822 protein-coding genes, 14 tRNA genes, 3 rRNA genes, 2 other RNA genes, 20 pseudogenes and 1 riboswitch (1 of these 862 only partly in view) are annotated in these 922,746 nt (G+C 71.4%); of the genes and pseudogenes, 399 read left to right on the top strand and 462 right to left on the bottom strand.

Going from position 1 to position 922,746, the window contains the following annotated elements; translation table 11 throughout:
• A pseudogene (locus tag ACZZ9K_RS00005) lies at positions 1-479 on the bottom strand (CHAP domain-containing protein); the annotation flags it as partial.
• 172 nt (positions 480-651) lie between these two features.
• On the bottom strand, positions 652-2,097 hold the full coding sequence (locus tag ACZZ9K_RS00010) for an APC family permease (protein WP_138803039.1): 1,446 nt from the start codon (positions 2,095-2,097) through the stop codon (positions 652-654).
• Positions 2,098-2,194: 97 nt separating this feature from the next.
• Between ACZZ9K_RS00010 and ACZZ9K_RS00015 the strand changes: the two genes are divergently transcribed.
• Complete coding sequence (locus tag ACZZ9K_RS00015; protein WP_138803040.1) at positions 2,195-2,623, top strand: DUF6892 domain-containing protein; 429 nt, start codon at positions 2,195-2,197, stop codon at positions 2,621-2,623.
• 51 nt (positions 2,624-2,674) lie between these two features.
• On the opposite strand, the gene ACZZ9K_RS00020 is transcribed toward ACZZ9K_RS00015, so the two are convergent.
• The 3 genes from ACZZ9K_RS00020 to ACZZ9K_RS00030 are packed head-to-tail and all read right to left on the bottom strand — an operon-like array spanning position 2,675 to position 5,331.
• Positions 2,675-3,286, bottom strand: a complete 612-nt coding sequence (locus ACZZ9K_RS00020) for a uracil-DNA glycosylase (protein ID WP_463443016.1) — start codon at positions 3,284-3,286, stop codon at positions 2,675-2,677.
• Complete coding sequence (locus tag ACZZ9K_RS00025; RefSeq protein ID WP_138803042.1) at positions 3,283-4,485, bottom strand: glycosyltransferase; 1,203 nt, start codon at positions 4,483-4,485, stop codon at positions 3,283-3,285. The genes ACZZ9K_RS00020 and ACZZ9K_RS00025 overlap by 4 nt, the downstream gene beginning before the upstream one ends.
• Before the next feature lie 9 nt (positions 4,486-4,494).
• On the bottom strand, positions 4,495-5,331 hold the full coding sequence (locus tag ACZZ9K_RS00030; RefSeq protein WP_463443017.1) for a DUF429 domain-containing protein: 837 nt from the start codon (positions 5,329-5,331) through the stop codon (positions 4,495-4,497).
• Between the two features lie 157 nt (positions 5,332-5,488).
• Here ACZZ9K_RS00030 and ligD point away from each other — a divergent pair, with 157 nt between their 5' ends.
• Complete coding sequence (gene ligD / locus ACZZ9K_RS00035; protein WP_463443018.1) at positions 5,489-6,511, top strand: non-homologous end-joining DNA ligase; 1,023 nt, start codon at positions 5,489-5,491, stop codon at positions 6,509-6,511.
• Between the two features lie 58 nt (positions 6,512-6,569).
• On the opposite strand, the gene ACZZ9K_RS00040 is transcribed toward ligD, so the two are convergent.
• From ACZZ9K_RS00040 to ACZZ9K_RS00050, 3 genes are all read right to left on the bottom strand, one after another.
• Positions 6,570-6,713 (bottom strand): hypothetical protein, encoded by a 144-nt coding sequence (locus tag ACZZ9K_RS00040; protein WP_155896788.1) that lies wholly within the window; start codon positions 6,711-6,713, stop codon positions 6,570-6,572.
• A complete protein-coding gene (locus ACZZ9K_RS00045; protein ID WP_463443019.1) occupies positions 6,710-6,871 on the bottom strand; it encodes a hypothetical protein in 162 nt (53 codons plus the stop codon). The genes ACZZ9K_RS00040 and ACZZ9K_RS00045 overlap by 4 nt, the downstream gene beginning before the upstream one ends.
• 142 nt (positions 6,872-7,013) lie before the next feature.
• Positions 7,014-8,057: an ATP-dependent DNA ligase gene (locus ACZZ9K_RS00050; protein WP_463443020.1), complete on the bottom strand. Its 1,044-nt coding sequence runs from the start codon at positions 8,055-8,057 to the stop codon at positions 7,014-7,016.
• 157 nt (positions 8,058-8,214) lie between these two features.
• On the opposite strand from ACZZ9K_RS00050, the gene ACZZ9K_RS00055 reads away from it, so the two are divergent.
• The gene (locus ACZZ9K_RS00055; protein WP_463443021.1) at positions 8,215-9,258 is read left to right on the top strand and encodes an MBL fold metallo-hydrolase; all 1,044 of its coding nucleotides are present in this window, start codon (positions 8,215-8,217) and stop codon (positions 9,256-9,258) included.
• Between the two features lie 25 nt (positions 9,259-9,283).
• Here ACZZ9K_RS00055 and ACZZ9K_RS00060 read toward each other — a convergent pair whose 3' ends face one another.
• From ACZZ9K_RS00060 to ACZZ9K_RS00080, 5 genes are all read right to left on the bottom strand, one after another.
• Positions 9,284-9,916 (bottom strand): FMN-dependent NADH-azoreductase, encoded by a 633-nt coding sequence (locus tag ACZZ9K_RS00060; RefSeq protein ID WP_463443022.1) that lies wholly within the window; start codon positions 9,914-9,916, stop codon positions 9,284-9,286.
• A 142-nt stretch (positions 9,917-10,058) separates the two neighbouring features.
• Positions 10,059-11,636, bottom strand: coding sequence for a putative Ig domain-containing protein (locus ACZZ9K_RS00065; RefSeq protein ID WP_463443023.1), 1,578 nt, complete (start codon positions 11,634-11,636; stop codon positions 10,059-10,061).
• A 255-nt stretch (positions 11,637-11,891) separates the two neighbouring features.
• The gene (locus ACZZ9K_RS00070; protein WP_463443024.1) at positions 11,892-13,232 is read right to left on the bottom strand and encodes a hypothetical protein; all 1,341 of its coding nucleotides are present in this window, start codon (positions 13,230-13,232) and stop codon (positions 11,892-11,894) included.
• 227 nt (positions 13,233-13,459) lie between these two features.
• Entirely contained in the window at positions 13,460-15,088 is a 1,629-nt protein-coding gene (locus ACZZ9K_RS00075) for a Hint domain-containing protein (RefSeq protein WP_463443025.1), read from the bottom strand.
• Between the two features lie 167 nt (positions 15,089-15,255).
• Positions 15,256-16,158: a LysR substrate-binding domain-containing protein gene (locus ACZZ9K_RS00080; RefSeq protein WP_111123921.1), complete on the bottom strand. Its 903-nt coding sequence runs from the start codon at positions 16,156-16,158 to the stop codon at positions 15,256-15,258.
• A 105-nt stretch (positions 16,159-16,263) separates the two neighbouring features.
• On the opposite strand from ACZZ9K_RS00080, the gene ACZZ9K_RS00085 reads away from it, so the two are divergent.
• The 3 genes from ACZZ9K_RS00085 to ACZZ9K_RS00095 all read left to right on the top strand — a co-directional run bounded on the left by ACZZ9K_RS00085 (position 16,264) and on the right by ACZZ9K_RS00095 (position 22,234).
• The gene (locus ACZZ9K_RS00085; protein ID WP_463443026.1) at positions 16,264-19,746 is read left to right on the top strand and encodes a proline dehydrogenase family protein; all 3,483 of its coding nucleotides are present in this window, start codon (positions 16,264-16,266) and stop codon (positions 19,744-19,746) included.
• A gap of 65 nt (positions 19,747-19,811) precedes the next feature.
• Positions 19,812-21,431: an ORC-CDC6 family AAA ATPase gene (locus tag ACZZ9K_RS00090; RefSeq protein ID WP_463443027.1), complete on the top strand. Its 1,620-nt coding sequence runs from the start codon at positions 19,812-19,814 to the stop codon at positions 21,429-21,431.
• A 362-nt stretch (positions 21,432-21,793) separates the two neighbouring features.
• On the top strand, positions 21,794-22,234 hold the full coding sequence (locus ACZZ9K_RS00095) for a VOC family protein (protein ID WP_027465202.1): 441 nt from the start codon (positions 21,794-21,796) through the stop codon (positions 22,232-22,234).
• A 141-nt stretch (positions 22,235-22,375) separates the two neighbouring features.
• On the opposite strand, the gene ACZZ9K_RS00100 is transcribed toward ACZZ9K_RS00095, so the two are convergent.
• Both ACZZ9K_RS00100 and ACZZ9K_RS00105 read right to left on the bottom strand, forming a co-directional pair.
• Positions 22,376-22,819 (bottom strand): acyl-CoA thioesterase, encoded by a 444-nt coding sequence (locus tag ACZZ9K_RS00100; protein ID WP_027465203.1) that lies wholly within the window; start codon positions 22,817-22,819, stop codon positions 22,376-22,378.
• Positions 22,816-23,424: a QsdR family transcriptional regulator gene (locus ACZZ9K_RS00105; RefSeq protein WP_071247243.1), complete on the bottom strand. Its 609-nt coding sequence runs from the start codon at positions 23,422-23,424 to the stop codon at positions 22,816-22,818. The genes ACZZ9K_RS00100 and ACZZ9K_RS00105 overlap by 4 nt, the downstream gene beginning before the upstream one ends.
• A 59-nt stretch (positions 23,425-23,483) precedes the next feature.
• Here ACZZ9K_RS00105 and ACZZ9K_RS00110 point away from each other — a divergent pair, with 59 nt between their 5' ends.
• The gene (locus tag ACZZ9K_RS00110) at positions 23,484-24,665 is read left to right on the top strand and encodes an acyl-CoA dehydrogenase family protein (RefSeq protein WP_463444722.1); all 1,182 of its coding nucleotides are present in this window, start codon (positions 23,484-23,486) and stop codon (positions 24,663-24,665) included.
• Positions 24,666-24,686: 21 nt separating this feature from the next.
• Here the strand turns inward: ACZZ9K_RS00110 and ACZZ9K_RS00115 are convergent, their stop codons facing one another.
• The gene (locus ACZZ9K_RS00115) at positions 24,687-26,741 is read right to left on the bottom strand and encodes a S9 family peptidase (protein WP_463443028.1); all 2,055 of its coding nucleotides are present in this window, start codon (positions 26,739-26,741) and stop codon (positions 24,687-24,689) included.
• Positions 26,738-27,634, bottom strand: a complete 897-nt coding sequence (locus tag ACZZ9K_RS00120) for a patatin-like phospholipase family protein (protein WP_173033275.1) — start codon at positions 27,632-27,634, stop codon at positions 26,738-26,740. Before ACZZ9K_RS00120 ends, ACZZ9K_RS00115 begins: the two co-directional genes overlap by 4 nt.
• A gap of 113 nt (positions 27,635-27,747) precedes the next feature.
• On the opposite strand from ACZZ9K_RS00120, the gene ACZZ9K_RS00125 reads away from it, so the two are divergent.
• Positions 27,748-28,557 (top strand): hypothetical protein, encoded by an 810-nt coding sequence (locus ACZZ9K_RS00125; protein WP_463443029.1) that lies wholly within the window; start codon positions 27,748-27,750, stop codon positions 28,555-28,557.
• Positions 28,558-28,598: 41 nt separating this feature from the next.
• On the top strand, positions 28,599-28,784 hold the full coding sequence (locus tag ACZZ9K_RS00130) for a hypothetical protein (protein WP_027465208.1): 186 nt from the start codon (positions 28,599-28,601) through the stop codon (positions 28,782-28,784).
• Positions 28,785-28,904: 120 nt separating this feature from the next.
• On the opposite strand, the gene ACZZ9K_RS00135 is transcribed toward ACZZ9K_RS00130, so the two are convergent.
• Together ACZZ9K_RS00135 and ACZZ9K_RS00140 are read right to left on the bottom strand one after the other, a co-directional pair.
• Entirely contained in the window at positions 28,905-29,936 is a 1,032-nt protein-coding gene (locus ACZZ9K_RS00135; RefSeq protein WP_463443030.1) for an NADPH:quinone reductase, read from the bottom strand.
• Positions 29,937-30,009: 73 nt separating this feature from the next.
• Positions 30,010-30,372 (bottom strand): winged helix-turn-helix transcriptional regulator, encoded by a 363-nt coding sequence (locus tag ACZZ9K_RS00140; protein WP_463443031.1) that lies wholly within the window; start codon positions 30,370-30,372, stop codon positions 30,010-30,012.
• A 108-nt stretch (positions 30,373-30,480) separates the two neighbouring features.
• On the opposite strand from ACZZ9K_RS00140, the gene ACZZ9K_RS00145 reads away from it, so the two are divergent.
• Positions 30,481-31,128: an NAD(P)-dependent oxidoreductase gene (locus ACZZ9K_RS00145; RefSeq protein ID WP_111058181.1), complete on the top strand. Its 648-nt coding sequence runs from the start codon at positions 30,481-30,483 to the stop codon at positions 31,126-31,128.
• Between the two features lie 176 nt (positions 31,129-31,304).
• On the opposite strand, the gene ACZZ9K_RS00150 is transcribed toward ACZZ9K_RS00145, so the two are convergent.
• On the bottom strand, positions 31,305-32,627 hold the full coding sequence (locus ACZZ9K_RS00150) for an MFS transporter (protein WP_463443032.1): 1,323 nt from the start codon (positions 32,625-32,627) through the stop codon (positions 31,305-31,307).
• 136 nt (positions 32,628-32,763) lie between these two features.
• Between ACZZ9K_RS00150 and ACZZ9K_RS00155 the strand changes: the two genes are divergently transcribed.
• Positions 32,764-33,621, top strand: coding sequence for a LysR substrate-binding domain-containing protein (locus ACZZ9K_RS00155; protein WP_017886578.1), 858 nt, complete (start codon positions 32,764-32,766; stop codon positions 33,619-33,621).
• Positions 33,622-33,799: 178 nt separating this feature from the next.
• On the opposite strand, the gene ACZZ9K_RS00160 is transcribed toward ACZZ9K_RS00155, so the two are convergent.
• Entirely contained in the window at positions 33,800-35,014 is a 1,215-nt protein-coding gene (locus ACZZ9K_RS00160; protein WP_463443033.1) for a hypothetical protein, read from the bottom strand.
• Between the two features lie 112 nt (positions 35,015-35,126).
• On the opposite strand from ACZZ9K_RS00160, the gene ACZZ9K_RS00165 reads away from it, so the two are divergent.
• Positions 35,127-36,095: an aldo/keto reductase gene (locus ACZZ9K_RS00165; RefSeq protein ID WP_463443034.1), complete on the top strand. Its 969-nt coding sequence runs from the start codon at positions 35,127-35,129 to the stop codon at positions 36,093-36,095.
• Between the two features lie 144 nt (positions 36,096-36,239).
• Here ACZZ9K_RS00165 and ACZZ9K_RS00170 read toward each other — a convergent pair whose 3' ends face one another.
• On the bottom strand, positions 36,240-36,875 hold the full coding sequence (locus ACZZ9K_RS00170; RefSeq protein WP_071405392.1) for an NADPH-dependent F420 reductase: 636 nt from the start codon (positions 36,873-36,875) through the stop codon (positions 36,240-36,242).
• A 75-nt stretch (positions 36,876-36,950) separates the two neighbouring features.
• Between ACZZ9K_RS00170 and ACZZ9K_RS00175 the strand changes: the two genes are divergently transcribed.
• From ACZZ9K_RS00175 to ACZZ9K_RS00190, 4 genes are all read left to right on the top strand, one after another.
• On the top strand, positions 36,951-37,247 hold the full coding sequence (locus tag ACZZ9K_RS00175; protein WP_463443035.1) for a GNAT family N-acetyltransferase: 297 nt from the start codon (positions 36,951-36,953) through the stop codon (positions 37,245-37,247).
• Positions 37,248-37,268: 21 nt separating this feature from the next.
• The gene (locus ACZZ9K_RS00180) at positions 37,269-37,730 is read left to right on the top strand and encodes a VOC family protein (protein ID WP_071247264.1); all 462 of its coding nucleotides are present in this window, start codon (positions 37,269-37,271) and stop codon (positions 37,728-37,730) included.
• 83 nt (positions 37,731-37,813) lie between these two features.
• Positions 37,814-38,284 (top strand): MarR family winged helix-turn-helix transcriptional regulator, encoded by a 471-nt coding sequence (locus ACZZ9K_RS00185; protein WP_051596672.1) that lies wholly within the window; start codon positions 37,814-37,816, stop codon positions 38,282-38,284.
• Positions 38,281-38,790, top strand: a complete 510-nt coding sequence (locus ACZZ9K_RS00190) for a metallophosphoesterase family protein (protein WP_463443036.1) — start codon at positions 38,281-38,283, stop codon at positions 38,788-38,790. Before ACZZ9K_RS00185 ends, ACZZ9K_RS00190 begins: the two co-directional genes overlap by 4 nt.
• Positions 38,791-38,803: 13 nt before the next feature.
• On the opposite strand, the gene thiD is transcribed toward ACZZ9K_RS00190, so the two are convergent.
• The 3 genes from thiD to thiM form a co-directional block, all read right to left on the bottom strand.
• Entirely contained in the window at positions 38,804-40,279 is a 1,476-nt protein-coding gene (gene thiD, locus ACZZ9K_RS00195) for a bifunctional hydroxymethylpyrimidine kinase/phosphomethylpyrimidine kinase (protein WP_463443037.1), read from the bottom strand.
• The gene (gene thiE, locus ACZZ9K_RS00200) at positions 40,276-41,010 is read right to left on the bottom strand and encodes a thiamine phosphate synthase (protein ID WP_463443038.1); all 735 of its coding nucleotides are present in this window, start codon (positions 41,008-41,010) and stop codon (positions 40,276-40,278) included. Before thiE ends, thiD begins: the two co-directional genes overlap by 4 nt.
• The gene (gene thiM, locus ACZZ9K_RS00205; RefSeq protein ID WP_463443039.1) at positions 41,007-41,873 is read right to left on the bottom strand and encodes a hydroxyethylthiazole kinase; all 867 of its coding nucleotides are present in this window, start codon (positions 41,871-41,873) and stop codon (positions 41,007-41,009) included. The genes thiE and thiM overlap by 4 nt, the downstream gene beginning before the upstream one ends.
• A riboswitch (TPP riboswitch) is annotated at positions 41,862-41,957 on the bottom strand. It overlaps the preceding gene by 12 nt.
• A gap of 61 nt (positions 41,958-42,018) precedes the next feature.
• Here thiM and ACZZ9K_RS00210 point away from each other — a divergent pair.
• The 5 genes from ACZZ9K_RS00210 to ACZZ9K_RS00230 all read left to right on the top strand — a co-directional run bounded on the left by ACZZ9K_RS00210 (position 42,019) and on the right by ACZZ9K_RS00230 (position 46,325).
• On the top strand, positions 42,019-42,921 hold the full coding sequence (locus ACZZ9K_RS00210) for an NUDIX domain-containing protein (RefSeq protein ID WP_463444723.1): 903 nt from the start codon (positions 42,019-42,021) through the stop codon (positions 42,919-42,921).
• 103 nt (positions 42,922-43,024) lie between these two features.
• The gene (locus ACZZ9K_RS00215; protein WP_463443040.1) at positions 43,025-43,771 is read left to right on the top strand and encodes a phosphotransferase enzyme family protein; all 747 of its coding nucleotides are present in this window, start codon (positions 43,025-43,027) and stop codon (positions 43,769-43,771) included.
• Positions 43,768-44,844 (top strand): winged helix DNA-binding domain-containing protein, encoded by a 1,077-nt coding sequence (locus ACZZ9K_RS00220; protein ID WP_463443041.1) that lies wholly within the window; start codon positions 43,768-43,770, stop codon positions 44,842-44,844. The genes ACZZ9K_RS00215 and ACZZ9K_RS00220 overlap by 4 nt, the downstream gene beginning before the upstream one ends.
• A 171-nt stretch (positions 44,845-45,015) precedes the next feature.
• The gene (locus ACZZ9K_RS00225; RefSeq protein ID WP_138803067.1) at positions 45,016-45,951 is read left to right on the top strand and encodes a J domain-containing protein; all 936 of its coding nucleotides are present in this window, start codon (positions 45,016-45,018) and stop codon (positions 45,949-45,951) included.
• Positions 45,951-46,325, top strand: a complete 375-nt coding sequence (locus ACZZ9K_RS00230; RefSeq protein WP_463443042.1) for a hypothetical protein — start codon at positions 45,951-45,953, stop codon at positions 46,323-46,325. The genes ACZZ9K_RS00225 and ACZZ9K_RS00230 overlap by 1 nt, the downstream gene beginning before the upstream one ends.
• On the opposite strand, the gene ACZZ9K_RS00235 is transcribed toward ACZZ9K_RS00230, so the two are convergent.
• Positions 46,319-46,681, bottom strand: a complete 363-nt coding sequence (locus ACZZ9K_RS00235; RefSeq protein ID WP_138803068.1) for an RNA-binding S4 domain-containing protein — start codon at positions 46,679-46,681, stop codon at positions 46,319-46,321. The genes ACZZ9K_RS00230 and ACZZ9K_RS00235 overlap by 7 nt on opposite strands.
• A 33-nt stretch (positions 46,682-46,714) precedes the next feature.
• Between ACZZ9K_RS00235 and ACZZ9K_RS00240 the strand changes: the two genes are divergently transcribed.
• Both ACZZ9K_RS00240 and ACZZ9K_RS00245 read left to right on the top strand, forming a co-directional pair.
• Entirely contained in the window at positions 46,715-46,972 is a 258-nt protein-coding gene (locus ACZZ9K_RS00240) for a putative acetyltransferase (RefSeq protein WP_463443043.1), read from the top strand.
• A 317-nt stretch (positions 46,973-47,289) separates the two neighbouring features.
• Complete coding sequence (locus ACZZ9K_RS00245; protein ID WP_463443044.1) at positions 47,290-48,447, top strand: hypothetical protein; 1,158 nt, start codon at positions 47,290-47,292, stop codon at positions 48,445-48,447.
• A gap of 19 nt (positions 48,448-48,466) precedes the next feature.
• Here the strand turns inward: ACZZ9K_RS00245 and ACZZ9K_RS00250 are convergent, their stop codons facing one another.
• A complete protein-coding gene (locus tag ACZZ9K_RS00250; RefSeq protein WP_463443045.1) occupies positions 48,467-49,951 on the bottom strand; it encodes a S1C family serine protease in 1,485 nt (494 codons plus the stop codon).
• A gap of 159 nt (positions 49,952-50,110) precedes the next feature.
• Here ACZZ9K_RS00250 and ACZZ9K_RS00255 point away from each other — a divergent pair, with 159 nt between their 5' ends.
• The 5 genes from ACZZ9K_RS00255 to ACZZ9K_RS00275 all read left to right on the top strand — a co-directional run bounded on the left by ACZZ9K_RS00255 (position 50,111) and on the right by ACZZ9K_RS00275 (position 54,204).
• Positions 50,111-51,145: a FecCD family ABC transporter permease gene (locus ACZZ9K_RS00255; protein WP_083404249.1), complete on the top strand. Its 1,035-nt coding sequence runs from the start codon at positions 50,111-50,113 to the stop codon at positions 51,143-51,145.
• A 5-nt stretch (positions 51,146-51,150) separates the two neighbouring features.
• Positions 51,151-52,140, top strand: a complete 990-nt coding sequence (locus ACZZ9K_RS00260; RefSeq protein ID WP_463443046.1) for a FecCD family ABC transporter permease — start codon at positions 51,151-51,153, stop codon at positions 52,138-52,140.
• A 135-nt stretch (positions 52,141-52,275) separates the two neighbouring features.
• A complete protein-coding gene (locus tag ACZZ9K_RS00265) occupies positions 52,276-52,755 on the top strand; it encodes an FHA domain-containing protein (RefSeq protein ID WP_051596676.1) in 480 nt (159 codons plus the stop codon).
• Positions 52,755-53,459, top strand: a complete 705-nt coding sequence (gene ftsR, locus ACZZ9K_RS00270; RefSeq protein ID WP_463443047.1) for a transcriptional regulator FtsR — start codon at positions 52,755-52,757, stop codon at positions 53,457-53,459. The genes ACZZ9K_RS00265 and ftsR overlap by 1 nt, the downstream gene beginning before the upstream one ends.
• Positions 53,460-53,643: 184 nt before the next feature.
• Positions 53,644-54,204, top strand: coding sequence for a MerR family transcriptional regulator (locus ACZZ9K_RS00275; RefSeq protein ID WP_027465231.1), 561 nt, complete (start codon positions 53,644-53,646; stop codon positions 54,202-54,204).
• Between the two features lie 706 nt (positions 54,205-54,910).
• Here the strand turns inward: ACZZ9K_RS00275 and ACZZ9K_RS00280 are convergent.
• Complete coding sequence (locus tag ACZZ9K_RS00280) at positions 54,911-55,723, bottom strand: ParA family protein (protein ID WP_027465232.1); 813 nt, start codon at positions 55,721-55,723, stop codon at positions 54,911-54,913.
• A gap of 60 nt (positions 55,724-55,783) precedes the next feature.
• Between ACZZ9K_RS00280 and ACZZ9K_RS00285 the strand changes: the two genes are divergently transcribed.
• The 3 genes from ACZZ9K_RS00285 (at position 55,784) to ACZZ9K_RS00295 (ending at position 59,973) form a co-directional block, all read left to right on the top strand.
• Entirely contained in the window at positions 55,784-59,194 is a 3,411-nt protein-coding gene (locus tag ACZZ9K_RS00285; protein ID WP_463443048.1) for a pyruvate carboxylase, read from the top strand.
• Position 59,195: 1 nt separating this feature from the next.
• Entirely contained in the window at positions 59,196-59,699 is a 504-nt protein-coding gene (locus ACZZ9K_RS00290) for a peptide deformylase (RefSeq protein WP_138803075.1), read from the top strand.
• A gap of 142 nt (positions 59,700-59,841) precedes the next feature.
• Entirely contained in the window at positions 59,842-59,973 is a 132-nt protein-coding gene (locus tag ACZZ9K_RS00295) for a hypothetical protein (protein ID WP_260678849.1), read from the top strand.
• A gap of 617 nt (positions 59,974-60,590) precedes the next feature.
• Here ACZZ9K_RS00295 and ACZZ9K_RS00300 read toward each other — a convergent pair.
• Positions 60,591-62,606: an AMP-dependent synthetase/ligase gene (locus ACZZ9K_RS00300; protein ID WP_463443049.1), complete on the bottom strand. Its 2,016-nt coding sequence runs from the start codon at positions 62,604-62,606 to the stop codon at positions 60,591-60,593.
• Between the two features lie 121 nt (positions 62,607-62,727).
• On the opposite strand from ACZZ9K_RS00300, the gene ACZZ9K_RS00305 reads away from it, so the two are divergent.
• From ACZZ9K_RS00305 to ACZZ9K_RS00315, 3 genes and pseudogenes are all read left to right on the top strand, one after another.
• A complete protein-coding gene (locus ACZZ9K_RS00305; RefSeq protein ID WP_017886608.1) occupies positions 62,728-63,681 on the top strand; it encodes an ROK family glucokinase in 954 nt (317 codons plus the stop codon).
• A 50-nt stretch (positions 63,682-63,731) separates the two neighbouring features.
• A complete protein-coding gene (locus ACZZ9K_RS00310; RefSeq protein WP_027465236.1) occupies positions 63,732-64,457 on the top strand; it encodes a lysophospholipid acyltransferase family protein in 726 nt (241 codons plus the stop codon).
• Between the two features lie 130 nt (positions 64,458-64,587).
• A pseudogene (locus ACZZ9K_RS00315) lies at positions 64,588-65,945 on the top strand (class II 3-deoxy-7-phosphoheptulonate synthase).
• Between the two features lie 95 nt (positions 65,946-66,040).
• On the opposite strand, the gene pknB reads toward ACZZ9K_RS00315, so the two are convergent.
• Both pknB and ACZZ9K_RS00325 read right to left on the bottom strand, forming a co-directional pair.
• On the bottom strand, positions 66,041-68,107 hold the full coding sequence (pknB, locus tag ACZZ9K_RS00320) for a Stk1 family PASTA domain-containing Ser/Thr kinase (RefSeq protein WP_463443050.1): 2,067 nt from the start codon (positions 68,105-68,107) through the stop codon (positions 66,041-66,043).
• Between the two features lie 82 nt (positions 68,108-68,189).
• A complete protein-coding gene (locus tag ACZZ9K_RS00325) occupies positions 68,190-69,476 on the bottom strand; it encodes a LysM peptidoglycan-binding domain-containing protein (protein ID WP_463443051.1) in 1,287 nt (428 codons plus the stop codon).
• Positions 69,477-69,648: 172 nt separating this feature from the next.
• On the opposite strand from ACZZ9K_RS00325, the gene ACZZ9K_RS00330 reads away from it, so the two are divergent.
• Positions 69,649-70,005, top strand: a complete 357-nt coding sequence (locus tag ACZZ9K_RS00330; protein WP_173033316.1) for an Rv2175c family DNA-binding protein — start codon at positions 69,649-69,651, stop codon at positions 70,003-70,005.
• 70 nt (positions 70,006-70,075) lie between these two features.
• Here ACZZ9K_RS00330 and ACZZ9K_RS00335 read toward each other — a convergent pair whose 3' ends face one another.
• On the bottom strand, positions 70,076-71,194 hold the full coding sequence (locus ACZZ9K_RS00335; RefSeq protein ID WP_027465241.1) for a polyprenyl synthetase family protein: 1,119 nt from the start codon (positions 71,192-71,194) through the stop codon (positions 70,076-70,078).
• A gap of 96 nt (positions 71,195-71,290) precedes the next feature.
• Here ACZZ9K_RS00335 and ACZZ9K_RS00340 point away from each other — a divergent pair, with 96 nt between their 5' ends.
• The 26 genes and pseudogenes from ACZZ9K_RS00340 (at position 71,291) to ACZZ9K_RS00465 (ending at position 101,187) form a co-directional block, all read left to right on the top strand.
• Positions 71,291-71,686 carry a DUF3040 domain-containing protein gene (locus ACZZ9K_RS00340; protein ID WP_111091079.1) on the top strand — a complete coding sequence of 132 codons (396 nt, stop codon included), beginning with the start codon at positions 71,291-71,293 and terminating at the stop codon, positions 71,684-71,686.
• 732 nt (positions 71,687-72,418) lie between these two features.
• Positions 72,419-72,850: a division/cell wall cluster transcriptional repressor MraZ gene (gene mraZ / locus ACZZ9K_RS00345; RefSeq protein ID WP_017886616.1), complete on the top strand. Its 432-nt coding sequence runs from the start codon at positions 72,419-72,421 to the stop codon at positions 72,848-72,850.
• Between the two features lie 106 nt (positions 72,851-72,956).
• Positions 72,957-73,922 (top strand): 16S rRNA (cytosine(1402)-N(4))-methyltransferase RsmH, encoded by a 966-nt coding sequence (rsmH, locus tag ACZZ9K_RS00350; RefSeq protein ID WP_071405412.1) that lies wholly within the window; start codon positions 72,957-72,959, stop codon positions 73,920-73,922.
• Position 73,923: 1 nt separating this feature from the next.
• Positions 73,924-74,619 (top strand): cell division protein FtsL, encoded by a 696-nt coding sequence (gene ftsL, locus ACZZ9K_RS00355; RefSeq protein WP_463443052.1) that lies wholly within the window; start codon positions 73,924-73,926, stop codon positions 74,617-74,619.
• 49 nt (positions 74,620-74,668) lie between these two features.
• Entirely contained in the window at positions 74,669-76,438 is a 1,770-nt protein-coding gene (locus ACZZ9K_RS00360) for a peptidoglycan D,D-transpeptidase FtsI family protein (protein WP_138803079.1), read from the top strand.
• A gap of 14 nt (positions 76,439-76,452) precedes the next feature.
• Positions 76,453-78,099, top strand: a complete 1,647-nt coding sequence (locus ACZZ9K_RS00365) for a Mur ligase family protein (protein ID WP_463443053.1) — start codon at positions 76,453-76,455, stop codon at positions 78,097-78,099.
• On the top strand, positions 78,096-79,571 hold the full coding sequence (locus tag ACZZ9K_RS00370) for a UDP-N-acetylmuramoyl-tripeptide--D-alanyl-D-alanine ligase (protein WP_463443054.1): 1,476 nt from the start codon (positions 78,096-78,098) through the stop codon (positions 79,569-79,571). Before ACZZ9K_RS00365 ends, ACZZ9K_RS00370 begins: the two co-directional genes overlap by 4 nt.
• On the top strand, positions 79,568-80,671 hold the full coding sequence (gene mraY, locus ACZZ9K_RS00375; protein ID WP_138803082.1) for a phospho-N-acetylmuramoyl-pentapeptide-transferase: 1,104 nt from the start codon (positions 79,568-79,570) through the stop codon (positions 80,669-80,671). Before ACZZ9K_RS00370 ends, mraY begins: the two co-directional genes overlap by 4 nt.
• Before the next feature lie 4 nt (positions 80,672-80,675).
• Entirely contained in the window at positions 80,676-82,211 is a 1,536-nt protein-coding gene (gene murD, locus ACZZ9K_RS00380; protein WP_214521262.1) for a UDP-N-acetylmuramoyl-L-alanine--D-glutamate ligase, read from the top strand.
• Positions 82,174-83,439, top strand: coding sequence for a putative lipid II flippase FtsW (gene ftsW / locus ACZZ9K_RS00385; protein ID WP_463443055.1), 1,266 nt, complete (start codon positions 82,174-82,176; stop codon positions 83,437-83,439). Before murD ends, ftsW begins: the two co-directional genes overlap by 38 nt.
• Positions 83,436-84,533, top strand: a complete 1,098-nt coding sequence (gene murG / locus ACZZ9K_RS00390) for an undecaprenyldiphospho-muramoylpentapeptide beta-N-acetylglucosaminyltransferase (RefSeq protein ID WP_138803085.1) — start codon at positions 83,436-83,438, stop codon at positions 84,531-84,533. Before ftsW ends, murG begins: the two co-directional genes overlap by 4 nt.
• Positions 84,530-85,951: a UDP-N-acetylmuramate--L-alanine ligase gene (murC, locus tag ACZZ9K_RS00395; protein WP_138803086.1), complete on the top strand. Its 1,422-nt coding sequence runs from the start codon at positions 84,530-84,532 to the stop codon at positions 85,949-85,951. The genes murG and murC overlap by 4 nt, the downstream gene beginning before the upstream one ends.
• The gene (locus ACZZ9K_RS00400) at positions 85,948-87,222 is read left to right on the top strand and encodes a cell division protein FtsQ/DivIB (protein ID WP_138803087.1); all 1,275 of its coding nucleotides are present in this window, start codon (positions 85,948-85,950) and stop codon (positions 87,220-87,222) included. Before murC ends, ACZZ9K_RS00400 begins: the two co-directional genes overlap by 4 nt.
• Before the next feature lie 146 nt (positions 87,223-87,368).
• Positions 87,369-88,529, top strand: coding sequence for a cell division protein FtsZ (ftsZ, locus tag ACZZ9K_RS00405; protein ID WP_027465251.1), 1,161 nt, complete (start codon positions 87,369-87,371; stop codon positions 88,527-88,529).
• Positions 88,530-88,536: 7 nt separating this feature from the next.
• Entirely contained in the window at positions 88,537-89,262 is a 726-nt protein-coding gene (locus tag ACZZ9K_RS00410; protein WP_463443056.1) for a YggS family pyridoxal phosphate-dependent enzyme, read from the top strand.
• Positions 89,263-89,303: 41 nt separating this feature from the next.
• Entirely contained in the window at positions 89,304-89,888 is a 585-nt protein-coding gene (locus ACZZ9K_RS00415) for a cell division protein SepF (protein WP_027465253.1), read from the top strand.
• 68 nt (positions 89,889-89,956) lie between these two features.
• Positions 89,957-90,253 carry a YggT family protein gene (locus ACZZ9K_RS00420; protein ID WP_017886631.1) on the top strand — a complete coding sequence of 99 codons (297 nt, stop codon included), beginning with the start codon at positions 89,957-89,959 and terminating at the stop codon, positions 90,251-90,253.
• Positions 90,254-90,438: 185 nt separating this feature from the next.
• Positions 90,439-91,116, top strand: a complete 678-nt coding sequence (locus tag ACZZ9K_RS00425) for a DivIVA domain-containing protein (RefSeq protein ID WP_027465254.1) — start codon at positions 90,439-90,441, stop codon at positions 91,114-91,116.
• Between the two features lie 2 nt (positions 91,117-91,118).
• Entirely contained in the window at positions 91,119-91,841 is a 723-nt protein-coding gene (gene lspA, locus ACZZ9K_RS00430; RefSeq protein WP_463443057.1) for a signal peptidase II, read from the top strand.
• A pseudogene (locus tag ACZZ9K_RS00435) lies at positions 91,838-92,766 on the top strand (RluA family pseudouridine synthase). Before lspA ends, ACZZ9K_RS00435 begins: the two are co-directional and overlap by 4 nt.
• 810 nt (positions 92,767-93,576) lie before the next feature.
• Positions 93,577-97,056, top strand: coding sequence for a DNA polymerase III subunit alpha (gene dnaE, locus ACZZ9K_RS00440; protein ID WP_071245757.1), 3,480 nt, complete (start codon positions 93,577-93,579; stop codon positions 97,054-97,056).
• Between the two features lie 11 nt (positions 97,057-97,067).
• Positions 97,068-97,418, top strand: a complete 351-nt coding sequence (locus ACZZ9K_RS00445) for a DUF2200 domain-containing protein (protein WP_027465257.1) — start codon at positions 97,068-97,070, stop codon at positions 97,416-97,418.
• Positions 97,415-98,296: a hypothetical protein gene (locus tag ACZZ9K_RS00450; protein ID WP_463443058.1), complete on the top strand. Its 882-nt coding sequence runs from the start codon at positions 97,415-97,417 to the stop codon at positions 98,294-98,296. The genes ACZZ9K_RS00445 and ACZZ9K_RS00450 overlap by 4 nt, the downstream gene beginning before the upstream one ends.
• On the top strand, positions 98,293-99,600 hold the full coding sequence (hisD, locus tag ACZZ9K_RS00455; protein WP_463443059.1) for a histidinol dehydrogenase: 1,308 nt from the start codon (positions 98,293-98,295) through the stop codon (positions 99,598-99,600). The genes ACZZ9K_RS00450 and hisD overlap by 4 nt, the downstream gene beginning before the upstream one ends.
• A 13-nt stretch (positions 99,601-99,613) precedes the next feature.
• Positions 99,614-100,114: a transcriptional regulator NrdR gene (nrdR, locus tag ACZZ9K_RS00460; protein WP_463443060.1), complete on the top strand. Its 501-nt coding sequence runs from the start codon at positions 99,614-99,616 to the stop codon at positions 100,112-100,114.
• Complete coding sequence (locus ACZZ9K_RS00465) at positions 100,111-101,187, top strand: quinone-dependent dihydroorotate dehydrogenase (protein ID WP_138803093.1); 1,077 nt, start codon at positions 100,111-100,113, stop codon at positions 101,185-101,187. Before nrdR ends, ACZZ9K_RS00465 begins: the two co-directional genes overlap by 4 nt.
• Before the next feature lie 161 nt (positions 101,188-101,348).
• Here the strand turns inward: ACZZ9K_RS00465 and ACZZ9K_RS00470 are convergent, their stop codons facing one another.
• Positions 101,349-101,924, bottom strand: a complete 576-nt coding sequence (locus ACZZ9K_RS00470; RefSeq protein ID WP_463443061.1) for a DUF3043 domain-containing protein — start codon at positions 101,922-101,924, stop codon at positions 101,349-101,351.
• 52 nt (positions 101,925-101,976) lie between these two features.
• Here ACZZ9K_RS00470 and ACZZ9K_RS00475 point away from each other — a divergent pair, with 52 nt between their 5' ends.
• From ACZZ9K_RS00475 to ACZZ9K_RS00500, 6 genes are all read left to right on the top strand, one after another.
• Positions 101,977-103,428: a M20/M25/M40 family metallo-hydrolase gene (locus tag ACZZ9K_RS00475; protein ID WP_463443062.1), complete on the top strand. Its 1,452-nt coding sequence runs from the start codon at positions 101,977-101,979 to the stop codon at positions 103,426-103,428.
• 58 nt (positions 103,429-103,486) lie between these two features.
• Positions 103,487-103,855 carry a HesB/IscA family protein gene (locus ACZZ9K_RS00480; RefSeq protein ID WP_209130802.1) on the top strand — a complete coding sequence of 123 codons (369 nt, stop codon included), beginning with the start codon at positions 103,487-103,489 and terminating at the stop codon, positions 103,853-103,855.
• A 293-nt stretch (positions 103,856-104,148) separates the two neighbouring features.
• Entirely contained in the window at positions 104,149-105,051 is a 903-nt protein-coding gene (gene ctaC, locus ACZZ9K_RS00485; RefSeq protein ID WP_027465265.1) for an aa3-type cytochrome oxidase subunit II, read from the top strand.
• An 11-nt stretch (positions 105,052-105,062) separates the two neighbouring features.
• Entirely contained in the window at positions 105,063-106,799 is a 1,737-nt protein-coding gene (gene ctaD / locus ACZZ9K_RS00490; protein WP_027465266.1) for an aa3-type cytochrome oxidase subunit I, read from the top strand.
• Between the two features lie 4 nt (positions 106,800-106,803).
• Positions 106,804-107,220 carry a cytochrome c oxidase subunit 4 gene (locus tag ACZZ9K_RS00495; RefSeq protein WP_027465267.1) on the top strand — a complete coding sequence of 139 codons (417 nt, stop codon included), beginning with the start codon at positions 106,804-106,806 and terminating at the stop codon, positions 107,218-107,220.
• A 158-nt stretch (positions 107,221-107,378) separates the two neighbouring features.
• On the top strand, positions 107,379-108,752 hold the full coding sequence (locus tag ACZZ9K_RS00500) for a glucose-6-phosphate dehydrogenase (RefSeq protein WP_071245742.1): 1,374 nt from the start codon (positions 107,379-107,381) through the stop codon (positions 108,750-108,752).
• 114 nt (positions 108,753-108,866) lie between these two features.
• On the opposite strand, the gene ACZZ9K_RS00505 is transcribed toward ACZZ9K_RS00500, so the two are convergent.
• Together ACZZ9K_RS00505 and ACZZ9K_RS00510 are read right to left on the bottom strand one after the other, a co-directional pair.
• A complete protein-coding gene (locus ACZZ9K_RS00505; RefSeq protein WP_463443063.1) occupies positions 108,867-110,813 on the bottom strand; it encodes a glycoside hydrolase family 15 protein in 1,947 nt (648 codons plus the stop codon).
• Positions 110,814-110,891: 78 nt separating this feature from the next.
• Positions 110,892-111,956, bottom strand: coding sequence for an App1 family protein (locus ACZZ9K_RS00510; protein ID WP_463443064.1), 1,065 nt, complete (start codon positions 111,954-111,956; stop codon positions 110,892-110,894).
• 138 nt (positions 111,957-112,094) lie between these two features.
• Here ACZZ9K_RS00510 and ACZZ9K_RS00515 point away from each other — a divergent pair, with 138 nt between their 5' ends.
• From ACZZ9K_RS00515 to holA, 13 genes and pseudogenes are all read left to right on the top strand, one after another.
• Positions 112,095-112,742, top strand: a complete 648-nt coding sequence (locus ACZZ9K_RS00515; protein WP_071248156.1) for a TetR/AcrR family transcriptional regulator — start codon at positions 112,095-112,097, stop codon at positions 112,740-112,742.
• 228 nt (positions 112,743-112,970) lie between these two features.
• Entirely contained in the window at positions 112,971-113,897 is a 927-nt protein-coding gene (locus tag ACZZ9K_RS00520; protein ID WP_463443065.1) for an ABC transporter ATP-binding protein, read from the top strand.
• Positions 113,894-114,610 (top strand): ABC transporter permease, encoded by a 717-nt coding sequence (locus tag ACZZ9K_RS00525; RefSeq protein ID WP_027465272.1) that lies wholly within the window; start codon positions 113,894-113,896, stop codon positions 114,608-114,610. Before ACZZ9K_RS00520 ends, ACZZ9K_RS00525 begins: the two co-directional genes overlap by 4 nt.
• On the top strand, positions 114,607-115,335 hold the full coding sequence (locus ACZZ9K_RS00530; protein WP_138803099.1) for an ABC transporter permease: 729 nt from the start codon (positions 114,607-114,609) through the stop codon (positions 115,333-115,335). The genes ACZZ9K_RS00525 and ACZZ9K_RS00530 overlap by 4 nt, the downstream gene beginning before the upstream one ends.
• Positions 115,332-116,255 carry an ABC transporter substrate-binding protein gene (locus ACZZ9K_RS00535; RefSeq protein WP_138803100.1) on the top strand — a complete coding sequence of 308 codons (924 nt, stop codon included), beginning with the start codon at positions 115,332-115,334 and terminating at the stop codon, positions 116,253-116,255. Before ACZZ9K_RS00530 ends, ACZZ9K_RS00535 begins: the two co-directional genes overlap by 4 nt.
• A 275-nt stretch (positions 116,256-116,530) precedes the next feature.
• Complete coding sequence (locus tag ACZZ9K_RS00540; RefSeq protein WP_138803101.1) at positions 116,531-117,943, top strand: cytochrome ubiquinol oxidase subunit I; 1,413 nt, start codon at positions 116,531-116,533, stop codon at positions 117,941-117,943.
• A 16-nt stretch (positions 117,944-117,959) separates the two neighbouring features.
• Positions 117,960-118,964 carry a cytochrome d ubiquinol oxidase subunit II gene (gene cydB / locus ACZZ9K_RS00545; RefSeq protein WP_463443066.1) on the top strand — a complete coding sequence of 335 codons (1,005 nt, stop codon included), beginning with the start codon at positions 117,960-117,962 and terminating at the stop codon, positions 118,962-118,964.
• Between the two features lie 10 nt (positions 118,965-118,974).
• A complete protein-coding gene (gene cydD / locus ACZZ9K_RS00550) occupies positions 118,975-120,642 on the top strand; it encodes a thiol reductant ABC exporter subunit CydD (protein ID WP_463443067.1) in 1,668 nt (555 codons plus the stop codon).
• On the top strand, positions 120,639-122,327 hold the full coding sequence (gene cydC, locus ACZZ9K_RS00555; protein WP_463443068.1) for a thiol reductant ABC exporter subunit CydC: 1,689 nt from the start codon (positions 120,639-120,641) through the stop codon (positions 122,325-122,327). Before cydD ends, cydC begins: the two co-directional genes overlap by 4 nt.
• Positions 122,328-122,377: 50 nt before the next feature.
• On the top strand, positions 122,378-124,939 hold the full coding sequence (gene leuS, locus ACZZ9K_RS00560) for a leucine--tRNA ligase (RefSeq protein WP_463443069.1): 2,562 nt from the start codon (positions 122,378-122,380) through the stop codon (positions 124,937-124,939).
• 107 nt (positions 124,940-125,046) lie between these two features.
• Complete coding sequence (locus ACZZ9K_RS00565; RefSeq protein ID WP_463443070.1) at positions 125,047-125,826, top strand: ComEA family DNA-binding protein; 780 nt, start codon at positions 125,047-125,049, stop codon at positions 125,824-125,826.
• Between the two features lie 621 nt (positions 125,827-126,447).
• Positions 126,448-127,620, top strand: a pseudogene (locus tag ACZZ9K_RS00570) (ComEC/Rec2 family competence protein); the annotation flags it as partial.
• A 622-nt stretch (positions 127,621-128,242) separates the two neighbouring features.
• Positions 128,243-129,262, top strand: coding sequence for a DNA polymerase III subunit delta (holA, locus tag ACZZ9K_RS00575; RefSeq protein WP_138803508.1), 1,020 nt, complete (start codon positions 128,243-128,245; stop codon positions 129,260-129,262).
• A gap of 206 nt (positions 129,263-129,468) precedes the next feature.
• Here holA and rpsT read toward each other — a convergent pair whose 3' ends face one another.
• Positions 129,469-129,729: a 30S ribosomal protein S20 gene (gene rpsT, locus ACZZ9K_RS00580; protein ID WP_017886662.1), complete on the bottom strand. Its 261-nt coding sequence runs from the start codon at positions 129,727-129,729 to the stop codon at positions 129,469-129,471.
• Positions 129,730-129,951: 222 nt separating this feature from the next.
• Between rpsT and ACZZ9K_RS00585 the strand changes: the two genes are divergently transcribed.
• Complete coding sequence (locus ACZZ9K_RS00585) at positions 129,952-131,118, top strand: pyridoxal phosphate-dependent aminotransferase (RefSeq protein ID WP_027465302.1); 1,167 nt, start codon at positions 129,952-129,954, stop codon at positions 131,116-131,118.
• Between the two features lie 147 nt (positions 131,119-131,265).
• Complete coding sequence (gene lepA / locus ACZZ9K_RS00590; protein WP_463443071.1) at positions 131,266-133,113, top strand: translation elongation factor 4; 1,848 nt, start codon at positions 131,266-131,268, stop codon at positions 133,111-133,113.
• 83 nt (positions 133,114-133,196) lie between these two features.
• Here the strand turns inward: lepA and ACZZ9K_RS00595 are convergent, their stop codons facing one another.
• On the bottom strand, positions 133,197-133,694 hold the full coding sequence (locus tag ACZZ9K_RS00595) for a hypothetical protein (protein WP_071248126.1): 498 nt from the start codon (positions 133,692-133,694) through the stop codon (positions 133,197-133,199).
• Positions 133,695-133,825: 131 nt separating this feature from the next.
• Here ACZZ9K_RS00595 and ACZZ9K_RS00600 point away from each other — a divergent pair, with 131 nt between their 5' ends.
• A complete protein-coding gene (locus tag ACZZ9K_RS00600) occupies positions 133,826-134,473 on the top strand; it encodes a DUF1990 family protein (RefSeq protein ID WP_035808235.1) in 648 nt (215 codons plus the stop codon).
• A 75-nt stretch (positions 134,474-134,548) separates the two neighbouring features.
• Here the strand turns inward: ACZZ9K_RS00600 and ACZZ9K_RS00605 are convergent, their stop codons facing one another.
• Positions 134,549-135,241 carry an HAD family hydrolase gene (locus ACZZ9K_RS00605; protein ID WP_051596685.1) on the bottom strand — a complete coding sequence of 231 codons (693 nt, stop codon included), beginning with the start codon at positions 135,239-135,241 and terminating at the stop codon, positions 134,549-134,551.
• A 28-nt stretch (positions 135,242-135,269) separates the two neighbouring features.
• Here ACZZ9K_RS00605 and hemW point away from each other — a divergent pair, with 28 nt between their 5' ends.
• Positions 135,270-136,523 (top strand): radical SAM family heme chaperone HemW, encoded by a 1,254-nt coding sequence (gene hemW, locus ACZZ9K_RS00610; protein WP_138803109.1) that lies wholly within the window; start codon positions 135,270-135,272, stop codon positions 136,521-136,523.
• Positions 136,524-136,560: 37 nt separating this feature from the next.
• Here hemW and ACZZ9K_RS00615 read toward each other — a convergent pair whose 3' ends face one another.
• On the bottom strand, positions 136,561-137,034 hold the full coding sequence (locus tag ACZZ9K_RS00615; protein ID WP_083404419.1) for a DUF4870 domain-containing protein: 474 nt from the start codon (positions 137,032-137,034) through the stop codon (positions 136,561-136,563).
• Positions 137,035-137,144: 110 nt separating this feature from the next.
• On the opposite strand from ACZZ9K_RS00615, the gene hrcA reads away from it, so the two are divergent.
• From hrcA to ACZZ9K_RS00690, 15 genes and pseudogenes are all read left to right on the top strand, one after another.
• Entirely contained in the window at positions 137,145-138,164 is a 1,020-nt protein-coding gene (hrcA, locus tag ACZZ9K_RS00620) for a heat-inducible transcriptional repressor HrcA (RefSeq protein ID WP_027465308.1), read from the top strand.
• 33 nt (positions 138,165-138,197) lie between these two features.
• The gene (dnaJ, locus tag ACZZ9K_RS00625; RefSeq protein WP_017886671.1) at positions 138,198-139,310 is read left to right on the top strand and encodes a molecular chaperone DnaJ; all 1,113 of its coding nucleotides are present in this window, start codon (positions 138,198-138,200) and stop codon (positions 139,308-139,310) included.
• Positions 139,310-140,047: a 16S rRNA (uracil(1498)-N(3))-methyltransferase gene (locus ACZZ9K_RS00630; protein WP_463443072.1), complete on the top strand. Its 738-nt coding sequence runs from the start codon at positions 139,310-139,312 to the stop codon at positions 140,045-140,047. Before dnaJ ends, ACZZ9K_RS00630 begins: the two co-directional genes overlap by 1 nt.
• Positions 140,048-140,085: 38 nt before the next feature.
• Positions 140,086-140,439 (top strand): histidine triad nucleotide-binding protein, encoded by a 354-nt coding sequence (locus ACZZ9K_RS00635; protein ID WP_027465310.1) that lies wholly within the window; start codon positions 140,086-140,088, stop codon positions 140,437-140,439.
• Positions 140,429-141,571 (top strand): PhoH family protein, encoded by a 1,143-nt coding sequence (locus ACZZ9K_RS00640; RefSeq protein WP_463443073.1) that lies wholly within the window; start codon positions 140,429-140,431, stop codon positions 141,569-141,571. The genes ACZZ9K_RS00635 and ACZZ9K_RS00640 overlap by 11 nt, the downstream gene beginning before the upstream one ends.
• Positions 141,568-142,029 (top strand): rRNA maturation RNase YbeY, encoded by a 462-nt coding sequence (ybeY, locus tag ACZZ9K_RS00645; RefSeq protein WP_017886675.1) that lies wholly within the window; start codon positions 141,568-141,570, stop codon positions 142,027-142,029. The genes ACZZ9K_RS00640 and ybeY overlap by 4 nt, the downstream gene beginning before the upstream one ends.
• Before the next feature lie 3 nt (positions 142,030-142,032).
• Positions 142,033-143,355 carry a hemolysin family protein gene (locus tag ACZZ9K_RS00650; protein ID WP_138803112.1) on the top strand — a complete coding sequence of 441 codons (1,323 nt, stop codon included), beginning with the start codon at positions 142,033-142,035 and terminating at the stop codon, positions 143,353-143,355.
• The gene (gene era / locus ACZZ9K_RS00655) at positions 143,352-144,290 is read left to right on the top strand and encodes a GTPase Era (protein ID WP_027465313.1); all 939 of its coding nucleotides are present in this window, start codon (positions 143,352-143,354) and stop codon (positions 144,288-144,290) included. Before ACZZ9K_RS00650 ends, era begins: the two co-directional genes overlap by 4 nt.
• Before the next feature lie 73 nt (positions 144,291-144,363).
• Complete coding sequence (locus ACZZ9K_RS00660) at positions 144,364-145,602, top strand: sensor histidine kinase (protein ID WP_349848339.1); 1,239 nt, start codon at positions 144,364-144,366, stop codon at positions 145,600-145,602.
• Positions 145,599-146,288 carry a response regulator gene (locus tag ACZZ9K_RS00665; protein WP_035808237.1) on the top strand — a complete coding sequence of 230 codons (690 nt, stop codon included), beginning with the start codon at positions 145,599-145,601 and terminating at the stop codon, positions 146,286-146,288. The genes ACZZ9K_RS00660 and ACZZ9K_RS00665 overlap by 4 nt, the downstream gene beginning before the upstream one ends.
• 111 nt (positions 146,289-146,399) lie before the next feature.
• A complete protein-coding gene (locus ACZZ9K_RS00670; RefSeq protein ID WP_110860432.1) occupies positions 146,400-147,152 on the top strand; it encodes an ABC transporter ATP-binding protein in 753 nt (250 codons plus the stop codon).
• Positions 147,149-148,549, top strand: coding sequence for an ABC transporter permease (locus ACZZ9K_RS00675; protein WP_463443074.1), 1,401 nt, complete (start codon positions 147,149-147,151; stop codon positions 148,547-148,549). Before ACZZ9K_RS00670 ends, ACZZ9K_RS00675 begins: the two co-directional genes overlap by 4 nt.
• Before the next feature lie 460 nt (positions 148,550-149,009).
• Positions 149,010-150,779 carry a 2-isopropylmalate synthase gene (gene leuA, locus ACZZ9K_RS00680; RefSeq protein ID WP_463443075.1) on the top strand — a complete coding sequence of 590 codons (1,770 nt, stop codon included), beginning with the start codon at positions 149,010-149,012 and terminating at the stop codon, positions 150,777-150,779.
• Between the two features lie 210 nt (positions 150,780-150,989).
• Positions 150,990-151,633: pseudogene (gene recO / locus ACZZ9K_RS00685) on the top strand (DNA repair protein RecO); the annotation flags it as partial.
• A gap of 206 nt (positions 151,634-151,839) precedes the next feature.
• Positions 151,840-152,637, top strand: a complete 798-nt coding sequence (locus ACZZ9K_RS00690) for an isoprenyl transferase (RefSeq protein WP_138803116.1) — start codon at positions 151,840-151,842, stop codon at positions 152,635-152,637.
• A gap of 33 nt (positions 152,638-152,670) precedes the next feature.
• On the opposite strand, the gene ACZZ9K_RS00695 is transcribed toward ACZZ9K_RS00690, so the two are convergent.
• Complete coding sequence (locus tag ACZZ9K_RS00695) at positions 152,671-153,618, bottom strand: LysR family transcriptional regulator (RefSeq protein ID WP_111193134.1); 948 nt, start codon at positions 153,616-153,618, stop codon at positions 152,671-152,673.
• Positions 153,619-153,688: 70 nt separating this feature from the next.
• Here ACZZ9K_RS00695 and ACZZ9K_RS00700 point away from each other — a divergent pair, with 70 nt between their 5' ends.
• The 4 genes from ACZZ9K_RS00700 (at position 153,689) to ACZZ9K_RS00715 (ending at position 157,380) form a co-directional block, all read left to right on the top strand.
• On the top strand, positions 153,689-154,744 hold the full coding sequence (locus ACZZ9K_RS00700) for an aminotransferase class V-fold PLP-dependent enzyme (RefSeq protein WP_463443076.1): 1,056 nt from the start codon (positions 153,689-153,691) through the stop codon (positions 154,742-154,744).
• 107 nt (positions 154,745-154,851) lie between these two features.
• Entirely contained in the window at positions 154,852-156,237 is a 1,386-nt protein-coding gene (locus tag ACZZ9K_RS00705) for a glycine--tRNA ligase (protein ID WP_027465322.1), read from the top strand.
• A 157-nt stretch (positions 156,238-156,394) separates the two neighbouring features.
• Positions 156,395-157,129, top strand: a complete 735-nt coding sequence (locus ACZZ9K_RS00710) for a DsbA family oxidoreductase (RefSeq protein ID WP_027465323.1) — start codon at positions 156,395-156,397, stop codon at positions 157,127-157,129.
• Positions 157,130-157,134: 5 nt separating this feature from the next.
• The gene (locus ACZZ9K_RS00715; RefSeq protein WP_146247980.1) at positions 157,135-157,380 is read left to right on the top strand and encodes a hypothetical protein; all 246 of its coding nucleotides are present in this window, start codon (positions 157,135-157,137) and stop codon (positions 157,378-157,380) included.
• Between the two features lie 8 nt (positions 157,381-157,388).
• Here ACZZ9K_RS00715 and ACZZ9K_RS00720 read toward each other — a convergent pair whose 3' ends face one another.
• Positions 157,389-157,874, bottom strand: coding sequence for an aminoacyl-tRNA deacylase (locus ACZZ9K_RS00720; RefSeq protein WP_463443077.1), 486 nt, complete (start codon positions 157,872-157,874; stop codon positions 157,389-157,391).
• Between the two features lie 47 nt (positions 157,875-157,921).
• Between ACZZ9K_RS00720 and dusB the strand changes: the two genes are divergently transcribed.
• The 11 genes from dusB (at position 157,922) to ACZZ9K_RS00775 (ending at position 171,703) form a co-directional block, all read left to right on the top strand.
• On the top strand, positions 157,922-159,094 hold the full coding sequence (gene dusB / locus ACZZ9K_RS00725) for a tRNA dihydrouridine synthase DusB (protein WP_463443078.1): 1,173 nt from the start codon (positions 157,922-157,924) through the stop codon (positions 159,092-159,094).
• Positions 159,091-160,386, top strand: coding sequence for a deoxyguanosinetriphosphate triphosphohydrolase (locus tag ACZZ9K_RS00730; protein ID WP_138803121.1), 1,296 nt, complete (start codon positions 159,091-159,093; stop codon positions 160,384-160,386). The genes dusB and ACZZ9K_RS00730 overlap by 4 nt, the downstream gene beginning before the upstream one ends.
• A gap of 40 nt (positions 160,387-160,426) precedes the next feature.
• Entirely contained in the window at positions 160,427-162,346 is a 1,920-nt protein-coding gene (dnaG, locus tag ACZZ9K_RS00735) for a DNA primase (protein WP_463443079.1), read from the top strand.
• Between the two features lie 885 nt (positions 162,347-163,231).
• Positions 163,232-164,848 carry an ABC transporter substrate-binding protein gene (locus tag ACZZ9K_RS00740; protein WP_071248075.1) on the top strand — a complete coding sequence of 539 codons (1,617 nt, stop codon included), beginning with the start codon at positions 163,232-163,234 and terminating at the stop codon, positions 164,846-164,848.
• Between the two features lie 117 nt (positions 164,849-164,965).
• Positions 164,966-166,042, top strand: a complete 1,077-nt coding sequence (locus ACZZ9K_RS00745; RefSeq protein WP_083404423.1) for an ABC transporter permease — start codon at positions 164,966-164,968, stop codon at positions 166,040-166,042.
• Between the two features lie 2 nt (positions 166,043-166,044).
• Entirely contained in the window at positions 166,045-167,070 is a 1,026-nt protein-coding gene (locus tag ACZZ9K_RS00750; protein ID WP_463443080.1) for an ABC transporter permease, read from the top strand.
• On the top strand, positions 167,067-168,764 hold the full coding sequence (locus ACZZ9K_RS00755) for an ABC transporter ATP-binding protein (RefSeq protein WP_138803124.1): 1,698 nt from the start codon (positions 167,067-167,069) through the stop codon (positions 168,762-168,764). The genes ACZZ9K_RS00750 and ACZZ9K_RS00755 overlap by 4 nt, the downstream gene beginning before the upstream one ends.
• Before the next feature lie 148 nt (positions 168,765-168,912).
• A complete protein-coding gene (locus tag ACZZ9K_RS00760) occupies positions 168,913-169,842 on the top strand; it encodes an ATP-binding cassette domain-containing protein (RefSeq protein WP_081827275.1) in 930 nt (309 codons plus the stop codon).
• Complete coding sequence (locus ACZZ9K_RS00765; RefSeq protein WP_463443081.1) at positions 169,839-170,897, top strand: D-isomer specific 2-hydroxyacid dehydrogenase family protein; 1,059 nt, start codon at positions 169,839-169,841, stop codon at positions 170,895-170,897. Before ACZZ9K_RS00760 ends, ACZZ9K_RS00765 begins: the two co-directional genes overlap by 4 nt.
• 115 nt (positions 170,898-171,012) lie before the next feature.
• A tRNA-Asn gene (locus tag ACZZ9K_RS00770) sits at positions 171,013-171,085 on the top strand.
• Positions 171,086-171,214: 129 nt separating this feature from the next.
• Positions 171,215-171,703, top strand: a complete 489-nt coding sequence (locus ACZZ9K_RS00775; RefSeq protein WP_138803125.1) for a hypothetical protein — start codon at positions 171,215-171,217, stop codon at positions 171,701-171,703.
• Between the two features lie 58 nt (positions 171,704-171,761).
• Here ACZZ9K_RS00775 and def read toward each other — a convergent pair whose 3' ends face one another.
• Positions 171,762-172,337 carry a peptide deformylase gene (def, locus tag ACZZ9K_RS00780; protein ID WP_138803126.1) on the bottom strand — a complete coding sequence of 192 codons (576 nt, stop codon included), beginning with the start codon at positions 172,335-172,337 and terminating at the stop codon, positions 171,762-171,764.
• Positions 172,338-172,376: 39 nt separating this feature from the next.
• On the opposite strand from def, the gene ACZZ9K_RS00785 reads away from it, so the two are divergent.
• From ACZZ9K_RS00785 to ACZZ9K_RS00810, 6 genes are all read left to right on the top strand, one after another.
• A complete protein-coding gene (locus tag ACZZ9K_RS00785) occupies positions 172,377-173,291 on the top strand; it encodes a DMT family transporter (RefSeq protein WP_181440182.1) in 915 nt (304 codons plus the stop codon).
• Between the two features lie 113 nt (positions 173,292-173,404).
• Complete coding sequence (locus ACZZ9K_RS00790) at positions 173,405-174,616, top strand: glycosyltransferase (protein ID WP_027465335.1); 1,212 nt, start codon at positions 173,405-173,407, stop codon at positions 174,614-174,616.
• 13 nt (positions 174,617-174,629) lie between these two features.
• Positions 174,630-174,704, top strand: a tRNA-Ile gene (locus ACZZ9K_RS00795).
• Positions 174,705-174,711: 7 nt separating this feature from the next.
• Positions 174,712-175,836 (top strand): AI-2E family transporter, encoded by a 1,125-nt coding sequence (locus ACZZ9K_RS00800; RefSeq protein WP_173033412.1) that lies wholly within the window; start codon positions 174,712-174,714, stop codon positions 175,834-175,836.
• Positions 175,833-176,678, top strand: a complete 846-nt coding sequence (locus tag ACZZ9K_RS00805; protein WP_463443082.1) for a DUF1684 domain-containing protein — start codon at positions 175,833-175,835, stop codon at positions 176,676-176,678. The genes ACZZ9K_RS00800 and ACZZ9K_RS00805 overlap by 4 nt, the downstream gene beginning before the upstream one ends.
• 176 nt (positions 176,679-176,854) lie before the next feature.
• Complete coding sequence (locus tag ACZZ9K_RS00810) at positions 176,855-177,355, top strand: DUF3145 domain-containing protein (protein WP_027465337.1); 501 nt, start codon at positions 176,855-176,857, stop codon at positions 177,353-177,355.
• Between the two features lie 244 nt (positions 177,356-177,599).
• Here the strand turns inward: ACZZ9K_RS00810 and ACZZ9K_RS00815 are convergent.
• The 6 genes and pseudogenes from ACZZ9K_RS00815 to aceE form a co-directional block, all read right to left on the bottom strand.
• Positions 177,600-178,843 (bottom strand): annotated as a pseudogene (locus ACZZ9K_RS00815) (beta-ketoacyl-[acyl-carrier-protein] synthase family protein).
• Positions 178,844-178,930: 87 nt separating this feature from the next.
• Positions 178,931-179,179: an acyl carrier protein gene (locus tag ACZZ9K_RS00820; RefSeq protein WP_017886710.1), complete on the bottom strand. Its 249-nt coding sequence runs from the start codon at positions 179,177-179,179 to the stop codon at positions 178,931-178,933.
• A gap of 122 nt (positions 179,180-179,301) precedes the next feature.
• Positions 179,302-180,354 carry a beta-ketoacyl-ACP synthase III gene (locus tag ACZZ9K_RS00825; protein ID WP_463443083.1) on the bottom strand — a complete coding sequence of 351 codons (1,053 nt, stop codon included), beginning with the start codon at positions 180,352-180,354 and terminating at the stop codon, positions 179,302-179,304.
• Positions 180,351-181,292: an ACP S-malonyltransferase gene (locus ACZZ9K_RS00830; RefSeq protein WP_463443084.1), complete on the bottom strand. Its 942-nt coding sequence runs from the start codon at positions 181,290-181,292 to the stop codon at positions 180,351-180,353. The genes ACZZ9K_RS00825 and ACZZ9K_RS00830 overlap by 4 nt, the downstream gene beginning before the upstream one ends.
• 78 nt (positions 181,293-181,370) lie before the next feature.
• Positions 181,371-182,597 carry a PucR family transcriptional regulator gene (locus ACZZ9K_RS00835; RefSeq protein ID WP_027465341.1) on the bottom strand — a complete coding sequence of 409 codons (1,227 nt, stop codon included), beginning with the start codon at positions 182,595-182,597 and terminating at the stop codon, positions 181,371-181,373.
• A gap of 7 nt (positions 182,598-182,604) precedes the next feature.
• A complete protein-coding gene (aceE, locus tag ACZZ9K_RS00840) occupies positions 182,605-185,349 on the bottom strand; it encodes a pyruvate dehydrogenase (acetyl-transferring), homodimeric type (protein WP_463443085.1) in 2,745 nt (914 codons plus the stop codon).
• Positions 185,350-185,590: 241 nt separating this feature from the next.
• Between aceE and ACZZ9K_RS00845 the strand changes: the two genes are divergently transcribed.
• Positions 185,591-186,079, top strand: a complete 489-nt coding sequence (locus ACZZ9K_RS00845) for a peroxiredoxin (RefSeq protein WP_017886715.1) — start codon at positions 185,591-185,593, stop codon at positions 186,077-186,079.
• Between the two features lie 56 nt (positions 186,080-186,135).
• Entirely contained in the window at positions 186,136-187,062 is a 927-nt protein-coding gene (locus tag ACZZ9K_RS00850; protein ID WP_463443086.1) for an alpha/beta fold hydrolase, read from the top strand.
• A 15-nt stretch (positions 187,063-187,077) separates the two neighbouring features.
• Here the strand turns inward: ACZZ9K_RS00850 and ACZZ9K_RS00855 are convergent, their stop codons facing one another.
• The 5 genes from ACZZ9K_RS00855 to ACZZ9K_RS00875 form a co-directional block, all read right to left on the bottom strand.
• Positions 187,078-188,667, bottom strand: a complete 1,590-nt coding sequence (locus ACZZ9K_RS00855) for an alpha/beta fold hydrolase (RefSeq protein WP_463443087.1) — start codon at positions 188,665-188,667, stop codon at positions 187,078-187,080.
• Positions 188,664-189,635, bottom strand: a complete 972-nt coding sequence (locus tag ACZZ9K_RS00860; RefSeq protein ID WP_463443088.1) for an amino acid--[acyl-carrier-protein] ligase — start codon at positions 189,633-189,635, stop codon at positions 188,664-188,666. The genes ACZZ9K_RS00855 and ACZZ9K_RS00860 overlap by 4 nt, the downstream gene beginning before the upstream one ends.
• On the bottom strand, positions 189,632-190,807 hold the full coding sequence (locus ACZZ9K_RS00865) for an acyl-CoA dehydrogenase family protein (protein WP_111057655.1): 1,176 nt from the start codon (positions 190,805-190,807) through the stop codon (positions 189,632-189,634). Before ACZZ9K_RS00865 ends, ACZZ9K_RS00860 begins: the two co-directional genes overlap by 4 nt.
• On the bottom strand, positions 190,804-191,091 hold the full coding sequence (locus ACZZ9K_RS00870; protein ID WP_051596691.1) for an acyl carrier protein: 288 nt from the start codon (positions 191,089-191,091) through the stop codon (positions 190,804-190,806). The genes ACZZ9K_RS00865 and ACZZ9K_RS00870 overlap by 4 nt, the downstream gene beginning before the upstream one ends.
• A gap of 81 nt (positions 191,092-191,172) precedes the next feature.
• Positions 191,173-191,547, bottom strand: coding sequence for a holo-ACP synthase (locus tag ACZZ9K_RS00875; protein WP_185974158.1), 375 nt, complete (start codon positions 191,545-191,547; stop codon positions 191,173-191,175).
• Between the two features lie 106 nt (positions 191,548-191,653).
• Here ACZZ9K_RS00875 and ACZZ9K_RS00880 point away from each other — a divergent pair, with 106 nt between their 5' ends.
• Positions 191,654-192,691 (top strand): nitroreductase family protein, encoded by a 1,038-nt coding sequence (locus ACZZ9K_RS00880; protein ID WP_301599050.1) that lies wholly within the window; start codon positions 191,654-191,656, stop codon positions 192,689-192,691.
• Positions 192,692-193,207: 516 nt separating this feature from the next.
• Positions 193,208-194,263: a phenylacetate--CoA ligase family protein gene (locus ACZZ9K_RS00885; RefSeq protein ID WP_463443089.1), complete on the top strand. Its 1,056-nt coding sequence runs from the start codon at positions 193,208-193,210 to the stop codon at positions 194,261-194,263.
• A gap of 18 nt (positions 194,264-194,281) precedes the next feature.
• On the opposite strand, the gene ACZZ9K_RS00890 is transcribed toward ACZZ9K_RS00885, so the two are convergent.
• From ACZZ9K_RS00890 to ACZZ9K_RS00910, 5 genes are all read right to left on the bottom strand, one after another.
• Positions 194,282-194,833 (bottom strand): hypothetical protein, encoded by a 552-nt coding sequence (locus ACZZ9K_RS00890; RefSeq protein ID WP_463443090.1) that lies wholly within the window; start codon positions 194,831-194,833, stop codon positions 194,282-194,284.
• Complete coding sequence (locus ACZZ9K_RS00895) at positions 194,830-195,810, bottom strand: aldo/keto reductase (RefSeq protein WP_463443091.1); 981 nt, start codon at positions 195,808-195,810, stop codon at positions 194,830-194,832. The genes ACZZ9K_RS00890 and ACZZ9K_RS00895 overlap by 4 nt, the downstream gene beginning before the upstream one ends.
• Positions 195,811-195,875: 65 nt before the next feature.
• Entirely contained in the window at positions 195,876-196,409 is a 534-nt protein-coding gene (locus ACZZ9K_RS00900) for a hypothetical protein (RefSeq protein ID WP_163343734.1), read from the bottom strand.
• A 43-nt stretch (positions 196,410-196,452) separates the two neighbouring features.
• Positions 196,453-197,319: a hypothetical protein gene (locus ACZZ9K_RS00905; protein WP_463443092.1), complete on the bottom strand. Its 867-nt coding sequence runs from the start codon at positions 197,317-197,319 to the stop codon at positions 196,453-196,455.
• Positions 197,319-197,963: a SatD family protein gene (locus ACZZ9K_RS00910; protein WP_463443093.1), complete on the bottom strand. Its 645-nt coding sequence runs from the start codon at positions 197,961-197,963 to the stop codon at positions 197,319-197,321. The genes ACZZ9K_RS00905 and ACZZ9K_RS00910 overlap by 1 nt, the downstream gene beginning before the upstream one ends.
• A 248-nt stretch (positions 197,964-198,211) precedes the next feature.
• Between ACZZ9K_RS00910 and ACZZ9K_RS00915 the strand changes: the two genes are divergently transcribed.
• Together ACZZ9K_RS00915 and ACZZ9K_RS00920 are read left to right on the top strand one after the other, a co-directional pair.
• Positions 198,212-200,380, top strand: coding sequence for a hypothetical protein (locus ACZZ9K_RS00915; protein WP_463443094.1), 2,169 nt, complete (start codon positions 198,212-198,214; stop codon positions 200,378-200,380).
• A gap of 54 nt (positions 200,381-200,434) precedes the next feature.
• Positions 200,435-200,507 (top strand) — tRNA-Val (locus ACZZ9K_RS00920).
• A 47-nt stretch (positions 200,508-200,554) separates the two neighbouring features.
• Here the strand turns inward: ACZZ9K_RS00920 and ACZZ9K_RS00925 are convergent.
• The gene (locus ACZZ9K_RS00925) at positions 200,555-200,911 is read right to left on the bottom strand and encodes a putative quinol monooxygenase (protein ID WP_110864707.1); all 357 of its coding nucleotides are present in this window, start codon (positions 200,909-200,911) and stop codon (positions 200,555-200,557) included.
• Between the two features lie 172 nt (positions 200,912-201,083).
• Here ACZZ9K_RS00925 and ACZZ9K_RS00930 point away from each other — a divergent pair, with 172 nt between their 5' ends.
• On the top strand, positions 201,084-202,016 hold the full coding sequence (locus ACZZ9K_RS00930) for an AraC family transcriptional regulator (RefSeq protein ID WP_463443095.1): 933 nt from the start codon (positions 201,084-201,086) through the stop codon (positions 202,014-202,016).
• Positions 202,017-202,024: 8 nt separating this feature from the next.
• Here the strand turns inward: ACZZ9K_RS00930 and ACZZ9K_RS00935 are convergent, their stop codons facing one another.
• Positions 202,025-202,864: a helix-turn-helix transcriptional regulator gene (locus tag ACZZ9K_RS00935; protein ID WP_463443096.1), complete on the bottom strand. Its 840-nt coding sequence runs from the start codon at positions 202,862-202,864 to the stop codon at positions 202,025-202,027.
• Positions 202,865-202,964: 100 nt separating this feature from the next.
• Between ACZZ9K_RS00935 and ACZZ9K_RS00940 the strand changes: the two genes are divergently transcribed.
• The 5 genes from ACZZ9K_RS00940 to ACZZ9K_RS00960 all read left to right on the top strand — a co-directional run bounded on the left by ACZZ9K_RS00940 (position 202,965) and on the right by ACZZ9K_RS00960 (position 206,229).
• A complete protein-coding gene (locus tag ACZZ9K_RS00940) occupies positions 202,965-203,936 on the top strand; it encodes an SDR family NAD(P)-dependent oxidoreductase (RefSeq protein ID WP_463443097.1) in 972 nt (323 codons plus the stop codon).
• A gap of 202 nt (positions 203,937-204,138) precedes the next feature.
• Complete coding sequence (locus tag ACZZ9K_RS00945; protein WP_412163393.1) at positions 204,139-204,381, top strand: hypothetical protein; 243 nt, start codon at positions 204,139-204,141, stop codon at positions 204,379-204,381.
• 81 nt (positions 204,382-204,462) lie between these two features.
• A complete protein-coding gene (locus ACZZ9K_RS00950) occupies positions 204,463-205,002 on the top strand; it encodes a GNAT family N-acetyltransferase (RefSeq protein WP_463443098.1) in 540 nt (179 codons plus the stop codon).
• Positions 205,003-205,092: 90 nt separating this feature from the next.
• The gene (locus tag ACZZ9K_RS00955; RefSeq protein WP_463443099.1) at positions 205,093-205,746 is read left to right on the top strand and encodes a hypothetical protein; all 654 of its coding nucleotides are present in this window, start codon (positions 205,093-205,095) and stop codon (positions 205,744-205,746) included.
• Positions 205,747-205,794: 48 nt separating this feature from the next.
• Positions 205,795-206,229 (top strand): hypothetical protein, encoded by a 435-nt coding sequence (locus tag ACZZ9K_RS00960; protein ID WP_463443100.1) that lies wholly within the window; start codon positions 205,795-205,797, stop codon positions 206,227-206,229.
• 132 nt (positions 206,230-206,361) lie between these two features.
• Here ACZZ9K_RS00960 and ACZZ9K_RS00965 read toward each other — a convergent pair whose 3' ends face one another.
• Positions 206,362-208,533, bottom strand: coding sequence for a phosphocholine-specific phospholipase C (locus tag ACZZ9K_RS00965; protein WP_463443101.1), 2,172 nt, complete (start codon positions 208,531-208,533; stop codon positions 206,362-206,364).
• Positions 208,534-208,773: 240 nt separating this feature from the next.
• Here ACZZ9K_RS00965 and ACZZ9K_RS00970 point away from each other — a divergent pair, with 240 nt between their 5' ends.
• Positions 208,774-209,529 carry a GntR family transcriptional regulator gene (locus tag ACZZ9K_RS00970; RefSeq protein WP_463443102.1) on the top strand — a complete coding sequence of 252 codons (756 nt, stop codon included), beginning with the start codon at positions 208,774-208,776 and terminating at the stop codon, positions 209,527-209,529.
• 84 nt (positions 209,530-209,613) lie between these two features.
• On the opposite strand, the gene ACZZ9K_RS00975 is transcribed toward ACZZ9K_RS00970, so the two are convergent.
• The 5 genes from ACZZ9K_RS00975 to ACZZ9K_RS00995 form a co-directional block, all read right to left on the bottom strand.
• The gene (locus tag ACZZ9K_RS00975) at positions 209,614-210,942 is read right to left on the bottom strand and encodes a nucleotide disphospho-sugar-binding domain-containing protein (protein ID WP_463443103.1); all 1,329 of its coding nucleotides are present in this window, start codon (positions 210,940-210,942) and stop codon (positions 209,614-209,616) included.
• Positions 210,943-211,162: 220 nt separating this feature from the next.
• Positions 211,163-211,915: an ABC transporter permease gene (locus ACZZ9K_RS00980; RefSeq protein WP_463443104.1), complete on the bottom strand. Its 753-nt coding sequence runs from the start codon at positions 211,913-211,915 to the stop codon at positions 211,163-211,165.
• Between the two features lie 44 nt (positions 211,916-211,959).
• Positions 211,960-212,730: a COG4705 family protein gene (locus ACZZ9K_RS00985; RefSeq protein WP_463443105.1), complete on the bottom strand. Its 771-nt coding sequence runs from the start codon at positions 212,728-212,730 to the stop codon at positions 211,960-211,962.
• Entirely contained in the window at positions 212,727-213,392 is a 666-nt protein-coding gene (locus ACZZ9K_RS00990) for a DedA family protein (RefSeq protein WP_463443106.1), read from the bottom strand. The genes ACZZ9K_RS00985 and ACZZ9K_RS00990 overlap by 4 nt, the downstream gene beginning before the upstream one ends.
• Before the next feature lie 56 nt (positions 213,393-213,448).
• On the bottom strand, positions 213,449-214,243 hold the full coding sequence (locus ACZZ9K_RS00995) for a COG4705 family protein (RefSeq protein WP_463443107.1): 795 nt from the start codon (positions 214,241-214,243) through the stop codon (positions 213,449-213,451).
• Positions 214,244-214,378: 135 nt separating this feature from the next.
• Here ACZZ9K_RS00995 and ACZZ9K_RS01000 point away from each other — a divergent pair, with 135 nt between their 5' ends.
• The 5 genes from ACZZ9K_RS01000 (at position 214,379) to ACZZ9K_RS01020 (ending at position 218,981) form a co-directional block, all read left to right on the top strand.
• On the top strand, positions 214,379-215,461 hold the full coding sequence (locus ACZZ9K_RS01000) for a sensor histidine kinase (RefSeq protein ID WP_185974160.1): 1,083 nt from the start codon (positions 214,379-214,381) through the stop codon (positions 215,459-215,461).
• 5 nt (positions 215,462-215,466) lie between these two features.
• Positions 215,467-216,126 (top strand): response regulator transcription factor, encoded by a 660-nt coding sequence (locus tag ACZZ9K_RS01005; protein WP_231495656.1) that lies wholly within the window; start codon positions 215,467-215,469, stop codon positions 216,124-216,126.
• A gap of 29 nt (positions 216,127-216,155) precedes the next feature.
• Positions 216,156-216,314: a hypothetical protein gene (locus ACZZ9K_RS01010; protein ID WP_463443108.1), complete on the top strand. Its 159-nt coding sequence runs from the start codon at positions 216,156-216,158 to the stop codon at positions 216,312-216,314.
• A gap of 220 nt (positions 216,315-216,534) precedes the next feature.
• Positions 216,535-217,536 (top strand): endonuclease/exonuclease/phosphatase family protein, encoded by a 1,002-nt coding sequence (locus ACZZ9K_RS01015; RefSeq protein ID WP_463443109.1) that lies wholly within the window; start codon positions 216,535-216,537, stop codon positions 217,534-217,536.
• 95 nt (positions 217,537-217,631) lie between these two features.
• Positions 217,632-218,981: a cation:dicarboxylate symporter family transporter gene (locus ACZZ9K_RS01020; protein WP_463443110.1), complete on the top strand. Its 1,350-nt coding sequence runs from the start codon at positions 217,632-217,634 to the stop codon at positions 218,979-218,981.
• Between the two features lie 15 nt (positions 218,982-218,996).
• On the opposite strand, the gene ACZZ9K_RS01025 is transcribed toward ACZZ9K_RS01020, so the two are convergent.
• The gene (locus tag ACZZ9K_RS01025; RefSeq protein WP_463443111.1) at positions 218,997-219,509 is read right to left on the bottom strand and encodes a hypothetical protein; all 513 of its coding nucleotides are present in this window, start codon (positions 219,507-219,509) and stop codon (positions 218,997-218,999) included.
• 131 nt (positions 219,510-219,640) lie between these two features.
• On the opposite strand from ACZZ9K_RS01025, the gene ACZZ9K_RS01030 reads away from it, so the two are divergent.
• Entirely contained in the window at positions 219,641-220,483 is an 843-nt protein-coding gene (locus ACZZ9K_RS01030; protein ID WP_463443112.1) for a hypothetical protein, read from the top strand.
• A 47-nt stretch (positions 220,484-220,530) separates the two neighbouring features.
• On the opposite strand, the gene ACZZ9K_RS01035 is transcribed toward ACZZ9K_RS01030, so the two are convergent.
• The 4 genes from ACZZ9K_RS01035 to ACZZ9K_RS01050 all read right to left on the bottom strand — a co-directional run bounded on the left by ACZZ9K_RS01035 (position 220,531) and on the right by ACZZ9K_RS01050 (position 225,055).
• The gene (locus tag ACZZ9K_RS01035; protein WP_463443113.1) at positions 220,531-221,730 is read right to left on the bottom strand and encodes a glycosyltransferase; all 1,200 of its coding nucleotides are present in this window, start codon (positions 221,728-221,730) and stop codon (positions 220,531-220,533) included.
• 123 nt (positions 221,731-221,853) lie between these two features.
• Positions 221,854-223,191 (bottom strand): ABC transporter substrate-binding protein, encoded by a 1,338-nt coding sequence (locus ACZZ9K_RS01040; protein WP_463443114.1) that lies wholly within the window; start codon positions 223,189-223,191, stop codon positions 221,854-221,856.
• Between the two features lie 56 nt (positions 223,192-223,247).
• Entirely contained in the window at positions 223,248-224,078 is an 831-nt protein-coding gene (locus tag ACZZ9K_RS01045; RefSeq protein ID WP_111224544.1) for a carbohydrate ABC transporter permease, read from the bottom strand.
• Positions 224,078-225,055 carry a carbohydrate ABC transporter permease gene (locus ACZZ9K_RS01050; protein ID WP_071244396.1) on the bottom strand — a complete coding sequence of 326 codons (978 nt, stop codon included), beginning with the start codon at positions 225,053-225,055 and terminating at the stop codon, positions 224,078-224,080. The genes ACZZ9K_RS01045 and ACZZ9K_RS01050 overlap by 1 nt, the downstream gene beginning before the upstream one ends.
• Before the next feature lie 241 nt (positions 225,056-225,296).
• On the opposite strand from ACZZ9K_RS01050, the gene ACZZ9K_RS01055 reads away from it, so the two are divergent.
• Positions 225,297-226,157, top strand: coding sequence for an inositol monophosphatase family protein (locus ACZZ9K_RS01055; RefSeq protein ID WP_463443115.1), 861 nt, complete (start codon positions 225,297-225,299; stop codon positions 226,155-226,157).
• 76 nt (positions 226,158-226,233) lie between these two features.
• Here ACZZ9K_RS01055 and ACZZ9K_RS01060 read toward each other — a convergent pair whose 3' ends face one another.
• The 6 genes from ACZZ9K_RS01060 to ACZZ9K_RS01085 form a co-directional block, all read right to left on the bottom strand.
• Positions 226,234-227,253 (bottom strand): LacI family DNA-binding transcriptional regulator, encoded by a 1,020-nt coding sequence (locus tag ACZZ9K_RS01060; protein WP_463443116.1) that lies wholly within the window; start codon positions 227,251-227,253, stop codon positions 226,234-226,236.
• A 2-nt stretch (positions 227,254-227,255) separates the two neighbouring features.
• A complete protein-coding gene (locus tag ACZZ9K_RS01065) occupies positions 227,256-227,906 on the bottom strand; it encodes a 2'-5' RNA ligase family protein (protein WP_463443117.1) in 651 nt (216 codons plus the stop codon).
• A 167-nt stretch (positions 227,907-228,073) separates the two neighbouring features.
• The gene (locus ACZZ9K_RS01070; protein WP_463443118.1) at positions 228,074-229,093 is read right to left on the bottom strand and encodes a LacI family DNA-binding transcriptional regulator; all 1,020 of its coding nucleotides are present in this window, start codon (positions 229,091-229,093) and stop codon (positions 228,074-228,076) included.
• A 132-nt stretch (positions 229,094-229,225) separates the two neighbouring features.
• Positions 229,226-230,320, bottom strand: a complete 1,095-nt coding sequence (locus ACZZ9K_RS01075; protein WP_463443119.1) for a tyrosine-protein phosphatase — start codon at positions 230,318-230,320, stop codon at positions 229,226-229,228.
• A gap of 169 nt (positions 230,321-230,489) precedes the next feature.
• Entirely contained in the window at positions 230,490-231,314 is an 825-nt protein-coding gene (locus ACZZ9K_RS01080; RefSeq protein WP_463443120.1) for a chymotrypsin family serine protease, read from the bottom strand.
• A gap of 3 nt (positions 231,315-231,317) precedes the next feature.
• Positions 231,318-231,815 carry a hypothetical protein gene (locus tag ACZZ9K_RS01085; protein WP_214522180.1) on the bottom strand — a complete coding sequence of 166 codons (498 nt, stop codon included), beginning with the start codon at positions 231,813-231,815 and terminating at the stop codon, positions 231,318-231,320.
• A 188-nt stretch (positions 231,816-232,003) separates the two neighbouring features.
• On the opposite strand from ACZZ9K_RS01085, the gene ACZZ9K_RS01090 reads away from it, so the two are divergent.
• Entirely contained in the window at positions 232,004-232,657 is a 654-nt protein-coding gene (locus tag ACZZ9K_RS01090) for a TetR family transcriptional regulator (RefSeq protein ID WP_463443121.1), read from the top strand.
• A 45-nt stretch (positions 232,658-232,702) separates the two neighbouring features.
• Here ACZZ9K_RS01090 and ACZZ9K_RS01095 read toward each other — a convergent pair whose 3' ends face one another.
• The gene (locus ACZZ9K_RS01095) at positions 232,703-233,230 is read right to left on the bottom strand and encodes a COG4315 family predicted lipoprotein (protein ID WP_463443122.1); all 528 of its coding nucleotides are present in this window, start codon (positions 233,228-233,230) and stop codon (positions 232,703-232,705) included.
• Between the two features lie 131 nt (positions 233,231-233,361).
• A complete protein-coding gene (locus tag ACZZ9K_RS01100) occupies positions 233,362-233,868 on the bottom strand; it encodes a hypothetical protein (protein WP_463443123.1) in 507 nt (168 codons plus the stop codon).
• A 133-nt stretch (positions 233,869-234,001) separates the two neighbouring features.
• On the opposite strand from ACZZ9K_RS01100, the gene ACZZ9K_RS01105 reads away from it, so the two are divergent.
• Complete coding sequence (locus ACZZ9K_RS01105) at positions 234,002-234,373, top strand: tRNA-dihydrouridine synthase (RefSeq protein WP_232749471.1); 372 nt, start codon at positions 234,002-234,004, stop codon at positions 234,371-234,373.
• Entirely contained in the window at positions 234,373-235,677 is a 1,305-nt protein-coding gene (locus tag ACZZ9K_RS01110; protein ID WP_463443124.1) for a glutathionylspermidine synthase family protein, read from the top strand. The genes ACZZ9K_RS01105 and ACZZ9K_RS01110 overlap by 1 nt, the downstream gene beginning before the upstream one ends.
• A 6-nt stretch (positions 235,678-235,683) precedes the next feature.
• Here ACZZ9K_RS01110 and arr read toward each other — a convergent pair whose 3' ends face one another.
• The 6 genes from arr to ACZZ9K_RS01140 form a co-directional block, all read right to left on the bottom strand.
• Positions 235,684-236,106 carry an NAD(+)--rifampin ADP-ribosyltransferase gene (gene arr / locus ACZZ9K_RS01115; protein WP_463443125.1) on the bottom strand — a complete coding sequence of 141 codons (423 nt, stop codon included), beginning with the start codon at positions 236,104-236,106 and terminating at the stop codon, positions 235,684-235,686.
• A gap of 20 nt (positions 236,107-236,126) precedes the next feature.
• Positions 236,127-236,405, bottom strand: coding sequence for a hypothetical protein (locus ACZZ9K_RS01120; protein ID WP_463443126.1), 279 nt, complete (start codon positions 236,403-236,405; stop codon positions 236,127-236,129).
• Positions 236,406-236,514: 109 nt separating this feature from the next.
• The gene (locus ACZZ9K_RS01125) at positions 236,515-237,087 is read right to left on the bottom strand and encodes a TetR/AcrR family transcriptional regulator (protein WP_138803183.1); all 573 of its coding nucleotides are present in this window, start codon (positions 237,085-237,087) and stop codon (positions 236,515-236,517) included.
• A complete protein-coding gene (locus tag ACZZ9K_RS01130; RefSeq protein ID WP_463443127.1) occupies positions 237,080-237,928 on the bottom strand; it encodes an alpha/beta fold hydrolase in 849 nt (282 codons plus the stop codon). The genes ACZZ9K_RS01125 and ACZZ9K_RS01130 overlap by 8 nt, the downstream gene beginning before the upstream one ends.
• 73 nt (positions 237,929-238,001) lie before the next feature.
• Positions 238,002-238,844 (bottom strand): SDR family NAD(P)-dependent oxidoreductase, encoded by an 843-nt coding sequence (locus ACZZ9K_RS01135; protein WP_463443128.1) that lies wholly within the window; start codon positions 238,842-238,844, stop codon positions 238,002-238,004.
• Between the two features lie 53 nt (positions 238,845-238,897).
• The gene (locus ACZZ9K_RS01140; RefSeq protein WP_463443129.1) at positions 238,898-239,245 is read right to left on the bottom strand and encodes a cyclophilin-like fold protein; all 348 of its coding nucleotides are present in this window, start codon (positions 239,243-239,245) and stop codon (positions 238,898-238,900) included.
• Positions 239,246-239,587: 342 nt separating this feature from the next.
• Here ACZZ9K_RS01140 and ACZZ9K_RS01145 point away from each other — a divergent pair, with 342 nt between their 5' ends.
• Both ACZZ9K_RS01145 and ACZZ9K_RS01150 read left to right on the top strand, forming a co-directional pair.
• On the top strand, positions 239,588-240,787 hold the full coding sequence (locus ACZZ9K_RS01145) for an MFS transporter (RefSeq protein WP_463443130.1): 1,200 nt from the start codon (positions 239,588-239,590) through the stop codon (positions 240,785-240,787).
• Positions 240,788-240,845: 58 nt separating this feature from the next.
• The gene (locus ACZZ9K_RS01150; protein ID WP_463443131.1) at positions 240,846-241,424 is read left to right on the top strand and encodes a GrpB family protein; all 579 of its coding nucleotides are present in this window, start codon (positions 240,846-240,848) and stop codon (positions 241,422-241,424) included.
• Between the two features lie 31 nt (positions 241,425-241,455).
• Here the strand turns inward: ACZZ9K_RS01150 and ACZZ9K_RS01155 are convergent, their stop codons facing one another.
• Together ACZZ9K_RS01155 and ACZZ9K_RS01160 are read right to left on the bottom strand one after the other, a co-directional pair.
• Positions 241,456-242,409: a nuclear transport factor 2 family protein gene (locus tag ACZZ9K_RS01155; protein ID WP_463443132.1), complete on the bottom strand. Its 954-nt coding sequence runs from the start codon at positions 242,407-242,409 to the stop codon at positions 241,456-241,458.
• A gap of 240 nt (positions 242,410-242,649) precedes the next feature.
• Complete coding sequence (locus ACZZ9K_RS01160; protein ID WP_111022953.1) at positions 242,650-243,120, bottom strand: MarR family winged helix-turn-helix transcriptional regulator; 471 nt, start codon at positions 243,118-243,120, stop codon at positions 242,650-242,652.
• Between the two features lie 63 nt (positions 243,121-243,183).
• Here ACZZ9K_RS01160 and ACZZ9K_RS01165 point away from each other — a divergent pair, with 63 nt between their 5' ends.
• Together ACZZ9K_RS01165 and ACZZ9K_RS01170 are read left to right on the top strand one after the other, a co-directional pair.
• Positions 243,184-243,711, top strand: coding sequence for a phenolic acid decarboxylase (locus tag ACZZ9K_RS01165; protein ID WP_017885669.1), 528 nt, complete (start codon positions 243,184-243,186; stop codon positions 243,709-243,711).
• 139 nt (positions 243,712-243,850) lie between these two features.
• The gene (locus ACZZ9K_RS01170; protein ID WP_463443133.1) at positions 243,851-244,531 is read left to right on the top strand and encodes an alpha/beta hydrolase; all 681 of its coding nucleotides are present in this window, start codon (positions 243,851-243,853) and stop codon (positions 244,529-244,531) included.
• Here the strand turns inward: ACZZ9K_RS01170 and ACZZ9K_RS01175 are convergent.
• Both ACZZ9K_RS01175 and ACZZ9K_RS01180 read right to left on the bottom strand, forming a co-directional pair.
• Positions 244,509-244,901 (bottom strand): arsenate reductase ArsC, encoded by a 393-nt coding sequence (locus ACZZ9K_RS01175; protein WP_111030197.1) that lies wholly within the window; start codon positions 244,899-244,901, stop codon positions 244,509-244,511. The two genes, ACZZ9K_RS01170 and ACZZ9K_RS01175, sit on opposite strands and share 23 nt — an antisense overlap.
• Positions 244,902-244,915: 14 nt before the next feature.
• Complete coding sequence (locus ACZZ9K_RS01180) at positions 244,916-245,080, bottom strand: hypothetical protein (RefSeq protein WP_463443134.1); 165 nt, start codon at positions 245,078-245,080, stop codon at positions 244,916-244,918.
• Between the two features lie 45 nt (positions 245,081-245,125).
• On the opposite strand from ACZZ9K_RS01180, the gene ACZZ9K_RS01185 reads away from it, so the two are divergent.
• Positions 245,126-245,794: an arsenate reductase/protein-tyrosine-phosphatase family protein gene (locus tag ACZZ9K_RS01185; RefSeq protein WP_463443135.1), complete on the top strand. Its 669-nt coding sequence runs from the start codon at positions 245,126-245,128 to the stop codon at positions 245,792-245,794.
• Positions 245,795-245,959: 165 nt separating this feature from the next.
• On the opposite strand, the gene ACZZ9K_RS01190 is transcribed toward ACZZ9K_RS01185, so the two are convergent.
• On the bottom strand, positions 245,960-247,117 hold the full coding sequence (locus ACZZ9K_RS01190) for a glycosyltransferase family 4 protein (protein WP_463443136.1): 1,158 nt from the start codon (positions 247,115-247,117) through the stop codon (positions 245,960-245,962).
• A gap of 505 nt (positions 247,118-247,622) precedes the next feature.
• Here ACZZ9K_RS01190 and ACZZ9K_RS01195 point away from each other — a divergent pair.
• Positions 247,623-247,964: a hypothetical protein gene (locus tag ACZZ9K_RS01195; RefSeq protein WP_214559688.1), complete on the top strand. Its 342-nt coding sequence runs from the start codon at positions 247,623-247,625 to the stop codon at positions 247,962-247,964.
• A 25-nt stretch (positions 247,965-247,989) separates the two neighbouring features.
• Here ACZZ9K_RS01195 and ACZZ9K_RS01200 read toward each other — a convergent pair whose 3' ends face one another.
• Both ACZZ9K_RS01200 and ACZZ9K_RS01205 read right to left on the bottom strand, forming a co-directional pair.
• On the bottom strand, positions 247,990-248,487 hold the full coding sequence (locus tag ACZZ9K_RS01200) for a hypothetical protein (protein WP_027465412.1): 498 nt from the start codon (positions 248,485-248,487) through the stop codon (positions 247,990-247,992).
• A 137-nt stretch (positions 248,488-248,624) separates the two neighbouring features.
• Positions 248,625-249,458, bottom strand: coding sequence for an SDR family oxidoreductase (locus tag ACZZ9K_RS01205; protein ID WP_111057716.1), 834 nt, complete (start codon positions 249,456-249,458; stop codon positions 248,625-248,627).
• A gap of 189 nt (positions 249,459-249,647) precedes the next feature.
• Between ACZZ9K_RS01205 and ACZZ9K_RS01210 the strand changes: the two genes are divergently transcribed.
• A complete protein-coding gene (locus ACZZ9K_RS01210) occupies positions 249,648-249,962 on the top strand; it encodes a hypothetical protein (protein WP_035808256.1) in 315 nt (104 codons plus the stop codon).
• Between the two features lie 34 nt (positions 249,963-249,996).
• Here ACZZ9K_RS01210 and ACZZ9K_RS01215 read toward each other — a convergent pair whose 3' ends face one another.
• Entirely contained in the window at positions 249,997-250,326 is a 330-nt protein-coding gene (locus tag ACZZ9K_RS01215) for a hypothetical protein (RefSeq protein WP_051596706.1), read from the bottom strand.
• A 106-nt stretch (positions 250,327-250,432) separates the two neighbouring features.
• Here ACZZ9K_RS01215 and ACZZ9K_RS01220 point away from each other — a divergent pair, with 106 nt between their 5' ends.
• The 3 genes from ACZZ9K_RS01220 to ACZZ9K_RS01230 all read left to right on the top strand — a co-directional run bounded on the left by ACZZ9K_RS01220 (position 250,433) and on the right by ACZZ9K_RS01230 (position 252,782).
• Positions 250,433-251,389, top strand: coding sequence for an AraC family transcriptional regulator (locus ACZZ9K_RS01220; RefSeq protein WP_185974162.1), 957 nt, complete (start codon positions 250,433-250,435; stop codon positions 251,387-251,389).
• 119 nt (positions 251,390-251,508) lie between these two features.
• The gene (locus ACZZ9K_RS01225) at positions 251,509-252,123 is read left to right on the top strand and encodes a DapH/DapD/GlmU-related protein (protein WP_463443137.1); all 615 of its coding nucleotides are present in this window, start codon (positions 251,509-251,511) and stop codon (positions 252,121-252,123) included.
• A gap of 242 nt (positions 252,124-252,365) precedes the next feature.
• Complete coding sequence (locus ACZZ9K_RS01230; RefSeq protein ID WP_027465416.1) at positions 252,366-252,782, top strand: VOC family protein; 417 nt, start codon at positions 252,366-252,368, stop codon at positions 252,780-252,782.
• Here ACZZ9K_RS01230 and ACZZ9K_RS01235 read toward each other — a convergent pair.
• Together ACZZ9K_RS01235 and ACZZ9K_RS01240 are read right to left on the bottom strand one after the other, a co-directional pair.
• A complete protein-coding gene (locus ACZZ9K_RS01235; RefSeq protein ID WP_463443138.1) occupies positions 252,763-253,710 on the bottom strand; it encodes a methyltransferase family protein in 948 nt (315 codons plus the stop codon). The two genes, ACZZ9K_RS01230 and ACZZ9K_RS01235, sit on opposite strands and share 20 nt — an antisense overlap.
• A gap of 64 nt (positions 253,711-253,774) precedes the next feature.
• A complete protein-coding gene (locus tag ACZZ9K_RS01240) occupies positions 253,775-253,921 on the bottom strand; it encodes a hypothetical protein (protein WP_163343702.1) in 147 nt (48 codons plus the stop codon).
• Positions 253,922-254,035: 114 nt separating this feature from the next.
• Between ACZZ9K_RS01240 and ACZZ9K_RS01245 the strand changes: the two genes are divergently transcribed.
• Both ACZZ9K_RS01245 and ACZZ9K_RS01250 read left to right on the top strand, forming a co-directional pair.
• On the top strand, positions 254,036-254,374 hold the full coding sequence (locus ACZZ9K_RS01245; protein WP_071244508.1) for a DUF3140 domain-containing protein: 339 nt from the start codon (positions 254,036-254,038) through the stop codon (positions 254,372-254,374).
• A 22-nt stretch (positions 254,375-254,396) separates the two neighbouring features.
• Positions 254,397-254,612, top strand: a complete 216-nt coding sequence (locus ACZZ9K_RS01250) for a hypothetical protein (RefSeq protein ID WP_138803199.1) — start codon at positions 254,397-254,399, stop codon at positions 254,610-254,612.
• Positions 254,613-254,654: 42 nt separating this feature from the next.
• Here the strand turns inward: ACZZ9K_RS01250 and ACZZ9K_RS01255 are convergent, their stop codons facing one another.
• Together ACZZ9K_RS01255 and ACZZ9K_RS01260 are read right to left on the bottom strand one after the other, a co-directional pair.
• Complete coding sequence (locus tag ACZZ9K_RS01255) at positions 254,655-255,503, bottom strand: glycoside hydrolase family 16 protein (RefSeq protein WP_463443139.1); 849 nt, start codon at positions 255,501-255,503, stop codon at positions 254,655-254,657.
• Positions 255,504-255,628: 125 nt separating this feature from the next.
• Complete coding sequence (locus ACZZ9K_RS01260) at positions 255,629-255,889, bottom strand: hypothetical protein (protein ID WP_027465422.1); 261 nt, start codon at positions 255,887-255,889, stop codon at positions 255,629-255,631.
• A 75-nt stretch (positions 255,890-255,964) separates the two neighbouring features.
• Here ACZZ9K_RS01260 and ACZZ9K_RS01265 point away from each other — a divergent pair, with 75 nt between their 5' ends.
• Positions 255,965-256,924: an SDR family NAD(P)-dependent oxidoreductase gene (locus tag ACZZ9K_RS01265; protein WP_463443140.1), complete on the top strand. Its 960-nt coding sequence runs from the start codon at positions 255,965-255,967 to the stop codon at positions 256,922-256,924.
• Between the two features lie 201 nt (positions 256,925-257,125).
• Here ACZZ9K_RS01265 and ACZZ9K_RS01270 read toward each other — a convergent pair whose 3' ends face one another.
• The gene (locus tag ACZZ9K_RS01270; protein ID WP_463443141.1) at positions 257,126-258,352 is read right to left on the bottom strand and encodes a cobalamin-independent methionine synthase II family protein; all 1,227 of its coding nucleotides are present in this window, start codon (positions 258,350-258,352) and stop codon (positions 257,126-257,128) included.
• A 151-nt stretch (positions 258,353-258,503) separates the two neighbouring features.
• On the opposite strand from ACZZ9K_RS01270, the gene ACZZ9K_RS01275 reads away from it, so the two are divergent.
• Positions 258,504-259,343 (top strand): DUF1684 domain-containing protein, encoded by an 840-nt coding sequence (locus tag ACZZ9K_RS01275; protein ID WP_463443142.1) that lies wholly within the window; start codon positions 258,504-258,506, stop codon positions 259,341-259,343.
• A gap of 68 nt (positions 259,344-259,411) precedes the next feature.
• Positions 259,412-260,434 carry an SLAC1 family transporter gene (locus ACZZ9K_RS01280; RefSeq protein WP_463443143.1) on the top strand — a complete coding sequence of 341 codons (1,023 nt, stop codon included), beginning with the start codon at positions 259,412-259,414 and terminating at the stop codon, positions 260,432-260,434.
• 69 nt (positions 260,435-260,503) lie between these two features.
• On the opposite strand, the gene ACZZ9K_RS01285 is transcribed toward ACZZ9K_RS01280, so the two are convergent.
• On the bottom strand, positions 260,504-261,064 hold the full coding sequence (locus ACZZ9K_RS01285; protein ID WP_463443144.1) for a histidine phosphatase family protein: 561 nt from the start codon (positions 261,062-261,064) through the stop codon (positions 260,504-260,506).
• Between the two features lie 218 nt (positions 261,065-261,282).
• Between ACZZ9K_RS01285 and ACZZ9K_RS01290 the strand changes: the two genes are divergently transcribed.
• The 3 genes from ACZZ9K_RS01290 to ACZZ9K_RS01300 are packed head-to-tail and all read left to right on the top strand — an operon-like array spanning position 261,283 to position 265,036.
• Positions 261,283-262,515: an LLM class flavin-dependent oxidoreductase gene (locus tag ACZZ9K_RS01290; protein WP_463443145.1), complete on the top strand. Its 1,233-nt coding sequence runs from the start codon at positions 261,283-261,285 to the stop codon at positions 262,513-262,515.
• Positions 262,512-263,897, top strand: coding sequence for an NtaA/DmoA family FMN-dependent monooxygenase (locus ACZZ9K_RS01295; protein WP_463443146.1), 1,386 nt, complete (start codon positions 262,512-262,514; stop codon positions 263,895-263,897). The genes ACZZ9K_RS01290 and ACZZ9K_RS01295 overlap by 4 nt, the downstream gene beginning before the upstream one ends.
• Positions 263,894-265,036 carry an LLM class flavin-dependent oxidoreductase gene (locus ACZZ9K_RS01300; RefSeq protein ID WP_463443147.1) on the top strand — a complete coding sequence of 381 codons (1,143 nt, stop codon included), beginning with the start codon at positions 263,894-263,896 and terminating at the stop codon, positions 265,034-265,036. Before ACZZ9K_RS01295 ends, ACZZ9K_RS01300 begins: the two co-directional genes overlap by 4 nt.
• 362 nt (positions 265,037-265,398) lie before the next feature.
• Here ACZZ9K_RS01300 and ACZZ9K_RS01305 read toward each other — a convergent pair whose 3' ends face one another.
• Genes ACZZ9K_RS01305 through ACZZ9K_RS01315 form a run of 3 tightly spaced genes read right to left on the bottom strand, consistent with a single transcriptional unit; the run spans position 265,399 to position 268,346 of the window.
• Positions 265,399-266,415, bottom strand: a complete 1,017-nt coding sequence (locus ACZZ9K_RS01305) for a transporter substrate-binding domain-containing protein (RefSeq protein WP_463443148.1) — start codon at positions 266,413-266,415, stop codon at positions 265,399-265,401.
• A 45-nt stretch (positions 266,416-266,460) separates the two neighbouring features.
• A complete protein-coding gene (locus tag ACZZ9K_RS01310; protein WP_463443149.1) occupies positions 266,461-267,234 on the bottom strand; it encodes an amino acid ABC transporter ATP-binding protein in 774 nt (257 codons plus the stop codon).
• Positions 267,234-268,346 (bottom strand): amino acid ABC transporter permease, encoded by a 1,113-nt coding sequence (locus tag ACZZ9K_RS01315; protein ID WP_463443150.1) that lies wholly within the window; start codon positions 268,344-268,346, stop codon positions 267,234-267,236. Before ACZZ9K_RS01315 ends, ACZZ9K_RS01310 begins: the two co-directional genes overlap by 1 nt.
• Before the next feature lie 154 nt (positions 268,347-268,500).
• Here ACZZ9K_RS01315 and ACZZ9K_RS01320 point away from each other — a divergent pair, with 154 nt between their 5' ends.
• From ACZZ9K_RS01320 to ACZZ9K_RS01335, 4 genes are all read left to right on the top strand, one after another.
• Positions 268,501-268,752 (top strand): DUF4287 domain-containing protein, encoded by a 252-nt coding sequence (locus ACZZ9K_RS01320; protein WP_463443151.1) that lies wholly within the window; start codon positions 268,501-268,503, stop codon positions 268,750-268,752.
• A gap of 123 nt (positions 268,753-268,875) precedes the next feature.
• A complete protein-coding gene (locus ACZZ9K_RS01325) occupies positions 268,876-269,883 on the top strand; it encodes a hypothetical protein (RefSeq protein ID WP_463443152.1) in 1,008 nt (335 codons plus the stop codon).
• An 82-nt stretch (positions 269,884-269,965) separates the two neighbouring features.
• The gene (locus tag ACZZ9K_RS01330; RefSeq protein WP_463443153.1) at positions 269,966-271,351 is read left to right on the top strand and encodes an alpha/beta fold hydrolase; all 1,386 of its coding nucleotides are present in this window, start codon (positions 269,966-269,968) and stop codon (positions 271,349-271,351) included.
• The gene (locus ACZZ9K_RS01335) at positions 271,348-272,898 is read left to right on the top strand and encodes a GMC family oxidoreductase (protein ID WP_463443154.1); all 1,551 of its coding nucleotides are present in this window, start codon (positions 271,348-271,350) and stop codon (positions 272,896-272,898) included. The genes ACZZ9K_RS01330 and ACZZ9K_RS01335 overlap by 4 nt, the downstream gene beginning before the upstream one ends.
• Positions 272,899-272,926: 28 nt before the next feature.
• On the opposite strand, the gene ACZZ9K_RS01340 is transcribed toward ACZZ9K_RS01335, so the two are convergent.
• A complete protein-coding gene (locus ACZZ9K_RS01340; RefSeq protein ID WP_463443155.1) occupies positions 272,927-273,493 on the bottom strand; it encodes a GIY-YIG nuclease family protein in 567 nt (188 codons plus the stop codon).
• Between the two features lie 521 nt (positions 273,494-274,014).
• Positions 274,015-274,860, bottom strand: a complete 846-nt coding sequence (locus ACZZ9K_RS01345) for a siderophore-interacting protein (RefSeq protein WP_463443156.1) — start codon at positions 274,858-274,860, stop codon at positions 274,015-274,017.
• Positions 274,861-274,943: 83 nt separating this feature from the next.
• On the opposite strand from ACZZ9K_RS01345, the gene ACZZ9K_RS01350 reads away from it, so the two are divergent.
• From ACZZ9K_RS01350 to ACZZ9K_RS01395, 10 genes are all read left to right on the top strand, one after another.
• Entirely contained in the window at positions 274,944-275,627 is a 684-nt protein-coding gene (locus tag ACZZ9K_RS01350; RefSeq protein WP_138803218.1) for a biliverdin-producing heme oxygenase, read from the top strand.
• A 172-nt stretch (positions 275,628-275,799) separates the two neighbouring features.
• Entirely contained in the window at positions 275,800-278,457 is a 2,658-nt protein-coding gene (locus tag ACZZ9K_RS01355) for a phosphoenolpyruvate carboxylase (protein WP_463443157.1), read from the top strand.
• A 346-nt stretch (positions 278,458-278,803) separates the two neighbouring features.
• The gene (locus tag ACZZ9K_RS01360; RefSeq protein ID WP_463443158.1) at positions 278,804-280,012 is read left to right on the top strand and encodes a multidrug effflux MFS transporter; all 1,209 of its coding nucleotides are present in this window, start codon (positions 278,804-278,806) and stop codon (positions 280,010-280,012) included.
• Between the two features lie 59 nt (positions 280,013-280,071).
• On the top strand, positions 280,072-280,407 hold the full coding sequence (locus ACZZ9K_RS01365; RefSeq protein ID WP_017886068.1) for an STAS domain-containing protein: 336 nt from the start codon (positions 280,072-280,074) through the stop codon (positions 280,405-280,407).
• Positions 280,407-280,820 (top strand): ATP-binding protein, encoded by a 414-nt coding sequence (locus ACZZ9K_RS01370; RefSeq protein ID WP_035808261.1) that lies wholly within the window; start codon positions 280,407-280,409, stop codon positions 280,818-280,820. Before ACZZ9K_RS01365 ends, ACZZ9K_RS01370 begins: the two co-directional genes overlap by 1 nt.
• A 130-nt stretch (positions 280,821-280,950) precedes the next feature.
• The gene (locus ACZZ9K_RS01375) at positions 280,951-281,934 is read left to right on the top strand and encodes a helix-turn-helix transcriptional regulator (RefSeq protein ID WP_138803221.1); all 984 of its coding nucleotides are present in this window, start codon (positions 280,951-280,953) and stop codon (positions 281,932-281,934) included.
• A 50-nt stretch (positions 281,935-281,984) separates the two neighbouring features.
• Complete coding sequence (locus tag ACZZ9K_RS01380; protein WP_463443159.1) at positions 281,985-282,572, top strand: RBBP9/YdeN family alpha/beta hydrolase; 588 nt, start codon at positions 281,985-281,987, stop codon at positions 282,570-282,572.
• A gap of 190 nt (positions 282,573-282,762) precedes the next feature.
• The gene (locus tag ACZZ9K_RS01385; RefSeq protein ID WP_463443160.1) at positions 282,763-283,824 is read left to right on the top strand and encodes a hypothetical protein; all 1,062 of its coding nucleotides are present in this window, start codon (positions 282,763-282,765) and stop codon (positions 283,822-283,824) included.
• 149 nt (positions 283,825-283,973) lie between these two features.
• A complete protein-coding gene (locus ACZZ9K_RS01390; protein ID WP_111022917.1) occupies positions 283,974-284,819 on the top strand; it encodes a Nif3-like dinuclear metal center hexameric protein in 846 nt (281 codons plus the stop codon).
• A gap of 2 nt (positions 284,820-284,821) precedes the next feature.
• Positions 284,822-285,556, top strand: a complete 735-nt coding sequence (locus ACZZ9K_RS01395; protein ID WP_027465445.1) for a zinc ribbon domain-containing protein — start codon at positions 284,822-284,824, stop codon at positions 285,554-285,556.
• Between the two features lie 554 nt (positions 285,557-286,110).
• Here ACZZ9K_RS01395 and rnpB read toward each other — a convergent pair.
• From rnpB to map (ACZZ9K_RS01410), 3 genes are all read right to left on the bottom strand, one after another.
• An RNA gene (gene rnpB, locus ACZZ9K_RS01400) (RNase P RNA component class A) lies at positions 286,111-286,471 on the bottom strand.
• Positions 286,472-286,629: 158 nt separating this feature from the next.
• The gene (gene ppgK / locus ACZZ9K_RS01405) at positions 286,630-287,379 is read right to left on the bottom strand and encodes a polyphosphate--glucose phosphotransferase (protein ID WP_027465446.1); all 750 of its coding nucleotides are present in this window, start codon (positions 287,377-287,379) and stop codon (positions 286,630-286,632) included.
• 41 nt (positions 287,380-287,420) lie between these two features.
• Positions 287,421-288,284 (bottom strand): type I methionyl aminopeptidase, encoded by an 864-nt coding sequence (map, locus tag ACZZ9K_RS01410; RefSeq protein WP_138803223.1) that lies wholly within the window; start codon positions 288,282-288,284, stop codon positions 287,421-287,423.
• Between the two features lie 150 nt (positions 288,285-288,434).
• Between map (ACZZ9K_RS01410) and ACZZ9K_RS01415 the strand changes: the two genes are divergently transcribed.
• The 6 genes from ACZZ9K_RS01415 (at position 288,435) to ACZZ9K_RS01440 (ending at position 298,181) form a co-directional block, all read left to right on the top strand.
• Positions 288,435-288,614: an SPOR domain-containing protein gene (locus tag ACZZ9K_RS01415; protein WP_027465448.1), complete on the top strand. Its 180-nt coding sequence runs from the start codon at positions 288,435-288,437 to the stop codon at positions 288,612-288,614.
• 114 nt (positions 288,615-288,728) lie between these two features.
• Positions 288,729-290,066, top strand: a complete 1,338-nt coding sequence (glnA, locus tag ACZZ9K_RS01420) for a type I glutamate--ammonia ligase (protein WP_027465449.1) — start codon at positions 288,729-288,731, stop codon at positions 290,064-290,066.
• A 36-nt stretch (positions 290,067-290,102) separates the two neighbouring features.
• Complete coding sequence (locus ACZZ9K_RS01425; protein WP_463443161.1) at positions 290,103-293,054, top strand: bifunctional [glutamine synthetase] adenylyltransferase/[glutamine synthetase]-adenylyl-L-tyrosine phosphorylase; 2,952 nt, start codon at positions 290,103-290,105, stop codon at positions 293,052-293,054.
• Between the two features lie 525 nt (positions 293,055-293,579).
• A complete protein-coding gene (locus ACZZ9K_RS01430; RefSeq protein WP_214559747.1) occupies positions 293,580-295,220 on the top strand; it encodes a glycosyltransferase family 2 protein in 1,641 nt (546 codons plus the stop codon).
• Positions 295,213-296,757: a glycoside hydrolase family 26 protein gene (locus ACZZ9K_RS01435; RefSeq protein ID WP_463443162.1), complete on the top strand. Its 1,545-nt coding sequence runs from the start codon at positions 295,213-295,215 to the stop codon at positions 296,755-296,757. The genes ACZZ9K_RS01430 and ACZZ9K_RS01435 overlap by 8 nt, the downstream gene beginning before the upstream one ends.
• Positions 296,754-298,181 carry a UDP-glucose dehydrogenase family protein gene (locus ACZZ9K_RS01440; protein WP_051596711.1) on the top strand — a complete coding sequence of 476 codons (1,428 nt, stop codon included), beginning with the start codon at positions 296,754-296,756 and terminating at the stop codon, positions 298,179-298,181. Before ACZZ9K_RS01435 ends, ACZZ9K_RS01440 begins: the two co-directional genes overlap by 4 nt.
• A 417-nt stretch (positions 298,182-298,598) precedes the next feature.
• Here the strand turns inward: ACZZ9K_RS01440 and glnA (ACZZ9K_RS01445) are convergent, their stop codons facing one another.
• On the bottom strand, positions 298,599-300,023 hold the full coding sequence (gene glnA, locus ACZZ9K_RS01445; protein WP_027465453.1) for a type I glutamate--ammonia ligase: 1,425 nt from the start codon (positions 300,021-300,023) through the stop codon (positions 298,599-298,601).
• Between the two features lie 141 nt (positions 300,024-300,164).
• Here glnA (ACZZ9K_RS01445) and ACZZ9K_RS01450 point away from each other — a divergent pair, with 141 nt between their 5' ends.
• Positions 300,165-300,620, top strand: a complete 456-nt coding sequence (locus ACZZ9K_RS01450) for an RDD family protein (RefSeq protein WP_071244549.1) — start codon at positions 300,165-300,167, stop codon at positions 300,618-300,620.
• A gap of 346 nt (positions 300,621-300,966) precedes the next feature.
• Here the strand turns inward: ACZZ9K_RS01450 and ACZZ9K_RS01455 are convergent, their stop codons facing one another.
• Positions 300,967-301,683: a DUF4191 domain-containing protein gene (locus ACZZ9K_RS01455; protein ID WP_463443163.1), complete on the bottom strand. Its 717-nt coding sequence runs from the start codon at positions 301,681-301,683 to the stop codon at positions 300,967-300,969.
• 128 nt (positions 301,684-301,811) lie between these two features.
• On the opposite strand from ACZZ9K_RS01455, the gene ACZZ9K_RS01460 reads away from it, so the two are divergent.
• Positions 301,812-302,666, top strand: a complete 855-nt coding sequence (locus ACZZ9K_RS01460; protein ID WP_463443164.1) for a hypothetical protein — start codon at positions 301,812-301,814, stop codon at positions 302,664-302,666.
• A 77-nt stretch (positions 302,667-302,743) separates the two neighbouring features.
• Here ACZZ9K_RS01460 and sucB read toward each other — a convergent pair whose 3' ends face one another.
• From sucB to ACZZ9K_RS01475, 3 genes are all read right to left on the bottom strand, one after another.
• Positions 302,744-304,258, bottom strand: a complete 1,515-nt coding sequence (gene sucB, locus ACZZ9K_RS01465) for a 2-oxoglutarate dehydrogenase, E2 component, dihydrolipoamide succinyltransferase (RefSeq protein WP_138803228.1) — start codon at positions 304,256-304,258, stop codon at positions 302,744-302,746.
• 73 nt (positions 304,259-304,331) lie between these two features.
• Entirely contained in the window at positions 304,332-305,705 is a 1,374-nt protein-coding gene (lpdA, locus tag ACZZ9K_RS01470) for a dihydrolipoyl dehydrogenase (protein ID WP_463443165.1), read from the bottom strand.
• 156 nt (positions 305,706-305,861) lie between these two features.
• Entirely contained in the window at positions 305,862-307,358 is a 1,497-nt protein-coding gene (locus ACZZ9K_RS01475; RefSeq protein ID WP_463443166.1) for a leucyl aminopeptidase, read from the bottom strand.
• Positions 307,359-307,427: 69 nt separating this feature from the next.
• On the opposite strand from ACZZ9K_RS01475, the gene ACZZ9K_RS01480 reads away from it, so the two are divergent.
• The 5 genes from ACZZ9K_RS01480 to ACZZ9K_RS01500 all read left to right on the top strand — a co-directional run bounded on the left by ACZZ9K_RS01480 (position 307,428) and on the right by ACZZ9K_RS01500 (position 313,322).
• On the top strand, positions 307,428-308,357 hold the full coding sequence (locus ACZZ9K_RS01480) for a proteasome assembly chaperone family protein (protein ID WP_027465460.1): 930 nt from the start codon (positions 307,428-307,430) through the stop codon (positions 308,355-308,357).
• A gap of 156 nt (positions 308,358-308,513) precedes the next feature.
• The gene (locus ACZZ9K_RS01485) at positions 308,514-309,833 is read left to right on the top strand and encodes an MFS transporter (RefSeq protein WP_111057239.1); all 1,320 of its coding nucleotides are present in this window, start codon (positions 308,514-308,516) and stop codon (positions 309,831-309,833) included.
• A gap of 193 nt (positions 309,834-310,026) precedes the next feature.
• Complete coding sequence (locus tag ACZZ9K_RS01490; protein ID WP_138803232.1) at positions 310,027-311,286, top strand: RNA polymerase sigma factor; 1,260 nt, start codon at positions 310,027-310,029, stop codon at positions 311,284-311,286.
• 6 nt (positions 311,287-311,292) lie between these two features.
• On the top strand, positions 311,293-312,552 hold the full coding sequence (locus ACZZ9K_RS01495) for a MurT ligase domain-containing protein (protein ID WP_463443167.1): 1,260 nt from the start codon (positions 311,293-311,295) through the stop codon (positions 312,550-312,552).
• Positions 312,549-313,322, top strand: a complete 774-nt coding sequence (locus tag ACZZ9K_RS01500; protein ID WP_463443168.1) for a type 1 glutamine amidotransferase — start codon at positions 312,549-312,551, stop codon at positions 313,320-313,322. Before ACZZ9K_RS01495 ends, ACZZ9K_RS01500 begins: the two co-directional genes overlap by 4 nt.
• 337 nt (positions 313,323-313,659) lie before the next feature.
• Here ACZZ9K_RS01500 and ACZZ9K_RS01505 read toward each other — a convergent pair whose 3' ends face one another.
• Positions 313,660-313,884: a DUF7455 domain-containing protein gene (locus ACZZ9K_RS01505; RefSeq protein ID WP_017886093.1), complete on the bottom strand. Its 225-nt coding sequence runs from the start codon at positions 313,882-313,884 to the stop codon at positions 313,660-313,662.
• Between the two features lie 167 nt (positions 313,885-314,051).
• On the opposite strand from ACZZ9K_RS01505, the gene ACZZ9K_RS01510 reads away from it, so the two are divergent.
• Positions 314,052-316,178 carry a DNA gyrase/topoisomerase IV subunit B gene (locus tag ACZZ9K_RS01510; RefSeq protein WP_071244557.1) on the top strand — a complete coding sequence of 709 codons (2,127 nt, stop codon included), beginning with the start codon at positions 314,052-314,054 and terminating at the stop codon, positions 316,176-316,178.
• 288 nt (positions 316,179-316,466) lie between these two features.
• On the opposite strand, the gene ACZZ9K_RS01515 is transcribed toward ACZZ9K_RS01510, so the two are convergent.
• Positions 316,467-318,953: a DNA gyrase/topoisomerase IV subunit A gene (locus ACZZ9K_RS01515; RefSeq protein ID WP_138803236.1), complete on the bottom strand. Its 2,487-nt coding sequence runs from the start codon at positions 318,951-318,953 to the stop codon at positions 316,467-316,469.
• A gap of 43 nt (positions 318,954-318,996) precedes the next feature.
• Here ACZZ9K_RS01515 and ACZZ9K_RS01520 point away from each other — a divergent pair, with 43 nt between their 5' ends.
• Positions 318,997-320,163 carry an alkaline phosphatase family protein gene (locus tag ACZZ9K_RS01520; RefSeq protein ID WP_463443169.1) on the top strand — a complete coding sequence of 389 codons (1,167 nt, stop codon included), beginning with the start codon at positions 318,997-318,999 and terminating at the stop codon, positions 320,161-320,163.
• Between the two features lie 33 nt (positions 320,164-320,196).
• Here ACZZ9K_RS01520 and sepH read toward each other — a convergent pair whose 3' ends face one another.
• Positions 320,197-321,225 (bottom strand): septation protein SepH, encoded by a 1,029-nt coding sequence (sepH, locus tag ACZZ9K_RS01525; RefSeq protein WP_463443170.1) that lies wholly within the window; start codon positions 321,223-321,225, stop codon positions 320,197-320,199.
• Positions 321,226-321,523: 298 nt separating this feature from the next.
• Here sepH and ACZZ9K_RS01530 point away from each other — a divergent pair, with 298 nt between their 5' ends.
• Positions 321,524-321,823 (top strand): DUF4193 domain-containing protein, encoded by a 300-nt coding sequence (locus tag ACZZ9K_RS01530; RefSeq protein WP_017886098.1) that lies wholly within the window; start codon positions 321,524-321,526, stop codon positions 321,821-321,823.
• 128 nt (positions 321,824-321,951) lie between these two features.
• On the opposite strand, the gene ACZZ9K_RS01535 is transcribed toward ACZZ9K_RS01530, so the two are convergent.
• Positions 321,952-322,383, bottom strand: a complete 432-nt coding sequence (locus tag ACZZ9K_RS01535; protein WP_110859581.1) for a DUF3093 domain-containing protein — start codon at positions 322,381-322,383, stop codon at positions 321,952-321,954.
• Positions 322,384-322,446: 63 nt separating this feature from the next.
• Here ACZZ9K_RS01535 and dut point away from each other — a divergent pair, with 63 nt between their 5' ends.
• From dut to dxs, 5 genes are all read left to right on the top strand, one after another.
• A complete protein-coding gene (gene dut / locus ACZZ9K_RS01540; protein ID WP_463443171.1) occupies positions 322,447-322,938 on the top strand; it encodes a dUTP diphosphatase in 492 nt (163 codons plus the stop codon).
• Complete coding sequence (locus ACZZ9K_RS01545; protein ID WP_232536646.1) at positions 322,935-323,657, top strand: DUF3710 domain-containing protein; 723 nt, start codon at positions 322,935-322,937, stop codon at positions 323,655-323,657. Before dut ends, ACZZ9K_RS01545 begins: the two co-directional genes overlap by 4 nt.
• Positions 323,658-323,689: 32 nt before the next feature.
• Positions 323,690-324,505, top strand: coding sequence for a DUF3159 domain-containing protein (locus ACZZ9K_RS01550; protein WP_463443172.1), 816 nt, complete (start codon positions 323,690-323,692; stop codon positions 324,503-324,505).
• Between the two features lie 128 nt (positions 324,506-324,633).
• Positions 324,634-327,450 carry an aconitate hydratase AcnA gene (acnA, locus tag ACZZ9K_RS01555; RefSeq protein ID WP_463443173.1) on the top strand — a complete coding sequence of 939 codons (2,817 nt, stop codon included), beginning with the start codon at positions 324,634-324,636 and terminating at the stop codon, positions 327,448-327,450.
• Between the two features lie 151 nt (positions 327,451-327,601).
• Complete coding sequence (dxs, locus tag ACZZ9K_RS01560) at positions 327,602-329,539, top strand: 1-deoxy-D-xylulose-5-phosphate synthase (protein ID WP_463443174.1); 1,938 nt, start codon at positions 327,602-327,604, stop codon at positions 329,537-329,539.
• A 142-nt stretch (positions 329,540-329,681) separates the two neighbouring features.
• On the opposite strand, the gene ACZZ9K_RS01565 is transcribed toward dxs, so the two are convergent.
• The 4 genes from ACZZ9K_RS01565 to ACZZ9K_RS01580 form a co-directional block, all read right to left on the bottom strand.
• A complete protein-coding gene (locus ACZZ9K_RS01565; protein WP_463444724.1) occupies positions 329,682-331,820 on the bottom strand; it encodes a 3-hydroxyacyl-CoA dehydrogenase NAD-binding domain-containing protein in 2,139 nt (712 codons plus the stop codon).
• A 2-nt stretch (positions 331,821-331,822) separates the two neighbouring features.
• Positions 331,823-333,040, bottom strand: coding sequence for a thiolase family protein (locus ACZZ9K_RS01570; RefSeq protein ID WP_027465475.1), 1,218 nt, complete (start codon positions 333,038-333,040; stop codon positions 331,823-331,825).
• 128 nt (positions 333,041-333,168) lie between these two features.
• Positions 333,169-334,512: an HRDC domain-containing protein gene (locus ACZZ9K_RS01575; RefSeq protein ID WP_463443175.1), complete on the bottom strand. Its 1,344-nt coding sequence runs from the start codon at positions 334,510-334,512 to the stop codon at positions 333,169-333,171.
• Positions 334,509-335,090, bottom strand: coding sequence for a DUF3000 domain-containing protein (locus tag ACZZ9K_RS01580; RefSeq protein ID WP_017886108.1), 582 nt, complete (start codon positions 335,088-335,090; stop codon positions 334,509-334,511). The genes ACZZ9K_RS01575 and ACZZ9K_RS01580 overlap by 4 nt, the downstream gene beginning before the upstream one ends.
• Before the next feature lie 23 nt (positions 335,091-335,113).
• Here ACZZ9K_RS01580 and ACZZ9K_RS01585 point away from each other — a divergent pair, with 23 nt between their 5' ends.
• On the top strand, positions 335,114-336,337 hold the full coding sequence (locus ACZZ9K_RS01585; protein WP_463443176.1) for an alpha/beta hydrolase family protein: 1,224 nt from the start codon (positions 335,114-335,116) through the stop codon (positions 336,335-336,337).
• A 198-nt stretch (positions 336,338-336,535) separates the two neighbouring features.
• On the opposite strand, the gene ACZZ9K_RS01590 is transcribed toward ACZZ9K_RS01585, so the two are convergent.
• The 8 genes from ACZZ9K_RS01590 to ACZZ9K_RS01625 form a co-directional block, all read right to left on the bottom strand.
• A complete protein-coding gene (locus tag ACZZ9K_RS01590) occupies positions 336,536-337,321 on the bottom strand; it encodes a hypothetical protein (RefSeq protein WP_027465479.1) in 786 nt (261 codons plus the stop codon).
• Complete coding sequence (locus ACZZ9K_RS01595) at positions 337,311-338,057, bottom strand: hypothetical protein (protein WP_463443177.1); 747 nt, start codon at positions 338,055-338,057, stop codon at positions 337,311-337,313. Before ACZZ9K_RS01595 ends, ACZZ9K_RS01590 begins: the two co-directional genes overlap by 11 nt.
• 86 nt (positions 338,058-338,143) lie before the next feature.
• A complete protein-coding gene (locus ACZZ9K_RS01600) occupies positions 338,144-338,422 on the bottom strand; it encodes a hypothetical protein (protein WP_463443178.1) in 279 nt (92 codons plus the stop codon).
• A 99-nt stretch (positions 338,423-338,521) separates the two neighbouring features.
• Positions 338,522-338,923, bottom strand: a complete 402-nt coding sequence (locus ACZZ9K_RS01605; RefSeq protein WP_463443179.1) for a DUF6188 family protein — start codon at positions 338,921-338,923, stop codon at positions 338,522-338,524.
• 236 nt (positions 338,924-339,159) lie between these two features.
• Complete coding sequence (locus ACZZ9K_RS01610) at positions 339,160-339,864, bottom strand: hypothetical protein (protein ID WP_301601344.1); 705 nt, start codon at positions 339,862-339,864, stop codon at positions 339,160-339,162.
• Positions 339,861-345,281 (bottom strand): DUF6531 domain-containing protein, encoded by a 5,421-nt coding sequence (locus ACZZ9K_RS01615; protein ID WP_463443180.1) that lies wholly within the window; start codon positions 345,279-345,281, stop codon positions 339,861-339,863. Before ACZZ9K_RS01615 ends, ACZZ9K_RS01610 begins: the two co-directional genes overlap by 4 nt.
• A gap of 131 nt (positions 345,282-345,412) precedes the next feature.
• Positions 345,413-345,871, bottom strand: coding sequence for a SufE family protein (locus tag ACZZ9K_RS01620; protein WP_027465483.1), 459 nt, complete (start codon positions 345,869-345,871; stop codon positions 345,413-345,415).
• Positions 345,868-346,779, bottom strand: coding sequence for a sulfurtransferase (locus ACZZ9K_RS01625; RefSeq protein ID WP_111057222.1), 912 nt, complete (start codon positions 346,777-346,779; stop codon positions 345,868-345,870). The genes ACZZ9K_RS01620 and ACZZ9K_RS01625 overlap by 4 nt, the downstream gene beginning before the upstream one ends.
• 139 nt (positions 346,780-346,918) lie before the next feature.
• Here ACZZ9K_RS01625 and zapE point away from each other — a divergent pair, with 139 nt between their 5' ends.
• Both zapE and ACZZ9K_RS01635 read left to right on the top strand, forming a co-directional pair.
• On the top strand, positions 346,919-347,941 hold the full coding sequence (zapE, locus tag ACZZ9K_RS01630) for a cell division protein ZapE (RefSeq protein WP_138803518.1): 1,023 nt from the start codon (positions 346,919-346,921) through the stop codon (positions 347,939-347,941).
• Positions 347,942-348,150: 209 nt separating this feature from the next.
• Positions 348,151-349,425 (top strand): ammonium transporter, encoded by a 1,275-nt coding sequence (locus tag ACZZ9K_RS01635; RefSeq protein ID WP_111030006.1) that lies wholly within the window; start codon positions 348,151-348,153, stop codon positions 349,423-349,425.
• Between the two features lie 234 nt (positions 349,426-349,659).
• Here the strand turns inward: ACZZ9K_RS01635 and ACZZ9K_RS01640 are convergent, their stop codons facing one another.
• Complete coding sequence (locus ACZZ9K_RS01640) at positions 349,660-350,631, bottom strand: aldo/keto reductase (protein WP_071403939.1); 972 nt, start codon at positions 350,629-350,631, stop codon at positions 349,660-349,662.
• A gap of 99 nt (positions 350,632-350,730) precedes the next feature.
• On the opposite strand from ACZZ9K_RS01640, the gene ACZZ9K_RS01645 reads away from it, so the two are divergent.
• Together ACZZ9K_RS01645 and ACZZ9K_RS01650 are read left to right on the top strand one after the other, a co-directional pair.
• Positions 350,731-351,138, top strand: coding sequence for a ChaB family protein (locus ACZZ9K_RS01645; protein WP_138803253.1), 408 nt, complete (start codon positions 350,731-350,733; stop codon positions 351,136-351,138).
• Between the two features lie 66 nt (positions 351,139-351,204).
• On the top strand, positions 351,205-352,173 hold the full coding sequence (locus ACZZ9K_RS01650; RefSeq protein ID WP_463443181.1) for a beta-ketoacyl-ACP synthase III: 969 nt from the start codon (positions 351,205-351,207) through the stop codon (positions 352,171-352,173).
• A gap of 93 nt (positions 352,174-352,266) precedes the next feature.
• On the opposite strand, the gene ACZZ9K_RS01655 is transcribed toward ACZZ9K_RS01650, so the two are convergent.
• Complete coding sequence (locus tag ACZZ9K_RS01655) at positions 352,267-353,139, bottom strand: hypothetical protein (RefSeq protein ID WP_185974168.1); 873 nt, start codon at positions 353,137-353,139, stop codon at positions 352,267-352,269.
• A 38-nt stretch (positions 353,140-353,177) separates the two neighbouring features.
• Between ACZZ9K_RS01655 and ACZZ9K_RS01660 the strand changes: the two genes are divergently transcribed.
• Entirely contained in the window at positions 353,178-353,825 is a 648-nt protein-coding gene (locus tag ACZZ9K_RS01660) for a hypothetical protein (protein ID WP_463443182.1), read from the top strand.
• A gap of 17 nt (positions 353,826-353,842) precedes the next feature.
• Here ACZZ9K_RS01660 and ACZZ9K_RS01665 read toward each other — a convergent pair whose 3' ends face one another.
• From ACZZ9K_RS01665 to ACZZ9K_RS01685, 5 genes are all read right to left on the bottom strand, one after another.
• Positions 353,843-354,763 (bottom strand): hypothetical protein, encoded by a 921-nt coding sequence (locus ACZZ9K_RS01665; RefSeq protein WP_463443183.1) that lies wholly within the window; start codon positions 354,761-354,763, stop codon positions 353,843-353,845.
• 247 nt (positions 354,764-355,010) lie between these two features.
• Positions 355,011-355,379 (bottom strand): flagellar assembly protein FliW, encoded by a 369-nt coding sequence (gene fliW / locus ACZZ9K_RS01670; RefSeq protein WP_027465503.1) that lies wholly within the window; start codon positions 355,377-355,379, stop codon positions 355,011-355,013.
• On the bottom strand, positions 355,376-356,257 hold the full coding sequence (locus tag ACZZ9K_RS01675; RefSeq protein ID WP_463443184.1) for a flagellin N-terminal helical domain-containing protein: 882 nt from the start codon (positions 356,255-356,257) through the stop codon (positions 355,376-355,378). Before ACZZ9K_RS01675 ends, fliW begins: the two co-directional genes overlap by 4 nt.
• 2 nt (positions 356,258-356,259) lie before the next feature.
• Positions 356,260-357,681 (bottom strand): flagellar hook-associated protein FlgK, encoded by a 1,422-nt coding sequence (gene flgK / locus ACZZ9K_RS01680; protein ID WP_463443185.1) that lies wholly within the window; start codon positions 357,679-357,681, stop codon positions 356,260-356,262.
• Between the two features lie 4 nt (positions 357,682-357,685).
• A complete protein-coding gene (locus tag ACZZ9K_RS01685) occupies positions 357,686-358,171 on the bottom strand; it encodes a flagellar protein FlgN (RefSeq protein WP_027465506.1) in 486 nt (161 codons plus the stop codon).
• Between the two features lie 443 nt (positions 358,172-358,614).
• Between ACZZ9K_RS01685 and ACZZ9K_RS01690 the strand changes: the two genes are divergently transcribed.
• The 20 genes from ACZZ9K_RS01690 (at position 358,615) to ACZZ9K_RS01785 (ending at position 374,409) form a co-directional block, all read left to right on the top strand.
• A complete protein-coding gene (locus tag ACZZ9K_RS01690; RefSeq protein WP_027465507.1) occupies positions 358,615-359,430 on the top strand; it encodes a sigma-70 family RNA polymerase sigma factor in 816 nt (271 codons plus the stop codon).
• 118 nt (positions 359,431-359,548) lie between these two features.
• Complete coding sequence (locus tag ACZZ9K_RS01695) at positions 359,549-360,406, top strand: flagellin N-terminal helical domain-containing protein (RefSeq protein ID WP_027465508.1); 858 nt, start codon at positions 359,549-359,551, stop codon at positions 360,404-360,406.
• Positions 360,407-360,512: 106 nt separating this feature from the next.
• Positions 360,513-361,901 (top strand): flagellar filament capping protein FliD, encoded by a 1,389-nt coding sequence (gene fliD, locus ACZZ9K_RS01700; protein WP_463443186.1) that lies wholly within the window; start codon positions 360,513-360,515, stop codon positions 361,899-361,901.
• Positions 361,902-361,912: 11 nt separating this feature from the next.
• Entirely contained in the window at positions 361,913-362,386 is a 474-nt protein-coding gene (fliS, locus tag ACZZ9K_RS01705; protein ID WP_138803260.1) for a flagellar export chaperone FliS, read from the top strand.
• Positions 362,376-362,702: a hypothetical protein gene (locus tag ACZZ9K_RS01710; protein WP_463443187.1), complete on the top strand. Its 327-nt coding sequence runs from the start codon at positions 362,376-362,378 to the stop codon at positions 362,700-362,702. The genes fliS and ACZZ9K_RS01710 overlap by 11 nt, the downstream gene beginning before the upstream one ends.
• 228 nt (positions 362,703-362,930) lie before the next feature.
• Positions 362,931-363,275 (top strand): flagellar basal body protein, encoded by a 345-nt coding sequence (locus tag ACZZ9K_RS01715; protein ID WP_463443188.1) that lies wholly within the window; start codon positions 362,931-362,933, stop codon positions 363,273-363,275.
• On the top strand, positions 363,272-363,667 hold the full coding sequence (locus tag ACZZ9K_RS01720) for a flagellar basal body rod protein FlgC (RefSeq protein ID WP_071244596.1): 396 nt from the start codon (positions 363,272-363,274) through the stop codon (positions 363,665-363,667). Before ACZZ9K_RS01715 ends, ACZZ9K_RS01720 begins: the two co-directional genes overlap by 4 nt.
• Positions 363,667-364,005, top strand: coding sequence for a flagellar hook-basal body complex protein FliE (fliE, locus tag ACZZ9K_RS01725; protein WP_176708761.1), 339 nt, complete (start codon positions 363,667-363,669; stop codon positions 364,003-364,005). The genes ACZZ9K_RS01720 and fliE overlap by 1 nt, the downstream gene beginning before the upstream one ends.
• Positions 364,005-365,675 (top strand): flagellar basal-body MS-ring/collar protein FliF, encoded by a 1,671-nt coding sequence (gene fliF, locus ACZZ9K_RS01730; protein ID WP_111057203.1) that lies wholly within the window; start codon positions 364,005-364,007, stop codon positions 365,673-365,675. Before fliE ends, fliF begins: the two co-directional genes overlap by 1 nt.
• Positions 365,676-365,683: 8 nt before the next feature.
• Entirely contained in the window at positions 365,684-366,724 is a 1,041-nt protein-coding gene (gene fliG / locus ACZZ9K_RS01735; RefSeq protein WP_071244891.1) for a flagellar motor switch protein FliG, read from the top strand.
• Positions 366,717-367,391, top strand: a complete 675-nt coding sequence (locus ACZZ9K_RS01740; protein ID WP_463443189.1) for a FliH/SctL family protein — start codon at positions 366,717-366,719, stop codon at positions 367,389-367,391. Before fliG ends, ACZZ9K_RS01740 begins: the two co-directional genes overlap by 8 nt.
• Positions 367,388-368,731, top strand: coding sequence for a FliI/YscN family ATPase (locus ACZZ9K_RS01745; RefSeq protein ID WP_138803261.1), 1,344 nt, complete (start codon positions 367,388-367,390; stop codon positions 368,729-368,731). The genes ACZZ9K_RS01740 and ACZZ9K_RS01745 overlap by 4 nt, the downstream gene beginning before the upstream one ends.
• Positions 368,731-369,162, top strand: coding sequence for a flagellar FliJ family protein (locus ACZZ9K_RS01750; protein WP_463443190.1), 432 nt, complete (start codon positions 368,731-368,733; stop codon positions 369,160-369,162). Before ACZZ9K_RS01745 ends, ACZZ9K_RS01750 begins: the two co-directional genes overlap by 1 nt.
• Positions 369,159-369,896 (top strand): C40 family peptidase, encoded by a 738-nt coding sequence (locus tag ACZZ9K_RS01755; RefSeq protein WP_463443191.1) that lies wholly within the window; start codon positions 369,159-369,161, stop codon positions 369,894-369,896. The genes ACZZ9K_RS01750 and ACZZ9K_RS01755 overlap by 4 nt, the downstream gene beginning before the upstream one ends.
• Positions 369,893-371,317, top strand: coding sequence for a flagellar hook-length control protein FliK (locus ACZZ9K_RS01760; protein ID WP_463443192.1), 1,425 nt, complete (start codon positions 369,893-369,895; stop codon positions 371,315-371,317). The genes ACZZ9K_RS01755 and ACZZ9K_RS01760 overlap by 4 nt, the downstream gene beginning before the upstream one ends.
• 25 nt (positions 371,318-371,342) lie before the next feature.
• Entirely contained in the window at positions 371,343-371,786 is a 444-nt protein-coding gene (locus ACZZ9K_RS01765) for a flagellar hook assembly protein FlgD (RefSeq protein ID WP_138803264.1), read from the top strand.
• A gap of 80 nt (positions 371,787-371,866) precedes the next feature.
• The gene (locus ACZZ9K_RS01770) at positions 371,867-373,042 is read left to right on the top strand and encodes a flagellar hook protein FlgE (RefSeq protein WP_349849302.1); all 1,176 of its coding nucleotides are present in this window, start codon (positions 371,867-371,869) and stop codon (positions 373,040-373,042) included.
• A gap of 172 nt (positions 373,043-373,214) precedes the next feature.
• Complete coding sequence (locus tag ACZZ9K_RS01775) at positions 373,215-373,388, top strand: hypothetical protein (RefSeq protein ID WP_155896813.1); 174 nt, start codon at positions 373,215-373,217, stop codon at positions 373,386-373,388.
• A gap of 23 nt (positions 373,389-373,411) precedes the next feature.
• Complete coding sequence (cmtR, locus tag ACZZ9K_RS01780) at positions 373,412-373,738, top strand: Cd(II)/Pb(II)-sensing metalloregulatory transcriptional regulator CmtR (protein WP_027465523.1); 327 nt, start codon at positions 373,412-373,414, stop codon at positions 373,736-373,738.
• Entirely contained in the window at positions 373,720-374,409 is a 690-nt protein-coding gene (locus ACZZ9K_RS01785) for a cation efflux transmembrane domain-containing protein (RefSeq protein WP_027465524.1), read from the top strand. Before cmtR ends, ACZZ9K_RS01785 begins: the two co-directional genes overlap by 19 nt.
• A 25-nt stretch (positions 374,410-374,434) precedes the next feature.
• On the opposite strand, the gene ACZZ9K_RS01790 is transcribed toward ACZZ9K_RS01785, so the two are convergent.
• From ACZZ9K_RS01790 to ACZZ9K_RS01825, 8 genes are all read right to left on the bottom strand, one after another.
• Entirely contained in the window at positions 374,435-374,725 is a 291-nt protein-coding gene (locus ACZZ9K_RS01790; protein WP_027465525.1) for an ArsR/SmtB family transcription factor, read from the bottom strand.
• A gap of 120 nt (positions 374,726-374,845) precedes the next feature.
• Complete coding sequence (locus tag ACZZ9K_RS01795; RefSeq protein WP_017887460.1) at positions 374,846-375,001, bottom strand: hypothetical protein; 156 nt, start codon at positions 374,999-375,001, stop codon at positions 374,846-374,848.
• Positions 375,002-375,112: 111 nt separating this feature from the next.
• Positions 375,113-375,961, bottom strand: a complete 849-nt coding sequence (locus ACZZ9K_RS01800) for a pentapeptide repeat-containing protein (RefSeq protein ID WP_463443193.1) — start codon at positions 375,959-375,961, stop codon at positions 375,113-375,115.
• A gap of 263 nt (positions 375,962-376,224) precedes the next feature.
• Positions 376,225-377,826: a Na+/H+ antiporter gene (locus ACZZ9K_RS01805; protein ID WP_111223767.1), complete on the bottom strand. Its 1,602-nt coding sequence runs from the start codon at positions 377,824-377,826 to the stop codon at positions 376,225-376,227.
• A 184-nt stretch (positions 377,827-378,010) separates the two neighbouring features.
• Complete coding sequence (locus tag ACZZ9K_RS01810) at positions 378,011-379,144, bottom strand: DUF475 domain-containing protein (protein ID WP_214522657.1); 1,134 nt, start codon at positions 379,142-379,144, stop codon at positions 378,011-378,013.
• A gap of 213 nt (positions 379,145-379,357) precedes the next feature.
• Entirely contained in the window at positions 379,358-380,926 is a 1,569-nt protein-coding gene (locus tag ACZZ9K_RS01815; protein ID WP_176708770.1) for a helix-turn-helix domain-containing protein, read from the bottom strand.
• 108 nt (positions 380,927-381,034) lie between these two features.
• Complete coding sequence (locus tag ACZZ9K_RS01820) at positions 381,035-381,709, bottom strand: ABC transporter ATP-binding protein (protein ID WP_463443194.1); 675 nt, start codon at positions 381,707-381,709, stop codon at positions 381,035-381,037.
• Positions 381,706-382,791, bottom strand: a complete 1,086-nt coding sequence (locus ACZZ9K_RS01825; RefSeq protein WP_463443195.1) for an ABC transporter permease — start codon at positions 382,789-382,791, stop codon at positions 381,706-381,708. The genes ACZZ9K_RS01820 and ACZZ9K_RS01825 overlap by 4 nt, the downstream gene beginning before the upstream one ends.
• Before the next feature lie 151 nt (positions 382,792-382,942).
• Here ACZZ9K_RS01825 and ACZZ9K_RS01830 point away from each other — a divergent pair, with 151 nt between their 5' ends.
• Both ACZZ9K_RS01830 and ACZZ9K_RS01835 read left to right on the top strand, forming a co-directional pair.
• Positions 382,943-384,121, top strand: coding sequence for a sensor histidine kinase (locus tag ACZZ9K_RS01830; RefSeq protein ID WP_463443196.1), 1,179 nt, complete (start codon positions 382,943-382,945; stop codon positions 384,119-384,121).
• On the top strand, positions 384,118-384,738 hold the full coding sequence (locus tag ACZZ9K_RS01835) for a response regulator (protein ID WP_111088054.1): 621 nt from the start codon (positions 384,118-384,120) through the stop codon (positions 384,736-384,738). Before ACZZ9K_RS01830 ends, ACZZ9K_RS01835 begins: the two co-directional genes overlap by 4 nt.
• A 48-nt stretch (positions 384,739-384,786) precedes the next feature.
• Here the strand turns inward: ACZZ9K_RS01835 and ACZZ9K_RS01840 are convergent, their stop codons facing one another.
• From ACZZ9K_RS01840 to ACZZ9K_RS01860, 5 genes are all read right to left on the bottom strand, one after another.
• Positions 384,787-385,584: an anti-sigma factor gene (locus tag ACZZ9K_RS01840; RefSeq protein WP_173033727.1), complete on the bottom strand. Its 798-nt coding sequence runs from the start codon at positions 385,582-385,584 to the stop codon at positions 384,787-384,789.
• Positions 385,581-386,126, bottom strand: a complete 546-nt coding sequence (locus ACZZ9K_RS01845) for an RNA polymerase sigma factor (RefSeq protein ID WP_071244624.1) — start codon at positions 386,124-386,126, stop codon at positions 385,581-385,583. The genes ACZZ9K_RS01840 and ACZZ9K_RS01845 overlap by 4 nt, the downstream gene beginning before the upstream one ends.
• 68 nt (positions 386,127-386,194) lie before the next feature.
• Positions 386,195-386,827: a class F sortase gene (locus ACZZ9K_RS01850; RefSeq protein ID WP_185974171.1), complete on the bottom strand. Its 633-nt coding sequence runs from the start codon at positions 386,825-386,827 to the stop codon at positions 386,195-386,197.
• A gap of 14 nt (positions 386,828-386,841) precedes the next feature.
• Positions 386,842-387,681: a DUF4397 domain-containing protein gene (locus ACZZ9K_RS01855; protein WP_138803275.1), complete on the bottom strand. Its 840-nt coding sequence runs from the start codon at positions 387,679-387,681 to the stop codon at positions 386,842-386,844.
• 109 nt (positions 387,682-387,790) lie between these two features.
• Positions 387,791-388,870, bottom strand: a complete 1,080-nt coding sequence (locus ACZZ9K_RS01860) for a hypothetical protein (RefSeq protein WP_463443197.1) — start codon at positions 388,868-388,870, stop codon at positions 387,791-387,793.
• A gap of 128 nt (positions 388,871-388,998) precedes the next feature.
• Between ACZZ9K_RS01860 and ACZZ9K_RS01865 the strand changes: the two genes are divergently transcribed.
• The 13 genes from ACZZ9K_RS01865 to csrA all read left to right on the top strand — a co-directional run bounded on the left by ACZZ9K_RS01865 (position 388,999) and on the right by csrA (position 399,682).
• Positions 388,999-389,301, top strand: a complete 303-nt coding sequence (locus ACZZ9K_RS01865) for a flagellar FlbD family protein (protein ID WP_110863815.1) — start codon at positions 388,999-389,001, stop codon at positions 389,299-389,301.
• Position 389,302: 1 nt separating this feature from the next.
• Positions 389,303-390,136 (top strand): motility protein A, encoded by an 834-nt coding sequence (locus ACZZ9K_RS01870; RefSeq protein WP_301567309.1) that lies wholly within the window; start codon positions 389,303-389,305, stop codon positions 390,134-390,136.
• A gap of 2 nt (positions 390,137-390,138) precedes the next feature.
• Entirely contained in the window at positions 390,139-391,068 is a 930-nt protein-coding gene (locus ACZZ9K_RS01875; protein ID WP_173033733.1) for an OmpA/MotB family protein, read from the top strand.
• 97 nt (positions 391,069-391,165) lie between these two features.
• A complete protein-coding gene (locus ACZZ9K_RS01880; protein ID WP_084740413.1) occupies positions 391,166-392,044 on the top strand; it encodes a flagellar motor switch protein FliM in 879 nt (292 codons plus the stop codon).
• Complete coding sequence (gene fliN / locus ACZZ9K_RS01885; RefSeq protein WP_111123019.1) at positions 392,044-392,748, top strand: flagellar motor switch protein FliN; 705 nt, start codon at positions 392,044-392,046, stop codon at positions 392,746-392,748. The genes ACZZ9K_RS01880 and fliN overlap by 1 nt, the downstream gene beginning before the upstream one ends.
• Positions 392,749-392,755: 7 nt before the next feature.
• Positions 392,756-393,316 (top strand): FliO/MopB family protein, encoded by a 561-nt coding sequence (locus ACZZ9K_RS01890; protein ID WP_463443198.1) that lies wholly within the window; start codon positions 392,756-392,758, stop codon positions 393,314-393,316.
• On the top strand, positions 393,313-394,149 hold the full coding sequence (gene fliP / locus ACZZ9K_RS01895) for a flagellar type III secretion system pore protein FliP (protein ID WP_463443199.1): 837 nt from the start codon (positions 393,313-393,315) through the stop codon (positions 394,147-394,149). Before ACZZ9K_RS01890 ends, fliP begins: the two co-directional genes overlap by 4 nt.
• Before the next feature lie 9 nt (positions 394,150-394,158).
• A complete protein-coding gene (locus ACZZ9K_RS01900; RefSeq protein WP_027465541.1) occupies positions 394,159-394,434 on the top strand; it encodes a flagellar biosynthetic protein FliQ in 276 nt (91 codons plus the stop codon).
• Positions 394,434-395,192: a flagellar biosynthetic protein FliR gene (locus ACZZ9K_RS01905; RefSeq protein WP_138803281.1), complete on the top strand. Its 759-nt coding sequence runs from the start codon at positions 394,434-394,436 to the stop codon at positions 395,190-395,192. Before ACZZ9K_RS01900 ends, ACZZ9K_RS01905 begins: the two co-directional genes overlap by 1 nt.
• Positions 395,193-395,196: 4 nt before the next feature.
• The gene (locus ACZZ9K_RS01910) at positions 395,197-396,390 is read left to right on the top strand and encodes an EscU/YscU/HrcU family type III secretion system export apparatus switch protein (RefSeq protein WP_035808276.1); all 1,194 of its coding nucleotides are present in this window, start codon (positions 395,197-395,199) and stop codon (positions 396,388-396,390) included.
• Complete coding sequence (locus ACZZ9K_RS01915; RefSeq protein WP_111022852.1) at positions 396,387-398,441, top strand: flagellar biosynthesis protein FlhA; 2,055 nt, start codon at positions 396,387-396,389, stop codon at positions 398,439-398,441. Before ACZZ9K_RS01910 ends, ACZZ9K_RS01915 begins: the two co-directional genes overlap by 4 nt.
• Positions 398,416-399,399 carry a hypothetical protein gene (locus ACZZ9K_RS01920; RefSeq protein ID WP_463443200.1) on the top strand — a complete coding sequence of 328 codons (984 nt, stop codon included), beginning with the start codon at positions 398,416-398,418 and terminating at the stop codon, positions 399,397-399,399. Before ACZZ9K_RS01915 ends, ACZZ9K_RS01920 begins: the two co-directional genes overlap by 26 nt.
• Before the next feature lie 4 nt (positions 399,400-399,403).
• Positions 399,404-399,682 carry a carbon storage regulator CsrA gene (gene csrA / locus ACZZ9K_RS01925; protein ID WP_027465544.1) on the top strand — a complete coding sequence of 93 codons (279 nt, stop codon included), beginning with the start codon at positions 399,404-399,406 and terminating at the stop codon, positions 399,680-399,682.
• Between the two features lie 113 nt (positions 399,683-399,795).
• Here csrA and ACZZ9K_RS01930 read toward each other — a convergent pair whose 3' ends face one another.
• The gene (locus tag ACZZ9K_RS01930; protein ID WP_463443201.1) at positions 399,796-401,934 is read right to left on the bottom strand and encodes an acyl-CoA dehydrogenase family protein; all 2,139 of its coding nucleotides are present in this window, start codon (positions 401,932-401,934) and stop codon (positions 399,796-399,798) included.
• 198 nt (positions 401,935-402,132) lie between these two features.
• Between ACZZ9K_RS01930 and ACZZ9K_RS01935 the strand changes: the two genes are divergently transcribed.
• Positions 402,133-403,599, top strand: coding sequence for a peptide MFS transporter (locus tag ACZZ9K_RS01935; protein WP_173033752.1), 1,467 nt, complete (start codon positions 402,133-402,135; stop codon positions 403,597-403,599).
• 166 nt (positions 403,600-403,765) lie between these two features.
• Here the strand turns inward: ACZZ9K_RS01935 and ACZZ9K_RS01940 are convergent, their stop codons facing one another.
• The 5 genes and pseudogenes from ACZZ9K_RS01940 to ACZZ9K_RS01960 form a co-directional block, all read right to left on the bottom strand.
• Positions 403,766-404,053, bottom strand: a complete 288-nt coding sequence (locus tag ACZZ9K_RS01940; protein ID WP_139178754.1) for a hypothetical protein — start codon at positions 404,051-404,053, stop codon at positions 403,766-403,768.
• Positions 404,054-404,469: 416 nt separating this feature from the next.
• Entirely contained in the window at positions 404,470-407,838 is a 3,369-nt protein-coding gene (locus ACZZ9K_RS01945; RefSeq protein WP_176708782.1) for an ATP-binding protein, read from the bottom strand.
• Positions 407,835-408,617 carry a DUF4194 domain-containing protein gene (locus tag ACZZ9K_RS01950; protein WP_418515222.1) on the bottom strand — a complete coding sequence of 261 codons (783 nt, stop codon included), beginning with the start codon at positions 408,615-408,617 and terminating at the stop codon, positions 407,835-407,837. The genes ACZZ9K_RS01945 and ACZZ9K_RS01950 overlap by 4 nt, the downstream gene beginning before the upstream one ends.
• Positions 408,614-410,163 (bottom strand): annotated as a pseudogene (locus ACZZ9K_RS01955) (DUF3375 family protein). The gene ACZZ9K_RS01950 and the pseudogene ACZZ9K_RS01955 overlap by 4 nt, the downstream one beginning before the upstream one ends.
• A gap of 115 nt (positions 410,164-410,278) precedes the next feature.
• A tRNA-Val gene (locus tag ACZZ9K_RS01960) sits at positions 410,279-410,351 on the bottom strand.
• Positions 410,352-410,566: 215 nt separating this feature from the next.
• On the opposite strand from ACZZ9K_RS01960, the gene ACZZ9K_RS01965 reads away from it, so the two are divergent.
• The 4 genes from ACZZ9K_RS01965 to ACZZ9K_RS01980 all read left to right on the top strand — a co-directional run bounded on the left by ACZZ9K_RS01965 (position 410,567) and on the right by ACZZ9K_RS01980 (position 411,417).
• A tRNA-Gly gene (locus tag ACZZ9K_RS01965) sits at positions 410,567-410,638 on the top strand.
• An 82-nt stretch (positions 410,639-410,720) separates the two neighbouring features.
• A tRNA-Cys gene (locus ACZZ9K_RS01970) sits at positions 410,721-410,794 on the top strand.
• A gap of 47 nt (positions 410,795-410,841) precedes the next feature.
• Positions 410,842-410,916, top strand: a tRNA-Val gene (locus tag ACZZ9K_RS01975).
• A 120-nt stretch (positions 410,917-411,036) separates the two neighbouring features.
• Positions 411,037-411,417: a hypothetical protein gene (locus ACZZ9K_RS01980; RefSeq protein ID WP_463443202.1), complete on the top strand. Its 381-nt coding sequence runs from the start codon at positions 411,037-411,039 to the stop codon at positions 411,415-411,417.
• 200 nt (positions 411,418-411,617) lie between these two features.
• Here ACZZ9K_RS01980 and ACZZ9K_RS01985 read toward each other — a convergent pair whose 3' ends face one another.
• Entirely contained in the window at positions 411,618-411,815 is a 198-nt protein-coding gene (locus tag ACZZ9K_RS01985; RefSeq protein ID WP_463443203.1) for a hypothetical protein, read from the bottom strand.
• A gap of 539 nt (positions 411,816-412,354) precedes the next feature.
• On the opposite strand from ACZZ9K_RS01985, the gene ACZZ9K_RS01990 reads away from it, so the two are divergent.
• Together ACZZ9K_RS01990 and ACZZ9K_RS01995 are read left to right on the top strand one after the other, a co-directional pair.
• Entirely contained in the window at positions 412,355-413,488 is a 1,134-nt protein-coding gene (locus ACZZ9K_RS01990; protein WP_463443204.1) for a YwqG family protein, read from the top strand.
• Positions 413,489-413,586: 98 nt separating this feature from the next.
• Positions 413,587-414,561 (top strand): DUF6891 domain-containing protein, encoded by a 975-nt coding sequence (locus tag ACZZ9K_RS01995; RefSeq protein WP_463443205.1) that lies wholly within the window; start codon positions 413,587-413,589, stop codon positions 414,559-414,561.
• Here ACZZ9K_RS01995 and ACZZ9K_RS02000 read toward each other — a convergent pair.
• Entirely contained in the window at positions 414,558-415,535 is a 978-nt protein-coding gene (locus tag ACZZ9K_RS02000; protein ID WP_463443206.1) for a hypothetical protein, read from the bottom strand. The two genes, ACZZ9K_RS01995 and ACZZ9K_RS02000, sit on opposite strands and share 4 nt — an antisense overlap.
• A gap of 301 nt (positions 415,536-415,836) precedes the next feature.
• Complete coding sequence (locus tag ACZZ9K_RS02005) at positions 415,837-416,298, bottom strand: hypothetical protein (RefSeq protein ID WP_463443207.1); 462 nt, start codon at positions 416,296-416,298, stop codon at positions 415,837-415,839.
• A gap of 135 nt (positions 416,299-416,433) precedes the next feature.
• On the opposite strand from ACZZ9K_RS02005, the gene ACZZ9K_RS02010 reads away from it, so the two are divergent.
• Positions 416,434-417,618: an MFS transporter gene (locus tag ACZZ9K_RS02010; protein ID WP_463443208.1), complete on the top strand. Its 1,185-nt coding sequence runs from the start codon at positions 416,434-416,436 to the stop codon at positions 417,616-417,618.
• Between the two features lie 25 nt (positions 417,619-417,643).
• On the opposite strand, the gene ACZZ9K_RS02015 is transcribed toward ACZZ9K_RS02010, so the two are convergent.
• Positions 417,644-417,871, bottom strand: coding sequence for a hypothetical protein (locus ACZZ9K_RS02015; RefSeq protein ID WP_463443209.1), 228 nt, complete (start codon positions 417,869-417,871; stop codon positions 417,644-417,646).
• 21 nt (positions 417,872-417,892) lie between these two features.
• A complete protein-coding gene (locus tag ACZZ9K_RS02020; RefSeq protein ID WP_463443210.1) occupies positions 417,893-418,105 on the bottom strand; it encodes a hypothetical protein in 213 nt (70 codons plus the stop codon).
• A gap of 159 nt (positions 418,106-418,264) precedes the next feature.
• Here ACZZ9K_RS02020 and ACZZ9K_RS02025 point away from each other — a divergent pair, with 159 nt between their 5' ends.
• The 3 genes from ACZZ9K_RS02025 (at position 418,265) to ACZZ9K_RS02035 (ending at position 420,281) form a co-directional block, all read left to right on the top strand.
• Entirely contained in the window at positions 418,265-418,411 is a 147-nt protein-coding gene (locus ACZZ9K_RS02025) for a hypothetical protein (RefSeq protein ID WP_173033777.1), read from the top strand.
• A gap of 76 nt (positions 418,412-418,487) precedes the next feature.
• The gene (locus tag ACZZ9K_RS02030) at positions 418,488-418,982 is read left to right on the top strand and encodes a hypothetical protein (protein WP_138803295.1); all 495 of its coding nucleotides are present in this window, start codon (positions 418,488-418,490) and stop codon (positions 418,980-418,982) included.
• 246 nt (positions 418,983-419,228) lie between these two features.
• Positions 419,229-420,281, top strand: a complete 1,053-nt coding sequence (locus tag ACZZ9K_RS02035; protein ID WP_214558301.1) for a BLUF domain-containing protein — start codon at positions 419,229-419,231, stop codon at positions 420,279-420,281.
• Between the two features lie 3 nt (positions 420,282-420,284).
• On the opposite strand, the gene ACZZ9K_RS02040 is transcribed toward ACZZ9K_RS02035, so the two are convergent.
• From ACZZ9K_RS02040 to ACZZ9K_RS02055, 4 genes are all read right to left on the bottom strand, one after another.
• Positions 420,285-420,944 (bottom strand): alcohol dehydrogenase catalytic domain-containing protein, encoded by a 660-nt coding sequence (locus ACZZ9K_RS02040; protein ID WP_463443211.1) that lies wholly within the window; start codon positions 420,942-420,944, stop codon positions 420,285-420,287.
• A complete protein-coding gene (locus ACZZ9K_RS02045; RefSeq protein WP_138803300.1) occupies positions 420,941-421,393 on the bottom strand; it encodes a hypothetical protein in 453 nt (150 codons plus the stop codon). Before ACZZ9K_RS02045 ends, ACZZ9K_RS02040 begins: the two co-directional genes overlap by 4 nt.
• 303 nt (positions 421,394-421,696) lie before the next feature.
• Positions 421,697-423,352, bottom strand: a complete 1,656-nt coding sequence (locus ACZZ9K_RS02050; RefSeq protein WP_463443212.1) for a catalase — start codon at positions 423,350-423,352, stop codon at positions 421,697-421,699.
• Positions 423,353-423,511: 159 nt separating this feature from the next.
• The gene (locus ACZZ9K_RS02055) at positions 423,512-424,255 is read right to left on the bottom strand and encodes an HpcH/HpaI aldolase family protein (protein WP_463443213.1); all 744 of its coding nucleotides are present in this window, start codon (positions 424,253-424,255) and stop codon (positions 423,512-423,514) included.
• Between the two features lie 257 nt (positions 424,256-424,512).
• On the opposite strand from ACZZ9K_RS02055, the gene ACZZ9K_RS02060 reads away from it, so the two are divergent.
• From ACZZ9K_RS02060 to ACZZ9K_RS02070, 3 genes are all read left to right on the top strand, one after another.
• On the top strand, positions 424,513-425,106 hold the full coding sequence (locus ACZZ9K_RS02060) for an HdeD family acid-resistance protein (protein ID WP_463443214.1): 594 nt from the start codon (positions 424,513-424,515) through the stop codon (positions 425,104-425,106).
• A gap of 74 nt (positions 425,107-425,180) precedes the next feature.
• Positions 425,181-425,396: a hypothetical protein gene (locus tag ACZZ9K_RS02065; protein ID WP_139178758.1), complete on the top strand. Its 216-nt coding sequence runs from the start codon at positions 425,181-425,183 to the stop codon at positions 425,394-425,396.
• 65 nt (positions 425,397-425,461) lie between these two features.
• Positions 425,462-426,844 (top strand): hypothetical protein, encoded by a 1,383-nt coding sequence (locus ACZZ9K_RS02070; RefSeq protein ID WP_463443215.1) that lies wholly within the window; start codon positions 425,462-425,464, stop codon positions 426,842-426,844.
• An 82-nt stretch (positions 426,845-426,926) separates the two neighbouring features.
• Here the strand turns inward: ACZZ9K_RS02070 and ACZZ9K_RS02075 are convergent, their stop codons facing one another.
• Entirely contained in the window at positions 426,927-427,133 is a 207-nt protein-coding gene (locus ACZZ9K_RS02075) for a hypothetical protein (protein WP_463443216.1), read from the bottom strand.
• 133 nt (positions 427,134-427,266) lie between these two features.
• Here ACZZ9K_RS02075 and ACZZ9K_RS02080 point away from each other — a divergent pair.
• Positions 427,267-427,338: transfer RNA gene (locus ACZZ9K_RS02080), tRNA-Gly, on the top strand.
• A 284-nt stretch (positions 427,339-427,622) separates the two neighbouring features.
• Here ACZZ9K_RS02080 and ACZZ9K_RS02085 read toward each other — a convergent pair.
• Together ACZZ9K_RS02085 and ACZZ9K_RS02090 are read right to left on the bottom strand one after the other, a co-directional pair.
• Positions 427,623-428,684, bottom strand: coding sequence for a DUF6510 family protein (locus ACZZ9K_RS02085; protein WP_463443217.1), 1,062 nt, complete (start codon positions 428,682-428,684; stop codon positions 427,623-427,625).
• A complete protein-coding gene (locus ACZZ9K_RS02090) occupies positions 428,681-429,274 on the bottom strand; it encodes a molybdopterin-dependent oxidoreductase (RefSeq protein WP_463443218.1) in 594 nt (197 codons plus the stop codon). The genes ACZZ9K_RS02085 and ACZZ9K_RS02090 overlap by 4 nt, the downstream gene beginning before the upstream one ends.
• A 236-nt stretch (positions 429,275-429,510) precedes the next feature.
• Between ACZZ9K_RS02090 and ACZZ9K_RS02095 the strand changes: the two genes are divergently transcribed.
• The 8 genes from ACZZ9K_RS02095 (at position 429,511) to ACZZ9K_RS02130 (ending at position 438,621) form a co-directional block, all read left to right on the top strand.
• Entirely contained in the window at positions 429,511-431,112 is a 1,602-nt protein-coding gene (locus tag ACZZ9K_RS02095; protein ID WP_463443219.1) for an ABC transporter substrate-binding protein, read from the top strand.
• On the top strand, positions 431,109-432,137 hold the full coding sequence (locus ACZZ9K_RS02100; protein ID WP_071244655.1) for an ABC transporter permease: 1,029 nt from the start codon (positions 431,109-431,111) through the stop codon (positions 432,135-432,137). Before ACZZ9K_RS02095 ends, ACZZ9K_RS02100 begins: the two co-directional genes overlap by 4 nt.
• Positions 432,134-433,021: an ABC transporter permease gene (locus ACZZ9K_RS02105; protein WP_138803310.1), complete on the top strand. Its 888-nt coding sequence runs from the start codon at positions 432,134-432,136 to the stop codon at positions 433,019-433,021. Before ACZZ9K_RS02100 ends, ACZZ9K_RS02105 begins: the two co-directional genes overlap by 4 nt.
• Positions 433,018-434,805: a dipeptide ABC transporter ATP-binding protein gene (locus tag ACZZ9K_RS02110; protein ID WP_463443220.1), complete on the top strand. Its 1,788-nt coding sequence runs from the start codon at positions 433,018-433,020 to the stop codon at positions 434,803-434,805. The genes ACZZ9K_RS02105 and ACZZ9K_RS02110 overlap by 4 nt, the downstream gene beginning before the upstream one ends.
• Positions 434,802-436,898: a CocE/NonD family hydrolase gene (locus tag ACZZ9K_RS02115; protein ID WP_463443221.1), complete on the top strand. Its 2,097-nt coding sequence runs from the start codon at positions 434,802-434,804 to the stop codon at positions 436,896-436,898. The genes ACZZ9K_RS02110 and ACZZ9K_RS02115 overlap by 4 nt, the downstream gene beginning before the upstream one ends.
• Positions 436,895-437,542, top strand: a complete 648-nt coding sequence (locus tag ACZZ9K_RS02120; protein ID WP_412168487.1) for a TetR/AcrR family transcriptional regulator — start codon at positions 436,895-436,897, stop codon at positions 437,540-437,542. The genes ACZZ9K_RS02115 and ACZZ9K_RS02120 overlap by 4 nt, the downstream gene beginning before the upstream one ends.
• Before the next feature lie 29 nt (positions 437,543-437,571).
• On the top strand, positions 437,572-437,994 hold the full coding sequence (locus ACZZ9K_RS02125) for an SIP domain-containing protein (protein ID WP_071244660.1): 423 nt from the start codon (positions 437,572-437,574) through the stop codon (positions 437,992-437,994).
• Positions 437,995-438,117: 123 nt separating this feature from the next.
• On the top strand, positions 438,118-438,621 hold the full coding sequence (locus ACZZ9K_RS02130) for a Dps family protein (protein ID WP_463443222.1): 504 nt from the start codon (positions 438,118-438,120) through the stop codon (positions 438,619-438,621).
• A gap of 86 nt (positions 438,622-438,707) precedes the next feature.
• Here the strand turns inward: ACZZ9K_RS02130 and ACZZ9K_RS02135 are convergent, their stop codons facing one another.
• The 6 genes from ACZZ9K_RS02135 to ACZZ9K_RS02160 form a co-directional block, all read right to left on the bottom strand.
• Entirely contained in the window at positions 438,708-439,370 is a 663-nt protein-coding gene (locus ACZZ9K_RS02135) for a response regulator (protein WP_463443223.1), read from the bottom strand.
• Positions 439,367-440,614, bottom strand: coding sequence for a sensor histidine kinase (locus ACZZ9K_RS02140; protein ID WP_463443224.1), 1,248 nt, complete (start codon positions 440,612-440,614; stop codon positions 439,367-439,369). The genes ACZZ9K_RS02135 and ACZZ9K_RS02140 overlap by 4 nt, the downstream gene beginning before the upstream one ends.
• Positions 440,611-441,303, bottom strand: a complete 693-nt coding sequence (locus ACZZ9K_RS02145; protein ID WP_463443225.1) for a DedA family protein — start codon at positions 441,301-441,303, stop codon at positions 440,611-440,613. The genes ACZZ9K_RS02140 and ACZZ9K_RS02145 overlap by 4 nt, the downstream gene beginning before the upstream one ends.
• 93 nt (positions 441,304-441,396) lie before the next feature.
• Entirely contained in the window at positions 441,397-442,281 is an 885-nt protein-coding gene (locus tag ACZZ9K_RS02150; protein WP_463443226.1) for a glycosyltransferase family 2 protein, read from the bottom strand.
• Positions 442,278-443,771, bottom strand: a complete 1,494-nt coding sequence (gene rfaE2, locus ACZZ9K_RS02155; RefSeq protein ID WP_463443227.1) for a D-glycero-beta-D-manno-heptose 1-phosphate adenylyltransferase — start codon at positions 443,769-443,771, stop codon at positions 442,278-442,280. Before rfaE2 ends, ACZZ9K_RS02150 begins: the two co-directional genes overlap by 4 nt.
• The gene (locus ACZZ9K_RS02160) at positions 443,768-445,300 is read right to left on the bottom strand and encodes an aldehyde dehydrogenase family protein (protein ID WP_463443228.1); all 1,533 of its coding nucleotides are present in this window, start codon (positions 445,298-445,300) and stop codon (positions 443,768-443,770) included. Before ACZZ9K_RS02160 ends, rfaE2 begins: the two co-directional genes overlap by 4 nt.
• Positions 445,301-445,434: 134 nt before the next feature.
• On the opposite strand from ACZZ9K_RS02160, the gene ACZZ9K_RS02165 reads away from it, so the two are divergent.
• Complete coding sequence (locus tag ACZZ9K_RS02165) at positions 445,435-446,523, top strand: glycosyltransferase family 9 protein (RefSeq protein ID WP_463443229.1); 1,089 nt, start codon at positions 445,435-445,437, stop codon at positions 446,521-446,523.
• Positions 446,524-447,403: 880 nt separating this feature from the next.
• Here ACZZ9K_RS02165 and ACZZ9K_RS02170 read toward each other — a convergent pair.
• The 7 genes from ACZZ9K_RS02170 to ACZZ9K_RS02200 all read right to left on the bottom strand — a co-directional run bounded on the left by ACZZ9K_RS02170 (position 447,404) and on the right by ACZZ9K_RS02200 (position 454,268).
• Positions 447,404-448,108, bottom strand: coding sequence for an SDR family oxidoreductase (locus ACZZ9K_RS02170; protein ID WP_027465581.1), 705 nt, complete (start codon positions 448,106-448,108; stop codon positions 447,404-447,406).
• 62 nt (positions 448,109-448,170) lie between these two features.
• Positions 448,171-449,604, bottom strand: a complete 1,434-nt coding sequence (locus ACZZ9K_RS02175; protein WP_463443230.1) for a PfkB family carbohydrate kinase — start codon at positions 449,602-449,604, stop codon at positions 448,171-448,173.
• Positions 449,601-450,224, bottom strand: coding sequence for a D-sedoheptulose-7-phosphate isomerase (locus ACZZ9K_RS02180; RefSeq protein WP_138803320.1), 624 nt, complete (start codon positions 450,222-450,224; stop codon positions 449,601-449,603). Before ACZZ9K_RS02180 ends, ACZZ9K_RS02175 begins: the two co-directional genes overlap by 4 nt.
• On the bottom strand, positions 450,221-451,549 hold the full coding sequence (locus ACZZ9K_RS02185) for a glycosyltransferase (protein WP_463443231.1): 1,329 nt from the start codon (positions 451,547-451,549) through the stop codon (positions 450,221-450,223). Before ACZZ9K_RS02185 ends, ACZZ9K_RS02180 begins: the two co-directional genes overlap by 4 nt.
• The gene (locus ACZZ9K_RS02190; RefSeq protein ID WP_463443232.1) at positions 451,546-452,547 is read right to left on the bottom strand and encodes a glycosyltransferase; all 1,002 of its coding nucleotides are present in this window, start codon (positions 452,545-452,547) and stop codon (positions 451,546-451,548) included. Before ACZZ9K_RS02190 ends, ACZZ9K_RS02185 begins: the two co-directional genes overlap by 4 nt.
• 87 nt (positions 452,548-452,634) lie before the next feature.
• Positions 452,635-453,714 (bottom strand): glycosyltransferase family 9 protein, encoded by a 1,080-nt coding sequence (locus tag ACZZ9K_RS02195; protein ID WP_463443233.1) that lies wholly within the window; start codon positions 453,712-453,714, stop codon positions 452,635-452,637.
• Positions 453,711-454,268: a D-glycero-alpha-D-manno-heptose-1,7-bisphosphate 7-phosphatase gene (locus tag ACZZ9K_RS02200; RefSeq protein WP_463443234.1), complete on the bottom strand. Its 558-nt coding sequence runs from the start codon at positions 454,266-454,268 to the stop codon at positions 453,711-453,713. The genes ACZZ9K_RS02195 and ACZZ9K_RS02200 overlap by 4 nt, the downstream gene beginning before the upstream one ends.
• 100 nt (positions 454,269-454,368) lie before the next feature.
• Between ACZZ9K_RS02200 and ACZZ9K_RS02205 the strand changes: the two genes are divergently transcribed.
• The 3 genes from ACZZ9K_RS02205 (at position 454,369) to ACZZ9K_RS02215 (ending at position 456,901) form a co-directional block, all read left to right on the top strand.
• Entirely contained in the window at positions 454,369-455,352 is a 984-nt protein-coding gene (locus ACZZ9K_RS02205) for a glycosyltransferase family 9 protein (protein WP_463443235.1), read from the top strand.
• Positions 455,353-455,402: 50 nt separating this feature from the next.
• A complete protein-coding gene (locus tag ACZZ9K_RS02210) occupies positions 455,403-455,759 on the top strand; it encodes a PRC-barrel domain-containing protein (protein WP_027465587.1) in 357 nt (118 codons plus the stop codon).
• Positions 455,760-455,944: 185 nt separating this feature from the next.
• Positions 455,945-456,901 (top strand): SGNH/GDSL hydrolase family protein, encoded by a 957-nt coding sequence (locus ACZZ9K_RS02215; RefSeq protein ID WP_463443236.1) that lies wholly within the window; start codon positions 455,945-455,947, stop codon positions 456,899-456,901.
• Here the strand turns inward: ACZZ9K_RS02215 and ACZZ9K_RS02220 are convergent.
• Positions 456,858-457,727: a universal stress protein gene (locus ACZZ9K_RS02220; RefSeq protein WP_463443237.1), complete on the bottom strand. Its 870-nt coding sequence runs from the start codon at positions 457,725-457,727 to the stop codon at positions 456,858-456,860. The two genes, ACZZ9K_RS02215 and ACZZ9K_RS02220, sit on opposite strands and share 44 nt — an antisense overlap.
• Before the next feature lie 176 nt (positions 457,728-457,903).
• Here ACZZ9K_RS02220 and ACZZ9K_RS02225 point away from each other — a divergent pair, with 176 nt between their 5' ends.
• On the top strand, positions 457,904-458,383 hold the full coding sequence (locus ACZZ9K_RS02225) for an NUDIX hydrolase (protein WP_463443238.1): 480 nt from the start codon (positions 457,904-457,906) through the stop codon (positions 458,381-458,383).
• A 208-nt stretch (positions 458,384-458,591) separates the two neighbouring features.
• Entirely contained in the window at positions 458,592-460,673 is a 2,082-nt protein-coding gene (locus tag ACZZ9K_RS02230; protein WP_463443239.1) for an MSCRAMM family protein, read from the top strand.
• Positions 460,674-461,281: 608 nt separating this feature from the next.
• Here ACZZ9K_RS02230 and ACZZ9K_RS02235 read toward each other — a convergent pair.
• Positions 461,282-462,643, bottom strand: a complete 1,362-nt coding sequence (locus tag ACZZ9K_RS02235; protein WP_463443240.1) for an MFS transporter — start codon at positions 462,641-462,643, stop codon at positions 461,282-461,284.
• Between the two features lie 229 nt (positions 462,644-462,872).
• A complete protein-coding gene (locus ACZZ9K_RS02240; RefSeq protein WP_463443241.1) occupies positions 462,873-463,478 on the bottom strand; it encodes a hypothetical protein in 606 nt (201 codons plus the stop codon).
• A 402-nt stretch (positions 463,479-463,880) separates the two neighbouring features.
• Between ACZZ9K_RS02240 and ACZZ9K_RS02245 the strand changes: the two genes are divergently transcribed.
• The gene (locus tag ACZZ9K_RS02245) at positions 463,881-464,096 is read left to right on the top strand and encodes a hypothetical protein (RefSeq protein WP_027465592.1); all 216 of its coding nucleotides are present in this window, start codon (positions 463,881-463,883) and stop codon (positions 464,094-464,096) included.
• Here ACZZ9K_RS02245 and ACZZ9K_RS02250 read toward each other — a convergent pair.
• On the bottom strand, positions 464,093-464,830 hold the full coding sequence (locus tag ACZZ9K_RS02250) for a YidC/Oxa1 family membrane protein insertase (RefSeq protein WP_463443242.1): 738 nt from the start codon (positions 464,828-464,830) through the stop codon (positions 464,093-464,095). The two genes, ACZZ9K_RS02245 and ACZZ9K_RS02250, sit on opposite strands and share 4 nt — an antisense overlap.
• Positions 464,831-464,892: 62 nt before the next feature.
• On the bottom strand, positions 464,893-465,186 hold the full coding sequence (locus ACZZ9K_RS02255) for a DUF6412 domain-containing protein (RefSeq protein ID WP_463443243.1): 294 nt from the start codon (positions 465,184-465,186) through the stop codon (positions 464,893-464,895).
• Between the two features lie 66 nt (positions 465,187-465,252).
• On the opposite strand from ACZZ9K_RS02255, the gene ybaK reads away from it, so the two are divergent.
• The 17 genes and pseudogenes from ybaK to ACZZ9K_RS02340 all read left to right on the top strand — a co-directional run bounded on the left by ybaK (position 465,253) and on the right by ACZZ9K_RS02340 (position 484,000).
• Complete coding sequence (gene ybaK, locus ACZZ9K_RS02260) at positions 465,253-465,738, top strand: Cys-tRNA(Pro) deacylase (RefSeq protein WP_071244681.1); 486 nt, start codon at positions 465,253-465,255, stop codon at positions 465,736-465,738.
• Between the two features lie 96 nt (positions 465,739-465,834).
• Positions 465,835-468,441, top strand: a complete 2,607-nt coding sequence (locus ACZZ9K_RS02265) for an ATP-dependent Clp protease ATP-binding subunit (protein WP_463443244.1) — start codon at positions 465,835-465,837, stop codon at positions 468,439-468,441.
• A gap of 918 nt (positions 468,442-469,359) precedes the next feature.
• Complete coding sequence (locus ACZZ9K_RS02270) at positions 469,360-469,593, top strand: hypothetical protein (RefSeq protein WP_463443245.1); 234 nt, start codon at positions 469,360-469,362, stop codon at positions 469,591-469,593.
• A gap of 261 nt (positions 469,594-469,854) precedes the next feature.
• On the top strand, positions 469,855-470,397 hold the full coding sequence (locus ACZZ9K_RS02275) for an adenine phosphoribosyltransferase (RefSeq protein ID WP_463443246.1): 543 nt from the start codon (positions 469,855-469,857) through the stop codon (positions 470,395-470,397).
• A gap of 123 nt (positions 470,398-470,520) precedes the next feature.
• Positions 470,521-472,542: a threonine--tRNA ligase gene (thrS, locus tag ACZZ9K_RS02280; RefSeq protein ID WP_110863745.1), complete on the top strand. Its 2,022-nt coding sequence runs from the start codon at positions 470,521-470,523 to the stop codon at positions 472,540-472,542.
• Positions 472,542-473,192 (top strand): HIT family protein, encoded by a 651-nt coding sequence (locus tag ACZZ9K_RS02285; protein WP_260678866.1) that lies wholly within the window; start codon positions 472,542-472,544, stop codon positions 473,190-473,192. Before thrS ends, ACZZ9K_RS02285 begins: the two co-directional genes overlap by 1 nt.
• Before the next feature lie 13 nt (positions 473,193-473,205).
• On the top strand, positions 473,206-474,126 hold the full coding sequence (pdxS, locus tag ACZZ9K_RS02290) for a pyridoxal 5'-phosphate synthase lyase subunit PdxS (RefSeq protein ID WP_027465600.1): 921 nt from the start codon (positions 473,206-473,208) through the stop codon (positions 474,124-474,126).
• Positions 474,116-474,727 carry a pyridoxal 5'-phosphate synthase glutaminase subunit PdxT gene (gene pdxT / locus ACZZ9K_RS02295; RefSeq protein WP_463443247.1) on the top strand — a complete coding sequence of 204 codons (612 nt, stop codon included), beginning with the start codon at positions 474,116-474,118 and terminating at the stop codon, positions 474,725-474,727. The genes pdxS and pdxT overlap by 11 nt, the downstream gene beginning before the upstream one ends.
• Positions 474,728-474,846: 119 nt before the next feature.
• Entirely contained in the window at positions 474,847-475,614 is a 768-nt protein-coding gene (locus tag ACZZ9K_RS02300) for a YebC/PmpR family DNA-binding transcriptional regulator (RefSeq protein ID WP_017887357.1), read from the top strand.
• A gap of 2 nt (positions 475,615-475,616) precedes the next feature.
• On the top strand, positions 475,617-476,264 hold the full coding sequence (ruvC, locus tag ACZZ9K_RS02305) for a crossover junction endodeoxyribonuclease RuvC (RefSeq protein ID WP_434769168.1): 648 nt from the start codon (positions 475,617-475,619) through the stop codon (positions 476,262-476,264).
• Positions 476,261-476,881 carry a Holliday junction branch migration protein RuvA gene (ruvA, locus tag ACZZ9K_RS02310; RefSeq protein ID WP_463443248.1) on the top strand — a complete coding sequence of 207 codons (621 nt, stop codon included), beginning with the start codon at positions 476,261-476,263 and terminating at the stop codon, positions 476,879-476,881. The genes ruvC and ruvA overlap by 4 nt, the downstream gene beginning before the upstream one ends.
• Positions 476,878-477,920 (top strand): annotated as a pseudogene (ruvB, locus tag ACZZ9K_RS02315) (Holliday junction branch migration DNA helicase RuvB). Before ruvA ends, ruvB begins: the two are co-directional and overlap by 4 nt.
• A 90-nt stretch (positions 477,921-478,010) precedes the next feature.
• Complete coding sequence (locus ACZZ9K_RS02320; protein WP_111024399.1) at positions 478,011-478,412, top strand: preprotein translocase subunit YajC; 402 nt, start codon at positions 478,011-478,013, stop codon at positions 478,410-478,412.
• A 91-nt stretch (positions 478,413-478,503) separates the two neighbouring features.
• Positions 478,504-480,255, top strand: coding sequence for a protein translocase subunit SecD (gene secD / locus ACZZ9K_RS02325; RefSeq protein ID WP_110860016.1), 1,752 nt, complete (start codon positions 478,504-478,506; stop codon positions 480,253-480,255).
• The gene (gene secF, locus ACZZ9K_RS02330) at positions 480,255-481,259 is read left to right on the top strand and encodes a protein translocase subunit SecF (RefSeq protein WP_138803340.1); all 1,005 of its coding nucleotides are present in this window, start codon (positions 480,255-480,257) and stop codon (positions 481,257-481,259) included. Before secD ends, secF begins: the two co-directional genes overlap by 1 nt.
• Positions 481,259-481,606 carry a rhodanese-like domain-containing protein gene (locus tag ACZZ9K_RS02335; protein ID WP_463443249.1) on the top strand — a complete coding sequence of 116 codons (348 nt, stop codon included), beginning with the start codon at positions 481,259-481,261 and terminating at the stop codon, positions 481,604-481,606. Before secF ends, ACZZ9K_RS02335 begins: the two co-directional genes overlap by 1 nt.
• A 69-nt stretch (positions 481,607-481,675) precedes the next feature.
• On the top strand, positions 481,676-484,000 hold the full coding sequence (locus tag ACZZ9K_RS02340) for a RelA/SpoT family protein (protein ID WP_231495664.1): 2,325 nt from the start codon (positions 481,676-481,678) through the stop codon (positions 483,998-484,000).
• A 505-nt stretch (positions 484,001-484,505) separates the two neighbouring features.
• Here ACZZ9K_RS02340 and ACZZ9K_RS02345 read toward each other — a convergent pair.
• The 3 genes from ACZZ9K_RS02345 to deoC form a co-directional block, all read right to left on the bottom strand.
• A complete protein-coding gene (locus ACZZ9K_RS02345) occupies positions 484,506-485,123 on the bottom strand; it encodes a type IV toxin-antitoxin system AbiEi family antitoxin (RefSeq protein WP_463443250.1) in 618 nt (205 codons plus the stop codon).
• Between the two features lie 204 nt (positions 485,124-485,327).
• Positions 485,328-486,281, bottom strand: coding sequence for an ROK family protein (locus ACZZ9K_RS02350; protein ID WP_463443251.1), 954 nt, complete (start codon positions 486,279-486,281; stop codon positions 485,328-485,330).
• Between the two features lie 147 nt (positions 486,282-486,428).
• Positions 486,429-487,160, bottom strand: coding sequence for a deoxyribose-phosphate aldolase (deoC, locus tag ACZZ9K_RS02355; RefSeq protein ID WP_463443252.1), 732 nt, complete (start codon positions 487,158-487,160; stop codon positions 486,429-486,431).
• Between the two features lie 43 nt (positions 487,161-487,203).
• Here deoC and ACZZ9K_RS02360 point away from each other — a divergent pair, with 43 nt between their 5' ends.
• The 4 genes from ACZZ9K_RS02360 to ACZZ9K_RS02375 are packed head-to-tail and all read left to right on the top strand — an operon-like array spanning position 487,204 to position 491,351.
• Positions 487,204-488,736 (top strand): SDR family oxidoreductase, encoded by a 1,533-nt coding sequence (locus ACZZ9K_RS02360; protein ID WP_035808300.1) that lies wholly within the window; start codon positions 487,204-487,206, stop codon positions 488,734-488,736.
• Positions 488,733-489,317: a GDSL-type esterase/lipase family protein gene (locus ACZZ9K_RS02365; protein WP_463443253.1), complete on the top strand. Its 585-nt coding sequence runs from the start codon at positions 488,733-488,735 to the stop codon at positions 489,315-489,317. Before ACZZ9K_RS02360 ends, ACZZ9K_RS02365 begins: the two co-directional genes overlap by 4 nt.
• Positions 489,317-489,748, top strand: coding sequence for a DUF6804 family protein (locus ACZZ9K_RS02370; protein WP_463443254.1), 432 nt, complete (start codon positions 489,317-489,319; stop codon positions 489,746-489,748). The genes ACZZ9K_RS02365 and ACZZ9K_RS02370 overlap by 1 nt, the downstream gene beginning before the upstream one ends.
• A 49-nt stretch (positions 489,749-489,797) precedes the next feature.
• Complete coding sequence (locus tag ACZZ9K_RS02375) at positions 489,798-491,351, top strand: stealth conserved region 3 domain-containing protein (protein ID WP_138803345.1); 1,554 nt, start codon at positions 489,798-489,800, stop codon at positions 491,349-491,351.
• A gap of 521 nt (positions 491,352-491,872) precedes the next feature.
• Here the strand turns inward: ACZZ9K_RS02375 and ACZZ9K_RS02380 are convergent.
• From ACZZ9K_RS02380 to ctaE, 5 genes are all read right to left on the bottom strand, one after another.
• A complete protein-coding gene (locus ACZZ9K_RS02380; RefSeq protein ID WP_463443255.1) occupies positions 491,873-492,832 on the bottom strand; it encodes a phosphodiesterase in 960 nt (319 codons plus the stop codon).
• 165 nt (positions 492,833-492,997) lie between these two features.
• Positions 492,998-494,686 (bottom strand): cytochrome bc1 complex cytochrome b subunit, encoded by a 1,689-nt coding sequence (gene qcrB, locus ACZZ9K_RS02385; RefSeq protein WP_071403835.1) that lies wholly within the window; start codon positions 494,684-494,686, stop codon positions 492,998-493,000.
• Positions 494,686-495,750: a cytochrome bc1 complex Rieske iron-sulfur subunit gene (qcrA, locus tag ACZZ9K_RS02390; RefSeq protein WP_463443256.1), complete on the bottom strand. Its 1,065-nt coding sequence runs from the start codon at positions 495,748-495,750 to the stop codon at positions 494,686-494,688. The genes qcrB and qcrA overlap by 1 nt, the downstream gene beginning before the upstream one ends.
• A 33-nt stretch (positions 495,751-495,783) precedes the next feature.
• A complete protein-coding gene (gene qcrC, locus ACZZ9K_RS02395) occupies positions 495,784-496,593 on the bottom strand; it encodes a cytochrome bc1 complex diheme cytochrome c subunit (RefSeq protein ID WP_027465616.1) in 810 nt (269 codons plus the stop codon).
• A 21-nt stretch (positions 496,594-496,614) separates the two neighbouring features.
• Complete coding sequence (gene ctaE / locus ACZZ9K_RS02400) at positions 496,615-497,253, bottom strand: aa3-type cytochrome oxidase subunit III (protein ID WP_027465617.1); 639 nt, start codon at positions 497,251-497,253, stop codon at positions 496,615-496,617.
• 70 nt (positions 497,254-497,323) lie between these two features.
• On the opposite strand from ctaE, the gene trpD reads away from it, so the two are divergent.
• On the top strand, positions 497,324-498,379 hold the full coding sequence (gene trpD / locus ACZZ9K_RS02405) for an anthranilate phosphoribosyltransferase (RefSeq protein WP_463443257.1): 1,056 nt from the start codon (positions 497,324-497,326) through the stop codon (positions 498,377-498,379).
• Between the two features lie 552 nt (positions 498,380-498,931).
• Here trpD and glpK read toward each other — a convergent pair.
• Positions 498,932-500,443: a glycerol kinase GlpK gene (gene glpK, locus ACZZ9K_RS02410; RefSeq protein ID WP_017887334.1), complete on the bottom strand. Its 1,512-nt coding sequence runs from the start codon at positions 500,441-500,443 to the stop codon at positions 498,932-498,934.
• Positions 500,444-500,522: 79 nt separating this feature from the next.
• The gene (locus tag ACZZ9K_RS02415) at positions 500,523-501,248 is read right to left on the bottom strand and encodes an MIP/aquaporin family protein (RefSeq protein WP_138803348.1); all 726 of its coding nucleotides are present in this window, start codon (positions 501,246-501,248) and stop codon (positions 500,523-500,525) included.
• A 315-nt stretch (positions 501,249-501,563) separates the two neighbouring features.
• On the opposite strand from ACZZ9K_RS02415, the gene dhaK reads away from it, so the two are divergent.
• From dhaK to dhaM, 3 genes are all read left to right on the top strand, one after another.
• Positions 501,564-502,565, top strand: a complete 1,002-nt coding sequence (gene dhaK / locus ACZZ9K_RS02420; RefSeq protein ID WP_463443258.1) for a dihydroxyacetone kinase subunit DhaK — start codon at positions 501,564-501,566, stop codon at positions 502,563-502,565.
• A gap of 141 nt (positions 502,566-502,706) precedes the next feature.
• Complete coding sequence (gene dhaL, locus ACZZ9K_RS02425) at positions 502,707-503,333, top strand: dihydroxyacetone kinase subunit DhaL (RefSeq protein WP_463443259.1); 627 nt, start codon at positions 502,707-502,709, stop codon at positions 503,331-503,333.
• Positions 503,330-504,064 (top strand): dihydroxyacetone kinase phosphoryl donor subunit DhaM, encoded by a 735-nt coding sequence (dhaM, locus tag ACZZ9K_RS02430; RefSeq protein ID WP_463443260.1) that lies wholly within the window; start codon positions 503,330-503,332, stop codon positions 504,062-504,064. The genes dhaL and dhaM overlap by 4 nt, the downstream gene beginning before the upstream one ends.
• Before the next feature lie 62 nt (positions 504,065-504,126).
• Here dhaM and ACZZ9K_RS02435 read toward each other — a convergent pair whose 3' ends face one another.
• The gene (locus ACZZ9K_RS02435; protein ID WP_138803352.1) at positions 504,127-504,705 is read right to left on the bottom strand and encodes a TetR/AcrR family transcriptional regulator C-terminal domain-containing protein; all 579 of its coding nucleotides are present in this window, start codon (positions 504,703-504,705) and stop codon (positions 504,127-504,129) included.
• 54 nt (positions 504,706-504,759) lie between these two features.
• Between ACZZ9K_RS02435 and ACZZ9K_RS02440 the strand changes: the two are divergent.
• A pseudogene (locus ACZZ9K_RS02440) lies at positions 504,760-505,032 on the top strand (beta-ketoacyl synthase N-terminal-like domain-containing protein); the annotation flags it as partial.
• A 47-nt stretch (positions 505,033-505,079) separates the two neighbouring features.
• Entirely contained in the window at positions 505,080-505,979 is a 900-nt protein-coding gene (locus ACZZ9K_RS02445; protein ID WP_463443261.1) for a beta-ketoacyl-[acyl-carrier-protein] synthase family protein, read from the top strand.
• Here the strand turns inward: ACZZ9K_RS02445 and ACZZ9K_RS02450 are convergent.
• Positions 505,966-506,799 (bottom strand): helix-turn-helix domain-containing protein, encoded by an 834-nt coding sequence (locus tag ACZZ9K_RS02450; protein ID WP_463443262.1) that lies wholly within the window; start codon positions 506,797-506,799, stop codon positions 505,966-505,968. The genes ACZZ9K_RS02445 and ACZZ9K_RS02450 overlap by 14 nt on opposite strands.
• Before the next feature lie 102 nt (positions 506,800-506,901).
• On the opposite strand from ACZZ9K_RS02450, the gene ACZZ9K_RS02455 reads away from it, so the two are divergent.
• On the top strand, positions 506,902-507,582 hold the full coding sequence (locus ACZZ9K_RS02455) for an SDR family NAD(P)-dependent oxidoreductase (protein WP_463443263.1): 681 nt from the start codon (positions 506,902-506,904) through the stop codon (positions 507,580-507,582).
• A 14-nt stretch (positions 507,583-507,596) separates the two neighbouring features.
• Here the strand turns inward: ACZZ9K_RS02455 and ACZZ9K_RS02460 are convergent, their stop codons facing one another.
• Entirely contained in the window at positions 507,597-508,037 is a 441-nt protein-coding gene (locus ACZZ9K_RS02460) for a GNAT family N-acetyltransferase (RefSeq protein WP_463443264.1), read from the bottom strand.
• A gap of 195 nt (positions 508,038-508,232) precedes the next feature.
• On the opposite strand from ACZZ9K_RS02460, the gene ACZZ9K_RS02465 reads away from it, so the two are divergent.
• Complete coding sequence (locus ACZZ9K_RS02465; RefSeq protein ID WP_463443265.1) at positions 508,233-509,264, top strand: alcohol dehydrogenase catalytic domain-containing protein; 1,032 nt, start codon at positions 508,233-508,235, stop codon at positions 509,262-509,264.
• Positions 509,265-509,280: 16 nt separating this feature from the next.
• Here ACZZ9K_RS02465 and ACZZ9K_RS02470 read toward each other — a convergent pair whose 3' ends face one another.
• From ACZZ9K_RS02470 to ACZZ9K_RS02495, 6 genes are all read right to left on the bottom strand, one after another.
• On the bottom strand, positions 509,281-509,916 hold the full coding sequence (locus tag ACZZ9K_RS02470; protein ID WP_463443266.1) for a copper resistance CopC family protein: 636 nt from the start codon (positions 509,914-509,916) through the stop codon (positions 509,281-509,283).
• A gap of 186 nt (positions 509,917-510,102) precedes the next feature.
• Positions 510,103-510,258: a hypothetical protein gene (locus tag ACZZ9K_RS02475; RefSeq protein ID WP_185974177.1), complete on the bottom strand. Its 156-nt coding sequence runs from the start codon at positions 510,256-510,258 to the stop codon at positions 510,103-510,105.
• Positions 510,259-510,313: 55 nt separating this feature from the next.
• Positions 510,314-510,580, bottom strand: a complete 267-nt coding sequence (locus tag ACZZ9K_RS02480; RefSeq protein WP_138803359.1) for a hypothetical protein — start codon at positions 510,578-510,580, stop codon at positions 510,314-510,316.
• A 123-nt stretch (positions 510,581-510,703) separates the two neighbouring features.
• Positions 510,704-513,097 carry an ATP-binding cassette domain-containing protein gene (locus ACZZ9K_RS02485; protein WP_463443267.1) on the bottom strand — a complete coding sequence of 798 codons (2,394 nt, stop codon included), beginning with the start codon at positions 513,095-513,097 and terminating at the stop codon, positions 510,704-510,706.
• Between the two features lie 90 nt (positions 513,098-513,187).
• On the bottom strand, positions 513,188-513,640 hold the full coding sequence (locus ACZZ9K_RS02490; protein WP_163343610.1) for an NUDIX hydrolase: 453 nt from the start codon (positions 513,638-513,640) through the stop codon (positions 513,188-513,190).
• Between the two features lie 10 nt (positions 513,641-513,650).
• Positions 513,651-514,412 carry an SDR family oxidoreductase gene (locus tag ACZZ9K_RS02495; RefSeq protein WP_111024422.1) on the bottom strand — a complete coding sequence of 254 codons (762 nt, stop codon included), beginning with the start codon at positions 514,410-514,412 and terminating at the stop codon, positions 513,651-513,653.
• A gap of 154 nt (positions 514,413-514,566) precedes the next feature.
• Between ACZZ9K_RS02495 and ACZZ9K_RS02500 the strand changes: the two genes are divergently transcribed.
• Both ACZZ9K_RS02500 and ACZZ9K_RS02505 read left to right on the top strand, forming a co-directional pair.
• A complete protein-coding gene (locus ACZZ9K_RS02500) occupies positions 514,567-515,040 on the top strand; it encodes an NfeD family protein (protein WP_071244706.1) in 474 nt (157 codons plus the stop codon).
• 20 nt (positions 515,041-515,060) lie between these two features.
• Positions 515,061-515,942 (top strand): annotated as a pseudogene (locus tag ACZZ9K_RS02505) (SPFH domain-containing protein); the annotation flags it as partial.
• A gap of 371 nt (positions 515,943-516,313) precedes the next feature.
• Here ACZZ9K_RS02505 and ACZZ9K_RS02510 read toward each other — a convergent pair.
• From ACZZ9K_RS02510 to ACZZ9K_RS02550, 9 genes are all read right to left on the bottom strand, one after another.
• The gene (locus ACZZ9K_RS02510) at positions 516,314-516,664 is read right to left on the bottom strand and encodes an RNA polymerase-binding protein RbpA (protein ID WP_027465636.1); all 351 of its coding nucleotides are present in this window, start codon (positions 516,662-516,664) and stop codon (positions 516,314-516,316) included.
• Between the two features lie 110 nt (positions 516,665-516,774).
• Positions 516,775-518,367 (bottom strand): apolipoprotein N-acyltransferase, encoded by a 1,593-nt coding sequence (lnt, locus tag ACZZ9K_RS02515; RefSeq protein WP_260678868.1) that lies wholly within the window; start codon positions 518,365-518,367, stop codon positions 516,775-516,777.
• 11 nt (positions 518,368-518,378) lie between these two features.
• Positions 518,379-520,817 (bottom strand): DEAD/DEAH box helicase, encoded by a 2,439-nt coding sequence (locus ACZZ9K_RS02520; RefSeq protein ID WP_071244709.1) that lies wholly within the window; start codon positions 520,815-520,817, stop codon positions 518,379-518,381.
• The gene (gene tatC, locus ACZZ9K_RS02525) at positions 520,814-521,566 is read right to left on the bottom strand and encodes a twin-arginine translocase subunit TatC (protein ID WP_463444725.1); all 753 of its coding nucleotides are present in this window, start codon (positions 521,564-521,566) and stop codon (positions 520,814-520,816) included. The genes ACZZ9K_RS02520 and tatC overlap by 4 nt, the downstream gene beginning before the upstream one ends.
• 521 nt (positions 521,567-522,087) lie before the next feature.
• Positions 522,088-523,059, bottom strand: coding sequence for a helix-turn-helix transcriptional regulator (locus tag ACZZ9K_RS02530; RefSeq protein WP_027465640.1), 972 nt, complete (start codon positions 523,057-523,059; stop codon positions 522,088-522,090).
• Entirely contained in the window at positions 523,052-524,104 is a 1,053-nt protein-coding gene (locus ACZZ9K_RS02535; protein ID WP_138803364.1) for a helix-turn-helix transcriptional regulator, read from the bottom strand. The genes ACZZ9K_RS02530 and ACZZ9K_RS02535 overlap by 8 nt, the downstream gene beginning before the upstream one ends.
• 71 nt (positions 524,105-524,175) lie before the next feature.
• Positions 524,176-525,096: an FKBP-type peptidyl-prolyl cis-trans isomerase gene (locus tag ACZZ9K_RS02540; RefSeq protein ID WP_138803365.1), complete on the bottom strand. Its 921-nt coding sequence runs from the start codon at positions 525,094-525,096 to the stop codon at positions 524,176-524,178.
• 42 nt (positions 525,097-525,138) lie between these two features.
• A complete protein-coding gene (locus ACZZ9K_RS02545; protein ID WP_463443268.1) occupies positions 525,139-526,338 on the bottom strand; it encodes a tRNA (adenine-N1)-methyltransferase in 1,200 nt (399 codons plus the stop codon).
• Complete coding sequence (locus ACZZ9K_RS02550; protein WP_463443269.1) at positions 526,335-527,084, bottom strand: HAD family hydrolase; 750 nt, start codon at positions 527,082-527,084, stop codon at positions 526,335-526,337. Before ACZZ9K_RS02550 ends, ACZZ9K_RS02545 begins: the two co-directional genes overlap by 4 nt.
• A 147-nt stretch (positions 527,085-527,231) precedes the next feature.
• On the opposite strand from ACZZ9K_RS02550, the gene ACZZ9K_RS02555 reads away from it, so the two are divergent.
• Positions 527,232-528,155: a proteasome assembly chaperone family protein gene (locus tag ACZZ9K_RS02555; RefSeq protein ID WP_027465645.1), complete on the top strand. Its 924-nt coding sequence runs from the start codon at positions 527,232-527,234 to the stop codon at positions 528,153-528,155.
• Positions 528,156-528,370: 215 nt separating this feature from the next.
• Here the strand turns inward: ACZZ9K_RS02555 and mshC are convergent, their stop codons facing one another.
• From mshC to ACZZ9K_RS02570, 3 genes are all read right to left on the bottom strand, one after another.
• Complete coding sequence (mshC, locus tag ACZZ9K_RS02560; RefSeq protein WP_463443270.1) at positions 528,371-529,615, bottom strand: cysteine--1-D-myo-inosityl 2-amino-2-deoxy-alpha-D-glucopyranoside ligase; 1,245 nt, start codon at positions 529,613-529,615, stop codon at positions 528,371-528,373.
• Positions 529,612-530,442, bottom strand: coding sequence for an undecaprenyl-diphosphate phosphatase (locus ACZZ9K_RS02565; protein WP_027465647.1), 831 nt, complete (start codon positions 530,440-530,442; stop codon positions 529,612-529,614). The genes mshC and ACZZ9K_RS02565 overlap by 4 nt, the downstream gene beginning before the upstream one ends.
• A 63-nt stretch (positions 530,443-530,505) precedes the next feature.
• On the bottom strand, positions 530,506-531,834 hold the full coding sequence (locus ACZZ9K_RS02570) for a M20/M25/M40 family metallo-hydrolase (RefSeq protein ID WP_214526229.1): 1,329 nt from the start codon (positions 531,832-531,834) through the stop codon (positions 530,506-530,508).
• A gap of 161 nt (positions 531,835-531,995) precedes the next feature.
• Between ACZZ9K_RS02570 and ACZZ9K_RS02575 the strand changes: the two genes are divergently transcribed.
• Positions 531,996-532,081 (top strand) — tRNA-Leu (locus ACZZ9K_RS02575).
• 354 nt (positions 532,082-532,435) lie between these two features.
• On the opposite strand, the gene ACZZ9K_RS02580 is transcribed toward ACZZ9K_RS02575, so the two are convergent.
• The 7 genes from ACZZ9K_RS02580 to ACZZ9K_RS02610 all read right to left on the bottom strand — a co-directional run bounded on the left by ACZZ9K_RS02580 (position 532,436) and on the right by ACZZ9K_RS02610 (position 540,717).
• On the bottom strand, positions 532,436-533,020 hold the full coding sequence (locus ACZZ9K_RS02580) for a hypothetical protein (RefSeq protein ID WP_463443271.1): 585 nt from the start codon (positions 533,018-533,020) through the stop codon (positions 532,436-532,438).
• A gap of 11 nt (positions 533,021-533,031) precedes the next feature.
• Positions 533,032-534,171, bottom strand: coding sequence for a zinc-dependent alcohol dehydrogenase (locus ACZZ9K_RS02585; RefSeq protein ID WP_463443272.1), 1,140 nt, complete (start codon positions 534,169-534,171; stop codon positions 533,032-533,034).
• Positions 534,172-534,327: 156 nt separating this feature from the next.
• Positions 534,328-535,656: an NAD(P)/FAD-dependent oxidoreductase gene (locus tag ACZZ9K_RS02590; protein WP_027465651.1), complete on the bottom strand. Its 1,329-nt coding sequence runs from the start codon at positions 535,654-535,656 to the stop codon at positions 534,328-534,330.
• A gap of 32 nt (positions 535,657-535,688) precedes the next feature.
• Complete coding sequence (locus ACZZ9K_RS02595) at positions 535,689-535,898, bottom strand: hypothetical protein (protein WP_017887301.1); 210 nt, start codon at positions 535,896-535,898, stop codon at positions 535,689-535,691.
• 7 nt (positions 535,899-535,905) lie between these two features.
• Complete coding sequence (locus tag ACZZ9K_RS02600) at positions 535,906-537,696, bottom strand: DEAD/DEAH box helicase (protein ID WP_027465652.1); 1,791 nt, start codon at positions 537,694-537,696, stop codon at positions 535,906-535,908.
• 221 nt (positions 537,697-537,917) lie between these two features.
• Positions 537,918-539,162, bottom strand: a complete 1,245-nt coding sequence (gene dinB / locus ACZZ9K_RS02605; protein ID WP_027465653.1) for a DNA polymerase IV — start codon at positions 539,160-539,162, stop codon at positions 537,918-537,920.
• A 391-nt stretch (positions 539,163-539,553) separates the two neighbouring features.
• Positions 539,554-540,717, bottom strand: coding sequence for an acyl-CoA dehydrogenase family protein (locus ACZZ9K_RS02610; RefSeq protein ID WP_463443273.1), 1,164 nt, complete (start codon positions 540,715-540,717; stop codon positions 539,554-539,556).
• Positions 540,718-540,740: 23 nt separating this feature from the next.
• On the opposite strand from ACZZ9K_RS02610, the gene ACZZ9K_RS02615 reads away from it, so the two are divergent.
• Positions 540,741-541,535, top strand: coding sequence for an SGNH/GDSL hydrolase family protein (locus ACZZ9K_RS02615; protein WP_259410845.1), 795 nt, complete (start codon positions 540,741-540,743; stop codon positions 541,533-541,535).
• Positions 541,536-541,564: 29 nt separating this feature from the next.
• On the opposite strand, the gene ACZZ9K_RS02620 is transcribed toward ACZZ9K_RS02615, so the two are convergent.
• From ACZZ9K_RS02620 to ACZZ9K_RS02635, 4 genes are read right to left on the bottom strand one after another with little or no spacing between them, the layout of a single operon-like run.
• Entirely contained in the window at positions 541,565-542,899 is a 1,335-nt protein-coding gene (locus ACZZ9K_RS02620; protein WP_463444726.1) for a serine hydrolase domain-containing protein, read from the bottom strand.
• A 42-nt stretch (positions 542,900-542,941) separates the two neighbouring features.
• Positions 542,942-544,174: a D-alanyl-D-alanine carboxypeptidase family protein gene (locus ACZZ9K_RS02625; RefSeq protein WP_463443274.1), complete on the bottom strand. Its 1,233-nt coding sequence runs from the start codon at positions 544,172-544,174 to the stop codon at positions 542,942-542,944.
• A 25-nt stretch (positions 544,175-544,199) separates the two neighbouring features.
• Positions 544,200-544,835 (bottom strand): DUF1097 domain-containing protein, encoded by a 636-nt coding sequence (locus ACZZ9K_RS02630; protein WP_463443275.1) that lies wholly within the window; start codon positions 544,833-544,835, stop codon positions 544,200-544,202.
• Positions 544,828-546,141: an amidohydrolase family protein gene (locus tag ACZZ9K_RS02635; protein WP_463443276.1), complete on the bottom strand. Its 1,314-nt coding sequence runs from the start codon at positions 546,139-546,141 to the stop codon at positions 544,828-544,830. Before ACZZ9K_RS02635 ends, ACZZ9K_RS02630 begins: the two co-directional genes overlap by 8 nt.
• Positions 546,142-546,287: 146 nt before the next feature.
• Between ACZZ9K_RS02635 and ACZZ9K_RS02640 the strand changes: the two genes are divergently transcribed.
• The 3 genes and pseudogenes from ACZZ9K_RS02640 to ACZZ9K_RS02650 form a co-directional block, all read left to right on the top strand.
• Positions 546,288-546,965: a FadR/GntR family transcriptional regulator gene (locus ACZZ9K_RS02640; RefSeq protein ID WP_214529711.1), complete on the top strand. Its 678-nt coding sequence runs from the start codon at positions 546,288-546,290 to the stop codon at positions 546,963-546,965.
• Positions 546,962-548,074, top strand: a complete 1,113-nt coding sequence (locus ACZZ9K_RS02645) for an acetamidase/formamidase family protein (protein WP_259410849.1) — start codon at positions 546,962-546,964, stop codon at positions 548,072-548,074. The genes ACZZ9K_RS02640 and ACZZ9K_RS02645 overlap by 4 nt, the downstream gene beginning before the upstream one ends.
• Positions 548,071-549,528 (top strand): annotated as a pseudogene (locus tag ACZZ9K_RS02650) (AtzH-like domain-containing protein); the annotation flags it as partial. The gene ACZZ9K_RS02645 and the pseudogene ACZZ9K_RS02650, both read left to right, overlap by 4 nt.
• Positions 549,529-549,657: 129 nt before the next feature.
• Here the strand turns inward: ACZZ9K_RS02650 and ACZZ9K_RS02655 are convergent.
• Positions 549,658-550,476, bottom strand: a complete 819-nt coding sequence (locus ACZZ9K_RS02655) for a TrmH family RNA methyltransferase (protein ID WP_071244722.1) — start codon at positions 550,474-550,476, stop codon at positions 549,658-549,660.
• Between the two features lie 207 nt (positions 550,477-550,683).
• Between ACZZ9K_RS02655 and ACZZ9K_RS02660 the strand changes: the two genes are divergently transcribed.
• From ACZZ9K_RS02660 to ACZZ9K_RS02670, 3 genes are all read left to right on the top strand, one after another.
• The gene (locus ACZZ9K_RS02660; protein ID WP_138804003.1) at positions 550,684-551,517 is read left to right on the top strand and encodes a Sir2 family NAD-dependent protein deacetylase; all 834 of its coding nucleotides are present in this window, start codon (positions 550,684-550,686) and stop codon (positions 551,515-551,517) included.
• Between the two features lie 100 nt (positions 551,518-551,617).
• Positions 551,618-552,256: a histidine phosphatase family protein gene (locus tag ACZZ9K_RS02665; protein ID WP_111192616.1), complete on the top strand. Its 639-nt coding sequence runs from the start codon at positions 551,618-551,620 to the stop codon at positions 552,254-552,256.
• Positions 552,257-552,305: 49 nt separating this feature from the next.
• Positions 552,306-553,037 carry a hypothetical protein gene (locus ACZZ9K_RS02670; RefSeq protein ID WP_138803544.1) on the top strand — a complete coding sequence of 244 codons (732 nt, stop codon included), beginning with the start codon at positions 552,306-552,308 and terminating at the stop codon, positions 553,035-553,037.
• Between the two features lie 156 nt (positions 553,038-553,193).
• Here the strand turns inward: ACZZ9K_RS02670 and ACZZ9K_RS02675 are convergent, their stop codons facing one another.
• Positions 553,194-554,264 (bottom strand): glycosyltransferase family 4 protein, encoded by a 1,071-nt coding sequence (locus ACZZ9K_RS02675; protein ID WP_463444727.1) that lies wholly within the window; start codon positions 554,262-554,264, stop codon positions 553,194-553,196.
• A 5-nt stretch (positions 554,265-554,269) separates the two neighbouring features.
• Entirely contained in the window at positions 554,270-555,262 is a 993-nt protein-coding gene (locus tag ACZZ9K_RS02680) for an alpha/beta fold hydrolase (protein WP_463443277.1), read from the bottom strand.
• Positions 555,263-555,375: 113 nt separating this feature from the next.
• On the opposite strand from ACZZ9K_RS02680, the gene treS reads away from it, so the two are divergent.
• Together treS and ACZZ9K_RS02690 are read left to right on the top strand one after the other, a co-directional pair.
• Positions 555,376-557,085, top strand: a complete 1,710-nt coding sequence (treS, locus tag ACZZ9K_RS02685; RefSeq protein WP_027465667.1) for a maltose alpha-D-glucosyltransferase — start codon at positions 555,376-555,378, stop codon at positions 557,083-557,085.
• 35 nt (positions 557,086-557,120) lie between these two features.
• Positions 557,121-557,867, top strand: a complete 747-nt coding sequence (locus tag ACZZ9K_RS02690) for a 3'-5' exonuclease (protein WP_111223637.1) — start codon at positions 557,121-557,123, stop codon at positions 557,865-557,867.
• A gap of 166 nt (positions 557,868-558,033) precedes the next feature.
• On the opposite strand, the gene ACZZ9K_RS02695 is transcribed toward ACZZ9K_RS02690, so the two are convergent.
• The 3 genes from ACZZ9K_RS02695 to glgA all read right to left on the bottom strand — a co-directional run bounded on the left by ACZZ9K_RS02695 (position 558,034) and on the right by glgA (position 560,376).
• Positions 558,034-558,282 carry a type B 50S ribosomal protein L31 gene (locus ACZZ9K_RS02695; protein WP_017887280.1) on the bottom strand — a complete coding sequence of 83 codons (249 nt, stop codon included), beginning with the start codon at positions 558,280-558,282 and terminating at the stop codon, positions 558,034-558,036.
• A 102-nt stretch (positions 558,283-558,384) separates the two neighbouring features.
• Complete coding sequence (locus tag ACZZ9K_RS02700; RefSeq protein ID WP_017887279.1) at positions 558,385-559,167, bottom strand: ABC transporter ATP-binding protein; 783 nt, start codon at positions 559,165-559,167, stop codon at positions 558,385-558,387.
• Between the two features lie 9 nt (positions 559,168-559,176).
• Positions 559,177-560,376, bottom strand: a complete 1,200-nt coding sequence (glgA, locus tag ACZZ9K_RS02705) for a glycogen synthase (RefSeq protein WP_138803545.1) — start codon at positions 560,374-560,376, stop codon at positions 559,177-559,179.
• Positions 560,377-560,423: 47 nt separating this feature from the next.
• Here glgA and ACZZ9K_RS02710 point away from each other — a divergent pair, with 47 nt between their 5' ends.
• Both ACZZ9K_RS02710 and serB read left to right on the top strand, forming a co-directional pair.
• Positions 560,424-561,665, top strand: coding sequence for a glucose-1-phosphate adenylyltransferase (locus ACZZ9K_RS02710; RefSeq protein WP_463443278.1), 1,242 nt, complete (start codon positions 560,424-560,426; stop codon positions 561,663-561,665).
• Between the two features lie 95 nt (positions 561,666-561,760).
• Positions 561,761-562,399 carry a phosphoserine phosphatase SerB gene (serB, locus tag ACZZ9K_RS02715; protein ID WP_301567094.1) on the top strand — a complete coding sequence of 213 codons (639 nt, stop codon included), beginning with the start codon at positions 561,761-561,763 and terminating at the stop codon, positions 562,397-562,399.
• Between the two features lie 12 nt (positions 562,400-562,411).
• Here serB and fabG read toward each other — a convergent pair whose 3' ends face one another.
• Positions 562,412-563,125, bottom strand: coding sequence for a 3-oxoacyl-ACP reductase FabG (gene fabG, locus ACZZ9K_RS02720; RefSeq protein WP_027465673.1), 714 nt, complete (start codon positions 563,123-563,125; stop codon positions 562,412-562,414).
• Between the two features lie 165 nt (positions 563,126-563,290).
• Between fabG and ACZZ9K_RS02725 the strand changes: the two genes are divergently transcribed.
• From ACZZ9K_RS02725 to ACZZ9K_RS02735, 3 genes are read left to right on the top strand one after another with little or no spacing between them, the layout of a single operon-like run.
• Positions 563,291-563,713, top strand: coding sequence for a DUF3099 domain-containing protein (locus tag ACZZ9K_RS02725; protein ID WP_051596733.1), 423 nt, complete (start codon positions 563,291-563,293; stop codon positions 563,711-563,713).
• A complete protein-coding gene (locus ACZZ9K_RS02730; protein WP_371830589.1) occupies positions 563,713-564,021 on the top strand; it encodes a hypothetical protein in 309 nt (102 codons plus the stop codon). Before ACZZ9K_RS02725 ends, ACZZ9K_RS02730 begins: the two co-directional genes overlap by 1 nt.
• Entirely contained in the window at positions 564,018-564,983 is a 966-nt protein-coding gene (locus ACZZ9K_RS02735) for an SURF1 family cytochrome oxidase biogenesis protein (protein WP_301567090.1), read from the top strand. Before ACZZ9K_RS02730 ends, ACZZ9K_RS02735 begins: the two co-directional genes overlap by 4 nt.
• A 728-nt stretch (positions 564,984-565,711) precedes the next feature.
• Here the strand turns inward: ACZZ9K_RS02735 and ACZZ9K_RS02740 are convergent.
• Positions 565,712-567,310 (bottom strand): ABC-F family ATP-binding cassette domain-containing protein, encoded by a 1,599-nt coding sequence (locus ACZZ9K_RS02740; RefSeq protein ID WP_138803548.1) that lies wholly within the window; start codon positions 567,308-567,310, stop codon positions 565,712-565,714.
• 115 nt (positions 567,311-567,425) lie between these two features.
• On the opposite strand from ACZZ9K_RS02740, the gene ACZZ9K_RS02745 reads away from it, so the two are divergent.
• Complete coding sequence (locus ACZZ9K_RS02745) at positions 567,426-568,025, top strand: biotin transporter BioY (RefSeq protein WP_111023032.1); 600 nt, start codon at positions 567,426-567,428, stop codon at positions 568,023-568,025.
• A 303-nt stretch (positions 568,026-568,328) separates the two neighbouring features.
• Here the strand turns inward: ACZZ9K_RS02745 and ACZZ9K_RS02750 are convergent, their stop codons facing one another.
• From ACZZ9K_RS02750 to sufB, 5 genes are read right to left on the bottom strand one after another with little or no spacing between them, the layout of a single operon-like run.
• Positions 568,329-568,658: a metal-sulfur cluster assembly factor gene (locus ACZZ9K_RS02750; protein ID WP_017887270.1), complete on the bottom strand. Its 330-nt coding sequence runs from the start codon at positions 568,656-568,658 to the stop codon at positions 568,329-568,331.
• Entirely contained in the window at positions 568,658-569,434 is a 777-nt protein-coding gene (sufC, locus tag ACZZ9K_RS02755; protein ID WP_017887269.1) for a Fe-S cluster assembly ATPase SufC, read from the bottom strand. The genes ACZZ9K_RS02750 and sufC overlap by 1 nt, the downstream gene beginning before the upstream one ends.
• A gap of 58 nt (positions 569,435-569,492) precedes the next feature.
• Positions 569,493-569,819: a non-heme iron oxygenase ferredoxin subunit gene (locus ACZZ9K_RS02760; RefSeq protein ID WP_017887268.1), complete on the bottom strand. Its 327-nt coding sequence runs from the start codon at positions 569,817-569,819 to the stop codon at positions 569,493-569,495.
• Positions 569,819-571,090 carry a Fe-S cluster assembly protein SufD gene (gene sufD, locus ACZZ9K_RS02765; protein ID WP_221935189.1) on the bottom strand — a complete coding sequence of 424 codons (1,272 nt, stop codon included), beginning with the start codon at positions 571,088-571,090 and terminating at the stop codon, positions 569,819-569,821. Before sufD ends, ACZZ9K_RS02760 begins: the two co-directional genes overlap by 1 nt.
• A gap of 23 nt (positions 571,091-571,113) precedes the next feature.
• Entirely contained in the window at positions 571,114-572,532 is a 1,419-nt protein-coding gene (gene sufB, locus ACZZ9K_RS02770; RefSeq protein ID WP_027465678.1) for a Fe-S cluster assembly protein SufB, read from the bottom strand.
• A gap of 251 nt (positions 572,533-572,783) precedes the next feature.
• On the opposite strand from sufB, the gene ACZZ9K_RS02775 reads away from it, so the two are divergent.
• Positions 572,784-573,758 (top strand): COX15/CtaA family protein, encoded by a 975-nt coding sequence (locus tag ACZZ9K_RS02775; RefSeq protein WP_463443279.1) that lies wholly within the window; start codon positions 572,784-572,786, stop codon positions 573,756-573,758.
• Between the two features lie 361 nt (positions 573,759-574,119).
• On the opposite strand, the gene ACZZ9K_RS02780 is transcribed toward ACZZ9K_RS02775, so the two are convergent.
• Entirely contained in the window at positions 574,120-575,046 is a 927-nt protein-coding gene (locus ACZZ9K_RS02780) for a heme o synthase (protein WP_071403755.1), read from the bottom strand.
• Between the two features lie 424 nt (positions 575,047-575,470).
• On the opposite strand from ACZZ9K_RS02780, the gene tkt reads away from it, so the two are divergent.
• From tkt to pgl, 6 genes are all read left to right on the top strand, one after another.
• Complete coding sequence (gene tkt / locus ACZZ9K_RS02785) at positions 575,471-577,564, top strand: transketolase (RefSeq protein ID WP_111046387.1); 2,094 nt, start codon at positions 575,471-575,473, stop codon at positions 577,562-577,564.
• A gap of 138 nt (positions 577,565-577,702) precedes the next feature.
• On the top strand, positions 577,703-578,815 hold the full coding sequence (gene tal / locus ACZZ9K_RS02790; protein ID WP_463443280.1) for a transaldolase: 1,113 nt from the start codon (positions 577,703-577,705) through the stop codon (positions 578,813-578,815).
• Positions 578,815-580,413, top strand: coding sequence for a glucose-6-phosphate isomerase (locus ACZZ9K_RS02795; RefSeq protein WP_463443281.1), 1,599 nt, complete (start codon positions 578,815-578,817; stop codon positions 580,411-580,413). The genes tal and ACZZ9K_RS02795 overlap by 1 nt, the downstream gene beginning before the upstream one ends.
• A 22-nt stretch (positions 580,414-580,435) precedes the next feature.
• Positions 580,436-581,974, top strand: a complete 1,539-nt coding sequence (gene zwf / locus ACZZ9K_RS02800; RefSeq protein ID WP_463443282.1) for a glucose-6-phosphate dehydrogenase — start codon at positions 580,436-580,438, stop codon at positions 581,972-581,974.
• A complete protein-coding gene (locus ACZZ9K_RS02805) occupies positions 581,971-582,915 on the top strand; it encodes a glucose-6-phosphate dehydrogenase assembly protein OpcA (protein WP_071244913.1) in 945 nt (314 codons plus the stop codon). Before zwf ends, ACZZ9K_RS02805 begins: the two co-directional genes overlap by 4 nt.
• A 100-nt stretch (positions 582,916-583,015) precedes the next feature.
• The gene (pgl, locus tag ACZZ9K_RS02810; protein WP_463443283.1) at positions 583,016-583,786 is read left to right on the top strand and encodes a 6-phosphogluconolactonase; all 771 of its coding nucleotides are present in this window, start codon (positions 583,016-583,018) and stop codon (positions 583,784-583,786) included.
• Between the two features lie 304 nt (positions 583,787-584,090).
• Here the strand turns inward: pgl and ACZZ9K_RS02815 are convergent, their stop codons facing one another.
• The 11 genes and pseudogenes from ACZZ9K_RS02815 to uvrB form a co-directional block, all read right to left on the bottom strand.
• Complete coding sequence (locus ACZZ9K_RS02815; protein WP_110862753.1) at positions 584,091-584,459, bottom strand: RNA polymerase-binding protein RbpA; 369 nt, start codon at positions 584,457-584,459, stop codon at positions 584,091-584,093.
• A gap of 3 nt (positions 584,460-584,462) precedes the next feature.
• Positions 584,463-584,714, bottom strand: a complete 252-nt coding sequence (gene secG, locus ACZZ9K_RS02820) for a preprotein translocase subunit SecG (RefSeq protein WP_017887256.1) — start codon at positions 584,712-584,714, stop codon at positions 584,463-584,465.
• 111 nt (positions 584,715-584,825) lie between these two features.
• Positions 584,826-585,605, bottom strand: a complete 780-nt coding sequence (gene tpiA, locus ACZZ9K_RS02825) for a triose-phosphate isomerase (protein ID WP_138803551.1) — start codon at positions 585,603-585,605, stop codon at positions 584,826-584,828.
• A 9-nt stretch (positions 585,606-585,614) separates the two neighbouring features.
• Positions 585,615-586,820: pseudogene (locus tag ACZZ9K_RS02830) on the bottom strand (phosphoglycerate kinase); the annotation flags it as partial.
• 3 nt (positions 586,821-586,823) lie between these two features.
• Positions 586,824-587,828: a type I glyceraldehyde-3-phosphate dehydrogenase gene (gene gap / locus ACZZ9K_RS02835; RefSeq protein ID WP_027465689.1), complete on the bottom strand. Its 1,005-nt coding sequence runs from the start codon at positions 587,826-587,828 to the stop codon at positions 586,824-586,826.
• 269 nt (positions 587,829-588,097) lie between these two features.
• Complete coding sequence (gene whiA, locus ACZZ9K_RS02840) at positions 588,098-589,078, bottom strand: DNA-binding protein WhiA (RefSeq protein WP_027465690.1); 981 nt, start codon at positions 589,076-589,078, stop codon at positions 588,098-588,100.
• Positions 589,079-589,153: 75 nt separating this feature from the next.
• Positions 589,154-590,053 (bottom strand): RNase adapter RapZ, encoded by a 900-nt coding sequence (rapZ, locus tag ACZZ9K_RS02845; RefSeq protein ID WP_027465691.1) that lies wholly within the window; start codon positions 590,051-590,053, stop codon positions 589,154-589,156.
• A 103-nt stretch (positions 590,054-590,156) separates the two neighbouring features.
• Positions 590,157-592,188, bottom strand: a pseudogene (uvrC, locus tag ACZZ9K_RS02850) (excinuclease ABC subunit UvrC).
• Positions 592,189-595,230, bottom strand: coding sequence for an excinuclease ABC subunit UvrA (gene uvrA, locus ACZZ9K_RS02855; protein WP_349848565.1), 3,042 nt, complete (start codon positions 595,228-595,230; stop codon positions 592,189-592,191). It abuts the pseudogene before it with no gap.
• Positions 595,231-595,278: 48 nt separating this feature from the next.
• Positions 595,279-596,196 (bottom strand): SDR family NAD(P)-dependent oxidoreductase, encoded by a 918-nt coding sequence (locus tag ACZZ9K_RS02860; protein WP_138803554.1) that lies wholly within the window; start codon positions 596,194-596,196, stop codon positions 595,279-595,281.
• The gene (gene uvrB / locus ACZZ9K_RS02865) at positions 596,186-598,258 is read right to left on the bottom strand and encodes an excinuclease ABC subunit UvrB (RefSeq protein WP_138804005.1); all 2,073 of its coding nucleotides are present in this window, start codon (positions 598,256-598,258) and stop codon (positions 596,186-596,188) included. The genes ACZZ9K_RS02860 and uvrB overlap by 11 nt, the downstream gene beginning before the upstream one ends.
• A 170-nt stretch (positions 598,259-598,428) precedes the next feature.
• Here uvrB and ACZZ9K_RS02870 point away from each other — a divergent pair, with 170 nt between their 5' ends.
• Positions 598,429-599,757, top strand: coding sequence for an MFS transporter (locus ACZZ9K_RS02870; RefSeq protein WP_138803555.1), 1,329 nt, complete (start codon positions 598,429-598,431; stop codon positions 599,755-599,757).
• 135 nt (positions 599,758-599,892) lie between these two features.
• Here ACZZ9K_RS02870 and ACZZ9K_RS02875 read toward each other — a convergent pair whose 3' ends face one another.
• From ACZZ9K_RS02875 to polA, 7 genes are all read right to left on the bottom strand, one after another.
• Positions 599,893-601,188 carry an acyltransferase gene (locus tag ACZZ9K_RS02875; RefSeq protein WP_463443284.1) on the bottom strand — a complete coding sequence of 432 codons (1,296 nt, stop codon included), beginning with the start codon at positions 601,186-601,188 and terminating at the stop codon, positions 599,893-599,895.
• A complete protein-coding gene (locus tag ACZZ9K_RS02880; RefSeq protein ID WP_463443285.1) occupies positions 601,185-602,681 on the bottom strand; it encodes a class I adenylate-forming enzyme family protein in 1,497 nt (498 codons plus the stop codon). Before ACZZ9K_RS02880 ends, ACZZ9K_RS02875 begins: the two co-directional genes overlap by 4 nt.
• 22 nt (positions 602,682-602,703) lie before the next feature.
• A complete protein-coding gene (locus ACZZ9K_RS02885) occupies positions 602,704-603,747 on the bottom strand; it encodes a BPSS1187 family protein (protein ID WP_463443286.1) in 1,044 nt (347 codons plus the stop codon).
• Positions 603,744-604,346 (bottom strand): dephospho-CoA kinase, encoded by a 603-nt coding sequence (coaE, locus tag ACZZ9K_RS02890; protein ID WP_463443287.1) that lies wholly within the window; start codon positions 604,344-604,346, stop codon positions 603,744-603,746. The genes ACZZ9K_RS02885 and coaE overlap by 4 nt, the downstream gene beginning before the upstream one ends.
• A gap of 92 nt (positions 604,347-604,438) precedes the next feature.
• Entirely contained in the window at positions 604,439-605,914 is a 1,476-nt protein-coding gene (gene rpsA / locus ACZZ9K_RS02895) for a 30S ribosomal protein S1 (RefSeq protein WP_027465699.1), read from the bottom strand.
• A 158-nt stretch (positions 605,915-606,072) separates the two neighbouring features.
• Positions 606,073-607,752 (bottom strand): DUF885 domain-containing protein, encoded by a 1,680-nt coding sequence (locus ACZZ9K_RS02900; protein ID WP_463443288.1) that lies wholly within the window; start codon positions 607,750-607,752, stop codon positions 606,073-606,075.
• Positions 607,753-607,802: 50 nt separating this feature from the next.
• Positions 607,803-610,445 (bottom strand): DNA polymerase I, encoded by a 2,643-nt coding sequence (gene polA, locus ACZZ9K_RS02905; protein WP_463443289.1) that lies wholly within the window; start codon positions 610,443-610,445, stop codon positions 607,803-607,805.
• A 128-nt stretch (positions 610,446-610,573) separates the two neighbouring features.
• Between polA and ACZZ9K_RS02910 the strand changes: the two genes are divergently transcribed.
• Positions 610,574-610,942 carry a PaaI family thioesterase gene (locus tag ACZZ9K_RS02910; protein WP_051596794.1) on the top strand — a complete coding sequence of 123 codons (369 nt, stop codon included), beginning with the start codon at positions 610,574-610,576 and terminating at the stop codon, positions 610,940-610,942.
• A 35-nt stretch (positions 610,943-610,977) separates the two neighbouring features.
• Here ACZZ9K_RS02910 and ACZZ9K_RS02915 read toward each other — a convergent pair whose 3' ends face one another.
• The 6 genes from ACZZ9K_RS02915 to exaC all read right to left on the bottom strand — a co-directional run bounded on the left by ACZZ9K_RS02915 (position 610,978) and on the right by exaC (position 615,568).
• Complete coding sequence (locus ACZZ9K_RS02915) at positions 610,978-611,448, bottom strand: GNAT family N-acetyltransferase (RefSeq protein WP_463443290.1); 471 nt, start codon at positions 611,446-611,448, stop codon at positions 610,978-610,980.
• Between the two features lie 109 nt (positions 611,449-611,557).
• Entirely contained in the window at positions 611,558-612,163 is a 606-nt protein-coding gene (locus ACZZ9K_RS02920) for an ANTAR domain-containing response regulator (protein WP_017887240.1), read from the bottom strand.
• 107 nt (positions 612,164-612,270) lie between these two features.
• Positions 612,271-612,352, bottom strand: a tRNA-Leu gene (locus ACZZ9K_RS02925).
• Between the two features lie 55 nt (positions 612,353-612,407).
• Positions 612,408-613,577 (bottom strand): GAF domain-containing protein, encoded by a 1,170-nt coding sequence (locus ACZZ9K_RS02930; protein ID WP_463443291.1) that lies wholly within the window; start codon positions 613,575-613,577, stop codon positions 612,408-612,410.
• A gap of 51 nt (positions 613,578-613,628) precedes the next feature.
• A complete protein-coding gene (locus tag ACZZ9K_RS02935; RefSeq protein WP_163343590.1) occupies positions 613,629-614,027 on the bottom strand; it encodes a DUF779 domain-containing protein in 399 nt (132 codons plus the stop codon).
• Positions 614,027-615,568 carry an acetaldehyde dehydrogenase ExaC gene (exaC, locus tag ACZZ9K_RS02940; protein ID WP_463443292.1) on the bottom strand — a complete coding sequence of 514 codons (1,542 nt, stop codon included), beginning with the start codon at positions 615,566-615,568 and terminating at the stop codon, positions 614,027-614,029. The genes ACZZ9K_RS02935 and exaC overlap by 1 nt, the downstream gene beginning before the upstream one ends.
• 151 nt (positions 615,569-615,719) lie before the next feature.
• Here exaC and ACZZ9K_RS02945 point away from each other — a divergent pair, with 151 nt between their 5' ends.
• Positions 615,720-616,259 carry an HdeD family acid-resistance protein gene (locus ACZZ9K_RS02945; protein WP_173033968.1) on the top strand — a complete coding sequence of 180 codons (540 nt, stop codon included), beginning with the start codon at positions 615,720-615,722 and terminating at the stop codon, positions 616,257-616,259.
• Positions 616,260-616,282: 23 nt separating this feature from the next.
• Here the strand turns inward: ACZZ9K_RS02945 and ACZZ9K_RS02950 are convergent, their stop codons facing one another.
• The 17 genes from ACZZ9K_RS02950 to ACZZ9K_RS03030 all read right to left on the bottom strand — a co-directional run bounded on the left by ACZZ9K_RS02950 (position 616,283) and on the right by ACZZ9K_RS03030 (position 635,699).
• On the bottom strand, positions 616,283-617,377 hold the full coding sequence (locus tag ACZZ9K_RS02950; protein ID WP_463443293.1) for a VIT1/CCC1 transporter family protein: 1,095 nt from the start codon (positions 617,375-617,377) through the stop codon (positions 616,283-616,285).
• A 130-nt stretch (positions 617,378-617,507) separates the two neighbouring features.
• The gene (gene pyk / locus ACZZ9K_RS02955; RefSeq protein ID WP_017887208.1) at positions 617,508-618,953 is read right to left on the bottom strand and encodes a pyruvate kinase; all 1,446 of its coding nucleotides are present in this window, start codon (positions 618,951-618,953) and stop codon (positions 617,508-617,510) included.
• A gap of 179 nt (positions 618,954-619,132) precedes the next feature.
• Positions 619,133-620,590: a glutamate synthase subunit beta gene (locus ACZZ9K_RS02960; RefSeq protein ID WP_110858958.1), complete on the bottom strand. Its 1,458-nt coding sequence runs from the start codon at positions 620,588-620,590 to the stop codon at positions 619,133-619,135.
• Between the two features lie 53 nt (positions 620,591-620,643).
• Positions 620,644-625,248, bottom strand: coding sequence for a glutamate synthase large subunit (gene gltB / locus ACZZ9K_RS02965; protein ID WP_463443294.1), 4,605 nt, complete (start codon positions 625,246-625,248; stop codon positions 620,644-620,646).
• Between the two features lie 224 nt (positions 625,249-625,472).
• Positions 625,473-626,459, bottom strand: coding sequence for a prolipoprotein diacylglyceryl transferase (lgt, locus tag ACZZ9K_RS02970; RefSeq protein WP_182066407.1), 987 nt, complete (start codon positions 626,457-626,459; stop codon positions 625,473-625,475).
• A 96-nt stretch (positions 626,460-626,555) separates the two neighbouring features.
• Complete coding sequence (gene trpA / locus ACZZ9K_RS02975; protein ID WP_027465720.1) at positions 626,556-627,350, bottom strand: tryptophan synthase subunit alpha; 795 nt, start codon at positions 627,348-627,350, stop codon at positions 626,556-626,558.
• Positions 627,347-628,561 carry a tryptophan synthase subunit beta gene (gene trpB / locus ACZZ9K_RS02980; protein ID WP_071244754.1) on the bottom strand — a complete coding sequence of 405 codons (1,215 nt, stop codon included), beginning with the start codon at positions 628,559-628,561 and terminating at the stop codon, positions 627,347-627,349. The genes trpA and trpB overlap by 4 nt, the downstream gene beginning before the upstream one ends.
• Positions 628,562-628,688: 127 nt before the next feature.
• Positions 628,689-629,474 carry an indole-3-glycerol phosphate synthase TrpC gene (trpC, locus tag ACZZ9K_RS02985; protein WP_027465722.1) on the bottom strand — a complete coding sequence of 262 codons (786 nt, stop codon included), beginning with the start codon at positions 629,472-629,474 and terminating at the stop codon, positions 628,689-628,691.
• Between the two features lie 19 nt (positions 629,475-629,493).
• Positions 629,494-629,733: an HGxxPAAW family protein gene (locus ACZZ9K_RS02990; RefSeq protein WP_017887200.1), complete on the bottom strand. Its 240-nt coding sequence runs from the start codon at positions 629,731-629,733 to the stop codon at positions 629,494-629,496.
• Positions 629,730-630,428, bottom strand: a complete 699-nt coding sequence (locus ACZZ9K_RS02995; protein WP_110858960.1) for a Trp biosynthesis-associated membrane protein — start codon at positions 630,426-630,428, stop codon at positions 629,730-629,732. Before ACZZ9K_RS02995 ends, ACZZ9K_RS02990 begins: the two co-directional genes overlap by 4 nt.
• Positions 630,425-631,969, bottom strand: coding sequence for an anthranilate synthase component I (locus ACZZ9K_RS03000; protein ID WP_463443295.1), 1,545 nt, complete (start codon positions 631,967-631,969; stop codon positions 630,425-630,427). Before ACZZ9K_RS03000 ends, ACZZ9K_RS02995 begins: the two co-directional genes overlap by 4 nt.
• Positions 631,966-632,364, bottom strand: a complete 399-nt coding sequence (gene hisI, locus ACZZ9K_RS03005) for a phosphoribosyl-AMP cyclohydrolase (RefSeq protein WP_463443296.1) — start codon at positions 632,362-632,364, stop codon at positions 631,966-631,968. The genes ACZZ9K_RS03000 and hisI overlap by 4 nt, the downstream gene beginning before the upstream one ends.
• A 25-nt stretch (positions 632,365-632,389) precedes the next feature.
• The gene (gene hisF / locus ACZZ9K_RS03010) at positions 632,390-633,145 is read right to left on the bottom strand and encodes an imidazole glycerol phosphate synthase subunit HisF (protein WP_301565212.1); all 756 of its coding nucleotides are present in this window, start codon (positions 633,143-633,145) and stop codon (positions 632,390-632,392) included.
• Between the two features lie 11 nt (positions 633,146-633,156).
• Positions 633,157-633,996: an ATP phosphoribosyltransferase gene (hisG, locus tag ACZZ9K_RS03015; RefSeq protein WP_071403725.1), complete on the bottom strand. Its 840-nt coding sequence runs from the start codon at positions 633,994-633,996 to the stop codon at positions 633,157-633,159.
• 70 nt (positions 633,997-634,066) lie between these two features.
• The gene (locus ACZZ9K_RS03020; protein ID WP_111084162.1) at positions 634,067-634,330 is read right to left on the bottom strand and encodes a phosphoribosyl-ATP diphosphatase; all 264 of its coding nucleotides are present in this window, start codon (positions 634,328-634,330) and stop codon (positions 634,067-634,069) included.
• A gap of 59 nt (positions 634,331-634,389) precedes the next feature.
• Positions 634,390-635,049, bottom strand: coding sequence for a ribulose-phosphate 3-epimerase (rpe, locus tag ACZZ9K_RS03025; RefSeq protein ID WP_463443297.1), 660 nt, complete (start codon positions 635,047-635,049; stop codon positions 634,390-634,392).
• Between the two features lie 47 nt (positions 635,050-635,096).
• Positions 635,097-635,699: a TetR/AcrR family transcriptional regulator gene (locus ACZZ9K_RS03030; protein WP_138803571.1), complete on the bottom strand. Its 603-nt coding sequence runs from the start codon at positions 635,697-635,699 to the stop codon at positions 635,097-635,099.
• 62 nt (positions 635,700-635,761) lie between these two features.
• Here ACZZ9K_RS03030 and ACZZ9K_RS03035 point away from each other — a divergent pair, with 62 nt between their 5' ends.
• Complete coding sequence (locus ACZZ9K_RS03035; protein ID WP_463443298.1) at positions 635,762-636,415, top strand: NAD(P)-dependent oxidoreductase; 654 nt, start codon at positions 635,762-635,764, stop codon at positions 636,413-636,415.
• Positions 636,416-636,433: 18 nt separating this feature from the next.
• On the opposite strand, the gene ACZZ9K_RS03040 is transcribed toward ACZZ9K_RS03035, so the two are convergent.
• Both ACZZ9K_RS03040 and fmt read right to left on the bottom strand, forming a co-directional pair.
• Positions 636,434-638,002, bottom strand: a complete 1,569-nt coding sequence (locus tag ACZZ9K_RS03040) for an RsmB/NOP family class I SAM-dependent RNA methyltransferase (RefSeq protein ID WP_463443299.1) — start codon at positions 638,000-638,002, stop codon at positions 636,434-636,436.
• Complete coding sequence (gene fmt, locus ACZZ9K_RS03045; protein WP_463443300.1) at positions 637,999-638,934, bottom strand: methionyl-tRNA formyltransferase; 936 nt, start codon at positions 638,932-638,934, stop codon at positions 637,999-638,001. Before fmt ends, ACZZ9K_RS03040 begins: the two co-directional genes overlap by 4 nt.
• Positions 638,935-639,068: 134 nt before the next feature.
• On the opposite strand from fmt, the gene ACZZ9K_RS03050 reads away from it, so the two are divergent.
• A complete protein-coding gene (locus tag ACZZ9K_RS03050) occupies positions 639,069-639,524 on the top strand; it encodes a DUF4383 domain-containing protein (RefSeq protein ID WP_071403720.1) in 456 nt (151 codons plus the stop codon).
• Between the two features lie 122 nt (positions 639,525-639,646).
• Here ACZZ9K_RS03050 and ACZZ9K_RS03055 read toward each other — a convergent pair whose 3' ends face one another.
• From ACZZ9K_RS03055 to ACZZ9K_RS03165, 23 genes and pseudogenes are all read right to left on the bottom strand, one after another.
• Positions 639,647-641,629: a primosomal protein N' family DNA-binding protein gene (locus ACZZ9K_RS03055; RefSeq protein ID WP_463443301.1), complete on the bottom strand. Its 1,983-nt coding sequence runs from the start codon at positions 641,627-641,629 to the stop codon at positions 639,647-639,649.
• An 8-nt stretch (positions 641,630-641,637) separates the two neighbouring features.
• Positions 641,638-642,849, bottom strand: a complete 1,212-nt coding sequence (metK, locus tag ACZZ9K_RS03060; protein WP_110858970.1) for a methionine adenosyltransferase — start codon at positions 642,847-642,849, stop codon at positions 641,638-641,640.
• Positions 642,850-642,854: 5 nt separating this feature from the next.
• A complete protein-coding gene (gene rpoZ, locus ACZZ9K_RS03065) occupies positions 642,855-643,118 on the bottom strand; it encodes a DNA-directed RNA polymerase subunit omega (protein WP_017887186.1) in 264 nt (87 codons plus the stop codon).
• Positions 643,119-643,145: 27 nt separating this feature from the next.
• A complete protein-coding gene (gene gmk, locus ACZZ9K_RS03070) occupies positions 643,146-644,069 on the bottom strand; it encodes a guanylate kinase (RefSeq protein ID WP_463443302.1) in 924 nt (307 codons plus the stop codon).
• Entirely contained in the window at positions 644,066-644,950 is an 885-nt protein-coding gene (gene pyrF / locus ACZZ9K_RS03075) for an orotidine-5'-phosphate decarboxylase (protein ID WP_349848647.1), read from the bottom strand. Before pyrF ends, gmk begins: the two co-directional genes overlap by 4 nt.
• Before the next feature lie 11 nt (positions 644,951-644,961).
• Entirely contained in the window at positions 644,962-648,255 is a 3,294-nt protein-coding gene (gene carB, locus ACZZ9K_RS03080; RefSeq protein ID WP_463443303.1) for a carbamoyl-phosphate synthase large subunit, read from the bottom strand.
• A complete protein-coding gene (carA, locus tag ACZZ9K_RS03085; protein ID WP_027465740.1) occupies positions 648,255-649,454 on the bottom strand; it encodes a glutamine-hydrolyzing carbamoyl-phosphate synthase small subunit in 1,200 nt (399 codons plus the stop codon). The genes carB and carA overlap by 1 nt, the downstream gene beginning before the upstream one ends.
• Complete coding sequence (locus tag ACZZ9K_RS03090; protein ID WP_301626288.1) at positions 649,451-650,014, bottom strand: PH-like domain-containing protein; 564 nt, start codon at positions 650,012-650,014, stop codon at positions 649,451-649,453. Before ACZZ9K_RS03090 ends, carA begins: the two co-directional genes overlap by 4 nt.
• A complete protein-coding gene (locus ACZZ9K_RS03095; protein WP_463443304.1) occupies positions 650,011-651,369 on the bottom strand; it encodes a dihydroorotase in 1,359 nt (452 codons plus the stop codon). Before ACZZ9K_RS03095 ends, ACZZ9K_RS03090 begins: the two co-directional genes overlap by 4 nt.
• Positions 651,366-652,340, bottom strand: a complete 975-nt coding sequence (locus ACZZ9K_RS03100; RefSeq protein ID WP_027465742.1) for an aspartate carbamoyltransferase catalytic subunit — start codon at positions 652,338-652,340, stop codon at positions 651,366-651,368. Before ACZZ9K_RS03100 ends, ACZZ9K_RS03095 begins: the two co-directional genes overlap by 4 nt.
• A gap of 24 nt (positions 652,341-652,364) precedes the next feature.
• A pseudogene (gene pyrR / locus ACZZ9K_RS03105) lies at positions 652,365-652,940 on the bottom strand (bifunctional pyr operon transcriptional regulator/uracil phosphoribosyltransferase PyrR); the annotation flags it as partial.
• 24 nt (positions 652,941-652,964) lie between these two features.
• Entirely contained in the window at positions 652,965-653,417 is a 453-nt protein-coding gene (nusB, locus tag ACZZ9K_RS03110) for a transcription antitermination factor NusB (RefSeq protein ID WP_027465744.1), read from the bottom strand.
• Between the two features lie 11 nt (positions 653,418-653,428).
• Complete coding sequence (gene efp / locus ACZZ9K_RS03115; protein WP_027465745.1) at positions 653,429-653,992, bottom strand: elongation factor P; 564 nt, start codon at positions 653,990-653,992, stop codon at positions 653,429-653,431.
• Positions 653,993-654,102: 110 nt separating this feature from the next.
• Positions 654,103-655,794 (bottom strand): ABC1 kinase family protein, encoded by a 1,692-nt coding sequence (locus tag ACZZ9K_RS03120; RefSeq protein WP_463443305.1) that lies wholly within the window; start codon positions 655,792-655,794, stop codon positions 654,103-654,105.
• Between the two features lie 328 nt (positions 655,795-656,122).
• Positions 656,123-657,220 carry a 3-dehydroquinate synthase gene (gene aroB, locus ACZZ9K_RS03125; RefSeq protein ID WP_463443306.1) on the bottom strand — a complete coding sequence of 366 codons (1,098 nt, stop codon included), beginning with the start codon at positions 657,218-657,220 and terminating at the stop codon, positions 656,123-656,125.
• Positions 657,217-657,864: a shikimate kinase gene (locus ACZZ9K_RS03130; protein WP_463443307.1), complete on the bottom strand. Its 648-nt coding sequence runs from the start codon at positions 657,862-657,864 to the stop codon at positions 657,217-657,219. Before ACZZ9K_RS03130 ends, aroB begins: the two co-directional genes overlap by 4 nt.
• Positions 657,861-659,081 (bottom strand): chorismate synthase, encoded by a 1,221-nt coding sequence (gene aroC / locus ACZZ9K_RS03135; protein WP_027465748.1) that lies wholly within the window; start codon positions 659,079-659,081, stop codon positions 657,861-657,863. The genes ACZZ9K_RS03130 and aroC overlap by 4 nt, the downstream gene beginning before the upstream one ends.
• 43 nt (positions 659,082-659,124) lie before the next feature.
• Positions 659,125-660,687 (bottom strand): endolytic transglycosylase MltG, encoded by a 1,563-nt coding sequence (mltG, locus tag ACZZ9K_RS03140; protein WP_260678873.1) that lies wholly within the window; start codon positions 660,685-660,687, stop codon positions 659,125-659,127.
• Positions 660,688-660,780: 93 nt separating this feature from the next.
• The gene (ruvX, locus tag ACZZ9K_RS03145) at positions 660,781-661,224 is read right to left on the bottom strand and encodes a Holliday junction resolvase RuvX (protein ID WP_185974240.1); all 444 of its coding nucleotides are present in this window, start codon (positions 661,222-661,224) and stop codon (positions 660,781-660,783) included.
• A gap of 8 nt (positions 661,225-661,232) precedes the next feature.
• Positions 661,233-663,889, bottom strand: a pseudogene (gene alaS / locus ACZZ9K_RS03150) (alanine--tRNA ligase).
• A 59-nt stretch (positions 663,890-663,948) separates the two neighbouring features.
• Positions 663,949-664,131, bottom strand: a complete 183-nt coding sequence (locus tag ACZZ9K_RS03155; protein ID WP_027465751.1) for a hypothetical protein — start codon at positions 664,129-664,131, stop codon at positions 663,949-663,951.
• Positions 664,132-664,254: 123 nt separating this feature from the next.
• Positions 664,255-664,884: a 30S ribosomal protein S4 gene (gene rpsD / locus ACZZ9K_RS03160; protein ID WP_017887166.1), complete on the bottom strand. Its 630-nt coding sequence runs from the start codon at positions 664,882-664,884 to the stop codon at positions 664,255-664,257.
• A 234-nt stretch (positions 664,885-665,118) separates the two neighbouring features.
• Positions 665,119-666,471, bottom strand: coding sequence for a replication-associated recombination protein A (locus tag ACZZ9K_RS03165; protein ID WP_083404133.1), 1,353 nt, complete (start codon positions 666,469-666,471; stop codon positions 665,119-665,121).
• Positions 666,472-666,600: 129 nt separating this feature from the next.
• Between ACZZ9K_RS03165 and ACZZ9K_RS03170 the strand changes: the two genes are divergently transcribed.
• Positions 666,601-667,413, top strand: a complete 813-nt coding sequence (locus tag ACZZ9K_RS03170) for a peptidylprolyl isomerase (RefSeq protein WP_463443308.1) — start codon at positions 666,601-666,603, stop codon at positions 667,411-667,413.
• 113 nt (positions 667,414-667,526) lie between these two features.
• The gene (locus ACZZ9K_RS03175; protein ID WP_027465754.1) at positions 667,527-668,759 is read left to right on the top strand and encodes a DUF349 domain-containing protein; all 1,233 of its coding nucleotides are present in this window, start codon (positions 667,527-667,529) and stop codon (positions 668,757-668,759) included.
• Positions 668,760-668,858: 99 nt separating this feature from the next.
• Here ACZZ9K_RS03175 and ACZZ9K_RS03180 read toward each other — a convergent pair whose 3' ends face one another.
• Genes ACZZ9K_RS03180 through ACZZ9K_RS03200 form a run of 5 tightly spaced genes read right to left on the bottom strand, consistent with a single transcriptional unit; the run spans position 668,859 to position 672,124 of the window.
• Positions 668,859-669,821, bottom strand: coding sequence for a bifunctional riboflavin kinase/FAD synthetase (locus ACZZ9K_RS03180; protein WP_138803581.1), 963 nt, complete (start codon positions 669,819-669,821; stop codon positions 668,859-668,861).
• Positions 669,822-669,829: 8 nt separating this feature from the next.
• Positions 669,830-670,285: a hypothetical protein gene (locus tag ACZZ9K_RS03185; protein ID WP_463443309.1), complete on the bottom strand. Its 456-nt coding sequence runs from the start codon at positions 670,283-670,285 to the stop codon at positions 669,830-669,832.
• Positions 670,286-670,330: 45 nt separating this feature from the next.
• Positions 670,331-670,696 carry a hypothetical protein gene (locus ACZZ9K_RS03190; protein ID WP_138803583.1) on the bottom strand — a complete coding sequence of 122 codons (366 nt, stop codon included), beginning with the start codon at positions 670,694-670,696 and terminating at the stop codon, positions 670,331-670,333.
• Complete coding sequence (truB, locus tag ACZZ9K_RS03195; RefSeq protein ID WP_071244775.1) at positions 670,693-671,655, bottom strand: tRNA pseudouridine(55) synthase TruB; 963 nt, start codon at positions 671,653-671,655, stop codon at positions 670,693-670,695. Before truB ends, ACZZ9K_RS03190 begins: the two co-directional genes overlap by 4 nt.
• Before the next feature lie 22 nt (positions 671,656-671,677).
• Complete coding sequence (locus tag ACZZ9K_RS03200) at positions 671,678-672,124, bottom strand: hypothetical protein (protein WP_138803584.1); 447 nt, start codon at positions 672,122-672,124, stop codon at positions 671,678-671,680.
• A gap of 52 nt (positions 672,125-672,176) precedes the next feature.
• Between ACZZ9K_RS03200 and ACZZ9K_RS03205 the strand changes: the two genes are divergently transcribed.
• Entirely contained in the window at positions 672,177-673,103 is a 927-nt protein-coding gene (locus ACZZ9K_RS03205) for an A/G-specific adenine glycosylase (protein WP_395876409.1), read from the top strand.
• Here ACZZ9K_RS03205 and rbfA read toward each other — a convergent pair.
• The 12 genes from rbfA to ACZZ9K_RS03265 all read right to left on the bottom strand — a co-directional run bounded on the left by rbfA (position 673,100) and on the right by ACZZ9K_RS03265 (position 687,578).
• Positions 673,100-673,573, bottom strand: coding sequence for a 30S ribosome-binding factor RbfA (gene rbfA, locus ACZZ9K_RS03210; RefSeq protein ID WP_071244776.1), 474 nt, complete (start codon positions 673,571-673,573; stop codon positions 673,100-673,102). The genes ACZZ9K_RS03205 and rbfA overlap by 4 nt on opposite strands.
• 113 nt (positions 673,574-673,686) lie before the next feature.
• Entirely contained in the window at positions 673,687-676,536 is a 2,850-nt protein-coding gene (gene infB, locus ACZZ9K_RS03215) for a translation initiation factor IF-2 (RefSeq protein ID WP_138803585.1), read from the bottom strand.
• A gap of 74 nt (positions 676,537-676,610) precedes the next feature.
• Entirely contained in the window at positions 676,611-676,922 is a 312-nt protein-coding gene (locus ACZZ9K_RS03220) for a YlxR family protein (RefSeq protein WP_031259737.1), read from the bottom strand.
• A 68-nt stretch (positions 676,923-676,990) separates the two neighbouring features.
• Complete coding sequence (gene nusA, locus ACZZ9K_RS03225) at positions 676,991-677,986, bottom strand: transcription termination factor NusA (RefSeq protein WP_027465762.1); 996 nt, start codon at positions 677,984-677,986, stop codon at positions 676,991-676,993.
• A 203-nt stretch (positions 677,987-678,189) separates the two neighbouring features.
• Positions 678,190-679,941 carry a proline--tRNA ligase gene (locus tag ACZZ9K_RS03230; RefSeq protein WP_027465763.1) on the bottom strand — a complete coding sequence of 584 codons (1,752 nt, stop codon included), beginning with the start codon at positions 679,939-679,941 and terminating at the stop codon, positions 678,190-678,192.
• A gap of 284 nt (positions 679,942-680,225) precedes the next feature.
• Positions 680,226-681,380 (bottom strand): flavodoxin-dependent (E)-4-hydroxy-3-methylbut-2-enyl-diphosphate synthase, encoded by a 1,155-nt coding sequence (ispG, locus tag ACZZ9K_RS03235; protein ID WP_173034028.1) that lies wholly within the window; start codon positions 681,378-681,380, stop codon positions 680,226-680,228.
• Between the two features lie 56 nt (positions 681,381-681,436).
• Positions 681,437-681,997 carry a cysteine hydrolase family protein gene (locus ACZZ9K_RS03240; protein WP_463443310.1) on the bottom strand — a complete coding sequence of 187 codons (561 nt, stop codon included), beginning with the start codon at positions 681,995-681,997 and terminating at the stop codon, positions 681,437-681,439.
• Positions 681,994-683,490 (bottom strand): purine-cytosine permease family protein, encoded by a 1,497-nt coding sequence (locus ACZZ9K_RS03245; RefSeq protein ID WP_463443311.1) that lies wholly within the window; start codon positions 683,488-683,490, stop codon positions 681,994-681,996. The genes ACZZ9K_RS03240 and ACZZ9K_RS03245 overlap by 4 nt, the downstream gene beginning before the upstream one ends.
• A 26-nt stretch (positions 683,491-683,516) precedes the next feature.
• On the bottom strand, positions 683,517-684,851 hold the full coding sequence (locus ACZZ9K_RS03250; RefSeq protein ID WP_463443312.1) for a M50 family metallopeptidase: 1,335 nt from the start codon (positions 684,849-684,851) through the stop codon (positions 683,517-683,519).
• Positions 684,852-684,975: 124 nt separating this feature from the next.
• A complete protein-coding gene (gene dxr, locus ACZZ9K_RS03255) occupies positions 684,976-686,088 on the bottom strand; it encodes a 1-deoxy-D-xylulose-5-phosphate reductoisomerase (RefSeq protein ID WP_463443313.1) in 1,113 nt (370 codons plus the stop codon).
• Positions 686,089-686,090: 2 nt separating this feature from the next.
• Entirely contained in the window at positions 686,091-687,062 is a 972-nt protein-coding gene (locus tag ACZZ9K_RS03260) for an FKBP-type peptidyl-prolyl cis-trans isomerase (RefSeq protein WP_173034038.1), read from the bottom strand.
• A gap of 6 nt (positions 687,063-687,068) precedes the next feature.
• Positions 687,069-687,578, bottom strand: a complete 510-nt coding sequence (locus ACZZ9K_RS03265; protein ID WP_138803592.1) for an OsmC family protein — start codon at positions 687,576-687,578, stop codon at positions 687,069-687,071.
• A gap of 34 nt (positions 687,579-687,612) precedes the next feature.
• Between ACZZ9K_RS03265 and ACZZ9K_RS03270 the strand changes: the two genes are divergently transcribed.
• Complete coding sequence (locus ACZZ9K_RS03270) at positions 687,613-688,605, top strand: asparaginase (protein WP_463443314.1); 993 nt, start codon at positions 687,613-687,615, stop codon at positions 688,603-688,605.
• Between the two features lie 34 nt (positions 688,606-688,639).
• Here the strand turns inward: ACZZ9K_RS03270 and ACZZ9K_RS03275 are convergent, their stop codons facing one another.
• The 22 genes from ACZZ9K_RS03275 to ACZZ9K_RS03380 form a co-directional block, all read right to left on the bottom strand.
• Complete coding sequence (locus ACZZ9K_RS03275; protein ID WP_463443315.1) at positions 688,640-689,431, bottom strand: hypothetical protein; 792 nt, start codon at positions 689,429-689,431, stop codon at positions 688,640-688,642.
• A gap of 65 nt (positions 689,432-689,496) precedes the next feature.
• On the bottom strand, positions 689,497-691,464 hold the full coding sequence (locus ACZZ9K_RS03280) for a zinc-ribbon domain-containing protein (protein WP_463443316.1): 1,968 nt from the start codon (positions 691,462-691,464) through the stop codon (positions 689,497-689,499).
• Positions 691,461-693,932 carry a TgpA N-terminal domain-containing protein gene (locus tag ACZZ9K_RS03285; protein WP_463443317.1) on the bottom strand — a complete coding sequence of 824 codons (2,472 nt, stop codon included), beginning with the start codon at positions 693,930-693,932 and terminating at the stop codon, positions 691,461-691,463. Before ACZZ9K_RS03285 ends, ACZZ9K_RS03280 begins: the two co-directional genes overlap by 4 nt.
• The gene (locus ACZZ9K_RS03290) at positions 693,929-695,242 is read right to left on the bottom strand and encodes a DUF58 domain-containing protein (RefSeq protein WP_463443318.1); all 1,314 of its coding nucleotides are present in this window, start codon (positions 695,240-695,242) and stop codon (positions 693,929-693,931) included. Before ACZZ9K_RS03290 ends, ACZZ9K_RS03285 begins: the two co-directional genes overlap by 4 nt.
• Before the next feature lie 98 nt (positions 695,243-695,340).
• Entirely contained in the window at positions 695,341-696,312 is a 972-nt protein-coding gene (locus ACZZ9K_RS03295) for an AAA family ATPase (RefSeq protein WP_027465773.1), read from the bottom strand.
• A 59-nt stretch (positions 696,313-696,371) separates the two neighbouring features.
• On the bottom strand, positions 696,372-702,227 hold the full coding sequence (locus tag ACZZ9K_RS03300) for an Ig-like domain-containing protein (RefSeq protein ID WP_463443319.1): 5,856 nt from the start codon (positions 702,225-702,227) through the stop codon (positions 696,372-696,374).
• Entirely contained in the window at positions 702,224-703,636 is a 1,413-nt protein-coding gene (locus tag ACZZ9K_RS03305) for a serine/threonine-protein kinase (protein ID WP_138803599.1), read from the bottom strand. Before ACZZ9K_RS03305 ends, ACZZ9K_RS03300 begins: the two co-directional genes overlap by 4 nt.
• Positions 703,637-703,766: 130 nt before the next feature.
• Complete coding sequence (locus ACZZ9K_RS03310; RefSeq protein ID WP_017885739.1) at positions 703,767-704,588, bottom strand: PP2C family protein-serine/threonine phosphatase; 822 nt, start codon at positions 704,586-704,588, stop codon at positions 703,767-703,769.
• A 3-nt stretch (positions 704,589-704,591) separates the two neighbouring features.
• Positions 704,592-705,419: an FHA domain-containing protein gene (locus ACZZ9K_RS03315; protein WP_463443320.1), complete on the bottom strand. Its 828-nt coding sequence runs from the start codon at positions 705,417-705,419 to the stop codon at positions 704,592-704,594.
• A 25-nt stretch (positions 705,420-705,444) separates the two neighbouring features.
• A complete protein-coding gene (locus tag ACZZ9K_RS03320) occupies positions 705,445-706,002 on the bottom strand; it encodes a hypothetical protein (RefSeq protein ID WP_027465775.1) in 558 nt (185 codons plus the stop codon).
• 107 nt (positions 706,003-706,109) lie between these two features.
• Complete coding sequence (locus tag ACZZ9K_RS03325; protein WP_463444728.1) at positions 706,110-706,880, bottom strand: YaaA family protein; 771 nt, start codon at positions 706,878-706,880, stop codon at positions 706,110-706,112.
• Complete coding sequence (locus ACZZ9K_RS03330) at positions 706,877-707,140, bottom strand: F0F1 ATP synthase subunit epsilon (protein WP_027465776.1); 264 nt, start codon at positions 707,138-707,140, stop codon at positions 706,877-706,879. Before ACZZ9K_RS03330 ends, ACZZ9K_RS03325 begins: the two co-directional genes overlap by 4 nt.
• Before the next feature lies 1 nt (position 707,141).
• Positions 707,142-708,596: a F0F1 ATP synthase subunit beta gene (gene atpD, locus ACZZ9K_RS03335; RefSeq protein WP_017885744.1), complete on the bottom strand. Its 1,455-nt coding sequence runs from the start codon at positions 708,594-708,596 to the stop codon at positions 707,142-707,144.
• A 47-nt stretch (positions 708,597-708,643) separates the two neighbouring features.
• Positions 708,644-709,546, bottom strand: coding sequence for a F0F1 ATP synthase subunit gamma (locus ACZZ9K_RS03340; RefSeq protein ID WP_027465777.1), 903 nt, complete (start codon positions 709,544-709,546; stop codon positions 708,644-708,646).
• Complete coding sequence (gene atpA / locus ACZZ9K_RS03345) at positions 709,547-711,175, bottom strand: F0F1 ATP synthase subunit alpha (protein WP_027465778.1); 1,629 nt, start codon at positions 711,173-711,175, stop codon at positions 709,547-709,549.
• Positions 711,176-711,283: 108 nt separating this feature from the next.
• Complete coding sequence (locus tag ACZZ9K_RS03350; RefSeq protein ID WP_027465779.1) at positions 711,284-712,078, bottom strand: F0F1 ATP synthase subunit delta; 795 nt, start codon at positions 712,076-712,078, stop codon at positions 711,284-711,286.
• A gap of 2 nt (positions 712,079-712,080) precedes the next feature.
• Positions 712,081-712,635 (bottom strand): F0F1 ATP synthase subunit B, encoded by a 555-nt coding sequence (locus ACZZ9K_RS03355; RefSeq protein ID WP_110859012.1) that lies wholly within the window; start codon positions 712,633-712,635, stop codon positions 712,081-712,083.
• 9 nt (positions 712,636-712,644) lie between these two features.
• On the bottom strand, positions 712,645-712,881 hold the full coding sequence (atpE, locus tag ACZZ9K_RS03360; RefSeq protein WP_027465781.1) for an ATP synthase F0 subunit C: 237 nt from the start codon (positions 712,879-712,881) through the stop codon (positions 712,645-712,647).
• A 61-nt stretch (positions 712,882-712,942) separates the two neighbouring features.
• Positions 712,943-713,803 (bottom strand): F0F1 ATP synthase subunit A, encoded by an 861-nt coding sequence (gene atpB, locus ACZZ9K_RS03365; protein ID WP_027465782.1) that lies wholly within the window; start codon positions 713,801-713,803, stop codon positions 712,943-712,945.
• A gap of 107 nt (positions 713,804-713,910) precedes the next feature.
• Positions 713,911-714,402, bottom strand: a complete 492-nt coding sequence (locus ACZZ9K_RS03370; RefSeq protein WP_463443321.1) for a hypothetical protein — start codon at positions 714,400-714,402, stop codon at positions 713,911-713,913.
• On the bottom strand, positions 714,399-715,625 hold the full coding sequence (locus ACZZ9K_RS03375) for an MraY family glycosyltransferase (RefSeq protein WP_027465783.1): 1,227 nt from the start codon (positions 715,623-715,625) through the stop codon (positions 714,399-714,401). The genes ACZZ9K_RS03370 and ACZZ9K_RS03375 overlap by 4 nt, the downstream gene beginning before the upstream one ends.
• Positions 715,622-716,296, bottom strand: a complete 675-nt coding sequence (locus tag ACZZ9K_RS03380) for an L-threonylcarbamoyladenylate synthase (protein ID WP_027465784.1) — start codon at positions 716,294-716,296, stop codon at positions 715,622-715,624. The genes ACZZ9K_RS03375 and ACZZ9K_RS03380 overlap by 4 nt, the downstream gene beginning before the upstream one ends.
• A gap of 37 nt (positions 716,297-716,333) precedes the next feature.
• Between ACZZ9K_RS03380 and ACZZ9K_RS03385 the strand changes: the two genes are divergently transcribed.
• Complete coding sequence (locus ACZZ9K_RS03385) at positions 716,334-716,987, top strand: HAD family hydrolase (protein ID WP_185974182.1); 654 nt, start codon at positions 716,334-716,336, stop codon at positions 716,985-716,987.
• Positions 716,988-717,304: 317 nt separating this feature from the next.
• On the opposite strand, the gene prmC is transcribed toward ACZZ9K_RS03385, so the two are convergent.
• The 9 genes from prmC to argS all read right to left on the bottom strand — a co-directional run bounded on the left by prmC (position 717,305) and on the right by argS (position 729,421).
• Complete coding sequence (gene prmC, locus ACZZ9K_RS03390) at positions 717,305-718,180, bottom strand: peptide chain release factor N(5)-glutamine methyltransferase (protein ID WP_463444729.1); 876 nt, start codon at positions 718,178-718,180, stop codon at positions 717,305-717,307.
• A 25-nt stretch (positions 718,181-718,205) separates the two neighbouring features.
• Positions 718,206-719,288, bottom strand: a complete 1,083-nt coding sequence (gene prfA / locus ACZZ9K_RS03395; protein WP_017885756.1) for a peptide chain release factor 1 — start codon at positions 719,286-719,288, stop codon at positions 718,206-718,208.
• 3 nt (positions 719,289-719,291) lie between these two features.
• Complete coding sequence (gene rho, locus ACZZ9K_RS03400; RefSeq protein WP_463443322.1) at positions 719,292-721,637, bottom strand: transcription termination factor Rho; 2,346 nt, start codon at positions 721,635-721,637, stop codon at positions 719,292-719,294.
• A gap of 179 nt (positions 721,638-721,816) precedes the next feature.
• Positions 721,817-722,800: a homoserine kinase gene (gene thrB, locus ACZZ9K_RS03405; RefSeq protein ID WP_301626306.1), complete on the bottom strand. Its 984-nt coding sequence runs from the start codon at positions 722,798-722,800 to the stop codon at positions 721,817-721,819.
• 32 nt (positions 722,801-722,832) lie between these two features.
• Positions 722,833-723,912, bottom strand: coding sequence for a threonine synthase (gene thrC, locus ACZZ9K_RS03410; protein ID WP_027465789.1), 1,080 nt, complete (start codon positions 723,910-723,912; stop codon positions 722,833-722,835).
• Between the two features lie 85 nt (positions 723,913-723,997).
• Positions 723,998-725,305, bottom strand: a complete 1,308-nt coding sequence (locus ACZZ9K_RS03415) for a homoserine dehydrogenase (protein ID WP_027465790.1) — start codon at positions 725,303-725,305, stop codon at positions 723,998-724,000.
• Positions 725,306-725,370: 65 nt separating this feature from the next.
• Entirely contained in the window at positions 725,371-726,792 is a 1,422-nt protein-coding gene (lysA, locus tag ACZZ9K_RS03420) for a diaminopimelate decarboxylase (protein WP_463443323.1), read from the bottom strand.
• Positions 726,793-726,850: 58 nt separating this feature from the next.
• On the bottom strand, positions 726,851-727,606 hold the full coding sequence (locus ACZZ9K_RS03425) for a hypothetical protein (protein WP_463443324.1): 756 nt from the start codon (positions 727,604-727,606) through the stop codon (positions 726,851-726,853).
• A 144-nt stretch (positions 727,607-727,750) separates the two neighbouring features.
• Positions 727,751-729,421, bottom strand: coding sequence for an arginine--tRNA ligase (gene argS / locus ACZZ9K_RS03430; protein WP_056068838.1), 1,671 nt, complete (start codon positions 729,419-729,421; stop codon positions 727,751-727,753).
• Positions 729,422-729,480: 59 nt separating this feature from the next.
• Here argS and ACZZ9K_RS03435 point away from each other — a divergent pair, with 59 nt between their 5' ends.
• From ACZZ9K_RS03435 to ACZZ9K_RS03455, 5 genes are all read left to right on the top strand, one after another.
• The gene (locus ACZZ9K_RS03435) at positions 729,481-730,056 is read left to right on the top strand and encodes a hypothetical protein (protein ID WP_027465794.1); all 576 of its coding nucleotides are present in this window, start codon (positions 729,481-729,483) and stop codon (positions 730,054-730,056) included.
• 566 nt (positions 730,057-730,622) lie between these two features.
• Positions 730,623-730,694, top strand: a tRNA-Arg gene (locus ACZZ9K_RS03440).
• 188 nt (positions 730,695-730,882) lie between these two features.
• Positions 730,883-731,944: a Gfo/Idh/MocA family protein gene (locus tag ACZZ9K_RS03445; protein WP_463443325.1), complete on the top strand. Its 1,062-nt coding sequence runs from the start codon at positions 730,883-730,885 to the stop codon at positions 731,942-731,944.
• A 44-nt stretch (positions 731,945-731,988) separates the two neighbouring features.
• Complete coding sequence (locus ACZZ9K_RS03450) at positions 731,989-735,885, top strand: Pls/PosA family non-ribosomal peptide synthetase (RefSeq protein ID WP_463443326.1); 3,897 nt, start codon at positions 731,989-731,991, stop codon at positions 735,883-735,885.
• Positions 735,886-735,899: 14 nt separating this feature from the next.
• Positions 735,900-737,219: a M1 family metallopeptidase gene (locus ACZZ9K_RS03455; protein ID WP_463443327.1), complete on the top strand. Its 1,320-nt coding sequence runs from the start codon at positions 735,900-735,902 to the stop codon at positions 737,217-737,219.
• A gap of 42 nt (positions 737,220-737,261) precedes the next feature.
• On the opposite strand, the gene ACZZ9K_RS03460 is transcribed toward ACZZ9K_RS03455, so the two are convergent.
• Positions 737,262-737,531, bottom strand: a complete 270-nt coding sequence (locus tag ACZZ9K_RS03460) for a helix-turn-helix domain-containing protein (protein ID WP_027465796.1) — start codon at positions 737,529-737,531, stop codon at positions 737,262-737,264.
• 32 nt (positions 737,532-737,563) lie between these two features.
• Here ACZZ9K_RS03460 and map (ACZZ9K_RS03465) point away from each other — a divergent pair, with 32 nt between their 5' ends.
• Positions 737,564-738,331 carry a type I methionyl aminopeptidase gene (map, locus tag ACZZ9K_RS03465; protein ID WP_463443328.1) on the top strand — a complete coding sequence of 256 codons (768 nt, stop codon included), beginning with the start codon at positions 737,564-737,566 and terminating at the stop codon, positions 738,329-738,331.
• Here map (ACZZ9K_RS03465) and ACZZ9K_RS03470 read toward each other — a convergent pair.
• On the bottom strand, positions 738,315-738,869 hold the full coding sequence (locus ACZZ9K_RS03470; protein WP_463443329.1) for a 4'-phosphopantetheinyl transferase family protein: 555 nt from the start codon (positions 738,867-738,869) through the stop codon (positions 738,315-738,317). The genes map (ACZZ9K_RS03465) and ACZZ9K_RS03470 overlap by 17 nt on opposite strands.
• 72 nt (positions 738,870-738,941) lie before the next feature.
• A complete protein-coding gene (locus ACZZ9K_RS03475) occupies positions 738,942-739,145 on the bottom strand; it encodes a hypothetical protein (RefSeq protein ID WP_017885770.1) in 204 nt (67 codons plus the stop codon).
• Between the two features lie 284 nt (positions 739,146-739,429).
• Between ACZZ9K_RS03475 and ACZZ9K_RS03480 the strand changes: the two genes are divergently transcribed.
• The 5 genes from ACZZ9K_RS03480 to ACZZ9K_RS03500 all read left to right on the top strand — a co-directional run bounded on the left by ACZZ9K_RS03480 (position 739,430) and on the right by ACZZ9K_RS03500 (position 744,884).
• Positions 739,430-741,379, top strand: coding sequence for a TPM domain-containing protein (locus ACZZ9K_RS03480; protein ID WP_463443330.1), 1,950 nt, complete (start codon positions 739,430-739,432; stop codon positions 741,377-741,379).
• Positions 741,380-741,474: 95 nt separating this feature from the next.
• Positions 741,475-742,200, top strand: coding sequence for a PspA/IM30 family protein (locus tag ACZZ9K_RS03485; protein WP_110859024.1), 726 nt, complete (start codon positions 741,475-741,477; stop codon positions 742,198-742,200).
• A gap of 44 nt (positions 742,201-742,244) precedes the next feature.
• Complete coding sequence (locus tag ACZZ9K_RS03490; protein ID WP_027465799.1) at positions 742,245-743,066, top strand: arginase family protein; 822 nt, start codon at positions 742,245-742,247, stop codon at positions 743,064-743,066.
• Between the two features lie 55 nt (positions 743,067-743,121).
• Positions 743,122-744,525, top strand: a complete 1,404-nt coding sequence (locus tag ACZZ9K_RS03495; protein ID WP_027465800.1) for a dihydrolipoyl dehydrogenase family protein — start codon at positions 743,122-743,124, stop codon at positions 744,523-744,525.
• 2 nt (positions 744,526-744,527) lie between these two features.
• Positions 744,528-744,884 (top strand): Fe-S oxidoreductase, encoded by a 357-nt coding sequence (locus tag ACZZ9K_RS03500; RefSeq protein ID WP_463443331.1) that lies wholly within the window; start codon positions 744,528-744,530, stop codon positions 744,882-744,884.
• A gap of 656 nt (positions 744,885-745,540) precedes the next feature.
• Here the strand turns inward: ACZZ9K_RS03500 and ACZZ9K_RS03505 are convergent.
• Both ACZZ9K_RS03505 and ACZZ9K_RS03510 read right to left on the bottom strand, forming a co-directional pair.
• On the bottom strand, positions 745,541-746,359 hold the full coding sequence (locus ACZZ9K_RS03505; RefSeq protein WP_463443332.1) for an ABC transporter ATP-binding protein: 819 nt from the start codon (positions 746,357-746,359) through the stop codon (positions 745,541-745,543).
• Positions 746,359-747,261, bottom strand: a complete 903-nt coding sequence (locus ACZZ9K_RS03510; protein ID WP_463443333.1) for a siderophore-interacting protein — start codon at positions 747,259-747,261, stop codon at positions 746,359-746,361. The genes ACZZ9K_RS03505 and ACZZ9K_RS03510 overlap by 1 nt, the downstream gene beginning before the upstream one ends.
• Positions 747,262-747,327: 66 nt before the next feature.
• On the opposite strand from ACZZ9K_RS03510, the gene ACZZ9K_RS03515 reads away from it, so the two are divergent.
• From ACZZ9K_RS03515 to ACZZ9K_RS03540, 6 genes are read left to right on the top strand one after another with little or no spacing between them, the layout of a single operon-like run.
• Entirely contained in the window at positions 747,328-748,338 is a 1,011-nt protein-coding gene (locus ACZZ9K_RS03515) for an alpha/beta fold hydrolase (RefSeq protein WP_463443334.1), read from the top strand.
• A complete protein-coding gene (locus tag ACZZ9K_RS03520) occupies positions 748,335-749,879 on the top strand; it encodes an ABC transporter substrate-binding protein (RefSeq protein ID WP_463443335.1) in 1,545 nt (514 codons plus the stop codon). Before ACZZ9K_RS03515 ends, ACZZ9K_RS03520 begins: the two co-directional genes overlap by 4 nt.
• Positions 749,880-749,925: 46 nt before the next feature.
• On the top strand, positions 749,926-750,879 hold the full coding sequence (locus ACZZ9K_RS03525) for an ABC transporter permease (RefSeq protein WP_071404591.1): 954 nt from the start codon (positions 749,926-749,928) through the stop codon (positions 750,877-750,879).
• On the top strand, positions 750,876-751,790 hold the full coding sequence (locus ACZZ9K_RS03530) for an ABC transporter permease (RefSeq protein ID WP_138803621.1): 915 nt from the start codon (positions 750,876-750,878) through the stop codon (positions 751,788-751,790). The genes ACZZ9K_RS03525 and ACZZ9K_RS03530 overlap by 4 nt, the downstream gene beginning before the upstream one ends.
• Complete coding sequence (locus tag ACZZ9K_RS03535) at positions 751,787-752,665, top strand: ABC transporter ATP-binding protein (RefSeq protein WP_463443336.1); 879 nt, start codon at positions 751,787-751,789, stop codon at positions 752,663-752,665. The genes ACZZ9K_RS03530 and ACZZ9K_RS03535 overlap by 4 nt, the downstream gene beginning before the upstream one ends.
• Complete coding sequence (locus ACZZ9K_RS03540; RefSeq protein WP_463443337.1) at positions 752,662-753,447, top strand: ABC transporter ATP-binding protein; 786 nt, start codon at positions 752,662-752,664, stop codon at positions 753,445-753,447. The genes ACZZ9K_RS03535 and ACZZ9K_RS03540 overlap by 4 nt, the downstream gene beginning before the upstream one ends.
• A gap of 480 nt (positions 753,448-753,927) precedes the next feature.
• Here ACZZ9K_RS03540 and ACZZ9K_RS03545 read toward each other — a convergent pair whose 3' ends face one another.
• Positions 753,928-755,373 (bottom strand): amidase, encoded by a 1,446-nt coding sequence (locus ACZZ9K_RS03545; RefSeq protein ID WP_463443338.1) that lies wholly within the window; start codon positions 755,371-755,373, stop codon positions 753,928-753,930.
• 40 nt (positions 755,374-755,413) lie between these two features.
• Here ACZZ9K_RS03545 and ACZZ9K_RS03550 point away from each other — a divergent pair, with 40 nt between their 5' ends.
• Positions 755,414-755,713 carry a hypothetical protein gene (locus ACZZ9K_RS03550; protein WP_463443339.1) on the top strand — a complete coding sequence of 100 codons (300 nt, stop codon included), beginning with the start codon at positions 755,414-755,416 and terminating at the stop codon, positions 755,711-755,713.
• 36 nt (positions 755,714-755,749) lie between these two features.
• Here ACZZ9K_RS03550 and ACZZ9K_RS03555 read toward each other — a convergent pair whose 3' ends face one another.
• Positions 755,750-756,166: an HIT family protein gene (locus tag ACZZ9K_RS03555; RefSeq protein ID WP_363363228.1), complete on the bottom strand. Its 417-nt coding sequence runs from the start codon at positions 756,164-756,166 to the stop codon at positions 755,750-755,752.
• A 52-nt stretch (positions 756,167-756,218) separates the two neighbouring features.
• Between ACZZ9K_RS03555 and ACZZ9K_RS03560 the strand changes: the two genes are divergently transcribed.
• Both ACZZ9K_RS03560 and ACZZ9K_RS03565 read left to right on the top strand, forming a co-directional pair.
• A complete protein-coding gene (locus tag ACZZ9K_RS03560; protein ID WP_111054004.1) occupies positions 756,219-757,892 on the top strand; it encodes an ABC-F family ATP-binding cassette domain-containing protein in 1,674 nt (557 codons plus the stop codon).
• Positions 757,893-757,916: 24 nt separating this feature from the next.
• Complete coding sequence (locus ACZZ9K_RS03565) at positions 757,917-758,828, top strand: L,D-transpeptidase (protein WP_463443340.1); 912 nt, start codon at positions 757,917-757,919, stop codon at positions 758,826-758,828.
• A 16-nt stretch (positions 758,829-758,844) separates the two neighbouring features.
• Here the strand turns inward: ACZZ9K_RS03565 and ACZZ9K_RS03570 are convergent, their stop codons facing one another.
• Together ACZZ9K_RS03570 and ACZZ9K_RS03575 are read right to left on the bottom strand one after the other, a co-directional pair.
• Complete coding sequence (locus ACZZ9K_RS03570; RefSeq protein WP_138803627.1) at positions 758,845-759,417, bottom strand: gluconokinase; 573 nt, start codon at positions 759,415-759,417, stop codon at positions 758,845-758,847.
• The gene (locus ACZZ9K_RS03575; RefSeq protein WP_071244816.1) at positions 759,414-760,970 is read right to left on the bottom strand and encodes a GntP family permease; all 1,557 of its coding nucleotides are present in this window, start codon (positions 760,968-760,970) and stop codon (positions 759,414-759,416) included. Before ACZZ9K_RS03575 ends, ACZZ9K_RS03570 begins: the two co-directional genes overlap by 4 nt.
• 207 nt (positions 760,971-761,177) lie before the next feature.
• Between ACZZ9K_RS03575 and ACZZ9K_RS03580 the strand changes: the two genes are divergently transcribed.
• Positions 761,178-761,876, top strand: a complete 699-nt coding sequence (locus tag ACZZ9K_RS03580; RefSeq protein ID WP_301626778.1) for a FadR/GntR family transcriptional regulator — start codon at positions 761,178-761,180, stop codon at positions 761,874-761,876.
• A 124-nt stretch (positions 761,877-762,000) separates the two neighbouring features.
• Here ACZZ9K_RS03580 and ACZZ9K_RS03585 read toward each other — a convergent pair whose 3' ends face one another.
• From ACZZ9K_RS03585 to ACZZ9K_RS03605, 5 genes are all read right to left on the bottom strand, one after another.
• On the bottom strand, positions 762,001-762,606 hold the full coding sequence (locus ACZZ9K_RS03585; RefSeq protein WP_027465815.1) for a GNAT family N-acetyltransferase: 606 nt from the start codon (positions 762,604-762,606) through the stop codon (positions 762,001-762,003).
• Positions 762,607-762,615: 9 nt separating this feature from the next.
• Positions 762,616-763,299 carry a uracil-DNA glycosylase gene (locus tag ACZZ9K_RS03590; RefSeq protein WP_138803630.1) on the bottom strand — a complete coding sequence of 228 codons (684 nt, stop codon included), beginning with the start codon at positions 763,297-763,299 and terminating at the stop codon, positions 762,616-762,618.
• 5 nt (positions 763,300-763,304) lie between these two features.
• Positions 763,305-764,024, bottom strand: coding sequence for a Type 1 glutamine amidotransferase-like domain-containing protein (locus tag ACZZ9K_RS03595; protein WP_111056349.1), 720 nt, complete (start codon positions 764,022-764,024; stop codon positions 763,305-763,307).
• Entirely contained in the window at positions 764,021-764,548 is a 528-nt protein-coding gene (locus ACZZ9K_RS03600) for a phosphoribosyltransferase (RefSeq protein ID WP_051596753.1), read from the bottom strand. The genes ACZZ9K_RS03595 and ACZZ9K_RS03600 overlap by 4 nt, the downstream gene beginning before the upstream one ends.
• An 83-nt stretch (positions 764,549-764,631) precedes the next feature.
• On the bottom strand, positions 764,632-765,405 hold the full coding sequence (locus tag ACZZ9K_RS03605) for an SDR family oxidoreductase (RefSeq protein ID WP_027465819.1): 774 nt from the start codon (positions 765,403-765,405) through the stop codon (positions 764,632-764,634).
• Between the two features lie 123 nt (positions 765,406-765,528).
• On the opposite strand from ACZZ9K_RS03605, the gene ACZZ9K_RS03610 reads away from it, so the two are divergent.
• From ACZZ9K_RS03610 to ACZZ9K_RS03635, 6 genes are all read left to right on the top strand, one after another.
• The gene (locus ACZZ9K_RS03610) at positions 765,529-766,617 is read left to right on the top strand and encodes an acyltransferase family protein (RefSeq protein WP_232750210.1); all 1,089 of its coding nucleotides are present in this window, start codon (positions 765,529-765,531) and stop codon (positions 766,615-766,617) included.
• Positions 766,618-766,794: 177 nt separating this feature from the next.
• Positions 766,795-768,126 carry a bifunctional o-acetylhomoserine/o-acetylserine sulfhydrylase gene (locus tag ACZZ9K_RS03615; protein ID WP_214524760.1) on the top strand — a complete coding sequence of 444 codons (1,332 nt, stop codon included), beginning with the start codon at positions 766,795-766,797 and terminating at the stop codon, positions 768,124-768,126.
• 222 nt (positions 768,127-768,348) lie between these two features.
• Positions 768,349-769,551: a homoserine O-acetyltransferase MetX gene (gene metX, locus ACZZ9K_RS03620; protein ID WP_463443341.1), complete on the top strand. Its 1,203-nt coding sequence runs from the start codon at positions 768,349-768,351 to the stop codon at positions 769,549-769,551.
• Positions 769,552-769,684: 133 nt separating this feature from the next.
• Positions 769,685-770,842, top strand: a complete 1,158-nt coding sequence (locus ACZZ9K_RS03625; RefSeq protein WP_027465823.1) for an ATP-binding protein — start codon at positions 769,685-769,687, stop codon at positions 770,840-770,842.
• Positions 770,839-772,161: a hypothetical protein gene (locus ACZZ9K_RS03630; RefSeq protein WP_463443342.1), complete on the top strand. Its 1,323-nt coding sequence runs from the start codon at positions 770,839-770,841 to the stop codon at positions 772,159-772,161. Before ACZZ9K_RS03625 ends, ACZZ9K_RS03630 begins: the two co-directional genes overlap by 4 nt.
• Positions 772,162-772,248: 87 nt before the next feature.
• Positions 772,249-772,920 carry a response regulator transcription factor gene (locus tag ACZZ9K_RS03635; protein ID WP_017888182.1) on the top strand — a complete coding sequence of 224 codons (672 nt, stop codon included), beginning with the start codon at positions 772,249-772,251 and terminating at the stop codon, positions 772,918-772,920.
• 168 nt (positions 772,921-773,088) lie between these two features.
• Here the strand turns inward: ACZZ9K_RS03635 and ACZZ9K_RS03640 are convergent, their stop codons facing one another.
• From ACZZ9K_RS03640 to ACZZ9K_RS03655, 4 genes are all read right to left on the bottom strand, one after another.
• On the bottom strand, positions 773,089-774,354 hold the full coding sequence (locus tag ACZZ9K_RS03640) for an MFS transporter (protein ID WP_071404571.1): 1,266 nt from the start codon (positions 774,352-774,354) through the stop codon (positions 773,089-773,091).
• A gap of 124 nt (positions 774,355-774,478) precedes the next feature.
• On the bottom strand, positions 774,479-774,658 hold the full coding sequence (locus tag ACZZ9K_RS03645) for a hypothetical protein (protein WP_027465825.1): 180 nt from the start codon (positions 774,656-774,658) through the stop codon (positions 774,479-774,481).
• Positions 774,659-774,772: 114 nt separating this feature from the next.
• The gene (locus ACZZ9K_RS03650) at positions 774,773-775,081 is read right to left on the bottom strand and encodes a thiamine-binding protein (protein WP_017888186.1); all 309 of its coding nucleotides are present in this window, start codon (positions 775,079-775,081) and stop codon (positions 774,773-774,775) included.
• Positions 775,078-776,391, bottom strand: a complete 1,314-nt coding sequence (locus ACZZ9K_RS03655; protein ID WP_463443343.1) for a glycosyltransferase 87 family protein — start codon at positions 776,389-776,391, stop codon at positions 775,078-775,080. The genes ACZZ9K_RS03650 and ACZZ9K_RS03655 overlap by 4 nt, the downstream gene beginning before the upstream one ends.
• Positions 776,392-776,474: 83 nt before the next feature.
• Between ACZZ9K_RS03655 and ACZZ9K_RS03660 the strand changes: the two genes are divergently transcribed.
• On the top strand, positions 776,475-777,185 hold the full coding sequence (locus tag ACZZ9K_RS03660) for a YceI family protein (protein WP_138803636.1): 711 nt from the start codon (positions 776,475-776,477) through the stop codon (positions 777,183-777,185).
• 193 nt (positions 777,186-777,378) lie between these two features.
• On the opposite strand, the gene ACZZ9K_RS03665 is transcribed toward ACZZ9K_RS03660, so the two are convergent.
• Positions 777,379-778,239 (bottom strand): ADP-dependent NAD(P)H-hydrate dehydratase, encoded by an 861-nt coding sequence (locus tag ACZZ9K_RS03665; RefSeq protein ID WP_463443344.1) that lies wholly within the window; start codon positions 778,237-778,239, stop codon positions 777,379-777,381.
• Between the two features lie 24 nt (positions 778,240-778,263).
• Between ACZZ9K_RS03665 and ACZZ9K_RS03670 the strand changes: the two genes are divergently transcribed.
• From ACZZ9K_RS03670 to ACZZ9K_RS03685, 4 genes are all read left to right on the top strand, one after another.
• Positions 778,264-778,896, top strand: coding sequence for an HAD family hydrolase (locus ACZZ9K_RS03670; protein ID WP_138803638.1), 633 nt, complete (start codon positions 778,264-778,266; stop codon positions 778,894-778,896).
• Positions 778,897-778,905: 9 nt separating this feature from the next.
• Positions 778,906-779,988: an NADH:flavin oxidoreductase/NADH oxidase gene (locus ACZZ9K_RS03675; RefSeq protein ID WP_463443345.1), complete on the top strand. Its 1,083-nt coding sequence runs from the start codon at positions 778,906-778,908 to the stop codon at positions 779,986-779,988.
• A gap of 156 nt (positions 779,989-780,144) precedes the next feature.
• Positions 780,145-781,545 carry a hemolysin family protein gene (locus ACZZ9K_RS03680; protein ID WP_111087819.1) on the top strand — a complete coding sequence of 467 codons (1,401 nt, stop codon included), beginning with the start codon at positions 780,145-780,147 and terminating at the stop codon, positions 781,543-781,545.
• Positions 781,542-782,579, top strand: coding sequence for a hemolysin family protein (locus ACZZ9K_RS03685; protein WP_463443346.1), 1,038 nt, complete (start codon positions 781,542-781,544; stop codon positions 782,577-782,579). The genes ACZZ9K_RS03680 and ACZZ9K_RS03685 overlap by 4 nt, the downstream gene beginning before the upstream one ends.
• 96 nt (positions 782,580-782,675) lie before the next feature.
• On the opposite strand, the gene guaB1 is transcribed toward ACZZ9K_RS03685, so the two are convergent.
• Positions 782,676-784,115, bottom strand: coding sequence for a GMP reductase (gene guaB1 / locus ACZZ9K_RS03690; protein WP_110864009.1), 1,440 nt, complete (start codon positions 784,113-784,115; stop codon positions 782,676-782,678).
• Positions 784,116-784,292: 177 nt separating this feature from the next.
• On the opposite strand from guaB1, the pseudogene ACZZ9K_RS03695 reads away from it, so the two are divergent.
• Positions 784,293-788,040, top strand: a pseudogene (locus tag ACZZ9K_RS03695) (multifunctional oxoglutarate decarboxylase/oxoglutarate dehydrogenase thiamine pyrophosphate-binding subunit/dihydrolipoyllysine-residue succinyltransferase subunit).
• Between the two features lie 78 nt (positions 788,041-788,118).
• Here the strand turns inward: ACZZ9K_RS03695 and ACZZ9K_RS03700 are convergent.
• Positions 788,119-788,559, bottom strand: a complete 441-nt coding sequence (locus ACZZ9K_RS03700) for a GNAT family N-acetyltransferase (RefSeq protein WP_027465835.1) — start codon at positions 788,557-788,559, stop codon at positions 788,119-788,121.
• A 114-nt stretch (positions 788,560-788,673) separates the two neighbouring features.
• Between ACZZ9K_RS03700 and ACZZ9K_RS03705 the strand changes: the two genes are divergently transcribed.
• Together ACZZ9K_RS03705 and ACZZ9K_RS03710 are read left to right on the top strand one after the other, a co-directional pair.
• Entirely contained in the window at positions 788,674-789,255 is a 582-nt protein-coding gene (locus ACZZ9K_RS03705; RefSeq protein WP_463443347.1) for a hypothetical protein, read from the top strand.
• A gap of 62 nt (positions 789,256-789,317) precedes the next feature.
• A complete protein-coding gene (locus tag ACZZ9K_RS03710; protein ID WP_463443348.1) occupies positions 789,318-790,772 on the top strand; it encodes a LamG-like jellyroll fold domain-containing protein in 1,455 nt (484 codons plus the stop codon).
• Between the two features lie 28 nt (positions 790,773-790,800).
• Here the strand turns inward: ACZZ9K_RS03710 and ACZZ9K_RS03715 are convergent, their stop codons facing one another.
• Both ACZZ9K_RS03715 and ACZZ9K_RS03720 read right to left on the bottom strand, forming a co-directional pair.
• Positions 790,801-791,043, bottom strand: a complete 243-nt coding sequence (locus tag ACZZ9K_RS03715) for a zf-HC2 domain-containing protein (RefSeq protein WP_027465838.1) — start codon at positions 791,041-791,043, stop codon at positions 790,801-790,803.
• Positions 791,040-791,891, bottom strand: coding sequence for a sigma-70 family RNA polymerase sigma factor (locus ACZZ9K_RS03720; RefSeq protein WP_463444730.1), 852 nt, complete (start codon positions 791,889-791,891; stop codon positions 791,040-791,042). Before ACZZ9K_RS03720 ends, ACZZ9K_RS03715 begins: the two co-directional genes overlap by 4 nt.
• 81 nt (positions 791,892-791,972) lie before the next feature.
• On the opposite strand from ACZZ9K_RS03720, the gene aroA (ACZZ9K_RS03725) reads away from it, so the two are divergent.
• From aroA (ACZZ9K_RS03725) to hisN, 4 genes are all read left to right on the top strand, one after another.
• Positions 791,973-793,358: a 3-phosphoshikimate 1-carboxyvinyltransferase gene (aroA, locus tag ACZZ9K_RS03725; RefSeq protein ID WP_463443349.1), complete on the top strand. Its 1,386-nt coding sequence runs from the start codon at positions 791,973-791,975 to the stop codon at positions 793,356-793,358.
• Positions 793,359-793,361: 3 nt separating this feature from the next.
• Complete coding sequence (gene rsgA / locus ACZZ9K_RS03730; RefSeq protein ID WP_463443350.1) at positions 793,362-794,408, top strand: ribosome small subunit-dependent GTPase A; 1,047 nt, start codon at positions 793,362-793,364, stop codon at positions 794,406-794,408.
• A 394-nt stretch (positions 794,409-794,802) separates the two neighbouring features.
• The gene (locus tag ACZZ9K_RS03735; protein ID WP_138803643.1) at positions 794,803-795,975 is read left to right on the top strand and encodes an ABC-2 transporter permease; all 1,173 of its coding nucleotides are present in this window, start codon (positions 794,803-794,805) and stop codon (positions 795,973-795,975) included.
• A gap of 19 nt (positions 795,976-795,994) precedes the next feature.
• Entirely contained in the window at positions 795,995-796,783 is a 789-nt protein-coding gene (gene hisN / locus ACZZ9K_RS03740) for a histidinol-phosphatase (protein WP_138803644.1), read from the top strand.
• A gap of 6 nt (positions 796,784-796,789) precedes the next feature.
• Here hisN and ACZZ9K_RS03745 read toward each other — a convergent pair whose 3' ends face one another.
• The gene (locus tag ACZZ9K_RS03745) at positions 796,790-798,322 is read right to left on the bottom strand and encodes an MFS transporter (RefSeq protein WP_463443351.1); all 1,533 of its coding nucleotides are present in this window, start codon (positions 798,320-798,322) and stop codon (positions 796,790-796,792) included.
• Positions 798,323-798,847: 525 nt separating this feature from the next.
• Here ACZZ9K_RS03745 and ACZZ9K_RS03750 point away from each other — a divergent pair.
• The 6 genes from ACZZ9K_RS03750 to ACZZ9K_RS03775 all read left to right on the top strand — a co-directional run bounded on the left by ACZZ9K_RS03750 (position 798,848) and on the right by ACZZ9K_RS03775 (position 808,150).
• A complete protein-coding gene (locus ACZZ9K_RS03750; RefSeq protein ID WP_463443352.1) occupies positions 798,848-801,547 on the top strand; it encodes a helix-turn-helix transcriptional regulator in 2,700 nt (899 codons plus the stop codon).
• A gap of 421 nt (positions 801,548-801,968) precedes the next feature.
• A complete protein-coding gene (gene glmS, locus ACZZ9K_RS03755) occupies positions 801,969-803,783 on the top strand; it encodes a glutamine--fructose-6-phosphate transaminase (isomerizing) (protein ID WP_463443353.1) in 1,815 nt (604 codons plus the stop codon).
• Positions 803,784-803,946: 163 nt separating this feature from the next.
• A complete protein-coding gene (locus tag ACZZ9K_RS03760) occupies positions 803,947-804,660 on the top strand; it encodes a M50 family metallopeptidase (protein WP_181440067.1) in 714 nt (237 codons plus the stop codon).
• Between the two features lie 88 nt (positions 804,661-804,748).
• A complete protein-coding gene (locus ACZZ9K_RS03765) occupies positions 804,749-806,134 on the top strand; it encodes an O-acetylhomoserine aminocarboxypropyltransferase/cysteine synthase family protein (RefSeq protein ID WP_138803648.1) in 1,386 nt (461 codons plus the stop codon).
• Positions 806,135-807,439, top strand: coding sequence for an LLM class flavin-dependent oxidoreductase (locus ACZZ9K_RS03770; RefSeq protein WP_463443354.1), 1,305 nt, complete (start codon positions 806,135-806,137; stop codon positions 807,437-807,439).
• 147 nt (positions 807,440-807,586) lie between these two features.
• Complete coding sequence (locus ACZZ9K_RS03775) at positions 807,587-808,150, top strand: GlcG/HbpS family heme-binding protein (protein WP_138803650.1); 564 nt, start codon at positions 807,587-807,589, stop codon at positions 808,148-808,150.
• Between the two features lie 81 nt (positions 808,151-808,231).
• Here ACZZ9K_RS03775 and ACZZ9K_RS03780 read toward each other — a convergent pair whose 3' ends face one another.
• The 10 genes from ACZZ9K_RS03780 to ACZZ9K_RS03825 form a co-directional block, all read right to left on the bottom strand.
• Positions 808,232-808,888, bottom strand: a complete 657-nt coding sequence (locus ACZZ9K_RS03780; protein WP_463443355.1) for a response regulator — start codon at positions 808,886-808,888, stop codon at positions 808,232-808,234.
• Positions 808,885-810,078 (bottom strand): sensor histidine kinase, encoded by a 1,194-nt coding sequence (locus tag ACZZ9K_RS03785; RefSeq protein WP_463443356.1) that lies wholly within the window; start codon positions 810,076-810,078, stop codon positions 808,885-808,887. Before ACZZ9K_RS03785 ends, ACZZ9K_RS03780 begins: the two co-directional genes overlap by 4 nt.
• Before the next feature lie 48 nt (positions 810,079-810,126).
• A complete protein-coding gene (locus ACZZ9K_RS03790; RefSeq protein ID WP_463443357.1) occupies positions 810,127-811,017 on the bottom strand; it encodes a hypothetical protein in 891 nt (296 codons plus the stop codon).
• Positions 811,018-811,179: 162 nt separating this feature from the next.
• Positions 811,180-811,556, bottom strand: a transfer-messenger RNA (tmRNA) gene (gene ssrA / locus ACZZ9K_RS03795).
• A gap of 95 nt (positions 811,557-811,651) precedes the next feature.
• Positions 811,652-812,128 carry an SsrA-binding protein SmpB gene (smpB, locus tag ACZZ9K_RS03800; RefSeq protein ID WP_027465851.1) on the bottom strand — a complete coding sequence of 159 codons (477 nt, stop codon included), beginning with the start codon at positions 812,126-812,128 and terminating at the stop codon, positions 811,652-811,654.
• 131 nt (positions 812,129-812,259) lie between these two features.
• A complete protein-coding gene (gene ftsX / locus ACZZ9K_RS03805) occupies positions 812,260-813,174 on the bottom strand; it encodes a permease-like cell division protein FtsX (protein WP_027465852.1) in 915 nt (304 codons plus the stop codon).
• Positions 813,171-813,926, bottom strand: coding sequence for a cell division ATP-binding protein FtsE (gene ftsE / locus ACZZ9K_RS03810; RefSeq protein WP_017888215.1), 756 nt, complete (start codon positions 813,924-813,926; stop codon positions 813,171-813,173). Before ftsE ends, ftsX begins: the two co-directional genes overlap by 4 nt.
• Before the next feature lie 61 nt (positions 813,927-813,987).
• Positions 813,988-815,097, bottom strand: coding sequence for a peptide chain release factor 2 (prfB, locus tag ACZZ9K_RS03815; RefSeq protein ID WP_071244840.1), 1,110 nt, complete (start codon positions 815,095-815,097; stop codon positions 813,988-813,990).
• A 44-nt stretch (positions 815,098-815,141) separates the two neighbouring features.
• The gene (locus ACZZ9K_RS03820; RefSeq protein WP_463443358.1) at positions 815,142-816,137 is read right to left on the bottom strand and encodes a Gfo/Idh/MocA family oxidoreductase; all 996 of its coding nucleotides are present in this window, start codon (positions 816,135-816,137) and stop codon (positions 815,142-815,144) included.
• Between the two features lie 2 nt (positions 816,138-816,139).
• Positions 816,140-817,027, bottom strand: coding sequence for a sugar phosphate isomerase/epimerase family protein (locus tag ACZZ9K_RS03825; protein ID WP_463443359.1), 888 nt, complete (start codon positions 817,025-817,027; stop codon positions 816,140-816,142).
• Between the two features lie 68 nt (positions 817,028-817,095).
• Here ACZZ9K_RS03825 and ACZZ9K_RS03830 point away from each other — a divergent pair, with 68 nt between their 5' ends.
• A complete protein-coding gene (locus ACZZ9K_RS03830; protein WP_071244843.1) occupies positions 817,096-818,118 on the top strand; it encodes a LacI family DNA-binding transcriptional regulator in 1,023 nt (340 codons plus the stop codon).
• 210 nt (positions 818,119-818,328) lie between these two features.
• On the opposite strand, the gene ACZZ9K_RS03835 is transcribed toward ACZZ9K_RS03830, so the two are convergent.
• The 3 genes from ACZZ9K_RS03835 to ACZZ9K_RS03845 form a co-directional block, all read right to left on the bottom strand.
• Entirely contained in the window at positions 818,329-818,823 is a 495-nt protein-coding gene (locus tag ACZZ9K_RS03835) for a GNAT family N-acetyltransferase (RefSeq protein ID WP_463443360.1), read from the bottom strand.
• Positions 818,824-819,013: 190 nt separating this feature from the next.
• Positions 819,014-819,223, bottom strand: a complete 210-nt coding sequence (locus ACZZ9K_RS03840) for a hypothetical protein (RefSeq protein WP_463443361.1) — start codon at positions 819,221-819,223, stop codon at positions 819,014-819,016.
• Positions 819,224-819,331: 108 nt separating this feature from the next.
• The gene (locus tag ACZZ9K_RS03845) at positions 819,332-820,513 is read right to left on the bottom strand and encodes a cysteine desulfurase family protein (RefSeq protein ID WP_463444731.1); all 1,182 of its coding nucleotides are present in this window, start codon (positions 820,511-820,513) and stop codon (positions 819,332-819,334) included.
• Between the two features lie 59 nt (positions 820,514-820,572).
• On the opposite strand from ACZZ9K_RS03845, the gene ACZZ9K_RS03850 reads away from it, so the two are divergent.
• From ACZZ9K_RS03850 to glgB, 3 genes are all read left to right on the top strand, one after another.
• A complete protein-coding gene (locus ACZZ9K_RS03850; protein ID WP_463443362.1) occupies positions 820,573-822,681 on the top strand; it encodes a glycogen debranching protein in 2,109 nt (702 codons plus the stop codon).
• 176 nt (positions 822,682-822,857) lie between these two features.
• Positions 822,858-824,858, top strand: coding sequence for an alpha-1,4-glucan--maltose-1-phosphate maltosyltransferase (locus ACZZ9K_RS03855; protein WP_463443363.1), 2,001 nt, complete (start codon positions 822,858-822,860; stop codon positions 824,856-824,858).
• Positions 824,855-827,407 carry a 1,4-alpha-glucan branching protein GlgB gene (glgB, locus tag ACZZ9K_RS03860; protein ID WP_463443364.1) on the top strand — a complete coding sequence of 851 codons (2,553 nt, stop codon included), beginning with the start codon at positions 824,855-824,857 and terminating at the stop codon, positions 827,405-827,407. Before ACZZ9K_RS03855 ends, glgB begins: the two co-directional genes overlap by 4 nt.
• A gap of 230 nt (positions 827,408-827,637) precedes the next feature.
• On the opposite strand, the gene ACZZ9K_RS03865 is transcribed toward glgB, so the two are convergent.
• Positions 827,638-828,648 carry a tetratricopeptide repeat protein gene (locus ACZZ9K_RS03865; protein WP_463443365.1) on the bottom strand — a complete coding sequence of 337 codons (1,011 nt, stop codon included), beginning with the start codon at positions 828,646-828,648 and terminating at the stop codon, positions 827,638-827,640.
• On the bottom strand, positions 828,645-830,387 hold the full coding sequence (locus ACZZ9K_RS03870) for a hypothetical protein (RefSeq protein ID WP_138803661.1): 1,743 nt from the start codon (positions 830,385-830,387) through the stop codon (positions 828,645-828,647). The genes ACZZ9K_RS03865 and ACZZ9K_RS03870 overlap by 4 nt, the downstream gene beginning before the upstream one ends.
• A 182-nt stretch (positions 830,388-830,569) precedes the next feature.
• Between ACZZ9K_RS03870 and ACZZ9K_RS03875 the strand changes: the two genes are divergently transcribed.
• The gene (locus tag ACZZ9K_RS03875; protein WP_463443366.1) at positions 830,570-832,411 is read left to right on the top strand and encodes a coiled-coil domain-containing protein; all 1,842 of its coding nucleotides are present in this window, start codon (positions 830,570-830,572) and stop codon (positions 832,409-832,411) included.
• A gap of 87 nt (positions 832,412-832,498) precedes the next feature.
• On the opposite strand, the gene ACZZ9K_RS03880 is transcribed toward ACZZ9K_RS03875, so the two are convergent.
• The 10 genes from ACZZ9K_RS03880 to ACZZ9K_RS03925 all read right to left on the bottom strand — a co-directional run bounded on the left by ACZZ9K_RS03880 (position 832,499) and on the right by ACZZ9K_RS03925 (position 841,288).
• Positions 832,499-833,248, bottom strand: coding sequence for an alpha/beta hydrolase (locus tag ACZZ9K_RS03880; RefSeq protein ID WP_463443367.1), 750 nt, complete (start codon positions 833,246-833,248; stop codon positions 832,499-832,501).
• On the bottom strand, positions 833,245-833,547 hold the full coding sequence (locus ACZZ9K_RS03885; protein WP_110863985.1) for a hypothetical protein: 303 nt from the start codon (positions 833,545-833,547) through the stop codon (positions 833,245-833,247). The genes ACZZ9K_RS03880 and ACZZ9K_RS03885 overlap by 4 nt, the downstream gene beginning before the upstream one ends.
• Positions 833,548-833,559: 12 nt before the next feature.
• Positions 833,560-834,420 (bottom strand): aggregation-promoting factor C-terminal-like domain-containing protein, encoded by an 861-nt coding sequence (locus ACZZ9K_RS03890; protein ID WP_463443368.1) that lies wholly within the window; start codon positions 834,418-834,420, stop codon positions 833,560-833,562.
• Positions 834,421-834,606: 186 nt separating this feature from the next.
• Positions 834,607-835,155, bottom strand: a complete 549-nt coding sequence (locus ACZZ9K_RS03895; RefSeq protein WP_071406375.1) for a DivIVA domain-containing protein — start codon at positions 835,153-835,155, stop codon at positions 834,607-834,609.
• Between the two features lie 76 nt (positions 835,156-835,231).
• Positions 835,232-836,191, bottom strand: coding sequence for a phosphatidate cytidylyltransferase (locus tag ACZZ9K_RS03900; protein ID WP_260678881.1), 960 nt, complete (start codon positions 836,189-836,191; stop codon positions 835,232-835,234).
• A 50-nt stretch (positions 836,192-836,241) separates the two neighbouring features.
• Complete coding sequence (gene frr / locus ACZZ9K_RS03905; protein ID WP_027465871.1) at positions 836,242-836,796, bottom strand: ribosome recycling factor; 555 nt, start codon at positions 836,794-836,796, stop codon at positions 836,242-836,244.
• 46 nt (positions 836,797-836,842) lie between these two features.
• Positions 836,843-837,562, bottom strand: a complete 720-nt coding sequence (gene pyrH / locus ACZZ9K_RS03910; RefSeq protein WP_027465872.1) for a UMP kinase — start codon at positions 837,560-837,562, stop codon at positions 836,843-836,845.
• Between the two features lie 127 nt (positions 837,563-837,689).
• A complete protein-coding gene (tsf, locus tag ACZZ9K_RS03915; protein WP_027465873.1) occupies positions 837,690-838,517 on the bottom strand; it encodes a translation elongation factor Ts in 828 nt (275 codons plus the stop codon).
• A gap of 88 nt (positions 838,518-838,605) precedes the next feature.
• On the bottom strand, positions 838,606-839,523 hold the full coding sequence (gene rpsB / locus ACZZ9K_RS03920; protein WP_027465874.1) for a 30S ribosomal protein S2: 918 nt from the start codon (positions 839,521-839,523) through the stop codon (positions 838,606-838,608).
• 322 nt (positions 839,524-839,845) lie between these two features.
• The gene (locus tag ACZZ9K_RS03925) at positions 839,846-841,288 is read right to left on the bottom strand and encodes a sugar porter family MFS transporter (RefSeq protein WP_463443369.1); all 1,443 of its coding nucleotides are present in this window, start codon (positions 841,286-841,288) and stop codon (positions 839,846-839,848) included.
• Positions 841,289-841,549: 261 nt separating this feature from the next.
• On the opposite strand from ACZZ9K_RS03925, the gene ACZZ9K_RS03930 reads away from it, so the two are divergent.
• Positions 841,550-842,107 carry a murein hydrolase activator EnvC family protein gene (locus ACZZ9K_RS03930; protein ID WP_463443370.1) on the top strand — a complete coding sequence of 186 codons (558 nt, stop codon included), beginning with the start codon at positions 841,550-841,552 and terminating at the stop codon, positions 842,105-842,107.
• Between the two features lie 70 nt (positions 842,108-842,177).
• On the opposite strand, the gene ACZZ9K_RS03935 is transcribed toward ACZZ9K_RS03930, so the two are convergent.
• The 9 genes from ACZZ9K_RS03935 to rplS form a co-directional block, all read right to left on the bottom strand.
• Positions 842,178-843,110 carry a tyrosine recombinase XerC gene (locus ACZZ9K_RS03935; protein ID WP_463443371.1) on the bottom strand — a complete coding sequence of 311 codons (933 nt, stop codon included), beginning with the start codon at positions 843,108-843,110 and terminating at the stop codon, positions 842,178-842,180.
• 25 nt (positions 843,111-843,135) lie between these two features.
• Entirely contained in the window at positions 843,136-844,371 is a 1,236-nt protein-coding gene (gene dprA / locus ACZZ9K_RS03940) for a DNA-processing protein DprA (RefSeq protein WP_463443372.1), read from the bottom strand.
• On the bottom strand, positions 844,371-845,894 hold the full coding sequence (locus ACZZ9K_RS03945; protein ID WP_138803668.1) for a YifB family Mg chelatase-like AAA ATPase: 1,524 nt from the start codon (positions 845,892-845,894) through the stop codon (positions 844,371-844,373). The genes dprA and ACZZ9K_RS03945 overlap by 1 nt, the downstream gene beginning before the upstream one ends.
• On the bottom strand, positions 845,891-846,268 hold the full coding sequence (locus ACZZ9K_RS03950) for a YraN family protein (protein ID WP_035808666.1): 378 nt from the start codon (positions 846,266-846,268) through the stop codon (positions 845,891-845,893). The genes ACZZ9K_RS03945 and ACZZ9K_RS03950 overlap by 4 nt, the downstream gene beginning before the upstream one ends.
• Before the next feature lie 164 nt (positions 846,269-846,432).
• A complete protein-coding gene (locus ACZZ9K_RS03955; protein ID WP_017888250.1) occupies positions 846,433-846,783 on the bottom strand; it encodes a histone-like nucleoid-structuring protein Lsr2 in 351 nt (116 codons plus the stop codon).
• A 117-nt stretch (positions 846,784-846,900) separates the two neighbouring features.
• The gene (locus ACZZ9K_RS03960) at positions 846,901-847,224 is read right to left on the bottom strand and encodes a DUF2469 family protein (protein WP_017888251.1); all 324 of its coding nucleotides are present in this window, start codon (positions 847,222-847,224) and stop codon (positions 846,901-846,903) included.
• A gap of 45 nt (positions 847,225-847,269) precedes the next feature.
• Positions 847,270-847,977 (bottom strand): ribonuclease HII, encoded by a 708-nt coding sequence (locus ACZZ9K_RS03965; protein WP_463443373.1) that lies wholly within the window; start codon positions 847,975-847,977, stop codon positions 847,270-847,272.
• On the bottom strand, positions 847,974-848,717 hold the full coding sequence (gene lepB, locus ACZZ9K_RS03970; RefSeq protein ID WP_027465880.1) for a signal peptidase I: 744 nt from the start codon (positions 848,715-848,717) through the stop codon (positions 847,974-847,976). Before lepB ends, ACZZ9K_RS03965 begins: the two co-directional genes overlap by 4 nt.
• 122 nt (positions 848,718-848,839) lie before the next feature.
• Positions 848,840-849,196: a 50S ribosomal protein L19 gene (gene rplS, locus ACZZ9K_RS03975; protein ID WP_017888254.1), complete on the bottom strand. Its 357-nt coding sequence runs from the start codon at positions 849,194-849,196 to the stop codon at positions 848,840-848,842.
• A gap of 168 nt (positions 849,197-849,364) precedes the next feature.
• Here rplS and map (ACZZ9K_RS03980) point away from each other — a divergent pair, with 168 nt between their 5' ends.
• Positions 849,365-850,156, top strand: coding sequence for a type I methionyl aminopeptidase (map, locus tag ACZZ9K_RS03980; protein ID WP_463443374.1), 792 nt, complete (start codon positions 849,365-849,367; stop codon positions 850,154-850,156).
• A 149-nt stretch (positions 850,157-850,305) separates the two neighbouring features.
• Here the strand turns inward: map (ACZZ9K_RS03980) and trmD are convergent, their stop codons facing one another.
• The 8 genes from trmD to aroA (ACZZ9K_RS04020) all read right to left on the bottom strand — a co-directional run bounded on the left by trmD (position 850,306) and on the right by aroA (ACZZ9K_RS04020) (position 859,888).
• Positions 850,306-850,998 (bottom strand): tRNA (guanosine(37)-N1)-methyltransferase TrmD, encoded by a 693-nt coding sequence (gene trmD / locus ACZZ9K_RS03985; protein ID WP_027465882.1) that lies wholly within the window; start codon positions 850,996-850,998, stop codon positions 850,306-850,308.
• 5 nt (positions 850,999-851,003) lie between these two features.
• Positions 851,004-851,549 carry a ribosome maturation factor RimM gene (rimM, locus tag ACZZ9K_RS03990; protein WP_171907871.1) on the bottom strand — a complete coding sequence of 182 codons (546 nt, stop codon included), beginning with the start codon at positions 851,547-851,549 and terminating at the stop codon, positions 851,004-851,006.
• Between the two features lie 19 nt (positions 851,550-851,568).
• Positions 851,569-851,805 carry an RNA-binding protein gene (locus tag ACZZ9K_RS03995; RefSeq protein ID WP_017888258.1) on the bottom strand — a complete coding sequence of 79 codons (237 nt, stop codon included), beginning with the start codon at positions 851,803-851,805 and terminating at the stop codon, positions 851,569-851,571.
• Positions 851,806-851,808: 3 nt separating this feature from the next.
• A complete protein-coding gene (gene rpsP / locus ACZZ9K_RS04000; RefSeq protein WP_027465884.1) occupies positions 851,809-852,222 on the bottom strand; it encodes a 30S ribosomal protein S16 in 414 nt (137 codons plus the stop codon).
• Between the two features lie 164 nt (positions 852,223-852,386).
• A complete protein-coding gene (locus tag ACZZ9K_RS04005) occupies positions 852,387-854,522 on the bottom strand; it encodes an oxidoreductase (RefSeq protein WP_463443375.1) in 2,136 nt (711 codons plus the stop codon).
• Positions 854,523-854,526: 4 nt separating this feature from the next.
• On the bottom strand, positions 854,527-855,372 hold the full coding sequence (locus tag ACZZ9K_RS04010) for an SDR family oxidoreductase (protein ID WP_463443376.1): 846 nt from the start codon (positions 855,370-855,372) through the stop codon (positions 854,527-854,529).
• Positions 855,373-855,455: 83 nt separating this feature from the next.
• Positions 855,456-856,634, bottom strand: coding sequence for an acyl-CoA dehydrogenase family protein (locus tag ACZZ9K_RS04015; RefSeq protein WP_463443377.1), 1,179 nt, complete (start codon positions 856,632-856,634; stop codon positions 855,456-855,458).
• Positions 856,631-859,888, bottom strand: a complete 3,258-nt coding sequence (gene aroA, locus ACZZ9K_RS04020) for a 3-phosphoshikimate 1-carboxyvinyltransferase (protein WP_463443378.1) — start codon at positions 859,886-859,888, stop codon at positions 856,631-856,633. Before aroA (ACZZ9K_RS04020) ends, ACZZ9K_RS04015 begins: the two co-directional genes overlap by 4 nt.
• A 119-nt stretch (positions 859,889-860,007) precedes the next feature.
• Between aroA (ACZZ9K_RS04020) and ACZZ9K_RS04025 the strand changes: the two genes are divergently transcribed.
• A complete protein-coding gene (locus tag ACZZ9K_RS04025; RefSeq protein WP_027465888.1) occupies positions 860,008-861,147 on the top strand; it encodes a glutamate--cysteine ligase in 1,140 nt (379 codons plus the stop codon).
• 201 nt (positions 861,148-861,348) lie between these two features.
• Here the strand turns inward: ACZZ9K_RS04025 and ffh are convergent, their stop codons facing one another.
• The gene (gene ffh, locus ACZZ9K_RS04030; protein ID WP_027465889.1) at positions 861,349-862,899 is read right to left on the bottom strand and encodes a signal recognition particle protein; all 1,551 of its coding nucleotides are present in this window, start codon (positions 862,897-862,899) and stop codon (positions 861,349-861,351) included.
• 44 nt (positions 862,900-862,943) lie between these two features.
• Positions 862,944-863,609 (bottom strand): VOC family protein, encoded by a 666-nt coding sequence (locus ACZZ9K_RS04035; protein ID WP_463443379.1) that lies wholly within the window; start codon positions 863,607-863,609, stop codon positions 862,944-862,946.
• A gap of 84 nt (positions 863,610-863,693) precedes the next feature.
• On the opposite strand from ACZZ9K_RS04035, the gene lipB reads away from it, so the two are divergent.
• Both lipB and lipA read left to right on the top strand, forming a co-directional pair.
• Positions 863,694-864,449 (top strand): lipoyl(octanoyl) transferase LipB, encoded by a 756-nt coding sequence (lipB, locus tag ACZZ9K_RS04040; RefSeq protein ID WP_463443380.1) that lies wholly within the window; start codon positions 863,694-863,696, stop codon positions 864,447-864,449.
• Complete coding sequence (gene lipA, locus ACZZ9K_RS04045) at positions 864,446-865,429, top strand: lipoyl synthase (protein WP_214527399.1); 984 nt, start codon at positions 864,446-864,448, stop codon at positions 865,427-865,429. The genes lipB and lipA overlap by 4 nt, the downstream gene beginning before the upstream one ends.
• A 78-nt stretch (positions 865,430-865,507) precedes the next feature.
• Here the strand turns inward: lipA and ACZZ9K_RS04050 are convergent, their stop codons facing one another.
• On the bottom strand, positions 865,508-866,533 hold the full coding sequence (locus ACZZ9K_RS04050; RefSeq protein ID WP_138803677.1) for a TerC family protein: 1,026 nt from the start codon (positions 866,531-866,533) through the stop codon (positions 865,508-865,510).
• Positions 866,534-866,749: 216 nt separating this feature from the next.
• Here ACZZ9K_RS04050 and ftsY point away from each other — a divergent pair, with 216 nt between their 5' ends.
• Both ftsY and ACZZ9K_RS04060 read left to right on the top strand, forming a co-directional pair.
• A complete protein-coding gene (gene ftsY / locus ACZZ9K_RS04055; protein WP_027465892.1) occupies positions 866,750-867,619 on the top strand; it encodes a signal recognition particle-docking protein FtsY in 870 nt (289 codons plus the stop codon).
• Between the two features lie 83 nt (positions 867,620-867,702).
• Positions 867,703-867,861 carry a hypothetical protein gene (locus ACZZ9K_RS04060; RefSeq protein WP_171907827.1) on the top strand — a complete coding sequence of 53 codons (159 nt, stop codon included), beginning with the start codon at positions 867,703-867,705 and terminating at the stop codon, positions 867,859-867,861.
• 97 nt (positions 867,862-867,958) lie between these two features.
• Here the strand turns inward: ACZZ9K_RS04060 and ACZZ9K_RS04065 are convergent, their stop codons facing one another.
• The 7 genes from ACZZ9K_RS04065 to ACZZ9K_RS04095 form a co-directional block, all read right to left on the bottom strand.
• Positions 867,959-871,687 (bottom strand): AAA family ATPase, encoded by a 3,729-nt coding sequence (locus ACZZ9K_RS04065; protein ID WP_463443381.1) that lies wholly within the window; start codon positions 871,685-871,687, stop codon positions 867,959-867,961.
• 31 nt (positions 871,688-871,718) lie between these two features.
• Positions 871,719-872,690 carry a bifunctional DNA-formamidopyrimidine glycosylase/DNA-(apurinic or apyrimidinic site) lyase gene (gene mutM / locus ACZZ9K_RS04070; protein ID WP_463443382.1) on the bottom strand — a complete coding sequence of 324 codons (972 nt, stop codon included), beginning with the start codon at positions 872,688-872,690 and terminating at the stop codon, positions 871,719-871,721.
• Positions 872,691-872,694: 4 nt separating this feature from the next.
• Positions 872,695-873,420, bottom strand: coding sequence for a ribonuclease III (gene rnc / locus ACZZ9K_RS04075; RefSeq protein WP_221935172.1), 726 nt, complete (start codon positions 873,418-873,420; stop codon positions 872,695-872,697).
• Between the two features lie 13 nt (positions 873,421-873,433).
• Entirely contained in the window at positions 873,434-873,637 is a 204-nt protein-coding gene (gene rpmF / locus ACZZ9K_RS04080) for a 50S ribosomal protein L32 (RefSeq protein ID WP_017888273.1), read from the bottom strand.
• Positions 873,638-873,692: 55 nt separating this feature from the next.
• Positions 873,693-874,265, bottom strand: coding sequence for a YceD family protein (locus tag ACZZ9K_RS04085; protein ID WP_071405664.1), 573 nt, complete (start codon positions 874,263-874,265; stop codon positions 873,693-873,695).
• Positions 874,266-874,381: 116 nt separating this feature from the next.
• Entirely contained in the window at positions 874,382-874,867 is a 486-nt protein-coding gene (gene coaD / locus ACZZ9K_RS04090; protein ID WP_071244868.1) for a pantetheine-phosphate adenylyltransferase, read from the bottom strand.
• Positions 874,868-874,905: 38 nt separating this feature from the next.
• Positions 874,906-877,134, bottom strand: a complete 2,229-nt coding sequence (locus ACZZ9K_RS04095) for an ATP-dependent DNA helicase RecG (RefSeq protein WP_463443383.1) — start codon at positions 877,132-877,134, stop codon at positions 874,906-874,908.
• Between the two features lie 97 nt (positions 877,135-877,231).
• Here ACZZ9K_RS04095 and ACZZ9K_RS04100 point away from each other — a divergent pair, with 97 nt between their 5' ends.
• A complete protein-coding gene (locus ACZZ9K_RS04100) occupies positions 877,232-877,792 on the top strand; it encodes an RsmD family RNA methyltransferase (RefSeq protein ID WP_027465899.1) in 561 nt (186 codons plus the stop codon).
• Between the two features lie 19 nt (positions 877,793-877,811).
• On the opposite strand, the gene thiL is transcribed toward ACZZ9K_RS04100, so the two are convergent.
• A complete protein-coding gene (gene thiL / locus ACZZ9K_RS04105; protein WP_463443384.1) occupies positions 877,812-878,807 on the bottom strand; it encodes a thiamine-phosphate kinase in 996 nt (331 codons plus the stop codon).
• Between the two features lie 24 nt (positions 878,808-878,831).
• Here thiL and ACZZ9K_RS04110 point away from each other — a divergent pair, with 24 nt between their 5' ends.
• Entirely contained in the window at positions 878,832-879,317 is a 486-nt protein-coding gene (locus ACZZ9K_RS04110; protein ID WP_463443385.1) for a DUF3515 family protein, read from the top strand.
• A 6-nt stretch (positions 879,318-879,323) separates the two neighbouring features.
• On the opposite strand, the pseudogene ACZZ9K_RS04115 reads toward ACZZ9K_RS04110, so the two are convergent.
• From ACZZ9K_RS04115 to leuC, 6 genes and pseudogenes are all read right to left on the bottom strand, one after another.
• A pseudogene (locus ACZZ9K_RS04115) lies at positions 879,324-880,405 on the bottom strand (D-alanine--D-alanine ligase family protein).
• Positions 880,406-880,464: 59 nt separating this feature from the next.
• Positions 880,465-881,478, bottom strand: coding sequence for an NAD(P)H-dependent glycerol-3-phosphate dehydrogenase (locus tag ACZZ9K_RS04120; protein ID WP_031259730.1), 1,014 nt, complete (start codon positions 881,476-881,478; stop codon positions 880,465-880,467).
• A gap of 79 nt (positions 881,479-881,557) precedes the next feature.
• Entirely contained in the window at positions 881,558-882,307 is a 750-nt protein-coding gene (locus ACZZ9K_RS04125; protein ID WP_463443386.1) for a lysophospholipid acyltransferase family protein, read from the bottom strand.
• An 80-nt stretch (positions 882,308-882,387) separates the two neighbouring features.
• Complete coding sequence (murA, locus tag ACZZ9K_RS04130) at positions 882,388-883,755, bottom strand: UDP-N-acetylglucosamine 1-carboxyvinyltransferase (protein ID WP_071244875.1); 1,368 nt, start codon at positions 883,753-883,755, stop codon at positions 882,388-882,390.
• Positions 883,755-884,351, bottom strand: coding sequence for a 3-isopropylmalate dehydratase small subunit (leuD, locus tag ACZZ9K_RS04135; RefSeq protein WP_463443387.1), 597 nt, complete (start codon positions 884,349-884,351; stop codon positions 883,755-883,757). The genes murA and leuD overlap by 1 nt, the downstream gene beginning before the upstream one ends.
• A pseudogene (gene leuC / locus ACZZ9K_RS04140) lies at positions 884,351-885,809 on the bottom strand (3-isopropylmalate dehydratase large subunit). Before leuC ends, leuD begins: the two are co-directional and overlap by 1 nt.
• Before the next feature lie 180 nt (positions 885,810-885,989).
• Here leuC and ACZZ9K_RS04145 point away from each other — a divergent pair.
• The gene (locus ACZZ9K_RS04145) at positions 885,990-887,057 is read left to right on the top strand and encodes an FUSC family protein (RefSeq protein WP_463443388.1); all 1,068 of its coding nucleotides are present in this window, start codon (positions 885,990-885,992) and stop codon (positions 887,055-887,057) included.
• Between the two features lie 298 nt (positions 887,058-887,355).
• Here ACZZ9K_RS04145 and ACZZ9K_RS04150 read toward each other — a convergent pair whose 3' ends face one another.
• The 5 genes from ACZZ9K_RS04150 to ACZZ9K_RS04170 form a co-directional block, all read right to left on the bottom strand.
• Positions 887,356-887,961, bottom strand: coding sequence for a histidine phosphatase family protein (locus ACZZ9K_RS04150; RefSeq protein WP_027465908.1), 606 nt, complete (start codon positions 887,959-887,961; stop codon positions 887,356-887,358).
• Positions 887,958-888,347 carry a fluoride efflux transporter CrcB gene (crcB, locus tag ACZZ9K_RS04155; protein ID WP_027465909.1) on the bottom strand — a complete coding sequence of 130 codons (390 nt, stop codon included), beginning with the start codon at positions 888,345-888,347 and terminating at the stop codon, positions 887,958-887,960. Before crcB ends, ACZZ9K_RS04150 begins: the two co-directional genes overlap by 4 nt.
• Positions 888,344-888,790, bottom strand: coding sequence for a fluoride efflux transporter FluC (locus ACZZ9K_RS04160; protein ID WP_463443389.1), 447 nt, complete (start codon positions 888,788-888,790; stop codon positions 888,344-888,346). Before ACZZ9K_RS04160 ends, crcB begins: the two co-directional genes overlap by 4 nt.
• 104 nt (positions 888,791-888,894) lie before the next feature.
• Positions 888,895-888,970: transfer RNA gene (locus tag ACZZ9K_RS04165), tRNA-Glu, on the bottom strand.
• 33 nt (positions 888,971-889,003) lie between these two features.
• Positions 889,004-889,079 (bottom strand) — tRNA-Glu (locus tag ACZZ9K_RS04170).
• 103 nt (positions 889,080-889,182) lie between these two features.
• Between ACZZ9K_RS04170 and ACZZ9K_RS04175 the strand changes: the two genes are divergently transcribed.
• On the top strand, positions 889,183-890,079 hold the full coding sequence (locus ACZZ9K_RS04175; RefSeq protein ID WP_463443390.1) for a DUF72 domain-containing protein: 897 nt from the start codon (positions 889,183-889,185) through the stop codon (positions 890,077-890,079).
• A gap of 112 nt (positions 890,080-890,191) precedes the next feature.
• Here ACZZ9K_RS04175 and ACZZ9K_RS04180 read toward each other — a convergent pair whose 3' ends face one another.
• The 6 genes from ACZZ9K_RS04180 to ACZZ9K_RS04205 all read right to left on the bottom strand — a co-directional run bounded on the left by ACZZ9K_RS04180 (position 890,192) and on the right by ACZZ9K_RS04205 (position 895,705).
• Positions 890,192-890,827 (bottom strand): MBL fold metallo-hydrolase, encoded by a 636-nt coding sequence (locus tag ACZZ9K_RS04180; protein ID WP_463443391.1) that lies wholly within the window; start codon positions 890,825-890,827, stop codon positions 890,192-890,194.
• A gap of 10 nt (positions 890,828-890,837) precedes the next feature.
• The gene (locus ACZZ9K_RS04185; RefSeq protein ID WP_463443392.1) at positions 890,838-891,854 is read right to left on the bottom strand and encodes a LacI family DNA-binding transcriptional regulator; all 1,017 of its coding nucleotides are present in this window, start codon (positions 891,852-891,854) and stop codon (positions 890,838-890,840) included.
• Between the two features lie 21 nt (positions 891,855-891,875).
• The gene (locus ACZZ9K_RS04190) at positions 891,876-892,373 is read right to left on the bottom strand and encodes a hypothetical protein (RefSeq protein ID WP_463443393.1); all 498 of its coding nucleotides are present in this window, start codon (positions 892,371-892,373) and stop codon (positions 891,876-891,878) included.
• Positions 892,374-892,378: 5 nt separating this feature from the next.
• Positions 892,379-893,221 carry a carbohydrate ABC transporter permease gene (locus ACZZ9K_RS04195; protein WP_051596808.1) on the bottom strand — a complete coding sequence of 281 codons (843 nt, stop codon included), beginning with the start codon at positions 893,219-893,221 and terminating at the stop codon, positions 892,379-892,381.
• Between the two features lie 65 nt (positions 893,222-893,286).
• Positions 893,287-894,264, bottom strand: a complete 978-nt coding sequence (locus tag ACZZ9K_RS04200) for a carbohydrate ABC transporter permease (protein ID WP_463444732.1) — start codon at positions 894,262-894,264, stop codon at positions 893,287-893,289.
• A 157-nt stretch (positions 894,265-894,421) separates the two neighbouring features.
• Positions 894,422-895,705 carry an ABC transporter substrate-binding protein gene (locus ACZZ9K_RS04205; RefSeq protein ID WP_138803690.1) on the bottom strand — a complete coding sequence of 428 codons (1,284 nt, stop codon included), beginning with the start codon at positions 895,703-895,705 and terminating at the stop codon, positions 894,422-894,424.
• Positions 895,706-895,999: 294 nt separating this feature from the next.
• On the opposite strand from ACZZ9K_RS04205, the gene ACZZ9K_RS04210 reads away from it, so the two are divergent.
• A complete protein-coding gene (locus ACZZ9K_RS04210; RefSeq protein ID WP_463443394.1) occupies positions 896,000-897,328 on the top strand; it encodes a glycosyltransferase in 1,329 nt (442 codons plus the stop codon).
• A gap of 143 nt (positions 897,329-897,471) precedes the next feature.
• Here the strand turns inward: ACZZ9K_RS04210 and ACZZ9K_RS04215 are convergent, their stop codons facing one another.
• Positions 897,472-898,785, bottom strand: a complete 1,314-nt coding sequence (locus ACZZ9K_RS04215) for a glycosyltransferase family 2 protein (protein WP_463443395.1) — start codon at positions 898,783-898,785, stop codon at positions 897,472-897,474.
• Between the two features lie 156 nt (positions 898,786-898,941).
• On the opposite strand from ACZZ9K_RS04215, the gene ACZZ9K_RS04220 reads away from it, so the two are divergent.
• The 5 genes and pseudogenes from ACZZ9K_RS04220 (at position 898,942) to ACZZ9K_RS04240 (ending at position 902,909) form a co-directional block, all read left to right on the top strand.
• On the top strand, positions 898,942-899,115 hold the full coding sequence (locus ACZZ9K_RS04220) for a hypothetical protein (protein ID WP_155896838.1): 174 nt from the start codon (positions 898,942-898,944) through the stop codon (positions 899,113-899,115).
• Positions 899,116-899,228: 113 nt separating this feature from the next.
• Positions 899,229-900,173 (top strand): beta-1,6-N-acetylglucosaminyltransferase, encoded by a 945-nt coding sequence (locus ACZZ9K_RS04225; protein ID WP_463443396.1) that lies wholly within the window; start codon positions 899,229-899,231, stop codon positions 900,171-900,173.
• The gene (locus ACZZ9K_RS04230; protein ID WP_463443397.1) at positions 900,170-901,702 is read left to right on the top strand and encodes a lipopolysaccharide biosynthesis protein; all 1,533 of its coding nucleotides are present in this window, start codon (positions 900,170-900,172) and stop codon (positions 901,700-901,702) included. Before ACZZ9K_RS04225 ends, ACZZ9K_RS04230 begins: the two co-directional genes overlap by 4 nt.
• 92 nt (positions 901,703-901,794) lie before the next feature.
• Positions 901,795-902,190 (top strand): annotated as a pseudogene (locus ACZZ9K_RS04235) (glycosyltransferase); the annotation flags it as partial.
• Positions 902,191-902,435: 245 nt separating this feature from the next.
• On the top strand, positions 902,436-902,909 hold the full coding sequence (locus ACZZ9K_RS04240) for a glycosyltransferase (RefSeq protein ID WP_463443398.1): 474 nt from the start codon (positions 902,436-902,438) through the stop codon (positions 902,907-902,909).
• A 20-nt stretch (positions 902,910-902,929) separates the two neighbouring features.
• On the opposite strand, the gene ACZZ9K_RS04245 is transcribed toward ACZZ9K_RS04240, so the two are convergent.
• From ACZZ9K_RS04245 to ACZZ9K_RS04305, 13 genes and pseudogenes are all read right to left on the bottom strand, one after another.
• A complete protein-coding gene (locus ACZZ9K_RS04245) occupies positions 902,930-903,898 on the bottom strand; it encodes a glycoside hydrolase family 16 protein (RefSeq protein ID WP_463443399.1) in 969 nt (322 codons plus the stop codon).
• Entirely contained in the window at positions 903,883-904,521 is a 639-nt protein-coding gene (locus ACZZ9K_RS04250; protein WP_463444733.1) for a DUF7402 domain-containing protein, read from the bottom strand. Before ACZZ9K_RS04250 ends, ACZZ9K_RS04245 begins: the two co-directional genes overlap by 16 nt.
• A pseudogene (locus ACZZ9K_RS04255) lies at positions 904,464-906,284 on the bottom strand (PIG-L family deacetylase); the annotation flags it as partial. The pseudogene ACZZ9K_RS04255 and the gene ACZZ9K_RS04250, both read right to left, overlap by 58 nt.
• 1,808 nt (positions 906,285-908,092) lie before the next feature.
• Entirely contained in the window at positions 908,093-909,835 is a 1,743-nt protein-coding gene (locus tag ACZZ9K_RS04260) for a glycosyltransferase family 2 protein (RefSeq protein ID WP_463443400.1), read from the bottom strand.
• Complete coding sequence (locus tag ACZZ9K_RS04265) at positions 909,832-910,797, bottom strand: glycosyltransferase family 2 protein (protein WP_071246821.1); 966 nt, start codon at positions 910,795-910,797, stop codon at positions 909,832-909,834. The genes ACZZ9K_RS04260 and ACZZ9K_RS04265 overlap by 4 nt, the downstream gene beginning before the upstream one ends.
• Positions 910,794-911,738 carry a glycosyltransferase family 2 protein gene (locus ACZZ9K_RS04270; protein WP_463443401.1) on the bottom strand — a complete coding sequence of 315 codons (945 nt, stop codon included), beginning with the start codon at positions 911,736-911,738 and terminating at the stop codon, positions 910,794-910,796. Before ACZZ9K_RS04270 ends, ACZZ9K_RS04265 begins: the two co-directional genes overlap by 4 nt.
• Before the next feature lie 360 nt (positions 911,739-912,098).
• Positions 912,099-914,882: an AMP-binding protein gene (locus tag ACZZ9K_RS04275; protein ID WP_463443402.1), complete on the bottom strand. Its 2,784-nt coding sequence runs from the start codon at positions 914,880-914,882 to the stop codon at positions 912,099-912,101.
• A 362-nt stretch (positions 914,883-915,244) separates the two neighbouring features.
• Positions 915,245-915,316, bottom strand: a tRNA-Gln gene (locus tag ACZZ9K_RS04280).
• 45 nt (positions 915,317-915,361) lie between these two features.
• Entirely contained in the window at positions 915,362-916,393 is a 1,032-nt protein-coding gene (locus ACZZ9K_RS04285; protein ID WP_463443403.1) for an NAD(P)/FAD-dependent oxidoreductase, read from the bottom strand.
• A gap of 6 nt (positions 916,394-916,399) precedes the next feature.
• Entirely contained in the window at positions 916,400-917,887 is a 1,488-nt protein-coding gene (gene gltX / locus ACZZ9K_RS04290; RefSeq protein WP_463443404.1) for a glutamate--tRNA ligase, read from the bottom strand.
• A 115-nt stretch (positions 917,888-918,002) separates the two neighbouring features.
• Positions 918,003-918,119: ribosomal RNA gene (gene rrf, locus ACZZ9K_RS04295) — 5S ribosomal RNA — on the bottom strand.
• Between the two features lie 156 nt (positions 918,120-918,275).
• Positions 918,276-921,403: ribosomal RNA gene (locus ACZZ9K_RS04300) — 23S ribosomal RNA — on the bottom strand.
• Positions 921,404-921,810: 407 nt separating this feature from the next.
• Positions 921,811-922,746: ribosomal RNA gene (locus ACZZ9K_RS04305) — 16S ribosomal RNA — on the bottom strand (it continues 586 nt past the right edge of the window).
• The 16S, 23S and 5S rRNA genes sit together here, the layout of an rRNA operon.

Raw genomic sequence — 922,746 nt, forward strand, 5'->3', positions numbered from 1 at the left:
TTCCAGCCGGGCACCTTCACCAGCTTCGCGTAGAACATCGACGCGGCCGTGTACGGGTCCATCCGCTGCTCGTACGTGCCCCAGGCGCCGTTGTCGCGCTGCTGGAACAGGCCGCGGCTGTCCGGGCCCGCGGCGTCGCCGTGGTCCAGGTTCACCAGGCTCGACTCGCCGATCGCGGTCATCACCCCGACGGCCTGCGTGTGCGGACCGATGCCGAGCGCCTGGGCGGCTTCGATCACGTGCGCGGCGTTCACCAGGCGGTCCTGGCAGAAGCCACCGACGGGTCCGGCCGGCACGACCATGCCGCCGATCGTCTTCGAGGCGACGGCCGGGCACGCGGGAGTCGGGGTGGCGGCGCTCGACTTCGCGATGCCGGCGAGCGAGTTGACCGCGATCACGACGAGGACGACCACACCGATGCCGACCGCCACGATCCCGGCGCCGAACACCGAGGCGACGGTGATGCCGACACGGCGCATGACGGGACCTCTCGACGGGCTGGGCGGGCGGAGCAGGAAGAGCAGCACGAGCGTACGGGCGCCTCCTGGGAAGCGTGCGGCGGCCCGCCGTGATCGCACGCTCCACGAGTGACGGTCCTGGTTCACGAAGCGCAGGGCTTCGCGCACCAGAACCGTCAGGACGTGTACGCGCTCAGCTGTCGTGCGGAGGGCGCTGCACCTTCGTCGGCTCCGTCACGAGTCCGGTCGGGGCCTTCTCGGCCTGCTTCCGTCCGTGGGTGAACCAGGTCAGGACCCAGAGCAGCACGCCCAGGGCCAGAAGCGCGCCGGCGATCTGGTACTGCTGCGGGTCACGACCGGACGAGAACGGCATGACGAGCCACAGGCACGTGACGATGCCGATGACCGGGATGACGACGCCGGCCCGGAAGTGCTTGTGGTCGACCTTGTCGCGGCGCAGCACGAGCACGGTCACGTTGACGACGGCGAACACCGTCAGCAGCAACAGCGAGGTGGTGCCACCGAGGACGACGACGATGGGGGAGTCCGGGTCGAGCGAGACCCACCCGATCAGCAGCAGTGAGATGAGCGTGGTGAAGACGATCGCGGTCGACGGGGTGCGACGGGCGGGGGAGATGCGGGACAGGAAGCCCGGCAGCACGCCCTGCTTGCTCATGCCGTAGAGCAGGCGCGACGCCATCATCATGTTGATCAGGGCGGTGTTGGCGACGGCGAACATCGAGATGAAGGGCAGCAGGTCGGCGATCGGGAAGTCCGGCGCGGCGGTCTGCACGACGGTGACGAGCGGGGTCTCGTTGCCGGCAAGCTCACCGATCGGCACGACGGCCACGGCGCAGATCGACACGAGCACGTAGATCACGGCGGTGATGCCGAGGCCGGTGAGCATGATCTTCGGGAAGATGCGCGAGGGGTCCTTGGTCTCCTCGGCCATGTTGACCGAGTCCTCGAACCCGACCATCGCGAAGAACGCCAGCGACGTCGCGGTGCTGATCGACATCAGCAGGGACTTGTCCTCCGGCGTCTCGAACATCACGACCCGCGAGAAGTCCGCGTTGCCGCCCGCGATCGCCCAGAACCCGATCAGGATCACCATGACGAGACCGGACAGCTCGACCAGCGTCAGCACGACGTTCGTCTTGACGCTCTCGCTCACCCCGCGGAAGTTGATGAACATCACCGCGAGCATGAAGCCCATCGCGATGAGCATCACCACGCCGTTCGGCAGCTCGATGCCGAACCCGGCGCCGAGGTTCGCCGCGAACGCCCGCGATGCCGTCGACGCCGACGTGATCCCGGAACACATCACGATGAACGTCACGATGAAGGTGACGAAGTGGATGCCGAACGCCTTGTGCACGTAGAGGGCGGCACCGGCGGTCTGCGGGTACTTCGTCACGAGTTCGAGGTACGAGAACGCCGTCAGCAGCGCGACCGCGAACGCGATGAGGAAGGGGAGCCACGCTGCCCCGCCGACCTCGGCCGCGACCTGACCGGTGAGCGCGTAGACACCCGTGCCGAGGATGTCTCCGACGATGAAGAGCAGCAGGAGCTTGGGACCGATGACCCGGCGGAGCTCGTGCTGCTCCTGCTGTGGGCGGTCCGTCTTGGTGGTGGCCATGCGTCACCCTTGCGCGCGAGGTGCCTTTCTGTCCAGTCCCACAGGAAGGTTTCTCGCGATCGCAACACGGTCGCTCGGCGACGGATACGCTCCGGCCATGGACCAGCAGTCGAACACCACCGAGGAGCCCATCGAGTTCGCGGACTTCAACGCGAAGCTCCTGGTGCTCGACGTCCTCTGCTACGACCTCGACGTCCTCGACCCCTACGACCCGGACGCCGAGGACGAGACCGACGAGGACCTCGACGTCGACGGGCAGGACGACCGGGCGCGCGAGTACTACGACGACCTCGACCTGCTGCCGTCGCACCTGGCGCTCGTCACCGAGATCACGGTGGACTCCGACCTCGAGGTGCTGCGGGACGTCCACCCCGGCTGGGACGGCTCGGACGACCGCTTCGACCCGCAGAACTGGGACGACCTGCTCGACCTGCCGGAGCTCCGGACCGTGTACGCCGCCGCACCACTGCCTGCCCACGTCGCCGAGCGGCTCGCGGCCAAGGGCGTCGAGGTCCGCTCAGCCTGAGCAGGACGCGACCAGGATGCGACCGGGACGCCCGCGCGATCGACCAGCTGGCTAGCGGTCCAGCGCCCGCAGCTGCTCGGTGAACTGCTTCGCGCCGCCCTGCGCCGGGTGCCGCACTGCGATCGCCTCGATGCCGGCCAGGGCGAGTGCTCCCTGCGCCTTCCGACCGACCGCGACCACCCGGACCCGATCCGCGCCGCCGAGGGCCTCCAGCAGCGCGAGCGCGACGGGCGCGCCCGAGCGGACCTCGGCGGGCCGAGGTGTCCGGTTCGTCAGCCGGTCCGGTGCCACGAAGGGGTGGTGCGGGAAGATCGCCCACGCGACCGGGAGCGCACCGCGCCAGCCCTCCAGCGCAGCGTGCACGACGCGCGACGAGGCCTCCCACGGTGCCGTCGGCTCCGGCGGCGCCGAGAACCCGGGCCCGAGCTCGCGCATGCTCGTGAACGGCACACCCGTGTTCGTCATGCCGCGCCACCCCGGGGCCTCGGCCACGAGCAACGTGTCGGCCCCCGCCCCGGACTGCTCCAGGTACCGCGTCAGGTTCGCGCGCCGCAGCCGTCCCTCGGCCGATCCGACGTCGTAGAGCGCCTCGGCGTCCGACTCGACGGGCACGGCGTCGAGTGCCGCCCAGAACGCGGCGAACTGACCGCCCGTCCCGCTCACGATCGCCCGAGCACCCGGCGGTAGACGTCCTCGAGCCCCGCGGCCGACCGCTCCCAGCTCAGGCGCTCCGCGTGCTCCCGGCCCGCAGCGGCGAGGCCGGCTGCGTACGGCGCATCCGTCAGGATGCGCTCGATCTCGTCAGCCCACGCCTGCGGGTCGCGGGATTCGAGCACGACGCCCGTCTCACCGTCGACCACGGCCTCACGCAGGCCCCCGGCAGCCGCGGCCACGACCGGCACCCCGGAAGCGGAGCCCTCGAGCGCGACGAGCCCGTAGGTCTCGGAGTGGGACGGCACGAGCACGGCTGCCGCGCCACGGAACAGGAACGCCAGGTCGGCACGCGACTGCGGCCCGATGAAGGTGACGTGGTCGGCGATGCCCCGCGCGTCGGCGAGCCGACGCAGTTCGTCCACGTAGTCACCCGCCTCACTCGAGACGTCGCCCGCGATGACCAGGGTGGGGCGGGCCTCCAGGCTGATGTCGGCGATCGCCTCGATCGCCAGGTCCAGGCCCTTGAGCGGTTGCACGCGCGCCGCCGCGACCACGTAGGGGGTGGCGGCGCGGCGCGCACCGACCGCGGCGGGCCGGAAGACGGACCCGTCGACCCCCGGCGGCACGATCCAGATGCGGGCGTCGTCGCCGCCGAGCCGGGTGCGCACGGTCGACGCCTCGGCCTCGGACACCACGACGACGGCGTCCGACTCGCGAGCCAGCAGTTCCTCGCCGGCGATGCGGCCCGCGGACTCGGGGCGTTCTCCCTCGGACAGCGGCGTGGCCGGGTCGGCGGCGATGGAGTGGAACGACTGCACGTGGGGGATGCCGCGCTCGCGGGCGACGGGCAGCGCGGCGGCACCGGAGAACCAGTGGTGCGAGTGCAGGACGTCGAACGGCCCGAGCTGCTGGAGCTCGAGACGGAACGGTTCGATGAACGCGTCGTGCTCACCCTTCGGCACCGGCTCGGCCGGCCCCGCGGACAGGAACCGCAGGCAGACGCCCGGTACGAGCGACACCGAGTCCGGCTGCGTCGGAGCGGACCGGCGCGTGATGATGTCCACGTGGTGGCCCCGGTCGGCCAGCGCCTCGGCCTGGTGCCGGACGACGACGTTCATGCCGCCGACCTCGCCTGAACCGGGTTCGTCTCCGGGGGAGGTGTGCAGCGACACCAGCCCGATGTGCAGGGGTTCGATCGTCGCGCTCACCGCTCAACCCTAGCCGCGCGGCCTCCGCTGCGACGGGCGCGCGGGCGCCACCACGACGGGCCGGCGGCCCGCCTCGTCCGGCGTGTCGGTGGGGAGGGCCGGATCACCTCCCAGGATCTGCACGCGCTCGTCGCCGTGTCGCTCCCAGAACGCCGCCGTCCACGCGCACAGCGCCCCGTCGAGCAGGTCCTCGCGGTGCTTGTGCGTCGGACCGTGCAGCACCGACGGATCGGCGAGCCGCTGCGTCAACGGGTGGGAGTCGAGCAGCAGCGGCGGGTCGAGCGGGGTCTCGCGCAGCCGCCGGACCAGCTCGTCGAATGCTTCGGCACGACGGTCACGTGCCTCGGCGGCGGGGATCCGGAGGTCGAGCCGCTTGTACCGGGGTCGTTCCACGTCGTAGCCGAGCTCCTCCACCCCGACCAGTGTCGTGTACGGGTAGCACTCGAACATCGCCGGACCGGTGCGTGCCCGCATCGAGTCCGTGTCGGAGACGTACCCGACGCCCAGCGCGGTCAGCCGGTCGAGCAGCGCTGAGCCGGCGCTCGCCGCCGATGCCTGGTTGGTCGGGTTCGCCGCGACCTTCCACCGGCCGTAGCGCTGCCCGACCTGCCGCTCGGACTCGCGGATGCCCGTGGGGTTCGTCACGACGAGCGAGGCGTCCACTGCGATCAGGGATCGTGGCCCGAGGTGATCGGCGATCCAGTCGGTGACGGCGTCGACCCCGCGGGCCCACGCGGCGTCGGTGATCGTGCCGTCGTGGTCCATCGCGACCAGCCCGGTCTCGTTCGCGGCCTTCCGCTCGGAGCCGAGCCCCCACGCCAGGTCGATGCCGAGGTACGCGTTCACCCGCCCATCCTGCCGACCCTGCCCGCAAGACACCGGTGTTCGCGCGCTGAACACCGGTGTGCGCGTGTTCGACAGGGGAACACCGGTGTCTTGCGAGAGCTCGGCGGCGCACACCCGGCTGCGGGCGGGCAGCCGGCACGCGTGTACGGTCCGCTGCATGGCGAGCGAAGCGACGACGGTGCGGGTGCCCGGGCCCGACGGTGACCGCGAGGTCCGGATCAGCAGCCCCTCGCGGGTGCTCTGGCCCGAGGCGGGCATCACGAAGCTCGACCTGGCGGAGTACCTCGTGACGGTGGGCGACGCCTTCGTCCGGGCGAACGGCGACCGGCCGATCTCACTGCAGCGGTTCCCGGGCGGTGTCGACGGCGAGCAGTTCTTCTCGAAGAACCCGCCGAAGGGTGCGCCCGACTACGTCCGCTCCGTGACGGTCACCTACCCGAGTGCCCGGTCGCACCCGCAGCTCGTGATCGACGAGCCGGCCGTGGCGGTGTGGGCCGCGCAGATGAACACGGTGGTGTTCCACCCGTGGGCCTCTCGTGCCGAGGACAGCGACCACCCGGACCAGCTCCGCATCGACCTCGACCCGCAGCCCGGCACGGACTTCGGCGACACGGTGCCGGTGGCCGAGGAGCTGCGGAAGGTCCTCGACGAGGTCGGCCTGGCGACCTGGATCAAGACGAGCGGCAACCGCGGCCTGCACGTGTTCGCACCGATCCGCCCCGAGCACGAGTTCCTCGACGTGCGGCACGCGGTGATCGCCGCGGCGCGCGAACTCGAACGACGGATGCCCGACCGGGTCACGACGGCGTGGTGGAAGGAGGAGCGGGGGCAGCGGATCTTCGTCGACTTCAACCAGGCGAACCGCGACCGCACGATGGCCGGTGCCTACAGCCCGCGGGCCCTGGCACACGCCTCGGTGTCGACGCCGATCACGTGGGAGGAACTGCGGACCGCCGACCCGACCACCTTCACGATCCGGACGGTTCCCGAGCGGCTGCGCACCACCGGCGACCCGTGGGAGTCGATGGGGGAGCAACCGGGCAGCATCGCACCGCTGCTCGAATGGTGGGAGCGGGACCTGGCGAACGGTGAGGGTGAGCTGCCGTTCCCGCCGGACTTCCCGAAGATGCCCGGGGAGCCACCGCGCGTGCAGCCCTCGCGGGCGAAGAAGCCGAACTGAGGCCGAGCGGCCGGGTGGCCGAGCAACCGGGCCCAGCCGGGTCGAACCGAACCGAGCCTCAGGCTGCGGAGGAGACGTCCCGCTGACGGTCCGGGTCCTCGACGCGCGTGGTGTGCGTCGGCAGCCCGATGCTGGCGGTGTGCAGGCGGGTGAGCCGCGACCAGGTGCCGCGGTGCACGTCGGTGATGCCGTCGACGATCACGAGCCGAGTCCGACCGTGACGAGTGCGAGCGCCGTGGCGGTCACGCCGGCGATGGCGCTGATGACCGCGCTGAGCTGCAGGACGCGCTGGCGCCGTGCCTCTCGGACTTCTGTGAAGGGGCTCCGCCGAGGTTGGCGGACAAGCGTGCTGGTGCTCATGTCGATCCGCTCCGATCAGGGCATCCGGACTGGACGCCTCGTGCTGCTGAGATCATCCTGGCACGGCTTCGCTAGTTCGGCTAACTACTTTTCGCGGAACGTGACAGAACAGCGACAAACGGACACCGCAGTGCGTTCCGCGTCAGGACAGCACGTCGTTCAGGTCGTACGCACTCGGCACCTCGAGCTGCTCGAACCCGCACGACGTCGCGTCACGGTCGGGCCGCCACCGCTCGAACTGCACGGTGTGCCGGAACCGGTCGCCCTCCATCTGGTCGTACCGGACCTCGAGCACCAGCTCCGGCGCAAGCCGGACGAACGACGTGTCGCGACCCGACGAGAACCGCGACCGTTCCCCGTCACCGGTGACGGGCCTCCCGTCCGCATCGCGGAGCACGACGGGCTCGAGCTCCTCGATCAACGCGGCCCGCCGCTTGTCGGAGAAGGCGGAGACGCCGCCGACCTGGCGGAGCTCGCCGTCCGCGTCGTACAGGCCGACCAGCAGCGACCCGACTCCGGAGCCGCTCTTGTGCACGCGGTAGCCGATGGCGACGACGTCGGCGGTGCGGTGGTGCTTGATCTTGAGCATCGAGCGCTTGTTCGGTTCGTACGGCCGAGCTCGGGGCTTCGCGACGACGCCGTCGAGCCCGGCGCCCTCGAAGGTGGTGAGCCACTCGCGCGCCTGCTCGACGTCGAGCGTGGTGCGCGTGACGAAGAGCGGGTCGGTCATGGCGTCGCCGAGCTGTTCCAGGCGCTCGCGACGCTCGTCGAAGGGCAGGTCGAGGAGCTCCTGCCCGTCGACGGCCAGCAGGTCGAAGGCCACGAACTGCGCCGGGGTCTCGACGCTGAGCTTGGTGATCCGCGAGGCCGCCGGGTGGATGCGCTGCGACAGCGCCTCCCAGTCGAGGCGCTCGGCACCGGGCTCGCCGGAGCGCAGGATCACCTCGCCGTCCAGGACGACCGGGTGGTCGCGCCCGCCGAACTGGGCGCGGAACGCCTCGACGAGTTCGGGGAAGTACCGGGTGAGCGGCTTGGCGCCGCGGCTGCCGATCTCGACGTCGTCACCGTCGATGGTCACGATGCCGCGGAAGCCGTCCCACTTCGGCTCGTACCGCAGCCCGCCCTTCGTGCTGTCCGGGTCGGGGACGGTGGCGACGGCCTTGGCGAGCATCGGTGCGATCTCCATGGGTCCTGTCTACTCGCGCGCGTGGGCGGGGCTGCGGACTTCGTGAGCAGGAACGGTCGGGTCCGGCTGGACGACCCGACATCTTCTGCTCACGGTGCGCGGCCGGGAGGCCCGGATCACCCCGGGCAGGTCGGCCCGCGTCGGTAGGGTGGCCGGCGTGACGACCGTGCCCCCGCCGGCAGCGCCGGCCCCGGAACCGATCAGCCCCGTGCAGGCCGCCGCGCTCCGCGACGGCGTCCTGCCACCCGTCGAGCAGATCCGGCCGGGCATCTGGACCCTCGCGGTGCCGTTCCGGTTCGGGGTGCCCGATGCGACCCTCGTGTACGTCGTCGAGGGGTCGGACGGCTCGCTCGCGGTGATCGACCCCGGGTGGTCGGCCGACGGCGGACTCCCCGAGCTGCGGGACGGGCTCGCCGTGATCGGACGCACCCTGGACGACGTGTCGCTCGTGGCCGTCACACACCTGCACGCCGACCACCTGGGTGCCGCGGCGGCCCTCCGCCGGGCGACGGGTGCCCGCGTGGCGATGCACGGCCTCGAGGTCCGTGCGCTCGAACGGGAACGCGCCGACGCCGAGCGGAACGACGCGGACATCGCGACGTGGGGGCTGCCCGAACACCTGCGGGCCGGCGTCGTCGAGGCGTGGGGCAGCGGACGTCGCATCGGGATGGGCCGGATCGAGGCGCCGTACGCGGACGTGCTGCTCGAGGACGGTGACCTGCTGCCGATCCCCGGTCGGACGATCCGGACGCTCTGGACCCCGGGCCACACGACCGGGCACGTGTGCTTCCTCGACGAGGCCGACGGGCTGCTGTTCTCCGGCGACCACGTGCTGCCGCGGATCAACTCCGGCATCGGGCTCGGCGGCCGGACCGGCACGAACCCGCTCGGGGACTACCTGGCTTCGCTCGCGCGGCTCGACCCGTACGCCGAGCTCGAGGTCTGTCCGGGGCACGAGTACCGGTTCCGCGACGTCGTCACCCGTGCCGAGACCCTGGCCCGGCACCGGGAGGAGCGCTCACGTCACGTCGCCGCGGCCCTCGATGCGCTGGACCGTCCGACGCTGTTCGAGGTCGCGGCCCGGGTGCCCTTCAGCGGCGGGATCGAGTCGATGACCGGGTTCCTGCTCGCGAGCGCGCTGACGCAGACGGCCTTCCACGCGGAGCTGCTCGGGCGGGCAGGCGAGATCCGGCCCGCCTGACCTCAGGCGTCCGCGGCGGCGCGGCTCAGCCGAGCGTGGTGGCGAGGCGCACGATCGTCGTCTTCGCGTCGGCGAGCTCCGCGGCGGCGTGGTCGGCCAGCGGGGCGAGGTCCGGCAGCCGGTCGGCCAGGGTCGCGCTGACGGTGATCGGGTACAGCTTCATGCCGAGCGCGGTGCCGAGCACGATGTGCAGGACGGGGGAGCCGTGGTCCCAGCCCTCGGTCGGGGTGCCGGCGTCGTAGGTCGCGCCGCGGCTCACCACGGTGACGACGGGTCGTCCGGCCAGGGGCTGCACGCCACCGGTCAGGATGCCGGGCACGTGGATGCGGTCGATCCAGGCCTTCAGGGTCGACGGCACGGTGTAGTTGTACAGCGGCGCACCCACCACGACGACGTCGGCCGCCAGGAGCTCGTCGATGACCTCCTGGCGCAGGGCCTCGGCCTCGGGCGCGACGGTCTCCTCGGCGGTGCGGTCGGCGGCGGCCCAGTGCAGCGCCGAGCTCTCCAGGTGGGGGAGCTGGTCGACGTGCAGGTCCCGCCGGACGACCGTGTACTCCGGGCCACGGGCGCGCCAGGCGTCGGCGAAGGCCGCGGTCAGTGCGCGCGAGCGGGAGTGGGACAGGTCGGCCGAGGAGTCGATGTGCAGCAGCGTGGGCATGTCGCCAACGCTACCGGCGCGGACCCGGCCGGGCGCGGATGCGGGAACGGCCCCGCCTGTTCCGGTGGAGGAACAGGCGGGGCCGTCACGGGCCTCCCGTCCGACGCGCGGGCACGCGACGGACGGGAGACGACTCAGGGTGTCAGCGCTGGGCGCGACGACGACGCGCGAAGCGGGCGCCGATGAGGCCGGCACCGGCGACGAGCAGGCCCAGGGCCCACGGCAGTGCGTCGGTGGTGTCCGAGCCGGTGTAGGCGAGGGTCCCACCGGTGTTGACCGGCGCTCCCGGCGCGGCGACCGGGACGGGAGCGACGGCGGGGGCCACCGTGGGGCGGACGTCCACGGCGAACGACGTGCTGAACGCGCCGGAGGCGACGGTCAGGTTGTGGATCGACGCGTGCGGGAACGTGACGTCGACCAGGCCGAGGTCACCGAGGTCGGGGTCGGGGGCGATCACGTCGCTGGCGACGTCCGAGGTCACGACGGGCATCTCCGGGGTCTCGTCGTCGAAGCCACCGATGGGGTTGCCGAACCGGTCGACGGCGCCACCCTGGATGACGAGCGTGCCGCCCTGCTTGACGGTCGGGCGACCGCCGACGGTGAAGTCCTCCTCACCGAGCGTGTAGACGCTGCCGTCGGGCTCGATGATCCAGCTGGTCCGCTCGGTGTCGTCGTCGTCGCTCTCGTCGAACAGTCCGGCGCGGTCGGTCGTGTAGACCATGACGCCGACCGGGGCAGCGGCCTCGACGGTCATCGAGACGTACTGCGTGACCGACTCGGTGCCGCTGGTCGCGGTGACGGCGAACTCCGAGTCCATCGCGAGGGTGGCGGTACCGCTGAGTTCACCGGTGGACGCGTCGAACGAGAGCTCGTAGGGGAGCTGTTCCTCGGGGTCCGACTCCCCGGGGTACTCGTCGGCGAAGTCGGCGTCGTCCTGGCTGAACCAGGAGAGGCTGTAGGTCGGCTCCGGGAAGCCCTGCGCACGGAAGGTGTGCGAGAAGGAGTCGCCGGCGGTGCTGGTCAGCACGAGGGGGCTCTTCCGGCTGGCACCGGCCGTGGTCGGCTCGCCGTCCGCACCGAGGAACGCCGGGCTCTGCGTCACGGGCACGGTGGCCGCGGACGTGACGGTGTTCGCCTCGGTCGCGCCGGGCAGCGTGCCCGTCACGGCGACCGTGATGGTCTTGCGCACGTCGGTCGGGTCGACGACGTAGCTCGCGGCCTTCGACAGGACGTTGCCGTCCTGGTCGGTCCAGGAGTACTTGTAGCCGGCCTCGTCGTCGAAACCGGTGACGACGGCGACGAGTCGGGTGCCGACCTTGGCCGAGCCCGCGATGGTGACGGTGGCGTCGGCGGCCTTCGCGGTGACGTCGGGCTTCGGGGTCGCGGTCGGCTTCGGCGCCTCGGTGGCGGTCGGCGCGGTGGTCTCCGGCGCGGCGGGCTCGTCGGTGGCTTCGGGGGCGGGTGCCGCCGGGGTCTCCTCGTCACCAGGGACCGGAACCGGGGTCTCGGGCGTCTCGGCGGACGGTTCCGTCGGCGCGGGCGTCTCGATGCCGTCGGCCGGGGTCGGCGTCTCGACGGCCGCGATCGGCTGCGGCGTGACGATCGTCTCGGCGTTGGCGGCCGTCGCGGTCATGATGCCGAGGCCGGTGGTCAGACCGACGAGTGCCACGGTGGTGCCGACGGCGCAGGCGCGACGGACGGTGGAGGTGCTGCGGTGCACGGGTTCCCCCCAGGGGTCGGTCCGGGCGCAGTGCCCGGATCATGTGAATTTGCCGAGAATGTCGGCGTTCTCGGATCGTAGCGGGATGACGTTGCCGATCCGGGCTCATTGATCGGAATGTGACCCGGGTTGGGGGTGCGTGCGGGAAACCGCCTGACCCCCGCAGGCGCGGCTCGCCTGCGTGCGTGCGGAAGGACGCACGGGAGGCCCGGTGCCAGCTGGCACCGGGCCTCCCGTGCGCTCGTCGGTCGCGTCTCAGGCGCGACGGCGGCGCAGGCGGAGCACCAGCAGCCCGCCGCCGGCGGCGAGCAGCCCCAGGGCCCACGCCAACGGCGTGGTCTCGTCGGCGCCGGTGTAGGCGAGTGTGCCGCCGGTGCCGCTCGTCGTGGTCGCGACCGCGGCCGTGGCGACGGGACGGACGGCGACGACGAACGTGGTCGAGGCGCCACCCTGGGTGATGGTGAGACGGTGGTCCGAGGCGTGCGGGAACGTCACCTTCGAGGCGTCGCCCCGGGGATCGGTGACGACCTCGTCCGACGCGACCGAGCTCGTCACCGTCGCGCCGAACCCGGTGCTCGCGGAAGCCGGCGCGGTCGGGTTGCCGAACCGGTCGACGGCGAGGCCGGACACCACCAGCGAGCCGCCCTGCTGGACGGGGATGGACGCGACGGTGCCGAGGGGCTCGCCCCCGCCGGAGAACGTGCTGATGACGCCACCGGGTGCGACCGACCAGACCGTTGCGCCGGGTGTGCCGGTGTCGACGATCGCGCGGACCCCGATGGGTGCGGCCGGCAGGACGGTCAGGCGCACGTACTCCGTGGCGGTCGCGGTGCCACGGAGGGCGACGACCTCGAAGTCGTACGTGCCAGCGGTGGTCACCGTGCTGGTGAGTACCCCGGTCTCGACGTTGACGGTCAGGTCGGACGAGGGTGCGTCCTGGATCGCGTACGCCAGCGACCCCGTCCCGCCCGTGGTGCGGAACGTGTGCGTGAACGTCGCGCCGGCGGTGGCGGTGAGGGCGAGCGGCTTCGCCTTCGTCGACGGCTCGGTGAAGACGACCGGCGACGGCGAGACGGTCAGGCGGACGTACTCGGTCACCTGTGTCGAGCCGCTGAGGGCCACGACCTCGAAGTCGAACGTGCCGGCGGTCGTCGGCGTGCCGCTCAGCACGCCGGTCTCGACGTTCACCGTGTAGTCCGCCGACGGGGCGTCCTGGATGGCGTACCCGACGGTGCCGTTGCCGCCCGTGGTGGTGAACGTGTGGCTGAACGGCGTGCCGACCGTCGCGGTGAGGGCGATCGGGGCGGCCTGGGTCGACGGCTCGGTGAACGCGAGGTCGCTGCCGTCACCGGGTGCTGCCGCCGGGGTGGCGCTGTCCGTGGCCTTCGCGGCGGGGCCGGCGCCGGGCGTCGGGCCGGCGCTCGGTGTCTCGGCGGCCGTGAAGGTCGCCGTGGTGCTCGTCGGTGTCGTCGTCCCCGTCGACGTCGCCGCCGTCGCGGGCGCGCCGACGCCGACGACCGCGCCGATGGCGGTCGCCGCGACGACGATGCCGATCGTCGCCGCGCGGCGGACGGGCGGCTTGGTGGACTGGTGCATGGTTCCCCCTCGGGAGTCTGGTGGTGAGCACGCGGTGCCCGCGCGCTCCTCGGTGCTGACGTTACGGTTCGCGGACCCGTTCCGACCCCTGCCGGAGGTCACGGTTTCATCTCGGTACTACCGGCTCTCATCTGGGGTTTTTCACAGAATCGCGCAAAGACGGACCGGAGGCGCGGGGCGGTCCTGCCCCGCGCCTCCGGTCCGTCAGGCGGTCGCTGTGACGTGCCTCAGCCGAGTCGGCGACGCAGGCGCCAGACGAGCAGGCCGGCGCCCGATGCCAGGAGGCCGAGGGCCCACGCGAGCGGGCCGGACTCGTCGGCACCGGTGTACGCGAGGGTGCCCGACGCGGCCGGCCTGTGGGTGGTCGTGACCGTGGTCGTCGCCGTCGGCTGCACCTCGAAGCGGATGGTGCTCGTCACGTCCCCGGACGCGACGGTGACCGTGTGCGGCGACGCGTGCTCGAAGGTCACCCACGTGGCCACAGCCTCGGGGTCGTACTCGATGCGGTCGCTCGCCACGTCGCTCGTGAAGGTGAGGTCGGTGTGGTCACCGACCGGCTGCCCGTCGGCGTCCACGGCCAGGGCGCGGATCTGCACCCGGTCACCCTGTCGGGCCGGGATCGCGTCGACCTGCTGCGGGTCGCCGTCCGCCGGGTAGTAGGTGATCACGTTGCCCTCGACGCCCCACCGGTCGCCGGACGTCCCGTCCGCGGGGAGCACCCCGATGGTGATGCCGGCGACGGCAGCGGGGGCCTCGGAGACGCGGACCGTGAACGAGGTCGAGACGCCGCCCTCGGACACCGTCAGTGTGCGGGTGCCCGGCTCCGAGAACGTCACCGTGTTCGCCGACCAGTTCGGGTCCCAGACCACGCCGTCGGACGCGGTGGTGCTCGTGACGGTCGAGCGCGGGTACTCGTCGCCCGGGGTGGTGCGGTTGCCCAGCGCGTCGACGGCCAGACCCGCGAGGGTCATCGAGGAGCCGACCGTGGCGGGGACCTCCGACACCACGGTGTCACCGGTGCCACCCGGCGCGTACTCCCGGATCGTCCCGTCGGCGTCGACCTGCCAGCTGACGTCGGAGTCCGAGCTGTCGACGCTGAACGTGACGCCCACCGGGGCGCCGGGCTCGATGTCGACCTGGACGTACTGCACGGCGGTCTGGTGCAGGTCGGTCGCGGTGACCTGGAACAGTGCGGGGCCGTCGAACGTGCTCTTCGGGGTGGCGCTCAGGACACCGGTCTGCTCGTTCCAGGACCAGCCGTTGATGTCGTTGGTCGGGTCGAAGTTCAGCGGGTTGAACAGGTACTCCAGTGGGCCGTCGCCGCCCTGGGCGGTGAACGTGTGCGAGAACGGCTGGCCGGCGGTCGCGGTGAGGACGATCGGCGCGTCCTTGCTCGACGGCTCCGCCCAGGTGACGGGCGTCGATGCCTCGGGGGCGGGCTGGTCTGCGGCGGCGGGGGTCGTCGTCGCGGTGCCCGCGGCGGGCGGTGTGGTCGCGGCCGGGGTGGTGTCCGGCGTCGCCGTCTCGTCGGTCGGTGCCGGTGCCGGTGCCGGTGCCGGTGCCGGTGCAGGCGCCGGTGCCGGGTCGGCGGTCTCGCCGTCCGGTGCGGCCTGCGCCGTGTCGGGAGCGGTGTCGGTGCCGGTGTCGGTGTCGGCCGCCGTGGTGTCGGTCGCGGCGTTCGCGGTGGTCGCGTCCTGCGGAGCCGACGTCGCGGTGGTGCTCGGTGCAGCGGTCTCGTCGGTCGCTGCGGAGGCGGCGCTCGCCCCGATGCCGAACGCCGACGAAGCGGTGACGATCGCGATCGCCGCTCCGATCGCCGCGCTGCGGCGGAAGGTGTACTTGCAGGACTGGTTCACGGGATCCCCCTCGGATGCCTGGGTGGGACGCCGGATCAGCGTCCTCTACTCAGGGAATGTCGCCCGCTGACCAGTCCTGACGATCGCTCGATCACGGAATGATCACGATGGCGACGGAGCTCCGCAGCCGTCGTGCCGGAGCCGAGCCGCGCCTCCAGACCGCCGTGTCACGCTCCGACGACGGACGCAGCACGTTCGAGCGCGGCGCGGAGTGCGCGCACGGCTGGCGACGACGCGCCAGCGGCGCGGACCACCGTGAAGATCGTCCGACGGGGGCGCTCGGGCAGCTCGAGCAACCGGCAGGTCGTCGTCCGACCGGTCCACATCAGGTCGGGCATCAGGCTGACGGCGTTGCCCGACTCGACCAGGCGGATCTGCGTCTGCAGGTCGGCGGTCTCGTACCGGACGTCGGGCTCGAAACCCCAGCGCCGGCAGACCTGCTCGGCGAAGTGCCGCGACGCGGTCCCGCGGGGCTCCATCACCCAGGGCATGGTGCGGGCGTCCTCGAGCGACGACACCGGGCGCAGCGCCGTGTCGCGCGGGGGCAGGGCGAGCCGGACCGCGTCGGTCGTCAGGTCGGACCGGTCGAGCCCGGGCAGGTGCGGAGCGGCATGGGCCGGGTACTGCTCGGCGATGACCATGTCGAAGTCGCGAGCCCACGTCTCGTTCAGCGCGGTCTCCGGTTCGCGCTGCACCATCTCGACCCGGACGTCGGGGTGTTCCGTGGCCATCTCGTGCAGGGCGCTCGGCATCAGGGCCAGGGCCGCCGACTGGAACACGGCGACCCGCACGCGACCCTGCACGGACGACAGGGTCTCCTCGACCTGGGACTGCGCGTGCTCGAGGACGTCGAGCACCTGGCCCGCCGCGGCAACCAGCACCTCGGCCTGCGGGGTGAGCTGGAGCCGCCGCCCGGCCTTGCGGAGGAGCTGCACGCCGGCCTCCCGCTCCAGCGCACTCAGCTGCTGCGAGACCGCCGACGGGGTGAAGTTCACCGCCTCGGCGACGGCCGCGATCGTGCCGCGGATGGACAGCTCACGGAGGAGCACGAGACGGCGGACGTCGAGCATGGTCCGACGCTAGCCGGGTCACGACCGGAACGGTAGCGCAACTGAACGGTATCCATCAGGAACGCTCACTTCCGCTACCGCATCCCGGACCTCCACACTGAACCCATGACGACGCTGCACGAGGACTCCGCCATCGACCACGACGCCCTGGCGGACCAGTCCGTCGCGCTCGTCCGACAGTGGCTGGCCGAGGCCGAGTCGTACCCGGTCGACGGCTCCGCGAAGCAGCTCGCCGGCGTGCTCGCCGACCCCGCCGGACTCGACTTCGCCGTCGGGTTCGTCGACGGGGTCGTGCGCCCGGAGGACCTCGCCGTCGCCGCCCGCAAGCTCCGCCAGATCGCCCCGGACGCCCCCGGGTTCCTGCCCGCCGCGCTCCGCGGACTCGTCCGGCTCGGCGGCGGCATGGCCCCGGTGCTGCCGAACGTCGTGGTCCCCATCGCCCGACGCGTCCTCCGCAACATGGTCGGCCACCTCATCGTCGACGCCACCGACTCCAAGCTCGGCCCGGCCATCGCCGGCATCAAGCGCGACGGCGTCCGCCTCAACGTCAACCTGCTCGGCGAGGCCGTGCTGGGCGAGCGCGAAGCCGCCCGCCGTCTCGAGGGCACGCACAAGCTCCTGGCCCGCAACGACGTCGACTACGTCTCCATCAAGGTGTCCTCGACGGTGCACCCGCACTCGCCGTGGGCGTTCGACCACGCGGTGGACGACATCGTCGAACAGCTCCGACCGCTCTTCCAGCGCGCCGCAGCCGCCAGCCCGGCCAAGTTCATCAACCTCGACATGGAGGAGTACAAGGACCTCGACCTCACCATCGCGGTCTTCACGAAGCTCCTCGACGAGCCCGAGTTCCTCGGCCTCGAAGCCGGCATCGTGCTGCAGGCGTACCTGCCCGACGCGCTCGCCGCGATGCAGGAGCTGCAGGAGTGGTCCGCCGCCCGCCGTGCCCGCGGTGGTGCCGGCATCAAGGTCCGTCTCGTCAAGGGCGCGAACCTGCCGATGGAGCAGGTCGAGGCCTCGGTGCACGGCTGGCCGCTCGCCACCTGGCACACCAAGCAGGACTCGGACACCAACTACAAGCGCGTGCTCGACTGGGCGCTCACCCCATCGCGCGTCGAGAACGTCCGCGTCGGTGTCGCGGGCCACAACCTGTTCGACGTCGCGCACGCCTGGCTGCTCGCCGGCGAACGCGGCGTGCGGGAGGGCATCGAGTTCGAGATGCTGCTCGGCATGGCGCAGGGCCAGGCGTCGGCCGTGAAGAACACCGTCGGTTCGCTCCTGCTCTACACGCCGGTCGTCCACCCGGGCGAGTTCGACGTCGCGATCGCGTACCTGATCCGTCGTCTGGAGGAGGGCGCGTCGCAGGACAACTTCATGTCCGCGGTCTTCTCGCTGGTGTCCTCGCCGCCGCTGTTCGCCCGCGAAGAGGAGCGCTTCCGCGCCTCCCTGGTGCCGCTCGCGACGCCCGAGGGGCTCGCAGCACCGGCATCACACCGGGTCGCCGACCGCTACGCCGCCGTCGGCCGCCCCGGCCCCGGTCACTTCGAGAACACCCCGGACAGCGACCCCTCCGTCGGCGCCGTCCGCGCCTGGGGCGACGCCATCACCGCACGGGTCGCCTCGTCGACGCTCGGCGTCCGTGCCGTCCAGGAGGCCCGGGTCGACTCCGCCACGGCGCTCGACACCGCGCTCGGTCGCGCCAAGGCCGCGGGTGCGGTCTGGGGGACCTGGTCCGGTGGTGCACGTGGCGCCGTGCTGCACGCCGTCGGCGACGCACTCGAGGCGAACCGCGCCGCCCTCGTCGAGGTCATGGCGTCCGAGACCGGCAAGACCATCGACCAGGCCGACCCCGAGGTGTCCGAGGCGATCGACTTCGCGCACTTCTACGGCACCATGGCGTCCTCGCTCGACGACGTCGACGGTGCGACATTCACGCCCGCGGCGCTGACCCTCGTCGCGCCGCCCTGGAACTTCCCGGTCGCGATCCCCGCCGGATCCACCCTCGCTGCGCTGGCGGCCGGGTCTGCGGTCGTGCTGAAGCCCGCGCCGCCCGCCGAGCGCTCCGGGGCCGTGCTCGCCTCGATCATCGAGACCGCGCTCGACGCCCACGGGGCCCCGGCCGACGTGCTCGCGTTCCTGCAGGTGTCGGAGAACGACCTCGGGCAGCAGCTGATCGCGTCGCCGACGGTCGACCAGGTCATCCTCACCGGTGCCTACGAGACGGCCGAGCTGTTCCGCTCGTTCCGCCCCGACCTGCCGCTGCTCGCCGAGACCTCGGGCAAGAACGCCGTGATCGTCACGCCGTCGTCCGACCTCGACCTCGCCGTCAAGGACGTCGTCGCGTCCGCGTTCGGGCACGCCGGCCAGAAGTGCTCGGCCGCGTCCCTCGTCGTCATGGTCGGCTCGGTCGCCGGGTCGAAGCGCTTCCGCAACCAGCTGCTCGACGCGGTGTCCTCGCTCACCGTGGGGTACCCGACCGACGCCGCGACGCAGATGGGCCCGGTCATCGAGCCGGCCTCGGGCAAGCTGCTCGACGGCCTGACGAAGCTCGGCGCGGGGGAGTCCTGGGCCGTCGAGCCGAAGCAGCTCGACGAGACCGGCAAGCTCTGGAGCCCGGGTGTCCGACAGGGCGTGCGCCGTGGTTCGGAGTTCCACCGCACCGAGTACTTCGGCCCGATCCTCGGCATGATGACCGCCGACTCCCTCGACGAGGCGATCGACATCGTGAACGAGGTCGACTACGGCCTGACCTCGGGCCTGCACTCGCTCGACCCGGGTGAGATCGGCACGTGGCTGTCGCGGATCCAGGCGGGCAACCTCTACGTCAACCGCGGAATCACGGGCGCCATCGTCCGCCGTCAGCCGTTCGGCGGGTGGAAGAAGTCGGCCGTGGGCGCCGGCACGAAGGCCGGTGGGCTGAACTACCTGCTCGGGCTCGGTTCGTGGACGCCCGCACCGGCGGTCGCTGCGTCCGGTGTCGCCGTGTCGGGTCCGGTCTCGGCGTTCGTCCGGGCTGCCGAGGTCGCTTCGCCGGTGCTGGACCGTGCGCTGGCGTCCGACGAGCAGGCGTGGTCGACCCTGTTCGGCACCGCGACCGACGTCTCGGCGCTCTCCGCCGAGCGGAACATCGCCCGGTACCTGCCGTTCCCGGCGGTGCAGGTGCGGCTGGCCGCGGGTGCCGGCTCGGACACGGACCCCGACGCCTCGGTGGTCGAGCTCGTCCGCGTCGTCGCCGCTGCGCTCCGTGCCGGCACGACGATCGAGGTCTCCACGGCCGCGACGCTGCCGTCGTCCGTCGCCGCGGCGATCCGTTCGCTGCCGATCGTCCGCTCGCTGTCGCAGACGGTGTCCGACGAGGCCTTCGCCAGCTCGGTCGCCTCGGGGCCGTCGACCCGGGTGCGGCTCATCGGTGGTGACACCTCGGCGCTGTACTCGGCCGTCGGTGGTCGTCCGGACGTCGCGGTGTACGGCGGCCCGGTGACCGAGGCCGGGCGGCTCGAGATCCTGCCGTTCGTCCGCGAGCAGGCGGTGTCGATCACGGCGCACCGCTTCGGCACCGCAAACTATCTCTCGAACCACCTGATCTAAAGCTTGCCTTGGTGCGCGACCGACCGGCGTGCCATACTGCGGGCACACCGCGAAATAGGGGGTTTGTGGAAACTATTGACGTGCTGCGAGCGCTGCAGGAAGTTGAGAAGCGCGCCGAGCGTGTAAGCGACGAACATGTGGTCGCGACCTACGTCGACGCTGGGTCGTTGGTCAACGCGCTTGCCACTCGTGATAACGGAGTTGTTTTTGGCCGGCGTGGCACCGGTAAGACCCATGCGCTTAAGTATCTCGCCGAGACCCAGCGGGAGAAGGGCTCTTTCGTCGTCTACATCGACATGGAGCAGGACACCGGGTCGACTGAAGGTCGTTACGCTGACCCATCTCTGTCCATCGCTGAACGAGCGACTCGACTTGTCGTAGATGTTTTGAGCATCATCTACGACCGACTGCTCGAGGACGCTTTCGCGGGGCGTATCAATACACCAATTGATGTGCTCGAGTCGGCCCTCGATCATTTCGGCGAAGTTCTCGTCGTTGAAGAGGCAGAGAGGGAAATCACGGGTGGCACCGAGACGCTTGGTAGCGATGATATCGGCTTCTCTGTTTCGCCGAGCAGCGTTGGTATCAAGGCCGGTGCGTCCTCTAGTGACCGTCGTACGAGCGGTGAAAAGGTCCGCGTAACAGGGGCGGTTCGCCATCGCATCCATTTTGGTGCGGTTGGAGACGTGCTGAAGCGAGTCGTGAAGGAACACGAGGCCGATCGCTGCTGGATCATCTTCGACGAGTGGAGTGGTGTTCCTCTCGACCTTCAGCCTTATCTCGGGCAGATGCTCCGTCGACTGTTCTTCGGTCTTCCAAAGGTAACCGTTCGTATCGCTTCGATTCCGCATCGCACTCAGTGGCGAGTTATGGGCAGTGCGCCTGGAGACTATGTCGGTTTGGAAGTAGGGGCTGAGCTGTTCCCCCTGCTTGACCTCGACGAATTCGTTGTTTTCCCTGCGCGAAGCAGGGCGGAGCAAACGGAACGGTCGACCAGCTTCTTCAAAAATCTGCTCTTTCGCCATCTCTCACAGGCGCTCGAAGGATTGGATCTCCCGAAACTCGAGTCTCCCGAGCAAATGATCAAGCTGCTTTTCACGCAGATCACGGCGTTGCAGGAGGCTATCCGGGCTGCAGAAGGGGTACCGCGTGACGCGCTCAATATCGTAAGCCGAGCTGCGCTGCGTGCGGGAGATTCTAAAATCAGTACAACTCATATCCGTGACGCCGCTGCACAGCTGTATCAGACGACGAAGGCCTCTCAGCTGAACGCCGTGCCGGACGCGAGGGCTCTCCTCGAGGTGATCCTCACCGAGGTGCTGGCTGGACGGAAGGCGAGGGCCTTCCTCCTTGCCCAGGAGGACACCGATCATCCTTTGATCCAGCAGCTCATTGACGACCGGATCTTGCACCTCATCAAGAAGGGTTATTCGAGTAACGCAGATCCTGGTGCGAGGTTTGACGTGCTTGAAATCGATTACGGTTGCTACGTCGGTCTGCTCGGGACAGCGAATGCGCCCCAGCACTTGTTCGGTGACCAAGGGGCGGCTGACGATTCGGCGCACGAGGCTCTTTACGGCGAGACGGAAGTGCCCGAGGATGACTACAGAGCAATTCGGCGTGCGGTATTGAACCTGCCTGAGGCGCTCGTCAAGATCCAGGGCGACGCGAGCGCGCCTGACTAGGCGCGCAACTCTGCGCCATCGAAGAGCAGCGGTCGCAGATCACTGTTCGCGACGACGGCAGAGTGCGTACTACGGCCGATTCGGCACGCCGAACCACCTGACCGACGACCTGATCTGACCCCGGACTGCGGCGCTGGCGTTCGGGTCCAGCGCCGCTTGCACAACCGAAGTGCCCCCGAACCGCGCGATCGCGTGGTTCGGGGGCACTTCGGCTCTGCGGCGTGCGGAACGTCGTGTCCGGGGCTTTCCGGGGCTGTCCGGGGCTGTCCGGTCGCCGCACGGCCTCGGGTGCTTCGGAGGGACCGAGCGTTGCCTCGGGAGCGCGTCGCAACCACGGCGCGCAACCCCTGAGGAGCTCCACCATGACCGAGCCGTTCGCACGCCCGACCGCCCTGGCCCACGTCCGTGTCACCGTGACCGACATCCACCGGAGCAAGGCCTTCTACCAGCTGCTGCTCGGCACGGATCCGGCGATCGACTTCAGCGACCAGGTCGACGAGCCGGGTGTCCGCGAGGATCGCGAGCGGTTCTACGGCGGATCGGTGTTCCGGCTCGGTGACCAGGTGTTCGGGCTCCGTCCGGTCGCTCCCGCAGGGCAGACGTTCGATCCGGACACCGTCGGCCTCGACCACGTGAGCTTCGTCGTGGGTTCGGTCGACGAGCTGCACGAGGCGGCCGCCCGACTCGATGCCGCGGGTGTCGAGCACGGCGAGGTCACCGACCTGGGCGACGCCGGCATGGTGATCCTGTCCGTGCAGGACCCCGACGACATCAACCTCGAGCTCGCAGCCCTCAAGTCCTGAGCAGTCCGCGCCGCCCTCGGCCGGAACCCGGTGCCGATCCGATCGGCGCAACCAAAGTGCTCCCGAACCACGCGAATGCGCGGTTCGGGAGCACTTTGGTTGTGCGCGGGGCTCCGGGCGGGACGCGCGCCGCGCGGCCGGTCAGTCCGCGACGGCGGGCTGCTGCGCGACCATCGAGCCGGTCACGAGCTCGCGGAGTTCGGCGGGCAGCGGGATCGGACGGCGGGCGCCCTCGCGGTCGATGATGACGTGCACGAACTCTCCGGTGGCGAGCAGGGCGCCGTCGGACTGGCGGAACAGGCCGAACTCCCACGACAGGCTCGTGGTGCCGAGGTGCTTCGAGCGCATCCCGACCTCGATGACGTCCGGCCAGACGGCGGACTCGACGAACCGGCAGCTCGACGACACCAGCACGGCGATCCACTCCGACGAGAACGGGTCGAGCCCGGCCACCTCGCGGAACCAGTACGTCGACGCGTTGTCCATCGCCGAGTAGTAGATCGTGTTGTTGACGTGCCCGAACATGTCGTTGTCGTTCCACCTGGTGGGGTAGGTCCGGCGGAACGGGTACTCGTCGATGGTCATCGGTCTCCGATCGGTGGTGCGGGTGTGGCGTGCACCGCGTCGGGCCGCAGGACGTACTCGAACGCCGCACGGGCCCGGTCGGGATCAGGGGTCTCACCGGAGATGAACTCGGCGTAGGTGAACGACTCGGATATCCGGACGAGCAGCCGTGCGAGCTCCTCAGCCGACAACGGTGCCGGATCGAACGTACCGGACGACTCCTGCTGCTCGATGAGTGCCGTCACCCGGGCGACGAACCGACTCTGCACGTCGCTGTCCGAGGTGGTGAGCAGACGCATCGCCCGAGCGGGTTCGCGGGTCAGGAACGCCCGGAAGTACGGGGCGTCGATCAGGTCGGCGGTGAACCGGTCGAGCACGACGACGAGCCGGGCAGCTCCGGTCGCCCCGATCTCGTCGGCGGCGTGGGTGGCCCCGTCGAGCGTCGGGACTGCGAGGGACCACAGGATCTCGGACAGCAGCCGGTCACGGTTGCCGACCCAGCGGAACAGCGACGTGCGGTCGACGCCGAGTGCGGCAGCCAACGCCCCCATGTCGATCCGTGAGCCGGCGATGAAGGTGTGACGGGCCTCCCGGAAGGCGCGCAGCGCTGAATCCGATGTGTACACGCGATCCTCTCTTGCAACGTTTTCGAGAATGATGCATCGTGGTTCCCATGTCAACGACGATGCCCGCGACGCCCCTGCTCGAATCGGACTTCTACGGCTTCCAGCAGCAGCTCACCGAGCAGGAGCGCGCGTCGCTCGGGCAGCTCCGGCAGTACCTCGAGCGCGAGGTCGCGCCCATCGCCGACGCGTACTGGGCGCGCGCAGAGTTCCCGATGCAGGTGATCGCGCCGCTGGCCGAGCTCGGCATGTACGGGCCCGGCGTCCCGCTCGTGCGGCAGTTCGAGAACTCGGCCGTGTACCGCGGGTGGGCGGCCCTCGAACTCGGACGCGTGGACGCGAGCGTCGCCACCTTCATCGGCGTGCAGTCGGGCCTGGCGATGAACTCGATCGCGGTCGCCGGCAGTGACGAACAGCAGCGCGAGTGGCTGCCCCGGATGGCCACGGGCGAGATCGTCGGGGCGTTCGGGCTCACCGAGCCGTACTCGGGCAGTGACTCGGCGAAGGGTCTGCGCACCACCGCTCGGCGCGAGGGCGAAGAGTGGGTGCTCGACGGCGAGAAGCGCTGGATCGGCAACGCCACCTTCGCCGACGTCGTCGTGATCTGGGCGAAGGACGTGGCCGACGGTCAGGTCAAGGGCTTCCTCGTCTCCACCGACACCGCGGGCTTCACCGCGACCAAGATCGAGGACAAGATCGCCCTGCGCGGGGTGCAGAACGCCGACATCGTCATGCAGGACGTCCGGGTGCCCGAGTCGCGTCGGCTGCAGAACGCGACGTCGTTCCGCTCGACCGCCGAGGTGCTCCGACTGACCCGCACCGAGGTCGCCTGGCAGGCCGTCGGCATCGCGGTCGGAGCGTACGAGGCCGCGCTGGCCTACGCCCGCGAGCGGATCCAGTTCGGCAAGCCGATCGCTGCGCACCAGCTCGTGCAGGACCTGCTCGTCAAGTCGCTCTCGAACATCACGGCTTCGATCGCACTGTGCACGCAGGCCTCGGCCATGCAGGACGCCGGGGTCGGTGGCGACGAGCACTCGGCGATGGCCAAGGCGTTCGCCACCGCGAAGATGCGGGAGACCGTGGCCTGGTGCCGCGAGGTGCAGGGCGGCAACGGCATCGTGCTCGACAAGGGCGTGGCCCGGTTCTTCGCCGATGCCGAGGCGATCTACTCGTACGAGGGCACGCGCGAGGTCAACACCCTGATCGTCGGGAGGGCGATCACCGGGCAGGCCGCGTTCGTCTAGCGGCCCGCCCGGCCCGCCGCGCTACCCGAGCAGGGCCGGCCGCTCCCACTCCTGGTCGAGCACGTGCTGCCCGAGGAACGCGAACACCGTCTCGTACCAGACCACGGCGTGCTGCGGGGCGAGCACCCAGTGGTTCTCGTCCGGGAAGTACAGGAACCGGTGCGGCATCGAGCCGTCCGGTGCCGCGTGGTGCTCCGCGAGTTCGGACCAGAGCCGCAGCCCCTCGCCGATCGGCACCCGGTAGTCCTTGTCGCCGTGGATCACGAGCATCGGTGACGCGATGTCGGCCACGAACCGGTGCGGGTCGTTCGCCGCGATCCCGTCGGCGTCGAAGATCGACGACCAGTACTGCGACGAGTCCGTCGTGCCGTTGAACTGGTCGAGCGCCCACAGGCTGGCGTGGGTGACGATCGCACGGAACCGGTCGGTGTGCCCGGCGACCCAGTTCGCCATGTACCCGCCGAACGACCCGCCCATCGCTGCGGTCCGGGTTGCGTCGATGTCCGCCCGCGCCTCGACCACGTCGGTGATCGCCATCAGGTCGGTGTACGGCGCCTGCCCCCAGGCGTTCCAGCCGCGGTTCACGAAGTCGAGTCCGTAACCGGTCGAGAGCGCGGGGTCCGGCAGCAGCACGGCGTAGCCCCGGGCGGCGAGCAGCATCGGGTTCCAGCGCCAGGACCACTGGTTCCACGAGTTGAGCGGTCCGCCGTGGATCCACAGGACGAGCGGGTGCGGCCCGTCGCCCTCGGGCACGACGAGCCAGCCGCGCACGCGGGCGCCGTCGGCTGCGGTCGTCTCGACCTCTTCCAGGTGGGCGGGCACGTCCGGCAGGGACGCCGGCGTCGCCAACGGGGTCGCCGTGCCGTCCGTCGCGATCCGCACCGGGTGCAGCGGGGCCGCCCAGGAGGCCCGGAGCGCCACGACCACGCCCGTCGCCGCCGCCACGCGCAGGCTCGAGTACGCCCAGTCGTCGTGCGTCAGCTGCTCGACGGCTCCGCCGTCGAGGGGGATGCGGAAGACCGGCGCGCGGCCGTCCTGGTCGGCGACCGCCAGGAGCGCGCGGTCGCCGTGTTCGAACACGAGCTCGCTCGGCCAACGGTCCCAGTCGGTCGCGACGCGGCGGGCGTCGGAGCCGTCGATGCCGGCGACCCAGACCTCCTGCTGGTTCGCGCCGGCCGGGGTGGAGCGGACGGTGCGGACCCAGGCGATCGTCCGACCGTCGTGGCTGAGCGCCGGCATCTCGTGGTCGACGTCGACGTCGTCGAACAGCACCGTGCGGTGGCCGCTGGACAGGTCGATGGTGACGAGCGTCGAGCGGTCTCCACGGGCCTCCCGGACGCCCACGGATGCCAGCAGGACCGAGCCGTCGGGCGTGAGCGCCCCGCTGACGTGGTCGAGCGAGCGGCCGGGGGCCGGTGTGCGGTCGACGGGCCGGACGGGTTCGGCACGGGCGCCGGCGGCGTCGCCGTGGGTGTCGATGCCGGCCGCGTCGAGCGTCAGGACGTGCGTCTGTGCCGGGCCGAGGTCGTGGTCCCAGTACCGCACCGGGTAGGTCTCGTGCAGGATCGCGCGGACGTGCTTGTCCTTCCGGGTCTTCCGGAGCTCCGCGTCGGCTTCGAGCACGGTCGCCGGGTCGGAGCCGGCCCCCGGCAGCAGGTCGGCCGTCAGCGCGACGACGTCCGACGACGCCGCGGTGGCCAGGACGCCACCGACGCCCCCGGCCAGGCGGGTGAGCGGACGGGCCTCGCCGCCGGTCGCGGGCAGTACCCAGAGCTGGGCTGCCTCGAGGTCGGTGGCGTCGGCGTCGGGCCGGGCGGAGACGAAGAGCAGGTCACCGGTGCGGGTGAAGGCGATGCCGCCCTCGCCCTTGGCGGAGCGTGTCAGGCGGACCGGGCGCGCGGCGGTGTCGGGGGTCGGCGTCGCGGGCACCTGCCAGATCGATCGGCGGTACCCGGTGGCGTCCGGGTCGAGCGCACTGACCGTCAGCGCGACGCGGGTGCCGTCGGGGCTGATGTCGATGCCGTCGACGCGGGGGAGCGCGACGTACTGGTCGAGGTCGGAGAACGGGGTGCTCATGCGTGCACGCTCGCCAGGTCTTCGGCCCAGAAGGCGGCGACCTGCTCGGCGACCGCGGTGCCCTGGGCGTGACCGGCCTCGGCCGACGGCGCCTGCGTGGCGAGCGAGAGCGAGTTGGTGCCGAAGGCCTGCTGGGATGCGCTGTCCGCCACGACGACCTCGACCGACGAGCCGCCGGCGCGCAGCGCCTCGACGGCGACGTCGAGCCAGGGCCCGCACGGTGACGGCCCCTCGGGGCCGCAGGCGATGACGAGCACCCGCTCGTACCCGGCGGCCGCGTCGGCGTTGGTGCCCGAGCGGACGCCACCGTCGACGTACGGGCGGTCGTCGATGGCAACCGGTGTCCAGACGAAGGGCACCGAGCAGCTGGCCGCGACCGCACGGGGGAGCGGCACACCGTCGGCCGCCGTCAGCAGGCGGAAGGTGCCGTCGGTGGCGTCGACCGCGGTGACGGCGAGCGGCTTCTCCGGCCACTCGGTGGACGGGAGCGTCTCGCCGAAGGTCGCCGTGCGCTCGTCGTCGCTCTGCCCGCCGACGACCTGCTGGGCGGCCTGGCCGAGTCGAGCGCGGGCGTCCTGCTCGCCGGTCGCACCCTGCAGTGCTGCGCCGATGTGCTGCTGAACGGCTTCGACGTCGATGGGCGCCGGCTCTTCGTAGGTGGTGGGCGCCGGGGTGTGCTGCTGGTCGTAGGCCTGCTGGACGGCACCGTTCCGGACGAACGCGCCGACGACGCTGCCGGCGCTGGTGCCGACCACGAGGTCGGCGGCGTCGAGGTCGACGCCGGCTTCCTGCAGGGCGACGAGGACACCGACTTCCCACGCGATGCCGGCGACACCTCCGCCACCGAGGACGAGTGCTCTGGATCCGGGAACGGGCGTGCTGACGTCGGTCATGGGTCCTGCTTACCAGCTGCGTGCGACGGGCCGGTGGAGGCCGATGGATCCTGTGGAGAACCCGCCTGTGGACAACTCCGTCCGCGTCGGTGGCGTGACCTAGCGTCGTGGTCATGGGGAACCAGCGTTCAGGACGGGTCGGCACGGTCGTGTGGCCGATCGTGGTGGCTGCCGCGCCCACCGCGGCGTTCCAGCTGCCGAACCTGTTCGTCACGCCGGCGGTCCGACTGTCGCTCGTCGCGTTCGGGCTCGTCGTGCTCGTCGGTGCCGTGACCGTGCAGGTCGTCCGGACCCGGCGCAGCGACGCCGCACGGTCCGTGGCCGAGGACAACGCCACCGCGGCAGAGCTCGAGCAGTCGACGGCGGTCCGGTACGCGTTCGGCCAGATCGCCACCCGGCTCGTCCGGTTCACCGAGCTGCCCCGGTCCGATCGCCACGCCGAACTCTCGGTCGTCGCCGACCGCGTCGCCGTGGCCCTGGCGTTCTACTTGCTGCCGAAGGTGCCCGACGTCCGCGCCAACGTGTACCAGCTGTCCACCGATCTGCGGGCGCTCGAGCCGATCGGTCACGGTGGCGCCGGTGACACCGCCGGGGTCTTCCGCGCGGGCACGCCCTACGGCGACCGCAACCTCGAGTGGGTGCTGGTCGGGGGATCACCCCGGATCGTCGGTGACCGCTCGGCCGACGTGGACGTCGACCAGGACCTGCCGGGCTTCGAACCGCGGTACACCTCGTACGTCTCGGTGGTGATCCGGTCGGACCAGTTCTCGTTCGGCATGCTCACCGTCGACTCCCCGGTCCCCGACGCCTTCACCGAACTCGACGCCAAGAACATCGCGATGATGGCGTCGTTCATGGCCGTCGCGTTCTCGCTGACCTACTCGTTCCCCGAGCGCGACCGCAATCCAAGGAAAGGCCCGTGATGCTCACACGCTCTGTCGGACGCTCGACGTACGATGCCCCCATGACGACCGTGAACCCTGCTCCGCCGTCGTTCGGGCGTGCCCGGATCTCTTCGCCGAACTGGAACGACACCACCACCGACGCCGACTACGAAGACCTCGACGTCATCGCCGCCAACATCGAACGCGAGCGCGTTGCAGCCCGGCTCCGGGTCACCGCAGCCATCGCCGCGCGTCTGGGTCGCTGACCCCTCCCGCATCGTCCACGACGAACGGCTCCCACGCGTGCGTGGGAGCCGTTCGTCGTCTGCGGAGCCCGAGTCCGAGCCGGAGCGGAGCCGGAGCCCGCGCCCGAGCCGGTGTCGCGGCTACCGCGCCTCGGTCACGTCGATGAGGACCTTGCCGACGGTGTCCTGCTCGACCGCGTCGTGCGCCTGGGCGGTCTGCTCGAGCGCGAACCGGGTGAGCGGGAGACCGGCGTCCTCACCGACCGGCAGCACGCCGTCGTGCAGCGCCTCGGTGACGTCCTCGGCCGCCGCGGACAGCGCCTCGTCGCCGATCGTGTAGAGCAGCAGGAACTGGTAGCGGGCGTTCACGCTCATGTTCGGGCGGATCGGCAGGCTCGCCTCGTCCCCACCGTTGTTCGCGTAGATCGACACGACGCCGTGGTTGGCCAGCACGTCGGCGACCAGCGCGGCGTTCTGTGGGATCGACACCTCGACGACGATGTCGACACCGTCCGGCGCGATCGACCGGATGCGCTCGGCGGCGTCCTCGTCGCGGTAGTTCACGACGTGGTGGGCGCCGGCCGCAGTCGCCAGTGCTGCCTTCGCGTCCGAGCTGATCGTCGTGATGACGGTCGCGCCGGCCCAGCGGGCGAGCTGGATCGCGGCGTGCCCAACGGCACCGGCGCCACCGGCGACGAGCACGGTGAAGCCGTCCAGGGCGCCGGGGCCCAGGCGTGCGGGGCCGTCCTCGTGGGTGGTGAGCGCTCGGTGCGCCGTCATGGCGGGGACGCCGAGCGAGGCGCCGACGTCGAACGAGACGCCGTCAGGCAGCGGGACCACGCGCGACTCGGGCACGACCGTGTACTCCTGCGCGGTGCCGGTCGGACGGGACGCCGCCGCCATGAACAGCCAGACACGGTCGCCGACGGCCAGTCCGTCGACTCCGGGACCGACGGCGTCGACGACACCTGCGCCGTCCTGGTTCGGCGTGATCTCGGGGAACGGCAGCCCGTCGCCGTAGGTCCCGCCGGCACGTGCCTTCCAGTCGGTCGGGTTGACGCCGGAGACGACGACGCGGACGCGGACCTCTCCGGCACCGGGCTCCGGGATCTCCCGCTCGACGAGTTCGAGGACGCTGCTGGCACCGGGCTTCGTGTAGACGATCGATCGCATGTCCCCAGGCAACCACTCGTCGCCGTCGGGGATTCCGAGTGCGCCGGTGCTCAGCGCGCGTCGTACCCCTCGCTCAGCGCGCGTCGTACCCCTCGCGCGCCTCGGCGACGTCGGGCATGTGCGAGGTGGCCCAGTCCTCCAGCGGCACGAGCACCGTGCGCAGCGACCGCCCGAGTTCGGTCAGTTCGTACTCCACGTGCGGCGGGATCTCGGGGAACACCGTCCGCGTCACCATGCCGTCGCGTTCGAGCGCCCGCAGCGTCTGGGTGAGCATCTTCTGCGAGACCCCCTGTACCCGGGCCGCCACCGCCGAGTACCGTGCGGGACCGTCGGCGAGGGCGCCGATCGTCAGCACGCTCCACCGGTCGCCGATGCGGTCGAGCAGCTGCCGACTGGGGCAGCCCGCCGCGTAGGGGCTGTACTCGAGTGCTGACATGGTGTCCTCCGCAACGCACCGCCAGGTGCCTACTTACTCAAAGAGAGTAACTCTTGTACGGTGACTGTCAACGTCACTGACGCCCAGCACGTCCACGAAGGGAACACCATGACCAACATCGTCGTCTTCGGAGGCACCGGCTACGCCGGCTCCGCCATCACCCACGAGGCACTCTCCCGCGGCATCACCGTCACCGCGGTCGCCCGCGACACGAGCAAGCTCGAGCCGGCCGAGGGCCTGACCCTCGCGCAGGGTGACGCGTTCGACGCCGACTTCGTGTCCGAGGTCACGAAGGGTGCCGACGTCGTCGTCGTCTCGCTCCACGCCGTGCAGGCCGACGGCAGCGAGTTGAAGGACAAGTTCCAGCACTTCGTCGACGCCGCCGCCGCAGCGGGTGCGCGTCTCGGCATCGTCGGCGGTGCCGGCTCGATGCGCGTGTCCGAGGACGGGCCCCGCCTCTTCGACACCGACGGCTTCCCGGACGCCTTCAAGGGCGAGGCGAAGAGCCACGCGCAGATCCTCGACGCCCTGCGCGCCTCGGACACCCAGGTCGACTGGTTCTACGTGAGCCCCGCCGCGGCGTTCGGCGGCTACAACCCGGGCGAGCGTCGCGGCACCTACCGCGCCTCGGACGAGGTCCTGCTCGCCGACGCCGAGGGCAACTCGGACATCTCCGGCGCCGACTACGCGATCGCGTTCGTCGACGAGATCGTCACCCCGGCGCACCACCAGACGCGTTTCGGCGTCGCCTACTGAGGCACTGCCCCTCGCAAGACACCGGTGCTCACACAACGCACCGCGGGATCCCGCGGCGTCCAGCGTGAACACCGGTGTTTTGCGCACCGCCCGGCGCGACCAACGGGCGGACGGGAGGCGCGGGGCGGGGCCGCCACGGGCCTCCAGGCCGGCGGGTGGTCGCCGCCAGGGCCCCGCTAGTGGGCGACGATCGCCGGCACCGGCAGGTGGTGGCGCATCCGCACCGCCAGGTGCAGGCCGCCCCGGCGGGCGAGCACGAGCGCGATCACCGCGGCGGCAGCTGCCGGCACGCCACCGGCGACCATCATCCCCACGTGCGCGCCGTAGTGGTCGACGATCTGTCCCATCAGGGGCCCGCCGATCGCCTGCCCACCGAGCAGCACCAGGACGTAGAGCGACATCACCCGGCCGCGGATCGCCACGTTCGACGACAGCTGCACGAGCGAGTTCGACGCGGTCTGGAACAGCAGCTGCGACATCCCCACCGCCACGAGCGCGACGGTGAACGGTGCGATCGCCGGGATCGACCCCGAGACGACGAGCAGCACACCCGTCCAGAACACCCCGCCGACGATGGTGCGGAGCCGGACGACGGCCCGGCGGGTGGACAGCAGCGCGCCGACCAGGGCGCCGATCGCCACTGCGGAGTTGAAGACCCCGTAACCGCCGGCACCGACGTCGTACACCTGTGACGCGAAGGCGGAGAGCAGCACGGGCATCGTCAGTGCGAACACCGAGAAGAACGCGACGAGGATCACCGGCACGATGATCGTCGGCTTGTGCACGGCGTAGCGGAGGCCCTCCACGAGCTGCCCCTTGCCGCGGGGTGCCGGAGGTGTGCGGTGCAGTTCGGAGGCCTTCAGGAACCCGAGCGTCACGACGACGGCGACGCAGGCGATCGCGTTCACACCGAACGACCACCCCGCGCCGACCGCGACGAGCAGGGCCCCGGACAGCGCCGGACCGATCATGCCGCCGAGCTGGAACACCGACGAGTTCACGCTGATGGCGTTCCGCAGGTGCTTGTGCCCGACGATCTCGGTGACGAACACCTGCCGTGCCGGGTTGTCGATCACGGTGACCATGCCGACCAGGAACGCGATCACCCAGATGTGCCACGCCTCGACGACGCCGGCCAGTGTCAGGACTGCGAGCAGCGCGGACAGCACCGCGAAGGCCCCCTGCGTGATCATCATGAGCGCGCGCTTCGAGAACCGGTCGACCAGGACGCCGCCGAGCAGCCCGAACAGCAGCATCGGTGCGAACTGACAGGCGACCGTGATGCCGACCTGCGCGACCGACCCGGTGAGCTGCAGCACGAGCCAGTCCTGTGCGATGCGCTGCATCCAGCCGGCGGTCATCGCCACCAGGTTCGTCGCCGTGAACAGCCGGAAGTTCGGCACGGACAGGGCGATGAGCGTGTGGCGCCACGGCGGGCGCGTGGCCTGGATCGGGAGCGGTTCGGTGGGCGGGGGGAGGGTCGTCGGTGACGCGCTCACGGTGCGGGGTTCTCCGGACGTCGGTGTGGATCTGGTACCCCAACGAAACTACGTGGCGCCGGCCCATTCGATACCCCTATGGTGGCTATCACTCCATTGCGATGTCGAATGACCGCGCGAACGAACGAGGTGCCCCGTGCTCGATCCGGTCCTGTTGCAGACGTTCCTGGCCGTGGCGGAGACCGGCAGCTTCACGCAGGCCGGCACCCGGCTCGGCATCAGCCAGCCGACGGTGTCCCAGCACGTCCGGCGCCTGGAGACCGCGGTGGCGCGCACCCTGGTCGCCCGGGACACCCGCGGCGTCGCCCTGACCGACAACGGGGACGCCATGGCCGGGTTCGCGCGGACGATCCTCGCCGCGCACGCCACCGCCGACGCCTACTTCTCCGGCGCGGCCACCCGCGGACGGCTGCGGTTCGGGGCGGCGGACGACCTCGCCATCACCCAGCTGCCGCGGATCCTGCGGGACTTCCGGCGGCTGCACCCGCAGGTGAACCTCGAGCTCACGGTGAACCAGTCGTCACCGCTGCTCCGCCGGGTGCATGCCGGCCAGCTCGACCTGGTGTTCATCAAGCAGACGGCGGGGGAGTCCGCCGAGGGCACCCGGGTCGCCACCGACCAGATGGTGTGGATGGCGCAGGACGGCATCGCCCTCGAACCGGGCGAACCCGTCCCGCTCATCGCGTACCAGGCGCCGAGCATCAGCCGGCAGATGGCGATCGACGCCCTCGAGGCCGCCGGCCGCACCTGGCGGATCACCTGCAACACCCGCGACGTCAACGGGGTGCTCGCCGCGGTGCGCGCGGGCATCGGCGTCGCGGTGTTCCCGCACTCGCTGATCCCGGCCGACCTGGTGAAGGTGTCGCAGCGGCTCGGGCTGCCGGACCTGCCGGCGGTGGACTACGTCCTCATCGCGAACCCGACGGTGCAGCGGGAGCCGATCGACGCGCTGACGAACGCGATCCTGTCCCGCGGGGTCGTCCGCGCCGTCTGAGCCCGCGCATCGGCGGCGAGACGCCGGCGTGTTCCGGGATGGTGAACGCGCCGAGACGCCGTCGTGTTGTCCCGCCGCCGCCGAGCCGCCGAGACGCCTCGACTTTCGGGGGCGTCTCGACGTCGACGCGGCGTCGTGCCGAGACGACGGCGTCTGAGCGCTCGCGGGCCGCGCGGCGCTACGGGGCGAGCGTCGGGGTCGTGCCGGTGCCGGTGACGTCCGGCAGCGTCACCCCCGCGAGCGGCAGCAGCGCCGCCGCGACGGCCCACAGCAGCACGACCGTGCCGACACCACCGAGCACGGCGCCGAGCAGCGCGACCGGCCGCTGCCACGTGGCCGTCCGGTCGCGCAGCGTCACGATCGAGAGCGCCAGCGTGAGCAGTCCGAGCACCACACCGACACCGTGCACGGTCGCGGGAGCGGTGAACCACCAGGCCGCCAGACCGATCGTCGCGATCCCGGCGACGGCGCCGAGCACCGCACCGGCGGTCGCGCCGAGCGCACGGCGCGGCTCCGGCACGGCGGCTGCGGCCACGGGCTGGTCGAGCAGCTCGGTCGGGAGGCCCGCCCCGCCCCCGCCAGCACCCTGCGGCACCGGGGTGGGTGCGACCACGGCCGTGGTCGCGTCGACGTTCGGGGTCACGACGGCGGGGCTGCCCGGAGCGGCGGAGGCCGGCGCCGCGTGCAGGACGGCGTCGAAGGATCGTGCGGGTGCGGGTGCGGGTGCGGGCGCCGGTGCGGCCGACCGTGCGGCGGCCTGCTGGTGCGCGAAGCGTCGGGGCGTCCGGTAGCCGATCGGGCCGACGGGCTCGGGATCGGTGCCCTCGACGACCACGTGCTCGAGGCCGGGCACCGAGAACCGAGGCTGGCCGGCGGCGGGGACCGCGGGGGCAGCGGTCGGCGGCGCCGGGGCGGCCTCCGGCGACGGGGTGGTGAGCGGTGCGGCGTCCGCCGAGGCGGGTGCGGCGGCGACCGGGGAGACCGGCACCACGAGCCCGGACGCGGGGACGACCGACGACGGCGGCACCGCGGGGGTCTCGAACGGCACGGTGTGCACGTTCGGCGACGTCGGGGCCGGGGGCAGCAACTCCTGCTGCGGCGGGAAGTCGGGCACCGGGGCGTCGGCCTCGACCAGGGCGGCGATCGACGCGGGCTCGGCGGTCGGTGCGAGCGCGGGTGCGTGCGCGACGGGCACGGTCCCGGCCGAGGCGACCGTGGTCGGTGGGACCGGCGCCGCGTGGGCAGCGCGGGACGAGGCGGGGGTGGGGCGGGCCTCCCGGCCGGAGGCGTTCACGTGACCGGCAGCGGCGACCCGATCGGGCGCGACCTCGTCGACGGGCGGCGCGGTCACCCAGGCCGGGACGGGCCGACGGGGCCGGTCCGATTCGGGCATGCGATGCGCTGCCACTGCGGCGCTCCTTCCGTCGACTGATCCATGCTCAGTTGTAGCGGCAACCGCTGTGAGGATCGCAGCCCCAGTTCGGGGTCGCCGGTACGTTCGGGTGATGACCGGAATCGAACACCGTCCCCTGGGCCCCTCGGGGCTCGTCGTCTCCACCGTCGGCCTCGGCTGCAACAACTTCGGGCGGCGGGGAACCGCGTCCGAGTCGCAGGAGGGCACCGACGCCGTCGTCGCCGCGGCCCTGGACGCCGGGGTGACGCTCTTCGACACCGCCGACATCTACGGCGGCGTGCCGGGCATGTCCGAGGAGATGCTCGGTCGCTCGATCCGCGGCCGGCGCGACGAGATCGTCCTCGCCACGAAGTTCGGCATGGACATGCAGGGCGCGAACGGCCCGGACTGGGGCGTCCGCGGATCCCGTCGGTACGTGCGGCTCGCGGTCGAGTCGTCGCTGCGCCGACTCGGCACGGACTGGATCGACCTCTACCAGATGCACCGGCCCGACGACGTGACGCCGATCGAGGAGACCCTGTCGGTCCTCGACGACCTGGTCCGCGAGGGCAAGATCCGGTACGTCGGCCACTCGAACTTCGCGGGGTGGCAGATCGCCGAGGCCGAGCTCACGGCGTCGATCGCCGGCACCACCGCGTTCGTGTCCGCACAGAACGAGTACAGCCCGCTCGCCCGCGGTGCCGAGGACGAGGTCCTGCCGGCGGTGCGGGCGTACGCGCTCGGGTTCCTGCCGTTCTTCCCGCTCTACAACGGGCTGCTCACCGGCAAGTACACGAAGGCGGGCGGCCCGGCCGACGGGCGGCTGACGACCTCGAAGCCGCAGGTGCTCGAGGACGCCCCGTGGGACGTGCTCGACGACTACCAGCGGTTCTGCGATGACCGGGGCGTGACGATGCTGCAGGCAACGTTCGCGTGGCTGCTGGCGCAGCCGGGGCTGTCGAGCGTCATCGCGGGGGCGACGAAGCCGGAGCAGATCACGCAGAACGTCGAGGCCGGCACGACGTGGACGCCGACCGAGGACGACATCGCCGACATGACGACGATCTTCGACCGGGCCTGAGCGGGCGTTTCGCGCTGTCTCGCGCCGGTTGGTTTCGCGCCTGGTTGTTTCGCGCTGAGCGACAGATCACGGGGTGCGGAGTCCGTGGGGTGTCGCTCAGCGCGGAACGGCGGCGGTGCGCGGCGGGCTGCGCAGAGCCGCGGACTAGCGCGTCGCGGCGGCCAGGGCGTCGCGCAGCTCGGCGGCGGTCATCCGCGGGCCGTAGCCGGGGGTGTCCCGCTGGATGCGCCAGCCCTCGGCGAGGGGCCCGGCGTCGACGACGTCGAAGCCGAACGCGTCGATGAGCTCGGCGACGGTCTGCTTGGCGGAGTCGTCGTCGCCGGCGATGACGAGGGCACGACGGTCCGGGGTACCCGCGGGCGTCGCGTGGCCGGTCAGGTCGTCGGCGCCGATGTGGTTGAACGCCTTCACGACACGGGCGCCGGGCAGGTGGTCCTGCAGCATCTCGGCGGTGGTCGTCGACTGGTCGTCGAGGGCGGCGATGTGGCCGTCGCGCTCCCAGTAGTAGTTGTTCGTGTCGATGACGACCTTGCCGACGAGGGGCTCGACGGGGATCGTCTCGATCGCGGCGAGCGGCACCGTCACGACGACGATCTCGCCCGCTGCGGCTGCCTCGTCGCGGGTCGCTGCGCGTGCGCCGTCGCCGAGTTCCGTGACCAGGTCGGTCAGGGTCTCCGGGCCGCGGGAGTTCGCGATGACGACCTGGTGGCCGTTCCGTACCGCGAGTCGTGCGAGCTGGGATCCGATGTTGCCGGCGCCGATGATTCCGATGGTTGTCATGGTGTCCCTGCAACGCTGCCCGCCGTCGTGCATTCCCCGGGGACACGGACGCCCCGCCGGGAGCATGATGGCGGCATGGACCACGAGTTCCGCGACGAGACCGACCAGGACCGCTACGCGATGTACGTCGGCGGCGAGCTCGTGAGCGTGCTCGACTACCGGGTGAACGGTGACGCTGTGGCGTTCCCGCACACGTACACGGTCCCGAAGCACCGCGGCCACGGCTACGCGGCGGAACTCGTCGAGTACGCCGTCGCCGACGTCGAGTCGTCGACCACGAAGCGCATCGTGCCGATGTGCTGGTTCGTCGGCAACTGGTTCGACGAACACCCCGAGAAAGCCGACCTGCTCAGCCGCAGCGCCGCGGACTGAGCACCGAACGAAGGGGCTCCCGTGCCCACCATCACCCCGTTCCTCTGGTACGACGACCAGGCCGAACAAGCGGCCGAGTACTACGTCGGTCTGTTCCCCGACAGCCGCGTCGACAGTGTCAGCCGGATGCCCGACGGCCGTGCCCTCGTCGTGGAGTTCACGTTGCTCGGCGCCCCGTACCGCGCGATGAACGGCGGCCCCGGACACCCGCACACCGACGCGGTCTCGTTCCAGATCGACGTGGACACGCAGGACGAGCTCGACCGGCTGTGGGACGCCCTGCTCGCCGACGGCGGGAGCCCGATGGCATGCGGGTGGTTGACCGACCGCTGGGGTCTGGCGTGGCAGGTGACCCCGTCGATGCTGGGGGAGCTGATGAGCGGATCGGGCGACCCGGAGGCCAACGCCCGCGTGTTCGAGGCCATGATGCAGATGGTCAAGTTGGACATCCCCGCACTGCAGGCTGCCGCGGCCGGTCGCTGACCCCACTCCACGCGGACCCGCCGGTAGTGTGACCGGACCAGAAGACCGCCGGCAGGCGCCGGCACAGACAGGCTGGAGCCACCATGGACCACCCGAGTTCGAGGGTCCGGAACAGCGACATCAGCCGGGCGTACACCGAGCTCGCCCGCATCACCCGTCGGGCGAGCATCCGTGCCCGGGGCTCGGACCAGGTGTTGAGCGTCGTCGACCAGTCCCTCGTCGACTTCGTCGTCCAGCACCCGGGCTGCATGGCCATCGACATCGCCCGCTACCTGCGGCTGAACCGTTCGACGATCTCGCGGCAACTGTCCGGGCTCCTCGCGACCGGACTGGTGCGGACGACCGACGGCGGCAGCGGCAACGCGAAGCCGCTCGAGGCGACCGATGCCGGCCGCGCAGCGCTCGAGCGGTCGGTGCAGCTGCACCGGGACGCGCTCGACGAACGGCTCGCCGACTGGTCGGACGACGACATCGCGTTGCTCGCCGGGCTGCTGGAGCGCCTCGGCGCCTCGGACGAGGCCGGGCTCCCGATGCCGGCACCCACCGAGTCGTGACGACGTCGTTCGTCCTGCTGTCCGACACGCACCTGCCGAAGCGCGCGAGGGACCTGCCGCCCGGGCTGTGGGCCGACGTCGACGCGGCCGACCTCGTGGTGCACGCGGGGGACTGGGTCGACCTCGCCACCCTCGACGCCGTGCAGGCGCGGTCCAGCCGCTTCGCGGGGGTGCGGGGCAACAACGACGGCCCGGAGTTCGACGACCGGCTGCCGCTCGTCGTTCGGTTCGGCGTCGAGGACCTGCGCTTCGCCCTGGTGCACGAGACCGGGGCGTCGACCGGTCGGGAGCGGCGGATGGACGCCGAGTACCCGGACACCGACGTGCTCGTCTTCGGGCACTCGCACATCCCGTGGGACACCGTGGCGCCGTCGGGGATGCGCCTGCTGAACCCCGGTTCGCCGACCGACCGCCGTCGCCAGCCCGACCACACGTGGATGCGCGGCACGGTCACCGGCGCCGAGCTGTCCGTCGAACTGGTGCGGCTGCCGCCGGTCGCCCGCTAGCCCCGGTTGCCCGCTAGCCCCGGTCGCGTGCCTCCGTCGGCATCCGGAAGAACGCGAGCTCCCACTCCGTCGAACGCCGGAACGCCCGCGCCATCCGCCCTCGCTCGTCGGGTGTCGCGGCACGGGCCAGCTCCTCGACGAGCCGGGTCGCCTCGGCACTCGACGCCGCGAACCCCGGGTCCCCGTACGCCGTGATCCAGTCGGCGAAGGCGTGCCCGTCCGGAGCGACCCCGAGCTGCGACCCGACCCAGGCGTAGACCCGGAAGCAGGGCAGTACCGCGGCGGCGAGCACCGCCGCGGAGCCGGAGTCGGCCGCCTGCTGCAGGTGTGCGAGGTACCCGGCGCACGTGGGGTGCACGGGATCGTCGGCGTGCGAACCGGCCAGCCGACGGTGGTGCAGGTCTCGGGCCTCGTCGGCACACCCCTGCGCAGCAGCCGCCCAGAACGCAGCAGCAGCAGCACCCGCATCCGAACCGGCGCCGGGGGCACCGACCCCGAGTGCCGCCAGGTGCCGCTCGTACGCCCGCAGGTAGTGGACGTCCTGCGCCAGGTAGCCCGCGAACACCTCCGGCTCGAGCGTCCCGTCCCGGAGCCCCACCAGGAACGCGCAGTCGATCGTCTCCTGCAGCACCGACGCCGCATCCGCCCACCACACGTCCGTGTACGACAGCGCCGGCAGGGCCGCCCGTGCCTGCGCCCCGTGGTCGACCGGGCCGTTGCCGCTCCCGACCGCCAGGGCGTCTGCCCCGTGCAGCGCCGCCGTCAGCCACTGCTTCGCCACCCCGACCGCGAGTTCCCAGTCGCCGTGCCGTGCTGCGAGCGTCGCGATCGCGCTCGACAGCGAGCACCCGGTGCCGTGCGTGTTCGTCGTCGCGACCCGGGGACCGGTGAACACCCGCACGGTGCCGTCCGGTGCCACGAGCACGTCGTCGGAGGTCGGTCCCTCGTCGTGGCCGCCCTTCGCCAGCACCAGGACGTCCCACCGCGCCGCCACGGCACGCGCGGCATCCAGCGACGAAGCCGACGTCGATGCAGACGCGCCGGCGAGCTCCGCCAGCACCGCGAGCTCGGCCCGGTTCGGCGTCACCAGGTCGGCCAGCCCGAACAGCGCACCCATCGCCGAGGCGGCGTCCTCGTCGAGCAACCGGTCACCGCTCGTCGCCACCATCACCGGGTCCACGACGACCACGGGCGGCCGGTGCTCCCGCAGCCAGTCCGTCACGACCCGCACGACGTCGGCGGTGCCGAGCATCCCGATCTTCGCCGCGTCGACCACGACGTCGTCGGACACCGCGTCGAGCTGCTCCCGCAGGAACCCGACGTCCGGCACGTGAACGGACCGCACCCCGTGCGTGTTCTGCGCGACGAGTGCCGTCACGACCCCCATCCCGTACCCGTCGTGCGCGGCGATCGCCTTGAGGTCGGCCTGCATCCCGGCTCCGCCCGTCGGGTCGGTCCCGGCGATGCTCAGCACCCGCGGGACGCTCACGACGACGTCCCAGCCGGGAGGAACGGATCGCCCGCTGCAAGCCGCTCCCGCTCCGCCGCATGGCCGGGTCCAGGGCCCCACGCGGCCACGTACGCGGCCGCGGCGGACCCGGGATCGGCCGCGGCGCAGATGCCCGAGACGATCGCGACCCCGGCTGCGCCCGCTGCCCGGAGCGGCACGACGTCGTCGAGGGTCACCCCGCCGATCGCCACGCAGGGCAGGTCGGTGGTGGCGGCCAGCCGGGCGAACCCGTCGTGGCCGAGGGCCGGCGGGTGGTCGGCCTTCGTCGCCGTGGGGTGCACGACCCCGACGCCGAGCAGGTCCACGGTGCCGCGGGGGAGTCGTTCGACGGCAGCCAGGTGCGCGAGCGTGTTCGCCGTGAGGCCCACGTGGGCGTCCGCTCCGAGCAGGGCGCGGGCGACCGTGACGGGGACGTCGGACTGGCCGAGGTGCACGCCCGCGACCCGGTGTCCCGCGTGCCGTGCGGCGAGGACGACGTCGAGCCGGTCGTCGACCACCACCCTCGCGCGGTCCCCGACGGCGTCAGCGACCGCGGCGGTCAGGGCGAGCAGGTCACGCGCCGAGGCGTCCTTGTCCCGCACCTGCACGATCCGGACCCCGGCGTGCACGGCGGCGCGGACGACCCCGAGCACCCCGATGCCGTGCCGGTCGGCCAGGGCACCGTCGGTCACCAGGTAGACGCCGAACCCCGCAGACTGCAGCTCGCTCACGCCGACACCGCCCGGGCGTCGACCGCAGGAGCGGCCTCGAGGGTGATCCGGGCCTCGCGGACGACGTCCTCCGGGGTCAGCGACGCCAGCCGGTCGAGGAACAGCGGCTGGAAGGTCCCCGGTCCGCCGGCGTCCCGCGCCGCGAGTTCCGCGGCGATCGTGTGCACCGCGGTGGCGGCGACGGCAGCGGCCCCCGCGTCCTCCGGCGCGACCGACGTGAACGCGGCGACGACCGCGCCGAGCGCGCACCCACCACCGGTGATCCGCGTCAGCAGGTCGGTGCCGTTCGCCACCCGGACCACACCGATGCCGGGCGCGACCAGCAGGTCGACCGCACCCGAAACGGCCACCGCGGCCACGAGCCTCCCGTCCGAAGCAGCGACGGACGCGACCCGGGCGTCCTCGGTGCCCACGGTGCTGTCGACCCCGCGGCCACCGGCCGATTCGCCGAGCAGGGCGAGCACCTCGGACGCGTTGCCCCGCAGCACCGTCGGGTGCAGCGCGAGCAGGTCACGTGCCAGGGCGGTCCGCACCGGCAGCGAACCGACGGCCACCGGGTCCAGCACCCACGGGGTGCCCGCGTCACGGGCCGCGTGCACGGCCTCGAGCGCGGCGACCCGCGGTTCGGCGTGCGGGGTGCCGGTGTTCACCAGCAGGGCATCCGCGACGCGGGCGAACGGCCCCGCCTCGGTCGGCACGTCGACCATCGCGGGCGAGGCCCCGAGCGCGAGCAGCACGTTCGCCGTGACGTTCTGCACGACGGTGTTCGTGATGCACTGCACCAGCGGGGCCCGGGCACGCACAGCCTCGAGCAGTTCGGCGGTTCGGTGGGCCCAGGCAGGGGAGGGCGCAGCGGTTTCCATGGACGATCCCTTCGCGAGTACGAGCTCGAGCAGGTTCGACGGGTGTGATCTCAGCCGCTGGATGCGGCACCCCGTGTCTCGAGCGACACCGTACACGACGCCCGGTGACCACTTCGAGGCCCGCTCCGGGCACCGTGTGCCAGGGTTGGACCGTGCCAGATGCAACGCCCCCGGGCCCCCACCCGGCCCCCGCGACCCCGGCGACGCCTGGGCGGTCGGCCCCGACGGCACCAAGGCGTGGGGACGCTTCGGCGCTGCCGGCCTGCTCGTCGACGACGGCGCCGGCCGCGTGCTCCTGCAGCACCGCGTCGAGTGGAGCCACCACGGCGGCACCTGGGGCATCCCCGGCGGCGCACGGCACCAGGGCGAAGCAGCCGTGACCGCCGCCCTCCGCGAATCCGCCGAGGAAGCCGGTGTGCCCGACGACGCGATCGCCCTGCGCCACACGGCACTGCTCGACCTGGGGTTCTGGACCTACACGACCGTCGTGGGGCGCGCCTCCCGACCCTTCGAACCCGTCATCGCCGACCGCGAGAGCCTCGCCCTGTCGTGGATCCCGATCGACCAGGTCGACGACCTGCCCCTGCACCCCGGCTTCGGCAGGTCGTGGCCGGCGCTCCGCGCCACCGTCGCGACCACACCGCACGTCGTCGTCGACGCGGCGAACGTCGTCGGCAGCGTGCCCGACGGCTGGTGGAAGGACCGAGCCGGCGCCGCGTCACGCCTGCTCGCACAGGTGTCGGCGCTCGCCGCGGGCGGGGTGTCCGCGTCGTTGCTGGACCTGCCGTTCGCGCGGTGGTGGCCGCGGTGGACCGTGGTGCTCGAGGGGGAGGCCCGGGCCGCTGCGGACGTCGCCGCCACGGGCGCTGTCGACGTCGTCCGTGCTCCGGCCTCCGGCGACGACGCGATCGTCGAGTCCGCGCGGGCCGCGGTGCAGGCCGGCGACGGGCCGGTCGTCGTCGTGACGGCCGACCGCGAACTCCGCGACCGCGTCGAGGCCCTCGGCGCGGTCGTCCACGGGCCGTCCTGGTTGCGCGACCAGCTGTAGCCGCCCGGACCGCCGTGTTCTGGATGGTCGCGGAGCGGCCGTCGGTCGCTGCCGGTACGCTGGCCCTCACGTCAACGGAGACGCAACACGCAGGAGGTTCCCCTTGGAGCGCATCACCAGGGCCGACGACCGAGTCCACCGCCCCGCCGGGCCGTGGACCCCCACGGTGCACCGGCTGCTCGCCCACCTGCACGAGCAGGGGTTCGTCGCAGCCCCCGAACCGATCGCCCTCGGTGACACCCTCGAGACGGTCTCGTTCGTCCCGGGCGTCGCTGGGGAGTACCCCTGGACCGAGGACATCGCCAGCGAGGCAGCCCTCGTCACCAGCGCCCGCCTGCTCCGCCAGTTCCACGACGCCGCCGCCAGCTTCCCGCGCAGCGCCACCGACGACGTCTGGTCCCAGGCCGACCGTGCCCCGGTCGAGACGATCGTGCACGGCGACTTCGCCCCGTACAACTGCGTCTACGACGGCATCGCCGCCGTCGGCCTGATCGACTTCGACACCGCGCACCCCGGCCCCCGCGTCTGGGACGTCGCGAGTGCCGTCTACCGGTTCGCGCCGTTCACCACCGGCGCTGTCGAGGGATCGACCGCCCCCGGTCTCGACGAGCGGCTCGCACGGGCCGCCGAGTTCTGCCGCGCCTACGCCCTCGACGACCGCTCCCGCAGCGTCCTGGCCGAGACGATGATCGCGTCCCTCGTCGCCCTCGTCACGACGATCGAGCACGAGGCCGCCGCCGGCAACCCGAAGTTCGTCAGCGACCTGCAGCACGGTCACGCCGACCTGTACCGCGCCGACGTCGCCTACCTGGAGCAGCACGCCGACGCGGTCACCGCCGCCGTCGCGTGACCACCGGCCCCGCACGGCTCCGCACGGCGCGGTTCGCGGCGCAGGGCATCGCGGCGCCCGGGCTGGGACCCGCCGAGGTCGTCGAGCGGATGCTGGCGGTGCAGGGGCAGGACCTCGGCCAGGTGCTCTGGGCCATCGGGGTCCGCGCTCCCGGATCGACGCGGGACGACGTCCGCGAGGCCTTCGACCGCGGGGAACTCGTCCGCTCGTGGCCGATGCGGGGCACCCTGCACGCCCTGCGCCCCGACGACCTGCGACTGCTGCTCTCGCTCACCGCCGAACGGACGCTCCGCACGATCGCCCGACGCGCCAGCGAGCTCGGCATCGACGACGCCCTGCTCGGCCGGGCCCGGGATGCGACGATCGCGGCCCTGGTCGGTGGCCGTACGCTGGTCCGGGATGACCTGTTCGCCGCGTTCCGCGCCGCCGGCATCGACCCGGCCGGAGGTCGCGGCTACCACCTGGTCCTGCAGCTCGCGCAGGAACGCCTCGTCGCCTGGGGTCCCACCGCCCACGTGGGGCAGGGGCTCGTGCTGCTCGACGAGTGGGCGCCAGCCGTCGCTGACCCGCCGGACCGCGACGAAGCCCTCCGCCGGGTCCTGCTCGGGTACCTGCGCGGCCGTGGCCCCGCGACCGAGGCCGACGCCGCGAACTGGACGAAGCTGCCGCTCGGCGACCTCCGCCGTGCTCGGGCCGCGGCGGGGGACGCGGTGGAGGACCTCGGCGACGGGCTCCTCGCCCTCGCCGACCGGCCGGCAGCCGCACGCGTCCCCACCGGGCACCTGCTCCCCGGGTTCGACGAGTACCTGCTCGGGTACGCCGACCGGTCCGCGCAGCTCGACCCCGCCCACGCCGACCGGGTCGTCCCCGGGGCCAACGGCGTGTTCCTGCCGATGGCCGTCGTCCGGGGTTGCGTCGTCGGCACCTGGAAGCGCACCGAGCGCCGGGCCGAGCACCTCGTCACCATCGCACCCTTCGGCGTCCTCGACACGTCGTCCGTCCGTGCGCTCGAGACGGCGGCCGCGCGGCACGCGGCGTTCCTCGGAGCGCCGGTCGTGACCACGGTGGTCTGACGCGACCACCTGCGGATCGTGTGCCGAGGCTGCCCGGCCGCACCGCTCCTCTCCCCACCGGCACGGCCGCCCCGCCGCTGGCGTCGGTGCGGAACCGGCGGCGTGGGCCCAGACCGTACCCAGCAACCATGCGGCGGACTCCGACACTGCCTCCGGTAATGTCGCAGGGCCATGACGGACAGCCCGGCCGACGCCACCCCCTACGAAGTCCTCGGCGTCCCCGCGACGGCTGACGACGACGCGCTCCGCCGCGCCTACCGGCGGGCGGCCCGCGAGACGCACCCCGACCTCGGCGGCGATGCCCAGCGCTTCCGCCAGGTCCAGCTCGCATGGGAGCGCATCGGCACGCCGGAAGCCCGGCGCGCGTACGACATCGGGTCCCGCGCGTCGGCTTCGTTCGGTGCTTCCGGCTCGACCGGCAGGGGCGACACCGGTCGCGACGCCTACGCACCCCCGGCAGCGCGTCGCGACACCCGCCCCCGGGCGCGGTCCCACGGACACCCCGGTGGTCGGTCGCGCGAGGTCTTCCTGCAGGCCGAGCGCGAGTGGGTCGGCCTCGGCGACCCCATCGAGGACCCCTACGACCCCACGCTCATCCGCTCCGCGCCCCGGCACATCCGACGGCTGCTCGCCGAGGCCCTGGCGGAAGAGGCGACCGCCCTGATCGTCTCCGACATGGGGATCGGCGTCACGGTGTGGCACGACCTCGACGCCGGGGCCGAGGGCAAGCTCGACCACGCCGTCCTGACCCCGAGCGGACTCTGGGCCGTCGAGTCGATCGACTGGGGCGCTCCGGTCCGCGTCGAGCACGGCGAGATCGTCGGCGAGACGCTCGCGCCGGGGGAGCGACCCGTCAAGGAACTCGTCCGCGCGGCCCGCGCCGTGCAGAAGCAGACCCGGGTGCGGTTCTCCGGGCGGCTGCTCGTCGTGCCGGACGCCGCCGTCACCGAGGACGTGCAGCTCGTCGGCTCCCCGAAGAAGCCCACCGCGCTCGTCGTCCGCCGCAGTGCGCTCGCCCAGGTGCTGGGCGGCGTCTGGTCGCCGGCCGGTTCGGTCGACGTGTTCGAGATCCGCGACCGCCTGCAGCAGACCGTCCGCTTCGTCTGATGTCCGCGTCGCACGTCGTGGTCGAGATCGGCGGCTGGGAGCACGAGTGCTGTGGCCCGGCCGTGGAGATCGGCGACGTCGTGGAGTACTGGGTCGTCTCCGCGGACGGAGCACGGCGGTTCGGCGAGGTCCGACACGACTCGGCGCGGACGCAGTCGATCCGTGGACGGGTCGTCGAGCTGTACGCGGTCGGCCGTGACGGACGGGTGGCGATCGAGCGGGTGCCGAGCGGTTCGGCCCTGTGCGGTTCCGACGAGGACGACGACGGTCACCTCGAGGCCCGCTGGACCGGGCAGCCGGTCACCGTCGAGTGGGACGGCGAGACGGAGTTCGAAGTCGTCATCGACCCGTACGGCAAGCCGAAGCGTCAGTAGCCGCGGAGCTTCTCGAGGTCGCGGCGCTCCCGCTTGCTCGGCCGTCCGGCACCGCGGTCGCGCATCGGGACGAACCCGGCCTCTTCCTTCGACAGCCGCGGCGGGGTCCTGTCCTCGAAGTGCTTCGCGGCCTCGGGGGCGCTCGTGCGCTTCAGGATGATCCCGGTCACCACGACGATGCGGTCGAAGCCGTTCTGGCGCACCCGCACCTCGTCGCCGGGGCCGATCGGTTGCGCCGGCTTCGCGCGCTCCCCGTTCACCCGGACGTGACCGGCCTTGCACGCGGCGGTCGCGGCCGACCGGGTCTTGGTGATCCGGACGGCCCAGATCCAGCTGTCGACCCGGGCCTTCTCCATGCCGACACTCTAGGCGGCCCGTACCCTGGGGCGGTGCATGCGGACGAACAGGCGGCGATCGCCCGGGCCCGTGCGCGCGGGGTGCTGCGCGACGCCGCGATCGGCGACCGCCTGGTGGTCCGGTCGCACCACGGGGACGGCGCGCAGGACGCCCTCGGCGACCTGGTCGCCCGGACGTCCGACGCCGTGACGATCGCGACCCGTCGCGGTCCGGTCGAGGTCCGGCTCGCCGACGTCGTCGCCGCGAAGCCCGTCCCGCCGCCCCCGCCCGCGCGGCCCGCTCGGCGCTGAGGCGCTCGGCTCGCACCGTGCGGACTTGTCGTGCTGTCGAGCCGGGGTCGCACGGTGCGGACTTCGTCGGCGGGTGCGCCGCCGGAGGCTCGGTGCGGGGTTGTGGTGCTGCACGGAGCCACCAGCCCCGCACCGGCTGACGAACCTCGCACCGTGTGAACCACACCTCCGTACGAACCCGGCGCCCCGCACCCCCGCCCGCCCCGCCCTCCACCCCGCCCCGCCGCGCGCAAGCACGCATCCCGACGTGCGTCCCACCCCGCCCACCCCGGCGAGCCGCACGCCCCCGCGCCCCGCTCCCGACATACGCTCATCCCATGGCAGTCCCCGTCCCGCTCGGCACCGAGGACCGCACCGCCCGCCTCACCCTCCGCCGCCCGGACTCCTGGCGCCGCGAGGACACAGCTCAGGCGGACCTGCGCGTCACCGGCGACGACATCGTCCTCACCGTCCGATCCCGACCCAGCGACCGCGCGATCGGCGACGAGAACACCGGCCTGCTCGCACGGCTGCCCGGCTCGGTCGAGGGCCTGCTGCTCGTCGGCTGCGACCCGTGGACCACCGCCGGCGCCCCGGCCCGGCTGGTCGAGTACGTCCGGCCCGACGAACACGGCGACGTCGCCGGCACCCACCTGCTCTTCGTCACCGGTCGGCACCGGGTCGACCTGACGATCGAACGCCCGCTCGCCCGGCTGCTCGAGACCGACGACCTCGTGCTCGCCGTCCTCGAGAGCGTCCGCGCCACCGAGACGGTCCCGGTCCGCCCCGAGCGTGACCTCGAACCCCTGCCGGCCCCCGCCCCGACGACACCGCTCGACGGCCCACGGCTCAGCACGGACGCGATCGGCACCCTGCAGAGCCTCGCCGGACGCCGGTGGAACCCCACGCTCCTCCGCACCGCGGCGGGCCGCGAACTCATCGAGGCGGGCCTCGTCGGCCGGCTCGGCACCCTGCCGGAGTCGACCCAGACCCTGCTCGAACCCTGGCAGGGCGATGCCCAGCCGGTCACGCTGGAACAGCACCTGCCCGACGGGGGCGAGTCGCGCCTCCAGGCCTGGTCGCAGACCGTCGTTGACGGGACCGACGCGGCGGGCGCCGTGGTCGCGTCCGTCACGCCCGACCGGGCCGTCGCGCTGATGGCCGGGAGGCTCGGCATCGGTCCGACGTGGACCTTCCCGTTCCGCACGGGGTCGCTCCCAGGGCACCTGCTCGGCCGCAAGCTGGCCGGCGGTCCGGACGCACCGGACCTGCCCGAGGCCCTCGCCGAGGCGGACCCGCGCCTCGCGCGGTTCTGGGCTGCGCCGTGGGCTGTCTCGTACCTGCGTCGACCGGGCAAGCCGAAGCCGATCACGATCGTGCGGGCCGAGGGACACGGATTTGCGCGGGTGGGCACGACGAAGGCCGGGGAGACCGCCTTCCGGACGGACTCCCCGGCCAACGTCTACCGGTCGGTGGTGCGGGCGCTGCTGGGCTGAGCGCGCCTGCGTTCTCCCGCTACGCGGCGGGGCCGGCGGTCAGGGTGATCGTGACCGTCTTCGCGGCACCGGTGCTGTCGGTGTAGCGGACGCTGACCTTGTCGCCCACGGAGTGCGACTGGACGACCTTGGTCAGCTGGTCCGAGCTCGTCACGGCGGTGCCGTCGATGCTCGTGATGGTGTCCCCGGCCGCGAGGCCGGCGCTCGCAGCGCCCGAGCCCTCGACCGTTCCGGCGACGGCGACGCCGCCCGTGGTGCCGGTGGTGTTGCTGACCTCGACCCCGAGGAACGCGGGCAGCCCGATGGTGATCGTGCTCGACGACTCCCCGGCGAGGATCTTCTCGGCGATCGTCTTCGCGGTGGTGATCGGGATGGCGTACCCGGTGACGTCGGCCGTGCCCGAGGACGCTGCCGTGGCCATGCCGACGACCTCGCCCTCGCTGTCCAGCACCGGTCCGCCGGAGTCACCGGAGACGATGTCCGCCGAGATCTCGATCAGGCCGGTCAGGGACTCGGTGCCGGTGCCGGACTCGCTCTGCACCTGGATGTCCTGATCGGTCGCGGTGACGGTGCCCTCGGCGGCGACGAGGTTGCCGGTGCCCTCGGCGTTGCCGACGTCCTTGACGGTGTCACCCGTGCTCGGCTCGCCGTCGTCGTCGAGCGTGACCGTGGACAGCCCGGAGGCGTTCTCGAGCTTCAGGACGGCGACGTCGTTGGTGGCGTCGGCCCCGACCACGTCGGCCTTGTACTCCTTGCCGGTGGTCTCGTCGGTGACGGTGATGCTCGTCGCGCCCTGGATCACGTGGTTGTTCGTCAGGATCGTGCCGTCGGAGGTCAGGACCATGCCGGTGCCGGCCGCCTGCGACGACTCGTCGTAGTTCAGGACGGTGTTGATGGTCACGACGCCCTTCTTGTCGGCGGCCGTCGCCGCCGTGGCGGGGGACTGGGTCGTGCCGGTGCCGGTGTCGCTGCCGCTCCCGGTGCCGTCGCCGGGCACCGTGAAGCCGTTCGTGCCGTCGCTGCTGCCCGTGCCGCCGGTGCCGTCGGTGCCGGATCCGGTGCCGGGCAGCGTGGTGGTGCCCTGCGACTGGCTCGACGTCGTGGTCGTCCCCTGCGAGGACAGGCCGAGGGCGGTACCACCGGCCGCACCGACGATGGCGAGCGCGGCGATGCCGGAGCCGATCATCAGCCCGAGCCGACGCGGTCGCTTCGTCGTACCGGGGTGGTTCGCGGTCGCCGCCGAGTACGCCCAGGCGTGGTTCGCGCCGGCGAGGGCCGGGCTGCCGATCAGGTAGGGGCCGCGGCCGTCCGGCGTGTAGGCGTAGGGGCCGGAGCCGTCGGGGCCGTAGAGGTAGGGACCGGAGCCGTCGAACGCGTACGCCGGGCGCAGGGAGGCCGGGTCGGCGTGCGGCGCCTCCCAGTGCATCCCGGGAGCCTGCTGCTGCGCGGCGGGGGTGCCGTTCTCGTCGTGGTCGGCGGCTGCGGGGTTCGGGGTCTCGTTCATCGGTGCTCTCCGGTCGTCCCTCGACGGCCCGGTCGGGCGTCGATGGAGACCAGTACAGAGCGCTTCCCCATGACGAGCCTATGAACGAACCCTGCGCACGCTCCGGGCTTGCTCGGGGGACGCCGAGTGGGGCTCCGGCGTTAGGGTGGCCTTACTTCCATGCCTCCGTCGACGTCCACGCCCCCGGCTCCCAGCTCCGTCCCCCGACTCGTCGGTGCGACCGTGCTGGCGGTCGTCGTCCTCGCCGTGGCGTGTGCGCTGTCGATCGCGTACGGCTCGCGGCCGATCCCGCTCGGCACCGTCCTCGACACGGTGATGCACCCCGGTCGGAGCGACGAGGTAGGGCTCATCGTGCTCGGCAACCGCGTGCCCCGCACCGTCGTCGGACTGCTCGCCGGGGCCGCGCTCGGGGTGGCCGGGGCGGTCATGCAGGGTGTGACGCGGAACCCGCTCGCCGACCCGAGCGTGCTCGGCATCAACTCCGGTGCGACCCTGGCCGTGGTGGCCGGGATCGCGCTCTTCGGCGTGAGCGGCACGGCCGCCTACCTGCCCTTCGCGTTCGTCGGGGCCGCGCTCGCCGCACTGCTCGTGTACGGGATCGCGACCGTCGCCCGGCGCGGCCTCTCACCCGTCGGACTGGCCCTCGCCGGAGCCGTGGTCGCCGCGGCGCTGTCGTCGGTCACCACCGCGGTGCTCGTGACCGACCAGAGCCTGCTCGACCAGCTGCGGTTCTGGCAGGTCGGTGCCCTCGCCGGCAAGGACCTCGGCACGGCAGGCATCATCACGGCGCCGGTGCTCGTCGGGCTGGTGATCGCGTTCGGTCTCGGTCGGTCGCTCAACACCCTCGCGCTCGGGGACGAACTCGCGGCGTCGCTCGGGCAGCGGGTCGTGCTCGTCCGCGCCGTCGGCGGTCTGGTCGCAGTGCTGCTGGCCGGGTCCGCGGTGGCCGCCGCCGGGCCGATCGCCTTCGTCGGGCTCGCCGTGCCGCACGCCGTCCGCCGGCTGAGCGGCCCCGACCACCGCTGGACCATCCTGCTGTCGGCGATCGTCGCCCCCGCACTGCTGCTCGTCGCCGACGTCATCGGCCGCGTCGTGGCGTACCCGGGGGAGCTGCAGGTCGGCATCGTCACGGCGCTCATCGGGGCGCCGGTGTTCATCGCGCTCGTGCGGTCGAGGGTGGTGCGGGGACTGTGAGGCGGGTGTTCGGCTCCGTCGGGCTGCGGCGCGAGGTCGCGGTGCTCGTCGCCGTGGTCGTGGTCGTCGTGGTGCTCGTCCTGGTCGGGCTCGGCGCCGGTTCGATCCCGCTCACGCCAGGCCAGGTGCTCGCTTCCCTGTTCGGCCAGGGGGACCGGATCTCGGACTTCGTCATCGGGCAGCTCCGCGGGCCGCGGGTGCTCGGTGCCGTCCTCGTCGGCGCCAGTCTCGGCATCGCGGGCGCGATCGTGCAGAGCGTCGTGCGGAACCCGATCGCGAGCCCCGACGTCATCGGGATCACCTCGGGGGCCAGTGCCGCCGGAATCACCGCCATCGTGCTGTTCGGTGCCAGCGGTGGAACGCTCTTCTCGGTCGTGCTCGTCGGCGCGGTGGTGGTCTCGATCGTCATCGCCGGGCTCGCCTGGCGACGGGGGATCACCGGCAACCGAGTGGTCCTCGTCGGAATCGGCGTCGCTGCGATCTGCCTGAGCATCACCGGCTGGATGCTCACGAGCGGCACCGTCACGCAGGCCGGCACCGCGCTGCTCTGGCTCTCCGGCAGCCTGAACGCCGTCGACCGCGACCTGGTCGGGGTGCTCGCCATCGCGTTCGTCGTGCTCGGCGTGCTCGCGCTGCTGCAGTCCGCACGCCTGCAGGTGCTGAGCCTCGGCGACGAGGTCGCCGCCGCGCTCGGACTCCGGCCGGACCGGGCGAAGGTGCTCCTGCTCCTCACCGCCGTGTGCCTGACCGCCGCAGCCGTCGCCACGGCGGGGCCGGTCTCGTTCGTGGCGCTGATGGCCGCGCCGATCGCCCGACGCCTGGTCGGCGGCGGACGGGTCGCGCTCGCGCCGGCCGCCGCCGTCGGTGCCGCGATCACGCTCGGCAGCGACCTGCTCGCCCAGTTCGCGATCCCCGGCAACGCGCTGCCGGTGGGGGTCGTGACGGGTGTCGTGGGGGCGCCGTACCTGCTCTGGTTGCTCGCGCGGGGCCGGTGATGCCGCGTCGCACGGGTCGGTGACGCCGCTCGCGCGTTCGCGGATCGCGGAAGTCCCCCCACAGTCCCAGATCGGGGCTGCCGCTCGGGCCTTCGTTTCCGATACGCTGGTGGGCCAAGAGGAGGAGGTCCACCGATGCCAGATCCAGTGGTCCCGCAGCCGGGCGGTCAGAAGACCCCGGAGCAGCGGCTGGTCGACACCACGCTGACCTTCAGCATGGACATGGGCGCGGCGCTCACCGCCGAGTCCGGTGTCTCGACCGAAGAACGTGAAGCCGTCAACGCCCTGCCCTCCGGCTCGGCGTTGCTCGTGGTCCGTCGTGGCCCCAACGTGGGTGCGCGGTTCCTCCTCGACTCCGACGTCACGACGGCCGGTCGACACCCCGACGCCGACATCTTCCTCGACGACGTCACCGTGTCGCGCAAGCACGCGCAGTTCCTGCGCCACGGCACGAGCTTCAGCGTCAAGGACAACGGTTCCCTGAACGGCACGTACTTCGACGGTGTCCGCATCGACGAAGCGCTGCTCACCGACGGGGCCGAGGTCCAGGTCGGTAAGTTCCGCCTGACGTTCTACGCATCTCGGGTCGACCTGGCGCGCCTGGCGAACGCGTAGTGGCCGCACGGTCCGCTGCGGCCCGGGCGGGGTCCGCGGCACCGGACCTGCTCACCATCGGGCAGGTCCTCGCTCGCCTCAAGCCCGAGTTCCCGGACCTGTCGAGCTCCAAGCTGCGGTTCCTCGAAGAGCGCGAGCTCGTCACCCCGATCCGCACGGCCAGCGGCTACCGCAAGTTCTCCGCGGCCGACGTCGAGCGGCTCCGGGTGGTCCTCGGGCTGCAGCGTGACCACTACCTGCCGCTCAAGGTCATCAAGGACTACCTGGCCGACCTCGATGCCGGGCGTGACCCCGTGTTGCCCGGCGGCGGAGACGCACCGAAGCCGTCGATCCTCGGACGCGAGCGTCGGTACACCCGCGACGAGACGGTCCGGGCAGCCGGTGCCTCACCGATGCTCCTCGCCGACGCGGTCTCGGCCTCGCTGCTGCCGGCCACCGACACCTACGGCGACGACGGCGTCTCCGTGCTGAAGGCCCTGGTCGAACTGCAGCGCACGGGGATCGAACCGCGACACCTCCGCACGTTGCGCAGCACTGCCGAGCGCGAGGTCGGTCTCATCGAGTCGGCCCTCATGCCGGTCTCCCGCCGGGGTGACGCGACCTCGCGGGCGAAGGCCACCGAGCTGGCGCGCGAGATCGCCGGGCACCTCGAGATCATCCGGTCGAACCTCATCCGCCAGGCCATCGGTCGTCTCGACGCATGACACCGTCCGGTCCTCCGACAGGGCTTGTGTGTCAGTGGCCGAGGCGTATCCTCGACACGCCGGACGCGCCGGGTCGGATGTCCCGCGCGGGAGCGGTCGGAGTCGCTACCGTGGACCTCGGAACAACTCTCAACCCGTCGTTGAAGCTTCGGGTGGGAGCTCGATCGTCGTGGAAGGCAAGCTCATGAGTGGGAACGACACCCCTGGCACCGAGTCTGATGTGACCCGGTACGACCTCGGGCTGCTCTTCACCGATGGTCTGCCCGAGCACGACGAGCAGAACGGCTACCGCGGCACCGTCGCCGCACGGGCAGCCGGCATCTCGTACCGACAGCTCGATTACTGGGCCCGCACCGAACTCGTGCAGCCGACGATCCGTGGGGCCGCCGGCTCCGGGTCGCAGCGCCTGTACGGGTTCCGCGACATCCTCGTGCTCAAGCTCGTGAAGCGGCTGCTCGACACCGGCATCTCGCTGCAGCAGATCCGCACGGCGGTCAACCAGCTCCGTGAGTCCGGCGTCTCCGACCTGGCGCAGACCACGCTGATGTCCGACGGCGCCTCAGTGTACCTGTGCACCTCCGACGACGAGGTCATCGACCTCGTGTCCCGCGGCCAGGGTGTCTTCGGCATCGCGGTCGGCAAGGTCCTGCGCGAGGTCGAGAGCTCCCTGGTCGAGCTCGACGCCACCGCGGCGGCCGACCCCTCCGACGAGCTCGCCGCTCGTCGCGCTTCCCGCGCTTCCTGACCTTTCGGGTTCAGGTTCGGGTTCGGGCCCAGTGGTCGCGAACCGTCGTGTGCGCGTCGCCGAGTGGTCATGGACTGTCGCCTGCGACACTGCCAGCCGACAGTTGGTGACCGCTCGGCGGACGTGAGCGGTGTGTTGTGACCGCTGGGGGAGCCGGGGCCGGGCGTGTCCACCGGGGCCGGGGTGGGCTTCCCGGCGGCGGCCGAGTGGTCGCGAACCGTCGTGTGCGCGTCGCCGAGTGGTCACGAACCGTCGCCTGCGGCGCTCCCAACTGACAGTTGGTGACCGCTCGGCGGACGTGAGCGGTGTGTTGTGACCGCTCGGAGTGTCGGGGCCGGGCGTGTCTACCGGGGCCGGGGTGGGCTTCCCGGCGGCGGCCGAGTGGTCGCGAACCGTCGTGTGCGCGTCGCCGAGTGGTCATGGACTGTCGCCTGCGACGCTGCCAGCCGACAGTTGTTGACCGCTCGGCGGACGTGAGCGGTGTGTTGTGACCGCTCGGAGTGCCGAGGCCGGGCGTGTCCACCGGGGCCGGGGTGGGCCTCCCGGCGGTCTGCGCGTGGTCGCGAACCGTCGTGTGCGCGACGCCGAGTGGTCATGAACCGTCGCCTGCGACGCTGCCAGCCGACAGTTGGTGACCGTTCGGCGAAGGCGAGCGGCATGTCACGCGACCGCGACCGCGCCGCGCCGCGATCGCACGAGCACCGACCTACGCGGCGCCACCCTCGGCGTACGGACCGATCTTGCCGGTGCGCATGATGCGCTCGAGCAGCTGGTCGAAGTTCTTCGCCATCTCCTGCGCGGACTCGCCGGGCCACACGTGCAGCGGCTTCGCGGCACCCTGCGCCTGCTGCAGCGATGTGCGCTCCGGCAGCTGCGGGGAGAGCACCAGCGGGCCGAACATGTCGCGGAGCTCCTTGATGCGGAACTGGTGCTCGAGCGACTGCACCCGGGCACGGTTCACGATGATGCCGAGGGGCTGCAGGCGCGGGGAGAGTCCGCGGCGGATCTCCTCGATGGCACGCAGCGCACGGTCGGCGGCGGCGACGGAGAACAGGCCGGGCTCGGTGACGACGGTGACGCGGTCGGACGCGGCCCACGCGGTGCGGGTCAGGGCGTTCAGCGACGGCGCGCAGTCGATGAGGACGAGCTCGTAGTCCTGCTCGACGTTGGCCAGCGCCTCTTCGAGCTTCCAGATGTCGCGGATCGACGGGTGCGGCCCGTCGAAGTTGATGGCGGAGGGTGACCCGACCATGACGTCGATCTTGCCCTGCGACCCCTTCGTCCAGCCCGAGGGGGCGATCGCCTGACGGACGATCTTCTCCTTCGGGTTCTCGAGGACGTCGGCGACATTGAGGTGGCCGGCGAGGTTGATGTCGAGGCCCGTGGAGACGTCGGACTGCGGGTCCAGATCCACCACCAGCGTGCGCAGTCCCTTGGCGAACGCGGCCGAGGTCAGGCCGAGCGTCACCGTCGTCTTGCCGACACCACCCTTGAGGGAGCTCACGCTGAGTACATGCACGTTGAGCAACGTTACCGCCACTAGGGTTGTCTCACCTCAACCCGGGCTGAAAGGGACGTCGTGTTCACGAAGATCCTCGTTGCGAACCGTGGCGAGATCGCCATCCGCGCGTTCCGTGCCGCCTACGAGTTGGGGGCCCGTACGGTGGCCGTCTACCCGTACGAAGACCGGAACTCCCTGCACCGCCTCAAGGCCGACGAGGCCTACCTGATCGGGGAGCGGGGCCACCCGGTCCGGGCGTACCTGGACGTCTCCGAGATCATCCGCGTCGCCCGCGAGTCGGGGGCCGACGCGATCTACCCGGGCTACGGGTTCCTGTCCGAGAACCCCGAGCTCGCCGCGGCAGCAGCCGCGAACGGCATCACCTTCATCGGTCCGGGCGAACACGTGCTCGAGATGGCCGGCAACAAGGTCACCGCCAAGGAGCACGCGATCGCGGCCGGCGTCCCGGTCCTCGCGAGCACCCCGGCGAGCCGCGACATCGACGAACTGATCGCCGGCGCCGACGCGATCGGGTTCCCGGTCTTCGCCAAGGCCGTCGCCGGTGGTGGCGGCCGTGGCATGCGCCGGGTGGAGACGAAGCCCGAGCTGCGCGACGCCCTCGAAGCAGCCATGCGCGAGGCCGACAGTGCGTTCGGCGACCCGACGATGTTCCTCGAGCAGGCCGTCATCCGTCCGCGCCACATCGAGGTGCAGATCCTCGCCGACGCGACCGGCACCGACGCGGGCACGATCCACCTGTTCGAGCGGGACTGCTCGGTCCAGCGGCGCAACCAGAAGGTCGTCGAGATCGCGCCGGCGCCGAACCTCGACCCCGCGATCGCGCAGGCACTGCACCGCGACGCCGTGGCCTTCGCCCGGTCGATCGGGTACGTCAACGCCGGCACCGTGGAGTTCCTCCTCGACACCGAGGGCGAGCGCGAGGGGCAGCACGTCTTCATCGAGATGAACCCGCGCATCCAGGTCGAGCACACGGTCACCGAAGAGGTCACCGACGTCGACCTGGTGCAGTCGCAGATGCGCATCGCGGCGGGGGAGACGCTTGCCGACCTCGGCCTGTCCCAGGACACCGTCGCCGTGCACGGTGCCGCGCTGCAGACCCGCATCACGACCGAGGACCCGACGCAGGGCTTCCGTCCGGACACCGGCCGGATCAGCACCTACCGCAGCCCCGGCGGCGCCGGCGTCCGGCTCGACGGCGGCACGGTCGCCACGGGCGCGCAGATCAGCCCGCACTTCGACTCGATGCTCGCGAAGATGACGTGCCGCGGCCGGGACTTCCCGGCGGCGGTGTCCCGGGCCAAGCGCGCCCTCGCTGAGTTCCGCATCCGCGGCGTCAGCACGAACATCCCGTTCCTGCAGGCCGTGCTCGAGGACCCGGACTTCGCCCGCGGCGACGTCTCGACGAAGTTCATCGAGGAACGCCCGCAGCTCTTCGGCGGCCACGTCTCGAAGGACCGCGGCACGAAGGTGCTCACCTGGCTCGCCGACGTCACGGTGAACAAGCCGAACGGTGAGCGGTCGCCGCTGATCACCGACCCGGCCGACAAGCTCCCGGCCACCGACCTGACGACCCCGGTGCCCGAGGGACAGCGCGACCGCCTGCTGGCGATGGGTCCGGCCGAGTGGTCGAAGGCCCTGCGCGCCCAGACGGCCCTCGCGGTGACCGAGACGACGATGCGGGACGCCCACCAGTCGCTCCTCGCGACCCGGGTCCGCACGAAGGACCTCGTCGCCGTCGCCCCGCACGTGGCGCGGCTCACCCCGCAGCTGCTCAGCGTCGAGGCCTGGGGTGGCGCCACGTACGACGTCGCACTCCGGTTCCTCGGTGAAGACCCCTGGGAGCGCCTGTCCTCGCTGCGCGAAGCGATGCCGAACATCCCGATCCAGATGCTGCTTCGCGGCCGCAACACCGTCGGGTACACGCCCTACCCGACCGAGGTCACCGACGCCTTCGTCGACGAGGCGGCTCGGTCCGGCGTCGACGTCTTCCGCGTGTTCGACGCGCTGAACGACGTCAGCCAGCTGCGTCCAGCCCTGGAGGCCGTGCTCGCGACCGGCACGGCCGTCGCCGAGGCGGCGCTCTGCTACACCGCCGACCTCCTCGACCCCGCCGAGGACCTCTACACGCTCGACTACTACCTCCGCCTGGCGGAGCAGATGGTCGAGGCCGGCGCGCACGTCATCGGCATCAAGGACATGGCGGGGCTCCTCCGCGCGGGTGCGGCCGAGAAGCTCGTCACCGCCCTGCGCGAGCGCTTCGACCAGCCCGTACACGTGCACACCCACGACACCGCCGGCGGCCAGCTCGCGACCCTGCTCGCCGCCTCGCGCGCCGGGGCCGACGCCGTCGACGTGGCCGCAGCACCCATGGCCGGCACGACCAGCCAGCCGAGCATGTCCGCCCTGGTCGCCGCACTGGCCCACACCGAGCGCGACACCGGTCTGTCCCTCGACGCCGTCGGTGACCTCGAGCCGTACTGGGAATCGGTCCGTCGCGTGTACGCCCCGTTCGAGTCCGGGCTCGCCGGTCCGACCGGGCGTGTCTACAAGCACGAGATCCCTGGCGGCCAGCTGTCGAACCTCCGGCAGCAGGCGATCGCCCTCGGGCTCGGCGACCGGTTCGAGCAGGTCGAGGACTGGTACGCCGAGGCGAACCGGATCCTCGGGCGCCCGACAAAGGTCACGCCGTCGTCGAAGGTCGTCGGTGACCTCGCGCTGCAGCTCGCCGCGGTCGGTGCCGACCCGGTCGACTTCGAGCAGAACCCCGACAAGTACGACATCCCGGACTCCGTGGTCGGGTTCATGGCCGGCGAGCTGGGCGACCTGCCCGGCGGCTGGCCCGAGCCGTTCCGCTCGAAGGTCCTGGCCGGCCGTGACGTCCGACTCGAGATCACCCCCGTGCCCGCGGACGAACGCGCGCACCTCGAGACCCCCGGACCGGCGCGCCAGCAGGCCCTCAACCGCCTGCTCTTCCCGCAGCCGACGCAGCAGTTCCAGCGCGTGCGGGAGCAGTACGGCGACCTGTCCGTGGTGCCGACCGTCGACTACCTGTACGGGTTGCGCCCCGGGCAGGAGCACAGCGTCCCGCTCGGCAAGGGCGTCGACCTGTTCGTCGGGCTCGAGGCGATCGGCGAGGTGGACGCCAAGGGCATCCGCACGGTCATGGCGACGATGAACGGGCAGCTCCGCCCGGTCCCCGTCCGCGACCGTTCGGTCGAGGTCGAGACGAAGGCGGCCGAGAAGGCCGACGCGTCCGACCCCAAGCACGTGGCCGCGCCGTTCTCCGGCGTGGTGACGCTCAAGGTCGCCGTCGGTGACGTCGTCGAGGCCGGTACGCCGGTGGCGAGCATCGAGGCGATGAAGATGGAAGCGGCCATCACGGCGCCCGTGTCGGGCACCGTCGGCCGACTCGCGATCCCGGTGACCCAGCAGGTGGACGCCGGCGACCTCCTGGTGGTGCTGCAGTAAATTGACCGTTCGTCCCATCCGCCTGTTCGGCGACCCCGTCCTCCGTTCGCCGGCCGACCCGATCCGGCCCGAACTGCTCGGGAGCGCCGGGGTCCGTGACCTCGTGCAGGACCTCATCGACACCGTCAAGGAACCCGGACGTGCCGGAGTGGCCGCGCCCCAGATCGGCGTCGGACTCCGTGCGTTCTCGTACAACGTGGACGGCGAGGTCGGCTACGTCCTCAACCCCGAGATCGTCGAGGTCTCCGGGGAGCCCGAGCTCATGGAAGAAGGGTGCCTCTCCGTCCCGGGGCTCGGCTACCCGACGCGTCGCTCCCCGTACGCGAAGGTGCGGGGTGTCGACGTCGACGGCGACGAGGTCATCCTCGAGGGCACGGGCCTGATGGCCGAGGCGCTCCAGCACGAGTGCGACCACCTCGACGGCACCGTCTACGTGATGACGCTCGACCCCGAGATCCGCCGTCAGGCGCTGCGCGACATCCGTGCGCAGGACTGGTTCCACTGAGTGCTCGCACAGGCCCGCGTTCGCCGGCTGTGAACAGGGGTGTGACACCCCCACGGGGGATTGTCGCTTTGTCCTGACGAGGGGGTACCGTGCTGCTGTCGGCCTCCCACCGACGACCATCCCATCCCCCCAGGACTCCCGCATGACCAGTCAGAACGACGAGCTCAGCTCGCACCGCACCCGCACCAACCGTCGACCGGCCGAGGTCACCGTCACGACCGGTTCGACCGCCGTCCTCGACGCCCCCGCGACGGAGCAGTCGCAGGAGGCCTGAGCCCCGCAGGCGCCCCCGGCGCCCGCTGAACAGCCTGGAGGCCCGGATCACGTCCGACGGACGTGATCCGGGCCTCCAGGCTGTTGCGTGCACACCCGCGCGTACCTGGCGGAATCGGGCGTACTTGGCGGAATCGGGCGTGCCTTGTCGGAAGAACCGACCCGGTACGCCCGAAACGACTCGGTACGCCCGCGGCCGGTCGGTTACGGGCCGCCCCCGCGTGTACCTGGCGGAATCGGGCGTACTTCGTCGGAAGAACCGACCCGGTACGCCCGAATCGAGCCGTACGCCCGAATAGACCCGGTACGCCCGAATCGACCCGGTACGCCCGCTGCTGGTCGGTCACGGGTCGGCCCCGCGTGTACCTGGCGGAATCGGGCGTACTTGGTCGGAAGAATCGACCCGGTACGCCCGAATCGACCCGGTACGCCCGAATCGACCCGGTATGCCCGAAACGACCCGGTACGCCCGCGGCCGGTCGGTCACGGGTCGCCCAAGCGTGTACCTGGCGGAATCGGGCGTACTTGGTCGGAAGAACCGACCCGGTACGCCCGAACCGCCCCGGTACGCCCGAAACGACCCGGTACGCCCGAATCGACCCGGTACGCCCGACGGCGCTACGCGCGGTTGCGGCGCCGACCCTCGATCACCGGGTTCGCCGTCGTCTGCACCTTCGACCCGGAGTAGATGTGGTCGATGTCGGCGGCGAAGTCCTTCAGGATGACCGACCGCTTGATCGTCAGCTTCGGCGTGAGGTGCCCGGAGGCCTCCGTCAGGTCCGTGTCGAGGATCGTGAACGACCGGACCGACTCGGCGCGGGAGACCCGGCCGTTGGCGGCGTCGATGGCCTCCTGGACGGCGGAGAGCACGCGCTCGTCGTACGCGGCCTCGTGCCCGCTCAGCGCCGGGGTGATCCCGCGGGACTCGCACCAGCCGGGCAGCATCTCGCGGTCGAGCGTCACGAGCGCGGCGACGAACGGCTTGCCCTCGCCGACGACCACGACCTGGCCGATGAGCGGGTGCTCGCGGATGCCGTCCTCGAGCGGTGCCGGGGCGACGTTCTTGCCGCTCGCGGTGACGATGAGCTCCTTGGCGCGTCCGGTGACGGTGAGGACTCCGTCGGCGTCGAGCCTGCCCAGGTCACCGGTGCGGAACCAGCCGTCGGCGAAGGCGTGCTCGGTCGCTTCGTCGTTCCGCCAGTACCGGTCGAAGACGTCGACGCCGCGGATCAGGATCTCGCCGTCGTCGGCGATCCGGACCTCGATGCCGGGCAGCGCGCGGCCGACGGTCCCGATGCGGAGTTCGCGGGCGCGGTTCACCGTGGCGGGTGCCGTGGTCTCGGTGAGGCCGTAGCCCTCCAGGATGAGCACCCCGATCGAGCGGAAGAAGTGCGAGAGTCGCGGGGAGAGGGGCGCCGAACCGCTGACGGCGTACCCGACCCGGCCGCCGAGGGCGTCGCGGAGCTTGGCGTACACGAGCCGGTCGAACAGCGTGAACTTCAGCCCGAGCAGGAACGGCACCCTGCCGGCGACGAGGGCCTCGGAGTGGGCGACCGCGGTGTCGGCCGCCGCGCGGAAGATCCTGCCCTTGCCACCGAGGTCGGCCTTCTGCTCCGCGGAGTTGTAGATCTTCTCGAACACCCGGGGGACCGCGAGCAGGAACGTCGGCTTGAAGGTCGACACCGCGCGCATCAGGTCCTTGGTGTCCGGCTCGTGGCCGACGAGGACGCCGGCGGACACCGACATCGCGGCGATGAACCGGGCGAAGACGTGGGCGAGCGGGATGAACAGCAGGGTCGAGGCGCCGTCGGCGACGACCTCGGGCATCGCCTCGCTCGCGCCCTCCACCGTGGCGGTGAAGTTGTCGTGCCGCAGGACGCAGCCCTTGGGGCGACCGGTGCTGCCCGAGGTGTAGATGATCGTGGCGTCGTCGTGGCCGTGCACGTTCGCGGTCCGGGCGTCGAGTTCGTCGTCGGTGACGTCCTCGCCGAGCCGGGCCAGGTCGTCGAGGCCGCCGCCGTCGATCGTCCAGTGCTGGCCCAGGGAGGGCAGGTCGGGCGCGATGGAGGCGACGCGGCGCGCGTGCTCCTCCTGCTCGACGACGATCGCGACCGACTCGGAGTCGGACAGGATCCAGCGCACCTGGTCGGGGGAGCTCGTCTCGTACACGGGGACGGACACGAGGCCGGCTGTCCACACGGCGAAGTCGACCAGGGTCCACTCGAGCCGCGTCCGCGACAGGATCGCGACGTGCGCGCCCGGTTCGAGCCCGGCGGCGACGAAGCCCTTGGCGATGCCGCGCACCCGGGCGAGCGTCTCCGCAGCGGTGAAGGTCGTCCAGGTGTCACCGTGGCGCTGGGCCAGGATCGGACGGTCGGGCGTCAGGCGGACACGGTCGCCGAGGAGCCGTGCCGCCGAGCCGTGGTCCGGGGCGACGGGACCGCCGTGGGCCGCGGACACCGGGTGGTCCTGGGCCGGGGTGGTCGGTGCGGCCGGTGCGGCCGGACCAACGCCGGCACCGGCGCCGGCGGGTGTGGCGTGCCTGCCGGCCGACGGTGTGGTCCCGGTGGCGGCGCTGCCAGCGGTGGACGTGTCGGTGGAGGCGCTGCTGCGTGCAGGACGCTGATCGTTCACGGTGACTCCCTTGTCTGCCGGTTCGACTCGAGTGCGCCTCAACACCGAGGCGACACCGCCAGCATAGGACGCGTCACCGGGCGTTCCGTGACTTCGCGGCGAACCGGTAGGCTCGTTGCTCGTGCACGCCATCGGAATCGACATCGGGGGCACCAAGATCGCGGGTGCGGTCGTGACGGAACTGGGCGAGATCGTCGCCGAGGACCGCGTGGCCACCAACGCTGCGGACCCGAACGCCATGCTCGACGACGTCGTCTCGATGGTCGAGCGACTCAGCTCGCTCCACCAGGTCGGCGCCGTGGGGGTCGCCGCCCCCGGGTTCATCGACGCCTCGCAGTCGATCGTCTACTACACGCCGAACATCCGGTGGCGGAACGAACCGCTCCGGCAGAAGCTGCAGCAGCGCCTCGGCGACCTGCACATCACGGTGGACAACGACGCGAACGCCGCCGGCTGGGCCGAGTTCCGGTTCGGCGCCGGTCGGCTCGTGTCCGACATGACGATGCTCACCATCGGCACGGGCGTCGGCGGCGCCATCGTGACCGAGGACCGTCTGTTCCGCGGGGGCTTCGGCACCGGCGGCGAGATCGGCCACCTGCGCATCGTCCCGAACGGGCTGCCCTGCGGCTGCGGTGCCCGCGGCTGCATCGAGCAGTACGGCTCGGGTCGTGCCCTGCAGCGCATGGCGAACGACGTCGCCGACGCCGGTGGCATCGGCTCGGCCCTGGCCGACGCCCGCGCCGACAACGGCGGCCAGCTCGACGGCAAGATCGTCGGCGACCTGATCCTGGCCGACGACCCGGGTGCCCTCGCGGCCCTCCGTCGGCTCGGTCGACACCTCGGCGAGGCGTGCGCGTCGCTGTCCGCGGTGCTCGACCCGCAGCTCTTCGTGTTCGGCGGCGGCGTCGCCAGCGCGGGGGACCGGCTGCTCGACCCGATCAAGCAGGCGTACCTCAACAACCTGCCGGCCCGCGGGTACCACCCGGAGCCGGACTTCGTGATCGCCGAACTCGTCAACGACGCCGGCGTCGTCGGTGCCGCCGACCTCGCCCGCATCCACGCCCGCACGGCGTAGGGTCGGGCCACCCACCCGGGCCACCACCTTCTCACCACCTGGAGTCGTCGATGACCTACTGGCTGCTGAAGAACTTCGTGCTCGGCCCGCTCATCCTCACCCTGTTCCGGCCGTGGGTCGTCGGGCGTGAGCACGTGCCCGCCAAGGGCCCGGTCATCTTCGCGTCGAACCACATCTCGTTCATCGACTCGGTGATCCTGCCGGCGGTGCTCGACCGCCGACTCTCGTTCCTGGCGAAGAGCGACTACTTCACCGGCCGCGGGTTGAAGGGCTGGGCGACGAAGACGTTCTTCAACGCCATCGGCCAGCTGCCGATCGACCGCTCCGGCGGCAAGGCGTCCGAGGCATCGCTGCGCACCGGCCTGCAGGTCCTGGCACGCGGTGAACAGCTCGGCATCTACCCCGAGGGCACCCGCAGCCCCGACGGCAAGCTCTACCGCGGTCGCACCGGCATCGCCCGGATGATCCTCGAGGGGCGCGTGCTCGTCGTCCCCGTCGCCATGGTCGGCACGCGCGAGGTGCAGCAGATCGGGCAGCGCTTCCCGAAGATCAAGCGCGTCGGGGTCGTGTTCGGCAAGCCGCTCGACTTCTCGCGGTTCCAGGGGTTCGAGACCGACCGCTTCATCCTGCGCAGCGTCACGGACGAGGTGATGCACGAGCTCGCCGGCCTGAGCCGACAGGAGTACGTGGACGTCTACGCCACCAGCGTGAAGGAGCGGGCGAGCTCCGCGCGCGAGGCCGTCATGCGGGAACGGAAGTCGACGCCTGCACGTTAGGCTCTGATGGTCCCGGCACCCCGCCAGGACGCCCATCGACGACGCGCGGCCTGGTGCCGGTGGCGTCGTCGGGCCGCCCGCACAGAACACCGAGGTAACGCCCTTGTTCGAGTCGACCGACTTCGTCGCCCTGCAGGATCCGGACGTCATCGAGGGGCTCGACTATTGGCGGACGCTCCCGATCAAGCAGCAGCCGACCTGGCCGGACTCCGCCGCTGCCGAGGCCGCCTCGGCCGAGATCGCCACGCTCCCGCCGCTCGTGTTCGCGGGCGAGGTCGACAAGCTGCGCGAGCGGCTCGCCGCCGCCGCCCAGGGCAAGGCCTTCCTGTTGCAGGGCGGTGACTGCGCCGAGACCTTCGCCGGTGCCACCGCCGACTCCATCCGCGACCGGGTCAAGACGATCCTGCAGATGGCCGTCGTGCTGACCTACGGCGCCTCGATGCCCGTCATCAAGATGGGGCGCATGGCCGGGCAGTTCGCCAAGCCCCGCTCGAGCGACTTCGAGACCCGTGGCGACGTCACTCTCCCCGCCTACCGCGGCGACATCGTGAACGGCTACGACTTCACGCCGGAGAGCCGGACGGCCGACCCGCGCCGCCTGGTGCAGGGGTACCACACCGCTGCTTCGACGCTGAACCTCGTCCGGGCCTTCACGCAGGGGGCTTCGCCGACCTGCGCCAGGTGCACTCGTGGAACAAGGGCTTCGCCTCGAACCCCGCGAACGCCCGCTACGAGCACCTCGCCAAGGAGATCGACCGCGCGATCCGCTTCATGGACGCCTGCGGCGCCGACTTCGAGGCGCTCAAGCACGTCGAGTTCTACGCCTCGCACGAGGGGCTGCTGATGGACTACGAGCGCCCGATGACCCGCATCGACTCGCGCTCCGGCCTGGCGTACGACACGTCCGGTCACTTCATCTGGATCGGTGAGCGCACGCGCGACCTCGACGGCGCCCACGTGGACTTCCTGTCGCGGGTGCGCAACCCGATCGGCGTGAAGCTCGGCCCGACGACGAGCGTCGACGACATGAAGGCGCTCGTCGACAAGCTCGACCCGAACCGTGAGCCGGGTCGTCTGACCTTCATCACGCGGATGGGTGCGGGCAAGATCCGCGACGAGCTGCCCAAGCTGCTCGAGGCGATCAAGGGCATGGACGCCAACCCGCTGTGGGTCACCGACCCGATGCACGGCAACGGCCTGACCACGCCGACGGGCTACAAGACCCGCCGGTTCGACGACGTCGTGGACGAGGTCCTCGGCTTCTTCGAGGCGCACCGCCAGGTCGGCACGTACCCGGGTGGCATGCACGTCGAGCTCACCGGTGACGACGTCACCGAGTGCCTCGGCGGCTCGGAGCACATCGACGAGGCCACCCTCGCCACCCGCTACGAGTCGCTGTGCGACCCGCGCCTGAACCACATGCAGTCCCTTGAGCTCGCCTTCCTGGTGGCCGAGGAACTCGGCGCGCACCAGCCCGACCGCTCGTAACGCAGGAACCCCCGGACAGGAGGCCCGGTGCCAGCTGGCACCGGGCCTCCTGTCCGTCGTCTCCGCACGTTCCGGGCCGCGCGCGTCCGGCCGTCCTACTGGTCGTAGGACAGGGTGATCGTGTCGCCGCGGTAGACGGTGGCGCCGGCCCCCGGGTCGGTGCCGGTGACGGGCAGCTTCGACTTCCAGTCGTAGAAGCCGCAGAGGATGTTCGTGCAGTCGGGCACGGAGACCTTGAGGCCGAGGTCCTCGAGGGTCTTCGTCGCCTCGTTGATCGTCGCCCCGACGACGCCGTCCTTCGGCACGGTGATCGGCGTCGGACCCTTGGACACGACGACGTCCACCGCCGATCCGCGAACGGCAGGGGAGTCCTGCACGGCGGCGGAGACGATCTGGCCCGCTGGCACGGTCTCGCTGTACTCCTCGGTGCGGGCGCCGAGGATCAGTCCGACGTCGTCGAGTGCAGCGGCGGCCTCGTCGGCCGTCTTGCCGACCACGTCGGGTACGGGGCCGAGCGAGACGGTCAGCGTGACCGGCCCGGTCTCGCCGTAGGCCTTCACCGTCGTGAGGTCGAGCGGCTTGCCGCCGGACGCGCGACCGGTCGCCGCGACCACGGTGTCCTTCGGGGCGTCAGCGGAGAACTCGTACCGGTCGTCCTGCAGCTCGAAGTCGTCGTCGAGCGCGGCCGTCACGGTGGAGAGCGGCTGCCCGACGATCGCCGGCAGCGGGATCATCCGGGGGCCGTTCGACACGACGATCTGCACCGCCGTGCCCTTCTGCACCTCGCGCTTCGGGGCAGGCTTGGTCGTGGAGACCTGCCCCTTCGCGACGACGGCGTCGAACCGTGTCCCGGTCTTCGACGCCGCCTGCAGGCCCTGTGCTTCGAGCAGCTGCCGGGCCTGCGAGACCGACTTGCCCGTGACTTCCGGGATCCGCACGTTGCCACCCGGCCCCGGGCCGAAGTACCAGCCGAAGCCGGCGCCGATCAGCGCGAGCACGACGACCACGGACAGCAGGATCCAGCCGCGCTTCCGACGCTTCGCCGACTGGTCGGCGAGCCGCTGTCCGGCGGGGGAGAGCACGCCCGGCTGTGCCCCGGTGCGACGGGGGCCCGGGGCGTTGCCGCGCGCACGGGCGGGTGCTCGACCGCGGTCGCCGGTGTCGCGGTCGCCGGACCGGTCGATGATGGCGGTCTCGTCCGCAGCTGCGGCTCCTGCGGCTCCTGCGGCCGCTGCGGCGCCGAGCGTGCCGGAGCCACCCGAGGGCAGGATCGCGGTGCCGTTCTCGGGCCGGAGCACGGCCGTGCGGTACTGGCCGGTCGCACGCTGCTGGTTGCCCGCCATGTGGTCGAGCATCTCGCGGGCGTCGCGGGGGCGGTCCTCGGGGTCGCGTGCGGTCGACCAGGCGACCAGCTCGTCGAGCTCCGGCGGCACCCCGGACACGGCGGCGCTCGGTGCCGGCACGGAGTCGTTGGCGTGCTGGTAGGCGATCTGCATGGGCTGCTCGCCCTTGTAGGGCTGCTCGCCGGTGAGCATCTCGTACAGCATGATGCCGAGCGCGTAGATGTCGCTGCGCGAGTCGGCGGCGCCGCGGGTCACGAGCTCGGGGGACAGGTAGGCGATCGTGCCGAGCAGGGCCGCGCCGGTCGCCGTGTTCGCGGTCGTGGCCCGGGCCAGGCCGAAGTCGCCGAGCTTGATGCGGCCGTCGTCGGCGAGCAGGACGTTCTCGGGCTTCAGGTCGCGGTGCACGATCCCGGCGCGGTGGGCCGAGGCGAGGCCGGCCAGCACGGCGCGCAGGATGTCGGTCGCCTGCTCGGGCGTCAGGGCGTGGTGCTCCTGCAGCAGGTCCCGGAGCGTGATGCCGGGGATGTACTCCATGACGATGTAGGCGATCTCGCCCTCGGCGCCCTGGTCGTACACGCCCACCAGGTTCGGGTGCGACAGCCGGGCCGCCGACCGGGCCTCCTGGATGAAGCGCTCACGGAAGGCCTGGTCGTCGGCCAGGTGCCCGTGCATGATCTTGATCGCGACGCGTCGCTCGAGGCGCACGTCGGTCGCGAGGTAGACGGTCGCCATGCCCCCGCGCGCGATGCGGGAGCGGACGCGGTACCGCTGATCGATCATGCGACCGATCATCGGATCCGTGGCGGCGTTGGTGGTCATCGGCGGCATTCTACGAATCGGAACCGCACTCGGACGCACCGGCGCACCGCCCGTGACCCAATCTCGATCTTCCGGATGAGGCTCAGAGCGTCGCCAGCCAGCCCTCGGCGGCGCTCGCCCAGGTGGCGTAGGCCTTCGGGTAGGCGGAGAGCTGCACGGCCTGGGCCGCGTCGGTGATGCTCATCGAGGACCAACCGGGCACGTCGAGCAGGCCGCGGGTCTTGCCGGCGTTCGGGTTGTGTCGCCCGCCGAAGAACAGCGCGGTGGCGTGCGCCGGGTCCTGCAGCTTCAGCGCGCTGCCCCAACCCTGGCTCGGACGCTGCTGGAAGAGGCCGACCGAGTCGCGGTCGCCGTGCGGCAGGTTCCGGAGGCTCGACTCCTGCATCGCGGCGGCGAGGGCCACGACGATGCCGCGGTCCGGGACGCCCAGTGATCGACCGACGGCCACGATGGTCGCGGCGTTCTGGCGCTGCTCGGCGCTCAGGCCGACGGCACCGCTGACCGCCGCACTCGCGGAGACCGCGGGCGCGGCGGTGGCGTTCGACGACGGGATGACGAGCGTCTTGCCGGCGTAGATCGTGCTCGTGTAGGACAGGCCGTTCGCCGACAGGAGCGACTTGACGGAGACGTGGTGCGCGGCGGCGATCGAGGCGACGGTGTCGCCGGCGCTGATCTTCACGCTGGTCTTCGTCGACGGGGCCGAGGCGGTGGACACCGACGGCGTCGAGGACGTGCCGTGCGGCACCCGGAGCGTCTGCCCGGGGTAGATGACGCTGCGCTGCGACAGCTTGTTCGCGCTGAGGAGCGCCGTGGTCGACACGCCGACGCGGGACGCGATGGCGGAGACGGTGTCGCCCTGCTTCACGTGGTAGCTCGAGGTGTCCGAGCCGGAGCCGCCGGTCGACCCGGAGGTCCGCACCGATGCGGTGGTGACGGCGGGCGTCGATGCCAGGTGGAGCGTCTGCCCGGGGTGGATGATCGTGTTCCAGCCGAGGCCGTTGCGCACGAGGATCTCCTGCGCCGACAGGCCGAAGCGGGCGGCGATGCCCGAGACCGTGTCGCCGTGGCGGACGGTGTAGTTCGTGGGCACGGCGGTGGTGGGGGCCTTCGTGGTGGCGGCGACCGTCCGCACGACGGTCTGCGTCGGCCGGGCGACGGCGGTGCCGAACACCGGGCGGTCGGTCACGGCGCGGTCCTGGTCGACGTGGCGCTTGTGGTTCGCGTCGGCGTCGTCGTGCCGCGGCTCGGCGTGCGCGATCGGGCCGGTCAGGCCGGCGGTCACGGCGATCGTGCCCGCGAGGACGATGGGCATGGTGGCGAACCGGGCGGATCGTGCGCGCCGGGCGACTTCGTCTGCAGCGTGGTCCACGGGTTTCTCCTGATCTCGACTGAGCCGTGCGCACGCATGCGCGCACTCACAGGTGCCACAACGCTGGCATGGCCTGATTCCCAAGTCAACCAGAGAGTCAGATGGGGTGGATGTGACGAATGTGACGAACGAGGCGGATTCACTCCGGCGGTCACTCTGGCACCATGGGCGTGTGAGTGCCGCACCCGCCGACGACCTGTCCCTCTCCGAACGCTGGCTGACCGTCCCCGAGCTGGTGGACATGTTCAGCACGAGCCCCGGACGGATCCACCGACTCTTCGAGCAGAAGACCCTGCTGGCAGCCCGCGTCGGCGGTGTGCTGCGCGTGCCGGTCGAGTTCCTCGAGGATGGAGAGCCGATGCCCGAGCTCCGCGGCACGCTGATCGTGCTCGGCGACAACGGCTTCACCGACGACGAGGCGGTGCGCTGGATGCTCACCGTCGACGACGCGATGGGCACCACGCCGATCGCGGCGCTCCGCGCCGGCCGCAAGGCCGAGGTGCGTCGCGTCGCCCAGTCGCTGCTCTAGACGCCATCAGGACGGACAGGAGGCCCGTGGCGGTGTCGCCACGGGCCTCCCGTCTGTCCTTGCCTCGCGTCTAGGACGACCGGCGGCTGACCGTGTCGGCCAGCGACGCGAGCTGTTCGCGCGCCGACGGCGTCAGCGGCGAGGCGTCGAGCGCCGCCTTGGCGCGCTGGACGTGCCGCTCGATCGACCGCTCCACGGCGGCCACGGCGCCGGACTCGGTGAGGGTCGCGCGGAGCATCTGCACCTGCTCCTCGTCGAGGTCTGGGTCTCCGAGGAGCTCGTCCAGGAGCTGCCGCGGGCCGTTCGCCAGCGTCTTGCGCGCCGAGGCGATGAGGACGGTGCGCTTGCCCTCGCGCAGGTCGTCGCCGGCCGGCTTGCCGGTGACCTCGGGATCGCCGAAGACCCCGAGCATGTCGTCGCGGAGCTGGTACGCCACGCCGAGGGGGAGTCCGAAGGCGCGGAGGCCCTCGAGCTGTGAGTCGCTCGCGCCGGCGACGAGGGCACCGATGACCAGCGGGGCCTCGATCGAGTACTTCGCCGACTTGAAGACGATGACGCGCTGGGCGCGGAGCAGGTGCTCGGACTCGTCGATGACCGGCCAGGCGGTCTCCTCGTGCACGTCGAGGTACTGCCCCGCCGTGACGTCGAGGCGCATCGCGTGGAACTCCTGGCGGACGATGCGGGCCCGCACCGGGTCGAGGAGCGCGAGGCCCTCGTCGAAGACCGAGTCGCTCAGCGAGAGCAGCAGGTCGCCGAGGAGCAGCGCGGAGTTCGTGCCGTACTGCCCGCGGTCGCCGACGAAGCCGGACTCCTCGTGCAGGGACTCGAAGCGGCGGTGCGCGGCCGGACGCCCGCGGCGGGTGTCCGAGCGGTCCATGATGTCGTCGTGCACCAGGGCGGCGGCGTGGAAGACCTCGAGCGCGGCGGCGACCGTGACGACCGCCTCGGCGGTGGTCTGCCGGGACCCTTCGGCCAGCGGGTCGAACGAGCCCGAACGGCCCGCCACCGACTGCCATCCCCAGTAGCAGAACAGTGCCCGGAAGCGCTTGCCGCCGGACAACAGGTCTCGTGCGTACCGGTCGAACGGCGCGAGGTCGGGGCTGATCGCGAGGAGCCGTTCACGCTGCTCGTCGAGTGCCCGGTCGATACGCGCCGATACGAGGTCCACTAATCGCGTACTCTCAGCCACGATCCCTACCCTAGTGGAGTGGTCGAGGCATAGAATCGGTCCACTCAACCCGCGTTTTTCAACCCCGCGTCGATCCCAGGAACAGAGGGAACCAAGATGCCGCTCTCGGAACAGGAGCAGCGCCTTCTCGAAGAGATGGAGCGCAGCCTCTACCAGAACGATTCCGATTTCGTGGCTCGTGTCACACGTCGACAGGGTCGTCCGACGTACACAGCCATCACGCTCGGGGTCCTCGGCGCACTCGCCGGGGTCGCCATCGTCATCGTCGGCCTCGTCATCAAGGCGCCGCTGCTGGGCATCCTCGGCTTCGTCGTGATGCTCGCCGGTGTCCTGTTCGCGCTGCGCCCGGGCATGCGTGCCCCGAAGGCGAAGCCCGCTCGACCGGGCAAGCCCGCGTCCGGTGGGTCGGCGCGTCCGTCCACCGGTGGCGGCGGGTCCTTCATGGACCGGATGAACGAGCGCTGGGACAAGCGCAACGACCAGAGTCAGTAGCTGACGGGGGTCAGCAGGACTCCCTCCACACTCCTCCACGGGGTCGGCCTTCGGGTCGGCCCCGTTTCGTGGTTCCGGGGGCGGGCGGGGTCGTGCCGGGCGAGTGGTCACGAAACGTCGCGTGCGGGTCGCCGAGGGTGCAGGAACTGTCGGCTGGGGCTCGCGCGGCCGACGGTTCGTGACCACTTGGCGTCGCGGCGGCGGCATGTCGTGACCGTGCGCTGACCGGCAGCCGGGCGTGGTGGGGCCGACCGTGCGCCAGCGTGGGCGACGCGACGAGGGTGGGGCGGGCCTCCAGGCCGGGGTGGACCGTCGCCGCGTGCGTGCGCGAGTGGTCACGACATGCCGCGTGCGGGCCGCCCGGGGTGCAGGAGCTGTCGGCCGGGGCCCGGGCGGGCGACGGTTCGTGACCATTCGGCGCCGCGGCGACGGCACGTCGTGACCGTGCACCGACCCGCAGCCGGGCGTGGCGGGGCCGACCCCGAACCCGCGGCGCGCCCCGGGGCGCTCCACCGGCTGCGAAAGTCCTCCACTTTCCTCCACGCCATCCCCGGTGCTGTCGAACCGCATGATTCCGGGCCTCGGGGGTCGTCGCTGCCTGGTCCATTCCGGCCTGCGTGCCCCCAGTAGGGGTGTCGCGGGCTGAAAAGGGAGCGGAAACCTGGGTTTGGGGAGGGGAGTGGAGTAAAGTGGGGCTCGCAACGGTCCGGTGGAGCGGAGGGGAGGCCCGACGTGCTGCTCGGTACTCATGCCCCGAAGCTCGACGAGAAGGGTCGCGTGATCCTCCCCGCCAAGTTCCGGGACGAACTGTCCGGCGGGCTCGTGATGACCCGCGGCCAGGAACGCTGCGTCGTGGTCTTCAGCGCCCGGACGTTCGAGGAACTCCACGAACGCATCCGCACCGCCCCGATGACGTCGAAGCGCACCAGGGACTACATGCGTCTGTTCCTCTCGGGGGCCAGCGCGGAACAGCCCGACAAGCAGAACCGCGTGACGATCCCGCAGAACCTCCGCGAGTACGCGGGGCTCGAGCGGGACCTCACGGTCATCGGCAGCGGTGACCGTGCCGAGATCTGGTCCACCCCCGCATGGGAGGCCTACTACGCCGAAGCCGAAGAGGCATTCGCCGACAACGACGAGGAGGTGATCCCGGGGATCTTCTGATCCGCGGATCGGGACTCCCAGCCGTGAAGCCCTGACGCCACTTCCCCGGTGTCAGGTCGCATGGATGGGGATCCGGACCCACGGCCCAGGAGACGAGGGGCTGCACATGGCCGACAACGACAACGAGACGCCACGCTTCCCGCACACGCCGGTGATGCTCCAGCGCATCGTCGACCTGTTCACGCCGACGCTCGAGGGCCCGGGCAAGGTCGTCGTCGACGCCACGCTCGGCATGGGCGGCCACTCCGAGGGCCTGCTCGAGCGGTTCCCGGAGCTCACGCTCATCGGGCTCGACCGGGACACCGACGCACTCGGCATCGCGGGGGAGCGCCTGGCCCGCTTCGGTGACCGCGTCCGGCTCGTGCACACCGTGTACGACGGCATCGTCGACGCGATCGAGGGTGAGGGCTTCACGAAGGTCGACGGCGTGCTCTTCGACCTCGGCGTGAGCTCGCTGCAGCTCGACCGGGCCGAGCGCGGGTTCGCGTACAGCCAGGACGCCCCGCTCGACATGCGGATGGACCGGACCGAGGGGCAGACCGCCGCCGACGTCCTGGCCACCTACGACGAGGGCGAACTCCGCCGCATCTTCCAGCGCTACGGCGAGGAGAAGCTGGCCGGCCGCTACGCCCGAGCGATCGTCGAGCGGCGGGCGACGAAGCCGTTCGAGATGTCCGGCGACCTGGTCCAGGTGCTGCACGACGCGACCCCGGTCGCCATCCAGCGCCAGGGGCACCCCGCCAAGCGCGTCTTCCAGGCGCTCCGCATCGAGGTCAACGCCGAACTCAGCGTGCTCGAGCGGGCGATCCCGGCGGCGCTCGACGCCATCGCGGTCGGCGGCCGGATCGTCGTCGAGTCGTACCAGTCCCTCGAGGACCGCATCGTCAAGCGGGCACTGGTGGAGCGCACGAAGTCGAGCGCCCCCGCAGGCCTGCCGGTGGAGCTGCCCGAGCACGCCCCCACCTTCTCCCTGATCGTCAAGGGCGCCGAGCTGGCCGACGAGGCCGAACGCGCCGCCAACCCCCGAGCAACCCCCGTGCGCCTGCGCGCGGCCGAGCGGATCCGGAACTGACATGAGCACGAACCTCGCACTCGTCGACCCTGCGGTCGTCCCGTCGCGGGCCCCGCGCCCCGACCGTCAGCACCGCCCCGAGCTGGTCGAGGTCACCCCGACCGCGGCCCAGCGCCGGGCACGACCCCGCATCGGGTACGCCGTGGTGGCCGTCGCCGCGCTCGGGATCCTGCTGCTGGCCCAGCTCGGCATCAGCATGGTGCTCAGCCAGGGCGCCTACACGCTCAACTCGCTGTCGGCCGAGCAGACGAACCTGTCCCGCACGCAGCAGTCGCTGTCCGAGCAGCTCCGGGTCCTCGACTCGCCGCAGAACCTGGCCCGCAACGCCCAGTCGCTCGGCATGATCGCCAACTCGACGCCGGTGTACCTCGACCCGAAGACCGGTCGTGTGTACGGCACGCCGACCCCGGCGAAGCCCGACGAGGCCACGGCGTCCACCGAGAACCAGGTGCCGAACTCACTGCTGAGCGATGTACCGCTGGCCACGAAGCCGGGGGACACCTCCACCAGCAAGGAGACCGGCACAACGGACACGTCGAGCACGAAGGACACGTCCGGCGCCACGAGCTCCACGGGATCCGCCGACAGCACCGCCACGTCTGAGAAGACGAGCGGCGCCAGCGCGTCGGACCAGGGGACGGCGAAGTCGTCCGTAGAGTCCGACGCGAACCCGCTCCAGGCGCCCTCCACCCGGTGACCGGCGGGTCCGCCGCACCCTCAGCACCGCCCGGGAAGGACCGCACCGCGTGACGAAGACGATCCGCAACCGACGCCTGCGCTACAGCATCGTGATGCTCGCCGTGATCGCCCTCGTCGGGGTGTTCGTGGTGCGGCTCGTCGACATCCAGGTCGTCCAGGCGTCGGAGCTGAACAAGGCGTCGGCACAGAAGCGCAGCATCCCCGTGACCATCTACGGCACCCGCGGGTCGATCGTGGACCGCAACGGCACCGAACTCGCGGACAGCGTCACCCGGTACAACATCACGACCTCCCCGCGCCTGGTGAAGGGCTTCAAGGGCAAGCTCGGCGGCACCCGCATCAAGGACGTCAGCGTCGGCACGGCACTGAGTGCGCTGGCGAAGGCCTCCGGCGGTGACGTCGCGACCATGCGGAAGAACATCGCCGCGAACCCGAAGTCCGACTTCGCGTACCTGGTCAAGGGCCTCGACGTGCAGCACTACGAGGCCGTGCGTGCGCTCGGCATCCCCTGGCTCTACCCGGAGCCGCAGGCGGCGCGGGTGTACCCGACGGGTGCGACGACGGGCAACCTGACCGGCTTCATGGGCACGGACGGCGCCCAGGCCGGCCTGGAGTACTCCTACAACCAGTGCCTGGCGGGCACCAACGGCTCCGAGACGTACGAGCGCGGCGAGGACGGCGTGCAGCTCCCGGGCAGCACCGTGACCACGAAGAAGGCCAAGGACGGCGGCACGCTCGAGACCACCATCGACAGCGACCTGCAGTACATGGCGCAGCAGACCATCGCGTCCGCCGCCAAGACCCTGCAGGCGGAGTCCGCGACGGCGACGGTCACGAGCGTCAAGACGGGTGAGCTGCTGGCGGTCGCGGACTACCCGACGGTCGACCCGAACGACGTCGACGCCACGACCGACAAGGGTGCCTTCGGTTCCCGTGCCCTGACGGCGTCGTACGAGCCGGGCTCCACGATCAAGGCCGCCATCGCCGCGGCACTGCTCGACCAGGGCAAGTCGAGCCCGACCGACCAGGCCGTCGTGCCGTACTCGCGCACGTTCCCCTGGGGCGGCACGATCCACGACTCCGAGTTCCACGCCACCGAGAACCTCACGCTCACCGGCATCCTGCAGAACTCGTCGAACGTCGGCATCACCGAGCTCGGCGCACGGCTGACGGCCCAGCAGCGCTTCGACTACATGAAGAAGTTCGGGCTGTTCGAGCCGGAGACGGCGATCGACTACCCGGGCCAGCCGTCGATGGACTACGGCACCACCCCGAACTGGGACCAGCAGACGAACATCAACTCGATGTTCGGCCAGGGCATCTCGACCACGGCGGTGCAGGTCGCGAGCGTGTTCCAGACCATCGCGAACGACGGTGTCCGGATCCCGCTGCACTTCGTCAAGGGCTGCACCACGGCGGACGGCAAGACGATCGACGCGCCCGACGTGCAGAAGCAGCGGGTCGTCTCCGCAGCCGCCGCCACGCAGGTCACCGGCATGCTGCAGAGCGTCGTCACGGGTGGCACGCTGGTGGGCATGAAGCCGATCTCCGGCTACAACATCGCCGCGAAGACGGGGACCGCCGAGGTGGCCGAGGGGTCGCAGGGCTACGGCGGTCAGCGCATCACGTCGGTGGCCGGAATGGCACCCGCCGAAGACCCCCAGTATGTTGTCACGGTGACGTTCACGAAGCCGCAGACCAATAAGTGGTCCAGCGGAGCGGCTCCGGCGTTCCGCACACTCATGTCCCAGGTGCTCGAGAAGTACCGAGTAGCCCCCTCCGCGTCCGAGGCGAAGCTCTACCCGTCCACGTGGTGAGGAAGAAGGAACACTTGTCCGCACGGATCCCCCCGGTCCTCCGACCCGAACACCCGACCCCGAGGGCCGTCTCCGAACTCGCCAACGCGTTCGGTCTGCGAGTCGTCGGCTCGGTCGACAGCATCGAGACCACCGGTGTCACCCTGAGCGCCACCGAGGTGCAGCCGGGTGACCTGTTCGTCGGCGTGCACGGTGCGAACCGGCACGGCGCACAGTTCGCGACGGAGGCCGCCGAGCGTGGCGCCGTCGCCGTCCTGACCGACCAGGACGGCGTCGCACTGGTCGAGTCGTCCGGGCTGCCGGTGCTCGTCGTCGACGACCCCCGCGCCGCCCTCGGCGACGTCGCGGCGTGGGTCTACCGCACGCACCCCGACGAGGCCACCGACCTGCCGCAGCTGTTCGCCGTCACCGGCACGAACGGCAAGACGAGCACGTCGTACATCCTCGAGGGCATCCTCAAGCAGCTCGGCCTGGTCACCGGCCTGAGCTCGACCGCGGAGCGCCACATCGGTTCGCTCAGCGTGACGAGCCGCCTGACCACGCCCGAGGCCAGCGAGATGCACGCGCTCCTCGCCCGCATGCGCGAGAGCGAGGTCCGTGCGGTCGCCGTCGAGGTCAGCGCCCAGGCCCTCAGCCGGCACCGCGTCGACGGCATCGTCTTCGACGTCGCGGCCTTCACGAACCTGTCGCACGACCACCTCGACGACTACGCCGACATGGAGGAGTACTACCAGGCGAAGCTCCCGCTGTTCCAGCCCGAGCACGCCCGTCGCGGCGTCGTCTCGCTGGACACCGACTGGGGCCACCGCGTGGTGCAGGACTCCCGCATCCCCGTGACCACGATCACGGTGCACCCGGACGTCGAGGCCGAGTGGCACGTCGACATCGTCGAGGCGCACGCCGCCTACACCGAGTTCCGTCTGACCGGCCCCGAGGGTCGCGAGCTGACGACCCGTGTGCCGCTGATCGGCTGGCACATGGCGGCGAACGCGGCACTCGCGATCGTCATGCTCGTCGAGGGCGGGTTCGAGCTCGGTGCCATCGCGCACGCGCTCGAGTCGGGCCACCGCCGCTACCCGGACGAGGACGACGCGAGCGAGCGCGACGGCGAGCCGCACCGCGTCTCCGCCATCGAGTGCTACCTGCCCGGCCGCACCGAGCGCGTCTCCGGCGAGCACGGCCCGAGCGTCTACGTCGACTTCGGTCACAGTGCCGACGCCTTCGAGAACACCCTCGCCGCGGTCCGGCAGTTCACCTCCGGCAAGGTCCTCATGCTGTTCGGCGCCGACGGCGACCGCGACACCACGAAGCGCGGCGACATGGCCCGCGTGGCCGCGGCCGGCAGCGACATCCTGGTCGTCACCGACCACCACCCGCGCTTCGAGGACGCCGCATCGATCCGGAAGACCCTGGTCGACGCCGCACGTGCCGCCTTCCCGGACCACGAGATCCACGAGGTCAGCCCGCCCGAGGCCGCGATCCGCACGGCCGTGAGCCTGGTCGGCGAGGGGGACTCGATCCTCTGGGCCGGCCCAGGGCACCAGGACTACCGCGACATCCAGGGCGTCCGCACGCCCTACTCCGCCCGTGACGAGGCCCGCGCGGCCCTGCGCGAGGCCGGCTGGGAGCCGAACTCCGGTCCGGCGGAGGACGTCCGATGATCGCCATGACCCTCGCCGAGATCGCCACCGCGGTCGGCGGCGAGCTGATCGGCGGCGCGCAGGCGACCGACGTCGCCGAGCCCGGCGACCTGGTCGTCGAGGGCTCGGTCGAGACCGACTCGCGCCTGGTCCGCCCCGGCAGCGTCTTCTTCGCCCTGCCCGGTGAGGTCACCGACGGCCGACGCTTCGTGGCCGCGGCCGTCGACGCCGGTGCCGCCCTGGTGATCACGCCCGAGCGCGTGGACACGACCGCGCCGCAGATCGTCGTCGCAGACGGGTACGAGGCCCTCGCCGCGCTCGCGCACGAGGTCGTCACGCGCGTCCGGATGAGCACCACGGACCGTGTCGACGCCGACGGTCGCCCGGCACCCCTGCGGGTCGTCGGCATCACCGGCTCGAACGGCAAGACGAGCACGAAGAACATGCTCCGCACGATCCTCGAGCAGCACGGCGCGACCGTCGCGCCCGAGGGGTCGTTCAACAACCACGTCGGCGCACCGATCTCGATGCTCCGCGTCACCTACGACACCCGGTACCTGGTGGTCGAGATGGGCGCGAGCGGCGTCGGCCACATCGCCAAGCTCGTCTCGATCGCCGAGCCCGACCTCGGCGTCGTCCTCAAGGTGGGCCTCGCGCACGCCGGCGAGTTCGGCGGCATCGAGGCGACACAGCGCGCGAAGTCCGAGATGGTCACCGACCTGCCCGAGACCGCGACGGCCCTGCTCAACGTCGACGACGACCGCGTCGCGTCGATGCGCGACCTGACGGCCGCGCGCGTGGTGGGCTTCGGCACGTCGGCGGAGGCCGACTACCGCATCACCGGCATCGAGACGGACCGCAGCGGCACCCGCTTCACCCTCACCGCGCCTCCAGGACAGCCTGGAGGCCCGGATCACGTCGACGTGCGCCTCGCGATCCTGGGTGAGCACCACGCCATGAACGCGTCCGCCGCGCTCACCGTGGCCCACCTGTGGGGCGTCCCGCTCGCCGACGGCGCCGCGGCGCTCGCGTCGATGACGCGCGCCGAGCGCTGGCGCATGGAGCTGCTCCAGGGCGGCCCCGAGGGCGTCACCGTGATCAACGACGCGTACAACGCGTCGCCCGACTCCACCGCGGCGGCGCTGCGGACCCTGGCGCAGATCGTGCGCCCGGGGGAGCGGACCGTCGCCGTGCTCGGTGAGATGGCCGAGCTCGGTGAGTTCTCCGTCGAGGAGCACGACCGCATCGGTCGGCTCGTCGTCCGCCTCGGCATCGGACAGCTCGTGGTCGTCGGCCGCGGCGCGATGCCCATCCACCAGGCCGCCACCCTCGAGGGATCGTGGGACGGCGAGTCCGTGTACATCGAGGACGTCGACGACGCCGTCCGTGCCCTGCAGGAGATGCTCCGCCCCGGCGACGTCGTCCTCGTCAAGTCCTCGAAGTCTGCCGAACTGCGATTCCTCGGCGACCGCCTCGGAGGTGTCACCGAATGATCGCGCTCCTCATCGCCGGCGCCACGTCGCTGGTGTTCACGTTGCTGCTCACCCCGTCGTTCATCAAGCTCTTCCACCGTCTCGGGTGGGGGCAGTTCATCCGTGACGACGGTCCACAGTCCCACCACACCAAACGCGGCACCGCCACCATGGGCGGCATCGTCCTGATCATCGGTGCCGTGATCGGGTACTTCGTCGGCCACCTGGTCGGCCGTGACTCGATCACGCTGTCCGGCCTGCTCGTGCTGTTCCTGATGGTCGGGCTGGGGTTCGTCGGCTTCATCGACGACTTCCTCAAGGTGCGGCGTCAGCGGAGCCTCGGGCTCGGCGGCTGGGCCAAGATCCTCGGTCAGGTCATCGTCGGCGTCATCTTCGCCACGATCGCCCTGGTCGTGCCGACGTCGAACGGCAAGCCCCCGGCGTCCACGATGATCTCGGCGATCCGTGACGTGCCGTGGCTCGACTTCATGGCGCTCGGCACCGTCATCGGCACCGTGCTGTTCCTCGCCTGGATCGTCCTGCTGACGGTGTCGACGTCGAACGGCGTGAACGTGGCGGACGGGCTCGACGGCCTGGCCACCGGGTCGAGCATCCTGGCGATCGGCTCGTACGTCATCATCGGCTTCTGGCAGTCGAACCAGATCTGCGGCGGCGCCCGCCTCGACTCGAACACCGCTCACGCCTGCTACACCGTGTCGAACCCGCTCGACCTCGCCGTGGTCGCGGCCGCGGTCTGCGGTGGGCTCATCGGGTTCCTCTGGTACAACACCTCGCCGGCGCAGATCTTCCTCGGTGACACCGGTTCGCTCGGCCTCGGCGGCGCCCTGGCCGGCCTCGCGATCCTCAGCCGCACCGAGCTGCTGCTCGTCCTCATCGGTGGCCTGTTCTTCATCGTCACCGGCTCCGTCATCCTGCAGCGGGCCTACTTCAAGATCACCCACGGCAAGCGCATCTTCCTGATGAGTCCGCTGCACCACCACTTCGAACTGAAGGGGTGGGCCGAGGTGACCGTCGTCGTCCGCTTCTGGATCATCGCCGGGCTCTTCGTCGCGGCGGGGGTCGGACTCTTCTACCTCGAATGGATCGCACGCGTTGGTTGACCCGGTGTCCTCGCCGTCCCGCCTCCAGTCCCTCGACAGCTGGTACTCCGAAGGGTGGAAGGGACTGAACGTCGCCGTCCTCGGCCTCGGAGCCACCGGGTTCTCGGTCGCCGACACGCTCGTGGAGCTCGGCAGCGAGGTGACGGTCTACTCGTCCGACGCCCCCGCCGACAGCGTCGAGCTGCTCGACGTGATCGGTGCCCGGTTCCTGCAGACGCCGCTCGACGCCGTGCCGGACGCCCTCGTGCAGCAGGCACCCGACGTCGTCATCGTGTCGCCGGGGCTGCCCCCGCACAACGCCACCGTGCGGTGGTCGGTGACGAACAGCACCGTCTGGGGCGACATCGAGCTCGCCTGGCGCGTGCGCGACAAGGTCGTCCGCGGCCCGGTCGCGGCCCCGTGGATCACGATCACGGGCACGAACGGCAAGACCACGACGACACAGCTCACGACCGCGATGTACGAGGCCGGCGGCCTGCGTGCCGTCGCGTGCGGGAACATCGGCGTGCCGGTGCTCGACGTCGTCCGCGACCCGGTCGGCTACGACGTGCTCGTCGTCGAGCTCTCGAGCCACCAGCTGCACTACGCGGCGACGTCCGGCGACGGTGCCGTGGTGCCGCTCGCGAGCGCCTGCCTGAACATCGCCGACGACCACCTGGAGTGGCACGGCTCCGCCGAGGCGTACCGCGCGGCGAAGGCCAAGGTCTACGAGCGCACCGTGATGGCGTGCGTCTACAACACCTCGGACGACGCCACTCGGCGGATGGTGCAGGAGGCCGACGTGGTGGAGGGCTGCCGTGCGGTCGGCTTCACGCCCGGCGTCCCCGCTCCCGGCGACGTCGGCATCGTCGAGGACGTCCTGTGCGACCGGGCCTTCAACGAGGACCGTCGCAACAGCGCGCTCGAGCTGTCGACCATCGCCGACCTCGAGGCCGCCGGACTCGCCAGTCCGCACATGACCATGAACGTCCTGGCCGCCGCTGCGCTGGCCCGTGCCGGCACCGTCCAGCCGAGCGCCATCCAGTCGGCGGTTCGGGCGTTCCGCGCCGACCACCACCGCACCGAGCTCGTGGCCCAGGCGGACGGCATCACCTGGGTCGACGACTCCAAGGCCACGAACCCGCACGCCGCCACCGCGTCGCTCGCGTCGTTCGACACCGTCGTGTGGATCGTCGGCGGCCTGTTCAAGGGCGTCGACGTCGACGGTCTGGTCGAGCGCTTCGGCCCCGGCGTCCGCGCCGTCGTGGTGATCGGCACCGACCGGACCCCGGTCCTCGAGGCATTCGCGCGACACGCGTCCACGGTCCCGGTGCTCCAGGTGGAGACGACGGACACTGATCAGGTCATGCGCGAGGCGGTCCGGCATGCCGCATCGGTCGCGAGGCCGGGCGACACCGTCCTCCTCGCCCCGGCGGCGGCGTCGTTCGACCAGTTCGGCTCCTACGCCGACCGGGGGCAGCGTTTCGCGGCCGCGGTCAACGAGCACCTGGGAGGAGAAGTCGATGGCGACGACACCGACGGATCTTCCGAACAGCCGTAACGGCCGGACCGCGTCGACCCCACGACGGACCAACGGCGCGATCGTCGCCGTCAAGAACGTCTTCGTCGCGGAGTCCAGCACCTTCTACACGATCCTCGGCGTCACGCTGTTCCTCGTCGTCTTCGGCGTCGTGATGGTGCTGTCCTCGTCGAGCGTCGAGGAGTACGCGGCGACCCACGACTTCTTCGGGGCGGCGTCCCGTCAGGGCCTGTACGCCGTGCTCGGCGTGCCGCTCATGCTCATCGCCAGCCGGGTCCCGACCCGGATCTGGCGCAAGTGGGCGATGCGGCTGCTCGGTGCGGCGCTCGTGCTGCAGCTGCTGGTGTTCACCCCGCTCGGCATCGACATCCAGGGCAACCGGAACTGGATCGAGCTCGGGTCGTTCACCGCGCAGCCGTCCGAGGTCGTGAAGCTCGGCCTGGTGCTCGGCATCGGCGCCATCATCTACGTCAAGCGGGACAAGCTCGACGACTGGAAAGAGGTGTTCATCCCGATCGGGATCGCCTCGATGCTCTCGCTCGGGCTCGTCGTCCTCGGCGGTGACCAGGGCACCGCGATGGTCATGCTCATCCTGGTGTTCGGCGCGCTGTACATCGGCGGCGTCCGTGCCCGGCACCTGCTCGTCGGCCTCGGTGCGTTCGCCGTGATGCTGCCCTTCGTGACGATGGCCTCGGCCTCGCGCTCGACCCGCATCAGCGCCTGGCTGTCCGGGTGCACCGACACCAGCCAGTACCAGGACATCTGCTGGCAGCCCGTGCACGGCATGTGGGCGCTCGCGTCCGGCGGCGTGTTCGGCGTCGGCCTCGGCAACTCGAAGGCGAAGTGGTCGTGGCTGCCCGAGGCGGACAACGACTACATCTTCGCGATCATCGGCGAGGAGCTCGGCCTGATCGGCGCCGTCGTGGTGCTCAGCCTGTTCGTGGTGCTCGCCGTCGGCATGATCAAGATCATCCGGCAGTCCCGCGACCCCTTCGTGAAGACCGTCACCGGTGGCATCCTCGCGTGGATCATCGGCCAGGCGCTCATCAACATCGCCGTCGTGCTCGGCCTGCTGCCCGTGCTCGGTGTGCCCCTACCACTCATCTCGGCCGGTGGTTCGGCCCTCATCATGACCCTGGTGGCGATCGGCGTCGTGCTCTCCTTCGCCCGTGACCTGCCCGGCAAGAACGACCCCGGCCTGACGAACGCCCCACTCGCCCGGACCTCCACGAACGGATCACTGCGGTGAGCAAGTACCTCTTCGCCGGCGGCGGCACCGCCGGCCACGTCAACCCCCTGCTCGCGGTCGCCGACCGGCTGACCGAGCGGGAGCCGGGTGCCGAGGTGCTCGTGCTGGGCACCGCCGAGGGCCTGGAGTCCCGCCTCGTCCCGATGCGCGGCTACGAGCTGCTGACGATCCCGCGCCTGCCGTTCCCGCGGAAGCTGAACGGCGCGGCCCTGCGGTTCCCGCAGCGCTTCGCGGCGGCGGTCAAGCGGACGGAGCAGATCATCCGCGACCACGAGATCGAGGTGGTCCTGGGCGTCGGTGGCTACGCGGCCGCTCCGGCGTACATCGCCGCGCGCCGCACCGGCACCCCGATCGTCGTGCACGAGCAGAACGCCAAGCCCGGGCTGGCGAACCGCCTCGCCGCGTTCCTCACCGAGCACGTCGGCCTGACCTTCTCGAACACGCGCCTGCGCCACGGCCGCGTCGTCGGCATGCCGCTCCGTCGCGAGATCGAGTCGCTCGACCGCCGTGCCGTCCGGGCCGAGGGGCTCGCCGAGTTCGGGCTCGACCCGGACCGGCCCGTGCTGCTCGTGACCGGCGGCTCCTCGGGTGCGCGGAGCATCAACCGGACGATCAACAGGTCCGCCGCCACGATCGTGGGTGCCGGCTGGCAGATCCTGCACGTCGTGGGTGCCGCCTCGGACATCGGCCCGAGCGACCTCGACGGCTACCACGTGCTGCCCTACTGCGACCGGATGGACCTGGCGTACGCCGCGAGCGACTTCGTCGTGTCGCGCTCGGGTGCCGGCATGGTGTGCGAGCTGACCGCCGTCGGGCTGCCGAGTGTGCTCGTGCCGTACCCGGTGGGCAACGGTGAGCAGCGCCACAACGCGAAGGACGTCGTCGACGCCGGGGGAGCCGTCCTGGTGGCCGACGGGGAATTCGACCAGGACTGGGTGACGTTCCAGCTGCTGAGCATCCTGCAGGACCGCTCCCGCATCGCGGACATGACCGTGCGGGCGGGCAGCGTCGGCCACCGCGACGGCGCCGACCGGATGACCGACCTGGTCCTCGACGCCGCGAAGCAGGCCCCCAGCACCACGGAGGAACGATGACCATCAAGCCGGACCTGACGCAGCCGATCCCGGACGACCTGGGCACGGTGCACTTCGTCGGCATCGGCGGCGCGGGCATGAGCGGGATCGCCCGGATGTTCCTCGCCGCCGGGCACCGCGTGACGGGCAGCGACTCCCGCGAGACGGAGACGACCGGCACGATGCGCGACCTCGGCGCGAGCGTGCACATCGGTCACGACGCGGCGAACGTCGGCCAGGCCGACACCATCGTCGTCACGAGCGCCCTCTGGCCCGACAACCCCGAGCTCCTCGAGGCGCAGCGCCGCGGTCTGCCGGTGCTCCACCGCTCGCAGGCCCTCGCCGCCCTGATCGCCGAGCACCGCCTCGTCGCGGTCGCCGGTGCGCACGGCAAGACCACCTCGACCGGCATGATCGTCACGGCGATGGTCGAGCTCGGCCTCGACCCGAGCTTCGTCAACGGCGGCGTCATCCAGTCCCTCGGCACGAGTTCAGCCCCGGGGTCCAGCGACCTGTTCGTGGTCGAGGCCGACGAGTCCGACGGCTCGTTCCTGCTCTACGACGTCGCCGTGGCCCTGGTCACCAACGTCGACGCCGACCACCTGGACCACTACGGCAGCGAGGAGGCCTTCACCGAGGCCTTCGTCGAGTTCGCCGCGAAGGCGAGCGAGCGCGTCGTCATCTCGAGCGACGACGCCGGTGCGAAGACGGTCACGGCCGGCATCCGCCAGCGCGCCGACGCCCCCGAGATCGTCACGTTCGGCGAGGCCGTCGACGCGGACGTCCGCATCGAGGGCATCACCGAGTCGGCCGGCGTCGAGGTCGACTTCCGCGCCGGTGGCGAAGCGTACCACCTGACCCTCCGCGTGCCCGGCCGGCACAACGCGATCAACGCCGTCGGGGCCTTCGCGGTCCTGACCGGTCTCGGCGTCGCCCCGGCCGACGCGATCCGCGGGCTCGAGGCCTTCGGCGGCACGCAGCGCCGCTTCGAGCTGCACGGCGTCGAGCGCGGGGTCTCGGTCTACGACGACTACGCCCACCACCCGACCGAGGTCGCCGCGGCGCTCAAGGCCGCCCGCAACGTCGTCGGCGACGGCCGCATCATCGCGATCCACCAGCCGCACCTGTACTCGCGCACCCGCCTGATGGCCGGCGACTTCGCCAAGGTGTACGAGGAGCTCGCCGACCACACGGTCGTGCTCGACGTCTACGGCGCCCGCGAGGACCCGGAGCCCGGCGTGACCGGGGCCCTGGTGCAGGAGCGTTTCGCCGACCAGTCGCGCGTCGAGTTCCTGCCCGACTGGGACGAGGCGGCGGCACGCGCGGCCGCGGTCGCCCGTGACGGCGACATCATCATGACGCTCAGCTGCGGCGACGTGTACCGGATCATCCCGCAGGTGCTCGGCGCCCTGGGCACCGACGGAGCGTCGGCCCGGTGAAGCGCCCCGAGGGGTTCGACGAGGGGGACGCCCGCAGGGACGCCCCGGCCGAGGCCGCGGAAGCGCCCCGGCAGCGTCGTGGTCCCTCGAAGCCGCGGCTCCCGTTCCGCGGACGCGTCGCCGACGACCGGGAGGCCCGCCCCGCGTCCGCCCCGGAACCCCCGGTCGACGAGACGGTCGACCCCACCCCCGCGGTCCAGCCCGACGCCGACACCTCCGGTCCCCAGCGGGATCGTGTCGGCGCCTTCGCCGGTGCGGCCGGACGCCGCTTCGGCGCCGGACTCTCCACCGTGGCGGACCGCCTGCGCGAGTACACGCCGAACGAGGACCACCGGGACCCGGAGGCCGACCGCCGCGACGCGGAACGCCGAGCCGCCACGAGCGGTGGAGCCGACCACGACGCGACCGTGACCGACGTGCTCGACGCGACCGGTGCCTCCCGGACCGACCAGCACGCCGAGGCGCCCATCGGGGCGCGGGTGCGCGCTGCCGAGACCGCGCGAGAGGCACGCATCGCCAAGCGCCGACGCCGGTTGCTCGAGCGTGCCGAGGTCCGCCGGTTCACCCGGCGCAGCCGGCACCGTCGCGCCGCGTGGATCACGGCGGCGAGCGTCGTCCTCGTGCTCGGGGTCTCGATCCTCGTCGCGGTGTTCTCACCGCTGATGGCGCTCCGCACGATCGAGATCAAGGGCACCGACCGCGTCGACGAGTCCGCGCTGCGCCAGGCGCTGTCCGACCAGATCGGCACGCCCCTGGCCCGGCTCGACTTCGACGCGATCAAGCGGGACGTCGCCGGCTTCCCGCTCATCGAGAGCTACGTGACCGAGGAAGCTCCGCCGCACACGCTCGTCGTCACGGTGACCGAGCGCACGCCGGTGGTCGCGGTGCAGTCCGGCAGCACGTTCGACCTCGTCGACCCCGCGGGCATCGTCGTGCAGTCGTCGCCGAAGCGTCCCGCCACGATGCCCCTCGCCGACATCGGCCGGGCGCGCCTCGGTTCCGCGAGCTTCCGCACCATGACCGAGGTCGTGCTGGCACTGCCGTCGACCGTGCGGTCCCAGGTGACGCGTGTCGCCGGGTCGACGGCCGACGACGTCACCCTGACCCTCAAGGACGGCTCGACCGTCGTGTGGGGGAGCCCGGACGACTCGGACGCCAAGGCCGAACTGCTCGCCGCGCTGGTCAAGGACCACGCGGCGCGGAACCCCGGCGTCGTCGTCGAGTACGACGTCTCGGCACCGGACAACGGCGTGATCCGCGCCAAGGACTGAATTGCCGGACCTGATCGGCGACACGCGGCGTGGCGGGGCGACAGTGCGCCGAACGCACCCGTAGCGTCGAAGCCAGCACCACATCTACCAGCATTGCCCCTGAACTTCAAGTAGAGGTTGAGGGTTCGACCGGAGGCCTGACTGACGTGACCACGAACCACAACTACCTCGCCGTCATCAAGGTCGTCGGTGTCGGCGGCGGCGGCGTCAACGCCGTCAACCGCATGATCGAGCTCGGTCTCCGTGGCGTCGAGTTCATCGCGATCAACACCGACGCCCAGGCCCTGCTGCTCAGCGACGCCGACGTCAAGCTCGACGTCGGCCGCGAGATCACCCGCGGCCTCGGTGCCGGCGCGGACCCCGAGGTCGGCCGTCGTGCCGCCGAGGACCACGCCGAGGAGATCGAAGAGGCCCTGGCCGGCGCCGACATGGTGTTCGTCACCGCGGGCGAGGGCGGCGGCACCGGCACCGGTGGCGCACCGGTCGTCGCACGCATCGCGAAGTCCATCGGCGCACTGACCATCGGTGTCGTCACGAAGCCCTTCAGCTTCGAGGGCAAGCGTCGCCAGTCGCAGGCCGAGAACGGCGTCGCGGGCCTCAAGGACGAGGTCGACACGCTCATCGTCGTCCCGAACGACCGCCTGCTCGAGATCAGCGACCGTGGCATCTCCATGGTCGAGGCCTTCGCCACGGCCGACCAGGTGCTCCTGGCCGGTGTGCAGGGCATCACCGACCTCATCACCACCCCGGGCCTGATCAACCTCGACTTCGCCGACGTCAAGAGCGTCATGCAGGGCGCGGGTTCCGCGCTCATGGGCATCGGTTCGTCCCGCGGTGCCGACCGTGCGATCAAGGCGGCCGAGCTCGCCGTCGCGTCGCCGCTGCTCGAGGCCTCGATCGACGGTGCGCACGGCGTGCTGCTGTCGATCCAGGGTGGCTCGAACCTCGGCATCTTCGAGATCAACGACGCCGCGCGTCTGGTGCAGGAAGCCGTGCACCCCGAGGCGAACATCATCTTCGGTGCGGTCATCGACGACACCCTGGGTGACGAGGTCCGCGTGACCGTCATCGCCGCGGGCTTCGACGGTGGCGAGCCGGCGCAGCAGCAGAAGGAACGTCGCTCGAGCTACGTCGACCCGGAGTCGAGCGCCGCGGCGCCCGTCGCCGCCTCGACCGGCGCGATCGAGGACTCGACCACGTCGAGCCCGTCCTGGGCCTCGCAGGAGCACCAGCCGCCGGTGCAGCGCGCCGCCGACCCGGCGTTCGACGACGACGACGAGCTCGACGTCCCCGACTTCCTGAAGTAACCCACCCTTGGTAGCCGACACGCGCCTCCCGTCCGCCTCGTCACCCGACGACGGACCGGAGGCGCGTCTCGCGTCCGTCAGGAGCGGCATCGCCGACGCGGCGCGCGCCGCAGGGCGCTCGCCCGACGAGCTGACGCTCGTCGTCGTCACGAAGTACCACCCGGCGTCGCTCGTCCGCGAGCTCGCCGCACTCGGCGTGACGGACGTGGGGGAGAACCGCCACCAGGAGGCGCAGGCGAAGGCCGCCGAACTGGCCGACCTCGGCCTGACCTGGCACTTCGTCGGGCAGCTGCAGTCGAAGAAGGCCCGGCAGGCCCGGCGGTACGCCGACGTGGTGCAGTCGCTCGACCGTGGGTCCGTCGTCGACGCGTTCGCCCCGACCGAGGCCGAGCCGGAGCCCCGGGTCATCGACGGGTTCGTGCAGGTGAACCTCACCGACGACCCCGGCCGTGGCGGGGTGCAGCCGGACGACGTCGAGGCCATGGTGTCGCGCGTGCTGGCCACCGGGACGATCCGACTGCGGGGCGTCATGGCGGTCGCGCCACTGGACGAGGAGCCCCGAGCCGCCTTCGACCGACTCCGCTCGATCTCCGAACGGGTCGTGGCGCTCGAGCCCGCTGCGACCGACATCTCGGCCGGCATGAGCGGGGACTACGCCGAGGCGATCCTCGAGGGCGCGACACACCTGCGGATCGGCACCGCAATCACGGGAAACCGGCCGCCCGCACCCTAGCCTCGTTGCAGGGCACCACGAGCACGAACCCCGGAGGAACCATGGCCAACCCGCTGAAGAAGACGATGGTCTACCTCGGCCTCGCCGATGAGGAACTCGACTACGAGGACGAGCAGCAGGCCGAGCCCGCGCGCCAGCAGGCAGCCCCTGCACGCCAGGCCGCAGCGGCTGCTCCGGCGCCCGCCGAGCCGCAGGAGACCCCCGCGGCGGCAGCAGCCCCCGCGGCCGCTCCCGCAGCCGTCCCGGCTCCCACCAAGACGCACACCCACCAGCGCGGCGCCCAGGTCACTCCGCTCCGCCGCTCGCACACGACCGCACAGAAGGCGACCCCGGTCCAGGAAATGAACGAGATCCTCACCGTCCACCCGCGCGAGTACAAGGACGCCCAGTCCATCGCCGAGAGCTTCCGCGACGGCATCCCCGTCATCATCAACCTCTCGCAGATGACCGAGGGTGACGCCCGCCGCATGATCGACTTCGCCTCCGGGCTGTCGCTCGGTCTGTTCGGCAAGATCGAGCGCGTCACGAACAAGGTCTTCCTCCTGTCGCCGGCACACGTCGCAGTGAGCGGTGAGCCCGCTGAGGTAGAGTCCGACATCGAGGCGAACTTCTTCGCCCAGTCCTGAGCCGTACCCGGCACACCCGCCCCTGAGCGTCGTCTGACGACGCTCGCCCGAGACGAGCGAGCCCCATCGTGTCCGTGATCCTAGGGATCATCTCCCTCGCGTTGCTCCTGTACTTCTTCGTGATGTGGGGGCGGTTCGCGCTCGACCTCGTGCAGAGCTTCAACCGCTCCTGGCGTCCGCGCGGGGGCATGCTCGTGGTGTCCGAGTTCGTCTACACGATCACGGATCCGCCCATCCGAGCGGTACGACGGGTCCTCCCGCCGCTCCGCCTGGGGCCGGTGGCGCTCGACTTCGGCTGGACGATCGTGATGCTCGTCGTCATCATCGCCCGGTTCGTGGTCGCCGCCCTGGCACGCGGTATCTGAGCGGACTCCCGTCCGCGACACGCGCCACGCCAGGCGCGCGGCACGGTTCCTCCCCATCGTCGGTGTACGGTGGTCGGGATCGATGCCCGCTCCGGTGGCGCATCCGCACCGCACGGTACGACTGGTACATTCGGTCGCACCGCACGCGGTTCCACACGTTCAGCAGTTCTATTGAGGTGACGGCAATGGCTTTGACGCCGGAAGACGTAGTCAACAAGCGGTTCCAGCCGACGAAGTTCCGCGAGGGCTACGACCAGGACGAGGTCGACGACTTCCTCGACGAGGTCGTGGTCGAGCTCCGTCGCCTGACCGCGGAGAACGACGAGCTCCGCCAGCGCCTGCAGGCGGCCGAATCGGCCCCGCAGTCGGCGCAGGCCGAGCAGCCCGCTCCCGCAGCCGAGCCGGAGCCCACCCCGGCCCCGGTCGAGGCAGCACCGGAGCCCGCTCCGGTCGCCGCGGCGGCACCGACCACAACGGTCCCCGCCGACGAGGACACCGAGGGCACCACGAACCTCCTGACCCTGGCGCGTCGTCTCCACGAGGAGCACGTCCGCGAGGGCATCGAGAAGCGCGACGCGCTCATCGCCGAGGGCACGGCCCAGGCCGCTCGCCTGGTCTCCGAGGCCGAGGCGAAGCAGCGCCAGATCATCGCCGACACCGAGAACACGAACCGTCAGCGTGTCGCGGTGCTCGAGCAGGAGCAGCGCCAGCTCGAGGGCAAGATCGACGAGCTCCGGACCTTCGAGCGCGACTACCGTGCGCAGCTCAAGAGCTACATCCAGGGGCAGCTCTCCGAGCTCGACTCGGGCGAGCAGTCCGGTCTCACCCCGGCGCCGGCTTCGGCGCAGGGCTTCGGCAACTGACGTTGTCGCGACCAGCATCACGAGCGAAGGTCAGTGTCCGCGCGATCGCGGCACTGGCCTTCGCCGCTGTCGTGGTGGTGGCGTTCGACCAGGTCGCCAAGACGCTGGTCGTCGCGAACCTGCCGTACGGCACCCCCGTCCCGGTCCTCGGCGGTGCGTTGCAGTTCCTGTACGTCCGGAACCCGGGGGCCGCGTTCTCGTTCGCGGTGAACATGACCTGGGTGTTCTCGGTCATCTCGGCCGCGGTCGTCGTCGCGATCATCGTGTACTCGCGTCGCATCCGGTCGATGTGGTGGGCCATCGTGCTCGGCATGCTGCTCGGCGGCGCGCTGGGCAACCTGCTCGACCGGCTCTTCCGTGAGCCCGGCTTCGGTCGGGGTCACGTCGTCGACTTCATCTCGACGCCGTGGATGATGCCGGCGATCTACAACGTCGCCGACTCCTTCATCTGCATCAGCATGGTGGTCTTCGTGCTGCTGGTGATCCTCGGGGTGAACCTCGACGGCACCCGCACACTCTCGGCCAAGCGCCAGGCGCAGCTCGACGCGGCGCAGCCGGTCGACGCGGCGCAGCCGGTCGACGCGGCGCAGCCGGTCGACGCGGCGCAGCCGCTCGACGGTGGGGCCGCGTTCTCGTCGGCTGATGCGGCGTTCGACGAGCCGACCCGCGCCTCCAGGCCGGAGGACCGCGACCGTCGCGACACGCTGGGCCACGACGCCACGTGAGCGAATCGCGTGCTCTTCCCGTCCCCGACGGGCTCGCCGGTGAGCGCGTCGACGCCGCCATCGCGAAGCTCCTCGGCTTCAGCCGGTCGTTCGCTGCCGACGTCGTCGCCGCCGGGGGTGTCCGCGTCGACGGGGTTCCCGTCGACAAGTCGGACCGGCTCCATGCCGACTCCTGGCTCGAGGTCGAGTGGACCCCGAAGGAGCCGCCGCGCATCGTTCCGGCGGCCGTGCCGGGCATGACGATCGTCCACGACGACGAGGACATCGTCGTCGTGGACAAGCCCGTCGGCGTCGCTGCGCACCCCTCGCCGGGGTGGGACGGGCCGACGGTGCCCGGGGCCTCGCCGCCGCCGGCTTCACGATCGCGACGTCCGGTGCCGCCGAACGCGCCGGGATCGTGCACCGCCTCGACGTCGGGACCTCGGGCCTGATGGTGGTCGCGAAGACCGAGCTGGCGTACACGCACCTGAAGCGGGCGTTCAAGGAGCGCACGGTCGAGAAGGTGTACCACGCGCTCGCGCAGGGCCACCCCGACCCGACCTCGGGCACCATCGACGCGCCGATCGGACGGCACCCGTCGAGTGACTGGAAGTTCGCGGTCACGTCAGAGGGCAAGCCGAGCGTCACCCACTACGAGACGCTCGAGGCCTTCCGCTCGGCCACCCTGCTCGAGGTGCACCTGGAGACCGGGCGCACCCACCAGATCCGGGTGCACATGGCGGCGACACGCCACCCGCTCGTCGGGGACACGATGTACGGCGCCGACCCGGTGCTGGCGGCCGAACTGGGGCTGACGCGCCAGTGGCTCGATGCCGTCCGGCTGGGATTCGACCACCCGCGCACGGGCGAGTGGGTGTCGTTCGAGGCGCAGTACCCGGACGACCTGCAGGCCGCGCTGGAGCAGATCCGGAGCGCGTCGCTCTGACACGCCCGGCGGCTTGTGCCGAGGGGTCACGAACTGTCGGTTGGGAGGCCGCCGGGCGACGGTTTCCGGACCCGCCGCGGCCCGCGTGCGGTGTGTCCTGACCGCTCGGCGGCGCGCCCCGCGCGTGTCACGACCCGCTGCCGGCGCGCCCGGCAGCTTGCGCCGAGGGGTCACGAACTGTCGGTTGGCAGGCCGCCAGACGACGTCTTCCGCACCCGCCGCGGCCAGCGTGCGGCGTGTCCTGACCGCTCGGCGGGGCGCCCCGCGCGTGTCGCGATCCGAGGCCGGCGCGCCCGGCCGCTTGCGCCGAGGGGTCACGAACTGTCGGCTGGGAGGCTGCCGGGCGACGCTTTCCGCACCCGCGGCGGCGCGCGTGCGGTGTGTCCTGACCGCTGGGCGGCGCGCCCCGCGCGTGTCGCGACCCGCTGCCGGTCTGGAGGCGCAGTGCGGCCCCGCCACGCGCCTCCAGGCCGACGCGCCCGACGCGCCCGACGACGCGCCCAGCCTCTCTCGCCGAGGGGTCATGAACTGTCGGTTGGGAAGCCGCCAGGCGACGGGTTCTAGACCCGCGGCGGCCTGCGTGCGGCGTGTCCTGACCACTGGGCGGTTCGCCCCGCGCGTGTCGCGACCCGCTGCCGGACTGGAGGCGCGGTGCGGCCCCGCCATGAGCCTCCGGACCGCCCCGACGCGCGCGGGAATGTGGGCGGCCGTGGTTAGGCTGTTCCCACCCCGCAGCACACCGTACGAACCGGAGGTTCCGTGTCGGATTCCGACTCCTTCGTCCACCTGCACGTGCACAGCGAGTACTCGATGCTCGACGGTGCCGCCAGGCTCTCCGACCTCGTGGCGGAGACCGCCGCGCAGGGGATGCCCGCCGTGGCGGTGACCGACCACGGCAACATGTTCGGCGCCTTCGAGTTCTGGAAGGCCGCCAAGGCCGGTGGCGTCAAACCGATCATCGGGACCGAGGCGTACATCACGCCCCGCACGCACCGCTCGGACAAGACCCGTGTGCGCTGGGGTGACGGCGGTGGCGACGACGTGTCCGGCGCCGGCTCGTACACGCACATGACGATGTTCGCCGAGAACACGACGGGCATGCACAACCTGTTCCGGCTGTCGTCCAAGGCGTCGCTCGAGGGCTACTACTTCAAGCCCCGCATGGACATCGAGCTCCTGCAGGAGTACCACGAGGGCATCATCGCCACCACGGGCTGCCCCTCGGGGGAGATCCAGACGCGCCTGCGTCTCGGCCAGTACGACGAAGCAGTGCAGGCGGCCGCCGACTACCGCGACATCTTCGGCAAGGAGAACTACTTCGCCGAGGTCATGGACCACGGCCTCGAGATCGAACGCCGGATCATGAGCGACCTGATCCGCCTGGCGAAGGACCTCGACATTCCGCTGGTCGGCACGAACGACCTGCACTACACGCACGCCCACGACGCCAAGTCGCACGCGGCACTGCTCTGCGTGCAGTCCGGCTCGACCCTGAACGACCCGAACCGCTTCAAGTTCGACGCCGACGAGTTCTACCTGAAGACCCCGGCGCAGATGCGGCACGTCTTCCGCGACAACCTCGAGGCCTGCGACAACACGCTGCTCATCGCGGAACGCTGCAACGTCGAGTTCGACACCTCGGCCAACTACATGCCGAAGTTCCCGGTGCCCGAGGGCGAGACCGAGCACTCCTGGTTCGAGAAAGAGGTCGCGAAGGGGCTGGACTACCGGTACCCGGACGGCATCTCGAAAGAGGTCCAGGACCGCGCCGACTACGAGGTCGGCATCATCAACCAGATGGGCTTCCCCGGCTACTTCCTGGTGGTCGCGGACTTCATCAACTGGTCGAAGAACAACGGCATCCGCGTCGGTCCGGGGCGTGGCTCCGGTGCCGGCTCGATGGTCGCGTACGCGATGCGCATCACCGACCTCGACCCCATCCGGCACGGCCTGATCTTCGAGCGGTTCCTCAACCCGGACCGCGTCTCGATGCCCGACTTCGACGTCGACTTCGACGACCGGCGCCGCGGTGAGGCGATCAAGTACGTCACTGAGAAGTACGGGTCGGAGCGCGTCGCGCAGATCGTCACGTACGGCACGATCAAGGCGAAGCAGGCACTCAAGGACTCCTCGCGCGTCCTCGGGTTCCCGTTCGGCATGGGCGAGAAGCTCACGAAGGCGATGCCGCCGCCCGTGATGGGCAAGGACATCCCGCTCACCGGGATCTTCGACAAGGACCACCCGCGCTACAAGGAAGCCGTCGACGTCCGCACCGTGGTCGAGACCGACCCCGAGGCGAAGACCGTCTTCGACACCGCACTCGGGCTCGAGGGGCTGAAGCGCCAGTGGGGCGTGCACGCGGCCGGCGTCATCATGTCGAGCGATCCGCTGATCGACATCATCCCGATCATGAAGCGGGAGCAGGACGGCCAGATCGTCACGCAGTTCGACTACCCGGCAGCGGAGTCGCTCGGCCTGATCAAGATGGACTTCCTGGGGCTCCGCAACCTCACGATCATCAGTGACGCCCTCGACAACATCAAGACGAACCGTGGGACCGAGCTCGACCTCGAGAACATGGGCCTCGAGGACCCCGAGGCGTACGCGCTCCTGCAGCGCGGTGACACCCTCGGCGTGTTCCAGCTCGACGGTGGGCCGATGCGTGGCCTGCTGCGGCTGATGAAGCCCGACAACTTCGAGGACATCTCCGCGCTCATCGCCCTGTACCGCCCGGGGCCCATGGGTGCGAACTCGCACACGAACTACGCGCTCCGCAAGAACGGCGAGCAGCCGATCACGCCGATCCACCCGGAGCTCGAAGAGCCCCTCAAGGACATCATCGGCACGACCTACGGCCTGATCATCTACCAGGAGCAGGTCATGGCCATCGCGCAGAAGGTCGCGGGGTTCTCCCTCGGCCAGGCGGACATCCTCCGCCGCGCGATGGGCAAGAAGAAGAAGTCCGAGCTCGACAAGCAGTACGCGGGCTTCCAGCAGGGCATGAAGGACAACGGGTACTCCGACGCGGCGATCAAGACGCTGTGGGACATCCTGCTGCCCTTCTCCGACTACGCGTTCAACAAGGCGCACTCGGCGGCCTACGGCGTGGTGTCCTTCTGGACCGCGTACCTCAAGGCGCACTACCCGGCCGAGTACATGGCGGCGCTGCTGACGAGCGTCGGCGACGCCCGCGACAAGCTCGCCCTGTACCTCAACGAGTGCCGCCGGATGGGCATCAAGGTGATGCCGCCGGACGTCAACGAGTCGATCGGCTTCTTCGCCGCCGTCGGCGACGACATCCGGTTCGGCATGGGTGCCATCCGCAACGTCGGGTTCAACGTCGTCGACGACATCGTCAAGGCCCGGACCGAGAAGGGGGCCTTCGAGTCGTTCCACGACTTCCTGCGCAAGATCCCGATCTCGTCGGCGAACAAGCGCACGGTCGAGTCGCTCATCAAGGCCGGTGCCTTCGACGAGTTCGGCGACACCCGACGTGCCCTGGTGGAGATCCACGAGGGTGCGGTCGAGGGTGCGGTCAAGGTCAAGCGCGACGAGGCCCACGGCAACGTCGGGTTCGACTTCGACTCGCTCTTCGCCGAGGCAGCCGAGGACGCCCCGAGTGCCGCGGTGTCGCAGGTGCCGGACCGCCCGGAGTGGTCCAAGCGCGACAAGCTCGCGTTCGAGCGGGACATGCTCGGGCTCTACGTGTCCGACCACCCGCTCGCCGGGCTCGAGATCGAGCTCGCGAAGCACCAGTCGATCACCATCGCCGACCTGCTGACGGCCGACGACTCGATCGAGGGCGAGACGGTGACCGTCGCCGGCCTGCTGACGAGCGTGCAGCACCGGGTGGCGAAGACGAGCGGCAACCCGTACGGCATCGTCGACATCGAGGACTTCGGCGGCCAGATCGGCGTGATGTTCCTGGGCAAGACGTACCAGGAGTTCGGCCCGTCCCTGGTGCCCGACTCGATCGTCGTCCTGCGCGGCCGCGTCAACGTCCGCGACGACGGCAAGGCGCTGCACGCGGTGAGCATGTTCCAGCCGAACGTCGGCGACGCGATGGGCTCCGGCCCGCTCACCCTGTCGCTGCCGGAACGCCAGGCCACGACGACCACGGTGACGGAACTCGCCGCCGTGCTCGGCCGCCACCAGGGTGACACCGAGGTGCGGTTGAAGCTGCTCAAGGACGACGTGGCGCGCACCTTCGAGCTGCCGTTCCCGGTGAACCTGACCCCGGACCTGTTCGGCGAGCTGAAGAGCCTGCTCGGACCCCGCTGCCTGGTGTAGGTGCGCCGACCATGGCCGGTCACCGGATCTTCGGGACGCCCGTCGCGGACGTCTACGGGCACTACCTGGCGAAGGTGGAGCGGAAGGGCCACACGAAGGCGGAGCTCGACACCGTCATCGAGTGGTTGACCGGCTTCGACGACCTGGCGCTCGCGCAGCACCTGGCCGACCGGACCACGTTCGAGGACTTCTTCGCCGGCGCGCACCTCAACCCGAACGCCCCGCTCATCACCGGGGTGATCTGCGGGGTGCGGATCGAGGAGCTCGACGACCCGCTCATGCGGCAGATCCGGTACCTCGACAAGCTCGTCGACGAGGTCGCCAAGGGCCGGCCGATGGTGAAGATCCTGCGGACCGCGTGACCGACGGGCAGCCGGCACCGCACGTCCTCCGGGCGTTCGGCGTGCACGACCGGCCGCTCGAGCGCCTCGGCGGCGGGCGCGGACTCACGTGGCGCGCCGGGGACGTCGTCCTCCGCCCGTCCGGTGACCGCCTGGAGGCCCGGTGGCGGTCCGCCACGCTGGCTCGGCTCGACCACACGGCCGGGTTCCGGACGCCGCGCCCGGTGGCCGCCGCGTCCGGAGACTGGGTCGTGGACGCCGGCGCCGCCGCTGCCGGCGACGCCGCCGGCGCTGGGGCTGGCACCGGCGTCAGCACCGGCGACGACGGTTGGGAGGCCTGGCGGTGGGTCGACGGTCGGACCGACCCCACTCGCGTGGACGACGTGATCGCCGCGGGCGCAGCGTTCCACCGGGCGATCGCCCATCTGCCACGCCCGGACTTCCTCGACCACCGCGACGAGCCCTGGAGCCGGGCGGACCGCATGGCCTGGGGCGGAGCAGCCCTTCCCGACGACCCGACGCTGGACCGCCTGGCCGCGACGTTCCGGCCGGTGACGTCCCCGTCGCAGCTCGTCCACGGTGACCTGCTCGGCAACGTGCTCTTCACGCCGGGGGAACCGCCCACGGTGTTCGACTGGGCACCGTACTGGCGCCCGGCGGGCCTCGGCGCCGCGATCGCCGCGGTCGACGCCGTGTGCTGGCACGGGGTCGCCGTCGGTCGGCTCGGCGTGCTCGGCACCGGCGTCCCCGAGTGGCCGCAGCTGCTCGTCCGTGCCCTGGCGTTCCGGATCGCCACGCTGCACCTGCTCGACGCGTGGGACGCCGAGCAGACGGTCCGCCACCGGCCCGTGGTCGACGCCGTCGTGCAGCACGCCGCCGGTACGCTGGAGGCCTCATGATGCAGCGAATCGACCTCCGCGGCGGCCTCCCCGCCCGTGCTGAACTCCTCCGACTCATGCCCCGCGCCGCGGGTGACGTGTCGCACGCGGTCGACGCCGCGCGCGAGTTGATCGAGGACGTCCGGCACCGTGGAGCCGCGGCCCTGCACGACCAGGCCGAGCGCTTCGACGGCGGGGCTCCCGCGAACGTCCGGGTCCCCGCTGCCGAGATCACCGCCGCCGTGGCGGGGCTCACCCCCGAGGTCCGAGCAGCCCTCGACGAGGCCGTCCGCCGGGTCCGGGCCGCGAGTGCCGCGCAGATCCCCGCCCCGTCCGTGACGACCCTGGCCGACGGCGCCGAGGTCCACCAGCGCTGGCAGCCGATGCGCCGCGTGGGGCTCTACGTGCCCGGTGGCAAGGCCGTCTACCCGTCCAGCGTCGTGATGAACGTCGTCGCGGCCCAGGTCGCGGGCGTGCCCTCGATCGCCCTCGTGTCGCCGCCGCAGCGCGACCACGGCGGCGCGGTGCACCCGACGATCCTCGCGGCGGCGGGGCTGCTCGGCATCGACGAGGTCTACGCGATGGGCGGCGCCGGAGCCGTCGGTGCGCTGGCGTACGGCGTCGCCGATATCGACCTCGAGCCGGTGGACCTGGTCACCGGGCCGGGCAACAACTACGTCGCTGCCGCCAAGCGCCTGGTGCGGGGGGTGGTGGGCATCGACTCCGAGGCCGGGGCGACCGAGATCCTCGTGATCGCGGACGACACCGCCGACGCCGGGTTCGTGGCCGCCGACCTCATCAGCCAGGCTGAGCACGACGAGCAGGCCGGCAGCGTGCTGGTGACGACGTCGGCGGCGTTCGCCGACGCGGTCGAAGCCGCCATCCCGGAGCGCACGGCGGTGCTCGGGACGGCTGCGCGCCTCCAGGCCGCCCTGGACGGACCGCAGTCCGCGATCGTCCTGGTGGACTCCCTGACCGACGCGGCGACCGTGAGCAACGCGTACGGGCCGGAGCACCTCGAGATCCAGACGGTCGACGACGACGCGGTGCTGGCCGACATCGACGCCGCCGGTGCGGTGTTCGTCGGACCGAGCACGCCGGTGAGCCTGGGGGACTACCTGGCGGGCTCGAACCACGTGCTGCCGACCGGCGGCCAGGCCCGCTTCGGGGCCGGGCTGTCGGCGTCGACGTTCCTGCGGCCCCAGCAGATCGTCCGGTACACGCCCGAGGCCCTGGCCGAGGTCGCCCCGCACATCGTCGCGCTGTCCACCGAGGAGCAGCTCCCCGCGCACGGGGCCGCCGTGACGGAGCGCACGAACCGATAGCCTGGGGAACGACATGTTCTGCCCCTTCTGCCGCCACCCGGACTCCCGCGTCGTCGACTCACGGACGAGCGACGACGGAACCTCCATCCGCCGCCGTCGTCAGTGCCCCAACTGCGGACGACGGTTCTCGACCACCGAGACCGCATCGCTCAACGTCGTGAAGCGCAACGGCGTCACCGAGCCGTTCAGCCGCGACAAGATCGTCTCCGGCGTGCGCAAGGCGTGCCAGGGGCGCCCGGTCACCGACGGTGACCTGGCCGTGCTCGCGCAGCGCGTCGAGGAGACCGTCCGGTCCTCCGGATCCAGCCAGATCGACGCGAACGACATCGGCCTCGCGATCCTCGCGCCCCTGCGGGAGCTCGACGAGGTCGCCTACCTGCGGTTCGCGAGCGTCTACCAGGCGTTCGACTCGCTCGAGGACTTCGAGGACGCCATCGGCCAGCTCCGCCGCGACCACCACGAGGCATCCGACACGGCCGCCGGGTCGTCCGCACCGTCCGGCACGCGCGCGTGAGCGGCATCGCCGAACGGATCGTGCGCGGCGGCTACCGCGTCGTGTTCCGCTCCGTGTTCGCGAACATGGACCCGGAGCGCGCACACCACCTGGCGTTCGCCGTCATCGCGGGGCTGCCCCGCATGCCGTTCCTGAGTGGCGTCGTCGAGCGGTACTGCCGTCCCGCGGCGTCCGACGGCATCACCACGATGGGCATCCACTTCCCGTCGCGCTTCGGCCTGGCCGCCGGGTTCGACAAGGACGCCCGCGGCATCGCCGGTCTCGGCCTGCTCGGCTTCGGCCACGTCGAGGTCGGCACCATCACCGCCAAGCCGCAGCCCGGCAACGAGCGCCCGCGCCTGTTCCGACTGATCGGCGACCGCGCCCTGATCAACCGCATGGGCTTCAACAACCACGGCGCCGCAGCGGCAGCCCGACGCCTCGAGCGCGCCCGCCGCAACCCCGGCCGACCGGTCATCGGCGTGAACATCGGCAAGAGCCGGGTCGTCTCCGTCGAGGACGCCATCGACGACTACCTCGAGTCCACCCGTCGGCTCGCCACGTTCGCGGACTACCTGGCGGTCAACGTCAGCTCGCCGAACACGCCCGGCCTGCGCGGACTGCAGGAACTCGACCAGCTCCGACCGCTGCTGTCCGCGGTGCGTGACGCCGCCGGCCGGACGCCGGTGCTCGTCAAGATCGCACCGGACCTCACCGACGAGCAGATCGACGCGATCGCGGGCCTCGCGGTCGAGCTCGGACTGTCCGGGGTGATCGCCAACAACACGACGATCTCCCGCGAGGGCCTGACGGCCGATCCGTCCGACGTCGAGGCGATGGGTGCCGGGGGCCTCTCCGGTGCGCCGGTCGCCGCCCGCTCGCTGGAGGTCCTGCGTCGCGTCCGGGCCGCGGTGCCCGCCGACTTCTGCGTCATCGCCGTCGGCGGTGTGACCACCGAGCAGGACGTGCAGGACCGCATCGACGCCGGGGCCACGCTCGTGCAGGGCTACACGGCGTTCCTCTACGAGGGACCGACCTGGGCCGCGCGCATCAACCGGCTGCGCCGTCGGCGGCTGCGTCGCGCCGCGCGGTAGACGCGACCACCTGACGGACTGGAGGCCCGTGGCGACACCGCCACGGGCCTCCCGTCCGTCGTGCGGGTGCGTTCACGGCCGCTTCGTGAGCAGGAACGGGGGAGCGGGAACGACGAAGCGCCGCCCGGCAGGCCGGGCGGCGCTTCGTCGTGTGCGTGTGGCTAGAGCGTGGGGTACTGGCCGCGCCGGACCTGGGGCTTCGGCAGCCGCAGGAAACGCAGCTGCCACGCCCGCGTGAGGATGTAGAGGAACGTGCCGCGCTGGAGCTCGCCGAACTTGGTGGTGAGCTTGCGGCGGAGCGACAGCCACAGCACCACGCAGTCGATGATGAACAGCGCCACGAACGCCCACACCAGCAGGAGCGAGTAGGACGCGATCACGGTCTGCGCGGCCGCGAACCCGACGATCAGGAACAGCACGAGCACGGGCATCATGACCTCGCCGACGTTCCAGCGGGCGTCGATCCAGTCGCGGACGAAGCGTCGCTGCTCACCGCGGTCCTTCGCCGGCAGGTAGCGCTCCTCGCCGTTGGCCATGCCGACGCGGGCACGCTCGCGCTCCGAGTTGAGACGAGCGCGCGCAGCCTTCTTGTCGACCGGCGTGTTGCCGACGAGGGGGCGGCGGTTCGCTGCCTCTCGCTCGCGGCGGGACGGCGTGGGGCGGCCCTTGCCCTGCTCGAGGAGCTCGGCCTCGGTCAGGTTGACGGTCGTGTTGGTCTTGGGGGCTGCCTTCGCCACGGTGCGTTCCTAACGGCGGTGTGCGTGCGGGATCTCCTCTAGATTACCGGGCATGACCGACAGCGAACAGCACAGCCCCGCGACCGACCCCGCGCTCCTCGACGCCCTGCGCGAACACGTGCAGGGGGCACTGCCCACGACGATCGCCGACCTGTCCGCGCTGGTGCGCCTGCCGTCGGTGTCCTGGTCGGCCTTCGACCCGGCTAACGTGCGCGCGAGTGCCGAGGCCGTCGCGGACCTCGCACGGTCCACCGGGGTGTTCGGCGAGGACGACGTCCGGATCGTGCGGTCGGCGGTGTCCGGCTCGACGGCCGACGTCGCCGAGGCCGACGCCGAGACCGAGCTCGGCCAGCCCGCGGTGCTCGCGGTGCGCCCGGCGCGGAACGGCAAGCCGACGGTGATGCTCTACGCCCACCACGACGTGCAGCCGCAGGGCGACGAGGCCCTGTGGGAGACGCCGCCGTTCGAGCCGACCCTGCGCGGTGACCGCCTGTACGGCCGCGGCGCCTCGGACGACAAGGCCGGTGTGATGACGCACATCGCGTCGCTCCGCGCGGTGCACGCCCAGTTCGGTGACGACCTCGACCTCGGGATCGTGCTGTTCGTCGAGGGCGAGGAGGAGTTCGGCTCCCGCTCGTTCCGCACGTTCCTGCGCGAGCAGAAGGAGCACCTCGCCGCCGACGTCATCGTCGTGGCGGACAGCGACAACTGGTCGACCGAGGTGCCGTCGATCACGGTCTCCCTGCGCGGCAACGTCACCTTCAAGCTCACGCTGACCACGCTCGAGCACGCCAGCCACAGCGGCATGTTCGGGGGAGCGGCCCCGGACGCGATGATCCCCATGGTGCGGCTGCTCGCCTCGCTGCACGACGCCGACGGCTCGGTCGCCGTCGACGGGCTGAGCTCGTACGAGGCCGACGTGCCGGAGCGCACCGAGGACGAACTCGCCGTCGACGCCGCGCTCGTCCCCGGTGTGCGCCCGATCGGCACCGGCGCCGTGCTGTCCCGCATGTGGTTCCAGCCGTCGATCACGGTGACCGGCATGGACGTGCCGAGCGTCGCGAACGCCTCGAACACCCTGCTGCCCACGGTCTCGGCACGGGTGTCGGTCCGCGTCGCCCCCGGCCAGGACGCCCGGCAGGCGTCCGCGGCCGTCGAGCGCCACCTGCGCGAGCACGTCCCGTTCGGTGCACGGATGGAGATCACCGAGCCGGACAGCGGCGACGGGTTCCTCGTCGACACCGCTGGCTGGGCCGTCCAGGAGGCCCGCACGGCGATGCGCGAGGGGTGGGGCGCCGAGGCGGTCGAGCAGGGGATCGGCGGGTCGATCCCGTTCGTGTCGGACCTGGCGGCGGAGTTCCCGGACGCGCAGATCCTGGTCACCGGCGTCGAGGACCCGGACACCCGCGCGCACAGCCCGAACGAGTCGCAGCACCTCGGTGTCCTGCACCGTGCCATCGCGTCGGAGACGATCCTGCTCGCCAGGCTCGCGACGCGCAGCTGAGGGTGCTTACAATCGACGCCAGGCGCGGTGACCAGCACCGCCCGGAGGGAGACGCGCGATGAGCGACACCATCACCGAAGCACCGGCGACCGAAACCCCGTCGCACGGCGTCCTCCTGAGCGACGCCGCTGCCGGCAAGGTGGCGAGCCTGCTCGAACAAGAGGGCCGCGACGACCTGCGCCTGCGCCTCGCCGTCCAGCCCGGTGGCTGCTCGGGCCTGATCTACCAGCTGTACTTCGACGAGCGCCTGCTCGACGGTGACGTCACCGCCGAGTTCGACGGGGTCGAGGTCGTCGTCGACAAGATGAGCGTCCCGTACCTCGACGGCGCGACGATCGACTTCGAGGACACGATCCAGAAGCAGGGCTTCACGATCGACAACCCGAACGCGCAGGGCAGCTGCGCCTGTGGTGACAGCTTCCACTGAGCACCAGCGATCCGACACGCGAGCGGGGAGCGACCGGAACGGTCGCTCCCCGCTCGCGTTCGTGTGGCCGGACGTGGCGCGCCGGGGCGCGGCGTGACCGGGCGAAATGATGCCCGTCGACGTGCGGATCGAGGCCAGAACCGTGTCGTGTGTGCGCGAGCGGTACCGAGCTGCGAGTAAGCTAGGAGTGTTCCAATCAAGCTGGGAGCCAGCCATGCGCCGCCTTCGTGCGGCTCGCCGTCGGACTCGACGGGCTGACCTCCTGAAGCTCACGTCTTTTGCGAGAGGTAACAGTGCGTTCGAATCGCCGTATACGTTGGGCGGCCGTCCCGGTGGCCGTCGGTCTGGTCATCGCACTGGCTGGCTGCACGCAGCAGCAGATGAACGGATGGCTCCCCGGCACGGAGGAGACGAAGAACGTCACCAACCACACGAGCCGCATCGTCGGCCTGTGGACCACCAGCTGGGTCGTTCTCCTCGCCGTCGGTCTCATCGTGTGGGGCCTGATCATCTGGGCAGCGATCGTCTACCGCCGCCGGAAGGGCCAGACCGGCCTGCCCGTGCAGATGCGGTACAACATGCCGCTCGAGATCTTCTACACGATCGTGCCGCTGATCCTGGTGCTGGGCTTCTTCGCCTTCACCGCGAAGGACCAGGCCGCGATCGAGAAGCCCTTCGCCGACCCCGACGCCACCGTGCACGTGTACGGCAAGCGCTGGGCGTGGGACTTCAACTACATCAACAAGGACAACCCCGAAGAGAGCGTCTACTACCAGGGCATCCAGGCCCAGGAAGAAGAGAACGCCAACGGGGCGATCGACGAGTCGCAGCTGCCGACCCTCTACCTGCCCAAGGGCAAGAAGGTCGCGATCGAGCTCTCCTCGCGCGACGTCGACCACTCCTTCTGGGTCATCGACTTCCTCTACAAGAAGGACATGCTCCCGGGCAAGACCAACTGGGAGTACTTCATCCCGGAGAAGCTCGGCACGTACCAGGGCAAGTGCGCGGAGCTCTGCGGTGAGTACCACTCGCTGATGCTCTTCCAGGTGAAGGTCGTCACGCCGGCGCAGTACCAGGACTACCTCGACACCCTGAAGGACCAGGGCAAGGTCGGTCTGCTCGGTGACGAGTACAACACCAACACCAACGAACCGAACAACAAGGCGCCGGTCGAGGCGTCCAGCGAGAACAAGTAGGGGCTCGTCAGATGACAACGTCACTCGTCGGCCAACCGACCCAGACCTCGTCGCCGGACTTCCAGGCGTCGAAGGTGGGTCGGAAGGGCAACATCGTCGTTCGGTGGATCACCTCCACCGACCACAAGACCATCGGGTACATGTACCTGATCGCGTCGTTCATCTTCTTCCTGCTCGCAGGTGTGATGGCCCTCGTGATCCGTGCCCAGCTCTTCGAACCCGGCCTGCACGTGGTCGCGACGAAGGAGCAGTACAACCAGCTGTTCACGATGCACGGCACGATCATGCTGCTGATGTTCGCGACGCCGCTGTTCTCGGGCTTCGCGAACGCGATCATGCCGCTCCAGATCGGCGCGCCGGACGTCGCCTTCCCGCGACTCAACGGCTTCGCCTTCTGGCTCTACCTGTTCGGCTCGCTCATCGCGGTCGGCGGCTTCCTCACCCCGCAGGGCGCTGCCTCGTTCGGGTGGTTCGCCTACGCGCCACTGAGTGACACGACGTTCACACCGGGGCTCGGCGGCACACTCTGGGTCTTCGGGCTCGGCATGACCGGCTTCTCGACGATCCTCGGCGCGGTGAACTTCATCACCACGATCATCACGATGCGTGCCCCGGGTCTGACCATGTTCCGCATGTCGATCTTCACGTGGAACACCCTCGTGACGGCGCTCCTCGTCCTGATGGCCTTCCCGGTCCTCGCGACGGCGCTCTTCGGCCTCGGGCTCGACCGCGTGTTCGACGCACAGATCTTCAACCCGGCCAACGGCGGGGCCCTGCTCTGGCAGCACCTGTTCTGGTTCTTCGGGCACCCCGAGGTCTACATCATCGCGCTGCCGTTCTTCGGCATCGTCTCCGAGGTCTTCCCGGTGTTCAGCCGCAAGCCGATCTTCGGGTACAAGACCCTGGTCTACGCGACGATCTCCATCGCGGCCCTCTCGGTCACGGTGTGGGCGCACCACATGTACGTCACCGGTGGCGTCCTGCTCCCGTGGTTCTCGCTCATGACGATGCTGATCGCGGTCCCGACCGGCGTGAAGATCTTCAACTGGGTCGGCACCATGTGGCGCGGTTCGGTCACGTTCGAGACCCCGCTCCTCTGGGCCCTCGGCTTCCTCATCACGTTCACCTTCGGTGGTCTCACCGGCGTGATCCTGGCGTCGCCGCCGCTCGACTTCCACGTGTCCGACTCGTACTTCGTCGTGGCGCACTTCCACTACGTGGTCTTCGGCACCGTCGTGTTCGCGATGTTCTCCGGCTTCTACTTCTGGTGGCCGAAGTGGACGGGCAAGATGCTCAACGAGCGTCTCGGCAAGATCCACTTCTGGCTCCTGTTCATCGGGTTCCACACGACGTTCCTCATCCAGCACTGGCTGGGCGTCATCGGCATGCCGCGTCGGTACGCGACCTACCTGCCGAACGACGGCTTCACCTGGATGAACCAGCTGTCGACGATCGGCTCGATGATCCTCGCGATCTCGTTCCTGCCGTTCATCTTCAACGTCTACGTGACCGCCCGGAACGCACCGAAGGTCGCCGTGAACGACCCGTGGGGCTACGGCCGCTCGCTCGAGTGGGCGACCTCCTGCCCGCCGCCGCGCCACAACTTCACGTCGATCCCGCGTATCCGTTCGGAGTCCCCGGCCTTCGACCTGAACCACCCCGAGGCCGGTGTGCCGATCGGTGTGGGTCCCGCGAAGGACGCCCCCGATGCCCCGACCTACGACGCCGCGAAGGGCGAGGTGAAGTAACGCCATGCGCGCGAACACCAACCTGTTCTGGATCCTCTTCGGGTTCTTCATCCTGGCGGACGCCGCCTACACGACGTGGGCGATGATCTACTACGGCGAGCCCGAGTGGGTGGGCACCGTGGCGATCGGCCTGACCGGCCTGATGTCGGCGTTCATCGCCTTCTACCTCGGCAAGGTCATGTCGTCGCAGGGCGGGGTCCTGCCCGAGGACCGTCCCGACGCCAACATCGAGGACGGCGACGCCGAGCTCGGGCACTTCAGCCCGTGGTCCTGGTGGCCCATCCTGCTGGCCGCCGCGGTCGCCGTGTGCTTCCTCGGCGTGGCCGCCGGCCTGTGGATCGTCCCGATCGGGCTCGTCCTCGTGGCGATCACCCTGGTCGGCTGGGTCTACGAGTACTACCGCGGCAACTTCGGGCACTGACCCGGCGCTGCAGCGCACCTGACACTTCGGGCGGCACCAGAACGGTGCCGCCCGAAGTGCGTCCAGGAGACGAACTCCGGTCCCGATCCGGAACAAACGGGCCCGCCCGCGACTTGACTGGAGCGGACCTCCCACCACAGCGAAAGGAGTCACCTCAGGTGACCGACAAGCGCACCCTCATCATCTTCGGCGCAACGGGCGACCTCGCCTCCCGCCTGCTCCTGCCGGGCCTCGGCACGTTCCTGCAGAGCGGCCGTGCCGTCCCCGTGCAGCTGATCGGCACGGGCCGCAGCGAGCGCAGCCCTGAGAAGTGGAAGGACATCGTCACGCAGTCCTTCGCGTCGCAGGACGTCAAGGGGCCGGAGGTCGACGCGACCATCGAGTCGACGCAGTTCATCCAGGGCGACCCCACCGACCCGAAGCACCTCGAGGCGCTCCTGGCCGCGGCCGACTCCGAGCCGATCCTGTACTTCGCCCTCCCGCCGCAGATCGCCTCCGACATCTGCGAGGCGCTCGAGCACGTCGAGCTCCCCGAGGGCACGACCCTTGCCTTCGAGAAGCCCTTCGGCACCGACGTCGCCAGCGCCCAGGCCCTCAACGAGACGGTGCTCAAGCTCGTCCCCGAGGACCGCGTGCACCGCACCGACCACTTCCTCGGCCGCACCACGGTGCTGAACATCATCGGTCTGCGCTTCGCGAACCGCCTGTTCGAGCCCATCTGGAACGCCGAGAACATCGAGAAGGTCGACATCTTCTACGACGAGACCCTCGGTCTCGAGAACCGCGCCCAGTACTACGACGAGGCCGGCGCGATGGTCGACATGATCCAGTCGCACCTGCTGCAGATCCTCGGCCTGGTCACGATGGACGCCCCGGCCGCGATCGACGCGGTCGAGTTCCGCTCGTCGCTCGCCCGGGTCCTGCGCTCCACCCGCCTCAAGGGCGACGACGCGAAGATCGCCTCGCGCCGCGCGGTCTACACCGCCGGCACCATCGACGGCAAGGAACTGCCGTCGTACCAGGAAGAGGACGGCGTCGACCCGTCGCGCCAGACGGAGACCCTCGCCGAGATCTCGGTCGAGGTCGACACCGCCCGCTGGGCCGGCGTCCCCTTCACGCTGCGCTCCGGCAAGGCCCTCGGCGCCAGCCGCAAGGAGGTGCTGATCACGTTCAAGCCGGTCACGCGCCTGCCGTCCGGTCTGAGCGGTCGCCCGAAGACCGACACGCTGCGCATCGTCCTGAACCCGGACGAGATCGAGCTGTCGGTGTCGGCCAACGGCGGTGGCAACCCGTTCGAGATGGGACAGGTCACCCTGTCGTCGTCGTTCAGCGACGGCGAGCTCACCCCGTACGGCGAAGTCCTGAACGGCATCTTCCACGACGACCCGCTGCTCTCCATCCGCGGTGACGTGGCCGAGCGCTGCTGGGAGATCGTGGAGCCGGTCGTCGCCGCCTGGAAGGCCGACGAGGTCCCGCTCGAGGAGTACCGCGCCGGTTCGCGCGGCCCGGCGGACTGGGAGTCGTCGTCCTGACGGATGCGCTGACGACGTCCTTAACGGACGCCCTGACGGACGGGAGGCCCGGTGCCAGCTGGCACCGGGCCTCCCGTCCGTCCTGGGGTCACCATCAGGGCGTCGGAAGATGCGTCAGGCGGGGGAGCCGGCGCGCTCACCCTCGCCGGTCCACGACCGCGTGCCGCCGTCGTGGACGGGCAACCGCGTGCGGTGCCCGACGGTCGCGCCACGTGCGCGCTCGATGGCGTCCGCTGCCGACACGAGCGTCAGGTGCGACAGCACCTGCGGGGTGTTGCCGATGTGGTGTCCGGTGGCGACGTCGATCTCCTCGGAGAGCATGCCGACGTCGTTGGCGTACCCGACGAGCACGTCCATCAGATGCTCGGCGTCCTCGACCCGTCCCGAAGCGGCGTACTGCTCCACCAGCCAGAACGAGCACGCCAGGAACGGGTGCTCGGCGCCGGACAGCCCGTCGAAGCCGGCCGTCGTGCGGTAGCGGAGCACGAGGCCCTCGTCCCCGACGCGTAGGTCCTCCTCGATGGCGCGGACGGTGCCCGTCATCCGGGGGTCGTCGGCGCGGCAGAACCCGACCTGCGGCAGGACGAGCAGGCTCGCGTCGACCTCGTCGGTGTCGTAGTGCTGGCGGAACGAACCTCGCTCGGCGTTCCAGCCGTGCTCCTCGATCTCGGCGCGGACGGTGTCGCGCAGGGTGCGCCAGCGGTCGACGGGGCCCTCGAGGCCGAACTCCTCGACCGCGGCGACCCCGCGGTCGAACGCGGCCCAGATCATCACCCGCGAGTGCGTGAAGCTGCGCCGCGGGCCGCGCATCTCCCAGATGCCGTTGTCCGGCTCCTGCCAGTGCTCCTCGACGTAGCCGAGCAGTGCCCGCTGCAGCGCCCAGGAGTCGGCGTTCTCCTCGACCCCGAGCTCGCGGGCGTCGTGCAGTGCCGCGAGCACCTCGCCGAAGACGTCGCCCTGGTACTGCGTCGAGGCGCCGTTGCCGACGCGCACGGGCGTCGACCCGAGGTACCCGGGCAGCTCGGGCAGCTCCCGTTCGGGCAGCTCGCGTTCGCCGGCGATGCCGTACATGATCTGCACGTCGGCGGGATCGCCCGCGATCGCGCGCAGCAGCCAGCCGCGCCAGTGCGTGGCCTCGTCGCGGTAACCGTGGGCGATGAGCGACGCGAGCGCGAGGGAGGCGTCGCGGAGCCACACGTAGCGGTAGTCCCAGTTGCGTTCGCCGCCGGGGTCCTCCGGCAGGCCCGTGGTCGCGGCGGCGACGACGCCACCGGTCTCGCCGTGGGTCATCGCGCGGAGGAACACCAGCGACCGACGTGCGGCGTCGGCGTACCGACCGGTGGTCTGCGCCGGGGCGGTCCACGCTGTCCACCACGAGACGGTGTGGGCGAGGGCCGCGTCGACGTCGAGCGGCTCCGGCGGCTCGCGGTGCGACGGGTACCAGGTGAGCACCGTGTCGAGCACGTCGCCGTCGTGGATCGTCGTGACGGCGGTGTGCCGGTGGTCGTCGGCGCGGAACCGCGGCCCCCGGACGATCACCGAGCCGGGGCCCGCCGTCGCGAGCAGCGCCGGTTCGTCGTCGTCCCCGATCTGCCGGATCCAGGGCAGGGCGCGCGAGTAGTCGAAGCGGATCCGGAGCGTCTGCCGGAGCTCGACGGTGCCGCGGAGCCCACGCACCCGGCGGACGATCGAGGGGCGGTGGGCCCCGACGGGCATGAACTCGGTGACCTCGACCACGCCGTCACGGGTGGTCCACACGGTCGAGAGCACCAGGGTGTCACCGTGGTACCGCCACTCGGCGGTGGCGTCGTCGTCGACGGGTCGCAGGGTCCAGTGCCCGTGGTCCTCGGTGCCGAGCAGCGAGGCGAAGGTGGACGAGCTGTCGAAGCGCGGCAGGCACGCCCAGTCGATGGTCCCGTCGCGGCCGACCAGGGCAGCGGTGCCGGTGTCGCCGATCAGGGCGTGGTCCTCGATGCGGTTCGGCGGTGTGTTCGGTGCGGCTGGGTGCGGCGCGGCTGGGTGTGGTGAGGCTGGGTGCGGTGCGGCCGGCTCGGTGCTCATGGACCGATCGAACACCCGATGCCCGAGCGCCGCGGTCGGCCACGGGGGCTCCGGGCCGAGATCGTGATGAAGGGTCGCTCAGGCCGGGTCGGAACCGTCGGACTCGATGATGCCGACCCGCGCGAGCTCGCTCCACAGGCCGGCGCCGTCCGGTGCGTACACCCAGGGCGCCGACGAGTCACGGGAGCGTTCCTGCGCCCGCGAGCGACCACCGGCCAGGACCGCTTCGCTCGTGGACAGCTGCCGGATGGCGACGCCCGCGACGTTGTCCGGGTGTTCCCGCGAGAAGTCCCCGTAGAGGCTCTCGTCGTGCTGTCCGTCGTCGCCGACCAGGAGCCAGCGGATGTCCGGGAAGTCCTCGGCGAGCCGCCGCAGGTTCTCCTGCTTGTGCAGCTGGCCGCTGCGGAAGAACCGGTCGTGGGTGGGACCCCAGTCGGTGAGCAGGAGTGTGCCGGACGGGTACATGTTGCGGGACAGGAAGCGCTGCAGCGTCGGGGCCACGTTCCATGCTCCGGTCGACAGGTAGACCGTCGGGGAGCCGGGGTGCTGCGCGAGGATCCGCTCGTACAGCACGGACATGCCCGGCACCGGGCGGCGGGCGTGCTCGGTCAGCACGAACGAGTTCCAGGCGGCGAGCATGGGGCGGGGGAGCGAGGTCACCATGACCGTGTCGTCGATGTCGGACAGCAGCCCGAAGCGGGTGTCCGGATGCACGACGAACACGTCGGCCTCGACGTCGCGCCCGCCGCCTGCCGACAGCCGCACCGTGCGCCAGCCGGGCTCGAGGTCGATCGGGACGATGGTGTCGACGACGCCGCCACGGTCGGTCTCCACCACGTGGGAGACACCGCCGGCGGTGACGGTGACCTCGGCGTGGTCGACGGCCACGCTCGTGAAGCTCTTCCAGCCGCGGACCCCCGCGTAGGAGACGTCGGAGGCGAGACCGCGGCGCGTCAGCAGCACACGGCACAGGATGCGCACCCAACCGGGCGCGCCGTAGCCGGTGTACGGGACCACCGTCGGCACCAGTCCGCGACGGCGTGCACGGTGCTCGCGGAACTCCTGGACGGCGTCCTCGATGCGGGCCGCGCGGTGCAGGAGCGGCTCGGCCAACGACGGCTCGTGGGACGTCGGGTCGGGCATGGCGCCATCATCCCATGTACGGCTGACGAAACCGCGCGCTGGGCGGAACTGGTGAGTCGCAGCCATGTTCCAGGCGCGTTCTGCGAAAGTTGTCCCCGTCACACCAACCAACCGCGCTGGAGCGCAAGAGGAGAACACGTGCTCGTCACCGAGGTAACGAACGCTCTGCCGGGGGGATCATCACTGCTCAGGAACGAGCCGGTCCAAGCCCGCAGTTCGGCGCGCCTCGCCGGCCTCCTCGACGCCGCAGCCGCGGTGATCGACGAGATCGGGTTCGAACGGCTCACGACCGCCATGGTCGCCGAGCGCGCGGGGGCGTCGATCGGCACCGTCTACCGGTACTTCCCGGACCGCATCGCCGTGGTCGAGGCACTCGCGATCCGCTGCACCCAGCGGCTCGCCTCCCGCTTCGTCGAGGCGCTCGACGCCAGCGGCGCCGAGACCTGGCAGGACGCGAACGACGCGCTCATCGACATGACCGCCGAGATGTACCGCACCGAGCCCGGCTTCCGGGCCATCCGCTTCGGTGACCCGGCGGACACCGGGACCGGTGACGCCGAGGACCGCATGGGCGCACTCGGAGCGACCGTGGGCCAGATCATGCGCGACCGCTTCGGCCTGCCGGACGACGAGCACATCACCCGCGCCTGGGTCGTCCTCGCCGAGTCCGGTCACGCGGTGCTGGCGCGGGCGCACCGCGACCGCGAGCACCCCGACACGGAGCTGATCGAGGAGTACCGCCGGATGAACCGCGCGCACCTGGAATCGGTGATCGCCGCGTCCTGACCACCCACTCAGTCGGCGCGACACGCCGGTGACCGATCCGATCCGCCCGCGCCTCCGAACACCGAGGCGCGGGCGTCGTCGTCCCCGCCGATCCCGTCGTGCCCGTCGGCGTCACCACCGCCCTGCGCACCGCCGCAGGACGGTCACGGAACGTCAGAGCGAACCGATGTCGGCACCTCCGGGTACTCTCATCCGGAGTCGGGCTACCTCCGAACAGAAGGGCACCCCATGATCGAGTTCCGCTCGGTGCGCAAGACCTACCCGGACGGCACGACTGCGGTCGAGCGCTTCGATCTGGTCATCCCGTCCCGGACCACCACCGTCTTCGTCGGATCCAGCGGCTGTGGCAAGACCACGCTGCTCCGCATGATCAACCGCATGGTCGACCCCACCTCCGGCACCGTCGAGATCGACGGCTCGGACGTCGCCGGGATCAACCCCGTCGAGCTCCGTCGCCACATCGGGTACGTCATGCAGAACTCCGGACTGCTGCCGCACCGCAAGGTCGTCGACAACATCGCGACCGTCCCGCTGCTGACCGGCGTCCCCAAGGCCGACGCACGCAAGCGCGCCCTCGAGCTCATGGACACCGTCGGACTCGACCGTGCCTTCGCCGACCGCTACCCGTCACAGCTGTCCGGCGGCCAGCAGCAGCGCGTCGGTGTGGCCCGCGGGCTGGCCGTCGACCCGAACATCCTGCTCATGGACGAGCCGTTCGGTGCGGTGGACCCCCTGGTGCGCAACGACCTGCAGGACGAGCTCATCCGCCTGCAGCGCGAACTCGGCAAGACCGTCGTGTTCGTGACGCACGACATCGACGAGGCGTTCAAGCTCGGCGACCAGGTCGTCATCCTCAAGAAGGGCGGCGAGATCGCCCAGCAGGGGACGCCGGCCGAGATCCTCGCCGCACCCGCCGACGACTTCGTCGCCACGTTCATCGGCGCCGGCCGCGGGCGCCGCGCGCTCCGCGTCGAGCAGACCCCGACCGGTCCGATCGTCGTCGACGGTGAAGGCCGCGCGGCCGGCGTGCTGACGGGCCCGGTCGGGGTCGTCGACGCCGCCGAGGCCGTGCCGCAGTCCGACTCCCGAGCAGCAGAGGCCGGAGCGTCGCACGACGCACCGGGTGCTCCGGCGCAGGGTGGGGGCACCCGGTGAAGTGGGTGCTGGCGAACCTCGACACGATCTGGGACAACACGCTCTCCCACCTCGCGATCGCGATCCCGCCGATCATCGTCGCGTTCCTGCTGTCGATCCCGATCGGGTGGCTGGTGGTCCGGCTGCAGCGCCCCGGTGGGTCGCGTTTCGCATCGGGTGTGGGCAGCAGCATCGTGACCCTCGCCGGTCTGCTCTACGCCATCCCGTCGCTCGCCCTGTTCGTCGCGCTGCCGAGCATCATCGGCACCGGCCTGCAGAGCCCGATCAACGTCGTCATCGGTCTGACGCTGTACGGCCTCGCACTGATGGTCCGGTCCACGGTCGACGGGCTGACCTCGGTCGACTCCGAGACCAAGTCCGCCTCGACCGCCATGGGCTACTCACCGGCGCAGCGGTTCTTCCGGGTGGAGCTCCCGCTCGCCGGTCCGGTCCTGCTGGCCGGCCTCCGGGTGGTCTCGGTCTCCACGATCTCGCTCACCACGGTCGGCGCGGTCCTCGGCATCCCGAGCCTCGGCCTGCTGTTCACCGACGGCCTGGGGCGCGGGATCTACGAGGAGATCCTCTCCGGCATCGTGATGGTGCTCGTGCTCGCCTTCGCCCTCGACGGCCTCCTCGTGCTGCTCGGGCGCCTGGTCATGCCGTGGACCCGGACGAACTCGGTGTCACGACGACAGGCCCGCCGGGTCCTGCAAGCAGCGGAGGTCTCCTCGTGATCATCGGACAGGCCTTCGCGTGGGTGTTCGACCCCACGAACTACGGCGGCTACAACGGCATCCCCCAGCGCCTCTGGGAACACGTCTGGATCACCCTGCTCGCGGTGCTCATCGCCGCCGTCATCGCCGTGCCGGTCGGGTACGCGATCGGCCACACGCGCCGTGCTCGTGGCTTCTCGATCGCCGTGTCCGGCGGAGTGCGGGCGCTCCCGACGCTCGGCGTGCTCTCGCTGTTCGGGCTGCTGCTCGGCATCGGGCTGCAGGCTCCCTTGCTCGCCCTCGTCATCCTGGCGATCCCGTCGGTGCTCGCCGGTGCGTACTCCGGCATCGAGTCCGTCGACCCGGGGGTCGTCGACGCCGCGAAGGCCCAGGGCATGACCGGTTGGCAGATCCTGTGGAAGGTGGAGATCCCGCTCGGACTCCCGCTCCTGATCGGTGGCATCCGTGCCGCGGTGCTGCAGGTCGTCGCGACGGCCACGCTCGCCGCGTACGTCGGGGCCGGTGGCCTCGGCGGGTACTTCTTCCTCGGCCTGAAGACCCAGGACTACGCCGAGATGCTCGGCGCCTCCATCCTCGTGATCGCCCTCGCGATCGCGTTCGAGATCGTGTTCGCCGTGCTGCAGCGGGCGGCGGTGCCGAAGGGCACCGCGGACCCGTCGGCCCGACAGCGTCAGGGGTCGCGTGAGCGAGCCCGCAATCCACTCCCGGAAGGAAATCCCTCGTGATCACAGCACCCAAGATCCGCGCCGGTGTCGCCGCCGCGATGGCGGTGGGCGTCGTCGCCGCCCTCGCCGGCTGCGCGTCGAGCGACCCGCTCGACAGCGGCTCCAGCGACTCGTCCGACTCGAAGACCATCGTCGTCGGCTCGCAGCAGTACTACTCGAACGAGATCATCGCCGAGCTCTACGCCCAGGTCCTCGAGAAGGACGGCTTCGACGTCAAGCGCAACTTCAACATCGGGCAGCGTGAGGTCTACATCCCGCAGCTCGAGAAGGGCGCCATCGACGTCATGCCCGAGTACAGCGGCAACCTGCTGCAGTACTTCGACAAGAACTCGGACGCGAAGACCGCCGACCAGATCGACGACGGGCTCGACAAGGCCCTGCCGAAGGGCCTCCGGGTCCTCGACGAGGCCGACGCGACCGACCAGGACAGCTACACCGTCACGAAGAAGTTCTCCGAGGACAACGACGTCACGAGCCTGGCCGACCTGAAGAACGTCGACGAGAAGCTCACCGTGGGCGCCAACTCCGAGAACCAGACGCGGCCGTACGGCCCGAAGGGGCTCAAGTCGGTCTACGGCGTCGACGTCGACTTCAAGGCGATCGAGGACGGCGGTGGCGCCCTGACGGTCAAGGCGCTCAAGGACGACACCGTCCAGCTGGCCGACATCTACACGGCCGACCCGAGCATCAAGGCGAACGGCTTCGTCACGCTGAAGGACCCGGAGAACCTGATCCTGCCGCAGAACGTCGTGCCGGTCGTCTCGAAGAAGGTCAACGAGAAGGCTGCGGACGCGATCGACTCGGTCAACGAGAAGCTCACGACCGAGGCCCTGATCGAGCTCAACACCAAGAGCACGGCCGACAAGGAGAAGGCGTCCACCATCGCCGAGGACTGGCTCAAGGCCGAGGGTCTGCTGTAGCCACAGCTCCACGAAAGAAAAGCGACAGGCGTCGGGTATCTACCCGGCGCCTGTCGTCGTTCGTGCACGGGGCAGCGCGAACATCGGTGCCGCACGGTTGTGCCGTGCAGAGGCTGTGCACGTTTGTGCAAGGGGAGGTTCTACAAGTTGTCGAACCAGGGTGCGTCGCGATAGCGTTGGGGTGTCCCAAGGGCTGTGACACCTGATGTATCCGTTCCACAGGAAGCAACTGACGTGCACGAACAGCGCGCGGCCACCCGTCTCGGAATCGCCGCATGAACGACCTCCTCGATCCGCTCCTCCTGTCGCGGTGGCAGTTCGGTCTGACGACCATCTACCACTTCCTCTTCGTCCCGCTGACGATCGGCATGGCAGCCGTGGTGGCCGTGTTCCAGACCGCCTGGTACCGGACCGGCCGCGCGCACTACCTGCAGCTGACGCGGTTCTTCGGGCGGATCTTCCTGATCAACTTCGCGATGGGTGTCGTGACGGGCATCGTGCAGGAGTTCCAGTTCGGCATGAACTGGTCGAACTACTCGCGCTTCGTCGGTGACGTCTTCGGCGCACCGCTCGCACTCGAGGGGATCCTGGCGTTCTTCTTCGAGGCGGCGTTCATCGGCATCTGGATCTTCGGCTGGGACCGCCTGCCCAAGGGGCTGCACCTGGCGAGCATCTGGTGCGTCAGCGCCGGCACGATCATGTCGGCGTACTTCATCATCGCCGCGAACGCGTTCATGCAGCACCCGGTCGGCTTCGCGATGAACGAGGCCAAGGGCCGTGCGGAACTCACCGACATCTGGGCGGTGCTCGGCAACAAGGTCGCCCTGGCCGCGTTCCCGCACACGCTCTTCGCCTGCTTCATGGTCGCCGCGGCGGTCATCATCTCGGTCGCGGCCTACCACCTGGCGCGCAACCAGAACCTCGAGACGATGATGCCGGCGCTCAAGTTCGGCATGTGGACCATGCTCGCGGCCGGCGCGCTGACCGTCCTGACCGGCGACCAGCTCGGACTGACGATGGTCGACACGCAGCCGATGAAGATGGCGGCGGCCGAGGCGCTGTACAACACCGCGACCGGCAAGGACGCCTCGTTCTCGATCTTCACGCTCGGCACCCCCGACGGCGTGCACGAGCTGTTCTCGATCCGGGTGCCGTACCTGCTGTCGTTCCTGTCGACGCACACGTTCAACGGCACGGTCGAGGGCATCAACGACCTGCAGGCGCAGTACACGCAGGTGTACGGCCCCGGCGACTACAAGCCGATCATCTGGGTCACCTACTGGTCGTTCCGCTGGATGATCGCCCTCGGCGTCGGCGCGGTCATGGTCTCGCTGGTCGGCCTGTGGCTGACCCGCAAGGGCCGGTTCCCGACGCAGCGCTGGGTGTGGCGCATCGCCACCTGGACGGTGCCGCTGCCGATGGCCGCGATGATCGTCGGCTGGGTCTTCACCGAGATGGGCCGCCAGCCGTGGCTCGTGTTCGGGCTGCTCCAGACGAAGGACGGTGTGTCGCCGAACGTGACCGGGCTCGAGGTCCTCATCTCGCTGCTGGTCTTCACCCTGATCTACGGCTCGCTGGCCGTCGTCGAGTTCAAGCTCATCAAGAAGGTCGCGCAAGAGGGGCCCGCCGACCCGGCCGAGGTCGACGAGGAGACCGGCGAGGTCAAGCACGAAGTGACGGTCTACTAGAAATGGACGCTGCCTGATGGATCTCCCCGTTCTCTGGTTCGCGATCGTCGGCGTCTTCTTCGTCGGCTACTTCGTCCTCGACGGATTCGACTTCGGTGTCGGCATGTCCCTGCCGTTCCTCGGCAAGGACGACACCGACCGTCGGGTCCTGATCAACACCATCGGCCCGGTCTGGGACCTCAACGAGACCTGGGTCATCGTCGCCGGGGCCTGCCTGTTCGCGGCGTTCCCGGAGTGGTACGCCACGATGTTCTCCGGGTTCTACCTGGCGCTGCTGCTCATCCTCGCTGCACTCATCGTCCGGGGGGTGTCGTTCGAGTACCGGCACCAGAACAAGCACCTCGAGTGGAAGCGCCGCTTCGACCTGATGATCATCGTCGGCAGCGCCGTGCCGTCGTTCCTGTGGGGCGTCGCGTTCGGCAACGTCGTCCGTGGCATCCCGATGGACGCCGGGCACAACTACACCGGCACGATCTTCGACCTGCTCAACCCGTTCGCGCTGCTGACCGGTGCCGCGACGCTGCTGGTGTTCTTCACCCACGGGGTCGTCTTCGTGGCGCTGAAGACCGAGGGCGACATCCGCGTCCGCGCCAAGCGCCTGGCGACCCGGGCCGGCATCGTCACGATCGTCGTCGGTGCCGCGTTCCTGGTGTCGATGGCCTTCGTCCGGGCCACCCCGGCCTCGCTGGTGCTCTCCGTGGTCGCCGCCCTGGCCCTGGTGCTCGCCGTGCTCTGCAACGCCTGGGGCAAGGAAGGCCGCGCCTTCACGCTGATGGCGGTCACCATCGCCGCGATCGTGCTCGCGATGTTCACGGCGATCTTCCCCGACGTCATGCCGGCCTCGAACGACGCCGCGAACAGCCTGAACGTGTACAACGCCTCGTCCGGGTCGTACACGCTGACCGTGATGAGCTGGGTCGCGCTGATCTTCGTGCCCCTGGTCTTCGCGTACCAGGCCTGGACCTACTGGGTGTTCCGCAAGCGCGTCTCCCGCGCCCACGTCACCGCGGCCGCGCACTAGGCGGACGACGATGAAGCCCCTCGACCCCCGACTCCTGCGGTTGTCCCGGACGGCGCGCGGCTTCATCGTCGCCGCCGCCGGCACCGGTGTCCTCCGCACGCTCGCGACCATCGCGATCGCGTGGGGGATCGCGGCGGCCGTCACCCTCGGGGTCGACGCCGTCGGCGACGGCACGGTCCCGGCGGCGTTCGGGCAGGCGCTCGCGCTGCTCGGCGGGGCGTTCGTCCTGCGTGCGGTGGCCGCGTGGGCGACCGACGACCTGGCGGCACGCGCGGCGGCGAAGGTGAAGAGCGAGATGCGCACGACGGTGCTCGCCCGCGCCGCCGAGCGCGGCCCGTCGTGGCTCGCCGGCCGGTCGAGCGCCGGCTTCGCCACCACGCTCGGCCCCGGGCTCGACGCACTCGATGCCTACTTCGGCCGGTACCTGCCGCAGCTCGCGCTCACCGCGATCGCGACGCCGATGCTCCTGGTCGCGATCGGCCTGGGCGACCTGACGAGCGGGCTGATCATCCTCCTCGCCCTGCCGGTGATCCCGGTCTTCATGATCCTGATCGGCCTGGCGACGCAGTCGCTGCAGCGGAAACAGTCGGACGCCCTCGCGAAGCTCGGTGGGGCCTTCACCGAAGCCGTCGAGGGGCTCGCCACGCTCAAGGTCTTCGGCCGTGCGCGCCGCCAGGTCGGTCGCATCGGGGCGGTCACCGACGAGTACCGCCGCGGCACGATCGGCGTGCTCCGGCTGTCGTTCGTGAGCGGCTTCGCGCTCGAGCTCGCCGCGAGCCTGTCCGTCGCACTGGTCGCCGTCTCGATCGGCATCCGCCTGGTCGACGGCTCGCTCGGCCTCGGCGCCGCGATGTTCGTGCTCGTCCTGGCGCCGGAGGCCTTCGCACCCATCCGCCAGGTCGGCGCCGACTTCCACGCCGCCCAGGACGGCGTCGAGGCCTCGGCCGCGGTGCTCGACGTGCTGGCCGACGACGAGACCGCATCGTCGTCCGCGACCGCCAGCAGCGGAACCGACACGGACACCGCAGCACCCGCCAGTGCCCTGGACGTCCGCGGGCTCACCGTCCGCCGATCCGACGTCGTGATCGGACCGTTCGACCTGCACGCCGAGCCCGGCACCCTCGTCGTGCTCGCCGGCCCGAGCGGTTCCGGCAAGTCGAGCATCATCGCCGCACTCCGCGGTGTCCTGCCGCACGACGGTGCCGTCACCGTGCCCGGCCCGGCCGGCGTGTCCGTCGCCGAGCGCACCACCTGGGCCGACCAGCGCCCGCGTCTCGTCCGCGGGACGATCGCCGAGAACGTCGCGCTCAGCGCGGCCCCCGCTGACGCCGACGTGCGCACCGCCCTGGGCGACGCGGGGCTGGGACTCGACCCGGGCCTCCCGGTCGGCGCCGGTGGCAGCGGACTGTCCGGCGGCCAGGCACAGCGTGTCGCCGTCGCCCGTGCGCTCTACCGCGCACGCCGCGCCGCCACGCCCCTCGTGCTGCTCGACGAGCCGACGTCCGCGCTGGACGCCGAGGCCGAGGAACGCGTCATCGCGGCAGCCCGTGGCCTGGCGGCCGACGGCGCCGTCGTCGTGGTCGCCAGCCACCGACCCGCGGTCGTCGCCGCGGCGGACGTCCGCGTGGACGTCCGCGCCGGCGGGTCCGTGACGGTCCGCAGGGGGGTGCGCGCATGAGCCGGGAGGCCCGTGGCGGCTCCGTCCTGCGGCTCGCGATGCCGCACGGGTCGGGTTGGGCGAAGGCGGTCGCCGCCGGGTCGCTCAGTGCGGTCTGCGCGGTCGCGCTCCTCGCCGCGAGCGGCTACCTGATCACCCGTGCCGCCGAGCACCCGCCGATCCTGTACCTGACGCTCGTGATGGTCGGCGTGCGCGCCTTCGCACTCGGACGGGCGGTGCTGCGCTACGTCGACCGGCTCGCCGGGCACGACGCGTCCTTCCGGCAACTGGCCGTGGTGCGGACGGAGATGTACCGGCGGCTGGCGTCGATCGCGCCCGCCGGACTCGGGCGGACCGGACGCGGCGACCTCATGACGCGCCTGGTGACCGACACCGACCGGCTGCAGGACCTGCCGATCCGCGTCGTCGGCCCGCTCGTCTCCGCCGGGGTCGTCGCGGTGCTGTCCGTCGTCGCGGTGGCGCTCGTGTCGGTGCCGGCGGCGCTCGTGCTCGTCCTCGCGCTGGCGGTCGCGGCCCTGGTCGGCACGATCGTCACCCGGTCGATCGCCGAGCGCTCGGACCGCGAGACCGCCGCCGACCGGGGTCGCGTGGCGGACCTGGTGCTCGACACCGTCCGGACGCTCGACGTCTTCGCCGCATACGGCACCCTCGACGAACGGCTCGCGCACATCGCCCGGCTCGACGCCGGCGTCACCCGGGCCGTCCGGCGCCGTGGCACGGTCGAGTCGCTCGTCGGTGCACTCGTCGGCCTGGTCGGTGGCGCTGCGGTGATCGGGATCCTCGCCGTCGGTGCCCCCGCCGTGGTGTCCGGTGCGCTCGACGGTCCGCTCTGGGCGCTGGCGGTCTTCGTGCCGCTGGCGCTCTTCGAGGTCGTCGGGACCGTCCCGCTCGCCGTCCTGACGCTCCGCCGGGTGCGTGCTGCGGCCGAACGGGTCGAGCAGGTCGTGCCCGCCGAGGTGCCCGTCGGCATCGTCCCCGAGCCCGACGAGGACGCCGATCCGGCGTCGCTCGTGGTCGAGGGTGCTGTCACCGTCGCCGTCCACGACCTCACGGTCCGCTGGCCCGGGGCTGCCGAGCCCGCGGTCGACCGGGTCTCGTTCACGCTCGCCCCCGGCGAGGTCGTCGTGCTCCAGGGGCCGAGCGGTGCCGGCAAGTCGACCCTGGTCGACGCGCTCGTCCGGTTCGTGGAGCACGAGGGCTCCTACACGCTCGACGGCGTCGAGACGAAGGCGATGCACCCCGACGCGGTGCGGGCCCGGGTCGGCCTGATCGAACAGGACCCGTTCGTGTTCGACCAGTCCGTGCGGCAGAACCTGCTCTTCGCCCGCGAGACCGCGACCGACGACGAACTGCTCGCCGTGCTCGACCGGGTCGGCCTGGGGGACTGGGTCGTCCGGCGGGGCGGGCTGGACGCCTCGGTCGGCGAACGCGGCGTGCTCGTGTCCGGCGGCCAGGCGCACCGGCTCGCGCTCGCCCGCGCACTGCTGCACGCGTTCCCGGTGCTGGTGCTCGACGAACCGACCGCCGACGTCGACCCGGACCTCGGCGACGCCGTGCTGCGTGACCTCGTCACCACGGCCCGCGCAGCGGGCCGGACGGTCGTCATCGTCTCGCACGTCCCGGTGGCGCCGGACCTGGTCTCCCGCACCCTGCGGATGCGGGACGGACGCCTGCTCGCCGGGTGAGCCGACAGGCGGACGCGGGACGGGCCTCCCGGCTTGTATCGTTGACGACCGTGACCACCGAGCAGCACGCCGAGGACCCGAACGCCTACGACTTCCGTCGTATCCAGGAGAAGTGGCAGCCCCGCTGGGAAGCGCTCGGGCTCTTCACCACCGACCTCGACGACACCCGTCCGCGCAAGTACATCCTCGAGATGTTCCCGTACCCGTCCGGCGACCTGCACATGGGGCACGCCGAGAACTGGGCCCTCGGGGACTTCGTCGCGCGCTACTGGCGACAGCAGGGCTTCAACGTGCTGCACCCGATCGGCTGGGACTCGTTCGGGCTGCCCGCCGAGAACGCTGCGATCAAGCGCGGGGTGGACCCGAAGGACTGGACCTACGCGAACATCGAGCAGCAGAAGGCGTCCTTCAAGCGCTACGCGCCGTCGTTCGACTGGACCACCGAGATCCACACCTCGGACCCCGAGTACTACAAGTGGAACCAGTGGCTGTTCCTGAAGATGTACGAGAAGGGCCTGGCGTACCGCAAGGACAGCTGGGTCAACTGGGACCCGGTGGACCAGACCGTGCTCGCGAACGAGCAGGTCCTGCCCGACGGCACCTCGGACCGCTCCGGCGCCGTCGTCGTGAAGAAGAAGCTCACGCAGTGGTACTTCAAGATCACCGAGTACGCCGACCGGCTGCTCGACGACCTGAACCAGCTCGAGGGGCGGTGGCCGGCGAAGGTCATCGCGCAGCAGCGGAACTGGATCGGCCGCTCGGTCGGTGCCGACGTCGACTTCGTGATCGAGGGCCGCGACGAGCCCGTCACGGTCTTCACCACCCGTCCGGACACGATCCACGGGGCGACGTTCCTGGTCGTCGCGCCGGACTCCGACCTGGCTGCCTCGCTGGTCGCCGACCCGTCGGTGCCGTCCTCCGTCCGTGACGACTTCGACGCCTACCTGACGGCAACGCAGAAGACGTCCGAGATCGACCGGCAGAACGCCGACCGCCCGAAGACCGGCGTGCCGCTCGGCCGGTCCGCGATCCACCCGCTCACGGGGGAACGCCTGCCGATCTGGGCCGCCGACTACGTGCTCGCCGACTACGGCCACGGCGCCGTGATGGCCGTGCCCGCACACGACCAGCGCGACCTCGACTTCGCGCGGGCGTTCGACCTGCCCGTCAAGGTGGTCGTCGACACGAACGCCGCCGTCACCGGGGCGATCCCGGTCATCCCCGAGGGCGCGACGCTCGACGACTTCGACGTGCCGACCCTCGACCCCGTCGCCACCGGCGAAGCGCTGACCGGCCAGGGCCGGATGATCAACTCCGGGCCGCTCGACGGCATGTCGAAGCAGCACGCCATCACCGCCGCGATCGCGCTGCTCGAGGAACGCGGGACCGGCCGCGCCGCCAAGACCTACCGCCTCCGCGACTGGCTCATCTCGCGCCAGCGCTTCTGGGGCACCCCGATCCCGATCATCCACGGTGCCGACGGCACCGAGCACCCGGTGCCCGAGGACCAGCTGCCGATCGTGCTGCCGGACACCGAGGGCCTCGACCTCAAGCCGAAGGGCACGTCCCCGCTCGGTGGCGCGACCGACTGGGTGAACGTCCCGAACCCCGTCGACGGCACCCCGGCGCTCCGCGACACCGACACGATGGACACCTTCGTCGACTCGTCGTGGTACTTCCTGCGGTTCCTGTCGGCGAACGACGACACCCAGGCGTTCGACCCGGCGGCCGCGCGCCGCTGGGCTCCCGTCGACCAGTACATCGGCGGCATCGAGCACGCGATCCTGCACCTGCTCTACGCCCGCTTCGTCACGAAGGTGCTGTTCGACCTCGGGTACCTCGACTTCACCGAGCCGTTCTCGGCGCTGCTCAACCAGGGCATGGTGCTGTCCGGTGGCTCCAAGATGTCGAAGTCGAAGGGCGGCGTCTCGCTCGGTGACGAGCTCGACGCGAACGGCGTCGACGCCATCCGCCTGGTCATGGGCTTCGCCGGCCCTCCCGAGGACGACATCAACTGGGAGGACGTCTCGCCGTCCGCCTCGGCTCGGTTCCTGGCGCGGGCGTACCGCCTGGCGCTCGACGTCACGTCCGCACGCGACGTCGTCTGGGCCGACGGCGACCGGGCACTCCGCCAGGTCACGCACCGGTTCCTCGCCGACGCCCCCGGGATGATGGAGTCGTTCAAGTTCAACGTCGTGATCGCGCGACTGATGGACCTGGTCAACGTCACCCGCAAGGCGATCGACAGCGGCCCCGGCGCCGGTGACCCCGCCGTGCGCGAAGCCGTCGAGACCATCGCGCTCGGGCTGAGCGTCTTCGCGCCGTACACCGGCGAGGAGATGTGGGAGAAGCTGGGCTACGAGGCCACCGTCGCCACGTACGGCTGGCGGAAGGCCGACCCGACGCTGCTCGTGCAGGAGACCCTGACGGCCGTCGTGCAGGTCAACGGCAAGGTGCGTGACTCGTTCGAGGTGTCGAAGTCGATCGAGGCGGACGAGCTCGAACAGCTCGCACGGTCCTCGGCGAACGTGCAGCGGTACATCGGTGACCGCGAGATCGTGAAGGTGATCGTCCGGGCGCCGAAGCTCGTGAACATCGCCATCAAGGGGTAGCGACCCTCGCTGGCATCGTCCCTCACAGCAGGGGCGTTCGCGGTACCCGTCCACGGGTGTGACCTCCGGAGCCCGGCCGATCGGCCGGGCTCCGTAGCGTTCGGGGCATGTCGTCCCCGTCGTCTCCCGGACCCTGGTGGTCCCGTCTCGCGTTGTCACCGCGGGCTGCCGTGGTGCTGGCGGCGGTCGTGGTGGTGGTCGCCGTCGTGGTGGTCCTCGTCGGGGCGCTGGTGTCGGGTGGTGCCGGGGGAACGGGCGAGGTCGTCGTGCGTGGGGCGCCCACGGCCGGTGCGGCTACGGGCGCGCCGTCGCCGTCGGCCTCTGCTGGTACTGACGCCGGTGCCGGCGTCGGGGCTTCGTCTGCTCCGGGTGTCGGCGCGGAGACCGGTGCGGGGCGCGTCGTGGTGCACGTGCTCGGGGCGGTACGGCGGAGCGGTGTGGTCGAGTTGCCGGCATCGAGCCGGGTCGGTGACGCCCTCGAACGTGCCGGTGGGGCCACCGACGACGCCGATCTCGACCGCCTGAACCTGGCCCGGGTGCTGACGGACGGCGAGCGGTTGTACGTGCCGCGGGTCGGGCAACAGGAGGTGCCCGAGGCGCTCGGGCCGATGGCAGACGGTGCTGCCGCCGGGCCGACCGCCGGGGCCGGGGCCGGGAGCGGCGGTGGCTCGGCGGGCACCGGGGACGAGGAGTCCGCCGTCGTCGACCTGAACACCGCCGACCAGACCGCGCTCGAGACCCTGCCCGGGATCGGACCCGGGCTGGCCGGGCGGATCATCGCCTGGCGGGACGAGCACGGCCGGTTCACCGCGGTCGAGGACCTGCTCGACGTCAGCGGCATCGGCGACGTGCGGTTCGCCGAGCTCCGCGATCGTGTGCGGGTCTGAGGGGCGACGGTGCAGCTCGCTCCGAGTGCGATCGACCTGCGGGTCGCGGTGCCGGTGGCCGTCGCCTGGATCACGACCGCCCTGCTCGTCGGCGTGCCCGACGCGGCACCTGTGGTCGGTGGGGCCGCGGCGCTCCTGACCGGCGCCAGCGGCAGCGTGCTCCGGTGGCGTCGGGGCGCCGGGGTGGTGCCGGCCGTCGCCGGGCTGCTGCTCGTCGCGGGGGCCCTGACGACGCTGCTCGCGGTGTCGGTCACCGTGGGGGAGTCCCGGCGGGCCCCGGAACCGCTCCGTGCGCTCGTCGCCGGCCCGGGGGCGGGGCACGTGGAGGTCGAGGCCGTGCTGACCCGCGACCTCGTGCCGGGGGACCGCTCCGTCACCGCGACACTGGTGCGTGCGGACGACCTCGGCGGGCTCCGGGTGCCGGTCCGGCTCGTCCCCGACCAGCACGGTGACGCACCGAACGCCGTGCTGGCGGCCGGTGCCCGGGTCACCGTGACCGCCACCCTGCAGCCGGACGAACCCGGTTCCGCGACCGCGTTCGTGGCGTTCCTCCGCGGGACGCCGTCGTCGGTGCCGCCCGACGGGCTGCTCGGCGCCACCGACACCGCCCGGCAGGCCTTCGTGCGGGCCACGGCCGACCTGCCGCAGCCCGGAGCGGCGCTGCTGCGCGGGCTCGCGATCGGGGACCGCTCCGGCCTCGACCCGACGACCGAGGCGGCGATGGAGACCTCGGCGCTGACGCACCTGACGGCGGTGTCCGGGGCGAACTGCGCGGTGGTGGTCGGGCTCGTCGTGGTCCTCGGTCGAGCCTGTGGTCTGCCGAGAGGCCCCCGGGCCGCGGCGGCCGTCGGCGTGCTCCTGGTGTTCGTCGTGCTCGTACGCCCCGACCCGTCGATCGTCCGGGCGACGGTGATGGCGATCGTGGTGCTCGTCGTGCACCTGGCCGGTCGACCGGTGCGGGGCGTCCCGCTCATCGCCCTCGCCGCGGTCGGCATGCTCGTGGTCGACCCGTGGTTCGCGCGGTCGTTCGCGTTCGCCCTGTCCGTGCTCGCCACGAGCGGGATCGTGGTGCTCGGTCCGCCGCTCACCGAGCTCCTGGCGCGTCGTGTGTGGCCGCCGGTCGCCGCCGCACTCGCGATCCCGGTCGCCGCACAGGTGGCCTGCTGGCCGGTGACGATCCCGCTGTCGGCGGCGCTCCCGACCTACGCGGTGCCGGCGAACCTGCTCGCGGAGCCGTTCGCGCCGGTCGTCACGGTGATCGGGCTCGCCGCGTGTGGTCTCGCTCCGGTGTGGCCGGCGGGTGCGCAGGGGCTCGCGGCCGTCGCATGGGTCCCGGCCGCCGCCGTCGGGGGCATCGCGCACGGGGCGGCCGCCCTGCCACACGCGTCGGCACCCTGGCCGGCCGGCGCACCCGGTGTGGCCGCCGCGGTGCTGGTGTGCGGCTGCATCGCGGTCGCCGTGCTGGTCCGGGGGCGGCTCGGCGTACGGTTGCTGCTCGCCGCAGGGGTGGTGGTCGTGGTCGGTGTCGCAGCGGTCACCGTCCCGGTGTTCGTCGTCCGGGGATCGGTACCGGGCGACTGGTCGGTCGCCGCGTGCGACGTCGGGCAGGGGGACGCAGCGCTGCTCCGCGGCGATGACGCCGTCGCGCTCGTGGACACCGGCGACGACGAGGAACGGCTCCGGGCGTGCCTGGAACTGCTCGGGGTCACCCGGATCGACCTGCTCGTCCTGACGCACTTCGACCGCGACCACGTCGGCGCGGTGGGCGCTGTGGCGGACACGGTCGAGACCGCCCTGGTCGGACCCGTGGGACGTGCGTCGGACGAGCGGGTGGTCGACGACCTCCGGCGTGCCGGTGTCGACGTCCGGACGGCGGACGACCGGGTCTCCGGCACCCTCGGGCCGCTCGCCTGGCGCGTGGTGTGGCCACCGGGCGACGACCGTGCCGCCGGCAACGACGCGAGCATCGTGCTGGCCACGGGGCCGGCGGACGGAGACTCCTGTCCGGCGTGCCTGACCGGGGTCTTCCTCGGCGACCTGGGGGAGTCGTCGCAACGTCGGCTGCGCAACGCCGGTGGTCTGCCGGCGGGGCCGATCGACGTCGTGAAGGTGGCGCACCACGGCTCCGCGGACCAGGACCCGCAGCTCTACCGAGGGCTCGCCGCGCGGGTCGGGCTCATCGGGGTCGGCGCGGACAACACCTACGGGCACCCGACGCCGTCCGCGCTCGGCATGCTCGAGGCTGCTGGCACGCTGCCGCTCCGCACCGACGAGCGCGGCACCGTGGTGCTCGCCCGCTCCGGCAGCGACGAGGTGCGGGTGTGGACGGAGCGCTCGTCGTCGGCGGCCGCCCGTAGGATCGTCGGTGCACCACTCGACCCGGCACCGTCCGGGCCGGCACCACCGGAAGGACCACATGGCCGCCAAGAAGCCCGCGCGCGCCGCAGCGAAGATCGACCAGGTGCCCTGGTCGGGGATCCGTCCGGCACCCGTCGTGCTCATCACCGGGCCCGAAGCGTTCCTCGCCGACCGCGCCCGCGGTGTGCTGAAGGACCTGCTGCAGGGCGAGGACCCCGCGCTCGAGGTGCACGACCTCGAAGCCGACCAGTACGCCCCCGGGCTCCTCGCCACCCTCGCCAGCCCGTCGCTGTTCGGCGAGCCGCGACTCGTGCAGGTCACGAACGTCGAGAAGTGCACCGACGCCTTCATCACCGAGACGATCTCCTACCTGCAGGCCCCCGCCGACGACGTCACCCTGGTGCTCCGGCACGGGGGTGGCGTGCGCGGCAAGAAGCTCCTCGACACGATCCGCAGCGGTGTCGGCGGCGGGGTCGAGGTGCTGTGCGACGAGCTCAAGCGCGAGACCGACCGCATCGACTTCGTGAACGCCGAGTTCCGCGCCGCACGACGCCGGATCGCACCCTCCGCCGTCCGGACCCTGGTGACCGCGTTCGCCGACGACCTCGCCGAACTCGCCGCCGCGTGCCGACAGCTCCTGGCGGACGAGGCCGAGGAGATCACCGACAAGGTCGTCGACAAGTACTACGGCGGCCGCGTCGAGACGAACGCGTTCAAGGTCGCCGACATCGCCCTCGCGGGCCGGTCGGCACCGGCGATCGTCGAGCTGCGGCACGCCCTGGCCACCGGCGAGGCACCCGTGCCGATCGTCGCCGCCTTCGCGAGCAAGATCCGCACGATGGCGAAGGTCAGCGCCTTCCGGGGTCCGAGCGGTCAGGCGGCCTCGGCGCTCGGGATGGCGCCGTGGCAGGTGCAGCGCGCGCAGCGTGACGTCGCCGGCTGGAGCGAGTCCGGGCTGGCGAACGCGATCATCAGCATCGCCGAGGCGGACACCGCTGTGAAGGGTGGCTCGCGCGACGCGCACTACGCGCTCGAGGTCATGGTCCGCACCATCGCCCGACGCGGCGAGGCCCGCTGAGGCGAGTCGGGCCTCCCGGCCTTCTCGCGCGCCGGTCGGCCGGCGCTTCGTGAGCAGAAATGGTCGGGTGTTCCATCACGACCCGACCGTTTCTGCTCACGAAACGGACCCGACGCACCCCACGCCGCGCACGCACCCCGCACCCCACACACGACGAAGGCCCCGCACCAACGGTGCGGGGCCTTCGGACCAGAAGGGTCAGGACGTCAGAGCGACGAGACCTTCTTCGCGATGGCCGACTTGCGGTTCGCGGCCTGGTTCTTGTGGATGACACCCTTGCTCACGGCCTTGTCGAGCTTCTTCGACGCGAGGGCCAGGGCGGCAACGGCCTTGTCCTTGTCACCGGCGGCGACGGCGTCGTTGGCACGACGGATGTGCGTCTTGAGCTCCGACTTGTACGCCTTGTTGCGCTCGGTGGCCTTGAGGTTGGTCTTGATGCGCTTGATCTGCGACTTGATGTTCGCCATGAATTGCTCCTGCTCGTCTCGTACGGGTGGGCGCGACCGCAGGGTAGAGGGGCCCTTGGTCGCATCGCGTTCCACCCGTGGGCGGGGAACGCGGAAGCCAGCCACCAACACTACCAGGCAAGCGGGCTGCCACCAAAGCACGAAACACCGCCGGATCGGCGGAAGCCCGCGGCCGACCGCGCCGAAACCCCACGGCAACACGCACCGGATACCGTGACGGACATGCCCTCCCTCGCACCGCGCATCGACACCGTGCCCGCCTCCGGCATCCGGAGGGTCTTCGAGCAGGCGGCCCTGCTGCAGTCGAGCGGCACCGACGTCACGATGCTCGTGATCGGCGAGCCGGACGTCCCGGTGGCGCCGCACATCGGCGAGGCTGCCCGTCGCGCCTGGACCGAGGACCGCACCGGGTACACACCGAACGGTGGGATCGCGCCGCTCCGCGAAGCCGTCCGCGACAAGCTCCGCCGTGAGAACCGGATCGAGGCCGACCTCGAGCAGATCTGGATGACGATCGGTGCGACCCAGGCGCTGTTCCAGGCGATGACGCTGACGCTGAGCCCGGGCGACGAGGTGCTCGTTCCGGACCCCGGCTACACGACCTTCACGATGAACGCCCACATCATCGGGGCGACCCCGGTGCCGTACCGGCTGGAGCCGCAGCACGGGTTCGAACCCGATCTGCAGGCCCTCGAGGCGAGCGTCACCGAACGCACCCGGGTACTGATCGTCAACTCGCCGTCGAACCCGCTCGGCTCGGTCTTCGGCGAGGAGACCCTGCGTGCGCTCCTGGCCTTCGCGAAGCGGCACGACCTCTGGGTGATCAGCGACGAGGTCTACGAGTACTTCACCTACGGCACCCGGCACGTCAGCCTGGCGGCGCTCGACGAGGACGACCGCGTGTTCTCGGCGTTCTCACTGAGCAAGACGTACGCGATGACCGGCGTCCGCGTGGGCTACCTCGTCACGCCGAAGGGACTCGGCGCGACGATGCGGACCACGCAGGAGGCCATGATCAGCTGCGTCGCCGAACCCGACCAGTACGCGGCCCTCGCGGCGATCGTGGGGGACCACTCCGCGGTGCGCGACGCTCGGGAGCACTACCGCGCGAACCTCGAGGTCGCGAAGGAGACGCTCGACGCCGCCGGCATCCGGTACCTCGACCCGCGCGGGGCGTTCTACCTGTGGATCGACATGTCGCACGCGTCCGACGGGGACATCGCCGAGTGGGCGCTCGGGTTCCTGCAGCGTGAGCGGGTCGCCGTCGCGCCGGGCAGCGCCTTCGGACGCACCGGCGAAGGGTGGATCCGCGTGTGCCTCGCAGCCACCGCGGACGACCTCCGGCGCGGCCTCGGTGCCCTGCCGGCTCCGGCGCACGCGACCGTCTGACCGGCGGCCGACGCCCGCCTCGTCGACCGCATCACCGCTTCGGAGGCGCGCCCCGCGTCCGTCCCGCACGTGGCGGACGCGCGCCGTGCCTCCAGGGCGGGTGAAGCGTGGGAGACTGTTGCGACCGTCCGACCCACCTGAGGAACCGTGAGCCCACAAGCATCCGCTCCGCTGGAGCCCGCAGCGACCCCGGCCGACGCGATCCGCAACTTCTGCATCATCGCGCACATCGACCACGGCAAGTCGACGCTGGCCGACCGCATGCTGTCGATCACCGGCATCGTCGAGGACCGCGCGATGCGTGCGCAGTACCTCGACCGCATGGACATCGAGCGCGAGCGAGGCATCACGATCAAGTCGCAGGCCGTGCGCATGCCGTGGGAACTCGACGGTGAGACGTTCGCGCTGAACATGATCGACACCCCCGGGCACGTCGACTTCTCGTACGAGGTCTCGCGCTCCCTGGCCGCGTGCGAGGGCGCGATCCTGCTCGTCGACGCCGCGCAGGGCATCGAGGCGCAGACGCTCGCGAACCTGTACCTGGCGCTCGAGAACGACCTCGAGATCATCCCCGTCCTCAACAAGATCGACCTCCCGGCGGCCGAGCCGGACAAGTACGCGGCCGAGCTCGCGCAGCTCATCGGCGGCAAGCCCGAGGACGTCCTCCGGGTGTCCGGCAAGACCGGCGTCGGGGTGCCGGAGCTCCTCGACCTGGTCGTCCGTCGCGTGCCGGCCCCCGTCGGCGATGCCGAGGCAGCACCCCGCGCGATGATCTTCGACTCGGTCTACGACAGCTACCGCGGCGTCGTCACCTACGTCCGCATGATCGACGGCTCCATCTCGCCCCGCGAGAAGGTCCAGATGATGTCGACCAAGTCGACGCACGAGATCCTGGAGATCGGGGTCTCGAGCCCGGAGCCGAAGCCCACCAAGGGGCTGTCCGTCGGCGAGGTCGGCTACCTGATCACCGGCGTGAAGGACGTCCGTCAGTCCAAGGTCGGCGACACCGTCACGAGTGCGCAGAAGCCCGCGACCCAGGCGCTGCCCGGCTACACGGACCCGAAGCCGATGGTGTTCTCGGGCCTGTACCCGATCGACGGCAGCGACTACCCGGTGCTCCGCGAAGCGCTCGACAAGCTCAAGCTCTCCGACGCCGCACTGGTCTACGAGCCGGAGACCTCGGTGGCGCTCGGCTTCGGGTTCCGCTGCGGATTCCTCGGGCTGCTGCACCTCGAGATCATCACCGAGCGGCTGTCCCGCGAGTTCGGGCTCGACCTCATCACCACGGCCCCGAGCGTGATCTACGAGGTCACGACCGAGGACAACGCCGTGACCGAGGTCACGAACCCGTCGGAGTTCCCGACCGGGCGCATCGTCGAGGTCCGCGAGCCGATGGTCCGCGCCGCGATCCTGGCCCCGAAGGACTACGTCGGCGCGATCATGGAACTGTGCCAGCAGCGCCGCGGCTCCCTGCTCGGCATGGAGTACCTCGGCGAGGACCGCGTCGAGATCCGCTACGAGATGCCCCTCGGCGAGATCGTCTTCGACTTCTTCGACCAGCTGAAGAGCAAGACCCAGGGCTACGCGTCGCTCGACTACGAACCCACCGGCGACCAGGCCGCCGACCTCGTCAAGGTCGACATCCTGCTGCAGGGTGACCAGGTCGACGCCTTCAGTGCGATCGTGCACCGCGACAAGGCGTACGCCTACGGCACGCTCATGACCGAGCGGCTGCGCAAGCTCATCCCGCGCCAGCAGTTCGAGGTGCCGATCCAGGCCGCCATCGGCGCCCGCATCATCGCCCGCGAGAGCATCCGCGCGATGCGCAAGGACGTGCTGGCGAAGTGCTACGGCGGTGACATCACCCGCAAGCGCAAGCTCCTCGAGAAGCAGAAGGAGGGCAAGAAGCGCATGAAGACCATCGGTCGGGTCGAGGTCCCGCAAGAAGCCTTCATCGCGGCGCTCTCCGGCGACGTCGAAGAGAAGAAGAAGTAGCGCGTAGCGCGTTTCGCGCTGAGCGACAGCTCACGCACTGCGGCCGCCGAGATCTGTCGGTGAGCGCGAAAGCTCGGCGCGGGTCAGCCGGTCCGGCGGGCGCGCGCCCGCAGGGCGGCCAGGCAGAGGGCCGGGAGGCTCGCAGCGGCCAGTCCCGCCAGTGCGGTCCGCAGGATGGCCCAGTGGGCAGCCGCGTCGAAGTCGGTCTGCTCGCCGGAGGCCACCCCGGCGACCACGGCGCCGACGACCATCGCGAGCGTCACGACCGCGAGGACCAGCGGCAGCCGACGGCCGCGCTGACGCCGCACCGCCGACACCAGTGCGGCACCGAACAGCAGCACCCCGGCGCCGGCGCAGCTCGCCCCGACGGCGGCGATGACGTTCGCGGTGTCGAAGCCGTTCCACGCCTCGGGAGCGAGCGCGACCGTGGCGTACCGGGCGGGTGACGCCGCGGCCGACGTGGTCACGTCCACCAGCACCCGGGCGGTCGCCGCCACGCCGAACGCGACGAGCGTGAGCGCGGCGAGGACGGCGGTCCGGCGGTCGACGGACCGCGGACGGACGGGGGTGGGGTGGGGCACCTGCTGACGATAGCCCCGGGGCGGGCGGTTGTCGGGCCTCCAGTTCGGGGTGCACGGCGGGTGCGCCGATCCGACGGAGGTGAGCGTAGATCGGTTCGATCCGGGGCGGCCTGCCCAAGTAACATGGCGGCATGAGCATCCGCGGGAGCTACCGGACCGCCCTGACGTACGGCGCGGTGGGGGCGACCCAGGCGTCGGACCTCATGACCTACCCGCCGGACGGCTTCACGCCGGCCGAGTCGCGCGCGCGGATCGGACACGGCGACCAGCGGTTCGAGACCGCCGTCGTGCAGGCGCTCACGTGGCAGATCCAGGAGCGCAGCGGGGTCCGCGTGCGCGTCGAGGAGCAGCCCGACGACGACGAGGTCCGGTACAACCCGGTCACCTTCGACGACGACGGTGTGCCGATCGCGCCGGCGTCCATCGGCACGCCCCGGGTCGAGAAGTTCGCGCCCGACGGCACCCCGCTGCTGACGGCGGGCACCAGCGCGACGCTGACGATCCACGCGTTCGGGCAGACCGTGCTGGCACCGGTGCGCGTCGTGTCGATCATCGACGAGCACGACCGCAAGGGGTTCGCCTACGGCACGCTCGAGGGGCACCCGCTCTCCGGCGAGGAGTCGTTCGTCGTCGAGCGCACCCCGGACGGCTCGGTGTGGCTGCAGGTCCGGCAGTTCTCGCAGCCGGCGAGCCGGAAGTGGCGCTTCGTCGCGCCGTTCGTGCGGCGGCAGCAGAAGGTCATGGCGGAGAAGTACCTGGCGGCGCTGCGGGGGGACTAGGCGCCTGGTCGCGCGGTCGCGGTCTCACCCGCGGTCTCGCGACTGCGCCCTCGGTCTCGCGCGCGCTCCTGCTCCTCAGCGGAGCGGTGGGAGTGCCGCGATCGCGTCCTCGATGAGGGCGGCGTCCTGCTGGCAGTCGCGTGCGACGGTCACGGCGTTCGTGTGCCGCAGCGCGTCCACGTCGTAGACACCCGTCGCCACGGCCAGGAAGGGGATGCCCGCGGCGTCCGCGGCCTCGCCGTCCCGCGGGGTGTCGCCGACGATGACCGCCCGGGTGCCGACCAGTTCGGCGGCGGCGCGCAGGGTGACCCCCGCCCGCTCGACCTCGGTGTCGCCGAAGTACGAGTGCTCCCAGTCGAAGACGTCGGCGTCGAACCCGGCGCCGGTGAGCTTCACCCGGGCGCGGTACTCGGAGTTGCCGGTGAGCAGGCCGTTGCGCCACCCGAGTTCGGCGAAGCGGGTCAGGAGCGCCTTCGCCCCGGGGACGGGGCTGCGGTGGTCGCCGGAGGCGTGCCGTTCGGCGGTCAGGTCGTGGAGGTGCCGGCTGACCGTGGGGATCAGGGTGTCCTCGAACGCGTGGGCGTGCACGTGCTCGGCGATGAGCCCGGCGTCGGTCCTGCCGTGCTGGTGCCCGACCCGCAGGGTGAGGTCACGGCCCACCGCCCGCTCGAGGGCGAGGTGGTAGAGGTTGCCCGGGGACGACGCGTTCATCACGAGGGTGCCGTCGATGTCCCACAGGACCGTGGTGGGGACGGGATGGTGCTCCATGGCTCCATCATGACGGAGAATGGAGCCCATGCCGAGTGCTCTCCCGATCGCCGATCCAGCACCAGCGGACGGCCTGATCACCCCGTGGGCGGCGGCGGGCTCCGCTGCCGGGCCGGGGGCTGGTCCCACCGCCGGTGACGTGCCCTTCGGCGTGTACGTGCACGTGCCGTTCTGCCGCGTGCGCTGCGGCTACTGCGACTTCAACACCTACACGGCGTCGGAACTCCGCGGCGTCCGCCGTGACGACTACGCCGGGCACGCCGTGCGCGAGATCGAGTGGGCCGCGACCGTGCTCGACCGTTCCGGTGTGCCGCGGCGGCCGGTGTCGACCGTCTTCTTCGGCGGCGGTACCCCGACCATGCTGCCGGCGTCCGACCTGGCGATGATCCTCCGTGCGATCGACGACACCTGGGGCATCCTGCCCGGGGCCGAGGTCACCACCGAGGCGAACCCGGACTCCGTCGACGCGGCGTCGCTCGAGACCCTGCGGGCCGGCGGCTTCAACCGGATCAGCTTCGGCATGCAGTCCGCCGTGCCGCACGTGCTCGCCACGCTCGACCGCACGCACGACCCGCTCCGGGTCCCCGTCGTCGTCGACCTCGCGAAGCAGCAGGGACTCGACGTCTCGCTCGACCTCATCTACTCGACGCCGGGGGAGTCCCTCGCCGACTGGCGGACCTCGCTCGACGCCGCGATCGCCTGCGAGCCCGACCACGTGTCGGCGTACTCGCTCATCGTCGAGGACGGCACCGCGATGGGCCGCATGGTCGCCCGCGGCGAGCTCCCCGCCCCCGACGACGACCTGGCCGCCGACATGTACGAGCTCGCCGACCAGGTGCTCGGCGACGCCGGCTACTCCTGGTACGAGGTGTCGAACTGGGCACGCGGTGACGCGCACGCGAGTCGCCACAACCTGTCCTACTGGAAGGGCCACGACTGGTGGGGCGTCGGCCCCGGCGCGCACTCCGCCGTCGCCGGCACGCGCTGGTGGAACGTCAAGCACCCGGCCGCGTACGCGAACCGGGTGCTGTCGGGGGAGTCGCCGGCCGCCGGCCGCGAGACCATCGACGACGAGACGCGGTACGTCGAGCGACTGCTGCTGGCGGCGCGGGTCCGCGGGGAGCTCGCGACGAGCGAGATCCGCCAGGAGGCCCGTGGCCGGGTCGCCGGCCTCATCGCACGCGGACTCGTGGACGGGGCGGCCGCGGTGCGGGGACGGATCGACCTGACCCTGCAGGGTCGCCTGCTCGCCGACGCGGTGGTGCGGGAGCTGCTCGACTGAGGAGCCTGCGCACTGCCCTCTGCGCAGTGCTTGCCGCTTACTGCTTGATGAACTCGATCGAGAGCGGGTAGCGGTAGAACTGGCCCTGGTTCGCGGCGATCGCGGCCATGATGCTGAAGATCAGCGACACGATGCCCGCGGCCAGCACGATCAGGACCCCGACGCCGAACACCGACGTGAGCGAACCGACCACGTAGGCGATGCCCATCGTGATGTGGAAGTTCAGCGCGACGCGGGTGTGCTCACGGACGAAGCCGCCGCGGTCGCGGAGGACCAGGTAGGCGACCAACGGCGCGATGAAGTTGAAGAAGATGCCGCCGATGTGCGTCAGCGTGGCCCACAGGCGCTGGTCCTCGGGGCTCATCGGCCGGGGCGGCGTGTAGCCGGCGGGGTACTGCGGTCCGCCGGGGTACTGCGGTCCGCCGGGCTGCTGGGGGCCACCGGGCCCGTGGCCGTACTGGCCGCCGGGCTGCTCGGGTCCGGGGCCGTCGGGCTGCTGTCCGTAGGTCATGGCGGAAGCGTACCGGCCGACCGCCCGGAAGTCCCGGGCCGTCAGCGGTCGGGCGTAGGATCAGCAGTCGACACGTCCGAGTGCCAGGTCGATCGGGAAAGGAGGCGCTCGTGGTCAGTGAACGCAGCCTCGAAGTCCTCAAGGCCATCGTGCGCGACTACGTGGCGTCGCGTGAACCCGTCGGGTCGAAGACCATCGTCGAGCGGCACGCCTTCGGGGTCAGCGCCGCGACGATCCGCAACGACATGGCCCTGCTCGAGGACGAGCAGCTGATCGCCGCGCCGCACACCTCGTCCGGGCGCGTTCCGACCGACAAGGGGTACCGCGTCTTCGTGGACCACCTGGCGGGTGCCCGTCCGCTCTCCAGCGCGCAGCGGCACGCCATCGAGACCTTCCTCGGCGCCCCGAACGACCTCGACGAGGTCCTCGGGCGCACCGTCCGGCTGCTCAGCCAGCTCACCAACCAGGTCGCCCTGGTGCAGTACCCCTCGATGGTGCGCGCCCGGGTGCAGCACGTCGAGCTCGTCCGGCTCGGTGACGCCCGGTTGATGGTGGTGCTCATCACCGACACCGCCCGCGTCGAACAGCGCGTGGTCGAGACCGACGTCCCGCTCGACGAAGACTCGCTGGGTGAACTCCGCACCGTGGTGAACGGCGCGACGGTGGGGCTCCTGCTGCAGGACGTCCCGACCGCGCTCCGAGCCGTGCCGCAGCAGCTCCGCCCCGACGCCCAGACGCTCGGCGGGGTCGTCGTCGCCACGCTCATCGAGCAGGTCGCGGCGAACCGGCAGGACCGCCTGCTGATGGCCGGTGCGGCCAACCTGGCGAAGAGCGAGCAGGACTTCTCCGGCGGCCTCTTCCCGGTGCTCGAAGCGATCGAGGAACAAGTCACCCTGCTCCGGTTGTTCGGGGAGATGCAGGTGGACGACATCGCGGTGGCGGCCAGCATCGGCGTCGAGAACGCCGAGTACGGGCTCGACGCCACGAGCATCGTCGCCGGCGGCTACCTGGCCGGTGGCGAGGTGGCCCGCCTGGGCGTCCTCGGACCGACCCGCATGGACTACGGCACGAACATGGCGGCCGTCCGCGCCGTCGCCCGCTACCTGTCCAAGCTCCTGGGCGAACACTGACCAACCGACCGAACCCAACCGACTGAGGGATACGTGGCAGACCACTACGACGTCCTCGGCGTCCAGCGAGACGCCTCCGATGCCGACATCAAGAAGGCCTACCGCCGCCTGGCGCGTGAGCTCCACCCGGACGTGAACCCGGCACCCGACGCCGCCGAGCGCTTCAAGGACGTGACGCACGCGTACGACGTGCTGAGCGACCCCGAGCAGCGGCGCCGGTACGACGCCGGGCCGCAGGCCGACAGCCCCTTCGGCGGTGGCGCCGGTGGCTTCAGCGACATCTTCGACGCCTTCTTCGGCGGCGGCGGTGGCGGCGGCCGTGGATCCGGCCCGCGCAGCCGTGCCGAGCGCGGCCAGGACGCCCTGCTCCGCATCGAGGTCGACCTCGACGAGGTCGTCTTCGGCACCCACAAGGACGTCGAGGTCGACACGGCGGTGCTGTGCGAGACCTGCCACGGCTCCTGCTGCGCACCGGGCACCAGCCCGCGCACGTGCGACATCTGCGGCGGCTCCGGGCACATCCAGCGCCAGGTCCGTTCGCTCCTCGGCAACGTGGTGACGAGCGCCCCGTGCGGCACGTGCCGCGGCTACGGCACCGTCATCCCGAGCCCCTGCCCGACCTGCCAGGGTCAGGGCCGCGTCCGCGCGCGTCGCACCGTGCCGGTGGACGTCCCCGCCGGCGTCGACTCCGGTCTCCGCCTGCAGATGCCCGGCCAGGGCGAGGTCGGTCCGGCCGGCGGCCCGTCCGGCGACCTGTACCTCGAGATCCGCGTGCGCCACGACGACGTCTTCAGCCGTGACGGCGACGACCTGCTCGCGACGCTCGAGGTCGGCATGACCGACGCCGTCCTCGGCACGACCACCACGATCGACGGCCTCGACGGCCCGGTCGAGCTCGAGATCCGTCCCGGTGTGCAGAGTGCCGACGTCCTCGTCATCAAGGACCGCGGCATCACGAAGCTGCGCGGGAACGGCCGTGGCGACCTTCGGGTCGGCGTGCAGGTCGTCACGCCGACCAAGCTGTCCCACAAGGAACGGCAGCTGGTCGAGCAGCTCGCGAAGTCGCACAAGACCACCGCCCCGCAGCTCGCCCGGTTCCAGCAGGGCATGTTCGGCAAGCTCCGCGACCGGTTCTTCAACCACTGATGGCGTCGCTGTACCTCGTCGACTCGCTGGACGGCGTCGCCGTCGGTGACCCGGTGTCGCTCGACGGCGCCGAGGGCCGGCACGCGGTCTCCGTCGCGCGTGTCCGGGTCGGCGAGGTCCTGCGGATCGCCGACGGTCGGGGCACGGTCGTGTCCGGTCCGGTGACGGCACTCGGCAAGGACACGCTCGAGCTCGCGGTCGAGACCGTCGAGCACCAGGACGCACCGCGCCCGTCGCTGACGCTCGTGCAGGCCCTGGCCAAGGGCGGTCGCGACGAGATGGCCGTGCAGGCGGCGACCGAGATCGGGGTCGACCGGGTCGTGCCGTGGTCGGCCGCGCGCAGCGTCTCCCGGTGGGACGGCGCGAAGGTCGATAAGGGCCGTACCCGATGGGCCGCGATCGCGCACGAGGCCGCGAAGCAGGCGATCCGTCCGCGCGTGCCCGTCGTCGCGCCGCTGGTGACGACCGGACAGCTCGTGTCCGCGCTCGGCGACGGGACCACCCTCGTCCTGCTCGACCCGACCGCGACCGTGCGGCTCGCCACCTGGGAGCCCCCGACGGACGCCGAGGACATCGCCCTCGTCGTCGGCCCCGAAGGAGGCATCGACGGCGCGGAGCTCGACCGGCTCGAAGCCGCGGGTGCCGTGCGGGTCCGACTCGGCGACAGTGTGCTCCGCACGTCCACCGCCGGACCGGCGGCACTCGCTGTCCTGCAGGCGCGACTGGGTCGCTGGTGAGCCGGACCACGCCGTCGGGCGCGTCCTACGATGGAGCCATGAGCAGCAGCACGCCCAGCGTCTTCTCCAAGATCATCGCGCGCGAGATCCCGGCGACCATCGTCGCCGAGGACGACCGTGTGATCGCGATCGAGGACATCGCCCCGAAGGCTCCCGTCCACGTGCTCGTCGTCCCCAAGACCGAGCAGTACGCGAACGTCGGCGAACTCGCAGCGGGCGACCCCGATCTGCTGGCCCACGTCGTCGCCACCGCGCAGCGCATCGCCGACGAGCGCGCCGACGGCCAGTTCCGACTCGTCTTCAACACCGGCGAAGCCGCCGGTCAGACCGTGTTCCACGTGCACGCGCACGTACTCGCAGGTGAACTGCAGGAAGGTACCCTTGCCGGTTAACGAACCAGTACAGCCCACCGCCGCCGACGACGAGCCCGTCTCCGTCTCGCTCCAGGTCGACGGCATCGCCATGGTGCAGCTGCTCGGTCCCCAGGACCGTCTCCTCAAGACCGTCGAGCGCCAGTACCCGGGCGTCCGGGTCGTCGTCCGTGGCAACGAGGTCACGCTGACCGGGCCCGAGCGCGACGTCGCACGCGCGAAGGCGCTCGTCGACGAGCTCGTCGGCATGGTCAGGCGCGGGCAGGAGATCGGCCCGTCCGACATCCCGATGTCCGCACGCATCCTCGACGACGACCGCAAGCCGTCCGACACCTTCGGCACCCCGATCGTGTCGAGCCGCGGCAAGTCCGTCCGCCCGAAGACGGACGGGCAGCGTGCCTACGTCGACGCCATCGACGAGCACACCATCACGTTCGGCATCGGTCCGGCCGGTACCGGCAAGACGTACCTGGCGATGGCCAAGGCCGTACAGGCGCTCCAGCGGCGCGAGGTCAACCGGATCATCCTCACCCGTCCCGCGGTCGAGGCCGGCGAGCGGCTCGGCTTCCTGCCGGGCACGCTCACCGACAAGATCGACCCGTACCTGCGCCCGCTGTACGACGCCCTCAACGAGATGATGGATCCGGAACTGGTCCCGAAGCTCCTGGCGGCCGGCACCGTCGAGGTCGCCCCGCTGGCGTACATGCGTGGCCGGACCCTCAACGACTCCTTCGTGGTGCTCGACGAGGCGCAGAACACCACACCCGAGCAGATGAAGATGTTCCTGACCCGGCTCGGGTTCGGTTCGAAGATGGTCATCACGGGTGACATCACCCAGGTCGACCTGCCGGGCAACGTCTCCGGTCTGCGGCTCGTGACGCGCATCCTCGACCAGGTCGAGGACATCCACTTCGCCCGTCTCGGCAGCGAGGACGTGGTCCGCCACACCCTCGTCGGCCGGATCGTCGACGCGTACACGGTCTACGACGAGGAGCGCCTCGCCGAGCAGGCCGGGCAGCGCCCCGGTGGCCGCGGCACCGCCCCGGTCGGCAACCCCGACGGAGCGAACCGCGCCGAACGCCGTGGGCGCCTGCCGCAGGACCGCGCACGACCCCCGTACCCCCAGAACGACGCCCGAGGAGGCAACCGGTGAGCATCGAGCTCAACAACGAGTCCGGCGTCGAGGTGGACGAGGCCGCGATCCAGCGGCTCGCCGCGTTCGCCCTGGACGCGATGCACGTCCACGCCGATGCCGAGCTCGCGATCGTGCTGGTCGACGAGGGCGCGATGGAGCAGCTGCACGTCCGGTGGATGGACGAGCCCGGACCGACGGACGTCCTGAGCTTCCCGATGGACGAACTGCGCCCCGGCACCGAGGACGACCCCACGCCGGCCGGGTTGCTGGGCGACATCGTGCTCTGCCCGCAGGTGGCCGAGGAGCAGGCGAAGACCGCCGGGCACTCGAGCACCGACGAGATGCTGCTGCTCACCTGCCACGGCATCCTGCACCTGCTCGGCTTCGACCACGCCGAGCCCGACGAGAAGGCCGAGATGTTCGGCATCCAGGGCGAGATCCTGACCGCCTTCGCCGCCCAGCACCGAGGGCGGTAGCCGGTGGTCGTCGTCGCCGGACTCCTTGCGGTGGCGCTGGGGCTCGTCGTGCTCGGCGGGCTCCTCGCCGCGAGCGATGCCGCACTCTCGGTGGTCTCCCGGGCCGACCTCGAGGAGATCGCCAGGGGCAACAAGCGCCGCCGCGCCATCGAGGCGATCGCTGACGACGTCGGGGCGCACGTCAACGCGCTGAACTTCTTCCGGGTCCTCGCCGAGACCGCCGCTGCGGTGCTCGTGACGATCGCCCTCGTGCGCGCCTTCGACAGCTGGTGGATCGCACTCGTCGTCTCCGCCGCGATCATGACCGCGGTGTCGTTCGTGCTGGTCGGGTCGAGTCCGCGCAGCGTCGGACGCGCGCACGCCGAGCGGCTGATCGGTGCGACCGGCGGCATCGTCCGTGGGGTCCGCATCGTGCTCGGTCCGCTGGCCGGGCTGCTCGTCCGGATCGGCGACCGCGTCACCCCCGGCCGCGGCCGGAGCGCCTCCACCGTGTCGAGCGAGGAGCAGCTGCTCTCGCTCGTCGACGAGGCCACCGAGAGCAACGTGCTCGAGGACGAGGACCGCGAGCTCATCCACTCGGTGTTCGAGTTCAGCGACACCCTGGTGCGCGAGGTCATGGTGCCCCGCACGGACATGCTCACCGTCGACGGCGCGGAGACACTGGCCGCGGCGATGGAGCAGTTCCTGGCCGCCGGGGTGTCCCGGATGCCGGTGACGGGCAAGGACAGCGACGACGTGCGGGGTGTGCTCTACCTGCGCGACGTCGCGCGGTCGCTGTACGAACGACCGGCGTCCCGCAGTGAGCGGGTCAGCCGGCTGCTGCGGCCCGCCGAGTTCGTGCCGGAGTCGAAGCACGCCGACGACACCCTGCGGCACATGCAGGTCGCCAAGAACCACCTGGTGCTGGTGGTCGACGAGTACGGCGGTGTCGCCGGGCTCGTCACCATGGAGGACCTCATCGAGGAGCTCGTCGGCGACATCTCCGACGAGTACGACCGCGCCGTCGTCGACAGGACCGAGGTCGAACCGGGCATCTGGCGGATCTCCGCCCGACTGCCGATCGACGAGCTCGGCGACCTGTTCGGCATCGAGCTCGACGACGACGACGTCGACACCGCCGGTGGCCTGCTCACCAAGGAGCTCGGACACCTGGCCGTCTCCGGCGACACCGTCACCGTGTCCGGGGTCGTCCTGACCGCCGACCGGGTCGAGGGCAAGCGCCGCCACCTCATCACCGTGCTCGCCGAGCGCACCCACGCCCTGGCCGACGTCGAGGACGCCTTCGACGACGCCGAACCCACCACGACGGGAACCACGCACGCATGACCGACCCCGACACCACCCAGGCCGGCTCGGAGAAGCCCTACCGCGCGGGCTTCGTCTCGTTCGTCGGCCGTCCGAACGTCGGCAAGTCGACGCTGACCAACGCCCTGGTGGGCGAGAAGGTCGCCATCACCTCGTCGAAGCCGCAGACCACCAGGCGCGCCATCCGCGGGATCGTGCACCGGCCCGACGGCCAGGTGATCATCGTCGACACCCCGGGCGTGCACCGTCCGCGTACCCTGCTCGGCGAACGGCTCAACGACCTCGTGCAGTCCACACTCGGCGACGTCGACGTGATCGGGTTCTGCGTGCCGGCGAACGAGCCCGTCGGTCCCGGCGACCGGTTCATCAACGACACGCTCGACCAGTACCCGCGCGCCAAGAAGATCGCGATCGTCACGAAGATCGACAGCACCTCCAAGGACCGCGTCGGTGAGCAGCTGCTGGCCGTCTCGAAGCTCCGCGACTGGGACGCCGTGGTGCCGACCTCGGGCACCAGGGGCATGCAGCTCGAAGACCTGCTCGGCGTGATCACCGCCCTGCTCCCCGAGTCGCCGCAGCTGTACGACTCGAGCGCGGTGACCGAGGAGACCGACGAGGAGCGCATCGGCGAGCTCATCCGCGAGGCTGCGCTCGAGGGTGTCCGTGACGAGCTGCCGCACTCGCTCGCCGTGGTCATCGAGGACATCGTCGAGCCCGACGCCGACGACGACGCCGACGGCCCCCTGCGCATCTTCGCGAACCTGTTCGTCGAGCGGGACAGCCAGAAGGCGATCGTCATCGGACACAAGGGTGAGCGCCTGAAGGACGTCGGTTCCCGGGCCCGCGTCGAGATCGAGTCGCTGCTCGGCGGCCGGCACGTCTACCTGAACATCCGCGTGAAGGTGGCCAAGGAGTGGCAGCGTGACCCGAAGCAGCTCGGACGCCTCGGCTTCTGACCGTCGGCCGCTCGCACCCCGGGTCATCCGGGCGAGGGACGCGGGGACGAGCGACCCGCCGTACCGTGGACGGGTGTTCCGTCCCATGCTGCGTGCGCAGGTCATCACCGACCTGCTGATCGCCGTGCTGCTCGGCGGCCTCGTGCTGGTCGCCAGCGGGCGCGGGCTCGACGGGCCGCTGTCGGTGGTCACCGTCGTCGGGATGACCGGTGCCCTGGCAATCCGGCGCCTGTCACCCGGGCTCGCCCTGGCCGTGGCGTGGGTGTTCGCGGTCTTCGAGATGGTCACCCTGCAGGTGCCGGACGTGTCGAACGCGTTCATCGCCGGCGTCATGTACACGACGAGTGCGTACGGCAGCCGCCGTGTGCGGCTGGCCGGGCTCGTGTCGGCGATCCTCGGGTCCGTGGCGGCGGCGGCGTACATGGGCTTCGACGACTACCAGAACCGCCTCACCTACGAGACCGCCTCGACGCCGCTGCAGGAGTCGCTGCAGGTCACCCTGTCGTTCTTCGCCGTCGTCCTGCTCCTGCTGCTGCTGCCGTGGCTCGCCGGACTCGTGGTCCGGACCCGTCGCTCGGCGAGCATGAGTCGCGAGGCCCAGCTGCTTGCCGAGCGTGACGCCGCGCGGGCCGACCGGGCCGTCGCGGTCGAGCAGGAGCGCGTGCGGATCGCCCGCGACATGCACGACATCGTCGCGCACTCGCTCGCGGTCGTCATCGCGCAGTCCGACGGTGCCCGGTACGCCCTGAAGGCCGACCCCGCGGTGGCCGACCAGGCCCTCAGCACCATCTCGGCCACGGCCCGGCGTGCCCTCGGCGACGTGCGCGAACTCCTCGGCGCGCTCCGGCACGAGCAGGGGACCGCGCCGACGCCCGAGATCGACGACATCGACCGGCTCGTCGACGAGATGCGGCAGCTCGGGCTCGACGTGCGGGTGGAACGCGAGGGCGACCCCGCCGGGCTGCCCACCACCACGCAGCTCGCCGTCTACCGGATCGTGCAGGAGAGCCTGACGAACGCGTACAAGCACGGAGAGCCCGGCAGCCCGGTGCGTGCCGCCCTGACCTACCGGCCGGACACGGTCGAGATCGCCGTCGTGAACCGACGTGCCGACGACGGTGTCCGCGGACCCGGCACGGGCCACGGTCTGGTCGGCATGCGCGAGCGCGCCGTGATGACCGGCGGCACCATGACCGCCGGCGCCCGAGGGGACGACTTCGCGGTCGCCGTCCGGATGCCGACCGTCCCGGCCAGCGGGCAGATGCCCCGCGGCCGGATCACCCAGACCGAGCAGGAGCGCACCGCCCGATGACCACGATCCCGACCGACGAGCACTCGATCCGCGTCGCCCTCGTCGACGACCAGGCGCTGTTCCGCACCGGCATCCGGATGCTCATCGACTCGCAGCCCGACCTGCGGTTCGTCGGCGAGGCGGGCGACGGTGCCGAGGGGGTCGAGCTCGTCCGACGGACCCGTCCCGACGTGGTGCTGATGGACGTCCGGATGCCCGTGATGGACGGCATCACGGCGACCGGGCACATCGTCGAGCAGTCCGGCACCGACGGTGCGAAGGTCCTCGTGCTGACCACGTTCGACTTCGACGAGGCCGCCGCCAAGGCCATCCGCGCCGGTGCGAGCGGCTTCGTGCTCAAGGACGCCGACCCCGAGTTCCTGCTCGCGGCTGTCCGGACCGTGCACGCCGGCACCGCGGTGTTCGCCGCGTCGGCCACGCGGGAGCTCCTGCGGCGGTACGACGACTCGGTCGGACGCGCTGCCGCCGTCCCCGCGGCGTTCGCCGACCTCACGCCGCGTGAGCGCGAGATCTTCGACCTGGCCGCCCGGGGGTTCAGCAACAGCGAGATCGCCCAGCACGAGTACGTCAGCGAGGCGACCGTGAAGACGCACATCTCGCGGGTCCTGACGAAGCTCGAGCTCCGGGACCGGGTGCGCCTCGTCGTCTTCGCCCACGAACACGGGCTCGTCACCAAGGCCGACTGATGCCGGGTCATCCGCGGGGATGACCCCTCCACAGGCAACCGAGCCGAGCGGACGATCCACAGGAGCCGAGCGGGCGACGCGGGACGGGACCCTGACCGCCATCGTGGATGCATGACCACGAGCCACGCCCCGATCATCCGCCTCGACCACGTGTCCAAGCACTACGGCGACGACGCCCGACGTGTGACCGCGCTCGACGACGTCAGCGTCGACATCGGCGCGGGGGAGTTCACCGCGGTGATGGGCCCGTCCGGGTCCGGCAAGTCGACGCTCATGCACGTCGCGGCCGGCCTCGATGCCGTGTCCGCCGGCCGGATCCAGATCGACGGCGTCGACATCACGGCCCTGGGCGACAAGGACCTCACCGAGCTGCGTCGTCGTCGGCTGGGCTTCGTGTTCCAGTCGTTCAACCTCGTCCCGACGCTCGACGTCAGCGAGAACATCCGGCTGCCGTTCCTGCTCGGCGGGCACAAGCCCTCGCACGAGGAGACCGCCTGGATCGACCGGCTGGTCGAGATGCTCGGGCTCGGTAACCGGCTGACGCACCGGCCGCACCAGCTCTCCGGGGGGCAGCAGCAGCGGGTCGCCATCGCACGGGCGCTCGCTTCGCGGCCGGCGGTGGTCGTCGCCGACGAACCGACCGGCGCGCTCGACTCCCGCACGGGGCGCGACGTGCTCGCGATCCTCCGCGGCGCCGTCCAGGAATGGGGCCAGAGCGTCGTCATGGTGACGCACGACCCGGTGGCGGCCGCGAACGCCGACCGCATCCTGTTCCTGGCCGACGGCCGGATCGTCGCCGACCGCCCCGCGATGGACGCCGGCGCGATCTCCACGACGATGCTCGGGATGGAGGCAGCAGCGTGAACGGCGTCCGATCCTTCGCCCCCACCGTCCTGGTGGCCGCCCTCGGCACCACGTTCGGCTCCGCCCTCGTCATCGCACCGGGGATCGTGACCGAGGCGCTCCGAGCCGCAGGGGTCGCCGACCTCGGTCCGATCAAGGCGATCCTGTCGGTGGTCGGGTGGCTGTTCCTCGGCATCGCGCTCTACGTCGGCGCGATCGTCACCGCGAACACCTGCGCCACCCTGATCGCCGGGCAGACCCGGATCATCGCGCTGCAGCGGCTCGTCGGTGCGACCGGTGCGACCCTCCGGGCGCGGATCACCCGCACCGGCCTGGTCGTCGGCGTGCTCGGCGGCGTCGTCGGCGCTGTCGTGGGCACCGCGCTCTCGGCCCTGTTCGTGGTCGTCCTGCGGGGCAACGGGGTCCTGCCCGACGCCGAGTACACGTACGTGCCGTGGGAGCTCGTCCTGCCGGTCGTGGCCGTCGTCCTCGCCACCTGGGGTGCCTTCGCTGCCGGGTCGCGCCGTGTGCTCACCGTCACACCGCTCGAAGCCCTGTCGTCGTCCGTCGAGCCGAGCCACGACGACGTCCGGTCCGGTACGGCCCGCAAGGTCTGGGCCATCGTGCTCATGGCCGGCGGCGCGGTGCTGATGCTGCTCGGGCTCGCGGTGAGCTCGCTGTCACCGGTCGCGGTCCTTCCGGCGGCGCTCGGCGGGTTCGTGTCCTTCGCGGGGGTCGCCGTGGGGGCGACGATCGTGATGCCGCCCGTGCTGCAGCTCATCGGCCGCATCGGCTCGCACGACCCCGTCGTCCTGCTCGCCGGACGGAACGCGATGCGGGCGCCGGGTCGGTCCTCGCGGGCGACCATCGGGCTCGTCATCGGCGTCACGCTGCTCGTCACCTTCGCGGTGGCGCTCGGCATCATGCAGCACGTGCTCGAGACCGAGATGCGCGCCATGAGCGCGGGGAGCGCCACCCCCGAGATGATCGAGGCGCAGCGGGACCTCTTCGTGCAGATCAACGCCGTCGTCAGCGTGATCGTCGGGTTCTCCGCCGTGATCGCCGCCGTCGGGGTCGTGAACGCCCTGGCGCTCGGGGTGCTCCAGCGTCGACGCGAACTCGGGCTGCTGCGGGTGCTCGGCCTGACCGGTGCGCAGGTCCGACGGATGATCGTGACCGAGGCCGTGCAGATGGTCGTCGCGGCCGTCGTCTCGGGGCTCGCACTCGGCACGCTGTACGGCTGGGTCGGCGGGCAGACGCTGCTCGGCTCGCTCGGGACGCCCGTGGCACCGGTGCTGCCGCCGCTGACCATCGGCATCGTGGTGATCGGCGCGCTGGTCCTGGCGGTCGTCGCCACCATCGCCCCGGTGCGGCGTGCGATGCGCGTCCCGCCGACCGAGGCGCTCGCGGTCGACTGACCCGTCGCCCTGGTCGCACAACGCGACGACACGGGAGGCCCGTGCCAGCTGGCACCGGGCGTCCCGTGTCGTCGCGTGGTCGCGCCGACGTGCCCTGCCCGGCCCCGCCACGCCACGCCGCTGACGTCCGCCGAGGTGTCACGAACCGTCGTCCGGACGCGGCCCGGGAGACAGAATGTGACCGCTCGGCGACCGGCCCGCGGCAGGTCTCGACCACTCGGCACCTCACCCCGCGCCTCACCCGGCACCCACTCGGCACCCTCGTTCGACGGCACCGGGCGGTCCCGCGTCACACGCTTGCGCCAGCCTGGTACACCGGTGCTACCGTGGGTCCCGATGTACTCGGCACTCCTCCTCCTTCGCTGCCGCGACGAGGCCTGACACTCCGGCCCACCTCGTCGCGGAGTCCGTCGTGGCCGCACCACAACAGCTCACGAACACGCGACGAAAGCGAAGAACGATGCAGAACACCCAGCAGCCCTCCGGGATGCCGATCCACAAGTACGTCCCGTTCCACGAGCAGATCAGCGTCGACCTGCCGGACCGCACCTGGCCCACGAAGCGCATCGACAAGGCACCGCGCTGGTGTGCTGTCGACCTGCGTGACGGCAACCAGGCCCTCATCGACCCGATGGACGCCGAGCGCAAGCGGGCGATGTTCGACCTCCTCGTCCGGATGGGCTACAAGGAGATCGAGGTCGGGTTCCCGAGCGCCTCGCAGACCGACTTCGACTTCGTCCGGTCGCTGATCGACGAGGGCGCGATCCCCGACGACGTCACCATCCAGGTGCTGACCCAGGCGCGCGAGCACCTCATCCAGCGCACCTACGAGGCGATCGACGGCGCGAGGCAGGCCATCGTCCACCTGTACAACTCGACGAGCATCGTGCAGCGCGAGGTCGTCTTCCGCACCGACGTGCAGGGCGTGGTGGACATCGCGGTCACCGGTGCGAAGCTCTGCAAGGCCGCCGAGGCGACGCTGCAGCACGACACGACGATCTACTACGAGTACTCGCCGGAGTCCTACACGGGCACCGAACTCGAGGTCGCACTGGAGATCTGCAACGCCGTCCTCGAGGTCTTCGAGCCGACGCCCGAGCGCAAGGTCATCATCAACCTGCCGGCCACCGTCGAGATGGCCACGCCGAACGTCTACGCCGACTCGATCGAGTGGATGTCCCGCCGCCTCGCCCACCGCGAGGACGTGATCCTGTCGCTGCACCCGCACAACGACCGGGGCACCGCGGTCGCGGCCGCCGAGCTCGGATACATGGCCGGTGCCGACCGCATCGAGGGCTGCCTGTTCGGCAACGGTGAGCGCACCGGCAACGTGGACCTGGTCGCCCTCGGGATGAACCTGTTCACGCAGGGCATCGACCCGGAGATCTCGTTCGCCGACATCGACCAGGTGAAGCGCACGGTCGAGTACTGCAACCAGCTGCCGGTGCCCGAGCGCCAGCCGTGGGCGGGCGACCTCGTGTACACGGCGTTCAGCGGCTCGCACCAGGACGCCATCAACAAGGGCTTCGAGGCGATGAAGGCCAAGGCCGCCGCCGCGGGCAAGGACATCGACGAGATCGAGTGGGCGGTGCCGTACCTGCCCGTCGACCCGAAGGACATCGGCCGGTCGTACGAGGCCGTCATCCGCGTCAACTCGCAGTCCGGCAAGGGCGGTGTGGCGTACCTGCTCAAGACCGACCACGCCCTCGACCTGCCCCGCAAGCTGCAGATCGAGTTCTCCGGCGTCGTGCAGCGGCACACCGACACCGAGGGCGGCGAGTTCTCGTCGCAGCGCATCTGGGACGTGTTCCAGGACGAGTACCTGCCCGCGTCGATCGACGACGAGAAGTGGGGCCGGTACGAGCTCACCAAGACGGCGACGTCGAGCGACTTCGAGGGCACGACCTCGCTGTCCGTGGCACTCCGGGTCGACGAGGGCGCGGTCACGGCCGAGGCCGTCGGCACCGGTCCCATCGACGCGTTCCTGAAGGTGCTCGCCGAGCAGGGCGTCCAGGTCACGCTGTACGACTACTCGGAGCACACGATGAGCGCCTCCGGTGACGCGAAGGCGGCGTCCTACGTCGAGCTCGACGTCGACGGCGTGCGTCTGTGGGGCGTCGGCATCGACGCCGACATCTCGACGGCGTCGCTCAAGGCGATCGTGTCCGCGGTGAACCGCGCGGTGCGTGCGGGTGCCGCGGCCGGCGCGCCGGAGCTCGTCTCGGCCTGAGACGCAACCAGGCCGGGAGGCGCGCTGCGGGTCCGTCCCGCAGCGCGCCTCCCGTCTGTGCCCGGTCTTTCCCCCGTCACGCGCGATGGCAGGTCGAATCGGGCGTACCTGATCGATTCTTCCGACCAGGTACGCCCGATTCCACTCGGTACCCCCGAGCCCCCGCCCGTACCGCACGCGGCTGTCGGCGGGGCGGGGGATACTGGGGGCATGCCGCTGTACCGGGACGAGTGCGTCGTGTTGCGCACCCACAAGCTCGGTGAAGCCGACCGCATCGTCACGATGCTCTCGCGGCAGCACGGCAAGATCCGCGCCGTGGCCAAGGGTGTGCGGCGGACCGCGTCGAAGTTCGGCAGCCGGCTCGAGCCGTTCATGGTCGTCGACGCCCAGTTCTACGAGGGCCGGTCGCTCGACATCGTCACCCAGGCGGAGTCCCTCGGCGCGTACGGGGCCCAGATCGTCGCCGACTACGGTGCGTACACCGCGGCCAGCGCCATGGTCGAGACCGCCGACCGACTGAGCGAGGCCGACGCCGGGCTGCAGCAGTACCTGTTGCTCGTCGGGGCGCTCCGCTCGTTGTCGCGCGGTGAGCACCAGTCCAGCGCGACCCTCGACTCGTACCTGCTCCGCGCGATGAGCATCGCGGGGTGGGCCCCCTCGTTCAGCGACTGCGCGGTGACGGGGAGCCCGGCCCGCACTCGGCGTTCGTGGTGCAGCTCGGCGGTGTCGTCGCCGACCGTGCGGCACCCCCCGGGACCCCGCGGCTCGACGCGGCGACGCTCGGGGTGCTCGGCTCCCTGCTCGCCGGCGACTGGGCGACGGTCGACGCCACCGACGAGCGGACGCGTTCGCGGGCCTCCGGCGTGGTCGCGGCCTACGCCCAGTGGCACCTGGAACGATCGCTCCGGTCCCTGCCGCACGTCGACCGCTCCGAACACCCGATGCCGGTGCCGCAGACCCACGGCGGACCCGAGGCGACGGCGCGCGCGGTGGCCTCGACCCCGGCACCCGCCGTGCCCGAGCCCGACCCTGATCCCGCTGTCGAAGGAGCCCCCACCGCATGAGCCCCCGCCGCCCCGACGACGTCGAACCGTTCCGCCCGATCGACTGGACCGGCGAGACGCCCCCGGCGATCCCGGCCCGGTTCGTGCCGGAGCACGTGGCCATCGTCATGGACGGCAACGGCCGGTGGGCGAACGGCCGCGGCCTGACGCGGATCGAGGGGCACAAGGCGGGCGAGGCCTCGCTGCTCGACGTCGTCGCCGGGGCGGTCCAGATCGGCGTCCGGCACGTGTCGGCGTACGCGTTCTCGACGGAGAACTGGAAGCGCTCCCCGGAAGAGGTCCGGTTCCTGATGGGCTTCAACCGCGACGTCATCCGCCGTCGCCGTGACCAGCTGCACCAGTGGGGCGTCAAGGTGCGGTGGGCCGGCCGCCGTCCGCGGCTGTGGCGGAGCGTCATCGACGAGCTCGAGACCGCCGAGCGGATGACGGCGGGCAACGACGTCCTCACGCTGACGATGTGCGTGAACTACGGCGGCCGGAACGAGATCGTCGACGCCGTGCGGGGCATGGCCGAGGACGTCGTCGCCGGACGCCTGAAGCCGAGCCAGGTCACCGAGAAGGCACTCGCCAAGCGGCTGTACGTGCCCGAGATGCCCGACGTCGACCTGTTCCTCCGGAGCTCGGGGGAGCAGCGCACGAGCAACTTCCTGCTGTGGCAGTCCGCCTACGCCGAGATGGTGTTCCTCGACCGGCTCTGGCCGGACTTCCGTCGCACCGACCTGTGGGGTGCGATCGAGGAGTACGCCAGCCGAGACCGACGCTACGGCGGCGCGGTCGACGCCCCGACGGCGTAGCCCGAGCACAAGCCCGAGCTCGAGCCCGCCCCCTCAGCCCGGCAGCGGCCCCTCGAGCAGGTGGGCCGCGGAGCGCACCGCGTCGAGCGCCGCACGAACGCTCGGCACGCGGTCGGCACCACGGGCGACGACGACCTCGACACGCCGGGCCAGCTCGTCGTCCACGGGGTCGATCGCGACACCGGCGGGGATGACCGTCGTCGCGAGTGCCAGCCGGGGGAGCAGCGCCACCCCGAGCCCGGCGGCGACGAGCCCCACCACCGCGGCCGCGTTGTCCGTCTCCAGCACGATGTCCGGCGTGAACCCCGCGCTCGCGCACGATGCGAGCAGGTGCCCACGACACCGCGGGCAGCCCCCGATCCACCGGGCGTCGTGGTGGGACGCGAGGTCCACGACGGTGGAGCCTGCGGGGCGGAGTCGCTCAGCGCCTCCCGGCTCGACCGGCGTCACCAGCGCGAGCGGGTCGCGACCGAGTGCCCGGGTGACGAGGCCCGGGTCCGGGGTGGTCCCGACCTCGTCGCCGACGTAGGTGAAGGTCAGGGCGACGTCGACCTCGCCACCGCGCAGCAGGTCGAGTGCCTCGGGTGGCTCGACCTCGACGTACGAGGTCGTCACGCCCGGCGCCGTCGCGGCGAGCCGGGCGAGCACCGCGGGTACGAGGGCGGAGGACGCGCTCGGGAACCCGGCGAGTCGCACCCGGCCACGGCTGAGTCCGCCGACGGCGTCGAGGTCCTCGCGCGCCGCGGTCAGCGCGGCCTGGACGTGCAGGGCGTGGTCGGCGAGCACCTGCCCCGCATGCGTGAGGGTCGCGCCCCGTCCGCCGCGCAGGACCAGTGCGTGCCCGAGACGCTGCTCGGCCCGGGCCAGCAGCTGGCTGACGGCCGGCTGGCTCGATCCGAGTGCGGCGGCGGCGCGGGTGATCGACCCGCCGTCGGCCACGGCGCGCAGGACCCGGAGCAACTGGGGATCGATCTCGTCCATCACCCGATGTTATCGGTGGCACAACGAACCGGCTCTGGTGTGATGGGACGGGAACGAGGACGCTGTCCGCATGGACTCCTTCCCCGCCGGCCGCGGCTACCTGGCGGCGTGCACCGCGGGCCTGCCGACCCGCGGCACCCTCGCCGCCCAGCGCGCCGACCTCGACGCGTGGTCCCGGGCCGAGACGTCGCCCGCCCGGTACGGCGCGCTGGTCGAGCAGGGGCGTGCGCTCTTCGCCGCGCTGGTCGGCGTCCCGGTGGAGCGCGTCGCGACCGGATCGCAGACCTCGGTGATGGCCGCGGTCGTCGCCGACGCGCTGCCGGACGGCGCCGAGGTGGTCGTCCCCGACGGGGACTTCAGCTCGGTCGTCTTCCCGTTCCTCGCCCAGGCACACCGCGGCGTCCGGGTCCGGAGCGTCCCGCTCGAGCGGCTCGCGGAGTCCGTCGGGCCCGACACCGCCCTGGTCGCGTGGTCCGCGGTGCAGTCCGCGACCGGCGTGGTCACCGACCCCGACCCGGTCGTGGCCGCCGCCCGACGCGTCGGCGCCCTGACCCTCTGCGACCTCACGCAGGCCGCCGGCGTGCTGCCCGTCGACGCCGCACCGTTCGACGTGACGCTCACGCACACCTACAAGTGGCTCTGCGCTCCGCGCGGCGTCGCCTTCATGACGCTCTCCGACACCGCCCTCGGCCGGCTCCGTCCGGTGCAGGCCGGCTGGTACGCGGGCGCGGACGTCTGGTCCTCCTGCTACGGCCCCGCCATGCACCTGGCCGACGACGCGCGTCGCTTCGACGTCTCGCCGGCCTGGCAGGCGTGGCCCGGTGCCGTGGCCGCGCTCGAGCACGCGGTCGCGCTCGACCAGCAGGCGGTCTGGAGGCACGCCACCGGTCTCGCAGATCGTCTGTGCGACGCCCTCGGGTCGCCTCGGCAGGGCGACGGGCAGGCGATCGTGACGTTCGCGGACGCGGACGGGGCGGCCCTCCGGGCACTCACCGCCGCGGGCGTCACCGCCTCGGGGCGTGCCGGGCGACTGCGCATCGCGTTCCACCTGTGGAACGACGAGTCCGACGTGACCGACGTCGTGGCCGCGCTGGGCGGGGTGGGGCCGGGCACGTCGCGCGGGTGAGCGTGGAGGGCGGACCCGTGGCGGGCCTCCCGGGCCAGGATCGCCGGTAGTCTTGCCCGGACCGTTTCCGCACCGAGCACCCAGCTCGGCGACCTCTGGAGCACCCTTTGGCACAGCCCTCCCGTCTCGACAGCGTCATCGCCCTGGCCAAGCGCCGCGGCTTCGTCTTCCAGTCGGGTGAGATCTACGGAGGCTCCCGCTCCGCGTGGGACTACGGGCCCCTCGGTGTGGAGCTCAAGGAGAACATCAAGCGCCAGTGGTGGCAGCGGTTCGTCCGCGGCCGCGGGGACATGGTCGGCCTCGACTCCGCGGTGATCCTGCCCCGCAAGGTGTGGGAGGCCTCCGGGCACGTCGCGACCTTCACCGACCCGCTGGTGGAGTGCCTGCACTGCCACCACCGGTTCCGCGAGGACCACCTGCTCGAGGCGTTCGAGGCGAAGAAGGGCCGCGCTCCCGAGGGTGGCATGGCCGAGATCGCCTGCCCGAACTGCGGCACCCGCGGCGAGTGGACCGAGCCCCGCGAGTTCTCCGGGATGCTCAAGACCTACCTCGGCCCGGTCGAGTCGGAAGAGGGCCTGAACTTCCTGCGCCCCGAGACGGCGCAGGGCATCTTCGTCGACTTCGCGCAGGTCGTCACGACCAGCCGCATGAAGCCCCCGTTCGGCATCGGTCAGGTCGGCAAGGCGTTCCGCAACGAGATCACGCCCGGCAACTTCATCTTCCGCACGCGCGAGTTCGAGCAGATGGAGATCGAGTACTTCGTGCCGCCGGCCTCGGCCGAGGAGCACTACGAGCAGTGGATCGCCGACTCGGTCGCGTTCTACACCGATCTCGGCATCGACCCGGAGAACCTGCGTCGCTTCGACGTGCCGGACGGCGAGCGGGCGCACTACTCCGACGCCACCGCCGACATCGAGTACCGCTTCGGCTTCACCGGCTCGGAGTGGGGCGAGCTGATGGGCGTCGCGAACCGCACCGACTTCGACCTGAACAACCACATCGAGGCGTCCGGCCAGGACCTCCGGTTCTTCGACCAGGCCGCCAACGAGAAGTACGTGCCGTACGTCATCGAGCCGTCGTTCGGGCTGACCCGTGCACTCATGGCGTTCCTGCTCGACTCGTACCACGAGGACGAGGCCCCGAACGCGAAGGGCGGCGTCGACAAGCGCACGGTCCTGCGCCTCGACCCGCGCCTGGCCCCGGTGAAGGCCGCCGTCCTGCCGCTGTCGCGCAACGAGCAGCTCTCGCCCGTCGCCCGCGGCCTGGCCGACGACCTGCGCAAGAACTGGAACGTGGACTTCGACGACGCCGGGGCCATCGGCCGTCGCTACCGTCGCCACGACGAGATCGGCACGCCGTTCTGCATCACGGTCGACTTCGACACGCTCGAGGACAAGGCCGTCACGGTGCGCGAGCGCGACACCATGGGCCAGGAGCGCGTCTCGCTCGACCAGCTGCAGGGGTACCTGGCGCAGCGGTTGCTCGGCGCGTAGGGCTTCCGCGGCTCCGCACCGCCCCCGCGTCGCCTTCGCACCGGCTCCGCGCCGCCTTCGCACAACCAAAGTCACCTCGAACCGCGTGATCGCGCGGCGCGAGGTGACTTTGGCTGTGCGGCGGGAATGCGCGCCGCACGAGCGCGTTGGGGTCAGCATGAACGACTCCGTGAAGGTCGATGTCTGGTCGGACATCGCCTGCCCCTGGTGCTACATCGGCAAGCGCAAGTTCGAGGCCGGCGTCGCCGCGTTCGGCGCCTCGAGCGAGGGCCGCCCCGTCGAGGTCGAGTACCACTCCTTCGAGCTCAGCCCGGACACCCCCGTCGACTTCGAGGGCACCGAGGCCGAGTTCCTCTCGGGCCACAAGGGCATGCCCGTCGACCAGGCGCAGCAGATGCTCGACCAGGTCACCGCCATCGCCGCTGGCGTCGGTCTCGACTACGACTTCGAGGCCATGCACCACACCAACACGGTGAAGGCCCACCAGGTCATCCACCTCGCCAAGCAGCACGGCAAGCAGCTCGAGATGGTCGAGCGTCTGTTCACCGCCTACTTCGAGCGCGGCGAACACGTCGGACAGGAGTCCTCGCTCGCCGACCTGGCGGCGGAGATCGGCCTCGACCGCGACGAGGTCCTCAGCACCCTGCGCGACGACGCCCAGCTCGCCGCGGTCCGCGCCGACCAGGCCCAGGCGCAGGCGTACGGGATCAACGGCGTGCCCTTCTTCGTGATCGACGGCAAGTACGGCGTCTCCGGTGCCCAGGACCCCACGGCGTTCGAGCAGGTGCTCCGCCAGGTGGTCGCGCTCCGCGAGACCACGCCGGAGGAGGTCGCCTCGGCGGCCGAGCGCGCTGCGGACGACGCGAGCGCGGACGTGGCGGTGACCCGATGACGGACATGACCATCAGCGACCAGGGCGCGGTGCGCCTCCAGGCCGTGACGTCGGTGCCGTCCGTCCCGGACGCGCTCACGGGGCTGCCGGGCGCGTTCGGTGGTTCCGGCGTTCCCGGTCTGGAGGCCCGTCCCGCGTTGCTGACGCTCGTCACGCCCGGCGGTGCGCCGGTCTGCGAGGGCGACGCCTGCCTGATCGACGCCGGCTCGTTCGCCGGGGCCGAGGGCGACTGGTCCGAGGTTCCGGACTGACGGCTGCGTCAGTCGCGCTGCGGTTCCTCGTCGGTGATGTCGGCGACGGTCGCGCCGTAGGCGGCGACGAGCGCGTCGGCGTCGACGAAGGCGCTCGCACCGTGCCGGCCGGCGCCCAGGGCGACCCGGCGGCCGACGATGCGTTCGTCGGCGTACACCGGCAGGTCGCCCGTGGCACCGATCGGCGTGATGGTGCCGCGCTCGTAGCCGGACGCTCCGAGCGCCGTGGTGGCGTCGGGCATCGAGAGCTTGTTGACGCCGACGACCGTGCGGAGCTTCTTCCAGGCGATGCTGCGGCCGCCGGGCACCAGGGCGAGCAGGAACCCGCCGTCGTGGCGCCTCACCACCAGGGTCTTGACGATGTCGCCGGGCTCGATGCCGAGCAGTTCGGCGGCCTCGTGCAGGGAGTTCGCGGCCGGGCGCTCGACCACTTCGACCGGCAGGCCACGGGCCTGGGCGTCGGCGTCGAACCGGGTGCTGGCGTCGATGGTCATGAGGAGAACGCTACCGGCGGGCACCGACGTGGGAGAATGGGAGACGTATGACGATCACTGACGCACCCGGGACGGCGACCCGTCCGGCGAAGCCCCTGCGCATCGGCCCCATCGAGGTCGACGTGCCGGTCGTGCTCGCGCCGATGGCGGGCATCACGAACATGGCCTACCGCCGGCTCTGCCGCGAGTACGGCGCCGGCCTGTACGTGTGCGAGATGATCACCTCGCGCGCGCTCGTCGAACGGACGCCCGTGTCGATGCAGCTCATCCAGCACCACGAGTCCGAGACCCCGCGGTCGATCCAGCTGTACGGCGTCGAGCCGAACACCGTGGCCGAGGCGGCGACGATCCTCGTCGGTGAGGACCGTGCCGACCACATCGACCTGAACTTCGGCTGCCCCGTTCCCAAGGTGACGCGGAAGGGCGGCGGAGCGGCGCTGCCCTGGAAGCTCGACCTGTTCCGCGAGCTCGTCACCAAGACCGTGCGTGCCGCTGGTGACGTCCCCGTCACGGTGAAGATGCGCAAGGGCATCGACGAGGACCACCTGACCTACCTCGACGCTGCCCGCATCGCGCGCGACGCCGGGGTCGCGGCCGTGTCCCTGCACGCCCGCACCGCGAACGACCACTACTCCGGGCACGCCGACTGGTCCGCGATCGCCACGCTGAAGGAGACCGTCACCGACATCCCGATCCTCGGCAACGGCGACATCTGGTCGGCCGCCGACGCGCTCCGGATGATCGACGAGACCGGCGCCGACGGCGTGGTCGTCGGGCGTGGCTGCCTCGGTCGCCCGTGGCTGTTCGGTGACCTGGCCGCGGCGTTCCGCGGCGAGGGGCTGCGGTACATGCCGTCCCTGGGCGAGGTCGCCGACGGGTTCCGCCGCCACGCCGAGCTGCTCGTCGAGTTCTTCGGCGACGAAGAGCACGCCTGCCGCGACATCCGCAAGCACGTGGCCTGGTACTTCAAGGGGTACCCGATCGGCAGCGACGTCCGGGCCGGCCTGGCGATGGCGTCGAGCCTGCAGGAGATCGACGACTTCCTCGGCCAGCTCGACCACGACGCGCCGTACCCGGGTGCCGACGCCGAGGGGCCGCGCGGTCGAGCCGGGCACCCGAAGCGCACCGCTCTGCCCGACCGCTGGCTCGAGAGCCGCGACGTCGACTCCGAGTTCCGCAAGGTCCTGGCCGCCGCCGAGCTGCACCACAGCGGCGGATGAGCGCCACCGCCTCGTACGGCCCGGCCGACGCGGAGCGCTGGCTCCCCGAAGAACACGGCAACCGCCGCTCGGACTTCGCCCGTGACCGCGCCCGACTGCTCCACTCCAGCGCCCTCCGGCGTCTGGCCGCCAAGACCCAGGTGCTCAGCCCGACGGCGGGGCTCGACTTCGCCCGCAACCGGTTGACCCACTCGCTCGAGGTCGCGCAGGTCGGCCGCGAGCTCGCCGACTCGCTCGGACTCGACCCCGACGTGGTCGACACCGCGTGCCTGGCGCACGACATCGGGCACCCGCCGTTCGGGCACAACGGCGAGACCGCCGTGAACGCCTGGGCCACCGGGATCGGCGGCTTCGAGGGCAACGCGCAGACGCTCCGGCTGCTGACGCGGCTCGAGCCGAAGGTCTACGGCGTCCGGCCGGGTTCCGACGTCGACCGTCCGTACGGGCTCAACCTGACCCGCGCGTCGTTGGACGCCAGCTGCAAGTACCCGTGGCCGGCGGCGCAGGGGGTCTCGGAGTCGTCCTCCGGGCGCACCAAGTTCGGTTTCTACGACGACGACCACGACGCCTTCGAGTGGCTCCGCGCCGGTGCCCCGCGTCGTCAGCGCTGCATCGAGGCGCAGGTCATGGACCTCGCCGACGACATCGCGTACTCGGTGCACGACTTCGAGGACGCCGTCGTCGCCGGGTTCATCGACGTCGCGGCCCTGGGCGACCGCGTGGGCGAGAACGACATCGTGAGCGCCATGCACGCCTGGGTCGGCGACGATCTGAGCCGCGACGAGCTGCTCGAGGCGTTCGACCGCCTGCGCGAGTTGCCGCTCTGGATGACCGCGTACGACGGCTCCCGCCGTGACGCCGCACGCCTGAAGAACCTGACGTCACAGCTGATCGGACGCTTCGCGCGCACCGCCACGACGGCCACCCGTGAGTCCTACGCTTCGGGGTCGCTCGTGCGGTTCGCCGCGTCGGTCGTCACCCCGCCCGAGATCATCGGTGAGATCGCGGTGCTCAAGGGCATCGTCGCGGCCTTCGTGATGACCCAGGGCGACCGTCAGCCCGTGTACGAGGACCAGCGCCGCGTGCTCACCGAACTGCTCGACGCGCTCGCGGCGACGGGGGCGTCCGACCTGGAGCCCGGCTTCGCCGCCGACTGGCACGCCGCGGGCGACGACGCCGGCCGACTGCGCGCCGTGGTCGACCAGGTGGCGAGCCTGACCGACCAGGGTGCACTCGCGTGGCACCGACGTCTGGTGGTGGGTGACCGTGACCCGGTCCACATCGCCGTCTGACCGGTCCGCCGACGTCGGTCCCACGAACTAGGATCGAGGGGTGGCTGGCAGGATCGCGCGGAACGACATCGACGAGGTCCGCTCGCGTGTCAACATCGCCGACGTCGTGGGCGACTACGTCACGCTGAAGCACGCGGGCGTCGGGTCGATGAAGGGCCTCTGCCCCTTCCACGACGAACGCTCCCCGTCGTTCCACGTCCGGCCCCAGGTCGGCCGTTACCACTGCTTCGGCTGCGGCGAGGACGGCGACGTCTTCAGCTTCATCATGGCGCAGGACCACACCACCTTCGCCGAGGCCGTCGAGCGCATGGCCGCGAAGATAGGCTTCACCCTGCACTACGAAGAGGGCGACGGGCCGCGCACCGACTACAACACCCGTGCCCGGCTGATCGCCGCGAACGAAGCCGCGCTCGAGTACTTCACGGGGCAGCTCACCACCGCTGCCGCCGACCCCGCCCGCCGGTTCCTGGGGGAGCGCGGGTTCGACCCCTCGGCCGCCCAGCACTTCGGCGTCGGGTTCGCCCCGAAGTCCTACGACATGCTCAAGGACCACCTGCGCGGGCGCGGCTTCACGATGGAGGAGCTCGTGTCCGCCGGCCTCGTCAGCCAGGGTGACCGCTCGCCGTACGACCGGTTCCGCGGGCGCCTGATGTGGCCCATCCGCGACGTCACCGGGGCGACCATCGGCTTCGGGGCGCGCCGCCTGCTCGAGGACGACAAGGGTCCCAAGTACCTCAACACGCCCGAGACCCCGATCTACCACAAGAGCCAGGTGCTCTACGGGCTCGACCTGGCACGCCGCGACATCTCGAAGCAGAAGCAGGTCGTCATCGTCGAGGGCTACACCGACGTGATGGCGTGTCACGTCGCGGGCGTCACGACCGCCGTCGCCACCTGTGGCACGTCGTTCGGGGTCGACCACATCAAGGTGCTGCGCCCGATGCTCGGTGACCTGGCCGGCGCCGACCCGAACGCCAACGGCGAGGTCGTCTTCACGTTCGACCCCGACGAGGCCGGGCAGCGCGCAGCCTCGCGTGCCTTCGCGGAAGAACAGCGCTTCGCCGCGCAGACCTACGTCGCCGTGGCGCCCGGTGGGCTCGACCCGTGCGACCTCCGGCTCGCCCGCGGTGACGACGCGATCCGCCGATTGGTCACGAACAAGCGCCCGATGTTCGAGTTCATGATCCGCCGCACCCTGGACGGTCACGACCTCGAGACCGTCGAGGGGCGCGTCGGTGCCCTGCGCGCTGCTGCGCCCGTGCTCGCCGGCATCCGCGACCGCTCGCTCACGCAGGGCTACGTTCGCGAACTCGCCGGCTGGCTCGGCATGGAGATCCCCGAGGTCCGTCGGTCGGTCGAGACCGCCCGGCGTCGTGCGGGCTCCGCCGGGCAGGACGACCGGTCCGCGGGCTCGGGGCGCGACGGCCGTGCCGGATCCGGCACTGACGGGGCCGACACCCCCGACGAGCCCGTCGCCGGGATCCGCTCGCTGCCGAACGACCCGATCAGTCGCATGGAGCGCGACGCCGTGATGGCGATGGTGCAGCAGCCCACGTCCGTCGGGGCACCGATGCTCGGGCTCGCCGCGTCGGCCACGTTCTCGACGCCGATGCTCGCCGCCGTGCGGGACGCCGTGGTCGCCAACGTCGACGTCATCGGCGCGGGGGACTGGCTCGACCGACTGCTCGCCGACGTGCCGGCGCCCCTCCGCACCCTGACGCACGAACTCGCCCTCGCACCGATCCCCGCGCGCAACGCGGAGGACCTGGCGGCCTACTGCCGGAGCATCGTCGTGGCCCTGGTCGAGCGCGACCTGCTCGCCCGCAAGGCCTCCTTGCTCGGACAGCTGCAGCGCGCCGACCCGCACGAGCAGGCCGAGCGTCGCGCGGAGATCCAGCGGCAGCTCGTCGACATCGACGGGCAGCGGATGCGGTTGCGCGCCGACGCCGAGGCGTCCTAGGGCTCTTCGGGCTGTTGGTGTGCGCGGGGTCGCACGGCGCGCCGCGTGCGTCTCGCCGAGGTGGCACGAACCGTCGCACGGTGGGGCTGCGAGCGGCTGTGCGTGCGACCTCGGCGACGGCGTGAGCGGTCGGGACGTGCCGCGTGTGGGGCGTCGAGTGGTCGCAAACCGTCAGTTGGCCGGGGTCCGGCCGACGGAACGTGACCGCGCGGGGTGTGTCCGGCGGGGAGTCGTGACCGCTCGGCGGGGGCGAGGGGCGGGCCGGACGCGGGGCGGGCCTCCCGGCCGGGCGTGCTAGGTCGCACGACGCGCCGGGTGCGTCTCGCCGGGGTCCTGCGAACCGTCGCACGGTGGGGCTGCGCCGGCGTTTGGTGCGACCTCCGGCGATGGCGTGAGCGGTCAGGACGTGCCGCGTGTGGGGCGTCGAGTGGTCGCGAAGTGTCGGTTGGCCGGGGTCCGGCCGACGGAACGTGACCGCTCGGCGCGGGGCCGGCGGGGAGTCGTGACCAGCCGATGAGGGCGAGGGGCGGGGCGGACGCGGGGCGGGCCTCCCGGCCGGGCGTGCGAGGTCGCACGAACTGTCGCCGGCGTCCCGTCGGACGGCAGCTCGGGCACTTTCGGTGCGGGAACGGGCGCAAACGGGTGGGAACCAACGCCAGACGCCCCAGGTTGCACCACGCAACTTTCGTGCGTGACGCGCCGCTCGACTCCGGCGGAATCATGCATCACGCGGCGGGCCCGTGCATTACAGCGGTGTAAACAAATCGCCCCCGGTTCGTTCTGTTCCGTGACAGGGTGATACCAATGAGCGTTCCTGGCCGGGCACACAGACGTTCCACCCTCCGGCTCAGGACTCTTGCAATCATGACCAGAGAGGCAGCGGACATGGCATCCGTGACCAAGTGGGGCAAGCGCGGCATCGCGCTCGGCGCCGGTGCAGCAGCGACGGCGCTGGTGCTGACCGGCTGCGCGAGCAGCAGCGTGAGTGACACCGAACTGAACGGCCTGAGCATCGGGACGACGGACAAGATCACGTCCCTCGACCCGGCCGGTTCCTACGACAACGGCTCCTTCGCCGTGCAGAACCAGGTGTTCCCGTTCCTGATGAACACGCCCGTGGGGAGCCCGGACGTCGAGCCGGACATCGCCACGAAGGCGGAGTTCACGAACCCGACCACCTACGAGGTCACCCTCAAGGACGGGCTCGAGTTCGCGAACGGCAACAAGCTCACGTCGAGCGACGTGAAGTTCTCGTTCGACCGCGAGCTGAAGATCAACAACGAGAACGGTCCGCAGTCGCTGCTGGCCAACCTCAAGAGCATCGACACCCCGGACGACACCACCGTGGTGTTCAACCTGGACCACGCCGACCAGACCTGGCCGCAGGTGCTCTCGAGCCCCGCGGGTCCGATCGTCGACGAGGACGTCTTCAGCGCGACGAAGCTCACCAGCGCCGACGACATCGTCAAGGGCAAGGCCTTCGCCGGGCAGTACCAGATCAGCTCCTACAAGGAGAACGACACGATCCAGTACAAGACGAACCCGAAGTACGACGGTCTGCTCGGCAAGGCGAAGACCGACGAGGTCACCGCCAGCTACTACACCAAGGAGACCGACCTCAAGCTCGCCGTGCAGAAGGGCGACGTCGACGTGGCGTACCGCTCCCTGACGCCGACCGACATCTCGGACCTGCGCAAGGACGACTCCCTCAAGGTCACCGACGGCCCCGGCGGCGAGATCCGCTACGTGGTCTTCAACTTCAAGACCCAGCCGTTCGGCACCGGGCAGGACGACGCCGACGAGGCGAAGGCCCTGGCCGTGCGTCAGGCCGCCGCCGACGTGGTCGACCGTGCCCAGCTCGCGAAGGAGGTCTACAACGACACCTTCACCCCGCTCTACTCGATGGTCCCGGACGGCCTGACCGGCGCGGTCCAGCCGTTCAAGGAGATGTACGGCGACGGCGACGGCGGCGCGGACGTGGCGAAGGCCAAGAAGACGCTGTCGGACGCCGGTGTCACCGGCAAGGTGCAGCTCGACATCCAGTACGCGCCCGACCACTACGGTTCGGCTTCGGACGACGAGTACGCGCTGCTCAAGCAGCAGCTCGAGGACTCCGGTCTGTTCACCGTCAACATCCAGTCGACGGTCTACACGACCTACGCGCAGGAGCGCACCAAGGACGCCTACCCCGTGTACCAGCTCGGCTGGTTCCCGGACTTCTCCGACGCCGACAACTACCTGTCGCCGTTCTTCACCAAGGAGAACTTCGTCCAGAACCACTACGACGACCCGGAGATCCAGGACCTCATCGCGAAGGAGCAGGCCGAGTCCGACACGGACAAGCGTGCTGCCCTGATCGAGCAGGCCCAGGAGCGCGAAGCCACCCAGATCTCGACGCTGCCGCTGCTGCAGGGCAAGTCCGTCGCGGTCGCTGGCAAGGACGTCAAGGGCCTGACCCTCGACGCCTCGTTCAAGTTCCGGTACGCCACCCTGAGCAAGTAGCACCAAGCCCCACGTGCAGGCCGCGGGCGTTCCCACGAGGAACGCCCGCGTGCCTGTGCAACGGCGACGAAAGGCACACACCCCGTGACCCTCAGCACTCCCGAGGCGACGCAGGACGTGAACGGCACCGATCCCACCAAGCCACAGGCACAACGCAGTGCCAAGAACAGTGGCGGCGGACTCGGCCGGTACATCCTCGTCAGGTTCCTCCTCATCATCCCGACCGTCTTCATCCTGGTGACGCTCGTGTTCTTCCTGATGCGCGTCATCGGGAACCCGATCACCGCATCGGTCGGCGGTCGTCTCACGCCGAGCCAGCTGCAGGAACGCCTGCACGCCGCCGGGTACGACCGGCCGGTGCTCGTGCAGTACTTCGAGTACCTCGGCAACATCCTGCGCGGTGACTTCGGCACCTCGTCGACGGACAACCGTCCGATCACCGACATCATCGTCACGTACGGCGGCGCGACCGCGGAGCTCGTGTTCTACGCGCTCATCGTCGCGCTCGTGCTCGGCATCCCGCTCGGCATGCTCGCCGCGTACACGCGCGACAAGTGGCCGGACGTGCTGCTCCGTGCGCTCGCGATCCTGACCTACGCCACGCCGGTGTTCTTCGGTGGCCTGCTGCTCAAGCTCGTCTTCTCGGTGTGGCTCGGCTGGCTGCCCCTCGGCGACCGTGCCTCGACCCGGGTGTCGCTCATCCTCGACGGCATCCCGGGCGCGAGCGGCATCTACATCATCGACGCGCTCCGCACCGGCAACGCCGCGGTCATCGGCGACGTGCTGCAGCACGCCGTCCTGCCCGCGCTGACGCTCGGTCTGCTGACGGCGGGCATCTTCCTGCGCCTGGTGCGCGCGAACATGATCGGGTCGCTCGGCTCGGAGTACGTCGACGCCGCCCGGTCCCGCGGCGTGCGCGAGTCGCGGCTCGTCCGCACCCACGCGTTCCGTCCGGCCCTCGTGCCGATCATCACCGTGATGGGGCTGCAGATCGCGATGCTCCTGGGCGGCTCGGTGCTCACCGAGACGACCTTCGGGTGGCGCGGCCTGGGCTTCGAGCTCAACCAGTACCTGTCGGCCCGTGACTTCGTCGCGGTGCAGGGCATCGTCGCGATGCTGGCGGTGATCGTCGCGGTGACCAACTTCATCGTCGACGTGGTCGCCGCCCTGATCGACCCGAGAGTGAGGTTCTGACGATGGTCGACACCACCCTCGTCGACCGCCACGAGCCGCTCTGGAAGCGGCTCCCCGTGGTGGTCCAACTCCGCCGGAGCACCGGCTGGCAGCGCGCCATGCTCATCGTCGGCGTGGTCATCTGCGCCCTCTACCTGCTCGTCGCGGTCTTCGCGCCGCTCCTCGCCCCGTACGGCTTCGGTCAGCTGCAGGGCGCAGACGGGCAGAGCTTCCCGCGCACCGGCGAACCGAGTGCCGAGCACATCTGGGGCACCACGGTCGGCGGCTTCGACGTGTTCAGCCGCGTGCTCTACGGTGCCCGCACGGCCGTGCTCGTCGTCATCGTCGCCGTGATCGTCTCGATCATCGTCGGCGTCCTGCTCGGCATGGTCTCCGGGTACCTGGGCGGCTGGCTCGACCGCGTCCTGGTGGTCGTGGCCGACGCCATCTACGCGTTCCCGTCGCTGCTGCTCGCGATCATCGTGTCCATCGTCATCTCCGGCGGCAACTCGAGCTACTCGGGCGGCATCATCGCGGCGGCGATCTCGATCACCGTCGTCTACGTGCCGCAGTACTTCCGCGTGGTCCGTGCCGAAGCCGTCCGGCTGAAGAACGACGCGTTCGTCGAGTCGGCGCGCGTGATGGGCACGAACCCGTGGCGCATCATGACGCGGCACGTCCTGCGGAACTCGACGCGTTCGCTGCCGCTCATCCTGACGCTCAACGCGAGCGACGCGATCCTGACCTTGGCCGGCCTCGGCTTCCTCGGGTTCGGCATCGGCCCGACGTCGGGCGCCGAGTGGGGCTACGACCTGAGCCGCGCGCTCTCGGACGTCGCGAGCGGTGTCTGGTGGACCGGTGTCTACCCGGGTGTCGCGATCGTGGTGCTCGTGCTCGGCGTGACCTTCATCGGCGAGAGCCTGAACGACATCTCCGACCCCCGCCTGCGTGCACGCCGACGCCTGAAGCAGCTCGTGTCCACGCGCGAAACACGCGACGCCGCGGCACCGCGCACCGCCGGGAACGACACGGAAGGGACGGGCGCATGACCCCGACCACCCGCCTGCAACCGGGCGACACCACCACCGAACCGGTCGTCGTCGTGGACGACCTGACCGTCACGTTCGCGACCGACGGCGGTGCCGTCGACGCCGTCAAGGGCGTCAGCCTCGACGTCCGCCCCGGCGAGGTGCTCGCCCTGGTCGGCGAGTCCGGCTCCGGCAAGTCCGTCACGGCGCGCAGCATGCTGCGGCTCATGCCGGAGACGGCGACGCTCGGCGGCGCGGTGCTGCTCGACGGCACCGACGTGGTGAGCGTCGGCGCGCAGAAGCTCCGCAGCCTGCGCGGAACGGCCGGGGCGATGGTGTTCCAGGAACCGTCGACCGCGCTCAACCCGGTCTTCACCGTCGGGTGGCAGATCGCCGAGGGACTCCGCGCCCACGGCGGCGTGTCCAAGAAGGAAGCACGGGCGAAGGCCATCGACTACCTCGGTCGCGTCGGCATCCCCGACCCCGAGACCCGCGTCGACCACTACCCGCACCAGTTCTCCGGTGGGCAGAAGCAGCGCGTGGTCATCGCGAGTGCCCTGGCCCTCGAGCCGAGCGTCATCATCGCGGACGAGCCCACGACGGCGCTCGACGTGACGGTGCAGGCCGAGATCCTCGACCTGCTGCGCCGCTGCCGTGACGAGTTCGGCACCGCGATCGTCGTCATCACGCACAACATGGGCGTGGTCGCCGACCTGGCCGACCGCGTCGCCGTGATGTACCAGGGTGAGATCGTCGAAGAGGCCACGGCGACGGCGCTGTTCGCGACGCCGCAGGCCGACTACACCAAGCGGCTGCTCGCGGCGGTGCCCCGGCTCGAGGCGTCCACCGGGGTGGCCCGGCGCGCCGCGATCGCCGAGGACGTCACCCCGCTGGTCGAGGCGAAGGGGCTCGAGATCGAGTACCCCGGGCGGCTCGGCTCGCCGGCGTTCAAGGCGGTCAAGGGCGTCGACCTGGCGATCCGTCCGGGTGAGGTCCTCGGCCTGGTGGGGGAGTCCGGCTCCGGCAAGACGACCATCGGCCGGGCCATGGCGGGCCTGACGAAGGTCACCGGCGGCTCGCTCAAGGTCCTCGGCGCCGAGATGCTCGGGTACCGCGAACGCGACTTCAAGCACCTGCGGAAGGACATCGGGTTCGTCTTCCAGGACCCGGCGACCTCGTTCAACCCGCTGCTGACGATCGCCGAGTGCGTCGCCGAGCCGCTGGTCGTGCACAAGGAGGTCTCGAGCCCGCGTGCTGCGCGCAAGCGGGTGGACGAGCTGCTCGAGGCCGTGCAGCTGCCGGCCGCGTACGGCGACCGCTACCCGCACGAGCTCTCCGGTGGGCAGCGCCAGCGCGCGTCGCTCGCCCGGTCGCTCGCGCTCCGGCCGAAGCTGCTCATCGCCGACGAGCCGACGAGCGCGCTCGACGTGTCCGTGCAGGCGCGCGTGCTCGAGCTCTTCCTCGAGCTCCAGCAGGACCTCGGCTTCGCCTCGCTGTTCATCAGCCACGACCTCGCGGTCGTCGGCGCGCTGTCCGACCGGATCGCGGTGCTGTACCGCGGTGACCTGGTCGAGACGGGCACGACGGCGCAGGTCCTCGGCGCGCCGCAGCACCCCTACACGCAGCGGCTCCTCGCGTCGCTGCCGGTGCCGGACCCAGCCGAGCAGGCGGAGCGACGGCGTACGCTGGAGCGACTGGAGCACGCCGGGTCCTGACCCGACGTGACCCACCCTGGAGGCCCGGCCAGCGTCGTCGACGCACGCCGGGCCTCCAGGGTGGTCGGCTCCACTGCTGTACGCACGACGGACCTGCCAGGGCGGTCCGTCGCGAACCGCCGCCAGGGGGCGGCGTGGAAGGGGACCCATGATCGCGGTCAACGGACCGGCGGTCGTCGCGGACGACGTGTCGATCGAGTACCGGGGCGGACGCGGGGGCGAGTCCATCCGGGCCGTCGACGGCGTGAGCCTGACGGTCCGGCAGGGGGAGATCCTCGCCCTGCTCGGTGAGTCGGGCTCGGGCAAGTCGACGTTCGCCGCCGCCATTGCCGGCCAGCTCGGGTCCCACGGCGAGGGCGAGGGGGCCCTCCGTCGGCACATCGTCGGCGGCGAGCTGACCGTGCTCGGCCAGAAGACCCGGGGCCTCCGTCCCTCGTCGCGCAAGCTCGAACGGCTGAGCGGCCGGATCGGCTACCTGCCGCAGGACGGTGCCGACCGGCTCAGCCCGGACCTGACCGTGGGCGAAGCCGTCGCCGAACCGATCTACGCACGCGACCGCCGGTTCGACCGGCGCGAGGCCGGGCTCATCGTGGCCCGTCTGCTCGACGCGGTGCACCTGCCGCTCGGGGCGATGCGCCTGAACACGTGGGAGCTCTCGAGCGGGCAGCGCCAGCGTGTCGCCCTGGCGAAGGCGCTCGTGCTCGAACCCCAGCTGCTGGTCGCGGACGAACCGGCACGCGGCGTCGACGTGCTCGTGCGGCAGTCCGTGCTCGAGGCCCTGGCGACGCTGCAGCGCGGCCGGCAGTTCTCGGCCGTCGTCGTGTCCAGCGACCTGCGCGAGGCACGCGCCCTCGCCGACCGTGTCGCCGTGATGGCCGATGCCCGGCTCGTCGGGCTCGGCACCTTCGACGAGGTCCTCGACAACCCCGTCGACCCTTACGTGAAGACCCTCGCCTCGACCGCGGCCCGCGGGGTGAAGCGTCGTCCGGCACCGAGCACGTCCCGCCGTTCGTCGGCGCCGCGCCGTCCGGTGGCCGCCGGTAGCGGTCCCCGCACGGATCGGCCCGAGGGCCTGTGAGCGCCGCGAAGCCGGCCCGCGGACACCGGGCAGTCGTCCCCCCCGCCCGCACGCCCCTGCCGATCCGGGCCCCGGAGTCCGGCCCCGTCGCGGTGCTGCCCGCGCCGGCCGACCGGCCCGTGAGCGCGGCCCCCGAGGCCAGCGGGACCGTCGGACCGAGCGACCTGCACGCGCGGGTCGTGACCGAGGCCGGCGGGACGGTCGGGCCGCTCGGCCCGGACACCCGCGGCATCGTCTGGCTCGACAACCGCGATCCCGCCGGCCTGGACGAAACCCTGCGCCGGCACCCCGCCGTCGGGTGGGTGCAGCTGCCGTTCGCCGGCGTGGACGCCTTCGCGCACCTCATCGCTGAGCACGGCGACCGCGTGCTGTTCACCTCAGCCAAGGGCGCCTACGCGGAGCCGGTCGCCGAACACGCGCTGGCGTTGACCCTCGGCACGCTCCGGGTCCTGCAGAAGCGCGCTCGTGCGTCGTCGTGGGCGACCGAGCCCGAGGGGGTCTCGCTGTACGGGCGGAACGTCGTCGTGATCGGTGCCGGCGGGATCGCGCTCGAGTACCTCCGGCTGCTCGCGCCGTTCGACGTCGACGTCACCGTCGTGCGCCGCTCGCCCGAGCCCGTGCCGGGAGCCGCGCGGACCGTCACCACCGACGAGCTCGACCAGGTCCTGCCCGACGCCGACGTCGTGATGATCGCGGCGGCGATGACCTCGGGCACCGCGAAGCTCTTCGGTGAGCGGCAGTTCCGGATCATGAAGCCCTCCGCCCGGCTCGTGAACATCGCGCGCGGTGGACTCGTCGACACCGACGCGCTGGTCGACGCCCTGCGCACCGGGGAGATCGCCGCGGCGGGCCTCGACGTCACCGACCCCGAGCCGCTGCCCGACGGGCACCCGCTCTGGTCGGAGCCCGGCGCGGTCATCACCCCGCACCAGGCCGACACCCCGGACATGGTCGCGCCCCTGCTGGCCGAGCGCGTCCGGTTGAACGCCACGGCGTTCCTCGGGGGCGACGGCGAGGGCTTCGTCGGCGTCGTCGACCCGGTCGCCGGGTACTGACCCGGGGGCTCCACCGCGCGGCGCGCCCGGGCGGCGTGTCCGATGCGGTGGAGGGCCGCAGGGTCCTGCTATGCTGTTACCCGTTGTTCGCACGTCATTCGCCAGCGAACAGTGATCCTCGATAGCTCAATTGGCAGAGCAGCCGGCTGTTAACCGGCAGGTTGTTGGTTCGAGTCCAACTCGGGGAGCGACAGGTCCTCATCCTTCGGGGTGGGGACCTTTTGCGTTCCCGCTGCCGAACTGCACCAGCGCAGCTGCGCACCGGATCCGCAGCGTTCGCGCGGCTCCTGCCCGGTCGATGCTGTTAGCGTTCACAGGTGCACCGTTCCCGTTCGCCTCGACTCGCGCTCCTGGGCGTGGTCGTCGCCGCGACGGCGGTGCTCACCGGCTGCAGCAGCGTCGGCCCGGACACCGATGCCTCGGAGGACCCGACGAGCTCGGACACCGGGCTGGGCTCGGGCGCGTCGCCGGTGGTCTTCGCGTTCGTCTGCGACCGCGGCGGATCGGACAGCGAGACCTACACGACCTACTCGGCGGTGTGGGAGGCCGAGCGTGCCGACTGCTCGGCGAAGCGCCTCACCGGCTCGGTGCCGTCGAGCCAGCAGCAGGCCGCGGTGACGGCGGCGCGTGGCGACGCGACCCTGGTCGAGCTCGCGAGCGCGTGCGCGGTTCGCGGCGCGGACCCGTGGACGTCGGCGGTCGCCGACGAGCGCGGTGCGCACGTGGCCGCAGGCCTCCTGCGGTACTGCCCCGGACACCCGGAGACCGACCACCTGCGGGACGCACTGGCGGCCTACCGGGGCTGAGCCGGGCCTCCAGACCGACCGCCGCACCGGCGACGGCCCGACGGCGGCAGGACGGGCGTCAGCCCTCGGGGTGGTCGCGACCCGGCAACCAGGACTGGCCGGGTCCGCCCCAGCTGCTCTTGCGGATCGCCTTGGCGACCTGCTTGCCGTAGGGGTGCACCAGGCGGTCGGCGTAGAGCCAGCCGTCCAGGTGGTCGTACTCGTGTTGGAAGATGCGGGCCAGCCAGCCGTGCGCCTCGACCTCGAACGGGGTGCCGTGCTCGTCGAAGGCACGCAGCAGGGCGCCCTCTGAGCGGCGGAGCGGGAACCGCTCGCCCGGGATCGACAGGCAGCCCTCGGACTCATCGTCCTCGTCGAGCTCCTCGACGGACTCGGGGACCGGAGGCGTGATCCACAGGACCGGGTTGACGGCGGCGCCCCGGTGCAGGACGTCGTCGTCATCGGTGTAGGAGTACACGAACAGGCGCTTGCCGACGCCCACCTGCGGTCCGGCCAGGCCGACGCCGGGGGCCAGGTCCATGGTCTCGAGCATGTCGGCGACGAGGGTGCGGAGGTCGTCATCGAACGCGGTGACCTCGGCTGCGCGCTCGTGCAGGACGGGTTCGCCGGTGATGCGGATCGGGAGAACGGCCATTCACCCAGGTTATCCGGCGGGGGACGGTAGCCTCGACGCGTGACGACGGACCTCCAGCTGCCGGACGCCGTGAGCAACCTCACGCCGTTCCAGGCGCTGATGATCCCGGTGGCCCTGATCGGCGCGGTGTTCCTGTCGCTCGGGGCGCAGTTCCAGAGCCGCGGGGTGCAGCGGGTCGAAGCACGTCTCGGTCGGCAGTCGAAGGGGCTGAGCGTCCGGCACGTCGTCGGGCTCGTCTCGAGCGGCTACTGGGTGCTCGGCACGCTCATGCTCGGCATCGCGGTCGTGCTCCAGCTCATCAGCATCACGTTCGCGCCCCTGATCGTCGTGCAGCCGCTGGGCGCCGTCGCCCTGGTCATCACGACGTGGTTCTCGTCGCGGTCGTCCGGTGTGCCGCTCGGTCGTCGAGCGCGGCGGGCCGTGTGGACGTGCATCATCGGTGTCGGCATCTTCGTCGGGATCGCGGCGTTCGTCGGGCACGAGAGCGCGATCACCCGCCAGCAGCTCGTCACCGTGCTGGTGATCCTGGCCGTCGTGCTGGTGCTCGTGCTGGTGTCGTTCCGGCTCGTGGCCAAGCACCGCAGCGCGCTCTACTACATCGTCGGGGCGGGGGTGCTCTACGGGTTCGTGGCGACACTGGCCAAGGTCGTGCTCAACCGGTTCGTGAACGGCACCTTCGACTGGCTGACCGTGCTCGCCATCGCCGGCGTGATCGTGGCGGCATCGCTCGGCGGGTACTTCGTGCAGAACGCGTACTCGAGCGGATCGGCCGACCTCGTGATCGCGGGGCTGACGGTGATCGACCCGATCGTCGCGGTCGGCATCGGCGTCATCGTGCTCGGCGAGGCATCGGGGGCGCCGTGGTTCGCGGTGGCGGGGTTCGTGGTCGCCGCGGGCATCGCCATCACCGGGGTGTTCCTGCTCGCCAAGCACCACCCCCAGACCCGGGCCTGACGCCGCGCACCCGGAGGTCGCCGCCCTCATCCGCGCGGCTGACGCGACCGTCGATCCTGGTGCGATAGCGTCACTGCCGACCAGCCATCGCCCACGAGAGGACGAACTCAGCCGTGTCAGGAGACGCCACCACCGCCACCGCCGGACCGACGGGTGCGACGGGCGGTCACCGACCGTTGCGCGTGCTGATCGCTGCGGACACCTTCGCCCCCGACGTCAACGGCGCCGCCACCTTCGCCGAGCAGCTCGCCGTCGGTCTCGCCGAGCGCGGGCACGAGGTGCACGTCGTGGCCCCGGCCTCGAGCCGCCAGTACGGCACCTTCGACGAGGAGCACCACGGCGTCACGCTCGTCGTGCACCGCCTGAAGTCGTACAAGTGGCCGCTGCACCCGTGGCTGCGCTTCGTGTGGCCGTGGAGCGTCCGGAAGTGGACCGGCCCGATCCTCGACGCCGTGAAGCCCGACGTGCTGCACATCCAGTCGCACGTGGTCATCGGCCGCGGCATCGTGCACGAGGCGAACGACCGCGGCATCCGGGTCATCGCGACGAACCACTTCATGCCGGAGAACCTGCTCGAGTACACGCCGTTCGGCAAGTGGACGCTGCCCCTCGCGCTGAAGATCGCGTGGAGCGACGCCGCCAAGACCTACCGGCTGGCCGACACCATCACGACGCCGACGAACCTGGCCGCCGACTACCTGCGGAAGGCCATCGCCGGACAGCAGGTCCTCGCGATCTCGTGCGGCATCGACGCGTCCCGGTACGTGGCGCGCGAGGGACGCCCGGTCAACAACGACATCGTGTTCGTGGGTCGTGTGGCCCCCGAGAAGAACCTCGACGTGCTGGTCCGCGCGGTGGCGCTGCTGCCCGCCGAGCTGTCCGCGACGCTGACGATCGTCGGCGACGGCGAGATGATCCCGAAGCTCACCGCGTTGGCGAAGGAGCTCGGGCTCGAGGACCGCGTGCGGTTCCTGGGTTTCGTCTCCGACGAGCGCAAGCAGGAGGCCCTGACCAACGCGACGGTGTTCGCGATGCCGTCCACGGCGGAACTGCAGAGCATCTCGTCGCTCGAGGGGATGGCCTCGGGACTGCCCGTCGTCGCCGCCGACTCGATGGCGCTGCCGCACCTGATCGACGGCAACGGGTACCTGTTCACCCCAGGCGACGTGGACGACCTGGCGGCGAAGCTCACGACGGTGCTCACCGCGCCCGAGTCGGAGTACGTGGCGATGCGGGAACGCAGTCTGGCCATGATCGAGGCACACGACATCAACCGCACGCTGTCGACGTTCGAGTCGCTGTATCGTGGTGAGCCGGTGGCCTGAGGGTCTCCGGCGAGGGGCGGTAGCCAAGCTGGTCAAGGCAGTCGGCTCATAACCGAACGATCCGCGGGTTCGAGTCCCGCCCGCCCTACGTGCACATGCCAAGGAAGCGCGACACGTCGCAGGACGACCACGCACCGACACCGAACGTCACCTTCGAGGTGACCCGTGGCGGTACCGGCGTGCGCGTGAACGCCTTCCGGATCGGGTTCATGGGTGCCATCGGGGTGCTCGTCGCGCTGCTCGCCGGGTCGATCATCAACGAGCTGAGCACGGTCCTGGTCTACATCGGGGTCGCGCTGTTCCTGGCGCTCGGCATCGACCCCCTCGTGTCGTTCCTCGAGCGGATCATCCCGCGCTGGTCCGCCATCACGATCGTCGTCGTGGTCGTCCTCGGGGCCTTCGCCGGCATCGTCTTCGCCGTCGTCCCGATCCTGGTGGAGCAGACCTCGAACCTGGTCCAGAACTTCCCCGAGATCGTGCAGGACATCTCGCAGCAGCCGTGGGTGCAGGACCTGTCGAAGCAGTTCGCCGGGTCGTTCGACATCGACCACGCGCTGCAGTCGCTGCAGTCCTTCGTCGAGAAGCCGGGCAACCTGCTCAGCGTCGGCGGCGGGATCCTGGCGGTCGGCAGCGGGATCCTGTCCGGGGTCACCGGGGCGCTCATCGTCATCATCCTGATGCTCTACTTCCTCGCGTCGATGCGGGGCATGAAGCGCGCGGCGTACCGGTTCGTCCCGGCGTCGCGTCGCCAGAACTTCATCGACGTGAGCGAGCAGATCACGCAGGCGGTCGGCCGGTACGTCGTCGGGCAGGTGTCGCAGGCGCTCATCAACGGCATCCTGAGCTTCATCTTCCTGCTCATCATCGGTGCACCGCTGCCCGTGCTGCTCGCGTTCATCGCGTTCCTCGGGTCGCTGATCCCGCTGGTCGGCACCCTGGCCGCCGCGATCGTGATCTCGCTGCTCTGCTTCTTCGCGTCGCCGGCCACCGCCCTGTTCTCGGGCATCTACTACCTGGTCTACATGCAGGTCGAGGCCTACCTGATCTCCCCGCGCATCATGTCGCGGGCAGTCCAGGTGCCCGGAGCCCTCGTGGTCATCGCGGCGGTCGCCGGCGGCACGATCGGCGGCGTGCTCGGCGCGCTCGTGGCGCTGCCCGTCGCGGCGTCGGTCATCATCATCGTGCAGAAGGTCATCTACCCCCGCCAGGAACAGGCGTGACGAGCGGCACCGGCGCAGCCGACGACGCGGTCGTCGCCGCGTTCGCCGAGCACGTCCACGACCGTGACCGCTGGGCGCGCAGTGCCCGTGGGCCACTCGCCCTGGTGAACGCCCAGCACGTCGACCACCCGCAGCCGGTCTGGCCGGTCCCCGGGACGTGGGCCCCGGCCGTCGGCGGACTCACCGTGACGGCCGAGGCATCCGACGGCGTCGTCGTCGACGGCGTCCCGGTCGACGGCACGGTCCTGGTGGCCGGGGACACCGCCGTCGTGCCGTCGACCGTCGCGCTGCCGGACGGCTTCGCCGGCACCGTCAGCGGCGACATCCTGCGCGTCTGGGACCCGTCCTCCGAGGCGATCGCCCGCTTCGCGCAGATCGCCCGCTTCGCCTGGTCCGGCGACTGGGTGACGTCCGGCACGTACGTCCCGCTGGCCGGGGATGCCCCGGAGGCCCGTGGCAGTGTCCGTGACGCCGCCGGCGACGCCCTGCCGGTCGCCGGACACGTCGAGACCGTCGTGGGTGGTGCCGCGGTGCGCTTCGTCGCCGTCCGGTCGGCTGCCCACCGCGGAGCCGCCCGGCTGCAGCTCATCGTGCAGGACGCCACGAGTGCCCTGCCCGAGGACGACCCGGGCAGCACCTACTCGATGGGTCGGTTCCTGTACCTCGACGACCCCGGCACCGAGGCCACGGTCGAGCTCGACTGGAACCGGCTGGTGCTCCCGCCGTGCGCGTTCTCGTACCAGTACGCCTGCCCGATCCCACCGGAGGACAACCGCGTCCCGGTGCCGATCACGGCGGGGGAGCGGCACCCGGTCGACGCGAACGGTGCCGTCCTGCACTGACGGGTTGCGGTGGCACTGATCCGGTCGGGTCCTTGCCGTTCCCAGGCGTGGCGCTGCATAATGGGCGTGTCCCGTCGGGACATCACAATCGCATACCGATGGTTCCGTGGCCCCTCGGGTCAGGATCCTCCGCACCAGGTCGATGGGGAAGTCGCACCTGACGTATCGGAGGAACCGTGAACGGAACGACGACAGGAGTGCTCTACGTGCACTCCTCACCCCGCGCGCTCTGCCCGCACGTCGAATGGGCAGCAGGTCGCGCGATGAACCGCGCCGTGAACTTCTCGTGGCTCGACCAGCCCGCACAGGACGGTGCGCGCCGGACCGAGTACACGTGGACCGGTGCGGTGGGCGCCGGTGCCGCGATCGCGTCGGCCCTGCGCGGGTGGGAGCACCTGCGGTACGAGGTCACCGAGGAGCCGACGAGCGCCTCGGACGGCGGCCGCTGGATGCACACGCCCGACCTCGGTGTCTTCTACGCCCAGACCGACGTCACGGGCAACATGGTCATCCCCGAGGACCGGGTGCGCTACGCGATGGAGGTCGCGGGCAGCAACGCCCTCGAGCTGCACCGTGAGCTCCGACTCGCCCTCGGGCAGGCCTGGGACGACGAGCTCGAGCCCTTCCGCCACGCGGCCGAGGGCAACCCGGTCGTCTGGCTGCACCGCGTCGGCTGACCCGAGTCGCAACACGCCGGCGTCTCGGGTGCGCCGGACGTCGGCGTCGGGTGCGCAACACGCCGGTGTGTTGTCCTGACACCGCCGAAGACTCGAGACGCCGCCGAACACGGCGGCGTCTCGTCGTTCCCGGGGCGCCTCAGCGACACGACGGCGTGTTGGCGGGACTGCGACCCGACCACCGGAACGAAGGAAGCCCGCCCCGACGACGCGGGACGGGCCTCCTGGCAGAGGGTGTGACGGATCAGACGCTGCGGAACGCGACCACGGCGTTGTGGCCGCCGAAGCCGAACGAGTTGCTGACCGCGAGCAGGTCGCCCTCGGGCAGCGGACGCGGCTCGCGGGCCACGTCCATGACGATCTCCGGGTCCTGGTCGTGCAGGTTGATCGTCGGCGGGGCGACGCGGTTGTGCAGTGCGAGGACGGTGAAGACCGCCTCGATCGCACCGGCACCACCGAGCAGGTGCCCCGTGGACGCCTTGGTGGCGGACACCACGACGTCGTCCAGGTGGTCGCCGAAGACCCGACGCATCGCGTGGTACTCGGCGACGTCGCCGACGGGCGTCGAAGTGGCGTGCGCGTTGACGTGCACGACGTCCTCGATGCTCGCGTCGGCGTGCTCGAGGGCCTGCAGGACCGCACGGGCGGCGGCGCTGCCCTCGGGGTCGGGCGCAGTGATGTGGAAGGCATCCGAGGTGATGCCGGAGCCGGCGACCTCGGCGTAGATCGTCGCACCGCGGGCTTCCGCGTGCTCCTTCGACTCGAGGATGAGTGCCGCTGCGCCGTCACCGAGCACGAAGCCGTCACGCGTGACGTCGTACGGACGCGAGGCGGTCTCGGGGGAGTCGTTGCGGCGCGACAGGGCCTGCATCGCGGCGAACGCGGCCAGCGGGAGCGGGTGCAGCGCGGCCTCGGCACCACCGGTGATGACGATGTCGGCATCGCCGTCGGCGATGTGCCGGTACGCCTCGGCCAGCGACTCGGTCGAGGACGCGCAGGCCGACAGGTAGGTGCGGGCGCCGCCACGGGCGCCGAACTCCATCTCGATGGCGGCGGCGGGGCCGTTCGCCATGAGCATCGGGACCGTCATCGGCAGGACGCGACGCGGGCCCTTCTCGCGCAGGGTGTCCCAGGCGTCGAGCAGCGTGTTGACGCCACCGATGCCGGTCGCCCAGTCGACGATCAGGCGCTCGGGAACGACCGACTCGTCGTCGATGCCGGCGTCGGCCCAGGCCTCGCGCGCCGCGACGAGCGACAGCTGCGACGAGGGGTCGAGGCGCTTCGACTCGGGGCGGGTGAGCTGGTCCGTGAGGAACCGGCGCGCCTGGCCGGCGAACTCCACGGGGAGTTCGAGCTCGGCGTAGCGGGGGTCCTCGATGCGGGTGATGCCGGACTTGCCGGCGAGCAGCGCGTCCCAGGTGTCCGGGGCGGTCGCGGCGAGGGTGAGATCGCACCGATCCCGGTGACGACGACGGTCTTCTTGGTCATGGGACGACGTGTTCTTTCGTTGGGGTGAACAAGATGAGCGCCGTGGCCCGCAGGGGTCCGCGGGCCGCGGCGCTCAGGAAGCTCGTGTCAGGCCTGGGCCTTGACGATGTAGTCGACCGCGTTGCCCACGGTCTTGAGGTTCTTGACCTCTTCGTCCGGGATCTTCACGTCGAACTTCTCCTCGGCGTTGACCACGATGGTCATCATCGAGATGGAGTCGATGTCGAGGTCGTCCGTGAAGGACTTGTCGGCGGCGACGGTGTCGGTGGCGATACCGGTCTCGTCGTTGATCAGCTCGGCCAGGCCGGCGAGGACTTCTTCGTTGGACAGGGCCATGAGTGTTCTCCTTGAAGGGGGGTGTCGTTTGACCGTTGACCAGCCTAGGGCACGCGGGGTCCGGGTGCGCGGAGGCTCGTCGGGATGGGGACCGGGCGCGCGGCTGCGCGACCGGGCGGGGATCAGGGGAGGACGACCACCTGCGCGCCGAAGACGAGTCCGGCGCCGAAGCCGATCTGCAGGGCGAGGCCGCCCGACAGGTCCGGGTGCTCCTCGAGCAGGCGGTGCGTGGCGAGCGGGATGCTCGCGGCGGAGGTGTTGCCGGTGGTGGTGATGTCGCGGGCGATCGTCACCGTCTCGGGCAGGCCGAGCTGCTTGGCGAACTCGTCGATGATGCGAATGTTCGCCTGGTGCGGCACGAAGGCGGCGAGGTCCTCGGGGCGGACCCCGGCGGTCTCGAGCGCCTGGCGGGCGACCTTGACCATCTCCCAGACGGCCCAGCGGAACACCGTCTGCCCTGCCTGGCGCATGGTCGGGCGCGGTGCGCCGGCCTCCCACTCGTTGTAGGTCGCGGTCATGCCGATGGCATCCCACTTCGAGCCGTCGGAACCCCAGATGGTGGGGGCGATGCCCGGGAAGTCGCTCGGGCCGATCACGGCGGCGCCGGCACCGTCCCCGAGCAGGAACGAGATCGAGCGGTCGGTCGGGTCGACGACGTCGCTGAGCTTCTCGGCCCCGACGACCAGCACGTGGTCGGCGAGCCCGGACTTGATGAACGAATCGGCCTGGGCGATGCCGTAGGCGTACCCGGCGCAGGCGGCGCTGATGTCGTACGCGGCCGCCGGGGTGGCCCCGATGCGCTCGGCGAGCAGCGACGCCATCGACGGGGTCGCGACGGTGTGCGTGACGGTGCTCACGAGCACGACGCCGATCTGGGACGGCTCGATGCCGGCCTTCTGGATGGCCTCGTGCGCGGCGGCCTCGGCGAGGTCGACGGCCTCGACGTCCTTGCCGGCGCGCTTGCGGGTGATGATGCCGGTGCGCTGCCGGATCCACTCGTCGGACGAGTCGATCGGGCCGACGAGGTCGTCGTTCGGCACGACGTTCTCGCCGCGGGCGGCGCCGAACGCCAGGATCCGGGTGAGCTCGTGGCCGCGGCGCTGTTGGAGCAGCGGGCGCGCGGATCCGGTCGGGAGGCCCGTGGGGGCGTCCGTCGGGCTGGTCGGGTCGGTCATGCGGTTGCGTCTGCTTCCTGGCCCGCGCGCTGCAGCAGGTCGATCGCTGCAGGCAGGTCGTCGGGGGTCTTGATGGCGACGGTCGGCGTGCCGCGGAGGCCGCGCTTCGCCAGGCCGACGAGTGCACCGGCGGGTGCGAGCTCGACGATGCCGGTCACGCCGGCGCCGGAGAAGGACTCCATGACCGCGTCCCAGTGCACGGGGTTCGCGATCTGCTGGACCATCAGGTCGACGAAGCGACGGCCGTCGTCGACCCGGGAGCCGTCGGCGTTCGTCCAGATCGGCAGGGTCGGGTCCTGCACCGTGGTGGCGGCTGCGACCGGGGCGACCCGCTCGACGGCGGGGGCCATGTACCGGGTGTGGAACGCACCGGCCACGGCGAGCGGGATCACGCGGGCCTTGGCGGGCGGGTCGGCGGCGAGGGCCGCGATGGCGTCGGCCGCACCGGCGACGACGGTCTGGCCGCCACCGTTGTGGTTCGCGGGCACCAGGCTGTGCTCGGCGAGGGCTGCGGCCACCGCGTCGGCGTCGCCACCGAGGACGGCGGCCATCGAGGTCGGCTCGAGCGCGGCGGCGTCGGCCATGGCCCGGCCGCGTTCGGCGACCAGGGCGACGGCGTCGGTCGGCTCGAGGATCCCGGCGACCGCGGCGGCGGTGAACTCGCCCACCGAGTGTCCGGCGACCCCGCCCACCAGGGCACGACGGCCCTCGGCGAGCAGGGCGTCGGCGGTCACCAGGCCGGCGGCGACGATGAGGGGCTGTGCGAGCGCGGTGTCCTTGATGGTGTCCGCGTCGGAGTTCGTGCCGTGCTCGGCGAGGTCGACGCCGATCGACTCCGACCACTGCCCGACTCGTTCACGAACGGTGGCGTCCTCGAGCCAGGGGGCGAGGAAGCCGGGGGTCTGGGAGCCCTGTCCGGGCGCGACGACGACGATCACCGGACAATCCTCGCGTTCTCGTCCCGCGGGGCCCGTGTGGACTTCCCACACGAATCCCGGCGGGACATTGTTGGTTCTCTACCGCCGTGGGGTGATGCGGCGGCGTCCGGTCGCGGACTCGGACATCGCGCCGAGGATGAGCGCCGACTGCACGATCAGGGCGTCACGGGCGTGCGTGGCGTCCCAGCCGATGATGTCGGCGACCCGGCGCAGGCGGTAGCGCACGGTGTTCGGGTGTACGAAGAGCTCGCGGGCCGTGGCCTCGAGCGAACGCCCGGTGTCCAGGTAGCACCAGAGCGTCTGCAGGAGCTCGGTGGACTGGTCCTTGAGCGGGACGTAGATGCGCTGCACCAGGGCCGACCGGGCGAGGGGGTCGCCGGCCAGGGCCCGTTCGGGCAGCAGGTCGTCGGCCAGGGCCGGGCGGGGCACGCCACGCCAGGCACGCGCGACGGCGAACCCGGCGAGGGCGGCCTTCGCGCTCGTCGAGGCGTCGACGACCCCGGGGACCTCGTTGCCGAGCACCAGGTGACCCTCGCCGAACAGGGGTTCGAGGGCCTGCGCGATGGTCGTGAAGGAGACGGGCTCCTCGCCCTCGGGGACGTCGTCGCGCGGGGTGGCGCGGCCGATCACCACGACGAGCCGCGATCCCTGGACCCCGACGAGCACGTCGGCGTCCATGTGCCGTGCGGTGCGCCGGACCTGGTCGACCTCGAGCTGCTTCGGTGCGGTGCCGACGAGCACCGCGACCTCGCCGTGGCCGTGCCACCCGAGGGCGGCGATGCGGGAGGGCAGTTCGTCGTCGTACTCGCCGGAGAGGATCGAGTCGACCACGAGCGCTTCGAGCCGGGCATCCCACAGGCCACGGGCCTCGGCCGCGCGGGCGTAGACGTCGGCGGCGGCGAACGCGATGTCGCGGGAGTACTTGAGGATCGCCTCCTGCAGCATCTCGTCGTCGGCGGCGCGTTCCTCGACCACGGTCACCACGACGCGGATGAGCTGCAGGGTCTGCTGCAGGCTCACCGAGCGCAGGAGTTCCCGCGGGGCGGACCCGAAGACGTCGGCCGCGGCGATCCACGGCGTCGACGCGGTGCCCTCGAGCCAGCTGATGAACGAGGTGATGCCGGCCTGGGCGACGAGTCCCACGGCGGAGCGGCGCCCCGGCGGCATCTCGCTGTACCAGGGCAGCGTGTCCTCGAGCCGCTTGATCGTGGCGGTGGAGAGTTCTCCGGACACCTGACGGAGCCAGGAGAGCGCACGCTCGCGCGCGCTCTCCTGGCTCTCGTGGTCCGGGCGGACCGTCGTCACGGGTTGATCAGCTCTCGCCGCCCGCGCTGCCGGTGGTGCCGGCGGTCACGTCGTGCAGGCGGTACTTGTCGATCGCCTGCTGGACGAGCGCGCCGTCGACCTTGCCCTGGCGGGCGAGCTGCTGCAGCGTCCGCACGACGACCGAGGGGCCGTCGATGTGGAAGAAGCGGCGAGCGGCCGGACGGGTGTCCGAGAAGCCGAAGCCGTCGGCGCCGAGCGTGGCGTAGTCGGTCGGCACGAACGGGCGGATCTGCTCCTGCACCAGGTGCATGAAGTCGCTCACGGCGACGACCGGGCCCTCGGTGCCGAGCAGACGCTCGGTGACGAACGGCGTGCGGGCCGGCTCGTTCGGGTTGAGGAACGCCTGCTGCTCGGCGGCCACACCGTCGCGGTACAGCTCACCCCAGCTCGTGACGCTCCAGACGTCGGCCGACACACCCCAGTCCTCGGCGAGGAGCTGCTGCGCCTCGAGGATCCACGGCACGGCGACACCGGACGCGAGCAGTTGGGCCTTCGGGCCGTCGTGCTCGCTCGCCTTGAGCAGGTACATCCCCTTGAGGATGCCCTCGACGTCGACGCCCTCGGGCTCGGCCGGCTGCACCAGCGGCTCGTTGTAGACCGTCAGGTAGTACATGACGTTCGGGTCGGCGTGCTTCGGCGAGCCGTCCTCGTTCGTGCCGTACATGCGGTCGAGGCCGGCCTTGACGATGTGACCGATCTCGTAGCCGTAGGCCGGGTCGTACGAGACGACGGCCGGGTTCGTCGTGGCGAGGAGCGGCGAGTGGCCGTCCGCGTGCTGCAGGCCTTCGCCCGTCAGCGTGGTGCGGCCGGCGGTGGCACCGATCATGAAGCCACGGGTCATCTGGTCGCCGGCGGCCCAGATGGCGTCGCCGGTGCGCTGGAACCCGAACATCGAGTAGAAGACGTAGACCGGGATGAGCGGCTCGCCCTGCGTCGAGTACGAGGTGCCGACCGCGGTGAACGCCGCGAGGGCGCCCGCCTCGTTGATGCCGACGTGGATGATCTGGCCCTGCGGGCTCTCCTTGTAGGCCAACAGGAGCTCGCGGTCGACCGACGTGTAGTGCTGGCCGTTCGGGTTGTAGATCTTCGCCGACGGGAAGTAGGCGTCCATGCCGAAGGTGCGTGCTTCGTCCGGGATGATCGGGACCACGCGGTCGCCGAAGTCGGGCGAGCGCAGCAGGTCCTTCAGCAGGCGCGCGAACGCCATGGTGGTGGCGACCTCCTGCTTGCCGGAGCCCTTCTTGACGACCTGGTACTTCGAGTCGTCCGGCAGCGTGAACTGCGTGTACTTCGTGCGACGTTCCGGCACGTAGCCACCGAGCGCGCGACGACGCTCGTGCATGTACTGGATCGCCTCGTCGTCGTTGCCCGGGTGGTAGTACGGCGGCGTGTAGGGGTTCTCCTCGAGCTGCGCGTCGGAGATCGGGATGCGCATCTCGTCGCGGAACTGCTTGAGGTTGTCGAGCGTGAGCTTCTTCATCTGGTGGGTCGCGTTGCGGCCCTCGAAGCTCGGGCCGAGGCCGTAGCCCTTGACCGTCTTCGCCAGGATGACGGTCGGCTGGCCCTTGTGCTCGGTCGCGGCCTTGAACGCGGCGTAGACCTTGCGGTAGTCGTGGCCACCGCGCTTGAGGTTCCAGATCTGGTCGTCGGTGTAGTCCTTGACGAGCTCGAGCGCCTTCGGGTCGCGCCCGAAGAAGTTCTCGCGGACGTAGGCACCGTTCTCGGCCTTGTACGTCTGGTAGTCGCCGTCCGGCGTCTGGTTCATCAGGTTGAGGAGCGCGCCCTCGGTGTCACGGGCGAGCAGGTCGTCCCACTCGCGGCCCCAGACGACCTTGATGACGTTCCAGCCCGCACCGCGGAAGAACGCCTCGAGCTCCTGGATGATCTTGCCGTTGCCACGGACCGGACCGTCGAGTCGCTGCAGGTTGCAGTTGATGACGAAGTTCAGGTTGTCGAGGCCGTCGTTCGCGGCGACCTGGAGCTGCCCGCGGGACTCGACCTCGTCCATCTCGCCGTCGCCCAGGAACGCCCAGACCTGCTGGTCCATGGCGTCCTTGATGCCGCGGTTCGACAGGTACTTGGCCTGCTGCGCCTGGTAGATCGCGTTGATCGGGCCGATGCCCATCGACACGGTCGGGAACTGCCAGAAGTGCGGCATGAGGCGCGGGTGCGGGTACGACGACAGGCCGCCGCCGGCGTGCGACTTCTCCTGCCGGAACCCGTCGAGCTGGTCCTCGGAGAGGCGCCCTTCCATGTACGCGCGGGCGTACATGCCGGGGAAGGCGTGGCCCTGGAAGAAGACCTGGTCGCCGCCGGAGGGGTGGTCCTGCGCGCGGAAGAAGTGGTTGTAGCCGACCTCGTACATCGCAGCGCTCGACGCGTACGTCGAGATGTGGCCACCGACCCCGATGCCGGGACGCTGCGCGCGGTGCACCGTGATGGCCGCGTTCCAGCGGATCCAGCGGCGGTACCGGCGCTCCAGCTCTTCGTCGCCGGGGAACTCCGGCTCGTTCTCCGGCGCGATGGTGTTCACGTAGTCCGTCGTCGGGACCATCGGCACACCGAGGTGCAGTTCCTTGGACCGCTTGAGCAGGCTCAGCATGATCTCGCGACCGCGCTGGTGTCCGTGGGTCTGGACCAGCCCGTCGAGGGACTCACGCCATTCGGCGGTCTCCTGCGGATCCTGGTCGTTCGCCCCGGCGCTGTACGGGTCCTGGTCGTTCACCGTCACCCTTGACCTCGTTCGTTCTCGTGGTGGTGGACATGGTGGCTCCGGTGGTCGGGTCGCGACCGGCTGGGGCCCCGTCCACTCTAGGCCCCAGGACCGACGCTGATGCTGATGGTGACGTGCAGGTGGACGGGTGCTTGCATTCGCGTGTCGTCGGCGTAGCATGGCCGATCGTGCACACGCGATCTGCGGCGCACGGACCCGACGGGCACACCCCTCGCCCGAGGAAGAAGCACACGTAGCGATGGCACTGGAGATCGGCTCACTCGCGCCGGACTTCGAGCTCCCGAACCAGTTCGGTGAGCACGTCCGACTCAGCGACTTCCGCGGCAACCGCCCGGTCGCACTCGTCTTCTTCCCGCTGGCGTTCTCGTCCGGGTGCACGAACGAGCTCTGCACCCTGCAGGACAACATCACGATGTTCCAGGACCAGCGCATCGAGCTCCTCGGCATCTCGGTCGACTCGAAGGCCACGCTGCGGTCGTTCGCCGAGACGAACGGCTACGACTTCGAGCTGCTCGCCGACTTCTGGCCGCACGGCGCGGTCTCGAAGGAGTACGGCGTGTTCCTCGAGCACAAGGGCTTCGCCACCCGCGCGACCTTCGTCATCGACGTGCAGGGTCGGATCAAGGCCTCGATCATCACCGAGCCCGGCCTGCAGCGCGACGTCGCCGAGTACAAGGCGGCCCTCGACCGGCTCGCCGCCTGCTCGGCACCCGTCCCCGTCGGCTAGCGTTCCGAATCCCTCCTGACGGACGCGTCCGCGTCGACGGTCGGACAGGAGGCCCGGTGCACGCCATCGACACCGACCCACGTGGTCACTGCGTCACCGCTGATGCGTACGCCCCGTACCCGGTGCGCGTCACGCCCGGCACCTGGGGGCTGACCCGCACGGTCGTGGACGCCCCGACCGGCCCCGTCGTGGTGCGCCACCGCGCCGGTCCGGACCGGCTCCTGCTGCTGCACGGCGTCGCCGGCTCCTGGTCGACGTGGACACCCTTGCTGCACGCCGCACAGGGCGTCGGCGACCGCGGGCTGGTGCTCGTCGACCTGCCCGGCTGGGGGTCCTCGCCGGCTCCGGACGGTCCGCTCGGGCTCGACGCCGTCACGGGTGCCGTGTCGGCGGTCCTCGGCGCGCTGGGTCTCGGCGCGGTCGACGTGGTCGGGCACTCCATGGGCGCGTTCGTCGGGTTGCACCTGGCGGTGGTGGCGCCCGAGCGGGTGCGGTCGCTCGCCCTGGTGTCCGGCACCACGGTCGCGACGGCCGGTGCGGCTCGGCACCCGGTGCGGGCGCTCGGCACCCTGCCGGCGTTCACCCTGCTGCGTGCGGGCCTCACGGTGACCGGGCGCGCCGCTCGTCCGCTGCTCCGGGGGATCGCACGGGTCGGTCTGTTGCCGCTCGTCGCGGCGCCGGTGTTCACGCACGTGCGACGCCTGGACCCGAGCGTGCTCGAGGCCTTCGTCGAGGAACTCCGGCCGGAGCAGTTCACCGAGGCGGCACGGTCGGCGGCTGCGTACGACGTCGACCGGTGGCGCGCCGTCACCTGCCCGGTGACGGCGATCGCCGGGCGCGACGACGTGTTCGCCCGCGTCTCGGACCTCGAGGCGCTGCGGGCGCTCGTGCCGCAGGTCCGGACGGTGCTGCTCGACGACTGCGGGCACTTCGCCCACGTCGAGCGTCCGGACGCCGTCGCGCGGGAGCTCGGCCTCCGCTGAGCCGGTCGGGCCGCGTCAGGTGTGGACGGGGAACGTCGCCGCGACGCGGGAGCGCACCTCGGTGACGACGGCCTCGCGCATCGCCGGGGAGAACAGCGCGTGGTCGCCGTCCTCGACGCGGACGACGGACACCGAGCCGCGACGGTCGTCACCGGGCCAGCGCCGGACGGCCTTCTGCCCACCGAGCCGGTCGAACAGGGCTGCGTCCTCGGGAGCGACGATCACGACGACGTCGGTGCCGTGCTCGACGAGCGGGCGGACGTGGCCGACGACCCCGCCCATCCGGTCGCGACGGGCGATCCGGTCGCGGACGGCCTTCGGCACGAACCGGTTGTACCGCTCGCGCACCCACATCCGGGCGGGCGACGGGGCGTCGATCGCCCGGACCCCGTCGGCGTACGAGCCGGGCTCGGCCGGGACGCGACGGTAGTCGTTCGGGCTGATCTCGACGACCAGGCGCGGGGCCTCCTCGACGGCGCGGCCCGCGACCCAGGCGCCGGCGCACATGCCGACGAGCACGAGCCGGTCCGATGGTGTGGCGAGTGCGGTGACGACGGCGGACTGGTCCTCCACCCACTCCTGCGCGAACAGGAAGCTCCGCTCGTCCTCGTGCACGCCGGTGCTCTCGCCGGTGGCGCGGCGGTCGACCCGGACGACCCGGGCGCCGTCGCGGGCGAGGGCGCGAGCGAGTTCGACCTGGTAGTCGGTGGCGCCCACCCGGTGTTCGGCGCCGCCGCTGTGGAGCACGACGACGGGGGCGTCGTGGTGCTGGGCGGACGAGACGGTCTCGATCCCGAACAGCCCGTGATCACCGAGGTGGACGATCCGCTCCGACACGCGGCCGTCGACGTCGAGCACCTCGTCGAGGACGGGCACGCGGACGGGCACCGCCGTCTCGGGTGCCCAGGTGTCGAGCCAGGCGACGACGGTGTCCACGGCGGCTCCGGGGATGCGGGCGTGGATGCTCGTGCCGTCGAGGAGCTCGGCGCTGCCGGTGACCTCGGTCACGTCGACACCGCCGAGGGGCTTCGGCGGCCGGGCACCCGGGCGGACGAGCGCGACGGTGGGCCCGGTGCGCGGGGCGAAGGCGAGGTCCGAGAGTGCGGCGGCCTCGTCCGGCTCGACGTCGAACCCGATGAGGCTCTCGACGCCGTCGACCACGCGGTCGGCACCGATCGTGATGGTCGCGAGGGCGCGCTGCCTGCGGAGCCACCCCTTGCCCGATGCCGGTGCGTCCCAGACGACGAGGCCGTCGGTGTCCGCGGCCGCGTTCGCCGCGACGAGGGCGGCCGAGGCCAGCCCGACGAAGGCGACGTGCTGCACCCCCGTCGTGCGGAGCACGGCGGCGGCGTGGCGTGCGGACCGGACCTGCGCGTCCGGCGTGGTGTCGGGGGCGCCGTCACCACGTCCGGACGGGTCGTAGCGCACCGAGGCGATGCCACGGGCCTCCAGGCGGTCGGCCAGCAGACGGAGCGTGCGGTACGCGATGACGCCCTCCTGCCCGAGCGGCGGGCAGATGACGACGCCGGCGCGCGCGGCGGCGGCGGGGAGCTGGACCGCGGCGCGGATCGCCGGCGATCCGGACCAGCCGTGGAGCGTGGTCACAGGGCGAGGGCCGCGCGGGCGGACGCCGGCCAGGCGTCGAGGTCCGTGCCGTGGGCGGCGAACAGGGCGATGGTGATGCGCTCCAGGCCGAACGCGATGCAGGCGCTGTGCGCGACCTGTCCGTCCTCGGTGCGGAGGCCGAACGAGGTGCCGAAGTGGTCCTCGTGCAGGTTCGCGGAGCTGATCGCGGTGGCGTCGTGGTCGGGACCGTAGACCTTCGTCACGAACTCGAACTTGAGCGCCTGCTCGACCTGGTTGCGGGCGAGCATCTGCCCGACGCGGCCGAAGAAGGGGTCGTTCGCGGGGACGACGTCGATCTCGAGCCCGAACGACTCGAGCAGCGCGCGCATCACCGGGATGCTGCCGTCCCGGTGGGCCGCCGCGGACGCGGGGGTGCCGACGTGCACGAACTCGTGCATGTGGAAGGCCTGCAGGCGCATCGGGTCGAGCGAGGGCTCCCGGCGGAAGGAGTCGCCGAGGACGTCGAAGAACCGACCCTGCCGGGGCACGGTGTCGCCGATCAGGCCGTAGACCGGGTGGCAGACCGCGGGGGTGAGCATGAGGTCGGCCGGCTCGAGGAACCCCTCCCAGCGCTCACCGCGCTCGCGGGCGGCGAGCAGTGCGCGGTGGGTGCGGTCGTCGCCGGTGAACCCGGAGATCGACGCGGCGAGGTCCGGGAACGACGCGATGTAGTCGGTGCGCTCGAACGACGCGAGCGGCTCGACCGGCGGGAAGCGCAGGACCTCGGCGCCGAGGTGCTCCTGGTTGCGGACCGCTGCGGCGTCGACCGCGGCGTACACGCGCTCGAAGACCCCGGTGCGGCCGTAGAGGCCGGGCGTGCCGAGGTCGAGGAGGACGCCGTCGGTGAGCAGGCGGGCGCGGAGGGCGGCGCGGGCGGCGTCGAGCGCGGCGGCGGTGTCCGCGGTGCTGGTGTCGGTGGTGTGCGTGGTGGTGTCCGTGATGGTCACAGGATCACTCCCGTCATGATGGCCAGGTCGGCGTCGTTCTTGAGGAGACGGTCGTTGCTCACCATGACGGCGGCCCCGTGGGCGTCTCGGAGGTGTCGGGCGATGCTCATCGGACCCGAGGCGGCGTAGCCCGCGATCCCGACGATGCGCAGCGCCTTCGTGACGATGTCGGTGACGCGCTCGGACGCACCGATCTTCAGGGCGTTCGCGGCGAGGGCGTACGCGCTCGAGGCCAGCACGTCCGGGTCGTCGGCGGCGGCGTCGAACCGTTCGGCGGCGTGGCGCACCGAGTCGGCCAGGGCCTGCAGGTCGACCAGGAGCTCGGCCAGCCGCAGGGCACCGGGCGGGGTCGTCCCGACGGCGGCGCGGGCCTGCTTGCGGACGGCGCTGCGGGCACGTTCGGCGGACGAGACCGCGATGCCGAGCCAGACCGAGGCCCAGAGCACGTGCGACACCGGCAGCACGGTCTGGGCGGAGATCGTGGCGTAGTCGTCGCGGAACACCCGGTCGGTCGTCGTCTCGGTGTCGAGGATCCACCCGTTGCTGCACGTACCGCGGAGCCCCATGGTGTCCCAGGTGGACGTCTGCGACAGGACCATCGTGTCGGTGCGGCAGATGAGCAGTCGCTGGTCCGACGCCGGGGCGTCCGGGTCGCGTCGGGCGGTGACGAACACCGCGTCGGCCTCGGTGGCGTACGAGATCACCGGCGCGTCCTTGCGCAGGCGGATCCGGCCGTCGTCGGTCGGCTCGATGGAACACGTGGACCGCCGGGCGTCACCGCCGACGCCGCGCTCGGTGGTGGCCGACGCGACGAGCGCACCGCCACGGACGGCCTCGATGGTCTCGAGCACGCCGGCACCGTCGCCGCCGTGCCGCCAGAGCGCCATGACCTGGCCCTGGTGCATCGCGAACACCATGCCGGTCGCGGCACAGGCCCGGCCGAGTTCGGTCGCGATCGCGGAGAGCTCGGCCACGGAGGCACCCTCGCCACCGTGCTCGGTCGGCACCGCTGCCGCGAGCAGGCCGTACTCCCGCATCGCGGCGATGGCCTCGCGCGGGGGTCGGGCGTCGCGGTCGACCTCGTCGGCGAACTGTGCGGCGACCTCGGCCACCGCGCTCGCACGCTCGGCGAAGCGGTCGATGACCGACGGAGCGGGCAGGACCAGGGTCACGACGCGAGCTCCGCGGCCGCGGTGATCGACTCGACGCTCGCGAAGGTGGACCGGTTCAGCACGGAGTCGGGGAACTCGACGTCGAGGTCCGACTCCACCGCGAGCATCACGTTGACGGTGGCGTGCGAGGTCAGGCCGAGGGCGTAGAGGTCGGCGATCGACGCGACGTCCCACGCGTCGACCGTCAGCCGGCCGTGCTCGGCGAGGGCGCGACGGACGGCCCGGTCGGTGGCCGGGTCGGCGATCGTCGCGGTGGTGCTGGAGGGGTTCGGGTCCTGTTCCATGACTGCAACCGTAAAGAGGAACGGCCCTCGGGAAACCGCCGTGCCGGTGCGGGAAACCGCACCCCTGTCCGGAGCGCCGGGTCAGCGCTCCGAGAGGGCCACCGCCGTCGCCACCGCGAGCCCCCGTTCGTGTGCCAACGAGACCGCGATCGGGCCGCACCCGATCGACTCCGCCAGCGCCGCGGCCGCCCCGGACAGCTCGACCGTGGGGGCCCCGCCGGCGTCGAGCACGACGGCGACGTCACGCAGCGGGATCGCCTGGTCCGGGGCCGGCCGGAGCAGCTTCACGACGGCCTCCTTGCCCGCGAACCGGGCAGCGAGGCGCTCCGGGTCGTCGCCGGTGTCGGTGCGTTCCCGCAGGGTGAACACCCGGTCCAGGTACCGCTCGCCGTGCGCCGTCACGGCGTCGACGACGTCCTCGACCGAGGCGAGGTCGGTGCCGGTGCGGATGGTCATCACGAGGAGCAGGCTACGCACGAGTTCTCCACAGCGCATTCCCCGAGGGGCATGGGGCGCCGAGGGGGTTCGTATGATCGTCGCCAGGGACCACCGAGGGGGAACGATGGCATCACCGTGGACGGGCATCATCGAGGACGCGCGGCACTACCCGTCGCCGCACAACTCGCAACCGATCGTCGTGCGCGTCGAGGACGACCGCACCGCGACCGTGTTCTACGACCTGCGACGGGGGTTGCCGGCGGAGTCGTTCGGCATCCCGTTCGGGCACGTCTGCGCCGGGGTGTTCCTGGCCGGGCTCGACGTGGTGGCACGGGCGCACGGGTTCACCGTGCAGGAACGGCTCGACCACGCCGAGATGGACTTCGGTCGGCTCGACGCCGGTGCGGACGACCACCTGCACCGGCTGGGCACGGTGACGTTGCGTCCGCACGTGGTCACCACGGACGACCGGGAGGCCCTGGCCGGCTTCCTCGCACGGCGCACCTCACGCAGGCCCTACGACGCAACGCTCGTCGACGCCACCGCGATCGAGGCCGCCTCCGCCATCGCATCGGCGGCCGGACAACGCTTCCGCACCACCGACGACCGGACCACCGTCGACGAGATCGTGCGCGTCAACCAGGAGACCCTGTTCGACGACCTGCAGCACGACGCCGTGCACGACGAGATCCTGCACTGGCTGCGGTTCTCGAAGCGACAGGCAGCGGCCACCGGCGACGGGCTGTCCGCCGAGACGATGCTCATGCCCGGCCCGGTGCTCCGGTTCGCCATGGAGCACCGCGGACTCTGGCAGGCCCCGGGCATCGGCGGGGTCTTCCGCAGGGTGTACCTGTCCACCATGCGGGGCGTCCGACAGCTCGCCTGGCTCGAGGGACCGTTCAGCACCCCGGCCGAGTACGTCGAGGCCGGACGGGTCTTCATGCGCATCTGGCTCGAGTTCTCCGCACGCGGCATCGCCATGCACCCCTTCGGCACCGTGATCACCAACCCGCGGTCACACGCCGCGTTCGTCGAACGCGCGGGCGTCGACGAGTCCGACGGGCGGATGGCCTGGATGCTGTTCCGCTTCGGACACAGCGACCCACCACCCCTGGCACACCGCCGACCCGCAGCAGCGATGACCGTCGGGGGGACCCGGTGAAGCGCGCAGCGGTGTTCTCGGTGGTGTGGGTGGTCGAGACCTTCGTCGCACTGTTCATGCCCCGCGTCGGCACCCACAAGCTCCTGCTCACGCCGGGCATCGAGCCACTCCGCTGGACCCTCGGACGCTGGCGCGCCTGGCGGACCGCGGAACGGGCTGCGAAGCGGGTCCCCGCGTACCGGGCGTTCCTGGCGGAGTCCGGACGGGCCTCCAGGCTCGACACCCGTGGCGGCATCGCCGCGGCGATCTCGGGACTGCCCGAGATGGACAAGGACTCCTACGTCAAGCGCTGGAGCATCCCCGAGCGCTGCATCGACGGACGCCTGCCCCGACGCGGCGTCGTCGTCGACGAGTCCAGCGGATCGAGCGGCACTCCGACCAGCTGGGTGCGCGGCCCCGACGAACGCCAGGCCACCCGACAGCTGCTGCAGCTCGGGTTCTCCCGCACCGCCAAGGACCTGTCGAAGCAGCCGTTCGTGCTCAACGCCTTCCTCGCTCGGGGCCTGGGCCACCGGGATGAACGTGACCGCCTCGCTCACCGAGTCCTCCATGATCAAGTCGATCGGCCCGGACCGCGACAAGATCGTGCAGACGATGCGCGAGTTCGGCACCGACTTCACCTACATCATCTGCAGCTACCCACCGTTCCTGAAGGCCCTGTTCGAGGACGACCGGCTCGAATGGAGCCAGTACACGATCGTCGCCGCGTTCGGGGGCGAGGGCATCAGCGAGAACATGCGTGCCCACATCGAGCAGTACGCGCAGGCCGTGCTCGGCTCCTACGGGGCGAGCGACCTCGAGATCAACCTCGGCATCGAGACACCGTTCAGCGTGCAGCTGCGCCGAGCGATCGCCGCCTCACCGGAACTCTCCGCCGCCCTGACCAAGCAGGGCGAGTACGGGGTACTGCCGATGGTGTTCCAGTTCAACCCGTTCGGCTACCTGATCGAGACGAACGACCTCGGCGAACTCGTCGTCACCATCGCCCGCTCCGAGAACATCAGCCCACGCATCCGCTACAACATCCACGACCGCGGACACGTCGTGCGGATGAAGGAGCTGCGGTCCGTGCTGCGGGCGACCGGACACGCGGCGCTCGCCGCCGAGGCCGAGCTCGACCTGCCGCTGCTGTTCCACTACGGCCGGTCCGACCTGTCCGTCGACTACAACGGGGCCGTCGTCGCACCCGACGTGGTGCGGGACGTCGTGTACGGCGACCCGGAACTGCTCGAGGCCGTCGAGAACCACCGGCTGATCAGCTACGAGGACGACCGCGGTGACCGGCAGCTGCACATCGCGTTCCAGCTCGCCTCGGGTGCTGGCGGGTTCGACGCGGATGCCGCCCGGGGTGACGTGATCGCCGAGCTGCGCCGGCTGAACAAGGACTTCTCGAACGCGATCCGCACGGCGCCGCCCGGCACGCTGCCGACGGTGGCGTTCTACCCGTACCGGACGGGGCCGTTCCGCGAGGACGGCAAGAAGCTCAAGAACGAGTACGTGTGGCAGCTGCCGGCCGGGTCGGTCGCGCAGTGGGACCTCGACCTGTCGTGGGTCGCGGCGAAGGAGGCCTGAGCCGAGCCGGTTCCGGCGCTAGTCGTACTGCGGCGGCCAGTCGAAGGGCGCCGGCAGGTGCGGGACCTCGCCGACGGTCGTGACGACGAGGACGACCTGGCGCAGGTCCGTGAGCTCGATCGAGCGCGGGTTGCCGATCCTCCGGTGCCCGTCGACCCACACGGTCAGTTCGCCGCGCAGGCCACCGACGTGCTCCGGACCGAGCGAGACGCCCCACTCGTCGAAGAACTGCCCGAGCGTGAACGTCTGCTCCGTCGGGGACTCGACGTGCACGATGCCCGAGGTGTCGTGCGTGTGGATCTCGGCGGCGAACTTCCGGCTGTCCGAGTGCCCGACGTTCGCCGGGACGGTAACCGGTTCGTCGCCGTCCAGGATCGTCAGGTGCGTGTGCACGTGCTCGGCCAGCCGTTCGCCCCAGACGTTCCGGAGTCCGGCGGACTCGGCGCGGGCCGACAGGTCGGTCGGCCGTGGCCAGGGCGGAGCGTCGCGGGCGGTGGCCGGTCCGGATGCGGCGCACCCGGACAGCAGCAGGAGTGCGGCCACCGCGACCGCGACGCTCCGGCGTCTCACCAGCGGTCGTGGACGCTCGCGCGGAACCACGTGTCGTACAGGTCGTGCACGGTGGCGTCGAGCCCCTCGATCGGCGGCAGGTCGCCGGCGGCGGCGTTCGAGCGCGCCTGCTCCGCATTGCGTGCGCCGGGGATCGCCGCGGTGACGCCGTCCTGCGCGATGATCCACGCCAGCGCAGCCTGCGGGACCGAGACGGCGTCCGGCAGGGACGCCGCGAAGGTCTGCGCGGCGCGCACGCCGTCGTCGTAGTCGACGCCGCTGAAGGTCTCGCCCTGGTCGAAGGCCTCGCCGTGGCGGTTGTAGTTGCGGTGGTCGCCCTCGGCGAACGACGTGTCGGTCGTGTACTTGCCCGAGAGCAGCCCCGAGGCCAACGGGACGCGCGCCAGGATGCCGACCCCTGCCTCCAGGGCGGCCGGCAGCACGCGGTCGAGCGGCTTGAGGCGGAACGCGTTGAGGATGATCTGGACGCTCGCGACGCCGGGCCGGGCGATCGCGGTGAGCGCCTGGTCGGCGGTCTCGACGCTGACACCGTAGGCGGCGACCGAGCCGTCGGCGACGAGCGCGTCGAGGGCGTCGTAGACGGCGTCGTCCTCGTAGACCGGGGTCGGCGGGCAGTGCAGCTGCACGAGGTCGAGGGTGTCCTGCCCGAGGTTCTTCCGCGAGCGGTCCACCCACTCGCGGAAGTTCGCGGCGACGTAGTTCTCCGGGACCTGGTCGGCACGACGGCCCATCTTCGTGGTGATCGTCAGCGGCACGTCGGGGTTCGCGGCACGCCACGCGCCGATGAGCTGCTCGCTCCGGCCGTCGCCGTAGACGTCGGCGGTGTCGAACAGGGTGACGCCCGACTCGACGGAGGCGTCCATGACGGCGTTCGCGTCGGCTTCGGAGACGGGACCCCAGTCACCGCCGAACTGCCAGGTGCCGAGACCGATGGGGGAGACGGAGCGGCCGGTGCGGCCGAGGGTGCGACTCTGCATGGGTCCGAGCGTAGTCAGACGTGCGCTGGCGGGGTTCAGCCGAGCGGGGTGCAGGCGAGCGGGGTTCAGCCGATCGTCGAGACGCCGCGGCGCAGGAGCGCTCGCGCTGCCCGGGCGCGGGGGATGACCCAGACGGCTGCCCACAGGGCCATCGCGCTCCACAGCAGGATGAGCATCGTCGTGATGAGCGTGCCGTGCTGGTCGCGCATCGACCACGTCATCGCGATCCACAGGACGCCGAGGACGACCTTGCCCCAGCCGGCGCCCTCGCGGTCGGCCTGGGCCTGGACGAGCGGGATCCACTGGTCCGCCGGCACACCGTCGGGCACCTGGCCGTCGGCGATCCACTCGCGCACGACGATCGACCGTTCGTAGCCGCCCTCGGCGCGCCAGGCGCGGCGCTGCAGGACGACGGCGATCGCCGCACCCGCCACCGCGGTCGGGATGCCGACCGAGACCAGGACGGCGGTGGTCGCTTCGGTCCACGATGACAGGACCAGCATGACCAAGACGACGGCGAAGGCCGCGCCCGTCACACCCGCACCGAGCAGGCGGAGCCGCCCGGCTTCGTCGAGGACACCGACTCCGACACCGTTCACGGGGGAGAGCGTACCTGCGGTGATCGGGGGCGGGGTGCGTTCGTCAGCCCAGTGCCAGCAACCAGCACATGCCGGCGGCGGCGAACGCCATCGCCCAGCTCACCAGGCTGCCGATCAGGAAGTACTCGGCCTGGTACCCGGTCGTCTCGCGGCGGATCTCGGGGAAGCGGACGATCCCCTTCGCGGCGATCAGCGCCGCCACGACGGGGAAGGCGCCGGCCAACGAGAACCCGGCCAAGAGCAGGCGCTCGATCGGGCCGATCATGCGTCCACCCTTGAGGGTGACCGTGCGGTCTCCGGGTTGGTCGTCGTCTTCTTCCGACGCCCTGCCGGTGCGTCGTCGGCCGAAGCGTTTCGGTCGGCCGGCTGCTGCCGCCGCCGCCGCCGCTGTGCGCTGGGCGTCCGGGGAGAGTTCTGCTGGCAGCGCCTGGGCGACGACCACGTTGGCCGAGTCGACCAGGAACAGTGCGGATCCGATACCGGCGACGAGCGCGGCGAGCGGTACCGCTCCGACGAACGCCGGGCCGGCATCACGGTGCCAGTCCACCATGAAGCCGGACGCGTCGGCAGCCGGTGCCCAGAGCAGCAGCACGGCGACGGCGACCGCGAGCAGGACGGCCGGCCAGGACCCGGAGCGTCGGAGCCAGGGGAGTGCCCGATCGCGACCGCCGGGTGCGCCACCGGACCGCACCGGGATCGTGGTCGCGACCCACAGGGCTGCGAGGACGACCGCGACCAGCACCGACCAGACGGCGAGGCCGAGGCCGAGCACCGCCGCGGCCGTCACGGCGGCCCAGAGCAGGACGATCACGGTGGTGGTCAGCACGCGCCGCGGTGCCGCGTCGGTCCCGGTCCGTGCGCGGACGACGTCGGCGAGCCCGACGAGGGTCAGGAGGACTCCGGCGAGCATCAGCGGCCCCCGTCCCCGAGGACACGCAGGCCCTCGACCAGGGCGGCGACGCCCGACTTCTGCACGGACTGGGACACCGCCGACGGGGTGATCCCCTCGTCCGCGGCGATCTGTGCCTGCGTCCGGCCCTGCACCAGACCGAGTGCGATCCGGCGGGCGCGGGGTGCGAGTCGCGAGACGACGTGGTCGCGGCTGAGGAAGTAGGCGTTCACGAGTCGCTCCGTCGTTCCGTGGCGGTCGTCGGCGTCGTGGTACCAGGACCGCAGGAACGCGGTCCGGCCGTCCTCGCGCCGGTGGGTCTCGTTGATGGCGTCCCGTGCCGACCACCAGCCCGGGCCGTCCTGCAGCGGGCCGGTGCCGCCGGTGCCGATCGTCCGGACCTGCCCTCGGCCGATGCCGAGGCGGATCTGCACGGTCTGGGGGAGTGCGAGGGTCGCGGCCGTCGTCGCCACGAGGGCGTCGGTGAGCGTGCCGTAGATGACCTGGAACTCGTCGCCGACCGTGGCGCGGAGGGGGTCGAGCGCGGTGACGTCCGCGGTACTGTCGAAGGCGTGCTCGACGTCCTGCTGGGCTGCGGAGCGGTCCTCGAGCGTGCGGGAGTCGACCAGGTCGACGATCACGGCGATCACGGGCTCGGACTGCATGGGTTAAGCGTAGAGCTTCATATCGTCGAAAGTAAGCCTCGGGCTAAACCAATCACGTCGGCCACTCCAGCCAGTACGCGGGCACCCGGTTGAAATGTCACCTTCTGGACGTCCGGCGTCGAACCTGACAGCATGGGCGGACGCTGTCGGAGGGGGACGAGCAGATGGATGGTGCACGACCGGGGACGGGCGTCGCCGGCGCGGGACCGACCGAGACCGCGGTGCGGCGGCAGTACGGTCCGCCACCCGTGCCGTCGATCGCGTGGAGCGGGGGCCGCGCGGTGCTCGCCTTCGTCGTGCCGTTCGCTGCCGGGCTGGTGCTGGCCGGGGTGGTGCTGCTGCTCGGCATCCGGGGTGGTCGAGTCGCCCTGATGAACGGTGCGTTCGTGGCGCTCGACGGGGCCGGGGTACCCGTGGCCCTGCTCGCCGTGGGCACGGTCATCGCGGCGCTCGGGCTTGGTTTCGGGGTGACCGCAACCACCGTGGTCATGCTCGCGGTCGCGGATGATGCGACCGCCCGGCCGCGTGACGCGTGGCGGTGGTCGATGCGCCACCGGTGGCTCGTCGCCGAGGCCGCTCTGGTCGCGTTGGTGGTGGTCGCGGGGACAGCCACCGCCGTGTCGTGGCGGCCAGGTGGATGGGGCACCCTCGTGATCGTCGTGCTGCTCCTGGTCGGTGCCGTCATCGCGGCACCCCTGCTGCTCGGCTGGGCGTTGCTCGTGGCCGGTGTGCCCCGTCGTCCCGCATTCCGTCGTGCCTGGGAATCTGGTCGGGTCATCGTCCGCGGTGGACACGAGGCGACGGCGACGCCGCGTCGTGCGCTCGTCGGGGGAGCGACACTGACGACGGTGCTGGGGGTCGGCGTCCTGCTGCTGCTGCGCCTGTTGCCGCCTTCCGTGCTCCGGAGCAGCGTCATCGTCGCCTGGTGCTGCATGGCCGCGACCGGACTGGTGCTGCTCGTCGTCGCGATCGCGGTGCGCGGCGCCGCAACGCGGAACGAAGGCGGTCGGCTTCGGTCACGGTTGGCGGCGGATTCGGTGGCCGGGGGACGACGGGCGAGGCCCGGCCTCGTCGGAGCGGCGGCGGTGCTCGTGCCGGCGGTGGTGTTCGCGGTGGTCGTCTCGAGCAACCCGCTCGACGCCGTGCAGTACGACGCTGCCCCTGCCGACGCGCGCGGCCTGCTCGGCGGCGACCTCGCGGACGTCGGAGGCCGGACGGCGGTTGTGAGCACGCCGTCGACACCGCCCAGCCGTCTGCGGATGTGTGGGGATGCGTCGTGCGACACCTCCGTGGAGATGCCTGGCCTGACCGGCGGCTCCGCGATCGGAAGCGCCGGCGACGGCGGGCTGCTCACTGCCCATTGGAAGGTGCGGTTCGAGGACGAAGTCGCTCAGCAGTACGAGCTCGAAGTCGTGCACTCACGCGCGGACCAACTCGATGTGGCACCGAAGTCGGACGATGCCGCCTGGCCCGCGGGGAGACGGGCGGAGCAGCGTGACTCCGCCGACGAGGCACCGGCCGTCGATCGCCCGGAGGGGCGCCGCACCACGGTCGCCGCCGTCGACATCGTTGAGACCGACCGGGACCGCGTCAGCTACTGGATGACGGACGTCGCCATCGCGGGTTCCGGCGACCGGCCGGTCGTGGTCGGGATCGCCCGCGGCGGTGAACCGGAAGGACGCTCGCACCTGGTCGCCGTGTTCTGCGAGGACGTGTCCTGCGTTGAACACACGGTTCGGCAGGTGGCGCTGCCGTGGATCCCGCCGCTGGACCACCAGGGCGTGGACGTCGCCGTCGCGCCGGACGGCACCGCGGTGGTCTCGCTGGTGTCGGAGACCGACGCTCGTTCGCCGACCTTCACCGCCCTTCGGCTGGTGTCGTTCAGCCCGGACGGTGGTCAGCCCGTCGTCCGCGACCTGTCGCACGCGATCCCGCCGGGGGAGCCGGTCCGGGAGTGGGACGAGGCGTACGACGCGCGGGTGGCGATCGGCGGCGACGGGAACCCGGTCGTGCTCGCGCGGTCGAACGGTGTCTCGACCCAACGGCTGACGTTCTGCGCGGATGCGTCGTGCTCGTCTTCGTCGCACACGGACATCACGCCGAAGGGGCCGACGAGCCTCCTTCCGGCGTTCGTCATCGACCGATCGGGGCGGCCACTCGTCGCGGTCCGTGACGAGGAACGCGGCACTCTGGGACTGCTCTCGTGCCGTGACGCACGGTGCACCAGTTCCGAGCAGACGACGATCGCCCGGTTCCCGCCGGTGCAGGACGAACGGTCGGGCACCAGCACGCTGGCGATCGGCCTCAGCGCCGACGACACCCCCATCGTGCTGTCGGGCGGCGTGTCGGAGGACCGGGACGAGGACGTGCAAGGACTCGTGATCCGCTGCGACCGACCCCGGTGCGGGGTGTCGTGACTTGCCCACTTGGTTCGACGACGATGGAGCGCCGACGCCCTAGGATCGTCGTGAGGGCCTTTAGCTCAGCTGGTAGAGCGCCACGTTTACACCGTGGATGTCGTCGGTTCGATCCCGGCAGGGCCCACCGAGCCACCGCTGGCCGGTCTCCCACCAGGACCGGCCAGCGATCAGTCAGTCGCTGAGGGGCGACAGCCATTCGGCTTCGAGGTCGCCTTCGACGAGGTCCGCGAGCTTGCCGAAGTAGTCCTGCATGTGCGGCTGCTGCACGTGGCGCGCGATGTCCGCCCCGGAGGACCACCGCTCGTAGAACGCGAACGCCCCGGGCTGCTCCTTCGTGGTGTGCACCGAGTACTGCTCGTAGCCGTGCTCGGATCGCACCGCGGGGATGATCGCGCGGATCGCGTCTTCGAGTTCCTGCTCCTTGCCGGCCCGGGCGCGGGCGAACCCGTAGACGGCCACCGGGGTCGTCGAGGCCAGGACGTCAGCGGGCATCAGGCCATCGGGGACGGTGTCTTCGGTCGTGCTCATGGTGACTGCTTCCTTCGTGTCGTTGCCGTCCCGAACGAGTGCTCCGGACGTCGCCAACGCTAGGAGCGGCCGGTGGGACGTTCAATGACCCTGAGGACCAGATTCATGTCCGCGAGGACCATCCGGAATCGTTCTCTGGTCCATCCGGGAAGTCCGGCGTACATTCGTCGACGTGGACGTCCTCTCCGAAGTGCTCGACGTCTCCGGAGTCCGAGGGAGTGCCGGCGCCCGGATCGCGGCCGCCGGAGACTGGGGCGTGGAGTGGGTCCGGGATCGCGACGCCGTCGTCTACGCGGTCACTGCCGGTGTCGCCTACCTGACGGTCGAGGGCGGGGCTCCGAGGCTCATGACGACGGGCGACGTCGTCGTCCTCACCACCGGCGCCGCCCATGCGCTCTCCAGTGCGCCCGGCGTCGGCATCCACTCCTGCGACGTCGCGGCCGCCGACGAGGCACGCCGGGGTGGTGGCCTCCTGCGCCTGGGTGACGGGGACGAGCAGACGCAGATCCTGGGCGCTTCGTACTCGCACGACCCCGCTGGATCCACACCGGTCTTCGCCCTGCTTCCTCCGGTGATCCACCTCCGAGCGCAGCAGCTCGACGCGAGCCTCGCGGACATCGTCCGACTCATCGGGCACGAACTCGCTCGTCCCGGCCTCGCGACCCACCTCGTCCTCGATCGTCTCGTCGACGTCCTCCTCGTCGCGATCCTGCGGACCTGGCTCGCCTCCTCGCCAGAACCCGGCGCCTCGTGGTGGGGAGTCCTCCGCGACCCGCTCCTGATGCGGGCTGTCACGAGGATCCACGAGGCTCCCGGTCACCCCTGGACGACCGAGGCGCTCGCACGTGACATCGCGACGTCGAAGCAGACGCTGGTGCGCCGCTTCCGGACGTTCGCAGGCACCACGCCGGGGGAGTACCTCACCCGCTGGAGGATGGACCTCGCAGCGCGTCGACTCCGTGACACCGACGACGGCCTCCAGAAGATCGCCGCCGACGTCGGGTACACCTCCGTCTACGCGTTCAGCCGCGCGTTCAGTCGTGAACGGTCGCTCCCGCCCGGGCGGTACCGAACGGTCGCCCGCGCACGTGAGCGCCCTGATTGACGGGAGCACTACTCGCTGATCGTCGATTCGCTCGCCGCGCCCATGGAGAGCAGGATCAGCGCGCGCGCCGTTGCAGAGCCGGCCTCGCAGCCGTAGACGACGAGCTGCAGGCCGGGTGACCCTTCGACGGCGAAGGTGTGGGCGTCGAACTCCAGCCGCCCGACCTCCCCGTGCTCGAACTGCTTCGCGGTGGTCGTCTTGCGCCGTACCCGTTGCGTGCTCCACCGTTCGGCGAACTCCGGGCTGGCGTCGTTCACTTCCTCGATGAGACGGAGGAGGCGCGGGTCGCTCCCGAACTCCGCGGTCGCCGCCCGCAGGCTCGCGACGGTTGCGTCGGCGGCGCGGGCCCAGTCGGCGTGGAAGTGCCGCGCCGTCGGGTCGAGGAAGGTCATCCGCACGAGGTTGTCGAACCGTCCGAAGGGTGCGTACACCGCACGGGCCAGGGCGTTCGCGGCGAGGACCTCGTGCGCGGGGTCGATCACGAAGGCGGGGTGTGTCGACCACGAGTCCAGCAGCTGCCCGAGAGCCGGCGTCACCGACGTCGCCACGCGGGGGACTCGCGGGGAAGCAACCAGTCCTGCCAACGCGAACAGGTGGGCGCGCTCGTCGCCCTCGAGCTCGAGCCCGTCGGCGATGCCCTCGAGGACGGCGGCGCCGGGACTCACCTCCCGCCCTTGCTCGAGGCGTGTGTAGTAGTCGACGCTGAGGCCGCCGAGCACCGCGAGTTCCTCGCGGCGGAGCCCGGGCACGCGTCGGACACCGCCGCCTGGCAGCCCGAGCGACTCCGGGGTGAGGCGGCGGCGGACGGCGCGCAGGTACGCGGCGAGGGTGAGGTCGTCGGCGGGCACGGGACCAGGGTAGGTGGCAGGAACTGCGCCTCCCTGGTCCTGCCGCACCCCGGCAGGACAGGGCGATGGTCGGGGGCTGCACGGCGTCGAGGCTGGGCGCATGGACACCAGCAGCGCACCCCAGCCCGTTCACCCCTACCTCGGCCTCTGGGCCACCGCCGATGGTCGTATCCGCCACGAGCTGCGGCCCGACGGCCGTTACGTGGAGGCCCGAGGTGACCGTGAGGCGGCCTACGTGGGCGCCTACGAGGTCGACGGCGACCACATCGACTACCGAGACGACACCGGCTTCACCGCGGACGGCGACTTCAGGGACGACGTCCTGCACCACGCGGGCATGGTGCTGCACCGACGGAAGGTCGTCCTGGTGACGGGCGCCTCGAGCGGCATCGGGCGTGCGACGGCCGTCCGCCTCGCCGCTGCCGGCCACCCCGTCGTGCTCGGGGCCCGGCGCACCGACCGGCTCGACGAGCTCGTCACCGAGATCGAGGGGGCGGGCGGTACGGCGATGGCAGTGCCGCTCGACGTCACCGCCCTCGCCTCGGTGCAGGAGTTCGCGGCTGCTGCCCGGGCACGCTTCGGGCGGATCGACGTGCTCGTCGCGAACGCTGGCGTGATGCCGCTGTCACCCCTCGCCGCAGGCCTCGTCGACGAGTGGGACAGGATGATCGACGTCAACGTCCGCGGCCTCCTCCACAGCATCACGGCGACCCTGCCCACCATGCTCGCGCAGGGCACCGGCCACGTCGTGACGATCGCATCCGTCGGCGCCTACGACGTCTCGCCCACGGCTGCCGTCTACTGCGGCACGAAGTTCGCAGCACGGGCGATCACCGAGGGGCTGCGTCAGGAGTCACCGCGCGGGATCCGTGTGACCACCGTGTCACCAGGAGTCACGGAGTCCGAGCTCGCTACAACGATCACCCACGCCTCCGCCGCCGCCGCGATGGTCGTCTACCGTGCCGAGTCGATCTCTGCCGACGCGATCGCCCGCGCCGTCTCCTACGCGGTGGCCGAGCGACCCGACGTCGACGTGAACGAGATCGTCGTGCGGCCTGCGGCCCAGCGTTGATTTGCTCCGCAGTGTCGCAGCGACCCGCCGGGTGAGGCGTGACGGGTGACCGTCACCCCGGGAGGGGCTACGACACAGGTCACGAGTGCAACAGCGTTCAGAGCGATGAGGGCGATCGCCCACCGGCGTGAGGCTGTTCGACGCGTGATTGGCACGGTAGCGGTCCTCGGCGATCACCCTGGCGTCCGGTAGCGTCAGCGCCATGACCCAGATGCAGCGACGCAGTCTGCTCGAACGGCTGATCGGCAAGCCCCTGCCGTGGCTCGTCTGGGTGTGGGCGGTCATCGCCCTGGTCTGGCTCGTCCTCGCCGTCGTCGAACCGTCCCGGTTCCACACGCAGATGGCGGTCATCTGGATCATCCTCGCCGCCGTGCAGATCGGCTCGGTGTCCTACACCCGTGCGCAGGAACGGAAGCGTGCTCGGAACGCAGGCGACGACTCGTAATCGGCCCGACGCAGGCGCCCGGAGCATGAGCGTGCGCAGAGCTCGGCGAGATGCCTGGGTGCTGCGTGAGAGCATGCGGTCGTGACAGACGAACCCCTGCTCGAGATCCGGTCGGCGTCCGAGACGGACGCTGCGGACGTCGCTGCGGTCGTCGTCCGTGCGTACGCCAACCAACAGGGCTGGGTGAGTGACGCCGAGCTGGTCACCGGGGAACGGACGAGCCCGGACCAGGTGCGTGCGATGATCCGTGCCCCGCGGTCGGTGATGCTCGTCGCGGTCCACGACGCCACCATCGTCGCGACGTGTCACCTGCGGGCTTCCGACCGGGCGACGGCGCACCTCGGCATGCTCGCTGTGGACCCGGCGTGGCAGTCCCGAGGTATCTCCCGGCGGCTCCGGACCGCGGCGATCGCGTACTCCGAGGAAGCCTTGGCGTGCGAGTCCGTCGAGCTCGAGGTGCTCAGCGTGCACGAGGGACTGCGACGCGTCTACGAACGAAGCGGGTTCATCGCGACGGGGGAGACCCGACCGTTCCCGGCACACGTCGCTCGCGTCGCGGGGCTGCACTTCGTCGTGCTCCGGAGATCGCTCGGCTGGTCTGGACAGACCCCGGACGTGTGACCCGGGCGCGCGCCGCCGCCGGGACCCGTAGGCTCTCCAGTCGGACCCACCGGTGCACGGGGCGCACGGCGGGATCCGAGGGGGAACCACATGTCCATCACATCCAGGATCACCACCGCGGGGACGGCGACCGTGATCGCCGTGCTCGCACTCTCCGGCTGCGCCGGGACCGGCACCACGGCACCGGGAGCGGAGCGCGCCACACCGCGGTCATCGGCACCGACATCGGCACCGACGGAGAAGCCGACCGCGCCGGCCACCGCCGACTCCGCCACGAAGGACCTCACGTTCGAGGACGGCGCCGCGCTCTCGGCGAGCACGCTGCCCGCGTTCGGGCTCCAGGTCTCGGCGCTCGACGGCTGGGAGCAGACCGGCGAGGACCCGACGACCGGGTCGCGGGAGTACACGAACGCCGACGGCTCCGTGGCGACGATCACGCAGCAGCGGCTCACCGACCTCGACCCGACGATCGGGGACCGCGCCGCCACCGAGCAGCTGTTCACTGCCGCAGGGCTGCCGGCCGACCGGCTCGAGGAGCAGCTCCTGCCGACGATCACCGGCGGCACCGCGCAGTTCCTGTCGATCGCCGGGCACAACACGGACGGGTCCTGGTCGGCGACGGTCGCGCGGGCCTTCGCGAAGCCCGGCGCTGCGCTCATCGTGAAGGTCCGGACCACCTCGCAGGATGCACTCCGTCCCGACCTGCACGACATCCTGGTCAACGCGCAGGTGGTCGTCGCCTAGCGAGCCGGTGCGACGGGTCGCCGCGACGGGTCCCTATGCTGAGTCCTCGTGCGCCGCTCTGCCCGTCTCCTGACCGTCCTCGTGATCGTCGCCCTGTTCGCCGTCGGGGTCCTGGCAGCGGTGGTGTTCATCCAGCGTGTGCTGGCGGATCCGGCGAGCGACGTCGCGTGGGTCGGCACCGTCCGGGCGACGGGGCTCATCGTCATCGGGGTCATGCTGACACTGCTCGGACGGCGAGGGCTGCCCGCGGCCGTCGACGCGGTCAACCTGCTCGCCGACGCCGGTCCGGTGCGGCCGCTCACGGTCGTGGTGTGGGTCGTCCTCGGCGCCACCATCTACTCGATCCTGCGCGGCTGGACGCTGAACGTCCCCGTCGCGGCCGCCGTCGGCGCGATCGTGGTGGCGTTGCCGTTCGTCGAACGCTTCCTGGACGCGGCGCTGGCTCAGCAGACTGCGCAAGCCGAAGCCGAAGCCGACGCGTGAGACGGCACGCGGGACGGACGTGAGACGGTCACGAGACGAGACGGGAGGCCCGGTGCCAGCTGGCGCCGGGCCTCCCGTCTCGTCGTCGACGCGGCCTGACCGCCCCTGCCGACCCACGCGGGTCGGCCCGCCTCAGCGCTCCGCGCGTCCGGCGAAGCGGTACCGGAACCCGGGCACACCGTCCGCGGTGACGACCACGTCGTAGTACCCCCACTCGTCGAGCGGCCAGTGCATCGTCTTCTGCCCGGAGCCGCGGACGTGTGCGGTCTCGCGGTGCTCGACGAAGTCGTTGGCCACGAGCACGAAGCGGAGCTCGGCCCTGCCGGTGTTCTCGAGCAGGAGCTGCAGGGTGCGCCGACCGCGCGGGTCACGGACGACCGAGACGTGCGGGACGCCGCCGGTCGCCCGACCACCGACCGTGACGGTGCCGGCGAAGCGCCGGAGGAACCGGTCGGGTCCGTAGACGCTGACGTCGTAGGCACCGGCGGTCGTCGTGGTGTCCCATGCCCAGTCGGCGGTGGCGCCGACGGGGACGGTCTTCGGGTGGGCGGCGAACGGCATCGCGGTGTTCGGGTAGACCAGGAAGTTGACGCCCTGACGGCCGTCGTTCGCGAGCGTCACGGTGACCCGACCGGTGCGGTGATCGACGGTCGTGTCGGCGTGCTGCCGGTAGGGCAGGCTCCGGCGGCGGACGGTGCCGGGCTCCTGGACGGGCAGGGTCTGCGCGCCGATCGCCGGTTCCTCGATGGGCGGCTTCGCCTGGTCGGCGTCGGCGGCCGCCACCAGCGCACGGGTCTGCTCGATGCCGGGGACGACGTCGGCGCCGGGGATGCTCGGGTCCGGCGCGGTGAAGTCGAAGCAGCTCGTCAGGTCCCCGGAGACGGTCCGTCGCCAGTCGGAGATGTTCGGCTCGCGGACGCCCGTGACGTGTTCGAGGAACTGGATCACGGACGTGTGGTCCGCCACCTGCGAGTTGACCCACCCGCCACGGCTCCACGGCGACACGACGGTCATCGGCACGCGGGCACCCATGCCGATGGGCAGCCCGTCGACGTACTCGTCGGGGGTGCCGGGTTCGGCGAACGGGGGGACGACGTGGTCGAAGTACCCGTCGTTCTCGTCGTAGTTGACGAGCAGGACGGTCGAGGCCCAGGTGTCCGGGTTGCTGAAGAGCGCCTGCACGACGGCGTTCGTGTAGTGGGCCCCGTAGTCCGGGCTGGCCGCCGGGTGCTCGCTCCAGCCGTAGGGGGCGATGACGTACGACACGGTGGGCAGACTGTTGGTCGCGCAGTCCTGCCCGAACTGGCTGAGCAGGTGGGTGACGTCGAGGCCCTTGCCCGAGTTCGGCTTCCACCCGTCGTGCAGCCCGGCGCGCGCGGCGAGCTCCTGCTGGGCGGGGTCGGAGGACGCGAGCGCGCGGTGGTACTGCTCGAACAGCCAGAGCGGGTTGTCGCCGTAGTCGCCGACGTACGGGTCGGCGGAGCTGTCACCGACCTCGTCGTTGGCGTAGGTCTTCCAGGTGACCCCGGCCGCCTGCAGTCGTTCCGCGTAGGTGGTCCAGGCGAACACCGGTTCGTAGTCCGCCGGGTTGTCGGTCGCCGGTCCGCCCTGGGCGCCGCGGGGGTCGATCGTGCCGGACCACTGGTACAGGCGGTTCGGCGTCGTGGGCCCGTTGAGCGAGCAGTGGTAGTCGTCGCAGACCGTGAACGCTCCGGCGAGTGCGCGCTGGTAGGGGATGTCCTCGCTCGTGAAGTAGCCCATCGTCTGGGCGCTCTTCGCGTCGACCCACCGGTTCCAGGCACCGCCGTTCCACGCGGTGTGCCCACCGCCCCAGGAGTGGTCGAGGCCGTCGGCGTTCTGCGCGTTGAACCGGGTGGTGTCGAGCCGGAACGGCAGCATCGCGCCGCCGTCGGTGCGGGCCGCCGACGGCTGGTGGAAGACGTCGGGTCCGGTCGGCAGCTCGAGCGCCTGCTTGTCCGAGAACCCGCGGACCCCGGGCATCGTGCCGTAGTAGTGGTCGAACGACCGGTTCTCCTGCATGAGCACGACGACGTGCTCGACATCGGCGATCGTGCCGGTGGGGACGGCACGGGCGGTCGCGGCGCTGGCACGGTCGGCCGCGCCCGGACCGAAGGCGGAGCCGGCGGCGACACCGGCCATGATCGCGGCCGCGCCGCCGATCAGGACGGTCCGTCGACTGACTCCGGGTCGGACCGCGGCGGTGTACGCGGCGTCCGGGGTCAGCGGTGGTGCGGCGTCCAGGTTGACGTCGGGTGCGCCGTGTTCGGGCTTCCTCGTGCTCATCGCGGGCCTTCCAGGTCGGTGGGAGTGCGGGCGCTGCGGGGGAGGAGCGCCCGTCAGCATGACAACGAGGTGCGCTGAACCGTGCCTTGCCCGGTCGTGGCAACGGGGTGAACGCGTCCGGTGGAGTCGGGATCGACCTGTCCAGGTGCGCCGCGGCTCGGCCCTGTGCTTCCGGGGTCGCTGCCACGAGAACCACGACGCACCTGGACAGCTCGTACCGCGGCGGGGGAGGATCACCGCGTGCGACCACTGTTCCGGGACATCGCCGAGGACCTCGCCGACCGGGTGCTCCGCGGTGAGTTCGACGCCACGGGTGTCCTGCCGGCCGAGCACGAACTGGCGGCCGACTACGCCGTCGCGCGCGGCACCGTGCGGAACGCGCTCGGCCTGCTCCGCGACCGGCGGGTCCTGACGGCACGTGCGGGCTCCCGCTGGCGCGTCCGCACCACGACGCTCGGCCACGACGCGGGTGCGCTGGAGTCCTTCGGCCAGCTGGCCAGGGCCCGGGGGCACGAGCCCGGCGGTCGGGTCGTGGCGGTCGAGGAACGGCCGGCCACCGTGCGCGAGCGGCGCCTGTTCCGCGCTGCGCACGACGAGCCCGTCCTGCACGTCGTGCGGGTGCGCTCCCTCGACGGTGTCGACGTCATGCTCGAGCGCACCGCCTACGCGCCGTGGGTCGCCGCCGTCATCCGGACGATCCCGGGCGGGCAGACGTCGGTGTCGGCGACCCTGGAGGACCGGTTCGGCATCCGGGTGGGCTCCGCCGTCACCACCGTGGACGCGCTGCTGGCCGATGGCGCCGACGCCGCGCTCCTCGGGGTCCGGCCCGGCGCGGCGCTCCTGCAGGTGCGTCGGTCCAGCACCGCCGAGGACGGCCGCCCGCTCGAGGCGGGCGACGACCGGTACGTCGCCGGGACGGTGCCGCTCCGGATCCGGACGGAGTCCGCAACGGCACCGACACCGCGGACCGGCACCGGGCACGACGACGCGGGATGAGCCGGACGGGAGGCCCGGTGCCAGCTGGCACCGGGCCTCCCGTCCGGCTCGTTTCGAACCCACGACGTGAGCCGGCAGGCGGGGTCAGCGTCGCGCTGCGCCGTCCGCGGCGACGGCCGCCGCCAACCCGGCCTCGATGACGTCCACGGGGTCCGGCAGGGCCGCGATCGACGCCGCGACCTGACGGCTGCGGGCGCGGTGGGTCGGCGAGGCGAGGACCTCGCGGACCGCTCGACGGATCGCCTGCGGCCGTGGCATCCCGGAACGCAGGTTCCGACCGCAGCCTGCCCACGCGACCCGGGCGGCGACCTCCGGCTTGTCCTCGGTCGATCCGGCGACCACGAGCGGCACCCCGTGTGCGAGGGCACGCTGCACCCCGCCGAACCCGCCGTTCGTGACGACGACGCTGCACCGCGGCAGGAGCTGGTCGTAGGGCAGGAAGGTCGCTACCCGCGCGTTGGCTGGCAGCGCCGTGCCGAGCGCGCGTTCGACCTGGTCGACCGGGCGGCCACCGGTGGTGGCGACGACGAGGACGTCCTCGTCCGCCAGCGCGCGGAGCGTCGGCGTGATGAGCCGGCCGAGGTCGACGGTGTCGATCGTGCCCTGGGTCACGAGCACCACCGGGGTGTCGGTGTCCAGGTCGTCCCACCACGCGGGCAGGTCGGCCGCGGGCGTCGGTGCCGAGCGGGCCACGACCGGACCGACGAACCGGACCGAGTCGGGGAGCTCGCGCCGCGGGTACTCGAGCTCCGCGACGCTCAGCTGGAACAGGGTGTCGAAGCAGCGGTAGGCGAAGTCGAAGGTCCCGGTCTGCGACGGCGGCGCCCCCACCTCGGCGAGCACGACGTCGACGGCCTGCTGCAGGGGGCGTGTGAGGACGGGCCGGATCGCGGCGGTGAGCAGTTGGTTGCGCACGCGCGCCAGCGGCCCGCGACCCGGCGCGAGTGCGGTGCCGAACGGGGCGGCGTCGACGCTGGTGAGCGTCACCGGTGTGGTCGCGATCCCGAGCACGGGCAGGCGGTCGCCCGGCGGCAGCGCGAGGTACGGGGCGAGCCCGGTGAACGTCGCCTCGCCGAGCACCGCGTCGAACCGGCTCGCTGCCAGCAGGGCCGTCAGCGCGCGGTACTGGGAGGGGATCGGCCGCACGAACATCGCGATGATGCCCTCGCGGACGACGGCCACCCCGCGGGCCGCCGTGGCGTCGGCGAGCCGGTCCTGCAGCTCGGCGTCGTCGAAGTCGGCGTCGGCCGGCAGGGCCACGAAGCGGAGCCCGGCGCCGACGACGAGGCCGCGGTACTTGGACCCCGTCAGCACGGTGATCTCGTGGCCGCGCTCGGCGAGGTCGCGCCCCACGTCGACGAGGGGCGCGAGGTGGCCGTAGACGGGCGGGGCGCAGAGCAGGTACGAGGACACGGGGCCGCTTCCGTCGGGGGATGGCCGGACGTTCGGAGCGTAGGCGCGGCGAGCAGGCGCGTGGCGCGGCACGGACTGGGAGTGGGTGAGAGTCCTCGAGCACAGGACGGCACAGACGTCGGCGCATGGCTGATTTACTGCGTCCGCAGTAGTCGGGGCGCTCCCGCTGCAGTACCGCTCGCGCTCCGGATCGGCGCACGCTGCCGGCCTCGCGAAGCGGTCAGCGGGTCGTCTCGACGGCCGGCCTGGTCCGTACCGGGGCGAGCCAACGGGTCAGGAGCACGGCGGTGATGCTGCCGGTCGCCATGATCGCGGCGAGCACCACGATCTGGAAGCGCCCGGCCTCGAGCGGGGACACGCCACCGAACACGGCCCCCACGAATGCGCCGGGCAGGGTGACGAGCCCGGTCGTCCTCGTCTGGTCGACCGTCGGCACCAGGGCGGCACTCACGGCGCGTCGGACCAGGTCCGCGGTGGCGCGGCCGGGTGTCGCTCCGAGCGCGAGCCACCCCTCGACCTCGTCCCACCGATCGTCGACGAGTTCGCGGAAGCGACGACCGGCGATGGTCGCGATCGACATCGCGTTGCCGATGACGATGCCGCCGAGCGCGAGTGCGTAGCGGGGCGAGAGCGCGATGGCTCCGCTCCCGAAGACGACGACCGCGCTGACCAGGATGCCGGACGCCATCGCTCCGGCGACCGGCAGCACCATCGTCCGGAGGTCCCCGAGCCGACGGGCCGACGTGCACATCGCCACGATGAACATCACCCCGAGCGCAAGGCCGATCAGGACGGGCGATCGGATGACACCGGTGAGCACGAGGCTGACGGCAGCGAGCTGCAGGACACCTCGCGCGATCGCCGCTGCCGGAGCCCAGGGTGCCGACGCGCGAGCAGCGAGTAGGACGACGGTCGCCGTCGCGACGAGCGCAAGGACGCCGAGCACCGTGCGCACCAGGACGTCTTCGGTCATGTCAGCTGCTCGGTCATCTGGTGCACTGTACGGCCGGAACGGTGTCAGCCGTCAGACGCCGTGCGCGGACCGGAGCGTCGGCGGTCGCTCGTTATCGCGATGACGACGAGGATCGCGAGCATCGCGATCACGCTGACCAAGCCGGTGCCGTAGCCGAGTCCACCTCGGAGCGGGGAGACGGCCAGCCAGTCCGCGACCGATGCGCCGAGCGGTCTGGTCAGGACGTACGCGGTCCAGAACGCCGCGACCGGGCCGAGGGTCCTCGTCCGCCGTAGCGCAACGACCACCGCCATCCCGCCCAGGAAGGCGCCGGCACCGAGCAGGTACCCGAGGTGCAGCGTCGAGGCGATGAGGTCACCCGCCGCAGTGCCCGTGGCGAACGTCACGATCACGGTTGCCCAGTAGAACCCCTGACGTCGGGTGGTGGTGACGGTGTGCACGTCGAGGGTCCCTTCGGTTCGTCGCCACGCGGCGAACACGATGACGAGGACTGCGAGGAACACCGGTGTGGAGACGAGGTAGGGAATCCCTGCCGCCACGTGCGCGACATCGGCGATCATGGTGCCGAAGACTGCGACCATCGCCACCGCCGACCAGTACTTCCACGGCGAGAACCGGCGAGACCGGAACTGGACAGCGAGCACCACGACGAACACGACCGCGGTGATCAGTACCGTGGGGGCCGGGGCGAAGCGGGTCACGAGCCGATCCGACAGCGCCTCACCCATCCCCGTGGTGAGGATCTTGATCACCCAGAACGACGCGGACGGTTCCGCGACCTGGTTCGGAAGTGTCCGGGTGCTGGTCACGCTCATCGGTCGCTCGCGACGGGCTGCTCGTCCGGGCGGCTCCTGTCGGTCCGGCTGCTCGCTCGCTTTCGGACCACCCCGATCAGGATGGGCAGGATCGAGACGATGACGACGACGATCATGAGGACGTCGATGTTGTGCGCCACGAACGGGATCCCGCCGAGCAGCACCCCGACCACCGTGAGTCCGCAGGCCCAGCCCACCGCACCGACGACGTTCCACAGGATGAACCTGCGGTAGGGCATGTCCGCTGTTCCCGCCGCGAGCGGGACGTAGGTCCGGACCACCGGAACGAACCGACCGAGGACCAGGGAGAGCCCGCCCCACCTGGTGAAGAACGCTTCGGCCTCGTCCAACCGAGCGGTCGTGAGTACCCGTGCACCCGCGCGGAAGAGCCGGCGGCCGAAGCGTCGACCGATCCAGTAGCCGACCTGGTCCCCGGCGACGGCAGCGATCGACGCGACGACCGCGACCTGCCATGGCGCGATGCCCAGTGCAGCGCTCGTGATCGCTGCGGTGACCAGGAGCGAATCACCGGGCAGGAACGGGAACAGCACCCCGGACTCGATGAAGATGAGGACTGCGATCCCCGCAAGGACGGCGGGGCCGAACGCGTGCAGGACGGATCCGGCGTCGAACAGGTGGACGGCGAGCGGGACGGTGAGCATCGTGGCCTTTCCGGCTGGGTGCGGGCGAAGGGGACTCGGTCAGCGGGACCGGGCGATCACGACGACAGCTGCTCGTGGGCGCCGGTCCGCACGCGTTCGTGGCGGCCGACGGAGATCCATGCGATGAGCGCTGCGATGACGGCGAGGAAGACGATGCTCGTGGTGATGGTCCCGATGCCGAGCCCGCCGTCGTGTGTCGGCTGGGAGAGCAGGTCCCCGGTCGACGCACCGAGCGGACGGGTGAGGATGTACGCGATCCAGAAGCAGGTGACGGCACCGCGACGGCCGATGAACCAGACGGCAGTGACTGCGGCGATCGCTGCGGCGAACAACAGCAGGGACGGCAGGTAGCCGAGGCCGGTCTGCTCGGCGATGAGGTCACCGGCCGCGGTGCCGAGCGCGAAGGTGAACAGGATCGCCAGCCAGTAGAACGCTTCCCGCCTGGTGGTGTCGATCTCGTGGATCGAGAGCGTGCGCTCGGTCCGGTACCAGGCGATGAACACCACGGTGAGAGCGACCGCGAACACGGTCGTGCTCACACCCAGCGGAACGCCGAGCCCGTCGGTGAGGTTGTCGGTGATGCAGGTCCCGACGATGCTGATCAGCACGACCGTGACCCAGTAGGTGACCGGCCGGTAGGCCCGCGTCCGGAACTGCAGCACCAGGAACACGACGAGCACTGCGGCCATCACGGCCGTCGTCAGCGGGAGACCGAACCCGAGGGTGTCGCTGAGCAGATCGGCTGCGGTTTCACCGACGGTCGTGGCGAGGACCTTGATGATCCAGAACGACGGGGTCGGGTCGGGGACCTTGTTGCGCAGCGGGCGGGGCCTGGCGGTCAGATGGGTCATGGCGTGCTCCTCGTCGTGCCGTGGGCCTGCTGCCCGGTTCGGTTTGACGACGGTACGAAGGGGCCTGCAAGACTTCACCAAGAAATCCCGGTGGACCGATCTGGTCGGCTTCGCGGGAAGGGACGGAGCGACCGCATGATCGGCACCACATGGCATCGACTCGTCGATGCCGTTGCACGTTGGTCGCTCCGTCGCGAGCCGGACCAGGACGCGGATCGCCTCGCCTCTCGACGCTCGGTCATCGGGATCGCCGTGCGCGTCGCGGCAGTGTCAGCCGCGTTGGTCGTCGGGATCATCGCCCTGGTCGTCGCGTACGTGGTCTGGCAGCTCACCCCCGGCCAGCAGCGGGAGCAGGCCGGCCCGTTCGACGTGCACATCACCCTGGACACCGTCGATCTCACGGTCGCGATCGCAGGGGTCGGCGGGCTCGCGATCGTCTTCGCGGGAGTCGCGTCCTGGTTGATCGCGCGCCGCGCGGTCCGCCCGCTGACCGAGGCGCTGCGTGTGCAGCGGACCTTCGTCGCGGACGCCAGTCACGAACTGCGCACACCGCTCGCCGTCCTCCATGCCCGCGTGCAACGACTCCGCATGCAGACACCCGCCGACGATCCGCGCCGCGGCATCGTGGACGAGGTCACCGGCGACACGCGGATCCTGATCGACATCGTCGACGACCTCCTCGGAGCCGCTGCCGGGACACCCACCGAACCGGGCGTCACACGTCTGGAGGACGGGTTGGCGGTGCTCCGCCGCGACATGAGCGTGCTGGCCGCCGAACGGCAGGTACGCCTCCGCGTGGCCGACCACAGCGCCACCGTGGCCCTGACGCCGACACAGCTGCACCGGTGTCTCGTCGCCCTCACCGACAACGCCATCGGCCACACCCCACCGGGCGGCAGCGTCACCGTGACCACCACATCGGAGCCCGACCGAGTGTGCGTCCGCGTGCAGGACGACGGCACGGGCATCACCGGGATCGCCCCGGCGCGGGTGTTCGAACGTTTCGCGCACGGCACCGGGCCCGGCCCGGAACTCGCCGCGACGCGCACGGGGTACGGCATCGGGCTCGCGCTGGTCCGGGAGATCGCGGTCCGCGCCGGAGGAGCCGTCACCGTCGAGTCCACCGGCGATCAGGGAACAGTCTTCGCCCTCTGGATCCCGACACGCCACGCACCGACGGACATCCCGACCACGACACGGACGATCGGGGAAGGATGAACGCCATGGGACAGCGGCTGCTCCTCGTCGAGGACGACCCCAGGCTCGGGCCGCTCGTCGCCGAGGTGCTCCGCGACGACTGGGACGTGGTCCTCGCGCCGGACGGTGAGCAGGCGCTCGTCGCGGCGGTGGAGCAGTACTTCGACGTCATGGTCGTCGATCGCCGGCTCCCCGGCATGGACGGCACCGAGTTCGTCGGCGCGATCCGGAGCCGACGGATCAGTACCCCGGTCCTCATGCTCACCGCACTCGGCGAACTCCGCGACCGCGTTTCCGGTCTGGACGCCGGAGCGAACGACTACCTCGTGAAGCCGTTCGAGTTCGACGAACTCGCCGCCAGACTCCGAGCCCTCACCCGGGACTACACCGGCACCGGGACGGGGGTGGAGATCGGAGGCTGGACCTTCTACCCCGACGACCACAGCATCCACTCGCCGTACTCCGGGCGGATCCTGCTCACCGAGAAGGAGAGCGCCCTCCTCCGGTTCCTCGCGGCGGAGCCAGCGCGCGCGTTCTCGCGGAAGCACCTGCTCTCCGCCGTGTTCGAGAACGGCGAGCAGGAGAACACGGTCGACACGTACGTGCACTACATCCGGCGGAAGACCGACCGGGACCTCATCACGACGATCCGTGGCACCGGCTACCAGCTCGGCACTCCGACCTGACTCACCCGCGTCCGCTCCCAGCGCGGGGCATGAGCGAGTCGACGAACGATCTGCTCGCGGTTGTCGCGATCGTGCGGCCTGGCCGCGGTCGCCGGCTCGGCGTCGTCGCGGCGATCGTCTCGGTGCTCGGAACCCTCGTGACGGTCGGCATGCTCGTGTGGCGCGTGGTCGAGGCGAACGGCAGCTAGCTGCCCGCGGTCGCGCGTGCGGCCCGCGACCTGCGCGGTGACGGACTGGAGGCCCGGTGCCAGCTGGCACCGGGCCTCCAGTCCGGTGTCGGCCGGCCCACGGCGTGGGCAGGTCCCCGGTGCCGCTGCGGGTGGGGCGCGCGCAGGGATCCAGCAGGATCCTCAGCGGGAGGTCGCCGTTCACCGGCGGCTGCAGGCTGCCGTCCGCGATGATCCGAGGGTGCCTCGTCGTCGTGCTGCCGTCCGGACCGCCGTGGTGGTCGTGATCGTGCTGCTGGTCGGTGCCGTCCTCGGTGCCGTCTTCGTCGCCGCTCCCTGGCTCGGTGTCGGGCGAGCGCCGGTGCTCGCCGCCGTGCTGCCGGCACGTTCCCTCGTGACCGTGGGACTGGCCGCCGTCGGTGTCGCCCTGGTGCTCGTCGCCGTCGTCCTGCGACGCAGGCGAGCCGTGCGGCTGGTCGCTGCGTCGCTCGGGGCGGTCCTGCTCGTCGTCGCAGTGGCGAACACGGCGGTGCTCGTCGTGCGGGGATGGGACGTGCGGCCGGTCGACGGTGCCCGGGGTGCGCTCCGGGTGTTCGAGTGGAACACCAACGGAGGGCTCGTCGGTGCGCAGGGCATCGCCCGCGCGGCACTGACCGCACGGGCCGACGTCGTCGTGCTCCCCGACGCGGGCGACCGACGGGCCGCCGCCGCGGTGGCGCGGTCGATGGGGCAGCACGGTCGGCCGGTGCGGGTGTTCATGGGTGGTGACGACACGCAGGTGGCGGTGCTCGTCGGGGCCGACCGCGCGTCCGGCGCGTCGATGTCGCCCGGCGTCGATCCGGTGAAGACGATGACGGTGTCCGGGCCGTCGATCCCGACGATCGTCGCCGTGCACGCGCCGCAACCGATCGGGCGGGGCCTGGCGGGCTGGCGGACCGATCTGCGGTGGGTCGGCGAACAGTGCGGCCGCGGCGCTGACGTGGTCGTGTCGGGGGACTTCAACGGGTCGGTCGACAGCTTCGACGGTGGGGGTCTCGGTTCGTGCCGGGACGCCGCGTCGACCGTGCACGCCGCGGCGCTCGGCACGTGGCCGACGTGGCTCGATCCGCGGCTGGCGATGCCCATCGACCACACCCTGGTCGGTCCGGCGGCCGGATTCGTCCGGTCGTGGAGCGTGCTGACGAGCCAGGACGAGTCCGGTGCTCGGCACCGCCCGACCCTGACGGTCGTCGGCGGCAGCTGACCCGGACGGCGGCCCCTGTTTCGGTGGGCGAGCGGTGCGGGAGGTGGGAACAGACTCGCAACGTCGTCGAAACACGCGCGCGGTGGGGTGGATGCATGGACGTCACCACCACGGATCGTGCCCCCGCCCGCTGGTACCAGTCGCTGTTCGTGCAGATCGCGATCGGGGTGGCCCTCGGCATCGCCGTCGGGGTCTGCTTCCCCGCGGCGGCGCCGGTGCTGAACGTCGTCGGGCAGGGGTTCATCCGGCTGATCGAGATGGTGATCGCGCCGCTCGTGTTCATCGTCGTGGTGACGGGCATCGTGCACGTCGGCGACCTGCGCTCCGTGGGACGGATCGCCGGCAAGGCGATGGTCTACTTCCTGCTCGCGTCGTCGTGCGCGCTCGTGTTCGGCCTGCTGGTCGGCAACCTCGTGCGCCCCGGGGCCGGCCTGCGGATCGACCCGTCGTCGCTCGACGCCTCGGCCGTGGCGGCGAAGACCGCCGGTGGCACGGCTCCGGACGCGGGGACCTTCATCCTCGACCTCATCCCGTCGAGCGTCGTGAACGCGTTCGCGACGAACGACATCCTGCAGGTGCTCGTCTTCGCGGTGTTCGTCGGCGCCGCGATCGCCGCGATCGGCAGTGACCGTGCGCGGCCGCTCGTGCGGGGCCTCGACCTGTGCCTCGAGGTCGTCTACCGCATCCTGGGTTGGGTGATGCGTCTGTCGCCGCTGGGTGCGTTCGGGGCGATGGCGTACGTGGTCGGGCAGTACGGCATCGACACCCTGGGGTCGTACGGGCTGCTGATCGCTGCCTGCTACGGCGCAGCGGCGGTGTTCATCGTGGCGCTGCTCGTCGGCGGGCGGCTGCTGTCCGGGGTGCCGATCTGGCGGTTCGTCTGGCACACCCGCGCGGAGTTCGGGCTGGCCCTGGGCACCGCGTCGACCGAGGCCGTGCTGCCGCGGATGATCACGCGGCTCACCGAGGTCGGCGTCTCACGGAGCGTCGCCGGACTCGTCGTGCCGACGGGGTACTCGTTCAACCTCGACGGGGCGGCGATCTACCTGTCGATCTCGCTGCTGTTCCTGACCCAGGCGTTCGGGGTGCCGCTGACGCTCGAGCAGCAGGTCGCCGCACTCGGGGTGCTGCTGCTGACGTCGAAGGGCATGGCCGGGGTGCCGGGCTCGTCGTTCCTGGCGCTGTCCGCGACGGCGACGAGCCTCGGGCTGTTCCCGGTCGCGGGCGTCGCGCTGCTGCTCGGTGCCGACCGGATCATGGACGCGATGCGGGTGAGCGTCAACCTGCTCGGCAACTGCGTCGCGACGCTCGTGGTGGCTCGGTGGCAGGGCGAGCTCGACCGAGAGCGGGTGGACGCGGTGCTGCGGCCTGGTCGAGGGGTGCGGCCGTCGTCGGAGGCGGAGCCTGCTGCGGGTGCAGCCGCGGTGTCGGCGCCGGTTCGCTGAGGGGGCGGGGCGCGGTCAGCGTTCGAGGACGGCGCGCTGCTGGTCGTACTGCTGGCGGGTCCGGTGTCCGCCCATCTTGCGGACGACGGCGCCCGAGGGGTCGCGGGTGATGCGCCACCAGATAGCGGTGCAGAGCGCGTCGACCGGGACGATCGCACCGAGTCCGACCAGGAGCTGCCGACCGAGGTCGGTGCGCCAGGGCAGCCCCGAGACCTCGAGCGCGGTCACGACGAGCAGACAAACCACGATGGTGATCGGGCTGAGCCAGAGCTTCCGAACGGTGCGTTGACGTGCCACGTCGATCTCCGCCAGCTGCGCCAACGGCAGTGTCGAACCGATGTGCTCGCGCGGCTCGCCACCGACGATGACGGCGGCAGGGCCGGGGGTGGGAGCGGTGTCGTCCGCGTCCGTGGCGGGTCGCCAGACCACGTCGTCCAGGTGCTCCAGATCGTTGTCGATGCGGAACCAGCCGCCTTCGAAGCCGTCGGCAGCGGCGTCGGGATCGGCGCGAGGCGTGGTCGTGGTCACGTCGGTCATCTTGGCAGCAACAGGTGCAGTTCGGGCACCACCGCTTCGGGGGTGGGCGGCGGCGTCGCCCGCGGGCCCGGGGCGCGTGCTGCTGGCAGGATGGTCCCGACACCACGGGGGCGGGGGCCGGCATGGGCACGGAACAGCAGGACTGGCGTGACCAGGGGACGGGCCCGACGACGGGGCGAGGGAACGCGATCGCCATCGCGCTCGTGCTGCCGGTGCTGCTCGTCGTGAGCTGGGCGGTCCAGATCGGGGCGTACCTGGCGCGCGACTTCGGGTCGATGGACGACCGGCTCGGAGCAGGGGGCGTGCTGACGCGGCTGGTCATCGGCGCCGTGCTCGCCGTGGGGATCCCCGTGGTGGTGCTCGTCGTGCAGGTCCGGGCTCGCCGGCGTGAACCGCGCCACTCACTGGTCGCCGTCGTCGCGGCGATCGTCGTGCTGGTCATCGCCGTGCCGTGGAACGGCCTGGTCCTGACGTCACAGCTGCGGAGCATGGCCGCCGACGCCCGGCAGTGGGCGCAGCCGGCGACCGCCGCCGAGCGGCGCTTCGCCCACAGTGACGCCCGGGCCACGCTCGAGCGGATCGGGGACCGCACGGTGCGGATCCTCGGCGGCGACCGGAAGTCCGCCTACCGGGACGGCCGACCCGCCGGTGGCGCGTACAGCGAGGACTGCCAGCTGTCGAACGCCCACCAGGGCGTGCGGTGGATGTACTGGTACGACCCGGGGGAGTACACCGACGAGCAGGGCAACGAGCTCCTGCCCGAGGACCACACCGTGATCGAGGGTGCGAACCGCGACGTGGACGGAGTCCGGGAGTACTGGGCGTCCGAGGGCATCGACGCGCGGTCGGAAGAGGACATGGTCGCCGACCAGATCGCGCCGACCGCCGACTGGCTCGAGAGCGGCTCGTCGTACACACGGCCCGGTCCGGACGTCGACTTCCGCACGATCTGCCTGGTGCGGTGACCCGCGGGTCGTCGGGTCGTCCGCTCGTCAGCATTCGTCAGCGCTGGTCAGGGCGACCAGCCGACCAGGCGCTCGACGGCGGCCAGGACGACGGCCGGGGGCTCGCCTGTCGCGATCTCGGTCCGGACCCGTCCGGCCGCGACGCGGAACGCCGGCTCGGTCAGGAGTCGCGACGCGGTGGTGCGGATGTCCTCCGCGGTCGCCGTCGCGGCGTCGAGGACGAGTCCGGCGCCCAGGGTCTCGACGCAGCCGCCGTTCGGCAGTTGGTCCGCGCCGAGCGGCAGGACCAGCAGGGGCACGCCGTGCGCAAGCGCCCCGGTCACCGATCCGGATCCGCCGTGGTTCACCACGAGGTCCACGAGCCCGAGCACCGAGTCCTGTGGGACGTACTGCTCGATCCGGATCGCTCCCGGGCCCGCCGGCACCGCGAAGGTCGTCGGGTCGACCCAGGGTCCGGTCGTCAGGAGAATCCGCGCCGGCAGGGCAGCCAGCGCGTCGATGAGCCGGGCGAACAGGTCGCCGGACTTCGTGTTGAACTCGGTGCCGAGCGTGACGTAGACGCGGGGTTCGTCGCCGGCAGCCAACCACGCCGCGGCATCCGACGGTGGTGACGACCAGGTGTCCGGCCGCATCCGGATCACCGGGCCACGTAGCTCGTGCCCGGATCGCATCGACGCCGGGAACGGGACGACGGTGAGCGCGCCGCCGAGCATCTGCTGCTGCGGGTCAGGCCCGAGCCCTGCGCGTCGGCGGAGCGCCTCGAGCGGCTCCCGCACCGCGTCGCGCCAGGTCCCGCCGGCCGAGGCGAAGGCCAGGACCACCACGCACGGCACCCCGGCTCGTTCGGCGGCGGTCATCGCGCCGAAGTCGAACTCCCCGCAGACCACGAGGTCAGCCGTCCACCGAGCGACCAGCCGTCCGACGTCGATGACTGCCCCGGCGGCCGCGTCCCCCAGGAACACCTGAGGGACGCGGGTGAGCACCGTGCTCGGGTCGATCGGGGTCAGGGTGCCGGTGCCCGGCCTGCTCGCCGGCAGCTCCACGTTGCGCGGCTGCCGGTGCGAGAACCCGGTCTGTTCGAGGACGGCCTCGCGTGCGCCGCTCAGTGCGGTCCGGTGTCCGGCAGCGCTGGCCGCGCGGGCGAGTGGCAGCATCGGCGCGAGGTGTCCCCGCCCCCGTGGGAACGAGAACACGATGCGCAGGGGCTCCGGAGCCCGGTAGCCGGGCCGGCCGTTCGCAGCAGACACCACAGGGCTCCGATCGTCCGTGCGGGCTGCCTGCCCGCTTTGTCAGACAACCGTATGGCGAACGGCGGTCGTGCTCCATGAACCCTTGGTCAGCCTTGCGGGGCGCGCACGCGCCGACCGTGCTCACTTGCCGGCGGCCTCGTTGTAGGACTCGATCTGCTTGCCGGCCTGCTGTTCGGCGTCCTTCATGGTCGATTCGACGTCGGCACCCTCGACGATCCGGTTGAAGGCGCCGATGACGGTGGCACGCACCGTCGGGAACGCGCCCGTGATGCAGCCGGCCGCGGCGACGCTCGTGGGGTCGTCGGTGAGCTGCTGGTACATCGTGGCGATGTTCGGGTCGGACAGGGAGCGCTTGCCGACGGTGGTGTCCTGGGCGTCGGTGTTCATCGCGACGTAGCCGGTCGCCTTCGCCCACTCGGCCTGCACGTCCGGCGTCTGGAGCCACTTGGCGAACGTGTACGACGCCTGCTGCTCGGCGGACGAGTGGCCCTTGCCGGAGATCCACAGCGCGTTGCCGCCGATGACCTGACCCGCGTCGTCGGAGGCCGACGTGGAGGGGAACCGGGCGACGACGGACTTGGAGCCGTCCGGGTCGACCGTCGTGTAGGCGCCGGAGGAGGTCAGCAGCATCCCGACCTTGTCGCTCGAGAACGCCGAGTTCTGCACGGTCGAGTCGGTGCCGGGGTTCAGGGCGGCACCGTCCTGGTAGAGCTTCTGCAGCGTGGTCATGAACTGCACCTGGGTGTCCGAGGTGAGCGAGACGCCGGTGACCGGCTTGCCCTTCCGCCCGTTCTCCGGCGTGCAGAACGCCTGACCGCCCGAGGCGGTGAGTTCCTCGAGCATCCACGAGTCGCCCATGTTCATGCTCATGCCGTAGCCACCGGTCGCGGCGTGGATCTTCTCGGCCCAGGTCGCGACCTGCGCCAGCGTCCTCGGCGGTTTCGTGGCGTCGAGGCCGGCCTTCGCGACGAGTGCCTTGTTCAGGTAGAGCACGGGCATCGAAACCGAGAACGGCATCGCCGCGAGTTGCTTGCCGTCGCTGTAGTACGTCGCGGCGGCCGGCGCGATCGTGTCGGTGCCCGACTTCGAGCCGCTGATCTTCGCGGGCGACACCGTCTGGCCGGAGTCGATCATGAAACCGGTCGACACGTCGTTCATCATGAGCAGGTCCGGCGTCGAGCCGGACTGGACCGCCGCCGTGTACTTCGTCTGGACGGCCGCGTAGTCGCCCTGGAACGACGACTTGACGGTGATGTGCTGGTCGTTCTCCTTGTTGAAGCGGGCGACGAGCGCGTCGAGCTCGGTCGCGGGCGGCCCGGACATGGCGTGCCAGAAGTCGACGGTCACGGGGCCGGAGCTGTCCGACGCGGAGCTCGACGTGGAGCACCCGGTCAGGGCGAGGACCGCGACGGCCCCGGTGGCGAGTGCGGTGAGGGTGGTGGAGCGACGTGCGGGCATGGTGCGTCCTTCGGGTGTGGGGCGGGCGGGGGTCGGGGAGGGGAGCGGACGTGTCGTCACTTGAGCGCGCCGGCGGTGAGGCCACCGGCGAGGAACCGTTGGGCGACGAGGACCAGGACCAGGACGGGGAGGGTCACCATGGCTGCACCGGCGAGGACCACGCCGATGTCGGCGGCCTCGGCGTCGGACAGCTGAGCGATGCCGACCTGCACGGTGCGGTGCTCCGGCGAGTTCGTGACGAGGAGCGGCCAGAAGAACCCGTTCCAGGCGGCCGTCGCACTCACCAGGGTGACCGAGACGAGCGTCGGGCGGGTGAGCGGCAGGAGCATGGACCGGATGAACCGGAAGTGTCCGGCGCCGTCGAGCACCGCGGCTTCGCGCAGCTCGTCGGGGAAGCTCAGGAACGCCTGGCGGAACAGGAAGATCGTCAGCGCCGAGGCCACGAACGGCAGGAAGACGACCAGGAGCGTGTCGATGAGGTGCCACGACGAGACGGTCAGGTAGTTTGCGATCAGGGTCGTCTCGCCGGGGATCATCATGCTGGCGAGCAGGACGAGGAACAGGGCACGGGTGCCCCGGAGGCGGCAGAACACCAGGGCGTAGGCGGTGATGATGCCGATGACGACCTGCAGCACCGTCTGGGCGAGGGTGACGACGACGCTGTTCAGGAACTGCTGCCCGAGCGGGACGACCTGCGTGGCCCGGACGATGTTGTCGAGCGTGAGGTGGATCGGCACGAGACCGGCGAGGCCCTGGTCCAGGTAGCGGGTCGGGGTGAGCGCGCCCTCGAACACGTAGTAGAGCGGGAAGCAGACGACGACGACCGCGATGACGAGCCAGGCGTAGACGAAGACGCTCCGGAGCCGGCGTGCGGTGACGGGGCGCATCAGTAGTTCACCCGCTTCTCGAGCACGCCGAACTGCACCAGTGACAGCCCGAGGACCAGCAGGAACAGCACGACCCCGAGCGCGGCGGCGAGGCCGAAGTTCGCGCTGCCGGACCCGAACGCCTGCTGGTAGATCGCGTAGACGAGGGTCTTCGACGAGTCGGCCGGACCGCCGCCGGTGAGGATCTGGATCTGCCCGAAGGTCGTGAGTGCCTCGACCGTGCCGGTCACGACGACGAAGAAGAGCGTCGGCGTGACGAGCGGCAGGGAGATCGACCAGAGTGTCCGCACGGGCCCGGCACCGTCCAGGTGCGCCGCCTCGATGACGTCCTGGTCGATGGCGCCGAACGCTCCGAGCAGGAGCAGCACGGTGAACCCGAGCGACCCCCAGATCGTCACGACGATGACGCTCGCCAGGGCCCACTGCGTGCTCGTCAGGAACGGGACGGGCGCGCCGCCGAACTGGGTGATCACCGTGTTCAGCAGCCCGTTGCCGGGTGCGAGCATCGCCGCGAACGCGACGGACCCCGCGGACACGGACACGACCATGGGCGCCGTCAGGAGTGCGCGGAAGACCGGCAGGCCGCGGAGCTTCACGGTCAGGGGGATCACCACGAGCAGACCGAACACGATCCGGCCGACGACCACGCCGACGCAGAAGACCGCGGTGGTCAGCATCGTCCGTCCGAACGCGGGGTCGGTGAACGTGCGGACGTAGTTCTGCAGCCCCACCGAGCCCGCCGGCTGACCGAAGATGTCGGTGCCCTGGGTGCTGAGGACCAGGACGCGGCCGAGCGGGTAGAAGACGAAGACCGCGAACGCGAGCAGCGCCGGTGCGAGGAGCACCAGACCGAGTCGGCGGTCCGAGCGCAACGAGGACCGGGTCGTCCGGGTCGTCCGGGGTGGCCGCCGCGACTGCGGCGACCCTGCGGCACGCGGGGGACCGGCGACCAGGCCGGACCTGACGGGGACCGTCATGGGGCGGACTCCTCCGAGTAGGGAACGTTCCCTAACCGGGAACGACTCCACTGTGCGGCGGGGGTCGAAGACCGGTCAAGGCACGTCGACCACCCGCCGTCACCCGTTCACGCCGCGTTCAACCCCTCCGCCGATCGGGCGCCGACGTGCACCGCCGCAAGCCGCGCGTTCACCTCGGGTTCGGTCCGTCGACCGGCGTGGTTCGCCGTCCAGGAGCCTCGACGTCGTAGAACCGGGGACCATGCGAACCGTTCCTGCTCCCCAGACACTCCGGGCGATCGCCGAGGAGGCCGCGCGCACCGTCGCGCCCGACCTGCTCGCCGTGTTCCGCGCCCCGATGACGATCAGCACGAAGCGCGACGCGCACGACGTGGTGACCCTGCACGACCGCGCGGCGGAAGAGGCGATCACGGCGGTGCTCACCGCAGCCGTGCCGGGCTCCGTCGTCCTCGGCGAGGAAACCGGCACCACCGGCAGTACCGGCACCACCGGGGAAGACGGCTCCGCGGACCCCGTGGTGCGGTGGATCGTGGACCCGATCGACGGCACCGCGAACTTCGCCCGCGGACTCGCGTACTGGTGCATCTCGATCGCGGCCGAGGTCGACGGCGAGGTCGTCGCCGGGGTGGTCTTCGACCCGGTCGCGGACCACGTGTTCGCGGCGGACGACGACTGCGCCTGGCTCGACGGCGCCCCGATGCACTCGTCGTCGGGGCCGGATGACGCAGCGACGGTCCTGACGAGCTTCCCGGTGCAGCAGGACCTCGACCTGCTCGGCGAAGCAGCGGCGTTCGACCTGCTCCGGGACCTGACGCTCCGGTACCGCCATCACCACAGCCTCGGCAGCGGTGCCCTCAACCTGGTGCACGTCGCCGCCGGGTGGTCGGACGCCACGATGGGCTTCGCCACGCACCCGTGGGACGTCGCCGCCGGAGCCCTGGTGCTCGAGCGCGCCGGCGGGTGGTTCCGGGGCTTCCGTCGGGGCGAAGCCGTCGACCGCGCACACCTGGCGGACGACTACGTCGCCGCCGGTGCCGGAGGATCGCACGCCGAGCTGGTGCGCCGGGTGCAGGAGCTGTCGGCCACGACCGCCGCCGACTGAGCCGCCGACCGGGCCGCCAGTTGGCCCGCCCGTCGTTCTGCCCCGCCGACTTACCCGGCGCGGGTGTCGCGAGCGGTCAGCCGAGCGGGTGCCCGGCGACCGCCCGCGCGGTGGACCCACGCGGCAGCATGCGTGTCGGGAGCACCTCGTGCCGGTCGCCGCGGCGACCCCGGAGCCGCTCGACCACGAGCTCGACCGCCCGCGCGCCCATCCGGACGCGCGGCTGGTCGACACTCGTCAGGTCGAGCCGTTCGCCGAGACCGGTGCCGTCGAACCCGGTCACCGCCGCCATCCGGGGGAGCGCGAGCCCCGCGCCGTCGGCGATCGACACGAGCCGCGCCGCGGTCGCGTCGTTCGTCGCGACGAACGCCGTGACCCCGTCACCGAGGTGCCGCGCGATCCGTGCCGGGTCCGCCGCCAGGGCCTCGACGTCGTCGACGCGGTGCTCGCCCGGTGCGCCGAGCTGCCCGGTGACCGCGGCGTGCGCGACGGCACGACGGGTCGTCGACGGGTGGCCGGACTCCGCCACGAAGCACGTGCGTCGGTGCCCGAGGGCGGCGAGGTGGAGCACCAGTGCCCGCATGCCCGACTCCTCGTCGGCACACACGGTGTCGAGTCCGAGACCGGCGAGCGCCGACCCGCTCGATCCGAGGACCGCGACCGGCAGGTCGCGCGCGACCGCCGCGAGCCGTGCCGGGGCGAGCCGACTGCTCAGGACCGCGACCCCGAGCACACCGTCGGCCGATCCGCGGGAGGTGTGCAGGGCCTCCAGGCCGTCGGCCAACCGGGCAGGGTCACGGAACCCGTCCACGACCCGGAGCGCGAACCCCAGGGTCTGCGCGGTCGCGCGTGCGCTCCGGAGTGCTTCGTCGTGGAACGGGTTCGCGGCTTCGGTGACGACCACCCCGAGGACGAGCGGCGCGCCCTGCGCGCGCCGCCTGGCGAGCGAACCGACCGGGAGGCCCAGCTCGTCCGCCGTCCGCACCGCGAGTTCCCGACGTGGCCGGGACACACCGTCGTCGCCCCGCAGAGCGAGTGACACGAGCGATCGCGAGACGGCACACCGCTCGGCGACGTCGCGGAGGGTCGCGGCCACGGTCAGGCGAGCTTCCAGGTGTGGACGTGCTCCCACGTCATCGTCTGCCACCAGCGACCGGACCAGTCCGGGCTCGCGGTGCGGTAGAGCACGACCGTGTCGCCGCGGAACCCGGTCGGCACGTCGACGTCGAGCTCGTGGATGAACGCACCGACCTCGTCGTGCAGGTCCGGCCGGCCGTACAGGTCGTGCGAGGCGAGGGAGAGGTGCGCGCGGTAGTGCTCCGGGTCGTAGTCGTTCGATTGCGGGACCTGCATCGGCTGCCGGAACGGTGCGACCACGGCCTCGATGTCGGCGGCGAGCCGGACGAAGTCGTCGTTGAGGGAGCCGTCGGGTCGGGTCGCGACGTCGTAGACGAACCCGATGCCCTGTCCACGGACGCCGGCGTTGTGCACGTCGAACCCCGGTCGGCCGTCGAGCAGCGCCGAGACGGCCGCGATGACCTGGTCCTCGTGGCTGCCGAACGGCTGGCTGCCGACGAGCGTGGCGTGCGGCGGGAAGGCGCCGGCCGACAGCAGGCCGTACTGCGCGCGGAGCTGGTCGGTGACGACCGTGACGGCCCGGCAGGTGCGGGCGTCCGGGCGCAGGTAGATGCCGTGGCGGTACGGGTCGCTCGGGTCGCGCGGCAGCTTGGCGGTGACGTTCTGGGGCATGGGTCCGTCCGTGGTCGGGAATGGGGAACGTTCCCGATGATCGGGAACGGTCCCCATGATCGACCGGACGGGCCCGGATCTCACCCGTCGGTCCGTGACGGGACGGTGAACGATGGGTGTCGGCGGCGCGGGGTCGGCCGTTCTCGTCCGTACGTGTCGCTCGGCGCTCAGGCCCGGGCGGCGGTCCGGCCCGGTACCAGGGTGCCGTCGACCGCGTTGTGGGTCACGCCCGTCGACCGGCCGTCGATCTGGTCGACCACGTCGTCCACGGACAGGCGCCCGATCAGGCCGAGTGGCTGTCTCCACGAGGTGATGCCGAGCAGCTCGGTGGCGAGCGGGGCGACCCCGTCGTAGCCCGTGACCGACAGGTCGTCCGGCGCACGGAGGCCGCGACGGCGCATCGACTCGAGCACACCGACGGCCCAGCGGTCGCTCGGTGCCATGATCGCCGTCACGCCACCGGCCCGCAGGACCTGCTCGAGGAACGAGTCGAGGTCCTCGGGGTCTGCTCCGTGGTCCTCGGAGCGGATCCGGAGCACCTCCGTGCCGCGCGCACGCAGCCGGCGCACCATCGCGTCGGTGCGTGCCGACTGCGTCAGCGACCCGGCCGGTGTGACCGTCAGCACGGCGACGCGGCGGTGTCCGAGATCGGCGACGTGGTCGGCGAGGCCGCGTCCGCCGCCGCGCTCGTCGCAGTACGCGCTGCTCACCGCATCGTTCGTCTCGGGGCGCCCGGAGACCACCGTGGGGATGCGTCGGGCGAACGGCAGGACGTCGGCGATGGGCAGGGCGCCGCTGCAGACGATGAGCCCCTCGACGCGCAGGGAGACCAGGGTCTCGAGCGCTCGGCGTTCCTCGCTGACCGGGAACGACCCCGCACCGGTGGCGGTGACGACGCGGTACCCGCGCGCCGCGGCCTGCAGCTGGAACGCGGTCAGCAGGTGCCCGTAGAAGGGGGTGGAGGCATCGCGGACGAACACCCCGAGCGTGTGCGTGCGGTGTGCCGACATGCCGCGGGCGTTGGCGTTCGCCACGTAGCCGAGGTCGATGGCGGCGCGCTTGACCCGCTCGGTCGTCGACGGAGCCACGCCGTACGCACCGGCGAGGGCTCGGGAGACGACCGACTTCGACACACCGGCCAGGGCGGCGACGTCGTGGATGGTCGGGACGGCGGGGTGTCCGGTCACCGCGGGCGCCGTTGTCTGGAGGACTGCACGAGTGTCACGGTAGCCGGACGGATGCCCGGACCGGGCGACGGTGGTGGTGAACAGTTGGTCACGCCGACCGCCCGGCGCGGGCCGCGGGCGGTCGGCGTCGGGCTAGCGGTGCCGCACCGTCAGTCGGTACCCCTTGGTCGTGGTGCCGTCCTGGGCCGTCACGGTGATGTGCGCGGTCCGCCCGGAGACGTGCACGCTCGTGACCGCGTTCGGGTTCGTGGTGTGCACGTGGACGTCCGCAGCGCGCAGCGTCCGGACCGGGGCCGTGACCGTCGCGCCGTGCGACGAGGCAGCGGCGGGCAGGTGGACGCGCACGCCCGCGACCGTGATGGAGGACGCGGTGGGGTCGTTCGACACGAGGAAGCGCTCGCGCAGAGCGGCGGCCTCGTGCTTCGTCACGCCGATCGTGTCGGTGAGGTACGAGCCCATGCCGCCGTACTCGGTGGCGATGTCCTGTTCGAAGGTGCCCTGCAGCAGCTGCGGTGTGGCCCAGGTCACCCCGAGCTGCGTGTTCGAGAGCAGGTAGTCGTGCAAGATGTCCGCGCTGTCGACGCCGAGCACCCGGTCGAGCAGGTCCACGACGGTGCCGGTGCGGTCCATGCCGTGGGAGCAGTGGATCAGGACCGTGCCGCTGGTGTGCGTGGCGAGGATCCGGAGGACCCGGCGGTACGCGGTGATCATCGACCCGGGTGTCGCCTGGTCGACCCGGCCCTTGTCGACCAGGTCGTGGTACATCGCGGTGTCGTCGCTGTAGTCGCCGTCCGCGCCGAACATCGAGATGTCGACGTGTCGTGCGCCGGGGATCGCGACGTCCGGCTTCGCGGCGATCTGGGACGGCGTGCGCAGGTCGACGACGAGGTCGACGTGGTACTCGTCGGCCAGGGTCGTGGCCCCGGCCGCGGTGATCTTGTCGAGTGACTCGGAGCGGATCAGCCGCGGGGCGTTCACCGTCTGACCGGACCGGCCGTGGACCGCGGCGAGCTCACGGCCGTTGACCAGCCCGGGGACGTCGGTGATCGGGTGGTCGGCGGCGGTGAACGTTGGCTGCAGGGTGTCGTCGGCGTGGGCGGCGGTGACGGAGAACGCGGCGGAGGCGACGACGGCCAGGCCGGCGAGGGCGGTCGCGGCGACGCGGGTGGTGCGCGGGGAGTGGTTGCGTGGGGAGCGGGTGAGTGGGGAGTGGCGGAGCGTGGACACGGGGCAACCTCGATCTGATCAGGACCCGGGGGTCGTGGGGAGCCGGACGTGGTGGCGTCCGGCTCCCCGCAGGATCGCGGCGCGGGTCGTCGGTGGTGTGGCGGCGAGGTGGCCGGGGCGTGTCCGGGTCATGAGGCAGCGCTCAGTCGCCCACCCGGCGGCCCGCGCCTCAGGACGCCGGGGCCAGCCGGTACCGGAACAGCTCGGTCAGGACCTGCCGGACGGGCGTGTAGAGCAGCACCGTCGAGCCAGTGCTGCCCGTCGCGCCCGCAGCCCCCGTCGTGCTGCCCGAGATGATCCCCAACAGCCGGTTCGTGGTGCTGATCACCGGTCCGCCCGCGTCGCCCGGCTCGATGCCGGCGCCGGCGCGCGCGGCGGCGAGGTGCTGCGCGCCGGGACGGCTCGCTGCCGGCAGACGTGTGGACGTCCAGGAGCACAGCAGCCCGCTCGACGCCCCGCTGGTGCAGAAGGGAGCGGCATCCGGTTGGCCGATGCCGGTCACGGCGGGACGTGCCAGGACCCCGCCGACCCGGTTGAACACGCGACCCGATGCCCGGGGCGTCCAGGTCGCGACGGACGGGTCGCACGACCCGGTCGTCGCCCGGGCCCGGGTGCACGCCAGGGGCGGGACGACCGCGAGTTCGAGGTCCGACTCCGCGGACTGCCAGACCACGCTGCCGACGGTCGCACCGTCGAGCTGCACGGGTGCCTGCAGCGGCGCGCAGTGCTTCGCGAGCACGACCCACCGGGTCGCCCGCTGGTACTGCGTGAACTGGCTGCGGAACCCCTTCGCGGCCAGCACGGCACCGACCGTGCAGGTGCCGCCGGGGACCCCGACCTCGGTGCCGGCGATGATCGGCGCTGCGACCCGGTCGGGGTCGCTCGTGGTGGCCGAAGCCGACGGAGCCCAGGTGAGCGTGGCCCCGACGACGGCCGCCAGGGACACGGCGACGGCCAGGCTGCGGACGAGCGCCGGGTGCGCGTGGCGGGTCACGGGTCAGCCGAGCGTGCGGGTGCCGTTGACGCGTCCGATCACCGACAGGGTGTCCGGGTCGCTGAGACGGGCGTGCCAGTGCAGCGTCGTGGTGCCGCGCGGCAGGTCAGGGAACGCTGCGGTGAAGCGGTAGTGGCCGCTGGCGCTGACGAAGTCGTCCCCCGAGGTGACCTCGGCGATGTGCTTGTTGAACAGGCCCCGCGGCTTGCCCGGTGCGTCGTAGTAGACGATGACCAGGGTGTCGGGCTTCCCGGTCCCGGCGAAGGTGATGCCGGTGAAGCTCTTCCGGTCGGGTCCGCCGTAGGTCTTGGCGGTGAACGCCACGGACGCAGCTCGGGTCGAGGTGTGTGGGGCATGCGTCGTGTGGGAGATCGTGGCGGCTCCGGCCTGCGCGGGGACCAGGACGCCGGCGGCGAGCGCACCGGCGAGGGTGACGCAGGTCGCGAGCACGGTCAGCCGGCGGACCGACGGGGAGCGGTGGGTGGACGGGGTCGAACGCATGGGGCTCCTCTGGTTCGTGGGGGTGCGTGCCGGGGTGGCTCGGTGTGCGTGAACGCTAACAATGCGTCAGACGATCGTTTAGCGAATTCCCGAACCTGAGGAGATCAGAGGCATCGCCCCCGGTGTGACCGCTGCCCATGCCTGGTCAGACGTTCGTATGATGAACCAAGACCCGACCGAGGAGTGCGATGAACCAGCGGCAGCAGGCGAAGACCCGGACCCGCGAGCAGATCATCGAGGCCGCGGCGTCCGAGTTCGCGAGCCATGGCTACGCGGGGACCTCGTTCGCACGGGTGGCCGCCGCGATGGACCGGCCGAAGTCGGCGATCGGCTACCACGTGTTCTCGTCCAAGCACGAGCTCGCCTTCGCGGTCATCGAGCGGCAGCAGGGGCGTTGGGCGGCGATCGACTCGCGGATCACGCAGCCCTCGGGGCTCGAGCACCTGCTCGTCATGCTGACGTCCGCCTGTTCGGACGCGATGCGGTGTTCGGTGGCGGCCGGGGCCATCCGGCTGAGTCACGAACTCCGTGGTGCGGGGGAGGTGATCCCGCGGGTCTTCACCTGGGATGACTACGTCCGTCGGCACCTGTCGGCTTCGAGCGGAGGTGTCGGTCCGGACTCCGATCCCGAGTGGGCACGTGCGGCGGACCTGGTGCTGACGTCCACCTTCGGGGTGATGTGGGCCCGGACGAGCGTGCGGCTGACGCGGGACACCGAGGGGCAGCTCCGTGACCTGTGGGCGGCGCTGTTCACCGGGCTCGGACTGCCCGGCGTGCATGCGCTGCTCGAGCGGGTGGAGCCCGTGCGCGTGGGCGGGGACCCGGGCCTGGCCGAGAACTGACCCCGGCGGTCCCGGCATGTCTGCCGTCCCGCCGGGGCCTCCGGTCTACTTCTTCTGCTCGGTCCCGTCCGGGTTCACGACGTACCAGACGCCCTTGTCGCCCTGACCCGTCACGTCGCCGGCCTTCTCGTCCCCGACGAAGGTGTAGATCGGCCGACCGTCGATGGTGATCTGCCGTCCGCCGTCGACGCCCGTGATGGTGCCGACCGTGCCGGTGATGCCAGACACCTTCGGCGTCGTGGTGGTCGCCTCGATCGCGGGCCACGCGGTCGCGCATCCACCGGTGCAGGTGCTCGTGCCGGAGTCCTTGACGTCGGCGTCGAAGTAGTAGGCGGTCATGCCCTTGCCGTCCACGACGACCGTGCCGAGCGACGTCGCGGCGACGGTCACGTCGACCGAGGGTGACGAGTCGGTCGTCGCGGGTGCGTCGCCCTGCGCGGCGGGGGACGGGGAGGGTGAGGGTGTCGCGGACCCGGCCGTGGAACAGCCTGCGAGGCCGAGGGTCAGGAGCAACGCGGCCCCGAGTGCGATGGACACGGGTCGGGATGACGGGGTGCGGTGGGGTGTCGACACGGGGGCTCCTCGTGGTCAGGTCTCGCCGCTGACTGCTGGCCAGACGTTCGTCTAGCGAACGTAACCGCGGGACGGTGCGGCGGCCAGCGCCCTGCGCGCCCTCTCATCGAGCGGGGCCACGGAGCGGGGCGTCAGCGGTCCGCCTGTTCGACGAGGTGGACGCCCTCGACGCGGCCGATGACGGCCAGTGACGCGGGGTCGATCAGCAGGGCGCTCCAGGACGCTCGGTCGGCGTCGCGGGGCAGCTCGGGCAGTGCTGCAGTGAAGGCGAACCGGCCGGTCGGGCCGACGGCGCTGCTGCCCGGCTCGACCTCCGCGACGTGGATGGTCGCGACCTGGCTCTCCGGGGCGGCGTAGTGGACGACCACGACGGCGCCGGGCCTCCCCGAGCCGGCGAACCGGACGCGCACCACCCGCTCCGTGCCGACCGTCCGCGGAGGCCTGATCGCGAACCGGTGCGTGCTGTTCGCCGCGGGCGGCGCGCCGAGTGCGGTGCCGAGCGCGCCCGATGATCCCACCCCGAGCGCCTCGGGTCCCGGCGCGGCCGGCGCGGGCAGCGCGAGGGTGACCGCGAGCGCCGCGACCCCGACGGCGAGGGCGATCGGTGCCACCCGGACCCGATCGGTGCTCCGCGACATGGTCGACCCTCTCGTGGACGGTGTGCGGCGGGTGCCGCCACCGCACACGCTACCGGTTCGCCAGACGATCGTCTGCGCTGGCCGACGTGCCGACGCGGACACGGGTCCGTGGTGAGCGGTACTGTTCCCCTTCGTGAGTGTTCGTCGCCGTGCTTCCCGTGTCGTCTCCATCGGGGTGGTCGCAGCCCTGGCAGCGTCGTTGACCGGGTGCGGCGAGGGAGCCGGCGTCGACAGCGACTACGCGAAGATCTGCCGCGACAACGCGACCGAGAAGCGTCTGCCGGACGACGACTGCAACAACCACGGCGGGCACGCCGGCTGGTACTTCCTGCCGCTCTTCGCCAACCGTGCCACGAGGGTCCCCGGCGTGGGGGACGCGGTCTCCGGCGGCACGAGCGCCCTGCCCGCCGGGAAGACCGCGAAGTCCGGCGTCTCGTCCCGTGGGAGCTCCGTCACCAAGGGCGGCTTCGGCGGAGCCGGCGGACACGGTGGGTTCGGCGGCTGATGGAGCGCATCGAGTTCCCCGAGCGTCCGGACTGGCGGCGCCGGATCCAGCAGACCGGGTTGATCTACTCGCGGTCCGTCCGCGACGACGGCACGCCCGTCGAGTACTGGAACGACACCGCCGCGTACGTCTTCACGCTGCCGGAGGTCGAGGCGCTCGAGCGGCAGACCGAGGAACTGCACCGGATGTGCCTCGAAGCCGCGCGGTACCTCGCCACCGGTGCCCTCGGCACGCTGGGCCTGACGCGAGCCGGGTTCGACCTCGCCGCCTGGTCGCTCGAGCACGATGAGCCCGACCTGTACGCGCGGTTCGACCTGGCCTACGCCGGAGACGGTTCACCCGCCAAGATGCTCGAGTACAACGGGGACACCCCGACCGGGCTGATCGAGGCATCGGTCACGCAGTGGCACTGGATGCAGGACCGGCTCGCCACCGGCGAACTCTCCGCCGAGACCGACCAGTGGAACGGCATCCACGAGGCGATGGTGGCGCGCTGGCGGACACTGCTGCACGAGTCCCTGCGCGCCGAGGACGGTGGGCGACTGTTCGTGGCGCACTCCGACCTCGACACGGCGGGCGAGGACTGGGACACCGTGGCCTACATGCGCGACCTGGCGGGGGAGGCCGGGTGGGAGCACACCGGCATCGAGATGAAGGACATCGGCTGGCACGCGACGGCCCGCCAGTTCGTCGGCGACCAGGAGCCGGCCGGTTCGTCGCGGAGCGTGTTCACGCTGCCCGGGGACGAGCCGGGGACCCAGTACCCGGTGATCCGCAACCTCTTCAAGCTGTACCCGTGGGAGGACCTCGTCTCCGGGGACGACCGGGCGCAGGGCGACGAGGAGTTCGGCGCCTTCCTGGTCAGCGACCGCGGGCGGCTCGGCCGCTGGTACGAGCCGGCGTGGAAGATGTTCCTGTCGAACAAGCTGCTGCTGGTCGCGCTCTGGCGCTTGTTCCCGGGCCACCCGAACCTGCTGCCGGCCTTCGCGGACGGTCCGAACGGCATGCGCGACTTCGTCGTGAAGCCCGTGTTCGGGCGCGAGGGCGACGGCATCGCGGTGCACCGAGCCGACGGTTCGGTCACGACGAACGGTCGCGAGTACCGGCGTGCCGGCACCGGCGCGGAACGCGTGTGGCAGCAGTACCACGAGCTCCCGGACTTCCCGGGGTCGAACGGGCACAACCACCCGGTGCTCGGGTCGTGGGTCGTGGGCGGCGAGTCCTTCGGAGTCGGCATCCGCGAGTCCGACGGGCCGATCACGGACTACTGGTGCCGGTTCGCCCCGAACATCATCGCGGCCTGACGTCGGTCAGTTGACGATCTCGCCGCGTTCCTCGGGCGGGAGCGCGACGAGCCGTTCCCGCCACCGGCGCAACGCCTCCGGGGTGAGCCGTGTCCACCCGGTCTCCTCGCCGACCACGCGGAGCGGGAGGGCACTGCGGTACGACCGGGTCGGGTTGCCGGGGAACTTCTTGTCGGTCACGTTCGGGTCGTCCTCGAAGGGACCGGTCGGCTCGACACGGTACACGCGCGGCTCGCGGTCGCCGGGTACGAGCTCGGCCGCGAGTTCGGCCGCGAGCCCGGCTCCGTCGCGGGTCGCCGTGAAGTACACGTGGTTCATCACGACGTCGGGGCGGTAGTTCGAGCGGAAACCGGGGGAGAGGAACTCCCCGGGTCGCAGGACCGCCACGGTGCCGTGCCAGAACGGACCGGTCTCGTCTGCTGCTGCCATGGCGTCAGCCTACGAACGACTCAGTGCCCGTGTCCGACCAGCGCGCGCCACCGCGGCTGTTCCGAGACGACGACGGCGACGCACAGGACGGTGACGACGATCGCGACCGCCGTCGGCCACAGGATCCAGGCCGCAGCGACCGCCCCCACGAGGTGCGCGAGGACCGACGCGATCGTGACCGCTCCCGGCGCCGCGACCGGCGGGTCACCGCCAGGTCGGTCACCGGGGTCCCGAACACCGCCGGCGGCACGACGAGGGCCAGGACGGCGGCGATCGCGAGCACCGGCGAGTGGGGCCACAGTGCCCAGGGGACGCCCACCCACGCGACGAGCTCCGCCAGGAACCGCAGGCTGCCACGGAGCGGGTCGTGACCGACGGGCCTCGACGGGTGCGCCGCCGTGGATGCGGTCACCGTGTCGTCGCGGCACGGAAGCCACGATCCAGGAAGTCGACCATCCACGCGGCACTCGCATCCACGTCCGTGTCCATCTGGAACCCACCGGACGCCTCGATCGTCGCGAACCCGTGCAGGACGCTGCGGAGCACCCGGAGCGCGTGGACCTCGTCGGCCGGGTCGAGCGGGTAGTCGCGGAGCGCCGCGGCGAAGGACGCCAGGGTGCGGCCGAGAGCGATCGCCAGGGGGTCCTCGGCGCCGGTCGGACGGATGCTGACGGCCGCCTGGTACCGCGCCGGGTGCTCCTGGACGCTCCGGCGCACGGTCTGCACCGCCGCCTCGAGCGCACTCCGACCGCTGCGCCCCTGCATGGCGTCGCGGAGCGCGTCACCGAGCTCGTTCGCGCCGAGGATCGCGATCCTGCGGGTGAGGTCGCCGAGCCCGTCGACGTGCTTGTACAGCGACGGCGCCTTCACCCCGAGGCGATCGGCGACGACGCTCATGCTCAGCTGGGCGAGGCCGATCTCGTCGGCCAGCGTCGCCGCGGCCTCGGTGACGGTCGCCGGGTCGAGCCCCGCCCTAGGCAACGGGACCTACGACGGGCAGCGTGCGGGCGAGGAACGGCAGCAGCAGGGCGAGGAGCGCCGACGGCGTCTCGGTGTGGGGGTAGTGACCGGCACCGTCGATCACGGCGAGTTCGCCGAGGCCGTCCGGCAGGTCGGCGAGGATCCGCTCGCCCTCGGCGCGGGGCTCGGCCCAGTCCGGATCGGCACTGCCCTCGACGACCAGCACGGGGCACCGGACGGCACCCAGCTGCTCGCCGGCGTCGGCGGGTGACGTGCGGGTCATGGCGCGGAGGACCGCCATCCGCTCCGGTTGCCGCAGGGTCGTCTCGATGCGGCTGCGTTCCGTCGCCCAGTCGGCGGGCTTGGTGGGCACCGCGATGTCGAGGTACGCGAGCCAGCCGGGCAGGCTGCCGCTCGTCATGACCCGCGCGAGCTGGACGGTGCCGGCGCGGTGTCGGCGGTTGCGCAGCAGTCCGCCCAGGTCGACGGACTGCTTGCGCGTGAACGGCGCCAGTTCGACGATGCCCGCGACCAGGTCCGGGGCGGTCGCCGCGGCGATCGTCGCCGCACCGCCACTGATGGACTGCCCGACGACCACGGCCGGGCCACCGAGGTGGCGGGCCACGGCGACGAGGTCGCGTGCGATGTCGGCGCGCGCGTAGCCGGCCCACCCGGTGCTCGAGTCGCCGCAGCCGCGGAGGTCGACGTTCGCCACCCGGTAGCCGGCCGCGACGAGCTCCGGCACGACGAAACGGTAGGCGTGCCGGCTGTCGCCCATGCCGTGCGCGAGGACCACGAGCGCCCCTGTTCCGGAGAGGTCGTAGGCGATCGTGCCGCCCTCGGTGTCCAGGTGTTCGAGCATGTCGTGGCTCCTTCGGCTACGGGTAGTAACTCGAAGGCTAATACCCGTAGCCGACGTTGGCAAGGGGCGGTCGTCACGCATCCAGGTCGAGCGTCGTCGACAGCTCGGGGAACGCCTGCGCCTGCTCGACGAGCTGCTGTCCCTTCTGCACGATCCCCGCCACGCTGTCCGCGCCGGCGGCGAACCGCAGCGGCGGCTCGGGCATCGCGACCAGCGTCAGCAGCACCTGCGCGAGCTTCGCGGGGTCGCCGGACTGGTTGCCCCGCATGCCGCGGAAGAACTCCTTCGACCCGGCGGAGAGCGGGGCGTAGTCGTCGATCGCGACGTCGCCCCAGAAGGTCGAGTCGCCCTCGGCCAGCAGGTCGGTGCGGAAGAAGCCGGGCTCGACCACGGTGGTGTGGATGCCGAAGGGCGCGACCTCGTCGTGCAGGGCCTCCATCCAGCCCTCGAGCGCGAACTTCGACGCCGAGTAGGCGCTCCCACCGGCGCCGGCGACGATGCCCGCGGTGGAGCTGACGCTGATGACGTGCCCGGAGCGCTGCCGTCGCATGACCGGGAGCACAGCGCGCGTCACGGCGAGCGCTCCGAAGAAGTTCGTCTCCATCTGCGCGCGGAACTGCTCGGCCGAGATCTCCTCGAAGTACCCGGCCTGGAAGCTCCCGGCGTTGTTCACCAGGACGTCGACGCCGCCGAAGCGGTCGGTCGCGGCGTCGACGGCGGCCCGGACGGACTCCGGGTCGGTCACGTCGAGCGCGACGGCGAGCAGGTGCTCGTGGTCGCCGAGGACGGCGCGGACCCGCTCGGGGTCGCGTCCGGTCGCCACGACCCGGTGCCCGGCGTCGAGGGCCGCCCGGGCGAAGTCGGTGCCCATCCCGCGGCTCGTGCCGGTGATGAGGAAGGTGCTGGTTCCGGTCATGGTGTGTGGTTCCTGTTCGATGGAAGGGACGCGAAGAAGGGGACGGATGCCCGTCAGCCGCGCACTCGGACGGTGGCGGCGCCGGACGGCAGGTCGCGCACCGCTCCGACGTCGTCGACTGTGCCGATCGGCACGATCCCCGAGAAGCTGCCGACGTCCGTGTAGTACAGGACGATCGACTGGTCCGGCGCGTAGTACGCGATGGTGCCTGCCGGCGCATCGCTCGTGCTCGGGGCGCCGGTGGTGTCGAGCGGCGTGGGGAGCCGGGCGATCTGCTCCTGGCCGCCGTAGTCGCCGAACGTCAGCGTCGCCGGCAGCTGAGCGGCCAGCGCGCGCGCCGTCGCGTTGTCGGTCAACCGGCCGGTCAGGGTCTCGCCGTCGAGCTCGATGGTGATGTGCACGGGGTCGGCCTCCGTCGGGGTGGTGATCGTGGGAGCTGCTGAAGGAGACGCAGACACCGTCGACGTCGCAGCTGACGGCGCAGGCGACTCCGCGCGCTCGACGCCGCTGCACCCGGCGAGCGCCCCCACCACGAGCGCGACGACCGGAACCGACGCGAGCGGACCCAGCCCGACGAGCGGACCCTCGGCGGTACGGCATCTGGTGCGGATGTGCATCGGAGCTCCCTGAGTTGGTGGACACCCACCATCGAAGCCCCACCACCACCCGCCCAGTGAGGCTCCGGCGAAACGGGGTCCTGCAGAACCTCCCTGTCCGCCGGACGATGCCCCTACCGTCGGTCCGTGACCACGACGACCTCCGACCTCCCCACGACCGACCGGGCGACCGACGGCCGGCTGCCCTGGTTCCCGCTCTCCCTGCTCGCCGCGATCGGGTTCCTCCTCGTCGCCATGGAGACGATGCCGGCCGGGCTGTTGCCCGCGATCGCCGACGGGATGGGCACGAGCGAGGGCACGGTCGGCCTGTTCGTCAGCGCGTACGCCATGGGGACGGTCATCGCCACGGTCCCGGCGATCGCCCTGACCCGCGGGTTCCGCCGCAAGCCGCTCATCGTGGCCGCCATCGCCGTGCTGCTCGTCGCGAACACCCTGACCGCGTTCGCGCCGAACGTCGCGGTCGCGCTGGTCACCCGGTTCGTCGCCGGCGCGATGTCGGGGACGATCTGGGGCATGTTCGCCACCTACGCCCGGCGGATCAGCCCGGCCCGCTTCGCCGGGGTGTCGCTCGCGATCGTCTCGACGGGCGCGCCGGTGGGGTTCGCGCTGGGCACGCCGCTCGGGTCCTTCATCGGCGACGCCCTGGGCTGGCGGTCGTCGTTCATCGGGCTGAGCCTGGTCGGCGTGGTGGTCCTGGCGCTGATCGCGCTGTTCGTGCCGGATGCCCCGGGGCAGACGAGCGCCGCGAAGCTGTCCGTCGTGAGGGTGTTCCGGATCCGCGGCATCGCGGTCATCCTCGCCGTGATCGCGACGTGGATGGTGGCACACAACACGATCTACACGTACATCTCGCCGTACCTGCGGGCGACCGGCACCGAATTGACCGCCGGGCTGGTGCTGCTGGTCTACGGGATCGCCGCGATCCTCGGCGTCGTCGTGACCGGTGCCCTGCTCGACCGGCATCCCCGACCCCTGCTGCACGGCAGCGTCGGCCTGTTCGTCCTGGCCGGCGTGGTGCTGCTCGTCGGCCACACGTCGCCGGTCGCGGTCCTGCTGGCCGCGGGCCTGTGGGGCGTCGGCTTCGGCGGTTCGTCGACGCAGCTGCAGGCCGCCCTGACGACCGCCGGCGGCGAGGACGCCGACGTCGCGAGCGCGTTCCTTCCGGTCGCGTTCAACATCGCGATCTTCGCGGCCGGCCTGTTCGGCGCCGCCCTGCTGACTGCTTTCGACGGGTTGGTGCTCGCCGTGGTGATGATCGTGTTCGGGGCGGTCGCGGCGATCCTCACCGTCATCGGTCGCGGTTCGGCGTTCCCCGCGAAGCTCTGAGGCGACCGCGACCGCGACCGCGAAAGCCACCGCCACCGCCGGCTGCGATCATGTCCGGGTGCAGCACCACGACGAGGACCCCACCCGCCCGGACGTCACGACCATCGAGATCATCGGCGGGCCGGAACCGGTCACCGTGCCCCTGCAGCCCGCCGACAGCGGGTGGGCTGCGGTCTTCGCGGACCACCGGCGACGCATCCTGGAGGCCCTCCCCGGCTCCGGCACGGACGCCCCGGTCGTCGAGCACATCGGCTCCACGGCCGTCCCCGGCCTGGCCGCGAAACCGATCGTCGACATCGTGGTCGCCGTCCCGGACATCACCGCCGAGGCCACCTACCTCGACCAGCTCCTCGCCGCCGGGTACGAGCTCCGTGTGCGTGAGCCGGGCCACCGCCTGGTCCGGACGCCGGCCCGCGACGTCCACGTGCACGTCTACGAGCGGGGCGCGACGGCGGTCGACGAGTACCTGCTCCTCCGAGACCACCTGCGTGCCGACGCCCGTGACCGCGCGCTGTACGAACGGACGAAGCGGGAGTTGCTCGACCGGAGCTGGGACGACATGAACGCCTACGCCGAGGCGAAGACGGCCGTCATCACCGCGATCAAGGAGCGGGCACGACGGAGCCGCGCGTCCTGAGACGCGCGGCTCCGGTTCCCGCTGCCGAGCCTCAGCTCGTCGGGACGACGTCCCAGTGCTCGCGGATCAGGTTGCCGCCGACCCGGAACAGGTCGGCCGCGCCGAACGGTGCGTCGGCCTTCGCCCCGACCGGCTTCGAGAACGTCCACACCAGGTCGCCGTCGGCCAGCGAGATGACGGACTCCTGCTTCGGCAGGCTCTGCGCGGCGCTGCCGGCGAAGAACTGCTTGAGCGCGGCCGTGCCGTTCGCGGCGACCGAGTTGTGCTGCAGGTACGCCGGGTCGAACTCCTCGTCCAGCACGGACACGTCGTGGTCGCGGAACAGTCGGTCGTACGCGGTCACGGCGAGCACCCGGTTGTGCTCCTCCTGCTGTTCGGTCAGGTGACGGTCACGCTTCGCGGCCGGGTACAGGTCGCTGAACATGCTGTTCGTGTTGCCGCTGGCCGGGGTCCCCGTCGGCACCGTCTGACGGAGTGCCCACCACTCGCTGATGCGCCCGTCGCGCATGCGGAACAGGTCGACGGCGGCGTCACCGGTGCGTTCGTCCGTCGGCTTCGCGGTGATCTGCCAGTGCACGGCCACCAGGTCCGCGTCCCCGGCGACGTGCTTGATCACGGCGTGGGCGCCGGGCACCCGGGAGCGGTCCGCGGTGAACTCGGCGAGCAACGCGGACGGACCCGAGGCGCTCGTCGCACCGTGGGCGACGGCACCGGTCGCGACGGCGGTCCGGGCAGCCGCACGGGCCGTCGCGGACCCGGGGGACCGGAACGCGCACCGGAACAGGTGCCGGACCGTGGCCTCGTTGCGCTGCTCGGCGCGACGATCGAGCCGAGACACGGCCGTGCCGCCCGAGGTCGTCCGCGCAGCACGGGCCACGGTGTGGTGCGCGGCGGTCGCGGTGGTGTCGGAGGTGGAGGTGTGGAGGGGTGCCGCCACGGCCGGACCGGCCACGAGCGACACGGCGATGGCGACCGGAGCTGCCACCGCACACGCCTTGGCGATGATGGGGAGAAGTGATGTCGTCTGCACGGCAGAACGATGGAACCGGACCCTGGGGGCCGGCGCGCGCCGTGGAGCCGCCACGCGCTGCGACCGTGACCGGCTTCTCAGTCGCGGTGCGCGCCTCCAGGGTGGGCTGTGCGCGCGCTGCCAGGGTGACCCGTTCCCGCTGGTGATCGACGAGCCGGACCTGTGGGACGGCTCACGCACACTGTCAGCCGATCCCTACGCGCCGGACTCGTCGATGGCCAGACGCAGCTCGGCGAGGACGGGCAGCGCGGCGCGCAGCGCGTCGACCCCGTCCGGGCCCAGGCGTTCGAGCGCGCCGACCAGGACGTGCTCGGCCGAGGCGTCGTAGACCCGGAGCCGCTCGGACGCGAGCTCGGTCAGGGCGATCTCGGTGCTGCGGCCGTCGCCGGTGGCGAGCCGCCGGTGGACGAGCCCGCCGCGTTCCATCGCGGTCACGAGGTTGCTGACCGTGGAGCGGGCGAGGCCGAGGGACCGGCCGAGCGCCGTCGGCGTGAGCCATCCGGCCTCGTCGAGTCGTCGCAGGACCTCGATCTGGGCATCGGGCAGCTCCGGCAGCGCACCGTCACGGCGTGATGCGTTCAGCAGGGTGCGGCGGAACGGGCCGACCTGGTCGCTGAGCCGCCGGGCGATGTCCCGGAGTCCTGCGGTGTCGTGCTCGCTGCCCATGTCCTCAGCTTAGGTCCTCGAAAAAGGTTTGCAACAAAACTATGTTTGGCGCAGGATGAGTGCATGACGATCACCACCTCAGTTGCACAGCCCGTCCCGTCGCAGGACCTCTCCGGCATCGTCGGACACCGGTTCATCTACACGTACGCCAATGGCTGGCAGTACGAGATGTACGTCAAGAACGCCACCACCATCGACTACCGCATCCACTCCGGCATGGTCGGCGGGCGCTGGGTCAAGGACCAGCAGGTCGACCTCGTGGTGCTCACCGCCGGCGTCTACAAGGTGTCGTGGAACGAGCCGACCGGCACGAGCGTCGTCGTGACCGTGGTGCCGGGGGAGCGCGTGCTGCACGGCACGATCTTCTTCCCGCACTGGGTCGAGGAGGACGGCAGCAAGACCGTGCTGTTCCAGAACGACCACCTGGACCGGATGCGCGAGTACCGCGACGCCGGCCCCACCTACCCGATCTACGTCGTCCCCGAGTTCGCCCACATCACCCTGTTCGAGTTCGTCGGCCAGGACGACGAGACCGTCGTCGACACTGCGCCCGCCGACCTGCCGGCCGGGTTCGCCGACCGGAGCAACTGAGCATGACCGCGGAACGTCCGCTGGAGCGTGCCCTGACGAGCATCCGGCTCGAGCACCGGGGCGCGGCGCTCCGGGGTGGGAGTACCACCCGGCGTCGGCGTCGGCGTCGGCATCGGCGCCCGCGGCTGCCGGCGGCGCGGTGCTGTTCGTGCACGGGTTCGGTGACTCGTCGATCGGCCCGCGCCAGCTCTTCGTACAGGCCGCGACTGTCCTGACCGACACCGGTCTGACGGTCCGCTCCTACGACCGTCTCGGGCACGGCACGAGCGACGGACGGTTCGCGGACATCTCGATCGGCGACGAGGTCGAGCAGGTCGTCACGATGATCCGGGCGTTCTCGGCCGACCAGGGGGCACCGATCGACGTCGTCGCCCACAGCCTGGGCGCCGTCGAGTCGGCGATGGCGGCGGCCCGGGCCCCCGACCTGGTGCGGAGCCTGACCCTGTGGTCGCCGGCCGGGGTCGTGGTGGACGACATCGCCGTGCACGACGCCATCCAGGGGCAGCCGCTCGCACCCGTCCGTGACCGCGGCTGGTTCGACTTCGGTGGGACCGCCCTCGGGCGCGGGTTCGTCGACGAGGTCCGGGACGGACTCGACGTCTACGCCCAGGCCCGCGGGTACGACGGGCCGGTCGACGTGCTGCACGGCACCGCCGACGAGATCGTCCCGGTCGAGTACGGCCGGCGCTACGGCGAACTGCTCAGCGGGGCGACGTTCACCCCGGTCGAGGGTGCGGACCACGTCTGGTCGTCGGTCCCGTGGCGCGAGCAGCTCGTCGGCCGCCTGCTCGACCGCGTCAGGGAGCGGTCCGGGCGATGAGGTCCTGCACCCGCGCGCGCACGTCGTCGCGGATCGGCCGGACGGCGTCCAGGTCGAGCCCGGCGGGGTCGGTGAGTTCCCAGTCCTCGTAGCGCTTGCCCGGGAACACCGGGCAGGCGTCCCCGCACCCCATCGTGATGACGACGTCGGCGGCGCGGACGGCATCGGTGCTGAGCAGGGCGGGCTGCTCGTTCCGGATGTCGATGCCCTCCTCGAGCATCGCCGCGACGACCACGGGGTTCAGCTGGTCGGCGGGTTCGGAGCCGGCGCTCCGGACGTCGACGCGGCCACCCGCCAGGTGCTGCAGGAAGCCGGCGGCCATCTGGGAACGGCCGGCGTTGTGGACGCAGACGAACAGGACGGTGGGCATGCGGGGTGCTCCGATCAGAGGACGGCGGCGCCGAGCAGGCCGGCTCCGATGACGACGGCCCACGGGGAGTGGACCAGCGGGTGCCCGGCGCGGGCCATGTCGGGCGTGCCCGACACCAGCAGGGCGAAGGTGACGAGCAGCACCGCGGACGACCGCAGGGGCTCGGGGCTCGTCGTCACCCGCTCATCTTGACGACGGCAGATGGTTCAGTCAACATTGAACCGATGAACACTCGGCGGCAGGACCTCGAGCGGCGTGCGGCGCAGCACGCGGCCCTCGGCGACGTCGCCCGCCTGGCGATCGTCGACCTGCTCGCCGCGTCCGACGCCAGCCCGAGCGAGGTGCGGGCCGCCCTCGGGATCTCCGGGCCGCTCCTGGCGCACCACCTGCGCGTCCTCGAGCAGGCCGGTCTGGTCACACGACGCCGCTCCGACGGCGACGGTCGCCGCAGCTACCTGCACCTCGAACCGAGCGGCGTCCCGCACGGTTCGGCAGCGGTGCCGGGCCCGGTGTCCCGCGTGCTGTTCGTCTGCACCGGCAACTCCGCGCGCTCCCCGCTGGCCGCGGGCGTCTGGGCGCAGGTCAGCGAGATCGGCTCGCTGTCGGGCGGGACGCGTCCCGCAGCCGCCATCGCCCCCGGGGCGGTCGCCGTCGGGGAACGCCACGGCCTGGACCTCGGCCGCCACGTCCCGCGTGCCTTCCGCGACCTCGTCGCCGACGGCGACCTGGTCGTCACGGTCTGCGACCGCGCGCACGAGTCGATCGACGACGGCGACAGCCTGCACTGGTCGCTGCCGAACCCCTCGCGCGTCGGTACGCCGGACGCGTACGAGGCCACCTTTGCGGACCTCCGGGCCCGCGCCACCGCGCTCGCTGCGCGCCTCGCCGCCTGACGCGGCCCCACGAACGGAACGTCCCGATGAGATCCCCCCTCCTCATCGGGGCGTTCTCCTTGCTCGACCGCCTGCGGACTGGAGGCACGGGGCGGGCCCGCACCGTGCCTCCCTTCCGTCGCGTGGTGCGCCCAGGGCTGTGTGCGCTCCCGGGGGAGCCGTCACTCAGGACCGGCGGCTGCCGGCGACCAACCGGAGGACCTGATCGGTGTGGCGCTCCGCGGTCGCGAGCCGTGCGTGCTCGACCGCGGCCGCGGTGTGCGGTTGCAGCAGCGTCCGGTCCGAGGCGAGTTCGATGATCGTCGTGGCGAGCCCGAACGCGGTCTCGTCGTCGGTCAGGACGGCGGCGGAGCCGAACTCGCTCGCCAGGCGGATGTCGGACACGATGACCGGACGGTGGTCGCGGAACGCCTCGAGCGCGGTCATCGGCTGGCCGTCGTGCTCGAGCGAGCAGACCACCGCCGCGTGCCCGCACAGCAGCAGGTCGTGGACAGCCTGCGACGACAGGCGGCCGTGGACACGGACCGACACCGGCGTGCGGGTCGGGGGGACGGTCCCGCCGGCGACGTCGACCCGCACCGCGTGTGCCCCGAGTCGGATCTCCACCAGCCGGATCGCGTTGAGGAGGACGTCGAGGCGCTTGTCCGGGGTGAACCGCGACGCCCAGACGAGCCGGAGCGGGCCGAGTTCCGGCGACGGCGGCGGTTCGACCGGCCGGCGGCCGAGGGCGTTGGGCACGACGTGGACCGGGCCGACGCCGGCCTCGCGCAGCGCACGCGCCTGCCGCGTCGTCGGGGTGACGACGACGTCGGCCGCCCCGCAGACGGCCACGGCCATGTTGCGGCGCGCGTCGTCCATGGGGTGCCCCGTGAAGCGGTGCCGTGTGGGCCGGATGCCGGTCACCGCACGGTGCGCGTGCCGTGCGAGGGGCGCCATCGCCGCCGCGGTCCGGCCCCGGACCGGCGCCGAACCGTGCACGGTGTGGATCGTCGGCAGCTCGAGGGAGCGCGCCGTGGTCAGCGCCGCCGCGGCGAGGCCGAAGTCCGAGTGGGTGACGACGAGGTCGATCCGCTCCTCGAGCATCAGCGTGCCGAGGCACCGGCGGACACGGACCGAGTTGCGGACCACCGGCAGGTCGGTCTCCGGGGCGCTGATCGACGGTTCGACCCCGAACAGGCGGACGCCGTGCTTCCGCAGCTCCGCGGTCTCGCTCGACCGCGGAGTCGCCACCCAGACGACGTGACCGGACTCGGCGAAGGCCTTCGCCTGCTCGACCAGCGCGGCACGTTCGCCCCGCATCGCCGACAGGGGGAAGTCGCTCACGAGCAGGACGGTCGCCTTCGCCGCTGCCACGTCAGCGGCCGGTCTCGAGCACGGTGGTCTGGCGGGGGCTGCGCATGCGGTCTCTCACGGTTCGGGAGCTGGACGGGTGCTTGGGAACCGTAGGCGTTCAGAAGACGATCGTCTAGTGAACTGCTGTGCTGCTGAGCGGGCCTTCACGACTCGTCGAGTGGACGTTCAGTCCGGGCGAAGGCGGCGGACGGACGAGACTGTCCGGTTCCGGCGGATGCTGTACACGTCTGAGCCGTGGTCGTCGTACAGTCTCGGGAAGCTACCCCGCCGGACCCTACCGACGGGTGCCCGACACCCTGTTCCCGGGCTGGCCTCGTCATGACCACCGCGTCGAACCCGACGGCGTCGTAGCGCGAGGACGTCTGCTCCTGACCCGAACTCGTGGCAGACGTCCTCGCACCTTCCCGCTATCGTCGAGGAACCGCCGGTCCCCGATCTCGGGGCGAGCAGCGGCCAGGGGACCACGGGGGACACCATGCAGCACCAGCGCGGCATCACCGCATTCACGACGCTCACCGCGACGATCGCCCTGGCGGTGACGCTCAGCGGGTGCACCGCATCGTCGTCGGCGTCACGGACCGTCACACCGGACGCCTTCGAACGCGTCGTCGTCGACGCGTTGGCCGACGTCTCGGACGCGACGCCCGAGGTCGACTGCGGTGCGGACGACATCGCGATCGAGGACGGCGCCGAGGTGCACTGCGACGTGAACACGGCGGGCTACGACGTGGTCTACGACTCGGTGTCGACGATCAGCACCGACGGCGGCGACGATTACCACGTGGACGTCGAAGTGGCCGACCAGCCCAAGGGCTGATCGGCCACCGCACGGTGTCCGACGACTAGCGGTCGGACGCCTCGACGACGCAGCTCTCGACCTGCTGGGCGGCCTTCGAGTCGTCGGCGAACGGCGTCGGCGCGTCCGAGGTCGTGGTGGTCTCGTCGGCGACGGCCTGCTTGGCGACGTCGTTCACGGCGTACAGCGGGCCGTCGAAGTCGTCGGCCGTGGGGTCGGCGGTGGTCGCCCAGATGGTGACCTCGTCGTCGTTCGAGTCGTTGCTGTCCGCGGGGACGATCGCGGCACCGAGGTACCAGCCGCCGTCACCCTTCTGGATGTTCGCGAACTCGGTGGTGTCGTGCGACCCGACCGCCTTGTCGATCATGTCGACGGCGGCGCTGGCGGCCACGTCGCACTGGGCCGACTGGGACTTCTCCTCGGAGCCGGGGACCTTGCCGACGGGGTTGATGTTCTGCGCTCCGCCGGGGTCGCAGGCGGTGAGCAGGAGGGCTACGGTGGCGGCGCCGAACAGCGCCGTGACGGTCTTCGCTCGCGTGGACATGGCGCTGAACGTAGGCCGGCCCCGGTGGGCGGCGATTCAGCCAGCAGCGTCCCCCGACGACGGACGGGAGGCCCGGCGCACGTCGTGCCCCGGGCCTCCCGTCCGTCACCTGGTCCCGTTGCCGGACCGGCGTCCCGTCACAGGATCGGGGTGCCGCCGGTGACGGCGACCCGCGCGCCCGAGACGTAGCTGCCGTCGTCACTGGCGAGCAGCACGTAGACGGGTGCGAGCTCGGCCGGCTGGCCGGGACGGCCGAGCGGCGACTGCTTGCCGAACTGCTCGACCTGCTCCGGCGGCATCGTCGACGGGATCAGCGGGGTCCAGATCGGACCGGGTGCGACGCTGTTCACGCGGATGCCGCGATCGCCGAGCAGCTGCGCGAGCGCGGCGGACAGGTTCGCGACGCCGGCCTTGGTGACGTCGTAGGGCGCCAGGTTCGGCTTCGGGTTGTCGGAGTTCACCGAGCTCGAGCCGATGATCGACGATCCCGGGCCGAGGTGCGGCAGGGCCGCCTTGACGAGGTGGAAGTAGGCGCTGAGGTTCGTCGCGAGGGTGTGGTCCCACTCCTCGTCGCTGATCTCCTCGATCGTCTCGTGGGTCATCTGGTAAGCGGCGTTGTTCACGAGGACGTCGAGCCCGCCGAGCTCCGAGACCGCCTGGTCGATGACCGATCGGCAGTACGCGGGGTCGCTCACGTCGCCCGGGAACAGCACGGCCTTCCGACCGGCTTCCTCGATCCAGCGCTTCGTGTCCTGGGCGTCGTCCTCTTCCTCCGGCAGGTAGCTGATCAGGACGTCAGCACCCTCGCGCGCGAACGCGATCGCGACGGCCTTCCCGATGCCGCTGTCCCCGCCGGTGATGACGGCACGCTTGCCGGTGAGCTTGCCGGAGCCGCGGTACGACTCCTCGCCGTGGTCGGCCTTCGGCGTGAGTTCCTGGTCGCTCCCCGGGGGCTGCTGCTGCTCGGTCACGTCTCTCCCTGTGGTCGGTTTCCCTGGACGTCCCCGATGCTGGGCGGGCGCCACTGAACGCCCGCCCAGGGTCACGGCGTACCCCGTTCGGCGCTCGAAGATGTGTACCCGGCACGACGGCGGCCTACCGTGGCAGCGGATCAGGGAACCGTCACCGCGACGGATGCTCCTCTTCACCAGGGAGCAACGTTGAAGTACGTGAACTACGCGGGTACCGTCCGTGTCCTGACGAGCGACACGATCGCCGACGCGGTGATCCGGTACGCCGCAGCACTGCACCAGAGTCGGCTGAGCGACGTCGTGTCGATCCCGACGGCGGACGACTTCGGGGTGGCGAGCACGATCGAGGTGCTCCTGGCCCCGGCGATCCCGGTCGCCCTCGAGCCGGCTCCGGATGACGACCTCGAACCCGAGGGCGAGGCGTTCCTGCTCGAGCTCGGCCGGCGCACCGAGGCCGCGCTCGCCGTCGACACCAACGCGTCGCCGCCGGACTTCGGGCGCTGAGCGGACGCCCCGCTGGCGCTCCGCAGGGGCGCCCCTACGCCACCGGCCCGTCGGTCAGGTCCGACCGGGTGTCCGCGTGGATCACCTCGTCGTGCTCGAAGGTCAGCGCGGCTGCCCGCAGCCGTTCCACGAAACCCGCGTCCTCGCGCTCGAGCTCGTCCTCTTCGGCATCCTCGACGACGAGCTGGCTCGACGGACCGATCAGCACCTTGGTCGTCGTCATGGTGCCGTCGGCGGCCACGGCGGGGATCGCGACGGTGTCCGCCCGGTTGCCGCCTGCCAGGGCTGCGGCGTACTCGATCACGGCGTCGGCCACGTCGTCGCTCGTCAGGATCGTCGAGCGGTCGTACTGGATCTGCTTCATGTCCGGGCCTCCATCTGCACAGCCAACAGGCCGTCGGCTGGCCGTCGTACAGGAACACGGCGCGTCGCTCGTTGCGCCGACGCCGACTTGTCGTCAGGATCATCACGTGCCCGAGACCATGCACCGCCTGCTGCGGGAGATCCAGACCGCCGAGCCGTCGGTCGCGGCCGAGGCGATGGCCCGGACACACATCACCCACGGGCTGTCGGTCGAACCGACGGACGCCGAGTTCGTGTTCGAGGAGCGCGTGCGCGGGACGGCACTGCTGTCGCTCGAGTCGACCCGCTGCACCGGGGTCCTGAGCGGCACGATCGAGCCGGGCGACGCGATGATGATCTTCTGGATGAAGTCCGGGGTCGCCCAGCTCGACGAGAACACCGTGAAGACCGGCCGCCCGACGCTCTTCCGTCAGGGTCCCCAGCGCTTCCGCTGGATCGCCTGCAACAAGGACGTCCTGCGCATCGACCGCTCGATCGTCGAGCAGGTCGCCGCCGAGCGCGGGGACTGGGCCCCCGGTCCCATCGAGTTCCGTCCGCGGCACGTCCCCGAGGGAGCCCCGCTCGCTGCCTGGTGGCTCATGGTGCGGTCCGTCGCACAAGAGGTGCTGGCCGGACCGGACGCCGTGCCGATCGAACGCGAGCGGGAGCTCGCCCGGTTCGCCGCCGGTGGTCTGCTCACCGCGATCCCGCACTGGCCGGTCGGGCAGCACGAGCCGGTGATGGCCTCCACCGCCCGCTTCGCCCGTGCCGAGACCTTCCTGCTCGAGCACGCCACCGAGCCGATCACCGTCGACGACGTCGCCGAGGCCGCCGGCCTGAGCGTGCGCGGCGTGCAGGCGGCGTTCCAGCGACACCACGGCATCACCCCGACCATGTACCTGCGCCGCATCCGGCTGCTGCTCGCCCGCGAACAGCTCGAGTCGGGCGACGGGCGGAGCATCGCCGAGATCGCCCGGGCCACCGGGTTCGCCCACCTCGGTCGGTTCGCGGGGAGCTACCGCGAGGAGTTCGGCGAGCTGCCCCGGCAGACGGCGTCCACCGCGCGCGACGGCGCCCGCGCGTAGGCGAGCGGCCGCGCGGCCCCGCAAGAATCCCGCAACCGCCCGCCGTCCGGCCGATCGCCGACGATCGTCGCCCTACGTTTGCGCTGCACGGACACGCAGCCACGACGACTGGAGACCCCATGGCCGGCTCAGCAGCACCACCCGTCCCGACTGCGGTCGTCCCGCCGACGACCGATCCGTCGACGTTCGGCCGCCGCCTCATCGAGGACGCCTCCTACGCCCGTGAGCACTTCGTCTTCACCGCACTGCTCGGGTCCCCGCTGCTGCCCCGGATCGTCCGTCGGCTGCTGCTCCGTGCCGCCGGGGCCCACGCCGAGTCCGGCGTGGGCACCGGGTTCTCGCTGACGGGCGACCCGAAGCACCTCACGATCGGCCGGGGCGTCTTCTGCAACCGGAACGTGACCGTCGAGGCCGTCGCCCCCGTGACGATCGGTGCGAACACCGCGATCGGGATGCAGGTGCTCATCATGACGAGCCACCACGAGATCGACGCCGAGGGCCGGTGGAGCGACGTCGCGACCGGCCGTCCGGTGGTCGTCGAGGAGCACGTCTGGATCGGCGGCCGCGCCACGATCCTGCCCGGCGCCCACATCGAGCACGACGTCGTGGTCGCCGCCGGCGCCGTGGTCGTCGGCCGCCTGGCGGCGCACGGCGTCTACGCCGGCGTCCCCGCCAAGCGGATCCGTGAGCTCGCCCCGTCCGCGCGACCACCGCTGGTGGACCCCACCGCCTGACGACCTGGAGGCGCGTGGCGGCGCCGCCACGCGCCTCCCGTCCGGCGTTGGTGCTGCTTCGAAGACGCCGGCGTGCTGCTGCGACGCCGCCCCGCCGTCGAGACGCCGCCGAATGTGGAGGCGTCTCGACGACCTGGCGGCGCCGGACGAAGACGACGGCGTCTCCTTCCGCGGGGACGCGCACTCTGCCAGCATGATCACGACGCGGGCGACGGCGCCCGCGCAGGACGAGGGAGACCGTCATGACCGTTCGCCTCAACCCCTACCTCGGGTTCCGGAGCGGTGCCCGCGAAGCGCTCGAGTTCTACCACTCGGTCTTCGGTGGCACGCTCACCATCGGCACGTTCGGTGAAGCCGGCATGAGCCAGGACCCCGCCGACGCCGACAAGGTGATGCACGGGCAGCTCGACGGCGACCAGGGCCTGCTCCTGATGGCCTCGGACGCGCCGTCCGGCATGCCGACACCGGCGGAGAGCAGCATCTCGCTCTCGCTCAGCGGCGACGACCACGAACTGCTGACGCGGTGGTGGAACGGCCTCGCCCAGGGCGCGACGATCGTCGAACCACTCACCACCGCGCCCTGGGGCGACACCTTCGGCATGCTGACCGACCGCCACGGGGTGTCGTGGCTGGTCAACATCAGCGGCGCGACGAGCTGAGCGGCACCGAACCCACACGCGCCGGCACCGGCCACCGCGGCACCCAGCAGCGGACCTGCTCGGCGTAGCGGCGGAAGTCGTCGCCGAACCGTTCCGCCAGGTCGGATTCCTCGAGCGGGCGGACGATGCAGTTCCAGACCACGGAACCGGCGATCGCGTAGACGACGACCAGCCACGACGACAGCAGCAGGCCGACGGCGACGCCCTGGGTGATGCCGGCCAGTGCCATCGGGTTCCGCACCGACCGGTACGGCCCGGCGACCACCAGGCGGTTCGCGGTGGCCGAGGGCAGCGGCGTGCCCTCGCCCTTCGTCGACATCGCCGCTGCCGACGCGATGCCGAGCGCGCTGGCCAGCAGGAGCACGACCACACCGACGACGGTGAGGGCGGTGACGAAAGGTGACGGCAGGAGCGGGTGCAGGCCCCAGCGGTGCTCGGCGAACGCGATGACCAGGGGGAACACCCCGAGGAACAGGCCCCAGAAGACGACGATCTGCAGCACGGTCGCGGTGACGTGCCGCGAGCGCGGGGCCGCGGCGTCAGCGGTGCGGATCCGCAGCGGACCGCTCGTCACCCACTCCGTCGGGACCCGTCCGAGCAGGACGAGGGCGAGGGCGACCGTCGAACCGATCGTGGCGGCCAGCATGACGAGCACACCCCAGCCGGCCTCGCCGGTCACGGTGGCCCAGACGCTCAGGGCGACGAGCACCAGGGCGGTCCACACCGTCGTGACCACCGCGGCGGCCCGGACCCCGGCGGCGGCGAGCGCGGAGCCGACGACGAACAGCGGGACGTCGAACACGGCGACGAGCACCGGGTCGAGCGAGCCGAGCGTCGCCGTGCGGATCCACGGCACCGTCGCGACGGCGATCCACCAGGCCGCTCCGCCGACGGCTTGCAGCGCGTAGTACCGCCGGCCCCAGGACATGGGTGCACGGTAGCAGTGCGCGGCGAGGGCCCGGGCCGAGGGCGCCCTCGCTCCCGCTGGTGGGTCAGTCGGTGTGGTTGATCTGTCCGAGCCAGCGGCCGAAGGACGGGGTGCGCTCGTCGTGCAGGCTGGGCAGGACGGGCTTCGGCAGGCAGGTGCGCTCGTCGGTGACGGTTCCGGCGCCGGTGCTCTTGTGGAGGTCGAGGCTCATGGTGGGCTCCTTCGTGGTCGGTGGAGAGTTCGACACCGGGCGGGGCCGTTCCATTCCCATCAGACGCGATCCGCCCTGCGCAGTCGTCCAGCACCGTCGGGTTGTCTCGACGGCATGAGCGAGCACGACGACGAGCAGACACGAGCCGACTTCGACGACGCGGTGAACATGACCGCCACCGAGCTGCGGAAGTGGCTCGACACCGACGAGTCGAAGTCCGTCGGGCAGAAGCCCTCCGGCGGCGGCGAGTCGACCGGCCACGAGAGCGGTCGGCACATCATCCGCATCCTCGAGAAGCACAAGGCCGACCGCACCGACGACGACCTGGCGCACATGCGGAAGGTCGTCGGCTACGTCGCCCGGCACTCCGAGCAGCGTCCCGACGGCGACGTGCACGACACCCCCTGGCGGTACTCGCTCATGAACTGGGGCCACGACCCGGAGAAGCACTGACGGCATCGGGCAGAATGGGTGCGTGAACGAGACGGGCATGCCGCGCTTCCGACGGATCTGGTCGACCGTGCAGGTCGGTGTCCTCGCGATCGCGGTCGCGTTCTGCGTCGTGATGCTCGTGATCGGGCAGGGCAAGCTCGACCGGGTGTACGCGGTCGCCGCGGTGTTCTTCGGACTCGCCCTGGTCGGGCACAGCACCTACCTGTGGCTCGTCGCCCGGGCGAACCGCCGTCCCTGAGCGGGCAGCGCAGGACCGACCGGATCGGCTGCGCGGGCCCGGCTAGGCGTTCTGGTGGACCCGCAGCCAGTCGATCGTCATCTGCTGCGGGAACCGCGTCGAGGCGTCGGGCGAACCCGGCCAGTTCCCGCCGACCGCGACGTTGAGGATCACGAAGAACGGCTTGTCGAACACCCACGTCGCCGAGCCGACGTCGGCCCGGGTGACCGTCCGGTACGCGAAACCGTCGACCGTCCAGGTGATGGAGCCGGGGCGCCAGTCGACCCCGTACACGTGGAAGTCGTCGGCGAAGGCTGCTCCGGACGGGGCCGTGTACGCCGCCGAGATGCCCTGCGCGCCGGAGTACCCGGGGCCGTGCACCGTGCCGTGCACGATCCCCGGCTCGTACCCGACGTTCTCCATGACGTCGATCTCCCCGCACGCCGGCCACCCGACCTGCCCGATGTCCGCGCCGAGCATCCAGAACGCCGGCCAGATGCCCTGACCGCGGGGGATCCGGATCCGCGCCTCGATGCGGCCGTACTGCGCGGTGTAGGTGCTCTCGGACTTCAGTCGGGCCGACGAGTACGAGCCGTCGGCCTCGCGGTGTGCGTTGATCACGAGGTTGCCGGCACCGTCGAGCGCCGCGTTCCGCCGCGAGTCCGTGTAGGTCTGCAACTCGGCGTTGCCCCAGCCGCCGGCACCCAGGTCGTACCGCCAGATCCCCGGGTTCGGCGCGCTGCCGGCCGGGCCGTCGAACTCGTCGGCGGCGAGCAGCACAGGGGCGGCAGCCGACGTGGTCGCTGCCTCCGCCGACCCGTCCGCGCCGATCGCCGTCGCGCCGAGGGCGGTCGTCGCGGCTCCGGCGAGTCCGAGCGTCATGAAGCGCCGTCGATCGATGTGCTGGTCCATGTCGTGCTCCCTGCAGCGCGATGGTGGTGTGGTCGTCGGATCATGCACCATCCGGACGAGTCAGACCAGGGCTGCACCGTGGTTGATCCGCCCCGCGCACACCGCAGCCGGCGCCGACGGACCCGTCAGCCGAAGCGCATCGCCAGCGGCACGAGCAGTCCAGCGACCCAGACGAGCACCATCACGAGGGCGCCGACCGCGATGAGCCGTCGGCGACGCCGCAGCTTCGGGCTCCGCTCCTCGCCCCACATCTGCGCACGGACCAGCACCCGGTTCGCCTGCTCGACGACCTTCCGCACCTCGGGGTCGTCGACGTCGAGGACACCGGAGCGGGCGTGCTCGGCGATGACCGCGGCTTCGTCGACGGTCAGGTCGTCCTTGCGCATGCTCCATCTTCGCACCGCGTGCAGGGGTACGACCCGGCTGTGCGGGAACGGACCACGGCCGGGTACCAAGGACACATGGGACATCGGTACCGCGGGAAGATCGTCGTCATCACCGGAGCATCGAGCGGCATCGGGAGGGCCGCCGCACACGAGTTCGCCCGGCAGGGCGCCACGCTCGTGCTCGCCGCACGCGGGCACGACTCGCTCGAGGCCGCAGCCGCCGAGTGCCGGAAGCTCGGCGCCGAGGCGATCGCGATCCCGACGGACGTCGCCGACGAGCACCAGGTCAAGGACCTCATCGGCACGGTGACGACCCGCTTCGGTCGCATCGACGTCTTCGTCGGCAACGCGGCCCTGTTCGTCTACGGCCTGTTCGAGCAGACCCCCACCGAGGCGTTCAAGCGCGTCGTCGACACGAACCTGTACGGGCACCTCAACGCCATCACGCACCTGCTGCCGCACTGGAAGCAGCGCGGGAAGGGCACCTACGTGCTCGTCGGTTCGATCCAGTCGCTGCTCTCGGCGCCGTACCAGTCGGCGTACGTGACGAGCAAGCACGCGGCCCTCGGCCTGGTCGACGTGCTCGGTGACGAGTTCGCGGGCACCGGCATCGAGTTCACCGCACTGCTGCCGTCCACGATCGACACCCCGATCTACCAGAACGGTGCCAACTACACCGGCAAGACCTCGCACCCGCTGCCGCCCACCGTCTCGGTCGAGCGGGCCGGCCGTGCCGTCGTGCAGGCCGCCACACACCCCAAGCGCTACCGCTTCGTCGGACGGATCCAGGCGTCGCTCGTGCCGTTGCAGTACGTGTTCCCGGGCCTGTTCCACAAGATCACGAAGCCGATGGTGGAGACGTTCGCGCTCCGCGGCAAGGGCGCCCCGACCGACGGGAACCTCTACGCCCCCGCCGACGCCGCGAACGCGACGAACGGCGGCTGGGTCGCGAAGCGACGGCGCGTCACGCGCCCCGTGCTGTGGGCCGGAGCGCTCGTCGCGGTCGCGGCCGTCGCCCTGGGCCGACGCCGCTGACGGCCTGGAGGCACGGTGCCAGCCCGCACCGTGCCTCCGTCCGCCCGTGCGTGCCTGCACTGCCGGGCGTACCTGCCGGAACCGGGCGTACCTGGCGGAACCGGGCGTACCTGGCGGAACCGGGCGTACCTGCCGTGTTCTTCTTGGCAGGTACGCCCGATCTCCCCAGGTATCGCAGCCGTTCTGGGAAGGAACGGGCGGCTAGAAGAGCTTCGCGCTCGCGCGCCGAGCACCCTCGCCGAGGGACTCGAGCTTCGCCGCGGCGATCTGCGGGTGCACGCGGCCGCCGAGGCCGCAGTCCGTGCCGGCGATGACGCGCTCACGCCCGACCACCGAGGCGAACCGCTCGATGCGCTGCGCGACGAGGTCGGGGTGCTCGACGACGTTCGTGGCGTGTCCGACGACACCGGGGACGATGACCTTGCCATCGGGCAGGGTGACGTCCTGCCAGACGGTCCACTCGTGCTCGTGGCGGGCGTTCGCGGCCTCGAACGAGTACGCGCCGGCGTCGATGTCGAGCATCAGGTCGACGATGTGGCGGAGCTCGATGTCGGTGGTGTGCGGGCCGTGCCAGGAACCCCAGCACAGGTGGAAGCGCACGCGGCTGGTGTCGAGGCCCTGCAGCGCGTGGTTGAGCGCCTCGACACGGATGCGGGTGAAGGCGCGGTAGTCCTCGATGCTCGGCTCGGGGTTGATCTGGTCCCAGTTCTCGGCGATCGAGGGGTCGTCGATCTGCAGCACCAGGCCGGCGTCGAGGATCGTCGTGTACTCCTCGCGCAGGGCGTCGGCCCACGCCCAGATGTGTTCTTCCTCCGTCGCGTAGTACTCGTTCGCGATGCGGGCGGCGGAGCCGGGGGAGAGCGCCGTGATGAAGCCGTTGTCCGCGCCGGCGGCCTCCACCGCGTGCTTGAGGTTCGCGGCGTCGGTGGCCGCGGCCTCGTGGCCGGTGTAGGTGATCGGGCCGGTGGTGGTCGGGAACGCGGTGGCGTTCTTGCCGGTGCCGATGCCCGACTCGGGGTCGGTGTAGGCGTCGTGGAAGATCGTCCAGTCGCGGCGGTCCGGGAAGCTCGTGAGCCGGATGTTCCCCGGCGTGGACCGGACCGGCTGCTGCGAGAAGATGTTCTCGTCGGTCAGGCTCAGGCCGCTGACGCGCTGGAACGAGTACCCCCACCAGGCGCCGTAGTCGACGCTGTTCGACATCGCCTTGCCGAACTCGCCGTCGCCGGGCTGCGTGATGCCGAGCGCGGTCTGCCGTGCGACGACGTCGTCGACGGCCGCGCTCGTCAGGGCGCGGACCTCGTCGGTGGTCTCGAGTGTGAAGCCGTCGGCGGCCACGGGCCGTGCGGCGTTCGCGGCGATGAGCTCCGGGGTGCGGGGGAGCGATCCGGCGGTGGTGGCCTGGATGCGGTCGGTGTTCTCGAAGGGCATGCGCTGGCTTCCTCTCGATGAGTGCGGACTGTCGGGAGTCGGGGGCCGCGCGCGAGGCTTCGCGGTGCGCTGCAGTGCCACTCTGCCACGAGGGGTCGGGCCCGTTACGTTCCGCGACGCACCGCCGGGCCACGCGTCGTACGGTCGACCCATGAGCACGACGACCCCGGCGAACGCCACGACCCCGACCACCACGACCGCACCGATCTTCGCCGAGTCGTGGACCACGTGGCACGACGACCACGAGCAGGCCCGGGCGAGCGAGCACGGGTTCCTCGCGATCACCAGCATCCGTTGGCTCACCGCCACGCCGGAACGCTTCGAGGACGCACCGGGCAGCTGGTCGACGGACGAGGACGGCCCGGTGGTCGCACTTGCCGAGGACGAGACGATCGAGGTCGACGGGCAGCACGTCAGCGGGACGCACCGGTTCGGCCCGCTGCCCGAGCGCTCGAGCACGAACGTGGTGTGGCGCGACGGCGACGAGACCGTGGTGATCGAGGTCGCCCGGCGCGGCGGCAGCGACCTGCTGCGCCCGCGGCACCCGTCGAACCCCACCCGCGTCGGCTACCACGGCACCCCGGCGTACGCCCCCGCTGAACGCTTCGTCGTGGACGCGCACTTCGAGCCGTTCGACAGCCCGCGCGAGGTCACGGTGGGCAGCGTCGTCGACGGCTTGCTGCACGTGTACGAGGCCCCCGGCGTCCTGACGTTCGACCTCGACGGGCCGCGCTCGCTCCTGGCGTTCAACGGGCACGCCGGCGGCCTGCACGTGCTGTTCACCGACCGCACGAGCGGGGTCACGACGTACGCGGCGAACCGGAGTCTCGACATCGCCGCACCGGATGCCGACGGTGCCACCCGCATCGACTTCAACCGGTCGACGAACCTGCCGTGCGCGTACACCCCGCACGCGACCTGCCCGCTGCCGCCCGCCGAGAACCGGCTCGACGTGGCGATCGAGGCGGGCGAGCAGCTGCCCGCAGCCTGACCGCGGAGCACGCACGGCCCCCGGGCGCGCTCCGACGCAGCCGACCCGTCCGGGAGAATGGGGGAGCCATGCCACGACCCACTTCCCGCATCCCGCTCAACACCCTCGCCGTCCCGTTCGGCCTCGCCGGCTTCGCCGAGACGTGGTCGTACGCCGCCCCCGTGCTGCACCTGCCCACCGTGGTGCCGCAGGTGTTCTGGGCGATCGCGGCCGTCGTGTGGGTGTGGCTGCTCGGTGCGCACGCCGTCCGGGGCGCTCGGGTCAGCGAACGGCTCGTCGACCAGCTCCGCCACCCGGCGCAGGGGCCGATCGCCGCGCTCGTGCCGGCGACCGCGATGCTGCTCGGCGTCGACCTCGCGCGGTTCGCCCCCGTCGCCGGGCAGGTCGTGGTGCTCGCCGCCGTGGCCACCGCGGCCGGCTTCGCCGCCTGGCTGCTGAGCACCTGGTTCGAGGGCCGACTCGCCCTGGAGTCCGTGCACGGCGGCTACCTGCTGCCGACCGTCGCCGCGGCGCTGGTCGCCTCGGTCGCCACACACGAGGTCGGCGTCGGCTGGCTGTCCTGGCCGGCCCTCGGCGTCGGCGTGTTCTTCTGGGGTGTCATGACCGGCCTGCTGCTCATCCGGCTGGCGTTCCGGCCGGCGCTGCCGGGGCCGCTCGTGCCGACGATGGCGATCCTGGTCGCGCCGCCGGCGGTCGCCACCCTGTCGGTCTTCGCCCTCACCGACGGAGCGGTCACCCTGCCCGTGCAGGCCATCGCGGGACTCGGCGTCCTGATGGTCCTCGTGCAGCTGGCCCTGCTGCCGCGGTACGTCCGCCTGGCGTTCTCGCTCGGGTTCTGGTCGTTCGTGTTCCCGGCCGCCGCGGTCGCCACCGCCGCAGTGGAGTGGTTCCGGGCACTCGCGCTGCCGTCCGCCTGGGTCCCCACCGTCGCGTTGCTGGCGCTGCTGAGCGTGCTGGTCGCGGTCGTCGGTGCCCGCTCGATCGGCCTCGCCGTGCACCACCTGCTCGGGCAGGCCGAACGGACCCTGCACGACGCCGACGACGAGGACGCCGCCCCCGGCCCCGTGACGGGCGCGACGCGCGTGGTCTGACGAGCGGGGCGGTCGGGCCGCGCAGGCGGCGGACGGGAGGCCCGTGGCGGCCCCGCCCCGCGCCTCCCGTCAGGTCGCGGGGACGCGTCTCCAGCCGCTGGTCGCCCGCCAGGCGGGCGCGTCGAAGCGGAAGACGCTGCCCATGCCGGGCTGGTCGAGGGCGCGCGTGATCGGGACGCCGCGCAGGTGGGCCAGGAGCAGCGCGCCGACCGCACCGTGCGACACGATCGTGAGGTCGCCGGTGGCGCAGTGCCGGCGGACGGCCGCGACGATGCGCTCCTGGGCGTCGATCGCCCGCTCCCAGCCGCGGACCGACTGCTCGGGTCGGGCGAAGAACGCGTCGACGACGGCCTCGAACTCGGACGGCGGCAGGTAGCCGGTCGCGCTCCGGTCGATCTCGCCCAGCAGCGGGTCGTGCTCCACCGACAGCCCGACGGCGCTGGCGAGCAGGTCGGCGGTCTCGACGGCCTTGCGCTCGGTGCTCGAGACGATCCGCCGGGAGCCCGGCGTCCAGGCGAGCCGCTGTGCGGCGGCGGCCCGGACGCGTCCCTCGGGCGACAGCCCCCACGACTCGATCGGGACCGCGGGGTCGACCACCACTTGAGCGTGGGTCAGGAACGACGAGACCATCCGCCGATCCTCGCACGGTGCGAGGTGCGCCCCGGCCCCGTCCGGTGCGAGGTTGCCCACTCCGTGCCCGGTCTGTTCCGACGCACCGAGTGGACAACCTCGCCCCGAGCGACGCCCCGCCTCGCGCCGCCCGCCCGCCGCGCGTCACACGGCGACACCGTCGGTCACGTTCCGCAACACCGCTTCGCCGTCCGGCCGAACCGTCCTAGCGTCGCCCCATGACCGTGCCCGACCGCATCACCCTCGTCACCGCGCTGCAGGGCGCCGGGTGGCATCCCGCCGCCTGGCGCGCCGCCGGCTCGGCACCACAGCGCCTCACGAGCCTCCGGCACTGGCGCGACGTCGTCGTCGAGCAGGACCGGCTCGGAGTCGACGCCGTCACCCTCGAGGACTCCTTCACCGCCGGCCCCACCGTCCCCGACGGCGATCTCGACACGTCGACCGTCGTCGGCCGCCTCGACGCCCTCCTCGTCGCGAACGCGGTCGCCCCCGCGACCCGCGCGATCGGTCTGGTGCCGACCGTCTCGGTCACGCACACCGAACCGTTCCACGTCGCCACGGGCCTCCAGACCCTCGACCACGTCTCACTGGGGCGAGCCGGGTGGCGGATCCAGGTGAGTCCGACGACCCGCGAGGCCGCGCTGTTCGGCCGCCGCCCCGGCGGCGACGACGCGGCCACGCTGTTCGACGAGGCCCGCGAGGTCGCCGAGGTCGTCTCCCGACTCTGGGACAGCTGGGACGACGATGCGATCATCCGCGACGTCACGACCGGCCGCTTCATCGACCGCGGCCGCATCCACAACGCGGCGTTCTCCGATTCGTTCGTCTCGGTGCACGGCGCGTCGATCGTGCCGCGGTCGCCGCAGGGGCGGCCGCCGGTGTTCGCGCTGGCACACCGCGCCGACGCGGCGGCGTTCGCGGTGGATGCTGCGGACGTCGTGCTGGTCACGCCAGGATTCGACGGCCGGGAGGCGCGGGACGCGCTGGCACTCGTCCGTGACGCCGAGCAGGCGGCCGGGTCCGACCTCCGTCGTCCGGTCCTGGCGGACCTCGCGGTGCTCATCGGGTCGTCGCCGGCAGCCGCCGTCGACGAGCTCGCCGTGCTCGACGGGGCCGCCGGGGGCCCGTACGCCGTCGGCTCCGGGTCGGACACGTCCGTCCTCGCGACGACGGTGCCGGACCTCGTGGCACGGATCGGGGACCTGCGGGCCCTCGGGTACGCCGGTGTCCGGCTCCGGCCGCTGCGCATCCCGATCGACTCGACCGCCATCGCCAGGCAGCTCGTCCCGGCGCTCGTCACCGCGGGGCTCCGCGCCGACGTGGCGTCCCGTCCCACCGCCGACCTGCGCACGCGGCTCGGCATCGCGCCGGCGGTCAGCCGGTACGCGCGTCCTGCCGTCACCGGTGCCGGTTCCGGTGTCGGTTCCGTCTCCTCGGGGGTCTCAGCATGAGCGCCAAGCGTCAGGTCCACCTCGCCGCCCACTTCCCGGGCGTCAACAACACCACCGTCTGGAGTGACGACCGAGCCGAGAGCCAGATCGCGTTCTCGTCGTTCGAGCACTTCGCCCGGAACGCCGAGCGTGGGTTCTTCGACTTCCTGTTCCTCGCCGAGGGGCTACGGCTCCGCGAGCAGAAGGGCCGCATTCACGACCTCGACGTCGTCGGGCGTCCGAACACGCTCGCGATCCTGGCCGCGCTGGCCGGGGTCACCGACCACATCGGTCTGGTCGGCACCCTGCAGACCACCTTCAACGAGCCCGTCGAACTCGCGAAGCAGCTCGCCACGCTCGACCACCTGACGGACGGCCGCGCTGGCTGGAACGTCGTGACGAGCTCGGACGCGTTCCACGGTGCGAACTTCCGCCGTGGCGGGTTCCTCGACCACGCCGACCGGTACACGCGGGCCGCCGAGTTCGTGGAGCTGTCCCGCGAACTCTGGGACTCGTGGGAGTCGGACGCGATCGTGGCGAACGGGTCGGGTGCCGCCGGGACCCTGGCCGCCGGGGCCTTCGCCGACCGCTCCCGCATCCACGACGTCGACCACCACGGCCCGCAGTTCGACGTGACCGGCACGTTCCCGGTCCCGCGCAGCCCCCAGCGGCACCCCGTGATCGTGCAGGCGGGTGACTCCGACGAGGGCCGCGACCTCGCCGCCGGGCACGCCGAGGTGATCTTCTCGCTGCACACCGAGTTCGACGACGCGCAGTCGTTCTACCGCGACGTGACCGAGCGACTCGAACGGGTCGGACGGTCGAAGGACGAGCTGCAGATCCTGCCCGGCGCGACCTTCGTGCTCGGCGACACGGCGGACGAGGCCGAGGAACGTTCCCGGGCCATCCGCCGTGCCCAGGTCAGCCCGGCGACCGCGATCGCGTTCCTCGAACAGGTGTGGAACCGTGACCTGTCGTCGTACGACGTCGACGGGCCGTTGCCCTCGGTCGAGCCGGACCTGGAGAGCGCCGACATCACCCGTGGCCGCGTCCGTCACACCCGCGACGTGCCCGCACTGGTGCAGTCGTGGCGCGACCTCGCCGCGGCCGAACACCTGTCGATCCGTGACCTGGTCATCCGCGCCTCCACCCGTGGCGGCTTCGTCGGTACACCCGCGCACATCGCCGCCGAGATCGACCGGTACGTACAGGAGCGCGCCACCGACGGCTTCGTCGTCGTGCCGCACACGAACCCGTACGGGCTCGACGAGTTCGTCGACCGGGTCGTCCCACTGCTGCAGGAGCGCGGCGTGTACCGGCAGTCGTACGACGAGGGCGCCACGCTCCGCCAGACGCTCGACCTGCCCGGACGGGTCCTCGACCGGCAGCGGGTGCTCGCATGAGCCGGGTCCCGCTCTCCGTCCTCGACCTCGTGCCGGTGAGCAGCGGGTCGACCCCCGCCGAGGCCCTGGCGAACACGGTCGACCTCGCACAGCGTGCCGAACGTGCCGGGTACGCCCGGTACTGGCTGGCCGAGCACCACCTGAACCCCGGGGTCGCCGGCAGCGCCCCGACGATCGTCATCGGTGCGGTCGCCGCCGCCACCTCGACCATCCGGGTCGGCAGCGCCGCGACCCTGGTCGGCAACGTCCGCGGGCTGCAGATCGCCGAGACCTTCGGCACGCTCGCCGCGCTGTACGGGCCGCGCATCGATCTCGGGCTCGGCCGCTCAGGAGCACCAGCACCCGGCACCCCGAAGCCGCCGTCGCTCGCCCCGCGGACCGACCAGGTCGTCGACGGCCTGCTCGTCCCCGCGCCGTTCGAGTTCCGCATCGCGCCGGGCAGCCGGTTCGCCCTGCAGGGGGAGCTGCTCGGCCGGGTGCCGGGCGACGTCGACCGGTTCGCGGGCGAACTCGACCTGATCCGCGGCCTGTTCGCCGGCACGTGGTCACGAGACGGTGCGCTGATCGGGGCGCCGCCAGCCGGGGGTGCCGCCGTCGAGCTGTGGATCCACGGCTCCACCGGCGGCGAGAGCGCCCGGATCGCCGGCGCGCTCGGGCTGCCGTACGGCGCGAACTACCACACGTCGCCCGGCACGGTCCTGGCGTCGGTGCAGGCCTACCGCGACGCATTCCGCCCGGGCGTGCTCGACGCCCCGCACGTCATCGTCTCGGCCGACGTGCTCGTGGCGCCGACCGCGGCCGAGGCGGACCAACTCGGGCTCGGGTACGCCCAGTGGGTGCACTCGATCCGCTCCGGCGTCGGGGCGATCGAGTACCCCACCCCGGACGAGGCTCGAGCGACGCGGCTGCCGGACGAGGCCGCCGCGTCGGTGGCGGACCGGCTCGCGACCCGGTTCGTCGGCGACCCGGCACACGTCGCGGAACGGCTCGAGACACTCCGGCGCGTCACGGGAGCGGACGAGTTGCTCGTCACGACCATCGCGCACGACCACGACGCGCGGGTGCGCTCCTACGAGCTGCTCGCCGCGGAGTGGGCGGCGCGCGCCGACCTGCGGGAGCCGGCGGCCGCCGCGCGCTGACCGACGCGGAACGACTCCGTCGCTGTCGTCCGACAGCGACGGAGTCGTTCGTGCGCGCAGCGCACGGTGCGGGCCGGGCACGGGGTGCGGAACCGGGCACGAGGTGCGGAACCCGGCACGGTACGGACGGGAGGCACGGTGCCAGGCCGCCACGGGCCTCCCGTCCGCACCGTGGTGGCGTCGCGGACCCGTCCCGTGTTCCAGGGGGCGCGCACAGCTCGAACGGTGCGTCCCGAGCGACATCGTCGCAGTCGTGCGACGTCGACATCGTCGTTCCTGCTCGTTCGCGAAAGCCCGCGTCCCCCCCCCGCACGCACGACACCCCCGCGACCACGACGGCCACGGGGATGTCCCGGCACACCTCAGCTGTTGTCGAGCGGCAGACCCTCGGGGTTCACCTCGGACGTCTTCACGGCCTCGTTCGACAGGTTGTAGGCCGCGAGCCACTTCGCGTAGGTGCCGTCCTCGATGAGCTCGTTGATCGCCGCCGCGACGGGCTTCGCGATCCCGCTGTCCCGCTTGGTCGTCGCGGCGATGAGCCCCTGCAACGAGGAGCCGGCGCCGGAGTACGTGCCCGCGGTCGTCGTCGGCTTCGCGGTGCTCGTGCTCTGCGTGTTCTGGTACGCGATCGTCGGGTTCGGGCCGAAGTATGCGTCGATCTTGCCCGAGTCGAGCGCGAGCCTCACCGCGTTGCCGTCCGGGTAGTACTTGATCGTGAAGTCCTTGCCCTCGGACCGGAGCTCCTTCTGCCACTCGAGCAGGATGTTCTCCTGGTTCGTGCCGGAACTGACGGACAGCGTCTTGCCGGCGAGCACGGACGGGTCGCCGTCGAACCGCAGCGAGCTCGACGCCAGCACCTGGAACGCCAGGTTGTCCTGCCGGTACGAGGCGAAGTCGTACTTCTCCTTGCGCTGCTCGGTGACCGTGACGTTCGAGAAGCCGGCGTCGTACTTGCCGCTGTCGATGCCGACGAACAGGTTGTCCCACGTGGCGTTCTGCACGTCCGCGCGCAGCCCGAGCTTCGCGGCGACGAGCCGTCCGAGGTCGGGCTCCGATCCGGTGATGGTCTTCTGGTCGTCGCCGGTGAAGGCGAGCGGCGGGAACCCGGCGGGCAGGGCACCCACGCCGATCGTCAGCTTGCCGGACTTCCGGACGGCGGCGGGGAGTGCGTCGTGCAGCGTCGTGTCCTCGGTGACCTCGAGGGTCGTCTCCTTCGCGGCACCGTTCGAGGCGGCGCCGATGGTGACGGAGCCGTCGGGTGCGCCGCTCGTGTCGGCGGAAGCGCCCGCCGAGCACCCGGCGAGGGCGACGACGACGCCGGCAGCGAGGAAGAGGAAGCCGGCGCGGTTGCGCCAGCGGGCGGGGGTGATCGTGGACATGGTTCTCCTTGGGGTGCGTGCGGGGATCAGGGATCGGGTCAGGGGTCAGCGGACGCGGGACAGGAAGTCGCGCGTGCGGATGTGCTGCGGGTGGTCGAGCACCTGGGCCGGCGGCCCCTGCTCGACGACCCGCCCGTGGTCGAGGAACACGACGTGGTCGGCGACCTCGCGGGCGAAGGCGATCTCGTGCGTGACGATGACGAGCGTGGTGCCCGTGTCCGCCAACCCCCGGATGACCCCGAGCACCTCGCCGACGAGCTCCGGGTCGAGCGCCGAGGTCGGTTCGTCGAGCAGGACGACCGACGGCTCGAGCGCCAGCGCCCGGGCGATGGCCACACGCTGCTGCTGCCCGCCGGAGAGCTGCCGCGGCCGGGTGTCGCCACGGTCGCCGAGTCCGACGCGCTCGAGCAGGGCCGCCGCGCGGTCGCGCGCCACGGCACGGGGGACCCCGGCGGCGATCGGCCCCTCAGCCACGTTCTCGAGCGCGGTCAGGTGCGGGAACAGGTTGAAGTGCTGGAACACGAAGCCGATCCGCGACCGCTGCCGCAGGATGTGCCGCTCGGGCAGCTCCTTCCAGCGCGGCACCCCGTCGCGCCCGGTCCGGAGACGGACGCCGATCGTCTCGCCGCCGACGGTGACGACGCCGCGGTCGAGCGGTTCGAGGTGGTTGATCGCCCGGAGCAGCGTGGACTTGCCGGAACCGGAGGGGCCGAGGACGACGGTCACGCTGCCGGACGGCAGCGACAGGTCGACGCCGTCGACGACGACCGTGTCGCCGAACGCCTTGACGGCTCCGTGGATGCTGATCGCTGCGCTCATCAGATGGTCCTGTCGTCGACGGTGGAAGCGGGGCCGGACGCGACCACGCGCGCGGCGGAGGCGGACTGCCGGGGGCCATCCGGGCCTCCAGGCCGTCCCGACCCACGTCCGGAACCGCGACGCACGGCGGCCCGCACCCGCTGGAACGGCGTGGGCGGCAACGTCCGGACCGAACCTCGGGCGGTCCACCGCTCGACGTAGTACTGGACGATCGAGACCGCGCTGGTGAGCACGAGGTACCAGATCGTGGCGACGACGAGCAGCGGGATGATGTCCGTCGGGTAGGTGCTCGACAGGTTCTGCACCACGCCGAACAGGTCGAGCAGCGAGACGTAGAACAGCAGCGACGAGGCTTTCAGCAGTCCGACGACCTGGTTGACGAACGCCGGCACGATCGACCGCAGCGCCTGCGGCAGGATCACCCGCACGAACTGCCGGCGACGGGGGAGCCCGAGCGCCTGCGCGGCCTCGTGCTGGCCGTGGTCGACGGCGAGCACGCCGGCGCGGACGATCTCCGACGCGTAGGCGATCTCGCTGAGGCTCAGCCCGATCACACCGATCGCCAGGTCGCCGAGCACGTTGGCGGTCGGCACCTGGAGCTGCGGCCCGAAGGGGATCCCGATGCCGATGGTCGGGTACAGCGACCCGAGGTTGTACAGGAAGACGAGCACCAGGATGAGCGGCACCGACCGGAACAGCCAGACGTACCCCCACGCGAGCCCGGACAGCACCGGGTTCCGCGACAGCCGTGCGATCGCGACGACCACACCGCCGGCGAAGCTGATCACCGCACTCAGCGCCGTCGCCGTCAGCGTCAGCTGCAGTCCGGTCAGGACGGCGGGGCTGAACAGCCACTTGCCGACGGCGGGCCAGCCCCACTGCTCGTTGGTGAACAGCGTCTCGACGAAGTTCAGCAGCACCACGAGCACGAGGGCTGCGGCGATCCACCGCAGCGGGTGGCGCAGCGGCACGACGGGGCGGTCGAGTGCGGCGTGTCCGGCCGCGTCGATGGTCGCGGTCTCCGGCCTGGAGGCGCGGCTCGGCTCGGGCGTCCGGCCCGCGTCGTCGACGCTGGTCGCCTCCCGCTGCGGGGCCCTGGTGGTGTCGGTCATGTCGCGACCGTAGGAGGCCCGGGCGGCGCCGACAACGCCTCGCGCAACACCCCGCCACGCGACGCAACACCCGGCCATCCGGCGCAACGCGGCGTCACAGAACGGTGTTCTGAGTGACGTTCCGTGACGGCCGACGGAGCGCTACCGTTGCGCCATGACAGCGCATCGTGTGACCGCCCCGGTGCTCCCGGCGGACGGCACCAGGGTGAAGGGTCCGGCGTCGTACTTCCCGAGCATCGAGGCGACGTACGGGCGCCCGGTGCAGGAGTGGCTCGACCTGGTCGCGGACCGGGTCGACGACCACCAGCACATGGAGGTCGTCGGGTGGCTGAAGTCCGAGCACGGCCTCGGGCACGGGCACGCGAACGCCCTGGTCGCCTACGTGCAGCACGCGCTGGCCTCCTGAGCCGTCGTGCGGTGCGGTGCCGTGGTGGGTGTCGGTCGCGCTGCTCGCCGCGTGGTGCCGCGGGCCGGTGTTGGTCGCGCTGTAGGTGCGGCGGGTGTCGGTGGTCGTTCCTAGCGTGGTGGGGTGGCCGAACCCGTCGATGCGTGGTGGCGCCGCCGACAGTGGTCGCGCGGCGAAGCGGTGCCGTACGCCGTCGGACAGTTCCGCGCCGACTGGGCGCCGTACCCGGTGCTCATCCGGCAGTACCACCCCGACTGGAACCACGGCGTCGTCCTGACCCAGGTCCCCCCGGCGGCCGAGGTCCTGCTCACCTGGGAGTGCGACGTCGGGCACGTCTTCGTCGCGACCCCGTCCGAACAGCGGTCCCGTCCGGGCCGTGAGCGCCGCCGCTCCGTGTGGTGCCCCGAGTGCGCGGTGCAGGCCCAGCCCCAGCGGTGGCCGGTGCTGCCGTCGGACTGGCCCCAGACGGTGCCCGTGCCGCAGCGGGTTGTCCGGAGTGCCGGACGACAGACCCTGCCCGCGGCTCCGGTTCGCGGGGTGCCGGCCGGAGCCGTCGCGTCGAGCCGTGCCCGCTCTCGTCGGCCCGTCGCCGGGTCCGCCGGGTCGGCAGGCTCGGCAGCGTCGGCCGGTGGTGCACCCCGTCGGGCCGCCCAGTCCGTTCCCCGCACGATCTGCCCGAAGACCCCGCGGCTGCCGTCGGGTGAGTCGTTCACGAGCGTCTGCGCCCCGGCGACGGCCTCGGCGGTCGAAGCGGAACTCCGGGGCATGCTGTCCGAGCGGTTCGCGTTCACGTACGACCACTCCGCCATCCGACTCGACCGCCCGTTCTTCGACCACGTCGAGGCCTGGCCGGACATCATCCTGCCCGAGCTCCGCGTCGCCATCGAGTACGACTCCACCGGTCGGCACGGGCTCGAGCACGTCGGCCCGCGGCAGGAGACCGACCGCAGGAAGGACCGAGCGATCCGCGCCGTGGGGTGGGAGGTCGTCCGCATCCGTACCGGACGGCTGCCGGCGCTCGGCCCGTACGACCTGCAGGTCTCGGGCATCTCCGGCCGCACCGTCGAGCGGTTGGCGGACACCCTGCGCGAGCTCCGGGGCGCGCTGTTCGTCGACGCGTACTCCCGGTGACGCCGCCGATCGGGGTACAGGCGCGGCGCGACGGGGTACGGCGCGGCTGGGAGCGTTCGCGAGCGACGGGTAGGTATACATGGTGACCACCGTCTTCTGTCTCCACGCCCTCGGCGCCAGTTCCGAGGAGTTCGCGCTGCTGCGTGCCGAGCTCCTCGGCGACCTCGACCTGATCGGCATCGACCTGCCCGGCTTCGGCCGCAGCCCGGCGTCGTCCGGCACCACCGTCGAGGAGATGGCCGTCCTGGTGGAGCGCGCGATCGGGGCGAGCGGCTCGACGGAGTGGCTGCTCCTCGGGCACTCGATGGGCGGCAAGGTCGCGACGGTGGTGGCCGACCGCACGATCTCCGGCGCGAACGGCCTGTTCGGGCTGCGGGCCGTGGTGCTCCTCGCCGCGTCCTCGCTCGCTCCCGAGCCGATGGACGACGACCGCCGCTGGACGATGCTCTCGTGGGCTGCCGGTGGCCCGATCGGCACCGAGGACGCCGAGGAGTTCGTCGCCGCCAACACCGCGGCACCCCTGGCCCCCGCGCGGCACAGCGCGGCGGTGCAGGACGTCGAGCGGACCGACCCCGCAGCCTGGACGGACTGGCTCTCCCGCGGCAGCCGCGAGGACTGGTCGGACGCCGCACCGAACCCGGTGCCCGCCCTGGTGCTCGCCGGCGCCGAGGACGGCGACCTCGATGCCGACGCCCAGCGTCGCCTGACCCTGCCGCACTGGCCGAACAGCGAGCTCCACGTCGTCGACGGCGCCGCCCACCTGCTGCCCTGGGAACAGCCCGAGGCCGTGGCCGAGCGCATCCGCGGCTTCTGGCAGCGCCGGGTCGCGGGGTCGCCGGTCGTCCCCGTGGAGCACGCCCGAGTGATCGCCTCGCCGCGGGTCAGCGCCCGGACCCGGGGCCTGCTCGCCGAGCGCGCACTGCCCGACGATCCGGCGGCCGCACCCCACGCCCTCACGCCGACGCAGTTGGACACCCTGCGCGCGGTCGCGCGGATCGTCGTCCCGCAACCCGGCGTCGACCAGGTCGACCTGGCACTGCGGGTCGACGCGCAGCTGGCCGCGGGGCTCGGCGACGGCTGGCGGCCGGACGGCCTGCCGGTGGACGCCGAGGCCTACCGTGCCGCGCTCGACGTGCTCGCCGCACCCGCCCGCGACGGCGTGCTCGACCACGCCCTCGAGTCCGTGGCTGCCGGGCGGTACCGCGCCGACGGCGATCTCGACGCCGAGCAGCTGCGCGCGTGGTTCGAGGACGCCAGCGTCGACCTCGTCAAGCACTGGCTCGCACACCCCGCCACCATGGCCGCCATCGACTTCGACGGCTACGCAAACGGCGGCGACGGTGTCCGCAAGCAGGGCTTCCAGCTGCTCGCGGCGGGCCAGCGCGAGGCCTGGGAACCCGAGGCCCCCACCGACCCCGGCACCGCCACCACGACGGACACCGCACCGACGACCGGAGCTGCACGATGAGACTCGACGGACAACGCACGTACGGCACGGACGACGTCGTCGACGTGGTGGTGGTCGGCACCGGGGCCGGGGGAGCACCACTCCTCGCCTCGCTGGCCCGCCGTGGCCTGACGGTCGTCGCGCTCGAAGCCGGCCGCAACACCGAGCCGGGCGACCACGTGCCGGACGAGGTCGCCGCCCCGGGTGACATCAACTGGATGGACGAGCGGCTGAGCGGCGGCGGAGCCCCCACGGCCTTCGGCCCCAACAACAGCGGCACGGGCGTCGGCGGGTCGACGCTGCACTGGGGCGCGTTCACCCCGCGGCCGAGCGAGCACGACCTGCGGCTGCGGACCGAGAGCGGCGCGGGGCAGGACTGGCCGATCAGCCACGCCGAGCTCACCGGCTGGATCGAGCAGGTCGAGCACGACGTCGGCGTCGCCGGCCCCGAGCACTACCCGTGGGATCCATCCCGTCGCTACCGGATGCGTCCGCCGGCCCGGAACGCCTCGTCGGACATGATGATGCGCGGCACCGCGGCGGCCGGGATCACCGCGACCGATGCCCCGGTCGGCCTGACCACCGAGGACCGGCACCAGGAGCACCACGGGCTGCGCCAGGCCTGCGTGTCCTGCGGCTCCTGCCACCAGGGCTGCCGCAACGGCGCCAAGGTGTCGATGGACACGACCTACCTGCCCGCCGCCGTGGCGTTCGGTGCGGAGATCCGTCCGGAGTCCTTCGTGCACGGCATCGAGCTCGACGCGGCGGGACGGGTCGAGGCCGTCCTGTACACCGCCGACGGGCGCGAGCACCGCCAGCGCTGCCGGACCCTCGTCCTCGCCGCGGGCGGTGTCGAGACGCCGCGGCTGCTGCTGCACACCGGTGTCGCGAACGGCAGCGGACAGGTCGGCCGGAACTTCACCGCGCACGGAGCCACCCAGGTGTGGGCGCGGTTCGACGAGTCGATGCGCTCGTACCGCGGGTACCCGTCGTCGATCATCACCGAGGACTTCGTCCGACCGGCGGATGCCGACTTCGCCGGCGGCTACCTCATCCAGAGCCTGGGCGTGCAGCCGCAGACCTTCGCGACCTCGCTGGTCCGGGGTGGCGGACTCCGCGGTGCGGAGCTCGTCCGGGCGCTGCAGGACTACCCGTTCTCGGCCGGCGTCGGCATCAACGCCGAGTGCCTGCCGTACGACGACAACCGGCTCGAGCTGACCGACGAACTCGACGAGCACGGTGTCCCGCGTGCCCGGGTCTCGTTCACCCCGGGCTCGAACGAAGAGGCGATCCGCCGCCACGCGGTCCGCACGATGACGACCATCGTCGAGGCTGCCGGCGGCCGGGACGTCCGGGTGCTCGAACGCACGGCGCACACCATCGGCACCGCGCGGATGGGCGCGGACCGTGAGACGTCCGTCGTCGACCAGGACGGCCGCTCGTGGGACGTCCCGAACCTGTGGATCGCCGACAACTCGGTGTTCCCGAGCGCGGTCATCGCAAACCCGGCACTGACGATCATGGCGCTCTCGCTCCGCACCGCCGACCGCATGCTGCAGGCCGCCTGAGCACGCGCCCCGACGGCTCGGTCGCGGCTCATCCCCGGAGCGCGAGCGCCTCGCTCGTCCACCGGGCGTGCAGGTCCCACGGGTCGTCGACCCCGGCGGCGACGGCGTCCACGTGGGCCAGGAGCTCCGGCGTCACCCGGAACCACTCGGTACCCGGGTACCGGCTGGCGGCGAACGCGGCGTGCCGTCGGCGTTCGAGGGTCCGGTCACCGCGCTCGAACGCCAGCAGGTCCTGGTGCGGGATCGCCGCGAGCCGTTGCCGGGGGTTCATCGTCGTGCCGATCTTGATGCGGTCGCCGAAGTCGTCGCGCATCCGTAGGTAGTAGACGACGTCGACCCGAGGGGGAGCGAGGTCGCCGTCCGGCACCTCTCCCCAGCGCCACTCGCACCGGGCGCACACCATCCCCGAGGGGTAGCGCACCCCGATCCGCGAACCGCACGCCGGGCACGGGCCGGGCAGGGCGTCCTCGATGCCGGGGTGTTCGGCCGCGAGGTCGGCGACGAACGCGACGTGCGCGCCGCACAGGGGGACGCCCGCGAGACCGTCCGCGAGCACGCCTGCGCAACCCGGCACGCAGCACGACGAGGTGACCATGCGCGGAACGCTAGCCCGACCCACCGACGTGCCCCGGGCCTCCCGGCCGCTGCGCGTACCGGGCCGTACCGGGCGTCCCTGGTCGAATCGGGCGTACCTGGTCGAAACGGGCGTACCTGGTCCGTTCTTCCGACCAAGTACGCCCGATTCCACCAGCCATCGCGCCCGTTCTGGGAAGGAACGGGCGTACGTGCGGGATCCGGCCGCCCCGGCCGCCTGTGCCGCCGGGCGTACGGACCAAGACCGGGCGTACCTGGTCGAATCGGGCGTACCTGGTCCGTTGTTCCGACCAAGTACGCCCGATTCCACCAGCCATCGCGCCCGTTCTGGGAAGGAACGGGCGCACCTGCGGAAACCGGGCGCCCCGGCCGCCGCGCGTACCCACCAAGAACGGGCGTACCGACCAAGACCGGGCGTACCTGGTCGAATCGGGCGTACCTGGTCCGTTGTTCCGACCAAGTACGCCCGTTCCCACCAGCCATCGCGCCCGCCATGGGAAAGAACGGGCACGCAGACCGCCGTCAGTCGGTGAAGATCACCCCGACAAGCTCGCGCTTCTCCTCCTGGAACTCGTCCTCACCGCGACCGAGCGCCCAGTACGCCGACAACGACATCTCGCGCTTCTCCAGCCCCCAGTCGTCCTGCAGCAGCCGACGGATCGCCTTCATCGCGGTCCGCTCGCCGTGCGCGAAGACCTGGACCGGCCGGGAGGCACGCGGCAGCCCGCGGGCCGTCTCCAGCAGGAGCGTGCCCGGCTGGGCGCCGGTGGCGTCCCGGTGCAGCCACCGCAGGTCGACCCCGGCCGGGTGCCGGAGGTCCTGCTCGTCGGCGGGCCCGGCCACCTCGACCAGGGCGACCCCGGTGGCGGAGTCGGGCATCGACTCGAGTGCTGCGCCGATCGCGGGCAGGGCACTGTCGTCACCGAGCAGCACGTGCGTGACCGCCGGGTCCGTGGTCGGCGCGTAGCCGCCACCGGGGCCGGACAGGGCGAGCCGATCACCCGGCTGCGCGGACGCTGCCCAGGGACCGGCGAGGCCCTCGTCGCCGTGCACGACGAAGTCGATCGCGATGGTCCGCGTGGCGTGGTCGACCGCACGCACCGTGTACGTGCGGCGGGCGGGGCGGTCGTGCTTCGGCAGGGTCTCGCGCAGGGCCTCGAGGTCGTACGGCGGCAACAGTCCGAGCGACGGCTTCGCGAGCAGGAGCTTGACGTACTTGTCGGTCGAGCCGAGCCGGTCGGGGTCGGCCTGGGCGACGAAGTCCTCGAAGGCCGAGCCGCCCAGGTGCACGCGCACCATGTGGGGCGAGAGCCGTTCGGTGCGGTCGACGACGAAGACGTGCTGGGGGCGTTTGGGTTTCGAGCTCATCGTGGGGAGCTTCCTCTCGCGGGTTCGGCGCCACCTGGGTGATCCCTGCTTGACGCGCGCATCACTAAGGTTAGCCTTACCTCATGGACTCGACCGTCATCCCGTTCTCCGAGCTGCTGCGGCGTCGCACGCGGCGCTCGCACGGTGCCTCGGCCACGAGCGGCTTCATGCAGGACCTGCTCGGTGGCGACTGCGACGTCGCCGACTATGCGGACCTGCTCGGACAGTACGCCTTCGTGTACGACGCGCTCGAGCGGGCGGCGGAACGCATGGCCGACCATCCCGTGGCGGCGCCGTTCGTCACCGCGCAGCTCACCCGGATGCCGGCGATCCGTGCCGACCTCGAGTACCTGATCGGCCCGGACTGGTCCGAGCTGGTGTGCCCGCTGCCCGCGACGACCGCGTACGTGCGACGCCTCAACGAGGTCGCGGCCGAGTGGCCCGGCGGCTTCGTGGCACACCACTACACGCGGTACCTCGGCGACGTGTCCGGCGGGCACGTGATCGGACAGGTGCTGGCCGAGCGGTTCGGGTTCGACACGAACGGTGTCCTCTTCTACATCTTCGACCAGGTCGCCGACCCGAGCGACTTCGAGCACACCTACCGGGCCCAGCTCGACGCCGCGCCCTGGACGGCCGACGAGCAGGAGCGGGTGATCGCCGAGGTCGAACTCGCCTACGAGCTGAACCGTGGGCTGCTCGCCGGCCTCGATGCCCGCCGTGCGCCGTTCCGTCAGGAGCCGGGCAGCGCCTCCGTGCCCGCCTGAACCGCGGCGGCAGTACCCGGGCCCAGCTCGCCCGGACCCGCCTGACCGCCCAGCGGCTGCGCACTCCCGCCCGGTCCCGCGTCCGTCCAGACGGTCGACGTCATGCGCCCCCGGGTGCCGATACGCTGCTGGGACCCGGGACCAGCCTCCCGGACGACCCGGAAAGGACTCCATGACGGCGATCGACGGATCTGCACGCCACGAGCGCGCGCGGGACGACGTCAGCGGTGCGGTCGACAGTGACCTGCGCGCCGACGTGCGGTACCTCGGCAACCTCCTCGGCCGGGTGCTGCGGGAGAACGGGGGCGACGAACTGCTCCACGACGTGGAGTCGTTGCGCGCCGCCGTGATCGACGCCTACGAGGGCGACCACGCCGAGGGTGCAGCGCGTGCCCAGGCGATCGTCTCCGGCATGTCGGCCGAACGCGCCGAGGCCGTGGCACAGGCGTTCACCACCTACTTCCACCTCACCAACCTGGCCGAGGAGCACCACCGCGTGCGGGTCCTCCGCCAGCGCGGCGACGACGGCGGCGTCGCCGGCGACTCGTTCCCCGCCACCTACGCCGAACTCGTCGCCGAGGTCGGCGAGGCCGAGGCCGCCGAGCGCCTCCGCACCCTGCGGTTCCACCCGGTGCTGACGGCCCACCCGACCGAGGCCCGCCGCCGCGCGGTCACCACGGGTGTCCGCCGCATCACGGACCTCATCGACGAGCGCGACCGCGCCCGCAACGCGACGGCCCGCGCCGAGAACGAGCGCCGCCTGCTCGAGGAGATCACGACCCTCCTGCGCACCTCCCCGCTCCGCACCACCCGGCCGACCCCGCTCGACGAGGTCCGCACCGCGATGAGCGTGTTCGACCAGACCCTGTTCGAGATCGTCCCGCAGGTCTACCGCCTGCTCGACGACCGGCTGCAGGGCGACGAAGCCGGCCGCGCTCCCGTGATCGCGCCCGCGTTCGTGCGGTTCGGCACCTGGATCGGCGGCGACCGCGACGGCAACCCGCACGTGACGGCCGACGTCACCCGCCAGGCCGCCGAGATCGCGGCGGAGCACATCCTGCTGGGCCTCGCCCGCGCGACCACCCGCATCGGCAGCGCCCTGACCCTCGACGCGAGCGACACCCCGGCCGACGCCGGCCTCACCGCCCTCGTCGCCGCGCAGGAGTCGCTCGACCCGGGCATCGCCGAGCGCATCGGCGTCCGCGCACCGAACGAGACGCATCGACGTGCGCTCCTCTTCGTCGCCGCGCGCATCGACGCCACCCGGACCGGCACCACGCCGCTGGCCTACGACGGCCCCGAGGCGCTGCTGGCCGACCTCCGCACCATCCAGGCGTCGCTCGTCGCCGCCGGTGCGATCCGCCCGGCGAACGGCGAGCTGCAGAACCTGATCTGGCAGGTCGAGACCTTCGGGTTCCACCTGGCCGAGCTCGAGGTCCGGCAGCACTCGCAGGTGCACCGAACGGCCCTGGCCGAGATCCGCGCCGGTGGCGAACTGAGCGAGACCACGGAAGAGGTCCTCGCCGTGTTCCGCACGATCGCCGCGCTGCAGTCGCGCTACGGTGTCCGCGCGGCGAACCGGTACATCGTGTCCTTCACGCAGTCCCCGGCGGACCTGGCGAACGTGCACGAACTCGCGGTCGCGGCGCTCGGGTCCGCCGAGGCCGCGCCGGTGCTCGACGTCATCCCGCTCTTCGAGACCTTCGCCGACCTGCACGCCAGCGTCGACATCCTCGACGAGGCCGTCCGCACCGAGGCGTTCCAGCGACGCCTCGCCGCGACCGGCCGTCGGCTCGAGGTCATGCTCGGCTACTCGGACTCGTCGAAGGACGTCGGCCCGGTGTCCGCGAACCTGGCGCTGTACGACGCCCAGGCCCGCATCGCCGACTGGGCCCGCGACAACGACATCGAGCTGACCCTGTTCCACGGCCGGGGCGGTTCGCTCGGCCGCGGTGGCGGTCCCGCCAACGAGGCCGTCCTCGCGCAGCCGCCGGGATCGATCGACGGTCGCCTGAAGCTCACCGAGCAGGGTGAGGTCATCTTCGCCCAGTACGGCGACCAGGACATCGCTGCCCGCCACCTCGAGCAGATGGCCTCGGCGACGCTGTTCGCGTCGTCGCCGTCGAACGAGGCGCGCACCGCCGCCGCGGCCGCCCGGTTCGCCGAGCTCGCCCAGCAACTCGACGACGTTTCGCGCGTCGCCTTCTACGACCTGGTCAAGGCCGACGGCTTCGCGCCCTGGTTCGCCCGGGTCACCCCGATGGAGGAGATCGGCCTGCTGCCCCTCGGCTCGCGCCCGGCCCGTCGTGGCCTGTCGGTGGAGTCGCTGGAGGACCTCCGCGCCATCCCCTGGGTGTTCTCGTGGACGCAGGCGCGCATCAACCTCGCCGGTTGGTACGGGCTCGGCTCCGCGCTCGAGGCCGTCGGCGACGTCGACGTGCTCCGCGCCGCCTACGCCGAGTGGCCGCTCTTCGCCGCGATGATCAAGAACGTCGAGATGTCGCTCGCGAAGACCGACGAGCACATCGCCCGCCGGTACCTCGAGCTCGCCGACCGGGACGACCTCGCCGCGAAGGTGCTCGACGAGATGGTCCGCACCCGCGACTGGGTGCTCCGCGTCTCCGGCGGCAGCGACGTGCTCGAGGACCGGCCCGTCCTGGCCCGCGCCGTGCGCCTCCGCAGCCCGTACGTCGACGCGCTGTCGCACCTGCAGCTCCGTGCGCTGCGCGCCATCCGCACCTCCGGCAGCACGGACCCGACGGACGCCGACCACCGGCTCCTGCTGCTCACCGTCAACGGGATCGCGGCCGGCTTGCAGAACACGGGCTGACGCCCCCGACCGACGGACAGGAGGCCCGGTGCCAGCTGGCACCGGGCCTCCCGTCCGTCCGCGCGCACGTCCCGGGCCGCACCGCCGAGTGGTCACCAAGCGTCGGCTGTACCGCCGCCGGGCGACGGAACGCGACCGCTCGGCGGACGTGAGCGGGGTGTCGTGACCGCTCGCGCGCCGGACGGGAGGCCCGTGGCGGGCCACCACCGGGCCTCCCGTCCGTCCGTGCGCACGTCGCACGCCCGCGTTCCGCGAGCAGCAACGGTCGCGTCCGGCACCGCGACCCGACCGTTGCTGCTCACGAAGTGCCTGTCGAATCGATTCGGGGACGCGTAGCGTGTCCGAGGTGACGACGGAGCGCAGCCTGGGACCGACGACGACCGTGTTGCCCCCGATCGTGCCGCTGGCGCTCATCGTCGGGGTCTCGCCGTTCGCGACGGACATGTACATCCCCGCACTCCCGGCCATCGCGCGTGACCTCGACACCACGCCGGGCGCCGTGCAGCTGTCGCTCACGGCGTTCCTCGTGGCCTTCGCGGTCGGCCAGCTGCTCGTCGGACCGGTGAGTGACGGGATCGGTCGTCGGCCGATGCTCGTCGTCGGGACCGCCCTGTTCGCCCTGGCGTCGGTCGGCTGCGCGCTCGCGCCCGACGTCGTGACGCTGGTGCTGGCCCGCATCGCCCAGGGACTCGCCGGTGCCGCGGGCGCCGTGGCCGGTCGGGCGATGGTGTCCGACGTGACGAGCGGCACCCGGATGGCGAAGGTCTTCGGCACACTCGCGGCCATCAACGCGATCGGCCCCGTGGTGGCCCCGCTGGCCGGGGGAGCGGTGCTCACGGTCGGCACGTGGCGGCTCATGTTCGTCGTGCTGGCCGTGCTCGGTGCCGTGTTCTTCGTGGCCGTGGTGCTGCGGTTCCGCGAGACCCTGCCGCCGGAGCGTCGCGGTGGCGTCGGGTTCGCGGCCAACGGACGTCGCATCCGCGAGCTCCTGGCGATCCCGCGGTTCCGGGCCTACGTGCTGAGCGGGGTGCTGTCGACGGTGGGGTTCTTCGCGTACATCGCGACGAGCTCGTTCGTGTTCCAGTCGGAGTTCGGGTTCTCCGAGGGGCTGTACACGCTCGTCTTCGCCACGAACGCGTCGATGATGATCGTCACGACGCTGCTGTTCGGTCGGCTCGTCGGACGGTTCACCGAAGACGCCCTGCTGACCCTGGGCCTGGTCGTCGGGACGGTCGGGGCCACGGGGGTGCTCGTGTCGGCGCTCCTCGGACTCGGACCCGTGCCGGTGTGGTGTGCCCTCGCGGTCGTGACGGCCGCGTGGGGGTTCGTTCTGCCGGCGGCGATGACCCGCACCCAGCACGTCGGCGCGGCGCACCCGGGCACCGCGGCTGCCCTGCAGGGCGGGCTGACCTTCGGCATCGGCGGTCTGGGCACCCCGCTCGCCGGCGCGCTCGGCGGCACGGCACTGGCGATGGGCGGGGTGATGGCAGCGCTGATGGCCGCGGCCGTGGTGGTCCAGGTGACGGCGACGCGGCGAAACCTGTCCCACAAGTGACGGTCTGAGCCGGTAGGTTGCTGGTTGCAAGGCGCACCGATCTGAGGAGACCCACCGAGATGGACATCGTCGTACACGAGGCGGAGACCGACACCGCCGTCCTGGAGTGCAGCGGCCGGCTCAACATGGTCTCCGCGCCCACGTTCCGCGAGACCGTCGCCCAGATCGTCGGCAACGGGCGTTCGCGGCTCGTGGTCGAGCTCTCCGGGGTCGAGTTCATGGACTCCTCCGGCCTCGGCGCCCTGGTCGGCAGCCTCAAGACCGCGCGGCAGGCCGGCGGCGACCTCCGCATCGCGGCACCGTCGGAACAGGTCCAGATGGTGCTCAAGCTCTCGAACATCGACAAGATCCTGCGGACGTACCCCGACGGGGACGCCGCGGTGACCGACTGGTGATGACCGCCCCCGTCGCCGAGCACATGCTCGCACTGGCGTGCCCTCCGGACGACGTGTCCGCCGTGCACGACTTCCTCGCGGGCGTGTGGCAGCACGAGCCGTCCGTCGCCGCCGAGGACCGGATGGCCCTCGAGCTCGCCCTGGTCGAACTCACCTCGAACGTCATCGAGCACGGCGCCCGGCCGGACGGCGTCTCGTGCGAGCTCCGGCTCGAGATCGGCGACGAGCGCTTCCAGGCGCTGCTGTCCGACGACGGGGTCGCCGCGACGGTGGATCCCGACGCCGCCGTGCTGCCCGACGACTTCGCCGAGGGTGGTCGCGGGCTCGCCCTCGTCCGGATGGTCGTCGACGACCTGCGGTACGAACGCGTGGCCGACCGGAACCGCTGGACGGTGCTGCGCTCCCGGCACTGAGCGGGAGTGCGGCCCTCACGGATCGACGGAGCCGCACCGGTCGTCCGCCCAGCGCACTCCGTGGGCCGTAAACCGCAATGACGGATCGCCGATTGTCGCGTTTCCCGGACACCGTGTCACGATTCGCGCGATGACTGTCGAGCCTGATCCCCGGATCCGGTTCGAGACGTCCGGCGCCGGACTCGACGCGGCCGTGCAACTGTACGAAGAGGCCTACGAGAGCACGGGGTTCTCGGCGTCCCGGACCGATCGTCCGTTCGCGTACCGGTTCCAGGTCGTGGGCGACGGATCGATGACGTTCCGCTCCACCCGGTTCGACGGGCGGATGCAGGGCGAGGTCGAGGTCCCCGACGAGTACGTCGTGATGTGGACCTCGGACGGCGGTGGCCGCGTCGACGTCGGTCGCCAGGAGGTCGACTTCGCACCGGGGACGCCACGGGTGTTCCCGACGCGGCGCCCCTTCGTGTTCGACCTGCAGGACGTCCGCCAGAGCCTCGTGCAGTTCGACCGCACGTACCTGGAGGGCGTCGCCGCCGAGGTGCACGGCACCCGGCCCGGCCCCCTGGTGTTCGACCACACCGCCGCGCCCCGGCCGGAGGACCTCCGCGCCTGGAACGCCCGGGTGCAACGAGCCGCAGCGATGGTGCTCGGCCCGGCACCGCTCACCGCGCTGGCCCTGGCCGAGACCGTGCGCGAGACCGCGCTGGCGTTCCTCGACACGTTCCCACACGAGTCCATCGCCCCCGACGTCGCGCTGCCGCAGGGAGCCACTGGTCGCGTCCGCGAAGCCGTGGAGTTCATGCACGCCTTCGCCCACACGCCCGTGACCACGACCGACGTCGCCCAGCACGTCGGCCTGAGCGTCCGGGGGCTGCAGCAGGCGTTCCAGCGGCAGGTCGGCACAGCGCCGAACGCGTTGCTGCGGGGGATCCGCCTGGACCGCGTGCACGAGGAACTCCGGCGTGCGTCGGCGGGCGAACTGACGGTGGCGAGCGTGGCGTTGCGCTGGGGCTTCGCGCACCTCGGCCGGTTCTCGGCGGCGTACGCGTCGCGCTTCGGGCAGTACCCGCGCGACACGCTGCAGCAGCCCCGGGGCGCTGTCCTGCAGCCCTGACGCACGTCACACTCCGGATCGGCACCTCGTCGGTTCGCTACGCTGCCCGGGTGAGCAGACCGCGACCGTGGGTGATCGTCCCCGGCATCTGGAACTCGGACCCGGACCACTGGCAGTCCATCTGGGAGCGGGAGCGGCAGGACGAGCGCGACCAGCACGACGAGCACGGCCAGCACGACGAGCACGGCCAGCGCGACCAGCACGACGAGCACGGCCAGCGCGACCACCACCCCCAGCGCGCCGCCGTCCGCATCGCCCCCACCTCGTGGAGCGACCCGGACCCCGACGACTGGCGCGCCGCGATCTCCGCGGCCGTGGCCTCGTGCACGGAGCCCCCGGTCCTCATCGCCCACAGTCTCGGCGTCCTGGCCGTCGCCGACTGGCTCGCCACCACGGCGGACGCTCCCGCGCTCGTCGCCGGTGCCTTCCTCGTCGCCCCGCCCGACCCGCTCGGTGCCGCGTTCCCGGCCGAGGCCTCGGGCTTCGTGACACCGCGCCCGGTACCCGCGGCCCAGCAGGTCCCGACGCGCCTCGTCGTGAGCGACGACGACCCGTACTGCAGCGCCGACCGGGGCGTCGTGTTCGCCGACGTCATGGGCGCGCGGACGTCGTCCGTGTCGGTCCCCTCGGACACGTGAACGTCGCCAGTGGTGTCGGTGCCTGGTCGGCTGGACGGGAACTGCTGCGGGCGTTCGAGGACGGCCTCCGCCCACCCCGGTGACCACCGGGCGCGACACGCCGCTCAACTCCGCTCCGATATGGCAGGCGGTGCAGCGACACTCCGCGGATGTCCCGCATTTCGGCCCGCGCGATATTTATCCTTCGAGCATGGAGACCCAGTCCGGCGCACGCACCCCGCTCGTGGACCCGTTCGGCCGCGAGCTCGAGGAGTGGCTCCGCGACGCACCGGCGACCCGCGCCCCGTACGTGCCGGACCTCGTCGTCCCGCCCGTCACCGGCCCCGTGCAGCGCCCCGGACACGCCGCGATCAGCAGCTCGACCGCCGACGAAGCGACCGTCGACCCGACGACCGCCCCGGCGCACGTCGCCACGACCGCCCCGGCGGACGAGACGACCCCGCTTGCACCCGCCGCCCCCGCGTTCCGCCGCGACCGCGACCGCGCCCGCCACGCCGCGCTCTGCGCCCCGTCGTTCCCGGAGCCGCCGGAGCGTCTGGCCCTGCGCATCGAGGACCTCGCGGTCAAGGTCTCGTCGTCCACCGGCCGCAGCAGCATCGAGCGCATCGTCCTGCTCGAGGACGAGGTCCGCCGCCGTGACGAGGACCTCGCTCGCCTCGCCGCGTGGGAGGCCACCGTCGCCGGCTCGGAGGACCCGGAGGTGACGGCCGCCCGCGCCTTCGCCCACACCGTCTTCGCCGACCTGCTGTCCGACGCCGCCGCCGAGGCGGACCGCCGCGACCGCGCCGCAGCCCGCCGCGCAGCGACCGCTCCCGTGGCGCTCGTCACCCGGGCGGCCCCCGTGCCGACCCGCGCAGCACGGAGCGTCCCCGCAGCAGAGCAGGCACCCGCACCGGAAGCCGCACCGGTGGTGGAACTCGTCACCCCGGAACGCGACGAACCCGTCCGACCGGTTCTGGGCCTCCCGGCCGTGTCCCCGGTGTCCGCGGCCACGCGACCCACCCCGCTCGTCCTGCCCGCCACCGGTCCGACGGTCATCGACCGCGCGGCCTTCGCCGCCGCGCTCACCGCGCACCAGGGCGTCACCGCCAGCACGCCGGTCGTCCTGCCGGACGCCGTCGCCGCACCCGTGGTCCCGGCCCCCGTCGCGCAGGCAGCGGACGCCGACACCGCCACGGCGGCAGCGCCGGCCCCGGCCGGCTGGTGGTCGCGACTCGTCGACCGGCTGCTCGGCCTGCTCGGTCGTCGCTGACGGCTCGCGGCCACGACGCCGTCGGCTGCACTGCCGTCGGCTGCACTGCCTCCGGCTGCACTGCCATCGGCTGCACTGCCTGGAGGCCCGGATCACCCCACACGGACCGGCTGCCCCGTGCGGGGCGGTCGCCTCGGTACACTGACGGGATGCCGACGCTCCGCGAACTCCAGGCCGTGATCGAGGACCTGTGGCCCGCCGCCGGTGCCGAGTCGTGGGACTCCGTCGGGCTCGTCGCGGGCGACCCGGACGCCACCGTCGAGCACGTGCACCTCGCCGTCGACGCGGTGCCGGCCACCGCCCGTGAAGCCGTCGAACTCGGTGCCGGGCTCCTGCTCACGCACCACCCGCTGCTGCTGCGCGGGGTGACGACGATCGCCGAGTCGACCTACAAGGGCAGCGTCCTCGCGACCCTGGTGCGTGGCGGCAGCGCCCTGCTCGCAGCGCACACCAACGCCGACGTCGTGACGACCGGCACCTCGGCCGTCCTCGCCGACCGACTCGGGCTCACCGAGCAGCGACCGCTCGACGCCGGAGCCGACCCCGACACGGGCATCGGCCGAGTCGGGGTGCTGCCAGAGGGGACGACCCTCGGCGCCCTCGCCCGGAAGCTCGTCGACCTGCTGCCGCCCACGGCCACCGGGGTCCGCGTCTCCGGTGACTTCGACCAGCCCGTCCGCACCGTGGCGCTCTGCGCGGGTGCGGGCGACTCGCTGCTCGGCCACCCCGCCGTGCTCGACGCCGACGTCTACATCACGAGCGACCTGCGGCACCACCCGGCCTCGGAGTTCCGCGAGCAGGCGCTGCTCGGCGGCGGGCCGGCGCTCATCGACACCTCGCACTGGGCCACCGAGTGGCTCTGGCTCGACGTCGCCGCAGAGCAGCTGCGCACCCGGGCCGGGGTCCGCGTCACCGTGAGCGACCTCCGCACCGACCCGTGGGACTTCGCCGTCCTGCCGGCCGCCGAACCCACCACCCCCACAGAAGGAGCCTGACCATGAAGGCAGCACCCGAGGACCAGGTCATCCTCCTCGACGTCCAGCGTCTCGACAACGACGTCACGCGCATCGCGCACCGCATCACGTCGTTGCAGAAGGGCGACCAGCTGACCGAGCTGAGCAAGCAGGCCGCGGCGCTCCGCAGCGAGCTCGTCGCCGCCACCGGCGAGGTCGAGGACGCCGAGCGCGACCTCGCCCGTCTGGAGTCCGACACCGCTGTGGCACAGGCCCGTGTCGAACGCGACACCACGATGCTGCAGAACGTCGCGAACGCGAAGGACGCCGCCGGACTGCAGAGTGAGCTCGACTCGCTGCAGCGGCGCATCGGCGGCCTCGAGACCGCCGAGCTCGAGATCATGGAGAACCTCGACGGGCTCCGCGCCCGGGTCGGCGACATCGAGGCGAAGCTCGCCGACGTCGAGGCCGCCCGCGGTGGTCTGGTCGCCGAGCGCGACGCGGAGATCGCCCGGCTCACGGCCGACCGCGAGTCGGCCGAGCAGGCGCGCGCCGACGTCGCCGCCAAGGTGCCGGCCGAGCTGCTCGCCCTGTACGACCGGCAGCGTGCGCGCTACGGCTTCGGCGCCTCGCTGCTGCAGGGCGGGGTGTCGACGGCCTCGGGCGTGGCGCTCAACAACTCCGACCTGCAGACCATCCGCCGGGCTGCGCCCGACGACGTGGTGCTGTGCCCCGACAGCGACGCGATCCTGGTGCGGACGGCCGAGTCCGGGCTGTAGTCGCGAGCGACGTCCGCCTCCTGTCCGTCGTGGGCTGGTCGCAACGTGTCGCGTGCGTGTCGCCGGGAGGTCACGAACTGTCGGTTGCGGCCGCGCCGGCCGACCGTTGGTGACCACTGGGCGGACGTGAGCGGGGGGTCGTGACCGAGCGCGCCGCCTGAGGGGAGGCCCGTGGCGGCGCTGCACTGCGCCTCCTGTCCGTCGTGGGCTGGTCGCAACGTGTCGCGTGCGTGTCGCCGGGAGGTCACGAACTGTCGGCTGCGGTCCTGCCGACCGACCGTTGGTGACCACTCGGCGGACCTGAGCGGGGAGTCGTGACCGAGCGCGCCGCCTGACGGGAGGCCCGCGGCGGCGCTGCACCGCGGCTCCGGTCCGTCGTGGGCTGGTCGCAACGCGTCGGGTGCGTGCCGCCGGGAGGTCACGAACTGTCGGTTGCGGTCCTGCCGGCCGACCGTTGGTGACCGCTCGGCGGACCTGAGCGGGGGGTCGTGACCGCGCGCGCCGCGCGCCGCGCGCACGGGCCAACACGGCCCAACGCGGCACGGGGAAGGGGGCGAATGGGCCGGCCGTACGCCGGGTTCTGTCCCGCCGCTTGCACGGCGGTGACGGCCATCTCTCTCGGACCGACGTTGCCGTCGGCCTCCAGCGGTCTACCCGAGGACTCGGCGAGCAGCCTCAACGTCCTCTGTCTGACCTTGCTCCGGGCGAGGTTTACCGAGCGGATCCGGTCACCCGGACCCCTGGTGGTCTCTTACACCACCGTTTCACCCTTACCGACGTCTCCGCCGGCGGTCTGCTTTCTGTGGCACTGTCTCGCGGATTGCTCCGGGTGGGTGTTACCCACCGCCCTGCTCTGTGGAGCCCGGACGTTCCTCGGCGCTCCCGGGGGAGCGACGCGACCGTCTCACCGACCCATTCGCTGGTGCGAGTCTACCCGGCTAGGCGGTGCCCGATGCGAGGGGAGCCGCACCCACACGCGTACCTGATGAGAACGGGCGTACCTGGTCGAAAGTTCCGACCAGGTACGCCCGATTCGACCAGGTACACGCGCGACCAGGTAGGCGCGACCCGGACTAGACGCTGCGCGCCGCCAGCGTCGCGGCGCCGATGATGCCGGCGTTGTTGCGGAGCGTCGCGGGGATGATGTCGGCCTGCAGGTCGAGCAGCGGGAGGAACTCCTCGTACTGCTTCGAGACCCCGCCGCCGACGACGAAGAGCTCGGGGGAGAGCAGGGCCTCGAGCGTCGAGTAGTACTTCTGCAGACGCTTCGCCCAGTGCTTCCACGACAGGTCGTCGCGCTCCTTGGCGGCGAACGAGGCGCGCGACTCGGCGTCGTGCCCCTCGATCTCCAGGTGCCCGAGCTCCGAGTTGACGATGAGCACGCCGTCGTTGATGAGCGCGGTGCCGATGCCGGTGCCGAGCGTCGTCACGATGACCAGGCCGTCCTTGCCCTTGGCCGCGCCGAACTGCTGCTCGGCGAACCCGGCGGCGTCGGCGTCGTTGACGAAGTGGATGGAGCGGCCGAGTTCCTTCTCGAACAGTGCCTCGGCCTCGAAGCCGATCCACTTCTTCGACACGTTCGCGGCGGACATCGTCTTGCCGTCCCGCACGATCGCCGGGAAGCAGACGCCGACGGGGACGTCGTCACCGGGGGCGAGCTCGCCGATGATCTCCTTGACCACCGCCGTGATGTCCTGAGGCTTCCCGCCCTCGGGCGTGGCCTTCTTGATGCGGTCGGTGGTGAGGGCGCCGGACGCGACGTCGACGATCGCGCCCTTGATGCCCGTACCACCGATGTCGACGCCGACTGCGAGGGAGGTCATGAGGTTGTCGTGCCTTTCGGTTGCCTGCCGGAGGTGTCCGGTCAGGAGACGGTGAGGAGCTCCGCGCCGCGTTCGGTGACGACGAGGGTGTGCTCGAACTGCGCGGTCCACGACTTGTCACGGGTCGAGACCGTCCAGTCGTCGGACCAGATGTCGGCCTCGATGCCGCCGAGCGTGAGCATGGGTTCGATGGTGAACACCATGCCGGGTTCGATCACCGTGTCGTACTGCGGTGCGTCGTAGTGGGGGATGATCAGGCCGGAGTGGAACGCCCGACCGACGCCGTGTCCGGTGTAGTCGCGGACGACGCCGTAGCCGAAGCGCTTCGCGTACGCCTCGATGGCGCGACCGATGACGTTGACCTGCCGGCCCGGGGCGACGGCCCTGATGCCGCGACGCAGTGCTTCCTCGGTGCGGGTGACCAGGTCCGACACCTCGGGTGCTGCTTGCCCGACGACGAACGTGCGGTTCGTGTCGCCGTGCATGCCGTCCTTGTAGGCGGTGATGTCGATGTTGACGAGGTCGCCCTCCTGCAGGACGGTGTCGTCGGGGATGCCGTGGCAGATGACCTCGTTGAGGCTCGAGCAGAGCGACTTCGGGTAGCCGCGGTACCCGAGCGTGGAGGGGTAGGCGCCGTGTGCGACGACGAACTCGTGCCCGATCCGGTCCAGCTCGTCGGTGGTCACACCGGGGCGGATGGCTTCGCCGACGGCGTCGATGGCCTGCGACGCGATGCGTCCCGCGACGCGGATGCGCTCGACCTCGTCCGGCGTGTAGGTGTCACCGAGACCGTGCTCGTAGGGCTCGACCTTCCCGACGTACTCCGGACGCTCGATGTCCTTCGGGACGGCGCGGTGCGGGGAGATGCGGCCGGCGGTCAGGTGTCCGTGTTCGTCCCGGGGCATGCGGACCACTCTAGCCGCGGCGCGACGCGCCGAACGCAACCGCCCCACGGTGCGGTCCGACGCCGGTGGGCGTGACTGCCTGGAGGCCCGGTGCCGGTCCGACGGACCGGCACCGGGCCTCCAGACGGTTGCGTGGGTACGGTGGGCGGCATGAGCGAAGACCGCATCGAGTCCCAGTGGTGGTTCAACGACAAGACCGGCCAGGTCGAGCAGGGCCCGCAGTCGCCGCAGCGCGACCGGATCGGGCCGTTCGCGACGCGAGAAGAGGCGCAGCACGCGCTCGACCGCATCGCCGCGAACAACGAGAAGTGGGACGCCGAGGACCGCTGAGCACCGCGGGCGGCGCCCCGGTGACGGCGCGTCGCACGGCCCCGCGCACACCGCCGGACCACTAGCCTGGGACGAGGCCCGCCAGCGGCCACCCGATACACGGAAAGGTCGTGCATGGACAAGCAGACGGACTTCGTGCTCCGCACCATCGAGGAGCGCGGCATCAAGTTCATCCGACTCTGGTTCACGGACGTCATCGGGACGCTGAAGTCGGTGGCGATCGCCCCGGCCGAGGTCGAGGGCGCGTTCGCCGAGGGCATCGGGTTCGACGGCTCCGCGATCGAGGGCCTCACCCGTTCGTACGAGGCCGACGTCCTGGCGCACCCGGACCCCTCGACCTTCCAGATCCTGCCGTGGCGCGGCGAGATCGACCCCACCGCGCGGATGTTCTGCGACATCACGACGCCGGACGGGCAGCCCGCCGTGGCCGACCCCCGCAACGTGCTGAAGCGCACCCTGGCGCGGGCGAGTGACCGCGGGTTCACGTTCTACACGCACCCCGAGATCGAGTTCTACCTGCTGAAGAGCCGCGAGTGGAAGGACGGCGGCCCCCAGCCCGTCGACCAGGCCGGCTACTTCGACAACGTCCCCGGTGGCAGCGCGCACGACTTCCGCCGCCGGTCGGTCCGGATGCTCGAGGACCTCGGCATCTCGGTCGAGTTCTCGCACCACGAGGCCGGCCCCGGGCAGAACGAGATCGACCTCCGCTACGCCGACGCACTGACGATGGCGGACAACATCATGACCTTCCGCACCGTGGTGAAGGAAGTGGCGATCGAGCAGGGCGTCTACGCGACGTTCATGCCGAAGCCGATCTCCGGCCAGCCCGGTTCCGGCATGCACACCCATGTCTCGCTGTTCGAGGGCGACCAGAACGCCTTCTACGAGGCCGGTGGCCAGTACCAGCTGTCGCAGACGGCCAAGCACTTCATCGCCGGGGTGCTCAAGCACGCGCCGGAGATCACCGCGGTGACGAACCAGTTCGTCAACTCGTACAAGCGGCTCTGGGGCGGCGACGAGGCCCCGTCCTTCGTGACCTGGGGCCACAACAACCGCTCGGCCCTGGTGCGGGTGCCGCTCTACAAGCCGAACAAGGGCCAGTCCTCGCGCATCGAGTACCGCGGCATCGACTCGGCGGCGAACCCGTACCTGGCGTACTCGCTGCTGCTCGCCGCCGGCCTCAAGGGCATCGAGGAAGAGTACGAGCTCCCCGCCGAGGCCGAGGACAACGTCTGGAGCCTCAGCGACTCGGAGCGCCGGGCCCTGGGCTACAGCCAGTTGCCCGCGAGCCTCGACCACGCCCTGAGCCTCATGGAGGACTCCGAGCTGGTGGCCGAGACCCTCGGCGAGCAGGTGTTCAACTTCGTGCTGCTCAACAAGCGGCAGGAGTGGAAGCGCTACCGCGACCAGGTCACCCCGTTCGAGCTCGACACCAACCTCGGCGCGCTCTAGAACCGAGCGCCCTGACCCCTCGGGAGCACGTTCCACATGACCGGTCGGACGACGACGTCACGTTCGGAGCTGGCCCGTCTGGGGTTCGCGGAGCTGTCGGAGAGCCTCGAGCGGGCTGCCGACCTGGAGGCCCGGTTCGGCCCCGACGTGCCGCTGCCGGTCGCCGGGTCTGCCGCGCTCTGGGGCGGCACCGCTGATCCGGACGGCGCCCTGCGGATGCTCGAGCGGCTGCTCGAGCGCGCGCCGGACGAGCTCCGCCCCGTCCTGACGGACGACGCGGCGACCGAGCGCCTGGTCCGCCTGCTCGGCGCCTCGATCGGTCTCGGGGAGTTCCTGCACCGACGTCCGGCCGAGCTCGCCCTGCTGCTCGAACCGGTCGGCGAACCGTGGTCGCAGGAGCGGTACACGGCGTCGCTCACCGAGGCCGTCGACGGCGCCACGGGTGAGGACGCCCGGATGCGCCTGCGCGTGCGCTACCGCCGGCACCTGGCCCAGATCGCCCTGTTCGACGTGCTGCACCCCGTGCCCACGGACGCGTTCCCGGCCGTGGCCGCCGGACTCGCCGACCTGGCGGGAGCCACCCTCGACGCCGCGGTGGACATCGCGCGGCGCGAGGTGCCGTTCCCCGCGGCCGACGTCGCGGCGACCCCGCTCGCCGTGATCGCGATGGGCAAGGCCGGTGCCCGCGAGCTGAACTACGTCAGCGACGTCGACGTCATCTTCGTCACCGAGCCCACCGACGACGTCCCCACCGACCGGGCCGTGCTCGTCTCCACCCGCATCGCGATCGCCGCCATGCACGCGATCACCGACCTCGCCGCCGAGCCCGCCCTGTGGGAGGTCGACGCGAACCTCCGGCCCGAGGGCAAGGACGGCGCACTCGTCCGCACCCTCGACTCGCACGTGGCGTACTACGAGCGCTGGGCGAAGGGGTGGGAGTTCCAGGCGCTGCTCAAGGCCCGACCGATCGCCGGATCCGCCGACCTCGGTGCCCGGTACGCCGAGGCCGTCGCGTCGTTCGTGTGGAACTCCTCCACCCGGCCGGGGTTCGTCGAGTCGGTGCAGCGGATGCGCGAGCGGGTGACCGAGCACATCCCCGACGCCGACGTCGACCGGCAGCTCAAGCTCGGCCCCGGCGGCCTGCGGGACGTCGAGTTCACCGTGCAGCTCCTGCAGCTCGTGCACGGCCGCGACGACCCCTCCGTGCGGGTGCGGTCGACGCTCGAAGCGATGGACGCCCTGACCGACGCCGGGTACGTCGGCCGTGCCGAGGCCGCTCGGTTCGGGCCGGACTACGCCCTGCTCCGGGTGCTCGAGCACCGCATCCAGCTCCGGCGCCTGCAGCGGACGCACCTGATGCCCGCCGACGAAGAGGAACTGCGGGTGCTCGCCCGGTCGAGCGGTGTCGCCGCGTCGGCCCCGGCGCTCGAGGCCCGCTGGCGTGCCGTGAAGCTCGAGGTCCGCGGGCTGCACGAGCGCCTGTTCTACCGGCCGCTGCTGTCCGCCGTGGCCTCGACCGAGGACGAGATCGTCCTGACCAACGACCAGGTCGTCGACCGGCTCGCCGGCGTCGGGTTCGTCGACCCCGCCGGAGCCGTCGGACACATCCGCGCCCTGACGCAGGGCACGAGCCGACGTGCGGCGATCCAGCGGAACCTGCTCCCCGTGCTCCTGCGCTGGATGGCCGAGGGGCCGGCACCGGACCGCGCGCTGCTGGCCTTCCGGCGGCTGAGCGACGGCCTGGGGGAGTCGAGCTGGTTCCTCCGCATGCTGCGCGACTCGTCCGGTGCCGCGCACTCGCTCACCACCGTGCTGTCCGAGTCGGCGTTCCTGTCCGGGCTGCTCGAACGGTTCCCCGAGGCGGTCGCCTGGCTCGACGAACCCGAGGCCCTGCTGCGTCCGCGGCCCATCGACGCCCTGCTCGCCGAGATGACCGCGACCACCGCCCGGCACGGCAACGACGTCGACGGCTCCGCGGCCCTGCTCCGGTCGGCCCGACGTCGGGAGACCCTGCGGCTCGGCATGGCCGCCGTGCTCGGCTCGCTCGACGTCGATGGCCTCGGCCCGGCCCTGAGCGACGTCACCGAGGCCACCCTGGCCGGAGCCCTCGCGCTCGCCCGCCGTGACGTCCCCGAGGGCTTCGAGTTCGGGATCATCGCGATGGGCCGGTACGGCGGGCGGGAACTCGGCTTCGGCTCGGACGCCGACGTGCTGTACGTCTACCGCGCACCCGACCTGGCTCCGGAGGTCGCGTCCCGCACCGCCCAGACCATCGTGCGCGAGCTCAACCGGCTCACCGAGGACACGATCCACCCGCTCGACCTCGACATCGACCTGCGCCCCGAGGGCAAGAACGGTCCCGTCGTGCGGACACTCGAGTCCTACGGCGCCTACTACGCCCGCTGGTCCCTCACGTGGGAGGCGCAGGCGCTCCTCCGCGCCCGCGGGGCCGTCGGCGACGCGCAACTCCTGCGCGACTTCGAGCACCTCGCCGACCGCACCCGGTACCCCGAGCGGATCGACGACCACCAGGTGCGCGAGGTCCGCCGAATCAAGGCCCGCGTGGAGTCGGAGCGGCTGCCCCGCGGCGCCGACCCTGCCCGGCACCTGAAGCTCGGCCGGGGATCGCTCAGCGACGTCGAGTGGTTCGTGCAGCTCCTGCAGCTGCAGCACGCGCTCGAGATCCCGTCGCTCCGCACCACGTCGACGCTCGAGGCGCTCGACGCCGCGGTCGGCGCCGGACTCGTCGGCGCCGAGGACGGCGAGCGGCTCGGGGCCGCCTGGCGCTTCGCGTCGCGCACCCGGAGTGCCCTCGTGCTGTGGTCGGGGAAGACCACCGACGTCCTGCCCGTCGACCGCGTCCAGCTCGAGGGCGTCGCCCGCCTGATGGAGTACCCGCCGGGCTCCGCGAGCCGCCTCGAGGACGACTACCTCGGCGTCACGCGGCGCGCCCGACAGGTGTTCGAACGCGAGTTCTACGGCGCCTGACCCGCCCGCGACAGGACGCCGCATCGCCTGCGACACGCCCGGACGTCTCCGGACGGGCCTGACCTGAGCAGCCGTCGAAGGTTAATTCCCCGTGTCGCGCGACGTCCCCCGGCGGCGCCCCGTTCGTACCCCTGTTCGAAACGGAGCCCGGCTCGTTACCGCGCCGTGACCGAACTCTCACCGGACCGCCAGGGGACCATTTCCGGTGCCCCCCGACACGCCACGTGACCGCCTGCTGACCTGGGCTTTCCACCTGACCCGGCCCGAACCTCCAGGCCGCACCTGTCGCCCATCGGGGCGACCCCTCGCCGCCGTGTGGTCCGCAGGAGTGCTGTCAGCACGACGGGGGACCGCTCCGACCGGCCGAGAGGGGGACCAGGGTGTACCCCGTAACGCGCCCGTAACGCCCCCGGACGGGGGCCGCGTTGCGCGCGCGTTCAGGTTCTGCATCAATGGCATCACCCGAACCGGCCCTGATTCCCCGATGAAGCGGAATCTCCACCTCGAACGTTGAAGCAGGGATCAGTGTTCACCTTCATTCTGCAGATCAGGCAGATGGTCGAAGGGCACCCCGAGTTCTACCTGTTCGCCGTGTACTCCGCGGTGATCTGGTTGCTCTGGTTGCTCAAGGTCGTCATCTCCGCCCGCTACCGCCCCTTCACCGGCACCTTCGTCGGTACCACCAGCGTCGTCGTCCCCGTCGTGGACGAACCGCTCGACCTGTTCCGCGACGTCATCGGCCGCATGGTCGAGCAGCAGCCCGGCGAGATCATCGTCGTCATCAACGGTGCTCGCAACGAGGCGCTCGAAGAGGTCTGCGACGAGTTCGCCCCGCTCGTCCGCTGGACCCACACGCCCATCCCGGGCAAGCGCAACGCCGTCAAGGTCGGCACCGAGATGTCCAACGGCGACATCACCGTGCTGGTCGACTCCGACACCGTCTGGACCCCCGGCGCGCTCGAGGAACTCCTCCGGCCGTTCGCCGACGAGTCCGTCGGTGGCGTCACGACCCGGCAGCGCATCCTCGAGCCGGAGCGCAGCTGGATCACCCGCTGGGCCGACTGGCTCGAGAACTCGCGGGCGCTCTACTCGATGCCGGCACAGAGTGTCCTCGGGCAGATCGGCTGCCTGCCCGGGCGCACCATCGCGTTCCGCCGGAGCATCCTCATGCGGGTGATGGACCGGTTCATGCACGAGAAGTTCATGGGTGTGTTCCTCGAGGTCTCCGACGACCGGACGCTGACGAACCTCACGCTCAAGGAGGGGTACCGGACCGTCTACCAGTACACGTCGCTGGTCTACACGGATGCCCCGCTGCAGGTGAAGAAGCTGTTCAAGCAGCAGCTCCGCTGGGCCCGCGGCTCGCAGTACAACACGCTGCGGATGCTGCCGTGGATGCTCGGCCACGCCCCGATCCTGGCGGCGTTCTTCATCACCGACATCATCCTGCCGTTCATGCTCTTCGGCGTGATCGCCGGCTGGATCTACCGCGCCTTCACCGGTCAGGGCGAGAACCTGTACCAGGGCATCCTGTCGCAGTACGGCTTCTCGACCGGCTTCGTCTACGTCGCGGCGCTCATGGTGATCTCGAGCGTGCTGAGCATGGCGATCCGCCAGATGCGGCACCTGTCGGAGAAGCCGAGCGACTTCTTCCGCCTGCCGATGTTCATCATCGTGTCGACGTTCTTCCTGATGCCGATCCGGCTCATCGGCTTCTTCCGCCTGGCGCACGCGTCCGGCTGGGGGACCCGAGCCGGCGCCTACGCCGGCGGTCCGATGCAGGAGGACCCGGCGGACGCCGTCCAGCCGCTGTCCTCCACGGCCCAGATCCCGGTCAGCCCGATCGACGCCGAACGTGCCCGGATGACCGGTGCGGACGCAGGATCGGCGGGCTCCGCTTCGAGCTCGTCCGCTCCGCTCGACACCGTCGACCAGGTGGCCGTCGACCGCGCGTTCGACGAGCTCTTCGGCGCCGACGCGGCGACCAACTCCACCACCACCGTCCTCGCCACCCGCCGCGAGGCCGCAGCCGCGGTCGCGCAGCAGGAGGCCCAGCGAGCAGCCGCGCCGGCCCCCGCCCGAGCCCGCCGGTACAACCCGTACGCAGCGATCCCGTACGTGATCGGCATCGCGATCTTCGCCCTGGAGGCGTTCCTCATTGTCTGACATCATCCGTTCCTCGAGTGCTTGGTGGGCCCAGTCCAGCAAGCACGCCCGCCGGACGGCCATCGGCACGACGGCCATCGTGCTGGCGCTCGGCCTCATCACCTGGTCGGTGTGGATCTCGCCCACCGGCCCCGTCTCGACCGCCGTGCACCAGGCGCTCGGCGTCGAGGCGCCGAAGGCCAAGAAGGTGTCCGCCGCCGAGCTGCAGACGCAGCTCGACGCCGCCCAGGAGCGCATCTGGTCGCTCGAGGGCAAGCTCGACTCCCGCACGGCCCAGGCCGGGTCGCGCGGCGACCAGATCTCGGAACTCAAGGCGCAGATCGCGTCGCTGCAGTCCCAGCTCGGTGCCGCGAAGAGCTCAGGAGGCTCGTCCAACGTCAACGCCGCCGGCTCCGGCAGCGGCGGCTCGGGTTCCGGCGGTGCCGGTTCCGCCGGCGGGTCCGGTTCGGGTTCGTCGGACAACGGGTCGGGCAGCGGTTCGGGTTCGGGCAACGGCGGTGGGTCGAAGCCGAACCCCGGCCCCTCGACCGACCCGGGTGCCACCCCGGTCGTCACGCCGACGAAGGCCGAGATCCTCGGCCAGCAGTCGCGCTGGTACGGCCTGTACACCGCGCAGTCCCCGTTCAACTGGGCCGAGTACGACGAGGTCTCCCGTCAGGTCGGCACCGCGTCGAACATGACCGGCTTCTTCCAGGGCTTCGACCAGGAGTTCAACGCCAGCGCGGTGCAGCGCTCCTGGGCCAACGGCCGCGTCCCCCTCATGACGTGGGAGACCGTGCCGGCGCAGACCGGCAACGACCAGAAGTACGTCCCCGGGTACACCAACGACGACATCTCCGGTGGGTCGTTCGACGCCTACCTGACGAAGTACGCCAAGGCGCTTGCGGCCAACGGGCAGCCGATGGTCATCCGTCTCGACCACGAGATGAACGGCTCCTGGTACAACTGGTCCGAGGGTGACGCCCAGAAGAACCCCGTCGGCTCCTACAAGAAGATGTGGAAGCACGTGCACGACGTCTTCCAGGCGAACGGCGCGAACAAGTACGTCATCTGGGACTGGTCCCCGAGCCGCATCGACAAGCTCGGCAACACGAAGTACCAGACGCTCGAGTACATGCAGCAGTACTACCCGGGTGCGGAGTACGTGGACTGGGTCGGCATGAGCGGCTACTACCGTGACGCCACCGAGCAGCCGACGTTCGCCACGACCTTCGGAGCGACGCTCGCGCAGCTCCGGCAGATCGCGCCGGGCAAGGGCATCATGCTCAACGAGATCGGTGCGACCGAGACCGGCACGAGTGTCGCGAACCCGCAGAAGACGCAGTGGATCAACTCGCTCTTCGATGCGCTGGCGGACCCCGCCAACAAGGACATCGTCGGCTTCGCGTACTTCAGCGAGACCGCGACCACCATCATCGACGGCAAGCGCACCACGAACGACTGGCGTCTCAACTCCCGCGCCGATTCCCTCAAGGCCTTCGCCGAGGGCATCAAGCGCAACGACATCGACTACGACCTGCAGGAGGTCACGCAATGAGCGAGTCCAAGAAGTCGACCGCATCGGCCGACACCCGTCCCGCACCCGTCATCAGCGTCATCGGCACCGGCTACCTCGGCGCCACCCACGCGGCCGCCATGGCCGAGATGGGCTTCGAGACCATCGGTGTCGACATCGACCCGTCGAAGCTCGCGGCGCTGTCCGCCGGTGAGGTCCCGTTCTTCGAGCCCGGGCTGCCCGAGCTCATCACGAAGCACGTCGCCAGCGGCAAGCTCCGCTTCACCTCCGACATCGCCTCGGCCGTGGCCGCTGCGGACGTCCACTTCGTCTGCGTCGGCACCCCGCAGAAGGCCGGATCGCACGCCGCGAACCTCGCCTACGTGGAGAGCGCCACCCGTGGTGTCGCCGAGAACCTCACCCACCCGGGCCTCATCGTCGGCAAGTCGACGGTCCCGGTGGGCACGGCATCGCGTCTCCGTGGCATCGTCCGCGAGTTCACCCCCGCCGGCATCGACGCGGAGCTCATCTGGAACCCCGAGTTCCTGCGCGAGGGCAAGGCCGTCGAGGACACGCTGCACCCGGACCGTCTGGTCTGGGGCGGAGCCTCCGAGGCCGCCGACGCCGTGATCCGCGAGGTCTACGCCGCACCGATCAGCGAGGGCACGCCGGTCATCACCACCGACCTCGCGACCGCGGAGCTCGTCAAGGTGAGCGCCAACGCGTTCCTCGCCACGAAGATCTCGTTCATCAACGCGATCTCGGAGATGTGCGCGATCACCGGTGCCGACGTCTCCACGCTCGCCGACGCCCTCGGCCACGACGCCCGCATCGGCCGGAAGTTCCTGAACGCCGGACTCGGCTTCGGCGGAGGCTGCCTGCCGAAGGACATCCGGGCGCTCATGTACCGCGCGAACGAGATCGGCGCGGGCCAGGTCGTCGGCCTCATGCAGCAGGTCGACGAGATCAACATGGGGCAGCGCCAGCGGGTCATCGACATGGCGATCGACTCGGCCGGGGGATCGGTGCTCAACCGCCGCGTGGCCGTCATCGGTGCCGCGTTCAAGCCGCTGACCGACGACGTCCGGGACTCCCCGGCGCTCAACGTCGCCGCTGCGCTGCACCTCCGCGGCGCCCAGGTGACGCTCTGGGACCCCGAGGCGATGGAGCCCGCGAAGCGCTCGTTCCCGACGCTGAGCTACGCCGCCTCGATGACGGACGCGATCGAGGGCGCCGACGTCGTCCTCGTGCTCACCGAGTGGGACGACATCATCACCGCCGACCCGGTCGCCCTCGGTGACCTCGTCGGGCGCCGCGTCGTCATCGACGCGCGCAACTGCCTCCCGGTCTCCGACTGGGTGAAAGCGGGGTGGACCGTCCGTTCCCTGGGACGTCCCACGCCGGTCACGGGTGCACCCGTGAGCGTCGCAGCGGGGACGAACGACGCGTTGGCCACGAGCCGCTAGTCACCGTTCGCGAGACGGGGTCCGTGCCGGGCGGCGCGGGCCCCGTTCCCGTGCGCCCGGGGCCGTACCTGGTCGGACCGGGCGTACCTGGTCGAACCGGGCGTACCTGGTCGAACCGGGCATACCTGGTGGAAAGTTCTGACCAGGTACGCCCGATTCCGCTTTCCAGTCCAGCTGCGATGGGAAGGAACGTGCGTCGCGCCGCCTGGAGGCCCGGTGCCCGCCCGCCGGACCGGCACCGGGCCTCCAGGCTGTCGCGTCCGCACCCCGCGCTGACGGTGGCCGCGTCCTCTCGCGCTGGGCGACATCTCACGGGCGGCGCAGCCCGTGAGGTGTCGCCCAGCCCGAAACGTTGCCGGTACGACGAAGGGCCCCGCACCTGACGGTGCGGGGCCCTTCGTGTGGTGTCAGCGGAACTCAGACGCCGAAGTACAGCTCGTACTCGAACGGGTGCGGGCGCTGGGCCAGCGGGAGGATCTCGTTCTCGCGCTTGTAGTCGATCCAGGTCTGGATGAGGTCCTCGGTGAAGACGTTGCCCTTCGTGAGGAACTCGTGGTCCGCCTCGAGCGCGTCGAGCGCCTCGTCGAGGGAGCCGGGGACCTGGGGGATGCCCTTCGCCTCCTCCGGCGGGAGCTCGTAGAGGTCCTTGTCGACCGGCTCGTGCGGCTCGATGCGGTTCTGGATGCCGTCGAGGCCCGCCATCAGCTGCGCGGCGAAGGCCAGGTACGGGTTGCCGGAGGCGTCGGGCGCGCGGAACTCGATGCGCTTGGCCTTCGGGTTGGTGCCCGTGATCGGGATGCGGATCGCCGCCGAGCGGTTGCCGGCCGAGTAGACCAGGTTGACCGGTGCCTCGAAGCCCTTGACCAGTCGGTGGTACGAGTTGATCGACGGGTTGGTGAAGGCGAGCAGCGCCGAGGCGTGCTTCAGGATGCCGCCGATGTACCAGCGGGCGAGGTCCGACAGCCCGCCGTAGCCGTTCTCGTCGTAGAAGAGCGGCTTGCCGTCCGACCAGAGCGACTGGTGGGTGTGCATGCCCGAGCCGTTGTCGCCGAAGAGCGGCTTCGGCATGAACGTGGCGACCTTGCCCCACTGGTCAGCGGTGTTCTTGACGATGTACTTGAACTTCAGGATGTCGTCCGCGGCGTGGACCATCGTGTCGAACTTGTAGTTGATCTCCTGCTGGCCGCCCGTGCCCACCTCGTGGTGCGAACGCTCGAGCTCGAAGCCGGCGTCGATCAGCTTGAGGGTGATGTCGTCGCGCAGGTCAGCGGTCTTGTCGACCGGCGACACGGGGAAGTAGCCGCCCTTGTACGGGGTCTTGTTGGCGAGGTTGCCGCCCTCTTCGTCGCGACCGGTGTTCCAGGCGCCCTCTTCGGAGTCGACCGCGTAGAAGGACTCGTTCTGCGTGACCGAGTAGCGGACGTCGTCGAAGATGTAGAACTCGGCCTCGGGGGCGAAGAACGCGGTGTCCGCGATGCCCGTCGACGCGAGGTACTTCTCGGCCTTCTTCGCCACCTGGCGCGGGTCACGGCCGTAGATCTCGCCGTTCCGCGGGTTGTAGATGTCGAAGATCATGATGAGCGTGCGCTCGGCGCGGAACTGGTCGACGTACGCCGTGGTGACATCGGGGATCAGCTGCATGTCGGACTCGTGGATCGACGCGAACCCACGGATCGAGGAGCCGTCGAACAGCTGGCCGACCGAGAAGAAGTCCTCGTCGACGGTGGATGCCGGGATGTTGAAGTGCTGCTGCACACCGGGCAGGTCCGTGAAGCGGATGTCGAGGAACTTGACGTCGGTGTCCTTGATGAAGGCCAGGACCTCGGAGGAATCGCTGAACATGGGGCCGATCTCCAATGGGTTGGGTGATGTCGGAGGCACCGGTCAAGGCACCTCCGACGAGGCTATTGACACGGGGTTTCCCGGACATGACTGGTTTGTTTCGGGCGTGTTACGCCCGGGCCGTCGCCTACGCTGGGGACCATGGCCCGCAGCACTCCCAGTCCGTCCGCGCCCTCCGAGCACCCGGACGGGTGGCCGGGCAAGGACCTCGGTCTGCCGGAGTCCGGACCCCGGAGTGTCGGGCGCATCGGCCGGCGGGTCGTGGCGCTGCTGATCGACGGCGCGCTGGCCGACCTGGTCGCCTACGTCACCGGTGTGTGGTCGCCGGTGAACGGTTCGGGCGACATCGCGCACTCCTGGGTGCAGATCGCCATCTTCGCCGTGCTGCAGATCGTGTTCATCTGCCTGCTGTCCGGGTCGTTCGGCCACATCTGCGTCGGACTGCGGGTCGTCCCGATGCGCGGCGGCTACGTGGGGGTGTGGCGGCCGATCCTCCGGACGGTGCTGCTCTGCCTGGTGGTCCCGGCGCTCATCATCGACCGCGACAGCCGGGGTGCGCACGACCGCATCGCCGGGACGGTGCTCGTCCGGCGCTGATCGCGTCGACCGCGGGTGCGGCGCGCGCAACGTGGCTGTCGTCCGCGCCCTCGCACCGTGCGAGGTTGCGCGCCGGGCGTCCGCCGGTTGCCCTCGCACCGTGCGAGGTTGCTCGCCGGGCATCCGCCGCTTGCCCTCGCACCGTGCGAGGTTGCTCATCGGGTGCGAGCATGCTCGCCCCGTGCGCCGTCGGAGTCCCGCACCGAGCTGGCAACCTCGCACGGTTCAGCGAAGGTCGCACGGTGCGGGCCTCGCGCGCATCCCCGCCCCCGCCGTCACTCCACGCTCAAACGAGAACGCCCCCGACCATCTGGTCGGGGGCGTTCTCCTGCGTCTGGGGCTTCGGTCAGCGCGGCCGTCCGGCGCGGGCCCGCATCGGGTCCATGCCCTTCGGGATCGAGGCCGCGGGGCTCTGCGTCAGCGAGTCGAGACGGTTCGCGACCGCCAGGACCTCGTTGCGGTTGAGCGACTTCTTGAGCTTGTTCATGGCACGGGGCAGCTTGTGCAGCGTCAGGCTCTCACCGGTGCCGTCACCCACGTGCAGCACGTGCACGGCGACGTTCGGGACGATGCGCTGGACCTTGCGGCGCTCCTCGTCGACCTGGCGGTTGAGGTTGCCACGCTGGCCCTCGGTGATCAGGACGACACCGGGGCGACCCACGGCGCGGTAGACCGCTGCCTGCGAGCGACCGTGCACCGCGACCGGCATCTCGCTCGAGCGCCACTGGCGACGGAGCGAGTTCGACAGCACGGCACCGACGGCGCCGGGCTGGCCTTCGATCTGCGAGTACGCGGCGCGTTCGGCAAGACGACCGAGCACGATGAGGAAGAGCAGCACACCGAGCAGCACACCGGCGACGATCCAGAGGACGATCGCGAGCCAGTTCTGCCCCGGCAGGAGCAGCGCCAGCAGGACACCGAGGGCGACCGGACCGACGAAGGCGAGGGCGAACCACCAGACCGACGACGGGTCGGCCTTTCGCGTCATCTGGAAGACCTGGAACATCTGCTTGAGACGCCCCGGCTCCTTCGCCTTCTTGTCTGTGGAAGAGCTGCGTGCCATGCGAACAGGATACGGCCTCCGTGCGCCGGGGGAGACCGTCACGTGTCCGGCTGTGCGCGAACACGTCTTGTCCACAGGTGGTGCGGGAGAGCCTGGAGGCCCACCGCGCCGCCGCCACGCTGGTCACCATGGAGACGAGCACCGACCACCACCCGGACCGCTGGATCGTGACCGGCAACGAGCACGACGAGCACGACGAGCGCGACCTGCTCACGTGGGTCGCCGACCGCTCCGCGGCCGCCCAGCGCCACCTCGTCCCGGTGGCCGCGGTCGGTCGGACCCCGACGGGGCGTCTCGTGGTCGACCTCGACCGGCCCACGGGCACGCCGCTCGTGCCGGCGCTCGACCGGCTCGGCACCCCGACCACCGGCGTCGCGGTGACCCTGACGGTCCCGCTCCTGGAGCTCCTGGTGGCGGTGCACGACGGCGCGGTCCTGCTCGGTGCCGCCGGCATCGACGACGTGCTGGTGGACGACTCCGGTGCGGTCGTCCTCTGCGACCGCCCGACGAACGCGACGAACCCGACCAACTCATCCAACGCGACGAACCCGATCAACCCGACCAACGCGGCGACCCCGACGCACACCGCGCACCCGGGGGATGCGACCCGGACCCTCGTCCTCGCAGCCCGGAGCGTGTGGGACCGCGTCGACCCGGCCGACCCGGCCCAGGCCCCGGTGCTCGGAGCGTTGCAGGACGCCCTCGACGGTGACGGGCCGAGCGCACGAGCAGCACTCGACGTCGTCCGTGCCGCCGCCGCGCCCCGCCCGTTCCGGTGGACCCCCGTGCCGAGCGACCTCGTGTTCGCCGAACCGCCGACACCGGACGGGCAGGACGGACTGCTCGAGCGCCTGCGGGACGTGGTCGAGCACGGCGTCCCTCTCGGAGCCGGACGACGACTCCCGCTCCGCCGTGTCCTCGTGGGGCTCGTCGTCACCGTCGGGTCGGTGGTCGCCGCCCTGACCCTGCTCGGCGGCGGGTGACGCCGAACCCGCCCGGGAACGGGAACGGCCCCGGCTCCCACGAGGGGAACCGGGGCCGTCGGCCGTGCTGCTGGTGATCAGTACCCGAGGTTCGGGGCGAAGTTGCCCTCTTCGAGACGGTTCTTCACCGCGACGAGGTACCGCGAGGCGTCCGCACCGTCGATGATCCGGTGGTCGTACGACAGCGCCAGGTAGACGAACGAGCGGATGGCGATGGCCTCCTGGCCGTCGACCTTCACGACCGCCGGGCGCTTCGTGACGATGCCGGTGCCGAGGATCGCCGACTGCGGCAGGAACACCACGGGGGTGTCGAACAGCGCGCCACGTGAACCGGTGTTGGTCAGCGTGAACGTGCCGCCGGCCAGCTCGTCGGGCTTCAGCTGGTTGTTCCGGGTGCGCTCGGCGAGGTCCGCGATGGACTTCGAGAACTGCGCCAGGTCCAGCGAGGCCGCGTCCTTGATGACCGGGGTCAGCAGGCCGCGCTCGGTGTCCACCGCGATGGAGACGTTCTCGGTCTCCGGGTAGACGATCTCGTCACCCTCGACCGTGGAGTTGATCTTCGGGTGGGCCTTCAGCGCCTCGGACGCCGCGAGGGCGAAGAACGGCATGAAGGAGAGCTTCGAGCCGGTCTTCTCGAGGAACTCCGCCTTGTGGGCGTCGCGGAACTGCGCCACCTTCGTGACGTCGACCTCGACGACGCTCGTGAGCTGTGCGGTCGAGGTCATCGACTGCACGGCACGCTCGGCGACCACCTTGCGCAGGCGGGTCATCTTCTCGCGGGTTCCGCGCAGCGGCGAGACCTCGGCGACGAACGGGCCGGAAGCGGCGGCGGGTGCTGCTGCAGCCGAGGCGGCCGGAGCCTTCGCGGCGGCCGCGAGGACGTCCTCCTTGCGGATGCGCCCACCGACACCGGAACCCGTGACCGTGGACAGGTCGACACCCTGCTCGTTGGCGAGCTTGCGCACCAGCGGGGTGACGTAGCCGGAGGCTGCGCCGTCCTGCGTGGGGTTCGGCACCGCGGCGGCGGCTGTGGCGCTCGGCGCGGACGCCGGAGCCGGTGCGGCAGCAGGAGCGGCCTGGGCCGGCACGGCTGCCGGCGGTGCGGCTGCGGGCGGCGGGACCGGCGCGGCGGCCGGGACCGGCGCGGCCGCGGGCGGGGCGGACGGTGCCTGCGGGGCGGCGGGCTGCGTCTGACCGGCGGGGGCGGGCTCGGGCTCGGTGGGCTCGGGGGCGGGGGTCTCGGCCTCCTGCTCCGTGCTGGGAGCGGCCTCGGGCTCCTCGGCGTCGGCAGCGGCGGCGTTCGCGTCGTCGGCGCCGGAGTCGGACGAGTCCGAACCGCCGTCGGACGAGCCGGAGCCGTCACCGATCTTCACCAGGGCGGTGCCGACCTCGACGGTCTCGTCCTCTTGCACCAGGATCTCCTCGACCACGCCGGCGATCGGCGACGGGATCTCGGTGTCGACCTTGTCGGTCGAGACCTCGAGCAGCGGCTCGTCGACCTCGACCCGGTCACCGACGTTCTTCAGCCATCGGGTCACCGTGCCCTCGGTGACGCTCTCGCCGAGCGCCGGGAGGTTGACGGATTCGCTCATCGGGTGGACTCCTCTTCGCGGGGGATTGCAGTGGTTGTTGGTGTCATTGTCACAGTGCGGTGACCGGTGCCGGTCACAGCGCGTGCAGCGGCTTGCCCGCGAGGTGCAGGAACGCCTCGCCGAGGGCTTCGTTCTGGGTCGGGTGACCGTGCACCAGGGGAGCGATGTCCTCCGGGTAGGCCTCCCAGTTCACGGCGAGCTGGGCTTCGCCGATGAGCTCGCCGACGCGGGCACCGATCATGCTGACCCCGACGACGGGGCCGTCCACGACGCGCACGACCTTGACGGAGCCGGAGGTCCCGATGATGTGGCTCTTGCCGTTGCCGGCCAGGTTGTACTCGTACGAGTCGACCTTGTCGGCGCCGTACTGCTCTTCGGCCTTGGCCTGCGAGAGCCCGACCGACGCGACCTCGGGGTCGGAGTAGGTGATCTTCGGGATGTTCTTGTCCTCGATGACCACCGGGTTGAGGCCGGCGATCTCCTCGGCGACGAAGATGCCCTGCTGGAAGCCGCGGTGCGCGAGCTGGAGGCCGGGGACGATGTCGCCGACGGCGTAGACGTTCGGGATGGTCGTGGCGAGACGCTCGTTCGTGGTGACGAACCCGCGGTCCATCGCCACGCCGACCTCGTCGTAGCCGACGTTCTGCGTGACGGGGCCACGGCCGACGGCGACGAGCAGGACGTCACCGTCGAAGGTCTTGCCGTCCTCCAGCGTGACGACGACGCCGTTCTCGTGCTGCTCGACGCCCTGGAACCGGACACCGAGCGAGAACTCGATGCCGCGCTTGCGGAACGCACGCTCGAGCTGCTTCGACATCGACTCGTCCTCGGCGGGGACCAGGTGCGGCAGTCCTTCGACGATGGTGACCTCGGCGCCGAAGGACTTCCAGACGCTGGCGAACTCGACGCCGATGACGCCGCCGCCCAGGATGACGACCTTGTTCGGGACGTAGTCCATGCGGAGCGCGGTCTCGGAGGTGATCACGCGACCGCCGATCTCGAGCCCTGGAAGGGACTTCGAGTAGGAGCCGGTCGCGAGCACGATGTTCTTGCCGGTGACGGTCTGGTCGCCGACCTGCACGGTGTTCTGCGAGGTCAGCCGACCCCAGCCCTCGACCACGGTGATGCCGCGGGCCTTGATCAGGCCCTGCAGGCCCTTGTACTTGGAGTTGATGACGCCCTGCTGGTAGTCGATCACCTTGGGCACGTCGACACCGGCGAACTCCGCGATCACGCCGTACTTCTCGGCGTCACGCGTGCCGTCGGCGATCTCGGCGGCGTGCAGCAGCGCCTTGGTCGGGATGCAGCCGCGGTGCAGGCACGTCCCTCCGAGCTTGTCGCCCTCGATGAGCGCGACGCTCATGCCGAGTTCGGCGGCCCGGAGCGCAGCGGCGTACCCACCACTCCCGCCACCGAGGACAACGACGTCGTAAGTCTGTTCCGTCACCTGGTGCAACTCCCTCGTGCGTGTCGGGCCGATCGGGCCCTACGTGGACACCGCGGAGGGCGGCGTCCGACGGTCGGACCGCGTGGTTCCGGTCCCGTCCCGTGCAGTACCGGTGGGAGGCGCGTCGGTGCGCCGTTCCCACCGGTACCAAACCTACTACTCGGACTGGAGGTCTTCTGCGAGAGCGATGAGCGTCCGGACCATCACGCCCGTCGCACCCTTGCCCAACCAGGCGTACCCGCCGCCCTTGTTCTCCGACGGACCAGCGATGTCGAGGTGCGCCCAAGGGACACCCTCGCCGGCGAAGCGCTCGAGGAACTTGCCCGCGAGCAGCATGCCGCCGGCCGGGTTGCCGACCGTGGCGTTGACGATGTCGGCGACGTCGCTGGACAGCCGGGCCTCGAGCTCCTCGGGCAGCGGCATCGGCCAGATCGGCTCCGAGACGCCCTCGGCGACGGCACGGACCTTCGCGACGAGGTCGTCGCTGCCCATCAGGCCGGTGGTGCGGTCGCCCAGCGCGACGACCTGGGCGCCGGTCAGCGTGGCGACGTCGACGAGCGCGTCGGGCTCCTCGAGCGACGCGGCGGCCATCCCGTCGCCGAGCACCAGGCGGCCCTCGGCGTCGGTGTTCGTGACCTCGACCGTGGTGCCGTTCTTCAGCGTCAGGACGTCGCCCGGGCGGGTCGCGGTGCCGGAGGGCATGTTCTCGGCGAGGGCGAGCCACGCGGTCACGCGCACGTTCAGCCCCAGGCGGGCGGCGGCGACGGTCGCGGCGAGCACCGTGGCGGCACCGGTCATGTCGGTCTTCATGCCGAGCATCGACGCCGCGGGCTTGAGCGAGAGGCCGCCCGAGTCGAAGGTGATGCCCTTGCCCACGAGGGCGAGGTGCTTCGTGGCGGACTCCGGCGCGTACCGGACGACGACCAGGCGCGGGGGACGCGCCGAACCGCGGCCGACGCCGAGGATGCCGCCGAAGCCCTGCTCCTCGAGCGCCTGCTCGTCGAGGACCTCGACGGTGAGCGGCAGGTCCGAGGCGAACCCGGTCGCGACGTCGGCGACGTCCTGCGGCCCGAGGTCGCCCGCGGCGGTATTCACGAGGTCGCGCACGAGCGACGCGGCGTCGGCGACGATCGCGGGGCGCACGGCGGCGTCGGCTGCGACGTCGGCGGGCGCGACGACCTCGATGCGCTGGTCACCGCGGGCCGGGGCCTTGGTGCCGGTGCCCTTGTGCCGGGTGAAGGCGTACGCGCCGAGCGCCGCGCCCTCGAGGGCGGCGTCGACGAGCTCGGCCGAGTCGGTGGGCAGGGCGAGCGTGATCGAGTCGACGCGGGGGAGCTGTCGCACGGCGCTGCCGGCCGCTGCGCGGATCGCCGCGACACCCGTGGCGGAGCCGAGTCCGATCAGCGCGACCGACTTCGCACCGACGCCGGTGGCGGGCAGGCGGACGAGCTGGTCCTTCGCGCCGGTCACCCCGATCGCGGCGAGGTCGAGGCCGGCGAGGGCGTCGAGCGTGCCCAGGGCGGTGGGAGCGAGCACGGCCGTGCTGTCGGCCTCGCCGGACGAGCCCGGGTGGACCCCGACGACGAGCACGTCGGCGGTGGTGGTCTCGGGGGTGAACTGGTGGTGGAGAGCGTCGGTCGGACCATGCTCCAACCCTACCGAGGGCCTGTTCGCTGTCGGCGTGGTCGTCGCGCACCGGGGACGTCGGAGGCCCCGCCTAGCATGGGGACGGTGAACCACCCCGAGGAGCTCTACACGTTCGACGCGGACGCCCCGACCGTGCCAGCAGGGTTGCACCTGATCGCCGGGCTGACCGGCTTCGCCGATGCCGGATCGGCCGTCGCGCAGGTGACGAACTCGATCCTCGAGGACCTCGACACCGAACTCGTCGCCGAGTTCGACCCGGACGTGCTGCTCGACTGGCGGGCCCGTCGGCCGGTCATCACCTTCGAGCACGACCACATCAGCGCCGTCGAGCCGCCCCGTCTGGCCCTGCACCTGGTGCGCGACGAGATCGGCCAGCCGTTCCTGTTCCTGTCGGGCTACGAGCCGGACTTCCAGTGGAACCGCTTCGTCCGAGCCGTCACCGGGCTCGCCGCCGACCTGCAGGTGGCCGACACCACGTGGGTGCAGTCCATCCCGATGCCGGTCCCGCACACCCGTCCGATCAGCCTGACCGTCTCCGGCACCCGGGCCGACCTCGTCGAGCAGATGAGCGTCTGGAAGCCCGAGACCCAGGCGCCGGCGAACGTCCTGCACCTGGTCGAGCACCGCCTCGCCGAGACGGGCGCACAGGTCACGGGGCTCGTGCTGCTCGTGCCCCACTACCTGTCCGACACCGAGTTCCCCGACGCCGCCGTCGCGGCGCTGTCCGGCATCGCCGCCGCGACCGGGCTCATCTTCCCGACCGACGCCCTGCGCGAGTCGGGTCGCGAGTTCCTGACCCGCGTCGAGGAGCAGGTGGCCGGCAACCCCGAGCTGCAGCGCCTGGTCTCCGTGCTCGAGGAGCGGCACGACACGTACATGGAGGGCAACCCCGTTGCATCGCCGCTGACCGGCGTCGACGGCGAGGTGCCGACCGCGGACGCGATCGCGGCCGAGCTCGAGCGCTTCCTGGCCGACCGGCGCACCCAGGGCGACGCGACCGACTGACCGTCGCGGGATCCGGACGTCCCGACAGGACGGTCTGGAGGCCCGTGGCGGCCCGCACCGCGCCTCCAGGCCGTCCTCCGGTCGCCCGCACGACGTGACGCACCTCGACGACGCTCGTCGCGTATCGACGCGGGGACGCGTCGGTAGCCTGGTCCGGTGAACTCCCGTCGTGCCTTCCTGATCTGGGGCGTCGCGGTCCTCGCGTACGTCCTCGCCGTGGTGCAGCGGTCCTCGCTCGGGGTCTCCGGTGTCGATGCGCAGGATCGGTTCGCCGTCTCCGCCGCCGTCCTGTCGACCCTCGCCGTCGTGCAGATCGCCGTCTACGCGGGGCTGCAGATCCCGGTGGGGATCGCCCTCGACCGCGTCGGCCCCCGCCGGCTGGTGCTCCTCGGCGCCGCGCTGCTGGTCGTCGGACAGGCGATCGTCGCCGTGTCCCCGTCGATCGGACCGGCCATCGCGGGGCGGGTGCTCGTCGGCGCCGGTGACGCGATGACCTTCATCTCGGTGATCCGCCTGGTGCCGATGTGGTTCAGCGGCCGGATCCTGCCGCAGATCTCGCAGTGGACCGGCAACCTCGGGCAGATCGGCCAGATCCTGTCGGCGTTCCCGTTCGCGGTGCTCCTGCACACCGTCGGCTGGACCCCGGCGTTCGGCGTCGCGGCCGCGGCCAGTGCCGTCGGTCTCGTGCTCGCCGCGGTCTTCGTGCGGAACGGTCCCGTGCCGGTGCGGACGGACACGATCCCGCTGCCGCACTCGTGGGGTGCCGCCTTCAGCACGTTCGGGCACGCGCTCCGCCGCCCGGGCACGCAGCTCGGGTTCTGGTCGCACTACGTCACGCAGTCGTCGGGCACGGTGTTCTCGCTGCTGTGGGGTGTCCCGATGCTCCGGGGGCTCGGGTACTCCCCGGGTGAGGCGGCGGGGTTCCTCACGATCATCGTGGTCGTCGGGTTCGTCGCCGGCCCGGTGCTCGGTGTGCTCTGCGCACGGTTCCCGATGCGCCGGTCGAACCTGGTGCTCGGCGTGGTCGTCCTGCTCGCGGTGCTCTGGACAGCGATCCTGCTCTGGCCCGGGCACCCGCCGACGTGGTTGCTCGTGCTGCTCGTCGTCGCGATGGGGATCGGCGGGCCCGGTTCGCTCATCGGCTTCGACTTCGCCCGGACCTTCAACCCGGTCGGCTCGCTCGGCTCGGCGAACGGCGTGGTGAACGTCGGCGGGTTCCTGGCGGCCTTCGTGATGATGTACCTGATCGGCGTCGTCCTCGACGCGGCGGCACGGGCCACCGGTACCACGGTGTTCGCCTGGGAGAACTTCCGGATCGCCCTCACGGTGCAGTACGTCGTGGTCGGTTTCGGCGTCGGGATGCTCCTGCACGCCCGCCGTCGGACCCGCCGCGTGCTGCACTCGGAAGAGGGAATACGCGTCGGGCCACTCTGGGTTGCACTCGTTGCACGCCTGCGGAAGCGGCACGTGCAATAATGATCACGGACCCGTTCGGGACCCCTGTCTGTCGGAGCACTTCGGTGCGCCGGTGAACTCGGGGGACTTGACATGGGTCCTAGTGCTGCCCGGAACGGTAGGACTCGTACGACGCGGGGGACTGCGGCGCGGGACCTGGGCGGCGAGGGAGGCCACGACCCCACGAACGTGGCACGACGAGAGAGGTGATCGCATGGCTGCCCGGAGCACGACGATCGATCCCACGAAGGACACCGAGCCCGAGGGCGCTGTGGCAGAAGACGCCACGGACACCGAGGGCACCGCAGCGCCGAAGAAGCGCGCCACGAAGGCCCCCGCCAAGAAGGCGCCCGCCAAGAAGGCTGCGCCCAAGGCGAAGAAGACCGACGCCGTCGACGAGGCGATCGCCTCCGACGAGCCCGTCGAGGAGCCGGCCGACGAGGCCGACGACACCGACGACAAGACGGCCAAGCCGGACGCCGCTGCCGCGGTCGCCGCCGGTGCGCTCGTCATCTCGCAGACCGACGACGACGAGGCGCCGGTCTACTCGACGACCATCACGGGTGCCACCGCCGACCCGGTGAAGGACTACCTGAAGCAGATCGGCAAGGTCGCCCTGCTCAACGCCGAGCAGGAGGTCGAGCTCGCGATGCGCATCGAGGCCGGCCTGTTCGCCGAGGACAAGCTGCAGCACGCGACCGGGCTCTCGAAGCCCGCCGAGCGCGAACTGCGCTGGGTCGCCCGTGACGGTCAGCGTGCGAAGTCGCACCTGCTCGGCGCGAACCTCCGCCTGGTCGTCTCGCTCGCGAAGCGCTACACCGGTCGTGGCATGCAGTTCCTGGACCTCATCCAGGAGGGCAACCTGGGCCTGATCCGTGCGGTCGAGAAGTTCGACTACACCAAGGGCTTCAAGTTCTCGACCTACGCGACGTGGTGGATCCGTCAGGCCATCACCCGTGCCATGGCCGACCAGGCCCGCACCATCCGCATCCCGGTGCACATGGTCGAGGTCATCAACAAGCTCGCCCGCGTGCAGCGGCAGATGCTGCAGGACCTCGGTCGCGAACCCACCCCGGAAGAGCTCGCCCGCGAGCTCGACATGACCCCGGAGAAGGTCGTCGAGGTCCAGAAGTACGGCCGCGAGCCGATCTCGCTGCACACGCCCCTGGGCGAGGACGGCGACTCGGAGTTCGGTGACCTCATCGAGGACACCGAGGCGGTCGTGCCGGCCGACGCGGTGGGCTTCACGATGCTGCAGAAGCAGCTCGAGAGCCTGCTCGACTCCCTGTCCGAGCGCGAGGCGGGCGTCATCCGCATGCGCTTCGGCCTCGGTGACGGCCAGCCGAAGACCCTCGACCAGATCGGTGACACGTTCGGCGTGACGCGCGAGCGCATCCGTCAGATCGAGTCCAAGACGATGGCGAAGCTCCGCCACCCGTCGCGGTCGCAGTCGCTGCGCGACTACCTCGAGTAACCCGGCATGCGCTTCTTCATCCCGATCCTGATCGGGCGGATCCTCCGTGCCCTCGCCCGTGCGAGGGGCGGCGGGTCCGCCTACCCCGGGTACATCGTCCTGAAGCTCGTGCCGGACTTCCTGCAGCACGTGACGAAGCAGTTCCCGAACGGCGTCGTCTTCGTGCTCGGGTCGAACGGCAAGTCGACGACGACGCACATGATCTCCGACATCGTCCGGGCGCACGGGCTTCGGGTCTTCACGAACCCGTCCGGCGCGAACCTGCCGCAGGGCATCGCGTCGGCCCTGCTGTCCGAGGTCTCGCTGACCGGCCGGCTCAAGGCCGACATCGGCATCCTCGAGGTCGACGAGGCCTTCGCGGTCGAGCTCGCCGGCATCCTGTCGCCCTCGACGGTGACGATGCTCAACGTGCAGGTCGACCAGCTGTACCGGTTCTTCGAGACCGAGCGCGTGGCGACGATGATGCTCGACACCGCCGCACTGTCGACGGCGAACGTCATCACGAACCACGACGACCAGTTCCTCGACGGCTACTCCGGCACCCCCGGGCAGCGCGTCCTGCGGTTCGGTGCGAGCGACGAGGTCATCGCCGCGGCACCGAACGGTCTGCAGAACGCCGATTCGTTCGACGCCGGTGACCGTGCCCAGCACACCGCCGACGCCGAGGTCGTGGCCCACACGGGTGACGGCGCGACGATCCGCTTCGACGGCGCCGAGATCCCGGTCCGCCTGCCCGCCCGCGGTCTGCACTACGCGGTCGACGCCGCTGCGGCCACCGCGACGGCGAGTGCGGCGCTCGGTGCGCAGTTCCACGCTGACGCCGTGACCAAGGCCTTCGGCACGATGAAGCCCGCGTACGGCCGGGGCGAGCGACTCCCCATCGCGGGCGAGTCCGCCGAGTTCACGATGTTCAAGAACGCCGCGAGCCTGCAGCTCAACCTCGACGCCCTGCCGGACCAGCCCGAGCAGGTCCTCATGGCGATCGACGAGGGCACGCCCGACATCTCCTGGATCTACGACATCGACTTCTCGAAGCTCGACCACGTGGACGTCGTCTCCGGTGACAAGGCGTGGCAGATCGCGATCGCGCTCGAGCACGCCGGTGTCCGCATCGGCCGGGTCGAGCCCGACGTCGAGGCAGCCATCAAGCACATGGAGCAGCTCGGCTCGACGACCCGCGGGACGAAGAACTTCATCGTCAACTACGAGATCATGATGATCGCCCGCAAGGCCCTCGGCCACCCGGACATGGAGAAGACCGCATGACGGCCGACCGGCTGACCATCCTGCACGTCTACCCCCGGCAGATGGGCGTCTCGGGCGACCGTGGCAACGTCGCGGCCCTGGTCCGCCGTGCGGCCGCCGCGGACATCGAGACACAGGTCCTCGAGTACGCGCCCGGTGACGAGCTCCCGACCACGGCGGACGTCGTCGTGATCGGCAACGGACCACTCAGCGCGATGCGTTCCCTGGGCGACGACGTCACACGCATCGGCGGTGCGCTCCGTGCGTTCGCGACCGACGGTGTGCCGGTGGTCGCCGTCGGCGGTGGGTTCGACCTCGCGACGAACGAGGTCGTGCCGACCGAGGGTGCGCCTGTCGCCGGGTTCGGGGTGTTCGACGCCCGGGCCGTCCGCGGTGCCGAGCGCCGCGTGAACTACTTCGTCCTCGAGACCCGGTACCCGCTGCTCCCCGGAGCACCGAAGCGTCTCGCCGGCTTCGAGGACCACGCCACCACGATCGAGCTCGCGGCCGGGGTCAGCCCGTTCGCCGACGTCGTGTCCGGTGGTGGCAACCAGGCGGGAGCCCCGGTCGAGGGTGCGATCGTCGGCAACTCCTTCGGCACGCACACGCAGGGGCCGATCCTGCCGCTCAACCCGCAGCTGACCGACGGTGTCCTCGCCGCGGCCACCGCACGGCTGGGCCGCGAGTACGCGCCGGACGCGGAGCAGACGGCGACGATCGACCGCTACGCACGTGAAGCGCGCGCCACGGTCGACCGCTACGTCGACAAGGCGTTCAAGCGCATCGCCTGACGAACGAAGCAGAAGGCCGGGTCCCGACGGGGCCCGGCCTTCGTCGTGTCCGCGATGGCGACAGTCGCCAAGAGCGTCCTCTCGGATTCAACATCTGACACGGCCACTTCTCCGGGAACGGCATCCCCAACTGGGAGAGTCCAGACACGGTCGCAGCGCTCCAGCACTGGGCGGCTGCTCATGGCCGTTACAGCGGGCCGATCGACGGAGTGTGGGGGCCGAACAGCTACCGCGGCGTCGCTTGGATGCTCAACCGCTCGTTCTGAACCGGGCTGCAGACAGACAGGAGGCGCGGTGCCAGCTGGCACCGCGCCTCCTGTCCGTGTGTCGGTCGCGACTACTTCGACTCGTAGAGTCGGCTGCTCTCGTCGTGCCACTCGATGGCGGTCGCCGCGAGCTTGTCCTTGAACTCGGCGCCGTGGTGGGCGCAGAAGTAGAGCTCGCCGCTCGACATGGTGGCTCGGATGTAGGCCTGCGCCCCGCAGCTGTCGCAACGGTCGGCGGCGGTCAGCTGGTGGTTGCTGACTTCGTCGATGGAGGGGTCCTGCACGGTCTGGGTCATTGCTGTGCTCCTCACGGATCGCAGGTGGTGCCGGGTGGTTGCACCATTTCAACACGTGATGCCTGAGAGCGACGCATTGTCGGGCCCTGTTTCGCTCAGCGCGGATCGCTTGGCCCCAGTGCGAGTGTCCACACGGTGCTGTCGGTGCCGCTCGGTAAACTCCGACGGTGAGCTCCGACTACTCCGCACGCCATCTCTCCGTCCTCGAAGGGCTCGAGGCGGTCCGGAAGCGTCCGGGCATGTACATCGGCTCGACGGACTCCCGGGGCCTCATGCACTGCCTGTGGGAGATCATCGACAACTCGGTCGACGAAGCCCTCGCGGGGCATGGTGACGAGATCGGCGTCGTGCTGCACGCCGACGGCTCGGTCGAGGTCCGGGACACCGCCCGGGGCATCCCCGTCGACGTCGAACCGAAGACCGGCCTGACCGGGGTCGAGGTCGTGTTCACCAAGCTGCACGCCGGCGGCAAGTTCGGCTCGGGGTCGTACGCGGCCTCGGGTGGCCTGCACGGTGTCGGCGCCTCGGTGGTGAACGCGCTGTCGGAGCGCCTCGACGTCGAGGTCGACCGGGGCGGCAAGACCTACGCCATGTCGTTCCACCGCGGCGAGCCGGGCATCTTCGACGACAGCAAGGGCATCGGCCCGGACGCCCCCTTCGCGCCCTTCACCTCGGGCAGCGAGCTGCGTGTGGTGGGCAAGGTCAAGAAGGGCGTCACCGGCTCCCGGATCCGCTACTGGGCGGACCGTCAGATCTTCACCGCCGACGCTCGGTTCAGCACCGACGACCTGGTCACCCGTGCACGGCAGACCGCGTTCCTCGTGCCCGGGCTCGGCATCACCATCACCGATGAGCGCGCGGCGTCGATCGACGCCGCTGCCGCCCGGGCCGAGGCGACGGGCACCACCGTGGCCGCCGGGCCGGTGGTCGAGCGCTTCCGGTACGAGGGCGGGATCGGCGAGTTCGTCGAGCACCTCGCCGTCGACAGCCCCCTCACCGACGTCTGGCGCGTGCAGGGGACCGGCACCTTCACCGAGACCGTGCCGATGCTCGACGACAAGGGCCACATGGTCTCCACCTCGGTCGAGCGCGAGTGCGAGGTCGACCTGGCGCTCCGCTGGGGCAGTGGCTATGAGACCGTGTTCCGCAGCTTCGTCAACATCATCGCGACGCCGAAGGGCGGCACCCACCAGGCCGGGTTCGAGTCGGGCGTCGTCAAGGCCGTCCGTGCCCAGGTCGAGGCGAACGCGCGCAAGCTCAAGGTCGGGCAGGACAAGCTCGACAAGGACGACGTCCTCGCCGGCATGACCGCCGTGCTGACCGTGCGTTTGCCCGAGCCGCAGTTCGAGGGGCAGACGAAGGAGATCCTCGGCACCCCGGCGGTCCGGAAGATCGTCGACCAGGTCGTGTCGAAGCGCATCACCGAGATCCTCACCTCGACGCAGCGCACCGAGAAGGCACAGTCGGCGGCCCTGCTCGAGAAGGTCGTGTCCGAGATGAAGACCCGCATCTCGGCGCGGGCGCACAAGGAGACGCAGCGCCGCAAGAACGCGCTCGAGAACTCCTCGCTGCCGACGAAGCTCGCCGACTGCCGCTCGCAGGAGACCGAGGGCACGGAGCTCTTCATCGTCGAGGGCGACTCGGCGCTGGGCACCGCGAAGCTCGCCCGCAACAGCGAGTACCAGGCGCTGCTGCCGATCCGCGGCAAGATCCTCAACGTGCAGAAGGCGTCCGTGTCGGACATGCTCTCGAACGTCGAGTGCGCGTCGATCATCCAGGTCATCGGCGCCGGTTCGGGCCGTACGTTCGACATCGACCAGGCGCGCTACGGCAAGATCATCATCATGTCGGACGCCGACGTCGACGGCGCCCACATCCGCACGCTGCTGCTGACGCTGTTCTTCCGGTACATGCGGCCGATGATCGAGCAGGGCCGGGTCTTCGCCGCCGTGCCGCCGCTGCACCGGGTCGTCGTGGTGAACCGCGGCAAGCCGAACGACACGCTGTACACGTACTCCGAACAGGAGCTACAGACCGTGCTGAAGAAGCTCGAGAAGACGGGCAAGAAGTACCAGGAGCCGATCCAGCGGTACAAGGGCCTCGGCGAGATGGACGCCGACCAGCTCGCGGAGACCACGATGGACCGCGCGCACCGCACCCTGCGTCGGGTGAACGTGACCCATGCCGAGGGTGCCGCGAAGGTGTTCGAGCTGCTCATGGGCAACGACGTGGCGCCGCGCAAGGAGTTCATCCTGGCCGGCGAGGGCCTGGACCGCGACCGCATCGACGCGTAGCTCGCCTTCACGCCCGGGCCGCGCCGCGGCCTGGCGTGCTCACGCGCTGGGCGACACCTCACGCGGCCCGCGGCCCGTGAGCTGTCACTCAGCGCGAAACCGCGCCGCGTCCGCGACACGGTGACGGCGGACGGGAGGCCCGTGGCGGCACCGCCCCGCGCCTCCGGACCGTGCGCCCTGCGTTCTCACGCGCTGGGCGACACCTCACGGGGCCCGAAGAGCGTGAGGTGTCGCTCAGCGCGAAACGGCGCCGTGTCAGCGACACCGGAACCGGACGCCAGCGCGCGCCTAGGCCTCGCCGGCGGTGCCGTCGAGCGTCGCTGCGCTGCCACCGATCGAGCCGATGACCGCCTCGAGCGGGGCGCCGGAACCGTCGCGCTTCGACAGCCAGTCGGGCAGGGTCCGCGCGGCGCCGTCCGTGCCGACGGCGTGCGGCGGCGCGATGCCCGCCCAGCCCACCGTGAGCCCGTCCTCGCCCTTCAGGAACGCGTGCGCCCGGACACCCTGGGTGGCACGGCCCTTCGCCGGGAACTCCGACAGCGCGGAGACCTTGGCGCGACCGGCGTCGGTGCCGGGCAGCGCGGTGGAGGTGGTGGACACCGTGGCGACCACGGCATCGTCGGAGCGTGCGACCGAGCCGAACCAGATCACCGAGGCGCCGTCGGCGAGGGCCATGCCGGCCACACCACCGGCGGGCAGCCCCTGCGCGCGGACGACGGACGCCGGGAACCGCAGCAGTTGCGCGTTCGAGCTGATGAACACCAGGTCGTCGGACTCGGGCGCCTGCGCGGCACCGACCACGTGGTCGCCGGGCTTCAGGCCGATCGCGACGAACTCGGGCTTGTCGGGCCATGCACCCGCGACGACGCGCTTCACCACGCCGTGTGCGGTGCCGATCGCCAGCGAGTCCGACGACGCGCCGGACAGGTCGACGATCGCCACGACGGTCTCGCCCTTGGTGAGCGCCAGGAAGTCGGTGACCCGGACGCCGGCGTCGAGTCGGACCGCGGCGGGCGGCACGGCGGGGACGTCGACGGGGGAGAGCCGGAGGACCCGCCCGGTCGAGGTGATCGCGCCGATCTGCCCCCGCACCGTGCTCACCACGGCGGAGCGGACGGCGTCGTGCTTCGAGCGCTTCGGCACGCGGACGATGCCGAGCTCCGACGTCGGGATGTCGACGCGGATGAGCCGTCCGGTGGTCGACAGCAGCACGCGGCAGGGGGAGTCGGCGATCTGCAGGGACTCCGGGTCGACCGCGGCCTTCCGACCGCCCTTCACCGGAGCGTCGGCCTCGGTGAGCAGCGTGCGGCGCGGGGTGGCGAACCGGTCGGACACCTCGGTCAGCTCGAGGGCGACCTGCGCGCGGAGTCGTTCGTCGGATGCCAGCAGTTCTTCGAGGGCGGCGATGTCGGCGAGTAGCTGGTCGCGCTCGGCCTCGAGCTCCATCCGCGAGAACTTCGTCAGGCGGCGCAGGCGCAGCTCGAGGATGTACTCGGCCTGCACCTCGGACAGGTCGAAGACGTCGCGCAGGCGGTTTCGGGCCGCCTCGGAGTCGTCGGAGGTGCGGATGACCTGGATGACCTCGTCGATGTCGAGGATCGCGATGAGCAGGCCCTCGACCAGGTGCAGCCGTTCCTTGCGTCGTGCCAGCCGGTACTGCGACCGGCGGGTGACGACGTCGAGCCGGTGCTGCACGTAGACGTCGAGCAGCTCGCGGAGCCCGAGGGTGCGCGGTGATCCGCCGACCAGCGCGACGTTGTTGATGCCGAAGCCGTCCTCGAGCGGGGTGTGCTTGTAGAGCTGCTCGAGCACGGCGGTGGGGTTGAAGCCGCTCTTGATGCCGATGACGAGCCGGAGCCCGTGGTTGCGGTCCGTCAGGTCGTTGACGTCGGAGATGCCGACGAGCTTCTTGGACTGGACGCCGTCCTTGATCTTCTCGATCACACGCTCGGGGCCGACCAGGTAGGGCAGCTCGGTGACGACGAGCCCGACCTTGCGCGGGGTGAGGTTCTCGACGCTCACCTTCGCGCGGGTGCGGAACGAACCACGGCCGGTCGCGTAGGCGTCGCGGACACCGGAGAGCCCGACGATCGTGCCGCCGGACGGCAGGTCGGGGCCGGGCACGAACTCCATGAGTTCTTCGAGGGTGGCCTGGGGGTTCATGAGCAGGTGCTTCGCCGCCTCGACCACCTCGCCGAGGTTGTGCGGCGCCATGTTCGTCGCCATGCCGACCGCGATGCCGGAGGCGCCGTTGACGAGCAGGTTCGGGAACGCCGCCGGGAGCACGCCCGGCTGCATGATCTGGTTGTCGTAGTTCGGGACGAAGTCGACGACGTCCTCGCCCAGGCCCTCGGTCATCGCCATCGACGGTTCGGCGAGCCGCGCCTCGGTGTACCGGGCGGCAGCGGGGCCGTCGTCGAGGGAGCCGAAGTTGCCGTGGCCGTCGACGAGCGGCACGCGCATCGTGAACGGCTGGGCCATGCGGACCAGCGCGTCGTAGATCGCGCCGTCACCGTGCGGGTGCAGCTTGCCCATCACCTCGCCCGTGACGCGGGCGCTCTTGACGTGTCCGCGGTCGGGTCGCAGGCCCATCTCGGCCATCTGGTACAGGATGCGACGCTGCACCGGCTTCAGGCCGTCGCGGGCGTCGGGCAGCGCCCGCGAGTAGATGACGGAGTACGCGTACTCGAGGAAGGAGCCCTGCATCTCCTCGGAAACGTCGACGTCCTCGATGCGCTCACCGTCGGGCAGGCCGACTACGTCCGTGCGTGCCATGGCACCTTTCTGGAGAACCGGAGTCGTCTGGAAGACTCGTGGGATGGGAACAAGCGTACCGACGGCCCCCGACGCCGTCGCGAACCTCGCCGACGTCTTCCCGAGTTGCCTCGTGGCGCTCGGCGCTGCGGACGACGCGTGGTTGCGGAACGACGGCCTGGAGGCCCGGATCACCCTCCGCCCCGCCCGCTCGGCGATCGTCGTGCTGGTCGACGGCCTCGGTTCCGCCGCGCTGGCGGCGCGCGCCGGGCACGCCCGCTGGTTGACCGGCGCGAAGGGCACCGGCACCGCGAAGAAGCTGCGGACCGGGTTCCCGACGACGACCGCGGCCGCCCTGAGCACCCTGACCACCGGCCGCTCGCCCGGCACCCACGGCGTCGTCGGCTACAGCGGCTGGAACCCGGACACCGGTGCCGTGATGAACCTGCTGGGCGGCTGGGACACCGAGGTGCCCGCGGACTGGTTCCTGACCCGGACCCTGTTCACCCGGGCCGCGGAGCTCGGACTCGACCCCGTCGTCGTCGGGCCGGACCGCTACCGCTCGTCCGGGATGACCGCGAACGTGCTCGGCGGAGCCCGGTACGTGTCGGCGGACACCGTTGCCCAGCGCGTCGACGCCGCACTGGCCGAGACCACCAGCGGCCGCTCGCTCGTCTACCTGTACGTGCCGGAGCTCGACTCGATCGGGCACAAGTACGGCTGGCAGTCCGACCGGTGGACGGCCGCCCTCGAGCTGCTCGACGGCGAACTCGCCCGGCTCGACGCCCGCAGCGCCGACGACGTGGGGGTCCTGGTGACGGCGGACCACGGCGTGCTCGACGTGCCGGACCACGCGAACATCGCCATCGACCCGCTGCTGCTCACCGACGTGGTCGGCGTCGCGGGTGACCCGCGCTGCCGCCAGCTCACCGTCGCACCGGGCACCGACGTCCGCGCCCTCGTCGGCGCGTTCCGGGCCCGCTACGGCAAGAAGGCGTACGTCGCCAGCCGTGCCGAGGCGATCGAGGCCGGGTGGTTCGGGCACGTGTCCGACCAGGTGGTGCCGCGCATCGGTGACGTGCTCGTCGTGGCGCGCGGCTCGTGGGCGTTCAACGACGACCGTGCCCTGCGCGAGGACGAGACACCGAAGCGCATGATCGGCCAGCACGGTGCCATGACCGACGAGGAGACGATCGTGCCGCTCCGGCTCGCCGGCGCGTTCGCCCACTAGGACGTCGGCGCCGACGGTCGGTGTGCGTGCCGATCAGGCGGGGTCGTCGTCCGGACGGGTGCCGAAGACGATCTCGTCCCAGCTCGGCATCGAGCGACGGTTGCGCTTCTTGCGTTCGCCACGGCTCTCGGACTCCGGCGCCGAGGCGGGACGGACGTCGGAGGACTGCGGTGCGGTGTCGTGCGCGCCGCCGTCCTCGAAGCCCTGCAGCGGGATGTCGACGACGCTGATGGAGGTCCCGCGGGCGGGCTCGTCGCGCTGTTCGCCGAAGGACGCTGCTTCGCGCTCCCCGCGACGACGGCGGAGCGCCTCGAGCAGGTCGGAGGTCTCGTTGCCAGGAGCGCGCTCTTCCACGGCGGCCTGGCCGATACGGGGCAGCGGCGCGCGGAGTGGGGCGTGCTGGGACGGCTCGGGCTCGGCGGCCGGCTGCTCCGGCTCGTCGACGCGGAAGGCGCCGGAGTCGAAGCGGGTGCCGTCGTCGTCCTGCTGCTCGAACTCGACCGCGCGCAGGCGCGGGGCGATGCCCTCGTCGTCGGTGTGCGACAGCCGGTGGGCGTCGCCGTTGTCCGGCGCGAGGGTCGAGGTCTTCGGGTCGAAGTGCCACTGGGCGTCGTGCTCGACCTCGCCCGCGGTGTAGCGGACGCGGACCTGCCACCCGCTCTCCGGGTGCTTCCACGAGCCCCAGGTGATCGCGGTGGCCTCACCGGCCTCGAGCTTCGCGGTGATCGCGGGGCCGAAGGTGTCGGGGGACTCGTCGTCGACCGGGGTGACCGGCACGCGGTGCGAGGCGTCGAGGATGAAGGCACGCTCGGCGAGGACCGGGCCCTCGAAGCGGCGGACGTACTCGACGTCGACGTCGAGCGCGGCGGCCACGTCGGCGGCGTCGGCGCCGCCACGGATGCGTGCCTGGACGTCCTTGGGGGAGACCCGCTTCTGCGGACCGGCGTCGGGGTTCGCCTGGCGCACCTGGCCTGCCAGCGACGACGTGACGGGCAACCGGAACTCGGTGCCGCCGTCGGTCGCCAGGAGGAGTGCGCCGGACTCGACTCCGATGACTCTCACGTCTTGCATGGTTCCGCCTTCCCAGCGTCGCGTACGGTCCTGCTGTCGTACCCCGTGAGTATGCAGGGACGACGGGCGCTTTCCGGGGAGGCGCACGGGCGTGCCGCGGACATCCGCACGGCCGATCCCGGGCACGCGGCGCTCCGGCAACGGGTGTCGGGAATGTCCGGTTCCGGTCGTGGGTTGCACAGCCAGCACGACCCGCCGCAGCACTCGGTTTGCGCTCTGGCGGGGCGTGGTGCAAACTGTCGCCGCCGATCACCCGGCGACGACCTCTCGATACGAGAAATGGATGGGCATGGCCACCGATTACGACGCCCCCCGGAAGACCGACGACAACTCCGACTCGGAGTCGATCGAGGCCCTCAAGGAGCGCGTTCCCGACAAGATGTCGGGGGTCGTCGACGATGATTCCGACAACCCCGGCAGTTTCGAACTCGCCGGGCAGGACCTCAGCGACGTCGACCTCGACGTCGTGGTGCTGCCCCCGCAGGTCGACGAGTTCACCTGCGTCGAGTGCTTCCTCGTGAAGCACCGCTCCCAGCTCGACCACGAGTCGAAGCTCGGACCGGTCTGCGCGGAGTGCGCGTCGCTCTAGCGAACACAGCCGCGTCGTCCTCGACGCAACGATCAGCGAAGGCCCCGCATCCTCCAGGGATGCGGGGCCTTCGTCGTGCGCTGCGAGGCGGGGCCGAGCCGCGCCTCCAGGCCGTGGACTGCGGTCCGTCAGGACCGCAGCGCCTCGACGACCTTGCCCGGGTGCCGGACGCTGACCAGCCAGTAGGGCGTCGGGTCCGCGTCGTCGCGCACCTCGACCTTGACGACCCCGCGCACGTAGCCGCGGAAGAGCGTCCATGCGCGGGCGTCGAGTGCCGGCCCGCGCTGCTCGGTGGCCGCTGCGCCCTCGAAGGCCTCGGTCGTGCCGACGAGCGTGCGGGGGAGGTGTGCCTTGCCCGCGCGGAACTCGGTGTCGGTGACCTCGATGGTGGGTGCGAGTGCCCACAGGAGGACCAGGACCCCGAGCTCCATCCCGATCGCCACGAGGACGCCGGCCAGGACGCTGATGGGGAGGAAGACGAGCAGGGTGGCGGGGATGACGAGCGCCGTTGCCAGGTAGAGGGCGGGCGGGGCCCAGAGTCGTTCGCGGTACAGGGTCACGGGTCCATTCGATCACGAGCGAGCGAGGTCACGGAACGGTCACGGCTGCACTACCCTCGTCACGTGACCGAACCAGTCGACGTCCTCTGGACCGGGGAGCACGCTCCCGGCCACGCCCACCCCGGCGACGCGGGTGCCGATCTCGTCTCCACCGAGGCCTTCGTGCTGCAGCCGGGGGCACGACACCTGGCCGCCACGGGTCTGCGCATCGCGCTGCCCGATGGGTACGCCGCGTTCGTGGTCCCGCGGAGCGGCCTGGCGGCAAAGCACGGCATCACGATCGTGAACAGCCCCGGCACCGTCGACTCCGGCTACCGCGGGGAGATCAAGGTCGCCCTGCTCAACACCGACCAGACGGAACCGTACGAGGTGCACGTCGGCGACCGCATCGCCCAGTTGATCGTGATGCCGGTGCCGCGGGTGACCTACACCCGGGTCGACGACCTGCCGGACAGCGTCCGCGGACAGGGCGGGTTCGGCTCGTCGGGCTACGGTGACCGGAGCGACGCCGTGACCGGTGCCGCCGCAGACGCTCAGGAAGGAACGCGCGCATGAAGTTCGGCCGACGCAAGCGGGACGAGGTCGAGGTGGCGGACGCCGTCACCGACGACATCGAGGTCGCGGACACGTCCCCCGAGGTCGACATCGCGACGGATGCCGACGCGGACCTCGACGAGGTCGACGCGGTCGCCCCGACGGACAAGTCCGCTCCGGAGGACCGGGCCGAGAACGGCCCCCACGACGAGACCGAGGCGAACCTGGTCCGCCCCTACGTCGACCTGGGCGGGGTGAAGGTGCTCCCGCGCGAGGGCCTGCACCTGCGCCTCGAGGTCGAGGAGGGCTCGCAGCGCGTCGTCGCGGTCGGGCTCGACTACGACGAGTCCACGCTGCAGGTCCAGCCGTTCGCGGCGCCCCGGTCCACCGGCCTGTGGCACGAGATCCGCGCCCAGATCGCCGAGCAGATCGAGCGCCAGGGCGGTGTCGTGACCGAGGTCGACGGCCCGTTCGGCCCCGAGCTCCGCGCGTCCGTCCCGGTCGCCGTGGACGGCGACGGCGGCACCGCCGGCTCCCGCCCGGCCCGCTTCGTCGGCGTCGACGGCCCGCGCTGGTTCCTGCGCGGCGTGATCGCCGGCAAGGCCGCCGAGCAGCCCGACGACGCGAGCGAGATCGAGGAGCTGTTCCGCAGCGTCGTCGTCGTGCGCGGCACGACGCCGATGCCGCCGCGCGACCTCATCCCGCTGCACATGCCCAAGTCGACGCAGACCGCGATCTGACTGACTGACGACCAACCCCGCCTGGAGGCACGGTGCCGGACCACGACGACACCCCACGACCCGAGACGGCTGGCTCCGACCCCGCTGCACCGGCGGCGGAGTCGCCGGTGGTGCCGACCGTGGCACCGCCGGCTGAGTCGCCGGTCGCACCGTCCTTCTCCGCGCAGTTCCGCGACGCCGTGCAGAACGCCGGCATCGCCCGCGTCGCGCCCGGTGAGGCGCCGTCCGGCCGGGCGCTGCTCGGCGCGGTCGGCGGGGTGCGCGGCCTCGCCGAGTCGGTACTGCCCGGGTTCGCGTTCCTGGTCGTCTACGCGATCACGAAGGAGCTCGTGCCGAGCGTCGTGATCCCGGTGGCGGTCGGCCTGGTGTTCGTGGTGCTCCGGCTGCTGCAGCGGCAGTCGGTGACGATGTCGTTCGCGGGCATCCTCGGCGTCGCGGTCTCGGCCGGCCTCGCGCTCATCACCGGCCGTGCGGAGAGCAACTTCATCCCCGGGATCGTCATCAACGCCGTCTGGCTCGTCGGGCTGCTGATCACGCTGGCGATCCGCTGGCCGCTCATCGGGCTCGTCGTCGGCTTCCTGCTGCCGGCGAACGAGGACGGCTCGCACGTCGACTGGCGCGCCGACCCGGTGAAGCGCCGCGTGCTGACGGTCGCCACCTGGATCTGGGTCGGGCTGTTCGCGGTCCGGCTCGCGGTGGAGGTCCCGCTGTACCTGACCGCGCAGGTCGAACTGCTCGCCGGGCTGAAGCTCATCCTCGGCGTGCCGCTGTACGCGGCGGTGCTCTGGGTGACGTGGCTGCTGGTCCGCACCGTGTTCGTCCGACGCGACGACGTCGCTCCGGTGTAGAGTTCTCTCGACATCAAGATAGTTCTCGCAGGGCGCGCACGCGTTCTCGGGATTAGGTTTGCCTTGCTGGTGGGACGGTCCACGGCCCGCGAGGATGAGGGCAAACCGATCAGTAGGGAGGCGGCACGGTGGCTGCAGTCAATAGCTTCGGCTCGAAGGACACACTGTCGGTTGGGGGTGTCGACTACGCGATCCACCGGATCGACTCGGTTCCCGGGCACGAGAAGTTGCCCTACAGCCTGAAGGTGCTGCTCGAGAACCTCCTCCGCACCGAGGACGGCAAGAACGTCACCGAGGGACAGATCCGGGCGCTCGGCTCCTGGCGGCCCGACGCGGAGCCCGACACCGAGATCCAGTTCTCGCCGGCGCGTGTCGTCATGCAGGACTTCACGGGTGTGCCGTGCATCGTCGACCTCGCCACCATGCGCGAGGCCATGGCGGACATCGGCGGCGACCCGAACAAGATCAACCCGCTGTCCCCGGCCGAGATGGTCATCGACCACTCCGTCATCGCCGACCTGTTCGGCAGCACGGACGCCCTGCAGCGCAACACGGACCTGGAGTACGAGCGGAACGGTGAGCGTTACCAGTTCCTCCGCTGGGGCCAGACCGCGTTCGAGGACTTCAAGGTCGTCCCGCCGGGCACCGGCATCGTCCACCAGGTGAACATCGAGTACCTGGCGAAGGTCACCTACACGCGTGACTTCGACGGCGAGACCTACGCGTACCCGGACACCCTGGTCGGCACCGACTCGCACACCACGATGGTGAACGGCCTCGGCGTGCTCGGCTGGGGCGTCGGCGGCATCGAGGCCGAGGCCGCGATGCTCGGCCAGCCCGTGTCGATGCTCATCCCGAAGGTCGTCGGCTTCAAGCTCTCCGGCGAGATCCCGGCCGGTGTGACCGCGACCGACGTGGTGCTCACCATCACGCAGGAGCTCCGCAAGCACGGCGTCGTCGGCAAGTTCGTCGAGTTCTACGGCGAGGGCGTCGGCGCCGTCCCGCTCGCCAACCGCGCCACCATCGGCAACATGTCGCCCGAGTTCGGTTCGACGGCGGCGATCTTCCCGGTCGACGACGTCACGCTGGACTACCTGCGCCTGACCGGTCGCGACGAGGCACAGATCGCCCTGGTCGAGGCGTACTCCAAGGCCCAGGGGCTGTGGCACGACGCCTCGGTCGAGCCGAACTACTCCGAGTACATGGAGCTCGACCTCTCCACGGTCGTGCCCTCCATCTCGGGCCCGAAGCGTCCGCAGGACCGCATCGAGCTCACGAACGCGAAGAGCCAGTTCGAGCTCGACCTGAACAACTACACGACGCCGTCCGAGCAGACCGACCTCGACGACGCGGTCGAGGAGACGTTCCCGGCCTCCGACCCGATCGCGGCCGGTTCGACCAACGAGGACACCGCGCTGCACGAGCACGTGCACGTGTCGAGCGCGCCGTCGACCGCCTCGGCGCCGACGAAGGTCGCGATGGACGGGGCCGACCCGTTCACGATCGACCACGGTGCCGTCGCGATCGCCGCGATCACCTCGTGCACGAACACGTCGAACCCGTCGGTCATGATGGCCGCCGGCATCCTCGCCCGGAACGCCGCGAAGAAGGGCCTCACCGCGAAGCCCTGGGTGAAGACCACCCTCGCACCCGGGTCGAAGGTCGTCACCGACTACTACGAGAAGGCCGGTCTCACCACCTACCTCGAGCAGCTCGGCTTCTACACGGTCGGCTACGGCTGCACCACCTGCATCGGCAACTCGGGCCCGCTGCCCGAGGAGATCTCGCAGGCCGTGCAGGACAACGACCTCGCCGTCACCGCGGTGCTCTCGGGCAACCGCAACTTCGAGGGCCGGATCAACCCCGACGTCAAGATGAACTACCTGGCGTCCCCGCCGCTGGTCATCGCCTACGCCCTCGCCGGGTCGATGCACTTCGACTTCGACAAGGACGCCCTCGGCACCGACCAGGACGGCAACGACGTGTACCTGACCGACATCTGGCCCGACGCGGCCGAGGTGCAGCAGGTCATCGACGAGTCGATCGACACCGAGATGTTCACCCACGAGTACGGCTCCGTGTTCGAGGGCGACGACCGCTGGAAGAACCTGCCGACCCCGACCGGCGACACCTTCGAGTGGGACCAGGAGTCGACCTACGTCCGGAAGCCCCCGTACTTCGAGGGCATGACGATGCAGCCCGACGCGGTGTCGGACATCTCCGGCGCCCGGGTGCTCGCGAAGCTCGGCGACTCGGTCACGACCGACCACATCTCGCCGGCCGGTTCGATCAAGGCCGACAGCCCCGCCGGCCAGTACCTCGCCGAGCACGGCGTCGACCGCAAGGACTTCAACTCCTACGGCTCGCGTCGCGGCAACCACGAGGTCATGATCCGCGGCACGTTCGCGAACATCCGTCTGCGCAACCAGCTGCTCGACGGCGTGGAGGGCGGCTACACCCGTGACTTCACGACGCCGGACGGTGCGCAGTCGTTCATCTACGACGCCTCGCAGCACTACCAGGAGCATGGCATCCCGCTCGTCATCTTCGGTGGCAAGGAGTACGGCTCCGGCTCGTCCCGTGACTGGGCGGCCAAGGGCACGAACCTGCTCGGTGTCCGTGCGGTCATCACCGAGAGCTTCGAGCGGATCCACCGCTCGAACCTCATCGGCATGGGCGTCGTCCCGCTGCAGTTCCCGGCGGGCGAGACGGTCGAGTCCCTCGGGCTCGACGGCACCGAGGTCGTGTCGATCTCCGGGCTGACCGAGCTGAACGAGGGCCGCACCCCGAAGACGGTGCACGTCACCGCGACGCCGAGTGAGCACTCGCCGGCCGGCAAGCAGCCGATCGAGTTCGACGCGGTCGTCCGCATCGACACCCCCGGCGAGGCCGACTACTACCGCAACGGCGGCATCCTGCAGTACGTGCTCCGCTCGCTCGTCTGAGCCCGTTGAACGACAGGAGCGACGGACGCACGGGTCGCTGACGCGACCACAGATCGGACCGGAGGCCCGTGGCGACACCGCCACGGGCCTCCAGTCCGTCACCTGGTAGCGGGAATAGGGTGATGGCTTGGTACCCACGAAAGGAGCGCCCGTGAGCCTGCTCGCCAGCATCACGTCGCCGCGCGACCTGAAGCGTCTCTCCGACGCGCAGATGACCGACCTCGCCGCCGAGATCCGGCGCTTCCTGGTCGCCGAGGTCGCGAAGACCGGTGGGCACCTCGGGCCGAACCTGGGCGTCGTGGAGCTGACGCTCGCGATGCACCGCGTGTTCGACTCGCCGAACGACCCGTTCGTCTTCGACACCGGGCACCAGTCGTACGTGCACAAGCTCGTCACCGGACGCCAGGACTTCTCGAAGCTGCGCGAACGCGGCGGCATCGCCGGCTACCCGCAGCGGAGCGAGTCCGAGCACGACATCGTCGAGTCCTCGCACGCGTCGTCGTCGCTGTCGTGGGCCGACGGCATCTCCCGCGCGTTCGGGCAGACCGGGCAGACCGACCGCACCGTCGTCGCGGTGGTGGGGGACGGTGCGCTCACCGGCGGCATGACGTGGGAGGCGCTCAACAACATCTCCGACGACAACGATCGGCGCCTGGTCATCGTCGTCAACGACAACGGCCGCTCGTACGCCCCGACGATCGGTGGCATGGCGCGGTTCCTGAGCTCCGTGCGCACCCGCCGCGAGTACCGGGCCCTGTACGAGGGCACGCAGGCCGTGGCGGCCCGGTTCGGCGCTCCGGGTCGTGCGGTGTACCGAGGCATGCGCGGGGGCCTGCACGGCTTCCTGTCGCGGTTGACGAACAACGAGGCGCTGTACTCGAACCTCGACATCAAGTACATCGGCCCGGTGAACGGCCACGACCAGCAGGCGATGGAGGCAGCGCTCCGGCAGGCCAAGGAGTACGGTGCTCCCGTGATCGTGCACGCGATCACCGAGAAGGGCCACGGCTTCGAGCCCGCCCTGCGCGACCAGGCCGACCAGTTCCACGCCGTCGGGCACATCGACCCGGAGACCGGGGAGTCGCTCGACGCCGCATCGGGCCCGTCCTGGACCTCGGTGTTCGCGTCTTCCCTGGCCGAAGCGGGCGCCTCGGATCCTCGGATCGTCGCCATCACGGCGGCCATGCTCCGGCCGACGGGGCTCCACCTGTTCCAGGAGCAGCACCCCGACCGGGTGTACGACGTCGGCATCGCCGAGCAGCACGCCGTGACGACCGCCGCGGGCCTCGCGTACGGCGGGCTCCACCCGGTCGTGGCGCTCTACGCGACGTTCCTGAACCGCGCGTTCGACCAGGTGCTGATGGACGTCGCACTGCACAGGGCCGGTGTGACGTTCGTGCTCGACCGTGCCGGGATCACCGGCCCGGACGGCCCCTCGCACCACGGCATGTGGGACCTCGCGCTGCTGCAGGTCGTGCCGGGGATCCGGATCGCCGCGCCCCGCGACGCTCCGACCCTGCGCGAGGAGTTCCGCGAGGCGATCGCCGTCGACGACGCCCCCACCGTGCTGCGGTGGTCGAAGGGGCAGGTCGGACCGGACATCCCCGCGATCCGTCGTCTCGCCGATGGTGTGGACGTCCTGCACGCTGCCGCGGACGACGTCGAGGACGTGCTCTTCGTCGCCGTCGGGTCGATGGTGCCGGTGGCACTCGAGGCCGCGGCGCTGCTCAAGGCGCAGGGCATCGGCGTCACCGTCGTCGACCCGCGCTGGGTGGTGCCGATCCCGGTGTCGCTGATCGAGCTGTCACGGACGCACCGGCTCGTGATCACCATCGAGGACGGCGTGCGGGTCGGCGGCGTCGGGACCCGGCTGCGGCAGGACCTGCGCGCTGCCGGGGTCGACACCGGGGTGAACGAGCTCGGGCTGCCGGATGCGTTCATCGACCACGCGACCCGGTCGCAGATCCTCACCGACGCGGGGTTGACGGCGCAGGCCATCGCCCGCGACGTCATCGACCAGGTCGTGGGGACGAAGCTGCCGCAGGCGAAGCCTGCGCGGTCCCGCGAGTCCGCGGCGTCCGACCGCTGACCGCGCGGTTCGGGAGCGTCTCGCACCGGTCCGGTCCGCTCAGCACCGGTTCGGTCCGTTCAGCAAAACACCGGTGTTCGCGCTCCACGCCGCGTTTTGCGGGTGTTCGGTGCGCGAACACCGGTGTTTTGCGTACTGGGCGCTAGCGGGAAGCGGGGCCGACGATCCGCGGCTCGTGGAACGTGCCGCCGAACACTCGCTCGGACGCTCCGGATCGGTCGAGGTAGGGGCTGATCCCACCGGCCTGGAACGGGTAACCCGCACCGAGGATGAGCCCGAGGTCGATCTCCTCGACGTGCTCGACGACCCGGTCCTCGAGCATGCGGTGCAGCTCGTCGGCCAGGGCGTCCTCGAACCGGCGCTGCATCTCGGCGGCGTCGACCGGCTTCGCGTCCTTCTTGGACGGCGCGACGAGCTTCACGGCGGCGGGGTCGTACCCGGTCGCGTTGCCCTTCTTGTCGCGGGTCAGGATCGTCCCGTGCTCGGCGATCTTCTTCAGGCCGTCGCCGGGGTAGAAGCGCTCGGGCCAGGCCGCGTGGTGCGAGTCGAGCACGTGCGCGCCGACCGGCAGCCCGACGAGCTCGAGCAGCTCGAACGGTGACATCGGCAGGCCGAGTGGTGCGGCACCCTGGGCGACGGTGTCGAAGGAGGTGCCCTCTTCCACGCCGCGCATCGCCTCACCGAGGACCCGTGCGAGCACCCGGTTGACGACGAAGCCCGGCTGGTCCGCGGTGATGATCGCGGTCTTCTTCAGGGTCTTCGCGACGGCGAGTGCGGTGACGAGGGCCTCGTCCGAGGTCTTCGCCGCGCGCACCACCTCGAGCAGCGGCATGACCGCGACCGGGTTGAAGAAGTGGAAGCCGACGAGGCGCTCCGGGTTGGTGAGCACCGACGCCATCTCGTCGACGGAGAGCGACGACGTGTTCGTGGCGAGGATGGCGTCCGGTGCGATGACCTGCTCGATCTTCCGGAGGACCTCCTGCTTGACGGTCATCTCCTCGAAGACGGCCTCGATCACCCAGTCGGCGTCGGCGAAGGCGTCGTAGGACACCGACCCGCTGACGAGTGCGGTGATGCGGTTCGCGTCGTCGGGCGAGATCCGGCCCTTGTTGAGCAGCTTCGCGACCTCGCCGCGGATCCGCTCGACGCCGGCGTCCACACGGGACTGGTCGACGTCGGTGATGACGACGGGGACGCCCAGGCGTCGGGCGAACAGCAGCGCGAACTGCGACGCCATCAGCCCGGCGCCGAGGACGCCGACCTTCGTGATCTTCTTCGCGTCGACGCCCTCGGGAGCGCCGACGGGCTTCTTCGCACGCTTCTGCACGAGGTCGAAGGCGTACATCGACGCGGCGAACTGGTCGCCCGAGATGAGGTCGGCGAGGGCCTCGTCCTCGTCGGCGAAGCGTTCGTCGAGCGAACCCGACTTGGCGGCGGCGACGAGGTCGAGCGCCCGGAACGGCGACTTCGGCACCGTGCCGATCTTCGACGCGACCTGTCCGCGGGCGACCTTGACGACGGTGCCCCATGCGGCCTTCTCGAGCATGCCCGGCTCGTTCTTCCGAACCACCTTGGTCGTTCCGGTGATGACGCCGTCCGCCCACGCCACGGCCGAGGGCAGGAACGTGACGGACGGGACGAGCACGTCACCGATGCCGATCTCGACCGCGGCCGGGCCGTCCATCAGACGGTTGTTCTTGAGCGGGTTCTCGACGATGACGCGGAGTGCGCGCTCCGGCCCGATCAGGCGGGGGAGCAGCGTCGCGCCGCCCCAGCCGGGGATGATGCCGAGGAACACCTCGGGCAGGCCGATGCCCTGCGCCGCCGACGAGAACGCCCGGTAGGTGCAGTGCAGGGCGATCTCGAGCCCACCGCCGAGCGCCAGGGTGTTCACGAACGCGAACGACGGCACCCCGAGGTCGGCGAACTTCCTGAGCGTGGCGTGCCCGAGTGCGGCCAGGTCGTGGGCGGCCTCGCGCGACGGGACCGCCGCTGCCTGGGACAGGTCGGCCCCGGCGGCGAAGCAGTACTCCTTGCCGGTGATGGCGACGCCCTGGATCGTGCCGGCGGCGGCCTCGGTCTTCAGGGTGTCGAGCACGCCGGCGAGCTCACGGAGCGTGCGGGGCCCGAGGGTGTTCGGCCGCTTGTAGTCCTTGCCGTTGTCGAGCGTGATGAGCGCCAGCGTGCCACCCGAGGGCATCGTGACGTGCTTGACGAACGAGTGCGTGACGACCTCGTCCTCGCTGAGTTCGGCCAGTCGGTCGTTGTCGACGATGGTCATGGTCACGCCCCCTTCCGAGCCGAACGCTCGGCCGACTTGCTGTGGTTCGGGTTCTCCCAGATGACGGTGCCGCCCTGGCCGAGCCCGATGCACATCGTGGTGATGCCGTACTTGACGTCCGGTCGCTCGGCGAACTGTGCGGCGAGCTGGTTCATCAGCCGGACGCCACTCGACGCGAGCGGGTGGCCCACGGCGATCGCGCCGCCCCAGGCGTTCACGTTCGGGGAGTCCTGGGCGATGCCGTAGTTGTCGAGGAACGCGAGCACCTGGACGGCGAACGCCTCGTTGATCTCGAACAGGCCGATGTCGTCGATCGACAGGCCGGCCTTCGACAGGGCCTTGTCGGTCGCGGGGACCGGGCCGACGCCCATGACCTCGGGCTCGACGCCGGCGAAGGCGAACGAGACCATGCGCATCTTCGTCGACAGTCCGTGCTGCTTCGCGCCGTCCTCGGACGCGAGCAGGCTCATGGTGGCGCCGTCGTTCAGACCGGCGGCGTTGCCGGCGGTGACCCGTCCGTGGGGCCGGAACGGCGTCTTCAACGCGGCCAGCGCCTCCAGGGTCGTCCCCGGCCGCGGCGGCTCGTCGGTGCTGACGACGTCCCAGCCGTCGCCCTTGTTGACCTCGACCGGGATCACGTCCGGCTGGAGCTTGCCGTTCGCCCAGGCGGCGGCGTAGCGCTGCTGGGACTGGACGGCGTAGGCGTCCGTGCGGTCCTTCGTGATCGCGGGGAAGCGGTCGTGCAGGCGCTCGGCGGTGGCGCCCATGACGAGGGCGTCGCTCGAGACCATGCGCTCCGCGACGAAGCGCGGGTTCGGGTCGGCGTTGAAGCCCATCGGGTGCCGGCCCATGTGCTCGACACCACCGGCGATCGCGATGTCGGCGGCGCCGAAGGCGATGGCGCCGGCGAGCGTCGTGACGCTCGTCATGGCACCGGCGCACATGCGGTCGATCGCGTAGCCGGGCACCGACTTCGGCAGACCCGCGAGCATGCCGACCGTGCGCCCGAGCGTCAGCCCCTGGTCACCCTGCTGCGTGGTAGCCGCGACGGCGACGTCGTCCACGGCTGCGGTGTCGAAGGCGTTCCGGTCGAGCAGTCCGCGCATCGCGTGCACCGCGAGGTCGTCGGACCGGGTCTTCCAGAACACCCCCTTCTCGCCGGCTCGTCCGAACGGTGTGCGAACGCCGTCCACGAACACGACGTCTGATGCCTTTGGCAATCCGGGCCTCCCAGATCCTCATCGATCGGGCCGGAACGCAGGTCGCTCCGGCCTGGCCGGGCCTCGCCCGGCGACCCTCCCGACGCTATGCCCCCAGCCTGGGCGGCCGCATGCCGGTTGGGCAGTTCCTACGACTCGTCGTCGTTCGTCGCCGCGGGCCGCTGTGCAGCAGCCACAAAGGCCGACGCGATGATCGACGCGAGTTCCTCGACCTGCCACGGGCGGGCGTCGTGCTCGGCGAGGGCGGCGCCGACCAGCTCGGTCGACACAGGCGACGGCGGGGCCCACGACACGAGCCGGAGCGTCTCCGGCGTGAGCAGGTTCTCGAGCGGGATGTCGAGCTCCTCGGCACGCTTCGTGACCGCGGCGCGCGCGGCCTTGTACCGGCGGTCGGCGGCCGGGTTGCGGTCCGCCCAGGCACGGGGCGGGGGCAGGGTGGCCTCGCCGGCACCGCGGAGGCGGGGGAGGTCCTCGGTGGTGCGGCCTTCCTCGACGGCGGCCCACCAGCGGTCGAGCTCAGAACGGCTGGCGCGGCCCGTGAACGTCTTCAGCGCACCGAGTTCGGCGCGGGACTCGGGTGCAGCGGCCGCGGCGGCGACGATCGCCGAGTCGGGGATCGTGCGCCCGGGGGCGATGTCCGCCTGTCGGGCGTACTCGTCGCGGGCGAGCCAGAGTGAGCGGGCGATCGCCAGTGCTCGAGCACCACGGAGCGCGTGCATGCCGGACAGCCGACGCCAGGGCTCGGCACGGGCGGGCTTCGGCGCGCGGTGCAGGACCGCGTCGAACTCCTCCTGGGCGATCCGGGTCTTGCCGGCCTCGTCGAGCTTCTCGGCGAGGGCGTCGCGGAGGTCGGGCAGCAGCTCGACGTCGAGCGACGCGTAGACGAGCCACGACTGCGGCAGGGGACGGGTCGACCAGTCGGCGGCCGAGTGCGCCTTCGCCAGGGTGATGCCGAGCAGCTGCTCGACGACGGCGCCGAGGCCGACACGGGGGAACCCGGCGATGCGGGCGCCGAGTTCGGTGTCGAAGATGCGCGTCGGGACGAGGCCGACCTCCTGCAGGCACGGCAGGTCCTGCGAGGCGGCGTGGAACAGCCACTCCTCGTCGACGATGGCGGCCTGCAGCTCCGAGAAGTCGCCGATCGGGATCGGGTCGAACAGGAACGCACCGGCACCACGGCGGAACACCTGGATCAGGTAGGCGCGCTGCGAGTAGCGGTAGCCGCTCGCGCGCTCGGCGTCGACCGCGACGGGGCCGTGGCCGGCGGCGATGGCGGCGACCGCCTCGAGGTAGTCCTCGCGCGTGTCGATCACCTTGACGGCGTCGTGCGATGCCTCGAAGGCGGGGCTGGCGGCGGCGGCCGGAGCGGCCGAGCCAGCAGCGGCAGCCGGAGCAGTCGAACCGCCAGCCGTGGCTGCGGACGCAGCCGGGCCGGTCGATCCAGCGGCGTCCTGGGGAGCGGGGTCGGTCACTTGGCGAGCCTCCTCGGGGCCAGCAGGGTCACGCCGTCCGATGCGGGCGGCAGACCGGCGAGCATGGCGACGATGTCCTGCCAGGCCCGGACGTGTGCGGTGAGGTCGTCGCCGCGTGGTGTCCACGACGCGCGGAGTTCCAGCTGGGCGCCGTCGCCCTGTGCGGCGAGGTCACCGTACCCGCGCGAGATGATCTTGGTGGCCGTGCCCGAGGCGTGGTCGTACGTCGCACCGTGCGACTCGAGCGCGTCGACGAGCCAGCTCCAGGTCACGTCGGCGACGAACTCGTCGACGCCGATCTCCGGCTCGAGCGGTGCCTGGGCGAACGAGACGACGCGGAACGCGCCGCCCCAGCCCTCGGGTTCTTCCGGGTCGTACAGGGCGATGAACCGGCCGGTGCCCAGGTCCGACTCGACGCCGTGCGCGGTGCCGGACACGTCCGCCGCCAGGGCGATCGAGAACGGTGCGATCCGGGTCGGCGAGGGGATCTCGGTGACGGTGGTCTCGGCACGGCCGCTGCCGCCGGACACGAACGCGCGGAGCCGCGCGAAGGCGTCGGGCTCTCGGGTTTCGGACACACATGCAGACTAGGCTCCGGGCCATGTCCCGATCCGCGCGACCCGCCGAGGACGTCGTCCAGGAGACCGCTCGATCGGCCGGGTTCATCGCTCTCGGCGCCGGTCTGGCAGCTGCCGCGGTGGGGACGGCCGTCATCGGTGGCTTCGTCGCCGCCGTCGCCCGCGCCGTGGTCACCCCCGACCGCAAGCGCAACGAGCGCGTCCCGATCCACGCCGTCGACCCCGTCCGGAAGACCGTCACGATCGAGCGCACGGCCGACACCGAGCTGCAGGGCCGCTACTCGCTCTGGTTCGGCGGCGGCACCGGCCACATGCGCGTCGGCGAGGTCCTCGGCACGACCGACACCACCGTCACGCGCCGCATCATCGCGATCGACGCCGGCGACCCGACCGCCGCACGTCGCGGTCGCTGGGGCGGCTGGTTCTACCTGACCCCCGGCGAACTCGACGTGCCCGTCGAGGACGTCGACATCCCCACCCCGAACGGCCCGGCTCCCGCGTGGGTCGTCCGCGCCGACGACCCGGCAGCGCCGTGGGCCGTCCTGGTGCACGGCCGTGGCGTCACGCGTGCCGAGACCATCCGCGCCGTCCCCGTCTTCCGCGCCGCCGGGTACTCGGTGGTGCTCGCCTCGTGGCGGAACGACGGCGTCGCCCCGCCGAGCGTCGACCGCCGCTACGGCCTCGGCAGCACCGAGTGGGAGGACGTCGACTCCGTCCTCCGCTGGCTCACCGCGCAGGACGCTCAGAGCGTCGTGCTGATGGGCTGGTCGATGGGTGGCGCCGTCGTGTTGCAGACCCTGCTCCGCTCGCGCTTCGCCGGCCTGGTCGACGGGGTGGTGCTGGAGTCCCCGGTGGTCGACTGGCACGCCGTCCTGAAGTCGCAGAGCCAGCTCCTGCGTCTGCCGCGTCCGGTCCGCAAGGTCGCGCAACGCCTGCTCCGCACGCCGGTGCTGCACCGGCTCGCCGGGCTCCAGGCTCCCGTGGACCTGCGCGAGCTCGACATGGTCACGCGCTCCGACGAGCTCACGGTGCCGATCCTGCTGCTGCACAGCGACGACGACGGGTTCGTGCCGTCCTCGGCCTCGCACGACCTGGCCCGCGCACGGCCCGATCTGGTGCGGCTCGAGATCCAGACCACGGCCCGGCACACCAAGCTCTGGAACCACGACGCCGACTGGTTCGACGCCCGGATCCTCGCGTGGCTCACCGAGGTGGTCCAGCGGCGCGGGGCGGCCAGCGCGCGGTAGACGCGACCGAAGGGCGGACGGGAGTCGCGGTGTCAGCTGGCACCGCGCCTCCCGTCCGTCACCTGCTCACGTCGTCGCCACTTCGGTGGCCCCTGGTCCGCCGAGCGCGCAGAACGGTAAAAGGACATGGGCCGGCACTCGGCACGGTGTGGGAAGAAGGCTGGGAGGACGGCGATGCTTGCGCCGCACGCCCGCACGTCAGGTCCGTGGGAAGAGATCGACTGACCGTGGCGTAGCCCGGTATCGCAGGTGTTCGAAGTCCGGGTGCCAGTCGACCAGGCCCACCACCGCACGGACGGCGATGTCGACGAAGAACGGGGATACGACCATCCGATGGGGGACGGTCTCTGCCTCGACCTCGCTCGCCGGCCGCGACCTCTTGCCGGAGAAATCCGTGACGTGTTCGACGTCGGTGGCGGTGCCCCAGGAGTACGCGGGGAGGAGCCGGTCAGAGTCGGGCGTCGTGGTGCCGACGACCTCCCACATGCCTGGCTGGAACCGCGCCGGCAGGGTCAGTCCGGCGATGACGGGCTGCGTCGCGAGCACCACGAGCGGATCCGCCGGCGGCGGTACTTCTTCGGGACGTTGGAAGACGGCGACGTAGACGGCATCGAAATGTTCCGATATCACGTGCCCGAGCAAAACACCGCCCGCTCCGTCCGATATGAGGAAGACGTCGCCAGCGGCGGCCGCGAACGGCGCACGGCTGCATGGGTAGAACACACTGGCTGTCCCGGAGGGGGTGCTGGGTCCCCTTGGATCCGGTGCCGCGAGTGGTGTCCGTGGCACCCTGGTGCGCCGGAGCTGGCGTGCGCGCTCGTCGAGGTCCCGACCCGGCCATCCGTGGTCGACGACTTCGATTGTGAACAACGTTTCGGGGTCAGCGCGCGTCTCGGTCAGGAGCTGCGCGAACAGTTGTGCGCCGCTGTCGGCCTGGTGAAACTGCTGCGTCGACCGATCGGGCTTGCTCCGTCTACCGAACATCGCGGACTCCGTCTTCGTCGGTGGATGTGAGGATGAGCTGGTCCGGTCGAGGCAGCTCGGCCGGCATGTCGGTGGTGAACCAGGGGAATTCGACGAAGTTGATGCGACCCTCGAGCATCCAGACGAGTACTTCGCCCGCGAGGGGGGCCTCGTCGGAGCAGTAGTAGACGGCCCATCGGAGAGGACCGTCGGCGTAGTCGGACCGAGGTGCCTCGGCGAGCACGATGTCGAAGATCCGCGGGACCGACTCGTCGACGGTCCGCACTGCCTCGACCTGGTCGCGCAGCAAGGTGGACCTGGGGTCCTGCGACGCGTCAAAGCACGTCCGCAGGATCGCCGCGATGTGGTGTGCCGTGGTGTCGCCCTCCCGACTGCCGACCACGTGCGAAGCCACCGCGGGTCCGAGAGCCCGCTCGATCGCGTTCGAGATCTCGATGACTGATCCGTCGATGCACACGGTGACTTCAGTGCTGTCGAAGAAGTCGATGCGGAGCACTGCCTGCGCCGGATCGGGTCCGGCGGCGACCGGAACGCCGAAGAACTCGCAGTCGATCATCTGGTGGTTCTCCTGGACGAGCGTCAGCATCTCGTCGTGCGAGAACCACAGCCCGGGTCCCGACGCTGCCATGAGTCGCCGGTCCCACTCGTGCACGTCGACAGTCGAGCTCGGTTGCATGACCATGTCGAGCTCCGTGGCGAGCCAGTGCAGGGGCGTGAGGTTCAACGATTCGAACACGTCCCGGAAGCCAGGCAGCGGCCCCTCGTGTGAGGGGCCCCTCCGGAAGAACCAGAACCGCTGAGCGGCCTCTCGTCGGCCGGTCATCAGGTGTTGGTGAGCCAGATCGCGGGCCCCTCGCTCGGCATGACGATGATCCGCAGCCTTCTCGTGAGGCGTTTCATTGATCCCGCTGACGATCGGGGTCTGACCGAGCGAGACGAGGGTGCGTAGTCACCGAGCGCGTCGGCGAAGGCGTCGAGTGGACCGATGAACGGTCGGAGAGGGTCTTCCTTCTTCGTGGAGTGCCGTCGGACTGCACCGGTGAAGTCCGAGGGGACAGCGTCGCAGTGCACCTCAGCGTCGGCCGGGATCGCGGCGATCATCGAGACGATACCGCCGGGTGGTTCGATGGTCGTCCTGCAGGTGACCGCTCGAAGGTGTGCGATCGAGAGGTCTGGCTGTGTTCTGGTCATCGTCAGTCCTCAGCGTTGTTCAGCCCGGTCATCTTCGTCGTCTGGGATCGAGGTGAACAGATCTCCGCCCCCGAGAGCGATCACCCGCACCGGCGGTCTCTCCGGGCCGGTGTAGTGCCAAGACTCGTACTGCGCGTCAGGATCGGCTCTCAGCACGACTCCGCTGGAGAAGGTCAGCTCCAGAGAGCTTTCGTCGATCCGGGCCTCGATTACCGTCTGGGTGTGCAGACGCAAAGCTGGAACGAGCGAAGACTTGTCGCCGTCCGGGGCAACTTGGGAAATGGCTCCGCTCGGCTCACCCACCGTCAATGTGGATTCGAAAGCCGTGCTCGCACCGTTGGAGAAGCGCAACGTGACCATGTGGTCGATCCCAATGAAATTGACGGTTTCTCTCACAACGGACAGGCGCATGTCATCTCCGTTTCTTTTGGCCAAACGACGTAATTACCGCTCCGGAAAGCGTACAACGATTCGTCAAGGTTGCGGAACACCGCCCCAGGAAGTCGTCCAATCTCATCGTCGGGTTGACTACTGCCTCGTCGAAGACGACTGTCACCGTGGTGCTGTCGACAGAATCGATGCGCACAACTGGATCCGCCGTCGCGGGTGATACGCGGTGTCGTCATCGGCCGCGACCAGACTGGTTCTCAACGTTCGCCTGGTTTCCCGATGAAGTTGGTGACGAACAGCGCGCCCATCACCTGGTCCCTTTCCTTTTCGAGTGCGACAGTCACGAGGGAGTCCTCAAGCCACACGAAACACAGGCGAACCTCGGTAGAACCGAGGAGAGCGAGATTCGTCGTGAATTCTTCCAACCCAATCACTACGACACCTTTCTCCCTGGCCAAGTTGTACTTCGTCCAAAGTGTCCGCGCGATGCTCGAGGCGTCCTGTACGCTGAGTCGGAGATCTTCTTCACAGGCTTGAGGCAGAAGCGCCGCGGACGCCTTCAAAGCGGCCGGGGTTGTCAATTCCTTCAAGAGATGACGAAGTGCTCCTACGGAGATTGTTTTTTGCGTCGGTGCGCGATCGAGGTATGTCGCTGCGAGCGGAACTTGGTGTTCGGCGTCTACGACGAAGGACGCGATCCGCTCGCCCGCCTCGGCCTGGCAGAACAGGATCGGTCCATTGCCAAGATCATGCAGTGGCGCTAGAAGTTCAACTAAGTTCGGAGATCGAACCAGGTAATTGTCCCGCACCATTCTCTCGAATTCGGCTGCCTCGAACTGGTCTACAAACAATTCCTGTTCAGGTGGCAGTTCTGTCAACAGGGTCAGCGCATCTGCTGGAACGTTCAATCCCGAGCGCTCGATCATCCCTTCGAGCACCTCGACAGTCATGACTTCGCTCAACTCTCGTACCTCTCCACCTTTGCGCCACGGACGACTCCGCGGATGAGGACTTCCGACTCACCGAACTCGTCAGGCCCGAGAACTACCCTGCTCCGGTACGGCTCGAGATCTGTGCTGAGGATCACGCCGCGGCCTCCAGGTGTGAGTTCGCCGTCTCCATATGGGTCGGACGCGAATCGCTCGGCGACGGTTCGGTCGGTGGTCCAGCTGGTGAGCTTGCTTTCTCGGCTGTTTCCTCCGTTGTGCATGGCGCCATCTTGGTGCCCCTGTAAGTCTCCGGGCAATGCTTCCCCGTTCTTTGCTGCCTCGAACCGGTGATGCGCGGCGTTGATGCCGCGATAGATCGTTGTTGGAACAGGCGGAGTCGGCGCGAAGTCGTCGAGTTTCGAGACCGCCGTCGGGAGGTGGACCTTCGACATGGTGCCGCCGGTCGCCGCCGACGTCGCGGCACCCTCGGCAGCGTTCCGGAGCAGACCACCCGGGGTCACCGGCTGGCCACTCACCGCGTAGTTCGCGACGTTCTCCGCCGCCCCTTCTGCTGCGTTCTTGACCAGTTGCTTGCCGATCAGGGCACCGGCACCACCGCCGACCGCACCGAATGCCCCGCTGACGGCGACCTGGCCCCAGTTCACCTCGCCGGTCGTGGCCTTCTGGATGATGGTGTCGGCACCGGCGCTGATGAGCATCGCGCCGACCGGACCGCCGACGCCGGTGGCGACGAGCACCCCTCCGGCGACGACCATGGCACCACCGGCGACGTACTCCCAGTTGTCGGCGAACCAGTCACCGGTCGCGGCTGCGGCACGTGCGAGCGGTCCCTGCTGCGCCGCCGCGTAGGCCTCGAGCTCGGCGTCGGTGACGGGCGCGAGTCCGAGCGGGTCGATGGCGTGCAGCGGATCATTGCCGGCGAACGAGTACGGGTTGCCGGCCCAGGCTGCTCCCGCGGGCGCGGTGACCGGGTCGACGGACAGGAAGCCGCGCGACGACGGGTCGTAGGCTCGGGCGCCCATCCACTCCAGGCCGGCGACCTGCAGCGAACCGTCGGCGCCGAGTGCGATGCCGCCGGGCAGGCCGGAGCCGCCGAGGTCGACGAGCGTCTGCCACGGGTCGGCGTCGTCGGCTGCTCTGATCGTGCGTCGACCGCTGGTGGCCCACCCGTCGTCCACGCCGGTGAGACCACCGGGAGCACGGACGACCGGTGTGTCGCCGACAGCGAGGAGCGTCGGCGCGAACGCGGCGGTGTCCCAGTCGATCTGGACGCCGTCGACATCGGCGAGTTCACCGAGGGCGTCGACGTGCAGTTCGGTCGTGGTGCTGCCTGCCGCGGTGGTCTCCGCCACCCCGGTGAGGTGACCCTGCGGGGTCCAGCCGTACGTGGTCGTCACGCCGTCGGCTCGGAGCGCCTGCACCCGACGACCAGCGCCGTCGTAGGCGTACTCGACCTCGGGCGACCCGTCCACGGCGTCGACGCCGATCAGCTGACCGGCGGCGTCGTGCCGGAACCGTCGGGCCCCGGAGTCCGTCCGTTCCTCGGCCAGCCGACCAGCGACGTCGTAGACCCAGTCGGTGCGACGGGCTTCCTGGACGGACGCCACCAGCTGCGCGGCATCGTCGTGCTCGTAGGTGGTGCTGCCGCCGGGTCCGTCGACCCGGGTGATGCGCCCGTCGGCGTCGCGTTCGATCGTGCTGGCGTGCGTGCCGTCCGCGTCGATGCGCGTGTGCCGGACCACGTGTCCGTTCGCGTACTCCCAGGTCTGCAGCTGATCGCCGCCGCGGGCCTGCAGGAGCCGCCCTGCCGCGTCGTGCTCGTACCGGACCTCGCCGAAGGCCGAGTGGTCGACGCGGACGACCCGCCCGGTGGCGTCGTGCTCGTACCTGGTCGTGGACCCGTCAGGGGACTGCACCGAGGTGCGGAGTCCGTCGGCATCGTGGGTCCACCGGGTCTCGCGCGCGCCGGTGGCACGGCGGACGAGCTGGCCCAGTCGGCTGAACTCGAGGACGTGGGTGGCGGGGGAGTCGGCACGGGTCTCGTCGGTGATCGTCACCCTGCGAGCACGCGCATCGCGGTCGATGCGGCCGATCAACCGGTCCCCGGCGTACTGCGCGGATTCGCGCCCGGCCGCGTCGTACTCCCACCGCAGGACGCTCCCGTCCGGGTCCGTCTGGGTGAGCTGGCGCCCGGCCGCGTCGTAGGTCGCCGTCGTCGTGCGACCGAGCTGATCGGTGGACGAGGCCACCTTGTCGAGCTGCGTGTACGTGCGGACGGTCACCCCACCCAGCGGATCGACGGTGCGGACGAGGCGCCCACGCTGGTCGTACTCGTACCGGGTGGTGCCGCCGAGCCCGTTCACCGCGGCGACGAGTTGTCCGGCGGCGTCGTAGCGGAAGGTCCGCTGGCCGAAACGGGTGTCGCGCGCCGACACGACCCGACCCACGCGGTCGTACCGGTACCGGACGGTGCCGACCCCGGGCACGTCGGCGTGGACGACCCGACCCTGGCGGTCGTACTCGGTCCGGGCGACCTCGCCGGTCGGCAGGGTGCGCGCGACGACCCGTGAATCGGCGTCGTAGGTCAGCGTGGTGCGTGCGCCGGCGGGGTCGATCGCGCTGACCGGGCGGCCGCACGCGTCGTACTCGTACCGGGTGGTGCGGCCCGCCGGAGTGGTCACACCGACGACTCGTCCGGCCAGGTCACGCTCGATCCTGGTGAGTCCACCGTCCGCGTCGACGAGTTCGACCGGTCGGCCGCAGGCGTCGTACGTCGTGAGTTCGGCGGAGGCGTCTGGATGCTCGAGCCGGGTCGGACGGCCGAACTCGTCGGTCGTGACGGACACGGCGTCGAAGGCGTCGCGGACCGTGGAGACGCCGTCAGCGCGCGAGCGCCCCACCTCGGTTCGGACACCGGTCGGGTCGACCGTCGCACCGAGGGCTCCGACCACGTCGTGCTCGCGTGTCCAGGTGCCACCGGCCGGGTCGACCACGGCTTCGAGTCGGGAGAGCGCGTCGTGCGCGAACGCCCACTCGGCACCGTCGGGCAGGGTCATCGACGAGACGTTGCCGAACGTGTCGAAGTCCTTCGTGACGACGCGACCGAGCGGGTCCGTGGTCGACACGACCTCGCCGTGGGCACCGTGGGTGACCTCGGTGCGCGCGCCGGTGGGGTCGATCATCGCGGTGACCCGACCGCCGTCGCCGTGCTCGAACCGCCACAGTCCGCCGTCCGGGTCCTCGCGTGCGGTGAGCAGGCCGGCGCCGTGGTACCGGTAGCGCGTGCGGTGGCCGAGCGGTGTGACGGCCTCGACGATCCGGCCTCCGGCGTCGCGGATCAGACGTGCGGTGTCACCGACGGCGTTCTCGACGCCGACGACCTCGCCTGAGGCGTCGTGGTGGAAGACGACGACGACGCCCGTCGGATCGGTGGTCCGGACCAACAGGCCGTCCCGCCACTCGAGCACGGTGCGACCGCCGACGGGGTCGACGATGGTCGACGGGTTCCGGTCGTCGCCCGCGTACGAGTACTCGAGGACCCCACCGTTCGGGGTGACCACCGTGGTCATGCGGTCCTGCTCGTCGTACCCGAAGGTCAGGTCGGCTCCCTCCGGTGTCACGGTCCGGACGCGCCGTCCCCGCTCGTCGTACCCGTGGACGGTCACCTGGCCGTCGCGCTCGGTCACCGAGACGAGGTTGCCGTGCGGGTCGTACGACATCGACTGACGCCGCCCGTCGGTGTCGATGATCCCGACGACCCGGCCCTTGCGGTCGGCGATCCACGTGTTGGTGTGGTCCCCGTCGACGTCGGAGACCGAGGTGACGCGGCCGGGCAGGTACGCGAACCGCACGCGCCGTCCGAACGGCGTGCGCTGCTCGACGACACGGCCACGGGCGTCGTAGGTGTTCTCGCACTCGACCACACCCGTGGCAGCGGTCACGCGGTCGATCAGCCCGTCGTCGTTCCAGCGGTACCGACGGCTGCCGACGGCGTCCGTCGCACGGACGAGTCGACGAGCATCGTCGTAGTGGTACTCCACGCGGCGTCCGTCGGAGGCGGTCGTCGACGCCACACGGTCGCCCGCGTACTCGACGTCGATGAACCGTCCGAACACGTGCGACAGGCGCGTGATGCGGTCCTGCTCGTCACGCCGCACGGCCACCGTGGTGCCGGCTCCACGTCCGCTGCGCAACCACAGTCCGGACGGCGTGAACTCCCAGCGACCGCCGGCGTTGTCCTGGACGACGAGGGAGTCTCGCTCGGCCCGGAGCCACAGGTCTTCGCCGACCGCGCGGTCCCAGCCGTCGCCCTGCCGCGGGAAGTCGACCTGCCGGCCGTCGTCGAGCACGACCGACGCGGCGTCGTCGGTGATCTCCAGCCGGGTGTCGAGGATCGAGGACCACCCGAGCCCGAACACCCCGGCACGACCGTCGAGCGAGTTGTACATCCGGGTGAGCCGGAGCGACGCCGCCTGCCCGGCGAACGACAGGTCGGTCTCGGGCTCCAGGAAGTTGCCCGTGGCGGTGTTGACGGGATCGTCGGCGAACCCGTTCGTCGGGGGCGTCCCCATCGCCGAGAACGGTCCGATGGTGAAGTCGTCACGTCCGGCGTCGATGCCCGCCGCGGACAGGGCCGCCGCGATCGCCGCGTCCGACAGCGTCGCGGGCCCGGCACCACCACCGGCGGCTTCGAACTGCGCGGCGACGGTGCCCGCCCAGTCGGCGTCCTGCCCGTTCGCGGTGAGCCAGTCGTTGACGGCGGTCAGCAGCGACTGGGCGTTCAGCGTGCCCCAGCAGGGGTTGCACTCGGCCTCGTAGTCGCTCAGGGCGTTGCGGAACGTGGAGACGGCACCCGACAGGTCGGAGTCGAGCGTGCGGGTGTTCGCCTCGAAGGAGCGGAGGTCTTCGGGGACGGCCGACGACGTCCCACCGCTGGTCCCACCACCCGCGGGGATCTCGCGCCCCTTGACGCTGACCTCGTCCGCCTGCAGCCGCGGCTCCGGTTCCGGCTCCGGGGGCTTCGGGTCGTCACCGCCGCCGAACCACGTCGAGATCTCGTGTCCGGCGCCGACGAAGAAGTTCTCCTCGCGTTCACGCTTGCGGGCGTCCCACGCCTTCGCCTGCTTCCGCCGGTCGTCCTCGTCCTTCGCGGCGTCGCGGAGTTCCTGCACGAACCCCGACAGGCTTTGCAACGACTCGACGAGCTTCGTCGCGCTGCGCGCGCCGATGTCGGCGTTGTCCGCGAAGACCTCGGAGAAGTACCCCCGGACTCCGCGCTCGCGGTCGTCACCGACGACGACCGCGATCCGGACTGGCCGCCGATCGACGACGCGAGCGCTGTCGACGCCGATTTGAGCGTGTCCGCCGCGCTGTACGAGTAGCCGGTCGGATCGTTCCCGTGGATCTTCGCCATCGTCAATTCCCCCCATGGTGCTGACCGGCCCATCCTGTCACGGCCGGCGACTGAAATGCCAGAGGACCGCATGCATCCGAAACGAGCAACGGACAGGAGGCGCGGTGCCAGCTGGCACCGCGCCTCCTGTCCGTCAACGGGTCGCGTCTACGCGACCGCCGCCTGCACCTGACGCTGCACGCGTCCGAGCATGCCCACCATGCCGCGGATCCGCAGCGGGCTGACCGCCTCGGACAGACCGATGGTCAGCGGGTAGTCCGTCGGCACGGCGAGCACCTGCTCGACGGTGAGGCCGGACAGTCCCTGCGCCAGGATCGAGGCGAAGCCGCGGGTGGTCGGCGCCTCGCGCGGGGCGGTGGCGTGCATCCGGACCACGTCCGGGGCGTCGCCGTCCTCGCCCACCGTCACGGTGATGAAGACGGGGGACTGGCACTCCTCGACGCGTTCGAGCTCGTCCTCGTGCCCCTGCAGGCGTTCGGGCAGCGCGGGCAGCTCGTTCGAGAACTCGAGCAGGAGCTGCAGGCGGTCCTTCTGGCCCAGGGCGAGGAAGTCGTCGCGGATCTCGGCGAGGGTGGCGGGGAGTGGTGCGTCGGTGCTGGCGTTCATCGGTTCGGAACAGTACCCGGCTCGGATCCCTGCACGATGGGGACGCGGACGGCGCTGCCCCACTCGGTCCACGAGCCGTCGTAGTTGCGGACGTTGTCGTAGCCGAGCAGGTGCTGCAGGACGAACCAGGTGTGGCTCGAGCGCTCACCGATGCGGCAGTAGGCGATGACCTCGTCGGCGTCACCGATGCCGGCACCGTCGCGGTAGACGGCGTCGAGCTCGTCGCGTGACTTGAAGGTGCCGTCGGGGGCTGCGGCCGTCGCCCAGGGGATGTTCACGGCGGTGGGGACGTGGCCGCCGCGCAGCGCGCCCTCTTCCGGGTAGTCGGGCGCCGTCGTGCGCTCCCCGCTGTACTCCGGGGCGCTCCGGACGTCGATGAGCGGCTTGCCGAGGTGCGCGAGGACGTCGTCCTTGAAGGCGCGGACGGGCTCGTCGTGGCGCTCGACGACGGGGTACTCGACGGGCGTGACCGGGGTCTCGTCGGTGGTCAGGGCGCGGTCCTCGGCGATCCACTTGCCCCGACCGCCGTCGAGCAGGCGGACGTCCTCGTGACCGAACAGGGTGAACACCCAGAGGGCGTACGCCGCCCACCAGTTGTTCTTGTCGCCGTAGATCACGACCGTGGTGTCGCGGCCGATGCCCTTGCCGCCGAGGAGCTCGGCGAAGGCGGCACCGTCGATGTAGTCGCGCTGCACCGGGTCGTTGAGGTCGGTGTGCCAGTCGATCTTCACGGCGCCCGGGATGTGCCCCGTCTCGTAGAGCAGGACGTCCTCGTCGGACTCGACGACCACCAGGTCGGGCGCGCCGGCCCCGGCGTCGAGTTGCTCCTGCAGCCACTCGGTGGAGACGAGGCGCTCCGGGTGCGCGTAGGCGGCGAACTTCTCGGACGGGTCGACCGGTGCGGTCATCGGGGGTACCTCCAGGGGTGCGGGGGAGCGTGGTGCTGGGGAGCGTGCTGCTGGCGCCGGACTAGGATCGGGCGTCGGTGCCTGTGGGCAACGGTACGCGGACGTACCGTGCCCCTGACGCAACGCGACACCCCACGACATGCTTCCCGGAAGGGTTCCCCGATTGCCCGCTCACCTCGTCGACCGTGATCCCCGGGTGACCCCGCAGCAGATGGCCGCGGCGCTCGTGCCCCCGCCCCAGTTCACGGACGCGTCGTTCGACTCGTACCGGCCGGACCCGGACTACGACTCGCAGGCCTCGGTCCGCGATGCCGTCGCCGCGTTCGTGGCCGCCGGTCCGGCGGAGGCCCCGCGGCGCGGGCTGTTCGGGCGCCGGAAGCAGTCGGCGGAGCCCGCGGCGAAGTCCGGCGTGTACCTGGACGGCGGGTTCGGCGTCGGCAAGACCCACCTGCTCGCAGCCGCCTACCACGCGGCCACCGGGCGGAAGACGTTCGGCACCTTCATCGAGTACACCGCGCTCGTGGGTGCCCTGGGGTTCCAGGGGACGGTCGACCTGCTCCGCGGCACCGCCCTGGTGTGCATCGACGAGTTCGAGCTCGACGACCCGGGCGACACGATGGTGATGACCCGGCTCATCAAGGAACTGACCGAGACCGGCACCCGCTTCGCCGCGACGTCGAACACGCCCCCGGGAGCCCTGGGCGAGGGACGCTTCGCCGCGCAGGACTTCCTGCGCGAGATCCAGGCGATGTCGGACCGCTTCGACACGATGCGCATCGACGGCCTCGACTACCGCCGACGTGCCGTGGACGAGTCGGCGCAGGTGGTGTCCGACGTGCCCGCCGCGCTGCCGTCCGGCACCGTGACGCTCGACGACTTCGGCGCGGTGGTCGCACACCTGGGTTCCGTGCACCCCTCGAAGTACGTCGCGCTGGTCGAGGACCTCGACGCCGTCGGGCTCACCGACGTCCGGGCCTTCACCGACCAGACCGACGCGCTGCGCTGGGTCGCCCTGGTGGACCGGTTGTACGACGCGCAGGTGCGCATCGTCGCCTCGGGCACGCCGCTCGACCAGGTGTACCCCGACGTGATGCTCGAGGGCGGGTACCGCAAGAAGTACCTGCGCGCGGCTTCGCGCGTGGTGGCGCTCACCCGCGCCTGAGGGCCACCGCCGTCAGACCGACCTGTCCACGGCGGTCTCCTGCCCCTCGCGCAGGGGACATCGGGCCGGCGGAAACACGACGTTTACAAACGGCGCGGTCGCGTTACATCCGCGAAACAGTTCGTGCTCCCTCGTGAAACCTCGCCTCGCCAGACTCTGTGACACCCGAGGCGGTCCAAGAGCCGCTCGTGCAATCGAGAGGTGAGCAGATGCTTGATCAGGGCAACACGACGTTCGTGTTGGTGATGGCTGCGCTGGTGTTGTTCATGACACCCGGCCTGGCCTTCTTCTACGGCGGCTTGGTGAAGGCCAAGTCCGTCATCTCCATGATGATGATGTCGTTCGGTGCGATCGCGCTCGTGAGCGTGCTCTGGGTGGTCTACGGCTACGCGATCGCCTTCGCCAACCACGGCGACGGCACGGCGGTCTCCGGCGTGGTCGGGTTCTTCAGCATCGACTGGAACCAGATCGGCCTCGGCCAGGCCTTCGAGGAGGCGCAGTCCTCGAACATCCAGGCGGCGTACCCGTCGATGGCCTTCGTCGGGTTCCAGGCGACGTTCGCGATCATCACCGTCGCGCTCATCTCCGGCGCCATCGCCGACCGCGCCAAGTTCGGCGCGTGGATGGTCTTCGCCGGCGTCTGGGTCACGGTCGTCTACTTCCCGGTCGCCTCGTGGGTCTTCAACCTGACCTCCGGCTGGGCCGCCACGTGGGGCGTCATCGACTTCGCCGGTGGCACCGCGGTGCACATCAACGCCGGTGCCGCGGGGCTCGCCCTGGCGATCGTGCTCGGCAAGCGCGTCGGCTTCGCCAAGGGCGCGCACAAGCCGCACAACCCGCCCTTCGTCCTGCTCGGCGCCGCCATCCTGTGGTTCGGCTGGTTCGGCTTCAACGCCGGCTCCGAGGGTGCTGCTGACGGCATCGCCGCGATCGCCTGGGTGAACACGCTCGCCGCCCCGGCCGCCGCCATCCTCGGCTGGCTGCTCATCGAGAAGCTCAAGGACGGCAAGGCGACCTCCGTCGGTGCCGCCTCGGGTGCCGTCACCGGCCTCGTCGCGATCACCCCGGCCTGCGCCGCGCTCACCCCGGGCTGGGGCATCCTGCTCGGCTTCCTCGCCGGCATCGTCTGCTGCTTCGCCATCGACTGGAAGTACCGCCTGGGCTTCGACGACTCGCTCGACGTGGTCGGCGTCCACCTGGTCGGCGGCATCTTCGGCACGCTGTTCCTCGGCTTCTTCGCCAACGACACCGGCCTGATCTACTCCGGCTCGTTCGAGCAGCTCGGCAAGCAGGCGGCCGCAGCGGGCGCAGTCGGCGCGTACTCGTTCGTCCTGGCCTTCGTCATCGGCTGGATCATCGAGAAGACGATGGGCTTCCGCGTCAAGACCGAGGACGAGGTCGCCGGCATCGACACCGCGGTCCACGGCGAAGAGGGCTACGTCCTCTACGAGCAGACCGACGACAGCCCGGTCAGCGTCCGCTAGACACGCTCCACCACCGCACGACGACGGGCCCCGCGCACACAGCAGCGCGGGGCCCGTCGTCGTCCGCGCGCGGCCTCTCGTGCAGGCGGTCGCCGTCCGGCGACTCCCGCTGCTGGGTCGTGACGGGTCCACGAGTCGTCGACGCGCCCTGGACGTGACCACGTGCCGGGAGGCGCGGTGCGGGTCCGACCCGCACCGCGCCTCCCGGCGGTGCCCTGCCTTTCCGGGCTCAGCTCACCAGGCGTAGTCCTCCGGCGACGTCTCGTGCCCCGGGAAGATCTCGTCGAGACGGTCCAGCGCACGCTGGTCGAGGCGGATGTCGACGGCGCGGACCGCCGACTCCCACTGCTCCATCGTGCGCGGACCGGTGATCGGCGCGGTGACGCCGGGCTGGTGCAGCAGCCAGGCGAGGGCCAGTTCACCCGGCGTGTGGCCGAGCTCCTTCGCGAACGACTCGTACGACTGCAGCTGGTCGCGGTGCGCGTCGACGTACTCCGCGCTGCGTCCGGACAGCCGACGGGAGCCGTTCTCGGTCTTCTCGATGACGCCGCCGAGCAGGCCGCCCTGCAGCGGCGACCAGGGGATCACGCCGAGGCCGTACGCGCGGGCGGCCGGCAGGACCTCGCGCTCGACGTCGCGGACCACGAGGTTGTAGATCGACTGCTCGCTGACCAGGCCGAAGGTGTTCCGGCGCTTCGCGGCCTCCTGCGCCTGGGCGATGTGCCACCCGGCGAAGTTCGACGAGCCGACGTACAGGACCTTGCCCTGCTGCACGGCGACGTCGATCGCCTGCCAGATCTCGTCCCACGGCGTCGCGCGGTCGACGTGGTGGAACTGGTACAGGTCGATGTGGTCGGTCTGCAGGCGCTGCAGGCTCGCGTCGAGCGACTGCCGGATGTTCAGGGCGCTGAGCTTGCCCCCGTTCGGCCAGTCGGTCATCTCGCCGTAGACCTTCGTGGCGAGGACCGTCTTCTCGCGGCGACCGCCCCCCTTGGCGAACCACCGTCCGATGATCTCCTCGGTGGCACCCTTGCCCACCGAGCCGCCGTAGCCGTTGGCGGTGTCGAAGAAGTTGACGCCGAGCTCGTGGGCCCGGTCCATGATCGCGTGCGAGTCGTCCTCGCTGGTCTCCGGGCCGAAGTTCATCGTGCCGAGCACGGCGCGGGAGACGGACAGACCGGTGCGACCGAGGTGTGTGTAGTCCATGAGACGGGTCTATTCGTGACGCGCTGCCGGCGCCAGGCCCTGGGAGTACCGGTCGAGGGGTGGGGAGTAGTCAGGAGGGACCACTCGAGAGGAGCAGCCATGCCAGCCAAGGACGAGATCCCCAGCACCCTGCAGCGGTCCCCGGAGCACGCGCAGGAGATCTTCGAGAAGACACTGGACTCGGCGAACGAGACGTACGGCCCGGGCGAGCGGGCGCACCGCACGGCCTTCGCCGCCGTGAAGCACGAGTACGAGAAGGTCGGCGACCACTGGGAGGAGAAGGAGTCCTCCGGGCCGTCCGACTCCGGTGCCGCCGGCTCCCGCGGTTCTGGTTCGCGTTCTCCGGGGAAGACCGAGGGCGGTGTCGACGCGAACGCCTCGAAGGCGCACCTGATGGACGTCGCGAAGCGGCTCGACGTCAGCGGCCGCTCCACGATGACGAAGGACGAGCTGGTCGAGGCGATCGGCAAGGCGAACGACCGCGCGACCGCTGCAGCGCGGAAGTGACCGGGGGCGTGCCGTCCATTCCCCGGTCGGCATGTGGCGGTGGGGTGAGGGGGTAACGTGCCGACGATGAACATCCCAGCACTCCGCGGCAGCCGGATCCTCGGGTTCGGACACCACCAGCCCGAACGCGTCCTGACCAACGACGAGCTGTCGACGATGGTCGACACGAACGACGAGTGGATCCGCACCCGCACCGGGATCCAGACGCGTCGGATCGCCGGGCCCGACGACACCGTGACGTCGATGGCGATCGAGGCCGGACGCCGTGCCCTCGCCGACGCCGGGGTGTCACCCTCGGCCGTCGGACTCGTCATCGTCGCCTCCACAACCCACCAGGACCGCGCGCCCTACACGGCAGGTCGGGTCGCCGCCGCACTCGGCATGACGAACGGACCGGCGCCGATCGACATCAACACCGCGTGCAGCGGGTTCGAGTACGCGCTCGGGCTCGCCGACCAGTCCATCCGCACCGGTTCGGCCGACGTCGCGCTCGTCATCGGGTCCGAGGTTCTTTCCGGCATTGCCGACTGGACCGACCGGTCGACGTGCGTACTCGTCGGTGACGGGGCCGGCGCCGCCGTGCTCGGGGTCGCCGAGACACCCGAGATCGGCCCGGTGTCGTGGGGGAGCGTCCCGCACCTGCTCGACGCCGTCCGTGTGGAGGGGTCGCCCGGGCGGTTCAACCAGGAGGGTCGCTCGATCTACCGGTGGGCCATCACCGAGGCCGAGGGGCACGCCCGCAAGGTCGTCGAAGCCGCCGGGCTCGCGATGGACGACATCGAGGTGTTCGCGTTCCACCAGGCGAACCTGCGGATCATCGAGCCGCTCGTCACCGCGCTCGGTGGGGAGTCGAAGTTCGTCATCCGCGACGTCGTCGAGTCCGGGAACACCTCGGCCGCGAGTGTGCCGCTCGGGCTGTCGAAAGCCTGGGAACGTGGCGACCTGCCGGAGGGAGTGCCGGCCCTGCTGTTCGGGTTCGGTGGTGGGTTCGCCCATGCCGGGCAGGTCGTGACGACGCCGGTGCGGTCCTTCTAGGCGCGGTTGCACGAACGGCCCGGGCTCGGCTGCTGAGCATCCGTGCCCGGGCCCTGCTCGGTCGTCGCGCCGGGCCGTTCTCGGTCGTCCTGGCTACCGCTTCGAGCGGGGGTCGTCCTGGCCCGGCTCGGTCCAGAGGTCCTGGTCCTTGCCCGCGCCGCGCTTCCACGGCAGGGCACGCCGGGTCTTCTCGGCAGTCGGTGTGACCGTCAGCACGATCGGGAACTCCGCCGGCGGCATGCCGAACCCCGTCCGCGACGCCTGGATCACCTTGCGGCCCAGGGCGTGGTTCCCCAGACCGCCGACGGCCGCTCCGATGCCGAACGGGAGCGCGCGGCCGAGGACCGAACCGCCCTGCCGGATGGCGAAGCGCTTGATGAACTGGTCACGGACCTGTCCGCCGATGCCGTTGACGACCTGCTTCGGCAGCGAGGACGTCACCATCTCGCCCCAGAACGCCGTCCGGGCCTGACCGCCCGCGGCCTGTCCGGCGAGCTGTTTGATGAGCTGCGTTCCCGGCGCGCCGAGGATCATCGCCATCACCAGCGTGCGAGCGCGCTCCGGGTCGTCCAGCGCGATGCCGTGCACCTCGGTCACCGACTGTGCGAACAGGGCGGTGGTCTCGAGGAACCCGACCGTCTCGGCGCCGCTCAGTCCGAGCGCAGCGGCCATCCCGACCCCGGGGATCACCGCACTCGCACCGACCGCGGCGCCACCGGTCGTGACAGCGGCCAGGTACTGCCGCTCGAGGATCTGGATCACCTCGGCGGGGGTCGCGTCGGGCTTGCGGCGACGGATCGCGTTGACGTGCGCGACCACGACGGGACGCTGCACGCTGATGACCCGATCGAGCCACTTGGCCCAGCCCGAGGGCTGGACCTGCTGCGTTCGGGGGTCGGAAGAGGTGGGGGAGACCGGTGCGGTCGGCAGGGGCACGATCGACTGGTCCTTCGGAGCACGGGCCATGCGTTCACCGTACGCCGAGCACGTGAGAGGCTCGCTGGGTGGACACCGATCTGGAGCAGGGACCCCTCGACGACGCCCGTCGTGCGGCCGGGTTCCTGACCGTCCGGCAGGTGGCCGCCCTCGCGCCCGAGGTCCGGGTGCTCGATCCCGCGTCCGTCCTGATCGGGGTGGGTGTTTCGGTCCTGCCCGGCGTGGAGCTGTACCCGTCCACGACGCTCGAGACCCGGCACGGTGGGGTGATCACGCTGGCCGCCGGTGCCCGCCTGGGCCCCGGACCCGTGACCGTCGTCGCGTCTGCGGCGGCCGTGCACATCGGCGAGGGTGCCGAACTCGGCCCAGGCCCGGTGACCATCGTGGCCGACGGGTCCGACGTCGTGATCGGTGGTCGGGCTCGCCTGACGGCCGGGTGTCTCGTCGAGGGGCCGGCGCGGATCGGCTCGGGCGCACAGGTGCTCGGGCCGGTGTCCGTGCGCGACGTCGAGCTCGAGGACGGCGGCGACCACCGCGAACCCGACCCGGACCACCGCGGCGGCGTGGTCAAGGGCACCGGGCCGGTCCGGGGTGTGCGCGTGGGCCGCGGCGAGGTCGTGGTCGGTGGGGTGGTGCACGCCGCTGAAGCGTCCGGTCGGCCGCGGATCGAGCGTCAGCGCACGTACCACCCGGACGCACCGCGTCGTCCGCGCTGATCGTCGAACACGCAGCCTCAGCACGGGACACCCGCCCGCCGGAGGGCAGCCCGCACCCGGTCGGGCTGCATCAGGTCGGCCCACGAGAGCCGGACGACCGCCCGGACCCCGGGGAACGACCGGATGAAGTCCTCACGACGTTTCTCGCGCCAGTGCGCGTCCGCGGTGGACCGCCCGTCGAGCAGCGCCGGGTCCTCGTACTTCGCGCGGCCGTCGACCTCGACCACGACGCCCTGGTCGGGGAACCAGAAGTCCACGATCGCCGTGGCCGATCCGGCCCGGGCGAACACGTGCTGCTGCACCGGCTCCGGCACCCCGAGTTCGCGGAAGCGGACGCGGCACACCGACTCCGCCGGTGACCCCGACAGCGCCGACCCCATCCCCACGGCGATCCCCGCCTTGACCCGGGCGGAGGCCAGCGATGCGAGCTCCGCGTCCAGCGCCTCACGGTCGGTGAGCCGACGGGAGAGCACGGCATCGACGACGGGGAGTGCTTCGAGCAAGGAGCGTGTCGCAGCGACGTCGATGGCGGTCCTGGCGGCCGTGGTCGTGGGGGTCGCCTGCTGATCGACGAGGACTGCGGGCGCTCGCCCCTGTGCACCGTGTCGGACGAACCACGCCGTGACACGGGTGTGCGTCGTGGTCGGATCGGTGAGGTGCACCTTGGGCGGTGCTGCCCCGATCAACGGGAGTCCGAGGACCGCGCACGCAGACTGGTGTGAGACGACATCGGTCGCGCGGAGTCGGTGCGCCGAGGCACGAACGAGCACGTGGTGCTGCTCACCGGGGTGCATCCCGTCGAGTGCATCGGGGCGGACGAGGACGCCGGGGCGGAGGCGTTCGTACCGTCCCCGGTGGACATCGCGCTCGAGCGCGCGGCGTTCAGCGGAGGTCGCACCCGTCGTGCGGATCAGTTCGACGTCGTTCGCTCTGGACATGGCACCAGGCTCGCCGAACCTCGTGGTTCAGCTCCCGCCATCGCCCGATCTGTGGAGAGCCGGGCGGCGACGACGACCTGTGCAGGACTGACCAGCTGCAATGCGCGTGCATCTTGCGACGACCCACGCGTCGAACGACTCGTGTCTTGTCGTCAAATGCACACGCACCATCTGCGTGCACATCTTCCGACGATCCACGCCGCGAACGACTGGTGGAATGTCGCAGAACGGGTGCGAAGCCCCCCACCTACACCCGCGCGAGCTCCGCCCGCAGCGGCAGGTCCTGCTCCTCGAGGATGACCTGCGCGCCCACGGCCGTCCGGGCGTTCACGACGATCGGCGCGAGCAGGTTCACCGTGGTGCCGGATGCGCCGGGGTTCGCGACCACGAGCAGCATCGCGTCGGCGGGGTCGGTCAGCCCGAGCCCGGCGGCCTGCTCGTCGGTGAGCTCCGGCGCGTACGACGGCAGGTGCACCGCGGCGTCGAGCAGGAACAGCCGTGCGTCGTCGCCGACGAGCGTGAACAGCCCCTCGGCGCCGTCGACCGGCGAGAGCTCGAAGGCCGCGGCGGGGGCGAGCCCGAACGGCGGGACGGCGAAGGTCAGGGAGATGCTCATCGGAGGTAGTCCATCAGGGTCGGCTGCAGGACCTTCGCGGTGACGGCGAGGGCTGCCTGGTAGTTGGTCTGCTGCACCTGCAGGTCGAGGACGGCCTTCGCGAGGTCGACGTCCTCGATGTCGGCGCGGCGGCTCTCGAGCGAGACGGTCGCGGACTTCAGCGAGTCCTGCGCCGCGAGTGCGGCGGCGTGCCGGACGCCGACGTCGGCCTGGGCGCCGCGGACGGTTCCGAGCGCCGTGTCGACGTCCCCGATGCGAGCGTTCACGTTCACCCCGTTCTGCAGGTCACTGACGATGGAGTCGATCATGCCGAACACCGAGTCGTCGCCGGATCCGAAGACGGCGGTGCCGGAGGTGTCGACCCGCACCGTGGTGCCGTCGCCGACCCGACGGGACACGTCGGTGCCCGATGCCGCCCAACCCGTCGCGGGGTCGTAGGCGACAGCGGCGGTCGACGATCCCGCGAACACCGAACGGGTGCCGTAGGTCGTGTTGGCACGGGCCTCGAGGTCGGCCTTGAGCGACCGGAACTGCGTGACGAACGCGTCGCGGTCGGTGTCGCTCATGGTGCCGGAGTTCGCGGCCCGGACCGAGAGGTCGCGGACGTTGTTGAGCACCGAGTACACGCTGGACAGCGCACTGTCGGTGGTCGCGAGCCACGCCGCGGCGTCGTTCGCGTTCCGCGAGTACTGCGCGGCTGCGGCCTGCTCCTTGCGCACCTGCATCGACGACGCGGTGCCGACCGGGTCGTCCGAGGGCTTCTGGATCGCACGCAGCGTCGTGGCCTGGTCGGTGAGCTCGGCGACCCGCGCGGCACCGGCCTGCAGCCGGGCCGAGGCGGCCGCCATCGACATCTGGGTGGTCACACGGGTGATCACGATCAGCCCCTCCCGACGAGTCCGACGCGGTTGATGATGGTGTCGAGCATCTCGTCGACCGCGGTCAGGACGCGCGCCGCGCCCTGGTACGCGTGCTGGTAGCTCAGCAGGTTGACGTTCTCCTCGTCGAGGTCGACGCCGGCGCTCGACTGCTGCTGGGTGCGTGCGTTGGTGAGCGCGAGTCCGGTCATCGTCGATTCCGACGTGGCCGACCTGGAGGCGGTGCCCACGCCCGCCACGAACGTCGCCCAGACCTGGTCGGCGCCGTCCGACGACGCCCCGAGTCGCGCGAGCGCGTCGGCGAACGAGTCGTCGAGTTCCCCCGCCGCGTTCCGCGTCGCCAGGCCACCGGCGTCCGTGGGGACGACGCCGAGTGCCTGGGCGGCGGGCACGCCGGCCGCCAGGGACAAGAAGGGGGCGCCGGTGGTGCCGGCCGGGGTGGTCCCGGCGGCGTGCAGGGTGTTCACGGTCGTGGCGAGCCGCGTGGCCACGGCGTCGTAGGACTTGGAGGCCTCGGCGAGTGCGCCGCCGGTGCCGGTGCCGGACGCGGGTGCGAGGACCGCGAGGGCGCCCCCGATCGACCCGCCGCTCAGTCCGACCGCCCCGGCCGTGCCGGTGGTCCAGGTCAGGGTGACCGCGGTGCCGTCGGCGAGACGTTCGCCGCCGCCGAGGGCGACCGAGCGGGCGTCGGTGCCCTGCACCAGCGGGTTGCCGCCGAGGAGCACGTCGACCGTGCCGTCGGCGTTCGTGCGGGTGGTGCCGCCGGCGAGCGTGGCGATCTGCTGCGTGAGCTGGTCGCGCTGGTCGAGCAGCTCGTTGGCGTTGCCGCCCGAGGCGAGCGCGGTGCGGATCCGGCCGTTCAGGTCGGCGACCTGCTCCGCGGCACCGTTCAGCTGGGCGACCTGCCCGGTCAGGGTTCCGCGCACCGAGGACCACTGCGCGTCGACGGCCTTCGAGCCGGCGGCCAGGGCGGCGACGACGGTGCCGGCGGCCCCGAGCACGGCACTGGCGGCACCCGGGTCGTCGGGGTGGCTGGCGAGCTCGCTCCACGACGACCAGAACGCGTCGAGCTTGGCGCTCAGGCCGTCCTTGCCGGGCTCGTGCAACCCGGTCTCGAGGGCGGAGAGCGCCGTGGCGCGGGCATCGGCGTAGGCCGACGAACCGGCGGCAACGCGGACACCGGCGTCGAGCGTCAGGGACGCCAGGCGGGCGATGCCGTCGACCGAGACGCCCTGGCCGGCGAGGGCCGCGGTGCCCCGCACGAACCCGGTCTGGGTCGCGGGGATCGAGTTCTGCGTGACGCGCTGGCGGGTGTAGCCCGCGGTGCCGGCGTTCGCGATGTTCTGGCCGGTGACGTCGATGCCGGCACGGGCGGCTGCGAGGCCGGAGTAGGCGGTCGCGAGGGATCCGAAGGTGCTGACCACGGTGCTACAACGTCCCCTCGAACAGGCGGGCGCCGTCCTGGCCTGCGCCGGACGTGCCACTGGCGTCGTAGGTGGCGGCGCCGGTGACGGTCCCCGCCAGGGTCTCCTCGGTGGCCTGGGCGGCGGCACGGAGGAACCGGTCGTTCTCGTCGCGCAGGGCTCCGATCTGGGTGGTCAGCTCGACCATCGCGGTGAGGTGCGACGACAGGATCTCCCCCCACGGACCGTTCGGCGCCGCGGCGACGACGTCGCGCAGGGGAGCGTCGGCGGCCACGCCCCACTCCTCGGCGACCTCGGCGCTCTGCGCGGCGCGCTCGAGACCGGTGCTGCGGAGCCGGTCGAGGACCTGCTCGACCTCGCGGCTGGCGTGCGACACCCAGCGGGAGCGGCCCGCGGTGAGCAGGAGCTGTTCCTCCTCGAGCTTGAAGGTGAGCAGTTCGAGCAGCTCGCGTTCGCGCCAGAGCACGGCGGACAGGTCGTTCACGCTCATCAGCTCCTCCCAGGTGGTGGTTCGTCGGGGTGGTCCCCGGTCCGTCATCCTGCGGACACCGGGACCTATCGACTCGGTGACCGCGACCGTAAGCCCCGGCGGCCGAGTGCCGTCCCCAGTACTCGTCGACTCTGTGACCCGATGACCCCCGTCGGGGGACAAGAACGAGCGTTCCCGACCCCGGGTCCCCCCAAATGCCGACCCGGAACGGGGCCTGACACCCCCGCACTGGGGACGGTTGTGCACCTGTTCAGCGCATTGCCAGCCGATACATTCAGAACGCACCCCGGGGGACACCCGGAACCGCTCGGGAACGATGCGGGGTGCACCGCTCGGAGGGACCCGGGCGGGTCTTCGGCGTACGCACCGGCCATCCGAGGCCGGCGTCCGTCGCGCCCACGGACGGGTGAGCCGACACACGTCAGGTCGACCAGGGGAACAGCATGGACCGCACCGAACGCAACGCGATGATCGTGGAGCACCTCCCGCTCGTGGGCTACATCGTGGCCGACGTCCGCTCCCGGGCGACGCACCTGGACCGCGACGACCTCGCCGCCGTCGGATCGCTCGCACTCGTCGCAGCCGCCGAGGCCTTCGACCCCACCCTCGGCGTGCCGTTCGGCGCCTACGCCCGCACCCGGATCGCCGGTGCGCTGGCCGACGACATGCGCTCGGCCGACTGGGCCTCCCGCGGCACCCGGAAGCGGATCCGCGAGACCCTGGCAACGCAGGAGGCCCTGTCCGCACGCCTCGGCCGGAGCGTCGGTGCCCAGGAGATCGCCGATGCCATGGGCGTCGACAAGCAGACCGCCGTCGACGCGATGAGCGACGCCGCCCGGACCGTCGCGCCGCTCGACGAGACCGTGCACGACCTCGTCGCCGCGGACCTGCCGCTCCCCGGGGACGACCTGCTCGAGACCGAGAAGCGCCGGTACCTCCGCGCCGCGGTCGAGGCCCTGCCGGAGCGGATGCGCTTCATCGTCGAGGCCGTGTACTTCGGCGACCGCTCGGTCACCGACGTCGCCGCCGAGCTCGGCATCACGCACTCGGCCGTCTCGCAGCAGCGCTCCGAGGCGATGCGCCTGCTCCACGACGGTCTCGCCGCCCACTACGGCGACGGCACCACCGTCGAGCCCGCGAGCCGCACCACCGCGGCCCGCCGCAGCGCCTACCTCGCCCGTGTCGCCACGAACGCGGCCGCCGGTGTCGCCCGTGCCGTGCACGACGCCGCGTCCGGCCCGGCCGTCGCGGCGAGTTGAGACGTCGGCGGAAACTTCTCCGTCGATCCCCTAACGACTCGCGGCAACCGGCCGAGAGTCATCCATGTCAGCCCACGGACGGGCCGACGCACGACCCACATTCACGGAGGAAACCACCATGGGTATGTCCATCAACACCAACCTCTCGGCACTCAACACGTACCGGAACCTCAACGCGACGCAGAACGACCTGTCGAAGTCCCTCGAGAAGCTCTCGACCGGTCTCCGCATCAACCGTGCTGCCGACGACGCTGCCGGTCTGTCGATCTCCGAGGGGCTGAAGTCCCAGGTCGGTGGCCTCACGGTCGCCGCCCGCAACGCGCAGGACGGCATCTCCGTCGTGCAGACCGCTGAAGGTGGCCTCACCGAGACCCACTCGATCCTCCAGCGCATGCGCGACCTGGCTGTCCAGGCCGGCAACGACTCGAACAACGAGGACTCGCGGAAGGCGATCACGACCGAGGTCGGTCAGCTCCAGGAGGAGCTGCAGCGCATCTCGGACTCGACCAACTTCAACGGGATCAAGCTGCTCGACGGCAAGGCATCCACCACGGCTGCCGGTCCCGGTACCGGCAAGCTGACCTTCCAGGTCGGCGCGGACGGCTCCGACGCCAGCAAGATCGACGTCGACCTCACGGGCGCGGACGTCTCGAAGGTCGCCACGGCGGTCAAGGCGCTCGACTTCACCACGGGCGACAACGCTCGCCTCGCGGTGACCGAGCTCGACGCGCAGATCAAGTCGGTCTCGGAGGCTCGTTCCAACCTCGGTGCGGTCCAGAACCGCTTCGACCACGCCATCAACGTGACGAACGTGGCCAAGGAGAACCTCACCGCTGCCGGTTCGCGCATCACCGACGTCGACATGGCGCAGGAGATGGTCAAGTACACGCGCGACAACATCCTGAGCCAGGCCGGCACCTCGATGCTCGCGCAGGCGAACCAGAGCACCCAGGGCGTGCTCTCGCTCCTGCGCTAGCCATCACGACGTCCGTCCTCCGGGCCCGATCGGGTGTCCCGGAGGACGGACGCCGCCATCCTGACCACCTCCACGACGCCAGGGAGTGTCGACGATGTCCTCGTCCGTGTCCTCGAGCAGCAGCCTCGCGATCGACGGTCTGGTCAGCGGTCTCAAGACGACCGACCTCATCAACTCGCTGATGAGCGTCGAGGGGGTCCCGCAGACCCTGCTCAAGAACAAGCTCATCACCACGAACTCGTTCATCTCGTCACTGCAGACGCTCAACGGGTTGATCCAGGGGCTCGCCACGAAGGCCGCGGACGCCGCGAAGGCCTCGTCGCTCGACCTCTTCGCCGCCACGAGCACCGCGCCGAGCGTCACCGCCGTCACCGGTACCGGGGCGACCGCCGGCGCCATCAGCTTCACCGTCGGTTCGACCGCCTCGGCACAGGTCGGGGTCACGGCCGCGATGTCGACGTGGTCGACCGGTGCGCAGCCGATCACGATCGTCGGCGCGGACGGCGGGTCGACCACCGTGACGCCGGCGTCCGGTTCGGTCGACGACGCCGTGTCCGCCCTGAACAAGTCCGGTGCGGGCGTCACCGCGACGAAGGTCTCCGCCGGCACCGACGCCGACGGCAGCAAGCTCTACCGCCTGCAGCTCACGTCCGCCACGACCGGGGTGGCCGGCGGCTTCCAGGTGTACCGGGGCGGCGCCGACGACGTGGCAGCGGGCACCGCGAAGAACGTCCTCACCGAGACCGGTGCCGCCGTCGTCACCACGGCGACCGACGCCAGCGTCACCCTCTGGGCCGGCACCGCCGCCGCGCAGACGGTCACGAGCGCGACGAACACCTTCACCGGGCTCGTCCCCGGGCTCGACGTCACCGTGTCGAAGGCCACCACCGAACCCGTCACCGTGACGGTCGCGCAGGACACCACCAAGGCCCAGTCCGTGGCCTCGGGGCTCGTCGACGCGATGAACGCGATCGCGGCCTACTACAAGACGAACACCGCGGTGTCGAGCTCGACCAGCGCGACGTCCGGCACCACGACGACGAAGGCCGGCGTCCTGCTCGGCGACGGTGCGTCCCGCGACGCCGTGCAGCGGCTCACGAGCACGATGTCCGCCCCCGTCGACGGCAAGTCGCCGTCGACGATCGGGATCGTGATCACGAGGGACGGCAGCTTCACCTTCGACCCGGAGGTCTTCCAGAAGGCACTCGCCGCCGATCCGAAGGCCACCCAGGCGATGCTCTCCGGCGTCGCCGCGAACGTCGGTGCCGCGGCCAGCACCGCCTCCGACAAGTACGACGGCTCCGTCACCACGTCCATCACCGGGCAGCAGGCCGTCGCCAAGGACCTCAACACCCAGATCGACAGCTGGACCGACCGGCTGACGAGGCGCCGGGCCGCGCTGCAGACCCTCTACTCATCCCTCGAGACCAGCCTCAGCAAGCTCCAGTCGCAGTCGAGCTGGCTCGCCGGCCAGCTGGCCTCGACGTCGAGCTGACGGGAACGACCATGACCTTCGACTTCCAGGCAGCCGCCTTCCGCCAGGCCGCCCAGCCGCGCACCGTCACCGACCAGCGCCGTGCCCAGTACACGAACGAGGCGGTGCTGTCGGCGACGCCGGCCCAGCTCGTGACGATGCTCTACGACCGGCTGCTGCTCGACCTGCACCGTGCGGAGGCCGCGCAGGTCGCCGCCGACTGGGAGGCGGCCCGCGAGCAGCTCCTGCACGCCCAGGCGATCGTCGGCGAGCTCTCGAGCACCCTCCGGATCGACGTCTGGGACGGCGGCGAGGGCCTGCTCGCCGTCTACAACTACGCCTCCACCTCGCTCATCACGGCGAACGTGCACCGCGACGTGCAGGCCACCCGCGACTGCATCCGGATCCTCGAGCCGCTGCGTCAGTCGTGGCACGAGGCAGCCGCGTCGCTGCCCGCGACGCCCACCGCGCAGCAGCCGACCGGGGGAGCCCTCGGTGTCGCCTGAGCCGTCCGCAGAGCCGTCGCCTGAGCAGCCGGACGGACGAGCCGCATGGGAGGCCCTGCTCACCTCCCTGGAGCACGACGCCGCCGGGCAGGCGGCCGACTCCACTGCCGTGGCCGGGTGGTCGGAGCCGGCCGGGCTGGGACCGCTGCCGCGGGACCTGGTGGGACGGGCCTCCCGGCTGCTCGCCGCGCAGCGGGACCGCATGACGGTGCTCGAGGCGGACCGCCGCTCGACGCTGGAGCACCTCGGTGCCCTTCGCGCCGTCGACGCCACGCGCGAGCCCCGCGGCTCCGTGTACCTCGACGCTTCCGCCTGACCCGCGCCCCCGCACCAGTTCTGCGACAGAGCACCCGTCGATCGACGGGTGCTCTGTCGCATCTCGGGTGCTCCGCCCCGCCGCCCCCCGTTCGGGGCGACGCCTAACGCGGCGGACGACGGACTCCGATAGCGCCACACGAGCACGGATCGCTCACCAGTTCGGCCAGGGATCGGCCACCACCGCACGGCGACGTCGCACCGACGACGCCTGACGAGGGGATCCTTCGTGTTCGATTCCGTGACGAGCGTCGCGCTGCAGAGCGCACTCGACGGTCTGTCGATGCGCCAGAAGGTGATCGCGAACAACATCGCGAACATCAACACGACGAACTACCACGCCGAGAAGGTCCAGTTCGAGGACGCCCTGGCGAAGTCGATCGTGGACGGCGACGGTTCCACCACGCCGACGATGGCGCGCAGCCTCGAGCCGACGAACACGAACGGCAACAACGTCAACCTCGACGAGGAGACGCTGTCGAACATCGACACCGTGCTTCGGTACCAGTTCGCCACGCAGGCGATGAACTCCGAGCTCACCAGCGTCCGTGCGGCGATGCGGACGAACTCGTGACGACCTTCGACGCGATCGGCATCGCGAGCACCGGCCTGACCGTGCACCGGAAGTGGCTCGACGCCGTCTCGGACAACATCGCCAACGCGAACACCGTGAAGTCGATGGACGACACCGCGTTCCAGGCGCGCTACGTCGAGGTGCAGGAGGGCAACGGCGTCTCCGGCGCCTACGTCAAGGGCGCAGCGTTCGGCAGCGCCGCCGGCCGTGTGACCTACGACCCGGACAACCCGCTCGCGAACGAGGAGGGCTACGTCCGCATGCCCGACATCGACCTCGGCACGCAGATGGCGGACCTCATCATGGCCCAGCGCGGCTACCAGGCGAACGCCGCCGTGGTCGACCGTGCCAAGACCGCCTACGAGGCGGCACTGCAGATCGGGAAGAACTGATGCCCATCGACGCCGTGAACGGTGTGACCACCAACGCGATGACGAACGCCCTGACGAGTGTCTCGGGGACGTCCAGCGACAGCACGAACGCCACCGGTGCCGCCGGCGCGACCGACGGCAGCGGGTTCGCCGCGAGCCTCGGCAACGCCGTCGACGGGCTGCAGTCGCTGCAGAGCGACTCGAAGACCCTGGCGCTCAAGGCCGTGACCGGCAACCTCGACGACATCCACGACGCCACGATCGCCGCCACCCGCGCGCAGGTCACGCTCGAGCTCGTCTCCGCCGTCCGCAACAAGGGCGTCGACGCCTTCAACGAGATCATGAGGATGCAGGCCTGATGCCCGTCGCCGTCAAGAACGTCTTCGCGCGCCTCAGCGCCTACGTGAAGGGCTTCTCCGCCGCCCAGCGCACCATCGCGATCCTGGCGATCGCGGCACTCGTGCTCGGTGGGATCGCCCTCGCGTCCTGGCTCGGCAAGGCGTCCTACGCCCCGCTCTTCACCGGGCTCGCCGCGGCCGACGCGAGCTCCATCACGGACCAGCTGCAGACCGACGGTGTGCCGTTCCAGCTCACCGACGGCGGCGCGACGATCCTCGTGCCGCAGGCGCAGGTGTACTCGGAGCGGCTCAAGGCGGCGTCGAACGGCCTGCCGTCGTCGAACGAGGGCGGCTACTCGCTGCTCGACAAGATGGGCGTGACGAGCTCGGAGTTCCAGCAGGACGTCACCTACAAGCGCGCGATGGAGGGCGAGCTCGCCAAGACCATCGGTGCGATGGACGGCGTGCAGACGGCCACCGTGCAGCTCGCGATCCCGGAGAAGTCGGTGTTCGTCTCCGAGGAGAAGGACCCGACCGCGTCGGTGTTCATCGCGACCGAGAACGGCACGCAGCTGAGCACCGACCAGGTGCAGGCCATCGTGCACCTGACGAGCGCCTCGGTCGAGGGCATGCAGCCCACCGACGTCTCGGTCGTCGATGCGAAGGGCCAGACCCTGTCCGCCGTCGGCACCGGCGCGACCGGCAGCGGTGCGGACCAGGCTGCCGACTACGACGCGGCGACGAGCAAGAAGATCCAGGACCTGCTCGACACCACGCTCGGCGTCGGCAACGCGACCGTCGTGGTCTCCGGCACCATGAACCAGGAGTCCGGCACCCGGACGTCCGAGAGCTACACGTCTCCCACGTCGGGCCCGGTCGCGCTGAACGAGTCGAGCACCACCGAGGAGTACGGCGCCGGCGCCGGTGCGGGGACCGGTGCGACCGGGGTCCTCGGTCCGGACAACATCGCCGTCCCGAACGGCACCGCGACGAGCGGCACCGGCGACGACGGGTACAAGAACGAATCGGCGACGAAGAACAACGCCGTCGACCACACCACCGAGACCACGCAGATCCCCTCGGGCGGGCTCGACCGGCAGACCATCTCGGTCGCGCTGAACTCGAAGGCCGACGCCGTGCAGAACGCGAACCTGCAGAGCATCAACGACCTGGTGTCCGCCGCCGCGGGTGTCGACCAGAACCGTGGCGACCAGGTCAAGGTCGCGATGATGGACTTCGACACGAGCGCCTCCGACCAGGCCGCGAAGGCCCTCGAGGCCCAGCAGAAGGCCGACCAGCAGGAAGCACTGTGGTCGTCGATCCGCACCGCCGGCATCGTGATCGGCATCGTCCTCGCCGTCATCGCGATCATGTTCTTCGTCGCCCGCCGCAACCGGAAGCAGGAGCGCGAAGCCGTCGACCTCGGCGAGCTCGACGCCTTCGCCGGCGAGACGTTCCAGCTGCCCCTCGCGATGGACGGCGTCGACGACCGCGCGACGCTCGGTGCCGGTGACGCCCCGACCGCCGTGCTGTCGGCGATGCCCGGCGGCGACGCTCCCACCGAGGTGCTGACGACCGAGGAGATCACCGCCGAGCGCCGCCGTCAGGACATCTCCGCCCTGGCCGAGCGCGACCCGAAGCGCACCGCCGAGCTCCTGCGCGGGCTCCTCGACGACCGGGCACCGGTGTGAGCGCGCTGATGCCGAGCCCCGGCGGCGGTTCCGGTCCGAGCGACCGTGCCCTGACCGGTGCGCAGAAGGTCGCGCTCATCCTCATGCAGATGGAGACGGACCGCGCCGCCGAGGTGATGAAGCAGTTCACCGAGATGGAGGCCGAGGAGATCTCCGCCGAGATCGTCCGGATGCGCCGCGTCGAGGACACCGTCGTCGACCAGACGCTGTCGGAGTTCCACCGGATCACGATGAGCGGCCGGCTGCAGAAGCGCGGCGGCAAGGAGACCGCCCTCGGGCTGCTCGAGGCGTCGTTCGGTGCCGAGCGGGCCGCCGGCGTGATGGACCGTCTGGCCTCGAACCTCGCCGGCCAGTCGTTCGACTTCCTCGACGACGCCGAACCCGGCCAGGTCATCTCCCTGCTCGAGGGCGAGCTGCCCCAGACGATCGCGCTCGTGCTCGCCCACCTGGGCCCCGGGCAGGCCAGTGCCGTGCTCGCCGGGATCGACGAGCGCGTCCGCACCGACGTCGCCCAGGCCTTCGCCACGATGGGCAGTGCGACCCCCGAGGCCGTCGGCATCGTCGCCGGTGTGCTGCGCCAGCGCGCCGGGGCCGTCGTGTCGCCGCGCGAGAGCGTCGAGGTCGTCGGTGGCATCGCGCCCCTGGTCGACATCATCAACCGCTCGGACGTCGCGACCGAGAAGGCCGTGCTCGAGGGACTCGAAGCCCGCGACCCGGAGCTCGCCGAGGACATCCGCTCCCGCATGCTGACCTTCGAGGACATCGTGAAGCTCGAGTCCCGCGACATCCAGCAGGTGCTGCGCGGCATCGACTCGAAGATCCTCGCGACCGCCATGAAGGGCGCAGCCGGGCCGGTCGTCGAGACCATCCGCGCGAACGTGTCCGAGCGCAACCGCGAACTCCTCGACGACGAACTGCAGGCCATGGGCCCGGTCCGCGTCTCGCAGGTCGAGGAAGCCCGTGCCGAGGTCGTCCGCTCCGTGCGCGAGCTCGAGGCCCAGGGCGTCGTCACCGTGCACCGCGCCGAGGAGGACGAGCTCGTTGACTGACACCGTGGTGCACCGCGTCGCCTTCCCGGTGCTCGCCGACCCCGCCGGACGCGAGCGCGCGTCGAGCGCGGACGTCCGCGGGCACGCGGCCGGGTACACCGCCGGCCTGCGGGCCGCTCAGGCCGAGACCGACGCCCTGCGCGCCCGGCTCGAGACCGAGCACGCCGCGCGGATCACCGCGCTGCAGGCCGACACGGCACGCCGGATCGCGGTCCTCGACGCCGCCACGAACGCCATGCTCTCCACGGTCGCACCCGTCCTGGCGGACGCCGAGGCATCGGTCGCGAGCGCGGCAGTCGACCTGGCCGAGGCGATCGTCGGGAACGTGGTCCGCGCCTCCAGGCCCGCACACGACGCGACCGTCACCGACGGTCCGGACGGACAGAGCAGCCGGGAGGCCCGGATCGCGTCCGGTGCGGAGGCCACCGTCCGGCGGGCGCTCGCGTCCGTCGACCGCACGGTCCCGGTGGCCGTCCGGCTGAGCCCGGCGGACACCGCGCGCGTCGCCGGCCTCGACCTGCCGGTGCCGGTCGTCGCCGACGGCGCCCTGCGCGACGGCGACGCCGTCGTCGACCTGCCGGACGGCATGCTCGACGCGCGCATCGCCACGGCGCTCGACCGCGCCCGCACGGCCCTCGGGGTCGGCGCGACGGGAGCCGACCGGTGACCGCCACGCTGCTCCGTCCGCGCGGTCTCGACGAGGCGCTGCTGCGCGCGGCACCCCAGCGGGTCGGTGTCGTCACGAGCGCCGTCGGCCTGGGGCTGACGATCGCCGGGCTCGACGCCCGCGTCGGTGAGGTCGTCACGGTCGGCGCCGAGGACGGCGAACAGACCGCGGTCGAGGTCGTCGCCACCGACGCCTCGGGCGTCCGCTGCATGCCGCTCGGCCGCCTGGCCGGCGTGACCGCGGGCACCCCGGCGCGTCCGACCGGCCGCCCGGTGCTCGTGCCGACCGGATCCGGTCTGTTCGGCCGCGTCCTCGACGGACTCGGCCGACCGATCGACGGCCGCGGCCCGCTCGAGGGTCCCGGCGGCGAACCGGTCACCTGGGTCCCGCTCGACCACGACACCCCGAGCGCGATGGCCCGGACCCGCATCGACACCCCGATGCAGCTCGGCGTCCGCGTGCTCGACACCCTGACCACCGTCGGCCGTGGGCAGCGCATGGGCCTGTTCGCCGGGTCCGGCGTGGGCAAGTCGTCGCTGCTGTCGATGATCGCGCGCGGGAGCGACGCGGCCGTCAACGTCATCGCCCTGGTGGGGGAGCGCGGCCGTGAGGTGCGCGAGTTCCTGGAGGACGACCTGGGACCCGAGGGGCTCGCCCGCTCGATCGTCGTCGTGTCCACCTCCGACGAGCCCGCGCTCATGCGCCTGCGCGCCGCGTTCGTGGCCACCCGCATCGCCGAGTCGTTCCGCGACGCCGGCCAGGACGTCGTGCTCATGATGGACTCGCTCACCCGCGTCGCGATGGCGCAGCGTGAGATCGGGCTGTCGGTGGGGGAACCGCCGGCCACCCGGGGCTACCCGCCGTCGACGTTCTCGGTGCTCGCGGGACTGCTCGAGCGCGCCGGGACCGACCGCGTCGGCAGCATCACGGGCATGTACACCGTGCTGGTCGACGGCGACGACCACAACGAGCCGATCGCCGACGCGGCCCGCAGCATCCTCGACGGCCACGTCGTGCTCGACCGCAAGCTCGCGATCACCGGGCACTTCCCGTCGGTCGACGCCCTCGGCTCGGTGTCCCGCGTCGCCTCGAAGGTCACCCGACCCGAGCAGCGTGCCGCCGCCACCGTGCTGCGGAAGGTGATGGCCGCCCGTGCCGGCGCCCAGGACCTGCTCGACGTCGGTGCGTACCAGCGCGGGTCGAACCCGCTCGTGGACGCCGCCGTCGACCACCAGGGATCGATCGACGCGTTCCTGCGCCAGGGCATGGACGAGCGGGCGACCGCCGACGCGTCCTGGCAGCGCCTCGGCGGCCTCGTGCAGCAGCTGGGGGTGTCGTGATGGCCCGCCGTTTCCCGCTCGCCGGACTCCTGCGCCTGCGTCACACCGAGCAGGACCGTGCCGCCGCCACGCTGGCCACCGCGAACGAGCGCGTCCGTGACGCAGCCGACGCCCGGATCGCGGCACGCCGGAGCCTCGCCGACAGCGAGGACGCCCAGCCCATCCAGGACGCCGCGACCCTGAGCGCCGTCGCCGCAGCCCGTGCCGCGACCCGCGGGATGCTCGAGGAGCTCGACGCCGTGGTGCAGAACCGCCGTGCCGACGCCGACCGGGCACAGCAGGACTACACCGCCGCCCGTCGCGCCGCCGTCGGCCTCGAGAAGCTCGAGGGCAAGCACACCGAGCAGCAGGCGGCCGAGGAACTCCGGACCGAACACAACGCCCTCGACGAGATCGCGGCACGACGCCGCACGGAAGGTGGTGCCCGATGAGCGTCGAAGCGGTGCTCTCCCGGATCTCGGAGATCCGGTCCCAGATCGACACGCTGCGCGGCGGGACGGCCACGGCTGCCCCGGGCGCGTCCGCCACCGGTGGGGCCGCGGGGTCCTCCGCCTTCGCCGACGCCCTCGCCACCGCCGACGGCACGACCGGCGCGGCGACCGCTGCCGGTGCGACCGCCGCAGCCTCCGCGACGGGCACCCGTACCCCCGCGACCTCGGTCGACGCCGGGGCCGGCACCCTCGCCACCGGCAGCGGTGCGACCGGCGCCGACGTGGTGGCCGACGCGAAGAAGTACCTCGGTGTGCCGTACGTGTTCGGCGGGGAGACGACCGCGGGCATGGACTGCTCGGGCCTGGTGCAGACGGTCTTCAAGGACCTCGGGGTCACGATGCCCCGGGTCGTGCCGGACCAGGCGAAGATGGGCGTCGAGGTCGGCTCCCTGAAGGACGCGCAGCCCGGCGACCTGATCATCCCGAAGGGCGAGGGCCACGTCGTCATCTACGTCGGCGACGGCAAGGTGCTGCACGCGCCGCGCCCCGGCAAGGACGTCCGGATCGTCGACAACTGGTACTCCCAGGGCGACATCGCGACCATCCGCCGGATCGTCCCCGCGCAGGCGGCCCCGGCGGCCGTCGCCGCGCCGACCGCCTCGGCAGCGCGTTCCGCGACCGACCTGCAGACCGCCGCGCTGCTGTCCATGATGCAGTCCGGGAGCGCCGCATGAGCCTGACCATCGCCACCCAGCCGTCCGTGCCCACCGCACCCGGCACCAACCGGGGTGCATCGTCCGACTCCGCTGCTGCAGGGTCCTTCGGCGCAGCACTGACCGCCGCCGTCGCGACCGAGCGGCGCCCCGGAGACGGTGCCGCCGGGCGAGACGACACCGACGGCCGCACGGCGGACGGCTCGGCCGCGACGCCGAGCACCGCCGCCACGCCGTCTGCGTCCGCGTCGGACCAGTCGGTGCCGTCGACCGGCTCCCCGTCGGTCGACGCGCAGGCGCTGCTCGCCGCCGGACTCGTGGCCGTGGCCGCACCGACCGCTCCGGCGGGCCTGGCGAGTGGCACGGGGGACCAGTCGGCCACCGGCGCCGCCGGGACGCCCGCCGGCGACCAACACATCGACGTGGCCGCAGCGGCACCCGCCGGAACGACCACGACAGCACCGTCGGTGGAGGGGGACACCTCGACGCCGGTCCCGTCGACCCCGGCGCCGGCCACCGCCCCCGCCACGGCGGCCCCGCAGCAGGCACCCGCGTCGGGCGGGGCACGGCAGAACGCTGCCGGAGCGACGACGGGCACGGCGACCACCGCCGCGGCGACGCCCGCCGTGCCGCCCGCCGGCAGCGCGTCTCCGGCCGCCGCCGCGACGATCGTCGCGGGCGCCGCCCCCGCGACCACCACAGCCGCGACGACCGCCGTCTCGACGACCACAGCCGCGACCGACGTGGCGACCACCGCCCCGACGGCCACTGCCGCGATCGCGGCCCCCGCCGCCACCCGCACCGCCGACGGCGACACCGCAACCGTGCCCCCGGGCCAGGCGCCGGTCGTCACGGCCGCCCCGGCAGCCGGCACCGGCTCCCGAGCCGGCCACGGGACGGAGCAGCAGGCGTCGACGCCGGGTGATCCGGGCCTCCCGGCCGTCGCCCCCAGCCGCGGTGGCGAGACGCCGTTCGTCATGTCGACGACGTCGACCACCGCGCCCGCCGCGGCGACTGCGCCGGCCCCGGCACCGCTCGCCCAGCAGCTGGCGCGACCGGTGTTCTCGCTCGCACAGGCCGGCCCCGGCGAGCACGTCGTCACCGTGCAGGTCGTGCCGGACAGCCTCGGCCCGGTCACGGTCCGCGCGCACGTCACCGCGCACGGCATGCACGTCGAGCTGTTCGCCGCGTCGGACGCCGGCCGTGAGGCCGTCCGCCAGGTCCTGCCGGACCTGCGGCGGGACGCGGCCGGCACCGGTGTGAGCACCACGCTCGACCTGTCGTCGCAGAACCAGCCGCAGGACGCGCCGGGTCGTGACGAGCGTCCGGCCGCGCGTGCGCTGCCTGACGACCTCGGCCTGGAGGCGCGGGTCACCCCGCGCGCGCAGCCCACCGCCCACATGCCCTCCATCCGCACCGCAGGACTCGACGTCCTCGCCTGATCCGGCTCACGAACAGGAACTCACCATGCCCATCGACGGCATCACCGGCAGCGTGGACCCGACCGCGCAGGCAGCGGCCCTGGCCGCCAACTCGACGGCCCAGAAGTCCCAGACGATGGACTCCGAGGTCTTCATGAAGCTGCTCGTCACGCAGCTGCGCAACCAGGACCCGTCCTCGCCGATGGACACCAACCAGATGATCAGCCAGCAGACGCAGCTCGCGATGATGGAGCAGATCACCAACCAGACCACGACGGGGAACGAGAACTTCTCGCTCCAGATGCGCATCGCCGCAGCGAACCTCGTCGGCAAGCAGGTCAGCTACACCGACGCCGACTCGGGCGGGTCCGTCACCGGGACCGCCTCGGCCGTGTCGTACGCGAACAGCGTCCCCACGGTCACCGTGAACGGGAAGGAGGTCGCTCTCGACGTGATCTCCGGCATCACCACCACCGCTCCGGCGTCCTGACGCCCGCTCCTTCCTTCCTCGTACTTCCTCGCTCTTCCTCGTTCTCCCTCGCTCTTCCTGCCTCTCCGAAAGGACGCACCATGCTCCGCTCGCTCTACTCCGGGATCTCCGGCCTCCGCTCCCACCAGCAGATGCTCGACGTCACCGGCAACAACATCGCCAACGTCAACACCGTCGGCTTCAAGTCGTCGACGACCGTGTTCCAGGACACCCTGTCGCAGATGACCCAGGGTGCCGGCGGACCGCAGACCGGCATCGGCGGCACGAACCCGGCCCAGATCGGCCTGGGCGTGCAGGTCGCCGGAGTCTCCACGAACTTCTCGCAGGGCTCGGCGCAGGCCACCGGCAAGGCCACCGACCTGATGATCTCGGGCGACGGCTTCTTCGTCACCCGCCTGGGCAACGACACCGTCTACACCCGCGCCGGAGCGTTCGACTTCGACGCGGACGGCCGCCTGGTCACCGCCGACGGCAAGATCGTGCAGGGCTACCCGGCCACGAACGGCGTCGTCAACGAGAACGGCCAGCTGTCCGACATCACGCTGCCGCTCGAAGCAGCGGCCCCGGCGGTCCGCACCACCGCCGCCACCGTCGCCGGCAACCTGCCGTCCGAGACCGCGGTCGGCCAGACCATCACGCGCGAGGCCACCGTGTACGACGCCTCGGGTGCCAAGCACACGATGTCGCTCGCCTACACGCGCACCGCCGACGGCTGGGACGTCACCGGGCGCAACGGCCAGGGCACCACGGCGACGACCTCGCTGACCTTCGGCACCGACGGCAAGCTGACCGCCGGCGGCACCCTCGCCGTCGGTGGCATCCGGGTCGACATGGGCGACCTGACCGGGTTCGCCTCGCTCAACACCGCGGCGATCGGCTCGCAGAACGGCCGTGAGGCCGGCGCGCTGCAGGGCTACTCGATCGCGAAGGACGGCACCGTCACCGGCACGTTCTCGAACGGCGCGTCGCTCGCGCTCGGCCGCATCGCCCTCGCCACGTTCGCCAACCCGGCCGGCCTCGAGAAGACCGGGGCGTCGGGCTACCGCGCCACCGCGAACTCGGGCGGTGCGACGGTCGGCGGTCCCGGCTCGGCGGGCGTCGGTTCGCTCGCTGCGGGGACGCTCGAGATGTCGAACGTCGACCTGTCGCAGGAGTTCACGAACCTGATCGTGGCGCAGCGCGGGTTCCAGGCGAACGCCCGCATCATCACCACCTCGGACGAGGTGCTGCAGGAACTCACGAACCTGAAGCGCTAGGCGCGGGGGTTCGCGTCGCGGGCGCTGCGCTCGCGTCGCCGGGTGCTTGGTGAGCAGGAACGGTCGGGTGCTGAAGGGGGACTCGACCGTTCCTGCTCACCATCGTCCGTGGTGCATGGAGTTCGGCGCCGGTTCGTGACGAAACGGCGCGTCGTGACGTCTCATCGGTGCGATGCGCGAGAACCCCGACACCGACCACCAGTCCGACCACCGCTGCTGCAGCGTCTTCGACCGCTGGCGGTGTGATCGACCACGCGGCCACGACGGCGTGCACGAGTCGCGTGCTCCCGGCCGCCGCACGAGCTGGAACGACGCGCTGACGGGGCGTCGACTCTCGGACGTCTGACCCCGAGCGGGTATGGTCAGCACATGCTGACCATTGCCTCGCGGCACGACGTGCTGAACCGTCTCGGGCGGGCGCTTTCCGACCCCACGCGTGCGCGGATCCTGCTCAGGCTGCTCGACGAACCCGGCTACCCGGCGCGGCTCGCCGAGGAACTCGAGCTGACGCGGACGAACGTGTCGAACCACCTGTCGTGCCTGCGCGGCTGCGGGATCGTCGTCGCCGTCCCCGAGGGCCGTCGGACCCGCTACGAGATCGCGGACGGCAACCTCACCCACGCGTTGGAGTCCCTGGTCGACGTGGTGCTGGCGGTGGACGTCGCCGACGACGACGGATGCGAGGTCGAGCGGTGACCACGGCTTCGGTGTCGCTCGCGCCGGCCCGTGTCGGCGTGCTCCGGCGACGGATCAGGTGGATCGTCGCGGCGACCATCGCCTACAACGTGATCGAGGCCGTCGTGGCGATCGCCGCCGGTTCGGCGGCGTCGTCCACCGCGCTGATCGGCTTCGGGCTCGACTCGATCGTCGAGGTCCTGTCGGCAGCGGCCGTCGCGTGGCAGTTCGCCGGGCGTGACCCGGAGACCCGGGAACGAACGGCGCTGAAGGTGATCGCGGTCTCGTTCTTCGGGCTCGCCCTGGTGGTCAGCGCCGATGCCGTCCTGACCTTCACCGGTGTCCGCTTGCCGGAGCACAGTCCGGTCGGCATCGTCCTGGCCGCGGTGAGCCTGGCGGTCATGCCGTTCCTGAGCCTCGTCGAACGGCGGACCGGACGCGAGCTCGGCTCGGCGTCGGCGATCGCCGACTCGAAGCAGACGCTGATCTGCAGCTACCTGTCGGCGGCGGTGCTGCTCGGCCTGCTGGCGAACAGCCTGTTCGGCTGGTGGTGGGCCGATCCGCTCGCAGGACTCGTCGTGGTCGTGTTCGCCGTGCGCGAGGGCCTCGAAGCCTGGCGCGGTGACGCGTGCAAGCAGCCGGTGTCGGCGCTGACCGGGGAGCGCGAGCGCGAGGGTTGCGACTGCTGCTGAACGGAGTCTGCCTGTGGCCGGCGGTTCAGCCGGCTTCGGACTCGCTGACGTGGCTGACCGCGTCACCGACGATGTGGGCGATGTGCTCGTCGTGCAGCGAGTAGACGGCGTTCCGCCCGATGCGCTCGACCTGCACGATGCCCGCGAGCCGCAGCGTGCGGAGGTGCTGGGACACCAGGGGCTGCGACAGCTCGGTCGCTTCGGCGAGGGAGCCGACGTCGGAAGGCTGGGAGATCAGCGCGGACAGGATCCGGAGTCGGGCGGGCGAGGACAGCGCCTTGAAGAGTTCGGCTGCTGCTTCGATCCCGTCTGACATGGACTCATGTAAGCGCACGCGCATACGTGCATGCAACACGACGGCCCCGGCGCGGTGCGTCGGGGCCGTCGTGCAGGTCCGTCGATCGGTGCTGATCACGGGCCTGCGCTGATCAGGAGATCAGTGCTCGTCGTAGTGGTCGCCGTGCTGGGCGTGCTTGTGTCCGTCGTGGACGAAGTCGACGTGGTCCTCGTGCTGGACCGTCTCGTGGCCGCAGCCGTCCTGGTGGGTGTGCTCGGCGACGGTGTGCTCTGCGCTGTTCTCGTGCTCGGCCATGGTGACCTCCTGCTGATCGTCGGTTGGGATGCCCTCAGCGTAGATCACATATGCAGAAGTAGCAATACATTTATAGATGAGAACCGGTGTCAACTCCGGGACCGAGCTCGCTCAGCGCTCGATCGCCGTCGACGACCACTGCGACGGTGGGTCGATCCCGTCGGGCACCAGAGTGGCGGAGTCACCGCGTGCCGCGTTCACCTGCGCCTGTGTGAGGAACACCGCCGTGGACAGGTCCGCTCCGTCGACCCGTGCATCCCGCAGGTCGACGCCGAGCAGGTCGACTCCGGACAGGTCGGCACCGCGCAGGTCCGCCGCGATCAGCGTGGCTCCCCGCAGGTCGGCCCCGCGCAGCGAGCGTGCGCGGAGGTCGGAACCGGCGAGGTCCGCCCCCGGTCGCAGCAGGCCGTCCGGTGCGTCGTCCGCACCGGTGCTGTACCGGCCCCGTACCTCGGCGCTCACCTCGACGAGGACATCGCGCACTCGAGCGTGCAGTGGCTCCACGTCCAGCGCGAGGAGCATCGGCCGGCCAGCGTCGAGGCTTCGCCGGATCTCCTCCGCGAGGAGGGCAGCGTCGCCTGCTGAGTCCGGGGTCACCGCGCGGTCCTGCGCCTCGGCGAGGTGCCAGAGCATCTCGTGCAACCTGCGGACGATCGGGAACACCCGGAACATCTCCGCGCGGGAGTCCGGGTGGTCACGCCAACTGACCCCGTCGTAGAGGGTCTGGGACACGTACTGGCCAGCACCGGAGCAGTCGAAGACGGTGCAGCCCCGGAACCCGCGCGGCCGCAGCGCCTGGTGGATGGTGCAGGAGAAGTCGTCAGCGAGGTTCCGGCACGGGGTGCCGGCGGGCTTGTCGATCGGGAAGTCGGCGGAACGCTGGAACCCGAAGGCGGTGCAGCAGAGTGCGAAGCAGTTGTCGCAGTCCGCGCGCAGGGCGGACCGGTCGGTGGTCGTCATGGAGTGGTCTTCCTCTGGTGGTCTGGATGGTGTGCCGGGGCGGGGAACTCCTGGTGGAGTTCCCCGTCCGGGCGCACGAGACCACCCCCGCGCGTCGGCGGGGCGAACCGGTGGTGCTGGGTGACCGGTGGGTCACCGAGAGAGAAGGAGGATCACTGCGGCCAGGCTAGCGTTCCCGGTGCGGCGGGAACGGGAATCGGGCGTACCCGGTCAGAACGACAGACCGGGTACGCCCGATCCGACCAGGTGTGCGCGGAGTCGCCCTACGACGACGTGGGCGGTGACGCCACCGACTCGATGCCATCCAACCGCGCCTCTTCCGCGTCGTACCCCGCACGCACCTGACGCAGCACCAGGTCGTCGATCTCGTCGGCGTCGCGCAGGCGCAACAGGGTCCTCGCCTTGTGCTGGACGAGTGCGAGCTCGAGGGCGACCGCGTTGTCGTGCCGCTGCAGCGCGGGGTGGTCGTCGTCGTCCCCCTCGCGGGCCTCGATCACGTCGAGGTGCGCCTCGTAGTCCTTCCGCAGGCGATCGACGGTGGCACGATCGGCTCCGGTCGACCGTGCCAGGCGGGGGAGCGCATCGAGCGCCTCCTCGATCGCGGTGCGTTCGGCGTAGCGACGTTCCTCGCTGACGGACTCGTCCTCGGGCAGCGCGGCGCGACGCAGGACGGCCGGCAGCACGAGGGCCTGGCCGACGATCGTGACGATGACCACGCCGGCGGTGACGAAGACGATGAGGTCCCGCTCGGGGAAGTCGCCGCCGGACTCCAGCGTGCGCGGCACGGCGACGGCCATGGCGAGCGACACCGCGCCCCGGAACCCGGCGAACCCGCTGACGAGCCGGTCGCGGTGCCCTTCGCGGGGTTCCCCGCCGGTGCGCCGGGTGACGAGCCAGATGGTCCCGCCCGCGGCGTTGAGGAACGCGAACCGCACGATGACGAGCAGCACCGCGACCGCGAAGACGATCCCGGTCCCGCGCAGCAGGTCGGCGGGGTCGAGCGCGCGGGCGGCGACCATCGCCTCGATACCGACCAGGACGAACAGCGCGCCGTTGAGCAGGAAGGTCAGGAACGACCAGAACGCGCGCACCTGCTGTCGGGTCTCGGCGCGGTCGAGCTTGGGGCCGACCTGGCTGACGACGATGCCGGCCGCCACGACGGCGAGCACGCCGGAGGCGCCGATGGCCTCGGCGGCCAGGAAGGCTGCGAAGGGCACGAGCAGGGTGACGAGGTTCTCGAGCACGACGGTGTCGACGCGCCGCAGCACCATCGTCCCGATCCAGGCGGCGGCGAGCCCGGCGGCGACCCCGCCGATGTAGGACAGGACGAGCATGCCGGACACGCCCCAGAACGTGAGCTCCTGCGTGCCGACGGTGACGGCCACTGCGATGCCGTAGACCACCAGGGTGGTGCCGTCGTTCACCAGGCTCTCGGCACGGAGCACCGTGACGTTCCGCCGCGGCAGCATCTTCGTGAGCACGCCGACCGCGGTCGCGTCGGTCGGGGCGACCGCGGCGCCGAGCACCCAGGCCGGCCCCCACGGCATCCCGAGCAGGTGCAGCAGCACGGCGACGGCACCGGCGGTCACCACGACGAGCAGGGTGCCCATCAGGACGATGCCGCGCAGGTTCTTCCGGATCTCGCGGAGCGACGTCGTCAGGCTCTCCCAGTAGAGCAGCGCCGGCAGGAACAGCAGCAGCACGGCCTCGGCGGGCAGCTCGACGTCCGCGAACTCCGGCACGAGCCCGAGCAGCGCGCCGAAGACCAGGAGCAGCACGGGTGGCGCGATCCGGATCCGGTCGGCCACGGCCGCCGTCAGTGCGATGGCGAGGCCGAGCACGACCACCAGTTCCGGTCCCAGCACGTGCACTCCGATCGTCGTCCGACCCGCCAGTCAACGCCGATCCACGGTGGATCCTTCCAGAACAGCCGGACGACGCGCCGCACCACACCCGGACGACGCGCCGCACCACACCCGGACGACGCGCCGCACCACACCCGGACGACGCGCCACACCACACCCGCACGACGCGTCACGAGCCGCCGCCTCACACCGCCCGCGGCCGCCGCACCACCCGCCGCCACCACGCGCGCCACGGCAGGGAGCTCACCAGCGCCGACCCGATCACGACGGTCCCGAACCACCCCACGACGACGCCCGGGATCGGCACGAGCAGACTCGCCCACAGCAGCACCGACAGCACCCCGAGCACGTACGCCGCCCCGGCCTTCAGGTACCGCAGCCGCTTCAGCCCCGCAGCCTGGTCGACCCGCGAGGTCAGGCGGGCCAGGAACACCGCGCCCACCCCGATCGCCCCGACCGCGACGGCGGCCTGCTCGAGCGCCCCGAGGCCGTCAGACCCGAGCGGCCCGGACCCGGACAGGCTGTACACGCCGTCGAGGATCTCGAACAGCATGAACACGACGAGCCCCCGCTCGAACACGACGGTCGACGCGTAGAGGTGGATGCGCCAGGCACCGCGGCCGACCCCGATCGACGCCGTGTCCGACGCGCCGCCGACGGGGCCGCTGCGCAGCGCCCACGACGCGGTCCGCTTCGACACGAGGTACGCGGCGATGCCGGCCACCCCGCCGAGCGCGACCGGCAGCAGCGCACCGGCGGCCCACCCGGAACGCGACCCGACGAGCACGGAGGTCACCACGACCCCTGTCGCAGCGGTGACCAGCGACCAGACGCGGGGTCGCGCGACGGAGGCGAGCCGCGCCTCCAGGCTGCCCAGCCACGACCTGCGGGACGCGCGGTCGGTGTTGAACAGGTACTCGGCGAAGACCTGCCAGATGAACGCGGCGCCGAAGGCGGCGAGGGCGGGACGCACCTCGGCCAGGTGCGCGGAGAACGAGCCGGGCGCGAAGACGGCTTCCTCGACCGAGCTGGCCGGGTCGGTCGCGTCACCGACCGCGACGGCGGCCGGCGGCAGGAGCAGGCGCATCGCGAGCACGCCCGCGACGATGCCGAGCGACAGGAACAGCCGCCGGGCGGGGGAGTGCAGCCGGCCGGCGATGCCGGCCATCGGCACGGACGAGTCCGCGGCCATCGCGATCTCGAGGAACGCGAGGGCCACGAAGGCGAGCGCTGCGGCGGGGCCGAGCACCAGCCAGGCCGCCGCGGCGGCCGCGACGGTGATGAGCAGGGGGACGGTCAGGAGTGATCTCGTGGCCATCTGCCCATCCAGCACGGTCGGCCTGGGCGGCGCATGGAGCGCTCCTGGGCATCGGCCTGGAGGCCCGTGGGGACCCCGTCAGACGGGTGACGGCCCGTCCCCACTTGCGGGGACGGGCCGGTCGGGGAAACGCGAAACACCGGTGTTCGCGTGTTGAACCGCGGTCTGCGCGTGTTCAACCGGCGAACACCGGTGTTTTGCGGGGGTTCAGCGTCAGTCGTGGAACGTCTCGATGGACGCGCCGAGCGAGTTGAGGCGCTCCTGCAGCTGCTCGTAGCCACGGGCGATGATGCCGACGTTGCGCAGGACGCTCTCGCCCTTCGCCGCGAGCATCGCCAGCAGGATCACCACGGCGGGCCGCAGCGCCGGCGGGCAGCTGATCTCGGCCCCTGAGAAGTGCGTCGGACCGGTGACGTCGAGGCGGTGCGGGTCACGCAGGGTGACGCTCGCGCCCAGGCGGGTGAGGTCGAGCAGGTGGATCGCCCGGCCCTCGTAGACCCAGTCGTGCACGAGCGTGGTGCCCTCGGCCATGGCCGCGATGACGACGAAGAACGGCAGGTTGTCGATGTTCAGGCCGGGGAACGGCATCGCGTGGATCTTGTCGATCGGCGCGTGCAGCTCGGACGGGTGCACCGTGATGTCCACGAGGCGGGTACGGCCGTTGGCGGCTGCGTACTCCTCGCTGACGTCGAAGCGCAGGCCCATCTCGGCCAGGGTCGCGAGCTCGATCTCGAGGAACTCGATCGGCGCACGCGTCACGGTGAGGGTCGACGCGGTGACGATGCCGGCGGTCAGCAGGCTCATCGCCTCGACCGGGTCCTCGCTCGGCCAGTAGTCCACGACCTCGTCGATGCGGCTCTTGCCGGTGATGCGGAGCGTGGTGGTGCCGATGCCCTCGATCTGCACCCCGAGCAGCTCGAGGAAGAAGCAGAGGTCCTGCACCATGTAGTTGGGGCTGGCGTTCCGGATGACGGTCTCGCCGTCGCGGGCCGCGGCGGCCAGGATCGCGTTCTCGGTCACGGTGTCGCCGCGCTCGGTGAGCACGACCGACTTGGTGGGGACGGCCTGGTTCGCGACGTCGACCTCGTACCAGCCGGAGGTCGCCTCGACGTCCACGCCGAACGGACGGAGCGCGATGAGGTGCGGCTCGACCGTGCGGGTGCCGAGGTCGCAGCCGCCGGCGTAGGGCAGACGGAAGGACTCGTACCGGCCGCTGAGCGGGCCGAGGAACATGAGCACGCTGCGGGTGCGGCGGGCGGCGTCCGCGTCGATCGCGTCGAGGTGCAGGTCGTCGGGGGCGACGATCTCGAGGGTCTCGCCGTCTTCCGACCAGGTGACGCTCGCGCCGAGGCTGCGGAGCACGTCGATGATGCGGTCGACCTCGACGATCCGGGCGACCTTGTGCAGACGGGTCACGCCGCGGTTGAGCAGCGAGGCGCAGAGCAGCGCCACGGCGGCGTTCTTGCTCGAGTTCACCGCGATGGAGCCGCTGAGCTTCCGGCCGCCCTGCACGCGCAGGTGGGCGCGTTGCGGGGCGCCGCCGATCGAGACGATCTGCTGGTCGAGGGCGTCGCTGATGCGGGTGAGCATCTCGAGGGACAGGTTCTGCCCACCCTGCTCGATGCGGTTGATCGCGCTCTGGCTGGTGCCGACGCGTTCGGCGAGCTGGGCCTGCGTCATGCTGCGGCCCTTGCGGGCGCCCCGGATCAGGGCGCCGACCTCACGGAGGGGTGCTGCGGTCGCCGGAGATGCCGGCGAGACGACGGTGGTGGTGTCGGTCATGCGCGCCACGCTAACACGCTCATGAGATAAACCGATGGAAGATCGACACCCGTTGCCCGTCCTGAGGTCTCGAATACGTCACAGTTGGGAATTTCGGGGGACGAACGCTCAGGCATCGGTCAGGCGGCCGTCGACGACGGTGACCAGGCGGTCGAGCGCGTCGCGGTGGACGAGATCGTGCGTGACGAGCATCGTCGCCGTGCCCTGCTCGTGCGTGAGGCGCGCGATCAGCGCCATGATCTCGGCGCCTCGCTCCTGGTCGAGCGCGCTGGTGGGTTCGTCGACGAGCAGGACGGACGGGGTGTTCACCAGGGCGCGGGCGATGGCGACCCGTTGCCGCTGGCCGCCGGAGAGCTGCGCAGGTCGCTTGCCGCGGTGCTCGGCGAGACCGACCGCTGCCAGCAGCGCATCGGCACGGGTGCGCACCGCGGTCCGGTCTCGGTGGCCGCCGCCGAGCTCCGCCATGACGAGCAGCTGTTCCCGAGCGATGAGCGACTCGATGAGGTTCGACTGCTGGAACACGATGCCGACCTGTCCGCGGCGGAGCGTCGTCGCCTCGTTCCGGCTCAGGGTCGCTGCGTCGACGTCGTTGATCCACACGTGCCCGGAGTCCGGGCGGATCAGGGTCGCCGCGACCGCGAGGAGTGAGGACTTCCCGGAGCCGGAGGGCCCGGTGATGCCCGTGACGACCCCGCTCGGAGCGGTCAGGGACACGCGGTCCACCGCCGTGATGCGGGAGTCGCCGTCGGGGAAGGTGAGGGTGACGTCGTCGAGGGTGATCATCGGTTGCTCCCGAGTGCGGTGAGGGGGTCGGCCTTGGTGACGGTACGGAGTGCCACGGCGGCACCGGCGAGGCCGAGGACGACCATCACGGCGGCCGGCAGCAGCGTGGTGAGCGGGCTGAGCAGGAACGGCAGGACACCGTTCGCGAGCGTCCCCAGGACCGACACGAGACCGATCCCGACCCCGACGCCCGCGGCCAGGACGACGAGTGCCTGGCCGAGGGCATCGCCCACGAGCGACGCGTCGGAGGCGCCGAGGGCCTTCAGGACGGCGATGTCGTCGGCACGCTGCAGCGTCCACACGGTGAAGAACGCCCCGACGACGAGCGCGGAGACTCCGAAGAGCATCACGATCATGAGTCCGAGGGACCCGACCTCCGACTTGAACGTCTCGAGCGCGGTGAGGCTGGCGAGCGGCGACACGGCGACGGTGCGCGTGCGGTCCGCCGTGCTGCCCCAGTCCGGCGTTCCGGAGACGGCGAGCACGGTCGCTTCGCCGTCCCCGCCGAGGCGCCGGTCGGTCGACGCCCACGCCGTCGGGGAGAGCGCGACGACAGGGGTGTGGCTGTACCAGGCGTCTCCGCCGACGGTGGCGACCCGGTAGGTCGTCCCGGTGATCGTGACGGCGTCCCCGACGGCGACGTCGAGGTCCTTCGCTGCGCCGGCGGACAGGCCCACCGTGTCGTCGGACCTCGGAGCCAGGTCGGTGACCGTCGACGCGGGGGCTCCCCGTGGGACGCCGAACAGGGCGACGGCGACCGCTGGTGCGGCTTCGGCGTGCACAGCGGCGCGCCCCTGTGCGATCCCGATCGGCGTGACCTGCTCGACGCCGGAGGACTCCCGCCACGCGGACACCGTCGCGGCGTCGATCGTCGACTGCGAGAACGATGGTTGCCCGGTCGAGGACCCCTGCAGGACGAGCCGGTTCCCGGGGAGGCCGAGGACCGCGGACACGTTCTGCGCGGCGAGGCCGCCGGTCAGGCCAGCGAGGAAGCCGACGAGGAGGGTGATCAACGACACCACGGACCCGATGAGCACGAACCTGCCACGGGCAGATCGGAGGTCGCGCCAAGCGACGAACACGATGGTTCCTTCCCGACGGCGGGGGCGCTCCCTGCCGTCCAGACGAGCCTCGCCGTCGCGGGTCCAAGTGCCATCGCCGGGAGGTTGACTGCTCTCGTCCAACTTCTGGTTGATGCCCGATGGGTCGTGGCCGCCGTACGCTGCAACGGACATGGCACACAGCACCCTCACGCCCGTGTTCGTCGGGCTCCGCACCGGACTGCACGTGCTGTTCGCCGCGCTCCTCGCACTCGTCGTCGTCCGGGTCCTCGTCGTCCGCGACACGAGCATGTGGGCGGCGATCGCCCTGGTGGCCGGGTTCGCCGTCCTGTACCTGCTCGGTGCCGGTGTCGCCGCCGCGCCGGAGGCACGCCGAGCCGTGGTGGGAGCGGCCTGGATCACCGCCTTGACCGTCGTGTGGGTCGCGTTGCTCGTCCTGGTGCCGGAAGCGGCGTACCTGGTGTTCCCGTTGTTCTTCCTCTACCTGCACGTCCTGCCCCGGATCGTCGGGCCGGCCGCCGTGGTCGCAGCGACCCTGATCGCGGTCGTCGCCCTGGGCCTGCACGGCGGCTTCACCGTGGGCGGGGTGATCGGGCCCCTCGTCGGTGCCGGGGTCGCGTTGCTCATCGGCCTCGGCTACCGGGCGCTCGCCCGCGAGTCCGTCGAGCGGGAGGCACTGCTGGCAGAACTCCTCGCCACCCGCGACCGACTTGCCGCGACCGAACGGCAGCAGGGGGTCCTCACCGAGCGCGCCCGCCTAGCACGCGAGATCCACGACACCGTCGCGCAGGACCTCTCCAGCATCCAGATGCTCCTCCACGCCGCCGAAGCAGCCGACGGCGGCCGGCCGGGCATCGAGCACATCCGCCTCGCACGCGCCACAGCGGCCGACGGCCTCGCCGACACGCGGCGCTTCATCCGGGAGCTCGCACCGCCGTCCCTCGATGCCGGCCTCCCCGCGGCACTGCGCCGCCTCAGCGACCAGTGGCACCGCGAGGGCCTCGACATCTCCGTGACCGCCGCACCAGAAGCGTCGGAGTTGACGATGGACGTGCAGACCGCTCTGCTGCGCATCGCCCAGGGGGCCGTCGCGAACGTCGCCCAGCACGCCGGCGCCACGACCGTCGACATCACCCTCGACGTCAGGGCGACGCACGCGTCCCTGCGGGTGCAGGACGACGGCTGCGGCTTCGACCCCGACCGTGTCGGCACCCGCTCCGGCACGTCCGACGCGTTCGGGCTCCGCGCGATGGGTGAACGTGTCGACCAGCTGGGTGGCCGTCTCACCATCGACAGCGCACCCGGGGACGGCACGACCATCACCGCGACCGTGGAGGTCGGTCGCCCGTGATCCGACTCGTCATCGCGGATGACCACCCCGTCGTCCGCGCCGGCCTGCGCGCACTCCTCGACGGGGCGGTCGACATCGACGTCGTCGGGGAGGCCGCGACACCCGACGAAGCCGCCGCGCTCGTGGCGTCCCTGGACCCCGACCTCGTGCTGATGGACCTGCAGTTCGGGCAGGACCGCACCGGTGCCGACGCCACACGGCAGATCCGGTCGACCGACGCCGCGCCGTACGTCCTCGTCCTCACCAACTACGACAGCGACGGCGACATCCTGGGCGCCGTCGAAGCGGGGGCCAGCGGGTACCTGCTCAAGGACACGCCACCCGACGAACTGCTCGCCGCGGTGCGCGCCGCAGCCGCCGGTGAGAGCGCCCTCGCGCCGGCGGTCGCCAGCCGCCTGATGGCACGGATGCGTGCGCCACGGGTCAGCCTGTCCGCTCGCGAGATCGAGGTCCTCCGGCTCGTCGCCGAGGGCGCCTCGAACGTCGACGTGGCAGCACGCCTGCACATCACCGACGCCACCGTGAAGTCACACCTGGTCCACGTGTTCTCCAAGCTCGGCGTCGGATCCCGGACCGCCGCGGTGTCCGAGGCCCGGGCGCTCGGCATCCTCCGCTGACGGAGCTGCCGGAGCTGACCACTCGCGGACACCAGGGCCCCGCACCGATCAGGGATCGGTCAGGGTGCCCCGGACAATGGAGTCACCGGAGTGCGCCGGATCACCGTCGTCGGCCTCGGCCGAGACGTCCACGACCGGGAACTCCGCGGTGTCGACGCCGTCGGGCACCGTGAAGCGGCCCTGGTCGCCGTCCAGGTAGCCGACGCTCACCAGTCCGCCGAGGTCCGACCGCATCATCCAGACCTCGCGGAGCGGACCGGTGCCGGAGCGACCGCGCTCTCCGTGCAGGTCGACGAGCAGGGTCACCCGGCCGTCCTGGTCACGTTCGAGTTCGGCGCGGCCGGTCGTCCCCGACCAACCGGGCAGCGCTGCGAGCTCGGTGTTCGCCAGGACGGTCTCGGTGTCGCCGCGGGGGAGTCCGGGGACGATCCCCGACGCCACACCGATGCCGAGGACGACGGCCAGGACACCGACGCCGGCGATCGCGATGGCGAGGGCTCGGCGACGACGGGGACGGGATCGGGGTCGGCGGGCCACGGCGTGGTGCTGGGCGCCAGACCGGGTCCCGCCGGACGCGCGTTCGGCCGCTCGTCCGGGTTCGGTCGCCGGCGCCGCGGCCTGCTGTGGCGTCCGGGCGATCTCGGCCGCGATCCGGTCCCACACGTGCTCCGGGGGCGCGGCCAGCGTGACGTCCTCGGACGCCCGGGTCACCGCAGCGACCCGCTGCAGCGCGGCCACCTCGTCGCGGCACCGGTCGCAGGACGCCAGGTGCTCGGCGACGTCGTCGGTCGCGACCTGGTCGGAGACCGCGAGCATAGCCAGCGTCTCGTCGTCGACGTGCTTCATTCGATCACCTCCAGACGTGTTCGGAGCCGAGCCAGACTTCGGTGGATGTGGCTCTTGACGGTGCCCAGCGGCAGTTCGAGCCGTTCGGCGATCTCACGATGGCTGAGGTCGTCGTAGAACGCCAGTCGCATCACGCGCCGTGGGACCTCGTCGAGCCGCTCGAGCTCTCCGGCGACCAGTGCGCGTTCGGCCAGATCGAAGGCCGGTTCCGGCGCCGGGGTGGTCTCCTCGACCACGTCCGGGTCGGCGGCGCTGGCGTGCCGTCGGCGCTCGTTCTGCGCGTCGGCGATGCAGTTCCGGGTGATGCCGACCAGCCACGCGCCGAGCGGGGCGCGGCCGGGGTCGTAGCTCGTGCTGCGCTGCCAGGCCTTCACGAAGACCTGCTGCGTGACGTCCTCCGCGGCGGCCGGGTCGGCCAGGGCGCGCAGGGCCAGCGAGTACACGAGCGACGACCACCGCTCGTAGACGGCTCGCAGGGCGTGCTCGCCCCCGGCGCGGAACGCGTCCGAGAGCTCGCTGTCGTCCGGGAGGATGGTCGTCACGTCTTCCTGTCGCTGGCGCGGTCGTCGTCGACCACGGTCCGATCGTAGGGGGCGGATCGTCGCCACGGTCAGGCCGGGACCGCGGTGACGACGAGGTTGCTCTCGTAGTGTCCGGTGGCTGCGTCGAACGTCCCGCCGCAGGTCACCAGGACGAGCCGTCGGGGCCCGTCGTCACGGAACACCTCACCCCAGGGGAGTCCCTGCTTCTCGAGCATGCTGACGGAGTCGATCCGCCACGCGGTCTCGGCACCGTCCGCGTCGGTCAGGGTGACCCGGGTGCCGGACGGGGCGTCGCCGAGGCGGGAGAACGGACCGATGCCGTAGCCGACCGCGTCGACGTGGGCCGCGATGACGACGGTGCCCTCGGTGGACGACGGTGCGGCACCGAACCGGTACCAGCCCGCGGTGGCCGGGTCGGGCGGGAGCGCCATCGCGCCGTCCTCGTCGACCCCCTCCGGACGGACCGGCGCGCTGATGCCGGCGTGGTCGACGGTGATGGTGGTCGGGGCGGGGGCGTCCCGGACCGGGGGGATCGTGGCGGTCTGCTGCGGCACCTCGGTCGAGAACGCCGACGGGACCGGTGTGGGGGTGGTGGTCGTCAGGACGGACGGCTGCCCGCCGGGGGTGGTCCCGGCCGACGAGCACCCGGTCAGGGCGGCGGCCGCCACGGCGACGACGAGCGTCACCGTGGCGGACCGCACGGGGCGTGGCACGTTCAGCGGCGGGTCGCTGCGTACCGGCGGCGGAGCACCACGGCCCCGATCGCGGCAGCGGCGGCCAGTGCGGCCGCCGCTGCGCCGACCAGGGGCAGGGGGTCCTGGTCGTTCGTGGCCACGAGACCGGCGTTCCCGGCGGGGACGCCGTTCGGCGTGCCACCGAGGTCCGCGATCGTCTGCGTGGCGAGGGCGAGGTTGTCGTCGTCCAGGCTGCCCCAGGCGTAGACGATGGTCGACGAGCCCGCGGTGACCGCGACGTCCGCCGGGCCGATCACGGGGTCGGTGGTCCCGGTGGCGGCGACGGTCGCAGACACGGTGCCGGCCGGCAGTTCGAGTGCCTGCTCGTCGGGGTTCGACAGGTTCGACACGACGGCCTTCCCACCGGCGAGGACGTCGACGGCCGGTGCGGCGGCGACGTGCCGGACGACCAGGCGTCCCTGGCCGGCCGCGACGGCCGAGGTGTCGTTGGTGAACACCGTGGCGGTGGGTGACCCGTCCGTGGCGTCGTGGGCGACGGCGGTGTAGTTGCCGCCGGCGTCGAACGAGACGTCCGCCGGGCCGATGATCGGCTTCGACGCGTCGGTGGCGTCCGAGGCGGTGATCGCTAGCTGGTGTGCACCGGCCGGCACCATCATCGGGCCGGCGAGGGTGCCCGGGGTGAAGTCGTCGATGGCACGTTCGCCGTCGAGGTAGACGTCGACGGTGACGTCCGGGACGGCGTGGAGGACCGAGAGCGTCGCCTCGCCGGTGGCGGCGGTCGCAGCGGTCGCGGGCAGTACGGCCGCGGCGGCGGCGAACAGGACACCGGCGCTGAGGCCGGTGGCGAGTGTCTTGCGCATGACGTGTCTCCTTCGGGCCTGTCCGGGCCGGTGCGGACGACGTCGTCCTCGACGTCGTACCCCCACTACCGCCGGAGCACCCCGATCGGATGCAGCGATTTCCTGGGGATCAGCTGAGACGGCGCCAGACCCCTGCGTTGCCCGGACGCGACCAGGTCTCCGGATCGCCCGTGACGGCCTCGTCCCCGGCTCCCAGGTCGGTGAGCCGGTACGCGGAGTCCGGCGTCCACCCGGCGACGACGCTCGCGCGGCTGCCGTCGACCGGCACGGCGAGCCCGGAAGTGCGGAACCAGCCCGCGACGGTCAGGTGCACGACGTCGTACTCGGTGGCCACCGCGGACCAGTCCGGCAGCACCCAGTCGCCCTGCCGTCCGGTCGCCACGGCCCAGTCGTTCCGTCGGGTCGTCCCCGTCACGTCGAGCGGCCAGCGCCGGCACAGCGCGGCCCAGTCGGCGGGACCCTCGACGGTGCACACGCGCGCCGTGGCATCGGCCGGCACTGCCGAGACGACGGCGCGTTCCTGCCCGAAGGAGTCCTCGACCGCCCAGAGCGCCAGCGGCCCGGCGGACGGGAACGGCGCTCGCGTGTGCTGCGCGAGCGGCCACGGCGGCGTCGTCCACCACACCCCGCTGCCGGTCCCCGGACTTCCCTCGGAGATCTCGTCCCGCAGCTCCAGCGCCCAGTCGGCCAGTGCCGCCTCCGCGCTCGGACGACGGGGCTGGTCGCCCTCGTCGAACTCGACGCTCCATGCTCCGCCCTGCGGGTCGGAGAGCCGGCGCACGACCGGGCTGTCGACCGCCCACCGAGCGAGCCGCCGGAGCGCGGCCAGCAGTTCCGTCCGAGCGAGGAGCGCGTCCAGCGCATCGGGCTGCTGCCACCACAGCGCGCTCTCCGCAGTCGACTCGAGTGCGACCACGACGTCGTCCTCGCCCACGGACGGCAGGGACACCGCCGCGAGTGCGCTCGCCACCGCTGCCAGGTTCGGAGCCGGATCGGGTTCGACCGCACCACCGACGCCGAAGAGCGTTCGGTCGTCGCCGCGTTCGACGCCGAGGTGGTGCTCCGCCCAGAAGAGCAGGTCGCCGAGTTGTAGGGCGGCCGGGTCGTCGGGGTCCTGGACACCGCTGACGAGCTCCAGGCAGAAGCGCCGGCCACGCGGGTGGGCGAGCAGGTCCGAGGCATCGATCACCGAACCAGGCTAGTGACGGCCGCTAACGCACCCGTCGCACCCGCCGATAGTCCTCCGTGCAGGCCCACGGACGGGCCCGCATCCCGCCCCACGGACGGCGGCGGGACGATCGAGAACCAGGACGGGCCATGATCGTCGTCACACGACTGAACGGCAGCGGATTCGCTGTGAACCCCGATCTCGTGGAGCGCATCCAGGAGACGCCGGACACGACGCTCATCATGGTCGACGGCGCGAAGTACATCGTGCGGGAGTCGATGGCCGACGTCATCGACCTGATCGCCGCGTACCGCGCCCGCATCGTCGGGATGGCCTACGGCACCGACCAGGCCCCCCGCTCGAGCACGAACACCGGCCCGCAGCCCACGCTCGCCCCGGTCGCCGCACTCCGCTCCACGCAGCACGGCCGCGCGCTGGACGGGGGTCGCTGACGTGGACATCGCAACGATCGTCGGCATCCTGCTCGCCTTCGGCGCCCTGTTCGGCATGGTCCAGATGGAGCACGTCGAGCTCGGTGGACTCTTCCTGCCCGCCCCGATGCTGCTCGTGTTCGGCGCCACCATCGGCTGCGGCATCGCCAGCACCACGCTGAAGGACGCGATCGCCAGCTTCAAGGCGGTCCCGAAGGCGTTCACCGGCAAGGTCACCCCGCCGGCGTCGGTCATCGACGACGTCGTCGGGCTCGCCGAGACCGCCCGCGCCAACGGCCTGCTCGCCCTCGAGCAGGAGGCCGACAAGCACGACGACCCGTTCATGAAGAAGGCGCTGCAGAACATCGCGGACGGCACCGACGGCGACGAGCTGCGGATCCTGCTCGAGGACGAGATCGAGTCGAACGCGGCCCCGACCCGGAGCGCGAGTGCGTTCTTCATGGGCCTCGGCGGCTTCGCCCCGACCGTCGGCATCATCGGCACCGTGGTCTCGCTGACCCACGTGCTCGCGAACCTCGGCAAGCCCGACGAGCTCGGACCGCTGATCGCCAGCGCGTTCGTCGCCACCCTGTGGGGCCTGCTCACCGCGAACTTCATGTGGCTGCCGATCGGCGGCAAGCTCCGCAAGCTCGCCCAGCTCGAGTCGGACCGCCAGACGCTCCTGATGGAGGGGCTGCTCGCGGTGCAGGCCGGCAGCCAGCCCCGCCTGCTCGGTGAGCGGCTGAAGGCCATGGTCCCGCCCGCTGCCCGCGCCGACACGGGTGGCAAGGCCGGCAAGGCCGGCAAGGCCGGCAAGAAGGCCGACGCGGCCGACGACCAGCAGCTGGCGGCCTGAGCGTGAGCGCCAACCCCCGGGGCCGCGGCCGCGGTCGCGCGAAGAAGTCCCACGACGAGGCCGAGCACCCCGACGAGCGCTGGATGGCGTCGTACATGGACATGATCACGGTGCTGATGTGCATGTTCCTCGTGCTCTTCGCGATGTCCACCGTCGACCAGGAGAAGTACATCCAGCTGAAGCAGTCGCTCGCCACCGGCTTCGGCGAGGTCGACTCACAGAAGATCGACACCGCGAGCGGCACCGTCGTGACGAAGGACCAGGTCGAGGACGGATCCGGCTACTCGACGGACAAGTCCCAGGCCGACCACTCGACCGCCTCGTCGGGCACGAAGGACACCAACGTCGACCCCGCGTCGACGGTGGTGCCGACGACGGCGACGAAGCAGGACCTCGCCGAGGCGAAGCGCGAGCTCGACGACCTGACGAAGCTCGAGCGTGCGATCCAGCACAACCTGGCGAAGGCGGGCCAGACCGAGAACGTGCAGTTCACCGTGGATGCCCGCGGCCTGATCGTCCGGTTGATCGGCAGCGAGACGTACTTCGGCACGAACAGCGCGGACCTGTCCGACCAGGCGCGGTCGATCATGGACGCCATCGCGCCGGTGCTGAAGACCTCCGACCACGACGTCAGCGTCGAGGGGCACGCCGACCAGCGGAACTCGACGGCGCCGTACGCGACCAACTGGGAGCTCAGCGCCGCGCGGGCGACCGGGGTCCTGCGCGACCTGGTCGAGCGCGGCGGGATGCCCGGCGAGCACGTGCAGAGCGTCGGGTTCGGGTCGAGCCGGCCACTGGCGAAGGGCGGCACGGACCGGGACCTCGCCCTGAACCGCCGGGTCGACATCGTGGTCCTGTCGAACGCCGACCAGGACGTCAGCGCCCTCATGCCGGCGCTGGCGAAGGCACAGGACGGAGCGCAGCAGGGCTGAGACACGCACCGCGCGGAGCGCACCAGCGCTGACGCCACCGCCCCACTACGGGGTACAGCACTGACGGGTGCCCCACAGGTGACCGATAGACGCACCCGTGACCGAGACCCTGCCAGCGCCCGAGGTGTACGACTTCGCGCGCCCGTCGACGCTGGCCCGTGAGCACGCCCGGGTCCTCGAGCTCGCCTTCGAGACGTTCGCGCGCCAGTGGGGTACGCAGCTGACGGCGAAGGTCCGCGCGGTCAGCCAGGTCACCTGCGAGCAGGTGGAGATGACGACGTACGACGAGTACGCCGCGTCGCTGCCCGCGCTCACCGGCATGGTGCTGCTGCCGATCACGGGCCTGACCCCGAAGGGCGTGCTGCAGGTCCCGCTCGACGCCGCGCTGACGTGGGTGTCGCACGCGCTGGGCGCCTCGAAGCCGCTGCCGACGCCGGACCGCACCTTCACGCCCATCGAGCAGGCCCTGGTCCGCAAGATCGTCGAGGACGCCCTCGACGACCTCCGCTACTCGTTCGGCGGGCTGCTCGCGCAGGACGTCACGGTCGGCGGGTTCCAGTTCAACAGCCAGTTCGCCCAGGCCGCGCAGAAGGGCGACCTGATGATCGTCGCCTCGTTCTCGATCCGGGTCGGCGACCGCATCGCCCCCGGCACGCTGGCCCTGCCGGCCGAGGCCGTCCTGCCCCAGCTCGGCGAGGCCGCGGCGCACGTGTCGCCGGCCGACGCCCGAGCCCTGCTCGACGCGCAGCTCGAGAGCGTGCCCGTGGGCGTCAGCCTGCGCTTCGCCCCGGCCGCGGTCCTGCCGACGCAGGTCCTGCGGCTCGCCGTCGGCGACGTCCTGCCGCTGCCGCACCCGCAGCACCGGCCCCTCACCATCGCGGTCGACGGCGAACCCGTCGGCACCGCCGCGGTCGGCGCGAACGGCTCGCGCCTCGCCGGCATCGTCGTCACCACCACGAGCACGGAGCAGCACTGATGACCGAAACGACCACCCTCCACACCGCAGCGGCCGAGTCGCTCGCGGCGCAGCTCCCGACGGCCGCCCCCTTGACCGCGGTGCTCCTGCCGGGAGGCGCGACACCGGTCGTGCTCGACGCGGCGACGGACGCCGTGGTCGCCTCGTTCGTCGGCGGCCTGTCGGCCGACCTGGCGCTCGTGCTCACCGACCTCGAGGCGATCACGGCCGCCGGAGGCACCGACCACGGCATCGTGGCCGTCACGGACGTGCTGCGTCCGTCGCTCGAGGCCGCGGCCGGGGTCCTCGGCGTCGGGGTGCTCGGCGAGGCGAACCGCGAGTCGGCCGCGTCGCTGCTGGCCGACCCGGACACCGTCGTGTTCGAACTGACCGCCGGTGGCCTGCCCGCCGGGTGGTTCGGCATCCGGATCCGCGAGAACGGCACGGTGTCCGCGCCCGTCGTGGCGAACCTGCCCGCCGGCAACCTCGGCCGGATCAACAACGTCGAGATGACCCTGACGGTCGAGATCGGCCGCACTCGGATGTCGGTCCGCGACGTGCTCGGCATGGAGCCCGGCGCCGTCGTCGAGCTCGACCGCAGTGCCGGTGCCCCCGCGGACGTCCTGCTGAACGGCCGCCTCATCGCGCACGGCGAGGTCGTCGTCGTCGACCAGGACTACGCGGTCCGGATCACCCGCATCCTCGACGTCGCCGAAACGGTCTGACCCGCACGTGGACACCCTCGTCGTCACCCTCCGCGTCGCGCTCTCGCTCGGCGTCGTGCTCGCCCTGATGTGGGTGCTGCACCGCGCGAGCCGCAAGCGCTTCTCGGGCAAGCCGTCGGGCCGTCGTGCGGCGACCGTCGAGGTCGTCGGTCGGCAGGGCATCGGCGGCAAGGCGAGCGTCGTCGTGGTCGACGTCGAGGGGGAGCGGCTCGTCCTCGGTGTGTCCGAGCACGGGGTCAACCTGCTCACCAGCGGGCAGGCGCCCGCGCCGGAACTCACCATCGTGACCGGACCGGTCGCGCTGCCGGTGCGTCCCGCCCCGTCGGCCGACGCGTTCGGTCGGGAACTCGCGCAGCAGTCGGACGTCACCACGGGCCTCCCGGCAGGCACGGACGACGTGACCCGGGCGACCGACGCGACCAGCGCCGTCGCGCCGCTGCCGATGCGCCCGCGCAACCGTCGCCCGCAGCGCGCCGTGCCGAGCGCCCAGCAGCTGCAGGGCTCGATCCTGTCGCTCGACACCTGGCGCCAGGCCGCGGCCGCGCTGCGGAACCGGCGGGCCGGGTGAGGGCGGCAGGGCCGCACCGGCTGGCACGGTCGGGTCGACTCGTCGCCCTCGTCCTGCTCGGCCTGGCGGTCGTGGCCGGGTTCCTGATGCTCACGACGACCGGCGCACACGCCGCCGGTGTCGTCGAACCCACCGCCCCGGCGTCCCCGACCGCCCCCGCGACCGGTGACTTCAGCGTCAGCGTGAACGGCCCGGACGGTACCCCGTCGTCGGCCGTGGTGACGCTCATCGGCATCACGCTGCTGAGCGTCGCACCCGCGCTGATGCTCATGATGACGTCGTTCACGAAGATCTTCGTCGTGCTCGCGATGACCCGGAACGCGCTCGGGCTGCAGTCGATCCCGCCGAACCAGGTGATCGCCGGACTGGCACTGTTCCTGTCGCTGTTCGTGATGGCGCCGGTGCTCGGGCACATCAACGACGACGCCCTGCAGCCCTACCTGGCCGGGCACCTCGACTTCAACCAGGCCGTCGAGATCGGCACGAAGCCCCTGCGGACCTTCATGCTCCACCAGACCCGCGACGAGGACGTCGCCCTGATCACCCGAGCCGCCGGGCTCGACAACCCGAAGTCGATGGCGGACGTGCCGATGACGACGGTGATCCCGGCGTTCATCATCTCGGAGCTCCGCAGCGCGTTCATCATCGGGTTCGTCATCTTCATCCCGTTCCTGGTGATCGACCTCGTCGTCTCCGCGGCCCTGATGTCGATGGGCATGATGATGCTCCCGCCGGTCATGATCTCGCTGCCGTTCAAGATCCTGCTCTTCGTGCTGGTCGACGGCTGGGGCCTCATCATCACGTCGCTCATCGAGAGCTACCACGTTGTCTAGGGGGCACGCATGAACCAGCAGGCCGTCATCGACCTCGTCCTCCAGGCGCTCCTGGTGTCCGGCAAGCTCGCCGCCCCGGTGCTCATCACCTCGCTCGTCGTCGGCTTCGCGATCTCGCTGTTCCAGTCGGTGACGCAGATCCAGGAGGTCACGCTCTCGTTCGTGCCGAAGGCCGTCGCCGTCGCGATCGCCCTGGTGGTCTGCGGCAACTGGATGATCTCGGAGATGATCGCGTTCACGCACGTCGCCTTCGACATGATCCCGAAGCTGCTCGGGGCCGGTTGATGGAGCTCAGCATCGACGCCGACCGTCTGGAGGCGACCATGCTCGCCGGCGTCCGGCTCGTCGCGTTCTTCGTCATCGCGCCGCCGTTCTCGTACCGGGCGTTCCCCGGCACCGTCAAGGTGATCCTCGGGCTGGGGCTCGCCATCGGCGTCGCCCCGCGCGTCGCCGTCGGCTACGAGCAGCTCGACACGGGGCCGTTCCTGCTCGCCCTGCTCACCCAGCTCGTCGTCGGGCTGTCCCTCGGGTTCCTGGTGTTCCTGGTGTTCGCCGCCGTGCAGTCGGCGGGTGCGCTCATCGACCTGTTCGGCGGGTTCACGCTCGCGCAGGCGTTCGACCCGCAGTCCCAGGTCAACGGCGCCCAGTTCACGCGCCTGTTCCAGATGACCGCGCTCGCGCTGCTCTTCACCTCGGGCGGCTACCAGCTCATCGTCGGCGGCCTGGTGCGGTCGTTCGACGCCGTGCCGCTCACCGGCACCTTCGCGGTGGACGGGCTCGCGTCGATGCTCGTGACCGCGATGTCGCAGATGTTCCTCGCCACCCTGCAGATCGCCGGTCCGCTCGTCGTCGTGCTGTTCCTGGCCGACGTCGGCCTCGGGCTGCTGACCCGCGTGGCACCGGCGCTCAACGCGTTCCAGATGGGCTTCCCGATCAAGATCGGCCTGACCGTCCTGTTCGCCGGCGCGCTCTTCATGGCGCTGCCCTCGGTGGTGTCGTCGCTGACCGGCGACGCCGTCGAGGCGATCACGGGACGAGGGTGACGACGTGTCCGACAGCGGAGAACGTTCCGAACAGGCAACCCAGCAGCGGATGCGCGAGGTCCACGAGAAGGGCCAGATCGGTCGCTCGCAGGACCTCGGCGCGTGGATCGGGATCGCCGTCGCGGCGCTCATGATCCCGGCCGCGATCGGCAACGCCGCGGCCGCCGGACAGGACCAGCTCCTCGCCGTGCAGCGCGTCATCGAGGACCCCGAGCTCGGTGCCGTGCAGGCCCTGCTCGCCGACGCCCTCGGTTCGATGGGTGCGACCCTCGGCCCGATGCTCGCGGTCGTCGCGGTCGCGGTGCTCGCCGCCGCCGTCACCCAGGGCGGGGTGCACTTCCGCAAGATGACGCCGCAGCCCGACCACTTCGATCCGATCGCCGGACTGAAGCGCGTGTTCGGCACCCAGGCGCTCTGGAACGGCGCGAAGGCGCTGCTGAAGACCGCCGTCGTCGGGCTCGTCCTCTGGTTCGCGGTGCAGGGGCTCATGCCGGTCCTGATGACGAGCGGCTCCCTGCCGCTGTCGGCCGTGCTCGAGGCCGCCGCCGCCGGGTCCGGCACCCTGCTGCGCGCCGCGATCGTCGCCGGGCTCGTCCTCGCAGCCCTCGACGTGTTCGTGGTGATCCGCCGCAACCGGAAGCGCACGATGATGACCAAGCGCGAGGTCAAGGACGAGAACAAGCGGAGCGACGGCGACCCGCTGGTGAAGTCGCAGCGCCGCTCCCGTCAGCTCGCGATGAGCCGCAACCGGATGATCCAGGCCATCGGCACCGCGGACGTCGTGATGACGAACCCGACCCACTACGCCGTCGCGATCAAGTACGAGCCGGGGAAGTCCGCGCCCCGGGTGGTGGCGAAGGGGGCCGGCCCGGTCGCCGACGTGATCCGCGCCCGTGCCGAGGAAGAGCGGGTGCCGATCGTCCGCGACGTCCCGCTCACCCGGGCACTGCACGCCACGTGCGAGCTCGGGCACGAGATCCCCGTCGACCTGTACACGCCCGTGGCCCGCGTCCTGTCCTTCGTGATGGCGCTCAAGGCGCGCGGCACCGCGGCCGGCACGCACGCGCCTCCGCGGCCGACCACCCCGGACGAGGTCGCGAGCGTCATCGACCCCGCCACCCTGACCGGGGACCTCCGCCCCCGCAGGCTCCGCACACCGCGCACCGCAGAGAACCAGACCGAAGGACTCCCCGCATGAACCGCAAGGACCTGCCGAAGCTCGTCGTCCCGGTGTTCATCGTCGGCATCATCCTGCTGCTGATCCTGCCGGTGCCGTCGTTCCTGCTCGACTTCCTGATCATCATCAACATCCTGCTGGCGCTGGTGATCCTGCTCACGACGCTGTTCGTGAAGAAGCCGCTCGACTTCTCGGTGTTCCCGTCCCTGCTGCTCGTCGCGACGCTGTTCCGGCTCGGCCTGAACGTCGCGTCCACCCGGTTGGTGCTCGGCGAGGGCTTCGCCGGCGACGTCATCCAGGCGTTCGGCCACGTCGCCGTCTCCGGGTCGATCATCATCGGCGCGGTCATCTTCCTGATCCTCATCGTCATCCAGTTCGTCGTGGTGACGAAGGGTGCCGAGCGCGTCGCCGAGGTCGGGGCACGCTTCACCCTCGACGCGATGCCGGGCAAGCAGATGGCGATCGACGCCGACCTGAACGCCGGGCTGATCACCGACCAGGAAGCCAAGGAGCGCCGCGCCGCGGTGTCCGCCGAGGCCGACTTCTACGGCGCGATGGACGGTGCGTCGAAGTTCGTCAAGGGCGATGCGATCGCCGGCATCCTCATCATCATCATCAACCTGATCGGTGGCATCGCGATCGGCATGCTGCAGAACGGGCTGTCCGTCACCGACGCCCTGTCGAAGTACGGCATCCTCACGATCGGCGACGGCCTGGTCACGCAGATCCCGGCGCTGTTGATGGCGGTGTCGACGGGCATGATCGTCACCCGGTCCGGCGCGGAGTCCGAGATGGGGTCCTCGGCCGCGACCCAGCTGTCGCAGTCGCGGAACGCCCTCATGATCGCCGGGGTCGCCGCGATCGCGATGGGGTTCATCCCCGGCATGCCGATCCTGCCCTTCCTGCTCGTCGGTGCGACCCTGCTCTTCACGGGCTGGCGCATCGGCAGGAACGCCGCCCGGGCCGAGGCCGACGCCGCCCAGCAGCAGGCACTCGCGGCGGCGGCGCCGACCGGCGACACCCCGGAGGACCTGCTCGAGCAGATGCGCGTCCACGCCCTCGAGATCCTGCTCGCCCCCGACCTGGTCGACATGGTCTCCGGCGCCTCCGACGACCTGCTCGGCCGGGTGCGTGCGCTCCGCCGCAAGATCGCGATCGACATGGGGATCGTCGTCCCGCCGGTCCGCACCCGCGACTCGATCGACCTGCCGCCGTCGACGTACGCCATCCGGATCGCCGGCGTCGAGGCCGGTCGGGGCACGGCGCCCGCCCGCAGCGTCCTGGCGCTCGGCGACCACCTGGACGGCCTGCCCGGCACCTCGACCGTCGAGCCGGTGTTCGGCCTGACCGGCAAGTGGGTGCCCGCCGAGCTGCGGCACGCCGCCGAGATGACCGGCGCGACCGTGATCGACCGGGTCTCCGTGCTCGTCACCCACCTGCAGGCGGTCATCGGCGACAACGCCGCGCGCCTGCTCACCCGCGAGGACGTCAAGGTCCTGACCGAGGGCGTCAAGCAGGTCAACCCCGCCGCGGTCGAGGAACTCGTCCCCGGCATGCTCTCGATGGCCGAGCTGCAGCGGGTGCTGCAGGGCCTGCTCGCCGAGCGCGTGCCGATCAACGACCTCGGCCGGATCTGCGAGGCCCTCACGCTCCGCGCCAAGGTGTCGACCGACCCCGAGGGGCTCGTCGAGTCCGCCCGTGCGGCCCTCGGCCCGGCCCTCGCCGCCCGGCACACCGACGCCGGCACCCTGCGCGTCATCATGATCGACCCGATGCTCGAGCAGTCGATGCTCGAGGGGCTCCGGCCGTCCGAGCAGGGCAGCCAGATCGTGCTCGACGCGCACCGCATCGAGCAGGTCCTGGGCTCCGTCCGCGATGCCGTCCGCTCCGTGGAGGACCAGGGGCTGTCCGCCGTCCTGGTCTGCGCCCCGCAGCTCCGCCCGGCCGTGCACCGCATGGTCGCCGCCCAGTCGAACGGGCTCCCGGTGCTGTCGTACCAGGAGGCCACCGCCGCGGGCTCCACCATCGAGACCGTGGGAGTGGTCCGTGCCGCCGACCCGATTGCAGCGTAGCGGCGCCACGCTCGAGTCCCTCCGCGACGCGGTCCGGAACGAGTTCGGCGCGGGTGCGCGGATCGTGGCGGCCGAACGCGTGACCACGCCGGGCTTCGGCGGGCTGTTCCGCAAGGCGCACGTCGAGGCCACCGTCGAGGTGCCCGAACCGGGGGACCAGCCCACTGCCCGGGTCGTCATCGCCGACTCGCCCGCGCAGCGCGTCGGCATCGCCGCGCTGCTCGCCGACGCCGAGGCGGCCGAGGCCCGCATCGCCGGCACCGACGGCACCAGGGCGACGCGGGCCGACGCCTTCGCGTCGGTGCTCGACGGGTTCCAGGCGGACGGGATCACGCCGAGCGCCCCGCGCCCGACGCGCGCGCCGTCCGAGCCGGACGCGCCCACCGGGGGCGACCCGCGCCTCCAGGCCGCGGTCGACGCGCAGACGGTGGTCGACGCGCAGACGGTGGTCGACGCGCAGGCGATGGCCGTCGCGCAGCCGGTCGTCGAGACCCGGTCGGGAGGCCCGTCCCGCGTCCCCGACGCGCCCTCGCCGGCAGCGGTGGCCCGGTCCACCGCCCCGGCCGTGCGGTCCGCGGACGGTGACCTGGTGCTCCTGGTCGGGCGGCCGAACGACGTCGACGCCGCCGCCGGGCTCTTCGCGGTGCGGCACGCGCTCCGGCCGACGGACGCCGCCGACCGCCGTGCGGCGATCCTGGCGCGGGCCGACGGCGTCCGCGACGGGCACGCCGTGCTCGCCGTCGCCGCATGGGACGACCGGGCGACCGGCGACGCGCTGCAGGCCGACCAGGTGTGGGTCGTGGTCGACGTCGGGCGGAAGCCCGCGGACTCGGCCGCGATGGTGTCCGCGGTGGCCTCGCGGTTGCCGGTGGTCGGTGTCGTCGCGATCGGTGCGGGGGAGACCGCCACGCCCGGGTCGGTGGACCTGCTGGGGCTCCCCGTCGTGTCGCTAGGCTGAACTGGTGCTGGTACTCACGCGGAAGGTCGGCGAGCGGATCCTCGTCGGCGACGACATCGTCATCACGGTGCTCGACTCCCGGGGCGACGGCGTCCGGATCGGCATCGACGCCCCGCGCGGCGTGAAGATCCAGCGCGAAGAGGTCGTGCGTGCGGTCGCCGAGGCGAACGCCGAGGCTGCCGCTGCCGGTGACGACGCCGAGGCGCAGCTGCGCGCGGCGCTCGGGGCTCGCGGCGGGGCGGCCGCGGGCGGCCAGGCTCCGCCGGAGCCGACCGACTCCTAGCGGCCGACACGGCCACGCCCGTCACGGGCGCGGCTGCACGCCCGTCACGGACGTGGCTGCACGCCCGTCACGGACGTGGCTGCACGTCCGTGACGGGCGCGGCCGCGTGTCCGTCACGGACGGGGCTTCTTCTCCTGTTCGGGCAGACGACCGGCGGCGGCCTCGGCGGCGAACCACGCGCGTGCCTCCTCCTGTCGGGCCTGCTCGGCACCGAGCGCGATCGGCGCCCGGACGTGACCGGGCTCGTAGCCGAAGGTCTCGATCAGCTGCGGCACGATGGGCCGGACCCGGGCGACGAGCCGGTCGATGTACGCCGACACCGCACGGGCGCGCTGCGCCGACAGCCGGCCGTGCAGCAGGTACCAGTCCAGGTGCTGCTCGAGCAGACCGAGCGCGAACAGGTCGCGCAGCCACACCAGCACGCGTCGGGTGTCGCCCTCGGTGACCTCGTCGAGCGCCTCGGTGAAGGCGTCCCACTGCATGAGCTCGGCGTGCGCCTTCGACGCCTCGATGAGCTCGTGCTGCGAGCGGTTCAGCAGTCGGGCGGCGCGGGCTCGGTCCTTGCCGGCAGAAGCCAGGCGCATGCCGATCTCGGCGACCATGGTGTCGACCCGACCCGCGAGCAGCTCGCGCTGCGTGCGGGGGTCCTGCAGGTCGGCGACGCTGGCAGCCAGGGACCCGCGGTCCGCCACGGTCTGACCGAGGCGGCGGATGCCGGACGCGTCGGCCAGCTTCGACGCCGCGACGGCCGCCACGAACTTCGCGGTGGACGCCGGGTCCTTCGGGGCCTTCGCCCGGAACTCGGTGAGCAGGCGCTTGCCGACGAGCTGCAGCAGCACGGTGTTGTCGCCCTCGAACGTCACGTAGACGTCGAGGTCGGCGCGGAGCCCGGTCAGACGGTTCTCGGCGAGGAACCCGGCACCGCCGCAGGCCTCGCGGGCCTCCTGCAGGGTGTCGAGCGCCGACCAGGTCGACATCGACTTGAACGCCGCGGCCTGGGTCTCCAGGTCCTCGCGGCGCTCCGGGGTGTCCTCGCGCCCGCTGAAGACGTCGTCGAAGGTGCGCAGGAGCTTCTCGTGCGCGAACGACTGCGCGAACACCGTCGCCAGGCGCGGGACGAGACGGCGCTGGTGCCGGCCGTAGTCGAGCAGCACGCCCTCGGTGCCGTCACCGGTGGGGAACTGCCGGCGCTGCATCGCGTAGGTCAGGGCGATCTGCAGCGCGATCTTCTGCGCGACGACCGCGGCGCCGTCGAGCGACACCCGGCCCTGCACCAGGGTGCCGAGCATCGTGAAGAACCGGCGGCCGGGCGAGGCGATCGGCGACGAGTAGGTGCCGTCCGCGGCGACGTCGCCGTAACGGTTCAGCAGGTTGGTGCGGGGGACCCGGACGTGGTCGAACGCGAGCCGGCCGTTGTCGATGCCGTTCAGGCCGCCCTTGGGGCCGTCGTCCTCGCCGCTGACGCCGGGCAGGAACGCCCCCTCGGCGTCGCGGAGCGGGACGTAGAACGCGTGCACGCCGTGGTCGACACCGGCGGTCACGAGCTTCGCGAACACGACGGCGGCGTGTCCGTGCAGGGCAGCGTTGCCGATGTAGTCCTTCCACGCACCGCGGAACGGCGTGTGGATCTCGAACTCCTCGGTCGCGGGGTCGTACGTGGCCGTCGTGGCGATGCTCTGCACGTCCGAGCCGTGGCCGGTCTCGGTCATCGCGAAGCAGCCGGGGACCTCGAACGAGACGATGCCCGGCAGGAACTCGCGGTGGTTCGCCTCGGTGCCCAGGTGGTGCACGGCGGACCCGAACAGTCCCCACTGCACCCCGGCCTTGATCTGCATCGACGGGTCGGCGGTGACGAGCTCCTCGAACGCGGCCAGGTTGCCGCCGTGGTTGCTCTGGCCGCCGAACTCGGCGGGGTAGGGGCGCTGGATCGCCCCGGCGTCGACCAGGGTCCGGAGCTGCTCGAGCACGCGTGCCCGGTGCTCGGGGATCGGCTGGCCCTCGATCTTCTGCATCGCGGGGTCGAGCGCGAGACGCCGGGAGATCCGGCGGTCCTCGGCCCAGCGTCCGAGCAGGAGCTCCTGCACCAGCTCGACGTCGATGCGGACGTCGGTGTCCGTGCCGGCGGTCGGGGTGCCCGCTGCCGGGTCGCCGGCGGCGTCGGCGTTCGGCGCGGCGTGCTGCGCGTCGACGTCCGGCGCGGTGTCGTTGCCGCTGGCGGGGGTGGTGCGCTGGGCGGGTGCGGTGTCGACCATGGGCGGAGTCCTCCTGAACTGCGGTGTCCGTGTTGCACCGTCCACGCTAGACACCGGTGCCGACAGTGGCGGGAACGCCGTGCGGGCCGCACAACCCCGTGTCGTCGGTGCCGTCACGAGGTCGTGGGAACCCTCCAAATACATGAGCCGTGTTCGACGATTGGGCGTGCCCACCCGGCCAGGGGCAGACTGGCCGCCATGTCACGTACCACCCCCGCGGACCGCGAAGGCCGTCCCGGACGCACCTTCTTCGGGCAACCGTTCGAGCTCTCGACACCGTTCGCCGTGGAGCTCTGGGAGCGGTTCTCGTTCTACGGGATGCAGGGCATCGTCCTCATCTACATGTACTACACGGTCACGCAGGGCGGCCTGGGGATCGACAAGGGCATCGCCACCGGCATCATGGGTGCCTACGGCGGCGCGGTCTACCTGTTCACGATCATCGGGGCGTGGATCGCCGACCGGCTCATCGGCGCGGACCGGACCCTGTTCGGCAGCGCGATCGTCGTGATGCTCGGGCACATCGCCCTCGCGCTCATCCCCGGGGTGGCCGGAGTCGGGGTCGGCCTCGTGCTCATCGCGCTCGGCTCCGGCGGGCTCAAGGCCACCGCCACCACGATCGTCGGTGGCCTCTACAGCCGCGAGGACCCGCGCCGCGACGCCGGCTTCTCGCTCTACTACCTCGGCGTGAACCTCGGGGCGTTCTTCGGACCGCTGCTCACCGGGCTGCTGCAGAGCTCGCTCGGCTTCCACTGGGGCTTCGGCCTGGCCGCGGTCGGCATGGCGGCGGGCCTGGTGCAGTACGCGATCAGGCGGGGGAAGCTGCCCGAGGTCGTCCGCCACGTGGCGAACCCCGTCGACCGCCGCCGCCTGCCGCTCATCGGTGCCGGCGTCGTCGTCGCGCTCGTCGTCATCGTCGTCGCCGTGCTGACCGGTCTGCTCAACGTCGGCAACCTGCCCACCGTCGTGGTGGCGGTCGTCGTGCTCGCCACCATCGGCTACTTCGTCGTGATCCTGTCGAGCGGCATCACCCGTGACGAGCGGTCGCGGGTCTTCGCGTTCATCCCGCTGTTCATCGGCAGCGCCGTGTTCTGGTCGCTCTACCAGCAGCAGTTCACCGTCGTGACGGTCTACTCCGACGAGCGCCTCGACCGCTCGCTGTTCGGCTGGGAGATGCCGGTGTCGTGGGTGCAGTCGATCAACCCGGTCTTCATCATCGTGCTGTCCGGCGTCTTCGCGGCGCTGTGGACCAAGCTCGGCGACCGCCAGCCGTCCACCCCGACGAAGTTCGCCCTCGGCACCGGGATCATGGGGCTCGCGTTCCTGCTCTTCCTGCCGTTCACCGGCTCGGGCGAGAACGGCACACCGCTGCTGGCGCTCGTCGGCATCCTGCTCGTCTTCACGCTCGCGGAGCTGCTGCTCTCGCCCGTCGGCCAGTCCGTCGCCACGAAGCTCGCACCGCCGAAGTTCCAGACGCAGATGGTCGCGTTGTTCTTCCTGTCGGTGTCGCTCGGCACCGCCGTCACCGGGGTGCTGTCCCGCTACTACGACCCGGCGAACGAGGCCCCGTACTTCACGATCCTCGGTCTGGTCGCCGTCGTGGTGGGCGTGGTCCTGCTGCTCCTGGCCAAGCCGGTGCTGCGGCTCATGCGCGGCATCCGGTAACCTGAGCGGAGCCGCACGCCGACGCAACCAAGGAGTCACCACCCATGCTCGAACTCATCGCAGGGATCATCATCGGCGTCGGCGTCCTCGGTGGCGTCGGGTGCTGCATGGCCGTCGCGGCCATGATGAAGAGCGGCTCCGAGGAGTACTGAGTCCCTGACCCGGACTACTCGCCGCTGTCGGTCGTGACCGGCACCAGCTGACGACTCAGGACGGTCGCGCGCTCGAAGGGGCCGCGGCCGTCCTTCGTGTACACGGGCTCCTCGAACGCGACGGTCCACGTGCGCTGTGTCCCGCCGATCTGACTCCCGCCGGGAGCAACGATCACCCCGATCGGCTCGTCGGCCCACTGTTCGCCACCCCGATCGGTGTCGATGACCTGCACGAGGGCACCGATGCCGAGACCGGGAGCGTCGTCGGGGCGGGGACTGGGGGAGCGGCGGCGTCCGAACACGCCATCACCGTAGCGGCGCGTGGTCATGGAACGTCTGTGCGGCACCTGCCGACACGCTGACGGCCCGGCCGCCGGGTGGTCGGGACACCCCGTCGTGCTGGCGCCGAGTGGTCACGAACTGTCGGCTGCGGCGCCGCCAGGCGACGGTTCGTGACCGCTCGGCGGAGGTGAGCGGGGTGTTGCGACCGGCGGGACGACGGCCGGGAGGCCCGTGGCGGGCCCGCACCGCGCCTCCAGGCCGTCGTGGGTCGCGTCCAGAGCGCGGCCCGGGTGGTCAGGACACCCCGCCGACTCCGCGTTGAGTGGTCACGAACTGTCGTCGGCGCGGCCTCCAGGCGACGGTTCGTGACCGCTCGGCGAACCTGAGCGGGGTGTCTTGACCAGCCGACACACGCGACCACTCACCCCGGCCCGCGTCAGACGGCGGCCGGCTCCACCCGGGCGATCTCGGTGATGGACGAGTGGCCCGTCTCGGGGTGCTTGCGCATCGACAGGAGCCGCTCCATCGACGGTTCGAGCGCCGTGACCTTGTCGAGCGGCGCACTCACGACGAGCTGGAACCCGAGCCGGAGCCACGCGGTGACCGCACGGCCGGCGAACTCCGAGTCCGCCTTGATGAACGCCTCGTCGAGGAACACCGGCGCGAACCGGGGTCGCGGACGGGTCTCGTCGCCGAGCTGGTAGCGCAGCGCGGCGCCGACGATGAACGCCACGAGCTCCTGCGTCTCGCCACCGGACTTGTCGCCGAGTGACGAGTACACGCCGAGGTCGTTGCCGTCGGTGTCGTACCGGACGGCCGTGATCTCCATGTGCCGGCGGACGTCGAGCACCGCGTCGCGCTGGGTGGTGCGGCCCCGGGCGGCGTCCGGGTCGGGCCGGATGACCGCCATGAAGCGCCGGAGCCGTCGGAACCGGGTCTCCAGCACGTCGTCGGTCAGCTCGGTGTCGACCGAGGCCGACAGGGCGCGGAGCTCGCGGCGGAAGGCGGTGACGTCCTCGCGGGTGACCCGGCGGATCTGGATCTTCAGGCGGTCCCGGTTCGCGCCGAACGGCAGCTCCCGCAGGATCTCGTTGACCGGTTCGAGGCGCTCCTCGATCTCGACGACGGCGCGGTCGAAGGCGCCGGCGAGCGGGACGAGGTCCTCGCCGCTCCACTGCGACAGGCGGCGACGCCACTCGCTCCGACGCGCGTGCAGGCCGGTCGCCACGATCTGGTCGAGGATCGCGTGGTAGTCCGGGTACGACGCGACGCCGGTGCCGAGGTTCGGGTCGGGCCAGGCATCCTGGTACCGCTGGAACGTCAGCGTCAACGAGGTCGAGGCTGCCGCGGCACCGTCGAGCGCCTGCGTGAGCCGCTCCTCGAGCCGGCGCTTCAGCCGTCGCGTGGCGTCGTCGAACCCGTCGACGCCGTCCGGGGCGCCGATCTCCTCGAAGGTCTCCTCGAGCAGGCGGGCCTGCTGGTCGTCCGGCAGCGAACCGGGCGAGGACTCGAAGCGCTCCAGGATCTCGGCGGCGGCGTCCTGGCCGTCGACGAGCACCGCGTGGCGCTCCTCGAGCCGCTGGACCGACAGCCGTGCGGCGGAGCGACGGTCGGCAGCCTCGTCGAGGGACTTCCGGAGCCGGGCGACCGAGGCCCGGAGCGTCCGGAGGCCGTCGTCGGCGGCGAGCAGCGCCTGCCGTTCCTCGTCGAGCCGGGCGAGGGACGTCCCCAGCCCGTCGACGTCGATCGCGGCCCACGTGGCGTCGACCACGTGCTGGTGCGCGGCGCGGAGCACGTCGAGCGCGGTGAGGTCCTGCGCGACGTCGGTGCGGCGGGCCTCGAGCGTGGCGAGGTCCTGCGCGATCGAGGCGAGCTCCTGCTCGACCGCGGCGACGCGGGCCTCGTTCGTGAAGCCGATGACGTTCGACTGGCGGCGGTCACCGTGCGCGCCACGACGGCCGTCGCGCAGCTGCCCGGACTCGGTGACCCGGCGGCCACCACCGCCGAGGTCCGAGGCTGAGGCGACACAGCGGGCGTCGGTGCGGTCGGACTCGATCCGCTCGCGCACCCAGGTGCTGAACGGCGACGGCTTGATGGCGAGCTTGCCGGACACCATCGCCGGGTCGCCGTCGAGGTCCAGGTGCGGGCCGGTCGGCACACCCTCGAACTGCACGCGGACGGGCAGGCGCAGTGCGTCGATCGCCTCGCTGAAGTCGCCGAGGCGGTCCTGGTCGACGAGCAGCGTGCGGGCGACGGGGGCCAGGACGGACTCGATGGCCGTGCGCCAGCGCTCCTCGCCGGGCAGCACGTCGAGCAGTTCCGCCACGAAGGGCAGTTCGGCCGGGTCGATGCCGGCGGCGCGGGCCATCGCGAGCCGGGCCTCGTGCATCGGCAGCGGCATGGCGCCCTGCCGGTGCTCGAGCGACTGGCGCTCCTGCCGCAGGGACCGTTCGCGGTCGAGGAGCGGGTACTCCTCGCGGGTCAGCGCGTCGCGGCGCTCGTCGAGGGCGGTGCGCGCGTCGGTGTACGACCCGAGGAACTCGTGCGAGCTGCGCTGCGCGGCGGTGAAGTCGGCCTCGGTCGCGACGGTCGTGCCGAGCACCGCGGTGCGCTCGTCGAAGGTGGCGCGGGTGCGGACCACGGCGTCGCGCTCACGGGTGAGCCGTTCGATGCGGTCCTCGAGCTGGGCGAGCGCGTTGCCGCCCTGGTCGCGGAGCCGGGCCTCGGCGTCGCGCAGCTCGATCTCGACGGCGGCGTGCCGGGCCTCGGCCGCGGCGACCTCGGCGCGCGATGCCGTGCGCTCCCGGGCGTTGCGCGAGACCTCGGCGTCGAGCAGGTCGCGCTTCCGCGAGGCCGTCCAGTGCGCGAACGGCGACACCTCGGCGCCGGTCGCGATGCCGTCCAGGGCCGCTGCGGCTTCGGTCGCGCGCGAGATCTCGTCGTGCAGGTCGGTGATGGGGGAGAGGATGCGGACCTTGCGCTCCTCGGTGTCCATCGCCTCGTACGCCTCGTCGAGGGCGGAGAAGTGTGCGAGGGCCCGGTCGGCCGCCTCGTACGTGCCGGGGGTCTCGAGCACGAGCGACTTGTACAGCGCGTCGACGGTCGGCAGGTGCTGGCCGGCCTGGATCCGGGCGAGCAGACGCATCGCGCGGTTGCCGCCGCCGGAGTCACCGATGCCCAGCCGGGTCTGCAGCGTGTACGCGAGCTCCTGGTAGGTGTCGCGGATGACGAGCCCCGGCACGCGGCCGGTCAGCTCGAGGTGGTGGAACCGCGACGGCACGAACTCCTCGAGCCGGCGCAGGTCGAAGGTGTCGTCGACCGTCGCCATGGTCATCTGGATGTCGCCGACCCCGCGGGCGCGCTTCGGCACGATGTACGCACGCAGCACCGTGAAGCGCCGCTCGTCGTCGTTCCGGAACGTGACCGCCGCCGCGCCCCAGGTGGTCTGGTCGTCGCCGCGCAGGTTCACGTCGCGCAGGCTGCCGGTCTCCGGGTCGCGCCGGGTGTCGACCTTGCCGCGCAGGTACGTGAGCAGGTTGCGCTGGTCGGCGCTGCGGGCGCGGCCGGTGGTGGCGTCGTTGGAGGCGCCGTTGAACGGCACGTCGGACGGCATCATCACGGCCAGGTAGGCGTCCATCAGCGTGGACTTGCCCGTGCCCGAGGCGCCGGAGATGAGCGTCGCCGTGCCGGACAGCTCGACCTGCCGGTGGCCGTGGAACCCGCCCCAGTTGACGACCTGCATCGACTCGGCGCGCCACTGCGCGACCGTGTCGAAGAGCGCCGGGATCTCGAACGTGTCGGTCACGCTTCCGTCTCGCCTTCGTCGTCGGTGTCGGCTTCGCCGTCTGCCGGGAGGCCCGGGTCGTCCCCGTCGGTCGGCTCGCCACCCGGGGCGGTCGCCTCGCCCTGCGCGGTGGTGGTCCGCAACCAGGCGTCCAGTTCGAGCAGGCGCTCCAGGGGGAGCAGCACCTCGACGACGCTCGCCACCCGGAAGCGGTCCGGGTCGGACGTGCGGATCAGGATGCGTGCGGTCACGAGACGCTCGATCGCCTTGGCGACGCGGCCCTCGTCGCGGGTGCGGTCGGTCGCGGTCGCCGGACGGAAGCCCGCCACGTGCCCGAGGATCTCGGACCGGTCGACGACGACCTGGTCCGGGCCCGGTCGGGCGTCGGCGCGCAGGCGCATCCGCAGGTAGACGAGGACGATCGTCTCCTCGCGGGTGTACGGCAGGTCGCGGAGCAGGGTCGGGAACGTGCGGCGCTGGCTCTCCGACCGGGCCTGGCGCTTCCACGCGACCTCGCGGTCACGGTCGACGTGCAGCTCGAGGAACAGGTCGTTCAGGCGGGACCGCAGCTGGTACTCGGCGTCGAGGACCGCACGCCACTCGTCGGGGTGCGTGCGGGAGCTGACGTACGAGTGCCGCAGCAGGGCGACCAGGGCGCGTCGCTGGTGCTCGTCGAGCCGGCCCTCGTCGCCCTCGAAGAGGGCGAAGCTGGACTCGTCACGCTCGTCGTCCTGCATCACGGATGCGGGGTCGTCGTAGGGGACCGTGTCGTCGACCGGTGCCGGCGTCGTGTCGCTCACCGTGCCTCCTGTGCGTTCTCGTCGTGTGCGTCGCCGACCGGAGTGTGCTCGTCGTCGAGCGCAGCGGTGGGCATGTGGAAGGTGATCGCGGTGCCGTCGGGGCGGACCGTGCGGTGCTCGGCGACGTGCGCGGCGGACTCGAAGTCGTCGCGCCCCGTCAGCAGATGCGCGAGGCCGAAGAGCTCGACCGGTCGGCGCTGCTCGGGCGGCAGCCCGTGGAACGCGTCGACGCTGGAGTCGGCCTCGGCGAAGCGGAGTGCCGCGCGCAGCTCGGTCAGGAGCGGCCCACCGTGCTTGCGGAGCATCTCGACGTCGAGGTCCTCGAAGACGGCGTCGTCGGGTTCCTCGATGGGCGGCGGCACGGACTCGGCGTCCGGGTCGTAGAAGCGCTCGCGCAGCGTGCCGACCTCGGCCGCCGCCGGCAGGAGCGGCAGCGGGATCCGGTCGCGTGCACCGCCCTGGTCCATCAGGGTGGCGAGGCCGCGGTTGATCGAGCGGAGCACCGCGTCGAGCTCGCGGTCGCGCACCACGTCGTGGGCGACGATCTGGTCGCGGAGCGTGGCGGTGAGCTGACGGCGCTGGGCGAGGACGTCCTCGATGCCCTGGCGCAGGATCGTCACGGTGTTGCGGAAGGCCCGACGCTCGCCGGCTCCGAGGCCCTGCGCGAACGGGTGCGCCAGGATCGTCGCGATGTCGTCGCGGAGCCGCAGGAGCAGGGCGTCGTCGCGGAGGAGCTCGAAGGCACCCTCGAAGGCACGGCCCTCGGGTGTCGCTTCCATCAGGTTGTCCGTGCGCGCCAGGTAGTCGTCGAGGATCTCGCCGATCGGGCGGACCTCTTGCCGGAAGTCCTCGACGATCGAGCGGTGCATCGTCGCGACCGCTTCTTCCACGCGCTTGAAGTCGCTCGGCAGCTGCCGGATCAGGTCGGAGATGTTCATGTACCCGTCGCGCATCCGGTCGTCGTCGACGGACACGACGTCGTCGCCGTGCTCCAGGCGCTCCCGCTCGGCCTGCAGCTCGGCGATCTGGGCGTCGATCCGGCGGATCTGCACGTCGGGGTCGGGTTCGGCGCGGGCCGCCCACCGGTGCACCGCGTCCACGATCATCGCCAGCCGGCTCTCGCTGATCAGGGCGCGGTCGGCCGACAGGGCGTCGACGAGGCTCAGCGCCTCGAGGGCGTGGCTCGTCAGGGAGTACTGCTCGTCGCCGTCGGGGAGTTCGAGCGGACGAGCCACTGGGCCCCGACCCACTCGCGGCACAGCGCGCGGCCGTTCGGGCGGGCTTCCTGCTCGCCGTCGGTCGGCTCGCCGGCTGCCGGCACCACCTGGTCGCTGGCGGGTACGCGGGCACCCGCGGCCTGCAGGCGCGCGACGTGCTCCTCGACCTGCAGGTGCATGCGGTCGGCGGGGACGTACTGCACGTCGCGGTCGAAGACCGTGCGGAACACGGCGAGGACCGTGGCGCTGGTCGGCCGGGACATGAGCCGCAGGGTCGGACGGTCGAGGACCGCTCGGACCCGGGCGAACTCGAGGTCGACGTCGGTCATGCGCCCCTTCGTCCGATCGTGCTGGTGGTCTGGCCCGCGTGCTGCGGCCTGATGAGATGACAAGAGCCCGACGCTGCTGCGTCGGGCTCTTGTCGGTGGTGTTCGTGTTGCTCTGTGGGCGATACCAGACTCGAACTGATGACCTCTTCGGTGTGAACGAAGCGCGCTACCAACTGCGCCAATCGCCCCCTGCACTGTTCGTGCGGATCGATACTAGCGGAAGTCCGGCGGTGCATCGAACACATCGCGCGGCCCGGGTGTGGCGCGCTGCCCACAGGGGGTGTCGAACCGCCCCGATCCGCATGAACTCGGGGGACACGCCCGGTGAACGGGGAGGATTTTGGTGGAAGTGCCCCGGTGCGTATAGAGTTTACGTCGTCGCCGCGACAGCGGAACGACAAGTGCGGATGTGGCGCAGTGGTAGCGCATCACCTTGCCAAGGTGAGGGTCGCGAGTTCGAATCTCGTCATCCGCTCGAGTGTGGGTCTTCTCGAAGGCCCGCGACTCACCAGAGGGTATCCCACCGTTCGGGTACTCACGGAGACGTGAACCTCGATGGTGGGGTGGCCGAGAGGCTAGGCAGCGGCCTGCAAAGCCGTCCACGCGGGTTCGAATCCCGTCCCCACCTCCAGATCCACCCTCCAAGACCTTGATGGACTCCGGTCCACGCAGGGACTTGGGCGATTGGCGCAGCGGTAGCGCGCTTCCCTGACACGGAAGAGGTCACTGGTTCGATCCCAGTATCGCCCACCACGAAGCCCCCGGCAGGACCACCAGGTCCGGTCGGGGGCTTTCTTCGTTCCGGTCTGCTCGCCGTTCCCAGTCCGCCAGGACCGCGATGCTCCGTGGACCCCGCCCGGTACGGTGGTGGCCATGCAGATCGGCCCGAGGTGGAAGCGTGCCCGACGCGCGACCACGCCGGTGCTGTTCCACAAGGTCTGCGAGTGGCAGCGGAACGATCGGGACCCCGGCGACGTCGTCATCGAACGAGGAGTCTGGCTGGCGTTCACCGCGCGCCGAGTCGCGGTCTACGAGTTCGACGGCCGTGACACCCACGCTGCCGTGCTCCAACTGGACGAAGTGCTCGGCCCGACGTGGCAGGAGAAGATCGACGAGGCGCCGGCAGACTGGCTCCTGACACACCTGGAACGATTCGCGAGCGGTGTGGACGTCCGCCGGGCGGTGTTGGACGACTACGCCCTCCGGCACGGTGGTGGATCACCGCCGACCATCGAGTGGGCGATCCGGCTGTAGCGACGGCGTTCCCTCGAGGCCGACCGGGATGGTTCAGATCGAGCCGATGATCCGGCGCCTCAACAGTGCTGCGATCCCGGGGTCGATCAGTTGATCGGTCGGGTCAGACTCCGTCGGTCGCTGCCTGTGGGGTTTCGCCGGGGCGGACCTGCAGGCCTTTCGTCGTTCCCGTTGCCGTTCCCCGCCCCGCTCCGCGCCGCTCAGCTGACCGGGTTCCGGCGCAGCAGGAACGTGCCTGCCTCGACGGCCGCACGGACCGCGGTGAGTGTCTCCGAGGGTGCGTGTCCCGTCGTGTCGATCACGTGGTGTTCGAGCGACCGGAGCGCGGAGAGCTGCGCCCACATCGCGAGGATCGGCGCCTGGTCGACGAGTGCATCCGGAAGTGGTGCAGCATCCACGGCCCGACGATGCCGTCGACGACGACCACGAACCCGGGAACGAAGCAGCGGCCGCCGCAGCGTCCATGACCTCGGAGGCGAGCCGCTGCCACGAGCCCGCACACGGGGTCGTCGGAGGTCGGACACGCCCGACGTTGGCGGTGCGGCCCGTGGTCGGCCAGGGTGGGCAACGACTTGCCTGTGCCATCCGACGGTCGACTCCACCGCAGCAGAAGCGGCCAGCATCCGCATCGCCACCGAGCAGGCGACCACCGGCCGGCCCCTCCGCCTCGTCACCGACTGCCTCACAGTGCTGGCGCTCCTGCATGTCGCTGCCCGCGACGACGTGCAACGCGGTCCCCGCCTGATCCCGCTGCATCTGGCGGTACCGTGAGGGCAGAGCACTCTCGGGGGAGCAGCATGAGCACGTACCGTCCACACCGACACCGTCCGTCCGCCGGTGTCCTCACCGGTGCAGATGCCGTCGCATCGTTCGTCGGCGGGGCGGTCATCGGCGTCGTCTCGGATCTCACGCTCGGTCCCCGCCGTTGACGACGGACATGCCGGCGGACGTCATCGTCGACACCAGCGCTGCTGCCGCGGTGCGCACCCCGCCGGGGCTGAAGGTGTTCGGCGCCGTCTACACGCTCGTGTACACGTTCGGCGTCATCGCTTACATCGCCATCTCCGTCTACTACGACGCGTTCGACTACCGCAGTCAGAGGGAGTCGTCCCTCCTCGCGGCCGCGTGGGTGCTCCCGTTCCCCATCGTCGCGCACCTGCTCCATCTCGTCCTGTACCGGAGCGGCCGCCAGCGCCGGCAGGCGACCGCTCGGCGAACCGCAACCCGAGTCGTCGCCGAGGCAACTGCCGCCGGGTACCCACCCCTGGACGCCTGGCAGGTCGAGCGGATGCTCCTTGCGGAGGACAACGGTCCTGCCCCGTTCACCGGGACAGGGAAGGAGCCGTACCGGTCCCTCCTGCGATGGGACCTCCCGACCGACGATCCGTCGTTCGTCGTGACCGCCGTCCGCAGCGGCACGCCGGAGAGCATCCGCCTCAGCGCGGCGTCCTCGTCAACCCGGGGTCATGGCGCTGCCGCAGCGCACCGAGCCCGAGCCGGTCTTCGGCTCCTCGGCGCGTACCGGTCGGACCTCACCGCGCCGTTGGTGTCCTCGCGGCTCGGCGGGCTGCCCGCCGTTCACGATGGATTCGACTGGCCGACCTGCGCTGAACACGACGAGCCGATGCAGTTCACCGCGCAGCTCGAGTACGACGGCAGCCTCATCCTCGTCTTCATCTGCCAGGCAGACCCGGGCTCGTGCCCGTCCTGGGACCCGGACGCCGGGTCCAACGCCGCCATCGTCGTCGGTGGACGCGACCTGCACCCGGCCGGACGACCGGCATCACCGTCCGGCACCGCCGTGCTCACCGGTGAACCATGGCTCCTCGGCGTGCACCAGGCAGGGGCGGATGACTACTTCGACGCGTTGATCGAAGCGCGCGCCGACGGTGTCACCGTCGCCGGCCAGTGGGGCGGGAACCCGGCGTGGATCCAGAACGACGAGACGCCGGACGGATACCGGTTCGTCGCGATGCTCGACGAGGACCCCCTCGGCTCGAACTTCGGCGGAGGGTCCGCGTACGTCTTCGCCGACGGCCACGGTCACGCGAAGGTCCTCACGCAGACGTAGGCCGCGAACCGCACGGTTCCGCGAGCATCCTCGTCTGCCTGAGCCCGCAGTGGTCCGCGTCCGGGCGGCGTGACACCGTCGCCGCATAGGATCCGTCCGTGGGGATCTTCGACAGGTGGCGGCGGCGGAAGCCGGACGACAGCATCGACCAGACCGAGTACGACATCCTCGACGAGGTTGCACCCGACGAGCAGATGATCGACGAAACGGTCACCGAGCAGATGCTGCCCGGGTTCCGCCGCTTCGACGACATCGTCGAAACAGTCATCGAATGGTACGAGGACGACGCACCGGACCTTGACGAGCTCCGCCGCACTGTCCTCGAGCGCACCCGACTCATCTGGGATGCACGCCGGACAGAGGAAGCAAACTGGGACTGGCGCAGCAGCCAGTACGACCGTCTCCAGTTCGCCTTCGCGGAGCTCGCCCGCGACGGCTTCGTCACCGGGATGAACCTCGGCGTCGACCAGAGCGACGGGTTCCTGGAATCACGTGACCGGAGGACCCCGGACGAGACAGCACCCGACGGACACCGAGAGTGGGCGTACGTGTACTTCCACGAGCAGGACACGGACGGGCTCGCCCTGCACCGGTGCGTTCTCCGCCTCGCGTACGGGTCGTTCCGCCCAGCACCTGACATCGATCCCGACCTGGTCGCGAAGTCGATGCTCTCCACCCGCGGCGAAGCAGCCATCAACGAACGGTCCCAGCTGACCGCCGGTGAGCGGGTCGCCAGCGTCCTCACCGACCGAGGGTTCGACATCGACTGGGACGGCACCCCCAGCAAGCGCATCGGCGTGGTCATCGACCAGTGGCGGAAACCGCTGCCGTTCACCGACCTGGACGAGGCCCGCGCGGTGGTCGCCAACGAGCGCCTGCGTGTCCTCTGGCCCGGCGAGCGGGGGACCGCCGACGCGGCAGCGCTTGACGAAGAGGACGGCCGCTGGCACGTCTGGGCAACCGACGAGAAGGCCGGCGCCTGGTCCGACGGCTCCTGGCACGACGACGTCGGCGACGCACTCGACCGGTTCATCAGCACCGCCCGGTTGAACCAGCGACGTCCGCTGCGCTAGCTTCGGCGTGCTCGCGCTGCAGCGCGACCCCACAGCGCAGCAACGCTGACGAGGACGACTCCTCCGGCGACGGTTGCCCACGGCATGCTGTCGGAGAACATGCCGACGATGAGCCACGTCACGACTGCGAACGTCACCGCGATCGCTACTGCCCAGTGCCACGGCCACACGTTCGCCTGCGCTCGGGCTTTCCGAGCTGCGACCTGCCAGAGGTCCTCACCACGGGTCCCGTAGCGGCCGGCCCACTGCCGCTCGCTGATCCACGAAGGTCTCGGCACCCGAGGCGTCTCCGCCTGACGGTCGACGCGTGCATCGTGCGGCGCAGATGGTGCCGCCCGGCTCGGAGCCGGCAACGGCACCGGTTCGTCACGCGGCAACGAAGACCCGCCGTACATCCATTCACCACCGAGCAGGAACGACCGGCCTGGCTCGTCTGCTGTCGCTGCCCGGTGGAAGTCGGACACCCGACCCTCAGCGGTGCGTCGAGGGTCGTCCCATTGGTCCGCGTCAGCGAGGACGTCGGCGACGTACCGGCTGAGTTCCGTTTCATCGCCCCACGACGCCGTGACCAGCTCATCGAGCTGCAGTCGGATGACGGGGTTCGTTGTCCGCTCCGCCACCGAGGTGACATCCGAGAGGAACCGGTTCGCGGGCTCAGCGAACTCCGGCCACACGGCGACCACCGCTGGCAGCCGCGTTCGGAACGCCTCAGCAGCGGTGGGCCAGGGCACGACGACATCGGTGAGGCCCGGGCTCTCGTCTTCACCAGCTGCAAGCGCTGCGAGGAGCCGGTCAGCGTGCGCTGCGAACCAGGGTTCGGGAACGAGCCCCATCCACAGGAACGGCAGGAGCCACTGCACTTCCCACTCACCGGTGACCGCGTCCAGGTCGACCTCGCCGGCGCGAACAGCCGGGTCGTCTCCCGCCGTCGTCGACGAAGCGGCCAGCACGTTCAGCGTCACGGAGTTCCCCACGAACCGACCCTATCGACCGGTCGGACGTGGCCGTCGCCACGTCAGACGAACTCGAGTTCATCTGCCGGAAGGACGTGTGCCACCTGCAGGACCGTTGCCGACGCCAATCGAGCAGGACTTCCGAGCGGCGGGTCCACGACGGGAGCCGGCCGGGCGAGCACCGGCTGCTGCCCGAGCACGTCCTGTACGAGCCGCACCTGTGCGCCAGCGGACATGGTCAGGTTCGCCGCCGTGTGGCGCAGGTCGTCCGGCCGTCGCTGCCTGTGCCGCCGAGTTCCGACGGGCGTTGGTCGTGGTCCGGCTATGCCCCGGCGTCTTCGACGGCGTCCGCTGGTGTCGGCCCTGCCGTCATCCTGGTGCGGTCGAGCCGCCACCGTGCGATCGCTGCGGCGATGCCGGCGGCTGCGGAAGCGATGAGCGGCCACGTCCAGATGTCGTCCCCATCGTTCATGACGAGGAAGAGCGCGAGGCAGGCCGCCGCGAGTGCGCCGGCGAGCAGTGAGTGTGCGATGGCGTGGACGAGGCGGCTCCGGACTCGCATCAGGGCTCGGCTGAGTCCATAGGAGAAGGGGATGGAGGCGATGCCGCCGATGGCCGCTCCGATGCCGGTGAAGATGAGCGAGGCCGGAACGAAGAGGGAGAGGGCGATGGGGTTCCACCACGCAACGGCGATGACGGTGGCGACCGGCGCGGTGATGAGCGTCATCCACAACCAGCTCTTGACGATGAGCTCGGTGGTATCGGCCACAGTCCACTGTTTCATGCCACCCATGATGCGTCGCGGTCGCTGACGACCGCGAGCGGCGGAGCCAGGGGGAGCCGACGAAGAGCGTGACGCCGTCACGACGAATGATCGTGAGCGTTGGCGGTCCGGCCCGGGATCGGCCAAGGTGAGCACGTGACCGCCTCGTCGACGACCACCGCCCCTCGGCTCGCGCCGCTGTACGCCGCGGGGTTCGTGACCGCCTTCGGGGCGAACGGCATCGCCGCGGCGGTCGGTGGCGAGCACCTCGAACTCGGCCTGACGCTCGCGTGGCTGGGGCTCTTCCTGGCGCTCTACGACGTCGCCGAACTCGTCCTCAAACCGGTCTTCGGCGCACTGTCCGACCGCATCGGCCCGCGACCGGTGATCGTCGGCGGACTCGTCGTCTTCGCGGCAGCTTCACTGATCGGCGTGTTCGGGACCGGACCGTTCTGGCTCGGCCTCGCGCGTCTGCTGCAGGGTGCCGGCGCCTCCGCGTTCTCGCCGGCATCGTCCGCCGCGGTCGCCCGCCTCGTTCCGGCGCACCGTCGCGGGACGTACTTCGGTCGGTACGGCTCGTGGAAGGGTCTCGGCTACGCCGGGGGACCGGTCATCGGTGCACTCGTGGTGCAGTTCGGCAGCACGCAGTGGCTCTTCGGGATCCTCGTCGTGATGGCTCTCGTGACGGCGGTGGCGGTGCTCGTCGCCGTCGAGCCGATCGTGCCCCTGCCCCGGCAGCGGGCCACGCTCGCCGTGATGGTCCGAGCGGCCACGGAGCGCCAGTTCCTGATCCCGGTCGTCGTCCTGGCAGTCGGCAGCGCTGCGATCGGCGCGCTGACCGGTATGCTCCCGGCGCTCGGTACCGAGGTCGGCATCCCGCTCCTGGTGTCGACGCTCGCGGTCGCCGTCCTCGCGGTGACGTCGTCGCTCGTGCAGCCCGTCGCCGGTCGACTGCACGACGCCGGGCGTCTCGGCACCGGGGCGGCGGGTGTGGCCGGGACGGCCGCGGTGGCCGCTGCGTTCCTGGTGATCGCCATCGCACCCTCGGCGGTGGCCGTCTTCATCGCGGCTCTGCTCGCCGGAGCCGGTGTCGCCACGCTGACACCCGTCGCGTTCGCGCACCTCGCCGGCACGACACCGCCCGAGCGGCTCGGGCGGACCATGGGCTCAGCGGAGCTCGGGCGTGAGACCGGGGACGCCGTCGGACCGCTCGTCGTCGGTGGTGTGGGCAGCGCGATCGGGCTGCCGTTCGGGTTCGCGGCCTTCGCGGTGGTGGCGCTGGTCGGGACGCTCGTGGCGTCGCGGTTGCCGTCGAAGACGGCCGCCACACGGGACGCGTAGCGGACGGACGAACGGCCAGCGGAAGCTACGCGTACGGGTCGGCGGACACGATCCCGTACACGTCGGTCCGACGTCGACGATCGCGGAGGGCAGCGACCCAGCGAGCCACCGCGAGCGCGACGAGCGCGGCGGACACCCCTGCGAACAACCACAACCACCCGTCGTCGTCCTCGATGAGCAATCGCAGGGCCAGCATGCCGAGCGGTGCCGCGACCAGGATCCGTCGGAGCTCGCGCCACGACAGCTTCCACAACGTGGTGAGACCCTTCTTCCATCAACCGATCACGACGTACGCGATCACACACCCGGGGATGCAGAGGGCGACCCAGTTCGCGACCGCCCGCACCCCGTCGTCGGAGAACGGATGCGCCACTTCGCGGAGGACGCCGCCAGCAGCAGCCGCGACGAGCAGCACCCACATGCGGGCTTCCCAGCGGCGAGGGTGCCACCAGGGCGTGCGCCACAGCGGCACTCGCTCGCGGGCCACCGGCATCGCGACTCCTCCCCGGTCGGGCGTCCAGCGTCAGCGCGACGCTGATCGACGACGGGACCGAGAGGCTGCCGTCCCTGGCGGGAATCCGGCTTCTCCGCGTACGGTGTGACCGGACGAGGCCGACACCGCAGGTCGGTCCGACGAGGGGGCGCCATGAGGATCTTGAGCACCGTGGCACGGGGACTGGGCTGGTTGCTCACGACGGTCGCGAAGACGATGGGCGGCATGCGGGGCGCGAAGCCGTTCACCGATTCGCACGCGGCGCAGGTCCCGCCACGTCGTGAGGACTACCGCCCCTAGGAGGCGCGACCGTGGTTCCGCGCCGTCACCGTAGGATCGTCGAGCCGCATCCAGCGGAACGACGGGGGAGCACCTGATGGAACAGCACACCGAACCGCGCACGCGACCACGGGTCGTCACGATCGCCGTGGCGCTCTGGTGGGCGTCCGTCATCATCAGCCTCGTGGCCGCGGCGCCCGGCATCGTCGTGTCCATGCGCGAAGCCGGCGGCGCGATCATCGGGGCTTCGCTCGGGCTCCTCTTCGTCCTCGCCTGGTCGGCCGTGTTCGTGTGGCTCGCGACGCGGATGGGACGAGGCTCCGGGAACGCGCGACTCTGGCTCGCCATCATCGCCGGGCTGACTGCCTGCAGCGAAGTGATCACCATCGCCACCGACGGCGTGGGCTGGAACCTCGTCGACACCGTTTGCGTCGTCGTCGCCGCGGTGCTCAGCTACCTGCCCAGTGCCCGTCCGTTCTTCCCGCGCGAGGAACGACGCTCGCGAGCAACGGAACCCCGCACCATCGGGTGGGACCCGACGACGGGCGAGCGCATCGTCGAGACGCCCCCGTCGGGCGACCGCGCGCACTGACGCTCGCCCCGGAAAGCGGCCGGAGAACGTACGTTCCCCGTAGTGGGGGTACCGCCGGACTCGGCCGGATGGTTCCATTCAGAGGTCGGCATCCTCCGGGTGCCGAACAGCCACGGACCGTCTTGCGTCGCAGTGAAGGTGGTCGCCGCTGGTTACGGTGACCACGAGGTGCCGTCGAGTCGATTCGGGTTCGACACGGCGGCGCCTCCCACACACCGGGGGACCGTCCGACCAGGAAGCAGCATCATGCGATCGCTCGTCTACACCAGCACCCAGACCCGTCCGATCACGGATTCCGAACTCGCCCAGATCCTGGCGGTCGGTCGAGAGAAGAACACCCGGCTCGGCGTCACCGGCATGCTCGCGCACCGCGACGACAACTGCATCGGGATCATCGAGGGCGAGGACGACGTCGTCCGGGAGCGCTTCGACCAGGTCCGAGCCGACCCGCGGCACACGAACGTCCGGGTGCTGCTCGACGAGCCGATCACACAGCGCTCGTTCCCGGACTGGTCGATGGCGTTCCAGTCCCTCGACCCGCTGATGCACGACGTTCCGGGGTTCAGCGACCTGTTCAGCCAGGGTCGCCCGACCGACCCGGCGTTCGGGGCCTCCCGCGCTCGCGCACTCCTGGACTGGTTCCGGAAGCACCCGCTGGCACCACTGACGAACCAGAACGCCGCCGACGAGGAGGTCCCGCGCACCCGGGCGGTCAACGGTGCGATCGCGGTCCTCCACGACGGCGGACTCTCACGCTTCTCGCTCGAGGGCGTCGCGTCCCGGTCGGGGATGCGGCAGGCCGAGATCCTCGAGCTCTTCCCCTCCGAGCACGCACTGCTGGCCGCCGCGGTGATGCGGTGGACCCGCGCGGTGTCGGCACCGCTGCTGCCGCTCGCCGGCGAGAAGGGCACGGTCGCGTTCCTGCACGCGCTGCTCTCCGCCCACGCCGAGGACCCGTCCCTCATGCGTCTGATCGCCGCGACGCTGGCCATCTCGACCGACCCGTCGACGGACGGCGCCGACTACTACCGGTCTGCGTACCTGCAGTTCCGCGAGACCGTCCGCACCGCGCTGCAGGAGGACGTCCGCGCCGGCCGCGAACCGGCGACGATGGACCCGATCCGCGGGGCACAGCAGCTGCTCGCCCTCTACGACGGCATCCGCCTGCAGGCGCTGCTGACGCCGGACACCGACGTCGTCGACGCGTTCGACCGTGCCGCCGCACGGATGCGCCGCGGCTGGTCCGAACAGTACGAGGAGACAACCGTGTGGGACATCTCCGCGCCGGCGGGGGACTGACCCTCAACGCACCAGACGCACGGTCCGGGGGATCGGTCCGAACGCCGACTCCGCACCGTCGGCCATCTGGCCCACACCACCGGCGCCCCACACTGCGACGGTGTCGCCCGGTGCGATCCCGGCCAGGTCGGCTCCGGTCCACCCCGTGGGTGCGGCGTCGGAGGCGAACAGGGCGGCCGTGTCGGACACGCCGTCGGGGACCGTGAACGCCCCCTGGTCGGCGTAGGGCACGCGGACGTACTCGGCGTGGCTGCCCGCGAACCCGCCGAGCGCGTGGCTGTAGGCGAAGCAGCCGCCGATCGACGACCCCCACATCGCCTCGGTCAAACCCGGGTTCGGGTTGCCGTTGTCGCAGAGTGAGAACTGCCCGTGGGTGCAGTACCAGCACTGCCCGCAGGCGATGAACGAACAGACGACGACCCGGTCGCCCACCTTGTGCTTCGTGACGGCCGATCCCGTCTCGACGACCTCGCCCATGAACTCGTGCCCCAGGACGTCACCGGATCGCATGGTCGGGATGTACCCGCCGAGCAGGTGCAGGTCCGAGCCGCAGGTGGTGCTCAGACGCACCTTCAGGATCACGTCGTGATCGTTGAGGATCTTCGGGTCCTCCACCGTCTCCACCGCGGTCTCGTTGACCCCGGTCCAACAGAGCTCCTTCACAGCACACCCTCCTCGTTGCTCCGTTTCGTCGCCACGTCCACCAACGCACCGGTGGGTGTGGCCTTCCGTCGGCCGTGGGGGACCGGATCCACCCGGAGCACCTCGCCGACCTCGATGAGTTGCTTCGCCTCACGCAGAGCGGCCCGCAGCCGACCCCGTGTGTCCGAGCCGCCGCCTCGGAAGCGGGCACGGAGCTCGGTGCCGCGATCGCCGGGCGCGGGACGGGCCTCCACCTCGACGTCCTGCCCGAACGCCGTGAGCGGCGCGGGGATCCGCCCGCCTGGCAGCACCGCGTCCTGCCCGCGGTTCACCGTGACCGCGTGCCAGCCGGAACGCGGTTCGGCCAGCACCTTCCGTGTGGGCCCGGGTGCGCCGCGTCGACGGCGCGAGACGACGATGCCGACGGCAGCGGTGACCATCGCAGCGGCGGCGAGGTTTCGGGCCCTCATCGTGCTGTCCCAGCGAGGAGTCGGTCGGCAGCGGGCGCGTTCGCGCCCAACCGACGGGGATTCGTGTGTTCCATCGCGGCCTCCTTGAGTCGCATCGGTGCGGATCAACGGGACGGGAGCGGCGACCGCGTGATCGTGCCGGTCGGGGTCGCGGAGTCGCTCCGGTCGATCCACCATGAGCGTGGCTTCCCTGGCGCCGTCCCGGGTTGTCCGTGATGCGCTGCGGCAGGTGACGGCAGCGAGACGGACGGGAGGCCCGGTGCCAGCTGGCACCGGGCCTCCCGTCCGTCGTGGGGTCGCGTCTCAGACGCGCACGGCGCGTTCGTCGGGGACGCAGTGCGTCATCATCAGGCCCTCGACGTCGCGGGAGCCGTTGTGGCCGAGGTTCGCCAGGCGGGCAAGCTCGTCGTCGCTGAGCGTCTGAGACTGCAGCGGGGGCAGCTCCTTGACCTCGTCGAGGGTGATGCCGAGGCCCTCGCCCACGCGACGACCCAGGTCGTCCTCGACCATGTAGAAGTGCCAGAGCATGCGCTCCTGCACCGGACGGGCCGCCTGCGAGATGAGGTCGACGAAGTTCGCGACGAGGTCGTCGCGCTCCCAGTCCTGCAGGAGCAGGTACCGCTGGCCGGCCTGGGTGTAGTCCTTCGTCCGGGGGATCCGCTTGCGGGTGAGGCGCCCGACGATCTCCGGCCCCTGGTCGTCGTGGGTCGGGTACTCCGCCTCGCGCAGGCCGCCGGTGATCGACGGCTCGTAGTTGACGTGCGGGTTCTCGCCGCCGTGGTCCTGGTGGTACGCCATCTGTCCGTCGCGCTGGTTGGTCGCGACGGCACCGTTCTTCGGGGCGTTCACCGGCAGTTGCAGGTAGTTCGGGCCCACGCGGTAGCGCTGTGTGTCCGAGTACGAGAACGTGCGGCCGACGAGCATCTTGTCGTCGGAGAAGTCCAGGCCGTCGACGAGCACGCCGGTGCCGAAGGACAGTTGCTCGTTCTCGGCGAAGTGGTTCGTGACGTTGCGGTTCAGGACCATCTTGCCGACGGGCTTCGGCGGGAACTCGTTCTCCGGCCACACCTTCGTGTCGTCGAGCGGGTCGAAGTCGAGCTCCGGGTGCTCGTGGTCGTCCATGAGCTGCACACGGAGCTCCCACTCGGGGTACTCACCGCGCTCGATCGCCTCGTACAGGTCCTTCGACGCGTGCCCGAGGTCGCCGGCCTGCACGGCGGCGGCGTCGGCCTCGGTCATCGACGACACGCCCCCCGACGGGATCCAGTGGTACTTGACGAGCTTGGTGTCACCGTCCGCGTTCACCCACTTGTAGGTGTTCACGCCGAAGCCCTGCTGGGTGCGGTAGTTCGCGGGGATGCCGCGTGGGCTGAACAGGTTGACGAGCATGTGCATCGACTCGGGGGTCTGCGACATGAAGTCGAAGATGCGCGCCGGCTCCTGCCGGAAGGTCACGGGGTCGGGCTTGAGGGAGTGGATGACGTCGGGGAACTTGATGGCGTCGCGGATGAAGAAGACGCCGAGGTTGTTGCCGACGAGGTCCCAGTTGCCGTCCTCGGTGTAGAACTTCACGGCGAAGCCGCGCGGGTCGCGGGCGGCCTCGGAGGAGTCACGGCCGCCGATCACGGTGGAGAACCGGATCGCCAGGTCGGTGCGCTTGCCGGGCTCCTGGAACAGCTTCGCGCGGGTGTACTGCGCGATGGGTTCGTCACCCCACGCGCCGGTGGCCTCGAAGTACCCGAAGGCGACCGCACCGCGGGCGTGCACGACCCGCTCCGGGATCCGTTCGCGGTCGAAGTGGCTGATCTTCTCGAGGAACTGGTAGTTCTCGAGCGTCGCCGGGCCACGGGCTCCGACGGTGCGCTGGTTCTGGTTGTCGGAGACGGGGTGGCCCTGGCGGTTCGTCAGGATGCGGCGGTCGTCGCCCTCGGCGGGCGGTTGGCTGGAGACGTCGGTCATGTCTCGTCCTCTCTGCGGTCGCGGTCGGCTCGGGTTCCCGACCGAGTGTGGACCGGGGCGCGGGCACGCCCTCCCAGCGGCGTCGAGGACGCGGACGAGGGCCGGTCGCCGGTGCGTTCGCCGCGGACGGCCCGTCAGTACTTCGCCGCTGACGGCCCGTCAGTACGAGGTGCGACCGGTGGCTGCGGCACCGAGCACCGCGGCTGCACCGTGGGCGAGCAGGGTCCCGTCGGTGACGACGGCGACGCGGTCGAACCCGAGCGCGCGGAGCCGTTCGGCGCGGGCCAGGTCGCCGGCGAAGGCGCCGGTGTGCTTGCCCGCGCGGCGGGCTGCGGCGACGATCGCGGGGAGTGCGCCGTCGTCGTGCAGCAGTGCGTCCAGCTCGATGCCCAGTCCGATCGACAGGTCGAAGGGGCCGACGAACACCGCCGAGACGCCCGGGACCGCCATGATCTGCTCTGCGGCACGGAGACCCTCGGGTGTCTCGAGCATCACCCACACCTCGGGATCGGCAGCGGCGGCGGACGGTGCCACGCCGCCCCAGAGTCCCGCCATCGGCCCCCAGCTCCGTCGGCCCCGCGGTGGGTAGTGCGCGGCACGGACGGCGTGCTCGGCCTGCTCGACGGTCTCGATCATCGGGACGATCACGATGTCGGCGCCGAGGTCGAGCGCACGGCCGATCGCGGCGTCCGAGCCCTCGGCGACCCGGACGGCGACGGGGACCTGCGGTGCGACCGCGGCGAGCGCCGGCATCGTCGCCAGGAGCGTGGCGTCGTCGAAGGCGCCGTGCTGGGCGTCGAGACCGAGCCAGGCGAACCCGTTCTGCGCGATCTGTGCGGTGGTGCGGGGTTCGCCGAGGGTGCACCACACACCGTCGGCGCGGCCGTCTCCGAGTGCTGGCACCGTGGTCCTCCGTCTCGTCTGCGACCGCGAGCGCCGATGGTTCGGCGTCCGGCGCGCCAGGCTACCGCCCACGGGGACCTCGACCCTCCCACGGCGGTGCCGGGACAGCCCGCGCCCCCATGCGCACGCATGGGACATGGACAACTGCTCACCTTCGGGTGTAGTCCTGTGCGCAGGACGCACTGCACGGGCGGTCACAGGTCGCCAGCACCAACCAGCACCACACCAGTCGGGACCTGCAGGAAGGTCGGGCGGACATGCGTGACGAAGGTGACGTCGGCCAGCAGACGGGCTCGCGTCCGCCGGGCAGCGACGGACTCCGTCTGGCGTTCGGGATCGTCGGCGCCGTGGGCGTGCTCGCCGGACTGGCTGCGATCGTCCTGTCCCACGCGACGCTGTTCGCGGTGTCGTGGGTCTTCGGGATCTACCTGGTCGTGTCGGGGGCGGCGCTGGTCGTCCGGGGACTCCGGCTGCGCCCTGGGGTCTGGTGGCGTCAGGTCGGGCTGGTGGTCCTCGGGGCGCTGGTGGTCGCCGGCGGTGTCGTCGCGATCGTGTTCCCACCGATCGGGGCGCGGTGGGTGGCGCTGCTGCTCGGGTTCGCCTGGATCCTCGAGGGCATCGCACTCATCTACGCACCGTGGGTGGGCCGCCGCCCGCTGACCGTGGTGCTCGCCGTGCTCAGTGTGCTGAGCGGGATCCTGGTGATGAACCTGCCGGGTCTCGGCGCGCTGGTGACGGTGGCCGCGGTGGGGAGCGTCCTCATCGTGTTCGGTGTCGTCCAGCTCGTCGTCGCGTTCAGCTGGCCGAGTCCGGAGGGGGAGCGGGCCGGCGTTCCGGTCCCCGGCCCCTGATGCTCGCCGTGCGGTGGGAGCAACAGGGACCGAAGTCGTGGGTGGCGCGCGACCACGGAACCAGCCTGGGGCTCGTGCTGCACGTCCGTGAGCGGTTCCTGGCGTTCGACCAGGACGACCGGCCGCTCGGGAGCGCAGCCTCCCTGGCGGCGGCGCAACAGCTCGTGGCCGGTGCCGTCCGCTCGAGCGCCCCGGCCCGGCGGGACACCGTCGCGGTGGTGCTGTCGGTGCTCGCGGCGCTCACCGTCGGGGGAGCGGCCGTCGTGCTCGCCGCTCGCGCCCTGATCTGAGCGGGGACCGTCGAGGCGAGGTGCACCGACGCACCGACGCCGCGCGCACCGGTACCGTTGCGTCCGTGAACGACGACCCCGATGCCGCCATCGCCCAGCACGTCCACGACGCCTGGGACGGTTCCCTGCGCCTGGTGCACATCACGATCTCGGACGAGGACGGTGACGCCTACCCCGGGCAGGACGTCGACCGGTGGGTGATCGACGTCCGCGTCCCGATCACCGACGACGACGAGACCGAGGCGGTCTCCGTCGCCGAGGTCACCGCGTTCACGAGCCGTGCACCGGAGTCGCTCGAGGCACTGGTGCTCGGCTACCAGGTCTCCGACGTCGCCGGGGCCTTCGCGTCCGCCGTCGCCGCACAGGACGCGACGGGGGAGACGTTCTTCTCGCTGCAGACCCACGCCGCCGAGATGCTCGGCAAGCCCGACCTGCTCGCCGTCGACCGACTCACGGTCCGCCCGGCGTACCGGGGGCTGCCCGGACTGGTGCCGGCGATCGTCGACGCCGTCCGCCACGGACCGGCCGGGCGCACCGCTTCGTGGGTGCTCACGGACCCGACGGTGTGGGACGTGCCGTTCGGCGAGGACGACCGGTCAGCCGGCGCGTTCGTGCAGTGGGCCGACACCGCGGTGCTCACCTCGATGAACGCCGCGCCGGACGACCTGGAACGCCTGTCGCTCGTGCCGCCGGCCGGTGGCATCGTGATGGGGTCCCGGTCGGACGAGGTGCACCTCGGCGACGCGATCGACCACGCGATGACGCAACCGGCGATCGCGGTGCCGTTCGACCTGCCGCCGAAGCTCCCCGCCAGCATCTGGGCCGCCGCGCCCGAGGACGTCCACGGCGTGCACCCGGACGAGACCACGGGGTCGATCACGGTCGAGACGCACGACGAACAGCTCGAGGTCGTCGGGTCACCGGGCACCGCACCGCAGCTCGTGGGGATCTCGGCCTCGGCCGACGCCGCGACCCAGGAGTGGCTCCGCACCGTGCACCAGCGCTGGTGGCAGTACGAGCCGGACCTGCACGCCCGCATCCACGACGTCGTCGACGAGTACCTGTCCACCGGGCACATCGAGTCGGCGTCGGACGAGCTCGCCGGGCACCTGCACGCCCCCGACCTGCCGCCGTACCGGACGGAGTGGCCGGGCACCGGCACCGTCCTGCTCGAGGAACTCGGCGAGGACACCGAGCCCATCGTCTTCGACGCCGTGCTCGAGGACGGCACGCGGCACGAGCACATCGGCGTGGTCGTCGTGCACGAGTCCGGACACGTCCGCGCGTTCCTGCACGACGAGTGGGAGCCCGGGTTCCCGGCCGCGGAGGCCGCGGTCGCGCACCTCATCAGCCTGGGTGCCGGCGAGTTCTTCGCGGACGCCCTGCACGACGAGCTGTCAGCGGGTGTCGAGCACGCGATCCTGACGGGTGACGTCCGCGGCCACTGACGGCCGGGCGTACACGCCACATGGCCCGGCGGCACACGGCCCGGGCGCACCCGGATCGGTCAGCCCAGCCGGACCCGCCGGTTCAGACCGGGCGGTAGATCGCGATCGGCGGGGTGTCGTCGTCGCCCGCGTCGTGGGCGTCGCCCGTCGCGAGCCAGGTGCGGCCCTCGTGCTCGATCGTGGTCGGCAGGTCGCCGTGCACCAGGATCCGGATCACGGGGGCGTCACCGTCGACCAGGTCGACGCCGTGGGCCTCGGTCCCGCCGGGATTGTCGTGCACGTAGCTCATGGTCCGATCGAACTCCGTCGACCTGACGGACGGCCCGCGCCGCGCCGGACACGCCCGGAACCTGCACCGGAACCGGTGATGCCGCCCTTCTTCGGGTAGAGTCATCTCCGCACGGCCAGCACGGCGTGTGAACGCGGATGTGGCGCAGTGGTAGCGCATCACCTTGCCAAGGTGAGGGTCGCGAGTTCGAATCTCGTCATCCGCTCAGAACAGGAAGACCGGAACCCCCGTCGCTCGGAAGAGCGGCGGGGGTTCCGTCGTTGCGGGGCGTCGCAGCACCGAAGGCGTGGGGGCCCGGCGGGCGCAGGCTTCGGGTACCCGCGCCCACCGGGCGCGGAGGCGACCCTGCCCCCACCGGCACGCGCTGGGTGGGTGGCCCGGCGCAGTTCCGAGGATGTATCCGGAGCCGTCCCCCGTTCGGGTGGGAACCGGATCCAGGGTTGCGGGAACCCGCAAGAACTCCGCACGACCCGCCGATCGAGCCTTGTGCTACTCGAGGCCGTCCGGTAATCGCACCGACATCGTGCGGGCACCGGGCAATCCCACCCAGCGCCGGGTTCCCGACTCGACGACCGTGACGAGCACCGTGTCGCACCCGCGGCAGCGCGCCACCGACCCCATCGCGGAGCGGTGGACGGTGGTCTGCCCGAGCACCCCGAGCGAACCGCACCCGGCGCAGCGCAGGGCGACCACGGTCGGCTCGGGTCCCAGACTGTCGGCCAGCGTCCCCGCCAGCGCGTTGCCGTCCACGACGACCATCAGTTGCCCCCCGAACCGTTCGGCGCGCACGTCACTCGTGTCGTGTCCGAGCTCGGTGAGCCAGCGCAGCACCTGCTCGACGAACGGCGTCGACCCGCACACGTAGACCAGGGCGCCCGCGTCCGGCGGGAACACCGCGGCAGCGAGCGCGTCCCGCGTCAGCCGGCCGGCCGGCACGGACGAGCCTGGAGGCGCGGTGCGGCTGTACACGTGGGCCACCTCGAGCGGTGCCCGGCTCGCGAGCGCCTGGTCGAGTTCCGCACGGAAGAACACGTCGTCCGGAGTGCGGACGGCCGCGAGGAGCCGGAAGGGCGCCGGGTCGTCCGCCTCGGCGTGGGCGGTCACCATCGCGACGAGCGGCACGATGCCGGAGCCGCCGGCGATGAGCTGCACCGGACGGGTGGACTCGCCCGGCCGCCAGACGAACCAGCCGCCCAGGGGTCCGTGGACCTCGAGCGCGTCGCCGACCTCGACGGCGTCGACGAGGAACGGCGAGACCTCGCCGCCGTCCACCCGGTCGACCGCGAGCACGACGTCGGTCGCGGGGCCGGCCGACGCGATGGAGTAGGAGCGCTGTGCCTGGTAGCCGTCCTCGGCGGTCAGCCGCAGGTCCAGGTGCTGCCCGGGGTCGTTGCCCGGCCAGGTGGGGACGTCGAGGACGATCCGGCGCGCGTTCGTCGTCTCGCGGCCGACGGACGCGACGGTCGCGGCGTGCCAGGCCGGCCGCCTGCGCGTGGTGGGACGAGCGACGGGGGTGATCCGTGCCTCCAGGCCGGTGTCGGGGAGCGTCACCAGTACCGCTCTTCCTTCCACGGGTCGCCGTGCAGGTTGTAGCCCGCGTTCTCCCAGAAGCCGGGTTCGTCGTCGGACTGCATGACGATGCCGCGCACCCACTTGGCGCTCTTCCAGAAGTACAGGTGGGGCACCAGCAGGCGGGCGGGCCCGCCGTGCTCGGGCGTCAGGGGCTCGCCGTCGGCCTCGAACGCGATCCAGGACTTGCCGTCGAGCAGCTCGTCGAGCGGGACGTTGGTCGTGTACCCGCCGTAGCTGTGCACCATGCAGTAGTCGAGTTCGGTCTCGATGTCCTCGAACAGGCGGTCGAGCGGGACACCCCGCCACGGCATGTCGAGCTTGGTCCAGTGCGTGACGCAGTGGATGTCGACGGTGACGTCTTCGACGCCGAGCGCGTGCACCTCGTCCCAGGTCCACTGGTGCAGGCCGGACTCGGTGCGGATCGAGAAGGCCCAGTCGGTCGGCTCGATGTCGGGCGTCGCTCCGGCGGACAGGACGGGCCAGTCGCGGACCAGGGTCTGACCGGGCGGGATGCGGGTGTCGTCCCGGTCGTCGCGTCGACCGCCGAACCCGCGGGTGAACGTGGCCATGGTCCTCCTCGTCGGACGTCGGTGCGTTCCCGATCATGCCGCGAACCGGGCGCGCCCGTGTAACGGGTTGGTAAACGTTCCACCCGTGGTCGGAACGGTCGTGCGCGGCGGCAGATCCGCGCGGGCTCGCCGATCGGGTCGGACGCGGTGGCGACCCACGCGTCAGGAGCGGGCTTGGGGGATCGGCGCGGGACCTCTATCGTTCACCGGAACGATTACAGGAGGGGTCACCCCGAATGCAGCCCATCGTCCCCGAACCCCGAGACGCCCACGGTCCGAGCCGTCGAGCGCTCATCACCGGCGCCGCCGGTCTGGCCGGCCTCGGCCTGCTCACCCTCGCCGGGTGCAGCTCCGGCGCGTCCGCCGGCACGCCCACGATCCCCGAGGCCGCGGCCACCGGCGTCGCCCGTCGTGGCGGACGCCTGCGCATCGCACGGCCCGCCGCCTCGGCCGCCGAGACCCTCGACTCCGCGAGCTCGCTGTCGGCCTACGAGTACCTCGGCGCGCTGTACAACCGGCTCGTCAAGCTCGACCAGCAGGGCACCCCGGTGCCGGACCTGGCCGAGGAGTGGTCCGCGAACGCCGACGGCACCGAGTGGACCTTCGCGCTCCGCCGGGGCGTGGTCTTCCACGACGGGTCCCGGTTCACCGCCGACGACGCCATCGCGAGCATCCGGCACATCCTCGACGAGAAGACCGGCAGCCCGCAGGCCGGGGTGCTCGGCGAGGTCATGGACGCCGACTCGATGCGCGCCGTCGACCCGTACACGCTGCGCTTCTCGCTGACGAAGCCGAACGCCGAGTTCCCGTCGCTGCTCACCGCCTACCAGTGCTACATCGTGCCGGCCGACGCCATCGCCGACATCGGCCGCACCGGGATCGGGACGGGGCCGTTCCGGCTGTCGTCGTTCACCCCTGCCGGTGCCGGCAGCGTCGAGGCGTTCCCGGACCACTTCGCCGGCCGCCCGGCGCTCGACGGCATCGACTTCTACTCGATCCAGGACACCACCGCGCGGGTGAACGCCCTGCTCGCCGGGCAGATCGACCTCATCTCGCAGACGAACCTGGACTTCGCGACCGCCCGGGTGGTGTCGGCGTCCGACCGCGCCACCGTCGCCCGGTCGAAGAACGCCCAGTGGTACACGATCCCGATGCTCGCCACGAGCGACGAGTTCAGCGACCCGCGGGTGCGCCAGGCGATGAAGCTCGCCTACGACCCCCGGAAGATCGTCGACACCGCCCTGCAGGGCACCGGTTCGGCAGGCTGGGACAACCCCGTGCCGCCGCAGCTCGCCGCGTTCGTCGACGACCACCGCGAGTACGACCCGGACAAGGCCCGGGCGCTGCTCAAGCAGGCCGGGCGTGCGGACTTCCGCGCCGCGATCTACACGTCGAGCTACGAGTCGGTGTTCACCCCGATGGCCGTCGCCTACCGCGACGCCGTCGCCGACGCGGGGATCCGTCTGACCGTCCGCAACGCCAGCTCGGACTCGTACTACACGCAGATCTGGATGCAGAAGCCGCTCATGGTGAGCTACTGGTTCACGGGGCGGCCGATCGACCAGCTGCTCAACCAGATCTTCCGCTCGGGGTCGTCGTACAACGAGAGCGCCTGGTCGAACGAGACCTTCGACGGGCTGCTCGACGACGCCCGCGCCGAGATGGACGACGCCAAGCGGCTCACCCTGTACCAGGACGCCCAGCGGCTCGTCGTCGAGGACGGTGCCGACATGACGCCGATGTTCGGCGACCGGCTCGTGGGGTTGTCCCGCGACGTCGTGAACTACTCGGAGTACGGCTTCGAGTTCGACTACCTGCGGATCGGACTGCGCCGATGACGACCACGAACACGCCGTCGGACGTCCTCGTCCCCGTCCTCCGCCGGGTCGGCATCGCCGTGCTGACCGTGGTGCTCGCCTCGCTGTTCGTGTTCCTCGCGGTGCAGGCGCTCCCCGGTGACGTCGCCCAGCAGCTGCTCGGGCAGAACGCCACCCCCGACGCCGTCAAGCAGCTGCGCGAGACCCTCGGCCTCGACCAGAACGTCTGGCTCCGCTACCTGCAGTGGCTCGGCGGCGCGGTGCACGGCGACTTCGGCACCTCGCTCGTCAGCGGCGAACCGGTCGCCCCGACGCTGTTCACGGCCTTCCGGAACAGCATGCTCATCGCCGTGCCCGCGATGCTCGTCGGCGTCACGGTGTCCCTGACGCTCGGTGTCGTCGCCGGTGTCCGCCGCGGCCGTCCGAGCGACAGGGTGATCTCGATCGTCAGCCTGGTCGTGATGAGCGTGCCGGAGTTCATGGTCGCCACCGTCCTGGTGCTGCTGTTCGCGATCGGCCTGCCGGTCTTCCCCGCCGTCGTGCTGCGGGGGAGCGACGCCACCGTCGCCGAGCTGCTGCCCACGATCTGGCTGCCGATCATCGTGCTGACCCTCGCGATGGCCGCCTACATCGTGCGGACGGCCCGCTCGTCGACCATCGACGTGATGGCGTCGGAGTTCGTCACGACGGCCGAGCTCAAGGGCCTGACGATGCGCAGGGTGGTCTGGAAGCACGCGGTCCCGAGCGCCCTGCTCCCGACGCTGAACGTCGTCGCGCTCAACGTCGCGTGGCTGCTCGGCGGTGTCGTGGTGGTCGAGAACGTCTTCAACTACCCGGGGATGGGCAAGCTCATGCTCGAGTCGGTGTTCAACCGCGACCTGCCCACCATCGAGGCGATCGCCCTGCTGAGCGCCCTGATCTACGTCGTGTGCAACCTGGCCGCTGACCTCGTCGCGCTCGCACTCGACCCGAAGCTGCGGACCCGCCAGCGACGACCGCGCACGCGCACCCGCAGCGCCCGCAGCACCAGGAAGGCCGCCGCATGACCGCCACCGCACCCCGCCGCCGCGTCCGACGCGACGTGCTCGCCGGCGCGCTCGCACCCCTGCGCGGGTCGACGGCGCTGAGCATCGGCCTCGGCCTCATCGCCCTGCACGTCGTCCTCGCCCTGCTCGCGCCGGTCATCGCCGGGCACGACCCGGTCGCCACGAACGCCGGCGACGTGCTCGCCGGTCCGACGTGGACGCACTGGCTCGGCACCGACCAGTACGGCCGGGACGTGCTCTCCCGCACCCTGAACGGCGGCCGGTACGCGCTGTCCGTGACCTTCCTCGCCACGACGATCGCCGTCGCGGTCGGCACCGTGCTCGGCTGCGTCACGGCCTACGCCGACAACTGGTTCGACGAGGTCGTCATGCGCGTCGTCGACGCCCTGCTCAGCGTGCCGTCGATCCTCGCGCTCCTGGTCGTCGTGACGGTCTTCGACGCCGGCCTCTGGGTCATCGTCCTCGCCGTCACGGTCGTCTACGCCCCCGCGGTGACCCGTGTCGTCCGCGGCGCCGCCCGCACCGTGATCACCCAGGACTACGTCACCGCGGCCCGCGCCCGGGGCGAGCGGCCGCTGTCGATCGTGTTCCGCGAGATCCTGCCGAACGTGCTCGACGTCGTGCTCGTCGAGTACGCGATGCGGGCCTCGTGGATCGTGCTGCTCGTCGCGTCGCTGTCCTTCCTGGGCTTCGGCGCGAACCCACCGACCCCGGACTGGGGCCTGATGGTGCAGGAGAACCGCACCGCGCTCACCGTGGTGCCGCTCGGCACCCTCGCCCCGATCGTGGCACTCGCCACGCTGGTGATCGGACTGAACCTCGCGGCCGACGGCCTGAGCAAGTCGCTCGGCGTCGACCGTGCCAAGCAGGGAGTCAGCGCATGACCCGCACCGACACCGGCACGACGTCCGCCGCGACGACGACCGTGCCCGACGCGATCGTCCGCGTCGACGACCTGTCCATCTCGTACGCCGCCGGCAAGCGACGCGTGCCCGTCGTCCGGGGTGTCTCGTTCGCGATCGAGGCCGGTCGGACCCTCGGCCTGGTCGGCGAGTCCGGCAGCGGCAAGTCCACCGTCGCGAGGACGCTCCTCGCACACCTGCGCGCCGGGTCGGCGATCGACGGCGGGACGGTCCGCGTCGACGGCGCCGACGTCTTCGCCCTGTCGCCGGCCGGCCGCCGGGCGCTCCGCGGCGGCACCGCCTCGGTCGTCGCCCAGAACGCCGGACAGGCACTCACCCCGTCGATGCGCGTCGGCGAGCAGATCCGCGAGGCCCTCCGCGCCCACGGCGAGCCCGACGGCCCCGAACGCGTCGCCGAGCTGGTCCGGCTGGTCCGGCTGCCGGACCCCGACGCGATCGTCCGCCGCTACCCGCACCAGTTGTCCGGCGGCCAGCAGCAGCGCATCGCGATCGCGATGGCCGTCGCCGCCCGGCCGCGCGTGCTCGTCCTCGACGAACCGACCACCGCCCTCGACGTCGTCACGCAGGCCGCGGTCCTCGACCTGGTCGCCGACCTCGGTCGGCAGCTCGGCATGGCCGTCCTGCTCGTCAGCCACGATCTCGGGGTGGTGTCCGCCATGGCGGACGAGATCGCCGTGATGCGCGACGGCGAGGTCGTCGAGCACGCCGCCACGGCGGCGCTCTTCGCCGCTCCGCAGCACGAGTACACGCGCGCCCTGCTTGCCGCGGTGCCGGACGGGCGCCGGCCTGGAGGATCGGGGCACGTGCCCGAGGACGCGACCGCCCCGGAGACGGTCGCCGCCACGGCCGCCGGCACCGCGCCTCCCGAGCGCGCCGCCCGCCCCGTGGTGACCGCGGACGACCTGGTGATCCGGTACGGCCGCGGCCTGCCGGCCGCCGTCGACGGCGTCTCGTTCACGATCGCCGCGCACGAGACGCTCGCCGTCGTGGGCGAGTCCGGCAGCGGCAAGTCGACGCTCGCGACGGCGCTGGCCGGCCTGGTGCCGGCCGAGTCGGGGACGTTCACGTACGACGACGGCACGACCCGCGGCGACCTGCGCGAGCCGATCGCCGGCCGCGCGCCCGACCTGCGGCGCGCGGTGCAGCTCGTGTTCCAGAACGCGGACACGTCGCTCAACCCGCGGCGCACCGTGGGTGCAGCCGTCGCGAGGCCGCTCCGGCTGTTCAGCGGCTCGTCCTCGCGCGAGCGCGTGGGCGCCCTGCTCAGCCAGGTCGGGCTCGGGCCGGAGTTCGCCGACCGCCTGCCCGCGCAGCTGTCCGGTGGGCAGCGCCAGCGCGTCGGGATCGCGCGCGCACTGGCGGCGGAGCCGTCGCTCGTGATCGCCGACGAGATCACCACGGCGCTCGACGTGCAGGTGCAGGCGGGGATCCTCGCGCTGCTGGCCGACCTGCAGCGCGAGCGGGGCCTCGCCTGCCTGTTCATCAGCCACGACCTCGCGGTGGTGCGGGGCGTGGCGGACCGGGTCGCGGTGATGACCGGTGGCCGGATCGTCGAGATCGGACCGACCGAGCGGGTGTTCACCGGCCCGAACCACCCGTACACGTCGACGCTGCTCGCGGCGACCCTCGAACCCGGCAGCACGACCCTGCCCGACGTCGGTGACGGGGTGCAGCGCTGGCGGCACGCCGACGGCTGGACCGACCACGGCGACGGACACCGCACCCGCAACTGGGAGGACGCATGAGCACCGACGACGGCACCGACCACGGCACCGCCGCCGCCACCTTCACCGCCATCGGCGACCCCGGCTCGCTGCCCGCGGGCGTGACGGTCCGCGACGAGTGGATCCCGATGCCCGACGGTGTGCGGCTGCACGCCCGGATCTGGGCGCCGTCGCAGTCGCCGACGCAGCCGGGTGACCCCGGCGGCCCGACGCCGGTGCTGCTCGAGTACCTGCCGTACCGGCTCGACGACTGGACCGCACCGCGCGACTCGGAGCGGCACCCCTGGTACGCCCAGCACGGGTACGCCTCGGTGCGGGTCGACATCCGCGGCACCGGTTCGTCCGACGGGTTCTTCGACGACGAGTACAGCGAGCAGGAGCTGCTCGACGGCGAGGCCGTGATCGCCTGGCTCGCCGAGCAGCCGTGGTCGACCGGCGCCGTCGGCATGTTCGGCATCTCGTGGGGCGGCTTCAACGCGCTGCAGCTCGCGGCCCGGGCACCCGCCGCGCTCAAGGCCATCGTGACGGTCTGCTCGACGGACGACCGGTACGACAACGACGTGCACTACGTCGGCGGCGCCGTGCTCGGCATCGACATGGCGGCCTGGGGCGCGACCATGTTCGCCTTCAACTCCCGGCCGCCCCGGCCCGAGGTCGTCGGCGCCGGGTGGATCGACCGCTGGCGGGAACGCCTCGAGGCGAACCGCCCGATGACGCCCGTGTGGCTGGCGCACCAGGAACGTGACGACTACTGGCGGCACGGCAGCGCGGCCGAGGACTACGACGGCATCCGCGCCGCGGTGCTCGCGGTCGGTGGCTGGGCGGACCCCTACCGGGACGCCGTGCTCCGGCTCGTCGACCACGTCAGCGCCCCCGTGAAGGGCATCGTCGGCCCGTGGTCGCACCAGTACCCGGACCGTGGCCTCGCGCCGGGTCCGTCGATCGGGTTCCTGCAGGAGACCCTGCGGTGGTGGGACCGCTGGCTGCTCGGGGTCGACACCGGCGTCGAGGACGACCCCGCACTTCGGGCCTGGATCAACGAGGGCGAAGCCCCCGCGCCGTACTACGCCGGTCGACGCGGTCGCTGGATCGGTGCCGAGGCGTGGCCCTCCGTCGCGACCCACGAGCGCGTCCTGCCCCTCGCCGCGCTGCGGGGCGGTGACCTCGGACCGGTCGTCGTGCGGTCGCCGCAGCACACCGGGGTGGACGCCGGTCGGTTCTTCCCGTTCGGCAACGCCACCGACCTGCCGCCGGACCAGCGCGCCGAGGACGGCCGGTCGGTCACCTTCGACCTGCCCGTCGGCAAGGCGTTCGACCTGCTCGGCAACGTGCTCGTGCGGTTGTCCGTCGCGAGCGATGCGCCCCGGGTCACCCTGACCGTCCGGCTCTGCGACGTCGCACCGGACGGCTCGTCGACGCTCGTCACCCGCGGGGTGCTGAACGCCGCGAAGCGCGACGGCATGGACCGCGACGACGTGCTCGTGCCCGGGACGCCCGCCGAACTGCCCGTGCGCCTGGTGTCGACCGGGCACCGCTTCGCCGCCGGACACCGGCTGCGCATCGCGGTCTCGTCGTCCTACTGGCCGTGGGTGTGGCCGCACGGCGTCGAGGCCACGGTGACGATCGACCCGACCGCCTCGAGCGTCACCCTGCCCACCTGGACCCGGTCGACCGACGACGGGGTGGTCTTCGCCGAGCCCGAACGGTCCGAGCCCCTCGTGATCGAGCGCGTCGCGCCGGCCGACCCGCTGCCGCAGCGCACGGTGACGCACGACGTCGAGACGGGGGAGTGGACGCTCGACGTCGACCCCGGGTACGGCGGCGGGCGGGTCTACCCGGACGGCCTCGTGTTCACCGAGGACGCCCGCGAGACGTACCGGATCCGCTCCGACGACCCGACCAGCGCACGGGCGAGTTCCCGTTGGGCCATCGGGCTGGCGAAGCCGGAGTGGGCCGCGCGCCTCGAGACGACCTCCGAGGTCACCGCCGACGCCCAGACCTTCCACGTCGTCAACACCGTGCGCGCCTGGGCCCGCGACGGCGGACCCGACGAAGCCGAGGTGCTCGTCACCGAGCGGACCTTCGTCGACGACGTCCCACGGACGTCGGCGTGACCGCGGCCGCACGGGTCCGGCAGCGGCCGGAGGTCCGACGCGCGATGATCGTCGAGGCTGCCCGCGCGGTGATCGTCCGGAACGGCGTCGGCGCCACCGGGCTGCGCGACATCGCGGCCGAGGCCGGCGTCTCCGTCGGCACCGTGACGTACCACTTCGGCAGCGTCGCGGAGATCCTCAACGAGGTCGTGGTGCTCGAGACGGAGCGCTTCTACGGCGCCATCGTCGCAGCGGTCGACGCCGAACCCGACGTGCTGGTGGGGCTTCGGATGCTCGTCGCCCCGCTGTTCGGCGACACCGAGCAGGTCCGGCAGCACTGGCGGATCTGGTCCGACTACTGGACCGCGGTGGTCCGGCGGCCCGAGGTCGCGGCCGAGTACGCCGAACGCATCCGCGTCTGGGAGGCGTGCCTGGTGCGGGTCATCCGGCGCGGGGTGGACAGCGGGGTGTTCCGCCACGCGGTCGACGCCGACACCGTCGCGCTGCAGCTCGCCGCGTACAGCGACGGCGTCGCGACGCAGATCGCCCAGGGCGTCCCGGGGCTGACGAACACGGTCGCCCTGTCGTGGATGTGGCGGTTCCTGTCGCACGAACTCGGTGTGCCCGCTGTGGACATCGCCGGAACCGGTCGTTCCCCCTTGTGATGAGGTAAGGCTTCCCTTACCGTTGCCACATGGCACGGACCCGGCGACAGCCCAGCGAACGCATCCTCATCGCGGGCGGTGCCGAGGACCTCGTCGAGATCCACCGCCAGCTCGAGGAACTCCCCGAGAACGCGTACGGGCAGGTCTTCGTCGAGGTCGCCCTCGACGAGCAGATCCGCATCCTGCCGGCTCCGCCGCGCGTCACCGTGACCTGGCTGGTCCGGAGCGCCCGCAGCTCGGCCGTCGCCCCGCTGGTCTTCGCGGACCACGGCGAAGCCCTCGCACACGCCCTGACCGGCTGGGCCGCCGAATGGTGCGTGACGGGCTGCGAGCCCCGCACCTCGGTCTGGATCGGGTGCGCGGACAGCCCGTGGATCGAGCGCGCACGGTCGATGGTGCAGCTCGAACTCACCGACGCCGGCCAGCAGGTCCAGGTCGAGTACGGCGGGTAAGGGCAGCCTGCTCTTCCTTGCGGCATGCAAGAGAGGCGGGCATGGTTGTGACCATCGGCAGCACCGCGCCGGCCCGGACAGGGCCAGGCACGCAGGTGCAGCCACGACGGAGGAGGAAACGACATGACCACGCAGAGCACCACCACCACCCCCAGCACCACGTCCCCGTTCTCGACCACGCCGGAGCTCGCAGCCGGGGTCGCGCAGTTCCTCGCCCCCGTCGTCATCGACCTCGAGGCGCTCGTCGTGAACGGCAAGCAGGCCCACTGGCACGTCCGTGGCCGCAACTTCGTCGGCGTGCACGAGCTCCTCGACGAGATCGTCGAGCACGCGCAGGACTACGCGGACAAGGCTGCGGAGCGCATCGTCGCCCTGGGCCTGCCGGTCGACTCGCGCATCGCGACCGTCGCCGCGAACACCACCCTGCCGCCGCTGTCGCAGGGCTTCCAGAACTCGGACGTCACCATCACCGAGGTGATCGCCCAGATCGACGCCGCGCTGCTGCAGGTCCGCCGTGCGGTCGACGGCCTCGACGAGGTCGACCTCAACAGCCAGGACGTCGCGATCGAGATCGAGCGCGCGCTGACCAAGGACCGCTGGTTCCTGCAGGCGCACCTCGCCGCCTGAGTCGCGACCACACCTCTGACAGGAGGCCCGGTGCCAGCTGGCACCGGGCCTCCTGTCCGTCTGCGGTCACGTCTCGGGCCCGCACCTCACGCGGACGGCGTGACCAGACCGCTCTCGTAGGCCAGCACGACGGCGTGCACCCGGTCCCGCAGCTGCAGCTTCGCCAGGACCCGGCCGACGTGGGTCTTCACGGTCTGTTCGGCGATGAACAGCTCCGCCGCGATCTCGCCGTTCGACCGCCCCCGCGCCATCAGCAGGAACACGTCGCGCTCCCGGTCGGTCAGCACGTCGAGCACCTCGGTCCGCGGGGTCGTCGGCTGCGGACCGGCGACGAAGGCCTCGACGAGGTGCCGGGTCACCCTCGGTGCGAGCAGGGAGTCGCCGGCTGCGATGGTCCGCACGGCATGCACGAGCTCCTCGGCGCTCGCGTCCTTGAGCAGGAACCCGCTCGCCCCGGCACGGAGCGCGTCGAACACGTAGTCGTCGATGTCGAACGTCGTGAGCATCACCACGCGGACGGGCGACTCCGCGGGCGCCGCGGTGATCCGCCGGGTCGCCTCGATCCCGTCGAGCTCCGGCATCCGGACGTCCATCAGGATCACCTCCGGCCGGAGCCGGATCGCCATCACGACCGCCTCGGCCCCGTTCGCGGCCTCGCCGACGACCTCGACGTCGTCCTGGGCCTGGAGGATCGCTCGCAGTCCGGCACGGAACATCTGCTGGTCGTCGACCACCATCACCCGCGTCATCGGCTCGCCCCGTCAGGCGTCGGCTGCGACGTGGTCGTGGCGGGCCGGGTGGGCAGGCGCACGGCAACCCGGAAGCCACCGTCCGGGTCCGGCCCGTGGTCGATCGTGCCGCGGAGCGCGGCGACGCGCTCGCGCATCCCCGCCAGGCCGAAGCCACCGTCGTCCGGCGGCGCACCGGGCACGCTGCCGACCGGTGGCGCGGTGTTGGCGACCTCGACCGTGAGGGTCGACCCGTGCCTCCCGACCGTCACGACGGTGGTCGCACCGGGCGCGTGCCGGGCCACGTTGCCGAGCGCCTCCTGCACGACCCGGTACACGGTGAGCTGTGCGAGCCGGTCGACGTCGTCGAGGTCTGGGTCGAGCCCCTCGTCGAGTCGGAGCTCGACGGGGATGCCGGCCGCGCGGGTGGCCTGCACGAGCGCGTGCAGGTCGGCGAGCCGCGGCTGCGGCGCACGCTCGGCGTCGGCGTCACCGCGCAGGGTGCCGAGCAGCTGCCGCATCTCCCGCAGGGCCGTGCGCGAGGTCTCGGCGATCGCGGCGAACTCGGTGCGTGCCTCCGGCGGCAGGTCCGCGACGCGGTACGGGGCGGACTCGGCCTGCATGTGCACGACGGACATGCTGTGGGCGACGACGTCGTGGAGCTCACGGGCGATCCGGGAGCGCTCCTCGACCGCCCGGCGTCGGGCCTGCTCGAGCTCGGTGTCGCGGCGGGCGGCGGCGAGCTCCTCGCGCACGGTCCGGCGCTGCCCGATGACCACCGCGGCGGCCGCCACGACGAGGGTGTCGCCGGCACTCACCACGAAGCTCGTCGCCCAGACGTCGACCTGCCCCCACCGGTCGGGCGTCACGCCGATGAGCAGCAGGGTGAGCAGCGTCGCCGCGACCCAGACCACCGCGGTGAGCAGCCAGGTGGTGCGGACGCCCAGCACGACGAGCAGCACGCTCAGGCCGATGATGCTCGTGACCGAGACCGGCCAGGGCCCGACGGTGCCGGGTGCCGTCAGGATGCCGAGGCCGGCGAGGGCGACGAGGTGCGCGACCGACGCCGTGCGGGGGACGAGCGGTGCGAGCCCGATGCTCGCCGACAGCACGGCGGCCGCGAGCAGCGCGAGCGGCACGGGGACGCCGTAGAACACGGCGGTCACGGGTGCGGCGACGGCGAACAGGGACACCACGACGACGACGAAGCCGATCTGCACGGCAGGCCGGACCCAGGCGGGTCGGGGCTTCGGGACGGCGGTCACGGGCGGGCGGTCTCTCCGGTTCGGACGAGGCAGGGTTCGGGGGCGGGGGCGGGGGCGGCAGCGGCAGCAGCAGCAGCGCGGGCCGCGCGGGCTTCGCGCCTGCGGCTGATGGTACCGAGCACCCGGTCGACCGCGATCCCGAGCCCGGCGGCGACCACCATCGACACCAGGGCCGCGACGATCGGTTCGTGCAGCACGCTCGACGCGGCCAGGGCGATGCCGATCGACACCGCCGACCACGCCAGCCCCGCGATCGCGCTGATCGCGAGGAACCGGCGGTAGGGCAGGCCGGTCGCGCCGGCGGTCATGTTGACCGCGACCCGGCCGACCGGGATGAAGCGCCCGGTCAGGATGAGGCTGGCGGAGCGGCGCTGCATCTGCCGCTCGGCGAACGCGAAGGCCGCCGCGATCCGTGGTCGCTTCGACCGGGCCAGCCGGGCGAACCCGATCCGGCGCCCGATCCAGTACGCGATCGAGTCGCCGGCGATCGCTCCGAGGGCGGCGGCGGCGAGCACCACGGCGAGCACGGGCTGTCCGGACGTCGCGGCGACGGCGGCGATCGCGACCAGGGCGGATTCGCTCGGCACCGGCGGGAAGAAGCCGTCCACCAGGCACAGGGCGAAGAGGACGACGTAGACGAGCGGACTCGCGGCCAGCTCGACGACGAGCGGGGTGATCTGGTCGAACACGGGGTGCTCCCTCCCGCCGACGGAACTCGTCGACGAGGACGACGCTACGGAGCCGGAGCGCGCCGGCCATCCCGCGGTGGTCTCGACCACCCCCTACCGCGGTATGACGTTCCCGTCCGCGAAGACCACGTCGGGCGCGTCCACCCGGCGGTCGACGACGGTGGTCGGGGCCTCCAGGTGCACGGCACCCGAGGGCATGATGCCCGCGCCGCCGAACCGTTCCATCACCCGCCACTGCGCGACGACGTCCTCGCCGGCGTGCTCGGGCGGCAGGGTGTCCCAGAACCGGAAGCCCCCGACCTCCTCGATCGCACGACGGTCGTACAGCGCGCAGGCGCCGACCCACGCGACGCGGTAGGGCACCCACTCGCCGGGGTGCAGGTCGAGGTCGGCGGCGACGTGCGTCGGGTTCGCGGCGTTGTGCAGCGACCAGCGGTCGAAGCCGGGGGTCCCGCGGCGCACCACCTCGGGCACGACCGGGCCGTCCCACCGCTCGAACACCGAGGTCTCGTGGGGGCGTCGGTCCTGCAGGTACGACAGGCCCTGCACGGCGCTGCCGACGAACCCGCAGCCCAGGGGACGGAGCGCCTCGAGCATCCGCGCGATCGACCCCGGCTCGAGCCAGACGTCGTCGTCGAGGAACAGCACCGCGGCGGCCTCTGCGTGGTCGAGCAGGAACTGCCGGTGCTCTGCCAGGCCACGCCGTTCCGGGTGGGTGAGGAGCGTGACGGGCCGGCCCTGCGCCTCCAGGACGCGGAGCATCGCGGCGACCGCCGGCGCGCTGGCGGCGTCTCCGTCCGCGGACTGGTCGCTCAGCACGACGCGCAGGTCGACGTCGGTCTGGGCGGCGAGGCCGGCGAGCGTCGTGGCGAGCTCGGCCGGCCTGCCGACGGTCGGGATGAGCACGTCGACGTCGACCGTGCTCGTGTCCGCTGGATCGGGGGCCTTCGCCCAGGACCCGGACCAGCGGGCGGTCACGGTGCCGGGTCCGGTTCGGGCCGCGCAGCGGCTTCGCGGATCCGGCGCACGACGGCGCTGGTGGAGTGCTCGGGCACGTAGTCGACCATGACGACCTCACCGCCGTAGCCGCGCACGACCTCGGTCTCGGTCAGCATCTCGGGGGAGTAGTCCCCGCCCTTGACGTAGACCTCGGGGCGCAGCCGTTCGATGAGCGGGATGGGGGTGTCCGTCGCGAACACCGTGACCAGGTCGACGCAGGCCAGCGCGGCGAGGACTCCGGCGCGGTCCTCGGCCGGGTTGATCGGCCGCTCCGGGCCCTTCAGCCGGCGCACCGAGTCGTCGTCGTTCAGGGCGACGACGAGCAGGTCGCCCAGGTCACGGGCCTGGCGCAGGTACGTGGTGTGTCCGCGGTGCACGACGTCGAAGCAGCCGTTCGTGAAGACCACGCGTCGGCCGGCCTGCCGTGCGGCCTCGACCGCGGTGGCGAGCTCGTCGTGGTCGACGACCGTCGCCGTAGGCGCGGTCACCGAGTCGAGCAGGGCGGCGGCGGCGCAGACGGACGTGCCGGCCTCGCGGACGACGACGTCGGCAGCGGCCTGGGCGACCGCGACGGCGTCGCGCAGGGGTGCCTGCACGGCGAGGGCGACGGTCGCGGCGGCGCAGAAGGTGTCACCGGCGCCGGAGGCCTGCTGCTCCGAGGCGGGCGTCGCTCGCGTGCGGAACCCCTGGTCGGAGCCGGGCTCGAGCAGCACGGTGCCGTCGCGGTCGAGCGTGACCACCGCGGCCCGGGCGCCACTGCGGGCGAGCACGTCGGCACGGGCTGCGACGACGGTGCCGACGCGGTCGGCACCGGTGCCGAGCTCCGTGCCGAGCAGTGCGGCGGTCTCACCGGCGTTCGGCGTGACGAGGTCGGGGTGCAGCGCGGCCCAGCGGGTCAGGTCGTGCGCGTCGACGACGACGGCGCCGGGGCGGTCACGGTCGAGCATGGGCACGACGTCCTCGGGGCGGACGCCCAGGCCGTAGTCGCACACGACGGCGGCGTCGGCGCACCGGATGGCACGGGCCACGGAGCGGGCGAGGCGTTCGCCGTGTTCTGCGGTCGGGGTCGCGGCCAGCTCGTCGACCCGGACCACGACGCGGTCACCGCCGACCACGCGCGACTTCGTCGTGGTGCGGGCGCCGGGGATCTCGACCAGGAACGACGTGTCGACGCCGGCTGCCTCGAGTCGCTGGCGCAGGACGTCACCGGCCTCGTCGTCACCGATGAGCCCCACCATGCGGACCCGGGCGCCCAGGGCACGGGCGTTCACGGCCGTGTTCGCCGCGCCGCCCGGCACCGCGATGGTCTCGGTGACGCGGACGACGGGGGCCGGGGCCTCGCGGGAGACCCGCTCGGCCTCGCCGACCGTCCAGCGGTCGAGGATGCAGTCGCCGATGACGACGACGAGGGGCTCGCGGTCGTCGATCGTGGCGACGAGGTCACGGACCAGCCGGACGTCGGCGGTCATCGGGTGCCTCCCACGGTGTCGGCGCTGCCGGCGGTGGCGCCGGCAGCGGCTGCGGCTGCGGGGCCGGTGGCGCCTGCTGCGGTGCCGGTGCTGCTGGTGGCTGCGGTGCTGCCGGCGGCTGCGGTCGACGGCTCGACGGTACGGCGCGGCGGCGCGGCCTCGAGGTGCACCACCGTCGTGGTCGTCATCTCGTCGAGCAGGTGCGGGCCGTACCCGAACCCGGCGCCCGAGGCACCGCGGGGCTGGGCGCTGCCGCCCGGAGCGCCACCGAACACGGCGTTCACCTTGACGGTGCCGACGGGCAGCTCGGCCGCGGCACGGAGCGCGTGTGCGGTGTCGTTCGTCAGCACGGTGGCTGCGAGGCCGTAGCGGTCGGCCGCGGCGAGCCGGAGGCCCTCCGCGAAGTCCGACACGACGCGCACCGGGGCGATCGGGCCGAAGGTCTCCTCGGTCAGCACGAGCATGTCGTCCGTGCAGTCGGTCAGGACGGTCGCCGGGTAGAACGATCCGAGCCCGCCGGGCGTGACGCCGCCGGTCCGGGCGACGGCACCGCCGGCGATCGCGTCGTCGACGTGGCGCTGCACGAGATCGCGCAGCCGGTCGTCCACGAGCGGCCCGAACTCGGCGGCGGGTGCGGCCGTGCGGCGCTCCGCCTCGGCGACCAGCGCGGCGACGAAGGGCTCGGCGACGTCCTGGTGCACGTACACCCGCTCGACGCTGGTGCAGATCTGGCCGGTGTTCGCGAAGGCGCCGAGGGCGACCTGTGCGGCAGCCCACTCCGGGTCGACGTCGGCGTCGACGACGACGGGGTCGTTGCCGCCGTTCTCGCGGATGACGTGGGCGCGGGTGGTCGCGGCGACCTCGCTCAGGCGGTCACCGGTCGCGGTCGACCCGACGTGCGCGTAGACGTCGATGCCCTCCTGCGCCAGGAGCTGCTCGCCGGTGGTCGCGTCGCCGTCGACGCCGATGAGCACGCCGTCCGGCAGGATCTCGGCGAGGAGCGCGTTGAGCCGGGCGAAAGTCGCGGGGCACCGTTCGCTGCCCTTGTGCACGACGGTGTTGCCGGTGACGATCGCTGCTCCGAGGATCCCGCAGGCCACGGCGACCGGGTCGTTCCACGGCGTCAGGGCGAGCACCACGCCGCGCGGGTGCGGTACCGACCAGTCGGCGGCACCGAACTGCCCGCGCAGGGCCTCACCGCGGTGCACCGGCCCGAGCTCGGCGTACTGCACGAGCGTGCCGATGCCGGCCTCGACCCCACCGAGGGCGTCGCCGGGCACCTTGCCGGTCTCGCGGGTGTTCAGGTCCGCCAGCTCCTGCGCGTGCGCACGGAGGTGCTCGGCCGCGGCGTGCAGCAGTGCACCGCGCTCGGCCGGCGCGGTGCGGGCCCAGGCACCGGCAGCGGCACGGGCACGGGCGACGGCGTTGCGGACGTCGTCCTCGGTCGAGCGGTGCACGGTGGACGCGATCGATCCGTTCACGGGGTCGGTCACCACGAGGTCGTCGGCGGCGGGGGGTGCGATCGTCATGGGGTCCTTCCGGAGGCGGGCGGGGCCTCACACGGTGCTCGTGCTCCGCTGTGTGCGGTCACGGCATCGCGCTTCTCGTCCATCCGGGTCCGCTGCTGGGCGTCCGGACGGGTCCGACCGGTAGACGTGGAGCTGTGCAACAGATCGGTGTGGGCGGAGAACGGTTCGACGGTGTCGGCGAGATCGCGGTGCTCCGCGGTGGGGGACTGGGCGACCTGATGTTCGCCCTCCCGGCGGTCGAGGCCCTGGCCGCCGCGTACCCAGGAGCCCGGATCACGTTGCTCGGGGCACCGTCGGCGCGGCCGGTGCTCGAGGGTCGTACCGACGCCGTCCACGCCTTCGAGGAGCTCCCCGTCGTCCCCGGCGTCCGGGACTCCGGCGAGGGCGCACCGACCGAGCAGGACTTCTTCGACCGGCTGCACGGGCGCTTCGACCTCGCGGTGCAGGTGCACGGCGGTGGCCGCAACTCGAACCCGTTCCTGCTCCGGCTCGGCGCCCGTCACACCGTGGGCACGGCCACCGAGGACGCCGAGTTGCTGGAGCGCTGGGTCCGCTACGTCTACTACCAGCACGAGGTCGTCCGGGCGCTCGAGGTGGCCTCGCTCGCCGGCGCCGAACCGGTCACCCTCGACCCCCGACTGCACGTGCCCGAGGCCGCGCGGGCCGGGGTCCGGCAGCGCCTCGGCGTCCGGGGACGACTCGTCGCGATCCACCCCGGCGCCACCGACCCGCGTCGCCGCTGGAGCCCCTCGCGCTTCGCCGAGGTCGCCCGTGCCCGGCTCGCCGCCGGTGGCGACGTGGTGCTCGTGGGTGACGACTCGGACGTGCCGGCATCGTCCGCCATCGTCGCGTCACTGCCGCCCGAGCTGCGGGGACGCGTGCACGACCTCACCGGCTCACTGCCCCTGCGTGAACTGCCCGACGTCCTCGCCGCCGCCGACGTCATGGTCGGCGACGACTCCGGCCCGCGGCACCTCGCCGTCGCCGTCGGCACCCCGACCGTCGGGGTGTTCTGGTTCGGCAACGTGATCAACGCCGGGCCGTTCGACCGCAGTCGGCACCGGGTGCGCCTGTCCTTCGTGACGCAGTGCCCGGTCTGCGGCGTCGACGTGACCCAGGTCGGCTGGACCGCCGAGCGGTGCGAGCACGACCCGTCCTACGTGGACCAGGTCGAGCCGGAGGCCGTCCTCGCCGACGTCGAGGACCTGCTCCGCACGGTCTGACGAGCCCCGCACCGTGCGAGCTTCGGTCTCGTGCGCGCGCCGTCGCCCCGTGCGCGGTTGCCCGCTGCGTGCGGCGCTGAAAGCGCGCACCCAACCGTCAACGCTGCACCAGGCGACGCACCGCGCACCCTGCACGGAACGCGACCGGACGACGGACGGGAGGCCCGCTGCCAGCCCGCAACGCGCCTCCCGGCCGCACCGTGCGCACGCCGTCACCCAGTGCGCGGTTGCCCGCTGCGTGCGGCGCTGAAAGCGCGCACCCAACCGTCAACGCTGCACCAGGCGACGCACCGCGCACCGTGCACGGAACGCGACCGGACGACGGACGGGAGGCGCGGTGCCAGCCGGCAACGCGCCTCCCCGCCGCACCGTGCGCACGCCGCCACCCCGTGCGAGGTTCACCGCTGCGTGCGGCGCTGGAAGCGCGCACCCAACCGTCAACGCTGCACCAGGCGACGCACCGCGCAACGTGCACGGAACGCGACCGGACGCCGGACGGGAGGCCCGCTGCCAGCCGGCACCGCGCCTCCCGGCCGCACCGTGCGCACGCCGTCGCCCCGTGCGAGGTTCACCGCTGCGTGCGGCGCTGTAAGCACGCACCCAGCAGTCAACGCTGCACCAGGCGACGCACCGCGCACCCTGCACGGAACGCGACCGGACGACGGACGGGAGGCCCGCTGCCAGCCCGCAACGCGCCTCCCGGCCGCACCGTGCGCACGCCGTCACCCCGTGCGCGGTTGCCCGCTGCGTGCGGCGCTGCAAGCGCGCACCCAACCGTCAACGCTGCACCAGGCGACGCACCGCGCACCGTGCACGAACGGACACACGGGAGGCGCGGTGCCAGCCGGCACCGCGCCTCCCGTCCGTCAGCGGCGAGCGGCTACGGCCAGCTCGGCTCCGTCGCGGGCATGATCGACAGCTCGCGGATCTCGCAGCCGGCCGGCTGCGACAACGCGAAGATGATCGAGTTCGCGACGTACTCCGGCTCGATGAGCTGCGCGTCCGGGCCCGGCTTGTACTGTTCGGTCCGGTCGGCGAAGAAGTTCGTGCGCATCCCGGCGGGGATGATGTTGGTCACGCCGATGCGACCGGCGGTCTCGGCGGCCAGCGCCTGCGAGAACCCGCGGACGCCGAACTTCGACGCCGAGTACGCGGTCCCGTCGCCGACGCCGCGCAGGGCGAGCGACGAGGAGATGGTGACGACGCGGCCGTGTGTGGCCTCGAGGGCGGGCAGGGCGGCGCGCACGGTCGAGGCGGTGCCGATCAGGTTGACGCCGACGATCTGCTCCCACTTGCCGGACGAGATCGCGTCGATCGGGGCGGGCGTGTCGATGCCCGCGGCGGTGACGACGGCGTCGAGGCCACCGTGCCGCTCGGCGGCGTCACGGACCGCCTGCTCGACGGCGTCGGTGTCCGAGACGTCCACGGCGACGGCGTCGACGCCCTCGGGGACGGCGTCGATCCGCAGGTCGAGGACGATCGGGGTGCCGCCGGCCTCGGTGACGGCGGCCACGACGGCGGCGCCGAGTCCAGAGGCGCCGCCGGTGACGAGGACGCGGCCGATGGGGGTGGTGGGGACGGGCATGGATGTCCTTTGCGTAGTGGTGCGGGAAGTGGTTGAGCTTGGGTGGAGCGGCGAGCGGACGCTCAGCCGACGCGTTCGATCGCGGCGGCGAGCCGGGTGGTCGAGCGGCCCGGGTGGAACGGCACGGTGACGACGCGGCCGCCCCACTCGGCGAGGGTCGCCGTCTCGGGCAGTTCGCTCGCGGTGTAGTCGCCACCCTTCGCCCAGACGTCCGGGCGGAAGCGGCGCAGGGCCTCGTCGGGGGTGGATTCGTCGAACACCACGACGGCGTCGACGCAGTCGAGTGCCAGGAGCAGCTCGACCCGGTCGTCCTGGGTCATGATCGGCCGGTCCGGGCCCTTCAGTGTGCGGACCGACGAGTCCGAGTTGAGGCACACGACCAGGCAGTCGCCGAGTGCACGGGCGGCCGACAGGGTGCGGGCGTGCCCGGCGTGCAGCAGGTCGAAGCAGCCCCCGGTCGCGACGACGGTGCCGCCGGCGCTCCGGACGTCGTGCACCAGGCGCATGGCGTCCCGGTCGGCCCCGGGCACGGCGAGCGGCGCGGGGCCGTCATCGGCGAAGAGCGCGGTGACGCCGCCGGCGGCCAGGTACTCGGACGCGGCGACCACACCGGCGGAGACGGCCTCGGGGACGTCCGCGCCGGACGCCAGTGCGACGGCGACGCCCGCGGCGAGCCGGTCGCCGGCACCGCAGGGGTCCCCGGCGCTGACGGACGGAGCGGGCACGAAGCGGCTGTCGCCCTGGGCGTCGGCGAGCAGCGCACCGCGGTCACCCATCGTGACCGCGACGGCGCCGGCCTGCCACTGCTCCACGAGCCGGGCGGCGGCGACGGTCGCGAAGGGCACACCGCGTCCCTCGACGTCGGTGAAACGTCGCGCTTCGGCAGCGTTCGGGGTGGCGACTGTGGTGCCGGGGACGGGGGCGGCGCCCTTGGGGTGCGGGTCCCAGACCACCGGCAGGCGCTCGGCCGCACGGGTGAGGGCGTCACGGACTGCCGGGGCAGCGGCGACCCCGCGGCCGTAGTCGGCGACGACGATCGCGTCGACGCCGTCGAGGGCAGCGGTCATCGCGTCGGTGGCCTCGGGCACGGGCGGGGTCGCGCAGCCCTCGTCGATCCGGACGAGGGCGTGGTCGACGACGCGCACGCGGGTCTTCACGGGGGTGGGGACCCCGGACGGCCCGGCGACGATCGTGACGTCGGGCAGCAGGTCACGGATCTCCTGGGCACGGCCGTCGTCGCTCAGGACGGTGACCAGGGTGACGTCGTGGCCGTCGCGGGCGAGCATCGTCGCGACGAGTCCGGCGCCACCGGCACGGCGGTCGTCGGTGGCGACGTCCACCACGGGGACGGGGGCGTCGGGGCTCAGGCGCTCGCTCGTGCCGGACACGTCGACGTCGAGCAGGGTGTCCCCGACGACGGCGATGCGGAAGCGCGGTCCGGCGGCACGGCCACCGGCAGCACCGGGACGCGGTGCGACGGCAGCGGGCCCGCTCATCGACGGCCCCCGCGACGCAGCGTCGGCTCCATCGCCTTGCAGAGCGCGTGCACCAGGACGAGCTGCGCCTCCTGCACGTTGGCGGACGGCCCCTCGATGCAGATCGCGTCGTCGACCAGGTCGGCGAGCGGGTTCGGTCCGGGGCCGGTCAGCGCGAGGGAGCGGGCACCCACGGCACGTGCGGCCTCGGCGGCCCGCAGCAGGTTCGGGCTCTTGCCGCTCGTCGACAGCAGCACGAGGACGTCACCGGCACGGGCGTGCGCGGACACCTGCCGCGCGAACACCTGGTCGTAGCCGTAGTCGTTCCCGATGGCGGTCACGGCGGAGGTCTCGGCGTGCAGCGAGATGGCCGAGTACGCCGGTCGGTCGCCCTCGAAGCGGCCGGTGAGCTCGGACGTCAGGTGCTGCGCCTCGGCAGCCGAGCCGCCGTTGCCCGCGGCGAGCAGCCGACGTCCGGCGACGAGCCGCCCGGCGATGTCGTCCGCCCACTCGGCGATGTGGTCCCGGTGGTCGACGAGGGAGGCGATCACGGGGACCGACGCCGCGACGTGGTCGACGACGACGCGGGCGCTGTCGGTGACGGCGCGGTCCTCGAGCCCGGTCTGCTGGTCGATGGTCATCGTGCGGTCCTCTCCGTCGGCTGCGCGGCGCGGGTGACCCGGCCGGCGTGGGTGGTGCGCGAGCGGCCGGCGGCGGGCCCGGTGGTACTGGTGGACGAGGTCGCGCCGGCGAGCAGGCGCTCGTAGACGCGTTCGCTGTCGGCCGCGACCTTCTGCCAGGTGTAGCGGGACTCGGCGCGCTGTCGACCGGCACGGCCGTACGCCTCGCGGCGCTCCGGGTCGTCGAGCAGTGCGCCGACGGCCTCGGCGACCGCGGTCTCGTCGCGCGGCGGCACGTGCAGGCCGGTGGCGTCCTCGACGACGGTGTCGAAGAGCCCGCCGACGCTCGACGCGACCACCGGGCGGCCGCAGGCCATCGCCTCGAGTGGCACGATGCCGAACGGCTCGTACCAGGGGGCGCAGACGACGACGTCGGCGCTGCGGTAGACGGCGGGCATGTCGTGCTGCCCGAGCTGCCCGCGGAAGGTCACGTGGTCGCGCACGCCGAGCGACCGGGCGAGGGTGTCGAGGCGCTGGTACTCGGGGTCGTCCACCAGGTCGGCACCGGCGACACCGGCACCGCCCACGACGACGAGCTCGACGTCACGGCCCTGTTCGACCAGCGCGGCGAGAGCGGCGATCGTCGTCCCGACGCCCTTCCGCTGCACGAGCCGTGAGGCGGTGAGCACCCGGAGCGGACGGTCGCGCTCTTCGACGGAGCCGTCCGGACGGAAGAGCGACACGTCGACGCCGCACGGCACCACGGAGATGCGGTGCAGCGGGACGCCGAGGGCCTTGAGCTCGAACGCCTCGTCCGAGCAGGTCGCGACGACCTGGTCGACGCTCCGGCCGACGGCGGGTTCGACCCACTCGCGCTCGGCCGGGCTGGTGTCCGCGGAACCCTGGTGCCGACGCTTCACGACCCCCAGGGCGTGGAAGGTCTGCACCACCGGGATCCGCACCCCACCGGTCCGGGCCTGCACCTGCGTCACCGCGTCGAGCGCGGCGTGGCCCGACATCCAGAAGTGCGCGTGCACCACGTCGGGACGGTCGAGGAACCACTCGGCGGCGAGCACCGACGCGAACGTCCCCATGAACGGGAACAGCTCGTCCTTCGGCACGGCACGCGCGGGACCGGCGTCGACGTGCACGACGTCCACACCGGGGCGCAGGGGCACACGGACGGGCTGCGACGCGTCGTCGCGCCGCGTGTAGACGGTCACGTGGTGGCCGCGGTCGGCCAGCGCACCGGACAGTTCGGCGACGTGGACGTTCTGCCCACCGGCGTCGACCCCGCCGAGCACGGCGAGCGGACTCGCGTGCTCGGACACCATGGCGATCTTCATCCGAGGCTCCCTTCGACCGCGGCTCCCGCCGCACGGTTCCGTCGCGCACCGCGCGCGACGGCGTCGTCGAGCAGGTCGTCCCAGTCGGCCAGGAACCGACCGAGCGCGTGCCGTGCGAGCACGGCCTCCCGCGCCACGAGTCCCCGTCGACGCGCCTCGTCCGGGTCCTCCAGCAGCAGCCTGGAGGCCCGCACCAGCTCCTCGACGTCGGTCGCGATCGCCCCGGCCTCACCCGGGACCGTGCGGGCCGCGTCCGTCGTCGCGAGCACCAGGACCGGCATGGCCATGTGCATCGACTCGATGAGGGACAGGCCGAGCGAGGTCCAGCGGTTCGGGTGCACGTAGGCCCGCCGTTCGGCCAGGGCCGCGTGCATGGGGTCGGCCTGCACGTCGCCCTGCGCGACCACGCGGTCGCCGAAGCCGAGCTCCGGCAGCCGCTCGGTGCCGATGCCCCAGACGTCGACCGGGGCGACCTCGGCGAAGCGGGGGAGCAGGTCGGTGCCGACGACACGGTTGCGCCGGACGGGTTCGTTGATGACGACGCCGAGGCGTTCGAGCGCACCGCTGTACAGCGGGCCGGGGTCGACGACGCCGTGCTCGACGACGGTGGTCCGGGTGGTGCCGCAGTCCCACATCAGGGCGTTCCAGTGCGTCACGTGCGCGATCGTCAGGTCGTCGCGGTCGCGCATCGGGTGCAGGCTGTTCGGCACGTCGACCCGGGGCGCGTTGTGCTCCACGAAGACGATCGGTACGTCGCGGCCACCGAGCAGACGACGGGCTTCCTCGAGCTCCTCGGTGCGTTGCAGCACGACCACGTCGACCTCGGCCTCGGCGACGTCGGCCGGGTCGATCTCGATCGCGGAGTCCGGCCAGTCGCGCCCACCGCGGCCGAGTCCCCAGGCGTCGCGCGCCGGGGTGGTCGGGATGAGGTACTCGTGGGGGCCGCGGACGAAGGCGTCCATCCAGCCGCCGTGCACGTGCCACACGAGGATCCGCATGCAGGGCCTTCCGGTCGGTGTCGATGGTCTCGCTCCCCGACGCTGCCGGAGCAGCAGGAGAAGGAGCAGGAGAAGCAGTGGCGCACGCTACGCAGCGCCTTCTGGGCCGCCCCGCAGACTTCTCCGATCAGTCCGCGAAACGCGGTCGAGGAGCCGTTCGTGGGCCTCCAGGACGTCCGCGATGCGCACTCCGGACAGGCACGGGTGGCCGGGGACCGGGCACTCGCGAGCGCGGCTGAGACGGCACGGTGCGGCCTGGTCGCCGAGCAGCTCGACGAGCGGGGCGTACGGTGCCCACTTCACGGCGGGGACGACGGGCGAGAACAGGCTCACGATGGGCGCTCCGACGGCCGCGGCGAGGTGGGCCGGACCGGTGTTCCCGACGACGACGACCTCGGCTCCGGCGAGGACGGCCGCGAGTTCGGCGGGGCTGGTGCGGCCGCCGAGGTCGATGCCGGTGTCGCCGGCCACGGCGGCGGTCAGTGCGCGTTCGCCGGGGGAGCCGGTGACGACGACGGGGACGCCACGCTCGGCGTAGGCGGCGACGAGCGCACGGTGGTGGGACTCCGGCCACGACCGTGCCGGGACGCTGGCTCCGGGGTGGACGACCACGTAGCGGTCGAGGCCGGCCACGGGCGGGGGCAGGACGGCGTCGTGGCGCACCGCGAGCCTCCCGTCGTCGTCCGGCGGCAGCCGGAACCCGGCCGCCTCGGCGATCCGCAGCGCGCGTTCGGGCTCGGGGAGGTCCTCGGGCAGGTCCTCGCCTGGGCGCAGCCGCACGTCGAGCAGGGACCCGGGGTGGTCGACCGAGGCCCCGGAGACCCGGGGGACCCCCGCCAGGCGCAGGAGCAGCGCGAGGGGCAGGGGCGACTGGTGGAAGGACGTCAGGACGACGGCCTCGTCGGGCTGTTCCTCGGCGACCAGCGCGCGGAACTGGGCGAGCAGGGCGTCGTCGATCGGGCGTGCGGTCTCGGTGACCCACGGTGCCGCCCACACCCGCACCCGGTCGATGCCGGGCAGCAGGTCGGCTGCAGGCGCCCCCTGCGGTCCGCACAGCATCGTCACGTGCGCGGCACCGGCGGCGACCGCGCGCACCGCGAGTCCGGCGACCAGGACGTCCCCGAAGGAGTCGAGTCGGGCGACGAGGACGCGCCGACCGGCGCTCACGCCCGGTCCGCCACGCTGCCGACGTGCTCGAGCACCAGGGTGACGGCCTCGTCCAGGTCCGCGGCGACGGTGTCGGCCTCGTCGACCTCCTGACGGCGGGTGCGCGGGGTGGGCACGAGGATGCCCTGCGCGCCGGCGTTCCGGGCGGCCTGCACGTCGGCGCCGATGTCGCCGACGACGACGATCGACGCCGGCGGGATGCCGAGCCGCTCGGCGGCCTCGAGGACCATCCCGGGCCGGGGCTTCCGGCACGCGCAGTCGTCGCCGGCGTCGTGCGGGCAGACGCACCACACGTCGAACGGGCCGACGAGCTCGTCGACCCGGGCGTTGGTGGCGTCGACCTGTTCGCGGGTGGCCATGCCCTTCGCGATCACCGACTGGTTCGTGACGACGCCGAGCTGCAATCCGGCGGCGCGCGCCCGTTCGACGGCGCGGCGAGCACCGGGGACGGGGACGACCAGGTGCGGGTCGGCGTTGTACGGGACGTCCACCACGAGGGTGTCGTCGCGGTCGAGGAGCAGGCCGCGGATGACGCGGTCCGGTGCGAGGGCCATGCTCCGTGACTACCGCTCGACGGCCGGGGGCCGCCCCAGGAAGAGCCGCGGAGCGCGGTCCCGGCAGGACCGTCAGCGTGTCGGGTCTACCGTCGCGGCGGTGACCGCCCTCGAGAACCTGCCCGACCCCGACGGACGCCCGGAACTGCTCGTCCTGCGTGCCATCAAGCTCGGCGACCTGCTCGTCGCCGTCCCCGCGCTGCACGCGCTCCGTCGCGCGTTCCCCGACCACCGCATCACCCTGGCCACCACGGCGTGGCTGGCGCCGGTCGTCGAACTCGTGCCGGCCGTGGACGTCCACCTGGCCCAGCATGGTCTCGACCACCCGATCGCGGTGCCGCACGGTGCCGTCGACATCGCCGTCAACCTGCACGGCGCTGGCCCGGAGTCCTCGGACCTCGTCGCCGCACTCGCCCCGCGCCGGGTCATCGGGCACGCCGACCCGACGCACGACTACCCGGGCCCGGAATGGCCGCACGACGTGCACGAGCGCGACCGCTGGGCGGACCTGCTCACGTGGCACGGCATCCCCGCGGACGCCACCGAGGTCCACATCGACCGCCCCGCCGAACCGCCGCTGGTCGCCGACGCGGCCGTCGTGCACGTGGGTGCCTTCCACGGTGCGCGGCACTGGCCGACGGACCGCTTCGCCGATGTGGTGCGCGGGCTCCGGGCGCGCGGTGCCGACGTGGTCCTGACAGGAGGCTCGGACGACGTGGTGCGCGCCCGTGCCGTCGCCGACGCGGCCGGTCTGGCGCCGGAGGCGGTCCTGGCCGGCACCCTGGACCTGCAGGCCTTCGCCGCGGTGATCGCCGCGGCACGGCTCGTCGTCACGGTCGACACCGGTGCTGCGCACCTGGCGACCGCCTACGGGGTGCCCTCGGTCGTGCTGTTCGGCCCGGCACCGCCCGAGGCGTGGGGTCCGCCGTCGACCGGCCCGCACATCGTGCTCACCGACGCCTCGGTCCGTCGCGGCGACGTCTTCGCCGAGGACCCGGACCCGGCGATCCTGGCCGTGACCGCGGACGACGTGCTGGCCGCGGTGGACCGGCTCCGGGTGACCGCTCAGGCGGCCGGGCGGTAGCGTCGACCGAGAGCGACCCGGACCTGCCGGACGCTCGGAGGGAGTCCTTCGTGTTCGAAGCCGCGAACATCCGTGACTGGATCGGTCTGCCGGTCGTCGACGAGGCCGACGACAAGGTCGGCACGCTCGAGAGCATCTACTACGACACCGCCACGTCCGAGCCGGCGTTCGGTGCGCTGACCACCGGCATGGTCGGGTTCCAGAAGCTCGTCTTCGTCCCGCTGTTCGGCGCCACCGTCGCCCCGAAGCACCTGCGGGTGACGTTCCCGAAGAAGCTCGTCAAGGACGCCCCGTCGATCTCGACCGACGGCGAGCTCGACGCCGCGACCGAGCCCGAGCTGTTCCAGCACTACGGGCTGGAGTACCGCACCGGCAGCGGCGGCGAACGCCGGCTCGGACGCCGCTGAGCCCGTCCCGCCCCACCGACCGACCCGATCCGACCGACCGATCCGCCGCACCCGCCCGGAGGCCGCAACTGCTCCGCTCCGCCCGTACGACGCTGCTCGCCGCCCTGGCGGCGGTCGCCGTCGTCGGGCTGGTGGTGGCCGGGGTCGCGGCGCCGGGACCGGTGGAACCCGCGTCGGCCGCGCCGATGTGGCCCGTCCCGCAGCCCTACCCGGTGCCGGACGACCCGTCCGAGCCGCTCGCCGACCTCCCGCCGGGCAGCGAGTACGTCGCCCTGGGTGACTCGTACTCCGCCGGCTACGGCCTGGGCGACCGGACCCGGCTTCCCACCAGCGCGTGCGTGCAGTCGGCCCGTGACTACCCGCACCGGCTCGCGGCGCGGTTCGGCCTCGACCTGACCGACGTCACGTGCGCGGGTGCCACCAGCGAGGACGTCACGACCGGACACCAGTTCACGGGCGTCCCCCCGCAGATCGAGTCGCTGTCGTCGCGCACCCGCCTCGTGACCCTGACCATCGGCGGCAACGACGCGGACCTGTTCGGCACGGCCGCGTCGTGCCTGGCGATCTCGGCCGACGGCCCGGTGTTCTCCGGACGCGACGCGCCGTCGTGCGAGAGCACGCTCGTGCGGGACGGTGGGGACCAGCTCAGCCTGAAGATCCAGTCGCGTGTCGCGCTCGGGATCGCCGACACCCTCGCAGCGGTGCAACGGGCCGCGCCGAACGCCGTCGTCGTGTTCCTCGGGTACCCGGCGATCTTCCCGGACGCCGAGCACACCCCGGCGAAGGGCTGCTTCCGCTCGGCGCTCGACCTCGGCACGCTCGCGGGGTCGTTCCCCTCGGACACCTTCCCGTTCACCGACGACGACGTGGCGTACCTGCACGGTGTGCAGGAGGAGCTCGACGCCGTGTCCGCATCCGCCGCCGACGCCGCCGGGGTGCGGTTCGTCGACGTCCTCGAACGCACCGAGGCCCACTCGGCCTGCGCCCCGCGGGACGAGCGCTACGTCGCCGGTGTCAGCCTGACCGGCTCGAGCGACCTGCGACGCATCGACCTGAAGGCCGGCGCCCTGCACCCGAACGGCCGCGGAGTCGCGTACCTCACCGACCAGATGGCCGACGCGATCCGGGAACTCGCCGGCTGACCCGTCCGGACCCCGCGCTGTCCGGGTGGGCCGCCGGTGGGACGACGCAGACCGGTGCCGCCGTCTCACGGACGACGTCGTGGAGCAGTGCGCCGGACAGCACCCGCACGTGGCCCCGTCCGAGCACCACGAGCGACGCCCGCCGGGTACGCGATGCGATGGCGTGCCCCGGGTGTCCCTCGACGAGCAGCGGCCGGATCCGCACCGCCGGGAACCGCGCGGTCAGCGACTCGGTGACCCGCTGCAGCAGTTCGGCGTTCCGGGCGCGCCACCGCAGGGGGTCCTCGGCGAAGTCGGTGAGCCCGGTCCGGGTCAGCACGGGCATCTCCCACGCCCGGAGCAGCGTCAGTCGTCGGTGCAGCCGGACGGCCTCGGCCACGGCGATCGAGACGGCCCGTTCGTCGATGGGTTCCTCGACCGCCAGCACCACGTCGCCGTCGATCGGGTGCGGGCCCTCGGGGACGATCACGGTCGGCACGGCCGCACGGACCGCCACGCGCGCCGGGTCGCCGCCGGCGGTCGAGCCCCGTCGGCTCCGGAAGGTCCCGATCACCAGCAGGTCACCGCCGTCGGACTCCTCGACCAGGGCGCTGGCGAACGGCCCCGCGTGCCGGTGCACCTCGACGGTGGCTCCTGGCAGGGCGGCGCGAGCGGCTTCGGCCAGGCGGTCGGCGACCGGTTCGGGGCCCTCGATCGCCGGGTCGGCACCGATGATCCGGATCCGCTCGATCCCGCTGTCCGCGCGGGCGGCGATCCACCGCAGCGCCTCGTCGTGCGGCATGGCGGCGTCCGCGGCCAGCGTCACCGTCGTCCATCGTTCGTCCATCCCGATCGGCCTCCTCCATCGCAGGTCCTCCGGGGGCGTCACACGGCGCTCCGTGCGCCACACGGTACTCCCGGCGCGGACGTGGGGAACCGGCGGTGGGACCGGACACGTCGGGTGGTGCGCGGCCCGTGTGCAGTGATCCGGGCCTCCCGGCCGGTTCTGCGTAGTCTCGGGGCGTGGTCGTGAGCGCCGGACTGTTGCTGCACCGGACCGGTCCGTCCGGACCCGAGGTCTTCCTCGCGCACATGGGCGGACCGTTCTGGCGGAACCGGCCGCGTGCCTGGTCGATCCCGAAGGGGCTGGTCGAGGCGGGCGAGGAGCCGCTCGGCACCGCGCTGCGCGAGTTCGCCGAGGAGATCGGCGTGCCCGCCCCGGTGACCGCCGCGGACCTGACCGACCTGGGGGAGTTCCGGCAGGCGTCGGGCAAGCGCGTGCGGGTCTTCGCGGCGCGGGCGTCGGGGTTCTCGGTCGACACCGTGCGGAGCAACACCGTGCGGCTCGAGCTGCCGCGCGGGTCGGGGCGCTTCGTGGAGGTGCCCGAGGTGGACGACGCGCGGTGGGTCGGCCTCGACGAGGCGCGGGAGCTGGTGGTCGCCGGGCAGGTCGCGGCGCTCGACGCCCTGGTCGCGCTCGGTCGGGGTGCTGGCGGTTCCTGACGCCCCGCTCATGTTGGTCGAGCGGTCGCGACCTGTCGTCCGGCGGGCCTCCAGGCGACACTTCTCGGCCGCTCGGCGATCGGCGCGCGGCAGGTCCTGACCACTCGTCGGGACCTTCTTGCTCGTGTCGTGCCCCGGACACGAGCCGCGCCCGCTGGATAGTCTGAGGGGGTGTCGGGTTCTCCGGCGCCACACCAGGGGAGTACGCATGCGGCGCTGGCGCGCGATCACGGCTGGGCTGACGGCCCTCGCACTCGGAGCAGGACTCGCGATCGGCGGCGCGACCAGTGCGTCGGCCGAGCCGGTCGGCAACTGGGGGACCTTCACCCTCAGCGGAGCGAGCCGGGCCTACACCGGCACGATGACGCTCGCCGGGTTCCCCGAGACGACCTTCACGTCGGACTCCCGGCAGTCGACCGTCGTCAGCGGGGCATCGACCTGGCAGTCGGCGTCGACCCCGTCGGGCACGGTCTACGGGACGAGCCGCGGCCAGACCTACATGAACCAGCGGCCGAACGTCGACTCGCCCACGTCCGGCGCATCGACGACCACCTACACGTTCGCCGAGCCGACACCGGGCGCCCAGAGCTGGTCGTTCGTGCTCGGCGACGTCGACGCCGATCGTGCGACCATCTCGGCCACCGTCTCCGGGGGCGGCGCCGCGACCGCGGAGCAGCTCGGCTACGTGAGCTCCTACAACTCGTGCTCGGCCGCCGTCGCCGGAGGACCGTCGTGCACCGCCGACCCCGACGGCACGACCGGACGGGACCTGCCCTCCTGGGACCCCACCACCCGGACCCTGACGGGCAACACCGGCGCGGTCGACACCGCCGGCGCCACGGCGTGGTTCACGCCGACCGTCTCGCTCACCAGCCTGACGATCACGTACCAGCAGCGCAGCGGTTTCCCGGTGTACCAGACCTGGTTCGCCAACCGCACCGCCGCGATCACCGGCACGGCGACCCTCGACGGAGCGCCGATCCCCGGGGCGATCGTCCGCGTCACCGCTCCGCGCGGCACCGTGTACACGACGACGACCGACGCCGACGGCACCTACGCGTTCCCGCAACTGCCGGTCATCGCGAACTACCGCGTCGAGATCACCCCGCCGGACGGTGCCGAGGGCCCTGACCAGCCCGCTCGGGTCTCCCTCGCCCAGGCAGGCTCGCCGGGCGGCGTGGACCAGCAGGCCGACTTCGCGTTCACGTCGCCGGAGGACACCGTGTCGGTCATCGGCACCGTGGTCGACGAGGACGGCCGACCGGTCTCGAACCTCGAGGTCGTCATCACCGACCCGGTCACCGGGGACGTCCTCGTCGACACCACGACGAACAGCGACGGGGTCTACACCGGCTCGGACCTGCCGGCGGACACCGAGCTCGACGTGTCCGTCGCCGACGAGCCGCCCGTGACCATCACGACCGGCGACGACGGCGCGGCACCGGTCGTCCCCGACGAGATCGATGCCCCGGCCGCCGTCGTCGCGACGGTCGCCGGTGTGGTCTCGCTCGACGGCTCGCCCGTGCCCGCTGGCGCGGTGGTCGAGCTCGTCGACGGCACGGGCGCCGTGGTCGCCTCGACGGAGACCGATGCCGACGGCCGCTACGTCTTCGCCACCGCAGCGGGCACGTACACCGTCCGGACCGAACGACCGGAGCCAGGGGCGACCGGGGCGACGTCGAACACCGGTGTGCCGGCCGTCGCTGGCGAGCGTGCTTCGTCCGACCTGCCGTTCGCCTCCGCAGCCCCCGCCGCCGAGGTCACCACCGACCAGCCCGGCACGGTCGTCGACACGAACGGCGAACCCGTTCCCGACGTCGAGGTCGTCGCGGCTCCGACGGACCCGCAGTCCGGCGATCCCGTGTCGGTCGTCACGGACGACGACGGTGCGTTCGACCTGACCGGACTGGAGCCCACGACGGAGTACGCCGTCTCGGTCGACGTCGAGGGTGCCGAGACGGCGACCGTCGTCACGCCGGAGTCGGGGGCTGCGACGCCGCTGGCGTTCGTCGTGCGGGCTGCGGCGGGCCCGGCTCCGGCTCCGTCGCCGTCGCCGTCGCCGAGCGGTTCTCCTTCGGCGACTCCGACCGACCCCGCCGCCGGCTCGGGCTCCGGCTCCGCGCCGGTCTCGGGTCAGGGCGATGCAGGGGACGGTCGACCGCTCGCCTACACGGGCGCGGACCTCGGCCCGGGACTCATCGCCGCCGGGGTGCTCGTGCTGCTCGGTGCGGCGCTGCTGACCTACCGCGCGGTGCGCAACCGCCGCCGCACGGACCACCTTCAGGACTGACCGCGCGGCGGGCGCAGGACACGACGCCGCGGGTACGCCGAGGGGTCACGAACCGTCGCCCGCCGACCCCGCAGACGACAGTTCGTGCGACCCCGACGCCCCCGGCAACGGCGTGTCGTGACCACTCGAGGCCCGGGCACCGCGCGCGTCGGCCGCCGCCGCACAACACGCCGCCGCGGGGACGCCGAGGGGTCACGAACCGTCGCCCGCCGACCCGTCAGACGACAGTTCGAGCGCCGCCGACGCCCCGCCGACGGCGTGTCGTGACCACTCGGAGCCCGGGCACCGCGCGCGTCCCCCGCGGCCGCACAACACGCCGCGCGGGGACGCCGAGGGGTCACGAATCGTCGCCCGCCGACCCCGCAGACGACAGTTCGTGCGACCTCTACGCCTCGCTAACGGCATGTCGTGACCACTCGAGGGCCGGGCACCGCGCGCGTCCCCCGCGGGCGCACACCACGCCGCCGCGTGTCCGCCGAGGGGTCACGAACCGTCGCCCGCCGACCCGTCAGACGACAGTTCGAGCACCCCCGACGCCCCGTCGACGGCATGTCGCGACCACTCGACGCGCCGACCTCCCGCGTCCGCCGCACGACCGCCGCCGGCCCCTAGCGCGTCCGCGGCCGCCGCACCGAACCCGTGACGACGCCGATCGACCCCGTGACCGTCTGGATCGCCCGCCCGACGACCGGCACCGACGTGGTGACGACCGCGAGCGACGATGTGATGGCCTCGATGGACGAGGTCGACAGGTGCTCCTGCATGTGCGTGTGCACCGGGAACCCACGGCGCGCCAGCACGACGACCCCGAGTGCGCCGACCAGCACCGCGGCACCGGCGAACGGCAGGTACTGCAGCCCGACGATCCCGAGGGCCTGCCCGCCGAACGCCGCACCACCGGCGATGCCGATGTTCGACGCGCCGTTGACCAGCGCGCCGGCGATGTCGGGGGAGACGCCTCCGGCACGGATCGCCGCGGCCATGAAGAGCGTGCCGGTCGTGCCGTTGGCGGCCATCCAGACCCCCGCGACGACCATCGTCCCGATCAGGGAGCCGTGCACGAACGGCATCGTCGCGAAGGCCACGGCCATCACGGCGACCGAGGCGATCAGCGTCTGCCGGGGCGCACGGTCCACGAACATGCCGGCGAGCCACAGCCCGACGACACCGGTGCCACCGAGCACGAGCAGTGCCCCGCTCACCATGCCCGCGTCGAGCCCCGCGTCGATCGCGTACGGCCCGATGTAGGTGTAGACGACGTAGTGCCCGCCGAACAGCAGCATGTCGGCGATCACGACGGACAGCAGTCCGGTGCGCGCCCAGGCCTTCGGCGACCCGATGTGCGGCGACGAGGCACCGCGGACGGCGGGCAGGAACAGCAGGGCGACGACCGCGAGTGCCGCTGCGGCGACACCGACGGAGAACACGGCCTGGCGCCAGCCGATGTGCTGCGCGACCCAGGTCGCGACGGGCACGCCGAGCACGAACCCGAGCGAGCTGCCCGAGTACACGAACGCGATCGCCCGCCCGGCCAACCGCGGCGGCACGATCCGGGTCGCGTACGCCGAGGCGACCGAGAAGAACAGTGCGTGCGCGATGCCGCCGACGACGCGTCCGGCGCAGACGACGGCGAACGACGGTGCGAGCGCGACCATCAGGTTCGACACGGTGTAGCCGACGAGCGTGGCGACGAGCACGGTCTTGCGGGGCAGCTTCGCGGTGAACGCGGTGAGCGGCAGCGCGAGGAGCGCGACGGCCGCGGCGTACACGGTGATGACGATGCCCATGGTGGCCTCGGTCACGCCGAGGTCGGCGCTCATCGTGCCGAGCAGCCCGACGGGCATGAGCTCGGTGGTGATGGCGAAGAACGTGGCCAGTCCGAGCACGGCGATGCCGACGATCGACTGGGTGGTGACGGTGATCGGCCGCGTGTGGGTCGACACGGCCGAGGTGGTGGTGTTGGTGGACACGCTGCTGACCTCCTCCGAGGCACGGTGGAGCGCGCGACGATGCCGATCGTTCTGACGGCGGTGACCGGGAAGGTCTGCGGGGCGCGCTCGCTGGCGGATGTGGATGATGTGGGTACGACTCCACGACGAGTGCGCTCATCCAGTGTTGCACGATGGAACGACTCTCGCGAGGGCATCCAGCAAATACATCGGAGCGCTCCAACGAAACACTCAGCTGCCGGTCGCTCGCTCAGTACTCGTTCGTCACCCGGCCCTGGACCCCGCCGCCGCGTAGCTCGATCGTCAACGTGCCGCTCCTGGACTGCGCGGACATCGACACCGATCCGTGCAGCGCGGCCTGCCGCGGGAAGCACGCCGTCGACGACTCGATGCGGTCCGCCGTCGCCACCAGGCAGATCGTCGACCGGTCCGTCCCGATGCCGGCCCAGACGTTCCAGGGTGTCTCGGCGGTGCCGCCGTCGAGCGCGCGGTTCGTGAAGACCAGTCGCGTCGTGTGCAGGCTCACCGGCGCAGCGACCGGCCCCGGCAACTGGTCGGCGTACGTCTGCGGGACGTCGAGCAGCTGTTCGAGCGTGATCGTCCCGGCCGTCGGCGTGACGCTCGGCGCTGCGGCGACGTCGGGTCGCGCGGTCCCGACGAGCGTCCCGGCGGCGAACGCGACGCCCACCGCCGCAGCCGCGCCGCCCGCGATCCAGGCGCGTGGTCGTTCCGTCCACAACCACCGCCGCCACCGGGTCCGTCCGGTCGGCTCGGCCTGGAGGCCCGGCTCGTCCCCGCCGCCGCCCCTCGCGTCGTCGACGTGGTCGCCCCCACCGCCGTCGGTCACCTCCGACACGTCGGCTCCAGCAGGCACGGCAGCCACGCCGGCGGGCGAGGACACGGGACCGGGCGCGGGCGCCTGCGCGGTCACGGACGCGTGCCCTGGACCCGATCGCGTCGCGGACGGGACGGACGTGCGGACCGGCTCCGGGCCTCCCGGCCGTGGATCCCGCGCCGTCGCGACCGCACGCGCGCGGGGTCGCCGTCCGCGTTCCAGGTCCTGCAGGGCGATCCGGGCGCGCGCCGCGTCCGCCGGGCTCGATCCTGCTCCCCAGGCGACGGCCTCGAGCCGTGCCCGTTCCGCTGCCACGTCGTCGTGGGCCATGCGCACTCCCGCTCTGCCGGTCGCGTGGACAGGTCCATCGTGGCACCGCGCAGCCGTGCGCGCGCACCCAGAACGAGGGAGTAGGCGTGGTGCATGAGCACCGACCCCATGCCGCAGCACGACGCCGACGCCGAGACCCTCGAGCCGCTGAGCCACGACACCCAGTCCGGCGAGGCCGACTACGTCGCGACCAGCCCCGGCGGCGCTGGCACGGAACGTCACGTACCGACCGCCGACGAGGAGCAGGGCCGCGGCACCGAGTACGACCCGGTCGACCAGGGACCGCAGCAGGAGGGCCAGGGCGGCTAGCGGACCACCCGTCGCAGCACGGCGCGTTCGCCGTAGGTCCAGGCCGCACTCGTCACGACGTAGAGCGCGGCGGCGAGTGGTGCGATCGCCGCGAACACGACCGTGAGGAACGGCACGTACCGACCCACGGCGGCGGTCGCGGCGGCCCCGGGGACCCCCGGTTCCGGCGCCGGCACCGGGTTCCAGTGGGCGTTCGACCGGCGGCTGAGCTCGACGACGACCGCCAGCACCGCCAGCAGGACCAGCACCACCCAGGCGTGCACCCACAGCGGCGACGTGAGCGTGACGACGAGCGAGTGGCCGAGCGGGACCCCGACGAGCGTCGCCTCCAGCAGGGCGTTCGCGGTGCCGTCGATCGAGGCGTGCGTGAACAGCGCGTAGACGAGCGACACCACGGGTGCCTGCGCCAGGACGGGCAGGCACCCGGCCAGCGGCGAGACCTTCTCGTCGGTGTACAGCTGCTGCACCGCTCGCTGCAGCCGCTGGGTGTCGCGGCCGTGGCGCTTCCGGAGCGCCGCGAGCCGGGGTGCGAGGCGCCGGCGGTCCCGTTCGGCCCGCACCTGCAGCACGGAAAGCGGGACGAGCACCAGGCGGACGGCCAGGGTGAGGAGCACGACGGCGATCGCCGCGGCGAACGAGCCGGCGACGGGGGAGAGCGCCGCGGTGAGGGCGGTGACGAGGTCCGCGCCGCCGTGCAGCAGCGGGCCGACGAGGGGCAGGGTGGACAGGTCCATGACGGTTCCGATCGGTGGTGGGTCAGCGGGGGTGCGCGAGCGGCCCGGCCACCGGTCGGTGGTCAGGCCGGGGTCGCGACCCCCGGTGCCCGTGAGCGGACGTGGCCGTCGGCGTCGGGGTGGCTCCACCCGATCCGGGTGACCAGGTCGGGCACCGCTGACTGATCCGACACGGATACCGACCCGACCCCGAGGACGGCCGCCAGCACCGCGACGAGCAGTCGGGCGACGACGACGGTCACGGCGACCGCGGTCAGCCCGAGTGCCGCCACGGCCAGCAGGGGCAGAACCCCGGCGGCCGGGTCGCCGAGCACCAGCGCGGCGGTGGCGCGGAGCAGCAGCAGGACGGCGGTCATGGTCCGTTCAGCGTAACGCCCGCGTGCCGTCGAGGACCGGAAGGTGCGGCGGGGGAGGATCACGGCATGACCGCAGGTTCGCCGAGCACCCCAGCGACCGTCGCGCTCGAGGCGGCCGGGGTCCCGTACACGCCGCACGTGTACGAGCACCACGAGAGCGCCACCAACTTCGGAGAAGAGGCGGCCGCCGCCCTCGGGCTGCGCGAGGAGCAGGTCTTCAAGACCCTGGTCGTCTCCGTCGACGGCACCCTCGCCGTCGCGATCGTGCCGGTGGCGAACCGGCTCGACCTCAAGGCGATCGCCGCCGCGGTCGGGGGCAAGAAGGCGACGCTGGCCGATCCCGCCCTCGCCGAGAAGCGCACGGGCTACGTGGTCGGCGGGATCAGTCCGGTCGGCCAGAAGACCCGGCTCCGCACCGTGCTCGACGAGTCGGCGCTGTCGTACGCGAGCATCTTCGTGTCCGGCGGACGTCGCGGGTTCGACGTCGAGGTGGCACCGACGGACCTCGCGCGGATCACCGAGGCGGTCGCCGCACCCATCGCGCGGACCTGAGTCGAGTCGCCGCAAGTTTTTTCGGGACCCGGGAATGACCCGAGCCCTCCTGCGTTGCATTGAGTCGAAGGCACTCAAGTTCCCCAGGAGGTCCCTTTGCCAGAGACGTTCGGCCCGACCGGTGGCAACGACTCGTTCGACGAGTTCCTCGCCCGCCTGCTCGCGGCACAGCGCACCGGTGACCAGCAGCGCGTCCGCGCGTTCGGTCGACCGGTCGACATCACCCGGCTGCTCAGCCGACGGACCCACGAGCTGCTCCAGCACACCGCCGAGTACGCGGTCGCGCATGGGCAGCGCGAGATCGACGCACTGCACATCCTGCACGTGCTCGTCCGCACCGAACCGTTCGACGCCGTCGTGCGTTCCGCCGGGGTCGACCCCCGGCGACTCGCCGAGGAGATCGAGCAGCGCCTGCCGATGGCGCACGAGCCGCTGGCCGAGCAGACCGGCCGCCCGGCACTGACCGGCACCGCCCAGCGCATCCTCGTCGAGGCGACGCAGGCCGCGCGGGGCTTCGGCAGCACCTACACCGACCCCGAGCACGTCTTCTTCGCGCTCGTGATGGACCAGGAGACCGTGACCGGCCAGCTGCTCGCCAGCGCCGGGATCACCCCGCAGGTCATGCAGGACTACGCCCAGCAGGCCGCGGCAGCAGCACGAGAGGGGCGCCCCATGCCCGGAACACCCGACGCCGTCGGCACCGACCAGGCCACCGACAGCGACACCCCGACGCTCGACCAGTTCGGCACCGACCTGACCGAGCGCGCCCGTGACGGGCACGTCGACCCGGTGATCGGCCGCGCCGACGAGATCGAGCAGACCGTCGAGATCCTGCTCCGCCGCACCAAGAACAACCCGGTGCTGATCGGTGAGCCCGGCGTCGGCAAGACCGCGATCGTCGAGGGCCTCGCCCAGCGCATCGTCGACGGTGACGTCCCCGCCCTGCTGCAGGGCAAGCGGGTCGTCGCACTCGACCTGCCCGGCATGCTCTCCGGCACCCGCTACCGCGGCGACTTCGAGGAGCGCCTGACCAAGGCGATGGACGAGATCGCGGCGCACGCCGACGAGCTCATCGTCTTCGTCGACGAGCTCCACACCGTCGTCGGCGCCGGTGGCGGCGGCGAGGGCGGCTCGATGGACGCCGGCAACATCCTCAAGCCCCGGCTCGCCCGCGGCGACCTGCACCTGGTCGGCGCGACGACGCTCAACGAGTACCGCCGGATCGAGAAGGACGCCGCACTCGAGCGCCGGTTCCAGCCCGTCACGGTGGGGGAGCCGAACGTCGAGGACGCCGTCGCGATCCTGACCGGCCTCGCCCCGCGCTACGAGGAGCACCACGGCGTCGTCTACACGCCCGAGGCACTCCGCGCCGCCGTCGAGCTCTCGCACCGCTACGTGACCGACCGGCACCTGCCGGACAAGGCCATCGACCTCATCGACCAGGCCGGCGCACGTCGTCGCCTCGCCCTGTCGGGCGACGTCGACGTCGAGGCGCTGCGTGCCCAGGTCACCGACCTGACGGCCCGCAAGGACCGCGCTGTCGCCGAGGAGCACTACGAGGAAGCGTCCGACCTGCGCGACGAGATCGTCGGACTGGAGGCCCGGATCACCGCCGCCTCGTCGGCCGACGCCACCCGCGCCTCCCGTCCGGAGTCCGCGGACACGTTGATCACGGAGGCCGACATCGCCGCGGTGGTGTCCCGCGCCACCGGGATCCCGGTGACCCGCCTCGGCTCGGCCGACAAGACGCGGCTCGCCGCGCTCGAGTCCGAGCTGCACGACCGCGTCGTCGGCCAGGACGACGCCGTGCGCGCGATCGCGAAGGCGGTGCGGCGAAGCCGGACCGGCATGGGCGACCCGCGTCGTCCGGTGGGCAGCTTCCTGTTCCTCGGCCCGACGGGTGTCGGCAAGACCGAACTCGCGAAGGCCCTGGCGTCGTCGCTGTTCGGTGACGAGTCCGCCATGCTCCGCTTCGACATGAGCGAGTTCGGCGAACGCCACACCGTGTCCCGCCTGGTCGGTGCCCCTCCCGGGTACGTCGGCTACGACGAGGCCGGCCAGCTCACCGAGCGAGTCCGCCGCAACCCGTACTCGGTGATCCTGCTCGACGAGGTCGAGAAGGCCCACCCGGACGTCTTCAACCTGCTGCTGCAGGTCCTCGACGACGGCCGGCTCACCGACGGGCAGGGGCGGACGGTCGACTTCCGGAACACCGTCGTCATCATGACGTCGAACATCGGCTCGGAGTTCCTGGCCTCCCGCTCGGGAGCGCTCGGGTTCTCCCCCGTCGGTGCCACCGACGGCTACGCGGAAGACGACCTGCGGGCCCGCGTGATGGGCAAGCTGCGCGAGGCGATGCGGCCCGAGTTCATCAACCGCATCGACGAGATCGTGCTGTTCCGCAAGCTCGACCGATCCCAGATCGCGTCGATCGTGTCGCTGCTGCTGCAGGACACGGCGCTCCGGCTGGTCGCACAGGACATGCTCCTGTCGGTGTCCGACGCGGCGGTCGACTGGCTCGCCGAGCACGGGTACGAGCCGGAGTACGGCGCCCGCCCGCTCCGTCGACTCATCCAGCGCGAGGTCGACGACCGCATCGCGACCCTGGTGGTCGAGGGCGGGGTCGCCGCGGGTGACACCGTGCGGATCGACGTCGAGGGCGATGCACTGACGGCGAGCGTCGCGGAGCACGCGGCGGTCTAGTCCGGTCGCGCGCACGCGAGGGCCCGGTACCGATTCGGTACCGGGCCTTCGGCGTGCACGGACCGCCGCGGTGTTGCGCCGCGCGCCGCCGCCGCGCACCGCCGCCGCCGCGCACCGTGCGTGCTCCGTCATACGGTGCGAGGTTGCCCGCACCGTGCGCGCCTGCGATCCCGCACCGAGCGCGCAGGCTGCCACCGGTCCGCCGACGGCGCACGGTGCAGCCGCGAGGCCCGGCGCCGCTCGCTCACGCCTCTGAGCCCGTCGTCGGCGCACGCCCCGCCACCGGGTGCGGGGTCGACCGCTCGGTGCGCGACGGGAACTCGGCACGCAGTCGGCTCGTCGACACCAGAACAGGAACCTCGCACCGTGATCAGCCTGTTCGTGAATGCAATTCCGGATGTTTTCCGGAAAAGGGGTTGCGCTCTGAATTGCGGTGCCGATAGTGTTCACTCGTCGCGAACGGTCGAACATTCGACCCAGACGACTCCGCCAGCTCGAGACCGAAAGGGGGCCGACCCATGATGATCACAACGACCACTCCGTTCCGCGGAATCCGTGGACGCGTCGGTACCCCGTTCCGCGTCCGCTGACCCGGGGCGTCCCACTCTCCTGACACCTGTGCCTCCGGGCACTGTGCGCTGAGCCGATCAGGCTCGCGCAGCACCGGTTCGTTCGTCTGCTGAACGGCTCGTCGACTCGTCGATGCGTGCCGTCCGATCTGCGCGGACGACGCCGGAAGAATGTCGGTGGACAGTGCGACGCTCTCGGCGTCGACGAGCATTCCGCGATCGTTGTCCGAACATTTCCGGACCACCCCGGAGTGCATTCTCACGCATTCAATTCCTGCTGCCCGCAACCCGGGCGGATTCGTCCTGCCCGACACCCGGGCAGCTCTGCCGTGCCCTGAAGGGGAACACCGTGTCCACGAAGACCACCACCCGTCCACCCGATACCCGCGCGGTGCGCCGCCGGGTCTCACTCGCCGACCGCATCGCACTCCGAGTCGGGATGTCGCTCATCATCTGGAGCCGACGCACCCGCAAGGAGCGGCCCCAGGTCGACCTCGCCACGCTGGCGCGCATGGAGCGCGAACGCCAGCAGCGCGAGGCCGACTGGATCACCCAGGGGGCCGCCATGCGGATGTGGCGCTGACCCACGGTGCTGCTCGCCGGCGCTGTCGTCGGCGTCGTCGTCACGCATGCACGCGGGCACGCACGCACCGTGCGTCGTTCCGAAGCCCGTGCGACCTGAACGGCTCGGTGCGAGGAAACAACCTCGCACCGAGCCGTCTTCGGCGAACCGTCCGGCGAAGGCTGCACCGTGCAGCGAACGGTCAGCCCCGCACGAGGCGACCGCCCTCGCACCGTGCGCCGACGTGTCGGACGCACCCCGGGCCTCCCGTACCGTTGGTGGGTGACCGAAACCGCAGCTGCACTCGTCGAACGCCTCACCGCCCTCGTACCGGACTTCCCGAAGGCGGGGGTGCTCTTCCGCGACGTGACGCCGGTGTTCTCCGACGCCGTCGCGTTCGGCCGCGTGTGCGAAGCACTCGCGGCACCGTTCGCGGTCGGAGCCGGGTTCGACGCGGTCGCCGGCATCGAGGCCCGGGGCTTCGCACTGGCCGGGGGCATCGCCGCCCAGCACCAGGTCGGCGTGCTCACCGTGCGCAAGGCGGGCAAGCTCCCCGGCGAGGTCCTCAGCGAGCAGTACGCGCTGGAGTACGGCGAGGCCGAACTCGAACTGCGCCCCGGTCAGCTGCCCGCCGGCACGCGGGTGCTCGTCGTCGACGACGTCCTGGCCACCGGGGGGACCGGCGCCGCCACCATCACGCTGCTCGAACGCGCCGGCTACCAGGCCATCGGCTTCGCCGCCCTGCTCGAGCTCGACGGCCTGAACGGGCGCGAGCGTCTCGAGCCGCGGCTGCCCGTCGCGACGCTCGGCGCCGTCCCGGCCTGAGTGGGGCCGACTGCGCGGTCGGGGCGGCATCCGTCCTCTCCACAGGCGCATCCGCGGCGTCCGCACGCGAGCACGTCTCGCACTAGTCTTGACGCACCATTTCGATCGAGGAGTCCCATCATCGTGACCGAGTCAGTCGCACCCGCGCCCGCCGAGCTTCCCCAGGCACCCGAGCCCCGGACCGCGACGACGACCACGACCGGCACCGAGCTCTTCGACGGTGAGCGCGGCGTGGTCGCGATCCGCGTCGACGGTGTCCTGAAGGACCTCGCGGCGGACGTGCAGGCCGGCGAGACCGCCGAGGCCGTCACCCTGCAGGAGCAGGACGGACTCGACATCCTCCGGCACTCGGCCGCCCACGTGCTGGCGCAGGCCGTGCAGCAGATCAACCCGGACGCCAAGCTCGGCATCGGGCCGCCCGTCACCGACGGCTTCTACTACGACTTCGACGTCGCCGAGCCCTTCACCCCCGAAGACCTCAAGGCGATCGAGAAGGGCATGGACCGCATCGTCAAGCAGGCCCAGCGCTTCCGTCGCGTGGTCGTCACCGACGAGCAGGCACGCGAGCTGATGGCGGGGGAGCCCTACAAGCAGGAGCTCATCGGCCTCAAGGGTGCGGCGTCCGACGGCGACTCCGGCGAGAGCGTCGAGGTCGGCGCCGGCGAGCTCACCGTGTACGAGAACGTCGACCCGAAGTCGGGCGAGGTGCTCTGGCAGGACCTCTGCCGCGGCCCGCACGTCCCGCACACCCGCTGGATCGGCAACGCCGCCAAGCTCATGCGCGTCGCCGCCGCGTACTGGCGCGGCTCCGAGAAGAACCCGCAGCTGCAGCGCATCTACGGCACCGCCTGGCCCGACAAGGACCAGCTCAAGGCGTACCTGGTGCGCCTCGAGGAAGCCGCCAAGCGCGACCACCGCAAGCTCGGCGCCGAACTCGACCTGTTCTCGTTCCCCGACGAGATCGGTTCCGGCCTGGCGATCTTCCACCCGAAGGGCGGCATCATCCGCCGCGAGATGGAGGACTACTCGCGCCGTCGGCACGAGGAGAACGGCTACTCGTTCGTCTACACGCCCCACATCACCAAGGGCGACCTGTTCGAGACCTCCGGGCACCTCGGCTGGTACAAGGACGGCATGTTCCCGGCCATGCACATGGACGAGGCGAAGGACGAGGACGGCAACGTCACCCGGCAGGGCGCCGACTACTACCTCAAGCCGATGAACTGCCCGATGCACATCCTGGCGTACCGGTCGCAGCCCCGCTCGTACCGCGACCTGCCGCTCCGGATGTTCGAGTTCGGCACGGTGTACCGCAACGAGAAGTCCGGCGTCATCCACGGCCTCACGCGCGTGCGCGGCCTGACCCAGGACGACGCGCACATCTTCACCACGCAGGAGAAGATGAAGGAGGAGCTGACAACGACCCTCGCGTTCGTGCTCTCGCTCCTGCGCGACTACGGCCTCGACGACTTCTACCTCGAGCTCTCCACGAAGGACCCGGAGAAGTACGTCGGTGACGACGAGGTCTGGGACGTGGCGACGGAGACCCTGCGCCAGGTCGCCGAGGAGTCCGGCCTCGAGCTGGTGCCGGACCCCGCCGGTGCGGCGTTCTACGGCCCGAAGATCTCGGTGCAGGCCCGCGACGCCATCGGGCGCACCTGGCAGATGTCGACCGTGCAGCTCGACTTCAACCTGCCCGAGCGCTTCGGCATCGACTACACCGCGGCCGACGGCTCGCGTCAGCGTCCGGTGATGATCCACCGCGCGCTGTTCGGCTCGATCGAGCGCTTCTTCGGGGTCCTCACCGAGCACTACGCGGGTGCGTTCCCGGCGTGGCTGTCGCCCGTCCAGGTCGTCGGCATCCCGGTCGCGGCCGAGTACGGCGACTACCTCGACGAGGTCATCGCGAAGCTCCGTGCCCACGGTGTCCGTGCCGAGGTCGACCACTCGGACGACCGCATGCAGAAGAAGATCCGCACGCACACCAAGGCGAAGGTGCCGTTCCAGCTCATCGCCGGTGGCGACGACCGCGACGCCGGCGCCGTCAGCTTCCGCTTCCGCGACGGCCGCCAGGACAACGCGGTGCCCGTCGACGAGGCCGTGGACCGCATCCTCACCGCGATCCGCGAGCGCACGCAGGTCTGATGGCACCGTCGGGAGGCCCGGAGCAGGCCGCGGGGACCGGTCACGTCGACGACGTGGCCGGTCCCACCGCCGCGGGCACCGAGGGCGCGGACACCGATCCGCTGGTGATCCGCGATGCGGCCACCGGTGCAGCCGTCCCGGACGCGTTCCAGCGGCTCTGGAACCCGCACCGGATGGCCTACATCGACGCCGGCCGCGAAGGCCGGGGTCGCGGCCACGACGACGACTGCCCGTTCTGCGAAGCCCCGCGGATGTCCGACGAGGACGCCCTGATCGTGGCCCGGGGCGAGCACGCCTACGTGCTGCTCAACCTGTTCCCGTACAACAACGGGCACCTGCTGGTCTGCCCGTACCGCCACGTCCCGCTCTACGACGAGGCCACGCCGGACGAACTGCGCGAGATCGGCGAGCTGACCCAGACCGCGATGCGGGTCCTGCGCGAGGTCTCGCACTGCGACGGGTTCAACATCGGCATGAACCAGGGCGAGGTCGCCGGTGCCGGCGTGGCCGCACACCTGCACCAGCACATCGTTCCGCGGTGGCAGTCGGACGCGAACTTCTTCCCGATCATCGCCCGGACCAAGTCCATGTCGCAGTTGCTCGGCGAGACCCGTCGACTCGTCGCCGACGGGTGGCCCCGGGCGCACTAGACTGGTCGGCATCATGAGCGACAGCACCAGCACCTCCGGCACCCCTGGCACCTCGATCACCGGCTCTGACCGCGTCAAGCGCGGACTCGCCGAGATGCTCAAGGGCGGCGTGATCATGGACGTCGTCGACGCCGAGCAGGCCCGCATCGCGGAAGAAGCCGGTGCGACCGCCGTCATGGCCCTCGAGCGCGTCCCCGCCGACATCCGTGCGCAGGGCGGCGTCGCCCGCATGTCGGACCCCTCGATGATCGAGGAGATCATCGCCGCGGTGTCGATCCCCGTCATGGCGAAGGCCCGCATCGGCCACTTCGTCGAGGCGCAGGTGCTGCAGGAGCTCGGTGTCGACTACATCGACGAGTCCGAGGTGCTGTCGCCGGCCGACTACGTGAACCACATCGACAAGTGGAAGTTCACCACTCCCTTCGTCTGCGGTGCCACCAACCTGGGCGAGGCGCTCCGTCGCATCACCGAGGGTGCGGCCATGATCCGTTCCAAGGGCGAGGCCGGCACGGGCGACGTGTCCGAGGCCACCAAGCACATCCGGACCATCACCAAGGAGATCGCGGCGCTCCGCAACCTGCGTGACGACGAGCTCTACGTCGCCGCCAAGGAGCTCCAGGCGCCGATCGACGTCGTGCAGGAAGTCGCCCGCACCGGCAAGCTCCCCGTCGTCCTCTTCACCGCCGGTGGTGTCGCCACCCCGGCCGACGCCGCGATGATGATGCAGCTCGGCGCCGACGGTGTCTTCGTCGGGTCCGGCATCTTCAAGTCCGGCGACCCGGCGGCCCGTGCCGCTGCGATCGTCAAGGCGACGACCTTCCACGACGACCCCCGGGTCATCGCCGAGGTCTCCCGTGGTCTGGGCGAGGCGATGGTCGGCATCAACGTCGCCGACGTCCCCGCTCCGCACCGCCTCGCCGAGCGTGGCTGGTAGTCCGACGAGCGGCGCTCGGCCCCGCATCGGGGTCCTGGCGCTGCAGGGTGACTTCCGCGAACACATCGCCTCGCTGACGGAGCTCGGCGCCGACGTGGTGCCGCTCCGTCGCCCGGAGGAGATCGAGACCCTCGACGGTGTCGTGATCCCCGGGGGCGAGTCCAGCGTGATGGACAAGCTGTCCCGCGCGTTCGGCGTCGCAGATCCCCTCGCCGACGCGATCCGCGGTGGCCTGCCCACCTACGGCACCTGCGCCGGCATGATCATGCTGTCGTCGCGGATCACCGACGGCATCAGCGGGCAGCAGACCCTCGACGTGCTCGACACCACCGTTCGCCGCAACGCGTTCGGTGCGCAGAACGACTCGTTCGAGATCGACATCCCGATGCCCGACCTCGGCGAGGCCCCTGTGCACGCGGTGTTCATCCGCGCCCCCGTCGTGGAGCAGCGTGGCGACGACGTCCACGTCCTCGGTGCGCTGCCCGACGGACAGGTCGTGGCGGTGCAGCAGGGCAACGTCATCGCCAGCGCGTTCCACCCCGAGGTCGCCGGCGAGGACCGCTTCCACCGCCGGTTCCTCGACCTGGTGCGCAGCGCCTGAGGCGTCACCGCCCGCCCGCCGCACCGGCGGGACGGAAGCCGCGCCGCGCCTCCAGGCCGGTGTTCGGCCCACAGGGCCGCTAAACTGAGCGGGACTTTCCGCAAGACGCAAGGAGAACCGTGTCCGGGCATTCCAAGTGGGCAACGACCAAGCACAAGAAGGCGGTCATCGACCAGCGCCGTGCCAAGTCGTTCGCCAAGCTGATCAAGAACATCGAGGTCGCCGCGAAGATGGGCGGTGCCGACATGTCCGGCAACCCGACCCTGGTCGACGCCGTGCAGAAGGCGAAGAAGACCTCGGTCCCCAACGACAACATCGACCGCGCCGTCAAGCGCGGTGCGGGTCTCACGGGTGAGACCATCGAGTACACGACGATCATGTACGAGGGCTACGGCCCCAACGGCGTCGCGATGCTCATCGAGTGCCTCACGGACAACAAGAACCGTGCCGCGGCCGAGGTCCGGACCGCGATGTCGCGCAACGGCGGCACCATGGCCGACCCGGGCAGCGTCGCCTACAACTTCTCGCGCAAGGGCGTCATCTCGGTCACGAAGACCGACGGCCTCGACGAGGACACCGTGATGACCGCGGTGCTGGACGCCGGTGTCGAGGACGTCATCGACCAGGGCGGCGGCTTCGAGATCATCACCGAAGCGAGCGACCTGGTCGCCGCCCGCACCGCACTGCAGGACGCCGGCATCGACTACGACTCCGCCGACGCCGAGTTCGTCCCCGGCCTCAAGGTCCCGGTCGACGCCGAGACCGCCCGCAAGGTGTTCCGCCTGATCGACGCGCTCGAGGACTCGGACGACGTGCAGAACGTCTACTCGAACTTCGACATCCCCGCGGACGTCCAGGCCGAGCTCGACGAGGACGAGGGCGAGTAGCCGTGCTCCGTGTGCTCGGGGTGGACCCCGGGCTCACCCGGTGCGGCGTCGGCGTCGTCGAGGTCGCACCGAACCGGCGCGCACGACTCGTCCACGTGACGGTCGTGCGCACCCCGCCGGACATGCCGCTCGAGCAGCGGCTCCTCCGCATCGCCGACGGCATCGCCGCCGAGATCGACGAGCACCACCCCGATGCGGTCGCCGTCGAGCGGGTGTTCGCGCAGGCGAACGTCCGGACCGTGATGGGGACCGCGCAGGCTGCCGGCCTGGCGCTGCACGCCGCGGCCGCCCGCGGCCTGCCCGTCGGGCTGCACACCCCGTCCGAGGTCAAGGCCGCCGTCACCGGCTACGGCAACGCCGACAAACGTCAGGTGCAGACCATGATCGCGCGCGTGCTCGGGCTCGACGAGGCCCCGAAGCCGGCCGACGCCGCCGACGCGCTCGCGTTGGCCGTGTGCCATGCCTGGAGGCTCGGGTCACCCGACGCCGCTGGCTCGCGTGCCACGAACCTCACCCCCGCACAGCGCGCCTGGCGGGACGCGCAGGGCGGTACCGTCGACTCGCCGCTGGCCCGCGCGGCCGCCGCCGCGGCCCGCCCGCAGCGTGGCAGGTCGGCGTCGTCGGTGGCCGGCCCTAGGCTCGGAGCATGATCGCGAGTCTCCGGGGCACCTGCATCGACATCGCCGGTTCGGCCGTGGTGATCGAGGTCGGGGGAGTCGGGTACGCCGTCACCGTGACCCCCGCACACGCGTTGACGATGCGCCACGGGTCCGAGGTGTTCGTGCGGACCGCCATGATCGTGCGCGAGGACGAGCACCTGCTCTTCGGCTTCGAGTCGACCGACGCGCTGCAGGTGTTCGACCTGCTCCGCGGGGTCTCCGGCGTCGGCCCGAAGTCCGCGATGGGCGTCCTGGCCCACATGGACCCGGCACAGATCGCGAACGCCGTCGCGAACGAGGACGACGGCGCGTTCCGCAAGGTCTCCGGCATCGGCCCGAAGACCGCCAAGCTCATCATCGTCGCGCTCTCTGGCAAGCTCGTGGCCTTCGAGCAGGCTGCCGTGGTCGCCGCCGCACGGGGGACCGCAGTCCACCCCGCCGCGCTCGACGTCGTCTCGGCGCTCATCGGCCTCGGCTGGCGCGAAGACGCGGCGCAGACCGCGGTCGACGACGCCGTCGCCAACGAGCCCGGTGCCGCCGCGATGGGTACCCAGGCCCTGCTCCGCGCCGCCCTCGGTGCGCTCCGACCCGCGGCAGCCGGCCGGTGAGCGGCATCACGTCCGCCGGCGCCGAGTCGCAGGAAGAACTTGCGTTCGAAGGTGCGCTCCGTCCGCGCTCGCTCGACGAGTTCGTCGGGCAGCGCAAGGTCCGCGGGCAGCTCGACCTGCTCCTCAAGGCCGCGGGCATGCAAGAGCGCACGCCCGACCACATCCTGATGGCGGGTCCTCCCGGCCTCGGCAAGACCACGCTCGCGATGATCGTCGCGCACGAGACCGGGCGACCGCTGCGCATGTCGAGCGGCCCGGCGATCCAGCACGCCGGTGACCTCGCCGCCGTGCTGTCGTCCCTGGTCCCGGGCGAAGTGCTGTTCATCGACGAGATCCACCGCATGGCCCGCTCGGCTGAAGAGATGCTCTACCTGGCGATGGAGGACTTCCGCATCGACGTGATGGTGGGCAAGGGTGCCGGTGCCACGAGCATCCCGCTCGACCTCGCGCCGTTCACGCTCGTCGGGGCCACCACCCGGGCCGGCCTGCTGCCGAACCCGCTGCGCGACCGCTTCGGGTTCACCGCCCACCTCGAGTTCTACGAGAAGGACGAGCTCGAGCAGGTCCTGATCCGTGCGGCCCACCTGCTCGAACTCGACATCGACCGGACCGCCCTGCGCGAGATCGCCGGACGCTCCCGTGGCACCCCACGCATCGCGAACCGCCTGCTCCGCCGGGTGCGCGACTACGCCCTCGTGCACCGCACCACCGACGGCATGGCCGCGGTCCAGGGTGCGCTCGACCTGTACGACGTCGACGAACTCGGCCTCGACCGGCTCGACCGAGCCGTCGTCGAGACCATGCTGACCCGGTTCGACGGGGGCCCGGTCGGCCTGAACACCCTCGCCGTCTCCGTCGGCGAGGAGTCCGAGACCATCGAGTCGGTCGTCGAACCGTTCCTCGTCCGCGTCGGACTCGTGACCCGCACCCCCGCGGGCGCATCGCGACACCCCGGGCCTGGCGACACCTCGGCCTCACCCCGGGGCAGGGCGACGGCGGGCAGCCGGGGCTCTTCGACGACCCGGAACCCACCGCCTGACCGCCGATCAGTCGGGTGACATGCCACGGACACCGGCGTGCCCTAGACTGCTACGGCCCGAAACCGAGCAACCAGAGAAGGCAACGCATCATGGGTCAAGAAGTCATCCTCATCGTCATCGTCGTGGCGTTCGCGGCCTTCATGTTCTACAACAGCCGCAAGCGCAAGAAGCAGCAGGCCGAACTCGTGGACAAGATGGTCCCGGGCGCCAAGGTCATGCTGTCCTTCGGCCTCTACGGCACGCTCCTCTCCGTGAACGAGGAGAAGGTCACCGCTGACGTCGAGATCGCACCGGGGACCGTCGTCACCGTGCACCGTCAGACCCTGTCGCGCGTCGTCGACGACAACGCGTCCGACGTCGAGACCACCACGACCACCGAGGACGAGCCGAAGCCGGTGGCCGAGCTCAACGGTGAGCCGGTCTACGGCGAGCGGGTCGACACCGACCGTGTCGACGAGACCGACGCCACGAAGCGCAAGTCCGACGACTGACGCCCTCGGCCGCCGGGTCGTCTGACCCGGTGGCTTCCCTCTGCCGTCGCACGGTGTGCCGACGGTCCTGAACAGAAAGACGAGACGACCGGTGGCACGATCGACACCCGTCAAGAAGGCGCTGCGCTCGCTCACCTGGTTGGTGATCCTGATGGCGATCCTCGCCGGCGTGAACACCGCCGCGTCGATCCTCGCCGGCTCTTCGAAGGACGACACCGACAAGTGGTACCAGGGCGCGAGCTGGGTGCCGGAGCTGGCTCTGGACCTGCAGGGCGGCACGCAGCTGACCCTCGCGGCGCAGAACACCGAGGGCGACTCCGTCACCTCGCAGCAGCTGCAGCAGGCGGTGAACATCATCCGCCAGCGCATCGACGCCACCGGTGTCTCCGAGTCCGAGATCAACACCCAGGGCGCGAACAACATCGTCGTCTCGATCCCGGGTCGTCCCGACAAGGCCACGATCGACCGCATCGAGGCAGCCGCGAAGCTGACCTTCCGTCCGGTGCTCTTCACCGAGGCCGCGACGAACTCCGCCGTCGGTGACGACGGCAAGGGCACCGCCTCGGCCACGCCGTACTCGCCGCCGGCCTCGCTCGCCGCGACGCCGAGCGCGAAGCCGACCAACGCGAGCGACCTGAACTGGGTCACGCCGAAGCTGCAGGACCTGTACACCAACTACAACTGCGCTGCTCCGGACGACGTCACCACGGCGCCCGACGACGAGCCCCTGGTCACCTGTGACCAGGACGGCGCGGGGAAGTACATCCTCGGACCGGTCGAGGTCTCCGGTGCCGACATCAGCAACGCCACCTCGGGTCTCGCCACCGACTCGCAGGGCACGTCGACCGGCCAGTGGGCCGTCAACCTGACGTTCAACGGCGAGGGCTCGAAGGACTTCCGCACCGTCACGAACCGTCTCGTCTCGCTCCAGCAGCCGCAGAACCAGTTCGCGATCGTGCTCGACGGTTCGGTCATCACCGCGCCGACGACGAACTCCGCGATCACGAACGGCAAGGCGCAGATCACCGGCTCGTTCACGGCCGAGTCGTCGAAGACCCTGGCGGACCAGCTCAAGTACGGTGCGCTGCCGATCAACTTCCAGGTGCAGTCGAACGAGAACATCTCGGCGACGCTCGGCACCGCGCAGCTCATCGGTGGCCTCGTCGCGGGCCTGATCGGGCTGATCCTGGTGATCATCTACTCGGTCATCCAGTACCGGGCCCTGGCCTTCGTCACCGTGCTGTCGCTCGGGATCGCCGCGGTGCTCACCTACCTGGTGATCGCGATCATGTCGTGGCGCGTCGACTACCGCCTGTCCTTGGCGGGTGTGGCGGGTCTGATCGTCGCGATCGGCATCACGGCGGACTCGTTCATCGTCTACTTCGAGCGCATCCGTGACGAACTCCGCGACGGCCGTGCCCTCGAGAGCGCGGTCGAGTCCGGCTGGAAGCGCGCCCTCCGCACGATCCTGGCGTCCGACGCGGTGAACTTCCTCGCCGCCGTCACGCTCTACGTGCTCGCGGTCGCCGACGTGAAGGGCTTCGCGTTCACGCTGCTCCTCACGACGCTGATCGACATCGTGGTGGTCGCGCTCTTCACCCACCCGATGATGCAGCTCATCGCCCGCAGCCGGTTCTTCGGCGAGGGGCACCGGTTCAGTGGTCTCGACCCGGCAGCACTCGGTGCCGTCTACCGGGGACGCGCCCAGTTCCGCGCACCCGTCGTGGACGGCAAACGCCAGCGCAGTGCCGGTGAGGCACAGCGCCGACAGACGATCGCGGAGCGGAAGGCCCAGCAGGCCTCCGGCGACAACGGCTCGACGCCGGACGGGAAGGACGACTGATGGCCAGCTTCAGCCAGTTCGGCAGCGACCTCTACACGGGGAAGCGGTCGTACGACATCATCGGGCGCCGGAAGACCTGGTACCTGATCGCCCTCGCGATGATCGTGATCTCACTCGTCACCCCGTGGCTCCGTGGCGGGTACCAGCTCGGCATCGAGTTCACCGGCGGCTCGGAGTTCACGATCTCCGACGTCAAGACGCTCGACCAGAACCTCGCCACCGAGACCGTCGAGGACGTCGTCCCGGAGTCCATCCCGCGCGTCTCGCAGCTCGGCACGCACGGCATCCGCGTGCAGACCGGGCAGCTCACCGACCGGCAGACGACCGAGGTGCAGGACGCCCTGGCGAAGGCCTACGACGTCCCGGAGAGCCAGGTCGCCGCGACCTTCATCGGTGCAACGTGGGGTGCCGACGTGCTCGCGCAGGCCATCCGTGGTCTCGTGATCTTCCTCGCCCTCGCCGCGGTCTTCATGACGCTGTACTTCCGCACCTGGAAGATGTCGCTGTCCGCGATGGCGGCGCTGCTGCACGACCTGCTCATCACGGCCGGCGTGTACGGCATCGTCGGACTCGAGGTCACGCCGGCGGCGGTCATCGGGTTCCTGACGATCCTCGGGTACTCGCTCTACGACACCGTGGTGGTCTTCGACAAGGTGCGTGAGAACACCGCGCAGGAATCCATCCGGACGTTCAAGCAGTCGGTCAACCTCGCGGTGAACCAGACCCTCGTCCGGTCGATCAACACCTCGGTCGTGGCACTGCTGCCGGTCGCGGCGATCCTCTTCATCGGGTCGTACGTGCTCGGTGCCGGCACCCTGCGCGACATCTCGCTCGCACTGTTCATCGGCATCATCGTCGGCACCTACTCGACGATCTTCATCGCGTCGCCGATGTACGCGCAGCTGCGCGAGAACGAGCCGAAGATCAAGGAGTCCGACGCCAAGAAGACCGCGGCGGCCGAGAAGCGCCGGCGTGAGGTCGACGCGGCAGAGGCGAGCGTCTGATGCCCATCGAGATCCAGGAGATCGACGTCGCCGAGGCGCAGCGCCGCCTCGACGCCGGAGCCCGCCTGTTCGACGTCCGCGAGCAGGGGGAGTGGGACGAGGTCCACGCTCCCCAGGCCACGCTCGTGCCGATGTCGGAGTTCGTGGACCGCTGGCAGGAGATCGACGGCGGCGACCAGCCGGCCATCATCGTCTGCCACTCCGGCGGCCGGTCGTCGCGCATCGTCGCGGCGCTCGAGCAGTCGGGCGTGCCGGCCGTCAACCTCTCCGGCGGCATGCTCGCGTGGGAGCAGGCGGGGGCGCCGGTGCAGCGCGACGCCCAGGGCGAACCGCGTCACGGGCACTGACCGGGGACGCGTAGTCTTGTCGGATCGAGCTCGGATCGAGCTCTCGGACCGAGTCCTGGGAGGCGCATCATGACGGACACCCGCGAAGAGCCGTCCGCGCCGAGCCGCCCGGGTTCCGCTCCACGGCCCTCGAGTCCGATCGGTCCGAACACCACCGGCAACCTCGGTTCCCTCCGCTCGCTGCTGCCGCGCCTGTTCTCGCGCGCCCAGCCGGCCGGCGCGGTGGACACGCTGATCCGCACGGTCCGCTCGCACCACCCCAAGGCCGACGTGACGCTCATCGAGCGTGCGTACTCGGTCGCCGAGCGCGCGCACGACGGGCAGAAGCGCAAGTCCGGTGAGCCGTACATCACGCACCCCGTCGCGGTCGCGCAGATCCTGGCCGACCTCGGCATCGGCACGATCACCATCGCGGCGGCGCTCCTGCACGACACGGTCGAGGACACCGACTACCAGCTCGACCAGCTGCGGGCCGACTTCGGCGACGAGATCGCGATGCTCGTCGACGGCGTCACCAAGCTCGACAAGGTCAAGTACGGCGACAGCGCGCAGGCCGAGACCGTCCGCAAGATGGTCATCGCCATGTCGAAGGACATCCGCGTCCTCGTCATCAAGCTCGCCGACCGCCTGCACAACGCCCGCACGTGGGGCTTCGTCGAGTCCGCCTCCGCCACGCGCAAGGCGAAGGAGACGCTCGAGATCTACGCGCCGCTCGCGCACCGGCTCGGCATCCAGATGATCAAGCTCGAGCTCGAGGACCTGTCGTTCGCGGTCCTGCACCCGAAGCTCTACGTCGAGATCGACAGCCTGGTCAAGGAACGTCAGCCGAAGCGCGAGCAGTTCGTCCAGAACGTCATCGGGACCCTGAAGAAGGACCTGAAGGCCGCCAAGGTCCGTGGCGACGTCATGGGCCGGCCGAAGCAGTACTACTCGATCTACCAGAAGATGATCGTGCGGGGTCGTGAGTTCGACGAGATCTACGACCTCGTCGGCATCCGCGTGCTCGTGCCGACCGTCCGCGACTGCTACGCCATGCTCGGCTCGGTGCACGCACGGTGGACCCCGCTGCCCGGTCGCTTCAAGGACTACATCGCGACCCCCAAGTTCAACCTGTACCAGTCGCTGCACACCACGGTGCTCGGACCGCAGGGTCGTGCGGTCGAGATCCAGATCCGCACACACGAGATGCACCAGCGCGCCGAGTTCGGTGTCGCCGCCCACTGGAAGTACAAGCAGCGCGCTGCCGGCCGTGACGCCGGTACCTCGTCGACCACGGACGACCAGGACATGGCGTGGCTCGCCCACATCACCGACTGGCAGGCCGAGACCAGCGACCCGGGCGAGTTCCTCGACTCGCTGCGCTACGAGATCGGCGCCAAGGAGACCTACGTCTTCACGCCGCAGGGCAAGGTCATCGGTCTCCCCGCCGGAGCCACCCCGGTCGACTTCGCCTACGCGGTGCACACCGAGATCGGCCACCGCACGATGGGTGCGAAGGTCAACGGCCGGCTCGTCCCGCTCGAGAGCCAGCTGTCCAGCGGAGACGTCGTCGAGATCTTCACGTCGAAGAACCCCGACTCCGGCCCCTCGCAGGACTGGCTGCAGTTCGTCCGCAGTCCGCGCGCGCGCAACAAGATCAAGCAGTGGTTCACCAAGGAGCGCCGCGAAGAGGCGATCGAGCAGGGTCGCGACGCCATCGCCCGGGCGATGCGCAAGCAGAACCTGCCGCTCCAGCGCATCATGAGCCAGGACAGCATCGCCGAGGTCGCTTCGTCGATGCGGTACGAGGACGTCTCCGCCCTGTACGCCGCCATCGGCGAGGGCCACGTGTCGACGCAGTCGGTGATCGAGAAGGTCCTCGGCAACGTCCAGACCGAGACCGAGACGGACGAACCAGAACTCGCGTTCCCGCGCCAGGTCACCAGTCGTCAGCTGCGCACGAGCGACAGTGGCGTGCTCGTCCGCGGTGCGCCCGACATCCTCGTGAAGCTCGCGAAGTGCTGCACACCGGTGCCTGGCGACCAGATCGTGGGTTTCATCACCCGTGGCCAGGGCGTCTCCGTGCACCAGTCGTCGTGCACCAACGTGAAGTCGCTCATGAACGAACCCGACCGGATGATCGAGGTCGAGTGGGCCCCGTCGTCGAAGTCGGTGTTCCTGGTGCAGATCCAGATCGAGGCGCTCGATCGGTCGGGTCTGCTCAGCGACGTCACCCGGGTGCTGACCGACCACCACGTGAACATCCTGTCCGCGACGGTGTCGACCTCGTCCGACCGTCTCGCGCTCAGCCGGTTCGTGTTCGAGATGGGCGACACCATCCACCTCGACCGCGTGCTGAACGCGGTGCGACGCATCGACGCCGTCTACGACGTCTACCGCGTCAGCGCCGGCTAGCGGCAGGGCCCCGCGCGGCCCGTCCGTCGACCGGTCACAGACCGTCGGCTGCGGCCCCGCCAATCGACGGTCCGCGACCACTCGGCGGACGCGAGCGGGGTGTCCTGACCGCCCGCACGCGCCGGACCGGAGGCCCGCGGCAGCCCCGCCCCGCGCCTCCCGTGCCTCCCGCTCGTCCACCGGTCACGACTCGTCGCACGGGCACCGCCGACCGGTCACGAACCGTCGGCTGCGGCCCCGCCAATCGACGGTCCGCGACCACTCGCCGAACGCGAGCGGGGTGTCTTGACCGCCGCTACGCCCGCACGCGCCGGACCGGAGGCCCGCGGCAGCCCCGCCCCGCGCCTCCCGTGCCTCCCGCTCGTCCACCGGTCACGACTCGTCGCACGGGCACCGCCGACCGGTCACGAACCGTCGGCTGCGGCCCCGCCAACCGACAGTTCGCGACCACTCGGCGGAAGTGAGCGGGGTGTCGTGACCGCCCGGCGAACGCCCGCGCGCCGCCCTAGCGCGCAGCGCCCCCAGCCGCATCCGGCAGCCCCGGCAACCCCGGCAGCCCCGGCAACCCCGGCAGCCCCGGCAGCCCCCGCAACCGCCGCTCGGCTTGCCGCACCATGGGGATCCTCCCGAGCGACCTCAGACGCGCCTGCAGCTCGTCGGCCGTGACCGCCCCGATCGCGAGCAGCCCGTGCACGGCCGTCGCCTCGGCCACCCCGAACGCACCGGCCGTCGGCCCCGGAGTCCGGAGCAGGTCGACCGCGGTCCGCCCCGGCAGCGTGACCCGCAGCCGCGAGAGCTCGACGGTGTCGTCGACGTCGATCCGGACCTCTCGCAGGCGGACGTCCGGCCCGACGTGCACGCGCACCTGCGGAGGGATGCAGGCCTCGAGCGGCGCCGGCGGCCGGGACACCGCACCCCAGATCCACGCGGCGGTCAGCGTGCAGGCGATCAGGCGTGAGTCCCGCAGGACCCAGGCTGCAGCGGCGGCGCGCAACCACGGCGTCTGCGGTTCGGCGGGGGAGGCCCAGCAGGGACCGACGGCGACCAGCTCGCCGGCCAGGACCGCCGCACGCAGCTCGGGTTCCGGCCAGTCGTCACTGGTCAGCAGTCGCGGGCGGGGCACCCGCACATCCTGCCTGACCTGCGCGCACGACCGACAGCCCTGTGGACAAGCCGTCGACCGGCCTGGAGGCGCGTGGCGGGTCCGCACCGCGCCTCCAGGCCGTCGCCGGTCACGTCCACGGCGTCGGCCGCGTCGGCCGCGTCGACGACGCGACCAGCCGCGCCCGCGCGCCGGATCGAGCCCGACCGGACGGGACGTGCGCGCTCAGCGCAGGACGTCGGCGCGGTGCACGAGCGCAGCGGCACCGATGAGCGGACCGTCCTGGGACAACCCGGTCGGCACGATCTGGACCTTCGTGACGAACCCGAACTCGACACGCTCCGCCACGGCCTGCCGTGCGTACTCGAACAGGTCCGGCGTGACGTGCGAGAACCCGCCGCCGATGGCGACGATCTCGAGGTCGACCAGGCTCGTGGCGGCGGCGATGGCCTGCCCGAGGGCGCGGCCGCTCCGCTGGACCGCGGCGACGGCGATCTCGTCGCCGGCGGCGTAGGCGGCCGAGAGTTCCTCGCCGGTCGTGCCCGCGAAGCCCTGACGACGTGCCCAGGCCACGGTCTTCGGGCCGCTGGCGATCGCCTCGAGGCAACCGGTGCCCCCGCAGGCGCACGGGTCGTCGTAGCCGCCGCACTCGACGTGTCCGATGTGGCCGGCGTTGCCCGTGGGTCCGCTGACGGTGCGACCGTGCAGGATGAGCCCGCCGCCGACACCGGTGGAGACGATCATGCCCATGACGTGCTCGTAGCCCTGGGCCGCGCCGACCCAGTGCTCGGCGAGGGTGATCGCCAGGCCGTCCATGCGGAGCGTCACCGGGACCTCGTCCGGCACGAGCGCCGCGATCCGCTCGCGCAGCGGGTGGCCGCGCCAGACCGGCATGTTGAGCGGGGAGACGAGGCCGTGCTCCTCGTCGACGGGCCCGGCGGAACCGACGCCGACGCCCACGAGCGTCGCGTCGGCCGGCAGCGCGCCGAGCGCGGCCGTGACGACCTCGTCGACGGCGGCCTGCAGCTCGTCGGAGGTGCGCTGCGGCCCCGTGGGGCTGCGGAACCGGGTCGCCGGCAGCACGACGCCCTGGTCGGTGACGAGCGCGGCCTCGACCTTCGTGCCGCCGAGGTCGACGGCCAGGGCGAGGGCGGGGGACTGGGGTGCGGTGCTGGACATGCGCGCTCCGATGCGGCGGTCTGGAGGCACGGTGCGGGTCGCCGACGCGTCGTCGCGTCCGGTGGGCACCGGCCTGGTCGTGGTGGGTCGTGCTGGTCGCGTGGGCTCAGCACGGTGGGCTCAGCCAGGTCGGCTCAGCCCGTGGGTTCAGTAGGACGTCGTGTCGTCGCCGAGCGCCGAGGCGGCACCCGTCTCGGCGCGGTGCGCGACCTCGTCGAGGATGCGGGCCGACGCGCTCGTGCCGATGCGGTTCGCGCCCGCCTCGACCATCTCGAGCAGGGTGTCGAGCCCGCGGACACCGCCGGAGGCCTTCACCCCGGTGTCGGCACCGACCGTGCGGCGCATGAGCGCGATGTGCTCGGCCGTCGCGCCGCCGCCGGCGAACCCGGTCGAGGTCTTCACGAAGGCCGCGCCGGCGGTCTGTGCCGCACGCGAGGCCGCGACGATCTCGTCGTCGGTCAGGAACGCGGTCTCGAGGATCACCTTGACGACGGTGTCGCCGGCGGCGTCGACGACCGCGCGGACGTCCTGCTCGACGCGCTGCCAGTCGCCCGACTTCGCGGCGCCGATGTTCTGCACCATGTCGAGCTCGAACGCGCCGTCGGCCAGGGCCTGCAGCGACTCGGCGACCTTCGCCGCGGTGGACGTGGTGCCGTGCGGGAAGCCGATCACGGTGCCGACGCCGACACCGGTGCCCGTGAGGCGCTCCACGGCGTGGGCGACGTCGCTCGGACGGACGCAGACGCTGAAGACGCGGTGGGCGGTGGCTTCGTCGAGCTGGGCGTCGACGTCCGCGCGGGTGAGTTCGGGCTTCAGGATCGCGTGGTCGATGAGGCCGCGGACGGCATCGACGGTGACGGGGAAGGCTGCGTTGTCCACCCGGCAAGCCTACCCGTCAGGCGTGCCGCGTAGCGTGCAGGGCATGCAGGTCCTCGTCACCGGCGCCACCGGGTACATCGGTGGTCGTCTCGTCCCTCGTCTCCTCGAAGCCGGCCACTCCGTCCGGGTGTTCGTGCGCAACCCCCGGAAGCTCCAGGACGTCCCGTGGAGCAGTGAGGTCGACGTCGCGGAGGGCGACCTCCAGGACGCCGAGGCGGTGCGCGCCGCCGTCGACGGGATCGAGGCGGTCTACTACCTGGCCCACGCGATGGGGGCCGACGGCGACTTCGAGTCGGCCGAGCGCGAGGCCGCCGAGACCATGGCACGCGAGGCGAAGGCGGCCGGCGTCAGCCGGTTCGTCTACCTGGGCGGGCTGCACCCGGACGGCGAGCTGTCGAAGCACCTCCGCAGCCGCAAGGAGGTCGGGGAGATCCTCCTCGGCTCGGGTGTGCCCACGGTGGCGTACCAGGCCGGGGTCGTGATCGGCTCGGGCAGCACCTCGTTCGAGATGATCCGGCACCTGACCGACGTCCTGCCGTGGATGCCCGCGCCGCGCTGGGTCCGCAACCACATCCAGCCGATCGCGGTCCGCGACGTCCTGTACTACCTGGTGGCCGCGCTCGACGTCCCCGCCGACGTCAACCGGACCTTCGACATCGGTGGCCCCGACGTCCTGCGGTACGGCCAGATGCTGAACGGCTACGCGGTCGAGGCGAAGCTGCCCCAGCGCCCGATCACGGTCCTGCCGGTGCTCACCCCGCGCCTCGCCGCACACTGGTTCAACGCCGTCACCCCGATCCCGCGCAAGCTCGCGACGCCGATCATCGAGTCGCTGCAGTTCGAGTGCGTGCAGCGCGAGCACGACATCGACGACGTCGTGCCGCAGCCCGAGGGCGGGCTCACCTCGTACCGTCGGGCCGTCCGCCTCGCGCTGAACAAGATGCGCAGCGGCCAGGTCCAGACGAGCTGGCGCAGTGCGACGCTCTCGAGCGCCTCGGCCGACCCGATGCCGAACGACCCCGACTGGGCCGGGCACACGGTCTACGTCGACGACCGGAAGCGGCACTCCAGTGCCTCCGCCGAGGACGTCTGGCGCGTCGTCGAGTCGATCGGCGGCGACAACGGCTGGTACTCGTTCCCGCTCGCCTGGGTCGCCCGCGGCTGGATGGACAAGATCGCCGGCGGCGTCGGCCTGAACCGCGGGCGTCGTGACCAGCAGCGCCTGGAGCAGGGCGACGCACTCGACTGGTGGCGCGTCGAACGGCTGGAGCGCGGCCGGTACCTGCGGCTCCGCGCCGAGTTCAAGTCGCCCGGCCGTGCGTGGCTCGAGATGACCGTCACACCGAACCCCGACGGCGGCAGTGACTACCACCAGCGGGCGATCTACTTCCCGCAGGGACTCGCCGGCCGGCTGTACTGGTACGGCATCCTGCCGTTCCACGGCATCATCTTCCCCGGTATGGTCGAGCGCATCACCGCCGCCGCCGAGCGGGAGTCCGACCACACCGGGTCCACGCAGCGCAACCGGACGCAGCAGACCGAGACCCCCGAGCCGGCGCACGAGGAGGCAGCATGACCGACGACCGCAGCCCCGTCCTCTTCCTGGGGGACAGCATCACCGAACAGGGTGACTGGGACACGTGGCTCCCCGACGAGCACACGCTGAACCAGGGCATCGGTGGCGACACGACCGACGGCGTGCTGACGCGCCTCGACGCCGTCGTCGCCGAACAGCCCGAGGTGATCGTGCTGCTCATCGGGACGAACGACTTCGGCAACCACCGCGCGAGCGCCGAGCACGTGGTCCGCAACGTCGAGACCATCCTCGTCACGCTCCGCCGCGAGCTGCCGGGCGTGCGCCTGCTGCTCGTGTCGATCCTGCCCCGGCAGGCCGAGTACGCCACGAAGATCGAACAAGCCAACCGGCACCTCCGCCAGTTCGTCGCGACCTGCCACGCGCAGTACCTCGACGCGTGGCCCGCCCTGGCCGAGGGCGACCACCTGGACGCCCGCTTCACCGAGGACGGCCTGCACCTGACCGAAGACGGCTACCGCGCGCTGGTCGGTGAGCTGGTGCCGGCGCTCGAGCGCGTCCGCGACCTGCCGCCGATGTCGCGGTCGATCCAGGCGATCGACCTCGACGGTTCCTCGGACTGATGGCCGCACGCAAGGGGCGGCCCCCGGTGGGGTCGTCCCAGCACGGCGTGCCCGCGGGGTCGCCACGACCCGCACCGGCCGCACCGGCCAACAGCGTCCGTGCCACGCCGCCCTTCACCCGCCCCGCACTGGCACCGTCGATGATCGCAGCGATCGTGCTGCTCGCCTGCGTCGCCATCGTCGACTCGTCGGGCTTCGTCTTCGCCCGGTGGGGCGTCACGGTGCTCGCGCTGATCGTGCTCGTCTTCAGCGTGCGCGGGAAGGTCTGGTGGGCCGCCCTGCTCATGGCTGCGGTCGCCGTCTGCTGGAACCCGCTCGTCGCGGTGCCGATCCCCGGAGAGGTGTGGGCGGCCCTGCAGCTGGTCGCCGCCGCGCTCTTCATCGTGGTGGGCATCGTCGTCAAGGTGCCCCGCGAGTCGGACGGACGGTAGGATCGGCAGGTCGGGTACAGGACCCGACCGCACGACCCGAAGGGCATGGATGAACGACGAGACCGAGCCGGTGACCGAGAGTCCTCTGCTGAACCCTCGACCGTCCTCCGGCGGTCTCGACCGATCCGACGTCGTCGTCCGCAAGGGGCGACTGACCCTGATCAACGGACACCTCACGCCGCAGCAGTCGATGATCGAGGACCTGCTGTTCCTCGACGACGCGCTCACCGCGGCTGACGTCGACCACCTGCTCATCCGCGGCAACGACCAGCGCCCGGTGATCGCCCTCGACGAGCGGGACCGCCAGCGAGCCGAGAGCGCAGTGATGTCCGCGGCCGTCAACGAGCCCTTCTACGCGAAGCCCCCGGGCAAGCCGGCCGTCCTCGTGCAGGACGACGGGCTCGGATCCGTCGAAGAACCGGTGCTCCGCGTGTTCCGCCCGCGGCTCGAACCCCTCGGACGCCTGCGCTACGGCGCCGAGACGAGCGTCCAGCTCGAGTTCTGGCGCGTCACCGACACCGAGGTCCTCGCCCCCGTCGAGAACGCCCTGATGCGTCGCAGCCTGCCGATCGACGAGTTCGTCCTGGTCGACATCGAACGCTACGGCCGCACCTGGCGCACCGTGGAGCACATGTTCGACGACCACGTCTCGGACATCCGGTTCCCGATCGACATCGTCTTCTCGTGGGTCGACGGCAACGCCATCGAGTACCAGCGCGCTCGCCAGGCCGCACAGTCGAACGCCGTCCTGGGCGAGGGCGACGACGCCCCGGCCCGGTTCCGCCAGATCGACGAGCTGAAGTACGCGCTCCGCTCGGTGCACACCTTCGCGCCGTGGATCCGCCAGATCTACATCGCGACGGACTCCCCGGCGCCGCACTGGCTCGCCGAGCACCCGAAGGTCCGGATCGTCCGCAGCGAGGAGTTCTTCGCCGACCCGTCCGTGCTGCCGACCCACAACTCGCAGGCCGTCGAGTCGCAGCTGCACCACATCCCCGGCATCAGCGAGCACTTCATCTACTCGAACGACGACATGTTCTTCGGGCGCCTCGTCGACCCCTCGGCGTTCTACAGCCCCGGATCGGTCACGAAGTTCATCCTCGCGTCGACCCGGATCGGGCTCGGCTCCAACAACCCGGCACGCAGCGGTTTCGAGAACTCCGCCCGGGTCAACCGCAAGCTGCTGCAGCAGCGCTTCGGTGCGGTGACGACCCGGCACCTCGAGCACGCGCCGACGCCCCTGCGCGCCTCGATCATGACCGAGATGGAGCACGAGTTCGCCGACGAGTTCGCGGCCACTGCGGCGTCTCGCTTCCGCGCCGCCGACAACATCTCGGTGACGAACTCGCTGTACCACTACTACTCGCTGCTCACCGGTCGGGCGATCATCCAGGAGAACGCGGCCGTCGGGTACATCGACACGACCATGGTCTCTGGACTCAAGGCCCTCGACGAGCTGCTGAAGAAGCGGAACGTGGACTTCTTCTGCCTCAACGACGGCAGCTTCCCGGAGGTCAGCGACGAGGAGCGCACGCAGCGCGTGACGGACTTCCTCGAGCGTTACTTCCCGTTCCCCGCGCCGTGGGAGCGTCCCAGCGCATAGGACGCGCCAGCGGCCTGCTGGGAGCGTCCCAGCGCTTGGGACGCGCCAGCGGCCTGCTGGGGCGCTCCGGGCGAGCCTGCGAGCCCGGCGCCGGAGCCCAGCCGCCGGGTTCGGACGCGGCACCGACCTCCATCGGTCACGACTCCCCGCCACCCACACGCCGAGCGGTCACAGCCCGTCGGCTGCGCCGCCCGCAAACGACGGAACACGACCACGCGACGCAGCACCGGCGGTGTGTCGCGACCACTCCGCGGGCCGGGAGGCGCGGGTCGGGCCCGCCACGGGCCTCCCGGCTGTCGGGCCGACCGTCGGGACGTACACGACGCCGCTCGGTCACGACACCCCGTTGGCTGCCCGCCGAGCGGTCACGAACTGTTGATTGCCGAGCCTCCGGCGGACGGAACGTGACCACTCGCCGCGGAGTGACGGGGAGTCGTGACCGCACACGCCCGCCATTGGTGAGCAGAAGCGGTCGGGTCCGCATGTCGGACCCGACCTCTTTGCACGCGAAGTGCGCGGCGCTACCGGTGGACGGGGGAGACGGGCACCGAGTCGAGCGTGAACACCGGGATGCTCGAGGTGACCGGTGCCGGCTCGACGGCCGCGGGGATCGTCACGCCGTGTGCGGCGAGCTTCGCCTCGGTCTCGAGCGCGGAGACGGGCTGCCCGACGGTGGCGTAGTGCCCGATCGGCACCACCGAGTGGACGACGTTGTGACCGTAGACGTGCACGAGGTTGAACGACTGCGCACCGTCACGGCCGCGGGTGCCGCCCTGGTACTCGGTGAGGTCCTGGGTGTAGCAGGTGGCGCTGGCGACGGACACCGGGATGCCGGCGAACACGGCATTGGTCGAGTAGTGCAGGTGACCGGCGATGATGGCGAGGACGTCGCTGCCCTCGACGACCTCGGCCAGGGCCTGCTGGTCGCGCAGCTCGACGAGGACGGTGAGGTCCTGGACGCTCGGCACGGGCGGGTGGTGCATCGCCAGGATGGTGCCGTGCGGAGCCGCCTCGGAGAGAACCTCGGCGAGCCAGTCGAGCTGCTCGGGGGAGACCTCGCCGTGGTGGTGCCCTGGCACGCTGGTGTCGAGGGTGATCACGCGGAGACCGTTGACGTCGTAGACGAAGTCGACCGGGCGATCGGTGGGCTGCAGGCCGAAGAGCTCCTGGCGGAAGGCGCCGCGCTCGTCGTGGTTGCCCATGGCCCAGATGACCTGCGCGCCGATGCGCTGCGCGGCCGGCTCGAGGATCTCGCGGACACGGGCGTACGCGCCCGGCTCGCCCTTGTCGGCCACGTCGCCGGTGACGACGATCGCTTCGGGACGGGTGCCCGAGGCTTCGATGTCAGCGACGATCTGCGTGAGCCGAGCGGCGGAGTCGACATCGCCGTACAGATCGCGGTCCCCGGAGACGAGGTGCGTGTCGCTGAGGTGGAGGAGGAAGTGGTTCGGCCTGGGGTGTTCGGCCGTCCGGCTGTCCATCGGGGTCTCATTCCGTTGGCGGATGCGTGGTGCAACACGTTGCCACACCGTCCTGGACGAGTCCAGCACGCGGGAGTGAACCAGCCGTGAACTGGGGGCGGCGTGTTGCCCTTCACACGAAGAAGCCCCCGCCACTTCGTGACGGGGGTTGCTTCGTGCTACCGATCAGTGATCGCCGGGGCCGACCTGGGGAGCCTGGTGGCCACCCTCGAGGTTCGGGCCGTGGTGCGCAGCGTGCGCTGCCTCGAGCTCTGCCTTCGAGACCGGCTCGATGCGGTCCTCGAAGAAGAAGCGGGAGACGCCGGCGCGGACCTTCTGCAGACCCGTGATCTTGCCCTTGGCGTTCGGGCGGATCATCAGCGGCTTGTACTCGTTGAACTGCAGGAGCTTCCACCGCTCGTACTCGTCGAGCTGCTCGTGCACCTCGATGTACTCGCCGTGGGGGAGCCGGACGATGCGGCCCGACTCGTAGCCGTGCAGGACGATCTCACGGTCCTTCTTCTGGAGGGCGAGGCAGACACGCTTCGTGATCCAGAAGGCGATGAACGGACCGAGGACCGTCGTCGCCTGGATCACGTGGATCACGTGTTCGATCGACACCAGGAAGTGCGTCGCGATGATGTCCGACGAAGCCGCCGCCCAGAGGCTGGCGTAGAGCGTGATGCCAGCAGCACCGAACGCCGTGCGCGTCGGGGCGTTGCGCGGGCGGTCGAGGATGTGGTGCTCACGCTTGTCGCCCGTGACCCACGCCTCGATGAAGGGGTAGAGCAGGATCGCCAGGATGAGCAGCACCAGGACCGCGATCGGCGCCAGGATGTTGAACGACACCGTGTAGCCGAACCACACGACCTCCCAGTGCGGCGGGACCAGTCGGAGCGCGCCGTCGGCGAAGCCGATGTACCAGTCGGGCTGGGTACCGGCGGACACCGGGGAGGGGTCGTACGGGCCGTAGTTCCAGATCGGGTTGATCGTGAACAGCGACGCGATGAGGGCCAGGATGCCCGCGACGATGAAGAAGAACCCGCCGGCCTTCGCGGCGAACGCCGGGAGGATCGGGACACCGACGACATTCTCGTTGGTCTTGCCCGGACCGGCGAACTGCGTGTGCTTGTTGATCACGACGAGCACGAGGTGGACACCGAGCACCGCGACGAGGATCGCCGGCAGCAGCAGGATGTGCAGCGTGTACAGACGGCCGACGATGTCGGTCCCCGGGAACTCGCCGCCGAAGAGCAGGTAGGCGATCCACACGCCGATGACCGGGACACCCTCGATCATGCCGACGATGATCCGCAGACCGTTTCCGGAGAGCAGGTCGTCGGGGAGCGAGTAACCGGTGAACCCCTCGGCCATGGCGAGGACCCAGAGCAGGAAGCCGAAGACCCAGTTGAGCTCACGCGGCTTGCGGAAGGCGCCGGTGAAGAACACGCGGGCCATGTGCAGCATGATCGACGCCACGAACAGCAGGGCCGCCCAGTGGTGGACCTGACGGACGAAGAGCCCGCCGCGGATGTCGAACGAGATGTCGAGCGTGGACTGCAGGGCCGTCGACATCGCAACGCCCTTGAGCGGGACGTACGAGCCGTTGTAGACGACCTCGGTCATGGACGCCTGGAAGAAGAACGTCAGGAAGGTCCCGGAGAGCAGCACGACGACGAAGCTGTACAGCGCCACCTCGCCGAGCATGAAGCTCCAGTGGTCCGGGAAGATCTTCCGGCCGACTTCCTTGACGAGGCCCGAGATGCTGGTGCGCTCGTCGATGTAGTTGGCGACCCCGCCGATGATGCGGGATCCGCGCTCCGGCGCCGGCTTGTTCGTCGACGTGTTCGGTGCGGTGGTGGTGGTGCTGGTCATCAGCGTTCACGCTCCCAGAAGGACGGTCCGACCGGCTCGTGGAAGTCGCTCTGGGCAACCAGGTAGCCGTCGTCGTCGATCGCGATCGGAAGTTGGGGGAGGGGGCGTGCTGCCGGACCGAAGATGACCTCGCAGTTGTTCGAGACATCGAAGGTGGACTGGTGGCACGGGCACAGCAGGTGGTGCGTCTGCTGTTCGTAGAGCGCGACGGGGCAACCGACGTGGGTGCAGATCTTGGAGTACGCGACGATGCCGTCGTAGCCCCAGTTCTCGTGGCCCTTGGACGGGTTGAGGTCCTTCGGGTCCAGACGCATCAGGAGGACGGAGGCCTTCGCCTTCTCCTCCAGCATGTGCTCGGACTCGAGCATGCCCTCGGGGATGACGTGGAACACCGAACCGATGGTGACGTCGGAGGCCTTGATCGGCAGACCCGTCGGGTCCTTCGTCAGGCGCAGGCCCTGCTTCCAGAAGGTGTGACGGAGCAGCTCGTTGGGGTCCTCGGCCGGAGCGAGGTCACGGACCAGGACGATGCCGGGGAGCGGGAACGCAGCCAGGGCACCGATCATCGAGTTGCGGATCAGCTTGCGACGGCTGAAGCCCGACTCCTTGTCGGCGAGCTGGAACGCCTCGACCGCCTTGGCGCGGGTCGCGTCGGTGCCGCGGGTGCCGTGACGGAGCTCGGTGATCTCGCGGTCGACGACGAGCGACTTCGACCAGTAGACGGCGCCGAGGCCGAGGGCGAGGAGCGCGAGGGCGATCGACAAGCCCAGGAAGAGGTTCGCGGTGCGGACCGTCCCGAAGTCGCTCGGGTCGATCGGGAAGGCGACGTAGGCCGCGATCGACAGGACGCTGCCGACGATCGACAGGTAGAAGTAGGCGGCGACCTGGCGCTCGGCCAGACGCTGCTTCTTCGGGTCGACGTCGGTGCGACGCGCGCGGTGCGGCGGCTCGCCCGGGTTCTCGAACGGGTCGACGGGGAGGACCGCGATCCCGGGGGAGGTGGTCGTGCCGTGCTTCTCGACAGCCGAGGACGAGTTCAGCGTCTCGTCGTCGTGCTCTGCCATGGTGTTCCCTTCAGTGTCGTTCGACACGGACGATCAGTTGGACTTCGCGGTCAGCCAGACGGTCATCGCGACGACCGCGCCGAGTCCGAAGATCCAGATGAACAGACCCTCGGCGACCGGCCCCAGGGAGCCGAGTGCGAAGCCACCGGGGGACTTGTTGTCCTGCACGTACTTGAGGTACGTGATGATGTCGGCCTTCTGCTCCGGCGTCAGGTTCAGGTCGTTGAAGACCGGCATGTTCTGCGGGCCGGTGAGCATGGCCTCGTAGATGTGCTTACCGGAGACCGTCTCGAGGCTCGGGGCGTACTTGCCCTCGGTCAGTGCACCACCGGCGCCGGCCACGTTGTGGCACATGGCGCAGTTGATGCGGAACAGCTCGGCACCTTCGGCAGCGTCGCCGTCCTCACCGTTGGTGAGCTCGGTGGACGGGACCGACGGGCCGGGGCCGAGGGAAGCGACGTACTGCGCGAGTGCGTCGACCTGCTCGTCCGTGAACTGCGCGGGCTTCTCTTCGGCCTGCGGGCCCTGGGCTGCCATCGGCATGCGGCCGGTGCCGACCTGGAAGTCGACCGACGCGGCGCCGACACCGATGAGGGACGGACCCTCGCTCGTGCCCTGCGCGGAGAGACCGTGGCAGGTGGCGCAGTTCGAGGCGAAGAGCTTCTCGCCCTCGTTCACCTGCGACTGGCTCGAGGCGGCGACGGTGTTCGTGCTGTCGTCGGCGTTCGCCGTGGAGCTGAACAGTGCGTACGCGCCACCGGTGGTCATGAGACCCACGACGATGAGCGACACGGTCGCCATCGGTGAACGGCGGCCCTTCTTGGACTTGGTTCTGTTGAACATGTGCTGGGGGGTGTCCAGTTCCTACTTGAGAAGGTAGATGACGGCGAAGAGGAAGATCCACACGACGTCGACGAAGTGCCAGTAGTACGACACGACGATGGCGGTGGTCGCTTCCTTGTGGCCGAAGTTCTTGGCGGCGAAGCCGCGGCCGAGCGTCAGCAGGAAGGCGATGAGGCCACCGGTCACGTGGAGCCCGTGGAACCCGGTGGTCATGTAGAACGCCGAGCCGTAGGCGCTGGAGGAGAGCGTCACGCCCTCGTGCCAGAGGTTGGCGTACTCGAAGATCTGGCCGCAGACGAAGATCGCACCCATCGCGTAGGTGACGAAGAACCACTCCGTCATGCCCCAGTGGCGCGGGTTCCAGCTCGTCCGGTGCACCTGGAAGCGCTCCGCAGCGAACACGGCGAACTGGCAGGCGAAGCTGGACAGCACCAGGATGATCGTGTTCACGGAGGCGAAGGGCACCTCGAGCTTCGCGGTCTCGGTCGCCCAGAGCTCAGGGGACGTGCTGCGGAGCGTGAAGTAGATCGCGAACAGGCCGGCGAAGAACATGACCTCGCTGCCCAGCCACACGATCGTCCCCACGGCCACGGCGTTCGGCCTGTTGAGGGCCGGACCGCTGGCTGATCTGGAGAGAGAGGTGCTAGTCACGTCCTCCATTATGGCCGAAACCCCCGACAGTGTTTTCGCAGGAGACTGGCGGGTCTCTCGAATTCACTACGATCGAGCCATGCCTGACGCACTTTCTTGGCCAGCGGTGATCAGCGCGCTCATGGCGCGCGAGGACCTGACGATCAGGCAATCCACATGGGCCATGGAGGAGATCGTGCACGGGCGCGCCACCCAGGCACAGATCGCCGCCTTCGCCGTGACGCTCCGCGCGAAGGGCGAGACCGTCGACGAGGTCGTCGGGTTCCGCGACGCGATCCTGGACGCCGCGGTTCCGCTCGACGTCGATCCGATGGCGCTCGACATCGTGGGGACCGGCGGTGACGTGGTCGGCACCGTGAACATCTCGACCATGGCGGCCATCGTGATCGCGGCCGCCGGCGTCCCCGTCGTCAAGCACGGCAACAAGGCCAGCTCGTCGAAGTCCGGGTCCAGCGACGTGCTCGCCGCCCTCGGGCTCGATCTCACGATGGACGCCGCGCGTGTCGCGGACACCTTCCGGCGTGTCGGGCTGACCTTCGCCTTCGCCAACGCGTTCCACCCCGGTTTCGCCCACGCAGGCCCGGTCCGGCGCGAGATCGGCGTGCCGACGGTGTTCAACTTCCTCGGCCCGCTCGTCAACCCCGCGCGGTGCGAGGCCAACGCCGTGGGAGTCGCCCAGCTCGACCTCGTCCCGATCATCACGGGCGTGTTCCAGACGCGCGGCGCGACGGCCCTCGTGTTCCGCGGCGACGACGGACTCGACGAGCTGACCACCACCGGGCACAGTCACATCTGGGAGGTCACCGGCGGCCGCGTGACCGAACACGACCTCGACCCGCGGGACCTCGGCATCGCCCGGGCACGCACGGACGACCTGCTCGGCGGCGACCCCGAGTACAACGCGGGCGTCGTCCACCGGGTGCTCGCGGGGGAGACCGGACCCGTCCGCGACATCGTCCTGCTGAACGCCGCGGCCGGCCTCGTCTCGTTCCGCCTGGCGCAGGACCCGAACGAGTCCGACCGGCCGATCCTGCAGCGCTTCCGCGAGCAGCTGGTCATCGCCGCCGAGGCGATCGACTCCGGCGCCGGTGCGCGCAAACTGGCTGATTGGGTCGGCGCAGCTCCCGCCGCGTAGTCCACGCCGTCCCGCGCACGGTGCGCGGTGCGCTGTGCGTCAGCCGGTGCGAGCCTGGCTGCTCGGTACTGCGCCACGAGCGCGCACCAGGCAGCCACCGCTGCACCCGCCGAACAAGACCGCGCCGTGCTGTGCCGGGAACCACCTGCTGGCCGGGAGGCCCGTGGCGGGCCCGCCCCGCGCCTCCAGTCCGCACCGTGCGCGGTCCGCGATCCCGTGTCGCGTCCGCGCAAGCCGCACCGTGCGCTGTGCGTCACCCGGTGCGAGCCTGGCTGCTCGGTGCTGCGCCACGAGCGCGCACCAGGCAGCCACCGCTGCACCCGCCGAACAAACTCGCACCGTGCCGTGCCGTGCCGGCAACCACCCGGCCGGCCGGCCGACGACCCGACCGACCGGACGACCGCGACCGCGACCGACCGGACGACCGCGACCGCGACCGCGACCGACGTGCAGGAGACGCAACGCACAGAAGGCCCGGTGCCGGTTCCAGGAACCGGCACCGGGCCTCCCGTCGGTGCGTTCAGTGCACGCGGTCAGCGTGCGCGTGCTTGGTTACTGCACGTCCTCGTCGACCCAGTCGAAGGTCTTCGTGACGGCCTTCTTCCACAGGCGGAGCGTGCGCTCGCGCTCGGCGGCGTCGAGCTGGGGCTCCCAGCGCTTGTCCTCCTGCCAGTTGGCACGGAGCTCGTCGAGGTTGGCCCAGAAGCCGACCGCGAGACCGGCGGCGTAGGCCGCACCGAGCGCCGTCGTCTCCGCGACGACCGGCCGGACGACCGGCACGTTGAGCATGTCGGCCTGGAACTGCATGAGCTCGCTGTTCGCGGTCATGCCACCGTCGACCTTGAGCTCGGTCAGGTCCACGCCGGAGTCGGCGTTGACCGCGTCGAGGACCTCGCGGGTCTGCAGGGCCGTCGCCTCGAGAGCGGCACGCGCGATGTGCCCCTTGTTGACGAAGCGGGTGAGGCCGACGATCGCACCGCGGGCGTCCGGACGCCAGTACGGCGCGAAGAGCCCGGAGAACGCCGGCACGAAGTACACGCCACCGTTGTCCTCGACGGTCTTGGCCAGGGCCTCGACCTCCGGGGCACTGCCGATCAGGCCGAGGTTGTCGCGGAGCCACTGGATGAGCGAGCCCGTGACGGCGATCGAACCCTCGAGGGCGTAGTGCGTCTCCTGGTCGCCGAGCTTGTAGCCGACGGTGGTGAGCAGGCCGTTCTCGGAGCGGACGATCTCGGTACCGGTGTTGAAGATCAGGAAGTTGCCGGTGCCGTAGGTGTTCTTCGACTCGCCCTGGTCGAACGCGGCCTGACCGAAGGTCGCGGCCTGCTGGTCGCCGAGGATGCCGGCGATCGGGACCTCGCGCAGCAGGCTCGAGGACTCGACGTGGCCGTAGACCTCGGAGGAGCTGACGATCTCGGGGAGCATCGACTTCGGGACGCCGAAGTCGGCGAGGATGTCGTCGCGCCACTGCAGCGTCTCGAGGTCCATGAACAGCGTGCGGGACGCGTTCGTGACGTCGGTCTTGTGGACGCCGCCGTCGACGCCACCGGTCAGGTTCCAGAGGACCCAGGTGTCGGTGGTGCCGAAGAGCAGGTCGCCCGCCTCGGCCTTCTCACGAGCACCCTCGACGTTCTCGAGGATCCACATGATCTTGGTCCCGGCGAAGTACGTCGCGAGCGGCAGGCCGACGATGGCCTTGTACTTGTCGGTGTCGCCGTCGGCGAGCTTGTCGACGAGCGCCTGCGTGCGGGTGTCCTGCCAGACGATCGCGTTGTAGATCGGCTTGCCGGTGGTCTTGTCCCAGACGACGGCGGTCTCGCGCTGGTTGGTGATGCCGACGGCTGCGACGTCGTGGCGCGTGATGTCGGCACGCGACAGTGCCTGACCGATCACCTCGCGGGTGTTGTCCCAGATCTCGGCGGGGTCGTGCTCGACCCACCCGGCGCGCGGGAAGATCTGCTCGTGTTCCTTCTGCCCGGTCGAGATGATCGAACCGGAGTGGTCGAACACGATTGCTCGGGTCGAGGTCGTGCCCTGGTCGATGGCGACGATGTAGTCGGCCATTGGTGCTCCTTACGGGTGTTCGGTGCGGTGCGTGGTCGGTCGTGCGGGACGACCGGTCACGCCTTCGGGGTGGGGTGGGTCAGTTGACGACGGGCAGCAGCGCGAGCGACAGCACGGCGGCGAGAGCACCACCGACGAGGGGGCCGACGACCGGCACCCAGGCGTAGGCCCAGTCGCTCGAGCCCTTGCCCTTGATGGGCAGGAAGGCGTGCGCGAGGCGCGGGCCGAGGTCACGGGCCGGGTTGATGGCGTAGCCGGTGGGGCCACCGAGGCTGACACCGATCGCGATCACGAGGAAGGCGACGGGGACGGCGCCGAGTTCGGCGGGTGCCTTGCCGTTCGTCATCGCGAGGATCACGAAGACGAGCACGAAGGTGCCGATGATCTCCGTGACGAGGTTCCAGCCGTACGAGCGGATCGCGGGGCCGGTCGAGAAGACGCCGAGCTTGGCGGCCGCGTCGGGCTCCTCGTCGAAGTGCTGCTTGTAGGCGAGCCAGACGATGACCGCACCGATGACGGCACCGATCATCTGGGCGAGCCAGTAGATGAGCATGGTGCCCACGGTGATGTTGCCGAGGATCGCCTGCGCGAGGCTGACAGCCGGGTTGAGCTGTCCGCCGGACTTGTAGGACACGAGCACACCGGCGAAGACCGCGAAGCCCCAGCCGATCGTGACCATGAGGAAGCCGGCCCCGAAGCCCTTCGACTTCGAGAGCGAGACGGCGGCGACGACACCGCCACCCAGGATGATGAGCATCGCCGTGCCGACGAGCTCGGACAGGAACTTGACGCCGATGTCGTCCATCGGTGACCTCCAGTGCGTGAGGTGGGGGTCCGGCCGTGCTGCGCCGCACTCCCCGTTGAGTGATTGAGGCCAACCATAGTGATGCGGTTGACGGCCCGGCGATGAATTCGTGAGCGAAGGGCGGCATCGTGCACGAACGTGCAGGACGGGTGTCCCCTGCACGATCCGGGAGCGGTGACGCGTCCTCGGCGCACTGCACGAACGTGCATCGGGAGCGGACGGCTGCCCGTGCCGCCGATGTAGATTGGGCGCACTCCGGTCGACGACGCGCGGTGTGACCGCCACGGTTCGACCCCGTACCCGTGGAGGCACCGCATGAAGAAGCTCATCAACGACCCGCAGGCCGTGGTCGAGGAGACCGTCCGGGGCTTCGCCCGGGCACACGCCGGACACGTCGTCCTGGTCGAGGACCCGATCCACCTGCACCGTGCTGACGCACCCGTCGCCGGCAAGGTCGGGATCGTCAGCGGCGGTGGCAGCGGCCACGAACCGCTGCACGCCGGTTTCGTCGGGTACGGCATGCTCGACGCCGCGGTGCCCGGCCCGGTGTTCACGAGCCCGACGCCCGACCCGATCGTCGCCGCGACGAAGGCCGTCGACGGCGGTGCGGGCGTGCTGCACATCGTGAAGAACTACACCGGCGACGTGCTCAACTTCGAGACGGCGGCAGAGCTCGCGGCGATGGACGACGTCCGCGTCGAGTCCGTCGTGGTGGACGACGACGTCGCGGTGCAGGACTCCCTGTTCACCGCCGGCCGTCGCGGTGTCGCCGGGACCGTCGTGGTAGAGAAGTGCGCCGGCGCCGCCGCCGAGCGCGGGGACGACCTGGACGCGGTCGCCGCCGTGGCCCGGCACGTCAACGACGTCACGCGGTCGATGGGGCTCGCGCTGGCGTCGGGCACCGTCCCGCACGCGGGGGAGCCGTCCTTCGTGCTGGCCGACGACGAGGTCGAGCTCGGCATCGGCATCCACGGCGAGCCGGGCCGCGAGCGGATCGCGATGGCACCGGTGGACGAGCTGGTCGACCGCGTGCTCGAGCCGATCCTGACCGACCTCGACGCCCCGGCCGGGTCGTCGCTGCTGCTCCTGGTGAACGGCATGGGCGGCACCCCGCTGTCCGAGCTCTACATCGCCTACCGACGCGCCGCCGAGGTCCTCTCCGACCGCGGCTACCAGGTCACGCGTAGTTTGGTCGGCGACTACGTCACGTCCCTCGAGATGCAGGGGTTCTCGCTCACCGTCACGGTGCTCGACGACGAACTCACTGCCCTCTGGGACGCCCCGGTGGAGACCCCGGCCCTGCGCTGGGGACGCTGAGCGACCGCAACCGCGACTGCGACTGCGACTGCGACTGCGATCGCTACCGCAACCGCGACCGCGACCGCGACCGACCACGACCGCTCGACCACCGGACCACGACACCGGGCCCACCGGGCCGGACACACGAAGGGAACCGCATTGGCGCTCGACACCGCATGGGCCATCGACTGGGTCCGTCGCACCGCCGCGACGATCGACGAACACCGCGCCGAGCTCGTCACGCTCGACCGTGAGATCGGGGACGGCGACCACGGCGAGAACCTCGACCGCGGGTTCCGGGCCGTGCTCGCGGCCGTCGACTCCGGGTCCTTCGACACCCCGGGTGCCGTGCTCAAGACCGTCGCGACGAAGCTCATCTCGACCGTGGGCGGAGCGGCCGGCCCGCTCTTCGGCACCGCCTACCTGAAGGCGGCGCAGGCTGCCGGTGACGCGGCCGAGCTCGACGCGGACACCCTCGTCGCCGTCCTCACCGCCGCCCGCGACGGGGTCGTCTCGCGCGGCAAGGCCGCGGTCGGCGACAAGACGATGGTCGACGCGTGGAGCCCCGCGGTCGACGCCGCAGCAGCGGCTGCCGGTGCCGGCGACGACCCGAAGGCCGTGCTCACCGCAGCAGCCGACGCCGCCGCGCAGGGTGCGGCGGACACCGAGCCGCTCGTCGCCCACAAGGGCCGCGCGAGCTACCTCGGCGACCGCGCGATCGGGTACCGCGACCCCGGTGCGCAGTCGACCGCGTACATCCTGCGCGCAGCGGTGGACGCAGCGTGACCGTCGGCATCCTGGTCGTCTCGCACAGCGCGGCGATCGCGACGGGCACCGTCGAGCTGGCACGGCAGATGGCTGCGGACGTGCCACTCGTCGCCGCGGGCGGCACGGACGACGGCGGCATCGGCACCTCGTTCGGGGCGATCACCGCCGGCATCGAGGAACTCGCCCAGGCGGACGCCGTCGTGGTCCTGTGCGACCTCGGCTCCGCCTACCTGACGACCGACACCGCGCTCGACTTCCTGGACGACGACGTCCGAGCCCGCGTCCACGTGTCGCAGGCCCCGTTGGTCGAGGGCACGGTGGCGGCTGCGGTCGCCGCCCAGACGGGCGGTGACGCCGACGTGGTCCTGGCCGCCGCGGCATCGGCCGCGGGTTCCGAGGCGGACGCGAGCAGCGCCTCCTCTCCGTCCGGTGACCAGCCTGGAGGCACGGGGCGGGCCGACGGGGCTGCCCCCGTCGACGACACGGCCGGCTCCGACCGCGTCAGCGCGTCGGTCGAGCTGGTCAACGAGACCGGGCTGCACGCCCGGCCCGCCGCGGAGTTCGTGAAGACGGCGGCGAAGTACGACGCGAGCGTGCACGTCAACGGCGTGGACGCCAAGAGCCTGCTGGCGATCATGGCCCTGGCACTGCCGAAGGGTGCGACGGTGTCGATCGACGCGACCGGGCAGGACGCGCAGGCCGCAGTCGACGCCCTGGTGGAACTGGTCCGTTCCGGCTTCGGCGAGTGACACCGCCGCCGGGCGAGTGACACCGCCGCCGGGCCAGCCCCCGGCGGCGGTGCCCGCTCCGGTCAACGGATCGAGATCGTCCCCGCCAGGTCGAGGTCCGAGGGGCCGCCGGTGACCCCGGCGTCCGCGAGCAGGGTGGCACCGAACACGGCGCTCCAGAACGTGCGGGCGTCCCGGGCGACACCGCTGGGGCTCGTCCAGCCCTGGTCGCCGACGACGCGCTCCAGGTAGCGCTCGGACTGCCGGAACAGCACGGCGAGCAGCAGCCGCACGCGCTCACGCTGCGCCGGGTCGTCCCCGGCTGCCCCGAGCGCGCGGACCACGAGCGGGGTCGACGGCATCGCGAGGGCGGTGCGGGCGAGGACCTGTCGGAACGACTCCGGTGAGCGGGCGCGCCGGCCGGCCGCCTGCAGTCGCGTGGTGTCGCGGAGGAACAGCGCGAACGCGGCGTCGAGCACCAGGCGGTCCTTCGAGCCGTAGTGGTGCGTGATCTGGTTCGGGTAGACACCCGCGGCCCGGGCGACCTCGCTGACGGTGACGCTCCGAGCGCCCGCGCTGAGCAGTCCGGCCGTCGCGGCGAGGATCTTCGCCCGTGTCGCCGCGCCGCGAGCCGTGCCGGAGCCCTCCACCGTGGTTGCCATGTCAGAATTGTACGTGGTACAACTCAACTTGTTCAACGTACAAGAGGAGTTCCCGTGGACATCGTCATCACCGGCTACGGCGCGGTCTCACCCTTCGGCCACGGCGTCGCGCCGCTCTGGGACGCCCTGGTCGCCGGTCGCTCCGGCGTCCGCGCCCTGCACCGCGACGGAGCGCTCTGGGAACAGGTGCCGATCCGGGTCGGGGCCGATGCCGCACTCGACGCCGAGGGTGCGCTCGGGCGGGTCCGTGCGAACCGTCTCGACCGCAGCCAGCAGCTGGCACTCGTCGCCGCGGACGAGGCCTGGGCCGACGCCGGTGCCCCCGCGGTGGAGGGCGACCGCCTCGCCGTGGTGATCGGCACCGGGATCGGGGAGTGGAGACGCTCCTCGACGCCCACGACGTGCTCGGTGCGTCCGGTGCCCGGCGGGTCTCACCGCGCACGGTGCCGATGCTCATGGCGAACGGTGCCGCCGCGCAGATCAGCATCGCGTACGGGGCGCGGGGCGGCGCCTACACGACGGTGTCGGCCTGCGCCTCGGGGGCCGAGGCCATCGCCACCGCCGCGCGACTCATCGCCACCGGTGAGGCCGACGTCGTCATCACCGGCGGGACCGAGGCCGCCGTCACCCCGGTGACGATGGCGTCGTTCGCCCAGTCGCAGGCCCTCGCGAAGCCCGACGGCGACGACCCGACGACCCTGTCACGGCCGTTCGACGCCGACCGCCGCGGCTTCGTCCTCGGCGAGGGCGCCGGCATCGTCGTGCTCGAGCGTGCCGACCACGCCGCCGCCCGAGGGCAGCGGTCGCACGGCACGCTCGCCGGGTGGGGGATCACCTCGGACGCGCACCACATCACCGCACCGCTGGCGGACGGCAGCGAGCAGGAGCGGGCCATGCGCGCCGCGATCCGGATGGCGGGCCTCACCGGTGCGGACGTCGACCACGTGAACGCGCACGCGACCGGCACCCCGGTCGGCGACGTCGGCGAGGCGGCCGCCATCAGCCGTGCGGTGGGGACCGGAGCGCTGGTCACCGCTCCGAAGAGCGCCATCGGGCACATGTTCGGCGCCGCCGGCGCGGTCGAGGCGATCCTGACCCTGCGGGCGCTCGAGACCGGGACCGTGCCGCCGACCCTGAACCTCGACCGGCTCGACCCGGCGGTGGACCTCGACGTCGTCTCCGGCAGCGCCCGGACGGCTCCGCTCCGTGCAGCGTTGGACAACTCGTTCGGGTTCGGCGGTCAGAATGCGTCGCTGGTGTTCACCGCGGCGTGAGCTCCTGCAGGCCGGTGACCCGGAGCAGGTCGAGCTTCGCGGCGTCCTCGGAACCCGGGACGACCGTGTAGACGACGATCCGCAGGTCACCGCCGGGGACGCTTAGCACGTCGCAGTCGATCTCCACCGGTCCGACGGGCGTGTGCACGACCTTGCGGCTCGCACGGTGCTCGGCGATCCGGCCGGTCTCCCATCGGCGGGCGAACTCGGGGGACTCCCGCAGCAGCCGCTCGACCAGGTCCGCCAGGTCACGGTCCGCCGGGTAGCGCCCGTAGGCCTGCCGCAGGTCGGCGGCGAGGTCGCTCGAGAACTCCTCCTGGTGCTCGTCGTCCCAGTCCACCCCGTCGCGCTCCCGCATGAAGTGCCGCCAGACCAGGTTGCGATCGAGCCCGACGTACCGCGAGGGGTCGCCGTTCACCGCGGCCCACAGCTCGTTCCAGAGCACGATGTCGTGGGTCGCCGTGAACACCGCGAGTGGCACGTCGCCGAGCCGGTCGACCAGCCGCTGCACGCCGGGCGTGATGTGCCGCGGCACCACCTGACGCGACGGCGGGGCGACGCCGGCCACCCGGCACAGGTGGTCCCGCTCCTCGGACGACAGCCTGAGCGCCGTCGCGAGGGCCGCGAGCAGCTGCGGCGACGGGTTCGTCGCCCGGCCCTGCTCGAGGCGGACGACGTAGTCGACGCTCACGCCCGCCAGCGCGGCGAGCTCCTCGCGGCGGAGGCCCGGGGTCCGTCTGCCGGGGCCGGTCGGCAGGCCGACCGCCTCGGGACGTACCCGGTCACGCCAGGAACGCAACACGTTCGCGAACTCGCTCATGTCCACCATCATCGCCCCGCGCCTCCTGTCCGTCCTGGTACTGCCGGTCCCACCGTCGCACCGTGCCTGGGGGAGCCGGGCCGGCGGGGGCAGGCTGGGCACATGACAACGACACTGATCACCGGGGCCAACCGCAGCCTCGGACTCGAGACCGCACGCCGACTGATCGAGGCCGGCCACACCGTCCACGCCGGCATGCGCGACCCGGCCGGCGGCGACGACGCCCGCGCACTCGGCGCCCACGTCGTGCGCCTGGACGTCACCGACCAGGCCAGCATCGACGCGGCGATCGCGACGATCCCCGAGCTCGACGTCCTCGTGAACAACGCCGGGATCCTCGGCACCTCGTTCGGGGTCGACGACCTCGACGCGAGCGCGATGGCGACCGTGCTCGACACCAACGTCACCGGCATCGTCCGGGTGACCCAGGCCGCGCTGCCCCTGCTGCGACGCTCGGCAGCACCCGTCATCGTGAACGTCTCGTCGGGGGTGGGGTTCCCGCGCTGGCTGACGACGCCGGGGCACGACGAGTACGGGGTGCCGGCGGTGCCGTACGCGGCGTCGAAGGCGGCCGTGATCGCGTTGACCGTGCAGTACGCGAAGAACCTGCCCGGGTTCCGGGTGAACGCGAGCGACCCGGGCTACACCGCGACGGAGTTCAACGGGTTCGGCGGACACCAGACGATCACCGAGGGCACCGACGCCACGGTCATGCTCGCGACGATCGGCACCGACGGGCCGACGGGGGAGCTCCACAACCGCGAGGGCCGCATCGAGTACTGAGGGGCAGCGCTCCGTCAGTCGTGCACGTCGGCACCGAACCCCGGCCCGGGGCGCATCATCCAGCCGTCCGGGTCGGGCAGCGGGCGGAACCCGAACCGCTCGTACAGCCCGTGGGCATCCGCGGTGAACAGGGCGAAGCGCTTCAGGCCGAGCGGGTCGACCGCCTCGGTGACGCCGCGCACGAGTGCGACCCCGACCCCACGGCCCCGGGCGTCGGGGTCCACGAACACGTCGGCGAGCCACCCGAATGTCACGCCGTCGGTGATCACCCGCGCGTAGCCGAGCTGCGCGCCGGTCGTCGCGTCGTACACGCCGAAGTTCCGGGAGCCGGCGATGATCGCCTCCTGCGTCGCCCGGTCTCGCCCGCGCGCCCAGTACGACTCCTCGCTCAGCCAGCGGTGCACGCAGTCGACGTCGAGGTCGGCAGGGTCGGCGGAGAAACGCAGATCGGTCACGTGAGGAGTCAACCGGCGGACGCGCCTGCGGCGCAACGGCCGATCGGGTCGGGGTGGACCGCTCGCGTGGTCGGGTGGCCGGGTGCCCGTCGGCCTGGAGGCCCGTGGGGACCCGACGCGCGGGTCGCGTCGGACGGTTGGTCGCGCTGGTCCGGCGTCCGGCGTCCGGCGTCCGGCGTCTGTCAGGATGGCCGCATGCGCGCCGTCCAGTACGCCCAGTTCGGTTCCGTCCCCTCGATCGTCGACCTGCCGGAACCGGTCGCGCCCGAGCACGGCGTCGTCGTCCGGGTGGCTGCCACCGGTGTCTGTCGCAGCGACTGGCACGCGTGGAAGGGGCACGACGACTCGGTGCGGCTGCCGCACGTGCCCGGCCACGAGTTCGCCGGTGTCGTCGCGGCGATCGGGGCGGGCGTCCAGCGCTTCGCCGTGGGCGACCGGGTCACGGCCCCGTTCGTGTTCGCCTGCGGGACCTGCGCGGAATGCCTCGACGGCGCCACCCAGGTGTGCACCGCCCAGCAGCAGCCCGGGTTCGACCTGCAGGGCTCGTACGCGGACGCCCTGGTCGTCCCGCACGCCGACCTCAACCTCGTCGCGCTGCCGGACGCCGTGGACTTCGCGGTGGCGGCAGCGCTCGGCTGCCGGTTCGGCACCGCGTTCCACGCCCTGCACGCCCGAGGGCGCGTCGCACCAGGGGAGTGGGTCGTGGTCTACGGCTGCGGGGGAGTCGGACTCTCCGCGGTCATGGTCGCCGTGGCCGCCGGCGCGCACATCGTCGCCGTCGACGTCTCCACGGCCGCACTCGAACGCGCCGCCGCCCTGGGCGCCGACACCGTGCTGATGGACGCGGATGCCGTCACGACGGTCCGATCCCGCACGGGTGGCGGGGCGCACGTCTCGCTCGACGCCTACGGCAGCCGTGCCACCTCCGTCGCCGCCGTGGCGTCCCTGCGTCCGCGCGGCCGGCACGTGCAGGTCGGGCTGCTCCTCGACGACGAAGCCGCTCCGGCGATCCCGATGGGCCGGGTCATCGCGGACGAACTCGAACTGCTCGGCAGCCACGGCGCAGCGGTCGGGGAGTACGGCGCGATGCTCGACGCCGTCGTGGCCGGGCGGCTGCGTCCGGAGCAGACGATCGGCCGCACCATCGACTTCGACGACCTGCCCGAGGCGCTCGTCGCGATGGACCGACCCGCGACGTCGTCGGGCATGACCGTCGCGGTGTTCTGAGGCTCGGGCGTTCCCGTCAGCCCTCGGTCCGCGCGTTCGCGCCTCGGCGGATGCGCAGCACGACCGCGCCGATGACCAGCACCGCGAGGATCCCGACGACCCCGAACAGGAGCGTCTGGCCGCCGTGCCCGTGCGCGTGCGTACCGTCGCCCGTGCTCGATGCGGCTGCCGCTGCGGTGGGATCCGAGGACGCCGTGGTCGCGGCCGTCGGGCTGGTCGTGGGCGCGGGAACGGACTGCGATGCGGCCGCTTCCACCGTGAACGCGAGCTGCCCCTCGATCGGATGGCCGTCGGGGGAGACGTACCGCCAGACGACGGTGTGCGGGCCGGGGGAGAGCGACACCGCCTTCGACATCGAGGTGCCTTCGACGGTGACCGCTCCGGAGGACTCGTCGGCACCGCTGTCGTCGCGGACCTCGATGCGCAGACCGGCTTCGAGCCCGGCCAGCGGCGCCTCGTTGAAGGTGAGCGTGACTCGCTCAAGGTCGGTGCTCACCGTGACGCCGTCCGCGGGATCACTCGAGGTCAGTGCCGCGTGCGCCGATGCGGGTGTCGTGCCGATCAGCACGAGGAACGCGGACAGGGCGACGGCGAACAGGACCCGGCGCGTCGCGGTCCGTGAGCGGCGTTGGGCATCTCGGTGATCGTGCACACGTCCACGCTAGGGAAGCGATATCGAGCGTGCCGTCAGCCGAGCGAGTTCACTCGTAACCTCCGAGTTGACATAATATGCATTATCGGCGCACAGGCGGAAGTCCGCGGAAAGCGCTGAGTGAGCAGAAAAGGTCGAGTCCGTTCTCCGGACTCGACCTTTTCTGCTCACTGGATGACGACGGCGTCAGTCGACGGGCTTCGTCGGGACGTCGTCGGCGTCGATCTCGAGCGCCGCTGGCTCGCCGCCCTGTTCCTCCAGGGTGTCCTGGTCGGTGTCGGGCTGCTCCGGCGACTCGCTCTGGGTGGTCTCTTCGGCTGGGTCAGGCTGGCTGTAGCTCATGCGCCGGACGGTACGCCCGCGTTCCTGAACAGCTGCAAGCTCGAGGCGCTCTGACTCACGCCTGGGTCAGGAAGGCCGCGGTGACGATGTAGCCGATGATGCCGACGACGATCGCGACGACCGACAGGATGATGCCCGCGAGGATCATCCCCCGGCTGCCGCCGCGCTTCCGCGCGAGGATGCCGAGCACCAGACCGACGATGCCCGCGACCACACCGATGATCGCGAGGAAGATGCCACCGACGGTCCCGACGATGCCGAGCACCAGGGAGACGACGGCGAAGGTGTTCGACTGCGCGGGCGCGTTGCCGGGGTTGGACATGGTGGAGCTCCTTCTGGTCAGGACGCTGATCCAGGCCGGGTAGCCGATCGTGAGCGTCGGTCAGAAGAATAGTCCTCGCACACGGCTGGTGCCCAGCTTCGCCCCCTGAGTCTGTCCCCCGGCTCAGGCTCCGACGTACGCCGCCAGGTGCTGCCCGGTCAAGGTCGAGCGTGCCGCCACGAGCTCGGCGGGCGTCCCCTCGAACACGATCCGCCCGCCGTCGTGACCGGCACCCGGCCCGAGGTCGATGATCCAGTCGGCGTGCGCCATCACGGCCTGGTGGTGCTCGATCACGACGACCGTCCGACCGGCGTCGACGAGCCGGTCGAGCAGGCCGAGCAGCTGGTCGACGTCGGCCAGGTGCAGGCCGGTTGTCGGCTCGTCGAGCACCACGACGCCGCCGCGGTCACCGAGGTGCGTCGCGAGCTTGAGCCGCTGCCGCTCTCCCCCGGACAACGTGGTGAGCGGCTGCCCGATCGTCAGGTACCCGAGCCCCACGTCGGCGAGCCGGGCGAGGATCGTGTGGGCCGCCGGCAGTGCGGACTCCCCCGCCGCGAAGAACGCCAGCGCGTCGGCGACGGACATGCCGAGCACCTCACTGATGTCCTTCCCGCCCAGGTGGTACCCGAGCACCGACTGGTCGAACCGCTTTCCGTCGCACTCGACGCAGGGACTCGCGACGCCCGCCATCATGCCGAGGTCGGTGTACACGACACCGGCACCGTTGCACGCCGGGCAAGCGCCCTCGGAGTTGGCGCTGAACAGTGCGGGTTTCACGCCGTTGGCCTTCGCGAAGGCCTTCCGGATCGGCTCGAGCAAGCCGGTGTACGTCGCCGGGTTGCTCCGCCGTGAGCCACGGATCCCGCTCTGGTCGATGGCGACCACGTCGTCGCGCCGGGCCAGCGACCCGTGGATCAGCGTGCTCTTGCCCGAGCCGGCGACCCCCGTGACGACGGTGAGCACCCCCGTGGGGACGTCCACGTCGACGTCGTGCAGGTTGTGGGCCGAGGCGCCGCGGATCGCGATCGCCCCGTCCGGACGACGCACCGCGGACTTCACGGTGACGCGGTCATCCAGGTGCCGACCGGTCACGGTCCCGCTGGCACGCAGCCCGTCGACGGGCCCCTGGTAGCAGAGCGTCCCACCGCCGGCTCCGGCACCGGGCCCGAGGTCGACGACGTGGTCGGCGATCGCGATGACCTCGGGCTTGTGCTCGACGACGAGGACGGTGTTGCCCTTGTCGCGCAACCGGACGAGCAGTTCGTTCATCCGCTCGATGTCGTGCGGGTGCAGCCCCGTGCTCGGCTCGTCGAAGACGTAGGTGACGTCACTGAGCGAGGAGCCGAGGTGCTTCACCATCTTCACCCGCTGCCCCTCTCCCCCGGACAGCGTGCCGGTGGGGCGGTCGAGCGACAGGTAGCCGAGTCCGATCTCGACGAAGGACTCGAGCAGGTCGCGGAGCCCCTCGAGCAACGGCCCGACCCCCGGGTCGTCGAGACCCCGCAGCCAGGTGACGGCATCGGTGACCTGCATCGCGCAGACGTCGGCGATGCTGCGGCCCGCGATCTTCGACGAGCGGGCGGTGTCGTTCAACCGGGTGCCGTCGCAGGCCGGACACGTCGTGAAGGTCACCGCACGGTCGACGAAGGCCCGGATGTGCGGCTGCATCGCCTCGCGGTCCTTCTGCAGGAACGAGCGGCGGACCCGGTGCACGAGCCCCTCGTAGGTCATGTTGATGCCGGCGATCTTCTGCTTCGTCGGCTCGCGGTACAGGAAGTCCTGCCGCTCCTGCTCGGTGAAGTCACGGATCGGGGTGTCCCGGTCGAAGTAGCCCGACTCGGCGTACAGCCGCACGTTCCACCCGTCGGTCCCGTACCCGGGGATCGTGAGCGCGCCGTCTCCGAGCGACTTCGTGTCGTCGAAGAGCTGTGTCAGGTCGATGTCGTTGACCAGCCCCCGACCCTCGCAGTCGGCGCACATCCCGCCGAGCCGTGTGAACGAGACCTTCTGGGCCTTCGCGTCCGCACCCTTCTGCACCGTGATCGCTCCCCCGGCCGTCACGGTGGCGAGGTTGAACGAGAACGCGTTCGGCCCCCCGATGTGCGGTCGGCCGAGTCGGCTGAACAGCACACGCAGCATCGCGTTCGCGTCCGTCGCGGTGCCGACGGTGGAGCGCGGGTCGGCACCGATGCGCTCCTGGTCGACGACGATCGCGGTGGTCAGGCCGTCGAGCAGGTCGACGTCCGGACGCGCGAGCGAGGGCATGAACCCCTGCACGAACGCGCTGTAGGTCTCGTTGATCATCCGCTGCGACTCGGCGGCGACGGTGCCGAACACGAGCGAGCTCTTGCCCGAGCCGGAGACCCCGGTGAACACCGTGAGCCGCCGCTTCGGCAGGTCCACGTCGACGTCGCGCAGGTTGTTCGCGCGGGCACCGCGCACCCGGATCCGGTCGTGCCGGTCGGCAGGGTGCGCGTCGGCGCCGGTGGGGTCGTCGTCGACCGGATCGGTGTGCATGCGGGTCAGCGTACCGACGGGAGGCCCGTGGCGGGGCTGCCACGGGCCTCCTGTCGGTCCTGGGTCGGCCCTCAGGCCGTGGTGCGGTGCTCAGGCGCCGTGACGGCGCACCAGGTCCGGCAGCTCGGCGGGTTCGAACTCCTCGTCGGTCGCCTCGAGTTCGTCGGCGGTCCACCACCGCGAGGCGAGGATGTCGACGCGCTCGTCGTCGGTCCACTCGGCGTCGGACAGCTCGAAGCCCGGCGTGCGGACGACGTAGAACTCGGCGTGCCCGCGGTCGTGGTCGGCGAGGTCCCACTCGACCGTGAAGTCCCAGGACCACACCGGCTCGCCCGGTTCGTCGATGACGATCCCGGTCTCCTCGCGCAGCTCGCGGATCGCGGCGTCGCGGTGGGACTCCCCCGGGTCGACCCCGCCACCCGGCGTGATCCAGCGGTGGGCACCGTCCGACGAGGGCGACTTCGTGTCCATCAGGAACACGCGGCCCTCGGGGTCGAGCAGCAGGATGCGGGAGGTGCGGCGCAGGCCGGGCTTGGCGGTCACCCGCCCGACGTTAGCCGACGAAGCCGCTGACGTCGCCGACCAGCTTGGTGTGGTCGGCGGGGATCGGCTCGACGGCGGCCAGGGCGATCTCGGCCGCGAACTCGGACACGCTGTAGAGCTTGCCGACCTCCTGCCGACGACCCTCGATCGCGCCGGGGTTCAGGCGGTTCAGCAGCGTCGCGGTGATCGTGCCCTCGATCATGTCGCCGGAGACGACGACGAACTCGATGCCGGCGGCCTCGAGCTGCGGGATGAGCTCGCGGAGGGCGAGTTCTCCGGCGCGCTTGCTCTTGGCGACCGGGACGTACTCGTCCATCGTCTCGGCGGTCTCGACGAAGTGGGCCTGGTGGCTCGTGACGAACACCACGCGGGACCCGGCGGGCATGTGCGGCACGGCGGTCTGCAGCATGTCGACCTGCGCGTCGCGGTTCAGGCGGAGCGCGTAGTCCTCGCCGACGCCGGACTCCATGCCGCCGGAGGCGTTGAGCACGAGCAGGTCGATGCCGCCCCACTCCTGGACGACGGTGTCGACGAGCGCCTGCACGGAGTCGTGCTCGGTGAGGTCGGCACCGACGGCCAGGGCGGAACCGCCCGCCTCGACGATCTTCTCGGCGATCTGCTCCGCGCGCTTGGCCTTGTTGCGGTAGTTCACGACCACCTTGGCACCGGCCTCGGCGAGGTACCCGACGGTGTCGGCACCGATGCCACGGGACGAACCGGTGACGACGGCGCGCTTGTCGGTGAGGGATCCGGGGGCGAGGGGGTTGCTCACAGTCGTGTTCTCCAGGTCTGGTTCCGGCCGGTCGGGCGCACCGAGCCTACCAATCGCCTGCACGACCGTCGGACGGCCCTGATATGTTGAACGGAGTTGTACCGGCTGTCGCGACGCAGCGAGCCGCCGCGCGCGACCGAGGGAGGGAGATCGCGTGAACGGAATCGATTGGATCCAGAGCACCGTCTGGATCGGCCTGGTGTTGCTCCTGGGCGTGGTCGAGATCTTCACCCTCGACTTCATCTTCATCATGCTCGCGGCGGGTGCCGCCGGCGGGTTGATCGCCGCGTTGCTCGGCGCCCCGTGGTGGCTGTCCGCCATCGTCGCCGCGGTCGCCGCCCTCGTGCTGCTGTCGCTCGTCCGGCCGCGCCTGCTCGTGGCGCTCGGCCGTGGTGCCGACCCGCACCGCACCAACGTCGAGGGGCTCATCGGGCTCGCCGGCACGGTCGCGGTCGCCTTCACCTCCTCCAGTCCTGGTCAGGTGCGCCTGGCCAACGGCGAGACCTGGAGTGCGCGGTTCGCCGCGGACTCCGTCGACCGCACACCGCCACTCGGGACCCCCGTGGTCGTCGAGTCGATCGAGGGGTCGACCGCGGTCGTGCGCCTCGCAGAAAGGGCCACCTCGTGACCAGCATCTCCCCGGGGACGATCGCACTGCTCGTGCTCATCCTCGTCGTCGTCATCTTCGTGATCGTCGTCCTGGCGAAGGCGATCCGGATCGTTCCCCAGGCCACCGCGGGGATCGTCGAGCGACTCGGCAAGTACCACAAGACCCTCAACCCGGGCCTGAACCTCCTGGTGCCGTTCATCGACCGCCTGCGGCCGCTGCTCGACATGCGTGAGCAGGTCGTCTCGTTCCCGCCGCAGCCCGTGATCACCGAGGACAACCTGGTGGTCTCGATCGACACCGTCGTCTACTTCCAAGTGACCGACGCCCGTGCCGCGACGTACGAGATCGCGAACTACCTCGGCGCCGTCGAGCAGCTCACCACCACCACGCTCCGCAACGTCGTCGGTGGCCTGAACCTCGAAGAGGCGCTGACCAGCCGCGACAACATCAACGGCCAGCTCCGCGTCGTCCTCGACGAGGCGACGGGCAAGTGGGGCATCCGTGTCGGCCGAGTCGAGCTCAAGGCTATCGAGCCGCCCGTGTCCATCCAGGACGCCATGGAACAGCAGCTCCGTGCCGAGCGCAGCCGTCGTGCCGCGATCCTGCAGGCCGAGGGCACCAAGCAGTCCCAGATCCTCGAGGCCGAGGGGCAGCGGCAGGCCGCGATCCTGGCCGCCGAGGGTGACGCCAAGGCACAGGTGCTCCGTGCCGAGGGTGAAGCCCAGGCCATCGCGACGGTGTTCGAGGCCATCCACACCGGTGACCCGGACGAGAAGCTGCTCTCCTACCAGTACCTGCAGACCCTGCCGAAGATCGCCGAGGGCACGTCGAACAAGCTCTGGATGATCCCGAGCGAGTTCACCGAGGCCCTGTCCGGCATCGCGAAGGGCTTCAGTGCCAGCCGCGGTGGCGGTGGCGCCGGTCCGGTCGGCGGCGCTGCCGGCGGGACGGACTTCCTGTCCCGGATCTCGAAGCTCGCGAACGAGAGCCTGGCGAACACCGCAGCCGCGGACACCACGATGCCGCGTGCGGATGCCACCGCCGCGGACATCGTCCCCGAGTCCGACCTCGACGCGCGCCTGGCCGAGTCGAACCGCAGTGTCGACGCACACCTGGCGGCCGCCGACGACGCCACCGCCGAGCAGGTCGAGGACACTCCGCCCACGCCGGGCGACGACGCCTCCGGTCACCGGACCAGCGACGGCTCCGGTCGGCGCTGACGCTCCGGCACGAACGAACGACGACGCCCGCCCCGGGGAACCGGGGCGGGCGTCGTCGGTGTTCGGTGGGGTCAGGCGCCGCGTCGTGCGCGGAGGACCTGCAGGCGCTCTTCGAGGAGCTCCTCGAGTTCCTCGCGCGAGCGGCGCTCGAGCAGCATGTCCCAGTGGGTGCGGGGTGCCTTCACGTCCTCTTCGGCGACCTCGACGGGGATCCCGTCGTCGCCGAGCAGCCGGCCCTCACGGCCGGAGCGGGGCTCGGACCACGTCTGGGGGACGTCCGCGTCAGCGGAGAAGACGATGTCGAACGTCTCACCCGAATCCGTCTGGTAGACCGCACGCTTGCGATCCGAGAGCTCGACGCCCTCTTCGCTCTGGAGACTCTGACTCCCGAGCCGCATGCCGCGGAGACTCCGATCAGCCATGTGTGTGCTCCTCTCGCTCGTCTGCCCTCCACAACACTGTCCCACGCCCCATCAATCCCGTACCGGCGCATTCACAGTCCGTTCCCAGTGGCTGGGCGCGGCGAGTCCGATCAGGAGCGGGTTCGACGACCCCAGGGCGCGCAGGCGAGGAGCACGAGGAGTCCGCCGAGGGAGAGCAGGAGCGTGATCGAGCCGGAAAGGATCGACGCGGGGGTGGTGGACGTGCCGAGCGGCACATCGGTCACCATCGAGGTCGCGGTGTACTCCGGTACCCGGTCGATCGTGCGACCGCTCGGGTCGATGACCTGCGACGCTCCGACGGTCGAGATGTTCACGAGCGACCGACCGGTCTCGATGGCCCGCATCCGTGCGATCTCGAGCTGCTGCAGGTTCTCGTCGGTGCCCGAGAAGTCGGCGTTGTTCGTCTGCGCGAGGATCACCTGCGCTCCCCCGCGCACCATGTCGGCGGTCAGCCCGTCGTCGACGATGTCGAAGCAGATCGAGATACCGGCACGGATCCCCGCCACCGACAGGACGTTCGGCTTCGTCCCCGGCGTGTAGTCGCGCTGCAGCAGTCCGATCAGGGACGGCGCGAGCTTGGAGAAGAACCAGCGGTCGGGCACGTACTCACCGAACGGCACCGGGCGCTTCTTGTCGTAGGACGACTGCCAGCCGTCGGCGGTCCACACGAACGACGTGTTGTGCAGCACCCCCGACGGGGTCTGCGTGATGGCACCCGCCACGATCGGGGCGTCGAGCGACCCCACCACCGAGTCGAGGGCGGACGCGATGACCGGCTGCTGACGCGGGTCGTACTCCGCACCGGCCTCGGGCCACACGACGAGGTCGACCCCCTTCGCATCCACGTCCGTCGCCGCGACCTGCGCGGCCAGGACGTCGCCGGGCTCCGCACGGTCGAAGTACCCCGCAGGACCGTTGCCCTGCACCGCCTCGACCCGGATCGTGCCGCTCGTCGCCGTCGGCCACGCGGGCACGGCCAGGACTGCCGCGACCAGCAGACCCGCCGTGGCCACCCGCACGGGCAGCCGGAGCGTGACGCCCGGCACACGGGGCGCCACGAGCGCGAGCGACACCACGACCGCGACGCAGTACACGACGACGAACGTCAGGCCGAGGACGCCGACGTACGCGGCCAGGTGTGTGAACGGCCCCTGCGACTGCGACAGGCCGACGCGCCCCCAGGCGAAGCCACCGTACGGCCAGCTCCCCGAGAACCACTCGCGTCCGGTCCAGAGTGCGGCGACGACGGCCGGGAGGCCCCACACGCGTCCGGCGGTCGAGGGCACCACGCGCGCGACCCAGCGGTACGCCAGGGCGATGGCGACGCTGCCGAGTGCGAAGAACGCGGCTTCGAGCAGGGCGAGTGCGAACCACGGGACCGGGCCCAGGTAACGACCGGCCCACGAGATGGCCGGGATCCAGAACGCCGCGCCGGCGAGGTAGCCGATCCACGCCGCGCGCCGCGCCCGCTGCCCCATCACCGCGAGCAGCATGCAGGCGAGTGCCGGGTAGGCGAGGAACCACCACCCGGGCGACGGGAACGCGAGGGCGAAGAGGATCCCACCGATGACGGCCAACGGCACCGCGGTACCGAGCGGCAACGCGGCGAACGGGCCGGTCCTGACCGCCCCGCGGCCGACGCGCGCGGGCAGCCCGCGCACACCGGTCTCCGGAACCCGCACCGTGCCTCCAGTCAGACCGCCGCGTAGGCGACGATGCCGCGGCGAACCGCGTCCGTCGCCCGTCGGGCGGTCTGGGCGAGCTCGTCGTCGCCGGCGTTCCGGATCTGGTCGAGCAGGTCGATGACCTGCTTCGACCAGCGCACGAAGTCGCCGGCCGGCAGGTCGAGGGTGCGGAGGACGTCGTCGAGGGCCGAGCCCGAGGCCCAGCGGAACATGCCGACCGCCATCGCCGGGGTCGGCGGCTGTGAACCGGCCAGACGCGCGGCACGCTCGATGTCGTCGAGGCGCGACCAGATGGTCAGTGTCTCGTCGAGCGCGGGGCGGAACGCACCGCGGGGCAGGGCGTGCTCCGTGCCTGGTGCGTCCTCGCGGCGGGGCTGGTAGATGATCGTCGCGGCCATGGCGGCGAGCTGTGCCGGGGTGAGGTCCTTCCAGACCCCCGCCTCGAGGCACTCGGCGACGAGCAGGTCGCGGTCGCCGTAGATGCGCTGCAGGCGACGGCCCCCCGCGGCCACCGTGGCTTCGCCGTTGCCGGCGTCCACCAGGTAACCGAGCTCGAGCAGCACCTCGGTGACACGGTCGAACGTCGTGGCGACGGCGCCCGTGCGGGACCGGATCTGCTGGACGAGCTTGTCGTTGGCGCGCTTGAGCTTCCACCAGCGCTCGGACCAGCGGGCGTGCGCCTCGCGCTCCGGGCAGGCGTGGCAGGGGTGGCGCTGCAGCTGGCGGCGGACCGCCGTGATCGCGGCCTGGCGTTCCTGGCGGGCGCCGTGCGACGCCTCGCGACCGCCGGGCACGTTCGTGCGCTCGAGGTCGGAGAGTTCACGGCGGAGCGCCGAGTACTCGGTGAAGTCGCCGAGGTGGCACTGCATCGCCTCGCGGTAGCCGTCGAGGGACTCCTGCTGCGAGCGGACCTTGCGGGCGAGGTCGACCACCGACCGGTCGGCCTGGAACTGGGCGAACGACGTCTCGAGGACCTCGCGCGTGCGCTGCCGGCCGAACTGGTCGATCAGGTTGACGGCCATGTTGTAGGTCGGCTTGAACGACGAGTTGAGCGGGTACGTGCGCCGGCTGGCCAGCGACGCGACGGCCTGCGGGTCGAGCCCGTCGGTCCACTGGATGACCGAGTGCCCCTCGACGTCGATGCCACGACGACCGGCACGACCGGTGAGCTGCGTGTACTCCCCCGGGGTGATCGGCACACGGGCTTCGCCGTTGAACTTCTCGAGCTTCTCGAGCACGACGGTGCGCGCCGGCATGTTCACGCCGAGTGCCAGGGTCTCGGTGGCGAACACGACCTTGAGGAGCTTGCGCTGGAAGAGGTTCTCGACGACCTCCTTGAAGGCGGGGAGCAGGCCGGCGTGGTGCGCCGCGACCCCGCGCTCGAGCCCTTCGAGCCACTCCCAGTAGCCGAGGACGGCCAGGTCTTCGTCGAGCAGGGTGCGGCAGTGGTACTCCGCCGTCTCGCGGATCTCGTTGCGCTCCTGCACCGTCGTCAGGGACAAACCCGAGCGCAGGACGTTTCGGACACCCTGGTCGCAGCCGTTGCGGCTGAACACGAAGAAGATCGCGGGCAGGAGCATCCGCTCGTCGAGCATGTGCGCGATCTGTTCGCGGTGCACCTTCTCGGTGCGGGGCCCGCGACGCTCGGGGTAGCCACCACGACCGCGCCGACCGCGGTGGCCGCCACCGTTCCGCTCGCTCCGGGAACCGCCGCCGACCATGCGGAGCAGTTCCGGGTTCACGCGGTTCGTCGCCGCGGCACCGCTCGAGTCGAACAGGTCGACCATCTTCGAACCGACCAGGACGTGCTGCTCGAGCGGCACCGGGCGGTCTTCGGAGACGATGACGTCCGTGTCGCCGCGGACGGTCTGCAGCCAGTCGCCGAACTCCTCGGCGTTGGACACCGTCGCGCTGAGCGAGACCAGGCGGACCTCGGTCGGGAGGTGCAGGATGACCTCTTCCCACACGGCCCCGCGGAACCGGTCGGCGAGGTAGTGCACCTCGTCGAGGACCACCCAGGCGAGGTCGTCGAGCAGGTCCGAGTCGGCGTAGATCATGTTCCGGAGCACCTCGGTCGTCATCACGACGACGCGGGCTCGGGGGTTCACGTTCGTGTCACCGGTGAGCAGCCCGACCTCGGACTCACCGTAGACGTCGACGAGCTCGGCGTACTTCTGGTTGCTGAGCGCCTTCATCGGCGTCGTGTAGAAGACCTTCGCCGTCGGCTGGCGCATGGCGAGCCAGATGGCGAACTCGGCCACGATGGTCTTGCCGGCGCCGGTCGGGGCAGCGACCAGGACGCTGCGGCCCTGGTCGAGCGAGTCGCATGCGGCGAACTGGAACGGGTCGAGGTCGAACCGCAGGTCTGTCCGGAAGAGCTCGAGGTTGCGCGACCGGTTGCGCACCTTGGCCGCGGCGAACCGCTCGGCCGCACTCGTGCCGCTCACAGGCCGTACTCCTCGTCGAGCTTCGCCTGGCGCTTGGCCACACGGCGGTCGTGGAGCCACGCGATGAAGCAGGCCGCGATGTAGAGCACCACCATCGGGACGGCGAGCAGGAACATCGAGATGACGTCGGCGCTCGGGGTGACGATGGCGCAGAACACCAGGATGCAGAGGATCGCGACGCGCCAGCTCTTGATGATCGCGGACGCCGACAGCACGCCGACGAAGTTCAGCAGCACGAGGAAGACCGGCAGCACGAAGGCGATGCCCACCGCGACGATGAGCTTGATGACGAAGTCGTAGTACGCCTTCGCATCGACGATCGAAGTGTCCTGGCTCGACACGAAGCTGCCGAGGATGCCGACCACGTGCGGCAGGATGTACCACCCGAAGTAGCACCCGGCGAAGAACAGCGGGATCGCGGTGCCGAGGAAGCCCCAGACGTACTGCCGCTCGCGCCGGACGAGCGCGGGGACGATGAACGCCCAGATCTGGTAGAGCCAGACGGGGCTGGCGATGACGATGCCGATGGTGATCGCGATCTGCAGCTTGAGGTCGAACGCCCCGGTGATCATCGGGAAGTTCAGCTCGGCCGTGTGACCGCCGACCTTGGCGAGCTCGGTCACCGGTGCCCGCAGCGAGTCGAGCACCCACGGGGTGAGGAACCAGCCGCCGACCGCACCGACGACGATCGCCACGACTGCGCGGAAGAGCCGGTTGCGCAGCTCGATGAGGTGCTGCCCGAGCGACATGCGGCCTTCGGCGTCGGTCTTCTGGCGCCCCTGCCGCTTCGCTCGCCCGCGCGCGGTCGTCGAAGCCATGTGCTCGATCTTACGGGGTCGGGACCGACAGTCCGCCGGGGGTCGGCACGGTCGCGTGGCGGGTGGGCGGGGCGGGCCGGCGCGGGAGTACCTGGCGAGATCGGGAGTACCTGGCGAGATCGGGCGTACCTGGTCGGATCAACACACCAGGTACGCCCGGAACGACCAGGTACCCGAAGTCCACCTTGCGAGGTCGGGCGTACCAGGCGGGATCGGGCATACCTGGCTTGATCGGGCATACGTGGTCGGAGCAACACACCAGGGACGCCCGGAATCACCAGGTACCCGAAGTCAACCGTGCGGGATCGGGCGTACCTGGCGAGATCGGGCATACCTCGTCGGATCAACACACCAGGGACGCCCCGAACGACCAGGTGCACGAAGTCCACCGTGCATGATCGGGCGTACCTGGTCGGAACGTGCAGCGCTCGAACAGGCCGCAGCGGCAGACCTCAGCCCGCGGCGAGGGCCGCGGCCGCGAAGTCGCGCACGGCGTCACGGGCCGCGGGCGGATCGAGCACCACGGCACGACCGGGCAACCCGGCGACGAGCCTGACCACGCCGTCGAACCCGTGCGACGCCGCGAGCCGGATGCGCACACGACCCTCACCATCGGGCGCGTCGGCGGTGTCGGACAGGAAGTCGGCGACCAGGGGCAGCGACGTCGAGTCGAGTTCCACCGTGACGATGACGTCGTCGGCGGCCTGCTGGAACAGCGTGTCCGGGATCACGACCTGGTCGATGGTCTTCTCGGCCGGGCGGTCGTCGACACGGGCCTCCGACATCCGGTCGAGCCGGAACGTCCGGAGCGCCTGCCGGTCGAGGTCCCACGCGCGCAGGTACCAGTCGGTGTCGATGGACTCGACCCGGAGCGGATCGACCCGTCGGGTGCCGCCCTGGGTCCGCGGTCCGGCGTACTCGAAGACCAGGCCGCGGCCGTCGGACATCGCCCGGCGGATGGTGGCGAGGGCGACGTCGTGCAGGTCCTGCCCGACGGCGACGGTCGACGCCGCTCCCCCGGCACCGCGGGACAGCTTGGCCATGAGGGCGCGGATGGCGTCACGGTCGGCGGCCTCGGGCAGCGCGGACAGGTACTGCAGGCCCGCGATGAGCGCCGACGCTTCACGAGCCGACAGGCGCGGTGAGTCGTCGATCGCCACCAGGTTGGTCAGCACGATCATGTCGTTCTGGTCGAAGTCGTCCCACGCGATGTCGAACAGGTCGCCGTGCTGGTACTGCATCGTCTCGCCGGGCACCCCGGACACCGCGATGAGTTCGACGGCGCGCCGGATGCGTGCCTCGGGCACACCGAAGTGCCGTGCGGCCTCGGCCACCGAGACCCGCTCGCGGTCGATCAGGTACGGCACCAGGGCGAGCAGGAACGCGAGCTTGTCCTGCGCCTGCAGGGGTTGGGCATCAGCCACGAACGGGGTCCTCTCCGGGGGCTGCGGCACGATCGTCATCGGTGTGGTCGCGCACGAGTGCACGGAGGCGCTCGTCGACCCGTGCCCGCAGGTCGTCGGGCTCGAGCACCCGGACCTCGGGCCCGAAGGCGGCGAGTTCCTCGGCGAGGATCTGCGGGTCGACGTGGTGCAGCACGAGCGCGCCGTCGGCGTCGGTCTCGGTGTCGCGGCGACGGGTCAGTCGGCGTTCGGCGTCGGAACCCGGCGTCACGGCGATGCGCGCGGTGCGCTCGGCCCAGATCCGCTCGAGCTCAGCGAGGGTGCGCTCTCCCGCGCCGACGGGAGCGGTGTGCTGCCCGACCTCGTACTGGGTGACGGGTCCGACGATGCGGGCCAGGAGGTAGTTCTTGTCCGAGTCCGTCGCGAACTCGTGGGCGGCGAGCATCCACCGACCGCCGTGCTGCACCAGGGCGAGTGGAGCCACGTCGCGCCGACGGGCGTCGTGCTGCCCCGGCGTGATGTAGTCGAAGCGCACGGCTGCACCGCGGTCGAGCGCGGAACGGAGCGGCTCGAACGAGGCATCACGGGCGCGGAGGCGCGGGGCGTACGCGTCGACCCCGAGCTGCAGCGCACCGTCGTCGTCCTCGGCACCGGCCGAGCGGACCTTCAGCAGACCGCGGCGGGAGTCGGCGGACAGTGCTCCTTCGCGCCAGGCCATCGCGGCCAGGGAGAGCAACGCGGATTCGTCCGGGCTGAAGCGGACGTCGACGGGCAGGTCGTACTCGCCCTTCGGGATCCGGTACCGGAGCGTCTGGTTGTTGCCCGCGGCACCCGGGGTCTCGATGGTCTCGAGGGGGATGCCGAGCTCGCGGACATCGTCCTTGTCGCGTTCGAACTGGCGCTCGAGCGAGGCGTTGTCGCCACCGGTCGAGAACCGCTGCCGGTACCCCTGCACGTTGGCCAGGATCTCGGCCTTGGTCAGCCCGGACTCCGTCGAGAGCAGCGCGAGCACGAGGCTGAACAGCCGCTCCTCGGCGGGCACACGGGGCACACGGGTCGCTGGCACGAGCCGATCCTACGGCAGCGCGGGTGCACCGGAGTGCACCCGCGCCGCGGTCCGTGGACGGTCGGACGGGGTCAGTTCGAGATCGCCCCGAGGACGTCGATCACGTACGCGTACGCGGTCCCCTGCTGGTTGACGATGGCCAGGACCTGGTCGCCGACGTGGTGCCCGACGATCGCGGTCCGGACGCCCTCGTCGACCTGGCCCTTGGTGAGCGGGATGGCCTGCGCGCCGGAACCGTCGGTCCAGCTGGAGCCGGCGACGGACGGGTCGGCACCCCAGGTGACGGCGGTGTACTTGATGACCGCGGTGTCCTTCGCGGTGAGCTCGCGCCCGTCGCCCTTGCGGAGCAGGTGCGTCTCGTTCGACTTCGGGGCGCTCCACGACGGGATCGTGATGCCGGGGGCGCCGGACGGTGCGAGCACCACGGCCGGCATCTTGTCGCCGGCGAGCTGCGGGGTGCCGGTGGCGCGGGCGTCGAACGCGCGCTTGACGTCGATCACGGCGATCACGGCGTCCTCGGTCTTCTTCGACGAGGAACTGGCACCGGTGCCGCTGGTGCTGCTCAGGGCGCTCTTCGGCAGGGCCACCGCCAGGCGGTCGCCGACGCGGGCGCACTGCAGCGAGGCACCGAGGGCCCCGTAGTTGCTCGCACCGGCGGTGATCGGTGCCGTCTGGCCCGAGTAGCCGCTCGTCTGGGCGACCTCGCCCGTGGAGCCGTCGACCAAGGTGTACTCGACCAGGACGGGGGTGCCGTCGTCGATCGTGCGACCGGAGCCCTGCTTCAGCACGGACACCTGGGTGCCCTTGGTGGTCAGGCCCTTCGGCACGTTGACCTTCGGCTCCGAGCCGAACTTGCCGGTGGCGGTCACCGCTTCGGACGCGGCGCCGGGAGCGGCACAGCTCGAGGGCGTGGTGCCGGCACCGTTCGAGGCGCAGGCGGTGAGCGACACCGCGAGACCGATGGTGACCAGGAGTGCGGGGATGGTGCGCACGGACCCTCTTTCCGTTCGATGCAGGACGGGCACGCCGTCAGCCTACCGTTCGTCCTCGACGGCCCCGGACGGAGCCGCAGCGGTGCCGGACGGCGCCGCAGTAGCGCCCGACGGAGCCTCGGCAGCCCCGGACGGCGCCGCAGCACCATCCACCGCCGACGACGCCTCGGCCGCCGCGACCTTGCGCGCCTGCGCCGCCGACTGCCGGGCCACCTTGCGGAGCTTCTTGTCGCTCGTCGCCCGCTCGCCCACGGCGCCGGGGGTCCAGGCCTCGATGTCCTCGTCCGAGAACTCCGCCTTGCCCGCGCGGCGCTTCAGGTTCGGCAGCACCGTCCCGTCGGCCAGACGTCGTGCCGTGATGAGGAACCCGGTGTGCCCGACCATGCGGTGGTCCGGGCGGACGGCGAGGCCCTCGACGTGCCAGGTGCGCACCAGGGTCTCGCTCGGCATCGGGTCGGTGAAGCGTCCGGTGTCGCGGAGGGCCTCGGCCGTGCGGGACAGCTGCGTGACGGTCGCGACGTAGCAGACGATGAGTCCGCCGGGCACGAGTGCGTCGGCGGCGGCGTCCACGCACTCCCACGGCGCGAGCATGTCGAGCACGACGCGGTCGACGCTCTGCGGCTCGGTCGCGTCGGGCAGCGACTCGACCAGGTCACCGACGGTGACGGACCAGTTGTCCGGGACGGCGCCGAGGAAGGTGCCGACGTTGCCCTTGGCGATCGCCGCGAACTCCTCGCGGCGCTCGAACGACTGCAGCTGCCCGGTCGGGCCGATGGCGCGGAGCAGGAACAGCGACAGCGCCCCCGAGCCGACGCCGGCCTCGACCACACGGGCCCCGGGGAAGACGTCCGCGAAGGCCACGATCTGTGCCGCGTCCTTCGGGTAGACGATCGCGGCGCCACGCGGCATCGACATCACGTAGTCGTTGAGCAGCGGGCGGAGTGCGAGGTACTCGTCACCGGTGCTCGCCCGGATGACCGAGCCGTCGGGCTGCCCGATGACGTCGTCGTGCCGGAGCACCCCGCGGTGCGTGTGGTACTCACCCGCGGTCTCGAGCGACAGCGTCGTGAGCTTGCCCTTCGGACCGGTCAGCTGCACGCGGTCGCCGGCCCGGAACGGGCCGCGCGGTGGCGTGTGCGGTGCACCGCCCGCGGTGTGCGGGAGCGCTGCGGTCGGGTCCGCGGTCGGACTGGAGGCGCTGCTCGCGTCCGCCTCGTCGCGTGCGTCGTCGGTGTGGCTCATCGGGTGACCCCTTCGGTGTCCGCAGCGTGCGCCGGGTCCGGCACCGCGCCTCCAGCCCGTGCGGCCAGTGCCGGCGTCGTCAACTCGACCAGACGGTCGACGTCGACCCCCGCCAGGGTGGTCAGGTGCACGTCGCCGCCGGCGATCTCGGAGAGCGGGACGATGTGCTCGACGGCGACCGTGACGGCGCCGGACGCGACGGCCGACGCGACGCCGGTGGCGGAGTCCTCGATCGCGACGCACGCGGTGGGCTCGACGCCGAGCTGCGCGGCGGCGGACAGGTACGCGTCCGGGAACGGCTTCGGGCGGTCGACGTCGTCGCCGGCCACGACGACGCGGAAGCCGCGCTCACCCAGGGCCTCGGCGGCGACGAGCGCCATCTTGCGACGGGACATCGTGACCAGGGCGGTCGGGATGCCGCGGGCGTGGAGCTCCTCGACGAGTTCACGGGCACCGGGCCGCCACGGCAGTTCACCGGCGCGCAGGTGCTCCATCACGTAGTCGGTCATCCACTGGATGATCTCCTCGATCTCCATGTCGACGCCCTTGGCGCGCAGGAGCTCACCGGAGCGCTCGAGACCGCTGCCCACCAGGGACAGTCCGTCCTCGTGGGTCCACTCGGCGCCGTAGCGGTTCGTCAGGTCGACCTGGGACCGCTGCCAGATCGGCTCGGTGTCGATGATCGTGCCGTCCATGTCCCACAGCACGGCTGCGGGCGGGACGAGGGCAGGAGGTTGCGCGGTCACGGGCGACGAGTCTACCGGGGCCGTTCCGCTGGGCGCGGACGCGCGCGTGCGCCGACACCCCCTGGGCCTACAGTGGATGCCTGAATCGTGTCCGGCCGGGGGCATCGCCCCCGCCCCGCTCCGCTCCACCACCAGGAGGTCCGCTCCGTGCCACAGCACTCCCCCTTCAGCGACGGTCGTTTGCTCGTCGTCGCCTTCGAGGGCTGGAACGACGCCGGCGAGGCCGCGAGCGGTCTGGCGCGTCGCATCGTCGAGTCGCTCGGGCTCGACGAGCTGCGCGAACTCGACGGTGAGCGGTACGTCGACTACCAGTTCAACCGGCCCACCGTCGGCACCGACGACAACGGCGACCGCGGCGTGCAGTGGCCCCGGATCGTGCTGCACGGCCCCGGTGCCGAGGGGCGTCCGGTCATCGGCGCCACCGGCTCCCCCACCGACCGTGACGTCTTCGTCCTCGTCGGCCCGGAACCCTCGCGCACCTGGCGGGGCTTCTGCTCGGAGATCATCGACCTGGCGGACGTCTACTCGATCGACGCCGTCGTCTTCGTCGGCGCCATGCTCGCCGACGTCCCGCACACCCGACCGATCTCGGTCTTCGTGTCGAGCGAGAACGCCGGGGTCCGTGCCGCGTTCGACGTCGACAAGTCCTCGTACGAGGGCCCGACCGGCATCCTCGGGGTCCTCGCCGACGCGATGGACAAGGCCGGGCTGACCACGCTGTCCCTGTGGGCCTCGGTGCCGCACTACGTGCACAACTCACCCTCGCCGAAGGCCACGCTGTCGCTGCTCGACAAGATCGAGGAGCTCACGGACGTCACGGTGCCGCGCGGGTCACTGCTCGACGACGCCACCGAGTGGGAAGAGGGCATCGACGCCCTCGCCGCCGACGACGAGGACATGGCGTCCTACATCGGGCAGCTCGAGCAGGCACGCGACACGGTCGACTCCCCCGAGGCCTCGGGCGACGCCATCGCGCAGGAGTTCGAGCAGTACCTCCGTCGCCGTGAGCGCAAGGACGGCAAGGACGGCGGTACCGCCGGTGGCGAAGGGCCGTGGCGGCCCCAGCAGTAGCCGTCACCCGCTGACGGACGGGAGGCGCGGTGCCAGCTGGCACCGCGCCTCCCGTCCGTGCGGGGGGGCGGTCACAACACCCCGCTCACCTCCGGCGAGTGGTCGCGAACTGTCGGCTGCGGCCCAGTTCCTGACCCCTCGGCCGCACGCACACGACGCGTCGCGACCACTCCGCGGACGGTCACAGCACCGGCTCGACGGCCGGTGGGCCGAGGTCAGGCCAGGCGGATGCCGAGCAGCGCGTCGATCAGGTCGAGGAGCTCCGCCGTGCACGCCGTACCGCCCGCGATCGCCGTGTCGACGGCGGCGACGGCACCGGGGGTGTCGAGGTCGTCGGAGACCCGCGCGCGGATGCGCGCCGCGACATCCGCTGCGTCGTCGGCGTGCCCTGCGGAGGCTCCCGAGGCCCAGGCGTCCCAGCCGGCGAGCCGTGTCTGGGCACTCGTCAGCTCGGTGTCGAACCACTCCCAGTCGTCGGAGTACTTGTGCGAAAGCAGAGCGAGCCGGATGGCACGGGGGTCGGCGCCGTCGTCGAGCAGTCCGCGCACGGTGACGAGGTTGCCGAGCGACTTCGAGATCTTCGTCCCCTGGTAGGCGATCATCCCGGTGTGCACGAAGGCGTTCGCGAGGGGCTGTTGCGCGAGGGCAGCTGCGTGCCCGGCGCTCATCTCGTGGTGCGGGAAGACGAGGTCGCTCCCGCCGCCCTGCACGCTGATCGGCAGCCCGAGTCGGTCACCGGCGATGACGCTGCACTCGATGTGCCAGCCGGGGCGACCGGGGCCGATCTCGGTGTCCCAGGCTGGTTCGCCGTCGCGCGCGGCGCGCCACAGCAGGGGGTCGAGCGGATCCCGCTTGCCCGGACGTTCCGGGTCGCCGCCGCGTTCGGCAGCGAGGGCGAGCATCGTCTCGCGGTCCAGGCCGCTCTCGTCACCGAGGGTCCACGCGTCGGTGGGTCGGTTCACGTCGAAGTACAGGTCGTCGCCCTCGGCGCCGTCCGTCGGGACCTCGTACGCGTAGCCGGACTCCTGCAGGAACGAGACCGCCTCGGCGACGCGCTCGACCTCGTCGGTGACGGCCACGAAGTCGTCCGGCGGCAGGATCCGCAGTGACTCCATGTCGCGGCGGAACAGGTCGACCTGCTCAGCCGCCAGGGCACGCCAGTCGACGCCGTCGCGGGCTGCACGCTCCAGCAGCGGGTCGTCCACGTCGGTGACGTTCTGCGCGTACTCGATGTCGAGCCCCGCGTCACGCCAGGCGCGGCCGAGCGTGTCGAACGCCAGGTAGGTCGCCGCGTGGCCGAGGTGCGTGGCGTCGTACGGCGTGATGCCGCAGACGTACAGCGCAGCACGGTCCTCATCGCGGGCGGGGTCCACCGGCTTGCCCGTTGCGGTGTCGTGGACGACCGGTCGGGGCGCGGCGCCGGGGACGTCGGGGACGGATGGGGCCTGCCAGGCCCTCACGGCTGGATCACTCCGAGCGACAACAACACGATGAGCACGATACCGAGTGCGATCCGGTAGACGACGAAGGGCATGAAGCTGCGCTTGCTGATGTAGTTCATGAACGCCGCGATCACGACGAACCCGACCACGAAGGCGACGACGGTGGCGATGAGCGTGTCGGCGAGTCCGAACGGCGAACCGTGGTCGCCGAGGCTCGTCGCGGCCTCGTAGAACCCGGACAGGAACACCGCCGGGATCGCCAACAGGAACGCGAAGCGCGCAGCGGCGGGTCGGGTGTACCCGAGGGCGAGACCCATCGACACGGTCGCACCGGAACGGGACACACCGGGTACCAGGGCGAGCATCTGCGCGAGACCGATGAGCAGACCACCGCGGAACGTCATCTGCTCGATGCGCCGCTCCTTGCGGCCGACCCGGTCGAGCACCCCGAGCACGACACCGAACACGATGAGGACGATCGCGACGATCCAGAGGGACCGGAACGTGGTCTCGATCGAGTCCTTGAGCAGCAGCCCGGCGACCCCGATCGGGATCGTGCCGAGGATCACCAGCCAGCCGAGGCGGACGTCGGGGTCGCCCTTCGGCACGTCACGCTTGACCACCGATCGGAACCACCGCCCGATGATCCGGGTGATGTCCTTCCAGAAGTAGATGAGCACCGCGGTCTCGGTGCCGAGCTGCGTCACGGCGGTGAAGGCCGCTCCGGGGTCCTTCGCGTCGGGCAGGAAGAGCCCCACGATGCGCAGGTGCGCGCTGGAGGACACCGGCAGGAACTCGGTGAGCCCCTGGACGAAGCCGAGGAAGATCGCCTCGAGGATGTGCATCGCACGGGCCTTTCAGGGGGGAGGTCGGTCAGGGCACCGCCACGACGGCGACCATGAACAATATCAGTACGTGGCGAGCAGGTCGGCCAGCACCCGCCGACCGAACGCCAGCGAGTCGAGCGGCACCCGCTCGTCCACGCCGTGGAACATCGCGGGGAAGTCGACACCGGCCGGCAGCTGGAGCGGCACGAACCCGTACCCCGCGATGCCGAGCGTCGAGAGCGCCTTGTTGTCGGTGCCGCCGGACAGCAGGTACGGCAGGACCGGGGCGCCCGGGTCGTGCCGGCCGAGGACGTCGCGGACGGCGTCGACCAGTGGGCCGCCGAAGTCCTGCTCGAGGCCGATGTCGCGGAACGACATGACCACCTCGACGTCGGGCCCGGCGAGCTCCCGCACCCGTTCGAGCACGGTCTCCTCGTCACCCGGCAGGCAGCGGATGTCGACCAGGGCCTCGGCGGTGTCCGGGATCACGTTGTGCTTGTAGCCGGCGGTCAGCACCGTCGGGTTCGACGTGGTGTGCAGCGCGGCGTGGATGAACCGCGACGCCGAGCCGGTGGCCAGGGCGACCTCGTCCGGGCCGGTGACCGTCGGGTCGACCCCGAGGAACCGCGCCACCTCGGCGACCATCGCGTCCGTCGTGGCCGAGAGCCGGACGGGCCACTCCTCGCTGCCGATCCGGGCGACCGCCGCCGCGAGCTTCGTGACGGCGTTGTCACGGATCACGTGCGAGCCGTGGGCGGCGGTGCCGCGCGCGATCAGCTTCACCCACATGAGCGCCTTCTCGCCGGTCTGCAGCAGGTAGGCGCGACGGTCACCGAGCGTGATCGAGTACCCGCCGACCTCGCTGATCGCCGCCGACGCCCCCGCGAAGACCTCGGGGTGCTGGTCGACCACGTGGTGGGACCCCAGGACTCCCCCGGCCTCTTCGTCGGCGAAGTACGCGATCACCAGGTCACGCTCCGGCGCACCGTGCTGTTCGATGACGTCGGCCAGCGACGTGAGCATCATCGCGTCCATGTTCTTCATGTCGACGGCGCCCCGACCCCACAGCGATCCGTCCTTCACGACACCGCCGAACGGGTCGACCGACCAGTTCGCCGGGTCGGCCGGCACGACGTCGAGGTGCCCGTGCACCACGAGCGCCGGCTTGTCACGGTTCCGACCGGGCACCCGCGCCACGACGCTCACCCGGTCCGGCTCGGACTCGAACAACTGCGGCTCGAGACCCAGCGCGCGGAGCTTGTCCTCGACGTAGTGGGCCGCCTCGGTCTCCCCACGGGACTTCCCCTCGCCCCAGTTCGTCGTGTCGATGCGGATGAGGTCGCGGGCGATCGCCGCGGTGGCCTCGAGCTCGGGCACGGACTGCGGCTCGGAGGGCTCCGGGTTCGTCATGGCTCCACGGTATCGGTCAGCACCGACCCCGTCGCCGAGGCCGGACACACAGGACTCGCCCGGGATGCGCGACCGTGTTCATCGCGCGTTCAGACCCGTGCTAGTGTCTTCTCTCGGCAGGAACGCCGGGTTCAACCCGGGAAACAGACACCAGACACCCTGTCCGGGTGGCGGAATTGGTAGACGCGCTAGCTTGAGGTGCTAGTGCCCGTATTAGGGCGTAGGGGTTCAAGTCCCCTCTCGGACACAGGAAATGCATGCCCCCTGACCTTTCGGTCGGGGGGCATTTTCTGTTGTGTCTTCCCGGCGAGTGCCGCCATCGCTGCGCTCAGGGCGTCACCGCCTCTGGGGCGCCACTTCGCTGCGCTCAGGGCGACCACGTGCCACTTCGCTGCGCTCAGGGCGATCAGGACCGGGGCAGGTGGGGGCGGTGGACGCGGGACGTGCGGACTGGAGGCGCGGGGCGGGGCCGCAACGCGCCTCCAGGCCGGAACGTGCGCACGTCACGGGCCGGTGCCACGTTGCGCACTCCGTGTGGCGGAACAAGGTCGCACCGAGTGGGCAACGCCGCCCCATGGTGCAAGCCCGGCGGCGCGCGCGGTCAGCGCGAGCGGCGCACCCGCCGCACCACCAGCACCACGGCACCGAGCGCGGCGAGCCAGCCCCAGTTCGCGACCACCGGGTCGAGCACCTGGTGCCGCCAGTCGGACCGACTCGACCCCAGGCGCGACGCAACGGGGTGGTTCCCACGCTCCGCCGCGACGCCGGTCTCGCTGATCACCCGGTCCGGCCGACCCCGGAGCGCATCGGTCACCCGGTGCGTCGCGACGTCCAGGCGGTCCCCGACGACGAGCAGCATCCAGTGCGCCAGCCGGCCCTCGCTGAACCTCGCGTACGCCAGGCGCCGCACCGCTCCCGGCACCCCTCGGAGCGGCTGCGCGGTGCCGAACACCGGCGTGACGTGGGCGTGCTCGATCGAGCGCTCCCGGCCGTGCGCACCGTCCTGCTGCGGCGGGAGGTCCCAGTGAGCTCCGGTGGCCGAACCGGCCTCGCGCGAGAGCTTCGGGACGGACGGCCGGTCCGCCGGGGCGAGGTCGCTCCCCCACCCCGGGATGCGGGCACGGAGCTCCTCGGCGGACGGCACCCGTCGGGGCGGATCGGCGATGTACGGGGTGTGGTCGGACATGTCGGGCCTCCTCACGGCACGACGACGGTCTTGATGCAACCGTCGAGCTTGGACGAGAACAGGTGGTAGCCCTCGGCGATGTGCTCGAGGGGGATGCGGTGCGTGATGATGTCGCTGGGCTTGAAGTGCCCGGCCTGGATGTGCTCGAGCAACCGCGGCCACTGGCGCTTCACGTGCGCCTGGTTCGTGTGGATCGTGACGCCCTTGTTCATCGCGTCACCGAACTTCACCGTGCTCGGGATCGGCCCGTACGCACCGACCGCCGAGACCGTTCCGCCCTTGCGGACGCCGTCGATCGCCCAGTTGAGCGCCGTCGGGGACCCGCCCTGCAGCTTGAGCTTCGAGGCGGTGACCTGCTGGGTGAAGTTGCCGTCCGCCTCGGCTCCGACGGCGTCGATCACGCTGTCCGCCCCCAGGAAGTCGGTCTGCTTCTTCATCTCGAGCACGACGTCGTCGACCTCGGCGAAGTTGATCGTCTCGGCGTGTGCGAAGCTCCGGGCCTTCTCGAGCCGGTACTCGAGCTGGTCGACGACGATCACCCGGCCGGCTCCCATGAACCACGCCGACGCCGCGGAGAACAGTCCGACCGGCCCCGCACCGAGCACCACGACGGTGTCGCCCTCGCGGATCGACGCCAGCTGCGCCCCGAAGTACCCGGTGCTCAGTGCGTCCGTCATGAGGAGGGCGTCGTCGTCGTCGAGCCAGTCCGGGATCACCTGCGGTCCGACGTCGGCGAACGGCACCCGCACGCGCTCCGCCTGCCCGCCGTCGTACCCGCCGGTGGTGTGCGAGTACCCGTAGATCCCGCCGACCGCGGTCGCGTTCGGGTTCACGTTGTGGCAGTTCGCGAAGAGTCCGCGGGCGCAGAACCAGCACGTCCCGCAGAAGATGTTGAACGGGACCATCACGCGGTCCCCGACCGACAGGGTCTCGACGGACGAGCCGATCTGCTCGACGACCCCGATGAACTCGTGGCCGAACGTGTGCCCGACCCGGGTGTCGGGCATCATGCCGTGGTACAGGTGCAGGTCCGACCCGCAGATCGCCGCCCGTTCCACCCGGACGATCGCGTCGTTCGGGTGTTCGATCCGGGGGTCCGGTTTTTCCTCGACGCGGACCCGGTAGGGGCCGCGGTACGTCATGGCGCGCATGGACGCTCCTCTCGTTCGTCGCGTCCACGCTGGCGCGCACCACGTTGGAACGGACACAGGACCGCAGATGGCGGACAGGCGGTGGACGACCGCACAGACGGACGGGAGGCGCGGTGCCAGCTGGCACCGCGCCTCCCGTCCGATCTGTGGGTGCGTCTAGCTCTTGGACGCCTCGACGAAGTTGCGTCGCGGATCGGTTTCCTTGATGAGCGAGGTCGCGTCGCGACCCGACACCGCGCCGGTGATCCAGCCGATGATGATGCGGGCCTTCCGGTTCAGGGTCGGCATCGCGTACACGTGGTACGCGCGGTGCGCGAGCCACGCGAGCAGGTTGGTCATCTTGATGCCCTTGATGTTCGCGGCACCCTTGCCGACACCGTACGACGCGACGGTGCCGATGGAGGGGTGGCGGTACTCCTCGAGCGGCTTGCCGGTGATGGTCGCGACGATGTTGTCGGCGGCGACCACGGCCTGACGCACGGCGTTCTGCGCGTTCGGCGGGTAGAACGCCGGCTGCTTGTCGGCGGTCAGGTCGGGCACCTGCGCGACGTCACCGAGACCCCAGACGCCCTCGACGACCTGGTGGGTGTCCTCGGCCTCGACCTGGAGCTTCGCGTTCGCGGCGAGGTGGCCCTTCGGCCCGCGCGGCAGGTCGGAGGCGTCGAGGAGCGGGTTCGGCTTGACGCCCGCGGTCCAGACGAGCAGACCGGTGGCGAACTCGTCGCCGTCGGAGAACTTGACGACGCCGCCCTCGGCGCTCGGCATGGTGGTCTTCAGGCGGACGTCGATGCCACGGGCACGGAGCGACTCGAGGGTCCACTTGGACAGCTCGGGGCCGACCTCGGGCGCGACGCGGTCGAGGGCGTCGATGAGCACCCAGCGGGGCTGCTCGCCGGCGAGCGACGGGTAGGTCTTGATGGCGGCCTGCGACACGTCGAACAGCTCGCCGATCGCCTCGACGCCGGTGTAGCCACCGCCGACGAAGACGCTGGTCAGCAGACGGCGACGCTCGTCCTCGTCGCGGGTGGCAGCGGCCTTCGCGATGTTGTCGAGGAGCTTGGCGCGCACGTAGGCGGCCTCTTCGACGCTCTTGAAGCCGACGCCGTACTCCTCGAGCCCGGGGGTCGGGAAGGTGCGGGTGACGGAACCGAGGGCGACGACGAGGTGGTCGTAGCCGAGGGTGCGGTCGTCGCCGCCGGCGGTCGCGATCGAGACGGTCTTGTCGGCCGAGGAGATCGCGGTGACCTTGCCCTGGATCACCCGGGTCTTGCGCAGTGCACGGCGCAGCTCGACGGTGACGTCCTTCGGCGCGATGTGGCCACCGGCGACCTCGGGCAGGAACGGCAGGTACGTGTAGTAGGTGTTCTGGTCCACCAGGGTGATGCGCATGGGCACCGTGGCCGCGTGCTTCTGGAGCTGCTTGACCGTGGTGTAGCCAGCGGAGCCGCCGCCGAGGACGAGGACGTGAGGGATCGAGTCTGCCATTCCTCCGGTCTACCGGACTTTGGCTTGGCGCGTCATGAGTTCCGCGGCCTGTCGCGGAGCCGCCACCACGCGGTCTCGGCCAGTTCGGGCCCCGTGAACACCCCGTGCGGGGTGCGGCGGGACTCGGTGAGCGAGAAGCGGCGCAGTCGGTAGCCGCCGCCGAAGCGGTCGATGATCGCCTCGGGTGACGCCTCGGGGTCGCGCTTGACGTACCAGGTGCGGTCGTCGACCGGCTCGATCACGCCGCGGTCACCGTCGCCCGCCGATGCGGGAGCGCAGGATGTCGATGCGCTTCTGGATCTGCTCGATGCTCGCCTGCGCCACGGCCGGGCCACCGCTGATCCGCCGGAGTTCGGCGTGGATCGCACCGTGCGGTTCGTTCGAGTGCCGGGACCAGATCGACACGAGCCGGGCGAGCTCGGTGCGCTGCTCCTTGATCGTCATGTACATCGGGCGGTCGGGCTCGGGCGCCTTGGGCATGCCGTCCTTGGCCGTGCGGCCCTTGGAGCGCTTGGCCTGGGTCGCCTGCCGGGCGCGCAGGAGGTCGCGCACCTGGTCGGGTTCGAGCAGCCCGGGGATGCCGATGAAGTCGAGCTCCTCGAGGGAACCGACCTCGCCGCCGGTGCCGAACTCACCGCCGTCGTAGAGGACGCGGTCGAACGACGCCTGCGAGTCGAGCGCCTCGAACGGCTGGACCTCGAGCAGGCTCTCGGACGCGCGGTCTTCCTTGTTGGCCTCGGCGACCATCGCGTCTTCGGGGTTGTACATGCCGTCGTCGGCGTCCTTCGGCCGGTCGAGGGCGTGGTCGCGCTCGAGCTCGAGGGTGGCGGCGAGGGCCATCAGGCCGGGGACGCTCGGCAGGAAGACGCTCGCGGTCTCACCGCGACGACGGGCACGCACGAAACGTCCGATCACCTGGGCGAAGAACAGCGGCGTGCTCGCGCTCGTGGCGTACACGCCGACGCAGAGCCGTGGGACGTCGACGCCCTCGGAGACCATGCGGACGGCCACCATCCAGCGCGAGGTGTCCTCGGCGAACGCGCTGATGCGGCTCGACCCGGCGGCCTCGTCGGACAGCACCACGGTGGGACGCTCCCCCGTGATCTGCTGCAGGATCCGGGCGTAGGCGCGTGCCGTGGTGGTGTCGGTGGCGATGACCAGACCGCCGGCGTCGGGCACACCGCGACGGACCTCGGTCAGGCGCTTGTCGGCGGCGGAGAGCACGGCCGGCATCCACTCGCCCTCGGGTGACAGCGCGGTGCGCCAGGCCTGGGCCGTGATGTCCTTCGTGACCTGTTCGCCCAGGGAGGCCGACATCTCGTCGCCCATCCGGGTCTTCCAGCGCATCTGTCCGGCGTAGGCCATGAACAGCACCGGGCGGACGACGCCGTCCTTCAGGGCTCGGCCGTAGCCGTAGTTGTAGTCGGAGATCGAGGTGCGGATGCCCTGCTCGTCGGGGGCGTACTGCACGAACGGGATCGGTGCGGTGTCGGACCGGAACGGGGTCCCCGACAGCGAGAGCCGGCGGGTGGCGCCGGAGAACGCCTCTCTGATGCCGTCACCCCACGTCAGGGCGTCGCCACCGTGGTGGACCTCGTCGAGGACGACCAGGGTGCGGCCGCCCTCGGTGATGCGCTTGTGCACCTCGGGGTTCATGCCGACCTGGGCGTACGTGATCGCGACGCCCTGGTAGTGCCGGCCGAACATGCCGTCGCCGTTCTTGAACATCGGGTCGATCCGGATGCCCACGCGGTCGGCGGAGTCGGCCCACTGGCGCTTCAGGTGCTCGGTCGGGGCCACGACGACGATGCGGTCGACGGTGCCGCGGGCGAGGAGCTCGGTCGCCAATCGCAGCGCGAAGGTGGTCTTGCCGGCGCCGGGGGTCGCGGCCGTGAGGAAGTCGCGGGGTTCCTTCTCGAAGTACTTCGTGAGCGCTTCGATCTGCCAGGCGCGGAGCTTCGATGCCGTGCCCCAGGCAGCCCGGTCCGGGAACGCCGGCGACAGGTGCTGGACGGCCGAGTTGCCGGCCGCTTCGGCCAGGGCTGCGGCGTCGGCTTCGTCACGGGCCGCGTCACCCTGCGCCTGCGCCGTCTCGTGTGCCGGGGTTTGGTGTGCCGGGGTCTGATGTGCCTGGCTGCCGTCGTGCGTCGACGACGATCCGCCTGCGCCGGACTGGTCGTCACCCGACTCCGCCCACAGCGTGGCGGGCTGCTGGTCTTCGTACTCCGCTGCGCTCACTGAACCCGATTCTACCGCCACCGTCAGTCCTGCCGAGCGTGCGGGACGCCGCCGTCAGGGGTCCGGCGGACCAGGGATGCCGGTCGCAGCACGCCGGCGCCGAAGCGTGCGGCGACCGCGTCGACCGTGGTCTCGGTGTCACGCCACGGCGCGTCGTCGTCCCACAGGGCGTTGCTCGCGGCCGCGGGCACGAGGTTCTCGCCGCGCACCCCGATCAGCCGGATCTGGTTGCCCGGACGGTGCAGCACGTCGTACAGCTCGACGGCTTCGCGGTGCAGGCGCTTCGCGACGTCGGTGGGCTCCGCCAGGGTGCGCGACCGGGTCAGGGTGGTGAAGTCGGTGTAGCGGACCTTGAGTGCCACGGTCCGGGCCTGCACGTCGGCCTGGCGCAGGCGGACGGCGACCTTGTCGGCCAGGCGCAGGAGTTCGCGGGCGACGTCGTCGCGCTCGGTCAGGTCGCGGCCGAACGTGACCTCGTGCCCGATCGACTTCTCGCCGACGCCGGTGTCGACCACGCGGGGGTCGCGACCCCACGACAGGTCGTGCAGCCGCTGCCCGCCGGCCGGGCCGAGTGCCGACACCAGTGATCCGAGCGGGGTGTTCGCCAGGTCGCCGACCGTGCGGATGCCCCGGCGTTCGAGCGTCTCCTGCGTCTTGCCGCCGACGCCCCAGAGCGCGGACACCGGCTGCGGGTGCAGGAACGCCACGGTGTCGGCGGCGGGGACCACGAGCAGGCCGTCCGGCTTCGACCGGCTGGAGGCGAGCTTCGCGACGAACTTGGTCGACGCCGCGCCGACGGAGCAGTGCAGACCGGTCTCGGCGAGGACCGTGCGGCGGATGGCCTGGCCGATCTGCCACGGGGTGCCGTACAGCCGGAGGGCGCCGGCGACGTCGAGGAACGCCTCGTCGATGCCGAGGCGCTCGACCCGCGGGGTGAACCGGTCGAAGATCGCCATCACCGCGGCGGACTGCGCCCGGTACTTCTCGAAGTGCGGTTCGACGATGACGGCGTTCGGGCAGCGCCGCTTGGCGACGGCCATCGGCATCGCCGAGTTGACGCCGTAGCGACGCGCTTCGTAGGTGGCGGCGGTGACGACGGAGCGGTCGGAGTCGTGCCCGACGATGACCGGCAGGCCCACGAGGTCGGGGCGGTCGAGCAGTTCGACGGAGGCGAAGAAGGCGTCCATGTCGACGTGCAGCACGGTCGCCGAGACGTCGTCCACCGGTGCGTCGGAGACGAGGCGGTTCCGTCCGTCCTGCTTGCTCACACCGAGATGATGCCAGGCGCCGCCGACATCGCCGGACGGGGCGTGCTCACGGCCGCTCGGTGCGAGGTTCGTCCCGTCGTGCGCTGTTGCTCGCCCATCGCACCGTGCGCCCTTCGCAACTCGGTGCCGAGCTAGTTGCGCCGTGCGGCGACACAGGGCAGCACCGAGCGACCACGCTCGCACCGGCCGACGGACCCGGCACCTTGCGCCGCCACGCAATCGCCCACCGCACCGTGCGCCCTTCGCAACTCGGTGCCGAGTTAGTTGCGCCGTGCGGCGACACAGGGCAGCACCGAGCGACCACGCTCGCACCGGCCGACGGGCCCGGCACCGTGCGCCGCCACGCCAACCTCGCACCAGGCAGGCGGCAGGCGGCAAGCGCGCGCAGCGCTCAGCCGAGCGGGCCGAGCACCGACGCGGCGATCGTCCGCGCCGCGGAGTCCCGCGACGACGGGTGGTACTGCCCCGCCCGGACATCACGCGACAGCCGCGCCAGCTCGCTCGACGACCGGAAGGCCGAGCCGCCGACGACTCGCATGGCCTCGTCCACGACGTGCTGCGCGGTGTCCACGGCCCGGGCCTTCGTGCCGACGAGCAGCGGGAACCAGCGGGCACCGAGGTCGTCGAGCTCGTCGACCGACCGCGCCAGCGAGTCGACCTGCAGCGTGATCGCGTCGACCGCACCGCGCAGGTCGGCGATCGCCCGACGCACGTCGGGGTCCTGCGACCGCCTGGTTCCGTCGGCCACGGTGCGACCCGCCGCGGCGGCCGTCGCGAGCGTGATCGCCCGCTCCGCGACCCCGGCGTACACCGACGCGATGAGGAGCTCGAACGACGCGAAGATCCCGAACACGAGCGGGTCCTGGTTCGGCCCGACCGGCAGCGACCGGACGATGCGATCGGCGGGGACGTGCACACCGTGCAGCTTCGTGGTGCGGCTCTGCGTCGCGCGCATCCCGAGCGTGTCCCAGTCGTCCAGGTGCTCGACGTCGCCGTCGGACCGCAGGACGAACCCGTGCACGAGCCGTGGCTCCGGCCCCGAGGTGTCCTTGCCGAAGACGCTCATCACGTCCCACGCCGGTGCGAGGGACGTGGACACCTTCGTGCCGGTGAACCGGTACCCGCCGTCGCCGTCCGGCTCCGCCGTCGTCGACGAGTCGAACAGCACGGCGTCGTTGCCGGGTTCGCTCACCCCGAAGGCGAGCAGGTGGTCGTCCGCAGCGTGGTCGGTGACGGCCTGGAGGAACGACTCGCCTCGCGTACGGACGGCGCGGGCCGCCTGCACCCACACCTGGTGCATGCCGAGGCCGAGTGCCGTCGCCGGCGCGGCCTGGGCGAGGGCGCGCTGCACCCGCGCGGTGCCGCGGAGGCCGAGGCCCGCCCCGCCCTGCCCGACGGGGACACCGATCCGCAGGTAGCCGGCGGCGCGGAGCTCGTCGAGGTCCTCGGTGCAGAACGCGTTCGCGGCGTCGTAGCCGGGGGCGCGCTCGGCGATGCGGTCGAGCAGCTCGTCCGGCACCGACCAGCCGACGGCGTCCGTGTTGGCCTTCGTCATGCCACGAGACTAGGGTCCGGAACGTGTCAGATCGTCATCCTTGGACCAGGTACGTCGCGATCGGTGACTCGTTCACCGAGGGGATCGGGGATCCCGACCCCACCGTCCCGGGCGGCAACCGCGGCTGGGCGGACCGCGTCGCCGAGGTGCTCGCACACCAGACCGACGACTTCGCCTACGCGAACCTCGCGATCCGCGGGCGGCTGCTGCAGCAGATCATCGACGAGCAGGCCGAGGCCGCCGTCGCCCTGCACCCGGACCTCATCACGGTGTCCGCCGGCGGCAACGACATCATCCGCCCCGGCTCGGACCCGGACGAGCTCGCCGAGCGCGTGGACCGGCTCGTCGCCGACCTGCGACGCGACGGAGCCACCGTCGTGCTGTTCACCGGCCCGGACGTCGGGATGACCCCGGTGCTCGGCATGGTCCGCGGCAAGACGGCGATCTACAACGAGAACCTGCACGCCATCGCCCTGAAGCACGGCGCCCTGGTGGCGAACATGTGGGCACTCCGGGTGCTCCGGGACCCGCGGATGTGGGCTCCGGACCGCCTGCACCACTCCCCGATGGGCCACTCGACGATCGCCGCGGCGGTGCTCGACGCCCTCGGCGTGCCGCACGGGCTCGAACCGTTCAACCCGGACCCGCTCGAGGCTCGGCCGTGGCGCGAGGCCCGCGCCGAGGACCTCGGCTGGGCCAGGGAGTACCTGGTGCCGTGGGTGGTCCGGCGCATCAAGCACACCTCGTCCGGCGACGGGGTGTCGGCGAAGCGACCCGAGCTGCAGATCGTCACCGAGCACCCCTCCGACACCCCGTAGGAGCGTGGCCGCAGGGCCGCCGGCCCTCATCAGTCCGCGGGGCGCCGCAGCGTGAGCGGTCCGTCGTGCAGCGGCTCGGTCTGCCATCTCGTCGTCGTCGATCCCGTGGCGGGGTCGATCCGGACGTGCGCCAGGTGCGGGGTCTCGACGAACCGCACGTCGACACGGACGGTCCCGTCGTCCGCGACGGCACCGCTCGCCGCGAGCGGGCCCTCGACGGCCCACTCCCCCTGCCCGACGGGCACCGACAGGGATCCGCCGTCGACGTCGAGCGTGAGCCGCCACCCGTCGCCGTCGCGGGCCAGCGGACCGACGTCGGCGAGGCCCTGCAGCGGACCACCGTCCACGGCGGGCAGTCCCAGGGAGGCGAGCCGGGCCTCCAGGGCGGATGCCGAGGCCGCGTCGGACGCGCGGTCGACGGCGGGCAGCAGGTGCTCCCAGACCGCGTCGAGGACGGCCTGCATGTCGAGGCTCTGGCCGGTCATCGCGAGCACGACGTCCTGCTCCGGCAGGACGACGCAGAACTGACCGTAGGCGCCGTCGCCGCGGAAGCCGTGGCGGGCCATCCAGAACTGGAAGCCGTAGCCCTGGGACCAGTCGGGGTTGGCCTCGTCCGGGTTGGCGACCTGCGTGCTGGTCGCCTGCTCGACCCAGTCGGCGTCGAGGATCCGCTCGCCGTCCCAGACGCCGCCCTGCAGGTACAGCTGACCGAGCTTGGCGACCGCGTCGGTCGGGGCGTAGCACCCGCTGTACCCGAGCTCCGCGTCGGTGTCGTCGCGCCGCCAGGCGAGGTCGTCGATGCCGAGCGGATCGAGCAGGTGCGGGCGGAGCCACGCGACGAGGGAACCGCCGGTCACCCGCCGGACGATCTCGGCGAGGGTGTACGTGCACGGCTGGTTGTAGGCGAAGACCGTGCCGGGCTCCGCGTCGGGCGGGAGCAGCAGGAACCCGCGCACCGTGTTCGTCGGGTCGAGGGCCTGGGCGCGGTCGATCGTCTCCTCGCGGTGGCCGCTCGCCATCGCGAGCAGGTGCCGGACGCGGATGCGGCGGCTGCGCTCGTCGGTGACGTCGGCGTCGAGCTCCGGGAAGTACGACAGCACGGTCGCGTCGAGGTCGATCAGGCCCGCCCGGACGGCGATGCCGACCCCGGCGGCGGTGAAGCTCTTGCTCAACGAGTAGAGCAGGTGCACGCGGCCGGCGGCGTAGGGGTGCCACCAGCCCTCGGCCGCCACCTGGCCGTGCCGGAGCAGCATGATGCTGTGCGGCTCCACGTCGGGCGTGGACTCGAGGGCGTCGAGCAGGGCGGTCACGCCGCCGGGATCGAAGCCGAGGGCGGCGGGGGTGGCCCGGGGGAACGTCGTCATCGTCGTCACCCGACCGACTCTACGGTCGGCGGTCGACGGGCGTCACGCCCCCTGGAACGGGTTCGTCCAGCGCCACCAGACGCCGGGGTCGTCGATCGTGCGCTCGAGCGCGAGCGGCACCGTGACCGGGTCGTGGTCGGAGATGCGGAACCGGACCTGCCCGACCCGCTCGCCCTTCGTGCCGAAGGTCACCTGCTGCAGCTTCGCCTTCGCGGTGACGGTGGTCTTGCCCCACACGAGCACCTCGGCCGCCTTCGTCGTGACCGCGTCGGCCTCGTCCTGCCACGGGGTCGAGAAGGTGCCGAAGGTCTGCCCCTGGTGGGTGAGCGTCACCACCTGGAAGTTGTCCGCCACGGACCGCAGCAACCGCTGCACGTCGACGTCGAGGGAGTCGTGGTCGACACCGCCGAGCATCACACCGACGACGGTGACGTCCCTGCCCCCGCGCTCGTACGTCGCCGCGAACAGCAGACAGGCACCGGCCTCGTCGAGGGTGCCGGTCTTGATCCCCTCGATGCCGTCGAGCCCGAGGAGCTTGTTCGAGTTCTCGATCTCGCCGACCGTCGGGATCGTGACGTCCTTGGTGCCGACGATGTCCTTCACGACCGGGTTCGCCAGCGCGAGCTGCCCGAGCTCGACCAGGTCGGTGGCGGTCGAGGTGTTGTCCGGGTCGAGGCCGGTCGGCTCGTGGATCGTCGTGTCGTCCAGGCCGTGTTCGTCGAGCCAGTCGTCCGCCGCGTGCTCGTAGGCGGCGATCGACCCGAAGGCCCAGATCGCGAGCGCGCCGGCGTAGTTGTTCGCCGACTTCATCAGCATCACCTGGAACGCCTGGCGCTCGGTGAGCTGCAGCCCCTCCGGCATCGGGGCGACCTCGCCGTTCTGCGCCGCGTACTTGGCGTACAGGCCCTCCATCTGCTTCGTGAAGCGGATGGACGGTCCCGACTCCCCCGCGGCCATCGGCTTCTCGTCGAGCACCACGAGCGCCGTGACGACCTTCGTGATGCTCGCGATCGACCGGGGCTTCGTGTCGCCGCTGGTGCGCAGGCTCTCCGGGAAGTCCGTCGCCTCGACCGCCGTCGCGCCGTACCCCGGGAAGCTCAGGGCCGGGACGGTCGTCTTCGGTGCCGAGTAGGTGGTGGTGCTGGCGCTCGCCGGGCCGAACGGCACGACGGCCGCGGCGACGAGGTACCCGGCCACCAGGATCAGGACGGCGACCACCGAGATCGTGACCGGCCTCCGGACGGCGGAGCGGGGGCGGCGGACGACTGCTGACACGGGACCCGAGCGTACCGGTCCGCTCCTAGGCCGAGGCTGCGACGGGCTGGTCGGGCTGGCGTTCCGGAGCGGGGGCCGCTGCGCCACCGGCGTCGGCCGCGACGACGGTGCCGGCCGGGCCGACAGTGCCAGCCTCGACGACGGTGCCGGCCGGCTCGGGCCGAGCGAAGGTCAGGCGGCGGGACAGGTACGCGAACACCGGACCGAGCGCGTTCATCAGCACGACCGACACCCAGGCTGCCCAGGCGTTCCCCGGGTCGAAGCCGAAGCCGCCGAAGCACGTCGCGAAGAACGAGGCGAACCCGAGGAACATCCCGGGGACGAGCCCGAACAGCTTCGTCCGCCCCGTGTACATCAGGGCGCAGTTCACGACGAGGATGAGCAGCGCCAGCACGGTGTTCTGCGCCGCCTGCCCCTCGCCGAGCAGGGTGCCGAACCGCTGGTCGAGCAGGACGATGACCAGGCCGAACGCCGACCCGATCGGCATCGCGGCCCACAGGCGGGTGGCGTTCCGCAATGTCGGCTTGCCGCCGAGCAGGAACATCCCCGCCCAGCTGATGAAGATCGCCCAGGTCGGCAGGTGCAGGGCGTTGCCCCCGATGAACGCCGTGGCACCGGCCAGGACGGAGGCGACGATCTCGTGCGGGATCCGTTCACGCATGGCTGAGTTCCTTCGATCGGTTCGTGGTGCGGCTGGTGGTGAGACGGACGGTCCGGGTGGTCTCGGCGACGACCCGGCCGCGCTTGAGGACGAGGGCACGGTCCGGCCGGTCGAGCAGGACGCCGTCCGGGTCGGTGGTGGAGAGCACGACGAGGTCGGCGGCGGCGCCGGGCCGGATGCCGTGGGTGTCCGCGACGCCGACGACCTCGGCCGCCCCGGTGGTGGCCATGGCGAGCACCCGTCGCAGGTCGTCCGGGCCGGACAGGTGTCCGGTCTGCGCCAGGAGCAGCCCGACGTCGAGCAGGTCGGCGTTGCCGAACGGGGTGAAGGCGTTCCGGACGTTGTTCGACGCGTAGGCGCTCGTCACACCGGCGTGCCAGAGTTCGCGGACCGGCACGACCCCGCGCCGCACGTCTTGGTCGTCGGACCGTCCCCCGAGGTGCAGGTCGGTCGCGGGCAGCGGCACGACGGCGACCCCGGCGGCGGCCAGGCGGTCGAACAGCACCCGGCGCTCGCCGCGGGGCAGGCTCGCGACCGAGGTCACGTGGCCGAGCGCCACCCGTCCCTGCAGCCCGCGGGCGGTCACGCGGTCGGCGATGTGCCCGGCGAGGGCGTACCGCGGGTCGGAGGTGTCGTCGGCGAAGTCGGCGTGCAGGTCGGCCGGCACCCCGAACTCCTCGGCGAGGTCCAGGACGGTCTCGACGTGTTCGTGGCACGCGGCCAGGGTGTGCTCGTTGTAGGTGCAGCCCCCGATGACGTCCGCCCCCGCGGCGAGCGCCTGACGGAGCAGCGCGAGGGTGCCCGGTGCCTTGGCGATGCCCTCCTGGGGGAACGCGACGATCTGCAGGTCGAGGGCGTCCCGGTACTCGTCGCGCAGGTCGAGCAGCACCTCGACGCCGGTGAGCCCGACGATCGGGTCGACGTCGGGGTGTGCGCGGACGAGCGTCGTGCCGTTCGTGATGGCCTGGTCGAGCAGGGTGCGGGCGCGGTCGCGGACGGTGGCGTGGGTGAAGCCGCGCTTGAGCTCCCCCGTGACGGCGATGGCGCCGGCGAGGGTGCCGTCGGGGTTCGGGCGTTCCCGGTCGAGCAGGGCCTTGTCGACGTGCAGGTGTGCCTCGATGAGCCCGGGGATGACCACGCGCCCGGCGCAGTCGGCCACGCGGGTGGGAGCAGCACCGGTGTCGGTGCCGTGCGCCGAGCCCGGACCGGGCAGCGCGTCGGTCACGCTGACGATCACGCCGTCGTGGATCGCGACGTCGACGGATCGGCCGTCGGTCAGCCGTGCGTTGGTGAGGACCAGGTCCACGTCGAACCCTCTTCCGGTCGGTGCGGGTGGGACGTGCTCCACCATTCGCCCGCCGTGTTTCGGGTTCCGACGCCGCGTGTGACGGCCGTGTAAAAGATGGTCGTACCAATGAACCAAGCAGACCAACCGGCCCTACGGTCGAGGGCATGCACCGTGGACGGACCCTGAGCGCGGCGACCGCCGCCCACCTCGGCACGCTCGTGCTCGACGACCTGCAGCCCGGCGACAAGCTGCCGCCGGAACGCACCCTCGCCGAGGACCTCGCCGTGTCCCGCACGACCATCCGCGAGGCGCTGCAGGAACTCGAGCGCCGTCGTCTGGTCTCCCGGACCCCCGGCCGTGGCACCGTCGTGCTGCCGCGACCGGAGGAGGCGTCCGCCCTGCTCGACCACCACCGCGACGACCTGGACCACCGGGCCGAGCACGTCGCCGAGTTCCGGACCGTCGTCGAGCCGCAGGTCGCCGGACTGGCGGCGGCGCGGGCGGGCGAGGCCGACCTGCTGACCCTGGAACGCATCCTCGCCGCGACGCACGCGGGCCTGAGCCCGGAGGAGTCGCTCGCCCAGGACGTCGCCTTCCACGTGCAGGTCGCCCGCACCTCGGGCAACCCTCTGCTCGTGTCGTTGTGCGAGCTCAGCAGCGGTTGGGTGCAGGACGTCCGTGCCCGCTCGCACAGCACCAGCGAGGGGCGCCGATCGTCGTTCGAGTGGCACGAGCGGATCCTCGAACGGATCCGGGAGCACGACGTCGAGGGCGCGACGCGGGCGATGGCGGACCACCTCGCCGACGTGGCCCACCTGGTCGAACGGAGGACGGACCGATGACGACCGCACACGAGACCACCGCCCCCGCGGTGGCGACCCTGCAGCCCGGTGCCGGGCCCGTCCGCGGCGACCACTCCCTACCCGTCGACCCGGAGACCGTCCTCTGGGGCCGACTGCCGAGCGACGGTGACACCCCGGCCCTGACGATCGCCCCCGGCGAGTCGGTCACCATCGACACCGTCAGCCACGAGGGGATCCTCCCAGACCAGGGCAGCGACCCCGTCGCGTGGTTCGGCGACCACGGCGTCGCACCGGAGCACGTCCTCGCCGACGCCGTCGCGATCGCCCGCTCCGGGCACCGCAGCCCCACGGCAGACGGTCCGCACGTGGTGTCCGGGCCGATCGCGGTGCGCGGTGCCCGTCCCGGCGACGTGCTGACGATGACGGTCCTCGAGACCCTGCCCCGGGTTCACTACGGCGTGGTGTCGAACCGGCACGGCCGCGGTGCCCTGCACGGTGAGTTCCCGGTCGACGGCACGACGGTGAGCGTCTTCGCCGACGTCGTGGACACCGAGCAGGGCCGGCGGGGCCGCATCCCGCTCACCGCCGCCCGCGACCGCTTCGCGCACTTCCCCCTCGCCCCGTTCCTCGGGATCATGGGCGTCGCCACCCCCGGGGAGCGGCTGCACTCCGTCCCGCCCGGTCGCCACGGCGGCAACATCGACGTCAACCTGCTGCAGGCCGGCTCGCAGCTGCACCTACCGGTGCTCGTCCCCGGCGCGCTCGCCCACGTCGGGGACCCGCACTTCGCCCAGGGCGACGGTGAGGTGGCGCTCACGGCGATGGAGGCTTCGCTCCGCGCCACGATCCGCTTCGACCTGACCCCGGCCGCCGAGGCGACCGCGCGGTTCGGGGACCTGGTCTGGCCCGTCGCGGAGACGCAGGAGTTCCTCGTGCCCACCGGCATGGACCCCGACCTCGACGAGGCCGTCCGGCAGTGCGTCCGGCACGCCGTCGCGATCCTCGGCGCGCGCTGGGGCATGGAACGCCACCTGGCGTACGCGTACCTGTCCGCAGCGACCGACTTCAACATCTCGCAGGTGGTGGACCTGGTCACCGGTGTCCACGCCCGCATCCGCAAGGCCGACTTCGAGGAGCCCGTCCGATGACCACGCCGCACACGTCGACGGCACCCGACGGACTGCTCGAGGCGCTCGACGCCTACGAGACCGCCCTGCTGGCCAACGACCTCGACGCCCTCGACGCCGCCTTCGTCGACTCCCCCGACACGATGCGCGGCGACGACCGCGGCCTGCTCGTCGGGCACGACGCGATCAGCGCGTTCCGCGGGGCGCGGGGTGGGGTCGCCACCCGGTCGCTGACGCACGTCGAGGTCCGCCCCCTGACCGAGGACCGCGCCCTCGTCGTGTCGGTGTCCCGGTTCGCCGCGGGTGGGCAGGGCCTCCAGACCCAGCTCTGGTGCCGCGACGGCGGCACCGGCTGGCGCATCGAAGCGGCCCACGTCACGGGCCGCCCGAAGGCCGTCGACACCACCGTCTGGCGGGCCGTCGGCGACCCGCTCGTCGCCCCCACCGCCTCCGGATCGCTCGACGGCCTGACCGTCGCCGTCAAGGACCTCTACGCCGTCCCCGGCCAACCGGTCGGCGCGGGCAACCCGACGTACCTGCGCGAGGCACCGGTCCAGACCGCGCCCGCCACAGCGGTCGCCGCGCTCCTCGCCGCCGGTGCCTCGATCCGCGGGATCGCGCGCACCGACGAGTTCGCGTACAACCTGACGGGCCGGAACGCGCACCACGGCACGCCGCCGAACAGCGCGGCTCCCACCCGACTGCCTGGAGGCTCGTCCAGCGGATCCGCGTCGGCCGTCGGCCTCGGCACGGCCGAGATCGGGATCGGCACGGACACCGCGGGATCGGTCCGGGTCCCCGCCTCGTACCAGGGGCTCTGGGGCCTCCGGACGACCCACGGCACGGTGTCCCGCGACGGGCTGCTCCCGCTCGCGCCGTCGTTCGACACCGTCGGGTGGCTCACGCGGAGCCCCGTGGTGCTGCTCGCCGCCCTCGACGCCACCGTCCCGCCACCGTCGGTGCCCGGCGGGGCACTCGATGCGACCGTGCTCGTCGTGCCGGAGGAATTCGTCGCACTCGTCGAACCGGCCGTCGCCCGCGCCTTCGCTGCCTTCGTCGAAGCGCTCGACGAACCCGTCGCGACCGTCCGACTGCGCGACCTCGGCATCCCGGACCCCGCAGCGCTGCAGGAGCAGATGCGCCTCGTCCAGGCCGCCGAGGCCCTCGCCGCCCACGGCCCCTGGATCGACGCGCACCCCGGCGCCCTGAGCACCGTCGTCGGTGACCGGTTCCGCGTGGCACGGGCGAACGACCCCGACGCCACCGCGGACGCCGTGGCACGTCTCGGCGAGGTCCGTGCGACGATCCGCCGTGCCCTGGACGGTCGGACCCTGCTGTTCCCGACCGTCCCCGGACCCGCACCCCTGCTCCACGCGGACGCCGCGGCGCTCGAGCGCACCCGGACCGCCACCACGGCGATGACCGCGCTCGCGAGCGTCGGTGGGCTGCCCGCGGTGAGCGCACCGGCGCTGACCGTGGACGGCGCGCCCGTCGGCGTCTGCCTGGTCGGTGGGCCGGCCACCGACCGTGCCCTGGTGATCCGCGCCGGGGGCATGCTGCCCGACCAGGCCGCCCCGGGCCTCCCCGACCGTCTCGGTGGTGCGCTAGGAGGCGAGCCGCCGGGCGTGGGTGACCGCCCACAGACCGACGGCGCTCGCCGCGGCCACGTTGAGCGAATCGACGCCGTGCGCCATCGGGATCCGGACGGTCGTGTCGGCCGACGCGATCGCGGCCGGCGTCAGCCCCTGCCCCTCGGTGCCCATCACGAGCGCGACCCTGTCGGGCAGGTCCGCCACGAAGGCGTCGAGGTCGACGGACTCGTCGGTCAGCGCCATCGCGGCCAGGTGGAAGCCCTGCGCGCGGAGTTCCTCGCCCGCCGCGGGCCAGTCGCCGATGCGGGTCCACGGCACCTGCAGCACCGTGCCCATGCTCACGCGGACACTCCGGCGGTACAGCGGGTCGGCGCACCGCGGGCTGACGAGCACCGCGTCGGCGCCCAGGCCGGCGACGCTGCGGAACACCGCGCCGACGTTCGTGTGGTCGACGATGTCCTCGAGCACGACGACGACCTTCGCGTCCCGCACCACGTCGGCGACGCTCGGCAGCTCGGGGCGCTGCATCGCGGCGATCGCACCGCGGTGCATGCGGAAGCCGGTGAGCTCCTCGAGCAGGGCGTCGGCACCGACGAACACGGGGCCGTCGTGCTCCGCGACCAGGGGCAGGACGCTGTCGAGCCACTTCTCCTGCACCAGGATGCTCCGCGGCACGTGACCCGCGCGGACCGCGCGCTCGATGACCGTGTTCGACTCGGCGATGTACAGGCCACCCGCGGGCTCCGAGACCCGGCGGAGCGCCACGTCGGTGAGCCGGGCGAAGTCGTCGAGACGGGGATCGTCGAGGGAGTCGATGCGGACGGGGTGCACGGGTCTCGTTTCGGTGTGGTGCGGGGGGGGTGTGGGTGGTGTGGGGCGCGGCGTGGGTCCGGTGGGACGGCGCTGGAGCGCATCCGTGGATGGTCCGCTCCGCCTGGGAAGCGACCGGGACGGTCGGGTGTTGAGGGTACCGTGAACAGGGTGCTGGATGATGCTGCGTCGACGACCGGACCGACCACCGGGGCGGCCGCCGGGTCGGTGACCGCCGACGACCTGGACCGCGTCGTCGAGGTGCTCGGCGGCAAGCGCATCGCCGTGCTCTCCGGTGCCGGTCTGAGCACCGACTCCGGCATCCCCGACTACCGCGGCGCCGGGCGGGTGGTGCGCAAGCCGATGACGTTCCAGGAGTTCCTGGCCGACCCCGCGAAGCGCCAGCGCTACTGGGCCGGATCGCACCTGGGCTGGCGGAGCTTCGCGGCCGCCGTGCCGAACGACGGGCACCGGGCGCTCGCCGCACTCGAGGACGCCGGGATCGTCGCCGGGGTCATCACGCAGAACGTCGACGGCCTGCACCTGCGCGCCGGGTCCCGCCGCGTCGTCGAGATCCACGGCTCGATGGACCGCGCCGTGTGCCTGCGGTGCGGCCAGGTGTTCTCCCGTTCCGACCTCGCCGCCACCATCGACCGGGCGAACCCCTGGATCGACGAGCCCGGGTCCGTGCAGCTGCAGCCGGACGGCGACGTCGAGATCGCCGACGTCGAGCGGTTCGTCGTCCCCGCGTGCTCCGTGTGCGGCGGCGACCTGAAGCCCGACGTCGTCTTCTTCGGCGAGTTCGTGCCGGCCGAGAAGTTCCGCGAGGCCGTGTCGATCGTCGCCGACGCCGACGCGCTGCTCGTCGTCGGTTCCTCCCTCACCGTGAACTCGGGTGTGCGGCTGGTCGACCACGCTGCACGCCGCAAGAACCCGGTGGTCATCGTGAACCGCGGCGAGACCCGGAGCGACCGACGCGCGGCCGTGAAGCTCGAGGCCGGCACCACCGAGACGCTCGTGCACCTGGCGGAGCGGCTCAGCGCGGCGGCTTCGACCGACTAGCGCGGTCGCGGTCGGCGGACGGGGCTGCGCGGTCCCCGGACGGGCCTGCCGGGTGCGGTCGCCGGACGGGCCTGCCGGGTGCGTCTGCGAAGATCGACGGGTGACGACCCTCCTGTACCTCGTCCGGCACGGCGAGACCGACTGGAACGCGCAGCGCCGCATCCAGGGCTCGACCGACATCCCGCTCAACGACACCGGACGACGGCAGGCCGCCGAGGCCGCCGAGCTCCTGACCCGCCGGCCGTTCGACGCCGTCGTCGCCTCCCCGCTGTCGCGTGCGGCCGAGACGGGCGCGATCATCGCCGACCGCCTGGGCCTCGACGCACCGACGACGTACCCGGGCCTGGCCGAGCGCTCCTACGGCGAGGCCGAGGGCCTGACCGACGACGAGGTGTCGGCACGGTACCCGCACGACGACATCCCCGGCCGGGAGTCCCGCTCCGCGCTGCTCGCCCGCGTCACCGAGACCCTCGGCGAGATCGCGGTCCGGTTCGACGCCGGCGTCGTCGTGGTCGCGACCCACGGCGCGGTGATCCGCAGCGTCGTGAACGCCGCAGCCCCCGGCACCGCCGACCGCCGCCACACCCCGATCCGGAACGGGTCCATCCACTCGTTCCGGTGGGACCCCGAGCGCTTCCACGCCGAACTCGTCCGGTTCGACGACCCGATCGACGACGTGTCCGATGCCACCGGAGGCTCGGCGTTCGAGTACCAGAACCCCCTGGAGCGCCGGGGCTGACCGGGGACTAGGCTCCGACGCACCCGCACGCCGGGGTGAGGGGAGCGACATGTCCGACGACGGAACCAGCCGACACGGCCAGCACGCCCTCGACCAGCAGGACGACGACCTCGACCGGGTGTTCGGTCCCGGGACGGCCAGCGTCCCCACCCGCACCCGGGCGCGCACCTGGTTCATCATCGGCGGGAGTGTCCTGGCGGTCGCCGCGGTCATCGCGGTGGTGCTCGGCTCGGTCATCGGGAGCGTCCAGAACGGCATCGGCGGGGTCTTCCCGCGGCCCGATGTCGCGCTCGACCGGTTCGACACGCGGGTGAGCGACCTGCCCGGCGTCACCGACGTGCTGCACCACACGCCGTCGAAGACCGCGTTCGCGAGCTACGACGCCATCGCCACCGTCCGCGCCGACCCCACGCTCGACACCGCCGCCCGGCGTGACCTGGTCGCCGCCATCAGCCGAGCAGCCGACGAGTCGGGCGGCAACGGCGTCCGGGTCGTGGTCATCGCCGACCTCGGCAACCTGGAGATCGGCGTCACCGGTGCCGGCGAGGTCGCGGCGAAGCGTCTGGCACTGGCGGACACGCTCGACCACATCGGCGGCGTCACCGAGGTCCGCTGCTCGTGGGAGCGCGGCGGTGACCCGTCCGACACCCCAGGCGACCAGTTCGTCGTCGTGCGGACCCCGGGTCGGGGAGCCGCGGTGCCGCCGATCGTGGCACGGGCGACCCAGGAGACCCAGAAGGTGTTCCCCGGGGCGGACGTGCAGGTCATCGCGGCGAAGTGATCGTGCGGCGGGTGCCGGTGAGGGGGCGGGAGCGCGGGCGCGGACGACGCGGAACGACACCGTCGCCGTCGTACGACATCGACCTCGTCGTTCGGCATCGGCACCAACCGCGAGACCGCGCGAGCGCCAGCACCAGCACCGCACCAGCACCAGCCCTCAGCCCCGCCGGTCCCCCACGGCCCGCTCGACGGCCCGGACGACCTGCTCCGCCGAGTCCTGCCACCGGAACCGTCCGGCACGCTCGATCGACTGCCGCGAGGCCTCGTCCCACCGTTCCTCGACCCGCCGGACGGCCGCGGCGACGGCGGACGGCGACGCCGGGTCGAAGTACTCCGCAGCGGAGCCGCCGATCTCCCGGAAGATGGGGATGTCGCTGACGACGACCGGGGTCCCGACGCCCATCGCCTCGACGAGCGGGATGCCGAACCCCTCGTCGTACGACGCGGTCGCCAGCGCCGTGGCCGAACGGAGCACGGACAGGTACTCCTCGTCGGTGGCGCCGTCGTGGAACTCGATCGCCCCCGCGGGCGCGAGCCCCTCGAGCCGTGTCCGGTCGGCGTCGGACACCCGCGACATGCAGTGCAGCGTCCAGTCCGCCCCGAGGAGCGGCAGCGCCGCCGCCAGGGTCTCGACGTTCTTGTACGGCATGAACGAGCCCATGTAGACGAGCGAGCGTCGACGTGGCGCTCCGGCCGACCGTGGTGTCGCCGGGTCGGCCGCGTTGTAGGCCACGGTCACGGGTCGCCGCGTCAGCCGGTGCTCGGTGATCAGCCCGGCGGTCGTCTCCGACACCGTCACCACCCCGTCGGCGCCGTTCAGCAGGAACCGCTGCGGCGCCCAGGACAGGTGGAACGCCCGCCAGCCGAGCCGCAGCGGCCACGAGAACTCCCGCGGGGGCGTGCGGTTGCGGTAGTAGATCAGGTCGTGCAGCGTCAGGACGAGCGCGTACCGACGGCCCCGCGACCCCATCGTCTGCATCGGCGAGAACACCGCGTCGAGCCCGAGCCGGTTGACGCGCCGGGCGACGAGCGGCTCCCCCGCGTCCGTCGGTGCGGGCAGCAGCTCCCACGGCAGGTCGCTCGGCAGCGACTCGAGCTGGCGCTCGTCGCTGACGAGCAGCACGTACTCGTGCCGGTCCGGCAGGTGCGCGACGACCCCGGCGGTGAACCGGCTGATGCCGTCGTGCCGACCGATCCGCACGTACCGGCAGTCGATGCCGATGCGCAGGCGCGTCACGACGCGTCCGCCGTCCGGGAGGCCCGGCCCGCCCCCGACGGTCGGCTGTCCGTCGTGGCCGCGCCGCGTCCAGGGCGTCCCTGGCGTCCGGTCCGTCGTGTCGTGTCCGCCATCCGGCGGAGCACCGCCGCCGCTGCCGGAGCCGGCGTCTCGTAGTGCACCAGGTGGCCGACACCCGGGATCACGACGAGCTCGGCGTCACGCAGGCGCTCGGCGAGGGCGCGCTGTTCGGGGACGGCGGTGATGTCGTCGTGCTCGGCCGCGACGAGCAGCACGGGCACCGTGATCCGGTCGGCGTACTCGGAGACGTCGTGGGTGACCGAGGTGCGGAACGCCTCGAGCACGCTCGTGCGGTTCGCGAAGGCCGAGAAGTACCGGTCGTGCTGGTCGTGCACCCACCGGCGGACCGCGGGGTCGTGGGACTTCAGCATCGCGATGCTCATCGCCCGGACGATCGCGCCGTTCCGCAGGATCCCGAGCCCGATCGGCTTCGGCAGCACCGCGCCGGCGCGGTAGTACCCGATCGCGATCGCGGTCCCCACGGCACGCGGTCCCTGCAGGGCCGGGGCGGCGATGGGGTTGACGAGGACGAGCAGTCGGGTGTCGAGCCCGGCGGCGACGGTGGCCGACACCACGATCGACCCGAACGAGTGCCCGAGCACGACGGTGTCGCGGCCGAGCCCGAGCGCGGCGTGGAACCCGGTCAGCCAGGCCACGTACGCGTCGACGTCCGACACCGGCAGCGGATCGGACACGCCGAAGCCGGGCAGGTCGGGCACGATCACCCGCACACCCTGCAGGTGCGCGGCGATGGTCTCGAGGCCGTGGTGGTCCCCGCGGAACCCGTGCACGGCGAGCACGGTGTGATCCGAGTCCTCGGGCCCGTAGACCCAGTAGTGCGTGGTCCGGCCGTCGACCTGGACGGCCCGGTGCACGACCGGGGTGGCGGCCATCAACGACTGGTACGGGGAGAGCACGGGCGGTTGCATCCGCGCCAGTCTAGGGAGCGAACCGCACGAAACCCCGGACACCCGCAGCATCTCGCGCCTATCGTGTCCGGGGCGGGCCGTCGACCGGTCCGTCGATGACGACGAGGAGCACGGTGACCTTCACAGCCCCGATCCAGCTGCCCGGCCTGACGCTCGACCCGCAGTGGTACAAGCGCTCGGTCTTCTACGAGTGCATGATCCGGTCGTTCGTCGACTCCAACGGAGACGGCATCGGCGACATCCAGGGCGTGATCGGCAAGCTCGACTACCTGCAGTGGCTCGGCGTGGACGCCCTGTGGCTGCCGCCGTTCTTCCAGTCGCCGATGCGTGACGGCGGGTACGACATCGCCGACTACCGGGCGATCCTGCCGGAGTTCGGCACGCTCGACGACTTCCGCGAGCTCGTCACGAAGTCGCACGAGCGGAACATGCGCATCGTGATCGACATGGTGATCAACCACACCAGCGACCAGCACGAGTGGTTCCAGCAGTCCCGCGAGGACCCGGACGGCCCCTACGGCGACTTCTACGTCTGGCGGGACACCGACGAGGACTACTCGAACATCCGCATCATCTTCGTCGACACCGAGGAGTCCAACTGGACTTTCGACCCGGTTCGACGCCAGTTCTTCTTCCACCGCTTCTTCTCGCACCAGCCCGACCTGAACTTCGAGAACCCCGCGGTCATCGAGGCGATCTACGACGTCGTCCGGCACTGGCTCGACATGGGCGTCGACGGGCTCCGGCTCGACGCGATCCCGTACCTGTTCGAGTCCGAGGAGGGCAACGGCGAGGGCGAGCCGGAGACGCACGAGTTCATCAAGAAGCTCCGCGCGATGGTCGACGACGAGTACCCCGGCCGCGTGCTCCTGGCCGAGGCGAACCAGTGGCCGCGCGAGACGGCGGCGTTCTTCGGCACCGACGAGGAGCCCGAGTGCCACATGGCGTTCGACTTCCCGGTGATGCCGCGCATCTTCTACTCGCTGCGGGCCCAGCACGCCGCTGAGCTCAAGGCGATCCTTTCCGAGACCCTCGACGTGCCGGCCAGCGCGGCGTGGGGTGTCTTCCTCCGCAACCACGACGAGCTCACGCTCGAGATGGTGAGCGAGGAGTACCGGCAGGCGATGTACGGCTGGTACGGCTACGACCCGCGGATGCGCTCGAACATCGGTATCCGACGACGCCTCGCTCCCCTGCTCGACAACTCTCGCGCCGAGCTCGAGCTCATCCACGCGCTGCTGTTCTCGCTGCCCGGATCGCCGTTCCTGTACTACGGCGACGAGATCGGGATGGGCGACAACATCTGGCTGCCGGACCGCGACTCGTCGCGCACACCGATGCAGTGGACGCCGGACCGCAACGCCGGCTTCTCCACCGCCGACCCGGGCAAGCTCTACCTGCCCGTCGTCCAGTCGCTCGTGTACAACTACGCGCAGGTCAACGTCGAGGCGCAGCTCGCCCAGTCGCGCTCGCTGCTGCACTGGGTCCGGAACGTCATCCACACGCGCAAGGCCCACCCGGTGTTCGGCCTCGGGTCCCTGCACGTGCAGGAGACCTCGAACGACTCGGTCCTCGCCTTCGTCCGCTCGTGGGAGGGCTCCGGCCAGCAGTTCGGCCCATCCGCCGAGGACGTCCTCTGCGTGTTCTCGTTCGCGACGAACCCGACCTCGGTCACGGTGTCCGCTCCGGAGTTCGCGGGGCGTCCGCTCTACGACCTGTTCGGCGGCGGTTCGTTCCCGTCCTTCGACGAGGACGGCAACGTCACGCTCACCATGGGCACGCAGTCGTTCTACTGGCTGCACGTCGGCGCGCCGACCCGGTAGTCGGGGGTGTCGGTGCGTCCCGTTAGCCTGACCGCGTGACGTTCCCCACAGCACAGCTCGACGCGCCCGCTCCGTCCCAGGACCTCACGGGTCGCCCCTGGTGGCACGCGCTGGGCGTCTTCGACCTCGAGACCACCGGGGTCGACGTCGAGACGGCCCGCATCGTCACCGCCCACGTCGGCCTCATCGACATGACCGGGGCCTCCATCGTCGAGGGTGCGTGGATCGCCGACCCCGGCGTGCCGATCCCCGAGGGCGCTGCCGCCGTGCACGGGTACACCACCGAGCGTGCCCAGGCCGAGGGTCGTCCCGCAGCCGAGGTCGTGGCCGAGATCATCGCCGCGATCGAGGCCGTGTTCGCCCGCGGCATCCCGCTGGTGATCTACAACGCCCCGTACGACCTCACCGTCCTCGACCGCGAGGCGAAGCGGCACGGGTTCGCCTCCCCCGTCATCGGCAACGTCGTCGACCCGCTGGTGATCGACAAGGCGCTCGACACCTTCCGCAAGGGCAAGCGCACGCTCGAAGCCGCCTCGGAGCTCTACGGCGTCACGCTCGACGACGCCCACGATGCCGGAGCCGACGCCATCGCTGCCGGGCGTGTCGCCCAGGCCATCGCGGGCAAGTACCCGGACGAGCTCGGCATCTCCGCCGAGGAGCTCCACCGCAAGCAGGTCGGCTGGTGTGCCGAGCAGGCCACCTCGTTCCAGGACTACATGCGCAAGAAGCGCGACCCGACGTTCACCGCCGACGGCCGTTGGCCGCACCGCAACGGCGCCTGACCCCGCACAGCCCCCGCAAGACACCGGTGTTCGCGCGCCGAACACCCGCAGAACGCGGCGTGACGCGCGAACACCGGTGTCTTGCGTCCCAGGGCCCACGGCCGCACAACGCGAACGGGCGGCCCTCCTGCAGGAGGACCGCCCGTGGGCGTTGCGTGGGGGCTGCTTACTTGCTGAAGCCCTTGAAGCGCTGGTTGAACTTCTCGACGCGACCGGCCGAGTCGAGGATGCGCTGCTTGCCCGTGTAGAACGGGTGCGAAGCGGACGAGATCTCGACGTCGATGACCGGGTAGGTCGCACCGTCGAGCTCGATGGTCTTGTCGCTGTTCGCGGTCGAACGCGTCAGGAACGTCTCACCGGAGGCCAGGTCGCGGAAGACGATGGCGCGGTACTCGGGGTGGGTGTCGGTCTTCATGGAGATTCCTCGATAGCGGTGATGGGATTGCGCGAACTGCGCGGGAAGTCGTCGGCTTGCGCCAGCCGTCCACGATACCAGAGAGACGGCGGGATCGCAGCGCTACGCGGCGCGTGCCGTGTAGCGACCGGCGTCCTTGGTGACCGAGAGGTCGATGCCGAACGCCTCGGTCAGGGTCTGGTCCGTCAGGACCTCGTCGATGGGGCCGGCCGCCTGCACGTGGCCGTCGGCGAGGACGAGCGCGTGGGTGAACCCGGCCGGGATCTCCTCGACGTGGTGGGTCACGATGACGATGGCCGGCGAGTCCGCGCTCTGGGCGTAGCCGCCGAGGGTGCGGACGAGGCTCTCGCGGGCGCCGAGGTCGAGCGACGCGGCCGGTTCGTCGAGGAACAGGATCTCCGGGTCGGTCATCACGGCGCGGGCGATCTGCACGCGCTTCTGCTCGCCGTCGCTGAGGTCGCCGAACGTGCGGTCGGTGAAGGACCCCAGGCCCCACTCCTCGAGCACGCGCTGCGCACGGCGGACGTCGAGCTCCTCGTACTCCTCGTTCCAGCGACCCGTCACCGAGTACGCCGCGGTGAGCACGACGTCGATGACCTTCTCGGTCACCGGGATGCGACGTGCCAGCGCGGTCGACGCGAAGCCGATGCGCGGGCGGAGCTCGAACAGGTCGGCGCCGCCGAGCTCGGTGCCGAGCACCTCGACGTCGCCCGAGGTCGGGAACGTCTGGGCGCCGGCGACCTGCAGCAGCGTGGTCTTGCCGGCACCGTTCGCGCCGAGCACGACCCAGCGTTCGTCGTCCTGTACCTCCCACGAGATCGCGTCGAGGATGGTGGCCCCGTTGCGGACCACGGAGACGTCTGACAAGCGCACGACCGAGGGCATGCGACCAGCCTACGGGTTCTGGCCGAGCACCTGGTCGTAGACCTGCCGTGTCCTGGTGGCGATCGCGTCCCAGGTGAACTCGGTCTCGACACGGAGCCGTCCGGCGCGTCCCATGAGCTTCGCCAGCCCCTCGTCGGCGAGCACCTCGGTGAGGGTCGCGGCGAGGTCGGCCACGAAGCGGTCGGGGTCGGTCGGGGTGCCGGTGCCGTCCTGCACCTGCTCGATCGGGACGATGCGGCCGGTGAGCCCGTCGGCGACGACCTCGGGGATGCCGCCGGTGCCGGTGCCGACGACCGGGATGCCGCACGCCATCGCCTCGAGGTTCACGATGCCGAGCGGCTCGTAGACCGACGGGCACACGAAGACGGTGCCCGAGGACAGCACGTTCACGATCTCCTGGTGCGCGAGCATCCGGTCGATCCAGACGACGCCCTCGCGGTCGGCCCGGAGCCCGTCGACGAGCTCGGTGACCTCGGCCAGGATCTCGGGGGTGTCCGGCGCGCCCGCGCACAGCACGATCTGCACGTCCGACGGCAGCGACGCCACGGCACGGAGCAGGTACGGCAGGCCCTTCTGGCGGGTGATGCGTCCGACGAACACGACGCTCGGGCGCGTCGGGTCGATGCCGAGGGCGCGCACGGCGTCCTCGTCGACGGTCGGTTTCCACGCGTCGATGTCGATGCCGTTGTAGACGACGTGGACCTTCGCCGGGTCGATCGACGGGTACGAGCGCAGGATGTCCGCACGCATGGCCTTGGAGACCGCGATGACGCCGTCGGCGTGTTCGAACGCCTCGCGCTCCATCCAGCTGGACAGGCGGTAGCCGCCGCCGAGCTGCTCGGCCTTCCACGGGCGGAGCGGCTCGAGACTGTGGGCGGTGACGATGTGGGGGATGCCGTAGGTCAGCTGCGCGATCCGGCCCGCGGAGTTCGCGTACCAGGTGTGGGAGTGCACGAGGTCGGCACCCTCGACGTCGGCCGCGATGGCCACGTCGGTGCCGAGGGCCTGCAGCGCGCCGTTCGCCTGGCCGAGGCCGTCCGGGGTCCGGTAGCCCCACACGTCGGGTTCGTCACGGAAGGCCCCGAAGGCCCGGACACGGACTTCCGTGTCCGTTCCCGACCGCAACGCGGCGGTGAGTTCGGACACGTGGACACCCGCTCCGCCGTAGACCTCCGGCGGATACTCCCTGGTCAGCAGATCGACTCGCACTGGTTCAACGTAACCGGTTCCCAGTGCTGACGCCTACTGTGAGCGGCATGGCACCAAAGAAGGTCTTCGGCATCGTGCTCGCCGGCGGCGAGGGCAAACGACTCATGCCACTCACGGCCGATCGCGCGAAGCCCGCCGTCCCGTTCGGCGGCAACTTCCGTCTCATCGACTTCGCACTGTCGAACCTGGTCAACTCCGGTCTGCAGAAGATCGTCGTCCTGACCCAGTACAAGTCGCACAGTCTCGACCGGCACGTCGCGGAGACGTGGCGCATGGAGGGGCTGCTCGGCTCCTACGTCGCGTCCGTCCCCGCGCAGCAGCGGCTCGGCAAGCGCTGGTTCGCCGGCTCGGCCGACGCGATCCTGCAGTCGCTCAACCTGCTGCGCGACGAACGCCCCGACATCGTCGTCGTCGTCGGTGCTGACCACGTGTACCGGATGGACTTCCACCAGATGGTCGAGGCGCACATCGCCTCCGGCCGGAGTGCCACGGTGGCGGCGATCCGTCAGCCGATCGGGCTCGCCGACCAGTTCGGCGTGATCCAGGTGGCCGACGACGACCCGACGAAGATCGAGGCGTTCCTCGAGAAGCCGAAGGACGCCGTCGGGCTGGCCGACTCCCCCGGCGAGATCCTGGCCTCGATGGGCAACTACGTGTTCAACGCGGACGCCCTCGTCGACGCGGTCCTGCGCGACGGCCAGCTCGAGACCTCGGCCCACGACATGGGCGGCGACATCGTCCCCGACTTCGTCAACCGCGGCGACGCCGGCGTGTACGACCTGCAGCGCAACGAGGTCCCCGGTTCCACCGACCGCGACAAGTACTACTGGCGCGACGTGGGCACCATCGACTCGTTCTTCGACGCCCACATGGACCTCATCGCGCCGGTCCCGGTCTTCAACCTGTACAACCAGGATTGGCCGATCTTCAACCAGCAGACGAACCTGCCGCCGGCGAAGTTCGTCCGCGAAGCGAACGGCAACACCGGGTCCACGGTGGACTCGCTCGTGTCGCTCGGTTGCCTGGTGTCGGGTGCGCAGGTCGAGCGCAGCATGATCGGGCCCTGGTGCTCGATCGACTCCGGCGCGAAGGTCCTCGACTCGATCGTGTTCGAGCGCGCCACCATCGGTGCCGGAGCGGTCGTCAACCGCGCCATCCTCGACAAGGACGTCGTCCTCGCGCCGGGTGCGCAGGTCGGCGTCGACCGAGAGGCCGACGAGGCACGCGGGTTCACCGTCACCGAGTCGGGCATCACCGTGGTCGGCAAGGGCGTCCGCGTCGACGCATAAGCAGACACCCGGGGCGCAGCCCCGGACGGACGGCCTGGAGGCACGGCTCGCGTCACGGACGCGGCCGTGCCTCCTTCAGTCGGTACCGTTGGTGCGTGCCCCGCTTCCTCGTCGTCCTCGATGCCGATTCCACCCTCCTCGAGGACGAGGTGATCGAACTGCTCGCCGACAGCGCCGGGACCCGGCCACAGGTGGCGGCGATCACGGAGCGCGCCATGCGCGGGGAACTCGACTTCGCCGAGAGCCTCCGGGAGCGTGTCGGGACCCTGGCGGGCCTCCAGGCAGACGTCTTCGTCCGCGCACAGCAGGCGGTCCGTGTGACGCGGGGCGCCGACCAGCTCGTCCGCGCGGTGCACGCCGCCGGCGGCACCGTCGGCGTGGTGTCCGGCGGGTTCCACGAGGTACTCGACCCGTTCGCCGAGCAGCTCGGCCTCGACCACTGCCGGGCGAACCGCCTCGAGGTCACCGACGGCGTGCTCACCGGTCGCGTGCTCGGCGACGTGGTGGACGCACACGCCAAGGCCGTCGCGCTCCACGAGTGGGCGGACGCCGACGGGGTCGACCCGACACGGACGATCGCGATCGGGGACGGCGCCAACGACCTCGAGATGATGCGCGTCGCGGCGCTGTCGGTGGCGTTCGACGCGAAGCCGCGCGTGCGGGAGCAGGCGGACGTCGCGGTCGTCGACCGTGACCTGTCCGCCGTGCTCGCGACGCTCGGGCTGCGCGGCTGATCAGTCCGAGGGCTAGTGGCCCATCCCGAGGCCGCCGTCGACGGGGATGATCGCACCGGAGACGTACCCGGCTCCGTCGCTCGCCAGGAACAGCGTGGCGTCGGCGACGTCGTCGACCGTGCCGTAGCGGGCGGCCGGGATCGCCTTCTTGAACTCGGCCTGCAACTCGTCGGAGAGCGCGGCGGTCATGTCCGTCTGGATGAAGCCGGGCGCGACGACGTTGGCGGTGATGCCGCGCGAGCCGAGCTCACGGGTGATCGACCGGGCCATTCCGACCAGTGCGGCCTTCGAGGACGCGTAGTTGACCTGGCCGATCTGGCCGTAGGCGCCCACGACGCTCGACATCAGCACGATGCGGCCGAACTTGGCCTTCATCATGCCCTTCGTGGCGCGCTTGACGACGCGGAAGGTGCCCGTGAGGTTCGTGTCGACCACGCTGGTGAAGTCGTCCTCGGACATGCGGAGGAGCAGCTGGTCGTTCGTGATGCCGGCGTTCGCGACGAGGACCTCGATCGGACCGAGCTCGGCCTCGACCTGCGTGAACGCGGCGTCGACGGAGGCCGTGTCGGTGATGTCGGCCTGCACCGTCAGCGCACCCTCGGGACCACCCTGACCGCTGCGCGACGTCACGGCGACCCGGTGGCCGGCTGCGACGAACCGCTCGGCCAGCGCGTGGCCGATGCCGCGGTTGCCGCCGGTGATGAGGACGGTACGGGGGGTGCTCATGGTCGCTCCGTTCGGTGGGATCTGCTCGGCACGCGGTGCCGGGGACCCGGCGGACACGCCCGGACGAGCGTACCGGAGCGGACCACCCCGCCGGTTCGCGCGCGGCGCACCCACGATCGGTCCGGCGGGATTAGGCTTGACCACGGGTAGACGGAGACCATCTGTATGAAGAGCACGCACACGAGCATCACGTCGCTGCCGGACACACCGGAGCAGGACCGGGCGCACCGCCTGTCCCGCTACGTCTGGCAGATGGCCATCCGAGTGGTCCTCTTCATCTCCGCGGTGCTCGTGTACTCCATCTGGCACTCGTGGCTGGCGGTCATCCCGATCGTCCTGGCCGCGGTGATCCCCTGGGTCGCGGTCGTCATCGCGAACGCGGGCAGCCGGACCGAGAGTGACATGATCTCCCCCGCCGGGTCCATCGAGCTCTACGACGCCGTCGACCCGCGTCTCCGCGAACAGCAGGAGGACGCCCGGGCCCAGGCCTACCGCGACGAGCAGGACCGCCTCCGCCAGCAGGCGCAGCACGCGCAGGACGAGTGGCAGCGCAACGGCGACCGATCGAAGATGTGGGGACCCCGCTGATGGGTGCGACGTTCGACCTGCAGACCGAACCCGGTTCCACCCCGGTGTGCTCCCGCGCCGGCTGCGTGTCGACTGCCGGGTGGCGTGTGAACTGGCGCAACCCCCGGATCCACGCGATCGACCGCGTGAAGATCTGGGCCGCGTGCGAGGAGCACCGCGACTTCCTCGCCGACTACCTGCGCTCCCGCTCGTTCCCGGTGCGCGTCACCGGCATGCACGAGGACGTCGACCACCTCGACGACGAGCGCGAGTCGACCGCGGCGCCGAAGAACGACGTCGGGGTGCGCTCCACCGGCACCTCGCGATGACCGACGGCTTCGACCCGCAGTCCCGGTACGGCCGCAAGCACGCCGCCAAGCTGCAGCGCGCGTCCGCCGAGTCGGGTGCCCCGGCGCAGCAGCACGACCCCCGCGAACCGTTCGTCGGCTGGCGCTTCGTCCGGAGCCGCCGCTGGCTCGGCTACTTCGCGATCGCCGTCGCCTTCGCCGTCGTCTGCGCGCTGTTCGGCATGTGGCAGTGGGACCGCCGCAACGAGGCCGTCCGGCAAAACGAGCAGGTCGCGCAGAACTACGACCACACCCCGGTCCCCCTCGACCGCGCGCTGCCGAAGGCCTCGAGCTGGCAGGACGAGCAGGAGTGGCTCCGGGTCGCCGTGACCGGCCGCTACGACGTCGACTCGCAGCTGCTCGTGCGCAACCGCGTGCACAACGGGCAGCCCGGGTTCGAGGTCCTGACGCCCCTGGTCACGTCCGAGGGCCGCGCCTTCATCGTCGACCGCGGGTGGGTGCCGACCGGCAACGCCCAGGACGCCCCCGACCACGTGCCCGCTCCCCCGTCCGGCGAGGTCACCGCGATCGTCCGCCTGCAGCAGAGCGAACCGCGCATCCCCGGCCGCTCCGACCCGAAGGACACCGACCAGGTGCAGTCGGTCACGCTGGCCGACGTGGCGGACAAGGTCGACGACCCGATCTGGACGGGTGCGTACGGGCAGCTCGCCTCCGAGTCCCCCGCCCCGACCGAGGCCCGCCCGCTCGGCTGGGAGCGTCCGACCGCCGACACCGGGCTGCACCTGAGCTACTTCATCCAGTGGTTCCTGTTCGCCGCCGGCGGCTTCGGCTTCCTGGCGTACGTGATGGTGCAGGAGTACCGGAACCTCAACCAGGACGACCCCGAGGAGCGCGAGCGCGCCCTCGAGCGCGAACGCCGCAAGAACGCGAAGCCGAAGACCGACGCTGAGATCGAGGACGAGCTCATCGCGTCACGTCGCTGAGGCGCGGCCGAGTGTGCGCGTCAGCGCACCGTGCGCACCTCGCAACCCCGTGCGCGCTTGCGCGCACTGTGCAGCGCCACAAGCGGGCACCCAACACGCAACGCCGCACCGGCCAGCGAACACGGCACCGTGCGGACGGGAGGCGCAGCGCACCACCGGCACCGCGCCTCCAGGCCGCACCGTGCGCACCTCGCAACCCCGTGCGCGCTTGCGCGCACCGTGCAGCGCCACAAGCGGGCACCCAACAGGCGAACACGGCACCGTGCCTCCAGGCCGCACCGTGCGCACCTCGCAACCCCGTGCGCACCTCGCAACCCCGTGCGCACCTCGCAACCCCGTGCGCGCTTGCGCGCACCGTGCAGCGCCACAAGCGGGCACCCAGCCCGCGACGCCGCACCGGCCAGCGAACACGGCACCGTGCGGACGGGAGGCGCAGCGCACCACCGGCACCGCGCCTCCAGGCCGCACCGTGCGCACCTCGCAACCCCGTGCGCGCTTGCGCGCACCGTGCAGCGCCACAAGCGGGCACCCAGCCCGCGACGCCGCACCGGCCAGCGAACGCAGCACCGTGCGGACGGGAGGCGCAGCGCACCACCGGCACTGCGCCTCCAGGCCGCACCGTGCGCACCTCGCAACCCCGTGCGCGCTTGCGCGCACGGGGTTGCGCCACAAGCGGGCACCCAGCCCGCGAACGCAGCACCGCGCGGACGGGAGGCGCGGCGCTCCGGCTACGCGAGCTCGATGAGCTCCGCGTAGTCCTTGTTCCAGTGGTCCTCGGTACCGTCCGGTAGCAGCAGCACGCGCTCGGGGTTGAGCGCCTCGACCGCGCCGGCGTCGTGGGACACCAGGACGACCGCGCCCTCGAAGCCGGCGAGGGCATTGAGGATCTCCTCGCGCGAAGCCGGGTCCAGGTTGTTCGTCGGCTCGTCGAGCAGCAGGACGTTCGCGCCGGAGACCACGATCATCGCGAGCGACAGACGGGTCTTCTCGCCACCGGACAGGACTCCGGCCTTCTTGTAGCCGTCGTCGCCGGTGAACAGGAACGACCCGAGCACCCGACGGGCCTCGGTCTCGTTGAGGTCGGTCGATGCCGACACCATGTTCTCGATCACCGTGCGGTTGATGTCGATGTTCTCGTGCTCCTGCGCGTAGTAGCCGATGCGCAGACCGTGCCCGGGCTGGATCTCGCCCGTGTCCGGCAGGTCCGCACCCGCCAGGATGCGCAGCAGCGTCGTCTTGCCCGCGCCGTTGAAGCCGAGGATGACCACGCGCGAACCACGGTCGATCGCCAGGTCGACACCCGCGAAGATCTCGAGCGACCCGTAGGACTTCGACAGCCCCTCGGCCATCAGCGGGGTGCGGCCGCAGGGCGCCGGGGTGGGGAAGCGGATCTTCGCGACCCGGTCGGCGACGCGCTCGTCCTCCAAACCGGCGAGCAGCTTGTCGGCACGCGCGACCATCTGGTGGGCTGCCGCGGCCTTCGAGGCCTTGGCGCCGAACCGGGCGGCCTGGTCCTTGAGCGTGGCGGCCTTCTTCTCGGCGCCCGCGCGCTCCTTGCGGCGACGCTCCTCGTCGGCGACGCGCTGCCGCTGGTACAGCTTCCAGCCCATGTTGTAGATGTCGATGGTCTGGCGGTTAGCGTCCAGGTAGAAGACGCGGTTCACGACCTCGTCGACGAGCTCGACGTCGTGGGAGATGATGATGACGCCACCGGGGTAGGTCTTCAGGTGCTCCCGGAGCCACACGACGGAGTCGGCGTCGAGGTGGTTGGTCGGCTCGTCGAGGATCATCGTCTCGGCGTCCGAGAACAGGATCCGGGCGAGCTCGATGCGCCGTCGCTGACCACCCGAGAGCGTCTTGAGCTGCTGGTCGAGGATGCGGTCCGGCAGCTTCAGGTTCGACGCGATCGAGGCAGCCTCGGCCTCGGCCGCGTAGCCACCGAGCGCGTTGAACTGGTCGTCGAGGCGGCTGTAGCGCCGCATCGCCTTCTCGGCCACGGCCGCGTCGTCGCTCGCCATGTCGAGGGTCGCGAGGCGGATGCCCTCCACGAGCTCACCGAGCCCACGGGCGTCGAGGATGCGCTTCCGCGCGGTCTCCTCCGGGTCGCCCGAGCGGGGGTCCTGCGGCAGGTAGCCGATCTCGCCACCGCGCTCGATCTTGCCGCCGGTGGGCTGCGTCTCGCCCGCGAGGGCCTTGGTCATCGTCGTCTTCCCCGCGCCGTTGCGGCCGACGAGTCCGATCTTGTCGCCCTTCTCGACACGGAAGGACACGTCTTCCATGAGGAGACGAGCTCCGACGCGGATCTCGAGTTCGTGCACGGCAAGCACAGTGGACGTCCAATCAGTTGGTGGGTTTGCACAACGGTGTGTGCGTGAGGTGCACCGCTACGCTGACGGGACCGATGGTTCCGAACGGAACCAGCAGTCCATTCTAGGAGAATCCATGACGAACGCCACCGGGTTCGCTCCCCGCGCAGTCCTCGCCGACCGTCTGCGCACGCACGGGCTGGCCACCGACGCCGCTCTCGTCGCCGGCGGAGCCCTGTTCACCGCCGCGATGGCGCAGCTCGAGGTCCCGATGTGGCCGGTCCCGATCACCGGGCAGACGCTCGCCGTCGTGCTCGTCGGCGCGACGCTCGGCGCACGCCGCGGCATGCTCTCGCTGCTCGTCTACGCCGTCGCCGGACTCGCGGGTGCCCCGTTCTTCGCCGACATGCAGGGCGGCCTGCAGGCCCTGGCCCTGCCGAGCTTCGGGTACGTCATCGGCTTCATCCCGGCCGCCGGGCTCGTCGGCTGGCTCGCCCGCCGCAACTGGGACCGCCACGTCGGTCGCGCGGCGGTCGCGATGCTGCTCGCGAGTGCCATCCCGTTCGTGACCGGTCTGCCGTACCTGGCCGTGGCGCTCGGCCAGCTCGGTGCCCCGAACGACGTCCAGTCGGTGCTCGCCGCCGGCCTGTACCCGTTCATCGTCGGTGGCATCGCCAAGGCGCTCATCGCCGCCGGCATCCTGCCGCTCGCGTGGAAGGCCGTCGGCCGCCGCTGACGCTTCGCACGAGAACGGCCCCGCACCGATCGGTGCGGGGCCGTTCTGCGTCCGGTGCGGAGATGAACAGTCCGTGCGGGGCCGTGCCGGGCGTCGGTCGGTCACGACTCCCCGCCGGCCGGACACCGAGTGGTCGCATTCCGTCGCCTGGAGCACCGTCAGCCGACAGCACGTGACCACCCGGCGAACGTGAGCGGGTGGTCACGACCGATCGGCGGCGCGCCCCGCGCGTGGCGTGCGCACAGACGGACGGGAGGCGCGGTGCCAGCTGGCACCGCGCCTCCCGTCCGTGGTGGGTCGCGACTAGATCGCGAACCCGAGGGCGCGCATCATCTCGCGTCCGTCGTCGGTGATCCGTTCCGGACCCCACGGCGGCATCCAGACCCAGTTGATCCGGAAGGCGTCCACGATGCCGTCGAGGGCGTTCGCGGTGTCACCCTCGATGACGTCGGTCAGGGGGCAGCCCGCGCTGGTGAGCGTCATGCTGATGACGAGCGCGTTGGCGTCGTCGTCCCAGGCGAGGTCGTAGATCAGGCCGAGGTCGACGATGTTCACGCCGAGCTCCGGGTCCTGGACCTCCTTCAGGCCCTCGACGACCTCGTCGAACTTGTCGGGAGCGAGTGCGGCGATCATCAGGCCTGCGCCTCGGCGGCGGCGACGGCCTGGACGTAGCGGTCGTAGCCCTCGTTCTCGAGGCGGTCGGCGAGCTCGGGGCCGCCCTGCTCCGCGATCTTGCCGGCGACGAACACGTGCACGAAGTCCGGCTTGATGTAGCGGAGGATGCGCGTGTAGTGCGTGATGAGCAGCACACCGAGGCCGGTCGCGGCCTTGGCGCGGTTGACGCCCTCGGAGACGATCTTCAGCGCGTCGACGTCGAGGCCGGAGTCGGTCTCGTCGAGGACGGCGAACTTCGGCTTGAGGAGCTCGAGCTGCATGATCTCGTGGCGCTTCTTCTCGCCACCGGAGAAGCCCTCGTTGACGTTGCGCTCGGCGAACGACGAGTCCATCTTCAGGTCGGCCATCGACTGGCGGAGTTCCTTGATCCAGCCACGGAGCGCCGGAGCCTCACCGTCGATCGCCGTCTTGGCGGTGCGGAGGAAGTTCGACACCGTCACGCCGGGGATCTCGACCGGGTACTGCATCGCCAGGAACATGCCGGCACGGGCGCGCTCGTCGACGCTCATCGCGAGGACGTCCTCGCCGTCGAGGGTGATCGTGCCACCGACGACGTTGTACCGGGGGTGCCCGGCGATCGTGTACGCCAGGGTGGACTTGCCGGAGCCGTTCGGCCCCATGATCGCGTGGATCTCGCCCTCGTTGATGGTGAGGTCGACACCCTTCAGGATCTCCTTGGTGCCCTGATCGGTGTCGATCGAGACCTTGAGGTCACGGATTTCCAGAGTGGACATTGCGTTCCTTCGGTTGCAGCTGTGGTGCGGCGTCAGCCGCGGGAAGTGTTGGGGGTGCTCAGTCGACCGGGACGACGTCCTGCACGTCGACGTAGACGTCGCCGTCGCGGACCTCGACCCGGAAGACCGGGACGGGCTCGTAGGCCGGGAAGTTCTGCGGCTTGCCGGTGGTCAGCGAGAAGCGGGACCCGTGGGCCCAGCACTCCAGCGAGTCACCCTCGACGAAGCCCTCGGCCAGCGAGATGTCGCCGTGCGTGCAGGTGTCGCCGATGGCGTGGACCGTGCCGGACGAGTCCTTCACGATCGCGACCGCCGTGCCACCGACGACCACCCGCATCGGGCTGTCCACCGCGATGTCGGCTTCGGCGCAGACCTTCTCGGCCATCAGGCGCTGGCCTCCGCGCCGTCGGACTGCGTGGCGCCCGCTTCGGCCGGTGCGGCGATGACCGAACGGCCCTCGGCCAGCTCCTGCTCGACCGCGGCGATGAGGCGTTCCTCGAGCTCGGGAGCACCGATCTTCTGGATGACCTCGACCAGGAAGCCGAGCACGACGAGACGTCGGGCTTCTTCTTCCGGGACGCCGCGGGACTGCAGGTAGAACAGCTGCTCGTCGTCGAAGCGACCGGTCGCACTCGCGTGTCCGGCGCCCTCGATGTTGCCCGTCTCGATCTCGAGGTTCGGGATGCTGTCGGCACGGGTGCCGTCCGTCAGCACGAGGTTGCGGTTCTGCTCGTACGAGTCGGTGCCGTCGCCGGCGCGACCGATCAGGACGTCACCGATCCAGACGGTGTGCGCGCCCTGGCCCTGCAACGCGCCCTTGTAGTTGACCCGGCCGCGCGTGTTGGGCGCGTCGTGGTTCACGTAGACCTGCTGCTCGATGTACTGGCCGGCGTCGGCGAAGTACACGCCGTACATCTCGGTGTCGGCACCCTGCGCACCGAGGTGCGTCGAGGGGTTGACCCGGATGACGTCGCCGCCGAGCGAGACCACGACGTGCTTGAGGAACGCGTCGCGGCCGACCTCGGCGAAGTGCGTCGCGACGTGCACGGCGTCGTCGTCCCAGTCCTGCAGGCTGACGACGGTCAGTCGCGAATTCTGCTGCGCGACGATCTCGACGTTCTCGCTGAGCAGGGCGCTGCCGCGGTTGTCGAGCACGACGATGCCCTGCGCGTTCGGCTCGGCCGTGATGACCGTGTGCGCAGCGCGGGGCTGCGACCCGAAGTCGGAGCGGGTCAGGGTGATGAACTCGTGTGCCTCGGTGGCCTTGATCGTGATCGCCAGCACGGCGTCACGTGCGGTCCACGCCGCGGCCGAGGCACGGTCCTCGGGCAGCCCGGCGGCGCCGACGCGGGGGTCGTCACTGCGACCCCACTCGACGTCGGCACCCTCGGACTGGCGGGCGAGGTACGGGTAGGCGGATCCGTCGAGTCCGCCGTCCAGCAGCGGCTGGAGCTTGGCGAGCGGCGCGAACTTCCAGTTGACCTCTCGGCCGGTGACCTTCGGGAACGCCTCGACGTCGCCGGACTGGAACCGCTCGGAGCGGGTCTGGACCGGCACCTTCTTGTCGGGGGCGTCCCAGCCGCCGTCGGAGTGGGCTCCGGCGCCGTGCTGGGTGCCGCCCTGCGCTGCGGCAGCGGGCTCGATCGGCTGGTCGATGTGGGGAGGGTGGTGCTGGACATCTAGCCGACGGATCCTTCCATGCTCATCTCGATGAGCTTGTTGAGTTCGAGTGCGTACTCCATCGGGAGCTCGCGGGCGATCGGCTCGATGAAGCCACGGACGATCATCGCCATCGCCTCGTCCTCGGCCATGCCGCGGGACATGAGGTAGAAGAGCTGCTCCTCGCTGACACGCGAGACCGTGGCCTCGTGTCCCAGCTGCACGTCGTCGACACGGATGTCGATCGCCGGGTAGGTGTCGCTCCGGCTGATCGTGTCGACCAACAGGGCGTCGCAGCGCACGGTGTTGGCGGCGTGGTGCGCGGCCGGGTCGACCCGGACCTCACCGCGGTAGCCCGCACGACCGCCACCACGGGCGATGGACTTCGAGACGATCGACGACGTCGTGTACGGCGCCATGTGGATCATCTTCGCGCCGGCGTCCTGGTGCTGACCGGGGCCCGCGAAGGCGACGGAGAGCGTCTCGCCCTTGGCGTGCTCGCCGGCGAGGTAGATCGACGGGTACTTCATCGTGACCTTGGACCCGATGTTGCCGTCGATCCACTCCATCGTCGCGCCCTCGTGTGCGATCGCACGCTTGGTGACGAGGTTGTAGACGTTGTTCGACCAGTTCTGGATCGTCGTGTACCGAACGCGGGCGTTCTTCTTCACGATGATCTCGACGACGGCCGAGTGCAGCGAGTCGGACTTGTAGATCGGGGCGGTGCAGCCCTCGATGTAGTGGACGTACGAGTCCTCGTCCGCGATGATCAGCGTCCGCTCGAACTGGCCCATGTTCTCGGTGTTGATCCGGAAGTAGGCCTGCAGCGGGATCTCGACGTGGACGCCCTTGGGGACGTAGACGAACGAGCCACCGGACCAGACGGCCGTGTTCAGCGCGGCGAACTTGTTGTCGCCGGCCGGGATGACGGTGCCGAAGTACTCCTCGAACAGCTCCGGGTGCTCACGGAGCGCCGTGTCGGTGTCCATGAAGATGACGCCCTGCTGCTCCAGGTCCTCGCGGATCTGGTGGTAGACGACCTCGGACTCGTACTGCGCGGCGACACCGGCGACGAGGCGCTGGCGCTCGGCCTCGGGGATGCCGAGCTTCTCGTAGGTCGCACGGATGTCCTCGGGGAGGTCTTCCCACGACTGCGCCTGCTTCTCGGTGGAGCGCACGAAGTACTTGATGTTGTCGAAGTCGATGCCCGTCAGGTCGGCACCCCACGTCGGCATCGGCTTGCGGCCGAAGAGCGACAGCCCCTTGAGGCGGTTCTTCAGCATCCACTCGGGCTCGTTCTTGAGGTTCGAGATGTCGGTGACGACCTCTTCCGAGATCCCACGACGGGCGGAGGACCCTGCCGAGTCGGAGTCGGACCAGCCGAACTCGTATTGGCCGAGCCCTTCGAGCTCGGGACGGTCGATGAGCACGTCGGACATGGTCTCCTCGTTTCCTTCTCGCGGGACAGCGTTACAGGTGTGAACCCGTGGCGTCTGGACGCCATTCCACCGCGGACCGCTGACATGCGGACCCGGTGCTGCTCCCTCGCAACGACAATGGTTCCACGCAGTCCGTGGAGTGATCGGCGATCTCGGCCCATTCGGAGCCGGCGCCTGCCTAGACTTGACTGCTGCTGAACCCTCGAATCCTACAGGTTCACTGCACGGAACAACAGGAAGGCACCACCCTCGTGACACGCGTCGGATCCCCCGTCGAGCAGGATCTCCGGACCGGACGGTGGTGGTCGCTCCCCCGCGTGGTCGACCGTCGCGTGGTCGCACTGGCCTGGGCGTCCTTCGTGGTCGAGGTCGTGCTGATCGGCACCGGAGGCCTGGTGCGCCTCACCGCCTCGGGCCTCGGATGCCCCACCTGGCCCAAGTGCACGGCGGATTCGCTCGTCTCCACGCCGGAGATGGGCATCCACGGCATCATCGAGTTCGGCAACCGTCTGCTCACCTTCGTGCTCGTGATCGTGGCCGTCGCGATGTTCCTCGCGGTCGTCCGGATGCTCCGCACGCGCCCCGAACTCTTCTGGCTGGCGTTCGCTCAGGGCGTCGCGATCCCCGTGCAGGCCGTCATCGGCGGCATGAGCGTCTGGACGAACCTGAACCCCTTCGTGGTCGGGCTGCACTTCGTCGTCTCCGCCGCCCTCACCTCGGTGACCGCTGCGCTGGTCTACCGCACCACGCACGGCCCGCGCACCGCCCAGCGGCTCGTCCCCGGCTGGTACACGGGGGTCGTCCGCGGCACCGTCGCCGCCGTCGTCGTGACCGTCCTCGTCGGCATCCTGACCACCGGCAGCGGCCCGCACGCCGGAGCCGACGCCGCCGTCGACGGTGGACGCCTGCACCGCACCGGGTTCGACCCCGCGGTCATGGAGCACGTGCACGCCTGGCCCGCGTACGCCCTCTTCGCCCTGACCCTGGTGCTCGTCATCGGAGCCGTCCGCCTGGGTCGCCCGAGCAAGTGGCCGCTGCTGCTGCTCGTCGTCGAGTTCCTGCAGATCGCGGTCGGCCTCACGCAGGCACGCACGGGTCTGCCCGTCGGGCTCGTCGGAACGCACATGGTGCTCGCCGGGCTGCTCGTCGGCGCGGTGACCGCCGTGGTGCTGTCGACGCGGGCCTCGGCCGGCCGAGGCGCCGCGCGGGAACCGATCGACGCCTGACGCCCGGGCGAGTCGCGCGCCCGACACCCGTTCTCCGACACCCCACGAGTCGTTCGACTCGTGGGGTGTCGCGTTCGTGGGGGCCTGAACCGGCGGGCGGTCCGCAGCGGCTCGCGTCCGCCCCGCGGCGGACGCCAGCGAAACCGGACGGGAGGCCCGTGGCGGGCCCGCACCGTGCCTCCAGTCCGCCCCGTGCCCGACGCAGGACGCCGGTGTCCTGCCGATACACCGCCGAACGCGCGAGACGCCCCCGGATTCGGCGGCGTCTCGGCGGGTTGGCGGCGTCGTACCCACACGACGGCGTCAACAGGACGCGACGGCGTCGTGCGGACCGAGCGCGCGCGGGCGCCCGCTCGACCGCCTAGAAGGTGAAGACCTGCGGCAGCAGCGGGTCGATGCCCACGGCGATGAAGAGCAGCGTCAGGTACGTGATCGAGCTGTGGAAGACCCGCATCGGCTGCACGTGCTCGACGTGCTGGATGGCCCGCGAGTACAGGCGGTGGGACTCGACGACGAACCAGATGCCGCCGGCCAGCGCGACGACCGTGTAGAGCGGCCCCATGTGCCCGACCGGGATGAGCAGCAGCGAGCAGACGAGCGTCGCCCAGGCGTACAGCACGACCTGCAGGCCGACGACGGTACGGCCACGGACCACGGCGAGCATCGGCACGTCGGCCGCGTCGTAGTCGTCGCGGTACTTCATCGACAGCGGCCAGTAGTGCGGCGGCGTCCAGAGGAAGATCACCATGAACAGGATGACCGGGGTCCAGGTCAGCGACCCGGTGACGCCCGCCCAGCCGATGAGCACGGGCATGCAGCCGGCCGAGCCGCCCCAGACGATGTTCTGCGGGGTGCGCCGCTTGAGCCACAGCGTGTAGACGAACACGTAGATGAGGATCGCGATGACGCTCAGCGCCGCCGCGAGCCAGTTCACCAGGAACCCGAGCACCGCGGTCGACAGGATGCCGAGCACCCACGAGAACACGAGGGCCTCGCGGTCGGACAGTTCACCGGTGACGAGCGGGCGGGTGCTGGTCCGCTTCATCAGCCGGTCGATGTCGCGGTCGATGTAGCAGTTGAAGGCCGACGCCGAACCGGCCGACATCGCTCCGCCGAGCATCGTCCAGAAGACGAGCCACAGGTCGGGGACGCCACGTTCGGCGAGGAACATCGTCGGCGCCGTGGTGACGAGCAGCAGCTCCATCACGCGCGGCTTCGTCAACGAGACGTACGCACGGACCTTGCGGGACAGCGGCGATCGGGGTCGATCGGTGTCGGGCCGGGTCACGGTGGCAGTCGGCAAGAGAACCTCAGTCTGTTCGCATCAGCTCGCACACTCGGTGGACGACTGCGACGGCGTCCGGGCATGCGCTGACCCGGAATGTCCACGGGTCCCGATCAGTTTACGGGATGGAAGCGCCGCGACGGTGCCCCGCTCCGACATCCCGGCGCGATCCGGACGCGTTCGACACGCCCGGATCGACCGTCGACGGCCACCCCGGTGTGAACATCGGGGGTCACCTGAACCCCTTCTGAGTACCGGGTCACTATGCTGGACACGCCCTCCCGCAGTGCGCGCCCCGATGACGTCGGCCGCGATGAGCCGGTCGGCCGCCGCTAGACGGCGACACGACTCGGCCCCGGGATGGCCACATGTCCGTGCGATGGCACGAGCCCTCGCACATGTCGCATCAAGAAGGGTCAACATCCAAGTGGCTGAATTCACCTGGGACGCCATCGACCGGAAGGCCGTCGACACGGCCCGCGTTCTCGCCGCCGACTCGGTCGAGGCCGCCGGCAACGGTCACCCCGGCACCGCGATGAGCCTCGCTCCGCTCGCCCACCTGCTCTTCCAGAAGGTGATGCGTCGCGACCCGAGCGACTCCACCTGGATCGGCCGCGACCGCTTCATCCTCTCCGCCGGTCACGCCTCGATCCTCCAGTACGTGCAGTTCTACCTGCACGGCTACGGGCTCGAGATCGACGACCTGCAGCACCTGCGCAAGTGGGGCTCGAAGACCCCGGGTCACCCGGAGTACGGCCACACCGACGGTGTCGAGATCACCACGGGCCCGCTCGGCCAGGGCCTCGCGTCCTCGGTCGGCTTCGCCTACGCCCAGCGCTTCGAGCGCGGCCTGTTCGACCCGGAGACCCCGGCCGGCCAGTCGCCGTTCGACCACTACACCTACGTGATCGCCGGCGACGGTGACATGCAGGAAGGCGTGACGAACGAGTCCGGCTCGCTCGCCGGCCGTCAGCAGCTCGGCAACCTCATCGCGTTCTACGACTCGAACCAGATCTCGATCGAGGACAACACCGACATCGCGTTCTCCGAGAGCGTCGCCGACCGCTACGAGGCGCTCGGCTGGCACGTCCAGATCGTCGACTGGAAGAAGACCGGCGAGTACTCCGAGGACGTCGAGGAGCTCCACGCCGCGATCGAGGCCGCCAAGCAGGTCACCGACAAGCCGTCGCTCATCGTCCTCAAGACGATCATCGGCTGGCCGTCGCCGACCAAGCAGAACTCGGGCAAGATCCACGGTTCGGCGCTCGGCGCCGACGAGATCAAGGGCCTCAAGGAGATCCTCGGCTTCGACACCGACAAGACCTTCGAGGTCGCCCCCGAGGTCCTCGAGTACACCCGCGGCGCCGTCGCCAAGGGCCAGGCCGAGCACGCCGAGTGGCAGAAGTCCTTCGACGCGTGGGCCGCGGCCAACGCCGACAAGAAGGCACTGTTCGACCGTGTCCAGTCGAAGGAGCTCCCGGAGGGCCTCGAAGCAGCGCTCCCGGTCTTCCCGACCGACAAGGCCGTCTCGACCCGTGCCGCCTCCGGCAAGGTCATCAACGCCATCGCGCCGCTGATGCCCGAGTTCTGGGGCGGTTCCGCCGACCTCGCCGAGTCGAACCTCACCACGATCGAGGGCGCCAAGTCCTTCGGTCCGGCCGAGGCCTCGACGTCGACGTGGAGCACCGACCCGTACGGCCGCGTGCTGCACTTCGGCATCCGCGAGCACGCCATGGGCTCGATCCTCAACGGCATCGTCCTGCACGGGAACACCCGCCCCTTCGGCGGCACGTTCCTCATCTTCAGCGACTACATGCGTCCGGCGGTCCGTCTCGCCGCGCTCATGCAGGCGCCGGCGATCTACGTCTGGACCCACGACTCCATCGCCCTCGGCGAGGACGGCCCGACGCACCAGCCGATCGAGCAGGTCTCCTCGCTCCGTGCGATCCCCGGTCTCGACGTCGTCCGCCCGGCCGACGCCAACGAGGTCGCGTACGCGTGGCTCGAGATGCTCAAGCACACCGACCGCCCGGCCGGCATCGCGCTGAGCCGTCAGAACCTCCCCGTGTTCGAGCGTGGCGAGGGTGACGCCTCCGGTGAGGTCTTCGCCTCGGCGAAGAACGTCGCCAAGGGTGCGTACATCCTGGCCGAGGCGCCCAACGGCACCCCGGACGTCATCCTCATCGCGACCGGTTCCGAGGTCCAGATCGCGGTCGAGGCACGCGAGCAGCTCAAGGCCGAGGGCATCAACGCCCGCGTCGTGAGCGCCCCGTCGATCGAGTGGTTCCGCGCCCAGTCCGAGAACTACCAGGACCAGGTGCTCCCGAAGGACGTCACCGCTCGCGTGTCGGTCGAGGCCGGCATCGCCATGAGCTGGCGCGACATCGTCGGCGACAAGGGCCGCAGCGTCTCGATCGAGCACTTCGGTGCCTCGGCCGACTACCAGACGCTCTTCAAGGAGTTCGGCTTCACGACGGAGCACGTCGTGGCCGCCGCGAAGGAATCGATCGCAGCTTCCTGACCTGCAAGGGCCGGGTCCGGTTTCCGGATCCGGCCCTTCTTCCGGGAGGCCCGGCTCGGTTCCGCCACGGGCCTCCCGTCCCCGAAACCCCGACTCACGGTCCTCACGGACCCGTCGATGAAAGAAGAAGAGAAACACATGGCTGAGAACACCCCCACCGCCGCCCTCTCCGCGGTCGGCGTGAGCATCTGGCTCGACGACCTCTCCCGCGAGCTCCTCGAGACCGGCAAGCTCACCGAGCTCATCGAGCAGAAGAACGTCGTCGGTGTGACGACCAACCCGACGATCTTCGCGTCGGCCCTCGCCAAGGGTGAGCGCTACGACTCGCAGGTCAAGGAGCTCGCAGCTGCGGGCACCGACGTCACCGACGCGATCTTCGAGATCACCACGCAGGACGTCGCGAACGCCTCCGACGTCTTCAAGCCGATCTACGACGAGACCAAGGGCTTCGACGGCCGCGTCTCGATCGAGGTCGAGCCGGGCCTCGCGCACGACACCGCCAAGACCATCGAGCAGGCCAAGTTCCTGTTCGAGAAGGTCGGCAAGGAGAACGTCCTCATCAAGATCCCGGCGACGCTCGAGGGTCTCGAGGCGATCACCGAGGTGATCGGCGCCGGCATCTCCGTCAACGTCACCCTGATCTTCTCGCTCGAGCGCTACCGCGCCGTCATCGACGCCTACCTCGGCGGGCTCGAGAAGGCCAAGGCCGCCGGCCACGACCTCTCCAAGATCCACTCGGTCGCGTCCTTCTTCGTGTCGCGCGTCGACTCCGAGATCGACAAGCGCCTGGACGCCGTCGGCACCGACGAGGCCAAGGCCCTCAAGTCGAAGGCCGGCATCGCCAACGCGCAGCTCGCCTACCAGGTCTGGACCGAGGCGTTCGCCTCCGAGCGTGCCCTCGGCCTGCTCGAGTCCGGCTCCAACACGCAGCGTCCGCTCTGGGCCTCGACCGGTGTCAAGGACCCGTCGCTCCCCGACACGCTCTACGTGACCGAGCTCGCCGCCCCGAACACCGTCAACACGATGCCGGGCAAGACGCTCGACGCCACGTTCGACCACGGTGAGATCCACGGCGACGCCATCGCCGGCACGTTCGACCAGGCGCAGCAGGTCCTCGACCAGCTCGCCGCACAGGGCGTCGACTACGACGAGGTCGTCGCACTGCTCGAGAAGGAGGGCGTGGACAAGTTCATCGTCTCCTGGGGCGAGCTCGTCGACACCGTCAAGGCAGCGCTCGAGGGCGCCAAGTAGTGACGGTTTCCATCGCAGCCAGCGGCGATGCCGCGCGGGCCATCGAACAGGTGGTCCCGCGGCTCGTCGCTGACCTGGTGGCCTCGGGCATCACCGCCCAGGACGCCGATCTGTGGGGAACCGCCGCCGAGGCCGAGGCGTCGAAGCGCCTCGGCTGGGTGGAGGCCGTCTCGGTCTCCCGCCCGCTCGTCGCCGAGGTGACCGCGCTGCGCGAGTCGCTCCGTGCCGAAGGGGTCGACCACGTCGTCCTCGCCGGCATGGGCGGCTCGTCCCTCGCACCCGAGGTCATCACGCGTACCGCCGGCGTGCCCCTCACGGTCCTCGACTCGACCGACCCCGCACAGGTCCGCGCGGCCGTGACGACCGACCTCGAGCGCACCGTGCTCGTGGTCTCGTCGAAGTCCGGCTCGACGCTCGAGACCGATTCGCAGCGTCGTGTCTACGAGCAGGCCTTCCGCGACGCGGGCATCGACCCCGCCCGCCGCATCGTCGTCGTCACCGACCCGGGCTCCGCGCTCGAGGCCGCTGCGATCGACGCCGGGTACCGCGTCTTCACCGCCGACCCCACGGTCGGCGGCCGCTACTCTGCGCTCACCGCCTTCGGCCTCGTGCCGTCCGGGCTCGCGGGAGCGGACATCGCCGAACTCCTCGACGAGGCCGACGCGATCTCCGCGCTGCTCTCGGTCGACCTGGACGAGAACCCCGGGCTCGTGCTCGGTGCGGTCCTCGCCGGCACCGAGCCGCTGCGCGACAAGATCGCCATCGTGCCCGACGGCACGCACATCGTCGGTTTCGGCGACTGGGTCGAACAGCTGATCGCGGAGTCGACCGGCAAGGACGGCCGCGGCCTGCTGCCCGTCGTGCTGCACGCGGACTCCCCCGAGGTCACCGCCGGCCTGCCCGACGTCCAGGTCATCCGCCTGGTCGGTTCGCGCGAGGACGAGCGTCACGTGGCCGAGGGCGAGGTCGAGATCACCGGCACGCTCGGTGGCCAGATCCTCGTCTGGGAGTACGCCGTCGCGGTCGCCGGTCGCCTGCTCGGCATCAACCCGTTCGACCAGCCCGACGTCGAGGCCGCCAAGGTCGCGACCCGCGCGCTGCTCGACGACCGCCCCGCTCCGGCGGAGCCGGCGTTCTCCGAGGACGGCATCGCCGTCCGCGCGACGCCAGGACTCGCGGTCGGTGCGACGCTCTCGGAAGCCGTGTCGGGCCTCCTGTCCGCACTCGACCCGACCGGCTACGTGTCGGTGCAGGCGTACGTGGACCGCACCACGAACAGCGGCCTCGAGTCGCTGCGCGACGCGATCGCGGCGCGAACGGAGCGACCCGTCACCTTCGGGTACGGTCCGCGGTTCCTGCACTCGACCGGCCAGTACCACAAGGGCGGCCCCGCCACGGGAGTGTTCCTGCAGATCGTGGCCGACGAAACAGACGACCTGGCGATCCCGGGTCGGCCGTTCACGTTCGGGCAGCTCCTCCGGGCTCAGGCAGCCGGCGACGCGAGTGTCCTCGCGGAGCACGGCCGGCCGGTCCTCACCCTCACGACGTCGGACGTCCACGCCGCCACCGCGGCGATCGCGTCCGCCGTCTCCCACTGACTCGTAAGGAGTTCACCGACCCATGTCACCGGTGGCAATCACCCCGGAGCACAACCCGCTCCGGCTGCCGACGGATCGTCGACTGAACCGGATCGCGGGACCGAGCACGCTCATCATCTTCGGCGTGACGGGCGACCTGTCACGCAAGAAGCTGATGCCCGCGGTCTACGACCTGGCCAACCGGGGGCTCCTGCCCCCGGGGTTCGCGCTCGTCGGGTTCGCTCGTCGCGACTGGGAGGACCAAGACTTCTCCCAGCTCGTCCACGACGCCGTCAAGGAACACTCCCGCACCCCGTTCGACGAGGACGTCTGGCGTCAGCTCGAACAGGGCATCCGCTTCGTGCAGGGCTCGTTCGACGACCCCGAGGCGTTCCGCGAGCTCAAGCGCACCGTCGACGACCTCGACGCCGAGCGCGGGACGCTGGGCAACCACGCGTTCTACCTGTCGATCCCGCCGAAGATGTTCCCGGTCGTCACCGAGCAGCTGAAGCTGTCCGGGCTGACCGAGAAGCGCGAGGGATCCTGGAGCCGCGTGGTCGTCGAGAAGCCGTTCGGCTCCGACCTCCGCACCGCGCGCGAGCTCAACGCGATCGTCGAGAGCGTCTTCGCGCCCGACGACGTGTTCCGCATCGACCACTACCTCGGCAAGGAGACCGTCCAGAACCTCCTGACGCTCCGGTTCGCGAACCAGATGTACGAACCCATCTGGAACTCGAACTACGTCGACCACGTGCAGATCACGATGGCCGAGGACATCGGCGTCGCCGGGCGTGCCGCGTACTACGACGGCATCGGTGCGGCGCGCGACGTCATCCAGAACCACCTGCTGCAGCTCCTCGCGCTCACCGCGATGGAGGAGCCCGTCTCGTTCAAGGCCGCCGATCTGCGTGCCGAGAAGGAGAAGGTGCTCTCCGCCGTCCGTCTGCCCGAGGACCTGTCGACCGCCACCGCCCGCGGGCAGTACGACGGCGGCTGGCAGGGCGGCGAGAAGGTGCTCGGCTTCCTCGAAGAGGCCGGGATGAACCCCGAGTCCGGCACCGAGACCTACGCGGCCATCAAGCTCGACATCGCGACGCGCCGCTGGCAGGGCGTCCCGTTCTACCTGCGCGCGGGCAAGCGTCTCGGTCGTCGTGTGACCGAGATCGCAATCGTGTTCAAGCGCGTCCCCGAGGACGTCTACGGCAACACGCAGTCCCCGCTCGGTCAGAACGCGCTCGTCATCCGTGTCCAGCCGGACGAGGGCGTCACGCTCCGCTTCGGCTCGAAGGTCCCCGGCGTCGGCACCCAGGTGCGCGACGTGACGATGGACTTCGGCTACGGCCACGCGTTCACCGAAGCATCCCCCGAGGCGTACGAGCGACTCATCCTCGACGTGCTCCTCGGTGACCCGCCGCTGTTCCCGCGGCACCAGGAGGTCGAGCTGTCCTGGAAGATCCTCGACCCCATCGAGGATTTCTGGGCCACGCAGGGCCAGCCCGAGCAGTACCGTCCCGGCACGTGGGGCCCGGCATCCGCCGACGCCCTGCTCGCCCGCGACGGTCGGACCTGGAGGCGTCCGTGAAGATCGACATGCCCGACACCACCGTGTCGAAGATCCAGAAGAAGCTCGTCCGCATCCGCGAAGAGGGCGGCGCCGTCGCCCTCGGCCGCGTGCTGACCCTCATCATCTCGACGGCCCTCGGCCACGAGGAAGAGGCGATCGAGGCGGCGAACGAGGCGTCCCGCGAGCACCCGATGCGCGTGATCATCGTCTCGAAGAACAGCGGTGACACGAAGTCCCCCGGCCGCCTCGATGCGCAGATCCGCGTCGGCAGCGACGCAGGCGCGAGCGAGGTCATCGTCCTCCGTGCGTACGGCGAGACCGCGACCGACGAGGAGAGCCTGGTCACCGGCCTCCTGCTGCCGGACGCACCCGTCGTGGCCTGGTGGCCGCAGACCGCTCCCGAGCAGCCCGCGGCGTCGGCCCTCGGCCGCATCGCGCAGCGACGGATCACCGACGCGGCCGCGCAGAAGGACCCGAACGGCGCGATCGAGGCGCTCGGTGCGTCCTACGTGCCGGGCGACACCGACTTCGCGTGGACCCGTCTGACCCTGTGGCGCAACCAGCTCGCCGCGGCGCTCGACCAGCCGCCGTACGAGCCGATCACCGCGGTCGAGGTCTCCGGAGCGTCCGACAGCCCGTCGACGATCCTCCTCGCCGCCTGGCTCCAGCTGCAGCTCCGGGTACCGGTGTCCGTCGTCACGTCGCCGCGCGCGACGGGGTCGAGCGGCATCCACGGCGTGAAGCTCGTGCGCGAGTCCGGCACCATCGAGCTCGAGCGGTCCCTGGTGGACGTCGCCACGCTCTCGATGCCCGGGCAGCCGACGCACGACCTGTCGCTGCCACGCCGCAACCTGCGCGACTGCCTGGCCGAGGAACTCCGTAGACTCGACCCGGACGTCCTCTTCGGAGACGTCGTCAAGCACGGGGTGCCCCAGCTGCGCGAGACCATCGCCCGCTGATCAACACCCCACACGGTCGGGCCGCCTGTCTGCTGCAGGCGGCCCGACCGGACCGAAGGCGGTCGGACGACCGGTCGGCCGCCACGAACACGGGAGTCACGTGACCAACGAACGGCGGGTGCTCGTGCACCCGGACAAGCAGGCCCTCGGCGCTTCGGTCGCCGCACGCTTCATCACCAAGATCATCGACGTGCTCGACGAGCAGGAGCGTGCCGACATCGCGATCAGCGGTGGCTCGGTGTCCTCCCTGGTCCTCGCCGCGATCGGCCAGTCGCCGGCGCGTGAGAGCGTCGACTGGTCGAAGGTGCACGTCTGGTGGGTCGATGAACGCTGGGTTCCGGCGGACGACGCCGACCGCAACACGATCGGCACGCAGACCGACTTCTTCGACCACGTCGACATCCCCGCGTCGAACATCCACCCGATGCCGGCGTCGGACGGTGGGCTCGACATCGAGGCCGCTGCGACCCAGTACGAGCGCGAGCTGCAGGACGCCGCGCCCGAGGGTGCCGTCGCTCCGCGCTTCGACATCACGCTGCTCGGTGTCGGCCCTGACGGACACACTGCCTCGCTCTTCCCGGAGTTCCCGCAGCTCACCGTCACCGACCGTGCCGTCGTGTCGGTAGACGACTCCCCCAAGCCGCCGGCGCAGCGTCTGACCGTCACCTTCCCGGTGATCAACGCCTCGCAGCGCGTCTGGGTGATCCTCTCCGGTGCCGAGAAGGCCTCGGTCCTCGGGCTGGCCCTCGCGGGTGCGTCGATCGAAGACGTGCCCGTCGGTGGCGTGCAGGGTCGCAAGCGCACGGTCTTCTTCGTGGACCAGGACGCCGCGCGCGATGTCCCCGAGAACCTGATCGCGTCGACGTACTAGACGCGCGTTCCTGACGGACGGGAGGCCCGGTGCCAGCTGGCACCGGGCCTCCTGTCCGTCTGTGGTCGCGCCCACTGCCGGCGCCGAACGGTCGCGACACCCCGCCGGCGCGACGCCGAGGGGTCACGAACCGTCGGCCGCGGGCGCCGCAGGCGACAGAACGCGCCACCACGGCACACCGCACACGGCGTGTCGTGACCACTCGGCGAACCCGGCACCCGCGCGCAGAGCGCTGCCAGCACTCCCCCGGACGCACGAAGGCCCCCGCACCATGGGTGCAGGGGCCTTCGTCAACGTGCGTGCGCTAGCTCTTTTTCGCCGCAGTGCCGCGACGCTCTCGGAGCTGCTGGAGCGCGTCCTCGAGGAGCTGGGCTGCCTCTTCCTCGGTGCGGCGTTCCTTCACGTACGCGAGGTGGGTCTTGTAGGGCTCCGTCTTGGAGACCACGGGAGGGTTCTCCTTGTCGCGCCCGGCCGGCAGACCACTCGACGGCGAGTCCACCGTCTCGGGGATCTCCTCGTCGGGCAGGTTCGCGGCGAAGTACCGCACGACCTCGTTGCCCAGGGCGTCCCAGTACGAGATCGCCACGCGCTCGGCCTGGACCCCGCGGTCCTGTTCGCCCATCGGGCCCGCACCGACGCGAGACCCTCGGATTGCACTGCCTCCGCTTGCCATGGATCAGACCCCCGCCGTGAACTTGTTGATGAGACCGAGCACGATGATGGAGACGATCCAGACCAGACCGAGGATCACCGTGATGCGGTTGAGGTTGCGCTCGGCCACGCCGGACGCACCGAGGTTGCTCGTGACCCCACCGCCGAACATGTCGGAGAGGCCACCACCGCGGCCCTTGTGCAGCAGGATGAGGAGCGTGAGCAGGAGGCTCGTGATTGCGAGCAGGACCTGCAGCACGACGGAGAGTATCGCCACGACGTACCTTTCGTGTCAGTCAGCCGTACCAGTGTACCGGCCGCGCGGAGCACGGCCGGTACCTGGACGGGAGTGGTGCGGACGACTGCCCGCGACGAGGTCGCCTGTGGACTACAGCCCGACGTGCTGACGGAACCGCGCGATGGCCGCGAACTCCTGCACGTCGAGCGAAGCACCACCGACGAGCGCACCGTCGATGTCGGGTTCGCGGAGGAAGCCCGCGATGTTGCCCGACTTGACCGAGCCACCGTAGAGCACCCGGGTGTCGGCAGCAGCCTGGTCGCCCCACGCTGCCGCGATGCCACGACGGATGGCCGCGCACTCGTCCTGCGCCTGCTCGGCCGTGGCCGCCTGGCCGGATCCGATGGCCCAGACGGGCTCGTACGCCACGACGATGTCAGCGGGCTTCACCGCGTCGAGCACGACGCGGAGCTGCTCGACCGGCACGACGCCGGCGCCGCGCTCCTCGCGCTGCTCGCCGGTCTCGCCGACGCACACGACAGGGACGAGACCGTGCTTGACGGCCGCTGCGGTCTTCGCTGCGACGACCTGGTCGGTCTCACCGTGCAGCGTGCGCCGCTCGGAGTGGCCGACGATGACGTACTGGGCGTCGAGCGCCGCGAGGAACGCGCCGGAGACGTCACCGGTGTAGGCACCGGAGTCGAACTGCGACAGGTCCTGCGCACCGAAGTGGATCGGCAGCTTGTCGGCCGAGATGAGCGTCTGGACGCTCCGCAGGTCGGTGAACGGCGGGAACACCGCGACCTCGACGTCGTCGAAGTCGTGCCGGGCGTCCTTGAGCGTCCACGCGAGCTTCTGCACGGTGGCGATGGCCTGGAGATGATCGAGATTCATCTTCCAGTTGCCGGCGATCAGTGGCGTCCGGGTCATGCGGTCCACCCCCAAAGCTTCGAGACCGGGCAGCGACTTGCCCTCGAGGAACTCGAGGCTCGCACCGCCACCGGTCGAGATGTGGCCGAACTGGTCGTCCGAGAAGCCGAGCGACCGCACGGCGGCAGCGGAGTCGCCACCACCGACGACACCGAGGCCGTCGACCTCGGTCAGCGCCTGCGCGACGGTCTTCGTGCCGGCGGCGAAGGCCGGGAACTCGAACACGCCCATCGGACCGTTCCAGAACACGGTCTTCGAACCCGAGACGGCCGAGGCGAACCGCGCTGCGGTCTCCGGGCCGATGTCGAGGCCGATGCCGTCCGTGCCGAACGACGAGGACTCGATGGCGTCGGCCGCCACCGTCTCGTGGTCGGCGTCGGCCGCGAAGCCGGAGGCCACCACGACGTCGGTCGGCAGGTCGATGGTGACACCGAGCTCCTTCGCCCGCGAGAGGTACTCGCGGACGACGTCGAGCTGGTCGGCCTCGAGCAGCGACTTCGCGACCCCGTGGCCCTGGGCCGCGAGGAACGTGAAGAGCATGCCGCCACCGATGCAGAGGGTGTCGACCTTCGGCAGGATGTGGTCGATGACTCCGAGCTTGTCGCTGACCTTCGAGCCGCCGAGCACCACCGTGTAGGGGCGCTCCGGGTCCTTGGTCAGTCGCTCGAGCACGCGGAGCTCGGTCTCGATCAGCGAACCGGCTGCACTGGGCAGTGCGGACGCGAGCTCGTAGACCGAGGCCTGCTTGCGGTGCACGACACCGAAGCCGTCGGAGACGAAGGCGTCACCGATGGCGGCGATGCGGTCCGCGAAGGCACCGCGCGTGGCGGCGTCCTTCGAGGTCTCCTCCGGGTTGAAGCGGAGGTTCTCGAGCAGCAGGACGTCGCCGTCCTCGAGGGCCTCGGCCGCGGCGGTCGCTTCGTCGCCGACGGTCTCGCCGACGAACGTGACCTCTTTGCCGAGCAGCTCGGAGAGCCGCTGGGCCACCGGTGCGAGCGAGAACTCGGGCTTGGGCTCCCCGTCGGGGCGGCCCAGGTGCGAGATCACGATGACGCGTGCGCCGGCGTTGACGAGGGTGTTCAGCGTGGTCAGCGACGCGCGGACGCGGCCGTCGTCCGTGATGGTGCCGTCCTTGAGCGGGACGTTCAGGTCACAACGGACGACGACGCGCTTGCCGGCGAGGTCGCCGAGGTCCTCGAGGGTGCGGAGGGCCATGTGTTACAGACGCTCGCCGACGTACTCGGTGAGGTCGACGAGGCGATTCGAGTAGCCCCACTCGTTGTCGTACCACGAGGTGATCTTCACGAGGCCGCCGATGACCTTGGTCAGGCCGGAGTCGTAGATCGAGGAGTGCGGGTCCGTGGTGATGTCGGTCGACACCAGCGGGTCCTCGCTGTAGAGCAGGATGCCCTTGAGGGGGCCCTCTGCGGCCTCCTTGTAGGCGGCGTTGATCTCGTCGACGGTGACCTCGGACTTGGTCTCGAGGGTGAGGTCGGTGATCGACCCGGTGGGGACCGGGACGCGCAGCGCGAAGCCGTCCAGCTTGCCGGCGAGCTCGGGGAGCACGAGGCCGATGGCCTTCGCAGCACCGGTCGAGGTCGGCACGATGTTCAGCGCGGCGGCACGGGCACGACGGGGGTCCTTGTGCGGGCCGTCCTGCAGGTTCTGGTCGGCGGTGTAGGCGTGCACCGTCGTCATGAGGCCACGCTCGATGCCGAACTTGTCGTGGAACACCTTGGCGAGCGGCGCGAGGCTGTTCGTGGTGCAGGACGCGTTCGAGATGATGTGGTGGTTCGCGGGGTCGTACTGACCCTCGTTCACGCCGAGCACGATGGTGACGTCGTCACCCGAGGCCGGGGCGGAGATGATGACCTTCTTGGCACCGGCGTCGATGTGCTTCTGCGCATCGGCGGCCTTGGTGAAGAAACCGGTCGACTCGATGACGATGTCGACGCCCAGCTCGCCCCAGGGGAGGTTGGCGGGGTCGCGCTCGGCGAGGACCTTGATGGCCTTGCCGTCGACGACGATGTTGTCGCCGTCGAGCTCGACGGTCGCGGGGAGCTTCCCCGTGATGGAGTCGAACTTCAGCAGGTTGGCGAGCGACGCGTTGTCGGTGAGGTCGTTCACCGCCACGATCTCGAGGTCGGAGCCCTTCGCGAGGGCGGCCCGGAAGAAGTTACGGCCGATGCGGCCGAAGCCGTTGATACCGATCTTGACGGTCAATGGATCTCCTGGTGAGTGTGGAGCGCCCAGGGGGCGCTGCTTTCGGGAGTCGCGCACCCTGGCGGGCCCGCGTGTGGTGGACGATACGCCCCGTAACGTCGCCGTAACGACCCTAGCAGTCGGACACTGCGTGCCCGAGCGAGATGACGGTCCGTCCGGACGGTCGCCGACCAGGCCGGGAACGGGTCCGAGAACGGGTCCGCAAACGGACGGGAGGCGCGGTGCCAGCTGGCACCGCGCCTCCCGTCCGCAGGGTCGACAGACCGCTCTCAGGCCCCTTCGAGCTCCTCGGGAACGCTCGCTTCGGTGCCCGGGATGCCGAGGTCGGAAGCCCGCTTGTCGGCCATCGCCAGCAGGCGACGGATGCGACCGGCGATGGCGTCCTTGGTCATGGGCGGGTCCGCGTGCTGGCCGAGCTCGTCGAGCGAGGCGTCGCGGTGCTGCAGGCGCAGGGTGCCGGCGTACTGCAGGTGGTCGGGGACCTCGTCGCCGAGGATCTCGAGCGCACGCTCGACCCGGGCGCATGCTGCCACGGCGGCCTGCGCGGAACGGCGGAGGTTCGCGTCGTCGAAGTTGACCAGGCGGTTCGCGGTCGCGCGGACCTCGCGACGCTGGCGCATCTCCTCCCAGTCGGCGGTGGTGCGCGCGGCACCCATGACGGTCAGCATCTGACCGATGGCCTCGCCGTCGCGGATGACGACGCGGTGCACCCCGCGGACCTCTCGGCCCTTGGCGGCGACCCCGAGACGCGACGCGGCACCCACGAGGGCCATCGCGGCCTCGTTGCCGGGGCAGGTGACCTCGAGCGCTGCGGCCCGACCCGGGTCGGTCAGGGTGCCGGAGGCCAGGAAGGCGCCGCGCCAGATGGCGGCGAGGTCTTCGCGGTTGCCCGTGGTGAGGCGGTTCGGCAGCCCGCGGACGGGGCGACGACGAGCGTCCATCAGGCCGGTCTGGCGGGCGAGGGTCTCCCCCGCCTCGAGCACGCGGACCAGGTAGCGGGTGCCACGGCGGGCGGACGCGGACGATCCCACCGACGCCTCGCTGCGCACGCCGTAGAGCTCGGCGAGGTCCTTGCGGACCCGGTGCACGATGATCCGGGTGTCGAGCTCGACCTCGACCGCGATGCGGCCCGAGATGACGTGCAGACCACCTGCGAACCGGAGGATCGTGGCCAGTTCGGCGGCGCGGACCGTGTTGCGGTTCACGGCGACCCTGGCCAGTTCGTCCTTGACCTCGGCAGTCAACGGCACAGCATCATTCCTAACGTTCGTTCAGTGGTTCCCGCAGATCCGGCGGCACGGGCGTGGGAGCGGCCGGAGGGACGGTCACTCCCGGCCGAGATCTCGGTTCTTCACACGCACGGCGACGCCTGGCATCCCGCGGAGGAGGTTCGCCAACTCGGCGACGATGGCGACCGAGCGGTGCTTCCCGCCGGTACAGCCGATGGCGATCGTAGCGTGTCTTTTGTTCTCGCGCTGGTACCCCTCGAACACCGGCTCGAGGACGGAGGCGTAGCGATCGACGAACGGACGGGCTCCGGCCTGGGCCAGGACGTAGTCCGAAACCGGCTGGTCGAGCCCGGTGTGGGGCCGCAGTTCCGGCACCCAGTAGGGGTTCGGGAGGAACCGCACGTCGGCCACCATGTCGGCGTCGGCGGGCAGTCCGTACTTGAACCCGAAGCTCATCAGCGTGACCTGGACACCCACGAAGTGCTCGTCGGCGAAGTGCTCGATCACGGTGTTCGCGAGCTGGTGGATGTTGAGGTCGGAGGTGTCGATCACCACGTCGGACGCCTCGCGGAGGCCGGCGAGACGCGCCCGTTCGCGGGCGATGCCGTCGAGCAGGGTGTCCTCGCCCTGGAGCGGGTGGGGTCGACGGACCTGCTCGAAGCGCCGGACCAGCACGGCGTCGGTGGCCTCGAGGAACAGCACACGGACCCGCGCGGACGTGCTCGAGCGGACCTGCTCGACCGCGTGCTCGGGGTCGGTGAAGAACCGCCCGCCTCGGACGTCGACCACCGTGGCGATCTTCGGGATCTTCTCCCCCGCGCGGTCGGCCAGCTCGGTCAGCGGGGCCAGCATCTGCGTGGGCAGGTTGTCGACCACGTACCAGCCCAGGTCTTCGAGGGCCTTGCCGACGGTGGACCGCCCGGCACCGGACATGCCGGTGACGATGAGGATGTCGTGCTGCGACGCGTGGGTGGTCGCGGTGGCGCTGTCGGTCATCTGGGAGTGGGCTCCGTCGTGGCGGCCCGGGCGCGTCGCCCGGGGAGGTCTCGGCTGCCGGACCAGGCTACCGCCCGGTGACGGCCGGGAGGCGCGGGGTTCGTCACGACGGTCGCTGCGGACCGTCGTCGGTCACCTCGGGGACCCGCACGGGGCCTCCGGGATCGGTGACGGTTCCGGTGTCCGCGATCGCGTCGGCGTCCGGTTCGGGGGCGCTCGACGCGCTCGTGGCCGGTGCGCTCGTCGGCGTCTGGGCCAGCTTCGAGACCACGGCGGCAGCGGTCGCCGGGCCGATCCCGTTCACCTCGCCGATGTCCTCGGCCGTGGCCTCGCGCAGCCGGGCGACCGAACCGAAGTGCTTCAGCAGGGCGTTGACGCGGCTCGGGCCGAGACCGGGGATCTCGGACAACCGCGACCGGACGTCCCGCTTCCGCTTGCTGCGCTGGTGGGTGATCGCGAACCGGTGCGCCTCGTCACGGATGCGCTGGATGAGGAAGAGCGCCTCGGAGTTGCGGGGCAGGATGACCGGGAAGTCGTCGTCGGGCAGCCAGAGCTCCTCGAGCCGCTTGGCGATGCCGACCAGGGCGATGTCGTGCACGCCGGCTTCGTCCATCGCGCGCTTCGCGGCCTGCACCTGGGGCTGGCCGCCGTCGACGATGAGCAGCTGCGGGCGGTACGCGAACCGTTTCGTCGGCTTCGACCCCCTCGACGACCTCGTCGGTCGTGACGTCCGGGACGTCCGGCAGCTCGGCGTCCTCGTCCAGCCGCGCCAGGCGCCGCGAGAGCACCTGGTACATGCTGTCGGTGTCGTCGGTGGTCTCGGCGATCGAGTACCGGCGGTACTGGTCCTTGCGCGGCAGACCGTCCTCGAACACCACCATCGACGCGACGACGTTCGTGCCCTGCAGGTGCGAGATGTCGTAGCACTCCATGCGGAGCGGCGCCTCGGTCATGCCGAGGGCATCCTGGATGTCGGCCAGTGCCGCGGCCCGGGTGGTGTAGTCGGCCGAACGCTTGGTCTTGTAGAGCATGAGCGCCTGCCCGGCGTTCTGCGCGGCCGTCCGCGCGAGACCGGCGCGATCGCCGCGCTGTGCGGTGCTCAGCTTCGTGCCGCGCCCGTTCCGACGCTTGCTGAGCCACTCCTGGAGCGCGTCCGCGTCCTCCGGCAGTTCGGGGACGACGACCTCGCGCGGGGGCTCGTCGGTGACGTAGACGCCCTGCACGATCTGCTCGACGAGGTCGCCCGTGGCGATGTCGAGCTCCTTGTCGACCACCCAGCCGCGGACACCGCGGATGCGGCCACCACGGACGGAGAACAGCTGCACGGCCGCGGCGAGCTCGTCCTCCGCGATGCCGAACAGGTCGAGGTCGACCGAGTCGCGGAGCACCACGGCGGACTTCTCGAGCACGGCTTCGAGCGCCTCGACCTGGTCGCGGTACTTCGCGGCCTGCTCGTACTGCATCGCGTCGGCCGAAGCCCCCATGCGCTGCCGGAGCTCGGTGATGACCCGACGGTCGTACGAGTTCATGAAGCGCACGAACTCCTCGACGAGGGCGCGGTGCTCCTCGATCGTGACCTTCTGCGAGCAGGGGCCACCGCACTTGCCGATCTGCCCCGGGAAGCACGGGCGGCCGGTCTGCATCGCCTTCTTGTACGACGAGTCCGAGCACGTGCGGATCGGGAAGACCTTGATCATCAGGTCGATGGTGTCGTGCACCGCCCAGATCTTCGGGTACGGACCGAAGTACTTCGCGCCCTTGATCCTGCGGTTGCGCGTCACCATCACCCGCGGCGCCTCGTCACCCAGGGTGACCGCCATGTACGGGTACGACTTGTCGTCGCGGAACTTGACGTTGAACGGCGGGTCGAACTCCTTGATCCAGGTGTACTCCAGCTGGAGTGCCTCGATCTCGGAGCCGACCGTCGTCCACTCGACACTGCGCGCCGTCAGGACCATGCGCCGCGTGCGCTCGTGCAGCGTCGGCAGCGGCGCGAAGTAGTTGCTCAGCCGGGCGCGGAGGTTCTTCGCCTTGCCGACGTAGAGCACCCGACCGGCTTCGTCACGCCAGCGGTAGACGCCCGGGTCGGTCGGGATCTCCCCCGCCTTCGGACGCCACGGGACGGTGTCCGCCACCTAGCGAGCACCCGCCTTCTGCTTGCTCGCCTTCTTGGTCGTGCCCTGCTGCTTCTGGGTGGCCTGGCGTGCGCCGACCGCCTGCTGCTTGCCGACCCGGGCGTCCTGCGCGTCGAAGATCTCGCGCAGGAAGACACCGGTGTGGCTCTCCGGCACGGTCGCCACGTGTTCCGGGGTGCCCGTCGCCAGGACCGTCCCGCCGCCGGACCCGCCCTCGGGACCCATGTCGATCAGCCAGTCGGCGGACTTGATGACGTCGAGGTTGTGCTCGATCGTGATGACGGTGTTGCCCTTGTCGACCAGGCTCTGCAGCACGAGGAGCAGCTTGCGGACGTCCTCGAAGTGCAGACCGGTGGTCGGCTCGTCGAGCACGTAGACCGTGCGGCCGTTCGAGCGACGCTGCAGCTCGGTGGCGAGCTTGACGCGCTGCGCCTCGCCGCCGGAGAGCGTGGTCGCGCTCTGGCCCAGGCGCACGTAGCCGAGGCCCACGTCGACGAGGGTCGCCATGTACCGGTGGATCGCCGAGATCGGCTCGAAGAACTCGGCCGCCTCGCTGATCGGCATGTCGAGGACCTCGGAGATGTTCTTGCCCTTGTAGTGGACCTGGAGCGTCTCGCGGTTGTAGCGCGCACCACCGCAGACCTCGCACGCGACGTAGACGTCGGGCAGGAAGTTCATCTCGATCTTGATCGTGCCGTCGCCCGCGCAGTTCTCGCAGCGGCCACCCTTGACGTTGAAGCTGAAGCGGCCGGGCTGGTAGCCGCGGGTCTTGGCCTCTTGCGTCTCGGCGAACAGCTGACGGATGCGGTCGAACACGCCCGTGTAGGTCGCGGGGTTCGACCGTGGCGTCCGGCCGATCGGTGCCTGGTCGACGTGCACGACCTTGTCGAGCTGGTCGAGGCCCTTCACCCGGGTGTGCTTGCCCGCGATGTGCCGTGCACCGTTGAGCTGGTTGGCGAGCACCTTGTACAGGATGTCGTTCACCAGCGTGGACTTGCCGGACCCGCTGACGCCCGTGACCGCGGTGAACACACCGAGGGGGAAGTCCGCGTCGATCGACTTGAGGTTGTTCGCGCGGGCACCCTGCACGGTGATGGCGCGCTTCAGGTTGACCTTGCGGCGCTCGGCCGGCACCTCGATCGCGCGTCGGCCGGCGAGGTAGTCGCCGGTGATCGACTCACGGTTCTCGATGATGCCCTCGTACGAGCCGGAGTGCACGACGTTGCCGCCGTTCACGCCGGCGCCGGGGCCGATGTCGACGACCCAGTCGGCCGTGCGGATCGTGTCCTCGTCGTGCTCGACGACGATGAGCGTGTTGCCGAGGTCCTTGAGCTTGACCAGGGTGTCGATGAGTCGACGGTTGTCGCGCTGGTGCAGGCCGATGCTGGGCTCGTCGAGCACGTAGAGCACACCGGTCAGCCCGGAACCGATCTGCGTCGCGAGTCGGATGCGCTGCGCCTCGCCGCCGGACAGACCACCGGCACCACGCGCGAGCGTGAGGTAGTTCAGGCCGACCTCGAGCAGGAACTCGAGGCGTGCGCGGATCTCGCGGAGGACCGCGGCGGCGATGTGCGCTTCACGGTCGGTCAGCGTCAGCTCGTCCATGAACGAGTACGCGTTGTCGAGCGACATGTCGGTGACGTCCGCGATGCTGCGGTCGTTGACCGTCACCGCGAGCACCTCGGGCTTGAGGCGGGTTCCCTCGCACACCGGGCACGGGACCTCGCGCAGGTAGCCCTGGAAGCGCTGGCGCTGCGAGTCCGACTCGGCCTCGGCGAACTTGCGCTCGATGTAGGGCATGACGCCTTCGAACCCGCTCGTGTACCGCATCTCGCGGCCGAACCGGTTGCGCCAGGAGACGGACACCTGGAAGTCCTTGCCGGTCAGGATCGACGCCTGCACCGCGGGGTCGAGCTGGTTCCACGGGGTGTCGAGCGAGAAGCCGAGCTCCTTGCCGAGGCCGCCGAGCAGCTTGTCGAAGTAGGAGTACAGCCCGCTCGTCCCCGTCCAGGGCAGCAGGACGCCGTCACGCAACGAGGCCTCGGGGTCGCCGAGCACCAGGTCGGGGTCGACCGACATGCGCGTCCCGAGGCCGGAGCACTCGGGGCACGCGCCGAACGGCGCGTTGAACGAGAACGTGCGCGGCTCGATCTCGGTGAGCGCGAGCGGGTGGTTGTTCGGGCACGAGAGGTTCTCGGAGTAGGTCCGGACCGCTCCGGGCCCCTCGTGGTCCACCAGGTCGATGCCGACGGTGCCGTCGGTCAGGCGCAGAGCGGTCTCGAGCGAGTCGGTGAGACGACCGAGGATGTCGTCGCCCGCCACCAGGCGGTCGACGATGACCGAGATGTCGTGCTTGACCTGCTTCTTGAGCTTGGGCGGGTCACTGAGCTGGATGCGCTCCCCGTCCACGATCGCGCGGGCGTAACCGGACGCCGCGAGCTCCTGGAAGAGGTCGACGAACTCGCCCTTCTTCTTGGAGATGACGGGCGCGAGGACCTGGAACCGGGTGCCGGTCTCGAACTGCATGAGCTGGTCGGCGATCTGCTGCACGGTCTGCTTGCTGATCACCTCGCCACACGTCGGGCAGTGTGGGACCCCGATGCGCGCCCAGAGCAGACGCATGTAGTCGTAGACCTCGGTGATCGTGCCGACGGTCGACCGGGGGTTGCGGTTGGTCGACTTCTGGTCGATCGACACCGCCGGCGAGAGCCCCTCGATGAAGTCGACGTCGGGGCGGTCGACCTGGCCGAGGAACTGGCGCGCGTAGGCGGACAGCGACTCGACGTACCGGCGCTGCCCCTCGGCGAAGATCGTGTCGAACGCCAGCGAGGACTTGCCCGAGCCGGACAGGCCGGTGAACACGACGAGCGAGTCGCGGGGGATCTCGAGGTCGACGTCACGGAGGTTGTGCACGCGAGCGCCGCGCACGCTGAGCGTGGAGGTGCTGTGCGGTGCGGTCCCGCCGGGGAGGTGGAGGTCAGCGGGCTCGCCGAAGGCGTTCCGGCCCGACGTCGAGGTACCGGGGTCAGAGGTGATGGTCATCGTCGTCGATTCTACGAAGCGGCACCGACATTCGGCCGGGATGGAGGGTCAGACGAGTGCGTCGAGAGCGAACGCGACACCGGATGCACGCTCGCTCGCCGCCCAGAGCTGCGCTGCGACCGTCCTGTCGTGCGCCCGTGGTTCGGCCGCGACCACCGTGGCCGCGCCACGGAGCTGCATCCAGCCTGCCGGGCCCCAGTACTCCCCGGAGCGCACGTCCGCACCGACGGCAGCGTGGACGAGCGGCTGGGCGCCGATGTCCTTGCCCTGGGCGACGATGCGCTGTGCCGGGCGGATCCACTCGGGTTCGGGTCGTGTCGGGCTGACGTCCGGGCGTGCCGGTGACAGTCGGTCGAGCGACAGGCCGGGGTGCGCGACGACGCTCGACACGGACGACCCCGAGTCGGCCAGTCGTTCGGCGAGCTCGAAGCCGAACAGCATCACCGCGAGCTTGCTCCTGGCGTACTGGCGGTGGCTCGAGTACCGACCGACCCCGAGCGGATCGGTCGCGTCGAGCTGGGCGAACCGGTGGGCGATAGACCCGAGGTGCACGACCCGGCCGGCTCGTCGTTCGAGCAGGGGCAGGACCAGCGCGGTCCACGCGAAGTGTCCGAGGTGGTTCGTGCCGATCTGCAGTTCGGTGCCCTGCGCCGTGCTCCCCCGCGTGGACGCCCCGACGACCCCGGCGTTGTTCACGACCGCGTCGACGCCGCCGGGTTCCAGCGCGGCGAGTTCGTCGGCGGCAGCGTCGACCGAGTCGAGGTCGGCGAGGTCGAGGTGGACGTGGGCGAGCGAGGCCCCGTCGACGTGCCGCCGGATGCTGCGCTCGGCGGCCTCCGCCCGGTGGCGGTCGCGCGTGGCCAGCACCACACGGTGCCCCGCCGCGGCGAGCTGCTCGGCGGCGTGGTACCCGAGCCCGGCACTCGCACCGGTGACGACGACCGTGCGGGCGCCGTCAGCTGACATGCCCGGCCGCCTCCATCTGGCGCAGGGCCTTCTTCAGGTCCTGCACCTCGTCGCGCAGTCGCGCCGCGAGCTCGAACTTCAGCTCGGCCGCAGCCTGCAGCATCTGGTCGTTCAGGTCGGCGATGGTGGCGCCGAGCTGCGTCGCGCCCTCGCCCGCGATGCCGCCGCGCTTGAGGTTCGGCGTGGGCGACCGACGGCCGTCACTGCCCGGGCGACCCTGCAGGAGCGCCTTCGTGTCGTCGTTCTCGCGCTGCAGGACCTCGGTGATGTCGGCGATCTTCTTGCGCAGCGGCTGGGGGTCGATGCCCCGCTCCAGGTTGTAGGCGACCTGCTTCTCACGACGGCGATCGGTCTCCTCGATCGCGGTCTTCATCGAGTCGGTCATCTTGTCGGCGTACATGAGCACCTGGCCCGACACGTTGCGGGCAGCGCGACCGATCGTCTGGATGAGCGACGTCGACGAGCGGAGGAAGCCTTCCTTGTCGGCATCGAGGATCGCCACGAGCGACACCTCGGGCAGGTCGAGGCCCTCGCGCAGCAGGTTGATGCCGACGAGCACGTCGTAGACACCCTGCCGCAGCTCGGTCAGCAGCTCGACGCGCTTGAGGGTGTCGACGTCGGAGTGCAGGTACCGGACACGCACGCCCGCGTTCCCGAGGAAGTCGGTGAGTTCCTCGGCCATGCGCTTGGTCAGCGTGGTGACGAGGACGCGCTCGTCCTTCTCGACCCGCTGCTTGATCTCCTCGAGCAGGTCGTCGATCTGGCCGTCGCTCGGCTTGACCACGATCTCGGGGTCGATCAGGCCGGTCGGGCGGATGATCTGCTCGACCACGCTGTCGGTGACACCGAGCTCGTAGCGCCCGGGGGTGGCCGACAGGTAGACCTTCTGCCCGACGCGCTCGAGGAACTCCTCCCACTTCAGGGGGCGGTTGTCCATCGCGCTCGGCAGGCGGAACCCGTGCTCGACGAGGGTGCGCTTGCGCGAGGCGTCGCCTTCGTACATCGCGCCGATCTGCGGCACGGTGACGTGCGACTCGTCGATCACGATGAGGAAGTCGTCGGGGAAGTAGTCGATGAGGCAGTGCGGTGCTTCGCCCGGACCACGGCCGTCCATGTGCCGCGAGTAGTTCTCGATGCCCGAGCAGAACCCGATCTGCTCCATCATCTCGATGTCGAACGTGGTGCGCATCCGGAGGCGCTGGGCCTCGAGCAGCTTGCCCTGGCCCTCGAGCTCGGCGAGCCGTTCCGCGAGTTCTTCCTTGATGGAGGCGATCGCCCGGTGCATCACGTCGGTGTCCGCGACGTAGTGCGAGGCCGGGAAGATCGACACGGCGGGCAGGTCGTCGATGACGTTGCCGGTGAGGGGGTGCAGCGACGAGAGCGCTTCGATCTCGTCGCCGAACATCTCGATGCGGATCGCGTGCTCTTCGTACATCGGGATGATCTCGATGGTGTCGCCGCGCACGCGGAACGTGCCCCGGGCGAAGTCGACGTCGTTGCGCTGGTACTGCATGGCGACGAACTTGCGGACGAGCTGGTCGCGCGAGATCGTCTGGCCGACGTGGAGCGCGACCGATGCGTTCATGTACTGCTCGGGGGTGCCGAGACCGTAGATGCAGGAGACGGTCGACACCACCACGGTGTCGCGCCGGCTGAGCAGCGAGTTCGTCGTGGAGTGCCGGAGTCGTTCGACCTCGGCGTTGACCGAGGAGTCCTTCTCGATGAAGGTGTCCGTCTGCGGGACGTACGCCTCGGGCTGGTAGTAGTCGTAGTACGAGACGAAGTACTCGACCGCGTTGTTCGGCATCAGGCTGCGGAACTCGTTGGCGAGCTGGGCCGCGAGGGTCTTGTTGTGCGCGAGCACCAGCGTCGGCCGCTGCACCTGCTCGATGAGCCACGCGGTCGTCGCCGACTTGCCGGTGCCGGTCGCACCCAGCAGCACGACGTCGGTCTCACCGGCGTTGATCCGCCCGGCGAGTTCCGCGATGGCCGCGGGCTGGTCGCCACTCGGCGAGTACTCGCTGATGACCTCGAACGGACGCACCGCTCGGGTCGGTTCGATCGCAACACCCATGGGGACAACGGTAGTCGGCACCCCTGACACCGAGGGCCCCTGCTCGCCCTCGGCGTATTGTCCGCTGCAAGCAGGCTCCAAGTCGGCTGATGGTGGCCGGGCATACCGTCCTATCCCTTCCGTCACCCGACTCCTTCCCACTCCCCCGAAGAGGCCTCATGACCACGGCGACCCCGGCCGCACCGATCAAGGGCACCCCGTTCCGCGGACGCATCCGCGGGCGCGTGCTCGTCCTGCTCTGCTGCATGTACGCGATCTCGTACATCGACCGGACGAACATCTCGACCGCGCTGCCGCACATCACCGAGGAGTTCGGGTTCAACGAGGCGACCGCCGGCCTCATCGTCTCCGCGTTCTCGTTGCCGTACGCCCTGCTGCAGGTGTTCGGCGGCACGATCAGCGAGAAGTTCGGCCCGCGCAGGGCGCTCTTCGTCATCACGGTGATCTGGGGCGTCGCGACGCTCTGGACCGGGTTCGCGGTCGGCTTCTGGACCCTCTTCGCCGCTCGGGCCCTGCTCGGGCTGAGCGAGGCCGCCGCGTTCCCGACCGCCACGCAGGCGATGAGCCGGTGGATCCCACGCGACCGGAACGGCTTCGCCCAGGGCGTGGTGCACTCCGCAGCACGGCTCGGCAACGCCCTGGCGCCGCTCATCGTCGCCTGGGTGATCGGCGCGACGGGCAGCTGGCGCTGGGCGTTCTTCGCCACCGCGGTGCTGTCCCTGGCGTGGGCCGTCGTCTGGTTCGTCTGGTTCCGCGACGAGCCCGAGTCCGCGAAGGGCATCACGCAGGTCGAGCTCGCCGAGCTCCCGCCGGTCGAGACCCGCGCGACCCGTCCCCCGGTGCCGTGGCGGCAGATGGCGAAGCAGATCCTGCCGGTCACCTTCGTCGACTTCGGGTACGGCTGGACGCTGTGGGTGTTCCTCACGTGGCTCCCGACGTTCCTCAGCTCCACCTACGGCCTGGAGATCGGCGACTTCGCGCTGTTCACCACCCTCATCCTGCTGGCCGGTGTCGTCGGGGACACGGTCGGTGGGATGCTCAGCGACCGCATCATCCACCGCGGCGGGAACACCCGGAACGCCCGCCGGACCATCCTGGTGATCGGGCTCGGCGGTTCGCTCCTCTGCCTCATCCCACTCGTGATCGGGCAGGGCCTGCTCGTCGCGACGATCTCGCTGGCCCTGTCGTTCTTCTTCCTCGAACTCTGCAACGCCAACCTCTGGGCGATCCCGATGGACGTCGCGCCGCAGTGGTCCGGCACGGCCTCGGGCTTCATGAACACCGGGTTCGGCATCGCCGGTGTGGTCTCGCCCATCGTGTTCGGCCTGCTCATCGACGCCTCGGGCTGGCAGGTGCCCTTCGCGCTCTCCTGCGTCTTGCTCGGAGCCGCGGCCGTCGTCGCCTGGTTCATGAAGCCGCAGCGGCTGACCTCCACCGACGGCGTGCTCGAGATCGGCACCCCGAAGGCCGAGCAGCGCCCGGCCTGACGGGCGACGCGCGGAACGTGCGCCGGCCCTGGTGGTCCGCGCACGACGGCCGGGAGGCGCGGGTCGGGCCCGCCACGTGCCTCCCGGTCGGCCGCCCCGCGCCCACCGCTCCGCACGGCTTGTGCGAGGCGGCGCTCAGCGCGCGGCGCGCCCCCCGACGTCGTCGGTCTCGCCGACGAGGGCGTCGTCCGGCTCCACCGGTTCCGGCGACCGCCGGGGCACCGTCGTGCCCGCGGAACGACGCGCCCGCGCCGCTCGCGACGCCCGCGAGGACAACGACGGCCGGCCGGTCAGCGGCACGCTGAGCGGCGTCCTCCGGAACAGCTCGGTCACCGCGACGGACAGCACCAGCACGAGCACGTAGGTGACGAGGGTGAGCCACGGCCGTGGCACGACGGCATCGAGCCAGCTGTCGCCGTAGAGCAGGATCCAGATGACGAACGGGTGGCTCAGGAAGATGCCGAACGAGCGATCGGACGCGTAGTCGACGAACCGGGCGGTCCGGCTGCCGGGTCGCCGGCGGTCCGCCCAGGCGGCGCCGATCGCCAGGAACCCGACGAACACCGCGGTGCTCCAGACCACCTGGATCGGCTGCAGCGGTGTCCCCGCGGCGTAGAGGGACTGCCCGAGGCCGACCTGCAGCGCCCACACGCCGAGGGTGAGTCCACCGACGCCGGCGAAGGCCCACAGCACCGATCGCCGGTGGACCCGGATGAACCGCAGGAACGCGTCCGCGTGGTCGGCGGCGATCGCCCCGGAGACGATGAAGAAGACGTACGAGAAGAAGAACTGCTTCTGGTACCCGTGCATCCACGCGTCGCTCGCCGGGAAGTACTTGTACCCGGCGAACACCACCAGCTGGACCAGGAACGCCACGACCAGCACGGTGACGTGGTGCCCGCGGGTCCGGCGCACCAGCCAGACGATCACCGGCAGGAGCAGGTACACCTGCATCGTCACGAGCAGGAAGTACAGGTGGTACCACGAGGTGCCGGTGACGATGCCCTCGGCCGCGGTGCGCACCAGGTCCGGGACGTCGCCACGGCGGGTCGGGCTCAGCAGCCACGCCGACCCGACGTAGACGAACGACCACGCCAGGTACGGCACGCCCACGAGCAGGAACCGCTTCGGCCAGAACTGCGCCATCGGCCGCGGGCGCAACGTGTAGCTGTACACGAGCACGAACGCGGTCAGCGAGAAGAAGACCAGCCGGGTGAAGTGCAGCAGGGCGAGCAGCGCGTTCAGCCCGACGTCGGCGGCGGCGGCGGTGTGGCTCGTGGTGTGCACCCCGATCACGCACGCGAACGTGAGGATGCGGAGCACGTCGACCTCGTACAGGTGCCGGGGCTTGCCCTCGGCCGTGCGCGTCGGCGTCTGCACCCCCGGCTCGGCGCCGGTCGACTCCGGGGACACGCGTGCTGGTCGGCTCACGAGGGTCGGGCCATGGTCCGGACCTCCGCGCGCTGCACCTTGCCGGTGGGTGCACGCGGCAGGTCGGGCACGACGATGACCTCGACCGGTTGGCGGAACCGCGTCAGGTGCGCCTCGGCCCGGGCCACGAGGTCGGCCACGAGGGCTGCGTGGTCGACGGGTTCGTCGGGCTGCGGGATCACGTAGGCGATCGGGACCGCACCGAGCACGTCGTCGGGGCGGCCGACGACGACCGCCTCGAGCACACGTGGATCGCCGAGCAGGACGTCCTCCACCTCGGACGGGTAGACCTTCTCGCCACCGCGGTTGATGACGTCGTCGGAGCGCCCGGCCAGGGACACCCAGCCGTCGGCGCTCACGGAGCCGACGTCACCGGTGTGGAGCCAGCCGTCGGCGTCGAACCGCTCGGACGCACGGCCCCCGAGGTACCCGCGGACGATCCCCGGACCACGCACCCACAGGGCGCCGATCTCGTCGGCGGCCAGGAGCGAGCCGTCCTCGCCGCGGACCTGCACCTCGGACCCGACCGGCACCCCGACGGTCCCCGGCCGGGCCGGTTCGTCCAGCGGGGTCGCCGTGATCTGCGAGGCACCCTCGGTCATGCCCCAGCTCACGACGAGCGGCACGTCGCCGAGGGCGGCGCGCACGGGATCGGGCAGCGGCGCCGACGCGCTGCGCACGAACCGCAGGCCCGACGGGAACTCGAGCGGCCCGGTCTTCGCCAGCACGGCCAGGACGGCCGGGACGGCGTTCAGCCAGGTGATCCGTCGTTCGGCGAGCAGGTCCCAGAACCCGGTGCGACGGAAGCGCCGGTCGAGCACCAGGGTCGCGCCGGCGACGAGCGTCGCGAGCAGCCCGACCACCTCGGCGTTGACGTGGAACAGCGGCAACGAGGTGAACCCGCGGTCGTCCGGCACGAGCCGGTTGTGCCGCGCGACGGCCCGTGCGACGAACAGCAGCTGTGCCTCGGGCAGCTCGACGCCCTTCGGCGTACCGGTCGACCCCGAGGTGAACAGCACCACGGACCCCTGACCCGGCGCGTGCGGGCTGTCGGCGGGCAGGTCGCCGTCACGGACGGCGGTCGGGAGGAACGTGGCGGGGTCGATCCCGCTGGCCGGTGCCCCGGGGACGGTCGCGTCCACCGCGCGGTCGGACACGACGATGGACGCGCCGCCGATCAGGTCGGCGAGACGGCCGGGCTCGGTGGCCGGCTGGCCGGTGTCGACGGGGATCGCCCGGCGGCCTGCGGCGACGGCGCTGAGGTGCACGACCGTGAACGCGAGCGGGTCGCCCACGTCGACCAGGACGGCACCCGACGGGGCGATGCCGATCGCGTCGAAGGTCCGCGACCAGGCGGTGACCGCGTCGTCCAGCGCACGGTACGTCAGGACGCGCTCGGAGCGAGCGTCCTCGAGGAAGTGGCGCTCGCCCCCGTCGACCGCACGGGCCCGGATGAGCGAGCGCAGATCGGGTTCATCGCGATCGGGCTGCACGCGGAAAGGCTATTGCGCGACCCTATGAGCGGTCGGAGGGAAGAGCGGGATCTGTGGAGAACCGGTGCAGCATCCACTGCCAGAGCGGGAGCATCCGGGGAACGCCGTCACGGGTGAGCGGTGTCGAGTCCTTGATGATCAGGGAGTGCGCCTTGCCGTCGCCGCCGAGGTCGGTGAGGATCGCGTGCGGGTCCGCGCCGGCGACGGGCGGGGTGGTGTCCGTCTCGAACGGCCCGGACACGCCACTCAGCCCGAGGACGTCCCACGAACCGGTGATGCGGGGGCCGAACGTGTCACGGACGTCGTCGATGGCGTACATCCGGTCGACCGGTGTCCGGCCAGGGCGGTCCATCCACGCTGCGTGCGACGGCCCGCGGGACTCGACGGGCGAGGAGAACATCAGCGCGCCGTGGACACGGCGGATGTGCGCGATGTACGCCGCCTCTCCGCCGCCCTGCGAGTGTCCGGCCACGACGACGTCGTTCCAGACGATGCGGTCGTCGCCCTGGACGAACCGCCCCCAGCCGCCGTCGGGGTCGTGGTCGTCGAGGTACGCGACGGCGTCACGGAAGCGCGAGACGATGGACCCGGCCGGACTGACCGCGCTGAGCTCCGACGGCCGGGTGCCGTCGAAGCGGTTCCGCTGGACCATGCCGTAGCAGCGCGCGTCCGCCTCGCACGTGCCGGACAAGGTGCGACCGAGGTTCCAGTAGTCGAGGCCGAGCACGTGGTAGCCGTCGGCCAACGCGGCCGCCAGGAACCGCTGGTACTCGGCCGGACGGGCCCGGGTCGCGGGCAGGAACAACAGGAGCGGACCGTCGGCCGACGTGCGCGCGGCGAAGTGGTCGCGGTTCGGGGTGAGCCGCTCACCGTTCACCGTTCCGAGCCGGAACCGGTGGAACTCGCCGTCAGGCCCGTGTTCGTCACCCGACGGCCGCTCGTGCACCGCGACCCGGCCGTTGTCCGCCACACGCTGGGCACCGAGGACGTTCGCAGCGACGAGCGAGCCGGCTCCGATCGCCACGAGGACGATCGCGGCGAGGACCAGCAGCAGACGGTGACTCATGCCGTGATCCGCGCCCACACCTCGTCAGCGGAGCGGATCGTCTGCTCGAGCGTCCCGGTGGCGTCGACGACGTGGTCGGCGAGGGCGAGACGGTCGGCATCGCTCGCCTGGGCGGCGACGCGACGCCCGGCCTCGTCACGGGCCATCCCGCGGTGCTCGACGAGCCGTTCGATGCGCTGCGCCGCGGGGGCGTCGACCACCACGACCGCGTCGAACCGGAGCGGGCGCGAGCCGCGGGCCTCGGCGAGCAACGGCACGTCGTAGACCACCACGGCGTCGGGGTCGGCGGCCTCGGCGGCGTCGAACGCCTGCTGCGCGAGCCGCCAGACCTCGGGGTGCGTGATGGCTTCGAGGTCCTTCCGCGCCGCGGGGTCCGCGAACACGATCGACCCGAGCGCCGGCCGGTCGAGGGAACCGTCGGCGGCGATCACCGACGGTCCGAACCGCTCGGCGACCTGCGCCAGGCCCGGGCTACCCGGTGCCACGGCATCCCGTGCGAGTCGGTCGGCGTCGACCACGACGGCCCCGTGCTCGGTCCAGCGCCGGGAGACGGTCGACTTGCCCGCGGCGATGCCGCCCGTGAGTCCGATGATGTGCACGGCAACAGGGTAACGACCCCGATGCCCGGAAACGCCGGAAGCCCGGCACCCTGTCAGGGGTGCCGGGCTTCCGGTCGTGACGAACCGCTCGATCAGTTGTTGGTCGAGCTGAGCTTCTCGCGGAGTGCAGCGAGCGACGCGTCGTCGGCCAGGGGGCTTGCGCCACCCGTCTCGCCGGCGAACGACGAGGTCGACGACGACGAGGAAGCCGTGGCCGGGAGGTCGAAGCCACCCTGCGCCTCGTCGGCGATGGTCTTCGCGACCTGCGCCTTGTGGGCTTCCCAACGCGCCTGGGCGGCCGCGTACTGGCCCTCCCACTCGGTGCGCTGCGTGTCGTAGCCCTCGAGCCACTCGTTGGTCTCCGGGTCGAAGCCCTCGGGGTACTTGTAGTCACCCTTGTCGTCGTACTCGGTCGGCATGCCGTAGAGCGCCGGGTCGAACTCGTCGCTCTCCGGGTCCACGCCCTCGTTCGCCTGCTTGAGGCTGAGCGAGATGCGGCGACGGTCGAGGTCGATGTCGATGATCTTGACGAAGACCTCGTCGTTGACCGACACGACCTGCTCGGCGAGCTCGACGTGCTTGTTCGAGAGCTCCGAGATGTGGACGAGACCCTCGATGCCGTCGGCAACGCGGACGAAGGCACCGAACGGGACGAGCTTCGTGACCTTGCCCGGTGCGATCTGACCGATCGCGTGGGTGCGGGCGAAGACCTGCCACGGGTCCTCCTGCGTGGCCTTGAGCGAGAGCGACACGCGCTCGCGGTCCAGGTCGACCTCGAGGATCTCGACGGTGACTTCCTGACCGACCTCGACGACCTCGCTGGCGTGCTCGATGTGCTTCCAGCTGAGCTCGGAGACGTGGACGAGACCGTCGACGCCGCCGAGGTCCACGAACGCACCGAAGTTGACGATCGAGGACACGATGCCCTTGCGGACCTGGCCCTTGTGGAGGTTGTTGAGGAACGTCGTCCGGGACTCGGACTGCGTCTGCTCGAGGAGCGCACGGCGCGACAGGACCACGTTGTTGCGGTTCTTGTCGAGCTCGAGGATCTTGGCCTCGATCTCCTGGCCGAGGTACGGCGTGAGGTCGCGGACACGACGGAGCTCGATGAGCGAGGCGGGGAGGAAGCCACGGAGGCCGATGTCGACGATGAGACCGCCCTTGACGACCTCGATGACCGTCCCGGTCACGACGCCGTCGGACTCCTTGATCTTCTCGACGTCGCCCCACGCACGCTCGTACTGCGCGCGCTTCTTCGACAGGATGAGGCGGCCTTCCTTGTCCTCCTTCTGGAGAACCAGGGCCTCGACCTCGTCGCCGACCTCGACGACCTCGTTGGGGTCGACGTCGTGCTTGATCGAGAGCTCGCGCGAGGGGATGACGCCCTCGGTCTTGTAACCGACGTCGAGGAGGACCTCGTCGCGGTCGATCTTCACGACGGTGCCGGAGATGAGATCACCGTCGTTGAAGAACTTCAGGGTCTTCTCGACCTCGGCCAGGAAGTCATCAGCCGAACCGATGTCGTTGATGGCGACCTGCTTAGGAGCCTTGGTCGTAGTGGTTGTCATGTAGAGATTGCTCCGAACGGACATGAGTCGGGCCATGGCGTGCGGGGACTCGGCCCCCGTGGTGCACCGCCGTGGCGATTGATTGAGTGGCGCGGATTGCGCCGCACAAGTCTAACCGCACCGGCGGAGGCCCCACAACCGGGCGTGTCGACGGCGCGTCACCCGACCAGCGCGGTCCGGAGGGTGTCGAGGCCGATGCTGCCGAGCGAGAGCGCCCGGTGGTGGAACGCCTTCAGGTCGAAGTCGGCTCCCTCGCGCGCGGCGACCTCGTCGCGGATGGACTCCCAGACGCGCTGGCCGACCTTGTACGAGGGTGCCTGCCCCGGCCACCCGAAGTACCGGGCGACCTCGAACCGGACGAACGCCGGGTCCATGTTGACGTTCTGCCCCATGAAGTCGAGCGCGTACTCCCACGTCCAGCCGCCGCCGTCGGGGTTCGTCTTCTGCAGGTGCACGCCGATGTCGAGCACGACGCGAGCCGCACGCATCCGCTGCCCGTCGAGCATGCCGAGCCGGTCGCCGTCGTCGTCGAGGAACCCGAGCTGCTCCATCAGCCGCTCGGCGTACAGCGCCCAGCCCTCGACGTGCCCGGAGGACCCGGACAGCTGCCGGCGCCAGGTGTTCAGCTCGCCGCGGTTGTAGACGCCCTGGCTGATCTGCAGGTGGTGTCCGGGGACGCCCTCGTGGTAGACCGTCGTCTTCTCGCGCCAGGTGCCGAACTCGGTGACGCCCTCGGGCACCGACCACCACATGCGGCCGGCACGGGAGAAGTCGTCGGAGGGGCCGCTGTAGTAGATGCCGCCCTCCTGCGTGGGGGCGATCCGGCACTCCAGGCGACGGATCGGGTCCGGGATGTCGAAGTAGGTCCCGGCCATCGCGGCGATCGACGCGTCGCTCGTCTCCTGCATCCACCGCTGCAGCGCGTCGGTTCCGTGCAGGATCCGGGACGGGTCGGTGTCGAGCACCTCGATCGCCCGGGCGACGCTCGCGCCGGACTCGATGCGGTCGGCGATCCGTTCCTGCTCGTCCCGCATGCGCGCCAGTTCCTCGAGGCCCCACTCGTACGTCTCGTCGAGGTCGACGACCGCGCCGAGGAACCGCCGCGAGTGCAGCTCGTAGGCTTCGCGACCGACGGCGTCCACCGGGGTGGCGAGCGGCAGCAGCTCGTGCTCCAGGAACTGCCCGAGCGAGCGGTACGCGGCCGAGGCGACCTGGGCTCCGCGGGTCAGCTCGGCGCGGAGCGTGTCCGGCACCGGCGAACCGTCGTCGAACGCGGCGCCGTCGGCGAGGCGTGCGAAGAAGCCGCCCTCGGCGCCGTTCCGGGCTGCCTGCTCGGCGACCAGGGCGACCTGGCGCTTGGCCGGTGTGACGTCTTCGCGGGTGCCCTCGAGCAGGGTCTCGCGGATGCCCTCGAGGGCGTCCGGCAGCGCGTGCAGCCGGCTCGCGATGTCTTGCCAGTCACCCTCGGTCGCGGTCGGCATCAGGTCGATGATCTCGCGGACCGACTGCGCCGGGCTCGCGATGACGTTGAGGTCGCGGAGGTGCAGCTTGCGCTCGTACGACTCCTGCACCAGGTCCAGCTCGGCGCCGAGGTCGGCCTTCGTCACCTGGTCCACGGAGTCGACGGCGGGAGCGGCGTCGAGCGCACGCTTCGCACCGCGCGCGGCCTCGGCCATCGCGGCGGCACCGGCGGGCGAGGTGTCGCCGTACTCCCCCGTGCGCCCCTGGACGCCGATGTACGTGGCGGTCGTCGGGTCGAGGTCGACGAGGGTGGTGACCCAGTCCTCGGCGACGCGGTCGACGGCGGACGGCTGGCGGACAGGACGCTCTTCGCTCATGCCCCGACCCTACCGACCCACGGGTCGACAGGACCCCCGGGCCGCCCGGGTCAGTGGGCGGCGCTCTCCCAGTTCGGGCCCACGCCGACCGAGACGTCGAGCGGGACGCTCAGCTCGGCAGCACCGCCCATCCGGGTGCGGAGGATCTCCTCGACACGCTCCTGCTCACCGGGCGCGACCTCGAGGATGAGCTCGTCGTGCACCTGGAGCAGCAGGTGGGACTGCAGCTCGCCCTCGCGCAGGTCGTCGGCGACCCCGAGCATCGCGATCTTGATGATGTCGGCGGCCGAACCCTGGATCGGGGCGTTCAGCGCGGCGCGTTCGGCGTTCTCACGAAGGACCCGGTTCGGGCTCTTCAGGTCGGGGAACGGGCGACGGCGACCGAAGATCGTCTCGGTGTAGCCGTCCTCGCGCGCCTGCTCGACGACGTTGCGCAGGTAGTCGCGCACCGCACCGAAGCGGGCGAAGTACTCGGTCATCAGGGTGCGGGCCTCGGACTGCTCGATGCGCAGCTGCTTCGACAGACCGAAGGCACTCAACCCGTAGGCCAAGCCGTAGGACATCGCCTTGACCTTGGTGCGCATCTCGTTGGAGACCTCGGACGGGTCGACGCCGAACACCCGGGCGCCGACGAAGCGGTGCAGGTCCTCGCCCTCGTTGAAGGCCTGGATGAGCCCCGGGTCGCCGGAGAGGTGCGCCATGATCCGCATCTCGATCTGCGAGTAGTCGGCGGTCACGAGCGTCGTGTACGGCTCGGCGACCGCGAACGCCGACCGGATCCGGCGACCGACGGCCGTCTTCACCGGGATGTTCTGCAGGTTCGGGTCGGTCGACGAGACCCGGCCGGTGCTCGTTCCGGTCTGCTCGTAGCGGGTGTGGATGCGCCCGTCGACCACGGCGGCGTCGAGCGTGTCGACGATCTGCCGGAGCTTCGTGGCGTCGCGGTGCTGCAGCAGGAGCCCGAGGAACGGGTGCGGGTGCTGTTCCTGCAGGTCGGCCAGGCTCGCCGCGTCGGTCGAGAACCCGGTCTTGGTCTTGCGGGTCTTCGGCATCGCGAGCTCGGTGAACAGGACTTCCTGCAGCTGCTTCGGCGACCCGAGGTTGACCTCGTGCCCGATCTCGGCGAAGGCCTGCTGCGCGAGTTCGGCGGCGCGCTCCCCGAGTTCCTTCGACAGACCGGTGAGCACCGGGCGGTCGATGCCGACACCGATGGTCTCCATGCCGGCCAGCACCGACACGAGCGGCAGCTCGATGTCGTCGAGGACCTGCAGCGAGGACGCGTCGATCCGGGCGCGCAGGGCCGTGGTGACGCGGAGCACGAACCACGCGTGCACCCCGACGTTGACCGGGTCGGTCTCGGGGACCAGCTGGTTCGGGTCGGCCGTCGGCAGTTCTTCGCCGAGCTCCTGGTAGACGAGGTCGGACAGCGGCTGCCCCTGCTTGCCGGGCTGCGCGAGCCACCCCATGATCCGGACGTCGCCGGCGATGCCGTTCACGACGAAGCCGGCGGTGCCGAGCGCCTTGATGGCGGCCTTGGCGTCGTGGAAGTGCTTCGGGGCGTCGGAGGCGAACCAGGCCGAGAGCTGCTCGTAGTCCTTCGCGCCGCTGCCGCCCGGCACCAGCACGGCGTCGTCGTGGGTCGCGATGCCGATGGCGCTGAGGCGTCCGTCGATGACCTCGACCGCGACGCCGTAGCCGTTCGCCGCCTCGGTCGCGTTGCGGCGCTCGAGCCAGTAGCCGAGTTCTTCGTCGATCAGGGTCTTGACGGGCGGCGGGGTCGGCGCGCCGTCGGTGACGGTGCCCTCGGCCGCCGGCTCGGCCGGGTCGCCCGACCCGGCCACCTTGAAGACGCGGTCGAGCAGCGTGCGGAACTGCAGCTTGGCGAAGAGCTCGCGCACCGCGATTTCGTCGACCGGGCGGAGCGCGACGTCGGCGGGACCGACGGGCAGCTCGACGTCGGTGACCAGGCGGTTGAGCCGGCGGTTCCGGATCGCCCGGTCCCGCTGCTCGCGCAGGTTGTTGCCGACGACGCCCTTGATCTCGTCGGCGTGCTCGAGGATGCCGTCGAGCGACCCGTACTGGGTCACCCACTTGACCGCGGTCTTCTCGCCGACCTTGTCGATGCCGATCAGGTTGTCGCTGGTCTCGCCGACGAGGGCGGCGATGTCCGGGTACTGGTGGGGCTCGATGCCGTACCGCTCGTAGACCTTGTCGCGGTCGTAGCGGGTGAGTTCGGAGACGCCTCGGACCGACGGGTAGAGCAGCGTGACGTCGTCGTTGACGAGCTGGATCGAGTCGCGGTCGCCGGAGACCACGTAGACCGTGAAGCCCTGGTCGGCACCCTGCTTGGAGAGGGTCGCCAGGATGTCGTCGGCCTCGTAGTCCTCTTTCGTGACGGTGGTGATGCCCATCGCCTCGAGCGCCTGCTGCAGGAGCGGGATCTGCCCCTTGAACTCGGCCGGTGTCTCGGAGCGGGTGCCCTTGTACTCGGCGTACTCACGGGTGCGGAACGAGAACCGGGAGATGTCGAACGCGACCGCCAGGTGGGTGGGCTTCTCGCGCTGCAGGAGCATCAGCAGCATCGAGATGAAGCCGTGGATCGCGTTGGTGTGCTGCCCCTCGCGGTTCACGAAGCTGTCAACCGGCAGCGCGTAGAAGGCCCGGAAGGCGAGCGAGTGGCCGTCGATGACCATGAGGGTAGGCTTTGCGGAGTCCGACACCCGGACAGCCTACCGACGCCCGCTGACACGGAAGGTCGACGCAGACCGTGACCGACGACACCACATCGACCACGATCGATCCCCGCATCGACGAACGCGGCATGGGCGAGCTGGCCGAGAAGATGGGCATGGTAATCACCGAGCTCTCGGCCGAGCGGGCGGTCGGTTCGATCCCCGTCGAGGGCAACCGCCAGCCGGTCGGCCTGCTGCACGGCGGTGCCTACGTCGTCCTCGCGGAGAGCCTCGGTTCGATGGCCGCGAACGTGCACGCCGGGCCCGGCCGCTACGCCGTCGGCATCGAGCTCAGCGCCTCGCACTCCCGGAGCGCCACGAGCGGCATCGTCACGGGCACGTGCACCGCCATCCACCTGGGCGGCACGCTCACCACCCACGAGATCGTCCTGACCGACGACCAGGGTCGCCGCTGCTCCACCGTCCGGATCACGAACATGATCCGCGAGCGTCGCTGACCGACGGACGGACCGACGACCGACGGACCGACGGCTCAGTCCTCCGGCGGCCGCTGCAGCAACAGGCGGGCGTCGCCGAACCCGAGCCTCCGGTAGAGCCGTTCGCCGTCCACGCTCGAGTGCACCGACGTCCGCTCCACGCCGAGATCGTCGGCGACCTGGAGCAGGGCCGTGACGAGCCGTCCGGCGACGCCGGAACCGCGCAGCTCCGGGTGCACGTAGACCGTCTGCAGCTCCGCGGCGAACCGGCCACCGTCGACGTGCGGCGCCGGCGGTCGCGGGTTGACCGCCAACCACGCCATGCCGAGCACCACACCGTCCCGCTCGGCGACGACGCACCGGTGCGACTCCCGGTGGTCGACCGCGAACACCGCCATCGCACGGCGGTACTCGTCCGGCGTCTGCACCGGCGTGCGGCCGTCCTCGTCGATGCTCCACCGCCACCGCAGGTCGGCCACCGCCGGCATGTCGTCGGGCCGGGAGGCCCGGATCACCACGTCGTCCATGGCTCCAGCCTGCCAGGTGGTCGCGGCACACGCCCCGCCCTCGGACGCAGGAACGCCGCCGACCCCAGGGGGTCCGGCGGCGTTCCGTGAGCGACCGTGGAGCGCTGGACTACTTCTTGGCGCTGAGCTGCTCGATGATCGCCTTCGCGACGTCGTGCATGGTCAGGCGGCGGTCCATCGAGGCCTTCTGGATCCAGCGGAACGCCTCGGGCTCGGTGAGGCCCATCTTCTCGTTCAGCAGGCCCTTGGCGCGGTCGACGAGCTTACGGGTCTCGAAGCGCTCGACGAGGTCGGCGACCTCGGCTTCGAGCGTGATGATCTGCTGGTACCGCGAGAGGGCGATCTCGATCGCGGGGAGCAGGTCGTTCGGGGTGAAGGGCTTGACCACGTAGGCCAGCGCGCCGGCCTCGGTGGCACGCTCGACGAGGTCCTTCTGGCTGAACGCGGTCAGCAGGACGACGGGCGCGATGTGGTTCTTGGACAGCTTCTCGGCTGCGGAGATGCCGTCGAGCTGGGGCATCTTGACGTCCATCACGACGAGGTCGGGGCGGAGGTCGGTCGCGAGCTGGACGGCGGTCTCACCGTCACCGGCTTCACCGACCACGTCGAACCCGTTGTCGCGGAGGATCTCCACGATGTCGAGGCGGATGAGCGACTCGTCCTCGGCGACGACGACGCGACGGGGTGCTGGTGCTGTTGCTTCTGTGTCACTCACGGACGAAAGCCTACTAGACGACGGAAGTGCCGTATCCCAGACCCACCGGTTTGGTACGAGTGGCGGGACGCGGGCCTGAACTGCCCCGCACGCCGTGAGCCAATTCGTACGAGTGGCGGGACTTGAACCCGCACGCCGTGAGGCAGAGCATTTTGAGTGCCCCGTGTCTGCCGATTCCACCACACTCGCGAGGAGGCCAACACTACCAGCCCGACCCGCGCCTCCCGGCCCGTCGTCGACCGTCTCAGGAGCCCTCGAGCGCCTCGATCGCCGCCACGAGACCGGCCCGTCGCGGCGATCGCCGCGGCAGCACCGCGAGCAGCGCGCGGAGCACGAGCGCGTCGGTCGCACCGTCCGGGGTGCGCGCCCACGCGAGCAGGGCGTCGACGCCGCCGTCGGCGACGACCGACTCGCGGAACCGCAGCCGCACCAGGTCACGGACCGCGTCGACGCCGGGTGCGGCGGAGCCCGGCAGGACGGGTCCGGCGTACCGGTCGACGGCCTGGAGGCGCGCCCCGCGTTCGAGCGCGGACAGCACGCCGTCGACGTCGGTCCGGACCCCGGTCACCCGGTACGGCCGCGACGTCACGGTCACGTCCGGCGCGTGCTGCGCGAGGAACCGTCGGAGCCGGACGACCTCGGCGCGCAGGGTGACGACCGAGCCCGGGTCTCCGTAGACGGCGGCGGCGAGGTCGGTCGCCGCGAGCCCGTCGGGGTGCGCGGCGAGCACGACGAGCAGTTCGGAGTGCCGCGCGGACAGCTCGACCCGGCGGTCGGCGATCCGGAGCACGGCGGTGTCGGTCCCGAGCACGGTCAGCTCGGCCGACGGCACGCGGGGTGTCCGAATCGGCGGGCGGACCGCGGCCAGGGCCAGCTGGGCCTCGGCGGCGGCGACCGTGGCGGCGAGCAGCGACAGCGTGTGCCGCTCGACGGCTCGGTCGTCACCCGTCAGGTCGAGCACTCCGACCGTGGCGCCGCTCGCGTCGTGCACCGGGACGGCCGTGCACGAGAACGGCTTGACGGCGTTCGCGTAGTGCTCGTCGGAGCGGATCTGCACCGGACGGTCCAGGCGCAGTGCCGTGCCGGGCGCGCTGGTGCCGACGCGGTCCTCCGACCAGTCGGCTCCGGGGACGAAGCCCATGTCCTCGGCGGCGCGACGCGTGGAGCGGGCGCCGTCGACCCAGACGAGACGTCCCGCGGCGTCCGCGACGGCGACGACGCACCCGGCCGAGCGGGAGTCGTCGAGCAGCAACCGGCGGACCACCGGCAGCAGGGTGGCGAGGGGGCCGTCGTGCCGTACGGCGTCGAGTTCGTCGTCGTCGAGGGCGAGGACCGGGGTGGCGTCGGGGTCGACCCGGGCGGACCGCTGCCACGACGCGGCGACGAGCGGGCGGAGCCGACCGGGTGCGCGCATGCGTCCTCCGATCGACCCACCCGCCGCTGGGTCGCGACGCGTGCCGTCAGCCTACGTCCGGGCCACCCGCGGGACCAGGCCGAGATCGGCGAGCTCGGCGTCGTCGAACATCCGCGACCGGGTGAGGAACCGCTTGCCCTCGGGGACCTCGACCGAGAACCCGCCGCCCCGACCGTCGACGACGTCGATCGTCAGGTGCGTGTACTTCCAGTACTCGAACTGCGACACCGACATGTAGACCTCGACCGGGTCCAGCCCGTCGACCTGCAACGCGCCGAGCAGGACGTCCCCCGGGCCGGTCCGGAACATGCCGACGGGGTAGCACATCGGGCTCGAGCCGTCGCAGCAGCCGCCGGACTGGTGGAACATCAGCGGGCCGTGCCGGGCGGTGAGGGTGCCGAGGAGCTCCCCCGCCGCCGGCGTCACCGCGACCCGTGCTGTGTCGGGCATCAGAAGAAGCCCATCGGTCCGTCGGCGTAGGAGACGAGCAGGTTCTTCGTCTGCTGGTAGTGATCGAGCATCATCTTGTGGTTCTCGCGCCCGATGCCGGACTGCTTGTAGCCGCCGAAGGCCGCACCCGCCGGGTACTGGTGGTAGGTGTTCGACCACACCCGCCCGGCCTGGATGTCGCGTCCGGCGCGGTACAGGGTCGTGACGTCACGGCTCCACACCCCGGCGCCGAGCCCGTACAGGGTGTCGTTGGCCGTGGCGATCGCGTCGTCGTAGCCGCTGAAGGACGTCAGGGCGAGCACGGGCCCGAAGATCTCCTCCTGGAAGATCCGCATCGAGTTGTCGCCCTCGAACACCGTCGGGGTGACGTAGTAGCCGCCCGAGAGTTCGCCGCCCAGGTCCGCGCGTTCACCACCGGTCAGGAGCGTCGCACCCTCCTGCTTGCCGATGTCGATGTAGCTCAGGATCTTCTCGAGCTGGTCGTTCGACGCCTGGGCGCCGATCATCGTCGACAGGTCGAGCGGGTGTCCCTGCTTGACGGCACGGACGCGTTCCAGGCCGTCGGCGACGAACCCGTCGTAGATCTCCTTCGCCACGAGTGCACGGGACGGACACGTGCAGACCTCGCCCTGGTTCAGGTTGAAGAACGTGAAGCCCTCGAGCGCCTTGTCGTAGAAGGAGTCCTTCTCGGCCGCCACGTCGGGGAAGAACACGTTCGGGCTCTTGCCGCCGAGCTCGAGCGTCACCGGGATGAGGCTCTGCGAGGCGTACTGCATGATCAGCCGCCCGGTGGTGGTCTCCCCGGTGAAGGCGATCTTCCGGATGTCCGGGTGCTGCGCGAGCGGTGCGCCGACCTCGATGCCGAAGCCGTTGACGACGTTGAGCACCCCGGCGGGCAGCAGGTCGCGGATGAGCTCGACGAGCACGTGGATGGACGCCGGGGTCTGCTCGGCGGGCTTCAGCACGACGCAGTTGCCGGCGGCGAGGGCCGGTGCGAGCTTCCACACCGCCATCAGGATCGGGAAGTTCCACGGGATGATCTGCCCGACGACGCCGAGCGGTTCGTGGAAGTGGTAGGCCACGGTGTCGTGGTCGATCTCGCCGGCGGAGCCCTCCTGCGCACGGATCGCCCCGGCGAAGTACCGGAAGTGGTCGATCGCGAGCGGGATGTCCGCGCCGAGGGTCTCGCGGATCGGCTTGCCGTTCTCCCACGTCTCGGCGACGGCGAGTATCTCGAGGTGCTCCTCCATGCGGTCCGCGATCTTGTTGAGGATGACCGCGCGCTCGGCCGCGCTCGTCCGGCCCCAGGCCGGGAACGCCTTCCATCCGGCAGCGACGGCGCGGTCGACGTCCGTGGAGTCGCCGCGGGCGACCTCGGTGAACACCTTGCCGGTGACGGGCGTCGGGTTCTCGAAGTACTGCCCGCTGGCAGACGGCACGTACTCGCCGCCGATGAAGTGGTCGTACCGGGATCGGTACTCGACCAGGGAGCCTGGCTCGCCGGGTGCGGCGTAGCTGGTGGGCGAGGGTGCGATGGTCATGGTGGTGCCCTTTCGACGACGCTGTCGGGGCGCACGGGTCGCGCGCCTGCTCCGCACGGTACGACCGCGGGGGTTGCAGGTCGTTGCACGGTCCGGGGCTCCGACGGGTAGCGTGCTGGACACCAGCGCTGGCGATCAGGGAGGAGCGCTCGTGGATTCTCGTGCCGTCAGGACGTTCCGGGTGTTCGTCGTCGTCACCGCCGTCGTCGCCATCGCACTGGGCATCGTGGCCATCGTCTGGCCCCGCCCGTCGCTCGTGCTCGTGGCGCTGCTGTTCGGCGTGTACCTCGTCGTGGCCGGGGCACTGCGCGTCTTCGCCGCGGTGCGGGGCCACGGCACCCGCCCGGTGTGGCGGTGGACGTCCGGCATCGTCGGCGGCCTGGTCGCGGTCGCGGGGCTCGTGACGCTGCTCGACCCGGCGATCCCGCTCGTCGTCTACGCCGTGCTCGCCGGGGTCGGGTTCCTGATCGAGGGGGTCGCCGCGATCGTCGGCGGCTTCGTCGGCCACCCGGGATCGTCTCGCGTCCCGACCGTCGTCAGCGGCGTGCTGTCGATCATCGGGGGCATCGTCGTGCTCGTCGCGCCCGGACTCGCGCTCACCGTCTTCATGGTCTTCGCGGGCATCGCGCTCATCGTCGTCGGGGCCGCGGCCCTGCTGCTCCTGCCGCCGCGGGCCGCCGTCCGCCGGTAGCCGCGGCGCGCCGCCGTCCGCCGCTAGGCCGACCCGGTGCCGAAGAGCAGCCCGAGTGCGTAGGTGACGATCGCCGCACCGAACCCGATGGCGAGCTGCCGGAAGGCGCGCTTGCCGGGAGACGCTCCGCTCAGCACGCCGACGACGGCGCCGGTGCCGAGCAGGGCGATGCCCACCAGCCCGCCGGCCACCGCGATCGCCGGCCACCCCTGCATGCCGAACAGGAACGGCAGCACCGGGATGATCGCGCCCGAGGCGAAGAAGCAGAAGCTCGACACCGCGGCGCTCAGCCCGGTGCCGACCGCCTCGTGGTCGTCCGCGACCGCGGTGGAACCGGTCGCCGGACGCCGCTCACCGATGCCGGACAGCACCTGTGCGGCGTGCTCGGTCGCCTCGGCCTCGGACATCCCGCGCGCCCGGTAGACCAGGGCGAGCTCGTTCGCGTCGACGTCGAGGTCCGACACCGCCCTGCCGGCCTCGGGGTGCGGCGCGGACGCCTCGAGCAGCTCGCGCTGCGACCGGACGGAGACGTACTCCCCCGCCCCCATCGACAAGGCGCCGGCCAGCAGGCCGGCGATGCCGCTCAGCAGCACGAAGTGCCGGTCGGCACCCGAGGCGCTGATGCCGATGATGAGCGCCAGGTTGGACACCAGGCCGTCGTTCGCGCCGAACACCGCCGCCCGGAACGTGCCGGACAGCCGCATCCGGCCGCGGTTCGCGAGCCCGCGCACGACCTCGCCGTGGATCCGCTCGTCGGCGGCCATCCGCGCGGTCGCGTCCGAGTCGTCGGCGTACGGCGAGCGGTCCTCGGCGCGCTGCATGAGCGCGAGGACGAAGACCGACCCGAACCGCTTGGCCAGCACAGCGAGCACCCGGGTGCGCAGGCTCCCCCGCCGCGGCCGTCCGACGTCGTCGCCGAGCAGGTCGAGCCAGTGGTCGGCGTGCCGTCCCTCGGCCTCGGCCAGCGCGGCGAGGATCTCGCGTTCCTCGCCCGTACGGCGGGCGGCGAGGTTGCGGTACACGGCCGCCTCGGCACGTTCGTCGGCCAGGTAGCGACGCCAGCGGCGGACGTCGGCGCGCGGCGCCGGGGTGTCGGATCGGAGGCTCACAGCGACCATCCTGCCGCCTGCGGCCGACGTCCGGTCACCACCAGGGCCGTGGAGACGCGGCAGGGCGCGGACCGGAAGCGGTCGGTGCTGCTCGCACCGGGCCTCCAGCCCGCGCCCTGGTGGCGACGGATCTCTCGGATCAGTCCCGGACGTACGCCGGCGCGGCCTCGGCGTGGGCGTCGCCCACCCGGTGCACGCGCAGGTCGTTCGTCGAGCCCTCGATGCCGGGAGGGGAACCGGCCGTCACGATGACGCGGTCGCCGGGGGCGGCCAGGCCGTTCTCGAGGAGGACGTCGTCCACCTGCGAGAAGAGCTCGTCGGTGTGGGTCTTCCGCTCCACCAGGAACGAACGGACACCCCACGTGAGGGCCATCCGGCGGCGCGTGGCCTCGTTCGGGGTGAAGGCGATGATCGGCAGACCGTGGCGCAGGCGCGACATGCGGCGGGCCGAGTCGCCGGACTCGGTGAAGACGCAGAGGTACGACGCCTCGGTGAACTCGGCGATCTCGACGGCGGCGAGGGTGATCGCTCCGCCGAGGGTGCGCGGCTTGGTGCCGAGCGGGGCGATGCGCTCGAGCCCGTGGTCCTCTGTGGACTCGACGATGCGTGCCATGGTGCGGACGGTCTGCACCGGGTACTCACCGACGCTCGTCTCACCGGACAGCATGACCGCGTCGGCACCGTCGAGGACGGCGTTGGCGACGTCGGACGTCTCGGCGCGGGTGGGGATCGGCGACGAGATCATCGACTCGAGCATCTGCGTCGCCACGATGACCGGCTTCGCCATGCGGCGGGACAGCTCGACGGCGCGCTTCTGCACGATCGGGACGGCCTCGAGCGGGAGCTCGACGCCGAGGTCACCGCGGGCGACCATGATGCTGTCGAAGGCGTCGATGATCTCCTCGAGGGCGTCGACGGCCTGGGGCTTCTCGACCTTGGCGATGACCGGAAGGCGCTTGCCCTCTTCGTCCATGATCTCGTGGGCACGCACGACGTCGCTCGCGTTGCGCACGAACGACAGCGCGATGAGGTCGGCGCCCTGGCGGATGGCCCAGCGCAGGTCGGCCTCGTCCTTCTCGCTCAGCGCGGGGACGTTGACGGCGACACCGGGCAGGTTGATGCCCTTGTTGTTGGACACCGTGCCCGGGACGACGACCTCGGTGCGGACCCGCACGCCGTCGGTGTCGAGGACACGGAGGCGGACACGGCCGTCGTCGATGAGCAGCGGGTCACCGGGCTTGACGTCCTGCGGCAGGCCCTTGAACGTCGTGCCGCAGATCTCCTTCGAGCCGGGGACGTCCTCGGTCGTGATGGTGAAGATGTCACCGACCGCCAGGTCGTGCGGGCCGTCGGCGAACCGAGCCAGACGGATCTTCGGACCCTGCAGGTCGACGAGGATCGCGACGGGCTTGCCGAGTTCTTCGGCGGCACGACGGACGTTGACGTAGTTGGCCTCGTGGACGCTGTAGTCACCGTGGCTGAGGTTGAGGCGGGCGACGTCGACGCCCGCTTCGATGATCTCCTTGACGGTCTCGTAGTCCGACGTTGCCGGTCCGAGCGTCGAAACGATCTTTGCGCGTCTCAATGGATTCCTTCGTGGTGGTGGATGGAGCTTGGGTTTCCGCGCTGTGGGGCCGCGCGGAACGAAGCGAGGCCACCAGCACCCTACCGAGTGCTGGTGGCCTCATGCTCACGGGAGCGTGAGCATCTGGTGGAGACGGTCCGCCGTCTGGCGGCGGCCCGACATCTGGTGCGCGTCCGACATCAGACGGAGATCGCCCGGTCGGTCGCCTTGACCGGTGCCGGCAGGATCGTGGAGCCCTCGAGGTACTCGTCGACCTGTGCGGCCGCGGCACGGCCCTCGGCGATCGCCCACACGATGAGCGACTGCCCACGACCCGCGTCGCCGGCGACGAACACGCCGGCCTCGTTGGTCGCGTAGTCGGCACGGCGGTCGAGCGCCCCGGAGACCGTGGTCGGCAGACCGAGCTGCGGCTCGATCGTGTCCGACTCGGGGCCGGTGAAGCCCATCGCGATGAGGACGAGGTCGGCCGGGATCTCCCGCTCGCTGCCCGCCTTCGGGACCCGTCGGCCGTCGAGGTACTCGGTCTCGGCGACCCGCAGTGCGCGGACCTCGCCGGCGTCGTTCGACAGGAACTCGACGGTGGAGGCGAGGAAGTGCCGCTCGCCGCCCTCTTCGTGGGCGCTCGTGATCTCGAACACGGTCGGGAACATCGGCCACGGCTGGTCCGACGGACGCTCGAGCGGCGGCTGCTTGCCGATCGCCAGGTTCGTCACGCTCAACGCGCCCTGGCGGTGGGCGGTACCGATGCAGTCCGCGCCGGTGTCACCGCCGCCGATGACGACGACGTGCTTGCCCTCGGCCGTGATCTGGTTGTCGACGGTCGTGCCCGCGTTCGCCTTGTTCTGCTGGACCAGGTAGTCCATGGCGAAGTGCACGCCCTCGAGGTCGCGCCCCGGGATCGGCAGGTCGCGCGGCACCGTGGCACCGGTGGCGACGACGACCGCGTCGTAGCGCGACTTCAGGTCGTCCCAGGTGATGTCCCTGCCGATCTCGACCCCGGCACGGAACCGGGTGCCCTCGGCCTGCATCTGGGCGAGGCGCGCGTCGATCTGGCGCTTCTCCATCTTGAAGTCCGGGATGCCGTAGCGGAGCAGGCCGCCGATGCGGTCGTCCCGCTCGTAGACGGCGACCGTGTGGCCGGCACGCGTGAGCTGCTGCGCGGCGGCGAGCCCGGCGGGGCCGGAGCCCACGACGGCGACGGTCTTGCCCGTCAGGCGCTCCGGCGGGTGCGGCGTGACCCAGCCGTTCTGGAACGCCTGGTCGATGATCGAGACCTCGACCTGCTTGATCGTCACCGGGGGCTGGTTGATGCCGAGCACGCACGACGACTCGCACGGGGCGGGGCAGAGCCGACCCGTGAACTCCGGGAAGTTGTTCGTCTCGTGCAGGCGCTCGATCGCCTGCCGGCCCTCACCGCGCCAGGTCAGGTCGTTCCACTCCGGGATCAGGTTGCCGAGCGGGCAGCCCTGGTGGCAGAACGGCACGCCGCAGTCCATGCAGCGGCCGGCCTGGCGCTTCAGGACACCGGACTCCTGCTGCTCGTAGACCTCTTTCCAGTCCATGAGCCGCACGGGCACGGGTCGCCGGGGCGGGAGTTCGCGTTCCTGGACCTTCAGGAATCCCTTGGGGTCAGCCACCGGTCACCTCCGAGGTCGTGTTGGGCACTGCCTGTTCCGGACGTGCGTGACGCTCAGCCACCGGTCACCTCCATGATCCTGTTCCAAACGATGTCACCGTCGGGGTCGAGCCCCTCGTCGACGGCCTGTCTGCGCGTCTCGAGCACCGCCGCGTAGTCGCGCGGCAGCACCTTGACGAAGTCGCTCAGGTCTCCGGACGCCAGCAGGTCGGACGCGAGCGTCGACCCCGTCTCGTCGGCGTGCCGGGTGAGCAGGTCGGTGACGATCTCGACGTCGGCGCTGTCGAGCGCCTCGAGCCGGAGTTCGCCGGACGCCAGGGCGTCGGTGTTCACGTGCTCCTCGCGGAGCCCACGGACGTACGCCGTGCCACCGGACATGCCGGCACCGAGGTTCCGGCCGGTCTCGCCGAGGATGAGCGCGAGCCCGCCCGTCATGTACTCGAGCGCGTGGTCGCCCACGCCCTCGACGACGGCCGTGGCACCGGAGTTCCGCACCAGGAACCGCTCGCCCACGATGCCGCGGATGAACATGCTGCCCTGGGTGGCGCCGTACCCGATGACGTTGCCGGCGATGACGTTCTCGGCGGGGTCGAAGCCCGAACCGGCGTCGGGGCGGACGACGATCTGGCCGCCGGAGAGCCCCTTGCCGACGTAGTCGTTGCTGTCACCGATGAGCCGCAGCGTGATGCCCGCCGGCAGGAACGCGCCGAGCGACTGCCCGGCGGAACCGCGCAGCGTCACGTCGATCGATCCGTTCGGCAGGCCGTGCTCGCCGTGTCGCAGGGTCACCTGGTGGCCGAGCATGGTGCCGACGGCGCGCTCGGTGTTGCGGATGGGCAGGTCGAGCGCGATCGAACCGCCGTGGTCGAGCACGTCCGCGGTCTGCTGGATGAGCTGCACGTCGAAGTGCTGGTCCAGCTCGTGGTCCTGCTCGCGGTGGTGGCGGCGCGGTTCGGCGTCGTCGAAGTGCGGCCCCTTGAGCACCGGCGCGAGGTCGAGCCCTGAGGCCTTCCAGTGCTCCACGGCACGGTCGACGTCGAGCGCCCCGGTCTGCCCGATGGCCTCGTCGAGGCTGCGGAAGCCGAGCTCGGCGAGGAGCTCGCGGACCTCTTGCGCGATGAACTCGAAGAAGTTCACGACGAACTCGGGCTTGCCGGAGAACCGCTTGCGGAGCTCGGGGTTCTGCGTGGCGACGCCGACCGGGCAGGTGTCCAGGTGGCAGACGCGCATCAGGATGCAGCCCTCGACCACGAGCGGGGCGGTCGCGAAGCCGTACTCCTCGGCACCGAGCAACGCGGCCACGACGACGTCGCGCCCGGTCTTCATCTGCCCGTCCACCTGCACGACGACGCGGTCGCGCATGCCGTTCAGCATGAGCGTCTGCTGGGTCTCGGCCAGGCCGATCTCCCACGGGGTGCCGGCGTGCTTGAGCGAGTTCAGCGGGCTCGCGCCGGTGCCGCCGTCGTGGCCGGACACGAGCACGACGTCGGCCAGGGCCTTCGTCACACCGGCCGCGACCGCACCGATGCCGGACTGGCTCACGAGCTTCACGTGGACGCGGGCGGCCGGGTTGGCGCGCTTGACGTCGAAGATCAGCTGCTTGAGGTCCTCGATGGAGTAGATGTCGTGGTGCGGCGGCGGCGAGATGAGGCCGACGCCCGCGGTGGCGTGCCGGGTCCGGGCCACCCACGGGTAGACCTTCGCCGGGGGTAGCTGACCGCCCTCGCCGGGCTTCGCGCCCTGCGCCATCTTGAGCTGGATGTCGGTGGCGTGCGTGAGGTACATGCTCGTCACGCCGAACCGGCCGGAGGCGACCTGCTTGATCGCGCTGCGGCGCTCGGGGTCGAGGAGCCGGTCGACGTCCTCGCCGCCCTCGCCCGTGTTCGATCGGCCACCGAGTCGGTTCATCGCGATGGCGAGCGTCTCGTGGGCCTCCTTCGAGATGGACCCGTAGGACATCGCACCGGTGTTGAACCGCTTGACGATCGACTCGATCGACTCGACCTCGTCGAGCGCGATGGGCTTCCGAGCGCCCTGCTTGAACCGGAACAGCCCGCGGAGCGTCATGAGCTGCTCGGACTGGTCGTCCACGGCGCTCGAGTACTCGCGGAAGATGTCGTACCGGCGGGCACGCGTGGCGTGCTGCAGGCGGAACACCGTGTCCGGGTTGAACAGGTGCGGCGGGCCCTGACGGCGCCACTGGTACTCGCCACCGATCTGCAGCCGCTCGTGGGAGAGCACGGCACCGTCCTGCGGGTACGCCTGGGCGTGCCGCTCGGCGTTCTCCTTGGCGATGACGTCGATGTCGACGCCGCCCAGGATCGACGAGGTGCCCGTGAAGTACTTGTCGACGAACTCCTGGCTGAGCCCGACGGCCTCGAACGCCTGCGCACCGGCGTAGCTGGACACCGTGGAGATGCCCATCTTCGACATGATCTTCAACACGCCCTTGCCGAGCGCCTTGATGACGTTCTTGACGGCCTGCTCCGGGGTGATCCCGGGGATCATGCCGGCGCGGACCAGGTTCTCGCAGGTCTCCATCGCCAGGTACGGGTTGATCGCCGAGGCGCCGTACCCGATGAGGGTCGCCACGTGGTGGACCTCGCGCACGTCGCCGGCCTCGACGATGAGCCCGACCTTCATGCGCTGCTCGGTGCGGATCAGGTGGTGGTGGACCGCGGCGAGGAGCAGGAGGCTCGGCACCGGTGCCTGCTCGGAGTTGCCGTCGCGGTCGGACAGCACGATGAACTGCTTGCCGGACTCGATCGCGGCGTCGACCTCGTCGCACACGGCGGCGATGCGCTTCTGCATCGCCTTCTTGCCGGCGTCGACGCGGTACAGGCCCTTGATCGTGACGGTCAGGTGGCGACCCGACTCGGTCTCGAAGTGCTGGACCTTGGCGAGCTGGTCGTTGTCGATCACCGGGAAGTCGAGCGTGATCTGCTTCGCGTGCTCGGGACCGGCGGAGAGCAGGTTGCGCTCCGGACCGAGCCCCATCCCCATCGAGGTGATGACCTGCTCACGGATCGAGTCGAGCGGCGGGTTGGTCACCTGTGCGAACTGCTGCGTGAAGTAGTCGAAGAGCAGTCGCGGACGCTCCGACAGCACGGCGATCGGGGTGTCCGAGCCCATCGCACCGAGGGGTTCGGCCCCCGCTGCCGCCATCGGGCGCAGCAGGATCCGGACCTCTTCTTCGGTGTACCCGAACGCGCGCTGCCGGCGGGTGACCGAGGCCGGGGTGTGCACGATGTGCTCGCGCTCCGGCAGGTCGTTCAGGTTGATGCGGCCGGCTTCGAGCCAGTCACCCCAGGGCCCCGAGGCGGCGAGTTCGCGCTTGACCTCGTCGTCCTCGATGATGCGGCCGGCCTCGGTGTCCACCAGGAACATCCGGCCCGGACGCAGGCGTCCCTTGCGCACGACCTTGGCGGCCGGCACGTCGATGACCCCGGTCTCGGAGCCCATCACGATGAGGCCGTCGTCCGTGACCAGGAAGCGTCCGGGGCGCAGGCCGTTGCGGTCGAGGGTGGCGCCGACGAGCGAGCCGTCGGTGAAGGTGATCGCAGCGGGGCCGTCCCACGGCTCCATGAGCATCGAGTGGTACTCGTAGAACGCGCGGAGGTCCGGGTCCATCCCGACCTGGTTCTCCCACGCCTCTGGCACCATCATCGACACGGCGTGCGGCAGGGTCCGGCCGGTCAGGGTCAGCAGCTCGAGGACCTCGTCGAACGAGGCCGAGTCGCTCGCCCCCGGGCTCACGATGGGCAGGAGCGGGGCCATGTCGCCGAGCAGTTCGCTCTCGAGCTGCGACTGGCGGGCGCGCATCCAGTTGCGGTTGCCGCGCACCGTGTTGATCTCACCGTTGTGGGCGATCGTCCGGAACGGCTGCGCGAGCGGCCACGACGGGAACGTGTTGGTGGAGTAGCGCGAGTGCACGATCGCGAGCTTCGACGCGAAGCGCTCGTCGCTGAGGTCCGGGTAGAACGGCTCGAGCTGGAGCGTCGTGACCATGCCCTTGTAGACCATGGTGCGGCTCGACAGCGACATGAAGTACAGGTCGTTGTCGTGCTCGGCGCGCTTGCGGAGCCGGAAGGCCTGGCGGTCCAGCGCGATGCCGCTCCACGAGTCACCGTGCACGTCGTGCCGGATGGAGGCGACGAACAGCTGCTCGAACGCCGGCATCGCGGCACGGGCCAGCGTGCCGAGGACCTCCGGACGCACCGGGACCTCGCGCCACCCGAGGACCTTCAGGCCCTCTTCGCGGGCGAGCCGCTCGACGGCGCCCTTCACCGCGTGGCGCGCGTCGTCGTCCAGGGGCAGGTAGGCGGTACCGACGGCGTACTCCCCCGCCGCCGGCAGCTCGAAGGGCACGACGGCCCGGAGGAACTCGTCGGGCACCTGGCACAGGATGCCCGCGCCGTCACCGGTGCCCGCGTCGGAGCCCACGGCACCGCGGTGCTCGAGGTTCCGGAGCGCACCGAGCGCCGCGTCGACGATGTCGTGACCGGGTGTGCCGCGCAGGGTCGCGACCATCGCGAGTCCGCAGGCGTCCTTCTCGTTCGCCGGGTCGTACATGCCCGTGGCGTCCGGGATCGCGGAGAAGCGGCGGTGCGGCGGCACGAGGCTCGTCGGTGCCGAGGGCTGGGTTGGCTGGAGCGCCATGGGGAACCGTCCTCACGAGGAAGTGGAACAGGGACAGCGGTGGCCCGGTGGTGCGTTCCGCCCGAGCGGGCGGGACTGGTGCCCGTGCCCGCCGTCAGTGAGTTGCCCTGCCGGCCGGCGAGGTTGCTGGGCCCCGCTTGTGGCGGAGACCGTCTGGTGCTGCTGCTGCTGGTGGTGCTGCACGTGACCGGTGGTCGTCGGGAGCGGGTGCTCCCACCACGGGATCAGCGAGTGGTCGTGACCGGTTCGTCGCTCGTGACGCCGTCTGCTGCGTCGTCGTCGTGCTCCGAGAAGGTGTCCTCGGAGTCTACAACGGAGGCCGGACGGGGCCCGCGACCCGGCAGGTACGGGCTCGGCTCCTTGCCGGTGTGCCGTCGGCTCTGCACCACGAAGATCAGGATGCCGATGACGACCGCGGCGAGGGCGACCCACACGTTGGTGCGGACCCCGGAGAAGGTCTCGCTCGTGTCGACGCGGATGGACTCGAGCACCGAGCGTCCGGCGCCGTACCAGATCAGGTACAGGCCGAGGACCTTGCCCCACTGCAGCGTGAACTTGCGCGCGAGGAACAGGATGACGACGACACCGAGGACGTTCCAGATGATCTCGTACAGGAACGTCGGGTGGAACAGCGTGCCCTCGGGCAGACCCTTCGGGAACGCGGCGTTGCTCGAGTCGATCTCGAGGCCCCAGGGCAGGCTCGTCGGCATGCCGAAGAGCTCCTGGTTGAAGTAGTTGCCCAGCCGGCCGAAGGCCTGCGCGAGCAGGACGCCCGGCACCACGGCGTCGATGAACGACGTGAACCGCAGGCCCACCTGGCGGCAGCCGATCCACGCGCCGACCGACCCGAGGATGAGCGCGCCGAAGATGGCGAGCCCGCCCTCCCAGATGTACAGGAAGGACAGCGGGTCGATGCCGGGTCCGAAGTAGTCGGACACGTGGGTGAACACGTGGAAGAGGCGACCGCCGATGATGCCGGCGGGCACGGCCCAGATCGCGATGTCGATGATGATCCAGCGCTCGACGCCGCGGGCGTTGAGCCTGCGATTCGCCAGGACGACCGCGGCCACGATCCCGATCAGGATGCAGATCGCGTACGCGTGGATGCGGAAGTCGAGGGGCAGCGACCAGCCGAACGCGTCGCGCAGCCAGGCGGTCAGGTCGAAGTACTGCCAGGCGGTGCTCGGGCTCGGGATGCTCAGGAGGGGCATGGAGGTGCTGTCGCCTTTCGGAACTGACGGGGCGCGGTCGACGTGGCGTCGGCCTCGCTCACTGTAGCGCGGGTCGCGGGCCCGACAGGAACTGGACTAGCGGCGGCGGGCGCCGGTGGCGAGGTCGGCGGCACGGTCGGCCACACCCTGCACACCGAGGTCGGCCAGCGCGCGGACGAACGCGGACCCGACGATGGCGCCGTCGGCGTACTCGAGCACCTCGCCGACCTGCTCGGCCGTCGAGATCCCGAGACCCACGCAGGTGCGCTCGACCCCGGCGTCGCGCAGGCGCGACACCACCGTGCGTGCGGCGACGTCGACCCCGGCCCGTGCACCGGTCACACCCATCGTGGAGACGGCGTAGACGAACCCACGGCTGGCCTCGACCGCCTGGCGCATGCGCTCGTCCGACGAGGACGGTGCGGCGAGGAAGACCCGGTCGAGCCCGGTCCGCTCGGAGGCCTCGGTCCACGCGGAGGCCTCGTCGGGGATGAGGTCGGGCGTGATGAGGCCGGCGGCTCCGGCGGCGACGAGGTCGTCGGCGAAGCGGTCCACGCCGTAGCGCAGCACCGGGTTCCAGTACGTCATGACGAGCACCGGTACGTCGGCCCGCTCGGTGATCTGCTGCACGGCGTCGAAGACCTGTGCGACCCGGAAGCCGTTCGCCAGGCTCTCCTCGGCCGCCCGCTGGATCACGGGGCCGTCCATCACCGGGTCGGAGTACGGCAGGCCGAACTCGATGACGTCCACGCCGTTCTCGGCGAGGGCGACGGCGGCGTCGACGCTGGTCTGCAGGTTCGGGTACCCGGCGGGCAGGTAGCCGACGACGGCTCCGGCACGCTCGGCGTTGGCGGTGTCGATCGTCGTGGCGACGGTCCGGTTCGTGGTCACAGCTGCACCGCGTTCTCGTCGAGGATGCCGAAGTAGCGACTGGCGGACGCGACGTCCTTGTCGCCCCGGCCGGACAGGTTCACGAGCACGACGCCCTCGGGGCCGAGCTCCTTGCCGAGCTTCATGGCACCGGCGAGGGCGTGGGACGACTCGATCGCCGGGATGATCCCCTCGGTCTGGCTCAGCAGGCGGAACGCCTCCATCGCCTCGGTGTCGGTGATCGGCTGGTACTTCGCGCGGCCGATCGACGCCAGGTACGCGTGCTCCGGTCCGACGCTCGGGTAGTCGAGTCCGGCGGAGATGCTGTGGCTCTCGATCGTCTGGCCGTCCTCGTCCTGCATCAGGTACGACTTCGCGCCCTGCAGCACGCCCTCGCGACCGAGCGTGATGCTCGCCGCGTGCCGACCGGTCTCGACGCCGTCGCCGCCGGCCTCGAAGCCGTGCAGTGCGACGGACTCGTCGTCGAGGAACGCCTCGAAGATGCCCATCGCGTTCGATCCGCCGCCGACGCAGGCCGCGACGGCGTCCGGCAGGCGCCCGACGCGGTCGAGGACCTGCTGGCGCGCTTCCTCGCCGATGACCTTGTGGAACTCGCGCACCATCTCGGGGAACGGGTGCGGACCGGCGACCGTGCCGAGCAGGTAGTGCGTCGACTCGACGTTGGCGACCCAGTCGCGCAGGGCGTCGTTGATGGCGTCCTTCAGGGTGCGCGAACCGGTCTCGACGGGGATCACCTCGGCGCCGAGCAGGCGCATCCGGGCCACGTTGAGGGCCTGTCGCTCGGTGTCCACGGCGCCCATGTAGACGACGCACTCCATGCCGAACAGTGCGGCAGCGGTCGCGGTGGCAACGCCGTGCTGGCCGGCACCGGTCTCGGCGATCAGGCGGGTCTTGCCGAGCCGACGGGCGACGAGGGCCTGGCCGAGGACGTTGTTGATCTTGTGGGACCCGGTGTGGTTCAGGTCCTCGCGCTTCAGGATCACCCGGGCACCACCGGCGTGCTTCGCGAACCGCGGCACCTCGGTGATGATCGAGGGGCGCCCGGTGTAGTCGCGCTGCAGCTCGTCGAGCTCGGCACGGAACGCCGGGTCCGCCCAGGCCTGACGGAAGGCGGCCTCGAGCTCGTCGAGCGCGAGGACGAGGGACTCGGGGACGAAGCGTCCGCCGAAGTCACCGAAGTAGGGGCCGTGCAGGTCGCGGAGTGAGGTCACGATGTGTCTCCCGGGACGAGTCCGACGCGGCCGGTGGGCCGCGTCGGACGGGTGGAACGTGCGGCCGCGGTCGGCGGCCTCGATGCGTTGGCGGTCCGGGCCGCTGGTCAGCGGCCCGGTGAGCCGGTCAGGCCTGGTCGGCGGCGTCGACGAACGACGCCAGGGTCGCGGCGGGGTCGTCGCCCGTCACGAGCGCTTCGCCGACCAGCACGACGTCGGCGCCGGCTGCCCGGTAGTGGGCGACGTCGGCGGGACCGGAGACCGCGGACTCGGCGACCCGCACCACCCCGGTGGGGATGCGGTCGGCGAGCGACCCGAACAGGTCGCGGTCGAGCGAGAAGTCGGTCAGGTCACGGGCGTTGACGCCGAGGATGCGGGCGCCGGCGTCGAGGCCACGCGTGACCTCGTCACCGGAGTGCGCCTCGACCAGCACGCGCATGCCGAGTTCTTCGGCCAGGGTGTGCAGTTCGACCAGGCGGGCCTGTTCGAGCGCCGCCACGATGAGCAGCACGACGTCGGCTCCGGACGCCCGGGCCTCGATCACCTGGTACGGGTCGGCGATGAAGTCCTTGCGGAGCACGGGGACCCCGACGCGGGCCTTCACGGCTTCGAGGTCGGCGAGGCTGCCGAGGAACTTGCGACCCTCGGTCAGGACGCTGATCGTCGAGGCCCCGCCACGCTCGTAGTCGGCGGCGAGGGCAGCCGGGTCGGCGATCGCGGCCATCGACCCGCGGGACGGGCTGGCGCGCTTGACCTCGGCGATGATCTTCACCCGGTCGCCCGGGCTGAGGAACGCGAGGGCGTCGAGCGGCGACGCCACCCGGTCGAGGTCGCGTTCGACGTCCGAGTACGGACGGTCGACACGACGGGCGGCGGCGTCCTCGAGCGCGCCCGCGACGAGGGTCTCGAGCACGTTCGGCATCGGGAGACCCCTACTCGCCGTGGTGCTTGGGGACGAACTTCGGACCGTCGACGCCGTAGCCGGCCTTCTTCATCACGCCACCGACGATGAGGCCGATGAGGACGACGCCAGCGGAGGCCCAGACGCCCCACGGCTGGTCGAACCAGAAGAACAGCGTGCCTGCCGCGAATCCGATCAGCATGATCACGACGGCGGTCCAGGCGGCCGGCGAGTGGCCTTCGCCGAGTTCTGCGGGCTCAGTGTTGCTCACGGTGCTCCTCGTTCTGCTCCGGCGTCGTCGGTCGAGCGACGCCCTGTCGATCCTACCGTGTCGTCACTCGGCGCCCCCGCGCCCGCGCCGTCGGCGGTGGTCGGGTCCACGCCCGCGCTCAGGTCGTCCCAGTCGACGACCGCGTCGCGCTGGACGGGTGCTGCTGCGCGTGCCGCCGCGGCGGCTCCGGCGGTCGCGGCGCCGTACTTCCGGCTCGGGCCGGGCCAGGCGCGCTGGACCACGATGACGACCACGCCGAGCAGCACGGCGAGCACGCCCCCCGCGATCCCGACGGCGGGCCACGGGCTCACGGAGACGCTCGACACGACACCGCGGACGGCGCCGAGGTCACTGACCCCGGCGACCTCGCCGACGGCGCCGCGTGCAGCGGCGATGGGGTCACCGAGTGCGGTGATCCCGCTGACGACGACCCCGAGGCCGAGCAGGATCTCGACGGCGGCGAGCACGATGCGCAGCACCCGTCCGGCGATGGTCATCGCGAGGAAGAGCGCGAGGCTGGCGATCGCCAGTGCGGTGTACTGCGGCACGACCGCCGCCCCGTCGGCGGAGACCGTCGAGGTGACGGCGGCGCCCGCGTGCAGGCGCACGGTGAACCAGGTCTGGGTCCAGGCGAGCATGATGACGCCGGCGACCAGGAGCCCGGCGACGACCACGATCGGACGCGAGCGCTTCACGAGCGGACCTCGCGCATCCGGTTGGCCGTGGCGACGGCACGCAGCGGGGCGGCGGCCTTGTTGACCGCCTCGACGTGCTCGGTCTCCGGGTCGGAGTCCGCGACGAGTCCGGCACCGGCCTGCACGCGGGCGACGCCGTCCTTGATCAGGGCGGTGCGGATCGCGATCGCCAGGTCGGCGTCACCGGCGAAGTCGAAGTACCCGACGACACCGGCGTACGCACCGCGCTTCGCCGGCTCGAGCTCGTCGATGATCTCGAGCGCACGCGGCTTCGGTGCACCCGAGAGCGTGCCGGCCGGGAACGTCGCTCGGAACACGTCGATCGCCGAGGCGTCGGGACGCACCCGCCCCTCGACGCTCGACACCAGGTGCATGATGTGGCTGAACCGCTCGACGGTCATGAACTCGGTGACGCTGACGGTGCCCGGCTCGCACACCTTCTGCAGGTCGTTGCGGGCGAGGTCGACGAGCATCAGGTGCTCGGCGCGCTCCTTCGGGTCGCCGAGCAGTTCCTCGCCGAGGTGGACGTCCTCTTCCGGGGTCGCACCACGCGGGCGGGACCCGGCGATCGGGTGCGTGATCGCGCGGTCGCCCTGCACCTTGACCAGCGCCTCTGGTGAAGCGCCGACGATCCAGAACCGCTCGTCGGCGGTGTCCGCGAGGGCGAGGAAGTACATGTACGGGCTCGGGTTCAGCGTCCGGAGCACCCGGTAGACGTCGAGCGGGTCGGCCGTGACCTCGTGGTCGAACCGCTGCGAGATGACGACCTGGAACACGTCACCGTCGCGGATGAAGCCCTTCGAGCGCTCGACGGCCGCCATGTAGTCGGCCGGGCTCGTGCGGTGTGTCGGGGTCGGCTCGGCGATCTCGAACGCCTCGGCGACGGTCGCGACGCTCGGCTGCACCAGGTCGCCCTGCATGCGGTCGAGGCGCTGCTGCGCGTCCGCCCAGAGGGTGTCCGCGTCGTCGGTGCCGTCGTTCAGCACGCTCGCGACCAGCAGCACGAGACCGGTGCGGTGGTCGAGCGCGGCGAGTTCGGAGACGAACGACAGCGCCTGTCCGGGCACGTCGAAGTCGGCCGGCGGCACGTTCGGCAGGTGCTCGAGCTGCCGCACGGCCTCCCACCCGATGAAGCCGACGGTGCCGCCGACGAGCGGCGGTGAGCCGGGCACCCGCGGCGTGGCCCAGCGCTCGTGCAACCGTGCGAGGACCTCGAGGGGGGCGCCGTCGAGCGACCCGACGGCGCGCTCGGTGTCGATGCCGGTGTCGATCCAGGCCGCGCGGTCGCCGTCCTGCGTCAGGACGCCGAAGCTCCGCACGCCGACGAACGACCAGCGTGACCACAGGCCACCCTGACCGGCGGACTCGAGCAGGAAGGACCCGGGGCGGCCGTCGGCGAGCTTGCGGTAGACGCCGACCGGCGTCTCGCTGTCGCCGTACAGCGCGCGGACGACCGGCAGGACGCGGTGGTCGCCGAGCAGGCCGTCGAACTCCGGTCGGGAGGTCGTGTGCGGGGTCTCGGAGATCGTCGCGGTGGTCATCGGGTCGGCTCCACTACCGTGTCCGCCGGGGCGGACATGGTCACGGGCGCGAGCGGGTCGACGTCGAAGCACCGGTGCGCACCGGTGTGGCACGCCGCCCCGACCTGCTGCACCGTGACGAGGAGCGTGTCGTCGTCGCAGTCCAGTGCAGCGCCCCGGACGTACTGGGCGTGTCCCGACGTGTCACCCTTCCGCCAGTACTCGTTCCGCGACCGCGACCAGAAGGTCACACGGCCTTCGGTGAGGGTGCGGCGGAGGGCTTCCCGGTCCATGTAGCCGAGCATGAGGACGTCCTTCGACGATTCCTCCTGCACGATGGCGGGGAGCAGGCCGTCCGCACCGAAGTGTGCGCGGTCGAGGACCGCCTCGGTGTCGGTGCTGGTGCTGTCGGTCATGAGACTCCTAGCCTACGGCGGCGGATCAGCGGACGGTGTGGCCGGTCGCGCGGAGCGCGGCCTTCACGTCCCCCACGGTCATCTCGCCACGGTGGAAGACACTGGCGGCGAGGACTGCATCCGCTCCCGCGTCGACGGCCGGGGCGAAGTGCTCGACGCGACCCGCGCCTCCCGAGGCGATCACCGGGACGGACGAGACGGCGCGCACCGCGGCCACGAGTTCGAGGTCGAACCCGTTCTTCGTGCCGTCGGCGTCGATGGAGTTGACGAGCAGTTCCCCCGCGCCGCGCTCGACGGCCTCGCGTGCCCACGCGATGGCGTCGAGGTCGGACTCGGTCCGCCCGCCGTGGGTGGTGACCACGAAGCCCGAGGGCATCCGGTCGGAGCGCTTGACGTCGAGCGACAGCACGACGGCCTGGGCACCGAACCGGTCGGCGATCTCGCCGATGAGCTCGTGCCGGGCGATCGCTGCGCTGTTCACGCCGATCTTGTCCGCGCCGCACTGCTGCAGCCGCGAGACGTCGTCGACGCTGCGCACCCCGCCGCCGACGGTGAGCGGGATGAAGACCTGCTCGGCCGTCCGGGTCACGGTGTCGTACATCGTCGCCCGGTTCTCGACCGTGGCGCCGACGTCGAGGAAGGTCAGCTCGTCGGCACCCTGCTCGTAGTACCGAGCCGCGAGCTCGACGGGGTCACCGGCGTCCTGGAGGTCCAGGAAGTTGACGCCCTTGACGACGCGCCCGCCCTTGACGTCGAGGCACGGGATGACCCGGACCGACACGCCACCGGCGGTCACAGGCGTGCGGCGTGGATCGGGCTGACGAGGATCGCCCGTGCGCCGAGGTCGTAGAGCGCGTCCATGATGAGGTTCGCGTCGTCGCGCGGGATCATCACGCGGACAGCGGCCCAGTCGCGGTCGTGCAGCGGCGACACGGTGGGCGACTCGATGCCGGACGCCACCGCCGTCGCCTGCTCGAGCAGGGCCGTGGGGACGTCGTAGTCGAGCATCACGTAGCCGCGGGCGACGAGCACGCCCTGCAGGCGTCGGCGGAGCACGTCGATGCCGGGGATGGTCTCGTCGGTGGAGACGAGCACCGCGGTCGACTCGAGGATCACCGGGCCGAAGATCTCGAGGCCCGCCTGCCGGAGCGTGCTGCCCGTCGACACGACGTCGGCCACGGCGTCGGCGACCCCGAGCCGGACGGCGCTCTCGACGGCGCCGTCGAGCTTGACGAGCGTGGAGCTGACCCCGTGCTCGGCGAGGAACGCGCCGACCAGTCCGGGGTAGCTCGTGGCCACACGAACGCCGTCGAGGTCCTGCAGCGAGCCGAACCGACCCGGGGTACCGGCGAACCGGAAGGTGGAGTCGGCGAAGCCGAGCGCGTCGACCTCGTGCGCCTCGGACCCGGAGTCGAGCAGCAGGTCGCGGCCGGTGATGCCGACGTCGAGCGCGCCGGACCCCACGTACGTGGCGATGTCCCGCGGGCGGAGGAAGAAGAACTCGACGCCGTTGCGCTCGTCGAGCAGGTGCAGCGCCTTCGGGTCGCGGCGGCCGGCGTACCCGGCCTCCCGCAGCATGTCGGACGCGGTCTCGGACAGGGAGCCCTTGTTGGGCACGGCGATGCGGAGCATCAGGGGGTCTGCTTTCTGGTCGGGGTCGTGGCGGATCGAGGTCGGTGCGCGGGCGGTGCACGCGCGCGTCCTACAGATGTCGCCAGATGTCCGCCGGGGACAGCCCCTTCGCGACCATGAGGACCTGCAGGTGGTACACGAGCTGCGAGATCTCCTCCGAGGTGCGCTCGTCGCCCTCGTACTCGGCCGCCATCCAGACCTCGGCCGCTTCTTCCACGATCTTCTTGCCGATCTGGTGCACGCCGGCGTCCAGTTCGGCGACGGTGCCGGAGCCCTCGGGGCGCGTGCGCGCCTTCTCGGTGAGCTCCTGGAACAGGTCGTCGAACGTCTTCACGGGGTCCAGGCTACCGGTCTCCGCTGACGCTGCCGACGCACCGTCCGGACGGGTCGCGCTCATGCCCGCGCCCGCGCGGCCGCTTCGCGCAGGTCCGTGATCCGCGCGGCGGGCTCCCCGCCGTAGACGGCCGACCCGGCGACGAGCGTGTCGGCCCCGCTGCGCACGGCCTCGGGCACGGTGTCCACCGAGATGCCGCCGTCCACCTCGAGCCAGACGTCGAGCCCGGACGCGTCGACGGCGGCGCGGGCGTCGGCGAGCTTCGGCATCACGGACGGCATGAAGGACTGGCCGCCGAACCCGGGCTCGACCGTCATCAGCAGGATCATGTCATAGGCGTCGAGGTGGTGCAGCACCTGCGTGATCGGGGTACCGGGCTTCACGGCGACGGCGGCCCGAGCACCGTTCGACCGGATCGCCGCGGCGGTCGCCACCGGGTCGTCGGCTGCCTCGAAGTGGAACGTGACGCTCGACGCGCCCGTCTCGGCGTACTTCGGCGCGTTGCGGTCGGCGTCGGTGACCATCAGGTGCACGTCGAGCGGCACCGGCGACACCTGCTGCAAGCGCTCCACGATCGGCAGCCCGAGCGTCAGGTTCGGGACGAAGTGGTTGTCCATCACGTCGACGTGCACCAGGTCGGCGGTCTCGATGCGCTGGAGTTCGCGCTCGAGGTTCGCGAAGTCTGCGGACAGGATGCTCGGCGAGATGCGGATCGTCACCGGGCAAGCCTACCGGCGCGAGCCTGCCGGGCCGCTCCGTGGCGACGTCAGCGCCCGCCGACCACCCGGGTGCCGAGCTCCGAGCCGAGCATCGTCTCGAGCGCGGCGTCGACGAGCCGTTCGCCCTGCACCCGGTCGATCCGGTGCGAGACGACCAGGGTGGCGATCCCCTGCATGGTCGCCGCGAACAGGAGCTTGAAGAGGAGTCGGGCGTCCGCACCGTCGTCCCCCGTCGTCGCGGTTCCCACGGCACCCTCGAGCACCGCGAACAGCGACTCCGCGGCAGCCTGCACGGGGCCTGTCCGGCCGGTCGTCTGCGCCTGGAACATGAGGTCCATCAGCGCCGCGTCGTCGATCGCGAAGTCCACGTACGCCAGGGCGACCCGGCGGAACCGGTCCTCCAGCCCGTCGGCACCCGACAGTGCCCGGCGCACGGCAGCGGTCAACCGGTCGAAGCCGAGTTCGGCGAGGGCGTCGAGGAGCGCCTGCCGATCGACGAAGTGACTCCGGGGGGCGCCGTGACTGACCCCGGCGCGGCGGGCGAGGTCGCGGAGCGAGAGTCCGTCGACCCCTGACTCCCGAAGCACCGCGACGGCCTCGTCGAGGAGCACCGCCCGCAGGTTCCCGTGGTGGAAGGGCCGCTCGGTCATGGGGACATCCTAGTCCCGAACTAGGCATTGACTATTTTCTAGGCAACGCCTAGTTTGACGACATGCCTTCGGAACAGACCCTCCTCGTGTTCGGCGCGACCGGCCGAACCGGCCAGCACTTCACCCGACTCGCACTCGACGCCGGGCACCGCGTCCGAGCAGTCGCACGGACGCCGTCGAAGCTGGCTGTCCAGCATGACGACCTGCAGGTCGTGCAAGGCTCGGTCACCGACGACCTCGACCTCGATGCACTGCTCGACGGCGTGACGGGCGTCGTCGTGATGCTCGGGGACGTCGCCGCGCAACGCGAGCGACCCGTCAACACGCAGTTCGTCCGCGCCCTCGTCCCCGCCATGCGCCGGAACGGCACCCGGCGCCTGCTGTACCAGGCCGGTGGGCTGAGCGCCCCTCCCGGCAAGCGGCTCGCCCCCGTGCTCCGCCTCGTCCGATCGACGCTTGCGCGGGACTATCGCGGCCAACACGCGGACAACGAGGCGGTCATGCGCTACCTCGACGCCGAAGCGCAGGACATCGCCTGGACCGTCCACCGGGCTGGCATCGGCTCGGACGACCCCACGAAGGGCGAGCTCCGCCGGTCGGCGCGGCGGATCAGCATCGGCACGTTCCGGGACTGTGCCGCGTACAACCTACGGGCGCTGTTCGACGACTCGGCCGTGCACACCTGCGAGGGCAGCGTCTACCAGCGCGGAGCCTGAACGCCGTGGGCCGGGGCCTCAGTCGACGCGGCGGAACAGCGCGATGAACATCGCGTCCGTCCCGATGCGGTGCGGCCACAGCTGCGCCGTGGCACCGTCCGCGATCTCGGGGTCGCGCGCGGCGACACCTCGGACGATCGTGGCGGTGTCGAGCTGCTCGAGCCGGTCCCCGTGCCGCCCCATCAGCGCGTCGACCTGGCCACGGGTCTCGGCCAGGTGCGGCGAGCACGTCACGTACGCCAGGATCCCACCCGGTGCGAGCACCCGGACGGCGGCGTCGAGCAGTTCGGTCTGCAGGGCAGCGAGCTCCTCGACGTCCTCGGGGAGCTTCCGCCAGCGTGCCTCCGGCCGGCGACGCAGCGCGCCGAGCCCGGTGCACGGGGCGTCGAGCAGGATGCGGTCGAAGGTCATCCCGGTGCCGTCGCGGCCGTACCGACGGGCGTCGCCCTCGACGACCCGCACGTGGTCACCGAACACGCCGAGGGCGTTCCGCACGAGTCCGGCGCGGGCGGGCACGAGCTCGTTGGCGACCAGGGTCGCCCCGCCCTGCTGCGCCTCGGCGCCGAGCAGCGCGGCCTTGCCGCCGGGCCCGGCGCACATGTCGAGCCACCGCTCCCCCGCACGCACGTCCGACGAGCGGCTCAGCGCCAGCGCGGCGAGCTGCGACCCCTCGTCCTGCACGCGCAGGCGTCCGGCGGCGACGCCCGGCACGCGCGCCGGGTCGCCGCTGATGCCGCGGATGCCGACGGGCGACACCGGCGCGGCGTCCGCCTGCACGACGGGCTCCTCGGCCCGGACGGGAGGCACGGTGCCGGTCGCGCCGTCGGCCTCCGGTTCGTCGTCGGCGGGCACCAGGGCCGCGGGCACGTCGTCCGCACCGGTCGTGTCGGCGAACGCGGCATCGGTGTCGTCGTCCGGAGCGGTGCGGGCGGTCGCGGTGGCGATGTCCTCGTCGGTGGCGAGGCCGGGCAGGGCCGCGAGCTGCACCCGGGGTGCGGCGTTGTCGGCGGCGAGCAGGGCGGCGAGCTCGTCGCGGGAACGTTCGGCGGCCAGGGCGTCGCGGAGCGCCGAGACGACCCAGACGGGGTGCGACCAGCGGGTGGCGAGCAGGGCGTCCCCGGCGCGACCCTCGGTGATCAGGGCGTCCCACTCCTGGTCGGTTCGGGCGGCGATCTTGCGCATCACGGCGTTCACGAACCCGGTCGCGCGGCGGGCACCGACCTCGCGGGCGAGCTCGACCGTGGCGTCGACGGCGGCGTGCGTCGGCGTGCGCATGGCGAGCAGCTGGTGGGCACCGAGGCGCATCACGTCGAGGACGTCCGCCTCGATGTTCTCGGCCCGGCGACCGGAGGCCAGCGCGATGATCACGTCGTAGCGGCCGAGCATCCGGATCGACCCGTAGGTGAGCTCGGTCGCGAACCCGGCGTCGCGGGCGGTGAGCCCGGCGCGGCGGATGCGCGTCGGCAGCAGCAGGTTCGCGTAGGCGTCGTCGACCTGCACGGCGCGGAGCACGTCGAACGCCACGCGGCGGGCGCTGGCCGGACGCGGGCCGCGGCGGGCACCCTGGGGCTTCGTCTGGGGGCTCATGCGAGGACCTTCCCGTCCAGTTCGCCGAGGCCACGGGCCCAGGCGGCGGCGTCCATCGCCTTCTTGCCGGCCGGCTGCACCTCGAGCAGCACCAGCGGGGTGTCGGCGGTCCCGACCAGCAGCCGACCGCCGTGGAGTGCGAGCGCACCCGGCGCGAGCGACGGGGCGGGGTCCTGCGTGCCTCCCGGCTCCGTCCTGCTGCGGAGCAGCTTCACGCGGGTCTCGCCCAGGTGGGCGTACGCGCCGGGCTCGGGCGTGACCCCGCGCAGCCGGGCGTGCACGGCGGTGGCGGGCGCGGCGAAGTCGATGCGGCCGTCGTCGATCGTGAGCTTCGGGGCGACCGTGGGTTCGCCGGACTGTTCGGTCGCGACGGCGGTGCCGTCGGCGATGGCGTCCACGACGTCGGCCACCACGTCGGCGCCGACCTCGGCCATCGCCGCGAGGACCTCGCCCGAGGTGGCATCGGGGTCGATCTCGAAGGGCCGCGCGGCGTAGACCGGGCCGGCGTCGAGCGCCTCGACCAGCTGGAAGACCGTCGCGGCGGTCCGGGTGTCGCCGGCGATCACCGCACGCTGCACGGGAGCCGCGCCGCGGTACGCCGGGAGGTCGGAGAAGTGCAGGTTGATCCAGCCGTGCCTCGGGGCGTCGAGGGCCGGGCGGCGGAGCAGTGCACCGTAGGCGACGATCACGCCGAGGTCGACGCCGAGGTCCGCGATCCGGGCGGTGACCGCGTCGTCGACGCGCGAGGCCTCGATGACCGGCAGTCCGAGCTCCGCGGCGACGACGGCCACCGGGGTCGGGGTGAGGACACGCTTGCGGCCCTGCGGGGTGGCCGGCCGCGTGAGCACCGCGACGATCTCGTGGTCGGACGCCGCCAGACGGCGGAGGGTGGGGACGGCCGCAGCGGGGCTGCCGGCGACGACGAGACGCATGGGTTCGATCCTCCCACGCGCGAGCCACTGCGCCTTGCCCGGTCGCCGGCGTCACGGTGCGCGTTCCGGCTCACCTTGGGGACAGCAGAGCATCGGCTGCGTACGGTCTGAACCACATCAGGAGAGGAAACCCCATGAGCGACGTCACCACCGCCACCAACCGCTACGCCGGTTCGTCCGTCCAGAAGGCCGCCCTCGTGGTCGGCATCGTGTTCCTGCTCGTCGGGATCGCCGGGTTCGTCCCCGGCATCACGACCGGTGACCTGGCCGGGGCCGGACACGAGTCGATGGGCATGCTGCTCGGCATCTTCCAGGTGTCCGTGCTGCACAACATCGTGCACCTGCTGTTCGGCGTCGTCGGACTGCTCGCCGCCAACCGTGCCTCCGGTTCGCGGATGTACCTGGTGATCGGCGGGATCGTCTACTTCGTGCTGTGGATCTACGGCCTGTTCACCGCCGGCCACAGCTCGGGTGCGAACTTCGTCCCGCTGAACAACGCCGACAACTGGCTGCACCTCGTCCTCGCCATCGGCATGGTCGCCCTCGGCGTCGTGCTGCCGCGCGAGCGTCGCCGGCCCGCCAACGCCTGACCGACCCGCACCAGCCGGTCGCCGCACGGCGGCAGACCCCGAACGACACCGCCGACGTCCCACGACGTCGACGGTGTCGTTCTGCGTCGTGCAGCAATCGGGTCCGCCCGGGCCCGACGGCGTCAGACCTCGGAGAACGGTTCGGCGTCGTCCAACCGCACCCGCAGCGTCGGAGCGGCTCGTCGGCGGTTGCCGCCCTTGAGCACCCGCCGGGTCGACGAGCGCCGGATGACCTCGGCCTTGAGCGTGGCGGCGACCTCGGCCCCGTGTGCGTACGGGAACCGCACGATCGCCCGGACCGTGCCCGGCAGGGCGTCGTCCTCGACCGGGACCGGGCCGAGCACCGGACCGACGACGGCGTCGCCGAGCGCTTCGACCGCCGCTGTGACGGCCTCGTCGGTGCCGGTCATCGTCGCCACCCGGACCGCCGGCGGGAAGTGGAGTTCGCGGCGGTCGGTCAGTTCGTCGTGCGCGGGTCCGTCGAGTCGCCACAGGGCCATCGCCGAGGCCAGCCGCCCGCCGATCCCGACCAGGTACACCTCGGCCCCGGGAGACGACTTCGCCGCCGCGTTCGTCCAGAAGCGCAGGACGTCTTCCTGCACGCGCAGCCCCTCGCGGGCGAGCATCTTCTCACCGTCCAGCAGCAGCACGCAGGCGTAGCCACCGGGCACCGAGGGTTCGGCCCCACGGGTGGCGACGACGACCGACGGCTTGGCGGGGACCTCGTCGAGCGGACGAGAGCCGTCGGCGACGATGATCCGGGTGCCGGGGAACGCCCGCCCGAGCTCCTCCGCGGTGCGCTGTGCGCCCTGGCCGACGGGCTTCACGGTGCCGTTGCCGCACGTCGGGCAGCGGAACCCGACGGCCAGCGCGCCGCAGAAGCGGCACTGGGGCGTGGCGCCCCGGTGGGGGCTGCCGAGCGGCCCGCCGCAGACCCGGCAGTGCGCCCGTTCGCCGCACTCGGCACAGACCAGCCCGGTGCCGAAGCCCGGGCTCGCGACCTGCACCAGGACGGCACCGTGCTGGCTGGCCTCGCGCGCGGCACGCCACGCAGAGCTCGGGATGCGCGCCTGCGCGGCGAACCCCTCGGCCCCGGTCTGCTGCACGGTGGGGATGACCTTCGGGGTCTTCACGCGGTACGGCACGACGTCCTGCAGCCAGTGCAGCTCGACCAGGCGCTGCACGTCGGTGCTGCGCGCGTGTGAGACGAACAGCAGCGCGGCACCGGACTGGGCGGCCCGCACCAGGGCGACGTCGCGCGTGTGCACGTAGGGCGCCCGCTGCTCGATGAACGAGGCGTCGCCGTCGTCCCACATGGCGATCAGGCCGAGCTCCGTCGCCGGTGCGTACATCGCCGTGCGGTTGCCGATCGCGACCACCGGGTGCGTGCGGGCCTGCAGCAGCGCCTTCGCGCGCTGCCCGTTCGTCTGCTTGGCGTCGAAGCGCACCACCCGCTCCGGTGGCAGCACGGCGAGCAGGGCACGCTCGAGGTCGAGGACGTCGCGGAAGTCCGGAACGGCGACCACGGCGGACTGCTCGGCCGCCACCGTGTGCGCGGCCGCCTGGGCGAGCGTCGCGGCCCACCCCGGCACCCAGACCGGCTCGTCTGCGTCGCCCATCGCCACGGGCTGGGGCACGGCGGCGACCGCGGCGCGTCCGTGCTCCGTCACCACGGCCTCCAGGACGCCGTCGGCGTAGCCGGTGACGGGCGGGGCGGTCACCGGCGGCGGCGACCACGCGGTGTCCCGGGCGAGCCAGGCCTTCTCGGCGCGCACCTGCCGCGGGGGCACGGCGAGGCGCAGCACGTCGGAGGCGACACCCGCGGCCCGGTCGGCGACGGCGCGTGCGAGGGTCCAGATCTCCGGCGCCAGGACGGGCACCGAGGACAGGACGGCCTCGATCTGGCTCAACTCACCTGGGTACTCACCCTCGGTGACGATCTCGACCACGTAGCCGTCGGACATCCGGGCCCCGGTGCGCAGCGGCACCTTGACGCGGACCCCCGCGACGCAGTCGTCCTCGAGCTCGGTCGGCACCCGGTAGTCGAACAGACGGTCCAACTGCGGGAGCGGCGAGTCGAGGACGACGCGCGCGACGGTGGTCACGCGGTGCTTCAGACGGTCGCGGCGACGAGTCCTGCGGCGGCGCGGAGTTCCTCGACACGGTCGAGCTGCTCCCACGTGAACCCGGGGAGCTCGCGGCCGAAGTGGCCGTAGGTCGCGGTCTGCGCGTAGATCGGTCGGAGCAGGTCGAGGTCGCGGATGATGGCGGCCGGACGCAGGTCGAACACCTGGCGGATGGCAGCCTCGATCGTGGCGTCGTCGACGTGTCCGGTGCCGAAGGTCTCGACGTACAGCCCGACGGGCTTCGCACGGCCGATCGCGTACGCGACCTGCACCTCGAGCCGGTCGGCGAGCCCCGCGGCGACCGCGTTCTTCGCGACCCAGCGCAGCGCGTACGCCGCCGAACGGTCGACCTTCGACGGGTCCTTGCCGCTGAACGCGCCGCCACCGTGCCGGGAGGCCCCGCCGTAGGTGTCGACGATCACCTTGCGGCCGGTGAGCCCGGCGTCGCCCTGGGGGCCACCGATCTCGAAGCGGCCGGTCGGGTTCACGATGACGTCGACGTGCGACGAGTCGAGGTCGACCAGGTCGAGGACCGGACGGATCACGTGCTCGGTGATCGCGGCGGTGAGCTCGTCGAGCGTGACGCTCGGCGAGTGCTGCGTGGAGAGCACGACGGTCTCGACGGTCTTCGGCACGACGCCGTCGTACCCGATGGTGACCTGGGTCTTGCCGTCCGGGCGCAGGAACGACAGCTCGCCCGACTTCCGGACCGCGGCCAGGCGCTCGGCCAGGCGGTGCGCCAGCCAGATCGCGACCGGCATGTACTCGGGGGTCTCGTTCGTCGCGAAGCCGAACATGATGCCCTGGTCGCCGGCGCCCTGACGGTCGAGCGGGTCGACCGCACCGGTGCGGGAGTCGAGCGACTCGTCCACACCCTGCGCGATGTCCGGCGACTGGGCGCCGATCGAGACCTCGACACCGCACGTGGCACCGTCGAACGAGACGTCCGACGAGTTGTAGCCGATCCCGGTGATGACGTCACGGACGAGCTTGGGGATCTCGACGTAGCCGGAGGTCGTGACCTCGCCGGCGACGTGCACGAGCCCGGTGGTCACCATCGTCTCGACGGCGACGCGCGCGTTCGGGTCGACCGTGAGCAGTGCGTCGAGGATGCTGTCCGAGATCTGGTCGCAGATCTTGTCGGGGTGCCCCTCGGTCACCGACTCGGACGTGAAGAGGCGGAGAGCAGCTGCAGTCACCGGGATCAGTCGGTGGGCTGCTGCTGCTTGGTGACGGTGAGCTTGTCCTCGTTGATCTCGTGGAGCGCGACGGACAGCGGCTTGTCGTCGATCGTCGAGTCGACGAGCGGTCCGACGTTGTCGAAGAGCGAGCCCTCGTGCAGGTCGGCGTAGTAGTCGTTGATCTGGCGGGCGCGCTTGGACGCGAAGATGACGAGCGCGTACTTCGACTCGACCTTGCTGAGCAGGTCGTCGATGGGCGGGTCGATGATGCCCTGGGGGTTGGCCATGGTGTCTCCTCGAAGTCAGTGCACCCGTCAGGGCGCAGAGAACAAGTCTACGACCTCACGTGCCGCGGTGCCGACATCGGAGTTCACGATCCGCACGTCGAACTCGTCCTGGGCGGCCAGCTCGACCTTCGCGGTCTCGAGGCGACGCGCTTGTTCCTCCGCGGATTCGGTCCCGCGGCCGATGAGCCGGCGCACCAGTTCCTCCCACGTCGGGGGCAGCAGGAACACGAGCACCGCCTCGGGCATGGCGTCGCGGACCTGCCGGGCGCCCTGCAGGTCGATCTCGAGCATGACCTTCTCGCCGGCGTCGAGCGCGCGGTCGATCGGCGGGCGCGGGGTGCCGTAGCGGTACGAGTTGTGGACGGTCGCCCACTCGAGCAGCTCACGGTCGCGGATCATGCGGTCGAACTCGTCGTCGTCCACGAAGTAGTAGTGCACGCCGTCGACCTCGCCGGGGCGCGGCTTCCGGGTGGTGGCCGAGACGCTGAGGTTGACGTCCGGGTAGTGCTGTCGGATGTGCGCGCTGACCGTGCCCTTGCCGACCGCGGTGGGTCCGGCGAGCACGACGAGCTTCGAAGCACCACGCTTGCGACCGCGGGCGGCGAGCCAGTCGGCCAGGGCCGCGCGCTGCCGGCTCCCCAGGCCACCGAGGCGCTTCGACGGTGCGATCCGCAGGGACCCCATGATCGCCTCGGCTCGCGCGGGGCCGATGCCCGGCAGGCTCACCAGCAGGTCACGGACCCGCAGCGAGCGTTCCGCCGAGGTCGTCTCGACCAGCGAGTCGTCCCACGCGGCACGGGCGACGTCGAGCGCGGAGCGCTCCCCCGACGCGATCGCGGCCTTCACCGCGGCCCGGGCGCGTCGCGCGGCGACGGCGGCCTTCGCCGCGGCGACGCGGTCGACCTCTGGCGGGGTGCGGTGGGCGGGCAGGCCCTCGTGGTCGTCGGTCACGCTGCCGCCGCCAGTGCGGTGCGGATGCGGTCGGCGCGGTCGGCGACGAGCGCCGCGGCACCGTCCGGACCGTCGGTCAGCAGGCCGCGCGACTCGCTCACGAGCACCTGCTCGGCACGCGCGCCGTACAGCGCACGGAGGTCCTCGATGCGGGCGCCCTGGGCACCGAAGCCCGGAGCGAGGACCGGCGCGGTGCCGATCGCGTCCGCGTCGATGCCGAAGTCGTCGAGGTGAAGGGTCGCGCCGAGCACGAGCCCGACGTCGCCGAGGGCCTGATCGCCCACGGACCGGTTGTCGTCTGCCACGTCCAGAACGATACCGGCCGCGACCGTCCGGCCGGTACGCGGTCCCTCGGCCAGCACCGCGGTCTGCAGCACCCGGGCCTCGGGGTTGCTCGTCGCCGCGAGCACGAAGACCCCGGCACCGTTCCGGCGCGCGACGTCGATCGTACCCCGGAGCGAGCCGTACCCGAGGTACGGCGACACGGTCATCGCGTCGGCCGCGAACGGCCCGTCGCGGTCGAGCCACGCAAGCGCGTAGTCGTCACCGGTGGTCCCGATGTCGCCCCGCTTCACGTCGGCGACGACCAGGAGGCCCGCATCGCGTGCCCGGCGGATCGTCGCGTCGAGCGCACGGTAGCCCGCCACCCCCGCCGCCTCGAAGAAGGCGACCTGCGGCTTCACGATCGCCGCGCGGCCGGCGGCCGCGTCGACCAGCGTCGCGCCGAACGCCGTGAGGCCCTGCTCGTCGCGGGCGAGCCCCCACGCCGCCAGGGTGGCGGCGTGGGGGTCGATCCCGACGCAGAGCGGTGAACGCTCCCCCATGGCGGACGCGAGGCGGACGCCGAAGGAGGCCGGGCCTCCAGACCGGGGCGTGTCCACGCCGGCAGCCGTCACCAGGTCGCGCGCTCGCGCGCGTAGTCCTGCAGGCTGCGGACGTTGAGCGGCGAACCGATCGTCTCGATCGCCGCGACGGCCGCCCCGATCTGCGCGATCGTCGTGAACAGCGGCTTGTCCGCCGCCACCGTGGCCGCACGGATCTCGTACCCGTCCGCACGACCGGCGGCACCCGACGGCGTGTTGATGACGATGTCGACCTCGCCCGTGGCGAGCAGGTCGACGACGCTCTCGCCGCCCTGGCTGTACTTGCCGACGATCCCGACCTCGATGCCGTTGCGGCGGAGGATCTCCGCCGTGCCCTCGGTCGCGATGATCGTGAAGCCGAGCTGCTGCAGGCGGTGCACCGGCAGCACGATCGCACGCTTGTCGGTGTCGGCGACGCTCACGAAGACCGTGCCGCTGGTCGGCAGGCCGCCGTACGCGGCGTCCTGCGACTTGAGGAACGCCCGCGGGAAGTCGCGGTCGATACCCATGACCTCGCCGGTGGAGCGCATCTCGGGGCTGAGCACCGAGTCGACGACCTGGCCCTCGCGGGTGCGGAAGCGACGGAAGGGCAGCACGGCCTCCTTCACGGCGACCGGCGACTGCGCGGGCACGAACGCGCCGTCACGCTCGGGCAGCATGCCCTCGGCGACGAGCTCGGCGACCGTGGTGCCGGTCATGATGCGGGAAGCGGCCTTGGCCAGCGGGATGCCGAGCGCCTTCGAGACGAAGGGCACCGTGCGGCTGGCGCGCGGGTTCGCCTCGAGGACGTAGAGCACGCCGGCGCCGATGGCGAACTGGACGTTGAGCAGGCCCTGCACGCCGATGCCGCGGGCGATCTTCTCGGTCGCGTCGACCACGCCCTGGATCTCCGCGCGGCCGAGGCCGACCGGGGGCAGGGTGCACGCCGAGTCGCCGGAGTGGATGCCGGCCTCTTCGAGGTGCTCCATGATGCCGCCGATGTACAGCCGCTCGCCGTCGAAGAGGGCGTCGACGTCGATCTCGACGGCGTCGTCCAGGAACCGGTCGACGAGCAGCGGGAGCTCCGGCCCGATGATCGCCTGGTCGGCCATCCGGTCGAAGTAGTCCGCGAGCGACGGGGAGTCGTAGAGGATCTCCATGCCGCGGCCGCCGAGCACGAACGACGGGCGGACGAGGACGGGGTACCCGATCTCCTCGGCCACCGTGGTCGCGCTCGCCAGGTCGTGGGCCGTGCCGTTCCGCGGTGCGAGCAGACCGGCGGCGTCGAGGATGGCGGAGAACTGTCCGCGTTCCTCGGCCGAGTCGATCGCGGTCGGGCTGGTGCCGAGGATCGGGATGCCCGCCGCCTCGAGCGGCTTCGCCAGGCCCAGGGCCGTCTGACCACCGAGCTGCACGACGACGCCGACGAGCTCGCCGGACGCCGCCTCGGCCTCGATGACCTCGAGGACGTCCTCGGCGGTCAGCGGTTCGAAGTACAGGCGGTCCGAGGTGTCGTAGTCGGTCGACACGGTCTCGGGGTTGCAGTTGATCATGATCGTCTCGAACCCGGCGGCGCTCAGCGCGAAGGACGCGTGCACGCAGGAGTAGTCGAACTCGACGCCCTGTCCGATGCGGTTCGGGCCGGAGCCGAGGATGACGACCTTCTTGCGGTCGCTCGGGGCGACCTCGGTCTCGGTGTCGTACGACGAGTAGTGGTACGGCGTCAGGGCCGGGAACTCGCCGGCACAGGTGTCGACCGTCTTGAAGACCGGTCGGATGCCCTGGGCGTGGCGCTCGTCACGGACCTGCTGCTCGGAGACCGGTGCCGCGTCCGTGCTGCGCAGGCTCGCGATCTGGGTGTCGCTGAAGCCGTGCTCCTTCGCCCAGCGCAGGGTGTCCGCGTCGAGGGTGTCGGCGGCCCGGACCTCGTCCGCGACCTCGTTGATGAGCACGATCTGGTCGATGAACCAGGGGTCGATCTTGGTGGCCTCGAAGACCTCGTCCGCGGTGGCGCCCGCGACCAGGGCCTGCTGGACCGTCACGATGCGGCCGTCGGTCGGGATCGAGGACTTCGCCAGCAGGGCGTCCTTGTCGAGCTCGGCCGCCGGGGTGTCCCAGTGGAAGCTCGACCCGCGCTTCTCGAGCGAGCGCAGCGACTTCTGCAGTGCGGTGGCGTAGTTCCGGCCGATGGCCATCGCCTCGCCGACGCTCTTCATCGTCGTGGTGAGGGTGGCGTCGGCGGCCGGGAACTTCTCGAACGCGAACCGCGGGGTCTTCACGACCACGTAGTCGAGCGTCGGCTCGAAGCTCGCCGGGGTGACCTTCGTGATGTCGTTCTCGATCTCGTCGAGCCGGTAGCCGATGGCGAGCTTCGCCGCGATCTTGGCGATCGGGAAGCCCGTGGCCTTCGACGCGAGGGCCGACGAGCGGGACACGCGGGGGTTCATCTCGATGACGATGACGCGGCCGTTGGACGGGTCGACGGCGAACTGGATGTTGCAGCCGCCGGTGTCGACACCGACGCGACGGATGATGTCGATGCCGATGTTCCGCATGTTCTGGTACTCGCGGTCGGTCAGGGTCAGCGCGGGGGCGACCGTGATCGAGTCACCGGTGTGGACACCGACGGGGTCGACGTTCTCGATGGAGCAGATGACGACGGTGTTGTCGTAGTTGTCGCGCATCAGCTCGAGCTCGTACTCCTTCCAGCCGAGGATGGACTCCTCGAGCAGGACCTCGGTCGTCGGGCTGGACTGCAGTCCGTCGCCGACGAAGCGGACGAGTTCGGCCTCGTTGTACGCGAAGCCCGAGCCGAGGCCGCCCATGGTGAAGGACGGGCGGACGACCAGCGGGTACCCGAGGTCCTTCGCGAACTCCTTCGCTTCTTCGAGCGTGTGCGCGATGTGGCTGCGGGCGACGTCGGCACCGGACTCGAGCACGAGCTCCTTGAAGAGTTGGCGGTCCTCGCCGCGCTGGATCGCCTCGACCTTGGCTCCGATGAGCTCGACGCCGTGCTTGGTGAGGATGCCGGCCTCGTCGAGCGCGATGGCCGCGTTCAGGGCCGTCTGGCCGCCGAGGGTCGGCAGGACGGCGTCCGGCTTCTCGATGCGGATGATCTCCTCGAGCGACGCGTTCGTGATCGGCTCGATGTAGGTCGCGTCGGCGAAGTCGGGGTCGGTCATGATCGTCGCCGGGTTCGGGTTGACCAGGATGACCCGGACGCCCTCGGCCCGGAGGACGCGGCACGCCTGGGTGCCGGAGTAGTCGAACTCGGCGGCCTGACCGATGACGATCGGGCCGGAACCGATGACGAGGACGGAGTTGATGTCTGCGCGCTTGGGCATCAGTTCGCTTCCTTGGTGATGTCTGCTGCGGGGGTCGTGGCATCGGCGGTGGCCGCGTCGAGCGGCTCCCCGTCGCGACGCTCGCGCACCATGTCCGCGAACCGGTCGAAGAGGTACATGCTGTCGTGCGGTCCGGCGGCGGCCTCGGGGTGGTACTGCACGCTGAACGCGGGCACGTCGAGCGCGCGGAGGCCCTCGACCACGTTGTCGTTCAGCGAGTAGTGCGAGACCTCGACCCGACCGAACCCGGCGGGCGACTCGAGGACCTCGCCGAGGGGTGCGTCGACCGCGAAGCCGTGGTTCTGGCTCGTGATCTCGACCTTGCCCGTGGTCGTGTCGAGCACCGGCTGGTTGATGCCGCGGTGACCGAAGGGCAGCTTGTAGGTGCCGAAGCCGAGCGCACGGCCGAGCAGCTGGTTGCCGAAGCAGATGCCGAAGAAGGGCCGGCCGGTACGCAGGCTGTCCTGCAGCAGTTCCACCTGCGCGTCCGACGCGGCGGGGTCGCCGGGGCCGTTCGAGTAGAACAGGGCGTCCGGTGCGAGGGCTTCCAGCTCCGGGGCGGAGATGTCCTGCGGCACCACGTGCACCTCGAAGCCGCGGGCGGCGAGGTACCGGGTGGTCGAGGCCTTCACGCCGAGGTCGAGCACGGCCAGGGTGCCGATCTGCTCGCCGACTGCGGGGACGACGTAGGGCTCCGGGGTGGACACGACCGCCGAGAAGCTCGCGCCGGCCATCGTCGCCTGCGACACGACCGCGTCCAGCTGCGACTCGGCGGGCAGTGCGGCGTCCGCACCGCTGAAGACGCCGCCCTTCATGGCGCCAGCGTCACGGATGCGGCGGGTGAGCGCGCGGGTGTCGATGCCGGAGATGCCGACGATGCCGTCGCGCACCAGGTGGTCGTCGAGCGTGGCGTTCGCGCGGTGGTTCGACACCACGCGGCTGGGGTCGCGCACCACGTACCCGGCGACCCAGATGCGACGGGACTCGGGGTCCTCGTCGTTCACGCCCGTGTTGCCGATGTGCGGCGCGGTCTGCACCACGATCTGCCCGGCGTAGGAGGGGTCGGTCAGCGTCTCCTGGTAGCCGGTCATGCCGGTCGCGAAGACCACCTCACCGAGCGTGCGCCCACGGGCGCCGTAGGCCCAGCCGTCGTACCGGGTGCCGTCTTCGAGGACCAGGACGGCCCGTTCGCGTGTCATGCTTTCTTCCCTTCGCCCGCGGTTCGCGGAGCATCGGCCGCAGTCGCCTGCGGCCCGGTCTCGGTCAGTCCCTGCAGGGCGTGCAGCGCGGCTGCGTCGCCCTCCGGGAACCGGAAGTAGGTGTCCAGGTCCGTCGCACCTGCGGCGCCGGTCGCCGTCCATCGCAGACGGACCAGTCCCCCGGGTTCGACCACTCGGTCGATCGCCCACGTGGAGCGGTCAGCACCGCGGACCGCGTCACGCGCGATCCAGCGGTCGCCCGTGCCGGCGAGGCGCATCACCACGCCGGTCGCGTGGACCGTCACCCCGCCGCGGCCGCGGAACCCGAGGCCGCCTGCGGTGATGCGTTCCAACGGCTGGTCGGCACGGGTCGTCGCGACGGTGAACCCGTCCCACGACCCGACCGCCGGTGCCAGGTCGGCCGGTACCCGGACCGGAGGCACGGCTTCCGCCTGCTTCCTGGTCCGCGTCCGCCAGGTGCGCGCCATCGCCACGAACAGGGCGGCGACCGCGAGCAGGATCACCGCGCCGAGGAGCCAGCGCTGGGCGTCGCCGCTCATGCGCGCGCCCCCGTCCGGAGCGCCGCGGCGTGCGCCGCGATCGTCTCCGCGTCGACGACCACGCCGTCGAGCACCGTCGCGTACCCCTGGTGGAAGGTGGCGACGACCCGGCCCGGCAGCGTCATGCCGAGGTACGGCGAGTTCTGCGACTGCCCGGCGAGGTCGGTGACCGCGAACTCGCGACTGGCCGACGGGTCGTAGAGGGTGATCTCGGCGGGGGCGCCCGCGGCGATCCGCTGCCCGTGCCCCTCGACCTGGCCGATCCGCGCCGGTGCCTCGGACAGCACCCGGGCGACGTCGGCCCAGTCGAGCCGGCCGTCGTCGACCACCGCGGCCTGCACCACGCTCAGCGCGGACTCGAGGCCGACCATGCCGTTCGCGGCGGCGGGCCACTCGCAGCACTTCGCCTCGGCGGTGTGCGGTGCGTGGTCGGTCGCGACGATGTCGATGGTGCCGTCGGCCAGGGCCGCGCGGAGTGCCTCGACGTCCTCACGGGCGCGGAGCGGCGGGTTCACCTTGTAGCGGGCGTCGTACCCGGGGGCACCGTCGTGGCCGGCGATGAGGTCCTCGGTGAGCACCAGGTGGTGCGGCGTGACCTCGGCCGTGACGTCGATGCCGCGGGACTTGGCCCACCGGATCACCTCGACGCTGCCGGCCGTCGAGACGTGGCAGACGTGCAGGCGTGCTCCGACGTGGTCGGCGAGCAGGACGTCGCGGGCGATGATCGCCTCTTCCGCGACGGCGGGCCAGCCGGCGAGGCCGAGCTCCGAGGACAGTCGGCCCTCGTTCATCTGCGCGCCGATGGTCAGCCGGGGCTCCTGGGCGTGCTGCGCGAGCACTCCACCGAAGCCCTTGATGTACTCGAGTGCGCGGCGCATGAGCAGCGGGTCGGCCACGCAGGAGCCGTCGTCCGAGAAGACGCGGACCTTCGCCCGGGAGGTCGCCATCGCGCCGATCTCGGACAGGTGGGTGCCCTGCAGCCCCTGTGACACGGCGCCGATCGGGCGGACCGTCACGTAGCCGGCGTCGTCCCCGAGGGCCTGGACCTGCTCGACGACCCCGGCGGTGTCCGCGACGGGGCTCGAGTTCGCCATGGCGTTGACGGCGGTGAACCCGCCGGCAGCCGCGGCACGCGAGCCGGTGAGGACCGTCTCGGACTCCTCGTGACCGGGCTCGCGCAGGTGCGTGTGGAGGTCCACGAGACCGGGCAGGGCGATGAGGCCGTCCGCGTCCACGGTGGTGGCACCGGCCGTGTCGAGACCGGACCCGACCGCGGTGATGCGCCCGGCCTCCAGGCGGATGTCGGCACGCGAGCCGTCGACCAGCTGCGCGCCACGGATCAGGTGAGCGGTCATGCGGCGGACTCCTTCGCGTCGGTGCCGTTGCCGGCACTGCCCGTCAGGGCGAGGTAGAGGACGGCCATCCGGACCGAGACGCCGTTCTCGACCTGCTCGACGACGGTCGAGCGGGGGTCGTCGGCGGCGACGCCGGCGATCTCGAGCCCGCGGTTCATCGGACCGGGGTGCATGATCAGCGTGCGCTCGGACAGCCGCCCGAAGCGCGCCGCCGTCAGGCCCCAGTGCCGCGTGTACTCGCGCGGGTTCGGGAAGAAGGCGTCGTTCATGCGTTCCTGCTGGATGCGGAGCGTCATGACGACGTCCGGGTCCTCGGCCAGGGCGGTGTCGAGGTCGTGGTGCACCGCGGCGCCGAACGGGGTCGGGGTGGCGGGCAGCAGTGTCGGCGGCGCGGCGAACGTCACGCTCGCCCCGAGGGTGCGGAGCAGCCACGCGTTCGACCGGGCGACCCGGCTGTGCAGCACGTCGCCGATGATCAGGACGCGCACGCCGTCGAGCCCCTGGCCGCGCGACCCGGCGCCGTGCAGGCGACGGCGCATGGTGAACGCGTCGAGCAGTGCCTGCGTCGGGTGCTCGTGGGTCCCGTCACCGGCGTTGACCACGGGGACGTCGATCCAGTCGGCGTCGGCGAGCACCCGCGGGGCGCCCGATGCACCGTGGCGCATGACGATGCCGTCGATGCCCATCGCGCCGAGGGTCTGCACGGTGTCCTTCAGGGATTCACCCTTCGAGACGCTCGAGCCCTTCGCGGCGAAGTTCAGGACGTCGGCCGACAGGCGCTTCGCGGCGGCCTCGAACGAGATGCGCGTGCGCGTGGAGTCCTCGAAGAACAGGTTCACCACGGTCTTGCCGCGCAGGGCCGGGAGCTTCCGGACCTCGCGCGTGTTGACCTCGGCCATCTCCTCGGCGACGTCGAGGATGTGGACGGCCTGGTCGCGGGACAGGTCGGCGGTGGAGAGCAGGTGCCGCATCACGCCACCCCCCTGCTCGATGAACACGGTGTCGTCGCCGTCGGTCTCGGCCAGGTGCAGCGTGACCCGCTCGTCGGACGCGGTCGGCAGGTTCTTGCCCACGTGGTCCGCGCGGATCGGCAGCTCGCGGTGGCCACGGTCGACGAGCACGGCGAGCCGGACGGCACGCGGCCGCCCGATGCCCTGCAGCGCGTCGAGCGCGGCACGGACGGTGCGCCCGGAGTAGAGCACGTCGTCGACGAGCACGACGACCATGCCGTCGATGCCGCCGGCGGGGATGACCGTCCGGTGCGGCGCGCGACCGATGCCGTGGCCCAGGTCGTCCCGGTGCATGGTGACGTCGAGCGTGCCGACACGCTCCGTCCCGATGCCGCCGGCGGCCGAGGACCACTCCGGCTCGATGCCGGCCAGGATCCGGCCGAGACGTTCGGCCAGGACGGCGCCGCGGGTCGGGATGCCGAGGAGCACGAGGTCCGAGCCCCCGTGGTTGGCTTCGAGGATCTCGTGCGCGATGCGTGTCAGGGCACGCGTGATGTCGGGCTGTTGCAGGACCGTTCTGGTTCCCACGTCGACCCCCTTCCCCGCCTCACTGGACGGCATTAAAGGATGCTGACGTGGTCAACCCTACCGGGACTCCTGGTCTCCTGCGACCGTCCGACCGGACGGTGCGCGACCGCCGGCGACGGCCCCGAGCACGCCGTTGACGAAGCCCGCCGAGTCCTCGGTGGACAGCGACTGCGCGAGTTCGACCGCCTCGGCGATCGCGACGGCGTCGGGGACCTCAGGGTTGAACCGGAGTTCCCACACGGCCATCCGCAGGATGCAGCGGTCGAGGACCGGCATCCGGGCGATCGACCAGCCCTGGGCGTGGTCCACGATGACGGAGTCGATCTCGTGACGGGCGTCGTCGACACCGGTGACGATCTGGCGCGCGTAGTCCCAGCTGGAGGCACGCTCCGGCTGGTCCAGGTGCCGGACCGTCTCGGTGGCGAGCACGTCCGCGATCGGCAGCTCGCGCACCTCGGCCACGTACAGCATGTCGAGGGCGCGCTTGCGGGCCTTCGAACGAGCACTCATACGGTCAGCGCCTAGGAGTTGACGCGGCCGAGGAAGCTGCCGTCGCGCGTGTCGATCTTCACCAGGGTGCCGCTCTCCAGGTACAGCGGGACCTGGATGCGGTGGCCGGTCGCGATGATGGTCGCGTCCTTGGTGCCACCGGAGGAACGGTCGCCCTGCAGGCCGGGCTCGGTCTCGACCTCGGTGACGATCGACGTCGGGAGCTCGACGTACAGCGGGTTGCCCTCGTTCATCGCGATGGTGACCATCGCGGACTCGAGCAGGTAGTTCTTGGCGTCGCCGACCACGGTCGCGGAGACCGGGATCTGGTCGTACGTGTCGGTGTCCATGAACACGTAGGAGTCGCCGTCCTCGTAGAGGAACTGGTAGTCACGACGGTCGACGGTCGCGGTGTCGATCTTCGCGCCGGCGTTGAACGTGCGGTCGACGACCTTGCCGGAGACGACGTTCTTGAGCTTCGTGCGGACGAACGCGCCGCCCTTGCCCGGCTTGACGTGCTGGAACTCGACGACCGACCACAGCTGGCCGTCGATGATGAGAACGGCGCCGTTCTTGATGTCTGTGGTACTGGCCATGAGTCGTCGGTGTCCCGTTCGGTCGTGTTGTGAAGTGTCCTCGGGCCGCGGACGGCCCCGGACGAGTGTAGCGGACGCCCGCCCGGCGGCCGGAGCGGTGCGCGCCGCGGTCAGCGTCGCCGTCGGGCGAGCCAGGCGTCGACCGCCGCCCAGCCGAGCAGCACGACCGCCGCTCCCCCGAGCAACCCGCCCGCGACCCCGGTGGACAGGGCCGCCGTCGGTCGCGCCGGCAACGACAGGTAGACGATCGCCAGGATCCCCGCCCCCGCGCCGAGCAGCACGAGCAGGATGCGCCGGATCATGCCGGACACGAGCTGCCGGTCGCGGCTGTCCGCGAAGAGCCGGATGTTCACCGTGAACCGTCCGGTCTCGATCGCCTCCCCGATGCGGTCCACCCGGCGGGGCAGGCGTCGGGCCGCCGACACGACGCCGAGCAGTTCCTTCGCCGCCAGGTCCCGGAGCTTGCCGGGCCGGAGCTGGTCGGTGATCTGCTCCCGGGCGAGTCCGCGGGACTCCTCGAGCAGGTCGAACGACGGTGCGAGCGTGCGGAGGGTGCCCTCGAAGATGGCCAGGGCGCGGGCCGCGGCGACGAAGTCCGGCGGCGGCTTCAGCCGGTACCGCCCGAAGACCTCGACCGCGTCGTCCACGGTGTCGACACCGATGCGCGCACCCGGGCCGAGCTCGTCCGCGACGAAGCGGGCGATGTCCCGACGGAAGTCGGGCTCGTCGTGCGCATCGCGCACGGGGGCCATCCGCAGGACCGCATCGGCGATCCGCGACGTGTCGTCCTGCAGGTAGGCGGCCAACAGGTCCTGGACCGTGTCCCGGAGACCCGGGTCGAGCCTCCCGACCGAACCGAAGTCGATCAACGCGGGCCGCCCGTCGGGCAGCACCAGGACGTTCCCCGGGTGCAGGTCCGCGTGGTACAGGCCGTCGAAGACGACCTGGCGCAGGAAGGCGCGGAGGATCGCGCGCATCGGCGCGTCGAGGTCGCGCTCGGAACGCTCGGCGCGGATCGCGCTGAGCGTGTCGCCCTCCAGGAACTCCATCACGAGCACACGCCGGCCGGACAGGTCCGGGTAGGGGTCCGGGAACCGGACCTCGTCCGGACGCGCGCTGCGGGCCTGGGCCGCACGCAGCGCCGTGAGGTTCCGGAGCTCGGAGACGAAGTCGACCTGCCGGATCAGGTCGTCCGCGTACTGGCCGGCGATGTCCTGCACCCCGACCTGCCGCGCCTCGGTCGACCACCGGGCCATGAACCGGACGACCCGCAGCGCGATGTCGACGTCGCGGCGCACCGCGGCGTCGATCCCCGGCCGCTGCACCTTCACGGCGACCGCGGTGCCGTCGGGCAGCCGGGCGCGGTGCACCTGCGCGATGGACGCCGCTGCGACGGGCACCGGGTCGAAGGTCGCGAAGACCTGGTCGACCGGGGCACCGAGCTCCTGCTCGAGGAGCGCACGGACCTCGTCCGCCGGCGCCGCCGTGACGTTCCGCTGCAGGTGTGCGAGTCCCTCGGTCCACTCCTCGGGCAGCAGGTCGTCGCGGGTGGAGAGCAGCTGGCCCATCTTCACGAACCCGCCGCCGGCTTCCTCGAGGGCCCGGCGCAGGTGCTCGGCCTGGTCACGACGCAGGTCCGAGGTGGCCGGGTCGTGCGAGAAGTCGAGACGACGGAACGGCACCAGGTGGTGGCGGCGGGCGATCGAGAGGAGTTCGGTGAAGCGCCGACCACGGGAGCGCAGGGTGCCGGTGTCGGCATCGCGCGGGCCGGAGAGGTCGCTCAGTCGGGGTGGGGTGGGCACGCCCGCCAGTCTGCTCCCCGGTGCTGGGTCCGCAGCGTGCGGGTGGCCCGGTCCGTCGCGTCGTCCCGTCCCCCTCCACAGCCTGGAGGCCCGGCACGGCTTCCACAGGTCGGCGCGAGCCCGGCGCGGGGCTCGGTCCTGCAGCGGACACTCGTGCCGTGGAGACCGCACTGATCGCGGCGTGCATCGCCGCCGGAGCGGCGATCGTCGCGGCCGTCGTCAGCCGGTTCGGGGCGTGGCCTGGCATCGGTTCACCTGGGTCACCGTCTCGACGCGTGTCACCTGGTGGTGGCGCAGGACGCGACGGGTCCTGCGCTGACCGGCGTGGCTAGACGCCGACCTCCTGGTAGGCGGTGAAGAGCAGGTGGTCCTCGGGTCCCTCGAGCACGACGGGCTTGCCGACGCCGTCCAGGATGATGAACCGCAGCATGCCGGCACGGGCCTTCTTGTCGCGACGCATCGTGGCGAGCAGCCCCTGCCACCGACCGACACCGTACGAGGTCGGCAGGTCGAGCGACTCGAGGATCGCCCGGTGCCGGTCGACCGTGGCGTCGTCCAGGTGGCCGGTGAGCCGGGCGAGTTCGGCGGCGAACACCATGCCGACCGACACCGCCGCCCCGTGGCGCCACTGGTACCGCTCGGCGTGCTCGATCGCGTGCCCGAGGGTGTGTCCGTAGTTCAGGATCTCGCGTCGGCCCTGCTCGGTGAAGTCGTCCGAGACGACCTCAGCCTTGAGCGTGATGGCGAGCTCGACGACCCGCCGGAACTCCGGCGTCGTCGGGTCGGTCACCCGGTCGACGTCGGCCTCGACGATGTCCAGGATCTCGGGCACGGCGATGAACCCGGCCTTCACGATCTCCGCGAAGCCGGTCAGGATCTCGTTGCGCGGCAGCGTGCGGGCGAGGTCGAGGTCCACGACGACGGCGCGGGGGGCGTAGAACGCGCCCACCAGGTTCTTGCCCTCGTTCGTGTTGATGCCCGTCTTCCCGCCGACGCTGGCGTCCACCATGCCGAGCACGCTGGTCGGGACGGCCACGTACGGCACACCGCGCAGCCAGGTCGCGGCGACGAAGCCCGCCAGGTCGGTGACGGCACCGCCACCGAGGCCGATGACCGCGTCGGTTCGGGTGAAGTCGGCCTGCCCCATGACCTGCCAGCAGAACGCCGCGACCTCGACGCGCTTGGCGCCCTCGGCGTCGGGGACCTCGGCGATCAGGGCTTCGAGCCCGGCCTCGACCAGCAGCGCACGGAGCTCGTTCGCCCGGGCACCGAGCGTCGGCGAGTGCACGATGAGGACCTTGGCGACACGCGGGCCCAGGATCGCGGGCAGGGCGCCGAGCAGGTCCGTGCCGACGGCCACCGTGTAGCCGTCGTCACCGCCGACCCGGATCTCGGTGGTCCCGGCGGGCAGGGTCGACTCGGTCACGGTGCTCCTTCGGTGCTGGTGGTGCTGCTGGTCGTGCTGCCGGGCGCGGCGGTGGTGCCGCTGCGCTCGGTGGTGCCGGCGTCGCTGCGCTCGGTGGTGCCGGCGTCGCTGCGCTCGGTGGTGCCGGCGTCGCTCCGCAGCCATGTGACGACCTCGTCGACCACGCGGGACATCGGCCGGCGGGACGTGTCGACCACGACGTGCGCGAGCTCGGCGTAGGTGGCCGCCCGCTCATCCATGATCGTCTGCCAGGCGTCGATCCCGCCGTTCGCCAGCAGCGGCCGGTCGGACCCGGCGATGCGGTCGGCGACGGCCTCGGGCGACACGGTGAGCAGGACGATGCGCGCCCCGCTCAGGGCCTGCCGGGTGTCCGCGTGGGTGACGGCTCCGCCACCCACGGCGATCACGCCGCCGATGGCCAGCGCTGCCCGCACGGCCTCGGCTTCGAGGGCGCGGAACGCCGGCTCACCGCGGTCGGCGAAGATCCCGGGGATCGGCCCGTGCTCGCGCACGATGACCCGGTCGGTGTCCGTGAACGGGACGCCGAGGACCTTCGCCACCCGCTTGCCGACACTCGACTTGCCGGCGCCCATCGGGCCGATGACGACCACGGGCGCATCGGCGCGTCGGACGTCGGTGCTCACAGGTCGGTCGAGGTCGCCGACGGTTCGGTCCGGCGCGTCCGCAGGGTCTCCGGGATCGCGGCGAGGTAGGCGTCGAGGTTGCGCTTCGTCTCGACGACGTTGTCGCCGCCGAACTTCTCGAGCACGGCATCGGCGAGCACCAGGGCCACCATCGCCTCGGCGACGACGCCCGCCGCGGGCACGGCACATACGTCCGAACGCTGGTGGTGCGCCGAGGCGTCCTCACCGGAGACGACGTCCACGGTGTGCAGGGCGTGCGGGATGGTCGCGATCGGCTTCATGCCGGCGCGGACCCGCAGCACGGTGCCCGTGGACATCCCGCCCTCGGTCCCACCGGCGCGGTCGCTCGTGCGGTAGATCTCGCCGTCCTCGCGGTACAGCTCGTCGTGGGCGGCGGAGCCCCGGCGCCCGGCGGTCGCGAAGCCGTCGCCGACCTCGACGCCCTTGATGGCCTGGATCCCCATGATCGCCGCGGCGAGGCGGGCATCGAGCCGGCGGTCCCAGTGCACGTGTGAGCCGAGGCCCGGCGGAACACCGTAGAACAGCACCTCGACGACGCCGCCGAGGGTGTCGCCGTCCTTCTTCGCGGCCTCGACCTCGGTGACCATCCGTGCCGAGGTCTCGGGGTCGAAGCAGCGCAGCTGGTCCTCGTCGAGCCGGTCCACGTCGTCGGGCAGCGGCAGCTCCGTGCCGTCCGGGACCCGGACGGTCCCGACCTGCAGCGTGTGCGCCACCGAGCGGATGCCGAGTTCGGCCAGGAACGACTTCGCGACGGCGCCGAGCGCCACACGGGCAGCGGTCTCGCGGGCGCTCGCGCGCTCCAGGATCGGGCGGGCCTCGTCGAAGCCGTACTTCTGCATGCCGACCAGGTCGGCGTGACCAGGACGCGGTCGGGTGAGCGGGGCGCTCCGCCCGCGGGACATCTCGGTGGACTCGATCGGCTCGGGGTTCATGACCTCGACCCACTTCGGCCACTCGGTGTTGCCGATGCGGATCGCGATGGGGCTGCCGAGCGAGTAGCCGTGCCGGACGCCGCCGGACACGTGCAGCTCGTCCTGCTCGAACTTCATCCGCGAGCCACGGCCGTAGCCGAGCTTGCGGCGCGCGAGATCGGCACGGATGGACTCGAACGACACCGGGACACCCGCGGGCAGGCCCTCGAGCATGGCGATCAGTTCGGGTCCGTGGGACTCACCAGCAGTCAACCAACGAAGCATGCGGCAATCCTCCCACAGCGCACCGCCGTGCGACGTCGCCGTCCTACTGGTAGTCGGGGTGCGCCCGGAGCCACGCCTGGAACTGCTTCACCGCGACGAGGTGCTCGTCGTAGGTGTTCGAGAACACCGTCTCGCCGGTTTCCAGGTTCACCGTCACGAAGTACAGCCACTTGCCCGGAGCCTCGTTCGTCACGGCCTTGATCGCGATGTCCCCGGGGTTCGAGATCGGTGCCGGCGGCAGCCCCTCGTGCACGTACGTGTTGTACGCGTTCGACTCGTCGGCCCGTTCGGCGTCGGTCGTCGTCACGGTGTGCGTGTTGCCCGTGCCGTAGGCGACGGTGGCGTCGGACTGCAGACGCATGCCCTGGTCGAGGCGGTTCTGGAACACCCGGGCGACCTTCGGGTAGTCGGCCGCGAGGCCGGCTTCCTTCTGCACCAGCGACGCGAAGACGATGGTGCGCTCCTGGTCGGCCTCCTTGACGCCGGCGGCGGACAGGTGCTCCTTCATGGTGTCGACCATCGACTTGAAGTACTGCTCGGCGGTCCAGCCCGGGTTGATCGGGTAGGTCGCGGGGAAGAGCCAACCCTCGAGCGTGGTGACGCCGGACGGCAGGTCGTAGGCCGTCAGGTCCTTCGCGGCCGCGTCGACCTCCTGCTTGGTCAGGCCGGCCTTCGAGACCATCCCGGCCTCGATGTCGGCGAGTGCGGTGCCCTCGGGGATGATGATCGACGCCTGCACCCGGTTCTTCGTGTCCTGCAGTGCCGCGAGCGCGGACTTCGAGCTCATCTGCTTCTTCAGCGCGTACGAACCGGGCTGGAACTGCACGTCCGGCGAGGCCAGCAGGAGCTTGTAGAACACCTTCGAGTCCTTGACGACGCCGCTGCGCTGCAGCGTCGCCGCGACGTTCTCGCCGATGTCACCCTGCTTGATGGTGATGGTCACCTTCGAGGTGCCGTCGCCGGTGTAGTCGTCGGGTTCCTGCGCGCCGCTGATCGCCGCGATGAGCTGCTGGAACTTGGGTGCGGCGAAGGTGTAGGCGCCGACGCCGGCGGCGAGCACCACCGCGACGATGACGAGTCCGGCGACGAGCGGTCCGCGTCGGCGCTTCGGCCGTGGCTCCCGGGGCGGCCTGGAGGCGCGGCCTCCCCCGCCTCGTCCCCCGCGGCCACCGCCTCCCGCGGCGCCACCGCCGCCGGTCACGTCACCGTCGTCCGTCCCGTCGGCCCCGGATCCGCCGCCCGCAGCGGTCGCCGCGCGCTCCGTCGGCAGCTCGCCGGTCAGCAGTGCGGCGACCTCGGGGTGCAGGTCTTCGGGACGGGTGGCGATCGGCGCGTCGGCGGGTGACGTGGGGCGTTCGTCACGTGCGGCTGGTGGGGAATCGATGGTCCGCTCGGCGACCGGCGACTCGTCGGTCGCTGCGACGCGGGCCCGTTCGGCCTCGAGGGCTCGGGCTTCGCGTCGGGACATCGGAGGCACCGGCGGTGGGGTCACCTGACCAGCGTCGTCGCGGTCATCGGTGCCTGTCGTGCGGTCGGAAGTCGTCTTCCGCCGCTCGGCGTCGTTGCCGGGCGCGATGATCGCGTTCCAGTCCAGATCGTCTGCCAACGTCCTCGGTCTCTCGGTCGGGAACTCCACCTGGGCACCGTCGTCCTCGCAGCTGACGACGAGAGCACCCATGTGCGGTACCGGGCAGCCCTGTCAGGGAAGCGTGGTGCCCGGAGGGGCACCGGCACTGCGCTCGTGGTCGAGCGCGTGTTGCAGAATGATAACAGCGGCTGCTTGGTCGATCACGGCCCGGGACTTCTTCGTGTTCTTGCCGGCCTGGTGCAGCCCCCGCTGGGCCGTCACGGTCGACAGTCGTTCGTCGACCAGACGCACCGGCCGTCGCGCCGCGATCCGGGCGGCGAAGACACGGGCGTCCTCGGTCGAGGCCGTGTCCCCACCCGACATCGACAGGGGCAGCCCGACGACGACCTCGAGCACGTCGTACTCGTCCGCGAGCTCGAGGATCCGCCGGAGGTCCCCCGAGTCGTCACGCCGGACGGTCTCGACCGGCGTCGCCAGCAGGCCGTCGCGGTCGCACACGGCGACCCCGATCCGGGCGCGTCCGACGTCCACGCCGAGGCGACGCCCGGACCGGATGCCCACGGTCAGCCCGCGAGCCGTGCGGTCACGGCACGCAGCGCCGCGGGGAGCGCGGCCGCGTCGGTCCCGCCGCCCTGCGCCAGGTCCGGCTTGCCGCCGCCACCGCCACCGAGCACGCCGGCGGCCTCCTTCGCGAGGGGGCCCGCCTGCACGCCCGCAGCACGAGCAGCGTCGTTGGTCGCGACGATCACGATCGGCTTGCCACCGACGACCGCCCCGAGCACGACGACGGCCGCGCCGTCACCGAGCTGGCCCCGCACGCCGGTGGCGAGCGAGCGCAGGTCGTCGCCGGACTGCAGGCCGTCGACCGTCTCGGCGACCACGGTGGTGGCACCGACGGTCGTGGCGTTGCGGGCGATGGCGGGCACGCGCTGCTGCAGGTTCGCCGACTCGTACTCGGCGAGCTTCTTCTGGGCGGACCGGAGGTCCTCCATCAGGTTCTGGACGCGGGCCGGCAGGTCGGCACGGGGGGCCTTGAGCGCGCTGGAGAGCTGCGACACGATCGTGCGCTCGACGGCGAGGTCGCGGAACCCCTCGAGCCCGACCAGTGCCTCGACCCGGCGGTTCGTCGAACCGACGCTCGACTCCCCCACCAGGTTGACGAGCCCGATCTGCGCGCTCGAGGCGACGTGCGTGCCACCGCAGAGCTCGCGGGACCACGGGCCGCCGATGTCGACCATGCGGACCTCGGCGCCGTACTTCTCACCGAACAGGGCCTGTGCCCCGAGGGCCTTCGCCTCGTCGATGGGCAGGATGCGCGTGGAGACCTCGAGGTCGGTGCGGATCGCGGTGTTCACGACCTCCTCGATCTCGGAGCGCGTCTCGAGCGAGACCGGCTGCGACCACGAGAAGTCGAGGCGCATGTAGCCGGACTTGTTGTACGAACCGGCCTGCAGCGCCTCCGGCCCGAGGATGTCGCGGAGGGCCGCGTTGACCAGGTGCGTCGCGGAGTGCGCCTGGGTCGCACCGCGGCGGTACTCCGCGTCGACGACGGTGCTCGCGGCGTCGCCGACGCCGACCTCACCGGAGCGGACCTGCACGGTGTGGCTCCACAGTCCGGAGACCGGTCGCTGGACGTCGAGGACCTCGAGGTCGAACCCGTTGCCGACGATCGACCCCTGGTCGGCGTCCTGGCCGCCGGACTCGGCGTACAGGGAGGTCTCGCCGAGGATGACCTCGGCGATGTCGCCGGCGACCGCACGGTCGACGCTCACGCCGCCGACGATGATGCCGAGCACGCGCGTCTCGGCCTCGAGCGCGTCGTAGCCGAGGAACGTCGTCTCGCCCTTCGCCCGGAACGCGCTGTACACGCTGAGGTCGGCGATCGCGGTCTTCTTGCTCTTCGCGTCGGCCTTCGCCCGGGCACGCTGCTCGGACATCAGGGTCTCGAACGCCGTGCGGTCGACGTGGACACCGGCTTCCTCGGCCATCTCCATCGTCAGGTCGATGGGGAACCCGAAGGTGTCGTGCAGCAGGAACGCCGTGTCGCCGCCGATCGAGGGGGCGCCGTCCTGCTTCGCGCGCTCGACGGCGACGTCGAGGATGGTGGTGCCCTGCGCCAGGGTGCGGAGGAAGGTCTCCTCTTCCGCGTAGGCGATGCGGGAGATCCGGTCGTAGTCGGACGCCACCTCGGGGTAGGCGTCGCGCATGGCGTCGCGGGACGCCGGGAAGAGCTCTGGGAACGTGGGGGCCTCGACACCGAGCAGGCGCATCGCACGGACGGTGCGACGGAGCAGCCGACGGAGGATGTACCCGCGGCCCTCGTTCGACGGGCTCACGCCGTCGGCGATGAGCATCAGCGAGGAACGGACGTGGTCGGCGATGACGCGCATCCGCACGTCGTCCTCGTGCACGGCACCGTAGCGCCGGCCGGAGATCTCGGCCGCACGGTCGAGCACCGGGCGCACCTGGTCGATCTCGTACATGTTGTCGACGCCCTGCTTGATGAAGGCGACGCGCTCGAGCCCCATGCCGGTGTCGATGTTCTTGTTCGGCAGCTCGCCGGTGATCTCGAAGTCGTACTTCGACCGCACGTCGGCGATCTGGTACTGCATGAAGACGAGGTTCCAGATCTCGACGTACCGGTCGTCGTCCGTCGCCGGGCCGCCGTCGATGCCGTACTCGGGGCCACGGTCGAAGAAGATCTCCGAGCAGGGACCCGCCGGTCCGGGCTGTCCGGTCGACCAGTAGTTGGTGTCCTTGCCGAGGCGCTGGATCCGCTCGTCGGGCAGCGATGAGTGCTGCTTCCAGAAGCCGATCGCCTCGTCGTCCTCTTCGTAGACGGTGACCCAGAGGTCGTCCGGCGAGAAGCCGAGCCCGCCGTCGGCCTCCGGCTTGGTCAGGAACTCCCAGGCGAACTGGATCGCCTGCTCCTTGAAGTAGTCGCCGAACGAGAAGTTCCCGTTCATCTGGAAGAACGTGCCGTGGCGAGGGTCTTGCCGACCTCTTCGATGTCGTTCGTGCGGATGCACTTCTGCACGCTCGTCGCCCGCGGGAACGGGGCCGGGATGAGACCGGTCAGGTACGGGATGAACGGCACCATGCCGGCGACCGTGAAGAGGAGCGACGGGTCGTCGGAGACGAGGGACGCGGACGGGACGACGGTGTGGCCGCGGTCACCGAAGTACTGGAGCCAACGGCGGCGGATCTCTGCGGTCTGCATGGTGCTTCCTGGGTTCAGGTCGTGGGTGGAGGAGGGTCGTGGCTGCTCGGTCGGAGCGCTCAGACGTCGGTACGGAGCTCGGCCTCGCGCGACCGGTAGCCGTCCGCGACGGCTCCCGTGAAGGCCTTCGTCTTGGCGTTCACCTCGGCGAAGAGCCGGGCGCCCCCGGAGGTCTGGGCGACCCGGTGTGCGACGGCGAACCCGATGACGATGCCGACGGCGACGAAGAACAGCTGCTTCACGGTGCCTCTCCCTCTGTGCACCCGGGCGGTGCATGCCCGGACAAGCTTAGTCGCCGGTGCCGGAACGCCGAACGGCGGGTCGCCCTCGAGAGGACGACCCGCCGTTCGGGTGTGATCAGTGGATCAGCGAGCTGCGTAGTACTCGACGACGAGCTGCACTTCACAGGTCACGGGGACCTCGGCGCGCTTCGGGCGACGCACGAGGCGGGCCTGGAGCTTCTCGATCTCGACCTCGAGGTAGCCCGGGACCTTCGGGAGGACTTCCTGGTGGCCACCGGCAGCGGCGACCTGGAAGGGCTCCATCGACTCGGACTTCGCCTTGACGTGGATCAGCTGGCCCTCCTTGACGCGGAAGGACGGGCGGTCGACGAGCTTGCCGTCGACCAGGATGTGGCGGTGCACGATCAGCTGACGGGCCTGCGCGGTGGTGCGGGCGAAGCCGGCACGGACCACGAGGGCGTCGAGGCGCTGCTCGAGGAGCTCGACCAGGTTCTCACCGGTCAGGCCCTTCGTCTTGCGGGCCTCTTCGAAGACGATGCGGAGCTGCTTCTCGCGGATGCCGTACTGGGCGCGCAGACGCTGCTTCTCACGGAGGCGGACGGCGTAGTCGCTGTCCGCACGACGGCGCGTACGGCCGTGCTCACCGGGCCCGTAGGGGCGCTTCTCGAGGTAACGGGCAGCCTTCGGCGTCAGCGGGATGCCGAGTGCGCGCGACAGGCGGGTCTTGCTGCGGGTACGTGACTTGGTAGACACAGGGTCCTTTTCTCTGTTCGAACTGAATACTCACCGGAGGCCGGGCACGCGAGTGCCGGTGGCCCCGACGACGGGATCCAGAGGGATGAGCCTGTGGGATCGGACGGCTACAGTCCGAACCTCTGCCCCCGTACCACCGGAGTGGCACTCTGTCCTCGACGCAGCCGTGCTCGAGGACCAGGACGTAGGCCCGGCAATGCTAGCAGCATCGGGGCGGGCGCAGAAGCACCGACGCTAGTGGCCGCGTGTGATCTTCCGGAGCCGTTCGAGCCGCGGCCCGACCTCGCGCTCGTAGCCGTTGGCCGTCGGCGTGTAGTACTCGGTGCCCTCGAGCGCGTCCGGCAGGTACTGCTGCTCGGCGACCCCGTGCTCGGCGTCGTGGGAGTAGACGTACCCCTTGCCGTGCCCGAGGCGCTTCGCCCCGGCGTAGTGCGCGTCGCGCAGGTGCATCGGGACCGTGCCCATGCGCCCCGCCTTGACGTCGGCCATCGCCTGGTTGACCCCGTTGTAGGCGGCGTTCGACTTCGGCGCCGTCGCCAGGTAGACGACCGCCTCGGCCAGCGGGATCCGTCCCTCGGGCATCCCGATGAGCTGGACGGCCTGGGCCGCCGCGACGGCGATGGGCAGGGCCTGCGGGTCGGCCATGCCGATGTCCTCGGACGCGGAGATGATGATCCGCCGGGCGATGAACCGCGAGTCCTCGCCGGCCTCGATCATCCGGGCGAGGTAGTGCAGGGCGGCGTCGACGTCGCTCCCCCGCACCGACTTGATGAACGCGCTGATGACGTCGTAGTGCTCGTCACCCTGTCGGTCGTAGCGCAGCAGGGCCCGGTCGACCGCCGCCGCGACGGTGTCGGCGTCGACGACGGGCACGGTGTCGTCGTCCTCGTCCTGCGCGGCGGTGGCCGACGCCGCCGCGGCCTCGAGCGCCGTCAGGGCACGTCGGGCGTCACCGGACGCGAGCCGGATGATCGCGCTGCGGGCTTCGTCACCGAGGACGACGGCACCGCCGAGCCCGCGGGGGTCCTCCACGGCGCGGTCGACGAGCATGCCGAGGTCGGGATCGGTGAGCGGTTTGAGCGTCAGGAGCAGCGAGCGGGACAGCAGGGGCGAGATGACCGAGAACGACGGGTTCTCGGTGGTGGCGGCGATCAGGATGACCCACCCGTTCTCGACACCGGGCAGCAGGGCGTCCTGCTGGGCCTTGCTGAACCGGTGGATCTCGTCGAGGAACAGCACCGTGGTCGACCCGTACAGGTCGCGGTGGGTCAGCGCCTTCTCCATGACCTCGCGCACGTCCTTCACGCCGGCGGTCACGGCGGAGAGCTCGACGAACTCGCGACCGGACTGCCGTGCGATGGCCTGCGCCAGCGTGGTCTTGCCGGTGCCGGGCGGTCCCCACAGGATCACGGAGACCCCGCCGGGGTTCTCGCGCGTGCCGGTGGCGAGCTGCACCAGGGGCGAACCCCGGCCGAGCAGGTGCTGCTGACCGGCGACCTCGTCGAGGCTGGTGGGGCGCATCCGGACGGCGAGCGGGACGGAACCCTGCGCGAGACCGGCGCGACCACCCGTGGTGGGCGCGTGCATTCCCGAACGATCCGCTGCCATCCTGCAATCGTAGGCCGGTCCACCGACGCAGGCCGCGCCTCCCTGCTGGTGACGGCGACCGTTCGGCTACGCTCGTTGCACACTGCGACGAGAGGGCAGACCAGCACCGTGGCACCGAAGAACCCAGCGCGTGACAACCGTGAGGCACGCGAGCGCCTCCGCCTCTACCAGGCCCGCCAGGGCCTCCACGAGCGGCAGCGACGCCGCCGCGTGCGGGACAACCTGATCGGTGCCGGTGCCCTCGTCCTCGTCGCGGCCCTCGCCACCGGGTCGCAGCTCGCCTTCGCCGGATCGCGGGGGTCGGACGCCCCGGCCCCGAGCGCCTCCGCGTCGTCGACGGCCACGCCGTCGGCCAGTGCCACGGCCGGCAACACCGGCGACGTGCCGAGCAAGTCGATCGCGAAGGGCGCGACCTGGACCGGCACCCTCACGCTCAACAAGGACATCGACCTCGGCATCGAGCTGGACGGCGCGAAGGCGCCGCAGGCCACGAGTGCCGAGATCTCGTTGATCCGTGAGCAGTTCTACAACGGCACCACCTGCCACCGGCTGGCCGACAGCGACGGGCTGAAGTTCCTGCAGTGCGGCTCCGCGAACGGCGACGGCACCGGCGACGCCGGCTTCGAGTACGGCCCGCTCGAGAACGTGCCGGAGGACGGCGTCTACGAGAAGGGCACGATCGCGATCGCACGGTCGGACTCCCCGTACTCGCAGTCGACGCAGTTCTTCATCGTCTACGGGGACACCACGCTCGACGGCTCGACGGGCGGCTACACGGTCGTCGGCAAGGTCACGAGCGGGCTGTCCGAGCTCGAGTCGAAGATCGCCGCGAAGGGCATCGCGTCGCCCGGCAGCGACGGCACCGGCGCGCCGAAGGTGGCGACGAAGATCACCGACGCGACCATCGCGGAGCAGAAGTAGTCCACAACCCGTCGCACCGGTCGGGCGGCGGAGCCCGTCCGTGCAATAGGCTGACGACCTGACCGTGCCGACGGTGACGTCGGCGATGCACGACCACGATCGAGGCGAGACCTGTGGGATCTGACGAAGCAACGACCTGGGGGCGGGTCGACGAGAACGGGACCGTGTACGTCCGGTACGAAGAGACCGAACGTGCTGTCGGTGAGTACCCGGACGCCACCCCCGAAGAAGCCCTCGCCTACTTCGCGCGGAAGTACGCCGACCTCGAGGGGCAGGTGAAGATCGCCGAGCAGCGCGTCCAGCGTGGTGCGTCGGCGAACGACGTCGCCCGGACGGTCGAGCACCTGACCGCCCTGGTCGCCGATGCACGCGTGGTGGGTGACATCAAGTCGCTCGAGACCCGCGTGGGCGCGCTCACCGAGCAGCTCGGCTCCCTCACCAAGGAGCAGGCGGAACAGGCGCAGCAGGCGCTGCAGGACGCCCTGGCGCACCGCACCGCCCTGGTCGAGGAAGCCGAGGCACTCGCCGCGGTGGACCCGGCGCGCGCGCAGTGGAAGCAGATCACGGCGCAGCTCGACGACGTGTTCGCGCGCTGGCAGCAGCACCAGCACGACGGGCCGCGGATCCCCAAGAACGAGGCCAACGACCTCTGGAAGCGGTTCCGCGCAGCGCGGTCCACCGTCGACCAGCACCGTCGTGCCTTCTACTCCGAGCTCGACGCACAGCACCGTGACGCCCGGACCCGCAAGCAGGAGCTCGTGGCGCAGGCCGAGGCCCTCGCGCCCCGCGGCTCCGATGCGATCCCGGACTACCGCCAGCTCCTCGACGACTGGAAGAACGCCGGGCGTGCCGGCAAGCGCCACGACGACGCGCTCTGGGCGCGCTTCAAGGCCGCCGGAGACGTGCTGTTCGAGCAGCGCCACGCCGAGAGCGCAGCCGAGAACGAAGAGTTCTCCGCCAACCTCGAGGCGAAGCAGGCCCTGCTGACCGAGGCCGAGCCGCTCCTGCAGGCGACCGACCGGGTCGCCGCGCGCAAGACCCTCACCGGCATCCAGCGCCGGTGGGACGAGATCGGCAAGGTCCCCCGCGGCGACGTCCGTCGGGTCGAGGACCGCCTGCGCGCCGTCGAGGACCACGTCCGTGGGCTCGAGGACGCGCACTGGAAGGAATCGAACCCGGAGCGCAAGGCCCGTCAGAACGGTCTGGCGAGCCAGCTGGAAGACGCGATCGGCAAGCTCCAGTCCGAGCTCGCGGCGGCACAGGCCACCGGCGACGCCCGGAAGATCAAGGACGCGCAGGAAGCCCTCGACGCCCGCAAGATCTGGCTCGACGCCCTGGGCGGCTGAGCCTCCGCACCACGAACGACGCCCCCGTGACCGATCGGTCACGGGGGCGTCGCCGTACCAGGGGCACCAGCGGGCGAACCAGGCCAGCGTGCCGGCAGGTCAGACCGGCGTGGGCAGTCCGAGCAGCAGTCGGATGTCGAGGTCGTCCTGCCGCATCTGCGCGGCGAGCTCGTCCATCGACGAGAACTTCACCATGCCGCGCACGTACGACACGAAGAGCACCGAGATCCGGTCCCCGTACAGGTCGATGTCGACGTCGAGCAGGTGCGCCTCGATCTGCTTCGCCGGCACGCCCTCGAACGTCGGGTTGTTGCCGACCGACACCGCTGCCGGGTAGACGGTGCCGTCGTGCAGCACCCGGGCGGCGTAGACGCCGTCGGCGGGGACGAAGCCCTCGCACGCCGGGTCGAGGTTCGCGGTGGGGTACCCCATCGCCCGGCCGCGCTGGTTGCCGTGCACCACGACGCTCCGCACGGCGTGCTCCCGCCCGAGGAGTCGTGCGGCCTCGGCCACGCGGCCCTGGCCCAGGAGCTCCCGGATCCAGGTGGAGGACACCCGGCGCTCACCGTCGGGTCGGACGTCGTCGATCAGGTCCACATCGTCGATGAGCTCGACCGTGAACCCGTGCTGCTCCCCCAGGGCACGCAGCAGCTCGACGTCGCCGGCGCCCTTCGCGCCGAAGCGGAAGTCGCTGCCGACGAAGACGAGCCGGGCGTGCAGGGTGTCGACGAGGATCTCGGACACGAACGCCTCGGGCGACTTCGACTGCAGTTCCTGGTCGAAGCGGAGCAGCAGGGTGGCGTCGACCCCGGCGTCCTCGAGCAGTTCGCGGCGCTGCGCGGTGCTCGTCAGGGCCGGCGGGACGTGCGGCGGGTCGATGACGTTGAGCGGGTGGCGGTCGAACGTGACCACGGTGGCCACGAGGTCGTGCTCGCGGGCGGCACGCTCGAGGTGTGCGATGACGGCACGGTGCCCGACGTGCACGCCGTCGAACTTGCCGATGGTGACCGCACTCGGCCCGAACCCGTCCGCCACGTCGGCGGTGTCCTCGTAGAACTGCACGGTGGCTCCTACTCGCTCGCCGGGGCGGTGGACGAGGACGCAGCCGGTGCCGCCGACTCGGTGACGGCGGTGCGGTGGTGCTTGCGGAGCCACCAGAGCCCGGCGATCGGCAGCACGAGCGGCGCGAAGGCGTAGCCCATGCCGTAGTACGACCAGATGGTGTCGTCGGGGAACAGCTGGCGGTCGAACAGCGACAGGGTGCCGATGACGAGCACGCCGGTCATCTCGAACACGATCGTGACGCAGGCGACCCGGTACCAGAACCGGCCGGGCACGATCAGGGCGATCATCGCGACGATGTAGACGACGGCAGCGATGGCACTGAGCGTGTAGGCGAACGGTGCGAACGAGAACTTCTCGATGATCTGCACGACGCTGCGTCCGGTCGCCGCCAGCGCGAGGATGCCGTACACGGCGATGAGGACGCGGCCGATGCCGGTCGCGAGTGAGGATCTGGTCGCCATTGCACCGATTCTACCGACGCGCGGCTCCGCGCATGACCTCCGGCGTCAGTTCAACGCGAACCAGATCTGGTACATCCGGTAGACCATCACCGCGACGGTGAAGGCGCCGGCACCGAGCACCACGGTGCTCCACTTCGTGCGGTCGATCAGTGCCCACACGACCGCGGCCGGTGGGACGAGCAGCACCGACACGGCGTACACCCCGAACTCGAGCGCGTTGCCGTCGGGCGGACTGCCCGTCGCCGGCAGCACGATCGAGATGACGCCCTGCACCAGGAGCAGCAGTTCGATGAGCACGAGGGCGCCGACGGTGTAGTCGTTCGGCTTCCAGCCGATGAACCCCACGACGACCGCGAAGAGCCCCACGATCACGGCGAGCACCAGCTGCACCCACATGTACCACTCGATCACGCGCGGGCTCCGGTCTGCGAGGAGGACGACGCACCGGGCGTCGGGAAGTTCGTGATGACCCGGAGCAGTCCACGGCGGACGGAGACGAGGCCGACCAGCCGGTCGTCGGACGCGGTGACCGCTGCCACCGGACCGTCCGAGTCGGGGTGCTCGGCCGCGACGCGCTTGCCGTCGGTGAGGTCCTTCGCCGAGGCTGCGTCGAGGGTCACGGACGAGAAGAGTCGCCGGGCGATGTCCGCCGGACGTGCGAGCGCGGCGCGGACGTCGACGGCGTCGTCCTCGAGGTCGATGGCGTCCTGCACGTCGAACGGTCCGACGCGGGTCCGCCGGAGCGCGACGAGGTGCGCCCCGGTGCCGAGGGCAGCGCCGACGTCACGGGCGAGTGCGCGGACGTAGGTGCCCGACGAGCAGGTCACGACGACGTCGAGGTCCACCACGGCGACGTCGGTGCCGTCGACGGCGACGGTCCGCTCGTTCCGGGTCGTCACGTCGAACTGCGAGACGGTCACCGTGCGGGACTTGAGCTCCACCGCCTCGCCCTTGCGCGCCAGGTCGTAGGCGCGGCGCCCGTCGACCTTGATCGCACTGACCGTGGACGGGACCTGGTCGATCACGCCCCGCTGTGCTGCGACAGCGGTCTCGACGGCGTCGTCCGAGACGTCGGCAGCGGCCACACCGACAGCAGCGGTCGGCGTGCCGTCGGCGTCGTCGGAGTCCGTCGAGACGCCGAGCCGGATGGTCGCGGTGTAGGTCTTGTCGAGGCCCACCAGGTGCGTCAGCAACCGGGTGGACGGCCCGATGCCGAGCAGCAGCAGCCCGGTGGCCATGGGGTCGAGGGTCCCGGCGTGGCCGACCTTCTTCAGGCCGAGGCGCCGTCGGGCGATGGAGACCACCCGGTGGCTGGAGATCCCCTGCGGTTTGTCGACGAGGAGGATGCCGTCCGGCGCGGTTTCGAGCACCAGGCGAGATTACCAGCGCCGGTCAGCAGGCGTCGTTCCACTCGCGGCGAGGGTGCTCGGGATCGGTGACGTCGAGCACGGCGGAGGCAGCGATCTTTACATCGGCGCGGCGCTCGAGCCGGCCGGACTCCTGCTCCACCCACAGCGACCAGCGCCACAGGGTGCGCACCCCGGGAGCCAGGACGCCCCGTCCGTGCACGATCAGGACACCGTCGCCGGCTCCGGTCGTGCGGAAGGGCGTCACCAGGTCGGACCGCAGCGTGTCCTGGTCGGCGGACGGCGCGGCGGCCGCCATCGCGGAGACCCCGTGCTGCTCGAAACCGTTGACGAGCGCGGCCGCGACCCGTTCGAGGTCGGTGCCGTCCTGCCCGTCGACGCCGATGACGGTGCGGTTCGTGCCGACCTGCGCGATCGCCTCTGCGGCGATCGCAGCCATCGTGTCGGTCTCTTCGGGTGCCCAGCGTGCCATGCCTCCACCGTAGGCTGTCGAGGTGAACGCGAGTCGGGCCTCCAGACCGGATGTGGACAAACCGACCGCGCGACGCGGTGTGCAGGAGCCGGCCACGCCGGAACGGCCCGACATCGCGACCCCGCTGATCGCGTGGTTCCGGCAGCAGGCGCGGGACCTGCCGTGGCGCCGCCCCGGCTTCCCCGCGTGGGGGACGCTCGTCAGCGAGATCATGCTGCAGCAGACGCAGGTCGCGCGCGTGATCCCCCGTCTGGAGGCGTGGCTCACCCGGTGGCCGACGCCTCGCGACCTCGCGGACTCGCCGCCGTCCGAGGCGGTGCGCGCCTGGGACCGGCTCGGCTACCCGAGACGCGCGCTCGCGCTCCACGCGGCGGCGACCGCGATCGCGACCCACCACGGCAACGTCGTGCCGCGAGACGTCGACGCGCTGCTCGCGCTGCCGGGCATCGGCGACTACACCGCGCGGGCCGTCGCGGTCTTCGCGTACGGCGACCGGCACCCGGTGGTGGACGTCAACGTGCGCCGCGTGCTCGCTCGTGCGGTCCTCGGCCAGGGCGAACCCGGGCCGGCGAAGGCGAAGCAGGACCTCCCGCTGATGGAGTCTGTACTGCCGGCGGACCGCGACGACGCAGCCGCCACGAACGCGGCCGTGATGGAGCTCGGCGCGCTCGTGTGCGTGTCCCGCTCCCCCGCGTGCGATGCGTGCCCGATCGCGGACCGCTGCGCGTGGCGTGCGGCCGGGTACCCGGAGCACGACGGGCCGCGGGCTCCGCGGCAGGCGAGGTTCGCCGGCAGTGACCGCCAGGTGCGTGGCCTGATCATGGCCGAGCTGCGCGCCAGCGACGTGCCGGTCACCCGGTACGAGATCGAACCGGTGTGGCCGGACGCCGACCAGCGCGACCGGGCGCTCGCGTCGCTCCTGCGTGACGGACTGGCCGTCGGGGACGACGCGAGCGGCTACCAGCTGCCCGGGATCTAGGAACGCGGCTCGGCGGAGCCGTCGGTCTCGGCGGCGTCGTCGGTGTCGTCGTCCTCGTCGCGCTTGTACGGATCGGCGTCGCCGGCGTACGTCGCGCCGACCGACGCTGCTCGCACCTGCTCGTCACGGACCTGGGCCTGAACGAGCAGGTCCTCCATGTGCGCCGAGGTCTCGGGCAGGGCGTCGGCGATGAACTCGAGCGACGGCGTGAGCCGGGCGGTGATGTTCTTGCCGACCTCGGACCGGAGCATGCCGGTCGCGGCCTTGAGCGCCGCGGCGGAGTCCGCACGCTCCTCGTCGGTGCCGTACACGGTGTAGAAGATCGACGCGTGCTGCAGGTCGCCGGTCACACGGACGTCGGTGATCGTGACGAACCCGAGTCGCGGGTCCCGCAGACCCTTGTCGAGTCGACGTGCGACGACTTCCTTGATGCGGTCCGCCATCTTGCGTGCGCGCTGCGGATCGGCCATTGGGTGCCTCCTGAGGCGATGGCGGGACGCTTCCCGCCGGTGGTCCTGCGTGGGAAAGGGGTCGGGCCCCGGCCTCCCGCACGGGGAGGCCGGGGCCCAGAGGAGTCACGCGATCAGTCGCGCGGCTTCTCGACGAGTTCGGTCGTCTCGACCTCATCGCCGATCTGGATGTCGTTGAACTTGCCCAGACCGATACCGGCTTCGAAGTCCGTGCGGACCTCGGTCACGTCGTCCTTGAAGCGACGCAGCGACTCGATGGCCAGGCCATCGGCGATCACCACGCCTTCACGGATGACGCGCGCCTTGGCGTTGCGCGTGATCGTGCCGGAGCGGACGATGACACCCGCGATGTTGCCGAACTTCGAGGAACGGAACACCTCGCGGATCTCGGCGACGCCCGACTGGACCTCTTCGTACTCGGGCTTGAGCATGCCCTTGAGGGACTGCTCGATGTCGTCGAGTGCGTTGTAGATGACCGAGTAGAAGCGCACGTCGATGCCTTCACGCGCCGCACGCTCACGGGCCTTGACGTCCGGACGGACGTTGAAGCCGATGACGATGGCGTTGTCGATCGTGGCGAGGTCGATGTCCGACTCCGTGATCGCACCGACACCGCGGTGCAGGATGCGGAGCTGGACGCTGTCGTCGACCTCGATGTCCAGGAGCGACTGCTCGAGTGCCTCGACGGCACCGGAGACGTCACCCTTGATGATGAGGTTGAGCGACTCGACCTTGCCCTCTTCGAGCGCACGGGTGAAGTCCTCGAGCGAGATGCGCTTGCGCGACTTCGCCAGCAGGGCGTTGCGCTCGGCGGCTTCACGCTTCTCGGCGATCTGACGAGCCGTGCGGTCCTCTTCGGTGACGAGGAAGGTGTCGCCGGCGCGGGGCACCGAGGACAGACCCTGCACCTGGACCGGGCGGCTCGGCGTCGCGGCCTTGACCGCGACCCCGTTCTCGTCCGTCATCGCACGGACTCGGCCGTAGGCCGTGCCCGCCACGATGGCGTCACCGACGTGGAGCGTGCCGGACTGGATGAGGACCGTGGCGACTGCACCGCGACCCTTGTCGAGCCGGGCCTCGATCGCGACACCACGGGCGTCCTTGTCGGGGTTCGCACGCAGGTCGAGACCGGCGTCCGCGGTGAGCAGCACGGCGTCCAGGAGTTCCTGGATACCGATGTTCTGCCGCGCCGACACGTCGACGAACATGACGTCGCCGCCGTACTCCTCGGCCACCAGGTTGTACTCGGTGAGCTGCTGGCGGACCTTGGCGGGGTTCGCGCCTTCCTTGTCGATCTTGTTGACCGCGACGACGATCGGCACACCGGCCGACTGCGCGTGGTTCAACGCCTCGATGGTCTGGGGCATGATGCCGTCGTCCGCCGCGACCACGAGGATCGCGATGTCCGTCACCTGGGCACCACGAGCACGCATGGCCGTGAAGGCCTCGTGACCCGGGGTGTCGATGAAGGTGATCGGGCGGTCGATGCCCTCGTGCTGCGCGACGATCTGGTACGCACCGATGTGCTGGGTGATGCCACCGGCCTCGCCCTCGACGACCTTCGAGTTGCGGATCGCGTCGAGGAGGCGGGTCTTGCCGTGGTCGACGTGACCCATGACGGTGACCACCGGCGGCCGCTGCTGCAGCACGTCGTCGTCTTCGTCCTCGAGTTCTGCGTCGAGGTCGATGTCGAAGCCCTCGAGGAGCTCCTTGTCCTCGTCCTCGGGCGAGACGATCTGGATCTTGTAGCCCAGCTCGTCACCGAGGACCTCGAACGTGGCCTCGTCCAGCGACTCGGTCGCGGTCGCCATCTCACCGAGGTGGAACAGCACCGTCACGAGGTTGCCGGGCATGGCGTCGATCTTGTCCGCGAAGTCCGAGATGCTCGCACCACGACGGAGTCGGACGACCGTGTTGCCGTCGCCGCGAGGGACCTGCACACCGCCGAGCGACGGTGCCTGACGCATCTCGTACTCGGCGCGCTTCGTCCGCTTCGACTTGCGGGCACGGCTCTTGCCGCCACCGCGACCGAACGCACCGGCGGTACCACCACCGGGGCCACGACCACGGCCACCGCCACCGGCGGGACGCGGGCCGCTGAAGGCCGGACGCGGGAAGCCGCCACCGGCACCGCCGCCGGCACCCGGACGGGCACCGGGGCCGCCACGGCCACCACCCTGGCCCGGGCGCTGCCCGAAGCCGTTGGGACGGTTGCCCTGACCGGGACCACCCGGACGCGGAGCACCCGGACGGGGCGTGCCCGGACGCGGGGGCTGCGGACGCGGGATGCCACCGCCACCGGCTGCGCCGGCGGCCGGGCGCTGGCCCATGCCCTGGTTGGACGAGTACGGGTTGTTGCCGGGGCGCGGCGGGCGCGAGCCCATGCCCTGGTTCGACGAGTACGGGTTGTTGCCCGGACGTGCACCGGGCTTGGGGCCACCCGGCTTCGGACCGGCGGCCGCGGGAGCCTTCGGGCTGGTGCCCGGCTTCACGGCGTCGGACTTCGGCGCCGCTTCGGTCGTCCCGCCAGCCTCGGCGGCCTGCTTCTCAGCGGCCTGCTTCTCGGCGCGGGCCTTCTGCGCGGCCTCGGCCTCGGCCTGTCGCTGGGCGACGGACTTCGGTGCGGCCGGCGCGGGCACGTCGGCAGCGGGTGCTGCCGGGGCCTCGGGCTCGGGAGCCGGTGCCGGACGAGCCGGACCCGGACGGGGGCCGCCGGGCTTGGGTGCACTCGACTTCGGCGCGCTGGCCTTGGCGGGTGCGCTCGGCGCGGAGGCCGAGGCGGCGGGCTTCGCCGCGGGGGCGCCGTCTGCCTGGAGGGCGGCACGGAGCTTCCGTGCCACGGGGGGCTCGATGCTCGAGCTGGCACCCCGGACGAACTCGCCGAGCTCCTTGAGCTTCTCGAGTGCGGTCTTGCTGTCGACGCCGAGTTCGCTTGCGATCTCGTGTACGCGTGGTTTAGCCACTGTTCTCCTTCACGGGTCCCACCCCGTGAAGGGGCAGGACTCAATGGATGACGGGTCTCATTTCGAGCCGCTCATCAGTTGTCCATAAGCCGTTCAGCCTGTTCTGTCATGTCCGGGCGCTCGGCCGGTTCCTGTGGGAGACCGACGATGTGGTCGAGCACCGCGGACGTGTCGGGATCGCGATCCAACCGGAGCGCACGGCGGAAAGCCCTGCGCTTGACGGCCAGATCGTAGGCATCGACGGTCGGTGTGAGCCATGCTCCCCGCCCCGGCATGACTGCCTTCGGATCCGCCACCACACGACCGTCGCTCAGGGCGACGACTCGGAGGAGGGAGGATCGGGAAGCGCGACGACGACTGCCGATGCACGTTCTGACGGGAACCACTCTACTCCTTGCCTCGGACGTGCGCGATCCGGCGCGCCCTCGCAGGGCGCGCCGGGAGCGAAACCGTCCTAGTCCTCGCCGTCCAGGATGGAGTCCGGCTGGATGTCGATGCGGGCACCGGTGAGCTTCGCGGCGAGGCGGGCGTTCTGCCCTTCCTTGCCGATCGCGAGCGACAGCTGGTAGTCCGGCACGAGCGCCCGGACGGCCTTCGTCGAGGCGTCGAGCACGAACGCACTCGTCACCTTGGCGGGCGACAGGGCGCTCGCGACGAACGACGCCAGGTCGGAGGAGTAGTCGACGATGTCGATCTTCTCGGCACCGAGCTCGTTCGTGACGGCCCGGACACGTGCGCCGAGCTCGCCGATGCAGGCACCCTTCGCGTTCACGCCGGGCTCGTTCGCCTTGACGGCGATCTTCGTGCGGTGCCCAGCCTCGCGGGCGAGCGAGGTGATCTCGACGACACCGGACGCGATCTCCGGGACCTCGAGCGCGAAGAGCTTCCGGACCAGACCCGGGTGCGTGCGCGACACGATGATCTGCGGGCCCTTGTTGCCACGGGCCACGCTCGTCACGTAGACGCGGATGCGGGAGCCGTGCGTGTAGGACTCCCCCGGCACCTGCTCTTCGGGCGGCAGGATCGCCTCGATCGTGCCGAGGTCGACGTGCACCATCTTCGGGTTCGGGCCCTGCTGGACCACGCCCGCGACGATGTCGCCTTCCTTGCCGCGGAACTCGCCGAGGATCTTGTCGTCGCCGATGTCGCGCAGGCGCTGGTTGATGACCTGCTTCGCCGCGAAGGCCGCGATGCGACCGAAGTCGCTCGGCTGGTCGACGGCTTCACCGATGACGGTGCCCTCGTCGTCGAGCTCGGGGACGTAGACGCTGACCTCGCCGGACTTGCGGTCGAGCTCCACACGCGACTGCGCGTGGGCCGGCTCGCCGTTCTCGTCGGCGTGCTTCTGGTAGGCGGTCAGGATGGCAGATTCGATGATCTGGACGAGCTCGTCGAACGGGATCTCCCGCTCGCGCTCCATGAGTCGCAGGACTGCGAGATCGATCTTCACCGAGGTGCCTCCGTATTCAGATGAGTCGCTCCTGCGGGGTGGAACTGCGCAGAAGTCGGCCACAAGCGTACCCCAGAACCAGGAGACGGACAGGAGGCCCGTGGCGGCGTCGCACCCCTCCCTCGCAGGCTCGGTCGGCGCGCCCCGCGTGGCGCTGGCGCGTCACCGCTGAGCGGGGCGCGCCCGTCCGTCAGGGGTCGCGTCTAGATCGCGCGGACCGCGTCGAGCAGGTCGGCCACCGGCACGTCGCGGCGGTCGCCCGTCGCGCGGTCCCACAGCTCGACGACGCCCTCGGCGGCACCGCGGCCGGCGACGACGACGATCGGCATGCCGAGCAGCTCGGCATCGCGGAGCTTCACGCCGGGCGACACCTTCGGGCGGTCGTCGTACAGCACGTCGAACCGCTCGCCCTCGAGCTCGGCGACGACGGAGGCCGCCAGCTCGTAGGCGACCTGGTCACGGCCGGTGGCGACGATGTGCACGTCGAACGGCGCGACGTTCTTCGGCCAGACCAGGCCCTTCTCGTCGTTGTGGGACTCGGCCAGGATCGCGAGGATGCGGGTCACGCCGATGCCGTACGAGCCCATCGTGACCGTGGCGAGCTTGCCGTTCTCGTCCTGCACCTTGAGGCCGAGCGCCTCGGCGTACTTCCGACCGAGCTGGAACACGTGCCCGATCTCCATGCCGCGCGCGGTCTCGAGCGGGCCGGAGCCGTCCGGGGACGGGTCACCGGCGCGGACGTCGGAGACCTCGACGACACCGTCGGCCACGAAGTCACGGCCGGCGACGAGGCCGGAGACGTGCACGCCGCGCTCGTTGGCGCCGGTGATCCAGCTCGTGCCGTCGACCACACGGGGGTCGACGAAGTAGCGGAGGCCGGTGGCGCTGTCGGCGCCGAGTACCTGCGGGCCGATGTAGCCCTTCACCAGGCCGCGGTGCTTCTTGAAGTCGTCGTCGCCGGCGGCCTCGACCTCGGCCGGGGCGAACGACACCTCGGCGCGCTTCAGGTCGACGTCGCGGTCACCGGGCAGGCCGACGACCACGACCTCGCGCGTGCCGTCGAGGTGGGTGAGCGCGAGGACGACGTTCTTCAGCGTGTCGGCCGCGGTCCACGGGGCGCCCTCGCGCGGCGCGACCTGGTTCGCGTGGGCGACGAGCGTGTCGATCGTCGGGGTGTCCGACGCCGGCAGCAGCACGGGCTCGGGCTGGCCCTCGATCGGCAGCGACTCGGGGACGGGGGTGACGTAGGCCTCGACGTTGGCCGCGTAGCCGCCGGCGCTGCGGACGAAGGTGTCCTCGCCGACGCCGATCGGGTGCAGGAACTCCTCGGACTTGGAGCCGCCCATCGCGCCGGCGTCGGCCTTGACGATGACGTAGTCGAGGCCGAGGCGGGCGAAGATCTTCTCGTACGCGTCGCGCATGACCTGGTAGCTGCGCTCGAGGCCCTCGTCGGTGAGGTCGAACGAGTACGCGTCCTTCATGGTGAACTCGCGGCCGCGCAGGAGTCCGGCGCGGGGGCGGGCCTCGTCGCGGTACTTGTCCTGGATCTGGAACAGCGTCACCGGCAGGTCCTTGTACGACGAGTACAGGTCCTTCACGAGGAGCGCGAACATCTCCTCGTGCGTGGGGGCGAGCAGGTAGTCGGAGCCCTTGCGGTCCTGCAGGCGGAACATGCCGTCGCCGTACTCGGTCCAGCGGTTCGTCGCCTCGTACGGTTCACGCGGCAGCAGCGCCGGCAGCAGGACCTCCTGCGCGCCGGCGGCGACCATCTCGTCGCGGATGATCGCCTCGATCTTGGCGCGCACCCGGAGTCCGAGCGGCAACCAGGCGAAGATCCCCGGGGACTGGCGACGGACGTACCCGGCGCGGACGAGCAGCTTGTGGCTCGTCACCTCGGCGTCGGAGGGGTCGTCGCGGAGCGTACGGAGGAACAGATGCGAAAGCCGTGTGACCACGGGGCAAGCCTAGTGGCGGCGGGCCGACGGCGCGGGTTCCCGGCGGTGTCCCCGCCGCTGGGCGCGAGCCGCGCCGTTCGGCACGGTGCGAGGTTCGCTGGCCGGTGCGGCACCAGCCGCTGCGTGCGCGCCTGCAGGCTCGCACCGGGCGAGCAACCCGGCACGGCAGCGCGAAGCGCGCACCGTGCCGACCGGCGCTGGCGCGCGCGCCGACACCGCCCGACGACGGACCGGAGGCCCGGTGCCAGCTGGCACCGGGCCTCCGGTGGGAAGGGTGGTCGCGCCTACGGCGCCATGATCACCTGGGGCGTGCCCGTGGCGGCTGCCGGACCCATCTCGTCCGCGATGCGGTTCGCCTCGTCGATGAGCGTCTGGACGATCTCGGCCTCCGGCACGGTCTTGACGACCTGGCCCTTGACGAAGATCTGCCCCTTGCCGTTGCCCGACGCGACACCGAGGTCGGCCTCGCGCGCCTCGCCCGGGCCGTTCACGACGCAACCCATGACGGCGACGCGGAGCGGGACGGTCATGCCCTCGAGCCCCTTCGTGACGTCGTTCGCGAGCTGGTAGACGTCGACCTGCGCGCGACCGCAGCTCGGGCAGGAGACGATCTCGAGCTTGCGCTCGCGCAGGTTGAGCGACTGCAGGATCTGCAGGCCGACCTTGACCTCTTGCGCGGGCGGGGCGGAGAGCGACACGCGGATGGTGTCGCCGATGCCCTCGGCCAGCAGGATGCCGAACGCGGTGGCGCTCTTGATGGTGCCCTGGAACTCCGGGCCGGCCTCGGTCACGCCGAGGTGCAGTGGCCAGTCACCGGCGGCGGCGAGCTGCCGGTAGGCCTTGACCATCACGATCGGGTCGTTGTGCTTGACCGAGATCTTGAAGTCGTGGAAGTCGTGCTCCTCGAACAGGGAGGCTTCCCACACGGCGGACTCGACGAGCGCCTCGGGGGTGGCCTTGCCGTACTTCTGCAGCAGGCTCGGCTCGAGCGACCCCGCGTTCACGCCGATCCGGAGCGAGACGCCGGCGTCCTTGGCTGCCTTGGCGATCGCGCCGACCTGGTCGTCGAACTTGCGGATGTTGCCCGGGTTGACGCGGACGGCCGCACAGCCGGCGTCGATCGCCTGGAAGACGTACTTCGGCTGGAAGTGGATGTCGGCGATCACCGGGATCTGCGACTTCTTCGCGATGATCGCCAGCGCGTCGGCGTCGTCCTGCGTGGGCACGGCGACCCGGACGATGTCGCAGCCCGAGGCCGTGAGCTCGGCGATCTGCTGCAGCGTCGCGTTGATGTTGGTGGTCTGCGTCGTGGTCATCGACTGCACGGACACCGGGGCGTCGCCGCCCACGAGCACCTTGCCGACCCGGATCTGCCGCGACTTGCGACGCGGAGCGAGGGTTTCGGGGGACTTGGGCATACCGAGGTTGACTGCGGGCACGTGAGCACTCTACGCGCTCGGTCTGACCGTGCCGGGTCCGGTCCCCGTGCGTCCGTTCAGAGCTCCCTGACCGAGTCCACGACCGTGATGAGCGGGGCGTAGAGCCGCATCACCGCGAGCGCACGGTCGTGGTCCTCGTCGGTCCCGCCGGCGCAGGCGTCGGCCACGACGGTCACCGTCGCACCGGCGTCGGCCGCCGCCAGCGCGGTCGACAGCACGCAGCAGTCGGTCGAGACCCCCGTGAGCACCAGGTGCGGGTGGTCGCCGACGACGGCCTGGAGGCTCGTCCCCCACTTGCCGAAGGTCGGTTCCGTCACGACGGGGTCGTTCCGGTCCGCTGCCGCCGACGCGAACGGCTCGGTGAGCGCGTACAGCGGGTCGGCGTCCGGGACCAGTGCGAAGGGCCAGTCCCGGTAGTACGGCACCCACGCACCCTCGGGCTGCGCCGGAGCCACGAAACGGGTGAAGACCGTGCTGCCGGTGAACCGCGGCAGGAGCCGCTCGATGCCGGCGCCGGCGTGGTCGTACCGCGGTGCGGCCCACGGGTTCTCGCCGGTGAAGACCTGCTGCATGTCGATCACGACGAGCCAGGCGTCGTCGGGGATCTCCGCGCTCATCGCAGGGCGTCCGGGGTGCGCAGTGCTTCCGGGGTTCCGAGTGCTTCCTGCCGGCGGATCGACCCGCGCGCGAACAGCAGCGTGCCGAGGAACCCGACGACCAGGGCGACGAGGACACCGAGGTTCGCGTAGGCCCACGGCCCCTCGCGGCCACCGAGGCCGAACGGGCCGAGCAGGTAGCCCTGCCAGTTGAGCCAGGACGGGACGCCGTAGGTGTTCGTCACCAGGCCCCACCCGAGCACGGTACCGAGCACGACGAGCGCGATGGGCAGCCACCGGACGTCGCCGTAGCGCCCGCGGCGGTCGTCGAGCTCGGCTTCGGCGTAGGCGCGTCGACGGAGCAGGACGTCGCCGACGAAGATCCCGGCCCACGCGGCGATCGGGACACCGAGGGTCACGAGGAAGGCCTGGAACGGCGAGATGAAGTCCTGTGCGAAGAAGGCGACGTAGACGGCACCGGCGACCATGATCACGCCGTCGACGCCCGCGGCGGCCGGACGCGAGATCTTCACGCCGACGCTCAGCAGTGCGAGGCCCGACGAGTAGATGTCGAGGACGGCTCCCCCGACGAGCCCGAGGATCGCCACGATCGCGAACGGGATGAGGAACCAGACCGGGAGCACCGTCGTGAGCGCGCCGATCGGGTCGGCTCCGATCGCGTCGTTCAGGTCCGGTGACGACCCCGCCAGCATCACGCCGATCACCACGAGGACCGCCGGTGCGAGGGCACCGCCGAACGTCGTCCAGCCGACGACCCCGCCCGTCGAGGCGTTCCGTGGCAGGTACCGCGAGTAGTCAGCGGCGGCGTTCACCCAGCCGAGTCCGAACCCGGTCATCACGAGGACGAGCGCCCCGATGACGTTCTGCCCGCTGCCGGACGGCAGGGCACCGAGCGCTGCGAAGTCGATCGTCGGCGCGGCGAGCACGATGTAGACGACGGTCAACACGGCGGTGACGACGGTGATCACGGTCTGCAGGCGCATGATGACGTCGAACCCGGCGATGCCGGCTCCGACGATCAGTGCGGCGACCACGACGAGCGCGACGATCTTCGTCAGCACCCCGCCGTCCCAGCCGAGCTCGGTGAACACCGTCGAGGTCGCCAGGACCGCCAGCGCGGCGAGCGACGTCTCCCACCCGACGGTGAGGACCCAGCTGAGGAACGACGGCACCCGGTTGCCGCGGACCCCGAAGGCCGCGCGGCTGAGCACCATCGTCGGCGCGGACCCGCGTTTGCCGGCGATCGCGACGACGCCGCACAGCAGGAACGAGAACACCACCCCGATCACCGAGACGATCGTCGCCTGGGCCAGCGAGATGCCGAAGCCGAGGACGAAGGAGCCGTAGCTCAGGCCGAGGACGGAGATGTTGGCGGCGAACCACGGCCAGAACAGCCCCCTCGGGGTGCCCTTCCGGTCGGACTCGGCGATGACGTCGAGCCCCTGGCGTTCGACGGCGCGAACCTCGGGCGGGTTCGTGGCGGCTGTGCTCATGCGCTGAGCGTAGTGGCTCGGCAGGCCTACCCGAAGAGGTTCACCGGACGAACGATGTCGGCGTAGATGAGCAGGGCGCTCATGCCCGCCAGGAGCACCACGACCACCATCGTCAGCGGCATCGTCTTCGCCAGGTCGATGGGCCCCGGGTCCGCCTTGCCGACGAGCTTGAACGACCGTCGCTTGATCGCTTCCCACAGCGCACCCGCGATGTGTCCGCCGTCGAGCGGCAGCAGGGGCACCATGTTCAGCACGAACAGGCCGATGTTGAGCGAGGCCAGCAGCCCGAGGATCGTGTACGCCTTGTCGACCACGGGGACACCGCTCATCGACGAGACCTCGCCGATCGCACGGCCGACGCCCACCACCGACACGGGGCTGTCCTGCGACCGCTCCTGGGCGCCGAACGCGGCGTTCCACACCGCGACCAGGCGCTGCGGCAGGTCGATGATCAGGTGCGCCGACGCCGCGATCTGGGCGCCGGTCGCGGGCAGCACCTCGGCCGGGGACTGCCGCACCAGGGACTGCCCGATGCTGACGCCGACCACGCCGACACGCTGGGTCTTCGTGGTGCCGTCGTCGTTCTTGACGACCTTGCCCTCGGCGTCGTAGACGTCGCGGGTGGCGGTCGTCGGGGTGATCTCGAGGGTCTTCCGGGCACCGTCGCGCTCGACCACCACGGTGACCTGCTCACCGGCGGACTCCTGGAAGACCTCGGAGACGCGGGTGATCGTGGGGTCCTGCTCGCCGTTCACCGAGAGCACGACGTCGCCGGACTCGATGCCCGCCTGCTTCGCCGGGGACACGGCGTCGCCGGGCGAGCACTCGGTCGTCCGGCTGTTCGGCAGCACGCACCCGACGCTCGACGTGAAGGTCGTGGTCGGCGCCCCGAACCCGCACAGCAGGACACCGAACAGCACGATGCCGATCACCAGGTTCATGGCCGGACCCGCGACCATCACGATGATCCGCTTCCACGGCGTCAGGCGGTAGAAGGCACGGGAGTCGTCGCCACCGGAGTCCGCGATCTGCTCGGCGCTGGCCTGGCGGGCGTCCTGCACGAACGCGCCGTACATGCCGGTGTTCGTGATGGCGCTCGCCCGGCCCGAGGCGCGCGGCTTGAGCATGCCGACCATCGAGATGTACCCACCGAGCAGGATCGGACGGATCCCGTACTCGGTCTCACCCCGCTTGAACGACCACATCGCCTTGCCGAAGCCCAGCGAGTACTGCGTCACCTTGACGTTGAAGAGCTTCGCGAAGGACAGGTGTCCCAGCTCGTGGAGTCCGATCGAGACCAGCAGGCCGATGATGAAGACGACCACGCCGAGGACGAAGAGCAGGACGGATTCGACGGTCACCGGGAAAGAGTACGGGACTGATTCCATGACGGAGCCGAGCGCCGTCTGAGAGGTGATGTGGGCCTCCCCTCCGTCGCCGTCCGCGGTCTGCCGCCGCCGCGTCGGACGGGAGGCGCGACTCGCGTCAGCGGGTCAGCGCGCGGTCCGCAGCGGTGCGGGCCCACTGCTCCGCCGCGAGCACGCCGTCGAGTGACGGCTCCCCCGCGGTGTGCTCCTCGACGATGCGCTCGACCGTGTCGACGATGTCCAGGAAACCGATCGCGCCGGCGTGGAACGCGGCGACGGCCTGCTCGTTCGCGGCGTTGAACACGGCCGGGAACGTCCCACCCAGCTCGCCCACCCGCTTGGCGAGGGCGACGGCGCTGAACGCGTCCTGGTCGAGGGGTTCGAACGTCCACGTGCTCGCGGTCGTCCAGTCGAGCGGCACGCCGACGCCGGGCACCCGGTCCGGCCAGGCCAGGCCGAGTGCGATCGGCAGGCGCATGTCCGGCGGCGACGCCTGGGCGATGGTGGAACCGTCGACGAACTCGACCATCGAGTGCACGATCGACTGCGCGTGCACGGTGACGTCGATGCGGTCGTACGGCACGTCGAAGAGCAGGTGGGCCTCGATGACCTCGAGCCCCTTGTTCACCAGGGTGGCGGAGTTCGTCGTGACGACGAGCCCCATGTCCCAGGTGGGGTGCGCCAGCGCCTGGGCGGGGGTGACGTCGCGCAGCTGCTCGCGGGTGCGCCCGCGGAACGGACCCCCGCTCGCGGTGAGGACGAGCCGCTGCACCTCGGTGTCGACGCCGGAGCGGAGCGCCTGCGCGATCGCGGAGTGCTCGCTGTCGACGGGCACGATCTGCCCGGGTGCCGCAGCCTGCTGCACGAGGGAGCCGCCGACGATCAGGCTCTCCTTGTTCGCCAGGGCGAGGGTGGCACCGCTCTCGAGTGCGGCCAACGTCGGACCGAGCCCGACCGAACCGGTGATGCCGTTGAGCACGACGTCGGCCTCGACGCTCCGGACGAGCCGTTCCGAGTCGGCCGCGCCGAACGCGGTGTCGCGCACGCCGAAACGGGCGGCCTGCTCGGCGACGAGGCCGCGATTGCTGCCCGCGGTGAGGCCGACGACCTCGAACCGGTCGGGGTTGCGGGCGACGACGTCGAGCGCCTGGGTGCCGATCGAGCCGGTGCTGCCGAGGACGACGATGCGTCTGCGGGCCGGACCGGTGCTGCCGAGGCGGCCGTCCGTCACGATCAGCCCTTGGCGAGGATGTCGACCACGAAGACGAGCGTGGCGTTCTTCGGGATGCCCGAGCCCTCCTGCGGGTTGGCGCCGTAGGCGTCCTCCGGCGTGGCGACGATCAGGACCTGTGAGCCGACCTTCTGCCCGACGAGCCCGGTGACGAAGCCCTTGATGAGCGCGCTCTCCGACACGGTGAAGGTGGTGGGGACGCCCTTCGACCACGAGGAGTCGAACTCCTTGCCCGTGTCGTAGACGACGCCCTTGTACTGCACGAGTGCGGTGTCGCCGTCGGCGATCGCGGAGCCGTTGCCCTGCTTGAGCACCTCGACCGTGGTCTTCGTGGGCGCCTTCACGCCGTCGGGGATCGTGATCTCCGGCTCGCCGCTCGACTTGTCCTTGACCGTGGGCAGGGCCGGATCTTGGTCCTTCGGGGTGCCGTTCGCCTTGGTGGGGGTCTGCGCGACGACGTCGGCGACGACCACGATCTCGCCGCCGGTGTTGAAACCGAGTGCCGAGGACTGTCCGACCGCGGCGATCCGGTCGCCCACCTTCGAGCAGGCGAGGAGTGCGCCGAAGCCCGACCCGCCGACGGACAGGACCTGCGGGTTGCCTTCGTCGAAGCCGACGGTGCCGAGCTTCTTGGCGTCCGACGTCTTGTACACGCTGTAGGACACCTGCGCGTAGTCGCCCTCGTCGAGCGCCGCACCCTTGCCCTTCACGAGCCGGGTGGCCTGCGGCGTCTTCGCGGACAGGCCCGAGGCGAACTTGACGGTCGGGGCCTTCGTCCCACCGAACGACCCGGTCGCCTCGACGGCGTCGGAGGCCTTGCCCGGGTCGGGGCAGGAGGTGATCGCCGAGGCCGTGGCACTGGCCGACGGGGTCGGCGAGGCCGAGGACCCGTTCGAACCGGAGCCGGAGCAGGCGGCGAGTCCCAGCACGACGGCGGGGACGATGGCGATCGGGAGCAGGCGGAGACGCTTCACGAGGACCTAGTCTGCCCCACCAGTCGAAGAGTCCCCTGCCAATGACGCAGGTCGGACGACCAGCCGCGGCTCGTGGTGCACCGGGAACGCCACGGAGCGCGCGATGAAGCAGAGCTGGTTGGCGGTGACGTGTGCGGCTTCGGCGTCCGCGACGCGATCGGCCTCGAGGATCGTGACGACCGGGTGCAGGGTCGCCTCGGTCAGTTCACCCGAACCGTCACGGTTCAGGCGGAGCGACGCGGTCGCGGTGTCCTGGTAGTCCACGACGGTGAAGCCCTTCGTGACCGCGACGTGCAGGTAGCTGAGCATGTGGCACTGGGCCAGCGCCGCGACCACCATCTCCTCGGGGTTCCAGCGGTCACGGTCCCCGCGGAACGTCGGGTCGGCGGAGCCGGGGACGTCCGGCTTGCCCGTCGCCGAGACCACGTGTTCGCGGCCGTAGTCGCGGTACCCGGACGTGCCGGTCCCGCGGTCGCCGGTCCAGCTGACGGAGACCTCGTAGGAGTGGTCGTGCACGGGTGCGCCCCTTCGCCTTGGCTAGCATGGCGGCATGACGGTGAGCCCCGAAGTCCGCAGTGATCGCCATCCTCTCACCGCCGACGGTTCCGTCGAGCTGGCGGTGCTCGGACGTTCAGGGTTCGACGAGAGCCGACACGTCGGCGCCGGCGTCGTCGTCGACGCGACCGGCACGGTGATCGACTCCGTGGGTGACGTGACGGCGAGCATCTACCCGCGGTCCACCATGAAGCCGTTCCAGGCACTGGCAGTCCGACGCGCCGGCGCGCTGTTCTCGGACGAGGAGCTCGTCCTCACCACCGCGAGCCACGCCGGGACCGCGGCGCACCAGGCGCTCGCCCTGCACATGCTCGAGTCCTTCGACCACGTCGAGGCCGACCTCGGCTGCCCGCCCGACATGCCGTTCGACCGCGGCACCGCCCGCACGATGGACGGACCCCGCCGACTGGCGATGAACTGCTCCGGCAAGCACGCCGGCATGCTCGCGGCCTGCCGGGTGAACGGGTGGGACGAGCCCACGTACCTCGACATCGAGCACCCGTTGCAGCAGCGGGTGCGTTCCGTGGTCGAGGAGTACACGCACGAGACCGTCGACCTGGTCGGCACGGACGGCTGCGGTGCCCCCGTGTTCCCGCTGACCCTGACAGGGCTGGCACGCGGGTTCGCCGGTGTCGTGGCACGGGCCGACGACGACTCCGCCGCGCTGACCGACGCGGTCCTGGCGCACCCGTGGGCGATCGACGGTGTCGGGCGTGCGAACACGGTCACCATCGAGCGGCTGCAGGTGCTGGCGAAGCTCGGTGCCGAGGGCGTCATGGTCATGGGGTTGCCCGGCGGCGCGGCGGTGGCGGTGAAGGTGCTCGACGGCTCGCAGCGGGCCGGCACCCTGGCGGCACTTGCCCTGCTCGAGCGGAACGGGCTCGTCGCGTCCGACGGCGTGGCCGAGGTGCTCGAGGCGACCGGTGAGCGGGTACTCGGTGGTGGCGTCCCCGTCGGTACGGTGCGCGTCGGCGCCGGGCTGCGCTGATCCGTCGCGGGTGCTGATCTCGGGTCCGCGCTGATCATCCCGGGTCCGCGCTGACCGGGTCGGGGGCGAGGACCGGCAGCGCCGGGGACACGCGGACGGCCCTGTGGCCGTCGAGTCGACGGACGGAGCAGCCGTACCGCGAGACCTCGACGGTGACGTCCCGGTGTCGGGGCGCTGCTCCGAGTCCGGGCACGAGCACCACCGTGCCGTGCGGTCGGCCGTCGGTGCCCATCCACACCGCGACCGAGGTCCCCGACGGGAGGGTCTCCACTGGCGGGATGGTCGGGGTGGTCGGGGTGGTCGGGGTGGTCGGGGTGGTCGGGGACGGATCGTCGCTGCCGGAGCCCGCGGCGTCGAGGAGTCCTGGCGCGACGGCCCACCGCAGATCGTCGTCGGCCCGGTCGGCAGCGACGCGGAGCTGCTCGGCGAGCCCACGGAACACCGCGACGGCGAGTGCTCCGGCCCCGACGACCACGATGTGGGAGCAGGCGTCGACGCGGAGCAGGTTGCCGCCCGAGCCGTGCCCGAGGACGAGTGCCGGGGTGCCGTCATCGTCCTCGAGGGTCGTGCCGGTCGGCTGCTCCAGCGAGCCGAGGGGGTCCGCCGCGGCGGGCTGGTCCGGCCCACGCGGCGCAACGACCTGGGCCGCACGGGTTCCGGTACCCGGCGGCGCCGATCGGTGCAGCACCACGTCGACCAGGGCGCAGCACGCGCCCGCGCCGAGCAGGACGCTCTGCCCGGCACCGCTGATCGGCGCGAGGACACCGGCCACGACGAGCGCGACCGCTGCCCCCACGATCACACAGCGGGCGGCGAAACGGGACATGTCCCCATCGCACCAGGTGCGAACGGCCCAGCGCTGGTCCGCGACGGGATCTGTGGAGAAGTCGCCTACTGCACGAGGAAGAACTGCTCGCCGATGTCGACGCGGGCACCACGCTCGACGCGGTACCGGCGACCGGGCTCGCAGCGGCGGATCGATCCGTCGATGTGCCGGACCACCGTGCCGTTGCCGGAGAACCGGTCGGAGACCCACAGGTCGTCGCCGTCGCGGCCGAGCTCGAGGTGGGTCTTCGACACGGACTTTCCCGGATCGTGCACGGTCAGCAGGTCGTCGTACCGCTCCCCCGGCTGCGGTCGCGGCAGGCGGCCGAGCAGGCCGGTGCCGTGCACCCCGAGCCGTTCACCCGTGCTGAAGTGCAGGACGAACGGCGCCCGGGTCGGCGTCTTCGCGACGATGCGGGTCTCGTCGACGTCGTCGTCGTCGGGCGCCTCGGCTCCGGCGTTCGACTCCGACGGGCTCGCCGGCGGGAGCGGCAGCGCGGGTCCGGTCGCTCCCGGGATCGGGGGCAGCGGCGCAGCGAGGGGCGCACCGGCCGTGGTGGCGGACGGCGCGGAGGACGGGACGGTCACGGAACCGGGCACCGGCGGGATCGAGGTGCGCGGCACGGCGGACGCCTCGGGCTCGCCGACCGGGGCAGCGTGCGCCCGTCGGGCGCGACGGCCCGAACCGGACTGCTCGACCCCGGCGCGGACCGGCTCATCGCCCTGCTCGTCGTGCGCAGCGAGTTCTTCGGCACTGTTCTCGTCGGCGCTGTTCTCGTCGGCGCTGTTCTCGTCGGAGCCGCTCTCGTCGGACTCGTCCGCATCGTCGGCTGTTCCGGACGTCGCAATGCCGTCAGACCCATCGGTGCCGTCAGACACATGGGTGCCGTCAGACCCATGGGTCTCGTCGGAGCCTTCTGCTGCCCAGTCGGGTCGGGTCATCGGCAGGGGCATGACCGGGCCGGTGAAGGCCGCGGTGACCGCCGGACGGACGGCTCCGCACTCGCCGCAGAAGATGTCGTCGGGCTCGAGCCGGTTGCCGCAGACGTGGCAGATGGTCGTCTCGTGCATGCCGGGGGTGACGAGCGGGGCCGGACGCGGCGGCCGTCGGTCGATGAGCGGCTCGACCACGGCGGTGTCCCCGGGCTGCGGGGGCGACACGACGGCGGGCTGGCCGTCGGCGGCACTCGTCTCCGACGCCGCCACGATCACCTCGTCGCGCTCCGGCTCGGAGCCGGGCAGGGCATGCTGTGCGTCCTGTGGGTCCTGTCCGTCCTGTGGGTCGGACGCAGGAGCCGCGGCGCCCTGCTCGGCGACCGGGTCGGCAGGTGCTCCTGGCACCGGCGGAACGACCGGCTCGGACGGCGTCTCGGCAGCCGGGGTACCACGGCCCACCCACCAGGACGGACCGGCGGGTGCCGCTGGGGGTGCGGTGGCGGCCGGCGGTGCCCACACGGGCGGAGCCGTCTCTGCGGTGTGCGGGGGCGCGACGGGCTGCTGCGCCGTCTGCTCCGGACCAGGTGTCGCGGCATCGCGCACCGGGGCCGCGGGCGTCGCCGGGCGACCGGGAGCCGGGGCGATGCGGGTGCGTTCGGGGTCGTCGGCGTCGAGGGGCTCGGACGGGTAGGCGTCGGGGTCGAGAGCCGGCTCCCGATCCGGCTGGCCCGGCGCGCCCGACCAGTCCCCGAGTCCGGATCCGGCGCCGTGCACGTGGGAGGGTGCCTGGCGCGGCGCGAAGTCGTCGGGACGCTGCACCGGCACGGGTGCCGGAGGTTCGGTTCCCCGGCGGTCGGCACCGGTGAGCCAGGCGCGGGTGGCGGGGTCGAGCGTGGATTCGGGCAACCAGGCGTCGGAGGCCGGGTCGGACCGTCGGCCGTGCGCGTCGGGCTGCTGCAACGGTGGCGGCGGTGCCTGTTCGACGGGGGTCGGCGCGACCGGGCGACGGCTCGCCGCGGCGGTGACCGCGCGTCCGCACTCACCGCAGAAGATCGCTCCGTCCGGGAGCATCGATCCGCAGTGTTCGCATCTGATCACGTGGTGCCTCTGTCCTCACTCGGCCGTCCACGACGCTCGTCCGGCCTCTGGACATCGTAGTCGCCGTGCCCCGACGCAGTCTGGCCGTCGGTTCCACGACGCGACCGTGCCGTCGGACGACGCCCGGTTCCCCGCAGCGACCGGAGCGACACGGCGGTGCGGAACCGCTCCCGCCGGGTCCGCCCGGTCCGGAGCGAACCGATCGCGTCGTCCGTCGCCGCCCACATGCGATCGGCGGTGGTCTGGTCAGCGTCGCTCGGACCGAACACCGCACGGTCGGCCAGCGCCGCCAGTCCGGTGCCGCCGTCACCCGGTGCACCGACGACGGCTTCACGCCGGGTGGCCGAACGCCGCACGTCGTGCCCGCGGTCGAGCAGCGCGTCGCGGTACTCGTCCCAGGCACCGACGATGCGACCCCGGTGCGTGGTGGCGTTCCGGCGTCGTCGCCGTCGCAGTCGCTTCAGCAGCACGATCACGGCGAACGGCAGCAGGACGATTGCGACGACGCCGAGGGTCCCGAGGGCCCAGGGCAGCACCGCGAGCAGGATCCGGAGCCAGAGCGGCTGCACCGGCGGCGTGTTCCGGTCACTCTCCGGAGGCGTCTGCTGGTCCTGGTCCTGCTGGTCCACCGGGGGCGGCGGCACGACCGTCTCCGGACGGGTCACCGGCTGCGGGGTCTGCTGCTGCTCGTCCGGGATCTCGCGCACCTCGGGGTTGGGGTTGAGCATCACCCACCCCCACTGCGCGGTGTCCACCTCGATGCGGGCCGTGACGTCGGACCCGCGGAAGGTCGTCGTCCCGCCACGCGCTGCGGTGCCGTCGCTGCCCGAGTCACCCCCGGCCGTGAAGCCCATCACGACCCGCGCGGGGAACCCGATCTGGTCGGCCATCAGCGCGGCCGCCGCGGCGTACTGTTCCTGGTCACCGATCATCAGGGGCGCGGTGAGGAGCTCCTGGACACGGTCGGCACCGTGGCCGGACCGGCTCATCCGGTCGTCTCCGACACCGTGACTGACGTACCCCTTCCGCTGCAGTGCCTGCACGGCGGCGAGGAGCTTCGCGCCGGGTGCCGAGACGTCCTTCGTCGTCGACTCCACGGTGTCCCGCACGGCGTCGGGGACGTCCCGTGCGGTGGGGACGGCTGCGTTCCCCGGCCGCGCGGTGGCCAGCTGCCGTTCCGTCGGTTGGTCGGGCAGCACCGCCGTCAGGTCGTAGGACGTGCCGTCCCCCACTCCGCCGACCACGGCGCCGGTGCCGGTCGACCCGTTGTAGAAGAACGCGCCGCGCTCGTCGTCGGCGTCCTGCCCGGTGAACTCCACGCGCTCCAGGTCGCCGACCGTCGGCAGCCACACACCGCGGTACCCGTCGACCGTCACACCGACGTCGACCGTGGTGCCCCGGACGCCGCGGACGTCGACCGAGGTCGGCACGCGTTCGAAGGTGCCCGAGCCCGCCGAGCCGTCGGCACCGCCGACCCGGTAGACCACGCCGTCGTAGGTGTCGAGCGTCGCGATGCGGACGAACCCGCCCTCGGGCAGGCCGGTCACCCGGAGCTGGGTCGCGTCCGAGGCGGTGGATTCCTCGTAGGCGCGGAACCCGCTGAGCGGACTGACGTAGTCGCGGGGGTCGAACGGCTTCACGACGTCGGTGCGAGCGACGGTGCGGTCGCCGGAGGGCGGTGCGACCAGGCCGAGCCCGGTCGCGACGACCGCCGCGGCCACGATGGTGCCGGTGCCCACGAGCGCGGGTCGGACGATGGACCGTGCGACCGGCACACGGGAACCGATGGTGGTCGCCACGGCGACCGCGCGACGCGCGTGCCGGACCGTCAGCGCCCAGACGAGGGCGAGGCCGACCAGGACGACCGCCGTCACGATCGAGGTGTCGAGCCGGCTCGGCCCGACGACCACGCCCACCGCGAAGAGCACCAGTGCCGGGATGCTCGCGAGTTCCTGCCTGGAGGCGCGGGTCGCCACGCTCACGGCGGTCACCGTCGCCACGAGCAGCGTCACGAAGTAGGGCACGAGGAGCGCTTCGTAGGAGCCGACCGGAAGGCTGATGGTCACCAGCTGCTTCCAACCGAGGGCGACACCGGCGAACAGGTCGAGGAGTCCGCGTCCGGTGGGCAGCAGGCCGTTCGCCTGGCTCGGCACGGCGGCCGGGACCCCGGTCAGCGTGAACGCGGCGACGGTCGCGATCGCCGCCACGGCGGCCGGGAGCCGGAGCAGGGTGCCGAGGAGCGCGACGACCGTCCCGATGACGATCGCGGTGACCGCGGCGGTGATCATCGCGCCGTCCCGGTACACCGGCCACCAGGACGTGCTCGCGACGGCCAGCAACAGCCAGACCGCCAGCGTGCCGCCGGCGAGGCGGAACGGGACGAGCCGGCGGGCATCGCGACGGTCGGACCGTCGGGTCGAGCGTCTCGCCCGGTCCGGGGCCGGGGTGGTCACGGGTGCGGCGCTCATGCTGCCGACGCCGATCGGTGCAGGGCGTGCCGCAGGTCGTCCAGGTAGCCGATGGTCATCACCGTCAGACCCGCGACACGCAGGAACCGCGGCTGGGCCTCCGGCTCGCAGATCACCGCGACGACCTCCACCCCGACGGGGAACCGCGTGGCCGCGAGTCGGAGCGCGGGCAGGCCGACGGTCGAGCCCACGACGAGGAACGCGACGGAGATGCCGTCGGTGTCGCTCCCCACGATCCGGGAGACCTCGGCGATCGGCAGGCACGCGTCGGCGAGGCCGACCGAGGCGAAGTCGTCGAGCAGGCGCGTCGGCGTGACGGTGGGGAGTGTCCGGACGGCGTACACCGCGCGCTTCGCGAACTCCGGCGTGCGCTGGGACACCACGACCGAGACCTCGCGGCCGTCGCGGATCGCCCGCGCGCCGAGGGACGCGGCCGCGCTCACCGCGAGCTCGAACTCCTCGTCGTCGGCGAACTCACCGCGCGCGATGCCGAGCGCGACGACGAGGTGCGAGCGGCGGGTGTCCTCGAACTGCCGGACCATGAGGGCGCCGGACTTCGCGGTCGACTTCCAGTGGATGGTGCGCGGGTCGTCGCCGGGCATGTACTCGCGGATGGCGTGGAAGGCGATGTCCGCGGGCGACAGGTCCGTCGTCGCCTGCCCCTCGAGGTCACGCACCAGGCCGGTGCTCGTCGACGGGATCGCGATGGTGCGCGGGTGCACGATGACCTGCTCGCGGGCGGTCCAGACGAGTTCGCGGCGGACGAGTCCCACGGGATCGGCGCGGACCCCCGTCACGGGACCGACGTCGAGCACCCCGCGGCGGAGCGTCGGGACGGGGACCTGCCGCTCGAAGGTGCCCTGCGGCCCGATGGCCGGGATCGCGACGTCGACCAGACCGGAGCCGACCGGCACCTCGACGGTGGTCGGCACCGACGGCAGTCGCGTGGGGTTCTCGGCCGTGATGATCACGCCGGCCTCGTCGCCGACCGCCACACGGTGCTGCGGCAGCCGCATCCGGATCACCAGCCGCGATCGGCCGATCAAGGCCACCGCAGCGACCACCGCGAGCACGGCGCCGGCGAACCCGACCACGACGATCTCCCGAAGACCGAACCGGTACCCGGCCACGAACGCGACGAGCGTCAGCGCGGCGACCGTCCACCCGAGCCCGGTGACGACGGACGAGACCTCGCCCCAGAGACGCAGGACGAGCCTCCAGGCCGTTGCCCAGAGCCGGACGATCCCGATGACCGCATCCGCTGCGACGCCCTCGCGGTCACCGACGATCCGCGTCCGGACGTTGGTCATGCCGGTGACCGTCCCGGTGCGCTCGTACGCCGTCGTGCCACGACGCGACCGCGTCGAGGACGGACGGCGCGAGCGCGTGGAGACGGGCCGGCGGTCCGTCACGTCGTGACTCGGTCGGCGGGCGGCGGGGTCTCCACCAGGAGCTGCGCGATGACGCTCGGTGCGCTGACGCCGTCGAACTCGGCCTCGGCGTCGAGCACCAGGCGGTGCGCGAGGACCGGGACGGCCAGCGCCTTCACGTCGTCCGGTGTGACGTAGTGGCGACCGCTCAGCGCCGCGAGGACACGGGAAGCGCGGATCAGGCCCATCGCCCCGCGGACGCTGACGCCGAGCCGGACCTCGCTCGCGGAGCGGGTCGCGTCCACCAGGCGGGCGACGTAGTCGGCGATCACGGCGTCGACGTGCACGGTGCGCGCCAGGGCGGCCATCTCGGTGATGGTCGCGGCGGGCACGACGCTCGCCAGCGGGACCGACGCCGACGGAGCCGACGAGGTCTCGAGGATCTTCACCGTCGCGGCGTGGTCCGGGTAACCGATGGACGTCTTCATGAGGAAGCGGTCGAGCTGCGCCTCGGGCAGGCGGTAGGTGCCGGCCTGCTCGATCGGGTTCTGGGTCGCGATGACCATGAAGGGCGCGGCGAGACGGTGGTTGACGCCGTCGACCGTGATCGCGGACTCCTCCATCGCCTCGAGCAGCGCGGACTGGGTCTTCGGGCTCGCACGGTTGATCTCGTCGGCGAGCACGATGTTCGCGAAGACCGGCCCGCGGTGGAAGTCGAACTCCTGCGTCCGCTGGTCGTAGACGCTGATGCCGGTGATGTCGCCCGGCAGCAGGTCGGGGGTGAACTGGATGCGGTTCGTGGTGCCCTGCACGCTCTGCGCCATCGCTCGGGCGAGGCTCGTCTTGCCCGTTCCGGGAACGTCCTCGAGGAGCAGGTGCCCCTCGCTGAGCATCGCCGTGACCGCGAGGCGGATCACGAACGTCTTCCCGAGGAGCACCTGCTCGACGTTGGTCACGATGCGGCCTGCGACGTCGGCGAACCAGGTGGCCTGCTCCGGGGTCATGCTCATGCGGGATGGTCCTTCGGTCGTGGCGGGAGGGCGGCGTTGGCGGGTCGGGGCGGCGGGAGTCAGCCGCCGGGGGCTGGTTCCGGGGCAGGCTGCTCGGGAGCGGGGGCCGCGTCCGACTCGTACGTCCAGGTGTCCGTCTGCCCGGCGATCTGCACCTCGATGGTCACGGTGGTGGTCCGGAGCGGTGACAGGGCAGATGTCGGCACGACCGAGTTCGTCGTGTATGCCACGTCCTGATCGTCGCTCCCACGACCGTCGAAGCGCACGGTGTACGTCGGGGTGGCGCGACCGTTCGAGGGATCCTGAACGTTGAGGGCCGTGCCCTCGACGGGTTGCTGCACGATCGGCTTGGTGATGATCGGGGTTGCGGAGTTGGATTCCGAAGACGCGGGACCGCAGTAGTCGTAGTTGTTGCTCGGTCCGCGGCAGCCCTGCACCTCGATCGAGACCGCCGTCCCGTAGCCCAGTGCTGCCGTGGGCCCGGAAGGTGCGTCCTGCCATCCACCACCGTTGTAGCGAACACGGTAGTGATCGGCGCGTCCGGACTTCACGCCGTACCCCTCTGCGACCAGCTGGTACACGCCGTTGTCCCGGTCGGTCTTCACGACACGGATCGAGGGTGTGGTGGCCTGGCCAGGACGCTCGTAGCTCGTCACGGACGTCGTCGCTCGGCTGACGCTGCAGAACCCGTAGGTGTTGGACGCCACGACGACGTAACTGGTCGTGCTGCCGTCCGCAGCGTTGCCGTCACGCAGTGTCCCGCCTCCGGGGCCCGTGCTGTCGACCTGCTGACCGCCGCCGATCGGGCCGCAGGTGACCTGCCCCCCGACCCGGACGAGCGCGTACGACTGGATCGGCGCACCTTGACCGTCGGACTTGGAGTAATCGACGCTGACGACCGTGCGACCGGAGGACGCATCGACGTTCGGATCCCCCACGGAGACGGCTGTCGGTACACCGACTGCGCTCCCGGTGGCGGACGCGGAGTTCCACTGCACCACCGTGCCGTTGCGGTCTGCGGCGTTGCGGGCTGACACGGTGACCGTGTACTGGGCGGCACTCTGGGCACCGGTGAACGAGGTGCTCGTGGCGGTGCCGGTGTTGCGGGTGTCGGACAAGCCCGGACCCTCGATCGTCACGACGTAGTTGTCGACCGCGCTGCCGTTGTTCGGCGCGGACACCTTCCCCCACTTGACGTCGAGCTGGTTCGGCGTCGACCTACTGGGCGTGACCGTGATGCCCTTCGGCGGTGCCGGCACGAAGTCCGCGCTCATCGGACCCGAGCGGGCCGACGGCTTCGAGTCACCGATCGCGTTGGTCGCCACGACCTGGAACCGGTAGGACGCCTTCGGGTCGAGGCCGGTGACCGTGCACACCGTCGCGGTCCCGCAGTTCTTCGAGACGCCGTTGGTCCCGATGACGCGGTAGCCCGTGATGGGCGAGTTGTTGCCCTGCGGGGTCGCCCACGTCAGCGTGGCCTGGCCACCGACGTAGGAGCCGGTGCGGGTGGGCGCACCCGGTGCGTCCGGGACGTCCTGCACCGAGATCGTGACGTCGCCCCAGACGTACCGGTCGGGGTCGTTCGTGGCGTCCGCCACCTGGTACTGCAGGTGCGCGTCGCCGGGCTTCGCGGTTCCGGCGACCGCGACCTGCAGACGCGAGCGATCACCGCTCGGCGTGACGGTGACACCCTTCGGGAGTCCGCCGGACAGACCGCGGATGTTCACGACGCGCAGCCGCTCGCCGGGGAACGGGTTGGTCGGCTGGTCGTTCCTCAGGACGTCGATGGTGGTGGTCGACCCGCGCTTCGTCACCGCGCGGTCGGCGCCGGGCTGGACCGCCGGCCGGGTGGAGGCGACGACGCCGACGGTCACCGTGCCCGCGCGACCGGCGTTGGCGTCGTCCGCGACCCCGATCCCGATCGACGCGGTGGTGTTCTTCTTCGCGGTGTCGGCGACCGCGATGCTGAGCTGCTGCTTCGCGATCGACGCGGTCGTCCCGGCGGCGGGCCGGCCGACGATCGAGTACCGGAGCTCCGGCAGGTCCTTCGGGTACGGGTAGTCGGTGAGCTTCGTCAGGTCGATCTTCCGCGTCTCGCCCGGCTGCATCTCGATCGAGGAACCCGCGAACGCCGGCGGCTGGTTCGACCGGGGCGTGACCGTGATCGGGAGCACGAGGGTGGCGACGCGACCCTTGCCGCCGTTCGCCGACGAGCCGTCGGTGACCTCGAACGAGATCGACGCCTTGCCGTAGTAGAGCTTCGACGACGTGAACTGCAGCGTCGACGAGTCCACCACCAGACCCTGCCCGTTCGCGTGGGTGGCCTTGACCGTGCCGCGGTCGGTGATCTTCGCGGTCTGGCCGTTCGCCGTCACGACGAAGTCCTGCAGCGGGATGCGGACCGTGGCCTCGCTCTTCACCGTGACCGCGCCGGCGCTGCGGTTGATCTGGGGCAGGGCGTCGTCGAAGCCCGGCACGTTGATGAAGCCGTAGGAGACGATGTCCGGGTGGTCGAGCCGGGCGACCGAGAAGGGGATCACCTGCGATTCGTCGGTCAACCGGACCGTGATGCGGCCGTCGTCGGTGGGCGTCGCCGTGTCGCCGTAGCCGGGGACGACCCCGACCCGGAGGTCGGCCGCGGTGCCCTCGGCGAAGAAGACGTTGTCGAGCACGTCGACGGTCACGCTCTGCCGCCGCAGGATGTCCTGCAGGTCGAGGGTCGTGTCGTCGACCTCGGGCCGGAGCGGCTGTGCGTCCGGGTCGACGGTCACCGTGAGGAAGGCCGTGCTCGATCCCCCGCTGCTGTTCGCGACGGTGTAGAGCACCGCGTAGTCACCGCGCTTCGCCGACTTCGGGGGCGTGACACGGATCTGCTGCTTCCGGAGGATCTTCGCGGTGACGTCCTCGGCCGTCGGCTCGGCCTGTGCGACGGTGAGCTGCCCGCCCTCGGGGTCGGAGTCGTTCTGCAGGACACGCACCGTCACCGACCCACCGGGACGGATCGTGACGTGGTCGGCCTCGGCCACGGGGTTCGAGGCCTGCTCGGCGCGGGGTGCGATGCCCACCCGCACGGTGCCGGACGCGCGGGCCCCGAGAGCGTCCACGACCGTGTAGGTGAGCTCGTCGGTCCCTGCCGAGTAGTCGCCCGCCTCGTAGGTCAGGGCGTCCGAGGCCACGTCGGCGACCGATCCCTTGTCGGGGTTGGAGCCCACGCCGACGAGCTGGACGGAGTCGCCGTCCGGGTCGATCCCGTTCAACGGCACGCTGATCCGCACCGACGACCCGGCGACGACGCGCGCGGTGACGGTCTGCGGGACCGGCGGGTTGTTGGTCGCGGCGTCACGCTCGCGCACCGAGATCGACACGGCGGCGTCGGCGTACTGGCCGTCCGGGCCGGCCACCCGGTAGACGGCGGTGTAGTTGCCCGGGGTCTTCGGAGCGAGGTAGCGCAGGTGGTCGCCGGAGACGAACAGCAGGCCGCCGTCGCCGGGCACGTTCTGCACCAGCTCGGGCTGCAGCGTCAACGGTTCGCCCTCGGGCTGGGTGTCGTTGCCGAGCACGTCGATGTTCGCGACGTCTCCGACACGCACGGTGGCGGTGTCGGGCTGGGCGACAGGAGGCTGGATGCGGTCGGGCTTCGGGATCTCGACGACGGTGATCGTGCCGGGGGACGACGCCAACCCGTTCGTCTCGGTGTACCCGAACGAGACCGGACCGTCGAGCGGCGCCGTGAGCGTGACGCGGACCTTGTGCTGGTCGAGGATGCTCGCCTGCACCCCGCTGCCCCGTCCGGGTCCGTCGAGCGCCGTCACGAGCAGCACCCCGCCCGCCGGGTCGATGTCGGTCGCGGTGACGTCCGTGTCCTTGGTGGACAGGGTGTTGACGAACACCGTCTTCGGCGTGGTGATCGGCGCCGTCGAGGCGTCCGGCGGCGCCAGGACGGTCACCCGGACGATGCCGCTCGACGTCTTCACACCGTCGGTCACCGTGTACTCGAGCTGGTGGTCGCCCGCCCGCTCCCCCTGCACCCGGAAGGTCCCGGCGTCGTAGCTCGGGGTGACGGTCAGCCCGGATGCCGACGACACGCTGGTCAGCGTCACGGTGCCGTTGCCACCACGCACGTGGTCGAGCGGCTCGACCGTGAAGGCTTTGCCGGCGTACCCGGACACGGGGAACGGATCGGCGCGCAGCGGGACGGTGCCCTGCTTGGCCACCCGCACCGTCACGGCACCCCGGCCGTCGGCGCGTCCGTCGCTCACGACCAGCTGCACCGACCGCTCACCGGTGCGGCCGCTGTCGTTCCGGAAGTCGAGCAGGCCGTCCGGTGTGGTGGACACCCGGTCGCCGTTCGACGCGGTCGCCGACTTCAGGTACACCGGGTCGCCGTCCGGGTCGATCCAGTCACCGAGCACGTTCGAGACGACGTGCCCGTTCTGGACGACGTCGGCCGAGGTGTCACGGACCTGCCGCGGCGCCTCGTTCTCGCTGTCGGGGCGCACGCTGATCCGGACCGTCGCGGTGTCCGATCCGCCGTTGCCGTCGGTGATCGTGTACGGGAACGTCACGGTCCCGGTGGCGCGCGATGACAGCGTGACCTGCAGACGTTGGCCGTCGCCGACGATCGCGACGCGTCCGGCGGACTTCGAGATGGTGCCGATCTCGCTCACGATGATCGGGTCGCCGTTCGGGTCGTAGTCGTTCAGCAGGACCGGGAGGCTCGTGGTGCGTCCCGGACGAGCGCCCAGTTCGTCGTCCACCGCCACCGGCGGCTTCTGGTCCTTGTCGACCTCGGGGTCGTCGTCGGAGACCTGCTCCTGCTGCTGCTCGTCGTCCTGCTTGATCAGGTCGGCCCAGTTGTCGATGAGCTGACCACTCCGGTCGATCGCCCAGGATCGGCCGCTCGTCGGGTCGTTGGCGACCACGGTGTCGCCGTTGTGCAGGATCTGCAGTTCGCTCGTGCCGCCGGTGCTCGCCAGCCGCTGCAACGCGCTGCCGTCGCACGTGTCGATCGCCTGTCCGCCCGCCCACGCCGCGTACGTGCAGGAGCCGTCGACGTAGGGCCGCGCGGCTCGTCCGGACACCTGGAGCGCGGTGGCGTCCACGGTGCCGGAGGCGCTGACGCGGACCAGGCCCGCCGTGCCCGCGACCGTGACCTGGGCCGTGCTGTCCGACGACCGCTGGAGGGCCGGCGACGACCCCACCCGGTCGCCGAGCTCGACGGTGCGGCCGTCGACCGACAGGGCACCGCTCGTGCGGTCGAGCACGGCGAGGTGCTCGTCGAACGTGGCGACCTGGAAGTCGTCGCCCCGGTCCATGTCGACCTTCCACCGTTCGGCGACGGTGAGTGTCGCGCCGACGTCGACCAGCGACGCCGTCCCGGTCTTCGCGGAGTAGACCGCCACGTGGCCGTCGGAGGCGTCGAAGACGGTGTCGGCGCCCAGTGTCAGGTCGGCCTTCGCGGACGCGTCGAACTCGGCGAGGTCGCTCGCGGGGGTCGACCAGAGCTCGCCCGTGTCCGCGTTGCCGATGACCGCGGTGTCGCCCGCGAAGAAGACCTGCGGCGTCCCGGCAGGCAGCGTGATCGCATCACCCACGGTGGCGTCGGCGACGTCGACCCGGGCGACCGTGCCCTTGGTCTCGTCGACGCTGTAGACGGTGGAACCGCGCTGCAGCACGGACAGGTCGTCGCTGGCGGTCACGACCGCGGTGTTGAGCTGCAGGATGCCGGTGTTCGCCCGGCCGACCGCGCCGTACTGGGCAGAGGGCACCCAGACGGTGCCGTCGCCGAGGTCCACGCGTTGTGTGTGGTACCCGGTGGAGACGATGGCCGTGGTCGCGACGACAGCGGCGACGAGCACCGAGGCGCCGGTGGTCACGGCTGCGGAGCGGTGCTTCGCGAGGAGGGCGCGGATCACCCGGCGCTCCCGATCGTCGCGCACTTCTGCGCGCTCGCAGCGCCCGTCTTGCCGTCCCGGTTCACCGCGACGGCGATGCACTCCTCGTCGCCGCGTTCACCGGAGACGACGAAGGTCGTGCCGGTCTGCTGGCTCGAGGACCCGTTGGACGAGATGACGTACGTGTCGCCGCTGCGCAGCCCCGGGTCGGTCCAGCTGAAGGACACGGACTGCGGTGACGGCTCGGCCCGGACCTCGGCCACGACCGGGATGGCCCCCGCGCCGAGCCGACCGACGACGACGACCGTGGCGATCACGAGGGCGGCGACCACGACGACGGCGAGGGACGTCGCCCAGACCAGGGTCGAACGGGTCCGGCGACGGGCACGGGTCACGGACCCGGTGCGGTGCACGGTGCCGACGCTGTGCGAACCGCCGGCCACGACCCCGCCCTGCACCGCGCGGCGGGTCCGACGACGCGCACCGACCCGGGTGGGTGGCTGCAGCTCACGGATCACGGTGCGGTCACCGTGCGCGGTGGGCGTCGAGATCGCCCAGGCCTCGACCGCGACGTCGGCGGACGTCTGCGGGATGCCGAGCTCGGCTTCGACCTGCTGGAACCCCCGTACGAGTTCCATCACCGTCGCGGGGCGTCCCTGCGGCTTGCGGGACAGCGCCGAGGCGAGCAGGCGCTCCAGCGAGGGCGGCACGTCGGTTCGACCGGTGGGCTTCACGCCGCCCTTGTCGATCCGGTGCATCAGGTCGTTCGCACCGTTCTTGCCGCCGCGGACCTCGAACGGGCTGCGGCCGGCGAGGAGCGAGTACACCGTCGCCGCGAGTGAGTACACCTCGGACTGGATCGTGCCGCGCGACTCGTCGATCAGGACCTCGGGCGCGGACCACGGGATCGACATGCCGATCGGCTCGTCGGGGTCGGTGCCCCCGATCGTCGCGGCGATGCCGAAGTCGGAGAGCACGGGGTTGCCGTAGGCCGTCAGCAGGATGTTCGACGGCTTGATGTCGCGGTGCAGCACGCCCTCACGGTGTGCGGTCTCGAGCGCCGACCCGATGCGGATGCCGATCGACAGCACCTCGGACACCGGGATCGGTTCGCGACGGTAGCGCTCGCTGAGGGACGAGGAGCAGAGCTCCATGACCAGGTAGGGACGGCCGTCAGCGGCGACGCTGGCCTGGAAGACGGTGAGGATCGACGGGTGGGTGCTGAGCCGGGCCATCAGGTTGGCCTCGGCCTGGAACATCTGCCGGACGCGGTCGTCGACGACCTCGTCCAGCAGCACCTTCACCGCGACCTGTCGTCGGGGCATGTCCTGCTCGTAGAGGAAGACGTCGGCGAAGCCACCGGACCCGAGGACGTGGACGGGACTGAACCCGCCGATCACGGGCGGGTTGGACGGCAGGCGTCTCGCCATGGTCCTCTCCTCCCCCGGCCGAGCGGCCAGCTCTCTCGACGTGGCCATGTCATTGTACGAAGCGTGGGTGACCGACATTCCGCACGCCGATCCCCCACAGTTCGACGTGTTCCCCCAGTTCGGGGGCCAGCTAGTGCCGCGGCAGCGTGTCCTCGAGGTCGCCGTCGTCCGGCGCGGCATCGACCTGCAGCACGACGACGGTGACGTTGTCGCGACCGCCGGCCACGACGGCGTCGCCCACCAGGCGCTCCGCCAGGTCCTGCGCACCCGGCTCACGTGCCGCGATGCGCGCGATGCCAGCGTCGCCGAGCTCCTTGGTCAGCCCGTCGGAGCAGACGATGTAGCGGTCACCGGCCCGCAGGGGCAGGGTCCACCAGTCCGGTGCCGGCGGTTCGCCGAAGCCGACCGCACGAGTGATGACGTTGCTGTCCGGGTGCTGCTCGGCATCCTCGGCGCGCAGCAGACCGGCGTCCACCATCTCCTGCACCACCGAGTGGTCGACGGTGACGCGGCGGAGCACGCCGTCCTCGATGCGGTAGGTGCGGGAGTCCCCGACGTTGAACACGAGCGCAGCGGGCTGCCCGAGCGAGGCCACGAGCGCGATCCCGGTGACGGTGGTGCCCGCGCCGATCGCGTTGCCGCCAGCTGCGCGCTCGATGTCGGCGGTCGCGAGGAGCAGGGCACGCTGGATGCCCTGGCGCGTGGTGAACGGTTCGGCCGTCACCTGTTCGAGCCGACGCACGACCGCGTCGCTGGCGCGGTCGCCCGCGAGGTGCCCACCCATGCCGTCGGCGACGACGAAGAACGGCGCGCCCACGATGTAGCTGTCCTCGTTGTGGTCACGCCGTCGACCGACGTCGGTCGCGGCTCCCCACGAGAGCGTCAGGGTGGCGCCGTCGGCACCGGGGACGTCGATGGCGTGCGCAGTGGCTGCTCGGCCGAGTTCGGTCACGTGTCAGGATCGCTCTCTGGTGGGTCGGGGCGTGCCGTGTGCTGTCTGATCGGAGGGCCACGGGGGAACCGGAGGCAGACCCTCTGCCGTCGGTGCGACCCGGAGGTACGGCGAGAGGACCTCGATGGCGTTGCCGTCACCGATCTCGACTACCGTACCCGTCAGCGCGACGATCGACGCACCCGACGCCATGCGGTAGGCGGGCGCACCGGCCGGGCGGACCACGGTGCCGTTCGTCGACCGGAGGTCCTGCACGACGACGGCTTCGCCCTCGGCGTGCATCAGGACGTGGGACGACGACACCTGCCCGTACGCCGACCGCACGGTCACGAGTTCGGGCTGCGGACCACGGGTGACCCGGGGCAGCGACGGCCGGCGGCCGATGACCACCGGGTGGTCGAGCCGGAAGGTGCGGTCGCCGATGCGGATCGAGGGCACACGTGCCGCAGGTGCGGCGGGTGCCGACGGGGCGGACTGGAGGCCCGGGGCGGCACCCACGAGCGGGCCCGCTCCGGCGCCGGGTCGCGCCGGCACCCGGACGATGGTGTCCTCCGGATCGACGTCGTCCACCGCTGCCGGTGACTGGCCGGGTGCACCGACCGGGGGTCGGATGACCGTGTCACCGAGGACTCCGTCGTCGGAGTCAGAGTCAGGATCGCGACCGGCGCCGGCTCCGGCTCCGGGGAGGACGGGACCTTCGCCGCGGATGACGGTGTCACCGACGGCGTCCGCCGTCCGGTCGCCCGCCGGCGATCGTCGGGGTCGCCGGATGACGGTGTCCTCGATGTCGTCGTCGTACAACCGGAGCCCTCCCAGTGTGGTCTCCCCCACCGTAGACGATCCGGTCGACCCCACGTCATCGACGCTCCCAAGACGGCCCGCTGCCCGCGACGACCGAGCGCAGGACGAGCCCCGCGAGCGGGTCGTCGGCGCGCGTCTCGAGGGCGTACCGGGCACGCGTCTCCGCCCGGGCCCAGGACCCGAGCGCCCACGCGCACCAGGCACCGAGCGACAGGGCGCCAGCGGCGCCCGACGATCCGTCGAACGGTCCGTCCTGCGCCCGCCACACCCGCCACGCGTCGGCGCACCGGTCGCCGGCGAGCCGCACGCGGGCACGATCTGGAGCCGGGCCGAAACCGTGGAGCGCCGGTGGTGTCGGGTCGGCGAAGGGGTCGAACACCCGGATCGACCGGGGGTCCGGCGTGCCCTGCGCCGCGATGAACGGCACCAGGGCCATCCGGGGCGCGAGTGCGCCGCACGCGGTCACCACGGCCGTCGCGGCCGCCGTCGACAGGTCCGCCCGGCCGGGCGCGACCAGCGCGGCCGCTGCGGCGGGGAGGGTGACCGCCGCGGCGATCTCGCGAGGGAAACGGACTGCGGAGCCGGGGCCGGACTGTGCCGTGAGAGGGATCATGCACGCCATCGAAGCGTGCTGCGGGCCTCCAGGCAGGGGCGCCCCGGCCATCTGTGGACCGGAGCTGCCCCACTCACGCCTGTGGAGGACGAGCCGGCGGAAACCGCTCAGGCGGCGACGGGCTCCAGGCTCTCGGCGACCAGGTCCCAGCCGCCCTCGTTGCGTTCGACGACCACGCCGTTCGCCGCCGCCCAGACGACCAGGTCGTCCATGCTGCCGATGCTCGCGCCGGTGCGGGCGAGCAACGCCACCAGGCGGCCCTTCGCGGTCTTGTTCCAGTGGTTCAGTGCACGACGACGACCGGAGCCGTCGACGCTCACCACCCGTGGTGTGACCGCTCCGGACACGGGCCCGAGCTGCCGGTAACCCTCGGACCGCAGGTCGAGTACCAGGCCGTCCGCACGGGTCAGCAGGGAACGGGTCGACGCCGCGGGCCAGTGCGCGGCCAACCGGATCGAACCGAGCCGCGAGTCGTGCGACAGCCGGTACGCCGGGATCGGGTCACCGGCGCCGATCGGGCCGAACATCGCGGACTGCACGATCACGTGCTCCGCCCACCATGCACGCGTCATGGCGTCCGCGTCCTGCGCGCGCAACGGGTCGTAGAGGACCCCCGTGTACCGCTCGATCGCGGGCATGGTGCCCGCGGTGTCGAGCTCGAGGTTCCGGAGGCGCTCGGCGATCGACTTCGGACCGAGCTTGAGTGCCGTCCTGGCCGAGGACTCCTCGGAACTGACGAAGCGGGCCGCGGTGATCACCGCGGCCCGCTCATCGGCCAGTTCCGGGAACGAGAGTGCACGCAGATCGAGCGTGCGGCTCGTGTCCCCGCCCTCCCGCTTCGTCTCCGAAGGCGGGAGCAGGACGGTCAGTCCGGTCAGGACGCCAGCGCGGCCTGCCGCGCGACGATCGTCACCGTGTCGTGCTCGACCGACAGGAAGCCGTCCTCGGCGTCGACCGCGACGGTCGACCCATCGGCCCGCGTGATGCGGACCTGCCCCTGCGCCAGGATCGCGAGCATCGGCTCGTGTCCGGCGAGGATGCCGATCTGGCCCTCTGTCGTCCGCGCGACGACCATGGTGGTGTCGCCCGACCAGACCTCGCGGTCAGCCGAGACGACGCTCACGCTGAGACCCGCCATGTCAGCGGTTCTCCTTCTGGATCTGAGCCCACTTCTCTTCCACGTCGTTGATGCCACCGACGTTGAAGAACGCCTGGGTCGCAACGTGGTCGAACTCGCCGTCGGCGATGGCGCGGAAGGACTCGATGGTGTCCTTGAGCGGCACCGTGGAGCCCTCGACGCCCGTGAACTTCTTCGCCATGTAGGTGTTCTGCGAGAGGAACTGCTGGATACGACGAGCGCGCTCGACCGTGATCTTGTCCTCTTCGGAGAGCTCGTCGACACCGAGGATGGCGATGATCTCCTGCAGCTCCTTGTTCTTCTGGAGGATCTGCTTGACGCGCGTGGCCGTCTCGTAGTGGTCGGCACCCAGGTAGCGCGGGTCCATGATGCGCGACGTCGACGCCAGCGGGTCGATCGCGGGGTACAGACCCTGCGACGCGATCTCACGGGAGAGCTCGGTCGTCGCGTCGAGGTGCGCGAACGTGGTGGCCGGAGCCGGGTCGGTGTAGTCGTCAGCCGGCACGTAGATCGCCTGCAGCGAGGTGATCGAGTGACCACGCGTCGAGGTGATGCGCTCCTGGAGCACACCCATCTCGTCGGCGAGGTTGGGCTGGTAGCCCACGGCGGACGGCATGCGGCCGAGCAGCGTCGAGACCTCGGAGCCGGCCTGCGTGAAGCGGAAGATGTTGTCGATGAAGAGGAGCACGTCCTGCTTCTGGACATCGCGGAAGTACTCCGCCATCGTCAGCGCCGACAGGGCAACGCGGAGACGCGTTCCCGGCGGCTCGTCCATCTGGCCGAACACGAGGGCCGTCTTGTCGAAGACACCCGCCTCTTCCATCTCACCGATGAGGTCGTTGCCCTCACGGGTGCGCTCACCGACACCGGCGAACACCGACACACCGCCGTGGTCCTGCGCAACGCGCTGGATCATCTCCTGGATGAGGACGGTCTTGCCGACGCCCGCACCACCGAAGAGGCCGATCTTGCCACCCTGCACGTACGGGGTGAGGAGGTCGATGGACTTGATACCGGTCTCGAACATCGAGGTCTTGGACTCGAGCTGGTCGAAGGCCGGGGCCTTGCGGTGGATCGGCCAGCGCTCGGTGATCTCGAGCTTCTCGTCCGTGTTGAGCACGTTGCCGAGGACGTCGAAGACCTTGCCCTTGGTGACGTCGCCGACGGGGACCGAGATCGGAGCGCCCGAGTCACGGACCTCCTGGCCACGGACCAGGCCGTCGGTCGGCTTCAGGGAGATGGCACGGACGAGGTCGTCGCCGAGGTGCTGCGCGACCTCGAGGCCGATCTCCTGCGACGAGTCACCGATGGTGATGGTCGTGAACAGGAGGTTGTACATCTCCGGGATTGCGTCGTGGGGGAACTCGATGTCGACGACGGGGCCCGTGACACGGGCGATCCGGCCGACACCGGGCGCCGACGACGTCTCGACCGCGGTGGTTGCGGTGTCGGTCATGGCTGGTGCCTTCCTGAGGGTGGGTATCTGTCCGCGAACGACGCGGACTACTTCTTCTTCGACGAGAGGGCGTCGGCGCCGCCGACGATCTCGGAGATCTGCTGGGTGATCTCCGCCTGACGCGCGTTGTTCGCGAGTCGGGTGAAGTCACGGATCAGCGAGTCGGCGTTGTCGCTGGCCGCCTTCATCGCCTTCTGACGCGCGGCGTGCTCGGAAGCAGCCGACTGCAGCATGGCGTTGAAGATGCGGCTCTCGATGTAGACCGGGAGCAGCGAGTCGAGCACCGCATCGGCGTCCGGCTCGAACTCGTAGAGCGGCAGGGGCTCGTTGCCCTCGGGCTCGTCGATGCCCTCGACGACCTCGAGGGGCAGCAGGCGAACGACCTGCGGCTCCTGGGTCGCCAGGCTGATGAACCGGTTGAACACGATGTGGATCTCGTCCACGCCGCCGTCAGCGGTGTCCTGGAGGAACTTCGCCACGACGGCGTCGCCGATCTCCTTGGCCGTCGAGAACTCCGGCTGGTCGGTGTTGCCGACCCACTGCTGCTCGGACGGACGCTCACGGAACGCGAAGTACCCGACGGACTTGCGGCCGACCAGGTAGTAGACGACGTCCTTGCCCTCGCTGCGGAGCAGGGAGGCGAGCTCCTCGCCCTGCTTGAGGACGTTCGTGCTGAACGCGCCGTTCAGGCCGCGGTCCGAAGTGAAGAGCACGACGGCTGCACGGGTCGACGACTCCGGCTCGGTGGTCAGCACGTGGTCGACGTTCGAGAACGTCGCCACGGCCGACACCGCACGCGTGACGGCCCGCGAGTACGGACCGGACGCAGCCATGCGGGCCTGCGCCTTCTGGATCCGCGACGCCGAGATCAGCTCCATGGCGCGGGTGACCTTCTTCGTGGTCTTCGCCGACTTGATCCGCTGGCGGTAGACCCGGACCTGCGCTGCCATCTAGCGACGACCCTTGACGATCTGCTCCTGGTCGACGTCCTCGGCGTCAGCCGCGTCGAACTGCTCGGAGCCGAGGGTCTTGCCGTCGCTCGTCTGGAAGCTCTTCGTGAACTCGTCGATCTGCTTGTCCATCTCGGCGACGGTCTCGTCGCTGAGCTGGTTCGTCTCGCGCAGCGTCGTGAGGACGTCGGAGTTGCGACGCAGGTGGTCGAGCAGTTCGGACTCGAAGCGGAGCACGTCCGGCACCGGGACGGTGTCGAGCTTGCCGTTCGTGCCGGCCCAGATCGAGACGACCTGCTCCTCGACCGGGTACGGCGAGTACTGCGGCTGCTTGAGGAGCTCGGTCAGACGCGCACCGCGCTCCAGCTGACGACGCGACGCCTGGTCGAGGTCGGACGCGAACATCGCGAACGCCTCGAGCGAGCGGTACTGGGCCAGCTCGAGCTTCAGCGTGCCGGAGACCTTCTTGATCGACTTCACCTGGGCGTCACCACCGACGCGGGACACCGAGATGCCCACGTCGACGGCCGGACGCTGGTTCGCGTTGAAGAGGTCCGACTGCAGGAAGATCTGGCCGTCGGTGATGGAGATGACGTTGGTCGGGATGTAGGCCGAGACGTCGTTCGCCTTGGTCTCGATGATCGGGAGGCCCGTCATCGAACCGGCGCCGAGCTCGTCGGACAGCTTCGCGCAACGCTCCAGCAGACGGGAGTGCAGGTAGAAGACGTCACCCGGGTAAGCCTCGCGGCCCGGCGGACGACGCAGGAGGAGCGACACCGCACGGTAGGCCTCGGCCTGCTTCGACAGGTCATCGAAGATGATGAGGACGTGCTTGCCCTGGTACATCCAGTGCTGGCCGATGGCCGAACCGGTGTACGGGGCGAGGTACTTGAAGCCGGCCGGGTCGGAGGCCGGAGCGGCGACGATGGTGGTGTACTCCATCGCACCGGCGTCCTCGAGCGCACCCTTGACGGAGGCGATCGTGGAGCCCTTCTGACCGATGGCGACGTAGATGCAGCGAACCTGCTTCTCCTCGTCGCCGGACTCCCAGTTGGCCTTCTGGTTGATGATCGTGTCGATCGCGATGGCCGTCTTGCCGGTCTGGCGGTCGCCGATGATCAGCTGACGCTGACCACGGCCGACGGGGATCATCGCGTCGATGGCCTTGATGCCGGTCTGCAGCGGCTGGTGGACCGACTTGCGGGCCATGACGCCGGGAGCCTGGAGCTCGAGGGCACGACGGCCCTCTGCGGCGATCTCGCCGAGACCGTCGATCGGGGCGCCGAGCGGGTCGACGACGCGACCGAGGAAGGCGTCGCCGACGGGGGCGGAGAGGACCTCACCCGTGCGGGTGACCTCCATGCCCTCCTCGATGCCGCCGAACTCGCCGAGCACGATGGCGCCGATCTCGTCTTCGTCGAGGTTCTGCGCCAGGCCGAGCGTGCCGTCCGCGAAGCGGATGAGCTCGTTCGCCATGACGCCGGGGAGACCCTCGACGTGGGCGATGCCGTCACCGGCGTCGGTGACGTGCCCGACCTCGGCCGTGGAGGCCTTCGTCGGCTCGTAGTTCGAGACGAAGTCCTTCAGGGCATCACGGATCTCATCGGGGCTGATGGTGATGTCTGCCATGGGATTTTCCTTGTGGTTTTCCGGGGCCCTTCGGCTCCGAGAGGGTGACGCTGCCGGACTCGGCAGTTCCCGTTGTGGACTTGGGGAGGAGCGGCTTCGACCGTACGCCTAGCCGGCGAGCTGGAGCCGGAGCTCCGAGAGTCGCGTGGACACGGTGCCGTCGATGACGTCGCCGCCGATCTGCACCCGGACCCCGCCGACGACCGTGGGGTCGACGACCTGGTTGATGCTGATGTCCTTGCCGTACCGCTCGGACAGACCGCGCGTGACGCGGGCCGACTGGGCGGGGGTCAGTGGCGTCGCCGTGACGACGGTCGCGACGAGCTTGCCGGCCTGCTCGGCCACGATGCGCGAGGCGTCGCGGACGATCTCACCGATGCGGCGGCCGCGGGGCTGCTGCACCAGGGCCGACACGATCGTGATCGTCTGCTCCGAGGCCTTGGCACCGAGGAGCCGCTCGACGAGCGCGCCCTTCTGCTCGGGGCTGCCGAGCTTGGTGCCGAGCGCCAGCTCGAGGCCGGCGTCCGAGCGGACGGCGGTCTCGAAGGCGAACAGCTCCGACTCGATCGACGAGTCCGGACCCGCGGTGGCGGCGACGGCGCGGATGCCCGCGTCCTCGATGCCCGCGAGCAGGTCCTGCTGCGAGGACCAGCGCGAGCCAGCCACCGCGGTCAGGACCGCACGCGTCGCGTCCGACTGTCCGGCGAAGACACGGTCGATGAGGACCTTCTTGCCGGCCGCGTCGGCCGTGGGGTCGGACAGCAGCCCGAGCAGCTGCGGCGCACCGGCGATCGCACGCCCGGAGGCGAGGATCTCGGCACCCGCGGCCAGGCCGGCGCTCGGACCGAGGTCCGACAGCACCGCCCTGGTGGACGCGAGTGCTTCTCTGGTAGCGCTGCGCATGCTCAGTGCTCCCCCGTCTTCGTGGCCTGCGAGGCCTCGAGGTCGGCGAGGAAGCGGTCGACCACTGCGGTCGACTTGGCGTCGTCCTTGAGGGATTCACCGATCACACCGGACGCGAGGTCCAGCGCGAGGGTGCCCACTTCGGACCGGAGTGCCTGGACGGCGCTCTGGCGCTCGGCCTCGATCTGCGCCTGGGCGTTGGCCGTGATGCGTGCTGCATCGGCGGCCGCCTGCTCGCGGACCTCGTTACCGATCGCCGTGGCGTCGGCACGGGCCTGCTCACGGATGCGCGAAGCCTCGGCACGTGCATCGGCGAGCTGCTTGTTGTACTCGTCGAGCGCAGCAGCGGCCTGCTCCTGAGCGGCCTCGGCCTTCTTGATGCCGCCCTCGATGGCCTCGGTGCGCTCATCGAGCATCTTCGTGATGCGCGGCGTGACGACACGCCACATCACCAGGAAGATGATGACGAAGGCGAGCGCCGACCACACGATGTCGTACACCGGCGGGATCAGCGGATTGTGCGCTTCCTCCGCCGCGATGATGAGTGCGTTCTGCATCGAGGAACCTTAGTTGGTGAAGATGAAGTACGTGGCGATACCGATGAAGGCCAGGGCCTCGGTGAAGGCGATACCGATGTACATGAGGGTCGTCAGGCGGCCCTGGAGCTCGGGCTGGCGAGCGACGGACTCGATCGTCTTACCGACGACGATGCCGACACCGATGGCCGGGCCGATCGCTGCGAGGCCGTAGCCAACCGTCGCGATGTTGCCGTTGATCTCCGCGAGAACGGTCGTTGCGTCCACGTGTTTTCCTTTCGAGGTGCGGGTCCGACGGTCGCCGGTCCCGTAGGGGGTCAGTGAGGAATCAGTGCTCGTCGGCCAGCGCCAGCTGGATGTAGACGGCGGTGAGGAGCATGAAGACGTAGGCCTGCAGCAGCGCGACGAGGACCTCGAAGAAGCTGAACGCGATGCCGAACGCGATGGTCCCGACGCCGAAGGCCTTGAAGCCGAGCGAAGCGTCGAAGAAGAAGAACTGCGTGGCCGAGAAGAACAGGACGAGCAGCAGGTGCCCCACGACCATGTTCATCAGGAGTCGCAGCGTCAGGGTGACGGGACGGAGCACGAAGGTGGAGACGAGCTCGATCGGCGTCACGATGATGTACAGCGGCCACGGCACCCCGGGCGGGAAGAGCGAGTTCTTGAGGAACGTGCCCGGGTGCTTGCGGAGACCGGCGTAGATGAACGCGAGGTACGCGACGATCGCCAGGATCATCGGCATCGCGATACGGCTGGTGCCGGCGAGGTTCATGCCCGGGATCAGACCGGTCAGGTTCATGAACAGCACGCCGAAGAAGATCGTCGCGAGGAGCGGCAGGAAACGCTTGCCGTCCTTCTCTCCGAGGTTGTCGAAGGTGTTGCGACGGACGACGTCGAACGCGTACTCGATGAACGCCTGACCGCGGTTCGGCACGAGCTTCAGTGCACGGGTACCCACGAACGCGAACACCAGGAGCACGGCGACGGCGAAGAAGCGGATGAGGACGACCCGATCGATCTCGAACGGCGTCCCGGCGAAGAAGATCGCATCCGGGAAGAACTCGTTGATCGACGGACCATGGAACTCGGCGGCCTTGCTGCTCCCCGCCGCGACGGTGTCAACCGCAGCGGAGAGGGACAGGGGAAGAGCGTGGGATAGCAGCGCTGTCTCCTGTGTCGGCGCGCGCACATCATGGCACGCGATGGTGGACGTTGTGGAGGCTCGTCCGCCCCGAGCGAAAGGCTCCGGTAGCGGACTTGAAGAAGCCTATCAGGTGCGAGAGGCTTCCCGGCTTCTCAGACGCGGGGGGTCGGGTTCCCAGCGTCCGCGGAGTCGTCGAGGCCGTCGCCCGGCAGCCGGACGCCGATCGGGATGCGGGCCTTCGCGACGGCGACGACGTCGATCACCAGGGAGCCGACGACCCCCGCGATGATCACGATCGCCAGCACCGGGAAGTCGACCCATTCACGGTCCTTGAGCAGGACCAGCAGCACGATGAAGACGATGAACTTGAGCAGCCAGGTGCCCATCACGATGCCGAAGAAGGCACCGGAGATCATCTGGCCCTTGGAGACGCGCAGCGCGACGAGGACACTGACCGCCGTAAGCCCGAGGAACACTACGCTCAGCACGGCGCCGAGCAGTCCCCCGACCAGCCCCGGGCCGTTTGCGACGAGGAACCCGATGAGCCCGCCGACCACCGCCAGGGCGACGGCGAGGACCCCTCCCCAGGTGATGATGCGGCGGAACACCGGCCGGACGTGGTCGAGCGCGTTCGGTGCGGTCACGTGATGTCTCCAGGGATCGTGCGGTCGTTGGCGGCCCGGTCGAGCGGGTCGAGGCTGGCGTCCACCACGGCGGCGGAACGGTTGGCGGTCTGGGCGGCGATCTCGGTGCGTTTCCGACCGAGCGGCGCGAAGGTCGCGACGGCGCAGACGGTGAAGCCGACGGACACGAAGACGACGACCCAGTACCAGTCCACGAAGAGGAACAGCAGGCACCCGAAGGCGACGGTCGCGGTCCACGCGTAGAAGATCAGCACCGCGTGGAAGTGCGAGTGCCCCATGTCGAGCAGACGGTGGTGCAGGTGCTTCCGGTCGGCCGAGAACGGCGACTTGCCCGCGCTGAGCCGTCGGGTGACCGCGAGACCGAAGTCCAGGATCGGCACGATCAGGATCGCGAACGGCAGCAGGATCGGGATGAACGCCGGCAGCAGCGCCTGGCGTGTCTGCACCGCCGCCGGGTCGATGTTGCCCGTGACCGACACCGCGCTCGTGGCCATCAGGAACCCGACGAGCAGCGCGCCGGCGTCCCCCATGAAGAGCTTGGCGGGGTGCCAGTTCAGGATGAGGAAGCCGAAGCAGGCACCGACGAGCACCGCGGTGAGCAGCGACGGCAGGTTGAAGAAGAACTCGGTCTGCACGACCACGCGGTTGATGAAGAACGTGTAGAGGAAGAAGACCCCGCCGGCGATGATCGCGACGCCGGCCACCAGTCCGTCGAGTCCGTCGATGAAGTTCACCGCGTTCATCACGAGCACCACCGCCAGCACGGTGAAGATCAGGCTCATGTACGACGAGCCGACGCCCAGCGTGTTGCCGATGGGCAGCGAGACGATCGCGACGCCCTGCCAGGCGAGGATGCCCGCCGCGATGATCTGCCCGGCGAGTTTCGTCATCCAGTCGAGGTCCCAGATGTCGTCCGCGACACCGAGGACCACGATGATGGTCGCTCCCCCGAGCACCGCGAGCACGCGACCCGGTTCGGAGAACACGAGCCGGAAGTAGTCGGTCCCCGCTATCGACGGGAACAGGAACCAGGCCGCGAGCAGCGAGACGATGACGCCGATGTACATCGCGATGCCGCCGAGCCGCGGCGTCGGGGTGCGGTGCACGTCCCGCTCGCGGACCTGCGGGTACCACTTGTACTTCAGCCCGAGCTTCCAGACGATCAGGCTCATCACGAAGCTCACGACCGCGGCGATGGCCCCGGCGAGCAGGTAGTACTTCATGTGACGAGGTCGGCTCCGACGACCCGGATGATCTCCTCGTCGGGGATCACCCCGTGTCGGACGATGCGGAGCTTCCCGCCGTCCGACAACCCGGTGGCGTCGACGATCGTCGACCCGGTGCTGGCCTCGAAGCCGTCGTGCACCTCGACGGGTCCGCCGTCCAGGTAGATCGCGACGCTGTCTCCGAGCATGCGCTCGGCGGCGTCGACGTCCATCGCGGCCGGGTCGCCCGTGGAGTTCGCGGACGAGACCGCGAGCGGCCCGACCTCCTGCAGCAGCTCGAGGGCGATCCGCGAGTCCGGCATCCGCAGCGCGACGGTGCCGCGTGTCTCGCCGAGGTCCCAGTCGAGCGACGGCTGAGCGTGCAGGATGACGGTCAGCCCGCCCGGCCAGAACTCGGCCACCAGGTCGCGCACCGGCTGCGGGACCTCGCTGGCGAGGGCGTCGAGCGTGGGCGGACCGGGGATGAGCACGGGCGGCGGCGACTGCCGCGTGCGGCCCTTCGCGTCGAGCAGCCGCTGCACGGCCGTCGCGCTGAAGGCGTCCGCGGCGAGGCCGTAGACGGTGTCGGTGGGGACCACGACGAGCTCTCCGCGTCCGAGGGCGGCGCGTGCGAGCCGCATCCCGGTCAGGAGCCCGTCGGAGTCGGTGCAGTCGTATCGGGATGCCATGACTCGACGATGATAGTGCGACACAATGGTGGACATCGTGAACGAGACGCCCGCACCCCCGCTCCTGTTCCTCTTCGACATGGACGACGTCCTGGTCCGGTACGACTGGCAGGTGCGCATGGCCGCACTCTCCGAGTTCACCGGACACGAGTTCCAGGAGCTCCGTCGCCGCTGGTGGGACTGCGGCCACGAGATGCGTGCCGAGGCCGGTGGGTTCGCCGACGGCGACGAGTACCTGGCCGCGTTCGAGCGCGCGATGGAGTGCGATGTCCCCGAGGCCGACTGGGCCCGGATCCGCGGATCCGCCATGACCGAGCTGCCGGAACGCATCGAGGCGGTCCGGATCGCGAGCGAGCACGGGCGTGTCGGACTGCTCACGAACAACGGTCCGCTCGCCGGCCGCTGGATCCACGAGTGGGCGCCGTCCCTGCCCGAGGTCTTCGGCGAACATCTGGACACGTCGAGCAACTTCGGTGCCCGGAAGCCCGAGCCCGAGGTCTTCCAGCGTGCGGTCGCGCACCACGGCGTCCCCGCGGAGCGCACGTTCTTCGCCGACGACATGCCCGAGAACGTCGCGGGAGCGCGGAGCATCGGCATCCACGCGGTCCTGGTCGAGCACGACACCGACCTGCGCGAGCACGTCCGCGCCTTCGTCGCGGCACAGCAGTGCGAGGCCTCCCCCGTCGCGTAGCCCGCCACGCCCGTTCCTTCCCATCACGGTCGCGCTGGAAAGCAGGAACGGGCACACCTGGTCATTCCGAACGACCCGGTACGCCCGATCCCACCAGGTACGCCCGGATCCACCACACGCACGCACGAGTGAGGGACGGGAGGCCCGCCCCACGCCCGCCACGCCCGTTCCTTCCCATCACGGTCGCGCTGGAAAGCAGGAACGGGCACACCTGGTCATCCCGAACGACCCGGTACGCCCGATCCCACCAGGTACGCCCGGATCCGCTCGGCACACGCACGCACGGCCGAGCGACGGGAGGCGCGGCTCGGCTCCGGCTAGCGCGTGGCGGTGGTCGTGCGGTCGCGCCCCGTCAGGTCGACGTGCGTCTCCGGGGTGCGGAACCCCCGACGCGCCAGGACCTGCCGCACACCGGCGCCCTGCGGCTCGGCGTGCTCGATGACCAGGACTCCCCCGGGCACCAGCAACCGCCAGGCCGTCTCAGCGAGAGCCCGGACGGCGTCGAGGCCGTCGGGACCGCCGTAGAGGGCCATCGCCGGGTCGTGGTCGCGGACCTCGGGGTCGATCGGGATCGCGTCGTCCGGCACGTACGGCGGGTTCGACACGACGACGGACACGGTGCCGTCGAGTTCCGGCAGCGCGTCGGCGAGGTCACCCTCGACGAGTCGGACCGTCCCACCGTGGGCGTCGACGTTCCGCCGGGTCCAGTGCAGGGCCTCGGCCGACCGCTCAACGGCGTAGACCACGGCGTTCGGCACCTCGGTGTCCATCGCGATCGCGATCGCACCGCTGCCGGAGCCCAGGTCCACGGCGATCGGCTCGGGGACCGCGGTCGCCCGCAGCGCGTCGATGCCGAACTGCACGACGCCCTCGGTCTCCGGACGGGGCATGAACACGCCCGGTCCGACGGCCAGGGTGAGCGCACGGAAGTACGCCTGCCCGGTGATGTGCTGCAGCGGCTCACGGGTGGCCCGGCGCGCGACGGCGTGCCGGAAGCGCTCGACGTGCTCCGGCGCGATGCCGCCACCGATGAGCGCACGGGCCTGGACGGCACCGCGCGAGGTGTCGGTCGCCCACGCGAGCAGCAACTCGGCGTCGACCCGGGGCGTCGGGACGCCGACGGCGACGAGCGCCGCGGCCGCCTGCTCGAGCAGGCGATCCGCGGCGTACGTGAGGGGCGTGTCGGCGGTGATCCGGGCCTCCAGGCTGGGTGAGCGGTTACGCGTCCTGGTCGCCGATGGCGGCCAGACGTGCCTCTTCGTCCGCCTGGATGGCGGACTGGATGACGGGCTCGAGGGCACCGTTCATCACGCGGTCGAGGTCGTACGCCTTGTACCCGGTGCGGTGGTCCGCGATCCGGTTCTCCGGGAAGTTGTACGTGCGGATGCGCTCCGAACGGTCCATCCCGCGGATCTGCGACTTGCGCGCGTCCGAGGCGATCGCATCGAGCTCCTCCTGCTGCCGCGCGAGGATGCGTGCGCGGAGCACGCGCATGCCGGCCTCGCGGTTCTGGAGCTGCGACTTCTCGTTCTGCATCGCCACCGTGATGCCCGTGGGCAGGTGGGTGATGCGGACCGCGGAGTCCGTCGTGTTGACGGACTGTCCGCCCGGGCCGGAGGACCGGTAGACGTCGATCTTGAGGTCGTTCTGGTTGATCTGGACCTCTTCGGGCTCGTCCACCTCGGGGAACACCAGCACGCCGGTGGTCGAGGTGTGGATGCGCCCCTGCGACTCGGTCTGCGGCACCCGCTGGACGCGGTGCACACCACCCTCGTACTTCAGGTGGGCCCAGACGCCCTGCGACGGATCGGTCGTGTTCGACTTGATCGCGACCTGGACGTCCTTGTAGCCACCCAGGTCGGACTCGGTGCGCTCGAGGAGCTCGACCTTCCAGCCCTTGGTCTCGGCGTAGTGCGAGTACATGCGCAGCAGATCGGCCGCGAACAGCGCCGATTCCTCGCCGCCCTCGCCGCCCTTGATCTCCATGATGACGTCACGGCCGTCGTCGGGGTCGCGCGGGATGAGCAGCCGGCGGAGACGCTCCTGGCGCTCCGACAGCTGCTCCTCGAGCCCGGGGACCTCGTCCGCGAACGCTGCGTCTTCACGCGCGAGTTCCTGGGCGGCGGCGAGGTCGTCCCCCGCCGCCTGCCAGGCCTCGTACGCGGACTTGATCTGGTTGAGCTCGGCGTACCGCCGGTTCACCTTCTTCGCCCGGGCCGCATCGGCGTGGAGCGCGGGGTCCGACAGCTGCTGCGTCAGGTCCTCGTGTTCCGCCAGCAGCCCCGCTACCGACTCGAACACGCGTTACTCCTGGTGACCGTTGTGGTGGGCGCCGGTCGTGGGGACCGACTTCTGCACCTGCACCAGGAACTCGACGTTCGACTGCGTCTCCTTGAGGTTCCGCAGCACGATCTCGAGGGCCTGCTGCGGGTCGAGCCCGGCGAGGGCCCGGCGCAGACGCCAGGTGATCTTGACCTCGTCGGCGGAGAGCAGCTGCTCCTCGCGACGGGTACCCGAGGCGTTCACGTCGACGGCGGGGAAGATCCGCTTGTCGGCGAGGTGACGGTTGAGGCGGAGCTCCATGTTGCCGGTGCCCTTGAACTCCTCGAAGATGACCTCGTCCATCTTGGAGCCGGTCTCGACGAGCGCGGTCGCGAGGATGGTCAGCGAGCCGCCGTCCTCGATGTTGCGTGCGGCACCGAAGAAGCGCTTCGGCGGGTACAGCGCCGCCGAGTCGACGCCACCGGAGAGCACGCGGCCCGACGGCGGGGTCGACAGGTTGTACGCACGGCCCAGGCGGGTGATCGAGTCGAGCAGCAGCACGACGTCGTGGCCCAGCTCCACCAGGCGCTTCGCACGCTCGATGGCGAGCTCGGCGACGGTGGTGTGGTCCTCGGCGGGACGGTCGAAGGTCGAGGCGATGACCTCGCCCTTCACCGTGCGCTGCATGTCGGTGACCTCTTCGGGCCGCTCGTCGACGAGGACGACCATCAGGTGCGCCTCGGGGTTGTTCTTGGCGACGGCGTTCGCGATGGCCTGCAGCACGACGGTCTTGCCGGCCTTCGGCGGGGACACGATGAGACCGCGCTGGCCCTTGCCGATCGGCGACACGAGGTCGATGATGCGGGTCGACAGCTTGCCCGGCTCCGTCTCGAGGCGCAGGCGCTCGTTCGGGTACAGCGGGGTGAGGTCGTTGAAGTCGACGCGGGCCGCGGCTTCGTCGGCGGACTGGCCGTTGATCGACTCGACGGCGACGAGCGCGTTGTACTTCTGGCGGCTCTGCTGCTCGCCGTCACGCGGCTGCTTGATCGAACCGACGACGGCGTCGCCCTTGCGCAGGTGGTACTTCTTCACCTGGCCGAGGGAGACGTAGACGTCGCTCGGGCCCGGCAGGTACCCGGTGGTGCGGACGAACGCGTAGTTGTCGAGGACGTCGAGGATGCCCGCGATCGGGATCAGGACGTCGTCCTCGGTGACCTCGGGCTCGAAGTCGTCGTTCTGGCCGCCACGGCCGCGCTTGCGGTCGCGCTGGCGACGGCTGCGGCCGCTCTCGGCCTCGTCGGCGTGCTGTTGCTGCTGCTGCTTCTGCTGGCCGCTGGTCTGCTGCTTCTGCTGACCGGCGTTCTGCTGCTGCTTCTGGTCGGCCTTGTCGTCCTGCTTGGCCTCGGCCTGCTTGGGCTGGTCGTTCTGCTTCTGGCCGCCGTTCTGCTGGCCGTTCTGCTGGCCGTTCTGCTGCTCGCCGCCGTTCTGCTTCGGCTGGTTCTGCTGCTCGGCGCCGTTCTGCTTCTGCTGGCCGGCGTTCTGGCCGCCGTTCTGGCCGCCGTTCTGCTGGTCGGCGCCGTTCTGCTGCTCGCCGTTCTCGGCGTTCTGCCCACGGCCACGACCGCGACCACGGCTGCGACGACCGCGACGCGAGCCGCCCTCGCCCTGCTCGGAGTTCTGGTCGCCCTGCTCGTTCTGGTCGCCGGACTCGTTCTGGTCCTGGTCGGCCTGGACGGCGGACGTCCGGGCCTGCTGGCCCTGCTGGGCCGCCTGGCTCGGCTGCTCGGCCTCGGCGGGCGTCGACGCCTGCTGGCCCTGGTCGGCGGCGCGCTGCTCGGTGCCACGCTGGTCGGTGCCACGCTGCTCGGCGTTCCGCTGGCCACGGCCACGGCGCTGCGAGCCGGACTGCGCGGCTTCCTGGGCGTCCTTCTCGGCGCGGACCTGGTCGAGCCCGGCGAGGAGGTCCTCGGTGCCGGTCTGGCCGTGGTTGGTGTGCTCGGCGGCCGAGGTCGGCGCGGCGTTCACGGTGCCACCGGACGACGCGCGGCGCGAACGACGGGCACGACTCGGGGCTGCCGACTCGGCGGGTGCCTCGGGGTCGGCGACGGGTGCCTCGGCAGCGGGCTGCGCGGCGGTCTCGGCGGGCTCCGGCAGGGTCGGCTGCTCGGCGGCGGCCGGCTCGGCGGGGGTCTCGGCGACGGCGGCGGCCGGGGCGGCCGGCGCCTCGTCGACGGGACGCTTGTCCTCGATGGAGGCGATCAGGTCGCCCTTGCGGAGCTTGGAGAGCCCGGTGATGCCGAGCGAGGAGGCGATGCGCTGGAGCTCCGGGAGACGGAGGGCACGCAGGTCGCTGGGGATCTCCACCTGGGCGGAGTTGTTGTCGGTCAAGGTCGGTGTTTCCTTTCGAACCGCAGAACGCGGAGAGTTTCCACCGTCCCGGATGCAGGTGAGCATCGACCGCCGTTCAGACGACGGATCGGGATTCGGTGATCAGAAAGAGATGCACACTCGCGCACCGGACCCTGCGACGTCGCAGGAGCTGTCCTGAGGACGAGCGATCCGTACGGTTACGCGGGTTCGGCTTCGAGCGCCGAGTGCGCTGCCACTGTAGCACCACCGAGATCGACGGCCAGCATGAGCGGCCGCCAGTCGGATTCGGCGTGTCGCTGCACCAGTTCGGCGGCGGTCAGGCGCTGTGCCGGGTCGCTGCCGAGGACGAGCAGACTCGGCCCGGCACCGGAGACCACCGCGGCGAGGCCGTGCTGCCGGAGCAACCGGATCAGGGCGTCGGTCTCGGGCATGGCGCTGGCGCGGTACGCCTGGTGCAGCCGGTCCTCGGTCGCGGCGAGCAGCAGCTCGGGGCTCTGGATGAGGGCCGCGACGAGCAGCGCCGAGCGGGAGACGTTGAACGCGGCGTCGGCGTGCGGGACCTGCTCGGGCTGCAGGGAGCGCGCGAGCTTGGTCGAGAGCGTCGAGGTCGGCACGAACACCACCGGGGCGACACCGCGGTGCACCAGGAGCCGCTTGTAGGCCGGGCCCTCTGCGGTCATCCACGCGATCGTCAGGCCGCCGAAGAGCGCCGGCGCGACGTTGTCCGGGTGGCCCTCCATCTCGGTGGCCAGGGTCAGGAGCGTCGAGGCGCCCAGGTCGACGATGCCCTCGAGCAGCCCGCGGGCAGCCATCAGCCCGGCGACGATCGCCGCGGCGGAGGAACCGAGACCCCGGCCGTGCGGGATCGCGTTCGTGGCGTGCAGCTCGAGTCCGGGCTGGTCGACACCGGCGTGCTCCAGGCCACGGCGGACCGCGCGGACGACGAGGTTCGTGTCGTCCGTGGCGACCTCGCCGGCACCGACGCCCTCGACGGTGACGGTCGCGCCGGGTTCGCGGCGCACGCGCACCACGACCTCGTCGTAGAGCGAGAGCGCGAGACCGAGCGAGTCGAAGCCGGGGCCGAGGTTCGCCGACGTGGCCGGCACCCGGACGCGCACCGCCGATCCGGTCGGCAGCGCACGGACCGCCCGTCCGGCCGGTACAGCACTGCGGGCGGTCATGCCCTCACCCGGTCCGGACGAGCGGTCGGAGATCACTGTTCGCTGACCAGACCGAGCACGTCGGCGATCGACTTCGTGTCGACCGGCACGCTCGTCGGGGTGACCTCGCCGCCGTCCGGCGTGCGGAGGGCCCACTGCGGGTCCTTCAGGCCGTGGCCCGTGACCGTGATGACGACCTTCGCGCCCTTCGGCACGACACCGGCGTCGGCACGCTCGAGCAGCCCGGCGACACCGATGGCCGATGCGGGCTCGACGAACACGCCGACCTCGGCCGACAGGATGCGGTGTGCCGCGAGGATGGCCTCGTCGGTGATGGCACCGAAGTAACCGTCGGTCTCCTGCTGCGCCTCGAGCGCGAACTGCCACGAGGCCGGGTTGCCGATGCGGATCGCCGACGCGATGGTGTCGGGGTGCCGGACGACCTCGCCGTGCACGATCGGGGCGGAACCGGCGGCCTGGAACCCGAACATGCGGGGCAGCTTGGTGCTGCGGCCGGCGGCGACGTCCTCGCGGTAGCCGCGCGAGTACGCGGTGTAGTTGCCCGCGTTGCCGACGGGCAGGAAGTGGAAGTCCGGTGCGTCGCCGAGGACGTCGACGACCTCGAACGCGGCGGTCTTCTGCCCCTCGATACGGTCGTTGTTGACGGAGTTGACGAGGTGCACCGGGTAGTTCGCCGCCAGGTCGCGGGCGATGTCGAGGCAGTCGTCGAAGTTGCCCTGCACCTGCAGCAGCTGGGCGTCGTGGGCGACGGCCTGGCTGAGCTTGCCCATGGCGATCTTGCCCTCGGGCACGAGCACCGCAGCGGTGATGCCGGCGTGCGTGGCGTACGCGGCGGCCGAGGCGCTGGTGTTGCCGGTCGAGGCGCAGATGACGGCCTTCGCGCCGTGCTCGACGGCCTTCGAGATCGCCATCGTCATGCCGCGGTCCTTGAACGAACCCGTCGGGTTCATGCCCTCGAACTTCACGTAGACCTCGGCGCCGGTGCGCTCGGAGAGCCGACGAGCCGGGATGAGCGGCGTGCCGCCCTCTCCCAGCGTGACGATGGGCGTCGCCTCGGTCACGTCGAGTCGGTCGGCGTACTCGCGCAGGACTCCCTGCCACTGGTGGGCCATCAGGCTTCTCTCTGTCCGGTGGGGTGGATCTGGTGGTGGTTCGGCTCGGTGGGCCTGCTGGTCGGCCTGGAGGCCCGTGGTCGCGTCAGCGACCGACGACGCGCAGGACGCTGGTGACGTCCAGGACGACGTCCTCGCCGCGGAGGGCGACGACGGTGTCCGCCAGGTCGGCCTCACGCGCCAGGTGGGTGCCGATGACGAGCGTCGCGGTCCCCTCGGCTGCGCCGGTGGTGGTCTGCTCGACCGTCTCGACGCTGACGCCGTGCTTCGCGAGCACGCCGGCGACCGTCGACAGCACGCCGGGGGCGTCCGTGACGTGCAGGGTGATCTGGTAGCTCGTGCGGACGGTGCCGATCGGGAACACCGGCAGCTCGGACTGCGTCGACTCGGCGACCCCCGGACCGCCGATGACGTGCCGACGGGCCGCGGAGACCAGGTCGCCGAGGACCGCCGAGGCCGTCTCGACGCCACCGGCACCCGCGCCGTAGAACATCAGGTCACCGGCGGCCTCGGCCTCGACGAACACGGCGTTCTTCGCACCGTGCACGCTCGCGAGCGGGTGCGACTCGGGCACGAGGGCCGGGTAGACGCGGGCGCTGACGCCCTCGCGGCCGTCCTCGTCGGTCAGACGCTCGGCGGTCGCCAGGATCTTCACGACGTAGCCGGCCTTGCGGGCGGCGCGGACCTGGTCGATCGTCACGTGGGTGATGCCCTCGCGGTGCACGGCGGCGAGCGGCACCGAGGTGTGGAACGCCAGCGAGGCCAGGATCGCGGCCTTCTGCGCGGCGTCGTAGCCCTCGACGTCGGCGGTCGGGTCGGCCTCGGCGTACCCGAGCTCCGTCGCGGTGGCCAGTGCGTCCTCGAACGTGGAGCCCTTGCGGTCCATCAGGTCGAGGATGAAGTTCGTGGTGCCGTTGACGATGCCCATGATCCGGACGATGCGGTCGCCGGCGAGCGAGTCGTGCAGCGGACGGATGATCGGGATCGCCCCGGCCACGGCGGCCTCGTAGTAGAGCTGCGCGCCGACCTGCTCGGCCGCGGCGAAGAGCTCCGGGCCGTGGGTCGCGAGCAGCGCCTTGTTGCCGGTGACGACGTCCGCGCCCGACTGCAGGGCCTGGAGCACCAGGGTGCGCGCGGGCTCGATGCCGCCGATGAGCTCGACGACGATGTCCGCGCCGAGGATGAGCGATGCAGCGTCCGTGGTGAAGAGCTCCGCCGGCAGGTCGACGTCGCGCTGCGCGTCCACGTCGCGCACGGCGATCCCGACCAGCTCCAGCCCGGCACCGGCGCGCGAGGCCAGCTCGTCGCCGTGCTCGAGGAGCAGTCGCGCGACCTGGGAACCGACCGAGCCGGCCCCGAGCAGCGCGACACGGACGTTGCGGTATTCGATCATCTGGTAGCGGTTCCTGTCGGTGGGGGTGCGCCCTGCGGGGTGGGCGGACCCGGTCGGGTCGGGGGTCAGCGGCCGGTGCCGTCGGCGGGCACGGCGGCGACCCCGGTGTCACGGGCGAGGAGGTCGTCGATCGTCTCGCCCCGCACGAGGATACGGGCTGCGCCGTCCGCGACGGCGACGACCGGCGGGCGGCCCACGTGGTTGTAGTTGCTCGACAGCGCCCAGCAGTAGGCACCGGTGGCCGCGACGGCCAGCAGGTCGCCGCGCTGCACGTCGCCGGGCAGGTACTCGTCGTCCACCACGACGTCGCCGCTCTCGCAGTGCTTGCCGACGACGCGGCTCAGCACCGCCGGGGCGTCGGAGGTGCGGGCGAGCCGGGCCGTGTAGTCGGCGCCGTACAGGGCGGGACGGATGTTGTCGCTCATCCCGCCGTCGACCGAGACGTACGTGCGGGTCGCGCTGCCGCCGTCGTCGGTCTCGAGCGTGACCGGCTTGATCGTGCCGACGCGGTAGAGCGTCACCCCGGGCGGGCCGATGATGTAGCGGCCCGGCTCGACGGCGATGTCCGGCACCGGGATGCCGCGCTCGGCGCAGGCCTCGCCGATGATCGTGGCCAGTGCGTCGGCGATGTCCTCGGGGGCGAAGGCCGAGTCGGCCTCCGTGTAGTCGATCCCCCAGCCGCCGCCGAGGTTCAGCTCGGGCACCGGACCGGAGGCCACGAGCGTCGCGTGCACGTCCATCAGTCGGCGTGCGGCCTCGCGGAAGCCGGCGTCGTCGAAGATCTGCGAACCGATGTGCGAGTGCAGCCCGACGAAGGCGAGCGAGGGCTCGGCGCGGACGGCTGCCGCGGCCTCGACGGCCTCGGACAGCGGGATGCCGAACTTCTGGTCCTCGCGAGCGGTCGCCAGGTACTCGTGGGTGGACGCGTGCACGCCGGTGTTGATCCGGATGCGCACGCGCTGCACGACCCCGGCGTCGGCGGCGGCACGGGCGACGCGCTGCACCTCTTCGTGGCTGTCGAGCACGATCGTGCCGATGCCGACCTCGACCGCGCGGGTGATCTCGGCGTCGGACTTGTCGTTGCCGTGGAAGCCGAGCCGACCGGGGTCGATGCCGCCGGCCAGGGCGACCGCGAGCTCACCGGCGGTGCAGACGTCCACGCGCAGGTCGGCCTCGGCCATCCACGCCACGACCTGCGTCGTCAGGAAGGCCTTGCCGGCGTAGTAGACGTGCGCGTGGCTGCCGATGCGCTCGAACGCCTCGGCGAACGCGTTCCGCACACGGACGGTACGGGACTGGACGTCACGCTCGTCGACGACGTACAGGGGCGTGCCGAACTGCGCCACCAGGTCCGTCGCGCTGATGCCGCCGATCGCCAGGGTGCCGTCGTCGGTCCGCGTCGCGGACGCGGGCCAGATGCGGTCCACCAGTTCGGAGGCGTCCGTCGGGAACCGCAGCCGCGGCGGTGCAAGGGGGTTCTCGCTCACGGGACCCGATCCTACCGACGCGAGCCGTTCCTCCAGGCCGCGTTACGCACCCGTCCGCTCAGCCGCAGCTGCCGACGGTCCGCAGGCCGTCCTCGTTGAGCGGCAGCGCGTCCGCGGTGATCCGGACCGTCGCGTCCGACTTCGACACGTCGAGCGAGCGCACCCGGAGCGCCTCGGGCAGGAACTGCGCGGTGCAGACCTGCACCGGGACGCCGGTGACGCCCGGGATCGAGTCGACCTTGAGGCCGAGGTCGGAGTTCGTGATCCGGACGCTCTCCGGGGTGATGGTGATTCCGCGGCCGTCGTCCTGCGCGACGACGGCCCCCTTGGCGGCGTAGGTGATGTCGTAGCCGAGCACCGACGACGACCCCGTCAGTTCGACGCCGCCGTCGACCAGGTTCAGCCGGTCGAACAGCGGGCTGTACTTCGCCAGGTCCTTGACGCTCGACGACGCCAGGGTGACCGTGCCGTCGACGTCGCGGACGTCGCCCTTGCCGTCCACCGGGACGTCCTGCGCGGTGACGTCGGCGGCGAGCGGGATGCCGTCGACCGTGAGCTTCGCCGAGGAGATCTCGACGCGGTCGAGCGTGCCGCTGATGAGCTGCGGGATGACGATGCCCTCGGCGTGGGCCGCGACCTCGCCGGTCGTGCCGTCGGGCAGCGACTGCTCGACCTGCTGGGCGATGATCCGGTCGACGACGCCGCGCAGCACGAACTCGGCGAGCACGACGAGGGCGGCGAGCACGACGACGACCACGAGCAGGACGACGGGCCAGCGGCGGCGCGTGGTGGGGCGTTCGGTGGCTGCGGGCATGCGTCCTACCCTGCCAGTCCGGTCTGCGGCCCAGCTGCGGCCCAGCTGCGGCCGGGATGCAAAACACCGGTGTTCGCGCTCGACACCGCGGAATGCGGGTGTTCGGTGCGCGACGAACACCGGTGTTTTGCGGAAGGAGTGCCGCTACATGCGGGACGGCGCCGAAACGCCGAGCAGGCCGAGGCCGTTGCGGACGACCTGCCCGGTGGCGTCGTTCAGCCACAGGCGCGTGCGGTGCAGGTCGGTCACGGGCTCGTCACCGAGGGGCGTGACACGGCAGGAGTCGTACCAGCGGTGGTACAGGCCGGCCAGCTGCTCGATGTACCGCGCGATGCGGTGCGGCTCGCGCAGCTCGGCGGCGTGCCGGACCACCCGCGGGTACTCGGCGAGGGCTCCGAGCAGCGCGCTCTCGGACTCGTGGGTCAGCAGCGAGGCGTCGAACACGGACCGGTCGACCCCGGCCGCCGCGGCGTTCCGGGCCACCGACTGCGTGCGGGCGTGGGCGTACTGCACGTAGAAGACGGGGTTGTCGTTCGTGCGCTTGGTGAGCAGGTCGAGGTCGATGTCGATCGCGGTGTCGCTGGCGAACCGGACCAGGGCGTACCGGCCGGCGTCGACACCGACGGCGTCGACGAGGTCCTCCATCGTGACGATGGTGCCGTTGCGCTTCGACATGCGCATCGGCTCGCCGTCCTTGAGCAGGTTGACCATCTGCCCGATCAGGATCTCGAGGTTCTTGCCCGGCTCGTCCCCGAACGCGGCGCACATCGCCATCATCCGGCCGACGTAGCCGTGGTGGTCGGCGCCGAGCATGATCAGGTTCCGCTCGAACCCGCGCTCGCGCTTGTCGAGGTAGTACGCCAGGTCGCCGGCGATGTACGCCGGTTCACCGTCCGACTTGATGACGACGCGGTCGCGGTCGTCGCCGAAGTCGGTCGTACGGAGCCACTCGGCGCCCTCGGCCTCGTACATCACGCCGGCCGACCGCAGTCGGGCGATGGCACGCTCGACGGCCTTCGACTCGTGCAGGGCGTTCTCGTGGAAGTAGACGTCGAAGTCGACGCCGAAGTCGTGCAGCGACGACTTGATGTCCGCGAACATGAAGTCCACGCCCTCGCGACGGAAGAGCTCCTGCGCCTCGTCGCGCGGCAGGTCGCGGACGTCGATGCCCGGCTCGAGGGTCGCGATGACCCGTGCCGCGATCTCGGCGATGTAGGCGCCGCCGTAGCCGTCCTCGGGCGTGGGCTCACCGAGTGCGCTGGCGACGAGGGAGCGGGCGAAGCGGTCGATCTGCGCGCCGTGGTCGTTGAAGTAGTACTCGCGGGTGACGAGTCCGCCCTGCGCCTGGAACACGCGGGCCAGGCTGTCGCCGACTGCGGCCCAGCGGACGCCGCCCATGTGGATCGGCCCGGTGGGGTTGGCGGAGACGAACTCCAGGTTGATCCGGACGCCGTCGTACAGGTCGCCGGTGCCGAAGGACTCGCCACCGTCCACGATGGTGCGCGCGATCTCACCCGCGGCGGCGGCCTCGAGCGTGATGTTGATGAAGCCGGGGCCGGCGACGTCGACCGAGTCCACACCGTCGAGCTCGGTCAGCTCGCCGGCGATCTCGGTCGCGAGCTCGCGCGGGTTCGTGCCGAGCCGCTTCGCGAGCTGCATGGCGGCGTTCGAGGCCCAGTCGCCGTGGGCGCGGTTCTTCGGACGCTCGAGCACCACGTGGGACTCCTCGATCGTCACGGTCTCGGACGCGCCTCGGCGCTCGACGATCCCGGTCAGGATCGACAGGTACGCGGCGGAGAGTTCGGCAGGAGTCACGAGGACCGATCCTACCGGGACGCCCAGGTCCGCACCGGTCGATGCAGCATCATGTCGGGATGACCCCCCGCAGCCGTGCCCGGGCGCTCACCGTCGCCACCCTCACCACCGCAGCAGCCGTCGTGCTCGCCGGGTGCTCGGGAGGCGGGGACAGCACCCCGTCGGCCACCGCGACCCCGGCGGGCAAGCCGGTGTCCGAGACCTGCGCGGAGCTCCTGCCGACCAGCGCGCTGTCCGTGTACGGGCAGACCTTCGAGCTCGACGACTCCTTCACCCCGGCGAAGGGCTCCCCCGCTGCGACCATCGCGAAGCAGCAGGGTCGCGTGTGCCGGTTCGTCAGCACCGACGCGGACGCCACGGCGATCACGCTCGCGGTCGCCGACCTGCCTGAGAAGTCGCTCACCAACCTGAAGGACGCTCTGTACGAGCGGGGCGGGTCCGTCCCCACCTACCGCGTGGAGGGGTACTTCGCCCTGAGCGGCGACGTCGGCCGCGCGGATGCCTTCGCCGACCCGTACTGGATCACCGCGCAGTCGACGCTGTTCACCGAGCCGGGCGGGGCGCAGCCCGTCGTCGACGCGGTGCGGGCCGCGCTGCAGCCGTCCGCGTCGGCCACGGCCACGCCCGCGGGCTGACCCGCGCTGCGGCCGCGCACGGTGCGAGGCCGCCGTCCGGTGCGAGGTTGCGCGCGCGGTGCCCGCTCCTCGCGCCGCACGGGACACGGAACCTCGCACGGGATCACGACGGACGCACGGTGCGGCCGGGAGGCCCGTGGCAGGCCCGCACCGCGCCTCCCGGCCGGCGGCGACCACGCACGGTGCGAGGCCGCCGTCCGGTGCGAGGTTGCGCGCGCGGTGCCCGCTCCTCGCGCCGCACGGGACACGGAACCTCGCACCGGCTCGCGACGGACGCACGGTGCGGCCGGGAGGCCCGTGGCAGGCCCGCACCGCGCCTCCCGGCCGGCGGCGACCACGCACGGTGCGAGGCCGCCGTCCGGTGCGAGGTTGCGCGCGCGGTGCCCGCTCCTCGCGCCGCACGGGACACGGAACCTCGCACCGGCTCGCGACGGACGCACGGTGCGGACGGGAGGCCCGTGGCAGGCCCGCACCGCGCCTCCAAGCCGTCCGTCGTGACGTCCACGGCGCGACACGCGCTGTCCAGGACCACCCGCCGGACCTGCTACGGTTGTTGACACCCCTTGGCCCCCATAGCTCAGGGGATAGAGCACTGCCCTCCGGAGGCAGGGGCGGAGGTTCGAATCCTCCTGGGGGCACAGTCACATTTCCGCGCAAGCAGTTGTCTTCGCTTCGCTCAGTCAGCTGCGCGCGATGTCGCCTGCGGCGACCTTCTCCCGTTGAGGCTCCTCCGGGTTCTTCGCCGGTCTCGCGGCTGGGTGCCTCGAGGGTGAGCAGCAGGACGGACAGCGCGGCGTGCAACGCGCCTGCCCGGTAGCGTTCGGGCATGACGATGACGTTCCCGGTACCCGGAGTCCACGCACTGCGGGGCGGACCCGTGCTGCGGTGGGGTGTGATCGGTCCCGGGGAGATCGCGAACGACTTCACGACGACGCTGCACGCGAACTCCGACCAGCGCGTCATCGCCGTGGGCTCCCGCTCCCCCGAGCGTGCCGCGGCCTTCGCCGCCCGCCACGGCGTGCCGGGGGTGCACGGCTCGTACGAGGCCCTCGTTGCGGACCCCGCCGTCGACGTGGTCTACGTCGCCTCGCCGCACCCGCAGCACCTCGGGCACGCACTGCTCGCGATCGCCGCCGGCAAGCACGTGCTCGTCGAGAAGCCGATGACGACCTCGGCGGCGGACACCCGCACCCTCGCCGACGCCGCACGGGCCACGGGCGTCCTCGCGATGGAGGCGATGTGGACCCGGTACCTGCCGGGCACCACCGTCGTCGCCCGTCTGCTCGCGGACGGGGTCCTCGGCGACGTCCGGCTCGCGACGGTCGACGTCGGGTGGCCGCACGACCCGGACCCGGCGGACCGGATGTTCGACCCCGCCGCCGGTGGGGGTGCCCTCCTCGACGCCGGTGTGTACGGGCACTGGTTCGCACGCTTCGCCACCGGCGCCCCGGTGACCAGCAGCACGACGGGGGCGGTCTCGGATCGCGGGGTGGACCTCCAGTCCGTCACGGTGTCGACGGCGGAGGGTGGCGCGCAGTCGGTGGTGACCACGTCGATGACGGCGTGGACGCCGGGGCTGGCGGTGATCGCCGGGAGCCGGGCCACGGTCCGGTACACCGACCACTTCGTCTTCCCCGCGTCGTTCGCGGTGCACCGCCCGGGTGGGGAGGACCACTGGGAGGAGCCGACGGGGCTGCGGGGCCGTCAGGGACTCGTGTGGCAGGCGGCGGCGCTCGCGCAGTACGTGGCTGATGGCCGCACGGAGTCCCCGGTGCACTCGCTGGACGACTCGATCGGGATCGCGGCAGCGCTCGACGCGGCTCGTGCGGGGCTCGAGGCGGCCGGTGCAGCACCGTCCGTTCCCGAGCAGGACACCTCGACCCTCTAGGATCGCGGGCCGGTCGTCCCGCACGCGACCGGGAAGAGGCCTCGATGACCATCGGCACCGGGAACGCGCAGCTCGAACTCGCCCGCGGCGGCGACGCACCCGCCCCACGGACCCTGTTCGACGTCCTGGCGGCGACCGCGGCGACCCACCCGGACGCGACCGCCCTCGAGGACCCCGCCGGCAGTGTCGACTACGCCGCCCTGCTCGACCTCGTGCGCGCGCGGGCCGACGACCTGGCCCGCCGCGGTGTCCGACGGGGCGACCGGGTCGGTGTGCGGATCCCCTCCGGCGGGCGCGACCTGTACCTGTCGATCCTCGCCGTCCTCGCCGCCGGAGCCGCGTACGTGCCGGTCGACGCCGACGACCCCGAGGAGCGCGCCACCCTGGTGTTCGGCGAGGCCGGTGTCGTCGGGGTGATCGGCGCGGGCGGCGTCCTGCGTGACCGTGCCGGCGTCGAGCTGCCGGTGACGGACCCTGCGGCGAGCGCCGAACTCCCCCGCGAGACCGACGACGCGTGGATCATCTTCACGTCCGGGTCGACCGGGGTGCCGAAGGGAGTGGCGGTCACGCACCGCAGTGCTGCGGCGTTCGTGGACGCCGAGGCGCGGATGTTCCTGCAGGCGGCGCCGATCGGTCCGGGTGACCGGGTGCTGGCGGGGCTGAGCGTGGCGTTCGACGCGTCGTGCGAGGAGATGTGGTTGGCGTGGGGGCACGGTGCCGCGTTGGTGCCGGCGCCCCGGTCGTTGGTGCGGACGGGGGTGGACCTGGGGCCGTGGCTCATCGCGCACACGATCACGGTGGTGTCGACGGTGCCGACGCTGGCGGCGTTGTGGCCTGACGATGCGCTGGAGCAGGTGCGGCTGGTGATCTTCGGTGGTGAGGCGTGCCCGCCGGAGTTGGCGGCGCGCATCGCGAGTCGTGACCGTGAGGTGTGGAACACGTACGGGCCGACCGAGGCGACGGTGGTGGCGTGCGGGTCCCTGCTCGACGGGAGCCAGCCGATCCGGATCGGGTTGCCGCTGGACGGGTGGGACCTTGCTGTGGTGGACGGTGCCGGACAGCGGGTGGAGCCGGGCGGCGTCGGTGAGCTCGTGATCGGCGGGGTCGGGCTGGGGCGGTACCTCGACCCGGCGAAGGACGCGGAGAAGTACGCGCCGTTCCCGGAGCTCGGGTGGGAGCGGGCGTACCGGAGCGGGGACCTGGTGCGGTACGAGCCCGAGGGGCTGGTGTTCCAGGGGCGTGCGGACGACCAGGTGAAGCTCGGTGGCCGGCGGATCGAGCTCGGCGAGATCGATGCGGCGCTGCAGGCCCTGGACGACGTGGCGGGTGGTGCCGCGGTGGTGCAGCGGACCCCGGCGGGCAACCAGGTGCTGGTCGGGTACGTGGCCCCGGTGGCCGGGGCGACGGTGGACGTGGCTGCGGCGAACGCCCGGTTGCGGCAGGAGCTGCCGGCGGCACTGGTGCCATTGGTGGCCGTGGTGGAGTCGCTGCCGACGCGGACGTCGGGCAAGGTCGACCGTGCCGCGCTGCCGTGGCCGTTGCCGGGGGCCTCGGACGCGGCGATGCTGCCGGACACGGTGGCGTGGATCGCCGAGCGGTGGTCGGCGATCCTGGGGGTGCCGGTGGCGAGCGTCGACGACGACTTCTTCGCGCACGGCGGTGGGTCGTTGACGGCGGCGCAGCTGGTGTCGGCCATCCGCGAGCGGTTCCCGACGACGACGGTGGCGGACGTGTACGACCACCCGCGGATCGGGGCGTTGGCGGCGGCGCTGGACGAGTCCGGCCCGGTCGAGGCGTCGTCGCGTGACGTCACGCCGGTGCCGCCGGCGACGGGGTTGCTGATGACGCTGCTCGGGCTGCCGGTGCAGGTGCTCCGGGGGTTGCGGGTGCTGACGTGGACGGCCCTGGTGGCTGCGGTGCTGCACGCGACGACGCTGCCGTTCCTGCCGGTGCTGCCCTGGCCGGTGCTGGTGCTGGCGCTCCTGGTGTTCGTGACGCCGATCGGCAAGATGGCGCTGACGGTGGTGCTGGCGCGGCTGCTGCTCGCCGGGGTCCGGCCGGGGTCGTACCCCCGCGGTGGTTCGGTGCACCTGCGGGTGTGGTTGGCCGAGCGCATCGCCGAGGCGGTCGACGGCCCCTCGACGGCGGGTGCCCCGTGGATCAGCTACTACGCCCGGGCGCTCGGTGCGCGGATCGGCAGGGACGTCGACCTGCACACGTTGCCGCCGGTGACGGGGATGCTCACGATCGGCAAGCGTGCGTCGATCGAGCCCGAGGTCGACCTGGCCGGGCACTGGCTCGACGGCGACGTGTTCCACCTGGGGCACGTCCGTGTCGACGAGGACGCCGTGGTGCGCAGCCGGACGACGCTGCTGCCGGGGGCGCACGTCGGTGCGGGTGCCGAGATCACGGCGGGTTCCGCCGTCGGCGGCACGGTGCCCGCTGGCGAACGCTGGGCGGGGGCGCCGGCGGAGCGCACCGGGTCGGCTCGTGACGACCGGGAGGCCCGTCCCGCGACCCGTCGACGCTGGCTGCTCGCGTACGGGGCCGGGTCCCTGGCCGTGGCCGGGTTGCCGGTGGCCGGTGTCGCGGTCGGACTGCTGGTCGCCCTCGCCCTGGTCGGGCGTGCGTCGACCCTGGGCGACGCGGTGCTCCGTGCGCTGGTGACGGTCCCCCTGGCGACGGTCGTCGCCGGTGCGGTGTACGCGCTGCTGGTGGTGGTCGCGGTGCGGCTGCTCGGCATCGGCCTGCACGAGGGGCGGCACCCGGTGCGCTCCCGGATCGGCTGGCAGGTGTGGTCGACCGAGCGGGTGCTCGACGCGGCGCGCACCCTGCTGTTCCCGCTGTACGCCTCGCTCGTGACGCCGGTGTGGCTGCGGCTGCTCGGTGCCCGGGTCGGTCGGGACACCGAGATCTCGACGGTGCTGCTCATCCCGGCGTTGACGCAGATCGCGTCGGGGGCGTTCCTGGCCGACGACACGATGGTGGCGACGTACGAGCTCGGCGGCGGTCGGGTGCGGATCGGTCGTTCGAAGGTCGGCCGTCGGGCGTTCCTCGGCAACAGCGGGATGACGGGCGCCGGACGCTCGGTGCCACGTGAGGCCCTGGTGGCGGTGCTGTCCGCGGTGCCGAAGAAGGCCAAGCGCGGGTCGTCGTGGCTCGGGTCGCCCCCGGTGCGGCTGCGGCGTGCGGCGACGGAGTTCGACGAGGCGCGCACGTTCCGCCCGTCCAGGCGGCTCAAGGTCGCCCGCGGCTGCTGGGAGCTGCTGCGCCTGGTGGCCCCGATGGTCTCCGCCGCCATCGCGCTCGGCGTGGCCGGAGCCCTGCTGGCGCTGTGGTCGGCCGTCGGGATCGGGTGGACGGTGCTGCTCGCCGGGCCGGTGCTCATCGCCGCCGGTGCGGTCGCCGCCGTGGTGTCGACGATCGCGAAGTGGGCGTTCGTCGGCCGGATCACCGCCCGGGAGCACCCGCTGTGGTCGTCGTTCGTGTGGCGCAACGAGGTGCAGGACACGTTCGTCGAGACCGTCGCGCGCCCCTGGTTCGCCGAGCAGGCCACCGGCACCCCCGCGCTGGCCGTCTGGCTGCGGAGCCTCGGTGCGACGATCGGCCGCGGCACCTGGCTCGAGACGTACTGGCTGCCCGAGGCCGACCTGGTCACGATCGGCTCCGGGGCGTCGGTGGCGCGCGGGACGGTCGTGCAGACACACCTGTTCCACGACCGCGTGATGCAGCTCGACACCGTCCGGATCGACGCGGGTGCGACGCTCGGGCCGCACAGCGTGGTCCTGCCGGCGGCCGGCATCGGTGCCGGGGCGACCGTCGGGCCGTCCTCGCTCGTGATGCGGGGCGAGCAGGTACCGACGGGCTCCCGCTGGTCCGGCAACCCGATCGCTCCGTGGACATCGGCAGCCCCCTCGGTGACCGCCCCACCGGCGCCATGAGGTTGACTGTCCCCGTGCCCTCCGATCCCGCCGCAGACCCGTACACCCCGCACAGCGGCGACCGACGGTGGAGCGCCGAGCACTACGAGCTCCGTCTCGACTACCGCGTCGCCACGAACCGCCTGGACGGCACCGCCACGATCACCGCACGCGCCCTGGAGCCGCTCGACAGGGTCGTGATCGACCTGCACGGGCTCACGGTCGACCGGGTCGACGTCGACGGACGCCGGGCCAAGAAGGTCTCGACCGCGACCCACAAGGTGACGGTCACCCCGGCCGACCCCATCGCCGCCGACACCGTGTTCAGCGTGCACCTGCGGTACCGCGGCACCCCGCACCCCGTCCGGAGCGCGTGGGGGCAGCTCGGCTGGGAAGAACTGTCCGACGGCGTCATCGTCGCCGCGCAGCCCACGGGAGCGCCGTCGTGGTTCCCGTGCAACGACCGCCCCGACGACAAGGCCACGTACCGGATCGAGATCGCGGCCGAGGCGGCGTACGACGTCCTGGCGAACGGGGAGCTGCTCGCCAAGGAGCGCGACCGCGTCGGCACCCGCTGGACCTACGCCACCACCGAGCCGATGGCGACCTACCTGGCGACCGTCCAGATCGGCCGGTACCGCACCACGAAGCTGCGCACGAGCGGGGTCCCCGTCACGCTGCACCACCCCGCCGACCTCGCCGCCGCCGCGAAGACCGACTTCGGCCAGGTGCCGGAGATGCTGGCGCTGTTCGGTGACCGGTTCGGCCCGTACCCGTTCGCGGCGTACGGCGTCGTGGTGACCGACGACGACCTGGAGATCCCGCTCGAGGCCCACGGCCTGGCGGTGTTCGGCCGGAACCACGTCGACGGCGAACACGGCACCGACCGCCTCATCGCCCACGAGCTCGCCCACCAGTGGTTCGGCAACTCCGTCACGGTCACCCGGTGGCAGGACATCTGGCTGCACGAGGGGTTCGCCTGCTACGCCGAGTGGCTGTGGTCCGAGGACCGCGGCGACGACACCGCCGACCAGCTGGCCGAGCGGTACCGGCAGGGACTGCTCGAGCAGCCGGAGGACCTGGTGGTCGGTGACCCGGGCGCGAAGGACATGTTCGACGACCGCGTCTACAAGCGCGGCGCCCTCGCCCTGCACGCCGTCCGCCGCACGATCGGCGACGACGCCTTCTTCACCGGGCTGCGGAGCATCACCGAGCGGCACCGGCACGGATCCGTCACCGTGCCCGACGTGCTCAATGCGTTCGCGGACGCCACCGGCCGCTCCGTCGCGGACGTCCGGGCGGTGACCGGACCCTGGATCGACGAGGCGTCGGTGCCGACGCTGCCCGCTGGCTAGCTCCGCCGCCGCGTCGACCAGCTCGCGACGCCGCCGCGTCGACTAGCCGGCCAGTTCGCCGTCGGCCGGGTCGCAGCTGACCTCGGACCACACCGCGTCGAGCGACAGTCCGACCACGCCCGCGACCGACGCGATCGTCGAGAACGCCGGCGTCGCGATGCGGCCGGTCTCGATCTTCCGGAGCGTCTCCGGCGAGATCCCCGCGGCCAGGGCGGTGTCCACGATCGACCGCGGACCACGGGCACGACGGAGCAGTGCACCGAGGCGACGACCGCGCGCGACCTCGTCGGGGCGGAGTGGGAGACGGACCATGACCACATAGTAATACCGGTATGATCATCCGCGTGATCGAGATCCTGACCCCCACCGAGGTCGACAAGGGCCGCGCCACCGGAGCCCTCGTCGGCACGATCCTGCAGACCCTGCGCGAACGCACCCGCGTCGGCACGAACCTGCTCGAGATCGACCGGTGGGCGAAGCAGATGATCGAGGCCGCCGGTGCCGACTCCTGCTACGTCGACTACGCGCCCTCGTTCGGCCGCGGTCCGTTCGGCCACCACATCTGCACGGCCGTGAACGACGCCGTGCTGCACGGGCTGCCGCACGACCGGGTGCTGCACGACGGGGACCTGCTCACCCTCGACCTCGCGGTGTCCCTGGACGGCATCGCCGCCGATGCCGCGATCAGCTTCGTCGTCGGCACCCCGCGCCCCGAGGACCTCGCCCTCATCGACGCCACCGAACGCGCGCTGGCCGCGGGCATCGCCGCCGCCGGACCGGGCGCCCGCATCGGTGACCTGTCCCACGCGATCGGCACCGTCCTCGAAGCCGCGGGCTACCCGGTGAACGTGGAGTTCGGCGGACACGGCATCGGCTCGACCATGCACCAGGACCCGCACGTGTCGAACACCGGGCGCCCCGGCCGCGGCTACACGCTCCGACCCGGACTCCTGCTCGCGCTCGAACCGTGGGTGATGGCGGACACCGACGTCCTGGTCACCGACGCCGACGGGTGGACGCTGCGGAGTGCCACCGGAGCGCGGACCGCCCACACCGAGCACACCATCGCGATCACCGAGGACGGCGCCGAGGTGCTCACGCTCCCCCGCTGACCGCCCCGACCACCTCGACGGACAGGCCACCCGCCGCGACGACGAGCACCACGTCCGGCGCGGGGTACAGCACGGTGAGCGGTTGTCCGACACCCTCGAACCGGGCGGTTCCGGCGGCAACGTCGACCTCGACCGCGAGCGGGTCGACGCGCAGCCCGCGACCGTCGCGTTTCAACACGGCCTCCTTGGCCGCCCACGCGGCGGCGAGGAGCGCCGGGTCCCCGTCGGCGCGACGGAGTTCATCCGGGGTGAAGACGTCGAGCGGTGCGGCAGCGACCCGCGACACCCGTTCAACGTCGACGCCGAGCGCCGACGGCCCGACCGCGAGGGCGACGACCCCCGGTGCGCGCGCCAGGCTCACGCCCACCGCGGTGCCCGCGACGGTCGCCCACGGACGACCGTGGTCGGTCCCCGCGCAGTGCGGGCAGACGCGCCCCGCGCGCACCGCGACCGGCTCGACGCCGGTCGCCGACGCGACGGCGGCGACCAGGGCCTCCCGGTCGTCCGCGCGGTCAGCAGCCGGCGTCCGGAGCGTCACCGTGACGGTCTGGAGGCGCGACCCACCGACCCGGGCAGCGCCCGTCGGTCGTGTGGTCGCGCCCAGAGCGGATCAGGCGTGCGTCAGCGCGATGAGCGCGACGTTCATGGTGCTGTACTGACCCTCGGAGCGGGTCGCCTGGCGAACTCGTCCGCGCAGGACCTCGTAGCGGCCGTCGTGCTCGCGCACGAAGCCGATCACACCCGTCGCCGGAGTCGACACCCGGTGGTAGCCGTCCTCGAGCGGGACGACCTCGGTGCTCGTGGTGCGTTCCATCGTTCTTCCCCTTCCGTTCATCCTCGAACAGTGGCGCCAGCATACCCCGGTACGGGGGACAAGACGTCCACAGGAAGCACGGTCCGGAGCGTTCCCCCAGAGTCTGGCGGTGCCCCTGCGTGGCCTGGATAGACTCCGGGCGACAGCGCCCTCGTGGCGCGGTCCGGTGCGGTGCCGCGGGGTACCGACCGGCGACGGACGGAGGACGGATGCGAGCGGTCCAGCACGGATCGGGCACGGACGGATCGAGCGGGCACAGGGGGACAACGCGGCTGTGGAGCCGTGTGACGGCGGCCCTGGTCGCGATGCTCATCGTCCTGGCTCCGGCAGCGACCGCCCACGCCACGGCACCCGTCGACCTGGACGGCGCGTACGTCCTCGACGAGGCCGACGCGCTGACCGCATCCCAGCAGTCGAAGGTCGAGCAGGCCGTGCAGGACCTGTACTCCGAGACCCAGACGCAGCTGTTCGTCGTGTTCGTGCCGTCCTTCACCGACCCCACCGACCACACCGAGTGGGGCCGGGCCGTGATGGAGCAGAACCAGATCGACACCGACGGCATCCTGCTCTCGGTCGCGGTCGACGAGCGCAACTACGACGTCCAGCAGACGAACGAGACCGCGATCTCCTCGTCCGACGTGGAGAACGCCGTCAACGACGCGCTGCTCCCCGAGCTCAAGCAGGGCGACTGGTCCGGCGCCGCCGTGGCCTTCGCCGACGGGCTGACCCAGTCGCAGGCCCCGGTGGACCTCACCTGGCTGTGGATCCTGCTGCTCGTCGTGGTCGTCGGGCTCATCGTCGTGGTCCTGGTCATCCGGACCCGGAACAAGCGCCGCACCGCCGCAGCGACGAAGGCGCAGGAAGCCTCGCTCGCCGACCTCGAACGCACCGCCGGCGGCGCCCTGGTCACCATCGACGACGAACTCCGCACCGCCGAGCAAGAGGTCGGGTTCGCGAGCGCGCAGTTCGGCCCGGACGCCGCCAAGCCCTTCGCCGACGCCGTGCAGGCCGCCCAGCGCGAGGTCCGCAAGGCCTTCACGATCCGGCAGCAACTCGACGACGAGATCCCCGACACCCCCCAGCAGCGCGCCGAGTGGGCGAACCAGATCATCGTCATCTGCGAACGGGCCCACGCCGCGATCGAGGAGCAGACCGAGGCGTTCGACCAGCTCCGCTCGCTCGAGGACGGCATCGAGGACGCAGCCGCGTCGCTCGCCCAGGCCGTGGCCGCCGCACCGGCATCGGTCGGGGCCGCCGCCGCCGCACTCGACCGCGTCCGCGCCCGCTACACCGGCCGCACCCTCGCCACCGTGGCGAACAACGTCGACCAGGCCCACCAGGTGCTCGCCTTCGCCACCGAACGCTCGAACGCCGCCACCGCCTCCATCGCCGCCGGCGACAAGGGCGAGGCGGTCGTCGCCGTGCGCGACGCCCAGCACGCGCTCGCCCAGGTGCAGCAGCTCACCGACGGCGCACTCGCCGCCGAGCAGTCCTTCGACGAGGCCACCGCCCGCGCCGAGGCGATGCGCATCGACATCCAGGGCGACGTCGCCGCCGCCCGCAGCCTGCGCTCGGGCGGCCCGGACCTCGCCGCCGCGGTAACCCGCGCCGAGGCCGTGCTCCGCCAGGGGCTCGACCCGAAGGACCCCGTGGCGGCCGTCGACGCGCTGACCCGGGCGAACACCGAGATCGACCAGGCGATCGCCGCGGCACGGGGTGCCGAGGAACAGCGCCAGCGCGCCACCCAGGCGCTCGACGCGGCCCTGCGCGACGCCCGGAACCGGATCAGCCAGGCCCGCGACTACGTCTCCCTGCACCGCGGCGGCATCGGCCCGACCGCCCGGACCCGGCTGTCCGAGGCCCAGCGCGCCTACGACGACGCCGTCGAGCTCGCCCCGAGCAACCCCGGCCAGGCACTCAACGCCGCCCGCGCGGCCGAGCAGTACGCCGCAGCCGCGATGGACGCAGCCAACGACGACCTCGGCGGCTGGGGTGGCGGCCAGGGCGGAGGCGGTGGTGGTGCCCAGCTCGGCGGCCTCGTCACCGGACTCGTCCTCGGCGGCCTGCTCGGCGGTCGCGGCGGCAGCTACGGCGGCGGCTCCTTCGGGGGCGGCGGCTTCGGCGGAGGCGGCGGGGGCTTCGGCGGCGGTGGCGGCTTCGGCGGAGGCGGCGGTGGGGGCGGCGGCGGCGGTGGGGGCGGCGGCGGCGGCTTCTCCGGCGGCGGCCGCTTCTGACCCGACGGACTCCCCCGGTCCCCAGAACCAGACACGACCCGACCCGACCCGACCCGACAACACCGTCCACAGGACTTCCACGAAAGGGAACAGCAATGGCCAAGCAGACCATCTTCGGACGCATCTCCACCCTCGTGCGCGCGAACATCAACCAGATCATCGACGACGCCGAGGACCCGCAGAAGATGCTGGACCAGCTCGTCCGCGACTACACGAACAACATCGCCGACGCGAAGACCGCGATCGCGCAGACCATCGGCAACGTGCGCCTGCTCGAGCAGGACCACGAAGAGGACAAGAAGGCCGCGGTGGAGTGGGGCCAGAAGGCCGCCAACGCCTCCGCCGCCGCCGACAAGTACCGCTCCGAGGGCAAGTCGGCCGAGGCGGACAAGTTCGACAACCTCGCCAAGATCGCGATCGGCAAGCAGATCGCCGCCGAGCAGGAGGTCAAGGACGCGGAGCCGAACCTGGCGTCGCAGAACGAGGCCGTCGAGAAGCTCAAGACCGGTCTCGCCGGCATGGAGCAGAAGCTCGAGCAGCTCCGCGCGAAGCGGGACAACCTCGTCGCCCGCTCGAAGACCGCCGAGGCGCAGTCCCGCGTCAACGACGCCCTCGGCAACATCGACGTGCTCGACCCGACGAGCGACCTCGGTCGCTTCGAGGAGAAGGTCCGCCGCGAAGAGGCGAAGGTGCTCGGCCAGCAGGAGCTGCAGTCGTCCAGCCTCGACGCCCAGTTCGAGAGCCTCGAGGACGTCGGCAAGGACGCCGAGGTCGAGGCACGGCTCGCCGCGCTGAAGTCCGGCGGATCCTCGAGCATCTGACGAACGCCCTGACGACGCCGGACCCCAGCTGACAGACTGAGACGATGCACTTCCTCGTGGTCGGTCAGTGGCAGGGTTCGGCGTCGTCGCGCGCGATGCGGCTCGGGGACGGCGCGTCGGCGATCGCGGCCGACCTCCCCCGGGCGTCCACCACCGTGGTCGACGTCCCGGCCGGAGCGGGTGACCGCCTCGAGACCGCCGTCGCCCGCTACACCTCGGTGCTCGCCGTCGCCGAACGCGTCGCCGAGGAAACCGCCGTCGCCACCGAACCGGTGCTCGTCGTCGGCGGTGACGGCGCCAGTGTCCTCGGCGCGACCGCCGCCCTCGCACCGGACACCGCGTTCGTCCGCATCTCCGGGTCCAGCGGGTACCGCGCACTCAACCGAGCCCAGCCCGTCGCCGCCGAGACCGCCGCCCTGCGCCTGCTGGTCGACCGCCCCGACGACCTGTTCCCCGGCCTGCCCGTGGTGCCGGCGTCCTCGGTCGTCGTTGCCGGGGTCCGCGGGGTCGAGGATGCCGAACGGGCCGCCCTCGACAAGGCCGGGATCGTGCACCTCGACGTCGACGCCGCCACCCCGGACGCCCTCGCCGCCGCAGTCGAGCGGACCGGTGCCGCATCGGTCTTCGTGCACGTCGACCTCGACGTCCTCGACCCGTCCGAGGTCGACGGACTCCTCGAACCCGTCCCGTTCGGCCTCGACGGTGCAGCGCTCGTCGAGCGCATCCAGGCCGCGACGCGCGGCCGCCGCCTCGTCGGCGCCGCGCTCACCGGATTCGCCCCCGTCGACCCGGACCGGGCGGTGGACGACCTCGGCGTGATCCTGCGCGTCGTCGGAGCGGTGACCAGCGCCTCCCGGGTGGGCTGACCACGGGCACGACGCGACCGGCGGACCCCCTGCCGGTCCGCGTACGCTCGGCAGCATGACGGACTACGACCTCATCGTGATCGGAGCCGGCGCTGTCGGCGAGAACGTGGCGGACTACGCCAGGAAGCGCGACCTTTCGGTCGCGATCGTGGAGGCCGAGCTCGTCGGCGGCGAGTGCTCCTACTGGGCGTGCATGCCCTCGAAGGCGCTCCTGCGCAGCGGACACGCCCTCGCCGCCGCCAAGCGGCTCGACGGTGCGAAGCAGGCCGTGACCGGCACGCTCGATGCCGCACACGTCCTCGCCCGCCGCAACTCGTTCACCTCCGACTGGAAGGACGACAGCCAGGTCTCGTGGCTCGAGTCCGCAGGCATCGACCTGATCCGCGGGCACGCCCGCATCACCGGCCCGAAGACCATCGACGTCGACGGCGAGACGCACACCGCGCGCGCCGCCGTCGCGGTCGTCACCGGTTCCCTGCACACGCTGCCCCCGGTGCCCGGTCTCGCCGAGGCGAAGCCGTGGGGCACCCGCGAGGGCACCAGCGCCCAGCAGGTCCCCGAGAGCCTGCTCGTCATCGGCGGCGGCGTCTCCGGCTCGGAACTCGCGACCGCGTGGGCGTCCCTCGGCGCGAAGGTCACCCTCGTCGCCCGGCACGGTCTGCTCGGCGGCATGGAGCCCTTCGCCGGGGAACTCGTTGCCGACTCCCTGCGCGAACTCGGCGTCGACGTCCGCACCGGCGTCAACCCGGTCCGTGTCGACCGCGACGAGCACGGTCTCGTCACCACGGAGCTCGACGACGGCACCACGGTCATCACGAGTGAGGTGCTCGCCGCCACCGGCCGCGCCGCCCACACGCGTGACCTCGGGCTCGAGACCGTCGGCCTGACCGCGGGTGACTGGCTCGACGTCGACGACACCATGCTCGTGCACGGCACGGACTGGCTGTACGCCGTGGGTGACGTCAACCACCGCGTCCTGCTCACCCACCAGGGCAAGTACCAGGCGCGGGCCGCCGGCGAGGCGATCGCCGCCCGGTACCAGGGCACGCCGCTGCACACCGAGCCGTGGGGTGCACACGTCGCCACCGCCGACCACGCCGCCTCGCCGCAGGTCACCTTCACCGACCCCGAGGTCGCGAGCGTCGGCCTGACCGAGGCGAAGGCCCGCGAGCAGGGGCTGAACGTCCGCGCGGTCGAGTACGACCTCGGTGCGATCGCCGGGTCCTCCCTGCAGGCCGACGGGTACACGGGCCGCGCGAAGATGGTCGTCGACGAGGACCGCGGGGTCGTCGTGGGCGTCACCTTCGTCGGCCAGGACGTCGCCGAGATGCTGCACGGCGCCACCGTCGCCGTCGTGGGCGAGGTCCCGATCGACCGCCTGTGGCACGCGGTGCCGGCGTACCCGACGATGAACGAGATCTGGCTCCGCCTGCTCGAGACGTACGGCCGCCCGGCCTGAGCGTGCGCAACCCGCTGCTCGACTCCCCCGTGTCCCGTGCGGGGTGGGTGTTCGCGACCGCCGTCGGGCTCGCCGTGGGCGTCCCCCTGTCGACCGGGCGGATCCGGGTGGAGGACGGGCTCGTGGTCTGCACGGGGCTGCCGCGCTGGGTGTTCCGGCGCGGCGGCACCTGCGTCGGTTCGGTGTACCTGACCCGCGACAACGACGGCCCGCGGGTGCTCCGGCACGAGCGGGTGCACGTCGAGCAGTGGCGCCGGTACGGGATGCTCATGCCGCTGCTCTACGCCGTCGCCGGGCGGGACCCGTTGCGGAACCGGTTCGAGGCCGAGGCCGGCCTGGAGGACGGCGGCTACCGCTGACGGGTGCGGGTGCGGTGCGGGTGCGGTGCGGTCGGTCGCAACACCCCGCCGGGAGCGCGGCGAGCGGTCGCAGACCGTCGCCTGCGGCGCCGCCAGCCGACAGTTCGTGACCACACGACGCCCGGCCCACGACGTGTCGTGACCAATCGGCGGCAGGCCCGCCAGGCGACGAAACGCGACCAGTCGACGGCCTGGAGGCGCGTGGCGGGCCCGCCCCGAGCCTCCCGGCCGCCACGCCCCACCCCCACTGCACCCGCCTGCCGGTCACAACACCCCGCCTTGAGCGCGGCGAGCGGTCGCAGACCGTCGCCTGCGGCGCCGCCAGCCGACAGTTCGTGACCACACGACGCCCGGCCCACGACGTGTCGTGACCACTCGGCGGCAGGCCCGCCAGGCGACGAAACGCGACCAGTCGACGGCCTGGAGGCGCGTGGCGGGCCCGCCCCGAGCCTCCCGGCCGCCACGCCCCACCCCAACTGCACCCACCCGCCGGTCACAACACCCCGCCGGGAGCGCGGCGATCGGTCGCAGACCGTCGCCTGCGGCGCCGCCAACCGACAATTCGTGACCACACGGCGCCCTGCTGACGACGTGTCGTGACCACTCGGCGGCGGGCCCGCCCAGCGCGGCAGCCCGGCGGCAGCGCCGCCCGCGCCTCAGACCGCGCGCCGCCGCGGCACCACGAGGGGCGTGCCGGTCTCGGGGTCGGGGACGACGACGCACGGCAGGCCGAACACGTCCTCGACGAGGTCCGCGGTGAGCACCGATGCCGGCTCCCCCGCCGAGACGATGGCCCCGTCGCGCATCGCGATGACGTGGGTGGCGTAGCGCGCAGCCTGGTTCAGGTCGTGCAGCACCGCGACGACCGTCCGACCGGCGGCGTGCAGCGCCGAGGCCAGTTCGAGCACGTCGTACTGGTGCGCGATGTCGAGGAACGTCGTCGGCTCGTCGAGCAGCACGATGTCGGTCTGCTGCGCGAGCACCATCGCGATCCACACCCGCTGCCGCTGCCCGCCGGAGAGCTCGTCGACGCTCCGGTCCGCCAGTTCCACCGTCTCGGTCTGCTCGAGTGCGGCCTGCACGGCCTGCCGGTCGGACCCGGAGGACGGGTGCAGCAGGTCCTGGTGCGGGAACCGGCCCCGGGACACGAGGTCACGCACGGTGATGCCGTCGGGGGCGATCGGGGTCTGCGGGAGCATCCCGACCCGCCGGGCGACGGCCTTCGGGCGGTACGAGTCGATCGGCGCCCCGTCGAGGAACACCGTGCCGGCTCGCGGCTTCAGGGTGCGGGCGAAGGACTTCAGCAGCGTCGACTTGCCGCAGGCGTTGGGCCCGACGATGACCGTCAGCTCGCCGTCGGGGATGTCGACGTCGAGCGTGTCCACCACGACCCGGTCGTCGTAGGCCAGGGTCAGCCCGCGGGCCCCCAGCGCGGTGGTCGGGACCGGACCGAGCGCGGTGCCCGCGGCCGACATCAGTGCTCGGCCTTGCCGTGCCGCCAGTACCCCATGAACGCGACCTGCTTGCGGTCGATGCCGACGCCGCGCACCAGGTGGCGGCGGAGTTCCTTGACGCAGCCGGCCTCACCAGCGATCCAGGCGTACACGGGGCGCTCGTCGACCGGAGCGGGGACGTCCCACAGCACCTGCTCGTCGACGTCGACGTCGGTGAACTCGGCGGCCGGCTCGCACGCGGCGGCGGACGACGGCGCGACGGTGGAGGCCCAGGCGTGCACCTGGTCGGTCATCCGGACCCCGTGGGTGGCGCCGTTGCGGGCGATCCAGCGGACCTCGACCCCGGCGGGCGCGGTGACCGGCAACCGGTCGGCGTCGGTGGGTACCTCGATGAAGACGTGTCCGACGGTCGAGACGTCGAGGGCTTCGAGGATGGCGCAGATGGCCGGTGCGGCGGTCTCGTCCCCGGCGAGCAGGATCCGGTTCGCGTGCCCGGGAGCGAACTCGGCGGCCCCGGTCGGCAGGTCCTCCGGCGACTCGGGGACCCGCGGCCCGACGATGCGCAGCTCGTCACCGACGCGGCAGGCCGACACCCAGCGCGACGCCGGACCGGTGTCGCCGTGCGCGACGAAGTCGATGTCGAGCTCGCGGGCGTCCGGGCGGAACGAGCGGACCGTGTACGTGCGGAGCGGGTTGCGGGTCTCGTCCGGCAGCGCGCGCCAGGCGGCGTACCAGTCCTCGTCCTCCGGCAGTTCGGAGAAGCCGATGCCGGGCAGGGGCAGCACGATCTTGATCCGCTGGTCGAGACCGACCGAGGAGAAGTCGGCGAGCGCGTCGCCCGTCAGTGTCACCCGGACGAAGTTCGGGGTGAGCGACGTGACGGCGGCCACGCGGACGGAGAAGACGCGATACCGGGTTGCCACGGAATCGAGTATGGCATGCCTTACCTAACGTCTCCAGGCCCCCGGAACGGTGCGAGGATCGTCCCCGTGTCCGAAGCCCCCGACGACGAATTCGCAGACCTGCCCGCCCTCGTCAGCGCGAGCGGCGTGCATGCGCCGCTACGCGCCTCCAGGCAGGTGGTCCGCACCGCGGACGGGCAAGAGATCTCCGCGATCCGGTGGGGCGAGGACGGCCAGGAGGCCCGGGTCACCTACCTGCACGGGCTCGGCATCGACGCCCACAGCTTCGACACCGCGGCACTCGCCGTGGGCGAGCCGGCGGTCGCCCTCGACCTGCCCGGCCACGGCCGGTCGTCCTGGCGGGAGGACGCGGACTACGCGGCGACCGCGACGGCGCCGAGCGTGCTCGCCGCGCTCGACGCGCTCGCGGTGCCGCCGGGCATCGTCGTCGGCCACTCGCTCGGTGCCATCCTGTCCGCTCGACTCGCGGCCACCGCGCCGGAGCGGGTGACCGGACTCGTGCTCGTCGACATGTCGCCGGACTTCGCGCAGCGTGCGGTGGACCGGATCGCCCGCGCGCTCGAGGCCGAGGAGCCGTTCGAGACGCTCGAGCAGGTCGTCGACCGGGCGATCGAGGCGCGGGTCGGCGACGACCGGCAGGTGCTGCTGCGCGAGGCCCGGCACACGACAGCCCTCGGGGCGGACGGGCGACTCGTGCGCCGCCACCACTTCCCGCACCTGCCCGCCGGGCGGACGTCGTCGGTGGGGCGCTTCGCCGATGCGTGGCCGGACCTCGAGGCACTGCGCGTGCCGATCCTGCTCGTCCGGGGTGACCGCGGGTACGTCTCCCCGAAGCTGCACGCCGGGTTCGCCGAACGCCTGCCGGACGCCGAGATCGTGACGGTCACCTCGCGGCACGCGGTGCAGAACCAGGCGCCCCTCGAACTGGCTTCGGCGATCCGGGCATGGGCGGAGCGGCACGGATTGTTGCACCCGATCGAAGAACCGTCGCCGGACGGCGCCAGCCGCCGGTACCCTCGTGCGAGCGCGAGGCCCGATCCCGACCCTCGTGCCCGGAAGGAACCCACCACCCCATGAGTCCGCTCCTGCTCCGTCGCACCGCGCGCACCTCGCGCATCGGGCGCGCTGCCCTCGCCGCCACCGCGGTCGCCGTCGTCTCCGCCCTGGCGCTGGCCGGCTGCTCCGGCTCGTCCGACACCACCGGCGGCAAGGACGCCACGGTGCGCGTCGGGCTGGTGCTCGAGCCGACGAGTCTCGACATCCGCACCCAGTCCGGGGCGGCGCTCGACCAGGTACTCATCGACAACGTGTACCAGGGGCTCGTCGGCCGGACCGCCGAGGGCGACATCCGCGACGTGCTGGCCTCGTCGCACGAGGTCTCGGACGACGGCCTGACCTACACGTTCACGCTGCGGGACGGCACGACGTTCCAGGACGGCAAGCCGGTCACCGCGGCCGACGTCGTGTGGTCGCTCGAGCAGGTCAAGTCGAACGACTCGTACGTCGACTCCGCCAAGCTCGCGGGCGTCACGTCGATCACCTCGCCGTCGGACGACTCCGTCGTGCTGAAACTGGCGAAGCCGGACTCCGACCTGCTCTGGAACCTGACCGGCCGCTCCGGCCTGGTGCTCGAGAAGGCAGCGGACAACGACCTGTCCGACAGCGCGAACGGCACCGGTCCGTTCGCGGTGGCCGACTGGAAGCAGGGCGACTCGCTCACCTTCGACCGCAACGAGGACTACTGGGGCACGAAGGCGAAGGTCGCGAAGATCGTCTTCCGGTACATCACGGACCCGTCGACCGCCGTCAACGCGATGGCGAACGGTGACCTCGACGTCCTGAACCCGGTCGACGGCACGCTCAAGAGCCAGCTGCAGGGCAACGCCGACATCGCACTGCACAGCGGCAAGACGACCGACAAGTACACGCTGGCGTTCAACAACCGCAAGGAACCGTTCACGGACGAGCGCGTGCGCCGGGCCATCCGGCAGGCGATCGACGCGAAGGCGCTCATCAAGGCGATCGGCGGCACCGGCGTGGAGCAGGGCGGCCCGATCCCGGAGCTCGACCCCGGCTACGAGGACCTCACCGACATCGACGCGTACGACCCCGCGAACGCGAAGAAGCTCCTGGCCGCCGCCGGCCAGCAGGACCTGAAGCTGACGCTCACCTACGCGAACATCTACCCGACCACGATCGGCGACGTGCTGAAGTCGCAGCTCGCCGACGTCGGGATCACCCTGACGGTCAAGCGTGTCGACTTCGCCACGTGGCTGTCCTCGGTGTTCCAGGCACCGAAGTCCGGCGAGCGGGACTTCGACCTGTCGATGGTCGACCACGTCGAGGCCCGTGACTTCGGCAACTGGGCGAACCCGGACTACTACTTCGGCTACGACAACGCGGAGGTGCAGGCGCTCTACGCCCAGTCGATCGCGGCGACCGACGAGGCCACCAAGACGGAGGCACTCCGGAAGGCGGCACGCATCGTCAGCGAGGACGCGGCCGGCGAGTGGCTGTACACGGCGACCGAGATCACCGCGGTGCGCTCCGGCGTGACGGGCTTCCCGGTCGACGGCGGGAACTCGCGCCTCGACCTGGCGAAGCTCGCGGTCAAGTGAACCGGAGCGGCCGCGGCGGGCTGTCCGTCCCCGTAGCATCGGTGTCGTGACCCGGTTCCTCATCGGGCGGGTGCTCCTGCTCGTCGTCGGCCTGCTCGTGGCGAGCGTCATCATCTTCGCCACGCTCCGCGTGCTGCCCGGTGACGTCGCCCAGGTCGTCGCCGGCACGCAGTCGACCCCCGCGCAGGTGGAACAGCTCCGGCAGCAGCTCGGACTCGACCGGCCCGTCGTGGTGCAGTACCTCGACTGGATCGGTGGGGTGTTCCGCGGTGACCTCGGCCGCTCCCTCGTGACGAACGGCGCCGTCGCGCCGGAGATCGCGCAGAAGCTCGCGATCACCCTGCCGCTCGCCGCGATGTCGCTGGCGACCGCGCTGGTGATCGGCGTCCCGCTCGGGGTGGTCGCCGCGGTGCTCCGTCGCCGCCCGGGTGGTGCGGTGATCGGGTTCGCGGCGCAGGCGGTCGCCGCCGTTCCCGTCGTGTGGGCCGGTATGCTCCTCGTCGCCCTGTTCGCGGTGACGCTGCACTGGCTGCCGACGCAGGGCTTCCCGCTCGACGGCTGGTCGGAACCCGGGCGGGCGTTCGCGTCGCTCGTGCTGCCCGCGCTGACGATCGGTGCGGTCGAGGGCGCCGTGATCCTGCGGTTCACCCGGTCCGCCACACTGTCCGTCCTCGACGCCGACCACCTGCGCACCGCCGCCGCCGTCGGGCTCACCCGCACGCAGGCGCTGCTCCGCCACGGCCTGCCGAGCGTCGCCCTCACGGTGCTCGCCGTGCTCGGGGTCCAGATCGCCGGGCTGCTCGTCGGTGCCGTCGTCGTCGAGCAGCTGTTCTCCCTGCCCGGGGTGGGCCGGATGCTCGTGACCGACGTCGGCCGCCGCGACATCACGAAGGTGCAGTCGGAACTGCTCGTGCTCACCGGACTCGTGCTGCTCGTCGGGTTCGCCGTCGACGTCGTGCACCGCACCCTCGACCCCCGACAGCGCGAGGTGCAGGGATGATCCGCCGCCTGGTGTCCCGACCGACCGGCGTCTTCGCCGTCGTCGTGCTCGGCCTGCTGCTCGTGCTCGCCGCCGTGTCGCTCGTCTGGACACCGCAGAACCCGTTCCGCGCCGACCCGTTCCACCAGTGGGAGGGGCCGAGCGCCGCGCACTGGTTCGGCACCGACGCCGCCGGCCGCGACATCGCGAGCTACCTGCTCGCCGGCACCCGTACCACCGTGCTCGTCGCCGTCGGCTCGGGGGTGATCGCGAGCGTCGTCGGGATCGTCCTCACCGCGATCGGTTCGCTCACCGCCCGCTGGGTGCGCGAGGGCACCGCGGTCCTGCTCGACATCCTGGTGGCGTTCCCGACCCTGCTCACCGCGATGCTCCTGACCGCGGTGTTCGGCGGGTCGCTCGGCGTGGTGATCGTCAGCGTCGGGCTGTCCTTCGGCGTGACGATCGCCCGCGTGGCCCGCGGTGAGATCCGGCGGATCGCCCGCAGCGACTACGTGACCGCGGCCCGGGCGTCCGGCGTCGGCGGTGCCGGGGTGCTCTTCCGTCACCTGGTGCCGAACGCGGCGCCGCTGTTCACCGTGCAGCTGTCGCTTGCGATGGCCACGGCCGTGCTCGCCGAGGCCGGGCTGTCCTACCTGGGCTACGGCGCCGGGTCGGACACCGCGTCGTGGGGCAGCCTGCTGTCCGACCTGCAGACCTACATCGGGGTCCACCCGTGGAGTGCGACCTGGCCGGGAGCCGCCATCGCGATCGTCGTCGCGGCACTGTCGTTGCTCGGCGACGCGGTGCGTGACGCTTCGGACCCGCGGCTGACGACGAGCGATCGCACGACGACCGACGGCACGACGGCCGACGGCACCGCGAGCGACCGGAGCGCCGACCCGGCGACGACCACGCCGGGGGTGACCGCATGACCGACCACGCAGCCGGCACCGCCGACGCAGCCGGCGCCGACCACGCCACCGGCACGGGCACCGCCACCGGCACCGGCACCGGCACCGCCCACGCCACCGCAGCCTCCGGGCTCGAGGTGCGCGGGTTGTCGGTCCGCATCACGGGGCGGACGATCCTCGACGACGTCAGTTTCACCGTGCCTCCCGGCCAGCGCGTCGGCGTGATCGGCGCGAGCGGATCCGGCAAGTCGATGACCTCGCTCGCCCTGATGGGCCTTGCGCCCACCGGCGCCGTCGTGACCGGCAGCGTCCGCCTGGACGGCACCGAACTCGTCGGCCTGCCCGACCGCGAGCGCGCGAGGCACCGTGGGTCGGGCATCGCGATGGTGTTCCAGGAGCCGGGGACCGCGCTCGACCCGCTGCGCCGTGTCGGCGCGCAGATCGCGGAGCCGCTCCGGCTCCACCGCGGGCTCGACCGGCGTGCGGCCCGCGCGGCAGCCGTCGACCTGGCGGCGTCCGTGGGCCTGCCCGATCCGGAGTCGCTGCTGCGGCAGTACCCGCACCAGCTCTCCGGCGGGCAGCGACAGCGGATCTGCATCGCGATGGCGATGGCGGGCGAGCCGTCGTACCTGGTGGCCGACGAGCCGACCACGGCGCTCGACGTCACCACCGAGGCCCGCATCCTCGACCTGTTCGAGCACCTGCCGGCGGGCATGGTGTTCGTCACCCACGACCTCGCCGTGCTCGCGCGCATCGCCGACACCACCGTGGTGCTCGACGCCGGCCGGGTGGTCGAGCAGGGCCGCGTCGCGGACCTGCTCGCCGCACCACAGCACCCCGCCACCGCCGCGCTCGTCGACGCCGCACGTGCCACCGCCAGGAGGACCGCCCCGTGACCCTCCCCGTCCTCGAGGCCACCGGTCTCCACCGCACCTACCGGCTCCCCCGCCGCGGCCCGTTCGAGCCCGGTCCGGTCCGCACCGCCGTCGACGGTGTCGACCTGATGGTCGCCCCCGGCGCACGGCTCGGCATCGTCGGCGAATCGGGATCCGGCAAGTCCACGCTGGTCCGGTTGCTCGCCGGCCTGGAGGCCCCTTCCGCAGGCACCGTCGCCGCCTCCGGCCGTCCGGTGGTCGCGTCCCGGTCCGCGCGTGCGTTGCGCTGGTTCCGTCGCGAGACCGGGGTGGTGTTCCAGGACCCGTACGCGTCCCTCGACCCGCGGATGCGCGTCGGCGCGATCGTCGCCGAGCCGCTGCGGGCCCTGCGGGTCCCGGGCTCGCACGACGACCTGGTCCGTGCCGTGCTGGAGCGCGTCGACCTGCCCGCCGACACGGTCGACCGGTACCCGCACGAGTTCTCCGGCGGGCAGCGACAGCGGATCGCGATCGCCCGGGCCGTGGTGCACTCGCCCCGGATCCTGTTCGGCGACGAGCCGATGAGCGCCCTCGACGTCGTCGTCCGCGCTCGGGTGATCGAGCTGTTCCGGTCGCTCGCCGACGACCTCGGGCTGACGCTCGTGCTGGTGTCGCACGACATCGGCGTGGTGCAGCGGCTGTGCGACACGGTCGCGGTCATGTCCGACGGCCGCATCGTCGAGCACGGGCCGGTGTCGCTCCTCGACGCGCCGCAGCACCCGGTGACGCGGGCGTTGGTGGCGGCGGCGCCGACGCTGCCGTAGGCGGGGCGGGGCTGAGCGGGACGGGGCGGGGCGGGACGCACCGTGCGCGCTCCGACACTCGGTGCGAGCTTGCCCGCACGGAGCCGGCCTACAAGGCCGCACCGAGCAAGCAACGCCGCACCACGTGCACGAAACTGCACCGTGCGACAGACAGGAGGCACGGCACCGGCCCGCCCCGCGCCTCCAGACCAGACGCACACGAGTCCACCGCACCGTGCGCGCCCCGCCACTCCGTGCGGGCTTGCCCGCACGGAGCCGGCCTACGAGGCCGCACCGAACAAGCAACGCCGCACCACGTGCACGAAACCGCACCGTGCGCGCCCCGCCACTCCGTGCGGGCTTGCCCGCACGGAGCCGGCCTACAAGGCCGCACCGAGCAAGCAACGCAGCACCACACGCAGGAAACCGCACCGTGCGCGCCCCGCCACACGGTGCGCCGAGCGCCCGCGCCCCGCGCACCGGACCCGCCGGGGCCCGCCGTCAGGCGGTCCAGGCAGCCGGGTGCCGCCGCTGCCAGCGCAACCGGCGCTCGAGCTGCGCGCCGATCGCGAGCAGGACGCGCTCGCCGCCGGGGCGCCCGATCAGCTGCACGCCCATCGGCAGCCCACCACCGTCGGGGTGGTCGTCCTCGGTCACGCCGACCGGCAGGGTGATCGCGGGGAGCCCGGACACGTTCGCCATCGACGTCCACGGCGAGTACGCGCACTGGCGGCGGAAGTCCTCGTCCGGGTCGTCGCCGTACCAGCCGAGGGGCCGCGGCGTCATCGCGAGGGTCGGCGTGAGCACCGCGTCGAACCGGTCGAACGCGCCGATGAGCGTCGTCGAGAAGGAGTCGAGCGTCGACATCGCGTCGAGGACCTGCGTGCCGGACAGCGACTGCCCGCGGGCCACGAGCCACGCCACGAGCGGGGTCAGCGACGACAGGTCGATGCCGGGCACCTGCGGCAGGCGGGCGGCCGAGCTCTCCCACGCCACCCGGAACGCGTCGGCGTACGGCACACGGGGCATCCGGACGTCCTCGACGCCGTGCCCGACCTCGCCGAGCACCCGCACGGCGGTCTCCACGGCGGCCCGGGCCGCGGGGTCGACGACCACGTCGACGGTGTCGTCCCACGGCGAGCCGTCGAGCACCCCGACGACGAACCGGCCCTCGCCGCGGACGGCGGCCGCGGTGAACGGCCCCTCGCCGACGTCGGGGGTGACGAGCGCGTACGGCGACGCCTCCGGCAGCCCGGTCGGCGCGACCAGCGCGTCGAGCAGCATGCCCGCATCGGCGACGGACCGGGTGAGCGGCCCGGCGACGGACAGACCGCCGACTCCGGAGCGGCCGGGCATCGACGGCACGCGGCCGCGGCTCGGCTTCAGGCCGACCAGTCCGGTCGCCGCGGCGGGGATCCGCACCGATCCGCCGCCGTCCGACCCGACCGCGGCGGGCACGAGTCCGGCGGCGACGGCGACGGCCGCACCGCTCGACGACCCGCCCGGCGCGCGCGTGGTGTCGTAGGGGTTCCGCGTCACGCCGAGCCGGGTCTCGGATGACGAGGACATGCCGAACTCCGGTGACGCGGTCTTGCCGAGGCTGACGGTGCCGGCCGCGTCGAGCGCGGCGACGAGCGGGTGGTCGGCCGACGCGGGCCGCTCCGGCAGGCTCGCGGTGCCGTTCCGCGTGGGGACCCCGGCGCGGTCGTACAGGTCCTTGTCGGCGGACGGGAGGCCCCACAACGGTCTCGACGTCGGCACCAGGTGGCCGAGGCGATCGGCTCGGGCCCGGGCAGCGTCCGCGGTGACCGTCACGAAGGCACCGAGTCCGGCGTCCAGGCGTTCCACGCGGGACAGGTAGTGCTCGGTGACCTCGAGGGCGGTCGCCTCGCCCCGGCGGATCCAGTCCCAGAGTTCCTGTGCGGAGAGGTGGTGGAGTTCGAACACGGCTCCGAGCCTAGGCGGCGGTGGCCCGTATCCTTCGACGGTGGACACCACTCTCCCCTCCGGCACGACGAAGCGCCGGATCGAACTCCGGCTCGTCCGGCCCCTGTTCGCCTGGTTCGCCCGGCCGACCGTCACCGTCGACGGGGTGGGGCACCCGGCCCAGTGGGGCACCGGCACGTGGGCGGTGCCGCACGACGGCGACACGGTGATCGGCGTGTACCTGTTCAACCGAGCGTGGCGGTTCGGGGCGGCCTCGGTGTCGGTCGGCGGCGCGACGGCGCTGGACTACCGGGGCGGGCTGCTGCCGGTGGGCGCGGGTCGGTTGACGCCGCGGGGCTGAGGGTCACGCCGGGCCGGGCAGGGTCTGCTCGGGCGGCTACTCGAACATCTCGGCGAGGAGCGCGTGCGGGTCACCGTCGACCACGTGCGCGGATCGTCGCTCCGGCCAGTGCGTCGTGGCGTCGTCCGGCCAGCACGGCACGACGTGGAGGTGCAGGTGCGGCACGCTCTGGCCGGCGTCTGCACCCGATGCCTGCAGCACGACGGTCCCGGTCGCGCCGAGGGCCCCCTTCATCGCACGGGCGACACGCTGCGCCAGGGCCGTGGTGGCGGCGAGTGCCGTGGGCCCGGCGGTGAGCAGGTCGGCGGTGTGCTCGACCGGCACGACCAGGGTGTGGCCGGGAGCCAGCGCCGAGTCGGGCAGGGGTGCGAAGGCGACGGCGTGCTCCTCGCGTTCGACCCACGTCGCGGGTTCGTCACCGGCGATCACGGCACAGAAGACGCAGGAGTCCATCGGCCCAGTCTGCTGCACGTGGGGTGCCCGCTCCGCGTGGGACGATGGGCGCATGACCGCCACGCTCGTCGCCAAGGGCCTGTCCGGCGGGTACGCCGCTCGCACGCTGTTCGACTCCCTCGACCTGACGGTGGCGCCGGGCGACGTGATCGGGGTCGTCGGCGTGAACGGTGCCGGCAAGTCCACGCTGCTCCGGCTGCTGGCCGGGGTCGACGAGCCGCTGGCGGGCACGGTGTCTCTGGCGCCGACGGACGCGTTCGTGGGGTGGCTCCCCCAGGAGCACGAGCGCATCGCTGGTGAGACCGTCGCGGCGTACCTCGGGCGGCGGACCGGCTGCACCGAGGCGACCGTGACGATGGACGCAGCGGCGGCGGCGCTCGGGGACCCCGACGCCGGCGACGCAGCGGCCGACCGGTACTCGGCGGCGCTCGACCGCTGGCTCGCCGCGGGTGCCGCGGACCTGGAGGACCGGATCCCGGCGGTGCTCGCCGATCTCGGCCTCGAACCCGGCACCGGCGACTCCGGTGCGGACGGCGTCGGCCCGGACTCCCTGATGACCGCGCTGTCCGGCGGGCAGGTCGCCCGCGTCGGGCTGGCCGCGCTGCTGCTCTCGCGGTTCGACATCGTCCTGCTCGACGAGCCGACCAACGACCTCGACCTGGACGGCCTCGACCGGCTCGAGGCGTTCGTGCGCGGGCTGCGCGGCGGGGTGGTGCTCGTCAGCCACGACCGTGAGTTCCTGGCGCGCTCGGTGACCTCGGTGCTCGAGCTCGACCTGGCACAGTCGTCGAACCGGCTGTTCGGCGGCGGGTACGACTCGTTCCTCGAGGAGCGCGAGATCGCCCGGCAGCACAAGCGTGACGCGTACGACGAGTTCGCATCGACGAAGGCCGACCTGGTCTCGCGGGCCCGGACGCAGCGCGAGTGGTCGAGCCAGGGTGTCCGGAACGCCATGAAGAAGAGCCCGGACAACGACAAGATCCGCCGCCGTGCCGCCTCGGAGTCGAGCGAGAAGCAGGCGCAGAAGGTCCGGCAGATGGAGTCCCGCATCGCCCGGCTCGACGAGGTCGAGGAGCCGCGCAAGGAGTGGCAGCTCGAGTTCACGATCGGCAGTGCACCCCGGTCGTCGGCCGTCGTCGCGACGCTGTCGGACGCCACGTTCACCCAGGGCGACTTCACCCTCGGCCCGGTCTCGCTGCAGGTCGACGGCGGTGACCGGATCGGCATCACCGGTCCGAACGGCGCCGGCAAGTCGACCCTGCTGCGGGCGCTGCTCGGCAAGCAGGCACCGACGACGGGCACGGCGTCGCTCGGGTCGAGCGTGGCGGTCGGCGAGGTCGACCAGGCGCGTGCGGCGTTCACCGGCGACCAGCCCCTGGCGGCGGCGTTCGAGGCGATCGTGCCCGAGTACACCACCGCCGACGTCCGGACGCTGCTCGCGAAGTTCGGGCTGAAGGCGGACCACGTCGGCCGACCGGCCTCGGCGCTCTCCCCGGGCGAGCGCACCCGGGCCGGGCTCGCGCTGCTGCAGGCTCGCGGGGTGAACGTGCTCGTGCTCGACGAGCCGACCAACCACCTCGACCTGACCGCGATCGAGCAGCTCGAGCAGGCGCTGGAGTCCTACGACGGGACCCTGCTGCTCGTCACACACGACCGGCGCATGCTGGAGACCGTCCGACTCGACCGGCAGTGGCGGGTCGAGGGCGGCACCGTCACCGAACGCTGACGGATCGACCGAGGGGGACGCACCATGCGACGCAGCACCTGGATCGCGACGACCGCGGGGGTGGTGGTGCTCGCCGTCGCCGCCGTCGTGGTGGGGGTGACCGTCGGGTCGCCGGCACCGGAGCCGACCCGGGCGGCGCGGGCGACGACGACTCCGACCCCGAGCGCCACGCCGACCCCGACGCCCGCGGCCGTCCCCGCCGCACCGTCCGACGCGACCCTGGCCGCGCTGCCGTTGGCGTTCCACGACGCCGTCGTGCCGCAGTTGCTCGACGGCGGGGACGTGGAGCCCGTGGACACCTGGCAGATCGCGACCCCGCGCACGCCGCTCGTCGCCCTGTACGCGAGCCCGTCCAGCCGCGCCCGACCGGTGGCGACCCTGTCCCACCTGGTGTCGACGATCAACCGACCCGCGGCGACCGCGGTGTGGGGTCGCTCCCCCGGCCAGGACGGCGGGATGCTCCTGGTGTCGACGCCGTCCCGCAACCGCACCCCCGGTGACGGCGGCGACCCGGACGCGCCGAGTGCGACGTTCGCCTGGGCCCGGGCGGCCGACTTCACCGTGACGGGGACGGACCGGATGATCCGGGTCGACGTCGCCGCCAGCACGGTGTCCGTCGTCACCCGGTCGGGAAAGGTCACCGCGACCGAGGCGGCCCGGCTCGGGACGCCGGAGGACCCCACGCCGGCCGACACCGCCACCTACGTCGAGGCGGCGTACGTCGACACCCGCGTCGCGTACACGCAGGGCAACCCGATCATCCTGACCGGGGCGCACTCGTCCCGGATCCCGTCGTACGGCGGCAACGCTGCGCTGACCGCGTTGCACTACTACCCGGACCCGACCGGCAGTTCGCACGGCTGCGTCCGGATCTCGGCGGAGATGACCCGGACCCTGGCTGCGCTGCCCGTCGGCACCCCGATCCAGTTCAGCTGAGCATCGGTTCCGCGGATCAGGCTCTCGGGATCCGGACCAGTCCGAGCCGCGCCACGACCTCGGCGCTCTCCTCTTCGGGGGTGCGGTCGGCGGCGATCGTCAGGTGGGCCTCGTCGGGCTGCGGCGGCTCGAGCGTGGCGAGCTGCGACTGCAGCAGCGACGTCGGCATGAAGTGCCCGGAACGCTGCGACATCCGCTCCTCGATGAGCGCGCCGTCACCGGCGACGTGCACGAACACCACGCCGGGGGCCCGCAGCACGTCGCGGTACGAGCGCTTCAGGGCCGAGCAGGTCACGACGCCGTTCGTGCCGGCGTCCAGGTGTCCGCGGATCCAGCCGGCGACGACGTCGAGCCACGGCCAGCGGTCCTCGTCGGTGAGCGGGGTGCCGGCGTGCATCTTGTCGACGTTCGCCGGCGGGTGCATGGCGTCGCCCTCGGCGAACTCCCACCCGACCTGCTCCGCCACCATGGCGGCGACGGTCGACTTGCCGGACCCGGAGACCCCCATCACCACCAGGACACGTGCGTCCAGCCCGGTGTCGGCCGCCCCGGCAGCTGCGGCCGGACCGAGGTCTGCTGCGCCGCTCATCGGATGAACACCCCGGCCAGCAGGACCCCGAGCAGACCGAACACCGAGATGAGGCACTCGAGCACCGTCCACGTCTTGAACGTCTGCCCCACCGTGGTGCCGAGGTACCCCTTCACCAGCCAGAACCCGGCGTCGTTCACGTGCGACAGGAACACGGAGCCTGCACCGATCGCGAGCACGAGCAGCGACGTCATCGGCGTCGACAGGTCGGCGGCGATCGGCGCCATGATGCCGGCGGCGGTCACGGTGGCGACCGTGGCCGACCCGGTCGCCACGCGGACCAGTGCCGAGACGACCCAGGCGACGAGCAGCACCGAGACGCCGGAGTCCTTGACGGCGTCGGCGATCACGCCGCCGATCCCGGTGTCGATGAGCACCTGCTTGAAGCCACCGCCGGCACCGACGATGAGCAGCACGCCGGCGATCGGGGGCAGGGCGCTCTCGAGCGACTTCGACACCGCCGAGCGGTCCATGCCACCGCCGATCGCGAAGAAGACCATCGCGTAGACGGCCGCGATGCCGATGGCGATCATCGGCGAACCGAGGAAGTCGAGCAGGCTCACCCACGAGCCGGCGGCGTCGGGGGCGGTGGCCTCACGGATCGCCTGGGCGAGCATGAGCACGACCGGCAGCAGGATGCCGATCAGGGCGACGGTGAACGACGGGCTGCGCGGCTCGCTGATGACGCGCGTGAAGTCGCTCTTGCCGTTGGGCAGGGACGCGGTGTCCTGCGTTGCGGGGCCGCGCCGGGCCTCCCGTCCGGGGTGTGCCGGGTCGTCGGCGAAGGAGGCGGACCCGGAACCCGACCCCGAACCCGGGCCGGCGGTGGCGACCGCCCCACGCGATCCGAACATGTCGGGGACGGGGATGTCGACCCAGCGGGCCGCGAACCGGGCGAAGAGCGGGCCGGCCAGGATGATCACCGGGATCGCCAGCACGATGCCGAAGGCGAGCGTGGTGCCGAGGTTCGCACCGACGGTGGAGATCGCGACGAGCGGCCCGGGGTGCGGCGGGACGAACGCGTGCATCGTCGACAGGCCGACCAGGGCGGGGACGGCGATCTTCATGATCGGCACCTCGCTCCGCTTGGCGACCAGCACGATGATCGGGATGAGCAGGACGAGCCCGACCTCGAAGAACATCGGCAGCCCGATGAGCGCCCCGATCAGGGCCATCGTCCACGGCAGCGCCGCCTTCGACGACTTCCGCACCAGGGTGTCCACGACGCGGTCCGCTGCGCCGGAGTCGACGAGCATCTTGCCGAACATCGCCCCGAGCCCGACGAGGATGCCGACGCTCGTCATGGTCGCGCCGAAGCCGTCACCGAAGCTGGTGACTGCCTTGTCGGGAGCGAGCCCCGCGCCGATGCCGACGCCGAGCGCGCCGATCGTGAGCGCGATGAACGGGTGCACCTTGAGCCAGGTGATGAGCGCGATGATCACCACGATGCCGACGAGCGCCGCGATGATCAGCTGCGGGATCGAACCGGACGGGTCGACCGTCTCGGTGGTGCCACCCGCGGCGAGCAGGTGGTCCGGGAGAGCGTGAGGCATCAGCGCCCCTTCCTGGAGTCGCTGCTGCGCGGCTCCGTCGCCTTCGTGTCGAGGGTGGACTGGCGCGACGAACGCCGACCCTCAATAATCTGATTAATCAGACTATACGACGTCGTCCCGCGCGCCAACCGCCCGTCTCCGGAGTCTGCCGCTTCGATGGGACCGGCGTCACGACGACCGCGTGACCCGTACTGCACGGAGGAAACGATGCCCACCGCACGCGGACTGCACGCCCACGTGCTCGACACCCTGGGCCAGCGGATCGTCGACGGCGACCTGGCCACAGGTGCCGTCGTCCGACCCGAACTGGTGGCCGACGAGTTCGGGGTGTCCCGCTCGGTCGTCCGCGAGGCCCTGCGCGTCCTGCAGTCCCTCGGCCTGGTCGAGCCCCGGCAGCGGGTCGGCACGCTCGTCCGCGACATCACCGCGTGGGAGCTCCTCGCCCCGACCGTGATCCGGTGGCGCGGTACCTCACCGGCGTACTTCGTGCAGCAGCGGGAGCTCGTCGAGCTCCGGCTCGGCGTCGAACCGGTCGCGGCGTCCCTGACCGCCGGCTGCGAGGGCGCGGACGCCGTGCTCGCCGCCGCCGAGGACATGCTCGACGCCTGCGGGCGCGAGGACAGCCGCGCCTACCTGGAGGCCGACGTCCGCTTCCACCGTGCACTGCTCACCGGGTCGGGGAACGCCGTGTTCGCGCACTTCGCCGGCACGGTCGAGGCCCTGCTCCGCACCCGCACGTCGGAGTCGCGCGACCCCATCACGCGCTGGACGCGCGAGGCGGCGCTCCGGCACCAGGCCGTCGGGCGCGCAGCGGTCGCCGGTGACGCGGACGCCGCGGCGGCGGCGGCCACCGCGCTGCTCCGCGTGACGCGCGACGAGTTCATCACCGAAGCCCCGGCGGACTGACCCGGCCACGGCGGTCCGGCGCGACCAGGGGACGGCCTGGAGGCGCGTGCCGGGCCCGCCACGGGCCTCCCGTCCGCCCTGCCCGCGTTCGCCTGCGTGACGCGCGTCGACCGCGTCGGCTCCGTCAGCGTCGTCGCGCGAACAGCCGCGGGCCGCGCAGGCGCAGCCGCATCGTGACGGTGCCGAGCCAGCGGTCGTACTTGTAGCCGACCTTGCCCATCCGGCCGACCTCCTCGAAGCCGAGCCGCTCGTGCAGCCGGATCGACGCCTCGGCCTGGCGGTCCGCGATGACGGCGACGACCTCGCGCACGCCGGCCGACCGGCACTCGTCGAGCAGCGCCTCCATCAGCGCGCGGCCGAGCCCCTTGCCGCCGGACGCGGCACCGAGGTAGATCGAGTCCTCGACGACGTGGTTCGAGCGGTCCCGCGGGTTCCACGCGTCGACCAGGGCGTACCCGAGGATCTGCCCGGCGGGGTTCTCCGCCACCAGGAACGGCAGGCGGCGCTTCCGGATGTCGTCGTAGCGCTTCTTCCACGCAGCGTACGTGAACGCCGCCGGGTCGAAGGTCACCGACGAGTTGCGGACGTAGTGCGTGTGGATCTCGCGCACGTGGGGCAGGTCCCCCACCTCGGCCGCACGGATGCGGTACTCGAAGGCGGTCTCGGTCGCCGCCGGGGCACGCAGGTGTCGCGGCAGGACCCGCCGTCGCTGGTATTCCTCCTCGAGCACGTGCCGAGCCTACTGAGCGGGCAGCGTCCAGTCGACGGGCGGTGCGCCCTGCGACTCGAGCAGCGCGTTCACCTGCGAGAACGGGCGGCTGCCGAAGAACCCGCGTGACGCACTGAGCGGGCTCGGGTGGGCCGAGGCGACGACCGGGGTGTCACCGAGGAGCGGTCGCACCGACCCGGCCTGGGCGCCCCAGAGCACGGCGACGAGCGGGGTGCCACGGGCGACCAGCGCGCGGACGGCCTGGTCGGTCACCGCCTCCCAGCCCTTGCCGCGGTGGCTGCCGGCCTCGCCCGCCTGCACGGTGAGCACCCGGTTGAGCAGCAGGACGCCCTGGTCGGACCAGGCCCGCAGGTCACCGTGCTGCGGCGGGGTCACCCCGAGGTCGTCGGCGAGCTCGCGGTAGATGTTCGCCAGGCTGCGCGGCACCGGACGGACGGCGGGGTCGACCGCGAACGACAGACCGATCGGGTGGCCCGGCGTCGGGTACGGGTCCTGCCCGACGACCAGCACCTTGACCGCGTCGAACGGGCTCGTGAAGGCGCGCAGCACGTCGCCGCCAGCGGGCAGGTAGTGGCGGCCCGCAGTGGTTTCGTCCCGCAGCCATGCGCCGATCCGGTGCACGTCGGCTTCGACGGGTGCGAGGGCCTCAGCCCAGCCCGGGTCGACCAGGTCGGCGAGCGGCCGTGGTTCCACGTCGGCTACGCGCCCATGGTGGCGACGGCCACCGACTCCTCGCCGGCCATCACGCGCCAGACGCTGCCGGTCCCGCGGACCTCGAGCGCGCCCTCGCCGACGACGAGCGTGGTGTCCTCGTCGATCGCGAGCCCGGCGGTGACGAACTCGGCCTCGGCGCTGGCGATGAGCCGCGCGAGGGTGCCGGCCTGCACCGCGTGCACGTCGATGGTCAGGTCGACCAGGCCGAGACCCTCGCGGAGCTCGACCTCGTCCAGCCCCTCGGAGGCCGCCTCGGGGCAGATCTCGACGCCGCCGATGCGCCAGCCGCCCACCAGGGCACGGTCGGCGGCGATCATCGCACCGGCCGAGTAGCCGAGGTAGGGAAGTCCGTCGGAGACGAGCAGCCGGAGCTGGTCGACGAGCGGGGCGATCGCCGCCAGGTAGTCGGGGGTGACGCCGCCACCGACCACCAGGGCATCGACGTCGCTCAGGACGGTGGTGTCGAAGACCTGACCGGCCGCGACCTCGGTGACGAGCACCTCGGCCGTGCGCGGGCCGCCGAGGACCTCGGCGATGTCGGCGGTCGACGACGGGCTGCCGCCGTCCGGGCCCGCCACGGAGAGCAGGGCGATGCGCGGGACGCTCCGGCCCACCGCTGCCGAACGGGCGGTGGCCTCGGCGAGGAACGGCGCTGCGGCGTCCGAAGCGGCGAACAGACCGCCGCCGACCAGGTGGATGCTCACGACTCGGCCGTCACGGGGGCGAGGGCGCTCCACGGGAACGTGATCCAGCCGTCGACCCGACGCCACACGTGGTCGGGCTCGAGGACGGTGCCGGGCTTCGAGTACAGGCAGGCACTCCGGACGTCGGCACCGGCGTTCCGGATGATGTCGACCACCAGGCGCAGGGTGCGGCCGGAGTCCGACACATCGTCGACGACGAGGACCCGCTTGCCCGCCAGGCTCGGGGCGTCGAGGGCGGGGGCGAGCACGACGGGCTCCTCCAGCCGCTGCTCGACGTCGGTGTAGAACTCGACGTTGATCGAGCCGCACTCCTTGGTGCCGAGGGCGTACGCCACGGCGCCGGCGATGATCAGTCCGCCGCGGGCGACGGCGACGACGACCTCGGGCTCGAAGCCGCTGGACAGGACGTCCTTGGCGAGCAGGCGTGCGGCGTCGCCGAACTCCAGCCAGCCGAGTACCTCGGGCCCGCTCGTCACGGTCACGGTGGACGGAGCCGCGGGCTCGGGTTCGCTGCTGATCGGCATCCGACCACGGTACCGGCAGGGAGCCCGAGCCCGCGACCCGCGGCCGCCGCCCGGGCGCTGCGCGGGTCGGGCGTGGGGTCCGCTCAGCGGGGCGTCAGCGGGCCGCGTGCGAGCTTGTGCTGCGCCGACTGCGCCACCGGCCGGATCGTCACGAGGTCGAGGTTCACGTGCGCCGGCAGCTCCACCGCGTGCACGATCGCCTCGGCGACGTCGTCGGCCACGAGCGGCTCCGGCACGTCGTCGTACACCGCGGCGGCCTTCTGCTCGTCCCCGCGGAACCGGGTGAGCGCGAACTCGTCGGTCTTCACCATGCCCGGCGCGATCTCGACGACGCGGATCGGCTCGCCGTTCAGCTCGAGCCGGAGTGCGCCGACCAGGGCGTGCTCGGCGAACTTCGCGGCGTTGTAGCCGCCACCGTTCTCGTACGCGACGAACCCGGCCGTGCTGGTCACCGTGACGATGTCCGCTCCCCCGGACACGCGGGCACGGTCGCGCAGGTGCGGCAGCAGCGCGGAGACGACGCGCTTCGTGCCGATCACGTTGACCTCGAACATGGCGCGCCAGTCGTCGACGTCGGACTCCTCGACACTCGCCGACCCGAACGCCCCACCGGCGTTGTTCACGAGCACGTCGGCACCGCCGAGGTCCGCGACCCGCGCGGCGAGCGCCGCCACGTCGTCGGCGTCCGTGATGTCGGCGACCAGGGTGTCGGCCCCGGTCTCCGCGGCGAGCGCCTCGAGCTTCGCGGCGCGGCGGGCCACGGCGAGCACGTCCCAGCCCCGTGACCGGAACAGCCGGACCGTGGCCGCCCCGATGCCCGAGCTCGCTCCGGTGACGACTGCGCGCCGTGCTGCCATGTGATCTGCCTCCTGCGTCGGTGACCGGGGCGCGTGGTGGCCCGGTCCGACCACCGTACCGAGCGGGACGCTTCCGGCACCGCACCGGGCCGTCCAGATCACGATCCGGTAACGTGACCGGCGATGACGACGGATGCCGCCCCTCCCGCCCCCTCGGCCCCGGCGACGCAGCTCGAGCCCGGTCGAGCTCCGCGCCGGATCCCGATGTGGGACACCGCGCGGTTCGTCGCGGTCACGCTCGTGGTCATCGGGCACGCGATCCAGCGGCAGACGCCGGCGAGCGAGCACGCCCTGGCGCTCTACACGTTCATCTACGCGTTCCACATGCCGGCGTTCGGCGTGATCAGCGGGTACTTCTCGTCGGCGGACACCCCGACGGCGAAGCGGATGCGCCGGACGATCACGGACATCGTGGTGCCGTACATCATCATGCAGACGATCTGGACCGTGGTGCAGGGCATCGTCGAGGGCGGCAAGGACTTCAACCCGACGAAGCCGACGTGGACCCTGTGGTTCCTGCTGGCCCTGGGCATCTTCAAGCTGATCCTGCCGTACCTGGCGCAGCTGCGGTGGCCGCTGTTCTGGGCGGTCGTGTTCAGCATCGGCGTCGGCTACTTCGACAACGTCGACTCCACGCTCTCGCTGTCCCGCGCGATCAGCCTGCTGCCGTTCTTCCTGCTCGGGTGGCAGGTCAAGCAGTGGGGCGTCTTCGACCGCTGGTACGAGGCGTCCCGTCGCACGGTCGTCCGGGTGCGGATCGCCGCCGTCGTGGTGTTCACCGCGTGGGCGGTGTCGTGCGCGGTCTGGATCCCGCAGTTCAAGGAGTTCGACCTGCACCACTGGTTCTTCTACGACGACTCCTACTCGGGACTCGGCGAGGATGCCTGGTGGGCGGGTGCGGTGCGCTTCGGCCTGATGCTGCTCGCGACCCTGCTGACGGCGTCGTTCCTGGTGCTCGTCCCCCGTCGGAACGTCTGGATCACGCAGTTCGGCGCCGCGACGATGTACGTCTACCTGCTCCACACGTTCGTCCTCTACCCGATCCGGGAGTCCGGCGTCCTGGCCGGTGAGCACTCGGCCTGGCCGTTCGTGCTCCTCATGGTCGGCATCGCGTGCGTCGTCAGCCTGTTCCTGGCGCAGCCCTTCGTGCGGCGCGGGATGCGGTGGCTGCTCGAACCGAAGGTCGACTGGCTGTTCCGCCGCGACGCGTGACATTTCCTGGCCGGGAGGCCCGTGGCGCGTCGGGCGCGCGCGTTACGTCCCGAGGCGGGTGCGGTGGTGCGGGCCCGACCACCTGCGTACCGTGACACCCGACGCACAGCAGCGCCGAGCCTCCGGGCCGAGCGCAGGGCGACCCGACGACCAGCCGCACCGGACAGGAGCACCAAGATGACCGAGCACGACGCCGCGCAGTGGCAGTTCGAGACCACCCAGGTCCACGCCGGCGCACAGCCGGACCCGACCACGGGCGCCCGAGCGACGCCGATCTACAAGACGACCTCGTACGTCTTCGCGAACTCGGACGAAGCACGCGACCTGTTCGCGCTCGCCAAGCCGGGCAACATCTACTCCCGGATCATGAACCCGACGAACGACGTCGTCGAGCAGCGGATCGCCGCGCTCGAGGGCGGGTCCGGGGCCCTGCTCGTCGCGTCCGGCCAGGCTGCCGAGACGTACGCGGTGCTGAACATCGCGGGGGCGGGTGACCACATCGTGTCGTCGTCGTCGATCTACGGCGGCACGTACAACCTGTTCAAGTACACGCTGGCGAAGCTCGGCATCGAGACGACGTTCGTCGAGGACCAGGACGACCTCGAGGAGTGGCGCCGCGCGGTCCGCCCGAACACGAAGCTGTTCTTCGCGGAGACCATCGGCAACCCGAAGATCAACGTCCTCGACATCACGGGCGTCAGCGACGTCGCCCACGAGTCCGGCGTCCCGCTGATCGTCGACAACACGATCGCGACGCCGTACCTGATCCGTCCGTTCGAGCACGGCGCCGACATCGTGGTGCACTCGGCCACGAAGTTCCTCGGTGGCCACGGCACGGTCATCGGCGGGATCATCGTCGACGGCGGGAAGTTCGCCTGGTCGCAGCACGCCGACCGGTTCCCGGAGTTCAACACGCCCGACCCGTCGTACCACGGCGCGGTCTTCGCCGAGGCCGTCGGCAACGAGCTCGCGTACATCGTGAAGGCCCGGGTGCAGCTGCTCCGCGACCTCGGTGCGTCGAACTCGGCGGACACGGCGTTCGCGCTGCTGCAGGGCATCGAGACCCTGTCGCTCCGCATCGAGCGGCACGTGTCCAACGCGCAGGAGATCGCGGAGTGGCTCGACCAGCACCCCGACGTCGCCACCGTCGCCTACGCCGGTCTGCCGACGTCGCCCTGGTACGCCGCCGCGAACCGGTACGCGCCGAAGGGCGTCGGCGCCGTGCTGTCGTTCGAGCTCAAGGGCGGGGTCACCGCGGGCAAGGCGTTCGTCGACAACCTGCGGCTCTTCTCGCACCTGGCGAACATCGGCGACGTCCGCTCGCTCGTCATCCACCCGGCGTCGACCACGCACTCGCAGCTCACCCCCGAGCAGCAGCTCACCACCGGGGTCACGCCCGGCCTGGTGCGGCTGTCGGTCGGCATCGAGAACATCGCCGACCTGAAGGCCGACCTCGAGGCCGGGCTCGCCGCGGCCCGGGCGATCGCGCAGGAGAGCCAGCGCGCGTAGGACCCGCGCGGTCTGCCCGCCTGCCTGGCTCCCTGCCTGCCTGCCGACGCAGAACGACAGGGTCGACGTCGTACGACATCGACCCTGTCGTTCTGCGTCGTTCCAACGCGCCCGACCCGCCCGACCCGCCCGACCCGCCCGCGGCCCGGACACCCGGCCACGCGCCGGGCGTGACGTAACACGGCGGCGGCGACCCGCGCCTCCCGGCAGACTGGACGCACGATGGACTGGCAGACGACCCCCGAGGACTCCGTGCCGTCCACCCTGGTGCCCGGCACCGAACTCGGCACCCTCGGCAAGCCGCCCGTGACCGGTGCCTGGCGTCCCGGTGACCACCCGGGTGCACGCCACTTCGAGTCCCTCGGCGAGCAGTGGGTGCGCGGCGGCCGCCTGCCGTCCGTGCGCCTGGCGTACGAGATGTGGGGCACGCTCAACGCCGCCCGCGACAACGCGGTGCTCGTCCTGCACGCGCTGACCGGGGACTCGCACGTCGCGGGTGCCGCCGGCCCGGGCCACCGCACCGCCGGCTGGTGGGGCGACGTCGTCGGGCCCGGGCGGGCGATCGACACCGACCGGTGGTTCGTGATCGCGCCGAACATGCTCGGCGGCTGCCAGGGCACCACCGGGCCGTCGTCGGTGTCGCCGTCGGGCGCGGAGTGGGGCGCTCGGTTCCCGTTCGTGACGGTGCGCGACCAGGTCGAGGTGCAGGCGCAGCTCGCCGACCGGCTCGGCATCGAGACCTTCGCGGCCGTCGTGGGCGGGTCGATGGGCGGCATGCACGCCCTCGAGTTCGCGGTCTCGCACCCCGCGCGCGTGCAGCGGCTGGCGGTCCTGGCGTCGACGGCGCAGACCACCGCCGACCAGATCGCGGCGAACTCACTGCAGCGGGCGGCGATCCAGATGGACCCGGCGTTCGCCGGCGGCGACTACTTCGAGGCCGAGGCCGGCGAGGGACCGCACCGGGGACTGTCGCTGGCCCGACGGATGGCGCTCATGACGTACCGCGCCTCGGACGAGCTGAACAGCCGCTTTGCGCGGTCCTGGCAGAGCGACGTCTCCCCGCTCGGCGACGACGGCCGGTTCTCGGTGGAGAGCTACCTCGACTTCCACGGCAACAAGTTCACACGGCGGTTCGACGCCTCGAGCTACGTGACGCTGACGTACGCGATGGACTCGCACGACGTCGGGGCCGGGCGCGGCGGGGTGTCAGCAGCCCTCGGGCTGGTGACCGCACGGACCCTGGTGGTGGGGATCTCGAGCGACCGACTGTTCCCCGTCGAGGACCAGCATAGGATCGCCGCGGGCGTGCCGGACGCGCTCGACGGGGACACCGCAGCGGTGATCGAGAGCGAGTTCGGACACGACGGGTTCCTCATCGAGCACGAGCAGGTCGGGGCGCACCTGCGGCGGTTGCTGGAGTCCTGAGCGGGGCCTGCCGCCGCCGCGGCGCGCCGAAGACCCCCCAACGGGTGGCGCGCGTGGAATGATGGCGTGGAGCCCGGCACTGACCGACGCTCGGTTTCCCGAACCACCCAGATCGTCACCAACCAGGACATCGATGGACTTCATCGCACAGGAACGCGACCGCTTGCTGCGGTCGGCGACCCGTGTCGTGGGCATCGTCTGCGCGCTCGTCAGTGTCGTGGGCATCCTCTCCGCCGCCGCCGTGCCCACGCCGCCCCTCATCGGCGCACTCCTCTGCATCGCCGCGATGATCACCGCCCTCGTGTGCTTCGGTCGCGGCGGCGAGGTGTGGTGGACCGCCGCCATCGTCGTCGCCGGGCTCGCCACGATGGTGCTGCTCTTCACCGGCGTCGAGGACTCGGCGAGGCCCCTCGTCGCCAGCGCCGTGATGCCCCTGGCCGCCGGCGGGCTCTCGGCACCGCTGATGGCACAGCGCGGGCACCCGGTCGGTCTCGGCATCACCATCGCCGGGGGCGGTGCCGTGGTGGTGCTCATGGTCTGGGGGTCGGGCTCGCTCCTGTCGACCCCGGTCAGCGGCGCACTGCTCGGGTGGATCCTGATGGCCGTCGTGGCGATCTGGATCTCGCGCAGCATCCCCCGGGTCGCCCGTCGCATCTACAGCATCGGCACCGCCCACCGCGCCGAACGGCAGGCCAGCGAGACCGAGGCGCAGCGCCGCCAGGGTGCCCGCCTGTTGCACGACACCGTGCTCGCGACCCTGACGCTGCTGGCGCACTCCGGCGTCGGCGTCTCCGAGCAGGCGATGCGCGAGCAGGCCGCCGAGGACGCCCGACTGCTGCGGCACCTGCGCCTCGGTGCGACCCCGCAGCCCTCGCAGTCCGGTGACTACTCGCTCACCCGCGAAGAGGAGTCACCGCTCGGGCAGACCCTCGAGTCGGTCAAGCAGCGCTTCGGCCGGATGGGGCTCGAGGTCAGCTGGCACGGCACCGGGCAGGTCCTGCTGCCGTCGAACGTGCTCGACGCGTTCCTGCTCGCCCTCGGTGAGTGCCTCGAGAACGTCCGTCGGCACGCCGGCGTCGGCGAGGCCCACGTCACGATCGTCCACGACAACGAGGTCGTCCGCGCGATGGTCACCGACTCCGGCGTCGGCTTCGACCTCACCACCGTCAGTGCCGAGCGACTCGGCTTCAAGGAGAGCGTCGTGAACCGACTGCGCGAGGTCGGCGGCGACGCGAAGCTCTTCTCCGCGCCGGGCTCCGGCACCACCGTCGTCCTGGAGGCACCGCGATGACCCGGGTCCCCGAGGACACCATAGGCCGCCGTCTGCCCGGCGAGACCGCGCCGCCGGCACCCCGCACCCGCCGCGAGGCGCGCGAGCGGTACCGGACGAGCGAACGTCGCCAGGCCCGAGGGCTCCCGTCCACGTCCACCGGCGCCCGGTCCCTGCGGCAGGCCGCGAAGCCCGGCGCATCGCTCGGTGCCGGCTACCTCGGCCTCGGCGCCGCGGTCCTCACCGCGATCGAGGCCGTCGCCGGCATCGCGTTCTTCCTGGTGCGCTGGAACGAGTACTCCGACCCGTGGTTGCCCGCCGTCGCCTGGGGGCTCTACGTCGTCGCCGCCGTCGGGGTCGGACTCAGCGTCCTGACCTACGGCGAACGGCTGACGGGTCCGGCCTTCGCGTTGATCTGCGTCGTGCTGGCGTGCGTCGTCACGCTCGACTTCATCGGCATCTGGCCCGAGCACGACATCGCGCACACCGCGACCGCCTCGATGGCCGCGGGCTTCGCCCTGCTGCCGATCGCCACGCTCCGACCCGCCCGTGAGGTCGCCGTCGCCATCGGCGTGCTCGGCATCGCGTTCATCGTGATGGCCGTCGTGTCGACGCCGATCACGAACGACACCATGCCCGGCATCGTGTCCCTGCTGTCGCTCGTCGTGGTGCCGCCGTCGCTCGCGCTGTACGTCGTGCAGCGGTTCCGCCAGCTCGTGCAGCGCGAGCTCGACCGGGTGCTCGTGCAGAGCAACGTGCAGGCCCCGCAGTTCGCCGTCGGCATGCTCGCCTCGGACGAGCTCGCCCGGCTCGACCTGGCCGCCGAGAAGCTGCTCGACGCCGTCGCCAACGGCACCGACCCGCTGCCGTTGTCCGACGCCTCGAGCTCGGTCGCCGCGTCGCTCGCCACCGAGCTCCGCCTGCACCTGATCGAGGGCCGCCGCGAAACCTGGCTGTACCACGCGATCACCGAGTCCGACCACCTCGGTCGCTCGGTGAGCGTCGCCGACCCGACGGCCCTGGCGGGGCACCTCTCCCCCGCCCAGCGCGACGGGCTGCTGCAGGCCATCTGGCAGATGGTCGGCGACGGCCGCACCGCCCAGCCCGGCATGCCCGTCGTCTCCGTCACGCTCGGCCCGATCGGTTCCGACGGCCATCCGGTCAGCGACGACACCATGGACGTGCCCGTCGTCATCGAGTCCCGCGGGGTCCCCCGGCGCAGCCTCGGCCCGACGGCCTGGAGTGCCCTGCAGCGCATCGGCCCGTACACCGAGACCGTCCGCGACGGCGCGCTGCACATCGTCGCGCACTGCGTCGTGAACCGACATCCGTCGATGTAGCTGCCGGACACCCGCACGCCTGACCGACTTCCGGCCCGGATCCTCCTAGGATCGGCCGAGCAATCCGCACCGAGAAAGGACGCCAGCATGGCGACTCCAGAGGAACCGATCCGACTCGCACTGGTCGACGACCACAGGATGCTCCTCGGCGCGCTCACGGAGTGGATCCGGAACGCGGCCGACGACATCACCCTGGTGGCCGCCGTCACGACCTGGCCCGAGCTCCTGACGAGCCCGGCGTTCCCGGTCGACGTGGTGCTGCTGGACCTGGACCTCAAGGACTCCATCCCGGTGTCGCTGAAGATCTCGACGCTCAAGACCGCGGGCGTCAAGACCGTCGTGATGAGCACGTACTCGGAGCCGAACGTCGTGCGCGAGGCCCTCGGCGCCGGCGCCCTCGGGTACCTCGTCAAGAGCGAGGACGCCGACATGATCGTCGAGGCGATCCGCTCCGCCCAGCGCGGCGAGCAGTACGTCTCGGCCGAGCTCGACCTCGCCATCAACAGCGGCGACGTCGGCGGTGTGCCGAAGCTCAGCGCCCAGGAGCGTCGCGTGATGGCCCTGTACGGCGGTGGCGAGCCCGTCAAGAGCGTCGCCTACCAGCTCGGCATCTCCGAGGAGACCGCGAAGAGCTACCTCAAGCGCATCCGTGAGAAGTACCGCGTCGCCGGCTTCGACGTGGGCACGAAGGTGGCGCTCCGGAAGCGTGCGATCACCGACGGCATCATCGTGCAGGACGGCAGCCCCCTGGGGCTCTAGCACGCGTGGCGCGTTCCGCTTCGTGAGCAGTAATGGTCGGGTCCCGTGACGGGACCCGACCATTGCTGCTCACCATGTGCGGTGGCCGCACCACGTGACGGACGGGAGGCCCGTGGCGGCGTCGGCACGGGCCTCCCGTCCGGTGGGTGCGTGCGCGCACCCCGCGTGTCAGGCCGTCGGGACCGGTGCGGTGATCGGACCGGTGGACGGTGACGAGGAGCGGACCGCGGCACGACGGGTGCTCCGCCGCTCGACCGCGTAGCTGACCATCGTCACCAGGACGCCGAGCAGCGCCAGGCCGATGCCGAGCCAGCCCGGTGCGAGGAACCCGAAGCCGGCGGCGATGACCGCGCCGCCCAGGGCCGCACCGATCGAGTTGCCGATGTTGAACGCCGAGTGGTTCAGCGCCGCCGCGATCGTGCGGGCATCCCCCGCGACGTCCATCAGGCGCGACTGCACCGCCGGCGGGATCGCCGACGAGGTCGCCCCGAGCAGGAACGCGCCGAGCAGCATGCCCCAGAGCCACTGCGCCGTCAGGACGGTGATGAGCAGGGCGCCGATGAGCGCGAACATCCCGACGTAGATCGTGCGCTTCACACTGTGGTCGGCCAGGTGTCCGCCGAGCACCCCGCCGACGACCATGCCGATGCCCACGACGACGAGCACGATCGGCACGAACGACTCGGGCATCCCGGTGACGTTCTGCACGAGCGGCGAGATGTACGAGTAGACCGCGAAGAACCCGCCGAACCCGACGGCGCCGAGGCCCATCACGATCCACACCTGCGGCACGCGGAACGCCCGGAGCTCACGGCCGATCGTGGCGTGCTCGTCGCGGGCACTCTTCGGCACGAAGGCCGCGACGGCCAGGAACGTCAGGGCGAACAGCGCGGCGACGACGCCGTAGGCGACCCGCCACCCGGCGACCTGTCCGACCCACGTGATCGCCGGGACACCGACGACGTTCGCGACCGACAGGCCGAGCAGCACCATGGCGATGCCCTTGCCGCGCTTGCCCGGGCCCATCATGTCCCCGGCGACGATCGACGCGATGCCGAAGTAGGCACCGTGCGGCAGACCCGCGACGAAGCGGGCGACGAGCACCAGACCGAACGAGGGCAGCAGCGCGCTCGCGATCGTCGCGACGACGAACCCGACGAGCAGCACGAGGATCAGGCCCTTGCGCGGGAACCGGGCGGACATCGCCGCGATGGTCGGCGCACCGACGACGACCCCGAGGGCGTACGCGCTGACGAGCCAGCCGGCGTGGGCGATCCCGGCGTCGGGATCGATGCCGTACTGCTCGGGGAGCAGGGCCTGCGCGATGTTCGGCAGCAGCCCCATCGCGACGAACTCGGTCGAGCCGATGGCGAACCCGCCGAGGGCGAGCGAGATGAGCGCGAGGGTGCGACGCGCAGGCGTGAGCTGTGACATGGGGCCTGTTCTCGTGCGGGCGGAGCGGGACGACGGTGCAGCACCCCACCGGACGGGGCGGCCGTGATGTCCTGGTCCGTCGAGTGTAGACCGCTCCAACGGACCAGCGAAAGCCCGCCGGAGGTCAGGCCGCTTGGCGCTCCGGCGTGCGGGTCCGTGCCGGGGTCTGCTCGGGCAGCTCGTCGCGGTGCACCCATCCGGTGCCGCACTCCGCGCAGGTCGCCCAGGCGTTGTCGCCGTGTTCGTCCGTGTCGATGACGACCGTTCGCAGGTCGCAGTCGGGGCACCAGCCGTCGTGCATCATCACGCGCTCCTCGTCGTCTCGCAGGCCACCCGATGTGGCTCGATGCAGACCATGAGACACCCGACCACCGACATCCGAGGGACCGCTCCGGCGTGTCGTCCGTGCCGCCGCGGGCTACTCGCCGAGTGCGGCCTCGAGCCGTTCGAGCTTGCCGTCGATCTCGCCGGTGTGCCCGGGGCGGATGTCGGCCTTGAGCACGAGCGACACCCGGGTGCCGTACGCACCGACGGCCTCGGTGGCGCGCTTGACGACGTCCATGACCTCGTCCCACTCCCCCTCGATCTCGGTGAACATCGACGAGGTGCGGTTCGGCAGCCCGCTCTCGCGCACCACGCGCACGGCCGCCGCGACGGCGTCGTGCACGGACCCGTCGGACGTTGCAGCGGGACCACCGGACGGAGCGACGGAGAAGGCGACGATCATGCGTCCATCCTGCCCGGCTCTGGCTGGTCGCGCACGGACGGCGATGAGCGCGACGACACCCGTCCGGACCCCGCGCAGCGCCCCATCCGCACCAGCACGACGACGCTCCACACCAGGATCGCCACCTCGAGCACGTTCCGCACCGTGAGCACCACGAGGATCCACGGCTGCACGCCGAGCAACTGGTCGTAGTAGCCCGGGTAGACCACCTGCGTGAGCAGGGCCATCGGCAGCGCGAGCACCGCGATGGGCACGAACCGACGCGCACTCGGGGTGCCCGCCGCGAGCCCCCACACGATCGGCACCGCGAACCAGCCGATGTACTGCGGCGACCCGACCTTGTTCGTCGCGATGAGCGCCGCCACGAACAGCAGCGCGAGGACCGGTGCGAGCTCGGCCCGACGGGCACCCCGGTGTGCGGCCCAGAGCGCGAGCACGACCCCGGCCACCACGCCGACGGCCATCAGCGGCGTCGACACCGCGGCGGCGGCGGACGTGCCGGCACCGGACACCTCGAAGGTCAGGATCTCCTGGTCGTAGAAGACCGCCGCTCCGGGGACGCCGAACGCCGCGGCCCACATGAAGGGTGTTGCGAGCGGTGACTCGATCTGCAGGGCACGACCGGTCTGCTCACCGACGAAGGACAGCAGGTACGGCGCACCGCCCCACAGCACGTCGACGAGCACGATCAGGGCGCTCAGCACCAGGGCTCCGGCGAGCACACTGCGGCGGTGTCCGCGACGCAGGAGCAGCAGCACCGCGACGAGCGCCGCGGGCCACACCTTCGTCCACGCGCCGGCCGTGAAGAGTGCGGAGGCGACAGCCGGCCTCGAGGCGACGAACGCCACGCCCACCAGCGCGAACGCCGTCGCGACGGTGTCGATCCGACCGAGCGCGATCGGCCCGAGCGCGAGCAGGAACAGCAGCCACCACCAGACGACCCGCACGCCATGCACGCCGAAGCGGTCGGACGACCCGACGCGGGCCCGGAACCGCCACAGGAACGCGCACGCCACGGCGTCGAGCACCACCATCAGCAGCAGCCATCCGGTACCGATGGACTCGACTCCCCCGAGCGCCGCGGCCGCCATCGGCACGATCGCCAGGATCGGGTACACCCACGCGCCGTCGACGCCGACCCAGAAGTCCGCGGTCCGCCCGGTCTCGATCCAGCGGCTGTAGGTGATGGTCACGTCACCGAGCGGCAGGTTCGCCGACACGAGGGTCAGCCACCACAGGAACCCGTGCACGGCGACGAACGCCAGGACGAAGCCGGCGAGTTCGAGCCACCGGGTCGAGGTCCTCTGCACCGGACGAGCGTAGCGGCCGGACCGGGGGCGATCGCCGCCACGATCTCAGGCTCTCCCGAGCATGACGTGTCACCGTTCAGCTCGTGACCTCCGACACCCCGCGCAAGCGCCGCAAGGCCGTCATCTGGATCTCCGTCATCGCCGCCGTCGTCGTCCTCGGCGTCGTCGGTGCGGTGGTCTTCACGAACGTCTACACGAGCACCGAGAACGCGAAGGCCTCGGCCGCGCCGTCCGTCGCCGCCACCCGCCAGGCCTCCACCCTCGACGACACGGACCTGTCCGGCGAGTGGACGGTCGGCGGCGACTCCGAGGCCGGGTACCGCGTCCACGAGGTCCTGAACGGCTCCGACGTCACCGTCACCGGCCGCACCGACAGCGTCTCCGGTACCGCGACCGTCGACGGCACGAGCATCACCGCCGCGAAGATCACGGTGCAGGTCGCCGACATCACCACCGACTCCGACCAGCGCGACGCCTACTTCCGCGACTCCGCGATGGACGCCGCGGCCTTCCCCGAGGCCACCTTCGAACTCACCGCGCCGATCGCCGACGCGGTCCCGAGCGGCTCCGACACGACGACCGTGACGGCTCCGGGGAAGCTGACCCTGCACGGCGTCACGAAGGACGTCACCGCGAAGCTGCAGGTCGGCCTGAACGGCGACGGTGTCGACATCTCCGGTTCGGTCCCGATCACCTTCTCGGACTACGGCGTGCAGGCCCCGAGCCTGGGGTTCGTCAAGGTCGACGACGCCGGTTCCGTCGAGTTCCTGGTGCACGCGACCCCCGCGAGCTGACGTCCGCGACGCGCGTCGCGCCCGTGACGTGACCGCCGACGGCCTGGAGGCGCGGTGTCGGCTGGCACCGCGCCTCCAGGCCGCCGGTCGTCGCGTCCGGGGCCGCACCCGCTCGCTGATGCGTGCGCATCCGTCGACAGAACACGCGTCGATCCCCTCGTGGATCGTCGGAAGGTGCACGCGCACCGACCGACTAGCCGCGCGCATCCCCGTCGACGACCAGGTCCCGCACGACCCCCGGCAGCTCGGCGATGAGCGTCGTCATCGGGAACGGCCCGCCGCCGGAGGCCCGCCGCGCCGCCAGCCCGTGCACCACGGCGGCCGACGCGGCCAGGTGGGCGAGGTCCGCCGGCGTGAGCGAGGACCCGGCGGCCTCGACGGCGCCCTGCCGCGCGGCGACGAGAGCCCCGAGCACCCCGCCCAGCACGTCCCCGGCACCGGCCGCCGCGAGCCACGGCGTCGCGGACGCAGCCACGAGCCGCACCGACCCGTCCGGGGTGACCACGTGGGTCCGCTCCCCCTTGAGCAGCACGACGCTGCCGGTCTGCTCCGCCGCACGGAGTGCCGCGGCGGCCGGGTCCTGCTCGATCTCAGCGCGATCGACCCCCAGGAACGATGCGAGCTCGCCGGCGTGCGGGGTGAGCACGGCGAGCGGCCCGAGGTCGACGAGCGGGATCGCCCCGGCGTCGACGACGACCGGGACGCCGTCGTCGGAGGCATGCGAGAAGCCCGACGCCGTCGTCGCGTCCAGGTCACCGAGCGACGGTGCCGAGATGCCGGAGCCGACGAGCCAGGCCTGCACGCGGCCGACTCCGGACACGACCTCGGGGCGGCGGGTCAGCACGTGGTCGGTGGCGCGTGACGGTCCGACGTACCGGACCATGCCGACGCCGGTGTGCACGGCGGCGTCAACCCCGAGCACCGCGGCACCGGGGTACTGGTCGGAGCCGGTGGCGACGCCGAGCACCCCGCGGCGGTACTTGGTGGACTCCCCCGTCGGCGCGGTGACCCACGCGGCGGCATCGGACGGTCGGACGGGCACGAAGTCGTTCACCGGCCCCACGTTACGGTGGAGCGCATGAGCCTGTTCCTGCCTGGTCGCGTGGTGGTCTTCGACTACGGCGAGGTGATCAGCCGCACGCCGCACGCCTCGCGGGACGCCCTCGTGGCCGCCACCGGGGTCCCGGCGGACGAGCTGTTCCCGGTGTACCAGGAGCTCCGGCACGACCTGGACCGCGGCGACCTGTCCGTCGTGGCGTACTGGCGTGCGATCGCGGAACGGACCGGACGGACCTGGAGCATCTCGGAGATCCACCGGTTCTGGGCGATCGACTTCACCGGGTGGTTCGAGGTCGAGCCGGAGACCCTCGACATCGTCGAGGAGCTGCACGACGCCGGCACCCGTGTCGCCCTGCTCTCGAACGCGGGCTTCGACTTCGGCGACCCGTACCGCCGTTCCCCGATGGGCTCGTTGTTCGAGACCGTCGTGGTGAGCGCCGAGGAGCACGTCCTGAAGCCCGCGGCATCCATCTACCGCGACACCTGTGCCCGCTTGGGAATCGACCCGGGTCAGATGGTGTTCGTGGACAACAGGGCCGAGAACGCCACCGGTGCGGAAGCGATCGGGGCGGTCGGCCACCACTACACGTCGCCGGCGTCGCTGCGGTCGTTCCTGACGGAACTGGCCGAGGCGCCGGCACCCGTCCTCTGAGGAGCCCGCGTGACGCACGCCCTGTTCGACCCGATCACCGTCCGTGACCTGACCGTCCGCAACCGCATCTGGGTCTCCCCGATGTGCCAGTACTCGGTGGACCAGCAGGACGGCGTCCCGACGCCGTGGCACCTCGTGCACCTGGGCGGGTTCGCCAAGGGCGGCGCCGGCGCGGTCGTGGTCGAGGCGACGGGTGTCGTGCCCGAGGGACGGATCACCCCGCAGGATCTCGGGCTGTGGAACGACCAGCAGCGCGACGCGTTCAAGCCGATCGTCGACTTCCTGCACGAGCAGGGCGCGGCGGCGGGCATCCAGCTGGCGCACGCCGGCCGCAAGGCGTCGACCTACCGCCCCTGGGACACCACGCACGGCACCGTCCCCGCCGACCAGGGCGGCTGGTCCACGGTCGCTCCGTCGGCCGTGGCCTTCGACGGCTACGACGTCCCGCGTGAGCTCGCGGTCGAGGACATCCGCGTCGTCGCCCTCGCCTTCGCGCAGTCCGCCCGCCGCGCGGTGGAGGCCGGGTTCGACCTGGTCGAGATCCACGCGGCCCACGGCTACCTGCTGCACCAGTTCCTCTCGCCGCTGAGCAACCAGCGCACCGACCAGTACGGCGGCTCGCTCGAGAACCGGGCGCGCGCGCTGCTCGAGGTCGTCGACGCCGTGCGCGCCGAGGTCGGCGAGGGCTTCCCGATCGTCGTCCGCTTCTCGGCCACCGACTGGGTGGACGGCGGGCTCACGCTCGACGAGACCACCGTCGTCGCCCGCTGGGCCGCGGAGCACGGTGCCGACCTGGCCGACGTGTCGACCGGCGGCAACGTCGCGAGCGCGCCGATCCCGGTCGGCCCCGGCTACCAGGTGCCGCACGCGGCGGCGATCAAGCGCGACGCCGGCATCCCGACGATCGCCGTGGGCATGATCTCCGAGGCGTTCCAGGCCGAGCAGATCGTCGCGACCGGCCTGGCCGACGTCGTGATGATCGGTCGCGAGATGCTCCGCGACCCGTCGTTCGCGCTCCGTGCCGCCGTCGAACTCCGCGTGCCGGTCGACTACGAGCCGCAGCAGTACCACCGCGCGCGGATCACGGCCTAGGCGCGGCCGGTTCTGTGCGGATCCACGGTTCAGCGACCGCGCAGGCAGTACGATTGGCAGCACTGTGGACGATCCCCCGAATAGTTCTTCGCCTCACTCATCCGCCGCTCACTCGGTGAGCTGCACGTCATCCCTGTGCGCGAACGGGGGTGAATCATGAGTCCGATCGACATCGTCATGCTGATCGGCGGCATCCTGCTGACCCTCGGCACGGGTGTCTTCGTCGCGTCCGAGTTCGCACTGGTCAACCTCGACCGCGCCGACGTCGAAGCGCGGCGCGACCGCGGTGAAGCCGGCCTCGCACCGGTCATCGGCGCGCTGAAGGTCACCTCGACGCACCTGTCCAGCGCACAGCTCGGCATCACGCTGACCACGCTGCTGACCGGCTACCTGCTCGAACCCTCGATCGCGAAGCTGCTCGAGGCGCCGTTCCTGGCGATGAACCTGCCAGAGGGCATCGTCGAGACCGTCGGCTCGATCGTGGCGCTCGTCATCGCGACCCTGCTGTCGATGATCCTCGGCGAACTCGTGCCGAAGAACTTCGCGCTCGCACTGCCCCTGCAGACCGCCAGGCTCGTGGTCCCGCTGCAGATCGCGTTCACGACGGTCTTCAAGCCCGCCGTCGCGCTCCTGAACGGCACCGCGAACGCCGTGCTCCGGTCGCTGGGCATCGAGCCGCAGGAGGAACTCTCCGGTGCCCGCAGCGCCGAGGAACTCACCTCGCTGCTGCGCCGCTCGGCCTCCGAGGGCTCGCTCGAACAGGACACCGCGACGCTCCTCGAGCGCACCATCTCGTTCTCCGAGCTGAGCGCCAGCGACGTGATGACCCCGCGCCCGAGGCTCTCCACCATCCGCGTGTCCGAGTCCGCCGAGGACGTCATCGCCCTCGCGCGCAAGACCGGCTTCAGCCGCTTCCCCGTCATCGAGGAGGACGCGGACGACGTCGTCGGCATCGTGCACGTCAAGCAGGCCGTCGCCGTGCCGCGCGAGAAGCGTCCGGAGGTCCCCGTCGGGGCACTCATGACCGACGCCGAACGCGTGCCGGAGACCATGCCCGGCGACACCCTGCTCGCCGAGGTCCGCGGCCGCGGCTACCAGATGGTCATCGTCGTCGACGAGTACGGCGGCACCGCCGGGGTCGTCACGCTCGAGGACCTGATCGAGGAGATCGTCGGCGAGGTCTCCGACGAGCACGACCGCGCCCGCATCGACGTGGTCCGCTCCCGTGACTGGCTGACCTTCCCCGGTCTGCTGCGTCCCGACGAGCTCGAGGACCGCGCCGGCGTGAAGGTGCCCGAGGAGGGCCCGTACGAGACCGTCGGCGGGTTCGTCATGTCGACGCTGGGCCGTCTGCCCGTCGTCGGCGACGAGGTGCCCCTGGACGGCGGCGTCTTCCGGGTCGAGCGGCTGGACGGCCGTCGGATCGACCGCATCCGCTGGACCCCGACGCGCCCGTCGACCGACACGGCGGCGACCGCCATCATCATCCCGTCCACCAAGAGCACCCCGACCACCACGAAGGCCGCGGCCACCACGACGAAGGGCAGCACCCGATGAGCTCCGATTGGTGGGGCATCTTCTGGCTCGTCGTCCTGTTGATGGGCAACGCGTACTTCGTCGCGGCGGAGTTCGCGGTCATCTCGGCTCGCCGCTCGCAGATCGAGCCGCGCGCCGAAGAGGGCTCGAAGGCCGCGCAGATGACGCTGTGGGCGATGGAGCACGCCACCCGCATGCTCGCGACGACCCAGCTCGGCATCACGGTCTGCTCGCTGCTCATCCTGAACGTGTCCGAGCCGGCGATCCACCACCTGCTCGAGGTCCCGCTGCACCTGACCGGCTGGAGCGCCGAGGTGATCGGCACCGTGGCCTTCGTGTTCACGCTGCTGCTCGTGTCGTTCCTGCACGTGGTGTTCGGCGAGATGGTGCCGAAGAACATCTCGTTCTCGATGCCGGACCGCGCCGCACTGCTGCTCGTGCCGACGCTCTGGTACATCGGTCACGGCCTGCACTGGGTCACCGTCGGCCTGAACGAGGTCGCGAACGCCGTGCTGCGGTTGTTCCGCGTCGAGCCCAAGGACGAAGCGGTGAGCGCCTTCACGGTGGAAGAGGTGCAGACCATCGTGGAGCAGTCCCGCCGCGAGGGCACCCTGACCGACGACGGCAAGCTCGCCCTGGCGTTCGAGTTCACCGAGAAGAAGGTCCGTGACGTCGCCGTGCCGATGGCCGAGCTCGTCACCCTGCCCGACGACGCCACCCCGGCCGACGTCGAGCACGCCGTGGCGCAGCGCGGGTTCTCCCGCTACGTGCTCGTCGGCGAGGACGGCTCCCCCACGGGCTACGTGCACGTGAAGGACGTCATCGACCTGCGTCCGGACGAGTTCGACGACCCGGTGCCGCCGAAGCGCATCCGGCAGCTCATCTCGCTCTACACCGAGATGGACCTCGAGGACGCGCTCGCGACCATGCGGGCCGCCGGGCGCCACGTGGCCCGCGCCTTCGACGCGGACGGCCGCACGATCGGCGTGCTGTTCCTCGAGGACATCCTCGAAGAACTGGTGGGCGAGGTCGAGGACGCGACCCGACGCCGGTAGACGCACCGGCAGACGGACGGGAGGCCCGTGGCGACACCGCCACGGGCCTCCCGTCCGTTCGTGGTCGCGACCAGGGCGACGCGCGCCCCGTCCGCGCTACCAGCTGACGGGCAGGGGCTTGCCCTCCTCGTACCCGGCGGCGGACTGGATGCCGACCAGCGCACGCTCGGAGAACTCGGCGAGGGACGACGCGCCCGCGTAGGTGGCGGAGCTGCGGACGCCGGTGGTGATCATGTCGAGCAGGTCCTCGACGCTCGGGCGCTCCGGGTCGAGGTAGATCGTCGACGACGAGATCCCCTCGGCGAAGAGCGCCTTGCGGGCCCGCTCGTACGGGTCGAGCCGCTCGAACCGCTCGCGCACGGCCTTGGCCGAGGCCATGCCCCAGCTCTCCTTGTACGCCTTGCCCGCAGCGTCGCGACGCAGGACGCCGGGGGCCTCGAGCGTGCCGGCGAACCACGAGCCGATCATGACGGCGGACGCCCCGGCTGCCAGCGCGAGGGCGACGTCGCGCGGGTAGCGCACCCCGCCGTCCGCCCAGACGTGCGCGCCGAGCGAGCGGGCCGCCGCGGCGGTCTCGAGCACGGCGGAGAACTGCGGACGACCGACGGCCGTCATCATGCGGGTGGTGCACATGGCACCAGGGCCGACGCCGACCTTGATGATGTCCGCTCCGGCCCCCACCAGGTGCGCGACGGCGTCGGCGGTGACGACGTTGCCGGCGACGAGCGGGATGCCGAGCTGCAGCGACGCGACCGTGCGGAGTGCGCGGAGCATGCCGTCCTGGTGGCCGTGCGCGGTGTCGAGGACCAGGACGTCCACGCCCGCGGCTGCCAGCGCCTTCGCCTTGGCGGCGACGTCGCCGTTGATGCCGAGCGCGGCGGCGACCCGGAGCCGGCCGGAACCGTCGACGGCGGGCGTGTAGATGTCGGAGCGGATCGCGCTCGTCTGGCTCGTGGTGCCGACGACCCGGCCGTGGCGCATCACCGGCGCGAAGTCGACCTCGGCGGCCGAGAGCACGTCGTACACGTGGCGGGGCGTGCCGGCGTCCTCGGCGTCGATCGCGGTCGAGGCGCCGTGCAGCAGGTCGCCGAGGACGGCGTCCGGGCCGGCGGTGCCGAGGCGGGTCGCGGGCACGCAGCCCAGGTACTCCCCGTCGGCGTCGCGGACGACCACACCACGGCCGGCCACCGGCAGGAGCTGCTCGAGGGCCTCGGCGACGGTGGTCTGCGCCCCCATGTCGTAGGCGGTGTCGAAGTCGACCGGCTGGTCCTTCACCCAGCGGATCGCGGCGTCGAGGTCCTGCAGGTGCATGTCCTGCGGCAGCACGCCGAGACCGCCGCGGCGGGCCAGGGTGGCGGCGAGCCGGGGGCCGGTGACGGAGTTCATGTTGGCGCTGACGATCGGGATCGTGGCACCGCTGCCGTCGTTCGCCGCGAGGTCGACGTCGAAGCGGCTCGTCACGCCGGAACGGCTCGGGACGAGGAAGACGTCGGAGTAGGTCAGGTCGTGCGTCGGCCGCGTCTCGTAGAACCTCATGCGCTCCACTGTACGGCTCCCGTCAGGGCCCCGACCGGGTGCTCGGGGGCTGCCGACTCGCGCCGCGGCTGACACGGAACGGACATGTCGGAGCGGCTAGGCTTGGCACCTGTGCGGCGCAGGGTTGCTCCGCACGACACACACGAGCATCTATCGACGGAGAGTGGGCGATCGGCTGTGTCGAGCCATCTGACCGGAACGGACGAGACCGCGGGCGAATTCGGGGCGAACGAGTGGCTCGTCGACGAGCTCTACGAGCAGTTCGTCGCGGACAAGGAGTCGGTCGACAAGTCCTGGTGGCCGGTCCTCGAGAGCTACCACCGCACGCAGGTCGGTGACGCTCCGGCTCCGACGGGGGCCCCCGCACAGCAGGCGCCGACCCAGCAGCAGTCCTCGACGCAGCAGCCGGCCACCGGGGACACCCCGGGCGAGGCGAAGGCGGGCCCGATCCAGGCGAAGACCACCTCGCGCCAGCCGGCACCGCAGCCGATCCCGGCCGAGGCGAACGACGCCGCCGACGACCACGAGGAGACCCACGAGGACGTGGCGACCCCGCTCCGGGGCATGGCCAAGACGCTGGCGTCGAACATGGACGCCTCGCTGACGGTCCCGACCGCCACGAGCGTCCGGACCATCCCGGCGAAGCTGATGATCGACAACCGGATCGTCATCAACAACCACCTGCGACGCGCCCGCGGCGGCAAGATCTCCTTCACGCACCTGATCGGGTGGGCGATGGTGCAGGCGATCAAGGACTTCCCGAGCCAGAACGTCTTCTACGAGGAGCGCGACGGCAAGCCGTTCGTCGTCGCCCCGGCGCACGTCAACCTCGGCATCGCGATCGACGTCCCGAAGAAGGACGGCACCCGCTCGCTCCTGGTGCCGAGCATCAAGCGTGCGGAGACCCTGACGTTCGGGCAGTTCCTCTCCGCCTACGAAGACCTCGTCAAGCGTGCCCGTGACAACAAGCTCACCCCGGCGGACTTCCAGGGCACGACGATCTCGCTCACCAACCCGGGCGGCATCGGCACCGTGCACTCGGTCCCGCGTCTGACGAAGGGGCAGGGCTCGATCATCGGCGCCGGCGCCCTGGAGTACCCGGCGCAGTTCCAGGGCTCGGCGTCGAAGACCCTGATCGAGCTCGGCATCGGCAAGACCATCACCCTGACGAGCACCTACGACCACCGCGTCATCCAGGGCGCCGGTTCGGGCGAGTACCTCAAGCACGTGCACGAGCGCCTCATCGGCGAGCACGGCTTCTACGACGGCATCTTCGCGGCGCTCCGGATCCCCTACAAGCCGATCCAGTGGGCGAACGACATCAACGTCGACCTGGCACACCGGGTGAACAAGACCGCGCGCGTGCAGGAGCTCATCAACAGCTACCGCGTCCGTGGACACCTGATGGCCGACATCGACCCGCTCGAGTACCGCCAGCGCACGCACCCCGACCTCGAGATCGAGAGCCACGGGCTGACCTTCTGGGACCTCGACCGCGAGTTCGTCACCGGTGGGCTCGCCGGCACCACCTCGGCACCACTGCGCGACGTCCTCGGGATCCTGCGCGACGCTTACTGCCGCACGGTCGGCATCGAGTACATGCACATCCAGGACCCGGAACAGCGTCGCTGGGTGCAGGAGCGCATCGAGGTGCCGTACTCGAAGCCCTCGAAGGAAGAGCAGCTCCGGGTCCTCGGCAAGCTCAACGAGGCCGAGGCGTTCGAGACCTTCCTGCAGACCAAGTACGTCGGCCAGAAGCGCTTCTCGCTCGAGGGCGGCGAGTCCACCATCGCCTTCCTCGACACCCTGATCCAGCACGCCGCCGGAGCCGGACTGGCCGAGGTCGCGATCGGCATGGCCCACCGTGGCCGCCTGAACGTGCTGACGAACATCGCCGGCAAGACCTACGGGCAGATCTTCCGTGAGTTCGAGGGGGTCCTCGCTGCCGGGAACGGTGTCCGGTCAGGGCTCAGGCGACGTGAAGTACCACGTCGGCACCGAGGGCGTGTTCCGCACGTCCGACGGCTCGAGCATCCCGGTGACGATCGCCGCGAACCCGTCCCACCTCGAAGCCGTCGACGGCGTGCTCGAGGGCATCGTCCGCGCCAAGCAGGACCGCGAGGCCCCCGGCAGCTTCGGTGTGCTCCCCGTGCTCGTGCACGGCGACGCGGCGATGGCCGGTCAGGGTGTGGTCGTCGAGACGCTGCAGATGTCGCAGCTCCGTGGCTACCGCACCGGCGGCACGGTCCACCTCGTCATCAACAACCAGGTCGGGTTCACCACCCCGCCCGAGTCGGCGCGCAGCTCGGTGTACTCCACCGACGTCGCGAAGACGATCCAGGCACCGATCTTCCACGTGAACGGTGACGACCCCGAGGCCGTCGCCCGCGTCGCCGAACTCGCCTTCGCGTACCGCGAGGAGTTCCACCGCGACGTCGTGATCGACCTGATCTGCTACCGCCGTCGTGGGCACAACGAGGGCGACGACCCCTCGATGACGCAGCCGCTGATGTACAACCTCATCGAGGCGAAGCGCTCCGTCCGCACGCTGTACACCGAGGCCCTCGTCGGCCGCGGTGACATCACGCAAGAGGAGTACGACGAGGCGCACCGCGACTTCCAGGACCGCCTGGAACGCGCCTTCGCCGAGACGCACGAGGCACAGACCGGCACCATCCCGGTGATCGAGGTCGACGACGACGGTGCGGTGCAGGGGCTCGAACGCCCGGCGGCGCAGCGCGACGACTCCGAGGTCGAGGTGCACGAGACCGCCGTGTCCGAAGAACTCGTCCGGGCGATCGGCGACGCGCACAGCAACCCGCCCGCCGGGTTCTCCATCCACCCGAAGCTGCAGCAGCTGCTGACCAAGCGCACCGAGATGACGCGCAACGGCGGCATCGACTGGGCGATGGCCGAGCTCATGGCGATCGGGTCGATCCTGGTCGAGGGCAAGCCCGTCCGCCTCGCCGGACAGGACGCCCGACGCGGCACGTTCGTCCAGCGCCAGTCGGTGTTCCACGACCGGGTGAACGGCCAGGAATGGCTGCCGCTGTCGAACCTCACCGAGGACCAGGCCCGGTTCTACGTGTACGACTCCCTGCTGAGCGAGTACGCGGCGATGGCGTTCGAGTACGGCTACTCGGTGGAGCGCCCCGAGTCCCTCGTGCTCTGGGAGGCACAGTTCGGCGACTTCGCGAACGGCGCCCAGATCGTCATCGACGAGTTCATCTCGTCCGCCGAGCAGAAGTGGGGGCAGCGCTCCGGCCTCGTCCTGCTGCTGCCGCACGGGTACGAGGGCCAGGGGCCGGACCACTCGTCGGCACGCATCGAGCGCTACCTGCAGCTGTGCGCCGAGGACAACATGATCGTCGCGCGACCGTCGACCCCGGCGTCGTACTTCCACCTGCTCCGCCGTCAGGCCTGGGCCCGGCCGCAGAAGCCGCTCGTCGTGTTCTCCCCGAAGGCGATGCTCCGGCTCCGCCAGGCGACGAGCGCGGTCGAGGACTTCACGACCGGAACGTTCGAGCCCGTGCTCGACGACGCGCGGATCACCGACAAGGGTGCCGTGCGCCGCGTCGTGCTGCACTCCGGCAAGGTGCACCACGACCTGCGTGCCGAGGTCGACAAGCGCGGCATCACCGACGTCGCACTCGTCCGGCTCGAGCAGCTCGCCCCGCTCCCCCTCGACCGCCTCCTCGAGGTGCTGTCGGGCTACCCGGACGCCGACGTCGTGTGGGCGCAGGAGGAGCCGGAGAACCAGGGTGCCTGGCCGTTCGTCTGCATGAACCTGTCGCCGCACCTGGGCGGCCGCCCGTTGTCCGTGGCGGCCCGCTCGGCGAGTGCCGCACCGGCCACGGGTTCCTCGAAGCGTTCGGCGCAAGAGGCCGCCGAGGTCATCAGCACCGCGTTGAGCGCGTCGGCCTAGCCACGAGGAAGCGCCCCGTGCGGGAGTCCGAGGGACTCCGGCACGGGGCGCTTCGACGTTCGCCGGGAAGCGGCGGCGCTACGCGATCTTCGTGTACCGCACCCCGGCGTCGTGGTACCCGCGCTTCTGGTAGAAGCGGTGCGCGCTGTCCGTCGCGGCCGCACTGACGGCACTGAGGCGACGCGCGCCCTGCTCGACCGCCCATGCTTCGAACGTGCCGATGAGCGCCGAACCGGTGCCGAGCCTCCTGGCCGTGTCGTCGACGACCAGCAGCAGCAGCTGCGCCGTCGGCTCGTCGCTGGCGTACGCCCACGTGACCTGCGCGCCGGCGACGGCGACGACCCGTCCGTCGTCCCCCCGGACCACCCAGGTGCGGTGCCCGGCTTCGGGAGTGAGCCGGTCGAGGCGGGCGCGCATCGACGCGTCGTCGACGTCGTGACCGAGCAGGCGGACGAGGGCGGCGACGTCGGCGACGTCCGTGTCGGACCAGGTGGTGGTCGACTCGACGGAGAGGGTCATGTCGGCCAACCTACCCGGGCCGTCGGTCGTGTTGCGACGGGCTTCCATAACAACTGATATTCATATACTCTGCTGTCATATCACCCGCCGGGTGAACCGACCGACAGGACAGCCATGCACATCACCTCCCGCCACGGCCGCACCGCCGCCTGGATCGCCTTCCCGCTCGCCGTCGTCGCCAGCGGCGCACTCATCGCCACGGCCTCGTACGCCGCCTTCTCGAGCAGCACCGACAACGCCGCGAACAGCTGGCGCACCGGTGCCGTCTCCCTCACCGACGACGACCAGGGCGTGGCGATGTTCGACGTCGACGACCTGGTGCCCGGGTCCGCCGGATCGAACTGCATCACCGTGACGGCGAACACCACCAACGCCTCGACCGTGAAGCTCTTCACCGCCAACGCGGCCGACGACGACGCACTCGCCGAGCACGTCGGGCTGAGGGTCGAGCGCGGCAGCCTCGGCACCCCCGACGACTGCAGCACGTTCACCGCGACGACGACCGTGCACGACGGGACGCTCGCCGGCCTCATGGAGTCCGAGTCCTTCGGCACCGGCGTCGACGCGTGGAAGCCGGCGACGGGTACGGCGAGCACGACCTACCGCGTCAGCTACGACCTGAGCGATGGCGCCCCGAACACCGTGCAGTCGTCCGAGGCCGGCACCTCGTTCGTGTGGGAAGCGCAGACCGACTGATCCCCCCACCCCATCCCGAATCGTCGCACCCGACCCGTCCCGCCCGACCCGAGGAGCAGCCGATGCCGAACGTCGCCACCCGCCGTCACGCCCGCTGCGTCGGCGACCTGCCCCGGCTGCTCCTCGCGGTCTCGGCGCGGACGGTCCTCTGGTCGGTGCTGCTGCTCGCACTGTGGGCGTCGCTCCCCGCGGCGTTCGGGTGGCACGTCACGACGGTCGTCTCCGACTCGATGGCCCCCGGCATCCGGACCGGGGACGTCGTCGCCGCGATGCCCGTCGACCCGGACGACCTCGAAGCCGGACGGGTGCTGCTCGTCGAGGACCCGGACCACCGGGATCGTCTCCGCCTGCACCGGCTGGAGCGCATCGAACCGGACGGGGCCCTGCGTCTGCGCGGGGACGCGAACCCGACGGCCGACCGCACGGCCGTCGAACCCGCGGCGGTCCTCGGTGTCGGGGTGCTGCGGTTCCCGTGGATCGGGCTGCCGGGCGTCTGGATCCGCGGGGGCGACTGGACGTCCCTGCTGCTGGCCGGCGTCGTCACCGCCGTGCTCGTCGTCGCCGGGCGGGCCGATCGGGACATCGTCGCCGGACGCCCGTGCCACACCTGCGGCACGCCACGCCGTGACCTCCGCTCACCCGTCGTCGCGGAGCCCCGGACGGCGACCGTCACCGCTCCGACGTCGACCACCGTGCCGGTCGCGGTGTTCACGGCAGCGGCCATCACCCTCACCCTGCTCGCCGGAGCAGGAGCCGGAGCCGGAGCTGGCGCGGGCGCCGGGTTCAGCGGCTCCACCGGGACCGCCTCGGCGCTCGGCACCGGTGGCTTCGGGTGCTTCCACCAGCCGGCGCCGGGCACGTCACTCGCGTGGGACTTCGCCGAGAAGAACGGGCCACGGGTCGTGGACTCGAGCGGGTCCGGGGCCGACGGGGCCTTCACGCCCGCCGCTGCCGCCCGGGTCGACGCGGACTGCGCGACGAACCCCTACGCGACGTTCTGGACCGAGGACGGGGCCGAAGGGTGGGCGGTCACGGACACCGCGGTCGCCGCTCCGAACGCCTTCACGATCGAGGTCTGGTTCCGCACCCAGGACACCGGCGGTGGGCGGGTGTTCGGCTTCGGCTCGGACCGCTCGGCGGCGTCCCAGTACCGCGATCGGCACCTCTACATCGGCGCCGACGGAGTCCTGCGCTTCGGCGTCGAGGGCTCCGGGTCGCAGTTCAAGTTCACGCTCGGGTCGGCCTCCACGGTCACCGACGGAGCCTGGCACCACGCGGTCGCCACCTTCCAGGCTCGCTCGATGGCGCTCTGGGTCGACGGCGAGCTGCAGGGCACCCGGTCCGACGCCGTCACCCTGCGGCAGTACTCGGGTCACTGGCGGGCAGCACGCCAGACACTGGCCGGTTGGCCGAACGCCGGCGACTACGTCTACACCGGCGACGTGGACACGGTCCGGGTGCACGAGCGAGTCCTCGATGCGGCCGCGATCACACGGGCGTTCCAGGCAGGACGCTGACGCCCGGCCGTTCGACGGAACCGTGCCGTCAGTGCGTCGCCTGCTCCACCCGGATGCGCGCGAGGATCTCGCTGCGCAGCTGGTCGGGAGCGGTCTCCTTGCAGGCGCGACGGACGGTCTCCATGAGCACGACGCCGACGCGGTGCTCGGTCTGGCAGTCCTCGCACCCGTCCATGTGCTCGCGGATGTCCGCGGCGTCCTCGTGGCGGAGCTCGTCGTGCAGGAACTCCTCGAGCTCGGCCTTCGCCTTCGAGCAGTCGCAGCCGCTCATCGTGCGTCCTTCCGTCCGGTGCGACCCGTGGCCGCGGTTGCCTTCGTCGTCCGTGCCGCGCCTCGTCCCCGTCCGCGCATCGTCGCCGTCGACGCTGCGTCCGGGACGATGCCGGTCTCGCGGGCGTGGTCCGCCAGGAGCCCACGGAGGAGCCGGCGGCCACGGTGGAGGCGGCTCATGACCGTCCCCACGGGGGTCTTCATGATGTCGGCGATCTCCTGGTACGAGAAGCCTTCGACATCGGCGAAGTACACGGCCATCCGGAAGTCCTCGGGGATGGCCTGCAGGGCGTCCTTCACGGCGGAGGACGGCAGGTGGTCGATCGCGTCGGCCTCGGCGGACCGGGCGGAGATCGACTGGGTGACGCTCTCCGCGCCGCCGAGCTGCCAGTCCTCGAGCTCGTCGATGGTGCCCTGGTACGGGTTCCGCTGGTTCTTGCGGTACGTGTTGATGAACGTGTTCGTGAGGATCCGGTACAGCCAGGCCTTCAGGTTCGTGCCCTGCTTGAACTGGCGGAAGGCGGCGAAGGCCTTGACGAACGTCTCCTGCACCAGGTCCGACGCGTCGGCCGGGTTGCGGGTCATCCGCATGGCCGCACCGTAGAGCTGGTCCATGAAGGGCAGCGCCTGGTCCCCGAACAGGGACCGCAGCTCCCCCTCGGAGACGGTCTTCGCGTCCACCGGCTCGTCTGCGGCGTCGTCGAGGGCTTCGTGCTCCTCTTCGACGGCGTCGAGCTGCACCTCGGTCTCGTCGACCAGGTGGTGCGGAGCTGCCTGCGGTTCGTCGGTCGTCATCGCCGCCAAGTCTAGGCCGAGCGTGCCGAGCGTCGTCGGCACCGCGGTCAGCACGGTCGCCGTGCCGGTCCGCTCTCGTGCGAGTGTTGCTGTCGCCACTGATCCTCCCGGTGCGTTCAGTACCCTGGTGAACCGATGGCAGACACGACGCATTCCCACAGCGGGGCCCAGCCCGCCGACCCCTGGATCGCCCCGGTCGCAGGGGGTCCGCTGCGCGGCGACGTCGCGCTGCCCGGGTCGAAGTCGCTGACGAACCGGGAGCTCGTGCTCGCGGCACTCGCGGACGGCCCCTCGACGATCCGGCTCCCGCTGCACTCCCGTGACTCGGCGCTGATGATCGCGGGCCTCCGTGCGCTCGGCGTCGGCATCGAGGAGCTCGAGCCGGCGGCCGGCACCACCCCGAACCCCTACGGCCCGGACCTCCGGATCACGCCCGCCCCGATGCACGGCGACGTCCGCCTGGACTGCGGACTGGCCGGCACCGTGATGCGCTTCCTGCCGCCGCTCGCCGCCCTGGCCGTCGGACCCGTCACGGTCGACGGTGACCCCTACGCCCGCAAGCGGCCGATGCACGCCATCGTGCAGGGACTCGTGGACCTCGGTGTGGACGTCACGGACGACGGCGGCGGTTCGATGCCGTTCTCGTTCACCGGCACCGGTTCGGTCCGCGGTGGCGCCCTGACGATCGACGCGTCGGCGTCCTCGCAGTTCGTCTCCGGGCTGCTGCTGTCGGCGCCCCGCTTCGCCGAGGGCCTGCACCTCACCCACGTGGGCGAACGTCTGCCGAGCATGCCGCACATCGAGATGACCGTCGCGGCGCTCCGTGCCCGCGGCGTCCGCGTCGACGAACCGTCGGTCGGCGAGTGGGTCGTGCACCCCGGCCCGATCGGCGCGCGCGACGTCACGATCGAGCCCGACCTGTCGAACGCGGCGCCGTTCGCCGTCGCCGCGCTCGTCGCCGGCGGCACGGTCCGCATCCGCACCTGGCCCACCGAGACGACGCAGGTCGGCGCCGACCTCGAGACGCTCCTGCCCCTGTGGGGGGCGAGCGTGGCCCGTGACGGTGACGACCTGGTCGTCGACGGCGGCGTCGGGATCCGGGGTGGGGCCTCCTTGCCGGGTCTCGAACTCGACCTGAGCCGCGGCGGCGAACTCGCCCCGGCGCTCGTCGCGCTGGCCGCGCTGGCGGACGGCCCGAGCGAGATCACCGGCATCGGTCACCTGCGGGGGCACGAGACGGACCGCCTGGCCGCGCTGGCGGCGGACCTCAACCGGTCTGGAGGCGCGGTGCACGAACTCGACGACGGCCTGCGGATCGAGCCGGCGCCACTCCACGGCAGCGCCTGGGGCGCGTACGACGACCACCGGATGGCGACCGCCGGCGCGATCGTGGGGCTCGTCGTCGACGGCGTCGCCGTCGACGACATCGGGTCGACCGCGAAGACGCTGCCGCAGTTCCCGGAGCTGTGGGCGGCGCTCGTGGCGTCCTCGGTGGCCACTGCACCGGTGAGTGGGGACTGACGCATGAGCTGGTGGGACGACACCGACGCTGACGACTCCGACGGGGACGAGCCGTACGGGCAGTACGACGAGTCGAGCGTGCGGGTGCGCCCGAACCCGAAGGGCAACCGGCCGCGCACGAAGACCCGTCCGACGTACGACGACGCCCCGGTCGGCTGGGTGACGAACGTCGACCGCGGGCGGTTCGGCGTGCTGATCGACGACCACGTCATCACGGCGACGAAGGCCCGCGAGCTCGGCAAGAAGTCCGTCGTCACGGGCGACCACGTGTCGCTCGTCGGGGACGTCTCCGGGGATCCCGGCTCGCTGGCACGCATCGTGAAGGTCGCCGAGCGCACCACACTGCTGCGGCGGAGTGCCGACGACTCCGACGAGGTCGAGCGCGTCATCGTGGCGAACGCCGACCAGATGCTCATCATGGTGGCCGCCGCCGACCCCGAGCCGCGCACCCGCCTGATCGACCGGTACCTGGTGGCCGCGTTCGACGCCGGTCTCGACCCGATCCTCTGCATCACGAAGACCGACCTCGCCGACCCCGCTGCGTTCCTGGCGCACTTCGCGTGCCTGGACCTTCGGATCGTGACGAGCCGATCGGACGACGTCCCGTTCGAGGCGCTGCACGAGCTGCTCGACGACAAGGTGACCGTGACCGTCGGGCACTCCGGTGTGGGCAAGTCGACCCTGGTGAACGCCCTGACCGGGTCGACGCGCGCGATCGGCGTCGTGAACTCCGTGACCGGTCGCGGGCGGCACACGTCGTCGTCGTCGATCGCGCTGCGGGTCCGCGACGGCGGGTGGATCATCGACACGCCGGGTGTGCGGTCGTTCGGCCTGGGGCACGTCGACCCCGCGAACGTCTTCCGGGCGTTCGCGTCGCACGCCGTGCCGGTGCTGCCCGCGCGGGACGGCATCCCGCTGGCGCAGGCGCACGACTGGGAGATCGTCGACCGGGTGCAGGACGGGGAGCTGGGGCCGACCGGCGTCGAGCGGCTTGACTCGTTCCGGGCGCTGCTGACCGGGATGGGTGCGTCCGACCCCGGTTCCGAGTAGCGCGCGGGGTGCGCGGCGCCGGTCGGCACCGGTCGGCGGCTGGTCGGCTGCTGGTCGGCGCTGGTCGGCGGCTGGTCACAACACCCCGCGGTGCGTGCGCCGAGCGGTCCCGAACTGTCGACTGGCGACGCGGCTCCCGACAGTTCGTGACCACTCGAGCGTCGGCGCACGGTGAGTCGTGACCGCTCCGGCGCCTGCTCGCACCGGCGCCCGGTTCCCGCGCCCCTCGCACCGAGCAGACCTCGCACCGTGCGAGGGGCGCGGGAACGGTGCGAGGTTGTGCACTCCGTGCGAGCTCGCGGGCCTCGCACCGAGTGGGCAACCTCGGACCGGACGACGTCTCGGCACCGGGCCGGCGTCGACAAGCGCGCATCGGGGTTGTACAGTTGCGGTCGTGTCTGAAGTTGCAAAGTACAACTTTGCGCCGACCCCCGCTGTCGACGCCCCGTCCCCGAGCACGACGACGACGTCGCACGCGCACCACTCCCCCACCCACAAGTCCCCACGAGCCCCGAAGTCGCAGCGGTCCGACAGCGTCCTGCGGCCCGCCGGCCTCGGTCGCGTGCTGCTGACGTTCGCCTCGCACATCCTCGTGCCGCTGTTCCTGGCCGCCGGCATGGGTCTGGCGTACCTCGGCGCCTTCCACGCCCCGGCCCCGCAGGAACTGCCCGTCGGCATCGTCGGCCAGGGCGCGGCCACCCAGGTGTTCGCCCAGACCGTGACCGACCAGTCCGACGGCGCCCTCGTGGCCCACGTGGTGGCCTCGACGAAGGCGGCCGAGCAGCAGGTGCGTGACCGCGACCTCGCCGCCGTGTACGCGCCGACGCCGACGGGTGCCACGCTCTACGTGTCGACCGCCGCGTCGGAGACCACCGCGAGCGCCGCGCAGAAGGTGTTCCTACCGATCGCCTACGACCAGCACGTGCCGTTCCGGGTCGTCGACGTCGTACCCACCGGCGACCAGGACACCACCGGCCAGGGGCTGTTCTTCCTGCTCGTGGCCCTGAGCGTCGGCGGGTACGCGTCCGCGATCGCCGTGGCCTCGGTCGCGACGAAGCTCCGTGCCGTGTGGACCGCGGTCATCGGGCTCGCCACCGCGGGGGTCGTCGCCGGCATCGGCGTGATCGTCGCCGGACCGATCTACGGCGTCATCACCACCCACCACTGGCAGGTGTTCCTGTTCGCCTGGCTCTACGACGCGATCATCGTCGCGCTCGGCGTCGGGCTGCACCCCGTGCTCGGCCGGTGGACCACCCCGATCCTCACGATGCTGTTCGTGATGCTGAACTTCACGTCGTCCGGCGGAATCTTCCAGCCGGCGTTCCAGCCCGGGTTCTTCGCCGCCCTGCACACCTTCTGGAGCGGGGCCGCGTGGCTGCAGGCCGCACAGGACCTGCAGTACTTCCCGGACGCCTCGCTCGGTCGGTCGTCGCTCGTGCTCGCCCTCTGGCTGGCCGCCGCGCTCCTGCTCTGCGTCGTCGTGCACGGGCTCGTCGCCCGCCGCACCCGCATCGCTCGCGAGCGCGAGGTCACCCGGCTCGAGGAAGAAGAGGTCGTCGCCGCGTAGCGACGGTAGGTTGGGCGACGTGGACCTCAGCGCCGACCTGGACTTCGCCCGCTCCCTCGCCGACACCGCCGACGCGATCAGCCTCGAGCGCTTCCGTGCCGCCGACCTGCACGTGACGAAGAAGGCCGACAGCACGCACGTCACCGACGCCGACCAGGCCGTGGAACGGGCCCTGCGCGAGCGGCTCGCCGCCGAGCGTCCGGACGACGCGTTCCTCGGCGAGGAGACGACGGCGGACACCGGGGCCGAGGCCGTCAGCGAAGGGCACCGCCAGTGGGTGGTCGACCCGATCGACGGCACGGCCAACTACCTGCGCGGCGTGCCGGTGTGGGCGACCCTCATCGCGCTCGCGGTCGACGGCCGCCCGGTGCTCGGCGTCGTCAGCGCTCCCGCCCTCGGCAAGCGCTGGTGGGCAGCTGAAGGCTCCGGCGCGTTCTCGCTGGACGGGCCGCTCCGGGTCTCCGGGGTGTCCGACCTCGCCGACGCGAGCCTGAGCTACAACAGCATCCAGCAGTGGGACGACGACGACCGCCTCGAGCCGCTCGTCGACCTGTCGCGCCGGGTCTGGCGCACCCGCGCCTACGGCGACATGTGGTCGTACATGATGGTGGCCGAGGGTGTCCTCGACGTCGCCGGCGAACCGGACCTGAAGCCGTGGGACATCGCGGCCCTCGTCCCCATCGTCGAAGAGGCCGGCGGCCGCTTCACCTCGCTCGACGGCGACCCCGGGCCGTGGCACGGCAGCGCCCTCGCCTCGAACGGCCTGGTGCACGACGCCGTCGTCGAGATCATCCGCCGCGACGCCTAGGCCCGGTCAGCCCCGCTCGGCGGACCCCGCAGCCGAGCCACGGTGCTCGGACTCCTCATCGGGCCGCCGCGCCGCCCGGCGACGCGCCACCAGGTCCACGCCGGCCAGCACGAGCGCCAGCGCCATCAGCGACACCGTGAACGTCGTGCCGCTGCGGAACGCGTCGTGGTACGCGTCGAGACGCCCGCCCGGCCCGCCGGATCCCGACCCCGCCGCCTCGCTCCGCACGATCCCGTAGAAGATGCTGGTCGCGACCGCGGTGCCGATCGCCGTGCCGACGCGCTGCCCGAGCTGCTGCATCGACCCCGCCACCCCGGACTGCTCGACGGGGATCTCGGCCAGGGTCAGGGTCTGGTTCGGCGACACCACGAACCCGCCACCGAGTCCGCCCACCAGGAACGCGCCGGCCATCGCCCACGGCGTGACCTCCGGCGGGGTGGCGACGGCGGCGACCATCAGCAGCAGGAAGCCGATGACGACCATCCCGAGCCCGGCGACCACCAGCGCCCGCCCGACCCGGTCCACGATCCGTCCGCCGATGTAGGAGCCCACGGCACTCGTCGCGGCGAAGGGGATGCTCACCATGCCGGCGAACAACGGCGACAGCCCGAGGCCCTCCTGCAGGTACAGCGTGACCATGAGGAACGACGCCGGCAGCGCCGCGAAGTAGACGGCCACGATCGACAACCCGTTGCGGTACGACGACAGCCGGAACAGCTCGAAGTGCACCACGGGCGACTTGCCCTGCCGCTTGAACCGCTGTTCCCACAGCACGAACAGCACGAGGAACACCGCGAAGCCGACGAGCCAGAACCAGCGGGTCGCTGAACCACCCCCGCCGCTGGTCAGCACGAACGGCAGCATCAGGGTGATGATGGCGGCACCGAGCAGCACGATGCCGACGACGTCCAGTTCGCGGTCCTGCGCCTTCCCCTGGGCACCCTTCGGCAGCAGGCGGACGGCGAAGAGCAGCGCGGCGATCCCGAGGGGCACGTTCATCCAGAACAGCAGCCGCCAGCCGGACTCCTCGCCGCCGATCGCGATGAGGCCACCGCCGATGGTCGGCCCGAGGGCGGTGGAGATGCCGATCATCGCCCCGAAGAGCCCGAACGCGCGACCCCGCTCCGGTCCGCGGAACAGCTGCTGCACCAGTCCGATGACCTGGGGCATCTGGATCCCGGCGGCGAAGCCCTGCAGGATCCGGGTGACGATGAGGACCTGGATGTTCGGGGCGACGGCGCACAGCAGGCTCGATCCGGTGAACGCGCTGAGCCCCACGATGAACATGACGCGCCGGCTCTTCAGGTCGCCGAGTCGACCCGCGGGCACGAGGGCGAGGCCGAACGCCAGCGCGTACCCCGCCACGATGAGCTGGAGCGACGAGCTGGTGGCTCCGAGGGACTGCTCGATCGAGGGCAGCCCGACGTTCACCTTGGACAGGTCGAGGATCGTCAGGGCCGCGACCGCCACGCAGACGGCGAAGGCCCGCCAGCGGGTGCGGTCATCGAGGCGGGCGTCGGTCGGTTCGGCGTTGGACATCCCGTCCGTGCTACACCTGCGACGACGAACGAGGTCCGGACAGACCTGTACCCCGGTTCCGTCCGGCGGACCCGGATCGGGGTGCAGAGGGCGGGTGCCACACCCCCCTCGTGGCCCCCCGTACTGGGGGCACCGTTCTGGACATCTGCTCACCGGAGTCCGCTCGGCGGGCCGGTACCTGAGTTATCGTGCTCCAGACGGCAGGTCACGTGACGCTCTCGGATTCCCTAGATCCGGACGGCGGAACAGACCGGTCGTGTTCGTCCGAAGACCCTAACCCGAGGGGTGATACAGACGATGACATCATCGTTCCCGAGCGGAACCGAGTGCACCCACACTCGTCGACCGCATCCAATCCACGACAGTTCCGGCGCGCGCTCAGTCGCCGCCGCTCGTCCGCACTCCGTCACGGTCACCCGCCGTGCAGCAGTCCGGTCCGCCTCCGTGCGCCCCGTCGCAGCGACCCCCGTGTTCGCCGACGCCCGCCTCGCAGCATCCGCCTCTGGACCCGGAGGCCGGTGAGTCATGGCACTCACCGGTCGACGTCTCGAGGTCGACCGGATCGCGACCCTCGCAGTGCTCCCACGGGAGTCCGCGATGGTCGTGGTCGGCGACCCTGGTTCCGGACGCAGCAGCGTCCTCGACGCGGTCTCGAACCGCGTTTCCCTCCCCGTCGTCCGGGTCGGTGTCAACGGGAGTGAATCCCGCTGGCCGCTGGCCGGGGTGACCTCCCTGTTCACCGCGCTCGACGACCCCCGAGCGACCGCACACATCGCCCACCTGCTGCAGGCCGGCGGGACCGCGGCCGCCGTGACGGCCGGGCTGGCGGCGGCGCACGACTTCCTCGACGCCGTGCACGCACTGACCCTCCCGCCGACGCTCGTCCTCATCGACGACCTCGACCGGATGGACACGGAGAGCCAGGAGCTCATCGCGTTCCTGGCCGGACGACTCGCGGGCACCGCCCTGCGCGTCGTGGCGACGGTCCGTTCGGTGCCGTCGGACGGTCCGCTCGCGGCCCTGCCGATCCTGCGCATCGAACCGCTGCCGTCGGACGAGGCCCTGGTCCTCGCCCGGGCCATGGCACCGGCCGAGGCGAACGACGGCGTCCTCGCCGTCCTCGCCGAGGAGACCGGTGGCAACCCCGGCGCGCTCCGCGAACAGCTCGCGGTGCTCACCCGGGAGCAGCTCACCGGCGCGGAGCCGATCGTGCTCCCGCTCCGACCCACTCCGACGACCGAGGCCATCGCGGCGCTCGCACTCGGGCCCGCCGCGGGACGCGATCTGGACGTCCTCGCGAAGCTCGCCCTGGTACCCGTCGCGAAGACCACGGCGTGGGACCGCGACGAGCTGGACGACCTGGTCGGGGCCGGTCTCGCGACCGTCCGCGGGCAGAGCGTCACCGTCCGGCACCCGCTGGTCCGTTCCGCGCTCTACTGGCGGATGCCCGCCCGTGACCGTCGTGCGGCACACGCCGAGCTGGCCACGGCGAGCGCGGAGACCGACCCGCGGTCGGCTGCGTGGCACCGGAGCTTCGTCGACGACGTCCCCGACGTGGTCGCGCTGCTCCGGGCTGCACGGTCGTACGTCGTGGACGGCAACGTGCACGCCGCGATCGCGCTGACCGAGCGTGCCCTGCACATCGGCGGTGGGACCGAGGACGAGCACGTCGCGCTCCTCGGGGTCGCGGAGGCCATGCTCGGCAAGCGCCTGCTCGGCTTCGCTGCGCGGTACCTCGCTGCGCTCCGTCCGTTCCGGACGACGCCGAACGAGGTCCGCCGGCTCCGGCTGCAGTACTCGGCCGAGTACCTCAGCGGTGACGCCGTGCACGCGGACGAGCTGCTCGTCCCCGTCGACGCGACCGAACCGTCGGAGGTGGACGCCGTCGCCGGGCTGATGGCCATGGTGGCGTGCTTCCGTGCCGAGGCGTGGGAGCTCGACCAGGCGAAGGACCTGCTGCACCGGATCGAACCGCTCGAGGGGTCGGCGTCCGCGCACACCCTCGAGATCACGACGACCGCGCGGGAGCTCATCGCCGCCGTGGACGGCGTGCTGCCGCCCGACACCGAGCTGCACGACGGGCTCGCGACGTCGGAGCTCGTGGCGATGTCCGACCCGGCCCTGCTGCTGCTCGCCCACGCGCTGAGCATCGGCGAGCGCTACCGGAGCGCGCGACGGGTGTTCGCACTCGTGCTCGCCCGTGGGCAGGAGACCGCGGCGGTGTGGACCGAGGCGGCCCGCTACCTGACGTCCGAGAACGAGGTGCGCTCCGGCAACTTCCGGCAGGCGCTCCGCGCGATCGACGTGTGGGAGTCCGGTTCGTCCGTCGCCGAGCGGTTGCGTGAGCCCTCCCGGGCGATCGCCGTCGCGTGGCGGCACTTCGCCGAGGGCCGTTCCGCCGAGGCGCTCGACGTCGTGGACCGGTGCCTCGAGCACCGTTCGACGAGTCGGCTCTGGGGTGCGACGGCGAAGCTGCACGCGCTCCGCGGCAAGGTCCTGCTGCTCGACGGCCGCCTCGACGAGGCAGCCACCGCGCTCGAGGCCGCCGACGCCATCGGTCGGTCGCTCCGGAACCCCGCGGTGCTCCGGCACCTCGGCGACCTGGTCGAGGCGTACGTGCGTCTCGGACGGACCGACGACGCGCGGACGATCACGGCCCGCCTGGCGGCTGACCACCATGCCCGTCCCGGGCGCTGGGGTGCCCTCGTGCTGGCGCGGAGCCTCGCGCTCGTCGCCGACGACACCACCCGCGAGTCGGCTCGTCGCCGTGCGCTGGAGCTGTTCCAGCCGCACGACTCGCAGTACGAGCGGGCTCGCACGTTCGCTGCGCTGGCCGCGGTCGGCAACCCGGCGGAGCGTCCGCGCCTCGGTGCGGCGGCCGCAGCGGCGTACGAGGCGGCCGGCCTGCGTCGACCGCTGGTGACGCCGGCGCCGGCTGCGGCGATGCCGCAGTTCGGCACGGGCTCGTCGTCGATCCGGTCCGGACCCGTGCTCTCGCCGGCGTTCCCGGGGACGCCGCGCAGCGCCCCCGACGCGTCGGCGGTGCTCACGTCACTGACCGCCGAGGAGCGTGCGGTGGTGCAGAAGGTCACCGAGGGGTACCGCAACCGCGAGATCGCCTCGTCGCTGTTCATGTCGCAGCGCACGGTGGAGCTGCGGCTCACGCAGATCTACCGCAAGGTCGGCGCGCGGTCGCGATCGCACCTGGTCGCGCTCCTCACGTAGGAGACGCACCACAGGACGGAGGGGAGGCCCGGTACCAGCTGGTACCGGGCCTCCCGTCCGTCGTCCCTCGCTTGGTGCGACGGCGGTTGCGGGAGTCCGCACGCGACCGCAGCGCGGTGTGCCCCCGCACGCGGGGAACCGCAAGAGCGTCCGACGGGTGTTGCCGTGTGGTCGGCGGCGGGTGAGGCTTCTCCTGCACCGACCGCCGTGCCCCTCCCCCGGGGGCCAGCCCGCGGTACCCCGTCCGGTACCCGAACCCCTCGGCCCAACGACACCGACGTCCGTCCTCGCCTGATCCGAGGACGGGCGTCGGTTCCCGGGCCGGGAGGCCCCGGACGCGCGGCAGACCCGACGGCGGTCGGTGCCGCACCAGTCCCACCTCCCCGTTCCACCCACCCTCGTTCCCCCGAAGGGACAGCCGATGTGCGGCATCATCGCGGCCCGCGTGTCTGACGACGCGACCCCCTACCTGCTCGACGGACTCGAACGACTCGAGTACCGCGGGTACGACTCCGCCGGCATCGCCGTCCGGACGGCCGTCGGCCGTACCGAGACGATCCGCTCGGTCTCCCGCGTCGGCGACCTGCGCACGCTCGTCGCTGCGCGCTCCGGTGACGCGCTCACCGGCGTCGGCATCGGCCACACCCGCTGGGCCACGCACGGTGCCGTGCGCGAGGCGAACGCGCACCCGCACGCCGACTGCACCGGCCGGATCTCGATCGTGCACAACGGCATCGTCGAGAACGCGGACCGGCTGCGCGAGATGCTCGAGGCGCAGGGCCACCGCTTCCGGTCCGACGTCGACTCCGAGGTCATCGCGCACCTGGTCGAGCGGGCGCTGGCGGTCGACCCGGACCTGATGCTCGCGGTGCAGATCGCGACGGCGCAGCTCGAGGGCTCGTGGGCGATCGTGGTCCTGGACGCCCGGGACGGCCGCATGGTCGTGGCGGCGGACCGGTCGCCGCTCGTCGTCGCCCGCTCCGGCCGCGGTGACTTCGTGGCGAGCGACATCGGCGCGATCGCCGAGTGGTGCGAGACGTTCGTGGCGCTGCGCGACGGCGACGTCGTCGAGCTCGGTGAGGCCTGGACCTGGTCGTCGGACGGCATCACGGTTCCCGTGCCGTTCCCGACGCCGTCCCCGTTCGCCGCCGCCGCGCTCGACCTCGGCGACCACACCGACCACATGGCGAAGGAGATCGGCGAGCAGGCCGACGTCGTCGCGACGATCCTGGACAGGGTGACCCGCCGCACCGCCGACGGCAGCATGTGGGTGGGCCTCGGCCTGGCCGGCTTCCACCGGCTGGCGATCGTCGCCTGCGGCACGTCGCTGAACGCGGGCCAGGTGATCGCGACCGCACTGCGCGGGATCGGTGGTGTGCCGACCGACATCGTCGTCGCGAGCGAGGCCGACCAGGCCGTTCTCGGTCCGGGCACCCTGGTCGTCGCGATCAGCCAGTCCGGTGAGACCGCTGACGTGCTCCGCGCCCTGGACCGGTTCGAGGACCGCCACCCGGTGCTCGCGCTGACGAACAACATGCACTCCTCGCTCGCCCGACGGGCCGACGCCGTGCTCGACTGCCACGCCGGCCCGGAGATCGGGGTCGCCGCCACGAAGACGTTCACGGCGCAGGTCGTCGTCGGCGTCGCGGCGATGATCTCCGCGATGGTGGCCTCCGGCCGGATCGAACCGTCGCGCGCGCAGGTGCTCGTCGACGAGCTGCTCGACCTGCCGGCACGGATCGAGCACGCGGCGCGGGTGTCCGCCGAGCGGATGCCGCTGCTGGTGTCGAGCGTCAAGGAGGCGACGGGCTTCCTGTTCCTCGGCCGCGGCGCCGGACTGCCGTACGCCGCCGAGGGCGCCCTGAAGCTCAAGGAGCTCAGCTACCGCTGGGCCGAGGCGTACCCCGCCGGCGAACTCAAGCACGGGCCGCTCGCGCTGGTGGACGACGGCACCCCGGTGGTCGTCATCGACCACGGTGAGCCGAAGATCCAGTCGGCGATCGCCGAGGTCCGGGCCCGCGGTGGCTTCGTCATCACGATCGGCGGCGAGTCGGCGGACATCCCCGCGCTCGGCCGCCGTGGCACCGGTGACCTGGCCTGGGGTGCGATGACCGCGCCGTGGGGTCCGCTCGAGGCCGTCGTGCCGCTGCAGATGCTCGCGCGGGAACTGGCCCTGCAGCTCGGGTGCGACGTCGACAAACCCCGGAACCTCGCGAAGTCGGTGACGGTCGAATAGCCGGGCGCCGACGCGTGAACCGCCTGACGGTGTTCCTCGCCGTCCTCACCGCCCTGGCGATCACCGGCACCGTGGTCCTGGTCACGGTGGTGCTGACGACGCCGGTGCTCCCCTGACGCCGGTCCCGCAGGGTCTTCCTGGGCGGGGCTGCGATGCTGGTCACTTGACCACCGCAGCCCCGCCCCTCGTCTTCGTCGCGCTCCTCGTCGGCGCCGTCCTGCCGTTCGTGCCGTTCGTCGGCCGGGTGGCCCGCATCGCCGCGACCATCGCGCACGAGGTCGGGCACGCGATCGTCGTCGTGCCGTTCGGCGGGCGGATCCAGCGGATCGAGCTGCACCCGGACGGGTCCGGCGAGGCCTGGGTCCAGCTCGGCCGGGTGCCCGGCGGCATCCGGTGGCTCGTCCGGATCCTGAACCTGTACGCCGGGTACAGCGCACCCCTCTGGGCGGGGGTGCTCCTGGTGACCGGGGTGCTGCACGGCTCCCGCTGGCTGCCTGTGGTGGTGCTCGCGGTCATCGGGCTCGTCGCGCTGGCGTTCGTCCGGAACTGGTTCGGCTTGCTCGTCGTGCTCGGCTTCGACGCGCTCGCCCTGTGGGTGGCCGTCCGCCCGTCCGAGACGACCGTCCTGGTGGTCGCCGCCGTCGGGGCCTTCTTCGTCGTCGACGGCCTGCGCTCGGTGGTGCAGGTCGGCCGCTGGCTGGTCACCGGCGCCCGGGTGCAGACCGACTTCCACATCGCCGCGGCCGAGATGCGGGTGCCGGCGTCCCTGTGGTTCGTGCTGTTCGTCGCCGTGAACGCCGTCGCGGTGTGGCTGGCGCGCGAGCCGCTGCTCCAGGTCTGGGACACCGTCGTCGCCGGGGTCCGCGCGCTCGTCTGAGGCTGCGCTCGCGTAACCGGGGGCCGCAATCGCCTGTCCGCGGCGAGGGGCTGCGAGGCTACCGCCAGACGACCCCCGGAGGTGTCCCATGGCGACCGACGACCACGGCTTCGCGACCGAGCAGGTACACGGCGGCTTCGTGCCCGATGCCGGGCACGGCGCCCGGGTCCCCGCGATCCACATGTCCTCCGGGTTCCTGTTCGACGACTTCGACCAGGCCCGCGACCGCTTCGCCGACACCGACGACGGCTACACCTACACGCGCCTCGGCAACCCCACGAACGCCGACGTCGAGCGTCGCGTGGCGCTGCTCGAACGCGGTGTCCAGGCGATCCTGGTCGGCAGCGGTCAGGCTGCGGCGACCGTGGCGTTCCTCGGGCTGCTGCAGGCCGGCGACCACGTCGTCAGCGCCCGGAGCATCTACGAGGGCACGCGCGGCCTGCTGCTGCAGAACCTCGGCCGGCTCGGCATCGAGGTCGACTTCGTCACCGACGCCCGCGACCTCGACGCCTGGGCCGCCGCGGTCCGCCCGAACACGAAGGCGTTCTTCGCCGAGACGATCCCGAACCCGAAGAACGACGTCCTCGACATCACCGGCGTCGCCGAGACCGCACACCGCGCCGGCGTCCCGCTGATCGTCGACAACACCCTCGCCACGCCGTACCTGGTGCGCCCGGTCGAGCACGGCGCGGACATCGTCGTGCACTCGGCGTCGAAGTTCCTGTCCGGCCACGGAGCCGGACTCGGCGGCGTGGTCGTGGACGGCGGCCGGTTCGACTGGACCGCCGCCCCCGAGCGCTGGACCCACCTGACCAGCCCCGAACGGTCCCTCGGCGGCGAGAGCTACGTCGAGCGGTACGGCAACCGGGCATTCGCCGTGTTCGCCCGCGACGTCGTGGCCGCACGCATCGGCCCGGCGCCGTCCCCGTTCAACGCGTTCCTGCTCCGCCAGGGCATCGAGACGCTGTCGCTGCGGGTGGAACGCCACTGCGCGAACGCGCTGGCCGTCGCATCCTGGCTGGACCAGCAGCCGGAGGTGACGAGCGTCGACCACGCGGGCCTGGCCTCCAGTCCGTTCCACGACCTCGCCCAGCGCTACCTGCCCCGCGGAGCCGGGTCCGTCTTCGCCTTCACGCTCGCCGGTGGCGAAGCCGCCGCGCGGGCGTTCATCGACGCCGTGCAGCTGTTCAGCCGGATGACCCACCTGGGCGACGTCCGCTCGCTGATCCTGCACCCGGCGACCACCACGCACGCCGGCCGCACGCCGGAAGAGCGAGCCGAGCAGGGCATCAGCGACGGCCTGGTCCGCCTGTCGGTCGGCATCGAGGACGTCGCGGACCTGCTCCGCGACCTGGAACGCGGGTTCGCCGCGGTGCGGTCCGCAGACGCCGCCGCTGGCCTGGAGGCACGTGGAGCGTCGGACGCGCAGCGCACGGCAGCCGGTTGGCCGGCCCTCGACCGGCAGGAGCGCTGAATGGCCGAGCTGCAGCACTTCGGGTACTTCTTCTCGCGCGGCTTCGGCCCGCAGGCCTGGGGACGGTCCGACTGGGACTGGGGCCACGACTGGACGAAGCCGGACCTGTACCAGCAGTCCGTCCGGACGCTCGAGCAGGCCGGCATGGACCTGGTCATCGCCGAGGACGCCGTCTCGCTCGGCTCCCCCGCGACCCTCGACCTGCGCATCCGGCAGGCGTACGGCGGCCCGAAGCACGACCCGCTGCTGCTCGCCCCGTACCTGTTCGCCGCCACCTCGCACATCGGCATCGCGCCGACGGTCAACGCCGGGATCACCCCGCCGTACTTGGCGGCACGGCAGTTCGCGACCCTGGCGCACCTGTCCTCGGACCGGCTGGGCATCAACGTCGTCACCGACGTCGGCAGCGCACGCCACGCCGGCCTGCCGCCGCTGCCGCACGACCAGGCGTACGACCGCGCCGAGGAGTGGATCACCCTGCTCCGCCGGCTCTGGCACTCGTGGGGCGACGCGTACGTCGGCGCTCCGGATTCGTGGCACTTCGCGGACGGCGACGCGCTCGACGCGTTCCACCACGAGGGCGCCCACTTCACCGCCGACGGTCCGCTGAATGCCCTGCCGCTGGCGTCGGACCCCGTGGTGGTCTCCCCCGGCGGCTCGGGTCGAGGGCTCGCGTTCGCCGGGGCCCACTCGGACGTGCAGCTCGCGCTCGCGCCGCTGTCCGCCGCCGCGGTGACGGACTACCGCGCCCGGGTGATCGCGGCAGCCGAGGCCGCCGGGCGGTCCACCGCGGACCTGCGGATCCTGTTCGTGCTCAAGCCCGTCATCGTGTCCTCGCCGGAGGAGGCCGACCGCATCGTCGCGGCGTCCGAGCACCCCACCGACGACGCGCTGCGTGCCGCGGCGATCGCGTGGTCGAGCGACTCCGAGACCGACCTGCTCGCGCTCGACCTGGACGCCCCGGTGCCCGACGGGACCTTCGGTGACCACGTCTCGGCCGGCACGATCCGCGGGCTGCTCGGGGACACCCCGGACGCACCGCTGCGGGAGCTGCTCACCCGCAAGGCGCGGCAGGGGCGGATCACGTCACGCTCGGGGTTCGTGGGGACCGCCGACGAGTTCGCGGACTTCATCGAGGAGCTCGGCAGCGACGCCGACAACGACGGGATCATCTTCTCGGGTGACCTGCACCCGGCGCAGATCCACCGGACGTTCGGCGACCTGGTACCCGTGCTCCGGCGCCGCGGGCTGCTGCGACGGGAGTACGGCGCCGGAGGCATCCGGGCGAACCTGTTCGACTTCTAGCGGGAGCGGCTGCGTCTGCGTCGCTGTCCGGCGGCACGGGCGCCCCGTCGACCGTTCGGTCCGGATCCGCGGTCCGGACGGTCGATGTGCCGCACCACCCGTCGGCGTGAGGCTGGACCCACCACACCGAACGGAAGGTCCTTCCCCATGCGTCTCCCCCGCACCCTCGTCGCCACCGCCGCCGCAGCCCTCGCCGTCACCGGCATCACGGCCGGCGCCGCCGTCACCTCGTCGAACAGCGCCACCGCCGACGTCCGCACCACCACGGACGCCCGCACCGTCGCCGTCACCGGCGATGCCGTCGTCGAGTCCAAGCGGCTGAGCTCCGCCGACGCCATGCGGGCGGCCTCGGCCGCCCTCGCCGCCGCAGAGGCGGACGGCGCCGGCTTCGTCAGCGTCTCGGTCGTCGACCGCAACGGCCAGCTGCAGGCCTTCGTCCGCGGCGAGAACGCCGCTTCCCACACGATCAGCGCCTCGCGGCAGAAGGCGTACACCGCCGCGGCCTTCGGGTCGCCGACGTCTGAACTCGCGAAGCGCGCCACGGGCGACAACGCCGGGCTGAAGGACCTGCCCGGCACGCTGTTCCTCGCCGGGGCCGTGCCGGTCAAGGCGGGCGAGGCCTCCATCGGCGGCATCGGTGTCGGCGGCACCCCGTCGGGTGCCACGGACCAGGAGTACGCGCAGGCCGGACTCGACGCGATCACGAAGTGACCCGGCGACGTCGGGGCGTGCTCCGACGACGCTGAGTCCGTCACGGCGACGGCGGGACGACCATCGGTCGCCCCGCCGTCGTCACGTCGTCGGGCCGTCCGGCGACCGCGCGGGGTGCGCCAGGCCGTCGAGGGCGATGATGCCCCGTCGGGTCGCCTCGGCCACCGCCCCGGCTCGGCCGTCGACACCGAGCTTCGCGAACACCCGCACCAGGTGCGTCTTCACCGTCGACTCGCTCATGAAGAGCCGCCCGGCGATCAGCCGGTTCGTCGAGCCGTCGGCGAGCAGTTCGAGCACGTCGAGTTCACGAGGGGTCAGGGTCTCGTCCGGTCGGCGACCACGGTCGAGCATGCGTTCCGCCACGGCCCGCGTGTACACGGCGGTCCCGGTGGCCGCGCTCCGGACCGCGGCGGCGAGTTCCTCGGCGGTCGCGTCCTTGAGCAGGTACCCCGTCGCCCCGGCATCGAGCGCCCGCATGATCGACACGTCGGTCGCCGTGGCCGTGAACACGAGCACGCGAGTGGTCCGCGCCAGTCCGGGTATCAGGTCGACGCCGTTCCGCGTCCCCAGGCCCAGGTCGAGCACGACGACGTCCGGAGCTGCATCGGCGACCAGGGCGGTCACGGCTTCCGGGTCGCCGGTCGAGGCGACGACCTCGATGTCGGGGAAGGTCCCGAGGATCGCAGCGACACCGGACCGGAGCACCGGGTGGTCGTCGACGAGCAGGACGCGGGTCATGGTTCCTCCAACGGGACGGTCGCCCGCAGCACCGTACCGTCCGGGCCGGAGCGGATGTCGAGCGTGCCCCCGACGGCCTCGAGTCGCCGGCGCATCATCGTCAGGCCGTGTCCCCCGGTCGGCCCGGGCGTGACCGGCAGGCTCGGGTCGAAGCCACGGCCGTCGTCGCGGACGACGACTGCGACCGAGTCGTCCTGGTTCCGGAACTCCAGCGAGATCGACGCAGCGCCGGCGTGCCGTTCGGCGTTGCCGAGCGCCCCCTGCGCGCTCCGCAGCAGGGCCATTGCACGTATCGGCGTCACCGTCTGCGGCTCCCCGACCACCGACCAGCGGGCGCCCACGCGCTCGGCGGCCGTGGAGAGGGCGGCCGTCAACGAGTCCGTCGGCCCGTCCGCCGCGCCGTTCGCTGACTCGCCGACGTCCGGGTGATCTGCTCCGAGGCCGTCGACCAGCGCGCGGGTGTCCACCACTGCGCTGCGCAGTGCACGACGTGCCTGCTGCGCGAGGGCGTCGTCCCCGGACCGTTCCGCCGCTTCGGTCAGGAACAGTGCGCCCGCCACCGACTGCACCACCGTGTCGTGCAGCTCAGCGGCGACGTGCTGGCGTGCTTCGAGTGCGCCGGCCCGCCGCTCGGAGGCCACGAGTCGCGCGCGGGTGGCGACGAGCTGCCGGACGGTTCGCGACCGCTCGTGCAGTGCCACCCGCGACACCACGATCGCGGCGAGGAACACCGAGCCGGACAGCAGACACCCCACGAGCAGCCCGGGGTCGTCGCTCCCGGTCAGCCGAGGCACCGAGACCGCTGCGACGACGATCGCCGCAGCGCTGGCGAGCGTGGCCGGCACGACCCGCGCGGTCGTCTGCAGCAGGACCACGAGCGGGACGACGCTCCACGCGGCGCTCGGGGCGACCACGACGAGCACGACCGCGAGCAGCGTCAGCCCGAGGGGCACCGCGACGGGGACGGGCCGGCCCAGGAGCACGACGGCATTGGCCGAGCCCGCTGCGATCAGGGCGACCCCGAGGGTCACCGCGACGACCTGGAGCGGCTCACCGGCGTGGTACTGGTGGTACCGCAGCGTCCCGACGGCGGTGACGAGCGCCAGGGCTGCGGCGGCGAGGGTGCTCGCCCGGCGGCTGAGGAGCCGGCCCAGCCCGTGCCAGGACGACGAGGGTGGGACCGGGGGCACCGCACCAGGGTACGGACCCCCGGTCGGAGATCTGCTGTGCCGCTCCTGCTACTTCTTGGACTTCTTCTTGCCGTCGTCCTTCTTGGACTTCTTCTTGTCGTCGTCCTTCTTGGACTTCTTCTTCTTGTCGTCGTTCTTCTTGGACTTCTTCTTCTTGTCGTCGTTCTTCTTGGACTTCTTCTTGTCGTCGTTCTTCTTGGACTTCTTCTTGTCGTCGTCCTTCTTGGACTTCGCCTTGCTCGCACCCGTCGGCAGCGGCAGGACGGCCGACACGGCCTCCGGCTCCGCCTGCGAGGCGTCGGCGTCGGCGTCGCCGGGCGCACCGGTCTCCGGCGACTCCACCCCGTCGATCGGCTCGACGACCACGGCCGATCCGGTGTCCAGCTCGACGTCGACCGCGTGCTCCTCGAGCACCGGTGCCAGGGCGTCGGCGACCCGCTCGACCGTCAGCACCGCGTCCGCCTCGGCGAGCCGGAGCAGGGCCTGCGCGGTCCGCACCCGGGTGGTCGCCTTGCGCGCGAGGACGTCGGACCGTGCCCCCTCGAGGAACGTGCGCAGCGCACGTTCCACGGCGGAGCGTCCGCGCGGTGCGGCGCGGTCGAGTCGATCGAGTTCCCCGGCGACCCCGGAGACGTCGTCGGCGACGTGCTCGTGGCGGACCGACTCGATGAGCGCGGCGATGGCGGCGGCGGCACGTTCGACCCCGGCGGAGCGCTGGTCGAGCACGACGAGCATCTCGACCACCGAGCCGTAGGTGACGGTCTCGAGGCGGACCGGCTCCGCGCCGCGGCCGCGAACGACCAGGCGGGTGTCGGGGTTCGGCAGCCATGCGGCGAGGGCGGCGACCGTGGCGACGGAGCCCACGATCCGCTCGTACTCGCTGAGCACCACTCGTTCCTGCTCCCGCAGACGGACACGGATCGCGATCTCCTGCACCACGTGCTGACCTCTCGTTCGGGTTCGACGCGAGCGTGTTCTGCGCGCCTGCTCCGGAGCGTAGTCCTCGGACGTGGCGGAACAGCGAACGCCCCGGCACTGTCCAGGGGACGGTGCCGGGGCGTTCAGGTGGCGCAGCGTGACAGCGGTTCGTCGGTCGGCGAATGGTGGAGATGGGGGGAATCGAACCCCCGTCCATCGCTGCAATTCGACGTCTTCTACGGGCGTATCCGGATAGTTCGTTCTGCTCGGCCCCGTCCTTTGCTACCGGCTTCTAGGACGACGGGCCCAGTCTCAGTGCAAGTCCCGCACGGCCCTGAGGCGCAACCGTGCAGCAAGTCCTCTGGATGACGTCGGGATCAGGTTAGAAGACGGTCACCTGGCCGACGGACTTCATGTGCTGGGCTGCTTACGCAGCGAGAGCGAAGTCAGTGCGCTTGGAATTGGCACTTGTTGTTTTCCACGGATCGTTTACGAGATGACCGTGGGTCCTCGGCCCGCTTCCCGTCGGCACACAGGCAATGTCGAAACCGATCATCCCCATGCGGGCCGGACGTGCGAGCCGCTGTCACGCTGTTGAGTTGCCAATGCCCCTGTCGGAGCAGTCCCTCAGTCTAGCCGAGGAGATGCGTCAGCGCTACTCGCCGACGCGGTTCCGGGTGCGCATGGCCCGCTCGGCCTCACGCTTGTCGGTCTTCTCGCGCAGCGCCTGGCGCTTGTCGAACTCGCGCTTGCCCTTCGCGACGGCGATCTCGATCTTGGCCCGGCCGTCGTGGAAGTAGATCTGCAGCGGCACGAGGGTGTACCCGCCCTGGGCCGTCTTGTGCGAGATCTTCACGATCTGCTGCTTGTGCAGGAGCAGCTTGCGCTTCCGTCGGGGCGAGTGGTTGTTCCACGTGCCCTCGGTGTACTCCGGGATGTGCACGGCATCGATCCACGCTTCGCCACCGTCGATGTAGGCGTACCCGTCGACCAGGGACGCCCGACCCATCCGCAGGGACTTCACCTCGGTGCCGGACAGGACCATGCCCGCTTCGTACGTGTCCTCGATGAGGTAGTCGTGCCGGGCGCGACGGTTCGTTGCGACGATCTTCTCCCCGCGTTCCTTCGCCATGACGACTCCTCTCGATGGTGACCGGTGCAGTGCGCTGCGTGGGTGGTTCCGCGCAGCCCTACAGACTACTCAACACGAAGCAGGCGGCGCACCTTCCCGGCGCGCCGCCCGCTCGCGGATGCTGTGCTGCGTCAGACCTTCAGGTACCGGCGGATGGCGATCGACGCCGACGCCGCGGCGAGGAGCACCCCGATCACGATCACCGCGGGGACCACGATGGCCGCGTCGCCCATGCCGATGAACGCCGTGCCGGTGAAGCGCTCCGCCAGGAAGTTCCGGACGAAGAACCAGACCACGGCGGTGATCGCGCCACCGGCCAGGACGGCTCCGATGGCGGCGGCGATCACCCCCTCGAGCACGAACGGTGTCTGGATGAACCGGTTCGACGCACCGACGAGCCGCATGATGCCGAGCTCTCGCCGTCGACTGAACGCCGACAGACGGATCGTCGTCGCGATGAGCAGCACCGCCGCCACGAGCATGAGGGCCGCGATGCCGATCGCCGTGTACGACGAGGCATTGAGCAGGTTGAAGATCGGCTGCAGGTACCCGCGTTGGTCGACGACGCTCTGCACGCCCGCGACCTTCGACAGGCTCTCGACCAGGACGTCGGCCTGCGACGGGTTCTTCAGGTTCACCCAGAAGGTCTCGTTCAGGTACTCCGGCTTGACGAACTCCGTTGCGGCCGAGTCCTTGAACTGCTCCTTGAACCGGGTGAAGGCCTGGTCCTGGTTCTCGTAGTAGGTCTTCTCGATGTACGGCTTGAGCGTCGACGAGTCGAGCTGCGCCTGGACCTGTTCGCGCTGGTCCGCGGTGGCCTTGGCGCCGGTGCAGTTTCCCGTGGTGTCGGTGTCGGTGCACAGGTAGACGGCGACCTGCGCCCGGTCGTACCAGTACCCCTTCATCTGGTTGATCTGCATCTGGAGCAGGATCGCCGTACCGACGAAGGTCAGGGAGATGAAGGTCACGAGGACGACGGAGACGACCATCGACGCATTGCGCCGCAGGCCCGAGCCGACCTCGGACATGACGAGCCCGAGCCTCATCGGATGAGCCCCGGGATCGTCTGGATGCCGGTGGTGTTGGACACGGTGCCTCGCTGGATCGGGACGGCCTGGGTCTGGTAGCCGCCGGACTGCTCGTCGCGCAGGACGGTGCCGTTCGAGAGCTCGATGACCCGCCGCTGCATCTGGTTCACGATGCTGGCGTCGTGCGTCGCCATCAGCACGGTGGTGCCTCCCTGGTTGATGCGTTCGAGGAGCGCCATGATGCCGGCGGACGTGGTGGGGTCCAGGTTCCCGGTGGGCTCGTCGGCCAGCAGGATCGCCGGCTTGTTCACGACGGCACGGGCGATGGCCACGCGCTGCTGCTCACCACCGGAGAGTTCGTGCGGCATGCGGGTGGCCTTGCCGGCGAGCCCGACGAGCTTCAGCACGTCGGTCACGGCCTCACTGATGAAGCCCTTGCTCTTGCCGATGACCTGCAGCGAGAACGCCACGTTGTCGAACACGTTCTTGTTCGGCAGCAGACGGAAGTCCTGGAAGACCACGCCGAGGTTGCGGCGGAAGTACGGGACCTTCCGCGATGCCAGGGACCCGAGGCGCTGCCCGAGCACGTGGATCTGCCCGCTGGTGGGCTTCTCCTCCTTGAGCACGAGGCGCAGGAAGCTGGACTTGCCGGAACCGGACGCGCCCACGAGGAACACGAACTCGCCCTTGAGGATCTCGAGGGTGAGGTTGTCGAGCGCCGGACTCGGGTTGCCCGAGTAGACCTTGGTGACCTGGTCGAATTTGATCATGACCGGATCAGGGTAGGTCGCCGCGCTTGGAAAGCAAGCGAGGCGCGCGGCTCACGACCCCCTACTCGGCGGCGGATTGCTTGCGCCAGCGGATGCCCGCGTTGATGAAGCCGTCCAGATCGCCGTCGAACACGGCTGAGGGGTTGTTCACCTCGTGCTCCGTCCGGAGGTCCTTGACCATCTGGTACGGCGCCAGGACGTAGGAGCGGATCTGGTCGCCCCAGCTCGCCGTGATGTTGCCGGCGAGTTCCTTCTTCTTCGCGTTCTCCTCTTCCTTCTTCAGGAGGAGCAGGCGCGACTGCAGCACGCGCATGGCGGCAGCACGGTTCTGGATCTGCGACTTCTCGTTCTGCATCGAGACGACGGTGCCGGTCGGGATGTGCGTCAGGCGCACCGCGGAGTCGGTCGTGTTGACGGACTGCCCGCCGGGGCCCGACGAGCGGAACACGTCGACGCGGATGTCGTTCTCCGGGATGTCGATGACGGCGGTCTCCGGCATGAGCGGGATGACCTCGACCGCGGCGAAGGACGTCTGGCGCTTGCCGGCGGCACCGAACGGCGACATCCGCACAAGGCGGTGGGTGCCGGCCTCGACCGAGAGCGTGCCGAACGCGTGCGGGGCGTCGATCTCGAACGTCGCGGACTTGATGCCCGCTTCTTCGGCGTAGGAGGTGTCCATCACGGTGGTCTTGAAGTTGTGCTGCTCGGCGTACCGGAGGTACATGCGGAGGAGCATCTCGGCGAAGTCCGCCGCGTCGACACCACCCGCACCGGCGCGGATCGTGATGACCGCGGGACGGTCGTCGTACTCACCGTCGAGGAGCGTCTGCACCTCGAAGTCGCCGATCATCTTCTGGATCGCCTTGAGCTCGGCGAGGGCTTCGTCGGCGGACTCCTGGTCGTCGCCCTCGTTCGCCATCTCGACCAGCACCTCGAGGTCGTCGATGCGCTGTTCGGTGTCGGTGATCTTCTTCAGCTCCGACTGGCGGTGCGAGAGCGCGCTCGTCACCTGCTGCGCGTGGTCGACGTCGTCCCAGAGGTCCTGGGCCCCGGCCTGCTCGCTGAGGTCGGCGATCTCACGCTGCAGGCGGTCGACGTCGACCACCGAGCGGATGTTGCCGAAGGTCTCGCGAAGGGCGGAGAGCTGCTCGGTGAAGTCCAGTTCGACCATGGTCATCGATCCTACCGGCGCGAGTCCGACTCGGCCGACCGGGGTCAGTAGTCGATGTGCTCCGTCCGTGCCGACGACAGGGCACGAGTGGCTGCCTCGGCGATGGCCTGGGCCCTGAGCCCGTCCTCCAGGGAGACCGGCGGCTCGGATCCGGACTCGAGCGACGCGACGAAGGCGGCGAGCGTCGCGGCGTAGGTGGGCTGCACGCGCTCGAACCAGCCATCGTGGAGTCCGTCCGCGACGATCTGCCCGTCGGTGTAGCGAGCGACGTTCCCGCGGTGGTTCCGCCGCGACTCGACGAGTCCGGACGACCCCATGACCTCGATGCGCTCGTCGTAGCCGTAGCCGGTGCGCCGCACGCTGTCGATCTGCACGAGCGCGCCGGAGGGCATCGTGAGGGTCGTGACCGAAGTGTCCACGTCGCCGAACTCGCGGATGGCCGGGTCGACGAGCGCCGCACCCGCAACCGCGACCGTCACCGGGTCCTCGCCGGTGATCCACCGCACGAGGTCGAAGAAGTGCACGGTCTGGTCGCGGAGCTGGCCGCCGGAGACCCGCAGGTAGTCGAGTGGCGGCAGGGACGGGCCGCGGGAGCTGAGCTGGACGAGTTCGACCGCACCGATCTCCCCCGCGGCGACGATGCGTTGCAACTCGGCGTGGTCACGATCCCACCGCCGGTTGAAGTCGAGCATCGCCGGCACGCCGCTGGCACGCACGTGCTCCACCACCGCGACCGCGTCGGCGTACCCGGCAGCGATGGGTTTCTCGCAGAGCACGGCGATCCCGGCGTCGGCGGCAGCGCGCAGGTGCTGCGCGTGGGTGTCGGTGGAGGAAGCGACGAAGACCGCGTCGACCTGCGCCGCGTCGAACGCCTCGTCCTGGGTGAGCGCCCGCGTGCCGTGCCGTGCCGCCAGCGATGCAGCGCGGTCACGGTCGACGTCGTGGATCCCCACGAAGTCGACGTCGGGGTGCGCTGCGAGGGACGCGGCATGCACGGCACCGATGAACCCGGCACCGACGAGTGCGAAGCGTTGCGTCATGATCAGCCCACCAGGATCGCGGTCAGGTCGTGCACGGTGCGTGCGACGACGGCGGGATCCTGTTCGTTCGCCCGGTCGGAGAACATCTCGGTGACCCACCATCCGTCGTACCCGGTGGCCTTGATCGCGTCGACCCACTGCTGCAGCGGGATCGCACCGCCTCCGATGACGACGTTCCGGTGGACGGCCTGGTCGGGAACCGTCCGGTCACGGTCCAGGTCGAACCCGTCCGACAGGTGGACGGCCTTGATGACCGACGCGGGCAGCGCTCGGACCTCGGCCAGCGTGTCCCCGGTCGTCCAGAAGTGCCAGGTGTCGAGTGCGATCCCCACGTTGTCGCGCCCGGCCTCCTCGATGATGTCCAGCGCGTGCCGGCATCGGTTGAGGTGCGCCCAGGCGAGGGGCTCCAGGTAGACCTCGAGCCCGTGGTCCGCGGCGATGTCCGCCGCCAGACGGACGTTCGCACCGGCGATGCGGACCGCTGCGTCCTCGTCGAGTCCGAGCGTCGCCCGGTACCGGGTGTCGTCGTCGGCCAGCCGGCCAGCGCGGTGGTCACGGACGACGGCGGAATCGACCGGCCCGGTGCACAGCTGCACGATGGGCGCACCGACGGCGGTCGCCACACCGCACATGCGCTCGACCTCCGCGACGAAGTCGTCGCGACCGGCACCTTGACGCTCGATGTCGAGCACGGCACCGAGCCCTGTCACTTCGAGACCCTCGAGCAGCGGCGGCAGTGTCTGGACGTCGTACCCGGCGTCGAGGTACCGGTAGAGCTTCGGGCTCTGCAGCTCGATGCCGCCGTAGCCGGCCTCCTTCGCGAGGCGGACGTCCTGGACGACGTTGCCGTGGAACGTCGTCGTGACGTTCATGGAGATCTTCGGGGGCATCTGCGCTCGCTTCGTTGGACAGCACTGGAACAGTCTGGACCGGTCCAGAATAGGACTAGCCTGCTCTCATGTCGAGACCGAACCACGCTCCGACCATCCGGGACGTCGCCGAGCGCGCCGGGGTCTCGAAGTCGCTGGTCTCGCTCGCGCTCCGCGGCGACCCAGGAGTCAGCGACGCCCGTCGGGCGGCCGTCGAACGAGCAGTCGACGAACTCGGCTACCGACCGAACCGCGCAGCCAGGAGCCTCGGCGAGCAGCGGACGGGCACGGTCGGAGTGCTCCTGAACGACCTGCGGAACCCCTGGTTCGTCGACCTGCTCGCCGGCCTCACCGCGACACTCGACACCGTCGGACTGGCACCCATCCTGGTCGACTCGGCGACCACACGGCGCGTGGGCGGTTCGCCCGTGGACATGCTCCTGCGACAACAGGTGGACGGCATCGTCGTGGTCGGCACCACAGAGGACGACGCCGCCCTCCGTCGGGCGGTCCAGGAGGTGCCGGTGGTCCTCGCCGGGACGTACGAGCCTGACGACCTGCACGCCGACGTGGTCGTGAACGACGACCACGCCGGCGCATCGATCGCGACCGAGCACCTCCTCGCGCTCGGACACACCCGGATCGGTCACCTCGTCGGCCCGGGGCGCGTCGGAGAGCTCCGCGAGCAGGGTTTCCGCGCGACCATGACCCGCCACGGTGCCGACGCCGTCGTGGTGCCGGCCGGCATGAGCGAGGAGAGCGGGTACGCGGCGGCCCGACGAGTCCTGGGCACGGCCGACCGTCCGACCGCGCTCGTGGCCTACAACGACCTCGTCGCCATCGGCGCGTTGTCCGCGGCCGACGACCTCGGCCTCGTCGTCCCGGACGACGTGTCACTCGTCGGGTACGACGACACCTACCTCGGCAGCATCCGGCACATCTCGCTCACCACGGTCGACAACGGGACGTTCGCGATCGGGGCCCAGGCGGCACGGTGGCTCGGTGAACGCGTGCAGGGGCGAGACCCGGAGCCGCGCGTGCACCGAGTGCCGGTGTCACTCGTGGTGCGGCGCACCACGAGCGGTCCGAGACCGACGGACGGCGACCGCTGACGACGGCGTCGCCGACGGTCCGGGGTCCCAGCGCGCCCGCCTGCCCGGCGCGCACCCGGAAGGCCGACCTGGAGGCCCGGCGCAGGTCCGTCCCGCTGGTCACGGGGACGTCGACAGCGGCACCAGGACCGGATCGACCGGGCATCCACTGAGCGCGGGTTCGCGTGAGACGGCGACACGTGTTCCTCGGGGATCACCGCCCGCCCCTCGCTACCCGGGCCTCCGGTGCGACCTGGCGATCGCGTACCGCCGCAGCCGCATGCCCCCGCGGCGCTCGGTCGACAGCAGGACGGCGTCGTAGTGCTCCAACACCCCGATGGAGCCGTCGTTGTCATCGCGGCAGACGGCGATCACCGGGTCGATGCCGACGCGCGAGGCGTGCGCGAGCACCTGGCCCAGCGCCCAGGTCGCCACGCCTCGGCCCCTCGCCGACGGACGGATCCCGTACCCGACGTGGCCGAACCGCTGCTCTCCGGCGGCGTCTCCCGGTGCCCGGAGTGCGATCCCGCCCAGGACGCGTCCGTCCTCGACGATCCACCAGAGCGCACCGGGTCTGGCGTGCAGTCGGCCGACCCAGGCGCGGAACCCGTCCTCGTCACCGACGTAGTCGTGGGTGGTGATCCCGAACCCGTCCTCGTGCGCGCCCGGCCCCCACTCGGCATGCGCTTCAGCCCACGCCTCGTACAACGCCGTCTGCGGTCTCACCAACTCGAGCATGTCCAAGTATCACAACGATGCGCGTCGGTGGCGATCCCCTCGTGGACATCGCGTCGGGCGCTCGGGCTGCATCGCGAGGCACTGCCGAGTGATCGTTGCGCCCCGGCTGGAACGGGTCTGCTCACGGCGAGCGCGCGGTCCTGCTCGTCTTCGGTGTAGAGCCCGACCCTGTCCGCGGCTAGTTCCGCCTGCGACGGTCGGATGTCACAACGGCCAGCAGGGCAACGGCGCCCAGACCGATGACGGAGAACGCGCCGACCGTCAGCGTCATCGCCGCCGGGTCGTCGGGGGCGAAAGCGAACCAAGCGACACCGACCAGTGCGATCCCGGCGACCGCGAACGCGGCCCCGATCGCGAGCACGGCGGCTCGGGCTGACCTGCTCATCATGACCGACTCCTTCCGCTTGCGCCGTCACGCTCCGACCACTCCGTCGTGCGTGCTGGAATATTAGCGGCCCGATCACTGCAGGAGTCAACCGTCGGGATCGCGGGCGGCCTACCGCCCGAGCAGCGGCTCCCTCGATGCCATCCCCGCGGCACCGGCCCGAGCGACGGCATCCGGCAGCGCCGCCAGGAACGCGTCGACGTCGGCATCGGTCGTGGTGTGGCCCAGCGTGATCCGGAGCGCACCACGGGCGTCCTGCTCGGACAGCCCCATCGCGAGCAGCACGTGCGACGCCTCGGGCACACCGGCCTGGCACGCCGACCCGGTCGAGACCGCGACCCCGGCGGCGTCGAGCAGGAACAGGAGCGAATCGCCCTCGCAGCCGGGGAACGTGAAGTGCGCGTTGCCCGGCAGCCGGTCGACCGGGTCCCCCATCAGCACCGCTGACGGCACGGCCGCACGGACCCCGGCGACCAGGCGGTCCCTCAGGGCGACGAGCGACGGGTGCGGCATCGGCTCGGCGACGACCGCGCTGGCCGCGACACCGAAGGCCGCAGCCGCCGGGGCGTCCTGGGTGCCGCTCCGCACCTGCCGCTGCTGCCCACCACCGTGGATGAGGGGTTCGACGGTGGCCTTCCGTCCGAGCACGAGCGCACCGATGCCGACGGGCCCGCCGACCTTGTGCGCAGAGACGCTGAGCGCGTCGAGGCCGGACCCGGCGAACGACACCGGCACCTGCCCGTAGGCGGCGACCGCGTCGCTGTGCACGGGCACGCCGGCGGCGTGCGCGAGCTCGACGATCCGGGACACGGGCTGGATGGTGCCCACCTCGTTGTTCGCCCACAGGAACGTGACCAGGGCGACGTCCGAGGCGTCGGCGAGCCGCGCCTCCAGTCCGGCGAGGTCGACGCGACCCTGCGCGTCCAACGGGACCACGTCGATGACGGCGCCCTCGTGGGTCTCCAGCCAGGTCAGGGTGTCGACGGTGGCGTGGTGCTCGCCACCCGGGACGACGATGCGGGGCCGCTGGCGGTCGCGCTGGCGAGCCCAGAACAGGCCCTTCACGGCGAGGTTGATGCTCTCGGTGCCGCCGGAGGTGAACACGACCTCCACCGGGTCGGCGTCGAGCGAGCGGGCGACGGCGGCGCGGCCGTCCTCGAGCAGCATCTTGGCGCGCTGACCGGCGCTGTGGATGGACGACGGGTTGCCGACGGTGCCCAGGGCATCGGTGAAGGCGGCGAGCGCCTCCGGCAGGATCGGCGTCGTCGCGGCGTGGTCGAGGTAGACCGACAAATGCACCCCCTGGATCGAGCAGTGTCCAGGATACGCGCCGGTCCTCGTACCCTTGTCGCGTGCACGAGACAGCGATCGACCTCACGCCGGGGTTCTCCCTGGGCGGGACCGTCCCCCGGTTCACCCTGCACTCCGCGACGGCGACGAGCGTCGTCCTGGTCGTGGCGAGCGCGGGAAGCGCCGTAGGCGCGGGCGGGGAAGACCGCGCCGACGGGCGGCCGACCCGGCACCCGCTCGAGCGCGTGCCGGACACCGACGTGTGGACCGGCGAGGTGCCCGGGATCGTGCCCGGCGACCGCTACCACCTGCTCGTCGACGGGCCGGTCGGGCCGCGGCACGAGTTCGACCCGACGCGTCCGCTGCTCGACCCGTACGCGCGGGGCATCCTGCCGACCGGCGACGACGAAGCGGTCGGCCCCCGCTGGACCAGCGTGGTCGTCGACGACGCGTTCGACTGGGGCGGCGTCGTGAAGCCGCAGGTCCCCCTCGACCGCGCCGTCGTCTACGAGGCGAACGTCCGCACCCTGACGGCCGCGAACCCGCACCTGCCGGAGCACCTGCGCGGCACGTACGCCGGGGTCGCCCACGAGAGCACGATCGCGCACCTGCACCGCATCGGCGTCACCACGCTCGAGCTGCTGCCCGTGCAGGCGTTCGACACCGAGCGGTGGCTCCGCGACGCCGGCCGGCAGAACGCCTGGGGCTACAACACGCTCGGGTTCTTCGCCCCGCACGCCGCGCACGCCTCGGCGCCGGCGCAGCAGGAGGGCGCCGACGCCGTCCTGCGGGAGTTCAAGGGCATGGTCCGGCTGCTGCACGAGGCCGGCATCCAGGTCGTCCTGGACGTCGTCTACAACCACACCGCCGAAGAGGGCCTGGGTGGTCCGACGACGAGCCTGCGTGGCACCGACGGTGCGAACCGCTACCGCTGGGCGCAGACCGACCCGCCCCGCCGGGACACCTACTACGACACCACCGGGTGCGGGAACACGCTCGACACCTCGGTCGAGGCGACGGCGGACCTCATCGTCGACAGCCTGGTGTACTGGGCGCGCGAGGTGCAGGTCGACGGGTTCCGCTTCGACCTGATGGCCGCCCTGGCCCGCGACGGCGAGCACCGGTTCGACCCGTCGCACCCGCTGCTCGAACGCATCCGGAACCACCCGGACCTGCAGGACACCCTGGTGATCGCCGAGCCCTGGGACGTCGGCCCGGACGGCTGGAAGACCGGGGAGTTCGGCGCGGCCGGCCAGCGCACGAGCGAGTGGAACGACGGGTTCCGCAACACGGTCCGCCAGTTCTGGCTCACCGACATCGCCGAGGAGCGCCGCACCGGCCTGCCGCAGACCGGGATCGGCCGGCTGGCTGAGGCGTTGTCGGGATCGAGGAGTGTCTTCGGCGCCGACCGCGGCCCGCTGGCGAGCGTCAACTTCGTCACCGCGCACGACGGCTTCACCCTGCTCGACCTGGTGTCGTACGACGGCAAGCACAACGAGGCCAACGGCGAGGACAACCGCGACGGCTCGAACGACAACCGCTCGTTCAACCACGGCATCGAGGGTGACACCGCCGACCGCGGGGTCCGCGCCGCGCGGGGTCGGTCGATGCGCAACCTGGTGGCGACCCTGATGCTGTCCGCCGGGGTGCCGATGCTCACCGCCGGCGACGAGCGGAGCCGCACGCAGCACGGCAACAACAACGCCTACGTGGTGTCCGACGACCTGACCCCGGTGGACTGGTCCGACGACGAGGACGCCGAGACGATGACCGAGGCCGTCGCCGCGCTGGCCCGGTTCCGGCAGGCGCACCCGTCGCTCCGCCCCACCCGCTTCGGCGTCGAGGGGCAGGAGACCCCAGGGGCCTCGCGGATGTCCTGGTACGGGCCGGACGGGCACCCGATGACGATCGAGGGCTGGGACCAGCCGGTGCACCGCGCCCTGCAGTACTTCGTCGAGTCGACGCCCGAACACGAGCCCTTCGACCGCGTCCTGGTGGTCGTGCACGGCAGCGGCCGCACCCGCGACCTGACCCTGCCGGTGCGCGAGGACGTCCTCGGGTACCGCCTGGCCTGGTCGAGCGAGAAGCACCGCGACCACGAGCGCCTCCGACCTGCCGGGCAGGTCTTCACCGCCTACGGCCCCGGCATCCACCTGTTCGAGGTCGCGTAGCGCCGAGCACAGTCGGGTGCGGCCCGGCGTCGCGACCGACCGACGGACGGGAGGCCCGTGGCGGCCCCGCCACGGGCCTCCCGTCCGGTCCTCAACAGGCTCCACGGCGCGCCCGGCCCTCCACAGCGGGCCGATTCCGGGGAACGCGGAGCCGCCCGCCGGGTAGCGTCGCTTCCGTGGCCACCGCAGACCGACCCCGCCGCCCGAAGATCGGGCGCATCCCGATCACCGAGCTCGCCCCGAGGACGCCGAACGGCTTCCCCGGCAAGGCATTCGACGGCGAGGTGATCACGTTCGGTGCAACCGTCTTCCGAGAAGGACACGGCATCATCGGCGCCGACCTCGTCCTCGAACGCCCAGACGGTGGAACCCGCACCGTCCCCATGACCCTCGGTGCCCCCGGCACCGACCGCTACGAAGCCACCGTGCAGGTCGACCACGTCGGCGTCTGGACCTGGCACGTCGAGTCGTACTCCGACGACTGGGCGAGCTGGCTGCACGGCGCACGCCTGAAGATCGCGGCCGGCGTCGACACCGAGGCGACCCTGCTCGACGGTGCCGTGCTGCTCGACCGGCTGGCCGAGGAGACCGACTCCCCCGCCGCCACCCGTGCCGCCGCACGCGTCCGTGACACCGACCTCGACCCGGCCGAACGCCTGGCCGCCGTCGACGACCCGCGCATCGTCGCCGAGGTCGAGGAAGCCCCGCTCACCTCGCTCCGCACCCACTCCGCCACCCAGCTGCTCGACGTCGAACGCACCCGCGCCGGCGTCGGCGCCTGGTACGAGTTCTTCCCCCGCTCGGAAGGCGCGAAGAAGAACCCCGACGGCTCCTGGAAGAGCGGCGACTTCCGCACCGCGGCCCGCCGCCTGCCCGCCGTCGCCCGGATGGGCTTCGACGTCATCTACCTGCCGCCGATCCACCCCATCGGCACCACCGCCCGCAAGGGGCCGAACAACACGCTCACGCCCGGGCCGAACGACCCCGGCAGCCCCTGGGCGATCGGCTCCCCCGAGGGCGGGCACGACGCGATCCACCCCGACCTCGGCACCGAGGACGACTTCCGCGACTTCGTCGAGACGGCGAAGAACACCGGCATGGAAGTCGCGCTCGACTTCGCGCTGCAGTGCTCCCCCGACCACCCCTGGGTCACCCAGCACCCCGAGTGGTTCACGCAGCGCGCCGACGGCTCCATCGCGACCGCCGAGAACCCGCCGAAGCGCTACCAGGACATCTACCCGATCCAGTTCGACACCGACCCCGAGGGCCTGGTCACCGAGGTCGAGCGTGTCCTGCGCCACTGGATCGCCTTCGGCATCCGGATCTTCCGCGTCGACAACCCGCACACCAAGCCACTCTGGTTCTGGGAACGCGTCATCCGTGAGATCCGCGACGAGCACCCCGACACCGTGTTCCTCGCCGAGGCGTTCACCCGCCCGGCGATGATGCGCGCGCTCGCCGAAGCCGGGTTCCAGCAGTCGTACTCGTACTTCACCTGGCGCAACACCAAGGACGAGATCGAGGACTACTTCACGGAGCTCTCGCACGAGACGAGCGACTACCTGCGCCCGAACCTCTTCGTGAACACCCCCGACATCCTCACCGAGTACCTGCAGTTCGGCGGCCGTGCCGGCTACAAGGTGCGTGCGGCGCTCGCCGCCACCGGTGCGCCGACGTGGGGCATGTACGCCGGGTACGAGCTCTTCGAGGACGTCGCCCGACCCGGCTCCGAAGAGAACATCGACAACGAGAAGTACGAGTACAAGCCGCGTGACTTCGCCCTGGCCGAGGCCGAGGGGGCTTCGCTGGCCCCGTACGTGACGATGCTCAACCGGTTCCGTGCGGCGCACCCTGCGCTCCGACAGCTGCGGAACCTGCACGTGCACGCCGCCGAGGACCCGGCGATCGTCGTCTACTCGAAGCACCTGTCGGGCGAGCACATCCGGTCAGGACGCCCCGACACCGTGATCGTGGTCGCCAACGTCGACCCGCACTCCGCCCGTGAGACCACCGTGCACCTGGACCTCGCCGCACTCGGTCTGCCGACCGAGGGCCTGTTCGACGTCCGTGACGTCGTGACCGGTCAGCGCTGGACCTGGGGCGCGTCGAACTACGTCCGCCTGGATGCGTTCCAGGAGCCCGTGCACCTGCTCGTCGTGGAAGGACCCCACCGATGACCCCCGAACCGACCGACCCCACGAAGCGCGGACCGGCCGTCCCGCCGGTGCCGCCTCCGCCGCCGGCCGTGCCGCGGTACGAACCGAAGGTCTCCGCGCCCGACGAAGACCTGCCCGGCGCCCCGCCGGTGCAGCGCGAGGCACCTGACCGCGGGGTGGCGGAGACCGCGACGCTCGCCGGGCACCCCGCCGACCCGTCGCACCCGCGGCAACCGCCCGTCGCGGCCGCCTCCGCGTCCGACGCCCCGACGGCACCGACGGGGGGCGCCGCCCCCGTGGTCCGCCCGGCCTCCGTCGAGGCTCCGGCCGCCCCCACCGCTGCTGCCTCGGCGCAGGCTGCTGCCTCGGCTCCCGCCGCCACCGGTACGGCCACGGATCCGCGTCCGGCTCCGATCGAGGACTGGCTGCGTCTGCAGGTGGCCGAGGGCCGCTGGTCCCAGCCGCACGACGTGCTCGGCCCGCACCCGGTCGACGGCGGCACGAGCGTCCGCGTCGTCCGGCACCTGGCCCGTGCGGTGCGGATCGTCCGCCCCGACGGCGACGACATCGAACTCACGCACGAGGGTGACGGGCTCTGGGCCGGCGCCACCGCCGAAACCCTCGGTCGCTACCGCGTCGAGTCGGAGTACGACTACGACGAGTCCACGGACGAGGACGACGCCACCTGGACCACCGACGACGCGTACCGGTTCGCCCCGACGCTCGGCGAGCTCGACCTGCACCTGTTCGGTGAGGGCCGTGACGAGCAGCTCTGGCACCACCTCGGCGCGCACGCCCGCACCGTCGACGGCGTCGACGGTGTCGCGTTCGCCGTCTGGGCACCCAGGGCGACCGCCGTCCGCGTGATCGGCGACTTCGAGGGCTGGGAAGGCCGCACCACCGCGATGCGCCGTCTGAGCGACCTCGGCGTCTGGGAACTGTTCTGGCCCGGCGCCGTCGTCGGCCAGCGCTACAAGTTCCAGATCCTCACCGACTCCGGGTGGGTGGAGCGGGCCGACCCGTTCGCCCGCGAAGCCGAGATCGCCCCGGCGACGGCCTCGGTCGTCACCGAGTCCACGTACACGTGGTCCGAGGGCGACGCCGCGTGGATGGAGCGCCGCGCGCAGACCACCACGCACGACGCCCCGATGAGCGTGTACGAGGTGCACCTCGGCTCGTGGCGCCCCGGCCTGTCGTACCGCGAGGTCGCCGACCAGCTCATCGGGCACATGGAGTACACCGGCTTCACCCACGTGGAGTTCCTGCCGCTCGCCGAGCACCCCTTCGGCGGCTCGTGGGGCTACCAGGTCACCGGGTACTACGCACCGACCGCGCGCTTCGGTTCGCCCGACGACCTGCGCTACCTGATCGACCGCCTGCACTCCGCGGGCATCGGCGTGATCATGGACTGGGTCCCCGGGCACTTCCCGAAGGACGAGTGGGCCCTCGGGCGCTTCGACGGCTACGCGCTGTTCGAACACCCGGACCCCCGCCGCGGCGAGCAGCTCGACTGGGGCACCTACGTGTTCGACTTCGGGCAGCCGCAGGTGCGCAACTTCCTGGTCGCGAACGCGCTGTACTGGTTCGAGGAGTTCCACATCGACGGCCTGCGGGTCGACGCGGTGGCCTCGATGCTGTACCTCGACTACTCCCGCACCGACTGGCTGCCGAACATCCACGGCGGCCGCGAGAACCTCGACGCGATCTCGTTCCTGCAGGAGACGAACGCGACGGCGTACAAGCGCTACCCCGGCATCGTGATGATCGCGGAGGAGAGCACCTCGTGGCCGGGCGTGACCCAACCGACGAGCGCCGGCGGGCTCGGCTTCGGCCAGAAGTGGAACATGGGCTGGATGCACGACTCGCTCGAGTACGTGCAGCGCGACCCCGCGTACCGCAGCTACCACCACGACGAGATCACGTTCTCGTTCGTCTACGCGTTCAGCGAGCAGTTCACGCTGCCGATCAGCCACGACGAGGTCGTGCACGGCAAGGGCTCCCTGTACGGCAAGATGCCCGGCGACGAGTGGCAGAAGCTCGCCAACGTGCGTGCCTACCTGGCGTTCATGTGGGCGCACCCCGGCAAGCAGCTGCTGTTCATGGGCCAGGAGTTCGCGCAGCCTGCCGAGTGGTCCGAGGCGAAGGGCCTCGACTGGTGGCTCCTCGACCAGCCCGGCCACCGCGGTGTGCAGGACCTCGTCGCGGAGCTCAACCGCGTCTACAAGGACTCCCCGGCGCTCTGGACGCACGACTCGACGGCCGACGGCTTCGAGTGGCTCGAGGGCGGCGACGCACCGCACTCGACCCTCGGGTTCCTGCGGAAGGACGGCGACGACCGGGTCGCAGTGTTCGTGAACTTCTCCGGTGTGCCGGTGGAGCGCCGCTTCGGGCTGCCGACCGCGGGCGAGTGGCATGAAGTGCTCAACACCGACGCGGCCGAGTACGGCGGTTCCGGGGTCGGCAACCTCGGCGTCGTCACGGCAGAGGACACCCCGTGGGCGGGCCGCCCGGCCTCGGCGCACCTCGTGGTCCCGCCGCTAGGTGCCGTCTGGCTGAAGCTGGCCCAGTAGCCCGGCCAGCGTCCGCGACGCGATCGACCGACGGACGGGAGGCCCGGTGCCAGCTGGCACCGGGCCTCCCGTCTGTCCGTTGCCGGGTCCACCGCGATGCGCGGGACGCCGTCGTGTCCGCGAGACGCCGTCGTGTCCTTGAGACACCCGGGAGACAACGAGACGCCGCCGTACCCGGCGGCGTCTCGGTGTGACGACGGCGTCTTCTTCGCCGCGCAGACCCTGCGGTCCTAGTACAGCGCGTTCGCCAGGCGGCGACGTGCCGCGACGACGCGCGGGTCCTCGCTGCCGATGAGCTCGAAGTACTCGACGAGCCGGACACGCAGGGCCTCGCGGTCCTCGCCGAACACCGTCGGCACGAGGTCGAGCAGACGCCCGAAGGCGTCGTCGACGTGCCCGCCGGAGATGTCGAGGTCGGCGACCGCCAGCTGTGCCTGGACGTCCTGCGGGACGGCGGCTGCTGCCGCACGGATCTCGTCGGCCGTCCGACCGTTGAGCCGGTCGAGCAGCGACACCTGTGCGAGTCCGGCGACGGCCATCTGGTCGTGCGGGTCCTGCAGGATCGCGGTCTTGTACTCCTCGACAGCGGTGGCGTAGTCGCCACGCTCGATCGCGTCGTACGCGGCCTGGTGGTGCGGCGGGAGCGGCTCCGGCTCCGGCTCGCCCTGCTCGGCGTCGGTGGGGGCTGCCGCGCCGTCGACGGTGACGCGACCGGTCACGCCGTTCTGCTCGGCGGCCTGGAGCACCTGCTCGTAGACGTCGCGGACCTGCGCCTCGGGCAGTGCCCCGACGAAGAGCCCGAGCGGGCGTCCGCCGATCACGGCGGCCACGGTCGGGATCGACTGCGCCTGGAACGCCTGCACGAGCTGCGGGTTCGTGTCGGCGTCCACCTTGGCGAGCACCACGCGGCCGTCGTACTCCGCGGTGAGCTGCTCGAGGATCGGCGAGAGCTGCTTGCACGGCCCGCACCACTCGGCCCAGATGTCCACGATGACCGGGACGACGGTCGACAGCTGCAGGACGTCCTGGAACGTCGCGTCGGTGACGTCGATCACGAGCGACGGGACGGTCAGGTCAGCGCCGTTCACGGCGTCGGCCTCGGTGCCGGGCGCGACACCGCCGGCAGCACCCGCCGGGGCCGGAGCACCGGACGGCTGGGGCGGCCGCTGTGCGCGGTCGACGAGGGACGACAGGTCCACGGCTCCGCGGAGCCCGGACGGGGTCGGGGGGATGTTGCTCATTGCACCTCACTCGCTGCGGTCAGGCCCTGTGTGAACCCGAGCAGGACCACTTTGCCATCCGAGGCGACCGGCGGCACGTAGAAGAGCAGCTGGACGCTGTAGGTCGCGCTGATGCCCTTCTTGCTCGTGTCCACGCCGGACAGTGCCTTGACGGCACCCTCGGTGTTCACCTCGGCGCCGGAGGCGGTCGGGGTCACCTTCTCGACCTCGTCCAGGTCGGCGGAGACCAGGGCACCGGCGTCGTCGGTCGCGATGGCGACGGCGGAGTCGGCGGGGACCTCGGACGAGTACTCGATCTTCGCCGTGTCCGGCAGGGCCTTGGCCTTCTTGTCCTTGTACGCCTTGCCGATGGTGGTGCGGAGCGCATCGCCCTCGGTCGCGAACAGGTCGGCGTACTCGCTGGCGGTGTCCTTCGACAGGATGTCGCCGTACGCGGTCGCGACCTGGTCGGGCTGGATCGTCAGGAGCTTCGACTCCGGCGCGAGCAGTGCGGCACCGATCGTCGTCGGCGCGAGGCTCGGGATCTTCGCGTCGGCCTCGAGCGAGACGTCGTACGCCACCTTGTACGGATCACGGGCGCTGTCCTGCACCAGGGTCAGGGCCTGCGGCGCCGACTTGGCGTCGCAGTCCTCGGCGACGATCGTGAAGACCGTGCGCGGCCAGCTGTCGGTCTGCTGCGGCAACGCGACGCACACCTGCGCAGCCGAGATCGCCGGGGGCGCCTTGACGTCCGCGTCCTTCGCGCGGATCGCGTAGTTCGCCTCGCGCAGTTCGAGCGCGGCACCCGTGAAACGGGTCCCGGCGAGCTTGCTGTCGCGGGCCTCGTCGGCCTGCTTCGCCACTGCGGCGGTGCGCTGCACGACACGGGTGATCTGCTGCTTGGTCGCAGCCGTCGGCTCGGTCGTCTCCGCAGCCCCCGTGGCAGTCGCCGTCGGGGTCGGCGTGGCGAGCGACGGGTCGCCACCCTGCGGCCAGTAGTCCGAGGAACAGCCGGCCAGGGTCAGGGCGCCGACGAGCAGCACCGGCACGCCGATCAACGCACGCGTGCCACGACGACCGCGACGCGGCACCTGGGCACCGGCGGCGGCGGCTCGACGGGAGGCACGCACTCGCGGCGGTCGGCTGCCCCCGCTGCGACGGCGGGGACCGCGGCCACGGCGCTGGTGCAGGAAGGCGAGGACGAGCAGCACGAGGCCTCCGAGGACGAACACGCCGCCGGCCACGAGCAGCGGACCGACCGCCGGCGTCGCGGTGTCCTGCGGCCAGGTGACGGACACGTCGCTGGGCGCTGCTGCCTTGCCGTCGCTGACGACCAGGACCGAGACGTCCTGCGGCAGGCGGACAGTGAACTGTCCGGCACCGTCGTACTCCTGGTACCAGAGGTCGCTGCCCTTGGGCGAGGGGACGCTGGTCTCGCTGCCCGTGGTCGACCCGACCAGCGAACCCTTCTCGGCGTCGAAGCGGAGGGTGGTGTGCTCGGCCTCACCGATCCAGGCGTCGACGTCGGCCGTCTTGCCGTAGGCCGCGAAGACCTTGCCGGAGCCGGACACGTTGATGCGCTGGTAGCCGGGGTTGGCGTTGAGGGTCGTCCCCGGGATCACCGTCACCGGGGCGGAACTGGTCGTCGAGCTCTCGGCCACGAGCGAGGACGGCGGCGCGAACACGGTCCGCTGTCCCACCGCCAGCGCCACGAGCAGCAGACCGATGACGAAACTGACGATCGCCAGGACGAATCGCACGAACTCTCTCCCTACCGCGCCGGGGTGGGGATGTCGGCGCGCGAATCAGCGACTCAGGATAGCGAGCAACGCTGGACAGTGCATCAATCCGCGCTGTCGCCGGACTCAGACGCCCCGCTCCGGCCCCCACTACAATCGACCGCGGGCCGAACCTGGCCCGCTGCCGACCCCAGGAGCGACACGTGGCGAACGACGAGGCCGAGTTCGGAACCGAGCTGCGCGGGTACCGCCGCGACGAGGTGGAGCGTTCGCTGAACGACCTGCGACGCGAGCTCATCAAGTCGAACAACGACCGCGCCGACGCCGCGAAGGAGATCCGTCTCCTGCAGGCCCGGGTCTCCGAGCTGCAGGGCGAGCTCGACGAAGCCGGCACCCCCACGTACAGCGGGCTCGGCACCCGCCTCGAGTCCACGCTGCGTGTGGCCGAGGAGCAGTCGACCCGGCTCATCAGCCAGGCGGACATCGACGCCCAGCGGCTCCGTGCCTCGAGCCGCACCGAAGCCGAGCGCACCGTCCGTGAAGCGCAGGAAGAAGCGCGCGACACCCTCGAGGACGCCCGCACCCGCGCCACCAACGAGCTCACCCGCGCCCGCGCCGAGGCAGCCGACACCGTCGAGCGCGCCCGCGCCGAAGCCGGTCTGCTCACGCAGGACGCCCGGAACGAAGCTGCCGCGATCCGCGGTGCCGCCGTGACCGAGGCCGCCGAGGTCCGCTCCATCGCCATCCGCGAGACGAACGCCCTGCGCGCCCAGGTCGAGCACGAGGTCGCCGAGCTGCGCGAGATCGCCCAGCGGGAGTCCGCCGAGGCCCGCACCGCCGCCGCCGAGCTCGACCGCGAGACCGAGCACCGCCGTACGGTCTTCGAGGCCGACCACACCCGTCGCACCGAGGACCTCGACCGCGAGGAGACGACCCGGCGTGAGGCCCTCGAGCGCGAGGTCAACGAGGGTCGTGCCGCCTGGCACCGTGAGCGTGACGAGGAGCAACAGGCACACGCGCTGGCCCTCGAGACCGGTCGCGCCGAACTCGAGTCCGAGGTCACGCGCCGCCGCGCCGAACTCGACAGCGAGGTCGCCGACCGCCGCCGCGAGCTCGACGAGGAACTCGCCGCCGCCCGCGCCCAGTGGGACCGCGAACTCGCCGCCGCCCGCACCGCACTGGAGCAGGAGATCGAGGCGGCCCGCGCGCAGCTCCGCGTCGACGAGGAACAGACCCGCGTCGAGAACGCCCGCCTGGTGCAGGAGACCGCCGACCGGATCGCCCGTGAGCTCGAGGAGCACGACGCCCGGATCGCGCAGGAGCGCGCGGAGGCCGATGCGGCAGCCGAACGTGCCCTGCGTGAGCACGAGAACGCCATCGCCGCCCGACGCGAGCGCGAGCACGCCGAGGTCGACACCGAGATCGCCGACCGCCGCACCGCCGAGCTCGGGGTGCTCGAGGCCGAGCGCACCGCCCTGCGGCAGGAGATCGACACCGCCCGCGCCGCCCTGGTGAAGGAGCGCGACGAGGTCCGCGCCGAGATCGCCCGGGAGCGCGACGAAGCCCGCACGACGCTCGAGTCGGAGCTCGCTTCCCGACGTGACGACGCCGAGCAGGACTACCTGCGGAAGCACCACGAGACGGTGACCGAGACGCAGAAGTACCTGGACGAGGCAAACCTGCAGCTCGCCGAGGCAACGCGTCGTGCGACCGAGGCCCGTGAACGCGCCGAGCGCCTGCAGCAGGAGGCCGACGACCTCGAGCGCACCAGCACGGCCGAGGCCCAGGAGCACGCGCGCACCATCGTCGCCGACGCGCAGGACCGGGTGCACCGCATGGTCGCCGACGCCGAGGAGCGCACCGCCGGCGTCATCGCCGAGGCCGAGGACCGCTTGGCAGCGATCCGGACCGAACGCGAAGCCGTCGCGGGGTACCTCGAGAACCTCCGCGGGGTCCTCACGAACGCCACGGGCCTGCTCGGCACGGCACCCGCCGCAGCGTCCGATGCGGACGCTGACGACGACGTGGACGCGACCGAACGCTGACGGTCCACTGCCCGGAGGCGCGACCCGCGCCTCCAGGCAATCCCACCTGGTGCAGGTGGCGGCCCGCAGGGCGTCGTGCGGACGTCGTCAGACGGGCCAGTGGGTCGGCAGCGGCGCGCTTCCCGGCACGACGAGGTCGGCGATCGCGTCGAGGACGATCCGCACGTACCGCTCCCCCACCCACAGGTGCTTCGCGCCCGCGACCGGCACGACCTGGACGTTCGGGGCGAGCGCGAACCGTGCCGCCGCGGCCTCGGGCCGCAGGAAGTCGTCGTGCTCCGGGACGAGCGCCACGACCGGGACACCGACGGCAGCCCAGCGTGCGAGTTCTTCGTCCGAGGTGCGGTGCAGCGGCGGGGACAGCAGGACGACCCCGGCGACCGTGCCGGCCTCGACGTGTTCGAGCGCGTGCTTGAGGATCACCTCGGTGCCGAAGGACCACCCCACCAGCCACGGGGTCGGCAGGCCGCGGTCGATGACCTCGGCGACGGCGGCTCGCAGGTCGAAGCCCTCGGACACACCCTCGCCGAAGACGCCCTCGGAGGTGCCGCGCGGCGACGAGACGGACCGGAAGTTGAACCGCAGCACCGCGATGTCGGCGAGGGCAGGCAACCGTGCGGCAGCCTTCTTGAGCACGTGTGAGTCCATGAACCCGTGCGCGGTCGGCAGCGGGTGGAGCGTGACGATGGTTCCGCGGGCCGAGGTGTCGGCAGGCTCGGCGAGCTCACCGACGAGCGTCAGGTGGTCGTCCGTGACGAGCTCGACCTCGGTGCGCCGGGCCGGCAGCTCGGTGGCGGACCGGATCTCGGTGTCGTGCGTCACGTCGTGCTCGGTCATGCGATGCTCCAGCAGTGGTTGTGCCAGTGCCGGCGCGACGCCAGGTCGGCGGCGTCTCCGAGCACGCCGTCCGCGCGCCAGACGACCACGTGGGCGGTGCCTGGCAGGACGCTTCCGCCGCACCCCGGGCAGATGTACTCCTTCTGCGCCGACGCGGCCGAGATCGGCTGTACCTGGTACTCGCGACCGTGACGGACCTCGGTGCGCTTCCACGAGCTCATCAGCCGGTCGAGGGTGGTCTCCTCGTCAGGCTCGACGTCGCGACCACGGGGACGCCGCGGTCGGTTGCTGCGCGGCACCCGAGCAGCCGATCAGTACCAGTTGTTGGCCTGGCTGTGCCCCCAGGCACCGCAGGGGGTGCCGTAGACGCCGGCGATGTAGTTGAGACCCCAGGTGATCTGCGTCGCCGGGTTGGTCTGCCAGTCGGCGCCGGCCGTGGCCATCTTGCTGCCGGGGAGGGCCTGCGGGATGCCGTACGCACCGCTGGGGTTGTAGGCGTTCACCCGCCAGCCGGATTCCTTGTTCCACAGCGAGACCAGGCAGTTGTACTGGTCGGTCCCCCAGCCACGCGCCGTGACCTGCTGCAGGGCGATCGCCTGCGCGCTGCCCGGGTCGGGCGTCGCGGCGGTGGCGGCGAGCGTGTTGGCGGCCGAGACCGGCTGGGTCTCGGTGGCCGCGGTGTCGTCGGTGGTCTCGGCGTCGGCCTCGTCCTCTTCGACGACGGGCTTGACGACCTTCGGCGCCGGGACGGTGACGTCGTAGCCGTCACGGTCGGCGGCGGCCACGGCGTAGGTGCCGTGCGCGGTGTACTGCTGCGGCGCCGGCGGCGTCTTCACGAGCACCGGGGTGTCGACCGCAGCCTGTGCCACGTCGGCCTGCAGCGGGTTGAACAGCGAGCCTCCGACGAACAGGAACACACCGACGAAGGACATCATCGGGGCGGTCGCGCGCTTGCGGGCCACGGCGTTCACCGACGAGGCGGCGGGCTTGCCGAGCTTCGGCGTCGCACGGCGCTGCACCGTCGCGGTGCGCTGCTTCGCGGGACGCTGGTCGGCGTCGACGAGGGCGTCGTGGGCGAAGGACGCCACACGTTCGTCGGACACACGGTTCGCCGCCACCGACTTCGGCGTGGCGACCGGACCCGTCGTCGCGGGCGCTGCCTGCGGGGTCACCCCGAATGCCGACGTCTCCGTCGTGCGGGTTCGCTGCATTGCCGCGCGGCGCTCACCGGAAGCCTGGAGGCTGAGGTGCTCGCGGGTATCGCGGTCGGAGCTTGAGTCTGCCGTGTGCCTGCCCATGAGTAGGACCAGGGTAACGGAACGATCACGGAAAGCGAAGCACCTGGGGACAGCGCGTCGTCATCGGACAGCGAGCATCACTTCGACGACGGCGTCGAGCAGCGCGTCGACCTGCGCCTCGCGGTACCCGCCGTGCTTCGGGCGGAAGACGATCGAGCGGACCTCGGTGAGGCTGAGCGGCTTGCCCTCGCGGAAGTACCCGGCGAGCCGGGCGGCGAACGCGTCGACGTCCTTCGGGTGGTAGCCGGTGCCGAGCACGCTGACCCGGCTGAAGCGCTGCCCGTCGGGCCGCTCGAGCCGCGCCACGACGTCGGATGCCTTCGTCCGCGCCTCGGCGTACCAGGCCTTCTTGCCGACCTCGCTCATCTCCCGCTCGCGCTCACGGGCCGCGAAGGCGTCCTCGAGTCGCTCGAGCGCAGCGTCGACGTGCGACGTGGAGTACCCGCCCTTGCGCATCGAGAAGGCCGTGGCGCGGATCTTCGCGGCCTCGATGCCGGGGGCACTGTCATCGGCGGAGTACGCGCGCCGGGCGTCCTCGAGGAAACGCTCGACCTCGTCGACGTCGTAACCGAGGGCGGAACGGGCTGCGGTCGGGAAGGTGGTGGCCACGGCGTCATTCTGCCAGTCCGGACCCGTGGCACAACCTGGACGCGCTGAGTGCGGCGTTCAGCCGACCCGAGCGCGGTCAGTGGTTGACGATGAGGTACAGCACGTAGGCGACCGCGGCGGACGGCAGGATGCTGTCGATGCGGTCGAGCAGGCCGCCGTGTCCGGGCAGGAACGACGAGATGTCCTTGATGCCGAGGTCGCGCTTGATCATCGACTCGGTCAGGTCGCCGAGCGTGGCCGAGCCTGAGATGAGCACACCGAGCAGGACACCCGTCCACCAGGGCAGCCCGAGCATGAACAGGGCCACCAGGACGCCGACGACGATGCTCGCCGCCACGGACCCGGCGAAGCCCTCCCACGTCTTCTTGGGGCTGATGCGGGGTGCCATCGGGTGCTTGCCGAGGTTCAGCCCGGTGGCGTACGCGCCGGTGTCGACCGCGACGACGACGAGGATGAACCCGATCACCCAGAGGTTGCCGTCCGGCTGGGCGGAGAGCAGCACGACGCAGGCGCCGAGCAGGGAGATGTAGGCCTGGACGAACAACCCGTTGGTGAGGTCACGGGCGACGCTGCCGGCCGGGGGCTTCTGCCGCGCAACGGCGACCTCGACCAGGCGCCAGACGCTGATCAGGACGATGCCGCCGAGCAGGGTGAACAGCGCCGCCACCTGCCCGACCAGGAACGCCGCCGGCACGATCGCGATCGCGACGGCGACGCTCGGGATCCGCGGGACGTCGCGCCCGGCGAACCGCATCGCGCTCGTCAGTTCGTAGACGCCGACGCCGAGCAGGAACGCCGCGACCACCATGAAGGACGGCGGCCAGAGGAGCAGCGTGCCGAGCATCACGACGGCGAACGCGAGCGCGATGCCGATCGCGGCCGGCAGGTTGCGCCCGGTCCGCGCGGTCAGCGCCTCGTTGCGCGCGCCGAAGTCGGCCTTGCGCTGGCGGAGCTGCGCCTCGAAGTCCGTGCGCGCCGCTCGTGCACGCGCATCGAAGTCCTGACGGAGCCCCTTCTTCACGGGCCCGCTCGACACGGGCCCGTGCTCTGCTGTGGGGCGGTCATCGCCCTGGTCGGAGCGACGCATCAGACCTCGAGGAGTTCGGCTTCCTTCTTCTTCAGCGACTCGTCGATCTGGTCGACGTGCTTCTTCGTCAGGGCCTCGAGGTCCTTGTCGCCGCGCGAGATCTCGTCGTCGGAGATCTCACCCTTGAGTGCGTCGAGGTCGTCCTTGGCCTTGCGGCGGATGTTCCGGACGACGACCTTGTGGTCTTCGCCCTTCGTCCGCACGAGCTTGACGAACTCCTTGCGGCGGTCCTTGGTGAGCTCCGGGATCGTCACGCGGACGATGTCGCCGTCGTTCGTCGGGCTGGCGCCGAGGTTCGGGAAGGTCGCGATCGCGCGCTCGATCTCCTTGAGCGCCGTCTTGTCGTACGGCGTCACGATGAGCGTGCGGGCCTCGGGCGTCTGCAGCGACGCGAGCTGCGCGAGCGGCGTCGGCGTGCCGTAGTACTCGACCGGGATCTTCTGGAAGAGCGCCGCGTTGATGCGGCCGGTGCGGACGGTCGAGAAGTCGTCCTTGGCGACCTCGACAGCCTTCGCCATCTTCTCGGTGGCTTCGGTCAGGACATCACTGATCACGGTGTTACTCCTTCGGTACTGGCGTCGAGTCTAGTCAGCGCGGGGGTCAGTTGCTGACGACGGTGCCGATGCGCTCGCCACGGATCGCGGCCTGGACGTTGCCCTCGCCCTCCATGCCGAAGACGTGCATCGGCATGCCGTTGTCCATGCAGAGCGAGAACGCGGTGGCGTCGACGACCTTGAGGCCCTTCAGCAGCGCGTCCTGGTAGGTCACGTGGTGCAGCTTCTCGGCCGAGGCGTCCTTCTTCGGGTCGGCGGTGTACACGCCGTCGACGCCGTTCTTGGCGACGAGGACCTCGTCCGCCTTGATCTCGAGCGCACGCTGCGCCGCGACCGTGTCGGTCGAGAAGTACGGCAGTCCGGCACCGGCGCCGAAGATGACGACCCGGCCCTTCTCGAGGTGCCGCTCGGCGCGCCGCGGGATGTACGGCTCGGCGACCTGGGTCATCGCGATGGCGGACTGCACGCGGGTCGCAGCTCCCGCCTGCTCGAGGAAGTCCTGCAGCGCGAGAGCGTTCATCACCGTGCCGAGCATGCCCATGTAGTCGGCGCGGCCGCGGTCCATGCCGCGCTGCGAGAGCTCGGCACCGCGGAAGAAGTTGCCCCCACCGACGACGATCGCGATCTCGACCTCGCGCGCGGCGACGGCGATCTCCTTGGCGATGGTGCCGATCACGTCGGGGTTCACCCCGAGGGAGCCGGCGCCGAACGCCTCTCCCGACAGCTTCAGCAGAACGCGGCGTCGTCCGGTCTTCTCGTCGGTCATCTGGTCCGCACCCTTCGTCGTGGTCTCGTGGAAATGTACTCGCGGCTGTGTCGCGCGCGTGCCGTGCCGGTGCGCGCGAAAAACGGGGCCAGGAACCTGGTTGGTTCCTGACCCCGTCACGGGTTCGTTACGCGCCGACCTTGACGCGGGCGAAGCCCTGGATCGTGATGCCGGCGTTCTCGGCGGCCTTCGCGACGGAGATCTTGTTGTCCTTCGCGTAGTCCTGGTCGAGGAGCGACACCTGCTTGATGTAGGCGTTCACCCGGCCCTCGACGATCTTCGGGAGCGCAGCCTCGGGCTTGCCCTCTTCGCGAGTGATCGCCTCGACGGTCGCACGCTCCTTCTCGATGGCCTCGGCCGGGACCTCGTCGCGGGTCAGGTACGTCGGGTTCGCGAACGCGACGTGCTGCGCGATCGAACGTGCCTCGGCGGCGTTGTCACCCTCGTACGCGATGACGACGGCGATCTGCGGCGGCAGGTCCTGGCTGGTCTTGTGCAGGTAGATCTCGAAGGCCGAGCCCTCGACACGGCGGACCGTGCGGACCTCGAGCTTCTCGCCCAGCGCGGCGGCCGACTCGTTGACGACCTCGAGGACGGTCTTGCCGTCCAGCGGTGCGGCGTTGGCGGCAGCGACGTCGGCGGCACCGGCAGCGGCGACCGCGCCCAGCACCTTGTCGGCGAGGGTCGTGAACTTCTCGTTCTTCGCGACGAAGTCGGTCTCGCTCGCGAGCTCGACGACCGTGGCGGCGCCGTTCTCGGAGGTCGCGACGACGACACCTTCGGAGGTGGCACGGTCGTCGCGCTTGGCGACGGCCTTGGCACCCTTGATGCGGAGCAGCTCGACGGCCTTGTCGTAGTCGCCGTCGGCCTCGACGAGCGCGTTCTTCGCGTCCATCATGCCGGCGCCGAGGTCCTCGCGGAGCTTCTTCACGTCAGCAGCGGTGAAGTTTGCCATTGACTGGAGTCCTTTCTGGACTGTACGTGTGTGGAGAGTGGAGTGCAGTCGGGGCGCCGGACCCGGTGGGGTCCGGCGCCCCGGCGACTCACTCGGCGGGGGTGGTCTCCGCGGCTGCCTCGGCCTCGGCCGTCGGCTCCGCGTTCTTCGCCTCGTCGGCGATCGGCTCGCCGATCTCCTTCGCGGCGACCTGCGCGTCAGCGTCGTTCTCCTCGACGGGGGCGGCGGGCGCCTCGGTCGTGGCGGCGGTCTCGCCACCGAGGAGCTCCTGCTCCCACTCGGCGAGGGGCTCGCTGGCCTCGTCCTCGTCGCCACCGTTGTGGCGGGTCTTCAGGCCCTCGGCCGCGGCGTCGGCGACGATGCGGGTCAGGAGGCCGACGGAGCGGATCGCGTCGTCGTTGCCCGGGATCGGGTACGTGATCTCGTCGGGGTCGCAGTTGGTGTCGAGGATGCCGATGATCGGGATACCGAGCTTCTGCGCCTCGTCGACGGCGAGGTGCTCCTTCTTGGTGTCGACGATCCAGAGCGCGCTCGGGGTCCGCGTGAGGTTGCGGATACCACCGAGGGTCTTGTGGAGCTTGTCCAGCTCGCGCTTCTTGATGAGGAGCTCCTTCTTGGTGAAGCCCTTCGTCGTGTCGTCGAAGTCGATCTCCTCGAGCTCCTTCATGCGCGCGAGGCGCTTGGAGACCGTCTGGAAGTTCGTGAGCAGACCGCCGAGCCAACGCTGGTTGACGTACGGCTGGCCGACGCGGGTCGCCTGCTCGGCGATGGAGCCCTGGGCCTGCTTCTTGGTGCCCACGAAGAGGATCGTGCCACCGTGCGCGACCGTCTCCTTGACGAAGTCGTACGCGCGGTCGATGAAGGCCAGCGACTGCTGCAGGTCGATGATGTGGATGCCCGAGCGCTCGGCGAGGATGAAGCGCTTCACCTTCGGGTTCCACCGACGGGTCTGGTGTCCGAAGTGGACGCCGCTGTCGAGCAGCTGGCGGATGGTGACGACGGCCATGTGCCGTCCTCCTTCTGTGTTCTCGGCGCGCAGCCGTGCTCTCGCACGTCGCTGCGGACCTGTTGCGGTTGTGTCGATCACGACCGTCGGTCGTGGTCCCTGGTGTCCTGGCACGCGACCGCCCGCTCGTGAGAGCGGGACCGGTGGTCGGGTACCGAGCCCGTGAGGGCTTGGTGGACACGCGAAGTCAGCGCGCATCAGCACGCTGCTGGATAGATGCTAACAGAAGGGAGGCCCGGATCACGCGCGCCTCGCGGCTGACGTGATCCGGGCCTCCTGTCCGGCGATCCGTGCGGAACGGACGCGGTGCGCGACCGGCCGATCAGGCCTTGGCGTCCACCGTGTCGCCGTCGGCGGAGATGCCCATCTCCTCGAGCGAGCGGCCCTTGGTCTCCGGGATCTTGGCGATGACGAAGAACAGCGACAGCAACGCGAACAGCGCGTAGATGCCGTAGGTGACCGTCAGGTTGAAGCCGGACAGCACCGGGAACGAGATCGTGACGATGAAGTTCGCGATCCAGTTGGCGGCCGAGCCGATGCCCAGCGCGGTGGCGCGGATGCGGTTCGGGAACATCTCGCCGAGCAGCACCCACATGAGCGGACCCCACGTGGCACCGAAGGACACCACGAAGAGGTTCGCGAAGATCAGCGCGATGACGCCCCACGAGCCGGGGAGGCTCGGGCTGCCGTCGACGATCGTCGCCTGCGAGAACGCGATGGCGACCATGGTGAGCGAGACGAACATGCCCGCCGAACCGGCGACGAGCAGCGGCTTGCGGCCGACCTTGTCGACCAGGAAGATCGCGATGAAGGTCACGGCGACGTTGACCACCGAGGTGATCGTGGAGATGAGGAACGAGTCCTCCTCCTTGAACCCGACGGCCTGCCAGAGCGTCGTCGAGTAGTAGAAGATCACGTTGATGCCGACGAACTGCTGCAGCACGGCCAGGATGATGCCCACCCAGACGATCGGCTGGAGCCCGAAGCGGTTGCCCCGGATGGAGCCCTTCTTCTCGTTGGCTTCCTTCTCGATGCCGTCCTGGATCTCCTCCAGACTCGTGTTCACGGTGTCGCGCGGGACGATCTTGCCCATCACCACGCGCGCGTCGTCAGCCCGACCCTTGGTGAGCAGGTAGCGCGGGGACTCCGGCAGCGTGATCGCCAGGACGCCGTAGACGACCGAGGGGATCACCCCGACCAGGAACATCCAGCGCCAGGCAGCGAGACCCCAGACCTCGGCCGAGGCGCTGCCCGCGGTGACGGCGAAGAGCTGGTCGGACAGGAGCGCGGCGAAGATACCGAGCGTGATCGCCAGCTGCTGGAACGAGGCCAGCCGCCCGCGGATCGCCTTCGGGGAGACCTCGGAGATGTACGCCGGTGCGATGACCGAGGCGGTACCGATGCCGAGACCGCCGACGAGACGCCAGATCACGAGGTCCCACGTCGCGAACGCGAACGCCGAACCGATCGAGGAGACGAAGAACAGCACGGCGGCCCAGAACATGATCCGGGTGCGGCCGTAGCGGTCGGCGAGGCGGCCGGCGAAGTAGGCGCCGAACGCACAGCCGATCAGGGCCGAGGCGACGGCGAAGCCGCTGGCCGCGTCGGAGAGGTTGAACTCGCCCTTGATCGCGTCGACGGCGCCGTTGATGACGGACGAGTCGAAGCCGAACAGGAAGCCACCGACCGCCGCCGCGATGGCGAACAGGGTGACCTTCCCCTTGAACGCACGGTCTCCGCCGTGCCCGGTGGTCGTGGTGGACACGATGCTCCTGGGTTCTGCCGCCGTGCCGGTGTGCAGCACGGTGCCCCGGCGGTCGGCTGGTTCGCCGTCCGAGCGGCGTTGCGTGTTCCGGAGCGGCCCCGACTGTACTCCTCGCTCAGGATCTGGTCATAACCGGGGCGTGATCGGGACGGCGCGCGGTCGGGCGGGCGCGTTCCTCCCCAGGCCTGGAGGCGCGACTCCCCCTCCACAGATCGCCCCCCGTCCGCCCCGTGGCCGGGTTCCACTGCCCAGGCTGGGGACATGCGATCGAGCGCACGTCCCGTCCTGCTGTCCGTGGTGTGCGCGGCGGTGCTGAGCGGGACGATGGTGTTCGGTGCCGCGCCGTCGACGGAAGCCGGGGCGTCGGTGGGCAGTGCGACCGAGCCGGGCCGGGTCGAGGCTCGCTGGGTCTGGCCCACCGGATCGCGGGTGGTCGAGCGCGCGTGGGAAGCACCGTCCTCGGACTACGCCGCCGGACACCGGGGCATCGACGTCCCGGCCGCCCTCGGCACCACTGCCTCGGCGGTGGACGACGGCACCGTGGCGTTCGCCGGCGCGGTCGGTGGCCGCACCGTCGTGACGATCGACCACGGCGACGGGCTGGTCAGCACGCTCGACTCGGTGACACCCCTGGTCGCCGCCGGGGACGAGGTCGTGCAGGGTGCTCCGGTCGGGCGTGTCTCGGTCGGGCACTGTCCGGAGTCCGCGCCGTGCCTGCACCTCGGTGCTCGGGTCGACGGTCGCTACGTCGACCCGATGGCGTACCTGCCACCGGCCGAGTGGCCGGTGCTGCTGCCCGAGTCGGCCTGGCCCGGGTGAACGGAGCCGACCGCGACCGGAACCGACCGGGAACCGACCGGAACCGGACCGGACGCACGTCGGCGCAGGGTCAGGCGCGCGGGTGCGCCGTCCGGTAGACCTCACGCAGCCGGGCCGACGACACGTGCGTGTAGATCTGCGTCGTCCCGAGGCTGGCGTGGCCGAGGAGTTCCTGCACCGCGCGCAGGTCCGCTCCCCCGTCGAGCAGGTGCGTCGCCGCGGTGTGCCGGAAGGTGTGCGGGCCGCTCGGGCCCTCGCCCGGCAGGTCACCGAGCAACCGGGCCACCACGCGGTAGGCACTGCGGACGCCGAGGCGGGCACCACGGTCGCCGAGGAACAGCGCCGTGCCTACGGGCCCCTCCGTCCGTGCGGCGAGTGCGGGCCGTCCGCGCTCGAGCCACGCCTCGAGTGCGTCCCGCGCCGGAACCCCGAACGGCACCACGCGTTCCTTGCCGCCCTTGCCGAGCACCCGCACGGTCAAGCGTCCGCGATCGACGTCGGTCACGTCGATCCCGACGAGTTCGCTGACCCGGATGGCCGCCGCGTAGAGGAGCTCGACGAGGGCCAGGTCCCGCAGCGCCGTCGGGTCGTCCGTCGCCGCCCGGCCCCCGAGTCCGTCGAGCAGGGCGCGCACCTGGTCGGCCGACACCACGCGAGGCAGGTGTGCCCCACCCTTCGGGGCGCGGAGCCGGACCCCGGCGTCGGACGCCGTCACCCCGGTCACGCTCGCCCAACGCGTGAACGCCCGCACGGACGAAGACCGCCGAGCGATGGTCGACCGGGCGAGCCCCCGGTGGTCGGCGTCCCACAGCCAGTCACGCAGGAGCTCGAGCTCGACGTCGGCGACGCGGTCGATGCCGCGACCGTCCGCGAACGCCACGAGCTGCTCGAGGTCGTTGGCGTACGCGCGGAGGGTCTGCTCGCTGAGGCCCCGCGCGTGCCGGGCGTGCCCGAGGAAGGCGTCCACCGCCACCACGAGTCGACCGTCCGTCCGCGCAACCACGACGCCAGCGTACGGCGACCGGACGTCATGCCCGACCCCACCCGCCGCCGCTGGCGACGACGAGTCCCTGCAGCTGTGCAAGCGCGAGCGCGTCGGCGACGTCGGACGTCGACATCCCGGCCCGGCGGGCGATCTCGGCCTCGGGCAGGGCGCGACGGCCGAGCGCGTCGAGCACCCGGAGCACCTCGGGGTCCTGCCTGCCGGACAGGAGCGGTTCGTCCGGCACCGCTCCCCCGCTGGTCCCGTTCGCGGGCCTCGCCGCCGCTGCCGGATCCCCGGGGTGGACGACGATCTGCGCCCGCCCCTGTGCGATGAGTCGATGGCACCCCACCGAGGCCGAGGACGCGAACGCTCCCGGCACCGCGAACACGGGCCGGCCGAGCTGTGCGGCGTGGTGGGCCGTGTTGAGCGCCCCGGATCGGGCGCCTGCTTCGACCACGACCGTGACGTCGGCCAGCGCAGCGATCAGGCGGTTCCGGGCGAGGAAGCGCCACCGCGTCGGTCGTGTCCCCGGTGCCGACTCGGCGAGCAACGCCCCCTGCCGAGCGACGTTGTGGAGCAACTGCGCGTTCCCCACCGGGTAGAGCTGGTCGATGCCGCCGGCCAGGACCGCCACGGTGGGCGTTCCGGCGGCGACGGCGACACGGTGCGCCACCGCGTCGATGCCGTAGGCACCCCCGCTCACGATGCGGCACCCGGCGTCCGCCGCCGTCGAGGTGATCTCCGCCGCGGCCTCGGCACCGGCCACCGTGTTCGCCCGGGACCCCACGACCCCGAGCGCCGGCATCCCGTCGCCGAGGTGCGCCCCTGAGCTGCGCGTCCAGAGGACCACCGGGGCGTGCGGCCCGAGGTCGTCCATCGCCGACGGCCACCCGTCGCTCCCGGGGACCAGCAGACCGGCTCCGACCGCACCGGCCGCCGCGAGCACGTCGCCCACCTCGACGGCGGCCAATCGGGGCCGCCACCGTTCCACCGCGGTCTGCAGCACCCCGAGCAGCACCGCGGGGTCCTCGGCGCCCGGCACCTCGGCGTCGACGCAGCATCCCAGTAGCGAATCGAAGTCCTTCTCAGCGGCGAGCAGCACCGCACCGAGCGCGCGCTCCGGTCCGAGTCCGGTGAGGAGCTCGCCGGCCACGGAGTCGCCCGGTTCGACGACGGCCGACCAGGCGACGCGGGCCGCGGCCTGCACCGGGTCGACCGCCGCACCGCTCGGCCCGAGCAGGCGCGCCACCGTGTCGAGGAGTTCCGTGCCTGCCGGCATCACAGCGCGCTCCGCAACGCGAGGGCGCCGCGGACGTGCGCACCCGTGGGCCGCTCGGCCGCGTCGAGGTCGGCGAGCGTCCACGCCAGTCGCATCACGCGGTCCCAGCCGCGCATCGTCAGGGTGCCGAGGTCGAGTGCGCGGTCGAGGTCTGCCGTCGAACCCGGTTCGATGCGCCCCTCGGCCCGGAGCCACGCCCCGGTGACCTCGGCGTTGCGCGACCATCCCGTCCCGTGCAGGCGCTCCGCCATCCGGGCGCGGGCTGCCGCGACCGCCGCACGCGCGACCGCCGTCGTCGGGGTGCTGCCGTCCGCGTCCCGCATCCGACCCGTCGTCACCCGGGGCACCAGGACCCGGATGTCCATCCGGTCGAGCAGTGGCCCCGACATCCGGCCGAGGTACCGGCGGACGGTGCTCGGCGAGCACTCGCACGGCTGCCCGTGCGCACCACCGGCGTTGCCGCACGGGCAGGGGTTCGCCGCCAGGACGACCTGGCAGCGTGCGGGGAACTCGGCTGCGCCCGCCGCACGGTGGATCGTGATCCGACCGGACTCGAGCGGCTGCCGGAGCGCGTCGAGCACGGCCCGCGGGAACTCCGGCGCCTCGTCGAGGAACAGGATGCCGCCGGTGGCGCGCGACACGGCTCCGGGGCGCAGGACCCCCGACCCGCCGCCGATGAGCGAGACCGCCGATGCGGAGTGGTGCGGGGCTTCCCACGGTGGCTTCGTGCTCCACGAGGCGGGACCCAGACCGGCGACGGACCGGACCGCGGCGACCTCGAGCGCGGTCTCGTCGTCCAGGTCGGGCAGCAACCCGGGCAGCCGCTCGGCGAGCATGGTCTTGCCCGCGCCCGGTGGCCCGAGCAGCAGTGCGTGGTGTCCCCCGGCCGCCGCGGCGATGAGCGCTCGGACGCCGACCGGGTTCCCCACGACGTCCGACAGCTCGGCCACGGGACGCGGCACCGACGTGACCGGGACCGGCAGCACCGGATCGACCTCGACCGCCGGCAGGAGCGCCCCGGCGTCGATCGCCGCCGCCCGCAACGAGTCCACGCCGCTGATCCGCACCCCACCGACCACGCGGGCCTCGGTCAGGTTGCCGACGGGCAGCACCACGCGGTCCGCACCGGCGTCGCGCGCGGCGACCAGCATCGGGATCACCCCGGGAACCGGACGCACCCGCCCGTCGAGGCCGAGCTCGCCGATGTAGACGATGCGCTCCGAGACGTCCGGCGCGAGACCGGCTCCGGCGAGCACGGCCATCGCGATGGCGAGGTCGAACCCCGAACCGCGCTTCGGGATCGCCGCCGGGGTCAGGTTCACGGTGATCCGGCGTGCGGGCAGCGGACACCCCGCGTTCGCCGCCGCGGATCGCACGCGTTCCCGTGCCTCTCCCAGTGAGGTGTCCGGCAGACCGATGATGCTGAACGCCGGGAGCTGACTGGTCAGGTGCGCTTCGACCTCGATGCGGCGACCGGTGACCCCGAGGAGCGCGACCGCGGCAGCGCGACCGATGCCCGTCACAGCACACCCGCCAGGTGCTCGACGACGGTGCGGGGACCGTCGACGTGGACCGCGACGACGTCCACCCGGACCGCGCGCGCCGAGACCTCGGGATGCGCGTCGAACCACTCGGGCACGAGTCGTCGCATCCGGGTGAGCTTCGCCGCCGTGATCGCCTCGAACGGGTGACCGGTGGCGGCACCGGAACGGGTCTTCACCTCGATGAAGGCGAGCGTGCAGGAATCCCACGCGACGATGTCGATCTCGCCGCGGGCACACCGCCAGTTCCGCTCGAGCACGCGGAATCCCCGCGCCTCGAGCCAGACCACCGCTCGTTCTTCACCGAATCGTCCGAGTCGACCGTTCCGGAGCGACCGCCCCGGTGGACGTTGCACGTCTTGTTCCATGTCGTTGCCTCCACGACAACGATCTCCGGAACGAACGCCCCGATCGGCGGAGTCGGAGAGTCTGTGGAATCAGCACGGCCGAATTGCCCTCTGTGGAGGAAAGAAGAAGGACCCGGGCGATCGAGATCACCCGGGTCCTGCTGCGACGAGCGTCAGTGCGCTGCTGCGTAGGCTTCCTGCACCTGCGTCGAGATGCGGCCGCGGGACGAGACCTCGTACCCGTTCTCCTTGGCCCACTCGCGGATCTTGCCGAGCTCTTCCGAGTTGCCACGCTTCGGGGCGGACTTCGGGGCGGAACCGCCGCCGGTGCGACGACCGGAGACCTTGCGCGCTGCGGCGATGTAATCAGAGATCGCCTCGCGGAACTTGTCGACGTTGTCGTTCGACAGGTCGATCTCGTACGACGAGCCGTCGAACGCGAATTCGACCGTCCGACCTTCACCGGTGGTGATGGGGGAATCGTCGAGGTCGTCGACGAGCTGGACGGTGACCTTCTGTGCCATGGGGTGCTCCTGTTCGTGGGGCGGTTATATCCCCATCAGAATAGCGCGAACAATTCACCGCCGGTCCGGATCAGCGGCGATTCACCCAGAAAGAAGCAGAAGAAAGTAAATTGACGATCACTCGTCGAGTGCGAGTTCCTTCGGCAGTTCGAGTTCCCGCGTCGTGAGTTCCTCGACATTCACGTCCTTGAACGTGAGTACCCGGACACCCTTGACGAACCGGTCGGAACGGTAGACGTCCCAGACCCAGACGTCGTTCATCGTCAGTTCGAAGTAGAAGTCGTGCTCCGTGTCACGGCGCACGAGTTCGACCTCGTTCGCCAGGTAGAAACGGCGCTCCGTCTCGACCACGTAACGGAACTGCGACACCACGTCTCGGTACTCGCGGTACAGGGCCAGCTCGACCTCGCGGTCGTAGTCGTCGAATTCGTCCTCATCCATTGCGCCCACAGTCTACGGCGACCCAGGCCCGAGCGGACGACGGACTCAACCCGCGACGGCGTCGAGTTCGTCGAAGCCGTCCAGTGCGACGCTCGAGGCCTGGTGCAACCAGGACTTCCGGTGCAGCGCGTGCGCCCCGATCGTCCGGATCGCATCGTAGTGCGCCGTCGACCCGTAGCCCTTGTTCGACACCCACCCGTAGTGCGGAGCCTCGTCGTGCGCCGAGATCATGAGCGCGTCACGGGCGACCTTCGCCACCACCGACGCCGCGGCCACCGAGGCACAGTCGCGGTCGGCCTTGACCCGGACGACGACCTCGAGCGGATCGGCGGCCGGACGGAGCGACGCGGGCAGGGCGCGGCTCAACCAGTCGAACGAGCCGTCGAGCACCACCACGGCGCCGTCGAGCGACACCCCGTCGGCGACCAGGGAGCCGAGCGCCTGCGCACCCGCTGCGCCGAGGGCGGGGACGATGCCCTGCTGGTCGACGAAGTCCGCCGATGCCATGCCGACCGCGGTGCGTGCCCAGCGCTGCACGACGGGCACGAGGTCGGTGCGGCGCGCTTCGGAGAGCAGTTTGGAATCAGCGAGTCCCTGGGGCACACGACCGATGTCGAGCGTCACCGCGGCCGCACCGACGCCGACCGGACCGGCGATGGCGCCACGGCCGACCTCGTCCATGCCGATGACCGTCACGCGGCCCTCGGCGAGCAGACGTTTCTCGAGCCGGAGCGACGGACGGACGGCGGTCACTCGTCGCGCTCCTCCACCCCGGCGAACACCTCGGGGTGGTCGTCGAGCCACGTCCAGCGGCTCGCCGGCCAGGAGATGACGAACGCGCGGCCCGTGACGTCGGACATCGGGACGAAGCCCTTCGACGGGGTGTCCCCGTTGTACCGGGAGTCCTTCGAGTCGTTCCGGTTGTCGCCCATCACCCAGATGGTGCCCTTCGGCACGGTGACCGAGAAGTCGGTCGCCGAGGCCGGGGCGCCGGCGGGGAGTTTCAGGTACGGCTCCTTGATCGGCACACCGTTCACCGACATCTGTCCGAGGTCGTTGCAGCAGGACACCTTGTCACCGGGCAGACCGATGACGCGCTTGATCAGGTGGTCGTCGCTGTCGCCGGTGCCGAGACCGACCTGGGTCAGGGCCCAGTCGATGGCCTTGGCGGGCTGGGTGTCCGGCGTGACGCTCGGCACCTCGGAGCCGGTGAGCCAGCCGCCCGGGTCCTTGAACACGACGACGTCTCCCCGCTTCAGCGCCACGGCGCCGGGCACGAGCTCGTTGACGATCACCCGGTCGTTGATCTGCAGCGTGTTCTCCATCGACGCCGACGGGATGTAGAACGACCGGATCAGGAACGTCTTGACCAGGAACGACACGAGCAGTGCCGCGATGAAGATGATGACGAGGTCGCGGAGGAATGTGAGGACACCGTTCCGTTGCTTCTCGGCACGTGGCCTGCGCCCGGAATCCTCTGTCGTGTCCGTCATTTCCGCTCTCGTTCGAACCACTGACTCCCCGCAATGGGAAGAGCCCCCCGTCGATGCACAACCGTACATGGACGAGGGGCTCGCAGCGTCGTCCGGCTCGCGGACGTTCACTGTGAAGGCGATCAGGCGTCGCGCTTCTCCTTGATCTTGCGGCGGGCCGCCTTGCCGCGGAGCTCGCGCAGGTAGTAGAGCTTCGCACGACGGACGTCACCCTTGGTGACGATCTCGATGTGGTCGATGATCGGCGAGTGCACGGGGAACCAGCGCTCGACGCCGACCTGGAAGCTCACCTTGCGGACCTTGAAGGTCTCGCCGATGCCGTGGCCCTGACGGCCGATGACGACTCCCTGGAAGACCTGGATACGCGAGCGCGTGCCTTCGATGATGTTGACGTGCACCTTGATGGTGTCGCCGGGACGGAAGTCCGGAACGTCGGTACGCAGCGATGCTGCGTCGACGTTGTCGAGGAGCTGGCTCATGGTGGGTTTCACTCTCTGCGGACGCGCACGGGTCGCCGCGGATCGAAGGTTCGGAAAGTGGTGGTGCGTGCCCGGTGTCGGCGACTCCCCCGTGGCAGAGTCCAGCCAGGGCACAGCGTTCAATACTGCCACAGAGAGCGCGGGAGACAAAACGACGAGGATGGACCCATGATCGAACTCCGCACCCCCGCCGAGCTGGACGGACTGCGCGTCGCCGGCCGGTTCGTGGCCGACGTCCTCGACGAGCTGCTCGAGACCGTCGACGTCGGCGTCAACCTGCTCGACCTCGACCGCGTCGCGGCCCGGATGATCGCCGAACGCGGGGCGGAGAGCTGCTACGTCGACTACCACCCGTCGTTCGGCATGTCGCCGTTCGGCAAGAACCTCTGCACCTCGGTCAACGACGCGGCCCTGCACGGCCTGCCGCACGACCACACCCTGCAGGACGGCGACCTGGTGAGCCTGGACTTCGCCGCGAGTGTGGGCGGCTGGGTCGCGGACTCCGCCGTCAGCGTCCAGGTCGGCACGCCGCGCGACGAGGACCAGGCCCTGATCGCCACGGTCGAGCGAGCGCTGGCCGCCGGCATCGCCCAGGCGACTCCCGGCAACAAGCTCGGCGACGTCTCGCACGCCATCGGTCACGTCGCACACCAGGCCGGTCACGACGTGAACCTGCAGTTCGGCGGGCACGGCGTCGGTCGCACCATGCACGGGGACCCGCACGTGCCGAACGACGGCCGTCCGGGTCGCGGCCTGAAGCTCCGACCGGGGCTGGTCGTCGCGATCGAGCCGTGGCTCATGCAGACGACCGACGAGCTCTACCAGGACGACGACGGCTGGACCCTGCGCAGCGTCGACGGTTCCCGTGCCGCGCACGTCGAACACACGGTCGCGGTCACCGAGGCCGGCCCCGAGGTCCTGACCCTGCGTCGCGCCCAGCGCGCCGACCCGACCGTCTGACGGACGGGAGGCACGGTGCGGGCCCGCCCCGCGCCTCCAGGCAGACCCGGCGGGGCCGGGTTTCGTGCTCAGCGACAGTTCACGCGGAACGAACCGCGAGGAGTGTCGCTCAGCCCGAAAATCGTCCAGCGGACAAGCGCACGAGCCGGTCAGGCAGGCGGCAGCAGGTCCGGACGGACGCGCCGCGTCCGCTCCAGCTGCTGCTCGTGCCGCCAGGCACCGACGCGGGCGTGGTGCCCGCTGAGCAGGACGTCGGGGACGTCGAGGCCGCGCCACGACGCGGGCTTGGTGTACGAGGGGTACTCGAGCAGACCGTCCTCGTGGGACTCCTCGACCAGCGACTCGGGGTTGCCGACGACGCCGGGGACGAGTCGACCGACGGCCTCGATCATCGCCATCGCCGCGACCTCGCCGCCGTTCAGCACGTAGTCGCCGAGCGAGAGCTCGACGACGGTGGCGCGCGACGACGCCCACTCGAAGACGCGGGCGTCGATGCCCTCGTACCGCCCGCAGGCGAACACGAGGTGCTCCGACGTCGACGCGAGCGACCGCGCGATGGACTGCGTGAAGGGCGTGCCGGCCGGCGTCGGGACGACCAGGGTCGACGAGCCGTCGGGCCGGAAGAGCGCCTCGAGTGCCTGGGCCCACGGCTCCGGCTTCATCACCATGCCGGCGCCACCGCCGTACGGCGTGTCGTCGACGGTGCGGTGCCGGTCGGTGGTCCAGGACCGCAGATCGTGCACGTGCAGGTCGAGCAGACCGCCGGAGCGGGCCTTGCCGAGCAGGGACACGTCGAGCACGGAGAAGAACTCCGGGAAGATCGTGACGATGTCGATCCGCACGGCGACTAGTCCGTGACCGTCTCGGGGCGTGAGGTGTCCTCGGGGTCTTCGAACAGTCCCTGCGGCGGCGTGACCGTGACGGTGCCGGCCGCGATGTCGACCGCCGGCACGATGGCCGAGACGAACGGCACGAGGACCTCGCCGCGGGACGGCGTGTCGATCGCGAGCAGGTCCTGGGCGGGCATGTGGTCCACACGGGCGACCGTGCCGACCTCGACGCCGTCACGCAGGACCTTGAGCCCGACGAGCTGGTGGTCGTACCAGGCGTCGTCCTCACCGGTCTCGGCGTCGGCGTCCTGCTCGACCCAGAGGATGATGCGCGCCAGGGACTCGGCCGCGGTGCGGTCGTCGATCCCGGCGAAGAACGCGACGGGGTGACCGTTGTACCAGCGGAGTTCGTCCAGCTCGAGGGTCTTGCCCGACCACGGTGAGTCGTCGGGGACCTGGAGCGTGAAGGTGGCGCCCGGGGTGAACCGACGATCCGGGTCGTCGGTGTAGAGCTCGAGCTTGATGCCGCCCTTGAGCCCGTGCGCCTTCGTGATTCGACCCACCCGGAGCTGGGTCGTCTCCCTAGGAATCGGTGTCCACCACGTCGACCCGCACGCGCTTGCCGTCGGCCAGGGCCGTGACGAGGGTGCGGAGCGCCTTGGCGGTGCGCCCGGCGCGACCGATCACGCGGCCGAGGTCCTCGGGGTGCACGCGCACCTCGAGGACCTCGCCGCGTGGGGAGGTGGAGCTGGCGACGCGCACGTCGTCAGGGTGATCGACGATCCCCTTGACGAGGTGCGTCAGCGCGGATTCGAGCAAGGACTACGCCTCGGTCGTCTCGTCGGCGGTCTCGGCGTCGTCGGCCTTGGCGGCGGGAGCCGTCTTCTCCGACTTCGGCTTGAGCACGGCCTTCTTCGAGGAGTCGACCTGGAAGGCCGGCTTCGGCTCGGCGACCTTGACCTTGGACTCGGTGTCCTTCTCGCCCTTGAACTTGGCCCAGTCGCCGGTCAGCTTGAGGAGGGCCGCGACCTGCTCGGTCGGCTGCGCGCCGACGCCGAGCCAGTAGAGCGCACGCTCGGACTCGATCTTGATGACCGAGGGCTCCTCGGTCGGGTGGTACTGACCGATCTCCTCGAGGACACGACCATCGCGCTTGGTGCGCGAGTCGGCGACGACGATGCGGTAGTAGGGCGCACGGATCTTACCGAGACGCTTCAGACGGATCTTGACAGCCACAATTGCTCCTGTTTGCTTTCGTTGTGGTTGAACTGGAACCGCGGGCGTGGGGGCACACACGGCGAAAGCTCGAGAGAGATCGCTCACAGCTGGATAGAGGGTCGAGCTGCGGCGATTCGACCGTTCATTCTTGCAGATTCCCGGCCGTGATGCGAGCCGACTCGCTACGGCGCGAGGCGCCGCACCGCTTCGAGGGCCTCGGACGTCGCCCGGACCGCGTCCACGCTCCGTGCGTCCCGCGCGCCGCCGACGACGGCGTACGGCACGCCGGCGGCCTGGAGGCCCGTGGCGAGTCCGCCAGGCGCGTCACCCTCGGCGTCGGTCGCGCGCTCCTGCCCGGCGCAGACCACGACGGAGTCCGCCGGCACGCCGACCTCGTCCCCGCGCTCGTCGCGGATCCAGAGCACCCCGGGTTCGATGCGCAGGTACTCCTGCACGCCGCCGACCATCCGCACCCCGGCGTCCCGCAGCCGGCCGATCGCGACCCAGCGTGAGGTGATGCCGATCCCCTGGCCGAACTTGCCCGAACGCCGGAGCACCGTCACCTCGGACCCCGGTCGGGTGGTGCGCCGTGCCGCGGGGAGTCGCTGCGGCACGTCGCCGACGAGCTCCTCGGACACGTCGAGGTCCCAGCGGGCCGCGAACTCGGCGGCCCGGACGACCTCGTCGGGCGACTCGGTCAGGAACGCCGCGGTGTCCACGCCGATGCCGCCGCCGCCGATGATCGCGACGGTGCCCTCGGGTACGCCGTTCCGCAGGGCCTGCTCGTAGGACAGCACGTGCGGCAGGTCGCTTCCGGGGATGTCGATGCTCCGCGGGACCACCCCGGCCGCGAGCACGACGGCGTCGCTGTCGACGAGGTCCCGAGCCGTGGCCGGGCGTCCGAGGTGGATCGTGGCCCCCCGCTCGGCGAGCTCGGCGCGGGCGGACCGCACCGTGGCGGCGTAGTCCTCCTTGCCCGGGACGAGTGCGGCGAGGCCGAACTGGCCGCCGAGGCGGTCGGAGGCCTCCCAGACGGTGACGTCGTGGCCCCGGCGTGCGGCGTCCACCGCGGCGGCGAGTCCGGCCGGCCCGCCACCGACGACGTCGACGCGCTTCGGGTCCGCGGTCGGCCGGGCGGGGAAGGCCACCTCGCGGGCGGCACGGGGGTTCACGAGGCAGGACACCGGTGCGCCGATGATCGAGCGGTCGAGGCACGCCTGGTTGCAGCCGATGCAGGTGTTCACCAGGGCGAACCCGCCCGCGAGCGAGCGCGACACGATGGCGGGGTCGGCGAGGAACGGCCGGGCGAGGGCGACGGCGTCGATCAGTCCGTCGCCGAGCACGGCCTCACCGTCGCGCAGGTCAGTCATCCGGTTCGAGGCGATCACGCGGACGTCCGGGTACGCGGACGAGCGCACCACCGCGGCGATCCGTGCCGCGTACGCCAGCCAGGCCCCGTGCGGCACCGAGGCCTGCACGGTCGGGGTGCGGGACTCGTGCCAGCCGATGCCGACCGAGATGCCGTCGAGCCCGAGCGGCAGCAGGTCGTGCACGAGCGCGTCGACCTCGTCGTCGGTCGACGAGCCGGGCATCAGGTCCGCGCCGGACAGCCGGATCGTCACGGCGAGCTCGGGCACCGCGGCGCGCACGGCCCGGACGACCTCGATCGCGAAGCGCCGACGCCGTTCCGCATCGCCGCCCCACTCGTCGTCGCGCAGGTTGGTCAGCGGCGACTGGAACTGGTTGATCAGGTACCCCTCGGACGCCATGATCTCGACGCCGTCGAACCCGATCGCGCGGGCGGTGCGGGCCGCGGCGGCGAAGTCCTCGATGGTCCGCTCGACCTCGGCCGACGTCAGCTCGGTCGGCACCACACCGCGGGCGGCCGCCCACGGCAGGGCCGAGGGCGCCACGACGCGCTGCGGGTCGCCGTGCCGGTCGACCATGCCCGACGCGAGCGCGTACCGCCCGGCGTGGAACAGCTGCGCGAGGATCGTCCCACCCTCGTCGTGCACGGCGTCGACCGCCACCCGGAACCGCTCGTCGGCTCCCCCGACGCCGAACACCGCGAAGTCCGGACCGCCGCGGGCCTCGTCGTTCACCGCGATGCCGCCGGTGATGATGCACGCCGCCCCGCCGGCCGCCCGTTCGCGGTAGAAGGCGGCCATGCCGGCTCCGCCGTCGTCGTGCACCTCGAGCCCGGTGTGCATCGACCCCATCACCACCCGGTTCGCCAGGTGCAGGGGGCCGAGGGTCCAGGGTGACGCGACGGTCCGGAGGGACTCCGGCACGACGGGGGCGGAAGCGACGCTGCTCATGCGCCTATTCTGCGGGGTCCGCGCCCGGAGCGTCGGCCGGCAGCACCGCGTCGCGGAGGGGCGACGTCGTGTCCGACCAGTACGGCGGGGCGATCACCGTCAGACCGCCGTCCACCGAGAGCACCTGCCCGGTGATGTACCCGGCCTTGTCCGACAGCAGGAAGTCGACGGCGTCGGCCATGTCGTCGGCCGACCCGGGGCGCTGCAGCGGGAGCTTCTCGAGGACGGTGTCCATCGGCGCCTGGCCGGGGACCTTCGTGTAGAAGTACTCGAGCGAGTCGGTGTCGATGAGGCCGCCGTTCACCGCGTTGACGGTGATCTGGCGCGGACCGAACTCCACCGCCATGTACTTCATGTACGCCTCGCTCATGGCCTTGGCGGCACCGAGTGCGGCGTAGGTCGGGAACGCCCGGAGCGATCCGTACGACGTCACGACGACGATGCGGCCACCCCGGTCCATCAGTTCCGCCGCGCGCTGGGCGCCGAGCACGAACGAACGGGCGTTCGTGGCGTAGCTGCGGTCGAGGTGGTGCAGCTTGAGGTCGGCGACGGGCTTGAACGCGCTGGCCGCGGCGTTCGCGACGAACATGTCGAGGCGTCCGTAGGTGTCGCGCACCAGGTCGAACAGGGCGTCGATCGACTCCGGCTGCTCGATGTCGACCTGCGCCGTGATGCCGTCGCCGCCGGCCGCCCTGACGTCGGCCAGGGACTCCTCGGCCAGGTCGGCGTTGCCCTTGTACGTCACCACGACGGTGACGCCGCGCTGGCCGAGCTTCTGCGCGAGCAGGCGGCCGATGCCGCGCGAAGCGCCGGTGATGAGTGCGATGGGTGCGTTGGTGCTGTCGGTCACTGCGGTCCTTCAGGTGAGTGGGAGACGGACTGGAGGCGCGTGGCGGGCCCGCCACGGGCCTCCAGCCCGGTCGTCGGTCGGTTTCAGAACCCGGCTGCGCCGGTCACGACGGCGCGGCCGACGATCAGCTTCTGGATCTCGTTGGTGCCCTCTTCGAAGCGCTGCGCGCGTGCGTCGCGGTAGACGCGCTCGATGGCGTTGCGCTTCCAGTAGCCCTGCCCGCCGTGCACCTGCAGGGCCTTGTCGGTGACCCGGGCGAGCATGTCGACGGCGACCATCTTCGAGGCGCTGGAGAGCGTGCCGGCGTCGGGGCGGTCCTCTTCGTAGGCGCGGGCGGCCTCGAGCACCAGGGCGCGGGCGGCGGCGATGTCGGCGTAGTTCTCGGCCAGGTAGAACTGGATCGCCTGGCGGCTGGAGAGGCGCTTGCCGAAGGTCTCGCGCTTGTTCGCGTACTCGACGGCGAGCTCGTTCGCCCGCTCGGCGAGACCGACGGCGCTCATCGCGACGGACACCCGGCTCGGCAGCAGGAAGCCGCCGAGCGCGACCTCGAGGCCCTGGCCTTCGGCGCCCAGGCGGGCGCTGGCTGGGATCGGGGTCTCGGTGAACCGCAGGATCGCGTGGTCGGTGCCACGGATGCCCATGGTGTCGGAGTCGTCGATCACCTCGGCACCCGGCAGCCCGCTGTTCGGCATCAGGAACGCGACCGTGCCGTCCTGGCCGGTGCTGCCCTCCAGCCGAGCGGCGATGAGCCAGTGGTCGGCCTTGACCCCGAACGTGATGAGGTGCTTCTCGCCGTTCATCACGTACGTGTCGCCCTCGCGCCGGACCGTCGTGCGGATGTCCGCTCCGGTGCCCGCGGTGGCTTCGGTCAGGGTGAACGCGACGAGCGTGTCACCGGCGACGGACGGCTTGACGACCTGCTCGATCTGCTCCGGCGTCGCGTAGGGGGCCATCGCGCGCCAGGTGCCGTTGATGACGTGCACGAGCATGCGGATGGAGGCGTGCGAGCGGGAGACGACCTCCATGATCTCGAGGTAGCGCGAGAACGGGATCGCCCGTCCGCCGAGTTCCGTCGGGGCGGCGAGGCTGAGCCACCCGTTCTCCTTGAGCTCCTGGAACAGCTCGGGGGCGACCCGGCCCGTGCGCTCGATCTCCTCCGCCCACGCCTCGCCGGGGCCGCGGACCCACTCGGTGACCTCGGCCTTGAGCTGCTGGAAGGCGGCTTCGTCGAAGCCCGTGCTCGTCTGCTCGACGATCGTCATCGTGTCTCGTTCTCCTTCGTCGCGACGAGCGCGGCCGCCTGCTCGCGCAGGATGTTCTTCTGGACCTTGCCGACCGCGTTGCGCGGCAGCTCGGTGGTGTACTCGAGTCGCTCCGGCCAGTAGTACTTGCTCACGCCTGCCGTGTCGAGGTACTGCTGCATCCCGGCGAAGTCGAGCGGCTCGTCCGCGCGGGCATTCACGACCCAGGCGCAGGCACGCTCACCGAGCCGCTCGTCCGGCATCGCCACGATCGCGACGTCCGTGACCAGCGGGTGCTGGTACAGCAGGTTCTCGATCTCGACGACGGGGATCTTCTCGCCGCCGCGGTTGATGACGTCCTTCACGCGCCCGGTGATCGACAGGAAGCCCTTCTCGTCGACCTTCGCCAGGTCGCCGGTGCGGTACCAGCCGTCCGCGGTGAACACGTCGTCGGTCAGGTCCGGGCGGTCGAGGTAGCCCGCGAACATCGTCGGCGAGTGCAGCTCGAAGTTGCCCTCGGTACCGGCAGGCAGCTCGATCCCCGCGTCGTCGACGATGCGGATCGAGATGCCCGGCAGCGCCCGGCCGTCGTGGCCGTGGGCGTCGGCGGGGTCGTCGCTCGGGCTGGACAGGGCCCCGAGACACGTCTCGCTCGTCCCGAAGGCGCCGAGGATGGCGCTGCCGAGCACCGAGCTCGCTCGCTCGGCCAGTGCACGTGGCACCGCGGCGCCCGTCGGCACGAAGATCCGGAGCGACTCGGGCTGCCCGGCACCGGCCTCGACCAGGTCGACGAGGTCGGTCAGGAACGGCGTCGCGCACTGCACGAAGGACGCCCGGGCGACGCCGAACGCCTGCTCGAGTGCGACCCGGCCGTCCCACACCGGCTGGATGACCTGCGGGGCACCGAGCCGGAACGCCAGCAGCATGCCGTACAGGAACCCGGTCTGGTGAGCGAGCGGCGACGGGATGTAGATGCGGTCGGCGCTGGTCAGCCCGGACTGCGCCACGTGCATGGCGGTCGCGAGTCCGAGCGTGCGGTGCGGGTGCTGCACGCCCTTCGGCTCCCCCGTGGTGCCGGAGGTGAAGAGCAGCTGGCAGACGTCGTCCGGCCCGGGAGCGTGCGACGCGATCTCGTCGACGTCGACGTGCACGGCGGCGAGGGCGTTCTCGAAGTAGCGCCAGTGCCAGTCGCTCGCCACGACGCGCTCCAGGGCGTCGGCGGGCAGCGGCGGCTGGTTCGTCGGGGTGTCCCCCTGCCCGCGGGCCTCGGCGCGGAGCACGATGACGTGCTCGAGCGACAGGCGACGGTCCTGCGCGGCCGCCTCGTCGATGACGTCGAGGAGTTCGAGCGCGGGACGGCGCTTCCGGAACACGTTCGGCAGGAAGACCACGCGGGCCTTCGAACGCGCCAGCGTCATCGTGGTCTCGCGGGGACCGAACACCGGCATGATCGGGGTCGCGACGGCGCCGATCTGGATCGCACCGAGGGTGATCGACACGAACTCGCGCCAGTTCGGCAGCTGCATCGCGACGGATTCACCCGTGCGCACGCCGAGTTCGAGCAGCAGGGCGGAGACCCGGTCGGCCTCGTCCTGCAGCTCCTTCCACGTGGTGTTCGCGGGGGTCGCACCGCCGACCTCGATCACGGCCAGGCCGTCGGGGTCGGTCTGCGACAGGGCGCGGACCCGCTCGCTCAGGACGAGCGGGTCGGCGTCGACGCCGGCGAGCTCGGGCACGGCGACGGCGGGCTGCGCGGCGGTGGGCTGCGCGGCGGCGGGCTGCGCGGCGGCCGGCTGCGCGGCGGGCTGCGCGACCGGCTGGTCGGTCGGCTCGGGCGCCGCAGACGTCTCGAGGGGCGTGCCGAGGTGCGTGCGGACCCCGTCGGCCTCGGCGGCCTCGATCCGGTCGTCCCGCGCCACCTGGGCTGCGAGCCGGTCACCGACGGACATGTCGAGCCCGACGGAGTTCATCGCCTCGAGGAACGTCGGGTAGGAGATCCGGTAGGCACGCGGGTAGGTCAGGCCGGACACCCCGTCGGCACTCGACGCCGCGACCGCGAGGGACATCAGCACACGGTGGTCGTTGAACGAGGACATCGGCGCACCGTGCAACCCGGCCGCGCCGACGCCGGTGACCCGGAGCTCGTCCGCGCCCTGCTCGGCACGGCCGCCCATCCGGTTCAGCTGGAGCATCGCCGCCACCCGGTCGGACTCCTTCAGGCGGATGTGCGCCACGTTCCACAGTCGGCTGGTGCCCTCGGCGAAGGTGGCCATCGTCGACAGCACGGGCAGCAGGTCCGGGATCGGACGGCAGTCGACGTCGAGCGGCCGGAGCGGGGACCCGTCGTGCTCGATCCGGACGAAGCCGGTCTCCTCGTCGATCCGCATCGGCACGCCCATCGCGGTCGCGAGGTCCAGGAACTCGCTCTCCGGGTGGTCCGTCTCGGCCGTCGTCGTGGCCGTCATGCCGCGCAGCAGCACGTTCGACTCGCGGGTGCCGGCCGCCGCGATGCCGAACGCTGCGGACCCGATGTCGGGCGGGATGACGTAGTCGTGCGGGGTGGCCTGCTGGCCCGCCGGGATCCGGTACTCGAGCCAGTCGTCGGAGACCTCGACCGTCAGGCCGAACTGCCGCATCATCCGCACGGTGAGCTCGACGTAGGGCTGCTCGTTGAGCCGTTCGCCGGTGATGTGGATCCGGGTCTCGTGCTCTGCGAACGGGGCCACCAGCAGCAGCCCGGACACCCACTGCGACAGGGTGCCGGCGATCGTCACGTCGCCGCCGCGCGGACGCCTCGGCTGCACGGTGACGGGCGGGCAGTCGTTCGTCGCCTCGAGCTCCACCCCCATCTGCGTCAGCGAGGTGAGCAGCGCCTTGATCGGGCGGCGCTGGAAGTACTTCATGCCCGACAGGGTCATCGGGCGGTCGGCCAGCGAGGCGAGCCCGGTCATGAAGTAGAGCGTGGTGCCCGAGGACCCCATGTTGAGCAGTCCGTCGGCACCGCGCGAACCGTGGTCCACGACGTCGGTCGCCTGGTACCGGCCGCCCAATCCGGTCACGTGGTACGCGTTCCCGCGACGCTTGACGTCGACGCCGAGCGCGCGGAGCGTGCCCACGGTCCACTCCACCTGTCGCGTCGCGCTGACCCCGGAGACGACACTCGTCCCCTTCGCCAGCGACGCGAGCACCAGCGCGCGGTGCGCGTGGTACTTCGAGACCGGGATGTCGAGTTCTCCGACGAGCGGGGCGTTCGTCCCGCGCACCACCAACTGCATGCGTACCTCTTCCCTGTAGGAACATTTCAACGGTACGCCCACGGTGGAACTAGTTGCAGGACGATCCGCACGATCGGGACAACGCTTCGTTGTGCGTGTCCGACAAGGACCCGGGCAGGATGGACGGCATGGACATCCGCTTCACCGAGTCCCGCCCGTCGACCATCGGCGTCGAGTGGGAACTCCCCCTGGTCGATCGGGCGACCGGCGACCTCGCTCCCCGCGCCCCCGCCGTCATCGCCGCCGTGCACGAGCGGCTCGGCGACCACGACCGCGTCACCGAGGAGCTGCTGACCAACACGGTCGAGGTCGTCTCGAGCGTCCACGACCGCGTGGGGGCTGCGACGAGCGAGCTGTCCGGCATCATCGGCGAGGTCATCGACGCCGCCGAACCGCTCGACGCCCAGGTGATGTGCTCGGGCACGCACCCGTTCGCGGTGTGGGACCAGCAGGAGATCACCCCGGACAGCGAGCACTACACGACACTGATCGACCGCACCCGCTGGTGGGGACGCCAGATGCTCATCTGGGGCGTGCACGTGCACGTCGGCATCGACGACCGCGACAAGGCGGTCCCGATCATGAACGCGATGCTCGCCTACGTCCCGCACCTGCAGGCGTTCACCGCGTCGAGCCCGTTCTGGGGCGGCACCGACACCGGGTACGCCTCGAACCGCGCCCTCATGTTCCAGCAGCTCCCGACCGGCGGGCTCCCGCCGCAGCTCGGCGCCTGGGCGAACTTCGAAGAGGTCGTCGGCGACCTCACGCACACCGGCGTCATCGACGGCGTGAAGGACCTGCGCTGGGACATCCGACCGTCGCCGGGCTGGGGCACCCTGGAGAACCGGGTCTCCGACGGCATCTCGACCCTGCACGAGGTCGGCGCCGTCACCGCGCTCGTGCAGTGCCTGGTCACCGCCTGCTCGGACCGGCTCGACGCCGGTGAGACCCTGCCCACCATGCAGCCGTGGTTCATCCGCGAGAACAAGTGGCGCGCGGCCCGCTACGGCATGGAGGCCGAGATCATCACGAACGTCGCCGGCGACGAGCGGCTCGTGACCGACGAGGTGCACGACCTGGTGCAGCGGCTCGACCCGATCGCCGAACGGCTCGGCTGCCTCGACGAGCTGCACCACCTCGACACGATGATCGAGCGCGGCGCCTCGTACCAGCGGCAGCTGCAGGTCGCGCAGGAGAACGGCGGCGACCTGCGCGCCGTGGTCCGCCACCTGGTCACCGAGTTCCGCGACGCGCTCTAGCCGCGACCGGGGGGCCCCGGGCGTACCTGGCCGAATCGGGCGTACCTGGTCATTCCTCCCGACCAGGTACGCCCGATTCCACTTTCAATCGCGCGTGCGATGGGAAGGAACGACGCGACGCGACCGGACGACGGACGGGAGGCCCGGTGCCAGCTGGCACCGGGCCTCCCGTCCGTCAGGTGGTCGCGATCGCGAGCCGCGTCAGCGACCCAGGAACTTCTGCAGCGACGCGAGCTCTTCCTCGGTCGGTGCCTTGCCGCCCTTGGCGCCCCCGAGGCCGAGGCCGGACCCCTGCGGGGCCTGCTGCGGCGCAGCCGCCGCGCCGGCAGCCAAGGCCGCGCGCTTGGCGGGGTTGCCCACCTTCGACTTCTTCTTGCCGCCCTGCTGCTGCTTCTTGCCGCCGTGCATGCCCGGGATCGGACCCATGCCCGGCATCTGCGGCACGCCACCGCGGGCGACGGTCTTCATCATCTTGGCGGCCTGCTCGAAGCGGTTGACCAGCGCGTTGACCTCGGTGACCGTCGATCCGGCACCGCGCGCGATGCGCAGACGGCGCGAACCGTTGAGGAGCTTCGGGAGCTCGCGCTCCTGGGGCGTCATCGACTGGATGATCGCCTCGGTGCGGACGATCTCGCGCTCGTCGAAGTTGTCGAGCGCCTCGCGCATGCCCTTGGCTCCCGGGAGCATGCCGAGCATGCCCTTGATGGAGCCGGCCTTGCGGAGCTGCTGCATCTGCTGCAGGAAGTCGTTCAGCGTGAAGTTGTCGGTCGCGATCTTGTCCGCGACCTTGCGCGCCTCTTCCTCGTCGAAGGCGCCCTGCGCCTGCTCGATGAGGGACAGGATGTCGCCGAGGTCGAGGATGCGGCTCGCCATGCGGTCCGGGTGGAACGGCTCGAAGTCGTCGAGCGACTCACCCGTCGACGCGAACATGATCGGACGGCCGGTCACGCTGGCCACCGACAGGGCGGCACCACCGCGGGCGTCACCGTCGAGCTTCGAGAGCACGACACCGGTGAAGTCGACGCCTTCCTGGAACGCACGGGCCGTGTTGACGGCGTCCTGACCGATCATCGCGTCGATGACGAACAGGACCTCGTCCGGGTCGACGGCCTTGCGGATGTTCGCGGCCTGCTTCATCAGCTCGGCATCGACACCGAGTCGACCGGCGGTGTCGACGATGACGGTGTCGTACTGCTGGTCGATCGCGGCCTTGATGGCGTTCTTGGCGACCTTGACCGGGTCGCCGACGCCGTTGCCGGGCTCGGGAGCGAAGACGTGCACGCCGGCCTGCTCGCCGACGACCTGCAGCTGCTGCACGGCGTTCGGACGCTGGAGGTCCGCCGCGACGAGCATCGGGGTGTGGCCGTCCTTCTTGAGCCACTTGCCGAGCTTGCCCGCGAGGGTGGTCTTACCGGCACCCTGCAGACCCGCGAGCATGATGACCGTCGGCGGCTTCTTCGCGAACTCGAGCCGTCGCTGCTGCCCGCCCAGGATGCCGACGAGTTCCTCGTTGACGATCTGGACGACCTGCTGCGCCGGGTTGAGCGCGCGGTTGACCTCGTCGGAGAGGGCACGCTCGCGCACCGATGCGGTGAACGCCTTGACGACCTCGAGCGCGACGTCGGCGTCGAGGAGCGCCCGCCGGATCTCGCGGACGGTGCCGTCGACGTCGGACGGAGTCAGCCGACCCTTGCTCCGCAGATTGCGGAAGGTCTCGGTCAGCCGATCGGAGAGTGAACCGAATTGCGCCATGATCCGTCGATTCTACAAGGCTCCCGCCGACGGCACCGGCCCGTTCACCGCAGGAGGACTCCCTCGGTCAGTCCGACCGGTGCGTCGAGCCCCACGTCGATGACGACCGGCGCGCTCGACGGACTCCGGTCGCCGGTCGGGAACCAGCGCCGGTCGGGCGACACCAGGATCACGAGACCGTCCACGTCGCCGACGGCCGCGAAGGACTCCCCCGGCGGGTTGGCGTACGGCTCGAGACCGGCGCGTCGCAGGGTTTCGACGGCGCCGAGGACGTCGGGGACGGGGACGCCGACCTCGCTGACGGAGACGAGCGGGACGACGGTGCCGGCACCGTCGCCGCCGCGCCGGGCGCCCGACTCCAGGTCCCGCCGCTCGATGAGTTCGAGGAGCTGCTGGTCGGGCCCCTCGAAGTAGACCGACCGCGAGTTCCAGTTCGGCGGCCCCTCGAACTCGTCCTGGTCGTCGGTACCGAGCACCGTCGTCAGCCCGGCGATCCAGGCCTTGGCCGCGTCGAAGGTCCCCGTGGGGATCGTGATCGCCAGGTGCAGGGCTCCGCTCATCTCCGGCAGTTCGCGGAACACGAGGAGCGTCGACCCCACCACGATGCGCACCGTGGCGTCGACGATCTCGACCGAGCACCCCAGTCGTTCCCAGAACCGGGCGGTGTCGTCGAGCGAGCGGGTGGCGAGCTGTACCTGTCGGATGTCCATGCCCTCATCGGACCATCTCAACCTTTGTTGAGGTCAAGCACCCGGTTGTTGGACGCCGTCCAGAAACTGTCGTACGCTCGCCGCATGCCGGAACTCGAGATCGTCCGCCATCACGGCCTGCTCGACTACCCGGCAGGCCTCGCCCTGCAGCGGGACCTGCACGCCGACGTCGTCGCCGGCCGTTCCCCCGGAGCCCTCGTGCTGTGCGAGCACCCGTCCGTGTACACCGCCGGACGCCGCACCGAACCGTCCGACCTGCCGACGAACGGCGCCCCGGTCGTCGACACCGACCGCGGCGGACGCATCACCTGGCACGGACCGGGGCAGCTGGTCGCCTACCCGATCGTCCGGCTCGCCGAACCCCTCGACGTCGTCGCCTGGGTGCGCGACCTGGAGCAGGTCGTCATCGACGCCGCGGCTGCCGTCGGTGTGCACGCCGACCGGGTCGCGGGTCGCAGCGGCGCCTGGGTGCCGGGCACGGACGGCTCCCCCGCCGCCAAGGTCGGCGCGATCGGCCTGCACGTCGCCGAGGGCGTGACGAGCCACGGCATCGCGATCAACTGCGACAACGCCCTCGACGCCTACGCCGCGATCGTCCCGTGCGGCATCGCGGACGCCGGGGTCACGACGCTGAGCGCCGCGGCGGCGCTCGCGGGGCGTGCCCACGTGACCGTCGACGACCTCGCACCCCTGGTCGCGGACCGCGTCCGACAGGCCGTCGACGGCATGCACAGCGGCCGCCGGATCAGCACGACGGCCCCCAGCACCAGCACCAGCACCAGCACCAGCACGAGCACGAGCACCAGCACCGCGCCCGCCCGACAGGAGACCCTCGTATGACCCTCGCCCCCGAAGGCCGCCGCATGCTCCGGGTCGAGGCCCGGAACGCCGAGACCCCGATCGAGACGAAGCCCGCGTGGATCAAGACCCGTGCCACGCAGGGCCCCGAGTTCCGCGAGCTGTCGAGCCTGGTGCGCGAGAAGCAGCTGCACACCGTCTGCCAGGAGGCCGGCTGCCCGAACATCTTCGAGTGCTGGGAGGACCGCGAGGCCACCTTCCTCATCGGCGGCTCGCAGTGCACCCGTCGCTGCGACTTCTGCCAGATCGACACCGGCAAGCCGGAACCGCTCGACCGCGACGAGCCCCGCCGGGTCGCGGACTCCGTGGCGGAGATGGGCCTGCGGTACGCGACCGTGACCGGCGTCGCACGCGACGACCTGCCCGACGGCGGTTCCTGGCTCTACGCCGAGACCATCCGCGCGATCCACGAGCACTCCCCCGGCACCGGCGTCGAGATCCTGGTGCCGGACTTCAACGGGCGACCGGACCAGCTCGGCCCGGTGTTCGACGCCCGCCCCGAGGTCTTCGCCCACAACGTCGAGACCGTCCCGCGGATCTTCAAGCGGATCCGGCCGGCGTTCACGTTCGAACGGTCCCTCGACGTCATCACGCAGGGCCGCGACGCCGGACTGGTCACGAAGTCGAACCTGATCCTCGGCATGGGCGAGGAGCGCGTCGAGATCGAGGATGCCCTGCAGCGCCTGTACGACGCGGGTACGGACATCATCACGCTGACGCAGTACCTCCGCCCGTCGCCCCGGCACCTGCCGGTCGCGCGCTGGGTCAGCCCTGCGGAGTTCGTCGAGCTCCGCGAGGTCGCCGAGCAGATGGGCTTCGCCGGGGTGCTCGCCGGACCGCTGGTCCGGTCGTCGTACCGGGCGGGCCGGCTGTGGGCGCGGGCGACGGTGGCCCGCGGCGGCTCGGTCCCCGAGCACCTGGCCCACCTGCTCGACGCGACCCCCGGTCGACAGGCCGTCTGACGCTCCGGACAACGCGCGGACGGACGGGAGGCGCGGTGCCAGCTGGCACCGCGCCTCCTGTCCGTCAGGTGGTGACGGCTACTTCGCCTCGGCCTCGACCGACTCCTTCGGCTGACCGGTCGGGGTGAGCCCGCGCTCCTGGCGGCGCTTCGAGACCACCAGCGACGCGGTCGTGGCGACCGCGATCGTCAGCGCGATGAAGCCCAGCGAGAACCAGATCGGGATTTCCGGCGCCCACTCGATGTGCTCGCCACCGTTGATGAAGGGCAGCTCGTTGACGTGCATGGCGTGGAAGACGAGCTTCACACCGATGAACGCCAGGATGACGGCGAGGCCCTGGCCCAGGTAGATGAGGCGCTCGAGCAGGCCGGCGATCAGGAAGTACAGCTGCCGGAGGCCGAGCAGCGAGAACGCGTTCGCCGTGAACACGATGAAGGCGTCCTGCGTCAGCCCGAAGATCGCGGGGATCGAGTCGAGCGCGAAGAGCACGTCGGTCAGGCCGATGGCGACCATGACGAGCAGCATCGGGGTGAACAGCCGCTTGCCGTCGACACGGGTGGTCAGGCGGTCGCCGTCGTAGTGGTCCGAGGTCGGGATGATGCGCTTGAGGATCCGGATGAGCCGGGACTCGCCCTCGCTGCCGTGGTCGTTGCCGCTGCGGGCCTGCGACCAGGCGAGCCAGAACAGCAGCGCACCGAACAGGTAGAAGACCCACGAGAAGTTCTCGATGATCGTGACGCCGAGGGCGATGAAGACACCGCGTGCGACGAGCGCGATCGCGACGCCGACCAGCAGGACCTTCTGCTGGAACTCCTTCGGCACGGCGAAGCTCGACATGATGATGAGGAAGACGAAGAGGTTGTCGACCGACAACGCCTTCTCGGTCAGCCAGCCGGCGAAGTACTCACCACCGGCCTGCCCGCCGCCGAAGACCAGGATCCCGATGCCGAACAGGATCGCCAGGCCGATGTAGAAGGCGGACCAGAACGCGGATTCGCGGATGTGGGGCACGTGCGGCGTGCGCACGTGCGAGTAGAAGTCGAACACCAGCAGCGCGAGGATGCCGGCGATCGTGATGAGCCAGACGAAGAGTGGGACGTCCATGGTTTCCTTCAGGTAGGGCGCGCCGCTGATGTGCGGGTACGCCGAGGCCTGAAGGTCTCTTCCGTCGCCCGGCACCGGAACGGTGTCGCACGACCGGCGCCCCGGGGCCGGATCGTTCCGGACCGTACTGACGGGGTCACCGAGAGGGAATACTCCCCTTCGTGTTCCCGAGCATACCGGGCACAGCGGACATGTGCCGCGCTCTAAGCTGGGAGCATGGCGAGTTCCTGGTCACTGTCCTCACGGCTGCGCGGCCTCTTCCAGCGCAAGACGATCGACGAGACCACGTGGGAGGACCTGGAGACCGCCCTCATCGGCGCCGACTTCGGGCCCGACATCTCCGAGGAGATCATCGAGGACCTGCACGCCCGCGTCGACCGGTACGGCACGACCGACCCCGCCGACCTGCAGCGCATGCTCCGCGAGGTCCTCGAGGAACGGCTCTCGAAGCTCGACACCACCCTGAAGCTCAGCGCGCGGCCCGCCGTGGTGCTCGTCGTCGGGGTGAACGGCGTCGGCAAGACCACGACGATCGGCAAGTTCGCCAAGTTCCTGAAGACCTACGACCGCACGGTGCTCGTCGGGGCGGCGGACACGTTCCGCGCCGCGGCGGTCGAGCAGGTCGCCACCTGGGCCCAGCGCGCCGGGGTCGACGTCGTCCGTCCGTCGCAGCCCGGGCAGGACCCGGCGTCGGTGGCGTACCAGACCGTCGAGAAGGCGATCCGCGACCAGACCGAGATCGTCGTCATCGACACCGCCGGGCGTCTGCACACCAAGGCCGGCCTGATGGACGAGCTCACCAAGATCAAGCGCGTGGTCGAGAAGCAGACCGAGATCAGCGAGGTCCTGCTCGTCCTCGACGCGACGACGGGCCAGAACGGCCTCGCACAGGCCCAGGCCTTCATCGAGGGTGCCGGCGTGACCGGCCTCGTCATCACCAAGCTCGACGGCTCGGCCAAGGCCGGCTTCGTCCTGAGCGTGCAGGAGAAGACCGGCATCCCGATCAAGCTCATCGGGCAGGGCGAGGGCATCAACGACCTGACGGGCTTCACGCCGCACGTCTTCGTGCAGAACCTCGTCGGCTGAGCGAACGCGTCGGCACGCCGAGGAGTAGCGTCCCTGACGGTCCGGGCATCTGCTCGGTCTCGTTCCAGGGATAGGAGACCCTCATGCCCGCACTGCTGATCATCGCGATCATCGTCGGCCTCGTCCTGCTCTTCAGCGGCATCTTCGTCGGTGCGCTGAAGTTCCTGCTCTGGGTGGGCATCGTGCTCATCCTGCTGGCGGTCATCGGCTGGCTGCTCCGGACGATCCGCGGTCGCGCGTAGCGACCCGGCGTCCTGTCCGGACGCACCTGACAAACAGGAGGCGCGGTGCCAGCTGGCACCGCGCCTCCTGTCTGCCGTCCGGTCGCGACCAGGACGCCTAGGCGACCGCGTCCGCCGGCTCGCGCTTCTGCACCCGCTGCCCGACGACCGCCGAGACGCCGTCCTGCCGCATCGACACCCCGTACAGGGCGTCGGCGATCTCCATCGTCCGCTTCTGGTGTGTGATGACGATGAGCTGGGACGACTCGCGCAGACGCTCGAACACGGTCAGCAGGCGGCCCAGGTTGGCGTCGTCGAGTGCCGCCTCGACCTCGTCCATGATGTAGAACGGCGACGGCCGCGCGGTGAAGATCGCGACGAGGAGCGCCACCGCCGCCAGGGACCGCTCGCCGCCGGACAGCAGGGTCAGGCGGTCGATCTTCTTGCCGGCGGGCTTCACCTGCACGTCGATCCCGGTGCCGAGCAGGTCGGTCGGGTCGGTCAGGTTGATGGACCCCGAGCCGCCCGGGAACAGGATCGGGAAGATGACGTCGAACGCTTCCTTCGTGTCGTTGAACGCGGACTCGAAGATCGTCTGCATCTTCGTGTCGAGCTCGTCGATGATCGTCAGCAGGTCCGTCCGGGTCTTCTGCAGGTCCTCGAGCTGCTCGGCGAGGAACGCGTGCCGCTGCTCGAGCGCCTGGAACTCCTCGAGCGCGAGCGGGTTCACCTTGCCGAGCTGTCCGAGGTCGCGCTCCGCGGCCTTGAGCCGGCGCTCCTGCTCGGCACGGACGTAGGGCACGGTCTCGACGTCGGCGGGGTCGATCTCGTCGGTCGTGTCGAACTCGGGCAGCGCCGGGCCGCCGGGCAGGGTGGACTCCGCGTCGACGAGGGCCACGTCGTCGGTGTCGGGACCCGCTTCTGCCGCTGCTTCCTCCGGCTCGGTCACGCCCGCGGCCTCGGCGGCGGCGGCCGCCGCCGCGCGCTCTGCCTCTCGGTGCTTCCGCGCGCGCACCCGCGGGTCGACGAGCACGTCGACGGGCACCGGCACGTGCGGCCCGTACTCGGCCACCAGCACGGCCTCGGACAGCCCGAGCTCGCTCTGCGCCCGGTCGAGGACGCCGGACACGTGCAGCTTCTTCTCGTAGATCTCCATCTCGAGCGAGTGCACGCCGTCGGTGATGGTCTGCAGGCGGTCCCGGAGCTCGCGCTCCTCGTTGCGGATCGTCTGCAGCTCGGTGTTGCGCTTCGACCGCTCGGCTTCCTCCGCCGCCAGCTGCACCCGCGCTTCGGCCAGCGAGCGGTCGACCGCTCCGAGCACGCCGGGCAGGTCGGCGAGGACGGCTTCGGCGGTCCGGATCTGGCCACGGCGGATGACGGCGAGCCGCGCGGCCTCCTCGGCGGCGGCGCGCTCGGCCTCGAGCTGGCGGTCGAGCTGGTCGGCGCGGTTCCGTTCGGCGCGCACGCGCTCGCGCACGGTCTCCACCTGGATCCGCTGCTCGACCTCGGCGGCACGTGCGGCCTCGAGCGCGTCCTGCAGCGCGGGACGCTCGGACGCGTCGACCACGGGGCGCTCCTGGTCGGTGAAGGCACGGTGCGCCGACTCGGCCTCGGCCAGCACCGCCTCGGCGGTCTCGACGGCGCCGTCGGTCTCGGCCAGCGCGGCACGCAGCCGCTCGACCTCGGCCGCGGCGTTCTCCGCCTTCGCCCGCGTCGACGCACTCGTCCGGTCGTACTCGGCCTTCGCCCGCGTGTAGGCGCGGGATGCCGCGTCGGCCTCGTCAGCACGGCGGCGTGCGTCCTCGACGGCGCTGCGCGCGGCCTGGAGGCCCGTGGCCGCGTCCTCGGCGTCGGTCGCGATCGCGTCGCGTCGCGTCACGGCGTCGTCGCGCTCCGCGGCGAGCTCGATGCGCGAGGTCACGCGCTCCCCGCCGCCGGTCACGCGGACCGCACGGACGAGGTCGCCGGACCGCGTGACCACCGTGGCGTGCGGGGCGGCCGTGAGCACGGCCTCCAGGTCGAGGTCGTCGGTCTCAGCGACCAGCGTGTCCCGCAGGATCGACGCGAGCGCCGGCGGCCCCTGCACCAGGTCCGTGGCACGGCGGACGCCGGCCGACAGCGTCTCGGGCAGGGCCGCGGGGACGGACGCGGCGTCCGCGACGACGACGTCGATGCGGCCGAGGTCGGCAGCGCGGGCGTGGTCGACGGCATCGAGCGCCGCACCGCGGTCGTCGGCGAGGACGGCGTCGGCGAGTCCCTCGAGCGCGGTGGCGATCGCGGCCTCGAACCCGGGCGACACCGTCAGGCTGTCGGCCAGGCGACCGACGATGCCCGCGCGACCGGCGTCGATCAGTGCTTGCGAACCGTCGCGGACCTCGATCGACATGCCGAGCGCGGTGACCCGGGCGTCGAGGGCGTCCCGCTCGCGTTCGAGGGCGTGGAGCCGGTCGCGCTGCTCGTCGCGCGCGGTCTGGGCCCGTTCGAGCTCGGCGCGCGCCTGCTCGAGTGTCTGCGCGAGCGCGGTCTCGTCGACGCCCTCGGACGGGTCGACACCGAGTTCGGCGAGGGCCGCCGCAGCACGCTCGGCACGCTCCCCGGCCTCGGCCAGAGCCCGCTCCCGTCGCTCGCGGTCGGCGACGGCGGAACCGCGCTTCGACCGGGCGACGTCGACGGCGCTGGCGAGCCGCTGCGCCTCGAGGTCGTGCTGCGAGACCCGGGCAGCCTGGGCGGCGATGCGTTCGTCCAGGGCGTCCAGCGCGGCGCGTGCGTCCTGCACCGCGCGGGCGGTCGTCGCCGAGCCGCCCTGCATCTCGTCGGCGCGGGCGGCGAGGCGGTCGGCCTCGGCACGGACCCCGGCGACCTGCTCCTGGGTGACGGTCGGGCCCTGCTGTGGCGCGTCGGCCTGCTGCGCGAGGAACATCAGGCGCTGGTTCGCCAGGCTCGACAGGCCACGGAGGCGCTCCTGCACGCTCTCGAGCCGGTGCACGACGGTGCGGGCACGGTCGACGTCGTCGCCGACCATGCTCTGCTCGACGTGCTGCTGGCGCACCCGGGTCTGGTCGAGCCGCTCGGTCAGGACGATGCGCTCGGACTTGCGGCCCGCCTCGACCTCCTGGTGGTCGTGCAGCTCGCGGCGCAGGCGCACCACGTCGTCGGCGAGGATGCGGGCCTTGGCGTCGCGGAAGACCGCGGCCACCGACTGGGCCTTCCGTGCCACCTCGGCCTGCCGCCCGAGGGGCTTCAGCTGCCGCCGGATCTCACCGGCCAGGTCGGACAGGCGGGTCAGGTTCGTCTGCATCGCGTCGAGCTTGCGGAGGGTCTTCTCCTTGCGACGGCGGTGCTTCAGGATCCCCGCGGCCTCCTCGATGAAGCCGCGGCGGTCCTCGGGGGTGGCGTGCAGCACCTTGTCGAGCTGCCCCTGCCCGACGATCACGTGCATCTCACGGCCGAGGCCGGTGTCGCTCAGCAGCTCCTGGACGTCGAGCAGCCGGCAGTTCTCGCCGTTGATGGCGTACTCGCTGCCACCGTTGCGGAACAGCGTGCGCGCGATCGTCACCTCGGAGTACTCGATCGGCAGCAGGCCGTCACTGTTGTCGATGGTCAGCAGCACCTGGGCACGACCGAGCGGACCGCGGGTCGAGGTGCCGGCGAAGATGACGTCCTCCATCTTGCCGCCGCGCAGGGTCTTCGCCCCCTGCTCCCCCATCACCCAGGCCAGGGCGTCCACCACGTTCGACTTGCCGGAGCCGTTCGGGCCGACGATGCACGTCACGCCCGGCTCGAACGCGAACGTCGTCGGCTGCGCGAAGGACTTGAACCCCTTGATGGTCAGGCTCTTCAAGTACATGCGGTCTCCGGATGCTCTGGTTGGCGTCAGGCTAACGCGTGCGGGCGCGGGGACGGGGTTGGCACACGGGGCAGATGTGGCTCGACCGGTTCATGAAGGCCTCGCGCACGATCGTCGTGCCGCAGCGTGGACACGGCTTCCCCTGCTGCCCGTAGACGTTCAGGCGCTGCGAGAAGTACCCGGACTGCCCGTTGACGTTGACGTACTGGGCGTCGAAGCTCGTGCCGCCGTCCTCGAGCGCCCGGCGCAGGATCGTGCGGACCTCGTCGAGCAGCCGACGCAGGTCGGCTCGGGTGAGGCGGTCGGCGGCGCGGTCGTAGTGCAGCTTCGCGGCCCAGAGCGACTCGTCGGCGTAGATGTTGCCGATGCCGCTCACGACGCCCTGGTCGAGCAGCACCCGCTTGATGCCGCTCGAACGCTTCCGCGCCATAGCGGTGAACCGGTCGTCGTCGAAGGCGGGGTCGAGCGGGTCACGGGCGATGTGCGACACCTGCCCGGGCACCCACCGACGCCACACGGCATCGGGGTCGATCGCGTCGACCTGCCCGCCGAACCCGGCGGGAGCACCGTCGACCGTCGGCACCATCGCGTCGATCGCCATCGAGCCGAACGTGCGCTGGTCGACGAACTCGAGCTCCACGGGGGGCTCCGCCGCACCCGAGCGGTCGGTGCCCGCGGGCTGCACGTCGATGAGGATCCGACGGTGCTTGGCCGCCGGTCGACCACGGCCGAGCAGGATCTGCCCGCTCATGCCGAGGTGGGCGACGAGTGCCTCGGGGCGGTCCCCGTCGTGCTCGGGCTGCAGCGGCATCCAGAGGAACTTGCCCCGGCGCACGGCAGCGGCGATCGTGCGACCGGTCAGACGGTCGGCGAAGTCTTCCGAGGGGCCGTCGTGCCGGGTGAGGGCACGGTCGTCGACCACGTCGACGTGCAGGACCCGCGCGCCGCTGACGGCGGGTTCGAGGCCGACGCGGACGACCTCGACCTCGGGGAGTTCGGGCACGCGGTCAGGCCGCTCGGCCGGACAGCCGGGTCCAGGCGTCGAGCGCTGCGGCCATCTCGGCGGCCTTCTTGCTCGAGCCGGTGCCGGTGGCGATGTCCTCGCCCTGCAGGACGACCGTCGCCATGAAGGTCTTGTCGTGGTCCGGGCCGGTCTCGGTGACGCGGTACGCCGGGTTGCCGAGGGAACGACTCGAGGCGAGCTCCTGCAGGCTCGTCTTCGGGTCCATCGCGGCGCCGAAGCGGTCCGGGTCGATCATGAGCGGTTCGACCAGGCGGAGCACGAGCTCGGTGGCCGGGTCGGGACCGGCCGACAGGTACGTGGCGCCGATGACGGCTTCGACGGTGTCGGCCAGGATCGACGACTTGTCGCGCCCGCCGGTCTGTTCCTCGCCCTTGCCGAGGCGCAGGTAGCTGCCGAGCCCGATCATCCGGGCGATCTCGGCCAGCGCCACGGTCGACACCAGGCTCGCCCGACGCTTGGCGAGGTCACCCTCGTCGAGGTCGGGGAAGGACCGGTAGAGCTTCACGGTCACGGCCTGGCCGAGGATCGAGTCCCCGAGGAACTCGAGGCGCTCGTTGTGCTTGATGCCCCCGTGCTCGTAGGCGTAGGAGCGGTGCGTCAGGGCGAGCTGGAGCAGCTCGAGGTCGATGTCGGCCCCGAGGATGCCCTGCAGACGAACGACGTCCGGCCCCGCGGGGCGAGACCCCGCAGCGCCGGACGTTGTCGTCATGCGTTCGGTCCGATCAGACGTCGGCGACCTTGCGGCCCTTGTACTCCATGTACAGGGGCGTGCCGGCCGAGTCCTCGACGACCTTCGCGCGGTGCGGGAGGCTGTAGGTGACCTGACCGTTCTCGATCGTCTTCACGAGCTGGATCGGCGTGGCCTTCCACTGCGAACGACGGGCGTGCGTGTTCGCACGGGACTGCTTGCGCTTGGGAACGGCCATGGTGAATCTCTTTCGGTTGGTCGGTGGTCGGTACGGGGGCTGGCGGTGTCGGGACCTACTCGGTCTCGGCCCGCTCCTCGCCCTCGGTGGTCTTCGGTGCGGTGGTGTCACCGTCGGTGCTGTCGTCGAGCTCGATCGCGCTGAGCGCTGCCCAGCGGGGATCCAGCACCTGACGAGCGGGCTGCTCGCCGAGGTCGGCCAGACGCTCGCCCGTCACCGGGTCGAGTCCTGGGCAGTCCGGTCGACAGACCGGCTGGAACGGCAGCGACAGCACCACCGCATCTCGAACGACCTGTTCGGTGTCCACGTGGTCATCGCGAACGAAGAAGTCGAAATCCTCCGAGGCATCATACGCGAACAGCTCGGCGAAATCGACCTCGATCGGTTCGCTGATGTCGATGAGGCAGCGCGAGCACTCCCCCGTGGCGTCGGCCGAAGCGTGTCCGGACACGAGGACGCCCTCGTGCAGGCCTTCGAGTTTGACGTCGATGTGCAGTTCGGCACCCTGTCGGACGCCGATCAGACCGGCCCCCATCGCGTCGGGCACCTCGATGTCGAGCGAGTGCTCGCGCATCTCACCCGGCCGGTGCGCGAGGTCGCGCACGCGCAGGGCGTAGGGGCTGTTCACGGGGGAAGACACGATCGACAAGCCTAGCGCGATCGGGGCCGAGAGTCGAGGTGGCGACAGGCGTGTCCGGACGCGGTGAGCGCAGTGCGCGTGCCGGCCGGGCTGGGCGGGCGTGCTCAGCGGGCCGCGAGCGCGTCGGCGACCGTCTTCGGCACGTAGGGCGTGACGTCTCCGCCGAGCGACGACACCTGCCGGATCAGCGAGCTCGACACGTGCGCCCGCGACGCCTCGGGCAGCAGGAACACCGTCTCGACATCAGCCAGGTGGCGGTTCATGATGGCCATCGGGGTCTCGTACGCGACGTCCTCGCCGGACCGCACGCCCTTCACCAGGACCTTCGCCCCGACCTGGCGGCAGTAGTCCACCAGCAGGCCGGACGTCCACTCGCCCACCGTGACCGTGTCCGGCGCGCCGACCTCGACCAGCGAGTCGCGGATGAGCCGCACCCGGTCGACCGCCTCGAACATCGCCGGCTTCTTGTCGGGGTTGTGCACCACGAGGACGTGCACCTCGTCGAAGAGCCCGGCCGCGCGGCCGATGACGTCGAGGTGCCCGAGGGTGACGGGGTCGAAGGAACCGGGGACCACCGCGATCTGCGCCATGGCAGCGACGATACCGCGCGGGCCGTCGTGCTCCGGGGTCAGTTCTTGCCGAGGAACGCCGCGTCGGACTCGTCGAGGCGCCGGGCGAGGGCGTCACGGAGGGCCGGAGACCCCTCGAGCTCGGGATCGGGTTCGAGCACGCGCTCCGCTTCTCCGCGCGCGTCGACGATGAGGTCGGCGTGCTCGACCACCCGGAGCAGGTTGAGCGAGGACCGCCCACCGGACTGCCGTTCGCCCAGGACGTCGCCCTCGCGCCGGAGCTCGAGGTCGACCCGGGCGAGCTCGAACCCGTCGTCCGAGGCGGCCACCGCGTCGACGCGCTCGCGCGAGGTGGTCTCGAGCTCGGCCGAGGTGACCAGCAGGCAGACACCGGCCCACTGCCCACGACCGATGCGGCCGCGGAGCTGGTGGAGCTGCGAGACCCCGAACCGGTCGGCGTCGAGGACGGCCATCATCGCCGCGTTCGGGACGTCGACGCCGACCTCGATCACGGTCGTCGCCACGACCACGTCGAGGTCGCCGGAGGCGAAGGACGTCATCACGCGGTCCTTCTCGTCGGCGGTCATCCGGCCGTGCAGGACCGCGATCGAGCGCCCTTCGAGCACGGGCATGGTGCGCATCCGCTCGGCGGTGGCGAGCACGGTCGCCGGGGCACGCTTCGGGGCGTCGTCCTCGCCCTCGGCCGGCTCCGGCTCGCCGTCGTCCTCGGTGTGGGCGTCGTCGATGGCCGGGCAGACGACGAACGCCTGGCGACCCTTGGCCAGTTCTTCGGCCATACGGGACCAGATCCGGGATTCCCACCAGGGGTGTTCCGCCAGCGGGACCGTGAAGGTCTCGACGCCGGCGCGCCCCGACGGCATGCCCGTGATGGTGGAGACGTCGAGGTCGCCGAACACCGTCATCGCGACGGTGCGCGGGATCGGCGTCGCGGTGAGCACGAGCACGTGCGGCGGGGTCGTGCCCTTGGTGCGGAGGGCCTCGCGCTGCTCGACACCGAAGCGGTGCTGCTCGTCGACCACCACGAGCCCCAGCTCGGCGAAGTCCACCCGGTCCCCGAGGAGCGCGTGGGTGCCGACGACCAGCCGTGAGCTGCCCGACGCCGCGGCGAGCAGGGCCCGGCGACGTTCGTCGGTGGACTGCGACCCGGTCAGGATCACCGGTCGGAGCTCGGCGGCCAGGTCCGGCCCGAGGAACTTCACGATGGAGCGCAGGTGCTGGGCCGCCAGCACCTCGGTCGGGGCGATGAGCGCGGACTGGCCGCCGGACTCGGCCACCGTGAGCATCGCCCGGATCGCCACGAGGGTCTTGCCCGACCCGACCTCGCCCTGGATCAGCCGGTGCATGGGCCAGGTGCGGGCGAGGTCCTCGTCGATGTCGGCACCGACGGCCCGCTGGTCGTCCGTCAACGTGAACGGCAGGGTGGCGTCGAAGCGCTCGAGGATGCCACCGGGGGCGGCCACGCGGGGGGTGGCCGCGGTGCGACGGGCCGCGATCCGGCGCTGCACCAGGGCGGTCTGCAGCACGAACGCCTCGCGGTAGCGCAGGGCGTCCTGCGCGCGCTTGAAGTCCGCGACCTTCTCGGGGCGGTGCAGCAGCTCGAGGGCACGGCGGAACGGCACGAGGTCGAGCCGGGACCGCGCGGACGCCGGCACCGGGTCGGGCAGGTCCGGCAGGGTGTCGAGGACGATCCCGATGGACTTCGCGATCTGCCACGACGTGAGCGAGGCCGTCGCCGGGTAGATCGGGATCGGCTGACGCGACCACCGGATCGCTTCGTCGGAACCGGGCTCGGCCGTGGCGCGGGGGTCGTCCGGGTCGAACAGCTCGTAGTCGGGGTGGGCGAGCTGCCGGGCACCCCGGTAGTCGCTGACCTTGCCGGAGAAGATACCCCGGGCGCCGGGGACGAGGTCCTTCGTGCGCCACCCCTGGTTGAAGAACGTGAGGGTGAGCAGGCCCTTGCCGTCGCCGATCTTCGCTTCGAGGATCGAACCGCGGCGCGCGCGCATGGTGCGTTCACGGACGTCGACGACCTCGGCCACGATGGTGACGGGTTCGCCGATCGCGAGCGAGTCGAGGGCCGTCAGTGCACCACGCTCGGCGTAACGGCGGGGCGCGTGCTCGAGGAACTCCCCCACCGTGCGGTAGCCGAAGGCCTTCTCGATCGCGGTCGCCGTGCGACCGCCGAGCACGTTCGCGAGCCGCGCGTCGAGCGGCGCCGGACCGAGGTCGGGCGCGTCCGGCGCAGCGGGGGTTCCGGAGGTGACCACGCTCCAACGGTACCGGGCACGACCGACCCCACCCGTGCCTCCCGAGCGGCCTGTGGAGAACACCGGACCGGACCCGCCGGGCCGATACGGTGGCTGCATGACCCGCATCATCGCCGGCGCCGCCGGCTCCCTGACGCTCCGGGTGCCGAAGTCCGGCACCCGCCCGACGAGCGACCGCGTGCGCGAGGCACTGTTCTCGTCGCTCGAGGCACGGGGGCTCGTCGAGGCCACGTCGGTGGCCGACCTGTACGCGGGGACGGGCGCGCTCGGGCTCGAGGCAGCGTCCCGCGGTGCGGCCGAGGTGGTCCTGGTCGACCGGGCATCCGCCGCCGCGCAGGCCTGCCGGGCGAACGCGAAGGCCGTGCAGCAGCGGGTGCCTGGCGTCCGGATCGACGTGCAGCCGCAGCCGGTGCTCGGGTACCTGCGCGGGACCGTCCGCACCTTCGACCTGGTGTTCATCGACCCGCCCTACGACGTCACCGAGCACGAGCTCGCCGAGGTGCTCGAGGCCCTGGCGCCGAAGCTGACGCCGGATGCCGTCGTCGTGGTCGAGCGGAGCAAGCGCTCCCCCGAGCCCACCTGGCCGGCGGGGCTCGCGCCGTTCAGCAAGCGCAGCTACGGCGAGACCGTCGCGTGGGAGGCCGTCGCCGCCGGCTGAGGCAACGGGGGCAACCGGGTCAGCCGGCGGCGCCGTCCCAGTCGGCGTAGGGGTCCCAGCCGGTCGTCGGCACGACGGCACCGGCGCGCAGCAGGTCCGTGTCGCCGCGCTCCCGCACGACACCGATGCGCCGGAAGCCCCCGGGCAGGACCGCGTCGGCCGGGAACGTGGCGAGCAGTCCGTGGTCCTCGCCACCGTGCAGCGCGACTTCGTCGAGGTCGGTGGCGGCATCGAGTTCGAGCGTCACCCGGCTGGCACGGGCGAGCCGACCGGCGTCGATCGCCAGGCCGTCGGACAGGTCCAGCATCGCGGTGGCCCCTGCCTCGGCCGCGAGCGGCCCGTCGGCGATCGGGGGCACCGGGCGGCGCTGGCGTCCGACGTCGGGGTCGACGTCCGCGCCGCTCGCGACCGTCGCGGCACGGTCCGGCTCGCCCCGGCCGTCGACGCCCTCGCGGAACAGCCGGGACAGCCCACGGGCGGCACGTCCGAGCTCGCCGGACACCGCGAGCACGTCACCGACGCTCGCACCCGACCGGAGCACGGGCGCGCGGCCGAGCAGGTCACCGAAGGCGGTGACGGCCACCGTGAACGTCGCCGAGGTGGAGAGGTCTCCCCCGACGACCCCGCACCCCGGCGCGAGTGCGTCGACGGCGAGCCGGAAGCCGTCGGCGATGCCCTCGAGGACGGCCACGGGGGTGCCCTGCGGGGCGGCGAGGGCGATCACGAGGCCGCTCGGCACGGCACCCATCGCGGCGACGTCGGAGAGGTTCGTGGCGGCCGCCTTCCAGCCGATGTCCGTCGGCGACGACCACGCCCACCGGAAGTCCGGACCGTGCACCATCATGTCCGTCGTCACGACGAAGCGGCCGTCGGGGGCGGCAACGACCGCGCAGTCGTCTCCGGGGCCGAGGATCGGTGTGCCTGCGGGCAGGCGACTCGTGATCCGGTCGAGAACGACGAGTTCGCCGAGTTCCCCCACCGTCGGTCCGGCCCAGGCGTCGTCCGTCGCATCCACACGAGAACGGTAGCCTGGACGACGATGGACACCGCGCGCCGCACCCCTCGCACCCTCGCGATCGTGGGGGCCGTGATCACCCTCGCCGCCGGGCTGACCGGGTGCACGAACGCCGTGTCGATGTCCGCAGCCCCGTCGGCCGACGCAGCGGCGTGCGCCGCCGTGCAGGTCCGGTTGCCCGCGACCGTGGACTCGAAGTTCGACCTGCGGAACACGAACGCGCAGGCGACCGCTGCCTGGGGCGACCCCGAGGTGGCGATCTACCACTGCGGTGTCGCCGTCCCCACCGTGTCCGACCTGCCGTGCTTCTCGCAGGGCGGCGTCGACTGGATCCGCGACGACCGGGGCGACCAGGTCGTCTTCACGACGTTCGGTCGGTCGCCGGCGGTGCAGGTCGTGGTCGACTCGACGAAGACCACGTCGACGGTGGTGCAGGAGCTGTCCGACGCCGTGTCCTCGCTGCCGAAGGACGGACACGAGTGCCTCGACCCGGACGACGTGCAGGGCTGACGCCCGTCAGCGGACGGCCGCGCGACCCAGCTCGATGAGCTCGGTGACGAGCTCGCCGTAGGACACCCCGACGCCGCCCAGCAGCGCGGGTACATCGACAGCGGCGTGAAGCCCGGCATCGTGTTGACCTCGTTCACGACGAAGCCGTCGTCGGTCAGGAAGCAGTCGACACGGGCGAGCCCCGAACCACCGATGGCCTCGAACGCGCGGGCACCGATGGAGCGGATCTCGTCGGTCTGGTCGTCGGTCAGCGGTGCCGGGCAGAGCAGCGACTCGTCGCCGCCCAGGTACTTCGAGGCGAAGTCGTAGAAGCCGTCCTCGGCCACGACGATCTCGCCCGGCAGGCTCGTGCGCGGCACTCCGTCACGGCCCTCGAGCACGGCGACCTCGACCTCGCGGCCGACCACACGGGGCTCGACGATCACCTTGGAGTCGTGCTCGAATGCCAGGTCCATGGCGGCACCCAGCTGCGAGGGCTCGTCGACGCGCGAGACGCCCATGCTCGACCCGGCGCGGGCCGGCTTGACGAACAGCGGCCAGCCGTGCGCGGCGATCGTCTCGGCGACGTCCACCGGGTCGGCCACCCACTGCCGGCGCAGCACGGTGGTCCACGGTGCGACCCGCAGCCCGGCGTGCTCGAGCACGGCCTTGGCGACGTGCTTGTCCATGGCCAAGGCGCTCGCGAGCACGCCGTCGCCGACGTACGGCAGCCCCGCGATCTCGAGCAGACCCTGGATCGTGCCGTCCTCGCCGAAGGGGCCGTGCAGGATCGGGAACACCACGTCGACCGGGATCGCGGTGACGGTGCCGTCGGGGTGGGACACGACGAGTTCGTTGGTCGCCGGCGAGGTCGGGAACGCGATCCGCGTGCCGTTGTCGGGCACCGTCGGCAGCGCGCCGTCGCGGATGGTCCACTGCGCCGGGTCGTCCGACTGCAGCGTGAAGGCACCGTCCTGGGTGATCCCGATCGGCACGAGGTCGTACTCGGCCCGGTCGACGACGTCCATGATGCCGCCGGCGGTCACGCAGCTGATCTCGTGCTCGCTCGAGCGACCGCCGAAGAGCACGGCGACGGTGGTCCTGGGCATGGGGGTTCCCTCGGGGATCGTGGGCACGGGAGTCCCTTCGTGACTCGGTGCGGGACCGGTCACTCGCCCTGCGGCTCGTCGGTCTCGGTGAGGTGCGGCGCGATGTTGCGCGGATCGAGCCTACCGGCGAGGACCTCGCCGACCTGGCTGACGATGGGCATGTCGACGCCGTTCGCCGCGGCCAGCTCGAGGATCGGGGCGACCGAAGCCAGCCCCTCCGCCGTCTGGTTCATCTGGCGGACGACCTCGTCGAACCGGTAGCCCTGGCCGAGCAACCGCCCGGCGGTGTTGTTCCGCGACAGCGGCGACTGGCACGTGGCGATGAGGTCGCCGAGGCCCGCGAGCCCGGACAGCGTGGACGACTGCGCGCCGAGCGACACCGCGAAATCGGTCATCTCGGCGAGGCCGCGCGTGATGATCGAGGCCTTGGTGTTCTCGCCGTAGCCGACCCCGTCGACGATGCCGATCGCGACGGCGATGAGGTTCTTCAGCACGCCGCCGAACTCGGTGCCGATGACGTCGGTGTTGATGAACGACCGGAAGTACGGGTTCGTCGCGACGGCGGCGACGTCGGTGGCGGTCTCCAGCGACGACGACGACACAACGGCGGCGGTCGGCTGCCGTCGGGCGATCTCGAGCGCCAGGTTGGGGCCGCTGGCCACGGCGATGCGGTCCTGGTCGATGCCGAGGCCCTGCAGCAGGACCTCGCTCATCCGCAGTCCCGTGCTCTTCTCGACGCCCTTCATCAGGCTGACGACCGGCACGTCCGCGGGCAGCAGCTCGCGGATCGCGGCGAGGTTCGAGCGCAGGGTCTGCGACGGTACCGAGACGTACACCTGCGAGGCGCCGTCGAGCACGCGCTCCAGGGACGTCGACGCGGTCAGGGTGCGGGGCAGGTTGATGCCGGGCAGGTAGTCCGAGTTGCGCTTGGTCTCGGTGATCTCGCGGGCGACCTCGGGGCGTCGGGCCCACACCACGGTGGACGCACCACCCTCGGCCAGCACCTTCGCGAACGTGGTGCCCCAGCTGCCGGCACCGATCACGGCCACCCGGGGCTTGTCGGTCGACTGCATGACCACCCGGATCGCGGCGGTGTCGAAGGCCCCCGGAGCCGCGGCGGCGGGGTCGGGTCGGTCGTCGTGGGGTCGGAGGTCACTCAAACCGGCCGGTCTCCTTCTGGTTGTTCGCCGCCGGGTCCCAGCGGGTCGCGGGTGCCCGTTCGCCACGGAGCACCTCGAGCAGCGCGGTGATCTCGCGCATGACGAGTTCGGTGGCCTCGCCGAGCATCTGCTGGTCGATCTGCCGGCCGCGGTACGCCGACAGGTCGACCGGGTCACCGATCATCACGTCGACGCGGGACGGCGGGAACAGCCGGAGCTTCTTGCCGTACCTGGCCATGATGTTCTGCGTGCCCCAGTGGGCCATCGGGATGAGCGGCACGTCGTTCTCGAGCGCGATCCGCACCGCGCCCGTCTTGCCGCGCATCGGCCACAGGTCGGGGTCGCGGGTGAGCGTGCCCTCGGGGTAGACGATGATCGCCCCGCCCTGCTCGACCAGGGACCGGCCGCCCCCGAGCGGGTCGCTCAGGCGCGTCCGGCCGGAGCGTTCGACCGGGATCTGTCCCATGCCGGACATGAGCTTGCCGACCACGGGGACCTTGAACAGCGACGCCTTCGCCAGGAACCGCGGCGCCCGCTTCGAGATGTACACGGCGGTGCCCACGACCAGCGGGTCGATGTTCGTGAAGTGGTTCGGTGCGAGCACGAACGCGCCCTCCGCCGGCAGGCGGTTCGGGCCGTGCCAGTGGTAGCGCGCCGAGAACCGGAACGTCGGGATGACGATCGAGGCGACGATCCGGAACGCGGTGTTCAGCTCACCGCGGCGCCACCGGCGCCCACGCACGGGGAGGCCGGTCGTGACCTGCGCGTCGGAGCTGCCACGGGCCTCCAGACCGTCGCCTCTCGCTTCTGCCGGCACTGTGCCTACCCGGCGAAGTCGAAGTCGGCGCCGAGCTTGCGCAGCTTCGGGATGAAGTGCTCGTAGCCGCGGCTGATGATGCCGACGTTGGTGATGTGCGACTCGCCGTCGGCGGTCAGCGCCGCGATGAGGTGGCTGAACCCGCCGCGCAGGTCGGGGACGCGGACGTTGGCGGCGTGCAGCTTCGTCGGACCGGTGATGACGGCGGCCTGCTCGAACGGGCGGCGGGCGACGCGGCGGTCGTGGCCGGGCAGCCCCTCCTTGTGCACGACGATGTCGGCACCCATCTCGTTCAGCGCGTCGGTGAAGCCGAAGCGGTTCTCGTAGACGGTCTCGTGCACGATGCTCTGGCCCTCGGCCTGGGTCAGTGCGACGACGAGCGGCTGCTGCCAGTCCGTCATGAAGCCGGGGTGCACGTCGGTCTCGATGACGACGGGCTTCAGGGTGTCCAGCTCGCGGTAGAACCGGATGCCGTCCTCCTGGATGTCGAACCCGCCGCCGACCTTGCGGAAGACGTTGAGGAACGTCATGAGCTCCTGCTGGTTCGCGCCCTCGACGAAGATGTCGCCGTTGGTGGCGAGCGCGGCGGAGGCCCAGCTCGCGGCCTCGTTGCGGTCGTTGATCGCGCGGTGCGTGTAGCCGCGGAGCGACTCCACCCCTTCGATGAAGATGACGCGGTTCGGCTCGACCGAGACGATGGCGCCCATCTTCTGCAGGATCGCGATGAGGTCCATGATCTCGGGCTCGATCGCGGCGTTCCGCAGCTCCGTGACGCCCTTCGCGAGGGTCGCCGAGAGCAGGACCTGCTCGGTGGCGCCGACGCTCGGGTAGGGCAGCTCGATCGAGGCGCCCTTCAGGCCGTCCGGGGCCGTCAGGTGGATGCCGTTGACCTGCTTGTCGACGACCGCACCCATGGCGCGGAGGGCGTCGAGGTGGAAGTCGATCGGGCGGTCACCGATGCGGCATCCGCCGAGGTCGGGGATGAACGCCTCGCCGAGCTTGTGCAGCAGCGGACCGCAGAACAGGATCGGGATGCGGCTCGAGCCGGCGTGCGCGTCGATCTCGGCGAAGTGCGCCGACTCGACCCGCGACGGGTCGAGGATGAGTTCGCCTCGTGCAGGATCGGTGATGCGCACGCCGTGCACCTCGAGCAGCCCGCGGACCACCTTGACGTCGGAGATGTCCGGCACGTCACGGAGGATCGACGGGGTGTCACCGAGCAGCGACGCCACCATGGCCTTGGTCGCGAGGTTCTTCGCCCCACGGACCTCGATGCGTCCCACGAGCGGCTTGCCCCCGCGGATGACGATCTCGTCCGACTTGAGGCCCACGCGCGCCCCTGCGGCCGCTGCGTCCTGTACGAGAGAGTTCACTACTTCACCGGCAATGTCTTCGGCCGCCAACTGGAGCGGCGGGATTCGAACTCCGTGATCGAGGTCTCGTCACGGAGGGTGAGCCCGATGTCGTCGAGCCCTTCCATCAACCGCCAACGAGTGTAAGCGTCGATCTCGAAGGGGACGTCCACATCCCCCAGCGACACGCGCTGCGTCTGGAGGTCGACCGTCGCCTCGATGCCCGGGTTCGCCTCGATGGCGGCCCACAGGCGCTCGACCTCCGGTTCGGTCACGATCGCGGTGACCAGGCCCTGCTTGCCGGCGTTGCCCTTGAAGATGTCCGCGAAACGGGGCGAGACGACCACCGTGAAGCCGAAGTCACGGAGCGCCCAGACGGCGTGCTCGCGGGACGATCCGGTGCCGAAGTCGGGACCGGCGACGAGCACACGGGCGCCCTGGTAGCGCTCCTGGTTCAGCACGAAGTCGGGGTCCTGCCGCCACCCGGCGAACAGGGCGTCCTCGAAGCCGGTCTTGGTGACGCGCTTCAGGTAGACCGCGGGGATGATCTGGTCGGTGTCGACGTTCGACCGCTTGAGCGGCGCGGCGATGCCGGAGACGGTGGTGATCTTGTCCATCAGAAGGTCCCCTCGGTGGCGGTGGCGGACGTCGCCGCCGCGATCTCGTCGTCGGTCTCCAGGTCCCACGGGCTGGACAGCGTGCCGCGCACCGCGGTGGCCGCGGCGACGAGCGGCGACACCAGGTGCGTGCGGCCACCCTTGCCCTGGCGACCCTCGAAGTTGCGGTTCGAGGTGCTCGCGCAGCGCCTCCCCCGGTGCCAGCTGGTCCGGGTTCATCCCGAGGCACATCGAGCAGCCGGCGAACCGCCACTCGGCACCGAACTCGGTGAACACCTTGTCGAGCCCCTCGGCTTCGGCTTCGAGCCGGACCCGCGCGGAGCCGGGCACGACCATCACCCGGACGCCGTCGGCCTTGGTGCGGCCCTTGATGATCGACGCGAATGCCCGCAGGTCCTCGATGCGCGAGTTCGTGCACGAGCCCATGAACACCGCGTCGACGGCGATGTCCTTCATCGGGGTGCCGGCGGTGATGTCCATGTACTCCAGGGCACGGCGGGCGGCGGCCTGGTCGTTGGGGTCGCTGTAGGCGGCCGGGTCAGGCACGCTCTCGGACAGCGAGACGCCCTGGCCGGGGTTCGTGCCCCAGGTGACGAAGGGCTCGAGATCGTCCGCGTCGATGAACACCTCGGCGTCGAAGACGGCGTCGTCGTCGGTGGCGAGGGTCTCCCAGTAGGCGACGGCGTCGTCCCAGTCCTGACCGGTGGGCGCGTGGTCACGGCCCTGCACGTAGTCGTAGGTGGTCTGGTCGGGGGCGACCATGCCCGCGCGGGCACCGGCCTCGATCGACATGTTGCAGATCGTCATGCGGCCCTCCATCGAGAGGGCGCGGATCGCGGAGCCGCGGTACTCGAGCACGTAGCCCTGCCCGCCGCCGGTTCCGATCTTCGCGATCACGGCCAGGATGATGTCCTTCGCGGTGACGCCGGGGCGCAGCGTCCCCTCGACCGTGATCGCCATCGTCTTGAACGGCTTGAGCGGCAGGGTCTGCGTGGCGAGGACGTGCTCGACCTCGGACGTGCCGATGCCGAACGCCATCGCGCCGAAGGCCCCGTGGGTGCTGGTGTGCGAGTCGCCGCAGACCACGGTGATGCCGGGCATGGTCAGGCCGAGCTGCGGACCGACCACGTGGACGATGCCCTGCTCCTTGTCGCCCAGGGAGTGCAGCCGGACGCCGAACTCCTCGCAGTTGCGACGGAGGGTCTCGATCTGGATCCGGCTCGTCGGGTCCGCGATGGGGCGGTCGATGGCGAGCGTCGGGGTGTTGTGGTCCTCGGTCGCGATCGTCAGGTCGAGGCGACGCACCGGTCGACCGGCCTGCCGCAGACCGTCGAACGCCTGTGGACTCGTCACCTCGTGCACGAGGTGGAGGTCGATGTAGAGGAGGTCGGGGTTGCCGTCCTCGCCCTTGACCACGACGTGGTCGTCCCACACCTTCTCGGCGAGCGTCTTTCCCATGAGCTCAGCCCTCCTCGTCCTCGTCGTTGCGCCGCGACCGCGGCCCGATCACGCGACTCTACCATTGGTATACCAACACGCGGGACCCCGCCCGTCGCAGGTCCGTCACCCCGTGGCGACACAGCCTGGAGGCCCGTGGCGACTCCCCGACACCCGTCGCGGTGGGAGGATGGTGACGACATGACGACACCTGCGCACTCGACCCGGACCATCAACCTCGAGGGCGCGGCACGCGCCGCGATCGCCGGTGGCGCACCGCTCGCGCTGCTCATCGCCCTCGGCATGCCGGGGTACGCCGCCTTCGCCATGTTCGCCGGGTTCACCGCCATCTTCGGTGCGACCGAGCCCTACCGGCAGCGCGCCGTCACCACCGGTGTCGCGGGCGCACTGCAGGCGCTCTGCATGTTCGCCGGCATCGGGGTCGGGCTCGTCGGGTCGCCGCTCTGGCTGCAGGCCGTGGGTCTCGTCGTCGTCCTGGTGGTCGCGGTCTGCACCCTCTCCACGCTCCGGGCGATCCCCGCGCAGCCGATCTTCCCGGTGTTCGCGTTCGTCGTGTCCGCACTCGTGCCGATGCGCCCGATGGACGTCCCGCTCGTCACGACGATCATCGTCTGCTCGGTGGTCTGGGCCTGGCTCGTCGCGATGTCCGGTGCGGTGCTCCGCCGGGTGTTCCACCCGCACGCCCCGCACCGGTTCCGCCCACTGGCCGACCGCAAGCACCGGTCGCTCGCGGTCCTCGGGACACCGGCGCTGTGGGAGACCGTCGCGCTCAACGTCGTCGGGTCACTCGTCGCCGGGGCCGTCGCGGAGTCGATCCCCGGGCTCGGGCACCCCTACTGGGCGGTCATCGCGGTGGTCTCGACCCTGCCGGCGATCCGCCAGCGGCACACCGTGGTCCGCGCCGGGCAGCGTGTGGTCGGCACGATCGGCGGCACGGTCATCGCGGTCGGCATCCTGCTGCTCGAGCCGTCGGCCTGGTGGATCGTCGTGCTGGCCGTCGTCGGGCAGTTCTTCGCAGAGATCTTCGTCGCCCGGAACTACGCCGTGTGCCTGCTGTTCCTCACCCCGCTCGCCCTGGCGGTGTCGTGGTTGAGCCTGCCCGAGGCACCCCAGCTGCTGGCGCTCGACCGCATCGCGCAGACCGTGCTCGGTGCCGTGGTCAGCGTGGGGCTGCTGCTCGTCGGGCGTGCGATCGAACGCCGGCGCGGGCGTGCCCTGGGTGCGACGAGCGCGATCCGGACCGTCTGACGCGCCCGGTCGTTCCGGGCGTACCGGGTCGAATCGGGCGTACCTGGTCGACCCGGGCGTACCTGATCGAACCGGGCGTACCGGGTCGAACCGGGCGTACCTGATCGAACCGGGCGTACCTGCTCGTTCCTTTCGACCGGGAACGCCCGATTCCACCTGCCATCGCGCGTGACAGGGGAAGGAACGGGCGCAGACAGCGGACGGGAGGCCCGTGGCGGCGCCGCCACGGGCCTCCCGTCCGTCCGTGGTCGCGACCACCGCGCCCGTCGCTTTCGCGACCCGTCGGACCCACCCCGCGTCAGTCGCGCGGCTGGATGTTCCAGGCGTCGATGACGGGGCGGCCGTGCTCGTAGCCGAGGATGCTGACCGAGGCGGTGCCGAGCTTCAGCACGGCGCCGTCCTGCGGCGCGAGCCGGATCCATGCAGCACCGAGTGCCCGCAGCACGTGGCCGTGGGCGATGAACACGGCGTCGTGCCCCTCAGCGAGCACCGGTCGGGCACGGTTCAGGATGCGCTCGACGCGGACGCGGACCTCGGCGGCGTTCTCACCGGGGGTGTCGCCGGCGGGGACCCCGTCGGTCCAGAGGTCCCACGGTCCGTGGCGCAGCACCTTGATCTGCGGGGTGGTGAGGCCCTCGTACGCGCCGTAGTCCCACTCGTACAGGTCCTCGTCGAGCTCCGGCTCGACGCCGATCAGGTGCGCGGTGTCGCGGGCGCGCTGCAGCGGGCTCGACAGCGCCAGCGCGAACGACCGGTCCCCGAGGTACCGGCCCGCGCGCTTCGCCTGCTCGACACCGTTGTCGGTGAGCGGGATGTCGGTGCGGCCGGTGTGCTGCCCGCTCTTCGACCACTCCGTCTCTCCGTGACGGACGAGGACGAGTTCGCCGGGGCGTTCCGAGGTCATGAGTTCCTTCCGATCCAGAGGCCGAGCGCAGCTGCGCCGACCGAGACGACGAGCATCCCGAGGCCGTTCAGGACGGCGAGCCGGGTCTTGCCGGATCGGAGGAGCTGTACGGTCTCGACGCTCGCCGTCGAGAACGTCGTGTACCCACCCATCATGCCCGTCCCGAGCACAGCGACCGTCGAGGCGGGGACGGCGCCCGCCTGCCCGAGGCCCGTCAGGACCCCGAGCACGAGCGATCCGGACACGTTGATGAGCAGGGTCCCGACCGGGAACCCGGCGAACCGGGAACCGGCGAGGCGGCCCTTGACGACGCCGTCGAGTACGAAGCGCAGGGCGGCGCCGGCTCCCCCGCCGACGGCCACCAGGACCAGTTCGACCGGGCTCATCGGGCGTCCCGCAGCGGCTCGGGGCGGGTGCGGGGCCGGGTGGCCGCGGCGACCCACAGACCGACGACGACCGCGACGAGTCCGAGCACGACCGACAGCAGGGGGTACCCGCCGCCCGCCGTCCAGCGGCCGAGGTCGAGCAACTGCGCGGTGTCGTCCGCGAGCGTGCTGTAGGTCGTGAAACCGCCGAGGACGCCGGTGCCGACGAACAGCCGGACCGCGCGACGACGACCCACGTCCGGGCCGCGGCGCGCGAGCGCGTCGAGCAGGAACCCGAGGCAGAACGCCCCGACGACGTTGATCGCGAGGATGGTCCAGCTGATCCCGTCGTGCGCGGGGAACACCGCGGCGAGGAGTGCGCGGACGGCCGTCCCGATCGCGCCGCCGAGGGCGACGAGGGCGACGAGCCTCCAGCGCAGGTGCGGTGGGCGTTCGGCGTGCATCGTGCTCCCGTCGCGAGGCGTTCTCCCCGGACGACGGGGACGATCCAGGCTAGCCGAGACGACGAAACCCCCGCCGAGCCGGAGCTGGACGGGGGTTTGCGTGCTGGTGACCCCAGCGGGATTCGAACCCGCGTTACCGCCGTGAGAGGGCAGCGTACTAGGCCGCTATACGATGGGGCCGCGGCTGTTGTCGGACTCGGAGCATGTCACCTGTGGTGACCCCAGCGGGATTCGAACCCGCGTTACCGCCGTGAGAGGGCAGCGTACTAGGCCGCTATACGATGGGGCCGTTCCGACAACTCGACAAGTATTGCACAAGGCCCGCATCCGCACCAAAACGGGGCGTGTCGCCCGGGTGTGCCGCCATGTCGGAGCAGGCATACGGTGGGTCGATGACGGCCGACGACGACGCGATCGCAGCGCCTCGTCACGTCGGCGGCAGCCCCTCGGCCACGGTCCGGATCGGCCTGTCCGGGTGGCAGTACGACGGTTGGCGTGGGGACTTCTACCCCGAGGGCCTCGCGAAGCGGCGGTGGCTCGAGCACGTGGCGTCGCGGTTCCCGACGGTGGAGCTGAACGGATCCTTCTACTCGCTGCAGCGTCCGGCGCGCTACCGGGCGTGGCGTGCGGCCTCGGGCGGGCAGCCGTTCCGGTTCGCGGTCAAGGGCGGCCGGTACGTCACGCACATGCTGCGGCTGCGGAACGTCGAGACCGCGCTGGCGAACTTCTTCGCCTCGGGTCCGCTCGAGCTCGGGGACACCCTCGGGCCGGTGCTCTGGCAGCTGCCCGAGCGCCTGCTGCCGACGCCGGAGGTGCTCGACGCGTTCCTCCGGGTGCTCCCCCGGACGCACGGGGCGGCCGCCGAGCGCGCACGCCACCACGACGACAAGGTCCCCGGCGGACCGGACGGTCTCGTGGAGCCGGAGGACCCGGCGAGGTCGATCCACCACGCGCTCGAGGTCCGGGCAGCCGGCTTCGGCGACGAGCACCTCGACGTGCTCCGCCGGCACCGCGTCGCCCTGGTCGACTCGCACGCCGGCGACTTCCCCCGCTTCCGGGCGGACACCGGGGCACCGCTCGCCTACCTCCGGTTGCACGGCGCGCCCCGGACCTACCACGACGGGTACTCGCCCCGGGCGCTCGGCGGGTGGGCGACGACGGTCCTCGAGCACGCAGAGGCCGGCCGTGACGTCTACGTGTACCTCGACAACGACGCCGAGCGGCACGCTCCGTGGGACGCCCTGACGCTCGACCGCCTGGTCGCGGCGCGACTGCGCCGCGCTTCGTGAGCAGAAATGGTCGCCTCGGGCGCACGGACCCGACCGTTCCTGCACACGATGCGGACAGGAGGCCCGTGGCGGCGCCGCCACGGGCCTCCAGGCAGCGCAGCGCAGCGCAGCCCTAGAGCGTGAGGGACTCCCCCGGACGCAGCACGACGAGCGAACCGGTGGGCTCGACGGCCTCGCGGAGCCGCCCCGTGTGCATGCCGAGCCCGACCTCGGACAGGGTGGCCTCGTGGATCGGGTACGCGCGGGACGGAGCGATCGCGGCGACGTAGTCCATCATCTCGGCGACCTTGAGCCACGGCGCCCCGACGGGTGCCGCGAGGACCTCGACCGGGACGCCCGGGTCCGTGTAGGAGTCGCCCGGGTGGAACAGCCGGCCGTTCACGAGCACGCCGGTGTTGTCGACGATCGGCACGGACGAGTGGATCAGCTGGTGCCGCGTGCCGTGGAAGGTGAGCGTGAACGGGCCGACCGTCCGGTGGTCACCGTCCGTGACGACGTCCACGGTGACACCCGCCTCGGCGAGCGCCGCGCGGACCCCCTCCGGTCCGATGACGACGGCACGGGGGTTGGCGTCGAGGATGCGCCGGACCTGCTCGGGGGTGACGTGGTCCGGGTGCTCGTGCGTGACGACGACGGCGACGACCCCGGTCGCGTCGACCGGTCGGGTGAAGTTCCCCGGGTCGAGGACCAGGCGGGCGTCCCCCTCGGCGATGACCTGGCAGGCGTGTTCGAGTTTGGTGACCTCCATGCGGGCGACCCTACGCGGCACCGTGCGGGCGGGGCCCCGTGGTCGCGCGGACGACCAGGTGCGCGGGTGCCGCCGCGATCGGGCCGGCGACACCGCCGTCGACCTCGGCGAGCACCGCCCGGGCAGCGGTCCGTCCCTGCGCCACCGGGTCCTGCGCGACGGTGGTGAGTCCGACGGTGGCGCCGTACTCGTGGCCGTCGACCCCCATCACGGACACGTCCTCCGGGACCGCGAGGCCGGCTCGGCGTGCGGCGAGCAGGACACCGAGGGCCATCTCGTCCGAGGCGCAGAGCACCGCCGTGGGTCGTTCCGGTGCGGGCTCGGCGAACAGCACGGCCCCGGCGGCGGTCCCGCCGGCGAACGAGAACCGGCCGTCGAGCGACCACCGTCCCGGTACGGCCTGTCCCGACGACCGCACGGCGTCGAGGAACCCGTCCCGCCGCAGGTGCGGCACGGCGACGTTCATGCCGGCCTCGTCCTGCCCGCCGACGTAGGCGATACGCCGGTGGCCGAGGCCGTGCAGGTGCTCGACCGCGATCCGGGTGACCTCGCGGTCGTCCACGCCCACGTTCCGCAGGCCAGGTGCCGGGCCGCCGATGACGACGATGGGGTGCCGACTGAGTTCGAGCTCGGCCCGTTCGGTGGCGTCGAGCACCAGGGAGAGCAGGACGAGCCCGTCGACGCGGTGCCGCAGCATCGAGCGCCGGAACGCCCGGTCGCGGTCGCCGCCCGGGCCGCCGAGGTTGTAGAGGACCAGGTCGTACCCGGCCTGGCGGAGCTCCGCGTCGACACCGCCGAGCGCCTTGACGTAGAACCAGCGGTCGATGACGGGCACGACCACCCCGACGGCGCGCTGACGACCGGTGGCGAGGCCGGCCGCCGCCGAGCTCGGGACGTACCCGAGTTCGTCGGCGACCCGCTGCACCTGCTCGATCGTGGTGTCGGCCACGTTCGACATGCCGCGGAGCGCCCGCGACACGGTGGACTTCGACAGCCCCGTGACGGTCGCGATCTCCTGGATCCCCATCGGTGCGACCCGGGAGGCCCGTCAGCCGTCCGTGCCGTGCGTCACGTCCGCCGGTGCGTCGGGTCCACGGCGTCGGGCCGCCACCGCGGGCACGCCGCGGTCCGCCCGGCGTTCCGGTACCCGTGCGGTGCGCGCCGGCCGTCGCGCAGCCGGTGCGACCTCGTCCCAGCCGGCGTGCTCGTGCACCCGTCCGTCCGCGCCGGGTCGGGGCCTGCGACCGGTGGGGTCGGTGACCGACGTGTGCACCGGGGCCACCGCGGGCGCAGCACCGACGCCCCGGGGCACGGACGCACCCGTGCCGTCCTGCGGTGCCCTCCGGCGGAGGACGGCGACCCGCCACCGGTCCAGGGCGACGACGCCGAGCACGCACACGAGCAGGGTGAGCGCCCAGCCGAGCGCCGGTCGCCCGGTGAGCTCGCAGAACACCGTCACGCCGAGGAACAGGACGCCGAACATCCCGACGAAGCCGATCGCCTCCTCGATGCGGGCGGTGGGACGGGTGGGTCCGCGCTGTGCCATGGTCGTCAGCCCTTCACGCCGCCGGCGGTGAGCCCCGCCACGATGCGCCGCTGGAAGATCAGGACGAGGACCACGAGCGGGATCGTGACGATCGTGCCGGCGGCCATCACCGCCGTGTAGGGCTCCTGGTGCGGCTGCGACCCGGCGAACGAGGCGATCGCCACGGTCACCGGCTGGGTCGCGTCGCTCGACAGCTGCGACGAGATGAGGTACTCGTTCCAGCTCGAGATGAACGCCAGGATCGCCGTGGTGAACACCGCGGGCGCCGCGAGCGGCAGGATGATCCGCCGGAACGCCTGCACCCGGGTGCACCCGTCGATGCGGGCTGCTTCTTCCAGGTCCCACGGCATCTCGCGGAAGAACGACGCGAGCGTGTACACGGTCAGCGGCAGCACGAACGAGATGCTCGGCAGGATGAGCGCCTGGTACGACCCCATCCACCCGATGTCGGTGAACAGCTGGAACAGCGGCGAGATGAGGGCGACGCCGGGGAACATCGACGCGGCCAGGATCGCGCCGGCGATGAGCGACTTGCCGCGGAACTCGAGCCGGGCGAGGGCGTACGCCGCCGTGGTGCCGACGAGCAGGGCGATGATCGTCACGACCCCACCGATGAGCAGGCTGTTGGCGAGCGCCCGACCGAGGTGGTTGCCGAGCGACGTGGAGAACGCCGTCGCGTAGTTGTCGAGCGTGACGTGCGTCGGCCACGGGGTGGCATCGAACGTGAACCCGACGTCGCGGAAGCTCGTCACCACCATCCAGTAGAACGGCAGGAGGCACCACACGGCGATGACGATCGCCTGCACGGCCGTGCGGATGCGCGGCCCGGTGTCGCGGCGCACGCGCACCTCGGTGCGGTCGACGGCGCGGTCGCGTGCTGCTGCGGAGGACCGGGGGCGGTCTGCTGCGAGGGTCACTTGAGTTCACCCTTCTGCTGGGCGGCCTGCGTCTGGACGACGTTGGCGCCGAGGAACCGGACGAAGACGAACGCCACGATGAAGATCACCAGGAAGGTGATGGTCGACAGCGCCGACGCGGAGTTGAAGCCCTGCCGGATCTGTTCGACGACCAGGATCGACAGGGTCGTGGTGGCGTTGCCGGAACCACCGCCGCCGCCGGTGAGGATCGCGGGCAGGTCGTACATGCGCAGCGCGTCGAGCACGCGGAACAGGATCGCGACCATCAGCGCGGGCTTGATGAGCGGCAGGGTGATGAGCACGAAGCGCTGGAACGTCGAGGCGCCGTCCATCTTGCCGGCCTCGTAGACCTCCTCCGGGATCAGCTGCAGCCCCGCCAGGATGAGCAGCGCCATGAACGGCGTGGTCTTCCAGGTGTCGGCGATGATGACCGCCCACCGGGACGCCCACTCGCCGCTCGTCCACAGGATCTGCTGCCCGAGGACCTGGTTCAGCACGCCGTTCGCGTCGAAGATGAAGTACCAGAGCTTCGCCGTGACGGCCGTCGGGATCGCCCACGGCACCAGGATCGCGGCACGCACGAGCGCGCGGCCCTTGAAGTTGCGGTTCATGATGATGGCCATCCACACGCCGATGACCGTCTCGGCGAGCACGGTGACGACGGTGAAGAAGAACGTGTTGCCCATCGACACCCAGAACTGGGAACCGAGGCTGCCGGGCGGGCACGTGACGTTGCCGCACTGCTGGCCGAGCCAGTGCGCGTAGTTCGTGATGCCGGCGAACCCGCCCTGCACGAACAGGCCGGTGGCCTTGTCGAGGCCCTGGTCGAGCTGGAACGACTGGATGATCGCACTGACGACCGGGTAGCCGATGACGATCGCGAGGAGCAGGATCGTCGGGCCGATGAGGTACACGGCCCAGCGGCCGTGCTCGGCGTTGAGTCCGCCCTTGCGCCGTCGGCGCTTCGGTTCCATGCCCGTCGGGTTGGGGATGGCTGCGGGGATCTCGGTTGCTGCTGACACGTGTCGGCCTCCTTGCCGGGGGTGTCGGAACGCAAGTAATGGGCGGGCGGGAGGCCCGTGGCGGACCCGCCACGGGCCTCCCGTCCGACGCGGCGTGAGCCGCTGTGTGTCAGCTGCTGGTCGCCGACTTCAGGGCGTCCTGCATGTCCTTCATGGCTTCGTCGACCGACTTCGATCCCTTGAGCGCCGCGTAGGTGTTGTCCTGGATCGCCTTCGTCACCGCCGGGTAGAACGGCGTGACCGGGCGCGGCTCCGCCGACTCGATCGACTTGAGCAGCGTCGGCAGGTAGGGCAGCTCCTTCGTCAGCTCGGGGTCGGTGTACAGATCACCGACGACCGGGGCGAGCGAGCCCTGGGTCGCGAAGAACTTCTGCGTCTCGTCCGAGGTCAGGAACTCGAGGAAGTCGTGCGCGGTGGCCTTGTGCTTCGAGTACACGCTGATCGCCGCGTTGTGCCCACCGAGCGTGGAGGCACCGACGCCGTCGGCACCGGGGATCGGCGCGATGCCGAAGGTGTCCTTGACCTTCGACGAGCCGTCGGTCTTGGCGAGGCTGTAGACGTACGGCCAGTTGCGCAGGAACAGGAGCTTGCCGGCTTCGAACGCGGTGCGGCCCTGCTCCTCCTGGTACGTGATCGCCTCGGCCGGGATGTTCCCGTCCTCGAACGCGTCCACCAGGTTCTGCAGGCCGGCCTTCGCCTTGTCGGTGTCGACGTCGGGCGCGCCGTCGCTGCCGAGCACCGAACCGCCGGAGCCGTTGATCGCCTCGGAGGCGTTCACCGTCAGTCCCTCGTACTTCGCGAACTGCCCCGCGTAGCAACCGATGCCGGCGTCCTTCGCGATCTTGCAGTCGTCCATCATCTCCTTCCACGTGGTCGGAGGCGTCTTGACGAGGTCCTTGCGGTAGTAGAGCAGCGCGCCGTCCGAGGTCTGCGGTGCGGCGTAGAGGGTGTCGTTGTAGGTGGCGGTCTTCACCGTCGACGGCAGGAGCTTCGAGGTGTCGAGCTTCATGTCGCCGGTCAGCGGCGTCAGCCAGCTCTTCGCGGCGAACTCGGCGGTCCAGACGACGTCCACGTCGACGACGTCGTAGTTCTCGTCCTTCGCCTGGAAGTGCTGCACGAGGTCGTCGTGCTGCTGGTCGGCCTGGTCGGACTGTTCCTTGAAGGTGACCTTCTCGTCCGGGTGGGCCTTGTTCCACTTCGCGATGAGCGGGCGGACGACGTTCGAGTTGTCCTTGCCCTGCACGTAGGTGATGGGTCCGCGGCTGTCCTGGCCGCTCTTGGCGTCGTCCGAGCCGGCGCCGGAGCTCCCGCTCGAGCAGCCGGTGAGCACGAGGCCGATGACGGCGACCCCGGCAACGGATGCGAACCGCACCCTTGAGCGTGTTGTCTTCACAGCGTTGTCTCCTCGTTGAGATCACCAGGGGGCATCGACCGGGTTCGACGACACGGCCCTGGAGCAAGCGCCGCTGCCTGCTGGTGGAGGAAGCTACGCCCGGTCCAGCGGGAGCGCAACCGGTTGCATCGGTTCCGTGACCTGAGCGTGACCCATGAGGTTCCCGTGGCTTCCTGGGTGAGCGCTCACCCCCGTCGGGGGCACACGCACCGCGCTGCGGAACCCCGCACGAACCCCGCTACTGCTGGTCCGGTCCGTTGTCCGGACACCGCGGGCGGTCGTAGCGTCCCGACCATGACCCTGCACTCCTCCGTCACCGTGCCCGGCCCCCGTCGGGTCGTCAGCGTCGACCTCGACGCTCCGCTGCCGCGCCTGGTCGCCGACGAGTCGGGGTCCTCCGCGCTCGTCGTCGGCTACCGCGACGGTTTCCCCGTCACCACCCTCGACGTGCTGCTCACCGCGGACCCGGCCGACGCCGCCCGCGCGATCGCACCCCTGGTGGACGGCCTCGCCCGGACCTCCGGTGCGTCCCAGACCCCGATCCCCGACCTCGACCTCCCGCTCATCTCGATCGTCGTGTCGACCATCGTCACCCGGGTCGAGGACATCCGGAAGCTGCTCGACTTCCTCGAGCACCTCGACTACCCGCGGTACGAGGTCATCCTCGTCGACAACCGCGTGAAGCTGCCCGAGGTCGACGCCCTGCCCGGGCTGCTCGAGGGCCGCGACGTCCGGCTGGTCACCGAACGCCGTCCGGGCTGCTCCGCCGGTCGCAACGCCGGGGTCGCCGCGGCGCACGGCGAGATCATCGCGTTCACCGACGACGACGTCCGGGTGGACGCACAGTGGCTCCGGTCCATCGGCACGCGCTTCGTCCGCGAGCCCGAGGTCGCCGCGGTCACCGGGATGATCCTGCCCGTCGAACTCGAGACCCCCGCGCAGATCTGGTACGAGGCGTACTACGGCGGCTTCAGCGGCGAGCGCACCTTCCAGCCGGTGACCATCGTGCCGGACGACGTCCCCGGGGTCATGCGTCACGCGCAGGCCCGGGCCGTCCGCCCCGACGGCTCGGTGCAGAAGCACTTCGCCGTGTACGGCATCGGCGGCTACGGCGCCGGCGCGAACTGGGCGGTCCGACGGTCGGCGTTCGACGCCGTCGGCGGGTTCGACCCCGTGCTCGGGGCCGGTGTGCCCGCCCGCGGTGGCGAGGACCTGGCGATCTTCATCGACATCCTGTGGAGCGGTGGCCGGATCGGCTTCGAACCCCGCGCGGTCGTGCACCACCGGCACCGGCAGGACCTCGCCGGGCTGCACGGGCAGCTCCACTCGAACGGCGTCGGGTTCACGGCGCTGATGTGCGAGCTCATCGCGAAGGACCGCCGGCACGCGATCGTGCTCGCGCGGCTGATGCCCCGCGCCGGCAAGATCAAGCTGAAGCAGCTCGTGTCACGACTGGCCGGCCGGCGTGACGCCGCGGCCGAGAGCATCACCGAGGCCTCCACGACCCGGATCCCGCGCTCGCTGGCGTACCACGAGTTCCGCGGCTTCCCGGCGGGCCCGGCTGCCTACTTCCGCAGCCGTCAGTTCTGGCGCGAGGTCGAGGAGGGCCGCTTCCGTCCGTAGGCGGAGCAGCAGACGTCCGCACCGGAACGGACGGGAGGCCCGTGGCAGCGTCGCCACGGGCCTCCCGTCCGTTCCGGTGCGTGCGGTGGAGCAGTGCACGCGGTGCGTGCCGTGCACGCGGAGCGCGGCCACCCGCGCCGCGGTCACCCGCGCCGCGACCGCCCGACGACGTAGCGCCACGGTCCGCCCAGCGCCGCCACGAGCTCGACGCGCTTGAGGCCGGCCGTCGCCTCGCGGAACGCGTCGTCGACGGGCCACCCGCCGACGGCGTCCACCGCGGCGGACACCTGGTCCGCATCGGCGCCGGTGCCCTGTCCGAGCGCCCCGAGCTGCCGCAGCGCCCCGACCGCCCGACGGAGCACGGCCAGTGCGGTGCGCGGTCGCAGCATGAGCTTCGCGACCCACGCACCGAGGCCGGTGCCGTAGCCGAGCGCCTGTGAGCGCAGCGCCGCACGGTCCGGCCGGTGCTTGTGCCAGACGACGGCCGAGGGCTCCACCGCGAGCGCGCCGCCGGAGAACAGCACCCGGGTGAACAGGTCGGGGTCCTCGCCGGCGCGGGCCAGGGTGCCCGGGCCGAGTGCGACGTCGAACCCGCCCAGGGCGAGCGCGGCCGAACGGCGGAGCGACATGTTGGCACCGGTGCCGAACGCGCCGACGGAGAACGGGAACAGCGGCAGGTCCGCCGGCGGCGCCGACGTGCGGAACACCCGGCGGTCGGTGTTGCGCGCCCAGGTCACGCGCTCGTCGAAGTACCGCTGCGTGGGGGTCCGGAGTTCGCCGCTGGGCACGAGGCCGGTCACGCAGACGACGTCCGCGTCGCGGGCGTACGCGTCGGCGAGCGCTGCGAGCCAGTGCCGGTCGACGACCACGTCGTCGTCGACGAAGGCGACCACGGCCCCGGACGCGAGGGCGAGTCCGGCGTTCCGTGCCCGCGAGACGCCGGGTCGGGCCTCCAGGACGTACCGCAGGCGCGGGTCCGCGAGCGACGTGACCACGTCGCGGGTGGCGGTGGTGGTGGGCGCGTTGTCGACGACCAGCACCTCGAAGTCGTCGTGCTCGGACGCGAGCACCGAGCGCACGCAGCGGCGCAGGTCCTCGGGCCGGTCGCGGGTCCCGATGACGACGGAGACGCGTCCGACCGGCGTCCCCGCGGTGGCGGCCGGGAGGCCCGTGGTGCGCAGGGCGCGCAGGGCCGGTCCCAGCTCGGCCGGGTCCACGCCGCCGTCCGCGTCGACGCCGACGTCGACGAACCCGGCGATCTCGCGTCCGTCACGGACGAGCAGGCGGGCGCGGCGGAAGCCGGTGGCGCCGGCGAGTTCGACGGCGGACGCGGCGAGCGCCTCCTGTCGGTCGACGGCGCCGACCCAGGCCGCGCCGGCCCAGGCGGGCACGTCCGGGGACGGCATCGCGGGCGTGAGCGTGAGCACGCGGGTGGTGGTGGCCTGCTGGTCGGTCATGGTCCGATGCTCCGGTGGGGCTGCTGCGGGGTCAACGGCGGCTGCCCGCGGTTGCGGCGACGGTCGTCCGACTTGCGGTTTGCCGCCAGCACACGCCCCGGACGGTAGGATCGTGAGGACGACTCGGTGGCAGCACGCCGGGCACGAGGAGGACGCATGTCGATGGGCCCCACCGACGAGCTCGGCGCCGTGCTCCCCTCGGAACAGAGCGTCTTCGTGGTCGACTCTGTGACCTGCGTCTGCGGCCACGTGCAGGACGCCCACGAGCACTACCGTCCGGGCACGGACTGCGCCCTCTGCGACTGCCAGAAGTTCCGCAAGAAGCGCTGATCAGGCCTTCCGGGCACTGATCGATCGGGGGCGGTGCGGGAAACCGCCGCTTCCCCGCAGACGGGCACGGGTCGCCTTGTCGGCCCCGGAACGGCGCGGTTAGCGTCGCGTCCATGGCCATCTCCCCCGCGGTCCCCGCGTGCATCGTCCTCGCCCACGAGGACCCGGCACACGTGCGCCGACTCGTCGAGGCGCTCGACCCGTTCCCGGTGTTCCTGCACTGCGACGCGCGCACCCCCGAGACGGTGTTCCGCGCCATGACCGACGGACTGCCGGATCGTGTCCGGATCCTCCCCCGCATCCGGACCGGCTGGGCGCGCTGGGAGAACGTCGCCGCCGAGGTGTCCGGCTACCGGGCCGCCCTGGCCGAGACCGACGCCTCGCACGTGGCCGTGCTGACCGGCAGCGACTACCCGCTCGCGAACCCCGCCGAGATCACGGCCCTGCTCGAGGCGCACCGCGAGGAGTCGTTCATCTCGGTCAACCCGCTGCCGTTCGCACCGTGGGGCCGTGATGGCGGCATCTCCCGCATCCGGTTCCGGCACTGGGCGTGGCGGAAGCACATGCTCCGGCTGCCGGTCCCCCGCCGCGTGCCGGCGAACGTCTCCTTCGCCGGTGGCTCGCAGCTCAAGGTCCTCGCCCGCCGGCACGCCGCCGCCGTCGTGGACACCGTCGACCAGCGCCCCGACCTCGTCCGGTTCTGGCAGCGCACCTGGGTCGCCGACGAGACCTTCGTACCGTCGGTGCTCAACTCGCCGTCGCTGACGCCGGGGTTCGCCGACGAGCACGTCTCCCAGCCGCTCTGGTGGATCGGGTGGGACGGCACCGCGCGGAAGAGCCCGCCGTGGTTGACCGTCGCCGACGCGGGGCAGCTGCTCGAGCGTCGGACCGACGCGGACGTCGAGGTGCACCACCTGTTCGCACGGAAGTTCTCGACCGACCGGAGCGCTGACCTGCTCGACGTCGTGGACGCAGCCTTCGGGCTGCGCCAGGGCGCGGGCGCGGCGACGGCGTCGGCGTCGGCACGGCAGGATGCGACAGCGGTGGTCGCGCCGTGAGCTTCCCCCCGCAGACCCGCCGCGAGGCCCGCGCAGCGCGCGAGGCCGAGGCGCCCGTGCCCGTGCCCCTCGCCGCGGAGCCCATCGCACCCGTGCCCGAGTCGCTCGACACCGGGTCGGTCGCGGTGCGGAAGGGCGCCTCAGTCCTGTTCGGCCGCGGCCTGCTGTACGTCGTCGTCTGGTCGATGCAGCTCGTCGTCTCGTCGCTCATCTCCCCGGTGCTCGCCCACCTCATGCCGCCGGCCGAGTTCGGCGTCCTCGCCTCGGCCATCGCCCTGTACCAGGCGCTCGTCGTGCTGGCCGTGCTCGGCATCGACCAGGCGTCGGTGCTGCAGCGGGCCGAGGACGGCGACGACCGCCGGGCGCGCGGCCTGCTCGCCGTCGGCATGATCACCGCGATCGTCGTCACCGTCGCGGCGCTCACCACGATCCCGGTCTGGGCGGACGCCGCCGGCTTCGTCGGCAACCACCCGCTGCTCCTCGTCGCGGTGCTCTGGACCGGCCCGGCCGCCATCGTGCAGATCTCCCTCGCGCTGCTCGTCGCCCAGGACCGCATCCGGGTCTTCGCGGTGACGAGCCTGCTGTCCTCGATCGGTGGCTCGGTCATCGGCCTCGGGCTCCTCACCTGGGTGCAGGCCGACGCGACCACCTACGCGTGGGGCGGCGTCGTCGCCCAGGGCGTGGCGATGGTCATCGGCATCGCGGCGACCCGCCCGCGTCTCGCCGGCCTGTTCGACCGCAAGACCACGGCCCGGGCGTTCCGCCTCGGCGTCCCGATCGCCCTCGGCAACCTGTCGTACTTCGTGCTGAACGCCGGCGACCGGATCGTCGTCCAGCGACTGCTCGGCCCGGACGAGGTGGCCCGCTACCAGATCGCCTACGTCGTCGGCTCGGCCGTCATCCTGCTCCTGACCTTCACCAACCAGGCGTGGGCGCCGCACTTCGCCGCCCTCCGCGACCCGGTCGCCCGCCGGCAGCTCGCGATGCACTCCCGCGACGAGCTGTACAAGATGCTCGGACCGGTCCTGCTCGCCGTGACCCTGGTGTCACCGGTGGCGCTGCCGATCCTCGCCCCGGCGTCGTACCGCGTGCAGGAGCTCTCGGTCGTCGTCTTCGTCGTCGCGATCACCGCGTTCCCCGTCGTCGCCAGCGGTGCGACCGGACGCCTGCTCCTGGTCGAACGCCGCGGTGTCGCCGTCGGGGTGATCGCCGCGATCGCCGGCGCCGTGAACATCGGCGCGAACCTCGTGCTCGTGCCCGTGCTCGGCATCGCCGGCGCGGGCCTGGCCACCGTCGTCGCCTACGCGATCCTCGCCGCCATGCAGCTGCTGGCCCTGCCCGACCGCCGTGAGTGGCGCGGACCGGGGGCCCGGATCGTCCTGACGACCCTCGCCGCGCTCGTCGTGGCCGCGGCGTCCCTGCTCCTGCCGCAGGACGTCCTCTGGAACTGGATCCGCATCGCCGGGGTGGTCGCCTGCCTCCCCTGGTTCCTCCGCCGACTGAAGACCGCAAGGGGTGGTGTCTCGTGAGACCGCGACCGACTGCACACGACGGCACCCGCCGACTCCGCGTCGGCGTCCTGGTGACCGGACTCGCCATCACGGGCGGACTCGAACGCTGTGTGCTCGAGGACACCCGCGAGCTCGTCGCCGCCGGCCACGAGGTCGAGGTCTGGCACCGGAACGCCCAGTCCCCGCGCGCCGCCGAGGGCCCACCGCCCTACGAGGCGATGGGCGTGACGCTGGTGGAGGCCACCGACTACCGGTTCGGGATCACGACCGCGCTCCGTGACGCCTGGCGCTTCGCCCGCGAGGGGCTGCGGATCCGACGATCGCACCTCGACGTCCTCTGGTTGAACCGGCCCGAGTACCTGCCGTTCGGCCGGGTCGCGTCGTTGGTCTCCGGCGTCCCGCTCGCGGTGCACCTGCACCACGCGCCGAACTACCGGCGGCTCGGACCGATCGCCGGCGGCCGCACCCGCTACTTCGCCGTCTCGCACGCGATGGCGCGCGCCTGGGCGGAGTCCGGCGTGCCGACGGACCGCATCACGATCGTGCCGAACGGTGTCGACACCGACGCGTTCCCGGCCGCCACCCCGGCATCGGTGCACGACGCCCGCGCAGCACTCGGCATCCCCGAGGACACCCCGACGGTGCTGTACTACGGTCGGCTCACCCGGTCGAAGGGCGTGCTCGCCCTCCTGGAGGCATGGGGTCGCGTCCGCACGGCGGCCGCGGCACGCGTGCCGGTCACCACTCCCCCGTGGCCGGTCACGCGGCGCCCGCGCCGCTCCTCGTGCTGGCCGGTGCACTCTACCCGGAAGAGGCCGACGCCGTGCACGCCGCGATCGACGCGCTCCCCGCCGGTTCCGTGCTCGTGCTCCCCGAGCGGGACGACGTCGTCCCGCTCCTGCACGCCGCCGACGTCGTGGTGGCGCCGTCCATCGAGCCCGAGGGCTTCGGGCGGGTCGTGGTCGAGGCGATGTCCGCCGGCCGTCCGGTCGTCGCCGCCGCATCGGGCGGCACCGGGGAGATCCTGTCGGGCGACTGGGCGCGGTACACCGTCGACCCGGCCGACCCCGACGCACTGGCGGAGAAGCTGCTCGACACCCTCGACGAAGCCGAGCTCGACCCGTCCCTCGCCGCACGGTGCCGCGCGTGGGTCCGTGACCGCTACGGGCGCGAGCCGCACGTGCGAGCGCTGCTGCTGGCGCTGCTGGCACACGCCCGGCGCTGACCGGGCCGGGCCCGGCGCCGTCAGCCGGCGGCGGGTCCCGTGGACGGCAGCGTGGCCTGGGGGCTCTCGCCGTCGGCAGGCACGTCGATCGTCATCCAGTCGACCAGCAACGACCCGGCGGCGTCCCGGGGCGGCAGGCCCTCGAGGGATCCCGTCTGCACGACCAGGTGCATGCGTTCCACGGGGATGTCCTGCGTGGTGCTCCCGACGACCTCGTCGTCGACCAGGAACGACATCCGCGAGGGCGTCCACTCGATCGTGTACGTGTGCCAGTCGGCCAGCGACGCGTCGGTCTCGTGGTGGACGCACTTCTCGGCCGGGTCGACCAGGCAGTGCACGTTCAGCCAGGCGGGCGCACCGAGCGCGCCCTCGGGGAAGTCGATCTCGCCGTGCGCCCAGACGTTCTCGTCGCTCCAGAGCAGCACCGCCACCCCGTACCCGTCGACCTCGTCGCTCTTCATCCGGATGCTGTAGCGCCCGGAGGTCTGACCACCCCATCGTCCGCCGACGAGCGGGACGACCCCGCCGGCGAGCGGGGTGCCCGCCTTCGTCGTGCGCAGGTGCATGTCGAGCATCCCGTCGTGGGCGCTCAGCGTGGACGCCTGGTACCGGCCGGTCCCCGCGGTGTCCGCGAAGCCGTGGTAGACGGTGAACCGGTCGTCGTAGGCCGCCTCGAACCCGCCCGACGGGGTGGTGTCGTCGAAGTCCTCGGAGAACACCCGCTTCCAGCCGTCACCGTCGCCGGTCGGCATCGCGACCCCGCTGGGGCCGGGGCCGACGGACGTCGTGCCGGTGGTCGCCGCGGCGACGGCGCCGACGGCGACCACCAGGGCCGCGGCCACGATCGCGACCCGTCGTCCCCGCGTCCGGAGTGGGGTGCGGTGGCGGGAGGAGCCGAGGCCGTGCGCGGGTGCTGCGCCGTGCGCGGCGGCCGACTGCTCGGCGACGGGGCGGGGGCCGTCTTCGTCCGGCGTCATCCAGCTGCCCATGCGCGGACCTCCGAGAGACCGACGTTGATCGTGCTGTTCGACACCCCGGTGGTGGTGAACCGCACCCACGTGACGTTCCGGGCGGTGAAGTCCACCGTCCGGGCACTGCCGTCGTTCGGGAGCTCACCCACGGCGACCTGGCTGCCGTCCGAGAACGTCAGCGTGCCGCTCGTGATCTGGTCGTCGCTGTTCGGACGGTCGTGCAGGACGATGCGCTGGAGCGCCACCGGGGCGGCCCAGTCGAGCTGGACCCAGATCCCGGTCCGTCCCCAGGGGACGGCCCACTCGGCGGTGTGGTCGACCGGGTGGCCGGACACCACGCCGTCGACGGCCTTCGCGACGGTCTGGCCGTCGGCCGGGTTGTCGGCGATCGCCGTCGGGGTGGCCGAGCCGGTGACGTCTCGCAGGCCCGGAGCGGGCGTGGGCGTGGGGGTCGGCGTCGGGGTCGGCGTGGGCGTCGGGGTCGGCGTGGGCGTCGGCGTCGGCGTCGGCGTCGGGGTCGGCGTGGGCGTCGGCGTCGGCGTCGTGCCGCCGCTGCTGCTCGCCGGCGGAGTGCGCGGATCTCGGCGAGACCCACGTTCTGCGTCCCGCCACTGACCGAGGTCACCGTGAACCGCACCCACGTGACACTGCGCGCCGCGAACGTGATCCGCTGCACCGCACCACCGTTGCTCAACGCCGGCACCTGCACACTCGAGCCGTCCGAGAACGTCAACGTCCCGCCCAGCACCTGGTCCACCGTGTTCGGCCGATCAGCGAGGTCGACCGCGTCCAACGCCGTCGCCTTCGCCCACTCGAGCTGGATCCACGTCCCCGCACGACCAGACGGCGCGACCCACTCCGCCGTCGGCGCATCCGGGTACCCGCTCACCACACCGTCGACCGCCTTCACGGCCGTCTGACCGTCAGCCGGGTTCTCCGCACTCGCCGTCACCGACGCCGAACCCGTCACGTCCGTCCGCGTCGGGGTCGGTGTCGGCGTCGTGTCGGCCGGGGCCAGCGCGCGGATCTCGGCGAGACCCACGTTCTGCGTCCCGCCACTGACCGAGGTCACCGTGAACCGCACCCACGTGACACTGCGCGCCGCGAACGTGATCCGCTGCACCGCACCACCGTTGCTCAACGCCGGCACCTGCACACTCGAGCCGTCCGAGAACGTCAACGTCCCGCCCAGCACCTGGTCCACCGTGTTCGGCCGATCAGCGAGGTCGACCGCGTCCAACGCCGTCGCCTTCGCCCACCCGAGCTGGATCCACGTCCCCGCACGACCAGACGGCGCGACCCACTCCGCCGTCGGCGCATCCGGGTACCCGCTCACCACACCGTCGACCGCCTTCACGGCCGTCTGACCGTCAGCCGGGTTCTCCGCACTCGCCGTCACCGACGCCGAACCCGTCACGTCCGTGTGGGTGGGGGTCGGGTCCGTGGGGTCGGTGGGGTTCGTCGGCACCGGCGAGCCGGCGGTGTACTGCCGGCTGAGCCACGAGGTCTCCGGTCGCGCCGAGCAGGCCTGGTACGACGCGCAGGTCTCACCGTCGTGGGCGGCGTAGGTGAAGAACGCGTCGGCCTTCGCCTGGGTCTGTGCTGTCGTCAGGTTCGCCGGACGGTCGGCGATCGGGTACCCCATGTACCCGGTGAATCCGTGCGCGCCGGTGTACTGCCGCTGCACCTGGTCGGTCAGGTAGGCGACCGTGTGGTGGTCGCTGTGGTCCCCGTCGCCGTACTCGCCCTCGTGGTCGAGGGTGTGGATGTCCGTCGGTGCGAAGTCCTGCACGATCCCCTGCAGCGTCGCCCGGAGCTGCGCGAGCGTGTACGTGGCGCTGTGCGGGGCGTCGGCGACGGTGTGCAGCGTGTCCATGTCGCCCGTGTACAGGCGCTGGAGGCTCTCGTACCCGTTCGCCCAGAAGCCGTTCCCCTCGACGTTGCCGTCCGGCAGGTCCATGAAGACCAGGCTGATCCGGGGGTCGGCCGTCAGGGTCTCGGTGAGCAGGGTCCGTCCGGCGACCGTCGTGGAGCCGGTCGTCGATGCCGGGTCGACGCCGGCCATGCTCGCGTAGGCGGCCATCAGCCCGACCTGGCGTTCCTGCCAGTACCAGTCGGGCTTTCCGGCGTCACCGGCGGTGACGATCACCGAGCGGACGCAGCGCCCCGCGTCGATGTCCTTCCGCAGGTCGGTGCCCTGGAAGAGCAGGTCGTCGTCGGGGTGGGCGACGACGTTGAGCACCCGCCCGGCGCTGCAGTCCGCGGCCGCGGCCACGGCGGGCTGGACCGCGAGGTTCGGCGCGACCAGCACGGCGAGCACCGTGGCGACCACGCCCGCGACGGACGCGACGGTGGCCCGTCGCGTCCGTCGCGGTCTGTCGGAGGTCGGTTCAGTCGGTTGCATGGCGCAGGCCCTCCGTCGTCAGTTCGTACATCGCGGTCGTCCCCGACGACCAGACCCGCTTCCAGTAGGGCGAGGACGCCATGGCGGCGGCGAGCTCCTGGTAGTCGGCGTCGCTCTGGTAGCCGTACCGCTCGTCGTAGGCGCCGAAGGGCTCCGCGACCAGGGCGTAGTAGCCGGTTGCCGACCAGTTCACGACCAGCTCCCGCGTCACGTTCGACAGGTCGGCCTCGGCGTCGTAGCCACCGGTCGGGTCGGGGTACGGGCCGAGTGCTTCGCGGGACAGGTAGCCCACGTCGAAGTACCGTGCGCCGGTGTTGCTCGGGACGGCGTTGGCCGAACCGGTGAGCAGCATCACGGAGCCCGCGGGTGCCGTGCGGTCGTAGTACTGCGTCGCCGCGGACTGACTCCGGGTCATGACGCGGTTCCAGTCGAGCGAGGTCTGCCCGAACGCACCGATCGCGACGAGCGCCGCCACCGCTGCTCCGGCGACCGCGAACCGCACGGCGGACGGACGCATCCCCCGCTGCAGGAACGCACCGACCGGGGCGAACCGACCGGCGGGCATCGGGAGCGCCGCCGCCAGGATCGCGATCCACGGCGTCGCGAAGAGCACGACGCGGAAGACGCCCTCCTGGCCGTAGTTCGTGGCGACGAGCAGCGAGATCGGGCTCGCAGCGGTGGCGAGGAGCGCCCAGTGCGTCCGGTCGCGCCGCATCAGCACGGTCACCAGGGCGATGAGCCCGAGCACCACGAGCGCGGCTGCCGGGATGTCGAACGCCAGGCGCGTGACGAGCGGCTTCGGCAGGACGGTCATGTCGTGCGCGGGCGGCTGCACGTTGTCGAGCACGCGTCCGACCGCCGCGAGCGACAGGAACCGTCCGAGGATGTCACCGTTCAGCGCGGCGAAGACCACCGCCGGCACGAGCACGACGACGGGCAGCCACCAGGGGCGGAGCATCCGGAAGACGATGAGCGTGACGAGTGCGGCGACCGTCAGGTACGGCGAGATCTGGTGCGTCACGGCGAGCACGACGCCGATGACGGTGATCGCGATGATCCGCGAGAGCCCCACCCGCCGTGCCCGCGGCTTGGCGGCGACGGAGCCGTCGGCGGTGGTGACAGCGGCGTCGCGCAGCGGTCCCGTGGCGAGCACGAGGATCACGATCGACATCAGGATGCCGGTCGACTGCGGCGAGAAGTACGTGGTGTTGAGCGAACCGGTCATCGCGGTCAGCAGCGCTGCGATCCACGGCCGACGGGCACCGGGCAGCCAGTGCGCCGCCAGGACCCCGACCGCGATGGTCGTGCTGAACGCGAGCAGGACCGGCACCCAGGCGGCGATGAGGATCGTGTTGACGATGCCCCCGACGTCGGCGACCCAGGCAGCGCCGGCGAACAGGCCGGACCAGGTCTGGAAGATGTCGGCCGACGGGTTGGTCCCACCGAACTGGCGGATGTACTCGACGACACCGATGTGCCGGGCCGCGGCGGTCACGGTCGGCACGCCGTACGTGATCGCTTGGGCGAGCTGCACGACACCGCCGAGCACGACGACGGGCACCGCGAGCCCGCGGCCGCGCACCAGGGCGATGACCGCGGCGGCGACGACGAGCGCGAGGCCGACGACCAGGCCCGGGCCGAGCGAGCCGAACAGGCCGGCCGGCACCGGGTCGCCCATGTGGGTGAGCGCGGCGACGACCACGACGACGAGCCCGCCGAGCGAGAGCGCCGTCACGGTGGCGGTCGTGCTCCACCGGGGCCGAGCGGTCGCACGGTGCTCGAGTCCGGCGCGACGGAGCTCCGCCACGTCACGGGGTACCGAGACGGCGAGCGCCGCAGCGGTGAGCACGACGACACCGACGAAGGGGACCGTCGGCGCCCAGATGTGGAAGGTCGCCATGGTGTACCCGATGCCGATCGTGCCGACGAGCGACCCGGTGACGGCGAGGACGGCGAACCGTGCGAGGGACATCGGGCGGACGAGCAGCATCGGGGCGACCCCGAGCAGGGCGAACAGGAAGACCGCGACGGCGCTCGCCCGCAGGGTGGGCAGCTCGACGACGCTGCCGACGGCGGCCAGCACGAGCGTCAGCACGACGATCGCGGCGGCACCGAGTCGCGCCGCCGGCCCCATCGCGCCACCGGGGGTCGGTCGCGCCGGCCCCGCGGTGTCGAGGCCGCGCTGCAGCTCGTGGCGGCCGTGCGCCGTGCGGTCGATCGTTCCCGCACCGCCCATGCGTTCCCGGAGCGCCAGGACCGGAGCGGTGAGCACGGATCGCCGCTCGACGCGACGCAACCGACGCTTCGTCGCCGCGAAGCTCCGCGTCGACGGCGTCGACGGTGTCCGCGTCGCGCGCGGCGCCCGTCCCGTGGCCGTTCGCCGGAACAGTGTCGGCAGCGTCGTCGCCCTGCTCGAGGCCGAGGCGCGCGAAGGCGCTGATGGCCTCTGGTGCCGCGTCCACCGAGGCGGTCAGCGTGTCGCGGTCGAGTGCGTTCTTGGTCATCCAGGCTCCGAGTCCGTGGCCGTGCGCGGCAGCGGCGGCGCGGAGCGACGCGACGTCGTCCGCCGATCGCTGCCACGCGATCGCGGCCGGTTCGACGGCGATCGCGGATCCGGCGAACAGCAGTCGTGTGAAGAGGTCGAGGTCGTCGCCGCCGCCGACGCGGGTGCCGGGCCCGAAGGCGGTGTCGAACCCGCCGATCCGGAGCGCGGTCGCGCGGTGCACGGCGAGGTTCGCGCCGGTGCCGTAGGCCGAGGCGGCGAAGGGGTGCAGCGGGAGGTCGTCGACCGGGTCGTCGAGCCGGAACACCCGGCGGCGGACGGTCCGCCCGCCGGGGGTGCGGTCGTCGTGCCAGCGCTGCGCCGGCGTCCGGAGCTCGGCACTCGGCACGAGCCCGGTGACGCAGGCCACGTCCGGGTCGGCCGCGAAGGCACGGGCGATCGCGGCGATCCAGCCGCCGTCCACGACGGTGCCCTCGTCCACGAACGCGACGACGTCGCCGGTCGCGACGAGCAGGCCGGCGTTCCGCGCCGCTGCGAGTCCGCCGTCGGGCGCGGGGATGGTGGTGACGCGGCGTCCGCCGATGTCGACGGTCGCCACACCGTCGTCGTCGGCACCGTGCGAGACGACGACGACGTCGAAGTCGGGGTGTCCGTTCGCGAGCACGGACCGCATGGTCGTGCCGGCGGCACCGTCCGTGCAGAGCACCACGGTGACGGACGGCAGCACCAGACCTGCTGCCGGCCGACGCTCGGGTGCCGGCATGGGCCGGATCGCGCGCTGCAGCGCACGGACGTCGATGGTGCCGCCGATGCGGCGGCGTTCGGTGATCTCGGCCTCGACGAAGCCGAGCGGCTCGCCGTGGTCGCGGACGAGCAGTCGTGCACGCCCGTACCCGGCCGATCCCTGCAGGGCGATGACGTCCCGGTGGCTCGACGCGTGCACGTCGGCACGGTCGACCTCGCCGACCCAGAGCGCGCCGTCCCAGGTGGGGACGAGCGGCCCGGTCACGACCGGCGAGAGGACCATCGCCAGGGTCGCGCGGGTCACGGTGTGCCCACCGGCTGCGGGAGCGGGGCGGGTGCGGGCGGGGTCCGCACGACGACGGTGCCGAGGACCCGACCGACGGCGTAGCCCGCGACCGTCGAGACGACGGAGAGCGCGATGGCGTACGCCCGCAGGCCTCCACCACGACCGACGTGACGCAGTTCGCGCAGCACGGCGCCCGGGATCACGCGGGTCAGGTAGGTCGACTCGCTGGCGAGCGAGTCACCGGTGCCGACCCGACGGCTCAGCACGGCCTTCGAGATGCCCTCGTAGTAGCTGCGGCGGCGCAGGTAGCGCATCGTCACACGGTCCGGGGAGACCCGGTGCGAGACGTTCGAGCGCGGTTCGTGCCGGATCCGCGCGCCGGGACGGGCCTGGGCGATGCGGATGCAGAGTTCGGTCTCCTCGCAGCCGAGCGGCTGGTTGCCGACGCGGCCGATGCCGGAGCGGAAACCGCCGGCGAGCAGGATCGCGTCGCGGCGGAACGCCATGCTCGACCCGATGACGTTGCGGACGTCGCCCGGGGTCTCGGGCAGCCCGCGGTACGAGCACCCGACGATCCAGAGCAGTTCGTCGGCGTACGGGCCGGGGCCTGTCGCGGTCGGCCAGGACGGCGTGGCACGACCGCCGACACCGACGACGTCAGGGTCCTCGAGCGCGGTGAGCATGTGCCCGAGCCAGTCGGGGTCCGCGGTGGCGTCGTCGTCCAGGAACGCGACGACGTCGGCGTCGGTCAGGGCGACACCGGTGTTCCGGGCCCCGGAGAGTCCGCGGTCCTCGGTGTTCGGGACGACCCGGAGTTCCGGCCAGCGCGCGGCGGCGCGGGCCAGGAGCTCGGGCTCGTGGTCGATGACGACGACGACCTCGGGGCCCTCGGGCTGGCGCTTGGCCGACTCGACGCTGTCCTGCAGGTCACCCCAGCGCTGCTGGGTGTAGGCGCAGATGACGACCGCGACGGTCGTCACGCGACGTCCTCCTCGAGGGCGACGACGGACGCGACGACGGACGCCCCGGCGACGACGGACGCAGCGACCGGGGTCGCGACGGACGCAGCGACCGGCGTCGCGGCGGCGGGCGCAGCAGCGACAGGAGCAGCAGCCGGCGCGGCGAGCTGCTCGGCCGGCGGCACGACGCTCATGGCCGCCCGACGGACCTCGGCACGGCCGATGGCGGCGCGACGACGCTCGTGCATGATCGACTTCAGCACGCGGATGCCGTCGGTCACGGCGTTGAGGTTGCTGGAACCGTGCACCCGGAGCTTCTCGTGGCTCGGCACCTCGGTGATCGCGAGCTCGGCGGCCGACCAGCGGCAGGTCAGGACGGTCTCGATCTCGAACCCGTCGCCCCACAGCATCGAACCGTCGGCCGGCTTCGGCAGCTCGGACGACAGCAGACCGATCTCCGGCAGGACGTCCGCCCAGAAGGCGTTGTAGCCGTAGCAGAGGTCGCTGTAGCGGGTGCCGAGGATGATGTTGCAGAGCATGTTCAGGCCACGGTTGCCCATGTTCCGGACGATCGTGATGTCGTCGCTGCCACCGCCGAGCGAGTACCGGGTGCCCTTCGCGACGTCGGCGCCGTCGACGAGCGCCTGGACGAACCGCGGGATCTCGTCGGGGTCCGCGGAGCAGTCGGCGTCGAACATGACGACGATGTCGCCGGTGACGGCCTCGAAGCCGCAGGCCAGGGCGTTGCCCTTGCCCTTGCGGGTCTGGTGCACGACGCGGATGTCGGGCATCACGCGCTGGGCGGCGGCGATGGTGTCGTCGACGGAGTTGCCGTCGACCAGGATCACCTCGTACACGGGCGGGAGCTTCGGGAGGATGATCTCGAGGTTGCGGGCCTCGTTCCGTGCCGGGATGACGACGGAGACCCTCGGGTCTGCAGGGCGAACGGTACGTGCGGGCATGGCGCGGTCCTGTCGGGTCAGGGTTGCTGTCGGGTGGTGGCTCGTCGAGACGAGCGGCGCGTCCTCGGTTGACGCACCGACGACGGTGACCGTCGTCGGTCGAGCAGCGGGACGCGGGTACGACGCCGCCTGCTTGCCGCGGGTGAGTGGGTGCTCTCCCCCGCGGTTCCAACCATCGCCGTGGCCAGCGGGAGGGTCAATGCGCGGTGCGGTCCCTTGCGGACACCCGGGTGCGGATACGGAAACCCGCAACCCTCGTGCAGGTCGGCCCTCCGGCGCGGCGGCCGACGGGTGGTGGACGCAGGACGGGAGGCGCGGTGCCAGCCGGCACCGCGCCTCCCGTCCGGTCGTGGACCGGTCTCAGACCTGCGGCACGTCCGCCGTCTCGAAGGCGGCCCGCAGCGCGACCGCCAGCTCGGCGACGTGCGGTTCCCGCAGCAGCGACGTGTGCTCGCTCGCGATCCGCACCATCTCGGTGGGCCCGCGCAGCAGGGCGGACCACCCGGCGGCGTCGGGGTTGGCGTCGGCGAGGACGTAGGTGGCCCTCCCGTGGAACGGCGTCGGGTGGTGGCGTCTGGTGACGATCTCGGCCTGGTCGAAGAACGCGTCGAAGTCCTTCTGCCCACCGTGCCGCAGCACGCCGGCCGTGTACGCACGGAGCCGCTTGGCGAACCGCGCCCCGTACGGCACACCCGCGGGCAGCACCCGCCTGACGGCGCGGTCGAGCCCCCGCTGCACGGCCCGGACGGCGGTGTTCGGCTGGTCGCGCGGCTCCATCCGGCCGAAGTGCAGGCGGGCCTGTTCGGACTTCGTGCGGGGCAGGTACGTGTCGAGCAGGACGACGTGCTCCACCTGCTCGCCGCTCTCGGTCAGGAGCCGGGCGATCTCCAGCGCGACGAGTCCGCCGAGCGAGTGCCCGACGAGCAGGTACGGGCCGCGGGGCTGCACGATGCGCATCAGGGCGAGGTAGCGGCGGGCGCTCCGCTCGATGTTCCAGTCCGGCATCCCGCGGCGCTCGAGGGCGTGCTGCTGGAACGCGTACAGGTCGTGCGCGGGCAGGTGCCGCGAGAGCGGCAGGAACGTCAGCGCCAGGGCACCGCCACCGGCGAAGCAGAACACCGGCGGCCGGCCGCCCTCGCGCGCCTCGGACACCTTCACGACGTCGGGGTGGCTCGGCAGCGCGCTCGTCCCGCTCCGCACCCGTCGGGCGAAGGCGCGGAGCGTCGGGTGCTCGAGCACGTCCGAGGAGCGCAGGTCGACCCCGAGCCGGTCCTGCACGACGGCGAGCATCTCCTCGGCGGACAGCGAGTCGCCGCCGAGCGCGGAGAAGTCCTCGTCCAGGTGCACGCCCCGGAGGCCGAGCACCTCGGCCCAGATCTGCCCCACGACGAGCTCCCACTGGTCGTACTCGCCCTCGACCATCTCGGTCTCGACGCTCGGCGCACCGGGGAGTTCCGCCCGGTCGACCTTGCCGCGCTCGTTCCGCGGCAGTTCGGTCATCGGCACGATCGACGCCGGCACCATGTACTCGGGGAGCCGCTCACGGAGCGCCCGGCGGAGCGCGCCCGGTGCCGGGGTGCGGTGCCCCGGGCGTCCGACCACGTAGGCGACGAGCCGGGTGACGGAACCGGGGTCGACCTGTGCCGTCACGACCGCGTCGTGCACCTCGGGGACCGCGCGGAGCGCCGCCTCGACCTCACTCGGCTCGACCAGGTAGCCGCGGACCTTCACGGCGTCGTCGGATCGGCCGAGCAGCACGAGCCGCCCGTCGGGGTCGACGCGTGCCAGGTCGCCCTGCCGCCAGCTCGGGGTCCCGACGGGGATGCCGGCGACGGCCTCGGCTTCGCCGGTGTGTCCGGCCCGTTCGGCGGTCTTCTCCGGCGCGCCCCAGTAGCCCGCGGTCAGGGCGTCGGAGACCACGACGAGCTCGCCGGTCTCCCCCGGACCGGCAGGGCTGCCGTCCTCACGGAGCACGAGGACCGTCTTGCCGGGCAACGGCCACCCGGCGGGCACGACGCCCTCGGGCACCGGCTCGCCCGGGGCCACCGGGCAGTACGCGACGCACGCGGTCTCGCTCGAGCCGAAGGCGTTCAGGAGCAGCGTGTCCGGGTCCAGGTGGGGTCGAGCCGCGGCGAGGTCGGCGCCGGTGACGGACTCGCCCGTGGTCATCAGGAAGCGCAGCCCGCCGAGCACCGGTGCGGTCCCGGCGGCCGTCCCGTGCGACCCGGGGGCGCTCTGCGACCCGATGATCGACCGCAGCAGGTGCGGGGTGCAGACGAGCACGTTCACGTCGTCGTCCCGGAACCGCCCGAGCAGCCGCTCGACACCGAGTTCACGCGGCTCGAGCAGCACGATGGTGCCGCCGCAGAGCAACGTGTCGAACGAGAACAGGAGCCCGGCCGCGAACGACAGCGGCAGGACGACACCGAGCCGGTCGCCGGGGCCGAGGCCGAGCGCGAGTGCGTCCTGCTCGGCGTCGGCGATCTGCTGCCGGTGCGTCAGGACCACGCCCTTCGGCATGCCGGTCGAGCCGGAGGTGAAGACGATGGCGAAGGGGTCCCGCCCGCCGGGACGCACGCCCACGCTGTCCGCCGACGGGGCCGCGCCGGGACCGCCCGCGTCCAGCGGTTCGCCCGTGTGCAGCAGTTCGCCGAGTGCGTGCACCCGGCCGTCCCGCTCCGCGACGACGGCAGCGGCCAGCGCCGCACGCTCGGTGTCGGCCACGATCTCGTCGACGCCGGCGAGCCGGGCCACGTGCGCCAAGCGGGCTGCGGGCAGGTGGTCGTCGAGCACCACCACGGTCCGTCCGGCACGCACCAGCGCGAGGATGCCGATCACGGCCTCGGTCGACTGCCCCGCCATCAGTCCGACCGGCTTCGACGCCCCGCCCGGGGTGTCGCCGACGCCGGCGCCGCTGTGGTCGTCGGGTCGGAGCGTCACGGCCAGGGCTGCGGCCAGCGCGCGCGAGGCCCGGTCCGCTTCGGTGTACGTGTAGGGGCGGCCGTCGCCCGCGAGCGCGGCGGCGTCGCCCCGGAGTGCCACCGCGCGGTCCCAGCGGTCCAGCACGGAGTGGTCGGCCGCCGCGGGCACGGCTGCGGGGTGGTTCCAGGGATCGACGGTCGTCAGCGGGTCGACGGAGGTCACGATGACACCTCGGGTGCTCAGCAGCGGACCGCCACGACTCCCGCGACGGTCTTCCGACCGTAGGTCCGCGCTCCCCCCGCCCGCGAGCAGTCGAGAGCCCGGTGCGGGGAACCGCAACCGGCCTGGAGGCGCGGCCTGCGCCCGCCACGGACGGTACGACTCCGGAACGACCGGTCCACCGCCGTGGGCGCCTTCCGCACGGCGGCTCGCCCCGGCTCGAGGATCGTGCGGTTCCGCGCAACCTCCGGATCAGCCGTGGCGTGACCGTGGATGAGCCGTGCATCCCCGATGAGGACGCTCGGGATGAGAACGGTCCGGACGAGAACAGCCCCCGGGAGATCCCGGGGGCTGTTCATCGAGTGCTGGGGTACCTGGACTCGAACCAAGAACGACGGTACCAGAAACCGCTGTGTTGCCAATTACACCATACCCCAAAAGGCCTGTCGGCCTTCTGGCCCGGTCACCCGGGGCACGATCAACTACTGTACAGCATCCCGGAGGTCCGCAAGACCACCCACCAGGTCTCGGTGCACGGCGGCGGCGGTCGCGGCTCCGTGTCCGGCGGCGACGATGAGCTGCTCCGGCCCGGGAGGCGTGACGTCTCCCACGGCGTAGAGCCCCGGGACGGATGTCCGGCCCACCCGGTCCACCACGAGGAGTCCCTGCGTGTCGCACTGGAGCCCCTCGAGCGCTCCGGGCGTGTCGCCGTTCGTGGCCGTGTTCCCGCTCGTTGCGCCCGGACTCGTGGTGGCGCTGGTGCGCAGCCAGTCGAGGTCGGCGTGCCACACCGGTCGGACGAACCCACCGGTCCGCGGCTCGACGTGGCCGTCGGCGAGCCGGACGCCGGTCATCCCGGAGCGATCGCCCTCGAGGTCCGCGACGACACGCTCGTCCACGACGACCCCCGCCGCCGCCAGTCGAACACGGTCGGCGTCGTCGAGCGGCGCCACCCCGTTCGTGTAGACGATCAGGTCGTCGGTCCACGAGGCGATGAGCAGCGCCCGGTCGACCACGTCGTCGGTCTCACAGATGAACGCGAGCGGCTGCCCGGCCTTGTCGTACGCATCACACTCGACGCAGCTGTGCACCGCGGTGCCGTAGAACGCGCGGAGCATCGGCAGTGCCGGGAACTCCTCACGCAACCCCGTCGCCACGACGACCGTCCGGGCGCGGGCCTCGAGCTCGGTGCCGCGCCACGAGCCGTGCACCCGCCAGGTGTCCGTGTCGGCGTCCGGGGCCACCAGGTCGACGACGGACTGCACGACCGTCGCCTCCGGGTACCCCTCGACCTCGGTCCGCCCGAGCTTCCGGAGCTCGAGCGGCGAGATGCCATCGCGCGTCAGGAACCCGTGCGACCGGAGCGTCGCGGCGTTCCGGGGGCGGTTCGCGTCGACGAGCAGGACGGTGCGCTTCGCACGGACCAGGTTGAGCGCAGCGCTCAGCCCGGCCGGACCAGCGCCGATGACCGCCACGTCGTGCACGACCGGGACGGCGTGCTCCGTGCTGCTCACGGTCGGTCAGCGCGCCGCGAGGGCGCGGAGGCGGGTCAGGGTGGACTCCTTGCCCAGGATCTCCATCGACTCGAACAGCGGCGGGCTGATCCGACGTCCGGACACCGCCACGCGCAGCGGGCCGAAGGCGACGCGGGGCTTCAGGCCGAGCTCGTCGATGAGCGCTGCACGGAGCGCGCCCTCGACGGCCTCGGTGGTCCAGTCCTGGACGCCCTCGAGTGCTGCGGTGCTCGCCGTCAGGACCGTCGCCGTGTCGCCCTTGAGCGAGGCCAGCGCGTCGTCCTCGACCACCAGGTCGGCGTCGGAGGTGAACAGGAACCCGAGCATCGCCGGTGCCTCGCCGAGCAGCTGCATGCGCTCCTGCACGAGCGGAGCCGCCTTGGTCAGGACCTCGAGCTGCTCCGGGGTCGCCGGGTCGCTGATGAACTCCGACAGGTACGGCAGCAGGCGCGACCGGAAGTCCTCCGGCGCCAGCAGACGGATGTGGTCCCCGTTGATCGCCTCGGCCTTCTTGTGGTCGAAGCGGGCCGGGTTCGGGTTCACGTCGGTGACGTCGAACGCCGCGACCATCTCGTCGATCGAGAACACGTCGCGGTCGGGGCCGATCGACCAGCCGAGCAGCGCCAGGTAGTTGACGAGCCCCTCCGGGATCATGCCGGCGGCACGGTGGTGGAACAGGTTCGACTCGGGGTCACGCTTCGAGAGCTTCTTGTTGCCCTCCCCCATCACGTACGGCAGGTGCCCGAACACGGGGATGGAGGGCGCGAGGCCGATCTCGTACAGTGCCTCGTACAGGGCGATCTGCCGCGGGGTCGACGACAGCAGGTCCTCACCCCGGAGCACGTGGGTGATGCCCATCAGGGCGTCGTCCACCGGGTTCGTGAACGTGTACAGCGGCGTGCCGTTCGGACGGACCACCACGAAGTCGGGGAACGTGCCCTGCTTGAAGGTGATCTCACCGCGCACCAGGTCGTCGAAGCTCAGGTCACGGTCGGGGACCCGCAGGCGGAGGGCCGGCTCGCGGCCCTCGTCGCGGAAGGCCTGGCGTTCGGCATCGGTCAGGTCACGCTCGTGGTTGTCGTAGCCCTGCTTGGGGTCACGACCGGCGGCCCTGTTGCGGGCTTCCATCTCGTCCGGCGTGACGAAGGACTCGTAGATGTGGCCGGACTCCTTGAGCTTCGCGATCACGTCGTCGTAGATCGCCGTGCGCTCGGACTGGCGGTACGGTCCGTGCTCGCCGCCGGCGTCCACCCCTTCGTCCCAGTCGAGCCGGAGCCACCGGAGCGCGTCGAGGATCTGCGCGTACGACTCCTCGCTGTCGCGGGCGGCGTCGGTGTCCTCGATGCGGAACACGAGCTTGCCGCCGGTGTGGCGGGCGTACGCCCAGTTGAAGAGCGCCGTACGGATGAGCCCCACGTGCGGGGTCCCCGTCGGGCTCGGGCAGAAGCGGACGCGGATGTCGGAGCCGGAGGCGGTGGTGAATGGCGCAGTCATGACCCGTCAACCCTACCGCGGCACCTGTCCCTCCCACCTGCCCCGTGGACGGGCCGCAAACGCAGAAAACCCCTGACCACGAATGGTCAGGGGTTCCCTGGTTCTTCTACGTTAAGTCCGGCGGCGTCCTACTCTCCCACAAGGTCCCCCTTGCAGTACCATCGGCGCTGAGAGGCTTAGCTTCCGGGTTCGGAATGTGACCGGGCGTTTCCCTCTCGCTATGACCACCGGAACACTCTCGACCAGATCATACTTGGTCTCAAAGCTGTCCCGACTGCTGCCCCCGGTGAAGAGGGCAGAGCGGTGTATTCAGTTTCGATTCCCGATCGTCTGTCGGGAACCACAAAGTGGACGCGAGCCCGTGCAACAAGTGCACGGAAATCAGTGTGTTATCAAGTCTTCGGCTTATTAGTACCGGTCAGCTCCACGGGTCGTTAGTCCCCGCTTCCACATCCGGCCTATCAACCCAGTAGTCTGCTGGGAGCCTCTCACACTCAAGGTGCATGGAAATCTCATCTCGAAGACGGCTTCCCGCTTAGATGCTTTCAGCGGTTATCCGGTCCGAACGTAGCTAATCAGCGGTGCCCTTGGCAGAACAACTGACACACCAGAGGTTCGTCCATCCCGGTCCTCTCGTACTAGGGATAGATCTTCTCAAATTTCCAACGCGCGCAGCGGATAGGGACCGAACTGTCTCACGACGTTCTAAACCCAGCTCGCGTACCGCTTTAATGGGCGAACAGCCCAACCCTTGGGACCTACTCCAGCCCCAGGATGCGACGAGCCGACATCGAGGTGCCAAACCATGCCGTCGATATGGACTCTTGGGCAAGATCAGCCTGTTATCCCCGAGGTACCTTTTATCCGTTGAGCGACAGCGCTTCCACAAGCCACTGCCGGATCACTAGTCCCGACTTTCGTCCCTGCTCGACCTGTCAGTCTCACAGTCAAGCTCCCTTGTGCACTTACACTCGCCACCTGATTGCCAACCAGGTTGAGGGAACCTTTGGGCGCCTCCGTTACTCTTTGGGAGGCAACCGCCCCAGTTAAACTACCCATCAGGCACTGTCCATGAACCCGATCAGGGTCCTACGTTAGACATCCAAAGTGACCAGAGTGGTATTTCAACAATGACTCCACGAACACTAGCGTGCCCGCTTCACAGTCTCCCACCTATCCTACACAAGCCACTCCGAACACCAATACCAAACTGTAGTAAAGGTCACGGGGTCTTTCCGTCCTGCTGCGCGTAACGAGCATCTTTACTCGTAGTGCAATTTCGCCGAGTTCGCGGTTGAGACAGCTGGGAAGTCGTTACGCCATTCGTGCAGGTCGGAACTTACCCGACAAGGAATTTCGCTACCTTAGGATGGTTATAGTTACCACCGCCGTTTACTGGGGCTTAAATTCAGAGCTTCGCCCAAAGGCTAACCCTTCCTCTTAACCTTCCAGCACCGGGCAGGCGTCAGTCCGTATACATCGTCTTGCGACTTCGCACGGACCTGTGTTTTTAGTAAACAGTCGCTTCCCACTGGTCTCTGCGGCCTTCAACGCTCACGGAGTAAATCCGGTCACGTGTCCGGCCCCCCTTCTCCCGAAGTTACGGGGGCATTTTGCCGAGTTCCTTAACCACGATTCTCTCGATCTCCTTGGTATTCTCTACCTGACCACCTGAGTCGGTTTCGGGTACGGGCGGCTGCAACCTCGCGTCGATGCTTTTCTCGGCAGCATAGGATCACTGATTTCCCCTTACGGGTACGCGTCGGATCTCAGGCACACAGACGACGGATTTGCCTATCGTCAGCCCTACATCCTTACACCAGGTTCACCTTACGGATACCATCGCCTGGCTCAGCTACCTTCCTGCGTCACACCTGTTCATACGCTAACCGCACCAGCATGGGGTCGAGCGTTAGACCGGCCACCATCACCCCGAAGGGATCCGGTTGTACCGGGTTAGGACTCTTAGCACCACTGGATTAGCTTGGGCGGTTGTTCGCCGGTACGGGAATATCAACCCGTTGTCCATCGACTACGCCTGTCGGCCTCGCCTTAGGTCCCGACTTACCCAGGGCGGATTAACCTGGCCCTGGAACCCTTGGTCTTTCGGAGGACGGGTTTCTCACCCGTCTTTCGCTACTCATGCCTGCATTCTCACTCGTGTAGCGTCCACGGCTGGATCACTCCGCCGCTTCACTCGCCACACGACGCTCTCCTACCACTCCGCACGACTGAACCACGAAGGCTTGTCTATAGTGCGAAATCTACAACTTCGGTGGTGTGCTTGAGCCCCGTTACATTGTCGGCGCGGAATCACTTGACCAGTGAGCTATTACGCACTCTTTCAAGGGTGGCTGCTTCTAAGCCAACCTCCTGGTTGTCTGTGCAACTCCACATCCTTTCCCACTTAGCACACGCTTAGGGACCTTAGTTGGTAGTCTGGGTTGTTTCCCTCTCGACGATGAAGCTTATCCCCCACCGTCTCACTGCTGCGCTCTCACTCACCGGCATTCGGAGTTTGGCTGACGTCAGTAACCTGTTGAGGCCCATCGGCCATCCAGTAGCTCTACCTCCGGCGAGAAACACGCAACGCTGCACCTAAATGCATTTCGGAGAGAACCAGCTATCACGAAGTTTGATTGGCCTTTCACCCCTATCCACAGCTCATCCCCTCCATTTTCAACTGAAGTGGGTTCGGTCCTCCACGACGTCTTACCGTCGCTTCAACCTGGCCATGGATAGATCACTTCGCTTCGGGTCTAGAACATGCGACTCAAACGCCCTATTCAGACTCGCTTTCGCTACGGCTGCCCCTCACGGGTTAACCTCGCCACATATCACTAACTCGCAGGCTCATTCTTCAAAAGGCACGCCGTCACCCCTACTAAGGAGGCTCCGACGGTTTGTAAGCAAACGGTTTCAGGTACTATTTCACTCCCCTCCCGGGGTACTTTTCACCTTTCCCTCACGGTACTTGTCCGCTATCGGTCATCTGGGAGTATTTAGGCTTATCAGGTGGTCCTGACAGATTCACACGGGATTTCTCGGGCCCCGTGCTACTTGGGATACACATCCGGCCATAACACCATTTCGTCTACGGGGCTGGCACCCACTACGGCCCGGCTTTCAAACCGGTTCGACTATGATGCGCTGTAACCGTCCCAGTCCGGCAGAACTGAGTGACGTGTCCCACAACCCCGACCATGCAACGCCCGCCGGCTATCACACATGATCGGTTTAGCCTCATCCGCTTTCGCTCGCCACTACTCACGGAATCACATGTTGTTTTCTCTTCCTGTGGGTACTGAGATGTTTCACTTCCCCACGTTCCCTCTACCCGCCCTATATATTCAGGCGGGAGTCACCAGGTCGCAAAACGCCTGGCGGGGTTTCCCCATTCGGAAATCCTCGGATCGAGGCTCGATTATCAGCTCCCCGAGGCTTATCGCAGATTTCTACGTCCTTCATCGGCTCCAGATGCCAAGGCATCCACCGTTTGCTCTTAGAAACTTGACCACAAAGATTAAAATTGCGATCCAACGTCACCACACCAACCCGAAGGCTGATCATGGATGACGCGAATCAAAGATGCTCGCGTCCACTGTGTAGTTCTCAACATACGATCGGCACCAGCACTCCCCCACCACAACGGTAGGTTCACCCTGGCCCGACGAAGGACCCGTAGGCCCAACCCCCACCACCACTCACGTGACGACAGGAAGCCTGGTCCCTCAGGACCCAACAACGTGCACCAGCCAGTCACTCCACCCCCGACCCGTCCCAACCCTGCAAGCAGAGCGTACTGAGGTCGGAAGCATCACTCCCAACTGCACTGTCAATGTTCCACCCATGAGCTACCCGTCGGACACGTTCGGTCCGAATCAGGCGCCTGGACACCGCAAGCGATGCCAGATGCTCCTTAGAAAGGAGGTGATCCAGCCGCACCTTCCGGTACGGCTACCTTGTTACGACTTAGTCCTAATCACCGATCCCACCTTCGACGGCTCCTTCCACAAGGGTTAGGCCACCGGCTTCGGGTGTTACCGACTTTCATGACTTGACGGGCGGTGTGTACAAGGCCCGGGAACGTATTCACCGCAGCGTTGCTGATCTGCGATTACTAGCGACTCCGACTTCATGAGGTCGAGTTGCAGACCTCAATCCGAACTGAGACCGGCTTTTTGGGATTCGCTCCACCTTACGGTATCGCAGCCCTTTGTACCGGCCATTGTAGCATGCGTGAAGCCCAAGACATAAGGGGCATGATGATTTGACGTCATCCCCACCTTCCTCCGAGTTGACCCCGGCAGTCTCCTATGAGTCCCCGGCATAACCCGCTGGCAACATAGAACGAGGGTTGCGCTCGTTGCGGGACTTAACCCAACATCTCACGACACGAGCTGACGACAACCATGCACCACCTGTACACCGACCACAAGGGGGCGACCATCTCTGGCCGTTTCCGGTGTATGTCAAGCCTTGGTAAGGTTCTTCGCGTTGCATCGAATTAATCCGCATGCTCCGCCGCTTGTGCGGGCCCCCGTCAATTCCTTTGAGTTTTAGCCTTGCGGCCGTACTCCCCAGGCGGGGCGCTTAATGCGTTAGCTACGACACAGAAACCGTGGAAAGGTCCCTACATCTAGCGCCCAACGTTTACGGCATGGACTACCAGGGTATCTAATCCTGTTCGCTCCCCATGCTTTCGCTCCTCAGCGTCAGTTACGGCCCAGAGATCTGCCTTCGCCATCGGTGTTCCTCCTGATATCTGCGCATTCCACCGCTACACCAGGAATTCCAATCTCCCCTACCGCACTCTAGTCTGCCCGTACCCACTGCAAGCCCGAGGTTGAGCCTCGGGA

This window comes from Curtobacterium sp. AC268 (genome assembly GCF_979258745.1).

Excerpts from the sequence above, each read along its gene's own strand:
- ACZZ9K_RS02180 (WP_138803320.1), bottom strand. The coding sequence starts at position 450,224 with ATGACCATCGACCAGCAGACCGGGCTCGAGGACCGCGCCGTCACCGAC.
- ACZZ9K_RS01005 (WP_231495656.1), top strand. The coding sequence starts at position 215,467 with ATGGGACAGCGGCTGCTCCTCGTCGAGGACGACCCCAGGCTCGGGCCG.
- ACZZ9K_RS01315 (WP_463443150.1), bottom strand. The coding sequence starts at position 268,346 with ATGACCGACACCACCAGGGCCCCGCAGCGGGAGGCGACCAGCGTCGAC.
- mraY (WP_138803082.1), top strand. The coding sequence starts at position 79,568 with ATGATCGCGCTCCTCATCGCCGGCGCCACGTCGCTGGTGTTCACGTTG.
- ACZZ9K_RS02645 (WP_259410849.1), top strand. The coding sequence starts at position 546,962 with ATGACGACCGCACACGAGACCACCGCCCCCGCGGTGGCGACCCTGCAG.
- ACZZ9K_RS04175 (WP_463443390.1), top strand. The coding sequence starts at position 889,183 with ATGACGGCCGACGACGACGCGATCGCAGCGCCTCGTCACGTCGGCGGC.
- ACZZ9K_RS03350 (WP_027465779.1), bottom strand. The coding sequence starts at position 712,078 with ATGCGCAGCGCTACCAGAGAAGCACTCGCGTCCACCAGGGCGGTGCTG.
- dprA (WP_463443372.1), bottom strand. The coding sequence starts at position 844,371 with ATGCCGGCAGGCACGGAACTCCTCGACACGGTGGCGCGCCTGCTCGGG.
- ACZZ9K_RS01800 (WP_463443193.1), bottom strand. The coding sequence starts at position 375,961 with ATGACGACCACCGACCGGTCCGCCCTGCGCGCGGACTGCGACAACTGC.
- ACZZ9K_RS00585 (WP_027465302.1), top strand. The coding sequence starts at position 129,952 with ATGCCCTCCCTCGCACCGCGCATCGACACCGTGCCCGCCTCCGGCATC.
- ACZZ9K_RS01225 (WP_463443137.1), top strand. The coding sequence starts at position 251,509 with ATGGCCGGCTCAGCAGCACCACCCGTCCCGACTGCGGTCGTCCCGCCG.
- ACZZ9K_RS03625 (WP_027465823.1), top strand. The coding sequence starts at position 769,685 with ATGGACTTCATCGCACAGGAACGCGACCGCTTGCTGCGGTCGGCGACC.
- ACZZ9K_RS00985 (WP_463443105.1), bottom strand. The coding sequence starts at position 212,730 with ATGAGCGTGACCAGCACCCGGACACTTCCGAACCAGGTCGCGGAACCG.
- ACZZ9K_RS03560 (WP_111054004.1), top strand. The coding sequence starts at position 756,219 with ATGACCGCCACGCTCGTCGCCAAGGGCCTGTCCGGCGGGTACGCCGCT.
- ACZZ9K_RS01650 (WP_463443181.1), top strand. The coding sequence starts at position 351,205 with ATGAACATCCCAGCACTCCGCGGCAGCCGGATCCTCGGGTTCGGACAC.
- ACZZ9K_RS01090 (WP_463443121.1), top strand. The coding sequence starts at position 232,004 with ATGAACCAGCGGCAGCAGGCGAAGACCCGGACCCGCGAGCAGATCATC.
- rbfA (WP_071244776.1), bottom strand. The coding sequence starts at position 673,573 with ATGGCCGATCCGCAGCGCGCACGCAAGATGGCGGACCGCATCAAGGAA.
- ACZZ9K_RS03750 (WP_463443352.1), top strand. The coding sequence starts at position 798,848 with ATGGCACTCACCGGTCGACGTCTCGAGGTCGACCGGATCGCGACCCTC.
- ACZZ9K_RS03095 (WP_463443304.1), bottom strand. The coding sequence starts at position 651,369 with ATGACCGCTCACCTGATCCGTGGCGCGCAGCTGGTCGACGGCTCGCGT.
- ACZZ9K_RS01395 (WP_027465445.1), top strand. The coding sequence starts at position 284,822 with ATGAAGGCAGCACCCGAGGACCAGGTCATCCTCCTCGACGTCCAGCGT.
- ACZZ9K_RS02380 (WP_463443255.1), bottom strand. The coding sequence starts at position 492,832 with ATGGACAGCCGGACGGCCGAACACCCCAGGCCGAACCACTTCCTCCTC.
- leuD (WP_463443387.1), bottom strand. The coding sequence starts at position 884,351 with ATGGACAAGATCACCACCGTCTCCGGCATCGCCGCGCCGCTCAAGCGG.
- ACZZ9K_RS01280 (WP_463443143.1), top strand. The coding sequence starts at position 259,412 with ATGCCACGACCCACTTCCCGCATCCCGCTCAACACCCTCGCCGTCCCG.
- ACZZ9K_RS04220 (WP_155896838.1), top strand. The coding sequence starts at position 898,942 with ATGTCGATGGGCCCCACCGACGAGCTCGGCGCCGTGCTCCCCTCGGAA.
- ACZZ9K_RS03355 (WP_110859012.1), bottom strand. The coding sequence starts at position 712,635 with ATGCAGAACGCACTCATCATCGCGGCGGAGGAAGCGCACAATCCGCTG.
- fliE (WP_176708761.1), top strand. The coding sequence starts at position 363,667 with ATGCCCATCGACGCCGTGAACGGTGTGACCACCAACGCGATGACGAAC.
- ACZZ9K_RS01600 (WP_463443178.1), bottom strand. The coding sequence starts at position 338,422 with ATGATCGCCGCGATCCCGGCCGACGCTGAGGTGCACTGCGACGCTGTC.
- ACZZ9K_RS03305 (WP_138803599.1), bottom strand. The coding sequence starts at position 703,636 with ATGGCGAGACGCCTGCCGTCCAACCCGCCCGTGATCGGCGGGTTCAGT.
- ACZZ9K_RS01795 (WP_017887460.1), bottom strand. The coding sequence starts at position 375,001 with ATGGCCGAGCACGAGAACAGCGCAGAGCACACCGTCGCCGAGCACACC.
- ACZZ9K_RS03710 (WP_463443348.1), top strand. The coding sequence starts at position 789,318 with ATGCCGAACGTCGCCACCCGCCGTCACGCCCGCTGCGTCGGCGACCTG.
- ACZZ9K_RS02185 (WP_463443231.1), bottom strand. The coding sequence starts at position 451,549 with ATGAAGATCGCCATGGTGTCCGAGCACGCGAGTCCGCTCGCCGTGCTC.
- ACZZ9K_RS04160 (WP_463443389.1), bottom strand. The coding sequence starts at position 888,790 with ATGCACGCCGAACGCCCACCGCACCTGCGCTGGAGGCTCGTCGCCCTC.
- ACZZ9K_RS01240 (WP_163343702.1), bottom strand. The coding sequence starts at position 253,921 with ATGAGCCTCGACCTCCACAAGAGCACCGGCGCCGGAACCGTCACCGAC.
- ACZZ9K_RS01215 (WP_051596706.1), bottom strand. The coding sequence starts at position 250,326 with ATGAAGCAGATCCAGTACGACCGCTCGACGATCCTGACGAGCGACGAC.
- glmS (WP_463443353.1), top strand. The coding sequence starts at position 801,969 with ATGTGCGGCATCATCGCGGCCCGCGTGTCTGACGACGCGACCCCCTAC.
- ACZZ9K_RS01345 (WP_463443156.1), bottom strand. The coding sequence starts at position 274,860 with ATGAGCTCGAAACCCAAACGCCCCCAGCACGTCTTCGTCGTCGACCGC.
- ACZZ9K_RS00415 (WP_027465253.1), top strand. The coding sequence starts at position 89,304 with ATGGCCAACCCGCTGAAGAAGACGATGGTCTACCTCGGCCTCGCCGAT.
- ACZZ9K_RS01130 (WP_463443127.1), bottom strand. The coding sequence starts at position 237,928 with ATGCTCGAACACCTGGACACCGAGGGCGGCACGATCGCCTACGACCTC.
- ACZZ9K_RS01365 (WP_017886068.1), top strand. The coding sequence starts at position 280,072 with ATGGACATCGTCGTACACGAGGCGGAGACCGACACCGCCGTCCTGGAG.
- ACZZ9K_RS03320 (WP_027465775.1), bottom strand. The coding sequence starts at position 706,002 with ATGATCCCTCTCACGGCACAGTCCGGCCCCGGCTCCGCAGTCCGTTTC.
- ACZZ9K_RS03930 (WP_463443370.1), top strand. The coding sequence starts at position 841,550 with ATGCGATCGAGCGCACGTCCCGTCCTGCTGTCCGTGGTGTGCGCGGCG.
- ACZZ9K_RS04145 (WP_463443388.1), top strand. The coding sequence starts at position 885,990 with ATGACGACACCTGCGCACTCGACCCGGACCATCAACCTCGAGGGCGCG.
- qcrA (WP_463443256.1), bottom strand. The coding sequence starts at position 495,750 with ATGGCAGAGCACGACGACGAGACGCTGAACTCGTCCTCGGCTGTCGAG.
- ACZZ9K_RS00720 (WP_463443077.1), bottom strand. The coding sequence starts at position 157,874 with ATGACCATCGACGCCAGCACCCGGTTCGACGCCGACGCCCAGGCCCGT.
- ACZZ9K_RS01050 (WP_071244396.1), bottom strand. The coding sequence starts at position 225,055 with ATGACGGTCCCCGTCAGGTCCGGCCTGGTCGCCGGTCCCCCGCGTGCC.
- ACZZ9K_RS02475 (WP_185974177.1), bottom strand. The coding sequence starts at position 510,258 with ATGAGCTACAGCCAGCCTGACCCAGCCGAAGAGACCACCCAGAGCGAG.
- ACZZ9K_RS00370 (WP_463443054.1), top strand. The coding sequence starts at position 78,096 with ATGATCGCCATGACCCTCGCCGAGATCGCCACCGCGGTCGGCGGCGAG.
- ACZZ9K_RS02730 (WP_371830589.1), top strand. The coding sequence starts at position 563,713 with ATGGGTGCGACGTTCGACCTGCAGACCGAACCCGGTTCCACCCCGGTG.
- ACZZ9K_RS02700 (WP_017887279.1), bottom strand. The coding sequence starts at position 559,167 with ATGCCCTCGGTCGTGCGCTTGTCAGACGTCTCCGTGGTCCGCAACGGG.
- ACZZ9K_RS04190 (WP_463443393.1), bottom strand. The coding sequence starts at position 892,373 with ATGGCACAGCGCGGACCCACCCGTCCCACCGCCCGCATCGAGGAGGCG.
- ACZZ9K_RS03715 (WP_027465838.1), bottom strand. The coding sequence starts at position 791,043 with ATGAGCGGCTGCGACTGCTCGAAGGCGAAGGCCGAGCTCGAGGAGTTC.
- ACZZ9K_RS00135 (WP_463443030.1), bottom strand. The coding sequence starts at position 29,936 with ATGCGATCGATCGTCTACACGAAGCCCGGTGCCAGCAGCGTCCTCGAA.
- ACZZ9K_RS02340 (WP_231495664.1), top strand. The coding sequence starts at position 481,676 with ATGACGGACACCCGCGAAGAGCCGTCCGCGCCGAGCCGCCCGGGTTCC.
- ACZZ9K_RS01275 (WP_463443142.1), top strand. The coding sequence starts at position 258,504 with ATGAGCACGACGACCCCGGCGAACGCCACGACCCCGACCACCACGACC.
- ACZZ9K_RS03600 (WP_051596753.1), bottom strand. The coding sequence starts at position 764,548 with ATGCCGATCAGCAGCGAACCCGAGCCCGCGGCTCCGTCCACCGTGACC.
- ACZZ9K_RS01135 (WP_463443128.1), bottom strand. The coding sequence starts at position 238,844 with ATGACCGGAACCAGCACCTTCCTCATCACCGGCACGAGCCGCGGGATG.
- ACZZ9K_RS00130 (WP_027465208.1), top strand. The coding sequence starts at position 28,599 with ATGACGACCGTGAACCCTGCTCCGCCGTCGTTCGGGCGTGCCCGGATC.
- ACZZ9K_RS00955 (WP_463443099.1), top strand. The coding sequence starts at position 205,093 with ATGTCCATCACATCCAGGATCACCACCGCGGGGACGGCGACCGTGATC.
- ACZZ9K_RS04065 (WP_463443381.1), bottom strand. The coding sequence starts at position 871,687 with ATGTACTTGAAGAGCCTGACCATCAAGGGGTTCAAGTCCTTCGCGCAG.
- ACZZ9K_RS00635 (WP_027465310.1), top strand. The coding sequence starts at position 140,086 with ATGAGCAGCAGCACGCCCAGCGTCTTCTCCAAGATCATCGCGCGCGAG.
- ACZZ9K_RS02125 (WP_071244660.1), top strand. The coding sequence starts at position 437,572 with ATGGCACGGACCCGGCGACAGCCCAGCGAACGCATCCTCATCGCGGGC.
- ACZZ9K_RS02175 (WP_463443230.1), bottom strand. The coding sequence starts at position 449,604 with ATGAGCGGGCCCGCTGCCGTCGCACCGCGTCCCGGTGCTGCCGGTGGC.
- ACZZ9K_RS01355 (WP_463443157.1), top strand. The coding sequence starts at position 275,800 with ATGACGGCGATCGACGGATCTGCACGCCACGAGCGCGCGCGGGACGAC.
- ACZZ9K_RS03820 (WP_463443358.1), bottom strand. The coding sequence starts at position 816,137 with ATGACGCAACGCTTCGCACTCGTCGGTGCCGGGTTCATCGGTGCCGTG.
- ACZZ9K_RS00340 (WP_111091079.1), top strand. The coding sequence starts at position 71,291 with ATGCCGCTCTCGGAACAGGAGCAGCGCCTTCTCGAAGAGATGGAGCGC.
- ACZZ9K_RS02725 (WP_051596733.1), top strand. The coding sequence starts at position 563,291 with ATGAAGAGCACGCACACGAGCATCACGTCGCTGCCGGACACACCGGAG.
- ACZZ9K_RS01655 (WP_185974168.1), bottom strand. The coding sequence starts at position 353,139 with ATGGCCCGTGCTCCGAAGGACCAGTCGATCGTGCCCCTGCCGACCGCA.
- ACZZ9K_RS00750 (WP_463443080.1), top strand. The coding sequence starts at position 166,045 with ATGGTCGACACCACCCTCGTCGACCGCCACGAGCCGCTCTGGAAGCGG.
- ACZZ9K_RS00445 (WP_027465257.1), top strand. The coding sequence starts at position 97,068 with ATGGCCGGTCACCGGATCTTCGGGACGCCCGTCGCGGACGTCTACGGG.
- ACZZ9K_RS02230 (WP_463443239.1), top strand. The coding sequence starts at position 458,592 with ATGCGGCGCTGGCGCGCGATCACGGCTGGGCTGACGGCCCTCGCACTC.
- ACZZ9K_RS01530 (WP_017886098.1), top strand. The coding sequence starts at position 321,524 with ATGGCCACCGATTACGACGCCCCCCGGAAGACCGACGACAACTCCGAC.
- rsmH (WP_071405412.1), top strand. The coding sequence starts at position 72,957 with ATGGCCGACAACGACAACGAGACGCCACGCTTCCCGCACACGCCGGTG.
- ACZZ9K_RS03340 (WP_027465777.1), bottom strand. The coding sequence starts at position 709,546 with ATGGCAGCGCAGGTCCGGGTCTACCGCCAGCGGATCAAGTCGGCGAAG.
- tatC (WP_463444725.1), bottom strand. The coding sequence starts at position 521,566 with ATGTCGCTCGGGCAGCACCTCATCGAGCTGCGCAACCGGCTCTTCCGC.
- ACZZ9K_RS02580 (WP_463443271.1), bottom strand. The coding sequence starts at position 533,020 with ATGTCCGACCACACCCCGTACATCGCCGATCCGCCCCGACGGGTGCCG.
- ACZZ9K_RS03780 (WP_463443355.1), bottom strand. The coding sequence starts at position 808,888 with ATGACCCGCGTCCTGCTCGTCGACGACCACCCGGTGCTCCGGTCCGGT.
- ACZZ9K_RS00990 (WP_463443106.1), bottom strand. The coding sequence starts at position 213,392 with ATGCTCACCGTCCCGCTCGCCGTCCACCTGTTCGACGCCGGATCCGTC.
- map (WP_138803223.1), bottom strand. The coding sequence starts at position 288,284 with ATGCCCCGGGACGAACACGGACACCTGACCGCCGGCCGCATCTCCCCG.
- ACZZ9K_RS01545 (WP_232536646.1), top strand. The coding sequence starts at position 322,935 with ATGAAGTTCGGCCGACGCAAGCGGGACGAGGTCGAGGTGGCGGACGCC.
- ACZZ9K_RS01085 (WP_214522180.1), bottom strand. The coding sequence starts at position 231,815 with ATGCGTTCGACCCCGTCCACCCACCGCTCCCCGTCGGTCCGCCGGCTG.
- secF (WP_138803340.1), top strand. The coding sequence starts at position 480,255 with ATGGCCAGCTTCAGCCAGTTCGGCAGCGACCTCTACACGGGGAAGCGG.
- nusB (WP_027465744.1), bottom strand. The coding sequence starts at position 653,417 with ATGAGTGCTCGTTCGAAGGCCCGCAAGCGCGCCCTCGACATGCTGTAC.
- ctaE (WP_027465617.1), bottom strand. The coding sequence starts at position 497,253 with ATGGAGGACGTGACTAGCACCTCTCTCTCCAGATCAGCCAGCGGTCCG.
- ACZZ9K_RS01820 (WP_463443194.1), bottom strand. The coding sequence starts at position 381,709 with ATGATCACCCTCGACGACGTCACCCTCACCTTCCCCGACGGCGACTCC.
- ACZZ9K_RS02160 (WP_463443228.1), bottom strand. The coding sequence starts at position 445,300 with ATGACGATCGCACCCCCCGCCGCCGACGACCTCGTGGTGACCGACCCC.
- ruvA (WP_463443248.1), top strand. The coding sequence starts at position 476,261 with ATGATCGCGAGTCTCCGGGGCACCTGCATCGACATCGCCGGTTCGGCC.
- ACZZ9K_RS03635 (WP_017888182.1), top strand. The coding sequence starts at position 772,249 with ATGGCGACTCCAGAGGAACCGATCCGACTCGCACTGGTCGACGACCAC.
- ACZZ9K_RS01230 (WP_027465416.1), top strand. The coding sequence starts at position 252,366 with ATGACCGTTCGCCTCAACCCCTACCTCGGGTTCCGGAGCGGTGCCCGC.
- ACZZ9K_RS01810 (WP_214522657.1), bottom strand. The coding sequence starts at position 379,144 with ATGGCCACGAGATCACTCCTGACCGTCCCCCTGCTCATCACCGTCGCG.
- ACZZ9K_RS03490 (WP_027465799.1), top strand. The coding sequence starts at position 742,245 with ATGCACTTCCTCGTGGTCGGTCAGTGGCAGGGTTCGGCGTCGTCGCGC.
- ACZZ9K_RS00540 (WP_138803101.1), top strand. The coding sequence starts at position 116,531 with ATGAACGACCTCCTCGATCCGCTCCTCCTGTCGCGGTGGCAGTTCGGT.
- ACZZ9K_RS01690 (WP_027465507.1), top strand. The coding sequence starts at position 358,615 with ATGGACCGCACCGAACGCAACGCGATGATCGTGGAGCACCTCCCGCTC.
- ACZZ9K_RS02915 (WP_463443290.1), bottom strand. The coding sequence starts at position 611,448 with ATGGACGACGTGGTGATCCGGGCCTCCCGGCCCGACGACATGCCGGCG.
- ACZZ9K_RS03035 (WP_463443298.1), top strand. The coding sequence starts at position 635,762 with ATGCCTTCGGAACAGACCCTCCTCGTGTTCGGCGCGACCGGCCGAACC.
- ACZZ9K_RS01785 (WP_027465524.1), top strand. The coding sequence starts at position 373,720 with ATGCGAGGTCGAGCGGTGACCACGGCTTCGGTGTCGCTCGCGCCGGCC.
- ACZZ9K_RS04035 (WP_463443379.1), bottom strand. The coding sequence starts at position 863,609 with ATGGACATCCGACAGGTACAGCTCGCCACCCGCTCGCTCGACGACACC.
- ACZZ9K_RS02450 (WP_463443262.1), bottom strand. The coding sequence starts at position 506,799 with ATGAGCGAGTTCGCGAACGTGTTGCGTTCCTGGCGTGACCGGGTACGT.
- ACZZ9K_RS04150 (WP_027465908.1), bottom strand. The coding sequence starts at position 887,961 with ATGACCTCGGAACGCCCCGGCGAACTCGTCCTCGTCCGTCACGGAGAG.
- ACZZ9K_RS03200 (WP_138803584.1), bottom strand. The coding sequence starts at position 672,124 with ATGGCACGCTGGGCACCCGAAGAGACCGACACGATGGCTGCGATCGCC.
- ACZZ9K_RS02710 (WP_463443278.1), top strand. The coding sequence starts at position 560,424 with ATGGCACCAAAGAAGGTCTTCGGCATCGTGCTCGCCGGCGGCGAGGGC.
- ACZZ9K_RS03485 (WP_110859024.1), top strand. The coding sequence starts at position 741,475 with ATGGCCAAGCAGACCATCTTCGGACGCATCTCCACCCTCGTGCGCGCG.
- fliS (WP_138803260.1), top strand. The coding sequence starts at position 361,913 with ATGACCTTCGACTTCCAGGCAGCCGCCTTCCGCCAGGCCGCCCAGCCG.
- fliF (WP_111057203.1), top strand. The coding sequence starts at position 364,005 with ATGCCCGTCGCCGTCAAGAACGTCTTCGCGCGCCTCAGCGCCTACGTG.
- ACZZ9K_RS01695 (WP_027465508.1), top strand. The coding sequence starts at position 359,549 with ATGGGTATGTCCATCAACACCAACCTCTCGGCACTCAACACGTACCGG.
- ACZZ9K_RS00145 (WP_111058181.1), top strand. The coding sequence starts at position 30,481 with ATGACCAACATCGTCGTCTTCGGAGGCACCGGCTACGCCGGCTCCGCC.
- ACZZ9K_RS02630 (WP_463443275.1), bottom strand. The coding sequence starts at position 544,835 with ATGCGTGAACGGATCCCGCACGAGATCGTCGCCTCCGTCCTGGCCGGT.
- ACZZ9K_RS02365 (WP_463443253.1), top strand. The coding sequence starts at position 488,733 with ATGACCGACGACCGCAGCCCCGTCCTCTTCCTGGGGGACAGCATCACC.
- ligD (WP_463443018.1), top strand. The coding sequence starts at position 5,489 with ATGGCGAGCGAAGCGACGACGGTGCGGGTGCCCGGGCCCGACGGTGAC.
- ACZZ9K_RS00170 (WP_071405392.1), bottom strand. The coding sequence starts at position 36,875 with ATGACAACCATCGGAATCATCGGCGCCGGCAACATCGGATCCCAGCTC.
- ACZZ9K_RS01300 (WP_463443147.1), top strand. The coding sequence starts at position 263,894 with ATGAGCCGGGTCCCGCTCTCCGTCCTCGACCTCGTGCCGGTGAGCAGC.
- ACZZ9K_RS00905 (WP_463443092.1), bottom strand. The coding sequence starts at position 197,319 with ATGCTCGCCGGAGTCCTCCTGACCCTCGTCGGGCTCGCCGACGTCGTC.
- murC (WP_138803086.1), top strand. The coding sequence starts at position 84,530 with ATGACCATCAAGCCGGACCTGACGCAGCCGATCCCGGACGACCTGGGC.
- ACZZ9K_RS02760 (WP_017887268.1), bottom strand. The coding sequence starts at position 569,819 with ATGGCCGAGAAGGTCTGCGCCGAAGCCGACATCGCGGTGGACAGCCCG.
- ACZZ9K_RS01750 (WP_463443190.1), top strand. The coding sequence starts at position 368,731 with ATGGCCCGCCGTTTCCCGCTCGCCGGACTCCTGCGCCTGCGTCACACC.
- ACZZ9K_RS02190 (WP_463443232.1), bottom strand. The coding sequence starts at position 452,547 with ATGCGGATCCTCGTGTGGCACGTGCACGGCGGCTGGATGGACGCCTTC.
- ACZZ9K_RS00740 (WP_071248075.1), top strand. The coding sequence starts at position 163,232 with ATGGCATCCGTGACCAAGTGGGGCAAGCGCGGCATCGCGCTCGGCGCC.
- ACZZ9K_RS03275 (WP_463443315.1), bottom strand. The coding sequence starts at position 689,431 with ATGTCCCGTTTCGCCGCCCGCTGTGTGATCGTGGGGGCAGCGGTCGCG.
- ACZZ9K_RS00425 (WP_027465254.1), top strand. The coding sequence starts at position 90,439 with ATGGCTTTGACGCCGGAAGACGTAGTCAACAAGCGGTTCCAGCCGACG.
- ACZZ9K_RS01505 (WP_017886093.1), bottom strand. The coding sequence starts at position 313,884 with ATGACCCAGACCGTGCAGGACCCCTCCATCGACGAAGTCAGCAACCAC.
- tal (WP_463443280.1), top strand. The coding sequence starts at position 577,703 with ATGGCTGAGAACACCCCCACCGCCGCCCTCTCCGCGGTCGGCGTGAGC.
- aroC (WP_027465748.1), bottom strand. The coding sequence starts at position 659,081 with ATGCTTCGTTGGTTGACTGCTGGTGAGTCCCACGGACCCGAACTGATC.
- ACZZ9K_RS04015 (WP_463443377.1), bottom strand. The coding sequence starts at position 856,634 with ATGACGATCGTCGAGCAGACGAGCACGGGCTTCGACGAAGCCGCCTTC.
- ACZZ9K_RS01645 (WP_138803253.1), top strand. The coding sequence starts at position 350,731 with ATGCCAGCCAAGGACGAGATCCCCAGCACCCTGCAGCGGTCCCCGGAG.
- crcB (WP_027465909.1), bottom strand. The coding sequence starts at position 888,347 with ATGAGCCCGGTCGAACTGGTCCTGGTGGCCGTCGGCGGGGGAGCCGGC.
- ACZZ9K_RS03240 (WP_463443310.1), bottom strand. The coding sequence starts at position 681,997 with ATGAGCGCGGAGATCCCCGACGACGCCTGGCTCGTCGTGATCGACATG.
- ACZZ9K_RS03445 (WP_463443325.1), top strand. The coding sequence starts at position 730,883 with ATGACGATGACGTTCCCGGTACCCGGAGTCCACGCACTGCGGGGCGGA.
- ACZZ9K_RS01625 (WP_111057222.1), bottom strand. The coding sequence starts at position 346,779 with ATGACCGCACCGGTCGACCCGTCCGAGAAGTTCGCCGCCTACGCGCAC.
- ACZZ9K_RS00100 (WP_027465203.1), bottom strand. The coding sequence starts at position 22,819 with ATGACCATCGACGAGTACCCGTTCCGCCGGACCTACCCCACCAGGTGG.
- ftsL (WP_463443052.1), top strand. The coding sequence starts at position 73,924 with ATGAGCACGAACCTCGCACTCGTCGACCCTGCGGTCGTCCCGTCGCGG.
- ACZZ9K_RS01310 (WP_463443149.1), bottom strand. The coding sequence starts at position 267,234 with ATGAGCGCAGCGATCAGCATCCACGGAGCCGTCAAGGCGTTCGGCGAC.
- ACZZ9K_RS02060 (WP_463443214.1), top strand. The coding sequence starts at position 424,513 with ATGCGTGACGAAGGTGACGTCGGCCAGCAGACGGGCTCGCGTCCGCCG.
- ACZZ9K_RS02095 (WP_463443219.1), top strand. The coding sequence starts at position 429,511 with ATGCAGCCCATCGTCCCCGAACCCCGAGACGCCCACGGTCCGAGCCGT.
- ACZZ9K_RS00945 (WP_412163393.1), top strand. The coding sequence starts at position 204,139 with ATGACCCAGATGCAGCGACGCAGTCTGCTCGAACGGCTGATCGGCAAG.
- ACZZ9K_RS04225 (WP_463443396.1), top strand. The coding sequence starts at position 899,229 with ATGGCCATCTCCCCCGCGGTCCCCGCGTGCATCGTCCTCGCCCACGAG.
- carA (WP_027465740.1), bottom strand. The coding sequence starts at position 649,454 with ATGACACGCGAACGGGCCGTCCTGGTCCTCGAAGACGGCACCCGGTAC.
- ACZZ9K_RS02360 (WP_035808300.1), top strand. The coding sequence starts at position 487,204 with ATGCAGGTCCTCGTCACCGGCGCCACCGGGTACATCGGTGGTCGTCTC.
- ACZZ9K_RS01045 (WP_111224544.1), bottom strand. The coding sequence starts at position 224,078 with ATGCGCCCCGTCACCGCACGCCGGCTCCGGAGCGTCTTCGTCTACGCC.
- ACZZ9K_RS01520 (WP_463443169.1), top strand. The coding sequence starts at position 318,997 with ATGGGAACAAGCGTACCGACGGCCCCCGACGCCGTCGCGAACCTCGCC.
- ACZZ9K_RS02245 (WP_027465592.1), top strand. The coding sequence starts at position 463,881 with ATGAGCACCGACCCCATGCCGCAGCACGACGCCGACGCCGAGACCCTC.
- map (WP_463443374.1), top strand. The coding sequence starts at position 849,365 with ATGATCGAACTCCGCACCCCCGCCGAGCTGGACGGACTGCGCGTCGCC.
- rpsA (WP_027465699.1), bottom strand. The coding sequence starts at position 605,914 with ATGACAACCACTACGACCAAGGCTCCTAAGCAGGTCGCCATCAACGAC.
- hemW (WP_138803109.1), top strand. The coding sequence starts at position 135,270 with ATGCCGAGTGCTCTCCCGATCGCCGATCCAGCACCAGCGGACGGCCTG.
- ACZZ9K_RS02590 (WP_027465651.1), bottom strand. The coding sequence starts at position 535,656 with ATGGCAGACTCGATCCCTCACGTCCTCGTCCTCGGCGGCGGCTCCGCT.
- ACZZ9K_RS00885 (WP_463443089.1), top strand. The coding sequence starts at position 193,208 with ATGAACGTGACCGCCTCGCTCACCGAGTCCTCCATGATCAAGTCGATC.
- ACZZ9K_RS01235 (WP_463443138.1), bottom strand. The coding sequence starts at position 253,710 with ATGTCCTGGGGCCGGCGGTACTACGCGCTGCAAGCCGTCGGCGGAGCG.
- holA (WP_138803508.1), top strand. The coding sequence starts at position 128,243 with ATGGCCGCCAAGAAGCCCGCGCGCGCCGCAGCGAAGATCGACCAGGTG.
- hisD (WP_463443059.1), top strand. The coding sequence starts at position 98,293 with ATGATGCAGCGAATCGACCTCCGCGGCGGCCTCCCCGCCCGTGCTGAA.
- ACZZ9K_RS00870 (WP_051596691.1), bottom strand. The coding sequence starts at position 191,091 with ATGGAACAGGACCCGAACCCCTCCAGCACCACCGCGACGATCGCCGAC.
- ACZZ9K_RS01855 (WP_138803275.1), bottom strand. The coding sequence starts at position 387,681 with ATGCGCAAGACACTCGCCACCGGCCTCAGCGCCGGTGTCCTGTTCGCC.
- ACZZ9K_RS01935 (WP_173033752.1), top strand. The coding sequence starts at position 402,133 with ATGTCACGTACCACCCCCGCGGACCGCGAAGGCCGTCCCGGACGCACC.
- ftsE (WP_017888215.1), bottom strand. The coding sequence starts at position 813,926 with ATGATCAAATTCGACCAGGTCACCAAGGTCTACTCGGGCAACCCGAGT.
- ACZZ9K_RS01905 (WP_138803281.1), top strand. The coding sequence starts at position 394,434 with ATGGAGCTCAGCATCGACGCCGACCGTCTGGAGGCGACCATGCTCGCC.
- ACZZ9K_RS01565 (WP_463444724.1), bottom strand. The coding sequence starts at position 331,820 with ATGACCATCGTCGACAACGACCGACTGGCCGAACTCAGCGAGGACGAG.
- ACZZ9K_RS03040 (WP_463443299.1), bottom strand. The coding sequence starts at position 638,002 with ATGAGCCCCCAGACGAAGCCCCAGGGTGCCCGCCGCGGCCCGCGTCCG.
- ACZZ9K_RS03640 (WP_071404571.1), bottom strand. The coding sequence starts at position 774,354 with ATGTCACAGCTCACGCCTGCGCGTCGCACCCTCGCGCTCATCTCGCTC.
- ACZZ9K_RS00665 (WP_035808237.1), top strand. The coding sequence starts at position 145,599 with ATGACCACGATCCCGACCGACGAGCACTCGATCCGCGTCGCCCTCGTC.
- ACZZ9K_RS03770 (WP_463443354.1), top strand. The coding sequence starts at position 806,135 with ATGGCCGAGCTGCAGCACTTCGGGTACTTCTTCTCGCGCGGCTTCGGC.
- ACZZ9K_RS04060 (WP_171907827.1), top strand. The coding sequence starts at position 867,703 with ATGCCCGCACTGCTGATCATCGCGATCATCGTCGGCCTCGTCCTGCTC.
- rfaE2 (WP_463443227.1), bottom strand. The coding sequence starts at position 443,771 with ATGACCGCCGACGTCCGGCTGGTCCGTGACCTCGTCGCCACGATCGAC.
- ybaK (WP_071244681.1), top strand. The coding sequence starts at position 465,253 with ATGACCGCAGGTTCGCCGAGCACCCCAGCGACCGTCGCGCTCGAGGCG.
- ACZZ9K_RS00925 (WP_110864707.1), bottom strand. The coding sequence starts at position 200,911 with ATGAGCACGACCGAAGACACCGTCCCCGATGGCCTGATGCCCGCTGAC.
- ACZZ9K_RS02435 (WP_138803352.1), bottom strand. The coding sequence starts at position 504,705 with ATGGCAACCACGGTGGAGGGCTCCGGCACGGCTCGCGGCGCGGCGACA.
- tsf (WP_027465873.1), bottom strand. The coding sequence starts at position 838,517 with ATGGCAAACTTCACCGCTGCTGACGTGAAGAAGCTCCGCGAGGACCTC.
- cydB (WP_463443066.1), top strand. The coding sequence starts at position 117,960 with ATGGATCTCCCCGTTCTCTGGTTCGCGATCGTCGGCGTCTTCTTCGTC.
- ACZZ9K_RS00670 (WP_110860432.1), top strand. The coding sequence starts at position 146,400 with ATGACCACGAGCCACGCCCCGATCATCCGCCTCGACCACGTGTCCAAG.
- ACZZ9K_RS02950 (WP_463443293.1), bottom strand. The coding sequence starts at position 617,377 with ATGGTCGCTGTGAGCCTCCGATCCGACACCCCGGCGCCGCGCGCCGAC.
- ACZZ9K_RS00275 (WP_027465231.1), top strand. The coding sequence starts at position 53,644 with ATGAGTGGGAACGACACCCCTGGCACCGAGTCTGATGTGACCCGGTAC.
- exaC (WP_463443292.1), bottom strand. The coding sequence starts at position 615,568 with ATGACCATCGCACCCTCGCCCACCAGCTACGCCGCACCCGGCGAGCCA.
- ACZZ9K_RS02285 (WP_260678866.1), top strand. The coding sequence starts at position 472,542 with ATGGCACCGTCGGGAGGCCCGGAGCAGGCCGCGGGGACCGGTCACGTC.
- leuA (WP_463443075.1), top strand. The coding sequence starts at position 149,010 with ATGCAGAACACCCAGCAGCCCTCCGGGATGCCGATCCACAAGTACGTC.
- ACZZ9K_RS01500 (WP_463443168.1), top strand. The coding sequence starts at position 312,549 with ATGACGGCCGACCGGCTGACCATCCTGCACGTCTACCCCCGGCAGATG.
- efp (WP_027465745.1), bottom strand. The coding sequence starts at position 653,992 with ATGGCCAGTACCACAGACATCAAGAACGGCGCCGTTCTCATCATCGAC.
- ACZZ9K_RS01590 (WP_027465479.1), bottom strand. The coding sequence starts at position 337,321 with ATGTTCGGTAGACGGAGCAAGCCCGATCGGTCGACGCAGCAGTTTCAC.
- ACZZ9K_RS01840 (WP_173033727.1), bottom strand. The coding sequence starts at position 385,584 with ATGAAGCACGTCGACGACGAGACGCTGGCTATGCTCGCGGTCTCCGAC.
- ACZZ9K_RS03450 (WP_463443326.1), top strand. The coding sequence starts at position 731,989 with ATGACCATCGGCACCGGGAACGCGCAGCTCGAACTCGCCCGCGGCGGC.
- ACZZ9K_RS01255 (WP_463443139.1), bottom strand. The coding sequence starts at position 255,503 with ATGGACCAGCACATCGATCGACGGCGCTTCATGACGCTCGGACTCGCC.
- ACZZ9K_RS04120 (WP_031259730.1), bottom strand. The coding sequence starts at position 881,478 with ATGCAGTCGACCGACAAGCCCCGGGTGGCCGTGATCGGTGCCGGCAGC.
- ACZZ9K_RS04100 (WP_027465899.1), top strand. The coding sequence starts at position 877,232 with ATGACCCGCATCATCGCCGGCGCCGCCGGCTCCCTGACGCTCCGGGTG.
- ACZZ9K_RS03615 (WP_214524760.1), top strand. The coding sequence starts at position 766,795 with ATGACCGAGCACGACGCCGCGCAGTGGCAGTTCGAGACCACCCAGGTC.
- hisI (WP_463443296.1), bottom strand. The coding sequence starts at position 632,364 with ATGACCGACAGCACCAGCACCGACACCGAGGCGGTCCTCGACCGCGCA.
- ACZZ9K_RS01335 (WP_463443154.1), top strand. The coding sequence starts at position 271,348 with ATGAGACTCGACGGACAACGCACGTACGGCACGGACGACGTCGTCGAC.
- ACZZ9K_RS01295 (WP_463443146.1), top strand. The coding sequence starts at position 262,512 with ATGAGCGCCAAGCGTCAGGTCCACCTCGCCGCCCACTTCCCGGGCGTC.
- ACZZ9K_RS00690 (WP_138803116.1), top strand. The coding sequence starts at position 151,840 with ATGAGCCCCCGCCGCCCCGACGACGTCGAACCGTTCCGCCCGATCGAC.
- ACZZ9K_RS03555 (WP_363363228.1), bottom strand. The coding sequence starts at position 756,166 with ATGGACTCCTGCGTCTTCTGTGCCGTGATCGCCGGTGACGAACCCGCG.
- ACZZ9K_RS00820 (WP_017886710.1), bottom strand. The coding sequence starts at position 179,179 with ATGGCCCTGTCCAACGAAGAAGTCCTCGCCGGCCTGGCCGAGCTGATC.
- ACZZ9K_RS04210 (WP_463443394.1), top strand. The coding sequence starts at position 896,000 with ATGACCCTGCACTCCTCCGTCACCGTGCCCGGCCCCCGTCGGGTCGTC.
- ACZZ9K_RS03435 (WP_027465794.1), top strand. The coding sequence starts at position 729,481 with ATGACCCCCCGCAGCCGTGCCCGGGCGCTCACCGTCGCCACCCTCACC.
- ACZZ9K_RS01100 (WP_463443123.1), bottom strand. The coding sequence starts at position 233,868 with ATGTCGCGGAGCACCGATCGGGTCCGGGTGGCACCGATCGCCCTCGCC.
- ACZZ9K_RS02750 (WP_017887270.1), bottom strand. The coding sequence starts at position 568,658 with ATGATCGCCGCACTCGCTCCCGACAAGTTCGACGAGGTCGTCGAGGGC.
- ACZZ9K_RS00755 (WP_138803124.1), top strand. The coding sequence starts at position 167,067 with ATGACCCCGACCACCCGCCTGCAACCGGGCGACACCACCACCGAACCG.
- ACZZ9K_RS01615 (WP_463443180.1), bottom strand. The coding sequence starts at position 345,281 with ATGGGGGGAATTGACGATGGCGAAGATCCACGGGAACGATCCGACCGG.
- ACZZ9K_RS03475 (WP_017885770.1), bottom strand. The coding sequence starts at position 739,145 with ATGGAACGCACCACGAGCACCGAGGTCGTCCCGCTCGAGGACGGCTAC.
- ACZZ9K_RS02215 (WP_463443236.1), top strand. The coding sequence starts at position 455,945 with ATGTGGCCCGTCCCGCAGCCCTACCCGGTGCCGGACGACCCGTCCGAG.
- ACZZ9K_RS02075 (WP_463443216.1), bottom strand. The coding sequence starts at position 427,133 with ATGAGCTACGTGCACGACAATCCCGGCGGGACCGAGGCCCACGGCGTC.
- ACZZ9K_RS00120 (WP_173033275.1), bottom strand. The coding sequence starts at position 27,634 with ATGACCGACGTCAGCACGCCCGTTCCCGGATCCAGAGCACTCGTCCTC.
- ACZZ9K_RS03290 (WP_463443318.1), bottom strand. The coding sequence starts at position 695,242 with ATGACCAACGTCCGGACGCGGATCGTCGGTGACCGCGAGGGCGTCGCA.
- ACZZ9K_RS03565 (WP_463443340.1), top strand. The coding sequence starts at position 757,917 with ATGCGACGCAGCACCTGGATCGCGACGACCGCGGGGGTGGTGGTGCTC.
- ACZZ9K_RS04270 (WP_463443401.1), bottom strand. The coding sequence starts at position 911,738 with ATGCCCGCACGTACCGTTCGCCCTGCAGACCCGAGGGTCTCCGTCGTC.
- carB (WP_463443303.1), bottom strand. The coding sequence starts at position 648,255 with ATGCCCAAGCGCGCAGACATCAACTCCGTCCTCGTCATCGGTTCCGGC.
- ACZZ9K_RS00015 (WP_138803040.1), top strand. The coding sequence starts at position 2,195 with ATGGACCAGCAGTCGAACACCACCGAGGAGCCCATCGAGTTCGCGGAC.
- ACZZ9K_RS01770 (WP_349849302.1), top strand. The coding sequence starts at position 371,867 with ATGCTCCGCTCGCTCTACTCCGGGATCTCCGGCCTCCGCTCCCACCAG.
- ACZZ9K_RS01185 (WP_463443135.1), top strand. The coding sequence starts at position 245,126 with ATGAACACTCGGCGGCAGGACCTCGAGCGGCGTGCGGCGCAGCACGCG.
- ACZZ9K_RS03100 (WP_027465742.1), bottom strand. The coding sequence starts at position 652,340 with ATGCGGCACCTGCTCTCCACCGCCGACCTGTCCCGCGACCAGGCCGTC.
- ACZZ9K_RS00175 (WP_463443035.1), top strand. The coding sequence starts at position 36,951 with ATGGACCACGAGTTCCGCGACGAGACCGACCAGGACCGCTACGCGATG.
- ACZZ9K_RS00730 (WP_138803121.1), top strand. The coding sequence starts at position 159,091 with ATGAGCGCCACCGCCTCGTACGGCCCGGCCGACGCGGAGCGCTGGCTC.
- ACZZ9K_RS00235 (WP_138803068.1), bottom strand. The coding sequence starts at position 46,681 with ATGGAGAAGGCCCGGGTCGACAGCTGGATCTGGGCCGTCCGGATCACC.
- ACZZ9K_RS00140 (WP_463443031.1), bottom strand. The coding sequence starts at position 30,372 with ATGTCAGCACTCGAGTACAGCCCCTACGCGGCGGGCTGCCCCAGTCGG.
- ACZZ9K_RS03270 (WP_463443314.1), top strand. The coding sequence starts at position 687,613 with ATGACGGTGAGCCCCGAAGTCCGCAGTGATCGCCATCCTCTCACCGCC.
- ACZZ9K_RS01515 (WP_138803236.1), bottom strand. The coding sequence starts at position 318,953 with ATGGCACGCACGGACGTAGTCGGCCTGCCCGACGGTGAGCGCATCGAG.
- ACZZ9K_RS03295 (WP_027465773.1), bottom strand. The coding sequence starts at position 696,312 with ATGAGCATGACCCCGGAGCAGGCCACCTGGTTCGCCGACGTCGCAGGC.
- ACZZ9K_RS00895 (WP_463443091.1), bottom strand. The coding sequence starts at position 195,810 with ATGCAGAGTCGCACCCTCGGCCGCACCGGCCGCTCCGTCTCCCCCATC.
- ACZZ9K_RS03605 (WP_027465819.1), bottom strand. The coding sequence starts at position 765,405 with ATGGCAGCACGGCGCGCAGTCGTCACCGGAGCGAGCTCGGGCATCGGG.
- ACZZ9K_RS01305 (WP_463443148.1), bottom strand. The coding sequence starts at position 266,415 with ATGTCCACGATCACCCCCGCCCGCTGGCGCAACCGCGCCGGCTTCCTC.
- ACZZ9K_RS01915 (WP_111022852.1), top strand. The coding sequence starts at position 396,387 with ATGAACCGCAAGGACCTGCCGAAGCTCGTCGTCCCGGTGTTCATCGTC.
- ACZZ9K_RS01990 (WP_463443204.1), top strand. The coding sequence starts at position 412,355 with ATGCCGGCGGACGTCATCGTCGACACCAGCGCTGCTGCCGCGGTGCGC.
- rnc (WP_221935172.1), bottom strand. The coding sequence starts at position 873,420 with ATGACGACAACGTCCGGCGCTGCGGGGTCTCGCCCCGCGGGGCCGGAC.
- ACZZ9K_RS00980 (WP_463443104.1), bottom strand. The coding sequence starts at position 211,915 with ATGACCGAAGACGTCCTGGTGCGCACGGTGCTCGGCGTCCTTGCGCTC.
- ACZZ9K_RS00695 (WP_111193134.1), bottom strand. The coding sequence starts at position 153,618 with ATGGACGAGATCGATCCCCAGTTGCTCCGGGTCCTGCGCGCCGTGGCC.
- rplS (WP_017888254.1), bottom strand. The coding sequence starts at position 849,196 with ATGAGCCAGCTCCTCGACAACGTCGACGCAGCATCGCTGCGTACCGAC.
- ACZZ9K_RS04110 (WP_463443385.1), top strand. The coding sequence starts at position 878,832 with ATGGACACCGCGCGCCGCACCCCTCGCACCCTCGCGATCGTGGGGGCC.
- ACZZ9K_RS01775 (WP_155896813.1), top strand. The coding sequence starts at position 373,215 with ATGCGCGAGAACCCCGACACCGACCACCAGTCCGACCACCGCTGCTGC.
- ACZZ9K_RS01265 (WP_463443140.1), top strand. The coding sequence starts at position 255,965 with ATGGGACATCGGTACCGCGGGAAGATCGTCGTCATCACCGGAGCATCG.
- ACZZ9K_RS01000 (WP_185974160.1), top strand. The coding sequence starts at position 214,379 with ATGATCGGCACCACATGGCATCGACTCGTCGATGCCGTTGCACGTTGG.
- ACZZ9K_RS02465 (WP_463443265.1), top strand. The coding sequence starts at position 508,233 with ATGCGCGCCGTCCAGTACGCCCAGTTCGGTTCCGTCCCCTCGATCGTC.
- ACZZ9K_RS02030 (WP_138803295.1), top strand. The coding sequence starts at position 418,488 with ATGGAACAGCACACCGAACCGCGCACGCGACCACGGGTCGTCACGATC.
- ACZZ9K_RS00160 (WP_463443033.1), bottom strand. The coding sequence starts at position 35,014 with ATGCCCGAATCGGACCGGCCCCGTCGGCCCGTCCCGGCCTGGGTGACC.
- ACZZ9K_RS00125 (WP_463443029.1), top strand. The coding sequence starts at position 27,748 with ATGGGGAACCAGCGTTCAGGACGGGTCGGCACGGTCGTGTGGCCGATC.
- uvrA (WP_349848565.1), bottom strand. The coding sequence starts at position 595,230 with ATGACCATCACCTCTGACCCCGGTACCTCGACGTCGGGCCGGAACGCC.
- dnaE (WP_071245757.1), top strand. The coding sequence starts at position 93,577 with ATGCTCGACGGTGCCGCCAGGCTCTCCGACCTCGTGGCGGAGACCGCC.
- ACZZ9K_RS01635 (WP_111030006.1), top strand. The coding sequence starts at position 348,151 with ATGCTTGATCAGGGCAACACGACGTTCGTGTTGGTGATGGCTGCGCTG.
- ACZZ9K_RS02695 (WP_017887280.1), bottom strand. The coding sequence starts at position 558,282 with ATGAAGACCGACACCCACCCCGAGTACCGCGCCATCGTCTTCCGCGAC.
- ACZZ9K_RS03415 (WP_027465790.1), bottom strand. The coding sequence starts at position 725,305 with ATGATCGAATACCGCAACGTCCGTGTCGCGCTGCTCGGGGCCGGCTCG.
- ACZZ9K_RS00825 (WP_463443083.1), bottom strand. The coding sequence starts at position 180,354 with ATGACCGACCCGACCAGCCCGACGGACGCCCCCACGGGCCTCCCGACC.
- ACZZ9K_RS02480 (WP_138803359.1), bottom strand. The coding sequence starts at position 510,580 with ATGTCCAACCCCGGCAACGCGCCCGCGCAGTCGAACACCTTCGCCGTC.
- ACZZ9K_RS02910 (WP_051596794.1), top strand. The coding sequence starts at position 610,574 with ATGGGCGAGCTGGCCGAGAAGATGGGCATGGTAATCACCGAGCTCTCG.
- ACZZ9K_RS01260 (WP_027465422.1), bottom strand. The coding sequence starts at position 255,889 with ATGCGCAAGGACGACCTGACCGTCGACGAAGCCGCGGTCATCGCCGAG.
- ACZZ9K_RS02005 (WP_463443207.1), bottom strand. The coding sequence starts at position 416,298 with ATGAAACAGTGGACTGTGGCCGATACCACCGAGCTCATCGTCAAGAGC.
- ACZZ9K_RS01755 (WP_463443191.1), top strand. The coding sequence starts at position 369,159 with ATGAGCGTCGAAGCGGTGCTCTCCCGGATCTCGGAGATCCGGTCCCAG.
- ACZZ9K_RS02220 (WP_463443237.1), bottom strand. The coding sequence starts at position 457,727 with ATGGACGAACGATGGACGACGGTGACGCTGGCCGCGGACGCCGCCATG.
- fliN (WP_111123019.1), top strand. The coding sequence starts at position 392,044 with ATGACCGAAACGACCACCCTCCACACCGCAGCGGCCGAGTCGCTCGCG.
- ACZZ9K_RS02735 (WP_301567090.1), top strand. The coding sequence starts at position 564,018 with ATGACCGACGGCTTCGACCCGCAGTCCCGGTACGGCCGCAAGCACGCC.
- zapE (WP_138803518.1), top strand. The coding sequence starts at position 346,919 with ATGCTTCCCGGAAGGGTTCCCCGATTGCCCGCTCACCTCGTCGACCGT.
- ACZZ9K_RS04200 (WP_463444732.1), bottom strand. The coding sequence starts at position 894,264 with ATGGAACCGAAGCGCCGACGGCGCAAGGGCGGACTCAACGCCGAGCAC.
- ACZZ9K_RS03610 (WP_232750210.1), top strand. The coding sequence starts at position 765,529 with ATGACGACGGATGCCGCCCCTCCCGCCCCCTCGGCCCCGGCGACGCAG.
- ACZZ9K_RS01900 (WP_027465541.1), top strand. The coding sequence starts at position 394,159 with ATGAACCAGCAGGCCGTCATCGACCTCGTCCTCCAGGCGCTCCTGGTG.
- zwf (WP_463443282.1), top strand. The coding sequence starts at position 580,436 with ATGTCACCGGTGGCAATCACCCCGGAGCACAACCCGCTCCGGCTGCCG.
- ACZZ9K_RS00875 (WP_185974158.1), bottom strand. The coding sequence starts at position 191,547 with ATGACCATCCGCACCGGCACCGACCTCGCCTCGGTCGAGGACGTCGTC.
- ACZZ9K_RS02670 (WP_138803544.1), top strand. The coding sequence starts at position 552,306 with ATGTCCGACGACGGAACCAGCCGACACGGCCAGCACGCCCTCGACCAG.
- ACZZ9K_RS03030 (WP_138803571.1), bottom strand. The coding sequence starts at position 635,699 with ATGACCGAGCGGCCCTTCCACCACGGGAACCTGCGGGCGGTGCTCCTC.
- ACZZ9K_RS00225 (WP_138803067.1), top strand. The coding sequence starts at position 45,016 with ATGACGGACAGCCCGGCCGACGCCACCCCCTACGAAGTCCTCGGCGTC.
- ACZZ9K_RS01175 (WP_111030197.1), bottom strand. The coding sequence starts at position 244,901 with ATGCCCACCGTCCTGTTCGTCTGCGTCCACAACGCCGGCCGTTCCCAG.
- ACZZ9K_RS03570 (WP_138803627.1), bottom strand. The coding sequence starts at position 759,417 with ATGAGCGGCGCAGCAGACCTCGGTCCGGCCGCAGCTGCCGGGGCGGCC.
- ACZZ9K_RS03285 (WP_463443317.1), bottom strand. The coding sequence starts at position 693,932 with ATGAGCGCCGCACCCGTGACCACCCCGGCCCCGGACCGGGCGAGACGC.
- atpA (WP_027465778.1), bottom strand. The coding sequence starts at position 711,175 with ATGGCAGACATCACCATCAGCCCCGATGAGATCCGTGATGCCCTGAAG.
- glgB (WP_463443364.1), top strand. The coding sequence starts at position 824,855 with ATGACCCCCGAACCGACCGACCCCACGAAGCGCGGACCGGCCGTCCCG.
- ACZZ9K_RS03050 (WP_071403720.1), top strand. The coding sequence starts at position 639,069 with ATGAGCGACGTCACCACCGCCACCAACCGCTACGCCGGTTCGTCCGTC.
- ACZZ9K_RS01390 (WP_111022917.1), top strand. The coding sequence starts at position 283,974 with ATGCCGACGCTCCGCGAACTCCAGGCCGTGATCGAGGACCTGTGGCCC.
- ACZZ9K_RS01830 (WP_463443196.1), top strand. The coding sequence starts at position 382,943 with ATGGCACACAGCACCCTCACGCCCGTGTTCGTCGGGCTCCGCACCGGA.
- ACZZ9K_RS02035 (WP_214558301.1), top strand. The coding sequence starts at position 419,229 with ATGCGATCGCTCGTCTACACCAGCACCCAGACCCGTCCGATCACGGAT.
- ACZZ9K_RS02565 (WP_027465647.1), bottom strand. The coding sequence starts at position 530,442 with ATGCACATCCTCGAGGCGATCTTCCTCGGCTTCGTCCAGGGGCTCACC.
- lgt (WP_182066407.1), bottom strand. The coding sequence starts at position 626,459 with ATGCCCCTCCTGAGCATCCCGAGCCCGAGCACCGCCTGGCAGTACTTC.
- ACZZ9K_RS00245 (WP_463443044.1), top strand. The coding sequence starts at position 47,290 with ATGGCAGTCCCCGTCCCGCTCGGCACCGAGGACCGCACCGCCCGCCTC.
- ACZZ9K_RS01110 (WP_463443124.1), top strand. The coding sequence starts at position 234,373 with ATGGAGCGCATCGAGTTCCCCGAGCGTCCGGACTGGCGGCGCCGGATC.
- ACZZ9K_RS04005 (WP_463443375.1), bottom strand. The coding sequence starts at position 854,522 with ATGAGCAGCGTCGCTTCCGCCCCCGTCGTGCCGGAGTCCCTCCGGACC.
- ACZZ9K_RS03580 (WP_301626778.1), top strand. The coding sequence starts at position 761,178 with ATGCCCACCGCACGCGGACTGCACGCCCACGTGCTCGACACCCTGGGC.
- nrdR (WP_463443060.1), top strand. The coding sequence starts at position 99,614 with ATGTTCTGCCCCTTCTGCCGCCACCCGGACTCCCGCGTCGTCGACTCA.
- ACZZ9K_RS04245 (WP_463443399.1), bottom strand. The coding sequence starts at position 903,898 with ATGGGCAGCTGGATGACGCCGGACGAAGACGGCCCCCGCCCCGTCGCC.
- ACZZ9K_RS02935 (WP_163343590.1), bottom strand. The coding sequence starts at position 614,027 with ATGCCCGACACAGCACGGGTCGCGGTGACGCCGGCGGCGGGGGAGCTC.
- sufC (WP_017887269.1), bottom strand. The coding sequence starts at position 569,434 with ATGTCCACTCTGGAAATCCGTGACCTCAAGGTCTCGATCGACACCGAT.
- ACZZ9K_RS01340 (WP_463443155.1), bottom strand. The coding sequence starts at position 273,493 with ATGGTCACCTCGTCGTGCTGCGTGCCGGGTTGCGCAGGCGTGCTCGCG.
- ACZZ9K_RS00800 (WP_173033412.1), top strand. The coding sequence starts at position 174,712 with ATGCCAAGGAAGCGCGACACGTCGCAGGACGACCACGCACCGACACCG.
- ACZZ9K_RS01370 (WP_035808261.1), top strand. The coding sequence starts at position 280,407 with ATGACCGCCCCCGTCGCCGAGCACATGCTCGCACTGGCGTGCCCTCCG.
- ACZZ9K_RS02610 (WP_463443273.1), bottom strand. The coding sequence starts at position 540,717 with ATGACGAAGGCCAACACGGACGCCGTCGGCTGGTCGGTGCCGGACGAG.
- ACZZ9K_RS00265 (WP_051596676.1), top strand. The coding sequence starts at position 52,276 with ATGCCAGATCCAGTGGTCCCGCAGCCGGGCGGTCAGAAGACCCCGGAG.
- ppgK (WP_027465446.1), bottom strand. The coding sequence starts at position 287,379 with ATGACCTCCCTCGCAGTCGGCGTCGACATCGGTGGTACGGGCATCAAG.
- rpmF (WP_017888273.1), bottom strand. The coding sequence starts at position 873,637 with ATGGCCGTTCCCAAGCGCAAGCAGTCCCGTGCGAACACGCACGCCCGT.
- ACZZ9K_RS01930 (WP_463443201.1), bottom strand. The coding sequence starts at position 401,934 with ATGGTCGACACCGCACCCGCCCAGCGCACCACCCCCGCCAGCGGCAAC.
- ACZZ9K_RS03520 (WP_463443335.1), top strand. The coding sequence starts at position 748,335 with ATGAGTCCGCTCCTGCTCCGTCGCACCGCGCGCACCTCGCGCATCGGG.
- ACZZ9K_RS01865 (WP_110863815.1), top strand. The coding sequence starts at position 388,999 with ATGATCGTCGTCACACGACTGAACGGCAGCGGATTCGCTGTGAACCCC.
- ACZZ9K_RS00880 (WP_301599050.1), top strand. The coding sequence starts at position 191,654 with ATGGCATCACCGTGGACGGGCATCATCGAGGACGCGCGGCACTACCCG.
- ACZZ9K_RS03425 (WP_463443324.1), bottom strand. The coding sequence starts at position 727,606 with ATGCCCGCAGCCACCGAACGCCCCACCACGCGCCGCCGCTGGCCCGTC.
- metX (WP_463443341.1), top strand. The coding sequence starts at position 768,349 with ATGGACTGGCAGACGACCCCCGAGGACTCCGTGCCGTCCACCCTGGTG.
- ACZZ9K_RS01350 (WP_138803218.1), top strand. The coding sequence starts at position 274,944 with ATGGACTCGACCGTCATCCCGTTCTCCGAGCTGCTGCGGCGTCGCACG.
- ACZZ9K_RS02815 (WP_110862753.1), bottom strand. The coding sequence starts at position 584,459 with ATGGCAAGCGGAGGCAGTGCAATCCGAGGGTCTCGCGTCGGTGCGGGC.
- ACZZ9K_RS02115 (WP_463443221.1), top strand. The coding sequence starts at position 434,802 with ATGAGCACCGACGACGGCACCGACCACGGCACCGCCGCCGCCACCTTC.
- ACZZ9K_RS02200 (WP_463443234.1), bottom strand. The coding sequence starts at position 454,268 with ATGGCCCTCGCACCGGACCGCGTCATCCGCGGCCTGCTCCTCGACCGC.
- rapZ (WP_027465691.1), bottom strand. The coding sequence starts at position 590,053 with ATGACCGACAGCGCCACCGCGACCACCCACGCGTCGCAGCACGACATC.
- ACZZ9K_RS00700 (WP_463443076.1), top strand. The coding sequence starts at position 153,689 with ATGGACTCCTTCCCCGCCGGCCGCGGCTACCTGGCGGCGTGCACCGCG.
- ACZZ9K_RS00060 (WP_463443022.1), bottom strand. The coding sequence starts at position 9,916 with ATGCCCACGCTGCTGCACATCGACTCCTCGGCCGACCTGTCCCACTCC.
- ACZZ9K_RS03840 (WP_463443361.1), bottom strand. The coding sequence starts at position 819,223 with ATGATGAGCAGGTCAGCCCGAGCCGCCGTGCTCGCGATCGGGGCCGCG.
- rpsB (WP_027465874.1), bottom strand. The coding sequence starts at position 839,523 with ATGGCCGTCGTCACCATCCGCCAGCTGCTCGACAGCGGCGTCCACTTC.
- ftsY (WP_027465892.1), top strand. The coding sequence starts at position 866,750 with ATGGCGAGTTCCTGGTCACTGTCCTCACGGCTGCGCGGCCTCTTCCAG.
- ACZZ9K_RS00505 (WP_463443063.1), bottom strand. The coding sequence starts at position 110,813 with ATGAGCACCGAGCCGGCCGCACCGCACCCAGCCTCACCACACCCAGCC.
- ACZZ9K_RS02570 (WP_214526229.1), bottom strand. The coding sequence starts at position 531,834 with ATGACGAACCCGGAGCCCTCCGAGCCGCAGTCCGTGCCCGAGCTCGAG.
- ACZZ9K_RS00605 (WP_051596685.1), bottom strand. The coding sequence starts at position 135,241 with ATGGAGCACCATCCCGTCCCCACCACGGTCCTGTGGGACATCGACGGC.
- ACZZ9K_RS02930 (WP_463443291.1), bottom strand. The coding sequence starts at position 613,577 with ATGCGCGCACCCGGTCGGCTCCGCCCGCTCGTCGCCGCGTCGTGGCAG.
- ACZZ9K_RS01605 (WP_463443179.1), bottom strand. The coding sequence starts at position 338,923 with ATGCGCCTGTCCGTTGTGAGAGAAACCGTCAATTTCATTGGGATCGAC.
- ACZZ9K_RS02375 (WP_138803345.1), top strand. The coding sequence starts at position 489,798 with ATGAACGACGAGACCGAGCCGGTGACCGAGAGTCCTCTGCTGAACCCT.
- polA (WP_463443289.1), bottom strand. The coding sequence starts at position 610,445 with ATGGTCATCGACGGCCACTCGCTCGCCTTCCGGGCCTTCTACGCGCTG.
- ACZZ9K_RS01585 (WP_463443176.1), top strand. The coding sequence starts at position 335,114 with ATGTCCCGATCCGCGCGACCCGCCGAGGACGTCGTCCAGGAGACCGCT.
- cmtR (WP_027465523.1), top strand. The coding sequence starts at position 373,412 with ATGCTGACCATTGCCTCGCGGCACGACGTGCTGAACCGTCTCGGGCGG.
- ACZZ9K_RS02255 (WP_463443243.1), bottom strand. The coding sequence starts at position 465,186 with ATGACCGCCGTCCTGCTGCTGCTCCGCGCCACCGCCGCGCTGGTGCTC.
- ctaD (WP_027465266.1), top strand. The coding sequence starts at position 105,063 with ATGACAACGTCACTCGTCGGCCAACCGACCCAGACCTCGTCGCCGGAC.
- fabG (WP_027465673.1), bottom strand. The coding sequence starts at position 563,125 with ATGAGCACCCCCCGTACCGTCCTCATCACCGGCGGCAACCGCGGCATC.
- ACZZ9K_RS03185 (WP_463443309.1), bottom strand. The coding sequence starts at position 670,285 with ATGGCGACCAGATCCTCACTCGCGACCGGCATCGGCCGCGTCCTCATC.
- guaB1 (WP_110864009.1), bottom strand. The coding sequence starts at position 784,115 with ATGAGGTTCTACGAGACGCGGCCGACGCACGACCTGACCTACTCCGAC.
- fmt (WP_463443300.1), bottom strand. The coding sequence starts at position 638,934 with ATGCGTCTCGTCGTCGCCGGCAGCCCCGCTGCGGCCGTCCCCACCCTC.
- ACZZ9K_RS00510 (WP_463443064.1), bottom strand. The coding sequence starts at position 111,956 with ATGCCCGACCCGACGTCCCACGAGCCGTCGTTGGCCGAGCCGCTCCTG.
- ACZZ9K_RS02025 (WP_173033777.1), top strand. The coding sequence starts at position 418,265 with ATGAGGATCTTGAGCACCGTGGCACGGGGACTGGGCTGGTTGCTCACG.
- ACZZ9K_RS02105 (WP_138803310.1), top strand. The coding sequence starts at position 432,134 with ATGACCGCCACCGCACCCCGCCGCCGCGTCCGACGCGACGTGCTCGCC.
- ACZZ9K_RS01440 (WP_051596711.1), top strand. The coding sequence starts at position 296,754 with ATGAGCGAGTCCAAGAAGTCGACCGCATCGGCCGACACCCGTCCCGCA.
- ACZZ9K_RS02885 (WP_463443286.1), bottom strand. The coding sequence starts at position 603,747 with ATGAGTCACCGTCTGCTGCTGGTCCTCGCCGCGATCGTCCTCGTGGCG.
- ACZZ9K_RS00910 (WP_463443093.1), bottom strand. The coding sequence starts at position 197,963 with ATGCAGTCCGAGCCCGTGATCGCCGTGATCGTCGACCTGGTCGACTCC.
- ACZZ9K_RS00045 (WP_463443019.1), bottom strand. The coding sequence starts at position 6,871 with ATGAGCACCAGCACGCTTGTCCGCCAACCTCGGCGGAGCCCCTTCACA.
- arr (WP_463443125.1), bottom strand. The coding sequence starts at position 236,106 with ATGGCAGCAGCAGACGAGACCGGTCCGTTCTGGCACGGCACCGTGGCG.
- ACZZ9K_RS02620 (WP_463444726.1), bottom strand. The coding sequence starts at position 542,899 with ATGACGACGTTCCCCCGGGCCACCCCCGCCGCCCTCGGCTTCGATCCC.
- ACZZ9K_RS00115 (WP_463443028.1), bottom strand. The coding sequence starts at position 26,741 with ATGAGCACCCCGTTCTCCGACCTCGACCAGTACGTCGCGCTCCCCCGC.
- ACZZ9K_RS01290 (WP_463443145.1), top strand. The coding sequence starts at position 261,283 with ATGACCGTGCCCGACCGCATCACCCTCGTCACCGCGCTGCAGGGCGCC.
- ACZZ9K_RS00845 (WP_017886715.1), top strand. The coding sequence starts at position 185,591 with ATGGCACTGGAGATCGGCTCACTCGCGCCGGACTTCGAGCTCCCGAAC.
- ACZZ9K_RS00095 (WP_027465202.1), top strand. The coding sequence starts at position 21,794 with ATGACCGAGCCGTTCGCACGCCCGACCGCCCTGGCCCACGTCCGTGTC.
- ACZZ9K_RS02870 (WP_138803555.1), top strand. The coding sequence starts at position 598,429 with ATGACCACGGCGACCCCGGCCGCACCGATCAAGGGCACCCCGTTCCGC.
- ACZZ9K_RS00615 (WP_083404419.1), bottom strand. The coding sequence starts at position 137,034 with ATGACCTACGGACAGCAGCCCGACGGCCCCGGACCCGAGCAGCCCGGC.
- lepB (WP_027465880.1), bottom strand. The coding sequence starts at position 848,717 with ATGACGGACACGACAGAGGATTCCGGGCGCAGGCCACGTGCCGAGAAG.
- ACZZ9K_RS00010 (WP_138803039.1), bottom strand. The coding sequence starts at position 2,097 with ATGGCCACCACCAAGACGGACCGCCCACAGCAGGAGCAGCACGAGCTC.
- ACZZ9K_RS01790 (WP_027465525.1), bottom strand. The coding sequence starts at position 374,725 with ATGTCAGACGGGATCGAAGCAGCAGCCGAACTCTTCAAGGCGCTGTCC.
- ACZZ9K_RS03775 (WP_138803650.1), top strand. The coding sequence starts at position 807,587 with ATGCGTCTCCCCCGCACCCTCGTCGCCACCGCCGCCGCAGCCCTCGCC.
- ACZZ9K_RS00230 (WP_463443042.1), top strand. The coding sequence starts at position 45,951 with ATGTCCGCGTCGCACGTCGTGGTCGAGATCGGCGGCTGGGAGCACGAG.
- rsgA (WP_463443350.1), top strand. The coding sequence starts at position 793,362 with ATGAGCTGGTGGGACGACACCGACGCTGACGACTCCGACGGGGACGAG.
- ACZZ9K_RS01455 (WP_463443163.1), bottom strand. The coding sequence starts at position 301,683 with ATGGCACGCAGCTCTTCCACAGACAAGAAGGCGAAGGAGCCGGGGCGT.
- ACZZ9K_RS03000 (WP_463443295.1), bottom strand. The coding sequence starts at position 631,969 with ATGACCACCGCGACGATCTCCGAGACCCCGCACACGACCTCCCGACCG.
- ACZZ9K_RS00480 (WP_209130802.1), top strand. The coding sequence starts at position 103,487 with ATGAGCGACACCATCACCGAAGCACCGGCGACCGAAACCCCGTCGCAC.
- ACZZ9K_RS03630 (WP_463443342.1), top strand. The coding sequence starts at position 770,839 with ATGACCCGGGTCCCCGAGGACACCATAGGCCGCCGTCTGCCCGGCGAG.
- ACZZ9K_RS01415 (WP_027465448.1), top strand. The coding sequence starts at position 288,435 with ATGAGCGAAGACCGCATCGAGTCCCAGTGGTGGTTCAACGACAAGACC.
- hisG (WP_071403725.1), bottom strand. The coding sequence starts at position 633,996 with ATGCTCCGCATCGCCGTGCCCAACAAGGGCTCCCTGTCCGAGACCGCG.
- ACZZ9K_RS02455 (WP_463443263.1), top strand. The coding sequence starts at position 506,902 with ATGACAACGACACTGATCACCGGGGCCAACCGCAGCCTCGGACTCGAG.
- ACZZ9K_RS01760 (WP_463443192.1), top strand. The coding sequence starts at position 369,893 with ATGAGCCTGACCATCGCCACCCAGCCGTCCGTGCCCACCGCACCCGGC.
- lipA (WP_214527399.1), top strand. The coding sequence starts at position 864,446 with ATGACCCTCGCCCCCGAAGGCCGCCGCATGCTCCGGGTCGAGGCCCGG.
- ACZZ9K_RS03670 (WP_138803638.1), top strand. The coding sequence starts at position 778,264 with ATGAGCCTGTTCCTGCCTGGTCGCGTGGTGGTCTTCGACTACGGCGAG.
- ACZZ9K_RS01685 (WP_027465506.1), bottom strand. The coding sequence starts at position 358,171 with ATGAGCGTGAACGACCTGTCCGCCGTGCTCTGGCGCGAACGCGAGCTG.
- tpiA (WP_138803551.1), bottom strand. The coding sequence starts at position 585,605 with ATGACCCGGACGCCACTGATCGCCGGCAACTGGAAGATGAATCTCGAT.
- ACZZ9K_RS02110 (WP_463443220.1), top strand. The coding sequence starts at position 433,018 with ATGACCCGCACCGACACCGGCACGACGTCCGCCGCGACGACGACCGTG.
- ACZZ9K_RS03245 (WP_463443311.1), bottom strand. The coding sequence starts at position 683,490 with ATGAGCACAGCCGCCACGAACCCGCCCGAGGTTCGCGCCGTCGAACGC.
- ACZZ9K_RS02900 (WP_463443288.1), bottom strand. The coding sequence starts at position 607,752 with ATGAGCGAAGAGCGTCCTGTCCGCCAGCCGTCCGCCGTCGACCGCGTC.
- ACZZ9K_RS00295 (WP_260678849.1), top strand. The coding sequence starts at position 59,842 with ATGACCAGTCAGAACGACGAGCTCAGCTCGCACCGCACCCGCACCAAC.
- glnA (WP_027465449.1), top strand. The coding sequence starts at position 288,729 with ATGGACAAGCAGACGGACTTCGTGCTCCGCACCATCGAGGAGCGCGGC.
- gltX (WP_463443404.1), bottom strand. The coding sequence starts at position 917,887 with ATGACTGCGCCATTCACCACCGCCTCCGGCTCCGACATCCGCGTCCGC.
- qcrB (WP_071403835.1), bottom strand. The coding sequence starts at position 494,686 with ATGACCAGCACCACCACCACCGCACCGAACACGTCGACGAACAAGCCG.
- ACZZ9K_RS02320 (WP_111024399.1), top strand. The coding sequence starts at position 478,011 with ATGGGTCAAGAAGTCATCCTCATCGTCATCGTCGTGGCGTTCGCGGCC.
- ACZZ9K_RS03330 (WP_027465776.1), bottom strand. The coding sequence starts at position 707,140 with ATGGCGGGTCTCAGCGTGAGCGTCGTCTCGGCTGACCGCGAGGTCTGG.
- ACZZ9K_RS04180 (WP_463443391.1), bottom strand. The coding sequence starts at position 890,827 with ATGGAGGTCACCAAACTCGAACACGCCTGCCAGGTCATCGCCGAGGGG.
- ACZZ9K_RS01815 (WP_176708770.1), bottom strand. The coding sequence starts at position 380,926 with ATGACCGACACCACCACCGTCGTCTCGCCGGCATCTCCGGCGACCGCA.
- ACZZ9K_RS01245 (WP_071244508.1), top strand. The coding sequence starts at position 254,036 with ATGAGCGAGCACGACGACGAGCAGACACGAGCCGACTTCGACGACGCG.
- ACZZ9K_RS01195 (WP_214559688.1), top strand. The coding sequence starts at position 247,623 with ATGCAGCACCAGCGCGGCATCACCGCATTCACGACGCTCACCGCGACG.
- rpoZ (WP_017887186.1), bottom strand. The coding sequence starts at position 643,118 with ATGGCCAACCCCCAGGGCATCATCGACCCGCCCATCGACGACCTGCTC.
- ACZZ9K_RS02860 (WP_138803554.1), bottom strand. The coding sequence starts at position 596,196 with ATGTCAGCTGACGGCGCCCGCACGGTCGTCGTCACCGGTGCGAGTGCC.
- ACZZ9K_RS02585 (WP_463443272.1), bottom strand. The coding sequence starts at position 534,171 with ATGCGCGCCATGACGTACCGCGGCCCCTACCGGGTCCGCGTCGAGGAA.
- ACZZ9K_RS01620 (WP_027465483.1), bottom strand. The coding sequence starts at position 345,871 with ATGAACGCCAGCACCGACGCACCACTCCCCGCCACCCTCGCCGAGATC.
- pyrH (WP_027465872.1), bottom strand. The coding sequence starts at position 837,562 with ATGACCGACGAGAAGACCGGACGACGCCGCGTTCTGCTGAAGCTGTCG.
- aroA (WP_463443349.1), top strand. The coding sequence starts at position 791,973 with ATGGCAGACACGACGCATTCCCACAGCGGGGCCCAGCCCGCCGACCCC.
- ftsW (WP_463443055.1), top strand. The coding sequence starts at position 82,174 with ATGGCGACGACACCGACGGATCTTCCGAACAGCCGTAACGGCCGGACC.
- ACZZ9K_RS00080 (WP_111123921.1), bottom strand. The coding sequence starts at position 16,158 with ATGCTCGACGTCCGCCGTCTCGTGCTCCTCCGTGAGCTGTCCATCCGC.
- ACZZ9K_RS03745 (WP_463443351.1), bottom strand. The coding sequence starts at position 798,322 with ATGTCCAACGCCGAACCGACCGACGCCCGCCTCGATGACCGCACCCGC.
- ACZZ9K_RS01165 (WP_017885669.1), top strand. The coding sequence starts at position 243,184 with ATGACGATCACCACCTCAGTTGCACAGCCCGTCCCGTCGCAGGACCTC.
- ACZZ9K_RS02415 (WP_138803348.1), bottom strand. The coding sequence starts at position 501,248 with ATGGACGACATCGGCGTCAAGTTCCTGTCCGAGCTCGTCGGCACGGCG.
- ACZZ9K_RS00255 (WP_083404249.1), top strand. The coding sequence starts at position 50,111 with ATGCCTCCGTCGACGTCCACGCCCCCGGCTCCCAGCTCCGTCCCCCGA.
- ACZZ9K_RS03530 (WP_138803621.1), top strand. The coding sequence starts at position 750,876 with ATGATCCGCCGCCTGGTGTCCCGACCGACCGGCGTCTTCGCCGTCGTC.
- cydD (WP_463443067.1), top strand. The coding sequence starts at position 118,975 with ATGAAGCCCCTCGACCCCCGACTCCTGCGGTTGTCCCGGACGGCGCGC.
- ACZZ9K_RS03535 (WP_463443336.1), top strand. The coding sequence starts at position 751,787 with ATGACCGACCACGCAGCCGGCACCGCCGACGCAGCCGGCGCCGACCAC.
- ACZZ9K_RS00760 (WP_081827275.1), top strand. The coding sequence starts at position 168,913 with ATGATCGCGGTCAACGGACCGGCGGTCGTCGCGGACGACGTGTCGATC.
- ACZZ9K_RS00250 (WP_463443045.1), bottom strand. The coding sequence starts at position 49,951 with ATGAACGAGACCCCGAACCCCGCAGCCGCCGACCACGACGAGAACGGC.
- rpsT (WP_017886662.1), bottom strand. The coding sequence starts at position 129,729 with ATGGCGAACATCAAGTCGCAGATCAAGCGCATCAAGACCAACCTCAAG.
- ACZZ9K_RS01285 (WP_463443144.1), bottom strand. The coding sequence starts at position 261,064 with ATGGTCTCGTCGTTCCTGACCCACGCTCAAGTGGTGGTCGACCCCGCG.
- ACZZ9K_RS01385 (WP_463443160.1), top strand. The coding sequence starts at position 282,763 with ATGGAGACCCAGTCCGGCGCACGCACCCCGCTCGTGGACCCGTTCGGC.
- ACZZ9K_RS00715 (WP_146247980.1), top strand. The coding sequence starts at position 157,135 with ATGACCATCAGCGACCAGGGCGCGGTGCGCCTCCAGGCCGTGACGTCG.
- ACZZ9K_RS01665 (WP_463443183.1), bottom strand. The coding sequence starts at position 354,763 with ATGTCCAGAGCGAACGACGTCGAACTGATCCGCACGACGGGTGCGACC.
- ACZZ9K_RS01160 (WP_111022953.1), bottom strand. The coding sequence starts at position 243,120 with ATGGGCAGCGAGCACGACACCGCAGGACTCCGGGACATCGCCCGGCGG.
- ACZZ9K_RS02130 (WP_463443222.1), top strand. The coding sequence starts at position 438,118 with ATGACCACGCAGAGCACCACCACCACCCCCAGCACCACGTCCCCGTTC.
- ACZZ9K_RS00995 (WP_463443107.1), bottom strand. The coding sequence starts at position 214,243 with ATGACCCATCTGACCGCCAGGCCCCGCCCGCTGCGCAACAAGGTCCCC.
- ACZZ9K_RS01450 (WP_071244549.1), top strand. The coding sequence starts at position 300,165 with ATGGCCCGCAGCACTCCCAGTCCGTCCGCGCCCTCCGAGCACCCGGAC.
- lipB (WP_463443380.1), top strand. The coding sequence starts at position 863,694 with ATGCCGGAACTCGAGATCGTCCGCCATCACGGCCTGCTCGACTACCCG.
- ACZZ9K_RS03495 (WP_027465800.1), top strand. The coding sequence starts at position 743,122 with ATGACGGACTACGACCTCATCGTGATCGGAGCCGGCGCTGTCGGCGAG.
- ACZZ9K_RS01425 (WP_463443161.1), top strand. The coding sequence starts at position 290,103 with ATGACCGGTCGGACGACGACGTCACGTTCGGAGCTGGCCCGTCTGGGG.
- ACZZ9K_RS04025 (WP_027465888.1), top strand. The coding sequence starts at position 860,008 with ATGGACGGCATGGACATCCGCTTCACCGAGTCCCGCCCGTCGACCATC.
- ACZZ9K_RS00965 (WP_463443101.1), bottom strand. The coding sequence starts at position 208,533 with ATGAGCACGAGGAAGCCCGAACACGGCGCACCCGACGTCAACCTGGAC.
- ACZZ9K_RS02370 (WP_463443254.1), top strand. The coding sequence starts at position 489,317 with ATGGCCGCACGCAAGGGGCGGCCCCCGGTGGGGTCGTCCCAGCACGGC.
- thrB (WP_301626306.1), bottom strand. The coding sequence starts at position 722,800 with ATGACCGCCCGCAGTGCTGTACCGGCCGGACGGGCGGTCCGTGCGCTG.
- fliW (WP_027465503.1), bottom strand. The coding sequence starts at position 355,379 with ATGAGCATCTCCCTGACCTTCGCCGTCCCGCCGTTCGGGCTCGCCCCC.
- dhaK (WP_463443258.1), top strand. The coding sequence starts at position 501,564 with ATGAAGAAGCTCATCAACGACCCGCAGGCCGTGGTCGAGGAGACCGTC.
- ACZZ9K_RS01375 (WP_138803221.1), top strand. The coding sequence starts at position 280,951 with ATGACTGTCGAGCCTGATCCCCGGATCCGGTTCGAGACGTCCGGCGCC.
- dusB (WP_463443078.1), top strand. The coding sequence starts at position 157,922 with ATGACGATCACTGACGCACCCGGGACGGCGACCCGTCCGGCGAAGCCC.
- ACZZ9K_RS03375 (WP_027465783.1), bottom strand. The coding sequence starts at position 715,625 with ATGAAGTACTACCTGCTCGCCGGGGCCATCGCCGCGGTCGTGAGCTTC.
- glpK (WP_017887334.1), bottom strand. The coding sequence starts at position 500,443 with ATGGCCGACTACATCGTCGCCATCGACCAGGGCACGACCTCGACCCGA.
- ACZZ9K_RS02045 (WP_138803300.1), bottom strand. The coding sequence starts at position 421,393 with ATGAGGGCCCGAAACCTCGCCGCCGCTGCGATGGTCACCGCTGCCGTC.
- ACZZ9K_RS00475 (WP_463443062.1), top strand. The coding sequence starts at position 101,977 with ATGACCGACAGCGAACAGCACAGCCCCGCGACCGACCCCGCGCTCCTC.
- ACZZ9K_RS01055 (WP_463443115.1), top strand. The coding sequence starts at position 225,297 with ATGCGAACCGTTCCTGCTCCCCAGACACTCCGGGCGATCGCCGAGGAG.
- ACZZ9K_RS03680 (WP_111087819.1), top strand. The coding sequence starts at position 780,145 with ATGAGTCCGATCGACATCGTCATGCTGATCGGCGGCATCCTGCTGACC.
- ACZZ9K_RS03960 (WP_017888251.1), bottom strand. The coding sequence starts at position 847,224 with ATGGATGAGGACGAATTCGACGACTACGACCGCGAGGTCGAGCTGGCC.
- glnA (WP_027465453.1), bottom strand. The coding sequence starts at position 300,023 with ATGTTCAGCGATTCCTCCGAGGTCCTGGCCTTCATCAAGGACACCGAC.
- ACZZ9K_RS02050 (WP_463443212.1), bottom strand. The coding sequence starts at position 423,352 with ATGACCGACGTCTCCAGCCAACCGCCCGCCGAGGGCGACGACCGCCGC.
- ACZZ9K_RS03575 (WP_071244816.1), bottom strand. The coding sequence starts at position 760,970 with ATGCCTCACGCTCTCCCGGACCACCTGCTCGCCGCGGGTGGCACCACC.
- ACZZ9K_RS00630 (WP_463443072.1), top strand. The coding sequence starts at position 139,310 with ATGGCGTCGCTGTACCTCGTCGACTCGCTGGACGGCGTCGCCGTCGGT.
- ACZZ9K_RS00710 (WP_027465323.1), top strand. The coding sequence starts at position 156,395 with ATGAACGACTCCGTGAAGGTCGATGTCTGGTCGGACATCGCCTGCCCC.
- qcrC (WP_027465616.1), bottom strand. The coding sequence starts at position 496,593 with ATGTTCAACAGAACCAAGTCCAAGAAGGGCCGCCGTTCACCGATGGCG.
- ACZZ9K_RS03955 (WP_017888250.1), bottom strand. The coding sequence starts at position 846,783 with ATGGCACAGAAGGTCACCGTCCAGCTCGTCGACGACCTCGACGATTCC.
- ftsX (WP_027465852.1), bottom strand. The coding sequence starts at position 813,174 with ATGAGGCTCGGGCTCGTCATGTCCGAGGTCGGCTCGGGCCTGCGGCGC.
- ACZZ9K_RS01065 (WP_463443117.1), bottom strand. The coding sequence starts at position 227,906 with ATGCCCCAGAACGTCACCGCCAAGCTGCCGCGCGACCCGAGCGACCCG.
- ACZZ9K_RS02250 (WP_463443242.1), bottom strand. The coding sequence starts at position 464,830 with ATGGACCTGTCCACCCTGCCCCTCGTCGGCCCGCTGCTGCACGGCGGC.
- ACZZ9K_RS03460 (WP_027465796.1), bottom strand. The coding sequence starts at position 737,531 with ATGGTCCGTCTCCCACTCCGCCCCGACGAGGTCGCGCGCGGTCGTCGC.
- sufB (WP_027465678.1), bottom strand. The coding sequence starts at position 572,532 with ATGTCCGACGTGCTCATCGACCGTCCCGAGCTCGAAGGGCTCGGCCAA.
- ACZZ9K_RS03650 (WP_017888186.1), bottom strand. The coding sequence starts at position 775,081 with ATGATCGTCGCCTTCTCCGTCGCTCCGTCCGGTGGTCCCGCTGCAACG.
- ACZZ9K_RS02100 (WP_071244655.1), top strand. The coding sequence starts at position 431,109 with ATGACGACCACGAACACGCCGTCGGACGTCCTCGTCCCCGTCCTCCGC.
- ACZZ9K_RS00520 (WP_463443065.1), top strand. The coding sequence starts at position 112,971 with ATGATCGAGTTCCGCTCGGTGCGCAAGACCTACCCGGACGGCACGACT.
- ACZZ9K_RS00165 (WP_463443034.1), top strand. The coding sequence starts at position 35,127 with ATGACCGGAATCGAACACCGTCCCCTGGGCCCCTCGGGGCTCGTCGTC.
- ACZZ9K_RS00940 (WP_463443097.1), top strand. The coding sequence starts at position 202,965 with ATGGACACCAGCAGCGCACCCCAGCCCGTTCACCCCTACCTCGGCCTC.
- ACZZ9K_RS00050 (WP_463443020.1), bottom strand. The coding sequence starts at position 8,057 with ATGGAGATCGCACCGATGCTCGCCAAGGCCGTCGCCACCGTCCCCGAC.
- ACZZ9K_RS03165 (WP_083404133.1), bottom strand. The coding sequence starts at position 666,471 with ATGCACGCGCCCACCACGGGTGGTCGCGCCGGTCTCGCGCAGGGTTCC.
- ACZZ9K_RS00110 (WP_463444722.1), top strand. The coding sequence starts at position 23,484 with ATGCCCGCGACGCCCCTGCTCGAATCGGACTTCTACGGCTTCCAGCAG.
- ACZZ9K_RS03865 (WP_463443365.1), bottom strand. The coding sequence starts at position 828,648 with ATGAGCAACATCCCCCCGACCCCGTCCGGGCTCCGCGGAGCCGTGGAC.
- ACZZ9K_RS01490 (WP_138803232.1), top strand. The coding sequence starts at position 310,027 with ATGGCTGCCCGGAGCACGACGATCGATCCCACGAAGGACACCGAGCCC.
- ACZZ9K_RS02090 (WP_463443218.1), bottom strand. The coding sequence starts at position 429,274 with ATGGCCACGTTCACCCGCGGGTTCGGCGGTCGACGCGACGACCGGGAC.
- cydC (WP_463443068.1), top strand. The coding sequence starts at position 120,639 with ATGAGCCGGGAGGCCCGTGGCGGCTCCGTCCTGCGGCTCGCGATGCCG.
- ACZZ9K_RS01495 (WP_463443167.1), top strand. The coding sequence starts at position 311,293 with ATGCGCTTCTTCATCCCGATCCTGATCGGGCGGATCCTCCGTGCCCTC.
- ACZZ9K_RS01040 (WP_463443114.1), bottom strand. The coding sequence starts at position 223,191 with ATGCCCGCACGTCGCTCCACCACCCTCACCGCACTCGCCACCGGGGCC.
- ACZZ9K_RS02135 (WP_463443223.1), bottom strand. The coding sequence starts at position 439,370 with ATGACGCGGGTGATGGTGGTCGACGACCAGCAGATGTTCCGTGCCGGA.
- ACZZ9K_RS00085 (WP_463443026.1), top strand. The coding sequence starts at position 16,264 with ATGACGACGCTGCACGAGGACTCCGCCATCGACCACGACGCCCTGGCG.
- ACZZ9K_RS00600 (WP_035808235.1), top strand. The coding sequence starts at position 133,826 with ATGAGCATCCGCGGGAGCTACCGGACCGCCCTGACGTACGGCGCGGTG.
- ACZZ9K_RS02640 (WP_214529711.1), top strand. The coding sequence starts at position 546,288 with ATGCACCGTGGACGGACCCTGAGCGCGGCGACCGCCGCCCACCTCGGC.
- ACZZ9K_RS01030 (WP_463443112.1), top strand. The coding sequence starts at position 219,641 with ATGGGCACGGAACAGCAGGACTGGCGTGACCAGGGGACGGGCCCGACG.
- ACZZ9K_RS01460 (WP_463443164.1), top strand. The coding sequence starts at position 301,812 with ATGGAGACGAGCACCGACCACCACCCGGACCGCTGGATCGTGACCGGC.
- thrC (WP_027465789.1), bottom strand. The coding sequence starts at position 723,912 with ATGGCCCACCAGTGGCAGGGAGTCCTGCGCGAGTACGCCGACCGACTC.
- ACZZ9K_RS02170 (WP_027465581.1), bottom strand. The coding sequence starts at position 448,108 with ATGCCCGTCCCCACCACCCCCATCGGCCGCGTCCTCGTCACCGGCGGC.
- ACZZ9K_RS02745 (WP_111023032.1), top strand. The coding sequence starts at position 567,426 with ATGACGAACGCCACCGGGTTCGCTCCCCGCGCAGTCCTCGCCGACCGT.
- ACZZ9K_RS03830 (WP_071244843.1), top strand. The coding sequence starts at position 817,096 with ATGTCGAGACCGAACCACGCTCCGACCATCCGGGACGTCGCCGAGCGC.
- ACZZ9K_RS00310 (WP_027465236.1), top strand. The coding sequence starts at position 63,732 with ATGACCTACTGGCTGCTGAAGAACTTCGTGCTCGGCCCGCTCATCCTC.
- ACZZ9K_RS00185 (WP_051596672.1), top strand. The coding sequence starts at position 37,814 with ATGGACCACCCGAGTTCGAGGGTCCGGAACAGCGACATCAGCCGGGCG.
- prfB (WP_071244840.1), bottom strand. The coding sequence starts at position 815,097 with ATGGTCGAACTGGACTTCACCGAGCAGCTCTCCGCCCTTCGCGAGACC.
- era (WP_027465313.1), top strand. The coding sequence starts at position 143,352 with ATGACCGACCCCGACACCACCCAGGCCGGCTCGGAGAAGCCCTACCGC.
- ACZZ9K_RS01980 (WP_463443202.1), top strand. The coding sequence starts at position 411,037 with ATGCAGATCGGCCCGAGGTGGAAGCGTGCCCGACGCGCGACCACGCCG.
- ACZZ9K_RS01640 (WP_071403939.1), bottom strand. The coding sequence starts at position 350,631 with ATGGACTACACACACCTCGGTCGCACCGGTCTGTCCGTCTCCCGCGCC.
- aroA (WP_463443378.1), bottom strand. The coding sequence starts at position 859,888 with ATGCAGTTGGTGGTGCGCGGGACGAACGCCCCGCTCGTCGGAGAACTC.
- coaD (WP_071244868.1), bottom strand. The coding sequence starts at position 874,867 with ATGGCGCAGATCGCGGTGGTCCCCGGTTCCTTCGACCCCGTCACCCTC.
- ACZZ9K_RS03765 (WP_138803648.1), top strand. The coding sequence starts at position 804,749 with ATGGCGACCGACGACCACGGCTTCGCGACCGAGCAGGTACACGGCGGC.
- thiM (WP_463443039.1), bottom strand. The coding sequence starts at position 41,873 with ATGGAAACCGCTGCGCCCTCCCCTGCCTGGGCCCACCGAACCGCCGAA.
- pknB (WP_463443050.1), bottom strand. The coding sequence starts at position 68,107 with ATGACCACCAACGCCGCCACGGATCCGATGATCGGTCGCATGATCGAT.
- ACZZ9K_RS03505 (WP_463443332.1), bottom strand. The coding sequence starts at position 746,359 with ATGTCGGCCGCGGGCACCGCGCTCGGTCCGGTCCCGACCACCGCGCTG.
- ACZZ9K_RS03700 (WP_027465835.1), bottom strand. The coding sequence starts at position 788,559 with ATGACCCTCTCCGTCGAGTCGACCACCACCTGGTCCGACACGGACGTC.
- ACZZ9K_RS03645 (WP_027465825.1), bottom strand. The coding sequence starts at position 774,658 with ATGATGCACGACGGCTGGTGCCCCGACTGCGACCTGCGAACGGTCGTC.
- atpD (WP_017885744.1), bottom strand. The coding sequence starts at position 708,596 with ATGACCGACACCGCAACCACCGCGGTCGAGACGTCGTCGGCGCCCGGT.
- trpD (WP_463443257.1), top strand. The coding sequence starts at position 497,324 with ATGCCTGACGCACTTTCTTGGCCAGCGGTGATCAGCGCGCTCATGGCG.
- ACZZ9K_RS01480 (WP_027465460.1), top strand. The coding sequence starts at position 307,428 with ATGGGGACGGTGAACCACCCCGAGGAGCTCTACACGTTCGACGCGGAC.
- ACZZ9K_RS01270 (WP_463443141.1), bottom strand. The coding sequence starts at position 258,352 with ATGCCCTTCGAGAACACCGACCGCATCCAGGCCACCACCGCCGGATCG.
- pdxS (WP_027465600.1), top strand. The coding sequence starts at position 473,206 with ATGAGCGACAGCACCAGCACCTCCGGCACCCCTGGCACCTCGATCACC.
- ACZZ9K_RS02510 (WP_027465636.1), bottom strand. The coding sequence starts at position 516,664 with ATGGCTGATCGGAGTCTCCGCGGCATGCGGCTCGGGAGTCAGAGTCTC.
- ffh (WP_027465889.1), bottom strand. The coding sequence starts at position 862,899 with ATGGCGCAATTCGGTTCACTCTCCGATCGGCTGACCGAGACCTTCCGC.
- ACZZ9K_RS00495 (WP_027465267.1), top strand. The coding sequence starts at position 106,804 with ATGCGCGCGAACACCAACCTGTTCTGGATCCTCTTCGGGTTCTTCATC.
- ACZZ9K_RS04185 (WP_463443392.1), bottom strand. The coding sequence starts at position 891,854 with ATGGGGATCCAGGAGATCGCGACCGTCACGGGGCTGTCGAAGTCCACC.
- ACZZ9K_RS01320 (WP_463443151.1), top strand. The coding sequence starts at position 268,501 with ATGACAGCGCATCGTGTGACCGCCCCGGTGCTCCCGGCGGACGGCACC.
- ACZZ9K_RS03825 (WP_463443359.1), bottom strand. The coding sequence starts at position 817,027 with ATGCCCCCGAAGATCTCCATGAACGTCACGACGACGTTCCACGGCAAC.
- ACZZ9K_RS04050 (WP_138803677.1), bottom strand. The coding sequence starts at position 866,533 with ATGGACGTCCCACTCTTCGTCTGGCTCATCACGATCGCCGGCATCCTC.
- ACZZ9K_RS01765 (WP_138803264.1), top strand. The coding sequence starts at position 371,343 with ATGCCCATCGACGGCATCACCGGCAGCGTGGACCCGACCGCGCAGGCA.
- sucB (WP_138803228.1), bottom strand. The coding sequence starts at position 304,258 with ATGAGCGAATCCGTCAACCTCCCGGCGCTCGGCGAGAGCGTCACCGAG.
- fliG (WP_071244891.1), top strand. The coding sequence starts at position 365,684 with ATGCCGAGCCCCGGCGGCGGTTCCGGTCCGAGCGACCGTGCCCTGACC.
- ACZZ9K_RS03090 (WP_301626288.1), bottom strand. The coding sequence starts at position 650,014 with ATGAGCGGCGACGCCCAGCGCTGGCTCCTCGGCGCGGTGATCCTGCTC.
- ACZZ9K_RS02335 (WP_463443249.1), top strand. The coding sequence starts at position 481,259 with ATGCCCATCGAGATCCAGGAGATCGACGTCGCCGAGGCGCAGCGCCGC.
- ACZZ9K_RS02350 (WP_463443251.1), bottom strand. The coding sequence starts at position 486,281 with ATGTCCAGCACCGCACCCCAGTCCCCCGCCCTCGCCCTGGCCGTCGAC.
- ACZZ9K_RS01020 (WP_463443110.1), top strand. The coding sequence starts at position 217,632 with ATGGACGTCACCACCACGGATCGTGCCCCCGCCCGCTGGTACCAGTCG.
- ACZZ9K_RS00565 (WP_463443070.1), top strand. The coding sequence starts at position 125,047 with ATGTCGTCCCCGTCGTCTCCCGGACCCTGGTGGTCCCGTCTCGCGTTG.
- ACZZ9K_RS03705 (WP_463443347.1), top strand. The coding sequence starts at position 788,674 with ATGCACATCACCTCCCGCCACGGCCGCACCGCCGCCTGGATCGCCTTC.
- ACZZ9K_RS02680 (WP_463443277.1), bottom strand. The coding sequence starts at position 555,262 with ATGCAACCGCCCGTGCTCTCCCCGTACCAGTCGTTGATGGCCGCCACC.
- ACZZ9K_RS01010 (WP_463443108.1), top strand. The coding sequence starts at position 216,156 with ATGAGCGAGTCGACGAACGATCTGCTCGCGGTTGTCGCGATCGTGCGG.
- ACZZ9K_RS04215 (WP_463443395.1), bottom strand. The coding sequence starts at position 898,785 with ATGACCGACCAGCAGGCCACCACCACCCGCGTGCTCACGCTCACGCCC.
- ACZZ9K_RS00070 (WP_463443024.1), bottom strand. The coding sequence starts at position 13,232 with ATGCACCAGTCCACCAAGCCGCCCGTCCGCCGCGCGGCGACGATCGGC.
- ACZZ9K_RS03880 (WP_463443367.1), bottom strand. The coding sequence starts at position 833,248 with ATGACCGAGCACGACGTGACGCACGACACCGAGATCCGGTCCGCCACC.
- smpB (WP_027465851.1), bottom strand. The coding sequence starts at position 812,128 with ATGGCGAAGGAACGCGGGGAGAAGATCGTCGCAACGAACCGTCGCGCC.
- ACZZ9K_RS03380 (WP_027465784.1), bottom strand. The coding sequence starts at position 716,296 with ATGGCATCCCGATACGACTGCACCGACTCCGACGGGCTCCTGACCGGG.
- def (WP_138803126.1), bottom strand. The coding sequence starts at position 172,337 with ATGGCCGTTCTCCCGATCCGCATCACCGGCGAACCCGTCCTGCACGAG.
- ACZZ9K_RS01200 (WP_027465412.1), bottom strand. The coding sequence starts at position 248,487 with ATGTCCACGCGAGCGAAGACCGTCACGGCGCTGTTCGGCGCCGCCACC.
- ACZZ9K_RS03685 (WP_463443346.1), top strand. The coding sequence starts at position 781,542 with ATGAGCTCCGATTGGTGGGGCATCTTCTGGCTCGTCGTCCTGTTGATG.
- gltB (WP_463443294.1), bottom strand. The coding sequence starts at position 625,248 with ATGGCGCTCCAGCCAACCCAGCCCTCGGCACCGACGAGCCTCGTGCCG.
- ACZZ9K_RS02485 (WP_463443267.1), bottom strand. The coding sequence starts at position 513,097 with ATGCACACCGATCCGGTCGACGACGACCCCACCGGCGCCGACGCGCAC.
- ACZZ9K_RS02545 (WP_463443268.1), bottom strand. The coding sequence starts at position 526,338 with ATGAGCCACACCGACGACGCACGCGACGAGGCGGACGCGAGCAGCGCC.